Source organism: Bacillus sp. IBL03825, assembly GCF_024712505.1.
Lineage (GTDB): Bacteria > Bacillota > Bacilli > Bacillales > Bacillaceae_G > Bacillus_A > Bacillus_A wiedmannii.
This window is the reverse complement of the sequence record NZ_JAMXKE010000001.1, coordinates 3,147,033-4,069,778: the sequence shown is the minus strand read 5'-3', so window position 1 is coordinate 4,069,778 and position 922,746 is coordinate 3,147,033. Positions and strand designations below refer to the sequence as shown.

The following is a 922,746-nucleotide window of genomic DNA, read 5'->3' as shown; positions in this document are numbered from 1 at the left end:
TAATTAAACTAGTCACCAAAAATCCGATGTAAAAGCTGGACAATGAGTGGGTACTACTTAATGTTAAACCTCCAACGATTCCAATAAGTAAAATAGCACATATGATAACTGCTTTTTGTAGTCTCGAATATAATATGAAGTTACCATTTCGCTCATTGACGGAACGAACATATAAATATATACCAAGTGGTAATAAAATAATAATATGTGCAATAGGTCCAATCAATGTTTTGGCTGAAGGAATGTATGAAAAATTTGGTTCATCATGACGAACTCCTTTAGGATCGGTGTAAGCATTTTGTGGATTGTAATCAAATACAATATTAAATTCTTCTGCTGGGCTAGAAATACGTATATTTTCTGTCATATTGTTTATTTTAGTATAAATCTTTTCCCCATCCGCGCTTGAATGAACACTAATCACCCCTACCATAAGAGATGGTAGTAAAAATGGAAAAACGATTATAATAGCAGTAATAATTCCTTGGGATACGATATTTCCAGCAATCGTTCCTATACATAATGCAAGTGTATAAATAGCAATTAGCACAATTAACATGTATAGAAAGTACGTATGGAATGGGGAAAAGATTTGATATTTATTATGAAAAGTTGTTTTTTTCATTATGGCAAATAATCCCCAGTTTAAAACGACAACAGCGGCGATATTACAGATTCCAAACAACCACTTTGTTATATAGAGGTGTGAACGTTTAAATGGCATAGACCATAACAAGTCGCTAGAGTTATTTTGCCTTTCCCATCCAATTAAAGTACAGGCTAGAACGATAAGCATACTACCTAACAACATGACAGGGTTTAAAAGTGTTAAATTAAAGTGGTAATGATATATATAGTTCCACGCTTTGTTCATCTTTAAATATTGTTGTTGTTCAATAGAAGTCATATAGTACATATATGATAAAGTATAGAAACTGCTGAGCCACAATAGCCATACAACATATTTACTTTGTTGATATGTTCTTAGCCATAATGCTTTTTGAAACATAGGATCCCTCCTTTAAAAAACTTTATAATTTGTTAGTCGTGATAATGCAACATAGGTAATGATTCCAGCGAGAAACAAACTAATATAGTAGCTAGGTAAGAAATGGAATGGATTCATTTTATAGCCACCTAGTAATGCAAAGTAAATGGTTGTCCCCCATATCCATATTTTTAAATGTTTTTGGAAAATAAATATCTTTTGACCGTTTTCATTTGGTGATCGTCTATATAAATACGCGCCAAGTAGTAAGTTAACTATTGTATAAAAAATAGGGACTAACATTGATTTAGCCGAATAATAGTGATAAGATACTGGATTTCTTAAAGTCATTGGGTCTTTTTCTTTCTTGCGTGATGCTGGATCATAGTCGTAAGTGATAGAAAACTGATATATTGGTGCAACTATATTTGTTTTTTGATTGATTTCATAAAGCTGTTGATATAAGTCATTATTTTTAGGAGCTATAGCATCTAAATGTTGTATTGTAAGGTTGTAAGCTAATGATATGAATGTAAGCCCCATTAGTAGCCACGGAATACAAAAAACGACTTGTGAAACGATGCTTCCAGTAAATGTACCGATGCATAATGCAGCTGTATATACTGCAACATAGGAAACAATGGCATACAGAAAGTATCGATGAAACGGACTGAATGATTGGTACTCAAAATGAATGGTTGTTCTATAAATAAGGTACATAAGGATCCAGTTTACAAGGAGAGATCCTATAATCCAGAATGAACCGAAAGCCCATTTAGAAAAGAAAATATCTTTTCTTGTAAATGGCATTGCTAGTAGGGCATTAGACTGGTTATTACGTTCCCATCCTATAAATAGACAGGCTAAGCAAATAATAAGAAAAGTTAGCCAAATACTATTACCTGTCTTTGACCAAAATTCATAATAGTAATAAAATGTTCCCTTTTCTTGCAATCTATCATAATTAGCAAGTTGCACCTGAGCACTTCTATAGTATCCAAAAGATAAAAGATAAAGCGAACTAAAGAAGAATAGTAACACAGCATATTTCCCGCGTTTCCAATTCCACATCCACAACGCCTTATGAAACATACCCATCCTCCTCCAGTGTCGTAACGAAGACATCTTCAAGTGACATTGTTAATTCTTCAATGAGTATAGGTTGTTCTTTATAAAACTTCTCCAGTGTTGTAGCTACATTTCCCTCAATTAAGATTGTATATACTTTTCCTGTTTGATTTAATATTTTAATATTGCTTAAGTTTTCTAGTTTTTGAGGTAATGAACGTTCGTAAGCAACTTGGATTTTAGCAAATCGTGATTTTGCATCGTCTAGTGATGTAATAGACGAGATAGTATGGCCTTTTAATATAATGATTGTATCTGCAATTTGTTCCACTTCATCTAAATGGTGAGTTGAGATGAAAATGGTAATCTCTTTTTCTGCAACTTCTCCAACGAGAAACTGTAAAATCTGTCTTTTAACGATAGGATCAAGTCCGTTTGTCGGTTCATCTAAAATGATATATTCTGCTTTTGTAGAAACGGCTAAAATGATGGCAAGGAGTGCTTTCATTCCTTTTGAATAGCTACGAATTCGTTTGTTTGGTAAGTTAAAACGTTCTAACAGTTCATAGAAATATGCTTCATCAAATGCGGTATAAACTTCTTTATAAAACTTTACAATTTCTTTTACCGTATATCCGTTCAGTATGTTAGTAGAATCCGGAACATATACGATTTTTTGCTTTATTTCAGGACACTGATGAATGTTTGTATCTTCATATGTAACAGTCCCGGCATCAGGGTCTAAAATACCGACCATCGTTCGTAATAAAGTTGTTTTCCCCACACCGTTTCTTCCGAGTAATCCGATGATACTTCCTCTTTGTAATGTGAAAGAAACATCATCTAAAATTGTTTGATTATCAATTGTTTTCTTCAAGCTTGTCACTTTCAGCATCCGCATTTCCTCCAATCTCTTTGTAGTATGAATCTATCCAATCATGAATTTTATCTTTCGTAACACCAAGATAAGAGGCTTCTAATAGTAATTGATGAAATTGCTTTTCAACCATAGCGATTTTCCTTTCGTCTAATGTTGGGGTAATCGATTGGGATACAAATGTTCCTTTTCCTCGTAACGTTTCAATAATCCCTTGTCGCTCTAATTCCTGATACGCTTTACTTACTGTATTTGGATTTATAACGAGTAAAGAAGCGAGTTCGCGTACAGAAGGAAGTTTATCACTTGGAGCTAACATGTTTTTCAATACGAGTTCTTTTATATTTTGAACAATTTGTTCCCATATCGGAGTGTTGCTTCTTGGATCAAGTTGAATATGCAAGAGCAATGTCTCCTTTCTGACGTGTATTAAGTGTACTACTGTATGTAATACACTTAATACGATATAGGTAATGAATGTATTTGTCAACTGAAAATATTAGAAAAATATGGTATTAAAAAATAAAAAATTGGAAAAAATAGGTCTGATATAGAATGGAGGGTTAGTCATGAAGCGAGTTTTTGGAATACTTGTTTGTTTCATGTTATTGCTTTCTGGTACTTCAGTTAGTTTCGCACAATCTGAGAAGACGAAGCAGGAGAAAACAGAAGAAACAGCGCCGAAGTTAGCGGAACAAGCGTCGTCAGCAATTGTAATTGAACAAGATACAGGTAAAGTTTTGTTTGATAAAAATCCAAATGAGAAATTACCACCTGCTAGTATGACGAAGATTATGACAATGCTATTAATTATGGAACAAGTTGAAAAAGGAAAACTAAAACTGACCGATAAAGTTAGAGCAAGTGAGCATGCCGCTTCAATGGGTGGATCACAAATCTTTTTAGAGCCTGGAGAAGAGATGACTGTAAATGAAATGCTAAAGGGTATTGCTATTGCATCTGGAAATGATGCGTCTGTTGCAGTAGCGGAGCATATCGCGGGTTCAGAAGAAGGTTTTGTAAATATGATGAACAAAAAAGCGAAAGATTTAGGACTGAAAAATACTCATTTTCAAAACCCAACAGGTCTTCCGGCTAAAGACCATTATTCCACAGCAAATGATATGGCTATAATGGCAAAAGAATTGATGAAGTACCCACTTATTCGCAAATATACAGGTAAATACGAAGACTATTTACGTGAAGATACGGATAAGAAGTTTTGGCTCGTGAATACGAATAAGTTAGTACGTTTTTATCCTGGAGTAGATGGTGTGAAAACGGGCTTTACGACAGAAGCAAAATATTGTTTAACAGCATCGGCTGAAAAGAATGGGATGCGTGTTATTTCAGTTGTTATGGGAGCACCTACATCGAAAGAACGGAACAACCAAGTAACAAAGCTTCTTGACTACGCATTTGGACAATATATGACAAAAAAAATGTATACACGCGGCGAAAAAATTAAGACTGTACAAGTAGGAAAAGGGAAAAAAGAAAAAGTAGATTTAGTTGCGTCAGACAATGTGTCTCTTCTTATGAAGAAGGGCGAAAATATGGACAAAGTAAAGCAAGAAGTAATTGCTGAAAAGAAAGTGAAAGCGCCGATTAAAAAAGGTGACGCGCTTGGTACACTAGTTATTAAAAAAGATAAAGATGTTTTATTAAAACAAACAATTGTAGCAAAAGAAGATGTTGCTGCAGCGAGCTGGTGGGAGTTATTTAAAAGAAGTTTTGGGATGTTTTCAACATCAAAATAGCGGCAAACATTTTGCCGCTTTTCTATTCGTATGAAAGTAAATAATTGCTGAATCGTTTCACTTTATGGCGAAATAGTTCTTCTTTTGTCAGTAGGAAGGATTCTTATGTTGTATCACGAAAATCTTTATGTATGTAAATGAGTAAAGTTTGAGCATAAGGAGGAAATCGTGTGAGTCTTTCCATGCAATTAGAAGTAAAACGTGACGTCCTATGTGTGAGACTAGCGGGTGAATTAGATCATCATACTGCTGAAGAGTTGCGAACGAAAGTAACAGATATGATTGAGACACATGGTGTTCATCATATTGTTTTGAGCCTAGAGAACTTATCGTTTATGGATAGTTCTGGTTTAGGTGTTATATTAGGCCGATATAAGCATGTAAAGGGATTAGGTGGAGAAATGGTTGTTTGTGCAATTTCACCGCCTGTTAAACGTTTATTTGAAATGTCGGGCTTATTTAAAATTGTTCGTTTAGAAGAAAGTGAAGCGCATGCGCTCGCGACGTTGGGGGTGGCATAAATGAGAAATGAAATGAACCTTCAATTTTCAGCATTAAGTCAAAATGAATCGTTCGCTCGCGTTACAGTAGCTGCATTCATTGCGCAACTAGACCCAACGATGGAAGAACTTACGGAGATTAAAACAGTTGTGTCAGAAGCAGTTACGAATGCAATTATTCATGGGTACGAAGGAAATGCAGAAGGTGTTGTTTATATTTCTGTAATTTTGGAAGAAGCAATGGTGAAACTCACGATTCGAGATGAAGGGATTGGCATCTTTGATTTAGATGAAGCAAGGCAACCCCTGTTTACAACTAAACCTGAATTAGAGCGTTCCGGAATGGGATTTACTATCATGGAAAATTTTATGGATGAAGTAGAAGTTATTTCAAACGAATCTTTCGGGACAACAATCCATTTGACAAAATACTTATCAAATAGTAACGCTCTATGCAATTAAGGAGAATAGCCTATGGACATAGAGGTCAAAAATGAGAAGAAGAAACCTCAGTTAAAGGACCACGAGCTAAAAGCGTTAATTCAACAAAGTCAAGATGGAGATCAGCAAGCGAGAGATACAATCGTTCAAAGTAATATGCGTCTCGTATGGTCGGTTGTGCAGCGTTTTCTTAATCGAGGATACGAACCAGACGATTTATTTCAAATTGGATGTATTGGGCTCTTAAAATCGGTAGATAAATTTGATTTATCTTTCGACGTGAAATTTTCAACATATGCAGTTCCAATGATTATTGGAGAAATACAACGATTTTTACGTGATGATGGATCAGTGAAAGTAAGTAGATCTTTAAAAGAAACAGGAAATAAAATACGAAAGATGAGAGACGAGCTTTCGAAAGAATTTGGAAGAGCGCCAACAATTAATGAAGTAGCCGAAGCGTTAGAACTAACGCCAGAGGAAGTGGTTCTGGCGCAAGAAGCGAGTCGAGCTCCTTCATCCATACATGAAACGGTGTATGAAAACGATGGAGATCCAATCACTATTTTAGATCAAATTGCCGATCAATCTGAAACGAAATGGTTCGATAAAATTGCTTTAAAAGAAGCAATTAGAGAATTAGATGATCGAGAACGTTTAATTGTGTATTTACGCTACTATAAAGATCAAACCCAATCGGAAGTAGCGGAACGAATAGGCATTTCGCAAGTACAAGTTTCAAGACTTGAAAAGAAAATATTAAAACAGATGAAAGATCGAATAGATGAATAGCTATCTATTCGATTTTTTTTTGATTTTAAATTGGAGGAGATTGTAAACTTTCGTAAAAAATGACAGAATTTATTAATAATTCGGTTAATTTAAAATGTAATCCAAGTATGAACTTGTCACAAAGGGGGAAGAAAATATGGAAACGAGGCAACAATGGGGAACGAGGGCTGGATTTATTTTCGCAGCGGTCGGCTCTGCCGTTGGATTAGGAAACATATGGCGTTTTCCTTATACAGCGTATGAAAATGGGGGAGGCGCATTCTTTTTACCGTACTTATTCGCATTATTAACGACTGGTATTTCATTATTGGCGTTTGAATTTGCTCTTGGGCATCGTCACCGTGGTTCCGCGCCACTTACGTTCTTCCGTATTAGTCCGCGTGCTGAATTCATCGGATGGTGGCAAATGTGTGTAACATTTATCGTTTCAACATATTATGCAGTAATTATTGCTTGGTCTATTTCATATACGTACTTTGCAATTACTGGAGCATGGGGGAAAGACACGCAATCATTTTTATTTAAAGAGTACTTACATGTTGCAGATAAGCCAGGGCAGTTTGGGGGGCTTGTGCCGGAAGTATTGATTCCATTAGCTCTCGTTTGGATTATTGTGCTTGGTGTTGCATTCAAAGGAGTTAAAAAAGGAATCGAAGTGGTTAACCGCATTTTCATTCCTTTACTAGTTGTTATGTTCCTTATTATCGTAGTTCGTGCAGTGACGATGGAAGGTGCGATGCAAGGATTAGATGCATTCTTCAAACCAGATTGGAGTCGTATTTTTGATGGGAAGGTATGGCTTGCTGCTTATGGTCAAATTTTCTTTAGCTTATCTTTAGCATTTGGAATTATGATTACGTATTCTAGTTATTTACCGAAAAACTCAGATACAACAAATAATGCCTTTATTACTGGCTTTGCAAACTCAGGATTTGAATTATTAGCAGGGATTGGGGTCTTTGCAGCTCTTGGATTTATGGCAAACAATATGGGAGTACCAGTTGATAAAGTAGCAAGTGCTGGTGTAGGACTTGCATTCGTAGTATTCCCGCAAATTATTAATGAATTACCGATGTCACCATTATTTGGCGTATTGTTTTTCTTATCATTAACGGTTGCCGGAATTACATCCCTCATTTCGCTTGCGGAAGTATGTTTTGCGGCCGTATCTGAAAAGTTCAGCTTAAGCCGCCAAAAAACAATTGGAATTATGGGAACGCTTCTCGTACTAGTGTCTCTTGTTTTTGCAACACGTGGTGGGCTTATGTTCCTAGATGTTGTTGATTATTTCGCTAATAACTTCGGGTTAATTTCAATTGCATTAGTGGAAGTAGTTACGATAGGGCTCATTCTACGCCGTTTACCAGTTTATCAAAATCACGCAAACTTCGTATCTGATATTAAGTTAGGGACGTTTTGGAGAGTGAGTTTACTCGTTATTACCCCGCTTATGTTAGGATACATGTTAATTGATGGGACAATCCAAAATATTAAAAAGAACTACGGAGATTATCCAACGGAGTTTGTCGTAACATATGGTTGGTCAATTGCAGCAGCGTTCCTTATCGTTGCACTAATCATTAGTATAAAGAAATGGAATGCACAAATACATTCAGATTCTGCTAAGCTTGAAAAAGAATGGAAAGATCGGGGTGTTTCATAATGAGCGGATCAGCGATTATGATGATGGTTATTGGTATGGTAGTCATTTGGGGAGGACTCGCATTAAGTATTGCAAATTTATTTAAGAAAAAGGCATAAACTAAAAAACATCTGTACCGAAACGGTACAGATGTTTTTTTATGAAAAAATTGTATTAGAAAAAAATTCAATAACCATACTACAACTACGAGGAAGAGTGAAGAGGTGAATGGAAATTGGAACAAACAATTTATATTAAAATGCGTAATCGATTAAAAGTTTCTCCTACGTATGAAGTGAAACTGGGTGATGTCGCTCAACTTGCCGGAGATGCTATGGTAGTTGAATTATTACAGAATGAGGTAGTTTACAAAATAACAGCGCATGATAAGACGCATGTTGTAATTGATGTTATGAAAATTATTGAGATTATTCAACAAAAAGCGGCTCATATACAAATTAATTTACTCGGTTCTGGACAAACTCTTGTTGAAATTATATATGAAAAAAAGAAAGTACATCCGATTTTCTTCGGACTTGTATGGTTGTTACTTTTTATTGGAGCGGCTCTTGCGATCATTTATTTCCATGAAGATGTAAGTATGCAACAAGTACACCAGCGGTTATATTACATGATTACGGGAGAATTTAAGGCACAGCCACTTCTATTTCAAATTCCTTATTCAGTAGGTCTTGGGTTAGGCATGGTTTTATTTTTTAATCATGTATTTCAAAAGCGAATTAATGAAGAGCCGAGTCCGTTAGAAGTGGAGATGTTCCAATACCAGCAGTCACTTGACCAATATGTAATTGTTCATGAAAACAAGGACAATATGAAACAACTTGCCGATGATTGAGTCTGGGCTTGTTATTTTAATTGGTTTAGCGGGAGGAATTGCAGTAGGTAGCGGATATGTCGCATTTTTAGCTGTACTTGGTATAATCCCCCGACTAGCTCAATTAACGAGAAGTGGAAAGCACATTCAATATTTTGAGTGGGCAGTTATTGCAGGTACGTTAACAGGAGCTTGGTGTAGTTTGAAAAACATTACATTTCAAACATCGCAATATTGGCTTGTTATACTAGGACTATTTTGTGGCACATTCATTGGAATGCTTGCAGCCGCATTAACAGAAGTGTTAAATGTTTTACCTATTTTAGCGAAACGAGTAGGGGTAGAAGGGAAAATTGTTGTTTTACTCGTTGCTCTTGTACTTGGCAAAGTAATAGGCTCATTGTTTCACTGGATTTATTTCGTAAAGTAGGAGGCAATATATAAATGACAGGGCGAAAACTAAAGGATGATTACATAAATAAAGTGAAGGAGTACCATCCAAAACCAAACTATTTCCTAAATTGTGTCAAGGCATTTCTTGTAGGTGGATTCATTTGTACTGTCGGAGAAGTATTAATGAAATTTTATATACATTATTTTCATTTCAGTGAACAAGAGGCAGGAAATCCGACAGTTGCAACGCTTGTATTACTATCGGCGATTTTAACAGGTTGTGGTGTATATGATAAAATCGGTCAATTTGCTGGAGCGGGATCGGCCGTACCTGTTACAGGATTTGCGAATTCTATGGCGAGCGCTGCGCTAGAACATAAGAGTGAAGGAATTGTGCTTGGGGTTGCTACAAATATGTTTAAGCTAGCGGGAAGTGTTATCGTTTTTGGGGTCGTTGGTGCATACGTTATTGGATTAATAAGATATACTTTTAACATTTTTATGTCTTAAAGGAGGGGCTAGTATGAGGTTGACTGGAAAACAAACGTGGGTATTTCAAAATGATATTTATGTGAATGCAACCGGTACTGCTGTTGGTCCAAAAGAAGCTGAAGGCCCTCTTGGGAAGGATTTTGATATTTCATATGATGATTTACATTGCGGAGAGGAAAACTGGGAACTTGCTGAACGAAGATTAATGTCAGATTCAATTCAACAAGTCTTGCAAAAAGGAAATGTAAAAACATCACAAATCGACTTTTTTTTAGCGGGTGATTTATTAAATCAAACAGTGACAGCAAATTATGTTGCACGTAATTGGGGGATTCCCTTTTTAGGGATGTTTAGCGCTTGTGCAACCTCGATGGAGACTTTAGCGGTTGGATCAGCCTTTATAGATGGTGGATTCGCAAATCGTGTTTTAGCGACGGTAAGTAGTCATAATGCAACTGCTGAAAGACAGTTCCGTTATCCAACAGAGTATGGGGGACAGAAACCAGGAACAGCAAATTCCACTGTTACAGGTGCGGGATCCATATTAATTAGTAAAGAAAAAAGTGCAATTAAAATTACGGCAGCTACGATTGGAAAAGTGCAAGATTTAGGGATTGCGAATCCTTTAGATATGGGGTCGGCGATGGCACCTGCTGCTGCTCATACAATTCAACAACATTTTGAAGATTTGAAGAGGAGTGCAGCAGATTATGATTTGATTGTTACCGGTGATTTATCAGCTATTGGGACACCAATCGCAAAACAACTGTTACTGGAAGAAGGTTATGATCTTGGGCATATATATAATGATTGCGGATTAATGATTTATGATTCCGGTCAAGAAGAAGTATTTGCCGGTGGTAGTGGTTGTGCTTGTTCAGCTGTTGTCACATATGGTCATTTATTAAGCGAGATGCAAAAAGGGAATTTACAACGAATTTTTGTCGTTGCTACTGGCGCGTTATTAAGTCCGATGATGATGCAGCAGAAAGAAACCATTCCAACAATTGCACATGGTGTCGTATTTGAGAGAGTGAAGGGAGAGTGAATTGTGGATTTTATATATGCATTTCTTGTAGGAGGCGCCATTTGTGTAATTGGACAGGTATTGTTAGATTTCGCAAAGTTAACACCAGCCCATTTAATGGCTACCTTTGTAGTTATAGGAGCAGTTTTAGATGGATTCGGATTGTACGATAAGCTTATAAAGTTTGCTGGTGCTGGTGCGACAGTTCCTATTACAAGTTTTGGACATTCACTATTACATGGGGCAATGCATGCGGCAGAAAAACACGGATATATTGGGATTGGTATGGGTATGTTTAGTTTAACGTCTGCAGGCATTTCTGCAGCGATATTATTTTCATTTTTTGTAGCACTTATATGTAAACCGAAAGGATAAATCAAATGAGACGAAGGGTTGTTTTGGTCACAGATGGGGATGAATATGCAAAGCGGACAATTGAGCTTTTAACGAAGGAATTTGGGGGAAGGTGTATTTCAGCATCACAAAGTAATCCAACCAAATTGACAGGGAAGAAAGTTGTTGAGCTTATTATGCAAACGCCATATGACCCTGTATTTGTCATGTTTGATGACAGTGGATTTATTGGAGAAGGATCTGGTGAAAAGGCTTTAAAATATGTAGCCACACATAAACAAATTGATGTACTGGGGATTTTGGCAGTAGCGTCTAATACACATCATTGGGAATGGGCACGTGTAGATGTCAGTGTAGATCGGAACGGGAATTTAACCGAATACGGTGTTGATAAATTTGGACTTCCAGATGGTGAAATTGGCAGAATTAGCGGAGATACAATTTATTGTTTAGATGATCTGAATGTTCCTGTCATTGTGGGAGTTGGTGATATTGGTAAGATGTGTGGAAACGATGAATGGGAGAGAGGATCACCTATTACTAGAAAAGCGATTCAATTAATTTTGGAAAGGAGTGGTTTTTATGACGAAACCTAAAAAAGTGGAAATCCCTATTTCATCTTTCATAAGTGATAATGAAAATTACTTAAAGCAAACAGCTGGACTGGGTGTTACATACGACGTTGGCATTCGTAAATTTCAAATTTTGAATAAAGAAATTGGTGTGTTATTTGTAAATGGACTTTGTGATACAAATTATATTATCCCTATTTTAGAAGAAGCGGTGGATACAAATGAGATAAGGGATGTAGAAGAAGATACAGTGAAGCTTTTAGAGAATCGTTTAATCCATCAACAAGTAAGCAAAGTGAAAACGATGGATGAGGTAATGCTTCAAGTATTATCGGGACTCATCGTTATATTTGTGGAAGGTGAAACGGAAGCGTTCGCAATAGATGTTCGTAGTTATCCGGGCCGGACGCCGACAGAACCAGATACAGAAAAGGTAGTACGTGGTGCAAGGGACGGATTTGTTGAAAATATCGTTGTAAATACAGCGTTAATTCGTAGAAGGATACGTGACCCACGTCTTCGAAATGAAATGATTCGAGTAGGAGATAGATCACAAACGGATGTTTGTATTACATATGTACAAGATGTTGCAAATCCGGATTTAGTTAAAATTATAAAACAAGAATTAAATAACATTGAAGTAGACGGGATTACGATGGCGGATAAAACGATAGAGGAATTTGTAGTTAAACAAGGCTATAATCCCTTCCCGCTTATTCGATATACAGAAAGACCAGATGTAGCAGCAAATCATCTATTAGAAGGACATGTGTTAGTACTCGTTGACACATCGCCAAGTGCTATGATTACACCGACAACATATTTTCATCATTTACAGCATGCAGAAGAGTTTAGGCAAAATCCAGCTGTAGGTACATTTTTACGTTGGGTACGTTTTTTAGGTGTTATATTTTCACTGTTCTTATTGCCATTTTGGTTAGTGTTTGTTTTTGATCCAACTCTTTTACCGGAAAGTCTTGCTTTCATTGGACCGAACAAGATGACGCATTTACCAATTTTATTACAAATTTTGATGGCCGAAATCGGACTCGAATTTTTAAGGATGGCTGCCATTCATACACCGACATCATTGTCGTCTGCAGCAGGATTAATTTCTGCCATATTAATTGGTCAAATTGCCATTGATGTAGGTTTGTTTGTACCAGAAGTAATTTTATACGTAGCAGTTTCTATGATCGGAGCATATGCAACACCGAGTTATGAATTAGGGCTTGGGAATAAAGTCGGAAAGCTATTTGTCATTATTTTGACAGGTATATTTCATGAAATGGGATTTGTAGTTGGAATGACGATATTGATTTTATTTTTAACGTCTATAAAAAGTTTACAAACACCGTATTTATGGCCGTTTTTACCATTTGATTGGGGAGCGTTAACAAAAATTCTACTCCGTCCAACGATGTCTAGTTTAAAAGTGCGCCCAAGTATTGTAAAACCTCAAAATGTAAGAAGGCAAAAATAAGCAGGATTAATCTCCTGCTTATTTTTTATCGAAAATTTATTGTTTTTTAACAAAAATCAAACATTTTTTGTGTACACTTAGAGTAGATATTGTGTATGGAAGGGGAAGAGGACATGATTAAATTATTTGTAAGTGATTTAGATGATACGCTCGTTTACAATGTGAATCATATGCAAAAAGAAGATGAACGTGCACTTTGTTGGTTAGCTGAAAAAGGGACAAATATTTGTTTTGCCTCTGGCCGCTTTACTCATCGAATTGATGAAGTCGTAAATAGGTTTGCATTCCCGTATTACACAACTAGTTTAAATGGAGCAACGATGTTACTGCCGGATGGAAAAATATTTCATGAATCAAGTTTTGAAGATGGGATTGCCCAGGAAATATATCGATATATCCATAAAAAGAGACTAGCAGATATTGTTTGTGCAAATGAGCAACGGTATACAAAAAGAAAGAATGAACATCATCATACTTTTGAAACGTATATGGGCGTGCATATTGCTGAAATAGAAGCATTAGAAGAGGAATTTGGTAAGACTGTACATCCTGCGAAATTGTTTGTTTTTGGGGAAGAAGAGACAATTGCAGCATTAGATCAAGAGTTACGAGATACATTTCAGAGCGAAGCGGAAGTTTTTATGTCGGGTAAACGCTATGTTGACATTATGCCAAGGGGAGTAAGTAAAGGGAGTGCTTTAAGGCGACTAATGGAACATTTACAAATTGAAGCAAATGAAATTGCATGCATTGGCGATTCTTTCAATGATATTTCTATGTTTGAAGTAACTCCGCATTCATTTACTCTACATCATGCTCATCCATATGTGAAGGAGAAGGCAAATCATATTGTTCGTTCGGTCGAAGAAGCTGTTATGAAATTGCCATTACTTGTATAAAAAAAGAAGCTCGTCACTGACGAGCTTCTTTTTACTTGAATAACGATTTAACAAAATCAATGATACTTGAGAAGAAATCTTTAACTTTATCTAGGAAACCTTGCCCTTCTTCAGATCCTAAAAAGGCAGAAACGTGTTCTTTTGCTTTATTTAACTGACTGCCAACTTGATTCCAATCGATATTAAGATTTTTCATTTTATCAAATAGCGCAACTAAGTTATCTAACTGTTCATCCGTTAATGTAATGCCAAGTTGATCCGCAATTTTTTGAATTAATGAACGTAAATCTTCAGTCGTTTTTGGCTGTTCTTTGGCAATTTCTTCTTTAATTTTTGCAACAAGTTGAACTGCTTTTTCTTCACCAATTTTATCGCCGAGCTGGGCTGTTTGCACCATTTCTTCATTGGCTACTTTTTTTACTTCCTCAGGAATTGCTTTGTTCGATGTTGTTTCATAGGCTTTCATTAAACCGGTTAAAGCAGCAGTTCCTGAAACTTTAAATGGTGCAGTAATTTGAATTTCTGCATCTTTCACACCTGCTGTAATAAGTGCGTTTGTGTACATTGCATCTGTTATCGAATTAATGTTTTTTGAACGTACAATGAGACCAGACCCTGGTTTTGTGTATGTAATCATAGAAGAGGAAATTGCTCTCGTACCAATTTGCGCTTTTGGAACAATCCCTTCTAGAAATTTATGTTCTTCCGCATTAGACACAGTAATGATTGTAGCATCCTTTGGTGCTTTCATTTCTTTTAACAGATCTTGTTTTTGTTGTTCAGACAAGTTTTCTCCTAGTGTAACAATTGATTCTCCTTCGATGATGTCTGCAAACGAAGCTGTTGGCATCATAAATACCGTTACAGCCAATAGCAGAGCTAGTAATTTCGTTTTCACGAAAAATCGCTCCCTTTCTCTTTCTAAAATTTTCGGGCAACACAGTTATTATAGTATATATTTCTTATTTGTCACCTAGCTTTTTCCACATTTCGAAAAAGAAGTATCTAGATTGTCGGATTCTTTTTGTTTCTAGTCATGAATGTGGTAATATAGTGCTGAGATAGTTGAAAGGAGACATATACGTATGAAAACTTTAGGATACATATTAATGGAAAATGGTGAAAAAATCGATTTAGAATTTTTCCCAGAAGAGGCACCAAAAACAGTAGAAAACTTTAAAAAACTAGCAGAGCAAGGATTTTATGATGGTGTGACATTCCACCGCGTTATTCCTGGCTTCGTAAGTCAAGGTGGAGATCCAACAGGAACAGGTGCAGGTGGCCCAGGTTACTCTATCCCATGTGAAACTGATGGAAATCCTCATAGACATCTTGTAGGTTCACTTTCTATGGCTCATGCTGGCCGTAATACAGGCGGTAGCCAATTCTTTGTTGTTCATGAGCCACAACCGCATTTAGATGGTGTACATACTGTATTCGGTAAAGCAACAAGCGGTATTGAAACAGTATTAAACATGCGTCAAGGCGATGTAATGAAAGAAGTTAAAGTTTGGGAAGAATAAGTTAATGGGAAAAGAGAGCTATGGCTCTCTTTTTTGTTTTTTTAATAGGAATGGGTATTTCGTTTGCAGTACATGATACAAGTAGTACTATATTGAAGCGAAAATATGGCGCCTATAAGAACAAAATTTTAACAAATTACATAGAATACATTAAATTACATGTTTCAAGAAATATTTTTATTACATTAATTTTGCTAGAATTCATTTGCTCTCAGGTGATGAATATTGAAGTGGTAATGAGCGATGGATGTTTCTTTTTGCTTTCATATAACAGCATTTCTTCTTTAATCTACTTAGAAAAAATAGTACTGAAACATATATTTGACTTTCTTCTTTTCGCTTTGTATGATTATCAAGTTGTTTTAGGCCCTTCTCACTCTGTTGAAAATATTGTAAAATGAATGTGATATGAAAAGAGTGGTTGAGGGGATTAATAGTTTGTAACTTTTGTAAGAAGGGATAAGGGTTATGTTAATTCGTTTTAAAAAAAGTTATGAAAAGATTGCAATGGGGCTTCTTTCATTTATGCCAACTGAAAAAGATGTAAAAACATTACAATTGACTATGAAAGATTATGAAGCAAAGGATGATTGGCAATTGTATTTGTGGAAACAAAACGAAGATTTTGTTGGGATAATGGGGATTGTAAAAAAAGAGAATCAAGTGTTGGAAATTCAGCATTTGAGTGTGAACCCGTCTCACCGTCATATGGGTATTGGGACGAAGATGGTTCAAGAGTTAAAGAGTAAATTTCTTGAGTTTACAATTTGCGGAAATGAGCAAACAGCAAGTTTTTGCAAAAAGTGTAAAGGGCTAGAACAAAATATACATTCGTGAAAGCAGAGATAAGTAGTTTATTATCTCTGCTTTCTTTTTTGTAATTGTTCGTTTCGTTCAGCGATGACCTCTGTTCGATCACGTAATGTGTGCTTATGTATTATATATTCATTAGAAGTAGCATTCACGTCTTTCCAAGGAAGGTTTTGTTTCTGACATAATTCCATGCAGTGCTTTTCTAATGCTGTATCCGATAATGGTAAAAATAACGGTGTAAAACTCTCTTCTTTCTGTATAGATTGCAATCTATCCTGGAGTAAGCATAGAAGTTGTGTCTGATTTATTCCTAAACGTAGTAAAGGTGCACTGTTTATTTCTAAAATCTTTATGGCGCTTTTCATCATTTTCTCTGCGCCATTCCAGTTAGAGCGTCTTTGATGGTATAAAGAAACTGCAATTTGAATAAGACCGACTAAATAATTATCACGATTTTCTCTCGGTTTTGTTTTCCAATATTCTTCCAGTATCTCGTGGCATTCAAAATAATCATAATCTCCGTGAAAATGAATTAAAAATTGGATGTATTCGGTAGGATACATTTTCTTCACCCCTGTTTAACGGTTATAAATACAAGTTTATCATAGAAATATAAACAATAAACGACTAGGGAATTTTCCCTAGCCGTTATTGTTCATATTAGCAGAAGCAAGCTGCCCCTACAATAATTAGTAAAATAAACAATACAACAAGTAATGCGAACCCACCACTAAAACCGCAATCAACGTGACCCATAGTTTTTTGACCTCCTACATTGTTCTTACTACACTGTTATCATATGAAGCGGTGGGCATGATGACATAGGCATAGGTCTATTTTTAATTAAATTTCTTAAAAAGGTTGGATAGAACATGAGTATGCTCTATACTTATGTTGTTATAGAAAAAATGTGGTGGGATGCTTTGTGCAGTATAATTTTAAAGTAGAGGCTTTTGAAGGGCCTTTAGATTTATTGTTACATTTAATACATCGTTATGAAATTGACATATATAATATTCCTGTAGCGGAAATTACAGAGCAATATTTATCTTATGTTCATACGATGAAAGAACTACAATTAGATGTTGCAAGTGAGTATTTAGTAATGGCTGCGACTTTATTACAAATTAAAAGTAAAATGTTGTTGCCGAAACATGAAGAAGATGTACTTGATAACGGTGATGACTTTATAGATGATCCTCGTCAAGAATTGATGGAGAGGTTAATTGAATATAAGAAATATAAGCAAGTTGCTACTGAGCTAAAAGAAAGAGAACAAGAAAGAGCACAGCTATATACACGTCCGCCAATTGATTTTACATCGTTGCAACAAGAAGAGGAGACAAACTTGCCTCTTGATGTTACGTTATATGATATGCTAGCGGCATTTCAAAAATTAATGCGCCGTAAAAAAGCAAAGAAACCTGTAACAACACGTATTACTCGTCAAGAAATACCAATTGAAAAGCGCATGATTGATATTTTAAAACAGTTAGAAATACAAGGTGGTCGTCAAAGTTTTTATGATTTGTTTGTTGATGATGAACGGGAAATAATGGTTGTAACATTTTTAGCGGTTCTTGAGCTTATGAAAAATCAACAAATCATAATTGAACAGGAACATAATTTTGATGAAATTTTCGTATCAAGCTCTACTAAATCTGCATAGAGTTAGTATGGAAAATGGGATGGAAATAATATATCTCATGCTAGGTTTGAATGTATCGTTTGGAACAAGAGAAAAAATATTGAACCGAACGCATTGATTGTGATTCGGTTTTTTGATGTGTATTTTTATGGAGAAAATTGGAGGAAGGAGTTCGTAAAATGGATAGAAGAGAACAGAAATCAATCATTGAAGGGCTTTTATTTGTTTCTGGTGATGAAGGGATTTATCCAGAACAAATAGCGAAAGTGCTTGAAATTGAAGGAAATGAAGTAATCGATATTTTAGAAGAAATGCAAAAAGAATGTGAAGGTGCACACCGCGGTTTGCAAATTGTACAGTATGCAAAAGTATATCGTTTTGCTACAAAGAAAGAACATGCTTCGTACTATCAAAAATTAATAGATATCCCAACAGCTGCTTCACTTTCTCAGGCTGCTTTAGAAACGTTAGCGATTGTGGCATATCGTCAACCTATTACAAGGACTGAAATGGAAGAGATTAGAGGGGTGAAAACCGATAAGGCGTTACAAACGTTAGTTTCACACTTACTTATAAAAGAAATGGGAAGAGCAGAAGGTCCAGGGCGTCCTATTTTATATGGAACAACGAAAGAATTTTTGGATACATTTGGATTGAAAACATTAGATGATTTACCGGCACTTTCTGAAGAGAATGAACAAATGAATGAAGCAGATTTATTCTTTGGTTCTTTACAGGAGATATCGAAATAAAAGCTTAGCATTTTGCTAAGCTTTTTTTGTATATCAATTATATACCGTGCCATACTAATTGAAAAAAGGAGACGAGTTATGAGAAGTATGCGAAGTATTTTATTGTTAGTTTCTGTTTTGTTATGCTTTTCTTTAAATAGTGCATCGGCCAAAAGATATATGATGTCTATTCATACCGCGTCTCCTTTACATATGCAGCGGCAACATTTTGGTAAAATGAAAGTGAGTTTTTTAAAAGTTGGGCAAGGTGATGCGACACTTATTACATTGCCAAATGGACAAACGATGTTAATTGATGGGGGACCTTATGAAGCAGGTGAGGTTATCATTCAAAAACTAATCGAAAAAGGGATTAACCATTTAGATGCTATCGTCAGTACGCATCCTGATATGGATCACATTGGAGGACTCATTCCGATTGTAGAGCAAATGCCGGTAGCACTTATATTAGATAGTGGAAAAACATATAGTTCTTTTACGTATCACACATACCGGAATCATATTAAAAAAAGAGGAATTCCTTTCGTTTCAGTAAAAGAGGGACAATACATACCGCTAGATCCGCATGTTTCCATACAAGTATTAAACAATGGGAAATCAAAAGATGAAAATAATGAATCTTCAATTGTGTTAAAGGTACGATACGGAAAAGCGGATTTTTTACTAATGGGTGATGCTGATGTGCGGACGGAAACTGAAATATTAAAGCAATTTGATGTACATGCAGATGTGTTAAAGGTGGGACATCATGGCTCCTATACTTCAACAAGTGAAATGTTTATAAAGAAAGTAGAACCGCAGTTTGCAATTCTTTCATATGGAAGCAGAAATCCGTATGGACATCCGCATCAAAGTGTAGTGAGACGCTTAAAACAGCATGGTATAATGATATATGGAACAAACAAACGTACAGTAGAAATGGAAACAGACGGCGAGCATATTACAATAGGCTCTAGTGGATTAATGCCATTACTTAAGTGAGTAATATGATAGGGGATATTCTCCCTTTTTGGAAAACTGAATAACATATATTATAATTGCAAGAGACGTACTAAGTTTCCTTTTTGTTAAACAAAGAGGAAATTTCATTCGAATGTATAGACAACTACTCGTGCATATATTAAGATGGAATTAGGCGAATAAGGTAATAATAACAAGTAGGTATTTCATGGGAAAGGATCGATGAAAATGAAAACGCAAGTTGTCATCAATGCCAAAATTTATACAGGTCAAGAAGTAGTGGAAAACGGATTTATTCGTTACGCAGAAACAATTAAAGAAATTGGTTTGATGGCTCAATATGTATCACAAGAAAATGAAGCGGTTTTAGATGCGGCAGGGAAGATTGTGATTCCAGGTATGATTGATGTTCATATTCATGGTGGGTACGATATTGATGCGATGGATGCAAATAGCGATGGATTAGTAACTCTAGGTAAAGAAATGTTAAAAGAAGGAGTTACAACTTACTTTCCAACAACAATGACACAAGCTCCAGAAGCAATCGAAGCGGCACTACATGCTGCGAAGGAAGCGAAAGAAAAAGGAGCACATTTCGAATATATTCACTTAGAAGGACCGTATGTTTCTAAAAAACGTGCAGGTGCACAACCACTTGAACATATTGTTCCTGCGAATATTGAACAATTTAAACAATGGCAGGAAGTAAGCGGGAATCTAATTAAATTAGTAACATATGCACCTGAAGAAGAAGGTGCGTTAGAATTTGAGCAGTATCTTGCTGAAACTGGTGTTGTTGGCACAATGGGGCATACAGATGCAATTGATGCGCAACTAAAAAATAGAAACATTACACATGCAACGCATTTATACAATCAAATGCGTGGATTACATCACCGTGAACCAGGAGTTGTTGGTCATGTGTTATTAAATCCAGATGTAATGGTTGAAGTAATTACAGATGGTATTCATATTGACCCTGATATGGTGAAATTAGCATATAAATTAAAAGGACCGAAAAAAGTAAGTGTTATTACTGACGCAATGCGTGCAAAAGGTCTTGAAGATGGATTATATGAGCTTGGCGGACAGCCAGTACATGTAAAAGATGGTAGTGCTCGATTAGAAGATGGAACGTTAGCTGGCAGTATTCTAAAAATGGATCAAGCTTTCCGAAATGTAATTGAATTTACAGGTTGTTCAATCGAAGATGCAGTACTGATGACATCAGTTAACCAAGCAGAAGAGTTTGGATTAAATCATAAAGGTGCATTAGTGGTAGGAAAAGATGCAGACTTTGTTGTGATGAATGAAGATTTACATGTATATGATACGGTTCGTTTAGGAATTCATATGAAGGAAGGGAAGTAATTAAATGAATATTCTTGTTGTAAAAACTCCAGAAGAACTAGCAGAAGCAGGTTATAAATTAATTGAAGAAGTTGTAAACACAAAAGAAAATCCAACATTAGGAATGGCTACAGGAAGCTCTCCATTAGGTATTTATGCAGAAATGCGAAAAAATAAACTTGATACAAGCCGTGTAACCACTGTAAACTTAGATGAGTACGTAAATTTACCACATGAAGATAAAAACAGCTATCACTATTTCATGCAAGAACAGTTGTTTGATCATCTTCCATTTAAACAAACTTATGTACCAAACGGGATGGCAAGTGATTTAGAGGAAGAGTGCAAACGTTACGAGGGCATTCTAGCTGCTAACCCAGTTGACCTACAGATTCTTGGAATCGGTGAAAACGGTCACATCGGATTTAACGAACCAGGAACACTGTTTAATTCTCCAACAAACATTGTTGAATTAACAGAGTCTACACGCCAAGCAAACCTTCGCTTCTTCGAAAAAGAAGAAGATGTGCCAACTCATGCGATTACAATGGGGATTGGAAGCATTATGAAAGCGAAACAAATTCTACTCGTTGCTATGGGTTCTAAAAAGGCAGAAGCTGTGAAAGAATTATTACAAGGTGAATATAGTGAAGCGTGTCCTGCTACAGTTTTACAACGTCATCCGAATGTAACCGTAATCGCTGATCAAGAAGCTCTATCTTTATGCAGTGAGGCGATTGCTGATGAACATCGACAAGTATTCACCATTTCCGATCTATTATCAGATTCAAGAGTGGGTGAAACAGCTAATTGAGGACGGCGAATGGAAGCCGGGAGATAAAATCCCATCTGAGAATGAACTTTGCGATAAGTTCGAAGTGAGTCGTATGACAATCAGACAGGCGATTAATAATTTAGTGGAACAAGGTTATTTATATCGGAAACGTGGAATCGGTACGTTTGTCCAACTTCCGAAAGTGGAACAAAAATTGCAAGGAATGACGGGATTCACAGAAGATATGATTTCTCGTGGGATGAACCCAAGTAGTCAATTACTTAGTTTCCGCCTAGTTCCAGCTACTGCGAAAATAGCAGACCGGTTGAGAATACAGGAGGGAGAGTCGGTTTATGAAGTGAGGCGTATACGCTTAGCTGATGATGAACCGATTGCTTTTGAGACGACATATTTGTCGCCAGCTCTTGTAAAAGATATTAACGAAGAAATATTGCAACAATCTTTATATGAACATTTAGAGAAAAAACTGGGCTTTAAACTTGTTAGCGCTACTCAATCAATTGAAGCTTCAATTGCAACGGATAATGAAGCTGAACATCTGCATATTCCTAAAAAGGCGCCAGTGCTTGTAATGCGTCAATGGTCATATTCAGAAGGTGAAGTACCGTTAGAGTATGTGAAATGTATTTATCGTGGGGATCGTTATAAGTTTATTACAAACATCGCACGTAACAAATAATATATTTCAGTTTGTGAAGTACAGTTAATGTCAAATTGTTTAACATGTAAAGAAAAAATACGACTCATCCTTATAAGGAGTGAGTCGTATTTTTATTATGAGCAATTACGTGGTTAACAGCATCTTTAACTGTATTTACTACATAGTGAGCGTGTTCTTTTACTGCGTCATCTGCTTGAAACATAGCAAAACTGTGAGGAGTTAAAGAAAACATCGGGATATCATTATAAGAATCCCCTATGCAAGCAACTTCCTCTGGTTGTAGTTGAAACTCTTTTAATAAAACAGAAATAGCAGCCCCTTTACTAATATTAGGTGGCATTACATCTAAACATTGTTCTGCTGAAATGAATGTACTAACTTTTCCGTGGAATTGTTCATCAATTTTTTTCTGAAGGAGTTGTAAGCTTTCCTTTGTTCCACCGACAGAGATTTTATTTGGAAAAATTGTATCATCAATTTTCTGTAATAGACGCGGTTCTTCAACAGAAGTCATCGTTACTTGTTGTTCAAGTTCATGAATAAATGGTGTTTTCTCTTCAATGTAATAATTATGCTCATCACTTACATAACGAAAATAAGGATCTTCATTTGTCATTGCTAACAGATCAGGTAGAATACTCGAATCGAATGTTGCGGATAATAGTTGCTTGTTTTCATGTGTGTACACGAAAACACCATTTACACTAATACGATGGAAATTTGTATTTACAGCTTTCATTAAGTCTGCAATTTCATTATCCAGTCGGCCAGAAGCGAAACAAAGAATAACATTTTGCTCAGCAAGACTACGAAGTGCTACAATATCCTGTTCGTCAATTAACCCTCCGTGTTGCATCATTGTACCATCGATATCACTTACAAACATTTTAATCATGTTGTTATCCCCTTTCTATGTACAGTTGCTCTTACATTATACGCATCATATATAAACATGTCTAAAAAACGAATTTTTATGAAATGGTAGATGTTTTATATTGACGACAAAGAAGAATGTTCTGTAACATAAAAGCAGGCTATTTAAGTACGAGGGTGGTGTTATATGAGTAATTATCTAGAAATTAAAAAAGTTTTAAATAATAATGTCATCATTGCTAGCCATCCTGAACATGAGGAAGTAGTAGTGATCGGTAAAGGAATTGGATTTGGGAAAAAAGCGAAAGACATATTGGAGCAAGAACAAATTGAAAAAATGTTTGTTTTAAAAAATGAACGTGATCGTGAACAATACAAACTGTTAGTGCCGCATGTGAGTGAAAAATTAATCGAATTAATGAATGATATTATGTTCTACATTCAAGAAAAAGCAAAATCACCATTGAATGAACATATTCATATCGCTTTAACAGATCATATTTCTTTTGCGATTAAGCGGTTAAAACAAGGACTTACAATTGATAATCCTTTTTTAGTTGAAACGAAAATGCTCTATCCAGAGGAATATGAAATTGCTGAAGGTGTTGTAGACCTTTTAAATTCTCGTTTGCAAATTACATTGCCAGAAGGAGAAATTGGTTTTATTGCACTCCATATTTACAGTTCACTTACAAATTCAGATTTATCTTCAGTTAATCAAAACTCCCGTCTCATTGCACATCTTGTATCTTTAATTGAGACAAACTTACAAATTACATTAGACCAAGAAAGTATCCACTACTTACGCCTTATTCGTCATTTACAATATGCTATTGAACGGGTGAAAAAAGGGGAGAAAGTAGAGGAATCACAAAGTTTTGCTGATTTATTAAAGGCGGAATATCCCGTCTGTTATAATTTAGCTTGGAAGCTAGTTAAGGTCATGCAAAAAGAATTGCAACTTCCTGTGTATGAAGCAGAGAGCATATATTTAACGATGCACCTGCAGCGCTTAGTGAAAGCAGAGCATGTGTAAAAAGACATATATTTTTGTCTAAAATGAAAACGTTAAAAAAAATCATTGAATCGCTTACAATAGTTATGTATAATAACTATTGCAAAGTTATACAAATTTCGACAAACACATTAAGGTAAGTAACGAAAACGTTTGCCTTAATTATAGTGAACTTATACGTAAACCTATTTTTGACACGTGTTACTGATTCGATCAGGCATGAGTGGAGAAAAGCAAGGAATGTAAGCTAGAGAAAGGGATATACTACCCTTTGTATAGCTATCGTTCTATCTTTTTTTCCTCATGTCTTTTTGGCGTTTGTCGGAAGGTATCAATATAGATAAGAGAGGAAGGGTTTCCATGTTTAAGAAGATCTTTGGTGTTCTTCAAAAAGTCGGAAAAGCGTTAATGCTTCCAGTAGCGATTTTACCGGCAGCAGGTATTTTACTTGGATTTGGTAATGCATTTCAAAATCCACAGTTAACAAATGTTATTCCTGCTTTAAAAGCAGATTGGTTCGTAATGGTAGCAAAAATTATGGAACAATCTGGTGATATTATTTTCGCTAACCTTGCATTATTATTCGCAGTTGGGGTAGCAATTGGTTTAGCTGGTGGAGACGGAGTAGCTGGATTAGCAGCGTTCGTCGGCTACTTAATTATGAACAAAACGATGAGTGTGTTCTTAGAAGTAGATAAGCTAGTGAAAGTAACAAGTTCTGGAGCAGACCCAGTAAAAATTGGATTTACAGATCCAGCATATGCAAACGTATTAGGAATTCCAACGCTACAAACGGGAGTGTTTGGTGGTATTATCGTCGGTATAGTAGCCGCATATTGCTACAATAAATACTTCAACATTGAATTACCATCATACTTAGGTTTCTTCGCAGGTAAGCGTTTCGTACCGATCGCAACTGCAACATTCTCTTTAGTAGTAGGTATAATCATGTGTTTCATTTGGCCATACATTCAAGGTGGCTTAAATACGTTCTCACATCAAATGATTGATGCAAATAGAACATTAGCAGCATTCATATTCGGTTTAATTGAACGTTCATTAATTCCATTTGGATTACATCACATTTTCTATTCACCGTTCTGGTTCGAATTCGGTCAGTATACAAATGCAGCTGGCGAATTAATCCGTGGTGACCAAAAAATCTTTATGGCACAGTTAAAAGACGGTGTAGAAATAACAGCAGGTACATTTACAACTGGTAAGTATCCGTTCATGATGTTCGGTCTTCCAGCAGCAGCATTAGCAATGTACCATGAAGCACGTCCTGAAAATAAAAAATTAGCAGCGGGTATTTTAGGCTCTGCTGCATTAACATCTTTCTTAACAGGTATTACAGAACCACTTGAATTTTCATTCTTATTCGTAGCACCAGTACTGTTCGGAATTCACGCAGTATTCGCTGGTCTATCATTTATGACAATGCAAATTTTAGGTGTTAAAATTGGTATGACATTCTCTGGTGGTTTAATCGACTTTATGTTATTCGGTGTACTACCAGGCCGTACAGCATGGTGGTGGGTAATTATTGTTGGTCTTGTACTAGCAGTTATTTACTACTTCGGATTCCGCTTTGCAATCCGTAAATGGGATTTAAAAACACCTGGTCGTGAAGTAGCAAATGCGAATGACGGCGCAGGTAAAACAGAAGCAGGAGAACTTCCACGTGAAGTATTAGTAGCACTTGGTGGTAAAGAAAACATTGCTTCTTTAGACGCTTGTATTACTCGTTTACGTGTTCAAGTTAACGAACAAAAGAATGTAAACAAAGATCGCTTAAAAGAGCTTGGAGCAGCTGGTGTACTTGAAGTTGGAAATAACATTCAAGCTATTTTTGGACCGAAATCTGACACATTAAAATCACAAATTCATGATATTATGTCAGGTCGTACACCTCATGTTGAAAAAGAAGAGCCTGTAAAGGTAGAAGAAACTCCTAAACAAGTTGATGAAAACGAAACAATCGTATCACCAATTGAAGGGAAAATCTTATCGATTACAGAAGTACCTGATCAAGTATTCTCAGGAAAAATGATGGGAGACGGATTTGCAATCGAGCCAACAGAAGGAACAGTAGTTTCTCCAGTTAACGGTGAGATCGTCAACGTATTCCCTACAAAGCATGCAATTGGTATTCAATCTGAAGGCGGAAAAGAAATTTTAATCCACTTCGGTATTGATACTGTAAAATTAAATGGTGAAGGTTTTGAAGCACTTGTAGCACAAGGCGACAAAGTGAAACAAGGACAACCATTATTAAAAGTAGATCTTGCATTTGTAAAAGAAAATGCACCATCTATCATTACACCAATTGTCTTTACGAATTTACAACAAGGACAACAAGTCGAATTGAAAAAAGATGGAAATGTTAAGAAGGGCGAAAACGCTATTATTGACATTCAGTAGGAATTTGACGCAAAATGTTTATAATTATAATAGGCGATGTGGTTGACCGAACATCGCCTATTATATACAATAGATGATGTAGTACTCACGTCTATACAACTAAAAAAATACTGTAATTTAAAGGAGATAAATTATCATGGAAAAAATCTTTAAAGTAACTAGCGACTCAGGAATTCATGCTCGTCCAGCAACTCTACTTGTAAACACTGCAAGCAAATTTGGTTCTGACATTAACTTAGAGTATAACGGAAAAAACGTTAACTTAAAATCAATCATGGGTGTTATGTCTTTAGGCATTCAACAAAACGCAGAAATTAAAATCACTGCAAATGGTGATGATGCAGCTCAAGCACTAGCAGCTATCGAAGAAACTATGAAAAACGAAGGATTAGGAGAATAATGACTCTTAACATTCAAGGGATCGCTGCATCAAGTGGGATTGCTATTGCAAAGGCTTTCAGACTTGAGAATCCTGAATTTAACATCGAAAAGAAATCAATTACAAACGAAGCTGCTGAAATTGCACGCTTAGACGCTGCGCTTGAGAAAGCAAAAACTGAATTAGAAGCAATTAAGGACCATGCTTTTGCTGAGCTGGGTGCTGATAAAGCTGCGATCTTTGAAGCACATTTATTAGTGTTAAATGATCCAGAACTAGTAAACCCAGTAAAAGATAAAGTAAATAGTGAAAAAGTAAATGCTGAATTTGCAATGGATGAAGTTGCATCAATGTTTATTTCTATGTTTGAAAACATGGATAACGAATATATGAAAGAACGTGCTGCGGACATTCGTGACGTAACAAAACGCGTTCTTGCACATTTACTAGGAATTAACTTCTCAAACCCTGGTACAATTTCTGAAGAAGTAATCATCATTGCTGAAGATTTAACACCATCTGATACAGCTCAGTTAAACCGTAAGTATGCAAAAGGTTTTACAACTGATATCGGTGGACGTACATCTCACTCTGCAATTATGGCTCGTTCTATGGAAATTCCTGCAGTTGTTGGTACGAAAGTTGTTATGGAGAAAATCCAAAACGGCGATATCGTAATCATCGACGGTTTAGATGGAGAAGTAATTGTAAATCCATCAGAAGAAACTCTTCGTTCTTTTGAAGAAAAGAAAGCGAAATTTGAAGAGCAAAAAACTGAATGGGCAAAATTAAAAGACCAAGCTACTGTAACAAGTGATGGACATCACGTTGAGCTTGTTGCAAATATCGGAACACCAAATGATGTACAAGGTATTATCGATAATGGCGGAGAAGGCGTTGGTTTATACCGTACAGAATTCTTATACATGGGCCGTGACAATCTTCCAACAGAAGAAGAGCAGTTCGAAGCGTATAAAGCAGTTCTTGAAGGTGTAAAAGAAGGTCAACCTGTTGTTGTTCGTACACTTGACATCGGTGGAGATAAAGAGCTTCCATACTTACATTTACCAAAAGAAATGAACCCATTCTTAGGATACCGTGCAATTCGCTTATGCCTTGATGAGCAAGATGTGTTCCGTACACAACTTCGTGCATTACTTCGTGCTAGCGTATACGGTAACTTAAAAATTATGTTCCCAATGATTGCAACTCTTGATGAGTTCCGTCAAGCGAAAGCAATCTTATTAGAAGAGAAAGCGAAACTTGTAGAAGCGGGTACAACTGTTTCTGATTCTATTGAAGTGGGTATGATGGTTGAAATCCCAGCTTCAGCAGTATTAGCAGATCAATTCGCAAAAGAAGTTGATTTCTTCTCTATCGGAACAAATGACTTAATCCAATACACAATGGCTGCAGACCGTATGAACGAACAAGTAGCTTACTTATACCAACCGTATAACCCATCTATTTTACGTCTTGTAAAAATGGTTATTGATGCGGCTCATAAAGAAGGCAAATGGGCTGGTATGTGTGGTGAGATGGCGGGAGATTCACTTGCTATCCCATTATTATTAGGATTAGGTTTAGATGAGTTCAGTATGAGTGCAACATCTATTCTTCCTGCAAGAACACAACTAAGCAAGTTGTCAAAAGCAGAAATGGAAACATTAGCAGAAAAAGCACTAATGATGTCAACTGCTGAAGAAGTTGTTGAACTAGTTAAAAGCATATAATTAATAAAAAAACCTGAGTCGATTTGAAATCGGTCTCAGGTTTTTTCTATGAGAAAAGTAACTCTTATTTTCTTACTATAGAGGATAAGACACAGAACTAGATAGCGATAGCAACGATATCAGTTGGGCATACACGTAAAATACCATTAAAAGTATTACGTTGACGGTTCTTATCATCTTTGTCGTTGTCTTTATCATCTTTATCATTATTGTTACGAGCTAAAGCAGAGAAAAGAGCAACGCCGTTAGCGAAACCTTCAAAAATTACATTGTTGAAAGATCCAATACCTTTAATGCTTAAAAGAGAAAGTTCTGTTCCAACTGAAATGCTAGCAAGTACGTTACATACAGCTGGTTGTTGTGGTTTTACCTCTCTCTCTTTCTCGCGATGGTCACGATGGTCGCACTCTCTTTCACGATGATGACAGTCTCTAAAGTTATCACAGCATCCAAATGATCCAAACATAATCCTCATCACCCCCTTCACACTTATAATCTATGTAAGTTCGGTAGTTAGTGACTGGACAGAGAGTGGAATTTTTTATGGGGGATTTTCTCATTTTAAAAGACTAGCTGGGTGTTTAGTACGGAATGATGTTTAAAATAGGGGAAATATCACAAAAAAGTGTAAAGACCACCGAAATGAATGAAATAGGTAGGCTTTACACTTTTTTACTTTTATATAAAACGATGATATATACAGGGAGAGCTAAGAGTAGTGGTGCAATGGATCTTGCAGTATGTTTTTCTGCGTCTAATTGGAACGTTTCTTCTTTTGGGAATTGTAACACTGATATGTTTGTAGCATCGCCAATAAAATATAACAGTAGTACAGTTACTATGTAACTTAAAAGTGCGATAAAGCTTCCGTATGAACTCAATGAAAATCCCTCTCTTGTTATCTATTTGTTATCATTGTATCATAATTGTAACAAAAACACACGGTTATATTTCGATACTTTAACAAAATTCGACACGAAACGCCATTTATGTGTATGGGAATAGCATGAAATTTACTATTTTTTTATGTATAGATGTCGAATGATACATTGTAATATTACGGGTGTGTGACAAAAGAAAAAGAAACGAAGGTAATGAAATTACCTTCGTTTCTTTTTTATCCCGTATTAACAGCCAGTAAGCCCCTCACATTGATTAAAGGTTCACTTTATTATTTTGCCCATTCACTCACTTGTTCTACACTCATTCGTGGTGCAGGATGACCTTTTAAAGTTGATTCACCAATTGTAATAAGCATAATTGGTACGTAACGAGATGAAACATTGAATTCTTCTGTAAGTGCTTGTGGGTTGAAACCACCAATAGCACAAGTATCCCAGCCAGTTGCTTTAGCCGCAAGCATAAGTTGCATTGCTGCTAAAGATGCATTTGAAAAGGCTGCATCTCTTGGAAATTGTTCACGAGCATATGCAGACTCAATATTTTTAGCTAAGCGCTCTTTTGCTTCTTCTTTCATAAATCCTTGTTCTACAATTGGACCATAAACTGGTTCAACGTTTTTATAAGCTTCTAAATCACCTAAAATAGCGACTACAGCAGAAGCATCAAGTATTTGTTGCTGGTTATAAGCAATTGGATGCAATCGTTTCTGTACATCTTCACCTTGGAATACAAGGAATTTCCAGTGCTGCAAGTTCCAAGCAGAAGGTGCTTGAGCAGCTCCCTTTAAAATCTCGTGTAACTCTGTAGATGAAATTTCTTTCTCTGGGTTGAATGCACGTGTAGATGTGCGTTCGTATAGAACATTAAAAAAGTTGTCGTTTGTCATTATATATCCTCCAAGTAACATATCAAATTATAAAAAATACATGTAATATATTCTACTTACATTTTGTAAGTTGTCGAATTTAAGAATATAATATCTTTATTTTAATTGTCAAGTTTTAAAGAGGAAGCTAGGGCATTCATACAAACGATACAATTCCTATCATCATACACTAAAAAAGGAATTTATAGAGAAAAAGCGAAGAGAGCATTCTCAATTAGCTTGTTAATATGTGTCCCTTACTCATTAAAGTATTTAGAGAACAGTCTTTTTATAAAATGTTTGTGAGGAATGCAGTAGAACAAGATATATGAAGTGAGTGAAGACTAGTGATGAACATACTACATTTTTTATTAGAGAATACGGTTTTCCAAAATGTATTACAAGATCTTCAGTTAAATGTCCTTTATATAGAAAATGGATGCACACATCAACAAACGATAGAAAATATTCATCCAAAATGTATGTTTATAGCAAATAGTTTTGAAGAAGGAGAATTATTGTATCAGAGGACTAAACCACATATTGTAATTATGTATGTAACAGAGTTTTCTCAAATAAAATATATAAAGAATATGTATAATCCACAGAGTACATTTATTGTCATTTGGGATCAACAAATAACAAGCGAGTTTACAGAGGTGCTTACGTTAGGAATACGTAATATTGTGATAGCCCCTGTGACCCCACAAATGGTGTTAGAGGAAGTGAATAAGAGTTTGTATCAGCTTTCTTTAGTGCGGCAAGTAAGTTTGCAACAAGAACTACTTCAAACGATGTTTGATTTTCAAAATGATCTATTATTTATAGTAGAAGACGATGAGATTGTTGATTGTAATACAAATTTTTTAGAGTTTTTCGGATATGAAAATTTATTTGCCTATCGTGAGCAACATTTAGTATTTGCTGAACATTTTATTAGAGAAAACGGATACTATTCAACAACCCATGATATAACATGGTTAGATGATACATTATCATATGATAGAAGAATTAAGATGTCCAATTATGAAGGAGAAGTGTCAACTTTTTTATTGCGTGCGACACCACTGCCAGAAGATTTATCAAGATTTATTGTGAAGTGTACAGAGATTACAGAATTAGATGAAATCTATCAAGAACAAGAAAGGCTTGCTATGATAGATTCGTTAACAGAGATTTATAATCGTTTGAAGTTCCAACAAATACTAGAGGCAGAATGGGATAATGCAATGCGTAACGATGAAAAAATAGCACTTATTTTATTTGACATAGATAATTTTAAAACAGTAAATGACACGTACGGCCATGATTTTGGTGACTTAGCATTAATTCAGCTTGCAGAGCTTATGAAATCTAAAGTGGAGCAGCAACATGTATTTGCAAGGTGGGGAGGAGAAGAATTTATTATATTAGTAACGAATACAGTAGAAAAAGAAGCATTTCAGGTTGCGGAATCATTACGATTTTTCATTGAAACAAAGCATTTCTCCGGAATTTCGAAATTAACAGCGAGTTTTGGAGTCGCGTTATATGAACAAGGGATTACAAGAGAAGAATTAATGCAACGAGCGGATATCGCATTATATGAAGCGAAAAAAAATGGAAAAAATCAAGTGTGTGTATATAGAAAAGAAAAAAAGTGATTTTTCGCAACAAATTGTTGCGATTTTTTTTTATTGTTTGATAATAGAATGTGGGGGGGATTTTGGACGAAGGAATTATGGAGGAACAACATGATAAAAAAAATAATGACGATGGCTTCGCTGTCTGCTGTAGTTTGTGGTGGAGTATACTATTTTCTCTATAATCCCAATATAAAGGAAAGCACTGTATTAACAACTAAGGTGAATCCTACTATTGAATCAGAAGTACAAGAGAATATAGAAGAAAAAGAAGAACAACAAATTGATTATGCTAGTATATCTCAAAAGTTAGATCAATATTTAATAGGAAAGCAATTTAATGGAACAGTTTTAGTAACAGATAAAGAGCATGTTATATTGAATAAAGGATATGGATATGCTGATGTTCAAAATAAGATAGAAAATACGCCTCAAACAAAATATCGTGTCGGTTCTATTACGAAAACAGTCGTGGCCACATCTATTTTACAGCTGCAGGAACAAGGGAAGTTAAATATTCAAGATAATGTAAATAAATATATTCCCTCTTTTCCGGTAGATAAAAATATCACCTTATATCATTTGTTAACACACACATCAGGTTTACCAGAAAGCGGAAAAGGAAAAGTGAATGCAGCTTCTCGTATAAATTTAGTAAATTGGATTGGAAGTCAAAAGTTAGAATTTCCACCAGGCGCAGGTTGGAGATATACAGATTATAATTATATGGTGCTTGCCTATATTATAGAAAGCATATCAAAAAAACCTTTAGGAGATTACATAAAAGAAAATATATTTACTAAAGCAGAAATGCATGAATCTGGTATGGGAAATATGGCTCAGGGAGATCAGCATTTTACTAAAGGATATGTAAAGAAAGAGAATGTACTTGAACCTGCACAAAAATTGTTAATGGAGTGGTTATACGGATGCGGTGAGATGTATACGACAGTTGGCGATATGAAGAAGTTAGACGAAGCGATTATAAATGGGAAACTTCTTTCTGAACAAAGTAGACAAGCGATGTTTTCACCTTCAACAGAACGAAAATATGCATATAGTTTTTACATATATCCGGATTATTTTCATAATCATGGTGTACTATCTGGTTGGAACACTTTCAATAATTTTAATAAAGAAAAAGGCACTTTTGTTATATTATTTTCAAATGTGAAAAATAGTATAGATGATGATTTTAATAATGAGTTTCGAAAGATGGTAAGTGATTTATTAGAACAAAGGGGATGAGAAAATGGAACGTAAAAATGTATCAATAGGTTTCATCGGTATTGGTGTAATGGGAAAAAGTATGGTGCGTCATTTAATGCAAGACGGCTATCAAGTATATGTATATAATAGAACGAAAATGAAGACAGACTCTTTAGTGCAAGATGGTGCGAATTGGTGTGATACACCGAAAGAGTTAGTGAAGCAAGTTGATGTTGTAATGACTATGGTTGGATATCCACATGATGTAGAAGAAGTGTACTTTGGGATAGATGGGATTTTGGAGAATGCAAATGAAGGTACGATAGCAATTGATTTCACGACATCTACACCAACATTGGCAAAACGTATTAATGAAACCGGTAAAAGTAGGAATGTATATACGTTAGATGCGCCTGTATCTGGAGGAGACGTTGGTGCGAAAGAAGCAAGGCTCGCAATTATGGTCGGTGGTGAAAAAGAAATATATGAAAAATGTTTACCGTTATTTGAAAAACTAGGAAGAAACATTCAGTTGCAAGGACCAGCTGGAAGTGGACAACATACAAAAATGTGCAATCAAATTGCGATTGCTTCTAACATGATTGGAGTATGTGAAGCTGTTGCTTATGCAAAAAAAGCTGGACTAGATCCGGATAAAGTATTAGAAAGTATTTCAACGGGAGCAGCAGGTAGTTGGTCATTGAGTAACTTAGCTCCTCGAATGTTAAAGGGAGATTTTGAACCAGGGTTTTATGTAAAGCACTTTATGAAAGATATGAAGATAGCTTTAGATGAGGCTGAAAAATTACAATTACCAGTACCAGGTTTAAGTTTGGCGAAGGAATTGTATGAAGAGTTAATAAAAGATGGGGAAGAGAATAGCGGAACACAAGTGTTATACAAAAAATACATAAAGGGGTAAATGAGATGGATCTTCAAAAATTTGATGAGATGATTGATACTGTACAACGAGCAATTTGTATACAAATTAATGAAAAACAAAAAGAAGCTTTTAAACAAAAGTATGATTTTGAGCCGGAATTCGAATATGGAAGAGATGAGAATGGGCATTATGTTATTCGAACTTCAAAAAAGATGTTAGAAGAAATGGATTTTTATTTGGCATTGAAATATGATCGAGATGGAGTTGACCTTTATATGCAAGCAGAGATTGACGGTATATGTCACGTATCTGTTAGCTATAGTGAAGACGTCTTGCACCTACAAGAATTGTTTCAATTTCTAGAAGAAAATAAATAAAAGTCCTCAAATGAGGACTTTTATTTATTTTTAATTTTAAAATTATAAGCTAGAAGCCCGGCGACATCGTTCGATTGGGAATGGAATAACTTGCGCGATGTGATTAGGACCGAATTGCTTTGCACGAGCATGGCGTACTATATAAAATGCACACAGAATTGAAACAGGAATAGCACCGAATAAGCCGAAAAATAAAGCGCTTACACAAGATGCGACAAAACCTAAAACACCAACTTCCAACTCTTCCATAATAGCTCCTAGAATAACAGGAAGTGCTCCACACGTAACCCCTAGTATAAGTGCGATAAGTAAACTCATGATTATCCCCCTCTGTTTGCGATATTCTTTTCCTTTTTATTTAATTGTAGTATATCATATACAAAACAGAATTTTCAGAAAAAATTCAAAAAAAGTTCAATAAATGTTCAAAAAGTGTTAAAAAATTCGCTTAAAACATAGAAGGGGGGAGATTGTTTTGGAATAGACGGAATCATATGCTTGAGAAAATAAAAAATCAGGCTTATTTCATTTTTGGAAATAAGCCTGTTCCATAGGAGGATGTATATATGTAGAGTGAATAAAAGGTTGGAAAAGGGGATCCAAGTCCTTTTATTCAACTAACCACCTTAATAAATTGGAACCCAGCCTTCAGTTGTAACAAAAATACGAATAGCTACAACTTGACGATCATCTTGCAAGGTAAAATAATGTCTTGCATTTTCAGGAACAGATATGAGATCGCCTGGCTCAAGTTCAACGTCAAAGAATTTCCCATCTTTTCCTTCAATAGCAAAGATGCCATGACCACTAACAATAAAGCGAACTTCATCATCAGTATGATGGTGTTCTTTTTGGAAATTAATTAATAATTCGTCAAGGTTAGGTGTGCTATTTGAAAGTGAAATTACATCATGTGCTTTATAACCTCGGCGCGCTGAAACATCAGCGATTTCTTTTGAAAACACAGCTAATATTTCAGCCTTGTTTTCATCTGTTAACGAATAATTTTCATTTAAATAAGTAGGAAGTTTAGAGATGTTCCATTTCTCATATAAAACGCCTTCCTCTTGTAGAAATTTAGATACTTCCACTTCATTTTCGATGCGAGTATTTACTTCATGAATACGAATTTGCGCCATTAGAAACGCCTCCTTGAATTGATAATAGTTTTATATGAAATTGGAATAAAAACTCATAAGCTTCTAATCTTTTCTTTGCATCAAAGCTATCTCGGCCCCATACGGTAATACCATGGTTACGGATCAATACTGCTCCCGAATCTCCTTGTATATGCTTTCGGAAGTTTTCTCCAAGCGTTGGGATATGGGCATGGTTTTCGATAATAGGAATGTGAATTGTTGCACCTTCTTCCCAAATATCGAGAGCTTTAATAATTTCTTGATTTTGAAGGACGACTGCATCACTGTATAAATTTGTGATGACATTATTATCAGTTGTATGAACATGAAGTACGCACCCAGCATTCGTATTGTTATAAATATGGGTATGCAATATTGTTTCTGCTGAAGGGCGTAATTCAGTCTCTAATACGGGAAGCCCTAGATGATCTACTAATAGAAAATCATCTGGAGTAGTTTTTGTTTTATCTTTACCACTTGCTGTAATAAGAAAAGTAAGTGGCTCATGACTAACCTTTATAGAAATATTACCACTCGTTGCTGGAAACCAATTTCGTGTTGTTAATTCTTTTTTTATCTCGCTTAAGTCATACCATTGACGAAAAAGTTGTTTCATGATTTCACCTCCAACAAATGTTTTAATTGGGTTTGAACATCGTGAAATGTTTCAAACGGTGTATAAGCAATATAATTCTCTTCACACTTTGTAATAAGGAAGTCACGAGCAAATACTTTATCTGCTTGTTTCGCAGCTTGTAAATCAGTAATTGAATCTCCAATTACAATATGGAAGTCATTCGTATCACTTAATTTACGGATTAAAGATGATTTACATAATCCGCAATGATTTTGACAATGATGATCACAAGGATGAGGCCACTTAACTGTAATGAATTCATTTGAAAAGTCTGTTTCATTACAGTAAATTTGCTCTTTTGGAATGATTCCTTGTAAGAGTGGATAGACGAAGAAATCCATTCCACCTGATATAACGTAAAAAGAAATGTTATTTTCATTTACAAATTGTATAAATTCATGAAAACCACTACGGATTTCAGCAGTTTCTATTAAAAATTGAATCATATCATCGTGTAGGCTAGTAGGTATTAATTGAAATAATTGAGAAACACCTTCTTGAACAGACAGCTCTTGTGATAAAATTCTATTCTTTACTTCTTCGGCTTCTGGTGGTGCGAATTTTTCCATAATGGACATAATGTTATCATTATTTGTAATCGTGCCATCGAAATCACAAAATACTTGAATACTCATAATTTCACCCCATGAGAGGGATTTCCCCATATTTGTAGTGCACTATGCAAATTTATGTCATCTACTTCATGGAGTGGTGTATTTTGCAAAGTAGCATCAATTGCAGTACGGAAAGCTTTACCGCCCCCTTGCGCTCCACTCGGATGTCCATGTATCCCGCCGCCAGCATTAATAACAACATCTTTACCGAAATCTCGTAGAATAAAGGGAACGAAACCAGGGTGAATACCAGCAGACGGAACAGAAAAACTCTTCTTGAAAAATGCATCGTCTTCAGTTAAATATTTTGAGATAGCAAGAGCCTCCTCTTTTTCTAGTGCAACACTTCCGTATGGAGATGGGAATAATGAAAAGTCAGCACCAGCATAACGTAGTAGCTTTCCTAGTAATAATGGTGAGGAAACTCCATATAACTTGGATGCTGAATAAGCACCACTTACAGCAGGGTGTGCCATAATAGGAACTGGGATTTCATCATCTTCTGCAAGTGATTGTAGTACATCTAGTCCGTAAGCAAATACATTAAATAATAGAATATCTGCCCCAGCTTGCACTGCGCGTTTCGCATTTTCTTTTAAATCAAAAGTTCGTCCTGTTAAATTTACGGCATATAACGTTTTATGTCCGTATGTTTCATATACTGAGTCTAAAACTTCTTTTCCAGATACAATGCGTTTCGTAAGTGGTGTTAATGTATTCTCAAATAATATTTCATCATCTTTTACTATATCTACACCACCAATTGCTTGATCGCGTAATTGCGTTTTTAAATACCCAATATTTCGTCCAATCATTCCTTTGAAAATGCTCATTAAAAGGGGACGCTCATGCACTTGTAAAAGATTTCGAATGCCATCTATCCCGAATTTCGGACCAGGGAAATACTGTTTTAACTCGTCTGAAAATGTTAAGTCGATTAATTTCACTTCGCCATCAAGTGATAGCTTTCCGAATGTAGTTGTTAAAATTGCTGGTAAGTCTGGACTGAAGTTTAATAACGGATATTCGATTTTAATAATCCCACGTTTAACTTTTTTACGTAAATACGAATTGGTATGTTCTTGTTCAGCTAATTCCTCAACATGAATGACGTTGCCTTTATGCTGTTTTAATTGTTCTTGCAATAAGTGTGGCAAATGAGTCCAAGAGCCAATTGTTAAACCGAGTGCAATTTGCTCAGCTTTTTTTTCTAAGTTATGTGAATCATCATGGATTAAATACGTCGCTATAATTCCGCTCATTGTTAAAACCTCCTAGTTAAATAAAAAAACCTCTCAGCTAAGGAGAGGTTTTTTTACAACCAGCTCCTTATCTGTCAGCGTAATGCTGCGAGAATTAGCACCGTGTCTACAATTGTAGATCGGTTGCCGGGTTTCGTCGGGCTCGTCCCTCCACCTGCTCTTGATAAGAAGTATTTAGAAATGTTTAAATTTTTAAGATAACTGAATTTTGTCAGATATTTTTCATGTTGTCAATTACTTTTTGAAAAAATTTAATTTATCAATTCGATTAATGGCTTCTCGTAATCTATCTTCTGTATGCAAGAGACCAACACGGACATACCCTTCGCCATGCTCACCAAATCCAACACCAGGAGCAACTGCAACGTGTGCTTTTTCTAGTAAAATATCAGAAAATTGCTCAGATGTATATCCTTTCGGAACAGGAAGCCATGCAAAGAATGAGCCTGTTGGAATGTCTACATTCCAACCAATTGAGTGACAAGCTGAAACAAGAGCGTTTCTTCGAGATTCGTAACTATTTACAAGGTCTATTACGCAAGACTGTGAACTTAATAGTGCTTCGCGGGCAGCATCTTGAACTGCACCAAAAATACTAACATACATATGATCTTGTAATAAGTTAATTGTCTCAATCACACTTTCATTCCCCACAGCAAAAGCGATGCGCCATCCAGCCATATTGAAAGTTTTCGATAGAGTGTAAATTTCAATACCTGTATCTTTAGCACCGTCTGCTTGCAAGAAACTAACAGGTTTTTGACCATCGAATCCAATCGCACCGTAAGCAAAATCATGAATGACTAATATATTATGTTTATTAGCAAAATGAATGGTTTCATCAAAGAAATCTTTTGATGCAGTAGCACCGGTCGGATTATTTGGATAGTTTAAAAACATTAACTTTGCACGCTCAGCGGTAGTGGCATCAATTTTTGTATAATCTGGTAAAAAATTATTTTCTGCAATAAGCGGCATTGTTTCAAATTGTGCTTTTGCTAAAGCAACTCCTGATAAATAATCTGGATAGCCTGGATCTGGAACGAGAATAGTATCACCAGGGTTTGTAAAACAAAGTGGTAATTCTACTAATCCAGCTTTTCCACCAAACAAAATAGCAACTTCTGTTTTTGGATTTACTACTACATCATATTCGCGTTGATAGAATGTTGCCACGGCTTCTTTTAAACTTTCGTGTCCGCGAAATGGTGGATATTTATGATGAATGGTCTTTTCAGCAGCATCTTGTAAAGCTTTTACGATATGCTGCGGTGTTGGTTGATCTGGATTACCTTGACCTAGATTAATAACATCGTGACCTGCTGCTACGACTTTGTTAACTTTTGCAACAAGTGAAGCGAAAAATTGTGTAGGCAATGATGTTACTATCTCAGAAGGTTGAAATAATTTCATACTTTCCACCTCTTTTGAAAGTTGTTACAATTCTAGTGACAAATGATATAATCTTTCCAGTATTTTGTAAAGAAAAAAATTAAGAATGGGGCTGACAAAATGAAAGTCGCATGTATTCAAATGGACATTGTCTTTGGAGATGTAGAAAAAAATATTGAGAATGCTAAAAATAAAATAAGCGAAGCGATGAAGGAAAGACCAGACGTTATTGTCTTACCAGAATTATGGACAACGGGATATGATTTAACGAGGCTTACTGAAATTGCAGATAGGGATGGATTGCAAACGAAAGAAAAGCTGAAAGAATGGTCGAAGCAATATGGTGTACATATTGTCGGTGGGTCTATAGCGAAGCAAACAGAGCAAGGTGTTACAAATACAATGTATGTGGTAAACAAGGAAGGAGAACTAGTCAATGAATATAGTAAAGTGCATTTATTTCAGCTTATGGATGAACATAAATATTTAATCGCTGGAAATAGTACAGGTGAATTTAAGTTAGATGATGTAGAGTGCGCCGGCACAATTTGTTATGACATTCGTTTTCCGGAGTGGATGCGCGTTCATACTGCGAAAGGTGCAAAAGTTTTATTTGTTGTAGCAGAATGGCCATTAGTTCGTTTAGCACATTGGCGTTTGCTATTGCAAGCAAGAGCAGTTGAAAATCAATGTTATGTTGTTGCATGTAATAGGGCAGGGAAGGATCCGAGTAATGAGTTTGCCGGTCATTCTCTAATTGTCGATCCTTGGGGCGAAGTTGTTGTAGAAGCGAATGAAGAAGAATCAATTTTATTTGGAGAGCTTCATTTTGAGAAAATTAAAGAAGTACGCAAAGGAATTCCAGTTTTTGCAGATCGTCGTCCAGAATTATACAAATAAAATGTTGACAAGTGATTTTTATTCTTGGTATAGTCTTCAACATAAAGTTAAAAATTCAAAAAATTATACAACTCTTATCAAGAGCAGGTGGAGGGATTTGGCCCGATGAAGCCCAGCAACCGACCGTAATACCATTGTGAAATGGGGCGTTTATTTACGCCAAAAGGCACGGTGCTAATTCCAGCAGAAAGTAAACCTTTCTGGCAGATAAGAGGGGAGAAGATAAACTTCAAACCTCTTTCTTTGTGGAAAGAGGTTTTTCTACGTCAGAAAAACCTCTGAATTTAAAAAAGGGGGAGAAGACGATGGGATATTATTCATTAACTGAAACGACAGCTATACAATATGCGAAAGAACACGGTTATTTTGAAAAGAAAGCAAATGTAGTTTGTCATGAAATTGGAGATGGAAATTTAAATTACGTGTTCAAATTAGATGATGGAGAGAAGTCTATTATAATAAAACAAGCACTGCCATATGCGAAAGTAGTTGGTGAGAGCTGGCCACTGTCTATAAAAAGAGCGACGATTGAAAGTAAAGCATTACAAATTTTTGCGAAGTATGTGCCGGAATATGTGCCGGTAGTGTACAGTCATGATGAAGAGTTAGCAGTAACGGTCATAGAAGACTTATCAAGGCTAACAATTACAAGAAAAGGATTAATAGATGGAGAGGAGTACCCACTTTTATCCCAACATATTGGTCGCTTTCTAGCACATGTTTTGTTTTATACTTCAGATTTCGGTTTACAATCAGAAGAGAAAAGAGTGTTAGATAGTGAATTTGTTAATCCAGATCTTAGTAAAATTACGGAAGATTTAGTGTTTACAGATCCGTTTAGTCATTATGATACGAATGATTATGAACCAGAGTTACAACTAGCGGTGGATGAACTGTGGAGTGACAAAAATTTAAAATTAAAAGTAGCACAGTATAAATATAAGTTCTTAACAAGAAAAGAAGCGCTTATTCATGGTGATTTACATACTGGTAGTATTTTTTCATCACCTGCTGAAACGAAAGTAATTGATCCAGAATTTGCAACATACGGTCCATTTGGATTTGACCTTGGTCAATTTATTGCAAATTTATTATTAAATGCACTATCCCGTGAAGAGGAAAAAAGAAGTGTGCTATTTTTCCATATTGAGAAAACATGGAGTTATTTTGTAGAAGCTTTTACGAAATTATGGATTGGAGAAGGCGTAGAAGCATATACGAAAGAGAAACAATGGTTGCCAATTATTTTGCAAAATATTTTTACGGATGCCGTTGGATTTGCTGGATGTGAGCTTATACGTAGAACAATTGGTTTAGCACATGTAGCTGATTTAGATGAAATAGCAAATAAAGAAACGAGAATCCAAGCTAAAAAACAAGCGCTATCCTTAGGTAAAGAACTAATAAAATATGAATCTAAGAGCGCTGACATTCAACTGTTCCGAACGTTATTTCAACAGACAGTTTCTGGAGGGGTAAAAGCATGAGTACAATTGTTACTGTTCCGAGGTCTGTCAGTTGGAAAGGTGATGCCATTGCAGTATTAAATCAAACAAAGTTGCCGCATAGTACAGAATACAAAACATTAACGACGATTGAAGAGGTATGGAAAAGTATTGTCATGCTAGAAGTACGAGGAGCACCTGCAATTGGAATTGTAGCTGCATTTGGTTTGGCGCTTGCATCAAAAAAATATAATACTGTACATATGGAAGAATTTCAAAAGAAGTTTAATAGAGATTGTAATTATTTAGGAACGTCACGCCCGACAGCAGTCAATTTATTTTGGGCAATCGATCGTATGAGAGAATCCATTCGAGAAATTACTAAAATAAAAGAAGCACAAAAAATATTAGAAGAAGAAGCACTTCTCATTCAGCAAGAAGATGAAGCGGTATGCCGGAGTATTGGAGAACATGCATTAACATGCTTTAAAGACGGTGATAACATTTTAACAATTTGTAACGCTGGAAGTATTGCAACTGCTAGATATGGTACTGCATTAGCACCGTTTTATATTGGGAAAGAAAAAGGTGTACGTTTACATGCGTATGCATGTGAAACGAGACCGGTTTTACAAGGCGGGCGTTTAACGACATGGGAATTAAAACAGGCAAATATTGATGTAACACTTATTACAGATAATACGGCAGCGCATGCTATTCAAACGAAAGAAATAAACGCAATTATTGTAGGAGCGGACCGAATTGTCGCAAATGGAGATACAGCAAATAAAATCGGAACAATGAATTTAGCTATATTAGCAAAGTATTTCGATATTCCATTTTACGTTGCAGCTCCGTTATCTACGTTTGATATTACGAAACAAATAGGTACAGAAATTGTTATTGAAGAAAGAGATGAAACCGAAGTTACGAAAATTTTTGAAAAACAAGTGGCGCCAATTGGAACTGATGTTTATAATCCTGCATTTGACGTAACACCGAATGAATTAATTACAGGTATTATTACTGAAAAAGGCATCATACATGGAGATTATAAACGGGAAATTGCATCATTATTTGAAAGACAAGCTAATACATAATAGCTTGTTTTTTTATGCCTAAATGTATTTCGTACTCTTATTTATATAATGAAAGGGGGAGAGAAAGATGGAAGAGTGGATCAAGATGATAGGTAATGTAGGGTTTCCGATTGTTGTAACATTATATTTACTCCATCGTATTGAAAGTAAATTAGATGGGGTAATTGTTGCAATCGAGAAACTCCCTAAACAATTACTAAAGTAGGAAGGTCCTCGCGATAGAAAGTAAAATAAAGTTTGCTCTTCGTGAGCAAACTTTATTTTTTACCCCGCATTAATGGGAAGTAAAAGCCTTCACTTTATTGAGCAGTATAACCACCATCGATAACAACGGCTTGTCCAGTTATACCTCTTGCTTTTTCACTCGCTAAAAACATAGCATAATCAGCGATTTCTTGTACTTGCAATAAGCGTTTTTGTGGTACAAGTGGATAAATAACATCTTCTAAAACATTTTCAAGTGGTACATTTCGTGTAGTAGCTAAATCTTGTAGTTGATTACGTACAAGAGGGGTATCGACATAACCAGGACAAAGCGCATTAACGGTAATTCCGTGAGTAGCGCCTTCTAAAGCGGCAACTTTTGTTAATCCGATTACGCCATGCTTCGCGCTATTGTAGGCGGATTTTCCCGCAAATCCAACGAGGCCATTAATGGAGGCTACATTAATAATTCGGCCATACTTTTGTTTTTTCATGATTGGGAAGGCATGCTTAATTGCGATAAAAGGAGCGATTTGCATAATTTTAATAAGCAGTTCGAACTTTTCGGTTGGAAAATCTTCAATTGGTGAAACGTGCTGCATTCCTGCGTTGTTAATTAATATATGTAATGAACCGAAATGCGTAACGGTTTGAGAAATTGCAGCGGTAATTTCTTCTTCAGATGTAACATCACATTTTAAACCGATAGCTTGATAGCCTTCTTTTTGTAATTGTTCAGCAGCTTCTTTTGCACGTTCTTCAAGACGGTCGGTAATAACAACTTTTGCACCTTCTTTTGCAAAAGCGTTTCCCATTTCATAACCAATGCCACTTGCAGCGCCTGTTAAAAAAACAACTCGATTTGTAACCATGATGAAAAACATCCCTTCGTCATAAAGTTCTCATATTGCTCTATTTAGAGAGTGGATAATGAAAATCCTGCAAAGATTTGGAAAAATATCGTTAGCTATCTTGTTTTGCAAAATAGTCTCTGCTATACTATTTTGTAAAGCAAGATACTTACGCTTATCTATCTTGTAAAACAAGATAGTGGGAGGATTTGAATTATGTCGACAAGTCAAATGCTGAAAGGGATTTTAGAAGGATGCTTACTTGCTATTATTTCTGAAGGTGAAATATACGGTTATGAAATGAGTGAAAAGCTAGCGAAGTATGGCTTTACAATGGCGAGTGAGGGAAGTATTTATCCGTTATTAATACGAATGCAAAAGGAAGGATTAATAACAAGTGTAATGAAGGAATCTTCATCTGGCCCAAAGCGAAAATATTATACATTAACAGAAAAAGGCGAGGAAGCACTTAATGAATTTATGGATCGCTGGGAAGCGATGCAAAGTAGTGTAGAGCGTCTACTTGAAGGGAAGGGGAGAAAAAAATAATGATATCCAGTGAAGCACGAAAGTTTTTATTAGATATGAGATTATTTTTAGTGGCAAAGGGTGTGAAAGAAAGCGATATTGAAAATTTTATAGAAGATGCAGAACTCCATTTAATTGAGGGTGAGAGTGATGGGAAAAGTGTAGAAGATATTTTCGGAAGCTCACCGAAAGAATATGCAAATGAACTTGTAAAAGTAATGGAAAAGGATAGACAGGAAACGTGGAAGCAAATTGGTTTTACAGTAATGAATATCGTATCGTTTTGGATTATTGCTTCTATCTTAATAGTGAATAACGGAATGTTACAGATTTCACTTATTCAGTGCATTGGCTATAGCTTTACATTGATCGTAGCTGTAATGGGTCCTAATTTTCTACTTCGTAAAATGACCTTCGTAACAAGCTTTACAAAAACATGGTTTTCTATGTGGTTTTTAGTCATGATTGCGCCAATGTTTCTAATAGGAGTTGTTACGATATTAGATGTAATATATCCTACAAAAATGCTCACATTCACCGAAATGCAAAGTTATATATTAGCTGGAGGTATTTTTATTATCACAATAGGGATAAATATGTATTTTGAAGGATGGTTTAAAAACTTATATTTAATCATTCCGCTTTCAATTATGTTAGTGTTTAAAACATTTACATCAGAAGATCTCGTACCAATGTTATTTCAAATTATATGTTTATACGGAAGTTTATTTATTTTAATTTTCCTTGAAATTATGATGAAGACGAATAGAAAAGAAACGGTTAAATAAGGGAGAGGTTATCATGCAAATTTCTAAAGAAGGAGAAAAGTTTTTAATCGATACAAAAGTGTATTTAATAACAAAAGGAATGAAAGAAGAAGATGTGGACGCTTTTATAGAAGATGCAGAACTTCATTTAATAGAAGGTGAGAAAGAGGGAAAGACGGTAAGCGATATATTCGGTGATTCACCAAAAGAATATGCGGAAGAATTAGCGAAAGAAATGGATAAGGATAAAGGCGGGAGTATAAAGAGTATTCTTGCCATGATAATTGGTATTGGCGGGTATTGGATATTAACTCATATTTTATTTAATAATCCGAATCAGCAATTTATACTAACGAATATACAGTTAATTGGCTATCCTATCGTCTTAATCATTACGATTATTGGAACCATTGTTGCGTTTAGAATGTCTTCTTTTAAAAATAAATTTGTAGAGTTCGGGATTATTTACATAATAGTAATGGTTCCCATTTTATTATTAGTATTATTGATGTTTATTGATAAATGGTACGGGACACCTATTTTGCAATTGTCGACAATGCAAACATATATATTAGCAGCAAGTATCTTTTTATTGCTTTTCGTTGGAGAAGTGTATGTTCTTGGTTGGATGGGTGTTTTGGTGCTACTTGTTCCTTTAGCGATTATGTTTATATTTAAAGGATTAGAAGAAAAAAATGTATTTTGGGGAATTGCAAAGATATTACTTATGTATGGAAGTATATATGGATTAATGAGATGGTCTTTAAAAATTGAAGAGAGAAAAAGTATAAACGAGTAGTTCAAAAAAAGTGGCTGCTCTGGATATACAATAAATTATTTCCAAAGAAATACTATATTTTGATTTTAAGAGAGATTACGCTTAGATGTATAGTGTATCCTTTGGCAGCCGAGAATTGGTTTGTTGATTAAATAAGTTGTTTTAAACAGTAACATGACAGTTACTGTTTTTTTCTTTGTAATAAAGAGCTTTGTAAAGAGAGCTCTTTTTGTTCGTTTGTTAATAAGGAATGAATATGGACGTTTTCAGGACGAGGTACGATAGGGTACATAAGATTTGTTGGAGAAGGATGGTGCTCCGAGCCAGTTGGGGAATGAGGATCTGCGTGAGTAAGTTTTCCGTGAATACGTCTTGTAAATAAAATATGACCGACTTCGTGAGCGAGCGTGTATATATTTTTCATGGGGGCAGCCGAGTTTGTTAAAACGATATAACCAGTAAGTTGCTGTTGTTTTGCTAAAGAGTAAGCGCAGGCAATTACGGCTGTTTCTTTGAAATAATCACTGCCAATATAACAAATGTAAAGGTCGCATTCAGGAGCTTCATTTACACACGTTTGGAAAAAGGATGCTAATTTTTCCTGACTTTGAATAGAATTTTTATAACTAATTTCACGGTCAGAAAAACGAAAAAGTTCATTTAAAATAATTACGTCTTTAATTTGAAATGTAATGGGGTGCCAAATTGATTCTGCAACTGCTAAATCTTTTGCGATACGGTCATCAGAAATATTGGCGCCTGGAGTAATGCAAATACATATATTGACGTATGGATCCATAAGGAACACCTCAACTGAAAAAAATTCTTCCTATAATATATGTTGGGAAAAGACCCTATGTATGGATAAACGCCTTGTTTATTACAAGTCGAAAAAATTTCATAGTTCTATAACGTAGTGTGATCATCTTTTTGATATAGTAAAGGAAAGGGGGAGAATATATGTATACATTAAAAATCGTTTCAGACAGAGAAGCTCTTTATCAATTTGCAAGTTATGTAAGAGTTGTGCAAGGGGTGGAAGATGTATATGTAGAGGTGGGAGAACCTTTATATGAACATCCATTAATGAAGTTTTATGTACATATTAAGCTGGGGGAAACATATGAGCAACATAAAGCGTTACAAGAAATAGCAAGATTAGTAGAATTAGGGCGTTTTACATACGTTCATTATCGTAATGATGAAATTGAAGAAGCTTTTGAAGCTGTAAAATATGAAAGTTTTAAGAAATAAAAATGGAAAAAAGGAAGCGAAAGCTTCCTTTTTTTTCTTGGAAATTACATCAACAAAAGGAGAAAAATTTTGTTATGATAAGGGAGGGTGAGGAAAGGAGAATTTACATAATGGGGTATATTGAAGAGTTACGCAAAGTTGTTGGGACAAGACCACTTATTCTCGTTGGATCAGCAATAATTATACTAAATGATAATCAAGAAGTATTGCTTCAATATCGTTCAGATACATATGATTGGGGTGTACCTGGCGGCGCGATGGAACTAGGAGAAACGACGGAAGAAACTGCTCGCCGAGAATTATTAGAGGAGACGGGATTAACTGCAAAAATAATGCAATTTCTAGGTGTCTTATCAGGAAAGGAAGTATATTTCCGTTATCCTAATGGGGATGAAATTTTTAATGTTATTCATCTGTATCAGGGGCATCATGTGAGTGGAGAATTAAGGCTTGATCATGAGGGATTGAAGCTTCAATATTTTCCGGTAGATAAGTTACCAAAATTGAATGAAACGACAGAGAAAATTTTACAAAAATTTTTATATGCATTAACAGAATAGAAGGTTAATTCCTTCTATTTTTATTATATTAAATATTTTGATTTTTTAGTATGTTTATAGTATGATAGATGTAGACATACATCTTATGGAATTTCACCTAAAAACTGACTAGGGTACATAAGAGAGGGGCAAGTGCAAAATGCATAATGTTGTTATTACAGCTGCAGTTCGTTCGCCAATTGGAACTTTTGGAGGAGCGCTAAAAAATGTAACGCCAGTAGAATTAGCGGTTCCTGTACTTCAGGAAGCTGTAAAACGAGGCGGGGTAGAACCACACGAAGTTGATGAAGTAATTTTAGGTCATTGTATTCAAAGAACTGATGAAGCAAATACTGCAAGAACAGCTGCATTAGCGGCAGGATTTCCTGACACAGTTACGGGTTATACAATCCAACGCCAATGTTCTTCAGGTATGCAAGCAATTATGTCAGCTGCAATGCAAATTCAATTAGGTGTAAGTGATGTTGTTATTGCAGGTGGAGTAGAAGCGATGAGTTCGAGCCCTTATGCATTAAAACAGCACCGCTGGGGACAACGTCTACAGCACGGAGAAATTCGTGATACGGTGTGGGAAGTACTAGAAGATCCGATTCACCATATTATGATGGGTGAAACGGCTGAAAATTTAGTTGACCAATATGAAATTACAAGAGAGGAACAAGATGAAGTTGCGCTTCGTAGTCATACATTGGCACTACAAGCAATCGAGTCTGGATATTTTGACGAGCAAATTGTTCCTATTACGATAAAAGAACGTAGAAAAGAAATAGTATTTTTGAAGGATGAACATCCACGCGCAGATATTACAGCGGAAAAATTAGCAGGATTAAAACCAGCTTTCCGTAAAGATGGATCTGTAACGGCAGGGAATGCATCTGGCCTTAATGATGGAAGTGCGGTTCTAGTATTAATGAGCGAAGAAAAAGCGAAAGAAAAAGGCTTACAACCGTTAGCTAGAATTGTTGGATATTCAGTAGCTGGAGTAGATCCGAAAATTATGGGTATTGGACCAGCACCAGCAATTCGTAAAGGATTAGAAAAAGTAGATTGGTCATTAGAAGATGCTGATTTACTGGAAATTAATGAAGCTTTCGCGGCTCAATACCTAGCTGTAGAGAAAGAATTAGGTTTAGACCGTGAAAAAGTGAATGTAAACGGTAGCGGTGTAGGACTTGGACATCCAATTGGTTGTACAGGAGCTCGTATTACTGTAAGTTTAATTCATGAATTGAAGAGACGCGGTTTAGAAAAAGGAATTGCCTCTCTATGCGTCGGTGGCGGTATTGGGGTCGCATTATTTATAGAAGCACTATAAAAAAGAAGCAGCAATCGCTGCTTCTTTTTTATTAAGAATCAAATAAATGATGAAATAATCGATCACGATTTTCAAAGAAAAGTTTTGTCGTTTGGTAATGCTCGGTTTCTTCTAATGTGGATTCATGAATCCCTTCTTGTGTTAAAGAATATATAGTGGATTCAGGATAAGCCATTAAAATAGGAGAGTGCGTCGCGATAACAAATTGTGAACCTTGTTCCGCTAGTTCGTGCATTCGAATAAGCATGGAAAGTTGCCTCATTGGTGATAGAGCGGCCTCAGGCTCATCTAAAATGTATAAACCTTGTCCTGAAAAACGATTCATAAATAAGGAGAAAAATGATTCACCATGGGATTGCTCATGAAGTGAAACACCTCCATAAGATTTTATAGCATCTATTTCATCAATATAAGAAGCAACATTATAAAATGATTCAGCGCGAAGAAAGAAACCATCGTTTGGTGTATTGAAACTTTTCGAAATTCGAAGGTATTCATGTAAAGATGAATGTGAATCGTTTGTGCTAAAGCGGAAATTCTTCGTTCCACCTTCTGCATTAAATCCTAAAGCGATTGCAATTGCTTCGAGTAATGTTGATTTTCCCGTTCCGTTTTCTCCAATAATGAATGTTACATTTGGGTGGAAGGCAAGTGATTGTAAAGTTCGGATAGCGGGTAGACAGTAAGGATATGCGGAAAAACTAGGGATATTTTCTTTTTTTAATGTGACATTTTTTAAAAAGGGTACATCAATCAATATATAAACCTCAATTCATAACGGATTTTGATTGTAACAAAACAGTAAATACAAGTGTTAATGACACGTGAACCTCTCCTTATTTTCTGAATATTTTATGTGGATTATAACATGTAAACTATCATATTCCAATGTGAAAATAAATATTGCATCAAGATCAATTCTCTCGTTATGATAGATGGTATTCTATTGAAGATATGAAAAGGAGTTCAAACATGCCGTTTACATTTGCGCATCCAGCAGCAGTCCTTCCTTTTGTGAAAAAGCAGTCCAAATATATTTCAGTAACGGCTCTTATATTAGGGAGTATGGCGCCTGATTTTGAATATTTTTTACACTTTAGACCGTATGGTGTCATTGGCCATACATGGCTTGGGTTCTTATATTTAAATTTACCGCTTGTATTTCTACTCGCATACATATATCATCACATTTTAAAAAAGCCGTTTATAACACATTTACCTAAACCATTTGCTGGCTACTATACATATGTAGTAGATGAGAGGTGGGGGCTTCATACATGGAAGGATTTCTTTGTATTTTGCTATTCTGCTTTATTCGGTATGCTCACGCATGTCGTTTGGGATGCGTTTACTCATAAGACAGGCTACTTCGTTATGGAAATACCATTGTTACAAAGGGAATTACATAGTATCCCGGTGTATAAATATATGCAACACGGGAGTACATGTGTTGGTTTCTTATTACTATTATACGTATTATGGAAGTATAAAGATGAAACAGGGAAAGATATTATGATAGCTTCAGAAAAAAGGAAGTATTGGGTTTCGGCAATCATCGTGGCAGCTCTAGTATTTATCGTTCACGCGTTTGTAAATCCCTATTTTCATATTTTCCAAATAGGGGGTATAATAGTATCTGGACTGACAAGTTCGTTTTGTGGGCTTCTCATTGTTTCTATAGTCTACAAAGCAAAGGACTAATTTATATTAATGAATGATAGTGTTAGGAGAAATTATATGATGAAAGCATGGAAAAATATTTTTGTTTTATGTAGTTTTCTTCTTATGTTAAGTGGTTGCTTCCATCAAGAAGAAAAGAAAGTTGAACCGAAGAAGAAAGAATCTATTCCTGAAACAAAAGAATATGGTGGGCGTGAGCTGAAAAAAGTAGGACAAAAAGTGAAAGAAACAGGGTGGGGTACTTTTAAGTTAGAACAGATTCAATCTGTAAATCAAACATTTGAAGTAGCACCAATGAAAATTCACATACAAGATGTAAAAGTAATCTCTTTATCGCAGATGAGTAAAGATGCAAAAAATACATTAAAAGTATTTACGGCATTAACTCCTGAAGAAGTAAAGCGTAGATTAGGAGATAAAGTAAGCCAAGAAGATGCGGAGTTATATGCATCGATAAGTGGTACAGAGATTAGTGATACGATTCGTTACCTTGAAATTACATATAAGGTGGAAAATAGCGGAAATAAAAATATGCAATTTTTCTCTATGAATGATGTTACGATTAATGATAAGCAACATTTTAAAGTAGCAACTCAAAACTTTTTATATGATGAAGATACGCTCGTTGGTACAAAAAATGTATCAAGGGAAGACTATAAGCCTGGTGAAACAAGAGATGGTATTATCGGCTTAATACTTGATGATGGAAAAGAAAAGGTAAAGGATATTAAGTTTACAACAGATAATGTAGTCGCAGCAGATACAGAAACGCAAGATGTTGTAAAAGAGGCACAAACTTTTAATATCTCACTTTCTGAGTAAGGTGTTTTAAAAATATGTAAGAAAAAACAGTCAGCGCTTAAACTATTATGCTGACTGTTTTTTCTGTTCTTTTATGTATGAATCTACACTTTGAAAAGGTACCTTAATTTTAAACGCATCTTTTTGTTCATTAAATTGCTTTTCATTATAAGGGCCAAAACGTTTATTATGCTTTACGTCAATAATCCAATAATGCTCACTTTTTTTATTTGCAATTGCTCCGTCAGGGTTATTCGGATCTGATTTTTCCTCAATTTGTTTTGCAATAATGTATTTATCATCCCAAGCTATGTCTGCAATTTTTGCAGGAATGTATTGTGTGGCATATACAGCATCTTGTGCTGGGAAAAGTTCAAATGCATTTCCAGAAGTACGTATGAGTTCGTATTCATCGTTAATCGTATAAGTTATATGATTTGTATTTCCAGCACAACCGGCTAATAGGAATGCGACGAATAGGATTATCCATTTTTTCAATATGGGAACCTCCTTTACAATGCTGTTGTAACACATTGTACAAGAAAAGTAAGAGAAACGCTAGTTTACAATGTTTTTTAGAAGTGGTACGATGAGACGGGTAAAGAAGGATATGAAGGAGTCGACATAAAATGAAGTTAAAGATGCATCGTCCAGCGCTTGTAATGAATCGCATAGGTGCTTCCCTAATTGACATGTTTTTAATCTCGGTTATGTATGGTGCAGTAGTAGCTATTATGACCGGAAATTATAGTGCTATTTTTAATCGCTTTAATATTAGTTTTGGTGATTATAGATATGATCTCGCAGTAGTTTTTATATTAATGGCGATATATTTTATTTTGGTACCCTTTATTTGGAACGGTGTTACACTTGGTAAAAAGGTAACGAGAATAAAATTAATTTCATTGAAGAGTGAAAAGTTAACATTACAAACATTAATTATAAGGTTTTTTGTATTGTTATTACCGAACATAGTGCTACTTGGAATTCCGATATTATGTAACGTATATATGATGTTATTCCGCAAAGATAATTGTGGTTTTCAAGATTTAATTACAAAAACAAAAGTGATAAGTCTTGTATAATAAAACAGAGACCTTTTTATACATAAAATAAGAAGGTCTTTTTTTATTATATAAATATATTTTAAAGGATATATAATAAGAAAAAGTTAATCCATATCATTTTTGATTTTAATAGATTGAAAATTAAGAAAATGTTATAATAATTAAAATAATATCTTTATATAATAAGGGGGAAATTGAAATGACTGGGGGTAGCGTAATCTTTTGGGGGATTTTAATTTTCATCGGTTTAGTTTTCGATCAGCGTAATAGTAAGAAAAAAGAAGGAGTAAAAAAGTAATCGCTTACAAATTAATAAGTAACTTTTCTTGCTTGCAGACTAATCTCATAAAGGAGTATACTGAATGACGGTAAGACTTATAGAAGGGGTAATGAAAATGAAGCTTGCAGGAAAAGTTGCTATCGTAACTGGCGGTGGCATCGGTATTGGACGTAATACAGCTCTTTTGTTGGCTAAACAAGGCGCAAAAGTAATTGTGACGGACATTGATCAAGAAAGTGGACAAGCAACAGTGGAGGAAATTACGAATCTAGGCGGAGAAGCACTTTTTGTAACCTATGATATGGGAAAGCAAGGAGATTGGCAACGCGTTATCAGTATTACTTTGAATGCATTTAGTCGCATTGATATGCTTTTTCAAAATGCTGGTTTATATAAAATAGATTCTATTTTTTCTCGCCAACAAGAGAACGATTCCAATGTACTTTGTATTAATGACGTTTGGATAGAGATAAAACAATTAACGTCATCTTTTATGAAACAGCAAGAAGAAGTGGTGCTGAGTGACTTACCGATTTTCGGTATTATTGGCACGAAAGGACAATCATTTCATACAGTAGAAGCCCTCGTATAATAATGAAAACCGCCCTCAAAGTATGTGGACGGTTTTTTTGTATGTTATACAGGGAGAAATTATTTTTTAACGAATACGTTGTTCAGTTTGACTATCAAAGAAATGCGCTTTATTCATATCAAATGCTAGTTTAATTTGATCTCCAGGTGAAAATGTATGTCTTGCATCAACACGTGCTGCAAAATCTTGATCTCCAAGTTTCATATATAAAATAGATTCAGCACCTAGTAACTCAGCAACTTCGATTTTTGTTGTGAAGGCAGTAGATTGTGAAGCTTCTAAAAATAATAGTTCATCATGAATGTCTTCAGGGCGAATGCCTAAAACAATTTCCTTATTTACATAGCCTTGTTCACGTAACATCTTCATTTTTCCTTCAGTTACTTTAACTTTTAATGAATTATCTATAACGAAATCGGTTTCAGTTAATTTACCACGGAAGAAATTCATTGCTGGTGAGCCAATAAATCCACCAACGAAAATATTTTCAGGTGTTTCATATACTTCTTTTGGAGTTCCGATTTGTTGAATCTTTCCGTCTTTCATAACAACGAGACGTGAAGCCATTGTCATTGCTTCTGTTTGATCATGTGTTACGTAAATTGTTGTCGTTCCAAGACGGTGATGTAATTTAGAAATTTCTGAGCGCATTGCAACACGTAATTTAGCGTCTAAGTTGGATAAAGGCTCATCCATTAAGAAAACTTTCGCGTCTCGAACAATTGCTCTACCTAACGCAACACGTTGACGTTGTCCACCAGATAACGCTTTCGGTTTTCTATCTAAATATTGTTCCAGTCCTAAAATTTTTGCTGCATTTTTCACACGACGATCGATTTCATCTTTTGGTATTTTTCTAAGTTTTAATCCAAATGCCATATTATCATACACACTCATATGTGGATATAAAGCATAGTTTTGGAAGACCATTGCGATATCGCGATCTTTTGGAGGGACATCATTCATTAGCTTACCATCAATTGAAAACTCTCCTTTTGAAATATCTTCCAGCCCAGCCACCATTCGTAATGTTGTAGATTTTCCGCATCCAGAAGGACCGACAAATACGATAAACTCTTTATCTTGAATGTGTAAATTAAAATCTGTTACAGCTGTTACGTTATTATCATATATTTTATAAATGTTTTCTAATTTCAATTCTGCCATGGTATTGCCCCCTAGAAAAATTATGCAAACGTTTTCTTTGAGTTTATTATAAACTAATAGATTCAAAAAATAAACAAAAAAATAAAACGTTTTCATTTATTAGAAGAATAGTAGTAATTTTCGTATGTTTTCTTAGAAAAATAAGAATAAAAAGTTGTAAGCGCTATTTTAAATTAAGATAGAATCTGTTATCATTCATTAATGAAAACGTTTGCGCCTTAAAAAAGAGAAAATCGAATTATTAATGAAATGGGGTAGCATAATGGAAAAACAGTGGTGGAAAGAAAGTGTAGTATATCAAATTTATCCTCGTAGCTTTATGGATAGTAACGGTGATGGTATTGGGGATCTTCGTGGAATTATTTCAAAGCTAGATTACTTAAAAGAATTAGGGATTGATGTCATTTGGTTATCTCCGGTCTATGAATCTCCAAATGATGATAATGGTTATGATATAAGTGATTATTGTAAAATTATGAATGAGTTCGGAACAATGGAAGATTGGGATGAGCTATTACATGAAATGCATGAACGTAATATGAAACTTATGATGGACTTAGTTGTTAACCATACTTCTGATGAACATAATTGGTTTATTGAATCACGTAAATCAAAAGATAATAAATATAGAGATTACTATATATGGCGTCCTGGAAAAGAAGGGAAAGAGCCGAACAACTGGGGAGCAGCTTTTAGTGGATCTGCATGGAAGTATGATGAAATGACAGATGAATATTATTTACATTTGTTTTCTAAAAAACAGCCGGATTTAAATTGGGATAATGAAAAGGTAAGACAAGATGTTTATGAAATGATGAAGTTTTGGTTAGAAAAAGGAATTGATGGCTTCCGTATGGATGTTATTAATTTTATTTCTAAAGAAGAGGGATTACCAGCTGTTGAAACGGAAGAAGAGGGGTATGTTTCAGGTCATAAGCATTTTATGAACGGTCCAAACATTCATAAATATTTACATGAAATGAATGAAGAAGTATTGTCTCATTATGATATTATGACGGTTGGTGAAATGCCTGGTGTAACGACAGAAGAAGCGAAAATGTATACTGGAGAAGAACGAAAAGAACTGCAGATGGTATTCCAATTTGAACATATGGATTTAGATTCGGGAGAAGGCGGAAAATGGGATGTAAAACCATGTTCACTCCTTACTTTAAAAGAGAATTTAACGAAGTGGCAAAAAGCATTAGAGCATACAGGGTGGAATAGCCTGTATTGGAATAACCATGATCAGCCACGCGTTGTATCTCGTTTTGGTAATGATGGAATGTATCGCATTAAATCTGCGAAAATGTTAGCGACGGTGCTTCATATGATGAAAGGAACACCATATATTTATCAAGGAGAAGAAATCGGAATGACGAATGTTCGATTTGAATCGATTGATGAATATCGAGATATTGAAACATTAAATATGTATAAGGAAAAAGTGATAGAGCACGGTGAAGATATAGATAAAGTGATGCAGTCTATTTATATAAAAGGGCGAGATAATGCTAGAACACCGATGCAGTGGGATGATAAAGATCATGCCGGATTCACAACAGGTGAGCCTTGGATTACGGTAAACCCTAACTACAAAGAAATCAATGTGAAACAAGCGATCCAAAATAAAGATTCAATTTTTTATTACTATAAAAAATTAATTGACCTACGCAAAAATAATGAAATAGTTGTGTACGGATCATATGATTTAATATTAGATAATAATCCTTCTATTTTTGCATACGTAAGAACATATGAAGAAGAAAAACTTCTTGTTATTGCAAACTTTACGGCGGAAGAAAGTGTATTTGAATTGCCTGAGGACGTTATTTATAGTGAATCAGAGTTATTCATACACAATTACGACGTAGAGAGTGGATCGATAGATAACATGACATTACGTCCATATGAAGCGATGGTATTTAAATTAAAATAAAAAAATCCTTATGCCACACCTTGGCATAAGGATTTTTTATTACCATGTTAAGATTGAGAATCCATATGGAGGAAGTGTAACCTGTAATACACTTGCTTCCGCTGAAAATTCTTCGTTTGTATAAATGTTAATGATTTTCTTTCCAGTAACATGGAGAGGGAGTGAAGCTGTAACATCACTATTAGTCGGATTTAAAACGAAAAAGATAGTTTCATCTTCATATGTTTTCGTATAAGAAATATAATTATGTTCATCATTTGCTTCGATGAATTGGAAAGTACCATGTCCTCCAAATGCTTTATATTGCTTTCGTAATGAAATTAATGTTTGTATATGTGTAAATAATAGATGATCTTGTTCTTTCATATCCCAAACCATACATTTGCGACAATCTGGGTCCATACCGCCGTCCATACCAATTTCGTCTCCATAATAAATACAAGGAGAGCCGATGAAAGAAAGATGGAATATATAAAGTAACTGTAACTTATTTTTATCCCCGTTACATGTTGTCAATATTCTTGGTGTATCATGGCTGTCTAATAAATGAAACGCTGCTTCATTTACATTCATAGAGTAGGAATGGAGAGATTCTGTAATTTGTTTCATAAATTCATTTGCTTTAATGGAATCATTAGCAAAGTAAGACAGCAGAGCGTTTGTAACAGGATAGCTCATTACAGCATCAAATTGATCTCCTTGTAGCCATGGAAGTGAATCGTGCCAAATTTCTCCTAAAATATATACTTCAGGATTTAATGCTTTTATCTCGCTTCGGAATTCTCTCCAAAAGCTGTGGTCGACTTCATTTGCTACATCAAGGCGCCAACCGTCTATATTAAATTCTCTTACCCAATAACGCCCAACTTCAAGTAAGTATTCTTTTACATCTGGGTGTGCTGTATTTAATTTAGGCATATACGGTGTAAACGCGAAAGTATCATAATTCGGAAGTGGCTCAGTTATAATTGGAAATTCATGAATATGGAACCACTCTTTATAAGCAGACTTCTCGCCGTTTTCTAGTACGTCTTGGAATTTATCGAAAAAGTATCCACTATGATTAAACACGGCATCGAGCATTATTTTTATACCGTGTGTATGACATGCTTGAACGAGTTCTTTGAACGTTTCTTTCGTCCCGAATTGCGGGTCGATTTCCATGTAGTCAATTGTGTCATATTTATGGTTGGAATGTGCTTTGAAAATAGGTGTGAAGTATATTCCTGAAATTCCAAGCTTAACAAGGTAATCGAGGTTTTGAATAATACCAGCAAAATCTCCGCCGAAAAAATTAGTTGGAGTTGGCTCAGCGCTTCCCCAAGGAAGAGTGTTTTCTGGATTTAGTGCACGATCTCCATTAGCGAACCGTTCTGGGAAAATTTGATACCAAACGGTGTCTTTAATCCAAGAAGGTGCTTGAAATACATCATTTGCATGAATAAATGGCAAACAGAAAAAGTTACCAACGTCATCATTTGGAATAGTGGAAAAAAATCCTCGCTCTGCATAAATAAGCGTTTCTATATCATTTTTTAATTCGAATCCATAACGTAAGCGCTTAAATTTAGGCTCGATGGAAATGGACCAATAATCAAACAATGCAGTAGAACCAGTTTTTTTCATCGCTGTACTTGATGTAATCCATTTCCCTTCTTTCCATTCATAAGGATCACCGTAAATAAGAGTGGCGCTTTGAACATCTTCTCTTTTAGTACGTATTCGGATGTGAATCGTTTTTTCATCGTAAGCGTATGCGTAATTATCTTTTGGCCTATGATAAATAGCTTCTTTAAGCATATAGAAAAGCCCCCTTTAATATCTCCATGCATATTGTTCCCTTAAGTATAATAATAAAGTATATGTTGCAAACGATTGCTTTTTGCATAGCTTTAATATTGCTTATAAGAGTAGTATTCATTTCATATAAAGTCAATGTATAAAGAGTGTAGTAATAATATTTTAAAATTAATATTTGCAAAATGAATAAAAGAATGTATAATGATAGACAAATAGCGCAAACGTTTTCGTAGATTGAGATGTTGTTTGCGCTTCTATTAAACTATTTAATGCAAACGTTTTCAATTATTAGGGTACATATACAATTTAGGGAGGTTTTTGGGATGAAGAAAGCATTATCATTATTAACGGTTTCGGCATTATCAATTGGTATGTTATCTGCATGTGGACCGAAAGATTCAGGGAAAAAAGAAGAAAGTAAAGCGAAGAAAGATTACGATCTTCTCGTTTGGGAAGATGATAAAAAAGGTGTTGGTTTAGAACCAGCAGTGAAGAGTTTTGAGGAAAAATATAAAGTAAAAGTAAAAGTCGTTGAAATGCAAATGACAGATCAAGTGAAGAAGTTACGCCTTGATGGACCAGCGGGGACGGGACCAGATGTTGTAACATTACCACATGATCAAATTGGAAACGCAGTAACAGAAGGTTTACTTTCTGAAGTGAAAGCTGATGATACTGTAAAGAGTAGATTTACTGAATCATCGATAGAAGCACAGAAATATAACGGAAAATTATATGGTTTACCAAAAGCAATTGAGACACCAGTCTTTATTTACAATAAAAAATTAATGCCAAAAGCGCCAGAAACGATGGACGAGCTGTTTAACTTCTCAAAAGAATTTACGAAGGATGGCAAATACGGATTTTTAACACTAGGAGATAACTTCTACTTTGCTAATGCATTTATGGCAGGTATGGGTGGTTATGTATTTGGTGAAAAAGATGGAAAGCCAAATGCAAGTGATGTTGGATTAAATAATAGCGGAGCGGTACAAGGTGCTGAATATCTTCAAAAATGGTACAAAGAAAAGTTATTCCCGAAAGGTATTATCGGTGAATCTGGTGGACCTGCTGCTGATGGACTATTTAACGAAGGAAAAGCAGCATCTATTATGAACGGCCCATGGGCGTTCCAAGCAATGGAAAAGAACGGAATTGATTATGGTGTTGCTCCAATGCCGAAATTACCAAATGGTCAACCGATGAAAACATTTGTAGGGGTTAAAGGATGGCATGTAACAAGTTTCTCTAAGCAAAATGATTTAGCTACAAAGTTTACTGAATGGATAACAAATGAAGAAAACGCAAAAATTCGATTTGAGAAAACAAAAGAAATTCCTCCAGTAAAATCAGTAATGGAAGATCCAATTATTAAAGATAATGAAGCTGCAAAAGCAGTTGCAACGCAATCTGAAAATGGAATTCCAATGCCAAACATTCCGGAAATGCAAGAAGTATGGAAACCAGCTGGAGATGCGCTTCAATTAGTTGTTACGGAAAAAGAGGCACCAAAAGCAGCACTTGACAATGCAGTGAAGCAAATTAAAGGTAATATTGAGGCAAATCATAGTAAGAAAAAATAAGGTGAAATTCGTGCCTCTCATATGAGGGGCACGAATTCTCTCCCAGAAAAAAGGGGGAAGGAACATGCAAACATCTATGGAACCAGCAAACGGTTTAAACGGTTCAAAGCATAGGAAAATGGCAACCATGTTATCTATCATTCCAGGCGTGGGCCAAATGTATAATAAGCAATTTGTAAAAGGTCTTATTTTTCTAGTATTAACAGGTTCATTTATTGTAGCCTTTGCTGATTTATTAAATATGGGATTATGGGGAATTGTAACGCTTGGTACAGAAGTTCCACGTGACCATTCTGTCTTTCTATTAGTAGAAGGAATCTTGGCACTTATCGTCATCGTGTTTGGACTCGGAATATATGCATTTAATTTATATGATGCATACCAAAATGGGAAGAAACGTGATATAGGAACACCGTTAAACTCTGTAAAAGAGCAATACCGTAATTTACTAGATCAAGGTTTTCCATATTTAATGGTTTCACCAGGTTTTCTATTACTTATCTTTGTAGTTGTATTTCCAATCATCTTCGTAATTTTAATTGGATTTACGAACTATGATTTATATCATTCTCCTCCAGCTAAATTAGTAGATTGGGTAGGATTTAAAAACTTTATTGATATCTTTACATTACCGATGTGGAGAGAGACATTTTTAAGTGTATTTTCTTGGACTGTCATTTGGACATTCGTTGCAACGACATTACAAGTTGCGCTTGGTATTTTCTTAGCGATTATCGTAAATCAGCCTGGTATTAAAGGGAAGGCAATTATTCGAACAATCTTCATTTTACCATGGGCAGTTCCAGCATTCGTATCTATTCTTGTTTTCTCTGGTATGTTTAATGAAACATTTGGAGCAATTAACAATCAAGTATTGGCTTTATTCGGAATTGAAAAGATTGCTTGGATGACAGATCCATTTTGGGCGAAGATTGCTTTAATTATGATTCAAACGTGGCTTGGATTCCCATTTGTCTTTGCAATGACGACAGGTATACTGCAATCGATTCCGGGAGAATTATATGAAGCAGCTACAGTAGATGGAGCTACAGCTTGGCAACAGTTTCGTAAAATTACATTGCCACTTGTTCTATATGCAACAGCACCAATATTAATTACGCAATATACGTTTAACTTTAATAACTTTAGTATCATCTATCTATTTAACGGCGGAGGTCCTGCTGTAGCTGGACAAGACGCAGGTGGAACAGATATTTTAATTTCATGGATTTATAAGTTAACGATGACTTCGGCGCAGTACGGGAAAGCAGCAGCTCTTACAATGATATTATCGTTAATCGTTATTACAGTTGCGTTATGGCAATTTAAGAGAACAAAATCATTCCAAGAAGAGGATATGATGTAAATGAATATTAAAAAACAAAAGATGTTACGTCTCTCATTAAGTTATTTCGTTATTTTCGTAATGTGTGCCATCATTTTCTATCCATTATTATGGATTATTGGCTCATCGTTTAATCCAGGTGATAGTTTATCCGGATCAAGTATTATTCCACAAAATGCAACGTTAGATCATTATCGTAAGTTATTAGATTTAGAGAATAGTAATTATTTACTATGGTATAAAAACACGTTAAAAGTAAGTGTTATAACGATGATTTTCTCAGTGTTAGCAATTAGTTTTACTGCTTATGCATTTTCGAGATACCGTTTTGTTGGAAGGAAAAATGGTTTATTAACGTTTTTAATTCTGCAAATGATTCCGAACTTTGCGGCGCTAATCGCTCTATACGTATTAGCACAGTTAACAGGGTTAATCGATACGCACCTTGCATTAATTTTAATTTACGTAGGCGGGGCAATTCCAATGAATACATGGCTTATGAAAGGATATTTTGATACGATTCCGAAAGAATTGGATGAGTCAGCTCGTATGGATGGGGCAGGACATTTCCGTATTTTTTGGCAAATCATTATGCCACTTGCAAAGCCAATCGTAGCGGTTGTGGCATTATTCACTTTCATTGGTCCATTTACAGATTTCATTTTAGCGAGTGTTATTTTGCGTACACCAGAAAATTATACGTTAGCAGTTGGGTTATATGAAATGGTAGCGAAGAAATTTGGTAATGAATTTACAACGTTCGCAGCGGGTTCAGTATTGATTGCAATCCCAATTTCAATTTTATTCCTATCACTACAAAAATACTTTATCTCTGGTTTAACTGCTGGAGGTACGAAAGGATGAAAAATGGGACGTTACGTCCCATTTTTCTTTTCATCTCCCTATAAAAAAATTTATAGGGAGATGAAAAGAGATTTGACATCACATATGCAAAGAAGTGAAATAAATAGTATATTATAGTATAGGAAAAAAGAGCTATATCCCTTACAATACATGGAGAGGGAGAATATGATAGGTATTACAAGATAGAATCAATGAAAGTTTATGACTTCTCCTATTACTTGCAACGGGTGCAAGATTAAAATATATAACAAAATGGCAGAGAAGTGAGAGGAGGGGGATTTTTATGACAGTTACAATTAAAGATGTGGCGAAGAAGGCAAATGTAGCACCATCTACCGTTTCTCGTGTAATTGCTGATAATCCAAGTATAAGTGAAAAAACAAAGCGTCGTGTTCGGAAAGTAATGAGTGAACTAGGGTATCATCCCAATTTAAACGCAAGAAATCTAGCTAACCAAACAACAAAAACACTTGGTCTTGTTATGCCAAGTTCTGCAAGTAAAGCTTTTCAAAATCCGTTTTTCCCAGAAGTTATAAGAGGGATTAGTTCATTTGCACATGTGGAAGGGTATGCGCTTTATATGTCGACAGGTGAAACGGAAGATGAAATTTTTAATGGTGTTGTAAAGATGGTACAGGGGCGCCAAATTGGTGGCATTATTCTTTTATATTCAAGAGAGAATGATCGGATTATTCAATATTTGCATAAACAAAATTTCCCGTTTGTTTTAATTGGGAAACCGTATGATCGAAAAGATGAAATTACATATGTAGATAATGATAATTATACAGCTGCAAGAGAAGTAGCAGAATATTTGATTTCATTAGGTCATAAACAAATCGCGTTCATCGGCGGTGGATCAGATTTACTTGTAACGAGAGATCGTTTGGCTGGTATGAGTGATGCTTTAAAATTAGCGGACATTGTATTACCAAAAGAGTATATTTTACATTTTGATTTTTCGAGGGAAAGTGGTCAACAAGCCGTTGAGGAGTTAATGGGACTACAGCAACCACCGACAGCAATTGTGGCAACGGATGATTTAATTGGACTTGGTGTGTTAAGTGCTCTTTCTAAAAAAGGATTCGTTGTACCAAAGGATGTTTCCATTATAAGCTTTAACAATGCTTTATTATCAGAAATTGCGAGTCCGCCACTTTCGACAGTTGATGTGAATATTTATCAACTAGGATATGAGGCAGCAAAAGCTTTAGTGGATAAAATAGAGAATGCGGAGTCTACTGCAAAGTGTATTATTATTCCTCATAAATTACTAAAGCGCCAAACTTGCGATCATTATGCATAAAAAAGCTAAGAGTTTAACTCTTAGCTTTTTGTTGTAGAAAGGCCTCTAATCGATCACAGCCTTCTTTTAAAGTTTCAATACTATACGCATAGGACAAGCGAAGATAGCCTTCACCATATTCAGAAAATGCAGTTCCAGGAACGACAGCTAGTCCAGCTTCTTTGACAAGGTCAAGTGCAAAATCAAATGATGAAGAAGTTAAATGACCAACATATGGGAATAAGTAAAATGCACCTGTTGGCTTTTCAACTGTTAAGCCCATTTGAATGAGTCGATTATATACGTAATCACGACGTTTTTTGTATTGATGACGCATCATTTTTGGTGCATCTTTAGCAGCTGTTAATGCTTCAATTGCAGCATACTGAGCGATTGAAGTAGCACACGTTACGTTGTATTGATGAACTTTTAGTATATGTCCTGCTAAATAGCTTGGTGCGAACAATAGACCGATACGCCAGCCAGTCATAGAATGAGATTTTGATAAACCGTTAATGACGATAGTCTTTTCACGCATTTCTGGGAAATGAGCGATAGATGTATGCTTTTGTTCATATACAAGTTCGCTATAAATTTCATCAGAAAGGACGAAAATATTTTTATCTTTTAAAACAGTTACAATATCCTGTAATTCTTCTTTTGATAAAGTTACACCAGTTGGATTAGAAGGATACGGCAGTACGACGCATCTTGTTTTTTCTGTAATAGCATTTTCTAGCGCTTCGGCTGTTAAACGGAAGCCAGTTTCACGAACATCGATAAAAATAGGTGTAGCACCGCATAATCGAATAATTGGTTCGTATCCTGGATAAATAGGAGCAGGTAAAATAACTTCTGTTCCTGGCTCTAAAATCGTTCGGAATGCAATATCAATTGCTTCACTGGCACCGATTGTAACGATGGTTTCGTTTTCAGGCGAATACTGTAAATCGTAGTTATCTTTTACAAAGTTACAAGCAGCCTTGCGTAATTCTAGTAAACCGGCGTTATGTGTATAGCTTGTATAATTTTCTGTAATAGCCCGTTTTGCCGCTTCTTTTACGAGAGAAGGCGTAGGGAAATCGGGTTGACCAATTGTTAAAGAGATAAGATTATCATAGTTTTGAATCATGTTAGAGAATTGACGGATTCCAGAAATTTGGATGTCCTTCACTCTAGGGTTAATGAATTGTTCCATTGTATCTCCCTTTCTTCCGTTTGAAAATTAAGTTCATTTTAACATATTTTCTATGATTTCGCTTGCGTATATGTTATGTAGAAAGAGAGCGATAATAGAAAAAAAGCCGCTGTAAGCGACTTTTTAATATCCGTACTCCCAATCTATTTCATCTTCATTCCAAAGTACAGAGGATACTTTGCCAAGGTGAACAACTGATTCATTCACAGCACATGTGCAATTTTCTTCTCCGGTTTTATGCTGTAACTCTTCATATACTGATTTTTCAACATTTTCTAGAACAACCAAATTCTCTTCTTTTAAAACAAGCGTAGTACCCGCCATATTTATCTTCCTCCTACTAAAATAATGATCACTTATTTGTAAACATAGATAGTATGGATTATATGCTGTATTTTGCTATAGTTGTCCGTCTCATGAAGTATTTTTTATTTTCTTTGTAATCCGTATTCATTGTATACTGCCCGACGGAAATTTGGTACAGGGTTTACATTCATTTCGAAAATCTGTAACAATTATTATGTGTTGTTAACAAAGAATTAACAAATATGTTAAGAAAAATCAAAATTTTAAAACAAATAAACCCGTAAAATGATATAATCATATCAAAATACATATAGGGGATGAGAGGCTATGGAGCTGATCCGTGATTTAATGATCCAAATTGCCATCATTATTTTGCCACTATTTTTATATGAAGCGATTCGTTTAAATCGTTATCAAGAAATGCCTCCGAAGCCGAACCGCTACTTTATTATGTTTTTATCCAGCATTACACTCGTTCTCTCCATGACATACTCTATTTGTTTTGGTGACATTTGTGGGTATAACTTTCACCCAATCCCGATTGTTAGTGGTTTTTTATATGGTGGGATTGTTGGTTTAATCCCGGCCGTTATTTTTGTTGCATATGAATGGGCGCTAAAGGGAATGAGCCTTCTTCCAGTCATAGAAGTAATATTTCTATTGATAGTTCCATTATTTTTATCAAAGAAATGGTCTCTATTTTCAAGGGATAAGAAGCTAATTTTAGCATTTATGATTTCATCACTATACGTACTTGTTTCTTTAGTGATTGGCATGATTAACGTTCTGTTAGAAACGGGGTTTACACCACATATTTCACACTTATATAGCGGATATATATTTGCTTCGCTTATTATGGTTATGACTATGGTATTTCAAGTGTACTTAACAGAATATTTAAACGAAAATGCAATATTACGTACAGAGATGCAAAAGTCAGAAAAGCTTAATATTGTAAGTGAGTTGGCAGCAAGTGTTGCACATGAGGTTCGAAATCCACTCACTGTTGTTCGTGGTTTTATTCAATTGTTAGAAAGTACGGAAGATGTGAAAAATAAGGATTATATGCGTCTCGTATTAGCCGAATTGGATCGGGCAGAACAAATTATTTCAGATTATTTGAATTTAGCAAGGCCACAAATTGAGAAAAAAGAACACATTTGCTTATCCGCTCAATTAATAGAAATGACAACTCTTATGTCATCATTTGCAGCGATGCAAGGTGTATATTTGCAAGTTGAGATTTCTGAAAGTCTTTATACGATCGGTGATAAGACGAAACTGAAGCAAGCTATTATGAATGTTGTTAAAAATGGTATTGAAGCAATCCAAGGAAATAAAGGATATTTAAAAGTAACGGCTATGCAAAAAGATGAAACGATAGTAATAAGAGTTAAAGATAGTGGTGTTGGAATGACGAAAGAACAGTTAGTAAGACTGGGACAACCGTATTATTCTTTAAAAGAAAAAGGGACAGGATTAGGACTTATGGTAACATTTAGTATTTTACAAGCGCATAATGGTACGCTGGAATATAAAAGCGAAAGTGGGAAAGGAACTGAAGCGATTATTATATTGCCAGCTGTAAGAAATAAGGAATAAAAGTTACCGATGGAAGGTAACTTTTTATTTTATATTGTTTATTCATTTGTTTTTTCTTGTTTTGCTCGGCTAAATAAACTTTTAAATGATTGCAAGAATCCTTGCTCTTTTGATGCAGCAACCATTCTTTTTGTTTCTTGAATTTCGCGAATTACTTGCATAAGTTGTGCATCCCGATTGCTGTCTTTATTATAAATTTGATTTACGAGTTTATTCATTTTTTCCTCTTGCTTAGATTCGCGTTTATACATATGATTCATTAATAAGTCCATCTTTTCTTTTTGCAGGGCATCTGTTTGAGCGGCATGATCCACTAACTCTTGTAGCATTTTTTCTTGAGAGCCTTCTTTTACATAAACTTGTTGCATCAATTCATCTAGCTTTTCATCTTTTAAACGATTTTGGGTAATAAGGGTAGAATTTTGATGAATAATTGCTTCATTTAATTGAGCGAGCATTTCAAGTTTTAACATGAACTCCTCAAAGTTACGCCCATCTTCTTTTTCTTTCGTTTGTATTTCTTGCTTATCTTGTATAGCGGGTACAGGCGGGTCCTCTTTTTCTTTTAAAATAATAGGTATCGTTTCTGAAATGTCTTCTTGCAATGTAGCAGCTCTTTCATGTATAGATTTCAATAGTTTTAAATCATCCAGTTTATAAATGCGAGCATCAGCTGTTTTGGAAATGATATAACCATGATCCTCTAACAGTTGACTATATTTGCGAACTATATGTTTTGGGATGCCTGTTTTATTCGTGACATCTTTCGTTTTATAGGTAGCTTCCATAATATTTCCTCCCCAAAAAGTATCGTATATATCATTTCAATCTTTTATGAGGACTTCCTTTGAAAAAGAATGTCGGAAGGTTATTAGTTTTCTACAGCATTAGTGAAAAGATGAAGGAAAATGAGAGTTTTTTGGCGGAATGGCGAAGAAGAGCTAAAATAATGTCTGAAAACATATACAGGAGAAGTTTGTTATAATAACGGAGGCAAAGAAACTGGTAGAATCATGGAGGTATACATGAAGCAATTAAAAGGTATTATCATTTCAATTATTGCAATTCTTTCTATTGTAGTAGCGGTGTATGAAGTACTTGTTCCAGAGGAAACAAGTATCAAAAAAACGAATACGTATGATCAAGTTCTAGAATTTCCGAAAGAGCGATATCCAGAGACAGGGAAACATATTACGGATGCTATAAAAGAAGGACATTCAGAAGTTTGTACAATCGATCGTAGTGGTGCTGCGGATAGAAGGAAATTATCGTTAGCTCCATATCCATCAAAAAAAGGGTATGATCGTGATGAATGGCCAATGGCGATGTGTAAAGAAGGTGGAAAAGGAGCACATATTGAATATATAAGTCCAGCAGATAACCGCGGAGCAGGGTCTTGGGTAGGAAATAAGTTGGACAAATACCCAGATGGTACGCGTGTGAAATTTGACGTAAAGTAGTAGTTGCATATTTCATAATGAAGGAGAATGGGAACGATGGAGTTAACAATTTCTTATTCGCAATTAATGTTGATGAACTATGACGGTGATCAGCCTTACGTTGACTGGACGGATGAAGATTTTGAAAGAGGTTATGCGAAGGCGGATGGAACTGTTATTTTTGAAGCACTCTCTGATTATACTTGTGAAGTGAAAGTGACTTGCGGGAAGCATATTGAGAAAGAAGAAGCGATTAGAACGGTTACAGTTCCTTTTACAGTTGAAAATGGATGTATCGTTGTAACAAGTATTCTTTCAAATAAATTTCAAATTCCTATTGCGAATGGTGAGTATACAGTTGTATTACAGGCAACTCCTCTTGAAGAACCAACGGATGATGAATTATATAAAATACAATACGAATTCTTTTTTGAAAGTAAAGAATAAAAAATGGGTTATCCTCAATAAGGATAACCCATTTTCGTTATGCGTTTGTTTTTAGCAGGGAGCGAGCATCTTTTGCTGCTTGCACCATGTGCTCTAAAGCTGGAATAACTTCTTCTGTTCTTCTCGTTTTTAAACCACAATCAGGATTAATCCAGAAATATTTAGGATCGCATACTTCTAAAGATTGTTCTACGATTTTATACATTTCATCTTTACTCGGTACACGTGGGCTATGAATATCATATACACCTAGACCGATGCCTTTTTCATATGTTGTATGTTTTAATGTATCAATAAATTCACCGTGACTTCTTGATGTTTCGATAGAAATCACATCTGCATCTAATGCGCGAATCGCATCAACAATATCTTCGAAGTTACTGTAACACATATGAGTATGAATTTGTGTTTCATTTGCTACAGAAGAAGTTGCTAAAAGGAAGGATTGAACTGCCCATGTAATATAAGTGTCCCAATCTTTTTCTTTTAGTGGCATTCCTTCACGAAGTGCTGGCTCATCGACTTGGATTACTCGAATTCCGGAAGATTCAAGTAGTTCAATTTCGTGACGAAGAGCTAATGCAATTTGATACGAAACTTCTTTTCTTGGAATGTCATTTCGAACGAAGGACCAATTTAAAATTGTAACAGGTCCAGTTAACATTCCTTTTACAACTTTCTCTGTTAAGCTTTGTGCATAAACAGTTTCCTTAATAGTCATTCCGTTAATAAAGGCTACATCACCATAAATAACAGGTGGTTTTACGCAGCGGGAACCGTATGATTGTACCCAACCGTTTTTAGTGAATGAGAAACCAGCAAGACGCTCACCGAAATATTCGACCATGTCAGTTCTTTCAAACTCACCATGTACAAGGACATCAAGACCAATTTCTTCTTGGTAACGAATCCATTTTTCTGTCTCTTTTTCAATAAATTTTTCATATTGTTCATTTGAAATAACACCGTTACGCCATTCTTTTCGCGTTTGACGAACTTCAGTTGTTTGCGGGAAGCTACCGATAGTTGTTGTTGGTAACAATGGTAACTCTAGGGCAACTTGTTGTAATTCGTATCGCTTTTCAAATGGAAGAGGACGTGAGAAATCTTCTTCTTTTAGTGCTGTTCGTGCTGCTTTGACATCTTCACGGTTACGTACAGCAGATGAACGAATTGTATGATGTACATTTCGATATGTTTCCAGCTCATTACTAATACTTTCTGTACCTTGAGTGAGAGCAGAGTGAATGAGAACTAACTCTTCTAATTTTTGATTTGCAAATGCTAACGCATCGAATAGTTCAGTCGATAAGTGAATTTCTTCTGTTTTATCGATTGGTGTATGCAATAAGCTACAAGAAGGCTGAACGATGAAGTCTTTCGTTTGGACTTGTTTTTGTAACGTTGTAAATAACGTAAGAACTTCATCAAGGTCAGCTCTCCAAATGTTACGGCCATCTATACAACCGACAGCTAAAGTTTTATCAGCTGGGAATCCATATTTTGAAATAGCATGTAGATTACCTTCTTTACCATGAACGAAATCTAATCCAATACCGGATACAGGGAATGTAATAATTTCTTCATAGTTTTCTTCTACACTATCAAAATATGTTTGTAAAAGAAGGTTCGCATTTGGAACTTCTTTACGAATAGCTTCATAAATTTCTTTTGCTTGTTGAACTTCTTCTTTTGTTAAAGAAGCGAAAATCGGTTCATCAACTTGAATGACTTGTGCACCAGCTGCATGTAGTTCTGAAAGCAGTTGTACGTATGGTGCAACTAATTGTTTTAAAATCGTAGCGAATTGTTCTTGTGTATAACCTTTAGCTAATTTTAAGAAAGTATATGGTCCTAAAATAACAGGTTTTCCATCTACTCCTAATTCTTGTTTTGCCTCTTCGTATAAGCGAAGTGGACGATTATCTTTTAAAGAGATTTGTAATCCCTCTTCATATTCAGGAACGATATAATGATAGTTTGTGTTAAACCATTTTGTCATTTCAGAAGCTACGTGATCTTTAGAGCCACGCGCCATTGCGAAATATACATCAAGGTAAGATGTAAACTCAGAAAAACGTGATGGGATAAATCCTAGCATATAAGCCGTATCCAAAACGTGATCATAATATGTAAAGTCGCCAATTGGAATGAGTTCAATCCCTTTTTCTTGCTGTACTTTAACGTGTTGAAGGCGAATTTCTTTCATCGTTGTTAAAAATTGTTCTTCATCGATTTTATTGGACCAAAAAGCTTCCAATGTTTTTTTCCACTCTCTTTGTAGTCCGATACGTGGATAACCTAAGTTACTTGTTTGAATTGCCATTTTAAATTCCTCCCTAATTGAAAGTAAGCATTTCCGTTTACTGGGAAATACCTATAACAAAAAGCATAAAGGCATAGAAAATAAGCCTTCCTTTTTGTTTTAACACCTCATCATCATCCGTGAATCTATCAGTGTTGCTAAAACAGGCAGGTCTCCTGACTTATGCTTCATATAATTTCTTTCACCTTCCCGTTTTCACAGTGGCACTAAACAAGAAATCTCAGCATTTACAGTGGCGGGACCGTGTTGGAGTTTCACCAAGCTTCCCTTTTAAACACGAAACGAAATTTTCGTGTACCTATTTTCCTTTTGAAAGGAAGTTAACAAGCGATATGATATTGAAACAAATTCTAACACAATTTTTGGAATTTTGTCTACTGTTTTAAAATAAGAAAATTCTAAAGTTTTTAATTTTGATTATTATGATTTTTCTGAGTTTTCTTTAAGGCAAAGGGAATTGAAATGAAGAGCGATTAAACATACAAAGAAGTATACACTTGTATAGAGATAAGATACGAGTTGTGTTATTTGAAAACTCTTCCGTATTCTGAGAGATGGAAGGAGATTGAATGGTTCATTTTGAAATAGTAACTTATCACAAGAAAGAGTAAGGCTCCTGTATAAAGATAAATATACTAAGTTTGTAGAAATGGGGAATTTCAATTGGAACAAAGTACACAAAATATTTATTCACCGCCAAAACATATAGTTTCAGCAGCGACAATTGTAATTAATGAACAAAAAGAAATCCTATTAATTAAGGGACCTAGAAGAGGATGGGAAATGCCAGGTGGACAAGTTGAAGAAGGGGAGTCTTTGAAAGATGCTGCAATAAGGGAGACTAAAGAGGAAACAGGTATTGATATTGAAGTATTAAAATTTTATTGAAGTATTAAAATTTTGTGGAGTATTCCAAAATGTGAACCATTCAATCTGTAATACGTTGTTTTTGGCTAGACCAGTTGGAGGTAAATTAACGACTACACCAGAAAGTTTGGAAGTGGGGTTCTATCCTATTGAGCAGGCGTTAGAGATGGTGAATTTTATGAATTTCAGACAAAGAATTGAATACAGTTTGGATGAAATTCAGCAACCTTTTTATATAGAATTTTAAGAAATAATCTTCTATTATAGGATGCCGGTGATAAATAAACCTTTGTTATATTTTTGAGTGCAGTGAAATAAGTATCTTATAGCGAAAATAAAATAAGTATCCCCCGTCCTAAATTAGAACGGGGGATACTTGTTTAGGTTTTAACATTAAATAACTTTATTGTCTTTTTACAGTTTCTTCTTTATAAGTTTACCTTTCATCTATATCAATTTCTGACAGTCGCCCTGCAACTGCATCTGTAAGGAGGGTGTTTAACCATTGTAATTCAACTGTAATATGTTCAATAACGCTTTGTAAAATATATAGTTGTGCACGTGGAATGTGTCCTTTGCTACAATCATAAATAGTTTGCATTTTATGTAAATATTGAACGGTATCATTTTTCTTTTTTTCTAAAATAGGAATTAACTCTTGATCATCACCAAAATGAGCGAAAGAGAGTGCTGAATAAATTGGTTTATAGATTTGATTTTTTGCCTCGAATTGTTTTAATAGTAACGTGTGAAATAACCGTTTACCTTCTTCTGTTATATGAAAGATTGTTTTATCGGGTCTATTCGTATCTCGAACAATCGTGGTAATACGAATTGCACCCTGCTTTTCTAATTGCTCGAAGGCGTAGTAAAGTGATCCTTTTGCATATTTAATATAACAATCCATTTGTCGTTCTTTCATGATGTGCTGCACTTCATATGGATGTTTATCTCCTTCGAGTAGCAAGCCGAGAATGACTAATTTCATGCTCATGCTGTCTCAACTCCTATAAATAAAAACTTTATACATATTATAAACGGCATATCCGTTTTCATAAAGGGATATGCCGTTTCTTTTCTCTATATTAACTTACTTGCTTTTGTTTTTGTTTCGTTTTTGGACCTGTAAAGAGGCGTTCATTGCCCATAAGTAAAATACAAATAATACTTAGTACAGCCGGAATAAGTGCCCAGAAGAATGTACTGGCAATAGAGGTAGCGAGAGCATCTTTAATACCAGTTAATATTTCAGCTGGAATCTTCTCGGTAGCACCTTGTGTTAATAAGAAACTTGTGTCTCCGCCTTTTGGAGCTAATTTAGCTAGTTCAGGAGGGAACACAGTGTTTAATTTAGTAGTAAAAATATGGTTTTGAATTGTACCGAAAATCGTTACACCAAGAGTCATACCGAGTGAACGGAAGAATGAGTTTGTTGATGTAGCAGAACCACGGTCTCGCATTTCTAACTTGTGGATAGAAGACATACTTAAAACTGAGAACGAGAAACCAACTCCAAGTCCAGTGAGAACCATAAATAGCGTTACAAGTAGACGAGGTGTATCCATTGTTAAAGTGCTTAGTAAATAAATACCAATTACGAAGAAAACGCCAGATACCATCATGATGTTACGATAGCTTGTTCGAGAAGCTAACTGTCCACCTGTTTGACTTCCAATTACAGAGCCAACCATCATAGGTGTTAAAATTAATCCAGCATTTGAGGCTGAACCGCCGAGAACACCTTGAACGAAGATTGGGATATAAACTGTACAGATAATAAAAGCGGCACCATAGAAAAAGGCAACTCCTTGGCTAGCTGCGAATAAAGGTTTTTTAAATAGATGGAAAGAAATGATAGGTTCAGTTGCTTTTCGTTCTACGAAGAAGAAAATAATAAGCATAATAACAACTGTTGTAAATAAACCGATAATTACAGTGGAATTCCATGCGTATTCTTTACCACCAAGTTCTAAGGCGAACATTAAGCAAACGATACTAATAACAAGTGTAATAGCGCCGGCCCAATCAATTTTTTGTTTTCTAAATTCTAGAGATTCACTGTAGTATTTAGTAATGAAGAAGAAAGAGATAAGTCCTAATGGAATATTAATATAGAAGACCCAATGCCAACTTATATAGTCTGTAATATAAGCACCTAATAAAGGGCCGAATACACTAGATGTCCCGAAAACCGCACCGAATAGCCCTGTCATTTTTCCACGCTTTTCTGGTGGGAATATATCGTACATAATCGTGAAGGCGATAGGCATAAGAGCACCGCCGCCGATCCCTTGAATTGCTCTATAAATACTTAGTTGCTCAATACTAGATGCTGTCCCGCAAAGTGCAGAACCGAATAAGAAAAGAATGAGACCACCAATATAAAAGCGTTTCCGTCCGTACATATCAGAAAGTTTTCCGAAGATAGGCATCCCTGCCATTGTTGCTACCATATATGCAGACGTGACCCAAACGAACTTGTCAAATCCTCCTAGGTCTCCAACAATCGTTGCCATTGCTGTTGCAACGATTGTATTATCCATTGCCGCCATTAAAATACCAAGTAATAAACCTGCAACAACAAATTTTGTATTGTTGGAGTCTTTTTTTGATAATTGAGATTCCAAATATAACCCTCCTTTAATAATAAGTAAACTATATGAAGTTTTGAGTGCAGCACATAAAAATTTAAAGTATAGTTCTTTCAAATTAATTTAAACAAGTGCACTGACAAAGCCATAAAGAATATTATAGTCAAATTTGACTAAAAGGCAAACTTTTTCTTCCGTCAAAATATTCTGTTGTATGGACAGCAAAAGAGTGAGTAATACTTAATATTGGTATAAAGTCAATGAAGGAAATTGTAAAAAAATATTTCAGTAAGAATACTGCCTGTTAACAGAGGAAAAATGGTTTTTTCTTTATATTGTCGAATAGGATACAAGGAAGAGCAATAACTATATATCGTTTGTAACAAGCTTTATTAATATGGTGTAGAGAGGTAGAATAAGGTCGTATGGATGATGCATCTGAAATGGGGTGAATATTATTGTGAAAATATGGAAACGAAATTCGGATCAAGGAAGGCATTCAATACCGCTACAACCAGTATTATGGATTGATGGCTCAAAAAAGGAAAGCGAATGTCCTAATATAGCAGTTACATTACAAATCCGTAGTATGTATAAAGAAAAATTTTCATATGAACTGACCTATGATGTAAACGACATACTTATTATTCGAATTGAAGTAGAAAATAAAGGAATGGAAATGATTTCACGAGTTGTAGTAAGTCATATGATTCGAGATTATTTTGCATATATCCCAAATTCATTAAAGGCTGATAAGGGGATGAGCGAGTTTTTGTTCCAGCTTGTAAGGTGGCGAATCGAAAATTTATTACCGAATGAGAAAGTAGAACTAATTTGTAAAATAAAAGCAAATAAAGATAAAGCAATTAAAAACGCATTATTTCAGGCTACATATACATTTCAATATAAAGGAGTATCATATGGTCCGCTGCAAACAAATGAAGTTGTTGTGCGGCAATGATAAAAAGGAACCTGTAAGAAAGGTTCCTTTTTTAATGAAGATTGTGTTTTTTGAGTACTTTTTTTTGCTCGATTCCTTTTTTTCCTACATAATTATTTTTATAACCAAAATATAAAATGAAAAGAAAGGAAGCAACATTTACAATAGCGTCAATTTGATCGTTTGTAATAAAGTTCACTCCGAAAGAATTACATAATAATTTTAACGATAACAGAAAGCCTGCTAGTAAACGTATAATATCTGATAGATTTTCTTTTTGTAGCATACAGATCACCTCTTTCTAAAACGATATATAGTATATATATGAAATAGAATAAAAATGGTATACAAGCTTAAGCGAAAATGTACACTCAATGTGTACATTTTTTATTTTGTAGAAAAACATAATTGTTATAGAAACATATATTGGTATAGAAGGGAGGAGAAGTATGAAACATAAAGGAAAAATTAGTGGGTTATTACTTGGGAATACAGTGGCAGTTACAGAGTGGATTGCGCTTCAGGATGTAATTACAAAACTGGATTCGCGATCATTTTATACCGTCTTTATTATTTATATATTGCAAATGATACTCAGCTATTATTTTGGACATTGGTATGATAAAAGAGCGAGTGGACGTATGGATACGGAAGTAGGAGGAATGGCAAGTAATGATTTTGTAGTTGATTTTTTTGAGAAAGTAACTGCTCTGTCAGAACGGGATTCTCATAATATTACAGTGTACATTCTTTCTATGAAAGAATGGAAAGGACTAAAAGAAACAGTGCAAGAAAAAAATTTGGAGGTGTTAGTACAAAAATTGGAGAGTACAATTGTAAAGACAATTCGTAAAGGGGATGTTGTTACTAGGTGGGACGAAAATAAGTATGTTATTGTGGCAGTTGATAACGGACATGAAAAGTCGACGATAACAAACCGATTAATGAAAAATATTGAAAGTGAAATAGAAAATGGTTTGTTAAGTATGACGCTTTTATTTGGAGCTGCTAGTTATCCAATAGAAGGAAAAACTTTTGAAGAATTGTTAAGAAAGGCACAAAATCAATTGTACCAGCATAGGGATTTGTAAGAAAATGAGTGAAACTTTGATTTGAAGAAATATGATATGAAGAAGTTTTGAATGTAACATTTTTTTGACTTTTATTACAAAAAGAACTTTTATTGTAATAAAAGTCTTTAAAAATATATGGAATAAGCATATAATTATGATGGATGTGTCAATGCATTTTGCACAATGTGTTTCATTTTAAAAGTGTAGAGGGAAGCATGCTCTACACTTTTCCTTTTTAGGGAATGACAAGAATAATTGTAAGTTGTTGCAAGATAGCATTTATACTGTGTAAAATGAACAAATAGATTATTTGATAGAAAGCCGGAAAGGGAATGATAGAATGATAGACGTGAGAGAACAACGATCATCTTTTATCAGGTGAATTATTATTACTGTTGTTCTTCAAATTATTATGGCTGTGATGAATTCCGTTGTACTTTTATGTAATACATAGTATGAACAGACTTTAAAAAGTGCTAAGTAAAAGATGGATATGAAACTGCTAATTGGTTCAAAAAAGTAAAATGTAATTTTAAGTAATACAATTTGTACAAGCATTATAAACAATATCAATGATTTTCGTAGAAAAGGTGCGAGTATGGAGTTTATAGAAGGATATATAATTTTCATAGCTTTTTACACGATGATCGTATATAAGTAGGAGGAAGAAGATGTTGAAATATAGTAAATTAGCAATTGTAACTGCATTATCAATGACTTTATTAGCCGGTTGTTTCGGACCGAAACCAGAAGAGGAATTATATGTTGCATTTGAAAATGCTGCAAAGCAAGAAAAAACAATGTTTGAAGATGCAAAGAAACTTGAAACTTTAGAAAAAGAGGGACAAGAATTATATAACCAGATTGTTCGAGAAGGAAAAGATAATAATCAAACTGTTAAGGAAAAATTGAACCAAGCAGTGAAAAATACAGATGAACGAGACAAAGTGCTTAAAAAAGAAAAAGAATCTTTAAGTAAGGCACAAGAAGAAGTAAAATCAGTAGATAAATATGTGAAGAAAATTGAAGATAAGAAATTGAAAGATCAAGCGGATAAAGTGAAAAGCACATATGAGAAACGACAAGATTCATTTAACAAGATGTATGATAGCTATAATAAATCGTTAAAACAAGAAAAAGAATTATATACAATGTTACAAGATAAAGGTACAAAATTAAAAGATATTAGTGAAAAAGTAAAAGTAGTAAATCAATCTTATAAGGATATTGAATCAGAAAAAGACAAGTTTAATGAATTTACAAAATCTTATAATACAGAAAAAATAGCTTTTTATAAACAAGCAAATATTAAAATTAAAGAAGAGAAAAAATAAAACAGTTTGGCCTACAATTGGCCAAACTGTTTTATTTTTTTGTATAAGTACGACTATACCATGGGACAGGTTCACTTAATTTTTTTTCTTGTTTCAGTGCTTCAGGACCAATATAATCTTGAAGTGTTTTTTTTGCTACTGTTAAAGATAAGGTTGTTTTCGGATTTCGATAGGAGGATTCAAGATGACCAAGATGTGGTAGGATTCGAAAATCTTCTTTGGTAGGAGGAATATGGAAAAAATAATCACCTAAACGTATAAGAACATCAGATTGTTGTTGGCTAAAACGTGGATTTCTAGAAAAATGTAATCCTTCTTTAATAGCTTTTTTTTCAGCAATTAAGCGTTCTAAAGCCGTCTTTTTTAACCAGTATAAATACTTCGGATTAGTTGCAGCTTTAGCATGACGATTCACAACGAAAATAGATTGAGCTAGTCGATTAATAGAATGTTGGTTTTGTAATTGAGATTGTGGTTGTGAAGGTTTCATATTGAATCTCCTTTCAATTTTTCATTATTATAACATAAATAAAAGAGGTTTTTATTATATGCAAAAAGTGATTGTATATATTTTCAATATTAAAGCAATATTGTTACAAAAAACAACTATTTTGTATAATAGTAATAGAATGTGTTTTAGAAATTTGATAATGAAAGAGTGAGAAGTTTGAAAGAAATATTAAAACAGCAATATGCCATTATAGATATTGGATCTAATACAATGCGTTTAGTTATTTATGAAAAGCAAAACGGAGGTTTTTATAAGGAGATTGAAAATACGAAAGTGGTTGCTCGGTTAAGGAATTACTTAATTGATGGTGTGTTGATGGAAGAAGGAATAGAGGTATTGTTACAAACGTTATTTCAATTTCAAGAAAGTACACGATTCCACCAGTTGCATCATGTACTTTGTGTTGCAACAGCAACAATTAGACAGGCTGAGAATCAAGAGGCAATTAAAAAACTGGTTGAGGGACAAACAGACTTTACTCTTAGAGTCTTATCAGAATATGAGGAAGCACGTTACGGCTATTTAGCAGTTATGAATTCAACTTCGTTCTCTGAAGGAATTACAGTAGATATTGGTGGAGGAAGTACAGAAGTTACATACTTTCGAAATAGAGAGATTCTAGAGTACCATAGCTTTCCTTTTGGAGCACTTTCTTTAAAACAACAATTTATTAAAGAGGATATACCTACTGAAGACGAGTTGGAAAAGATTCAAACGTACTTAGAATATCAATTTCGAACATTACCATGGTTAATTGATAAGAAATTGCCTCTTATTGCAATTGGTGGTAGTGCGAGGAACTTAGTGAAAATCCATCAAAATTTAATTTGTTATCCTATAGCAGGGGTACATTTATATAAAATGAAAGAAGAAGATATTAAAAATGTGAAAGAAGAATTGGAAGCATTGTCGTTCATAGAAATTCAAAAATTGGAAGGATTGGCAAAAGATCGAGCAGATACAATTATTCCAGCAGTCAAAGTTTTTCATACGCTTGTTAATGTTATAGAGGCACCAGCATTTGTGTTAAGCAGAAAAGGGTTACGAGAAGGTGTTTTCTATGAAGAGTTGACAAAAGATTTGGGGATTTCATATTATCCGAACGTAGTCGAAGAAAGTTTACATTTATTATCACATGAATATGAAATGGATATGGAATTTGTAATTCAGCTTATTAAACATGGAAGATTGATTTGTAAACAGCTTGAAGAAACAGGGCTAATTTCTATGTCAGTAAAAGACTGGGAAGTATTTCATCAAGCAGCGAAAGTATTTAATATAGGTAAATATATAGACGAAGAAGCGAGTCGCTTACATACGTTTCATTTATTAGCGAATAAAACAATTGATGGTATGATGCATAAAGAGCGAGTTAGATTAGCGCTTATTGCGTCTTATAAATCAAAAATGTTATTCAAACAACACTTGTCCCCATTTGAAGGATGGTTTGATAAAAATGAACAAAAAAAAATCCGCCTATTAGGGGCTGTTTTACAATTTTCAGCAGCTCTAAATATAAGACAAAGATCGCTTGTTGAATCGATATCTATAATAGAAAGTAAAGAAGGATTAACATTTAAAATTGTATGTGAGCAATCGGCATTAGCGGAAAAAGTACAAGCTGAAAAACAAAAAAAGCAGCTGGAAAGAGTGTTGAAAAAGACTATTAATTTATCCTTCGAATCAAAATGTTAAGTTGTACGGATGTCTTTACAAAAAATTAACACCTTGGAATATTGTAATTTGCTAAAATAAAAGTAACTAAATTATAGTAAAAAAGTTTCAGGGGAAGTGTGAAGAGGATGGAAATGTTGATGGGGAATATAGTAAATTTAAATGATACAGCTTATTACAACAATCGAGAATTAAGTTGGTTAGCATTTAATGAACGTGTACTACAAGAAGCACAGGATGAAACGAATCCGCTCTTGGAAAGATTAAAGTTTATTAGCATTTTCAGTTCCAATTTAGATGAATTCTTTATGGTACGCGTAGCAGGATTGAAGGATCAAGTGAGTGCTGGGTTTAACCAACCAGAAAATAAGGCTGGCTTAACACCAAAAAAGCAATTAAATAAAATTGCGATAAAGGCCCATGAATTAATGACTGTACAATATGATACGTTTAAAAATTATGTGTTGCCAGCGCTGGAGTTAGAGGGGATTGAACGTTTAACATTCCACGATTTGACGAAAGAACAGAGGGAATTTATAGAAGAGTATTTTGATGAGCAAATTTTTCCAGTCTTAACACCTGTAGCTATTGATGCATATCGTCCATTTCCCATGTTATTAAATAAAAGTTTGAATTTAGCTACTCTTTTATATGATGAGAAACAAGTGGAGGAAGAAAACCGTACGAAGTTAGGGATTGTACAAGTTCCTTCATTACTCGAACGCTTCATATTTTTACCGAGTGAAGGGCAAAAGCATAAATTTATTTTATTAGAAGATGTAATTAGTGGTTTTACCCATAAATTATTTACAGGATATAATGTATCATCAGTTACTCGTTTTCGTATTACACGCAATGCGGATTTAACAATTCATGAAGAAGGTGCAAGGGATTTATTAAAGGTAATTGAAAAAGAATTAAAAAAGCGTAAGTGGGGAGCTGCTGTACGTTTAGAAGTTGGCAAAGAGCATATTGATGAAAGAGTATTAGCATTATTATATGAGGTGTTGGAAGTAAAAGATGAAGATGTGTATATAATGGATGGACCGTTAGATTTAACATGTCTATTTTCTTTATATAAAAAACTAGCTCCTGTATATGAACATCTTGTATATCCGGCTCTTATTCCGCAACGGCCTCAAGACTTAGGGGATGCGGAAGATGTATTTGAAAAAGCGATTGAGCATGATATTTTATTACATCATCCTTTTGAATCATTTCAGCCAGTAGTTGATTTTGTCCGTGATGCGGCAGACGATCCGAATGTACTTGCAATCAAACAAACATTATATCGAGTAAGTGGGGATTCGCCGATTATTCAGGCGCTAAAGGTAGCAGCTGAAAAAGGGAAGCAAGTTACGGTATTAGTTGAATTAAAGGCAAGATTTGATGAAGAAAATAATGTGAATTGGGCTAAAGAATTGGAACAGGCGGGCTGTCATGTTATTTACGGTGTAAGCCACTTGAAAACACATAGTAAAATTACGCTAGTTGTAAGAAGAAAAAACGGAAAAATTGAAAGGTTCGTACATCTTGGGACTGGAAATTATAATGACGCGACTGCAAAGTTATATACTGATTTTGGGTATATTACATCACGAAAAGACTTTGGGGTCGATGCAACAAATTTCTTTAATTATTTGAGCGGTTATACAACAAAGCCGCATTTTCATCATTTATCGGTTGCACCATTTGATATAAGAGAGCAATTTATGGATTTAATAGATGAAGAAATCCGTTATCATAGGCAATATGGAAATGGGTATATTATCGCTAAGATGAATTCATTAACAGATAAACCATTAATAAAAAAAATGTATGAAGCATCACAAGCTGGAGTAAAGGTAGAGCTCATCGTTCGAGGAACATGTTGTTTAAGGCCTGGTATTCCAAATGTAAGTGAGAATATTCGGGTAATTAGTGTTGTTGGGAGATATTTAGAACATAGCCGAATTTATTATTTCCATCATAATGGAGAGGAAAAGACATATTTATCTTCAGCTGATTGGATGACGCGAAATATGGAAAAGCGAGTAGAAATATCTTTCCCAATATTAGATATTGAAATGAAGGCGAGAATTAAGGCGATTTTACAGCTTATATTAGCTGATAATGTGAAAACGCGCGAACAAAATAAAACCGGTGATTATTATTATGTTATTAATAGTAGTACAGAAGAAATTGATAGCCAAGTGAAGTTGTTTAAGATGGCGTATCAAAACACGGATGCTGAATAATGAGAACAAAGTAAAAAAACCTCTTAAAAAAGAGGTTTTTACTTTGTTCTCTACTTATTATATGTTCTCTAAATAAATGGATGCGTAGAGAGAATAGTTTTTATTGTAAGCATGTTAATAGATCATGGATCGGTCAAGAGAGGGAATAACATTGGTAGAATTGTGGCAGTACATTAATAATAGTATGGTTGTTGACAAGGTCCACCATAACAAGGATAAGGTGTTGGCGGTGGGAAAGGTGGTGGATATGGTGGATAATACGGTCTAGGACCGAAAGCCAATGCACCGCCTAGCAGTCCGCCAGCAATGCCAGCTAGAAATGGGACGCCAAAAAACGGAAAGAAGCGTGAGTCGCCTACTGGACCAATAGGTGCTGAACGGACTGGGATTGGTTGATAATATGGGTACATGAACAAACCTCCTTTATTGGACTCACTTTTATCATATGGTAAATGAAACGTGGATGAGCGCGTACAAGAAAGGATATGTAAGAAAATAGGCGAATTATTACGAATGTTGGAGCGTGAAAATCGTAATTTCAGGTTTTGACATAAATCGGAATGGGACACGTGTTCTTCCAAGGCCCCGATTGACATAGAGAGCTAAATCTTGAATCGTATAGAAGCCTTCAACATAGTTTTTAGCAAGTGATGGGGTAATAATAGCGCCTAAAAAAGGAATTTGCACTTGTCCGCCATGGCTATGACCAGAAAGTTGTAAGTTAACTGGATATTTAGCGATTTGCGGTGCAATATCTGGCTCGTGAACAAGAACAATGTTATAAGTATTTTGCCTCGCGTACTGTAGTGTCTCCTCTATTTTTGGTTTGCCTAGTAGTATATCATCGAGCCCGAAAATTGAAATTTCACTATTATCCAGTAGACGGATTCTCTTTTCGTTATTTAGTAATAGTTCAAATCCAGATTCACGCATGATGTGCTCATAGTATTCCGTTCCATAGCCGCCGTGATCATGGTTACCATAAATAGAAAATTTACCGAAGGGTGCTTGTATATTTTTTAAAATGGATGCAACGAAAGGGGTGGCAGTATATGTTTGATAATTATCAATGAGATCACCAGTAAAAAGAACAATGTCGGGTTTTACAGCATTAATTTTAGAAACGATTTGAGATAAATGTTGGAGAGAGAAATAGTATCCGAGATGTAAATCGCTAAATTGAAGAATCTTCATACCATGAAAACTTTTGGGTATGAGTTGCGATGTAAGTGTATGCTCTGTAAAAGAGAGTAAATGAGGCTCAATATATTTAGCGTAATAGTACCCGATGCTAGTGGTTATAAATGAATATAGACAAGTGCGCATGCCAACTTTTAAAAAATCTCTTCTAGTAATTTTCTTCATAAAAATATGAGTATACCTATTTGACTTATATCACATGTGTTCGTTACATCTACAGGTTACTCAAATCTCCTTTCAGTTTATTTGAAATATATTTTAAATAATAAAAAAGTAGTATAGATTACGAAAAAAATGAATGAAAAGAAACCTCTTTACGTTAAAATATCAGAAAAGTTTAAAAATATAAAGATTTCTATTAAATAAAATGATAAAATGAATGTGTATTCATTTTTGGGAGGGGATGTATGTGAAAGAAAAGGTAGTTATTATTACAGGTGGATCAAGCGGAATGGGAAAAGGAATGGCGATTCGTTTTGCAAAAGAAGGGGCACGAGTTGTTATTACAGGACGTACAAAGGAAAAACTAGAGGAAACAAAGTTGGAAATTGAACAATTTCCAGGGCAAATATTACCCGTACAAATGGATGTAAGAAATACTGATGATATTCAGAAAATGATTGAACAGATTGATGAGAAGTTTGGACGAATTGATATTTTAATAAATAATGCAGCTGGAAACTTTATTTGTCCAGCAGAGGATTTATCCGTGAATGGCTGGAATTCGGTCATAAATATTGTGTTAAATGGCACATTTTACTGTAGCCAGGCTGTCGGAAAATATTGGATTGAAAAAGGTATAAAAGGGAATATCATTAACATGGTAGCAACATATGCATGGGATGCAGGTCCGGGAGTTATTCATTCGGCTGCAGCGAAGGCTGGAGTGTTAGCAATGACGAAGACGCTTGCTGTTGAGTGGGGACGTAAATATGGAATACGAGTTAACGCTATCGCGCCAGGACCAATTGAACGTACGGGCGGTGCTGATAAGTTATGGATTTCAGAAGAAATGGCTAAGCGTACGATACAAAGTGTTCCGCTTGGAAGGCTGGGTACGCCAGAAGAAATCGCAGGTTTAGCTTATTATTTATGTTCAGATGAAGCTGCGTACATAAATGGAACTTGCATGACAATGGATGGAGGACAACATTTACATCAATATCCATTTTAAAAGGGATGAGAAAATGAATGTTTGATCCATATTCTTACGGTTAAATGTGACGGAATTGTGACATGTGAAAGAAAAGTGTTTACAAGAGGTCATATATACGTTATATTTAAGACCTCTTTTTTCTTCATAGTAGAATTGCTAATTCCCCTTAGCATTTTACCCCTCTAATCCCTTCAGGAAAACTGAAGGGATTTTTTATTATTTTTCCGTAAATATCATGTTATAATTTTTGAAAAGTAAAGGGAGGGAAGCGCGTTGATAGATGCATTAGATGTAATGAGTAACTTGGATAAAGTCCTTCCTTATTATCAAGCTATTTTTAGTGCTGATGAGCATACTGTAATTGGATATGAAGTAGTAGGACGTATTCAAACAGAAGAGGGCATACAAAGTCTAGCTTCTTTCTTTCATGATGATTCTATTCCGAGTGAGTTTCAACTGGAAGCGGACAACATTATAGTAGAAAAAGCTTTAAATCGTTATTTAGAAAGTGATCAAAAATTATTATTATTTATACATCGGAATGCTAACGTATTAATGAACGATGATGATGAAAGTTTACTTCAACTTTTATTGATGTATGAAGAGCAAGGTTTAAATTTGAAACACATTGTTTTAGAAATTACAGAACATGAATGTCAAGAAGATATAGAGCAATTTAATCATTTGCTTATGTATTATCGTACATATGGTATTCAAATTTCGATTAATAAAGTCGGAACGGGTACAAGTAATTTAGAACGTATTAGCGTGTTAGCACCGGATATTTTAAAAGTAGATTTAACAAACTTAAGGCAAACTGCACTTTTACAATCTTATCAAGATATTTTATATTCTTTATCATTACTTGCTAGAAGAATTGGTGCAACATTGTTATATGAAGAAATAGATGCTTTTTATCAACTACAATATGCTTGGAAAAACGGTGGTAGATATTATCAAGGAAATTATTTGAAAGAGTGCTTACCTGATTTTATTGAAACGAACGTTTTGAAAGAACGACTTGGTAATGAGTGTCATCAATTTATTCAACATGAGAAGAAAAAGTTACAAAAGATTTATAATTTAACAGAAATGTTACGTGATCGAATTGGTGATGTTCTAGCCAAACAGAAAAAGAATGAAGATATAAATGATTGGTTATTACAATTTAGCCAAAGTGTATCACAGTGTAGTTTTCGCATATTTATTTGTAACGAAGATGGTTTCCAACAATCAGGAAACGTTATGAAAAAAGATGGGGAATGGATTGTGATGCCTGAGTATTATATGAAGAACTGGAGTTGGCGTCCGTATTTTCTAGAAAATATTATGAAAATGCGTTTTGAGAATAAGGCAAGACTTTCAGATTTATATGCTGATATTGAAACCGGTGAGATGGTACGAACATTTTCCTTCCCAATTGATGATGAAAACTTTTTATTTATAGATTTATCGTATGAATATTTATATGAAGAAGATGTTTTATTTTAATGCACGAAGAGATTCGTGCATTTTTTGTTTGTTTTTATCATAAATTGGTAATAGTGAAAATGGTGATGAAAATGCTGTCTATCGTTGTAAAGATTTTACGAACGAAACCACCCCTGTCTTTGCATAATCATTGTTACAATGAATACTACAAAGACAAGTTTTCTTAAAAGGAAGGTGAAAAAATGAGGAAATATGGAATATGGTTAGTTCTATTTGTATGCGTTGCCTTTCTAGTTGGTTATAGTGTCACAACTGTTTTAGGAAAAGAGGAAGCGAAAGTCGATCGGGAAGAAGTGTTTACAACGATACAAAAGGGCTATGAAACCCAATTTTCAATTCGTGGGAAGCATTTGCCGATGAATAAGATGATAGAAACGTTATCACCATATTTTACAGAGAATTTCCTTCAAGTATTTACAGATGAAAATAGTAGAAGTGATAAACAAAGTGGTGAATATTTACTTCCAGCAAAAGAAGCGCCGTTTTCTTTTCATTCAGAAACGAAAATGTCATATGATGAAGAGCATAAAATTTTATATGTATATGAGCGGGCGAAAAGTGGACAATATCAAATTGTAACATTGCAAAGAGATCAAGGGAAATGGAAATTGGCCGGATATCATGAAAGTCAAGAACTTTTAACTGAAATAAAACGATTACAACAATTATAAAGTGAAACTGTAATCGGTGGGGGATGTTCATCTCTCACTGATTAATAGCTCGCACCAATCGGGCTATTACTGCCCACAAATAGTGGGATAAAAATAAGAATAGGTCTTTACCTATTCTTATTCAATATTGAGTAGCTGTTGTAATTTTTCAATTTGAAAACCAGCAACAACTTCTCCATCAATTACAACTGTTGGAGTTGAATACGAATCATAGTCGTATAAAAGACGATTGCGTGCAGCAGCGTCTTTTTTTACGTCAAACTCTTCATATACAACGTTATTATGCTTTAAAAATTCTTTCACAATGACACATGGCGGACAATCAGGTTGTGTGTAAAACTCAATTTTTTTCATTGTAATTCCTCCTTTTTTCTGTTTTTTATTATATTCTTCCAGTATAAAAATCGCAATAAAGAAGGGAAAAGATGTTCTTTCTGTTTTTTCCTTCGCATTTCGACAAATTTTTAGTTGAGTTTCTGGCCAATAACCTTTATCCTAGACTGTGGAACATTTTTTCTGTTATGACGGATAGAATGAGTATAGCTGTAAAACCTATTGGTAGGAAGATCAGAGAAAGGAGAGATTTCATGTCTCTACTCCAAGGAATTTTAACTCGACTTGTTAGTCTACAAGAACAAGCTGAAAGCGGTGAAGTAGCACAACGCTATTTTGAAGTGAACGGTGAGCGCAAATGTAGCGTGAAATTTTTCGATAAAAGTGAAATGTATGAGTTAGAAGTGTATCAACAAGGTGAAAAACCTCAAGTGTATCAATTCGATAATATCGATATGGTTGCAATTGAGATTTACGATATCATTTCTTGATACATATAAAAAAGGTGTTGCCATATGGCAACACCTTTTTTAGTTCTATTACTTTTTAGCATATAGGTATAGGGATTTTTCATTTTTCCTACAATGGTAATAAAGTGAAATTGTAATCAGTAGGGCTTCTTCGTCCTATACTGATTATTAGCCATCACCAATTGGGTGTTTACGGGTAGCAAATAGCGGGATAAAAATAACGAGGAGGTGTGTTGTATGGAACGTTTACCAGTTGTGGTTTGTCCTAAATGCCACAATTCTGCTGAGATTATTCATGTATTAACGGCTCAATCGAATCAAAATGTAATTTATACGTGCCAAGTTTGCCATTATGTAATTCGAAATATTGAAACGAATAAAGGGTAGGAAGTTATAATTTTTATTTTTGTCCCATACAATGAGAATACGAAAAGTCTGTCTAATTGAAAGGACGTGACTATGTGGCCGGTGAACATACATTTTATAATGTTTCAGAGAGACATTTAAATTTTGATATGGTCTTTAGCCGTATTTGCAGTTTCATTGAAAAGGATCCACGAAATTTATATCGCTTATCCATTGGGACAGACTCACAAGCACATCAAAAGGATACGAGGTTTATTACGGCAATTCATATTCATCGCGTTGGAAAAGGTGCCTGGGGGTGTTTACACCATAAATCAGTAAAAGATAAGCCAGCAACTTTACGTGAGAAAATATATTTAGAAACGCAGTTTAGCCAAGAAATTGCATGCCTATTTACTCCGAACCATATACAAACAATATGGGATTTATTGCATCCATATGCTCAAGAGGGAGCTGGATTTATAATGGAAATTCACTTGGATATCGGAAATGATGGTTTAACAAAAGAATTTATTCTAGATATGACAGCGAAAATTCAAGCGATGGGATTAACAGCAAAAATTAAGCCAGATGCTTATGCGGCGTTTAGTTATGCAAATCGATATACGAAATAAAAAACAATTTTTATATATCCTCCACTAAAAACTGAATATTACATCTATTAAATAGGTTGAAAATTATATATAATAAGAGTAACGATGCGAGTATAAGGAGAGGGGTATATGAAAAGGGAATTTGTTTTAACAGAAGAAGAAGAGAGTTTGTTACTAGATATTCTATTTCAGCAAAATTATGCGAGTGAAATTTTATCTGTGGAAATTACAGATATTGAGAATGGTTTAAAACAGACAGATGTGACGCAATATAAAAAAATCACAAGGTTATTTTACAGATTAAAAAATAAGGGGTATTAAGCGCTACCGGAATGGTAGTCTTTTTTTTGTGTTGTATGCTAAAATAGCTGTGTAATTTTGTTTTTATTGAAATAAAGTAGGGACAAAATAATAATATGAAAACGCTGTCATAAAATATGAATAGAATCGGTGATTAAAAGTAGGAAAAAGGGAAAATGGGGGGATGTAACATGATTAGTATTCCGAAAGACGAGTTTCAACAAATTTTTGTGAAAGATTTAATGATTTCATCAGAAAAAGTAGCACATGTCCAAATGGGGAATGGTTTAGAGCATGCTTTACTCGTTCTTGTGAAATCTGGATATTCGGCGATACCTGTTTTGGACCCGATGTATAAATTGCATGGGTTAATTAGTACTGCCATGATTTTAGACGGTATGTTAGGGCTGGAACGTATTGAGTTTGAAAGACTTGACGAAATGAAAGTAGAACAGGTGATGAAGGAAGACATTCCGGTTCTTAAGTTAGAAGATTCGTTTGCAAAAGCTTTAGAAATGACAATTGATCATCCTTTTATTTGCGCTGTCAATGAAGATGGGTATTTTGAGGGGATTTTAACACGTCGGGCTATTTTAAAATTGTTGAATAAAAAAGTAAGGCAACATAATCGATAATGTGAGAAAAGTGACTTCATAGAAGCGGAGAAGTCACTTTTTTTCGTGCATATCAGTTGTGTATGTATTATATTTAAAAAGATAAAAAATATAAGAGTATATAGTTAAATTAAGGATGAAAAGCTTATTGAGATAAGGTGTATGGAAGCTAAGGAAAGAGGGAGAAAGTTGCAAATTGATGATTTTCAAATGATGGTTGTGTTAGCTCAGGAATCAAATATGAGAAAAGCGGCGGAACGTTTATTTGTTTCACAACCTGCGCTTAGTCAACGATTACAATCTATGGAGAAACAATGGGGAATGAAGTTTTTTATTCGCTCACAAAAAGGATTGACAATTACACCTGAAGGGGAAAAAGTCGCAAATTATGCAAAAGAAATGCTACAAAAGGAAGAGGATATTAAAAGTGAGCTAGCTGTTTTTAGAACAGAAACTCACGGAACGTTAAAAATAGCTGTTGCATCAGTTATTGGTCAATATTGGCTTCCTCCTGTTTTGAAGAAGTTTGTACATAAATACCCTTCTGTGAAAATATCGCTGTTTACTGGCTGGAGTAGTGAAGTGCAAAAGCAATTTTATGAAGGGGACGTTCATGTTGCTATATTGAGAGGAACACAAGAATATAAAGGTCAGAAGCAACAATTATTTGAAGATGAACTTTATTTAGTGGATAAAGAAATAAAAGATATTACAATGTTAAAAGAAACAAATAGACCATTTATTCAATTTAAAAGTGATTCGACTTATTATGGACAAATACAAAATTGGTGGTATGGTTTATTTTCTAATCCACCTAAGAGAACAATTGTGGTTGATCAAATTGAGACTTGCAAACAGCTCGTTTTAAATGGTATAGGTTATGCTCTTTTACCTTCTACTGTTTTAAAAGAAGTACAGGAAAATATGTATAAAACACCTGTTCAATTAACGAGAGAAACATGGTTATTGACGAGTGAATCGGCCAGACAATTGAAGCAAGTAAGGGCATTTTTAGAAATTATAGAAGAAATTCAAATGGAAAAATAGGATTATTATCTTGCTACTCGCTCTATCGTTTGGTAGAGTAACATTATAAATGGATTTAGGAGGCAACAAGAATGAAAATGATGGACGCTAACGAAATTATTTCGTTTATTCAAAAAAGTGAAAAGAAAACTCCTGTAAAGGTATACATAAAAGGGGATTTAAAAGAAGTAACATTCCCTGAAACGGTACAAGCATTTGTAAATAAAAAGTCTGGTGTATTATTTGGAGAATGGTCTGAAATTAAGACAATTCTTGATGGAAATAGCAAGCACATCGTTGATTACGTTGTTGAAAATGACCGTCGTAATTCTGCAATTCCAATGCTTGATTTAAAAGGTATTAAAGCTCGTATTGAGCCAGGCGCGATTATTCGTGATCACGTTGAAATCGGCGACAACGCTGTTATTATGATGAATGCAACAATTAATATCGGTGCTGTAATTGGTGAAGGTACTATGATTGACATGAACGCGGTACTTGGTGGACGTGCAACTGTTGGTAAGAACTGTCACGTAGGTGCAGGTGCAGTACTTGCAGGTGTTATTGAGCCGCCTTCAGCAAAACCAGTTATCGTTGAAGATGATGTTGTAATTGGTGCAAACGTAGTTGTGTTAGAGGGAGTTACAGTAGGTAAGGGTGCAGTTGTAGCAGCAGGAGCTGTTGTAACAGAAGATGTACCTCCATATACAGTTGTTGCCGGTACTCCAGCACGTGTAATTAAAGAGATTGATGAGAAGACAAAAGCAAAAACTGAAATTAAACAAGAGCTTCGTCAATTAAACCCAGAGAAATAAACACAAAAAAAGCGTAAGAGCATAACAGGCTCTTGCGCTTTTTATAGATAGAGGTGCAAAAATGGCAGTAAGCAAATTCGTTCAAATTCGTAGAGACTTACACAAAATACCGGAAATTGGATTTAAAGAGTGGAAAACACAACAGTATATTTTAGATTACATAGGAACGCTTTCGAATGAATATGTGGAAGTGAAAGTATGGAAAACAGGTGTCATTGTTAAAGTAAATGGAAAAAATCCAGAAAAAATTATCGGTTATCGCGCAGATATAGACGGTTTACCAATTACCGAAGAAACTGGATATGAGTTTGCTTCTATTCATGAAGGAATGATGCATGCATGTGGACATGATTTGCATACAACAATCGGTTTAGGCCTTCTAACAGCAGCTGTAACAGAAAGAATAGATGATGACCTTGTGTTTCTATTCCAACCAGCTGAAGAAGGACCAGGAGGGGCTCTTCCTATGTTAGAGAGTGAAGAGTTAAAAGAATGGAAGCCGAATATAATTCTTGGTCTTCATATTGCACCTGAATACGCTGTAGGAACAATTGCCACAAAAGAGGGGCTATTATTTGCAAATACATCAGAGTTATATGTTGATTTGAAAGGGAAAGGTGGACATGCAGCCTACCCGCATACTGCAAATGATATGATTGTAGCAGCAAGTCACCTTGTTACACAACTTCAATCCGTTATTAGTCGTAATGTGAATCCTCTTGATAGTGCAGTGATTACAATCGGAAAAATAACAGGTGGTACAGTTCAAAATATCATAGCAGAAAAGTCTCGGTTAGAAGGAACGATCCGAACGTTATCAGTGGAATCAATGAGGCGTGTTAAAAGTAGGATTGAGGCAATTGTTGCAGGTATAGAAGCTTCCTTCCAATGTGAAGCTGTTATTGACTATGGAGCGATGTATCATCAAGTATATAACCATGAAGTATTAACGAGAGAGTTTATGCAGTTTGTAAGTGAACAAACTGATATGAAGGTAATTACATGTACTGAGGCAATGACAGGGGAAGATTTTGGTTATATGCTTCAAGAGATTCCTGGATTTATGTTTTGGCTTGGGGTAAATTCAGAATATGGTTTACACCATGCGAAATTAAAACCAGATGAAGAGGTTATTGAGAAAGCTATCGCATTTTTAGATCGATATGTAAAGTGGAAAGGAACTAGAAAGTAAACTCGCTCGCCAACTTTGCAAAAACTTACAGTGGGTACTTGTTAGTTCCAAGACGAAAACATCTTTCATATTTGTTTTGGATACACATTGGCATACAAATGGATAAAGTAATGAGCAGCGGTTTTGAGCCGCTGCTCATTATTCATTATCGCTTATTGAGAAGATGATTAGTTAACTAGCTTATATATGTTTACATTTCGTGTAGAAAGTGTGTAAAATCAAGGTGAAACATAGAAAAAAGGGTGGGGAATTACGTGCAAATTAGCAGTGCAATGTTGTGTTTCGTCTTATATGCGTATGTTATTATTGCGGCGGTGTATTTTGGGATAAGTTTTTATGCCTACCGTTTAGTAGATAATCACGAATATGACGAAACATATAAATGGGTGAAAAGATATTTATCACCTGTATTAGAAATTATGAATGGGTTTGTGCTCTTTTTATTTATTGGATTAATTGCTTTCTCGACGAGTTTAGTAGGGAATAAAACGACATTATTTGTACTAGGTATCATTATTTTTATGTTGTTAGGGATACGGATTGGTAACACAGTGTTTTGGAATGAAAGAAAAGTAGATGGTTGGACTGGAATGTTAATCCCGTGTATGTTAGCGGCTATCGTGACAAACATAGAGCATGAGTATTATCAATTACATTTTTGGCTTATTATCGTTTTAACAATTCTTTCAGTTTTGTACATAAGTACGGTAGTACTCACATACATTGCACATGAAAAAGGTGATGTTAAAGGAACACGCTTCTTTAGAGGGCGAGCATTATTTTGGAGTGTGCCAACGATGGCTGTTATAGGAATTATTGCGATATTAGTAAATGGATATCAATTTACTAATTGGCAACTGTTTTTAGAAAATTGGTGGATTTTCATTATTTCGTTTATCGCTTTTTTAGGTGCAACACATTATTTATTCCATCAACATCATTATATATTGGCATTGCTATTCGCATTTACACAACTATTATTTGCTTTCTTCGGACAAGAAACGTTATTATTCGTTTTTGAAACATTTAGTTCATTTGGAAATATATTTGTATTTGGTATGTTAATTTTCAGTATCGCATTTTATTTACAACAGTATTTTTATATGCAAAAACAAAAATAAGAATGATATACAGGTTTTTGTAGCAAATCTAAAGTATGTTACAATAAAAATACATAGTATTCGATGTTATTGGAGGAATTCCTGTGGGTGAAAAAGAGAAAGAATTTGCTGTCATTGGGCTTGGACGTTTTGGTGGAAGCATTTGCCGAGAACTCGCTCAATTAGGTATGGAAGTAATGGCAATTGATTCAGATGAGGATAAAATTAATGAGTTTGCAAATATAGCTTCACATGCTGTAATTGCAGATTCAACAGATGAGATGGTATTAAAAAGTCTTGGTATTCGTAATTTTGATCATGTAGTCGTTGCTATTGGAGATAATTTAAATTCAAGTATTTTAACAACATTAATTTTAAAAGAGTTAGGTGTAAAAAATATTACTGTAAAAGCTCAAAATGATTACCATGAAAAAGTGTTAAGTAAAATAGGGGCAGATCACATTGTGCACCCCGAGCGTGATATGGGAAAAAGGATTGCTAATAATATTGCATCAAGTAATGTATTAGACTATCTTGAGCTTTCAGATGAGCATAGTATTGTAGAGATTATTGCAAATAAAAAAATTGATGGTCATTCTTTAATCGAATTAGATATTCGTGCGAAGTTTGGATTGAATATTGTAGCGATTAAACGTGGTAAAGAAGTTATTGTATCTCCTCGAGCTACGGAAAATATTCAAGCGGGAGATATATTAATTGTAATTGGTCATGACGATGAAGTAGATCGTTTTAAACACTTTTTAAGATAAGAGAAAAGGACAATACCATGAAGGTATTGTCCTTTTTCTTATATTTCCATAATGATTGGTAAAATCATTGGGCGACGTTTCGTTTTCTCATATAGGAATGGTGCTAATGTGTCTGTAATTTCATTTTTAATTTCAGACCATTGTGTTGTTTTACGCTCCATTACTTTTTCTAAATGAGTTGTAATTAATGTTTGAGCATCATTAATTAAATCACTACTTTCGCGCATATACACGAAACCACGTGAGATAATATCAGGTCCTGCTGCAACTTTAAACTCTTTCATATCAATGCTTACAACTACAATAACAAGTCCTTCTTCAGAAAGAATACGACGATCGCGTAATACAATATTACCGATATCTCCAATACCATTTCCGTCAATATAGACAGATCCAGATGGTATTTTACCAGCTACGCTTGCTTCATCAGAACGAAGAGCAAGAACATCTCCATTATCCATGATGAAACAGTTTTCTTCTGGAATACCACAATCGTTTGCTAACTTCATATGCATACGTTGCATGCGGTATTCACCATGAATTGGCATGAAATACTTCGGTTTAATTAGACGAAGCATTAGTTTTTGTTCTTCTTGTCCACCGTGTCCACTCGTATGAATGTTTGACAGTTTTCCGTGGATTACATCAGCACCAGCACGATACAACATGTTAATTGTACGGCTTACACTAATTGTATTACCAGGGATTGGTGAAGAAGAGAAAACAACTGTGTCGCCAGGAATGATTTGAATTTGACGATGAGTACCATTAGCAATACGTGAAAGTGCTGCCATTGGCTCACCTTGACTACCTGTACATAAAATAACAACTTTATTAGCCGGTAGGCGGTTTAGTTGAGCTGTATCTATGAATGTATCCTTCGGACAGCGAATATAACCAAGGTTTTGTCCGATTTCAATCGCCGCTTCCATACTGCGACCGAACACAGCCACTTTACGATTGTTTTCAACAGCCGCTTCAACAACTTGTTGTAGACGATGGATATTTGATGCAAAGGTTGCAAAGATAATACGACCTTCTACTTTGCGGAAAATATCTTGAATACTATCACCAACACGGCGCTCAGACATTGTAAAGTTTGGAACTTCACTGTTTGTACTGTCAGATAAGAGACAAAGTACGCCGTCTTTTCCGATTTCAGCCATTTTTGTTAAGTCCGCTGGTTCACCGACTGGTGTGAAATCAAATTTGAAATCGCCAGTATGAACAACTTGCCCTTGAGGTGTTTTCACAACAACTCCGTATGAATCTGGGATACTGTGAGTTGTACGGAAGAAGGAAACAGATGTCTTTTTAAATTTAATAACATCATCTTCTTGAATTTCATAAAGTTTTGCTTTACGAAGTAATCCGTGCTCTTCTAATTTGTTTTTGATTAGTGCAATTGCTAATTTTCCGCCATAAATCGGGATGTTTACTTGACGTAATAAGTAAGGAATTCCACCGATATGATCTTCGTGACCATGTGTAATGAATAATCCTTTAATTTTATCTTCGTTTCGCACAAAATAAGTGTAATCTGGTATTACATAATCGATTCCGAGGAGTTCGTCTTCTGGAAATTTAATTCCAGCATCAATAATAATAATTTCATCTTGAAATTGAACAGCATATGTATTTTTACCGATTTCACCAAGTCCACCTAAAGCAAAAACGGCAGCTTGATCATTCTTTAGAAATTTCATATGACTATACGATTTCCGCTAATGTTAAATCAGCGTTTTCTTTTTCATATTCAAGATGAGCACCAGTAACAGACTGAACGAACTCGATATTATATGCGAACTTATTTAATTTCTTACGAACATCCTTTTCAGACGTAGCCTCTAAATATAAAACTTTTGTATTTTCACGTACTGGAACCTCAGTCAATTTTACTTGATAAAATACTTTAAAAATCATTTGGAAAACCTCTCCTTGTCTATGTTTTGCATTATCTGTTACTTATTATAAAGCAAACAGTCACGATTTTCATGTTTTTTCGAATGAGAATGAAGAAAAAGCCCGAAATGGGCACAATTTAAGCGATTGTCTTTTTACGGACTAGATCTTTTAAATAACGCTTGAGCTTTTTCTTCAGCTTCTTCAGCATGATTACTCCTTCCTTTCCTTATTTAAAACATGCATATTACTAGTGAAAACTCCGTCTCTGATATAAGAAAGAAGACAAAAGTGAATGTTGAATCTTGTCCTTTCTCATACAGGGAAAGTTATTCTATAGTAACGATTAGTAGCCGTTAGTTATAGGTATAGTATGAGAAAGAATAGAAAAGAAAATTCATACGAACAAGTATCCACATTTTTTACTAATATATATATGCAGGTTTCATAAATAAGGTCAGAAAGTGAACGCTTTCTTCACAGATGTTTAATATGTTATACTTTTTTTTAGAATTTGAAAAGCGATAATCAAAATAGGAATATAGAGTAACAGAAAGGATTTTGACAAATGAATGATAAAATTGTCTTTTTTGATATTGACGGAACATTATTAGATCACGATAAGAAGATTCCGCAATCTACACGAGATGCAGTAAGACATTTACAAGAGAAAGGTGTGCATGTAGCAATTGCAACAGGACGTGCGCCATTTATGTTTGAGGATATACGTGAGGAACTCAATATACATAATTATGTTAGCTTTAATGGACAGTACGTTGTATTTGAAGATGAGGTAATATTTAATAACCCGTTACATCCAGCTGCCTTACATAAGTTTACTCAGTTTGCAAAACAAGAAGGATATCCACTTGTATATCTGGATCATCAAGAAATGAGAGCATCAGTAGAATATCATGATTATGTGAAAGAAGGTTTTGGAAGCTTAAACTTTGAACATCCGGCATATGAACCTGATTTTTATGAGAAGCGTAATATTTATCAAACTCTGCTTTTCTGTGAAGTGAATGAAGAGGAAAAGTTTATTAATCAGTATCCAGACTTTCATTTCATTCGCTGGCATGCGTATTCAATGGATATTATTCCAAATGGTGGTTCGAAGGCAAAAGGAATTGAGAAATTCATTGAAAAATTAGGATTTAACCGTGAACAAGTGTATGCATTTGGAGATGGCTTAAATGATTTAGAAATGATCGAAGCAGTTGGGACAGGTATTGTGATGGGGAATGGTCACGAAGACTTGAAAAAACTTGCAAATTATGTGACAAAGGATGTTAGTGAAGACGGCATATATCATGGCTTAAAATGGGCTGGATTGCTATAAGTGAATATGGAACCCATTTCATATAAAAAAGGCGGAAGATTAACTTCCGCCTTTTTTATTATCGCTCTAGAGGTTTTGAATCATCAGGAGCAGCAAATGGATTTTCTTTATTAATGTGGTCATAGAACATAACACCATTTAAATGGTCAATCTCATGCTGAAATACGATTGCTGGTAAACCTTTTAAACGTAATTTTACTTCTTCGCCGTTGATAGATGTTGCTTTCACTGTAATTCTTGTGTAACGAGGGACATAACCAGGTACTTCGCGGTCTACTGATAGACAGCCTTCCCCGCTTTGTAAATATGTACGTTCAACAGAATGACTAATGATTTTTGGGTTGAATAATGCATGACTATATAACGTACCGTCCGTATCAGTTACATGAACCGCAATCATTTTCTTTGAAATACCGATCTGTGGAGCTGCTAATCCGATTCCAGGGCGTAAACTATATTTTTCAGCCATTTCAGGATCTTGGCTATTTATTACAAATTCAATCATTTCTTTAAGGGTAGTTGTATCTTCTTCGCTCGCTGGCATTGAAACCTCTTCTGCAACGTTTCGCAAAATAGGATCTCCTTCGCGAATTACATCTTTCATTGTAAGCATATGTAATCTCTCCTTTCTTCTTTAGTCTACCAAAGGAGATGGAAAAAGTCATCGACAAGTAGGGAAGCGCTTTGGAAAGCGTTCTACTATAGAATATTTATGTATGTAATAAAAAGAAAAGACGGCAAAGCCGTCTGTTTCTTTCCATAGTTGTTTCATTTTACATTAGCGAATGCAAGCAGCACCAACGATAATTAAAAGAATAAACAACACAACGATTAAGGCGAAGCCGCGTCCAGACCCGCCACAAGAACCGCCATAACCGTAGGAAGGATTTGAACAAGTTGGATAGCAATATGAGTATCCGTACATGAGATGACCTCCTTTATCATTTCCCGCTAACACTGCGGTTACTATAATGTATGGAGGGAAGGATAGAAATGTATGGGTAATTACCTATAAAAGGAAGAAGAGTTTGTATATTTTTGCTAAGAAGAGAGAAAAACTAAAGAGAATTAAATCGTTTACATATTATTCTAAGAGAAAAAATAAGTTGAAAAGGGAATAATATAACAGTAGGTTAATGCTTACTAATACAGATGTGAAAAATAAAAACACGTTTGTGTAGAAGAAACCTGCAGATTATTTATAAAAAAACGTAACCAAAGTAATTGACATCGTAATTAGAATAGTTGTAAACTAAAAAACGTGATCAAGATTGTATTAATATGTTTCTGAAAAAACATTAGTACAGATTGTTAGGTACACAAAATTATTCTCAACCGACAGATAAATTTGTTGGTTTACATTGTTGCGTTTTCAGTCTAGCTAATAGATAGTGAAAGCGTTTCAGAATATGGTTCAAGAGAGGAAGAGGTGAACGGAATGGGTACTAAAACAAAAAAGACCCTATTTAATGTTGATGAGCAAATGAAAGCTATCGCAGCTCAATTTGAGACATTACAAATTTTAAATGAAAAAGGCGAAGTTGTGAATGAAGCAGCTATGCCTGAATTATCTGATGATCAATTAAAAGAATTGATGCGCCGTATGGTGTATACTCGCGTACTAGATCAACGTTCTATTTCTTTAAACCGTCAAGGACGTTTAGGTTTCTACGCACCAACAGCTGGACAAGAGGCTTCTCAATTAGCAAGTCATTTCGCACTTGAAGCAGAAGATTTCATCTTACCAGGATATCGTGATGTGCCACAATTAGTATGGCACGGTTTACCATTATACCAAGCATTCTTATTCTCTCGTGGACATTTCATGGGTAACCAAATGCCTGAGAATGTAAATGCACTTGCTCCACAAATCATTATCGGTGCGCAAATCATCCAAACTGCTGGTGTTGCGTTAGGTATGAAACTACGTGGTAAAAAATCTGTTGCGATTACTTACACTGGTGACGGTGGTGCTTCACAAGGTGACTTCTACGAAGGTATGAACTTTGCGGGTGCATTCAAAGCTCCAGCAATCTTCGTTGTACAAAACAACCGTTATGCAATCTCTACTCCAGTAGAAAAGCAATCTGCAGCTAAAACTGTAGCACAAAAAGCAGTAGCAGCAGGTATTTACGGAATTCAAGTAGACGGTATGGATCCATTAGCTGTATACGCAGCAACTGCTTTCGCTCGTGAGCGTGCAGTAAACGGCGAAGGCCCTACTTTAATCGAGACTTTAACATTCCGTTATGGTCCACATACAATGGCTGGTGATGACCCAACTCGTTACCGTACAAAAGATATCGAGAACGAATGGGAACAAAAAGATCCAATCGTACGCTTCCGTGCATTCTTAGAAAACAAAGGCCTATGGTCTCAAGAAGTTGAAGAGAAAGTAATCGAAGAAGCAAAAGAAGATATCAAACAAGCAATTGCTAAGGCTGACCAAGCTCCAAAACAAAAAGTTACTGATTTAATGGAAATCATGTACGAAAAAATGCCTTACAACTTAGCTGAACAATATGAAATTTACAAAGAAAAGGAGTCGAAGTAAGCCATGGCTCAAATGACAATGATTCAAGCAATCACTGATGCTTTACGCGTTGAAATGAAAAATGACCCTAACGTACTTGTGTTTGGTGAAGACGTTGGTGTAAACGGCGGTGTATTCCGTGCTACTGAAGGTTTACAAGCTGAATTCGGTGAAGATCGTGTAATGGATACTCCACTTGCAGAGTCTGGTATTGGTGGACTTGCAGTTGGACTTGCATTAGAAGGCTTCCGTCCAGTTCCAGAAATCCAATTCTTCGGTTTCATTTATGAAGTAATGGATTCAGTTTCTGGTCAATTAGCTCGTATGCGTTACCGTTCTGGTGGACGTTGGACTGCTCCAGTAACAATTCGTTCTCCATTCGGTGGCGGTGTTCATACTCCTGAACTACATGCTGATAGCTTAGAAGGATTAGTGGCTCAACAACCTGGTCTAAAAGTTGTTATTCCATCTACTCCATACGATGCAAAAGGTCTTTTAATCTCTGCGATTCGTGACAACGATCCAGTTATCTACTTAGAGCATATGAAATTGTACCGTTCATTCCGTCAAGATGTACCAGAAGGCGATTACACAATTGATTTAGGTAAAGCTGATATCAAACGTGAAGGTACAGATGTATCTGTTATCGCTTACGGTGCTATGGTTCATGCTGCATTAAAAGCTGCTGAAGAACTTGAAAAAGAAGGTATCTCTTTAGAAGTAGTTGACTTACGTACAGTTCAACCATTAGATATCGAAACAATCATCGCTTCTGTTGAAAAAACAGGCCGCGTAGTTGTAGTTCAAGAAGCACAAAAACAAGCTGGTATTGCAGCTAACGTTGTAGCGGAAATTAACGACCGTGCAATCTTAAACTTAGAAGCTCCAGTTGTACGTGTTGCAGCTGCTGATACAGTATTCCCATTCTCTCAAGCTGAGAGCGTATGGTTACCAAACCATAAAGATATTGTTGAAGCTGTTAACAAAGTAATGAACTTCTAATTTTTAGCTTTTCATGTGCAAAAGAAATCAGCACATGCTGGTTTCTTTTGTACATATTCCATAATAATGAAATGAATCAGGGGGCTGAATTCCGTGGCATTTGAATTTAAACTACCAGATATCGGTGAAGGTATCCACGAAGGTGAAATCGTAAAATGGTTTATTAAACCAGGCGATGAAGTAAACGAAGACGATGTACTTCTTGAAGTACAAAATGATAAAGCAGTAGTAGAAATCCCTTCTCCTGTTAAAGGTAAAGTACTTGAAGTACTTGTAGAAGAAGGAACAGTTGCAATTGTAGGAGATACATTAATTAAATTTGATGCTCCTGGATACGAAAACCTTAAATTTAAAGGTGACGATCATGATGAAGCTCCAAAAGCTGAAGAAGCAGCAGTAGAAGCTCCAGCAGCGGAAGCTACTCCAGCAGCAACTGCAGAAGTAGTAAATGAGCGCGTAATCGCTATGCCATCTGTTCGTAAATATGCTCGTGAAAACGGCGTAGACATTCATAAAGTAGCTGGTTCTGGTAAGAACGGCCGTATCGTAAAAGCTGACATCGATGCATTTGCAAATGGTGGACAAGCAGTAGCAGCAACTGAGGCTCCAGCAGCAGTAGAAGCTACTCCAGCAGCAGCGAAAGAAGAAGCACCAAAAGCACAACCAATCCCAGCTGGTGAATATCCAGAAACTCGTGAGAAAATGAGTGGTATCCGTAAAGCGATTGCAAAAGCAATGGTTAACTCTAAACATACAGCTCCTCACGTAACATTAATGGATGAAGTAGATGTAACAGAACTTGTTGCTCACCGTAAGAAGTTCAAAGCTGTTGCAGCTGACAAAGGTATTAAATTAACTTACCTTCCATACGTTGTTAAAGCTTTAACATCTGCATTACGTGAATTCCCAATGTTGAATACTGCTTTAGACGATGCTTCTCAAGAAATCGTTCATAAACATTACTTCAACATCGGTATCGCAGCTGATACAGACAAAGGTCTATTAGTACCAGTTGTTAAAGATACAGATCGTAAATCAATCTTCACTATTTCTAACGAGATCAATGATCTTGCTGGTAAAGCACGTGAAGGTCGTTTAGCTCCAGCTGAAATGAAAGGTGCTTCTTGCACAATTACAAACATTGGTTCTGCAGGTGGACAATGGTTCACTCCAGTTATCAACCACCCAGAAGTAGCAATCCTTGGTATCGGCCGTATCGCTGAGAAGCCAGTTGTGAAAAACGGTGAAATCGTTGCAGCTCCAGTATTAGCATTATCTCTAAGCTTTGACCATCGTTTAATTGACGGCGCAACTGCTCAAAAAGCATTAAACCAAATTAAACGTCTATTGAATGACCCACAATTATTAGTAATGGAGGCGTAATAACAATGGTAGTAGGAGATTTCCCAATTGAATTAGATACAGTCGTTGTTGGTGCAGGTCCTGGTGGATACGTTGCGGCAATTCGTGCAGCACAATTAGGTCAAAAGGTAGCAATTATCGAAAAAGCTAACCTTGGTGGCGTATGCTTAAACGTTGGATGTATTCCTTCAAAAGCGTTAATCAATGCAGGTCATCGTTATGAGAATGCAATGCATTCTGATGACATGGGTATCACTGCAGAGAACGTAAAAGTTGACTTTACAAAAGTTCAAGAATGGAAAAACGGCGTAGTTAAGAAATTAACTGGCGGTGTTGAAGGCCTTCTTAAAGGTAACAAAGTTGAAATCATTCGCGGTGAAGCTTACTTCGTAGATGCTAATACATTACGCGTAATGACTGAAGATGCAGCACAAACGTATACGTTTAAAAATGCTGTTCTTGCAACTGGTTCTACACCAATCGAAATTCCAGGATTCAAATACTCTAAACGTGTTATCAACTCTACAGGTGCTTTAAGCTTACCTGAAATTCCTAAAAAACTTGTTGTAATCGGCGGCGGTTACATCGGTATGGAATTAGGAACTGCATATGCTAACTTCGGTACAGAAGTTACTGTAGTAGAAGCTGGCGACGAAATCTTAGCTGGTTTCGAAAAAGCTATGAGCTCTGTTGTTAAACGTGCTCTTCAAAAGAAAGGTAACGTAAATATCCATACAAAAGCTATGGCTAAAGGCGTTGAAGAAACAGAAACTGGCGTAAAAGTTAGCTTTGAAGTTAAAGGTGAAATCCAAACTGTAGAAGCAGATTACGTATTAGTAACTGTAGGTCGTCGTCCAAACACTCAAGAAATTGGTCTTGAGCAAGTTGGAGTTAAAATGACTGACCGCGGCATCATCGAAATCGATGAGCAATGTCGTACAAACGTATCAAACATCTATGCAATCGGTGATATCGTTCCTGGACCACCATTAGCTCACAAAGCTTCTTACGAAGGTAAAGTAGCTGTTGAAGCAATTAGTGGCCATGCATCAGCAATCGATTACATCGGAATTCCTGCAGTATGCTTCACTGATCCAGAATTAGCATCTGTTGGTTACACTAAGAAACAAGCTGAAGAAGCAGGAATGACAGTAGCTGTATCTAAGTTCCCATTCGCTGCTAACGGTCGTGCATTATCATTAAACAGCACTGACGGTTTCTTACAACTTGTAACACGTAAAGAAGATGGTCTTCTTGTAGGTGCTCAAGTTGCAGGTGCAGGCGCTTCTGATATTATCTCTGAGATTGGTTTAGCTATCGAAGCTGGAATGACAGCAGAAGATATCGCTCAAACAATCCACGCTCACCCAACATTAGGTGAGATCACGATGGAAGCAGCTGAAGTTGCTCTTGGAATGCCAATTCACATTGTAAAATAATTATAAAAAAACGTCTTCTAAATTTAGAAGACGTTTTTTTTTTGTGTGTTATATGCATAGAAAAACAAGAGGTGAATTTTGTTGATTCACCTCTTGTTTTGTATTCTTTGTTTTCAAATTGATACATTTCTTTATTTGTACTAGTGTCATTATAAAGGAATAATACGATATCAGCATTTAGTTTTTCGAGGTCTTGCTTTACATTTTTACTTGCCGCAAATCGTGGATCAATAAATGTTGTTTATTCAAACTCTTGTGCAAATAAAGGATAAGCTGTATTTGCATAAGAATCTTTAATAATGACAGCATGTAGTGTGTTCGTATGCATAAAATGCACCTTTCATATTCCAATGGTGATCGGTCTTCTAATTGTTCATGAGTAAATGCCTTGTTAGCCCTCCAGCCCTCCTTTAGAAGCGGAAGTAAATAAATGGATTGTAAGTTGCATTCGTTAAATACATCATAGTTATGATTAAAACACTCAAGTAATAAAGTGGAGATAAAATTACTACCTTTTTATTTGCTAATGGATTCTTGATCCAAGAGAAAATTGGAGCTGATGTAATAATAGCAAGTATAAAGATTCCCCAATAATTCATCACATAGAAATAACTAGTAATGTCAGTCAACGATCCATTTAATCCGAACATTGTTTGTAAAAATTTAGAACAGTAGCTAAAATTATCAGCGCGGAAGAATACCCAACCAATAATTACTAAAAACATAACGTATATGTGTTGAATCGGCCACCATAATTTTTGTAATATTTTTTCGAAACCAGCCTTTTCTAAAGCAATTAAACATCCGTAATAAATACCCCATATCATAAATGTCCAACTAGCTCCATGCCAAAATCCAGTTAATGCCCATACGATAAATAGATTTCGATAGTTTTTCCAAGGAGATACTCGATTTCCGCCTAGTGGAATATAAACATAATCACGGAACCATGAACCAAGTGAAATGTGCCAGCGACGCCAAAATTCAGAGATGGATTTTGAAATATATGGATAATTGAAGTTTTCTAAGAAATCAAATCCGAACATTTTTCCTAATCCAATTGCCATATCACTGTAACCTGAAAAATCGAAATAAATTTGTAATGTATAAGCAATTGCACCAATCCAAGCGGTTGATACGCTCATCGTTGCTGGATCCATTGCAAATATTTCATCGGCAATAGCTCCTAGTTGATTCGCAATTAAAACCTTTTTTCCTAATCCAATGATAAAACGACGAATTCCTTCTGAAAACTTATCAGCATTAACTGTTCTAACATGTAATTGAAAAGCGATTGTATTATATCGAACAATTGGTCCTGCTACTAATTGCGGGAAAATAGTAAAATATAGTGCAAGATCAAATAGATTTCGCTGAGCTTCTACTTTTCTCTTAAAAATATCGATAATATAACTCATTGCATGGAAAGTGAAAAATGAAATCCCAATGGGCAAAGGAATTTTTTCGAGTACAATGTTTGTATGAAAAATCCCGTTTATATTATCCACTAAGAAATTAGCGTATTTAAAATATCCTAGTATAGCAGTATTGACAACAATTGCTATAGTAAGAATAAGTTTTCTATTTGCACTAGATAGTCGGTCTTTATTAAGCCATATTCCGAACCAATAGTTGATGAAAATAGAGAAAAGCATTAGGAAGACATATATTGGTTCTCCCCAAGCATAAAATAATAAACTAAATAATAAAAGAACGATGTTTTGTAATTCTTTCCGTACTGAGTAGTATACGAAAAGAATTGCAGGTAAAAAAAGACATAAAAAAAATAAATTGCTAAATACCATGTATTATTAATTCCTTTCTATATTTTCTTCTTAAGGAGTATACCATGCGATAAATGAATAATCTGTCTTATGGGCGATATGAGCGAATTTATTGTTAAGAACGAGGGATATTCGTATGTGAATAGTTGGGGAATTAAAAAAACAGGAAAAATTCAACAGTGGATTAGGTGAAATTTGGAGAAGTCTACTTTCAAAATACTAAGAGGGAAGAGTTGAAGCATATAATAGAAAGGATAAGGAGGTAACGCTATGAAAATTACGCTAGCTTCATTTTTTCATCTAGTTTTGTGGAGTGGATTTTCAGCAGTGTTATTATTGTCAAGTCGGGATAAACTGCATTATAAAATTTTTCTTTTTCTTATATTTTTGTACTTAGCGTATGTGATAGCATATATCATACTAAGTGCAAGGAGGAAAGCAATACTTCTTACTTGCACAAATAGTATGATCTTTCTAATCGTTTATTTTTGTTTTTAAATTAACGTTTATAGAAATACATTGTTCTTCCATTAAATAATTGTAACTCTCCTTCTAATTTCTTCGCTAGAAAACGGCAAAATTCATTTGCTTTTCCTTTATCACCAAATGTTGCATTAGGTGGTAAAGAAATCTGAATAAAAGATTGTTCCTTTTCTATACCAACACCAACATAAATGGAGTCATATCGATCGTGAGTAGATTGTAGTTTTAATGTTGTTGCTGATGTATCTAAAATTTCATAAGGAAAAGCGGTATTTGTATAAGCGTAATTAATTTGAACACCAGTTTTGGAAGTAACTGTTTGATAGTAATGAAAAAGTTGTTTTATATCATCTATTGAAACAGATTGTTGATTGGATTTAGGTACAAGCGTAATAAAGGCATGTTGCATATAAGATCCCCCTAACCTTAGTAGAATACTAACATTCTACATGATACTGAATTTTTTGACAATTAAAAGGAGTATTCCTTTTTTTGTTTAATATACTAATGAAAGGTGATGGAGAAAGGTGGAAACCGATGTTTGAAAAATTGTATGATGAACATGAAAGTGTGAAGGTACGATTTTTGGGTTTTATGACACATGATACTCGTTATGATTTTGGTGTTATTTATACAAATATGTTTTTTGGAAAGCCACTCATTGTTTGCATGCAAACAGGAAGGTCTACTTTACTTGGGCGAGATGATGTAGAGAATGTTCAACATATACAGGAGATTTTTAAATTAGGATCAGAAGAGGAAGCGGCAGAGTTAGCTCAGTTTTTCAAGTTTTTAGTCCCACCTACTTCTTTGCATGCGGAATATGAAGAATAATTAATGTAAAACAGTCGTACGTATAAATATGGCTGTTTTTTTGTTTGAATATCGCATACTAATTAAAATTAAAAATATTTAATGTGTTATACTAAAAACCTATTGACGTAAAAAGTATAACATATTAAAATAAAGACAGAAAGTTAAGCGGTTACAAAAAGTTTTTGGGATTATAAACTTAGGGGGAAATGAAAAATGGGAACGATCGTATGTCAAGATTGTGAAGGTACAATTGCACACTTCGAGGATGAAAAAGTAACGGTACTTTACGGGAAATGTGGATCTTGCGGATGTGATCACACAGAGCATACAAAAGCCCAATAATGGATAGGAAATGGACAGCTAAAAGTTTTTAGGACCATAAACTTAGGGGGAAATGAAAAATGGGAACAATTGTATGCCAAGTATGTGAAGGAACAATCGGTCATTTTGAAGATGAAAAAACGACAGTGCTTTACGGAAAATGTGGTACAAATTGTGAATGTGCTAATAGAGATAAGGCGAAAGCTTAATTATAAATAAGTAGATTATTATTAAAACTCAGGGGGAAATGAAAAATGGGAACAATCGTATGCCAAGTATGTGAAGGAACAATCGGACATTTTGAAGATGAAAAATCAACAGTACTATACGGGAAATGTGGATCTCATTGCGAATGTGGCCATAAAGAACATACAAAAGCTTAAATAAGAAAAAGCGCCTACATATACATATGTAGGCGCTTTTTTAATAAATTGTAGTTGTATGACCAACTGTTGCAACGATTGCATCATCTCTAATCGGAATAAACCCTATCGATGTCTGTGGAGTGCTAGGAGAAGCGTAGTGGCTCATAAGACGGCTATCAATACGGGTAATAGTATCGGTCAAGAAAGCTGAAATAAAAGCGTAAGGGACTCGTCGTTCATTTAATGAGTATATAATTTCCTCTTTTGTTTTTACACCTACGCCATGTCCGTAAAAAAAGAAATTTCCTAGATAGATTGCATTTTCTCCTTGCCACTCGATCGTAGCTGGATTCACTTGTGGATTTTTAAAATAAACGAGATCACCTGGAACAAGATCACCACCCGTTTTTGTTATGAGCTTTAAATCTTGATCGTAGTCCCATGTATAAAGTAAAAGGTTTGCAAAGAGACGGTTGAAAGTTTCTTCCTCATATAATGATCGTAAAGATTTGTAAAAAATAATGATCATAGCGGTGGCACATTCAGTTCCATATAGTTTTCCGTTTTTGAAAATATCTTGTATGGCAATGGAAGGGGGTATGTTTGGTAGTAGCTCGAATCCTCCAAGTGACGTTCTTTTCCAATACTGGGGGTTGCAAAAGGATTGTTGAAATGTGCGAAACTGAAATCCACTTTGAAAAAGTTCTAATGCAGAAGTAATAATATTCACTCGCAAATTTAGATCAAAGCTGAGTTCATCAGATGTTCGGAAGGAATAAATTTCTTGATTTCCTGCCATTATCGATAAAATTTGTTGTTTCTCAGCTGCAAATGGCTCGTATTCATTTGTGATATAAGGATGTACAATAGAACGGCCTATTACAATCATAATCGTATCCCCACCTATACGTTACATTACTTAATATCGTATGAGAAAAGGGTAAAATGGTGAAAGAAAAGCCTATCAACTGATAGGCTTGTACTCTTTAATCACACGTAATGTTTGTAATGTCATATCTTCAGGACCTTGTACAGGTAAACCCGCTTCTAAGTTTTTACGAATATACTCTAAGTTATCTTGTGTAATAATTTCCCCCGGAGTAAAGATTGGAATCCCTGGCGGATAAACCATAACGAAATCAGCTATAATACGACCTGCTGCATTTTCAAACGGAATGACTTCTGTTTCTGAATAAAAAGCATCTCGAGGAGAAAGTGCTAGCACTGGTATTTCTGGAATTTCTACTTGTATTTGAACACCTTTATCGGCTTTATTTCTAAATGTTGCTGCTAAATCTTGTAATGCTGCAATAAGTGTATTTGTCTCACTTTCTGTATCCCCAAAAGTGACAAGACATAGTATGTTGTATAAATCCGAGAGTTCTACTTCAATGTTATATTGCTCTCTAAGCCATACTTCAGCCTGATGGCCTGTAATACCTAAATCTTTTACAGATACAATTATCTTTGTAGGATCGTAGTTAAAAGTAGCATCTGTACCTAGCATTTCTTTCCCAGGACAGTAAAGATCCTCAACAGCATTAATAGCATCACGAACTTGTTCCGCTAATTGTATTGTTTGTTCTATGAGTGCTGTTCCTTCTGTAGCAAGACGTTTTCTAGCAACATCTAGGGATGCTAACAAGATGTAAGAAGTTGATGTAGTCGTAAGCATGCTAATAATAGATTGAACATGTTTAACGTTCACAAGGCCTTCCTTCACGTTAAGAATAGAACTTTGCGTTAAAGATCCTCCTAATTTGTGAACACTTGTTGCTGCCATATCTGCACCGGCTTGCATCGCTGACATCGGCAATTCATCGTGAAAATGAATATGAACACCATGAGCCTCATCAACTAGTACAGGGATATCATAAGAATGCGCTAATTGGACAATCTGTTCTAAGTCCGCAGCAAAGCCAAAGTATGTTGGATTAATAACAAGTAAGCCTTTCGCATCTGAATGCTCTTCAAGTGCCTTTTTGACAGATTGAATTGTGATTCCGTGTGAAATACCAAGTTTTGGATCGATTTCAGGATGCATGAAAATCGGTTTTGCACCTGAGAAAATAATAGCTGACATTACTGATTTATGCACGTTTCGTGGCACTAGGATTTTGTCACCAGGACCGCACACGCTCATCACCATTGTCATTATTGCACCACTTGTACCTTGAATAGAAAAGAAAGTATGATCTGCACCAAATGCAGAGGCTGCTAAATCTTGTGCTTCTTTAATCATACCTTTTGGATGATGTAAATCATCGAGCGGCGCAATATTAATTAAATCAATTGCTAATGCATTATGCCCAATAAATTCGCGAAATGTAGGATCCATGCCCTGACCTTTTTTGTGACCAGGAATATGGAATTGAATTGGATTTCGCTTACTGTGCTCAACTAAAGCGGTAAACAATGGTGTTTCGTATTGGGACAATCTATACACCCCTTCTTTTTCATAATATTTATTAGAGTTTGTTTTATATAATCTTGTTCTAAAAAAGTTAAGTGCTTTTTAGAATGAGACTTGTTTTTCTGCCAATCACAAAAGCATTTTTGAGATGGTAGGTTCACTTTATTTTCTATAAAACAAAAGCATTATATCACCAATAATTATAGATGTATAGAAAAAAATATTTTTACAGTGAGTATGTTAAATAGTTATTTCCAATTAACTTATAGAGGAAGACAATTCCATCACAATGAATAAATAGTGTATAATGCAAAGTGGCTATAGTGAAGAAGAAAAAAATCCCTTTAAGATAGCATATTGAAATAAGAAGAAATGATAAATGAGGTGCGAAATGGAATATCAATATCCGTTAGATTATGATTGGTCAAATGAGGAAATGGTTGTAATTGTGAAGTTTTATGAAGCAATTGAGAAAGCATACGAAAAAGGAATTATAAGAGAAGAATTAATGGGATTATATCGTCGTTTTAAAGAGATTGTTCCATCTAAAGCAGAAGAGAAGAAAATTGATAAAGAGTTTCAAGAAGTAAGTGGATATTCTATATACCGTGCGATTCAAAGGGCGAAAGAAACTGAAGAACAAAAGCTTGTGAAAATGTAAAAATATTTTGAAAAATGAAAACTGAAGTGATATAATGTGATAACAACTAAAAACGGACAATATAAATTGTCCGTTTTCTACTATCGATTACAAAGTGCATATAAAGGAAGGAGTGATTGCATCGTAGATTCAATCTTAGCAAGGAATTGTTCGTTGGTCATTGCTGAAAACTCCTCTGGTGATATATGAATACCAACTAATAATTCTGCTTTTTTTACAGTAGCTAGACGTTCAATCATCTTTTGTAAGTCTTCTGTTTCAAGTGTTTTATGTAATTTTACACTTGGTTTAGTATGGTCAATGGACCAAACGAAGTCATTTGGAATATTTGTTTTTAAATCATTTAAATGTTCTAAGAAGGCGTGAGCCGTCTCCACTTTTTGTGGACACTCATAGATTAAACCAAAGTATATGAAGGCATGAGTACCCCATAATCCAATTTGGAAATGTGGCAGCATTTTATAACCGCGTTTATTTGTTGAAAAAGCAACCCAAGTATCGTTTGGTGGATTGACTTTGCGGCGTGCATGTTTTGCTACATGATAAAAAAAGTTCTCATCAGTTTGTTTGGATAAATACGTTGCAAACTGTTCCCCTAAAGCTTCCAGCTTAGGATGAATGTTCGTTTTAATTGCACTCATTCGTTCTTCGAGACCATCAACTGTAAAGACCTCAAAATCAGTTGACTTGAATGTTTGTAGTGTCATGATTGTTCCTCCAACTCCTATTTTGCTTTTATTTTAGCATAGCTTGTACTATTCATAAAAAAAACAGCACAAAAAAAATTAAATAAAAAAATATAATTTTGTTGCATAGATGATTTATCCAACATAGTATAGTATAAAACAAAAAATCAGAAAATTGAATCAATTCCAGTCCGAGGGCAGACGAATATTGGGAGGAGGCAAATAATATGAGACAGGTGATTAATGCGTTAAAGAGAACAGATGCTGAAAAGAGAATACCGGTGCTACGTTTGGAGCTAGATTATGAATTAGCAACTTTATATGATGCGATGATGGAGAATGATAAACTGAAAAAAGAAGAGTGTGTACAAAAGTTAGAAGTGTTAAGACTTGAAATGATTCGTTTAGAAGCGTAATAATAGTATATGTATAAAAAATTAGTTGGTGCGAACCTTATAAAGGGTTCGTTTTTTCTGTGAACAGTATAGATCGGAGTGTTTAAACATGCAAGAAGTATGGAAAGACATCGATGCACACGCCAAACAGTGGATTCGAGATGCAGGAGAGTTTTTAATGGCATCAATGGAAAAAGCACTTATTATAGAAACGAAATCCAATGCAGCTGATTTAGTAACAAATATGGACCGAGAAATAGAACAGTTTTTAATTGGGAAAATTAAAGAAACATTCCCGAACCATAATATTTTAGGAGAAGAAGGTTATGGAGATGAGGTAACTTCTTCTGATGGGGTTGTTTGGTTAATTGATCCAATTGATGGCACGATGAACTTTGTTCATCAAAAAAGAAATTTTGCAATTTCAATTGGAATTTATGAGAACGGTATCGGAAAGGTTGGACTCATTTATGACCCAGTTCATGATGAATTATACCATGCGGTAAAGGGAGCCGGAGCATTTTGTAATGAAGTAACAATACCTTTATTGGAAAAAGGAACTGTAGAGCAAGGTATTGTAGCATTAAATGCGATATGGCTTACCGACAATCCATTGCTTAATAAGGAAAGTATGATGGCACTGGTTAAGAAAGCAAGAGGCACGAGATCATATGGCTGTGCAGCGTTAGAGATGGTATACGTTGCAACAGGAAGAATAGATGCATATGTAACGCCGAGATTATCACCATGGGATTTTGGTGGGGGACAGATAATTGTAGAGGAAGTTGGAGGCAAGGTGACAACTTTTTCTGGATCTCCGCTTTCTATCGTAGAGAAGAGCAGCGTATTAGTTGCAAAACCAGGAGTGTATGAAGAGTTGTTACGATTTATAGCGGAGTAACAAAAAAAGTAAGAGGCTGTATAAGCGCTTCTTACTTTTTGACGTTATTGCGATTTACGCATTTTTCTTTTTGTTACAAAACCGTATCCAACTGTAACAAATGTGCCGATAATGCAAATAATAATACCGATGGGACTATTTTCAGCAACCATAATGCCGATACCGATTAAGAAAATAACACCGATAATTGCAGTTAATAAAAAGCGATATTGAATGTGTTCCATTTCTTCACCCTCCAATCTCATTTTACTTTCACAAAAGTAAGAATACAACTATATTTTCATTCTTGATTTTATTTTGATTGCCATTGTATCCCCTTCGCTCTTATAATAGAGAAGGATTAAAAAGACATTAGGAGTTGGACATGTTGAAAAAACGACAAGATTTACGAAATATAGCAATTATTGCCCACGTTGACCATGGTAAAACAACACTTGTTGACCAGTTATTACGTCAAGCGGGGACGTTCCGTGCGAATGAACATATTGAAGAACGCGCAATGGACTCAAACGATCTAGAAAGAGAACGTGGTATTACAATTTTAGCGAAGAATACTGCGATTCACTATGAAGATAAAAGAATTAACATTTTAGATACACCTGGTCACGCTGACTTCGGTGGAGAAGTGGAACGTATCATGAAAATGGTTGATGGTGTTCTACTTGTTGTTGATGCATATGAAGGTTGTATGCCACAAACACGATTTGTTTTAAAGAAAGCTCTTGAGCAAAATTTAACTCCAATCGTTGTTGTAAACAAAATTGACCGTGACTTCGCTCGCCCTGATGAAGTAGTTGATGAAGTAGTTGACTTATTCATCGAACTTGGTGCAAACGAAGATCAATTAGAGTTCCCAGTTGTATTTGCATCAGCAATGAACGGAACAGCAAGCTTAGATTCAAATCCAGCAAATCAAGAAGAGAATATGAAATCATTGTTTGACACAATTATTGAACATATTCCAGCACCAGTTGATAACAGCGAAGAGCCACTTCAATTCCAAGTAGCACTTCTTGATTACAATGACTATGTTGGTCGTATCGGGGTTGGACGCGTATTCCGTGGTACAATGAAAGTAGGACAACAAGTTGCATTAATGAAAGTTGATGGAACTGTAAAACAATTCCGTGTAACGAAATTATTTGGTTACATTGGATTAAAACGTCAAGAAATTGAAGAAGCAAAAGCTGGAGATTTAGTAGCTGTTTCAGGTATGGAAGACATTAACGTAGGTGAAACGGTATGTCCGGTTGAGCATGAAGAGGCTTTACCATTATTACGTATTGATGAGCCAACACTACAAATGACATTCCTTGTAAATAACAGCCCATTTGCAGGTCGTGAAGGTAAATTCATTACATCTCGTAAAATTGAAGAGCGTCTTCGTTCACAATTAGAAACAGATGTAAGTTTACGTGTAGATAATACAGATTCTCCTGATGCATGGATCGTATCTGGACGCGGGGAATTACATTTATCTATCCTAATTGAAAACATGCGTCGTGAAGGTTATGAACTACAAGTATCTAAGCCTGAAGTAATTATTAAAGAAGTTGATGGCGTAAGATGTGAGCCTGTAGAGCGCGTGCAAATCGATGTACCTGAAGAATACACTGGTTCTATTATGGAATCTATGGGTGCACGTAAAGGTGAAATGTTAGATATGGTGAATAACGGAAACGGTCAAGTTCGCCTTACTTTCATGGTTCCAGCACGTGGTTTAATTGGTTACACAACAGAATTCCTAACATTAACTCGTGGTTATGGTATTTTAAACCACACATTTGATTGCTACCAACCAGTACATGCTGGACAAGTGGGTGGACGTCGTCAAGGTGTTCTAGTTTCACTTGAAGCAGGAAAAGCATCACAATACGGTATTATGCAAGTTGAAGACCGTGGTGTAATCTTCGTTGAACCAGGTACAGAAGTATATGCTGGTATGATCGTTGGAGAACACACTCGTGAGAATGACTTAACAGTTAACGTTGTAAAAATGAAACAACAAACTAATATTCGTTCTGCGACGAAAGATCAAACTTCAACAATGAAAAAACCACGCTTAATGACTTTAGAAGAGTCATTAGAGTACTTAAACGATGACGAGTTCTGTGAAGTAACTCCAGAATCGATTCGTCTACGTAAAAAGATTCTTGATAAGAGCGAGCGCGAAAGAGCTGCTAAGAAAAAGAAATCTGTAGAAGCGTAAAATAATAGAACAGCTACCTTTGAGGGGTGGCTGTTTTTTATTGTATTTATTTTTGGAATATTTACTCTTTTTGTGGACAGTATTTTTTTTGCAGGTTACTCTTGTATTAAGTACATAAATAAAATTTGTTTCTTGTGAGAAAGGGGGATGAATGATGTTAGAAAGAATGTCGTTTTTTGCGAAATTATGTAAAGTTGATGAAAATCCAGAACTAGGGATGTGGTTGCTATATGGCATCATTATTATATTAAGTGCACTTGTGTATAATTTAGGTTTTGCAAGAAAACTATCAATAATAAAAAATATAGTGATATATATATCGTTAGCGATTGGGTGTACAGTTTTAACTTTCTTTGCAGTTTTTTTACCTGTTGGAGAGGGCCTTGTTGTAGCGGCAATTGTACTTGGGATTTATAGGTTGCGTTTACGTCAAGCAAGACAACAAAAAGCAGGGTGAGGGGGAGTTTTATGCGTTCAGTACAAGATGCATTATATAATTGGTTAACAATTAAAACAGTTGCGGAAGCACGTCCAGATGATCGTGCTGCAAAAGAAACGTATTTGTTATTTCAAAATATGATATATGAGGAACATAAATTAAAGAATGTGGAAGTTAAAAAGAATGAAGAAATGTATTTGATTACATATGAAATGAATGGAGAAAGAAAATCTGCGAGGTTTCCATTAGAAGCTATTGATTGCTTTTTGGATCAAATGAATTGTGAACCTGAAAAATATAAATAAGTCCTTATCTATATGATTAAGGACTTATTTACATTTTACCAATCGTCTTCGACTTTTTTATCACGATATAATCGGAAATTACCACTTGCATGACGTTCCATCGTACGTTCTGCAATTCGTTCCGAACATTCCATGCACATATATGTATGAATAGGGCGGTTACGTAGTTTTTTTGCCATAGGATTTTCATCATCTAACATATCTTTTTTATCACAAATCATACATTTGACTCTCATTTCGTCACCTCAATACGAATTCTATCAGTATAAGTATATCATGGAAGGGTAATATTTTTGAATAATAGCGGGAAAAAATAATATTTTCGCAATTCGAAAAATAAGTTATGATAAGGATATAGTAAGTATATTTGGAGGTGGAAATATGGCGAATGTAGTAGATCCTACATTAACAGATGATTTAGTACAAACGTTACGTAAAGAATGTATTGTTATGGTAGCAACAACAGACTTCGAAAAACAAGTTCCTAACGTAAGTGCTATTTCTTGGGTGTATGCAGTGAGTAAAACTAGTATTCGATTTGCAGTAGATCAACGTTCACGTATTGTGGAAAATATACGGCATAGTACTGGGCTAGTATTGACTATAATGGCGAATGAATCCGTATTTTCCATAAGTGGTGCAGGTGAAATTTTGACTGATAGAATGGAAGGCATTCCTCTAAAATTAACTGTAATAGAAGTAAATGTACAAGAAGTACGTGATGTTATGTTTTATGGAGCGAAACTTGCAACTGAGCCAACGTATGAAAAAACATATGACATTCGCGCAGCGAAAAAGCTGGATAACCAAGTGTTAGTAGGAATAAAAGAATTATAAATGTGATAAATAAGAAAATAAGTTATTAACTTTTGTAATCAGTTATTGTGATTTTATGTTAATAATTATAATTAAAAGTAATATATTGAATAGAAATGAATAAAAAATAAATAAAAGGTTTAATGGCTATGAATTTCGATTCTACCTCGTTTATACGGTACATATAATTATAACAATGGTTCGTCCATATTTTATGGATGAAACCCTTGTTCTACAAATTTAAAAGTGGAGTCAGGGGGTAACAGGTTGGATAAAATTTATGTGTTAGATACGAATGTACTTTTGCAGGATCCTTTATCTATTTTTTCATTTGAAACCAATGAAGTAGTGATTCCAGCAGTTGTATTAGAAGAGGTTGATTCGAAAAAACGTTATATGGATGAAGTAGGACGAAACGCTCGTTATGTATCTAAGTTAATAGACAAATTTCGTGAAATAGGAAAGCTGCATGAAAGTATTCCGTTAGAAAACGGCGGTACATTTCGTATTGAATTAAATCATCGTTCATTTGTTCAACTACAAGATATTTTTGTAGAAAAAACGAATGATAATCGAATTTTAGCTGTAGCAAAAAATCTATCTTTAGAAGAACAAGAAAAAGAGGACGGGAAGTCTGTTATTTTAGTAAGTAAAGACGTGCTCGTAAGGGTAAAAGCTGATGCAATTGGTTTGAAGGCGGAAGATTATTTAAGTGATCGTGTAATTGAAGTAGATAATATATATTCAGGATTTTTAGAAGGGTATATATCAAAAGAGCAATTAGATTATTTTTATGAAAAAGGTGAATTGCCTTTATCCGAAATTGCAAATCACCCTTTTTATCCAAATCAGTTTGTAGTAATGAAAGATGCATTAGGGGGATCTAGTTCAGCACTTGGCATTGTGGATCACTTAGGTAAGAAGGTAAAGAAACTTATTTTTCACAATGAACAAGTATGGGGGATACGACCACGAAATGTGCAGCAAATTATGGGACTAGAATTGTTGCTTCGTGAAGATATTCCGCTAGTAACGTTAACAGGGAAAGCTGGTACAGGAAAAACATTACTTGCTTTAGCTTCGGGGCTCATGCAAACTGAAGATTTAGGGCTATATAAAAAACTACTAGTTGCAAGGCCAATTGTTCCAGTCGGAAAAGATATCGGTTATTTACCAGGAGAAAAAGAAGAAAAGTTAAGACCATGGATGCAACCGATTTTTGATAATCTAGAGTATTTATTTAATACGAAAAAGCCAGGAGAGTTAGATGCTATTTTAGCTGGAATGGGTTCGATTGAAGTGGAGGCCCTTACCTATATACGTGGGAGAAGTATTCCAGATCAGTTCATTATAATTGATGAAGCACAAAATTTAACGAAGCATGAAGTGAAAACGATACTAACAAGGGTAGGAGAAAAAAGTAAAATTGTATTAATGGGAGATCCACAGCAAATTGATCACCCGTATTTGGATGAATATAATAACGGTTTAACATATGTTGTAGAGAAGTTTAAAGAGCAGCGTATTAGTGGTCATGTAAAGTTTGTTAAAGGGGAGCGGTCTAATTTAGCTCAACTAGCAGCAGATTTATTATAAAAAAGAGTGAGCTGAAGCTCACTCCTTTTTTCTTTCAAGTATACATGTTAAATAATAGTAAATTTACGGATGTTACGGATTGGATTTTGTCTATTAGATCCATCATTGTAATATAGATGAACAGGTCCATCCTCTTTTAATGGCTTTCCTTCTTTTGAAAAACCAAGAATAGCATTTTTGACAGTTTCTAATGGAAGTATTATTGTTTGATCTACTGTTTCAATTTCGACTTGCGTAGCGTCCTCTGAAATTTCGGCGTTAGCAAGAAATGGATGAAATGGTATACCGAACGTTCCAGTAATTAGTTGTTCTTTTTTATATTTCTTTACACTTTGTTGTATCGGTGGAAACGCAGCACCATCACGGATTTCACGATCCCAATGCTCTGAAGTGTTTTTTAAATAAGCTTCTAGTTCTGAAGTGTTTTCTCTTGTTTCATCAAAGTAAGTTGTCAAATCTACTTTTCGATCATCAAAGATCCAAACAGTTGGATCGATAGTGATTGGAAAACGAACTTTTCCATTAATAAATAAAATTTCGCTCATTGTTGTTCCCCCATTTGTGTTATACTCCCACTTTTCAGTATAATAGCATTAGACACGGTTGTCACAAAAAATGTTTCTATTGCAATTTACTAAAACTATCGCTAATATTAATAGATAGGAGAGAGTAGGACGGAAACGGAGGGAATCAATTTGGCGTCTGAGACAGTATCAAATCATCAGGAAAAGGCACTAGCCCTTCTACAAGCGGATGCGGAGAAGATTTTAAGACTTATTAAGGTGCAAATGGACAATCTTACAATGCCGCAATGTCCATTATATGAAGAAGTGTTAGACACACAAATGTTTGGACTATCCCGCGAGGTCGATTTTGCAGTTCGCCTTGGTCTTATTGCAGAAGAACAAGGGAAAGCAATGTTAGGAGAGCTTGAACGTGAGTTATCTGCACTTCATGAAGCATTTACAAACAAACAACAATAACGGGTTCAAATAGGGGGGCTCAAACTGAAATAGTTTGGGCTTTTTATTTGTATAATAAAGCAGGAAGAATCAATGTACATATGGAATACAACAATAATTAAATTGAAACAGAAAGAGGAAATGAAATGAAAAGAGTATGGAAATCAATGGATTATTCATTATTACTTCCTCTTGTTATCTTATGTGTGTTGGGAGTTATAATGGTATATAGTTCTAGTTCCATTGTCGCGATTTCGTCGAGATATAACTGGCCGGCAAATTACTTTTTTAAAAAACAATTAGTTGCTCTTGCTATTGGAACGGTAATACTAGTGATTGTTGCTGTAATTCCTTACAAATTTTGGAGGAAAAAAATAGTTCTTACAGCGATGGGATTAGGGAGTCTGGGCTTACTAACAGCAGCTTTCCTTTTCGGTAAGGTAATCAATGGTGCAAAAGGATGGATACTAGGTATACAACCAGCTGAGTTTGTAAAAATAGCAGTTATTATTACGCTAGCAAGTTTTTTTGCTAAGAAACAAGAGAGGCAAACCCCTTTTTTCCAAGGGATCATACCTCCTATATTTGTTGTCGGTGGATCGATGGTATTAATTTTATTACAAAATGACTTAGGGACCGACATATTAATAGGTGGAACAGTGTTAATTATGTTCTTCTGTTCAGGAGTTAATGTTAACTTGTGGATTAAAAGATTTTTATTAACATCTGTCTTGTGGATTCCGGCGTTGTATTTTATCGGAAACTATAAATTAAGTCTATACCAAAAAGCTCGATTTTCAGTTTTTCTTGATCCATTTAACGATCCTCAAAATGATGGATTCCAATTAGTTAATTCTTTTATTGGAATTGCCTCAGGCGGGTTAAATGGTAGAGGATTAGGGAATAGTATACAAAAGTATGGCTACTTACCAGAGCCACAAACGGATTTTATTATGGCAATTATATCTGAAGAACTAGGTTTTATAGGTGTAGCTATCATTTTAATCTGTTTATTACTTATTATCATTCGTTCGTTTAGAGTGGCACAAAAGTGTAAAGATCCATTTGGAAGTTTAATTGCAATCGGAATTGCAAGTTTAATTGGGATACAAACTTTTGTTAATGTTGGTGGTATGTCTGGATTAATACCACTTACAGGAGTACCGTTACCGTTTATTAGTTATGGTGGTAGTTCTTTATTGGCTAATCTAATCTCAATGGGTATATTATTAAATGTTGCTAGTCATGTAAAACGACAAGAGAAACAACAAAATGAGATAATGAAAGAAAGAGAGCAAGATGGACCGCATCTTGTTGTAGTAAAATAAAAAACACATTGTACTCTAAAGTACAATGTGTTTTTTATTTTCAAGAAACATTAAATATGACGTATTAATTGATAATTATATTAAAAAATATATCACATTTAATTAAATGTGATATACAATTAAGTTGTTAGAAAAGGAAGAGGTATGCTATACTGTTTTTGTGAAACAAATTGATCAGAAAACTTATCATTTGTTAAAAAATAAGGTATGATGGATAAAAATAAAGTGAAGCTTTCTAAGTATAATATAATGTAGAAAGTGAAGAACTTCACGCTCTTTATGGTGTGTGTATATTTTATCTCTAGAGTGGTAGGAAAGTAGAGGGGGAAAATCATGACAAAGCTGCAACGTATTCAAAAAGTATTGGTAGCTAACCGTGGAGAGATTGCAATTCGTGTGTTTCGAGCTTGTTCGGAACTTGGATTAAAAACAGTTGCAATCTATTCTAAAGAGGATAGTGGTTCTTATCATCGTTATAAAGCCGATGAGTCCTATTTAGTTGGGGAAGGGAAAAAGCCAATTGATGCTTATCTAGATATTGAGGGCATTATTGAGATTGCGAAAAGTAATCATGTAGATGCAATCCACCCTGGATATGGTTTCTTGTCAGAAAATATTCAATTCGCAAAACGTTGTGAAGAAGAAGGGATTATCTTTATTGGTCCAAAGAGTAAGCATTTAGATATGTTTGGAGATAAAGTGAAAGCAAGAACACAAGCGCAGCTAGCACAAATTCCAGTTATTCCTGGTAGTGATGGGCCGGTAAATTCAGTAGAAGAAGTTGGAGAATTTGCTGAAAAGTATGATTACCCGATTATTATTAAAGCTTCCCTTGGCGGTGGCGGTCGTGGTATGCGTATTGTACGTACTAGTGAAGAATTAAGAGAATCGTATAATCGAGCGAAGTCAGAAGCGAAAGCAGCCTTTGGTAATGATGAAGTATACGTTGAAAAATTCGTTGAAAAACCTAAACATATAGAAGTTCAAATTTTAGCAGATGAAGAGAGCAATGTTGTTCATTTATACGAGCGTGACTGTTCTGTACAACGTCGTCACCAAAAAGTGGTAGAAATCGCACCTAGTGTGTCGCTTTCAGATGATTTGCGTCAGCGTATTTGTGATGCTGCTGTTAAATTAACAAAAAATGTAAATTATTTAAACGCAGGAACAGTAGAATTTCTTGTAAAAGGTGATGAGTTTTACTTTATTGAAGTAAATCCGCGTGTTCAAGTTGAACATACAATTACAGAAATGATCACAGGGGTAGATATCGTTCAATCGCAAATTTTAATAGCTGATGGACATGCATTACATAGTAAAATGGTAGGTGTTCCGAAGCAAGAGGAAGTAGTTGTTCATGGATTTGCGATCCAATCTCGTGTAACGACTGAGGACCCACTAAATAATTTTATGCCGGATACAGGGAAAATTATGGCATACCGATCAGGCGGTGGTTTCGGTGTTCGTCTTGATACAGGTAATAGTTTCCAAGGTGCTGTTATTACACCGTACTATGATTCTTTACTTGTAAAAGTTACAACATGGGCACTTACTTTTGAACAAGCTGCTGCGAAAATGGAACGTAACTTAAAAGAATTCCGTATTCGTGGTATTAAAACAAATATTCCATTCCTAGAGAATGTAGTAAAACATAAAAACTTCTTATCAGGAGAATATGACACTTCATTTATTGATGCGTCACCTGAACTATTCCTGTTCCCGAAACGTAAAGACCGCGGAACGAAAATGTTAAATTACATTGGGACAGTAACAGTAAATGGCTTCCCAGGAGTAGGGAAAAAAGAGAAACCCATTTTCCCGGATGCTCGTATACCGAATGTATTACACTCAGAGCCGATTCAAAATGGAACGAAACAAATTTTGGATGAGCGTGGAGCGGACGGATTAGTAAAATGGGTACAAGATCAAAAGCGTGTACTTTTGACGGATACAACATTCCGTGATGCACATCAGTCACTACTTGCCACGCGTATTCGTACAAAAGATTTACATCAAATTGCAGAGCCGACAGCGAGAATGTTACCGAACCTATTCTCAGCGGAAATGTGGGGCGGTGCAACGTTTGATGTTGCATATCGTTTCTTAAAAGAAGATCCATGGGAACGATTACTAGATCTTCGTGAAAAAATGCCAAACGTTTTATTCCAAATGTTACTTCGTTCTTCAAACGCAGTTGGTTACAAAAACTATCCAGATAATTTAATTCAAAAGTTTGTGGAATGTTCTGCTCAAGCTGGAATTGATGTGTTCCGTATTTTTGATAGTTTAAACTGGGTAGAAGGTATGAGAGTTGCGATTGATGCTGTACGGGATACTGGTAAAATTGCAGAAGCAACAATGTGCTACACAGGAGATATTCATGATCCGTTACGTAGTAAATATGATTTAAATTACTATAAAAACTTAGCAAAAGAGTTAGAAGCATCAGGAGCACATATATTAGGAATTAAAGATATGGCAGGCTTATTAAAACCTAATGCGGCATATGATTTAGTTTCTGCATTAAAAGAGACGGTATCGATTCCGATTCACTTGCATACACACGATACGAGTGGAAATGGTATATTAACGTATACAAAGGCAATTGAAGCAGGTGTTGATATTGTCGATGTGGCAGTAAGTTCTATGGCTGGTCAAACGTCACAACCAAGCGCAAACACGCTATACTATGCGTTAGGTGGAAACGAAAGACAGCCAGACGTTAACGTAGATTCATTAGAAAAACTATCTCATTACTGGGAAGATGTACGTAAATACTACGCGCCGTTTGAAAGTGGTATGAATGCTCCTCATACAGAGGTATATATGCACGAAATGCCAGGCGGACAGTATAGTAATCTACAACAACAAGCGAAGGCGGTTGGTTTAGGAGATCGCTTCGACGAAGTGAAAGTAATGTATCGTCGTGTAAATGACATGTTTGGCGATATTGTTAAAGTAACACCATCATCTAAAGTTGTCGGTGATATGGCGTTATTTATGGTTCAAAATCACTTAACAGAACAAGATGTTTTAGAGCGTGGGCATTCTATGGACTTCCCAGGATCTGTTGTTGAAATGTTCTCAGGAGATTTAGGACAGCCATATGGTGGTTTCCCGAAAAAGTTGCAAGAAATTATTTTAAAAGGGAAAGAGCCATTAACAGTAAGACCGGGTGAATTATTAGAGCCAGTAGATTTCGACGCGTTAAAAGAAGAGCTATTCCATAAGCTTGGACGCGAAGTGACGATTTTTGATGTCGTTGCATATGCATTATATCCAAAAGTATTTATGGATTACGAAAAAGTTGCTGAGCTTTATGGAAGTGTATCTGTGCTTGATACACCGACATTCTTCTATGGTATGAGACTTGGTGAAGAAATCAATGTGGAAATCGAACAAGGTAAAACATTGATGGTTAAACTAGTATCAATCGGAGAGCCTCAGCCGGATGGAAATCGTATTCTTTACTTGGAGTTTAACGGTCAACCACGTGAGATTGTTGTGAAAGACGAAAGTGTGAAAGCAACAGTGGCACAACGTGTGAAAGGAAACCGTGAAAATCCAAACCACATTAGTGCAACAATGCCAGGAACGGTTATTAAAGTAGTTGTAAAAGAAGGCGATGAAGTGAAAAAAGGCGATTCTATGGCAATTACAGAAGCGATGAAAATGGAAACGACAGTTCAAGCGCCGTTCAATGGTAAAGTGAAAAAAGTATATGTTAACGATGGAGATGCAATTCAAACGGGTGACTTACTGATTGAATTAGATCACTAAAATAGAAAAAGAGCTGTGTAAATACAGCTCTTTTTTTATCGCAAAAAATACCTTGCCAATTCGGCAAGGTATTTTAATTTAAATTTATTTTGTTTGTTTAGAAGTTGATTCAGCTTCTTTTGCATTCACTTTACTTCTTGTACCTAACATAACTAAATAGCATAGTACAGCAAACAAGCAAGAAATGAATAGTGAATGTAATAATGCCATTACTAAATTAGCATTTGTAAATACGACTAAAATTCCCACGATCGCTTGAAGTGTAACAAGGATAAATGAAATGATCCATCCCCAGTATACGACAGGCTGTTGCTTGTAATGGCGAATAGCGAGAATCATTGCGTATAGTATCCAAGCGAAAATTAACATCGCTGCAACTCTATGTCCCATTTGAACCCATTCATGTAGTTGAGTTGGCATAGGTCTATTTTTGCTACATAAAGGAAAGTCTGGACAGGCTAAGCTAGCTCGTTCGTGACGTACTAAAGCACCTGTGTAGACGACAATATAACTGTAAATTGTTACACCATAAATATGAAATTTCATTTTTTTGTCCATAATAAGTGAACGTGCATCAAATTTCTGGTCAATTTCAAAGATAAGACACGTTAATAAAATGACAGAAGCAAATGAAATTAAGGAAATACCGAAATGGATAGCAAGTACAGCTGGCATTTGTCCCCAAACAACTGCTGCCGCTCCCATTAATGCTTGTGCAACTAAAAATACGAAGGATAAAATTGCTAACGTTTTTGTTTCGCGCACATGTTTATAATATTTCCAGGACAAAATACAAAGGAGAGTGACAAGAATTCCTGCTGATCCTGATGTAAGGCGGTGACTTAGTTCAATAATAGTTTCCATTGATAAATTAGATGGAACAAATTCACCGTTACAAAGTGGCCATGATTTACCGCACCCTTGGCCAGAACCTGTTTTTGTAACTAAGGCGCCTCCTAGTAAAACTATTAATAAATCAAGACTCGTAATGACTGCTAACCATTTAATAAAGCGTTGCAATCTATTTCACCATCTTTCTGCTATGAAGTTATTGCGAAATATTTTCATTCCATTATGTATAGAATAAAAAGCGCTAGTTCCTATGATATATAAAAAATAATAAAATAGCAAAGAAATGGCGGGGGCAGACAGGGGAGAGAAAATGGGTGTGGAAATAGGATATATAAGGGAATTTTTAGGTGAAAAACAGGCTATTTTGAAAAGATATGAGGAGAATACGTGTTAAATATGACAAAAAAGTTTATTATAGAAGGTAACATCATGTTATGATAAGGACAAGTAAGAATTAAGTTTTTTATATTCGACACAAAAAGTTCATGTTTTCTTCACAAAATGTTCGGGAAATATGATTTAATATATTGGAGTATGGGCGTAGATTAGTAGTAGAATGGGTTAACAATATTTCTACTGTAATAATATTGCTATATAGAAGCGAAATATTTCATTCGAAATAGGCGCAAAAAGAAAGATGAAAGTTTTAAGAGGGGGTTAAAGTGATGAACCATGCAACAAGTGAGCTGCATGATGAGTCAGCTGTTACAAGTGTACCGGAAACAACTCGGCTACAAGATTTATCAGCGCTCGTTAAAATGGGGATTGTAAACTCAAATACACTTACTGTATTTACAGGATTTTGGTTGGCATTACATTTTAATGGATTAAGTGTAATGGACAATCTGGATAAGTTATTCTTTACAATCGTTGGTTCTGGATTAATTATGGCAGGGGTATGTTGTTTAAATAACTACATTGATCGAGACATCGACCCGTTAATGGAAAGAACAAAAACCCGTCCAACGGTTACTGGAAAGTATAAACCGGGATTTGCACTTACATTTGGACTAGTTATATTACTTCTTGGATTTGTATTTTTATTATTAACAACACCAATGGCAGTATTAATGGGATTTATTGGTGCTTTCACATATGTTGTCTTATATACGTTATGGACAAAGAGAAAGTATACACTAAATACTGTTGTAGGTAGTATATCTGGAGCAGTTCCACCTTTAATTGGATGGGCGGCAATCGATCCATCTTTAGGCCATCCAATTGCTTGGATGTTATTTTTAATTATGTTTATTTGGCAAATCCCACATTTTCTCGCATTAGCGATGAAACGTGTTGATGAATATCGAAATGCAGGAATTCCAATGCTTCCTGTAGTTCATGGATTTGAAATTACGAAACGCCAAATTATGATTTGGACAGTATGTTTATTACCACTACCATTTTATATGAGTGGACTAGGGATAACATTTATGGTAATTGCAACATTGTTAAACATCGGATGGATCGTTTTAGGATTTTATGGCTTCCGTAAGCAAGATGACATCAAATGGTCCGTACAAATGTTTGTTTATTCCCTAAATTATTTAACAATCTTATTTGTATCAATGATTGTAGTTACATTCTTCTAAGACAACGACATAATTGGATTTCTTTACGTTGAGATTTACTTTACTTAACTATAAAGTACAATCTAATTCACAAGGAAAGTGGGGGTTGTTTGTATGAAGAAACAGTGGCGACTGCTTTCGTTCGTTTCACTGCTGGCTTTACTGTTAGGGGGATGCGGTAAAGCCTTTCAATCTACTTTAATTCCGCAAGGAGAAGTAGCAAAAATGCAATATGATTTGCTCTTACTAGCAACTGCGATCATGGTAGGAGTAGTACTAGTAGTTACTATTATTTTCTTATATGTAATTGTGCGTTTCCGACAAAAGAAAGGTCAGGAAGATTATATTCCGGAGCAAGTTGAAGGGAATCACAAGCTAGAAATTATATGGACAGTTATTCCGATTATTCTTTTGTTAATCTTAGCTGTTCCGACGGTTACATATACATTCAAACTTGCTGATGTAAGTGCGATGGAGAAAAAGAATATTGATAAAGATACTATCGTTGTTGATGTAACAGCGAATCTTTATTGGTGGGAATTTTCTTATAAATCAGAAAAAATAGTCACTTCTCAAGATTTAGTCATCCCCACAGGTAAGAAAGTGTATTTGAATTTGAAGGGTGCCGATATTAAACATTCGTTTTGGGTTCCATCTTTAGCTGGGAAAATGGATACAAATACAGATAATGTGAACAAAATGTGGTTAAAGGCAGATAAATCGGGCACTTATAATGGTTTTTGTACAGAATTTTGCGGCCCATCACATTCTTTAATGCAATTCAAAGTGAAAGCTTTAGATGAAAGCGAGTACAAAAAGTGGCTTGCTGATATGAAGAAGATTGATGGGAAGAAAGAAGTAGCTTCAACAAAGGCGCAAGAGGGCCAAGAAATATTTAATAAAAGCTGTATTGGTTGTCACGCAGTTGGATCTAATGATAGTAGACCACCTTCCGCTCGTATCGCACCAAACTTAGCAAACTTTGCGGATCGCGATATGGTTGCCGGTATTGCCGAAAACAATGAAGAAAACTTAAAAAAATGGCTGAAAGATCCTGAAAATATGAAACCAGGAAATAAAATGACTGGTAAATATGGCAACTTAACGGATGATCAAATTGATGCATTAAATGCATACTTACAAACGTTAAAAGTTGAAAAGTAAAGAGGGATTATTCGCGAAGGGGAGGTTGAAAACGTGAGTTCTGTAGCAAAAAAACAGGGGATGGGTGCTGTCATATGGGATTATTTAACGACAGTAGACCATAAAAAGATTGCCATTCTCTATTTAATTGCAGGTGGATTGTTTTTTATAATAGGCGGAATAGAAGCTCTATTTATTCGCCTTCAATTAGCGATTCCTAACAACGCTTTTCTTGTTGGGGATGCTTATAATCAAGTATTAACGATGCACGGTACAACAATGATTTTCCTCGCAGCTATGCCACTCGTGTTTGCATTTATGAACGCCGCTGTACCACTTCAAATTGGTGCACGTGATGTAGCGTTCCCGTTTTTGAATTCACTTGGATTTTGGTTATTTTTCTTTGGTGGAGTATTTTTAAATTTAAGTTGGTTTTTAGGTGGAGCACCTGATGCAGGATGGACATCTTATGCATCTTTAGCTTTAGCCTCAAAAGGCCATGGTGTTGATTTTTATGTACTCGGCTTGCAAATCTCTGGTATTGGTACATTAATTGGAGGTATTAACTTCCTTGTAACCATTATTAATATGCGTGCGCCAGGAATGACGTATATGCGTATGCCGATGTTTACATGGACGACATTTGTAACATCTTCGCTAATATTATTCGCTTTTCCGCCATTAACTGTAGGATTAGGACTTTTAATGTTAGATCGTTTATTTGGAACAAGTTTCTTTAATCCAGCATTGGGCGGGAATACAATTATATGGGAGCATTTATTCTGGATTTTCGGTCATCCAGAAGTATACATTCTTATACTCCCAGCTTTCGGAATATTCTCAGAAATCTTCGCGACATTTTCGAAAAAGCGATTATTTGGTTATTCGTCGATGGTGTTCGCGACAGTATTAATTGGATTCTTAGGATTTATGGTATGGGCGCATCATATGTTTACTGTCGGGCTTGGTCCAGTTGCAAATGCTATTTTCTCAGTTGCAACAATGGCGATTGCGGTTCCGACCGGTATTAAAATATTCAACTGGCTCTTTACGATGTGGGGCGGAAGTATTCGTTTTACGACACCGATGATGTGGGCAGTAGCTTTCATTCCATCATTCGTAATGGGAGGAGTTACAGGTGTTATGCTAGCATCTGCGCCTGCTGATTATCAATTTCATGACAACTATTTCGTAGTAGCGCACTTTCATTATGTAATCGTCGGCGGTGTTGTATTTGGTTTACTTGCAGGAGCTCATTATTATTGGCCACTGATGTTTAATAAAGTATTGAATGAAACGTTAGGAAAGATAACATTTTGGCTATTCTTTATCGGTTTCCATTTAACGTTCTTCATTCAGCATTTCCTTGGATTGATTGGTATGCCGCGTCGTTACTACACATATCTTGAAGGTCAAGGGTTGGAAATGGGGAATATGATTAGTTCTATTGGAGCGGTATTTATGGCTCTTGGAACGATTGTTCTTCTATTCAATGTAATCAAAACAACAGTATCAAAAGAAAAGGCTGGTCGTGATCCATGGGATGCACGTACATTAGAATGGACAATGCCAGCACCTACACCGGAATATAACTTTAAACAATTACCATTTGTTCGCGGATTAGATCCGTTTTGGATTGAAAAACGCGAAGGGAATAAAGAGATGACAGCGGCGGAACCAGTTGATGATATTCATATGCCAAATCCATCGTTTTCACCATTTATCATTTCTTTAGGATTGTTTATAGCTGCATTCGGTGCAATGTATATGCAGGGTGGAAAAGATAAGTTTTGGTTATTAGTAGCAATTATTGGTTTAATCATTACATTCGGTACAATGTTCCTACGTTCAGTGATCGATGATCATGGATATCATATTCATAAGGAAGATTTAGAAGATAAGGGGGGCAAGGCATAATGCATGTAGATGAAAAATTAACGAATGAAACATTTCCAGCAGAGCCTGAAAAAGCAACCCTTGAGGGAAAAAATAAGTTTGTCGGTTTTTGGTTATTTCTTGGAGGCGAAACAGTATTGTTCGCTTCCTTGTTTGGCACATATTTAGCGTTAAAGAATTCTACAAATGGTGGACCAACATCTCAAGAGATGTTCCAAATGCCACTCGTTTTCATTATGACGATGCTTTTATTAACGAGTAGCTTAACGAGCGTATATGCGATGTATCATATGAAAAACTTTAACTTTAAGAAAATGCAACTTTGGCTATTAGTAACAGTGTTGCTAGGTTTAGGATTTTTAGGGTTTGAGATATATGAGTTTTATCATTATACGCATGAATTTAAGCATACTATGAGAAGTAGTGCGTTTGGTTCCGCGTTTTATGCTCTTGTTGGTACGCATGGACTACACGTATTGTTTGGATTGTGTTGGATTTTAACATTAATCTTTAGAAATGCGAAGAGAGGTCTAAATTTATACAATGCACCGAAGTTTTATGTTGCATCGATTTATTGGCACTTTATTGACGTAGTTTGGGTGTTTATTTTCACTGTAGTATATTTAATGGGAATGGTGGGATAAACAATGGCGATAAAGCAAACGAATAATCCTAAAGTTGATCTTGTTTATCGGAAGAGAAAAAGTGCGGAGGAAATGAAGCATCAAGTTATTACGTTTGCATTAATGATTTTTTTAACATTTGTTGCATTTGTAGCAGTAGCATATCCGAAAACTTTTAGTCCGACTTTCTCAGTACCATTTATTTTACTATTAGCAGTGGTACAAGTAATTTTTCAATTGTATTATTTTATGCATATGAGTCATAAAGGACATGAAGCGGCAAGTTTCTTTCTTTATTCTGGTCTGTTAATCGGGTTAATTACAATTTTAGCTTTTATGACAATTGTGTGGATTTGAAAAGTGAAAAATAAGGGAGCTTGTGTTGTCACAGCTCCCTCTTCTTATTATGTGAAAGGATAACCTTAAGAAGGTAGGTGTAACAATGAGTAACTTGTGGATATTTGGTTTTCAAGCTCTATGGAGTCCAATCTTTTTATTATTTATGCTTTCGATTCTTATTGGGTACTTTTTAATTATTGGGCCATATAGAATGCGATTTGAAAATGCGACGAAGGTAAGTAAGAAGCAAATTTTTTATTTTACGACCGGGATTGTTCTTTTGTATTTTGTAAAGGGAGGGCCTATTGATTTAATTGGTCATATTATATTTAGTGCACATATGTTTGAGATGGCAGTTATGTATATTGCAGTTCCACCGTTATTGTTGCTTGGTATACCAGATTGGTTATATCGTTATATTACTTCTTTTAAGTTCGTTCAAATTATATTAAAGATATTTGCTAAACCACTTATTGCATTGTTTGTATTTAATGGCCTGTTTTCTTTTTATCATTTACCAGTTGTTTTTGACACAGTAAAACAAAGTCAAATTGCTCATCCTATTTGTCTCGCTATATTGTTCTTTACGGCAATCATGATGTGGTGGCCGATGCTAAATCCATTACCAGAATATCAAACGTTAAGTGATATAAAGAAACTTGGTTATATGTTTGCTAACGGTATATTATTAACGCCAGCTTGTGCGTTAATCATTTTTGCAACTGCACCGTTATTTGCAACCTATACGGATCCGGCTGCTTGGATGAAGGCGATGGAACTTTGTGTACCGGCGGGAACTTTATCAGATTTAAATATAACGGGACCAGAATTTTTACACTGGATGCCAGTCGTACAAGACCAACAAACAGGTGGCATCATTATGAAAATTGTCCAGGAAATAGTGTATGGCACAATTATAGGCTATGTATTCTTTCGATGGGCGCGTCGAGAGCGTGAAAAGGATAAAGAGCAGTTGCAACAATTGCCGCCGTATTTACAAACGAAATAAAAGTGAGTGCATCAATATGATGCACTCACTTTTATTTTATTCAATGATTTGGAATTCTTTTAACTCTTTTTCGATATTTTGTAGGAGTTGTTCGCTTTTTTGAAGTACATTCGTTGGGAAAGTTTCACCATCACCATATTCAACGCCGTGAGGATAATAATGTTTTCCTAATAAGGGAGGAAGTAGCTTGATTTCAGCGTGTCTGCTACCAACATCACCTTCAACAGCCAAACCTAGTACGCGCAAATAATAAATATCATTTAATATTTCAAATTTATAATCGTATGTAACTCGTTCATAATCCCACTGTCCAGCAAGTACAAAATGGTTCTTTTCCATAATCTCTGTTAATAGTGTTAAATCAACGACTGCCCCATTAAATTTCGTATTTGTAAATTGCATATAATACCTCCTCTTTTCATGTTACATCATTATTTTTATAATAGTATGAATAATAAGAAAGTGCAATTCATATTGAGAGAAAAGGGATAATCCAGACTTTTTTTGCGAAAATATGATATAGTGAAAAGAGTACGGTACACACAAAAAAGGAAAGAAAAGGATTTGTGTATATCTCAATTTTATGTTTTGTGCAGGAGGTATATCGATTGAAGAAATTATTGCGTATCGTAATGATTACATTTTTAATTTTAGCTGTGGACTTATACGGGAAATTACTCGTTTCACAATATATATTAACCCCATCTCAATCAAAGCAAGAAAATAAAATTGTGAAAAAGAAAAAACAAGTAAATGAAGACTCTTCAAATACGGTTTTAAATATGATTGGTGGGGACTCTGAAAATTTATTAGCAAAATGGGGCGAACCATCTCGAATAGAGCCATCTGCTTACGGATATGAATGGTGGGTATACAATCAAGATTTAACTCAGTATGTGCAATTTGGGGTTGCGGAACGAAAAGTTGTAACGGCGTATGTTGCTGGTGAGCAAGTTAAGGTGCCGCCTTATTATATAAATGAAAAGTATGAAGAAGTGTATAAAAAGAATCCACTCTCGCATGAGATTTCGTTAAAAAGAGGGAAACATAGTTATCAATTTGAGTTATCTGACACGGAAGTGATGGAACAACCATTAATACCTGTAGAAGATGGCTGGGCACAATTATATTTTGATCATTTTACACATGAGCTTGTTGGTGTTCGTTATATGGATGATGAAACGTTATTACGCCAAAGACCGTATCAGCTTGTTTATTCGGGTGAATTACTAGCTGAACAACCATTGACTCCAGATAAAATGAAACAAATAGAGAATGGGAATATGCAACAAATTTTTGATTTAACAAATATTATTCGAAGTCGCCATAAGTTACCGCTGTTAGCTTGGGATCAACAAACAGCAGATGTGGCTATAGGGCATAGTAAAGATATGAAGGATAATAATTACTTTTCACACGATTCACCTACATTAGGTACGTTAGGAGATCGTTTACAGCGCGGGAAAGTAGGGTTTCAACTTGCTGGTGAGAACATAGCGGCGCAACATAGTGATGGAATTGCGGCGGTGCAAGGTTGGTTAAATAGTGAAGGGCATAGAAAAAATGTATTAAATGAACAATTTACAGGATTAGGTGTTGGGGTATACGATAAGTTTTATACACAAAACTTTATTCGGAAATAAAGTGGAATTTTAAGTTGTGTAGGGGACACCTCACGTTTAAGTACTTCGTATTCACTGAAGTGTAGGTCGGAATCTTACCGTATGCAAATAGCAGGATAAAAAGGTGCATGAATCGTCTGAAAATAGGCGAACCATGTGCCTTTTTTTTCTTATTATATAGTAGATATACATGAAGAGGTGAGGATTATGCCAACAACAAAAGGACCGTTACATCCATCGGTTCAACAGTTTAAAGAGTTTGTAAACCATCACCCTAAAATGGTTCATGAGGTTCGAAGTGGTCACAAAACTTGGCAACAGTTTTATGAAGAATGGTACTTACTTGGTGAAGAAGATCCGATATGGGCAACTTTTAGACCTGATGGAGCGCCTGCTTTTTCTTCGGTAAAAGAAAATAAACAAGAAAAAGATAATCGAACTGAAGAGGAGAAAACAGCAGATGTGATGGGACAAATGCTTTCTTTCTTTAAAAAGCTAGATGTAGAACAAATGCAACACCATTTAGCCAATGTGACGAGTGCCATTGGTAGTGTGCAACAAGTTTTTCAACAATTTCAAGGGAAGCCCGCGCGGCAAGAAGAGAGTACTTCCGAAAATAATCCATTTTTCTTTCAGAAGGATTAGGGGGAAAGAGGATGAGAGCAGAAATTATGGAGTTTATAAGGGCTGATGAGGATTTATCTCGCTATATTAGGGAGCAACCGTACTGGTATAGAAAACTAACGCGAAATCCTGAAGAGAAAGAGGCTTTTGAGTTAGCAGCTATGCAGCATTTCAAAAAAACGATACCAGATAAAGTTGAGAAATTTCAAAACCAATTGGCAGTTGCCTCCATTATGATCGATATGTTTCAGTATATGAAGCAACAAAATACAACATAATTGGAAGGGAAAACTATGTCCGTCATGCAGAACTTTTGATACAATAGAAGCGGATTATTTAAAAAGGAGTTGCAGCATGAGCATGACGGAAATTTGTTTAGTACGACATGGACAAACTGATTGGAATTTTCAAGAGATTATTCAAGGACGTGAAGATATTCCACTTAATGAAGTGGGAAAGAAGCAAGCAAGTCAAAGTGCAGTTGCTTTGCAAGCGGAAGCATGGGATGTAATTATAAGTAGCCCATTAATTAGAGCGCACGAAACAGCTAAGGAAATTGCAGGGGCTACAGGATTGCAATCGATTTTATTAGATGAGCGATTTGTTGAACGTAATTTTGGTGAAGCTTCTGGGAAGCCGGTTGCGACTGTTAGGGAGCTAATTGCAGAAGGTAAAGTAGAAGGTATGGAGCAAGATGAAGAGATTGTAACTCGGTGCTTTGCTGCTGTAAAAGATGTTGCAGAAACTTATTCTGGCAAACGTATTATCATTGTAGCTCATTCACATGCGATAAAAGCAATTTTACATGCAATTGCACCGGAAGATATTTCGTTTAAGACACCATTAAAAAATGCATGTATTAGTTATGTGAAAGAAAATAGTGGGAAATGGGATGTTCTGAAATATAATATTGCGGAACATATTAATGTATAAGTATGTGCTAGAATTATATGGAAAATAGTTAGAGTGATATCTTTCTGTTTAGTGAGACACTTCAATTAGTAGTTCTATTCTAAATGTGGTATGATGAATACTCGGAGGTGTCTCTCATGATTGTAGCGACGCTGGAAAGCGTATTGATATTAGATAAGGCAGAGCAGCTTGCAAAAGCGATTATCTGTTCAGATATAGCAGAAGACTATCGTAAGTGTTATAAAGAATTGCATGAAGATATGGAAGTTCAGACGTTAATTCAGCAATTTACAGCGATGAAAGAACGATATGAAGAAGTGCAACGTTTCGGTAAATACCATCCTGATTATACTTTCGTTTCGACGAAGATGAGGGAGTTAAAGCGTTCTGTAGACTTACATGATAAGGTTGCAGCTTTTAAACGAGTAGAAACAGCTTTGCAAAAGTTGTTAGATGAAGTTAGTGTAGCAATCGGTTCTGAGGTGTCTTCTTCCATCAAAGTTCCAACAGGAAATCCATTTTTTGATGCTGGTGGCTGTGGTGGCGGTTGTGGTACCGGCGGAGGTTGTGGCTGTAAAACGGGGTAAATTACCCCGTTTTTTAGAAGATAGAAGAAAACGTATACAGAGTTTGTCCTGTAATGTCATAAATTTCTGATTGGTTTTCATAAAATATAAAATATATGCTTTTAAAAGGAGAAGATGGAGAAGATTATGTTCGGGCAACGACAAAGTATGATTGTTTATTTACATTCATTGAAACATGCCAAGATTTTAAGGAAATATGGTAACATACATTACATATCAAAACGCTTAAAATACGCAGTAGTATATTGTGATATGGAACAAATTGAGCATATGATGCAAAAGTTGAACAAGCTTCCTTTTGTGAAGAAGATAGAACAGTCGTACCGCCCGTATTTAAAAACGGAATTTGAAAATTCACGTCCTGATCGGGCAAAAGAATACGATTATAGCTAATAGAAAAAATCCCCTGCAAATTTTAGCAGGGGATTTTTTTACTTGAAATAACAATTTATTTCATTGGAGGAATGAAATTATTCATTCGTAAAATACCAATTAAATGATTGAAAAACAGTTCTTTTTCTGGGAAAGTTGTGGATGGTTTTACCGTAAAGGTAGTCACTTTTCTTCCTAGTTGTTCTGCCGTTTCTTCAAATAAAATGACGCGTTTACTTTTTTTATTTTCAAGTACAGGAATGCCTTCACGACATATGTATAATGGTTGGAAATCACCAGTAGTAGTTGGTTTTAATATTACAACAAGTGAGCACACTTTTTTTTCATTTTTAATCGTTTCAAATTGTAACATATGTGTTATACGTTCTTGATTTGCTTTGGCGATTTCAAGTAATTCATATAAATCAGAGTAGCCTTCTCCGAGTTCTATAAAGCGTTGAATCATATTTTTTCCTCCTCTTTCTTTTACTGTACCATCTCACTTTTTAAATGAAAAGTAGACAAAGAAAAAAAACCCTGCAAAGCAGGGCCCTTCTTATACTAGCATGTACTAGTAAGAAGGAAAAGGGAGAGGAGAAACCGGAGGAAGAACTTATGGGGAAACGTAAGTCTTCTCCGCGGTTGGCAACAACATCGAAGGTGATGTTGTTATAATTATTTATGTCCAATCTAAATGAAGATATACATCATGAAATTAAATTTTATGTTTGGCTTTTTATTTTTCTTTTTTTTATTTTATGATAGGATAAAAAAGATAAAGTGAAACGAATATACATAATGGGTTCGTGTTAGCGCATGGTGAGATGAATACATAAAAATGCAGAGCGGTTATTTTAAGCCAAAGTTCTCCTATTGTTCATTGAGAAATGAATGGAAAATTTCATGGAATAGTATAGTTTGGTTTGGTAGCGGTTACCGAATGGAGAAAGGTTTTCTATAATTGCTCGATAGATTGAAATAAAGGTAGTGACAACAGATGAGAGTAGTTTCAGGAAAATGTAAAGGGCATCCACTAAAAGCGGTGCCAGGTAATACAACACGTCCAACGACAGATAAAGTAAAAGAATCAATATTTAATATGATAGGTCCTTATTTTGATGGTGGTATCGCTCTTGATTTATTTGGCGGTAGTGGTGGTCTTGGAATCGAGGCTATAAGTAGAGGGATTGATAAAGCAATTTTTGTTGATCGAGATAATAAAGCGATAAAAGTAATCCATCAAAATTTAGAAAGTTGTCGAATACAGGAACAAGCTGAAGTATATCGAAATGATGCAGAACGTGCGGTAAAGGCTCTTATAAAACGTGAAATATCATTCGATCTTATATTAATTGATCCTCCATATAAAGATCAAAAAATTGTATCTTTAATTAGTGTGATGGATCAACATGGATTGCTACATAGAGATGGATTAATTATGTCAGAGCATGGTAATGATGTGGTTTTACCTGATTCTATAGGGAGTCTTGTAAAAGTAAGAGCTGAAAATTATGGGGTTACAGCAATATCGATTTATAAGTATGAAGGTGAGGGGACGGAATGACTAGTATAGCTATTTCTTCGGGAAGTTTTGATCCAATTACCCTTGGGCATCTGGATATTATTAAAAGGGGAGCAAAAGTATTTGATGAGGTATACGTAGTAGTTTTAAACAACTCGTCAAAAAAACCGTTCTTTTCAGTTGAAGAGCGCTTAGATTTAATTCGAGAAGCAACAAAGGATATCCCGAATGTAAAAGTAGATTCACATAGTGGACTATTAGTGGAGTATGCGAAAATGCGTAATGCAAACGCGATTTTGCGTGGGTTACGAGCGGTTTCTGATTTTGAATATGAGATGCAAATTACTTCTATGAATCGAAAATTAGATGAAAATATTGAAACCTTTTTTATTATGACAAATAACCAATATTCATTTTTAAGCTCGAGCATTGTAAAAGAAGTTGCGAGATATGGAGGAAGCGTAGTAGATCTTGTACCTCCTGTTGTAGAACGTGCTTTAAAAGAAAAGTTTCAAACCCCGTTAAAGTGAACGGGGTTTTTCTTTGTTGCTACGAAAAAATAATAAGATAACATATACATATAAACAAAATAAAGTAAAGATCGGTCCATAGTGTACAAAAGATGTCCAAATTTCTTGCAGTATAGAAGAATGATTCGATAAAAATACGGGGATATCTTTTTGCATAGGTGAAAAAGAGCTTACTTTTTCATAAAATGGTTTCCAAAATATAAAAGTAAAAATAGGAGCCAGAATACTTTGGATAATTCGTGCGAAAAAATAGGGCTTAAATCGGATGTCTGTTTCAGCTAATATGCTAGCAACTTGTGCCTGAATAGAAAGGCCGCTAAACGCTAAAATAAAGCTTGTTACCATAGCTTGCTGCAGGAGGGGTGTTTCATTTATTTGACTAATCATTTGGCTACCGAGTGTCATTTCAAAAATCCCTGATAAGATTGGAATACTAAATTCTGTAGTTAGTTGGAAGAATGATAAAATATGTTGCATAATAAAAGAAAGTGCTGCTGTAATATGAAATACAGTAATCATTTTATTTAAAACAGAGAATAAAATAATAAATCCACCAATCATAAGTAACGTTTGAATAGAAGAAACGATAGCGTCCCCAAGTAATTTTCCTAATGGTCTTTTTTCTTGCATGCGCGTCTCGTGTAGGACTGAAAAAGGGTTTTGAAAAGGACGTTTTTTAGTAGGATGTTGATACTTCGTGGAAATATTGTTATTGCCGTAAAAACGCATCAATAACCCGACGGCAAAGTTACTTAAATAATGTGCAGCAGCTAATACGATTCCTAATTTCGGATTATTGAAAAAACCGATTGAAACAGCTCCAAAAATAAAAAGTGGATTAGATGAGTTTGTAAAAGATACGAGGCGTTCTGCTTCGATTTGTGTTAGTTGATTACTTTTACGCAGTCTAGCGCTTAATTTGGCGCCAGCAGGGAATCCTGAAGCCATTCCCATTGCCCAAACAAATCCGCCTATCCCTGGAACGCGAAAAAGTGGTCGCATGAGTGGTTCTAATATAACACCTATAAATTTTACAACACCAATACTAATTAGAAGTTCCGCAATGATGAAAAACGGTAAAAGTGAAGGGAATACAACTTCCCACCATATATTTAACCCTCGAATGGAAGCTTGCAAAGCAGCTTGGGGGTGAAGTACAAGAGAAAAGGTTAAAAACAGTGTTGATATGGTAAGAAAAGCCGTTTTCCATTTTTCATACATGTAAGTAAATCCCCCTTTGTCCCAAAAAACGTTCATTTCAGTATACGTGGATACGTAGTGCATTTAGACCATAAGTATGAAAAAGGAATGAAAAAAATTAAAGGGTGAGAAAAATGAAAGAACCGAAAATTGGTTTAGCTCTTGGATCTGGGGGCGCAAAAGGGTTTGCACATATTGGTGTTATAAAAGTTTTAAGAGAAAATGGTATACCGATTCATATGATTGCAGGAAGTAGTATGGGGGCTTTAGTAGGTACGTTTTATGCAGCTAGCTCAAACGTTGAAAGGTTGTATAAACTGGCAAATGTTTTTAAGAGGAAATATTATTTAGATTTTACAGTTCCGAAAATGGGATTTATTGCTGGAAAACGTGTCAAAGATATGATTAAAATGTTTACATATAATAAAAATTTAGAAGAGTTAGATATCCCGACGGCTGTTGTGGCTACTGACATCTTGAAGGGGGAAAAAGTAGTTTTTACAAGTGGTCCTGTTGCAGAGGCTGTGAGAGCTAGCATATCTGTACCTGGAGTGTTTGTACCAGAAAAAATAGATGGACGATTATTGGTGGATGGCGGAGTGATTGATCGCATTCCAGTATCGGTTGTGAAAGAGTTAGGTGCTGATATTGTTATTGCTGTTGATGTATCCCCGATTAAAGTGAATGGAGAGGTTACATCTATTTATGATGTAATTATGCAGAGTATTGAAATTATGCAACATGAGCTAGTGATGAATCGACAAATTGCATCGGATTTAATGATGCGACCAGCTGTAGAACAATTTAGTTCACGTGCTTTTACAAACATTGAAGACATTATTCGAGTTGGAGAAGTAGAGGCGGAAAAACATGTTGCAAATATTTATTTATTAATTGAGCAGTGGAAGGAGAAACATAATGTTTAAGCGTTTTCGGTTTATATATGCAATTTTAATAGGGGTTATATTGGCGATGTTACTTGTTTACGTACGTTTACCGTATTATGTAACAAAACCAGGAATGGCGGCCAAATTAGAGCCTTACGTTCAAGTTGAAGGTGGAACGAAAGAATCCGGTGATTTTATGCTTGTTACGGTTTCAATGGGACCAGCAAATGTGGTGAATTTAATAGCGGCACAGTTTAATAAATACACACATATTTCGAAAGCGGAAGAAATATTGCAAAAAGGTGAGAGTGATGAAGAATATCAATTTCGCCAAAATTATGCGATGAAAGATTCGCAAAATGCAGCAATCTATAATGCATATAAACGTGCAAATCGTACTGTTTCTTTTGAAAATAAAGGTGTATTGGTTGCAGGAGTAGCGAAAGGGATGCCGTCAGAAGGCAAGCTTAAGCTTGGAGATGTCATCATAGCTGTCGACGGAAAAATATTTGAAAAGACGGAGCAATTTATTGAATATATGACAGGAAAAAAAGAAGGGGAAGCAGTAAATATTGAGTACAAGAGGAATGGAAAACAGTTAAAAGAAAATTTAAATGTAAAGACCATTCCGAATGGTAATGGGCGTGTTGGTATAGGGGTTTCTATCGTTACTGAAAGAGAATTAGTGGTAGATCCGAAAGTGAAAATTGATTCTCATGAAATAGGCGGACCATCGGCAGGCCTAATGTTTACATTAGAAATATATAATCAACTTGTGGAAGATGATTTAACAAGAGGGCATGAAATAGCTGGAACAGGGACGATAAATGAAAAGGGAGAAATTGGCCCGATTGGTGGTATTCAGCAAAAAGTGGTCGCTGCAAGTGATGCTGGTGCTGAAGTGTTCTTTGCGCCAAATGAAAAAGGTGCGGAGAAATCGAATTATAAAGATGCGCTTGCGGCTGCGAAAGATATTAAAACAAAAATGAAAGTTGTACCAGTTGATACGCTGGATGATGCATTGCTGTATTTGGAAAAAATGGGCGAGAAAAAATAAACCTCTCTGAAAAAGAGAGGTTTTTTATAGGAATTTTGCAGTTGTTTCATCGTAACGAATTGGATGGTGTGTTGCATCTTGTTTTAGTAGTTGTGTTCGTAATGGTTCTTGCATGATGGAGAAATATACAGAATTGGCTTTTCGCTCTATATGTAAAGTAGGATGGTCAAATGTTTTTGTATGGGTAAGGATGGGAAGTTCTATTTTTTTCTTGTTTTTTGAAAGGTAAGTTTGTCCTTTTTGTGACATGCCTAGTAGACGAATGTACGATGCATGCTGCTCTATATTTGCGCTATGTATTTCTTCTTTTGTTGTATTTGTTAAAATGTGTGTACAAGCTCTTTGTAATCTAGTCCATGTATAGCGCTTCGTTTTTAATGCTTCCATGAATGAATGGAAGGAGGAACTGTTTTGGATTTTTGATAAAATACGATGCTCTAAACCTTCTTCTATTTCATATATAAGTCGTAAGTCTTCTGGAGACATCGTCATGAGTTTGTATTTGAAAAATGAAAAGTATTGTTCCCAATTATGTAATATCCCGTAGTTTTGTTTGTAACTTGCTAAAAGAGAAGCAGTCGCTTTTGGGATGAAAGGCTCAATTTCTGTAAAAGAACTATTTTCGCTAAAAAGTTGTTTACGAATACTAGTTGCGCTTGCAATATGTTGGTCGCTAAATGTTTCATCATGATAATGAGATGCGAATCTTTTTATCGTTTGTGCTTGCATAGAACTATTTTGTAAGAAAATTGATTTCATGTATTGGAATCCTAATATGTTATTCGGTTGTGACATGTCTATGTTTTTTTCGGATGGTAAAATGTGTAGGAAGGCTTCAGATGTAGCTTTTGCGTAACTGTTACCTGCATTCATAAATTGCTTTACAAGACGATTAAAAGTATCTTCTTCATTTTTTTGCACAGAGATGGTGTTATGAAAATTTTCAATCTCCCCATCTTCACTACCGAAACAAATTTCAGAAACACGCAGGGCGTTTAAAATAGAAATAGCGCCATTTGCAAAGGTTTCAGCCTTTTGTGTTGAGAAGGCGTATGGAAGCTCTACAACAAGGTCTACACCGCATGATAAGGCCATTTTGGTACGATACCATTTGGATATGAGTGCTGGCTCACCACGCTGTAAAAAAGGGCCACTCATAACAGCGATTGTAATATCAGCGTGTGTTAACTTTTTTGTTTGTTGCACATGATAATCATGACCGTTATGAAAAGGGTTATATTCAACAACAATACCACTGGCTTTTATGGTAATCTCTCCTTTCGATGTAGCATCTTTTTCAAAAACGTGATACTCTATATATTATTTACTATGATGACTTCATTATAGTGTAAAGAAAAAACATTGACAAATATAAAATGGCTAGCTATAATTTTGTTTGTTGCCTTGAGGTGATATGATATGAAATGGTCCATCCATCAATTGAATAAATTGAGAAATAAAGGATTGACATTGGATGAGATGGTAGATGTAAGTGAGCTACAAGAGGTCGAGAAAGATATTCGTGAAATTAATCCTGCTCATGTAACAGGAAGAGTTGATTTTGGCTCCGGTAAGTTTACGTTCCATCTACATATAACTGGAAGCATGGTTTTACCATGTTCTCGCTCTTTAGTAGATGTGACATTACCATTTGACATTAAAACAACTGAGGTGTTCCAAACTTCACAAGAAGAATTTGAAACTGAAGCTGAAATTCATTGTTTAGAAGGAGAAGTACTTGACTTACTGCCCGTAATCAAGGAAAATATACTTTTGGAGATTCCAATGCAAATTTTCAGTGATGATGTTTCTGGTGGAGCACCGATGCAAGGTCAAGACTGGCAAGTGATTTCGGAAGAAAACAAAGAAAAGACTGTTGATCCACGATTAGCAGGACTTGCAAAGTTTTTTGACAAATAATCGGAAGACTGGTTTAGGCCTTCATATGAAAATAACTATTTCTTTTAAGGAGGTGGGAAGAATGGCTGTACCTTTTAGAAGAACTTCTAAAACAGTAAAAAGAAAGCGTCGTACGCATTTCAAATTATCAGTACCTGGTATGGTAGAGTGCCCAAGCTGTGGTGAAGCGAAATTAGCTCACCGTGTATGTAAAGCATGCGGTACTTACAAAGGTAAAGAAGTAATCAGCAAGTAATTGCGGGAAAATAAACGTAGAAGATATCTTCTACGTTTATTTTTTTTGTCTTATTCTTTATTTGTTGTATTCTATCTTTTCTAGTAACTGCATATGCTTAATAAAAAATGCATAGGGAGGACTAGAGAGATGGCGACAACAAGACAAGATGCTTGGACTGATGATGAAGATTTGCTTCTGGCAGAAGTAGTACTCCGGCATATTCAAGAAGGTGGAACGCAATTATCTGCCTTTAAAGAAGTGGGAAGACATTTATCTCGTACACCAGCAGCATGTGGCTTTAGATGGAATTCTTACGTTAGAAAACAATACAAAGAACGTATTGAAGAAGCGAAGCAACTACGTAAAGTAGAAAATTATGAAGTAAAAGAGACAAAGGTAGTAGAGCCTACGTCAATTACATTGAATGATGTTATTGATTTCTTGCAAAATTATAAAGATGAAAACTCTTTAATGGTGTTGCAACAGCAAATTGAATCGTTACAAACAGAGAGAGAGAGTCTTTTGGAGCGATTATCAGTATATGAGGAAGAGTATAGAACATTGCTTGATTATATCGATCAAAAAAGAAGTGTAATGGTAGCAGAAAGAAATAGCGCTCGTTCGAATGGAAAATTAGAAAAGTTAAAGAAATAAAAAAACAGCTGCTATGTAGCTGTTTTTTTTATTTCTTATGCGGACTCTTCGTTTGTAACCGCATTCAAATTTGTTTCGGGGTTCCAAACATAAAAATCACCATCAGGTACTGATACAGGCTGGAAATTTAATTTATCCCAAAAACCAGCTGAATGGATACGTGCGATCGTTTTAATTGGGAACTGTAGCCCCTTCGCATAATTTACAAGCATTTCTCCGAATCCTTGTTTTTGGAAAGTTGGTAACACTTCAAGTTTATAGAGTTCTAGGTAAGTACCTGTAATTTCGAATGGTTCCCCGCCGTGCCTTTTCATATATAGACTCATACGTGCAATTAGTGATCCACCATAATAAATACCGTAAAATGGAGATTCACTATCGTTTTCAATAATGTTTGCCTGTAATTCTTCTAACATGGATAATTCTTGAGCTCCGCAACCTTTAAATTTTTTAAATTCGTCTAATGTTTTATAATTGATGAGCAAGCGCTCAACTTTTGGGAATCCCATAACATCACATCCTCTTCTTGTCTCGTTGAATGCAGAAAAGTAAAAATATTTATAATAATATTATAACTCATTTTTTTATTTTTATGAAGAAGATAGTATATTTCTTTTATTATTTTTTTGGGGATTTGCTAAACTAAGAGTAGAAGCATATTAATAGGTAGTATATACATATTGAAAGTAGAGGTTGCATTTGTTTGTTAAAGAGCAATGAAATTGTAAACTGTGTTCATGGAATTGAGAAAGATAAAGTGAAACTGTAATCGGTGGGATTTGTTCACCTTTAGTTAATTATGATTCCGCACCAATCAGGTGTTTGCGGGATAAAAAGGGGGAGGGAAAAAGGACTTGTGTATCGTATTTATATGAGTTCCTTGTGTGAAAATGAAAATTGGAGTTGTGGGACCAGGAGCTATCGGTCTGTTATATGCATTTTATTTACAAAAAAGTAATCAAGATGTTACGTTGTTTACAAGGACAGCTAAACAGGCTGAGGAATTGAATATAACGGGTGTAACTTGTATGAGGGAGGAAAAACGTGAAACCGTATTCCCACCTGTTTTGCCAATAGAAAATATGCTAGACAAGAAGCTAGACTATATATTTATTGCTGTTAAGCAATATCATATAACTGACATACTGCCTTTTGTGCGAGGGGAATCCTCATTAATCTTTTTGCAAAACGGAATGTCTCATCTTCATGCTATGCAGAAAATAGGGAATGAAAATATTGCAGTTGGGATTGTAGAGCATGGTGCAAAAAAAGAAGAAAGACATACCGTTTATCATACGGGGATAGGTGTAACGAAGTTTGGAATCGTGCACGGCCAGTCTATACATTTTGAAAAAATATTTAAGTGCTTTCCATTTCCTCATTTTCCGATTCAAATAGAAGATGATTGGAAGGATGTCATGCACAAAAAATTAGTAGTTAATGTATGTATCAATCCATTGACAGCGTTATTACAAATCCAGAACGGAGAGTTGATTACGAACCCGTTTTTTTATCGATTGATGGAGCAAGTATTTCAGGAAGTCGTTTTTCTTGTTAAAGAAGAAAAAGAAATGGTATGGAAAATGGTACGTCACGTATGTGAAAAAACGTCTCATAATACATCATCTATGCTGGCAGATGTAAGGGCGAATAGACAAACGGAAATTGGTGCGATTGTTGGATATGTATTAGAGGAAGCTAAGAAACAGCAACGATCCGTTCCGACACTTCAATTTTTGTTCGATGCAATAAAAGGATTAGAAGTAAAAGAATAAGTGTAATTCTTTGCTTTTACGTGCAACATTGACTACAATGTGGATTGGTGAGAGAACAGGATACGAAAGGAAGAATTATATGGAGATAAAAGAAATCTCTGTTCCGCAACAAGGTGTTGTAGCGGACTATATGAACGGTAAAAAAGAGATACAGTCGTGTTTTGACTATATGTTAACAGAAGATGCTTTTAAACAGCGTGTACATGATTTGCGTGAGAGGGAGTTTTTCCGCCAAGATTTAGTAGCGCATTTATTAGAATATAATACAAAATTACAAGCGGGAGAAGCTACGATTCAAAATGTAAAAGCGCTTGGAGAAGAAAATACATATGTTGTTATAGCTGGACAACAAGCTGGATTATTAACTGGACCACTTTATACAATTCATAAAATCATTTCAGTTTTACAGCTTGCGAGGGAAAAGGAAGAAAGTTTAGGTGTTAAAGTTGTTCCTGTTTTCTGGATTGCTGGTGAAGACCATGATATGGATGAAATTAATCATACTTTTGTAACGAAGAATAAAAAAATAAAAAAGACTATTTTTCATGATCGTAATCCGAAAAAGGCGAGTGCTTCAGAGTCCGAGCTTTCTTTGGAAGACTGTAGAAAGTGGATTGAAGAAATTTTCAAAACATACCCTGAAACGAATTTTACAAAGGATGTACTGCAATTTATTGATGATTCTTTGGGGGAATCGAATACGTATGTAGATTTCTTTGCCCATCTTATTATGAAAATGTTCGTGAATTCTGGTTTAATTCTTGTTGATTCACATCATCCTGAATTAAGAAAATTAGAAGTGCCGTTTTTTAAGCAAATTATAGGTAAGTATAAAGAAGTACAAGAGGGGCTTCATAACCAACAGGAAATAATTAAAGAATTAGGATATAAACCGATTATTGAAACAAAGTATAATGCAGTACATATATTTATGGAAATTGATAATGAGCGAGTGTTACTTGAAAACGATCAAGGGAAGTTTGTAGGGAAGGATGGAGCGTATTCCTTTTCAAATGAGGAATTGATGGAAGAGATGGAAAGAAGCCCGGAACGCTTTAGTAATAATGTTGTAACGCGCCCTCTTATGCAAGAGTATCTATTTCCTACGCTCGCGTTTATTGGAGGACCAGGGGAATTAGCTTACTGGAGTGAATTGCAACAAGTTTTCCATACGATTGGTTTCCGAATGCCGCCTGTCGTTCCGCGTATTACAATCACTTATGTAGAGAGGGATATAGCGACAGATTTATACGATTTGCAATTGCAAGACAGTGATCCGTTTTTAAATAACGTAGATAAGTTGCGTGAAAACTGGTTATCTAATCAAATAGAGGAACCGATAGATGATCGATTTGTAGAGGCGAAAAAAGAAATAATTGATATCCATACATCATTACAACAGTTTGTGAAGAAAATAGATCCTGGATTAAGTGCGTTTGCAGGGAAAAATGAATTCAAAATTAATGAACAAATTGAACTGTTGGAAAGAATGTTGAAAAGAAATGTTGAGAAAAAACATGCAGTACAGCTAAATAAATTCCGTCGCATACAATTTGCACTTCGTCCATTAGGGGCGCCGCAAGAGCGTGTGTGGAATGTATGTTACTATTTAAATCAGTTCGGTTTGGATTTCGTTGATCGTGTAATGGCAGAAACGTTTTCTTGGGACGGAAAACATCATGTTATAAAACTATAGAATCTTGCTCTTAGGAGCAGGATTTTATTTTTGTTCTGTTGAATTTACTGTGAAGTGAAATTTTTCTGAATTATTAATTTTAAAAACGGTGAATATCGTAATTATGCAGGATACTTAAATATATGACAAAATAGCACAAAATGTAAACGTATTATCATCTTTTTCGACAGTTTTTTATTTAAATTCCCGCAAAAGATGATAAAATTTAGTATATAATAAAAGAAAATAGCGATTTGTATAGTATGCTGCCTTTGTAGGCAAGTTAAATGAGTCGTTCTTTCATAGTATTTCGTTCTCTAATCGTGAAATATGCGTTTGGAGGAGGAGATGCATTCAACATAATTAATTGGAAAAAGAGTAGGTGCAACAATGTTTAAACACGTAACAGTACTTTTGAAGGAAACAGTAGACGGCTTAGATATAAAGCCAGGTGGTACATATGTAGATTGTACACTGGGGGGAGGAGGACATAGTTCTTATTTATTATCCCAATTAACTGAAGGTGGAAGATTAATCGCGTTTGATCAAGATGAGATAGCGATTCAAAATGCGAAAGAAAGATTCTCTTCATACGGTGAGCAGTTCATAACAGTAAAGAGTAATTTCCGTTATTTATCTGAAAAACTACAGGAATTAGGTATAACAGAAGTAGATGGTATTTTATTTGATTTAGGTGTTTCATCCCCACAATTAGATACACCAGAGCGTGGCTTTAGTTATCATCATGATGCACCGTTAGATATGCGGATGGATCAAGATGCCCCATTAACAGCATATGATGTTGTAAATAGCTGGTCATATGAGCAACTTGTAAGAATTTTCTTCCAGTATGGTGAAGAGAAATTTTCAAAACAAATAGTAAGGAAAATTGAAGCGTATCGTGAGAATAAAGCTATTGAAACGACAGGAGAATTAGTAGAACTAATTAAAGAGGGTATTCCAGCTCCTGCTCGTAGAACGGGTGGACATCCTGCGAAGCGAGTGTTCCAAGCAATCCGTATTGCGGTAAATGATGAATTGAAAGTGTTTGAAGAAGCGTTGGAATCTGCAATTGAGATGGTCAAGCCGGGTGGAAGAGTTAGTGTTATAACATTCCATTCTTTAGAAGACCGTATTTGTAAAACGACGTTTAAGCGAAATAGTACAACGCCACAATTGCCACCAGGATTACCGATTATTCCTGATGAATTTAAGCCGAAATTAAAGCTTATTACAAGAAAACCGATTTTACCTTCTGATATAGAGTTAGAAGAAAATAATCGAGCGCGTTCTGCGAAATTGAGAATCGCTGAAAAACGATAAAAAGGGGAGAGAGGTATGAGTAACTTAGCTGTAAAGTACAAACAACAAGCGCAAGAAGAGGTACAGATTCAAACGCCCCCACAGCAGATGGTTCAGCCAAAAGCTAAAGCGAAGATTACAAGAATCGAAAAACTGTTGTATGTAGCATTTATTGGCTTTTTATTGTATGCCTGTGTAGCGTTTATTGGAAATAAAGCAGGCCTTTATCAAGTTAATGTAGAAGCAGCGACGATAGAACAAAAAATTGTACAGCAGCAAAAAGAAAATCAAGAGTTACAGGCTGAAGTAGAGAAGTTAAGTCGCTATGAACGAATCGCTGAAGTTGCAAAAAAACACGGGCTAGAAATTAATGCGAATAATGTGAAGGGCCTCAAATAAGGCAATAGGTGTGAAGGGAAAATGAAGAGAAATATGACTAAATTTCATACCAATAAGGGAGCAGGGTATTTTATGATTTTATTCCTCCTGCTCTTTTTGCTATTGTTAGCCCGATTTTTTTACATACAAGCGACAGGAACAGTGCATAATCAGGATTTGGATAAACTTGCTCAGCAAAAACATAGTAAAAAAGGAGTTCTAGAAGCAAATCGCGGGACGATTTATGATCAAAACGGTCATGTGTTAGCGCAAGATGCAAACTCTTATAAACTTGTAGCGGAACTAAAAGGTGCGAATCATGTTGAAAATAAAGAGGATACTGCAAAGAAAATTGCGGGAGTACTCGGAAAAGATGAAGAGAAGATTTTAGCCACGTTAAATAAAAAAGATAAAAGTCAAGTCGAATTTGGAACACTAGGTAAAGATTTGACGAAAGAACAGAAGGAACAAATAGAAGCATTGAAATTGCCAGGCATATCTTTTATTACTGAAAATGCAAGAGTGTATCCGAACGGTGATTTTGCATCTTACGTTATAGGGCATGCTAAACCGAATGAAGAGGGAACGTCGGTAGGGCAATTTGGTATAGAAAAAAGTTTAGATAAATATTTAAGTGCTTCTAACGGGAAAGTATCTTATACAGGTGATCGTAAAGGAGTGTCTCTTGACGGTGGGAAAGTGAACGTAGAGGCACCTAAAAACGGAGATAACGCGTATTTAACGATAGATCAACGTATTCAAAGTTATTTAGAAGATGCGATGAAAGCTGCAAGTAAGCATTATGAACCAGAAAATTTAATAGGGATTGTTGCGGACCCAAAAACAGGGAAAATATTAGCGATGTCTAGTAAACCTAGTTATGATCCAAATGATCGCCAAATTGAATATTTCTTCAATGATGCAATTGCAAATGCATTTGAACCGGGATCAACAATGAAAATTTTCACGCTAGCGGCAGCGATTAATGAAGGTGTGTATAAAGGACAAGATTATTATCAGTCTGGTACATACCAAGTCGGAAACCGAAAAATAAAAGATCATAACGGCGGTGCTGGATGGGGATCTATCACATTTGATGAAGGGGTAGAGCGCTCTTCCAACGTAGCGTTTGCAATTTTAGGGGATCAAAAACTTGGCCCAGAACGATTCCGAAAATATATTCATAGTTTTGGATTAGATGAAAAAACGAACATTGATTTACCTGGTGAAGGTTCAAATACCATTGTATTCGATCAGCAAATACAGCAAGTAACAACAGCTTTTGGACAAGGTTCTACTGTAACGCCAATACAGCTTGTACAAGCTGCAACTGCTATTGCAAATGATGGGAAAATGATGAAGCCTTATACAATTGATAAAATTGTAGATCCAATAACAGGCGAAGTAAAATTAGAACATAAGCCAGAGGAAGTGGGAAAACCTGTTACGAAAGAAACAGCAGCGCAAGTAAGACAGTTATTAGAACGCGTTGTTACATCGCCGAAAGGAACAGGAACTGCTTATAAAGTTGATGGGTATTCAGTTGGTGGTAAAACAGGGACAGCGCAAATTCCGGATGGAAAAGGTGGCTATATGACAGGAAGAGAGAATTACATATTCTCATTCTTAGGGATGGCACCTATGGACGATCCGCAACTTGTTGTATATGTAGCTGTAAAACAGCCGAAATTGAAAGATGATGAGAATGGCGCACAGCCTTTAGCTGATATTTTTAAATATGTAACCAAAAATAGTTTAGAGTATTTAAAGATTAAGCCAAATGAAATAAAAGACCCGAAAAAATATGTGAAAGAACAACAAACTGTCGTTCCGGATGTAACAGGGAAAACGATGGAAGAAGCGAAAAAAGCAATTGATAAAGCAAAACTTCGTCCAATCGTATTAGGCGAAGGAAAAGTGCAGCAGCAAGTGCCAAAAGCAACTGAGCAAACATTAAAAGGTGACCGAGCCTTCTTAGTAGGAGATAAACCTACAATGCCAAATATACAAGGTTGGGCACTGCGTGATGTTATGAATTTAGCAAAAACATTAAAGCTTAACCTAAAACCTACTGGTACGGGATACGTAACCGAACAAAGTGTGCCAGAAGGAACATTGTTGCAACCTGGTACAGAGCTAGGTGTAACACTTGTACCGCCACTTGAACCACAACAAGAAGCAGAAAAACCGTAATGGTAAAAGAGAAGAAGTTCTAATTAAATAAGTACAAGCATATATTGGAACAAGCTAGGCGTAAGGGAGGCTTGTTCCAATATGCGTGTATCAAATGTAACAGTTAGAAAACGACTTATTTTTATACTCATATCAGGTATACTTATTTTCACTATCATCGATATTCGTCTTGGATATGTGCAATTTTTTCTTGGCAATATGTTAACGGATCGTGCGAAGGATTCATGGAGTCGTAATATTACTTTTGAACCTGAACGTGGGAAGATTTTAGATCGAAATGGTGTGGAACTTGCTACGAATAAAAGTGCTCCAACTGTCTTTGTTGTACCGAGGCAAATTGAAAAACCAGCAGAGACTGCAGAGAAGTTAGCTGCAGTATTAGGTGTGGAAAAAGATGAGATTTATAAGAGAATTACAAAAAAAGAATCGATTGTAAGGTTAGATAAAGGCGGAAGAAAAATATCACATGATAAAGCGAAAGAGGTACGAGGATTAAGTTTGAAAGGTGTTTATATCGCAGAGGACTCTATCCGGTACTATCCATTTGGCAACTTTTTATCACACGTATTAGGGTTTGCTGGTAGTGATAACCAAGGTCTTATGGGACTAGAAAAATATTATGATAAAGAGCTAAATGGTGATGAAGGACATGTGCGTTTTTTTGCAGATGCAAAAGGACAAAGGATGCCTAATGTTGGCGATGATTTCAAAAAACCAGAAGCTGGTTTGAATTTAGGCTTAACAATTGACGCACGTATTAATAGAATTATGGAAAGAGAAATGAATATTGCGGAGTCGACATATAATCCGGATGGTATGATTGCGATTGCAATGAATCCGAAAAATGGTGAAATTTTAGGTATGTCGAGTCGGCCGAGCTTTGATCCAGCAGATTTTCAAAGTGTTTCTCCAGAAGTGTATAATAGAAATTTACCTGTATGGAGTACGTATGAGCCTGGTTCAACATTTAAGATCATTACGTTAGCCGCAGCCTTGAATGAAAATTTAGTAGACTTAGAGAAAGATACGTTTTATGATGATGGAGCAGCTGAAGTGGGTGGAGCTAGATTGAAATGCTGGAAAGCGGGAGGCCATGGTAGCCAAACGTTTTTAGAAGTAGTTCAAAACTCTTGTAACCCAGGATTTATCGAACTTGGTGATCGTCTTGGTAAAGACCGATTGTTTAAATATATTCGTAATTTCGGCTTTGGACAGAAAACCGGAATTGATTTGCAAGGTGAAGGTAGTGGGATTTTATTTAATTTAGATAAAGTTGGTCCAGTCGAGCAAGCAACTACTTCATTTGGTCAAGGAGTTTCTGTAACACCAATTCAACAAGTAGCAGCAGTAGCAGCGGCTGTAAATGGTGGGACATTGTATCAACCGTATATAGCTAAGGAGTTTATTGATCCGAAAAATAATCAAGTTGTAAGTAAAAAGACACCTGTGGAAAAAAGAAAAGTTATTTCCAAGGAAACTTCAGAAAAAGTTCGGTATGCATTAGAGAATGTTGTAGCAAAGGGATCTGGTAAAGGTGCTTTCATTGATGGGTATCGTGTAGGTGGAAAAACAGGTACGGCTCAAAAGGTGAAAGATGGTAAATATTTAGAGAATAATTATATAGTATCTTTTATCGGTTTTGCTCCAGCAGATGATCCGGAAATTGTTGTCTATGTTGCTGTTGATAATCCGAAAGGTGTAACGCAATTTGGTGGAGTAGTAGCAGCTCCAATTGTTGGGAATATTCTTCGGGATGCACTTCCTGTTATGGGAGTGAAACCGAGACAAGAACAAGTTGAGAGAGAATATAAATGGGGCGATACACCAACTGTGGAAGTTCCGAATTTAATTGGTATGAAAAAGAAAGACTTACAGACACAACTCGTCGATTTGAAGCTTGATATAAGTGGAGACGGGGAGAAAGTAATTAAACAATCGCCAGAAGCAGGAGCTAAAGTGAAAGAAGGCTCAAAAATTAGAATTTACTTCGGGAATTAAAGGTAACCTAGTACGTTTTATGGTACAATTGGTGGAAGTGAGTTCTTTATAGAAGAGTTACTTAATTTGAGGCTGTAAGAGCCTCAATTATAAATAGGTCTATTTATTAGACACAGTAGCACTTACCTCCTATTTTATATAATTAGGAGGTAACGTGTTGCTTATTAAAAAAGAGATAAAGACACAATGTAGAGAGGGTTTAGTGAAATGAAGTTGCATACACTTTTATCATGTTTGCATGATTTTCCAGTTGTTCCAAAAGAAAATCCAGAAATCACATCTATAGAAGCTGATTCACGTAAAGTGAAAGAGGGAAGCTTATTTGTATGTATGAAAGGATATACGGTTGATAGCCATGATTTTGCTAAGCAAGCAGCGGCACAAGGAGCGGCTGCTATTGTTGCGGAAAGACCAATTGATGTTGACGTTCCAGTTGTACTTGTGAAAAACACTTTTCGTTCGTTAGCGGTTTTAGCTGATTATTTTTATGGTCAACCAACACACAAGTTACATTTAATCGGAATTACAGGTACAAATGGAAAGACAACAACATCGCATATTATGGATGAGATTATGCGCGCACATGGTCATAAAACAGGGCTAATTGGAACGATTAATATGAAAATCGGTGATGAAACATTTGAGGTGAAAAATACAACACCAGATGCACTAACACTTCAACACACATTTTCAAAAATGGTTGAGCACGGTGTAGATAGTACAGTAATGGAAGTTTCGTCACATGCTTTAGATCTTGGTCGTGTACACGGATGTGATTACGATGTAGCAGTGTTTACAAATTTAACACAAGATCATTTAGACTATCATAAAACGATGGAAGAATATAAACATGCAAAAGGGTTGCTATTTGCACAACTTGGCAATAGTTATAATCATAATCGTGAAAAGTACGCGGTACTGAATAACGATGATGCTGTAACTGCGGAATATATGAGAAGTACTGCGGCAACTGTTGTAACGTATGGAATTGATACAACAAGTGATATTATGGCCAAAGATATCGTTATGACGAGTGGTGGAACTACATTTACGCTTGTAACACCGTATGAAAGTGTAAATGTTACGATGAAATTGATTGGGAAATTTAATGTATATAACGTACTAGCGGCAACAGCGGCAGGACTTGTTTCTGGTGTAAGTTTAGAAACGGTTATTGATGTAATAAAGCAACTAGCTGGAGTTCCAGGACGTTTTGAAGTAGTTGATGGTGGACAAAATTATACAGTTATTGTGGATTATGCACATACACCAGATAGCTTAGAAAATGTATTAAAAACAGCAAAACAGTTTGCAAAAGGCGATGTATATTGTATCGTCGGTTGTGGCGGAGATAGAGATCGAACAAAGAGACCAATCATGGCAAGTGTTGCAACAAAATATGCAACTCATGCAATTTACACTTCAGATAATCCAAGAAGTGAAGAGCCAGGGGCTATTTTAGATGATATGGTGCAAGGTGCAAATGGAAATAATTATGAAGTAATTATTGATAGAAAAGAAGCGATATACCATGCAATTACTAATGCGAAAGCTGAAGATATCATCATTATTGCTGGTAAGGGTCATGAAACGTATCAAATTATTGGTAAAGAAGTTCATCATTTTGACGATCGTGAAGTCGCTAAAGAAGCAATTACAGAGCGTTTAAACAACGAAGAGTAACAACGTGAGAGGAGGACTACATGTGCTTGAGCAAGGTTTATTAGTAACGGCTGGGGTAGCATTCTTAATTTCTGTTGCCCTTTCGCCATTATTTATTCCATTTTTAAGGAAATTAAAGTTCGGACAGAGTATTCGTGATGAGGGACCAAAGTCACATCAAAAAAAATCAGGGACACCTACAATGGGTGGTATTGTCATATATGTATCGATGATGGTAACTTCACTTATTATGGCGATTAAGTTTAATCATTTAGGTGCAGAGGTTTCGTTATTATTATTAGTGACATTTGGTTACGGATTGATTGGATTTTTAGATGACTACATAAAGGTAGTTAAGAAGAGAAATCTTGGTTTAACATCAAAACAAAAATTAGTAGGTCAGCTTGTTATTGCTATTGCGTTCTTTTTAATTGGAAAAGGGCAAGCGTTCCACACATACATCATGATTCCGGGAACAGATGTTAAGTTTGAATTAGGTTGGGCATATTTTGTACTTGTATTATTTATGCTTATTGGTGGATCAAATGCAGTTAACTTAACTGACGGTTTAGATGGTTTATTATCAGGAACAGCTGCTATTGCATTTGGAGCGTTTAGTATTATTGCAGTAGCGCAAGAGCAATTTGGAGTAGCGATATTCTGTATGGCAGTTGTAGGAGCTGTACTTGGATTTTTAGTATTCAATGCAAATCCAGCGAAAGTGTTTATGGGAGATACAGGTTCCTTAGCTTTAGGTGGAGCCATTGCAGCTGTAGCGATTTTATTAAAACAAGAATTGCTACTTGTAATCATTGGTGGAGTATTCGTAATGGAGACTTTATCTGTTATTATTCAGGTCATTTCTTTTAAAACAACAGGAAAACGTGTCTTTAAAATGAGTCCATTACACCATCATTATGAATTATGTGGTTGGTCAGAGTGGCGTGTTGTTGTGACATTTTGGTCTGTAGGATTTTTATTAGCTGTGTTAGGAATTTATATCGGGGTGTGGATGTAATTGAAAACTGTAACTGAATTTCAAAATAAAAATATTCTTGTATTAGGCATTGCAAAAAGTGGTTATGCAGCAGCTACGCTGTTACAAAAATTAGGGGCAAATGTTATTGTAAATGACGGAAAGCCTTTAGCGGATAATGTACTTGCTGCAGAATTACAAGCAAAAGGAATGGACGTTGTATGCGGTGGTCATCCTTTAGAATTGTTAGAGAGAAATATCTCTCTTGTTGTAAAAAATCCAGGAATCCCGTATTCTAATCCAATATTAGTTGCTGCGAAAGAAAAGCAAATTCCAATTGTTACGGAAGTTGAATTAGCATATCGTATTTCAGAAGCGCCATTTGTTGGGATTACAGGGTCTAACGGTAAAACGACGACGACAATGATTACATTTGAAATGCTAAAAGAAGGACAAAAGCATCCTGTAATTGCAGGGAACATAGGAACTGTAGCGTGTGAAGTAGCACAGGATGCAAAAGAAAATGAAGTTGTAGTTACAGAACTTTCATCGTTCCAACTGATGGGAGTAGAATTGTTCCAACCTAAAATTGCTGCATTTTTAAATTTATTTGAGGCCCACTTAGATTATCACGGGACGAAGAAGGAATATGGTTTAGCAAAAGCAAATATTTTTAAAAACCAAACAGAAAATGATTATAGTGTAATAAATGCAGATGATGCGGATGTGATGGCTTTATCTGCTTATAGTAAAGGGCAAAAAGTACTATTCTCGACAACGAAAGAAATTGAAGATGGTGCGTGTATAAAAGAGAATGCTCTTTGTTTTAAAGGTGAAAAAGTTGTTGAAATAGGCGATATCGTTTTACCTGGTCAACATAATTTAGAAAATATTTTAGCAGCGATGAGTATCGCAAAATTATTGGGTGTTTCTAATGAAGCGATTACGGCGGTGTTAAAACGTTTTACAGGTGTAAAACATCGTTTAGAATATGTAACAACTATTAACAATCGTAAGGTTTATAATGACTCAAAAGCAACGAATATGTTAGCGACTGAGAAAGCTTTATCTGCGTTTACACAACCGATTGTGTTATTAGCAGGTGGACTTGATCGTGGAAATGAATTCGATGATTTAATTCCGTATTTCAAAAATGTAAAAGCAATTGTGACATTTGGACAAACAGCTCAAAAATTAGTAAGAGCTGCAGAAAAAGCGGGATTAGATGCAATTGAAAGTGTAGATACTTTAGATGAAGCGGTAGTGAAAGCTTATGCTCATTCTACAGATGGTGATGTAATTCTTCTTTCTCCAGCATGTGCAAGCTGGGATCAATTTAAAACATTTGAAGAAAGAGGAGACATTTTTATACAAGCTGTGCATAAACTTATATAAAGTAAATCAAAACATCAGTAGGCTAACACCTACTGATGTTTTGTTACATAGGGCAAAAGTTTCTGCCTAAAGAGGTGGTGTTTATGGGTAATGAAGAAAACGCCTGATTTTATTCTCATCATCGTTACACTTGCGTTGTTAACAATCGGAATGGTTATGGTGTATAGTGCGAGTGCGGTTTGGGCCTCTTATAAAATGGGGGACTCATTCTTTTTTGCAAAAAGGCAATTGCTATTTGCAAGTATCGGTGTAGTGGCTATGTTTTTAATTATGAAAATTGATTATTGGGTGTGGCGTACGTATTCAAAAGTAATTTTGCTAGTTTGCTTCATTCTTCTTATTCTTGTTCTTGTTCCTGGGGTAGGACTTGTTCGAGGAGGAGCGCGAAGTTGGATTGGAATCGGGGCATTTTCCATTCAACCGTCAGAATTTATGAAGTTTGCGATGATTATTTTCTTAGCAAAATTTTTAGCGGAACGACAAAAATTAATTACCTCTTTTAAACGTGGTTTACTACCAGCTCTTAGTTTTGTATTTCTTGCTTTTGGGATGATTATGTTACAGCCAGATCTTGGCACAGGAACGGTAATGGTTGGGACATGTATTATTATGATATTTATCTCGGGAGCAAGGGTCTTTCACTTTGCAATGTTTGGTTTGCTTGGTGTAGCAGGATTTGTAGGGCTAATTGCATCAGCACCGTATCGAATGAAACGTATTACATCATATTTAGATCCGTGGTCAGATCCGCTTGGAAGTGGATTTCAAATTATTCAATCGTTACTCGCAATTGGACCAGGTGGATTATTCGGGCTTGGACTTGGACAAAGTAGACAAAAGTTTCTTTATTTACCTGAACCGCAAACAGACTTTATATTTGCGATCTTATCCGAGGAATTAGGTTTTATTGGTGGTTCATTTGTGTTATTATTATTTAGTCTATTATTATGGCGTGGGATTCGTATAGCTTTAGGAGCGCCAGATTTATATGGTACGTTTTTAGCAGTAGGTATTGTGGCGATGATTGCGATTCAAGTAATGATTAATGTTGGTGTTGTAACAGGATTGATGCCTGTAACAGGTATTACTTTGCCGTTTTTAAGTTATGGTGGATCAAGTTTGACATTAATGTTAATGGCAGTAGGTGTATTATTAAATATAAGTCGCCATTCTCGCTACTAAACCCTGTTTTATAAGACAGGGTTTTTCGTATGTGCGCGAAGAAACATGATGTATATAGAAATAAATACGACTGAAATAAGAAAAGAGAAGCGGAGGAGTTAGTAGTGCGTGTATTAGTAAGTGGTGGGGGCACTGGAGGTCATATTTATCCGGCTCTTGCTCTAATAAGAGAAATAAAAAAATTAAATCCGGAAGCAAGGTTTTTATATATTGGTACGGAGAGTGGATTAGAGAGCACAATCGTTCCAAAAGCAGGCATACCGTTTCAATCTATTGTTATAAGTGGATTTAAGCGTAAAATATCGTTAGATAACGTGAAAACGGTGATGCGTTTCCTAAAGGGTGTACAAGATAGTAAACGATATATTCGTCGTTTTAATCCGGATATTGTAATTGGAACGGGTGGATATGTATGTGGACCAGTTGTATATGCTGCAGCAAAATTAGGTATTCCAACCATTGTACATGAACAAAATAGTGTACCTGGTGTAACGAATAAATTTTTAAGCCGCTATGTTGATAAAGTTGCGGTTTGTTTTGAAGCGGCTATAGAACATTTTCCACAGTCAAAAGTGGTGATGACAGGAAATCCAAGAGCATCAGAAGTAATGGATCAGAATGGAATGAAAGGAAAACGTTCAGTAGGTTTATCTCTTCCTAAAAAATCGGTACTTATTTTTGGTGGAAGTCGTGGGGCTAGACCGATTAATGATGCTTTCGTAGAGGCAATTGAACAGTTTGGAAATAAAAGTTACGAAATATTGTATGTAACAGGTGAAGTTCATTATGATAAAGTGATGGAAGCAGTGAAGCAAAAAGGGAATCCGAATAATGTTATTATTAAACCTTTCATTCATAATATGCCAGAGGTACTTACAGGTGTAGATCTTGTTGTTTCAAGAGCGGGGGCAACAACACTTGCAGAATTAACCGCGTTAGGTAAGCCAAGTGTGTTAATACCGAGTCCTTACGTAACAAATAACCATCAGGAAAAGAATGCACGTTCTGTTGTCGATAAAGGAGCAGCAAAAATGTTGCTTGAAAAAGATTTAACAGCAGAAACGCTTATTCGTGATATTGATGAGATTTTATTAGATGCACAAACATTACAAAATATGAAGCTGGCTGCGGGGCAATTAGGTATTCCAGATGCAGCAAATAAGCTGTATGAAGTAATGAATAAGCTTGTAAAAAAATAACGTTAGGTGAACGCCCTGCATACTACTGTAATAAGGATACTTAGTATGGGGGAGATTGTTTATGGAGCAATTAGTAAATGAGCTTATAGAAGCAAATGTTGGTCGCGTGTTAGTGAATGAAGCGTTAGCGCGTTATACCACTATGAAAATAGGTGGACCAGCTGATATTTTAATTGTGCCAAAGCATGTTGCCAGTATTGAAAAAACGTTGCAGTTAGTAAAAAAATATAAAACCAAGTGGACTGTAATTGGTCGGGGTTCGAACCTTCTTGTATCTGATCTAGGTATAGAAGGTGTCGTTATTCGTTTAGGAGAAGGATTAGACCACTTAGAAGTCGAAAAACATAGAGTAAGAGTTGGTGGTGGGTATCCCCTTATTAAATTATCAACTTTACTTAGTCGTCAAGGGTTATCCGGCCTGGAATTTGCCAGTGGTATTCCAGGAAGTGTTGGTGGTGCAGTGTATATGAATGCAGGAGCACATAAATCGGATATATCAAACATATTATCAAAAGCTCTTATTTTGTTTGAAAACGGAACAATTGATTGGTTAACACATGAAGAAATGGAGTTTTCCTATCGTACTTCTGTATTGCAAACGAAACGTCCTGGTATTGTTTTGGAAGCTGAGTTTCAATTGCAGGTAGGAGAGCGTGAGGGAATCGTAAGCGTCATGCAAAAGAATAAAGACTACCGCCGTGAAACACAGCCGTGGAATCATCCTTGTGCAGGAAGCATATTTCGGAATCCAATCCCATACTTTGCAGGAGACTTAATAGAAAAGGCGGGGCTTCGTGGTTATCAAATAGGCGGAGCTCAAATTTCTGAAATGCATGGGAATTTTATTATTAATACTGGGGGAGCCAGTGCGCAAGATGTCTTATCTTTAATTGCATTAATAAAACAAACAATCAAGGATAAATTTGGCGTAGAAATGCATACAGAAGTAGAAATCATTGGAAGATAACGGTTATTCGTTCCGCTCATTATCATTTATGTTATAATAAGAAGATAAGAACGGCATGAGGAACATGCCGTTTTTTATGTTACGTAGGGGGATCGTACATGAAAAATAGTAAAGTGATTAAACTACAGGATCGTGTACCAAAGTTAAAAAATCAACAGAAGAAAAACAAGAAAAATGTTAATCATCGGTTGATTCTATACATATCAATTTTATTTTTATTAGTGCTCTTTTTAATTTATTTTCGGTCTCCGCTAAGCAATATCAAAAAGATAAGTGTGTTTGGAAATCATTATATGACAGATGAACAAGTGATGAAGGAATCAGGTGTGACGTATGATACAAGTTATTTCCGAGTGACAGCACATAAAGCAGAAGAAAACCTAACGAAACGAAAAGAAATTAAAGCGGTAAATGTAAAAAAACGTTTTCCAAATAAAATTGATGTTCATATTGAAGAATATTTAACGATTGGTTATATAAACAAAGATGGGAAATTACAACCGTTACTAGAGAACGGGAAAACACTTGATGTACTTCCGAACGGAAAACTTCCTGTTGCAGCGCCAATTTTTGAACCTTTTAAAGAGGAGAAAATGAAGGAGTTAATTGCTGAGCTTGAAAAATTAACACCAACGATTTTAAGGTCTATTTCTGAAATCCGTTATTCACCGACGAATGCGAATGAAGATCACCTTACTTTATATATGAACGAAGGGTACGAAGTGAGCACTACGATTCAAAATTTCGCAAAGCGTATGGAAGCTTATCCGCTTATCTTAAAAACAATTGAGCCGGGTAAAAAGGTATTAATTGATTTAGAAGTAGGGGCATATACGAAAGAATTAGGAGCGGAAGAAAAAAAAGAATAGAACGATAGTTTTTACTACGTTCCTATAGAAAAAACAAAACGAATGTTCTGTTGAATGCATCTGAATTTACAAGAATGGTTCATTTGATGAAAAAGATGTAAAAATTCTTAGATTCATACTAGGATTGGTACAAGTTTCACTTTTCTATGAGTACATCTTAGTGTAGACTTATACTTGGCGGTAATCTTTACACTTGAAATAGAATTATTTCAAGATAAGCAGTTATTCACAGTTTACTGCGATATTCTTAAATGAATGTTAAATAAAAATAAGAAAAATATAGGGTTAAAAAAGGGAAACGTATAAAGACGTTGAATATTTTTCTTATAAATAGTAAAGTTGCGATTGTTGTTCCATATATTGAGTTGTATGGTATAAATAAAGAAGGAGGTGCCAAAGAATGAACAGCAATGAAATATATGTTAGTCTTGACATCGGTACATCCAATGTTAAAGTCATCATTGGTGAAATGGTTAATGACAGCTTAAACATTATTGGTGTTGGAAATGTAAAATCAAATGGTTTAAAGAAGGGATCGATAGTTGATATAGACGAGACTGTTCGATCAATTAAAAAAGCAATTGAACAAGCTGAGCGCATGGTGGGAATCCACATTGAGCAAGTTGTAGTAGGCGTCAATGCAAACCAGGTACAACTACTTCCTTGTCACGGAGTAGTCGCTGTTTCAAATGAAGATCGTGAAATCGGGAATGAAGATGTCTTACGCGTTCTAGATGCAGCACAAGTTGTGTCAATTGCTCCAGAACGTGAGTTTATTGATGTGGTACCTCGACAGTTCATCGTAGACGGTCTTGACGAGATTAACGATCCACGCGGGATGATCGGTGTAAGATTAGAAATGGAAGGTACACTTATAACAGGCTCGAGAACTTTACTACATAACCTACTTCGTTGTGTAGAAAAAGCAGGTCTTGAAATAGTTGATATTTGTCTTCAACCTTTAGCGGCTGCAACAGTTGCTATATCTTCAGATGAAAAACATAGAGGAGTAGCCCTTGTTGATATGGGGGGAGGATCTACAACCTTATCTATTTTTAAAGATGGAGAGTTACAAGCAACGAGCGTATTACCGTTAGGTGGAGACCATATAACGAAGGATATTGCGATTGGGTTGAAAACTTCAACAGAAAATGCAGATCAAATTAAGTTGAAATATGGACATGCTTTTTATGATACAGCATCTGAAGAAGAGATGTTTACGGTTCCTATTATGGGAAGCGATCAAACAGAACAATATTCTCAGTTGGAATTATCGGATATAATAGAGGCTCGTGTAGAGGAAATTTTAATGTTTGTTCAAGATGAAGTGCGTAAATTAGGAGTAAAGCAAGTAGCTTCAGGCTATGTACTAACTGGTGGAATTGCTTCTATGCCGGGTGTTCTTGATCTTGCATATGATATTTTACATGAAAATGTTCGTATAGCGACTCCTGATTATATTGGTGTGCGTGAGCCCCAATATACAAGTGGAGTAGGATTAATTAAACATTCTTATCAAAAAGCTAAATTACGTGGGAAAAATGTGCAGGAAAAGCAAGAACATTTTGAACCAGTACCAGCACCAGCACCAACGCCGGTACAACAGCAACCTGCGAAACAAAAAACTCGTAATCAAAACAATAATAATCAAAATGATGACCGTATGATGTCAAAAGTAAAACGTGTATTCCGTTATTTATGGGATTAAAATTGGACACGAAAAATGAGGTTCTAGGGGGATTTCGACATGTTAGAGTTTGATACTACTCAAGATCAATTAGCGAATATAAAAGTTATCGGTGTCGGCGGTGGCGGAAACAATGCTGTAAACCGTATGATTGAACACGGTGTACAAGGTGTAGACTTTATCGCTGTGAATACTGATGCACAAGCATTAAATCTATCAAAAGCTGAAACAAAAATGCAAATTGGTGGAAAATTAACACGTGGACTTGGTGCAGGTGCAAACCCTGAAGTAGGGAAAAAAGCTGCAGAAGAAAGTAAAGAACAGATCCAAGAAGCACTTCGTGGTGCAGATATGGTCTTCGTAACTGCTGGTATGGGCGGCGGAACTGGAACTGGTGCAGCTCCAGTTGTTGCTCAAGTTGCAAAAGAATTAGGTGCATTAACAGTTGGTGTTGTGACACGTCCATTTACATTTGAAGGACGTAAGCGTGCAACACAAGCAGCATCTGGTATTGCGGCATTTAAAGAAAATGTAGATACACTTATTGTAATTCCAAACGATCGCTTATTAGAGATTGTTGATAAAAATACGCCGATGTTAGAAGCATTCCGTGAAGCAGATAACGTATTACGTCAAGGTGTTCAAGGTATTTCTGATTTAATTGCAACACCAGGTTTAATTAACTTAGACTTCGCAGACGTAAAGACAATTATGTCTAATAGAGGTTCTGCTTTAATGGGTATTGGTTCTGGTAATGGAGAAAATCGTGCTGCTGAAGCTGCGAAAAAAGCGATTTCTAGTCCGTTATTAGAAACATCTATTGATGGAGCTCAAGGTGTTATCATGAACATTACGGGTGGAGCTAACCTAAGCTTATATGAAGTACAAGAAGCGGCAGACATTGTAGCTTCAGCTTCAGATCCAGAAGTAAATATGATCTTCGGTTCTGTTATTAATGAAGGATTAAAAGATGATATCGTTGTAACTGTAATTGCAACTGGTTTTGATGATAGTGCTTCGACGCAGCCACCAAAACCAATTATCCGTCCGACTGCGAATCACACGCAACAACAGCAACAGCAAGTAGCTCAACCTTCAAAACAACGTGAAGTTAAGCGTGAAATGAAACGTGAAGAGCCGGTTGTGCATGAGCGTCATACAGATTCAGATGACATCGATATTCCAGCATTCTTACGTAACCGTCGTAGACGATAAAAGAAAAGGAGCTTTCATGCTCCTTTTTTGTTTTATACAGGGAAAAGATCTGCTAAGCAGGTCTTTTTTTATTTTATATATTTCGATTTATATGAAAATAAAAAATATAGTATTCTATGAAACTTATACTTTTATTTTTTACCGACAGATTTTGTCTAGAAAACACAAAATAACAAAAAAACACCTCCGCAAATTGACACACTTTCCTATTGGATATGCATTATACTAGTCTCAACTTAAAAAAAGAGGTGAATTGTTTGGTTGTTTACGCCGACGTTGTTTGGTTGTTAAACGCCTGCATTGATTTTCTTTTACTTTTATTAACAGCAACCGTGTTAAAAAAGAAGATCAAAAGATGGAGGCTTGTGTTAGGGGCATTTATAGGTTCAACCATTGTTATTTTTGCCTTTACTCCTTTTGCTTCTATGATGACACATCCAATTATGAAACTACTGTACTCGTTACTTATTGTGTATACAGCATTTGGGTTTACAACGTTTAGAAACTATACACAAACTGTTTTTACTTTTTACTTTGTAACCTTTATGGTTGGCGGAGGGTTAATTGGGACTCATTTCTTTTTGCAAACGAATGAAATGGTAAATGGATTGGTTCAATCTCAATCAATTTCTTACGGTGATCCAATTAGCTGGTTGTTTGTTGTTTTTGGTTTTCCAGTAATTTATTATTTTTCTAAAAAGCGTATTGAAAGCGTAGAGGTTACAAAAATACACTATGATCAAATTGTGAAATTGAAAATTCAATTAGCCGAAGAGGAACTAGAACTCGCAGGTTTAATTGATAGTGGGAACCAACTTTACGACCCGTTAACAAAAACACCCGTTATGATTATGCATATCTCATCATTAGAGCATTGCTTGCCAACTTGGTTAACAGAACAAATTTATTCCAAAACAGAGATTCCTCAAATACCAGAAAATGATTCTGGGTGGGCGACAAAATTACGCTTAATTCCTTTCAGAGCAGTAGGAGTAGAGAATCAATTTTTATGGGCAATTAAGCCAGACAGTGTGCAAATTTATCATGAAGGTAGTTCTATTGTAGTTAGCAAAGTATTGATTGGATTAAATACACAACAGCTGTCAACCAATGGAGAGTATCAATGTATTGTGCATCCGAAAATGTTAATTTCGCAAAAAATGGTCATTGCTTAATAATGAGAGGCGGGATAATATGATGAAATTAAAATTTTATTTAGTATACCTTTGGTATAAAGTATTGCTGAAATTAGGAATTAAGACCGATGAAATTTATTACATTGGTGGAAGTGAAGCGTTGCCACCACCGTTAACGAAAGAAGAAGAGGAAGTTCTTTTGAATAAATTGCCAAAAGGAGATCAGGCAGCAAGATCGTTACTGATTGAACGCAACTTACGGTTAGTTGTATATATAGCAAGAAAGTTTGAAAATACAGGGATAAACATTGAAGATTTGATTAGTATAGGAACAATCGGCCTTATTAAAGCAGTGAATACATTTAATCCAGAAAAGAAGATAAAATTAGCAACATATGCCTCACGTTGTATAGAAAATGAAATTTTAATGCATTTGCGTCGGAATAATAAAAATCGTTCAGAAGTTTCTTTTGACGAACCGCTTAACATCGATTGGGATGGGAATGAACTTTTGTTATCAGATGTATTAGGTACAGATGATGATATTATTACAAAAGATTTAGAAGCTACTGTAGATCGTCATCTTCTAATGAAAGCATTGCATCAATTAAATGATCGTGAAAAACAAATTATGGAACTTCGGTTTGGGCTTGCTGGAGAAGAAGAAAAGACGCAAAAAGATGTGGCGGATATGCTTGGGATTTCACAGTCATACATTTCGCGTTTAGAAAAAAGAATCATAAAAAGATTACGAAAAGAATTTAATAAAATGGTGTAAAGAATAAGACCAGCCGTTATCTAGGCTGGTCTTATTCTCTTTCGTTGTATGAGAAGAGACAACGAAAATGAAAAATGAAGAGAAAACCGCATGCATAAAATCCCCTTCAAAGGAAATACTTTACACTGTACAGCAACTCCCGATAGGAGGGAACACTTTGACGAGAAACAAAGTAGAAATTTGCGGTGTTGATACAGCTAAACTTCCCGTACTAAAAAATGATGAAATGCGTAAATTATTTCGTGAAATGCAAAGTGGAGAGATAAGCGCAAGAGAGAAATTAGTGAATGGAAACTTACGTCTTGTACTGAGCGTCATCCAAAGATTTAATAACAGAGGAGAATATGTTGACGATTTATTTCAAGTTGGTTGCATCGGACTTATGAAATCCATTGATAACTTTGATTTAGGCCAAAATGTAAAATTTTCAACGTATGCTGTGCCGATGATTATTGGGGAAATACGCAGATATTTGCGTGATAATAATCCGATTCGTGTATCTCGATCATTACGAGATATTGCGTATAAAGCGTTACAAGTAAGAGAGAAATTGATTGCAGAAAATTCAAAAGAACCAACAGCAATGGATATTGCAAAAGTGCTTGAAGTGACTCATGAAGAAATTGTTTTTGCATTAGATGCGATTCAAGATCCAGTTTCATTATTTGAACCGATTTATAACGATGGGGGAGATCCTATCTTTGTAATGGATCAGTTAAGTGATGAAAAACAAAAGGACGAGCAGTGGGTTGAAGAGTTAGCACTGAAAGAAGGGATGAAGCGTTTAAATGATCGTGAGAAAATGATTATTCGAAAACGTTTCTTTCAAGGAAAGACACAAATGGAAGTTGCAGAAGAAATTGGGATTTCTCAAGCACAAGTGTCACGTTTAGAGAAATCAGCTATTAAACAAATGAATAAAACGATTCAAGGATAAGGTTTCACCATTTATGGTGAAACCTTTTTATATGTAATATAGTTTGTCTTCGCTCATAGTAGGGAAGCTGTGTTCATATAATGAAAATAATATGGAATTAGTAGAGGGTGCTTCCTGTTAATTTGAGAAACAGTGTTTTTTCAATTCGTCATATATAAGGGAGAGGATGAAAATGAAAAGAATTTCAGAGTTACAGATGAAAGAGATAATAAATGTTTCAGATGGAAAAAGGCTTGGGAATATTGGAGATATTGAAATTGATATGAACACAGGGAAGATCGGGTCTATTATTATTTCCAAACAGGCACGTATGTTGGGGATCTTTGGAAAGGATGTAGAAATTGTAATTCCTTGGGAGGAAATTATGAAAATTGGGGAAGATGTCATACTTGTAAGAGTAAATCCTGTTAATTCTGTAACAGAATCAATACAAACACCGACAATTTCATAAAGAATATTACAAATTCCTCTTTTTTTTCTGTTGGCATTATGAAAAAATAAAAGTATGGTAAAATAGACAGGAAGTACCATGCTTTTTTATGTTATTTTAATTAAAAGGAGCCGCTTTGTTATGAGAGAACCATTTAAATATGTGGACGGTATATTGTATTTACAAGCGTGGAAAGAACTTGGAAACATTACTGCTGGATTTACGACAAAAGATGATGGGGTAAGTACGGGCTCCTTTCATGCGATGAATTTAGGATTACATGTGAATGATATCGTGGAGAATGTTCATGAAAACAGACGCATTTTAGCAAATAAGTTACAAAAACCATTAGAAAACTGGATTTGCTCTGAACAAGTTCATGATCATCATGTTGAAAAAGTAGGACAACAGGAAAAAGGAAGTGGCGTCTATTCATATGAAGACGGCATTTCAAAAACAGATGGCATTTATACGACTAATAATGATGTTCTTCTAACATCATGTTACGCGGATTGTGTTCCACTCTATTTTTATGCGCCATCACATGGTATGATAGGACTTGCGCATGCTGGATGGAAAGGGACTGTAAAAGAGATTGCAAAGGAAATGATTCAAAAATGGAATGCAGAAGGGGTTTCAAGCGATGAAATTCATGTTGCAATTGGACCAGCAATTGGGTCTTGTTGTTACGTTGTTGATGATAGAGTGTTAACAGCAGCAGAGCAAGTAGTAAACGGTTCTGTCCCTTATAAAAAAATTTCTGATGGGCAGTACGCAATTAATTTAAAAGAAATTAATCGTATATTATGTGTACAAGCAGGCATAAAAGAAGAGAATATTGTAATGTCATCTCTTTGTACAAGCTGTGAAAAACAACTATTTTTCTCTCATCGTCGTGATCAAGGTAAGACGGGGAGAATGTTGAGTTTCATAGGTTTTAAGGAGGAAGAAAGCAAGTGACAGTACAAAAAAATTTAACAACTGTAAACGAAGAAATTAAACAATCTTGCGCACGAGCGGGACGTTCTTTGCAAGATATTAAACTCGTTGCAGTTACAAAAACGGTAGGAATTGAAAAGACAAACGAAGTAATTGAAGCTGGAATTAGCGATTTAGGTGAAAATAGAAATGAAGGTTTCTTACAGAAGTACGAACATTTCGGTTCAAAAGTGAATTGGCATTTTATTGGATCATTACAAACGAGAAAAGTAAAAGAAATCATTAATGAAATTGATTATTTACATTCGTTAGATCGACTTTCACTTGCAAAAGAAATTCAAAAACGTGCTGATAAGAAAGTGAAATGTTTTATTCAAGTGAAAACATCATCTGAAGAATCAAAGCAAGGATTGGCAATAGAAGAAACCGTTTCTTTCATTCAAAGTTTGCAAGAATTGGATAAGATTGAAGTGGTTGGACTAATGACAATGGCTCCGTTTACAGAAGAAGAGGACGAAATCAGACGCTGTTTTAAGGAGTTACGTATGCTACAAACAGAGGTGCAGGAGCTAGAATTATTACATGCGCCATGTAAAGAATTATCAATGGGAATGTCTAATGATTACACGATTGCAATTGAAGAAGGTGCTACATATATTCGTTTGGGGACGATTTTAGTAGGAAAAGCGTAAAAGGAAGGAGAATCTTATTATGAGTTGGTCAAAAGTAAAATACTTCTTTTTTGATACACCGGAAGAAAAAGAAGCAGCTCAATATAGTTATGAAAAGGAGCAAACAGACATGAAGAAGCAGCAAGATCCGCCAGAACAACAAGATGTTACGTTTCCAAAAGCGCAACCGAAACAAAATGTTGTGAGCATTGAAACGGCAAAGCAATCTTCAAAAGTTGTTTTATTAGAACCACGCACATATTCGGAAGCGCAAGGGATTTCGGACCATTTAAAAGGTAGACGAGCTGTTGTGATTAATTTACAACGAATGTCTACTGATCAAGCTGTACGTATCGTTGACTTTTTAAGTGGTACTGTATACGCTATAGGCGGGGATATTCAAAAAATAGGACCGAAAACATTTATGTGTACACCTGAAAATGTAGATATTGTTGGTGCAATTTCAGAGTTATTCGGTGAAGAAGAAGACACAAATATAAAGAGGTGGTAATACGCCATGGAAACAGTTTTAAGGCTTTTAGTTTATGCTATCGAGATTTACTCGTGGGCACTTATTATTTACATTCTCCTATCATGGTTCCCGGGTGCAAAGGAATCAACTTTCGGAGATATTCTTGCGCGTATTTGTGAACCGTATTTAGAACCATTTCGCAGATTTATTCCGCCGCTTGGTATGATTGATATCTCTCCACTCGTTGCGATTTTCACGTTAAAGCTTGCTACGAATGGTTTAATAAGTATATTCAACTATTTCTTATAGTAAGAGGTTAAATAAATGAGCATCTATGAACATTTCAGACCCGATGAAGAGGTCTTTGTGGATAAGGTGTTAGAGTGGAAGCGAGCAGCGGAGTACCATCAAGTGAAGTTAACAGACTTCCTTGATCCAAGACAACAACAAATTGTCACTATGGTAATAGGACAAGGGGATGTTGCTGTACAGTTTGATGGTGCAACGCCTCATGCAGAGCGTAAGAGAGCACTCATTTATCCGGACTATCTAGTAGTGAATGAAGAGGAATTTCAAGTAGAAGTATTGGAAATTGACTATCCTTCCAAGTTTTATACGCTAGAACATAGGCAAATATTAGGTACATTTATGTCTCTCGGTTTAACGAGAGAAAAATGTGGTGATATTTTGCTTCAAGAAGATCGTGCCCAAATTGTAGTCGCGAAAGAAGTTGTATCTTATATTGAGATGAACTTACAATCTATAGCAAAAGTGAAAGTCTCCTTATCACCAGTGCAAGGAGAAAAAATTCTACAGATGCAAGAAACGTGGGGAGAGAAATCTGGAACGGTTTCTTCACTTCGTTTAGATGTTATGTTAGCTGAAATGTTACATATATCCAGACAAAAAGTACAACCTTTCATAAAAAATGGTTTAGTAAAAGTTAATTGGAAAACAGTGGAGCAAACTTCTTATGAATGTTATCCAGGAGATGTTTTTTCAGTAAGAGGATATGGACGAAGTAAATTGTTTTCTGTAGAAGGTAGAACAAAGCGCGACAAATGGAGAATTTTGTATGGTATACTAAAATGATTGGTTTTTTAGAAGGAAATCCTCCTATTTTGTCGAAGAAAAGATATAATTGAAAGAGGAAATTTAGATAACTACTTGGAGGTGGCGTTGTGCCGTTAACACCATTAGATATTCATAACAAAGAATTTGGTCGCGGATTCCGTGGCTATGATGAAGATCAAGTAAATGAGTTTCTTGATCAAATTATCAAAGATTATGAATTAGTCATTCGTGAGAAAAAAGCTTTAGAAGAAAAAGTTGCGCAATTAGAAGGGAAGTTAGATCATTTCTCTAATATTGAAGATACGTTAAACAAATCTATCATCGTTGCACAAGAAGCAGCGGAAGAAGTAAAACGTAATGCGCAAAAAGAAGCAAAATTAATCGTACGTGAAGCAGAAAAGAATGCAGACCGTATTATTAACGAAGCGTTAGTAAAATCAAGAAAAGTTGCTTTTGATATTGAAGAGCTAAAGAAACAAGCGAAAGTATTCCGCACTCGTTTCCGTATGTTATTAGAAACACAGCTTGAAATGTTAAACAACGATGATTGGGATAAACTAATTGAGTTAGAAGACGAAGTAGATGAACTGTTGAAAAAAGAAGAAACAGTGTAAGCTTGACGTTTTTCTCATTATTACATATAATTTTAAACAACATATTTATTAAGAAAAACGAAGATAGGGATAAGTACCTTTTCAAACCTTATATAGCGAACTGAGGATGGTGTAAGCTCAGGATAAGGAGATAATGGGAATATCACCCTGGAGTTCCGCGCTGAACAAATAGAGTAAGCGTAGGCGTATATTCGCGTTAAGAATATAAAGAGGATTGTATACATACGTATAGGATCTACTAGGGTGGTACCGCGGGAGACTTTCTCGTCCCTTTTTGGGATGAGAAGGTCTCTTTTTTATTCCGTTTTTTAAGTGTTTCTTTTATACATGTAAGGAGGAATTGAGCATGGAGTACAAAAATACATTACTAATGCCAAAAACAGAGTTCCCAATGCGTGGGAATTTACCAAAACGTGAGCCTGCAATGCAAGAACAGTGGGCTGAAATGAATATTTATGAAAAGGTACAAGAACATACGAAAGGTCGTCCTTTATTTGTACTGCATGATGGACCTCCATATGCGAATGGTGACATTCATATGGGACATGCATTAAATAAAGTGTTAAAAGACTTTATTGTTCGTTATAAATCAATGACTGGTTACTGCGCACCATATGTACCAGGTTGGGATACACACGGTTTACCAATTGAGCAAGCTTTAACAAATAAAGGTGTAAAGCGTAAAGAAATGACAGTTGCTGAGTTCCGTAAGTTATGTGCAGAGTATGCATATGAACAAGTAGAACGTCAACGTGAACAATTTAAGCGTCTAGGTGTACGTGCAGATTGGGATAACCCATATATTACTTTAGAGCCGGCTTATGAAGCGCAACAAATTAAAGTGTTCGGTGATATGGCGAAAAAAGGTTATATTTATAAAGGACAAAAACCAGTTTACTGGTCTCCAACGAGTGAATCAGCTTTAGCAGAAGCTGAAATTGAATACCAAGATAAAAAATCAGCATCTATTTACGTAGCATTCCCTGTAAAAGATGGAAAGAACGTATTAGAAGGTGATGAGAAATTCATTATCTGGACAACAACACCTTGGACGTTACCTGCAAACTTAGGTATTTCTGTTCACCCAGAACTTGAATACGCTATTGTAAAAGTAAATGATGAAAAATATATTATTGCTTCTGAACTATTTGAGACAGTTGCAAAAATGTTAGAGTGGGAAAATGCTGAAGTTGTGAAAACGGTAAAAGGTAGCGAACTTGAGTATACAGTTGCAAAACATCCATTCTACGATCGTGATTCATTAGTTATGCTAGGAGATCACGTAACAACAGATGCAGGTACAGGTTGTGTTCATACAGCACCAGGGCACGGGGAAGATGACTTCGTTGTTGGTAAAAAGTATGGATTAGAAGTACTTTGCCCAGTTGATGATAAAGGTGTATTAACAAATGAAGCACCTGGATTTGAAGGCTTATTCTATGATAAAGCTAACAAGCCAATTGCAGAAAAATTAGAAGAAGTAGGCGCGTTACTGAAACTAACATTCATTACGCATTCATACCCACATGATTGGAGAACGAAAAAACCAATTATTTTCCGTGCGACAGCACAGTGGTTTGCATCTATTGAAGCGTTCCGTAAAGAATTATTAGAAGCTGTTGCGGAAACAAAATGGGTACCAGCATGGGGAGAAACTCGTCTTCATAATATGGTTCGTGACCGTGGTGACTGGTGTATTTCTCGTCAGCGTGCATGGGGTGTACCAATCCCTGTATTCTATGCAGAGAATGGTGATCCAATTATTACAGATGAAACAATTAACCATGTAGCAGATTTATTCCGTGAGCACGGTTCTAACGTATGGTTTGAGCGTGAAGCGAAAGATCTATTACCAGAAGGATTTACACATATAGGTAGCCCAAATGGTGAATTCCGTAAAGAAACAGACATCATGGATGTATGGTTCGATTCAGGTTCTTCTCACCAAGCAGTATTAGAAGAGCGCGAAGACTTACAACGTCCAGCTGATTTATATTTAGAAGGATCTGACCAGTATCGTGGTTGGTTTAACTCTTCATTATCAACAGCAGTTGCTGTAACAGGTAAAGCTCCATATAAAGGCGTACTAAGCCATGGTTTCGTATTAGATGGTGAAGGACGTAAAATGAGTAAGTCGATTGGAAACATCGTCGTACCGAAGAAAATTATGGATCAATTAGGTGGAGATATTTTACGCTTATGGGTATCTTCTGTTGACTATCAATCTGATGTACGTATTTCAGATGATATTTTAAAACAAGTAGCAGAAGTGTATCGTAAAATCCGTAACACATTCCGTTTCTTATTAGGAAACTTAGATGACTTTAAGCCAAGTGAAAATACAGTAGCTGTAGCTGAACTTCGTGAAGTAGATCGTTACATGTTAGTGAAATTAAATGACTTAATTACAAAAGTAAAAGAAGCATATGAAACATACGACTTCGCTGCTGTGTATCATGCAATTCATAACTTCTGTACAATTGATTTAAGTTCATTCTACTTAGACTTTGCAAAAGACATTTTATACATTGAAGGTGCAAACCATGAAGATCGTCGTGCAATTCAAACTGTATTATATGATGTTCTTGTTGCATTGACGAAACTTGTAACACCAATCTTACCGCATACAGCTGATGAAGTATGGCCATACATTCCAGGTGTAACAGAAGAAAGTGTACAACTAACTAACATGCCAGAAGCTGTACAATTAGATGGTGCGGAAGCATTAAAAACAAAATGGGATGCATTTATGACGCTGCGTGATGACGTATTAAAAGCGTTAGAAGTAGCTCGTAATGAGAAAGTAATCGGTAAGTCATTAAATGCAAGTATTACGCTATATCCGACTGTAGAAATGAAAACTATGTTAGAGTCTATTAGCGAAGACTTGAAGCAATTATTCATCGTTTCTGAGTATAAACTTGGTGGTATGATGGAAGAAGCGCCAGCAGATGCGCCAAAATATGAGCATACAGCGGTTGTTGTTGCTCAAGCAACTGGTGAAACATGTGAACGTTGTTGGGTAGTTTCAGAAACAATTGGTAAAGATGCTGAACATGCAACATTATGTGAGCGTTGTGCAACAGTTGTTAAAGAAAACTATGTAAAATAATAAAAAAACTGACTGTGCATAAGTACAGTCAGTTTTTTTATTGATGATATATTAAAATAACTTTCACTCTCTTTCCTATGAAGGAAAAATGTGTGTGAGGTAAGCATAGAAATTTCGGACACACTAATCGTACATTGCAGCTGGGAGGAATGTACACGTGAATGAAATGTATATGGAAATCAAAGAAGAATTGCAATTGATGCGAAAAGAGTTACAAGAGAGGCTAGCTAAAGAGGTCATGCACAAATATGATACAGAGTTTAGCGAAGAGCTTGGATATGAAATTAAGGAAGAGATAAAGAAAAAACTCCTATTACATGATATAAAAGAGGACTTAAAAGATGTAGAACGTGCATTATTTAAAATGGAGATAGATATGTATGGTATTTGTGAAGAAACGGGGAGAGCAATTTCGGTAAAACAAATGAAGACGATGCCGACTGCCCGTACCATTCATGAATTTTTCTATGAAAAAGTAAATGTATGAATGCGCACAACGATATTATATTACCTTTTTTAAATTTATTTTATTCTTCTATAAAGGTTCATTGTGAAAAGGTTGCAGCTATGCTAAAATTTTGAGGTACACTGTCTTTGTGGGGGAAATGAAAATGATATATTATGTAATAGCGTTATTTGTCATTGCCATCGATCAAATATCGAAATGGCTAATTGTAAAGAACATGGAATTGGGTACGAGCATTCCGATTATCGATAATGTATTATACATAACATCACATCGAAATAGAGGAGCTGCCTGGGGGATTTTAGAAAATAAAATGTGGTTTTTCTACATTATTACAGTCGTTTTTGTAGTATTTATCGTAATTTATATGCAAAAATATGCGAAAACAGACAAACTTCTAGGGATTTCATTAGGTCTAATATTAGGCGGAGCAATTGGTAATTTCATTGATCGTGTATTTAGACAAGAAGTAGTGGATTTCATTCACGTGTATATTTTCTCGTACAACTATCCAGTATTCAATATAGCTGATTCAGCATTATGTATTGGTGTTGTATTAATTATTATTCAAACATTATTAGAAGGCAAGAAAACGAAGGAGTAATTGAATGAGTGAAGTAGTACAAGTAACAGTTGCAGAAGAACAAAAAAGTGAGCGAATTGATAAATTCGTTGCAGAAATAAACAGTGAATGGTCACGTTCACAAGTACAACAATGGATTAAAGATGATGTCGTTACAGTTAATGGAAAATCGGTAAAAGTGAATTATAAAGTTAAAGAAAACGATGAAATTACAGTAACGATTCCTGATCCAGAAGAGTTAAATATCCAAGCAGAAGATATGGGCTTAGAAATTTATTATGAAGATGCAGATGTACTCGTTGTAAATAAGCCACGTGGTATGGTTGTACATCCAGCTCCAGGGCATACAAGCGGTACGCTTGTAAACGGACTTATGCACCATTGTACAGACCTGTCAGGTATTAACGGTGTAATGCGTCCTGGTATTGTGCATCGTATTGATAAAGATACATCTGGACTATTAATGGTTGCTAAAAATGATGTGGCGCATGAGTCACTTGTAAATCAACTTGTAGCAAAAACAGTAACAAGACGTTACAAAGCGATTGTACACGGTGTGATTCCGCATGATAAAGGAACGATCGATGCACCAATTGGTCGCGATAAGAAAGAACGTCAAAGCATGACAGTTGATGAAAATGGTAAGAATGCTGTTACGCACTTCCAAGTGTTAGAACGCTTTAAAGATTTTACACTTGTAGAATGTCGCTTAGAAACGGGACGTACGCACCAAATTCGTGTTCATATGAAATATATTGGCTATCCACTTGCAGGAGATCCGAAGTATGGTCCGAAGAAAACATTAGACATGAATGGACAAGCACTTCACGCAGGTATTTTAGGGTTTGACCATCCCCGTACTGGTGAATATATTCAGTTTGAGGCACCGATTCCAGAAGTGTTTGAAGACGCATTAAATATTTTACGGAAATAGTATTGACAAATCATAAGAAAACTGAGATACTGACAACAGTTAAATAATGATCCTTTAACACAGCCCCGTGAGGTTGAGAAGGTAACGGTTTGAAATGCATAGGGTATGTTGTACCCTTTTTTCAAAAGTCCTCTCGCACACGCTGAGAGGACTTTTTTTATACCATTACTCTCACGCAAGAAAAAAGCTTGGAGGTGTAGAGCATGCAAGAGAAAGCTGTCGTTTTAGATGACCAAATGATTCGCCGCGCTTTAACACGAATTAGTCATGAAATCGTGGAACGAAATAAAGGTGTCGATAATTGTGTTCTTGTCGGAATTAAAACGCGTGGAATTTTTATTGCACAACGTTTGGCAGAACGAATTGGTCAAATTGAAGGAAAAGAAATGGAAGTTGGAGAGCTAGATATTACGTTATATCGTGATGATCTAACACTACAATCGAAAAATGAAGAACCACTTGTAAAAGGTTCTGATATCCCTGTAGATATTACGAAGAAAAAAGTTATCCTTGTGGATGATGTATTATATACAGGAAGAACAGTTCGAGCAGCAATGGATGCTCTTATGGATTTAGGTAGACCATCACAAATCCAACTGGCGGTTCTTGTTGATAGAGGTCATCGTGAACTACCAATTCGCGCTGATTATGTAGGAAAGAACATTCCAACATCAAGTGAAGAGCGTATCGAAGTTGATTTGCAAGAGACAGATCAACAAGATCGAGTAAGCATATACGATAAGTAAAGCCCTTTTAAATGTAGTCCTGTGAGGCTGCCAAAGGGTCTTGGCTTTCATATGTCAAATTTGGCATACGAAAGTGTAGGACTCTTTGTGCACAGGCACAAAGAGTTTTTTTATTGCAAAGATTTAAACTGAAGGAGGATGTAACAATGGAACAAAAGCCAGTATTAGACGTTAATGAAGTACCGAAACCGGGAAAATGGTTATTTTTAAGTATACAACATTTGTTCGCGATGTTTGGATCAACAGTGCTTGTTCCGTTTTTAACAGGATTGAATCCGTCAGTAGCATTAATATCAAGTGGATTAGGAACGCTAGCGTTTCTTCTTATAACGAAAGGTCAAGTACCTGCCTATCTAGGATCATCATTCGCCTTTATCGCACCGATTATAACAGCGAAAACAGCAGGTGGACCTGGAGCAGCAATGCTCGGTGGTTTGCTAGCAGGGCTTGTGTATATCTTAATCTCACTCGGAATTAAGAAGTCAGGATCAGAGTGGATTATGAAATTACTTCCGCCAATCGTAGTTGGTCCAGTCGTAATGGTAATCGGTCTCGCTTTAGCACATACAGCAGTTAACATGGCGATGAACGGTGCGGATGGCAAATATAGCTTTACACACTTTTCAGTAGCATTAGTAACATTAGCAATTACAATTATCTGCTCTATATTCGGAAGAGGATTTTTCAGTATCATACCAGTGCTACTGGGCATTATCGGCGGATATATCTTCGCTTACTTCCAAGGGCTAGTAAATTTAAAGCCGGTGGCTGAGGCAAAATGGTTTGTTGTACCAGATTTCACAGTGCCATTTGTAACATATACTCCGGAGTTTTCGTGGAAGATTGTACTCTTGATGGTACCAGTTGCACTAGTAACAATTTCAGAGCATATCGGACATCAAATTGTACTTGGAAATGTTATTAAAAGAGATTTAATTGAAAAACCAGGCTTACATCGCTCGATATTCGGTGATGGTATAGCAACATTAATTGCATCACTAATCGGTGGACCACCGAATACAACGTATGGTGAAAACATTGGTGTGCTAGCAATTACGAGAGCATACAGCGTATACTTATTCATCGGCTCAGCAGTGTTCGCAATCATGTTCGGATTTATCGGTAAGATTTCGGCACTGATTCATTCGATCCCAACACCGGTTATGGGTGGAGTATCAATCTTACTATTCGGTGTAATCGCATCAAGTGGATTACGCATGATGGTAGATGAGAAAACGGACCTAAGTGACAAACGAAACTTAATGATTGCATCAGTAATACTAGTAATCGGTATTGGTGGAGCGGTACTGCAAGTAGGAGAATCGTTCCAAGTAGAAGGAATGGCACTAGCAGCAATTGTAGGTGTACTATTAAATCTACTACTACCGGAAACGAAACAAATAAAACAATCTAAGCAGATTGCTTCATAATAATAACCTTTTAATTCAGTCCTGTGAGACCGGAAAGGGTGGCTTCTTTCTTGCACCCTAGTCTCACACGACTAGGGTATTTTTATGCAAATGTTGTTATAAAAATACAAAAGTGGTAACATAAAAATCAGAAAGATGAGGGATGACGATGAGCCATTTGTTAACGATGAGTGAATTATCGGAAGTAGAAATTTCAGAAATCCTAAAAGACGCAGAAGATTTCGCGAATGGAAAAGAGAGCAAACCGACAGAGCAAACTTTTGTTGCGAACTTGTTCTTTGAGAATAGTACGAGAACGAGATTTAGCTTTGAAGTTGCTGAGAAGAGATTAGGACTTGAAGTTTTAAACTTTTCAGCGGATGCATCTAGCGTACAAAAAGGAGAAACTTTATACGATACGATAAGAACACTAGAATCAATCGGAACAAAAGCGGTGATCGTCCGCCATGAGCAAGATCGCTACTTCGATGAACTAAAAGATCAGGTAAATATCCCAATCTTAAACGCTGGAGATGGATGTGGAAACCACCCAACGCAGTGCCTACTCGATCTTCTTACAATTAAACAAGAGTTTGGAAGATTTGAAGGATTAAAGATTGCGATAGTAGGAGATGTTCGTCATAGCCGAGTAGCACGTTCTAATGCAGAAGCATTAACGAAACTGGGTGCAACAATTTACTTTGCAAGTCCAGAAGAGTGGAAAGATGAAGACAGCACATTTGGAACATACAAACCATTAGATGAACTTGTTTCAGAAGTGGATGTAATGATGTTACTTCGTGTACAACATGAGCGTCATGATCATTATGAAACAGACATTATGAAAGAGTATCATGAGAAACACGGATTAACAGTGGAAAGAGAAAAGCGTATGAAAGAAGGAAGCATTATTATGCATCCAGCTCCTGTAAACCGTAATGTTGAAATTGCAAGTGAACTTGTTGAGTGTGAGCGTTCACGCATATTTAAACAAATGGAAAATGGAGTTTACGTAAGAATGGCTGTACTAAAACGCGCCTTACCAAATGTATTAGGAGGAATGAAACATGAATTACTTGTTTAAAAATGGTCGTTATATGAATGAAGAAGGAAAAATCGTAGTAACAGATCTTCTCGTACAAGACGGTAAAATCGCTAAGGTAGCAGAAAATATTACGGCAGATAATGCTGAAGTAATCGATGTGAACGGAAAGTTAATCGCACCTGGATTAGTAGATGTACACGTACATCTTCGTGAACCAGGTGGTGAACATAAAGAAACAATTGAAACAGGTACACTAGCAGCGGCAAAAGGTGGATTCACTACAATTTGTGCAATGCCAAATACACGCCCAGTACCAGATTGCAGAGAACATATGGAAGACTTGCAAAAACGTATTAAAGAAAAAGCGCATGTCAACGTACTACCATACGGAGCAATTACAGTACGCCAAGCTGGTTCTGAAATGACAGATTTCGAAACATTAAAAGAACTTGGAGCATTTGCTTTCACTGATGACGGTGTAGGCGTACAAGATGCTAGCATGATGTTAGCTGCTATGAAGCGTGCAGCGAAATTAAATACGGCAGTAGTTGCACACTGTGAAGAGAATACTCTTATTAATAAAGGTTGTGTACATGAAGGGAAGTTTTCTGAGAAACACGGATTAAACGGTATCCCATCAGTATGTGAATCTGTACATATTGCAAGGGATATACTGCTTGCTGAAGCGGCCGATTGTCACTATCACGTATGTCACGTAAGTACGAAAGGTTCTGTACGCGTAATTCGAGATGCGAAACGCGCTGGAATTAAAGTAACAGCAGAAGTAACACCTCATCACTTAGTGTTATGTGAAGATGATATCCCATCAGCTGATCCTAACTTTAAAATGAACCCACCGCTTCGTGGAAAAGAAGATCACGCAGCACTAATTGAAGGATTACTAGATGGAACGATCGATATGATCGCAACTGACCATGCACCGCATACAGCGGAAGAGAAAGCACAAGGAATTGAAAGAGCACCATTCGGAATTACTGGTTTTGAAACAGCATTCCCACTTCTATACACACACCTTGTGAAAAAAGGAATTATTACATTAGAGCAGTTAATTCAATTCTTAACAGAAAAGCCAGCTGATACATTCAGCTTAGAAGCAGGTCGCCTGAAAGAAGGTAGAACAGCTGATATTACAATCATTGACTTAGAACAAGAAGAAGAGATTGACCCAACAACATTCTTATCAAAAGGAAAAAATACACCATTCGCAGGTTGGAAATGCCAAGGATGGCCGGTAATGACAATCGTTGGTGGTAAGATCGCATGGCAAAAGGAGAGTGCATTAGTATGAAAAGACAACTTATCTTAGAAGATGGAACAGTATTAATTGGAAAAGGTTTCGGAGGAGAAATTGAAAAGTCAGGTGAGGTTGTATTCACAACAGGAATGACTGGATATCAAGAAACATTATCTGATCCATCATATTGCGGTCAAATCGTAACATTCACGTACCCATTAATCGGAAACTACGGCATCAACCGTGACGATTTTGAATCGATTCACCCATCTGTAAATGGTTTAATCGTAAACGAAATTTGTGATCATCCATCAAACTTCCGTAATGAAATTTCGTTAAATGATTACTTAAAAGAAAGAAATATCCCAGGGTTAGCAGGAATTGATACAAGAAAATTAACGAGAAAAATTCGTCAATACGGTACATTACGTGGACGTCTATGTAACATGGATGCAGATGTAGAATACATCGTAAGCCAATTAAAAGCGACAGTATTTACAGATCACGTGAAACGCGTATCAACGAAAGATCCATACCCAAGCCCAGGCCGTGGACACCGAGTTGTACTTGTAGACTTCGGAATGAAACATGGTATTTTACGAGAATTAAATAAACGTGACTGTGATGTAATTGTAGTACCTTACAATACAACAGCAGAAGAAATTTTACGCCTTAGCCCAGATGGAATTATGTTAAGTAACGGACCTGGAGATCCGAAAGATGTACCAGAAGCAATTGAAATGTTAAAAGACATTATCGGTAAAGTTCCTTTATTCGGAATTTGCTTAGGACATCAACTATTCGCTCTAGCATCTGGTGCGAATACAAGTAAGTTAAAATTCGGTCACCGTGGTTTAAACCATCCAGTAAAACATCTTGCAACTGGAAAAGTAGCAATTACATCTCAAAATCATGGTTACGCAGTAGAAGAAGAATCAGTTAAAAATACAGACCTTGAAATTACACATGTTGCTTTAAATGATGGAACAGTAGAAGGTCTTCGTCATACGAAGTTCCCAGCATTTACAGTGCAATACCATCCAGAAGCTTCAGCAGGACCAGAAGATGCAAATGATTTATTCGAAGATTTCTTAGAAATGATTGAAAACTTCAAGAAAGAAGGGGAAGAGTTATGCCAAAACGCCTAGACATTAACACAATTTTAGTAATCGGATCAGGACCAATTGTAATTGGGCAAGCAGCAGAGTTTGACTACTCTGGTACACAAGCTTGTCAATCTCTTAGAGAAGAAGGTTACAAAGTAATCCTTGTTAACTCTAACCCAGCAACAATTATGACAGATACTGCAACAGCAGATAAAGTATATATAGAACCATTAACATTAGAATTCGTAAGCCGTATCATTCGTAAAGAACGTCCAGATGCAATCTTACCAACATTAGGTGGTCAAACAGGTCTAAATATGGCTGTTGAACTTGCGAAATCAGGCATACTTGAAGAGTGCGGAGTTGAAATTTTAGGAACAAAATTATCAGCAATCGAGCAAGCGGAAGATCGTGATTTATTCCGTACACTAATGCAAGAATTAAATGAACCAATTCCATCTAGTACCATTATTCATACGCTAGAAGAAGCACATGAATTTGTAAAAGAAATTGGTTATCCAGTTATTGTTCGCCCAGCATTTACAATGGGGGGAACAGGTGGCGGAATCTGTAGTAATGAAGAAGAACTAATTGAAATCGTATCAGGTGGATTAAAACATAGCCCAGTAACACAATGTTTATTAGAGAAGAGCATTGCTGGTTGTAAGGAAATTGAATATGAAGTAATGCGTGATTCGAATGATAACGCGATTGTAGTATGTAACATGGAAAATATCGATCCAGTTGGGGTTCACACAGGTGATTCTATCGTTGTAGCACCGAGCCAAACATTAAGTGACCGTGAGTATCAAATGTTACGAAACACTTCATTAAGAATTATTCGCGCATTAGGAATTGAAGGTGGATGTAACGTTCAGCTTGCACTTGATCCACATAGCTTCCAATACTATGTAATCGAAGTAAACCCGCGTGTAAGTCGTTCATCTGCACTAGCATCTAAAGCAACTGGATATCCAATTGCGAAATTAGCTGCGAAAATTGCAGTTGGCTTAACATTAGATGAAATTATAAACCCAGTAACACAAAAAACATACGCTTGCTTCGAGCCAGCATTAGACTATGTTGTTTCAAAAATTCCACGTTGGCCATTTGATAAGTTTGAATCAGCAAACAGAACACTTGGTACACAAATGAAGGCAACTGGTGAAGTTATGTCAATCGGACGTAACTTAGAACAATCATTATTAAAAGCGATCCGTTCTTTAGAACTTGGCGTTTATCACTTAGAGTTAGAGCATTTAAAAGAGCTTAATAAAGCAACAATGAAAAAACGCATTATAAAAGCTGATGATGAGCGACTGTTTATTGTAGCAGAAGCAATTCGTCAAGGTGTAACGAAAGAAGAAATCAACGATTGGTGTGAAATGGACTTCTTCTTCTTACAAAAAGTTGAAAATATCGTAAACATGGAACGCGAAGTAAAAGCAAGTGTAGGAAATATGGAAGTATTACAATCAGCAAAAGAAATGGGCTTCAGTGACCATTACATCGCCAGTGCTTGGAACAAAACAGAGCGTGAAATTTACGATATGCGTAAAGAAAGCAATATAACTCCTGTTTATAAAATGGTAGATACTTGTGCGGCAGAGTTTGAATCTGCAACACCATACTACTACAGCACATATGGTGACGAGAATGAATCGGTTAGAACAGATCGTAAGAGTGTTGTCGTACTAGGGTCTGGTCCAATCCGTATCGGTCAAGGGGTTGAGTTTGACTATGCAACAGTTCACTCTGTATGGGCAATTAAAGAAGCTGGATATGAGGCAATCATTGTTAATAACAATCCAGAAACAGTTTCAACAGACTTCAGTATTTCTGACAAATTATACTTTGAACCATTAACAATTGAAGATGTAATGCACATTATCGATTTAGAAAAGCCAGAAGGTGTTATCGTCCAATTCGGTGGACAAACGGCAATTAACTTAGCTGCTAAATTAGAGGCTCATGGTGTGAAAATCTTAGGAACATCACTTGAAGATTTAGACCGTGCAGAAGATCGTGATAAGTTTGAAGCAGCTCTAACACAGCTTGGTATCCCGCAACCAGTTGGTAAAACAGCAACGACTGTAGAGCAAGCGGTAGCAATCGCTGACAAAATTGGTTACCCAGTATTAGTAAGACCATCTTACGTACTAGGTGGACGCGCGATGGAAATCGTATATCGTCAAGAAGAACTGCTGCACTACATGAAAAATGCGGTTAAAGTTCACGCAGATCACCCAGTATTAATCGACCGTTACATGGTTGGTAAAGAAATTGAAGTAGATGCAATTTCAGATGGTGAGAATGTGTTCATTCCAGGTATTATGGAACATATTGAACGCGCTGGAGTTCACTCTGGTGACTCAATCGGAGTATATCCACCACAAAGCTTATCTGAAAAACTGAAAGAACAAATTATTGAACATACAATTGCACTTGGAAAAGGTTTAAATATTGTTGGATTACTAAACATTCAGTTTGTAGTATTCAAAGATGAAGTGTATGTAATTGAAGTAAATCCACGTGCGAGCCGTACAGTACCATTCTTAAGTAAAATTACAGGCGTACCGATGGCGAATGTTGCAACGAAAGTTATTTTAGGTCAAGATCTTGTAGAGCAAGGATATGGAACTGGTTATCACCCAGAAGAGAAAGAAGTGTATGTAAAAGCACCGGTATTCTCATTCGCGAAGCTACGTTCAGTTGATACAACATTAGGACCTGAAATGAAATCAACAGGGGAAGTAATGGGGAAAGACTTAACACTTGAAAAAGCATTATACAAAGGGTTAGTTGCTTCAGGAATTAACATCCCAACGCACGGATCAGTAATCATTACTGTAGCGGATAAAGATAAAGAAGAAGCAATGGAAATTGCAAAACGTTTCCACGAAATCGGATATAACTTATTAGCAACAGCTGGAACAGCACAATCGTTAGCAGAGCAAAACATTCCAGTGCAAGTTGTAAATAAAATTGATTCTGAAGAATACAACTTACTTGATATTATCCGTCAAGGAAAAGCACAGTTTGTAATCAATACATTAACAAAAGGCAAACAACCAGCGCGTGATGGTTTCCGCATTCGCCGTGAATCAGTAGAAAATGGTGTGGCTTGCTTAACATCACTTGATACAACGAGAGCAATCTTACGAGTACTAGAATCTATGACATTCTCAGCTCATTCAATGAAAGAAATTACGCAAACGAAGCGTCACGAGGTGGTACATGCATGATGCAAAAGCAAAATATGATCGTCGTTAACCAAAAAGAAATCGCAAAAAACATTTACGAATTAGTGCTTCAAGGGGATCTTGTGCAGCAAATGAACGATCCAGGGCAGTTTGTACACATTAAGGTAGCAGAGGGCATTACGCCCCTTCTGCGCCGCCCAATTAGTATTTGTAATGTCGATCAAGACAAAAACGAATTTACAATGCTATATCGTGCGGAAGGACAAGGAACAAAAACATTAGCGAAAAGAAAACAAGGTGAACTTGTAGATGTGTTAGGACCACTTGGACATGGTTTTCCTGTAGAAGAAGCGGAAGCTGGACAAACGGCTCTATTAGTTGGAGGGGGAATTGGTGTACCACCACTATATGAATTGTCACAGCGTCTTGTAGCAAAGGGAGTACGCGTTATTCACATCTTAGGTTTCCAAACGAAAGATGTTGTCTTCTATGAAGAGAAATTCGCAGAGCTTGGTGATACGTATGTTGCAACAGTTGATGGTACGCACGGTACAGAAGGCTTTGTAACAGATGTAATTGATAGCTATGGAATTGACTTTGACATTCTATATTCATGTGGACCTTTAGCGATGCTTCGTGCATTAGAAGGACGCTATAAAGAGAGAAAAGCCTACATTTCATTAGAAGAGCGTATGGGCTGTGGCATTGGAGCATGTTTCGCCTGTGTATGCCATTTACAAGCAGATCCGAGTGGACATTCTTACAAGAAGGTGTGTAGCGACGGACCAGTATTTCCAATCGGGGAGGTTGTACTATGAACAGATTGCAAGTTGAATTACCAGGGTTATCATTAAAAAATCCAATCATCCCAGCATCTGGTTGCTTCGGATTTGGTCGTGAGTATGCACAGTTCTATGATTTAAGTGTACTTGGATCAATTATGATTAAAGCGACAACAGAACAGCCTCGTTACGGAAACCCAACGCCTCGTGTTGCGGAAACACCAGGCGGAATGCTAAATGCAATCGGGCTTCAAAATCCTGGATTAGAAAAGGTAATGAATTCTGAATTACCTTTTCTCGAGCAATTTGATCTTCCGATTATTGCAAATGTTGCTGGCTCACAAGCTGAGGATTATGTAGCAGTTGCGAAGGAAATTTCAAAGGCACCTAATGTTCATGCGCTAGAATTAAATATTTCTTGTCCAAACGTAAAAACGGGTGGTATCGCTTTTGGTACGAATCCTGAAATTGCTGCTGATTTAACGAAGCGAGTAAAAGAGGTTTCTGAAGTACCTGTATACGTAAAATTGTCACCGAACGTGGCAAACATTGTGGAGATTGCAAAAGCAATTGAAAATGCGGGTGCGGACGGTTTAACGATGATTAATACATTGCTTGGTATGCGTCTAGATTTAAAAACTGCAAAACCAATTTTAGCAAACCGTACAGGCGGATTATCAGGTCCTGCGATTAAGCCAGTAGCGATTCGTATGGTACATGAAGTAAGCCAAGCGGTTAACATTCCGATTATCGGAATGGGTGGTATCGAAACAGCGGAAGATGTAATTGAATTCTTCTACGCTGGCGCAAGCGCAGTTGCAGTTGGAACAGCGAACTTTATCGATCCGTTCGTATGTCCGACAATTATTGAAGAATTACCAGCATTACTAGATGAATTAGGATTTGATCACATTTCGGAATGTCAAGGAAGGAGTTGGAAGTAAGTATGTCACAGACGTTAATCGTTGCATTAGATTTTCCAGGGAAACAAGATGTAGAACAATTCCTGCGCCACTTTGAAGGGGAAGAGTTATTTGTCAAAGTAGGTATGGAGTTATTTTACAAAGAAGGCCCTGCGATTATTACGTACTTAAAAGAAAAAGGACATAAGATCTTTCTAGATTTAAAACTTCATGATATTCCGAATACAGTAAAAAGCGCTATGCGTAGCCTAGCTAGTCTAGATGTAGATATGGTAAATGTTCATGCTGCTGGGGGAAGCAGTATGATGAAAGCCGCGATTGAGGGATTAGAGGAAGGTAAGCAAGAAGGAAAAGAGAGACCGATTTGCATTGCAGTTACACAACTAACAAGCACTTCGGAAGCTATGATGAAAAAAGAGATCGGCATTGAGAAAACGTTAGAAGAAGCGGTTGCTCATTATGCAAAACTAACGAAAGAAAGTGGACTTGATGGCGTTGTTTGTTCAACACTGGAAGTTCCAAAATTACGTGAAGTATGCGGAAATGAATTTGTAACAGTAACACCGGGGATTCGTCTTGCAAGCGATGATGTAAATGACCAGGTGCGCGTAGCAACACCGAAACGTGCGAGGGAACTTGGCTCAAGCTACATCGTAGTTGGACGTAGTATTACAAAAGCAGAAAATCCGCTTGAAGCGTATAAAACAGTAAAACAACAGTGGGAAGGTGTAACAGTATGAAAAAAGAAATCGCATCGCATTTATTAGAAATTGGAGCAGTATTTTTACAACCGAATGATCCATTTACTTGGTCTTCAGGTATGAAATCACCAATTTATTGTGATAACCGTTTAACTTTATCTTATCCAAAAGTACGTCAAGCGATTGCAGCTGGATTAGAAGAGTTAATTAAAGAGCACTTCCCAACTGTAGAAGTTATTGCAGGAACAGCAACTGCTGGTATTGCGCACGCTGCATGGGTAAGTGATCGTATGGATTTACCAATGTGCTACGTACGTAGTAAAGCAAAAGGTCACGGTAAAGGGAACCAAATTGAAGGAAAAGCTGAAAAAGGTCAAAAAGTAGTAGTAGTAGAAGACTTAATTTCAACTGGCGGTAGTGCAATTACATGTGTAGAAGCACTTCGCGAAGCTGGATGTGAAGTATTAGGAATCGTATCAATCTTCACATACGAGCTAGAAGCAGGAAAAGAAAAACTAGAAGCAGCTAACGTAGCATCATACTCTTTAAGCGACTACAGTGCATTAACTGAAGTAGCAGCAGAAAAAGGTATGATTGGACAAGCTGAAATGAAAAAATTACAAGAGTGGCGTAAAAATCCAGCAAATGAAGCTTGGATTACAGCGTAACACGAAAAAAAACGACCGCGGGGGAACGCGGTCGTTTTTTATATTATTGTTAAAACTTCATGTAAAGTCCTATCGATATCAAAAAAATCATATTATAATCTCTTTACTAAATACTACTTAGTGCTTTCTGCAATCTCATATCCTCTCACAAACAATAGAGTCATATAAGAAACAATAAATGAGAAGATGCTGTACATGCCAACCCAAAAGAAAAATTTTGGAGTAAAGGCGATAACACCTATTATTAAAAAACTAGCAAACGTTACAATCGGCATTACGTAATACGTTTTCGTCTTGCGCGTTCCAATAACAGAAACGATAAAGATAAGTAATGGACAAATTAATAAGACGAAAATCAATTCATTCATAGTTATGTCCCCTTTTCTAATGGAAGTAATCTGTTTCTCGTAAACGTTTTGAAATAAATACTCTCTTAATATAATTTCGCTAATATATATATAATCCCTTTTGAAAGTCAGTAATAAATGATGGATTTCACAATAAGAAAAGTAAGCAAGAGAACACTTGCTTACTTTATAGAATAAACATCGCAACGATCGTGGTGACAATTAAGCCAATCACAACCGGTAAAAAGTTTCGGCGTGCGAGTTCAAATGGATCTACTTTACAAATGGCAGCGGCAGGAATAAGGACCCAAGGAATTAAAGTCCCGCCTCCGGTCCAGATTGCTGCAATTTGCCCGAGTGCTGTTAATGTGGCCGTTCCGTGCCCCAGTGCTGTGCCGAAAAGATTGGCAATCGAACCAGCAAGTGATATACCGGAAAAGCCAGATCCATCTAACCCTGTTATGACACCAACGATAGTTAATGTTCCTGCTGATACATATTGGTTTAAAGGAACAGTTTGAGATAAGGCGATTCCTAAGTCGTTAATGATTCCGTGTGAACCTTTCGGTAAATAGTCCCCGATAATTTTTACAAAGCCGCTATCTCCTAAATAAAAGAGTGCAGCAATTGGAATAACTGGGCCGAAAATTTTAAATCCAAATTGGAGCCCTTCTATAAAGTAATCGGTCGTTTTATTCAGTCCATTTCCTTTGTAAGCGATGAGCGAAATAATGATAATCATAATAACAGTCGTCCCGCCGATAAGTGCAGTTGCGTCGCTTCCTTGTAGTTTAAATTGAATCATGCAAAGGATATCGATGGCATATACGATCGGAATACAAATAGCGAGCCATTTTTTTGTCCGAGGAGATAATGAAGTAAGCGTTTTAGAAGATTCAGTTGATGGGATAGATTCTTGTATAGATAAGCCTGTATGGAATTCTTTTCGTAAGAAGAAAAATGCGACGGAAGTTGTCACAATACCCATAACGATAACGAGGGGAACACTGGCAGAAACAACGCTGGAAACAGGAAGACCAGCAGCATCCGCTGTTAATTTCGGTGCACCTTGAATAACGAAGTCACCAGATAAGGCGATGCCGTGTCCGAATAAGTTCATAGCGATGGCAACTCCAATTGGCGGAAGACCGACGCGTACAGCCACAGGTAATAAAATAGCTCCCATTAAAGCGACAGCTGGGGAAGGCCAAAAGAAGAAAGAAATTGTCATCATTAAAAGGCCGATAATCCAGTAGGCGAGGGTAGGGGTACGAATCATCTTTGTAAATGGTGAAATCATCGTATCATTTATGCCAGTATGAACGAGTAGATTGCTCATTGATACGATAATAGAGATGATTAATATAGTTGGTAAAAGTTCAGTAATAGCGTAAATGAAACTTTGAAAAATACCGCTAACGGCAAGAGGGATAGAACTTGTAGCGGTTAATGCTAATAAAAAGATAAAAACGATACAAATAATCGTCGTATCTTTCCGGAGAATAAAAAAAGTAATAATAGTGAGTAAACAAAGAATATAGAGAGCATGCAACAGCGTTAATTCAACTCCCATAACATTCACATCCTTTAGGCATTCGTGTAGTTTATTGTATGAAAGCAGTAAAAGTATGTGAGTATAGGAAAAAGAAAAAAAGTGAAATTTCATGTACTGTAATGGTAAGAAGTAGAAATGGATGTTACAATACAATTAATCCTAAAAATGGAATTTAAAGAGGGCTTATGCGCAAAAAAATCGGGTTTTGGGGATTCATTATATCTTGTAGTCTATTAATCATTTTGAATCTGTTTACAAGCAATGAATGGATCAGTATCATACCTGTTTTCGGGTTTGTATTTATACTTTTATATAACTGGGATGATATAAAACAATATAGTAAGAAAAGTATCGGAATTATAATAGGTATCATTGTTGTTTGCTCATTTTTCGTAGGGTTTATTTTAATAGAAGGGCAGAAGCAAATGGAGAAAATGTCTATTTTTCAACAATGGATGTCATCTGCGAAGGGTTTTTATATTGTAATTGTATTTGTTATTTTACTAAGACTTGTTATAAGCATAGTAAGTTACATATTAAAGGAGAAGTAGAATGGGGGAGTACGAATGAGAGGGAAAATAGGGTATTATGGTGTGCTCGTTTGTTTACTATTATCAGTTATTTCAGGGCAATTTCTTAAAAGTGAATGGGTACCAATTATATGGTGTATAGGAGTATTGATATTTGCTCCCATGTATCGCTGGGATGAATGGAAAGCATATAGCAGAAAAAAGAAAATTGTTTTCAGCATCGAGTTTGTCATTATAATTAGCACGATTCCTTTTTTGTTATTGAAAGGAAATGAGATAATAGATGCAATTGTAATGTTTCAAGGGTGGTTATTTATTGTGAAATTGCTATATTTAATATGTATATTAATGTCGGTAGCGATAATCGCTAAAAAAGTAAACGAAAAGTTATTCGTTAATGAATAAAAGAAAGTGCCACCTTATCTGGTGGCACTTTCTTACTTTACTGAATGAGCTTTTTGCATCTTTTTAATTAAACGAATTTGTCCGCGATGATTGATTTCATCTTCAAAAACGTGAAACCATTTAAAGTAGTTATTTGCGGGTTTGTCATACCAGAAATCTGTCGTTTTAAATAGCCATTCATCAGGTAACGATTGAAAAGTCTCGATCGTTTTGGAACGTACTTCTTGCAATGTATGTATGTAAAATTCTATAGAGTTGCCTTTGATTTTCTCGCGTCCAAGATTCCCTAATTCAATAGCAGGTAACCACCGTTCTAATTCAGCTTCCGTTGGTTCACGGTCTTCAAAAGTATGAATTTGGTAGTAAAATTCAATAGCAGCCATATGGTACAAAAGCATACCAATTGAGTTTGCTTCCTCATCATATAAATAATCAAGTTCTTCAATTGTTAAACCTTCCACTGCTTGCATTGTTGTATAGCGAGCGTAATTCATCATGGAAACAATTTTGGAAAATTCAGGATGCAAACCATCTATCTTGTCGATTACAAAATTCAATTAAAATTCCCCCTCTTTAAACGATGACTCCAGAGAAAGAATTCTATGTGCAGAGAAAAACTCCTTTTAAAAAGGTCATGATTTTAACAAGGAATCACAATTAGTTCCCGATTTGATTTTGTAATAACTTCATATCCGTCTTTTGTGATGACAATATCATCTTCAATTCTACAACCGCCCCAGTTTGGTATGTAAATACCAGGTTCAACTGTAACAACCATACCTTCTTCTAAAGTAGCCTTACTTTCTTGGGATAGGCGAAGAGGTTCATGTATTTCTAACCCAAGACCATGACCAGTAGAGTGTCCAAAGTATTGACCGTATCCATGTTCTGTAATGTAATCTCTCGTTATATCATCGATACTTTTCGCAGTTTCTCCAGGCTTAATTGCTTTAGTTCCACGCTTTAACGCTTCTCGTACAACATTGTATATCTTTTTGAATTCTTCTGATGGTTCTCCGATTGCTACAGTACGAGTTATATCGGAACAATATCCATCGTAAAGTGCACCGAAATCTAATGTAACGATGTCGCCTCGCTCGATTATTTTATTTGATGCAACTCCATGAGGAAGTGAAGAACGAACGCCAGAAGCTACAATGATTTGGAATGAAGAGGATGTAGCCCCTTTTTTTCGCATGAAAAATTCTAACTCATCTCGTACATCATTTTCACTTATTCCTGGTTTTAGAAACGTAATGATGTGGTGAAATGCTTCGTCAGCAATATTAGCTGCGATTTTCATTGTTTCTATTTCCGGCATGTCTTTAATAATACGAATATTTTCGATGATTTCGCACACTTGAACCATTTCCACATGTACACATTTTTGTAAGTTTTTATATTGTTGCAATGTCATGTTGTTCTCTTCAATTCCGAGTTTTTGAATGTTTAATTTTGATACTTGATTTGCAATTTCTTTTTCTAAATTTCCTGTATGCATAATAATTTCAGCATCTTTTATTTGTGATTTCGCTTGATCTACATAGCGAAAATCAGTTATAAAAACAGCTTTATCCGCAGAGATTAAGACGACGCCAGCACTACCTGTAAAGCCTGTTGCATATTGGCGATTTTCTTTTTTTGTAATGAGTAACCCGTCAATTTCATAGTTTTGTAGTTGATTTTGGATTTTATTAATTTTTAAAGTCATGTTAATTCCCCCTATTCACAGTATTTAATAAAGCAAATAGTGTGCCAAAATGTATATTTGAAGAAAGGATAGTAGGGAAAACATATATTTTAGGGGAGATAAGAAAATAGCCCGCCATTTGTGGGAGACGGTTTGTTTATAAAATTCAGATTGCTTCAATAAATAGCAGGGGGATGAAAAAATATTGATTGGAGTTACACTTGTACTTTATTTACATGCTGTAAAAAATTTTATACAAATGTGAAATGACACTGTCAATTTTTTTGACAATATTGAATGGATATAGCAACTAAATTGAAAATAAATAAAAAATGCGTTGCTTATAAGCAACGCATTTTTTTATTTACGCTTTTAATTTCATTACAGTATCAGCATCAGGTGTTACATATACGGTTTGCTGATTGTCGTACGTAACAAAACCAAGTTTTGCACCACTCGGTTTTTTGACATGGCGTATTTTGGTGAAATCTACAGGAACAGAACTAGAATCTTTTGCTTTACTGAAATAGGCAGCGATTTTAGCAGCTTCTAACACAGTTTCTTCGGTAGGTTCAAGAGAACGAATGACAACATGAGACCCAGGGATATCTTTCGTATGTAACCAAATTTCATCACGACGGGCAAACTTCGTTGTTAAATAATCATTTTGCTTGTTGTTTTTACCGACGAAAATTTCTGTGCCATCACTTGCTAAATATTTGTCCAATACTGGTTTAGTAGGCTTTTTCTTTGCGTTTTTCGTTTTACGATTACGCATATAACCTTCTTCAGCTAATTCCTCACGAATTTCTTCAATATCTTTTGAAGAAGCAGCTTCCATTTGTTGAAGTAAGCTATCAAAATAAAGAATTTCTTCATTTGTTTTTTCAATTTGTTCTTCTACAACAACAACTGAATTTTTCGCTTTTTGGTACTTTTGGAAATAGCGTTGCGCATTGTCAGATGGTGTTTTTAAAGGATCTAATGTAATTTTTACAGTTCCGCCATTTTCGTCGTAATAGTTAACGACTTCAATATCTTTATCACCTTTTTTCAAAGCGTACATATTGGCTGTAAGTAGTTCTCCAAATAGTTGATATTTATCTGCTTTTCCGGCATCCTGTAATGTTTTTTCTAGTTTAATGAGTTTCTTCACATTTTTATTTTTTTCGTTTTGCATAAAGCGCTCTAAATCATAAGCTTGTTGTTTTACACGGTCGCGCTCTGCTTTTCCGAAAAAGAAACGGTCTAGCAATTCACTAACAGATGAAAATATCTTACCTTCTCCTTGCAAGTGTGCAAGAGGGAAAAGATAAAAGAATTCTTTCCCATTTGAAGTAGTCATTGTTGGTGAATATGTATGAGTTAGTAATGGTTTTTGTATGGAGAAAAATGCGTCCGCTAATGCTTTTTCATTTACCATACCTGCTTTTTTCACTACTTCTTTTGCGAATAACGGCGATATTCCCGTAAAGGTGCCGACAAGCTGTTTATCCATGTTTCCAGATAGAAAGTCTAGCGGTCTAATAAATTCATCATTTGTTTCAATCTGAAGTGGGTTAATTTTATGTTGTGCTGGTGGTGCAATATATTCAGCTCCAGCGTATACAGTTCGATGGCGGTTTACTGCTAAAGAAACGTGTTTTAAGCTATCTAAAATATTGTTTGTTTTTGTGTCTACCAAAATGATGTTACTATGTCGTCCCATTATTTCAATTACTAATGTTTTTAGCGATTCATCACCAATTTCATTTCTGCTACGAACGGTGATTTGAATAATGCGCTCTAAATCAATTTGTTCAATTTTTTCAATGAAACCACCTTCTAGATGCTTGCGGAGAAGCATACAAAACATTGGCGGAAGTGCAGGTGAATCGTAATTTTGATTTGTTAAGTGTAAACGTGCATATGTCGGATGAGCGGAAAGAATTAGTTTTTGATTTTTTCCGTTTGCTCGAATATGTAATAAAATCTCGTATTTTGAAGGTTGATATATTTTGGAAATTCTTCCTGTGTAAAGAGAATTTGCAATTTCATGTGTAATTGCTCTTGTAAATAATCCATCGAATGCCATAAATGAACACTCCTTTCTAACTAAAAGTTAATTATAGCATTTTTTTGGACGAGGCTGAATAAGCTTTCAATAGAGTATGTCTGGAATCAGGAGGTCGATAGCGGGATGAACTGGTATGGAATGCGCGCACACGAAGTGGAAGAAAGAACGAATACGAATGTGAAGGTTGGACTTACAGAGAAGGAAGCAGAAGGGCGAATAAAAAAATTTGGTACAAATGAATTAGATGAAGCCAAAAGGCCTTCTGCACTGATGGTATTTTTGGCGCAGTTTAAAGATTTTATGGTACTTGTTTTATTTGGTGCAACAGTAGTTTCGGCTTTTTTAGGGGAATACATTGATTCTATTGCGATTGTTGCGATTGTTATTATCAATGGTATTCTTGGCTTTTTTCAAGAAAGAAAGGCTGAAAAATCACTGGAAGCTTTAAAAGAGCTAGCCGCCCCGCAAGTTACTGTAATGCGGAATGGAAAGTGGGTAAAAGCACCGTCTAAAGCACTTGTTTTAGGTGATATCATTAAATTTTCTAGTGGTGATCGTATTGGGGCGGATGTACGTCTTGTTGAGGCATCAAGTTTATATATCGAAGAATCAGCTTTGACAGGAGAGTCAGTACCGGTGCAGAAGAAGGTAGAAGCTCTGCAGGGGCAAGATGTTTCAATTGGTGATCAAAAAAATATGGCTTTTATGGGTACGATGATTACACGAGGAGCTGGAACAGGGGTCGTTGTAGCAACTGGTATGAATACAGCGATGGGCCAAATTGCAAATATGTTACAAAATGCAGAGCAAATGGAAACACCACTGCAAAGAAGATTAGAGCAACTCGGGAAAATATTAATTATTGTGGCTCTTATTTTGACAGCGCTTGTCGTATTAGCCGGTGTGTATCAAGGGAATGAAGTGTACCATATGTTTTTAGCAGGCGTGTCGCTAGCTGTTGCTGCTATTCCTGAAGGATTACCAGCAATCGTTACAGTAGCTTTATCGCTTGGTGTACAGCGTATGATTAAAAAGAGAGCAATTGTAAGGAAGTTACCAGCGGTAGAAACGTTAGGGTGCGCTTCTGTTATATGCTCTGATAAAACAGGAACAATGACGCAAAACAAAATGATGGTAACACATATGTGGTCAGGTGGAGAGTTATGGAAAGTGACGGGTCAAGGGTATGAACCTAATGGCTCTTTTTTGAAAGGTGAAAAAGAATGTGATCCAGCTAAAACAAAAGCATTGTATCAACTACTCACATTTGGTTCACTATGTAATAACGCAAATATTATTCAAAAGAAAAAGGCGTATGTATTAGATGGAGATCCAACTGAGGGAGCACTAGTAGCTGCAGCAATGAAGGCGGGGATAACGCGTGAGGCACTGAAAGGGAAATTTGAAATCATTCGTGAATTTCCATTCGATTCAACTCGAAAAATGATGAGTGTTATTGTGCGAGATAGAGAGGGGAAAAAGTTTCTTGTTACGAAGGGAGCACCAGATGTCCTCCTGCAAATGAGTCAAACGATTTTATGGGGGGATAAGCAACAACCGATAAGTGAGTTGTATAGAAAAGAAGTACAGGCGGCTATTCATAGTTTAGGTAGTCAAGCGCTTCGAACAATTGCAGTTGCATTTAAGCCATTAAAAGTAACAGATTCTATTGAACATGAAAGAGACGTTGAAAAAGATTTTATGTTGGTCGGGATACAGGGAATGATTGATCCGCCAAGACCAGAGGTAGAACAGGCTGTAAAAGAGTGCAGAGAAGCTGGTATTCGAACAGTGATGATAACAGGAGATCATAAAGTGACAGCAATGGCAATTGCGGAACAATTAGGGGTTTTACCACCTGGTGGACGTGTTGTTGAAGGAGTAGAACTCGCGAATATGGATGTAGAGGAACTAGAAAGTGTTGTAGAAGACACGTATGTATTTGCTCGAGTATCACCTGAACATAAATTGAAAATTGTTAAGGCGTTGCAAAATAAAGGGCATATAGTAGCGATGACAGGTGATGGAGTAAACGATGCTCCGGCTATAAAAACAGCGGATATTGGGATAGCGATGGGAATTACAGGGACAGACGTTGCGAAAGAAGCGTCTTCTCTTGTTTTGCTAGATGATAACTTTGCTACGATTAAATCAGCAATTAAAGAAGGTAGAAATATATACGAGAATATACGTAAGTTTATCCGTTATTTATTAGCATCGAACGTAGGAGAAATTTTAGTCATGTTATTTGCAATGTTACTTGCATTACCGCTGCCGATGGTTCCCATTCAAATTTTATGGGTGAACTTAGTTACTGACGGATTACCGGCGATGGCATTAGGATTGGATAAGGCGGAAGGAGACGTGATGAAGAGAACGCCGCGTCATCCGAAAGAAGGGGTATTTGCTAGAGGGCTTGCCTGGAAAATTATAAGTCGTGGCTTTCTAATTGGAGCAGTGACGTTAGTGGCGTTTATTATTGCATATAATCAACATCCAAATGAATTGAAATATGCACAAACTGTGGCGTTTGCGACGTTGGTACTTGCACAACTTATTCATGTATTTGACTGCCGAAGTGAACATTCTATCTTCCACCGTAATCCGTTTGGGAACGTGTATTTAGTAGGAGCGGTTATCATTTCTTTACTGTTAATGTTAGTGGTTATATATTACCCACCGCTACAACCGATCTTTAGTACAATGCCAATACAAGCGAGAGATTGGTTGTTAATTGGAGGTTTGTCATCAATTCCGACCTTCTTATTAGTAGGTTCTTTATTAACAGGGAAAAAGGGGAAGAAGGAAAAGCCAATATTATATAAGAAGGGATTAAACTTGAAATAGTCAATGATATGAAAATGTGATATAATTTACAGAAGGTAGTAGAGCCTTGTCTCTATTACCTTTTTCATTGAGTTATTTCATGGCTTGGATGTGATAAAAATGATTTGTAGTATGACAGGATTTGGAAGATCGAAAGTAGAAAATGATACTTTTCAAATTACAGTAGAAATGAAATCGGTGAACCACCGTTTTCTAGAGATGAGTATTCGACTTCCGAAGCAAATGATGATATTTGAGGACAAAATTCGTAAAATAATTGCAGAACAAGTTCGGCGTGGACGCATTGAAGTGTCTATTAGTATAACGGGTGAAGGACTTGTTGAAAGAAAATTAAGTGTGAATTGGTCGCTTCTTGAGCAGTACCAATTGATTATGGAAGATATAAAAGGAAAATTTCAATTACAAGATTCTATTACACTTCAGCAATTAATGGAAATGCCAGAAGTAACAGCGATTGAAGAAGTAGAAAATGTAAATGAACAATTTGAGAACGGTTTATATGAGGCTGTTCGCCAAGCTGCTCATATGTTAAAAACGATGAGAGATGGCGAAGGAGAACGATTACATAAAGATATAGCGTATCGTTTACAAGAGATTCACAATTGTGTAAATGCAATTATTCCGCATGTACCGATTGTTACACAAAAATATCGTGAACGATTAGAAAATCGCTTAAAAGAATTACATAATCAAGATCTAGATGAACAAAGATTGTTAACAGAAGTCGCAATCTTTGCAGAGCGTTGTGATATTCACGAAGAGTTAGTTCGTTTGCAAAGTCATTTAGAGCAATTTCGTGAAACACTGCAGATTGAAGAGCCTGTTGGAAGGAAAATGGATTTCATCGTGCAAGAGATGCATAGAGAAATTAATACGATTGGTTCTAAGGCAAATGACTTAACAATTTCAAAATATGTTGTAGAAATGAAAAATAACCTTGAAAAAATTCGTGAACAAGTACAAAATATTGAGTAGCTTTCAAAAAATATATAAAGTTATACGTGGTGGAGAAATCGGATAGACTTACTAGGAGGCGCAAACTATGGCCATGCGGTTTTTAAATATTGGATACGGAAATATTGTATCTGCTCATCGAATTATTGCTATTGTAAGTCCGGAGTCAGCTCCTATTAAACGAACAGTACAGGAAGCACGCGAACATAATGCTTTGCTTGATGCTACGTATGGGAGAAAAACAAGGGCGGTTATTGTTATGGATGATGGGCATGTGGTATTAAGTCCAATTCAGCCAGAGACGATTGCACATCGTTTGAATAATAAAGAAGATTTAAGTGAGGAAGGGTAGGTTTTACATATTTATGAGAAGTAGAAGAGGATTGCTCATCGTTCTTTCAGGACCTTCTGGGGTTGGTAAAGGAACGGTTCGAAAAGAGCTATTTAGTCATGAGGATACACGTTTTCAGTACTCCATTTCAGTAACGACACGTAAGCCACGTGAAGGTGAAGTTGATGGTGTGGATTATTTCTTTAAAGAGAGAGAAGAATTTGAGGAAATGATTCGTAATGAAAAATTACTTGAGTGGGCTGAGTTCGTAGGTAATTATTACGGAACACCAATCGACTATGTTGAAAAAACATTACAAGAAGGAAAAGATGTATTCTTAGAAATTGAAGTGCAAGGAGCAATTCAAGTTAAGAAAGCTTTCCCAGAAGGTGTATTTATTTTCTTAGCACCTCCAAGTTTATCTGAACTAAAGAACCGTATTGTCGGCCGTGGTACAGAAACTGAAGATGTTATTGAAAATCGTTTAACGGTAGCGAAAGAAGAAATCGAAATGATGGACGCTTACGACTATGTTGTAGAAAACGATCAAGTTGAATTAGCTTGTGAAAGAATTAAAGCAATTGTGGTTGGTGAACATTGCCGCCGCGAAAGAGTAGCAAAATATTATAAAGAAATGACGGAGGGTCTATAATTATGTTAAATCCATCAATTGATTCATTATTAACAAAAATCGATTCTAAATATACACTTGTAACAGTAGCTGCAAAACGTGCGCGTGAAATGCAACTTGCTGATAACTGTGTTATCGAGCAACCTGTTTCTCATAAATGTGTAGGTAAATCATTAGAAGAAATCGATGCAGAAGTATTAAAATATGTACCAAGCGAAGACAAAATCATCGATTAAGGCATTCTTTTCGACAAATTAAAACATAGACTTTATAATTTTCTATGTAACGGTAACAACCTATTTACAAGTAGGTTGTTATTTTTTTACGATAGGGAAGAAATATTGGTACTGACGAGCTGGGAATTCTGTTTCAGTATTATAAGTTTGAAAAAGAAAGAGGACGAGCCATATGCTAAAAGGGAAAAAGATACTTCTATGTGTAACAGGAGGCATTGCGGTCTTTAAAGCGGCTGCGTTAACTAGTAAATTGACACAAGCTGGTGCTATTGTAAAAGTAATGATGAGTGAGTCTGCAATGAAGTTTGTTACGCCTCTTACATTTCAAGCACTTTCTCGCCATGACGTATATACAGATACATTCGATGAGAAAGACTCGGCTGTTATTGCACATATCGATTTAGCAGATTGGGCAGATGTAGTACTTGTTGCACCTGCTACTGCCAATTGTATTGGAAAGTTAGCTGGTGGTATTGCAGACGATATGATTACAACTACTTTGTTAGCTACTACAGCCCCAGTGTGGATTGCACCTGCTATGAATGTGCATATGTATGAAAATAAAATTGTACAAAAAAATATGATGACGTTAAAAACGTTAGGATATACATTTATTGAGCCTGGAGAAGGTTTTTTAGCGTGTGGTTATGTTGCGAAGGGAAGACTAGAAGAACCAGAAGCAATTATTGCACGGTTAGAAGAGGCTTTTTCAGAACAAAAACCATTGCAAGGAAAAAAAATATTAATAACTGCCGGCCCAACTCGTGAAAAGATTGATCCAGTGCGTTTTATGACCAATTTTTCTTCTGGGAAAATGGGATATGCAATTGCGGAAGTGGCAGCGAACTTAGGTGCTGATGTCATACTTGTTTCGGGACCGACAGCATTAAACCCACCAGTACATGTAAATACGGTACAAGTGGAATCTGCACAAGATATGTTAGAAGTAGTTCTGCAACAGTATCAAAACGTAGATGTTGTCATTAAAACAGCAGCAGTTGCAGATTATCGCCCGAAATATGTTCATGATAATAAAATGAAAAAGAAAAATGGTGATGCTGTAATCGAACTCGAGAGAACAGTAGATATTTTAAAAACGTTAGGTGAGATGAAGGATAAACAGTTACTTATCGGTTTTGCGGCTGAAACGACAAAGGTAGAGGAATACGCGACAAAAAAATTACGTGAGAAAAATGCGAATATGATTGTTGCGAACGATGTAAAGGCACAAGGAGCTGGATTTGGTACAGATACAAACATTGTAACAATGTATAGAAAAGATGGAGAAGTTATCGAGTTACCACTTTTAACGAAGAAAGAGGTTGCTCGTGAAATATTAAAGCAAATTGAAATGATGTTAGAAGATGATCGTCTATGAAATTTGCAAGTGTAATTGTTGATGTACCTGCACGTCAGACAGATCGACCATTTGATTATATTATCCCTAAAAAGTGGGAAGATATTGTCCAGACAGGCATGCGTGTAGTAGTTCCATTTGGCCCAAGGAAATTGCAAGGCTTTATTATTGGGATCAAAGATTCGGCTGAAGTAGAAAGTAAGAAGCTAAAGACAATCCATGAAATATTAGATGTAACACAAGTTTTAAACGAGGAATTATTAAAGCTTGGATATTGGCTTACAAGCGAAACGTTATGTTATATGATTTCAGCCTTTCAAGTCATGCTTCCAACGGCGATAAAAGCTACGTATAAAAAGCGTCTACAACTTCGTAAACAAGAAGAAGTAGCACCTGAACTACTGTTTTTATTTCAAGACAAAGAAGCGATAGATTGGGAAGCTATTGAGACGCAGCCGCATCTATACCGAACGATTCAACAAGAAATTAAAAATGGCACGATTGAAGTTGTTTATCAGGTAAAAGATAAAGTGCAAAAGAAGAAACAAAGAGTCGTTCAACCTGAGTTGTCAGAAGATCGATTGGAATTAGCAGCATTTGAACTGAAAAGTAAAAAACAACAAGATGTACTCTATTATTTTGTGGAAAATTATAAAAGTGTGCCGTTGAAAGTGATAACAGAAGAGTTGCAAATAACAGACGCTCCGATTAAGGCACTTGTTAAAAAGGGGCTAATTTCAGAAAAATATGTGGAAGTGTACCGAAATCCGTATGACGATGATGATTTTGAACAAACGAAACCATTCCCACTTACGGAGGAACAACAGCAAGTTATTGCACCGATTTTATCATCAATTACAAATGAAACTTACAATCCATTTTTACTATATGGTGTTACAGGAAGCGGAAAAACAGAAGTATATTTACAATCTATAGCAGCGGTGCTCGCGAAAGGGAAAGAAGCTATTGTGCTTGTTCCTGAAATTGCACTAACGCCTCAAATGGTAGATCGTTTTAAAGGCAGATTTGGCTCGCAAGTTGCGGTTCTTCATAGTGCGCTGTCTGTTGGAGAAAAATATGATGAATGGCGTAAGATTTTAAGAAAAGAAGTGAAAGTTGTAGTTGGTGCACGTTCAGCTGTATTTGCTCCTTTTGAAAATTTAGGGATTATTATTATTGATGAGGAACATGAATCGAGCTATAAGCAAGAAGATAATCCGAGGTATCATGCAAGGGATGTAGCTGTGTGGAGGGGGCAATATCATAAATGTCCTATCGTTCTTGGTAGTGCAACACCGACACTTGAATCGTTTGCAAGAGCGAAAAAAGGTGTGTATGAATTACTAACGATGGAAAAACGTATGAATAAACAAGCTTTACCAACAGTAGAGATTGTTGATATGCGTGAGGAACTTCGTGACGGGAATCGTTCCATGTTTTCGAAGGCATTGCATGAAAAAATAGCAGATCGATTAGAAAAGAAAGAACAGATGGTGCTCTTTTTAAATAGAAGAGGTCATTCTACATTTGTTATGTGCCGTGATTGTGGGTATGTTGTACAATGTCCGCACTGTGATATCTCGCTGACATATCATAAAATGAACCATCGTTTAAAATGTCATTACTGCAGTCACGAAGAGAATATGCCGACTGAGTGTCCTGCTTGTCAAAGTACATATATTCGTTTCTTTGGTACAGGTACACAAAAGGTAGAAGAAGAAATTACAAAACTATTTCCAGAGGCACGAGTCATTCGAATGGATGTAGATACGACAAGTCGCAAAGGAATGCATGAAAAATTATTAAAGGCGTTCGGGGAAGAAAAAGCAGATATACTACTTGGAACACAAATGATTGCGAAAGGGTTAGATTTTCCTAAAGTAACGCTTGTCGGGGTTTTAACTGCAGATACGATGCTTCACTTACCTGATTTTCGAGCGAGTGAAAAGACGTATCAGTTATTGACGCAAGTAAGTGGACGAGCAGGCAGACATGAATTGCCAGGGGAAGTTATAATTCAAACGTATACACCAGAACATTACAGTATAGAGTTAGCAAAGAACCAACAATATGATGTGTTTTTTGACCAAGAAATGCAAATGAGACGAACAAGACAATATCCACCTTATTACTATGTTGTACTTGTAACAGTATCGCATCCAGAATTATTAAAGGCAGTGCAAGTGACGGAAAAAATTGTCGGTCATTTACGGGCACACTGCACGCAGCAAACAATGGTGTTAGGACCGGTTGCTTCAGCAATTCCAAGGATAAAAGATAGATATCGTTATCAATGCATGATAAAATACAAACGGGAACCAAACTTAAAGAACGTGCTCAAAATGGTAAATGAACATTATCAAGCAGAAATGCAAAAAGAGCTACAAATCTCAATTGATTTTAATCCAACAATGTTAATGTAGCGGAGGGAAATATGGCAGTTTTAGAAATAGTAAAGCATCCAAATGAAGTGTTAGAAACACCATGCGAAAGAGTAATTAACTTTGATAAAAAGTTAGTGAAATTGTTGAAAGATATGCATGAAACAATGTTAATTGCGGACGGGGTCGGTTTAGCTGCGCCTCAAGTAGGTGTAAGCTTGCAAGTTGCGGTAGTTGATATCGGTGATGATACGGGGAAAATCGAGTTAATCAATCCATCGATACTAGAAAAACGTGGTGAACAAGTAGGTCCCGAAGGCTGTCTAAGCTTCCCGGGACTTTATGGTGAAGTGGAACGTGCGGATTATATTAAAGTACGTGCGCAAAATCGCCGAGGTAAAGTATTTTTACTAGAAGCAGAAGGATTTTTAGCACGTGCAATTCAACATGAAATCGATCATTTACACGGTGTGTTATTTACATCAAAAGTGACAAGATATTATGAGGAAAACGAATTAGAATAGGTATTAAAAGGAGCGGTTTTTAAATGATAAAAGTAGTATTTATGGGAACACCGGACTTTTCAGTGCCGGTGCTTCGTCGTCTTATCGAAGATGGCTATGATGTAATAGGTGTTGTGACGCAGCCCGATCGTCCGGTAGGTAGAAAAAAAGTATTAACACCTACACCTGTTAAAGTTGAAGCAGAAAAACATGGTATTCCGGTGTTACAACCGTTAAGAATTCGTGAAAAAGACGAATATGAACAAGTCTTGGCATTAGAGCCAGATTTAATTGTAACAGCTGCTTTCGGTCAGATTGTACCAAATGAAATTTTAGAAGCACCGAAGTATGGATGTATTAACGTCCATGCGTCTTTACTACCTGAACTTCGTGGTGGTGCACCAATCCATTATGCAATTATGGAAGGTAAAGAAAAAACGGGTATTACAATTATGTATATGGTAGAGAAATTGGATGCTGGTGATATCTTAACGCAAGTAGAAGTCGAGATTGAAGAGCGTGAAACGACAGGCTCTTTATTCGATAAGTTAAGTGAAGCAGGGGCACACCTTCTATCTAAAACAGTACCTTTATTAATTCAAGGTAAGTTAGAACCAATTAAACAAAACGAAGAAGAAGTAACGTTTGCATATAATATAAAACGTGAGCAAGAGAAAATTGATTGGACAAAAACAGGTGAAGAAGTATACAATCACATTCGCGGATTGAATCCATGGCCAGTCGCTTATACGACTTTGGCAGGACAAGTTATTAAAGTATGGTGGGGAGAAAAGGTCTCTATTACAGAGAAAGCTGAACCAGGTACAATAGTAGCTCTTGAAGAAGATGGATTTGTTGTTGCAACAGGGAATGAGACAGGTGTTAAAATCACTGAATTGCAACCTTCTGGTAAAAAACGTATGAGTTGTTCGCAATTTTTACGTGGCACAAAACCTGAAATTGGAACGAAGTTAGGAGAAAATGCATGAGACAAAATGTTCGTGAGTTAGCTCTTGATGGCTTAATTCAAGTAGAAAAAAGTGGTGCATACAGTAACTTACTTTTAAATAATCTAATTGAAAAAAATGCAATTGATAGAAAAGATATTGGTTTGTTAACTGAAATTGTATATGGAACGATTCAACGTCGTGACACATTAGATTATTATTTACAGCCTTTTTTAAAAAAGAAGGTTGAGGCGTGGGTAAGAGTATTACTTCGCTTATCTTTATATCAAATGATTTATTTAGACCGAGTGCCAGAAAGAGCGGCTATTCATGAAGCAGTTGAAATTGCAAAGCGTCGCGGGCATAAAGGGATTGCTGGTATGGTAAACGGGGTATTACGTTCGATTCAGAGAGAAGGGGTACCTTCTGTAGATGAAATCAAGGATCCAATAGAACGTTTGGCAATTGCAACAAGTCATCCAATGTGGCTTGTGCAAGACTGGGCTTCTGAATATGGTTTAGAGACAGCAGAGAAAATGTGTGAAGTGAACATGTTACCTCCGGTACCAACAGCGCGTGTAAATGTTGATAAAATAACAGTAGAAGAAGCAATTGAGTTGTTGGCTGGTGAAGGTATAGAAGCGAAGCGCGGCGATTTATCAGAGGATGCAATTCAAATTGAAAGAGGGAATGTAGCGCATACAGATGCGTTCAAAAAAGGTTTTCTTTCTATTCAAGATGAAAGTTCTATGCTTGTAGCACGCGCTTTAGAACCGAATGAGGGAGATGTAGTTCTTGATAGTTGTGCTGCTCCGGGCGGAAAGACAACGCACATTGCAGAGCGATTAAAAGGAACAGGTCAAGTTATGTCTCTTGATTTACATGCACACAAAGTACGTTTAATTAAACAACAAGCAGAGAGACTTGGTCTAGAAAATGTCGAAACAAAAGCACTAGATGCTAGAAAAGTGCAAGAACACTTTGCGAATGAAACATTTGATAAAATATTAGTAGATGCACCATGTTCTGGATTTGGTGTGATTAGACGTAAACCTGATATTAAGTTAGGTAAAAATAAAGGCGATAGTGAAAGATTATCGACGATTCAACTTGCAATACTAGAAAAAATAGCACCGTTATTAAAACAAGGTGGTCGCCTTGTTTATAGTACGTGCACAATAGAAAAAATAGAAAATGAACAAGTAATAAAGCAATTTTTACAAGAGCATCCTGAATTTGAATGGGATACTACGATAAAAGATCGCATGCCAGAAAAGTTAAATCCGCATATTGATGAAGGTCAAGTGCGAATTTTACCGCATTATTTTGCAACAGATGGCTTTTATATTGCTTGTTTAAGGAAGAAGGTGTAGCATCGTGGAAACGACTGTGAGAAAACAAAAGAAAAATCTAGAAACGAAGAAACCATCAATTTATTCTTTACAACTTCATGAAATGCAAGATTGGTTAAAGGAACAAGGAGAACCTAAATTCCGTGCAGGACAAATCTTTGATTGGCTATATAAAAAACGTGTAAAAAATTATGACGACATGTCGAATCTTTCTAAAGGATTACGCGATAAATTGTCGAATTCCTTTGATATTACTACTTTAAATACATTGGTAAAACAAACATCTTCTGATGGAACAATTAAATTCTTATTCCAATTATATGATGGTTATTCTATTGAAACAGTGTTAATGCGACACGAATATGGAAATTCTATTTGTGTAACAACACAGGTTGGATGCCGTATCGGTTGTACGTTCTGTGCATCTACACTTGGTGGGTTAAAACGAAACTTAGAGGCTGGAGAGATTGTAGCGCAAGTAGTAGAAGTGCAACGTGCACTTGATGAAACAGAAGAACGTGTAAGTTCGCTTGTTGTTATGGGAATTGGAGAGCCGTTTGATAATTACGACAACTTAATGTCATTCTTACGCATTGTAAACCATGAAAAAGGAATTCATATTGGTGCAAGACATATGACAGTTTCAACAAGTGGAATTGTTCCAAAAATTTATAAGTTCGCTGAAGAAGATATGCAAATTAATTTTGCGATTTCATTGCATTCTGCAAATACAGAGTTACGTTCAAAATTAATGCCGATTAACCGTGCTTATAAGCTACCAGACTTAATGGAAGCTGTTAAATACTATGTAAATAGAACAGGGCGTCGTATTACGTTTGAATATGGCTTATTTGGAGGAGAAAATGACCAAGTTGAGCAAGCTGAAGAACTTGCTGCGCTTTTAAAAGGTGTAAAATGTCATGTAAACTTAATTCCGGTAAACTACGTACCTGAACGTGATTATGTACGTACGCCACGTGAACAAATTTTCTTATTTGAAAAAACGTTAAAAGATCGTGGAGTGAATGTAACAATTCGCCGTGAACAAGGTCATGATATTGATGCAGCCTGCGGTCAGTTACGTGCGAAGGAGCGTAAAGAAGAGACGAGGTGACGAGATGAAAGCCGTGTTTCTATCAGATAAAGGAAAAGTTCGTCAACATAATGAAGATAGTGCAGGAGTTTTTCACAATTTAGATGGAAATATTTTAGCGGTAGTAGCAGATGGAATGGGAGGTCATCGAGCTGGTGATGTAGCTAGCTCGATGACCATTCAATTATTCCATGATTATTGGAAGCAAACGCATAATATGAATGAACCAAAAAAAGTAGAAGAGTGGTTACATACGAGTGTTGGGATTATTAATGAGCGTATATATGAGTACTCTAAGCAACATGTAGAATGTAATGGTATGGGAACAACACTTATAATAGCGATTTGTACGCCAAACTTTGTGACAATAGGTCATATAGGAGATAGTCGTTGTTATATGGTATCAGAGGGAGAAATCTCGCTTGTAACGGAAGATCACTCACTTGTAAATGAACTTGTGAGACATGGTGAAATTTCAAAAGAAGACGCAGAATATCACCCGAAAAAGAATGTTTTGTTAAGGGCATTAGGAACAGAAGAAAAAGTCGGATTAGATGTTAAAACATTGGTGCTTGAGGAAGATGATCAGTTACTTCTTTGCTCTGATGGGTTATCTAACAAAGTTTCTATTGCTGATATGCAACAAATTTTACAGTTAAATGAACAGCTTGAAACTAAGGGACAACGTCTCATTCAATTGGCGAATGATCGTGGCGGGGAAGATAATATCACCCTTGTTCTTATTGATTATGCGGGTTCGACAAACGAAAGTAGGTGAAGTGCAACGTGCTGATTGGAAAACGCTTAAATGACCGTTATAAGCTGCTGAAAATGATTGGTGGTGGTGGAATGGCCAATGTGTATTTAGCTCATGATGATATACTTGGCCGAGATGTAGCGGTAAAAATATTAAGACTCGACTATTCAAATAACGAAGAGTTTATTAAACGTTTCCATCGAGAAGCGCAGTCTGTTACAACGTTGTCGCATCCAAATATTGTGAATATGTATGATGTCGGAGAAGAAGATGGTATATATTATCTTGTAATGGAGTATGTACCAGGACAAACATTGAAGCAATACATAATTGAGCGAGGGATGTTACCTATAGGAGAAGCTCTTGATATTATGGAGCAGTTAACATCCGCCATGGCACACGCCCATCATTTTGAAATTGTGCACCGTGATATTAAACCGCACAATATTTTAATTCGAGCTGATGGAGTAATAAAAGTAACAGATTTTGGAATTGCGACAGCTACAAGTGCAACAACAATTACACATACAAATTCGGTACTCGGTTCGGTGCATTACTTATCACCAGAACAAGCACGCGGCGGGATAGCAAATAAACAATCAGATATTTATTCCCTAGGAATCGTTATGTTTGAGTTGTTAACAGGAAGACAACCGTTTTCTGGCGAATCTGCTGTTGCTATAGCTTTAAAACATTTACAAAGTGAAATTCCGTCTCCAAAAAGATGGAATGAAAATATTCCGCAAAGTGTCGAAAATATTATATTAAAGGCAACTGCGAAAGATCCGTTTCACCGATATCAATCTGCCAATGCGATGAAACGAGATATTGAAACTGCGTTATATCCAGAGAGGGTAAATGAGCAGCCATTTTACATACCGGAAGATATGGAAGCGACAAAAGCGATTCCAATTATTCAACAAGAACAATTATTCCAAAATGTAACTGATGAAACAATTGTTTTAAAAGGAAGTAAAGTGGATGAGCAGACAAGAAAAGAAGAAACGGATTTAAATAAGAAGAAAAAACGAAGTAATAAATGGCTCAAAATTTTAATTACAACATTTTTACTTTTAGCGATTGGAATAACGTTAGCGCTTACTGTTGTTCCAGGATTCTTTATTCCAAAAGATGTAAAAGTCCCTGATGTGGCTGGTATGAAATATACGACAGCAGTAAATACATTAGTTGAAAAGGGTTTTGAGATTACGGAACCTAATATTGTATATACAGATGATGTTGAAACCGGTGATGTGATAAAAACAGACCCCGTAGCAGGAAGAGTCGTGAAAGAAAACTCTAAAATTACTATCTATCAATCAGGTGGAAAAAAGAAAAGTAAGATGAGTGATCTCACAGGAAAAGATTTTGAGAGTATAAGGAATGAATTAGAAGAAAAATATAAGCAAGTTACAATAAATTTTATTGAAAATGATAGGCCAAAAGGTGAAATCGTAGAGCAAATTCCGACGCCTGATCAAATGGTAGTAGAGGCGGAACAAGAACTAAAAATTTGGGTAAGTAAAGGTCCTTATCAAATTAGACCAGGTGATTTTTCAGGATGGACTGAAAATAGCGTAAATGGTTATTTGAATGAGAGAAAACTAACTCCAGATATAAAACGAGAGTATTCCGATACTGTTGATAAAGGACTTGTAATTTCGCAATCTCCAAAACCAGGAACGCCGTTAAAAGAAGGAGATAAAGTGACGATTATCATTTCAGAGGGGCCTAAGCCGAAAGTAACGAAAACAGTGAAAGTGGATAATATTTCTATTCCGTATGAGTCTTCTATAATTGGTGAGAAAAAACCGCAAACAATAGAAATTTATAAAGAAGATATGCAACAAAAAATGGATAGACCAATTGAAACTAGAACAATTTCAGAGTCGGCAACTATTTCTTTAGAATTTGTAATTCAAGAAGGTACAAAAGGACACTATAAAATTGTACGAGATGGTGTAACGATTATCGACAAAGAAGTACCATACCCAACTCAATAATAATGACTTCCATTTTCTTTCTAGAGGGGATGGAATGTATTACTCTTGCCTGTTATGCTGTCTACATATAGTGGACTGTATAACAGGCAAAAATATATGATTCAAAAAGCTATAAAAGTGATACTGTTATAAATAATATTTTAAATTTGATGGTAGATTAAATATATTAACTTGTATATATGACGGGTTTTGAAATAAGTATTTAAAGAATTTTAAACCATTCAATATTAATGACAGCTTCACTTTATACAAAATAAAGGAGAATTATATGCCAGAAGGAAAAATTGTAAAAGCTCTAAGTGGATTTTATTATGTGCAGCATGAAGAAGGGATTACACAATGTCGCGGGCGTGGTGTGTTCAGAAAAAATAAAATTACACCACTGGTAGGAGACCAAGTTGTTTTTCAAGCAGATAATCCAACTGAAGGATATGTACTTGAAGTATTTGATCGAAAAAATGAACTTGTTAGGCCTCCTATTGCTAATGTTGATCAAGCAATTCTCGTTTTCTCTGCAGTAGAACCAGATTTTAACCCGGGACTATTAGATCGATTTTTAGTGCTGATTGAATATCATAACATTAAGCCGATTATTTGCATTAGTAAGATGGATTTAGTGGATGAAAAAATGAGAGAGACTGTTGAATCTTATGCAAATGACTATCGTGAGATGGGATATGATGTGTTATTTACTTCTATAAACACATCGGAAAGTATTGATATTTTAAAACCATTCTTAGAAGGTTGCATTTCTGTTGTTGCAGGGCAATCTGGTGTTGGAAAATCTTCTATGCTTAACGTTTTACGTCCAGAGTTAGAACTGAAAACGAATGATATTTCCTCGCATTTAGGACGCGGGAAACATACGACAAGACACGTGGAATTAATTGCGGTTGGAAGCGGACTAGTTGCAGATACACCTGGTTTTAGTTCACTTGATTTCATAGATATAGAGGTAGAAGATCTTACATATTGTTTTCCAGAGTTGAAAGAAGCGAGCCAATACTGTAAATTTAGAGGGTGTACACATCTTGCTGAACCGAAATGTGCTGTGAAGACAGCGGTTGAAGAAGGGAAGATTACAGAATATCGTTATAAAAATTACAAACAATTCGTAGAAGAAATTAGAGAGAGAAAGCCGAGGTATTAGTTATGATTAAAATTGCACCATCGATCTTATCAGCAGATTTTTCAAAATTAGGGGAAGAGATTAAAGATGTAGAAAAAGGCGGAGCGGATTACATTCACGTCGATGTAATGGATGGACATTTCGTACCAAATATTACGATTGGACCATTAATTGTAGAAGCTATCCGCCCAATTACATCTTTACCATTAGATGTACATTTAATGATTGAAAATCCTGATAACTATATCCCGACTTTCGCAAAAGCGGGAGCGGATATTATTACTGTTCATGTAGAGGCGTGCCCTCATTTGCATCGTACAATTCAGCTAATTAAATCTCATGGCATTAAAGCGGGAGTTGTATTAAATCCGCATACGCCAGTTTCGACGATTGAGCATGTATTAGAAGATATCGATATGGTATTACTTATGACAGTAAACCCTGGATTTGGTGGACAGAAATTTATCCATTCTGTATTACCGAAAATTAAACAAGTGGCAGAAATGGTTAAAGAGCGCAATCTAGAAGTAGAAATTGAAGTTGATGGTGGTGTAAACGCTGAAACAGCACGACTTTGTGTTGAAGCAGGAGCAAATGTACTTGTAGCTGGATCAGCAGTATACAATCAAAAAGACCGCGGTGAAGCAATTCGTGTCATTCGTGGATAATGAATGAACGAGTCTTTATCCCAGTGAAACTTCTAGTGTAGTAAGTGTTCACTATTTATAAAGGATAGAGAAAAAACATGTAAAAAGGCAATCTACCGAATGGCAGATTGCCTTTTTACAATAGAAGGGGAAGGAAACATGATTATTCATATTTTAGCGGGTGGACCTGCGGAATATTGTGCAGATTTTTCTCGATATGAAAATGAGAAAGTAGTATGGGCAGCAGTTGATAGAGGAGTATATCGTCTATTAAAGGGAGGAATTACTCCAACTGTTGCGTTTGGAGATTACGATTCAGTTACTGAAGAGGAATTAGTATGGATGGGCCAGCAAACAAATGACTTACATATTGTTCCTCGTGAAAAAGATCAAACAGATTTAGAAATTGCGATTAACTGGGCGTTAGAACAAAATCCCACATTGATTCGTATTTTTGGTGCCACTGGTGGAAGGCTGGATCACGGTTTAGCAAATATACAGATGCTTTTAAGAGGGTTAGAAGTAGGGGTAGAAATGTGTATTGTAGATAATAAAAATGAAATAAGCGTGAAAAAAGTGGGTACACATATAATTGAAGACAATAAAAATTTCCCTTATGTATCTTTTGTACCGGTTACTGAAATAGTAGAAGGGATTACATTACTTGGTTTTAAGTATCCTCTAACTAATAAAACAATAGAATGGGGATCAACACTTTGTATTAGTAATGAACTCGTTGAGGAAAAAGGTACTTTTTCATTTACTTCTGGCATATTAATGGTGATAAGAAGCACTGATTAAAGAAACAATTTTGCTCCTTACATCATATAGTGAACAAGTGGAGTAATGGGGATTAGGAGGGAAACCATGAGATTTTATACAATTAAGTTACCTAAATTTCTTGGTGGAATTGTTCGTGCCATGCTAAATACCTTCAAAAAAGATTAAAAAAAGCACCTATTACCGGTGCTTTTTCCATTGTCATAGTAAAAAAAGAGCCTAGCGGCTCTTTTTTTTATTATTAAACACGTTCGATTTTGCCAGATTTTAATGCTCTAGCAGAAACGTAAACACGTTGAACTTTTCCGTCGATGCGTACGCGAACTTTTTGAAGGTTAGCGCCCCATTTACGTTTTGTAGCGTTCATTGCGTGAGAACGAGAGTTACCAGAACGAGCTTTTCTTCCAGTGATAGCACAAACACGAGCCATTTATATTTCCCTCCCTTGATACCTTACCATACGTAATTTTTCAATGTTAGTCTTTTTTGCGATGCTAAAAACACTACTATAATTTAACACAACTAAAAAGAGAATGCAACACCGTAGAAAAAAGAAATCAAGAAAAATTACTTGACACCATATGTCGATGATGAAAAGTTGAAATCAAGAAAAATTGCTTGACATATTATAGTGGTACATGTTGTATAATAACAATGGACTATTTTGCTCATCATAAAAAATGTGATTTAAAACATAAAATATGAGAGTGAAAAGAAAGAACGATGGAATTTTCTTTAAAAAGATTATATGATAGTAACTAAAGTAGTCTAGCTCACTTTCACCATTTATGAAGGGGGAAACGAGATGTCAATTGAAATTAAAACGAAGTATGGTCAAATTGATATTAGTACAGATGTAATTGCAACAATTGCTGGAGGTGCCGCAGTAGATTGCTACGGTATCGTAGGTATGGCATCAAAAAATCAGTTAAAAGATGGTTTAACAGACATTTTACGAAAAGAAAACTTCACTAGAGGTGTTATTGTTCGTAAAGATGAAGATGAAGTACATATTGATATGTATATTATTGTGAGCTATGGTACGAAAATTTCAGAAGTAGCACATAACGTGCAGACGAAAGTGAAATATACATTAGATCAAACTGTAGGACTAGCAGTAGATTCTGTAAACATCTACGTACAAGGAGTTAAAGTAATAAACTTGTAATGTGCATTAAGGAGGAAAATCTGTGTCAATTCAAAAAATTGATGGGAAACGTTTATCACAAATGATCATGCAAGGAGCGAATAATTTAACAAATAATGTTCAGCTTGTTGATGCATTAAACGTATTTCCAGTTCCAGATGGCGATACCGGTACAAACATGAACTTATCAATGACTTCAGGCGCACGTGAAGTGAAAGCAAATCCTTCACAGCATGCTGGTAAAGTCGGCGTAAGTTTAGCCAAAGGATTATTAATGGGAGCTCGTGGTAACTCTGGAGTTATTTTATCTCAGTTATTCCGTGGTTTCTCTAAATCCATTGAACAAAAAGAAGAATTAACAACAGTTGATTTTGCTGCAGCTTTAGATGCTGGGGTAGAAGCGGCTTACAAAGCGGTTATGAAACCGATTGAAGGAACGATTTTAACGGTTGCAAGAGAAACGGGTAAATATGCAGTGACAGTTGCGAAAAAACAGCGCGACTTTGTTTTGTTTATGGAAGACGTTGTGAAAGAAGCGAATGCATCGTTAAATCGTACGCCAGATTTATTACCTGTATTAAAACAAGTTGGCGTTGTAGATAGCGGTGGTAAAGGTCTTGTTGTTGTATACGAAGGATTTTTAGCTGACTTAAAAGGAGAAACGATTTCTTCTAATGTGTCTGCCCAACCATCTATGAATGACATGGTACGCGCAGAACATCACCGTAGTGTACAAAGCCAATTGAGTACAGAAGATATTAAGTATGGATATTGTACGGAATTCATGGTGAAATTAGAGCCTGAAAAAATGAAAGAACATAATTTCTCTGAACAAAAGTTCCGTGAAGATATTAGTGTGTACGGAGATTCACTACTTGTTGTATCAGATGATGAGGTTGTTAAGGTTCATATTCATGCGGAACATCCTGGAGATCCTATGAATTATGGACAACGCTATGGTAGTTTAATTAAGATTAAAGTAGAAAATATGCGTGAACAGCATACGGCTTTATTAGATGAGCCTACTATGATGCCTGAGCCAACTAGCCAGTCTAAAGAGAAACAACAGTACGGTATCGTAACTGTTGCTATGGGATCTGGTATCAAAACTTTATTTGAGAGCATTGGCGCGACGAAAGTTATCGAAGGTGGCCAAACGATGAATCCAAGTACGGAGGATATTGTGAAGGCGATTGAAGAAGCGAATGCTGAAAAAATCATTATTTTACCGAACAACGGAAATATCGTGATGGCAGCAGAACAAGCAGCGTCAGTTGTGGATCAAGAAGTGATTGTAATTCGTTCAAAAACAGTTCCTCAAGGTATGGCTGCAATGTTAGCATTTAATCCAGTTGGAACGTTAGAAGAGAACGAAGAAAACATGAAAGAAGCTTTATCTCATGTGAAAACCGGTCAAATTACGTATGCTGTACGTGATACGGAAATTGATGGTGTAGCAATTCAAAAAGATGATTTCATGTGTATTGCAGATGGGAAAATCGTATCAACAAATGCTGCAAAAGTAGGAGCTGCAAAGCAATTACTAGAAGCACTTATTGATGAAGATTCTGAAATTGTAACGATTCTACAAGGTGAAGATGCAACTGACGAAGAAGTAGCTGAGTTAGTTGCATTTGTAGAAGAGAATTTTGAAGATGCAGAAGTAGAAGTACATGCTGGAAACCAACCGGTGTATTCGTTTATCTTCTCTGTAGAATAAGAAAAAATTCGTTTTGAAAATAAATGGATTACTTACTTGCTAATGGATAAGAAGTAGTAATATGAAGTTCATTACTAGTTCTTATTCAAAAGGCTAGCATATTGAAGATAAAAAAGAGCCTTGCTGCTAATAGTGAGGCTCTTTTCTTTCGTATTGCTTATGAGGGATTTGAGTAGTTTCTCTAAGAATGCCTATGATAGAATATATAGGGTGAAAGAGAGCGATTACAGATGTCAATAGTATGAATGAATCAAAGAAAATAATGTGACGGAGCGTGAGAATCTTGAATGAAGTTGTACAAGTTCCTGTTACGGATGTAAAGGGAATCGGAGGAGAAACATCTGAATTACTACACGAGATGGGAATTTATACAGTTTCTCATCTATTAGAACATTTTCCGTACCGTTATGAAGATTATGCGATGAAAGATCTTGCTGAAGTAAAGCATGATGAACGTGTAACAGTTGAGGGAAAGGTTCATAGTGCTCCTTTACTGCAATATTATGGGAAGAAGAAGTCGCGTCTTACGGTTCGTGTCCTCGTCGGTCGTTATTTAATTACAGCTGTATGCTTTAATAGGCCGTACTATAAGCAGAAGTTAAATTTAAATGAAACAGTAACGATTACTGGTAAATGGGATCAGCACCGTCAAACGATTGCGGTATCAGAGCTTCATTTTGGACCAGTTGTACGTCAACAAGAAGTAGAGCCTGTATACTCAGTGAAAGGGAAACTTACAGTAAAACAGATGCGCCGTTTTATCGCCCAAGCGTTCAAGGAGTATGGAGAATCTATAGTTGAAGTGTTACCTGATGGATTGCTAAGTCGATATAAATTATTGCCGCGTTATGAAGCGATTCGGGCGTTGCATTTTCCAGCAGGACAGGAAGATTTAAAACAAGCACGTCGCCGTTTTGTATATGAGGAGTTTTTCTTATTTCAGCTGAAAATGCAAACATTACGGAAAATGGAGAGGGAAAATTCGAAAGGGACGAAAAAAGAAATTCTTTCAGCAGAATTGCAAGAGTTTATCGATGCACTTCCGTTTCCATTAACTGGTGCACAGCGTCGGGTAGTAGATGAAATTATGAAAGATATGACATCTCCTTATCGGATGAATCGTCTGTTGCAAGGTGATGTAGGTTCTGGGAAAACAGTCGTTGCAGCAATTGGCCTTTATGCAGCGAAGTTAGCACATTATCAAGGTGCTTTAATGGTTCCTACAGAAATTTTAGCAGAGCAACATTATCAATCGCTCGCAGAGACGTTCTCGCACTTTGGTATGAATGTTGAATTGTTAACCAGTTCTGTTAAAGGTGTAAGGCGTCGAGAGATTTTGGCAAAATTAGAACAAGGAGAAATAGATATCCTTGTTGGAACACATGCTTTAATTCAAGATGAAGTTATCTTTCATAGGTTAGGTCTTGTTATTACTGATGAACAACATCGATTTGGTGTAGCGCAGCGACGAGTTTTAAGGGAGAAAGGTGAAAGTCCGGATGTTTTATTTATGACGGCGACGCCAATTCCGCGTACGTTAGCAATTACTGCATTTGGAGAGATGGATGTTTCTATAATCGATGAGATGCCAGCTGGTAGAAAGGTAATTGAAACATACTGGGCAAAACATGATATGTTAGATCGAGTTCTCGGTTTTGTGGAGAAGGAGATAAAAAAAGGAAGACAAGCATATGTTATTTGTCCCCTTATTGAAGAATCTGAGAAACTTGATGTGCAAAATGCGATTGACTTACATAGTATGCTGACTCATCATTATCATGGGAAATGTCAAGTCGGATTAATGCATGGCAGACTCTCATCTCAAGAAAAAGAAGAGATAATGGGACGATTTAGTGAAAATAAAGTGCAAATTCTTGTGTCGACAACAGTTGTTGAAGTAGGTGTGAACGTACCGAATGCGACTGTAATGGTTATTTATGATGCAGAGCGTTTCGGTTTATCGCAGCTCCATCAGCTCAGGGGACGTGTTGGGCGTGGTAGTGAACAATCATATTGTTTATTAATCGCGGATCCAAAATCGGAAACGGGAAAAGAGCGAATGCGTATTATGACCGAAACGAATGATGGATTTGTATTGTCAGAAAAAGATTTAGAGTTAAGAGGTCCTGGAGATTTCTTTGGAAGTAAGCAAAGTGGTTTACCAGAATTCAAGGTTGCTGATATGGTACATGATTATCGAGCGTTAGAAACAGCTAGACAAGATGCGGCGTTACTAGTAGAGTCAGAAGCGTTTTGGCATAATGATCAGTATGCTTCGCTGCGTACTTATCTTGACGGGACAGGTGTGTTCCAAGGGGAGAAGCTCGATTAAAGGGAGGCAACGAAAGTTTTTGTTGCATTCTACTTTTAATGATTATATACTACTGTTAGTACCTAGTCATAAAAATGGATGGTGCGGTATGAAAAAAAGAAGAAGTAAAAAAGAAAGACAAGAATTATTACAACAAACAATAGAAACGAATCCTTTTATTACGGATGAAGATTTAGCAGAAAAATTTCAAGTGAGTATACAAACCGTACGTCTTGACCGTATGGAATTATCTATTCCTGAATTAAGAGAAAGAATTAAACATGTAGCTACAAAGCAACATGAAGAAGATGTAAAATCTTTACCGTTAGAAGAGGTTGTCGGAGAAATTATCGATATAGAATTAGATAGACATGCGATTTCTATCTTTGAAGTGAAGGTAGAACACGTATTTAAAAGAAATCAGATTGCCCGTGGGCATCATTTGTTTGCACAAGCAAACTCACTAGCTGTTGCAGTTATTGATGAAGAATTAGCTTTAACTGCAAAGTCTACCATTCGATACATTCGTCCTGTAAAATTAGGAGAGCGTGTTGTTGCAAAAGTGCGCGTTGAAGATGTAGAGAATGATAAAGGACGGACCGTTGTCAAAGTGCGTAGCTTTGTTGGAGAAGAACTTGTTTTTACAGGCACTTTTGAAATGTATCGATCTAGTAATTATAGTGAGGAAGGTAACAACTTATGAAAATCGCAATAGATGCAATGGGCGGCGATCATGCTCCAAAGGCTGTCGTATTAGGAGCAATGAAAGCTATTAAAGAATATTCTGATTTACATATTATGTTAGTAGGGAAAGAAGAGGAAATTCGTCAATACTTAACGAGTGAAGAGCGAATTACTATACTTCATACAGATGAAAAAATCGAATCGACAGATGAACCAGTAAGAGCGGTTCGTCGAAAAAAACAAGCTTCAATGGTACTAGCAGCGCAGCAAGTGAAAGACGGCGTAGCCGATGCTTGTATATCAGCTGGTAGTACAGGAGCTTTAATGGCGGCTGGATTGTTTGTTGTAGGTCGTATGGAAGGAATTGAGCGACCAGCTTTATCCCCTACAATGCCAACTGTTGATGGAGAAGGTTTTGTTATGTTAGATGTTGGAGCGAACGTTGATGCAAAACCAATTCATTTATATCAATATGCAGTAATGGGATCTGTATACGCTGAGAAAGTAAGAGGAATTAAAAATCCTCGCGTTGGACTTTTGAATGTTGGAACAGAGGATGGCAAAGGGAACGAACTTTCAAAACAAGTCTTTGCAATGCTTAAGGATGCCCCAATTCATTTCGTTGGGAACGTTGAATCAAGAGATTTATTGCAAGGTGTAGCAGATGTTGTTGTGTGTGATGGTTTTACAGGGAATGTAGCGCTGAAATCATTAGAAGGAACAGCACTTGCGTTATTTTCTATGTTAAAAGAGCAGTTAATGAGTTCATTTACGAGCAAATTAGCAGCAGCGGTATTAAAGCCAAAACTTATGGTATTAAAAGATAAAATGGATTATTCGGAGTATGGAGGAGCGGCATTATTTGGATTGAAAGCTCCTGTCATTAAGGCTCACGGTTCTTCTAATGACCAATCAATATTTAGTGCGATTCGTCAAACGAGAGAAATGGTAGCGAAAGAAGTTATTCCTACTATTTCAAGCGTAATGGAGAAAGAGCCACTCCAATAAGAGGAGGATTTGAAATGGGAAAACTAGCATTTCTTTTTCCGGGCCAAGGTTCACAGGCAGTTGGAATGGGTAAACAGTTAGCGGAGAATAATAAAGAGGTTGCAAATGTGTTTGCAAAAGCAGATGAGGTGTTGCAAGATTCACTTTCAGAAGTGATTTTTGAAGGGCCGCAAGAAAAGCTTACGTTAACGACAAATGCACAGCCTGCCTTATTAACAACGAGTTTTGCTATTTTGACAGCTTTGAAAGAGTATGATATTACACCAGACTTTGTTGCAGGACATAGTTTAGGTGAATATAGCGCTCTTGTAGCAGCGGGTGCAATAACTTTTGAAGACGCTGTATATGCTGTAAGGAAACGTGGGGAATATATGGAAGAAGCTGTTCCTGGCGGAGAAGGTGCAATGGCGGCTATTTTAGGTGCTGATCCACATATGCTGAAACAAGTTACAGAAGAAGTAACAAGTGAAGGATATGCAGTGCAAATCGCTAATATGAATAGTACGAAGCAAATTGTGATTTCTGGAACAAAGCAAGGAGTCGAGATTGCTTCTCAAAGAGCGAAAGAAAATGGTGCAAAGAGAGCAATTCCGCTTAAGGTAAGTGGACCGTTCCACTCTTCGCTTATGAAGCCAGCAGCGGAGAAGTTCCAAAGTGTCTTAAATGAAATTACAATTCAAGATACGAATATTCCTGTTATCGCAAATGTAACAGCAGACGTTATTACAAGTGGTGCACATATTCAAGAAAAGCTAATTGAACAGCTCTATTCGCCTGTCTTATGGTACCCGTCCATTGAAAACATGGTGAGTCAAGGGGTAGATACATTTATTGAGATTGGACCTGGGAAAGTACTTGCTGGACTTATGAAGTCAATTGATCCATCAGTAAAAGCATATGCGATATATGATGAAGAGACATTAAAAGATACCATTTCAAATTTGAGAGGAGAAAACTGATGTTAAAAGGGAAAGTGGCATTAGTAACTGGCGCTTCACGTGGAATTGGTCGTGCGATTGCGATTGATTTAGCGAAACAAGGGGCAAATGTTGTAGTAAATTATGCTGGTAATGAGCAAAAGGCAAATGAAGTAGTTGATGAAATAAAGAAATTAGGTTCGGATGCAATTGCAGTAAGGGCAGATGTTGCAAATGCTGAAGATGTTACAAATATGGTGAAACAAACTGTAGATACATTTGGACAAGTTGATATTCTTGTAAATAATGCAGGTGTAACAAAAGATAATTTATTAATGCGTATGAAAGAAGAAGAATGGGATACAGTTATTAATACAAACCTAAAAGGTGTATTCTTATGTACGAAGGCAGTATCTCGATACATGATGCGCCAGCGTCATGGACGTATTATTAATATCGCTTCTGTTGTTGGAGTGACAGGTAATCCAGGACAAGCAAACTATGTTGCTGCTAAAGCGGGTGTAATTGGATTAACAAAAACATCAGCAAAAGAGTTAGCGAGCCGTAATATTACTGTAAATGCAATTGCTCCTGGGTTTATTGCGACTGATATGACGGATGTATTAGATGAAAATATAAAAGCCGAAATGTTAAAGTTAATTCCTGCAGCTCAGTTTGGTGAAGCGGAAGATATCGCAAATACTGTAACGTTTTTTGCTTCTGATCAAAGCAAATATATTACAGGGCAAACGTTAAATGTTGATGGCGGAATGGTAATGTAATAAAAGAATCGATTTCAACTAGTTTTTTTGTCCAATATTTAATATAATATTTGAGGGGAGGTGAATGGAATGGCAGATGTTTTAGAGCGTGTAACAAAAATCATCGTTGATCGTTTAGGTGTAGAAGAAACTGAAGTAGTACCAGCTGCGAGCTTTAAAGAAGATTTAGGCGCAGACTCCCTAGATGTAGTAGAACTTGTAATGCAATTGGAAGATGAATTCGAAATGGAAATTTCTGATGAAGATGCTGAAAAGATTGCTACTGTTGGCGATGCTGTGACTTACATAGAGAGTCATCTATAATGCTTAAGTGAAGTCCCGTTTTTTAGCGGGGCTTCTCGGCTTATATCTGGAGGGACTTATGCCGTACCGAAAACATAGAGAAAAAAAATACGAAACAAAATATCGTGAAGCGTTTAAAGTATTTCAAGAAGAGATAGGTATTACGTTTTCAGATGAAAAATTATTGATTCAAGCATTTACGCATTCATCGTATGTGAATGAGCATCGAAAAAAACCGCATGAAGACAATGAGCGTCTCGAATTCCTTGGAGATGCAGTATTGGAACTTACTGTGTCGCAGTATCTGTTTCAAAAATATCCGACAATGAGCGAAGGAGAGTTAACAAAACTACGTGCAGCTATTGTATGTGAACCATCTCTTGTTCGTTTTGCAAACGAGTTGTCATTTGGTAGCCTTGTTTTATTAGGAAAAGGTGAAGAAATGACAGGTGGACGTGAACGACCAGCTTTATTAGCGGATGTCTTTGAAGCGTTTATTGGTGCCCTTTATCTTGATCAAGGGTTAGAAACAGTATGGGGATTCTTAAAAGAAATTGTATACCCTAAAATTAATGAAGGTGCTTTTTCTCATGTGATGGATTATAAGAGTCAATTACAAGAGTTGATTCAGCGTGATGGTAGTGGCAATATTGAGTATCAAATTTTGCAGGAAAAAGGACCGGCCCACAATCGAGAATTTGTGTCACGTGTTACGTTAAATAACGTGGCTTTAGGTCTTGGTAGTGGCAAGTCGAAAAAAGAAGCAGAGCAACAAGCTGCTGCAGAGGCATTGAAAAAATTAAAAGAACAACTATAAGGAATCCCCCTTTGAATGAGGGGGATTCCTTATGCATAGAATGAAACTTTCTTTTTGTTTGTGAATAAAGGGAAGGGAAATCCGTATAATAGCTTGTTTTTGTATAGACAACAGTTATAACAACGGAGAATAGGAGGAAGGCCTTTCGTGTTTTTAAAAAGATTAGAAATAGCAGGGTTTAAGTCTTTTGCTGAGCGTGTATCTGTTGATTTTGTCCCAGGTGTAACTTCTGTAGTAGGACCTAATGGAAGTGGGAAAAGTAATATTACTGATGCGATTCGCTGGGTACTTGGTGAACAATCTGCAAAATCATTACGTGGTGCAAAGATGGAGGATATTATTTTTGCAGGCAGTGATACGAGAAGAGCAGTTAATGTTGCTGAAGTAACAATAACTTTAAATAATGAAGATCAACGTTTACCGATTGAATATAATGAGGTGTGTGTAACGCGTCGTGTATCTCGTTCTGGTGATAGTGATTTTTATATTAATAAACAATCATGTAGATTGAAAGATATTATCGATTTATTTATGGACTCTGGTATGGGAAGAGAAGCTTTTTCGATTATTAGCCAGGGGAAAGTTGAAGAGATATTAAGTAGTAAATCAGAAGAACGTCGTGGTGTATTTGAAGAAGCTGCGGGAGTACTGAAATACAAACTTCGTAAAAAGAAAGCTGAAGTAAAATTAGCAGACACACAAGAAAACTTAAATCGTGTACAAGATATCATTCACGAATTAAGTAGTCAAGTAGAACCTTTAGAAAGACAAGCTTCTATTGCGAAAGATTATCTTGAGAAAAAAGAAGAATTAGAGAAAGTAGAAGCGGCGCTTATTGTACATGAAATTGAAGAATTGCATGAGAAATGGGAAGCGCTTCGAAATCAGTTTGGGCATAATAAAAACGAAGAAGCTAAAATGTCAACGCATTTACAAAAAGGTGAAGAAGAGCTTGAGGAATTACGAGGACAATTACAAGCAGTAGACGAGTCTGTAGATTCCTTACAAGAAGTACTTCTTCTTTCTAGTAAAGAGCTAGAAAAGTTAGACGGACAGCGTGAGTTATTAAAAGAGAGAAAACAAAATGCAACGACGCATTGTGCACAACTCGAACAGTTAATTGTTGAATTAACAGAGAAAGCTACAAGTTATGATGGTGAAATTGAATCCAGTACTGAAGTGTTGATGCAATTTGTAAATCAAGTAAAAGAGTTGGAGACAAAATTGCATGATAATGAGCTACTGCTGGCAACTTTTGCTGACAATTTAGAGGAACAAATTGAGAATTTAAAAGGTGACTATATTGAACTTTTAAATCAACAAGCTAGTCATCGTAATGAGTTATCTATGATTGAAGAACAATCTAAACAACAAAACTCAAAAAATGAACGCCTCGATGAAGAAAATGCGAAATATGTAGAAATACGCATGGAAATTACAGCGAAAAAGACGAAACTTGTGGAAAGTTATGAACAAGTGAAAGAAAAAGTAGCTGGTATCCTTTCGAATATACAAAAGACAGAAGCAGCACTTGGGAAATGCAAGACGCAGTATAGTGAAAATGAAACAAAACTGTATCAAGCGTATCAATTTGTACAACAGGCACGTTCTCGAAAAGAAATGCTAGAAGAGATGCAAGAGGATTACTCTGGTTTCTATCAAGGGGTACGTGAAGTATTAAAAGCTAGAGAAGATAGGTTGCAAGGTATCGAGGGTGCTGTTGCAGAATTGCTAACGGTACCGAAAGAATATGAAATTGCAATGGAAATTGCTCTAGGTGCAGCGATGCAGCATATTGTTGTACAAAAAGAAGAACATGCTCGTAATGCAATTACGTTTTTAAAACAAAATAAACATGGACGAGCAACGTTTTTACCGCAAGCTGTTATTAAAAGTAGATCGTTATCATTTGAACAATTACGTATTGTAAATCAACACCCATCGTTTGTAGGTGTGGCGGCAGAACTTGTGCAGTATAACAATAAGTATGAAAATGTAGTTTCGAATTTATTAGGTACTGTTATTGTTGCGAAAGATTTACGCGGGGCAAATGAGTTAGCGAAACAACTGCAATACCGTTATCGTATTGTAACAATCGAAGGTGACGTAGTGAACCCTGGCGGTTCTATGACCGGTGGAGCGGTAAAACAGGCGAAATCTTCTTTATTAGGACGTCAACGTGAACTAGAAGAGTGGACGGGCAAGTTAACTGATATGGAAGAAAAAACAACGAAGTTAGAAAACTTTGTTAAAGCAGTAAAGCAAGAGATTCAAGAAAGAGAAGTGCAAATACGGGAACTAAGGCAAAGTGTAGAAGCAGAGCGTGTAGATGAACAGAAATTAAGAGAAGAAATTAATCGCTTAGAATTAGAAGAACATCGTATTAATGATCGTTTATCTATTTACGATTTAGAGATTGAAGGATTCTTACAAGATCAAGTGAAGATACAAGGGCGTAAAGAAGAGCTAGAACAGATTTTAGCGACTCTTCAAGCAGAGATTACGGGATTAGATAGCAAAATTGTCGCTTTAACAAAACAAAAAAGTGAGCAGCATTCTTCGAAAGAAAAAGTGCAAAAAGAAATGACTGAGTTAAAAGTGTTGGCGGCTGAAAAGCAACAACGCTTATCTAATCAAAAAGAAAAAGTTGAACGATTGACGAAGGAAAAAGAAGAAACGGATGCAACGCTTGTCAAAACGAAAGAGGATTTAGCATTCTTAAAACAAGAAATGACATCGAATTCAAGTGGTGAAGAGCAAATTACGAATATGATTGAGAAGAAAGCATATGATCGTAATCAAACTTCAGAGTTAATTCGCTCTCGTCGTGAACAACGCGTATCGTTACAAGAGAGAGTAGAACATTTAGAGCGTAATCTGAAAGAAACAACAGGTAAACATAAGTACATTCTTGAGATGCTGAAAAATCAAGAAGTAAAAATAAACCGACTTGATGTAGAGTTAGAAAATAGATTACAACATTTACGTGAAACATATACGATTTCATTTGAAGCAGCAAAACTGAAGTATACAATGATGATGCCTGCAGAGGATGCACGTAAAAAGGTGAAACTAATTAAATTATCCATCGAAGAGCTAGGCACAGTGAACTTAGGTGCAATTGAAGAGTATGAGCGTGTAGCAGAGCGTCATACATTCTTACTAGAGCAAAAAGATGACCTAGAAGAAGCGAAAGCGACATTGCACCAACTTATTACTGAGATGGATGAAGAAATGAAAAAACGTTTTTCTACTACGTTTGAAGGAATTCGAATGGAGTTTCAATCGGTATTCTCTGAATTATTTGGAGGCGGTAGAGCGGATTTAGTCATGACGAATCCAGAGGACTTATTAAATACTGGTATTGATATTGTAGCGCAACCGCCAGGGAAGAAACTGCAAAACTTAGGTTTACTTTCTGGTGGGGAGCGTGCTTTAACAGCAATTGCGCTGTTATTCGGTATTTTAAAAGTGCGCCCAGTCCCATTCTGTGTACTAGATGAGGTAGAGGCGGCTCTTGATGAGGCGAATGTTGCCCGTTTTGCGCAGTATTTAAAGAGATTTAGTGATGAGACACAGTTTATTGTCATTACACATAGAAAAGGTACAATGGAAGAGTCTGACGTATTGTACGGTGTAACAATGCAAGAGTCAGGGGTATCTAAACTTGTTTCGGTTCGTTTAGATGATGGAGAAGAACTAGTTGCAAGTAATTAGGAAGGATGGGACAGTATGAGTTTTTTTAAAAAATTAAAAGAAAAAATTTCAAAACAAACAGATACGGTAACAGAGAAATTTAAACATGGATTAGAAAAAACGAGAAATTCGTTTGCAGATAAAGTAAATGATTTAGTTTATCGTTATCGTAAAGTAGATGAAGATTTCTTTGAGGAATTAGAAGAAATTTTAATTGGTGCAGATGTCGGAGTTTCGACGGTAATGGAATTAATTGATCAATTGAAAGAAGAAGTGCAACGTCGTAACATCCAAGATCCAAAAGAAGTACAAGCTGTTATTTCAGAAAAGTTAGTAGGAATTTACAAAGGCGACAGTGAGTTTAGTAATGAAATTAATATGCAAGAGGATCAATTAACAGTTGTTTTATTTGTCGGTGTTAACGGCGTAGGGAAAACGACGACGATTGGTAAACTAGCACATAAATTCAAATCAGAAGGTAAGTCTGTCCTATTGGCGGCAGGAGATACATTCCGCGCGGGAGCGATTGAACAATTAGAAGTATGGGGCGATCGCGTTGGTGTAGAAGTGATTAAACAAGGGTCAGGATCTGATCCAGCGGCGGTTATGTATGACGCTGTACAAGCCGCGAAAGCACGTAAAGTAGACGTATTACTATGTGACACAGCAGGACGCTTACAAAATAAAGTAAACTTAATGAAAGAGTTAGAGAAAGTGAAGCGTGTAATTGAGCGTGAAGTACCGGGGGCTCCTCACGAAGTATTACTTGTTATTGATGCAACAACAGGACAAAACGGTTTAAGTCAAGCGAAAACATTCCGTGAAGCAACGAATGTTACTGGTATTGTTTTAACGAAGTTAGATGGAACTGCTAAAGGTGGTATTGTATTAGCGATTCGTAACGAAATGGATGTACCGGTGAAATTCGTTGGATTAGGAGAGCAAATGGATGACTTACAGCAGTTTGATCCAGAACAATATGTGTACGGTTTATTTGCGAACTTAGTAGAAACTGAAGAAGTGTAAGTGAAAGAAGCGGTATTTTCCGCTTCTTTTTCTATAAAAATATGTGATGTTAAGAAAAAAACTTGACACTCTTTTGTACTCCATGTAAACTAATTGATGTAAAGGGAAATCACTTAACAAAGGATGATCCAACATGCTCGAGAAAACAACGAGAATGAACTATTTATTTGATTTTTATCAATCGTTGTTAACGCAAAAACAAAGAAGTTATATGTCGCTTTATTATCTAGATGATTTATCTCTTGGTGAAATTGCGGAAGAATTTGATGTAAGTCGCCAAGCCGTGTATGATAACATTAAACGGACTGAAGCGATGCTTGAAGAATATGAAGATAAATTAGTATTACTTCAAAAGTTTCAAGAGCGACAGCGACTTGTTGCAAAGCTAAAACAGCTAATCAGCGAAGAAGAGCATGTGAATGAAGAAATGAAACAAGTTGTTGAAGCTATCGAAAAATTAGATTAGGAGGGCGGCAATATGGCATTTGAAGGATTAGCCGACCGACTTCAACAGACAATGCAAAAAATCCGCGGCAAAGGAAAAGTTTCTGAAGCCGATGTGAAAGAAATGATGAGAGAAGTTCGTCTAGCTCTTTTAGAAGCGGACGTTAACTTTAAAGTAGTAAAAGATTTTGTAAAGCGTGTGTCTGAACGTGCTGTCGGACAAGATGTAATGACAAGTTTGACACCTGGACAACAAGTAATTAAAGTCGTACAGGAAGAACTTACAGAACTTATGGGCGGAGAGCAAAGCAAAATTGCTGTTGCTAATAGGCCACCGACTGTTATAATGATGGTTGGTCTGCAAGGTGCGGGTAAAACAACGACGACAGGTAAGCTTGCGAATTTGCTTCGTAAAAAGCATAATCGTAAACCAATGCTTGTTGCAGCGGATATTTACCGTCCAGCAGCGATTAAACAGCTTGAAACATTAGGGAAGCAATTGGACATGCCTGTATTCTCTTTAGGAGATCAAGTAAGTCCTGTTGAAATTGCGAAACAAGCGATTGCAAAAGCAAAAGAAGATCATCACGATTATGTTTTAATTGATACAGCAGGTCGCCTGCATATTGATGAAGAACTAATGGATGAATTAGCGAAAGTGAAAGAAGTTGCGAAACCGGATGAAATTTTCCTTGTTGTCGATGCGATGACGGGACAAGACGCGGTAAATGTTGCACAAAGTTTCCATGAACAGTTAGGTTTAACAGGTGTTGTATTAACGAAATTAGATGGTGATACGCGCGGTGGTGCAGCATTATCTATTAAGGCGGTAACAAATACACCGATTAAATTTGTTGGTATGGGTGAAAAACTAGATGCGATTGAAGCGTTCCATCCAGAGCGTATGGCATCCCGTATTTTAGGGATGGGAGACGTCTTAACATTAATTGAAAAAGCGCAAGCTACAGTTGATGAAGAGAAAGCAAAAGAACTTGAGCAAAAAATGCGTACGCTTTCGTTTACGCTTGACGATTTCCTAGAACAACTTGGACAAGTGCGTCAACTTGGACCGCTTGATGAATTGTTAGGAATGCTTCCTGGTGCAAATAAAATTAAAGGGCTGAAAAATGCGCAAGTTGATGAAAAACAAATTGGGCATATTGAGGCAATTATTCGTTCTATGACTAAATTAGAGCGAGAACAACCGGAAATAATCAATGCTAGTCGCAAAAAGCGCATTGCCAAAGGTAGCGGTACAACAGTACAAGAGATCAATCGTTTAATCAAGCAATTTGATGATATGAAAAAGATGATGAAAACGATGACGGGAATGCAAAAAGGTAAGAAAAAAGGACTAGGTGGATTGAAGTTTCCATTCATGTAAGGAAAAAAGATGGCTCTGTTAAGAAAAAATACTTTACAAAGCAATAGTCTTTTTGCTAATATAATTATCTGTGTGAAATAAATTCGGAGGTGCTTTATAAATGGCAGTTAAAATTCGTTTAAAACGTATGGGAGCTAAAAAAACTCCTTTCTATCGTGTAGTTGTTGCAGATTCTCGTTCTCCTCGTGACGGACGTTTCATTGAGGAAATCGGTACTTACAATCCGGTTGCTCAACCAGCTGAAGTTAAGATCAACGAAGAAGCAGCATTAAAATGGTTAGGAAATGGTGCTAAACCATCTGATACAGTTCGTAACTTATTCTCTAACCAAGGTATCATGGAGAAATTCCACTTATCTAAACAAGGTAAGTAATTGAGGCAATGACTATGAAGAAGTTAGTCGAGACGATTGTCAAGCCTCTTGTCGATCATCCTGAAGATGTAAAAGTTACACAGGAACTTTACAACGGAGAGATAAAGTATCGATTAACTGTACATCCTGAGGATGTTGGAAAAGTCATTGGAAAGCAAGGGAAAGTTGCGAAAGCAATTCGAATGCTCTTGTATTCAGTGGGACATCATAATGATGAAAAAGTAACACTGGAAATTCAATAAACGTAAAAAGGGCGAGGAGTTATTTCCTCTCCCTTTTTTAACATTTAAAGAGAAGTTGCATGTTCCATATGTGAAATGGAGATGCTTAATTTATATAGAAACCAGGGGTGACATACTATTTATGACAAAATGGTTTAACGTAGGGAAAATTGTAAATACTCATGGCGTAAGAGGAGAAATTCGTGTTATTTCTCGTACTGATTTTCCAGAAGAGCGATATAAAGTAGGAAACACGTTATACATAAGTAATGAGAAAAGTACAGACTACCTTCCAGTGAAAGTAACTTCTCATCGTCAACATAAGACATTTGATCTATTAACATTTGAAGGATACAACAATGTTGATGAAGCAGAGAAGTTTAAAGGTTCTTTAATAAAAGTACCAGAAGAGCAGTTAGGTGAATTAGCTGAAGGTGAATACTACTACCATGAAATTATTGGTTGCAGTGTTGTAACGGAAGAAGGAGAAGCGTTAGGAACAATAAAAGAAATTTTATCTCCTGGTGCAAATGATGTTTGGGTAATTAAACGTCCAAAAGGTCAAGATCTATTAATTCCTTATATTGATGATGTTGTACTTCAAGTTAACATTGAGAATAAATTAGTAACCATTCATGTAATGGAAGGGCTATTATAATGAAAATTGACATTTTAACATTGTTTCCAGATATGTTTACGGGTGTGTTTGGATCTTCAATTTTAAAGAAAGCACAAGAAAAAGAAGCAGTAGAGCTTCGTGTTGTCAATTTTCGCGATTATACAACGAGTAAGCATAATAGCGTAGATGATTATCCGTATGGTGGTGGCGCTGGGATGGTATTAACCCCCCAGCCTATCTTTGATGCAGTGGAAGAGTTAACGAAGGAAACAGACCGTAAACCGAGAGTTGTCCTAATGTGTCCACAAGGAGAGCGTTTTACGCAGAAGAAGGCAGAAGAACTTGCTGAAGAAGAGCATGTTATTTTTGTGTGTGGTCATTATGAAGGGTACGATGAACGAATTCGTGAGCATCTCGTAACGGATGAGATTTCTATCGGTGACTACGTATTAACCGGCGGAGAGTTAGCCTCTATGGTTATTACGGATAGTGTCGTGCGTCTCCTCCCGGGAGTGCTAGGAAATCATGCTTCACAAGTCGAGGATTCGTTTAGTACAGGTTTATTAGAACATCCTCATTATACACGTCCAGCTGATTTTCGTGGTATGAAGGTACCGAATGTACTGATGTCAGGAAATCATAAAAATATTGATGAATGGCGACACAAAGAATCACTACGTCGTACGTACACGCGTAGACCGGATTTACTGGAAGAACGAGAATTATCTAAGCAAGAAGCGAAATGGCTAGAACAGATTAAAGAAGACAAGTAAGGGCTTGATATATTTTCTATTGCAACAGTCCTAGCAATATGCTATTATAACACTTGTGCTACTGAAAACAGTGGCCGTATTAACGATGTTCCGCTGTAATTTATTAAGACTTTATAAGAGCATCTGTTTAAAGGAGAGAATTTAATATGCAACAATTAATCGCAGAAATTACTCAAGGCCAATTAAAAACTGACCTTCCTTCATTCCGTCCTGGAGACACTTTACGTGTACACGTAAAAGTAGTTGAGGGAACTCGTGAAAGAATTCAGCTTTTCGAAGGTGTTGTAATTAAACGTCGTGGTGGCGGAATCAGTGAAACATTCACAGTTCGTAAGATTTCTTACGGTGTAGGTGTTGAGCGTACATTCCCAGTTCACACGCCAAGAATCGCGAAACTTGAAGTACTTCGCCGTGGTAAAGTACGTCGTGCTAAGTTATACTACTTACGTAACCTTCGCGGTAAAAAAGCACGTATTAAAGAAATTCGATAAGACATGTATGGGAGCTTGTAAATACACAAGCTCCCTTTTTCCAATCTATATAAAATTTTGATATAATACGAGCAGCTTACATAATCGTGGAGGGGAAATGCATGAAGAAAGAAAAGAGTTCACTTTGGGAATGGATCAAAGCAATTTTGATTGCTGTTGTATTAGCAGGTGTTATTAGACAGTTTTTCTTTGCGCCAATTCTCGTAGATGGAGTATCGATGGCGTCTACTTTACATGATCGCGATCGAATGATTGTCAATAAAATTGGTTATCACATAGGAGATCCGAAAAGATTTGATATTATCGTATTCCGAGCGACGGAAGATAAAGATTATATTAAGCGCATTATCGGCCTGCCAGGCGATGAAATAGAGTATCGTAATGATAAACTATATGTTAACGGAAAGGCTTATGAGGAGCCGTATTTAGACAAGCAAAAAAAACAAATTGCTGACGGACCGCTTACATATGATTTTACTCTTGAAGAAATGACAGGGAAGAAAACTGTTCCAGAAGGTCAATTATTTGTTTTAGGCGATAATCGTCGTTTTAGTAAAGATAGCCGTTCGATTGGTACAATTTCAATGGACCAAGTGATTGGAAAAGCAAATATACTATATTGGCCGTTAAAAGATGCTCGTATTGTGAAATAAAAGAAAAAGAAGGTGGCAACATGGTAATTCAATGGTTCCCGGGACATATGGCAAAGGCTAGACGCCAAGTAACAGAAAAATTAAAGTTAATTGATGTTGTAATTGAGCTTGTAGATGCTCGATTACCTTTATCTTCTCGAAATCCAATGATCGATGAGATTATTACACATAAGCCGAGGCTTGTTGTTTTAAATAAAGCGGATATGGCAGATGATCGTTTAACAAAGCAATGGATCGCATATTTTAAAGAAAAAGGCCAGATGGCAATTTCAATTAACGCACAAGCTGGACAAGGTATGAAGGAAATTGCAGCGGCTTGTAAAGTGTTGGTGAAAGAAAAATTTGATAAAATGGTTGCAAAAGGTATTAGACCAAGAGCAATTCGGGCATTAATTGTAGGTATACCGAATGTTGGTAAATCTACGTTAATTAATAAGTTGGCGAAGAAAAATATCGCTAAAACAGGAGATCGTCCTGGTGTGACAACAGCTCAACAATGGATTAAAGTTGGGAAGGAAATGGAACTGTTAGATACACCGGGTATTTTATGGCCTAAATTTGAAGATCAATTAGTGGGTCTTCGTTTAGCGACAACGGGCGCAATTAAAGATTCAATTTTAAATTTACAAGATGTTGCTGTTTACGCTTTACGTTTTATGGAAAAACATTATCCAGAACGATTGAAAGATCGATATAATTTAAATGAAATTCCAGAAGATATTGTGGAGTTATTCGATGCAATTGGAAAAAATAGAGGCTGTTTAATGGGCGGCGGAATGATTGATTATGATAAAACATCTGAGCTTATACTTCGTGAGCTTCGTGGTGGAAAACTTGGGAAAATGACGTTTGAAACACCAGAAGAGTTCGCGGAGCAAGTAGAAGGTGTTGAAAAAGTAGAAGAAGTATAAGACGTGCGTTTGTACGTCTTTTCTTTTTTGTATATAAAGGGAGTGTGCGTGAATGCAAAAAGTGACTATTCAAGAAGCGGAACATCTACTGCAAGAAATTATAAGTGAAGAAGACGACCGCTTTCAAATATTAATGAAAGATGAGCGAAAAGGGGTACAAAAGCTCATTTTGAAGTGGCATAAACAAAAAGAGTTAGCGCAGAAAGAAAAAGAAAAGTTTTTCGAAATGTCTAAGTATGAGATTGCATTACGTGAAAAAGGGCTCACATTTATTGCAGGTATAGATGAAGTAGGGCGTGGGCCGCTAGCTGGGCCTGTCGTGACGGCAGCTGTTGTCCTTCCGGAAGATTTTTATATTCCAGGGTTGAATGACTCGAAAAAGCTGAGTGAGGCGAAGCGAGAGCGTTTTTATGATGAAATTAAAACACAAGCAATTGCAATTGGAGTTGGAATTGTATCACCACAAGTTATTGATGAGATAAATATTTATCAAGCGACGAAACAAGCGATGTTAGATGCTGTTGCGAATTTATCTTGTGCACCAGAACATTTATTAATTGATGCGATGAAACTTCCTACACCAATTCCGCAAACATCCATTATTAAAGGTGATGCGAAAAGTATTTCTATTTCAGCTGCATCCATTATTGCGAAAGTAACGAGAGATCGTATGATGAAAGAGCTTGGAGAAAAGTATCCTGCATATGGATTTGAACAACATATGGGATATGGCACAAAAAAACATTTAGAAGCGATTGAAGCGCATGGAGTATTAGAAGAACATCGCAAATCGTTTGCACCAATTAAAGATACGATTCAAAAATAAGCTGCGAATATGCAGCTTATTTTTTTATTTTGGTATATGAACATTATTATTTCCAAAAAAGAATAAAGCGATTTCAGTTTTCTGACACTTTATTGTAGACAGCGTGCCAATCATCTTATACAATGGCAATGTAATGTTTTTTAAACATTAAAAAACTTTTCGAGTAAAACAGGAAAACAGGGGAGGATGGGACCATGAATATCCATGAGTACCAAGGTAAGGCAGTCCTTAAAAGCTATGGGGTTAGCGTTCCGAACGGGAAGGTTGCATTTACAGTAGAAGAAGCTGTAGAAGCAGCGAAAGAATTAGGAACGGATGTATGTGTAGTAAAAGCACAAATTCACGCTGGTGGACGCGGCAAAGCTGGCGGAGTAAAAGTTGCAAAAAATTTAGATGAAGTTCGTACATATGCAGAGAGCATTTTAGGAACTACACTTGTGACACATCAAACAGGTCCTGAAGGTAAGGAAGTAAAACGCTTACTTATCGAAGAAGGTTGCGATATTAAAAAAGAATATTATGTTGGTCTAGTTTTAGATCGTGCAACTTCTCAAGTTGTTTTAATGGCATCTGAAGAAGGTGGAACAGAAATTGAAGAAGTAGCAGAGCAAACACCTGAAAAGATTTTTAAAGAATATATTGATCCAGCAGTAGGCTTACAAGGCTTCCAAGCGCGCCGAATCGCGTTTAACATCAATATTCCAAAAGAGCTTGTAGGACAAGCTGTGAAGTTTATGATGGGCTTATACCGTGCGTTTATCGAAAAAGATTGCTCTATCGCGGAGATCAATCCACTTGTTACAACAGGTGACGGTAAAGTTATGGCATTAGATGCGAAATTAAACTTTGATTCTAATGCTTTATATCGCAATAAAGACATTTTAGAACTTCGTGATCTTGATGAAGAAGATTCAAAAGAAATTGAAGCTTCTAAATATGACTTAAACTACATTCCTTTAGATGGAAATATCGGTTGTATGGTTAATGGTGCAGGTTTAGCGATGGCTACAATGGATATCATTAAACATTACCATGGCGATCCAGCTAACTTCTTAGATGTTGGTGGCGGTGCAACAGCTGAAAAAGTTACAGAAGCATTCAAAATTATCCTTTCTGACAAAAATGTAAAAGGTATCTTCGTTAACATTTTTGGTGGCATTATGAAGTGTGATGTTATCGCAGAAGGTGTTATTGAAGCGACGAAACAAGTAGGTCTTGAATTACCTTTAGTTGTACGTCTTGAAGGTACAAACGTAGAGTTAGGTAAGAAAATTTTAAATGAGTCTGGCTTAAATATTGTTGCAGCAGAATCTATGGCAGACGGTGCACAAAAAATTGTTTCACTAGTGGGCTAATAGAAAGCGGGGGAGAAAAATGAGCGTATTAGTTAATAAAGATACAAAAGTTATTGTTCAAGGTATTACAGGTTCTCAAGGTTTATTCCACACAAAACAAATGATTGAATACGGTACGAAAATTGTCGGTGGTGTAACGCCAGGTAAAGGTGGCACTGATATTGAAGGTGTACCAGTATTTGATACTGTAGAAGATGCAGTGAAAGCAACAGGCGCAAACGCTTCAGTTGTATACGTTCCACCCGCTTTTGCGGCTGATGCAATTATGGAAGCAGTTGATGCAGAAATCGATTTAGTAGTATGTATTACCGAAGGAATTCCTGTATTAGATATGGTAAACGTAAAGAGATATATGGCGGGTAAACATACACGTTTACTTGGACCGAACTGTCCTGGTGTTATTACGCCTGATGAATGTAAAATTGGTATTATGCCAGGGTACATTCATAAAAAAGGCCATGTAGGTATCGTATCTCGTTCTGGTACATTAACGTATGAGGCTGTACATCAGTTAACACAAGAAGGTATTGGTCAATCTACTGCTGTAGGTATCGGTGGGGACCCAGTTAACGGTACGGACTTTATAGATGCGTTAAAAGCATTTAATGAAGATGAAGAAACGCATGCTGTAATTATGATTGGTGAAATCGGTGGTACAGCAGAAGAAGAGGCAGCTGAATGGGTGAAAGCTAATATGACAAAACCTGTTGTAGGCTTCATTGGTGGCCAAACAGCGCCTGCTGGCAAACGTATGGGCCATGCTGGTGCAATCATTTCTGGCGGTAAAGGAACTGCTGCAGAAAAGATTAAAACGATGGAAGCTTGTGGTATTAAAGTAGCGGAAACTCCAGCGGTTATGGGCGAAACGCTAATCTCTGTCTTAAAAGAAAAAGGTCTATTTGAAACTTGTAAAAACTACTAATCTGTTGAAAGACACCTTCTTGCTTGAAGGTGTCTTTTTACGTAATTCTTGTTTACATAATAAAAATTATGGGTAAGGAGAATTAAGATGAAAAGAGAACGATTGTTACATCTTCATTATTTTTTAGCAGATCATTGGAAGGCGATGGAAAGACTACTATATGTCGATCCTGAATTGAAGGGAATATACACGTTTAATACAAAACAAATGGAATACTACACTGGAATATCCTCGAAAAAATCTTCAGAATTAGTAAATTTTCTTCAAAGTTCAAATCTCCCGCAATATATATCTTATTTAGAAAAAAATCGAATCTTTTATATGACTATATGGGATGAAGATTATCCACAATTATTACGTGAAATACAAGATCCCCCCTTTGTGTTATATGGAAAAGGAGAGAAGGGTTTTCTCAATAAAGCGAATAAATTAGCGGTTATTGGAACGAGAGAACCGACTTTATATGGACATGAGAGTTTAAAATTTATTTTACACCCATTATTAGAAAGGGAATGGCTTATTGTCAGTGGGTTTGCAAGAGGGATAGATACAATGTCTCATGAAATTACAGTAAGACGGCATTGCCCGACTATTGCAATACTAGGACATGGATTATCGTATATGTATCCAAAAGAAAATAGACATTTATATGAAACGTGGAATGAATATATATTGTTATTAACAGAGTATCCGCCGCACTATGCACCGAAAAAATGGTATTTTCCAAAAAGGAACCGGATTATTAGTGGTATAAGTAAGGGTGTTTTAGTTGTAGAAGCGAAATCAAGAAGTGGAACACTTATTACTGCGGACCTTGCTTTAGAGCAAAATAGAGAGGTATTTGCACTTCCTGGACCTATATTTATAGATAGTGCATCAGGAACGAATCATTTGATTCAACAAGGAGCAAAACTAGTAAGAAATGCAGAAGATATCTTGGAAGAGGTTTTAAATTAACCTTATATTTTTATGTTTTTATTAAACAATTATTGACAAATGGTAGATAGGCGCTGTATGGTATATTCATTCTTGATTGACAAAAACAAGAGAAATCAATAAGATTGATGAAGACTTGAATCCACCTCTTAAGGAGGCACTAGCATGTCAGATTACCTCGTAATCGTGGAGTCGCCTTCTAAGGCGAAGACCATTGAGAAATATTTAGGGAAAAAATACAAAGTTGTCGCGTCTATGGGACACGTTCGCGATTTACCTAAAAGCCAAATGGGGATAGAAGTAAAGAACAACTTCACCCCGAAGTATATTACCATTCGTGGTAAAGGTCCCGTCTTAAAAGATTTAAAATCAGCGGCCAAAAAAGCAAAGAAAGTCTATCTCGCGGCCGATCCAGACCGCGAAGGGGAAGCAATTGCTTGGCATTTAGCCAATACGTTAAATGTGGACGTTGAATCAGATTGTCGAGTTGTGTTTAATGAGATTACAAAAGATGCAATAAAAGAATCATTTAAACACCCTCGTGCGATTAATATGGATTTAGTAGATGCACAACAAGCAAGGCGTATACTAGATCGTCTTGTTGGTTACAATATTAGTCCTTTATTATGGAAGAAAGTAAAAAAAGGATTAAGTGCAGGACGCGTACAATCTGTAGCAGTTCGTTTAATTATCGAACGTGAAAAAGAAATTCAAATCTTTGAGCCTGAAGAATTCTGGACAATTAAGACAGAATTTGTAAAGGGGAAAGACACATTTGAAGCAAGCTTTTACGGTGTAGATGGTGAAAAAGTTCAATTAACGAATGAAACGCAAGTGAATGAAATAATTGAACAGATGAAAGATAATGCGTTTTCAGTTGAAAATGTAACGCGAAAAGAGCGAAAACGTAATCCTGCATTACCGTTTACAACATCTTCCTTGCAACAAGAGGCAGCGCGTAAGTTAAACATGCGAGCAAAGAAAACAATGATGCTCGCGCAGCAATTGTATGAAGGTATAGATCTTGGAAAGCAAGGGACGGTAGGTCTTATTACGTATATGAGAACTGACTCAACACGTATCTCAGAAACAGCTCAAACAGAGGCGCGTACTTACATTACTGAGGCGTTTGGTGCGGAATACATAGGGACAGAAAAGAAGAAAGAAACGAAAAAGTCGAACGCGCAAGATGCGCATGAGGCAATTCGTCCTACTTCGGTAATGAGAAGGCCAGAGGAACTAAAGAGTTTCTTAAGTCGTGATCAACTTCGGTTGTATAAACTGATTTGGGAGCGATTTGTTGCAAGTCAAATGGCGTCTGCTATAATGGATACTGTGACAGCTAGACTCATTAATAACAATGTTCAGTTCCGTGCAAGTGGATCGGTTGTAAAGTTTCCAGGATTTATGAAAGTGTATGTAGAGTCGAAAGATGATGGGGCTGAAGAAAAGGATAAAATGTTGCCACCTTTAGAAGTAGGGGAAACGGTATTTTCAAAGGATTTAGAACCGAAGCAACACTTTACACAACCTCCGCCGCGCTATACAGAGGCTCGTCTAGTAAGAACGCTTGAAGAGCTTGGAATTGGAAGACCGTCGACTTACGTACCGACACTTGAAACGATTCAAAAACGTGGATACGTAGGTTTGGATAATAAACGCTTCGTTCCAACTGAACTTGGTGAAATAGTAATTGAACTTATTTTAGAGTTTTTCCCAGAAATTATTAACATTGAATTTACTGCTAACATGGAGCAAAGTCTTGATGAAGTAGAAGAAGGAAATGCGAATTGGGTAAAAATTGTTGATGATTTCTACGTAGGCTTTGAACCGCGTTTAGAAAAAGCGGAAAAAGAAATGCGTGAAGTGGAAATTAAAGATGAACCAGCTGGGGAAGACTGTGAATTGTGTGATCACCCAATGGTCTTTAAAATGGGTAAATACGGGAAATTTATGGCTTGTTCGAATTTCCCAGATTGTCGTAATACAAAACCGATTGTGAAAGAAATCGGTGTTACTTGTCCGAAGTGTGATAAAGGTCAAATTATTGAACGCCGTAGTAATAAAAAGAAACGTCTTTTCTATGGATGCGGTACGTATCCAGAGTGTGACTTTGTATCTTGGGATAAACCAATTGGTCGTAAATGTCCGAAGTGCGAAGGTATGCTTGTAGAGAAGAAGTTGAAAAAAGGCGTGCAAGTACAATGTATTTCGTGTGATTATGAAGAAGAACAACAAATGTGAGCGTAACTGCTCACATTTTTTTCGGGAAGAAAAGGAAAGGTGATAAATATGACAACACAAGTAGTAAACGTCATTGGCGCAGGTCTTGCAGGAAGTGAAGCAGCTTACCAAATTGCAAAACGTGGTGTCCAAGTGAAATTATATGAAATGAGACCAGTAAGGCAAACGCCAGCTCATCACACAGATAAATTTGCAGAGTTAGTATGCAGTAACTCGCTTCGAGCAAACACATTAACAAACGCTGTTGGTGTTATTAAAGAAGAAATGCGTCTAATGGACTCTGTTATTATTCGTGCAGCTGATGAGTGCTCTGTACCAGCAGGAGGAGCTTTAGCTGTAGATCGTCATGAATTTGCGGCAAAGGTAACGGAGTATGTGAAAAACCATCCGAACGTAACTGTGATGAATGAAGAAATTACTGAAATTCCAGAAGGGCCTACTGTTATCGCGACAGGTCCACTTACGTCTCCTGATCTTGCTGCACAATTAAAAGAATTAACAGGTGAAGATTATTTTTATTTCTATGATGCTGCAGCACCGATTGTTGAGAAAGACAGCATTGATATGAATAAAGTATATTTAAAGTCTCGTTACGATAAAGGTGAAGCTGCATATTTAAACTGCCCAATGACGGAAGAGGAATTTGACCGTTTTTACGAGGCTTTAATTGCTGCTGAAACAGTACCTTTAAAAGAATTTGAAAAAGAAATTTTCTTTGAAGGTTGTATGCCGGTAGAAGTTATGGCAAGTAGAGGAAGACAGACGCTAGTATTTGGACCGATGAAACCTGTTGGATTAGAAGATCCGAAAACAGGGAAAACGCCATATGCTGTTGTTCAGTTACGTCAAGATGATGCAGCAGGAACATTATACAATATCGTAGGTTTCCAAACGCATTTAAAGTGGGGGCCACAAAAAGAAGTGTTACAGTTGATTCCGGGACTGGAAAATGCAGAGATTGTACGTTATGGTGTAATGCATCGTAATACGTTTATTAATTCACCTAACTTGCTTCGTCCAACATATCAATATAAACAACGTGATGATTTATTCTTCGCTGGCCAAATGACTGGAGTAGAGGGATATGTTGAATCGGCGGCATCAGGATTACTAGCAGGTATTAACGCTGCTCGACTTGCGAAAGGTGAAGAGCCAGTTGTATTACCGCCTGTAACTGCAATGGGAAGTATGGCGAATTATATTACTGCGACAAACGCGAAAAACTTCCAACCAATGAATGCAAACTTCGGTTTGTTTGCACCGTTAGAGAAGAAAATTAAGAGAAAAGCAGAACGAAATGAAGCATATGCAACACGCGCTTTAGAAACAATTCAAAATTTTGTAAATATTTAGTTAAATTTCTTGCAAAGGCTACTAAGTTGTGATACGATTTAGTAGCCTTTATTGAGGTGAATTGTGTGAATGTGAAGAAATTGTTACAATTATTCGTTGGATATTTACAAATTGAAAGAAATTATTCAAAATATACAATTGCAAGTTATCAAAATGATTTAGAACATTTTGTGCAATTTATGGAGCGAGAAGGCATATCCTCTTTTTTAGATGTTACATACGCGGATGTTCGTTTGTACTTAACGACGTTGCACGATGAAAAGTTAGCCCGTAAATCTGTCGCAAGAAAAGTATCAAGCTTACGAAGTTTATATCGTTTTTTGATGCGTGAAGGTTATCGGAAAGATAATCCGTTTGCACTTGCGTCACTCCCCAAAAAAGAATTGTCAATCCCAAAGTTTTTATATGCTGAAGAATTAGAGGAATTATTTGAAGTTGCTGATACGGAAACACCGCTAGGTCAAAGGAATCAAGCTTTATTAGAGTTGATGTATGCGACTGGAATCCGTGTGAGTGAATGTGTCAATTTACAACTTACCGATATTGACTTCGCGGTGGGAACAATTTTAGTAATGGGAAAAGGAAAAAAACAAAGGTATATTCCGTTCGGAAGCTATGCGCAAGATGCTTTAATTACTTATATAGAGAACGGGAGAAAACAGTTAGCTCACAAAACTGAAGAACACTCTCATATGGTATTTTTAAATGCGAAAGGCACGCCGCTAACAAGTCGAGGGGTACGCTATGTATTAAACGAACTCATTAAGAAGGCTTCACTGACAATGCGGATAAGTCCCCATATGTTAAGGCATACATTTGCTACACACATGTTAGATGAAGGGGCAGATTTACGTACTGTACAGGAGCTACTCGGTCATGAGAATTTGTCGACGACACAAATTTATACGCATGTCTCTAAAGAAAGATTGCGTTCGGTCTACATGAAGCATCACCCACGGGCATAAATTGCTTTTAAAGCTATAAAAACATATAAAGGAGTTTTTTTCTATGGGAAATTTCCACGCTACAACGATATTTGCAGTTCATCATAATGGAGAATGTGCAATGGCTGGAGATGGTCAGGTGACAATGGGAAATGCAGTTGTAATGAAACATACAGCTCGTAAAGTCCGTAAACTTTTCCAAGGGAAAGTTTTAGCTGGCTTTGCAGGTTCCGTCGCTGACGCATTTACTCTTTTTGAAATGTTTGAAGGGAAATTAGAAGAGTACAATGGGAACTTGCAGCGTGCTGCAGTTGAGATGGCAAAACAATGGCGTGGCGACAAAATGTTACGTCAGCTAGAAGCGATGCTCATTGTCATGGATAAAACAACTATGCTTCTTGTTTCAGGTACAGGAGAAGTGATTGAACCGGATGATGGTATTTTAGCGATTGGATCTGGTGGGAATTATGCGCTTTCTGCAGGTCGTGCTTTAAAGCAATATGCAAGTGAACATTTAACAGCGAAGCAAATTGCAAAAGCGAGTTTAGACATTGCTGGCGATATTTGTGTTTATACAAACCACAATATAATTGTGGAAGAATTGTAGAATCGTAAGGGAGGCATTTTATATGCATTTACATTTTACTCCGCGTCAAATTGTGGAAAAATTAGATCAATACATTATCGGTCAAAAAGATGCGAAGAAAGCGGTTGCTGTAGCTTTAAGAAATCGATATCGTCGAAGTAAATTAGCTGAAAATCTACGTGATGAAATTGCGCCTAAAAATATTTTAATGATTGGACCGACAGGTGTTGGTAAAACAGAGGTAGCACGACGAATGGCGAAACTCGTTGGAGCACCTTTTATTAAGGTTGAAGCTACCAAATTTACAGAAGTTGGATATGTAGGTAGAGATGTAGAATCGATGGTACGTGACCTTGTGGAAACGTCAGTTCGTATCGTGAAAGAAGAAATGGTAATTAAAGTACAAGATAAAGCAGAAGAACAAGCGAACCAACGTCTTGTTGAAATTTTAGTGCCGAGTCCGGAGAAACAATCTGGATTTAAAAACCCATTAGAAATGCTATTTGGCGGTGCTCAAAATTCGAATCAAACATCTGATGCACAGGAAGATGTTGAAATTGAAAAGAAACGTCAAGATGTGGAAAGAAAGCTTGCCGCAGGACTTCTTGAAGATGAAATTGTATCGATTGAAGTGACTGAGCAACAGTCTTCCATGTTCGATATGTTACAAGGAACTGGCATGGAACAAATGGGGATGAATTTCCAAGATGCATTAGGAAGTTTTATGCCGAAAAAAACAAAAAAACGTAAACTTTCTGTAAAAGAAGCAAGAAAACTCTTGACAAATGAGGAAGCACAGCGCTTAATTGATATGGATGAAGTTACACAAGAGGCTGTTTATCGTGCTGAACAGCTCGGGATTATTTTTATCGATGAAATTGACAAAATTGCTGGTAAGCAGTCGAATAGCGTAGATGTATCACGTGAAGGTGTGCAACGTGACATTTTGCCAATTGTAGAAGGGTCGAATGTTGCGACAAAATACGGATCAGTAAAAACGGATTATATTTTATTCGTTGCAGCTGGAGCGTTTCATATGTCTAAACCGTCGGATTTAATTCCGGAACTGCAAGGGAGATTTCCGATTCGAGTAGAGTTAACAAAATTATCGACAGATGATTTTGTTAAAATATTAATCGAGCCTGACAATGCGTTAATTAAACAATATATGGCTTTATTAGCGACTGAAGGTATAGAAATTGAATTTTCAGACGAAGCTATTCGTAAGATTGCTGAGATTGCTTATCAAGTTAATCAGGATACAGATAATATTGGAGCAAGAAGACTTCATACGATTATGGAGAAACTCCTTGAAGATTTATCGTTTGAAGCATCTGAAATTACGTTAGAGAAAATAACGATAACACCTCAATACGTTGAGGAGAAATTAGCAACGATTGCTAAAAATAAAGATGTGAGCCAGTTTATTTTGTAATAGTGTCATCAGGTGACTCGCCCTAGTTTCCAAGTGATGAAAAAATATGTAAGTAACATGTAGGAGGAACTTTTGAAATGGAATTATTAGCAAAAACAAGAAAATTAAATGCGTTATTACAGAGCGCAGCAGGAAAGCCTGTAAACTTTAGAGAAATGTCTGACACAATGTGTGAAGTAATCGAAGCGAACGTATTCGTAGTAAGTCGTCGTGGTAAATTACTAGGTTATGCAATTCACCAACAAATTGAGAATGAGCGTATGAAACAAATGCTTGCAGAGCGTCAATTCCCGGAAGAATACACGCAAAGCTTATTCAACATTACAGAAACATCTTCGAACTTAGATGTAAACAGTGCTTACACAGCATTCCCAGTAGAAAATAGAGAATTATTCGGTCAAGGTTTAACTACAATCGTACCAATCGTTGGTGGCGGTGAGCGTTTAGGCACATTAGTGTTAGCTCGTCTTGGTCAAGAGTTCTTAGACGATGATTTAATCCTTGCTGAATACAGTTCAACTGTAGTAGGTATGGAAATCTTACGTGAAAAAGCAGAAGAAATCGAAGAGGAAGCACGTAGTAAAGCTGTTGTTCAAATGGCGATTAGCTCATTATCTTACAGTGAGTTAGAAGCAATCGAGCATATCTTCGAAGAATTAAATGGAACAGAAGGTTTACTTGTTGCAAGTAAAATTGCTGATCGCGTAGGAATTACTCGTTCTGTAATCGTAAATGCACTACGTAAATTAGAAAGTGCTGGTGTTATTGAGTCTCGCTCTTTAGGTATGAAAGGAACATACATTAAAGTGCTAAACGACAAGTTTCTACAGGAACTTGCTAAATTAAAAACAAACTAATTTATAAAACTCTCCTCGTTTTTTGAGGAGAGTTTTTTGTGTATAAAAGATTAATGGTGTTTGTAAAAAGCGTCATAATCGTGTTCTTTGGAAAAGCTATGAATTGCATTTCATTTTTTTGCTTAAAAGAAATGCAGGTTGGTAATACTAGAATTCGAGTATAAACAAAGAAAGTTTTACATTGTTCGCATTTTCGACTTGATTGTAATATTTCAGTATGATATAGTAAGCAGTGGTGTCAGTACAAAGTACACACGTTTACTGATTTAAGTGTTGGTGCTACGTTTGTAGTTTCGCTTAGAGATGAAGTAAACGGAGGATATCAAAAACCATTTAGGAGGAACTATATTATGTCAGTAATTTCTATGAAGCAATTGCTTGAAGCTGGTGTTCATTTCGGACATCAAACTCGTCGTTGGAACCCAAAAATGAAGCGTTACATTTTCACAGAGCGTAACGGTATCTACATCATCGACTTACAAAAAACTGTGAAAAAAGTTGAGGAAGCTTACAGAACGATGCGTGACATCGCTGCTGAAGGTGGAGACATTTTATTTGTAGGTACTAAAAAACAAGCACAAGAAGCTATTAAAGAAGAAGCAACTCGTGCTGGTATGTACTTCGTTAACCAACGTTGGTTAGGTGGAACTTTAACAAACTTCCAAACAATCCAAAAGCGTATCAAGCGTCTTAAAGACATCGAAAGAATGCAAGAAGATGGTACTTTCGAAGTACTTCCTAAGAAAGAAGTTGTTCAACTTAAAAAAGAGTTAGAGCGTCTTGAGAAATTCTTAGGCGGTATTAAAGATATGAAAGGTCTTCCAAGTGCATTATTCGTAGTAGACCCTCGTAAAGAGCGTATTGCAGTTGCTGAAGCGCGCAAATTACACATTCCAATCATCGGTATCGTTGATACAAACTGTGATCCAGACGAAATCGATCACGTTATCCCAGCAAACGATGATGCAATTCGTGCTGTAAAACTTCTTACATCTAAAATGGCAGACGCGATCCTTGAAGCAAAACAAGGTGAAGAAACTGTTACTGCGTAACAAATTTGGAAAGGTGATAAGGGGTTCGGCCTTTTATCACCTTTTTTAAGGTATAAACACCTTTATAAAAGGTATAAATACATATTTTAGGAGGATGAAAAATATGGCAATCACTGCACAAATGGTAAAAGAACTTCGTGAAAAAACAGGCGCAGGTATGATGGACTGCAAAAAAGCTTTAACAGAAACTAATGGCGACATGGAGAAGGCAATTGACTTCTTACGTGAAAAAGGTATTGCGAAAGCTGCTAAAAAAGCAGACCGCATTGCTGCTGAAGGTTTAACTTTCATCGAAACAAACGGTAACGAAGGTTTAATCTTAGAATTAAACTCTGAAACTGATTTCGTTGCGAAAAACGAAGGTTTCCAAGCATTAATTAAAGAATTAGCTGCTCACTTATTAGCTAACAAACCAGCTAACGTTGAAGAAGCTATGGCTCAAACAATCGAAGGCGGTAAAACAGTAGAAGAGCACATCAACGAAGCAATCGCTAAAATTGGTGAAAAACTTACACTTCGTCGTTTCGAAATCGTAACAAAAACTGATGCAGATGCATTCGGTGCTTACCTACACATGGGTGGACGCATCGGTGTATTAACAGTTCTTGAAGGTTCTACTGATGAAGCAGCTGCTAAAGATGTAGCAATGCATATTGCAGCAGTTAACCCTAAATACATCGACCGCGATGCTGTAACAGCTGAAGAAGTTGAGCATGAGCGTCAAGTATTAACACAACAAGCTTTAAACGAAGGCAAGCCTGAAAAAATCGTTGCAAAAATGGTTGAAGGCCGTCTAGGCAAATTCTTCGAAGAAATTTGCTTACTTGACCAAGCATTCGTTAAAAACCCTGATATGAAAGTTCGTCAGTTCGTTGAGTCTAAAGGCGGAACATTAAAAGGATTCGTTCGCTACGCTGTTGGTGAAGGTATCGAAAAACGCGAAGACAACTTTGCTGAAGAAGTAATGAACCAAGTAAAAGGTAGCAACTAATAAAGATTAGGGAACACATTGTGTTCCCTTTTTTAAAATAAAGATGTAAGCAATTGGAGGTTCATTATGAGTAAACCGAAATATAATCGTGTCGTATTAAAGCTAAGCGGAGAAGCGTTAGCTGGCGAACAAGGATTTGGAATTAACCCGTCTGTTATTAAATCAGTTGCGGAACAAGTGAAAGAAATTGCAGAACTTGATGTAGAGGTTGCTGTTGTTGTTGGTGGCGGAAACATTTGGCGTGGAAAAATCGGAAGTGAAATGGGAATGGATCGTGCTGGAGCAGATTACATGGGTATGTTAGCAACAGTTATGAACTCATTAGCTCTTCAAGATAGCCTAGAGAACATTGGAATTCAAACTCGTGTTCAAACTTCAATCGAAATGCGTCAAGTAGCAGAGCCTTACATTCGTCGTAAAGCAATTCGTCATCTAGAGAAAAAACGTGTTGTGATTTTTGCAGCAGGTACAGGTAACCCATATTTCTCTACAGATACAACGGCAGCACTACGTGCAGCGGAAATCGAAGCAGACGTCATCTTAATGGCAAAAAACAATGTAGATGGCGTATATAATGCAGATCCATCTCTTGACCCAACAGCTACGAAATACGAAACACTTACTTACTTAGATGTATTAAAAGAAGGTTTAGGTGTAATGGATTCAACAGCTTCTTCTTTATGTATGGACAATGATATTCCATTAATTGTATTCTCGGTTATGGAAAAAGGTAACATTAAACGTGCCGTTTTAGGCGAAAATATCGGAACAGTTGTAAGGGGGAAATAAATATGGGACAACAAGTATTGAAGTCTTCAAATGAAAAAATGGAAAAAGCAGTTGCTGCTTACTCTCGTGAATTGGCAACAGTTCGCGCAGGTCGTGCAAGCTCGTCTGTATTAGATAAGGTACAAGTTGATTACTATGGTGCACCAACACCTGTTGTGCAATTAGCGAACATTACAGTTCCAGAAGCACGTTTACTTGTAATTCAACCTTATGATAAAACTTCTATCGGTGATATTGAAAAAGCAATCTTAAAAGCGGATTTAGGCTTAAATCCTTCTAATGATGGAACTGTAATTCGTATTGCATTCCCTGCATTAACAGAAGAGCGTCGTCGTGATCTTGTAAAAGTTGTAAAAAAATATGCTGAAGAAGCAAAAGTTGCTGTTCGTAATGTACGTCGTGACAGTAACGATGATCTTAAGAAGCTTGAAAAAGCTGGCGATATTACAGAAGATGATTTAAGAGGATATACTGAAGATATCCAAAAAGAAACAGATAAATATATTGCAAAAGTTGACGAAATCGCAAAAAACAAAGAAAAAGAAATCATGGAAGTGTAATAGCGATACCTTCGCAAATATGACCCTCTTCTTAAGGGGGTCTTTTTACACTTTTAGGCATACGTCTGCTTGCTGGAGGGTATGAATGATGTTTAAAAACTTTCCTTTTTTTAAAAGTAAAAAGGTCGCATCGTTTGATCATCTCGTTGAAAAAGTGAAAAAAGGATACGTCCCAGAACATATTGCCATCATTATGGATGGTAATGGAAGATGGGCAAAGAGGAGAGCGATGCCTCGTATTGCGGGACATCATGAAGGCATGCAAGTTGTAAAGAAAATCACAAAATTTGCAAGCAAACTTAATGTCAAAGTATTAACTCTTTATGCTTTTTCAACTGAGAACTGGAAAAGACCGAAAAAGGAAGTTGACTATTTAATGAGGCTTCCAGAAGAATTTCTAGGTACATTTTTACCAGAATTGATTAAAGAGAACGTACAAGTCCGAGTAATAGGACAACAAGATCGTCTTCCTACGCATACACGCAGAGCGATGGAAAAGGCCATGGAAGATACGAAAGAGAATACGGGATTAATTCTTAATTTCGCGTTAAACTATGGAAGTCGAGATGAGATCGTTTCTGCTGTGCAACATATGGTGAAAGATAGTGAGGAAGGAAAAATTCGTGTTGAAGATGTAAGTGAAGAAATGCTTTCTTCTTATTTAATGACGAGTTCTTTACCTGACCCAGAGTTGTTAATCCGTACGAGCGGAGAGCTACGTATTAGTAATTTCATGTTATGGCAAATTGCATATTCGGAATTTTGGTTTACAGATGTGTATTGGCCAGATTTTACCGAGGAACATTTGCTAAATGCGATTACAGACTTTCAGCATAGAGGGCGCAGATTCGGAGGCGTGTAGAAAGAGAGGGTTTGGTAGTGAAACAGAGAATTATTACTGGAGTGGTTGCTGCCGCGCTATTCATTCCCATCGTAATTTACGGTGGCGTGCCTTTTACGGTTTTAGTGTATGCACTTGCTTCTATAGGTTTATATGAATTAATTCGTATGAATAAGCTTACGCTTATTTCAATACCAACAGTTTTAGCTGCAGTATTATTATGGATCATTTTAATTCCAAGTAGTGCATCAGAACTGTTTACGCAGATTGGATTAGGTAAATTAGAAATCACATTTGTGATTGTTTTATTACTTTTATCATATACAGTCCTTTCTAAGAATACATTTACTTTTGACAATGCTTCATTTTTACTAATGGCAACAACATATGTTGGAATGGGATTCCTATATTTGAATGAAACGAGAATATTAGGAATTAAATATGTGTTTTGTGCATTATTTGTTATATGGGCTACTGATTCAGGCGCATATTTCGTAGGAAAGGCATTAGGAAAGAGGAAATTGTGGCCAGAAATTAGTCCAAATAAAACGATTGAAGGTTCAATAGGTGGCATCGTTTGTGGAATTGTTGTGGCACTCGTTTACAATATGTTCTTCCCTGTTGAGGCTAATGTAGGGATTTTAATTGTGTTGACAATTATCATTTCTATTTTTGGACAAATTGGTGATTTAGTACAGTCTGCATTTAAACGTCATTATGGCGTAAAGGATTCAGGTACGATTTTACCTGGACATGGTGGTATATTAGATCGAACAGATAGTTGGTTATTTGTTTTACCAATTCTCTACTTCTTATTACAATACAATTAATAAATGAACGAGGGGTTGGAGTCATGAAAAACATTAGTTTATTAGGTGCAAGCGGATCAATTGGTACACAAACTTTAGATGTATTACGCTCGCACCCAGACCAATTCCGTCTCGTTGCTTTTTCTGTAGGGAAAAATATTGACTACGCAGTAAATGTAATTCAAGAATTTTCTCCGCAAATCGTCTCTGTGCAAAGAGAGGAAGATGTTTTAAAATTACAAGCTGTCTCTGGTAATACAAAAGTTGTATATGGTAGTGAAGGGCTTTTAGAAGTAGCATTACATCCAGATGCGGAGATTGTAGTAAATGCTGTTGTAGGTAGCGTAGGGTTGTTACCAACACTTCGTGCAATTGAGGCGAAAAAAACAATTGGAATTGCAAATAAAGAAACATTAGTAACTGCAGGGCATCTTGTAATGGAAGCGGCACGAAAACATAATGTTTCGTTACTTCCGGTAGATAGTGAACATTCAGCTATTTTTCAATGTTTGAATGGTGAAAATGAAAAAAGAATTTCTCGACTAATTATAACGGCTTCCGGTGGAAGTTTCCGTGATAAAACGAGAGATGAATTGCATCATGTGACCGTAGAAGATGCACTTCGACATCCAAACTGGTCAATGGGTTCGAAAATTACAATTGATTCTGCTACAATGATGAATAAGGGGCTAGAAGTAATTGAAGCACATTGGCTTTTTGGTATCCCTTATGAGCAAATCGATGTTGTTTTACATAAAGAAAGTATTATCCATTCTATGGTTGAATTTGAAGATCGTAGTGTAATGGCACAGCTTGGCTCACCTGATATGCGAGTACCAATTCAATACGCGCTTACATATCCTGATCGATTGCCTCTAACAGACACAAAACAGTTAAACTTATGGGAAATAGGGACGTTGCATTTTGAAAAAATGAACCAAGAACGATTCCGTTGCCTACGTTTTGCGTATGAAGCTGGAAAAGCAGGTGGAAGTATGCCAGCTGTAATGAACGCAGCGAATGAAGTAGCTGTTGAAGCTTTTTTACAAAAGAGAATTGGTTTCTTAACAGTGGAAGACCTCATTGAAAAAGCAATGAACCATCACAATGTCATTGCACGTCCGAGCTTAGAGGAAATTTTGGAAATTGATGCAGCCACAAGACGGTTTGTGATGGAACAAATTTAGCAAAGGTGGTTATGGAATTGAATACAGCGATTGCCTTTATATTAATTTTCGGTGCACTCGTATTTTTCCATGAGCTAGGGCATCTATATTTCGCAAAAAAAGCAGGTATTTTATGCCGTGAGTTTGCGATTGGTTTTGGTCCGAAAATATTCTCATTTGAAAAGAATGAAACGGTGTATACGATTCGATTACTGCCCCTTGGTGGCTATGTAAGAATGGCTGGCGAAGATGCAGACACAGTTGAGTTAAAGCCTGGAAAAAAGGTTGGCCTTGTATTAAATGAAAAAGACGAAGTTGCGAAATTAGTTTTTGATGGATATGAAAAGTATCCAAATGTTCGTGTCATTGAAGTCGAACAAGCTGATTTAGAGCATAATTTAACAATTTCGGGCTATGAAGAGTACGAGGAAGAGCTTCAAACATTCCGAGTGAATGAAAAGGCTCGTATTATTACTGCTGGTGAAGAAATACAAATTGCTCCGTACAATAGGCAGTTCGGATCCAAGAAATTGGGTCAACGTGCCTTAACAATCTTTGCAGGTCCTGCAATGAACTTCATTTTAGCATTTGTTATTTTTGTGATTCTTGGATTTGTACAAGGTGTTCCTGTTGACAAGCCAATGGTCGGAAAAGTAATGGAGAATAGTGCAGCCGAGCAAGCTGGATTAAAAGAAAATGATACAATTCAAGCAATCGATGGGAAAAACACAAGTACATGGAAAGATGTTGTTACCGTTGTACGTGAAAACCCAAATAAAGAAATTACGTTACAAGTAAAGCGTGATAATGAACAGTTTAATGTAAAAGTAACGCCAACACTCGATAAAGAAGGAAAAGACGAAGTGGGTAGAATTGGTGTTTACTCTCCAGTAGAGAAAACAGTAATGGGTTCTATTAAATCAGGATTTGAACAAACATACCAATGGACAAAACTAATTTTTGATTCACTTGTGAAATTAGTAACTGGTCAATTCTCTATTAATGAGTTGTCAGGTCCAGTAGGAATTTATAATCTAACAGATCAAGTTGTAGATTATGGATTTACGCGTGTATTAAGTTTAGCAGCAGTTTTAAGTATTAACCTTGGTTTATTTAATTTACTACCAGTCCCTGCTTTAGACGGTGGACGTTTGTTCTTCTTCTTAATTGAAGCGTTACGAGGGAAACCAATTGACCGCCAAAAAGAAGGAATGGTTCACTTTATTGGTTTTGCATTATTAATGTTACTTATGTTAGTTGTAACTTGGAATGACATTCGTAAGTTTTTCTTGTAAAATAAAGTGAAACTTATAATGAAATAGAGCTCGTAGAATAAAATCCCTCACCTAACTCGAGGTGAGGGGTTTTACTGCGTGAAAGAGTAAAATGAAGAGGTGCGAATAAATGAAACAAAGTATGGTATTCAGTCCTACATTACGTGAAGTTCCAGCTGATGCGGAGATTAAGAGTCATCAGTTATTACTTCGCGCAGGTTTTATGCGTCAAAATGCTTCTGGTATTTATAGTTTTCTACCATTTGGATTAAAAGTACTACACAAAGTAGAACGTATCGTTCGAGAAGAAATGGAGCGCGCAGGAGCTGTAGAATTATTAATGCCAGCGATGCAAGCGGCAGAATTATGGCAAGAATCAGGCCGTTGGTATTCTTACGGATCTGAATTAATGCGTATGAAAGATCGTAACGCTCGTGAATTCGCATTAGGAGCGACACATGAAGAAGTAATTACGGATCTTGTACGTGATGAAGTGAAATCATATAAAAAATTACCGTTAACATTGTACCAAATTCAAACAAAATTCCGTGATGAACAAAGACCTCGTTTCGGTTTATTACGTGGAAGAGAGTTTCTAATGAAAGATGCATACTCTTTCCATGCTACACAAGAGAGTTTAGATGAAGTATACGATCGTTTATACAAAGCATACTCTAACATTTTTGCTCGTTGTGGCTTGAATTTCCGTGCAGTTATTGCTGACTCTGGAGCAATGGGCGGAAAAGATACGCATGAATTTATGGTATTATCTGAAGTTGGTGAAGATACAATTGCATACTCTGATACATCTAATTATGCAGCAAACATCGAAATGGCTCCTGTTGTAGCTACGTATACGAAGAGTGATGAAGCAGAAAAGGCACTTGAAAAAGTAGCAACACCAGATCAAAAAGCAATTGAAGAAGTATCTGCATTCTTAAACATTGAAGCTGACAAGTGCATTAAGTCTATGGTATTTAAAGTAGATGAGAAATTAGTAGTTGTACTTGTACGTGGTGATCATGAAGTAAACGATGTAAAAGTGAAAAATGTATACGGCGCTTCAGTTGTTGAGCTTGCTTCTCATGAAGAAGTGAAAGAATTATTAAACTGTGAAGTTGGTTCTTTAGGACCGATTGGTGTAACAGGTGATATCGAAATTATCGCAGACCATGCTGTAGCATCAATTGTTAACGGTTGTTCAGGAGCGAACGAAGAAGGATTCCATTATGTAAATGTAAATCCAGAACGTGACTTTAAAGTAAGTCAATATACAGATTTACGCTTCATTCAAGAAGGAGACCAGTCTCCAGATGGAAACGGAACAATTCTTTTCGCACGCGGAATTGAAGTTGGTCATGTATTCAAATTAGGAACTCGTTATAGTGAAGCAATGAACGCAACATTCCTAGATGAAAACGGAAAAACACAACCACTTATTATGGGTTGTTACGGTATCGGTGTATCTCGTACAGTGGCAGCAATCGCAGAGCAGTTTAATGATGAGAACGGTTTAGTTTGGCCAAAAGCTGTTGCACCGTTCCATGTGCATGTAATTCCAGTAAATATGAAATCTGATGCACAACGTGAAATGGGTGAAAATATCTACAACTCATTACAAGAACAAGGGTACGAAGTATTACTAGATGATCGTGCAGAACGTGCGGGTGTTAAATTTGCAGATGCAGATTTATTCGGCCTTCCAGTTCGCGTGACAGTTGGTAAAAAAGCAGACGAAGGTATTGTAGAAGTGAAAGTACGTGCTACAGGCGAGTCTGAAGAAGTGAAAGTAGAAGAACTTCAAACATATATTACAAATATTTTAAAATAAGAAGAGGTACCTCGTAATGAGGTACCTTCTCTTTCTTTGTAAACGTATTTTGTAAAAGAAGAAGGGAGAAATCTTTCTTTGTAGTACGTTTCAATTTATAATAGCAAATGGAAGGAGAGTGCTTATGTCTTTAACAAATGAACAACAAGAGCGATTTCAAATTTTGCTCCAGCAGTTGCAAATACCAGACGACCTTATAAATCAATATTTACAAGGTGGTGGTATTGAAAGGCTCGTTATTGATAAAGCGAATAAAAGTTGGCATTTTGATTTACAAGTGCCACGTATTTTGCCTACAGAATTATATGAATTGCTAGAAACAAAGCTTAAGCAATCATTTTCTCATATTGCAAGAACAACATTTGCATTAGAAACAGAGAATAAACAATTTACAGAAGAAGAAGTGAGGGCGTATTGGCCGCTTTGTACGGAACGAATTACATTTTCACCTATGTTTGCTTACTTAAAGAAGCAGCTTCCGCAGGTGAATGGAGTGAAGTTGCTAATAAATGTGAATAATGAGCTGGAATCTACTGCTTTAAAGAAAAACGTTGCGAAACCAGTAGGGGATCAATACGAAACTTTTGGATTCCCGCGTTTTCAGTTAGACACACATATACAGCAAAATACAGAAGAAATGCAAAAGTTTCGTGAGCAAACGCAGCAAGAAGATCGTGAACGTGTTATACAAGCTATGGAAGAAATGGCGAAGAAGCAAGCTGAAGAAAGTAGCGTTGTGCATGAAGGACCGGTTGTACTCGGATATCTCATTAAGCCGGATGAAGAGATTACACCGATGCGAGAAATTCAAGATGAAGAAAGAAGAAAAACAGTTCAAGGATACGTCTTCCATGTAGAAACGAAAGAGCTGCGTAGTGGCCGTACGTTATTAACTTTAAAAATAACAGACTATACGGATTCAATTATGATCAAAATGTTCTCGCGTGACAAAGAAGATATTCCAATGCTGCAATCCTTGAAAAAAGGAATGTGGGTGAAAGCGCGTGGTTCTGTTCAAAATGATACATTCGTTCGAGATTTAGTAATGATTGCAAATGATATAAATGAAATAACAGGACCGTCTCGTAAAGATAAAGCGCCAGAAGGTGAAAAACGTGTAGAGCTGCATCTTCACACACCGATGAGCCAAATGGACGCTGTTACTCCTGTTTCTAGACTTGTTGCCCAAGCAGGTAAATGGGGACATGAGGCAATCGCTGTTACAGACCATGCTGTTGCGCAGTCTTTCCCAGAGGCATATTCTGCGGGTAAAAAGGCTGGGGTTAAAGTTATATATGGTGTAGAAGCGAATCTAGTTAATGATGGTGTACCAATTGCATATAACGAAGCGCATCGTTTACTTGCAGAGGAAACATATGTTGTTTTCGACGTTGAGACGACAGGTTTATCAGCTGTATATGATACTGTTATCGAGTTAGCGGCTGTAAAAGTAAAAGGTGGCGAAATTATTGACCGCTTTGAATCTTTCGCAAATCCACATCAGCCATTATCTGCGACGATTATTGAATTAACAGGTATTACAGATGATATGTTAACGGATGCACCAGAAGTGGACGAAGTGTTTAAAAAGTTTGAAGAATGGATGGGCGACCATACACTTGTTGCTCATAACGCAAGTTTTGATATGGGCTTTATTAACGTAGGTTTTAAAAAGGCTGGGCTAGAAAAAACGAATAATCCTGTTATTGATACGTTAGAACTTGCAAGATTCTTATTCCCAGAAATGAAAAACCACCGATTAAATACGATGTGTAAAAAGCTTGATATTGAATTAACGCAACATCACCGTGCGATTTATGATACAGAAGCAACGGGATACTTACTTGTGAAAATGTTAAAAGATGTGATTGAAAAGGGATTTGAATATCACGATCAATTAAATGATAGCATGGGGCAAGGGGATGCGTATAAGCGTGGACGTCCAAGTCATATGACGTTACTTGCCACATCAGATGTAGGGTTGAAAAATTTATATAAACTTGTTTCCTATTCTCACCTAAATTACTTTTATCGTGTACCACGAGTACCAAGGTCACTATTAAAAAAATATCGTGAAGGAATTTTAGTAGGAACGGCTTGTGATAAAGGTGAAGTGTTTGAGGCGATGATGCAAAAAGCTCCTGAAGAGGTAGAAGAAATTGCGCAGTTCTATGATTACATTGAAGTAATGCCTCCAGAGGTGTTACGTCATTTAGTAGAACGTGAACTGGTTCGAGATGAGGGACAATTAAAAACAATTATTTCTAACTTAGTAAAACTAGGTGAGACGTTAGATAAACCAGTTGTTGCTACAGGAAACGTGCATTATATAGATCCAGAGGATGCAATGTATCGCAAAATTTTAGTCAGTTCGCAGGGCGGAGCCAATCCGTTAAACCGACATTCATTACCACCTGTACATTTCCGTACAACGGATGAAATGTTAGAGTGTTTTTCATTCTTAGGTGAAGACGTAGCGAAAGAAATTGTTGTAACGAATACACAAAAGGTTGCATCATTGATTGGTGATGTTCATCCGGTGAAAGATGATCTATATACACCGAAAATTGAAGGTGCAGATGATGAGACGCGTGACATGAGTTATAAAATGGCGCGTAGCATTTATGGTGAAGAGTTACCTGAAATTGTAGAAGCGCGTTTAGAAAAAGAATTAAAAAGTATTATTGGGCATGGATTCGCCGTAATTTATTTAATTTCACATAAGCTTGTGAAGAAATCGTTAGTAGACGGATATTTAGTAGGTTCGCGTGGATCGGTAGGTTCATCGTTCGTTGCAACGATGATGGAAATTACAGAAGTAAACCCATTACCACCACACTATGTATGTCCGAAGTGTAAGCAATCAGAATTCTTTAATGATGGTTCTGTAGGTTCTGGTTTTGACTTGCCGGATAAAGAATGTCCTGCATGTAATGTTCCATACGTGAAAGATGGACATGATATTCCGTTCGAAACGTTCCTTGGATTTAAAGGAGATAAGGTACCCGATATCGATCTGAACTTCTCCGGGGAATACCAACCACGTGCTCATAACTATACGAAAGTACTGTTCGGTGAAGATTATGTATACCGTGCGGGTACAATAGGTACAGTCGCGGAAAAAACGGCTTATGGATATGTAAAAGGTTATGCAAATGATCATAATTTAACGATTCGAAATGCAGAGATTGACCGCTTAGTAGCAGGATGTACGGGCGTAAAACGTACAACCGGACAGCATCCAGGTGGTATTATCGTTGTACCAGATTACATGGATATCTTTGATTTCTCACCAATTCAGTTTCCGGCGGATTCAATAGGGGCTGAGTGGAGAACGACACACTTTGATTTCCACTCCATTCATGATAATTTATTGAAACTTGATATACTAGGACACGATGATCCGACTGTTATTCGTATGTTACAAGATTTAAGTGGTATTGATCCGAAAACAATCCCGACAGACGATCCAGAAGTAATGAAAATTTTCTCAGGCCCGGAATCATTAGGGGTAACGGAAGAACAAATTAACTGTAAAACAGGTACACTTGGTATACCAGAGTTTGGTACGAAATTCGTAAGGCAGATGTTAGAAGAGACGAAACCTACGACATTCTCTGAGTTAGTCCAAATCTCTGGACTATCACATGGTACAGACGTATGGCTTGGTAATGCAAACGAGTTAATTTATAACGGTACATGTACGCTGAGTGAAGTTATCGGTTGTCGTGATGACATTATGGTATATTTAATCTATCAAGGTTTAGACCCATCATTAGCCTTCAAAATCATGGAGTCAGTTCGTAAAGGTAAAGGTGTACCGGAAGAATGGGAAGATGACATGAAAAGTAATAATGTACCAGGTTGGTATATTGATTCATGTAAGAAAATAAAGTACATGTTCCCTAAAGCCCATGCGGCTGCTTACGTACTTATGGCTGTACGTATTGCATACTTTAAAGTACATTTCGCGCTTCTATTCTATGCGGCATACTTTACAGTTCGTGCAGATGACTTTGATATAGAGGCGATGGCGAAGGGTTCAGCATCTATACGTGTAAGAATTGATGAAATTGCGCAAAAAGGTTTGGATGCAGCGCCGAAAGAGAAAAGTTTATTAACAGTACTAGAAATGACACTTGAAATGTGTGAGCGTGGATACTCATTCCAAAAGGTTGATTTATACCGTTCGCATGCAACAGAATTTATTATTGATGGGGATACTTTAATTCCTCCATTTAATGCAGTGCCTGGACTTGGTACAAACGCAGCTTTAAGTATTGTAGAAGCACGCAAAAATGGAGATTTCTTATCAAAAGAAGATTTACAGCAGCGCAGTAAGGTTTCGAAAACAATTATTGAGTATTTAGATAGTCAAGGTTGCTTAGGCGATCTACCTGATCAAAACCAGTTATCACTGTTCTAATAGGTAGGAAAAGTCTTTGCAAATCAACATTTGCTATGGTATACTATTAACCGAGATAACCATGTCATGTATATTGTGTAAAAAAAAGAGTGGGGAAACCCACTCTTTCGTGTTACTATCTACGTTTTATTGATGTGGAGAGGTAAGAAATTTCTGTCGTATATACATATTTTGTTATAAGTTTTACTTCTTAAATTTGGTAATACTAAGACAGATATTCCCTGCTTAACGGCAGGGGCTTTTGTTAGCTAACGAGAAAGAATAAGATGGACCGTTTTTATGGACGGGGTCTTTTCTTGTAAATGGTACATGGCGGCAGGAAGGAGGCTGTTTATGGATAAGAAAGTCACAGAAGTTGTAGAAGCATTTGCGCAGCCAATCGTTGAAGAGTTAAATCTTGAACTTGTAGATGTAGAGTATGTGCAAGAAGGACAAGACTGGTTCTTACGCGTATTCATCGATTCTGAAAAGGGAGTCGACATTGAAGAATGCGGTGCGGTAAGTGAACGTTTAAGCGAAGCTTTAGATAAAGAGGATCCAATTCCTCATCTTTACTTTTTGGATGTATCATCTCCTGGAGCGGAACGCCCATTAAAGAAAGAGAAAGACTTCCAGCAAGCGGTAGGAAAACAAGTGGCAATTAAAACATATGAGCCGATTGATGGTGAAAAAATGTTTGAAGGAAAGCTACTTTCCTACGATGGTACTACAATTACATTATTATTAACAATTAAAACACGTAAAAAAGAAATCCAAATTCCAATGGATAAAGTTGCAAATGCGCGACTTGCTGTTACGTTTTAGTTAGAAGGGGGATCTTCATGAGCACTGAGTTGTTAGATGCCTTGCTCGTATTAGAGTCAGAAAAAGGAATCAGCAAAGATATTATTATTGATGCGATTGAAGCAGCGTTAATCTCTGCTTATAAACGCAATTTTAATCAAGCACAAAACGTTCGTGTGAGCTTTAACCCAGAAGTGGGAACAATTCAAGTTTTAGCACGTAAAGACGTTGTAGATAATGTGTTTGATCCACGTCTTGAAATTTCTGTTGAAGAAGCAAGACAAATTAATCCAAACTATCAAGATGGTGACGTACTAGAGATTGAAGTAACACCAAAAGATTTCGGTCGTATTGCAGCACAAACTGCAAAACAGGTTGTAACACAACGAGTGCGCGAAGCAGAGCGTGGTGTTATTTACTCTGAGTTTAGTGACCGTGAAGAAGATATCATGGTGGGTATCGTACAACGTCAAGATGCTCGTTTTATCTATGTAAGCTTAGGGAAAGTAGAAGCTTTATTACCTGTAAGTGAGCAAATGCCAAACGAACAGTACAAACCACATGATCGTATTCGCGTATTCATTACGAAAGTAGAAAAAACAACAAAAGGACCACAAATTTACGTATCACGTACACATCCTGGTCTTTTAAAACGTTTATTCGAAATGGAAGTTCCTGAAATTTATGATGGAACTGTTGAAATTCGTTCTGTAGCACGTGAAGCTGGCGATCGTTCTAAAATTTCTGTACATGCAGAGAACATTGATGTTGATCCAGTAGGTTCTTGTGTAGGACCGAAAGGACAACGTGTACAACGCATTGTAGACGAATTAAAAGGCGAAAAGATTGACATCGTTCGCTGGTCAAATGATCCAGTAGAATATGTTGCAAATGCTTTAAGCCCATCACAAGTTGTTAAAGTGCTTGTAGATGAAGAAGAAAAAGCAACAACTGTTGTTGTTCCAGACCACCAACTGTCATTAGCTATTGGTAAGCGTGGACAAAATGCACGTCTTGCAGCTAAATTAACAGGTTGGAAAATTGATATTAAGAGTGAGTCTGATGCGAAACAACTTGGTATTGTAACAGAAGAAGATAGCGTAATCGCATTCGGATTCGATTCAGTTGAAGACGAAATCGAATAGAGGTGATGAGTATGAGCAATCGAAAAGTTCCGTTACGAAAATGTGTTGCAACGCAAGAAATGAAATCAAAACGAGAGCTCGTTCGCATTGTTCGTTCCAAAGAGGGAGAAGTGTCCATTGATTTAACTGGAAAGAAATCAGGACGAGGTGCTTATTTATCAAAAGATAAAGAAAGTATTCTTCAAGCCCAAAAGAAAAATGTTTTGGAACATCATCTAAAAGCGAAAATCGACGGTTCTCTATACGAAGAGCTTCTTGAGCTTGTTGAGAAGGAGTCGAAATAAGTGTCCGATTGGAAATCGTTTTTAGGACTAGCAAACCGGGCTCGGAAAATTATTTCGGGTGAAGAACTTGTTTTAAAAGAAGTACGAAGTGGCAAAGCAAAACTTGTATTGCTATCTGAAGATGCGTCAGCAAATACTACAAAACGCATCACGGATAAAGCGACGTATTACAACGTACCAATGAGAAAGGTCGAAAATCGACAACAATTAGGGCATGCGATTGGGAGAGACGAGCGAGTCGTTGTAGCTGTGTTAGATGAGGGCTTTGCGAAAAAGCTGCGTAGCATGCTCGATACAAATTACCGGGGGTGAAGGTATGAGTAAAATTCGAGTGCATGAATATGCAAAACAACATAATATCTCAAGTAAAGATCTTATGACAAAACTAAAAGAAATGAATATCGAGGTTTCGAATCATATGACAATGTTAGACGATGAAGTAGTAAACAAATTAGATAATGCGTACCAAACTGAAAAACCTTCTGTTGCAGATGAGTTTGAAGTAGAAGAAAAAGTTGTTCGTAGTAAAAAGAACAGCAATAAGAAAAAGAAAAAAGGCAAAGGAAATGAAGACAAACGTCAAGATAACTTTGCTGGAAGACAACAAACACAAATTGTAGAAACACCAGATAAACTTACTTTCTCTGGAAGTCTTACAGTAGGTGAGCTTGCTAAAAAATTAAGCAAAGAGCCGTCTGAAATTATTAAGAAGCTCTTTATGCTTGGAATTATGGCAACAATTAACCAAGACTTAGATAAAGATACAATTGAGTTAATTGCTACTGATTATGGTATTGAAGTAGAAGAAGAAGTAGTTGTAAGTGAAACTGAATTTGAAACATTCATCGATGAGCAAGATGATGAAGAGAACTTAAAAGAGCGTCCAGCTGTAGTTACAATTATGGGGCACGTTGACCATGGTAAAACAACTTTACTTGACTCTATCCGTAATTCAAAAGTAACTGCAGGCGAAGCAGGTGGAATTACTCAGCATATTGGTGCATACCAAGTTGAAGTAAATGACAAGAAGATTACATTCTTAGATACGCCTGGTCACGCGGCATTTACAACGATGCGTGCTCGTGGTGCGCAAGTAACGGATATTACAATTCTTGTTGTTGCAGCTGATGACGGTGTTATGCCACAAACAGTTGAAGCGATTAGCCATGCGAAAGCAGCTGGAGTACCAATTATTGTAGCTGTGAATAAAATGGATAAACCAGCGGCAAATCCTGATCGTGTAATGCAAGAATTAACAGAATATGAATTAGTTCCAGAAGCTTGGGGCGGAGATACAATTTTCGTACCAATTTCTGCAATTCAAGGTGAAGGAATTGACAACTTACTAGAAATGATTCTTCTTGTAAGTGAAGTAGAAGAATATAAAGCAAATCCAAACCGTTATGCAACTGGTACTGTAATCGAAGCACAGCTTGATAAAGGTAAAGGAACTATCGCGACATTACTTGTTCAAAACGGTACACTTCGAGTTGGAGATCCAATCGTTGTTGGTACTTCATTCGGACGTGTTCGTGCAATGGTAAGTGATATTGGTCGTCGTGTAAAAGTTGCTGGTCCATCAACTCCTGTTGAAATTACAGGTTTAAATGAAGTACCACAAGCGGGAGATCGTTTCATGGCATTCGCTGATGAGAAGAAAGCTCGTCAAATCGGTGAATCACGTGCACAAGAAGCGTTACTTGCTCAACGTGGTGAAAAATCTAAATTAAGCCTTGAAGATTTATTCCAACAAATCCAAGAAGGCGATGTAAAAGAAATTAACTTAATTGTGAAAGCAGACGTACAAGGTTCTGTAGAAGCAATGGCAGCGTCACTTCGTAAAATTGATGTTGAAGGTGTTAAAGTTAAAATTATCCATACAGGCGTAGGTGCGATTACAGAATCTGATGTTATTTTAGCTTCTGCATCTAATGCAATTGTAATTGGATTTAACGTACGCCCTGATGTGAATGCGAAGCGTACAGCTGAATTAGAGAATGTTGATGTTCGTTTACACCGTATTATCTATAAAGTAATCGAAGAAATCGAATCAGCAATGCAAGGTATGCTGGATCCAGAATTCGAAGAAAAAGTAATCGGTCAAGCGGAAGTACGCCAAACATTCAAAGTAACAAAAGTTGGAACAATCGCAGGTTGTTACGTAATTGACGGTAAAATTACACGTGATAGTGGCGTGCGTATTATCCGTGATGGCGTAGTAATTTTCGAAGGACAACTTGATACGTTAAAACGTTTCAAAGATGACGTAAAAGAAGTTGCACAAAACTATGAGTGTGGTATTACAATTGAGAGATATAATGATCTTAAAGAAGGGGACATCATTGAAGCGTACATTATGGAAGAAGTGAAGCGATGATTATCGCTTCACTCTCATTCGAGTGTATGATTTACGATGTGCATTCTTTAAAAGAGAAACGAGCAATTTTGCAACGGGTGCTAACTCGTGTGAAGCAGCGTTATAATGTAGCTGTTTCAGAAGTAGGGCATCAAGATGTATGGCAACGTACAGAAATTGCAATTGTTTCTGTATCCTCTAATCGTGTTATTTGTGAAAAAGAAATGAATCGTGTACTCGAGTACATCGATTCATTTCCTGAAATTGAACGTACAATAACACAATTGGAATGGTATTGAATGAGGTGAAGAGTTATGAAATTACGTGCAAACCGTGTAGGCGAGCAAATGAAAAAAGAATTAGGCGACATCATCAGTCGTAAAATTAAAGATCCACGTGTTGGATTTGTTACAGTAACAGATGTACAAGTGAGTGGAGATTTACAAATTGCTACAGTATATATTTCTGTTTTAGGTGATGAGGAACAGAAAGAAAGTACATTAAAAGGTTTAGCGAAGGCAAAAGGTTTCATTCGTTCAGAAATTGGCCAGCGTATTCGTCTTCGTAAAACACCGGAAATTTCCTTTGAGTTTGATGAGTCTATCGGATATGGTCATCGAATTGATACACTTTTACATCAAATTAATAAAGACGGTAAACGTGAAGAATAATGGATAGACATTTGTCTATCCATTTTTTCAATGCAAAATTAATTTTGGATAATTACTATGAAAGAATTATGATGAGGTGAACATATATGGAAGGTGTAGTATTATTACATAAGCCAAAAGGCATGACATCACATGATTGTGTATTTAAATTAAGAAAGATATTGCGTGAGAAACGAATTGGTCATACAGGAACATTAGATCCAGATGTAACAGGAGTATTACCTATTTGTGTAGGACGAGCAACGAAGATTGCACAATTTTTAACGAGTGAGACGAAAACATATGAAGGTGAAGTAACACTTGGATTTTCAACGACAACTGAAGATGCTTCTGGTGAAGTTGTTGAAACGAAAAATGTAGATCGTGTTATTACTCGTAAGGAAGTAGAAGGGGCTCTTGCTGCATTAACAGGTACGATTGAACAAATGCCTCCGATGTTTTCAGCTGTAAAAGTTAACGGAAAAAAACTATATGAATATGCAAGAGCAGGACAAGAAGTTGAACGTCCAGTTCGTACAATTACAATTCATGAATTTGTATTACTAGATGATCGTGAAGTGTTTGAGGGGGAAAATATTTCATTTCGTTTCCGTGTAACGTGTAGTAAAGGGACATATGTAAGAACATTAGCAGTAATGATTGGTGAAAAACTTGGTTTCCCATCACATATGTCTCACCTTGTAAGAACAGCTTCGGGTGAATTTTTATTAGAAGATTGCATATCATTTGAAGAAATTGAAGAAAACGTGCAAAATGGAACAGTAGAGTCTATCTTCATTTCAATTGATGAAGCATTAAGTAAGTTTCCAAAAATGGTTGTAGATGAAAAGCAAGCAGAGAAAATAAAGAATGGTATGTTCTTAAAAAATGAATTGCAAATAACGGCGCCATTTATAACAGTGTTTGATACAAATAATCGCTGCCTTGCAATTTATGAGCACCATCCAAAACACCCTGGTATGCTAAAGCCGATGAAAGTACTTGTGAATAATCAAGAACTAAAGCTATAATGAATTATTGGAAGGATTATTACAGAAAAAGGTGAATTCAAGCGTGAAACTTATTCATTTAACTCATCCACATGAACAAAATAAATTAGAATTACCACCTACTGTAATGGCATTAGGATTTTTTGATGGCATTCATTTAGGACATCAATGTGTGATTCGAACTGCGAAACAAATAGCTGATGAACGAGGATATAAAAGTGCAGTTATGACATTTTATCCGCACCCATCTGTTGTTTTAGGAAAAAAGGAAGCGCATGCGGAGTATATTACACCAATGTGTGATAAAGAAAAAATAGTCGAAAACTTAGGGATCGATATATTATATGTTATTAAATTTGATGAATCGTTTGCAGGCTTATTGCCACAACAATTTGTAGATGATTATATTATTGGTTTGAATGTAAAGCATGTAGTAGCAGGGTTTGATTATTCATATGGACGTTTAGGAAAAGGAAAGATGGAGACTTTACCATTTCATGCAAGAGGGGAGTTTACACAGACTGTGATTGAAAAAGTTGAATTTCAAGAAGAGAAAGTAAGTTCTACAGCATTACGAAAGTTAATTCGAAATGGCGAAATGGAACAAATTCCATCTATTTTAGGTAGAGCATATACAGTAGGGGGAACGGTTGTACACGGTGATAAGCGTGGACGTCAAATTGGTTTTCCTACAGCTAATATAGGTTTAAGTGATGAGTATCTATTACCACCTGTAGGTGTTTATGCAGTGAGATTAAAAGTTCACGATGAATGGTACGATGGTGTATGTAATATTGGATATAAACCAACTTTTAAAGAAGATGAGCGTCAATTATCTATTGAAGTGCACTTATTTGAATTTAACAAAGACATATATGAACAAAATGTTACAGTAGAGTGGCATATGCGTATAAGAGAAGAAAAGAAATTCAATGGCATCGATGAGTTAGTTGAACAAATTGCAAAAGATAAGAAAACAGCACAAGAATATTTTGCGAACGAAAAGAATATACTTGCTTTTTCAAATGAAAAGTAGTATTCTATGTTATGTACTTTATGACAACCATTGCTTGGCATTGCGACTCACCGACGCTTGCTAGGTAATTGGGGGTTTAATTAATAGGAGGTGAAATAGGATGGCTTTAACACAAGAGCGTAAAAATGAAATCATTGCACAATTTAGAACTCATGAGACTGATACTGGTTCTCCAGAGGTTCAAATTGCTGTCCTAACGGAGCAAATTAACACTCTAAACGAGCACTTACGTACTCACAAGAAAGATCATCATTCACGTCGTGGTCTATTAAAGATGGTTGGTAAACGTCGTAACTTACTAACTTACCTTCGTAATAGCGATATCACACGTTACCGTGAATTAATCACAAAGCTTGGCTTACGTCGATAGTCAAAGAAGCGGGAATATTCCCGCTTTTTTGTTAGGTAAAAATATATCTTCTACCCTTTATAGCTTACTTCATTTTCGGTAATACTAGAGGTAGAATATTGTGATATACTATCCATTTACATAGAAGAATTGAATACTTTAAATTGAGAGGGGTACTTAAATGAGTCAAGAAAAGCAAGTCTTCTCGATAGATTTAGCTGGTCGCCAGCTAACAGTTGAAACAAGTCAGCTTGCGAAGCAAGCGAACGGAGCAGTATTAGTAAGATATGGCGATACAGCGGTTCTATCTACAGCAACTGCATCAAAAGAACCAAAAAATGTAGATTTCTTCCCACTTACAGTAAACTATGAAGAGCGTTTATATGCAGTCGGGAAAATTCCTGGCGGTTTCATTAAACGTGAAGGTCGTCCGAGTGAAAAAGCAATTTTGGCAAGTCGTTTAATCGACCGCCCAATTCGTCCACTTTTCGCAGATGGTTTCCGTAACGAAGTACAAGTTGTCAGCATAGTAATGAGTGTTGATCAAGATTGTTCTTCTGAAATGGCAGCTATGCTTGGTTCTTCATTAGCGTTATCGATTTCAGATATTCCATTTGAAGGCCCAATCGCGGGTGCAACAGTTGGTCGTATTAACGGCGAATTCGTTATTAATCCAACAGTAGAACAGCAAGAACAAAGTGATATTCACCTTGTTGTGGCTGGTACGAAAGATGCAATTAACATGGTTGAAGCAGGAGCAGATCAAGTGCCTGAAGAAACAATGTTAGAAGCAATTATGTTTGGACATGACGAAATTAAACGTCTAATTGCATTCCAAGAAGAGATTGTACAAGCTGTAGGTAAAGAGAAATCAGAAGTGAAACTGTATGAAGTTGACGCTGATCTTAATCAAGCTGTACGTGAAATGTCTGAGAAGGATATGCATTCTGCAATTCAAGTACATGAGAAACATGCACGTGAAGATGCAATTAACGAAGTGAAAAAGCGTGTAATTGAGCATTACGAAGCGCAGGAAGCTGACGCTGATACATTAGGACAAGTAAGTGAGATTTTATATAAAATTGTAAAAGAAGAAGTACGTCGTCTTATTACAGTTGAAAAAATCCGCCCAGATGGCCGTAAAGGTGACGAAATCCGTCCATTAGCATCAGAGGTTGGCATTTTATCTCGTACACACGGTTCTGGTCTGTTCACACGTGGACAAACACAAGCATTAAGTATTTGTACATTAGGTGCATTAGGCGATGTGCAAATTTTAGATGGTCTTGGTGTAGAGGAATCAAAACGCTTTATGCACCATTACAATTTCCCATCATTTAGTGTTGGTGAAACAAGACCGATGCGTGGACCAGGTCGTCGTGAAATTGGTCACGGTGCACTAGGAGAACGTGCTCTTGAGCCTGTAATTCCATCTGAAAAAGATTTCCCATATACAGTACGTCTTGTATCTGAAGTTTTAGAATCAAATGGTTCTACTTCACAAGCAAGTATTTGTGGTAGTACTTTAGCAATGATGGATGCTGGTGTTCCACTTAAAGCTCCAGTTGCAGGTATTGCAATGGGCCTAGTTAAAACTGGTGAGCATTACACAATTTTATCTGATATTCAAGGTATGGAAGATCATTTAGGTGATATGGACTTTAAAGTAGCAGGTACAGCAAAAGGTGTAACTGCACTTCAAATGGACATTAAAATCGATGGTCTATCTCGTGAAATTTTAGAAGAGGCATTACAACAAGCGAAAGTCGGTCGTGTGCACATTCTAAATCATATGTTATCTGTTATTGCAGAGCCACGTACTGAATTATCAGCTTACGCTCCAAAGATTATTACAATGACAATTAACCCAGATAAAATCCGTGACGTTATTGGGCCGAGCGGTAAACAAATCAATAAAATTATTGAAGAAACTGGCGTTAAAATTGACATCGAGCAAGATGGTACAGTATTCATTTCTTCAATAAATCAAGAAATGAATGACAAAGCTAAGAAAATTATCGAAGATATCGTTCGCGAAGTACAAGTAGGTGAAATCTACGAAGGAAAAGTGAAACGTGTTGAGAAATTCGGTGCTTTCGTTGAATTATTCAGCGGTAAAGACGGATTAGTTCACATTTCTGAACTTGCACTTGAGCGTGTAGGTAAAGTAGAAGACGTTGTAAAAATCGGTGATGTAATTACAGTTAAAGTTATCGAGATTGACAAGCAAGGTCGCGTGAATCTATCTAGAAAAGTATTGCTAAAAGAAGAGCAAGAAAAAGAAGCTGCTAAAGAAGAAAACAAACAAGAGCAGCAATAAGTAAAAGCCAGTTAAACTGGCTTTTTTTGTTATGTGAAAAATATGATTTACATATATTTTTATGTCAGTATAGGTATAGTTTTCATTATAACGCTCAAATTAACAAAGATAAGAAGAAAAAAGGTTTTTATATAGTTAATGGGAGGGTTTATATGAAAGCTCGTATATTGGCATACATATGTATAGTTTTTTTATATGTCAGTGTAGGCTCTTATTCCGTTTTTGCACAGGATAACTTGTATGAAGAAATTCAAAAACATGCAAAACAATATGAGATTGCACCTCAAAATGCGATGATTGATAAAATATGGAAAGCAACACCAGGATATAATGGAAGACAAGTTGATATCGAAGCATCCTATAATAATATGAAGAAGCTAAAGAAATTTGATCAAAAAAATCTTGAATTCAAGGAAGTATCACCGGGTGTCCACTTAAAAGATTTATCACCAGCTCCAATTTATAGGGGACATCCAAATAAAAAGATGGTGGGATTAACAATAAATGTGGCATGGGGAAACGAGTATTTGCCACGTATATTAGAGATATTGAAAAAACATGATGTGAAGGCGACTTTCTTTTTAGAAGGACGCTGGGTGAAAGAAAATTTACGATTTGCAAAAATGATTGTCGATGCAAATCAAGAAGTCGGAAATCATTCTTACACACACCCTAATATGAAAACGTTATCTTCTGATGAAATACGAGATCAGTTACAAAAAACAAATCGAATGATCGAAGCAGCTACGAATCAAAAGGTGAGATGGTTTGCTCCGCCGAGTGGAAGTTTTCGGGATGAAGTCGTGAAAATTGCTGATGATTTCCAAATGGGAACGATTATGTGGACTGTCGATACAATTGATTGGAAGCGACCTGATCCAGATGTACTATTGCAGAGAGTAATGAGAAAAATACATCCAGGTGCTATCGTATTAATGCATCCAACTTCATCAACAACAGAAGCATTAGATACAATGATTACAAAATTGAAGGAACAAGGATATAAAGTAGGGAATATAACAGAATTACTGGATGAAAAACGTGTGGATTAAATACATTTGCATGACATTCATCCTTAAACTTGTTATCATTAAATAATAGCACTTATTTAGAGAAACTGGCAGTAGGAGGAAAGTTTTTGATTAAAAAATATACTTGTAAAAATGGTGTAAGAATAGTTATGGAGAATATACCAACCGTAAGATCGGTTGCGATTGGTATTTGGATCCATGCGGGATCAAGAAATGAAAATGAAAAAAATAATGGGGTTTCCCACTTTTTAGAGCATATGTTCTTTAAAGGAACGGAAACACGTAGTGCACGCGAAATTGCAGAATCATTTGATAGCATTGGTGGGCAAGTGAATGCTTTTACTTCAAAAGAATACACTTGTTACTATGCAAAAGTGCTAGATGAGCATGCTAAATATGCTTTAGATGTATTAGCAGATATGTTCTTTAATTCAACATTTGATGAGGAAGAACTGAAAAAAGAGAAGAATGTCGTATGTGAAGAAATTAAAATGTACGAAGATGCTCCAGATGATATTGTGCATGATATGTTAACGAAAGCAACATATGAAACGCATCCGCTTGGATATCCTATTTTAGGAACTGAAGAAACGCTTGATACGTTTACAGGTGATACGCTACGCCAATATATAAAAGATCATTACACACCTGAAAATGTCGTTGTTTCAGTTGCAGGAAATATTGATGAAGCCTTTTTACAAACGGTAGAGCAATATTTCGGTAGTTATGAAGGAACAACAAACCGTGAACAAGTACATAGCCCAATTTTCCATTTTAATAAAGTAGCACGTAAAAAGGAAACAGAACAAGCTCATTTATGTTTAGGATATAAAGGCTTACAAATGGGACACGAAGATATTTATAACTTAATTGTATTAAATAACGTTTTAGGCGGTAGTATGAGTAGCCGTTTATTCCAAGAAGTACGTGAGCAACGCGGGTTAGCCTACTCAGTATTTTCTTACCATTCTTCTTATGAAGATACAGGTATGTTAACGCTGTATGGTGGAACAGGTAGCCAACAATTAGATACACTGTATGAAACAATGCAAGAAACATTAGACACATTGAAAAATACAGGTATTACAGAAAAAGAGCTTATTAATAGTAAAGAGCAATTAAAAGGAAACTTAATGTTAAGTTTAGAAAGTACGAATAGCCGTATGAGCCGTAATGGTAAAAATGAATTGCTACTTCGTAAGCATCGTTCACTTGATGAGATTATTGAAAGTGTAAACACAGTAACAAAAGAAAATGTTGATGAGTTAATTCGTAACATGTTTACAGATGAATTCTCTGCAGCATTAATTAGTCCAGATGGAAAACTTCCAAAAGGAATAAAACTATAATTGCTTTATATGAAGTATGTAAAAATAACCGTATCTCTTTTAAATGAGATACGGTTATTTTTTTTGGATATACAGAATAGGTACTAATTATGGATAACTTAAATTCACAATTTCGGTAGGGGGAGAGTGTATGCGTTTAAGCGAATTAAGTGGTAAAGAGATCGTAAATTTAGAAAGTGCCGAGAAAATGGGGGTTTTAGGATATGTGGATTTAGAGATTGATGAGAAGGATGGCCAAATACAGGCTCTTATCATACCTGCTGGAAAATGGGGAGGTTTTAAAAAGGAACCACAAGAAATAAGAGTAGGGTGGAGCCAAATTAAAAAAGTGGGGTATGATATGATCCTTTGTGATATTACGGATCGTTCAAATTCGAAGTGAAAGATGGCCATTTTGGTCATCTTTTTTTGTTCATTTCCCTTTGATTATTAGCTCACATGAATTGAGCTTTTACCGGCAATCAATTTCTCGCATAATGTCCTCTAATATGCCGAATTTTCAGACGGTTGTCTTACTGCATACAAATAGCAGGATAAATCATACGTGCTTTTTGTTTTTCAATCACCTAAAACTCGTACATTACATAAGATGTGGAGGAAAAAGAAAAAGTAGGCACTTTTCTTATAAATGACAGAAAAAGAAGGTGAATTAGGGAATGTTGACTGAGATGCATATTGCTGTCATAGGAGGAGATGCAAGACAGCTAGAAGTAATTCGCAAGCTAGTTGAATTGGATGCGAAACTTTCATTGATAGGGTTTGATCAGTTAGATCATGGCTTCACAGGGGCAGCAAAAGAAAGTATACAAAATTTAGATTTCACTTCTGTAGATGCAATTATTTTGCCAGTTGCAGGTACAAATGCCAAGGGAGAAGTAGATACTATTTTTTCAAACGAAAAAGTTTCAATAACGAAAGAACAAATTGAAAATACACCAGAACACTTTACTATATATTCAGGTATTGGTACGCCTTACTTGGAAAATCTCGTATCTACTACAAACCGCAAACTTGTTAAATTATTTGATCGTGATGATGTGGCAATCTACAATTCTATTCCAACTGTAGAAGGTACATTAATGATGGTAATTCAACATACCGACTATACAATTCATGGTTCCAATGTAATGGTTTTAGGATTTGGTAGAACAGGGATGAGTGTTGCCAGAGCATTTCAATCATTAGGGGCCCATGTCAAAGTTGGAGCAAGACGATCGGAACATATTGCACGTATTACAGAAATGATGTTTTCTCCTTTTCATATGCAAAACATTGAGAAAGAAGTAGGAAATATCGATATTGTCATTAATACAATTCCGCATCTCGTCGTGACAGCGAATGTCATTTCAAAAATGCCAGCTCATACGTTAGTAATTGATTTAGCTTCTAAACCAGGCGGTACCGACTTTAGATATGCGGAAAAAAGAGGAGTCAAAGCGCTGTTAGCACCTGGATTACCTGGTATTGTTGCTCCAAAAACAGCAGGACAAATTTTAGCGAACGTTCTTTCTCAGTTACTAGCAGAAGACGTAATAGCAAGAAAGGAGAATGGGGAATGAATTTAAAAGGGAAAAGAATAGGGTTTGGTTTTACGGGTTCACATTGTACGTACGAAGAAGTAATGCCTCATTTAGAAAAATTAATTGCTGAGGGAGCAGAAGTACGCCCCGTTGTTTCTTACACTGTTCAATCAACAAATACGAGATTTGGCGAAGGAGCAGAGTGGATTAAAAAGATTGAAGAAGTAACAGGTTTTAAAGCGATTAATTCCATCGTTGGTGCAGAACCACTAGGACCTAAAATTCCACTAGATTGTATGGTGATTGCGCCACTAACAGGAAATTCTATGAGTAAATTTGCAAATGCAATGACAGACTCTCCAGTATTAATGGCAGCAAAAGCGACGCTAAGAAATGGCAAGCCTGTCGTATTGGCTGTTTCGACGAATGATGCTTTAGGGCTGAATGGCGTCAACCTAATTACACCAACAAGGTGACAACAAAGCGTGAACGCTTATATGTCGCCATCTTGAGGGAGCTTAGGGTAAAGCACAAGTTCGAAATCATCGAGCCTTTGCCACTTTTCTTTCTTATAAACAGCTTTTTCTAAAACCGACTTTAGGAGGCTGTTTTTCTTTTTGGGATCATCTGTTTTAAAGTACAGATCAAGAACATGCTCCACTTGAGGTATTGTATCTTTCTTAACTTTTTCCTTCTTAATTTCGGTTTTAATTTCTTTCTTTAAGTTTTCCATCGTGGAAGTAATTTCAGTTATACGGTCAGAAACTACATTCGAGCGTTCTAAAAACATATCGACTGTGTAAACGCCACGTTCTAATAAATCATGTAAATTATTTTTTTGTTTTTGGACATCCACTAATTCTTTTTCAAGCTTGCGTAATGCAGCTTCATTCATTTGAATAACTTGTGTTTCTTTTAACTTGTCATCTTGCTTATGTTTTTCAAAATCAGCTTTATAATTGATGTACCATTCTTTTAATGCCTCGAGTAAACGCTTCTCAATTAATTCAGTATAGCTTGATTTGTTTTCGCAACCACGGTGCTTACAATCCATCGTTTCTTTGCGGTTCTTCGGATAACGTTGGACCATGCTATAACCACATTTACTACATTTAATAATACCAGCTAGTGGATTTTTAATTCCATTCGTATTGTAAGGAACGTGATACCTTGAATTTAATTTTTCTTGCACTTGCTCAAATAAGCTTGCAGGTATGATAGGCTCATGTTTACCATCAGCAATAATCCAATCTGATTTATCTTGACGAGCACAACTTCTTTTTACGGCATCAGGTTGTTTTACTTCTTTTCGTTTTTGCCACGTTACTTTTCCTATGTACACATTATTTTTTAATATATCCAAGATGCTATAAGGATTCCATTCATTACCTAACTTACTTTTGTAGCCAAGTTCATTTAACTTGTTTCTGATTGCGCTAGCGCCCATATCCTCGTTTGCATACCAATCAAATATCATTCTTATGACAGAAGCTTCTTCTGAATTAATCGTTAACGTACGCTCTCGCTTATTTAAACGGTGGATATCATAGCCATAAGGCGCATGGGTACCGAGGTAATTACCAGCCTCCACGCTTGCTATACGGCCTCGTTGCATACGTCGTGTAATAATCTTTAACTCCTTACGAGCCATAAACGCTTCAAATTCGCTGTATTCTTCATCCCACTCATCATTAAGGTCATAAGTCTTCCTAGGTGTCATAATCTTCGTATTCGAGCGTTTAAACGTCTCTAAAATGATTCCTTGCTCTTTCATACCACCACGACCTAAACGGTCCATATCCATACAAAGAACAACATCATATTTATTATCTTCAATTTCTTCAAGCAATGCTAACATTTCAGGTCGTTTCACTAAACTTTCACCAGAAACGATTTCTTCACGAACAGCTAAAACATTTAAGTTCATTTCCTTGGCAATTTTCAGCAGGGTAGATCGGTGCTTTGCTAAAGTTTCACCTTCGCCGCGTGCTTCGGCTTCGAGATCGGCGCGGGATTTACGTAAGTAGATTGCGGTTTTCATAGAAATTCCTCCCTTTAATAGCTATTATAAACTCTAATAATGAATATAGAAGTATTCTTTTTTTAGAGAATGTATGTTCTTTTTGTATTAGAAGAAAAGCCCACAAAGGGGCTTTAAGAAACTATTTTTGTTAGTTTAATTTGAATGTGTTATTACAGTATCCATATCATTCTCATGCTTGTTCTCATTTACAATCTTTTGGTATTTCAAATATACTTTTGAATCGAAATCACATATAAAGAATACATCGGTATTTTTATAAAACTCTGAGAAGTAAACAGTTCTTTTATTATCGATTATATATCCATGTTTTAATTTCTCAGTTTTAATTTTCGCTTCACTTACTAGGGATACAGAGTATTCTTGTTGTACTTTAATTTTGTGTTTATTAATTATTATAGTATATAAAGGGAAAAGCATAATTAAGAAGAAAAATGCTGTGATTATAGTTTTAACACTAGGATCTATATATAAAGAATAGCTAAATAAAATACTATGTGCGAAAACCCCGCTAATCATTGTGAGCATAAATATATTATCGAATTTTGTTTTATCAATTTTTTTCGATTCCGAAGTACGTAAAGCAGATATAAGAATTTTAATTAAGTAAAGTCCCCATATTATTAGTGGTAGTAAAAAAGCAATGATAACAATCCAATCATTATTTAACTGAAAGCTTTCAAAACCAAGGTACAGTAGCATCGTAATAGAAATATTTAAAATAACAAATAGTATGTCTCCCATAATTAAACGCCATATTTGTAGGTTTTTTTGTTGTGTTTTTTCTAAAAATAGTTGATCAATTTCACTTAGGGTTATGATTTTAAGGTTTTTATTAAAAATAAAACCAATTAGGGCAAGAGCCGCTGTTCCAAGTGTCGCTATTGCAGTGACTAATTTTATAAGAGTTTCAATTGATAAATTCAAGTTGTATTTCCTTCTTTCATTTAATTTTTCTTACAAGAACCTTTATACATTTTTAAACGAGCGAATCCTCCAGGAATCCCATGAGCCTCCGCAATTTCTTGAATAGATAAACGAGTATCTTTATAAGCAGAAATCATTTCATCGGTAAGTAACAATTCTACAGCAAATGTATTTGCTTCGATTTCTAAGCGATCCACTGAAAAAAAGGTTTGGTTACGCAAGAAGGGGGTATTTGCTTTAGGATGAAGTACAGCATGACCTAATTCATGTGCACAAACAAATTGTTGAGTGGTTTCATTAATTCGATTATTAATATGAATGAATTTAAAGCGTTTATAAGTGTTGTAAAAACCAAGAGTATTCCCAAGGTCTTCGAACAACACTATAATACTTTTTCGTTTAGCAATTTCAAAGGGGTTTGTTGTGCCGTGCTTTTTTACGATTTTGAGTACGTATTCTTTAATTTCCATTTCTCGCTCCGTTCAATCTTTTTTATACTTGTTTGGAGTGAATTTTTGTTTTGCTAATTGTTTTGCCATGCGCATAGAGTTTTCTAGAGAAATACGAATCATTTCTTTTGTGTGTTCGTCTATTGGTTCTCCGTCAAACATTAACGCTTCATCGCTGTTTTCTAGCTCTTCTAAGGTTTTTTCTAAATCACGTGCGATATCACGTTCTTCCTTAATTGATAATTTAGATGAATTATTAGATACCATTTCTTTTGTTTGTGTTCTATCTAACAGATAATCTGTTGATACCTCAAAAAAGTCTGCAATTTTCTTTAAAGTATCATAATCTGGTTCGCGCTGACCTTGCTCATAATTAGCTAATTTTCCTCTTGAAAAGCCCAAACGATCAGCAAGTTCATATTGACTTAGTTTTTGTTTTTTTCTAAGTTCTGAAATCTTTTTTCCAAGCATAAATTCTTCCTTCTTTCCCAATAAGAATAGGCGCTTTTTATTAATTATAGAAACGTTTAGTTTCTAAATCCACTAAGGAAACGAAAAGTTTCTAATAAATATTTACAGAAACATTTCGTTTCTGTATATTGTGGAGTATAAGGAAACAAAATGTTTCTTTCGGGGGTGGAATATTAGATAAAAAAAGAAATAAAATGATTGAACTTAGAAGTGATCAATCAAGATTAGTCGTAGCAAAGGATTTGAAAATTACTCCTCAAATGCTAGGGGCAATTGAGCGTGGTGATAGGACGCCTTCATTAGAATTGGCTAAAAGAATAGCTGATTTTTATAAAACTACAATTGATGATCTTTTTTTAGTTAAAAAGGAAACGAAATGTTTCTGGGAGGTGGGAAAATGCCATCAACTAACATGGCAGTACCAACAGAACCGTCGCATAAACATATAAAAAGCACTTCAAGAGGTGAAACCATGAGCCAACAAGAAGAATATGCGGCGACTTATGAATTTGGAAAAACGAAAGTCCATGTTGTGGCTCCTGAGCCAAAATCACAAAAGGATATTGATAAAATCCGTCAAGCATATTACAAGGCTGGTTGGGCCATCATCAAAGAAATACAAGTAAAAGCAAACGTTGAGGAATAGTTCCTCTCTTTTCACATGAAAAATAGACAAGTTACATATGCACTAAGTTCATTGTAACCATTTGAAAACTAAATATGGAGGCGAACAGATATGGGAACAAGCATATACTGCAATTCAGCAATAGGGGAATTATTACAGAATGCTAGAGAATGTTGCGACAATGTTCAGCTGAAAACAAAGAAAGGGTTATCTAAGTACCTTGGTATTACACATGAACGATTAACCCGTATTGAATCTGGGCTTTCTAAACCAGAGTTTGAACTTGCGATGGATTGGTGTCATGCAACAGGAGCACTTACTTCCTTGAAAATGACAGGTACGTTTCTTCTCCAAGGAGATGGATTAACTTTCGTAGTAACAGATCCTACGAGTGATGCGCAATTAAAAGCAATGAAGGAATACCTTGACCGTAAAGGTTGGTGGTATGAAGTTAAATAAAAATAAGAGCCGATTCCAATTCAGGAGTCGGCTCTTATTATTTTAACTATGACAACAATTCCTCTACTCCGACACCATCTATTAACAATGCTTTTAATGAAGGAGCTATTTTAATTGTCTCTTCAATATCTAAATCTCCAAAATCCACTGTATATAATCCGAATCCTTCTTTTCCATCTACATATAGTAATGCTTTTCCGCCTTCATCATCACCGATTGCCAGTGAATTTGGTATATATTTTTGAATATCATGTGCTTCATTCATCTCTATGCAATCAGTAGGGCTCCAAATACGTATGTAAAGTTCATTTTGTACATTAATCTCTGCATTTGTACAATGTTGGATTACTTCTAAATAATCTAATGGTACATCTATTGATGAGAACTTTTGTAATTCTTGAATGGCCTCTTTACTCGCTGGTGATTCCTGAGCTTCTAATGTGAAGGCTTCATTTAATTTTTCTAGAATATTCATTAATAATCAATCCTCTCATACTTTACTTTTAATTTATCAAGCATTTTATATTGCTGTTCTAAAGTTTCTGAAATGTTTTCTTTAGGGAATCCTGCGCGTTCAAAATCAGATACAAGATTCAGTATCTGGACCGAAACTGTAAATCACACTTTCTTTATCCTCATTTTCTTTCATTATTGCTAATAGTGGATATCTCCCCATTGTTCTCAGCACTCCTTAATCAAAACTTTATCAAGAGGAACTGTTAAATGCTCATCAAAAGGTATCATTGGCTCAGTTTTAGGTGAATCCCATGGGCGTCTTGAATCAACTGTCTTACGATGTGCTGTTACATAATCTGTTTTAAAAATTCTTTCAAATCGAGATTCAAAGTATTCTTGTTTTGAAATTATGTAGGAAAGGGAAGAGATTGTAAATATAAAATACAAAAATGAAGACTATGTGTATGTGAAATATGATATAAAGATGTATTCAGACTCTGGAAGAACAAAATTAGTTGATTTGTATTCAGAACAGTTTGCTGAAAGATATGGATAATACTTTTCTTTAAAATAAAAAACTGAACTAGGTAATTTCCTAATTCAGCTTTTTTAACATGATTTCACCCATATAGAATTTTTCTACCAACAAAATTAAGCTTCCATTTTTTACAAGAAGGACATAAATATAATTCAATAACAACAATACTGTCCTCAACTAACTCTTCAAACTTATCAAACGGCATTGTATCAACCATTTTATATACATCCATACATTCACACTTCGCACTTTCTATAGAACGAGAATTAAATACTTCTAAAGCATTATTACATAAGAAGTAAACCAATTCATGTGAAGGCTCTATTTCAGACGCTTCAGCTTCACGCCATACGCTTCTGGGAATCTCAGGTGATACACTTACTAGTCAATCCTCTATTATTTGACGCCAATCGAATAATAGAGTTCGTTTTTATTTAGTTTAAACAATTCTGTTTCTAAAGATATAAATACTAAGACTGTGTATTTTGTTGTAAAAATGCTTCTAAAATTCTTTTAACTGGCAGACTCGATTTTTTCAGTAGACTCTCTGCTTTATCCATTATTTTCTTGTTGGAAGCGATTATTTTTTTATATTCTTCATTGTTAAAAGAACGCAAAGAGTCTATTACATATTCAGCTAATTCATCATTCGCATTGAGTAAATCTAGTAATAAATTGAATCCATTCATCCCAGTATCTTCATCTATACAATATACTAATCTAATTTTATATTTATCATCTCTGTCCTTTAGATTTTGAAGCAATTTATCCCAATCATTTTCAGTAAATTCACTTATCAACTCTTGTACATACATAAATTCATCATCATAGAAGTAGTTATCTGAGCTATTTTCAGATAATACTGCATCTACTTTTTCATACATTTATGTTCCTCCTCTATTTGGTAAATCCACCTGGTAATGGTGCATTAATTTGACCTGTTGGATATCCACTAACCACATTGTCACCTATTTTTATTACATCAATTTCTACGCCGTCAATAATTTCCCTATGAAAAGTTGCTCCATCTCTCCCTCTAATACCTAACGGGGAAGAGTTACCTATATCAGTTATACTATCTAAAATCTTTGTATCACTCCAACTATCTGGAAATATTGTACTATTTTTTATTTTAGCCAATTTCCCGTCAGGGAATTGAGTCGTATATTTGATATCTTTCGTACCATTTGGATTGACCTTAATCGTCTCTGTAGCATAATTAGGATGACTATTTTTAATATTTGATGAATGTCCTCCAATAATTTCATTTTTATTAGGATTTTTTCTCTGTCCCAAAAGAATTTTCTCTTCCATTTCGGATGAAATAATTGACTTAGTCCCGCTGGCTTTCCCAACAGGTACTTTTTTAGCTGTATTTACAGCCTCAGTAGCCTTAGCAGTCATTTTAACTCCTTTTCCTACTTTAGCTATCTTTCCAAAGGGTGTAAGTCCGGCTACAGCCATGACACCTGCTCCAGCACGTTCCCACCCCGAAAGTTTTTCGCCAGTAGATGGATCAATACCATCCCAAACACGACGAACATCATACTCACCACTTATTTCACCCGCTATATCCCTAGCTAGTTTTTTACCATCAAAACCCTCTTTTTCTGATGATAGTGGTCCACACATTGCACCTTTTTCCATTGTAACATCTTGATTATCTGTATTGCGGAATTTTTCGGCAATTCGTTTCAAATCTTCTTCCACTTGTATAAGTGAATTGATAGATGTAAAAGCTTTTGGTCTCGCATCATTGAACATTTGAATGAATTGTTGATTAGAGGCACCAATCCATTGAAAACACAAATGATCAATTTCATTACATAAATTATTATGTATAGATTCTAATGCGATTCTGGTATTACTTGCACGATTAGCAACTTCTTCTAGCGTTTCAGGTGTTACTTTGATTTGAACCATTTCTTTCCTCCCTTTCCCAATTAAAATTATGGGACAAGAAGAAAAAAATGTAAATATCTAATGTAGAGATAGAAGAAAGAGAAGGTGTAAATAGGAAAAAACGTCTATTTATATGAAGATTTTTATTTTAACGATATTTAAAATTTACTTTTAGATAATGCTTTTAATATAGGGTTTATGATTTTATTAAATAAACGAAATCCCCTAATTGTTATAAATAACTGTATTATTATACCGAATTTTGGGGATATGTGGATTATTTATGAAATAATAAAATGTATGCTTAGAGATTTTTGGTTCCACATAAAATTAAAATGGATTTAACTAACCATGATTTTTATATATAATAGAAGAAAGTGAAATGGATTTATTTTGTTATCACCTTGTTGGTGTCAACCTCATGCGCCTAATGGCAACAAAAAACATCTACTTCGTCCCATTCGGTCAAGATGCACCAGAGAAAAAACCGAACTCAATGGTAGCTCGTATGGAGCTGCTTGAAGATACAGTATTAGAAGCGCTGCAAGGAAAGCAATTGCAACCGGTTGTCGTAGAAAAATTCAGATATATGAATTAAAAAACGAAAAAAAACGGACAATTTTTGATGAAACCATCATTCTTACTGTAGAATATGATAAAATTAACGTTATTAAGATTAGAAGGGGTATTGTATACTCCTTCTGATTCTAAGTTATAGAAGGATTGGTATCTAGAAAGGGGCATAGTGATGGAAAAGCAAAAAACTTTTCATGTCGCTGTAGTTGGAGCAACCGGCGCAGTTGGTGAACAAATGTTAAATACTTTAGAGAAACGAGAATTTCCAATCGGGAAGTTAACGTTACTTTCATCTAAACGATCTGCAGGTAAGAAACTTGTATTTAAAGGCGAAGAATTTACAGTTCAAGAGGCAACTCCTGAAAGTTTTGAAGGAGTAGATATCGCACTATTTAGTGCTGGTGGATCTGTATCAAAACAATTAGCGCCAGAAGCAGCAAAGCGCGGTGCGATTGTTGTTGATAATACAAGTGCATTCCGTATGACAGAAAACGTGCCACTTGTTGTACCTGAAGTAAATGAAAACGACTTAAAAGAACATAATGGTATTATTGCAAATCCAAACTGTTCTACAATTCAAATGGTAGTAGCTCTTGAGCCAGTTCGTCAGCAATATGGTTTAAAACGAGTAATCGTTTCCACATATCAAGCTGTATCAGGTGCTGGTGCGGCAGCGATTGAAGAACTTCATGAACAATCACAAGCAATCTTAAATGGTGAAGAAGTGAAGGCAAATGTTTTACCTGTATCAGGTGATAAAAAGCATTTCCAAATTGCTTTCAACGCGATTCCACAGATTGATAAATTCCAAGATAATGGATTTACGTTTGAAGAAATGAAAATGATTAATGAAACGAAAAAAATTATGCATATGCCTGAATTAGAAGTAGCGGCAACATGTGTACGTTTACCAGTTGTATCAGGTCACTCTGAGTCTGTTTACATCGAAGTAGAAAAAGAAGGTGTAACAGTAGAAGAATTCAAGAGCTTACTTGCAAATGCGGAAGGTATTGTTCTACAAGATAATCCAGAAGAGCAGTTATATCCAATGCCAGCTACTGCAGTAGGTAAAAACGAAGTATTCGTTGGAAGAATCCGTAAAGATTTAAATAATGATAAAGGATTCCATCTTTGGGTCGTATCTGATAACTTATTAAAAGGCGCTGCATGGAATTCTGTTCAAATTGCAGAGCGCTTAGTAAAATTACAATTAGTGTAAACGGCTAAGAGAAGGTGCAAAATATGAAAATTATTGTTCAAAAATTTGGTGGCACATCCGTACGTGATGAAAATGGACGTAAGCATGCGCTTCATCATATAAAAAAATCGCTAGATGCGGGTTATAAAGTAGTTACTGTCGTATCTGCTATGGGCCGTAAAGGTGAACCATATGCAACTGATACTTTGTTAAGTCTTGTAAATCAAGAGGAATCTCGCATTTCTAATCGTGAGCAAGATTTATTATTATCATGCGGAGAATTAATCTCAGCAATCGTCTTTTCTAACATGTTAAATGAGAACGGTATAAAAGCAGCGGCATTAAATGGTGCACAAGCTGGTTTTGTAACAAATGAGGATTTTACGAATGCTAAGATTATTGAAATGAATTGCGATCGTGTACATGAAGAGTTAGAAAATGTAGATGTAATCGTCGTTACAGGATTCCAAGGACAAACGAAAAAAGGTGATACGACAACACTTGGACGCGGAGGTAGCGATACTTCAGCTTCTGCATTAGGTGTTGCGCTTCATGCTGAATTTATTGATATCTTTACAGATGTAGAAGGTGTTATGACTGCGGATCCTCGCATTGTAAAAGATGCACGTCATCTTCAAACGGTAACATACAATGAAATTTGTAACATGGCATATCAAGGTGCAAAAGTCGTTCATCCACGTGCAGTTGAAATTGCGATGCATGCCAAAGTACCACTTCGTGTACGTTCTACGTATTCTGATAGTGAAGGTACGCTTATTTCAGCATCGGACGGTGCTACAAAAGGCCGTGATGTAGAAGAACGTCCTGTTACAGGTATCGCTCATGTATCAAATGTGACGCAAATTAAAGTGCTGGCAAAAGAAACAGCATATGATTTACAACAGCATGTGTTTAAAGAAATGGCGAATGAAGGAATCAGTGTCGATTTAATTAACATTTCACCTACTGGGGTAGCTTATACGGTGAGTGATAATGTATCAAGTCGTGCAGTTGAATTATTAAGAAACCTTGGATATGAGCCAATTGTGACAGAGCATTGTGCAAAAGTATCTATTGTAGGAGCTGGAATGGCAGGATACCCAGGGGTTACTGCGAAAATCGTTACAGCTTTAGCGGAAAAAGGTATTCAAATTTTGCAATCGGCAGATAGCCATACGACAATTTGGGTTCTTGTAAAAGAAACTGATTTAGTGGAGGCTGTAAATGCATTACATAGTGCGTTTGAGCTTTCAAAAGAAAAGCAACTGGAACAATAAGGAGTGAGACCATGATAGATTTTGGGACAATTGCAACCGCGATGGTAACTCCGTTTGATAAAAACGGAAATATCGATTTTGCGAAGACAACGAAATTGGTAAATTATTTAATAGATAACGGTACAACAGCAATCGTGGTAGGAGGAACGACAGGAGAATCTCCTACATTAACTTCAGAAGAAAAAGTAGCGTTATATCGCCATGTCGTATCTGTTGTCGATAAAAGGGTGCCCGTAATCGCTGGAACAGGTAGTAATAATACGCATGCTTCTATTGACTTAACTAAAAAGGCAACAGAGGTTGGTGTTGATGCAGTAATGCTAGTAGCACCGTATTATAACAAACCGAGTCAAGAAGGAATGTATCAGCACTTTAAAGCAATTGCTGAAAGCACGCCGCTTCCGGTTATGCTATATAACGTTCCAGGACGATCTATTGTACAAATCTCCGTTGATACAGTTGTTCGTTTATCAGAAATAGAAAACATTGTTGCGATTAAAGATGCAGGCGGCGATGTGTTAACAATGACAGAAATCATTGAAAAAACAGCGGACGACTTTGCAGTATACAGCGGTGATGATGGTTTAACGTTACCAGCTATGGCAGTTGGAGCGAAAGGTATCGTTTCTGTAGCATCTCATGTGATTGGAAATGAAATGCAAGAAATGATTGCAGCATTCCAAGCAGGAGAATTTAAAAAGGCGCAAAAATTACATCAATTACTTGTAAGAGTAACGGATTCATTATTTATGGCGCCAAGCCCAACGCCAGTAAAAACAGCGTTACAAATGGTTGGATTAGATGTAGGTTCTGTACGTTTACCGCTTCTTCCATTAACAGAAGAAGAAAGAGTAACGTTACAATCTGTAATGCAATCTATCCCTCGTTAATAAAAAATGACCTAGTGTAGAACTAGGTTATTTTTTTATGTTATGAAAATCTTTGCCTCTCGTTTCTCACCTACATGTGTTCTTATAAGATCATATTATGCCACTTGTTTAACCGCTTCTTCATTATGTGTTGCAACATGTATAAGAAAATAATCGTACACCTTTAAATGAATCAAAAAATCATAGTTATTATAGGATAAACATTTGTATAAACGTAATAAAATATCGATTCTGTTTTTTAGAGGGATTGTCTCAAATGTGACGTGATTCATAAAAAAGATTCATTTTATAAGTGTTTTTGTTCGATTCTAGAAAAATAAGTCTTGAAAATCCATATTATGAAATTAATTTAGCGTATGTATGGTTATTTCTTCAAAATAATATGGAGTATAAAATCGGAGTAAATATAAAGGAAATACGTTCGATATTTTTGTTGTAATTCCGTTCTTTTACTTCTTCTTTCGCACGATTTAACTTGTGTTCTATTTCTTGTATCAGGTATAATATGGCTAAGTAGCTTAGTACGGGTATGCTTAGCAAAATTGGTAAAAATTATAATTTGATTACATTTTCATATCATATCGAATAAGATATTTGATTTATATAATGAAAGAGAGGTGAAACCTGGTTTAAAAAATAAACAAGGACATGATATCGCATAACGGTAAGGACATTCGTCTTGGACGGTGAATATATGGTGGTTGTAGAGTTTCCCCTGGTGTCTCTGCAATTTTAGTGAAATCAGTGTTTGAAAGATTTTTAAACCAGGCAACAACATGAAGAGAAAAGAGAATGAGTCTGTTAAAGTATTTGCTCTTGGTGGAGTAGGTGAAATCGGGAAAAACATGTACTGTGTTGAAATTGATTCTGAAATCTTTATTGTAGATGCAGGGTTAATGTTCCCGGGAGATGAAATGTTTGGAATTGATATCGTTATTCCTGATATTACATATTTAGTGGAAAACCAAGAGCGAGTAAAAGGTTTATTTATTACTCACGGTCATGAAGATCATATTGGTGGAATTGTTTACGTACTTCGTAAATTATCAATTCCAGTGTATGCAACGAAATTAACAGTAGGACTTATACAAGAAAAACTTGGCGAAGCGGGTATGTTAGGCCGTGTAGACTTAAAAACAATCGATTCAAATTCAACAGTAGAGTTTAATACTACAACGGTGTCATTCTTTGGAACGACACATAGTATTCCAGATTCTGTTGGTGTTTGTTTCCATACATCAAAAGGTGCTATCGTATATACGGGAGACTTTAAATTCGATCAAACTCCAATTGGAAATAGTGGAGCAGACCTTGGAAAAATGGCACAAATCGGAAATGAAGGCGTACTGTGCTTATTATCTGATAGTACAAATGCTGAGCGTCCAGGCTATACAGGTTCTGAAAAAGAAGTTGGTGTAGAAATTTCTAAAGTGTTCTACGGCGCAGAAGGACGTATTATCGTTGCTTCATTTGCATCGAATGTACATCGTATTCAACAAGTATTTGATGCAGCTGCTGAAACAGGACGAAAAGTAGCGGTTGTAGGACGTAGTATGGTGAAAGTGGTAGATATCGCAAGACGTCTTGGTTATTTAGATGTTCCAGAAGGTATGGTTATTTCACTACAAGAAGTAGACAATTTCCCAGAGAAAAAGGTAGCTATTTTAACGACAGGTAGCCAAGGTGAACCGATGGCAGCCCTTTCTAGAATGGCGAAGCAAGCTCATAAACAAATTTCAATTCGTAAAGGTGATACGGTTATTATTGCGGCTTCTCCAATTCCGGGTAATGAAATATCTGTATCGAAAATTATTGACTTGTTATTTAGAGCTGGAGCTGATGTTATTTATTACGGTGAAAGAAAAGTTCACGTTTCAGGTCACGGTAGCCAAGAAGAATTAAAATTAATGTTAAATTTAATGAAACCTAAGTATTTTGTACCCGTACATGGTGAGTTCCGTATGCAAAAAGCACATGCATATTTAGCTGAAGATGTAGGTATTGCAAGAGAGAATATCTTTATCGTAGAAAAAGGCGATGTGATTGCTTTTGGTGACGATGAAGCAAACTTAGTTGGCAAAGTACAAGCTGGTAATGTGTTAATTGATGGATTAGGTGTAGGTGACGTTGGTAATATCGTTCTTCGAGATAGAAAAATGTTATCTCAAGATGGAATATTAGTAGTTGTTGTAACACTTGGTAAAGATGAAAAGAAAATTATCTCTGGTCCAGAAATCATTTCACGTGGTTTTGTGTATGTTCGTGAATCAGAAGCGTTAATTGACCGCTCTACAGAGATTGTACGTATGATTGTTGAGCAATCGATTAAAGAGTATTCAATTGAATGGTCTATGTTAAAACAAAATATTCGTGAATTATTAGGGCAGTTCTTGTACGAAGAGACAAAGAGAAAACCTATGATTTTACCGATTATTATGGAAGTATAAAAAAGATCACCTTTACGGGTGATCTTTTTTTCTTTTTAAACTCTATCGAATGAAATTTATAACTTAAGAAATAATAGTTATATACGAGTGAAAGGGGATGCGATATGACAGAACGTGATCGTTATACAAATGAAGGGAAAGAGGCTGAGCCGAAAGAAACTGGGAAAGAAGCCTCGATAGTGGAAAAAATTCAACAGCTAGGGCAAACGAATGTACCACAAATGAATGAATCGAGTATTCATTGTTTAACAATCATTGGGCAGGTGGAAGGTCATGTTCAGTTGCCGCCGCAAAATAAAACAACAAAATATGAGCATATTATTCCGCAAATTGTTGCGATAGAACAAAATCCGAAAATTGAAGGTTTGCTTTTAATATTAAACACGGTCGGAGGTGACGTTGAAGCAGGTTTAGCAATTTCTGAGATGGTAGCTTCGCTTTCAAAGCCAACGGTATCACTTGTTCTGGGCGGCGGGCATTCTATCGGTGTACCAATCGCCGTCTCTACGGATTATTCATTTATTGCGGAAACTGCGACGATGACAATTCATCCCATTCGTCTAACAGGTCTTGTTATAGGTGTGCCACAAACATTTGAGTATTTAGATAAAATGCAAGAAAGAGTCATTCGATTTGTGACGAAGCATTCGAAAGTAACCGAAAATCGTTTTAAAGAACTTATGTTTGCGAAAGGGAATTTGACGCGAGATATTGGGACGAATGTAATTGGTGGCGATGCAGTGAAATATGGTCTTATAGATGATGTCGGTGGTATTGGGAATGCGATTCGAAAGCTGAATGAATTAATAGATGCTCGCATGGATGATAGTGCAGAAGGGACAATGTTACAATGATTTTATACACAATTATGCCAGAGCAACTTGTATATCCAACTGATTATTCGCAATGTGAAAGCCAAAAAGTTGTAAATATAAACGGTGTTGAATTAATGGTTTCTGAAGAAGAACATGGGTGTTATTCTATTGTACGTGTGTTAAGTACGGATCCGCTACACTACTTAGAGTTTGAGCCCGGCCAAAAAATAACCTTTTAGCAAAAAGAAGGATTTTGTTTAGAAGCTATGGTATAATATAAAAAACAAGACGGTTGAGCAGCCATGAGAGGGCTGCTTTCTTCTGTTTATTTAACAATTTACAAGAAGTGTAAAAATAGAAGATATAAGACCTGAAAAAATAGAGAAAACAGACATGTAAGTAAAGCTTTTTTTAGGAAGCCCTGCTTACATGTAGAACACGAGGTGAAGAAATGGCAAAACAAAAGCAAAGAGGGACGAAGGCAAAAGCAAGACGCACGATAAAGCCAACTTTGTATTATGAAATCGTCGGTTTAACTCTTTTTGCACTTTCAATCATTACGATTTTACAGCTAGGTGTTGTAGGGAAATCGTTTGTGTTATTTTTTCGCTTCTTCTTTGGTGAGTGGTACATAATTGGTGTGTTAGGTGTAATAGCTTTATCGGTTTCGTTTGTTATCAAACGTGGATGGCCGAACCTTTTAAATAAACGGTTAATCGGTTTTTATTTAATAGTATTGGCGATATTAATGTTTAGTCATATTACATTATTTAACCTTCTTACGAAAGATGGAGCAGTGCAAAATACTTCTGTTATTGTGAGTACGAAAGATAACTTCTTTCTTGAAATGAAAAAGGGGCCGGATAGCGTTCATTTAGGCGGTGGTATGTTTGGTGCGCTTATGTTCGCGACGTGTTACTTCTTATTTGACGAAGTAGGAGCTTATATCATTGGTATTATTTTAGTGATTCTCGGTATACTTTGTATAACAAATAAGCATATCGGAGAAGTACTTGCCCCTGTAGGGAGAATCCTTAGAAGTCAATTTGAAGTAATGCAAGGGGATTATAAAGATTGGAGATCCAAAAGGACGGCTGAACAAACAGAAAAGAAAAAAACAACGAGAAGCACAAGGAGCAAACGTTCTGCAGAACAAGAAGAGATTATTGAGCCGATGGAAGAAATTTCAATTGATCCTCCCATTATTTCGAATTTCACTGAGAATTATCCTGTAAATGAAGAAGAGAATAAACGAATTAGCGAAGAACAGGAAGTAGAGTTAATAACTTCACCGTCTATTGAAGAGGCTCCGCCTGTTGAAGAATCTAAGAAAAAGCGTGGAGAAAAGATTGTAGAATCTTTAGAGGCGGAAACAAGTGCCCCGCCAATGCAATTTTCAAATGTAGAAAATAAAGATTACAAGCTTCCTGCACTTGATATATTGAAATTTCCTAAGAATAAGCAAGTTACAAATGAAAATGCAGAAATTTATGAGAATGCTCGTAAATTAGAACGTACATTCCAAAGCTTTGGAGTGAAAGCGAAAGTAACAAAAGTACATAGAGGTCCTGCAGTTACAAAATATGAAGTATATCCTGATATGGGAGTAAAGGTAAGCAAAATCGTTAGTTTAAGTGATGATTTAGCACTTGCTTTAGCTGCGAAAGACATTCGTATTGAAGCACCTATTCCCGGGAAATCAGCTGTAGGGATTGAAGTTCCGAACTCAGAAGTTTCTATGGTAACGCTTAGAGAAGTTCTTGATTCTAAGGCTAATAATCATCCGGAAGAGAAGTTGTTAATTGGTCTTGGACGAGATATTACAGGTGAAGCTGTATTAGCGCGTTTAAATAAAATGCCCCATTTACTAGTAGCTGGTGCGACAGGTAGCGGGAAAAGTGTATGTATTAATGGTATTATTGTTAGTATTTTAATGCGTGCAAAACCACATGAAGTAAAATTAATGATGATTGATCCAAAAATGGTAGAGTTAAATGTATATAACGGTGTTCCGCATTTATTAACACCAGTTGTAACTGATCCGAAAAAAGCATCACAAGCTTTGAAAAAAGTCGTGAGTGAAATGGAACGACGTTATGAATTATTTGCTCATAGTGGCACGCGTAACATTGAAGGATATAATGATCATATTAAAGAACATAATAGTCAATCAGAAGCGAAACAACCGGAATTACCTTATATTGTAGTAATAGTGGACGAGTTAGCTGATTTAATGATGGTTGCTTCATCAGATGTAGAGGATGCGATTATGCGTTTAGCACAAATGGCTCGTGCGGCTGGTATTCATTTAATTATTGCGACGCAGCGTCCATCGGTTGATGTTATTACGGGAGTTATTAAAGCGAATATTCCATCACGTATTGCATTCGCGGTATCTTCTCAAACGGACTCTCGTACAATTCTTGACGGTGGTGGTGCAGAGAAACTGCTAGGTCGTGGAGATATGCTGTTTATACCAATTGGTGCATCGAAGCCTGTACGTGTACAAGGTGCATTTTTATCCGATGATGAAGTTGAGAGAGTTGTAGAGTATGTTATTGGTCAGCAAAAAGCGCAATATCAAGAAGATATGATTCCACAAGATGTTCCTGATACGAAGCAGGAAGTAGAAGATGAATTATATGATGAAGCAGTTCAGCTTGTAGTGGAAATGCAAACAGCATCTGTTTCTATGTTGCAACGTAGGTTTAGAGTAGGTTATACGCGAGCTGCCCGTTTAATTGATGCAATGGAAATGAATGGTGTAGTAGGTCCGTATGAAGGTAGTAAACCACGAGAAGTGCTCATTAATGATGTACAAGAAAAAAGTTCATAAAAAAAGCCTAATTGTTTTTACAATTAGGCTTTTTTATATGCTAGTTTTGTTATATACTATATTCAGCGATAAAGAAAGGGCTTACATTTAAAGCGATTCTTTAGAATACGAATACTTTGATTATGTTTTTAATGAATGTTCGATATTTAATGTAGAAAAATGTTAAATTTTGTTGACACGTATGGGAGCAAGTGGTAAGATTACTTCGAAAAGAATCACTGCCTCATATAATCTTGGAGATAAGGTCCATAAGTTTCTACCCGGCAACCATGAATTGCTGGACTATGAGGGGAAAAGTGTGTAACAAAGGATGTAAGAGATCTTTGTGCCGAACTTTTTCTCGAAATGAGGAATGTTTATGGTGCAAAGTTTTTTTTATGCAGTAAAGAGTGAAAATTTCATCTTAAAAAATTATTAATATTTATTCGACAATTATGCTTATTTTTAGTATTTAGTAATTTTATTATGTTGTAAGTTGAAAAAAGAGAAAAGAAGTCTTACATCAGAGGTCGAATAATTGAAATGCGGGGGAGTCTTATGTCAGTAAAATCCGATAGTCGTCACCTATATTTACGGGTGATTGATCACATTAAAGAAAAAATTAAAGATGGAGCTTACAAAGAAAGACAGAAGTTACCATCAGAGTTTGATTTAGCGAAAGAACTTGGTGTAAGTAGGGCGACTTTAAGGGAAGCACTGCGTATTTTAGAAGAAGAAAATGTTGTCATTCGTAGACATGGTGTAGGAACATTTGTAAATGCAAAGCCGTTATTTTCTTCTGGGATTGAACAACTTTCTAGTATTACAGATATGATTTCTAGTGTGGGGAAAACACCAGGAACTATCTTTTTATCATCATCTACAACAAGTTTAACAGAAGAAGAAAAAGAGAAGTTTAATAGTGAAGATGGTTTTAATGCAGTAATGATTGAGCGTGTGCGTACAGCAGATGGGGAACCTGTTGTATATTGTATCGATAAACTTGCAAAAGAAATATTGCCAGATTTATCGGGATACAACGAAGAATCATTGCTTACAGTGATACATAACAACACGCACAAACGTATCACATACGCAGTTGCTCACATTGAGCCAATTGGCTATCATCCGAAAATTTCACCGATTTTAGAATGTGAACCGGAAACGGCACTGCTAGTTTTAAAACAAATGCACTATGATCAAAATGATGAGCCAATCTTATATTCTCTCAATTACTTTAGAGCTGATAAGTTTAGCTTCCACGTATTAAGAAAACGTATGTAGGTAAGTTCCTTTTTGGGGAGGTGACAGCAAGAAGTTAGGGACAGCAGCGTATAAAAAATAGACAAATCATTTCAGGAGGGGTTTCTAGTATGAAGAAAAAAACAGGTCTTTTATTATCATTAACATTAGCAGCAAGCGCGGTTTTAGGTGCATGTGGTAACTCGGATAAGGCGAGCAGTGACAAGAAAGAAGATAAAGAATTCAAAGTTGGTATGGTAACGGATGTTGGGGGCGTTGATGATAAATCATTCAACCAATCTTCTTGGGAAGGTTTGAAAAAGTTTGGTAAAGATAATGGATTAAAGGAAAAAACAAATTATCGTTACCTACAGTCTGAAAAAGAAGCAGATTATATTCCGAACTTAAAGAAATTTTCAAAAGATAAGTATGATTTATCTTTCGGAATCGGTTATAAATTAGAAGGTGCAATTAAAGAAGTTGCAAAAGAATCTCCAAAACAACAATTCGCAATCGTTGATACTGTTGTAGAAGCACCGAACGTAACAAGTATTACATTTAAAGATCATGAAGGATCATTCCTTGTAGGTGCGGTAGCGGCTATGTCAACAAAATCGAATAAAGTAGGATTTGTTGGTGGAATGAAGAGTGATTTAATTAGTAAATTCGAAAATGGATTTAAAGCTGGTGCAAAGGCAGTAAATCCAAACATTGAAATCGTATCTGAATATGCGGAAGCATTTGATAAACCTGAAAAAGGTACAGTTCTTGCATCAGCAATGTATGGTCAAGGTGTAGATGTAATTTATCATGCTGCTGGTGGTACAGGTAACGGCGTGTTCACTGAAGCGAAAAACCGTAAGAAAAAAGGTGAAAATGTTTGGGTAATCGGTGTTGACCGTGACCAAAACCAAGAAGGTATGCCTGAAAACGTAACATTAACTTCAATGGTAAAACGTGTAGATATCGCTGTTGAAAAAGTAGCACAAGAAGCGAAAGATGGTAAATTAAAAGGCGGTAAAGTAGAAGCGTTTGGTTTAAAAGATGACGGTGTTGGTATTGCAAAAACAACTGACAACGTGAAAAAAGTTAACCCTGAAATTTTAACAAAAGTAGAAGCGTTTGAAAAGAAAATTACAGATGGTGAAATTAAAGTACCAGCTACAGATAAAGAGTATAAAGAATATGAAGCTTCTCTAAAAAAATAAATAGAGAAATAGCAAAGGTTAGTTCATAGAACTAACCTTTGTATGTATAAAACTTCCAAATTGCTTAATAAGTTAATAGTGTAATAGGGGAATGTTCCCTGTTAAAAGGAGGAACAAAATGGAATACGTAATTGAGATGAATAACATTACGAAAGTATTCCCAGGCATTGTAGCGAATGATGATATTACGCTGCAAGTAAAGCAAGGAGAAATACATGCTTTACTTGGAGAAAATGGTGCAGGGAAATCCACATTGATGAATGTACTATTTGGTTTGTATCAACCAGAACAAGGTGAAATTAAAATTAAAGGAAAGTCTGTAAACATTACCAATCCGAATGTGGCAAATGACCTTGGTATTGGAATGGTTCATCAGCACTTTATGCTTGTTCATAATTTTACAGTTACAGAGAATATTATTCTCGGAAATGAACCGAAGAAAAACGGGAAAATTGCTGTTGAGGAAGCTGCTAAAGAAATTCAAAAACTGTCTGAACAATACGGATTAGCTGTAGATCCATACGCGAAAATACAGGATATTTCAGTTGGTATGCAGCAACGTGTTGAGATTTTAAAAACACTTTACCGTGGGGCAGAAATTTTAATATTTGATGAACCGACAGCTGTGTTAACACCGCAAGAAATTCATGAGCTAATTCAAATTATGAAAAAGCTTGTACAAGAAGGGAAATCTATTGTTCTTATTACACATAAGTTGAAAGAAATTATGGAAGTTTGCGATCGTTGTACGATTATTCGTAAAGGAAAAGGGATTGGAACGGTTGACGTTGCAAATACGGATGAAAATAAACTTGCAGAATTAATGGTCGGACGTCAAGTGAATTTTAAAACAGAAAAAATAGACGCGAAGCCAAAAGAAGAGGTACTTTCAATTGCAAATCTTGTTGCTCACGATGCACGTCAACTACCTGCTGTAAAAGGCCTTGACTTAACTGTTCGTGCGGGGGAAATTGTTGGAATTGCAGGGATTGATGGAAACGGACAAAGTGAATTGATAGAAGCAATTACTGGTTTACGAAAAGTTGAGTCAGGTTCTATTGCAATTAAAGGAAAAGAAATAACAAATTGGCCTGTTAGAAGGATAACAGAAGAAGGAATTGGTCATATTCCAGAAGATCGTCATAAACATGGGCTCGTTCTTGATTTTTCTGTTAGAGATAATATCGTTCTGCAAACGTACTATAAAAATCCGTTTTCAAAGAAAGGGATTTTAAATTTTAGTAAAATTACAGAAAAAGCAAAGGCACTTATTGAACAGTTTGATGTACGTACACCTAGTGAGCAAACGTTAGCGCGCGCTTTATCTGGGGGGAATCAACAAAAAGCAATTATTGCACGTGAAGTAGACCGTGATCCAGATTTATTAATCGCGGCACAGCCAACACGTGGTTTAGATGTAGGAGCAATTGAATTTATTCATAAGAGATTAATAGAGCAAAGGGATAAAGGAAAAGGTGTATTACTTTTATCTTTAGAGTTAGATGAAATCTTAAATGTTAGTGACCGAATTGCTGTTATTTATGAAGGGAAAATCGTAGCAATTGTTGATGCGAAAGAAACGAATGAACAACAGCTTGGATTGTTAATGGCTGGAGGAACAAAGAAGGAGCAGGTGGGTACAAATGGCTAAAAAACTTTTAACAGAACGAACGATAAATATTTTAGTCCCAGTACTATCCGTTATTTTCGGCTTACTTGTCGGAGCAATTGTAATGCTAGTTAGTGGCTATGATCCAATTGTTGGTTATAGTGCACTTTGGACAGGAATGTTCGGTAGCCCAAGTGCAATAGGTGAAACGCTTCGTACAATGATCCCGCTTATTCTTGCCGGCTTATCAGTGGCGTTTGCATTTCGTACAGGTTTATTTAATATCGGGGTAGAGGGTCAATTACTAGTTGGTTGGCTTGCAGCGGTTTGGTTCGGTTATGCAGTTTCGCTACCAGCTGTTCTTCACATTCCGTTATCTATTTTATTTGCAGCATTGGTAGGTGGAATTTGGGGTTTCATCCCTGGATATTTAAAGGGGAAATTTCAAGTTAATGAAGTTATTGTAACAATTATGATGAACTATATTGCGTTATACGTAACATATGACATTATTAAGCGTTTCTTGCACGAGGGTAATGATAAAACGTACGACATCAAAGCGAGTGCGTCATTATCTTCAGACTGGCTTGCTGCCATCACTGACGGTTCGCGCCTTCACTGGGGAATTGTTGTAGCAATTTTAATCGCTATTTTAATGTGGTTCTTATTAGATCGAACAACTTTAGGGTATGAATTAAAGTCGGTAGGATTTAATCAACATGCCTCCCAATATGCTGGTATGAAAGTTTCTCGCAATGTAGTATTCTCTATGACAATTGCTGGTGCATTTGCGGGGATTGGTGGTGCGATGGAAGGGTTAGGAACATTCCAAAGTATGACAGCAATGTCTTCGTTTACAGGAGTAGGATTTGACGGGATTGCCGTAGCCTTACTTGGGGGGAATAATCCGTTTGGTATTATCCTTTCAGCTTTATTATTTGGTGGTTTGAAAAGTGCTTCCCCTCAAATGAACTTTGAGGCAGATGTACCATCAGAGCTTATTAATGTGATTATTGCATGTATCATCTTCTTTGTTGCATGTAGTTATGTGTTAAGATGGGCGCTTACACGCATGAGCAAGGAGGGGAAATAAATGAGCTTTTTAGATATATTAGCCATTCTTGTGACGGGTACGTTATATACATCAGCACCTATAATTTTTACAGCACTAGGTGGTGTATTTAGTGAACGATCGGGTGTTGTAAATATCGGATTAGAAGGACTAATGCTATTTGGTGCATTTATTGGAGTTGTTACAAACTTATTAATGGGTGATACATGGGGAACGATGACTCCGTGGATTGCGTTATTATTTGCGGCAATTGGTAGTGGGTTATTTGCATTACTTCATGCGGTAGCATCTATTACATTCCGAGCGGATCAAGTTGTAAGTGGTGTAGCAATTAACTTCTTATCTCTTGGATTAACGGTATTTGCAATTAAGAAGATTTTTGATAAAGGACAGACTGACTTTATTCAGTACCGTATTGAAAAGATTGATATTCCAGGCCTTTCGGATATCCCGGTTTTAGGGAAAATATTCTTCTCTAACGTACCGATAACGTCGTATATTGCTATTATTTTAGCATTCGTTGTTTGGTATGTTATTTATAAAACACCGTTCGGTCTTCGTCTTCGTGCGGTTGGTGAGCATCCAATGGCAGCTGATACGATGGGAATTAACGTATATAAAATGCGCTATATTGGTGTTTGTATATCAGGTGTGTTTGCTGGAATTGGTGGAGCAATTTTTGCAATGTCAATTTCTAATAACTTCTCAGGGGCAACTATTACTGGACAAGGTTTCTTAGCGTTAGCTGCCATGATCTTTGGGAAGTGGAATCCACTAGGTGCATTAGGTGCAGCGCTATTCTTTGGTTTTGCACAATCGTTAAGTGTAACAGGTGGAACAATTCCTGTATTAGATCAAATTCCGAGTGTTTTATTAACGATATTACCATATGTATTCACAATATTAGCGCTTGTTGGTTTTGTAGGTCGTTCTGAAGCTCCGAAAGCGTTAGGAACGCCGTATGAAAAAGGAAAACGATAAGTATAAAAAAGCTCGCACATTAGTGCGGGCTTTTTTACATAGAATATATGTAATACGGAATTTTACTATGTTCCTTACATATAAAAGTTTTTAGAAAGAGCCTGATGTAAGTATAGTGAGGAAGAAAAGTTGATTTTTCATTTCTAAAAACTGTATATTGAAGAGGAATATTCCTATATACGTAAAGGAGGGCTATAAATGAAACTAATGGAACAACAGTTACATGAGTTAGGTGGTTTGCGAGTACATATTATTCCGACTGATAAATATAAAACAAATACTTTTGTATTTCGTTTTAAAGCACCTTTAAATGAGGAGACGGTGACAGAGCGTGCCCTATTGCCATACGTATTGCAAAGTGCGACAGAAAAACTTCCTTCTGTAATTCGTCTTCGTCAATATTTAGAAGAATTATATGGATCTTCTTTGGCAGTAGATGTAAGTAAAAAAGGAGAAGACCATATCATCTCTATTTATGTAGACATTGCAAATGAAGTATATTTACATGATGCACCACCGTTATTTGAAAAAGCACTTTCTATGTTATCGGATATAGTTTTACATCCAGCAACAGAGGGGAATAGTTTTCTACCTTCTATTGTAGAAAGTGAAAAGAGAGCGCTCTTGCAACGAATTGAAGCTACGTATGATGATAAAATGCGCTATGCAAACGAGCGTTTAATTGAAGAAATGTGCAAAGTAGAACCGTATCGATTAAGTGCAAATGGAAAAAAAGAGAGTGTTGCATCTATTACAAATGAAAGTTTGTATCAATATTATCAAAAAGTGTTAGCGGAAGATGAAATGGATCTATACATTATTGGTGATATTTCAGAAAACGCAGTTGATCTTGTAAGTAAGTATTTTTCTATTTCAGCGCGTCCTGTGAGAGAAAGAAATGTACTTCTTCATAAGAGAAATAATGAAGAAAAAGAAGTTGTGGAAAAACAAGAATTAAAACAAAGTAAATTACACATCGGTTATCGTACGTTTATTACGTATAAAGACGAAGATTATTTTGCACTGCAATTGTTCAATGGACTGTTTGGAGGATTCTCTCATTCAAAGTTATTCGTTAATGTTCGTGAAAAAAATAGTTTAGCGTACTATGCAGCATCCCGCTTTGAAAGTCATAAAGGCTTATTGTTTGTCATGTCAGGAATCGAAGCGAAAAATTATGAAAAAGCTGTTGAGATTATTAAAGAACAAATGTTGGCGATGCAAAATGGTGATTTTTCAGAAGAAGAGATGCATCAAACGAAAAGTGTTATTCAAAATCAAATATTAGAGGCGATTGATACACCGCGCGGATTTGTGGAAATGCTGTATCATGGTATTATTTCAGACCGTACGCGTCCGGTTGAAGAATGGCTTTCAGGTATTGAAAGTGTGACGAAAGAAGAGATTGTGAAAGTTGCTAAAAATATTGAACTAGACACAATTTACTTTTTACATGGAACGGAGGGAGAATAAATGGAGAAAATTGTTTATGAGCAATTAAAAGAGACACTCTATTATGAAAAACTTCCTAATGGATTAGATGTATATATTTTACCGAAGCAAGGATTTAATAAAACATTTGCAACGTTTACGACAAAATATGGTTCTATGGATAATACATTCGTACCACTAGGTAAAGAAGAAATGATTCGTGTGCCTGATGGAATTGCTCATTTTCTTGAGCATAAATTATTTGAAAAAGAAGATCACGATGCTTTCCAATTGTTTAGTAAACAAGGAGCATCAGCAAATGCTTTCACATCTTTCACAAGAACAGCTTATCTGTTTTCATGTACATCAAATGTAGAACAAAATTTAAATACATTGTTAAACTTCGTACAAGAGCCTTACTTCTCTGAAAAAACAGTTGAAAAAGAGAAGGGGATTATTGGGCAAGAAATTCAAATGTATCAAGATAATCCAGATTGGCGCTTATACTTTGGATTAATTGATAGCTTGTTTGTAAAGCACCCAATTAAAATTGATATCGCAGGGACAATCGAGTCTATTAGTAAAATTACGAAAGACTTATTATATGAATGTTATGAAACATTTTATCATCCGAGCAATATGTTATTATTCGTTGTGGGGGCAATTGATCCAGAGGAAACAATGGATTTAGTACGTGAAAATCAAGCGAAAAAAGATTATAAAAACCAGTCAGAAATTGTACGTTCATTTGAGGAAGAACCTGATGAGGTAAATGAAAAGAAGAAAATTATTTCCATGCCTGTACAAACACCGAAATGTTTAGTTGGTATTAAAGCGACAAATTTAAAAGAAAAAGGGAAAGCCCTTTTAAAACAAGAAATTGCGCTTACGTTACTTTTAGATTATTTATTTGGGAAAAGCTCCGTTCATTACGAATCTTTATATAATGAAGGTCTTATTGATGATTCGTTCTCGTATGATTATACGGAAGAGAATAACTTCGGTTTTGCAATGGTTGGCGGCGATACGAAGCAACCTGATGAGCTGGAAGAGCGTTTGAAAAGCATTTTACTAAATACAAATTATGATCAATTAGATGAGGCGGCATTAGAACGAGTAAAGAAAAAGAAAATAGGTGGCTTTTTACGCTCGTTGAATTCGCCAGAATATATCGCGAATCAATTTACACGATATGCGTTTAATGAATCTAGTCTGTTTGAGGCATTGACTGTATTAGAAAGTCTAACTGTTCAAGATTTACAAGAAGTAGCCAAATTATTATTATCAGAAGAAAGAATGAGTGTTTGTCAAGTTTTACCGAAAAAATAAAAGGTTTCATAATAATACCCTCATCTTATCATTGATAAATTGTAAGATGAGGGTATTATTTACCCCGCATTAACGGGCAGTAAGACCCCCCACTTAAAAATTCAGTGAAAGCACAGAAGTAGGTGGGGGGATCAACTGCCCGTAAAAGCCCGATTGGTTCAACTAATAATCAGTGGGGGATGTTCATCCACCCACTGATTAAAGTTTCACTTTATTTATAGGAAAAAGATTTTGTTGAGATAAGAGAGGAATTGTATGAAGAAGTATGCATTAGTAACTGGAGGAAGCGGAGGGATTGGCTCTGCTATTTCAAAACAATTAATTCAAGATGGATATACAGTATATGTTCATTATAATAACGGTGAAGGGCAAGTGAATGAGTTACAGAAAGAGTGGGGGGAAGTGATTCCTGTTCAAGCGGATTTAGCTTCTAGTGATGGAGCGGAGCAATTGTGGGAACAAATTGAACATCCTCTTGATGTTATCGTATATGCAGCTGGGAAGAGTATTTTTGGACTCGTAACAGATGTAACGAACGATGAATTAAATTATATGGTAGAACTTCAAGTGAAGAGCATCTATAAACTATTATCAATGGCACTGCCATCAATGATTCAGCGGAGAAGCGGTAATATTGTACTTGTTTCGTCTATATGGGGCCAAATCGGCGCATCATGTGAAGTGCTTTATTCGATGGTAAAAGGTGCACAAAATTCATATGTGAAAGCATTAGCAAAAGAAGTTTCATTAAGTGGAGTAAGAGTGAACGCGGTAGCACCAGGTGCAATTGAAACGGAAATGTTAAACGTATTTTCAGAAGAGGATAAGAATGAAATTGCTGAAGAGATTCCGTTAGGACGATTAGGATTACCAGAAGAAGTAGCGAAAACAGTGTCATTTCTCGTGTCACCAGGTGCCTCTTACATAACTGGACAAATTATCGGAGTGAATGGCGGTTGGCATTGCTAAAAAATTTTTACATAAAAAATAAAAAACTGTACAAATTAAGCATGATTCTATTACTAAGTAGTGAGGTGCTTAAACATGTCAGTTTTAGATAATTTTGATCAATGGAAGAGCTTTTTAGGAGAACGTTTAGAACAAGCATCAGGAAAAGGTCTTGATGGTGGTGCTGTATCAGATATGGCATTTCGTGTTGGAGATTATTTAGCAAATGAAGTAGAAGCGCGCAACGATCAAGAGAAATTATTGTCTGAGCTTTGGAAAGTCGCTGATGAACAAGAGCAACATACAATCGCAAACTTAATGGTGAAGTTTGTACAGCATAAGTAAAAAATAGAGAGGAGATTCTCCTCTCTATTTTTTTTGTATAATAATAACGCAGGATAGATTATACATTTAGCTTCCCTATTAAGGTGAAATCATATAATATAGTACGTAGGTGTAAAGTAAGCAAGGGGAGTGATCTTGGATGATTGAATGGTATTTTGAATATGAAATACATAAAAACCGACCTGGCTTGCTTGGTGACGTTTCTTCGTTAATCGGTATGCTCGGCATTAATATTGTCACAATTAATGGTGTAGATAATGCACGACGTGGATTACTCCTTATGTGTGATAATCAAGAGCAAATCTCTAGACTTGAATCAATTTTAAATACGATGGATAACATAACGGTAACGAAATATCGTCCGCCAAAGCTAAGAGATAAGCTAGCGGTTAGACATGGTAGGTACATACAACGAGATGCAGATGATAAGAAGACATTTCGATTTGTACGTGATGAATTAGGGTTACTTGTAGACTTTATGGCTGAAATAATGAAAAAAGAAGGTCATAAACTAATCGGGATACGAGGAATGCCTCGTGTCGGAAAAACAGAATCCATTGTTGCCGCAAGTGTTTGTGCAAATAAAAGATGGTTATTTGTATCATCTACTCTTATTAAGCAAACTGTTCGTAGTCAATTGATTGAAGATGAGTATAGCGACGACAATATTTTTATCTTAGATGGAATCGTGTCAACAAAGCGTGCTAACGAAAGGCATTGGCAGCTTGTTCGTGAAATTATGAGATTACCTGCAACGAAAGTTGTGGAACATCCTGACGTATTTGTGAGTCAGTCAGAATACACATTGGATGATTTTGATTATATTATCGAGTTGCGTAACGATTATGATGAAGAAATCCAATATAATTTAGTAGATGAAATTGAGCAAGGTACGCAAAATAATTTCTCTATGTTTGACTTTTAAAGAAATATTGAGGTGTTAGTAGTGACAGAATTAGGACAAAAGCTGAAAGAAGCAAGAGGAACGAAGGGCTTGTCTATGGATCAGCTGCATGAGATTACAAAAATTCAAAAACGCCATTTAGTAGCGATTGAGGAAGGCAATTATGATGTATTGCCCGGAGCTTTTTATGCGCGTGCATTCATTAAACAATACGCAGATGCGGTTGGGTTAAATGGAGAGGAACTGCTTGTAGAATATCAGAGTACGATACCACAATCTGAAAAACGCGACGTTCCACAAGTATCAACAGGACAGAAAACGCAAGAAACAATGCAAAAATCTTCATCATGGCCAATTGCAGATCATATGCCGAAAGTTTTAGTTGCGCTATTAGTAATTGCATTTGGAGTGGTAATTTGGTTTGTTTTCCAAGCGTTAACTGGAAAAGGTGATGAGAAAGTTCCGAATGCTCAAAGTGAGAAAATTGAAGTTAAAAAAGCAGAAAACTCTCCGTTAGATACGAAGAAAGATGAAGTGAAAGCGGAAGAGCCGAAAAAAGAGGAACCAAAGAAAGAAGAGCCAAAGAAAGAGGAACAACCAGCACAACCAACGGGACAAGAAGAAGTAAAAGTAGTTGGTACAACTGGTAAAGTATCTACTTTGGAAATTCATAACAATAAAACATTAGAACTGGAAATATCGGGTAAAGGTGCGAGCTATGTAGATGTTAAAGATGATGCGGGGAATGTGATTCTAAACGCTACAGTACAAGAGGGCCAAATAGAAAAACGTGATGTATCAACATTAAAAGAAGTGCGACTTAATATTGGGAATGCAACGAATGTTGAAGTTAAACTGAATGGCCAAGTGGTCGCTTATCCATTGAATCCAGAAAAAGAACTTCACCAAAGATTGGTGATAAAAAACCAAGGGATAGGGCAACCTGCACAATAATAGTCATCGCCTCGATGACTTTTTTCAATGAACAAATGTTTTTGATATGATGGAGGAATAGCTGTGAATTTACCAAATAAAATTACAATATCTAGAATCTTCTTAATTCCAGTTTTTATGGTAATTATGTTAGCGCCCTTTGATTGGGGTTCATACACAATTGGTGATGTTGATTTACCAATTCAACATTTAGTAGGGGCACTTATCTTTATTATTGCTTCGGCTACAGATTGGATTGATGGACATTACGCAAGAAAGTATAATCTTGTAACGAATTTAGGGAAGTTTCTTGACCCGTTAGCTGATAAATTACTTGTTTCAGCAGCACTTATTACATTAGTTGAGATGCAATACGTACCTGCTTGGATCGTTATTGTAATTATCAGCCGTGAGTTTGCAGTAACTGGTTTACGTCTTGTACTTGCTGGAACAGGAGAAGTAGTGGCAGCAAATCAGTTAGGGAAAATTAAGACGTGGACACAAATTATTGCAATTGCGGCGTATTTATTACACGATGTACCTTTAAATTTAATCCATATCCCAGTTGCTGATATTTTCATATGGATTGCATTAATCTTTACTGTTATTTCAGGGTGGGATTATTTCTGGAAAAATAGAGCTGCTTTTGTAAACTCAAAATAGAAGTTTATGGGGGAATTGGGATGAATGCTGAAATTATTGCGGTTGGAACTGAATTATTACTTGGACAAATTGCAAATACAAATGCCCAGTTTTTATCTGAAAAGTTAGCTTCAATCGGAATTAATGTGTACTACCATACTGTAGTTGGAGATAATAACAAGCGATTACAGCAGGCGATTGAAGTTGCGGAAGAACGTGCTGACATACTTATTTTCACAGGTGGATTAGGCCCGACAAAAGATGATTTGACGAAAGAAACGATATCTTCTAGTTTGGGTGAAGAGCTTGTATATGATGAAAAGGCATTAGCATCGATAAGCGAGTACTTTAAGCGTACAGGTCGCGAGTTCACAGAGAATAATAAAAAGCAAGCGCTCGTTTTGAATGGAGCAACTGTATTTGCGAATGATCACGGCATGGCACCTGGTATGGGGCTAAATAAGAACAGGAAAGTTTATATTTTATTACCAGGACCACCGAAAGAGATGAAGCCGATGTATATAAGTTATGTAGAGCCTTTTTTACGTAACTTTACAACAGGAGAAAACATTTATTCTCGTGTGCTTCGCTTTTTCGGGATTGGGGAATCTCAATTAGAAGTGAAAGTTCAAGATTTAATTGATGGACAAACGAACCCGACAATCGCCCCCCTTGCGAATGATGGAGAAGTGACACTACGTTTAACTGCCAAACATCAAAATGCTGATGAAGCTGCGAAACGCATTCAGCATATGGAAGATTTGATTTTAGAAAGAGTAGGAAAATTTTTCTACGGGTATGATCAAGAGTTTCTGCATGATAAGGCAATAGAGTTATTGAAGAAAAAAGGATTAACTTTAGCGTGTGCAGAAAGTTTAACCGGTGGTCTCTTCGGCAATCAAGTAACAGAAAGTGCTGGTGTGTCTTCAGTATTTAAAGGCGGTGTCATTTGTTATCATAATGATGTGAAGCAACATGTTTTACATGTACCTGCGGAAGTGTTGTCTACTGATGGTGCAGTTAGTAAAGAATGTGCTCGTTATCTTGCTGAAAATGTTAAGGGCTTATTAAAAGCGGATATCGGAATTAGTTTCACTGGGGTAGCAGGACCGGATGCTTCAGAACATAAAGAGCCGGGAACAGTATTCGTTGGATTGGCGATGAAGGATGAACCAACTGTAGTCTTTCCTCTTATTTTAAGTGGAAGTCGTCAACAAATTAGGGAACGTTCGGTGAAATATGGATTTTATCATTTATATAAAAAGCTAGAAGAGATATAAGTTTCTTCTAGCTTTTTTTATGGTTAAACTCATTTTTATTTAATGGAAAATAAAAAAATCGAATAAATGTTCGATTTTGTTGGCAAATTGAATTGAAAATAGGTATAATAAGATTAGCAATTCAGTTAAGGAGGAATTTTGAATGAGTGATCGTCAAGCGGCGTTAGATATGGCGTTAAAACAAATAGAGAAGCAATTCGGTAAAGGTTCAATTATGAAATTAGGAGAACAAGCGGAGCGTAGAATTTCTACAATTTCAAGTGGTTCTTTAGCACTTGATGTGGCATTAGGGGTAGGCGGATACCCACGTGGCCGTATTATCGAAATTTATGGACCAGAAAGTTCAGGTAAAACAACAGTTTCATTACACGCAATCGCGGAAGTACAGCGTCAAGGTGGACAAGCAGCGTTTATTGATGCGGAGCATGCAATGGATCCTGTATATGCACAAAAATTAGGCGTTAACATAGATGAATTACTATTATCACAACCTGACACAGGAGAGCAAGGACTAGAAATCGCAGAAGCACTTGTACGAAGTGGCGCGGTTGATATTATCGTAATTGACTCTGTAGCAGCTCTTGTACCGAAAGCTGAGATTGAAGGAGACATGGGGGACTCACACGTAGGTCTACAAGCTCGTTTAATGTCTCAAGCACTTCGTAAGCTGTCAGGTGCAATCAATAAATCAAAAACAATTGCAATCTTTATTAACCAAATTCGTGAAAAAGTTGGGGTTATGTTCGGAAATCAACCACAAGTTGCTTAATCAGAGCGTAGTACTTGAATCTTTATTTGTCTTCTTCATTTAAGTCTTTATAAGGGATTTCTTATAAGGAGAGATTAAGGTGGCAGTGACAATTGGAAATAGAACTTATCGAAACATAGAACAATGGCAAGTGGATTTTATCACGACACATGCGGAGAGAAAATTAAAAGATATAGGTAAAGAAATTAATCTTGATGAAAGGCGAGTAGGTGAAATATTAAAGTTACTCGGAATTAAAAGAACCAGACATAGGAAGGTTTATTTACCTAAAACCGCAGAAGTTGAACAGGAGTTAAAAAATCCATATTTATCACATGTTGAAATTGCCGTTAAGTATGGCGTATCCGATACATGTGTTGCTAAAAGGAGAAAAGAGCTTAATGTAAAGGTCAGAAAGAAAAATTATGATACTTTACTGGAACAACAGGTTGAACAGATATTATTAAGCTTAGATCTGGCGTTCATTAAGCAAAAAAGAATCGATAAGTGGTCTATTGATTTCTACTTAGGTAGAAAATATTGTTTAGACGTCCATGGGAAATGGGCACACTCACTCAAAAAAATAAAAGAACGAGATAAAAGAAAACTTTTATTTATGGAAGAGAGCTGCTATAAATATCTTGTTATACATGAAGAAGAGTTAGTAAATAAAGAAAAAGTCGCACAAAAGATTAAGGAGTATACCATGGGTTTCCCTTGCTAGTGATAGCATGTTAAAAAACCTTGTGAACCTTATTGCCTAAGGGTGTAACTATTTATATAGTTGCTAACGGTGAAGCCCACCATTATTTAGGGTAATACCGTGCCAAGCTTCATATTTATATGGGGAAGGTGTAGAGACTACCGAAAAGGACTTTTAGTTAACTGAGTAGGGTACGGCAGATGATAGGCTACTGCTGGAAGTGCAAGGCTCTCTGTAAAGAGATGAAGAGATAGTCCGGACTATAGAGATGGAAAATCTATAGATAGTGCCAGAAACAACTCCAGGTGGTCGTGCGTTGAAATTCTATTCAACAGTTCGTCTTGAAGTACGTCGTGCGGAGCAATTAAAGCAAGGCAATGACATCGTTGGTAATAAAACAAAAGTAAAAGTAGTTAAAAATAAAGTGGCACCACCATTCCGTGTTGCTGAAGTTGATATTATGTATGGAGAAGGTATTTCAAGAGAAGGTGAAATCTTAGATATGGCTTCTGAACTTGATATCGTTCAAAAGAGTGGTGCTTGGTACTCTTATAATGAAGAGCGTTTAGGGCAAGGTCGTGAAAATTCGAAGCAATTCTTAAAAGAGAATACGGATTTAAGAGAGGAAATTGCCTTCTTTGTTCGTGACCATCACGGAATTGGTGAAGACTCTGGTGCTGAAGACACGGAAGATTCAAATCTTCAAGATTAAAAAATAAAAGACACGGTTCCGTGTCTTTTATTTTTTAATCATTATGAAAGCGTTGTATATCATTGGAGATAAAATATTTAATCTGCCTAAAAGGCTATGTATAAAGAGGGATATATGCATGTTTTGTATGCATAAACTGGAATTTACTAAGGTTTTCCAGGATAATATGCTGTCTTCTTTTTAAATTCATATATGAATTAGGGCTGAAGGTAAAGAAAGTAAAAGTAGACAACGCTTGACAATGAAAATTGCGATAGATACAATGAGAATGTATATTTTTTCTTATATACGAAACACTCTTCTCAAGAAGAGAAGTAATATTCGGAGTAAGACTTAAATCTTGCCGAAATAATAATATGACATTTTAATTGTGAAATGAAGAAAGTCCCTTAAAAAAGCGGGACGACGGTCTTTGCTGTATGTTGGTATTCAATGTACATGCCGACAGTCTTTTTTCATTCATAGCAAGGGGAGGTGAAATCATGAGTAGTACAGTTTGGATACTCATCTCCATTTTGCTTGCAACAGTCGGTGCAGTTGTTGGCTTTTTTGTTCGAAAGTCTATTGCTGAAGCGAAGATTAATGGTGCAGCTAATGAAGCGAAACGTATTCTAGACGAAGCGAATCGTGAGGCTGAAGCACTTAAGAAAGAAGCGCTTTTAGAAGCAAAGGATGAAATTCATACACTTCGTACAGAAGCTGAATTAGAAATTCGTGACCGTAGAAGCGAATTACAAAAACAAGAAAATCGTTTAATGCAAAAAGAAGAGAACCTTGATCGTAAAGACGAAACGCTCGATAAACGCGAGCAACAGTTAGAAAAGAAAGAGGATTCTTTTGTAGCGAGACAACAACAGATTGAAGAGTTGGAAAGCAAAGTGGGAGAGTTAGTTCAAAAGCAACAAACAGAATTAGAGCGCATTTCCAATCTGACACGCGAACAAGCGAAAGCAATTATTCTTGGTAAAGTAGAAAGTGAAGTTTCTCATGAAATTGCCGTAATGGTAAAAGAAAGTGAAGTTCGTGCGAAAGAAGAAGCGGATAAGAAAGCAAAAGAGATTTTATCTCTTGCAATGCAAAGATGTGCAGCTGATCATGTTGCTGAAACAACCGTTTCGGTTGTAAATCTTCCAAATGACGAAATGAAGGGACGTATTATCGGACGTGAAGGTCGAAATATTCGTACGTTAGAAACGTTAACAGGTATTGACCTAATTATCGATGATACACCAGAAGCAGTTATCCTTTCTGGATTCGACCCAATTCGTCGTGAAACAGCTCGTATCGCTCTTGATAAACTAGTACAGGACGGACGTATTCACCCAGCGCGTATTGAAGAGATGGTCGAAAAATCAAGACGTGAAGTGGACGAGTATATTCGCGAAGTCGGAGAGCAAACAACGTTTGAAGTGGGTGTTCACGGATTACATCCAGATTTAATTAAGATTTTAGGTCGTTTAAAATACCGTACAAGTTACGGACAAAACGTCTTAAAACATTCTATGGAAGTTGCATATTTAACTGGACTTATGGCAGCGGAGCTTGGTGAGGATGAAAAACTAGCAAGACGTGCTGGTCTATTACATGATATCGGTAAAGCAATTGATCATGAAGTAGAAGGTAGCCACGTTGAAATTGGTGTCGAACTCGCAACGAAGTATAAAGAGCATCCTGTAGTTATAAACAGTATTGCATCTCACCATGGGGACACAGAACCAACTTCTATCATTGCAGTTTTAGTTGCAGCAGCAGATGCATTATCAGCTGCAAGACCTGGAGCTCGTAGTGAAACACTTGAGAACTATATTCGTCGTCTTGAAAAGTTAGAAGAGATTTCAGAGTCTTATGAAGGCGTAGAAAAATCCTTCGCAATTCAAGCAGGACGAGAAGTTCGTATTCTGGTAAAACCAGATACAATTGATGATTTAGAAGCTCATCGTTTAGCTCGTGATATTCGAAAACGTATTGAAAATGAACTGGATTACCCAGGACATATTAAAGTAACTGTTATTCGTGAAACACGTGCAGTGGAATACGCAAAATAAAGTGGTGAAACACCACTTTATTTTTTTGTGTTGGAATTGGTTAAAATAAAGGAAATTAGTTATACCTAGTATATAAGTGAAACAAACTTATAATAAATATATTGTAAGGAAATCACTTGAAGCTATAGTAATAAAAAATGTAGTACATAGGAAGGGTAAGACATATGAGAATATTATTTGTTGGGGATGTAGTAGGATCTCCTGGTAGAGGTATGATTCAACAATACGTACCGGCATTAAAAAAGAAATATACACCTACAGTAACCATTATTAATGGAGAAAATGCAGCAGGTGGACGTGGAATTACGGAAAAAATATATCGAAACTTTTTAGAATGCGGGGCACAAGCGGTTACACTTGGAAACCACGCTTGGGATAACCGTGAAGTATTTGAATTTATTGATGACGCAAAATATCTTGCAAGACCAGCTAACTTCCCAGAAGGAACTCCAGGAAAAGGACTTATCTTTGTGAACTGTAATGGAACAGAAGTTGCAGTTATTAACTTACAAGGACGTACATTCCTTCCTCCGATTGATTGCCCATTCCGTAAAGTGGATGAATTGATTAACATTGCAAAAAAACGTACGAATATTATCTTTATTGATTTTCATGCGGAAACTACAAGTGAAAAACAAGCGTTAGGTTGGTATGTAGATGGTCGTGCTACGGCAGTAGTGGGTACACATACACATGTTCCTACAGCAGATAATCGTATTTTACCAAGCGGAACCGCATATATCACAGATGTTGGTATGACAGGACCTTACGATGGGATTTTAGGTATGGATCGAGAAGCGGTATTGAAGAAGTTTTTAACAAACTTACCAGTACGATTTGAAGTGACAAGTGGTAGAACACAATTAAGTGCAGTGTTAGTTGATGTGGATCCTAATACAGGAAAAGCTAAGAAAATCCAGCGTATCTTAATTAATGATGATCAGCCATTTTTTGAGTAATTCCTGGATAGAATTTAGAAAAGTTATTATTTTTTAATTTTTTAGAAAAATTACAGAAATTTAGCAGGAATACGCGTCATTCCTCGTGAATATAAGTTAAAGTGAAATAATTGCTAATACTTTTTATAGAAACGAGGAGGAAACGCGGAATGGAAATATTAAAAGTTAAAGCAACGTCGGTCCCTAATTCTGTAGCTGGTGCACTTGCAGGTGTTATTCGCGAACGCGGAACAGCAGAAATTCAAGCCATTGGTGCAGGTGCATTGAACCAAGCGGTAAAGGCAGTAGCAATTGCAAGAGGATTTGTAGCGCCTAGTGGTTTGGACCTGATTTGTATCCCAGCGTTCACAGATATTATGATTGATGGGGAAGAGCGTACAGCAATAAAATTAATTGTAGAACCTCGTTAAGTTTAAACAACCTGTTTGCAGTATGCAAACAGGTTGTTTTTGTAATGGAGGAATGGAAATGAAAATTTTTGATGCTCATTGTGATGTACTCTTTCAGTTATGGAGTGCACAGGGGAAAAAGGATTTTAAAAACGATCCGCAATTACATATTACATTTGAACAGTTAAAGAAAAGAAAAGGAAGTATACAATGTTTTGCTATATATGTGCCAGAAACGGTGCTATATGAAAAACGATTTGAAGCGGCATTACAAATGGTAGATATTTTTTATAATGAAATTTTATCATTACCGGGTGTAAAGTTTATTCAGACAAAAGATGATATTAACATGTTAAAACAGGACGAGATTGGAGCGATATTAACACTAGAAGGATGCGAAGCAATTGGAAAAGATGCAATGAAATTACGGTTGTTTTATCGTCTAGGAGTACGTTCTTTTGGACTAACATGGAATTATGCCAATTTATTAGCTGATGGTGCGCTAGAGACACGTGGGGCGGGTTTAACGACCTTTGGTAAACATGTTGTACAAGAACTTAATACGTTACATGTATGGACTGATGTGTCGCATCTGAATGAAAGAAGCTTTTGGGATGTGATAGAAATTGCAAAAAATCCTATTGCCTCCCATTCAAATTGTATGAAACTTTGTCAGCACCCACGTAATTTAAACGATGAACAACTTAGAGCTCTTATAAAGCGAAATAGCATGATTGGTGTTACTTTCGTACCACAGTTTCTAATAAGTGAAAAACAAGCGAATATAGCAGATATAGTAAAACATATTGAATATATTTGTTCATTAGGTGGAGAGAACAATATAGGGTTTGGTTCGGATTTTGATGGGATATTAGAAACAGTTGTAAATGTATCAGCGTATGGAGAATATGAAAATGTAATTAATGAGCTTTGTAAACACTATGCTGCATCTACAGTAGAGCGATTTTTATATGATAATTTTGTTGATCATATAAGCTTTTAAGATTTTTGTTTTAAAAATCCAGAAAAATTAGAATTAATTCATTTGATATTATTGCTTTTTTTAAGACCTAATACTAGAATGAAAAACAAAATAGCTTTATACTAAAGATTCAGGGAAATCAGAAGAGGCATAATTTGCGTCCGTTGTAGTTTATTTGTATAAAAAATGCTAAACTATTACTGTAAAAAAATACACTACAATGAATGCAGCCAAAAGGGGTGTAGGAGATGATTAGTCAACTTTCATGGAAAGTTGGAGGCCAACAAGGTGAAGGAATTGAAAGTACAGGAGAAATCTTCTGTATTGCATTAAACCGATTAGGATATTACCTATACGGTTACCGCCACTTCTCATCACGTATTAAAGGCGGCCATACAAATAATAAAATTCGCGTAAGTACAACAGAAGTACGCGCGATCTCAGATGATTTAGATATTCTAATTGCTTTTGATCAAGAAACAATTGATTTTAACTTCCACGAACTACGTCCAGGTGGAATTGTAGTTGCGGATGCGAAATTTAATCCAACAATACCTGATAATACAGATGTAAATCTATATGTGATACCGTTTACAGATATTGCTTCAGAATTAGGCACATCATTAATGAAAAACATGGTTGCTGTTGGGGCATCAAGTGCGGTATTAGGATTAGATGAAACAGCTTATTTAGATGTTGTTGAAGAAATCTTTGGTCGTAAAGGAGAGCAAGTTGTTCAAAAGAATATGGACGCAATTAAGCGCGGCTCTCAATATATGAAAGAATTGCTAGGTGAGAAAGTAAACATGATGCAGCTTGAAAAAGCTGATGGTAAGAAACGCATGTTTATGATTGGAAACGATGCAATCGCATTTGGTGCGGTAGCTGGTGGTGCTCGCTTTATGTCTGCATATCCAATTACACCTGCATCTGAAATTATGGAATACTTAATTAAAAAATTGCCAAAAGTTGGCGGAACAGTAATCCAAACTGAGGATGAAATCGCAGCTTGTACAATGGCAATCGGTGCAAACTATGCTGGTGTTCGTACATTAACTGCATCTGCTGGTCCGGGTCTATCTTTAATGATGGAAGCGATTGGTTTAGCGGGTATTACAGAAACACCATTAGTAATTGTTGATACACAACGTGGTGGTCCAAGTACAGGATTACCAACGAAACAAGAGCAGTCGGATTTAATGGCGATGATTTACGGTACGCACGGTGAGATTCCAAAAATCGTAATGGCGCCAAGTACAGTTGAAGAAGCTTTCTATGATATTGTAGAAGCATTTAACCTAGCTGAAGAATATCAAGTACCTGTTATTTTCTTAACGGATTTACAGCTTTCTTTAGGAAAACAAACTGTAGAACCGCTTACGTTAGATAAAGTGGAAATTCGTCGCGGTAAGCTTGATTTAGAAGCGGAATTACCAGAACGTGAAAATAAAGCATACTTCAAGCGTTATGAAGTAACCGAAGATGGCGTTTCACCACGTGTTTTACCTGGTATGAAAAATGGTGTTCACCATGTTACAGGTGTAGAACATGATGAAACTGGTAAACCATCTGAATCAGCAATAAACCGTAAAGATCAAATGGACAAACGTTTCCGTAAAATGGAGAACTTGAAGTTTAACACCCCTGTCTATAAAAATGTTAAGCATGAAGAAGCGGACGTATTGCTTGTTGGATTTAACTCAACTCGTGGTGCGATCGAAGAGGCAATGGAGCGCTTAGAACAAGAGGGTATGAAAGTAAACCATGCTCATGTGCGTTTAATTCACCCGTTCCCAACAGCTGAAATCGATCCACTTGTGAAAAATGCGAAGCGTGTTGTAGTAGTAGAAAACAATGCAACAGGTCAGCTTGCTAACATTATGAAAATGAATCTTGGTAACGGTGAGAAAATTTCTAGTCTTTTAAAATATGATGGGAACCCATTCTTGCCGAAAGAGATTTACAACGAATGCAAAAAAGGGGTTGTATTAAATGGCAACATTTAAGGACTTTCGTAACAGTGTAAAACCAAACTGGTGCCCAGGTTGCGGAGACTTCTCGGTGCAAGCTGCAATTCAACGTGCGGCAGCTAACGTTGGCTTAAATCCAGATGAACTTGCTGTTATCTCCGGTATCGGCTGTTCAGGTCGTATTTCGGGTTATATTAATTCATATGGTGTGCATAGTATTCATGGTCGTGCCCTTCCAATTGCACAAGGTGTGAAAATGGCAAATCGTGATTTAACAGTTATCGCATCAGGTGGTGACGGTGATGGATTTGCGATTGGTATGGGACATACAATCCATTCTATTCGTCGTAACATAGACATTACGTACATCGTAATGGATAACCAAATTTACGGATTAACAAAAGGGCAAACTTCACCGCGTAGTGAAGCTGGATTTAAAACGAAAAGTACACCACAAGGTTCAATTGAACCGTCACTAAATGTTATGGAAATGGCTTTAACAGCTGGTGCGACATTTGTGGCGCAAAGCTTTTCAAGTGATTTAAAAGAACTAACACAAATTATTGAAGCTGGTATTAACCATAAAGGATTTTCATTAATTAACGTATACAGCCCATGTGTTACTTACAATAAAGTAAATACTTACGATTGGTTTAAAGAAAATTTAACAAAACTAAGTACAGTAGAGGGATATGATCCGTCTAATCGCATGATGGCTATGCAAACGTTAATGGAAAATAACGGATTAGTAACAGGTTTAATATATCAAAATACAGCGCAACCTTCATACCAAGAACTTGTAAAAGGCTATAGTGAGAAGCCTTTAGTGCAAGCTGATTTAAATATGGATCAGAAAATGTTTGATGAACTTGTTGCTGAATTTATGTAATATAAGAAGAGGAGGTTGCCATTTGGTAACCTTTTTTTATGAGTAAAAAATATAGGGTAGTCTTATTTACTTAGAAAATTCAGAATGGTAAAATAATATATAAATCGTTGTATGAAAATGGCGAGTTCATTGCTGATGAAATGTAAGATCAGACAGAGCCTCTTTCTTGTTAAAATTGGCGCAACGCTTCATACTATGGTAATGTTTATAGGGATAAAGCAATATGCTTTTGGATAGGACAAAAAGAAGTATGAAAAGGGAATGTCTATTTGTGTGGGGAAGACTTCATTCTTATGAATGATTAGATTGATTACTCAAGTTTCAAAGGACAAGTTATCTCTCAAGCTATCTAACCATTTTTGAGGTGAGTCAAAGCGCATTAAAATGGACTATAGAGTGTGTATAGTTAAGGGTGAAAGGAGATTACCGATGAACGAGCAACAACGATTAGCAAGTCAACAAGCAAATTCCTCTACGAAAAAAGAAGAGAAAGATTATAGTAAATACTTTGAAAGTGTATACCAGCCACCTTCCTTAAAAGACGCGAAAAAACGAGGGAAAGAAGAAGTTAAAATTGAACGGGATTTTGGCTTACCTGAAGAATTTCGCAATTTTGGTACAGGAAGAAAGTTCTATATTCGTACATATGGTTGTCAAATGAATGAGCATGATACGGAAGTAATGGCGGGTATTTTCACCGCACTTGGATATGAGCCAACCTTTTCAACTGAAGATGCAGATGTAGTTTTATTAAATACTTGTGCAATTCGTGAAAATGCTGAAAATAAAGTGTTCGGTGAACTAGGTCATTTAAAGTCATTAAAAAGAAGAAATCCGGACCTTTTAATTGGTGTATGTGGTTGTATGTCTCAAGAAGAATCTGTTGTAAATAAAATTATGCAAAAAAATCAGCATGTAGATATGGTGTTTGGAACGCATAATATTCATAGATTGCCGTATATTCTAAAAGATGCAATGTTCTCGAAGGAGACGGTAGTTGAAGTTTGGTCAAAAGAAGGGGATGTAATTGAAAACCTTCCGAAAGTACGCCGTGGTGATATTAAAGCTTGGGTAAATATTATGTATGGCTGTGATAAGTTCTGTACATATTGTATCGTGCCGTATACACGTGGAAAAGAGCGAAGCAGACGTCCAGAAGACATTATCCAAGAAATTCGTCATTTAGCTGCGAATGGTTATAAAGAAATTACGTTACTTGGCCAGAACGTAAATGCATATGGTAAAGACTTTGAAGATTTTGAATACGGACTTGGCGATTTAATGGACGAACTCCGTAAAGTTGATATTGCTCGTATTCGTTTTACAACGAGCCATCCACGTGATTTCGATGATCACTTAATTGAAGTGCTTGGAAAAGCTGGAAACTTAGTAGAACATATTCACTTACCAGTTCAATCTGGAAGCACAGATATGTTAAAAATTATGGCGCGTAAATATTCACGTGAGCATTATTTAGAACTTGTAAGAAAAATTAAAGAAGCAATTCCAAATGCAGTATTCACAACTGATATTATCGTTGGTTTCCCAAATGAAACAGATGAGCAATTTGAAGAAACGATGTCGTTATATCGTGAAGTAGGATTTGATACTGCCTTTACCTTTATTTATTCTCCGCGCGAAGGTACACCAGCTGCAAAAATGAAAGATAATGTACCGATGGAAGTGAAAAAAGAACGTCTTCAACGCTTAAATACACTAGTAAATACGTTGGCAATTGAAAAGAATAATCGTTACAAAGGTCAAATTGTAGAAGTGTTAGTTGATGGGGAAAGTAAAAATAATCCAGAAGTACTCGCAGGTTATACTCGTACGAATAAACTTGTAAACTTCGTCGCTTCAAAATCTTTAATTGGTCAGCTTGTGAAAGTAAAAGTAACGGAAGCAAAAACTTGGTCTCTTAACGGGGAATTAGTTGAAGAGCCGATTGAGGTGGAATAATAGATGAAAGCATATTCGAAAGATGAAATTGTTGAACAAGCGAAAGAATTAGCAAAAATGATTTCTGAAACAGAAGAAGTTGATTTCTTTAAGAAAGCAGAGGCGCAAATTCATAAAAATGAAAATGTAAAGCGCGCAATTGATGAAATTAAAGCACTGCAAAAACAAGCAGTAAACTTGCAGCATTACGGGAAATGGGAAGCTTTGAAAAAAGTAGAAGCTGACATTGATGCATTGCAAGATAAGTTGGATAGTATCCCAGTTGTGCAAGAATTTAAATCTTCACAAACATATGTAAATGACTTACTACAGCTAGTTGCAAGTACGATTTCTAACAACGTAACAGATGAAATATTAATTTCAACTAATGGCGATGTATTGAAGGGTGAAACGGGTGCGGCGGTAGAAAGTAAAAAAGGAAATTGTGGTTGTTAAAGAGATGTCGAATTGACATCTCTTTTTTTAGTGGGTTAAACGTAAGTTCTTCTCGAAAAAAGAATGACACATTCCGCTATTGTCACGCATATGATTAAGTGAATAGTGATTGAGGAGGGTTACGAATGTCCGAATTTAGAGAGATTATTACAAAAGCAGTGGTTGGAAAAGGACGTAAGTATACAAAGTCAACGCATACATGTGAATCGAATAATGAGCCAACAAGTATTTTAGGGTGCTGGGTAATTAACCACTCGTACGAAGCAAGAAAGAATGGAAAGCATGTGGAAATTGAAGGTTTCTATGATGTGAACACTTGGTATTCATTTGATGGTAATACAAAGACAGAAGTTGTAACAGAACGTGTGAACTACACTGATGAAGTGAGTATTGGGTATCGTGATAAAAACTTTTCTGGTGATGATTTAGAAATTATTGCTCGTGTCATTCAGCCACCAAATTGTTTAGAAGCTCTTGTATCACCAAATGGTAATAAAATTGTTGTAACTGTAGAACGTGAATTTGTAACAGAAGTAGTTGGGGAAACGAAAATTTGTGTAAGTGTAAATCCTGAAGGTTGTGTAGAATCAGACGAGGATTTCCAAGTCGATGATGATGAGTTTGAAGAATTAGATCCGAACTTTATCGTCGATGCAGAAGAAGAGTAATAGAAAGCTAGGGAGAAGTTCTTCCTAGCTTTTTACTTTACATAAGTGATGCTTGAATGAACATGATTCCTTATGAAATGTGCTATAATGAGGAAAGACTCCTGAAATAGGAGATATGGATGTCCGTGAAGTGTGACATATATGAAAATTGATTACTATGTAAGAATTATGGAGGAAAAGTATGACGCAATATACCCCTATGATACAGCAATATTTAAAGGTTAAGGCAGACTATCAAGATGCCTTTTTATTTTTCCGATTAGGTGATTTTTATGAAATGTTCTTTGAAGATGCGGTTAAAGCAGCTCATGAACTTGAAATTACATTAACGAGCCGAGATGGTGGTAGTAGTGATCGTATACCGATGTGCGGTGTACCGCATCATGCAGCTAAAAATTATATTGAACAACTTGTTGAAAAAGGATATAAAGTAGCTGTTTGTGAGCAAGTGGAAGATCCAAAAACAGCTAAAGGTGTAGTGCGCCGTGAAGTCGTACAACTAATTACGCCAGGAACGATGATGGAAGGGCGTACTATTGATGAGAAAGAAAATAACTTCTTAGCAGCATTAACACATTTTGAAGATGGATCGTATGCTTTAGCTTGTAATGATTTAACGACTGGACAAAATACAGTAACGTTGTTAACAGGTTCAGTAGAAGATATTTTATTAGAAGTGTATGCAACTGGTTCAAAAGAAATTGTTGTAGATTCTACATTTTCAAAAGATGAATTAAATAAATTAACTGCAACATTAAAAATGACGATTTCGTATGAAGATGCAACAACGATTCCGGAAGGGTTAGAACATCTTGTGAAAAACGTTTCGCAAGCAAAGTTAATTAAAGCAGTTGGACGCTTATTTAACTATGTGATAAGAACGCAAAAACGTTCGTTAGACCATTTGCAACCAGTGGAAATTTATTATACGAATCAATTTATGAAAATTGATGTGCATTCAAAGCGAAATTTAGAGCTGACAGAAACACTTCGAACGAAAGAAAAAACAGGATCATTATTATGGCTATTAGATAAAACGAAAACAGCTATGGGTGGTCGTATGTTAAAACAGTGGATGGAACGTCCATTGATTCAAAAAGAAAAAGTAGAAGAGCGTTTAGAAATGGTTGAAACATTTGTAAATGATTACTTCTTACGTGAAGATTTAAAAGAAAAATTAAAAGAAGTATATGATTTAGAACGTTTAGCAGGGAAAGTTGCATTTGGTAATGTGAATGCACGGGACTTATTACAGTTAAGACGATCTTTACTTCAAGTACCAGCTATTTTAGAAGCGATTAGTCTATTAGATAATGCTTATGCAGCAAGGTTAATTCAAGGTGCGGATCCATGTGAGAGCTTAACTGAATTACTAGGAAGAAGTATTCAAGAAAACCCACCACTTTCTATTAAAGATGGAGATATTATTAAAGACGGTTATAATGACAAGCTTGATCAATATCGTTACGTTAGTAAAAACGGGAAAACGTGGATCGCTGAGCTTGAAAAACGAGAGCGTGATATTACAGGAGTTAAATCATTAAAAATCGGGTACAACCGTATTTTCGGCTACTACATTGAAGTGACGAAGGCGAATCTTGCAGCACTTCCAGAAGGCCGCTATGAGCGTAAACAAACGCTTGCTAATGCGGAACGTTTCATTACAGATGAATTGAAAGAAAAAGAAACATTAATCTTAGAAGCAGAAGAAAAAATTGTACAATTAGAATACGATTTATTTACAGCGCTTCGTGAAGAAGTAAAAGTATTTATTCCGAAATTACAACATTTAGCGAAAGTAATTAGTGAATTAGACGTACTGCAAAGTTTCGCGACAGTTAGTGAAGAAGAACAGTTTGTAAAACCTGTTTTAACAACTAAGCGCGAAATCTTTATAAAAGATGGTCGTCATCCTGTCGTTGAAAAAGTATTGAACGGGAAATTGTATGTACCGAATGATTGTATTATGCCGGAGAAGATGGATGTCTTTTTAATTACAGGACCGAACATGTCTGGTAAAAGTACGTATATGAGACAATTAGCACTTGTAACTGTTATGTCACAGATTGGTTGTTTCGTACCAGCAACAGAAGCGGTATTACCTGTATTCGATCAAATCTTTACGAGAATTGGTGCAGCGGATGATTTAATTTCGGGTCAAAGTACATTTATGGTCGAAATGTTAGAAGCGAAAAATGCAATTGCAAATGCATCAGAAAGAAGTTTAATTTTATTCGATGAAATTGGACGCGGTACATCTACTTATGATGGTATGGCACTTGCACAAGCAATCATTGAACATATTCATGACCAAATTGGTGCGAAAACGTTATTCTCTACGCATTATCATGAATTGACGGTGCTAGAAGAAAGTTTAGGACAATTGAAGAATGTACACGTTTCAGCTATTGAAGAAAACGGAAAAGTAGTATTCCTTCATAAAATTCAAGATGGAGCAGCTGATAAAAGTTACGGAATTCACGTTGCGCAACTTGCGGAGCTTCCAGATAGCTTAATCGCTCGTGCGAAAGAAGTGTTAGCGCAACTAGAAGGACAAGAAGAAATTATTATTCCAAAGTGTACAGAAGTGAAAGTACAAGAAGTGGCTCCAGAACCAGCTGTTGTAAAAGAAGAACCAGCAGAAATACAAGAGCCGAAAGTAGAGACTGAGGAAGAATCGCAATTATCATTCTTTGGTGGAGAACAGTCTTCAAAAAAACAAGACAAGTCAGTGCTAGATGCAAAAGAAACGACGGTACTTGCACAAATTAAAAAAATTGATTTACTTGATATGACACCTTTAGAGGCGATGAACGAACTGTATCGCTTGCAGAAAAAGTTAAAGAAAGGATGAGTAAGTAGATGGGGAAAATTCGCAAACTCGATGATCAACTCTCTAACTTAATTGCGGCAGGGGAAGTAGTAGAGCGCCCTGCCTCAGTCGTAAAAGAACTTGTGGAAAATTCTATCGATGCGAATAGTACATCTATTGAAATCCACTTAGAAGAAGCTGGTTTATCAAAAATTCGCATCATTGATAATGGGGATGGCATTGCAGAAGAAGATTGTATCGTCGCTTTTGAACGACATGCGACGAGCAAAATTAAAGATGAAAACGATCTGTTTCGCATTAGAACACTCGGTTTCCGCGGTGAGGCATTGCCGAGTATTGCCTCAGTTAGTGAATTAGAATTAATCACAAGCACAGGTGATGCGCCTGGTACACACCTTATGATTAAAGGTGGAGACATTATAAAGCAGGAGAAAACAGCGAGCCGAAAAGGAACAGATATTACAGTACAAAACTTATTCTTTAATACACCAGCGCGTCTTAAATATATGAAAACCATTCATACAGAGCTTGGGAATATTACGGATATCGTGTATCGTATTGCAATGTCACATCCAGAAGTATCATTAAAGCTGTTTCATAATGAAAAGAAATTGCTTCACACATCAGGAAATGGTGATGTAAGACAAGTACTTGCATCGATTTACAGCATTCAAGTTGCGAAAAAGCTTATTCCAATTGAAGCTGAATCTTTAGATTTCACAATTAAAGGTTATGTAACACTACCAGAAGTAACGAGAGCATCTCGAAATTATATGTCAACGATCGTAAATGGTCGTTACGTTCGAAATTTCGTATTAATGAAAGCAGTTCAGCAAGGATACCATACATTATTGCCAATTGGACGATATCCAATCGGTTTCTTATCGATTGAAATGGATCCAATGCTTGTTGACGTTAACGTACATCCTGCGAAATTAGAAGTCCGTTTTAGTAAAGAACAAGAATTGCTAAAACTTATCGAAGAAACATTGCAAGCAGCATTTAAAAAAATACAGCTCATCCCAGATGCAGGTGTAACAACGAAGAAAAAAGAAAAAGATGAAAGTGTGCAAGAACAGTTCAAGTTTGAGCATGCGAAGCCGAAAGAGCCATCTATGCCGGACATCATTTTACCGACGGGCATGGATGAAAAACGAGTAGAACCACTGGCTGTGAAACAGCCAGCACAACTGTGGCAACCGCCGAAACAAGAATGGCAACCACCACAGTCGCTCGTAAGAGAAGAACAAAGTTGGCAGCCATCTACTAAACCGATAATAGAAGAACCAATTCGAGAAGAGAAATCGTGGAACAGTAACGATGAAGACTTTGAATTAGAGGAATTGGAAGAAGAAGTTCAGGAAATAAAAGAGATTGAAATGAACGGTAATGACTTACCACCGCTTTATCCAATTGGACAAATGCATGGAACATATATTTTCGCTCAAAATGATAAAGGTTTATATATGATTGACCAACATGCCGCGCAGGAACGTATTAATTATGAATACTTCCGTGACAAAGTAGGAAGAGTAGCGCAAGAAGTACAAGAGCTACTTGTACCATACCGTATTGACTTATCTCTTACTGAATTTTTACGTGTCGAAGAGCAACTAGAAGAACTGAAAAAAGTTGGACTGTTCTTAGAGCAATTCGGTCATCAATCCTTTATCGTCCGCTCACATCCAACGTGGTTCCCGAAAGGACAAGAAACAGAAATTATCGACGAAATGATGGAACAAGTCGTCAAACTAAAAAAAGTTGATATTAAAAAATTACGTGAAGAAGCAGCCATCATGATGAGCTGTAAAGCGTCCATTAAAGCAAATCAATATTTAACGAACGATCAAATATTTGCTTTATTGGAAGAACTACGTACAACAACAAACCCATACACATGCCCGCACGGAAGACCAATTCTTGTGCATCATTCTACTTATGAGTTGGAGAAGATGTTTAAGAGGGTTATGTAGGGATACTGTCATTTTGGATATGATTTAATAAAAAAGAAGCGATGAAATAAATCGCTTCTTTTTTGTTTGCATTTATATTAAAAGCTTTTCATTTTTTTATAAATTTTTCATTTGTAACCATGTGTAGAAAAATCAAGTGAATCTATAGTTTCATACATATAGCATTTGAAAAAGCTTTTCCTTTTTCTCTATGTTTTTTTATTTTCCTTATAGAATCCTTATAATTGTCGTTTACTCTAGAATTACAATATACGAGGAGGAAGTTTAGGATGACTGAGATGATGTTAGAAACAAAAAATCTTTGCAAAACATTTAGAAAGCAAAGTGTAGTACAAAACATTTCGCTTTCTGTACCAAAATATGCAATTTATGGATTGTTAGGTCCTAATGGGGCAGGGAAATCGACAACTTTAAAAATGATAACAGGTATGCTTATACCTACTTCTGGTGAGATTTATTTTGATGGTCATAAATGGACGCGGCAAGATTTACATTCTATTGGTGCTTTAATTGAGTCTCCGCCACTTTATGAAAATTTAACAGCAAGAGAAAATCTGTTGGTTCGTACGACTGTTTTAGGATTACCTAAATCAAGGATTGATGAAGTATTGCATGTTGTGGAGCTAGAGAATACAGATAGGAAAAAAGCGAGGGAATTCTCTATGGGGATGAAGCAACGATTGGGAATTGCGATTGCATTGCTGAATCATCCGAAGTTTTTAATATTAGATGAACCGATGAATGGACTAGATCCTTTTGGGATTCAGGAATTAAGAAAATTAATCCTTTCCTTTCCCACAAAAGGAATTACTGTCATTTTATCCAGTCATATTTTAAGCGAAGTAAGTCAAATTGCAGATCATGTTGGGATTATCTCAGGCGGTGTGTTGGGGTATCAGGGGAAACTGAATAAGGATGATGACCTGGAAGATTTATTTGTACAAGTGGCTGGAAAGTATAGAAGGGAGGCATAAGAAATGAATTTATATATTGCATCTGAAAAAATTAAAATTAAACATACTTTTTTGAACAAACTTATATGGCTAGTTCCATTTGCCACAATACTAATTGCTTTTTTATTATCGGCGGATTATTTTCAATTATCTAGTTACAATTGGTGGTACATTACGATGCTTCCAGGAATGATTTCTTTAAGTTGTGTACTTCTTGCGGAGAAAGATAAGAAAATGAATAATCGTTCTATCTTATCGTTACCAGTTTCATTAAAACGAGTATGGATTTCTAAAGTATTACTAATTTTAGGGATTTTGAGCTTTTCATGCATACTTTTTTTCTGTGGAATCCAGTTATCTAGTTTACTATTAAATAAGGAGAACTTCCAAATCATTCCTACAGTAAATGCGCTATTAGGAAGCGTTCTTTTAATCGTTACTTTTATGTGGCAAATTCCACTCTGCTTGTTTTTAGGTAACAAAATAGGTCTATTTCCGACGCTTCTGTTGAATGTAGGGGCAAATGGAATTTTTGGAGTTGTATTGGCAACAAAAAATATTTGGATGATTAGTCCATACACATATCCAAGTAGACTTATGATTCCTATTTTGAAAATACTACCAAATGGTCTATATGCAGAAACCGGAAGTGTAACGTTCAAACCAGAACTCCTTTCCTACGATGTAATTTTGCCAGGCGTGGCAATTTCTGTCGTGTTGTTCTTTTTGTTTACTTATATGACGGCAAAATGGTTTGAAAAGCAGGAGGCAAAATAATATGGCGGTTTTGTCGAGGATAGTAAGAGCTGATTTTATAAAAATGAAACATACGATTTTTTTCTGGATACATATAGCGATGCCAATCATCGGTATTGCTCTTTTTTTAAGTTATTATTCCATTTCAAAAGTTGATTCTATAAATAAGGTTTCAGGATATATTCAAGTATTATCGATATCTTTTCCGTTGCTAATTAGCATTGTGTGCTCTTCTGTTGTGGAACAGGAGGCTGTGGCAGGGAATTTTAAAGAACTTTTATCAACGGAATACGGAAGGCGTAAAGCATTTATTAGTAAAGTATGTTTACTTTTAATATGTGGGTTTTGTTCAACTATGTTGGCAGTCGTTGGGTTTGCGGCAGGGTTTCATTCTCTGTTAGGACAAAATAACTTTCCATTTGCTTTGTATGTTGAAATTTCCTTCATTCTTTTTGGTTGTCAAATCTTTATGTATATATGGCATCTGTTCTTAAATTTTCGCTTTAGTAAAGGTGCTTCCATTGGGATTGGAATTATAGAAAGCTTGCTGGTAGCTTTAATGCTTACAGGGATGGGAGATGTGATTTGGAAATACACGCCATGTGCGTGGAGTGTGAGATTATGCAATTATTTTTTGGAGCACAAATTGAGCCCCGCTTCTATTCATGTCTTACAAGTAGAGGGAAAAATTGGAGCAGTGATTTGCGTTTGTTTCACGATCATTGCATTTGTTATTTCCCTTGTATGGTTTTCCTTTTATGAAGGCCGTAAAGAAATGTAAGTGCATTTGTATTATAATGGAAGTGAGAGGAGGGATTCTATATGGCAAGAATATTAGCAATTGATGATGAAGAAGGCATCCTTTATATTATAAAAAGTGCTTTAGAGAAAGAAGGCCATGAGGTAACTGCCGTTAGTAATCCTCTTACTATACCAAAGGAGAAATTTTGTCATTATGATTTAATTCTATTAGATGTCATGATGCCAGAAATAGATGGTTTTACACTTTGTAAGGAAATACGGGATTTGGTTGATAGTCCAATTGTATTTCTAACAGCCAAAACAATGGAGAAGGATCTGATCACAGGGCTTAGTCTCGGTGGAGATGACTATATTACAAAACCTTTTGGAATTGGAGAACTGCGTGCGAGGGTATCCGCACATGTAAGGCGTGAGCATAGAGAAAAGCAAAATGCATTTTTCCTGTCAGGTCTTACATTTCATCTGTCATGTAAAGAAATATGGCATGACGATACATCTATCGCATTTACGAAAAGTGAGTATGGAATTTGCGAATATTTAGCTTTGAATCATGGACAAGTATTTTCAAGAGAAAAGATTTACGAAAATGTTTTTGGTTATGAGGGAGAAAGTGATAACCAAGTAATTGTGGAACATATTAAAAATATCCGTCAAAAATTATGTAAGCATAACATGAATCCAATAGAAACAGTATGGGGAATTGGTTATAAATGGAGAAAGTGAAAAAGCAAGTCAATCTTAGTAAGATTTTAATACAGTATATTTTTGCATTTTCAATAGGGACGATTGCATTAGTTACTTTTTTTATGATTCTATTCCAAGTTGGAGTTAACGCAGAGGTAATCTTGCCAGCAAATTATTATGAAAAGCAGATTGAGTCGCAAAGAGATGCTATAGTTAAAGCGGAGCAGGACGATGATCAAATTTTAAAGCAATATAAATATGTTGTGTATGATTTTTCTGGAAACGTTATTCAAGGGAGTATTAATAAAGATTATGCGGGACAAATATGGAATAACATACATAAGGATGAAAAAGGTGATAGTAAGTACTACTATGCAGTTATAGAACGTGATAAAGATATTTGTGTCATTCTATATACGTTACATGCTACTTTTAAAAATCCTTTTTTGAAGAAGTATTTACCAAGTCCGGAAGTTTGTGAAATTGTTCTTTTTATTCTATTATTTGTTGCCGAAGTGATATTTCTATCTCGCTCTTTTGGTAAAACATTGTCAAAGGAAATGCTGATTTTGAGAAATGTAACAGATAAAATTCAAAAGGAAGATTTAGATTTTCAAGTGGAACAATCTAAAATAAAAGAAGTGAATGAAGTATTAACTTCTTTAGTAAAAATGAAAGATGAATTAAATCATTCGTTACGTACACAGTGGAATATGGAAACAAATAGAAGAGAGCAGATTGCTGCTTTGGCACATGACATTAAAACGCCATTAACGATATTGAGAGGGAATGCAGAGCTATTAAATGAATCAATGCTAGATTCAAATCAGAAGAAATGTAATGAGCATATTTTGAAAAGTATTGATGAGATGGAAATATATATGAAATCTTTGCTCGATATTACGAAATGTGAGGAAGGCGCTTCACTTCAATTCAAGCAAACAGATCTCCGCGACTTTATTCGTAATATTATAGAAGAAAGTGCAATTTGTGTTTTAGGCAAACAGTTAAATCTAATTGAAAATGTTCAGGACATACCAAATTTTATTCCTATTGACGAGACTGCTTTGAAAAGAGCAATTATGAATATAATGATGAATGCAATTGAATATTCTCCAACAAAGGGTGACTTGATGTTCTCAGTGGAAATGATTAGTGAAAAACTGCAATTTATTGTAGAGGACTCGGGAAGAGGGTTTACAGAAGAGGAAATGCATTCAGCTACAGAGCAGTTTTATAGAGGAGATAAAAGTAGAAACTCCAAAGATCATCATGGAATGGGGTTATACATTGCTAAAAGCTTTGCAAAGCAACACGGTGGAAACCTTTACTTAAGTAATTCGGAAAAGCTGCACGGTGCAAAAGTTGTTTTGGAAATATCAGCGTAGTAGAGAGGGTACAGATTATAACAAGTCGCTCCTTTTTAATATAATTCTTTTGCAACTACATTTTAAAAATTCATTTATAAACTAGAGATAACCTCAACCTATTTGTACTTTATATGTGCCTTCTCAATTTTTTTGTAAGGAAAGAGGTTTTCAATTTACAGATTTATCAGAATTATGTAAAGTGTAGATAAAACCATAAAACGGGGTGTTCTTTATGTGTACTAGTTTGACATTACAGACAAAAAACGGTCAGCATCTTTTTGCAAGAACGATGGACTTCACATTAGATATGAATCAAGAAGTAATAATCATTCCTCGACATTACCAGTGGAATAATATAACTGGTGAAATTATTAATACGAAACATGCTACGGTCGGAATGGGGATTAATCATCACGGAAGGGTCATTATGGCGGACGGAGTAAATGAAGCTGGTATGACATGTGCAACACTCTATTTTCCAGGATTCGCTGCTTATAGTCAAAGCATAGATGACAACAAAACGAATTTGGCTCCATTTGATTTTGTGACTTGGAGTCTCACGCAATTCAATTCTGTCAAAGAGTTAAAGAAATCTGTAGATAGCCTTACCTTTTTGGATATACCATTACCGGATTTAGGACTTACGCCACCACTACATTGGATTTTAGCGGATAAATGGGGAGATTGTATTGTACTGGAGCCGACAAATGAAGGATTAAAAATGTATGATAACCCACTAGGAGTGATGACGAATAGTCCGGAGTTTAATTGGCATTTGCAAAATTTAAGACAATATATAGGCCTTAAATCGCAGCCATTCGCGCCAACTGAGTGGAGTAACTTATCATTAAGTGCTTTTGGTCAGGGCTCAGGCTCAATGGGACTTCCAGGGGATTTCACCCCGCCATCAAGGTTTGTGCGAGCAGCATATGGCAAACAAAACATTCAAGGTATAGATAGTGAAGAAGAGGGAGTATCGGCCCTATTTCATATTTTATCAAATTGCGAGGTTCCTAAAGGCGGAGTAATAACAGAAGAAGGTGCATTAGATAATACCATATATACAAGCGTAATGTGTATGGAGTCCGGAACATATTATTATCATACCTACGATTGTAGACAAATTATAGCCATTCATTTATTTCATGAAAATTTAGATACAAATGAGATTAAAGCCTATCCGTTCCAACGGAAACAAAAAATATTTTATGAAAACTAGGTAGCTTTGAAACAATGTTTGGTAAATATAATAGAGCAATAATGCCTATATAATTCTTGGGTACTTCTTTAACTTTGTGATTCACCATAGATCTACTCCTTTCTTCAATGACTCCAACAAGTAAAACTTTGCTGGTAGAAGCATTGGCTAAGGTGCAGTGATGGTGGACTTTATTGCCTAATGTATTTGAATAGTATTATCCTGAATATCTCTAAAAACGCTAAGAAACTTATTTCTTCTAGAAGGCCCATTAAAGTGCTATTAGGTAAAATGAACATGGACGTACTCCATTTATAAATAGTAAAGAACAAAAAAGGTGTGGAAAATATCCATACCTTTTTTGTTTTTCTATTATCTATGTATAAAAAAGCGCTGTATATCAGCACTTTTTAAAAGTACATGAGCTGTATAAAAAGTATAAATTACTTAAAACGTAACTATGCAGCGTCAAAATGAAGAACTATACGCTTATTTATTTTTATTATTATTAATTTTTTCCGTATATAACACTTGTTCTTTATAGTGTTTTTTAATTGGGAAAGTATGTGTACCAGAGCCGTTTTTGAAAGTTTTATTGATGGGGTTTTTTAGCGGGATTGTTGTAGTTTCAGTAAATTCATATGGGTAATTTATTTTAGATTTATCTTCAAACATGAAAATGCCTCCTTTTAGGATTTCCTGAATTCTTTACTATAACATGATATGCATATAGATTTTTTTTGGACTAGTTATTTATATAGGTTAATGGAATTAAATTACGTAACTACTGAAATATTTCAAAGGAAAACAATGTGAGAAATATATGATAATGCTTCTTTTATTTATTAGGGAAGGAAATATTGCATATATATTCGTTATAAATTGTTTTTATAATATGGTTTATATAGATTTTTCCTGATAATATAATGCGGGAGATTATAGTGTTATTAGGTTATTAGGAACATTTAATGCTGTTTCACAACTGAAAGGAAAATGAAAAAAAACTGAAACTTTTCTCATAAAAATTCAATCTAACTTAAAAAATGAAAGGAAAATGAAATTTTCCAAAAGATATTCTTTGTTAAGATAAAAAGCATACATACAAAAAGTATTGACATATCTTAAAAATGTATTTTCAAGATATAGTGGGGGAAAAGATGAGAGTAGAAAAACAATTAATAAAAAAGATGTATTATGAAACATTCCTAATGGAGAATGAAACAAAACCACCTATTGACGTACTTGGAGAAGCTTATGTAAACGAAGAAAGAAATGAGATTTCTGATGGATCTTACATTCGTTTTGCACAAGGTGAATTTTATTATCGCCATCAAGATTTTGAAGCAGCTATTTTTAAATGGGAGAAGGTTAGTAATGAATTAGCACCATGGGCACAAAAAAATATTGCCGATGCTTATTTCGAGCTTAATCAATTACCAGTTGCTGAAAATGTTTATACTTCCATTACTACTGATAATATAATATTGATGACGGAGATTAGATTACAATTACTTTCTCTTTACATAGAGCAAAATAATTTTGACTCTGCTTTCGCTGTTATTAAAGAAGCAGTTTCTTTAAATCCGGATTATCCAAATGTTACAAAAATTGCACGTTCCTTTTATGAGGAGCAGCAAGATTTTGATAGTGCAGTAGAGCTTGCTGTCAATGAGTTAATTCGAACAGAATCTTATCCGTGGTTTGAGGTTTTAAAAGGATATATCGATAAAAGATTTACTAAACATATTTCACCAGATTATTTTTATGAAGTATTAGTTACGTTAAATAATGTAGATCAAGTACAATTTACGCAAATGGTTTCATCACTTTGGAATAGTTATAAAAACGAACAAAATTACTTATCATGGCTTAACACAATAAATGAATTTTTCTTACATATTGAAATACATTCGTCCGATATATGGGACAAAATTTCTTCTCTTTACGAAGGAACGTACTTTGAATTAATTCAAGGTCAATATAAGCTTAAACAATTACACGACATCATTCCAAACTTGTTAACAAATTGGTTAAAGGTAGTCAATCCATCTTATGCTGTATTTCCATCTGCAGCTGTGTTGGCATGGGATGAGATTTTCCCTTCTAAAATAGATGCAGCAAATATAAAACATGCTGAAAACCTGTTGTTATATTCTATTAATCATGTGAACGGCTTAGAGTATAGTTTGCATCTTTTTGAATCTATTACAGAGTGGGCACAAAAGCATAATATAGAAATGGGTCACCGATTTAGATGGTTAGTTGGCGAGCTCGCAGATTTAAGCACAAATCGCATTTTAGTAACGGGAACTTCAGGAAACGGAAAAACTACATTTATTAACTCTATATTAGGAGAAAATATATTAGAAAAATCAATTTCAAATGTAGTAGTTTTAAAAAATGATGAGCATACAGAAATTAACGCCATAACAGACTCTACAATTACAACAACGGAAGATGTCTCTGATTACTATAATATGATGTCTCAGCACCATCAAACATATAGAGATAGAGCGTGTGTTGAATTTAAATTACCATGCAGATTTTTAAGTGAAAATAAACTTACATTTGTAGTTACACCTGGCTTTAATAGAAATAACGATACTAGGGATGAGATATTCGAATATTTAAATTCTGTAGACGAATTACTATTCGTATTAAATGCGGATTCACCTTTTACTGACAAAGAACGTGATATTCTATTAAGCATTCAAGAACATACACCAAATTTACAAATTCATTTCTTATTAAATAAAATCGATAACATATACAGTGATGCAGAAGTGAAAAGAGTATTACATGATACGCAAGCGAGAATAAACACATATTTCCCGCATGCGAGAATTTTCCCTTACTCTTCGCTATATACAAGTAGTCAACAATTAAATGATTTAACTGAGTTTATTCATTTTAACTGTAATCATAAAAATATCGATGCAGAACGTACGGAAAAGCTATTGTTTTTCATTCGAAAAACAATTACATATCTTTTGGATAAACGCGTTGAGAAAGAAAATAATCTAGTGGATGCGATTAATTGGAACGAAGATATGCTAGTGAAACTAAATGGTAGTATTAATAATCTTACTGCTTTTGAGAAGGAAAAAATTCATTTCATTACAAAATCATATCGTACAATGAAAACTGAAATTATGAATGACCTTACTGAAAATATTCCGAAGATATTACAGAGTTGTTCGGATTTAATTAGTGAAGAAAGCGATTTCGGGCACATTGATACGGAACTAAATAAAGCGATGAATGAAAGAGTACATAAATATTTAGAGCAAACTGTATTACCTAATTTTGCTCTTTCTATGCAAAATTGGATTGCGATTTCTAATAATGAGCTCCTTCAAAGTCAATCGTACTTAGAAGAACTTAGTGAAGGGCTTAATTCTTTATTTGGAGAAAATCGAATACAGTTAGAATGTGATTTTAAAGTGCTTGATGACTGGCGCAGAGATACTGACAGAATGACGACTAGAATACAAATGGATGAAGTAAATATTTTACGTCGCTTTACGCCAGCGCAATTTTTACTGAAAAGTGCCGGTAAATTATTTGGAGTTCTTCCTAAAAACAAAGGTATGCTATATAACAAATACAAACAGTATGTAGAAAATGAAGATTATACCGAGGTAACGGCTTCTATTATGAAGAAATTTTTCTTGCAATTTGAGCTATTTGAAAACACGCAAGAGCGGGATATTAACATATTCTTTAGAAATCCATTTAACTCCTTGAAACAAGCTGTAGAAAACACTCATTTAGAAATACAAGAAAAACAAGAGATGTTACATAAGATGAAATCACAACCTGAAGTTTATCAAGATTCTATCATGCTCTTTGAATTGAGATTACGTCAATGTGAAGTAATTTTAAATATAGGTGATGATCATACCTATACAGATGTAACTTTAGAAACAAGCGTAGAATAAAAGTAAAATATACGAGGTTTTTATATGACATTGCATCATATGTTATAAGAGAGTGAAAGGGAGCAACTGTAATAAGTTGCTCCCTTTTCGTATTTAGATTATTTTTCAGTCTCTTTAATTTTAGTTTGTACTTTGCCAGTTTTAATTTTATTACTTTCTGAGAAACGTAATAAATCGCCTTCAATAATTTTGTCGGACATTCGTAATTCATTTTGTGCACGGTTAATGAGTGCTTGTGCTTCTTTTTTTGGTAAATCTACAATTTCACCTGTTATGCGGTCATAGAAAGTATTGTTTGTGTATGCATACTTGTCTGTAATAAAGCTACCATCACGTAAAACGACAAAACCGGCATATTCATCTGAAAACATATCATGACCAAAACGGATATCGTTCGTAGTATCAATCCCTAATAAATTTAGAATAGTAGGTTTCATATCGATTTGTCCCGTAGGCTTTGAAATCGTTTGACCTTCTGTTTGGCCAGGTACATGAATATATAAAGGTGTGCGTTGTAAATTTAAAGTATCAAATTCTGTTATTTGATCTTTTTCTAAAAACTGTGCCATTGCACGATTATGTTTTTCAGAAATACCATAATGATCACCATACAACACAATAATAGAATCATCATACATTCCTTCGGCTTTTAAACGCTCAATAAACTTTTTAATTGATTCGTCTAAGTAACGTGCTGTTACGATATAACGATCAAATACGCCATTACCAGAGTTATATGGTTCAATGAATTTTGTATCTTCATCATACGTAAATGGATAATGGTTCGTTAACGTAAGGAAACGAGCGTAAAATGGTTGATCAACAGTTTTTAATATATCTACTGATTGATCGAAGTATTCGATATCTTTTAATCCCCAATTTAAATTTGTTTCGGGTGTAATTTTGTAATCAAGTTCGTTATAGTAACGATCATAACCAAGAGCGGAGTACATAATATTACGATTCCAAAATGTTGCGTTATTCGCATGGAATACAGAAGTGAAATAACCTTGCTGACGTAAAATTTCTGGAGTCGCAGTATAATCATTGTTACCGTGTGTGAAAAATACAGCTCCTCGATTTAATGGATACAATGACGTATCGATTAGAAATTCAGAATCGGATGTTTTTCCTTGCCCAGTTTGGTGGAAAAAGTTATCGAAGTAATAGCTTTCATTTATGAATTCATTCAAGAATGGTGTAACTTCTTGACCGTTAACTGATGCGCCTATTAAAAAGGTTTGTAGGGATTCAAGAGTGACAACAATTACGTTTTTTCCTTTTGCTGCACCAAACATGTTAGGGTTTGGCTCACTTTGGTTTGCCTTTACGTAGTTTTCAGTTTCTTGTAATTTACTACTATCAGCAAGTGCTTTTTGTGATCCTGCTTTTACTTGTAGTGTTAAATCATATACTTGATGAGTGTATAGTCCCAAATTTTTAACAAGCATGACTCGGTCGAATGATCTCGTTAATAGTTCAGGGCGTTCTTTTTCTGCAAGGTGTAGATTCGCAAAAAATACACCAAACGTTAAGAGAAAATATAACAAGCGTGCCGGATGAGTTACACGTCCTGTTTGGAAGACTAGTGCCTTCTTCTTTAACAAAATAAAGAAGAAAATAATGTCTACGAAAGCGAGTATAATTTTATAGTTCAATATTTCTATAATACTGCCGCCTAATTGGCCAAAGTTTGATGTTTGTCCAAGTACTGGTAACGTTACGAAATCACTATAAAAATCATAGAACATTACATTCCCAACAAGTATGATTGTTAATAAGAGATTAATACATAGCGCTATATAATTTCGCTTTTCACCAGTTGCAAATAATGCTAATCCGACAAAAGCTAATGATGCAGCGAGAGGGCTAATAAACAAAATAAGCTCTTGCGTTGAAGACTCAATTTTTAAATCAAAACTGAATCTTGTAATAAGATATGTTTTTAACCATACTGCTAAAGCAATTATTAAAACAAAGCTTATATTTTGCATTTGTAAATTGATTTTATTTTTCATTTTTACACCTTCTTTATACAATTTATTTAACTTGTGTTATATATTATATTTTCATAACTATTAGAGTGTAATGTACCATTTAATGGTTTCTAAAGGTAACAATATGAAGTATTCATATACGTACAATGAGGAATTTTAAAGCGCAAATCTATTTTGGGAAACAGAACAGAAAAAGTCATAGTTGTAGTAAAAAATACTTATAGACATCCTAACATATTAAACACTATGATGATGTTACAAAATACCGAACAAATGAAAGTGGAAATGAATAGAGGCTTTTAAAACTGTTGACATTCAATTTTTTAGAATTGAATGTCGATAGTTTTACCATACATAGTTATGTTAAATATGTATCTCGTAAAATCCCGATTTTTGGCGGGATAATCATTAGCGGGGGAAGGACAAGGTACATAAATAAAGCGTTATGGAAGTTAAAATATTTGATTGATATCTTAATGAAAGAAATTAAATATGAGATAAATATTTTCCAACATACAACCCACTTGCAGCAGCTTGAGATAATGAATGAGTGACGCCTGAACAATCTCCAACTAAAAATAGTCCATGCATACTTGTTTCAAAATGGTTATTGATTTTTATCGTAGGAGCATAGAACTTTCCGTCAATTCCATATAACAAAGTATCTTTATCGATCGGTTCTTTGATAAATCGTTCTAAGCGTAATAAAAACTCTTTTAGTCCTTCAATATATAATGGGGGAATTTCTGTATTCAAATCTCCATAATCTCCTTGTAGTGTAGGTTGTATACGGTTATGTTTCATGTCGTTCTTTATTGTAGGTTGTTTATTTAGTAAGTCCTCTAAGCGCTGTATAACAATCCGATCTCGTCCTTGGTTAATGTTTTTTATAATTGAACTTGCGTATACATTTGCTTCTTTGAGAGTTGAAAAATAGCGCGGGATAAATAAAGTGAAATTTAAGTTAGGTGTGCCAGTTCCTTCCTCTCGAAAATTTTGACCGTCAGGCATAACTAAACCTTCTTCGTACTTTCTAATGATGCGTCCTTTTGGATTCATACAGTACGTAGTTGCGGTGAAGTGTTCATGCTCATAAGAAAGTTTTGTCTCAAATGTATCTTTTAATATAGAACGTAATTGGTGTTCTTTCATCTCTACTCTAATCCCTAAATCTACACGAGTTTGCTCCTGAGAAATTTTAAGAGAAGTGCACATTTCTTTTAACCAATCCGCTCCGGAACGCCCAGTTGCAAACACTAGTTGCTTAGATTCAACTATTCCTTCATTTGTCTCTATTGTAAAATGATCTTTCTGTTTCATAATATGTTGTACATCTATATGAAATTGAATATTTATTTTTGTAAGTAAAAATTCATAGAGCTGCTGAAAAATGTCACTTGAAAGGGTAGTACCAAGATGCCTTACTTCTGTTGTTAGCATTTGTAAACCACACGTTTCAGCTCTCTTATTGAGATTTGGATTTTCTGTAGAGTATTTTGAAACAGAACTTCCTCCGAACTGACATAGAATTTCATCTACTTCAGCCATGAGTTGAATAAAGCTTTCTTTACCGACTTTTTGCTCAAGTTCTCCGCCAAATCCGTTTGTATAATTAAATTTCCCTTCAGATTTTCCTAAACCACCAAACCCGAAATATTTATCACATGTAGTACAAGTACACACTTTTCCTTCGTCTAAAGGACAATGGCGATCTTCTAGCGCTTTACCTTTATCAAGAATTAAAACCTTTTTGTTACTTTTAGCTAGTGAATAAGCCATAAAAATGCTACTTACTCCAGCACCGATAATTGTAACATCATACATATTTTTTCACCTGCTAACGAATAGTTTGTTTTTATTTTTCTAGTGTATAACAATTTTATGAAGTTAAGAAATAGCTTTTATTAATAAAGAGGGAGTTTTTGAACTGGATGCTTTTTTAATTTCTCCGAGTGGTGGGGTAAATACAAATGTTTTTATTTGAAAGAAGAAATAGTTTTAAATGATCACTATGTCATATGATTAATAAAATCTAACATATAAAAAACAGACCTTCCAAGTGAAGAGGTCTGTTTTTTATATGTTATTTAGCAAACACATGGTTACCAATTACTGCTACTGTTTGACGTGTCGTAATCCATTTGTCTGTTGATGTTTTCGGATTGTAGAAATAAAGCCAATCAGAATGTATTCCATTTGTGGAGATAGCTTCTTCTACTGCCATTTTTGCTTCTGGGCTTGCAGGATGATTGATTCTTCCATCTGTAACAGGAGTAAAGGCATATCCGTATTTAATAGGTTCATAAATAACGCCTGTTATTGTATTTGGAAAACCTTTTGCATTTACACGATTTAGTATAACTTTTGCTACAGCCACTTTTCCTTTATAGGATTCGCCACCTGCTTCAGCGGTAACTAAGCGTGCCATTAAGTCTTTTTCTTTTTCTGAAATGCTTGAGTTAATTTTTAGATGTTGCCCTGTATAAAGCTTGTTTCCGACTGTATTGTTAATTTGTTTTATAGATTGAACGGTAACATTGTAACGCTTTGCTATCGTTTCTAATGAATCTCCCTGTTGTACTTGATAAATAATTTGTCCAGATATGTTCGCAGGTTTGGCGTTTTGACGAACGGTGATTTCATTTGAGTTCGTAGACCCTGGAATATGTAACTGTTCACCAATAAAAGCTTGGTCGTTTCCTTTATTATTAGCCTGTTTAATGGATTGTATTGAAACTCCGTATTGTTTACTAATGCCCCAAAGTGTATCATTCTTTTTTACTGTATGAATGGTAGATGCTTCAGCTATGCCTTGATTACATACGAATGTAATTGCCGCTGCAGATAAAGGGAGTATATGTTTTATTTTTAATAATTTCATTGTAAATCCTCCTAGAAAAAATTAAGGTGAAACTGTTAAGTAATGTAGTTCAGAATATCTATGTATAATATTTTAATATAAGTATATTAGCACGTATAAAATAAATAATCATCATAAGTTTTTTATTTATGCAGTGTAGAGTCCAAATATGAAATATTGCATATGAAAATACATTGAAGTTCATATTGCTGATTACTATAATCTATTTAGTAGAAAGGTAACTTTATATGTTATAGAAGTTAAATCATTATAGATTGATATAATGATTTTTAAGTTGGAGGAGTGATGTAATGAATATCTTTAAAAGAATATCTGTTTCAGCTGTAATCATTTCAACATTTTTAGGAATAGGGGACACTGTCAATATTGTAAATGCTGATTCTATAGAACAGCAGAGTAAATTAGGGATAGAACAAGAAACAGATAAACAAATCATTGTAAAATTCAATGCGGATTTGAAATTACCATATGAAGATGGTATTGAAAAACAGATACAAGCTCAAGCAAGTGATAAAGTACTAGAAGATCTTTTGGTAGAATATCCAGATGTAACATTCACTCGTTTATTCACATCTGTAAGTCCAGAAGAAATACAAGATCTTGAAGTGAAAGCACCCAATAATGTATCTACAAGTTTATTAAACTACTATATTCTTCAAACTCAAAATGGTGGGCAGAAAGAAGAACTAGTAGATAAGTTAAAGGCATCTTCTTTAATAGAAGATGTGTATATGAAAAAACAAGAAAAAATAACGCCACCGGAAGTACAACCATTAAGTGTATCTTTTAATCCTAATAACAATCCTAGATATAAAAAACAAGGTTACCTTGAAGCAGCACCATACGGTATTAATGCGCCTTTCGCCTGGGGAGTTCAAGGCGGTAATGGAAATGGTATAACTTTTGTTGATATGGAATATGGATGGTTATTAAATCATGAGGATTTAGTACATCAAAATATTGAATTAATGTCTGGAAGAAATATAGATCAGCATGTTGGACATGGGACGTCTGTACTAGGAATTGTATCCTCCGAAGATAATGAAGTGGGGAATATTGGGATTGCGCCAAAAGCGAAAGCGAAAGTGATTTCTCAAATAAGAGATAACGGACAGTATAATACAGCTGATGCAATATTAAGTGCTGTAAATCATTTAGAAGCTGGGGATGTTTTATTATTAGAGGCACAAGCTTCCTTTGATGGATATGGTGATAAATATTTACCTGTTGAAGTACAACCAGATATCTTTGATGCAATTCGTGCTGGTACAGATAAAGGTGTTGTAATTATAGAGGCTGGAGCAAATGGCTGGAATGATTTAGATCAATTTAAAGATAGAAATGGTAAACAAGTTTTAAATCGTAATAGTAAAGATTTTAAAGATTCAGGTGCAATTATGGTAGGAGCGGGCTCTTCAACATTCCCTCATGAGCGTATGTGGTTTTCAAATTATGGAAGTCGGATTGATGTGTACGGGTGGGGAGAAAATGTAGATACAACTAAAGCCGAGCAAAGTAGAAGTGCTGTAAATCTTTATACTACAAGCTTTAGTGGAACATCTAGTGCTTCGCCAATTATTGCTGGGGCAGCGACTTTAGTACAAAGCATTGCTAAAAAAAATTCAGGACAACCGTATAGACCGAGTGAATTAAGAACGATATTAAGTAACCATAACACTGGAACGAAATCTAAAAATCCATATGCAGATAAAATTGGTGTTTTACCAGATTTGAAGTCTATACTAGTAAACTTAGGGTATGAACAAAGAGAGCCGAACGGTGGGAATGAGTTACAAGTAACAGAAAATGAACCAAATAATGAACCTAGACAGGCAAATAAAGTTAACTTTCATACACCAATGAAAGGAACACTACATAATCGTGATAAGGTAGATGTATTTACTTTCCAAATTGACTCACCAGAGAATATTAATATTTCTCTACTAAATGAACAAAACATTGGAATGACATGGGTACTTCATCATGAATCAGATTTAAACAACTATGTAGCATATGGTGAAAATGAAGGGAATGTAGTTAAGGGAACTTATAATGCAAAGCCAGGTAAATATTATTTATATGTTTATAAGTATGAGAATAAAGATGGTTCATATATATTGAATATAAAATAAACGAAAGGAACTTCAGATGAAGTTCCTTTAAATTTTTCTAATTCAGTATATGTGAATGATTTTTTAACTTTACTTCTATGCAATATTTCATATTGATGAAATATTATTTATTTTTTACTCACCAGATTATATTATATTCAATAAGTTTGATGTAAAACAGAAAAAGGAGGAATAATAATGAGCAATAAGAAGTTTATTTTGAAATTATTCATATGTAGTATGATATTTATCACATCTGTATTTGCTTTACATGATAAGCAAGTCGTTGCAGCTAGTTCTGTTATTGAACTTGAAAATTGGTCAAAATGGATGCAACCTATACCTGATAACATCCCGTTAGCACGAATTTCAATTCCAGGAACACATGATAGTGGTACGTTCAAATTACAAAATCCAATAAAGCAAGTATGGGGAATGACGCAAGAGTATGATTTTCGTTATCAAATGGATCATGGAGCTCGCATTTTTGATATAAGAGGCCGTTTAACAGATGATAATACGATAGTTCTTCATCATGGGCCATTATTTCTTTATGTAACACTGCATGAATTCATAAACGAAGCGAAACAATTTTTAAAAGATAACCCAAGTGAAACAATTATTATGTCTTTAAAAAAAGAGTATGAGGATATGAAAGGGGCAGAAGGTTCATTTAGTAATACGTTTGAAAAAAATTATTTTGTTGATCCTATCTTTTTAAAAACAGAAGGAAATATAAAACTTGGAGATGCTCGAGGGAAAATTGTACTACTAAAAAGATATAGTGGTAGTAATGAATCTGGAGGGTATAATAATTTTTATTGGCCAGATAATGAGACGTTTACGACAACTGTAAATCAAAATATAAATGTAACAGTACAAGATAAATATAAAGTGAGTTATGATGAGAAAGTAAAATCTATTAAAGAGACGATAAATGAAACGATTAACAATAGTGAGGATTTAAATCATCTATATATTAATTTTACAAGCTTGTCTTCTGGTGGTACAGCATGGAATAGTCCATATTATTATGCCTCTTATATAAATCCCGAAATTGCGGCATATATTAAACAAGAGGATCCCAAAAGAGTTGGTTGGGTGATCCAAGATTATGTTAGTGATAAGTGGTCACCGATTCTCTATCAAGAAGTTATAAGAACTAATAAGTCACTTTAAGTTTCACCATAATTTCATAGAAACAATGTAACGCTATTAAAAGTCTTGTGGAATTCCCATAAGACTTTTTAGTATTTAATATTATGAGAATCAAAGTTCTTTGAATAGGTTTATATAGTTAATATAATAATTTAATACGGTTATAAAATCGACACGAAAAAAATTGTCGATAAATGTCGATTAATATTGTAATATAAAACATATAAGTATAATATACAGATGAGGTGGATTTATTGTCTTTTATTAAAAATAGTAAAATTGGAACGAAATTAAATGTGTTAGTCATTATATCGAGTTTGGCGTGCATCATGTTATCTTCTCTGGGGTTTCTAGGGCTTCAAAAAGGTGAAAATACATCTTCTAGTATGTATGACGAAAGGCTATTACCAATTGAATGGATAGGAACTGTAGAATCAAATTTTTACCATGTGAATATGAATTTTATGGAGATTATGATATCGAAAGATGAAAAAAGAATGAAAGAACTAATAACAGAAATGGATAAGACTAGGAAAGAAAATGATGAGTTATTAAAACAATTTGAAACTAGAATTAGTTCTCATAAAGAAAAGGGCTTGTATAATGCATTTCAAAGTCAATTCAAAGATTTAAGAATACAAATGAAGAAAGCACAGGACTTGGGACTGACTAATAATGAAGAAGCGTATAGCTATTATTTAAAAGAAATTGAGCCTAATATGGGAAAAACAATTCAGTCTATCCGTGAACTTATTTTATATAATAATACCGCGGCTGAACAACTACAAAAAGAGAATATCAATAGTGTGAAAAATACGATAATAACATTTGTAATTATTTCATTTGTTGGAATCATAATAATTATTTTTATTGGTTTTATAATAAAAAATGTTATAAAAAAACCAATTGTATTATTACAAAAAGATATGGAACGAGTATCTGCTGGAGATTTAACAATTCGAACTTCTTATAAATCCGAGAACGAATTAGGCCATATTGTACAATCCTTTAATAGTATGTTAGATAACTTGCAACAATTAGTCGGTCAGGTGAAGGTTACAGCGAAAGAAGTGATTATTTCAACTGAAAATATGTTACAAGAGACAAAAACGGCAGCACATATATCAAACGAGGTTGTTCGAACTACTTCTGAAATAAATAAAGAAATAGAGGGACAAGTGACTAGTATTCAAGAAAGTTCAACTTCGATGGAAGAAATTGCAACTGGAGTTCAAACAGTAGCTGAATCTTCAGCGATGGTTGCTGAAGTTGCTGTTACAACAATAGACCAAGCAAATTCTGGTAGTGAAGTTATAAAACAATCTATTCGTCAAATGAATAGTGTGAATGAAGTTGTTGAAGAAACTTCTAAGGTCATTGATAGACTTGTTACGCGGACACAACAAATTGAAGAAGCGCTAGATGTTATTACTAATATTGCAGAACAAACGAATTTACTGGCCTTAAACGCTGCAATTGAGGCAGCACGCGCCGGAGAAAATGGAAAAGGATTTGCAGTAGTTGCAGCTGAAGTAAGAGGTCTGGCTGAGAAATCTAAAACATCTGTAAATGATATAAATAATTTAATACGTTTTATACATCAAGATACACAGGATACAGTTCATGTAATGAAAAAAGGTCAACAACAGGCTAGTGGTGGTAAAGAAGCGGCACATAAGGCAGAACTCGCTTTTTCATCTATTATGCAAGATATTAATAGAATAACGTCCCAAATTCAAGAAGTGTCTGCTGCCACAGAAGAAATGTCTGCTGGGACAGAAGAAGTGAATGCCTCTTTATCAATAGTTTCTGAAACTGCAACACAAGTCGCACAAGAAACGAATCGAACGGTACAATCAATTCAAGCACAAGCCACATTGATTCAAGAAATAACGACGAAATCTAATGAAATGAAAAAGAAAGTCGAAAATTTAGAAATGCTCATTTCACAATTCATTATTGAAGAATAAGTTTGTTAACATTTATCAGTAGTATAAACTTTAAGATACTCAATATAGTGCTGCGTTGCACAATTTGAAAAAGGACCTTCATAGGTTCTTTTTTTGTAAATGGTGTGAATGCTATGTTTAATTATAGTGAAAAACAGAAACTTATTATATAATAATTATTTAAATTTGTACCTACAAATTTTATATGTAATAATGAATTTGATTTATTCTAATGAAATGGAGGTATATACTATGAAGTTTCCACATGATTTTTTATTCGGAGCTGCTTCAGCTTCTTATCAAGTAGAAGGTGCATGGAATGAGGATGGAAAAGGTGTTACGAATTGGGATGAGTTTTCAAAAATTCCTGGCAAAACATACAATGGAACAAATGGTGATGTAGCGGTTGATCATTATCATCGATATAAGGAAGATGTTCGTTTAATGGCTGAGATGGGATTGGAATCATATCGTTTTTCGATTTCTTGGGCGAGAATATTGCCGACTGGAGATGGAGAGGTAAATGAAAAAGGCATTAAATTTTATAACAATTTAATTGTTGAATGTTTAAAGTACGGGATTGTACCGTTTGTCACTTTATATCATTGGGATCTACCATTACCGTTAGAAAAGGATGGTGGGTGGACGAATAAACGAACAGCAGATGCTTTTGTAAAGTATGCCGAAATTTGCTTTAAGGCATTTGGTGATAGAGTGAAACATTGGATTACTTTTAATGAAACCGTAATGTTTTGTGGATTAGGCTATTTAAAAGGTGCACATCCACCAGGAATACAAAATGATGTTCCAAAGTATTTTCAAGCGACTCATTATGTATTTTATGCGCATGCGAAAACAGTTGCGGTGTACAAGCAGCTGAAACAATATGGGGAGATTGGGATTACACATGTTTTCTTACCTGCTTATAGTGTGGATGATGAAAAAGAAAATATACTAGCAGCAAATCATGCGAATGAATATGAAACGTATTGGTATTATGATCCAGTTTTAAAAGGTGAGTACCCACCTTATGTTGTTCAACAATTAAAGGAAAAAGGGTGGACTCCTAATTGGACGGTTGAAGAATTAGAAATCATTAAACAAAATGCCGAAAAGAATGATTTTATTGGCTTGAATTATTATCAACCAATACGAGTAGAAAGATACGATATGGATATAAAGAGCGATGAGCATTCTCGAGAAAACTCAACACTTGCTCCAGGTAATCCTTCTTTTGATGGTTTTTATCGAACAGTAAAAATGGATGATAAAACATATACAAAATGGGGATGGGAAATATCTCCCGAAGGTTTCTTAGATGGATTGCATATGTTGAAAGAGCGTTACGGTGACATAAAGATGTATGTAACGGAAAATGGACTTGGTGATGAAGATCCAATCATTGAAGGAGAAGTTGTAGATGTTCCGAGAATTAAATTTATTGAAAAGCATTTAAAAATAATAAAGCGTGCAATTGAAGAGGGAATCAATTTAAAAGGTTATTATGCATGGTCAGTAATTGATTTATTAAGTTGGTTAAATGGATATAAAAAGCAATATGGCTTTATTTTTGTCGATCATAATGATAACTTAAAACGTAAGAAAAAACTTTCGTTTCATTGGTATAAACATGTGATCGAAACGAGAGGAGAAGAGTTATAACAGATAAAAGAGTATTTTAGGAGAAAGTGTATGAGTGCAAAGTATAAACAAATTGCAGATGTGTTAGAGCAAAACATTCGAGATGGGCTTTTTAATGAAACGAAAAAACTACCTACAGAAGAAGCGTTGATGAATCGATTTGAAGTAAGCCGTAATACGATACGTAAAGTAAGTAGCCAGCTTGTAAATAGAGGTTATATTTTTCAAGTGCAAGGTAGTGGTATGTTTTTACGCGAAACTTCTGTAACAGATTACATTAATTTAGGAAGTTTACGTGGATTAACGAAAAATCTCGTTTCGCAAAATATTAAAACGAGAGTGTTAGAGCTTGAAGTAATAGATGCGGATGAAGATATAGCAAAGCGGATGCAATGCGAAGCTGGAACTAGAATATATTTTTTGAAGCGTTTAAGAATTGTAGATGGTAAACCATTCTCTATTGAAGTAAGTTATTTCAAAAAGGATATTATTCCATATTTGAATAAAGAAATAGCATTAAGCTCTGTATACAGTTATTTCATTGAAGATTTACGATTAAATATTGGCTTTGCCGATAAAGTTATTAGTTGTGAAAAAGTAAATAAAGAAAACGCGCAGCTGTTAGAATTAAATGAAGGTGAGCCGGCGCTTCTTATTGAAAATACAGTATGTCTTGTAAACGGGACAATTTTCGAGTTATCTCAATCGATGTTTCATTATGAAAAGACTAAACTTTTAAATCGAATTAATTTCAAATAAAAAAAGAAAATAATTTATCGTGTGAAAAGCAACTGAGTCCAAAGTGATCAGTTGTTTTTTATTTTCAAAGTGGATGAGCAAAAAAACACAAAAGTGGTTGGTCCGTTTTTTGCAAACATACATTATGATAAGAGAAGAAAGGTAGTATGTTATTAATGTTTTAAAGAGGAAGTTCTTTATTAAAATAGATTGTCTTTAGAGAGGTGAAAATACAATGAGTTTTGCAATTTCACTAGTGGTTATTATTGTAATTGTATCGCTGTTTGGGACCGTGCTAGTTGCACGAAATGTGGAGGAGAATTACGGCAAGTCTACAAAGAGAAATGTGAAAAACTTATCAACTATTTATATTCTCCTTCTTTTCGTACTACTTGTTGGGGTAACGTGGTATGCGGTAGTGATTTAATAGTTTTGAAAGAAAAAGGTTAATATTGTGTATGATGGAGGAGTATGATTTTGATAAAAAATGAACGCCACGTTTTAATTGTATTTCCGCATCCAGATGATGAGTCATATTGCGTGGCAGGTACAATTTTAGCTTATGCGCAGCGAAATGTTCCTCTTACTTATGTTTGCTTAACGTTAGGGGAAATGGGGAGGACGATGGGAAATCCTCCTTTTGCAACACGTGAATCATTATATGTTATAAGAGAGAAGGAACTAAAGAGGGCTACAAATATTTTAGGGATTAAAGATGTACGTATGATGGGATATCGTGATAAAATCCTGGAATTTGAAACTCCCGGAGAGTTAAGATGTGTAATACAAAAATATGTAGAAGAATTGAATCCTTCGTTAGTCATTTCTTTTTATCCGGGATATGCGGTTCATCCAGATCATGATGCAACAGGAGAAGCGGTAGCAGAGGTGTTAGCTAATATTCCGGAATATAAAAGGCCAACATTTTATGCGGTAGCTTTTTCGAAGAATCATGAAGCGGAAATAGGTCCTCCGCATTTTAAAAATGAAGTGAAAGAATATGTTCCCAAAAAGTTAGAGGCATTGCAAGCACATGCATCACAATTTGCGACGAAAGTAACGGAACTAAAAAGAGAGTATGAAGAAGGTGTACCGGAAATAGTAGAGTGGTTAGAAAAGGAACCATTTTGGATATATTCATTCAAAGATAAGAGTAAGTGACGTTATAGCTGAAGGTGATGAATATGTATTTTGAATATAATAATTGGAAAATTTCTTACAATATAGAAGGGTCGGGCCCTGTTATATTGTTAATACACGGTCTTGGTGGGAACGCAAACAATTGGCTATATCAAAGGCAATATTTCAAAGAGAATTGGACGGTGATTTCTCTTGATTTACCGGGGCATGGGAAATCTGAAGGGCTGGAAATCCCTTTTAAAGAATATACAAATGTTTTGTATGAGTTATGCAGTTATTTAAAGCTACAAAAAGTAGTTATGTGTGGTCTTTCAAAAGGAGCTAGAGTCGGTATCGATTTTGCTATTCAATATCCAGGCTTTGTTTCTAGCTTAATTGTTGTAAATGCATTTCCCTATTTGGAGCCTGAAGATCGAAAAGAACGAATTGAAGTATATGATTTACTTAGCTTGCACGATGACGGAAAAACATGGGCGGATACATTATTGAAGGCGATGGGAGTAGCAGATAATGAAGTAATTGTCAGGGGATTTTATCAATCTTTACAGTCAATTAATTCGGTGCATATTCAAAGGTTATTTGCTGAATTAGTGGACTATGATCAAAGACCGTTTCTATCAAATATTTCATGTCCTATTTTAATTATAAGAGGGGAAAATGATGATTTTGTCCCTGAGAAATATGTAAGAGAGTTTGAACGACATTTGAAAAATACAACTTTCATTGAGTTGAAAAGTAGTGGTCACTTACCTTATTTAGAACAGCCGACTAGCTTTAATAGGACTGTAAAAATGTTTTTAAATCATGCGCTTAATTAATACTATTATTACAGTCAATACTGTTAGTAGGAAATCAAGTATATTTCGTTTTGAGAGGGGCAAGAAGGTGGAATGGAAACCAAATCGTGCAGATAAGACGCCTGTATATAAACAAATAGCGGATTATATTGAAAGGGGTATTTCTTCAGGTGAGTTTCCTTCTGACAGCAAGTTACCTTCTGAGCGTACGTTAGCGAAAGAATTACAGGTGAACCGAAGTACGATAGTAGCTGCATATGAAGAATTAAAATCACTGGGAGTAGTAGAACGGCAAAAAGGAAGCGGAACACGGGTAAATACAGACATATGGGGTGTTTCACATAAACGAATACCGAACTGGGGTAGGTACGTTGAGGATGGATCGTTCTTACCTAATGTACCACTCGTTCAACAAATTAGAACGGAAACACAAAAAGATGACTTAATTAATTTAGCGAGTGGTGAATTGTCACCAGAATTAATTCCGAGTGATAGATTCCGAACGATTTTGTCGGAGAAAACATTTATGGGGAACCTCGGTTATGACCATCCACTTGGAAATGAAATGTTGAGAAAAACAATTGCAGCACATGTTCAGCAATATAAACAAATTGAAGCGGATTCGAATTCTATCCTTATTACATCTGGCGCACAACAGGCACTTAATCTTATCGTTCAATGCTTATTAAAACCTGGCGATGCGATTGCAATTGAGGACCCTTCGTATTGTTTCTCATTGCCGATGTTTAAATCCGCTGGCTTAAAAATATTCCATTTACCTGTTGATCAGTATGGAATGAATCCAGATGATTTAATTGATTTGCATAAAAAGCATCGTATTCGTATGGTGTTTTTGAATCCAGATTATCAAAATCCAACGGGAACTGTGCTTTCATTGGCGAGACGTAAAAAAATTTTAGAACTGTCTTCTGAATTTGGGATACCGATTGTAGAAGATGATCCGTATAGTTTAACTTCATTTAATGGAGAAGTGAATCCAACATTAAAATCAATGGATCAAAACGGGAATGTTCTTTATATAAGTTCATTATCAAAAATTGTTGCATCAGGATTACGTATTGGCTGGGTAATTGGCCCTACACGTGTAATAGAACGTTTAGCAGATGCGAAGCAGCAAGTTGATTTTGGCCATAGTGTATTTACGCAGTGGGTGGCAAATCAGTTTTTAGAATCAGCAGATTTTCATGCACATATTGCAATGCTTCGTGAACAATTGAAAGAAAGAAGAGATGTGTTAATTAGAAAGCTCGAAGAAATATTGGGGGACCAGGTTGAATTTTTTGTTCCAGAGGGTGGAATACATTTATGGTGCAAAGTGCAAGGAACGTTTGATGAATATCATTTATTAGGCGAATCTATACGAAATGGTGTAGCGTTTGTCCCAGGAAGTGTTTTAGGTACTAAAAGTGAATATATTCGTTTTACTTTTGGAAGAGTAGATGTCGAACAAATTCAACTGGGAATCACGAGGTTTGCGGAAACATTAAACGAGATTTCATAATAGTGATGCATATTGAAATGAGGGAAAGAAATGAAGTACGTGACGCTTTTACTTCAAGTAGGCGTGCTATATGTATTTAGCTTAGTTGGTACGTGGATTCAGGAAGTATTCCATTTATCAATGCCAGGAAGTTTAATAGGGATGTTAATGCTGTTTTTACTCCTTGCTACTCGTATTTTACCATTAAAGTGGTTTGAGGAAGGTGCGGAAAAGTTAATTATATTTTTACCGTTATTTCTAATTCCTTCGACAACAGGGCTGATGGAATATGGGTCTTTTCTTTTCAGTAAGGGGAGTGTTATATTCCTTTTAGTAGTTGCAAGCACAATAGTAACATTGATTGTTTCAGGGTATATAAGTCAATTATTAGTAGCATCAAAAAAATAAAATCGACAAGGTGCAAGATGCAAATGGTCTTAATTATTATTACTGTAGTAATGTATGTATTGGCGACAAAGTTATATAAAAAAATTCCGTTTCCATTTACGTTACCGGTGTTAACAGTTACAGCAAGTATGATTTGCTTATTTCTGATTTTGGGTATTTCTCATCATGAGTATAGAGAAAATGGGGGAGACATTCTTTCCGGCTTATTGAGTCCTGCAATTGTAGCGTTAGCGATACCTTTATTTAAAGAGCGAAATATACTTATGAAAAATTTTTTGTCGATACTTATCGGCGTAGCGGTAGGTATAGTGGCTTTAACGAGTATGAATGTAGTGATAGGCGGAATGTTAAATATAGATAAGGAACTCATATTAACAACACTGCCGCAATTAGCGACGATGCCTATCGCCATTTCATTAGCGGATCAAATTGGTGGTATTCCATCTATGACTTCTAGTTTTGTAGTTGTAGCAGGAATAACAGGTGCTATTATCGGACCAACAGTACTTAAGTTTTTCCGTATAACAAGTACGATTGGAAAAGGAGTGGGGATGGGCTGCGCATCACATATTATTGGTGTGAGCCGTCTCGTGAAGGAAGGCGAGAAAGAGGCGACGATCGGTTCAGTGACGATGATTGTAACCGGAATACTCATTAGTATATTTATACCTTATGGAACGAAATTTATATTTTAAAATATAATGGAGATGATGAAAATGACAACATGGTTTATAGTTACATTATTTATTTTTGGCGCTCTTAAAGTACTAGTTTCTAGTATGCCAACTTCTGTTGTAGAATCAATTATTAGTAGATTTGAATTGCATCAAAAACTTGAAGAAGAGAATACCTCTATATCGATAGATGGAAAAAATATAGTGGGAGAAATGAAACTACAAGTTATTCATGAATTTAATGAGGCTTTATTTTTAGATAAACATTATTTCCCACCGCACGGGGAAGGAACACCAATCGTTATTAATACGAAGAAAGGGAATAAAGAGATTAGATTTTCTCTGTATAGCCATGAGGAACATGTTGATGTAATCAAGCAATATAAGAAGAAAATCGTTGCCTATCGTTTACGTTCAAAAAGTCTTCAAAATCCTATATCATTAACAATAACTGAAGATTATGCTTAAGAAGAGATCGATTATGGTCTCTTTATTTTTGTATGAAATGATATGTTTTCAAAATAAAAGAAAAGAAAATCATATAGCCAAATAAAGAGTATGTATGATTCCAATCTACGCTATGAATAAAGAAACCGAATCTTTCTGCAATCTGTTCAAAAATACTAGCACAAATACCTATTGAAACAATAAATAAAATTCTAGAAACTGCAGATAATGTTTTTGAAATTTGTATGAAAAGCGTTGTTAAAATCGGTAGTACAAACAAAGTAAAGCCAATGTTAACTGAAAATATGGATGAGAATGGTCTAACGGGAAAGGAATAGATTTGTTTTGCAACAAAGAAAGCATCTAAGCAAGTGCCGATAATAGAAGAGAGTAAGATTGTAACTGCTAATGCTAGAAAATCATTCTTCTTCTCGAAGGAGGACGTTTTTCTTTGCAAGAATTGCCAACTCAATTTTTTCGAGTGTTTTACAGTAGTCTTCTGTAATTTGTCCATTTATATTTTCCTCCTTATCTACTAAGTAATTTACAACTTGCCAGTCCGTAAACCAATCTTCACTGTCAACTTCTTCATGCTTCATATCTCGCCATGCATAGATAAGTGCAGGACTGTATATACGATAGGTGCCAGTACGCAACTGGCATTTCTTTATTCGACGTTTATAAAACTCACGGGAAAAAGATTCATTTACACTTGAGAATAAATGGGGCCAGTAATCTTTCCTTGATCCTGTATGCGGATGGTGCTGGGCCCAGCTTATTATTTGAGATAAAACATGTGTGTCTCGAAATAATAATGAATACAACCTTTTTCCAATTAAGATTCGTTCGTGTAAGGAAGTAAAATGTTTCATTGTATCACCAAATAGTAATACTTTGTGTTTCTTATCATTTTCGTAGAATGGGAAAAGGATATGATTAAACTGAAAGAAATCAAAGAGTTTAAATCCAATACTATTAAGTACAGTCTTTTTAAATTGTATATTTTGAATCACTCTTTTTTCTAAGTAGTTTTGTTCATTAATAATAGTTGCAATAGCTAATGTTTTTTTGTTACCTGTTTTCCAAAAATCGTTCCACATCGTTTCCATAAATGTAGAAACATTTAGGTGAGGGAGAAGGTGAAATAGCTTTTGTGCTCTTTTTACACTTTGTTCATAAAGCAGAAATTGAGGATATACATCTTGGAAAATAAGCCAATTTCCTCTTTCTAAAAAAGAAAAAAATGTGATTTGATCTTTCTCTGATAAAATTTTCGTATATAAATCGCCCTTTAAATCAGTCATATTCCAACCGCCGTTACGTGATACCATATGCCCAAGTAGTGCCCAATGTATTTCTGGATATTGAATGTAAAATTGGTAGTATGCGCGTGTTCTTGTCACATTATTTTTATTTAGTTGTTCTGTTTGTATTTTTATGTTGTTGATGATGAGTTGCTCTTCTTTCGTTAATTTATACATCGTGCCAGAATGTATGAGTTTGCTTTTTTGTTTTAATTCATTTTTTACATCAAATAGGGAGAGAGGCAGTGCTTTGGAAGGTCCGTTATCTGTATGATTTGAATTGCTTCGGTACATTCCGTTACCTCCATTTTTCATAAATTTAAACATGATTATTGGCTATGAATCATTCTATTTATTTTATTACGAGTATAAGAAATAAATGAGCGGTGTTTTTTACAAAGGTTTAGTTATCATGCAAAAAGTATAAAAAATCTTACTGTTGTGAGGTGAAATAAAAAAACAGAAACTATTTTTAATAGTTTCTGTTTTTTTATTTTGTCAATTAAATGTAACAAACGACGATTATGATTTAAATCAATTGAAAATAATTCAATAAATTTTATAAATACTATATGAATTGAAATGTTTGGTAGGAGGAAAAGAGATGCTGAATAAAATAATTTTAATTACTGGTGGTACAGGTTCGTGGGGACATGAACTTATAAAACAACTATTAGAAAAATCCCCGAAAGAAATTAGGGTTTTTTCAAGAAATGAAACGGTTCAGTTTGAAATGCAGCAACAGTTTATAAATGATGATAGGTTAAAATTTATTATTGGAGATATTCGTGATAAAGATCAAATAGCCTATGCATGCCAAGGTGTACATTATGTATTCCATCTTGCAGCTTTAAAACATGTTCCAGTATGTGAGTATTATCCTTATGAAGCTATAAAAACTAATATACATGGTACACAAAATGTAATTGAAGCATCTATACAGATGCAAGTTGAGAAAGTTATATATGTTTCAACGGATAAAGCAGCTGACCCATCAAATACGTATGGGATGACAAAAGCAATTGGTGAGAAGTTAATGGTTCATGCGAATATGCAAACGAAGAAAACAAAATTTATTTGTGTTCGTGGTGGAAATGTTTTAGGGACGAGCGGAAGTGTGGTACCACTTTTTAAAAACCAAATTAAAAAATCTTCACAAGTAGGGATTACCGATGCAAATATGACTAGATTTTTCTTAACGATTGAAGATGCTGTTGGATTGTTATTTAAAGCCGTATATCAAGGTAGAGGTGGAGAAATCTTTGTCATGAAAATGCCAGCATGTAAAATAACAGATTTAGCAGAAGTGTTAATTGAAGATTCAAAAAAAGAAAACGTGAAGTTAAAAGAGATAGGGATAAGGCCGGGTGAAAAATTAAGTGAAATGCTTTTATCTGAGGTAGAGAGTAAAACAAGTATAAGCTTTGATCAAAATTATTTTGTGGTACTACCGACTATTCCTATAGAAGGGCTGCAAGAATATTATACTAGTTATCCGCTAGTAGATGTGAAGAGTTTTAGTTCTCAACAAGACTTACTTGCAAAACACGAGGTGAAACAAATGTTATTAAAAGGAGGGTTTTTACGATGAAAAAAAATGCGAAGCTCTTAATAACTGGTGCAAATGGCTTCACAGGACGCCATGCTTGCCAATATTTTTTAGAGCAGGGTTTTCATGTAATTCCCATGTTTCAAAATCGTGCGCATAGAGAAATAATTGGGAATGGTATTACTTGTAATTTAACTAATAAGAGCGAAGTAATGAAGGTAATGAAACAAATAAAGCCAGATTATGTATTGCATTTAGCAGGAAAGAATTCGGTCATAGAGTCTTGGACAGCCGCTCTTGAATATGTAGAGATTAATGTAATAGGGACATTATATTTATTAGAAGCAATTAAGCAAGAAGCACCTCATTGTAGGATATTGGTTATAGGATCTGCTTTGCAAGCAGATAGTATGAACAAAATAAAAATTTCAAATCCATATAGTTTAAGTAAAACGATGCAAATCATTATTGCAGAGGCGTGGAGTGAATTAATGAATTCAAATATTATCATTGCAAAGCCCTCGAATTTAATTGGTCCAGGAGTATCGAATGGTATTTGTTCTATTCTTGCAAAAAAAATGATAACTATAGAGTCGAACAAAAGTGAAGCAATTATTGAAGTAAACAGTTTGAAAGATAGTAGGGATTTTCTAGATGTACGTGATGCGGTTAAAGCGTATCATGTGTTATTACGAGATGGGATAAATGGAAAACAATATAATGTCGGGTCAGGAGTGAAACGATCTTTATTAGATGTACTAGAACAATACAAAGAATTAACACAGCTGAATTTTTCCATAAAAGAAGCCGAGCATAGTGGGAGCGAATCAAATGAGAGTTTAGTAATAGAGGATATAAAAAGGTTAGGTTGGCTCCCAGAAATTCAATTCCATCAATCATTAAAAGATGTACTCGAGTATGCGAAGTGTAGTGAAATCTGCATTCAATGAAAAATAAAAAGGGTGTAAGAAATATATGAATGGCTATAAAACAATAGATAATCAAAATACGCTATTTCTTTTAATTGTTGATACGCTGGACTGGAAAGATGAGGAAGAGCATGTTTTGTGTATCTATGAGGCGATAAATAAATGTCGAGCCTATGTGGAAGGTAAAAAGGATGATAGGAAAAATCCAGTAATAGGTCCAGGAACTAGGCATGTAATTCAAGTCTTTGCTCATTATGAATGTAGTGAGTATGGAAATGATTTTTATGATCTCATTAAAGATTTTTTGCAAGATATAGGATTTGAGTTACATGTTTATATAAATAATAGTAAGTTTACTTACATTTAATAGATTAGTATAAAACAAGATTTTTAATGATAAAGGTGGATATAAATTATGAATAAAAAGATTCTCTTTACTGGGGGCGGTACAGCCGGACACGTAATGATTAATATGGTATTGATTCCTAAATTTATGGAAAAAGGATGGGGAGTTGAGTATATTGGATCTCAAAATGGAATTGAAAAACTATTAGTTCAAAATGTGAAATACAATAGTATTTCAACGGGGAAGCTTAGGAGATATTGGGATTGGGAGAACTTTAAAGATCCTTTTAAAATAATAAAAGGTTGCATACAAAGTTATAAATTGATGAAACGAATAAAACCAGATGTTGTTTTTTCGGCAGGAGGATTTGTGTCCGTTCCTGTAGTAATAGGAGCGTGGATGAATAAAGTGCCTGTAATAATACGTGAACCAGATAGTACGTTAGGATTAGCAAATAAAATAGCATTACCTTTTACTACAAAACTATGCACAACATTCCCTCAGACAGGAGAAACTGTCAGTAATGAGAAGAAGGTTTATGTAGGACCAATTGTAAGGGAAGAAATTGAGAGGGGCAACGTATTGCGGGGAAGAAGCTATTGTAAATTTCAGCAAGATAAACCAGTATTGTTAATTATGGGTGGGAGTCAAGGTGCTAAGTGGATAAATGATATGGTAAGGGAAAGTTTGGAAACATTACTATTAAATTTTAATATTGTTCATATGTGCGGTAAAGGTAAGGTGGATTCATCTATTGGTATGGAGGGTTATATGCAATTTGAGTATATAGGGGACGAGTTGCCGCATATACTAAATATGGCGAGTGTTGTAGTTTCTAGAGCGGGTTCTACTGCTATTTCTGAATTGCTATTTTTGAAGAAACCGATGTTGCTTATCCCGTTAACTAACAGTTCCAGTAGGGGAGATCAAGTTTTAAATGCTGAATATTTTTCTCGGCAAGGATATGCGGAAGTTATACTCCAGGACAGAATAAGTACGAATGTATTCATACATGCAATAAATAAGTTGCATACAAATAAGGAGAGATATATTCAAAACATGAATGGATATAAGAAAACAAATGATGAGGGGATTCGTCAATTAATAGATATAATAAATGAAGTGGTGAAGTAATAGAAATTTAAATAAAAAAACAAAAGGAAAGAAGGTATCTTCTTTCCTTTTTACTATAGTTGTTCAAATTCATTATTACTTATCCATATTAGCTATATACTATGGGTGAATACCGATTTCTAATAGCTCAGTAAATGCATGAGTATGGATAGGTTTACTATAATAGTAACCTTGAATAAACTGACATTTATTTTTTTGAAGGAAATTCACATGTTCTTTCGTTTCTACACCTTCAGCAATGACAGACATTTCTAATGTATGTGCTAATGTGATAATCGTTTTAATAATTTCCATTCCATCTTCACACGTTTCAGACATTGTTATAAATTCTCTTGGGATTTTTAACGTATCTATTGGATATAAAGGTAAATACGCTAGTGAAGAATAACCTGTACCAAAGTCGTCGATTGAAATGTGAACTCCTAAACTCTTTAGTGTGCGGAGCTTTATCAATGTTTCTCGCTCATCCATCATTGCAATGCGCTCTGTTAATTCAAGGTCGAGAGAACTTGCCGGTAAGCATGTAGTTGCTAATGTAGAAGAAATAGACTTTACAAAATCTTCTTGTTCAAATTCTTTAGCAGATAAGTTTACACCAATTTTCAAATGAGAATATCCGAGTGTGTGCCAACGTTTCATTTGCTCACAAGCCTGCTGCAATGTCCATTTTCCTATTGGAATAATTTGTAGTGTTTCTTCTGCAATCGGAATAAATTCGTATGGAGAAATAACGCCTAATTCAGGATGATTCCACCTGATTAGAGCTTCTGCACCGATAATTTTATTAGATTCACTATCTACTTGAGGTTGATATAAAAGGAACAATTCTTCATTTTGTATTGCGTTTGGTAAATCTTTTTCTAATCGTAATCGTCTTTCAATTTTTTTAGCGATTACATCGTCATAAATAGAGACAGAGTTAAGCTCTTTTGCCTTTGCATCATACATTGCAACATTAGCGTTTTTCAAAAGTGTAGCGGTATCGATTCCGGAATGTGGATAAATAGCGATGCCGATACTAAGTGATAAAGTTAATGTATGCTCATGTATGACAAACGGTTTTTCCATGCATTCAAATAACTGGTTGCATAAATCGAATAAGGAATCTTCGTCAGTATAGTTTTCAATTAAGATTGTAAATTCATCGCCACCGATTCTTGACAGATGAGTATGTGATGGAAGACATGATTGGAATCGCTTCGCTACTTCTTCTAATATGTGATCTCCTGCCGAATGTCCAAGTGTATCGTTAATCGCTTTAAAGCGATCTAAGTCTAAATATAATAATGCAAACTCGCTTTCTGTCGTTTTAGCATGTTTTATAACTCTTTTTAATTTCTTATGGAAAAAGGCACGGTTTCCAATTTTTGTTACAGTATCATGGAATGCTAAATACTTTATTTCTTCTTGTTGCTTTTTTAGTGCGGTAATATCTTTTACCATAATATAGCTTCCTGAAATTTGTCCGTCTATTATAATAGGGACGATGGTAACGTATAAGAAATAAGTAAAACCATCTTTATATTTAGAACTTAGTTGTAAGTATGCCGATTCTTGTTGTTTCACCTTTTCTAATGCAGATGTTAGTTTATGTTTGTCTTCATCTAAAATAATCGAAAAACATGTTTCACCGAGTAACTCGTTCGTTGGTGCCTCAAGTAGTATACTCCCGGCTTGATTTACATTTAAGAATACGCCATGTAAATCAATTGTAAAAATAGGATCAGGGTGATATTCATATAACGATTTAAACTTTTGTTGTTTTTGAGATAGAGCCTCTGATTTATGAACTAAATCAGAAGTCCGTAAAGTCACTTTTTCTTCTAGTTGCGCATTAAATGCCTGTAAACGTTTCGTTAGGGAATTGTTTTGCATACGTACAATAGAATGACGAATGAGTACGAAAATAAAAGTAATACAATTTCCTGTAATGAGAGTTGAAGATGATGTTTGTTCTTTTAATGTAAACCCAATTAGTATTGCAACAGCAAGATAGGGAAATACAACTAAAGCCTTTTTTCCTATTATAGGGTTAACAATGAAATAATTTTTATGGCTATTACGATCTGCTGAAATAGATCCAGCTATTGCAATAAATAATATAGGTATTCTATATAAAAGACGTAATAATGTTATCGTTTCAGTTGATAAATGGTTATTTAAGTAAAAGTAAATATAGTTAAAAGTTGCAGAACTTATTAATACAAAAATAAAGATATAAATCTTCCGTTTAGAATTAAAAATTGTCGGACGGAAAAAGAGACTAACGCCTAGTAGAAGAAATAATAAATCTGCAATTGGATATAGAAATGAAAGGAATACATCTCCTAGTGAAAGAGAGAATATATTTAAATTTGGCTGATTAAATAAATACCACTCTAATGTGAATATGGAAGTAAGTACTATACATATATCACAAATAAAGAACGCTTTTTCCCATTTATCGCATTCTTTTAAAATTTTATAACTGAAAGCGATAAGACAAAAGAGTAGAAAAAACATGTAAAATACATCAGAAATAGTAAAACGATGTATTGGAATTTCGAAGAAGCTATCTTGATATGTATATACTATTTTTCCTAATAAAAAACTCCCAATTGCTATTGTGATACATACCCAAAATGGATTTGAACTGACTTTTTTAGAATATATAGAATAAATTAGTGATACAAATGTAATGGCTTCAACGATAAGTGAAGCGAAGCGTACATCCGAATTTGAAAAATGAGTAGGGAACAGATAAAAAAATATAAAATAGATTGAATAGCATATTAATGTTCCGATTAATATACATAGTTGTAAATTTTTATTTAATTTCAATGAAATCACCTTCTTTAATTATGCACTATATTCGTAATATCTATACATAATAATATTATTTAAGAATTGTATCAGATTTCCTTGTAAAAATCTTGTTTATAAGGAAACTATTGAAGAGTTTAATACTTCTTAAAATTGAAAAATATTGAGTTTGATAATATGTACTTCATCAAGATTTTAAATGGAAATTGTATATTTAGTCATCCTTTGAATTGTAAAGGTTTTTTAGTAATTTGTAAGTGGAGATGCACAATTGCATATAAAATGATGAGAATCCTCTTTCTAGCTGATCTTTTGATTGTTATAGGCTATTTTAAGTAAGGTTTTTATTTTTAATCTGAAAATTAACATTTGTAAAAATGTTACAAATGGATATAAAATAAGAACATGTATTCTTACAGAGTGGATAGTATTTTCACTAAATAGGGAGGACTTTTTATGTTATGGCGAATGAAAGGTGCGGAAATATACTATGAAATTGTTGGAGAGGGGAAACCGGTCCTTATCATACATGGCTGTGCGCCGGATCATAGGTTAATGATGAAATGTATGGAATCAGTATTTCAAAAATATGAAGGTTATCAACGAATATATATTGATTTACCTGGAATGGGAAAGTCGAACGCTCCAGATTGGATAAATAGTTCAGATCATATATTAGAAGTGTTAACTATATTTATTGAAGAAATCATTCCAAAGAAAGATTTTTTACTAGTAGGAGAGTCTTTCGGCGGATATTTAGCTAGAGGGATACTTTCAAAAATGTTTGAGAGAGTCAATGGATTATTATTAATATGTCCTGTGGTTGTTGCGCTGCAAAAAGAAAGACGTTTACCGGATAAACAGATAATTGTACAAGATAAGGAGTTTTTAAATACGTTAACTTCTACCGAAAGAAAAGAATTTAGCGAGTTAGCAGTGGTAGCAAATGAATATACATATAAACGATTTAAAGAAGAAATTAAGCCGGGGTTAGATGTTGCTAATTATGAATTTATTGAAAGGTTGCAAAAAAATTATTCTCTTACTATGGAGTTTCACCGAAAGAAATATGAGAAACCCGTTCTTTTATTAGCAGGAAGACAAGATATATCGGTAGGTTATCGAGATATTATAGAAATTATTGAAGATTATCCAAGAGCAACATTAGCGGTGCTTGATATGGCGGGACATAATTTGCAAATTGAACAGCCTGAACTATTCGAGAGTTTAGTAGGAGAATGGATTACACGAACAAAACAACAAAATTTATAAAAAACGAATGAATATTTTCAAGGAGGAAGTATGAATACATATATTTATATGGTTAGGCACGGTGAATCATCAAAATTAGAAGGGAGTGAAAGAACACGTGGTTTAACTGAAAAGGGAAGTTTAGACGCTCACAGAGTAACAGACATATTAAAAACAGAGGGAATCGATACTTTCATTTCAAGTCCGTATAAGAGGGCTGTGTTAACGATAGAAAAATCAGCCGATTTCTATGAAAAAGAAGTAGTAGTATATGAGAATCTCAAAGAGTGTATGTTTTTAAGTGAGGATAAGATTATATCAGATAAAGAGGTGTATCCACTTGTAAAGAAGATGTTCTCTGATCCGGATTTTGCACTAACAGAAGGAGAGTCATATAAGGATTGTCAGGTAAGGGTAGTGAAAATGTTAAAGAAAATATTAATGAATTTTCAAGGACAAAAAATTGTAATTGGCACACATGGACTTGTAATGACATTAATGATGAATTACTTCAATAACCAATATGGGTTTGAATTTTTAATACATACATCAAAGCCTGACATATATAAGTTGGAATTTAAAGAGGAGCAATTCATGAATGTAGAAAGATTATGGATAGGAGAATGAAACTGCATATATGGAGTGTGTTTTAATTTGTACTTATAAAACACACTCTTTTTTATAGAATGCATTTTTATCAACTATTTTTAGAATGTTAAATTAATAAGTAATTATTCAATTTCTGAATAATATAAATGGAAGTTGGTTTAAGGAAACAATTTTAAATGTGACAAAACTCCAAACGTTGGATTTCTATTCAATTGGAAAAAAAGATGTAGAATTTTGTCTTACGGTCCCCGTTTACTTTTCATTTCATTACATATAGGCTTTGTGGTGTAAAGGGGAAAATCACCTTTATACAAAATTTATAAGGAGGACAATGTGATGAAAAAGATTAAAAAGTTTGCGGGAGTAGCTTTAGCAGGTACGGTTGGATTAAGTGGACTACTATTTTTAGAACCAAGTGTAAGCGCTGCGGAAACCCAGCAGGTAAAAGAAGAAAATTTCAATGCAATTGATGTAACGATGAATCAAAGTGCATTTTATGTATTGAGTGGTAGAAGTATTGATATTCTTTCTGGAGATAAAGAAGCAATTCAGTTAAATAAATACACAATTCGTTTTAGTAAACCAGGGAAGTATGTTATTAAAGTAAATGGTTGTATTTATGATGATATATATACATTTATTGTGAATGAGTAGTATATATTCTTAAATTGTGAGATAAAAAAAGAAACACCCTATTTGCGATGAGAATCGTAAATAGGGTGAATACTTTGTATTAAGTTGTATTTTAAATATGTTCACTAACTTTCTCTTTGTTATGTAAAGTATGTAAGAGGGCTTGAAACATCTTAAATGATTGCTGAAAGATTGGACTTTGAATAAAGGTGTAAAGAAAAGTTACGATGAAAACAGGACCTCCTAGCATAAATCCAATAACTAGTACAACACATTCTACTATGATTCTAGCACGACTAATAGATAGCCCTGTTTTGTCGGAAATAGTAAGCATGAATCCATCTCGAGGGCCAGCACCAATCCCAGCCGCAACATACATCCCTCCCCCAATACCTGTAATTGCAATACCAGCAAATAAAATGAGTAAGTTTATCCATAAATAATTACTAGCGTTTGGAAGAATGTTTGATTGTAAGAAAAAGTCCATAATGGGACCGATAAGTAGTGCATTTAAAAATGTACCCACATTTATATATTTTCGATCTACTAATAAAGAAATGAGAACGAGACATAATCCACATATGACACTCCACGTACCAATGGTCCATCCAAATCTTTGGTAGAGAGCCATATTTAAAACTTCCCAAGGATGTAAACCGAGAAAATTTACTTTGACTGCAAGAGCATTTCCAAGGCCAAAGAAAATTAACCCTAAGAAAAAAAGAAAATAGCGAAAGAGAGTTAGCCTCATCTTTAAAACCTCCTATATTGTATAATTATGTATATTACATGTAAGAGTTTTGATGTACAAATATTACGACTTTTTAGGGTTTGTTTAAAACTGTTGAATACAAATGAAATTTATGCATTCACAGTCAAAAAAGTTAAAATATTTCGTCTCAAGGATTATAATAGAGAAAGAAATATAAAAGGGAGTGAACGAGTTTGAAACAAGAGCTTATTGAAAGATTTACGAGATATGTAAAGATTGATACACAATCAAATGAAGAAAGTCATACAGTACCAACAACACCTGGACAAATTGAGTTTGGTAAGTTATTAGTGGAAGAGTTAAAAGAGATTGGCTTAACAGAAGTAACAATGGATGATAATGGGTATGTAATGGCAACACTTCCTGCTAATACGGATAAGGATGTGCCAGTAATCGGCTTTTTAGCACATTTAGATACGGCAACAGATTTTACAGGGAAAAACGTAAAACCACAAATTCATGAAAATTTTGATGGCAATGCGATTACGTTAAATGAAGAGCTAAATGTTGTGTTAACGCCAGAACAGTTTCCAGAATTACCATTATATAAAGGACATACGATTATTACAACGGATGGTACGACACTTCTAGGAGCAGATGATAAAGCTGGTCTTACAGAAATTATGGTTGCAATGAACTATTTAATACATAATCCACAAATTAAGCATGGGAAAATAAGAGTTGCATTTACGCCGGATGAAGAAATTGGCCGTGGGCCAGCGCATTTTGATGTAGAAGCGTTTGGTGCATCATGTGCTTATACGATGGATGGCGGTCCATTAGGTGGTTTAGAGTATGAAAGTTTTAATGCTGCAGGCGCTAAGTTAACGTTTAATGGAACGAATACACATCCTGGAACAGCGAAAAATAAAATGCGTAACGCAACTAAACTTGCTATGGAGTTTAATGGATATTTACCAGTAGAAGAGGCACCAGAATATACAGAAGGCTATGAAGGATTCTATCATTTACTTTCATTAAATGGTGATGTTGAGCAAAGTAAAGCGTATTATATTATTCGAGATTTTGATCGTGAAAATTTTGAGGCGCGTAAACATAACGTTGAAAATATTGTGAAGCAAATGCAAGAGAAGTATGGACAAAATGCAGTCGTTTTAGAAATGAATGATCAATACTATAACATGCTTGAAAAAATCGAACCAGTGAGAGAAATTGTTGATATTGCATATGAAGCGATGAAAAGTTTAAATATCGAACCAAACATTCATCCGATTCGTGGTGGAACAGATGGATCACAATTATCGTATATGGGATTACCAACGCCGAATATTTTCACAGGTGGTGAAAACTATCACGGTAAATTTGAATATGTTTCGGTGGATACGATGGAAAAAGCTGTTCAAGTTATTGTGGAAATCGCAAGACGATTCGAGGAACAAGCTTAAAAAAGAACCAAGTAGTGCGGATGCGCTACTTGGTTTTTTAGTATAATACTCGCCACAAATAAAAAGTTGCGTAAGACTCCCAGTTGGTCCAATTTGCCGCAAAATCTTTTATTTCCTGTTTAGTCGGTTTACTTTCAGAACCTGTTATATATTTAATTGCATTGTGCAAGCCAACATCGTCAATTGGAAAAGCGGAAGGAAATCGTAAACAACGCATTAAAACATAGTTGGCAGTCCACGGTCCTATACCGTGTATAGCAGTTAATTGTTTTTCAGCTTGTTTCACATCTTGTATTTGCAGTAAAGATTCTTTTGATAGTTTTCCTTCTGTAATAAGCTTTGCAATACCGATTAAATATTCACATTTTCTAGTCGTCATTTTTAATTTTTTAAGTTCCTCTACGTGTAAATGTGCAATCGTTTCAGGAGAAGGGAATATCCAATGTTTTCTATCATTCCATTCTACATAATTACCAAATTGCTCGACTAATCTTCTTTTTAGCGTATAAGCATATGTGAGGTTAATTTGCTGACCGATAATTCCCCAGGAAAGTGCTTCAAATAAGTCTGGAATACCTAAAGTACGAAGGCCATAATATTGTTCAATTGGTCCTTGAAGGAGTACATCAAGTTTAGCTAATGTATAAAAGGGAGCTAAATCAGTAGTTAAATCAAACCAATCCTTCACATAAGTAGCTACAGCTTCGCATACCGATTCTTCAGATGTATATAATTCTTCTAAAAAACGTATTTGAATATTACCATTCGTATTCATACTAATTTCAACTAAAGGATTTACATCGTGAACAGGAATAACTTTATAAATTTTGTTATCTTCAATTTGGAACATACATTCATTGTTAGAACGTGATAGATAGCGTAAATTTTCTTGGAAACTAAATTCTGTTGGAACTGCTAAAGTTAATGCGTTAGTATATTCTGTTGTCATATGAATTCTACCTGCGACTTTTCTAATGTAAGCAACTCTTTCTTCATTCCTAATCCACCTCTAAAACCAGTTAGTTTACCATTCTTTCCAATAACACGATGGCAAGGAATTGTAATGAGAAGAGGGTTGGCAGCAATAGCAGTAGCAACGGCACGCACAGCAGTAGGTTTGTGCATTCTTTCGGCAATTTCTGAATAAGAATATGTCTTTCCATAAGGAATTTCACGTACCGTATTCCAAACAGATAATTGAAAATCAGTTCCGTAAGCATCGATAGGGAATGTAAAAGTTTCTCGCTTACTTTCTAAATACTCGATAACTTCTTTCGTATATGATGGCAGGTAATCTGGATTACATGCCAATATATGTTGTGGCAATTTTTTTCTAGCCCATATATTTAGTTCTTCAAAGCTTTCATCTTGTGATCCAATGAAGCATAGTCCATTTTCAGTTGCAGCAATATGAAAATGCCAATCTTCATGTGTAAGTAGCGTCCAATATATAAATTTATTTTTGGAGGAATTCATTATTGTATCCTTCTTTCATTTCGTTCTTTTTTCGATATTCAGTAGGAGTAAACCCGGTTTTCTTTTTAAATAAAGTTGCGAAATACTCTGGGTTTTCTATCCCGATAGCAGTACTAATTTCTTTAATGGATTGATTTGTTTGTAAAAGGTGCTCTGCCGCTTTAACAATCCTAAACTGTTGTATATATTCTATTGGGCTTATCCCAGTCATTTTTTTGAAAGTGCGTTGTAAATGAAATGGGCTACCATGGCACATTTCAGCAAGTATGTCGAGAGTTAATAATTCGTTAAAGTCTTTTTCGATACAATCTTTAATTTGTTTTACCCACTCTTCATTAGGTAAAGTGATCCCATTTGGCTTACAACGTTTGCACGGGCGAAAGTTTTCACTCAATGCTTGCTCTGCGTGATGAAAAATTCGTACATTGTTTCTATTCGGTATTCTTGATTTGCATGATGGCCTGCAAAAGATTCCGGTTGATTTCACAGCATAAAAGAATTTACTATCATAGAAAGAATCATTATGAATAATTGCTTGCCAATGCTCATTTGTTAACGTAACCCCTTCATTGTGCAAAGAACATCACCTCTGAAATTAGTATAACCTGAATAAAGTGCGTATGTATGTATTCACAAATGTAAGAGCAAGATTACAAAGGTGAAAATATGATTGTTTTTCTATTTTGTGATAGCATGAAATTTGGAAATAAACATCAAGAGGAGGGCTATAAGTGAAGTTAATTTCATGGAATGTAAATGGCTTGCGAGCTGTTATCGCAAAAGGTGGATTTTTAGAATATCTCGAGGAATCAAGTGCTGATATATTTTGTCTACAAGAGATTAAATTACAAGATGGACAAATTGATTTAAATCCAGAGGGATATTATGCATATTGGAATTATGCCGTGAAAAAAGGTTATTCAGGAACAGCTATTTTTTCGAAAAAAGAACCGCTTGCTGTTACATACGGTTTAGGAATTGAAGAGCATGATCAAGAAGGACGAGTTATCACTTTAGAATTCGAAGATTTTTACATAATTACGTTATATACACCAAATTCAAAACGTGGATTAGAACGATTAGATTACAGAATGAAATGGGAAGATGATTTCCGGGCTTATATTAAGCAATTAGATAAAAAAAAGCCCGTTGTTTTTTGCGGAGATTTAAATGTTGCTCATAAAGAAATCGATTTAAAAAATCCAAAAAGTAATCGTAAAAATCCTGGATTCTCTGATGAGGAAAGGGAGAAATTCACACGTATTTTAGAAGAGGGATTTATTGATACGTATCGTTATCTGTATCCTGATCAGGAAGGTGCATATTCGTGGTGGTCGTATCGTATGGGAGCGAGAGCAAAAAATATTGGATGGCGTTTAGATTATTTTGTTGTTTCGGAAAGAATGAAAGACAAAATAACAGAGGCGAAAATTAATAGTGAAGTAATGGGATCAGATCATTGCCCAGTTGAATTACATATAAATTTCTAAAAAAAGAAGTATCTTCCTAGGATTAGGCAGATACTTCTTTTTTTATTCATTTTGTTAAAATTTTTCAAATCTTTCTTGAAATAATCGCATATTAAATATATACTTAGTAACGATAATCATTATCAGTGGGGAAGATTATCAAAGGATGAGGTGTAAAAAGAATTATAGCTTAGGGGAAGTGAACGAGAATGAGTTCTGGATAGAATTATTAATTTAATGAAATATATATGTAAGATAAGTTTCATATAGTTAAATTTTATTAAGAATATTGTTTGAAAATTCGAGAGGAGATATATAAAGATGAATAAGAAGTTATTTACATTAGGGATGGTTACAGTATTAAGTGTAGGACTAGCAGCATGCAATAGTACGGATAAAACTTCAGGAGAACAAAAGCAACAGACAAAAGCTACGGAAACGAAAAAAGACGAAAAAAGAAAAATTACATATTTAGGTAAAGAATATACAGTACCAGCAAAAGTAGATAAAATTGCGACAGCTAGTTTAGAGTCAATGGAAGATGCAGCGGTACTTGGTATTAAGCCGGTAGGTGCCATTACTGTAGGTGGTAAATTACCGAAGTATCTTGAGAAAGATTTAGAGGGTGCGAAATCTGTTGGTGAGAAAATGCAACCAAATTTTGAAACATTACTACAATTAAAGCCAGACGTTATTACATCAAGTACGAAATTCCCAGCAGAAACAGCTGAAAAGTTTACGAAAGTAGCTCCGACATTCCCAGTATCACATGTTTCAACAGATTGGGAAGATAACTTAAAGTTAATGGGAGAATTAACTGGTAAAAAAGATAAAGCAGAAAAAATTATTAAAGATTACAATGCAGATGCTGAAAAAGCAAAAGCAAAACTAGGAGATAAGTTAAAAGACAAAAAAGTACTTGTCATTAGACTAAGAGCAAACGAATTATTCCTATATCCAGAAGGAGTATACTTCAACCCTGTCATTTATAAAGATCTTGGGCTAACTGCTCCAGAACAACTTAAAGCTGTAAAAGCACAAGAGAAAATTTCATTTGAAAAACTTGCTGAACTTAACCCAGATTATATTTTCTTACAATATGAGGCAAGTGAAAATAAAAATCCGAAAGTGCTAGAAGAAATTGAAAGCAATCCAATTTGGCAAAGTATGAATGCTGCGAAGGAAAAGAAAGTATTTGTAAACGTTGTAGACCCAATGGCACAAGGTGGTACAGCTTGGAGTAAAACAGTATTCTTAAAAGAAGCAGTAAAAAATTTATCTAAATAATACAATAAGTAAGGTGCGTTGAATGATATGCAGAAAACAAATGCAGTACCAGTAACCATATTATGTATAGCACCCATACTGATCTTATTTACAGTTATACTTTCTATTTTGTATGGGGCGAAAAGTATTGATGCTGAAACAGTGTGGAACGCATTATTTCATTTTGATTCAAGCGATGTAAATCATAATATTATTATTACTTCACGTTTACCAAGGGTAGTTGCAGCTCTTTTAGTCGGAGCGTTTCTAGCCATATCAGGAGCACTTATGCAGGGGATGACAAGAAACTATCTTGCATCCCCTTCTATTATGGGTGTGACGGATGGGGCAGCCTTTGTTATTACACTTTGCATGATTTTTCTTCCAGGAATGTCATCAATTGGTATGGTTTTATGTTCAATGATTGGTTCTGCACTAGGAGCCGGTATCGTTTTTGGTTTTGGTTCGCTCCTTCAAAATGGCTTATCACCAGTTAGGTTAGCGATTATCGGAACAGTTATTGGAACATTTTTAAGTAGTGTATCTGCTGCAATGGCTTCATATTTCCAAATTTCTCAAAATGTTAGTTTTTGGTTTAATGCAAAGTTAGACCAAGTGGACCCTAATATCATTAAAATCACGATACCGTTTGGGATAATTGGAATAGTTTTAGCGCTGTTAATATCAAAATCTATTACTATTCTTTCTTTAGGAGAAGAAGTTTCTATTAATCTAGGACAGCGTACAAAACTAGTTAAAGCGATGGCTATTTTATCGGTTATTTTCTTAACAGGAACGGCAGTTGCTTTAGTGGGGAAAGTTGGTTTTGTAGGCTTAATTATTCCGCACATTACTCGCTTTATCATTGGAGTAGATTATAAGTGGATATTGCCATGTGCAGGCGTGATTGGTGGCGTGTTTTTAGCGTTATGTGACGTTTTAAGTAGATTTGTAAACTATCCATTTGAAACACCAATTGGAGTCGTTACCTCCTTAATTGGAATTCCTTTCTTCCTTTATTTAATCCGTACAAGAGGAGGAGAGAGACATGCTTAAAAGTTCGAGTCAGCGCTTTGGAATGACAATGGGGATTATTATATTTTTAATACTATGTGCAATTTATATTAGTTTAACGAATGGTACGTTTGATATTACGATTAAAGATGTATTTAAAACACTCTTTAGAATAGATCCAGTACCAGATCATGATTTAGTTATTTTTGAGTTTCGTCTTCCGCGCATCGTAATCGCTGGATTAGTAGGATTAGGCCTAGGCGTTGCAGGTGCTGTTATTCAAGGGATTACGAGGAATGGATTGGCAGACCCAGGTATTTTAGGAGTGAATGCTGGGGCCGGCACAGCCATCGTTATTTTTATGTTTTTCTTTCAAGGGCAATTAAAGAGCACAGACTGGATGTCTATTATGATGATGCCAATGTTTGGTTTAGTCGGCGGATTAGGTGCAGCTATCATCATTTATCTGTTTTCATGGAAAAACGGTAAGCTAGACTCGCAACGTCTTTTATTAACAGGGATTGCAATTGGATCAGGATTTGGAGCATTTTCTATGTACTTATCACTCAAAATGAAGTCAACTGATTTCGAAATGGCTGCAGTTTGGGTGTCAGGAAGCATATATAGCGCAAACTGGAAGTATATTGTTGCTATGTTGCCGTGGCTTATCATATTAATTCCGCTTATACAAAAAAAAGCTTATTTATTAGATTTATTTCAATTGGAAGAAACGAGTATTACAAGTTTAGGTGTTTCGGTAGAAAGAGAGAAATCTATTTTACTACTAAGTAGTATCGGACTTGTCAGTGCATGTGTTGCAGTTTCAGGAAGTATTGGTTTCATTGGTTTAATGGCACCGCATATAGCGAAAAGACTTGTTGGTATTCAACATAAGCATATCATTCCTACGTGTGGAGTAATCGGAATGTTCCTTGTAATAGCTTCAGACTTTATTGCAAAAACAGTTTTCACCCCTGTAGAGTTACCTGTTGGGATCGTTATTTCTATTGTCGGTGTACCGTATTTCTTATATTTACTTTATAAGGCGAAAGCGTAAGAGGAGGAATAAAAGTGAGTATTTTAAGTGCAAAAAATTTAGAAACGAGTTATGAAAAGCTTACAGTGTTTCGCGATTTAAATGTGGAAATACAAGAAGGAAAAGTAACGACAATTATAGGGCCAAACGGGTGCGGTAAATCAACACTGTTAAAAACGATGGGAAGAATTTTAAAGCAAAAGAGCGGTAAAGTATATTTGCAAGGACAGGATTTAAATACGATTCCAACGAAAGAAATTGCGAAGCAGTTAGCTTTACTCCCGCAAACTCCAATTGCACCAGGAGAACTTAAAGTGGAAGAATTAATTTCTTATGGACGCTATCCACATCGAAATAATGTAAATAAGTTAACTTCAAAAGATAAAGAGATGATTGACTGGGCATTAGATATAACGAAAACTTCTGAATTTCGAACGAGACAAATTGCCAATTTATCAGGTGGTCAAAGGCAAAAGGTATGGCTAGCGATGGCTTTAGCACAAGAGACAGAAGTGTTACTACTAGATGAACCAACGACATATCTTGATATGTCTCATCAATTAGATGTATTACAAATTGTGGAGAAGTTAAATAAAGAACATAATTGTACAGTTGTAATGGTACTACATGATATTAACCATGCAGCAAGGTTTTCAGATGAGATTATTGCAATGAAGGAAGGGGAAATCGTTACAACTGGTATCCCAGAAGAAATCATTACAAATGAAGTGTTAAAAGAAGTATTTCATATTGATGCGCGTGTCATGATTGATCCGTATAATGGATCTCCTGTTTGCTTTGGATACGATAGTGTTGTCTCTCAAGAAGAGAAAGTAGAAATATATGTAACGAGTTAAGAGGGAGGGATATAAGATGAATACTACTATTGAAAAACAGCAGATTATAACAACTAATACAGAACAGTGGAAAATGTATTCGAAATTAGAAGGTAAGGAATATCAAATTCATATTTCAAAGCCGAGGCGACCAGCGCCAGAGTCAGGATATCCTGTTATATACGTATTAGATGGCAATGCTTTTTTTCAAACATTCCATGAAGCGGTTAAAATACAATCAGTTAGAGCGGAAAAAACAGGTGTTTCACCAGCCATTATAGTAGGTATTGGTTATCCAATTGAAGGGGCATTTTCAGGTGAAGAAAGATGCTATGATTTTACGCCTAGTGTAATTTCAAAAGATGCACCTTTAAAACCAGATGGCAAACCGTGGCCTAAAACAGGAGGAGCACATAACTTCTTTACATTTCTGGAAGAAGAACTGAAACCTCAAATTGAAAATAATTATGAGATTGATAAAGGAAAGCAAACGTTATTTGGGCATTCGTTAGGTGGCTTATTTGCTTTACATATACTATTTACCAACTTAAATGCCTTTCAAAATTATTTTATAAGTAGTCCATCTATTTGGTGGAATAACCAATCCGTACTTGAAAAAGAAGAGAACCTTATAAGTGAATTAAACAACGCTAAGTTTGAAACAGGAGTGTTCCTTACAGTCGGATCACTAGAACGAGAGCATATGGTTGTAGGGGCAAACGAATTATCAGAGCGCCTTCTTCAAGTAAAACACGATCAGTTTAGATTTACGTTTTATGAGGCTGAAGGGGAGAATCACGCATCAGTTGTGCCGACCTCTTTAAGTAAAGGGTTAAGATTTATTAGTCACGTATAGAAGGTAGAAAAAAGGTAAGCAATTGCTTACCTTTTTTCCTTATTGTTTAAAGGCAACGTATCCATCAATTAAAAAACTAGTAAAAAAGCGAGTAATTTGAGTAAAGCCACATTCCTCCATAATAGTTAGTAGATTCGTTTCGGAAATAGGGAATATTTCCGTTTCAAAAGAATTTTCAAATCTGTTCCAATCTTCTAATGGAATTTGATTTTGCATCATATGGTTGTGCCAAGCATTTAATTGTGCAGAAAACATACTTGTATGGGGTACACCATTTATTGAAGAGAGAAAGAATGGAGCACCAGGCTTTAAGCGACTACTAATTTCATTAAGTAACTCTTTTTTCTCCTTAATAGTTGGGATGAAGTGAAGAACAAGCATACAAGTAGCAGCGTCAAATAATGGATTGGTTAATAATGAATGCACAGTTCCATGTACAAAGTGAATTGGATTTTGTATGCCTTCGTTTTCAATTCTTTTTTTAGCTAACTGTAGCATGCTTTCAGATGGATCAACACCTGTAAAAGATAAGTTGCTATTTTGTTTGCCTATTGAGAGAATTTCTTGTCCACCACCAGCACCTATAACTATTAAATTGGGATTCATATTTTCTTTAGGGAGTGTAGTAAGTAAAAAATGATTCATCATGTTATAAAGGGTAAAATATCCAGGGATTTTCAACGGAATTGTTCGTTCATATGTATGTACAGTATGATCATTCCAGCTCATTTTTTAGCCTCCTCTTTTCCAATAAAGTTTCACTTTATTATGAAATGAAATGGTTAGAGGAAACAATCCCATAAATCTGGGGGGAATAAAGATGATTTATGAACAGGCAACGAAAGAAATAACACTGTTAATGAAAAGCGAGAGCTCAACTAGACCATTTCAAAAAGATTTTTTAAATATATTAAAAAAGGTAATTCCTTTTGATGCTTCCTGCTTCACCGCTATAGACCCGCGTACATTTTTATCAACCGGAGCATATACAGATCAAAGAATTGAACAACTGCATCCGCAGTTATTTATGAATGAATTTTTAGAGGATGATTATAACAAATTTAAAGAGTTAGCACGAAAGCCTCCTCATGTTGGTGCGATACGTATTGTCACAAATGATAATTCGATAAAAAGCGCTAGGTATCGAAATATTTTAAAACCAGCCGGTTTTATAGATGAAGTAAGAGTGGTTTGTATGAGTAAAGGAAAATGTTTTGGACACTTAAGTTTGTTTCGAGATAATACAAAAATACCTTTTCAGCATGATGAATGTAAGTATTTATCGAAGGTGGGTTTATTGGCAGGAGATACTTTAAGAACATCCTTTATAACCCGTTCAGAAGAAAAAATAGAAGTAGTAGGAATGGGCATGATTATATTAAATGAAAATCTTAAACTAAATTATTGGGATGAAACAGGATACATATGGTTATCAAACTTTAGAAAGTATGAACAATTGACTGAAGAGGACATTCCAAGGCCGATACGTGCAGTTTGTTCGCAAGTAAAAGCAAATGAAACTAATAAAGAAGCAACAGTCTGTATAAGTTTAACGTGTGGACAATTTTTGGTTATTCGTGCAAGTAGGTTAGAAAGTTACAGTAGTTGTCATACAGGATATAGGGTTTTGTTCGAAAGTGCACGGCCAGAAGAAGTTTTTCCTCTTCTTGCAGATTCTTATAGTTTGTCTCAAAGAGAGAAAGAAGTGATAGTAGGAATTGTTAGGGGGATGTCAACGAAAGAAGTGGCAAAAGAATTGTGTATTTCTACGTATACAGTTCAGGATCATTTCAAGTCAATTTTTGAAAAGGTCGGAGTAGGCAGTAGAAACGAACTTATATGGGAGCTTTTTTCTAAGTTTTGTTTTTTAAAGGGGGAATACTAAAAGAAAAATGGTTTAATTTATCCGGTATTAACGGTCGGACAGCTCATAAGATCGATTACTGCGGGCTAATAATTAGTGGGGTTTTTAGGATAAACGAGAAACATTCAAATGAACGTTTGAATGTTTCTCGTTTATAAGGTATACTACATACATAATCAAATATATACTTGAATAAGAGGTGTTACATATGAGCGAAGAGCATTGTGAACTTTGTTATCATGATGAACAAAAAGTAAAACATGCAAGTGATATGCTAGAGAAAGAAAATATAAGTAGTGTAGCGAAAATGTTTAAAGCACTTGCAGATGAAACACGTTTGAAAATTGCTTATGCGTTGTATACGGAGAAAGAACTTTGTGTACGTGATGTCGCAAGTATTATTCATAGTAGTATTGCAACAGCTTCACATCACTTAAGACTATTACAAACGATAGGATTAGCGAAAAAGCGTAAAGAGGGGAAACTTGTTTTTTATTCATTAGATGATTCTCACGTAAATGGATTAATTGAATTAGCGTTTAGTCATAGTAGTGAAATGAAGAATAAAGAACTTGATATGTAATCGCGCATTTTCATAAAGATACTTCTTTATGAAAATGCAACTTTAAAAGGAGAGGAGATAGCAAGTATGGTAAAGCTAGTTTTAATACGACACGGACAAAGTGAATGGAATGTTGAAAATAGGTTTACTGGTTGGACGGATGTTGATTTATCCAATAAAGGTTTGGAAGAAGCAAGAGAAGCCGGAGTAATGCTGAAAGCGAATGGTTTCTCATTTGATATCGCATATACGTCTGTTTTGAGAAGAGCGATGCGTACTTTATGGATCACTCTCGAAGAAATGGATTTGATGTGGATACCTGTTCATAAAACATGGAAATTAAATGAGCGCCATTACGGTGCGCTTCAAGGATTAAATAAGGAAGAAACAGCGAGAAAATATGGCGATGAGCAAGTAACTTTATGGAGACGTTCAACAAATGTACGCCCACCAGCACTTACAAAAGATGACGAAAGATATGAAGCAGCACATCCGAAATATAGAGATGTAAAAGAGTATGAATTTCCTCTTACAGAAGATCTAGAAGATACAGAGAAACGAGTTGTTTCATATTGGAATGAAGAGGTAGCTCCTAATGTAAAAGCTGGTAAACAAGTAATTATTGCAGCACATGGAAATACAATACGTGCTTTAGTAAAACATTTAGATCAAATTTCAGATGAAGAAATAGAAAATGTAAACATTCCAACAGGAACACCATTGGTTTATGAGTTGGATAATGATTTAAAACCGATATGCCATTATTATTTAAATAGGGAAATAGAAACTTTGGAAGGAAATTTGGTATAAAACAAACGGTTTTATATACCCTACCTATGTATTGTATATAAATAACAGAGGAGATTTATAGTGTTACATTATACGGTTGTAGATAAAAAGAATTGTGAGTCATGTGGATTATGCACTTCTATAGCACCTGATATATATCAATTAGATGGAAGAGGAAAATCATTTGGTCTATTAGATAGTAATCAAGGAATAATGGGGATCCCAAAAACTTTCTTGCAAGCAATGTTGGCGGCTAGTGATGGCTGCCCAACAAGTTCAATTCAGGTAAGAAAAGAACCATTTATAAAGAAAATGAAAATTCAATAGAGGAAGTATTAAGGATAAAACAAAATTAAAAGGAGGAATTTATATGGGACATCATCACGGTCACCAACATCATGGGCATGCTCACGGGCATTCCCATGGACATCATCATTTTGAGGAGAGTAGAAAAGGGAATAAAAAAGGATTAATTACAGCTTTAGTAATTACAGCAACTATTATGTTTCTTGAATTTTTTGGAGGACTAGTTACAAATAGTTTAGCTTTATTATCAGATTCAGGACATATGTTAAGTGATACGAGTTCATTATTATTAAGTTTAATTGCAATCGGACTTGCAGCTAGAACGGTTACTTCTACAAAAACATATGGATATTATCGTTTTGAAATTTTAGCAGCATTAATTAATGGAATCACATTATTTGTTGTAGCAGGGCTTATCGTATGGGAAGCAATTGGTCGTTTTTTTGAACCACCAACTGTAGCAAGTGGTCCAATGATGTTAATCGCATCAATTGGTTTATTAGCAAATTTAATTAGTGCATGGGCACTTATGAGACAAGGTGACGTGAAAAATAACGTGAATTTACGTAGCGCGTATTTACATGTTCTTGGGGATGCTTTAGGGTCAGTGGGAGCATTAGTAGCTGGTGTACTTATGTCATTATTCTCATGGTATATTGCAGATCCAATTATTTCAGTAGTTGTAGCTTTATTAATTTTAAAGAGCGCATGGGGAGTAACAAAACATTCTATTCATATACTTATGGAGGGTACACCGGTTGCAATTGAAATAGAGAAAGTGAAGCAAGCGATTAAAGGAGTAGAAGGTGTACGTGATTTACATGACCTTCATATTTGGACAATTACATCGGGATTAGATGCATTAAGTGTCCATGTAATAATTGATAAAAAACAGGATGATCAAGAAGTACTTCAAAATATTATTGATATGCTAAAAAAAGAGTTCCATATTGAACATGCTACAATTCAAATTGAAACACTTAACATTAAACATAATGAAATGATTGTCTAATAAAATGCAAACAAAAGGCTATGGGGAAATTCTCCATAGCCTTTTGTTTGTGCAAGTAGAATTGTCCTTTTTGAAAGTTTTGTTTCAACTTTTCGTCTAAAGAGACAAAAAGTTGTCACAATTCGGTCACAATTAGCATAAACATAAAATAGACGAAATGAACTTATTTCCAAAAAGGCTTGATTCATTCCAGTCATGATTAGTAGAGCTGAAAAAGCATGGATTAAAAGTTCACTATATTCTCAAGGAGGTAGATCGTATGAAAACTATTCTTGCTATCGCTGGGCTTATTTGGGTTTTATCACATGGCATTCCAATTTATGAAGGAGAACAAATTCGCAGTGCTCTGAATAAAAATTTTAATGAATATCATATCATTGATCGGCAAGATAATGTCGTGACAGTTCGTGTAAATGACTGTTTTCATACGGTAACCGTTGAAGGAACTTCAGTAGTGAATGACACAAAAGTATGTGATCAGCAATAATTATATATAGGAAGAAAAAAGTCTCAATTTACACGTATGAAAATTGAGACTTTTATATTTGTGGATGAATAATAAGCGGGGAGGAATAATCCCTGCTTATTATTGTTTTTTGAAAAAAAGGTAAGGGTATCATAATAATTGAGTCTGAGAAGCTAATAAGTTGTTAAGAATAAGCATAGAGAAGAAATATACTCATATGGGGTATCATACGTAGATATTTAATGCTATAATTGGTATACTCGTAAAAGCAATTGTTTTATTGGATGAAGAGAAACTTTAAGAAGGTGATAATATGGATCATAAAGATCATGAAGCGGTAACACATAGATCAGAAAAAGAAAAAGAACAAATTATAAATAGATTAAAGAGAATTGAAGGACAAGTCCGCGGTATTCAAAATATGATTGAAAATGATCGTTATTGCGTGGATATTTTAGTGCAAATTTCAGCGATTAATGCAGCAATGAAAAAAGTAGGAATGGGTGTATTAAAAAACCATACAAGTCATTGTGTTTCAGGTGCTATTAAAGATGGCAATGGTGACGAAGCAATTGAAGAATTAATGACAGTATTTGAACGTTTTTCAAAAGCGTAAAAACAAGCTAGTATGTCACTGGCTTGTTTTTTTTGTTTATTTTTATATAGGATTTCGAGGTATTGGTGTGAAAAAGTGTGTGTAAAATAAACTTTTAGAAAATAATTGAAAAATCATGATATAAAACCATTGATTACCTTAGGGGGGTATGGTAAGATGTAATTATGATTAACAAACAATGAAGAAACAAGAGGAGGATTTTAAATGGAACAGTTAACATTACAAGTTGAAGGTATGTCTTGTGGACATTGTGTAAATTCTATTGAAAGCAGTGTGAAAGAACTAAACGGTGTTGAGCAAGTGAAAGTTCAATTAGCAGAAGGTACTGTTGAAGTTACTATCGATTCATCAGTTGTAACGTTAAAAGATATCGTTGCTGTAATTGAAGATCAAGGGTACGATGTTCAATAATTATTTTTAGATATGGAAATAAATCGTACTTTATAGGAAGTACGATTTATTTTGTTAATAATTATACCTTATGAGGGTATATAGAGGTGAGAGACATGAATGAACAGAAAGAGGCCAATCTTCAAATATCAGGAATGACATGTGCGGCATGTGCAAATAGAATTGAAAAAGGTCTAAAAAAAGTAGAAGGTGTTCATGATGCAAATGTAAATTTTGCACTTGAAAAAACAAAAATAATGTATGATCCCAAAAAAACAAATCCGCAACAATTTAAGGAAAAAGTTGAATCGTTAGGATATGGAATTGTCAGTGATAAAGCTGAGTTTACTGTTTCTGGGATGACATGCGCAGCATGTGCGAATAGAGTAGAAAAGCGTTTAAATAAGTTAGAAGGTGTGAACGGAGCGACAGTAAATTTCGCTTTGGAATCAGCTACAGTAGATTTTAATCCTGATGAAATTAATGTAAATGAAATGAAGAGTGCAATTACGAAATTAGGATATAAATTAGAAGTGAAATCAGATGAGCAAGATGGATCAACTGATCATCGCTTACAAGAAATTGAGCGACAAAAGAAGAAATTTATCATTTCGTTTATTTTATCATTCCCGTTACTGTGGGCAATGGTAAGTCATTTCTCATTTACATCATTTATTTATTTACCTGATATGCTTATGAACCCTTGGGTGCAGCTAGCTCTTGCAACTCCAGTTCAGTTTATCATTGGTGGGCAGTTTTATGTTGGGGCTTATAAAGCGTTACGAAATAAAAGCGCCAATATGGATGTTCTCGTGGCACTTGGAACGTCTGCAGCGTATTTCTACAGTGTGTATTTAAGTATTAGGTCGATTGGTTCTTCGGAACATATGACAGACTTGTATTTTGAAACGAGTGCAGTACTTATTACATTAATTATTTTAGGTAAATTATTTGAGGCGAAAGCAAAAGGACGCTCGTCAGAAGCGATTAAAAAATTAATGGGATTACAGGCGAAAACTGCTACTGTTGTACGAGATGGAACAGAAATAAAAATTCTAATCGAAGAAGTGGTAGCTGGTGATATCGTTTATGTAAAGCCTGGTGAAAAAATCCCAGTAGATGGGGAAATTGTAGAAGGAAAGTCAGCAATAGATGAATCGATGTTAACAGGTGAAAGTATTCCGGTTGATAAAACAATTGGGGATGTAGTAATCGGTTCTACAATAAATAAAAATGGCTTTTTAAAAGTGAAAGCAACTAAGGTAGGAAGAGATACTGCATTAGCTCAAATTATTAAAGTAGTAGAAGAGGCGCAAGGTTCAAAAGCTCCTATTCAACGGGTAGCAGATCAAATTTCTGGTATTTTCGTACCGGTTGTAGTTGTGATTGCTATTATCACATTCGCAGTGTGGATGCTATTTGTTACACCTGGTGATTTTGGCGGAGCACTTGAAAAAATGATAGCCGTACTTGTTATCGCTTGTCCATGTGCATTAGGTCTTGCAACGCCTACATCTATTATGGCGGGATCAGGAAGATCAGCAGAGTATGGTATTTTATTTAAAGGCGGGGAGCATTTAGAAGCAACGCACCGATTAGATACAGTTATTTTAGATAAAACAGGTACTGTGACAAATGGGAAGCCGGTGCTAACAGATGTAATTGTAGCAGATGGATTCCACAAAGAAGAAATACTACGTTTAGTAGGTGCGGCAGAAAAAAATTCTGAACATCCACTTGCAGAAGCGATTGTAGAAGGAATTAAAGAAAAGAAAATTGAAATCCCAAGTTCAGAAACGTTTGAAGCAATTCCGGGATTCGGCATCGAATCAGTCGTAGAAGGGAAACAATTATTAATTGGTACACGTCGATTAATGAAGAAATTCGATATTGATATTGAAGAAGTTTCTAAATCGATGGAAGCCCTAGAACGAGAAGGAAAAACGGCAATGTTAATAGCAATAGATAAGGAGTATGCTGGAATAGTTGCCGTTGCAGATACTGTAAAAGATACTTCAAAAGCAGCTATCTCAAGACTTAAGAAAATGGGTCTAGACGTTGTTATGATTACAGGAGATAATACACAAACTGCTGAGGCAATCGCTAAGCAAGTTGGTATTGATCACGTAATTGCAGAAGTATTACCAGAAGGAAAAGCAGAAGAAGTGAAAAAACTGCAAGCACAAGGTAAGAAAGTAGCAATGGTTGGGGATGGAATAAATGATGCTCCTGCACTTGCTACGGCGGATATCGGTATGGCAATTGGAACAGGAACGGATGTAGCGATGGAGGCGGCAGATATTACGTTAATCCGTGGTGATTTAAATAGTATTGCTGATGCAATCTTTATGAGTAAGATGACGATAAGAAATATTAAGCAAAATTTATTTTGGGCACTAGCTTATAACGGCTTAGGCATCCCGATTGCAGCGTTCGGTTTCTTAGCACCTTGGGTTGCTGGAGCCGCGATGGCATTTAGTTCTGTATCCGTTGTATTAAATGCATTACGACTGCAAAGAGTGAAATTAAAAAAATAAAAATCTATAGAGTAATTGCAGATGCTTACAAACAAAAAAACAATACTTTGAAATAAGTATTGTTTTTTTCTTTCTATAGAAAGAAAAAAGATATAATAAAGCAGAAATATTGAATACTAGATGGTAGAAAAGTTAAATGATAGTTTAGTAAGGAGGTTCGTATATGTTAAAAGACACGATTATTAGAACATTTCATAAAGAGGATTTAGAACAAGTATTACAGTTGTTCTATGAAACAGTTCATACAATTAATGCAAAAGATTATAACGTATTACAGCTACAGGCATGGGCACCGGATTGACTAGATAGAGAAAGCTGGTTAAATTCTTTAGAGAGGAATATTAGTTATGTAGCGGATCATAACGGTGTGATAGTGGGATTTGGGGATTATAATGAAGATCATTACGTAGATCGCTTATTTACGCATAAAGATTATCAAGGGAAAAGGATAGCTTCCTATATACTACAGAAGTTAGAAAAAAAAGCAGTGAACTTGGGGCATGGGGAGGTATATACAGAGGCGAGTATTACAGCAAAACCTTTCTTTGAAAGTAAAGGTTTTATTTGCATAAAGGAACAAAAGAAACAGCATAATGGTCAGATTTTTATTAATTATGTAATGAAAAAATAGCCCTCTCGTAAACGAGAAGGCTATTTTTTCATTATTTTACAGCTTCTTTTAGTTCTTTACCAGCTTTGAAAGCAGGTACTTTAGAAGCTGCGATTTGCATTTCTTCACCAGTTTGTGGGTTACGGCCTGTACGAGCAGCTCTTTCGCGAACTTCGAATGTACCGAATCCGATAAGTTGTACTTTCTCACCAGCAGCTAAAGTGTTAGTGATTGATTCTACTACAGTTTGTACAACTACAGTAGCTTCTTTTTGAGAAATCTCAGCATTTTGTGCTACGTTTTTAATTAATTCTGTTTTGTTCATGTTTTTCACCTCATATGTAAATAATGCTATTTAAGTTGTTATTATAACGTATAAAACATTCGAGAACAAGTGTACGTACATATATTCGTAAAAAAAATGAAATTTGTAATATTTTTGAGAGCTACTTTATAGACATTCAATTTAAGCGGATACAGATTTTTTCTTTAATGCAGTTTGCTCTTTATTGGAAGGGAGTTTCTTATTATAGGATATGAAATAAGGTAATGCTACAAATAACATACCTCCTACTAAGTTTCCGAAGAAAACAAAAATGAAGTTTGGAAAATATTCAATCCAAGTTAAATGACCGGCAAAAATTGCAGCTGGGATGACAAACATATTAGCTACAACGTGTTGAAATCCAATCGCAACAAAAGTCATAACTGGGAACCAAATGCCGATAATCTTTCCGATAAATTCTTTACTTCCCATACTGAGCCAAACAGCTAAACAAACGAGCCAATTACATCCGATTGCAGAAATGAAGGCTTGTAGTGGTGTATCTTGTAGTTTAGTTTGCGCAATAGAAACTGTTTTCGTTAAAAAAGCTCCCTCTGTTAATCCGACGATATGACCGAAAAAATAAGCAACGAATACAGCACCTATGAAGTTGCTAAACGTAACAATAACTAAATTTTGAATGAAGTGAAATAAGTCGATTTTTTTGTGAAGCCACGCCATTGAAACGGTCATCATATTGCCAGTTACTAACTCACCGCCTGCAAGAATAACGAGTATAAGACCGATAGGGAATACAACGGCACCTAGAAAACTAGTAAATGATCCCCAAGAATTTGGCATTGTTCCAATAACATGAATATCGAGTAAATACCCTAATGCTATGAAAGCACCACCAAAAAAACCGAGAATTAACATAGGGAGTAATGATAAATGAGCTTTTTTTCTTCCGGAATTCGCAGCAAGTTCCGTAATTTCTTCTGGTGTAAATACAGACATGAATAATCTCTCCTTAATAAAATGATAGAATAAATAGAAGGAATGTTTTTAAGAATCTATGTATTATAAAAATATGTTATGCCTTCTGTATAAAATTGTCAAAGTGAATGGGGTAGAATTGGATATAACTAACATTGTTCATGTTGTCACATTAATGTAACAATAAGGCTTTAAAGTATTTCTAGAGGTGAGAACATGAATACGCATCATGTAAAAAAAGAACAAAAAAAATCAATCATAAAAATATTTGCAATCAGTTTCATAAGTATAATAATGATTTCAGTAAGTTTGTATTTCTATGCGACAGAAATAGAACGAAAACTAGTAACAGTTACGTGGAATGAAATAGAAGCATCTACAATTCCTAAAGAGTTTAATAATAAAAAAATATTACAATTCTCAGATGTACATTTAGGGCCAGAATTTACACTGAAACAACTAGAAAATTTGGTGGAGAAGATGAATGCGTTACATCCAGATGTAGTAGTTTTTACAGGGGATTTAATAGATAAGTTTGGATCGTATAAAGCCGAAAGAGAAGAAGCGAAAAGTATTTTACAGAAAATACATGCGCCTTTAGGGAAATATGCTGTGTTTGGGAATCATGATAGGGGCGGGGGAGGTAGTTTATTTTATAAAAAGTATATGGAGGAAGCTGGTTTCTCTGTGTTAGTAAATGAAGTGCAGAAAATAAAAGCGGAAAACGGTAAGTATATTACAATAGCAGGTTTGGATGATTTTTTATTAGGTAAGCCGCAAATAGACTCGACTTTAAAACATATAAGGCAACAAGATTTCAATATGCTATTAGTACATGAGCCAGATGTTGTAGATAGAGTAGCTCGTTACCCAGTTGATTTTCAAATGTCAGGCCATAGTCACGGAGGACAAGTTCAAATTCCTTTTATAGGTCCATTAATTACTACAAAGTTAGCTGAGAGTCATGTTGAAGGTATGTATGAATTAGAAGGGAAGAATAAGCCGTTACATTTATACGTAAATCGTGGTATTGGGACAACCCGAATGCCTGTTAGATTTTGGAGTGTACCTGAACTTTCAGTATTTGTATTGAAGCAAAATAGTAACTAGACTATTTTAGAGTAGTAGGAGGGCTTTCAAAGAAAGTGCTCTTTTTTATTGATTAAACACGGAATATTATGTAACTTTTAATTAAAGTGTTAAAAAAGAAAGGGGCATTTCTATGATAGAAACATGGCATAAAGAATTGGAAAGTTTATATAACGAAATGGTTTTGTGGCGAAGAGATTTTCATCAATACCCAGAGCTATCGTTTCAAGAAATAGAAACACCGAAAAAAATAGCTGAAATCTTAAAAAGTTTTCATATTGATGTGACAACAAATGTTGGGGGAAGAGGGGTAATCGGCGTAATTGAAGGTGGAAAACCTGGGAAGACGATAGCGCTACGTGCTGATTTTGATGCACTACCTATTCAAGATGAAAAGCAAGTTTCATATAAATCAAAGGTTCCCGGCGTAATGCACGCTTGTGGACATGATGGACATACAGCAACACTTTTAGGCGTTGCAAAAATATTAAGTGATCATAGAGACCAGCTTTCTGGAAAAATAGTTCTTATACATCAACATGCAGAAGAGAAAGAGCCTGGCGGAGCAATTGCTATGATTGAGGATGGTTGTTTAGAAGGTGTAGATGTTGTGTTTGGAACACATTTATCTTCTCAAATGCCTATAGGAATGGTTGGAGCGAAAGCTGGAGCAATGATGGCGGCAGCTGATACATTTGAAGTAAAGATTCAAGGGCGAGGCGGTCACGGCGGTATGCCGCATCATACTGTTGATGCTATTATCGTTGCAACACAAGTAATTAATCAGTTACAACTTTTAGTGAGTCGAAAAATAGATCCGCTTCAATCTGCGGTATTAACAGTTGGTACATTCCATGCTGGTCAGGCGGATAATATCATTGCGGATACTGCTACGTTTACAGGAACCATTCGAACGCTAGATCCTGAAGTGAGAGAATATATGGAGAATGAATTTAAACGAGTTGTTGAGGGGCTTTGTCAGTCTCTTCATGCTGAGGTTAGTATTCAATATAAACGAGGCTATCCAATATTAATAAATCATTTAGATGAAACGAGTCATTTTATGGAGATTGCGAAACGTGACCTTGGAAGAGAAAGGGTCATTGAAGTGCCACCTATTATGGGTGGAGAAGATTTTGCATATTACTTAGAATGTGTTCCAGGAGCATTTTTTTTCACAGGTGCGCGTAATGAAGAAATAGGAGCAACATATCCACATCATCATCCTCAATTTGATTTTGATGAACGAGCAATGTTAATTGGTGGAAAATTACTTTTAAGTCTTGTAAATAGTTATGTAAGAGATGGAAAAGAATCTCTTCATCATGTAGAAGTGAAAAAGTAATTTACATAAATAAAAAACAACAATAGGTCATATAAAACCTATTGTTGTTTTTTATTATTTTTGCAAGGAAAGACTATCAAAATATGTTCTATAGTTATTAGAGAATTCAAAGTTGTTTTTTGCATCCCAATTAATAGACCAAGACATTAGGCCGCGGAATGCAGGATAGCCACTCTGATTTGAAAGTTTATACTTTCCTCCAAAAGGAATTCCTTTAATGATATAATCTAAAGCTTTTTTCATTTCAGTTGGAGAAATATATCCGCCACTTGGAGCAGCTGCTGGTGCTGCAGGAAGTCCAATCATGACTTGATCCGAACGAAGAGCTGGGAAAATGTTATTTGTATTACCACCTACAGGAAAACCATGTAAGAGCATATCTGCCATAGCGACTTCGTAGTCTGCAGTACCTTGATTGTAGTTATTACCGTCCATTCCAATCCCGCTACCAGCATTGTAGTGTTGAACGTGAATGTATGTTAGTTTGTCTTTTACTCCGTAAATAATCGGTAAATAAGCACCCCAGATGCTTCCATATGCGCTATAACCACCTTGAACATAAGCTGTTTCAGGGGCCATGCTTAATAGAAAATCTGGACCATAATGATCTGAGATTGTCCGAATAGCTGAAATAAGATTTACGATTTGAGGAGTCGTGGGGTTTTTGAAATTAGTGTCATTTCCGTTTAAGTAAATACCTGATTCAAGGTCAATATCTATTCCATCAAAACCGTATTTATCGATCAGAGATTGTATGGAATTAATAAAACGTTGCTTAGCCGCATTGTCAGGAAGTAAAACGACCCCATTTTGTCCACCTATTGAAAGAACTATTTTCTTACCTTTACTTTTTAAATAAGAAATATCTGATTTGAACTCTGCATCCGTACCATACACAGGAGAAAATTCAACAGTGGAACGATCACCCCCAGTTTCACCGAAAGATACATTGATTACATCCCATTTTGGTGAAACGTCTCTTAATTTAATAATGCCAGTACCGTTATCAAAGTTATGCCAGTATCCAACGAGTAATTTTGATTCTAAATTGTTTGCTGCTTGTGCTTGAAAGGGAGCTAGCGGTAGCAGTAAGAAAATTACTAAAGCGCAACAAATGAATTTGAACTTGTTTAACATATCAACACTCCTATACAAAAAGTTGTCTAGATGTATAATCTTGTTCGTTTAATAATATCTGAAAATTCATTCTTTTGTAAGTCGATTATAATTTTCTCAACAATTGTATATGGAAAACTATTAAACCTAATGAAATAATTTTTGAAGGAGGTCGAATTACGATTGTTAAATTCAGAATATTTTGATATATTTTAAAATATAGGACAAGATTTTTCGCATAATACTCTTACATAAATTTCAAAATTAAGTTTGGAAGGGGATGTACAAGAGTTGGATAAAAATCTTAAGAAAGACCTCAAAATACGCCACATTACAATGATTTCCATTGGTGGCGTAATAGGAGCTGGTTTGTTTGTTGGAAGCGGTGCGGTTGTGCATTCAGCCGGACCAGGTTCTATCGTTTCATATGCATTAGCAGGACTTCTAGTTATTTTCGTTATGAGAATGCTAGGGGAAATGGCAGCTATTAACCCGACAAGTGGTTCATTTGCAACATATGCAAGAGAAGCAATTGGTCCATGGGCGGGTTATACAATTGGGTGGCTATATTGGTTTTTCTGGGTAATTGTTATTGCAATAGAAGCTACAGCAGGTGCTGGTATTATTCAATATTGGATTCCAGAAATCCCGCTCTGGTTATTAAGCTTAATATTAACGATTTTATTAACGTTGACGAATGTTTTCTCGGTGAAATCATTTGGAGAATTTGAATATTGGTTTTCATTTATTAAAGTAATAAGTATTGTTTTGTTCCTTTGTCTTGGGCTCGCTGTTATTTTAGGATTTGTACCAGGAACGGAAGCACCTGGCACTTCGAATTTAGTAGGGCAAGGAGGATTTATGCCAAATGGTATAAGTTCGGTGCTACTTGGAATTACCGTCGTTATATTTTCATTTATGGGATCTGAGATTGTTGCAGTAGCCGCTGGTGAATCTGCCGAACCTGTAAAAGCAGTAAAAACAGCAACAAATAGTGTAATTTGGCGTATTCTCGTATTTTTCATTGGATCGATTGCTGTAGTTGTTACACTCCTTCCGTGGAATTCAGCGAACATACTAAAAAGTCCGTTTGTGGCGGTACTGGAACATATAGGGATACCAGCGGCAGCACAAATTATGAATTTTATCGTTTTAACAGCTGTACTTTCTTGTTTAAATTCGGGTTTATATACGAACTCAAGAATGCTTTTTTCAATGGCAGAAAGAGGAGATGCGCCAAAGGCATTTTTGAAATTGAATAGTAGTGGTGTTCCAGTTCGGGCGGTTTTATTTGGAACTTTCTTTGCTTACATTGGAGTTGTTTTTAGTTACATATCTCCAGATAAAGTATTTTTATTTTTAGTGAATGCATCTGGCGGGATTGCGTTACTCGTTTATCTCGTTATAGCAGTTTCACATTTCAAGATACGTAAAAAAATGGGGAAAGCGGAACAACAAAATTTGAAAGTGAAAATGTGGCTTTTTCCATATGTAACATATGTTACAATTGCTGCGATTATAGCAGTTTTAGTTGCCATGCTCGCAATTGAATCTTTACGTTCACAAGCGCTTTTAACAATGCTTGTTACTGTTCTTATAATAATTTCTTATTTTATTTTTAATAGAAATAAAAATAGTACATTGTTGAATCCTAAAAGTAAGAATGAGGAATCTGTTCGATTCTAATTTCTTGTTTTAGAAGAGAGTTACACCCAATCATTGCTATAAAAGAATCATATATAATCATAGAAACAAGTAATTACTATTGTCATAGTGAATATAAACTTTTTTCTTGACTTTTTATACGAAGGCGAGCAAAATGATAAAAAAGGAAGGGGGGATGACGATGGAAGAGTACGTATTAGAGCTGTATAACTTGTTATATACGACAGAATGGCAAGATATTGTTTCGTTTCTAGGAATAATGTTTTGTATGAAAATTGTAATTGTATATATGGAAGAGCAAGGTATGTTCTATTCCTTCGCATCTCCGTTCGATGTGCAACGCGAGCCGTTGCCAAACTATGCCAAGGTAAATTACGAACAATTTCCTTTTGTGATTTTCTTTATGCTTCGATTTATAACAGCAATTGTAAAGAAAAAGGAAAGTGACGATGAAGAGTGCCACTCAACTTGTAATATAGCGACTGCTTTTTAAGCTAAATACAAGGAGGAGATTTATATGTGGTTTCGATTTCTTATGATTGGTTTCTTTTCATTAACAGCAATTTCTTTAATGGGATATCAAGTGTCTGAAATTTATCAAGCATATAGCAATACGTTTTTTAACAAAAACTAATTACATTGCTATTTAAATAATAAAGCGATAAAATCCTTCTTAAGAAGTTTTATTAAGAAGGATTTTTTTCTTTGCTTTGTCTTACTGTGTCAAACTATTGTCACATTTACACTGTGAATAATATGTTAAAATAGTGAGGTTACGTATACATATTTGAAGGAAGAGGAGTGACCATTTTGGTGGATCAATCAACGAATCAGAAAAGCTATGCTCCTATTGTGATAACGCTTTCTGTAATTGTAAATGCGATTATTTTATTTTTGTTCTTTGGACCTGTTGGCTATGAAGGAGAAGTACATTTTGATGTAACAATTTTACCAATGTTAAATGCAATTTTTAATAGCTTTACGTTCGTATTCTTATTAGCAGCTTTATACTCTATTATTAAGAAGAATGTGAAAATGCACCGTGGTTTCATCCTCGCAGCATTTACAACGACGTTGCTATTTTGTGTTTCTTATTTATCGTATCATTACTTGGCGCCGGCAACACATTTTGGTGGGGAAGGATTCATTAAATATGTGTACTTCATTATTTTAATTACACATATTATCCTGGCAGCTATTATTGTACCACTTGCATTGTTTGCACTTGTATTTGGTTTTACAAATCAATTAACACGTCATCGTAAAATTGTACGTTGGACGATGCCAATTTGGTTATATGTAAGTTTATCTGGTGTTATTGTTTACTTAATGATCTCACCTTATTACCAATAAAAAAATCTCAGCCTGTAGGCTGGGATTTTTTTGTTAGGCAAATATTTTTGTGAAATGAAAAAAATATGGTATACAAAAGTATAGTTGCTTTTCATATAGAAGGGATGGTAAAGAAATATGCAAAATTTTGTATTTCGTAATCCAACGAAACTTATTTTCGGTAAAGGTCAATTAGAACAGTTGAAAACTGAAATTCCACAGTTCGGTAAAAAGGTTCTTCTCGTATACGGGGGAGGCAGTATTAAAAGAAATGGTATTTATGATAATGTAATTTCTATTTTAAAAGATATAAATGCAGAAATATTTGAATTGACAGGTGTTGAACCGAATCCGCGTGTATCAACTGTAAAGAAAGGGATTCAAATCTGTAAAGATAATGGCGTCGAATTCATATTGGCGGTTGGCGGAGGAAGTGTAATCGACTGTACGAAGGCGATTGCTGCTGGTAGCAAATATGATGGAGATGTATGGGATATTGTAACGAAAAAAGCATTTGCTAGTGGGGCGTTACCATTTGGTACGGTACTTACGCTTGCGGCAACAGGATCTGAAATGAATGCTGGTTCTGTCATTACAAACTGGGAAACGAATGAAAAATATGGCTGGGGTAGCCCAGTTACTTTCCCGCAGTTTTCGATTTTAGATCCAGTTCATACTGTTTCTGTGCCGAGGGATCAAACAATTTACGGTATGGTAGATATTATGTCGCACGTATTAGAGCAATACTTCCATCATGGAACAAATACAGAATTACAAGATCGTTATTGTGAATCTGTTTTAAAAACAGTAATTGAAACTGCTCCTAAGCTTTTAAGTGATTTAGAAAATTATGAGCATAGAGAAACTATTTTATATTGCGGTACTATGGCGTTAAACGGTATTTTAGCGATGGGAGTAAAAGGAGATTGGGCGACTCATAATATTGAACATGCAGTTTCTGCGGTTCATGATATACCACACGGGGGTGGCCTTGCGATTTTATTCCCGAACTGGATGAAGCGTGTTGTAGATGAAAATGTAAGTCGTTTTAAACAGTTCGCTATTCGTGTATTCGATGTAGAAACAGATGAAAAGGCTGATCGAGAAATTGCGCTAGAAGGAATTGAGGCGTTACGTCAATTTTGGACTTCAATTGAGGCACCAGTAAGGTTAGCGGATTACGGTATTGGGGAAAATGAAATTGATTTAATGGCTGATAAAGCGATGGCTTATGGTGAATTTGGTAACTTTAAAAAATTAAATAAAGACGATGTTTTAAGTATATATAAAGCTTCTTTATAAGTGAATCGAAAAAAGAAACCCATTTGATATAACAATCAAATGGGTTTCTTTTTTATTGTTTATAACTGTTTATGACTGGTTTTGGTTATTTGTGAATGTTTATGGTTGATTTTTGTGATCGTTTTCATTATACTGTAATCAAAGAAGAGGTGAATAAAATGTTAACTCCTGAACGTCATCAAATGATATTGCAACTTGTAAAAGAGCAGAAGGTTGTTAAATTACAGCAATTAGTGGAAAGAACAGAAAGCTCTGAATCAACAATTCGTCGTGATTTAGCGCAATTGGAAAAGCAAAGGTTATTAAAAAGAGTTCATGGTGGTGCTGCTGTTTTAACAGGAAAAGGGCAAGAGCCAACGATGGTTGAAAAATCATCCAAAAACATTCAAATAAAGCAACAAATTGCTAACTATGCGGCTAGCATTGTTGAACAAGGTGATTGCATTTATTTAGATGCAGGAAGTACAACATTTGAAATGATTCCATTTTTAATAAATAAAGATGTTACTGTCGTTACGAATGGACTTATGCATATTGAAGCTTTAGTTGAAAATAATATTCGTGCGTATTTACTAGGTGGAATGATGAAAAGTAGGACGAAAGCTTTAATTGGTGCTATGGCACAGGAAAGCATGCAGAAGTACCGTTTTGATAAATGTTTCTTAGGAGCGAATGGTGTACATGAACAGCTTGGTTTTACAACTCCAGATCCAGAAGAGGCACTTTTAAAACAAATGGCATTAACATTTGCGAACGAAGGATATTTCTTAATTGATGAAAGTAAGTTTTCAGAAGTTGCGTTTGCGAAAATAGCCAATGTTGAAGAAGCGAATATTATTACAAACCATTTAGAAATTGATTTAGAAAAATATAAAAGACAAACCAATGTAATTGAGGCTGATAAACAATGATCTATACAGTTACTTTAAACCCATCTATTGATTATGTAGTACAAGTTAATTCCTTCGATTTAGGCGCAGTAAATCGAGCAGAGAAAGATATGAAATTTCCTGGAGGGAAAGGTATTAACGTTTCTCGTGTTCTTCATCGTTTAGGTGTTGAAAATGTAGCGCTTGGATTTACTGGTGGATTTACCGGTCGATTTATTAAAGATGTATTACAGGAGGAAGGTGTAACAACAAACTTCGTCCAAGTAGACGGTGATTCCCGAATTAATGTGAAAATAAAAGGGCAAGAAGAGACAGAATTAAATGGGCAAGGTCCTAATGTGACAAATGAACAATTTGAACAATTAATGAAACAAATCGAAAGTATGAGGCAGGGAGATTGTGTTGTACTAGCTGGAAGTGTACCGGCGTCTATCTCAACTACTTTTTATGAATCAATCGCAACGCTCGGAGCTGAGAAAGGTATTCGCGTAGTAGTCGATGCAAGTGGAAGTGCGCTGCAGCATGTAATTAAAAATAAACCATTTTTAATAAAGCCTAATCATCATGAACTTGGTGAGTTATTCGGAGTAGAGATTTCAACAGTAGAAGATGTTTTACCGTTTGGAAGAAAATTAGTTGAACAAGGTGTAGAGCATGTTATCGTATCAATGGCTGGAGATGGGGCTTTATTATTTACGGCAGAAGGTATATATGAAGCAACTGTTCCAAAAGGTGTTGTAATTAATTCGGTTGGGGCCGGAGATTCTCTCGTTGCAGGATTTGTGGGTAAATATGAACAGACAAAAGATATTGAAAAGGCATTTCAATATGGCGTTGCAACAGGGAGTGCAACAGCATTTTCAGCTGATTTATGTGAAAAAGAAAAAGTAGAAGAATTATTGTCGCAAGTAATTGTAGCTAAGCGATAGGGGGGAGCAACATATGAAAATTACAGAACTATTAAAAAGGGATACAGTTATTATGAATTTGACAGCTTCAAATAAAGAAGCTGTCATAGATGAATTAGTTGAGAAATTAGACGGCGCAAATCGTTTAAATAGTAAAGCTGAATTTAAAGAAGCTATTTTAAAGCGGGAGTCACAAAGTACAACTGGCATAGGGGAAGGGATTGCAATACCTCATGCGAAAACAAAAGCTGTTAAACAACCAGCGATTTGTTTTGGTAGAAGTGTAAGCGGTATCAACTATGAATCGCTTGACGGACAGCCAGCGCATTTATTCTTTATGATTGCTGCGAGCGCAGGGGCGAATAATACTCATTTAGAAACGTTATCGCGCCTATCTACATTATTAATGGATGAAGGATTTCGTAAGCAATTGTTAGAAGCAAAGGATGAAGAGGAACTTCTTCGTTTATTTGATGAAAAAGAGAATGAAAAAGAAGAAGAAGACATTGAAGTTGCAAAACCAGAAGGAAACGAACCATACGTACTAGCAGTTACGGCTTGCCCAACTGGAATCGCTCACACCTATATGGCAGCGGATAGCTTGAAAGCAAAAGCAGCAGAGCTAGGTATAGCAATTAAAGTTGAGACGAACGGATCAACAGGAGTAAAAAACGGTTTAACGAAAGAGGACATTGAACGCGCAACGGCTATAATTGTTGCGGCAGATAAACAAGTAGAAATGAACCGTTTTGCTGGGAAACATGTCATTCAAGTGCCAGTCGCTGATGGGATTAGAAAAACGGAAGCGCTTCTTAATCGAGCTGTAAAACAAGATGCGCCAATCTTTAAAGGAATAAAGGAAGATGGGAAGACAGAAAGTACAGAGGAAGAAAAAGGATTAGGAATTTATAAGCACTTAATGAGTGGTGTAAGTAATATGCTTCCATTCGTTGTTGGTGGCGGGATTTTAATTGCACTAGCATTTTGGATTGGTGGTATAAAAGCAGAAGGACCATTGGCTGAATTGTTAATGTCTATTGGTGGAGGCAAAACAGGTGCGTTTTTATTCCTCGTACCAATTTTAGCTGGATTTATTGCGAGTTCTATTGCTGATCGTCCAGGATTTATGCCTGGTGTTGTCGGTGGATTCTTAGCAGCACATGCGAATGCTGGATTTTTAGGGGGATTAATTGCTGGTTTCTTAGCTGGGTATGTTGTTTTAGGATTGAAAAGATTGTTTTCAGGATTACCAGCACAGTTAGAAGGAATTAAACCTGTATTGTTATATCCGGTCTTTGGATTGTTGATTACAGGAGTTGTTATGCAAAAAGTAGTAATTCCGCCTGTAGTAGCATTGAATGAAATGTTAACAGGTTGGTTAAATGGTTTGAACGGTACAAATGCTATATTACTAGGTCTTATATTAGGTGGTATGATGGCAATTGATATGGGTGGTCCAATTAACAAAGCTGCATTTACATTTGGTATTGCTGCAATAGAAGCGCAGAACTTTGGCGTGCACTCTGCTGTTATGGCGGGTGGTATGGTACCACCATTAGCGATTGCATTCGCAACTACTTTCTTTAAATCGAAATTTACTGAAGCAGAACGTAAATCTGGTTTAACAAATTATATTATGGGAGCATCGTTTATTACAGAAGGTGCGATTCCATTTGCAGCTGCAGATCCGATTCGAGTAATAGTAAGTTGTGTTGTTGGTTCAAGTATTGCGGGTGCATTATCTATGTTATTCCAAATTACATTACCAGCACCGCATGGTGGATTGTTTGTTATCGCATTAGTAAATAAACCGGTGCTATATATTTTCTCGATATTTATAGGGACAGTTATTTCAGCTCTTATGATGGGGATTTGGAAAAAGAAAGTTAAATAACACATGAAAAAGGAGTAGCTTTTATTAGCTGCTCTTTTTTATTACAAAAAAGGAGATTAATAATTGGAGAATGATGAATTTTGGTAAAAGATGTAATGAAATATGGTTTTTTTGTAACAAAAAAGTAATACTGTAATTTTTTTTGGAAAAAAATTCTGGGCTGATATGTAGAAAATATATGAAAACTATTGGGAATTCTATTAGAAATGGAATTCATTAATATGGAAATTTATGTTACAACTCATTAATCGTGTATTACGAATGGTTTGTAATTGTGTGATTTCTAAAAATCTTAAAAATCTGTTGCTATAATGAAAATACGAAAACAAAGCAAATGGAGGCTATTCATGAAAAAATTATTAGGTATAGCAACGGCGGCAGTTTTTGGTCTTGGGATTTTTGCAGGTTCTGCGAAAGCAGAAACGATTGTAACAACAGACGTATTAAATGTTAGAGAAAACCCAACTGTAGAGTCAAAGCTTGTAGGTAAAATGTTAAGTGGAAATAAATTAGATGTTATAAATACAGAAAACGGATGGGCAAAAATTAAATTAAATGGTAAAGAAGCGTTTGTAAGTGCTGAATTTACAAAAAGTACATATTATGTAACGGCGGGCGCGTTAAATGTTCGTGCTGGAGCGAATACTGACTCTGAAATTCTTGGTAAACTGAATAAAGATGATGTAATTGAAACGACAAATCAAGTTCAAAATGAATGGTTACAATTTGACTATAATGGAAAAACGGGATATGTTCACATGCCATTTTTAACAGGGACGGCACCTGTAATAGAAAAGAAAGAAGTTGTAACGCAAGAAGAGGCGCCAGTAAGAGTAAATACGCCAGTTAAAAATAATAAAGTAGTTAAGAGCAAAGAGTCTGTTAAAAATGTAGAATCAAGTAAACCTGTCGCAAAACAACAGTCAACTACGAAACAAGTTACGAAATCTACTGAAACAAGTGCACCTGCTGGTGGACGTGAAATAACAGTAGAAGCGACAGCGTATACAGCCCATCCAAGTGAGAATGGTACGTATGGTGGTCGTGTATTAACTGCAATGGGGCACGATTTAACAGCAAATCCGAATATGAAAGTAATTGCTGTTGATCCTAAAGTAATTCCGCTTGGATCAAAAGTATGGGTAGAAGGATATGGAGAAGCGATTGCTGGAGATACTGGTGGTGCGATTAAAGGAAATCGTATTGATGTATTAGTCGGTTCAGATGGTAGTGCCAATAGCTGGGGGCGCAAATCTGTAAAAGTGAAAGTGATCAAATAGTGTATATGTATTAATATAAAAGGCGGTTGCTTGAAAGTATGTAAGCAACCGCCTTTTATAGGTTATTGAAAAGGATAAATAGTTTTACCTGTAATAATTTTATAGGCACTGCAAAATTGATTTTGTATATACTCTGTATTTTTATTTTCTGGATGTAATGTTGTTTCTTGGAGAGTAGAATGAAAAGAACGTAGCAAACAATTTAAGGCGAAATATAATTCTTCTTGTGAACAATTTTGTTCTTTTGTAGCAGTAGCTAAAATAAGGTCTTTTGTTAAAGATGAAAAATTAATGGTGGATTGTTTCATAGTCAACTCATCCTCTCGAAGGTATTTTTAATCATGTATATGCGGAATTGGACAAACTATGTTCTTTTTTATTTATAATTTCATGTACCGAAATGAAAGAACTTGCAATCATGCCGTTAAAATTGGTAAGATTGGATATAATCAATAGATGGAGTACATTACATAAAGAGAGTTGAATGATATGGGAGAAGTGCAACGTGAAAAAGTTGCTGTCATCATTGGACCAACTGCTGTTGGAAAGACGAAGTTAAGTATTGATCTTGCCAAAGCGTTGAATGGTGAAATTATAAGTGGAGATTCCATGCAGATTTATCGTACGATGGATATTGGAACTGCAAAGGTGACAGAAGAAGAGATGGATGGAATGCCGCATTATATGGTCGATATAAAAAATCCGGAAGAATCATTTTCTGTTGCCGAATTTCAAGAACGTGTTCGTAAGCATATTCGAGAGATTACAGAGCGTGGTAAATTGCCAATTATCGTTGGTGGAACTGGTCTGTATATACAATCTGTTTTATTCGATTATCAGTTTACGGATGATGCTGGCGATACTATATACCGAGAACAAATGGAAAAGTTAGCATTAGAACGTGGTGTGGAATATGTACATAAGAAATTACAAGAAGTAGACCCAGAAAGTGCTGAGCGTATTCATGCAAATAATGTACGTCGTGTCATTAGAGCGTTAGAAATTTTCCACACGACGGGTGAAAAAATGAGTGATCAACTTGAAAAACAAGAAAACGAGTTATTATACGATGTTTCCTTGATTGGCTTGACAATGGATCGAGAAATGCTATACGATCGCATTAACTTACGAGTTGATATAATGATGGACCAAGGGTTATTAGAAGAAGTAGAAGGATTGTATAATAGAGGGATACGAGATTGTCAATCTATTCAAGCGATTGGGTATAAAGAGATATATGATTATTTTGAGGATCGTGTCTCTTTAGAAGAAGCGGTATCACAATTAAAGACTAATTCACGTCGTTATGCAAAGCGTCAATTAACGTGGTTCCGTAATAAGATGGATGTCACGTGGTTTGATGTTACAGGCGGTGAAAAAACGTCAGAAATTTTACGATACATAGAAGGAAAATTACAACTAAAGTCGAATAATAGTAAGTAGAGAAAAAGAGGAGGATTCGACATGAAGCAATCAATCAATATTCAAGATCAGTTTTTAAATCAACTCCGTAAAGAAAATACGTTTGTTACGCTGTACTTATTAAATGGTTTCCAGCTTCGTGGATTAATTAAAGGATTTGATAATTTTACAGTCCTACTGGAAACAGAGGGTAAGCAACAGCTTATTTATAAACATGCAATTTCTACATTTGTACCACAAAAAAATGTTTCAATTGAATTAGAGTAGTAATGAATTATTGTACATAACAAAAAAAGAGCGAGTTTCTCGCTCTTTTTTTATTTGCTATAAACAATACATAGTGAAATTTAAGCAATTCTAAATACAGTAAGGCGAATGTTAGTGTTTCCTGTTGCAGGGATCGTAATCTCGTTAAGAGTAGATTGGACAGAAATGTTTGCGCCAGCTCTTAACGTTTCGATTGTAGTGAATGAAAGTGAGTCGCCTATTAAATTTGAAGAAAAGTTATCAGTTGCGACTGCTCCATTAATTGAAATGCCTACTCCAAGAGGAGCGCATCCTGGCGCAGTTGTAGAAATAGATACGCTAATCACATAAATACCGCCGTTGATAACCGTAACTGTATCTGTGCCATTAAAGATAATATTGTTTACGTTAATTGCAGTACTGAAAATAAAGTTATTAAATTGTAGTACTGTTTGTTGAATGTTGTTTGTAACAACAATTGTTGCTACAGGGAAGCTAGGTCCAGTAGGGCCAGTAACTCCTATACCAGTGGCACCGGTAGCGCCTGTTGGCCCTTGAACACCTTGAGGTCCAGTGGCACCCGTGTTCCCTTGAACACCTTGAGGTCCAGTAGCACCGGTAGCACCCGTGTTCCCTTGAACACCTTGAGGTCCAGTAGCACCCGTGTTCCCTTGAACACCTTGAGGTCCAGTGGCACCCGTGTTCCCTTGAACACCTTGAGGTCCAGTAGCACCGGTAGCACCCGTGTTCCCTTGAACACCTTGAGGTCCAGTAGCACCCGTGTTCCCTTGAACACCTTGAGGTCCAGTGGCACCCGTGTTCCCTTGAACACCTTGAGGTCCAGTAGCGCCTGTGTTCCCTTGAACACCTTGAGGCCCAGTAGCACCAGTATTACCTTGAGGCCCCTGAGGTCCAGTAGGTCCAGGAGGCCCGCCAGAAGGTCCGGTAGGTCCGGTAACTCCTATGCCAGTAGCGCCCGTGTTCCCTTGAGGTCCTTGAATACCCTGAGGCCCAGTAGCACCCGTGTTCCCTTGAGGTCCTTGAATACCCTGAGGCCCAGTAGCACCCGTGTTCCCTTGAACGCCTTGAGGTCCAGTAGCACCAGTAGCGCCTGTGTTCCCTTGAACGCCCTGAGGTCCAGTAGCACCAGTAGCGCCTGTGTTCCCTTGAGGTCCTTGAATACCCTGAGGCCCAGTAGCACCCGTGTTCCCTTGAGGTCCTTGAATACCCTGAGGCCCAGTAGCACCCGTGTTCCCTTGAACGCCCTGAGGTCCGGTAGCACCCGTGTTCCCTTGAGCACCTTGAGGTCCGGTAGCGCCTGTGTTCCCTTGAACACCTTGAGGCCCCTGAGGTCCGGTAGCACCCGTGTTCCCTTGAGCACCTTGAGGTCCGGTAGCGCCTGTGTTCCCTTGAACACCTTGAGGTCCAGTGGCACCAGTAGCGCCTGTGTTCCCTTGAGCACCCTGAGGTCCAGTAGCACCGGTAGCACCCGTGTTCCCTTGAACACCTTGAGGTCCGGTAGCACCTGTGTTCCCCTGAGCACCTTGAGGTCCAGTGGCACCAGTAGCGCCTGTGTTCCCTTGAACGCCCTGAGGTCCGGTAGCGCCTGTGTTCCCTTGAACACCTTGAGGTCCAGTGGCACCAGTAGCGCCTGTGTTCCCTTGAGCACCCTGAGGTCCAGTAGCACCGGTAGCACCCGTGTTCCCTTGAACACCTTGAGGTCCAGTAGCACCGGTAGCACCCGTGTTCCCTTGAGCACCTTGAGGTCCGGTAGCACCAGTAGCACCCGTGTTCCCTTGAACACCCTGAGGTCCAGTAGCGCCGGTAGCGCCCGTGTTCCCTTGAACGCCCTGAGGTCCGGTAGCACCCGTGTTCCCTTGAACACCCTGAGGTCCAGTAGCACCCGTGTTCCCTTGAACACCTTGAGGTCCGGTAGCACCCGTGTTCCCTTGAACACCTTGAGGTCCAGTGGCACCAGTAGCGCCTGTGTTCCCTTGAACACCTTGAGGTCCAGTGGCACCAGTAGCGCCTGTGTTCCCTTGAACACCTTGAGGTCCAGTGGCACCAGTAGCGCCTGTGTTCCCTTGAACGCCCTGAGGTCCGGTAGCACCCGTGTTCCCTTGAACACCCTGAGGTCCAGTGGCACCAGTAGCGCCTGTGTTCCCTTGAACACCTTGAGGTCCAGTGGCACCAGTAGCGCCTGTGTTCCCTTGAACACCTTGAGGTCCAGTGGCACCAGTAGCGCCTGTGTTCCCTTGAACGCCCTGAGGTCCAGTAGCACCCGTGTTCCCTTGAACACCTTGAGGTCCAGTAGCACCAGTAGCGCCTGTGTTCCCTTGAACGCCCTGAGGTCCAGTAGCACCTGTGTTCCCTTGAACGCCCTGAGGTCCAGTAGCGCCTGTGTTCCCTTGAACGCCCTGAGGTCCAGTAGCACCTGTGTTCCCTTGAACGCCCTGAGGTCCAGTAGCGCCTGTGTTCCCTTGAACGCCCTGAGGTCCGGTAGCGCCTGTGTTCCCTTGAACGCCCTGAGGTCCAGTAGCGCCTGTGTTCCCTTGAGCACCTTGAGGTCCGGTAGCACCAGTAGCACCCGTGTTCCCTTGAACACCCTGAGGTCCAGTAGCGCCTGTGTTCCCTTGAGCACCCTGAGGTCCAGTAGCACCAGTAGCACCCGTGTTCCCTTGAACACCCTGAGGTCCAGTAGCGCCTGTGTTCCCTTGAGCACCTTGAGGTCCAGTGGCACCAGTAGCGCCTGTGTTCCCTTGAACACCTTGAGGTCCAGTGGCACCAGTAGCGCCTGTGTTCCCTTGAACGCCCTGAGGTCCAGTAGCGCCTGTGTTCCCTTGAACGCCCTGAGGTCCAGTAGCGCCTGTGTTCCCTTGAACGCCCTGAGGTCCAGTAGCGCCTGTGTTCCCTTGAGCACCTTGAGGTCCAGTGGCACCAGTAGCGCCTGTGTTCCCTTGAACGCCCTGAGGTCCGGTAGCGCCGGTAGCACCCGTGTTCCCTTGAACACCTTGAGGTCCAGTAGCACCGGTAGCACCCGTGTTCCCTTGAGGTCCAGTAGCACCAGTAGCGCCTGTGTTCCCTTGAACGCCCTGAGGTCCGGTAGCGCCCGTGTTCCCTTGAGGTCCAGTGGCACCAGTAGCGCCTGTGTTCCCTTGAACGCCCTGAGGTCCGGTAGCGCCCGTGTTCCCTTGAGGTCCAGTAGCACCAGTAGCGCCTGTGTTCCCTTGAACGCCCTGAGGTCCGGTAGCGCCCGTGTTCCCTTGAGGTCCAGTGGCACCAGTAGCGCCTGTGTTCCCTTGAACGCCCTGAGGTCCGGTAGCGCCCGTGTTCCCTTGAGGTCCAGTAGCACCAGTAGCGCCTGTGTTCCCTTGAACGCCCTGAGGTCCGGTAGCGCCCGTGTTCCCTTGAGGTCCAGTGGCACCAGTAGCGCCCGTGTTCCCTTGAGGCCCAGTGGCACCAGTAGCGCCTGTGTTACCTCGAGGCCCAGTAGGCCCGGTAGGACCTCTGCCGAACGAAGCTGAATTAACTAGAGTAGTTTGTAACTCTGCAATTAATTTAAGGAGTTCTTGGAGTGTACAATGATCGATTCGGAATAACTTTGTGATGTAAAGTAAATAATTAATTAAAATTTGGAGTTCAACAAATACAGCACTTGCTACGAAAGTTGGATTTTTTAATATAGTTATTAAGTTTTTAATAATTGCTAATCCTTGCGCTTTCAGGGAGGAAGTAGCTTCTAGTGAACAAATAAATTTACTTAGTAGGTCCAATGTATCAATTAGATCTTCAATATTTTGGGGAGATGGATTTGCAAAAAGTTTTGGGATTATTTTTGTTAAATCGATAATGATTGCGCGAAATGTTCTAAGTTGTGCTTTAGTAATTGGGATGGATGGGGTATTTGGGATTCGTCCAGCGCTACTTGGAAAGCATGGTTTGGAGAATTTGTTTTGACTGTCGTCATAACGAGACATTAAATCTCTCCTTTCTAATGAGAATGTGAATGAAACTCATCATAGTAGATGCAAAAATTAGTTAAATGGTCATAGTAAAATCGTTTGTTTAAAGAAAAAATAGAAAAAACGCCTCATGATAAGGCGTTTTTTCTATTTTCTGCGTATTGATAATATCGTTTTAGTGAAACTTTTGATTTGAATCCAGCTAGTTTTATAATTTCTGACTCCGGAGTTTCTTTTTTTATTAAGTTTAAAATATAGGTGTTACGAAAGTGTTGTCCTGAGATTCCTTTGCGTAAATTAGCTCTAGATACTTCAAGGCGAATCATTTTTTGGATAGCGATTTCTGTTAATCCCTTCGGTGCATCATTTTCGTATACCCATCTGTATGTTCCGCGATTAAAATCAAATGCGATAAATAATGGGTCATGACTATGGTATTTTGGACGAACGGGTTCAGGGATGCTTTTGTAATAAGTATATAGTTGTTTTTTGTCTTCGTTAGTTAATGTAATTGTTCTTTCTACCCCTGCGGTTGCTGGGATAGAGAATGTGTTAGTTTCAAAGTGAACGTGATGCATAGTTAACGCTGTAAGTTCCTGTAAGGATAATCCATAGTCGATTAATAAGTTTAAAATAGCAACATTACGATCCATTAATAAAGGGCGCACAGGACGTTGTTTTTCTGAAAGTCCTTCTAATGAAGTGATTATATGTTTTAATCTTTTTTCTTCATCAGATGAAATGAAATCTTCGTTACGAAGTGTGCGGTCTGGTTGAATAGAAATTTCCATGTTCTTTAATGGGTTAGGGATGTTTAGAAAATGATGCATTCTATTTAATACAATAAATACACGGTGCATCGTTTTCTCTGAGTAATGTCGATTCTTTTTTAGGTCGGAAAAGTAATCTTCGTAGTCTTTTGTACAAAGTGTAGCCCATATATTACTGGAAGGGAGCTTATTGTTTTTTTCTAACCAATGTCCGAAATCTTCAATGTCATAAACATAACGTTTAATGGTTGAAGCTTTTCGGCCTTTATTCAATAAAAAAATAGAAAAGGCTTGTATTGTATCATGGAATTCCGATGTTTCCATAGTCCCACCACCTTCATTATTTCTTATATTATAGCAAACTTTTCTGAAAATAGTCATTTGCAAGGGAGACAGGAATAATAATATTTGGTGAGTGGATAAAATGAGGTGATTGTATGGAACAATCGATGCGAAAGAAAAATAATAATCAAATTAACATTGTTTTAAATCATCGAAAGAAAATTTCTTTACCAGCCGCAGAAAATAAAACAGTGATTTCAAGTGAAACTACTACGAAACATGAGATGTTGCAAAGAATTGAAGAAGAAATGGGAAAGCTTATTGGGATGGATGATATAAAAAAGATAATAAAAGAAATATATGCTTGGATTTATGTAAATAAAAAAAGACAAGAAATAGGGTTGAAGTCTGAGAAGCAAGTACTTCATATGTTGTTTAAAGGGAATCCAGGTACAGGGAAGACAACTGTTGCTAGAATGATAGGGAAATTGTTGTTTGAGATGAATATTCTGTCAAAAGGGCACTTAGTTGAAGCTGAACGTGCGGATCTTGTAGGAGAGTACATCGGTCATACAGCTCAAAAAACAAGAGATTTAATAAAAAAAGCAATGGGAGGTATTTTGTTTATTGATGAGGCGTATTCATTAGCCCGAGGGGGAGAAAAAGATTTTGGGAAAGAAGCAATTGATACGCTCGTAAAGCATATGGAAGATAAACAACACGGTTTTGTATTGATTTTAGCCGGATATTCAAGAGAAATGAATCACTTTCTTTCATTAAATCCAGGTCTGCAATCACGTTTTCCGTTTATAATTGAATTTGCGGATTACTCAGTAAATCAGCTGTTAGAAATAGGGAAGAGGATGTATGAAGAACGTGAATACCAGTTATCGAAAGAGGCTGAATGGAAATTTAGAGATCATTTACATGCTGTAAAGTACTCGTCGCAAATTACATCATTTAGTAATGGACGATATGTACGTAATATTGTTGAAAAATCGATTCGTACACAGGCTATGCGGTTGTTGCAAGAGGATACGTATGATAAATATGATTTAATTGGGATATCAAGTTGTGATTTGATGCTTGAAGAGGAGACGCACAGTACGTAAACTGTGCGTCTGTTTTTTTGTATAAGTGCTTTTACTCTTTTTTTGCTTTTTCTTGATAAGGTTTATGGAAGTGTTCCATTTTAGCGCTTTTTTCGTGTGCAGAATTAGGATCGTGTCCAATTTGACCTACTGAGCTTTTTTGAGCACTTTTATTAACATGGTTTGTCATTTGTATTCACCTCGCTTTGAGGATTAGTATAAACATTTTGTAAAGAAAAACTCATTAGAAAAGAAAAACCTCTTTACGATATGTAAAGAGGTTAGATTACTATTTATGCATTGAACGTTCCTTTGTATCGATGCGTCTATGCGGTAAATGCCATTTGTAATGAATAGAAACCATGCGGAAGCAAACAATTAAAATGAATAAGGTATATAGAGCCCAATCGCTAACAATAATTTGAGCACCGATTAAGAAACCTGCTAGAATCGTCCAAAAGGCATATACTTCAGCTCGAAGGACGAGAGGTTTTCTGCGGGCTAAAAGATCGCGGATGATACCACCGCCAATACCAGTTAAAACAGCTGCTACGATTGTAGCGCTAATTGGTAAATTTAATTTTTGAGCATATAATGCTCCTTGTACGGCGAATGCTGATAAGCCGATAGCATCAGTGATATTTTCCCACTTTTTCCAGTGTCTAATTAATTTATTAGGAAAAAGAAAAATAATCGTCATTGATAGTAGTGCGATTTGGAATAACATGTCTTGTTGCCAAAGCGCGACAATCGGATAACCGATTAATAAATTACGAAGGGCACCTCCCCCAAATGCGGTTGCCATTCCTAAAATATAAACTCCGAAAATATCATAATCTTCTTCCATTGCAACAATGGCTCCGCTTAGTGCGAAAGCGATTGTGCCTATGATGCTAAAAATCTCCCATGCCATGAATTTTCTCCCCCGCTAACTAGATGAAATGTGCTTCCTCTGCTATTATATTAGAAGGTTTAAATTTCGAAAAGGATGAGTGAACATATTTGATGGAAGAAAAAGAAAAAGTCATATTAGTAGGCTGTCAATTGCCACAAGATGATGATGAAAAGTTTATGCATTCCATGAAAGAGCTTGCATCGCTAGCGAAGACTGCACGAGCAGAATTATTAGTGTCTACAACGCAAAAACGACCGAAGTTTCATCCGGCGACTTATATAGGTAAAGGTAAATTAGAAGAGCTTACAATGTTAACGGAAGAATTAGAACCGGATGTTATCGTATTTAATAACGAATTAACGCCGAGTCAAATTCGGAATTTATCCTCAGTATTAGATGCGAGGGTAATTGATCGAACGCAACTAATATTAGATATTTTTGCGCAACGTGCGAAGTCGAGGGAAGGTAAGCTTCAAGTAGAATTAGCTCAGTTGCAATATACAATGCCGCGTCTTATGGGGCAAGGATTGTCGTTATCACGTCTTGGTGGTGGTATTGGAACGAGAGGGCCGGGTGAGACGAAACTTGAGACGGATCGTCGCCATATTCGATCACGCGTTGATGAAATAAAGAAACAACTTGCGGTTGTTGTGGAGCATCGAAAAAGATATCGTGAGAGAAGAAAAAATAATAAAGTATTTCAAGTTTCATTAATAGGGTATACGAATGCGGGAAAATCTACACTGTTTAATAGATTGACGGAAGCAGATACGTTTGAAGAAAACTTGTTGTTTGCAACGCTAGACCCGACGACAAGGAAGATGCCGTTACCTTCAGGTTATACAGTATTACTAACTGATACGGTGGGTTTTATACAAGATTTACCTACGTCATTAATTGCTGCTTTTCGTTCGACATTAGAAGAAGCTGGTGAAGCGGATGTTATTTTACATGTAGTTGATTCAGCAGATCCTAATTATGTAGGGCATGAGAAAACAGTAAAACGATTATTGTCAGAACTTGAAATTAATCATATTCCTATTATTACGTTATATAATAAAAAAGATGAATTACATCAAAACTTTATTCCGTTTCCGAAAAGTGACTTCTTAATGACTAGTGCCTTTGAACAAAGTGATTTATTGCATATAAAAGAAGCGATAGAAACGAAAATGAAGGAAGAAATGAATCGTTATCAAGTGGAAATTCCACCGAGTGAAGGTAAGTTGTTAACGCTATTAAAGACAGAAACGCTATTAACAAAGATGGAGTTTCTGGAAGATAAATTTGTATATGATTGCGTAGGGTATATTTTTGCTCATTCATCGCTTAATGTGCAATTAAAGAGATTTTTAGTGGAAGAAGGAGAAAATAAAAATGTTTGATCGTTTGAAAAATGGAGAAAAAATTGCTCCAATCGTAAAAGAAGTAGAGAGCCAGGTTACAGAAGTACATAAACGCGCGGATGAAGTAATTGAGAGTAATCAGTTTCGTGTATTAGAAAGTTTTCGTAAACATAAAATTAGTGATTCGCATTTTATTCCGACGACAGGTTACGGTTATGATGATATTGGCCGTGATACGTTAGAAAAAGTGTATGCGGATGTATTTGGAGCGGAAGCTGGTCTTGTTCGTCCGCAAATTATTTCAGGTACTCATGCTATTTCTACAGCGTTATTCGGTATTTTACGTCCGGGAGATGAGCTATTGTACATCACTGGCAAACCGTACGATACGTTAGAAGAAATCGTTGGTGTACGCGGAAAAGGTGTAGGTTCATTTAAAGAATATAATATTGGTTATAATGCAGTTCCGCTTACTGAAGAGGGGCTTGTTGATTTTGGAGCTGTTGCGACTGCAATTCATAGTAATACGAAGATGATTGGGATTCAGCGCTCAAAAGGTTATGCTACTCGTCCATCATTTACTATTTCTCAAATTAAAGAGATGATAGCATTCGTTAAAGAAATTAAACCTGATGTTGTTGTGTTTGTAGATAACTGTTATGGTGAGTTTATTGAAGAGCAAGAGCCATGTCATGTTGGTGCAGATTTAATGGCAGGTTCGCTTATTAAAAACCCTGGTGGTGGAATTGTTAAAACTGGTGGTTACATTGTTGGTAAAGAACAGTATGTTGAAGCATGTGCATATCGTTTAACATCTCCAGGAATCGGTGCGGAAGCAGGGGCATCTTTATACAGTCTACAAGAAATGTATCAAGGTTTCTTCTTAGCGCCGCATGTAGCGGGACAAGCGCTAAAAGGTGCGATTTTTACAGCTGCATTTTTAGAGAAGTTAGGAATGAATACATCACCAGCATGGAATGCACCAAGAACAGATTTAATTCAGTCTGTTCAATTTGATGATAAAGATCGTATGATTGCATTCTGCCAAGCAATTCAATATGCATCTCCGATTAATTCTCACTTCACTCCATATGCCAACTATATGCCCGGTTATGAAGATGATGTAATTATGGCTGCGGGAACGTTTATTCAAGGTGCAAGTATTGAATTGTCAGCTGATGGTCCAATTCGTCCGCCTTATGTTGCTTACGTGCAAGGTGGGTTAACTTATTCACATGTAAAGATTGCGATTTGTTCTGCAATTGATGCGTTAATTGAAAAAGAATTATTAACAATTTCTTAAGGAGAAGCTGTCGATTTCGACAGCTTTTTTCGTGTGAAAGTAATAATATATTTCATTAGAAAAAAGAATGAAAAAATTTATAAAAAATCATGTAAGAAAAGCTAACATCTATTGACACTAAACATAACATGGTATAAAATGAGAAGCAGTTAAGGCGAAGGAGGAACTAAAACAATGAAAGAAGATAGACGTTCTGCCCCGCTGTTTCCTATTGGTATTGTTATGGATTTAACACAATTATCTGCACGTCAAATTCGCTACTATGAAGAGCATAATCTTGTTTCTCCAACCCGTACAAAGGGGAATCGTAGATTATTTTCATTTAACGATGTAGATAAGTTGTTAGAGATTAAAGATTTATTAGATCAAGGCTTGAATATGGCTGGTATTAAACAAGTGTTACTAATGAAAGTAAATCAAACAGAAACAGTGAAAGTAAAAGAAGAAACGAAAGAAATTTCAAAAACTGAGCTTCGCAAAATACTTCGAGATGAACTACAACATACAGGTAGGTTTAATCGGACTTCATTGCGACAAGGTGACATTTCAAGGTTTTTTCACTAAAGATAACTGATTCTGAAGGTGTTTAGAGGGACTAAGGAGGAATTTATAATGGCTAGGTACACAAGAGAAGATATTTTCCGTTTGGCGAAAGAAGAGAATGTAAAGTATATCCGCTTACAATTTACGGACCTTTTAGGAGTAATTAAAAACGTAGAAATTCCAGTGAGCCAATTAACAAAAGCTCTTGATAACAAAATGATGTTTGATGGATCTTCTATTGAAGGTTTCGTACGTATTGAAGAATCTGATATGTACTTATTCCCGGATTTAGATACTTGGGTAATTTTCCCTTGGACAGCTGAAAAAGGCAAAGTAGCTCGATTAATCTGTGATATTTACAATGCAGATGGCACTCCATTTGATGGCGATCCACGTAACAACTTAAAGCGTGTATTAAAAGAAATGGAAGCATTAGGATTCTCAGATTTCAATCTTGGACCAGAGCCAGAATTCTTCCTATTTAAAGTAGATGAAAAAGGAAATCCAACATTAGAATTAAACGATAACGGTGGATACTTCGACCTTGCGCCGATGGATCTAGGGGAAAACTGTCGTCGTGATATCGTTCTTGAACTTGAAGAAATGGGCTTTGAAATTGAAGCGTCTCACCATGAGGTTGCTCCAGGACAACACGAAATTGACTTTAAATATGCAAATGCAATTCGTTCATGTGATGACATTCAAACATTCAAACTTGTTGTAAAAACAATTGCTCGTAAACACGGTTTACACGCAACATTTATGCCAAAACCATTATATGGTGTGAACGGTTCAGGTATGCACTGTAACTTATCACTATTCAAAAATGGTGAGAACGTATTCTTCGATCAAAACGGTGACTTACAATTAAGTGATGATGCTCGTCACTTCATCGCAGGTATTTTAAAACACGCACCAGCATTTACAGCGGTAGCAAACCCAACTGTAAACTCTTACAAGCGTTTAGTACCTGGATACGAAGCTCCTTGTTACGTAGCATGGTCTGCACAAAATCGTAGCCCGTTAGTACGTATCCCTGCATCTCGTGGAATTAGCACACGCGTAGAAGTACGTAGTGTTGACCCAGCTGCAAACCCATATTTAGTAATGGCTACATTATTAGCAGCAGGTCTTGATGGAATTAAAAACAAATTAACTCCACCAGCTGCAGTAGACCGTAACATCTATGTAATGACAAAAGAAGAGCGCGAAGAAGCAGGCATCGTTGACTTACCAGCAACATTAGCGCAAGCATTAATTACATTGCAATCGAATGAAGTAGTATGTGGTGCACTAGGTGACCATTTACTTGAGCACTTCATCGAAGCGAAAGAGATTGAGTGGGACATCTTCCGCACACAAGTTCACCAATGGGAACGCGATCAATATATGTCTCTATACTAAGTGGCTCAAACCCTTGACACATAACGTGTTGAGGGTTTTTTTATTTTGTGGGTAAAACACTTTTATTTGAAAGAAGAGTAATTCACCCACAAAACACCCACAAAAAAATCAAAGTTACCCCAATACATTATTCATATAAGCTTCAAACCCCGAAATAGAATCCTTAATGCAGGGTAAGAATCTTGCTATGAGTTTCCTATTTACAGGTAGAGTTACTGCATGGGGTACAACGAATAAATGGGCTGGTTTCGAAGTGAAGATTACTTTTACAGACAATACATTTCATTATCCAAGTTGCCGCGTAGAAAACCATTTAACCCTAGGTAAACAATATAACCAGGAAAGGTTCACAGCAAGTGCAGTAGTAATGGATAAGCCTATTAAGGAGATTTCAGTTTACGCTTTAGCACGTGATTTTACGGGGGAAGTGTTAATTGAAAAGCTTAAATTAGAAATTGGCACAATATCAACTGCATGGACACCAGCACCAGAAGACCAAGTATCCACAACTGATTTCACTAAAACAACAGTAGAAATCGAGACTACTATTAAAGGAATAAATACTTCTGTATCAAATGTACAAAACGAACAGGGAAAGCTTACAGAACGTGTAACGAAATCTGAGCAAATGGCTAACAGTTTTAAACAATCCATAGAATCGTTAACTAAAAAAGATACTGATATTAGTAATAAATTAAATACGGTTGAATCAAATGTAGAAGGTACAAAAAAGACAATTTCCGATGTGCAGCAAACGACGAATGATTTAAGGAAAACAACAACTGAAATTAAAGAGCAAGCGGGTAAAATCAGTGAAAAGTTAACAAGTGTTGAGTAGAAGTATGACGGCATGAAAATTGGTGGTCAAAACTTTTATAAACAAAAATCCTTTGGTGCAACTGGTGGAGCAACCATAAAGCATGGTGATGGTAATAAATGGTAGTAAATAACGATCCCTGCTGGGGCAAGTGGTAGTTGGAAAGGCATTCTATATACTAATAAAAATGTCATGTTACTTGTGGGCAGAACATAAACAATCAGCTATGAAATTTACACTAACGAAGTTATTCCGACGGCAATTGATATTAACAACTTTGGTGTTACTACTGCTACAGGAACAAATGACAATGATGTTGTAGCAAAACGAATTATGCGTACTCCTAAAACAATAACAGGTCAGTGGGTTAAGGTGTCCGCTACATTTACAATGCCCGACAATATCATACAAGATTTCTATGATAATTCAGTGCTTGGTGTTGGTCTTGGAGCCATCAATGAGATTCGCGATGCAGGTTTTACTCAAGGGAACAAGTACTGGGGGTGGTCGAATGGGCACGCTATAGACCCAAACCTAAAGTATAAAGGATACAACTCGTTTTCTATGCACACTACGGGACAAGATCAGGATAGATGGTGGGGTGCTTTTGGACAGTTTATAGATTGTTCTCCTTCAGAAGACATTGTTATTTCGGCTTACTTTAACACTGATGGGAAAGTGCCTATTGATAATGGTGTGTATATCGAGATGGAGTTTTGGTAATCAAATAAAGCAACCAGAATTTCAACTGCTAGAGAAAGGGTTCAAATCATTAACAATACTTGGATTAGATCTACTTGTACAGCTAAAGCTCCAGCAGGAACTGGGTTTGTAAGATTTCGACCATACATAAAAAGAAATGGTAGAGCTTGGTTTCGCATGCCTATGTTACAGCGTGGGAAAGTAGCTACAGAATTTTGGTTACATCCGAAAGACCAAACTGATGCTGACAAAATGCTAGAAGATATAGCTAATAGAGTAGCAACTGAGCAATACAATCACAAGATGACTCAAATCGATAACCGTTTTAGTGTTAATGAGAAAGGTATTGATTTAGCAGCAAAAAAGACAGAGGTTTATACACAAACTTAATCTAATGATAAATTTGCTACGAATGCTTTTGTAAGGAATATGGAAGGACGTATTCAAGTTACTGAGAAAAATATTCTAAGTACAGTAAAAAAAGGTGAAATCATTTCATCTATCAATCAAACGGCAGAAAAGATTAATATTTCAGCTGATCTAATAGATTTGGTGGGTAGGGTGGAAGCATCTTGGTTAAAAGCTGGATTACTCCAAGGTATGACTATCAAAACAAGTGCTACAAAAGAATACCTCCATATGGAAAATCAGGTTCTTCGTTTTGTAAACCAAGGATCTGCCAAAGTTGTGATGGGATTTGAAGATGAGAGAAAAAGTACAACACGTAACCCATATATAATTCTTGGTGAAGGTGATGGGACTGGTAGGAACCTTGGAAGTATCTACAAAGATGGAAATGGCGTTTACTATCGCTATGTAGATTACAATGGCGCTGAGAGTAATATTCGTCTAACGAATGCAGGTAATATCGGTATAACAGCTCAAGAGGGAATTTGGTTTACAGCCAAGAGAGTTAACTTCACGTCACCAATTTCAACATCGGGTATATTATTCAACTCATTTGGAAAGATTTCTTTGTCTCAACAAGGGGTTCTATGGATGAGGAATGGTTATAGAGGGTTTGGAGCTTACTACCACGATGGAAAAGCATGGAACTTTATAAGTAGCTCACAATGATGAAAGGAGAAAATGAAATGAGTCAATTTTTAGGTATTTTAGGAACAGTTGGTGAAGATGGGACAATCAAAATCCCATTGGATATGTTGCAAACAGCAGGTATTAAACCAAATACAAAAGTGGAATTATTCTCTGATACTTCTAATCTGTTCGTTAGAACTGAAGAAAGGTTTTGTGATATTTGTGGTGTGAATACAAATACAACAAGAATCGGTAATCAGGAAATTTGCAAAGATTGCTTAGACAGAATTACACAAGCTTCACAGGAAAAACAAAATGTACCTACTGAATAGAGAAGTAGCAAATCGCAACTGAAAGGAGTATGACTATAAAAATGAATAAATAGGAAACCAGAGCAGCCATAAGTTGGTCTTTTTTATTGTCTAAAAGGGGAGATAACAAAATGACGAATCAAATCCAAAGTACAAGTCCAGAGGAAAATCAATTACAAAGTCAAATTATCAATCAAATCATGCCAATACTAGAGAAATTAGTTATGCAATTAGTTCAAAACCCAGCTCCAAATGAAGATGTGATGCCAGGGAACGATAATAAATTTATGGAAATCGATGATGTTGTGGATAACTTAGTAAATGCCGGAATTATTACTGCGAGCAATTTTAACGTTAATGTTGAGTTATTCAGAGGTAGTCCGATTACAGTTTCTATTATAAAAGCGGGGGATCCGGCAGCAGAGATTTCTACAGAAGTAGGTAGTGGGGTTTCTATCAAGGAACATATAGAGGCATCAGATAAACACGGAGGAACTAAATAAATAGATTTAAAGTAAAGCGTACGAAAAGTAGGCTTTTTTATTTTAAATAATTTATGAGGTTGGAAAGAGGTGGACGGTATGGATGGTTTGCAAGAGGTGAGAAGTGATGTTCAAGAAATAAAGCAAGATATTAAGGACATTCGCTTAGAGATTAAAAGTTTAGAAATGCGGACAACAGGTAACGAGAAAGACATTATCAATATCAATAAACAATTAGATAAGATTAGTGCTAATACAACTTGGATTTTACGCCTTATTGTTGGGGGGCTTATTGGAGCGGCTCTTACCTTCTTCTTGAAAGGAGGTGGTATGTAATGATTGAAATTACGGTAATGATTGGTGTTGTCGTAGGACTATCACAAATTGCAAAAACAGTTGGGATGCAAACAAAATATGTTCCGTTACTAAATTTAACGCTTGGCATAACGCTAGGCGTTTTCTTTTTGTCTCAAGATATCAAAACAAATATATTTCAAGGAATCATTATTGGACTGTCAGCAAGTGGATTATTTGACCACACAAAAATTATAAAAAAGGATGCCGATGTAAAATGAAAAAGAAGTGGAAACATATTTCGTCTATAGTTGTTGCTATGATTTTAGTATTATCAATTGGAACAAACGTATTTGCTGATAGAGTTTTAATTATTCCTGATTTACGAAAACAACCATACCGTAACGGTGTTGGTGCTTATGAAGGTGTTGTAGCTCATTCTACAGCTACCCCAGAAGCTCCAGCTATTAATATTCAAAAATATGAGTCTCGTACATGGCGTTCGGCGTTTGTTCACTACGCAGTTGATTGGGATGAAAAGATTCAAATTGCATCTACTAAATATCGTGCATGGGGTACAGGTCCGGCAGCTAATGCTAGATTTGTTCACGTTGAATTGTGTGAAACAAGTGATCCGATGAAATTCAAACGTTCTTACGAACGATATGTAGAGTTAATAGGAGAAATCTTACGTGAACGAAATATTCATCCTTCAAAAGGGTTGTGGACACATAAGGATATTACTTATAAATTAGGTGGTACAGACCATGAAGACCCACTTGATTATCTTCGTAGTCATGGTGTATCAGAGGCGAAATTCCGAGCAGACGTGTTAAAGGCTTATAACGGGAATTCTGTTACAGTGGATGCAAAACCACAGAAACCAAATGAAATAACTGGCACAGTAGAGGTGAATGGTGTTGCGTATATTGAGGGATACAATGTAAATCTTCGTTCTGGACCATCAACAGATAATAGTGTTATTCATAAACTACAAAAAGGACAGGCTTATAAAGTATGGGGCAAATTAGGAAACTGGTTAAATCTTGGTGGTAACCAATGGATTTATTATGAATCCTCATACATCCGTTACAATGGGACGGATGCTTCTACTATAACTGGTAAGAGGGTTATTTCTAAAGTGAACAATTTACGTTTCTATGAATCCGCATCTTGGCAGGATAAAGATGTTGCTGGTACTGTGGATGTAGGGTTAGGATTCACTATTGATGTTAAAGTAAATGTAAATGGATCATCACTATATAAAGTACACAACTGCAAAGGGAAAATATATTATTTAACAGCAAATGAAGCCTATGTGTATGTGAAATAGAAAATAGACCACCTGTAATAGGTGGTCTATTGTTATTTATTTACAATTAATATAATTTGAAAGGAATTGTTAATTTTCATTTAGCATAGTCTCTAATTTATCTAATTCAATAAGTAGAGGGTCGTCAAAACTTTTTACGAGACCGGTATCAGTATAGGCTCTCACTGCGCCTTTAATTCGACGAGATTCTAATCCGTCATTAGTATAATCGTTACTTTGTAGATAATTAGCTAAACGATTTAATCGTTTTAGTAAATCTTCATAGAATGGATCTTCTTTTTCTTTTTGTTTATTTTTTGTAATTTCAATTACTATCTCGATTTGACATAATAGTACATTTGTATTTTTAAACATATATATTCTCCTCCTATTTACCTGGAATTTCTCTAACTTCTTTGATCCATTCTGATGGATATCCGAATGGTAATAATACTTGGTCTTCATCACCTTTAAATATTGTTCCAGACCTAGTTGTTTGTTTTTCAGCTCGTCCTATTTGTAATATTGTACCTTCTGGGGCTTGTATTACCGCTTCATATTGTCGAGTGTTTTTCCATTCAGGTAATAACGCTAAATCTCTTTTTGCTTGAATTTTGTTTGGCGCAGGAACTGTAGTAACAAATGTTCCGTTTGGTTTAGCTTGTCCACCATATGCTCGGTAAAAATTGATATCTTCTGTTGTTTTTACTGTTCTATAATTACCATCTTTAAATGTTGCACCAAGAGTTCCAGGTAGGTTTTGCTTTTCAACCGCTATTACTTTATCCTCAATAAGAGTGGAGTATTGTGTAGCATTTCTTAGCTTTTCAGCTTTTTTAGCAGTGTTAGCAGCTTCAACTGCATTTGCAGTCATTTTTACTCCTTTTCCAACTTTGGCAATTTTTCCAACTGGTGTAAGACCAGCTACAGCCATTCCTCCAGCGAAAATTCTTTCCCAAGTGGAAAGTTTTTCTCCAGTTGATGGATCAATACCGTTCCAAGCGCGCCGAATATCATATTCCCCACTTAGTTCACCAGCTATATCTCTGGCTAATTTTTTACCATCAAATCCTGTGTCCTCTGAAGAAGGTCTACCACACATTGCGCCTTCTTCCAATGTAACATCTTGATTATCTGCATTACGGAATTTTTCAGCAATTCGTTTCAAATCTTCTTCCACTTGTATAATTGAATTGATAGATGTAAAAGCTTTTGGTCTTGCATCATTGAACATTTGAACGAACTGTTGATTAGAGGCACCAATCCATTGAAAACACAAATGATCAATTTCATTACATAAATTATTATGTATAGATTCTAATGCGATCCTGGTATTACTTGCACGATTTGCAACATCTTCTAGCATTTCAGGTGTCACGTAGAAAAAAGTAAAAGACCACCTGTAAAGGGTGGTCGAAAACCGTTCTTACTATTTATTTTTTAATGCTCTTTTTAAGAGTTCGACTATTTGCTCTAGCCATTCTATAGGGGTAAGGTTTAAAGCAGGAAAATAAATTTCGGCATTATATTTAATGAATTCTTCTTTTTCATGAACAGTTAAACCACTTTGTAGGAATGATGTAATGTCTTCAATAGTATTCTCTAAACATATATTAGTAACTTCAGTGATAAATTCGTTTATGGCGAATTCGATTGATTCAATATCTTGATGGAAAGTTCCTGCTAAAAAATCACTTAATTCTTCATATTGTATGTATTTATCTTTCATATAAACTCTCCTCTATCTTTCTGGATATCCTGTAATAATAAAACTACCATCTCTTTCTTTTTTTAAAACAATTCTTGCATTTTTTACTTCTGAGATAATTTCTGATCCTCTAGGAACATGCCTACCAGTAATATCTGTACCTTGGTATCTTAAGGGTAAGGTTGGCTTGCTGTCAGGGTTATTTAACCATCTGTTTATTTTTTCCGTATTTTGCGGGTTGCTTAAAACTTCATTTGCTATTTTTTCAGCCGTAGCTCTATCGGCAAAGGTGGACGCACCTGTTATTGTAGAATTACTTTCTAATCTTTGCAATAGTTCTTCATCTGTTTTTCCTACATGTCTTTCTATTAAATGTCCACCTCTAGCCTCGTGTGCAGCTAGGCCCCCTCCAGGGGCAAGTGAACTACTATCACCAGGTTTCACAGTAGTAGTATTTTCACCTTGAGCAAACTGGTAGGTTGAAAGTTTTTCTTCGGCTTGTCTAAAAGTAGCACTATCAAATGCAGATGTAACACCATTACCGCCTGTGAAAGCCAAATTATCGCCTTTATTAAATAATTGTCCAGCTTTTGAGATGCCTTGAGAGAATTTAGCACCTTGTGCTAGATTTGCAGCCTTACTGACCCCTTTATCTCCAAGAAGACCTAATCCAATTTGTGTTAAAGCATACGATCCCCATCTTGCACGTGTTTCTGCATCCCCATTTATCACATCTTTATTATAAGAGTCGGATAACGCATCCCACATAGCAGGTAGAGCTTTATCTAAATGGGTGACAGTGTAGCCCATGCCTTTCCAAGTTTCCCAGTCACCTAATGCTTTTATACCGTCGATTGTATCTCCAACAGCAGCTCCTGTACCGTCTACTATACCATCCCAAACTTTTCCTAAGAAAGATTTTTCAGGTGATTTACTAGGTGTAGTTTCTTTTGGAGTCGTTACATCTTCGCTATCTGCAACGCGGAATTTTTCAGCAATTCTCTTTAATTCTTCTTCGACATGCACAAGTGCATTGATAGCTGTGAATACGGATGGTCTGGCATTGTTAAACATTTGAACGAAGTTTTGATTCGATGCACCTGTCCATTGAAAACACATGTAATCAATTTGATTGCATAAATTATTATGTATGGATTCTAATGCATGCTTAGTATCATTAGCCCGTTTTGCAACTTGTTCTAATTCTTCAGGTGTAATTTTTATTTGAACCATTTTCTTCCTCACGCTCCCGATTAAAATTATGAGGCAAGAAGAAAAAAATGTGAATATAGAAAATTCGTATTACTGTATTAAGGGGTATTTAATTCGAAAATTAAGTATTGAAAAATATAGTACCTTGCAATGAATAATACTAAGTGGTATATTATGGATATAACAGGTACCGTGTATTGAATAGTACTGAAATGAGAAAGGGGGATTGACCTTGAACGTTCAGTTTAAAAAAGGCGTATTAGAACTGTGTGTTTTAGTACTTGTGAAACGTAAAGATTGTTACGGCTATGAACTTGTTCAGCAAATCTCAAATAAATTTTTAATATCGGAAGGGTCAGTGTATCCTTTATTACGTCGTTTAACGAAAGAAGGATATTTTCAAACGTATTTAAAAGAATCTACGGAAGGACCGCCTCGTAAATATTATCAACTAACGGAGCAAGGGGAAACGCAACTGAATTTGTTAGTAACAGAGTGGCGTGATTTTGCAAAAGGCGTACAAGAAATTATTGAAGGGGTGGAATGGGATGAGTAAAGAGCAGTTTCTTAAAGAATTATCAAGTCATCTTAGAAAGTTACCGGAAGAAGAGAGGAAAGATATTTTATTTGATTATGAAGAGCATTTTCAGTTTGGGGTAGAAGAAGGAAAAACTGAATCGGAAATAATAAAGGGCCTTGGTTCTCCGAAAGTAATTGCGAAAGACTTACTGGCTTTGTATCGCTTTGACGAAATGAAAAAGGACCCATCAACTACCAATATAACAAGGGCTGTTATGGCAGTGATTGGACTTAGTTTGTTTAATTTTATTATTGTGTTAGGCCCGTTAGTTGCAATTATCGCTTTTATATTTTCTTTTTGGGTCGGTGGGATTGCGAGTGTAGTGACACCATTTTTCGTTATTGCAAAAGTATTTATGGGTACCTTTATATGGCTGGATGTATTCGTTAGTATAACGTTTGTTGGAGTAGGTTTGTTGTTATGTCTTATCGCTTATTATAGTACGAAGTGGTTTAAAAAGTTATGCGTACGTTATGTAATATGGAACTTCAAAATGATAAAAGGGGAGTAGATGATGAAGAAAATATTGTTAGTAGCTATCGCTTGTATCATTATTGGAGTAATAGGGATTTCACAAACATATGAAAAAGCAGTGCAAACTGCAGAAGAAGGAAATAAAGAAGACGTAATTAAAAACGAAACACTAATAAATATAGAAGTTAAGTTAGATGCTGGGGATATTGTTGTCCAAAAATCTCCCGACTCTTCTTTTTATGTAAAGCAATCAGGAGATGTACGTAAACAAGAGGTTCTTATTACCGAAGATGGTGACACATTAAAAATTATTGGGGAAAGAGAAAAAGGTGCTTCATTTGATTTTTCCTTTTACAATTTCAAAATTCAAACGTCTACATTGACTATACTTGTGCCTGAACGTCTTTACCAAGATATAAAAGTAAATTCATCTGCAGGACAAATCGAAATGAGTGATGTGAAAAGTGATCGTGTAAGTGCTGGGACGCTCGCTGGAGAGGTAGATTTGAAGCATATCACAGCTCGGAGTGTGGAGGGATCTACAAAAGCTGGAGAGGTGAATTTAAAAAAGGTAATAGGGAAAGTGACAGCGAAAACGGCTAGCGGGGATGTATATGTTGTGGATCATGATCCGAAGTATGATGTAGAGGCAAGTTCAACTGCTGGGGATGTAGATATTACTTTATTAGAAAAACCACAAGATGCAGTTATAACTGGGCAAAGCACTGCTGGCGAAGTGATGATTTTTAATGAAGAAAATAAAAATATAACAATTGGCAATGGTAGTAAAAAGATTAGCGGTAAAACAGCTGCTGGCGATGTGACGATTGAAACTCGTTCATAAGAAATAAAATGTATGAAAATCTATCAAAATATAAAAAAGAAGATAATTACCGTATATAAATAAGGTAATTATCTTCTTTTTTTATTCTTAATGTAGATCACGATATACGCCAATTACTTTTCCGATAACTGACACTTGTTTTAAAATGATAGGTTCTAATGAAGAGTTTTCTGGTTGTAGACGGAAATGGTCTTTTTCTTTATAGAAACGTTTAACAGTTGCTTCGTTATCTTCTGTTAAAGCGACTACAATTTCACCGTTGTATGCAGACTGTTGTTGGCGAACAACAACTAAATCCCCATCGAAAATACCAGCTTCAATCATACTATCTCCGGAAATGCGTAACATAAATACTTGGTCTGCTCCAGCAACAATGCTAGCTGGAAGTGGGAAGTGATCTTCTACACTTTCAACTGCTGTAATCGGTAATCCAGCAGTAACTTTTCCGACAATTGGAACTTGAATAACAGATTGTGTTTCTGTATCCATTCGGTTGTCACCTAAAATTTCAATTGCTCGTGGTTTTGTTGGATCACGTCGAATATATCCTTTTTCTTCTAGTCGTGATAAATGTCCGTGCACTGTAGAACTAGAAGCGAGGCCGACTGCTTGACCGATTTCACGTACGGAAGGTGGATATCCTTTTTCTTGTACTTTTAGCTTAATAAAGTCGAGAATGTCTTGCTGGCGTTTCGTTAACTTTTCCATGTTTTCTAACACCTCGTTTTCTTTCATTTTTCTTATTAATAAGTATAACATGCGAAAAAACATTCTACAAACATAAGTTCGAACGAAAGACGAATTTATGATACACTATAAGGAAAATATAGTGAGAAAGAAGGGTTCAAAATGAATGCAATTATTTATGCACGTGTGAGCACAACAAAAGAAGAACAGGAAACATCATTATTGCGTCAAAAAGATGAATTATTGCATTTAGCTGAGCGCTATCAAATGAATGTTGTAAAGGTGATTGAGGAGCAGGCTAGTGGTTATACAATTGAACGTGATGGCATATTAGAAGTGCTAGATACAATTCGCGATGAACAAGTTGATGTACTTCTCATACAAGATGAAACGCGCCTTGGTAGAGGGAATGCAAAGATTGCATTAATGCACTGTTTACATAAAGAGGGAATAAAAGTATATACGCATACGCATAATGGAGAATTAGAACTTTCTGACTCTGATTCGATGGTGCTAGATATAATTGGGATTGTTGAAGAGTATCAAAGAAAAATCCACAATTTAAAAATTAAACGTGGCATGCAAAGAGCGGTAGAGAAAGGATTTCGTCCAGAGAATAATTTGAAAAATCGTCATTTAAGTATAGGACGTGAGAAAAAAGAAGTGCCAATTGAGGAAATTGTACGTTTACGCCGGAATGAATTAACTTTTGAAGAAATTGCAGCAACACTTCGTGGTTTTGGTCATGATGTTTCAAAAGCAACTGTACATCGAAGATATGTCGAATATACAAAGCAATTGCTTGATAAAGAGGACTAACTATTGTATGATAATAATCAGTTTTGAGTAAAAGGGGGATTCGAGATGCAAAGTCACGAACTCATTGAACGCATTAACTTCTTAGCGAAAAAAGCAAAAGCTGAAGGTTTAACTGAAGAAGAACAACGTGAGCGCCAATCGCTACGTGAACAATATTTAAAAGGATTTCGTCAAAATATGTTAAACGAACTTAAAGGAATTAAAGTTGTTAACGAAGAAGGTACTGATGTTACACCGGCGAAATTAAAAGCTTTAAAAAAGCAAGATAATGCAAAATTAAACTAAAAGATGGGCGAAGCCCATCTTTTTTATTTATTATATCCGCTATTTAATAACTTTCCAGTTGTTATTGACTGTTGCTTCTATCTTTTTGTGCTTCAATATATAGTTAGCGATAAGTTCAGACATATCTGTTGGTATGTCTTTTATTACGGGCTTATTTTGAAACATAAAGAAGTTCCCTCCGCCGCTTGCACGATAATTATTCATAACGACGTCATATTCTTCATTCATATGAAGTGGAGCGCCTTTATACTGTAAGGATTCTACTCTCTCGCCAATTGGTTTGGAAATGTTTAATACGTACGAAATTCCTTCCCACATATCGTAATTATAGTGTTGCGGCTTTGGTTCTATGTAGGTAGGGTTTACGATGATAGTTCCATCTGCTTTTAATATGAAATAAGAAGCAGAGAGTTCAAGGGCATCTTTTATATCCGCTCCAGTTATTCTAATTACTTTTAATGTATTTGGATAAATATAATTAGAAACGATGTCACGCATTGTTACGCGATTCGGGAAACCTGGAGATGTATTATGGAATAAGCTTGTACAAGAAATGGAAACATTAGCTATATCCATCTGTATTTTATTTATGAATTCAATAAAAGGATGGTCTTGCAAACGAGTTTGCATAGCATCTGAAATTTGCATGTCCCCATAGATTACTCCAATAGGTTGATCGAGCCAATTTTGTGTTTTTTCTTCATAATCGGCAACCAAGGAAAGAATATCTTGGTCAGCCTCAATTCCTTGTACGGGCAATAATTGTGAGTAACTCTCTTTTTTTACCCATTTTTTTTCTGTTTTTTCGAATGTTACTGTTACTTTTCCAACGGAGTGTCCATTGCATCCAGTCTGTAAAATTGTTACACCATTCATTACGGTGTGAGCGATTTCCCGGTGTTGGTGGCCTGTTAGTAAAATGTCTATGCCTTCAATTTCATGGCACATTGCATATCCTTGGTTTTCACCTGTTAAAACTTCAGTCGGTACCCCAGTTTGTAAGTCGCGTTCAAATCCCCCATGGTAGGCTACGATCAATAAATCTGGTTTCTCGTGTTCGCGAATGTAAGAAACCCATCTTTTTGTTGTCTCTAATGCATCTTCAAATTGTAAATCTTGAATGTGATGGGGTTGTTCCCAATTGGGAATGTAATGTGTTGTCACCCCTAAAATAGCAATTTTTATATTTGATTCAATATGTTTTATTATATATGGTTTCCCGAAATAAGGTTCTTTTCTGTTTTTATCTAAAATATTTGCTGATAGATACGGGAAGTTTGCAGTAGAAATAGCATTATTTAATATGTCCATTCCATAATTAAATTCATGATTCCCAATAACTGCAGCATCATAACGTAAATAGTTCGCTAATAAAGACATTGGATTTTTCTTATCTTCTTCATATGTAGCGTAATGATAAGTAAAGGGTGTTCCTTGTATGAAGTCACCGTTATCAATTAAAAGAACGTTTCTATTTTGGGAACGTTCTTTTTTTATAAGAGTAGAAATTTTGGCTAAACCAATTTCAGCTTGGGAGTTATCTTGGTAGTGAATTGGATAAACAGTGCCATGTATATCACTTGTTAAAAAAATGTTTAAAGTTACAATTTGATTTGGATTCAATATCATTCACCTTTTCTATTGTTATCTACTAATTAAGCATATCAAATATATGAAGAGAATTTTAATGAGAATGTATAGAATGTGTAAAGATTCTGTAAATAATGAATTATCCGTAAAAATGTGTGATATATTTCTTCATGTTTACGGAAGACAATTTTATAACAACAAAAATGGAGGCATTAATATGTTGAAAAAAGTTTTTGCAATGAGTACGACAGTTGTACTAGCGGCGGGATTATTAAGTGGTTGTGGAACGAAAGAATCAAGTGCAAGTAAAACTGAAGATACGAAAAAAGGTTATGTACCGAAGACTTTAAATGTTCAATTTGTTCCTTCTCAAAATGCAGATACATTAGAGGCAAAGGCAAAACCATTGGAAAAGCTACTAAGTGATAAATTAAATATTCCGGTAAAAGTTAGTATTTCAACGAATTACAATACAATTGTAGAAGCGATGGCGTCTAAGCAAGTAGATGTAGGTTTTTTACCTCCAACAGCGTATGTGCTAGCGCATGAGAAAAAGGCTGCAAACGTAATTTTACAAGCACAACGTTTTGGAGTAGATGATGGAACAGGAGCCCCTACAAAGGATTTAGTAGACTTTTATAAATCTGAGTTTGTAGTTAAGAAAGATTCAAATATTAACAGTGTAAAAGATTTAAAAGGTAAAAAAATTGGCTATCAAGATGTAACATCATCAGCAGGGTATGTATGGCCTGCGGCTGTATTGTTAAAAGAGGGAATTGATCCGCTAAAGGATGTGAAACCTGTTACACTAAAAGGTCACGATCAGTCGCTTATTGCTCTTTTAAATGGTGATGTAGATGCAGCTGTTGTATTCCAAGATGCTCGTAATATTGTGAAAAAAGATTATCCGAATATATTCGATCAAACGAAAATAGTGAAATTTACGGAAAAAATTCCAAACGATACGATTTCGGTACGTTCTGATTTAGATGCAGAGTGGAGTAAGAAATTACAGGATGCTTTCATTGAAATAGGAAAGAATGAGGAAGGTCACAAAATCATTAAAGAAGTATATTCACATGAAGGATATGTTAAATCTGATGATAGTAAATTTGATATCGTTCGTGAATATGGAAAGAAAGTAAAAACGCAATAATACATATGGAAATGGCAGCTAACTGGAAGGTGTATGTTTCCAGTTAGTTTGCCGTTTTGAATACATAGAAGGTAGGTAAGATGTGTGATAGAATTTCGAAATGTTTCCAAAATGTATCCGAATGGTACAAAAGGATTGAATAATATAAACTTGAACATTCAAAAAGGTGAGTTTGTTGTAATGGTAGGGCTGTCCGGAGCTGGAAAATCTACACTTCTCAGATCGGTAAATCGCCTTCATGAGATTACAGAAGGCGAAATTATAATTGAAGGTGAGTCTATTACTGCTGCGAAAGGAAAAGGATTACGACGCATGCGCCGGGATATTGGCATGATTTTTCAAAGTTTTAACCTTGTAAAGCGATCCACGGTATTGAAGAATGTATTGGCTGGGCGTGTTGGATATCATTCGACACTGCGTACAACGTTAGGTCTATTTCCAAAAGAAGATTTGGAGCTTGCCTTTCAATCGTTAAAAAGGGTGAATATTTTAGAAAAAGCATATGCGCGAGCTGATGAATTATCAGGAGGACAACAGCAACGCGTATCGATTGCTAGAGCGTTGGCGCAAGAAGCAAAAATCATATTGGCAGATGAACCTGTTGCGTCGTTAGATCCGCTAACAACGAAGCAAGTATTAGATGATTTGAAAAAAATTAATGAAGATTTTGGGATTACAACAATTGTAAACTTACATTCTATTGATTTAGCTAGGCAATATGCGACACGCGTTATTGGATTACATGCAGGCGAAATTGTTTTTGATGGTTCTGTAGACGAGGCAACGGATGAAAAATTTGCTGAAATTTATGGAGACGTAGCGCAGAAAAGTGAATTATTAAAGGTGGCAGTTAAATGAATGATGTGACGATATATTCAAAATCGATACCGAAGCCGCCAAGTAAGTTGAAACATATGTTAACGGTTATTCTAGTTATTTTACTGTTGTGGGGAAGTAGTATACAGGTCGACGCATCATTTTCAAAACTAGTAGTTGGTTTTCCTAATATGATGGACTTATTAAAAGAGATGGTGCCGCCAGATTGGAGTTATTTTCAAGTTATTACAACAGCGATGTTAGATACAATACGTATGGCGATTATTGGAACGACTTTAGGAGCGATTTTAGCTATTCCACTGGCACTATTTGCGGCAAGTAATGTGTTTACTAGTGCATTTTTGTACGGTCCAGCTCGATTGGTTTTAAACTTTATCCGAACGATACCAGATTTATTATTAGCGGCAATTTTCGTAGCTATTTTTGGAATAGGACCACTTCCAGGTATTTTGGCTCTTACTTTTTTCTCAATTGGGCTCGTGGCAAAATTGTTGTATGAGTCAATGGAATCAATTGATCCAGGTCCATTAGAAGCGATGACGGCAGTAGGAGCAAATAAAGTGCAATGGATCGTGTATGGGGTAATTCCGCAAGTGAAAGCACATTTTGTCTCCTATGTTCTTTATACATTTGAGGTGAACGTACGTGCAGCAGCTGTTTTAGGTTTAGTAGGAGCAGGTGGTATTGGGTTATATTATGACCGTACACTTGGATTTTTACAATATCAACAAACTGCATCTATTATTATTTATACCCTTGTTGTTGTATTGTTAATTGATTATGTAAGTACATTGTTGCGGGAGAAATTATAATGAGTAAAACGACGATAATTGTACCAAAACCGAAGAAACCGAGTGTGTATCGCTGGTTTGTTTTTATAGCACTTGCATTTGTTTATGTATGGGCTTTTTCAGGAGTCCCGCTAGAGGGAATAAAGGATACGGCAGGAGAAATTACAAAAGCAATTATGACAGGTGTATTGAGTCCAGATTGGTCGTATGTATCTTTGCCAGATGGTGAAGATTTATTACATGGTTTAATTGATACGTTGGCAATTGCGATATTAGGTACATTTATTTCTGCCTTTTTATCTATTCCATTCGCTTTTTGGGCGGCAACGAATATGAGCAGTGGAAAATTAACGTCAGGAACTGGGAAATTTGTACTTAGTTTTGTTCGTACATTTCCTGAATTAGTTATGGCCATTTTATTTATAAAAGCTGTTGGACCAGGCTCTTTTGCCGGAGTTCTAGCTTTAGGGTTACACTCTATTGGAATGTTAGGGAAATTATATTCAGAAGGAATTGAAAATATAGATAAGGGACCGACGGAAGCATTAATAGCTACAGGCGCAAATCGGTTTCAAATACTTTGGTATGCAGTATTGCCACAAGTATTACCGGATTTTCTATCATATACGTTATACAGGTTCGAAATTAATGTACGATCCGCTGCCATTTTAGGTGTTATTGGAGCAGGTGGGATTGGGACACCGTTAATTTTTGCACTGAGTTCACGCAATTGGTCTCGTGTGGGTATTATTTTATTGGGTATCATTTTAATGGTAATTATCATTGACTTTATTTCAAGTTCGATACGGAAGAAAATTGTATAATTTATTTTAAGCACCTATAAAAGGTGCTTTTTTATATAATAAGAATAATAAATGTGAGCAATAGGGGGGATAATTTGGCTTTACAGCACGAGTTTGTATTTGTTTCAAATGAAAAAAAGGGTTGGATTTTATAGGTATAGATTGGATTGAACTTTGTTTTCTATATAAAGAAGAGGCAACGATAGATGAGTGTGTCGTATTAAGTGATGAGCTAATCGTATATCTATTAGATTTTACCCATTGGATTCCGACCTATTATCCAGCGAAAAGAGCAGAAGGATTTGGAATTCACTATTATGGTATTACGAAAATAGAACAGCAAGGAGCAGTGATAGCAGAACAGTTATTTTGTTCGCTAGTTAACATGTTTTCTCTAGCGCCAGAAACAATCGAACTGACAGGTCAGTTTCGATGGGGAAATGATAATAATACTGATGGAGAATATGAAAGATACGTATTTGATCGAGATAAATTATGCCAAGATTTAAATTCTTTTATTCGTTTGCTTTGCAGAGTGGAAAATGGGGAAGGATATATTTTGCATTATGGAATTTGAAAATGATGAATAAATATACAGATAATTCCCTTTCTTTTTAAAATAAAAACAATGAAAAAGTATGTCATATTGAATACCCATACATTCCCGAAATCATTGATTTTTTTATGAAAAACCAAAAAAATATCAACATATTTGTCGATACATGTTGTATAATCTTGCGTGGGAAGCTATCATATAAATGTATAAAACGTTTACTAATATAAGCGAAGGGAAGAATAGCATGTCACATTCAATCGAACAACTTTCTATCAACACGATTCGCACATTATCCATCGATGCGATTGAAAAAGCAAACTCTGGTCACCCAGGAATGCCAATGGGTGCAGCACCAATGGCTTATACATTATGGACTCAATTTATGAAACACAATCCAAATAACCCAACGTGGTTTAACCGTGATCGTTTCGTATTATCTGCAGGTCATGGTTCAATGTTACTATACAGCCTACTTCACCTATCTGGTTATGATCTAACAATGGATGATTTAAAGAACTTCCGTCAATGGGGAAGCAAAACTCCAGGACATCCTGAGTACGGTCATACAGCAGGTGTAGACGCAACTACTGGTCCACTTGGACAAGGTATTGCAACTGCTGTAGGTATGGCAATGGCTGAAAGACATTTAGCGGCTAAATATAACCGTGATGCGTATAATGTAGTAGATCATCATACATACGCTATTTGTGGTGATGGAGATTTAATGGAAGGCGTTTCTGCTGAAGCATCTTCATTAGCTGCTCATTTACAATTAGGTCGTCTAGTTGTGCTTTACGATTCAAATGATATTTCATTAGATGGCGATTTAAATCGTTCATTCTCTGAAAGTGTAGAAGATCGTTACAAAGCATACGGATGGCAAGTAATCCGTGTTGAGGATGGAAACGATATTGAAGCTATCGCGAAAGCAATTGAAGAAGCGAAAGCTGACGAAAAACGCCCAACGCTAATTGAAGTAAGAACGACAATTGGTTTCGGTTCTCCAAACAAATCAGGAAAATCAGCTTCACATGGTTCTCCACTTGGTGTAGACGAAACAAAATTAACGAAAGAAGCATATGCTTGGACTGCTGAGCAAGACTTCCATGTAGCAGAAGAAGTATATGACAACTTCCGTAAAACAGTACAAGATGTTGGTGAAACTGCGCAAGCAGAGTGGAACACTATGCTAGGTGAATATGCACAAGCATATCCAGAATTAGCAAACGAACTGCAAACAGCAATGAATGGTCTTCTTCCAGAAGGTTGGGAGCAAAACTTACCAACTTATGAATTAGGATCAAAAGCAGCAACTCGTAATTCTTCAGGTGCTGTAATTAATGCAATTGCAGAGTCTGTACCATCATTCTTCGGTGGATCTGCTGACCTTGCTGGTTCTAACAAAACATACATGAATAACGAAAAAGACTTTACAAGAGATGATTACAGCGGTAAAAACATTTGGTACGGTGTACGTGAGTTTGCAATGGGTGCAGCAATGAACGGTATTGCACTACATGGCGGTTTAAAAACTTACGGTGGTACGTTCTTCGTATTCTCTGATTACTTACGTCCAGCAATTCGTCTTGCAGCATTAATGCAATTGCCAGTAACGTATGTATTCACACACGACAGTATCGCTGTTGGTGAAGACGGTCCAACACATGAACCAGTCGAGCAATTAGCAGCGCTTCGTGCAATGCCAAATGTATCTGTTATTCGTCCAGCTGATGGTAACGAATCTGTTGCAGCTTGGAGACTAGCTCTAGAATCTACAAACCAACCAACCGCTTTAGTATTAACTCGTCAAGACCTTCCAACATTAGAAGGTGCAAAAGACGATACGTATGAAAAAGTAGCAAAAGGTGCATATGTAGTTTCTGCAAGCAAGAAAGAAACGGCTGATGTAATCTTACTTGCAACTGGATCTGAAGTAAGTCTAGCTATTGAAGCACAAAAAGTTCTAGCAGTAGACGGCGTTGACGCAGCTGTTGTCAGCATGCCATCTATGGATCGCTTTGAAGCTCAAACTGCTGAGTACAAAGAATCTGTATTACCAAAAGCAGTAACAAAACGTTTCGCAATCGAAATGGGTGCTACATTCGGATGGCACCGTTACGTAGGTCTTGAAGGAGATGTGTTAGGTATCGATACATTCGGTGCTTCTGCTCCTGGTGAGAAGATTATGGAAGAGTATGGATTTACTGTAGAGAACGTTGTTCGTAAAGTAAAAGAAATGCTTTAATGATTTTAGAAAAATCTCTCCGGCATGGAGAGGTTTTTCTATGTAAATGAGTTTTTTCGACAGAAAAAGTTTTTTATCTCTCCGCAGTCAGACAATCATTGCAAAATTTCTTCTATATAATGAAGAGAAAAGGTTGTCCAGATTGGGAGGCAAAAGATGAAAACGTATGAATTGTATTTAATTCAAGAGGATATTGCGAAAGCTTACTTTGGTCGTGAATATTTGTTTTTTGATTTATTTGCTCGATTTTCAGAATCTGGGTCCCTTTCAGAGAAAAAAGTGTTATATAAACAAATGATGTATATAACGAGACCATTACAAGTAATGAAAATTCATCATAAATTAGAACAAGCTTTACGGGTTCTTGGTAAATATGATCGAACACATCATACACATACACTTTATACAGGAGCGGAATACGGTGAAATAATGGTGAAACCACACTATATTCGCATGAATACCTCTGGAAACGTTTCTATGGAAACGACCTTCTTTGAGGTGTTAAGAAAGTGTGAATTAACATTTTTAGCTATGGATTATGAAAATACAAAGTACGGATGGCTGAATCCTCTAAAACAAGTACGAACATATGTGTAAAAAATGTCGAATTGTATCTTGTCTTATTGAAAAGGTTTTAGTACACTGTAAGGTAGACAACATGAAGGAGGAAAATATATGCCGATTTGGTTAGGTATTCTAGTGGGCGTAGTAGCACTAGTAGCAGGTGTGGCGTTAGGATTTTTCATTGCCCGCAAATACATGATGAACTACTTAGAAAAAAATCCACCAATTAATGAACAAATGTTAAAAATGATGATGATGCAAATGGGACAAAAACCTTCCCAAAAGAAAATCAATCAAATGATGAGCGCGATGAGCAAGCAACAAACAAAATAAGCGCTAAAGGGCACTCGATAAGAGTGCCCTTTCCTATTGGGTTTTTTGAAGTGTTTAAAACTTTTAAAAATTCAGTATTTTTGGTAAACTGAAAACATCGCTCATTTTAAGAGAGGAGGATAAAAATGAAGGTATTTATTAATTTAGCGTGGTTTTTTAAACAAGAAAAACGAGCGTACATAATCGGAATTATTATGTTATTTGGTGTCGCGCTTCTTGAACTTGTAGCTCCGAAAGTACTAGGTATTGTAGTAGATGAAATTAATAATGGAACATTAACATCTGAAAAATTGTTGAAGTGGGTTATTCTGTTAGTAGTTGTAGGGATTACTATGTACATATTACGTTATTTATGGCGTATTATGATTTTTGGATCTTCGTTAAAACTAGCCCGTCAATTACGAAAGAATCTATATGAACATTTTACAAAGATGAGCCCATCTTTCTATCAATCACGTCGTACGGGTGATTTGATGGCGCATGCGACTAATGATATTCAGGCGATTCAACAAACTGCTGGATCGGGCGTTTTAACACTTGTTGACTCATTAGCGGTTGGGGGATGTGTACTCGTAGCGATGGGTTTTACAATTAGTTGGAAGTTAACATTGTTAAGCTTAATTCCAATGCCGATTGTAGCGATTTCGACAAATTATTATGGAACGTTATTACATAAAAGGTTTCATAAAGCGCAGCAATCGTTTTCAGAAATCAATGATAAAGTGCAAGAGAGTATGAGTGGGATGAAGGTAATTCGATCACTTGGGCAAGAGAAAGAAGATTTACAAGCATTTCGAAAAAAATCAGAAGATGTTGTACATAAAAATATGTTAGTCGCACGTATTGATTCGTTGTTTGATCCGACAATCTCTCTTATCGTTGGATTTTCTTTTTTAATTGCAGTGTGTTACGGGTCAGTATTAGTTGTGAGGGGTGAATTAACTGTAGGTGATCTCGTTACATTTACAACGTATTTAGGTACCCTCGTTTGGCCAATGTTAGCCTTTGGATGGTTGTTCAACATTATGGAGCGTGGGCGTGCTTCGTATGACCGTGTAGAAAAAATTCTCTCGCAAAAATCAGATGTAGTAAATAGAGAAGATGCTGTACATAAAGTAGCAAGCGGTGATGTTACATTTGCGGTCAATTCATTTTCATATAAGAAAAATGAACTGTTACAGCTAATAGATGTTCACTTTGATTTGAAGAAGGGTGAAACACTAGGAGTTGTTGGACGTACAGGAGCAGGGAAAACGACTTTATTAAAATGTTTAATCCGTGAGTATGATCATTTTAGTGGTGAATTAAAAGTTGGGGAGCGGGATATTCGCGATGTAACACTTTACGGTGTCCGTTCTGCCATTTCATACGTGCCGCAAGATCATTTTTTATTTTCAGCGAGTATTGGGGAGAATATTGCCTTCGGAAAGGCGGATGCTACATATAATGAAATAATTCGCGCTGCAGAGATTGCTTGTATTCATAATGACATCCTCCAATTTTCAGAAGGGTATGAAACGGTAGTAGGAGAAAGAGGCGTTTCGTTATCTGGAGGCCAAAAACAGAGAATCTCTATTGCACGTGCTTTATTAACGAATGCGGAAATTTTAATTTTAGATGATTGTTTATCAGCGGTAGATGCAAAAACAGAAGAAACGATTTTAAATGCATTAAAGAGGGAAAGAGCAGGAAAAACAACGATTATTACTGCTCATCGTTTAAGTGCAATTCAACATGCCAATCTTATACTTGTTGTGGATGAAGGCAGAATTGTGCAACGAGGTACACATGAACAATTAATGGAAGAAAACGGTTGGTATAAAGAAATGTACGAGAGCCAGCAGTTAGAAGCATTAGTCGAGAAAGGAGGCGTATGATGACAGGGAAGAAGCGGAGTGATTTAAGTAGATTACTTTCTTATATGAAGCCATATAAAAGGTTGCTATCTTTAGCATTTATCTTTTTAGTTGGTGCAACTGTAACTGAAATGATGGGTCCTTTTTTAATTAAACAATTTCTTGATGAACATTTAGTACCACGTAACTTTGATCAATCAGCACTTGTTACTCTATTTGTAGTGTATCTTATTGCTCACTTATTAAAAGTATTATTTACTTATTTAGACTTATTGTATTTTCAAAATATCGCTTTTAAAATTGTTCAAGATATGCGTGTTGAAGTATATGATCATGTTCAAAAGTTATCATTAAGTTTCTTTGATCGTACGCCGATTGGTACGCTTGTATCGCGCATAACGAATGATACGGAAGCAATTAAAGATTTTTATGTCAGTGTATTATCCACATTTGTCAAAAATGTAGTCTTTTTAATAGGTATTTTAGTAGCAATGTTTTTATTAAATGTAAAACTAGCTCTATTTTCTCTCGTATTAATTCCAATAATGTTTGCAATTATGGTGCTATATCGCCGGAAGAGTGCAGCCTTTTATTTAGAAGTACGTAATCAATTAAGCGTGTTAAATGCAAAGTTAAATGAGTCCATTCAAGGAATGAATATTGTCCAAGTGTTCAGACAAGAAAAGCGTATGAGAAAAGAGTTTGAAGAAGTGAATAATAAACATTATAGTGCAGGGCGGCGGACGTTAAAATTAGACGCGTTACTTTTACGTCCAGCAACTGATTTAGTTCATATTGTCGCTATTGCGTTAGTACTTGGTTTATTTGGAATTGATGCTTTGAAGAGTCCTGTTGAAGTAGGTGTCTTATATGCGTTTGTTAACTATATACATCGTTTCTTCCAGCCTGTAAATGAGATGATGATGAAATTATCATTTTTCCAACAGGCACTTGTTTCATCATCACGTGTATTTCATTTAATGGACGAGAAAGATTTAGCGCCAGTTCAAAAAGGAGATGGAAATCCTCAAGTCGTTAATGGAGAAATTGAATTTAAAAATGTTACTTTTTCGTATGATGGAAAACGTGATGTTTTAAAAAATGTATCTTTTCACGTGAAACAGGGGCAAACAGTGGCTTTCGTTGGGCACACTGGTAGCGGAAAAAGTACTATTATGAATTTGTTAATGCGATTTTATAATATTAAGTCCGGAAATATTGTAATAGATGGTGTAGATTTAGAGAGATTTGAAGAAAGAGAAATTAGAAAGAAAATAGGACTCGTATTGCAAGATGCATTTTTATTTGCGGGAAATGTAAAACAAAATATTCGTATGTACAATGAAGAAATTACGGATGAAGAAGTAAAAGAAGCGGCACAATTTGTGCAAGCGAATACGTTTATTGAAAAATTACCAGAACAGTATGAAACGGAAGTAGTAGAAAGAGGAGCTGCATTTTCTAGTGGTCAACGACAATTAATTGCTTTTGCTAGAACGATAGCAACGAATCCGAAAGTATTAGTATTAGATGAAGCCACAGCTAATATTGATACAGAAACAGAAGATGCGATCCAAACAGCATTACAGCAAATGCGAAAAGGGAGAACGACTATAGCAATTGCACACAGATTATCTACAATTCAAGATGCAGATCAAATTTTTGTTATGCATGATGGAGAAATAGTAGAAAGAGGAACACATCAAGAATTACTGAGTGAGCAAGGGTTGTATTATAATATGTATTTACTACAAAATAAAGGGAATTTACAAAAGGCCTTGTAAAATTACAAGGTCTTTTGACTGCACGTGAAATTTTTACAAAAAATATACGAATAACATAGTATAATGTAGTAGAAATGTGTATGGAGAATAGTAGGAAACGAAATAAAGGAGAAAAGATATGGATTATGTGCTAATAGGTGTAATTTTATTATTATTAGCTGCAGTATTTGTGCTGTTCTATAAAAATAAACAGTTAGAATCAGAGAGCCAGCAAGTAGAATTTGAAAAGAAGCAAGCAATTGAAACGTATGAAACTGAAATTGCAGCTACGGTTACAGAGCATAAAGAACAACAAAATACATTGAAAAATATGGAACAGAAGAAATACAATGATTTACAAATAAGTGCAGCTAGAGAACTTGAAAATATGCGTATGATGAAAAATCAATTAGCTGTGCAACATAGTAAAGAACGCAGTGAAATGCAAGACAAACATAGTAACGAAATACATATGTTTCAAAAGTTAATTGCAAATTTGCGAGAGTATACGAAAAATGGAGCTGAAGTGAATACACACGAAGCATTACATTATATGAAGCGTGGATTCGTAGAGCAAGGCATAATACTAGACAATGAATTTCATATTATGCCGAATGTTTTTATTAAAAATCAGCACGGAGGAAATGATTGTCGCATTCATCATCTTGTCTTAAGTAAAACGGGTATGTATCTACTTGAGACGAAAGAATGGACAGGGAAATTAATTCATGGATTAACGAAAGAAAATGCTAGTATATATTCATTTATGATTGATGAAATGGGCAAGTATCAACAAGAGGTAGAGAAAGAAGAGACATTTGAATGCATTACAGGTGAAGATTCATTAACGATACAAGTGAAAAATGAAGGGAATCCAGTATATAGAGCGAAGAAACTATCTCATATTCTATACAATTGTTTGAAAGAAATGCAAGTTGATATTGTAAAGGAAAACGTAAAACCGATTGTATATTTTTATAATGCGAGTGGGAAAGAAGTGCTAGATCTTTCTGAAGAAAAAACGCCGAGATTAAAAGATAGAGAGCAAATTGTAACGTTCTTCAGAAATGAGATCTTAACAGGCAAAGTAATATATACAGATCAAGAGTTAGAAAAACTTCGAGAAATCATTAGCCGGATGAATTATATAATGAATTAAGAAGGGGTGGGCTTTTTGAGTGCTATATTGAGGGGGATTATGTATGTTTATGTTTGTTTGTATATACTAATGTATCTTGCGTTTATTTTTGTAATTGATGCGGTTCATATGTCAGTAAGTGTAAAAAGTATGTTTGTAGTAGTCATGCCATTTGTTTTATTAGTCGTGATTCAAAAATTCGTCTTACGTACTTCTGTAAATCGTAATACAGAAAAGAAACAAATGCTAGGTGTAATAATAGTAGGTTGTATTCTATTGTTAGTGTGCACAGGACAATTAAGTATGAATACATACACTTCAAAGTTTAATCAAGATCGGTGGTTACATGCTGAAGAGAAACGGGTACATATGGTAGATGATCTATTACAAAAATATAAATTAATAGGGAAATCAAATGAAGAAATCACAAAATTATTAGGAGCATCTACTGGAACAAGCAATGGAAAAGACGGTGTTATCACTTCGTACTATCTTGGAACTGAACGTGGCTTTATTCCAATAGATAGTGAACAGCTTGTTTTACAATTTGATAGAGATGGTAGAGTTGTGGAATATAAGGTGCAAAGAGATTAAAGAAACGGAGAGAGAAGCTATATATTATAGCTTCTTTTTTATATTCCAATATAGTAAATGTAGGAAAATAGTAGTCATTCCTATCTATACGAATCGGAATGAGTCTGTTATATTGTAAATGGTTATGTAGTTTAATAGTTTACTAGATATCCTATATTTTGGTTGAGGAGGGGAAAATAACACGAATTTAATTATGGCGTGTTAAGTATTATGATGAAAAAAAGATTTTATAATGTTTTAGCTGCATCGATTGTATTTAGCTTGGTAACGATTCCGAATTATTCCTATGCTAATGAGTTGGAAAAAACTGTAGCGGTTTCACCTGATGAACAAGCTTTAAAAAGTATTGAAAACCATATGAAAGATGAAGATGGTCGAGGAGAAGATAAAGGAGTACAAAATGAAGTGCAAGGTGAATTTCTTGTACATATAGTGAAAGAAGTACCTTTATATGATTCTAGTAATTTTCAAAAAGAGACAGGGGTTCACCTTTCGAATCAAGTCGTAAAAGCTGAGAAGAGAAAAGGAAACGCTTACTATGTTCGGGCTTCATCTGGAACTGGATGGATACAAAATAGTGAGGGGAATGTAGAGGTTAAAGAAGTTCATACGTTATCAAGTGAAAAGTTAGTTATTAATGAAGAAATCTCTACATACTCTGAACCATTTACTTCATACAAAGAAGAAAATGTATTGGAACCACAAACCATTCAAGTAATGGGACAGGCGGGAGAATGGTTCCAAGTAAAAATAAATAATGAAATGAAATGGATTTATTCACCTTCAGCAAAATTTGAAGGAACAAAGGCTTCGCTTATTCAAGAGGCAACACCAGCACGTACAAAACGTGCAGCAGTTATGTATGCTGCACCAATAGAAGAGAAAACAACGGATATTTATGGTGTAACTTTAAAAGAAATGATTGTACCGAAAGGAAATGAAAATATCCGTCCTGGTTATGCGATGAAGCCGAAGTATATTACGATTCATGAGACAGATAATTACAGTGTTGGGGCAAATGCTAAAAACCATGCAATATATTTATATAACCAAGCAACGGGAACGGAAGATCGTTCAGCGTCATGGCATTTTACGGTAGACGATAAAGAGATTTATCAACATCTTCCATTAAACGAAAATGCTTGGCATGCAGGAGATGGAGCAGAAGGAACTGGAAATCGAGAATCCATTGCGATTGAAATTGCTGTAAACGAAGATGGTGATTATAATAAAGCTGTTGAAAATGCTCGTAAATTAACAGCTTATTTAATGGGAGAATTACATATTCCTTTAGAAAATGTGAAGAAACATCAATTCTGGAGTGGAAAGAATTGTCCGGCTATTATGATTAAAAATAATGCGTGGGAACCATTCTTACAAGGAACAAAGGTTTATTATGATGCGAACCATAAAGATGATATAACAGGTGGTTGGTACGAAGCAGACATTCGTGAATTAGATAAACGAGGCATTATGATTGGGGATGGGAAAGGTTCTTATTGGCCAGAGCGTCTTGTCACACGTGGCGAATTTGCGAATTTAATTTCAAGATCATTACAGTTACCTGAAGGATCATCGAATTTTAATGATTTAAATACAGCACATTCATCGCTAATAGATGGTATTAATCGTGCAGCAAGTGCTGGGATAATAAGTGGTAGAGGAAATGGGACATTTGCTCCAAATGATACGATTAAACGAGATGAAGCCGTTATCATGATTGACCGTGCACTGCAATATAAAAAAATTAAAGGTAACTTAGTTCCGTTACCATTCTCGGATCAAGATTTAGCATATGATAAACAAGCTGTACAACGTGTTTATGGATTAGGTATTGTAAAAGGAAATGAAAATAATGAATTTATGCCGAAAGGTTCTGCAACGCGTGGAGAATCGGCAGCATTTATTAATAGAATGTTAAAAGTAATAGAAAGTAAATAATGAAAAAGCATTCGCGATTGCGAGTGCTTTTTTATTTTTCAATATGTTACGGAAGGGAGGGGAGGATATTGAGTGGAATAAGGAATGAAAGCGGAGGTGATGCATATATATAGATGCGTTGGGTTGTTTTTATCGCGTATGAACGGCAGCCCGATTATGATCAGTGTGGAGTGGACTAAACCGCTACTGATTAAACTTTTACTTTATCATATTGTATAAATGAAAAGGAGGTAAGACGGTGAAAGCTATACCGACTGATGTCCTGAGTAAAGAATTGATGGAAAGAGAAGGCGTTATATCTATTACAGTAAAAGAATTTGAAAAGATAGAAGTAGCTGGAGTAGTAGTCGCTGGCCCTGCGGTTATTTTGATTAATCAAGATTAAGTACATAGTATCCATTTAGAAAAGCATCCGTTTAGGGTGCTTTTTATTTGTGTGAAAGAGAGTGTTTAGTAGATAATGGGGGTACTGGAGGGAGAGTATGTGGCAATTATTACAACGATGTTAGTAATGGGGATTTTATTGGGGTTTGTTGGAGCGGGGGGAGCAGGTTTTATTATCGCAATACTTACTTTAATATTTCATATTCCTATCCATGTTGCGCTTGCGACATCTTTAACAGCTATGGCTTTTACGACGTTATCTGGGGTTATAAGTCATTATCGTGAAGGAAATGTTGTATTTACTATAGGCGGGATTGTTGGTGGATGTGGAGCACTTGGTTCTTATATTGGTTCAAAGCTTGGTTTACTTATCCCCCCGCATTTTCTTCATTGGTTTACAGCTGGGATGTTATTTTTATCTGCAATTTTTATGTTTATTAAATTAATTAAGTTTCAAAATAGGGAAGAATTACTTTTAGCAGAAATTAAAGATTTTTCGAAAGAAAATATAATGAAATGTATATGTCTTGGATTAGTTACTGGAATGATGGCTGGTTCATTCGGGATTGGTTCTGCACCATTTATTCAACTTGGATTAATGGTTCTATTAGGTTTAACAATCCAGCAATCTGTAGGAACAACAATGCTTGTTATATTGCCGATTGCGATTGGAGGTGGGATAGGATATAGTTCAGAAGGGTATCTAGATTATATATTGTTATTGCAAGTATTAATTGGGACGATGTTAGGAGCGTATATCGGAGCGAAGTTTACAAATTATGCACCACGTATGCTTTTGAAGTTTTCAATGATTATGACACCAGTTGTAGCTGGATGTATGTTATTGATGGAATAAAAATAATATAGCAAACTAATATGTTTTACGAATGAATTATGTAAGTAATTCATATTTCCCATATAAAAGGATTTGCTTTAATATAATGAGTGTAAAGTTCGAGTATTCGAAGTACTACTTGAATTATATCCCTATCCCTTTTCTAAAAATGCGAACAAGTTTTGCCCTATTCTATTCAATAATTAATTGCATAGAAATATATTGTTCGATGACCATTATGGAACGTACATAATGGGGAAATCCCGATCCTTAAAGAGGATGCCCCTAATCTTCATGTGAAAATATGATCGGATAAGAAAGCTGACCAATTTATGGTTAGCTTTCTTTTTGTTCAAAAACTATTTCTTCTTTAATTTCTGTTTGCAATAATAAAGCTTTTCCGAAACGACGTTTACATTCCGCACGCACTTTTTCAATGGCTAGTAGCTGAGTAGTGGCGGGAACTGTTACGATAGCTTGGCGTGGTTTTCGATTTTCTTCACAAAAGACACATTCCACAACATATTTAGAAATCATATTTTCATCCTTCCGTTTTTAATTTCTAAGAAGGGATTGTCTATGAAGTTGATGTAAGTTTTCGTCATCGTTTTCCTTTTTTCCTCTTTTTTCAAGGGGAAAATAAAGAAGAAGACGAATAGTAGTAGGGGAGGGATGTATATGGAAAGATGGATAGGTTGTGCAGCAGTATGTGTAAATGAAAGAAATGAAGTTTTAATGGTGTTGCAAGGAAAAGAGGGAGAAGAAAAAAGGTGGTCTGTTCCAAGTGGAGGGCTTGAAAAGGGAGAGACATTAGAAGAATGTTGTATTCGAGAAGTTTGGGAAGAAACAGGTTACAATGTGGAAGTTGTAAATAAAATATACGAAAAAGAAGGTATTACATACGGAGTTCCTGTATACGTTCATTATTATGTCGTTAAAAAAATAGGCGGTAGTATGAAGATTCAAGATCCTGATGAGTTAATACATGAAATTGCTTGGAAAAGGATAGATGAAGTGAAGGAATTAATGCTATCTTTCCCGGAGGATTATGAGATTTTAAATAAATATATAATAAAAAAAGCAAGTGTTTAAACACTTGCTTTTTAATGTATCCATGATAAGAAAAGTGGAACGATAACTAAACTAGCTCCTGCTGTTAAAAGCATAGATAAACTTGCAATAGTTCCTTCTACAGGGCCGATTTCGAATGCTTTTGATGTACCGGTTCCATTTGCGCTCGTGCCTAACATAATGCCTTTTGCGAGCGCTGTTTTAATACGGCATATACGTATGAGAGAAGGTCCAAGTAATGCTCCTGTTAACGCAGTTAAAACAACAAATACAGCCGTTAATTCTGACATACCACCGATCATTTCTGAAATGGCCATTGCAATTGGTGTCGTTACAATATGAGGTGCTAAACTATGTTCTAGCGATGAATCAATTTGAAAATAATTTGCTAGTAGGGCTGAAGTAATAACTGATAAAAACGAGCCGACAATGACATTAAGTAAGATAGCTATTCCGTGTTTCTTGAGTAAATCAAAGTATTTATAGATTGGCCATGCAAAAGCGACTGTTGCAGGCTTTAATAATTCTGTTAACCATTGACCACCTGTTTCATATGTTTCATAAGGTGTGTCTAGTCCGAGTAATAAAGCAATTAAAATAATAGGGCAGACGAGAAGAGGAGAAAGTAAGCTCCAGTTCCAGCGTTGATACATTTTCTTCGATATCCAATATGTGAATAGTGTTAATAGTAAACAAAGAAAGCCGATCATTGTGTTGATCCTTTCCGCTTTAGTAGCAATTCTGTTAGGAGTCCTGTAGCGAGAGTGACACAAAGTGTACTAATCATAATAATTAAAATGAGATCGATTCCATATTGTGATAGTGTATCTTTGTAGCGTATGACAGCGACTGCAGAAGGAATGAAAAATAAAATAAGTTCTTTTAATAAAAAGTCTGCTCCGTCCTGTATCCACTCTTTTTTCACTAGGTTAAATTTTAATGAAATTAACAATAAAAAAATACCGATTATACTTCCTGGAACTGGGAGGTGTGCCTGTTTTGCAATCCATTCACCTGTCCAAGCGAAACAAAATAATAATAAAATTTGTCCGCTTAATTTCCACCATTTCATACAGTACCCACCTCTTTCTTTTTTTACATAAAAATTGTAAAAAAGAATTAACAATTTCTACTATACGTTCATTCGAAAAATTTGTCTAATATATAAATTATATGTTATTAATATATTAGATGTATTAATTGAAAGTGAAAAGGGTGTCCAAAATGGAATTACGGCATTTGCAATATTTTGTTGTAGTGGCAGAGGAGTTACACTTTGGACGAGCAGCTGCTCGTTTACAAATGACACAACCACCGCTAAGTCAACAAATTCAGCAATTAGAAAAAGAAATGGGAGTTATGTTATTTTCAAGAACGAAGAGAAAAGTTGAATTAACAGAAGCTGGAGAAATGTTTTTAAAAGAAGTAAAAAAAGCGTTCGAACAAATTGATAAAGCAGTAGAAGTTGCACAAAGTGCCCAAAGGGGAGAAGTGGGCTCACTTTCAATTGGTTTTGTAGGTGCGGCGATATATGATATTTTACCATCTATCGTAAGGGAGTATAGAAAGAAATTTCCGAGAGTGTCTGTTGCATTACATGAACTGTCAACACCGGATCAGGTGCATGCACTTCACGATAACCGTATTGATATTGGCTTTTTGCGTCCGCCAATTCCAACGCAATTACTAGAGTTAGAACCAATTCAAAAGCTTTCTTGTACGCTATGTTTACCGAAGGCACATCCACTTGCTGAAAAGGATGAAATACATATTGAAGATTTAAGAGACGAACCGTTCGTATTTATTACGAGACCGGTCTGGCCAGCGTTATACGATACAATTTTATCACTTTGCCGCGACGTAGGGTTTAGTCCACACATTGTACAAGAAGCAACGGAATATCAAACAGTTATGGGACTTGTAGCAGCAGGAATCGGAATTACGGTCATACCTGTATCGGCAAATAAATTGTATAAAACAGAAGTCGTATATAAAGAGTTATGTGATTCTAATTTTGTTGCAGAAATGTCAGTAGCTTATAAAAAAATGAATAGCAATCCAGAGCTTTTAGAGTTTTTAAAAATTGCAAGAGAGAAGAAAAGAATAGAAGTTGAGGATGAGATTAATTAAGTTATTCAAAAGTACACCTCATTAAACACTAAAGCGGAAATGCAATAGTATTGCATTTCCGCTTTAGTGTTCTTTTTTTAGCTCTATACTAAAGAGATAAACATGTTCGTTTTCTTTCAAGAGTATATCAATACCTGAATCTTCATCAATTGTAGGGACGCTTACAGTTTCTTTACTTGTTTGGATGACCGCTGCTAAAATTGTTTTTTGATTGTATTTTAAGTTTTTAGTAGATTGGATTGTAGTAGTTGCAGAACTATTTATGCCTAGGAGAGCGTCTTGAGGGACAAGCGTTGAACCACCGTCAATATTAATATACCATTGACCTTTTTCTTGTACATCTTTATCGAAATGGAAATATGGTGCTATGAAAGAAAGTCTTATTTTCTTTTCTAAAAAATGTGATGAAGCTATGTTGGTAATTTCTTTCACTTTTTTACCATTTTGATAATATTCAATTGTAGCATGCAACTCATCATTATTATTTTTGAGTGCAACATTATAAAACATTCTATTTCCTGCTCCTATAGGAGTCATTTGTAGAATTTCAGATTGCTCTTTTGTTAACTTATATGGTTTAACAGAGGCTACTTCATTATCATTCAGTGGGCTACAACTTGTGAAAAATAATAAAAACAAGATTGATAGTAATTTTATACGCATGCAATCCTCTCTTTTTCACAATTATATTGTGAATATTCTTTTTACCATTTTATTTTCTAGGACTAAAGACTTAGAACAAATTCAGATTGTAGTGCGATGTTTAAAATGTCATATTTTTATACACTAGTAGTATAGAATGAGTATGGTATGAAGTGAGGTAGGGGAAGAACATATGTCTTTATGTCAGTTAGTGAGAAAAAATATAAGAACATTTGCTGCCAAAAGGATGAAGCAATTCATGTGGGTTGCTATGAGTACTATGATTTTATTTTTTATGATATCGCTCCAATTTAATGAAGTAATTGTTGGGGAATTAGGGACTACACTTTTATTTCAAATGTGTTTTTACACGCTGTTTCTTATATTCATTTTTATATGTATTTTTACTACATATAAAATAATGTTTTCTCTTCTGCAAGTGAGGAAAGAGGAAATTAAATCTTATGTAGTAGAGAATAGGAACGTACTATGTTTATTATGTCAGGAGCAATTATTCATTTATGGCGCAGCGTTTGTTTTTGGATTAGTGAATGGGATGTTATTTTTGAAATTATTTACGATTATCTTTATGAAAATAGCAGGAATACAAGGGATAAATAGCGCACCGATTACAATATATGCAATAGTAGTTGTTAGTATAATTATGATCGTTATCGTCCTATTATCGATGATGCAATGTTTTCGATTTGTTCAAAGTTTACAAGATGAAAATTCATTTTAATTCAAGGGAAAGGCATGAGAAATCATGCCTTTTCCTATTTTACACATAAAAATAATCATGTTACAGTGTAAAGACCTGACAAAGAATGGGAAGGAAAGGTTGTATAGTATGACAAATGAACAATCAATTGTAAAGGTTGAGCGGTTAACGAAGCGAATCGGTTCAAAGACACTTGTAGAAAATATTAGTTTCGAAGTTAAAAAGGGTGAAGTAGTTGGTTTGCTCGGACCAAATGGTGCTGGAAAAACGACTTTAATGAGAATGATGGTCGGCATGATTCGTATGACAGAGGGAGAAGTTTGGATTGACGGCCAATCTGTAAAACAGCAATTTGAAAGTACGGCTTCGAAAATTGGAGCAGTAATTGAGGCACCGGAATTTTATCCATTTTTGAGCGGCTATGAAAATTTAACATATTTTGGACGGATGAATGGCAATGTGGCAGAAGAACGTATCGATGAAGTAGTGAAATTGTTAGGAATGGGACAAGTAATTGACCGTAAAGTAAAAGCATATTCACTCGGCATGAGACAACGTTTAGGAATTGCTCAAGCGCTTATTCACGATCCAGATGTATTGATATTAGATGAACCAACGAATGGATTAGACCCTAGTGGAATACATGAAATGAGAATGTACATAAAGAAAATTGCACATGAACAAGGAAAAGCGGTACTTGTATCTAGTCACTTACTTTCAGAAGTTGAATTAATGTGTGACAGAGTTATCATTATTCAGCACGGAGAATATGTGGCGACGCAAAATATTCAGCATAATCAAAGCGAAGAGATGGAGACAATCCGTATACGTGTAGATGATGCGAATAAAGCAGCAGAAATGTTAGACCAAGATGTTTTAATAAAAGGTAATGATCTACTTATTACTGTAAAAGATGAAGAAATCCCAAATGTTATTCGTACATTGCTTGAGAAAAATATTCAAGTGTATCGTGTATATGAAGAAAGAAAAACGTTAGAAGAGCAATTTTTAGAATTAACAGGGGGAAAAGATATTGTTTAATTTAGTGTATAACGAACTGTATAAAATATTTAAGCGAAAGCGAACGATTATTCCCTTTGCAGTTATTGCAGTATTAATAATTGGATTAGGATGGGTTACGGTAAAGTATTTAGAACCGGAAACAAAAGGATGGAAAGCCGATTATACAGAACGAACTGTAGAAATTGAGAAAAAGCTAGGCATGAAAAAAGAAGCTATTTTAGCGGAACGATCTGTGGACGAGCTTGTAAAGGAATATCAGCTTAAGATGAAGCATTTAGATACAGATACAGCACCGGCAAGCAGTTCTCCGCTTTCTTTCATGAGAGATACAGGTTTTATCGTATTTCCAATATTGCTCCCATTTATCCTCGTGTATGCAAGTACAATTTTTGCGAATGAATATAGCTGGGGAACATATAAATTTTTAACGATACGACCAGCGAGTCGATTTAAAATTTTGACAGCTAAATTTTTAGCAATTGTGATATTTGCAGCGTTATTGTTTATATTTAATATGATTTTCTCCACTTTATGTGGATTTGTTATTTATAAATTCCAACAGCCTGCATGGAGCGAGCTTATTTTCCAAGATGGAAATATTATAAAACAAAATATTTTTGTGGAAGCTAGTAAGTATTATATTTTATCGTGGTTGCCGACCATTGTGTACGCAGCGTTTGCATTTATGATTTCTGTATTAACAAGATCTAGTGGAGGCGCGATTGGTATTTCACTATTTCTTGCTTTATCAGGAAATATTGCATTATTAGCAGCAACTAGATATGATTGGGCGAAATATTTATTGCCAGCAAACACAGATTTATACAGTATTTCAAAGAATGGAAGTTTTATTGATGGAGTAACATTCCCATTTGCTTCATGTATGTTATTACTATATTTATTTGTATTTTTAAGCATTTCCTATACAGTATTTTTAAAACGCGATTTAACTTAAAAAAAGGAGCCGTTAAGTATTTCTTAACGGCTCTTTTTTATGCAAATTGTTTAAGTGCTTTTTCAGCTAACAAAGCGAAGTATTCTGCACTTATAGGTAATGCTTGCTCATCTACTGTAAAAGCTGGATGATGCCATTCATGTGTACCACTCGTTCCCATAAAAACGAATGAACCAGGTATTTCTTGTTGATAAAAAGAAAAATCTTCTCCGGCCATCGACGGGGTAGGAGAGATGATATTTAAATTCATTTTTTCAGCAACTTGAGAGGATAAGTTTGTTAAAGATGTATCGTTCTGAACAGCAGGAGGACCTGCATAAAAACGAAATTCTGTTTTTACACCTAATGCATCAGAAACCCCTTGAATAATACGTTTCATGAGAGCTGGAATCTTTTCACGTGTTTCAGTTTGGAATGTACGTACAGTTCCTTCCAGCGTTGCTTTTTCAGGAATTACGTTCCACGTATTTCCTGAATGGATGTTTGTGACACTGACGACGGCATTATGTGAAGAGCTTATATTTCGGCTTACAATTGTTTGGAGTGCCATCACGATTTGAGAGGACGCGACAATAGGGTCTACCCCAACATCTGGTACAGCTGCATGTGTACCAACTCCGTGAATTTCAATTTCAAATCGATCGACCCCGGCCATCAGTGGACCATCTTTAATACCGATTGTACCTACTGGTAAATCAGGTTTATTATGCATACCGAAAATAGCTTGCACGCCATGTAAATGCCCGGCTTCAATTACTTTGCAAGCACCATTGCTACTTTCTTCAGCTGGTTGGAATATAAAGCGTACAGTTCCGCTAAGAGAAGATTCTTTTTCTTTTAATAAATAAGCGGCACCTATAATAGCAGCTGTATGAAAATCATGCCCACAAGCATGCATTTTACCGGGAATTTTTGAAGCGTACGGTAAATTTGTTTCTTCTTGAATAGGAAGGGCATCAATATCAGCACGGATTGCTATAATTGGTCCGCTATTATTCCCTGAAATTTCAGCAATAACGCCTGTTTCTAAACTAGAATTTATAATCGTAATGTTTTTCTCTTCTAACCAATTTTTTATAGTCTTCGTCGTTTCAAATTCTTCGTATGATAATTCTGGATGCTCATGTAAATTTCGACGAATAGAAATTAGCATCTCAGTTAATTGCTCTAGATTTGCTGCCACGTATAATGCCTTCTTTCTTAAATAAAGTATTTACATTAAGTATACAATAAGAAAAGAGAGGATTCTCAAATGAAAATCCTCTCTCGTTTTATGCTGCCAATTTTTTGTGTGTATGATGTTTACGATAACGTCCACGCATTGCATAGGCAATTTGCGGGATTGCAATACCGATTAAAATAAGTGATACACCGATCCATTGTGAAGATAGCACCGCTTCTTTTAAAACGAATACAGACATAATTGTTGTAACTGGTAGTTCTGCTGCACCAAGAATAGTCGCTAAGCCAGAACCGATCTTTGGAATACCGATTGTAAAGGCGATAGAAGGAATAACGATACTAAATGTTCCTAATCCTAAACCGTATTTCCAAAGTCCTTCAGAAATTGCACCGCTAAAAATAAATGTTGGCGGGAATACGATCATTACTAAAGTTAAAGCGCCAGTCATTAAGAGAACACCGCGCGGTAATGAAGGTACTTCAACAGCAACTTTTCCGCTCACGAAAATGTATGTTGCGAATGTAACAGCAGATAATAAACCTAGTATGATTCCAGTCATATCGAAATCACCTGCTGATTTCTCTAGTAAACCACTTGATAAAAATGTACCTGCAAGTAAGAAAATAACGGAAATAACCTTTTCTCTTGAAGGTAATGTTTTTGTTACGACTGCTTCAATAATAATTCCGACCCAAACGAATTGGAATAAAAGTATAATTGCAATAGATGCTGGTACAGTTTTTAATGAAGCATAATAAAAAATTCCAGTAAAACTTGCAGATGTACCTGCAACGAATAAAATTAACGCTTGTTTTAATGGAACACGATGTCTAGAAAATAGAAGAGTAATAGCAAGCAAAATAATCCAACCGAACAAATATTGGCTGCCAATTACCTCTCCAAGTGAAAATCCGTCTGCATAGGCAAGTTTAACGAAAATAGCTAAAATCCCATAACTACACGCTCCTAATAAAACTAAAAGAGAATAACGAAGCATGAAAAATTCCTCCCATCTATATGAAATTGTTCCTAACGGACATATATAACTAGAGGGAAGTATACAAAATTAAAAATGAAGGGTCAAATAAAAGAAAAGTATGACATTTTATAGAATAATAATAAAAGTATGATATTTATGCATAATCTTGAAATTAGTAATAATAAAAGTATTGTAAAATCAGCTTCGTATTGTATAAAGACAGCATTTGAAAAAAATATTTTTTAGGGAGATAGAAGGGTAGTCCATTATAGTGTGCTAATCATTTGAGAAACTATGTTACCTTTGTTATGTTAATAACAATTAGAGAAGTTTCGTAGTCCAATTGAGATTGTTCTATATAATAGAAGGAAATGAAAACGTTTTATTAGAAACTGTTTGTAAGGGGAGTTTTTCTTATTATCACGTTGTTAAAGTGAGTTCACGAATTGTTCATAGTATTTTTATGTGTTTTTGCTACAATATGTAAGGAGAGGAGTGGAATCATGCAAGATATTAGTATTTTTTTAGCGTTTGGCGCTGGATTTTTATCATTTATTTCCCCATGTTGCTTACCGCTTTATCCGGCATTTTTATCGTACATAACAGGTATGTCGGTTTCTGAGTTGAAAGAAGAAAATGCAATGCTTCGTAAAAGAAGTATGATACATACAGCGTTTTTCTTACTTGGATTTTCAATTATATTTATTGCAATTGGGTTTGGTACAAGTTTTATTGGAGGCATCTTTACAAATTATAAAGATTTAATTAGACAGTTAGGTGGTATATTTATCATCGTGTTCGGTCTTATTATTGTCGGTGTGTTTAAGCCGAAGTTTTTAATGCAAGACCGTAAATTTACGTTTAAAAATCGTCCGAGTGGCTATTTTGGATCCGTTCTAATTGGATTGGCCTTTGCTGCAGGGTGGACGCCTTGTACTGGACCTATTTTAGTGTCTGTCATTGGATTAGCAGCAACAAATCCAGAATCAGCAATGATTTATATGATAGCATACATACTTGGGTTTGCTATCCCATTTTTCGTGCTATCATTCTTTATTACGAAAATGTCTTGGATTAAAAGAAATAGTATGAAATTCATGAAAATCGGGGGATACGTTATGATTGTCATGGGTATCTTCCTATATTTTAACTGGATGACGAAAATTATCGTATATTTCTCAAGTTTATTTGGTGGTTTTACCGGTTTTTAGTATTATTCTGTGAAAATGTTGGAAATACTAACGGAAAAGCATATAATGAAAGTATATTTTGCATATAGCCACAAAAAAGGATGAGAAAATATGAACATAGTTGTTTTATCCAGTATCGTTGCTGTTTGTATGGCTGTTGGTGCGATGTTTATTCGTTTAAAAGCAGCTAAGAAACCGGCAACATTGAAAAAAATTATACTTCCACCATTTTTTATGAGCACGGGAGCGTTGATGTTTGTTTTTCCTGAATTTCGATTAACTCCAGCAGAAATGTTAGAAGCAATTGGCGTCGGTTTGTTTTTCTCTATTTTTCTTATTAAAACATCTAAATTTGAAATTAGAGGACAAGAGATTTATTTGAAGCGTTCAAAAGCATTTGTTTTTATATTAATTGGATTACTTGTCGTGCGAATTGTATTTAAAACATACTTAAGTCAGTCTCTTGATTTAGGACAACTTAGTGGCATGTTCTTCTTACTGGCGTTCGCGATGATTGTGTCATGGAGAATTGCTATGTACCGTTCCTTTACGAAATTACAGAAGGAAATGGAAAAAGAAGATGGTTTTTATAATGAAAAAGATATGAAGCTAACTTGAAAACGTTATATGTATAAAATAAAAAGGACAGCGTCAAAGGCGCTGTCCTTTTTATTGAAAATAATGTGAAGTTACTTTGCGAGTAAAGATTTATAGTTAGAATAATCAATCTCTTTTTCTTGTAGTTTTTTTACTAAAAATTTATGATCACGTTTCGGTGTAGCAATAATATATCCTTTAATAATTAAATCTTGTGTAATTTGAGAGGCTTTTTCTTGTAATGCCAGTTCTCCGATTTTGCCAGCAATTTTTGATTTAGCAACATCGCGAAATAGTTCTGGAACAGGACTTACGAGCTCTTCTAACAATTGTTTTTGTTCTTCATCCCATAAATGTCTAGTTTTATTAATATAGTGCTCTTCCCAATCTAAAATGGACATACCATCTTCTTTAGGTAATCGTTTTAGGAATTTTCTGAACATAAAGTATCCACCGATAGACATAAGTCCTAATAAAATAACAGTCCATAGCACTATGAACCAACTGAACCATCCTTCGAGCAAGCTTATCCCCCCTTAATGATTGCGGTTTTCTTTTATTCATATTATAAACAGTGATATTCATAGAAAGCAAGAACGCTTGGTCATTTTGACCAAGCGTTATCATTTAAACAAAGTATAGTTGTTCAACACATAAATTATTATTATCATCTTCTACATATTCAATGATTAATGTGCCAACTTTACGATCTTTATCTTCAGTTGTGAAAATAGAGTAAGAAGTAAAACGTGCTGTTGATAGGCCGCTTATATGTGTAGGTAAAGAAATGTAGTCGTTATCGCGGAAGAATTCCATCAGTTCAATATCTTCAAATTCTTTTCGATCAACTTGTTTGTTTGTATAGCGGCGTTGAAGTTGTTTTAAAGACTCATTCCAAGAAATTGCTTTTGTATCGTATACCATTGTTCTATCTCCTTACTGTATGTAATCATTAAGAACATACGTTCTAAGCTAGTATACTCTTTTTATTAGAAAAGGGAAAGCAAAAAATAATGTAAGCTTGGATTTCCAAGCTTACATTATTGATGCGTCCGTCATAATCTCTATTTTTATTATAAGTTAGATAAGAATAAGAAACAAGATGATATATATTCCGTTGATAGTTTTTAAAATTCTGTATATTATAGATATAATAAAATGCAAGGGAATGAGAGGAATGGCATATGTAATTTCACTCCAAGGACCGATGGCAGGCGGAAAAACAACATTGGCTAAAAGGTTAGAGAGATGTGGGCTTTCAGTTATATATGAAAATCCATATCCAATTGTAGAAAAGCGAAAACAATTAAATTTGGATATGAATTCAAAAGAAGGATTTATAATAAATCAAAAAATGTTTATGGAAGCAAAAATAAAGGAGTTTCAAAATGTGAAAGATTCAGTCGTGATTTTTGATCGCGGACCAGAAGATATTGAATTTTATACACTCTTTTATCCGAAAGTGATAGGGAAAGAGTGGGATATAGAAACAGAATTAAAAGATGAATTGTATAAATTAAGAGAATGCTGTTCGGATGCAATTTTTTATTTAGATGTTTCGAAAGAAAATTTATATGATAGAAAAAATAATGACGGGGCAAGAAATCGAAGTACATTCGAAGAACAATTTAAATTAGTAGAAACTGAAAAAGAATGGTATAAACAATTTCCTGTAACTTATGTGGACACGAATACATTAACAGTGGATGAGTTAGAAGCATATTTTATGGGCTGGTTAAAGGAGAAAGGACTATGAAAAAAATATTATTATTCGTATACCCAACATTTGCGGAGTTTGAAATAACAGTAGCAACAGCATTGCTGAAAAAGAAATATGAAATCATTACTGCGGGCTTAACAAAAGAGTTGATTATAAGTGAAACAGGCTTGCAAGTACAACCGCATATAGAATTAAGTGAAGTGGGTGTAGATGAATATGAGGGGATTATCATTCCAGGGGGAGACGCAGTACATATGAAAGACGCAGATATTCTCTTTTCAGTCATTCGCCAATTTTCTGAAAAAGAAAAATTAGTAGCTGCGATTTGTGCTGGACCGTATGCGTTAGCAAGAGCAGGTTTATTTAAAGGGATTTCTTATACAGCGACTATAGATTATCAAAAGTTAGATTGTTTTCCAGTAGAAAATTTTGTGTATGAAGAAGTTGTGCGACACTCAAATATTATTACAGCACAGGGGCATGCATTTGTACCATTCGGAATAGCAGTTGCCTCTTATTTTGGAGTAGCGAACGAACATAATATAAATTTTTACGGTGGTAAGGGCAATATGATGATGGAGAAACTTTTACATGAGAATGTGTAAAAGCTAGCATTTGCTAGCTTTTTTCTTTTTGACATCGATAAATGGCTAACGTTTTCGGATCGCGCCATATACCGTTATGAAGTGACAATTCATTTTCTACTTCTTTTTTTAGCCATTCCTTCATTTCGGCGTGAAGATATGTATTATCAGGTATATTTAGCGATGGAAACATGCTAGAAATATAGTTTACAATCGGAGTAGCATGATGAAAAACGAGAGCATTATGAATAACTGCTTCTTCAACAGTTGGAAAAACAGATTGTAATATTTCTTTACCATTTTCTAAACAAAATGGAGTGACTGAAGATGTTGTTTTCGGTAAATCAAATGCGTCTAACATGCGGTTACACATTTCAACTATACGAGGTAATGTAACGTCAGAATTTGTTGTAGCTAAAAGTGAGCCTCCGGGACGAATTACTTTATGGAATCCTTGAACTGTTTTTTCGACATCTTTCATGTGATATAACATATGTCTTGCGATGACCCAGTCATAGCGATTAGCTTCAAAAGGAAGTTTACCAGCATCACCTAGTTTCCATTCAATTATGCTATTCTTTATTGCAGCTTCAGAAAGCATCGTTTTTGATTGATCAAAACCGGTTAGTTGGCCTTTATGACCGTTAGTTTGTAAAAGGGAAAGAAAATTTCCATTAGCACACCCAACCTCTAATATTTTTTCTTCTCCTTGAAGTTGTAAATGTTCCATGACGAGTTCATCTAAATTTGCTTGTTTTTCTTCGTAATGTTTATGCGTATCGATACGTGTTTGTAAATGGTTGCTTACGTTATATTGGCGTTTTACATCATTCATTTTTTCACATTCCACCTTCGTGCAAAATTGCTGAATCGCGTGTGTTAATACGTCGGTTTTCTTTAAACCTTCGTAATGGAGTGCAGATTCAAACCTTTCAAGTAATTTTTCTTCAATTCGAAAATGAATATCTTTTCGCTTCGTCATTGAAATATCGCCCCCTTGTATCTGTTAGTGAGACTATAGCACGCCTGAAAAATTCGTGTAAATAATTTGTGTACACAAATGGAGGGGATGAAAAAATTGTTCGAATGTGAGTTTAAACTATTGACGATTTAACCGTTTTCATATATTCTTAAATTAAGAAATATTCAAATAATTAAAAGAAATGAGAGAGTCACATGCTTCTTCAAGGAACACATCGAATTGGTCGTATGGCCATGTTGTTGGCACTTGCGGATGAGAATGAAAGCCCTGTATTATCTATTCCAAAAGGTTGGAAGTATTGTACGGGGAAAGTGGGTTCGATGAATTCGCAAAAAGTTGTAGCAGCAATGGAAACAGCGGCTAAGAGCACCCAAGTTATTGAAACAGATGTTTACAGAGAAACACATGCACTTTATCATGCAATTATGGAAGCTTTGTACGGAGTGACGAGAGGTCAAATTCAGTTAGCAGACGTTCTTCGTACAGTAGGACTTCGCTTTGCGATTGTGCGCGGTACACCATACGACGGAAAAAAAGAAGGCGAATGGGTTGCTGTTGCATTATATGGAACGATTGGTGCACCTGTAAAAGGATCTGAGCATGAGGCGATTGGTTTAGGAATTAATCACATATGATTTGCCCATAGTCTATTAGTTAGAAGGGGGCCTTACTTTTTTAGGACAGAAGTCTGTCTTAAAAAGATAAGGTCCCCTTTTGCCTTTTTAAGGAGGAAAAAAGAATGATTACGTTAACAGGACACACATTGACAATTGAAGAAATGAAGAGGTTGTTACTTGAAGGGGAAGGTGTAACAGCTTGTCCAAATAGTATGCAAAAGGTGGCGGAGTGCCGCGAAGTTGTTGAGAAAATTGTAGAGGACGGAAAAGTCGTTTACGGTATTACAACTGGATTTGGAAAGTTCAGTGATGTGCTTATTCAAAAAGATGATGTAAAGGCACTTCAACACAATTTAATTCAGTCACATGCATGCGGTATAGGTGATCCATTCCCTGAAGAAGTATCACGCGGTATGTTAATTTTAAGAGCGAACACGATGCTTAAAGGAGTATCTGGTGTTAGACCGCTTGTTGTAAATATGCTTCTTGAGTTTGTAAATCGTAAAATTCATCCAGTCGTTCCGCAACAAGGGTCACTTGGTGCGAGTGGCGATTTAGCACCTTTATCTCATCTTGCGCTTGTATTATTAGGCGAAGGTGAAGTGTTCTATAAGGGGAAACGAGTTCATGCGATGGTTGCTCTTACAGAAGAAGGTCTTGAACCGATTGAACTTGAAGCGAAAGAAGGGCTGGCATTAATCAATGGTACGCAGGCGATGACAGCGCAAGGAGTTCTTTCTTATATAGAAGCAGAAGCAATGGCGTATCAAGCTGAATTCATTGCTTCGATGACAATTGAAGGATTACAAGGCATTATTGATGCATTTGATGAAAATGTTCATAAAGCACGTGGTTATAAAGAGCAAGTGGAAGTAGCGAGCAGAATTCGTGACATCCTTCATGATAGTAAATTAACAACAAAACAAGGAGAACTACGTGTACAGGATGCATATTCACTTCGTTGTATCCCGCAAGTACACGGTGCTTCTTGGCAAGTTTTAAATTATGTGAAAGAAAAATTAGAAATTGAAATGAATGCAGCAACGGACAATCCACTAATCTTTGATGGTGGGGAAAAAGTAATTTCGGGTGGGAATTTCCATGGTCAACCGATTGCGTTTGCGATGGACTTCTTAAAGGTAGGAATGGCGGAACTTGCAAATATTTCAGAGCGTCGTATTGAGCGTTTAGTAAATCCGCAATTAAATGATTTACCTCCATTTTTAAGTCCAGAACCAGGACTTCAGTCTGGTGCAATGATTATGCAATACGCTGCAGCGTCACTTGTTTCTGAAAATAAAACGTTAGCACATCCAGCGAGTGTTGATTCAATCCCGTCGTCAGCTAACCAAGAGGATCACGTAAGTATGGGAACAATCGCTTCACGCCATGCACATCAAATTATTCAAAATGTAAGACGTGTTCTTTCAATTGAGATGATTTGCGCGATGCAAGCAGCAGAATATCACGGTATTGAAAACATGAGTACAGTGACGAAGAGCTTCTACCATCAAGGTCGTCAACAAGTACCTTCTATTACAAATGATCGCATATTCTCAACGGATATTGAAAATATTACGCACTGGTTAAAAACGAATTATTCGATAAAAGAAAGATTAGATGTAAACGCAGCACTATAAAATGAGAAAAGGGAGAGATTGAAATGGAAAAAGTTAAACAAACAATTCGCGCGCCAAGAGGTACAGAGCTACAAACGAAAGGGTGGGTTCAAGAAGCTGCACTTCGTATGTTAATGAACAATTTAGATCCTGAAGTTGCTGAAAAACCAGAAGAATTAGTTGTATATGGCGGAATTGGCCGTGCAGCTCGTAACTGGGAAAGCTACCATGCGATTGTAGATTCATTAAAAACGTTAGAAAGCGATGAAACATTACTTGTTCAATCAGGAAAACCAGTTGCAATCTTTAAATCGCATGAAGATGCACCTCGCGTTCTTTTAGCGAACTCAAACTTAGTACCGAAGTGGGCGAACTGGGATCACTTCCGTGAACTAGAGAAAAAAGGTCTTATGATGTACGGACAAATGACAGCAGGTAGCTGGATTTACATTGGAACACAAGGTATTTTACAAGGAACATATGAAACGTTTGGCGAAGCGGCACGTCAACATTTCGATGGTTCATTAAAAGGTACATTAACACTTACTGCTGGCTTAGGTGGTATGGGTGGTGCACAACCTCTTGCTGTAACGATGAACGGCGGTGTTGTCATTGCTATTGATGTTGATAAGCGCAGCATCGATCGTCGTATTGAAAAGAGATATTGTGATATGTATACAGAATCATTAGAAGAAGCATTAACGGTTGCGAACGAGTATAAAGAGAAGAAAGAACCAATTTCAATTGGTTTATTAGGAAATGCGGCAGAGATTTTACCAGAACTAGTGAAGCGCAATATTACGCCAGATTTAGTTACGGATCAAACATCTGCTCATGATCCATTAAACGGTTATATTCCAGTAGGTTACACATTAGAAGAAGCAGCGAAACTTCGTGAAGAAGATCCAGAACGTTACGTACAATTATCAAAAGAAAGTATGACAAAACATGTAGAAGCAATGCTTGCTATGCAAGAAAAAGGCGCAATTACATTTGATTACGGAAATAACATTCGCCAAGTTGCTTTCGATGAAGGTTTGAAAAATGCATTCGATTTCCCAGGATTCGTTCCAGCATTTATCCGTCCATTATTCTGCGAAGGTAAAGGACCATTCCGCTGGGTAGCACTTTCTGGTGATCCAGAAGATATTTATAAAACAGACGAAGTAATATTACGTGAGTTTGCGGATAATGAGCATTTATGTAACTGGATTCGTATGGCTCGTCAGCAAGTTGAGTTCCAAGGTCTTCCATCTCGTATTTGTTGGTTAGGTTACGGTGAGCGCGCGAAATTTGGTCGCATTATTAATGAAATGGTGGCAAATGGTGAATTATCAGCACCAATCGTTATCGGTCGTGATCATTTAGATTGCGGATCAGTAGCATCTCCAAACCGTGAAACAGAAGCGATGAAAGACGGTAGTGATGCAGTAGCCGATTGGCCAATTTTAAATGCATTAATTAACAGTGTAAACGGTGCGAGCTGGGTGTCTGTTCACCACGGCGGTGGCGTTGGTATGGGTTATTCACTTCATGCTGGAATGGTTATCGTTGCAGATGGAACAGAAGCAGCAGCAAAACGTATTGAGCGCGTATTAACTTCTGATCCTGGTATGGGTGTTGTTCGTCACGTTGATGCAGGATATGACTTAGCTGTGGAAACTGCGAAAGAAAAAGGCGTTAACATTCCGATGATGAAATAAGGAGGAGAAAACATGCTGGACACTTTACTAATAAATATCGGTCAATTACTAACAATGGATCAAGAAGATGGCTTGTTAAGACGGGAAGCGATGAACACGCTTCCTGTTATCGAAAACGGTGCGGTTGGAATTGAAAATGGCGTAATTACTTTCGTTGGAACAGCGGAAGAAGCGAAAGGATTACAAGCGAAAGAAGTTATTGATTGCGGAGGGAAAATGGTTTCTCCTGGTCTTGTTGATCCGCATACTCACCTTGTATTTGGTGGATCTCGTGAAAATGAAATCGCCCTAAAATTACAAGGAGTTCCGTACTTAGAAATTTTAGAACAAGGCGGAGGTATTCTTTCAACTGTAAATGCAACGAAACAGGCATCGAGAGAAGAACTTGTTCAAAAAGCGAAATTCCATTTAGACCGTATGTTATCTTTCGGAGTTACAACTGTAGAAGCGAAGAGTGGTTATGGATTAGATGATGAGACGGAATGGAAACAATTAGAGGCAACTGCACAATTACAAAAAGAGCATCCAATCGATTTAGTTTCCACATTTTTAGGTGCTCATGCAGTTCCGAAAGAGTATAAAGGTAGATCGAAAGAATTTTTACAATGGATGTTAGACCTACTACCAGAAATGAAAGAGAAGCAATTAGCTGAATTCGTTGATATTTTCTGCGAAACAGGTGTGTTCTCTGTCGAAGAATCAAAAGAGTTTTTATTAAAAGCGAAAGAGCTTGGCTTTGATGTGAAAATTCATGCAGATGAAATTGACCCTCTTGGTGGTGCAGAAGCAGCGGCTGAAATTGGTGCAGCATCAGCGGACCATTTAGTGGGCGCTTCTGATAAAGGAATTGAAATGCTTGCAAACTCTAATACAGTAGCTACTTTATTACCAGGAACAACTTTCTATTTAAATAAAGAAAGCTTTGCTCGTGGACGTAAAATGATCGATGAAGGTGTTGCAGTTGCTTTGGCTACAGACTTTAACCCAGGTAGTTGTCCAACTGAGAACATTCAGCTTATTATGAGCATTGCAATGCTCAAGCTGAAAATGACACCAGAAGAAGTTTGGAATGCCGTAACAGTTAATTCTTCTTACGCAATTAATCGAGGTGATGTAGCTGGAAAGATTAGAGTTGGTCGTAAGGCAGATTTAGTTTTATGGGATGCTTACAATTATGCTTACGTACCGTATCATTACGGCGTGAGTCATGTAAATACAGTATGGAAGAATGGTAATATCGCATATACAAGAGGTGAACAATCGTGGAGCACGGCCACTATTTAAAGAAAAATGCAAAGTTTATCGATCGTGAAGTGACGAAATGGAGTGAGATGATTAAAGATTGGGAGGAAGGCTTGGAAATATTCGGTGCTGCCTTAATTGGAGCACCCCTTTCTAAACCATCTATTAGTCATTCAGGAGCAAGTTTTGCGCCAAAAACAATTCGTGCAATGTTAGATGCATATAGCACGTACGCAATTACAGAAGAACATGATATGAAAGAAAGTGTCTTATATGATTGCGGCGATATTACGATGCATGTGACTGATATAAAAGAAAGTCATAAGCGCATTGCGAAAACAGTTGGTCATGTAACGAAAGTAAATCCGAACATGATACCAATCGTTCTTGGTGGTGACCATTCGATTAGTTTTCCAAGTATAACAGGGTTTGCAAATAGTAAAGGGAAGGTCGGTGTTATTCAATTTGATGCCCATCATGATTTACGTAATTTAGATGATGGTGGCCCATCAAATGGTACACCGTTCCGTAGTTTGCTAGAAAATGATGTCATTAAAGGAAAACAACTCGTTCAAATCGGAATTCGTAATTTTTCAAATGCACGAGCGTACCATGAATATGCAAAAAAACATGGCGTGACAGTGTATACAATGAAAGATGTACGAGAGCGACAAATCAAAGATATCATCACAGAAAGTATTGAAGTATTAAGAAAGCAAGGCGTGACTTCTATTTACATTTCTCTTGATATGGATGTACTAGATCAAGCATTTGCACCAGGTTGTCCAGCAATTGGTCCTGGCGGTATGGATAGTACGACTTTACTTGATGCGATTGAATTTCTTGGTAAAGAACCGCTTGTTCAAGGGATGGATATAGTAGAAATTGATCCAACCCTTGATTTCAGAGATATGACGAGTCGAGTAGCTGCGCAAGTGATTATGAGTTTTCTTTTAGCGAGAGAGACAGTCCGTAAGCAGGTTAGTATATAGGCGTGAAATCAATAGGGAATGTTTAACGGTTCCGTATAAAAAACACATTACTACTTATATGTAGTAATGTGTTTTTATGTAAAAAGAGAAGGTGAAATTAGAATGTATATATGTGTGGAAAAAGGTAATAAGATTGTGGGTTGTTAGTGATATTTTACGAATTTATTTTCTTAGTTCGAAAGGATTGACATTAAAAATAATTTTATGATAAAATAAAAATTTTGCTAAAAAATTGATTGTGTGTTAAGATTGAGAAGGTTACCATATATGGAGGTGGATTATTTGTTTCAAATTGGCGATAACATTGTTTATCCAATGCAGGGAGCAGGTATAATTAAAGCCATAGAAGAGAAGGAAATCACAGGAGAAAAACAACAATATTATGTTATAAAAATGTCGGGTAGTAATATGGAAGTAATGATTCCGGCAGGGAGAATATTGAGCTCAAATATACGACCAGTCACGGATATAACGGCAATAGCACACATATTGGATATTTTTCAACATGGAGAATCTGATAGATTACTTACGTGGAAACAAAGGTATAAATTGAACACTGATAAAATAAAGACGGGTAAAATACAAGAAGGTGCTGAAGTTGTACGTGATTTATTACGTATGCAGAAAGAAAAAGCACTTAATGCAAGCGAAAAGAAAATGTTAGATAACGCACACGAATTTTTGATTAGTGAACTGGGATTAATTGAAGGTATCACGGAAAGTCAAATAAAAAGCTTTTGTTAAGATTCATTACAAATAATGTATTAGATCCCAAAAAAGGTTTTGAATTTTTTGGGAACATAATTATAGAGAATTAATCATTTCAAAGACATTCAATTCTTTCAAACCACTTTTAGAGCATTAACCTCTTTTGTTATTACTACAATCAAATCCATTTTTATTTTTTAAATTCTTTACGAATATTCGAAGTTTAATTAAACACTTCGATAGAATAGTTACTTGATTTTTGCAATCCTGATTCACACTGGCACGGACGAGGAGCCGTAAGGATGAAAGAGAGGTAGGGCTTTCATTGTTTTAGGTTTATAAGTTATTATTTTTAGAAGAATACTGAACCACTCTCACTTCTACTGCTAAGGAATTTTTTATATGTGAAGAGATAATAATTGTTTATATTCTTTATATTAAAGAGATAAATGAATTGTTAGCCATATACGGTCAACTAAAAAGGAGTGTCATATAGTCGAATTATCGACTATATGACAGCTCCTTTTTTCATGGGGATTAGGAACGGATAAATAGAAAAAATACTTTCAACTATGTAGGAGTCTTTTATTCGTTCCTAAAATTTTTGTTTGTATAATAAAAAACAAATGAATGATTGAAACCTCGTAACTGTAAGTTTGAATATAGTACAGTGGAAATCGTTTTTTTTAGTAAATAGTTTGAAAAACAATTACCAATATATTCTATAGTAATAAAACTAGAAGAAAAGAAAACATCCACTTAACAAGTATTTTTCTCATCCACTTACTGAATATAAAAATAGACAGTAAGAGTCTTGAATACCAGAACCCTTAAAGTTAAAAAACAGTTAGTTTTATTATGCGAATATTTCTACATAAGAGCGTATAAATTGACGTTACTATCTAAAAGTAAGTATGATGCGATTATAGTAAGAATTTTTTAGGGGGAAGAAAAATGACAAGTTCAAATAATAAAGCAGCAAGTATTTATGAAGGAACAAATATAAACGCTTGGGGATCTTTTGAAAATATTGAAGAAACGAAGTTATTTGACCCGATTCAAATTGGATCTTGGTCTCTTCGTAATCGCATAGCAATGGCACCGATGACGAGATGTTTCGCGAATCATGAAACGGGAGTCGTTGGTACTGATGTAGTCGAGTACTATAGAAAGCGTGCAGCTGATGAAGTTGGATTAATTATTACAGAGGGAATCGTCATTAGCCCAAGAGCAAAAGGGAATCCGGGAGTGCCAGGAATTTATACGCAAGAACAAATCGATTCGTGGAAGCCTGTTACAGAGGCAGTACATAAAGAAGGCGGAACGATTATTGCTCAAATATGGCATGTTGGACGTATGAGTCATCACGAAATAATTGGTGGGCAAATGCCACAAGCACCGTCTGCTATCGCTGCAGAGGGAAATGTTCCACGTTTTCGTAAACCGTTTGATACGCCAGAAGCAATGACGTTAGAAGAAATACAAGAAGTGATCGGTCAATACGCACAAGCCGCGAAAAACGCGATCGAAGCTGGATTTGATGGAGTAGAAATACACGGTGCACACGGATATTTAATCGATCAATTTACTTATGAGTTTGCGAATAAGCGTACTGATAAATACGGCGGAGACTTAAAGGAAAGGTTAACGTTTATGAAAGAAGTAACGGAGGCTGTAATAGAAGCTGTTGGAGCTAATAAAACACTTCTTCGCTTCTCTGCTTTCAAAGGTGATAATCCTACTTATATGTGGGAAAACCCTGAGCTTGCAATTGAAACGTTTGTAACTATGTTCAAAGAAGTTGGATTAACGATGATTCACCCTTCAACGATGAATTATACGGCAGTTATTGCTGACGGAAAAAACTTTCATCAATTAGTAAGAAAATATTGGGATGGTACGATCGTAGGAGTAGGGAATTTAAATCCGAAAGAGGCTGAAGAAGCGTTGCAAGAAGGAACAATTGATGTAGTGGCATTCGGAAGACCTTTAATAGCTAATCCAGATTTTGTTCATCGAATTAAAAATGCTGAAAGTTTAGTTGAATATGATGCGAAAGAGCATCTTGCTACTTTAATTTGAATAAAGATAAAAGGAGAACACATCAGGTGTTCTCCTTTTATTATGGATTTTCATAGGAGGAAGCGGGATGAGTGAAACGCTACTCGTTATTATTAGTGTATTGCTCTTATTGATGTTACTATTAATCATTTTTTTTATTATTACATTTTTTATTAAAAAACGGACGCATCATTCTATATTAAAGTTACATCCATACTTAGGAAGGATGCGTTATTTACTTGAAAAGATAGGGCCGGAATTTAGGCAATATTGGTTTGATCATGATACGGATGGAAAGCCCTTTTCACGTTATGATTTTCAAAGTGTAATGTTTCTAGCAAAATACCGTTCAGAAATACTCGGTTTTGGATCAAAACGAGATTTTGATGCATCTGGATATTATATCGCTAATACATTATTTCCGAAATTAACAGATGAATTAAGTATGAATGTAACGAAAGAACGTGAAGGGAAAAAGTATGTGATTCATAAAGAAGGGTTATTTTCACGAAGAGAAAAATTGACAGCGGATACAACGAATCTTTGGTTATACGAAGAAGACGATGCAATTATCGTCGGTGACAACCGCAAATATCCGTGGAAACTGTATGGCATGTTTGGCGCATCAGCAACTTCTTACGGTGCGATTGGCGAAAATTATATTTTAGCGAGCGGGTTTGGTGCGAAGATGGCTGGCGGATCGTGGATTAATACTGGCGAAGGTGGCGTTATTCCAGAACATTTACATACAGGTGCAAATATCGTTGCGCAAATTGGTCCAGGATTATTTGGATATCGTGACGAGGATGGTAATTTTTCAATGGAGAAATTTATGGAGAAAGCAAAAGAAAGCAATATTAAAGCATTCGAATTGAAATTTGGGCAAGGTGCGAAAATACGTGGTGGTCATCTAGAGGGACAAAAAGTAAATGAGAAAATTGCTTCTGTTCGGAATGTGCGAGAAGGAGAAACGATTAATTCACCGAATCGATTTCCATTTTTAAAGAATGCAGTAGATACACTTTATTTTATTCAACGTTTGCAAGAAAACGGCGGTAAACCAGTTGGGATGAAGATTGTAATTGGACAGCAAGAGCCGTTGGAAGATTTATTCAAATCGATGAAAGAGTTAAACATCTATCCAGATTTCATTACAGTTGATGGTTCAGAAGGTGGATCAGGTGCAACGTATAAATCGATGGCAGATAGTATGGGGATGCCGCTTATTCCAGCGTTACTGACATGTATTGATACAGCGAATCATTATGATGTTCGGGACAAATTCAAAGTTTTTGCCTCGGGGAAATTAATTACACCAGATAAAGTGGCAATTGCTTTAGCTATTGGCGCAGATGCTGTAAATTCAGCCCGCGGTTTTATGATGGCAAGTGGCTGCATAATGGCGCTTCAATGTAATTCTGGGCAATGTCCGTCTGGTGTGGCGACGACGAATCCTCATTATCAAAAAGCGTTAGATCCGTATGAGAAGAAGTGGCGGGTCATGAACTATATAATAAGTATGAGATATAGTTTGTTTTCACTTGCGGCAGCAGCGGGAGTAAAGAGTCCGCGTCATTTAACGAGAGAGCATATTGTGTTTAAAGATGAGATGGGAAGAGTAGTTCCTCTTTCGGAATTGTTTCCTATAGTAAATCAAACCTAAAAGTATATTTAATATGTAAGATTTTTCAGAGGAATAATCATATCGTTTGGAAAAATTAGGAGTATAATAGGGGAGTATTTTTAAAAATGACTATTTTTAGGGAGAGATTCACTTGCAGCAAGGTTCATACAGTATTACAATTTTTTTACTCGTCATAGGGCTCGTTATATTTAGGCGCATGCGTTCTATGAATCGCCCAATTAAAAATAAAGGAAGACGACTACTATTGCCATTATTCTTTTTATTACCAGGTTTTTCTTTATATGCTACACCGATACAACTTGCTGTTTGGCAAATTGGTATAGCTGCTGGAATTGGACTGTTATTATCAATTCCACTTATTATTTTAAGTGGATATGAAATCAGAGAAGATGGTCATATTTATGCAAAAAAAAGTATCGCTTTTATTGCTACATTTTTAGTTATCGTTCTTTTACGTGCTTATTTTAGAAGACATTTGCAAGGTTTAGATCCAAAGTCAATCGGCATTCTTTTTTATACTCTTGCAGTTTGTTATATAGTACCTTGGCGCATTGGTTGCTATATGAAATTTCGTAAAGTATATGTAGAGAAAGAGAAAATTGCAATGCCAATAAGTTAAAAGTCATACATTCGTATGGCTTTTTTCTTTTAAAATTTGTCTGATAAGTGAATGAGAATAAAGTGTGAAAAAAACGGTATTTTATTTTTTTGAATATTATTACTTCAATTTATTTTGAAAGCCGGGTAATCCACTGGGATAAAGGCGTTTATAAAGGTTTTCACATGTAGTGAAAAGGGTTTGTTCACTTGAAAGAACAAAAAATGTTTGTTAAGGTAGGGAACCATAAGCGAAAACAAGAAAATAGAAAAAGTCATTTTTCGAAATTTTGAATGGCTTATGTAACTAAGGGAGAGATTTGGTGAAGATTGAGATTATGGTTTCGCTTGCTATTTATATGGCAGGTATGTTGTATATCGGTTATTGGTCTTATAAGAAGACGTCCGATTTATCAGATTATATGTTAGGCGGAAGGGGACTCGGTCCAGCAGTTACAGCTTTATCAGCTGGTGCTTCTGACATGAGTGGCTGGATGCTAATGGGATTACCTGGTGCGATGTATGCAACAGGATTATCAAGTGTATGGATTGCGATAGGTTTATTAATAGGTGCTTATGCAAACTATTTAATTCTTGCCCCGCGTTTGCGAACGTATACAGAAGTGGCAAATGATTCAATTACGATTCCGGATTTTTTAGAAAATCGGTTTAAAGATCGTACGAAAATACTTCGTTTTGTCTCCGCTATCGTCATTTTAATATTTTTCACATTTTATGCGTCGGCTGGTTTAGTTTCAGGTGGACGTTTGTTTGAAAATTCTTTCAACCTTGATTATAAAATTGGTTTATTTGTAACTGTCGTTGTCGTTGTTGCTTATACACTATTCGGTGGCTTTTTAGCAGTAAGTTGGACCGACTTTGTGCAAGGTTGTATTATGTTTATTGCTCTTGTATTAGTGCCAATTGTAGCTTTTACAGATGTCGGTGGTGTAACAGAAACATTCAATACGATTAACCAAGTTGATGCATCGCATTTAGATATGTTTAAAGGTACTACAATTCTTGGTATTATTTCATTTTTAGCATGGGGTCTTGGGTATTTTGGTCAACCGCATATTATTGTTCGCTTTATGGCAATTACCTCTGTTAAAGATTTAAAAACTTCTCGTAGAATCGGTATCGGTTGGATGACGATTTCAATTATAGGTGCAATGCTTACTGGTCTAATTGGTATTGCTTATTATGCTAAAAATAATGCGACGTTACAAGACCCAGAAATGGTCTTTGTAACATTCTCAAACATTTTATTCCATCCATACATTACTGGGTTTTTATTATCAGCTATTTTGGCTTCGATTATGAGTAGTATTTCCTCGCAATTACTCGTTATTTCAAGTGCTGTAACGGAAGATTTCTATAAAACATTCTTCCGTCGTAACGCAAGTGACAAAGAACTTGTATTTATCGGTAGACTGTCAGTGTTAGTAGAAGCTATGATTGCAGTTGTTTTAGCGTATCATCCAAGTGATACAATTTTAACACTTGTCGGTTATGCTTGGGCAGGCTTTGGTTCAGCATTCGGACCCGCTATTTTATTAAGTTTATATTGGAAGAGAACGAACAAATGGGGCGTTCTTGCCGGTATGATTGTAGGTGCAGCAGTTGTTATTACTTGGGTGCAAATTCCAAGTTTAAAAGCGACTATGTATGAAATGGTACCTGGATTCTTCTGTAGTTTATTAGCTGTAATTGTTGTAAGTTTATTAACGAAAGAACCAGTGAAAGCAATTCATCGTGAATTTAATGAGATGGAAGCAGTGCTGGAAGAAGAAACGAAATAATTAGCGAATAGAGTAAACGATAACTGACGTTTACTCTATTTTCATTTCAAATGAAAATAAGGAATTATTGACAATAAAAAATAAGTAACTTATAATAAATCTCGAATTCAAGATAATTTAAATTTTAAGTAATGATTTCTTAATGATGTTAGATGGAAAAATTTTTTGGGTAATTATCTCGAATTCGAGATAATTTTAAAAAGATAGAGAATGATATGTAATTTCGTGTATTTTATCTCGAATTCAAGATAAAATCATAACGATGGATTTTACTTTGCAGTATGGACAAAATGAATAATGAATTTTAATGTATAAAAGTTTTTAAAATGAAATAAAAAGGGGCGGAGAAAATGGAAAAGAAAACAATGGGAATTCATCACATTACAGCAATCGTAGGACACCCACAAGAAAATGTAGACTTTTATGCTGGTATATTAGGGTTACGTTTAGTGAAACAAACAGTGAATTTTGATGATCCAGGCACGTACCATCTTTATTTTGGTAATGAAGGAGGAAAGCCTGGAACAATCATTACGTTTTTCCCATGGGCAGGTGCTCGTCAAGGTATTATTGGGGACGGTCAAGTTGGCATTACGTCTTATGTCGTACCAAAAGGTGCAATGGAGTTTTGGGAAAATAGATTAGAAAAATTCGATATTTCGTATACAAAAATGACTCGATTTGGAGAGCAGTATTTAGAATTTGATGATCCACATGGTTTGCATATAGAATTAGTAGAAAGAGAAGAAGGCGTATTAAATAATTGGACTTTTGGAGAAGTTACGCCAGAAGTAGCAATTAAAGGATTTGGCGGTGCTGTTCTTTTATCTGCACAACCTCAAAACACAGCTGAATTGTTAGAGCATGTTATGGGTCTTGAGAAAATGGGAGAAGAAGGTGAATTCGTTCGATTCCGTTCTTCTGCTGATATTGGGAATATTATCGACTTGAGGCTATCGACAATCGGGCGTGGCCAAATGGGTATTGGTACAGTCCATCATATTGCTTGGAGAGCGAGTGATGATGATGATCAACTAGACTGGAAAGAGCATGCGTCTCGTTTTGGATATCACGTAACTCCTGTACAAGATCGAAATTATTTTAACGCAATTTATTTTAGAGAACACGGCGAAATTTTATTTGAAATTGCAACAGACCCTCCTGGTTTCGCTCATGACGAATCGTTAGAGACGATGGGTGAGGAATTAAAGTTACCGGAGCAATATGAACCACATAGAAAACAAATTGAACAAACACTTTTACCATTTGAAGTGAGAAATTTAGACGAAAAGTGATTGAAAGGGGAAGAGGATTATGATGAAACATGTGTTTCAAAAAGGAAAAGATACGTCAAAACCAGTGTTGTTATTACTTCATGGTACAGGTGGTAATGAATTAGATTTATTACCACTTGCAGAAATAATTGATCCGGAAGCATCTGTATTAAGTGTTAGAGGAAATGTATTAGAAAATGGCATGCCACGTTTCTTCCGTAGATTGGCAGAAGGTATTTTTGATGAAGAGGACTTGATTTTCCGTACGAAGGAATTAAACGAGTTTTTAGATGAAGCTGCAAAAACATATGAATTTGATAGAAATAACATTGTAGCTATCGGTTATTCAAATGGAGCAAACATTGCTGCAAGCTTATTATTCCATTACGTTAATGCATTAAAAGGCGCTGTGCTCCATCACCCAATGGTGCCTAGAAGAGGAACACAATTGCCTAATTTAGCAGGGAAATCCGTATTTATTGCTGCTGGGACAAATGACCCAATTTGTTCATCAGCAGAGTCTGAGGAATTGAAGGTAATATTAGAAAATGCAAACGCTACTGTAACAATGCATTGGGAAAATAGAGGACATCAATTAACAATGGGCGAAGTAGAAAAAGCAAAAGAATGGTATGACAAAGCATTTTAAAAAAGAAGTATCTGCTAACAACTAGCAGATGCTTCTTTTATTATTTACGACTGGATTGCAAGGTGAGATGAAGAAAGCGGTAGTTGAATATCAACAATTGTACCTTTATTTAATTCGCTTGAAATGTGTAATTTACCATGATGTTCTTCAATTATTTTGTAACACATCATTAATCCTAGTCCAGTTCCCTTTTCTTTTAAACTATAAAATGGTTCGCCTAAACGAGAGATACGATCTTCTGGGATACCACAACCTTCATCGATAATACGTATTAAGATGAAGGTATCCTCAAATGGCTTTGTTTGGATGTAAATATTTCCGCCATTTGGCATTGCTTCTATCGCATTTTTTAATATATTTATAAAAACTTGTTTTAACTGGTTACCATCACATTGAATATCATGTTTGTAATCAAAATGATCCATAATGATGTGAACACTATGCATAATAGCAGTTGGTAAAATAAATGTAACTACCTCTTCAATTAAAGTTTGTATGTTACAAGTTTGGATAGATAATACTTGTGGTTTAGACATCGCCATAAATTGACTTGTGATAGATTCCATTTGTGAAATTTCACTTAACATAACATCGATATACCATTTCTGCTCTTCATTTATTTCAGGGAGTAGCAATGTTAGAAAACCTTTTAGAGAAGTGAGTGGATTTCGAATTTCATGGGCGATTCCAGCTGTCAGTTGTCCGACTACTGCGAGCTTTTCTGATTTTCGTAATAACTTTTCCGTTTCTTTTAGCTCGGTAACGTCTCTTCCCATGACGATAAGACCTTTTCGCGAGCCGTCAGGATGATAAAGTGGAACTTTCGATATACTTAAGATTAGGTCGAAATCATCTCTATGTATAATAAATTCCTCACCATGAAGAATTTGTCTTTGTTGCCATGCTAGTTCGTCGACTTCTTCACAATGTAAAAAAGCTTCTCGGTACGCTTCATTATATTGAATGAGTTCACTATCTTTTTTTCCGTGGTAAGGTACATGATGGAAATTAAAGCAAGAAAGTGCGTAGTCATTTGCCTCAAGCCAGCGCCCCTCATGATCCTTAAATATAACAAACGCAGGCATGGAGTTCACTAATGTACGTAACCTCTTCTCACTTTCTTTTAGCATATTCTCAATTCTTTCTGATTTCTCAAGAGGTTTCATAATGGCATATACGCCAGTTAGACGATTTTGGACAAAAATAGGAACTAGTTTTGTCACGACGTCTAATAAGAATCCATTTTTATGATAAATAGATAAAATATACTCTTGTTGATTATCTGCTCCAGTATTCTTTATATTTTGTAATACTTGCTCAGAAATATGAGCTTCTAAAATAGAGGTAATATTTTTCTGTTCTAATTCTAAAGAATTGTAACCTAATATTTTTTCGGCAGAAGGATTTATATGTAGAATAACTCCCTCTAAATTTAATGAAATAATACTATCAGGATTGTGTTTGAACAGAGATGCGTACATTTCTGTTAATGAACGATCTTGTATATGGTTTCGCAAACGTCTAGAAATGTTCGGATGACGTTTTCTTTGAGTTGATGAATATTTTTTACGACTCATAATAGTTCCTCCGTACAAATAGCATCTAAAAAGATTTGTCTATCCATAACTATAATATAGATGTAATGTGTATTTCTATAAAAAATGGAAGTTATATAATAAATTTTGTTTTCTTTATTTTGGAAAAGTGAGTGTAAGGTCGTAATAAGGGGAGCTTATATTGTTTTATAAATCTTTTGTAAGTTACAGGAGTAGGTTTTCTTTATAACATTAGGGTAGAAGAGAGGGAGAGAAAATGAGAAATTATATTCAAGGTATCGATCATGTGCAAGTAGCTGCGCCTGTAGGGTGTGAAGAAGCAGCACGAGAGTTTTACGGTAATAAAATTGGTATGGAGGAAATACCGAAGCCAGAGGAATTAAAGAAGCGTGGTGGGTGCTGGTTTAAGTGTGGAAATCAAGAGATTCATATCGGAGTTGAGCAAAACTTCAACCCAGCTAAAAAGGCGCATCCAGCTTTTTATGTTTTAAAAATTGATGAATTTAAACAAGAGTTAATAAAGCAAGGTATTGAAGTAATAGATGATCATGCACGGCCAGATGTAATTAGATTTTATGTGTCAGATCCGTTCGGAAATCGAATTGAATTTATGGAAAATAAAAACTAGGTGGAAATCCACCTAGTTTTTTAACTTTTTCTAAACAAACCTAATACTTCAACAGTTTCGGTAATGTTAACGAATGCATGAGGGTCAATTTCGGAAATTGTTAATTTCATACTTGCTAATTCTTCACGAGAAACGACTGTCATAAGTACACGTTTTTTTTCGCTGGAATAAGCACCTTCGCCATCAAGTAATGTAATTCCACGTACAACAGTTGAAAGAAGTTGTTTTTTCATTTTTTCTGCTTCATTTGTTACAATCATAAGTGTAACCTTTCGATGTTTCGTATGAATAGCATCGATCACTTTACCAGTTACATAAATTGAAAGTAAGCTTGTAAGAGCAACATCCCAAGTGAAGAAGAATCCTGCAATTATTACAACGACTGCATTTAAAATAATAAGGAATCCACCAAGTTTAATATCTCTTTTACGAGACAATAGCATACCGATAATATCAAATCCACCAGTTGAGCCATTACAGTTAAAAACAAGACCGATACCAGCCCCAGCAATGACACCACCAAAGATAGATGATAAAAGTGGATCTGTTGCTACGACTTTCACTGGAACATAGTATAATGCAACAGATAATACAATAACAGAGATAATCGTGTTAAAAATTACTTTTTTTCCAAGACCTATGTATCCTAGAATAAGGATAGGTAAGTTTAATACAAAGTTAATAATACCTGTGTTTACAGGCGTTACAATCCCTAAAATAATAGCAATTCCGCCAATTCCACTACTTAAAATTTTGTGGGGGATAAGGAAAAGATTAAATGCAATCGCAATAATAATAGAACCGATAATAACACCAAGAAATCTGACCATCTCTTTCCCGTCCTTCACTAAAAAATTCATATTATTTCAAGATTATATATGATATTGAAAGTTTTGGGTAAAAACAGTTTATTTCGGAAAATTAGATTAATCAAAAGAATTCGAGTATTTTATCATTTGGAAGGGGATACAGATATGAAGGTAAAAACGTATCAACAGAAAAGCCCGTTGAAGCAAGAATGTGAGGATTCTTATTTTTGTAATGAAGAAAAAAAGATGTATGGTGTATGTGATGGTGCAACACCGCTCGTCCCGTTTCGTGATGAAAAGGGACATAATGGAGCATACATCGCTTCGCATTTATTTGCAAGTTATTTTGCTTCATTACGTGAAAATCATAGTTTGCAAGTTGCTGTTGCAAAAGCAAATGAAGCATTGCAAAGGAAAATGTTAGAGTATGAAGTAGATACGAGAAAGAAAGAGCATTTGTGGTGTACATGTATTGCGGCAGTTCAAATAGATGGTGAGAAAATTGAATACGCACAGTTAGGGGACTGTATGATTGTCGCAATACTTCAAAATGGGACGATGCAAGTATTAACGCAAGACACGGTTGAAGGAATTAGTAAACGAGCAAAAAAGAAGAGGGAAGAAGACCGTAATAAAGGGTTAACTGTACCAGAAGAACATGTTTTTCAAGATGTGCGAGAACAGTTAAAATATAATCGTTATCTTGCAAATATGCAGGGCGGGTACTCCGTTGCGAATGGAATGAAAGAAGCGATACATTATTTACAACATGGTGAACTACATATAGATGAAGTGAGCGGGATTTTTCTTTGTTCAGACGGATTATTCCACCCAGATTGGCCACTTGAACAAACTGTTGCATATATAAGAAAGAATAGTATAAATGAATATGTAGCAATTATTGAAGAGCTAGAAGAGGAAAAGAGAATAAGGCCAGACGATAAAACAATTGTGATCATTGATTTTTAAGGGGAGGATGTTCGAATGGAAATTAAATGTGTTAATTTAACATTTCAAGATGAATTAGTTCCTTTAGAGAAAGTTAATAAACTGATTATCCACCATACATCCGAAGATGGATGGGATGTGTATAAAACACATGAATTTCATCAAAAAGTAAGAGGGTGGAGCGGGATCGGTTACAATTATTTTATTGAAGAAGATGGAACTGTAGTCGAAGGGCGAGGTTTACATATTGGAGCACATGCGAAAGATAATAATAGGGATACAATTGGAATATGTATGACGGGTAATTTTGACAAATATGATCCAACTACCGCACAAATAAATGCATTATATTTTTTATGTAAAATGTTTATGAAGCAGTTTGCTATAAAGAAAGAAAATATACTCGGTCATAGGGAGCTAGAAGGCGTTACAAAAAGTTGTCCTGGAAAGCGTTTTTCTATGGTAGAGTTAAGAAACGTACTATCTTAAATATAGAGGAGTCTTAAATGATGATGAATATAAAAATACCAAATGATAAAAAAGAAGAGCTTGTGGCACAAATCCAGCAATTTTTCGTTGAAGAAGATTTAGATGAAATTGGACGTTTCCAAGCAGAGCGATTAATAGAAGAAATGATTAAATTAGTAGGACCATTTGCATACAATCAAGCAATTGGAGATGCTAGAAAGCTTGTAACAGAGAAACTATCTAATATTGAAGAAGATTTGTATGTGTTAGAGAAGAGTGAAGGGAAGTAAAAAGAGCCGTTTTGGCCGTATTCCATCAATTATAAAATAAGTATTATGCCACGGCTTTTTCCGATGTTCTGTTTGGAAAAGGCCGTGAAGTTGTTTTTTGGCATATAAAATAAAGTTTCTCTTTTTTTTGTCAAAAAGAACCCTAGAACTAAAAACGTTATTCTTTCTTAACAGGCTAGATGAGAAAGAATAACGTTTTTTTAGATTGAGATTAAAAATATATTATCTTAATTTTATCTTTTTTTAATAATTTATTTATGGGCAATTTATAGTTGCTATTTATAATTCCTATATATAACAGCTATGGATACTACGAAAAAGAACTTTGGAGGTGTAACCAATTAGCTGTAATCAAAATGTAAAACATGAATTGCTCACATAGAATCTTCTTTTGGAAGATAAGTGGTGTAATTCTTTGTTAAATGAAGGGATTGGGAAGCTATGAATAAAACGATTTTAAAAACATGTATCATATCAGCAGTTTTAGGTGGAAGCCTATTGAGTGAAAAAAATGGAGAGGTAAAAGCAGAAGAGGTTCCACCACAAACGAGTCATACTGATGTATTCAAAGATGTTCCAAAGGGGCACTGGGCATATGAGGCGATTCATCAATTAACAGGTGAGAAAATTATTTTTGGCTATGATGATGGAAGATTTGGTTTTGGAGATAACGTAACACGCGAACAAGTTGCAGCATTAATGTATCGTTATTTTAATATGGCAGAAAACAAAAATTATGAGAACCCATATGGGGACGTAAGCGAAGATTCGACAAGCTATATAAAGGAAATTTTATCTTTAACAGAAATGGGCGTTTTTACGGGTGACGAGCATGGGAACTTTAGACCGAAGGCATCCTTAACACGTGCAGAAATGGCACAAGTTCTTACAAATGCTTTTCATTTAAAGGCAAAGAGTGATCATACTTTTAATGATGTTTCAACGAACTCATGGGCAAGAAATGCAATTAGTGCTGTTCAAACAAATAATATTGCAAAAGGAGTAGGAGGAGGGAAATTTGCTCCAAGTATGGATGTGACGCGTGAACAGTACGCACAATTTTTATACAATGCAATACAAGAAACTAAACAAACTCAACAAACGAAAGGGCAACTACTAGCTAGCATACTTGGTGAAACAAATTGGAAAGGGACAAAAGTCTATGACAAAGATCATAATGATGTAACGAAAGAAAATCAAAATTTCATCGGGCTTGCAAAATATGATGCTAAAACTGCAAGGTATGAATTTTTTAATGCAAGTACAGGAGAAAGTCGTAATGATAGCGGTACCTTTTTTATAACGAATGATGGAAAGAAAAGAGTGTTAATTTCTGAAACGAAAAATTATCAGGCAGTTGTTGAATTAACGCAATTAGACAAGGAAAAATTTACATATAAAAGAATGGGGAAAGATGCAAAAGGGAACGATGTAGAAGTATTTGTTGAACATGTTCCTTACCATGAAAAAGAACTTTCTTTCACGCAACCTGATAAAAATTTAGAAAGCTCGACAGGGAAAATAGTTACAGACGTTGATGGAGATGAAATTTTATCTAGTACACTATGGAACGGAACGGTGGTATTAGACGAACAGGGTAATAATGTAACAAAATACAACTCAAACTTAATCAGTCTAGCAAAATATGATAAAAATACAAATAAATATGAGTTTTTTAATGTGAACACAGGGGTAAGTCGTGGGGATTATGGTTTCTTCGATGTTGTACATGGTAATAAAATAAGAGCTCACGCTTCGTTAGGAAATAATAAATATGGTGCGGTCCTTGAACTTACAGAGTTAAATAAAGAGAAATTTACGTATACAAGAATCGGGAAAGATGCGAATGGAAAAGATATAAAAATCTTTGTTGAGCACGAACCGTATACAGGCGACCTAAAACCAAATTTCACAAAGTGATCTTTTACTCTAGCAAAGGTATTATGTTGGGGAATGTTGGTAAGGAGAAGCCTCAGTGATTAGGAAGTTATATAGTAGAAGAAAAATAGCTGTTTATAGACAAATAGATGCCTGAAGGCATCTATTTGTCGTTTTAAAATGATTTTACAGGTAAATATAAAATACAAATTCTTTTTTCTCGGATCTAGTAACTCCCTACTTGCACCACCATACATCTTTGTTCTTTTTTATTTATTCTCTTTATGTTCTTTATATTCATGTACTTTCTCTTTTACATTACCAACCGTATCTTTAGCAGTGCCTTTCACTTTATCCCATTTTCCTTCAGCTTGTAATTTCTTATTGTCAGTTACTTTCCCGACAACTTCTTTTACTTCACCTTTTACTTTATCAATGGCACCTTCTACTTTTTCCTTTAAACCATGATCATTCTTAGTCATACATTTCTCCTCCTTGTAGTTTGATTAGAATTCTCTTTTCATATTGCAAGTTGAATGATGTATCTAGTAATAGCGTAACAAATATAGTTTGAATATTCAAATGATTAATAGGATAGAAAAGAAAGTGTCATAAAATGTATAAAATTGTAATGAGAAGAGAAAGAATGTAAATTACATGTCTTTTGCAGTCCATATTGATTTCGTATAAGCAATTTTCATATGGGCACGTTCCATATTATTTTGACTGCTGCTACCGAACCTTGTTTGTCCAACTATTAAGTTACAGTTGGATTCAATAGCCGTCTCTATTCGTTTTTGAATTAATGCAGTATGACAGCCTTTACGCTGAAATTCTGGCAAAGTAGCAGAAGCAGCTAATGATGCAATCCCATTATTTATATACAGGACACCAATACCCGCAGGAGTGTTTTGAACTTCGGCTATGAAAAAATGCCAGCCAGGTTTATTGTAGAGAATTTCGTTATTTTGATGGACGCCATCTTTTGTAAAGGATGGCATGTTAAATCCGCGTACGTATATGTCTGCAAAAATATGAAATTCATTTTCTTTTAGTTCGCGTACTGAAATGTTAGAAGGAAGAAGGGAAGGGTCTTCTCTCGGTATACTATATAAAGCGGTATGGAAGCTGGATTGGTAAAATCCTCTTTGAGATAAGTATTGAAATAATTTGGCTGTACCTTGAGCGGGTGTAATTTCAAAACGACAAGGGATTTGTAGCGATTGATAATAAGAGACGATTTCATCTATCTCATCTGTATTTGTAAATGTAATCCCTTTTACCGTATTAAAAGCAGGACCAGCAATTATTTTTGATGAAAAGGCAGTGGCACTCCCGAACTTTTTCATTTGTACTTGCATTGGATTTCCGTTTATTGCTTGTAGTGCCTTTAATCTAGAAGAAAGCATATGTATTTCTGCGCTTTCAATTTCTTGTGCTGTATTGAGCGTCATAATAGTACTCATAAAATTCCTCCGTTAATAAATATATTTCATAGTACATATACGATGTATGTTATGAGATTCCTGTTGAAATGTAAGAGAATAAGAGGTTTTTTGGAAGGAAAATGGAAGTGAACTGTCGAAGGGAGTGGAAACAGATTAAAGGTGGTGCTCTCATGAAACAGAAAGGCGTGCAGACATGCTCTAATTGTGGTTCTCAAAATATAGGAGAAGGTGAGTTTGTCGGATATGCACAAATACGGAAAAAGGAGACGATGTTTACATCTTCACCAGTAGATGCTTATATTTGTACAGATTGCGGGAATATCCTTTTATTAAAAGTACGAAATTATGAAAAGTTTAAGCAGAAGCCGTTATGATTATTGAGAAGTGTTTTTATTAGGGAAATTAATAGGAGTAATATTTTACATATATGTGAGTATGCCTTATATAAAGAGATGACAACATATACTGTGTGGGATGCTTATTAATCGTTGCACAACGTACAAAAATGTATAGAAGAAATTGTGAATCAATATTAGTCCTCTTGAAATATTTTATATCGAAAACTCCTTTAAATGAACAAGGGAGTTTTTTGATTTTGTATAACAATAATTACCTTTAATTGTTATAATTTGTTATTGAGATGGGTTATATAATTAACGCCCCATAATCATGGGGGAAAATAGCTAAATCGTATACAAAACCGCTAAATAACACAATCGCAACCGTAAGTTGACAAAGTGCAACCGCAGGAAGATAGAGATAAGGGCAATGTTTACATACAATTTAGGTAAGAAAACAAAGGGGGACACACATATGGGATTTGGTGAAAAGCTTTTTAAATTAAGAAAGGAAAAGGGTCTTTCTCAAGAAGCGTTAGCTGAAAAATTAAACACAACAAGGCAAGCAGTTAGTAAGTGGGAAAACGGTCAAGGATTTCCTGAAACTGAAAAGTTAATAATGATTGGAAATGTATTTGAAGTATCACTCGACTATTTATTAAAAGAAACTGCTGAGCAAAGTAATGAAAATGTGGAGGGCTATTACGTAAGTCAGGAAATGGCAGAAGGGTATATAGTGTATGGGCAAAAAATTTCTAAATATATTGCGCTAGGATTTAGTTTGCTCATTTTATCTACAATACCGTATTTATTATTTAAAGAAAATGCAACAATTTCGACATTCCTTGTTATTATCATTGCTGTCCTTGGAATTGGAGCAATGATGGTACCTGTAACGATAGAAGAGAGTAGATACAATGTATTGAAAAAAGAAGAACTACTATTTGATCAAAACTTTCTAAAAGAATTGACAAAAAGATATGAAGTAATTAAGAAAAAGTATGCTGCAGTAATGATCGTTGGATTTTGTTTTATAGCAGCAGGAGCGATACCATTTTTATTTGAGAAAAAGCATATCACTTCAGGAGAATTAGTGCAGTATTATCCGTACTGTGTTGTACTTATTGCGATTGGAGTCTATCTTTTTGTTCGTGTTGTAGGAGTGTGGGAGATGTATCGGATTTTAGTAGAGAATAAAGAATATAGCAATCGTATTATTTTTAAACTAAAAAAGAAAGTGAGAGATAAAGTGGATAATTTTTAATAGGAGAAAATCTATTTTATTAAAAGCTAAGATAGGAGTGAAATGATGTCAAACATTCTAGAAATTAAAAATTTAAGTAAATCATTTGGAAGCAACGTTGTTTTAAAAGATGTTACATTCAATGTGCCATCAGGGGCAATTATTGGATTCATTGGTGACAATGGGGCAGGTAAATCAACAACATTTAAAACAGTACTAGAATTAATTTCTAAAGATAGCGGTACAGTAAAAATATTTGGTGAAGAGAATATAAATAAAGATGCCAAGAATAAGGGGAAGATTGGAGTCGTATTTGATGCTATGAATCTACCGGCTCATCTTACGATAAAGCAATTAAACAAAGTTTTTAAAAAGATGTTTGAATCTTGGGATCAAGATAATTTTTATCGATTAGTTAATACTTTTTCTTTACCTACTAATGAGAAAGTAGGTAAATTCTCGCGTGGAATGTCAATGAAACTAACTATAGCTGTTGCATTGTCGCATAATGCAAAATTATTAATTCTAGATGAAGCGACAGGAGGTCTTGATCCTTCATCTAGGGAGGAGGTGTTAGAGGAATTAAAAAGTTTTGTGAATAAAAGTAATGGTGGTATATTACTTTCTTCACATATTATGAGTGATGTAGAAAAAATAGCTAGTCACCTTATTGTGATAAAAGATGGAGAAATTTTATTGAATGAAGAAAAGGATAAGGTTTTGGACAATTATGCCATTGTAGATGTTGATGAGGAACAACTAACTTTAATCAACAAAGATATAGTTGTGGTGAAAAGGAATAATGGTTCTTATTTCAATGTACTTGTATCAGATGTGCATAAACTACCAAATGGGATTGCTCATAGAACCATTTCGATAGAAGAAATAAGTATTTTATTAACGAGGAGTGAAAAATAAATGAAAGGTTTATTATTGACAAACTATTATCTAGTGTATCGAACTTTCTTTACGTTCATGGGAATAGCGATATTAGGAGCGGGATTGGTTTTTTATTTTGGTAATGCTTCAATGTACCGTTTAATTGCTACATTCATTATCTTATTTGCTGCGATTCCTGCACTTGAAGTTATTAAATATGAGAGTAAGTCGGGGTATGAAAAATATGTACTTACTTTACCGGTTACTAGAAATGACATTGTGCAAAGTCACTACCTTTTCTATTTTTTAGTTGTAATTATTGGTACTTTATTATCGTATGGCATATTTTATGTACATGGTTTAGTTTCAGATACACCAATTGATGATGGTATATTTAAGAGTGTTTCTTTAGGGACGTTCATCATTCTTAATGCCGGAGCAATAGCTTATCCGCTTCTCTATGTTTTTGGAGCAGAAAAATCTGATGCTATTACAATTGGAGGCGCATGTGGGGGACTTGTTACTTATTTTGGATTACAAAGTGTAATTGGATATCTAATAGAACAATTTCCAATATCAAATTTAAATTCATCTGTATACGTTTCAATTCTATATACAACATTTGGCGTTATCATATATATCTTTTCTTATTTCATTTCGATATTTATATATCGTAAGAAAGAATTTTAATATATTTTCTCTTAGTATTTTCTGAATTATTTCCAAAGAAATAATTCAGAAAATACAGAAAAATGTCGTAATTATTCGTAAAAGTCTGTTATAATAAACGAAAAATGAAAACGCTTTAAAGGGGGATGTAACCAATATGATGATGAATGTACCGCTAACAATTAGTTCTATGATGGAAAGAGCAGAGAAACTGTTTTCGAAGAAAGAAATTGTTTCACGGACACATGATACAGTTACGACGTTAACGTATAAGCAGTTAGGTGAAAGGACGAGAAGACTTTCAAGTGCGTTAAAAAAATTAGGAATTAAAGAAGGCGAGCGTATAGGAACGTTAGCGTGGAATCATCATCGACATGTGGAAGCATATTTTGCTATTCCTGGTATTGCTTCCGTTTTACACACAATTAATATTCGTTTATCTCCTCAACATATTTCATACATTATTCAGCACGCAGAAGATCGAATTCTACTTATAGATGAAGATCTCGTACCACTCGTTGAAAATATTCAATCACAATTATCAACTGTACAAGCCTACATTATTATGACTGATAAAGATGAACTTCCCAATACTACGCTAGAACCTGTATATCATTATGAAAAACTATTAGAAGAAGGCGATCCGAATTTCCAATTTGTAAAAGATATTGATGAAAATACACCTGCTGGTATGTGTTATACGTCAGCGACTACAGGAAATCCAAAAGGTGTTGTATATACGCATCGTAGTACTGTACTGCATTGTATGGCACTCGGTTTAGCGGATACAGCTGCTTTATCGGAAAGTGATGCGGCGATGGCAATTGTACCGATGTTCCATGTGAACGCTTGGGGGCTTCCTTTTGCAGCTACTTGGTTTGGAACTAAACAAGTTCTGCCCGGACCAATGTTTACTCCAAAAATTTTATTAGAGATGATTCAAGCTGAAAAAGTAACGATAGCAGCAGGTGTGCCGACAATTTGGCTCGGCGTATTACAAGAATTAGAAAATAATAGTTACGATTTATCTAGTATAACGAGAATATTATGCGGTGGTGCTGCTGCACCGAAAAGCGTTATTAAAGCATTTGAACAAAAATATAATGTTCCTTTCGTACATGCATATGGTATGACTGAAACAAGCCCACTCGTAACACTTGCACGTTTAAAAAGTTATGAAACAGAATTATCATATGAAGAGCAATTAGAAATCCGCTCAAAACAAGGATATCTTGTCCCTGGTGTAGAGATGAAAGTAGTCGGTACAAACGGTGAAGTGAAGTGGGATGGTACTGAGATGGGAGAGTTATGTTTACGAGCACCTTGGATCGCTGAAAGTTATTATAACGATGAACGTACTGTCGAAGGTTTTCGTGATGGTTGGTTATATACAGGAGATGTCGTTACGGTTGACGAGGAAGGCTGCGTGAAAATTGTTGACCGTACGAAAGATGTTATTAAAAGCGGAGGTGAGTGGATTTCTTCAGTTGACCTTGAAAATGCATTAATGGCACATGATGCTATATTTGAAGCAGCTGTCGTTGCCGTTCCTCATCCGCAGTGGCAAGAGCGACCAATTGCCTGCGTCGTTCAAAAGAAAAATAGTACAGTAACAAAAGAAGAAATATATGAGTTTTTAAAACCACAGTTTGCGAAGTGGTGGTTACCAGACGATATTGTATTTATGGAAGAAATACCGAAAACATCTGTTGGGAAGTTTTTAAAACAGGCGCTTCGGAAAGAACTTGAGCATTTGCATAAAGAGAAATAATTGAAAAAATATTTGTAAACCTATATTTAAAATAAGTTGACAAATACTAAATAGAAAGATAATATAACTCCTGTAATATGTTATCTAAAAATCATTTTAAGTTTACAAATAGGAGAAGCAAATATGAATACAAAAAACCTAGTTTTCGTCGCTTTATTTAGTTCTATTATGGGAGTGTTAGGGTTAATACCTCCAATTGCTCTTGCTATTACACCAGTTCCGATTACATTACAATCACTCGGTGTTATGCTTGCTGGTGGATTGTTAGGATCACGTCTTGGTGCGTTAAGTCAGCTTATTTTCTTACTTATAGTTGGAGTTGGAGCACCATTACTTGCTGGTGGACGCGGTGGTCCAGGCGTATTTGTTGGGCCAAGTGCAGGATATTTACTTGGTTATATCGTTGGAGCGTTTGTCATTGGTTATTTAATTGAGCGTTTACGTGAAGTCTCTATAATAAAGGTATTATGTATTAATATAATTGGTGGTATTTTCGTAGTTTATGTATTTGGTATCATTGTACAAGCTTTCTTTATGGATGTTTCTATATGGCAGACGATGAAAGTAAGTGCCGTATTTTTACCAGGTGATTGCATAAAAGCGATTATAGCAGCAATTCTTGTAACGAAATTACATCGTTCATTGAAACATATTATTACGCCTGCTCTCAAGAGTGGGAAATATACAAATGCGGGATAAGAAAGAGAAGAAACACGTTCATTGCGTGTTTCTTTTTATTATTTTGTAAAGAAAGGACGTCTCAAATGGGGATTACAAAAGAATATAAAAAGTATGCCTCTTTACAAACAAATAAAATAGCAATAAAGGAAAATGATCGAGTATTAACATTTAAAGAATGGTTTGAGTCAGTATGTAAAGTAGCAAACTGGTTGAATGAAAAAGAATCGCAGAATAAAACGATAGCAATTGTATTAGAAAATAGTATGGAGTTTTTACAACTATTTGCTGGTGCTGCTATGGCCGGATGGGTTTGTGTGCCGTTAGATATAAAGTGGAAAGAGTATGAGCTCAAAGAAAGAATTGCGATCAGTAACCCGGCTATAATTGTGACAGAGCGATATAAGGTAAATGATCTACCGGATGAAGAAGGAAGAGTAATTGAAATTGATGAGTGGAAAAGAATGATAGAGAACTATCTTCCTACATATAATCCTGTAGAAAGTGTACAAAATGCTCCGTTTTATATGGGATTTACATCAGGATCGACTGGAAAGGCAAAAGCATTTTTACGTGCACAACAATCGTGGGTTCATAGTTTTGATTGCAATATACATGACTTCCATATGAAAAAAGAAGATTCTATTTTAATAGCTGGGACGCTCGTTCATTCTCTTTTTTTATACGGTGCAATAAGTGCATTATATGTAGGGCAAACGGTGCATATTATGAAAAAGTTTATTCCAGATCAAGTGCTGGATAAGTTAGAAACGGAACACGTTTCGGTCATGTATACAGTTCCGACAATGCTAGAATCTTTATATAAAGAAAATAGAGTAATAGAAAATGGAATGAAAATTATTTCGTCAGGAGCGAAATGGGAAGCTGAAGGGAAAGAAAAAATAAAGAGTATATTTCCTTATGCGCAAAAATATGAATTTTACGGTGCATCGGAACTAAGTTTTGTAACAGCACTAGTTGATGAAGAGAGTGATAGAAGGCCAAATTCAGTAGGAAAACCTTGTCACAATGTGCAAGTTCGAATATGTAACGAAGCAGGAGAAGAAGTACAGAAAGGCGAGATAGGAACTGTTTATGTGAAAAGTGATCAGTTTTTTATGGGCTACATATTGGATAAGGTTTTAGTTCCAGAGTTGACTGCGGATGGCTGGATGACAGTGCGAGATGTAGGTTATGAAGATGAAGAAGGCTTTATATATATAGTAGGTAGAGAGAAGAATATGATTTTATTTGGAGGAATTAATATTTTCCCAGAAGAAATAGAAAGTGTATTACATGAACATACAGCTGTGGATGAAATAGTTGTAGTTGGCGTGAAAGATAGTTATTGGGGTGAAAAACCTGTCGCTATCGTAAAAGGAAGTGCTACGAAGCAACAATTAAAAAGTTTTTGCTTACAACGATTATCCTCGTTTAAAATACCGAAAGAATGGCATTTTGTAGATGAAATACCGTATACAAATAGCGGGAAAATCGCTCGTATTGCAGCAAAAAATATGATTGAAAACCTGGAGAAAATATATGAATAGAGCGGTTATTGTAGAAGCAAAAAGGACACCTATTGGTAAGAAGAATGGGATGTTGAAAGATTATGAAGTTCAGCAATTAGTAACGCCGCTTCTTACGTTTTTAAGTAAAGGAATTGAGAGAGAAATAGACGATGTCATATTAGGGAATATTGTGGGGCCGGGAGGGAATGTTGCGAGATTATCTGCTTTAGAAGCAGGACTTGGCTATCATATTCCTGGTGTAACGATTGACCGGCAATGTGGTGCCGGATTGGAAGCGATTCGTACTGCATGTCATTTCATTCAAGGCGGCGCAGGTAATTGTTATATTGCAGGAGGAGTAGAGAGTACAAGTACATCACCTTTTCAAAATAGAGCGCGATTTTCACCAGAAACAATTGGTGATCCTAATATGGGAGTGGCGGCTGAATATGTTGCAGAGCGTTATAATATAACGCGAGAAATGCAAGACGAGTATGCTTGCCTTAGTTATAAACGGGCACTGCAAGCATTAGAGAATGGATATTTACAAGATGAGATACTTTCGTTTAATGGATCTTTTGACGAAGCTATAAAACGAGAAATGAATTATGAAAGAATGATTAAAAGAACAAAGCCCGCATTTTTACAAAATGGTACAGTAACGGCAGGTAATTCGTGCGGTGTAAATGATGGAGCATGTGCCGTTCTTGTAATGAAAGAGGGGCAAGCACGAAAATTAGGATACAAGCCTGTTCTTCGTTTCGTTCATAGTGCTGTAGTGGGAGTAAATCCAAATCTTCCGGGGACTGGTCCGATATTTGCGGTAAACAAATTATTAAACGAAATGAATGTAAAAGTAGAGGACATCGATTATTTTGAAATAAATGAAGCGTTCGCTTCAAAAGTTGTTGCTTGTGCAAAGACGTTACAAATTCCGTATGAAAAATTAAATGTCAATGGTGGAGCAATTGCGCTCGGTCATCCGTACGGTGCATCTGGTGCTATGCTCGTAACACGATTGTTTTATCAGGCACAAAGGGAGTATATGAAATATGGAATTGCGACGTTAGGAATTGGTGGTGGAATAGGGTTAGCGCTATTATTTGAAAAAGTAGAAGACTAGAAAAGAACTAGTTTTCTACTTTTGAGGAACATAAGCATTGCTACCAGGTTTTGCTTTTATTTCATTCCAAGCAGCGATAGCATCAGTTTTTGATTTCCCTTTGTTATTTGGATCTTCGAAAAAGTCGCGAGTAAAGCGATTGTATTCAAACTGTGCGCTGATAGTTGTTTTATTAATAGGATCTTTTTTTCGTTCGTTTTCTTCATACCAAAACGTTATCGCGTCTTCATATGTTTTTCCGACATTCTCTTTAAAAAATTTTTGGAGAGCTACTGTAAAGCGGAAGTTTGCTCCGATTTTTTCTTTGAAAAAAACACGAACATCTTCGCTACAGCGGTGCTTGTTAGTAATAATCGTTTGAAGAGAAAGTTCTTTATAAGAGAGAGAAGCTTTACTCACCTTTTGACCAGAGCTGTTTTTTAATATTTTACCAGTAGTTAAATAATGTGAGATACGCTCAGTTATTTCAATCTTAGAGCCACTAGCTGGCAAACCATGCTCACGGCAAAATGTTTGGAGTTCTGCTTTTAACCAATAATAGTTTTGGAAATCTTCAAGTGATATAGGTTTTGTTAAGGGTGGACGCATAGATGTAACAACTTCTTTCTTCCATAATTTTCTTTAATTATAAAACGTATGTTCTTTTTGTGGAAGGATTAATTTGTAAATATAATGGGAAGAGGGGATTACATATGGAAAATGTAATGCAAGTTCGTGTTACGGGAATTTTAATTGAAGATGAAAAAGTATTGCTAGTAAAGCAAAAAGTTGCTAGTCGCAATTGGTCTTTACCTGGGGGAAGGGTAGAGAATGGTGAAACGTTAGAAGAAGCGATGAGTCGAGAAATGAGAGAAGAAACAGGGTTAGAAGTTAAAATTAAGAAGCTACTCTATGTTTGTGATAAACCGGATGCTAGCCCATCTTTATTGCATATTACGTTTCTGCTTGAAAAGATTGAAGGTGAAATTACGCTACCTTCTAACGAGTTTGATCATAATCCGATTCATGATGTGCAAATGGTACCGATTAAAGATTTAAGTCAATATGGTTTTTCGGAAACTTTTATCACTCTTATAAGTGAAGGTTTTGCAAGTGCAGGGAGTTATCAAGGCTTGAAACAAAATATAGGCCTGTAAATATAGTTGAAGGATAGCAGTTAGCTATCCTTCATAAACATGTTTTACACTGCTGACTGTATAGAAGAAATAAGTTGATTTAAAAACTCGTCCCCAGTCATAAGCGCTTTCCCGCCGCCGCGCGCACTCTTTTTATTTCCGCCACCTTTTCCCTCAATTGCAGGAAGAGAATCTTTTAAAAGTGCGTTCATATCAAGTGTGACTGTTTTTCCGCAAGCGAGGATGCATTGTAGTTTGTCATCATTTTCGATAACGAAATATGTAATGGCATGCTCTTGTTGTTCTGTAATACTAGCAGAAAGCTTTGCGATTTCTTGCATAGAACGATTTGTAAATACTTTAGAAATAAGTATGCCAGCGTGTATTTTTAAAGGCTGTTGAAGTAGTTCATTTGCCTCTGCAAATAATAATTTTTCATTCATTGTTTGTATTGCTTTTTCATTTTCTTTTTGAGAAGTAAGAAGTTGTGCTACTTTTGCTGGGATATCACTCTCGCTACTGTTTAATTGTTTAGAAACATCTTTCATAATTTGTTGTTGTTTGCCCATTAAATTTAGTGTGCGCCAACCAGCGATAAATGTTAATCGTATGCCACCTTTATTGCGCTCCCACCCTAGTACTTGAATAGGACCTACTTCACCTGTACGTTTCGGATGCGTTCCGCCACAGCCGTTGTAGTCGAAGTTCTCAATTATAACAACACGTATATTTTCTGTTATAGTCGGTTCTTTACGAAGGGGGAATGTTTTCGCTTTTTCTAAGTTCATCCACTCGATATGGATTTGATGGTTTTCGAAAACAATTTTGTTGGCAATGTTTATTGCTTTTTCAACCGTTTCTGTATGAAGATTTTCTATTTCTAAATCAATTGTTACCGTTTCTTTACCAAGGTGGAATCCAATCGTAGGTATGTTAAAATGGTCCCAAAAAGCAGCAGATAAAATGTGCTGAGCCGCATGTTGCTGCATATGATCAAAACGGCGCTCCCAATTGATTTTACCTTCTACTTCTTCTGTATGTAATTTTTCTACAATGAAGTGACGAATTTCCCCATGTATCTCTTCTACATTGATTACATCGATATCATTTAATGTGCCAGTATCATGCGGTTGTCCGCCACCTGTCGGATAAAATGCGGTCTCGTTTAAAACGACGTATAAGTTACCGTCTTTATCATAATCTTGCTTTATAATTTTTGTAGTAAAGTCTTGCTTATAAGCGTCAGTGTAATATAATTTTTGCTCCAATTTTCTTTCCCCTTTCGCGTTCACTAGTTTCATTGTAAAGCAATTGAAATTAGTTTCCTAATATTTCAGAAGAAAGAAACTATTTTTAGAATTTTCTTGCTATAATAAGAAAAAGAAAATGCGGGGGTGGAATGAATATGTTATATGAAAACGGCGTAGATAAACTTCTTAGTTTAAGCAAAAATATTTCTGAATTGTATCGAGAATTAAATGAAATGACCCGGATTTTAACGGATTGTAATCGAGAAAGTGTGAAGTTTGATCGGTTATATGTAAAAGAGTTACTGTGGAAGAAAGAAGATGTAATAGAGAAATATGACCAGCTACTTGTGCAACTTTGTATAAATGAATGCTTTGATTTAAAAAGTGTCATTACAGGGGAATATAAGTATACATATGAAGAAGTAGAAAATATCGTTTTACAATTTAATGAGAAGTATAATGTCACAATTTTAATTAAAGATGTTTGTAAAGAATTACAGTTTACATATGGCATAGATATGGATATAACGAGAACAGCTCGAGTATCAACAGCTCAAGTATAAAAAGGGAAGAGAAAGCAGATCCTTTGCTTTCTTTTTTTATGTAAGAACGGGGAGAGTAGGTTTAGTGATGAAGGGGAAGTTACAAAATATTCATCCGTTAGGAATGACAATTATAATAGGGACTTTATTTGCGAGGTTCGCCACGTCAATGAGCATTCCTTTTTTAGCAATTTATTTAACGACTGTTAAAGGTGTATCAGCTGGAATGACGGGTGCTATTATCGGAACGAGTGCACTTGTTGGAGTGTTTGCTAGTTTTATTGGAGGGAATTTATCGGATCGATTCGGTCGAAACATGATTATAATATGGTCCATGATTGTTTGGGTGTTTGTATTTATAGGCTTTTCGTTTGCAAATCATGTTTTAAGTTTCTTTTTATTAAATGCTCTGAATGGATTATGTCGGTCTTTTTTTGAACCGACTTCAAGAGCATTATTATCAGATTTAACGAAACCAGAGTATCGTTTACTCGTATATAATTTGCGTTACGGTGCAATCAATGTTGGAGTGGCGATTGGTCCTCTTGTCGGATTACAGATTGGAAGCGCAAAATCAACAATTCCTTTTTTAGTAGCAGCTGGAGTATATATTCTATATACAGCTATATTAGCGTTCCAATTTAAGAAGTATCCAATTGAAAAAAAGAAAGTAAATACAAAAAAGCCTGTCACAATGTTGAATGCAGTTCGTATATTGCGAAAGGATGTCGTATTTTTAGTTGCATTAGTTGGTATTATTTTGAGTAATTGTGGTTTTTCTCACTTAACGACAACAGTATCTCAATATTTTGCAAATGCGCATATATTTCAGGATGGAGTGACATTGTTTTCGTATATGTTAGCTTTAAATGCGATTGTTGTAGTCGTAATTCAATACCCTGTTATTCAAATATGTAAAAAGTATACACCGTTAGTATCTATTATGGTGGGAACCTTATTTGTGAGCGGAGGATTGTTTGGGTTTGGAATAGTAGAATCTACGCTAGGTGCTGCCGTCTGCACAATTATTTTTACAATTGGAGAAGTTCTCATGTTTTCAATGACGGATGTGTTTATAGATGATATAGCTGTTTCGCATTTAAAAGGAACATATTTTGGAGCGATGGGATTCTCAGGAATTGGAGCAGTAATTGGTCCATGGCTTGGGGGCGTACTTCTCGATTATTACGGATATCAAAATGGGTTTGTAGTATTTTCAGCATTAGCTATATTTTCAACTGTAGCATTTCCTGTACTTTTAGTTACAAAAGGTTTATTGAAAAAAAAGCATGATAGAAATTGTAATTTAGAATTACATGCGAAATAAAATAAGCCCCAGCAGATGACTGGGGCTTATTTTTGTATTTATCCCGCTATTAACGGGCAGTAAAACTCCCATTGGTTAAAGTTTTACTTTATTTTAATTCTCAATTTGAAAAAGAACTTTTTCTTCATGTTTATTAGCAACTTCGTTTTTGGAAATATGAATGGCTAAATATCCATTCTCTAAGCAGGCTAGCATCTTCTTATAAATAATAGTAGCGGGTAAAGGAATGATCCGCTGTAAAGAACTATTATTATGAAGTATGCAAATGTTTAGGCCTGTCTCCATCTTTTTAATGACTACATTTTGTTCGGATACATTTAGTACATCTGTTTCCAAAATGTATTCTTGTTCAGTTTCGCAAAGGTCAATATGAATTTGATTTGGGAAACTAAAGTTACTACAAGAATCAGAACAAAATTGATCCATCCATTCTTCGAAACCATCAACATGAAAAAGACAATCCTTCTTTTTCTTGCCCATGTAAGACACCCTCCGTAAAATCTCAATTCATACTATGTTATGCATGAATGAAGTAGGGGTGAAGAATAAATGTAAAAATATAAACATTGTATGTGATAAAGGTAGCTAGTGTGAGCCTTTTGTTTTACATATCATGATGTGCATGATTTTTTTGGCGTGAATGGTTACGGTTTTTTACTTTATGAGATCCGCTTAATGGTTCAGGTTGTCCTTTTTTTTCTTTCGCTTCACGATTGTTTTTTCCCATTGTATGTGACACCTCCTCTTTCTCTTTAGAATGAGAGAAGTTTGCAAATTTATACGAGAATGTTTTTAGAAAAAAAGGTAAAGATAAATGGGACTAACTATTATGGAAAGGGGATTATATAATGCCATATCATAAAGATAAACAACAAGCTTTTCAAGCAGCGCAGCAAGGGGTTACACAAGCAGAACATGCATTTAACAACATTGTAAAAAATGATCCAAACTACGGTCATGATTTAAAAGAGTTACGCCAAGAAGTTCAGGAGGCGTATGAACAGATTCAAAATGCGTTAGAAGTAGCTTCGGAAACACAACGCCCACAACTTGAGCAATACGAAAATAATCTCCAAAACATTATTCGAAATGTAGATCAATTAGAAAAGTAAATGAGGTTGTTGTGTATTCGACAACCTTATTACTTCAATGAACATTATGCGAAAACAGAAAATTTTTCTATTCGTTTTTTCTTTATTATGCGCAGTACATATATTTCAAGTTGAAAAAGTGGAAGCGAAAATGTTGCTCAGAAAAGAGCTGGAACCAACTGGCTATGTGACATGGGAAGTACCTAATAATGAAAAGGTTATTGCCATTACATTTGATGATGGACCAGATCCGACTTATACAACACAAGTTTTACATTTATTACGTCAATATAAAGCAGAAGCGACTTTTTTTATGATTGGATTTCGAGTGCAGCGTAATCCATATTTAGTGAAACAAGTGTTAAAAGAGGGACATGAAATTGGAAATCATACGATGAACCATTTGTATGCGAGTAATTCATCAGATGAAAAATTAGAAAATGATATTTTAGATGGAAAGAAATATTTTAAAAAATGGGTGAAAGAACCTTTACTATTCCGTCCTCCTGGCGGATATATTAACGATGCTGTATTTAAAACCGCGAAAGAAGCGGGTTATCAAACGGTTCTATGGTCGTGGCATCAAGACCCGCGTGATTGGGCAAATCCAGGGGTTGAATCCATTGTAAATCATGTAGTGAAACATGCTAAAAGTGGAGATATCGTATTGTTACATGATGGAGGAAATGATCGTAGTCAAACAGTAGCAGCATTAGCAAAAATTTTACCTGAGCTGAAAAAGCAAGGCTATCGATTTGTAACGGTTTCGGAATTACTACGTTATAAACATTAGAAAGAATCCCAAAAGGAAAATGGACCTTTTGGGATTTTTCGTTACTGGTTCTTTTTACGTTTTTTATTATTTTGTCGCTCTGCTGGAGTTAAAGGCTCGTTTGCAAATTCTTCATTGTAACCAGTTGCTTGTCCTTGTGCAGATGCAGCATTCATTCCTGAAATAGTATGATTTGCTTTTCTTTTACCCATTTTATTTCACCTCTATAACTTTTTTGTATGTTGAATGATGAGCAGTTCATAGTATGTATGAACTGTAAGTAAAGCACTAATAGAGCACTTTACTTTATGGTAATAGTATTCATAAGGAGCGTGAACACTATTCAAATTTAGAAACATAAAGAAAACTTATGATAATCTATAAGTTTCTTATTATTTACTTATTTAGAAAGTTGTAATAAGATATTATCGTAAGGTATTGAAAAGTTTGTCTACATTTTATATTCAGACAACTTAGTCACGTTTAACAGGGGGGAAACATAATGGTCAAACATAATCCATTTCAATCACGTGCAACTTTTGAAGTAGATGAAAAAACGTATCATTATTATGATTTGAAAGCGCTTGAAAACGCAGGGGTTGGCAACGTATCTCAATTACCATATTCCGTGAAAGTTTTACTTGAATCCGTACTTCGTCAAGTAGACGGACGTGTAATTACAGAAGAACATGTTACAAATTTAGCGAAATGGGGAACGAAAGATGTGCAAGATATCGATGTTCCATTTAAACCATCTCGTGTAATTTTACAAGATTTCACTGGTGTTCCAGCCGTTGTAGATTTGGCTTCGCTTCGTAAAGCAATGGCAGATATGGGCGGGGATCCTGATAAAATTAATCCAGAAATTACTGTAGACCTTGTAATTGACCACTCTGTACAGGTTGATAGAGCGGGTACGGCAGACGCGCTTGCATTCAACATGGACTTAGAGTTTAAACGCAATGAAGAACGTTATAAATTTTTAAGCTGGGCACAAAAATCATTTGATAACTATCGCGCAGTGCCACCAGCTACAGGTATTGTACACCAAGTAAACCTTGAATATTTAGCACCAGTTGTTCATGCTGTGAAAAATGCTGAAGGTGATTTAGTTGCATACCCAGATTCATTAGTTGGAACAGACTCACATACAACAATGATTAACGGTATCGGCGTTCTTGGATGGGGCGTTGGTGGTATTGAAGCAGAAGCAGGAATGCTTGGACAGCCTTCATACTTCCCAGTACCTGAAGTAATTGGTGTGAAATTAACTGGTACACTTCCAAGTGGTACTACAGCAACTGATGTTGCATTAAAAGTAACACAAGTATTACGTCAAAAAGGTGTAGTTGGTAAATTCGTTGAGTTCTTCGGTAATGGACTAAAGAGCATGCCTTTAGCTGACCGTGCAACAATTTCAAACATGGCACCAGAATACGGTGCAACTTGTGGATTCTTCCCAATTGACGATATTTCATTAGAATACTTACGTTTAACAGGTAGAGATGAAGAGCAAATTCGCATTGTTGAAGAATACTGTAAAGCAAATGGTTTATTCTATACAGCAGACAGCAAAGATCCAATTTACACTGATCTTGTTGAAATTGATTTAAATACAATCGAATCTAACCTTTCTGGACCGAAACGCCCACAAGATTTAATTCCACTTTCAGATATGAAAGATGCGTTCCATAAAGCTGTTTTAGCACCAGTTGGAACACAAGGACTTGGATTTAATGAGCAAGAGTTCGATAAAGAAGTGAAGGTTACATTAGAAGATAAAGAAGTAACGATGAAGACAGGTGCAATTGCAATCGCTGCAATTACAAGCTGTACAAATACATCAAACCCATACGTATTAATTGGGGCAGGTCTAGTTGCGAAGAAAGCAATTGAAAAAGGGCTTGTAGTACCTGAGTACGTAAAAACATCATTAGCACCAGGATCTAAAGTTGTTACTGAGTACTTAGATAAATCAGGTTTAACAACATATTTAGATCAATTAGGTTTCCAAACAGTTGGTTACGGTTGTACGACTTGTATCGGTAACTCTGGTCCGTTAGCAGAGGAATTAGAAGAAGCAATCGCAGCAAACGATTTATTAGTAACATCTGTTTTATCTGGTAACCGTAACTTTGAAGGTCGTATTCATCCACTTGTAAAAGCAAACTACTTAGCATCACCACCACTTGTTGTGGCATATGCACTTGCAGGTACTGTTGATATTGACCTGAAAAATGATGCAATCGGTAAAGATGCAAATGGCAATGCTGTTTACTTCAACGACATTTGGCCATCAGCTAAAGAAATTGAAGATGTAGTTCAAAGCGTTGTTACATCTGAACTGTTCAAGAAAGAATATGCACAAGTATTTAACAGCAATGAGCGTTGGAATGAAATCCAAACTTCAAACGAAGCTTTATATACTTGGGATAATGATTCAACTTATATTCAAAACCCACCGTTCTTTGAAGGATTATCTAAAGAACCAGGTGAAGTTGAAACATTATCAGATTTACGCATAGTTGGTAAATTTGGAGATTCTGTAACGACAGACCATATTTCACCAGCAGGTTCAATTGGTAAGCATACACCAGCTGGACGCTACTTATTAGAAAACGGCGTACAACCAGTTGACTTTAACTCTTACGGTTCTCGTCGTGGTAACCACGAAGTTATGATGCGTGGTACATTCGCGAACATCCGTATTAAAAACCAAATCGCACCAGGAACAGAAGGCGGATACACAACATATTGGCCAACTGGTGAAGTAACATCAATCTATGAAGCTGCTATGAAATATAAAGAAGATGGCACAGGTCTTCTAGTTGTTGCTGGTAAAGATTACGGTATGGGAAGTTCTCGTGACTGGGCTGCGAAAGGTACAAACTTATTAGGTATTAAAGCAGTAATCGCAGAAAGCTTCGAGCGTATTCACCGTAGTAACCTAGTATTAATGGGCGTATTACCACTTCAATTTAAAGATGGCGAAAGCGCTGAAACATTAGGCCTTGTTGGTAACGAGTCATTTGAAATTCAAATTGACAAAACAGTTAGACCACGCGATCTTGTAAAAGTAGTTGCAACTGATGCAGATGGCAACGAAAAACAATTTGAAGTAGTAGCTCGTTTCGATAGTGAAGTAGAAATTGACTACTACCGTCACGGTGGTATTCTACAAATGGTTCTTCGTGAGAAAATTGAAGAGTCAAAAGTGTCGAACTAAATAATTGAAATGAACGATAAGGAAGCTAACAACTGTTAGCTTCCTTATTTTATGGAAAGGGATGAAACCAATTGGTTTCATCCCTTTCTTTTTACTATAAAAATGGAGGGAACATCATGAAAGAATATAAAAGAATATTGTTACCGTTACAGAAAGAAAAATTATTAGTAATAGCTGCTATATGTAGTGGGATTTTTGCAGCTATTTTAAATTTATCCCGTCCACTATTCATGGGGCTAATTGTAGATAACCTTATTCAATGAGAGCTAAAGGGAGTGTATCTTTACATTACTTTGTTTGCAGCTAGCCGCTTGTTGATGTGGGTGAACAATCTTTCATTTGATTATATAAGCTCCAAAGCAAGTCAACGAATATTGCGAAGGAAGCGTATAGATGTAATGCGTCATTTTCTCGTATTACCGTTTGAAGAGAGTGAGCAGATTAAGGGAGGAGAGTTAGAGACGTTAGTTGTGTCTGATATTCCAAACTGGGTCAGATTATATGGTTCTATATTAATAGAATATATACACGCCATTGCGCAATTTATAGGTGCGTTTATAGCACTAAAACATATAGATATAAAGTTCATATTGTGGGTAACTCCGTTTTTATTTTTAAGTGCAACGGTTCCAATGTTGATGGGGAAAAAGGTAAGAAATATTGCAAGCATTGCTCAAAAAAATCAATCAAGTGTTGTAGTGATGGTGTCACAGTTTGTAAAAGGAGCACAAGATTTACGGAGTTTACAAAAAGAAAAATGGGCCATTCGATTATTTAAAGGAGTAACGGCACAGTCTTATAAATCGGAAGTAAAGAAGACGATGATGCAACACTGCATTGGAGTAGTTGGAACAGTGATTGAAACAGGAGCATATATCGTTGTTCTCATTATGGGCGCGCAGAAAATAATGAAGGGAGAAATGGAAGTTGGTTCACTTGTTGCAGTGTTAGCCACAATTGAAATGCTCTTTTTTCCAGTCCGTTACGTTGGCGATTTATTAATGATGACACAAGTTGCAGTCGCTTCGGCAAATAGAATTTTTTCCTTTTTAGATAAACGAGTGGCAGATAGTAAGGTAGAAAGAGGGATGGGGATGACAGTAACAAATGTTTCATTTCAGGAGAATGATGAAGAGAAATGCAGAATTCATAATATTGATTTGCAAATTAATCCAGGTGAATTCGTTATTATTGTAGGAGAAAGTGGCGCAGGAAAAACAATGCTTTTAAAATTAATGACAGGGTTGTATAAACCATCTAATGGTAACATTGTTTATTATGGTGATGAGGCTCGTATGACTACAGTGTGGCAAGAACCTCGTTTCTTTCGGACGACAGTAAAAGAGAATATGTATTTCGAGGAAAAGTGTTTAGAAAACCAGTTAGAAAAAAATATTGAGCTTGTAAATGTGAAGCCGATAATTAGAGGTTTATCGGAAGGGGTTCAAACTGTACTACATAAAAGCGGTGAAGAGTTTTCGGGAGGGGAAAGAAAACGTCTTGCATTATTACGTGCCATTGTTTCAAATCCGAATCTTATTATTTTAGATGAACCAACTGCGGGATTAGATCCGAGCAACCAAGAAACTATTTGGAATATGATAGAAGGATTAGGAAGAGAGGTCACGAGAATTGTGGCAACACATGATGTAGAGAAAGCGATACTAGCAGATCGTGTTGTCATAATGAAAGAAGGACGTATTGTTGCATGTGGAAGTCCTAAAAAATTAATAAATAGTCATTCGTTTTGCAAGTGATGTGAATAAAGATAAGAGTACTGCTCTTATCTTTATTCAGCATCATTTATTTGATACTCGATAGATTCTGAATGATTCAGATCAACGTTAAAGGTAGTGGTCGTAAGGAAAGTGGCAATTCCAAGAATTAAGAAAAGGACGAATGAGACTAGAGAGACGTAGAGACAAATACGCCCTACTTTCTTTTTTTCAAGGTCTTTACTAAAGAGTGAAATGATCCATGTAATAATACCGACTGGGTATAAAAGAAAACTAAGAATATATAATGTTGTTTTTTCGAATGAATTCATAAAAAATCCCCCTTTTGTTGTAGGTTTATAACTACGAGAGTAAAAAGGTGAATGGGTCCATAAGAAGATAAGCAACACTTCATTTGTTTTTCTAATTATATGATAAAAAGGAAAAAATTTCACTTAAAATAAGAACATTCTAATTATTTCGACTGTGAATATTTCCAAGCTCGTCCGTATAAGCTAAAATAAGGTATATAGTATTTGGGTAATTAGGTTAATAAGAAGATAAATACGTTAGGGTGATATAAAATGTGGCGGAAGCTTACGATTATTGTAGTGTTACTTTGTTTAGCGGGATATGCAGCTTATGAACAATTTGGTAAAAAAGATCAGGCGGTACAAGGGGAGCAAGAAAAAAGTGAAGCTGCTATGAAAGAGATGATTGCAAGTAATGGTATCGAAATAGGGAAGAGTGCGCCAAACTTTGAATTAACGAAGTTAGATGGAACAAATGTAAAGTTATCGGATTTAAAAGGAAAGAAAGTGATTTTAAACTTTTGGGCAACGTGGTGTGGACCTTGCCAGCAAGAAATGCCGGATATGGAGGCTTTCTATAAAGAACATAAAGAAAATGTAGAAATTTTAGCAATAAATTATACGCCTTCAGAAAAGGGCGGGGGAGTAGAAAAGGTAAGCAATTTTGCTAAGGAAAAAGGAATTACTTTTCCGATTTTATTGGACAAGAACATTGATGTGACAACAGCGTATAAAGTAATTACGATCCCAACTTCGTATTTTATAGATACGAAAGGTGTCATTCAAGATAAGTTCATTGGACCGATGACGCAAAAAGAGATGGAGAAACGGATTGCTAAATTAAAATAACGGTGAAAAGGTAGAGGTGGAAAGTTACCATTTCTGCCTTTTCTTTTTCACGTAGTGATAGCAGCATGTTATGATAAAAGAAATATAAACGTTTAGAGGTAAAGGAGTGTTTGGAGTGGGGAATATATCCTTACCGTTAGATTATGTTGTAATTGATTTTGAAACAACAGGATTTAACCCTTATAATGATAAAATTATTCAAGTTGCAGCAGTGAAATATCGTAATCATGAACTAGTAGATCAATTTGTTTCCTATGTGAATCCAGAGCGTTCAATTCCGGACCGAATAACGAGTTTAACAGGTATTACAAATTATCGTGTTTCAGATGCACCGACGATTGAAGAAGTATTACCTTTATTTTTAGCATTTTTACATACAAATGTTATTGTCGCTCATAATGCATCTTTTGATATGCGTTTTTTAAAAAGTAATGTAAATATGCTTGGGCTGCCTGAACCTAAAAATAAAGTGATTGATACTGTTTTTTTAGCAAAGAAATATATGAAGCACGCGCCTAATCATAAACTTGAAACGTTAAAGCGAATGCTTGGAATTCGTTTAAGTTCTCATAATGCGTTTGATGATTGTATTACTTGTGCAGCTGTTTATCAAAAATGTTCATCTATTGAAGAAGGAGAAAAAAGAAAATCGAATACGGAAGTACTTGATGAAACAGCAGTATATGAGGCAGTAAAAAAGATACTTGTACGCAATAAACGTGATATCGAATGGGTTCGTTGCATGAATGTAGGAAGTTATTTAGATATAAAAGCTTTTTATCCAGTTATGAGAATAAAAGTAAAAGGGCGAAAGAAATACGTATTAACAGAGATATTAGAAGATGATGTGAAAGAAATATGTACGAGTTTAAATTGTGAACCGGCGTTAAAAAGTGAAGTTGGTAATACGAGAATTATGCTTAATAGCTTAGAGGATGTCCTGAAATTAGAAAGTTATATTTTAGGACAGTATGATTTCGTACTACAAGCGCTAAGTGATTATAAACAAAGTGAAATGAATGCAGATGAAAAGCTAAAAGAATATTTAAATATAATGGTATAAAAAACTCCGTGTACAAGAAGTTGTACACGGAGTTTTTTTAGGAGTACTAAAACATAAAATTTTCTTGCAAATCTGATTAAAGAGTTTTTCATTTGCTCATACTATGTATAGTAAGAATGCGAAGGAGAGAGGGTGAACAGCATGAGAAGAAGTCGCCGTAAATCATTTGACGAACTTGTGAAAGAAAATAAACAACAATTATTAAGTGATCGTGATGCAATCGATCGCATTGAAGAGCGTATTGAAAAACGTTATGAAATGCAACTTTTTAAGCAAGCTGAATAATTCTTAACACTAGTACGATACTAGTGTTAAGGAGGCGATAGTAATGGGTAATCCGAAAAAGAATTCAAAAGACTTTGCACCGAATCATATTGGAACACAATCAAAAAAAGCTGGTGGCAATAAGGGAAAGCAAATGCAAGACCAAACAGGCAAACAACCGATTGTTGATAACGGTTAAAAAGGAAGAATGTTGTCATTCTTCTTTTTGTGACGGACTTTTAATAGTCAAAAAGGGCTGACATAAGTCAGCCCTTTTTCGTAATCGTAAAATTTTCAACGAGTAAACGCCAATTTTGCGGGAATGGTAAGCCAATCTTCCAGTAACTAATACCGCCTATACCTTGTTCTTTCATTAAATTGAATTTGCTTTGAACAGACCGTGAATCTTCAAACCAAACTTCGTGTTGTACGCCGTTTTCGTCAAAGTAATTAAAATGAGGAGCTTGAGCTGTGAAATCATAACGGATAGGAACATTGTATTTACGAGCTAGTGCAACAGCTGCGACAGAGCTAATTGCTTTTGCAGGCGGGTTACCTTGTTTGAACGGAAGTTTCCAATCGAATCCGTATAAGTTTTGCCCCATCATAATTTTTTGTGGAGGCATTTGAGATTTTGCGTATTGAAGTACTTCTTTTACAGGGCCGATAGGAGAAATAGCCATCGGTGGCCCACCTTGCCAACCCCAGTCGTATGTCATAATGACGACGAAATCAACAATTTGTCCTTGTGCCTTATAATCGTGAGCTTCGAAAAATTTGCCCTTTTGATTTGAACTTGTTTTCGGTACAAGCGTTGTACTCAATGTGTACCCGCTAGGTAAGCGTGTTTTTACAGTTCGTAAAAAACGATTATACGCTTCACGATCTTCAGGTGCCACACTCTCGAAATCAAAATGAATGTCTCGCATGCCATATTTTTCAGCTGTTTGCAAAATGTTAGTAATAAATTTGTTTTGAATCGTTGCATCGCGTAAAATAACCGATGTCAGATCGGCACTGAAATTTCCATTTTCAATATTTGTAATAACGAGCATAGGGATGGTATTACCTTGCGTTGCAATAGTAGCGATTTTAGCTGTTTCAGTTGGTTCTTTTAACGTACCATCTCTTTTTGCCTCGAAACTGAAGTAGGCCAAATATGTTAAAAATGGATTAATGGCACGCGTAGCATTAACCAAACTTTCTTTTATTGGTATTGTTGAAGGTTGTAAATAAGCGATGGATTCTACTGCGCGTTTTGTCCCTTTTGGTATATATAATTGCTGTCCAACATGGAGAATGGATTTTAAAGATAAGTTATTAACCTTAGCTAAACTAGCGAGAGGTACGTTATATGTTTGAGAGATTCGATATAGGCTATCGCCAGGCTGTACATAATAATTATTCCCTTTCGTATTAATGATGAGTGCCTGACCTACAACGAGTGTTTCAGCTGGATTTAGTCCATTGTCCTTTACTATTTCGTCAGGTGTTGATCCATACTTTGATGCCAAGCTATATACGCTATCACCGCTACGAACAGTTACAATTTGAATCATATGCTTGCTCCTTTCAGTAAAAGATTCACTGTTTTTATTTTATTTTTGATGTCACTGTATTATGATTAAATGTATGCAAGGTAGCAGAAGTGAAAGAAGGCGAATACATATGTTTGTAGCAGAACATGAAGTTGAAATCCGTTATGCGGAAACAGATCAAATGGGTGTTGTTTACCATTCAAACTATTTGGTGTGGCTTGAACTAGGTCGCACGAAACTTATACAAGATTTAGGATTTTCATATGTTGAAATGGAGAAAGAGGGAATTATTTCTCCTGTATTAGATTTGCAAATTTCATATCGTAAAGCGATGCGTTACGGAGAAAAAGCAATTGTGAAAACGTGGATTGATACTGTTAGTCCGCTTCGCGTTGTATATGGTTATGAAATATATAACGGTGAAGGTGAACTTTGTATTACTGCAAGTACGACGAATATTTGCGCGAAAAAAGAAGGGTTCAGGCCCGTATCATTTAAAAAGTTATATCCAGAGTGGTATGCGAAATATGAGGAAATTAAGAAAAAATAAAAAAGCGTGGCAGAAGCCACGCTTTTTTATTTTTCATAATTAAATTGCGGGAAATCATCACCGTCGTTAAATGTAACAGCTAAATTATGTCCATCGAAGAACCACTCATCGTCGCCTTCAATAAAGAAGTTAATACCTTCTTCTTGTGTTTGAACAGCAGGATGTGCAGGATCGTCTTTACGAATACCTAAAGAAAGTCCTTTTTGCACAGTACTGCAACCGCCGTATTGTACGAAAAGGCGTAGTGTTTCACCCGATTGTAAGTTTAATTCGTTTTTATACCATTGTGCTGCTTCTTTTGTTACGGAAAGATTCATGTATAGTTCCTCCAAATTATGTTGCTTTTTCTTTAGTATAAAAAATAACGCAAAAAGACGCTATTAATATGCTTCACGTTTTCTTTTTGCGTTATGTGGGTTACGATCTTATTTTTGCTTTTTTGAAAAGTTTGCTTTCGGTTCAGTTTTATTTATAATTCGTCCGATATTTGCACGGTGTTTATAAATAACCATACCTGCTAATAAACACATCGCAATAATGAAGATTTTATCCCCGCTAACAATGGATGCAATAACAGCAACGACGGCTGTTACCATAGAAGAAAGTGATACGTATCTTGTTGTAAATAAAAGGCTGAAAAAGACAACAGCTAATATTGCAAAAACAACTGGAGAGTAGCATAATAGCACGCCAGCAGAAGTTGCAACAGCTTTACCACCACGGAATTTCGCGAAAATCGGATACACATGTCCAAGAACAGCTGCTAATCCGAACCATAGTGGGTGAACATCTAATCCGAAAATAATCGGTAGACTTGTTGCTAATGTACCTTTTAAAATGTCAGCAATTGTAACGATAAAACCTGCTTTTTTCCCTAGTGTGCGGAATGTATTTGTTCCGCCTAGATTACCGCTTCCATGCTCACGAATATCGATCCCGTAGCCGATTTTTCCAACGACTAGTGCGAATGGAATCGAGCCAAGTAAGTAGGCAACGATAAATAAAAGATATGTAGTAACCATAAGTTCAGTCTCCTTTATTCAAATGTGTTGATAAAGGGTAAAAAGAGTTTTTCCCGTATATTGTACCATACATTTGTAAAGAGCACATTTCTTTTTTGTAAATGAAAAATTCATTATTTCGTGAAAAAAATTTCACAGGAATGTTACATTTCTCACAGAAACACCAAGACTATATGTAGTAACATTTTAATCAAAAGACAACAACATATTGGTGGAGGGTTATAAATGTTACAACGAAATGTACGTGGAGAAGAATTAATGAGAGTGTTTGAGACGATTGTCCACGGTAGTGAGCAAGATTTAATGCAAGAAAATGCAAATGTAGATGGTCGCTCTCCGATGGGAGTAATGGGAACGTTCGCATCAGAGAGTGCGAAATATTATGCAGTTGAAAATTTATTGTCAGATCAAGTGAAAAAAGCGATAGATCAAAATATATTATATCCACATGACTTAGATTTTTATGCGACAGGAACGACGACTTGTTCGCAAATTCCGTTAGCGCAAATGCTTGCGAACGGTTTTCATACCGGACATGGGCATATGAGACAACCGCAAGACATTAAAAGTGCATTGGCTCTTTCGTCTATTATTTTTCAGGCGAATCAAAATATGCAGCACGGTGGTCAATCATTTGCACTCTTTGATATTGATTTAGCTCCATATGTGAGAAAAACAGTAGCGAGACATAAGAAACGATTAGAGTCATATCCGCTTACGAAAGAACAAATAGAAGAATTTGCATGGAAAGAAACAGAAAATGATACGTATCAGGCGTGTGAAGCTTTCGTTCATAATTCAAATAGTATGCACAGTAGGGGCGGGGGACAAGTACCGTTTATTTCTATTAATTATGGAACAGACACATCAAAAGAGGGACGGTTATTAGTTAGACAACTTTTAAAAGCGACACAAGCTGGTCTTGGTAAAGGAGAAACACCAATTTTTCCGATTCAAATTTTTAAAATGAAAAAAGGTGTGAACTTTGAAGAATGTGATCCGAACTATGATTTATTTGAATTAGCGTTAGAGACAACGGCTGAACGATTATTCCCTAACTTTTCATTTTTAGATGCGCCATTTAATGCAGTGCATTATGACGGACGACCGGAAAGTGAAGTATGTTATATGGGATGTCGTACCCGTGTTATGTCTAACATACATGGAGAAGAAACAGCGATTGGAAGAGGCAATTTATCATTTACGTCTATTAACTTAGTGAAATTAGCGTTAATTAGTGGTTCAAAAGAAGCATTTTTTGAAGCGTTAAATTATTACTTAGATTTAGGAATTAAGCAATTATTAGAGAGATTTGAGTATCAATGTACGAAGCGAGCAAGAGATTTTCGATTTTTATATTCACAAGGTGTATGGCGCGGTGGAGAGAAGTTACAGCCTGAAGATTCTGTAGCATCCATTTTAAAGCAAGGGACGCTAAGTCTTGGTTTTATCGGTCTTGCGGAGTGCTTAGTAGCTTTAACAGGAAAGCATCATGGAGAAGATGAAGAATCATGGAAACTCGGGTATGAAATCATTTCCTTTATGAGAGCTAGAATGGATAGAGCGACGGAAGAACAGGAACTGAATTTCTCAGTAATTGCAACTCCTGCAGAAGGGTTATCAGGGAAGTTTGTGAAAAAAGATAGAGAAGAATTTGGTGTGATTAGCGGTATAACGAACCATAATTATTATACGAATTCATTCCATATTCCAGTTTACTATAGCATTCAAGCGATAAATAAAATTCGTTTAGAAGGACCTTTCCATGCTCTATGTAACGGGGGACATATTACGTATATTGAGCTAGACGGAGCAGCTATGCATAACAAACAGGCATTAAAACAAATTGTACGAGCGATGGCAGATCATGGCGTTGGATACGGTTCAATTAATCATCCTGTTGATCGTTGTAAATGCTGCAGTTATCACGGAGTTATTGGTAATGAATGCCCCAGCTGCGGAAATGGAGACGAGGCTAATATAGAAAGAATTCGCCGTATAACAGGTTATCTTGTAGGAGATATGTCGAAGTGGAATAGTGCGAAACGTAGTGAAGAGATGGATCGGGTGAAGCATAAATGAAAGTGATGAACATCATTCATGATAGTGTAGTAGATGGGGAAGGATTGCGGACAGTCGTGTTTTTTGCGGGCTGTCCGCATCGTTGTTTCGGTTGCCATAATCCGAAATCGTGGAATATTTGTAATGGAACTGAAATGACAGTAGAAGAAATTGTGAAAGAGATTGCAAGTAATACATTAACTGATGTAACATTTTCAGGTGGAGATCCATTTTTTCAAGCAGCTGAAGTGAAAAAAGTAGCAAAAGCTGTGAAAGACTTGAAAAAAAATCTTTGGATGTATACAGGTTATACGTTAGAAGAGATACAGAGTTCTCAAAATAATGATATGATAGAGTTGTTACATTATGGGGATGTTTTAGTCGATGGAAGATTTGAAATCGAGAAAAAAGATTTAACACTTCCATTTCGCGGAAGCTCCAATCAACGTATTATTCGATTGAAAGAGTAAAAAGGCGGGATAGATGATATGAATAAAACAGTATTACTTGTTGAAGATGAAAGAAGATTACGTGAAATCGTTAGTGATTATTTTCGTAATGAAGGCTTTGAAGTAATCGAAGCAGAAGACGGAAAAATAGCGTTAGAATTATTTGCAGAGCATGAAATTGATTTAATTATGTTAGATATAATGTTACCAGAAATAGATGGATGGTCTGTTTGTAGACGAATTAGAAAAGAATCAGCAGTACCAATCATTATGTTGACAGCACGTTCGGATGAGGATGATACATTACTAGGGTTCGAATTAGGTGCAGATGAGTATGTAACGAAACCTTTCAGCCCGAAAGTGTTAGTAGCTCGTGCGAAGACGTTATTGAAACGTGCGGATGGTGTGGTAGGAGTAGCGGAAGAAAATGCTATGTCTTTAGCTGGAATAGAAGTGAATCGTCTATCTAGAACCGTTTTAGTCGATGGAGAAGAAATTATATTGACACATAAGGAATTTGAACTTCTTGTTTATTTAATGGAGAACAAAGGAATTGTGTTGTCACGTCAACATTTATTAGATCAGTTATGGGGATATGATTACTACGGTGATGACCGAACGGTTGATACTCATATTAAAAAACTACGAAATAAGCTAGGAGATAAAGCGAAGCATATCGGTACTGTTATTCGAGTTGGTTATAAATTTGAAGAATAACCTTTAATTTACTATGCGCTTTGGCTTTGGGGTATAGCAAATTTATACTCTCTTTTGTAGGTGGAATGTACAAAAAATACTTTTCTTGTCTACAATGATAGATAGGCGTATTTTTTTAATTGGATTTCACGATGAGTTCACAAGAAGGACACAAACTGTGACTATACTGAAAGTACGAATTCACCAGAGAGGGGAAATAAAACATGGGATATTACGACGGACCGAATTTGAATGAAGAGCATAGTGAAACGAGAGAAATGAAAAAAACAGGTAGTAAAAAAGGATATTTTTTCACAGGTTTAGTTGGAGCAGTAGTCGGGGCTGTCACAATTAGTTTTGCGGCACCATATATGCCATGGGCTCAAAATAATGGAGCGGTTGTATCATCATTCAGTTCGGATTCAAAAGTTGAAGGTACTGTAGTTCCTGTGGTCAATAAAGCAAAAAATGAAATTGATTTACCTGGTATGATTGAAGGCGCGAAAGATGTTGTTGTAGGTGTGATTAATATGCAACAAAGTGTTGATCCATTTGCAATGCAACCGACAGGCCAAGAACAACAAGCTGGCTCAGGATCAGGTGTTATTTATAAAAAAGCAGGAAATAAAGCGTATATTGTAACGAACAATCATGTAGTAGATGGAGCGAATAAACTTGCTGTAAAACTAAGTGATGGTAAAAAGGTAGATGCAAAACTTGTAGGGAAAGACCCTTGGTTAGATTTAGCGGTTGTAGAAATTGAAGGATCTAATGTAAATAAAGTTGCCACTTTAGGTGATTCAAGTAAACTTCGTGCGGGTGAAAAAGCGATTGCAATTGGTAACCCACTAGGGTTTGATGGAAGTGTAACGGAAGGTATTATTAGTAGCAAAGAACGTGAAATTCCAGTAGATATTGATGGCGATAAGCGTGCAGATTGGAATGCTCAAGTTATTCAAACAGATGCAGCAATTAACCCAGGTAATAGTGGTGGTGCGTTGTTTAACCAAAATGGTGAAATAATTGGGATTAATTCAAGTAAAATTGCACAACAAGAAGTTGAAGGAATTGGATTTGCTATTCCAATTAATATTGCAAAGCCAGTCATTGAATCACTTGAAAAAGACGGAGTGGTGAAACGTCCAGCTCTTGGAGTAGGTGTCGTTTCATTAGAAGATGTGCAAGCTTATGCAGTAAATCAATTGAAAGTACCGAAAGAAGTAACAAACGGCGTTGTATTAGGTAAAATTTACCCAATATCACCTGCAGAAAAAGCTGGTTTAGAGCAATATGATATTGTAGTATCATTAGATGATCAAAAAGTAGAAAATTCACTTCAATTCCGTAAATATTTATATGAAAAGAAAAAAGTAGGCGAGAAAGTAGAAGTTACATTCTATCGTAACGGTCAAAAAATGACGAAAACAGCTACTTTAGCAGATAATTCAGCTACAAAGAATCAATAATTGAAATAAAAGAAAGTCTCTTTCATATTGAAAGAGACTTTCTTTATCGGCTATACTAAAGGAATAGGAGGGATAAATTATGACAATTGAAAACCCAACTCGTACGGAAATTGGTGAAGTATTAAAGAAAAGCAAAACGATTGCAGTTGTTGGATTATCGGATAAGCCAGAACGTACATCGTATATGGTTTCAAAAGCAATGCAAGATGCTGGGTATCGCATTATTCCAGTAAACCCAACAGTAAATGAGGTGCTTGGAGAAAAAGCAGTTTCTTCACTAAAGGATATTAAGGAACATGTGGACATTGTAAATGTATTCCGCCGTTCAGAATTTTTAATGGATGTTGCGAAAGAGTTTGTAGAGATTGATGCAGATGTTTTTTGGGCACAATTAGGAGTACAAGATGAAGATACATATAAACTTTTGCAAGAAACAGGCTATACTGTAATAATGGATCGTTGCATTAAAGTAGAACATGCGATGACAAAATAGTATAGGTTTTAAAGAGAGAAAGATTGATTCAGCCCTCGTTATAAATAAGTAGGGCCGATGAACGAGGTGTTCATCATGAGATTTTTTAAAGGCTGTTTTTGGGGATTGTTACTTGTTATCCCATTTTGGATATTGATCATTTGGATCATGATAAAGGTTTGGAATGTATAATCTTGGCATACATATCCATTTCTCGTTGACAAACGATTATTTTTCTGAAATAGTAGCCTAGAGGAATCCTTGTGAAAAAACAAGGATTTTTCTATTGAAAATGGTATATAAAAGAGATAAGATAACTTGCCAAAACTATAGTCGAGGCGTTATTCTATAATAGAAACATATGTTCTGATTTGATTAGGAAAGGGGCAAGGAGTTTGGCGAAGCATCAGTTCCAATATAATGAAGATGCAATTCAAGTGCTAGAAGGACTTGAAGCCGTTCGAAAACGCCCGGGTATGTATATCGGGAGTACGGATAGCCGTGGATTGCATCATTTAGTATATGAAATAGTAGATAACTCCGTTGATGAAGCGTTAGCGGGATTTGGCGACGAAATTTCTGTCGTAATACATAAAGATAATAGTATTAGCGTTATAGATAAAGGGCGAGGGATGCCTACGGGAATGCATAAACTTGGGAAACCTACACCTGAAGTCATTTTAACTGTACTTCATGCCGGTGGTAAGTTTGGTCAAGGTGGTTACAAAACGAGTGGTGGTTTACACGGTGTTGGGGCATCAGTTGTAAATGCCTTGTCAGAATGGTTAGTAGTAACGATTAAACGTGACGGAAATATTTATGAACAACGCTTTGAAAATGGTGGTATTCCTGCAACGACACTGGAGAAGATCGGGAAGACGAAAGAGTCTGGTACGACAATACATTTTAAACCAGATACAACGATTTTCAGTACAACAAATTACAATTATGAAACATTATGTGAGAGATTACGTGAATCTGCATTCTTATTAAAAGGAATGAAAATCTCGATAAAAGATGAACGTAATGATTTAGAGGATGTCTTTCATTATGAAACAGGAATTGAAGCTTTCGTTTCATACTTAAACGAAGAGAAAGATTCGATTCATCCGGTTGTATACTTCACTGGTGAACAAAACGGAATTGAAGCAGAGTTAGCATTCCAGTTTAACGATGGCTATTCAGAAAACATTCTTTCGTTTGTAAATAACGTACGTACAAAAGATGGGGGGACACACGAAGCTGGATTTAAAACAGCAATGACGCGTGTGTTCAATGAGTATGCTCGTAAAGTATCGTTATTAAAAGAAAAAGATAAAAACTTAGAAGGTACAGATATTCGTGAAGGTGTAGCGGCTATCGTTTCTGTACGTGTACCAGAAGAAGTACTTCAGTTTGAAGGGCAAACGAAAGGGAAACTTGGTACAAGTGAAGCTCGTTCTTCAATTGATGCAATTGTATCTGAGCATTTAGCTTACTTTTTAGAAGAAAACCCGGATGTTGCTACACTTCTTGTGAGAAAGGCAGTTAAAGCAGCGCAGGCACGTGAAGCTGCTCGTAAAGCGAGAGAAGAAGCACGTACTGGTAAAAAGAAAAAGAAATCAGAAGGTACATTAAGTGGTAAGTTAACACCAGCACAATCACGTAACCCGCAAAAAAATGAACTGTACCTAGTAGAGGGTGACTCTGCCGGCGGTTCCGCGAAACAAGGTCGAGATCGACGTTTCCAAGCGGTATTACCGTTACGTGGTAAAGTAATCAATACGGAAAAAGCAAAACTTGCTGATATCTTTAAAAATGAAGAGATTAATACAATCATTTACGCTATTGGCGGTGGTGTAGGGAATGAATTCGCTGTTGAAGATATTAACTACGATAAAGTTGTAATTATGACCGATGCTGATACAGATGGTGCGCACATTCAAGTATTGTTACTAACGTTCTTCTACAGATATATGAAACCACTTATCGAAGCTGGCAAAGTATTTATTGCACTTCCTCCTTTATACAAAGTAAGTAAAGGAAAAGGTAAGAGTGAAGTGATTGAGTATGCATGGTCTGATGAAGAATTAGAGGGTGTAACAAAAAAAGTCGGTAAAGGCTACATGCTGCAGCGCTATAAAGGACTTGGCGAAATGAATGCCGATCAATTATGGGAAACAACTATGAATCCTGAAACACGTACATTGATTCGTGTGAAAATTGACGATGCATCAAGAGCGGAGCGCCGAGTTACGACATTGATGGGTGATAAAGTAGAACCTCGCCGTAAATGGATCGAACGAAATGTACAATTTGGTATGCAAGAAGAAGGAAATATTTTAGAAAATGAAATGATTATGGAGACGGAGGTGGAATAACATGCAGGCAGAGAAGTTTCATGACCTCCCGCTTGAAGACGTGTTAGGTGACCGCTTTGCACGTTATAGTAAATATATTATTCAAGATCGCGCGCTTCCAGATGCGCGTGACGGTTTAAAACCTGTACAGAGACGTATTTTATATTCTATGTATGTAGAAGGAAATGTACATGATAAAGCGTTTCGTAAATCAGCTAAGACAGTCGGTAATGTTATCGGTAACTACCATCCACACGGTGATTCCTCTGTATATGAGGCGATGGTACGTTTAAGTCAAACTTGGAAAGTACGTAATGTTTTAGTTGAAATGCATGGTAATAATGGTAGTGTTGATGGCGATCCAGCAGCGGCAATGCGTTATACGGAAGCACGATTATCACCAATCGCATCTGAGTTATTGCGTGATCTCGATAAAGAAACAGTAGAATTTGTGTCAAACTTCGATGATACGAGTGAAGAACCTGTTGTACTTCCAGCGATGTTCCCGAACTTACTAGTGAATGGATCGACAGGAATTTCAGCTGGTTATGCAACAGAAATTCCTCCGCATCACCTTGGGGAAGTAATTGATGCAACGATGATGCGTATTGATAAGCCGAATAGTACTGTTGATGATTTATTAACAGTTATGAAAGGACCAGATTTCCCGACAGGTGGTATTATTCAAGGGATTGATGGTATCAAAAAAGCGTATGAAACAGGAAAAGGTAAAATTATTATTCGCGGAAAAGCAGAAGTTGAAACGATCCGCGGTGGTAAGCAACAAATCGTTATTACAGAAATTCCGTATGAAGTAAATAAAGCGAACCTTGTTAAAAAAATGGATGAATTACGTCTAGATAAAAAACTAGATGGAATTGCTGAAGTACGTGATGAGACAGATCGTACAGGTCTTCGCATCGTTGTAGAGTTAAAAAAGGAAGTAAATGCTGAAGGTATTTTAAATTATTTATATAAGAATACAGATTTACAAATTCCATATAACTTTAATATGGTAGCGATAAATAATCGTCGTCCGACACTTATGACATTACCTAAGATTTTGGATGCATATATTGGGCATCAGAAAGAAGTTGTTACGAGACGCTCGCAATATGAATTACGAAAAGCGGAAAATCGTCAACATATTGTAGAAGGTTTAAAGAAAGCATTATCGATTTTAGATGAAGTGATTGAAACAATCCGTGCTTCTAAAGATAAACGTAATGCAAAAGATAATTTAAGTACGAAATTTGGATTTACAGAAGCGCAATCGGAAGCAATTGTTTCGCTGCAACTATATCGTTTAACGAATACAGATATTACGGCGCTAGAACAAGAAGCAGACGAGCTTAATAAGAAGATTATAGAGTTACAGTCAATTTTACAAAGTGAAAAAAGACTTCTTCAAGTTATTAAAACAGATTTGAAGAGAGTAAAGAAAACATATAGTGATGATCGCCGTGCTATTATTGAAGAACAAATTGAGGAAATTAAAATCGATGTGGAAGTTATGATTCCGCAGGAAGATGTCATCGTTACTGTAACGAAAGAAGGATATGTGAAACGAACAGGTTGGCGTTCACATAATGCATCGAACGGGAAAGACTTCGGTATGAAAGAGGGTGACATCTTACTGGAGCGATTCGATACGAATACGACAGAGACAGTCCTCTTATTTACGAGTAAAGGAAACTATATATATCTGCCAGTATATGAAATGCCAGAAATTCGTTGGAAAGATTTGGGTCAACACGTTGCGAATCTCGTTTCACTCGAGCGGGATGAAATGATTATTTGGGCGACCGTCGTACCGAATTTTGAAGAAGAAAAACGATTTATCGTATTTGTTACACGAAATGGTATGATTAAGAAAACAGAATTAAACCAATATAAAGTTCAGCGTTATTCAAGAGCGTTCGTCGCTGTGAATTTGAAAAAAGATGATTATGTTGTAGATATATTTGCAACAGATGGAACGAGTGATATTGTTCTTGCAACCTATGGTGCATATGCACTTATTTTCCATGAAGATGAAGTAAGTCCAGTCGGTGTAAGGGCCGCTGGTGTGAAAGCAATTAACTTAAAAGAAGATGATTATGTCGCTTCTGGTAAACCGTTAAATGGTGACAAAGATCAACTTATTCTCGTAACGCAGCGAGGTGCTGTAAAACGTCTAAAAGCATCAGAAATTGAGAAATCAACGAGGGCGAAGCGAGGTCTTGTTATTTTCAAAGAGTTAAAACGTAATCCATACCGTATTGTCGGTATTGAAATTGTTAGAGACGATGAACTAGTTTACATGAAGACAGAGAAACACATCGTAGAAGAAATTGATCCGAAAGCGTATCGAAATAAAGACCGGTATAGTAACGGTAGTTTAGTGCTAGATGTTAATGATACAGGTGAAGTTATTGAAACGTGGACGAAAAAACGACCGGAGTAAAGAAAAGCATCTTGCTATGAATAATGGTAAGATGCTTTTTTCTAGGCAAATTATTATGTAAATAATAATAATCTTGTTATAATAACTGAATGAAATCGTTCTCATAAAGTGAAACTTTAATCAATCGGACTTTTACGAGCAGTTGATTCCTCAACTAACTTCTTTACTTTCGCTGAATTTTGAGGTAGAGGTCTTACTGTCCGTTAAAGCGTGATAAATGGAGGGGCAACATGAAAAAAATAGGTGTAGGGATTGTAGGATTTGGATTTTCTAGTACAACATTTCACATTCCATTATTACAAACGATAGAAGAATATGATATTCGTGCTATTTTATCATCAAAAGAAGAACTCGTGAAACAAGCATTACCAAATGCTGAAGTTGTTGGCACAATTGAGGAATTAGTAAATCGTGCTGATATTGACTTAGTGGTCATTACTTCACCGAATACAACTCATTTTCCATATGTAAAAGAAGCAATTTTACATGGTAAGCATGTAGTTGTGGAGAAGCCATTCGTTGTTTCAATTGAAGAAGGCGAAGAACTAATTTCATTAGCAAAACAGCATAATGTGGTGTTAAGCGTATATCATAATCGCCGTTTTGATAATGATTTCTTAACGATAAAGAAATTGTTAGAAGAAAACAGAATAGGGAATCTATACGCATATGAAGCGCATTTCGATCGTTTTCGCCCGAATGTACGTGATCGCTGGAGAGAAAAGAATTTACCAGGATCAGGTATACTATATGATTTAGGATCGCATTTAATTGACCAAGCATTATCATTATTTGGGAAACCAGATGCGATAAGTGCAGATGTAATCAAACAACGACCAGGCGCAGAGATTGATGATTACTTCCATGTTATACTTCACTACGGTGTTAAACGTGTCACTTTACATAGTAGCAGTTACGTAAAGCAAGCAGGTCCACACTTTACATTACATGGAGATAAAGGTTCTATCGTGAAATACGGTATGGATTCACAGGAAGAACAATTAAAAAATGGAATGAAGCCAGGCGATAACGGTTATGGAGTAGATGCTGAAGAGAATTTTGCTACTTTACATACGGAAGAAAATCTAGAGCGTATTTCAACAGAAGTTGGCTGTTATGACATGTATTATAAAGGTGTAAGAGATAGTATAGTAAATGGTGAGAAACCACCTGTAACAGCACAAGCAGGCTTAGAAGTTATTCAACTTATTCAATTAGCGATTGAAAGTAGTGAAACCGGTAGAGTCATCACTGTAAAGTAAAAAAGACACGAATTTCGTGTCTTTTTTATTAGGAATATGTGAATATGGATAATTATTTAGTTTAATCGTTTGTCATACATTAACTGGATTTGTATGCCGTAAGGATCTTCAATAATACCATATGCTTCACTAAATATATTTTTTTCTAGCGGAGAGATTATCTTCACATGCTTATCAGAAATTAAATTATTATAAAACCTTTGTATTTCTTCTAAATTAGCGCTTTGAATGCAAAGTGACATGTTATTTCCAACGTTATAACGTTCATTAGGCTTCATTGTATCTTCTGCTATCATTAGCTTTGTATTCCCAATTTGTAAAACGGAGTGAGCAATATGATCTTTATTTTCACTTGTAATTTTAAAAGAACTATCTCTTTTGGCCAGTTCTTCATACGTCACAATCATTAAATTCTTGGCTTCAAAATTACGTGTGTAAAAATTAATTGCCTCCTTTGCTTGCCCATTCATTGAAAGAAAAATAGCTATTTCTAATGTCATAAATGTATAACTCCTTTATTAGTTAATAATTATAATATAGACTAAAAAGGTTTCAATACATGACACCTTTTTGGGAGGGAAATATGAAAAAAACGGAACGAATAAATGATATGCTTATTTTCTTAAATAATAAAAGATATTTTAATTTAAAAGATTTAATGGCTAGATATGATATTTCTAAAAGTACCGCGTTGCGAGATATTCAATCATTGGAAGAAATAGGTGTGCCAATATATTCTGAGCTAGGTAGAAATGGAAGCTATAAAATTATAGAAAATAGTGTGTTATCGCCAATTTATTTTAGTGTGGATGAAATGTATGCGTTATATTTTTCGATTCTTACATTAAATGGATACAAGACAAAACCATTTAATATAGAAAGTATTGCGCTTGAAAATAAATTTAAACATGTATTACCTGATAATGTGAGTAAAAATATTTCAATTATGGAACGAACCCTTTCTTTTGAAGTAACAAATCATAGTAATTTTAGTCCGCTCTTAAAAGAAATTTTACAGGGGATTTTTGCTGAGCGAGTTTACCAGTTAACATATTTAAAAAAAGACGCGGAGAAAGTATTGGTCGCCCAATTTATTCGAATCGAATCTAAATTTGGCCAGTGGTATGCTAAAATCTTTAACTTTGAGGCAAATCATGTTCAAATAATTAGATGCGATAAAATTCTTTCTATTGAGGAAACAAGCAATATGAATCCAAAAAGTCTTGAAGAATTATTAAGTTATCTTACTACTTTTCACAGAAATCCTGATGCAACTGATTTTATTGTCATTGTTAATCAAAAAGGAAAAGACATTTTCGATAAAGAGAATTATCCTTCCATGAGGATACAAAAAGAAAATGAAAATTATAGTATAACAGGCTATTTTAACAAACAAGAAGTTGATTTTATCTCGAACTATTTTCTGAATTTCGGAGAAACGATTATCTCAATTCAGCCAGTTATGCTAAAAGAGTTAATTTATAATAAGGTATTATCTATAAAGCAGCATTTAACTTCTTTAAGATAAAGTTAGTATTAATAATTTTTTTAACACCAAGAAGCCCTTGAGATTTAAATATCCAAAGGGCTTTTTTTTGTGATGTTAGTTGTTCTTTAGAAACATTATTTTTTTGGGACGGACAGTCCATAAAAGAACATCGTAACGATATCTTGTATATGTTTTTCGCGATTTCCTTCAAGAAGCTGTGCTCCGAAATCATCACCTAATTTAGTGAACATTTGAATGTATAGCAACATCATTTCTTTAGTAAGGTGAGGGTTAATTTCATTTTTTTGCTGTGCTTGTTCTAATATTTCTAAATACCAAGGCAGGATTTTTTCGTTTTGATAACTATAAATAAACTTGCGAAGCTCTTCATCTCTTTGCATCATTTGTAGTAACATATCTGGCTGAAATAACCCACCAGTATTCATTTTTCTTACAATCATTTTTTGCATCATATCATGAAAAGGTAATTTTTCCGCTGCAAGATCTTTATAATATTGAAATTCAGATATGATATATTCTTGTATAAGCTCTCTAAATAATGCTTCTTTACTTCCGAAATGATTATAAATGGTAACTTGAGAAACGTTTGCTTCTTTTGCAATGTGCTCTATTTTCACTTCATTAAATCCACGTTCTGAAAATAATACGAAAGCAGCTTCTTTAATAGCACGTTTTTTCTTTTCTTTCACTTTTTCAAAGCCGTTCAATGCAATCACCTCAATTAAAATATACAAGAAAAAATAATGGAAAACAATATTTTTGAAATATGGACATATAAATATTTCAAAAAGTTGTTGCGAATATGAAAGATGAGGAGTACAATAATTTTGAAATATCACATATTAAATATTTCAAAAAATGAGGTGGAATTATGATTTCAGTTCAAAATGTCACAAAACAGTTTTCAAATGGAAAAGGTTTGTTTCATATTACATTTGATGTAAAAGAAGGGGAAGTATTTGGTTACTTAGGACCAAATGGTGCTGGGAAATCCACAACAATTCGTAATTTAATGGGATTTATAAAACCGACAGCTGGTAAAGCGACAATTTTTGGATTAGATTGCTGGGATGAAGCAGCGAAAATTCAAAGAGAAGTTGGTTATTTACCAGGAGAAATTTCTTTTATTGAAGGAATGAACGGATTAGAGTTTTTAAAGTTAATGCAAGGAATGCGTGGGTTAAAGGATACGAAAAGACGAGATGAATTAATAGAACGTCTACAATTTGATGTGAAAACACCGATTCGAAAAATGTCTAAAGGAATGAAGCAAAAAGTAGGAATTGTTGCTGCTTTTATGCATGATCCGGAAGTGTTAATTTTAGATGAACCGACATCAGGACTTGATCCACTTATGCAGCAAGTGTTTATCGATTTAATATTAGAAGAAAAGCAAAGAGGGAAAACAATCCTTATGTCATCGCACATTTTTACTGAGATTGAGAGAACTTGTGACAGAGTGGCTATAATTAAAGATGGTCGCCTTGTAACGGTTGAAAATATTCATGATTTACAAAGCTTGAGACGACAGGTAATAGATGTAACCGTATCATCGCAAGAAGAGATTGAATCTCTTACACAATGTAATTTGCAATTTGAAGCGGTGAAAGGTAGAGAAGCATCGATTATTGTGCAAGGAAACTATCAAACTGTTTTACAAACACTTTCAAACTATAATGTAACGGCGCTTCAAACGAGAGCAATGGATTTAGAACATTTATTTATGCATTATTACGATAAGAAAGAAGGGGTAAAGCATGAATAAGCAATTGTTTTTAGCTAGTTTGAAAGAAACACAAAAAAGTATTTTGAGTTATGCAACTGGTGCAGCTCTATATTTATGGTTATTAATTTGGATCTTCCCTTCAATGGTATCAGCGAAAGGGTTAAATGAATTAATAAGTGCTATGCCTGATAGTTTGAAAAAAATTGTTGGAATGGAAAGTCCGATTCAAAACGTAATGGATTTTTTAGCTGGCGAATATTATAGTCTATTGTTTATTATCATATTAACAATTTTTTGTGTAACAGTTGCAACGCATTTAATTGCTCGTCATGTAGATAAAGGAGCGATGGCATACTTGCTAGCAACACCTGTATCTAGAGTGCAAATTGCAATCACGCAAGCGGCTATTCTCGTATTAGGGCTACTAATCATAGTAACTGTTACGTATGTAGCGGGTATAGTAGGTGCAGAGTGGTTTCTACAAGATAATAACTTAAATAAAGAATTATTCCTGAAGATAAATATAGTCGGTGGGTTAATATTTTTAGTCGTTAGTGCGTATTCATTTTTCTTTTCTTGTATATGTAATGACGAAAGAAAGGCACTTAGCTACTCAGCAAGTTTAACTATTTTATTTTTCGTAACGGACATGGTAGGTAAATTAAGCGATAAGTTAGAGTGGATGAGAAATATATCATTATTTACGCTATTTCGTCCGAAAGAAATTGCTGAGGGAACGTATAATATATGGCCAGTGAGTATAGGTTTAACTACTGGAGCACTTTGTATTTTCATAGTAGCAATTGTAGTGTTTAGAAAGAGGGATTTACCGTTGTAAAGTAGGAAGTCCACTGAGAAAGTGGGCTTTTTTTTGATGAGGAGGAAACGAATGAATCATTTGTTCCGGGTGAAGCCATATGTAAATGATATCGAAAAGTCATTATTGTTCTATGAAGAAGTAATTGGTTTAAAGTTGTATAAAAGAAGTATGCATGCAGCACGTTTTAATCACGACCAGTTTTCTCTATTACTAGCTAGTAATTTAACATTGAATGAAAATCACTATTTTTACAATCGAAAAGAAATAAAGGGGAATGGCTTTGAACTAATTATTGTTGTCAATCGAATTGAAGAAGTATATGAACTTTGTAAAGAGAAGAGATGCACAATACAAGAAGAAATTCAAACTTATCCATGGGAGATGAGGGGATTTAAAGTTGTGGATCCAGATGGATATTTCCTTAGAATTACATCTGAGTAAAGGTAAACATGAAAAATGTTTACCTTTTTTTATGGAAATATTCAAAAAAATGAACCTTTTTCTAGGCTCATCCGTCTAATACATGTAAAGTTAAATTTGAAGTGAGGATGAAACAGGAGGAGCAATTGTGAAAGTAATCCCTTTATATAAAATGATTATAAAAGAAGAAACTGATGTTTCTTTAGCGAAAAAAGGTGATCATGAAGCATTTATGGCGCTTATACATACAGAAAAAGTGAAGATGTATCGCATTGCAAAGGCAATGTTACGTGATGAGACAAATATAGAGGATGCGATACAGGCAACAATTTTAAAAGCATATGAAAATATAAAAAAATTAAAGAAAGAAGAGTTTTTTCAAACTTGGTTAATTCGAATTTTGATAAATGAGTGTAACAATATTATTAGATCATACAAAAAGATAATGGTAATAGAAGAAAATGATTACAATATGAGTGCTTATGATCAGTATGAAGATATAGATTTATGTAATGCGATTCAATCATTACATGAAGAGTTAAGAGCTGTTACGGTGCTTTATTATTATGAAGATATGAATCAAGAGAGTATTGCCAAGCTTTTAGAAATACCAAAAGGAACAGTGAAATCGAGATTGTCACGTGCGAGGGAACAACTGCAAAAACGATTAAAGATGGAATAGGGGGTGTATAAGGTGGATGATGAAAAATTATTTGATGAGAAATTAAAAAAGAGAATAAAAGACGAGAATGTTATAGTACCGCCAGAGTTAAATGAAAAGATTAATAGTACACTTCATAATCTTCCGGTAAAAAAGAAAGGTTATAGAGTTTATATGATGGCTATAAGCGCTGCGGTTCTAACACTTTCAATTGTGTCTATGTCGGAGTTTTCTGATCAAATTTTTGCTCAAAATGGTGGAGTATTTGAATATGTAAAGAAAAAGGCGTTTTCTGATTATGAAAATGAAGAAGAAATAAAATTGAATGTAAATTATCCAGATAAAGAAAAGATTCATGAAAAGATGCTAGATTCCATTGATCATTTTAAAAATATTTCAGGACAATTTGAGGAATATTCTAGTTCGTCAAGAATTGCTACAACATACAAATATGCGATTGATACGGAGCAACAAAGAGGTATCTCTTCGAAAGAAGATAAGCTAACGAACAAACGAACAATTATATATAACGAGGGCAAGAAAAAAGAATTTGATGATGAGAAGTATACATATAAAGAGACAAAATGGAGCCCGAAAGAAAGGAACTATGAACTATTAAAATTAAATCCTACGGAAAGATTATTGAGAAAATCAGGTGAGAAAAAAAGATATGATGATGAATATGTGGGATTCTCTAAGTATAGTATTCAATCAGAATTTGCTGATCTATTAATTCGATATAAAGATTGGAATTATAAAGAAACGAAGTATCTGGGACTGGATTGCTACAAAATAGAAGGGACAATAAACATAGAAATGCCTGTAAGTACATCTGAAGATTTAAGAGGGAAATTTGAAATGGTTGTAGAGAAAAATACGGGGATTATGCTAAAGTTCCTTAGTTTCCACGAAGGTATGATTCAATATTCGATTACGACTGAATGGATACAAATAAACAAAGGGTTGAAAGAGAATGTATTTCAAAAGGATAGCGTTAATTATAAAAAATTGAAAAACATATTAGATGAATAGAAAACGGAGGGAATTATATGGAGAATAACTCTTCTTCAAGAGAAAAGAAAAATAAAAGAAAATATAAAAAGACAATGATAATAAGTGTCCTGTTAGTAGTATTACTATTTGGCGGAGTTGGATATGGTACTTATGTATATATGAAAACTTCTAATCTCGTACAAAAGTCTAGTTTGAATTTAGCGCGTGGTGAAAAATCAAACTTACGTGAGAACGCCGTAAAACCAATTACAAATAATGTTTCACTTTTAATTATGGGAATTGATGAAAATCAAGAACGACAAAAGGAGTATAATGGTGCTTTTCATACAGATGCACTACTGTTAGCTACTTTTAATAAAGATGATAAGACAGTGAAATTAACGAGCATACCACGTGATACATATACATATGTTCCAGTTGAAAAGAAAAAAGATAAAATAACACATGCATATGGAAGTGGTTTCGTTAAAAATGGTAAAGATGGAGGACCGCAAGCTTCAGTGGAAGCGGTAGAAAAATTGTTACAAGTGCCTGTTGATTATTTTGTGAAGTTTAATTTTAATTCATTTACTAAAATTGTTGATGGATTAGATGGGATTGAAGTAAATGTCCCAGTTGAATTTACGGAGCAAAATAGTAAAGATGAACCTGGCGCAATCCATTTGAAAAAGGGAATACAAAAATTAACAGGGGAAGAAGCACTTGCACTGGCAAGGACGCGTCATATTGATAGTGATGCAATGAGAGGTCAGCGTCAACAACTTGTTATTGAAGCGATGTTAAGTAAATTAAAAAGTGTAGGCTCGATTACGAAGCTAGAAAAAATAGTTGAGGCGGTTGACGGCGATTTTAAAACAAACTTAGTAATGGATGATATTTTATCATTTTATAAATACGGTTTAAACGGTTCAGTTGAAAAAATACAATTAGCTGGTGATGATTTATATTTACCTAACGGTCCAAATGGGCAACGTGTATATTATTATAATCCTAATAAAAAAGATCTACAGAGTTTGAGTAATACGCTTAGAACACATTTAGGATTAAGTGAAAAGCAGATTGAGGAGAATTGAAGCAGGCATAATGTCTGCTTTTTATTTTTGTAGAAAAGAGGTTTGTTACGATATACATTATTTATTAACAATAATTTACAAGTGTTTTATAGTGTAGGAAGATAAAGACTATTAAATCAATACATAGAATTCAATGAGATATAATGTTTCGAAAGAGTATGGAATTTTTATGAATATTACTGTAAAAAAATAATTTTTTAAAAATTTTCAATAATAACACTTTACAAAACTCGAAAAATTAGTAGAATAATAGTTAATAAGAATCTTCTGATAAATATATAAAGAAAAACAGAATTATCAGAAAACTCTTAAATGAGAGCGTTAAGAATTAGGGAGGGTACAGAAAGTGAAAAAGAAAAAAATGAAAAAACTAACAGCAGTTGTAGCACCAGTTTTAGCAATGAGTATGGCATTGACAGCATGTTCTACATCAGGTGGAGATAAGAAGACAAGCACAAATTCTAGCTCTGGCGGGGATAGCAAATCAGAAGGAAAATTAGCAGCGAAACAAGTGCTAAATCGAACAGAAACGAATGAGATTCCAACAATGGATACTTCGAAAAGTACAGATACTTTAGGTTCTCAAATGTTAGGGAACACAATGGAAGGTTTATACCGATTAGATAAAGAAAACAAACCAATCCCAGCTGCGGCAGAGTCAAGCACGAAGAGTGAGGATGGTAAAAAATATACATTTAAATTACGTAAAGATGCAAAATGGTCAAATGGTGATCCTGTAACAGCGAAAGATTTCGTATTTGCATGGCAACGTCTATTAGATCCAAAAACAGCTGCTGAGTATGCATTTATCGCATTCCCGATTAAAAATGCAGAAGCAATTAGCCAGGGGAAAGCAGAAGTTTCTACATTAGGTGTAAAAGCGGTTGATGATCTTACACTTGAAGTAGAATTAGAACAAGCGGTACCATACTTCTTAAACTTAGTAGCATTCCCGTCGTATTATCCACTAAATGAAAAGTTCGTCAAAGAAAAAGGGGATAAATACGGTTTAGAATCTGATACAACAGTTTATAACGGTCCATTCGTTCTTACTGATTGGAAACACGAACAAGGATGGAAACTAAAGAAGAATGATCAATATTGGGATAAAAAGACTGTGAAATTAGATGAGATTAACTTTAGTGTTGTAAAAGAGCCAGCAACTCGTGTGAATTTATACGATAGTGGGCAAATTGATTTCTCTTTATTGACTGGAGAATTTGTTGACAAATATAGAAATAATAAAGAGGAGTTTGGAACATATTCAGAACCAAGTACATTTTTCATACGTTTAAACCAAAAACGTGGTGGACAAGATACACCATTAAAGAGCCAAAAATTACGTGAAGCAATTGCTTTATCGATTGATAAAAAGAATTTAGCAAATGTTATTTTAAATGATGGATCGAAACCGGCTGATTACTTAGTACCTAAAGGGTTAGCAAACGGACCTGATGGGAAAGATTTCCAAGAAACATTTAAAAATGGTATTAAGCCAGATGCGAAAAAAGCAGCTGCTGCATGGGAAGAAGCGAAAAAAGAACTTGGAAAAGATCAAGTTACAATTGAGTTTTTAAACTATGATACTGGTAATGCGAAAAAAGTTGGGGAATATGTAAAAGATCAAATTGAGAAAAACTTAAAAGGTGTAACAGTAAATATTAAACTGCAGCCGTTTAAACAAAAACTAAAATTAGAATCGGAGCAAGATTATGATATTTCATATGGTGGATGGAGCCCAGATTATGCAGATCCAATGACATATTTAGATATGTTTGAATCTAATCACTCTCACAACCAAATGAGCTACTCTGATGCGAAATATGACGAAATGGTTAAAAAAGCTGGCGGAGAGTTAATGAGTGACGCGAAGAAACGTTGGGAAGAACTAGGAAAAGCTGAAAAATTATTACTTGAGCAAGATGTAGCACTTATACCATTATATCAAAATGCTAGATCTTATGTAATGAAACCGACTGTAAAAGGGGTTGTTAAACATAATATTAGTCCGGAGTACAGCTTTAAATGGGCTTATGTAACTGAATAATAAAAAAGCATTCCGAAAGTAGACTACTTTTGGAATGCTTTTTTATTATGAGATTAAATTGTAAACAAACCAATAAGCACAAGGGGAATAGTACTTATATAGTAAATAGGAAGAATTTGTATAGTGATGATAGTAAAAAAATACTTTTTACTATCACAAAAAAATAATTTTTAGAATATTTTAAAAATAACTTTACAAAATCTGAAAAGTTAGTAGAATATTAATTAATAAGAATTTTCTGATAACTGGTTATTAGAAAATCTATCAAAACTAGTTTCGTACATATAATTGGGGAGGGTACAAAAATGAAGAAAAAGATGAAAAAGTTCACGGCGGTTGTAGCGCCAGTTTTAGCGATGAGTATGGCGTTGACAGCGTGTTCTGGATCTGGTGGGGAGAAGAAATCAACTACGACGTCTAGTGGTGGTGGGGAAGAGAAAAAATCAGAAATTAAATACGCAGCGAAACAAGTGTTAAATCGTACAGAGAATCAAGAAATTCCGACGATGGATGTTTCAAAATCTACTGATACATTAGGTTCTCAAATTTTAGGGAACACAATGGAAGGTTTATATCGATTAGATAAAGATAATAAGCCAATCCCAGCTGCAGCAGAATCTAGTACGAAAAGCGAGGATGGCAAAAAATATACATTTAAATTACGTAAAGATGCAAAGTGGTCGAATGGTGACCCTGTAACGGCGAAAGATTTCGTATACGGATGGCAGCGCCTACTGGATAAAAATACAGCTGCGGAATATGCGTTTATTGCCTACTATATTAAAAATGCAGAAGCGATTAATAAAGGTGAAAAAGCCGCAACAGAATTAGGAGCAAAAGCGGTAGATGATTATACGCTAGAAGTAGAATTAGAAAAGCCAGTACCATATTTCTTGAATTTAATGGCATTTCCATCCTACTATCCTTTAAATGAAAAGTTCGTAAAAGAAAAAGGAGATAAATTCGGTTTAGAAGCAGATACAACGTTGTATAACGGACCGTTCGTTATGGCTTCATGGAAACATGAACAAGGATGGCAGCTAAAGAAAAATGATAAGTATTGGGATAATAAGACTGTAAAATTAGAAGAAATTAATTATAGTGTAGTAAAAGAAGTTGCGACGAAAGTAAACTTATATGATACAGGATCAATTGATTTTACATTACTATCTGGAGAATTCGTTGATAAATATAAATCAAACAAAGAGGAATACGGTGAGTATTCAGAAGCAAGTACATTCTTCTTACGTTTAAATCAAAAGCGTAACGGACAAGATACACCGTTAAAGAGCAAAAAACTTCGTGAAGCAATCGCATTATCAATTGATAAAAAAGGTTTAGCAAACGTTATTTTAAATAACGGTTCAAAAGCAACCGATCAATTAGTACCAAAAGGACTTGCGACAGGACCAGACGGTAAAGATTACCAAGATACATTTAAAAATGGTCTGAAATATGATCCGAAAAAAGGTGCAGCAGCTTGGGAAGCAGCGAAAAAAGAACTTGGAAAAGATCAAGTGACAATTGAATTACTAAGCTATGATGATGGAACTGCGAAAAAAATTGCTGACTACTTTAAAGACCAAATTGAGAAAAACTTAAAAGGTGTAACGGTTAACACGAAAATTCAGCCGTTCAAACAAAAACTAAAATTAGAGTCTGCACAAGATTATGAAGTTTCGTTTGCAGGTTGGAGCCCAGATTATTCGGATCCAATGACATTTATTGATATGTTTGAATCAAAGAGCCCGTATAACCAAATGAGTTATTCGAATCCAAAATACGATGAAATGGTAGCAAAAGCAGGGAATGAATTATTATCTGATCCGAAGAAGCGTTGGGAAACGTTAGGAAAAGCAGAGAAATTATTCCTTGAAGAAGATGCAGGATTAGTTCCTTTATATCAAACTGGTAGAGCGTATGTAATGAAACCGAATGTAAAAGGAATTGTGAAACATAACATTAGTCCAGAATATAGCTTTAAGTGGGCTTATGTAACGGAAGGGAAATAATAAAAAAGAGCGTTTTAAAAGTAGATACATTACTTTTAAAACGCTCTTTTACTATTCAATTTAATTAAATAGAGAAGAATAAGAAAAGTGGTACTGACATATAGTAGATGGGGGAGAATTCGTATAGTAATAATAGTAAAATACATAGTTACTATAAAAATAAAATAATTGAAACTTCAAAAGTGAAGGTAATTAACAGAATGTTTATTGGTGAACAGGTACTAATCACTAAGTTAACTGAAAATCTCTCAAAGTTAGTTTCGTACATATAATAGGGGAGGGTACAAGAATGAAGAAAAAGATGAAAAAGTTCACGGCAGTTGTAGCGCCAGTTTTAGCAATGAGTATGGCTTTAACAGCATGCTCTTCTGGATCTGGTGGGGAGAAGAAACCGACTACAACGTCTAATAATGGTGGAGAAGAGAAAAAATCTGATATTAAATATGCGGCAAAGCAAGTGCTAAATCGTACAGAAACGAATGAAATTCCGACAATGGATACTTCAAAAAGTACAGATACGCTTGGTGCACAAATTTTAGGGAATACGATGGAAGGCTTATATCGCCTTGATAAAGATAATAAGCCAATCCCAGCTGTAGCAGAATCTAGCACGAAAAGCGAGGACGGTAAAAAATATACGTTTAAACTACGTAAAGATGCAAAGTGGTCAAATGGTGATCCAGTAACGGCGAAAGATTTCGTATTTGCATGGCAACGTCTAGTAGATCCAAAAACAGCTGCTGAGTATGCATTTATTGCTTACTATATTAAAAATGCAGAAACAATTAATCAAGGCAAAGCAGAAGTTTCTACGTTAGGTGTAAAAGCGGTAGATGATTATACGCTTGAAGTTGAACTAGAAAGACCAGTACCATATTTCTTGAATTTAATGGCATTTGCGTCATACTATCCATTAAATGAAAAATTCGTAAAAGAAAAAGGGAATAAATACGGTTTGGAATCTGATACAACAGTATATAACGGACCTTTTATTCTTACTGATTGGAAGCATGAGCAAGGCTGGAAATTAAAGAAAAATGATCAGTACTGGGACAAAAAGACTGTAAAACTAGATGAAATCAACTTTAGTGTAGTAAAAGAACCAGCTACTAGAGTAAATTTATATGATACAGGTGCAATTGATTTCGCACTTTTATCAGGTGAATTTGTTGATAAGTATAGAAATAATAAAGAGGAGTTTGGCACATATTCGGAAACGAGTACATTTTATTTACGTCTAAACCAAAAACGTGGTGGGCAAGATACACCATTAAAGAGCAAAAAATTACGTGAAGCAATTGCATTATCAATTGATAAGAAAGCTTTAACGAATGTCATTTTAAATGATGGTTCAAAACCAGTAGATTACTTAGTACCAAAAGGTTTAGCTAGTGGACCAGACGGTAAAGATTTCGCAGAAACGTTTAAGAATGGTTTAAAACAAGACTCCAAAAAGGCAGCGGCAGCTTGGGAAGCAGCGAAAAAAGAACTTGGAAAAGATCAAGTAACAATTGAACTGTTAAATTATGATACTGGTAATGCGAAAAAAGTTGGGGAGTATGTAAAAGATCAAGTTGAAAAGAATCTAAAAGGCGTGACAGTAAATATTAAACTGCAACCATTTAAGCAAAAACTAAAATTAGAATCAGACCAAGATTATGATTTTTCATATGGTGGCTGGAATCCAGATTATGCGGATCCAATGACGTATCTTGATATGTTTGAAACGACAAATTCTCAGAACCAGATGAGCTACTCAAATTCAAAATATGATGACGTTATTACTAAAAGTAAGACAGAATGGATGGCTGATGCAAAAAAACGCTGGACAGAGTTAGGAAAGGCTGAGAAAGTGTTACTTGAAGAAGATGTAGCACTCGTACCTTTATATCAAAATGCTAGATCATATGTAATGAAACCAAATATAAAGGGAATTGTGAAACATAACATTAGTCCAGAATATAGTTTCAAATGGGCGTATGTAGAAGAGAAATAATAAAGGGAAACCTTAATCTGGCTGCCTGGTGAATAGTGAGATAAAAAGAAAAAGCATTTTCAAGTTGCGGTATTAGAGCACTTGAAAATGCTTTTTCTATGCACTTTTATTCCTTCTTCGAATATATAAAATAAAAAAGGGAGAATCCCATGAAACGAAATACTTACATCGATTTCCTAGCTTATTACGGAATAGGAAGTGCTCATCCTGGTGGTTTTACGTTAACAAAACAGTTGTTAGCACAATTGCCTTTTAAATATGGTGCAAATGTCCTTGAAATCGGCTGCGGTACAGGGAAAACAGCGGCGTACATGACAAAAGAGTATGGTTATAAAGTAACGGCGGTTGAAAAGAATGAGATTATGATTCAAAAGGCGAAAGATAGATGGTCGTTTGAAGGAATAGACATTCAATTAATTGAAGGGAATGTAGAGCAATTACCTTGCTTATATGACTCATTTGAGTTCGTACTCGGAGAATCGATACTCGCTTTTACAGAGAAAGAGAGAGTTATCTCGGAGTGCTATCGTGTATTACAGAAGGATGGCAAGCTTGTTGTCATTGAAATGATTATTGATAGGCACATTGAGAAGAATGAGGAAGAAAAAATTGCCCGATTATACGGGATGAAAGAACTATTAACTGAGAATGAATGGGTACAATTATTTCAGAAAGCAAATTTTAAAAGAATTACAATTGCTGGCGGCGGTACAATTGCAGAAACGATCTCTGGCTATATAGAAGAGCCAGAATGGAATGTATCACAATTTGTCCCGAATGAGTTATATGAGGCATGGGTACAGCATGAAAATGTACGACTTATGTACCAACATATTTTAGGTCATCGTATTTTTATATGTGAAAAATAAAGAAAGAGAGTTGACTAAAGATAGTCAACTCTTTACTATATTAAATGAAAAATAATGCAGCTAATGTAATTCCGAAGATGAAACCAAATCCGAGTTCGACGCCCCAGCCACAACCGCCGCCTCCCCATCCGCCGCAACTACCACAACCACGACCGCCACATCCACAGCCGCTGAATCCACCACCACAACCAAATCCGCAACTATCACATCTGCTAATGCCACCACAAAGGTCACAGCCACCGTTTGCATATGCGTCATAGTATCCAAATCCTGTATCAAAAGATGAGCGCTGTTGCACTGGTTCAATCCATACAGAGCTTTTTGTCAGATCAATTATTTTGCCTAAATGAATACGACCATCACGATCTTCAATTCGAACGACTTTACCGAAATAACGTTGGCACGTATCGTAACATTTTTGTCTATGCATATTCTTTCCTCCTTCCCCATTACAGTAATACGATATGTAATGGGGACAAGTGCGGCTTGTACGAATGTCCTATCTATCATAATTGTTATAGAAAGGGGAAATATAGGAGAAGGATATATAAGGAGGAAAAAGTAATGAAATCTACAGATCAGTTTCAGATATACGAAGTACCGTGGGAAGAGTTTATTGAAGCTTTGCGAGAGGAAATGAAGAAGCAAGTTGGGGCAGATATTATTGATACAGTAGTTTGCAATTTAGAAGATGGTTTTGAAGTGTATACATATGTGCAGGGGGATTTGGATTTTGAATATAAGGAAGCGCTGGAAAGGAAATACGGGAGCGATGCAAAAACTCCTAATGTGTTAACGATTATGTTATTAGCTAGCATTTATAGTACAAGTGAAGAGAATTTACGCTTACATGCGGATAATAAAGATAATCCGATTGTTGAAGTGTATGTGAAGCAATGAAACACGCTGTGAAAGGCGTGTTTTTTATTTGTATGATAAAATGTTAGAAAATTAAGAAAGAAGGTGACGGTTTGGAAATTAAACATCTTAATTTAACAGTTTCAGATGTAGTAGCTGCTAGAGAGTTTTTAGAAAAATATTTTGGTTTAACTTGTAGCGGAACAAGGGGAAATGGTTTTGCAGTTTTGCGTGATAATGATGGGTTTATATTAACGTTAATGAAAGGGAAAGACGTACATTATCCGCAAACATTTCATGTAGGGTTTCCTCAAGAAAGTGAAGAACAAGTAAATAAGATAAATCAAAGGTTGAAGGAAGCTGGATTTTTGGTTGAGGCTCCTAAGCATGCACATGCGTATACGTTTTATGTGGAAGCACCTGGTGGATTTACAATTGAAGTGATGTGTTAATTCAAAATCAAACTTTTTGATGTTTGTTTTCAATGTGAAAAGTAGGAAAAGTCTGTTTTAAGTGTAGAGCTTAAACAGGCTTTTTTACTTATATTATCGGATAGAAAACGCTAGAAGGAATCATATTCAGTATATATAACTGTTTACATAATAAAGTTATGATGAGCTAGTTGTCCTAAAATACAAGTCATATATCTTGTATCCTCTCATAAATTTAAACATAGGAATTTGTCTACAAAGGTGGCGAAGCCTCATCATGAAAATTCGAATTTGTGCCACATTCATGTTGTTTCTATTTATATGGTTACATCCTTTTTGGACTTTTGCAAAAGGAGAGGAGGCAAAGGAAAGGGTCGTTTCACTTGTATATGATGATTCGGGCAGCATGAGAAATAACGATCGCTGGAAATATGCCAATTATGCTTTGCAAAGTTTAGTTGCGCTATTAGATGAAAAAGATAAATTCTCTTATGTTCCAATGAGCAAGCCGAATGATCCATTAAACATTTCGTTAACGAAGGATAAGAGACAAACAGAAATTGAGGGAATTGGAGCATGGAAAACGTATTTAAATACCCCGTTTAGCGCAGTAGAAACGGCGATGCAATCTATAAAAAAGGAAGCAGATATAGATGGAAAACGTGAATTTTGGCTTATTGTCTTAACTGACGGGGCATTTAATGATTTAGAGAAAGATAAGGTTGGCGGAAAAGAACAAATTACACAGAAGTTAGCACAGTTTAAGAAAGAAATGGATACAAAAAAGATATCGCTACATCCAATTTTAATTACGATGGAAGAGGATTTAGGACAGCAAGAAAAGGCACAACTAAATACGTTTAAAGAAATATGGAAGAAAGAGATAAACGGAGTTACGATGCCATCTAGTGGAGAGGATGGTATTGTAAAAAGCGTCAATCAAGTGGCAGCATTAGTTGCAAATCGTGATCCGTTCTCTTCTGTTGAATCGATTGTAAAAACGAAAGTAGTAGGGAAGAAAGTAGAGATTACAACACCATTTCCGTTAAAGCGCATGACGCTTGTACGACAATCACCTTCTTTGTCTAATTATCAGGTCACACAAATTTCTAAACCGTTACAATTACAATCTTCCTATTCCATACATGCACCAGGAGAAGCGAAATTATTCGGAAATATAGTTCATATAAGTACGGAAAATCAGGAAGTTATTAAACCAGGAACGTATACGATAGAAGTGGATCGAGATATTGAGAAAGAAGGACTACAAGTACTAGTTGAACCGGCGCTTAACTATACTGTTTCTACTTATGACAAAGACGATAGTAGTCAAAAAAATGTGGGAAAAATGTACGAAGGTGTTACTGCTGTTATTGAAGCGAAGCCTACGGAATTACCAATTCAGTCTTCATATTTTCAGGCAGAAGTAGAAATAGACGGAAAACAGTACCCGATGAAGTGGGACGATAAAAAACATGTATTTTACTACGAAATGAAGGTTGATAAAGGATTAGTGCGCGGGAAAGTTCATATGAACATAAAGGGATTTTACAGACAGACGAAAGAATTTAAAATCGAAGTAACGGAAAAACCAAAATTATCACTGCAAACGATAACGAAAGATTATGAAGAAAAAGTAACGAATTTAGAGAATAGTAAACCGTTTATTATACAACCACAGTTAGATGGTAAGCCGATGACAGAAGAAGCTGTAAAGAAACTATTAAAATCTACTGGTGTCACATCTAAACAATCAATCAACTATGAAATAAAACAACAGGATAATCAAATTTATATTTATCCTCGCCCTCATTACTCCGATACATTCAATTTTACAGATACTGGCACCGTAGATGCTACCATCACTATACAAGATTCAAAATTACAAGAAGTAAAGAAAAATATATCACTTCATATTCAAAATGCACCGTTTTATGAAAAATATGCGCTTATTTTTAAGTTTGTTATTCCTATCACTTTATTACTGTTAGTAGTAGGAATAATCGTTTTAGGATGGATTATCCGTCCAAGATTTCACCGAAAAGCACTATTGTATTACGAATGGGATCAAGAGGTAGCGAAAGATTGGTTATATCAATCTGAACCAGAATTACTTAAAAATAAATGGTGGAAACACTATTTTGGCATTCCATTCCGAGCAGAAAGAAAGACTGTGCAATCCGTTACGTTTATAGCGAAGAAAGGATCAAAATCGATATTTGTAGCGAAAGAGTCACAAGTAGTAGGAATGATTATTGATGGAATGTTTATAACAGAGGAAGAGGTTGGAATGGAACATAAGACGCTATATCCAAATGAACTTTTAGTAATTGATAGAGGGTATGGTAAAGAAATTTACAAATATGAGTGTGAATAGTAGGTATGGAAAAGGAGGGAGTCTCATCTTTCTCCCCCTCTTTTCAAACAAGCAAGAATAGGAAGGTGGTTCACATGACGTTACAAGTTCCAACGATATTAATTGGTTTAGGTGGAATCGGTAGTACTGTGACACATCAAATATATGAAAGGCTACCTGAGGAGCGCCGAAAAAAGGTAGCAATGCACGTATTTGATACAGATGTGAATACATTGAGTAAATTTGATCATATTCGAAAGTTTAAGACGCAAACGAGTTCTAGTAAAACGCCAAGAGAGTATATTGCGGGAGATCCAACGATTCCAGAGTGGTTTCCGATGGACCCGACTATACTTGATAAACCACTGACAGAAGGGGCAGGACAGTTACGTGTCATTTCCCGTTTAGCGTTACTTGCTGCGATGAAAGAAGATAAATTGACATCCTTTTGGCAAGAAATCGAGAAAATTTTTCCGGTTACAAGCGATCAAACGGAATATGGAGTGCGTGTCATTATCGTAACATCACTAGCGGGCGGAACAGGTTCAGGGATGTTTCTACAAATTGCATTATATTTACGTGAAATGCTTCGGAAAAAACTGCAGCATCACAACATTTTAATTCGTGGTGCGTTTTTAATGCCGGACGTTTTAGTTAAGACGAGAACGGTTAGTGCGAAAGAGTTTGAAACGGTGCAAGCAAACGGCTATGCTTCGTTAAAAGAATTACATGCCATTACACTCGGTTCTACTGGAGAATTATCCAAACGTGGTGGTGTTACAATTGAATTAGAATATCGACCTGATCAAGTAGATGAAGAAGGAAGAACGAATCATACGATTAAACAACATCATTTACCGTACAATTATTGTTTCTTATACGATTACGAAAATCTACATGGACACCATCTGCACAATTTATCAGATTATATGGAGCAAATGGTAAATACGATTTATTTACAGTTATTTAGTCCGATGTCTGCCAATCATTTTGCACAGGAAGATAATCAAATTCAACAATTAGCAGAATCAAGCGGGAAAGGGCGATATTGCGGGGCAGGAACGGCCAAGATTATTTATCCGTATGAGCACGTGTTAAAATATTGTGCTTTAAAATGGGCTGTGCAAGGTTTAGATGAATCGTGGCTGCATTTAGATCAATTGTTTCAAGAGAAGAAGCAAAGATATGATCAAGATGTAAAACGTGGGATGCAACGTGAAAAGCCAGAGCGTGGGAAAAGTTATTTAGAAGACTTAGAACATCTTGCTACTCGTCCAGAACAGGCCCATATTTTCTATAGACAAATGTACAATGAAACGCGTGAAGGAGCAGAGGGCGGTAAAGTTGGTGTGGCGAAATCTAAACTGTTTTTAGAGGCTGTAGAAAGCTATGTACAGCGTACGGTGCAAAAAGATGAGGAATTAAACCGTCTGCAGCACGAGTGTAAAATTTCGGCTGCGAAACTGAAAATGATGGAGCAAATGAAAGGTGAAGTAGCAAGGGTGGATCATGCGATTCGTTTATATGCGTATGCGATTCCGAGCCGTGTACATGAGCATGTAACGACACTATTGTATGACATGATTGAATCAGACCGTTTTTCACCAAGTGGTTCTGAAGGGCAGTCCTATCAATTAAATACATGGTTTTTAAAGAAAACAGATCCTGTGCATCCAGTATCAGCTCGTTTTATGTTGTATGAAATTCGAAAGCAGTTAGTTGAGAAAATGAATCGACTACATGAAAATAATGAGCAAAAGCGTAATTTAATTCAAAACTACGATAAGAAATTTAATGTGAGTAATATTGATGGAACGGTAACAGCTGTTCGCCGAGTAGAAATCGCGCAGCAACAAGGCTGGTTTGGAAAAATGATGAATAATCAGCAGCGTTTGTTTAAAAAAGAATTTGAAGATATTGTAACGCAGTACGTACACAAATTAAACGAGTATCGTAAAGAAATGCTATTAGAACTCGTTTATCAATCACTTTATCAAGCAGTTAATAAAATGATTCAATATTGGGAAAGGTTTTTTGATAATTTACATGAAACGCGTGAAAATTTATTGTTTGAAATTCAAAAACGAAGCAAGGAATTTGAAGGGAAAACAAACCCAACGAATGTATACGTATTAGCTGAAGAGAAGTTGCAAGAAAAGATATGGCTAGATATGCAGCAACATTTGAATTTAGGTGTATTACCGAAAGATATATCTGCGGAAATTTATATGAGTTTATACGGGGAATATTGCCGGGATGCGAAAACAGAAGAGATTCAATCGAAAAAGGTAGAAGACTTTTATCGTGAGCACATACTAAGTTATTGCTATGATGAATTACAAATCCGCTATCGTGATAAATTAGAGCTGAATATCGTTAAGGCATTACGAAAAGAAGCGGATTATAAGAAGCGTGATCGTGATGAATACGTTCGTGAAAAAATTGAAGACTTGTTTCATTTAGCAAGTCCATTCGTTCCGAAAGTTTCCCACCATAGGGAATTACAATATTGGGGTATACATCCATCCTTAAAGAAAGAACTGCAAGAAGAATTAATTCAAGAAATGTTTAAAGAAAAAGATACAGTACATGAAGCTTTTTCGCCATTTGAAGTCATTTGTTATCGTGCGCATTATGGTTTATCATTGCAAGACTTTCCTAAGCTTTCCTCAGGGCATATTGCAAATGGATTTATGAATGATAAAGGTGATTATTTTCAGTCATACTATCGCCGTGTGAACAAGTTGAATAGTAAAAAATCTAGTTTAACGCCGCATTTAGATAAGTATTGGCACTTACCAGCATTCATGCCAGACTTAAATGCAACGCAAACGAAATTGGATTACGATAAATGTAATCGAGCTCTTCTATACGCGTATATGTATCGCTGGATTAGTTTAGTTGCTGTTGATGGTCAGTTCGTGTATCAATATAACGGCGTTGGACGTAGTTTCTTAATTCAGTCGATGGGAAAAAATATTTCAAATGAAAGTTACAAATTACACAGAGCATTGCTTCATAATCCGTTTATTTATGAAAACATCTTGTCCAGATTTGAAGAAGAACAAGAAAAAGCTATGATACAGGGCGGACATTTATATACACATCCGTTCGTATTAGGTGCTCAAGATATTAGATGGCTTCGTAAAGAGCATGTCCATAATATTTTAGATATGATTTTAATGTATGACCGTGAGGCGAAATATGATCCAACGTTAGAAGAAACTTCTGATGAATTATTAAGATTATTCCTTGATGAAATTGAATTGTATTTCCAAAACTATTACGGTACAGGTGCCGATATGGTTGCAAAGAAAGAGAAAGAAATGTTTATTAAACAATTGTGGGATCGTTCGTACGCGAAAGGCTATGTAGATCCAAATAGTGCTCCTTATAAAAAGTGGCAAAATTTATTAAGCGTTCATGATGAAGAGGAAACGCCAAAAACGAATGTATAATGAATGAAAAGGGAATCCTTAAAAGTGGCAATACAACTTTAGAAAAGAGGGATTCCGATGCCGTTTTTAGGAAGTGTATATCAAATATTTGGATTGTATCCAGAAATTTATTATGGAATGATTTCAGCTGAGCTACAAGAAAAGGCTCAGAAGGAACATCTTGAAAATAACAGTGCAGAAGCTGAAGTAGAAGAATAAAAAAAGTGCAGATGAAAATCTGCACTTTTTATTTGCTTTAAATGGTTCCATATCCTTAACTGGATTGTTATTTGAAGATAACAGTTCAGTTAAGGATACGATGATGTTTCTTAAATTTCATATAATGAAAAATGTATAAAAATCAATATAAAAAAATGAGTATAAATATAAAGATGAGAAGGAACAATGTTTTCAAGAAAATAATTATGTTTAAAAATAACATTTGATACATAATTAACCGTTATTGTTTAATTAATTTTATTGTTGACAATATAATTAATTGTATGATAAATTCAATCAGCATTCTTAGTGATGTGTTGCTGAATTAATTGTTTTACAATTTACTACAGTTTAAAAAGATTGATTTTTCAGTCTTTTATCAAATTATTAAGTTTATGGAGAGTGAATTATGTATATTTTTATTTTTTAAACAGAACAGTAATAAAGATTGCAATAAGTAAGAGATAAACTTGAAAAAGAGGTTTCAATGAATGAGTCTTTTAATAAAGAAAACAATGGATGAAGAAAAGAAAAAAGTATTGAATCAAACTTTAGGTGCAATTGACTTAACTCTTTTAGGGATTGGAGCAATTATTGGTACAGGGATTTTCGTATTAACAGGTATTGTAGCAGCGAAACATGCTGGCCCAGCGATTGTATTATCGTTTATATTAGCGGCGATTGTATGTGCGTGTGTAGCTTTCTGTTATGCTGAATTTGCTTCTACAGTTCCAGTTTCGGGAAGTGTATATTCATATACATATATGACACTAGGTGAGATTTTTGCATTTATAGTCGGTTGGTGCGTTATGTTGGAGTACTTATTAGCGACTTCTGCGGTAGCTGCAGGATGGTCAGCGTATTTTCAGTCATTGTTACTAGGGTTTAATATTCACATCCCTACGATCTTTGCTTCGGCACCTGGTATGGGAAAGGGTGGAATTATTGATTTACCAGCAGTTCTTATTATTTTAGTTGTTACATTTTTATTAAGTCGTGGTGCAAAAGAAAGTGCACGAATAAATAATATAATGGTTATTATTAAACTGGCTGTTATTGTAGGGTTTATTGTTGTAGGGACACAATATGTAAAACCAGAGAACTGGCAACCATTTCTACCTTTTGGTTTTCATGGTGTAGTAGGAGGTGCTGCTACTGTATTTTTTGCTTTTTTAGGATTTGATGCAGTTGCAACAGCTGCAGAGGAAGTGAAGCGTCCACAACGTAATGTGCCAATTGGGCTACTGGTTTCATTGTTCATTTGTACCATTCTATACGTAGGTGTTTCATTTGTATTAACTGGAATGGTTCCGTTTACGGAGTTGAATGTCGCTGATCCAGTTGCATATGCATTGCGTATTGTGGGAGAAGATAGAATTGCTGGATTGTTATCGGTGGGGGCGATAGCGGGGCTAACGACAGTTCTATTAGTAGCTATGTTTGCATTTGTTCGTGTATCTTATTCGATGAGTCGAGATGGGTTGTTACCAAAAAGACTTTCAAGTGTACATAAACGTTTACAAACCCCATTTTTTAATACGTGGGTTACAGGTATTATTGCAGCTTTATTAGCAGGATTAGTGGATTTGAATTTATTAGCTAATTTAGTGAATATGGGAACGATAACAGCATTTGTTTTTGTATCTATAGCTGTTATTGTATTAAGAAAGACACATCCTAATATGAAAAGGCCATTCCGTGCGCCGCTAGTACCTTTTTTACCAATCGTTTCAATAGTAAGTTGTATATATTTAGCTTTGAACCTCTCTCAGCTTACGTTAATTAGTTTTGTAGCATGGGTAATAATAGGTGTATTTATATATTTTGTATATGCTAAAAAACACAGTAATGTTAGAAATGGAAATAGAGTATAGTCCATTGAAATAATAATTGTAATGTAAATGAAAACACGCTACTTATAAGAACAGGTAGCGTGTTTTTATTATTTAATAATCCCATTCTCTAAAATTTTAATAGTAGGTGCTACTTTCACATTAGCCTTTGAAAAGGCACTCGGCCAATCGTCTTCAACCGTTTTCCACTCTTTATATTGAAACGCTCTCGCATAATCACCAAATCCGAATGGATCAAGTTGCTGTTTTTGAATTTTGTGGATTAAATCGTTTAAATCTTTGTTTAGTTGTTTTGTAATAAGTGAAGTTAATTTTTTTCTATCTTTATCTATATCCATGTTGAATGTAAGTTCAGATACGGAAACTTTAAAATCCATTGCAATATTAAATTTAAAGTGGTTATCGTTATAGCCTGTATGGATATCACGATTGATGCTAAGAACATTTATTGTTACGAAATCGTCGCCGACGGTATCTTTTAGATGACTATTACTTTCAACTGAATGAGAAGGGATTTTCAGGGTAAGTGAAACGGGTATATTCGCTTTCTTTTGCAACATAAGAAGAAGGGCACTTTCATATCGATTTAAAGACATTTTATAGATTCCACGAGAAGTTAATAGTGCAGAGCCGGTAACAATCACATCTTTTTTCCCTTTTTTTATTTCTGAGATAGCAGGTGTTATACCTTTATTAAAAGTTTGCCTATGAAATTCATGGAATGTCGTAAACACGGTTCGATTGTATAGTTTGTTCGTATTAATTAAATCTGTTAAATATTCAGGAAGTGCAGGCTTATCTTTAAAGTTATTATATATAACTGAAGAAATTGGACCGTCTACTGCAACCATACGCATATTTCCTGTGTTTTTAGGGTCTCGATACCAAACATCAAGGTAAGGCATAGCTCCTTCTTGTTTTAAAAACTTCGTGCTAAATAAAATGAGCTGTAATTTTTCTGTAGACACTAAGCCACTACTTGAACTATTAAACGTGGCTTTTGCTTCTCGAGGCGTACGTACTTTCGCTTCATGAGTTTCGTACTTTTTCTCTACATCCTCATTAAAAATAGGGTTTACGTGGTACACAATTAATTTTCCTTTTGCTTTTGCGTCAAAACCGTAAATTAATGAAATCGATTGTTTTTCTAAGTCGAGCCGATCTCCACAACCTGTTAAAAAGATTATGAGAAAGCAAAGTATAGTGAAATGAATAAAGCGTCTCATTTAAATTTTTCTCCTTTTCCAATGCTGATAAAGTGTCATGTATAAGAGAAAGAAGACCGGGAATAGAAAAACGATAAAATAACTTGCAGTTCCCCAAAAATCCCGCAAGGCACTTATTTGATAAGAAGAAGGGATATAAAAGAATAAAACGAAAACACACCCGAATAACAATAACCAAATAGGTAATGAACTCCCTTTTTTGTTAAGTAATTGATTGATTCCATCTGAGGCAGTAAAAATATAAGGAATGCAAGAATCAAAAATAATGAAGAGATAAAATGACAAAAAGATAATTTCAAATCGTTCCAGAAATGAAAAGTGGAATGGTGTAACGAGAGAAAGGGTAGGCCATAAAAACTTAGTTATACCATCTGGGCTAAAATAAAGGAAAGAAACGAATGTAACTTGCAGGTAAACGAATAAAGTAATCATATTTGCAATAACGATTCCTTTTTTTGCAGATGATTTATTACTGAGATAAGGATAAAGGACGAATGCAAACTCAAATCCGAGAAAGGCAATAATAGTTGATTTTACTGTGTTGAAAACCGGTAGCCATCCCTCTTTAAGGAGAGGAAGAAGATAAACCCAATGCCCGTCTTTAAGTGGGATAAATAATAGCAATGGCATCCAGAGTGTAAATAAGACAGTAAAAACAGCATAGCGGCTAATAATAAGAACACCTTTACATGCGAGCATAACCATTGGGATAGATAATAACATCATGATTAAAAACATTGGAGATCTAGGTAAAATCCAAATGTGAATAACGTATAAGAGGGAAAAAATTAAGGATACAGCTGCAAGAACAGCATATAAAATCCAAAAAATCATTCCTACTCTTCCTAGCCACTTCCCAAGATAACGAGTTAGCACATCAAGTAAAGTATACCCGGGATGTTTTTCCATAATTTTTACAATACATAGACTGACTAAAGTAGTGATAGCGCATCCTATTATAATAGACATCCAGCCATCTGTATTCGCCCCTTGCGCAACTTCACGTGGCAGTGTAAGGACACCGAACCCTACTTGAACACCACTAATTGTTAAAATGTATTGAAATAAACTAATCTCCCTCTTTGCACGCTTTGTCACTTATCTTCCTCCGTTTCTTCTATATCGCGTTGTCGATTCTCTTGTTTTAAGTTAAGGGATAGTGGTCGTTTTTTCATTAGTTTCCATGGTAACCGTACAAGAATGTCTTTTAAATCCGAAGCAAATGACGGAGAAAAAGGACTACCATAAGGAACACCAAGTGATTCCATAGAAAGAATATGGATGATGATAACTACCATCCCGACCATAATTCCAATGACCCCAAACAAAGAAGCGGTTATCATCATTGGAAAGCGAAGAAGCCGAATTCCTGCTGACATTTCCATGTTAGGGATGATAAAAGAAGCGACTGCAGTAATAGATACGACGATTACCATAACATTACTTACTATTCCTGCTTGAACAGCAGCTTGTCCAATGACAATCCCTCCTACGACTCCAATCGTTTGTCCAACGGGACCAGGAAGCCGAACCGCAGCTTCGCGGAGCATTTCAAGTACTAATTCCATCAAAAGTGCTTCTAATATAGGGGGGAAAGGAATTTTAGCTCGAGATTCTCCAATTGTTAACAATAATTTAAGTGGAATCACTTCATAATGAAAGGAAATCATAGCAATATAAAGAGCTGGAGCAAATATTGCAATAAATAGTCCGGTAAAACGAAGTAGTCGTATGAAAGATGGAATCATTGGCCGGAAGCTGTAATCATCTATCGTCTGAAAAAAAGATGAAAAGGTCATAGGTCCAATTAATACGCCGGGTGAGCGGTCTACAACAACAGCAATTCGTCCATCCAAAATGTGATGGGCCGTTGTATCAGGGCGTTCGGTTATTGATAATTGCGGAAAGAGAGTATAGGAATTATCTTCAACAAACCCTTCTAATTCTCCGGTAGTAATAATGGCATCCACTTTGATTGATTCGATGCGGCATGCCATTTCTTGTACAACGCCTTCGTTTGCAACGTCTGCTAAGTACAGCAAAAAAACCTTTGAAGTAGCTCGTTCACCAACAGTGAATTCCTTCACTTTCAATTCGCGATTTGGAATATATCGACGAATAAGTGCAAGACTGTCGCTCGCTACCTCATTAAATCCTTCGTGTGAGCTTTTTATGGCAGTTTCTGTTGTAGGTTCTTCAATACTCCTTTTTGGCGCCGATTGCGTATCTAGTTCTAACGCTGTAAGTTGTCCATTAATAAATAAAATACTTTTACCATGTAAAAGGGACTGTTCAATATCTGACCATTGCTGAACTTTTTTTACATTTCCGATTGTAACTGAAGATTCCCAAAAATCGTCCTCATTCCACTCTTTAAATAGGAGGGGGCGAAGAATATCAATGTTAATAACAGTTTTATCTACAAGTCCTTCCATATATATGAGAGCGGCTTCTTTTCCGTTTTTTAACGGGAAAGTGCGTGTAATTAATTCTGGAATACCGCTAAAAAGTTTGGACAAGTGCTTTAGATTAAGGGAAAGAGAGGAAGAGATAGATTTATTTAATAGGTGATCAGCTTGTTCTTGTGCAAAGAAAGATTTTTCACCACGTATCCATTTATTAAAAGACCCCATTTGTTCGCTTGCTCCTTGTTATGTTTTATATGGGTTATTATGGATAGTTCCGTGCTGACATATGCGTAGTTTAAATTTTATATTGTATATTTTTAACTTTAACGCTATAATTATAGTGTTAAAGATGGAATCGTGATATGACCTGTTATGAATCTATCATTTTATTTATGAATAAATGGATTGGTATTTTAGCAAGATGTGCTAATAAACTACTCCACCATGATAATAACGTGCCGAAATGTGGTGCGTATATTTTCGTGGTGGAGTTTTTTTTATTCTCAAAAAGGGGGAAAGACCATGAATAACAACATGGTTCATATTACAATTGACGGAAAAAAGTATACAGCGGAGCCTGGTTCAACGATATTGGGTGTTATTAATGAGAACGGGATTGAACATCCGCAAATTTGTTACGTGCCAGAAGTAGATCCTATTCAAACATGTGACACTTGTATTGTAGAGGTTGACGGAAAGTTAGTGCGCTCTTGTTCGGCAGTAGTGACAGAAGGTATGAACATTGAACGTAATTCTGCTCATGCGAAAGAAGCACAAACAGAGGCGATGGATCGTTTACTAGAAAATCATTTATTATACTGTACAGTATGTGACAACAACAATGGGAACTGTAAACTGCATAATACAGCAGAATTAATGGAGATTGAACATCAAAAATATCCTTATGAACCAAAAGTAGATGCAAGTGAAGTTGATATGACGCATCCGTTTTATCGCTACGATCCTAATCAATGTATTGCATGCGGTCAATGTGTTGAGGTATGTCAAAACTTACAAGTAAATGAAACGTTATCAATAGACTGGGAAGCGGAACGCCCACGAGTTATTTGGGATGAAGGAGTAAATATTAATGATTCTTCATGCGTGAGCTGTGGTCAATGTGTAACCATTTGCCCTTGTAATGCTTTAATGGAGAAAACGATGCTCGGTGAAGCTGGATTTATGACGGGATTAAAACCAGATATTCTTGAACCGATGGTAGATTTAATTAAAGAAGTTGAGCCTGGATATAGCGGCATTTTTGCGGTATCAGAAGTGGAAGCGGCCATGCGTGATACTCGTACGAAGAAAACGAAAACAGTATGTACATTTTGTGGTGTAGGTTGTTCATTTGAAGTGTGGACGAAAGGGCGTAAAATTCTTAAAGTACAGCCTTCTTCTGATGCGCCAGTTAACGCAATTTCTACTTGTGTAAAAGGAAAATTCGGTTGGGATTTCGTAAATTCTAAGGAAAGAATTACGAAACCTTTAATTCGTAAAAATGGAGCGTTTGTTGAATCTACATGGGAAGAAGCACTAAATGTAGTTGCAAGTAAATTAGGATCTATTAAAGAAGAATACGGTAAAGATGCTATCGGTTTTATTTCTTCATCTAAAATTACGAATGAAGACAATTATGTTATTCAAAAATTAGCTCGACAAGTATTTGAAACGAATAATATTGATAACTGCTCACGTTATTGTCAATCACCAGCGACGGACGGATTATTCCGTACAATTGGTATGGGTGGAGATGCTGGAACGATTAAAGATATCGCAAAATCCGGTCTTGTTATTATTGTAGGTTGTAATCCGACAGAAGGTCATCCTGTTTTAGCTACACGTATTAAACGTGCGCATAAATTACACGGACAAAAATTAATTGTGGCTGATCTTCGTAAAACAGAAATGGCAGAGCGTTCAGACATCTTTATTAGTCCAAAACAAGGAACAGATCAAGTATGGTTAATGGCTGTTACGAAATATATGATTGACCAAGGCTGGCACGATCAACGATTTATTGATGAGAATGTAAACTTCTTTGAAGATTTCAAAGAGAGTCTGAAAGAATATACACTTGAATATGCAGAAGAAATGACTGGTATTTCAAAAGAAGCACTTATTCAAATGGCTGAAATGATTCGAGATGCAGATGGTATATGTATCCTTTGGGGTATGGGAGTAACGCAAAATACAGGTGGATCGGATACTTCCGCTGCGATTTCAAACTTACTGCTTGCAACAGGTAATTATCGTCGTCCAGGTGCTGGTGCATATCCACTTCGAGGCCATAATAACGTACAAGGTGCTTGTGATATGGGTACTTTACCAGGATGGCTTCCTGGATATCAGCACGTTACTAACGATATGGAACGTGCGAAATTTGAAATGGCTTACGGAGTGAAAATTAATAGTGAACCAGGTCTTAATAATATTGAAATGCTTCACGCAATTGATGAAGGGAAAATGAAAGCTATGTATCTTGTCGGAGAGGATATGGCTCTTGTAGACTCTAATGCGAACCACGTACATGAAGTGTTATCAAGCCTTGATTTCTTCGTTGTGCAAGACGTTTTCTTATCTAAAACTGCTCAATATGCAGATGTTGTATTACCGGCAGCACCGTCTCTTGAGAAAGAAGGTACTTTCACAAATACAGAGCGTCGTGTACAAAGATTGTATCAAGTTCTTCCTACGCTTGGAGATGCGAAGCCAGATTGGTGGATTGTGCAGGAGATTGCGAATAAATTAGGTGCAAACTGGAATTATAGCCATCCAAGTGAAATTTTTGCTGAAATGGCAAGTTTATCACCACTATTCTCACAAGCAAATTATGAAGTACTTGAAGGATGGAATAGTTTCCATTGGGGAAGTTTTGATGGAACGAATACACCACTTCTGTTCCAAGATGGATTTAACTTCCCAGATAAAAAAGCTCGTTTTGCAATTGCTGACTGGGTACGTCCAGCTGAATTCCCAGCGGAGTTCGATCTTCACATTAATAACGGTCGTATGCTTGAACATTTCCATGAAGGGAATATGACAAATAAATCAACAGGTATTCAAACGAAAGTACCTGGTGTGTTTGTTGAAGTTTCTCCAGCACTTGCAAAAGAACGTGGAGTGAAAACAGGTTCATTAGTTCGCCTTGTCTCTCCTTTTGGAGCATTAAAATTACGTGCACTTGTAACAGACCGTGTAAAAGCGAATGAGTTATATTTACCGATGAACTCTACAGATAATGAAACAGCAATTAATTTCTTAACAGGTCCTGCTGTGGACGTACGTACGAACACACCTGCTTATAAACAAACGAAAGTGCGTATGGAAGTGCTAGAAGTTGATGGCGCAAATCCGATGCCAAAAGCGAACCCGCGTAACAAAAAACGCCATCCTCAAGCTGGTATTGAGGTAAATCGTAAGTGGGCACGTCCAGGGTATGTGCATTTAACGGATAAGTAGGAGGAGAAAAATATGGCTGCACCTATAAAAATGATTCAAAAACAAGAATTAACTGAGGAAGAAATAAAACAGCAAAAATTAGATGATTTAAAAGAGCTCCTAGCTAATAATGAAGAAGCTTTAAAGCAAATGTTTAATATTGTTGGGGAATTAAATGACATCGGAATGCTAGAAGCTGCAAATTCTATGCTAAAGGCGAAAGAACCAATCGCAAAGATTGTTCTTGGCCAAGTGACTCGTGAGCCTGTTACAAATTTAATTAATAATATGATGGGTGCTGCGGGTGCTTTAACAGAACTTGATCCGGGGCTTACGAAAAAGCTTATAGGTAGCTTATTAGTAGGACTAGAAGAAGGTAATGAACATCTAGAGAGTAACAAAAAAGTAGGGGTATTCGATCTTATGAAAGTATTGAAAGACCCAGACATTAACCGTGCTATCGGGTTTGGACTTCATTTCTTAAAAGGTATGGGGAAAGGGTTAAAAGACGAATAAACTTCATGAAGTGAACTATTTCGCCCAAATGTTTGTACGAAATAGTTTGGGCGGAAGGATCATTTTGGTAAAATATATAATAAAGTAAAATGAGGCTTTTGGGAGGTATAATTGTATGTCAAAAAAAGTACATGAATTTAATGATATGATACGAAAACTTCGAAAAGAACTTTTCGGAAAAGGGCCAGAAAGAATTCATACTGTATTTGCTGAAAATATGGCGATTGCAACCCTTTATGGAAACTTAACACCTACTGAAAAATTCATTTCAAGTACGATGGACGGTGCGGAAATGGTTCATATGGCTAGAACGAAAATGATTCAAGAAGTGTATGCTGCGAATTCCCGTGAACATTTGGAGGAACTTGTTGGAGCGAAATTAGTGAATTTATTTTCAGATATGAAAGTAGAAGAGGATATTGCAGTTTCGGTATTTGTTTTTGATAAAAATATAACGTGAGAGAAGGATACTGATCGTGAAACCGATACAGGTAGAAAGAGAAATCTTCCGTTATGAACAAGGGGCGTTTAAGCATATAGAGGACAGCATTGTAACAGAGTTTCCAGTCACGATCAAAATGAACGGACAGGAGTTTGTTACAATGGTTAGTACTCCAGAATATATAGAAGACATGGTAATCGGGTTCTTGGCATCTGAAGGAATCATTCGGAAGTATGAAGATATTGATGACATATGGGTACAGGAAAAAGAAGGATTTGTACATGTAACAACGACAAAAGTAAATCCGTATTATGAACAAATGCAAAATAAACGATATATTACTTCCTGTTGTGGTATGAGTAGACAAGGGTTTGTTTTTGCAAATGATGCACTAAGCGCTAAAAAAATGAATGGTATCCATGTAAAGGTTGATGTAGAGGACTGTTTTCGGTTAATGAAAGAAATGCAGCAATCTGCGGAGACATTTCGTCATACAGGCGGCGTTCATAATGCATCTTTGTGCGATGTGAATGGCATTATTTTAAGCCGAATGGATATCGGTAGGCATAATGCGTTAGATAAAATTTACGGTTATTGTTTAAAAAATAATATTTCTATAAAAGATAAAATTATTGTTTTTAGTGGTCGTATTTCTTCGGAAATATTATTGAAAGTTGCAAAGATCGGTTGTGAAATTATACTGTCAAAATCAGCTCCAACCGAGTTGGCTTTGCAGCTAGCAGAAGAATTAGGTATTACTACGATAGGGTTTATTCGGAATCAATCCTTAAATGTATATACGCATCCAGAGCGTGTTATAAATATAAAATAAGTAAAAGCGAGGCAATAAAGATGAAATCTGTCACATTAGACAAACTACAACGCCCTTTAAAGGATTTACGTATTTCTGTTACTGATCGCTGTAATTTTCGCTGTCGCTATTGTATGCCAGAAGAAATATTTGGTCCGGATTATTCGTTTTTGTCTAATGATAAAATTTTATCTTTTGATGAGATTGAAAGGATAACACGTATTTTTGTTTCTTTAGGTGTAAGAAAGTTACGAATTACGGGCGGAGAACCGTTACTTCGAAGAGGTCTTCCGCAGCTTATTGAGCGTCTTAATAAAATAGATGGTGTGGAGGATATCGGTTTAACAACCAATGGATCACTACTGAAAAAGTTTGCTCCTGATTTATATAAGGCGGGTTTATCACGTGTGACAGTTAGTTTAGATTCCTTAGAAGAAAATCGGTTTTTCTATTTGAATGGTAATAGAAGCAAAGTGCAAAGGGTCCTGGAAGGAATACAGGCTGCAGCTGAAGTTGGTATGAAAATTAAAATTAACATGGTCGTTCAAAAAGGGAAAAATGAACAAGATATTTTGCAGATGGCGCAATACTTTAAGGAAAATAAGAATATTCTTCGTTTTATTGAGTATATGGACGTTGGGAATTATAACGGTTGGGAGTTAAAAGAGGTCGTTTCGAAACAAGAAATAGTAGATGCCATTCATCAAGTTATGCCATTAGAACGGATAGAAGCGAATTATGCAGGTGAAGTTGCTACTCGCTATCGTTATATTGGAAGTGATGAAGAAATAGGTATTATTTCATCAGTAACAGATTCCTTCTGTTCATCATGTACGAGAGCACGTATTTCTGCAGAAGGAAAATTATATACTTGTTTGTTCGCTTCTAAAGGAAATGACTTGAGAGAACTACTTCGATCTGGATACACTGACGAGGAAATAACATATATCGTACGCGATATATGGAACAATAGAGAAGATCGTTATTCAGATGAACGCTTAAATAATACAAGTAAAAAAAGAATACCTAAAATTGAAATGTCACATATTGGTGGTTGATATATAAAAGTGACGCTATGATGAAGTATATACAAAATGGAAAATGTGCAACGTTTGTAGATTTTCTATTTTATAGTAAAAATGATGATTGATATCTCTGTAAAAGATGTGCAGAGAAATTAAGCAGCATTCAAAAACCTTTATTTTGAGGAGGTTTTTTGAAGCTGCTTTTTTATTTGGAGAAAATGGAGGAATTAGTAATGGCATTTCATAAACCGGAACAAATTGCTGAACTCGTAATTGAGGCCGGTGTTCAAAAAGTAAGTCAGACGTTGCCAGCAATGCTTATTCTCGGTTTTTTAGGAGGAGCGTTTATTTCGCTCGGTTTTTTACTTAACATTCGCGTTTTAGGTAATTTACCTGAGCGCTGGGGGAGTTTAGTCAATGTATTAGGAGGAGCGGTTTTTCCTGTTGGACTGATGCTCGTCGTATTAGCAGGAGGAGAATTAATTACTGGAAATATGATGTCACTGTCTATGGCCCTATATGCAAAGAAAATTACATTGGTAAGTGTATTAAATAACTGGATTTGGATTACTTTCATGAATTTCGTGGGAGCTATTTTCGTAGCGTATTGTTTCGGTCATCTTGGCGGATTAACAGAGGGAGATTATTTAAATAAAACGGTAGCGATAGCAGAAGGAAAGTTACATGAATCGTTTGGGAGAACTTTAATTTTAGCAATTGGTTGTAATTGGCTCGTTTGTCTGGCGCTTTGGCTCGCTTATGGAACGAGTGATTTTGTCGGAAAAATAATCGGAATTTGGATTCCCATTATGGCATTTGTAGTGATTGGATTTCAGCAAGTGGTAGCAAATATGTTTGTCATCTCAGCAGTTATTTTTGCAGGTCATCTGACGTGGATGGACCTTGCTAGAAATTTTGTTCCTGTCTTTATTGGAAATGTAATTGGAGGAGCTGGATTTGTTGGATTTGCTTACTTTGCTTGTTATCAAAAACAACATTCTAATATGAAATAGAGCTCGTGAGAGGAAGGGTATGTAATGGCTGAGCGGTATTCACGACAACAGTTGTTCAAACCAATTGGGAGTAAAGGGCAAGAAAAAATTCGAAATAAACATGTGTTAATTGTAGGAGCAGGCGCATTAGGAAGTGCAAGTGCTGAAAGTTTCGTACGTGCAGGTATTGGTAAGTTGACGATTATTGATCGTGACTACGTTGAATGGAGTAATTTACAAAGGCAACAATTGTACTCTGAACAAGATGCGAGAGAAAAAATGCCGAAAGCAATTGCTGCTAAAAACCGGTTAGAGCGAATTAATTCGGAAGTACACATAGATGCCTTCTTAATGGATGCAAGTGCAGAAAACATGGAAGACCTATTAAAAAATGTAGATGTAATAATTGATGCAACAGATAATTTTGATATTCGATTTGTAATAAATGACTTATCACAAAAACATAATATCCCGTGGGTATATGGTTCTTGCGTTGGATCGTACGGTATGAGTTATACAGTTATTCCGCAAAAGACCCCATGTTTACATTGTGTGCTGAAGAACGTTCCTGTTACAGGTGTGACATGTGATACAGCTGGAATTATTAGCCCGACTGTTCAAATTGTCGCAGCATATCAAGTGGCGGAAGCATTCAAAATTTTAGTAGGAGATTTCTCAGCAATTAGAAAAACATTTTTCATGTTTGATATATGGAGTAATCAAAATCATTTTATAAAACTAGGGAAAATAAAAACAGACGATTGCCCTTCGTGCGGTTCGAATCGAACTTATCCTTATTTATCATACGAAAACCAAACGAAGGTAGCTGCTTTATGCGGAAGAAATACAGTGCAAATTAGGCCAGTAGAAAATAGGAAGTACGATTTTGACGATATAGAAAACGTATTAAAAAAACTGGGGAAAGTAGATCGGAATCCGTATTTACTATCTTGCCAATTAGATGATTACCGCGTCGTTATTTTTCAGGATGGTCGTGTTTTCATTCATGGTACAAATGATATTTCGAAAGCGAAACAATTATATTATCGCGTATTCGGTTAATAGAAAGGGTTGTCAATAATGGAAAGAAGAGTGCCAATTACGGTTGAAGAAGCTGTTCGTAAAGTAATGGGATTTGCTAATGAGGGATTAAAGGAGCTACTACCTATTGAAATAGCTTACGGGCGTATATTAGCGGAGGATTTAGTAGCTGACCATGATGTACCTTCATTCAATCGTTCACCGTATGACGGATTTGCTATTAGAGCAGAAGATACGAATGTAGCAAGTTATGAAACGCCAATTGTGTTTGAAGTAGTTGGTGAAATTGGTGCGGGATCAATATTCCACGAGAAAGTAGGTTCGTTTCAAGCAGTTCGAATTATGACGGGAGCACAAATTCCGAATGGGTGTGATGCGGTTGTTATGTTAGAGTTGACTCGTCAATATGAGGAAGCTGGCAACAATTATATGGAAGTGAAGCGATCATTCAAAATGGGCGACAATATTTCTTTTCAAGGTGAAGATGCTCGTAAAGGAACGGTTCTTGCAAAAAAAGGATCATACATTCATCCAGGTATTTCTGCTCTGCTTGCTACGTTCGGATATAGTGAGGTACCAGTGGCAAGAAAGCCTGTAATTGGATTGTTAGCGACTGGTAGTGAATTACTGGATGTAAATGATTCATTACAGCCAGGGAAAATCCGAAATAGTAATACGTATATGATATTGTCTCAAATTCGAAGAGCGGGCGGAAGAGTAAAATATTTTGGGAAGTTTAGCGATGATTTTCATACATGTTTCACAGCTGTAAAAGAAGCGTTAAGCCAAGTGGATATGCTCATTACAACAGGCGGTGTATCAGTAGGGGATTACGATTATTTACCAGCTATTTACGAAAAGTTAGGTGCATCGGTTCTTTTCAATAAAGTTGCAATGCGGCCAGGAAGTGTTACGACTGTAGCGCAATTAAATGGCAAGTTATTATTTGGTTTATCAGGAAATCCATCTGCTTGTTACGTAGGATTTGAATTATTTGTAAGACCGTGTATTCGGACGTATATGTTTAGTGAGAAAGCACATGTAAAAAGAGAAAAAGCGTTATTAGGAGAAGATTTTCTAAAACCAAATCCATTTACAAGATTTGTGCGAGCAAAACTGACATATAACGAAGGGCAATTAATTGCTTATCCGTCAGGGTTTGATAAATCTAGCTCGGTTTCTTCTCTAGCAGAGACAAATATATTTATTGTACTTCCAGGTGGTACGAGAGGTTATAAAAAAGATATGTTCGTAGATGTTCTCTTGCTGGAAGATAACGAAGGTAGTGAATGGCCTTGGGCATTTTATAAAGTGAGAGGTGTTTCTAATGGGACAAGCGCTATTTGAGATTGTAGATATACCGATTGTAGTTGAAGAAGTAACGAATAAAGTCGCAAGAAGAGAAGCAGGTGCAATTACAACTTTTATTGGTACGGTGAGAGAGTTAACAAAAGGAAAACGAACATTACATTTAGAGTATGAAGCATATAAACCGATGGCAGTAAAACAACTTACGAAAATTGATGAAGAAATTAATGGAAAATGGCCGGACGCAAAAGTAGCAATTACGCACCGAGTAGGGCGGTTAGAAATCATGGATATTGCGGTCGTTATTGCAGTTTCATCACCGCATCGTAAAGTAGCGTATGAAGCGAATGAATACGCGATTGAACGTATAAAACGAATCGTCCCAATTTGGAAAAAAGAATTTTGGGAAGATGGAACGATGTGGATTGGAGATCAACTTGAAAATACGGCATATCCGGATGGAAAACCGAAGAAGGAAGAATGAGAAGATGATTACAATTTTATTGTTCGCAAATTTACGTGAGGAAGTCGGATCGGATCGACTAGTAATTTTAGAAAAGCAAGAAATGACAGTTCAGCAATTAAAAGAATGGTTCAAAGCAAGCTATTGCTTACAATCGCTTGATAGAGTGATTGTGGCTGTTAATGAAGAGTTTGTAACGGATGAAGAGATGATAAAAGCTGGAGATATAGTCGCATTAATCCCGCCCGTTAGTGGGGGATAATAAGCTTTTTCGCCAAGAAGATGTTGTATATAAATTCGAATACGAGAAGGGATGAGTTCTATGATTACTCAAGAACAAATAATGAACGCATTAAAACATGTAGAGGATCCGGAGTTACACAAAAGTATTGTAGAATTAAATATGGTTAGAAATATACAAATGAATGGAACAGAGGTTAAACTTGAAGTAGTGCTAACGATTCAAGGTTGTCCATTAAAGGTAAAAATTCAACAAGATGTGGAAGAGTCTCTTCAGGCAATTGGTGCATCTAAAGTAGATTTGACATTTGGTTCTATGACACAAGAAGAACGAGCTGCGCTAACAGAGAAGTTAAAGAAAAATAGTAGAACAGAAACTGGAATGCCGAGCATGCTTCGCCTTGATTCAGGGGTACGATTTATTACTGTAACGAGCGGTAAAGGTGGAGTTGGAAAATCAACGGTGACAATTAACCTTGCAACTGCTTTAGCTCGTATGGGCAAAAAAGTGGGGATATTAGATGCAGATATGTATGGTTTTAGCATTCCAGCTATGATGGAAACGAATCAAAAACCGACGATGATTGATCAAACAGCAATTCCAGTTGTTAGTCACGGTGTTAAAATTATGTCGATGGGATTTTTTACGGAAGGAAATAACCCAGTTATGTGGCGCGGACCGATGTTAAATAAATGGATTCAAAATTTCCTTGCGAATACGCACTGGGGAGAATTAGATTATTTACTTCTTGATTTACCACCTGGCACAGGAGATGTAGCTATTGATGTTGCAGCAATGATCCCGCAGGCGCAAGAAATTATCGTTACAACACCACACAACGTAGCTTCATTCGTAGCATCTAGAGTAGGTGTTATGGCAAAACATACGAAACACGAGATTTTAGGTATTGTAGAAAATATGGCTTATTATGAAGAACAAGATGGATCGAAAAATTATCTCTTCGGAAAAGGTGGCGGCGAAATGCTTGCAGAACAATTGCAAACAGAAGTGATTGCACAAATACCTTTTGCAAAACGAGAAGAAAATAACGGTTCATCTGTATATGATGAAGAGTCTCTTGTAGGAGAAGTGTTTACATCGTTAGCGGAGGATATTATTTATAGAGGATAGAGGGGGAAGTTTAGTATGGCGTGTAATATCGATCATTCTATGGAAGATGTAATGAATAAGCTTGAAAGTCAGAAGAGTTTTTTACCGGAAGTGATTTTTAAAGAGTTAAAGGGATTTTTGGGAGGGAATCATTCACAGGAAATATTAAATGATATCTTTCATCTTTTAAAAAAGTATGACTTAGTTAGTGAAGATGAACGAGAGATGAGAAATACTCAATTATTGCTGATTATAAAATAAATACGCTTTGGCTTTTGTTTTTTTGCAGAAGGGATGAATGTAATGGATATGAAAAAGATGATTGAAACGATAGAAGCAACTAAAGTGACTGAAGAAGAATTATCGATTTCTACTTTACATCAAAAGCTTGTGAAGTTGTATAGTCAAAAAGATAGTGCGGAGTATACGGAGATATTAAAATATATTTTATCATTATCCGTGCAGCTGAACCTACATTTCGTATTGAAATATTTTGGTGTGCGCCCGGTTGTTGCTGCAGATGAACGTATGCAATTTCAAGAGATATTTAAATGTTTAGCTAAGAAAGATGATAATGGGAAATGGTTTCTAAATTTCGTTTCTTTATATGTAGGACTAATTGTAGTTCTGCATTTTGATGAAAAAGAGATTGAGAGAAGTTTTTTCGATGATATGGTAGTGGATGAAGGGAAGGCAATATAAGATTCTGCTCATAATATCTTTCTTTTTAATTGCTTTAACTGCAATTTTAGTTGGTTATTTAAATATAAAGGTAACTAATTAATAAAAAGAGTTCTTCAGTTGTTTCCATCGTTTTTTCATGTTACCATTAAGCGAATTTTTCATAGGGAGAGAAAGCGATGAAATGGATTTATTTTATTATTATTAACGTTATAGCTTTTAGCCTTATGGGGCTTGATAAACGAAAAGCGAAGAAGAAACAGTGGAGAACGCCAGAAAGTACGTTGTTTTTATCAGCGGTAGCTGGAGGCGCAGTTGGTGCTTGGATTGGTATGTATATGTTTCACCATAAAACACATAAAAAGAAATTTGTTTTCGGTATACCGTTACTTGTCGTTATAACAGTATGTTTACTTTTTGCTGTATGAGAAATGTCGAAAGAATTGCAGATTGATTATTGGTAAAGTGAGCATGCGGGACCGTATAATGGAGAAAAACGAGAAGAGGAGAAAAGGGAAGATGGGGAGTCAATCAGCACAGCAAAAAAAAGGGATTATATATGCGGCTGGTGCTTATACGATGTGGGGAATCCTACCAATCTATTGGAAATGGGTTGAGGAAGTTCCAGCAGATGAAATATTAGCACACCGCATTGTTTGGGCGTTCGTTTTTATGTTACTTGTATTAGGTGTTACGAAGAGATTTCGTCAGTTTATTGGGGAGTTCGTGAATCTTTTTAAACGACCTAAATTATTAATGTCATTAACAATAGCTTCAGTCTTGATTAGCGGAAACTGGTTTGTCTACATATGGGCCGTTAATCATAATCATGTTATTGAAGCAAGTCTTGGATATTATATTAATCCGCTTATTAGTATTTTACTTGGTACAGTTGTATTAAAGGAAAAGTTAAACTTTTGGCAATATGTTGCAGTTGGTTTAGCTGGAGTAGGGGTTATCATTTTAACAGTGCGTTTCGGATCTATTCCGTGGGTTTCTTTATCACTTGCCTTTTCATTTGGATTATATGGATTAACGAAAAAATTGTTAAACTATGATGCGACAATTGGTCTTACGATGGAAACAATGTTAGTGACGCCGTTTGCGATTATCTATCTCGTTATGACAGGAGCGCATGGATTCGGTTCATTTGGATCTATTTCCATGTTATCGACGTTACTATTAATAGGAGCAGGTATCGTTACAGCTTTACCACTTTTTTATTTTGCAAAAGGAGCACAACTTATTCCGCTTTATATGGTAGGATTTTTACAATATATTGCACCAACGATTAGTTTAATTTTAGGTGTATTCGTATTTGGTGAACATTTCACATCTACTCATATGATGGCATTTTTCTGTATATGGGTTGCATTATTTGTGTTTTCAATAGCGAAAACAAAGTTTTTAGTGCAGAAACAACCGAAATTTATAAAAAATAAATCAGCAAAAGTATCATAATGCGTAGTATTTTCTACGCATTTTTATTTATACTGATACTATATAGATTTCCATTATAGTCAGTAGGGAGCTGAGAACGTGGAAACAATTTTACATAATGATCCGCTTATGGCCGCTGTAATTTCATGGTTTCTAGCACAATTAACGAAAGTAGTCTTTAAATTATTCAAAACGGGTGAATTTGATTTTGCAAAGTTTTTCGCTTCAGGTGGGATGCCGAGTTCTCATGCTTCAACTGTTACAGCACTTGCGACAGGTGTTGGCGTTGTGGAAGGTGTGGAAAGTACCTTATTTGCTATTGCTGCTATCTTTGCAATAATTGTTATGTATGATGCTTCAGGAGTAAGACTTGCAGTTAGTAAACAAGCGAAAATATTGAATGAGTTCTTTCACGGTAGACAAACAGAATATAAGAAGTTAAATGAACTTGTCGGGCATACACCGTATGAAGTAGTAGTCGGTGCTTTAGTAGGGATTATTGTCGGAGTGGGATATTGCTTATGAGCAGAACATTTTATATGTTCTGTTTTTCTTTGTTTTCATACATATTTAGCTACCTTTTTGAATATCGTTATACGGATTTCGAAAGGGTGGGTGAGTAACTTGTTATTATATGAAAAAGTGCATGAAGAAATAGCGAGAAGAACAACTGCACTTCAAACGATGCAACGGCAAGATGGTACGTGGCAGTTTTGTTTTGAAGGAGCACCATTAACAGATTGCCATATGATTTTTTTATTAAAATTATTAGGTAGAGATAAAGAAATAGAACCGTTTGTAAAAAGATTAGCATCACTTCAAACAAATGAAGGAACATGGAAATTGTATGAAGATGAAGTGGGTGGCAATTTATCTGCTACAATTCAATCTTATGCTGCCTTACTAGCTTCAAAAAAATATACAAAAGAAGATGCGAATATGAGGCGGGCCGAAATGTTTATTAAGGAACGTGGAGGCGTGGCGCGTGCTCATTTTATGACGAAGTTTTTATTAGCAATTCATGGAGAATATGAATACCCTTCGCTTTTTCATTTGCCAACACCTATTATGTTTCTGCAAAATGATTCACCCCTCAGTATATTTGAATTGAGTAGCTCAGCACGTATCCATTTAATTCCGATGATGGTTTGTTTAAATAAAAGATTTCGAGTAGGAAAAAAGTTACTGCCAAATTTAAATCATATCGCAGGCGGGGGCGGGGAATGGTTTCGGGAGGAGCGGTCTCCGTTGTTTCAAACGTTATTAAGTGATGTAAAACAAATCATATCGTATCCACTTTCTTTACACCATAAAGGATATGAGGAAGTCGAACGTTTTATGAAAGAGCGTATTGATGAAAATGGAACGTTATATAGTTACGCAACTGCCTCATTTTATATGATTTATGCTTTACTCGCGTTAGGACATTCTCTTCAATCATCAATGATTCAAAAAGCTATAGCAGGGATAACATCTTATATATGGAAGATGGAAAGAGGGAATCATTTGCAAAACTCTCCTTCAACTGTATGGGATACGGCTTTACTCAGCTATACGTTACAAGAGGCCTACACTTCGAAAGATAATAAGATGATTCAACACGCAGCAGCGTATGTATTAAAAAAACAGCATACAAAAAAAGCTGATTGGAGCGTACATGCTCCGGCGCTGACTCCAGGCGGTTGGGGTTTTTCGGATGTGAATACGACAATTCCAGATGTCGATGATACAACAGCTGTGCTAAGAGCGTTGGCAAGAAGTAGAGGGAACGAAAATGTAGATAATGCTTGGAAGAAAGGGGTCAATTGGGTTAAAGGATTACAAAATAATGATGGTGGTTGGGGAGCGTTTGAAAAAGGTGTGACGAGTAATTTATTAGCAAATTTACCAATCGAAAATGCAAGCGATATGATTACAGATCCCTCTACACCAGATATTACAGGAAGAGTGTTAGAGCTTTTCGGGACATACGCGCAAAATGAATTGCCTGAGAAACAAAAACAAAGTGCGATAAATTGGTTAATGAATGTGCAAGAAGAAAATGGATCATGGTATGGGAAATGGGGGATTTGTTATATATATGGTACGTGGGCTGTTATGACTGGTTTACGGTCACTCGGAATTGCATCTAGCAATCCATCAATGAAACGAGCAGCTTTATGGCTGGAACATATACAGCATGAAGATGGTGGGTGGGGGGAATCGTGCCACAGTAGTGTGGAAAAAAAGTTCGTTACTTTACCATTCAGTACACCATCCCAAACAGCATGGGCGTTAGATGCTCTCATTTCTTACTATGATAAAGAAACACCAGCTATTCGAAAAGGTATTTCATATTTGCTTGCGAATCCTTATGTGAATGAAAAATATCCTACCGGAACAGGTTTACCAGGTGGGTTTTATATTTATTACCATAGCTACGCTCATATATATCCGCTACTTACTTTGGCACATTATATAAAACAATATCAAAAATAAACCGAGAGATATCTCTCGGTTTATTTTTGTTGGGTAGTAGGTCCCTGTTGAAAAGAATAAGGTTGTGCGTTCCTTATTTTTCTGTTGACTGGCGTTTTTGACGTGCATCAGCGGCATTTGCACGTGCGTTTGCTTCTAAGTCATTGTGGTCAGCGAGTTCACGAGAGAACTCAACATCAATGCCATCAGCAGCTTTGTTTTGCTTGAAATTTTTTTTGTTCATTCGACACAATCTCCTTGTGTTTTATGCGACGTTGCAAAGTTAGTTTGACACAAATAGACTTTTTTATACAAAGAGGAATTGGGAAGTAAAGAGCCGAAATATACAGTATAAGTAATAGAAATGAGGGATAGGGATGGAGTTTTTAAATGGGAAAACAGCTGTAGTAACAGGAGCTGCACAGGGAATTGGAAAAGAGATTGCAAGGGTTTATGCAAAACTAGGGGCTAAAGTATTAATTAGCGATGTAAATGAAGAGAAGCTACAAAAAACGACACGTGAATTATCAGATGAAGGATATGAAGTGAAGCAGTATCGTTGTGATGTGAGTAATCAAAATGATGCGAAGTCCTTAATTGAATACGCTGTCCAAACATTTGGTACACTGCACATTTTAGTAAATAATGCAGGAATTACGCGAGATGCTATGTTACATAAAATGGAGAAACCAGAATGGGAACAAGTACTGCAAGTAAATTTAACAGGTGTTTTTTATTGTATGCAACCAGCGCTTCTTTACATGAGACAACAAGGGTATGGACGCATTATTAATATATCTTCAATTAGTAGAGAAGGAAACATAGGTCAAGCAAATTATGCGGCTACGAAGGCAGGCGTTGTAGGTTTAACGAAAACGGCAGCGAAAGAAGTTGGAAGTTTCGGCATTACGTGTAACGCGATTTGCCCAGGATTTATGGATACAGATATGACAAAAACGATACCAGATAAAGTGAAAGAAAAGATGGTCGGTGCGATTCCAGTTGGTAGAATTGGAACGCCAGAAGATATTGCGAACGCAGCTGCCTTTTTAGCATCAGAATACGCATCCTATATTACAGGAGAAGTATTGAATGTGAGCGGAGGACTACAAGTTTAAAGGAATACATAATGAAAAGAACCTGACCGGATAGGCCAGGTTCTTTTTTCATTAATTTAAGTTGAGCCAAACGCTCTTCACTTCTGTATAGTTATTTAATGCGTAAGATCCCATTTCACGGCCAAGACCGGATTGTTTAAATCCTCCAAATGGAGATGCTGCATCAAAGACGTTATAACAGTTTACCCATACAGTACCAGCACGTACTTTACTTGCAACATAGTGTGCTGTTTTAACATTTTCTGTCCACACACCAGCCGCTAAGCCGAATTGTGATTTATTTGCACGTTCAATTACTTCATCAATATCGTTAAAAGGTATTGCAGAAATAACTGGACCGAAAATTTCTTCTTTTGCAATCGTCATTTCGTCATTTACGTCAGCGAATACTGTAGGAGAAACGAAGTAGCCTTGGTCGAATGGATTACTTCCTCCGCAAAGTACTTCAGCGCCTTCTTCAATTCCTTTTTCAATGTAGCCCATTACACGTTTTTGTTGTTCTTCGGAAACGAGAGGACCGATTGTTGTTTCAGGGTTAAGACCGACACCTTGATTTAGTTTTTTTGAATAGAGGACGAGATCAGCCATGACATTATCATACATTTTCTTCGGAACAAATAAGCGTGATCCAGCAGAGCATACTTGTCCTTGGTTAAACATAACACCAGAAAGTGCACCAGGAATCGCGCGAGATAAATCAGCATCTGGCAAGATGATATTTGGTGATTTACCGCCTAACTCAAGTGTAACGCGTTTTAATGATTCAGATGCTTGTCGCATAATTTGTTTACCGACTGGAGTAGAACCAGTAAATGCAATTTTATCAACGAGTGGATGATTAACCAGTGCTTGCCCAGCTGATTCACCGAATCCAGGAACGATATTAATAACTCCTTTCGGGAATCCAGCTTCTTCAATTAATTCAGCTAAGTATAGAGCGGATAGTGGAGTTTGTTCTGCAGGTTTTAAAACGATTGTACATCCTGTAGCAAGCGCTGCTCCCATTTTCCACATTGCCATAAGAAGTGGGAAGTTCCAAGGAATAATTTGACCAACGACACCAACAGCTTCATGGCGTGTATAGTTAAAGAAATTACCAGAAACAGGGATTGTTTGACCGACAATTTTCGTAGCCCAGCCAGCATAATAGCGCATATGCTCAATTGCAAGTGGTATGTCTGCTGCCATTGTTTCACGAATTGGCTTTCCGTTATCTAACGTTTCAAGCTGTGCAAGCTCTTCTTTATGTTCTTCCATTAAATCAGCTAACTTGTACATAAGACGGCTTCGCTCAGCAGTGCTCATGCGAGACCAAGGGCCTTCATCAAAAGCCATGCGAGCTGCAACGACAGCTTTATGAATATCTTCGCGACCCGCTTCAGAAACGACAGCAAGTGTTTCGCCGGTTGCTGGGTTAGGTGTTTTAAATGTTTTACCGGAAGCGCTTTTGATGAAAGATCCATTCACATATAACTTTTTTGTACCTTGAAGAAACTTTTCTACCTTTTCATGAAGATTTACAGCTAGTTGACTCATTGTATAACCCCCTTGAAAATATAATGTAAACGCAGTACGAGACGGCGTTTATTCCGAAATCAAGGATGTGGGAACTAGATGGAAAGCCTCTAATTTTAATCATAATTAACAAATACTGAAAATTCAAATTTCATTTGTGTTACAATTGTAAAAAATATGTAATGTAAGAGAGTCTTCTATATGATTATAAAAAATCCTGCTTGTTTTTGCTTTCTAGTAGGAAAAACTAGAAGAACAATGGTACAATAATACATCGTGAGAGGAGGGAGAAAAATGAAGGATTATCATGATGATCCACGCTTTCGAATCGCCCATAGAGAAGCGTTAATTGGCCTTGGACTTGCTATTATTAATTTTATAATATGGTACGGATTTGCTTATGGGCTTGGTAGTAAAAATCCAAGTGAATATACATATGTATTCGGTTTTCCAGCATGGTTTTTTTATAGCTGTATCGTTGGATTTGTCGTTATGGTTATTTTACTTAGTTTAGTTGTTCGTTTTGTATTTCAAGATATTTCACTCGATGAGGAAGAAAAAAGTGAGGAATAATAGATGAATTGGTATGTAATCATTCCAATGATAATTTCATTTATCGTTGTGTTTTTAATTGGTGTATATGCTTCAAGACGCGTACAAGCGACTGCTAATAATAAATTTTTACAAGAATATTTTCTTGGTGGGCGTGAACTTGGCGGTTTATTATTAGCGATGACAATGATTGCTACGTACGGTAGTGCTAGTAGCTTTATTGGTGGTCCAGGTATTGCGTACAATATGGGCCTCGGATGGGTATTATTATCTGCGATTCAAGTTGTAACAGGGTATATCGTTTTAACGGTTATCGGTAAAAAGTTTGCAATTATCGCTAGGAAGATGGAAGCTATTACTCTTATCGATTATTTAAAGGGAAGATACAATAATAAAGCAGTTGTTATACTTTCTGCGTTATGTATAATTATCTTCTTATTTTCAGCAACAGTAGCTCAGTGGGTCGGCGGTGGACGATTAATTGAATCGCTAACGGGTCTATCTTATACAACAGCACTATTTTTATTTACTTTTTCTGTACTTGTGTACGTATTAATTGGTGGGTTTCGTGCAGTTGCTTTATCAGATACGTTATTAGGAATCATTATGTTAGTTGGAACGACAATCATTTTAATTGCTACTGTCATTGCTGGTGGTGGAATTGAAAAGATTATGCAGGAGCTTATTCAAATCAATCCAAATTTAATTACACCATTCGGAGCGGATGGTAGTTTAACGAAATCATATGTGACATCATTTTGGATTTTAATTGGAATTGGTGTTGTTGGTTTACCGCAAATTAGCGTGCGTGCCATGTCTTATAAAAATTCAAAAGCTATGCATCAAGCGTTAATAATTGGAACGGTTGTTGTAGGTACAATTATGATTGGTATGCATTTAACAGGTGTATTTGCACGAGTCGTACTTCCGGGTATAACGGTACCAGATAAAGTAATGCCGCTACTCGCGATGGAAGTGTTGCCACCTTGGTTAGCCGGAGTTTTTTTAGCCGCGCCGATGGCAGCAATTATGTCTACAGTAAACTCGTTATTGTTACTTGTAAGTTCATCAATTATTAAAGACATATACGTAAATTACATAAATAAAGATGCAGCAGACAGTACGATCAGAAAAGGAAGTTTGTGGATTACTGGTATCGTAGGGCTGCTTGTTTATGCAGCAGCAATTAAACCACCAGATTTTTTAATATGGTTAAATTTATTTTCTTTCGGTGGATTAGAAGCAGCATTCATTTGGCCAATTGTATTAGGGTTATATTGGAGAAAAGGAAATGCAACAGGAGCGCTTGCCTCTATTTTAGTTGGGGTAGGCTCATATATGTGTATTCATCTTTTCTATCCAAATCCGTTCGGTATACATACAGTTGTCTTCCCAATTTGTTTTGCGTTTATCGCTTATATCATTGGAAGTATGAGTGCTGTGAAGAAAAACAGTATAGGTTAGAGGAAGAACGTAGTCCTTATAGAGGACTACGTTTTTTTGTGTGAATTTATTCTTTTTTATTCTGTATATGTAAGGTTATTCATAAATTAATAACAATTGAGGGGATGGAGTTGAGGTCGATGAAAAAAGTGTTATTTTTGGGAGACCCAGGAATTGATGACTCTTTAGCCATCATGTATGGAATTATGCATCCTGATATTGATATTGTTGGTGTTGTAACCGGATATGGAAATGTAACACAAGAAAAGGCGACAAGTAATGCAGCATATTTGCTGCAAATGGCAGGGCGGGAGGATATACCTGTTATTAATGGTGCGAAAATTCCTTTATCCGGAGATGTTACAACGTATTATCCAGAAATTCATGGGGCAGACGGCTTAGGGCCAATTAAACCTCCAAAAGCTTTTTCGCCAAATATAAAACCTTTTTGTGCTTTTTTTGATATTCTTGAAAAGTATAAAGGAGAATTAATCATTGTTGATGCTGGTAGGTCAACGACACTAGCGACAGCATTTATTTTAGAAAAGCCGATGATGAAGTATGTGAAAGAATATTATATAATGGGTGGTGCTTTTTTAATGCCCGGCAATGTGACACCAGTCGCAGAGGCGAATTTTCATGGTGATCCGATTGCGTCACAATTAGTTATGCAAAATGCCAAGAATTTGACATTAGTGCCACTTAACGTTACATCTGAAGCAATTATTACGCCAGAAATGGTGAAATATATTACGAAACACTCTAAAACGAATTTTAATAAATTAATTGAACCGATATTTACGTATTATTATAAAGCGTATAAAAAGTTAAATCCGAAAATAACAGGTAGCCCAGTACATGACGTTGTTACAATGATGGTTGCGGCGAATCCGTCTATTTTGGATTATGTGTACCGTCGTGTCGATGTGGATACAGTAGGGATTGCAAAGGGAGAAAGTATTGCTGATTTCCGTCCACAACCTGATGCAAAATCTTTAAAGAATTGGGTGCGAATTGGTTGGTCATTACATTATAAAAAATTTCTCGAAGACTTCGTGAAAATTATGACGTAGACATAATAGGAGAATACAAGTTAAAATAATGGAGATGATTACTAAAATAATCATCTCCATTATTTTGTTTGTAAGAGATAGATAGAGAAGAGTTATACAATAGGAGAGGAATTTTACTTGAAAAAAACTATAGTATGCGCAGTGATTGTGGGTATTTTCGTTTTGCTAATATCGGGTAATTTTTTAGTGAAAAAAGTGTGGAGTTCAAATAATGATGATGCACAGTATATCGCATCCTTTATTGAAGAACATAAAGATGAAAAAAATAGTGCGCTTCTCGTGAAGAGAAATGATAAAGTTGTTTATTCTGTAAATCCAAATGTTGTATTGCCAGTTGCTAGTACGATGAAGTTAATTGTGGCGCTTGAATATACGAAACAAGTTACGGAAGGAAAAATTGATCCATCTAGTTTCGTTTCCATTAATGATATAAATCGTTATTATGTGCCGAATACAGATGGCGGTGCACAAGATAGATGGCAAAGGTATTTGCAAAAGACAGACAAGATAACAGAAGAGGCAGTTTCTTTAGAAGAAGTGGCAAAAGGAATGGTTAAGTTTAGTTCGAATGCGAATGCTGAATATTTAATGGAAGTGTTAGGGTTAGATAATATTAATCGAAATTTACAAAGTTTATCCCTTCCAGCACATCAGCCGCTATTTCCGATTGTTTCATCTTTATACATCCCTGGATATTTGCATAAAGAACTACATGTTCCGAAATATAAAATAGAGAAAAAGTTAAAAGAAATGTCTCAAGAACAATATCGTGAATATGCCATGATTATTCATGAACGCTTAAAAAAGAAGGGGCCATTATTACAGAAGGAAATACCTCTTTATTTAGAGGAACGTTACGATAAAATTTGGTCAGATCGATTACCAGCAGCTTCTGCAAACGATTATATGGTACTGCTTCAAAAGGCAAATCATAAAGGTGGCCTAACAGAGGCCGAAGAAAAAGTGTGGGCTAATATCGTTGAAACGGATATGAGTGCTAAAAAATACCGTAAAACATTTAGACATGCAGGGCAAAAGAATGGTTATACGCCATGGACAGTTACAAAAGCAGTTTATGCGATGGATAAACGCGGGAACTGTACAGAAATAGTGTTTTTAGCCAATAATTTAAATGAGGACGACAGTGCAGAAATACGGAAACATTTAGCAAACTTACATTTCCAAGTGTTGCAAAGTGATAAGTATGATGCGACTTTTATTAAGTAAACTCGGTGCAGAGAGCACCGAGTTTATTTTTATGTACAAGCACTTTTTTACTCTCTGTGGGTATGATGGGTAGTAATACTTAAGTGAGAGGGGAAAAGGTGATGAAACAAAGTAAAGAAGAGTTTATAAAGAGTGAAGGCGCTGATTTCCCTGGGAAAACATATGTGGATTGTGTATTACAACATGTATTTCATTTTCAACGAAATTACTTATTAAAAGATATGTTTCAAGTGCATAAAGCACATATTACAATGCTGACTGAAGAAAATTTAATGAAAAAGGAAGAAGCTAAAGTTATATTACACGCACTAAAAAAGATAGAGGGAATTCCAAAAGATCAATTGCTATATACAGAGCAGCATGAAGATCTCTTTTTTCTAGTCGAACATTTAATTTCTCAAGAAGCGAAATGCGATTTTGTAAGTAATATGCATATTGGTAGAAGTAGAAATGATATGGGTGTAACGATGTATCGTATGAGTTTAAGGCGATATGTACTACGACTAATGGAGCATCATTTGTTATTGCAAGAAAGTATACTACAACTTGCTGCTGATCATAAGGAAACGATTATGCCAGCTTATACACATACACAACCAGCGCAGCCCACAACATTTGGTCATTATACGTTAGCTATTTATGATACGATGCAGAGAGATTTAGAACGAATGAAACGAACGTACAAACTTATAAATCAGTCTCCAATGGGAGCTGCCGCTCTTTCCACAACAAGTTTCCCAATTAAACGAGAGCGAGTTGCCAATTTACTTGGGTTTACAAATGTAATTGAGAACTCATATGATGCTGTTGCTGGAGCGGATTATTTATTAGAAGTTAGCTCGTTACTTATGGTAATTATGACGAATACGAGCAGATGGATTCATGACTTTTTATTATTAGCGACGAAAGAATATGATGGTATTACTGTTGCAAAGCCATATGTACAAATAAGTAGCATTATGCCGCAAAAGCGAAATCCAGTTTCCATTGAACACGCCCGTGCGATTACGAGTAGCGCTTTAGGAGAAGCATTTACAGTATTTCAAATGATTCATAATACACCATTTGGTGATATTGTCGATACAGAAGATGATTTGCAGCCGTATTTATATAAAGGAATTGAAAAGACCATTCGTGTTTTTTGTATTATGAATGCAGTGATTCGAACGATGAAAGTAGAAGAAGAAACGTTGAAAAGTCGTTCTTATAAACATGCAATTACGATAACTGATTTCGCAGATGTTTTAACAAAAAACTATAGCATTCCATTTCGGCATGCGCATCATGCAGCGAGTGTTATTGCGAATATGTCATTGGAGCAGCAAAAGGAGCTGCATGAATTACATTTAAAAGATGTAAATATATACTTACAAGAAAAATTCAAAATACATTTATTGGAAAAAGAGTGGAATGAAATTATATCGCCAGAAGCATTTATTCAAAAAAGAAATGTATACGGTGGACCGAGTAAAAAAGAAATGGAGCGTATGATTAAAAATCGAAAAGAGTCATTTCAAAAAGAAGAAGAGGTATTTGAAAAAGAAAAACAGAGAATTTTACAAGCTGAAACTGATTTGAATATGTTAACTTCGCATAGTATTGAATCGTAAAAGATGGATTTAATGAATTAATCGCCAATACTTAATGAAACTATAAATAGAGGGAAGAGATTGTCGATGATTCAATTACATGTATACGAAGAGATTCTTAATTTTAAAGAAGAGGTTACACCATTTTTAGAAAAGAATGAGCAGGAAAATAATCTCATATTAGGTGTATTACAAATGGTCCAACAACCGATATTTATGGGGGTAGCAAAACAAGAGGAAGAAATTGTAGTTGTATTTCTTCAAACAGAAGAAAAGAAACAAATCATTGTTGCTACGTCTGAAATTGCGGAAGAGGATATCGTGGAACTTGCAAAAAAATTAACGAAAGTATATTCAAATGTTCCTGGATTGATTGGTAATAAGAAAATTGTACAGAAATTAGCGGAAGAGACTGCCGTGTTAGAAAATAAGAAAACGAATGTTGTAATGGAGCAAGGTGTGTATGCATTACAACAAGTTAAGAAGAAGTGGACCGAGGATGGGGATTTTCGAGAAATAGGTAGTGATGAGCTACCATTAATAGAACAGTGGATTTATCAATTTTGCGAAGATGTAAGGCTTCCTACTACGAAAGAAGAAGCGAAACAAACCGCTCATACATTAATTACGAACCGTCGTCTATTTGGTTTAGAAGTAGATGGGAAGCTTGTTTCTGTAGCTGCAAAAACGAGACCAACTACAAACAATATAACAGTTAATTTCGTATATACACCGAAAGAAGCGCGGAAAAAAGGGTACGCATCTAGTTGTGTCGCTGCACTTAGTCAACGTATGTTAGATGAAGGATATAAGACGACTACGTTATATACTGATCTAGCAAACCCTACGTCTAATAAAATTTATCAAGAAATTGGTTATGAAAAAATTGCGGAGTCTGTACTTATATTTTTAGAGAAATAAAATGAAAAGGCACGCTATTAGAGCGTGCCTTTTTGTTATTCATCAATTCGAATGACTTCACCTTGCGGGAAATTCTCAGTTTCTAGTAAGCTACGAATTGCTTTCGCAACGTATTCAGGTGACAGTAGTTTTCCTTCTTCTTTTAGTGCGATGAAGCGGTCTAAATTTATGAAGTCTTCTTTATTTGTTTCACGAATTTGTGCTTGCATACTTGTATCAACAACACCAGGTGCAAAAGCGACGATTTTTACTGGATATTCTTTTTCTGCTTCTTCGGTTGCTACGCACTGTGTAAACATATTTACACCAGCTTTCGTTGTACAATAAGCGCCCCATCCAAAATAAGGATTTTTTCCTGCACCAGATGAAATGTTTATAACACGTTTATCTACTTTCCAGTCTTTCGTATATCTCATGAAAGTAGAGGTAAGAATCATCGGTGCAAGTAAATTAATTTGAACGTTTGTAATGAAAAGCTCGCTTTCTGCCTTTTCAATTGGCTTCATTGGTGCAACCGTGCCTGCATTATTAATTAAATGAATAGATGATATATTGTCTTCCTTCATAGATGAAAGGATCTCGTTAAAGTTAGTTTCTAATTTATGTACATCTTGAAGATCTAAGGAATGAAAAATGCAATGACTGTTATTTTGCTCTGCGAGTTTAGTAAGCTCTTTATTTTCTCTTCTAGAAATAGAGATGACGGTTGTATTTTCTTCTAATAATTGTGTGGCGATTGCCTCACCTAAACCTTGTGAAGTTCCTGTTATGATAACGTAGCGCATAGTGTAGTAAACTCCTCTCCATATATGTGGAATTTTGTTGGACAACGTACATTGTATAGTTTGTCTACATTTTATAGTATAGAGCACTTTTTACTATAATTGAAATGAGATGATTGTGTGCCTTTTATGAATCGCTTTACAACAACAGTAACTGGTGCCGTCACGTTCACTGGGAACACGTTAGGACTAAGTCCTACATCGCCTGCACCAAATAATAATTTCGGTACGATTGATGTATTTACAACGGTAAATACATCGCTCCAAGTACCTGGATTCCCAGCAGGAACGACGAATGACTGGCCATTAAATTCTTCAAGTGCAATTTTGAATCTTCCGGCAGGGAGTAGTATTTTATACGCAGAACTAGTATGGGCCGGCACATACCGGACCGATACAGAGGATGTTTCAGCTTTTTTAAATGATAACATTACATTTACAACACCGGCAGGAACGTTTTCTGTTACACCAGATCCTGCAACTGCGCAGCAAGGTTCAGTAGGGAACCAGTTTTATTACGTACGTTCAGCTAACGTAACGAATCTTGTTAATACAGGGGGAGCGGGAACATATACAACGGGTGCTGTACCGGCTACAAGAACTTCTGCTGATCCAACGGTCAGTCGTTCAGCTGGTTGGACGCTTGAGGTAGTTTATCAAAATACAAGTTTACCACTTCGGAATTTGTCAGTGTATGCAGGCCAAGAAATTATTGATGCTTCATCACCACCAGTTGATGCTACTATTTCAGGTTTCGCAACTCCATCTACAGGTTCTGTTACAGGAAGAGTACTTGTAACTGCTCAAGAAGGTGATTCTAACATTGTTGGAGATCAACTTCGCTTTGGACCGAATGCGAATGCTACAGTTGCTTTATTCGGACCGAGAAATCCCGCAAATAATTTCTTTCAGTCACAAATTTGTAATGATAGTGGGAATTTAGATACAACTGGCACCTTTGGAAATTTGAATCAGCCGTTAGGGATAGCTTTAGCCGTCCGAAGACAAGGATGGGATATTACGAATGTAGATGCCTCGTCATCATTAGTAAATAATCAAACGTCAGCGACTGTTCGCTTCGTTACAAATGGAGATGGATATGCTGCAGCTGGTTTTGGTGTTCAAATTGATGCGACAGGGCCAATTATAAATCCTGTTAAATCTGTTGATAAAACCGTTGCAGCAGTAGGTGATATTCTCACCTATACGATTACTGTTCCGAATACAGGGACAGGAAGTGCAGAAAACGTTGTATTACAAGACAGTATTCCGAATGGAACTACGTTTATAGCAGGCAGTGTTACAGTAGGTGGAGTAACTCAGCCGAGCGCCAATCCAGCTAGTGGAATTAATTTAGGAACGATACCGAATAATGCTCAAAGAGTTGTCACGTTTCAAGTGAGAGTTACGTCATTCCCGAATCCGAATCCAATTTCAAATCGTGCGATGGTGTCATACCAATTCCGTCCTTTTGTTGGAAGTCCTCCTATCACAAGTACAGCTTCTTCAAATACAGTACAGACGACGATAAATCGCGCAAATGTAAGTTTACAAAAATCTGTAGATCTACAGACGGCAACAATTAATGATGTATTAACGTACACAGTGAATGTCACCAACGATGGGAATGTCGCTGCAAATAATGTTATTTTTGTTGATAGTATACCTGCTGGAACAACGTTTATAACAAATAGTGTTACGGTAAATGGAGTAGCGCGTCCAGGAGCAAATCCGGCAAGTAGTATTAATCTTGGAAGTATTAATGCTTCGCAAACGACTGTAGTGCGCTTTCAAGTTCGAGTAACATCTAATCCTCTTGTAAATCCAATTCCAAACCGTGCGAGTGTAACATTTAACTTTATTCCAGTGCCTGGTCAGCAACCAATTTCAGGCCAAGCGACAAGTAATACTGTATTTACTACAATTAATATAGCTGATATAAGAACGAGAAAAACAGTAGATAGAGCTTTTGCGACAGTTAATGACGTTCTTACGTACACCGTTACAATTGAGAATACCGGGAATGTACTTGCGACGAATGTTATTTTTCAAGATCCAATCCCAATTGGAACGACTTTTATCCTAAATAGTGTGACTGTAGATGGGGTTTCACAACCTGGGGCAAATCCTGCGACTGGGTTTACCGTAGCGAATATATCTCCTGGCGGAAGTAGGACAGTGACTTTTCAAGTACGAGTGACATCTACACCATCAGGAGGTACGATTGCAAATCGTGGAAATGTGTCTGCTAATTTCGTCGTTATTCCGAATCAGCCACCGATAACGATTAATAGACAAACGAATACAGTTGTGACACAAGTTAATACAGGCGGTTTAAATGTAATAAAAGAAGTGAATACAATGCAAGCGGCGGTAGGGGATACTTTAACATACACAATTGCCGTCCAAAATACAGGAAACGTACTGTTAACAAATGTATTTTTCCAAGACCCTATTCCTTCCGCTGTTTCATTCGTTGCAAATTCTGTAACAATTAATGGAGTACCACAAAGTGGATTGAATCCAAATACAGGATTTTCTCTTCCAAATATTCCTGCGGCTCAAACAGTTGTAGTCACATTTGACGTATTAATTGTACAGGATCCAGAAAATGAAGATATTTTAAATCAAACAAATGTAACAGCGAGTTTTCAAGTGAATCCGAGTGAACCACCAGTAACAATCAATGTTCCGAGTAATGTTGTGAATACAACAGTACAATCAGGGAACTTTGAAGTTGTGAAGGCAGTGAATACGGATGTTGCAACGGTAGGGGATGTTTTAGTATATACAATCGAAATAATTAATGCAGGTAGTGTAACAGCTACAAATGTGTTTTTCCAAGATTCAATTCCGCAAGGGACGTTATTTATTGAAAATAGTGTATTGGTTAATGGTGTTTTACAAGAAGGGGCAGATCCAGAACTTGGATTCCCATTAAATAATTTGCCTACTGGCACGAGTGTAATTGTTACGTTTGAAGTATTAATTGATGAAATTCCCCAAGGAAATAATGTCGTCAATAATGCGAATGTCACTGGAGATTTCCTTGTAAATCCAACAGAGCCACCAATTACTGTAACAGTGCCAAGTAATACTGTTATGACAGTGGTGAATTCTTCAGGGTTAAATGTAATGAAGAGCGTAAGTGCTAGTGAAGCAGGTGTAGGGGATACGTTAACGTATACAGTTCGTATACAAAATAGTGGAACAGTAGCAGCAACAAATGTATCATTCCTTGATCCAATTCCATCTGGAACAACATTTGTAGCAAATAGTGTAACAATAAACGGAACGTCTCAACCAGTTTTAAACCCAACAACTGGATTTCCGCTTGCTAATATTCCAGTAGGAGGAACGGTAACAGTTGCTTTTCAAGTGACGATCACGAGTGTACCACCAAATAGAGTTCTTCCGAATAATGCGAATGTAACAGCTGATTTTCAAGTAAGTCCTTTGCAGCCGCCAATTACAATTGTAACGATTAGTAATATTGTTGTGACACGAGTGAATGTAGGATCAATTAATGTAATAAAGAGTGTAACTACACCACAAGCAGGTGTAGGAGATACGTTAACGTATACGATTCGTATTCAAAATACAGGAACTGTTCCTGCAACGAATATTATTTTTCAAGATCCAATTCCGTCTGGTACTGCGTTTGTAGTAAATAGTGTGACGATAAATGGAGTCGTTCAGCAAGGCGCGGATCCTATGGCAGGTTTCCCAGTACCAAATATTCCTGTCGGGCAAACGGCTACGATTACGTTTCAAGTTACAGTGACGAGCGTTCCGAGTGGTGGAAATATAAGAAACCAATCGAACGTTACTGCAAGTTTTCTTATAAATCCAGCCAATCCTCCAATAACAACTGTTACGAATAGCAATTTCGTCGTGACGCAAGTAAACACAGCGCAGTTAAATATACAAAAATCTTCATCTGTACAACAAGCGGCACTTGGAGAAATTTACACGTATTCTGTTGTCATTAGAAATAATGGAACGGTAACAGCGACGAATGTCTCTTTCATTGATCCAATTGCTTCAGAAACAACATTTGTAGCAAATAGTGTAACGATAAATGGAACTCCTCAACCTGGATTTGATCCAAATATAGGTTTTACGCTTCCTAATATAGCTGCTGGCACATCATTGACTGTAACGTTCCAAGTAACAGTAGTTGCACCATCCACGCGTGGAGCCGTACTAAACACCGCATCTGCAACAGCTACTTTCTTATTAAATCCTTTACAGCCCCCTGTAACAACAACAAATTTAAGTAATACGACAGTAGTTACGATACCGTTACCTCCTCCTGGTGAAGTAACAGCAACAAAAACAGTTGACGTTGCAACTGGAGCGGTTGGGGATGTATTAACGTATACCGTGCTAATTTCAAACGTAGGAATTATACCTGTTACAGATGTGTTCTTCCAAGATGTCATACCAGAAGGAACGACATTTGTAGAAGATAGTGTAACGATAGGTGGGGTGCAGCAACTTGGTGTAAATCCAGAAATAGGATTTACAGTTACTCCATTATTAATTAATGGTGGAAGTATTGAGGTAACGTTCCGAGTGACGATTACAGAAATTCCAGATAATGAAGTCATATTAAATGATGCAGACGTTACATTTACTTCACAACCAAATCCGCAGGAACCACCGATTACGGAAACGATATTAACAAATTTAGTCGTTACGACAATTAATATAGCGTTTATTTTTCCGTTAAAACTAGTAGATAAAGAAGTAGCGATTGTAGGAGAAATTTTAACGTATGATGTATTGATTTTTAATTTTGGAACAGTGGCAGCGACGAATGTTCAATTTATAGATACTACTTCCGCGGGTGTAGCATTTGTACCGGGAAGTGTGAGCATAAACGGGGTACCAGCACCGGGATTAGATCCGTTCATCGGCTTTACAGTTCCAGATATACCTGTAGATGATTTTGTGCTTGTCACATATCAAGAGATGGTAACGAGCATACCAGAAGGTGGTACAGTTGTTAACTTTGTAGACGTTACCGCTACATTTGCTGTAAGTGAAACAGAACCGCCTATTACTGAGACGACGACAAGTAACACGACATTAACCGAAATAAATGAATCTGGTTTGAATGTTTTAAAATCAGTAAGTGAGCCGATTGTTGCAGTAGGCGATACAATCACATATACGACAGTAGTTCAAAATACGGGAACAGTGACGGCGACGAATGTTCAATATAGTGATGTATTACCTTCCTCTATAGCATTCGTGCCGAATAGTGTAACGATAGGTGGTGTGATACAACCTGGGTTCAATCCTAATAATGGATTCCCGCTGCCAGATATAAATCCAGGGGGAAGTGTAGAAGTCACATTCCAAGTAACCGTTGTTAGTGTTCCATCAAACGGAACAATTGCCAATACGGCAAATGTTACTGGAAGCTTTATATTAGTACCAGGAGAACCACCAGTTATAGTAAATCAGCCAAGTAACACAACGCTCACAACTGTAAATAGAGGACGATTTAATGTTATTAAACAAGTAAATAGAACAGCTACTCTCGTTGGAGATGTATTAACGTATACGGTTCAAATAACGAATACAGGAACAGTAACAGCAAATGATGTTCAGTTTATTGATACAATTTCAGCAGGAGCGTCATTTGTATCGAGTAGTGTAACGGTAAATGGAGTTTCGCAACCAAACTTAAATCCGATTACTGGATTTGGAGTTGGAGATATACTAGTTGGTGACACGGTTATAGTGACGTTTCAAGCGACAGTTACAAACATCCCGTCATCAGGAACAATTACGAACATTGCAAATATAACAGGAAGCTTTACTTTAGTACCAGGAGAGCCACCGGTTGTAGTAACAGAGCCGAGTAATACGACAATAACAAGAGTAAATAGAGGACGATTTAATGTTATAAAAACCGTAAATAAGCAAGCAACACGTTTAGGAGATACGTTAACTTATAGTGTGCAAGTTACGAATACAGGAACGGTAGCTGCAACAAATGTTCAGTTTATCGATGTTCCATCACCTAGTTTAGAATTCGTTCCAGGAAGTGTACAAATAAATGGGGTTCCGCAAGTAGGTTTAGATCCTTTTGTAGGCTTTTCATTACCTGATCTTGCAGTAGGGGATAGTATATTAATTACATTTGAAGTAAATGTAATCGCAATTCCGCCTTCTAGTAGCATTATGAATACAGCGAGAGTAACTGGTGATTTCGAATTGATTCCAGGAGAACCACCGTTTACAATTACGAACTCAAGTAATACGACAGTCACACCAGTAAATAGAGGTAGTTTAGATATGCTGAAAGAAGTAGATCATCCAATTGTTGGAGTAGGAGAAACGGTAACGTATACTGTTCGTATATTAAATACTGGTACTGCTGATGCAATGAATGTTAAATTTATTGATGTACTATCTCCGGAAGCTGTTTTTGTACCAAATAGTGTAACGATAAATGGAGTAGCGCGTCCGGGAGTAAATCCGCAGGTTGGATTTACGATTTTAGACATTCCAGTCGGTGAGACGGCACTCGTAACATATGAAGCTACAATTACAAGTTTTCCAGATGGTGGTACAGTAGTGAACGTTGCTGGAGCGTTAGCTGAGTATATTTTAGTACCAGGAGAGCCGCCAGTTACAGTGATGGATACGAGCAATACAGTTATAGTGACGGTAAATACTGCAATCTTATTTGTTGCAAAAGGAGCGAATTTTGAAGTAGCGATGGTAGGAGATGTTGTCACTTACGGAATTGCTGTTATAAATGATAGTACAGTTCCTGTGACAAATATTGTTTTAACGGATATCATTGATCCGAATACGCTATTTATAAATGGCACGGTAACGGTAAATGATGTACCTTTTCCATTTGCCAACCCGAATACTGGTATTCCGTTAGGTGATTTTCAGCCAAATGATGCAGCTATTATTAATTTCCAAGTTGTAATAACAGGAGGGCAAATAAATAATTTAGTTACAAATACAGCGACAGCGAGTGGGTTTGCAACTGTGAATCCAAATGAACCGCCTGTAGTAGTTGAAGGCGATAGCAATACAGTTGTTATCCCGTTTATTCCTCAAAATATCTCAACGACAGTCGTAAAAACAGCGGATCATCAAACAGCAACAATTGGAGATGTTATTACGTTTACGACAGTTATTACAAATACGGGAGATACAGCGATACAAAATATTCGTTTTCAAGATATGTTAGATAGTAGTGTTCAATTTGTCCTTGGAAGTGTAACGGTTGATAATACGCCAGTGCCAAATGTAAACCCAGTATCAGGATTTCTTATAGGAAGTTTAAATCCAGGTGAAGCACGGACAGTTTCGTTCCAAGTAGTAGTTCAGAGCGCGCCAAGTGGTTCAGGGAATTATATTAATCAAGCGAGTATTCGTTTCGAACATCAAGTAGGTATAGTGTTACCACCTGTTACACAAATAATAGAAAGTAATATTGTAGTCATACCGTTCGTCCCGACGATCGAACAAATTTGTGAAACAAACATTAATTGCTTAGATAAAATTCCATTCCAATGTTCTCCATGTAATCACTTACAAATAAATAAAAAATAAATAAAAAATAAATAAAAAAGAGCATCCTGAAAGAATAGGATGCTCTTTTTGTATTAATCATATAGATTCATTTTCGGGTGAGGTAAAAAACTCGGTGATTTTGTTGGAAAGTAGAAATGGAATGGCTCCTTTTATAACAGAAATATCCCAATCCCACCATGCGAGATTCTCTAGTTTTTCAATCGTTTCTTGCGGGAAACGATATCGAACAAATTTTGCAGGATTACCAGCTACAATTGCATATGGAGGTACGTCTTTTGTAACAACACTCTTTGCCCCAATAATGGCTCCGTTACCAATTGTAACACCAGATAAAATGCAGGATTGATAACCAATCCATACATCGTTGCCGACTACGATGTCACCTTTTGAAGAAGGATGACCAGTAATATGTGCTCCTTCATTAAAAAATGCATTAAATGGGTATGTCGTTATCCAGTCTGCGCGATGTTCACCGCCAAGTATGAAAACGACTTCTTCTCCTAATGAACAAAACTTACCTATTTTTAATTTTGTTTCATCATTCCAAGAAAAAATGGATGGACCTACTTTACTATAAGTATAATCACCAATATCATATTTATTATATTCAGGTTTTTGATTTAAAAATAACATAACAAATTTAGCATCCTCTCTAAAGCAAGTAATGGATATGGAACATTATATGCAATTTGGAATAAGGCGAACTGTGTTGTATGAAATGGTCATGCACAAATATATTAATAGGTGCAACGAATAAAAAGGAGTGGAATGAATGATATACGAAATGGGGCTATATAATAAACCTTTTCAGTCAATTCAATCAGGAAAAAAAGTATATGAAGTACGTTTATACGATACAAAACGTCAACTTATAAAACAAGGCGATCATATTGTATTTACGAACCTTACGACAGCAGCAACGATGACTGTCAAAGTGACGAAAATAAAACGATACGAAAGCTTTAAAGTGATGTACGAACAAATTGATAAAAAATTATTGGATTGTGAAAATGATAGTTTAGAGGAAATGCTAAAAAGTACATACAAAATATATACGAAAGAACAAGAAAAAAAGTGGGGAACAGTTGCGATTCGTATTGAGGTAATAAAATGATAAGAAATCGCGGCGGTGCTATCATTGTGCAGGAAGGGAAAATTGCTCTTATAAAACGTATTCGAGAAGGGGAAACATATTATGTTTTTCCAGGCGGAGGAATTGAAGAAGGAGAAACAGCTGAAGAAGCAACAAAGCGAGAAATTTATGAAGAATTAGGGGTACATATAAAAGTGGAACATCTTATAGCAAAGGTGGAGTATAAAGGTACGGAGTATTATTTTAATGCCCATATTACAGATGGGGTTTTCGGAAGTGGTAAAGCTGAAGAGTTCAAACAGAAAGATAGAGGGAGTTATATTCCGTTGTGGTTGCCGATACACGAGTTGGAAAAAGTGAATATAAAACCGTATGAAGTGGTCGGAAGTATATTCAATCATTATAAAAAGTAAGGTCTGACAACATACAAAAAAAACCATTGACATAGTCTTCTGATTTAAGTATTGTATTCGAGTATGTTTATAATCAGGAGGTTTATATGAGCAATCAATCTACTACACATCATGTGAAAATGACAACAGCAGATCCATCTGGAATTGGTCTATTTGGATTAGCGATGGTAACACTTGTAGCATCATCTCAAAAGTTAGGCTTAACAGATGGCGTTTCACTTGTATTACCGTGGGCAATCTTTTTAGGAGGATTTGCACAAATCTTTGCGTGCATTCACGATGCAAAGCATAACAACACGTTCGGTACAACAGCATTCGGTGCATACGGCCTATTTTGGTTAGGTGTTGGAATGACTTGGTTAATTCAACTTGGAGTATTTGGCGAAAAATTAGCACAAGCTGCAGATTCAAAACAGCTGGGTGTAGCCTTTATTGGATATTTGATTTTCACAATCTTTATGACAATTGGTGCAATGGAAACACATAAAGTATTATTTATGATTTTCGTCCTTATTGATTTCTTATTTATTGGTCTTTCATTAAGTACTTTAGGTGTTATGCCGCATGCAATGCATAATTTAGCAGCGTATTCTGAACTATGTATTTCATTATTATCTTTCTATGGTTCAGCAGCAGCAGTGTTAAATACACACTTCGGTAAAGTTGTATTACCAGTTGGAAAGCCTTTTGGTATTTTTAAAAAGTAATAAAAAAGCACAGGTGATTGTATAGTCATCTGTGCTTTTTTGTATGGAATGAATAAAAATGAAAAATATAATTGAAATTGATTCTCATTATTAATATAATGAGAATGAGAATCATTTATTGTAAGAGGGGGATGCCGAAGTGGCAAAAATTTTAATAGCTTATGCAAGTATGTCAGGAAATACAGAGAGTATTGCTGATTTAATAAAAGTTAGTTTAGATGCTTTTGATCATGAAGTAGTATTGCAAGAAATGGAAGGCATGGATGCTGAAGAATTATTAGCCTATGATGGAATCATTTTAGGATCTTATACGTGGGGCGATGGTGAATTACCGTTTGAGGCGGAAGATTTCCATGAGGACTTAGAAAATATAGATTTATCAGGGAAGAAAGTAGCGGTATTCGGATCAGGTGATACGGCGTATGAACTATTTTGTGAAGCGGTAACGATATTTGAAGAAAGACTTGTAGAACGCGGTGCAGAGCTTGTGCAAGAAGGATTGAAAATCGAACTAGCTCCAGAAGATGAAGAGGATGTTGAAAAATGCAGTAATTTTGCAATTGCATTTGCTGAGAAGTTCTAAGAATGGGAGTGTCAACGTGGAGACAATGTTAAGTGCGACCGCTATTACAAAGTTAAGAGATGGAAAACTTATGTTAGCTACTACATATAATGGCTTATTTATTGAACGAGACGGAGAATGGAAACAAATATTAAATGGTTTTCAAAAACGAATTAGGGATTTACATAGCGAAGATAATGTAGTGTATGGTGTAGGTGACGAAGGGATTTTTATTCGTAGTATGAATGGTGGAGAGAACTGGACGGTTCAGCGTTTTCCAACAAAAGCAACGAGTTGGAATGTTTGTAGTAATGTACAAGGAACAGTCATTGCTCATGGAGATAAAACGTTGTATCATTCTAATGATTTTGGTTCGACATGGGAAACCATTCATCCATTTCTTGAGTATGGTGGCGGGGCACCATCTATTCGATCGTTATTTTTATATAAACATTACTTATTTATCGGTACGAAAATACATGCTAAATATGGTGGTGTTTGGCTCTTTAATTTGGAGACACGTAAATTAAAGAGGATTAAAATCGTGATGAATCAGATGATCTCAGCGTTGACTGTACACAATTCTTATATAGTAGCAGCGAGTGGATCATGCAAGGGTATTAGCGGGAATATTTCTTTTTGTAAAATAGATGAAAGTATTGAGAGTGAAAAAACATATTGGCATACATGTCAAAGTGAGCAGAAAGCAAGTAGCTATTTAGCCTTGAGTGTAGATCAACATGTGCTATATACAATGTCAACGCAAAATAAGGCGGGGATTAGTACGGTTTGTCGTGTACTTCTAGAAGAAGAACTTGTTACAGTATGTGACTCAGTTAAAGGGCATGGCTGGCGCATCGTTAACCAAAAAGAGGGTTATGTTGTAGCTGGATCAGGTGAATCAAAAGCGATGCAATGGAAGAAAAAAATTATATAGCAAAAAAAACTTTACTTTTATTATATTGATATGATATAGTTACTTTAAACCATTTTACTTTTAATAATATAGAGATTTAAATGAGCTGTAACTTCCGAGGAGGATAGCAATGTTAAATCTCCTCTGGGGTTGCAGTTTTTTAATGTTTGAAGTATTATTGTAAAGTGGTTGAAAATGAATATGTACATATAGGTACATTGTAGGAGGATTTTTTAAATGCAAAACGGTAAAGTAAAATGGTTTAACGCAGAAAAAGGTTTCGGTTTCATCGAAGTTGAAGGCGGAGAAGACGTATTCGTTCATTTCTCAGCTATCCAAGGCGACGGCTTCAAATCTTTAGAAGAAGGTCAAGAAGTTACTTTCGAAGTAGAACAAGGTAACCGTGGACCTCAAGCTACAAACGTAAACAAGAAGTAATTACGGAAAAAAGAAGGGCTTGCCCTTCTTTTTTTTGCATTTTTATTGAATAACCTCCTATGTACATATAATAATGAGATTAAATTTTTGTTTATTAGACGAAGTATTTCATGCATAAAGTGCATGAATGAATAAATACTGAAAATAGAGTATGTGTGTGAAAAGGAATTTAGAAAGAGGTAAATAAATTGGAAAACGCTACACATTTTATTGTGTTCGATATAGAGAGAAATTTCAGGCCGTATAAATCAGAAGATCCGTCAGAGATAGTTGATATCGGAGCTGTAAAAATAGAAGCAAGTACAATGAAGGTAATTGGAGAATTTTCGGAGTTAGTAAAGCCGAGTGCACGACTCACTCGTCATACGACAAAATTAACGGGAATTACAAAGAAAGATTTAATTGGTGTGGAGAAATTCCCACAAATTATAGAGAAATTTATTCAATTTATCGGAGAAGACTCTGTATTTGTTTCATGGGGTAGAGAAGATTATCGTTTTCTATCTCATGATTGTACGTTATACGGTGTAGAATGCCCATGTATGGAAAAAGAGAGCAAATTTGATTTGCAGAAGTTTGTTTTCCAAGCGTATGAAGAGTTATTTGAGCATACACCAAGTTTACAATTTGCAGTAGAACAGCTCGGTTTAACGTGGGAAGGGAAGCAGCACCGAGCTTTAGCGGATGCTGAGAATACAGCGAATATACTTCTTAAAGTATATAGCGAGAGAGACATTCATAAACGGTACAAAAGACATGGTGAGCTTGAACTTGTAGAGAACGGAAAACTAACAGAAAAAGCGAAAAAAAAGATGCGAAAATGGGTATTTAAAGAAATGAGAAAAAATACAGAGCGTCCTTTCGTTTGGAGTGCATTTGAAAGTAGTGACACGTGGGAAAGTATAACGGAAAGATATTATATAAGTGAAGCTACAATAGAACTTCTGAAAAAGCATTTTCGTACGGCGGTGAGAAAGGCGGAAAGGCAGATTAGGCATTTGGCTGAGATGGAGAAAGTAGTAGAAGAAAGTTAGTAATATAACCAATTTTATTCATATGTACAACTAAACTTCAGGATTAAGTCGCAGAAGTTTAGTTGGAAAATTCACGGCTCGTCCCGTATTAGGAATAGAGTATTTTATTGTTTTTAGTACGAATGTACAAATTATTTGTTTTCTGAGAAAGATAATGGAGAGTAGTGTGAGGGATAGAACAAAATAGGGAGCAAATTACGCAGAGGATTCAGTATTTAGGGAGAAATAACGTGAATTTCTAGTTTGAAATATAATAGGAATAGCATTGTTTACATTGTTCGAATTAACGAGTTAATATTCACTTTCTGAAAATGGAATATTTAACTTGTTTTCTACAGTACGTAAACGTTGGTTTAAACGGTTCAACCGACGGGTATGTCGCTCAACTGTATTTTCTAATTGATGAACTCTTTCATTTAAGTTATTCACCTGAAAGTTTAACTTGTTTATTTTTTGTTCAAGTTCGTATATCTTTCTTTCTGATGAATTGTAACACCCCATATAAATCCTCCATTCTATTAAAGTAAATTTAATCTATAGTAGTATATGTATAAATGAAAGGTAACTGAATTTAGAAAAAATGGAAACGCTTAATATATCTTTAAATCGTGGTGTATTAAAGATTAAAATCGAAGAATAAGATAAAAGTTTTATACAAGGGGGGGGGATAGTGATAGACATGGATATTAAAGACGTCACGGTACAGATGGAATTAAACGGAGTCTTTTGGAATGAGGATGGGCTTGCTGAAATGACGGTGACTACAAAAGAAGAGCATTCTCTTCTTCTTAGTCTAGTAGTTGATTTAGAAAGTAAAACTATTAGGGCGACGAGTGCCGAAATAGTGAATGGATTCTGCCCTCTGTGCAAACAGAAAAGGGACGAATGTAGTGAACTTAATGACTTACAAAACAAAATGGATATTTTAGAAGAAGCTTACGATTGGGTGAGAGAGCATCCAGAATATCGTTTTCAATTATCTTTTTATGGGTACAATAAATTTGAGGTAGTGAAGTGAAATTTTCATTTTACCAATATACATAGTGACTACTCTAATGGAAATACACTTGTACAACAAGGAAGGAATCTACTTGATTCCGCAACAAATATCATCTTGAGTTAAAAAATTAAAAAATATGTCCCAAATAAAAGAGCGCTCGTTAACAGCGCTCAGTAAAAATAGGGATATGGAAGGATTTATTCAATCCCGTTCGGATCATAAGAATACTGCTGCTTATTCTCAATCCGTTCAATCACATCTTGCAACTCATCCGGCTTCAGAAACTCAATCGGAGAGAAGCCTTTCTCAAACGTAAGTGTATCAGCCTCAATCATTAATACGTATCGATCATTTACCTTTGCGATATGTATTTGATCCCCGAAATCAGCAAGCAGGGCCTTCACAGAGATATGATCTGCTTTTAGCTTTAATTCCACTTCAGGAGCATGCTCGACGATTTGAGCAGTAGCTTCCATTACTTCTTCGGTTGAAAATTGTTCCATAATTTCGCGTTTCGGACTGGCAGCCCATACTTCCATTGCTTGGTCGAATTGTTCGCGTTCTTCCGTACCTTCTTCAAATACATCTTCAATTTGGTCGTATACCATGTCCATTACTTGTGTTTTCATAATTTCAGGCATAGAGCGTTCGTACTCGACGAATTTTAAGAAGTCTTCAAAGTAGCGGGCGTGTGATGCTTGGTGAATTTTTAGCTCACCCACTTCGACCATACCTTCTTCAGGCATGTACGGATATTGGATAGATTTCATGTTTTTTGTTGTGATGGCCATTTCAACGTTACGAATCAGTGTGGATTCATCTGAAATAGAAGCGACTTTCGGTTCGAAGTCACATTTCATAACGAAAACGAATGGATCATCAAAGTATTTGCGTAGTTTTGCTTGCGCAATTAAAAATACACCACCGCGTACAGCGCTTGTGTCCAGATATGTATAAACGAGAGGTTCACTCATATCTTTGAAGTTTTCCTTTGTTTCCGCAAAGCGAATGCGATTAAAGAGGTTGTAATGAGGGTTTGAATCAAGTTCGTGCCCTTCTTCTACAATGAAGCGACCGATCTTTGTCGGAGCTTGTTCTGTTTTCGCATGACGTTCTACTTTTCGCTTTGAAATTTTTAATAATTCACCATTTAAAAATTCTTTTAAGGAGCTATCTTCATACTCTTCAGCGTCTAACGTTTGAAAATGTTTGTAGCGTTTATCAACAGCTTCACCTTTTCCTTCTACTTGTACAACATAAAAGGAAAGATAATTTATTTCAAAATCCATATTTATCACCTTGTTTCATTTCATTAACTCTTATCAGTATAGAGATGGAAAAAACTTTCGTCAATTTATATAAGGAAGGGTGAGCCCCTTCCTTATATATTTTTTACTTTTGAAATTAAAATCCGTCTTCTAATGCTGAAAATGGAATGTTTAGTCTGTTTTCAATTGTACGTAAACGTTGGTTTAAGCGGTTTAATCTACGTGTATGACGCTCAACCGTGTTTTCTAATTGACGTACTCTTTGCTCAAGCTCATTTACTCGTCTTTCTAGTTGACGGTTTCCAGTACCAGGAAAAGAGATTGGAAGTTGGAATTGTCGATTTTGATCATATGGATTAACTTGTTCTGCTGGATCTATATATTGTTGGTATTGTGCTTGTAAATCATATTGAGGCTGATAACCATTTTGGTTATATGGATCGTATGGATTGTAGGGGTACATAAAAACATCCTCCATTTCTTTAAAATAGGTTAATTCACCATAATGTATGTGTAAAAGCGGAGTGTGGCACGGCAAATACCTATTTATGCTCACGGGATGTTTCTTTATAAATAAGAATATGGAGTTTTTACATTTGTATTTCTTTTGTTTTATGGTATATACTGGATAATAGGGTGAGGTTACATAAAAGTTACAATTCTATCAAACTCAAAATTTTATGTAAATATGTATAGACATTTACAAAAGAAAAGAGTAATTTATATAGAGTAAAAAATAACTTGTAACATTTTATAAATATATTGTAAAATGATTGTAACAAAACATACATAAAAATGAAATAATACATAAAAGTAATGTTTGGAAAAAGGGGAGAGTCTATTGTTCCGTAAAGTAAAGGGTATATTAGTTGGGGTGTTATGTGTAGCTGTAGTAAGTGGTTGTGGCACAAAAGTAAGTGATGTTGCATTAGTAAGTGACATTGGTGGCCACACGGTAGAGGCTAAAGCAGAAGTACAGGATTCTATTAGTTTAGTTGATGGTCGTACAGGTACGGAAGTGAAAAAGCTAGATTTATCGAGTCTAGGTTATTTTGAAGATGAAGCAAAATTTAAAAAATCGGTAGAGAAGGTTGCTAAGGAAGTTGGTAAAAACGTTGACAAAAAGATGGTTCCTTCACGTTTAGCATCTGACGGAAGTTGGCAAGAAGGAAAGCCTTCTTTTGAATTAATGGAAAAAGAGCTAGTAAATAAATTATTAAACGTTGGTATGTGGGATTCTTCATATCAATTACCTATTGTTGAGAAAAAGCCTGTCGCAACATTAAGTGATGCGCAAGGAAGTGGTACGGTAATTGGTAGATATGAAACGAATTTAGGTGGCTCAGCAGGTGGCCGTATTGAGAATATCCGTTTGTCAGCAGCGAGCATAAATGGAGTTGTATTAGCAAAAGGAGACAGTTTCTCTTTCAATGCATTAATTGGTGATACAACGCCAGATAAAGGATATCAACTAGGAAAAGAAATTGTAGATGGTAAATTAGTAGATGGATACGGCGGTGGTGTTTGTCAAACATCATCAACTTTATATAATGCAGCAGATCAAGCTGGTTTGAAAATGGTAGAGAGAACGACACATTCTAAAACGGTAGGTTATGTTCCACAAGGAAGAGATGCTACGATTGCATATCCATACTTAGACTTAGTGTTTGAAAACACGAATGATGCGCCTGTGAAACTTTATATGGGCATTCAGGGCGGAAAGTTAGTTGCTGAAGTACATAAAATGAAATAAGAGTTAAAAAGCCCCCTCTTCTGAAAGTTAGAAGAGGGGCTTTTTTTATTATGAAAATAAAAATGTGTATAAATTCTGACTTTTCTTATTTACATAGGATGATTTTAGTTGTATCCTTCATAGTAACGGTTATATGAAATAGGGAAATATCGGGATAAGGAGATGGAGTTATTCATGGTACAAATTCATCCGAATACACGTATTGGTCATGTTGAACTTAAAGTGCAAGATTTAGAGCGTCAAATTGCTTTTTATGAGAATGTAGTAGGATTAGAAGTAATTAAGCAAGAGGCGAATAAAGCATATTTATCAGGAAAAGGTGGAAAGAGCACGTTACTTGTTCTTGAAAAGTTAGAGGACGGGGTACTGCAAGAACCACGTACGACTGGTATATATCATGTAGCCTTTTTAGTTCCGACTCGTGAGGCGTTTGCTTCGGCATTATTTGGTGTGATTCGAAATAAGAATGTAATTGATAGCCCGGCTGAGCAAGAAGGGCGTTATACATATTCAAATGAAATTTTACCAATTTCAAGGTTTAATAGTGCAAGTGATCATACGTATAGCGAAGCTTTTTATTTACAAGACTTAGAGGGAAATGGTATTGAAATTTATGCAGACCGTCCGCGCGATCAATGGGGAGAAGGAGCAGGAGGCAGTACGCCGCTTGATTTAAAAGAACTGGCAACACTCGTTGATTATGAGGTTGATGGGTTGCCTGCTAATACTGTCGTTGGGCACGTACATTTACGAATAGCGGATGTAGAGAAGTCACACGAGTTTTATGTAGAGACAGTAGGATTTGAAGTGCAACAGCGTGAAGATGACTGCTTATTCATTTCTGCAGGAGGATATCATCACCATATCGGTGCAAATACGTGGAACGGAGTAAATAATCCACATCCACCAGCGTATGCAACTGGACTTAAGGTATATACAATTGTATTACCGCATAAAGAAGCGTTAGATGAAGTGAAAGAAAGATTAATAGAAAAACAACATAAAGTAAACGAAAGTACAAACGGATTTACAGTAGTAGATCCTAGTGGTATTATAGTCCAGTTTGACATAGAGACAGCATAAAAGAAGTCGGAAGGTGTATAATCACTTTCCGACTTCTTTTTGATACGTAATCCAAGTAGCATAAGGATTGAAAGGAAAGGATTTTAATATCTCCATTGCATATATACTCGTTGAATCAAATTCACCTTGAATGAAAGAATAACCGTGTTTACTTGCATACATAGCTTGTTTGAAAACGAGTAGCTTCAGTAAGAATAAATTTTCTGTAGTGTGAGTCCCACACTATCCTAGTTTTACCGTATTATCTTTTTCTGATGTATGGAGGAAAGAGTACGCAATAATTTTATTCTCTTCATCTATCATTACAAAGCTCCCATCTAGTAACACATCATCAGTTAAGATCTGTTCTTTCCAAGTTTCGAGCGGGTATGAGGCAACGGGATTTGCTAAGTGAGTATCCTCATAATTCGTTTTTACTAAGTGAGCTAGCTTTTCAAAGAAGCTATTATTAGACAAGATGTTTGATAAGGTTTGTACATCATAATTTGAATGAAGCATTGTATCGATAGCTATGATTTTTCGTACGTCTAATATCGGCATATATGTTCTTCGGATTTCCGTAAAATTATGTTCTTCATAATAGTCTTTTAAATGAGCCGATGTTTCCCATATAGAGGTTTGTAATGGTAATTTGAAGTTTTCTCGTTTTAGAATCTCGGTTAATAAGATTTGTTTTATGTGTAGCACTGAATAGAAAGGGTTCGTATATATTCGAAAGTATGTGCAGTATGGATGGAAGTTATTGTTCCAGGTGAGAAAGATGCCTACTACATCTTTTTTATAGTAGGCAACATACGCACATCTTGTTTTATTATCTCGTAATAAGTTAAATAGATAAGAGTCTTCATTGTATAAATCAATAAATTGTTTTACTTTTAGCTCATTACTTCTACTATATTTCTCTATAACAAGGTTATTTTCATCGGATGACTTTTTCATAGCTTAATCCAAAATCTTCTTACTACATTTCCATCTTCCTCAATGAAATCATCATCACGAAGCCCGCCGTTATGTAAAATTGTTTTTTCTGATCCTGTATTCACTTCGTCACAAACGACAAGTACTTTCTCGATGTTTAATTCATTCGTTTTTTCTAGCGATAATTCTAATAACTTCGTAGCATAACCTTTTCTTCTTTCAGAAGGGCGAATGCCATAACCGATATGACCTCCAGCGTTAAATAAATGTTCGGTTAAACTATGACGTATATTAACAGCTCCTACAATTTTATTTTCATCTGTAACGAGCCAATACGTAGAGTCTGGTACCCAAGATTCAGGGAGGTTTATTCCGTTATGTGCATCGTGAAGTTCTTGAATCATTGCCGTGAAATTAGAGGGATCTTTTGAGATAACCCACGGAATCATCGTTTCACCGCTATCTTTCCATTCGTTATAAAAATCTAAGTATTCTTCTTGTAAATCGATAGTAGGTGTAAGTAAAGAAACGTTCATTGTTAGTAAGCTCCTTTATTTATGTAGTATGTATAAAAAAAACACGGCGCAAAATGTAAGCGTTTTCTAAACTTTCTCAACCTCATTTTATGCAATCCATATCCCGTTTTTAAATGGAAAGTAAAGTTTATGGTTTTTTGTATAAAAAGTGGGCTGAATTCTATTTATGTTAATATTGAAAATATTAACATAAATCACCTAGGATATTAAGTATATTTTAATGAAATGTTTTTATATCGATAAATGGATGTGTGTGATAATTTTTGTTTTATCTATCTATAATGAATGAAAGGGGGAAGGGCTCGTGAGTGTAAATTTTGATTTAATTATACGAATCGGTGTTGCGGGTTTGTTAGGAGCAATAATCGGTATTGAAAGGGAAATTCGATCAAAAGAAGCGGGATTAAAAACACATTTCCTAGTAGCGGTAGGAAGTGCATTAATAATGGTCGTTTCGAAATATGCTTTTTCAGATATTATGAATGAAGAACATATGGCTCTTGATCCGAGCCGTATTGCAGCGCAAGTTGTTAGTGGAGTAGGTTTTTTAGGTGCAGGTACAATTATTATTCAAAAACAGGCAGTGAAAGGATTAACGACAGCGGCTGGTTTATGGGCTACAGCAGGAATTGGATTAGCAATAGGGGCTGGCATGTATGTAGTAGGCATTGGAGCGACGATTCTCGTTTTAATTGGTTTAGAGATTGTGAGTCGTATTTTTAAGGTGCAATTTTTATTTCCGCAAAATATAACAGTGCAAATGTGTATAAATAAACATGAGGCGGTACAGCAAATAGTAGAAATGCTTCAAGTGAAAGGCATTCCAATACTGTCATATGAAGTGGAAGCTTTACAGCGAGGTACGGAAATAGTTTATAAGGTAGGGATGCAGCTGAAAAATATATCGTCAGAAGAAAAGAATGAATTTATTCAGCATATGCAAACATTACCGGAAGTTACGTTTATAAAGTTAAAATCATAGCGTTGAAAACGAGGATAGATATAGCAGGAATTTCGCTATTATCTATCTTTTTTTGATATAAAATTCACATAAAGTCAAGTGTTAATTTTGCGCGGTATGGATACATGTGTGAACGTTCCCTTATTTTTTCTCAATACAGAATAAAAAGTAAGAATAGTAAAATAATGGTGCAGGACACTAAAAAATGTAAGGTAGGGGAGAGCATGAAAGGCTATTCAAAAAAAGTGTTAGTAGGGGTAAGTTTTGCTAGTTTAATGTTAGGAAGTTTTCAAGGGAGCACATTGGCAGAAAGTACAAAGGGAGAGCAAGTTTCTTATCGGAATGTGCTCAAAATGGAGCCAGTTGGTGTACAACTACCAGTGCAAGAATTAGCTCATTCATCAAAAGTGCTTGAAAGCAAGTCTTTTGAGAAAAGGCTACAATTTGCTGATTTGTCGCAAAGACCGCCTGAAGTGAAAAAGGAAAGTAAGCAATTAGCTGCAGCGAAAACTTATACAATTGCTGAATTAAATCAATTAAGCAATCAGCAGTTAGTAGATTTACTTGTAACAATCAATTGGGAGCAAATTACGGGTCTATTTCAGTTTAATAAGGATAGTCTTGCATTCTATCAAAATGATAGTAGGATGCAGGAAATTATTGATAAATTGAAGCAGCAAGGACAAGCTTATACGAAAGATGATTCCAAAGGGATTGAGACTTTAGTAGAGGTATTACGTTCAGGGTTTTATTTAGGATTTTATCATACAGAATTAAGTAAACTAAATGAGCGGAGCTATCATGATACATGCTTACCTGCATTAAAAACGATTGCGAATAACCCGAATTTTAAACTTGGTACGTTAGAACAAAATAGAGTTGTATCATCATACGGAAAATTAATAGGAAATGCTTCGAGTGATGTGGAAACGATAACATCAGCTGCAAAGATTTTCAAACAATATAACGATAATTTTTCTACATTGGTAGACAATCTATCAGTTGGAAATGCGATTTACGATATTATGCAAGGTGTTGATTACGACATTCAATCGTATTTGTACGATACGAGAAAAGCACCGAAAGATACAGTATGGTACCAAAAAATTGATAGCTATATTAATGAATTAAGTCGTTTTTCTTTAATTGGAACGGTGACAGAGAAGAGTGGTTGGTTAATTAATAATGGTATTTATTATACAGGTAGAGTTGGTACGTTCCATAGTACAGGAACGAAAGGATTGCAAGTTGTAACAGACGCGATGAAAATGTATCCGTATTTAGGAGAGCAATATTTCGTAGCGGCTGAGCAAATCGCGACGAATTATGGCGGGAAAGATGCAAATGGAAATGTTGTTAATTTAGATCAAATACGAGAAGATGGGAAGAAAAAGTATTTGCCGAAAACGTATACGTTTGATGATGGTGCAATTGTTTTAAAAGCTGGAGATAAAGTGACAGAAGAAAAGGTAAAACGTCTATATTGGGCGGCAAAAGAAGTGAAGGCACAATTCCATCGTACGGTTGAAAGTGATCAACCTTTAGAAAAAGGAAATCCTGATGATGTATTAACGATGGTTATTTATAATAGTCCAGCTGAGTATCAATTTAACCGTCAATTGTACGGGTATGAAACGAATAACGGAGGTCTTTATATAGAAGGAACAGGTACGTTCTTTACTTATGAACGTACGCCAGAAGAAAGTATTTATAGTTTAGAAGAATTGTTCCGACACGAGTTCACGCATTACTTGCAAGGTAGATATGAAGTACCAGGGCTTTGGGGACAAGGTAAGATGTATGAGAACGAGAGATTATCCTGGTTTGAAGAAGGGAATGCGGAGTTTTTTGCAGGGGCAACGAGAACAGATAATGTTGTACCGAGAAAGAGTATTATAGGAGGGATATCTTCAAATCCAGCAGAACGTTATACGGCAGAACGAACGTTAAATGCAAAGTATGGAACGTGGGATTTCTACAATTATTCCTTCGCTTTACAATCGTACATGTACAATAAGAGGTACGATATGTTTGACAAAGTTCATGATCTTATTAGAAAAAATGATGTAACAGCATATGATGCATACCGTTCTGCATTAAGTAAAGATGCGAATTTAAATAAAGAGTATCAAGACTATATGCAAATGTTAGTCGATAACCGTGAGAAATATAATGTTCCATTAGTATCAGATGATTATTTAGCAACTCATGCACCAAAACCAGTTTCAGATATTGCGGCAGAAATTACAGCAGAAGCAAAATTAAGCAATGTATCAGTTAAGAAAAATAAATCACAGTTCTTTAATACATTTACACTACAAGGAACGTATACAGGTACTACTGCGAAAGGGGACTATGAAGACTGGAAAACAATTACACAAAACGTGAATGATACGTTAAAACGTTTAAGTGCAAAAGAATGGACAGGCTATAAAACAGTAACAGCGTACTTTGTGAATTATCGTGTGAATGCATCAGGACAATTTGAATATGACGTTGTATTCCATGGTATCAATACAGAAGAAGGTGCTGTGAATAAAGCACCAATTGCAGTTATAAATGGTCCATATAGTGGAAATATAAATGAAGCAATTTCGTTTAAAAGCGATGGATCAAAAGATGAAGATGGGAAAATTGTTGCTTATAAATGGGAGTTTGGTGATGGTACTGTAAGTAATGAACAAAATCCGACTCATGTGTATACAAAAGAAGGAACATATACGGCAAAATTAACAGTAACAGATGACAAAGGATTAACGAATACTGTTACAACGAATGTAACGGTTCAAAAGAAAGAAGATAACAGTGTAGAAAAAGAGCCAAATAATTCATTCCAAACAGCAAATAAACTGCAGTTAAATCAAGTTTTACGTGCTAGTTTAGGAAACGGTGATACGAGTGATTACTTTGAAATAAATGTGGAAACTGCGAAAAACCTACAAATTAATGTAACGAAGGAAAATAATATCGGAGTAAACTGGGTTCTTTATTCAGAAGCGGATTTAAATAATTATGTTACGTATGCCCAGCAAGAAGGGAATAAGTTAGTAGGAAGTTACTACACGTATCCAGGAAAATATTATTTACATGTGTATCAATATGGCGGGGGAACAGGGAATTATACAGTAGAAGTGAAATAGTAAAAAGGTCGCCATTCATGGCGACCTTTTTTACACGTTATACCCAAATAACTTTAAATCTTCTCCTGAGTCTGAAATTATCTTTTCAAACTGCAATCCTACTTTTTCTAAAAGCTTTCCTGAATTGATGTTATCAATAGTAGTAATGGCTACAATTCGTTTCATACCTAGGTTCTGTACACCGTAGTCTATTACAGCAGAAGCTGATTCAAAGCCATACCCCTTTGAACGGAATTTCTCTAAAAAGGCAAAGCCAATATCAACATCTTCTAATGAATCTCTTTTTATAAGTCCGCACATACCAAGTGGAGTGAGATCTTCTTTTCGTTCAACTAAGTAAAGACCAAAGCCCATTTTATTATACATATCAACGGGTCCGTTTAAGATGTATTTGGTTGCATCTTCTAAGTTTTTAATCCTTTTATCACCAATAAACTGGATCCATGCAGGATCGTTTACTAATTCTAGAATAAATGGAGCGTCTTTTATATCAAACCAGCGAAGAACGAGTCGTTCAGTTTCAAGAACTATCAATCTATTGCACCACCTTAAATAGTTATAACAATTAGTATGGATTGCGAAATACAAAAGTGCAACATATTTTCATTATGCTCTACTTGTTCACATAAAGTTCGTTTGTTTTGTATAAATGGATATTTTATAATTAGGATTGATTGTAAAGAGTGAGATACTTATACAATGACTCCTAGGTAACTAGGAGTTTTTACTATATAACTATCATTATTACTAAATATGACACACTACACATTCTACTCAAGGAGGTACATAATGAAAAAATTATATAATGCATCGTTTACGTATTTGATTATCGGTTTATTATCAGGAATTTTCGCTAGAGAGTATGGAAAGTATAAAGGGATTGTAGGATCTACTTTGTTAAATCTTTTGCATACACATACACTTGTACTCGGCTTTTTCTTCTTTTTAATTGCTTTAGGATTAGCAAAAGTATTCGCGTTTCATGAAGCGAAAAGTTTTAATAAGTGGTTTGTTTTACATAATATTGCATTAATTTTAATGTTAGGTTCATTGGCAGCGAGAGGGCTGCTTCAACTAAATGGAGCGGACTTTAAAGGGTTAACTTATATTGTAGGATTTTCCCATTCGTTAATGGCATTTACTTTAGTTTGGTTTATGTTGTTAATAAAGAAGTCATTTAAAATGTAGTTTTATAGAAAAGAACTTGCAATAGTTATTGCAAGTTCTTTTTGTTTATTCGACAGTAAGAAACGAATTTCATATGTATAAAACTTGAATTATTTAATTTTTCGGATTATTATTTATAAAATAGTTAACATATTTTGTAATTCAAATTTATAGGAAGTAGGCGAGTATACGATGGAAATAACCGTAGAGCGTTTAGTAAATGAATTAAAGGGTGTACTTCCCGAAGATCGAGTAGTTGTAAATACGACAGTAAGAGAGTTACATAGTAAAGATGAATCTTATCATACTAGTAGTTTACCTGATGTAGTTGTTTTTCCGAAAACGACTGAAGAGGTTAGTAGGATAATGAAAGTAGCGAGTGAGCATGGAAAACCTGTCGTTCCTTTTGGGGTAGGTTCTAGTTTAGAGGGACATGTTATTCCATATGAAAAAGGAATTACAATGGATTTTTCGCTCATGAATAAAATACTCGAAATAAGAGAGAAAGATTTTCTTGTGAGAGTACAGCCGGGAGTGACTCGCTCTCAGCTTAATAAAGAATTGAAAAAGTATGGATTGTTTTTTAGTGTAGATCCAGGAGCAGACGCAACGTTAGGTGGAATGGCTGCTACAAATGCAAGCGGAACGACAGCAGTTAAGTATGGGGTAATGCGTGATCAAGTTCGTGATTTAGAAGTCGTTCTTGCTGATGGGGAAGTAATACATACTGGAAATTTAGCAGCGAAGTCATCATCAGGTTACCATTTAAATGGTGTTTTCGTAGGGTCAGAAGGTACGCTTGGATGCTTTACAGAGTTAACGTTAAAAGTATACGGCATACCAGAACATGTTATGGCTGCGAGAGCATCGTTTCCAACTATAAATGATGCAGTAGAAGCTGTTATTAATATATTACAAGCGGGTATTCCAATTGCGAGAATTGAACTTGTAGATGAATTATCTATGAAACAAGTAAATCATTATAATGAAACAAGTTACAGAGAAGAGCCTACGCTGTTTTTAGAGTTTCACGGTAATGAAGCAGGGCTAAAGCAAGATATAGAATTTACGAAGGAAATTGTTTTTGATCATAAATGTAAAGAAGTTGCTTTTGAAACGGAAACTGCGGCGAGAAATAAATTATGGGATGCACGGCATAATCTAGCATATTCTTACGTTCATAGCTATCCTGGTAAAAAGCTTATGAGTACAGACGTATGTGTACCAATTTCAGAATTAGCTGGTGCAATCCAACATGCGAAAGAGACATTAGATAAAGTAGATCTTGTCGGTGGTATTCTTGGTCATGTAGGAGACGGGAATTTCCACGTGCTCTTAATGATTAATCCGAACGATAAAGAAGAAGTGGAAAAGGGCGATGAAATAAATGAAAGTATCGTTTTATATGCTCTTAAACGAGGTGGAACGTGTACGGGAGAACATGGCGTTGGGATTGGAAAACGGAAGTATCAAGAAGTGGAACATGGGGCGGCATTACTCGTAATGGAAAAAATAAAGAAAGCTCTTGACCCGCAAAATATTTTGAATCCGAATAAAGTTTTTCAGTTGAAGGATAGGAGATGATTGGGTGAAAGTACTAGAAGCGATAAGTACTATAGCTGGAAAGTATTTTGCATTTTGGGTTATTTGTATTGCAGCTATTGCATATTTCATTCCTGGACCATTTCTCGGGTTAACTAGTTACATAACAATTTTACTTGGCGTTGTTATGTTTGGGATGGGATTAACATTAAAGGCTGTTGACTTTAAAATCATTGCTACAAAACCATTGCCAGTTATTATCGGTGTATGTGCTCAGTTTATTATTATGCCACTTGTCGCATACGTACTAGCCTACGTTATGAATCTGCCAGCCGAATTAGCAGCTGGATTAGTGTTACTCGGTTCAGTACCGGGTGGCACTGCATCAAATGTTATGGTTTATTTAGCAAAAGGGAACTTAGCGTTGTCTATTGCAATGACGTCATTATCAACGTTACTAGCACCAATTGCTACACCTCTTATTTTATTATTACTTGCAGGACAATGGATGCCAGTGAATGCTATGTCTATGTTTCTTTCTATAGTACAAGTCATTATCCTACCTATTATTTTAGGATTAGTAGTGAAGAAGTTTTTCCCTACAACTGTTACGAAAGGAATGACTGTTATTCCTTTCATATCAGTTGTAGCAATTATCATTATAGTTTCTGCAGTTGTTTCAGCGAATGTAAGTAGCATTATTTCTTCAGGCCTTCTTATCTTTATTGCAGTGATGCTTCATAATGCATTTGGTTTTTTACTCGGATATGTAACAGCGTTCGTACTTAGACTAGACGAAGGGACAAGAAGAGCTATTTCAATAGAAGTGGGAATGCAAAATTCAGGCCTAGGTGTTGCGCTGGCAACAGCACATTTTGGACCAGCTGCCGCACTTCCAAGTGTATTAGCAGCAGTGTGGCATAACATTGCAGGACCGATTTTAGCAACCATCTGGTCGAAAAATGCAAAGAATACTTTCAGTGATGAAAATTTATCGGTAAATATAGAAAAATAGGAATGATAAAGAATGCAAAAACGTATTGTACATTTTGAAGGAATAGTTGTTTTCGTAGCCACAATTTATGCGTATTCAATATATGAATTTAGTTGGATTATATTTTTTGCTTTCCTTTTAGCGCCGGATGTATCCATGTTAGCGTATGGTATAAATAATCGTGTTGGTGCTAAAATTTATAATATATGTCACACATATATTATATCCATATTAATAGCTATCGTAGGTGTCTATTTTAAGATAGATACCGTTATAATGATTGGCTTAATATGGACAGCACATATTGGGATGGATCGAATGTTTGGATATGGATTGAAATATGAGACGGGTTTTAAAGATACTCATATTCAAAGGTTATAAATTGTTTTGGGGAGAGAGATACATTGAAACAGAGAATAACTATCGAAGAATATAATATCCTATGGGAAAGTGAATTTTATAAACTACAATCGCTCATTAATAATGTAATAAAAGAACTTGTTTTGTCCATTGAACATGTTGGGAGTACATCTGTTAAAGGACTTGCAGCAAAACCAATATTAGATATTGATATAGTAATAGAAGAGTACGAAATTTTTCCTGAAGTAGTAAAAGGGCTTGAAACGATAGGGTATTACCATCAAGCAGACTGGAGCTTCGAAGGAAGAGAGGTATTTGGCAGAAAGGACGCTTTCGTTCCATGGAACGGGGAAAGTACAGTTTGGATGGAACATCATTTGTATGTGTGTGACAAAAATAGCGAAGAGTTAAGAAGACATATAGCGTTTCGGGATTACCTTCGTGAACATGCCGATGTTGCTGTTGAATATGGATGTTTAAAGAAAGAGTTAGCAAGAGAATCAAAAAATCGATCCAGTTATAGTGAAGGTAAGACGGCATTTATTACAAGTATACTGGAGGAAATAAACTAAGGTCGCATTGAGTACATGCGGCCTATTCTTTTTAAATTGAAAGCTGCCATTGTAAAACAAATACAAACTGGCCCTGTTGAATGCTACGAGACTTAAATATAATGAGAAATAAAAGACCGGAAAAGAGGGAGCTTATGTACATACCAAAATATTTCGCAATACAAGATGAAGAAATGAAGTACGAAATAATTGAACAAAATAGCTTTGCGACATTATTTTCTCAACATAACGGGGAACCATATGCAACGCATTTGCCGTTGTTATTAAATAGGGAGACTCTAACTTTACATGGCCATTTCGCACGTCCGAATGAACAGTGGAATGATAGTGGGAATCAACAAGTACTAGCTATATTCCAAGGGCCACACAGTTACATATCGCCTTCATGGTATGAAACAAACGATGCAGTACCAACATGGAATTATGTTACAGTGCATGTATATGGAGAGTTGGAAATTGTTGAGGATGAACAGGAATTAATAGATTCTCTTCAAGATTTAGTACATAAATATGAAGATCCACAGAGTACCTACTCGCTAAATGAGGTAGATTCGAATTATATGGCAGGATTAAGTAAAGGTATAGTGGGCTTTAAAATAAAGATAAATAAAATAGAAGGAAAAGCGAAGTTAAGTCAAAATCATTCTGTAGAGAGACGGAATTTAGTTGTGGAGGAACTTGAGAAAGTTGGTAGTGAGGGGAGTAGGGGGATTGCGGAGTTGATGAGAAGTTTTTTGTAATAAGTAAGAGGGGCGATGAAAGAATCTTTTAATTTTATCAAAAAAATATGGGTTTAATAATGAGGTAGTGAGTATATTAGTCAAAGCATTTAGAGTTGAATGTTATTAAATGAATTCCCACTAAAAAGAAAGCTGTGTTTATATAAGCTTCTTTTTTAGTGGGAATTGCAAAAGTATTTCATAAAAGCTTATAAAAATCAACCACCACCGTCGCCTTCTGATAACATAACTCTTTGTATGTCAGAATTTTTAGATGAATTGTCACTTACTACATTAGTTGTTAAAGTTAATAGAGTGATAATTCCCATCAGACTCAATAGTATTTTTTTCATTTTAATGCTCCTTTCTCAAAAGATTTTTGTCTTGCTTGTAATGCTAAATAAAAATATTCACTTGCTTTAGAGTGTTGATTTTCTTCATGAAATTTAGTTGCTAGAGTTTCATAATACTCTTGAACATTATCATATAGCTCTTCGTTATTAAAATAAGAAATTCCTGCTAGAATTACTTTTTCTAACTCTTCAGCTGGTGAATTATTGTTCATTTCTCTTAAAATGAAATTACGATGTTGATATTCTTTTTGTTCTAATTTATTACAAATATTTATTCCTTTTTCAATAAGGTCATGAGCGATATCAGGCTGATTTATTTTGTAATGTTCTTTTGCTTTAACATAGATAGCTTTATAGTGAGTTGGAGACTGTTCAACAACTTCCGAAAGATAACGAATAGCTAAAGCGGAGAGATTTTGTGTTGCATACATCCATCCTAAGTTGTGTCGAACCATTAAAATAAATCTTTTTTCGCTGATTTTTTGGAATTGATCCATTGCAGCTGTAAAGTGCTCTTCGGCTAGTTCCCATTCTTTTAAATATGTGCAGGCTAGGCCTAAAATGTTATCACAAAAAGCCGTATTCAGTTCATATCCAGATTGATTAGAAAACATATCTTTAGCTTTTGTTACTTCTTTGATAGCTTGAAGTGCTTGTTGATTATCGTAGTAAGAATACCCTAGTTTATAATAGAATTCCGCCTTTTCAAGTTCATCGGGAACATATTGAAGCAAAGCTTCGGCTTTATAATAATGCTCTTTTGCTAGTACATAGTTTCCGACTGCGTCAGAATGAATTGCTTTAAAGAAATGGTAGTAATATGATAAGAAATTATTTGTTGGGATTTCAAATGATTCAACTTGATTAAAACTTGCTTTAGATACACCTAAGTTATCAATTAAATAGTTATAACGAAAGTCTAATAAAGAATAATAAAGCAAAAGATTTTGATCTTGTCCAATATCTTGAGAAGTAGTTTTTAATTCATTGATTTTAATATCTATTTGCTCTTTAAGGCGAGTTGCATTATTTATATGTCTAGATCGTATTTCTATGTACCATTCATTTAACAGTTGTGTGATTTGTTCACTTTTAGTGGATGTAAACATAAAAGTTCCTCCTCTTTTGAATATTCTTATAAAATATAATAACAGAAATGATACTACTTAAAAGTGGAAATATTATTTCTCAACATTTGTTAAGTAAGTTTATTATTAGGGTAATCGGAATAATTGGTATTGTGTTTTGTTTCATTTCATAAAGAAAAGAGGAAATAGTTATTCTAAAATAGAAAAGATATTTTGTTAGGGGTACAAATTATAAGTTGGAGTATAATTCCTTCATTCGTGAATGGTGAATAAAATAAAAATGTGCCTTCAATAATTGAAAGCACATTAAAAGATATTACACAATCAAGTCCCACAAAAAGTACGATAAGGACGATTCGTCGGTACAGGTGGAACGCAGTATTCTTCTTGATCTGTAGTATACGCATAAGGATTTGATAGAGCTTCAAGAAGTTTTTCCATTACGCTATAGTCGCCATTTGTGACAGCTGCTTCTAGTGCTGCTTCTACGCGGTGGTTCCTTGGGATGATGGATGGGTTATTATTTTTCATCATTTCGTAGGCGTTTTCTTTCGATTCTTCTTGTTTTTCTAATCGAGATTGCCATAGTTTGTACCATTCGTTAAATTCAGGACTTTCAAATAGAGCTGTATTTTCGATCGTATGAAGAGTTAATGAACGGAATGTATTTGTATAATCGGCTTTATGTTTCTCCATCATTTTTAAAAGTTGCTCAATAAGTGATTGATCTTGTTCCTCGTTGCTAAATAGTCCTAATTTCTTTTTCATTCCAAGGAACCAATTGTTTTCATATTGTACGCTAAATTTTGAAATTTCGTCTTGAGCAATCTTTAATGCTTCTTCTTCATCTTCGTGCAGAATAGGTATTAAAGATTCTGCTAATCGCGCAAGGTCCCATGCGGCCATATATGGCTGATTCCCATATGCGTAGCGACCTTGTGTATCAATAGAGCTAAATACAGTTCCTTGGTCGTAATTGTCCATAAATGCACAAGGGCCGTAATCAATCGTTTCTCCACTAATCGTTATATTGTCAGTATTCATTACACCATGGATAAATCCAACAAGTTGCCATTTAGCGATGAGACTTGCTTGTTTCTTTACGACTTCTTGTAGTAATGCAGTATATCGGTTTTCATGAGCCTCAATTTCTGGATAATGCCTTTTTATCGTATAGTCAGCTAGTGATTGAAGATCCTCGATAGAACCGCGAGCTGCAGCATATTGAAATGTGCCGACACGTATATGACTGCTAGCGACTCTAGTTAAAATTGCTCCAGGTAACTTTGTTTCACGATATGTTGGTTCGCCAGTTGTAACAACTGCTAAACTGCGAGTAGTTGGAATATCGAGTGCATACATTGCTTCACTAATAATATACTCACGTAGCATCGGACCGAGTGCAGCACGACCATCACCGCGTCGTGAATACGGAGTAGGGCCAGAACCTTTCAGTTGAATGTCAAAACGTTTACCTGAAGGAGTAATTTGTTCGCCAATTAAAAGAGCACGACCGTCGCCTAACATATTAAAATGTCCGAATTGATGACCGGCATACGCTTGTGCTAATGGATGAGCTCCTTCTGGGAGTGCATTACCAGCGAAAATAGCAATTTCAGCTTCCTTTTTCAATTCTTCAGGATTAAAGCCAAGAGATATTGCTAGTGAATGATTTAGTTTAACTAGCTCCGGTGAACTTACTGGAGTAGGGGGTATTTCTGTATAAAATGATTGTGGTAAAGTCTTATAACTATTATCTAAATTCCAACCAGCTTCATTATTTTTAGTCATTTTATCTCCTCCTTGTTTATTTTTTTATTATGTATTTGTACGTATGTATTCTTTGTAAAGTTAGCTAAAAGTATAATATGATATTTCCCCTTGCAATCTATTGTAAGGACTTCATTGCCCTATGTCTATTTAACAGCAAATATAAAAACTCCATTTTAAAAAAATGGAGTTTTTATTATTACTTAATTTTTACGATTATTTTTCCTTTTGCTCTTCCAGCCTCTGAATATTCCATTGCTTTTTGAGCATCTTCAAAAGGGAAAACTCGATCGATTACTGGTTTGATTTTTCCTGCCTCAATATAATTTGCGATAGTGCGTAATTGATCGCCGCTTGGCTTCATAAATAAAAATGAATATTGCGCATTATGATTCTTTTCAAGTGCAGTAAGTTTTCTACTTGCTAATGAAAATAAGAATGTTTTAAAAAATCCTGAACCAAACTCTTTACCGAAACGAGCATTTGGCATTCCTGAAACGGAAACAATGTTGCCGCCGCTTTTTATAATATTGAATGATTTTTCAAGTGTTGTCCCGCCGATTGTATCAAATACTGCATCATAATCTTTTAGTATTTCTTCAAATTTTTCTGTTTTGTAATTAATAATTTCATCTGCGCCAAGAGACTTTACTAAATCGGAACCAGCTTCACTAGCAGTTGTTGTAACAGTGGCACCCATTATTTTTGCTAACTGAATTGCGAAAGTACCAACACCACCAGATCCAGCGTGAATTAATATTTTTTGTCCTTTTTGTAAGTGCATGATGTCATGTAGTGCTTGATATGATGTTAAGCCAACGAGTGGAATCGACGCCGCTTCCTCAAAACTTAAATTCTTTGGTTTTAAAGCTATATCATCTTCATGAATGGCTATATATTCCGCGAAAGTACCGATTTTATTTTTTCTTGGACGTGCATATATTTCATCACCAACTTTAAAACGAGTCACTTTTGATCCAACTTTTACGATGACACCGGAAAAGTCATTACCAAGGATTAGGGGCATTTCATATTTAAGTAACATTTTTACTTTTCCATCCCGTATTTTAAAGTCAATTGGGTTAATACTAGCTGCATGAATTTCTGCGAGCACTTCATGTTCATTTATTTCAGGAGTAGGTACCTCTGCCATACGCATAGGAACTTTTCCATACTTATCAATTATCATTGCTTTCATTTCTTATACCTCCACATTTCAATAAAAGTCGTGCAATAGCTTTTCAATATCCAGTACAAGATTTTTTAATACACCTAATTTTGTACGTATATCAATATAATAAAAATTTTTTGTACCTTCTTTTCGCATTAAAATAATATCGGCTTCTCGTAAAATTCTAAGGTGATGTGATACCGCTGGTCGAGAAAGGTGTGTTTGTTTCGTAATTTCTCCTACACGTAATCCGGTTTGACATTCCGTTTCCATGAGAACTAACAAAATAGCTTGACGTGTTTCATCGCCAATTGCCAATAATACTTTTTGAGAATCAATAAAATCCTTTTTTATAACATTTAATTGTTCTTGTTTATTCATTTCAATCACTGTACCTCCTGGTAATTAGTCGAAAGGTTTAAGATGATGAACCATTACATCGATACGGTAATGCTACATGATTGTTGTATGAGCTGCAATATTGGGAAAGAAAATCGAGACGAATGAAATTTTATGTGTTGAAAATGGTAGGGGATAGAAAAGAATAGCATATTAAAATGGATGAAGTTTTAAAAATAAAAAATGATTTAATAATACGTTGTTTATAAATGATAGAGGGTAAGGATTTTTAAAAAATAAGCGGTCGTAACCCCTTATAACTTTACAGGGTTACGACCGCTTATAATGTTTTTATTATTTTGGTGTTTACTAAAGTGAGTTGTTTCGTTTTACTCTTTCATACATGCATAATGCAAGCAGATTATTGATATATGAAAAAGTAAAAGTAATTTGGGGCGTAATCTATCTATATGATAATTTAAAATGAAATATAAGTCTATATCTTTGTTGTTTTTTTGATTATATTTATGTCACTGAGCTCAGAACAATGATATGGAGGGTAAATTTATGAAATCGAATTACGTACCAGTTTTAATTGTTGGAGGAGGATTATCAGGATTAGCATCTGCGCTATTCCTTGCAAAACATAACGTGGATTATTTACTGGTTGAAAGGCACCCGTCTACTGCAATTCATCCAAAAGCAGGTGGAATCACTTTTCGTACGATGGAGTTATTTCGAGAATTAGGTTTAGAACAAAGAATTAGATTGGCGGGTAAAGCGTTAGAAAATTGCCGAGGAAGAATAGCAGTTCATACAATAGCTGAGGTGAATAGTGAAGAATTGGCACAAATGAGGGCGAATCAGTATGGAAACGATGAGAAGTTACTTCAAAAAATAGAAGAGATTAGTCCATCAAAACAAACGGCTTGTTATCAAATTATTTTAGAAGAGATGATGTTACAAGAAGCGAGAACATTAGGCGGAGAATTATCTTTTTATCATGAATTAGTTTCTTATGAACAAAATGAGCACGGAGTAATAGCAACGATTCGGAATCGTGAAACGGAAGAAGAAAGTATTATTCATTGTGACTATGTAATTGCAGCGGATGGGGCAAAAAGTAAAATACGTGAGCAGCTAGGGATAAGTACCGAGGGACGAGGTACAATCGGTGGCTATTATATGAATATTTATTTTGAAGCGGATTTAAATGAGTTTATACAAGGAGATGCATTTGGTTTTTCTATGGTACTTCATCCGGAAGTTCTTGGTGCGCTTATTCCAGTTGATAACGAAAGAAAATGGATTTACCATGTATCCTACGATCCATTAAAAGGAGAGCGACCAGAGGATTTCACTATAGAGCGTTGTAAACAAATTATTCACACAGCAATTGGCAACACAAATGTCGAGTCAGAAATAGTAAGTGTTTTACCGTGGGAAGCGACTGAAAGTACTGCTACAAAATTTCAAGATAATCGCATTTTTTTAGTTGGCGATTCTGCACATATTATGCCACCAACAGGAGGATTTGGTTCAAATACAGGCATACAAGATGCGCATAACTTAGCTTGGAAATTAGCGGCTGTTATTAAAGGGAAAGCAAAACAGAAATTGTTGGAAACATATCATGAAGAGAGATACACTGTTGCAAAATTAACGACGGAGTATGCGAGTAGTTTATTGTTCCGTGCTGCGAATAGAGAAGAAGGTAGTTTGAATAATATGGATGGTTTAGCTGTAACTGTCGGGTATCAGTATTGTTCAAAAGTAATAATAGATGACCCAGCTACTCCACATAGAATGGATATCATAGATTTGAACGGAAGACCTGGAACGCGAGCACCTCATTTTTTTGGAATGTATGAAGGGGAGAAGGTTTCTATATTAGACTTATTCGGTAACAATTTTGTATTACTTACTGAAGTAGAAAATAGTTCTTGGGTTGAAGCTGTATTTGATGTTTCATTTAAATTAGGAATAATTATTAAAATGTATCGAGTAGGGGTAAGTGGAGACTTTATTGCTCAAGAAAATGTTTTTCGTGAATTATATGGGATAGAGAATGAAGGAGTTGTACTAATTAGACCAGATGGCTTTATAGGTTGGCGTTCGGAAAAAGCAGTGGTAAATCCAGCTGTAATGCTGGAGGAGGTAATGAGTAATTTATTATGTGATTTTTAAGTAACTACGGAAGTATTGTTTTATATGCTTCATTTTACTGGAAAAATAATATTCACAAATATTAATAGGTTTGGTATGATTAATTTCGACAAGTTAATCGAGGCCGGAGATATTTGAGATAAGCCATAAATTTATTTAGGGATACAGAAGTGTTCTCTAAATAAATTATGGCTTTTTTTATTGATGAACTGTAATCAATAAGGAGTTACATGTGAATAGGAGGAATATGGAAAATAAATAGTATAGTAATAACATAGGGGAATTGTATTTGTAAGATTGGAATTTTAATATAAGCTTATAAAAATAATGAAAGTATATCTTCTATTTCGTGTAAATCTCATTAACTTGTTGAAATTTACAACGTAGGAAGGGTTAGAAGGATGAGAAAAATTATTAGCGTGTTAGTTATTTTCTTTACGATGGGAAGTATTTTTGCTGGGGGAGCTGTTCATGCGAAATCAGAAGGGAAGCATGAATGGAATACGAATAAATTTTTAAACATTGCACATCGCGGAGCAAGTGGACATGCACCTGAGCATACTTTTGCTTCTTATGATCTAGTGAAAAAAATGAAAGCGGATTATTTGGAATTAGATATTCAGTTAACTAAGGACGGCCAGTTGATTGCAATGCATGATACAGCAGTTGATCGTACTACAAATGGAACAGGTGAAGTACGAGATAAAACATTAAGTGAAATAAAGAACTTAGATGCAGGATCTTGGTTCAATAAAGCTTATCCAGAAAAGGCTAAGCAAGAGTATGTTGGTCAAAAAGTTCCGACTCTTGAAGAAATCTTCCAAAAGTACGGAAGAAGCATGAAGTATTACATTGAAACAAAATCGCCAGATGTGTATCCAGGAATGGAAGAGAAATTATTAGCTTTATTAAAAAAATATAATTTAGTAGGTCAAAACATGTCTTCTAGCCGTGTTATGATTCAATCATTTAGTAAAGATAGTTTAACAAAGATTCATAGTATGAATAAAAATATTCCGTTAGTTCAACTGCTTTGGTATTATCCAAATGAAAACAATGAGATTGTTGAATGGTCTAGTATTACACATGAACCGAAAAGTGTAACGAATGATGATTTTCAAGAAATTAAAAAGTATGCAGTTGGTATTGGACCAAACTTACGTAATGATAACGGAGAACTAATTATTGATGAGTCATATATGAAAATGGCTAGGAAAAATGGACTGTTAATTCACCCGTATACAATTAATGAGAAACCAGATATGAGATTGTTAATTAAATGGGGTGCTACAGGAATGTTTACAAATTACCCTGATCGATTACATAGTGTGTTAAAAGAAAAATAAGTAAGATAGCATAAAAGGTATACCGACGTTTTGGGTATACCTTTTTCTATTATGCTAGATTATAGTAGTAGGATACATATTCCTCTAAACCTTGAACCTCTTTTTCAGGTAGCTCAATACCGCCTTTTCTACCGTAGCAAACATTTCTCAAGTATTCTCCAAAAATCATAGAGCGACTCTTTTCATTTTCCATCCAATTATATCTATTAATTATAAACTCACCATCGAAACTTGTATCAAATGTAAATGGAATACAAGTAACAGTATTAGGTAGATGTTTTTTTAATACTCTATATTGCCGACCAGCTCCTAAACTTTTACATACAAAGAGTAATCGATTAATCTTTGTGAAATCAAAAACCTTTTTCGCTTCAATTACATTAGCGATAGAATGGAGGGAGTTTGTCTCGAATAGGATAGCGTCTTTTGGTACGCCTTGTTCAATTAATTTATTTACAATTACTTCTGCTTCTGACAATTCCCCGTAATTCCAGCTCGGATGCTTCATGCCATGCAAACTAGTACCACCTGTAACGATAATTTGCTTTCCTAAACCTTGTTGATAAGCTTTTAGTGGAGTTTGCCAATTGCCAGAATGAGAACCGCCGAAAACGAAAATGGCATCACATTTTTGTGGTGTTATTTCTTTTAGAAAAGTGATTTCTGTAATTTGGTAGATTTGTTTTTTCGTAAGAGTAGGGACATCAGGATATTTAGGGATTACCATGTGAAAACCTCCTATATAGTAAAATGATAAATTCATTATATAGCGATTTTATTAAGTGGAAAAAGGGAAGTTTTTCATTTGAAAGTACCCCTTTTAAGATAATTCTCCAACAAACCAAATCTCTTTTTCATCGATTGCATCCTCATCATAAATGACTTCTTCAAAGTGCAATGTTTGGACAGTAGGACAAATTGAAATTCCCCATGTCTTCCAAAAATCAGACTCATTTGAAAGAGGAATCCATTTTTGAAATTCATTATTTCTATTGAAAAAATTTTGAAAGTAGTCATCGTTTTTAAATACGATAATTTGCGATCTCCATAAATTTTCTATAGAAATTAAAACAACAACTCGATATGTATGTGTATCGCTCGGTTTTATTTTTATTAAATGCTGTGCTTGATTTAATAAGGTTTGTATACACAATCGTTTTACTTTGCTAGGTGTTTTACATGAATTGATAAAAGCTTGAGAAACTGGTAATAGCATATACCAATATTCATCGTCATAGAAAGCAGAAGGGAACGTTTTTGTATGTTCTTCAATTCGCTTTATCATCGTATTTGTTTTACGCTTCATCCCACGTATTTTCTTTTCACGCATTGTGAATCATCTCCATAAATTTTTGTAATGCAGCTGAGTAATATAGATCTTTTCTAATAATAAAAGTAGTAGGAACTTTTTTGAATCTATTTGGTAAAGGATTGAATGATAAGTTATGTGCATGATCATTTAAAATAGATTTCATCATAATTGCTACGCCCATATTTGATTTTACACATGCGAGTATCGCTTCAATTGTTCCAAACTCTAATACTCGTTTAGGTGAGATTCCTACTTCTTGAAGCCAGTCTTCTAATAAACTTCTATAATAGCAACCGTGACTAAAAGCGAGTAAATTCATATCTTCTATGTCTTTAAGAGAGGGGAAAGGTTTTTTACTAATGAGAACTAATTCTTCTTCACGAAATACACTTGTATGAAGTTCAGCGTGCTGAGTAGAGCCAGCTATAAACGCTCCGTCTAGTTTTCTTTCTAACACTAGCCTAATTAGTTGTTCGGTCGTATTTGTTTCTAAAATCAATTCGACTTTTGGGTGTTTCTCATAGTAGGCCGTTAATATAGAGGGAAGCCTTACCGCAGTTGTAGATTCTGTACATCCAATTTTCAACGTGCCCTTTGGCTCAGTTCCATTACTTTGAACCGCTTTTATAGATTGATTCATTAAGTGGATAATTTGTTTAGCGTATGTTAATAAAATTTCACCGTTAGAAGTTAAAGTTACACCTTTTCCGTTACGGTAAAATAAAGGCACACCTAATTCATTTTCTAGTTGTTTCATACGCATTGTTACGCCTGATTGTACATAGTTCAAATTTTTAGCTGCGTGAGAAATATTACTTTCCTTCGCAACTTCGTAAAATACAGTTAAATCTTTTATGTCCACGTAGTATCCCTCCGAAAAGGTATCATTTTTTTTGATGGATTATATAATGAATCTTTATTTTATATGATATCAGTACTTTCATACAATGGAAGTGGATGGAGGGATTATTTTGTTAATCGAAGAAAGGATGAATAGAAATTATAAGTGGATGATGTTAATTGTTGCGACGATTGCTCAAACAACAGCGACACTTATAACGTATGGTGTTGGAGTTTTGGCGTTATTTTGGAAAGAAGAATATGGACTTACGAATACGGAGAGTGGATTGTTAGTAAGTGTTGTAAATATTGGACCGCTATTTTGTATGCTGTTTGTCGGTCGGCTACTTGATCAATATAATGAAAAATTATTAATTTCTATAAGTTCATTTTTGCTAGGAGGTTCGCTTTTACTAACTAATATAGTAAATGGATTTAATGGACTGTTATTTGTACTTTTATTAGTAGGGATGTTTTATAGTGTTTCCCAGCCAGGAGGAAGTAAAGTGATTTTAAAATGGTTCTCAAAAGAAAATCGTGGATTAGCGATGGGAATAAGGCAAGCGGGTATACCGATTGGTGGTGCTTTAGCAGGAGTATTAATCCCTTTTCTTACAATACAATATAATGTGACTTACGCAATAAATAGTATTGCATGCATTTGTATAATTGGAGGTTTATTATTTTTTATGTTTTATAAAGAGCCATATGTTCAGGAGGAAGTAAGGAAAGAACATATTAAAATTTCTTTTTGGACGCAGCTAAAAGTAGTGATATGCAAAAAAGAGTTGTATCTAATTTATATAACGGGTATTTGCATGATTTCATTGCAAATGGTGTTAGTTGGGCACTTTATGAAATTTTTAGTAAAGGAACAATCTATCACATCTATTGTAGCTGGAACCGTATTTTCAGTGATGTTCTTTTCTGGAATGATTGGTCGTGTTGCATTAGCAGCTATTAGTGATGTGTTTTATAAGGGAAATCGGAGCACTCCATTATTTATAGCTGTCTGTGCTTCTATCGGTTTGATTCTATTGTTAGTAATGAGCATACATACAGTAACGAGTGGAGTATTGTATGGTGTAAGTGTATTGTTAGGTTTCTTTTCAATTGGTTGGTTTAGTCTTTTTATCGTCGAAGTTGCTGAATTGGCAAGTGAAGAATGTGTTGGAATAACAGTTAGTTTGGCGCTGACATTAAATCAAATTGCTATTATTGTTGCACCTGTTTTATTTGGTTATATTGTCGATGAGAAAGGGTATACGTGTGCGTGGTTGTGTATAGTGGTATTACTAAGTATTTCGGCAGTGAGTTTATATAGTAAAAGCAAAAAATAAAAGAAAGTTAGCAATGTAAATTTTTTATGAAGAAAGTCTAAAGAAATGTCGAATGAGCGACATTTCTTTTTTTATATGTTGTATAATCAAAATATAAATGAGATTCGTTTTCAATGACGTTCATTACCTCTTTTGAAATTTCCTGTAACTTTAGCCATAATGAGTTGTTTTTCTGTATCGTTATGTGCATGATTTATTTTGTTTAAAAATTTTTCAGCATCATGTCCTTTTAACACCTAAATCTGTTTTCCGTAATATTCAATTAAAACTATGTTATTTTTTGTTACACTGTAATGAAACATCATGTCATCTAAACGATTGCGTCTATCAGTATTTTTCATGTTTACAACTCCGTTCTTTATGATATGTAACAAATGTTACATAAGATGTTGAAATTATAGTAGGTTGTATACGATTGTAAGGTGGAAATTTTGCAAGAAAGAAATACAATAAAGAGTAGCCAAAAACTGAATATGAGAAAAAGGAATCTAGTTGACTTGGGTGAATAACAGATAGATAATATTATAAAATATTTGAAAATTAAAAGATATAGAATAGAATGGATGCATGTTAAGTGAAACTAGATAAAAGAGGGTTCCTATTATGTTAAAGAAATGGTTAATCGTTTTCTTTATTTTTGCTATTTTTTGTGGGAGTGTCGTTACACTAATACATGCAAATAAAGGTAAGAAATATGATATAAAGGCATTTTCTAATGTAAATAGTAAGAAAAAGGGCGATATGCAAGAAGTTGATGCGAATGAGAAAAAGCGCTATGAAGTTGCAGCTGGAAAACTAGATCAATATTTAAAAGATAAAGGATTTAATGGGAGTGTTCTTGTAGCTAGTAAAGATCATGTAATTTTACGAAAAGGTTATGGATATGCGAATGTGAAAGATAAAGTAGTAACAACGCCAAGAACGAAATATCGCATTGGTTCTATTACGAAAACAGTCGTTGCAATATCTATTATGCAGCTAAAAGAAAAAGGGAAATTAAATATTGAAGACAATGTAAATAAGTATATTCCATCATTTCCGGCAGATAAAAACATTACGTTACGAAATTTGTTAACACATACGTCTGGGTTGCCAGATCAGGGACAAGGTAGGGTTGATGCGGCGTCACGATTAAAGTTAGTAACGTGGATTGGTGCACAAAAATTGCAATTTCCTGCAGGGACTGGGTGGAAATATACAGATTATAATTATATGGTGCTTGCGTATATTGTAGAAAAGATATCGAATAAACCGCTCGCTGAATATGTGAAAGAAAATATTTTTACGCCTGTTGAAATGCATGAATCTGGAATGGGTGCAACTCTCCCTGAAGATATTTTTTTAGCAGAAGGTTATACGAAAAAAGAAAACGAGTTAATAGCTGCGCCTCGGTTAAAAATGAATTGGCTGTATGGGTGTGGTGAAATGTATACGACTGTTGAAGATATGAAAAGATTAGATGAGGCTATTATGGATGGAAAGTTGATTTCTAAACAAAGTGTATCAGATATGTTTACTGCATCATCTGTAAGAAAATATGGATTTAGTTTCTATACTAATCCAGATTATTATCATAATCATGGTGTATTAGCTGGTTGGAATACATTTAATAATTTTAATCGGGATAAACGAACGTTTGTAATATTATTCTCTAACGTACAAAATGGTATGAATGATACGTTTAATCAGGAGTTTAGGAAAATGGCGAATGATTTAATAGAAGGAAAATAATAATTTTAAAAGTCGGTATTGATATGTAATTATCAATACCGACTTTTTTTATTTAGTCATGTTCTATTTGCTGACTAAGTAGGTGAGAAAGGTGGTTGATATTTGAATAAATCTATATAGGTAGTTAAATGATATGAATGTAAAGGATAATTGGTAATTTTTACGTTGCAGAAAAAGCTTGAGCTTCACACTATGTGAAACTTTACAGTATTGGAGATAGGAACAGGAGGTTGAAAAAATGAAAAAAGTAGTAAAGTTTTGTTTAATAAGTGTATTATCCACAACGATTATTAGTGGTTGTTCTTTTGAAGGTGGTAAAGAAAATGTAAAAGGCAAAGAGAATGGAAAAGTAGAGGTACAGAAAAAAGTTGGGAAATATACGATGCTAGATGAAAAAGATAAACATGAAGGTACATGGCTGCAATGGCCTCATGAATACACATATGGTGAAGAGTATAAGCAGGAAGTTGAACCGATTTGGGTTAAGATGGCAAGCTCTTTAACTGAAGGTGAAAAAGTCCACATTGTTGCATACGATGAGGAGGAGAAAGAGCGAATTAATAAGCTTTTAATAGATAAAGGACTGAATATGGATAAAGTTGATTTCTTTATCGCCCCTACTGATGATGTATGGGCAAGAGATAGTGGACCAATTTTTGTTTATGACAATAATAAAAATCTTAAAATATTAGATCCAGCATTTAATGGTTGGGGGAAGAAAACTCCTTATAAAAATGATGCTCGTATTCGTGAGAATGTTAGTAAACAATTAGGGATCGAAAGAATTGATTGGGGGAAATTTGTCCTTGAAGGCGGCGCAATTGAATTAGACAGCAACGGTACAGCATTATTAACCCGGAGTGCTGTAACGAATAAAAATAGAAATCCAGATTTATCAGAAAAGGAAATTGAAAAATATATAAGTGACCTTGGGGTAACAAACTTTATTTGGTTAGACGGGGTGCCTAATTTAGATATTACTGACTTTCATATTGATGGTTTTGCTAAATTCCATGGTAAATCTACGATTGTAACGATGAAAGAAGATGACCTAGCCGAATGGGGTTTGTCAAACAAAGATATGGATACGTTGTTAGATGCAAAAAATGCGTCAGGAAAGAAATATAAGTATGAATACTTACCGCTTAGTAAAGATAAAGTTGCTTTAGAAAATGGAAAAGTTCTCGATTATAAAGGATCGTATATCAATTATTATATTGGTAATACTGTGGTGTTGGTGCCTAATTATAATGATCCGAATGATAAAATCGCAAACGATACGATTCAGAAGTTATACCCAGATCGTAAAGTAGTTGGTATTGATGTGAGAGAGCTGTATAAAAATGGTGGCATGATTCATTGTGTTACACAGCAACAACCGATTCAATTGAAATAATCGATTGAAATTCAGCAACCTTCCGACAAAATAGGTACATTGTTACCTTTATCTATTTTGTCATGTTTTATTTTTCGCAAAAAGGAGCAAGGGCATTGAAAGGAATAATATTAACTAGTTTCATAATGATAGGGCTGATGATTCTATTATTCAATTTCATACTTTCCTATTTAAAATACTGTCAAGAGTCAATTTTTCGCTCAACCACGGCTATATATTTTTTATATAAATATATAATATTTCTCCGTGCTATAATCCATTCATGAAATGTGCACGTTTCGAAAATTGTTATGAAAAGAGAAATAGTTGGCATAGTGAAATTAGTTATTTAACCATTATTAAAAAGCGAGGTAAATATTATGGAACAAAAACATAATGGAATTATTTTTACTGCAATACCAGATAAATCAAATGAGTATTATCGACCATTTTATGAAGACCTGATTTATTTTAATGAATACTTAAATGAAAATAAAGCATGTACTGATCAACTTGTTTCTTTATCTGTTGAAGAGCAAGGCTTTCATACAAGCTTTTTTGAGTATGATGATATTTGGTTAAGGGATGTTGCGCCAGTTGTAATAAATCATTTAGTTAAATTTAAATATCAACCAAATTACTTACCGAAAGATCAATGGCGATATTTAGATCAACAATTTAATAAATGGTTGAAAAAGAACGACTTTGAATATGTGAAGTCTCCATTGATATTAGACGGTGGAAATCTTATTTGGAATAAAAAAGATACTGTTATATTAACGGAACGCATATTTGATGATAATGATGATTGGACGGAAGAAGAAATTATAGAGCAACTGGAATGGGATTTGGATGTGAGCCGCGTTATTATTATTCCTGCTGAAGAAGGGGACGTACTTGCGCATGCAGACGGAATGGTTAAATTTATTGATGAACATACGATGTTTATTAGTGATTTTTTAGGAGATCATGAATTTAGATATAATGTTCAAGAGGTTATTCAAGAGCAAATGCCAGAAGCTGAATTTATAGTTGTTCCATCATCATATACAGAAAAGGGACAATATGATCAAGAAATAGCATCGGCAAAAGGGTTGTATATAAATATGTTAGAAACATGTGATACGATTTACGTTCCTAAGTTTGGATTAGCTAAAGATCGGGAAGTGTTACGATATATTCAAAAGCATACGGAGAAACAAGCTATTCAAATTCATGTAGGAGAAATATCGACAATGGGAGGCGCAATAAATTGTTTAACGTGGTATTGTCCTCATCATTTGTTACCTTCAAAAATGAAAAGATTGAACAATCAGAATGAAGATTTTTCAGTTAGGAAGATTTTTGATTGGTTTTAAAATAAGCGTATAAGAAAATGTATTCAAGGGGTAAGTATATGTATACAATTACTGAATTTTCGCGGATTTGTAAAATGAGTACACGGATGCTAAGGCATTATGACAAAGAGGATATATTAAAACCAGCATATGTGAACCCGGAAAATGGGTATAGATATTATGAGCAAGGGCAGTTAGAAATAGCGTTGAAAATAAAAAAGTTAAGGGAGTATAAGTTCCCTCTACCGAAAATTAAAATCATTCTGCAGTCGTCAGATCAAGATTCATTTATTAAACATATGCAAGCACAAATTATAGAGTTATCTCATGAAGTAAAACAAAATTTACAGGTTATTTCAGAAATGAATGAAATGGTAAATATGAATCATGCTTTAAATACTGCTTGTCATAGAAATTACGATATATTTATTGGAATGAGAAATGAAATAACAGTAATTGCTCAAAGACTGCAAATAAATATAGATGATATGGATGATTATTTTTATGACTTATATGAAAAAGTACAAAAGCATAACTTACAAATAGTTGGTTCGCCCTCTACGGTCTTTTATGATGAAGAGTATATTCCAAATGAAAGTGATGTTGAATTAAGGATTCCGGTCATGCATGGGAACAATAAAGATATAGTACAAAAATATGAAATAAAAAAATTAAATCCACATCAAATCGTTACTACTATGCATTATGGAAGTTATGACTATATAGGCTACGCTTATATTGCGTTAGAAAAATGGATTGAAAGAAATGGTTATGTAATAGATGGTTCACCATATGAGGTCTACGTAAAGGGTAACTAACTGTTACGATTTATTTAACCAATTATAACGAAAGTTAATTAAATATATCAGTAAGCCCTGCTAGTCAAGTGATTGGCTAGTAGTGAGGGTTAACTGCGGGCAATCCCTAAAGCTGATTGAACTACAACGTGGCTAGAAATGGCGAGCGTGAATGTCGCGAAAGCAGAAAAAATCAATCAGATGGTGCAAGGTTAAATCCTAAACATTAGAACAATGGGTCTTCCGCCTCGAATCATCTAAGTCAAAATGGATAAGATGAACGTTCAACGACTATCTCGTATAACTGACGAGAGTACACCACAAGCCTATGGTGGTGGAAAAATCCTCTATCTCTAAAGAGATAAACATATAGTCTGCGCTCATGTGAAAACATGAGAAGTTCATAAGAGAACTGGCTAAGGAATTGCGCCCTTAGTTGAACGAGATACATTTAATTAAATCTATCAAACCTCATTGAACCTATCGAACGTATGTGCTACGATAGATTTAATGAGGTAAGAATAATAATGAAATTTTACGAGTTAGTCAAGTATCGGAATTAACAGGTTTACATCCGAGTAGTCTCAGGAAAATGCTGGTGGAACACGCTACTATTCAGAAGAACAAATCTTTCATTAAAGGAGTTAAATTCTGATGATATTGGCGAAGAAAGTCAGACTGATTCCAACGCCTGAACAAGAAAAAGTGCTTAGAAACCATGCTGGTGCTGCAAGATTCGCTTATAACTATTGTAAAAGAATGAGTGATAGATACTATAAGCTATTTGGAAAATCTGTTTCACAGTTAGCTTTACAGAAACGATTTACAAAGATCAAGAAGCGAAAGAGATATGAGTGGTTAAATGACATTAACGCACAAGTTCCCAAACAGGCTTCAAAAGATTTTGATACGGCGAGAAAAAATTCGTTCAAAAAGTATAAAAATGGTTATCACACTTCTTATAAATCCAAAAAAGATTTAATCCAAGGATTTTATGCCAATTATGAAAGGCTGATTATAGGAAAGAAAGTAGTTCATATTCAGTCTATTGGAGAAGTGAAAACAAGCCAACAACTACCAAGAAATAAAAAACCATCCAATCCAAGAGTTACATTTGATGGTCGTCACTGGTGGATTAGTGTGGGGTTTCAAGAAGACTTTGAATTACAAGAACTAACCAATGAGTCGATTGGTGTGGATGTTGGTTTAAAAGAGCTGTTTGTAGCTTCTAATGGTATGAAAGAACGAAATATAAACAAAGATGCCAAGGTTAAAAAACTTTTGAAAAGGAAAAAGTCAGCACAAAGAGATATGTCTAGGAGATTTAAAAAAGGTGTAAAAATTCAATCTGCCGGATATGAAAAAGCTAAAACTGAGCACCTGCGGTTATCTAGGAAAATTACGAATATCCGAAATAACCATATCCATCAAGCAACAGCTAAATTGGTGAAAACCAAGCCAATGAGGATTGTTGTGGAAGACTTACCTATCTCAAACCTGTTAAAAAACAAAAAACTATCGAAAGCATTTTCATTTCAAAAATTAAACTTCTTCTTTCAATGTTTGTCATACAAGTGCGAGAAGTATGGCATTGAGTATGTAAAAGCTGATAAATGGTTCGCCTCAAGCAAGATTTGTTCATGTTGCGGAGTAAAATACGACCATTCAGTTCAACCAGAAGGACAGTGGAGTTTAAAAATACGTGAGTGGTGTTGTGTTGGGTGCAATAGCCATCACGATAGGGATGTAAATGCGTCGATAAATTTATCAAGATGGGTAAAATAAATGCTTGATAATAGGAGGTAACGATACTGCCTCGTGTGGAGTGTTATACCCCTCGTCCCTTCGGGGTTGCGAGAACACGATGAAGCACTAACTTGTGTAAATTGGATTGAATTGTATAGATTTAGTTAAGTTTATCGTATCGGACCTGAATGTGATTGTTTAGTAGAGGAATATGTGACACAAATTTGTTTTATAGTGATGAAAATAGACTGAGAATAAGGATTGACATTAACATTATGTCAATCCTTATTCTATTTATGTAAGTAATTCATCATAATAAAAAGGAGAAAGAATATGAAAAGAACAATCATGATTATTTGTCTGATTCTAAGTGTGACATGGGTTTCAGCGTGTACTCCTGGAGTAGGAGAAGGTGAGAATGGTAGCTTCGTTCTACCTAATCAGTTGCCTAAAAATGTAGTGTTTAAAAATGGTACAATCTATACTTCAAATGGAAAGCAAGACATTGTAGAGGCTGTAGCCGTTAAAGAAGGGAAAATTACTTTTGTTGGTTCAAACAAGGATGTAGAAGGATTTATAAATGAAGATACGAAAGTGGTGGATTTACAAGGGCGTTTTATTCTTCCTGGTTTTGTGGATAACCATAATCATATTTTTGAAGCAAAATCACCAGCAGCAGGGAATTGTAGTGTTTCACCGGATGCTGCGCTGCAAGAACAACGATCGTATTTAAAAGCTTGTAAAAAAGATGTGAAAGATGGTGAATGGATAAGTGGAACAGGATTTAGTTTGGAAGAGCTGTTAAAAGATATGGACGAAAAATCAGAACAACAAACGCCATTACAAGTTCTTGATGAGTTATTTCCTAATAACCCTGTATTAATTATGGAAAGAACTTCGCATTCTGTATGGGTTAACTCAAAAGCATTGGAAATAGCGGGAATAAATAAAGAGACGAAAGATCCGCAAGGCGGAAGAATCATCCGGGATCCAGAAACAGGAGAACCATTCGGGCTTCTGTATGATACAGCAGGGGATATCGTAATGGAAAAAGCATGGAATTCTCAGCCTAAACTCTTTGAAAAAAATTATGAAGGTTTGTTAGATGGTTTAGATGAGGTTGCGAAGAATGGTATTACTACAGTCGGCGATGGACGTCTTTATTGGAAACGAGGCTGGTTAGACGTTTGGAATAAAGTTAATGATGAGAAAAAGTTAACGTCGCGAGTAGTACTTCGTCCGTGGGTATATCCAAATTTAAATGAAGCAGAACAAATGGAGTATTTCAAAAAAATTAAGCGTGATGATGTATCATCTAGAATGCTTATTAATCAAGTGAAAATGTATAGTGATGGAATTAGCATTAACAGCACAGCTAAAATACTAGAAAAATATAAATTTGAATGGTTTAAAGGAACCCCGTACGGTTTGAACTATATTCCAGAAGAAAAGATGAAGTGGTGGTTGACGGAACTTAATAAAATTGGTTACGGTGCACTCATTCACGCGATTGGAGATGGCGGGGTAAGAGAGAGTTTAAATGCAATTGAAGCAGCGAAAAAAGAAGGGGCGAATCAGCCTTATACGCTTACGCATGTTGAAATGGTAGAAGATAGTGATATAAATCGTTTTGCTAAGTTAGGTATTAGTGCTGATTTCCAAGTAGGCCATGATTTTGCAGAAGATCCTAAACAAAGCTGGGCAAGTGCGTATTTTTCAGATCAACAGATGAAACGAATTATGCCGTTAGGACACATTTGGAAAACAGGAGCGAACGTATCGCTTAGTAGTGATTGGGATGTAAATGAACTAAATCCACTTGTGACGATTTCGAATGCACTAAGTATTGAAGAGAAAGGCTTATCTGATGTATACGCAGCTATTGATGCATATACAATTAAGCCCGCCAAAGCATTAGGTCTTGATACTATTACTGGTTCAATTGAAGTAGGTAAATCAGCCGATATGGTATTACTAAATGAAGATATTACTAAAATGAGTGCCGATAAGATTCCGAATGCGAAAGTTTTAGTGACGGTTTTACAAGGAGAAGTAGTGTATCACAAAGAGAAATAGAGAGACACCTTATAAAGTAGTTACAAGTAAATGAATATATATCTGTTGACCTTAACACGATGTCAAAGTTTAGACTGAACTTACATTCAAAGAAGGGGTGAACACGTATGATAAAAAATTTATTTTATATGCCTGCTGAGTGGGAGAAACATGAGGGGACATGGCTCCAATGGCCTCATGATAAAGCTCATAGAGGTGAAGGTTACAGAGCTAAGCTAGATGATATTTGGGTAACGATGGCAAAGGAGCTTCATTACGGAGAAATTGTGCATATTGTTGTATATGATGAGGAAGAAAAAGTACATGTCCAATCGAAGTTAATGGAAGCGAAAGTGGATATGGATAAAATTGATTTCTTAGTTCAAGAGACGGATGATGTGTGGATAAGAGATAATGGACCGATCTTTGTAAAAGATAAGGAAGGCAATCTCTGCTTAACACACTGGGTTTTTAATGGTTGGGGAGATAAATATCCGTATGAAAATGATGCTGTTATTCCGGCAAAAATAAGTAAGATGTATAGTATTCCAAAAGTTAAATCTAGTGTCTGTCTAGAAGGTGGAGGAATAGAGATAAACGGAAATGGAACCTTAATGGCGGCAAAAACTTCTATTATAAATGAAAATCGAAACCCTACACTAAGTCAGGAAGAGATTGAAATGGAGTTAACGAAGTATTTGGGGGTAACGAATTTTATATGGATAACTGGTATTCGCGGTGAGGATAATTATGATGAAGATACGGATTACCATATTGATGGCGCAGCACGTTTTGTAAATGAAAATACAATTCTTTATGAATATGATCCTTTCGGGGAGAGTGAATCCTACCTTTTGGAGGCGTACGAAAAGCATTATCAAGAATTGCGAAAAGCAAGAAATATAGATGGAAAACCATTTCAGCTTATACCAGTAACGGTGACAAGAAAAGCTGTAAAAGAAGCAGATTGTAAGGGCTCATATTTAAACTTTTATATTGGAAATGAGGTTGTATTGGTTCCTATATATGGCGATGAGCATGACAAGTTAGCGCTTCAAATTATTGAAGGGCAGTTTCCGGGAAGAAGAATTATCGGCATTTATGTAAATGAGCTGTTTGCGTATGGTGGCATGATTCACTGTGTGACGCAGCAACATTTAGCATAAAGTAACCGAAATGAAAAAAGCATGCAGAGTATATACTCTGCATGCTTTTTATAATGCTGAAAACTCTTCAACAAGTGAGCTAAAACGATTTAGTGCACTTTCAATCGGTTCTGGCGTAGTTAAATCAACTCCAGCTTTTTTCAGTAAGTTTAATGGATAGTCAGAACTTCCGCCTTTAAGGAATTCAATATAATGTTTTTGAGCATTTGGATCGCCGCTCAATAACTTATCAGCAATTTGGATTGCAGAAGCGAATCCAGTTGCATATTTGTACACGTAAAATGGACGATAGAAATGCGGTATTCTAGCCCAGCCGTATTTTACTTCTTCGTCAAATACGAGGGAGTCGCCATTATACTCTCTAAACAAGTTTTCATAAACTTCGCTAAAGACTTGGGCATTTAATGGTTTACCTTGCTGTGCCATTTCATGTGTGATTTTTTCAAACTCTGCGAACATGATTTGTGTAAAGAAAGTGCCTTTAAATTTATCGATGAAATGGTTTACTAAATGATTACGTACATCAGCATCTTTTGCTTCTTTTAATAAATGATGAATTAATAGCACTTCATTTACTGTAGAAGCGACTTCTGCGACAAAAATAGTATAGTGTGCAGAAATTCTTGGTTGGTATCCGTGTGAGTAATGTGTATGCATGCCGTGACCACATTCATGAGTAAGAGTGAAAAGGCTATTTAAATCATCGTGATGATTTAAAAGGATGAAAGGATGAACACCGTATACACCAAAGTTATAAGCACCGGAACGTTTTCCTGGCGTTTCTCTCACGTCGATATAACGTTTATCTTTAAAGCTTTTTAATGTTTCAATATATTCTTCACCTAATGGAGCTAGTGATTCGATCATGATGTCAAACGCTTTGTCATATGGAATGTCTTGTTTTACACCCGCTACTAAGTCAACGCCCAAGTCGTATTGACGTAGTTCATCTACATTTAATTTTGTTTTTCGAAGTTCATTATAAGTATGTAGTGATTGAATGTTTTTTTTCGTCGTCTCAATTAAATTTTCATATACTTCTTTCGGAACCATGTCGCCAAATAATGACTTTTCTAAAGCTGATGGATAGTTTCTTAGCTTTGAAACAGTAACATTATTTTTAATAGCAGCAGATAAAGTAGAAGCGATAGAATTTTTTAATTGAACGTATGGTTTGTAATAAGCTTTATAGGCTTCTTTACGTTTCTCACGATTTTCATCTTCTATTAACTTTGCATACATTCCGCGCGTTAAAGTAACTTTTTCTCCATCATTAGTAGTCACTTCACCAAATAGTATATCTGCATTATTTAACATGCCATATGTATGCTGCGGGGAGGAGAGTGCTTCACCCATTTGTGATAAAATCTCTTCTTGGTCCTTATTCAATACGTGTTTTTTATAACGGTATAATTCAAATAAATCTTCTTTATAGTATTGTAAGCCTTCTGCTTCTTCTATGTAAGAATGTAATGTGTTTTCATCTATGCTAAGTAAGAATGGGGAAAAGAAAGATTTAGCCGCACTTACTTTCACGTGTAATTGTGATACTTTATCGACAAGAGATTGGGCGTCAGTATCGCGTGTATCAAGGTCAGATTGTAATCGTGCATAAGCGAACATTAAAGATATTATGCTAGAAATTTCTTCACTCTTTGTTAAATAAGCTAATAAACTATTGCCATCGTGAATATTTCCATTAAACTCATGTAAATCTTTCGTTAATACTTCAATTTTATGAAAATCGCTTTCCCAATCTTCAATTGTATGGTAAATATCCGTTAAATCCCATTTTTCTTTATCATCTACTTGTAGTCGATCTTTAAGTTCAGTCATAATCATTTCCTTTCTAAATATGTAGTTATATTCCTATATAACTATGAAATACAACAAATTGCAAAAAATCCCTGCTGGAAAATGAAAAGCCTTGCTAAAATGGCAAGGCTTAAAAAATTATAATGTAATTCCGAATTTTGAATGTAAAAGATTTTTATATTGTACATCTGTAACGTTTTCTTTCGTTTTTTTACCGTTTTTCGCTATTGTCAGACTATCCTTTGTTAAAGATGCATGCCCATCTTCAGTTAGTTTTACAATAAGAGGTACTTTGTTAAATGGTGAGCCCTCATGTTCAACGATAATTTCTTGTGCTGCATTTGCTTTTTCTTCATCCACTTCTTCTATATAAAATGCGTAGCCTAACGTCCAATCATCAGCAGAAGATTGATCCAAAAACTCATTATTTTTACGCATCTCTAACATGTAGTTTCCTTTTTCGGTCATTTCTTTACGAATACGATAATCTCCTGTAACGGAGTGAATGACTTCACCTGAGAAAGGGACAGGTGCAAGAGGTAAGTATGATCCGAATCCTACTTCAATTAAATAAAGTTCATTATGATGTGTTAAAACGGTTGCGATATGGCCAGAATCAACAGCCCATATAGAATTTGCAGCATTGTACACTGTTCCTGAAACGAGATGAACATCAAATCCAGCGTCTTTAAGGAAGTAATACATAGTAGGATTGAGTTCATAACAAAGACCGCCACGGTTGTTTACTAAAATTTTTTCTTTTAGATTTTCTTTTGATATTTCTGTAAAGTTGTTTTCGAGAATATTTAAGTTTTCAAAAGGGACAGTTTGTGCCATCGCGTACATAATGTTAGGTAAATCTTCGAATGAAATTTTGTGTATTTCTTCTATATGTAATCTTGCAAAAAAATGTTTTTGAAAGTCCGTCATAGAAATCCCTCCGTTATGCTTTTATAGATAAATTGTAAACAATCTTGAATAAGATGTGAAATAAAAACTACGTTGAAGTATTTGTTGAATATTTGAAGTTAGATTAAAAAATAATGTGGGAGAGTGAGAGATTACTACTTTACTAATCGTAGAACGAATATTATAATAATTCCGATAAACTATGCAAACGTTTTCTTTGAAGGGGATGGTGTAAATATGTTGAAAAAAATAACAGTAGTCGGCTTGTCGGTTGTTTTGTTTTTACCTAGTATACATGGGGGAAGTAAAGTGTATGCAGATACGGTTAACAATGGAACGTTAATGCAGTATTTTGAGTGGTATGCTCCGAATGATGGTAATCATTGGAATCGCTTGCATTCAAATGCTGAAAATTTAGCTCAAAAAGGAATTACATCTGTTTGGATACCACCTGCATATAAAGGAACTACGCAAAATGATGTAGGATATGGAGCGTATGATCTATATGATTTAGGGGAATTCAATCAAAAAGGAACGGTGCGGACGAAATATGGGACAAAAGCACAGTTGAAATCTGCAATTGAAGCTTTACATAAGCAAAACATCGATGTATACGGCGATGTAGTTATGAATCATAAAGGTGGAGCAGATTATACTGAAAATGTAACGGCTGTTGAGGTAGACCGTAACAATCGAAATGTTGAGGTATCAGGTGATTATGAAATTAATGCATGGACGGGGTTTAACTTTCCTGGGCGCGGAGATGCTTATTCTAATTTCAAATGGAAATGGTATCATTTTGACGGAACGGATTGGGATGAAGGAAGGAAATTAAATCGAATTTATAAATTTAGGGGTATAGGTAAAGCGTGGGACTGGGAGGTGTCTAGCGAGAATGGAAATTATGATTATTTAATGTATGCAGATCTTGATTTTGATCATCCAGATGTTGCGAATGAGATGAAAAATTGGGGGACGTGGTATGCGAATGAATTAAATTTAGATGGCTTTCGTTTAGATGCTGTTAAGCATATTGATCATGAATATTTACGCGATTGGGTAAATCATGTCAGACAGCAAACAGGAAAAGAAATGTTTACTGTGGCTGAATATTGGCAAAATGATATCCAAACTTTAAATAATTATTTAGCGAAAGTCAATTATAATCAATCTGTATTTGATGCACCACTGCATTACAATTTTCATTATGCTTCAAAAGGAAATGGGAATTATGATATGAGAAATATTTTAAATGGAACAGTAATGCAAAATCACCCTGCACTTGCAGTTACTCTCGTTGAGAATCATGATTCTCAGCCTGGACAGTCATTGGAATCTGTAGTAAGTCCGTGGTTTAAACCGTTGGCATATGCATTTATTTTAACTCGTGCAGAGGGGTATCCTTCAGTTTTCTATGGTGATTACTATGGGACAAACGGAAATAGTAGTTATGAAATTCCAGCGTTAAAAAATAAAATTGATCCGATTTTGACGGCACGAAAAAACTTTGCATATGGTACGCAGCGTGATTATTTAGACCATCCAGATGTAATTGGCTGGACAAGAGAAGGGGATGATGTACATGCGGATTCCGGTTTAGCGACATTAATCTCAGATGGACCAGGAGGATCAAAGTGGATGGAAGTTGGAAAGGATAACGCAGGGGAAGTATGGTACGATATGACGGGTAATCAAAAAAATACTGTAACAATTAATAAGGACGGATGGGGGCAGTTCCATGTAAGTGGAGGATCAGTTTCCATATATGTTCAGCAGTGAATTGGTGATAGAAAAGAAGAGGTAGACTGAAATATAAGTCTTCCTCTTCTTTTTATATTGTTATCATACCTAGATTTTTATTTTAATAAATGAATTAATCGACTTTTAAAACAACAAGAGATGCATTGGAATAAATAATATCACCAGTAGCTTCTCTTATTCGTACCCGAAGAACATCTCCTTGGTTTAAAGGTAATAAATCAGTTCTGGCGGATGTAGCTCTTACCCCAGAACCACCACCAACTCGTGTTTCAATTGCGAATTGAATAGAATCGTTTATTGTAAGATTTAATATACTAGACGAAATAGCTTGTATCGCAAATACGATTGAAAAGGATACAGAGTATACACCAGTGGTATTAATGGTAATGGAGTTGTCTACTGGATTTAGAGTAGTTTCACTAACAGGTCCTGGAACGGTAAAATTAACATTTGTATTAACTACTGCTGAAAAACCGATACCTATTTCAGAAGTTATTGTTCCAAATACGGGGAGTATCCCGAAACCGGTTGCTCCAGTGGGACCAGTTATTCCAATTCCGGTAGATCCTGTAACCCCAGTAGGACCAGTTATTCCAATTCCAGTAAAACCTGTCGCACCGGTAGGTCCTGTCATTCCAGTAGGTCCGGTTGGGAATGTAAATGGTGGAATTGGTGGTAGTGTGGGGCCAATTAAATTGGGTTCAAGAGTAGGTCCGTGTAAAATGATGTATTGTTCGCTCATATAGTAACCTCCTATGATTGCTTGTCATAATTATTAAATGTATTAGAGAAAGTAAATGACATTCGCAATAGCGGAGGTGCTTATTTAATTTTTTCGCAGCGAAATTAAAGTTAGTACTTTAAAGTTCGATACAATAAAAAACTGTATTGTGATTGCTATAGAACTAAATATTAGTATGTTTTTAACGTGATTTTAATAGTTTTTATATTAGTTTTACGATAAAATAAATATAGTGTAAAATTACACTATAAGTGTAAAGTGATAATAAAAGGGTGTTTTAACACTTGTGGTTATGAGAAGAAGTTCTTTATATAAATCGTAATTTAAAATCCATAAGGACATTTCTGTATAGGCAGTAGTAGCAAAAGGAGAGGCAATATGAAAAGAACAATAATGAAATATAGCATAATGCTTAGTTTATTACTATTAACATCATGTGATATATCGGATGAAGAAATTGAACGAAAAGCACAAAGTTATACAAAATCGGAGCATGGTATTACTGTAAAACTAGATCGAATTGAAATACCCGAACAAGGTAAGGATTTTTTAGGACCAGATATACGAATAGCTTATGTACAGCAAGTAGATGAACCATATTTACAATTTCAAATGTATTTCGATGGACGAACCTCTCCAAAGGTAAATAATGATAACTATAAAATAAAAAAAGAAGCGAATGATTTACGAGAAAGATTCAATACATATTATGAAGAAAAAGGAAATGATACTATACTTACTTTCGAGCAAATGCAAACAGGGGATACCGTTTTCGGTAAGAATGAAGAGAAAAAAATAGCGAAGAAACATCCGAAGCATTATGTTACGGCAGTTTTCAAAAGTAATATCTTTTTGGACGTAAACAACCGTGCACATATGGAAACGTTAGCGGAGCTTGCGAGAAGTATTCAGGAATTTAATAAAACGATTGAAAATAGTAAGAGTAGTGTGGATGATATTACAATTCAGTTGCCAAATGCTAATAAGGAAATATTACAACATATTGCAGTAGATTATATAGTAACGGTTGAAGATGCGAAAAAGACCCTTGAGAAAAAGGTTGATTATATGAAAGCTTTACAATCTGCAAGGGAATAGTTTGACACCTTTACTTCTCACAAAACATATAGTATGATGATTTCAATAAATTAGATTTCAATGACTATAATATAAATTAATGAGAGGTGCTTTTTGTGAGTGCGGTAGGTACTAAATAGGAAAAATTTAATGAAATAAATCGGATAAGACCAGGGGATTTTTATGTACATCATACCCCTAATTTTGTCATGGATTTATTTCGAAACCTATGAAGATACCTACAATACTTTATAAAGCGTGTAATAAGGGGATTGCCATCTGTTTTTTATGGCTTATTTCCTCATATATTATTACACTTGCCTTGTAAATGTAAAAGCTGCGGTATCCCCGCAGCTTTTTTGTATACGTTTTTAATGTATAAAAATGGTAATTGAATAATGTAGGGCTCATTGGAATCTAATGAGTAGGTATCTTCATTTATGATATAAATCAATCATAGTGAGGAGAAACAAAATGAATACGATGACTTTTGAAAAGTTACAATATAACGAATTAAAGGATATAGTGAAATCTTATTGTGTAAGTGGATTAGGTAAAGAATTATTAAATAAATTAGAACCGAGTACGAGTATAAAAGTAGTGAGGAATCGCTTGAATGAAACGACAGAAGCACGAGCTATAGTAGATGCAGAAGGGCATGTTCCTTTCTTTGGCATTTCAAATATTGCTAGTACAATTCAAAAATTAGAAAAAGGGATGATTTTAGACCCTGAAGAGTTAGTAAGTGTTTCAGACTTTTTACGCGGCTGTAGAAAGATTAAAAAATTTATGTTAGATAAAGAATTTTTTGCGCCAGTATTAGCTTCTTATGCAAATTCAATGACTGAATTTAAAAGTATTGAAGAGGAAATTAACTTTTCCATTAAAGGCAATAGTATTGATGCAGCTGCGAGTAAAGAGTTAAAACGAATTCGAAATAACATAGATTCAGTAGATGGGAAAATAAAAGAACGTTTAACGAAGTTTTTAAATAGTAGTGCAAATAAGAAGTATATTCAAGAGTTCTTTATTAGTAAGAAGGATGATCGGTATACGATTCCAATTAAATCTTCTTATAAAAATCAAGTTGCGGGAAGTATAGTTGAAGCGTCCGCTAAAGGCTCTACTGTATTTATAGAACCACACACGGTTACAAAGTTAAATGCGGAACTCGCTAGTTTGAAAGCAGAAGAAGCGATGGAAGAGTATCAAATTTTAGCGACTTTATCAGGAATGGTAGTAGAAAGTATTTATCATATAAAAATTAATATGGAATTGATTAGCCAATATGATATGGTGTTTGCGAAAGCGAAATTTAGTAAATCAATTGATGGAATAGAGCCGAAGTTAAATGATCATGGCTACATTCATTTAGTAAATTGTAAGCATCCGCTTTTAAGTGGAAAAGTAGTACCGTTACACTTTGAAATTGGTCAAAACTACCGTAGTTTAATTATTACAGGACCAAATGCGGGCGGGAAAACAATTGTATTAAAAACAATCGGATTGTTAACTTTAGCGACAATGTCAGGCTTGCATATTGCTGGAGATAAAGAAACAGAAATTGCGATTTTCGAAAATGTATTTGTAGACATTGGTGATAATCAAAGTATCGAAAATGCACTAAGTACATTTTCATCTCATATGAAAAATCTATCTGAAATTATGAGGATGTCAAATAATAATACGCTACTATTATTTGATGAGATAGGAAGCGGGACTGAACCGAATGAAGGGGCAGCACTTGCAATTTCTATTTTAGAGGAGTTTTATCTTGCAGGATGTATTACAGTTGCGAGTACGCATTACGGTGAAATTAAGCGCTTCTCAGAAATGCACGATGATTTTATGAATGCAGCAATGCAATTCAATAGTGAAACACTAGAGCCACTTTATAAATTAGTAATTGGAAAATCAGGTGAAAGTAATGCACTTTGGATTGCGAATAAAATGAACGTAAGAGAACATGTACTGAAAAGAGCGAAAGAGTACATGGAAAATAAAGAATATTGTTTTGAAAAACTGAATGAAAGCAAAATTAGAAAACCGAAATTTGTGCAAGAAAAAAGAGGAAATCATTACGAGTACAAAATCGGCGATCGTGTAAATTTATTAGATTATGATGATTTTGGTATCATCTATAAGGAAATAGATAATTTCTATAACGTCGTTGTATATTATAACGGTGAATTTGTTGAAGTGAATGTAAAACGTATTACGTTAGAGGTAGCGGCGAAGGAATTATACCCAGAGGGATATGATTTAAATACACTATTTGTCGATTATAAAGAAAGAAAAATACAGCATGATATAGAGCGCGGATCGAAAAAAGCGCTTCGTAAAATTCAAAAAGAAATAAGAAAGAATAGAGGATAATATAGAATGGTAACGATTAGACAAGAACAAAAAAACGATTATAGAAAAACAGAAGAAGGTGTACAACAAGCATTTTTACATGAAGAATTTAGTGATAAAAAAGAGCATGAACTTGTAAAACGTATTAGAGAATGTGACGCATTTATTCCAGAGTTATCAATCGTTGCAGTAGATGAGGAAATAGTCGGTCACATTCTGTTATCCAAAATTACGATAGAACAGGATGGAACTTCTGTAGAATCATTAGCGCTTGCACCTGTATCAGTTGCTAGGGACCATCAGAAAAAAGGAATCGGCGGGAAGCTTATTGTAGCTGCGTTAGAAAAAGCGAAAGAACTTGGATATGGATCAGTTGTAGTGTTAGGGCATCCAGAATACTATCCGAAATTTGGTTTTAAGAAAGCAAGAGAGTGGAATATAAAAGCACCATTTGAAGTGCCAGATGAAGTGTTTATGGTGATTGAGCTAAGTGAGAACGCTCTGCAAGGTGTAGAAGGAGTCGTTCAGTATTCGAGTGCTTTTGCTGAGTAGGAATATCAGTTGAAAAATGTAATCATAAAAGATGCTATCTTTTTGTAGAGATATACAGAAAGATAGCTTTTTTTATTTAGCAAATTCACTTACGTATATTTTGCTCAATGAATAATTAAGGTGGTAAAATTGATATAGAAATGTAAAGGGAGAGAATAGAATGAAGAATCGAGAAACAGATAGCAATGAGAATGTAGTTACGTTATATGTTACAAGACACGGAAAAACAATATTAAATACGAATCATCGCGCGCAAGGTTGGGCAGACTCCCCGTTAGTAGAAAAAGGTGTTGAAGTTGCCTCTAATTTAGGAACAGGATTAAAAGATGTTCATTTTACGAATGCGTATAGTAGTGATAGCGGCCGAGCGATTGAAACTGCTAATTTAGTATTAAAATATAGTGAGCAATCAAAGTTAAAACTTGAGAAAAGAAAAAAATTACGAGAATTAAATTTTGGTATTTTTGAAGGTGAAAAACTTGAAAATATGTGGGATGTGGTTGGAAAAGCTGCAGGCGTTGCATCACCAGAAGAACTTATGAAGTTTTCTATTCAAGAAGTGATTAATCTTATTAGAGCAGCAGACCCTACGAAACAGGCGGAAGATTGGGAATTATTTTCTACTCGTATAAAAGAAGAGATTGATAAAATTAGTGAAGAAGCTGCTGCAAATGGTGGCGGTAATGTTTTAGTTGTCGTTCATGGGCTCTTGATTACTACCTTAATCGAAATGTTAGACAGTAGCAAAACAAAACTTGGAGTAGAAAATGCTAGTGTGACCCAGGTTGTATATAAAGACGGAACATACACAGTCGAGTCTGTTGGAGATATGAGTTACGTTGCAAAAGGGAAAGAAAGTGTGGAAATATAAAAATAAGAAAAGGAAGGTAGAGAAATCTAGCTTCCTTTTTATTTTTAAATATATCATTTATTAACTATAATCGGAATATTCTGTTGAAAAGAACTGTGAAAATTATTGTAATGGTATAATTAGGGAGTAGGAACAACAAATTAGTTTGTAGTGTATTGGAGGGACATTAGTCTAGCTTTACATTTCATCTCATCTCGGAATCTAAAATAAGTATACGAGAAATAAAACAAAGTAAGGAATGTGTGAATATGGATCGAATATATTTTGTGGACAACCCGTGGCCTAATGGTCATCGAATTGTTAATTTTAAGTGGAGTGCACATTTTAAATATGCTGAGGAAGAAGAGTTAAATGGTATGGCTGGTTTGTATTTTGATTTGCATTTAGAGACCGCGGATTATGATGAGGAAGATTTGGATGAAGAAGATGAAGAGAATGAGGAAGAAGATGATTGGCAGGCTAAGATTGTATGGAACAACTTCCATAGATGCACTTTGTCATCAGAAGAATGGGATTTTAAAGGGTTTCGTGTAGGCAGTGATGAGGCGCCTTTTAATTTGGATACGCTAAATGGGAAGAGATTTGCAATTGATTGTTTATCGGAAGATGAGCAGCAGGACTTAGATTTAGAGTTAACTGCATTTGACGTTTATTTACTTGGACATGATGCGTCAGCCTTTCATAATATTAAGTTTACTAGATTAGAAGGGCAGACATATCAAATTGAATGGAAAGGGAAATTGGCACTAGCGTATATTGGTGATTATGAATTTAAATATGATTTTCATACACTAATTACCTCAACATCATTTAGTGGAATTAATATTCCTAATGAAATATCTGATTATGAGGCGTATGTTTTGCTAAAAAGATTTGTTAGTAATCCAGTATTGTTTGAATTGCAACATGATAAAGGGGATAGACGATTTGTATTGAAATAAAAATATATTATTGCATTTATGAAATGTATGAGTAAAAGGCTACCGTATTCGACATAGTTAATAACTTTGGTGTCGGAAAATTAAAAGAAAATGATACATAGTATGTGATTTATGTTCAGTTCTAAGAAGAAAAGAATATTAACAATTATATGGAGAAGTGATTATGTTGATTAAATTCGTTCATTTGTTATTTGGAAAACCGTGTGAAAAAGGTGATTCGTTCCAAACTAAGTTTCCACGTTTTATTTATTGGAGTGCAGTTGTATTTTATTTTTTTGGAATGCTATTATTTTTGGTTTTTTCTTTTATTGATACTGTATTTATTGGATCGTTGATATTTGGAGGTTTGTTTTTTCCTTTAATATTTAGATTTGTTTATTATATAAACTTAAAAATGAGGGGCCTAGAAAGAGAAGCATAGACAGAAAAAATATAAATAACTGGGTAATTGAAAAGAAGCGAAATCGAACATAAATAACGTTAAAAAAGGAAGTGAAGAAATATATTCTAGCTTCCTTTTTTTATTAGTACGATTATGGAATTAATAAAATCTTCCCTGTACTTTTTCGGCTCTCTAATAATTCATGAGCACGGGCACCGTCTCGTAAAGAGAATGTAGTAGGACTTGTGATTTTTACTTTTTCGGTCGCAATCCATTCGAATAATTGAGAGGAGCGTTCTTTTCTCTCTTCATAAGATGTAAGCACGTTCCAAAGGTCTCCGCCAGTTAAAGTTTTCGAAGTATCCATAAGCATACGCGGATCAACGGGCGCAGGATTACCACCAGCCATTCCGTAAAATACGACAGTACCACCAGTTTTAGTTGCGCTAAAACTTTCCTCTAATGTAGAACCTACTGATTCATATACAACATTTACTCCATCACCGTTTGTTGTTTCAAGTACTTTCGCAGGCCATGCTTCAGTATATAAAAATACGTGATCAGCACCAGCTAACGTAGCTATCTGTGCTTTTTCTTTTGATGAAGTTAGGCCGATTACTTTTCCGCCTAGTAGTTTAATTATTTGAATAAGAAGTTGCCCAACACCACCAGCTGCGGCATGTACTAAAGCTATATCACCTTGTTTTATTTCATAGCTATCTTTCGTTAAGTAATGTGCTGTTAGACCTTGCAATAAGACAGAAGCGGCTGTTTCAAAAGAGATAGAATCTGGAAGCTTAATTGCTTTCTCCGATGGAACAGCAACTAGGTCTGCATTTGCAAATGGGACATCAGCAAATGCAATACGGTCTCCAGGATTAATATTCGTAACGTCAGCTCCTACTTTTTCAACAACGCCAGCTCCTTCATAACCTAATACATATGGTGGGTTGCCAGCGAGATGATAATCACCGCGGCGTCTATAAATATCAGCGAAATTTAAACCGATTGCTTTCGTGCGGACAAGAATTTCATTTGGATTTATGATTGGATCATGTATTTCTTTATATTGTAGTACATCCGGATTTCCGAACTGTTCGAAACAAAGTGCTTTCATATGGAATCCCTCCATTTTTATTGTTTGTCGATGCTCTTTATCATACAATACAAATATCAATAGACAAAGAGGATTATTTCGATGAAATCAATCGGGAATATCGATTGAAAAGAGGGACGATAAATGGAGATAAAACAATTAATTACATTTAAAGTAGCAGCGGACACTTTGAATTTTACGCAAACTGCGAAGAAATTAAACTTTGCTCAATCGAGTGTAACGGCGCAAATTAAAACGTTAGAAGCAGAGTTAGGTACGCCGTTATTTGAAAGATTAGGAAAACGTCTTTTTTTAACTGAAGCAGGCAGAAAGTTTCAACTATATGCCGACAAGATGATTGCACTCAGTAACGAAGCAAAAATGGCTGTGAAAGATGATGAGGAAATAGCAGGTACGTTAATAATCGGTGCGCAAGAAAGCCAATGTACATATAGACTTCCTTCTATATTAAAGAGGTTTAAAGCACAATTTCCTCAAATAAAGCTTATATTTAAACCAGCACATTCCAATAAAGATGCGAGGGAACAATTGATGGAGGGAAAAGTCGATCTTGCCTTTATTTTGGACGAATGTAAAACAGAAGATGCTTTACATGTGGAGCCGCTTATGAAAGAAGAATTAAAAGTAGTAGCTGCTTCAGGGCATTATTTACTCGAGCAAACTTCCGTTTCTACAAAAGATTTAGAGAAGGAAACACTTTTGTTAACAGAACTCGGTTGCTCGTATAGAACTTTATTTGAAGAGCTATTTCGTACAGAAGATGTGTATCCAGCAAATAAAATTGAGTTCGTTAGTGTCGAGGCAATTAAACAATGTGTTATTGCAGATTTAGGTATAGCAGTTTTACCCGCGATAGTAGTAGAAAAAGATATACGAGAGGGAACGATAAAAGAGTTACATTTAGAAAATGCAATTTCACCGATTTATACACAAATTGCTTGGCATAAAGATAAATGGATGACAGCGCCACTGCAGCAATTTATTGATGTGACGAGGGAGTTTTTTACAACAGATTAAGTGGAGAAATATTTATTTTATATAAAAGAAAAAATGGCAATTTTGTATAAAGAACCGATGCTTGCATGTAACAAGTATCGGTTCTTTTATGTTTTAAATAAAGAATGCTATAAAATGTGTATTTCTCAACTTTTTTTCTTAGACAGATAAGTAAAATTCTTCGTATATTCCAATAATCATAAGGAAATTTACAACGTTTATCCGTTTCTGTAAGATGCCTCTAGGAAGCATGAAAGGAGGGCTTACATAGCGGTATAGCTTGTTTTTATGATACGTACTTATTTTTGGGGAGGAGATTTGCAATGTTTAAAAAGTTAATGAAAGTATGTGTGTTAAGTGTAGCGAGTGTAGGTGTATTATTTAGTTTTCAAGGAAGTACATTTGCAGCTACTGATTTAAGTAGTTACTATGACGGGAAAAATCCGGCTACAACGAAAGTATACGGAGGCAGTACAACGTGTGATGCAGATGGATTTAATGCAAAGTCTACAGCGGTGTATGAGGGGAGTAAAAAAGTAGGGACAGTGTATTTACGTTACAGTAATAAATGTCACGCAGCATGGTCTAAGCTTGTTTTAGATCAACCAGCACCTTCCGTTTCTGGAGGGATATATGCTTACGCTGTTATTAATAAATATAAAAACGGTGTATTTCAAAAATCAGTAGACTCTAATAGTGGTAATGGAGCAATAAAAACAGGTCAAACGAGCACGTATACAGGAATGGTATTTGATTTAACTGCTGATTTTGGTTATACGGCTGATGCCGAAGCGGTGACGATTAATAATGGTTACGGGAAAACTGGACGTTATTAATAAAGGAGTGGAATTCTATGAAGCTTTTTAAAAAGGTAAGCGCATGTCTTTGTCTGGCATTGCTCGTCATAACTAGTGTTTTTAGTACGACGAATAATGATAAAGCATTTGCAGAAGACCATTCATATGATGGGAAAAGCCCTTACTACAATAGCTGTGATCAATCAGCAGTAACGAAAGAAAAGAAGTGGATTGATTCTAATTCATATGTGGAATTAAAATTTAGCACGACGTGTAAAACAGCGTGGGCAAAGGTTACTGTAACTCGTGCAGCGGTTTATAATAACGAAGCTGATGCAAGGATAGTCAGAAAAACCGATGGAAAGGCATATACTTGCGGAAGTGCTGGAGGAAATGGTGTTGTGAATAAAGGGCAAACATCATGTTATACGCCAATGGTATATGATTTAGATCCAAGAAAGGCACAAGCACAAGGGAAACATGCCATTCCGAATAGTGATGCATATAATTATGCGGAGACAATTTGGTATTAATATAATACATGAGTTAAGAGTTGTTATTTGATATAAAAATGAAAGAGCCTTATTGCATTTTAGTGTGGTAAGGTTCTTTCAAGTTGTTAATAGTTTAAGAACAGTTATTTACAATGACATCTCTTTATAATCACTTTTAAGTATCGCCATAATAATTTCATCTGAGAATGTATCGTTATAAAATAAAGATTGACGTAAGGTTCCTTCTTTTACAAACCCAATCTTTTCATAAGCTCTAATTCCGCGTAAATTATGGCTAAATACTTCTAACTGTAACCGATTTAAATATAGTTGTTCAAAAACAAATTTTAAAACAATTGTAATAGCTTCAGTTCCATATCCTTGTCCTGTTAGTGCTATTGAAAGCATTGATATTCTGAATCCTGCTCTTTTGTTCTCCTCATCGATATCTAAAATCGACAACTCTCCAATCATTTCGTCATTGCTTTGTAAACAAATAGCGAAATCATAGCGACTCGAATCATTATTTATATGAGCTATATGTGTCTTTATTTGTTCCAATGAAAAAGTAGGTTTGGTTCCAGTCATATAACGTATCTCTGTATCCATCGTACTTTCTAATATAATTGGGGCATCTAGTTCGCAAAGAGGTCTTAAATAAATTCTTTCACTCTCTAATCTCATTATAAATTTCTCCTTAAGTTTGGTGATAGAGTATATAAATATTTTTGCTCTACATGGAAGAAGAGTTTTATTTTGTGTATTGTTTGAAAAGTATGTGTCTTACTTTGATGTTACATGAATTTTATAATGATATGGTATACCTAAAACAAATGATAAAAGTTTTATACACAACAAAATGTATCAACAAGTTTTTTTATAATCGAATTAACTAAGGTCTGTATCAGGAGGAGTGTACCCAAGGTGACGAGCCATAGATACAATTTGTCCTTTATGATGAAACTCATGTGTCTCTGTATGAGTTAAAAGCCATATCGGTGTTGTACTCCAAGGTTCTTTTTGCCATTTCACTTCATTTGCTATATTTTCGAGCCAACGGTCATTGTATTCATCTAAAAAGTTTTGTACAGTCTCATCTACTAACTTAAATCTAGCACGGACTTTCTCCACATCTGCATGCTCAATTTCATAATCACTAGCGAATGAAAAATCTGCTCGTTTTTGCTTGAATGCAAATGATCCAAGCCAGTATCGATAGCAATCGGCTACATGAATATGCGTCTTTATAATACTACCGCTCCCGAAATTAGGAACAGTGCTATGTAATTTTTCTAGTGGAATTTCTTCCAAAAATGTAAATAGAGTTTCTCTTGTAGAGCTAATAAGATTATATTGTTGTTTTAAAATATGTAACATGAAATTAACACTCCTCTTTTATTTACTAAACTATTTGTGTAGTAAGTAATTCTATATGTACGAGAGGTGAACCTTTTTATTATTTTTACTAGGCATATTAGATGTATTTCTTAATCGTTTCTGATAGATTAAACAAGGTGAAACTTTAATAAGTTGAACATTCTTAGTTCATAATAAATGGTACATGAAGAAGGGGAACGATAAAATGAATAGACTAGTTGGCTTAAAACAATTTGAAATAACGCGCGGGGAACTGCTTAAATTTATGGAAACGTTAGATGATAAAACTGTAGATACACAGCCAGAGGGTTTTAACAATACAATTCGTTGGCATATTGGTCACGTGTTAACGGCAGCAGAAGTTTTCATGTTTGGAAAAGAATTTAAACAATTACCAACTGAATATCCAGGTATGTTTGGGTATGGATCAAGACCGTCTAAATGGAAAACAGAAGGACCATCGTTAGAAGTGTTAACGGCTCAATTAAAAGAACAAGCTAAACGTATTAACGAAATTCCAGCAGAAGCATTTGAAAATAAACTGCCAGAGCCATTCCTAGGATTGGAAACAGTAGGAGAGCTATACGGTATGATGCTTTATCATGAAGCTGATCATATTGGGCAAATGAAGGCGATGGAACGTATTATTAAGGCTCTTTAGTTTTAATTGCATATGAAAAACGAAATCACAGATGTTTTGTGAAAATTGAGGTGTAAGTAGTTACAATCTTATTTTTCACAATACAGGTGTAATGTTAAATAATATAAAGACAAAAAAAGATAGATAATTTATTATCTATCTTTTTTTGTTGTTGAACTTTTTGAAGGATTATGAACGATTATCATCGTGATACTGATGAAGTAGGAATAGTTATTATTTTTTGTTTTACATAATAGAAAAATATTGAAGATAATACAAAAATAAGGTTGCAAAATCTATATGAAATATAAGTATAATAATAGAGAAGTACTAGAAATAGGGGTGAATACTATGATTACATTAGAACAAAAGTTGGAGCAATACACACATACATATGCACAGATAAAGGGAGAACTAAAATGGAAAACGAGTGATTCTCGAACAGGAATGATGATTGCTGCTATGTATGCAGGTAGTGATAAATTGTTTGATCTCGGACGTTTTTTAGAAATTAGTAGTTATATTAAGAATCAGGTAGGGATGTTTTCATACTTAAAGTCTTATCATCGCTTTGTTGTGGCCGCAACATTAGATATTCACTTTACAGATTACAAGAAAGCTTTTCGGAAGTTTTTAGATTTATATGAACAATTGGTTGCTGGTGGTTTTAGCCGAAGTATATTTACTTATCTCGCAGCTGCTGTGCTTTTAACAGAAGAAAATGAACAGCATGGCACGCACATTCAGCGTTCGATGCAAGTATATAAACGCATGAAAGAGGATCATCTTTTTCTTACAGGTACAAATGATTATCCGCTCGCAGTTTTACTAGCAGGACAATCAGAGAATGTAGAAACACTTATGGACCGAGTAGAACGTCTGTATCAGAAACTAGCGAAAGCTGGTTTGCGTAAAGGGAATGATCTTCAGTTTTTAAGTCATATCCTCTCACTAAAGAAGGATGTCCGTGAAGAAATGTTAGTTGCAACATGTACAAACATATGGAAGTTGTTAAAACAAGAAAAAGTTAAAGTGAAACAGATGCATTACCCAGCTATCGGGCTACTAGCGTTACTTGAGGATGGAGAAAAAGAGGTTCATGCTATTAAAGCGTTGATTGAAAAATTGCAGGGAGAGAAATTATTCCGTTGGCATACAGATGCGAATATTCTTATTGCTATTCAACTGTTCGTAAGTCAGAAAGGTGAGGAAAGTAAAGCTACCAACACAGGTTTACAAACTATGATAGAAGTCCTCATACAAGCACAACAGGCAGCTATGATGGCAACGATTGCTGCTTCATCTGCTGCAACATCTTCTGCTAGTACTAGTTCATAATGTGCAATTGCGTATGCTCTTGTAATTTATAACTCCTTTGATAAGGACGGTTTAAAAAATATTATTAAAAAAGCCCATCACTCTCTAATGAGTGATGGGCTACCTGTTTTTACATAATCAGCGTTATTTTTTGGACTCCTTCAAAAGTTTGAGTTGTGTAACAATCATAATGCTAATAACAACGAGTAAAAACCATGAGCTAATTTTGCTTAAGTGAACGAGATTCCACGCTTCCCGTTGATTTGGATATTGCCATGCTCCGAAAAAAGTTGCGATGTTCTCTGCAATCCAAATAAAGAAACCAATAAGGAAAAATGAGAGAACGAGTGGCATTTTATATGTAACACCTCGTAATGAAAATTCTACAAATGTTCGAAAGAAAACGATGAATAAAAGAACAGTTAACACCCATCTAAAGTCATATAAAAAATGATGTGTAAAAAAATTAAAGTAAATCATTGCTCCTAACGGCACGGCAAAAATAGCTTTCGGCCAATGATGCATTTGTAAATGCAATCTTCTCCACGCTTGGCATATGTAACTTGAAACACTTGCGTACATAAAACCGCTGTAAAGTGGAACTCCAAAAACTTTTGAATATGCCTCTTCCGGATAACTCCATGAACCGAAATGTACTTTATATATTTCTAGTAGAAGGCCGATGAGGTGGAAGACAGTAATTACTTTTAATTCGTCTTTCGTCTCAAGCCCAGTCTTGTACATAATCCACTGCATAAGAAGACATACGATGAGTATGAAATCGTAGCGGTATAACCCTGGGATAGAAACTATTTTTGAAAGGGCTAGTGTTAAGAAAATAACGACTGGGAATAAGCAAGATAATGCTTGCTCGTAAGTGAAGTGTAATAGTTGTTTTATATAGAACATTGTGTCACCTTCGATATTTTTGTTAGAAAACTCGAAATAATGACTAAGTATACTACAATTTTAAAAATAAGCCAGTAGTCTATTTTGCATGTATTTGTAAGTTTTAGAAAGGAATTGTAATAAGTATTTTAATATTTAACAAAGTGAAAAAATAGTTTGCTATTTAAAAAAAGTGAGGATATAATATCTAAATGAAAATGATAATTATTATCAATAATAATTATAAATAAAAAATAATTATAAAAAACAACTGAATATAAAGGATGAAATGAAACATGTTACATAAGCCTGCTGTATATGCTAGCAATAATCGCTGGATACATATTAAGTTCATATGTTTCATGAGCTTAACAATTTTATGTTTAATTGGGTCTATATTTTTGGCCGTTGCATTTGGTGCAAAGGATATTCATTTGCAAACAGTATGGGCAGCGGTTTTTGATTATAATCCGAAATTAACGCAGCACCAAATTATTTATGAATTAAGGCTCCCAAGGGTAATTGGCGCAGCGGTTGTAGGAGCTGCTTTTGCAGTCGCTGGGGCTGTAATGCAAGGGGGAACACGAAATCCTTTAGCGGATGCGGGTGTACTCGGAATAAATGCAGGTGCGATGTTTGTAGTAGCACTTAGTTTTGCCTTTTTCCCGCATATGCCGTATTCCTATTTGATGATTGTTTCCTTTATTGGAGCAGTCTTAAGTACAGTACTCATTTTTATTATCGGATCGGCTACTTCAGGTGGGTTAACACCGATGAGGTTAACGATTGCTGGAGCAGTTATGGCCGCACTTTTACATTCGTTAAGTTCAGGTGTTGCAATTTATTATGATTTAAGCCAAGATTTAGCGTTTTGGTACGCTGGTGGTGTTGCAGGAGTTAAGTGGGAACACTTGAAATTTTTAGTTCCTATTATTCTCATAACGATTGTTTTTGCGACAGTGTTAGGGCGATCTATTTCACTCATATCAATGGGGGATGATGTTGCTACGAATTTAGGAGTAAAAACGAACCGAACGAGAATACTAGGGATGATTATAGTAGTCATTCTTGCTGGTGTATCTGTTTCAGCTGTTGGCTCTATTGGGTTTGTAGGACTAGTTATCCCGCATATTGCTAGAAAATTAGTTGGTGTGAATTATCGACTCATTATTCCTATGTCAGCATTATTAGGAGCTATGTTATTAGTTTTAGCTGACTTAGGAGCAAGAACAGTAAATCCTCCTAAAGAACTTGCGATAGGAATTATGGTAGCTCTTGTTGGAGTTCCGTTCTTCCTCTATATAGCACGTAAAGTTGGGAGGGAGTTGTAAGTGAAGAAGATTTTAAACACGGATAAAAAGAGAGCTATTACTGTAACTACAATTTTCGGTTGTATTAGTATCGCTGTAATTTTAATTAGTTTAAATACAGGGACATTGAGCATAGCGCCGCTCAAAGTAATTCAAACGCTTTTCGGTTATGGTGATTTTGAGAGCGCAACAGTGCTATACGATTATCGTATGCCAAGAATTATAATCACAATGTTAGCAGGTATTGGTCTTGGGATTTCTGGTGCGATTTTGCAAGGGTTATCTCGCAATGCGCTGGCCGATCCTGGTATCCTCGGATTACATTCAGGTGCATCTTTCGGGCTAATTATATTTGTTACTTTCTTTCATTCTATTAATGAGAATGCATCGATTTTAATACCGTTATTTACATTTGGCGGGGGAGTGCTAGCTGCATTTTTAATTATTATACTTGCGAGTGATCGGTCAAAAGGTTTACTTCCTATTCGACTTATTCTTGTTGGTATTGCAGTTTCAGCTGGATTTAGTGCGATTTCGTTATTTTTCTCTCTTAAGTTAAATGATGAAACGTATACATTCGCTTCTAGATGGTTAGTTGGTAATGTGTGGGGAAGGGATTGGATTCATGTCCTTGCATTATTACCTTGGATTTTCATACTAACTCCATATGCATGGCTAAAATCTAAGACGTTAAATGCATTGTCACTAGGTGATAGTGTGGCAGCAGGACTTGGAGTTTCTGTTCAAAAAGAACGGTTACTACTTTTAGCTACAGCGGTTGGATTGTCTTGTGCGAGTGTATCGATGGCTGGAGGGATTGGTTTTATCGGTTTAGTTGCTCCGCATATTGCCAGAAAGTTAGTAGGTACTACATATCAACACTTTCTTCTTTTAGCTGGTATTATCGGAATGATTATTTTAGTGCTAGCAGATACGATAGGTCGTTCTATATTTGAGCCAAACTCTATTCCAGCTGGTGTAGTAGTGGCCGCTTTAGGAGCACCGTATTTTCTTTATTTACTTACAAAAACAAAATAAATACTTCAAAGAGGAGAACATATGAAAAAGAAACTTACTATTTTATTTAGCATGATGTGTATTTTAGTATTAGCAGCATGTGGTCAAACGAAAGCTAATGAAGAGGCAACGAAAAAAACGGAAAAAAGTAATGACCCAAAAATTGCTTCAATGTCTATTCACTTAACAAATGATTTACTTGCATTAGGAATTACACCAGTAGGTTCTGTAATTGGTGGAGATTTAAAAGATTTCTTACCGCATGCAAAAGAACAACTGAAAGATACGAAGAAACTTGGTGTTGTAACTGATCCAAATATGGAAGCATTACTTCAATTAAAGCCATCTGAAATTTATGTTGATGAAAAATATGCTGGCAAAGATGTAGCGAAATACGAAAAAATTGCAAAAACGCATACTTTCAATTTAGATGAAGGTACGTGGAGAAATCATTTAAAACAAGTTGGTAAACTTGTAAACCGTGAGAAAGAAGCGGATACATATATTCAAGATTACGAAGAGCAATCAAAACGAGTAAAAAATTTAATAGATAAAGAGCTAGGTAATAATGAAAAAGTAATGGCAATTCGCGTTACCGCAAAAGAATTACGTGTATTTAGTACGAAAAGACCGATGGGACCAATTTTATTCCAAGACTTAGGATTACAGCCTGCAAATGGTGTAGAGAAAATTGATGGAAACCGTCCTTTTGAAGTCATTTCACAAGAAGTATTACCTGACTTTGATGCAGATGCTATTTTCGTTGTTGTAAACAGAGATGATAAGGCAAAAGCTGCATTTAAGCAACTTCAAGAAACACCAATTTGGAAAGACTTAAAAGCTGTTAAAGGCAAGCATGTATACATTATCAATGACCAACCATGGCTTGACTATTCTGCTTTAGGTAACAAAATGGCAATGGATGAAGCGGAGAAAATGTTTACGAAATAATATCGATTCGTTGTTAGGAAGATCCTCTAAATTTGGGGGTCTTTTTTATTGTTAGAATAAATGAAAAATTATACAATGAATGTAATTTAATGTAGAGGAGATGTGCCAATGTCAGCGCTTATTGTAAGTATCTCGTGTATAAAGCAGTTTATAGAACGAGGGGATAAATAGGCTGAAATAAGTATCCCCGTTATTTAATAAAGGGGGAGTTTGAAATGACAATGAATCTTTTTCAAAATAAAACGATTAAATTATCAGCTATTAGAGAAGCGGATGCTGAAGTAATGGCTATGTGGCAAGAAGATAGTGAGTATTTAAGAAATGTAGATACAGATGTAGCATTCCCGCAATCGATACAAGAAATAGCAAGTAATGGGCTATTAAAAGGACGAAGATCGAATAGTGTTTCTTTCATGGTAAGGACAGTTCAAGATGATCGCTTAATTGGTTTTGTGGCGATTCATGGCATAGAGTGGAATAACAGAATGGGTTTATTAGCCATTGGTATAGGAGAGGGAAATGATAGAGGGAAGGGATATGGAAGAGAAGCAATCAATCTTATATTAAATTATACATTTTATGAATTGAATTTACACCGCGTCGGTCTTGATGTTATTTCTTATAACAAAGCTGCTATTAAGTTATATAAAAAGATGGGTTTTCAGATGGAAGGCTGTATGAGAGAAGCGGTGCAAAGAGATGGGAAATGTTTTGATCGTATCATTATGGGGATATTGCGGGAGGAATGGATAGAGCTGCAAGATTAAAAATACATTCCATATTATATATGTAGTATGCAGGAGATATACCAGTAATTGGCGAAATTTTACAGTGCACTGATTGATTTTATAAGGAGTTATGCAAAATGAATTTAGAAAAAGCAAAACCAGTAAATGAAGAGGTCGCTGAATTGAAGGAACTAATTAAAGAATTACACGGAAGTGTACATCAACTTCAAAGTGAAGTGCAGCAACTAAGGCACGAAAGACCGGTTGTTGAAGTGAGAAAAGGTGTTCAATTATCGCCAGCAATCGTTGGACAAATTGGCGGTATGATTTTAGGTGGATTAGCAATTATCGGTATATTTTGGTGAACGAAAAAAAGGTATGCAATTTAGCTGCATACCTTTTTCATTTTCGTTATTTGTCGGTAAGTCGATATTCTCTGTAGAATCATCGATATAATTTCACCCACTACAACTATTACATTAAATAACGTAAATATATATAAACATGTGATAGTAATAATGCAATAATAGTTAACGGTAAACCAATTTTTAAGAAGTCCATATACGAGAAAGCATGTCCTTCACGTTTTGCAATACCAGCAACGACTACGTTTGCGGATGCTCCGATTAATGTTCCGTTTCCTCCTAAGCAAGCCCCAAGTGATAACGCCCACCATAGTACTTCAATTTGCGGAGAGTCGACAGATAATCCGAGTCCTGTAGCTAAATCTTGAATAAGTGGTATCATCGTTGCGACAAATGGGATATTGTCAATTGTTGCAGATGCAATGCCTGATACCCATAAGATAAGTATCGCAGCGAAACCGATATCACCGTTCGTTACGTCGAGCACTTCTTTTGCGAGTGAAGAAATGAGCCCGATATCAATTAACCCGCCAACGAGAACGAATAATCCAGCGAAGAAGAAAATGGTTACCCATTCAACGTGGGCAAATACATCTTCAATATCATGTTCTTTTACGCCAATTAGCATAAGAATTGTAGCGCCTGTCATCGCGATAACCGCAGCGTCTACATGAATAATCGAATGAAGTACAAAGCCTAAAATAGTTAGTCCTAAAATTGAAATGGATTTTAAAAGGAGGCTTTGATCTTTAATATAATCTTTTTCGTTCAATGCCATTAATATTTTAATTTGCTCAGGTGTTGTTTTTAGTTTGTTACGATACATAAAGTAAATAATGCCAAGTGTAACAATAGAAATAATAATTACGATTGGAGCTAAGTTTAGTAAAAAGGCATTAAAGTCTAAATGCTTATTTGCTGACCCAATCATAATGTTCGGTGGGTCACCGATTAATGTTGCTGTTCCGCCTATATTTGAAAATAGCACTTCTGAAATCAAATAAGGAACAGGGTTTACTTTTAAAATACGTGTAATGGATAGTGTAACAGGTACGATTAATAAGACGGTTGTTACGTTGTCCAAAAATGCAGAACCAACTGCGGTTAATAAAGATAGTAATAATAAAATGCGGATTGGTTTTCCACCAGCTGCCTTAGCTGCTTTAATAGCCACAAATTCAAATACGCCTGATTGACTCGTAATATGTACGAGAATCATCATCCCAATTAAAAGGGTGATTGTTTCCCATTGAATATGTGATGTGAAAGCGGTATGTAAATCTACAACTCCAAAAATAATCATAATAGCAGCGCCGAATAGTGCGATTACAGCACGATTCAATTTCTCAGAAATAATAAATCCGTACGTGATTAAAAATACGGCAATTGCAAAATAATATTGCCAATTTGCTACTTCATGTGCTGATTGTTCCAATCATGTCACCTTCTTTAAAGTATGTATTCAATTGTCGAAATGTATCTCGCTATATTAATACGGGATAAAATATATTGTAGCAAATTCAAAAAAGAAAGAAAACTATTTAACAAAGTGAAGGAAAAAATATGATTTTTACATATCATATAAAAAATATAAAAAACACAGTGCAAATTATTAGGAAAAGTGAGCGTTGTCCTCTAATATAGAGATAGCAATTTACATTATTTTTGCGTAAAATGGTTTAAAGAGGTGAATTCCGATGGAAATAGTAAAAGATAGTTCTCTTATTCAAAATGAAATTGAACGTTTTGTAAATAAAGATGTATATATTCATTTAGAAACAACGAACGGAGCGTATGCGTCACACTTTAACGAAAAGATGATGACAGTTGGAGCATTCATTCGAAATGCAATTATTCGCTTTGAGCGCGGGAAGATTACTGGAACGAATCCATACCGAGTTGGTTTGAAAATGGATCATGGCTGGGTATATGCAGAAGGTATTACGCACTGGGAAGTAGACGATAAAGAGCGTTTATTACTAGCAGGGCATGATAACCAAGGCCGCTTAGCAGTTGCACTTGAGTTAAGCTTAACACCATTTAAGTAAGAAGGAGGGAAACTTATGGAGAGACATGTACTTGTTGTATTTCCGCATCCAGATGATGAAGCATTTGCGGCGGGAGGAACAATTCGCTTATTAACAGATCAAGGAGTACCTGTAACGTATGCATGTGGTACTTTAGGACAAATGGGACGTAACATGGGGAAAAATGTATTCGCTAACCGTGAAACGATTCCAAATATCCGTGAAAAAGAATTAAAAGATGCATGTGAAGCGATGGGAATTCAAGATTTAAGAATGCTTGGTTTTCATGATAAAACGTTAGAATTTGAAGATGTTGATTTCGTTGCAGATAAAATTGAAGCAATCATTCAAGAAGTAAATCCATCTCGAATTATTACATTTTATCCAGAGCACGGCGTACATCCAGATCATGATGCATTTGGCCGCGCAGTCGTTCGTGCTGTATCACGTATGCAAAAAGAAGAACGTCCAGTCATTCATGCAGTTGCGATTACGAGAAATCGCGAAGCTGTATTAGGTGAGCCGGATGTTGTAAATAATATTAGTGAAGTATTCGAGCATAAATTAGCTGCACTAGGTGCGCATCGTTCACAAACAGAAGCGATGTTAGAAGAAACACATGCAAAAATCAAAAATAAAGATGCAGCAACGTTAAAATGGCTGCAACTTGAACAATTTTGGACTTATAAATGGGAGTAGGCTAGAAGGAAACTTCTAGTAGCTCTTACATAGAAAAAGCACAGTCATTTGTGACGGTGCTTTTTTAGTGAATAATCTTTATTCTCCGCTATTTGAGAGTAACCTTCACTTTATCGTGTACTCCATTCTTTTGTAAATTCATCATGATATGCTTCGCTCCAATGGTATGGCTGCAACTCTTTTAACGGTTTGAAAATAATATCTTGTTTAGAATTTGTAATGGCGCATAGTACTTCTGGTCCCCAATAAAATAAACGTTCTTGGCATACACCACAAGGTGATAATACTTTTAATTCAGAATGCTCATTTTCCCTTGCAAGACAAATAGAATGTGTAACTTTCTTATGAAATTTATGAGCTTCTAAAATTGCACCTGTTTCCATACAAAGTTCTGTTGAAGCGTTTATTACGTCAGGGGCCACACTTGTATAAATGGATCCATCTTCTACACGGATTGCTGCAGCTCCGCCCCAATTATGCGGATACCTTTGTTCAATTAAATTTTTCACTGCTTCATATAATTGTTGTTCAATGCTCAATTGTAGTCCTCATTTCTGCTTAATTTTCGATTCAATGACTGTTATTTTTATAGTAATACCGTTAAAAAAGAATAGACACTCAATTTCAAACTATAAATTCAAGAATTATTTTTCATCTGCATACTTTTCCTCTAAGGCAATTAATAGAGGAATTGATATAGTTACAAGAATGATTAAAGTGTTTATAAAAGATTTAGAAAGAGAAAAAGAACCTTCGATTAAAAGTGATAAAAATTTGAATGAAAGTATACTTGTTATTAAGGAAACTACTAAAAAGCTAAAAAGAGACAAATTTTTATTTTTGATAGATGTTTCTATAAAATCTTTAAGACAGCTTATGACGACAAATATAGTTAATATAATAAGAGAAATAAAATAATGTGTTACATTTGTCATACTAATAGTAGGATCGTCTATTATGTAAGCAAGTAACTTAGATACTAACATACCTCCAAATAATAAAATAATAAAAGCAAGTAATCCTTCCGATGTATAAGTGCTGAAATTATCTTTCTTATTAAAGAGTTTATAATTCAGAGTAGATTGGCTTATTTGAATTAGGAATAGGGTAATAATCCACACATAATATACAATTGGTAATTCTCCTGAGAATAGAGCAATCAGGAAATTTATTACTGTCCTTAAAATTTCAATCATTACGAAAGGCCTCCTGTTTGTAAGCTTTGCGACATTAAAATATGCTAGTCTATCGTTTCATAAACAGATCTGTAAATTCAAACTATTTATAATTATTCCATAAAAAGGTAGTAGTATCAAGTTGTCTTTTTTACAAAACCTCCAAGACTCAACACTAGAAAAAGAACCGCAATATGTAATATAATTGAAAAAGTATATTTAAAAATTAATGTTAATATTACCCTCCTATAAGTATTAACATACGTAATTGAGGTGTTTTTTTTGTTGTTTTATGATCGAATTTCTATAATGGCCCCTCCTGTTCCGTAGCTTAGGAAAGTCTTTTTATTTCTGAGATTTTCAAAGTTATAGGAGGGTATGAAAAATGAAAAAAGTCTCAGTACCATCACTTTTGTTAATGATTATTCTTGTGGCATTTCCGCAAATTAGTGAAACGATTTACACACCGTCTTTACCTGACATTTCACAGGCGTTACACGTAAGTAATAATGAGGTGCAGTTAACACTTAGTGTGTATTTTGCTGGATTTGCTTTAGGTGTATTTTTTATTGGGTGGTTATCGGATATAATTGGCCGTCGCCCGGCAATGTTATTTGGAATTGTTGTATATGGCGTTGGGAGTTTCTTATGCTTTATTGCAAGTTCCATTGAAGTTTTATTGCTAAGTCGTTTTATTCAAGCGTTTGGAGCAAGTGCTGGCTCAGTTGTGACACAAACGATTCTTCGTGAAAGTGTAGAAGGGCATAAGAGGCATGTTATGTTTGCTCAAATCTCGGCAGTCATTGCTTTTACACCAGCGATAGGACCGTTAATTGGTGGCTTTCTTGATCAAATGTTTGGATTTAAAATCGTATTTTTAAGTTTAGTAGTTATGAGTGTCGGAATTTTTCTGTATACGTTTGTTTCTCTTCCGGAAACAAAGGCGGACTCAGTAACGAATAAAATAAATGTGTTTTCAGTCTTGAAGAGGTTAGTTACAAATCCGAAAGTAGTAACATATGGGTTATTAATTGGAGGAGCGAATGGTGTTTTATTTAGCTATTATGCAGAAGCGCCGTTTATCTTTATTGAATACTTTCAGTTATCGCCTAGTATGTATGGACTTCTAGGAATTGTTGTTGCTTCCGCTTCTATTATTGGAGCGAAAGTTTCGAAAAGATTGCTTGCTACTTATAAACCAGAGAAAATTATATATATCGGTTGTCTTGTAATGACAGGGGGAGCTATCTTCTTAACTGTTATTAATTCATTTGGATCAAATCCAAACATAATATATATGATTGGATTTTTAGTAGCGATGTTTATATTGCTATTAGGAATTGGGATAGCGTTACCAAACTGTTTAAGTTTAGCGTTAGTAGATTTTCAAGATGTCATTGGTACAGCCGGAGCATTGTTTAGCTTAGGGTACTATGTAATTGTGACGATGACAGTTTGGGGAATGAGTCAACTTCATACGGGCTCGTTACTGGTGATGCCACTTTATTTTCTGGCTATTGTAGTTATCATGATGGTGTTTACTAAAGTGTTTATTTTAGGTAAACAAACTTCAAAAATGATTTGAATATGAAATGGTAAAAGAGTCTCATTTTTTAATGAGACTCTTTTATATTTTATGAAAATGATTAGTGGATATACGAACAAGAATTAAAGGTATTGTTGAGGGGAAGATAAAAGCTGAGGAGAAAAGTTTGCCGCTTTTCGGCGTATTGTTGATTGTTTTAAGTGTAGTGATATTTTTCCTAAAGTAGGAGATGGTAAAATAATTTTTAGCTGTGATAATTAAGAGATGTAGAAGCTAGTGACTTTGTAGTTCTACTAATATATTAAATTTTTGCGTGATGTGTTAATTGCATGTGTAAGTAATTATAGTACAAACTATAATTAGTGAAGTATATGTGGTATGAAATCGAGGAAGATAAAATCTCCTCGGTTATTTATATTGTAATAATATTCATACCGGAATCATATTGAATAGATGTATTTTATTGTTAATTTAGTTAAAAATTAATCAGACTATGTATAATGATTTACCGAAAAAATAATTGAACTTTTCAGATAAATGAATTAATATAAGGTAAGTAATTTTAAGATTTATAGAATATTGGAAGATGAAAGGTTTTGAGAATTTTGTAAGAGGCAAAAAACGATTTTAGGATAGCTTTAAAGTTAGTCTAAAATGATGTTTGCTTCATCATTTTCAGGGCCGAAAGGAATTAGGTAAAGCATCTTGTTTTAAAATGCGGCTATGAATCATCTAAGAGGGGGAAGTGAAGTGGCAAACAAGGAATTGAAAAGGGGCTTAGAAGCACGTCATATTCAAATGATCGCTTTAGGCGGAACAATTGGTGTTGGTTTGTTTATGGGGTCGGCCAGCACGATTAAATGGACAGGTCCGTCAGTAATGCTTGCCTATGCAATTGCAGGTATTTTTATCTTCTTCATTATGCGTGCGATGGGTGAAATGTTGTATATGGAGCCGAGTACAGGTTCATTTGCGACGTTCGGTCATAAGTATATTCATCCGCTAGCTGGCTATATGACAGCGTGGAGTAACTGGTTCCAGTGGGTTATTGTTGGGATGTCAGAGATTATTGCAGTTGGAGCGTATATGAAATATTGGTTCCCGGAATTACCAGCTTGGATACCAGGTGTAATCGCAATGGTTATTCTTGGCGCAGCTAACTTAATTTCTGTTAAGTCATTTGGTGAATTTGAATTTTGGTTTGCGATGATTAAAATCGTTACGATTCTATTAATGATTATTGCGGGATTTGGACTTATTTTCTTTGGAATTGGTAACGGCGGAGAAGCGATTGGAATATCTAATCTTTGGTCAAATGGCGGTTTCTTTACAGGTGGTTTTTCAGGATTCTTCTTTGCATTATCACTTGTAGTTGGTGCATACCAAGGTGTGGAATTAATCGGTATTACTGCTGGTGAAGCGAAAAATCCGAAGAAGACACTTACAAGAGCGATTCAAAGTACAATTTGGCGTATTTTAATATTCTATATCGGTGCTATTTTCGTTATTGTAACTGTGTATCCATGGGATCAATTAAGTACAATTGGTAGTCCGTTCGTAGCAACTTTTGCGAAGGTTGGTATTACGGCAGCAGCTGGACTTATTAACTTCGTTGTTATTACAGCGGCAATGTCTGGTTGTAATAGTGGTATTTATAGTGCGGGTCGTATGCTTTATACGTTAGGTGTAAATGGACAAGCACCGAAATATTTCACGAAACTTTCTGGAAATGGTGTACCTTTATTCGGTACAGTTGGCGTAATTATCGGTTTAGCGGTTGGTGTTGTATTAAGTTATATTGCACCGAAAAACTTATTCGTATATGTATATAGTGCGAGTGTACTTCCTGGTATGGTACCATGGTTCGTCATTTTAATTAGTCAAATTAATTTTAGAAAAGCAAAAGGGGCAGAGATGAACGATCATCCGTTCAAAATGCCATTTGCTCCTGTTACAAACTATTTAACAATTGCCTTTTTAATTATGGTATTAATCGGAATGTGGTTTAACGATGATACGCGCATTTCACTAGTTGTAGGTATTGTTTTCTTAGCTATCGTAACAATTAGTTTCTATGCTTTCGGAATAGGGAAACGACCTCCGTTAGACGTTCAAAATGATCAAGAGATTTCAAGTAAATAAAGATAGTAAAAAGTCCGATTTCTCATATGAAAATCGGACTTTTTGTTATTAAAATTTCTCTAAAACGATTTTCCCAATCGTACTTCCGCTTTCAAGCAGTGCATGTGCTTTCTTTACGTTTTCAGCGTTAATTGGTGTGAATGTTTCATTTAAAGTAGTCTTTAAAATACCTTCATCTAAAAGTTCGCTTACTTTATTTAATAGTTCGTGCTGCGTAATCATGTCGCCAGTTTCATACATCGCTTTTGTAAACATAAACTCCCAAACGAATGTAGCACTTTTACTTTTTAAAATACCCATTTCAAGAGGGTGTTCATTTTCTACGATAGAGCAAATTTTTCCTTGTGGCTTAATGAGCTCACATATTGCTTGCCAATGTTGATCTGTATTGTTTAAGCAGAAAATATAATCTACATCTTTTAGCCCAAACTCTAATATTTGATCTTGTAAAGGTTGGTGATGGTTAACGATATAATCGGCACCGAATTTTTCAACCCAGTGTATTGTTTCATTACGAGATGCAGTTGTGATTACATTCAGTCCAGCCCATTTCGCAAGTTGAATTGCAATTGAACCTACACCACCAGCTCCACCGATAATTAAAATGTTTTTAAATGTATTTGTATCTTTCTTATTATAATCAATTCCCAAACGTTCGAATAAACCTTCCCAAGCCGTAATAGCTGTTAAAGGAAGTGCTGCAGATTCAGCATCACTTAACGTTTTTGGTTTTTTACCAACGATTCTTTCATCAACTAAATGGTATTCACTATATGTACCTTGTCTCGTAATGCTTCCAGCGTAAAACACTTCGTCGCCTTCTTTAAATAACGTACAACCTTCGCCCGTTTGTACGACAATACCACTTGCATCCCAGCCAAGTATTTTCGCTACATCTTCTTTTTTATCTTTCGGAGAGCGAACTTTAGTATCAACTGGGTTAACGGAAATAGCGTTAATTTTAACAAGTATGTCTCTTCCTGTAGCAACAGGTCTTTCAACTTCAATATCAATTAAACTGTTTTCTTCTTCAATAGGTAAGTATTCATGTAAACCGATTGCTTTCATTTCTATTCCCTCCATTAAAGTAAGAGTCATTTACTCTTTTATTATAGATGGTGAAATGCCATTATGTAAAAAAGTACACTCTTTTTTATTTATGCTGGTATGAAAGTGTGGAAGGAGTTTATTTCTAAAAAGCAGAATTATTTACTGTGTTACTTTATCTTAAATTAAATGTAAAGGTGGATACATAATGTCAGTAAAAAAGCTTTATTTCATCCCAGCAGGTCGTTGTATGTTAGATCATTCTTCTGTTAATAGTACGCTCACACCGGGAAATTTATTGAACTTACCTGTATGGTGTTATCTTTTGGAGACAGAAGAGGGGACTATTTTAGTAGATACAGGTATGCCAGAAAGTGCAGTTAATAATGAAGGTCTTTTTAACGGTACATTTGTCGAAGGACAGGTTTTACCGAAAATGACTGAAGAAGATAGAATCGTGAATATTTTAAAACGGGTTGGTTATGAGCCGGATGACCTTCTTTATATTATTAGTTCTCACTTGCATTTTGATCATGCAGGAGGAAATGGCGCTTTTATAAATACACCAATCATTGTACAGCGTGCTGAATATGAGGCGGCGCAGCATAGCGAAGAATATTTGAAAGAATGTATATTGCCGAATTTAAACTACAAAATCATTGAAGGGGATTATGAAGTCGTACCAGGAGTTCAAGTATTGCATACACCAGGCCATACTCCAGGGCATCAATCGCTATTAATTGAGACAGAAAAATCCGGTCCTGTATTATTAACGATTGATGCATCGTATACGAAAGAGAATTTTGAAAATGAAGTGCCATTTGCTGGATTTGATTCAGAATTAGCTTTATCTTCAATTAAACGTTTAAAAGAAGTTGTGATAAAAGAGAAGCCAATTGTTTTCTTTGGGCATGATATAGAGCAGGAAAAGGGATGTAAAGTGTTCCCTGAATATATATAGTGCAAAAAGTCATGAGCTCACTTGCTCATGACTTTTCCGTTTAAATGATTTTTTTAAATAAGTTATAAACTTTTTTAGAACTATCTTCATTTAATTGATAGTACGTAAGGTTTACATCATCAGGAGTATCTTGTTGAGCAATCATCACTTCGTTACTGTGATGGTCAACTACCCATATGAAATATTTTTTATAAGTCCCATCCTCGAAAGTAATCCACATATCACAGTCTATTAAATCTGATCCTTCTTCATCTAATGTTAATTTTCCTTTTTTTGCGGTATCCATACTGTTAATGAACGTTTTTAATTCATCTGTTTTTGTGAGAAAGATATCCTTTTTTGTTTTAATTGACTCGACATGTATATCTTTTATTTCCTGTTTTCCTAAAAAGACAGGGGGCTCATTTGGGTCTCTTTGAGTTGAAATGATAGTAGCTTTCTTCTTTGGTTTATTTGCTGTATAGAAGTCTTGAATAGGTTTTCCAGAGTTAAAAAACCATATGATACCCAAAATAATCAACGTGCTGCCGAGCAGTAAAATGATTTTTTTAATAGAATATTCTCCTCTCTATCACTTCGTATGAAGAGCTTTTCTATTAATATATGATAGGGAAGCGTAAAGTATTATAGTTGAACTTGGTTATTCTGCACAGTTTTAACAGGGCGATCTACGAGTAAATTGTAAGTGAGTCCGATTAGTACGAAAATGCCACCGACAACCTTTCCCATAGAGAGTTCGTGTGACAAGATAAAATCAATGATAGTCCCCGCAAATAATTGTCCAATAAAGATGAGTAACGTTAAATAAAATGCTGATATTTTAGGCGTAATATAGTTCGATAAAGAGATGACGATAACGCCAACTAATCCGCCTAAGTAAACAGCGATAGGAATAGATTGTAACGTCTGACTAGGAATGTACATTGAATCTGAACTGAAAATTAAAAATAACATAGAGAAAAATAATCCAGTAATATAATTAAAAAACGTACCTTCCCAATTCCCAATTTTCGCTGCTAAATTTGCGTTAATAATTCTAGCAACAACGATAGAAACACCAGCTAAAATAGCGATAGTAATATATAACATTTTCTTGCCTCCATTAATAAATTGTCATGATTATAATTCCGGAAGAAATGAAACATAATCCAATTAGTTTTTTCTTTTCAAACTTTGCAACTTTCATTCCTAATAAGCCGAAATGATCAATAACGATGGAAGCAATAGATTGACCAAGTAAACTTAATGCGATCGTAATAGAGGCACCAAGGACGGAGAAACTTATATTATTAAAAAGAACAGTGAATACTCCAATCGCTCCAGCGCTATATAAAAAAAGTGGAATGCCTTTATCAAAATGAATTTTATTTTTGTTTATGATTAAAATGATGATAACTGCAATTAAACCGACAAGGTGAATGACAACGCTCGCTGTGTACTTGCCAATTAATTCAGATAAAATCCCATTCAATGGAAGCATAACGGCGATGAGCACACCAATAAAGACAGAAAGAAAGTTATACAATGTAATATCCCCTTTGTATTTCATATTTGTAATGACTGTATCATGCTGAAATTGTGTATTACTATGACATATGTCATAGTGGAAGAAGAAAATTTTGATTACAATGGGGAGTAGTTGTAAAGGCGGGGGAACTATGAAGAAAGTATGTAATTCAATTAAATTAGCACATTATATGAAACAAAATAATATTGATTCATTTTTTAGTAATGACATGAAACCGTATATGGAATTAATATTTTTTAAAAAGAATGAGTTTATTTGTAGAGAAAATGAAGAGATAGATTATTTATTTTTCTTCGTTGAAGGAAAAGCGAAAGCGTTTAATACATTAAGTAACGGGAAATCTGTATTGCTATGTTTTTATGATAGTTTGCAGCTGTTAGGAGATGTGGAGTTAATTCATTCTCAAAAGACTGCTTCAAATGTACAAGTAATGGCAGATTCATATTGTGTTGGTTTACCTTTAGGAAAAGTGAGAAATCAACTATTTCATGATGCGAAATTTTTACGATGTATTTGTGGATCGTTAGCACATAAGTTAAATCGACTTTCAAAAAATAGTACAATTAATTTACTATATCCACTTGAAAATAGACTTGCGAGTTACATGTTAGCAGCAGGGGAAAGAGCGGTGCGGCACGGAAATCGAATTGTGTTTAGTGGGAATTTAACGGAAACAGCTGAATTGTTAGGAACGAGTTATCGGCACCTATTACGTACATTAAATATTTTTTGTGATAAAGAGATTATAAAGAAAAACAATGGTTGCTTTGAAGTAGTAAACGTGGATGTTTTGAGGGAATTGGCGGCAGATGTTTATAAATAGGAGGAGATTATAATGATTACACCTATATTTAGAATTTTTGATGTTGAAAAAGCAAAGCGATTTTACATAGATTTTTTAGGGTTTAAAATGGATTGGGAACATCGGTATGAGGAACATATGCCATTATATATACAAATTTCGTTACATGATGCTGTAATACATTTATCAGAACATCATGGGGATGCTTCGCCAGGCGGTGCGATTCGGGTCAAAATAGATAATGTAAAGGATTATCATTCTATATTATTAAGTAAAAAATATGCTTATTCGAAGCCAAATATAGAAAAAACACCTTGGGATACAATCGAATTAACTGTAATTGATCCGTTTTCAAATAGAATCGTATTTTATGAGGAGAGATGATAGAGCCGGAAGGGATTAATATATAAATTTTTTAGAGAGAGTGCAGTGTAATTGCGTATTAAATAAATGTAATGAAGAGTAGTTCATAAAGCAGTGAACTGTTCCTTTTCATTTTGTTAAACAGATTGAATTATTGAAAAATAAATCGTATGATAAAACATATGAACGAATGAGCATGTATTCATATGAAATAAGAAGGAGGAAAAGGATGTTAGATGCAATTATCGTCGGAGCTGGTCAAGCTGGATTAACAATGGGATATTACTTGAAGCAAAAAGGATATAATTTTTTATTACTTGAGGCAGGAAACCGAATTGGAGATTCATGGAGAAACAGATATGATTCTTTACAGCTCTTCACACCGAGGGAATATAGTAGTTTACCAGGGATGATAGTAAAAGGAGAAGGAAAGGGATTTCCATGTAAAGATGAAATGGCAACGTATTTAGAAGAATATGCAAGGTACTTTACATTACCGGTTCAATTGCAAACCGAAGTTTTAAAAATAAAGAAAGAAAAAGAGATATTCGAATTACATACTCCTACAGAAATTTTACAAGCAAAAAAGGTTGTTCTCGCAACAGGTGGTTTTCAGCAACCGTACATCCCCTCATTTTCACAACATCTATCATCGCATGTTTTTCAAATACATTCATCACAATATAAATCACCATCACAAATTCCTAAAGGAAAAGTACTAGTAGTAGGTGGCGGGAATTCAGGAATGCAAATTGCAGTAGAACTTGCAAAAACTCATGAAGTTACAATGTCTATCGGTCATCCGTTAACATTTTTACCGTTACATCTTTTTAGAAAAAGCATTTTTAATTGGCTAGAAAAATTGGGTTTATTGTACGCCGAAGTAAATACTAAGAGGGGAAAATGGTTTCAGAAGAGAAAGGATCCTATTTTTGGTTTTGAAGGCAAGGAACTTATTCGTAATGGAGTAATTAAACTAGAGAAAAAAGTGGTTAGTGCATCAGAAAATAATATTATGTTTCAAAATGGTGGCACGTATAGTGCAGAAAGCATTATATGGTCAACTGGTTTTATTCAGAACTATAAATGGATTGAAATAGAAAAGGCAGTGAATGAGAATGGATTTCCTAATCATGTAAGAGGAATAAGTCCAGTAAAAGGATTATATTATATCGGTTTGCCGTGGCAATCTCAAAGGGGATCTGCACTTATTTATGGTGTAGGAAAGGATGCAGCGTATTTATTTTCTGAAATCAAAAAAATAGATCAGTAGCAACAGCAACTACTGATCATCCATATGTACATGAATTAGGAGAGGTCAAACATTTATTAACTTTATTATAATAGATTTTCATAAGGATAAAAACTGAAAATTCTAATTTTATGTTGAGAAAGTTTTTTGTATCGAAATATATAAAAGAATAGGGGTTTTTAGTAAAAGAGATATGATATTTATATTTTAATAAATTGTGATATAGTTTATGAAGAATAGATTACATAAAATGTTATTTTATTACATAGTGATGAAGGGGGAAATTGTTGTGAAGTTTGATGATCAACGCCTATTAGGAGTACGGTTAGGTTCTATACTTGTAACAGAGGAAAATCAATATTTAGTAGTTAAGAAAAAAGATCATTATGCACTTTTAAATATACATAATTTAGAATGCACACATGTTGAAGTGCAGCTAGAACATATTGAAGAAATGTTGCAGGAAGATTTTCAAGAAAGTATAACGGAGATTATCGCACCAGAACATATAAAAATTGTTGCGAAAAATGTTATATAGAGAATGAGAGAAAAAGAAAAAACTTCATCTTTTATCGATGAAGTTCTTTTAGTTAATTCGAAGTGAATGTTTTAAAAAATTTGTCTCGGTACATGTACATAAGCCATGAGGTTGTTAGTAAGGAAATAATGATTTGTTTATTTTTAAATGGCGCATTGAAAACAAGCCAGCCAACGATATCAAATAATAAATGTAGTGCAATTGAAAGAACTACAAATTGTAGTAGCGTATTTAAAAATCTTTTCATAAAGTGTCCACCTAAAATAAAAGGTTGTATCAACAATGTTGCACATTACTGTTATACATTAAATGTGTTTTGTGGTAAAATTTACATAAGTTAGTGAAATAAAACAAATGAAAGCTAATAGGAGGGATAGTCATGGAATTTTGGATGATCATACCGATAGCGGTCTTTGGATTTATTTATATCGTTGAAAAATTAAATAAAATCGAAAAGAAAACAGATGCCCGTTTAAAGCGGATGGAAGATAGATTACAGCTAATTACGAAAGAAATGGGAATTATAGATAGAGAACCTGAAATTAATAAAGAGTTGCGCCAGCTTATGGAAGAAGGAAAAACAGTTACAGCAGTTAAGAGAGTAAGAGAGGCTTTCGGGTTTTCCTTATTAGAAGCGAAGCAATATGTTGATAAATTATAAAAAAGATCATCCGATTGGGTGGTCTTTTTTCATTGCACCATGCGTGTATTTACATAAGCAGCGATTATAACGTGCCCAATTATAATGATAGGAAATACGATTTTTGCATTAGGAGTAAGGAAGACACTACCAATTGTGGCGATAACACCGGCAGTTAAATTATAAAGACCAACTATTTTTGATAACTTTACTTTATTTGGTACACAGCGTTCATTGAATCCTGATAAGAGCCAAGTGTATTGTTTTACTCCGATGAAATAGGCTAGTGCAAATGAAATGATTGCAAGTATGAATAATGATGGGGAAGCGAAGAGAGTCATTGAAAACACCTCCGTTAAAGAGTTATAAATAAATTATAATATGAATGTTATAATTTAACAAAATATAATTAAAGCGCACAAAATTTTGTGCGCTTTTTATTAATGGTATGAAAAATATGTAAGAAAAGATGGAACAAACATTTGAAATGAATTGTCTAATATAGGTAATAACTATTTCGTTTGAAAGAAAGGGTGGAGAAAATGAAAAATACATTATTAAAATTAGGGGTATGTGTTAGTTTACTAGGAATAACTCAATTTGTTAGTACAATTTCTTCTGTGAAAGCGGAACAAAAGCTAGAGCAAAAAGTAATAAAAAATGAGACAGGAACTATTTCAATTTCTCAGTTAAACAAAAATGTATGGGTTCATACGGAGTTAGGTTACTTTAACGGAGAAGCAGTTCCTTCGAACGGTCTAGTTCTTACTACTTCTAAAGGGTTAGTACTAGTCGATTCTTCTTGGGATGATAAGTTAACGAAGGAATTAATAGAGATGGTAGAAAAGAAATTTAAGAAGCGCGTAACGGATGTCATTATTACACATGCGCACGCTGATCGAATTGGCGGAATAAAAACGTTGAAAGAAAGAGGCATTAAAGCGCATAGTACGGCATTGACTGCAGAACTAGCAAAGAAAAATGGATATGAGGAACCACTTGGAGACTTACAAACCATTACGAAATTAAAGTTTGGAAATATGAAAGTAGAAACGTTCTATCCAGGGAAAGGACATACAGAAGATAATATTGTCGTATGGTTACCGCAATATAAAATTTTAGCTGGAGGTTGTTTAGTGAAATCTGCGGAAGCTAAAGATTTAGGAAACGTTGCTGATGCTTATGTAAATGAATGGTCTACATCGATTGAAAATGTGCTGAAGCGATATGGAAACATAAATGCAGTAGTGCCTGGTCATGGAGAAGTAGGGGACAGAGGATTACTTTTACATACATTGGATTTGTTGAAATAAGAAACTGTGGGAATATAAAAGCGAGGAGAAACAATTTTCTCCTCGCTTTCTTCTAACTATATTTAAATGCGAAGCTATCAATTATGCCTGCATACGTTACTGAGATTTTAATTCCAAGTATACAAATACCAGTACCGTCATAATTGCTATAACAACGTAAGTAATATCAAGCATTATAAGTGTTTTTAAAGTTTCAGTCATCCTAATTCACCCCTGGTATGAAAATATAACATAATCTCTTGTTAATTAGATAAGAGATTATAAAGATTGTAATGTACATGAAATTTCTTAAGTAGTTTCTATATAAATATATCATATAAATAATGTAAGTAATGTTAAGATAGTGTAAATGTATTGTAAATAAAGTGATTTTTCATAAAATCTTTAATCAAAAAATTGATAGTTCTTCAAAATGAAAAAAAGCTATTCTTTCAGTTGAATAATAAAAAGAAAGAATAGCGTTTTTGTATGTCTATTTCTGTTAACTTTCTAGTTTATATGTGATTCAGCAATAGTTTAGATATTTGAAAACCTGAACAATATGATTATGTAATGTTTTTTTGGTGTCAATAAAAATATTATGTCAACAATATGAACTGTCACAAATTTATACTTAGTATTGTGATTGATATCACATCCTTTTATCTCACCGGATATTATGCTTAGTTTGTAAGGAATGATTGGGAGAGGGTGGGATGATCATGTTTTGTTATCAATGTGAACAAACGCCAACAGGCGGATGTAAAGTAATAGGTGTTTGCGGTAAAAATGAAACAATAGCAAGTTTACAAGATACGATTGTGTTTGGGCTAAAAGGAATTGCAGCTTATCGTACGCATGCTGCTCAGCTAGGGTATACCGATGCATTTGTAGATGCTACGACGCAAGAAGCACTGTATATGACATTAACAAATTCCAACTTTAATGAACAAGAACATATTGATATGGCTATGAAAGTAGGGAAATCGGCTTTACGAGTAATGGAGTTGTTAGATGGGGCGCATACGAATCACTTTGGTGTTCCAGAGCCCGTTCAAATTACACAAAACCATGTAGAAGGTAAAGCAATTGTAGTTACTGGTCATAATTTATTTGCGTTAGAAGAGTTATTAAAGCAAACAGAAGGAAAAGAAATTAATATTTATACGCATTCTGAAATGTTACCAGCACACGGTTATCCGCAGCTAAAAAAATATAAACATTTAAAAGGAAACATCGGTAAGGCATGGTATGATCAACGACGTCTTTTCGAAAAATTTACAGGTGCTATATTAGCGACAACGAACTGTGTTATGCCAATTAAAGGGTCATACTCTGATCGATTCTTTTCATATGATATTGCCGGTTTAGAGGGTGTACAAAAAATTGAAAATGATGATTTTGCACCATTGATTCAAAAAGCGCTTGAACTTCCAGAAGTACATATGGAGTCGGATGAGCAGTTAGTAACAGGGTTTCATCATAATACAGTATTATCATTAGCTCCGGAAATTATTAATGCAGTAAAAGAAGGAAAGATTAAGCGTTTCTTTGTCATCGCAGGTTGTGATGCTCCGGGAAAAGGCGGAGAATATTATCGTGAATTAGCAACGTCGCTTCCGCCAGAAACGGTTATTTTAACAACTTCTTGCGGGAAATTCCGTTTTAATGATGTGAGTTATGGTGTTGTACCTGGTACGGAGATTCCGCGTTACATTGATTTAGGACAATGCAATAATTCAATTTCTACAGTGAAAATAGCGGCCGCTTTAGCAGATGCTTTCCAATGTGAAGTGAATGAATTGCCAGTAAGTATTGTCTTATCATGGTTTGAACAAAAAGCGGTTGCTATTTTACTTGGGCTATTTAGTCTTGGAATTCAAGATATTCGTATCGGTCCAAAGGCACCTGAATTTATTTCACCTGGCGTGCTTGATGTATTACAAGAAACATTCGGTTTAAAACTAATTACAACTGCAGCGGAAGATATGGATATGATGTTATCGTAACAAAAGGATGATCTGTCTTATTAAGAAGAGCTAACCTATAGCGCCCCAAAACAAAAATGTAGAATATTTGTTTCGGGGTATTTTCTTTTCTTGGCCGGATAGGTATATGGTGAAATTTCTTTAAAAAGAAAATCGGCTGTATCTGATAGGCAATAGTTGATTTTAGAAAAATATAAAAATCGTGTTGACATTTACAACTACTCAGTCATACAATGTAGAAGTAATAGGTGATACTGAGTAGTGTTGTTTCTCAAAATGTTTTCAGTAAACAATAGGTAATAGCGGATTTTAGAAAAAATTTGAAAATCAGTTGACATCTATAGCTACTTAGTCATACAATGTAGTTGTAATAAGTAATACTGAATAGTGTGGTTTTACTCAGAAGCTATTCAGTAAAAATTCGCCTTAGTACTCTGTGATACTGAATATAAGTCAGACAGAATAGGGGGTAAAGGAGGATCAGGACATGGAAAATTTAACTGAAATGCTAAAAGGTTCACTGGAAGGGTGTGTGCTGGAAATCATTAGTCGCCGTGAAACGTATGGCTATGAGATTACCCGCCACCTGAATGATCTTGGGTTTACAGAGGTTGTGGAAGGGACGGTTTATACTATCCTCGTACGATTAGAAAAGAAAAAGCTTGTGAATATTGAAAAGAAACCATCAGATATGGGACCGCCTCGTAAGTTTTATTCATTAAATGATGATGGCCGTCAGGAGCTTGAATTATTTTGGGAAAAATGGGATTTCGTTTCTTCAAAAATTAACGTCTTGAAGTCAAACTAGCCTCATAAAATAAAATGTTCCGGCTCATATTTGGAGAATTTCTTGTTCTGCTTTATAAAAAAGGAGGAAAATAAGATGTTGGAAATGTTTAAAAAATTAATCGGTGATAAAAAAGAGTACAAAATGATGATGGCACGTGTTGGAGCACTACCGGAAGATTATCAGTTTGTGTTTAAGAAAATTCAAAACTACATGTGGAATTTCTCAGCGGGTAATGGAATGGATATGCTGCACATACAGTATGAATTAATCGATTTGTTTGAAGCTGGTGCAGCGGAAGGTAGACAAGTGCTTGACATTACTGGGGAGGACGTAGCATCCTTTGCTGATGAACTAGTGGCAAACGCTAAAACGTATGTCTCTAAGTATCGTGAAGATTTGAATGAAAGTATTATGAAGAAATTGAGAAAAAAATAAATGCAATTAGTAATACCGACTGATTAGCTGGTTACAAATGTAAATTGCCACCATCGCTATTCAGTTATATTTTTAAACCGCTACTAAGTAATACAGATTATCAGTGATACTAAATAGAGGTTATAGGTAACCTATTTTAATAAGGGGGAAAAAGTATGAGCAATGCAGCAATTTCTGTAAAAGGGTTAAAAAAATCTTTTAAAGATAAAGAAGTCTTAAAGGGAGTGGATTTTGAGGTGCAGCGTGGCGAAATTTTCGCGCTGCTAGGCTCAAATGGAGCGGGAAAGACGACAACGGTCAACATCCTTTCAACGCTAATGAAACAAGATGATGGTGAAGTAAGTATTTGCGGTTTTGACGTCCAACGTCAATCAGATCATGTTCGTCAAAGCATCAGTTTGACAGGACAGTTCGCAGCTTTAGACGGCATGCTTACTGGAAGGGAAAACTTGATAATGATTGCTAAGTTACGTGGTGTTTCCAATCCCGCGCAAGTTGCTGATAATCTACTTGTAAGATTTAGCCTGACTGATGCGGCCAACCAGAGGGCAGACCAGTATTCAGGCGGGATGAAGCGCCGACTTGATATCGCGATGAGTTTGATTGGGGCGCCAGCAGTTATTTTTCTAGACGAACCAACGACTGGACTTGATCCGGAAGCGCGGATCGAAGTGTGGGATACAGTCAAGGAACTTGCCGGCAGTGGCACAACGATCTTACTTACGACTCAGTACTTGGAGGAAGCAGAACAACTGGCGGACCGTATCGCTATTTTGCATGGCGGAAAAATCATAACGACAGGTACTCTTACAGAACTGAAAGAGATGTTCCCGCCAGCAAAAGTAGAGTATATCGAGAAGCAGCCGACGTTGGAAGAAATTTTTCTTGCGATTATCGGTAAAAAGGAGGAGATGTAAATGAAAAGCAAAACAGGGGTATTACTAGGGCGCTTAATGCGTAATATTATGCGTAGTCCGGATACAATTATTACAGTAGCAATTACACCGATTATGATGATGTTATTGTTTGTCTACGTGTTTGGCGGGGCTATAAAGACTGGAACGGATAACTACGTTAATTATTTATTGCCGGGAATTTTGTTAATGGCTATCGCATCCGGCGTGGCTTACACTTCTGTACGATTGTTTACGGATGTAAAGAGTGGGCTGATGGCACGTTTCATTACGATGCCTATTAAGCGCTCATCGATATTGTGGGCTCACGTTTTAACTTCTCTTGTTGCTAATGTACTTACTATCGTGGTGGTTATTCTTGTTGCGCTCTTAATGGGCTTTCGTTCTAGTGCAAATATGCTAGATTGGCTTGCGGTAGCGGGAATACTGGGTATGTTTACGTTAGCGCTAACATGGCTAGCTATCATTCCAGGGCTGAAAGCGAAGTCTATGGAAGGGGCGACAGCGTACTCGTACCCACTCGTTTTTCTTCCATTTATTAGTTCGGCCTTCGTACCTACCGAAACGATGCCTAAAATTGTCCGTGTGTTTGCTGAGAATCAGCCTGTAACTTCAATCGTGAATGCGATTCGTGCCCTATTATATGAAGGGACTGTTGGCAACGATATTTGGACTGCACTCGCTTGGTGCGTAGGTATCATGATCATCTCTTACTTTTTAGCTAGTAAAGCATTTAAACGTCAGTTAGGGTAAGTGAATTAAGTCATCCGAAATTATATATATTTGAAAAAGCACGGGAAGATTTTCCGTGCTTTTATTATGTATTGTGCTCTCATGGTAAAAAAATATGGGCAACAGGTAACGAATTAAACTCAATATTTTGAGGTTTAACCAATCACTGCTTATGGAGAATATAAACCTAACCGCTCTTGTAAATCGTTTAATATTTCTTCAGGCATTTCCCTGATTGTAATATCTTTCCCTAGGAAAAGTAGCCAATGTGTTATCTCTGTCACTTCATCGGAATTGTTAACATCGATAAATGTTTTTAAAATGGCTGTGGATTGGTAAGGGTTTGTATAAGAAATTGAAATTTTTAAAGGATGGTATTTTTTGTACTGGGCAATCGCTTTTGGACCAAGTTCAAGTACAAGGTTAATTGCTTCGTCCTTCTTATTGAGTTTTTCTAAAATCTGTTTCTTATTTAACCTCTTTTTCGTCGTGTACGGTTCGGTATTGATGAGGTCATCGACAGGAAACATCATCTTCTTTTCCTCTTTTAAGTCGAACCCTTCAATGATCCAATGGCTTTTTTCTTGATAAAGGTGTAATAGATAAATTGGGTAAGACTTGATTTCTTCTTCTTCTTCTTTGACGGTAATCAATAAATGTCTATCCAAAAGAAGGATTTGGATGAGTTTTTCTAACATAGGGTGGGGTAGGTCAGAAAGCTCAAGTAGATCGGGATTATGAGGGTTAGTCCCTTCAAAAAGCAAGAGTTGATTTAAAAGAACGAGGTCATCTTGCTGGATTTCTGAGATGAGTCCTAGTAGTTTTTCGGCTAAAGATTGGCGACTTTTTAAATAGGGAAGTTGTTGATTTCTTGTAGCCATAAAGGCAATAAAAAGAGCTTTGACTTCATTGTCAGTAAAGCGAACAACGGGCAGGATAGAATTATGCATGACAAAATATCCACCAGTTCTTCCAACTTCAGCGACAAGTGGCATGCCCATAGCTTCAATGTCTCTAATGTCTCTAATAGCTGTCGATCGTGATATGTTAAATTCTCGCATGATTTCAGTAATCGTAAAGTGGGAGCGATTGTTGATATACCGCATAATTGTATTAATCCGTTCAACTTTTTTCATTGGAGTCTCCTAAACAGTATCATTTTTTGACATGATTTAAGGATATTATAAACGTATCAGATGAAAAGATAAATCGTTTGATTCATTTTAAAAAAAGGAAGGTTTTGAATATGAAAAATTATACGATTGAAGAAAAAGATAGCTTTATTGTGTTAGGTATTGGAACTGAAATTAAGAGTGACTATACAAACTTTGCTGGAATAAATAAAGAAAAAGAAGACTTTTGGTCAGCTGTTAAAGAAGATGGAAGGTTGGACAGATTAAAAGCTTTAGCTACAAACGAATATATTTTTTCTGTGAGCGAAGCGGTGAATAATAAGATGATGTATTATGCTGGTGTCATGACAGAAGCACAAATAGAAGAAGAATCTAGAGTGATCCAGTTTCCGAAGGGAGAATACTTAGTAGTGAAAGGGGAAGACAAAACGGCTGAAGAGCTAAGTAATAAGTTGACTGGCATCGCCTTCGGTCAAGCTTTACCAGATGCAAAAGATTTTGCCTATGTTGGTGGACCGAATACAATGGTTGAGATGGGGCAGAGAGACGGTTTAGTATTTGGTGAAATGTGGATTCCAGTTGTTAGGAAGTAAAGTGATAAAAGGTACGAATATGGAAAGTAGAGGCTAACAATATTAAATTGTTGGTCTTTTTGACATAAATAAATTATTCATATGCTGCTACACATTATGTTCTGATAAAATGGAATAAAAGGGAATTAATGTAAGTTAGTGGCAGGGTGAATAAAAAAAGGATATTTGAGTTATTCATAGTAGTGTTTGTTTTTCTATTCCTTCATGTAAGCACATTTACTAATGAAAAATTTAACGATAAATTGGGTTCCTTTACTTTCGTTGTTCTATTTCTTATGGTTTATATTTACGCTATATTTATAGAACGGTATTTTGATGATATACAAAAGTGGGTTCGAAATATCACAATTTGTTTTGCTTTGTTAGTAGTTGCTGTAGTATCACTATGGATAGGTTACTTTTAAAGCCTTGTGATTAAGGAAATTTTGTTTTGTTATCTTTCCTTAACAACAAACAAGACGCCAACCAGATCATGGTAGCGCCTACGATAAGTACTATTGGTTTAATCATTAATAAGTATATCTGGACCCTTTTTCAACATATACGAGAAACCCGGAATAAATACGATACTAAATATAATAATGGAAGACCACATATTAAAATGAAATTTTTTACCTACAACTAAATAGTAGATGTTATGGACCAAGAAATTAGCACGCGGCTATAAAGAACGTGGTATGGCAGCGTATTCTGAATTACAACAGGCCGAATTTGCAGCAGAAGAGCATGGTTATTTTGCTATGCGTCATCAACGCGAAGTCGGAACAGGTTACTTTGATGAAGTGGCACAAGTGATTACGGGTGGAACTTCATCTACGACAGCGTTGAAAGGTTCTACGGAAGAATTGCAGTTTAAAGATGTGGAGAAAGTCTTAAAAAACATTGGCGTTTTGAACAAAAATTGCAGGTGTTTGTTGCATTTTAAATTATAATATAAGTAACTCTTTTTATTGATATATATCTGTCATTTCTTGTTACAGAATCCTTATTACAAGGATTCTGTTTTTTTGCATTAAATTTCTACAAACAAAAAAGATAAGATCGGAGAATTCAATCTTATCTTTAGTACAAGGAGTAACATAAGGGATAATCATCATATTTTTATCACGCTTTATTTGTAAATGTTTCAAATTAGAAAAGGTTAGCTCTTCACTTCACCCCAGCCAAAAACCTTACACCCAAAAACGAAGGGTAACTCAATTATCAAACTCATATTAAGTTTCAATCTTGCCTAAGCACCCATTAGGATATACAACTGATCATCTATTTTTCTTTACATAATCTCCAGATACAGTCCATATCAACTATAGATTCTTGTCTTATGCTAAATGTAGTTCCAAACAAAACAAGGAGGTAATGAAAAATGATTAAAACATTATTAGCAGGAGCACTTTTAAGTACAGGATTGGTAGCTGGGGGTGCAGTAGGTGCAGATGATGCGAAAATGAACAATTTAAAATCAAATGAAGATAGTTCAAATCAAGTAATTACACGGAGTGCAGATGGAACAACGTCTTTCTCACAAAACTTTGATGTACCTAAAGATGCAGTGCCAGCAACTCCTAATGGAGATGCAAAAACTGTTGAAAGAACAGAAGGTACAGGTTCTCAAGAAGGAAAAATGGTACCAACAAAAGAAGGAAATTAAATACTATATAGTTATAACGAAGAGCATCCAAAAAGTGGTGCTCTTTTTATATTATAGGGATCAACTGGTTTTACTCAATATAGAACTGTAGTGGAAATTTAAGCTAGAATATGGGTTACTGTCTCTTCAAATCAGGGTGTTTGAAGCACTAGTTTTGATGGTAACGTTACAACATAAACATTTTATTAGAGATTTTTTAAATTTACATACACTCTAGATAAACTACATATCAACTTCAGATACTTGTTTTATGATACAAGTAATCAAACAAAAGGAGGGCAATACAAAATGATTACAGCAGTATTAACAGGGCACTCTTTTAAGTACAGGAGATTATTAACAGGTGGAGAAAATGTTGAAGATGTACAGACAGAAAAACATATTCCGTATGAACAAAATGAATTGTAACAAACTCTAGAAAAGTACGATTCGAAGAAATTTGAGTTATAAAAAGAAAATAGATAAATTGACAAGAGAAAAGCACGTGTATATCACAGGTGCTTTTTATTTTCATTTTAATATAGGGCTTGAATTAAATTTTTACACTAAAATATATGGTAAAAAGGGAGGAGTTCATTGCACAAAGTTATTTATGGAATATTAATTTTAATTTATACTTTGTATTCATTTTTTGTAAGTGATGGAAGTGAAGTTGGGTTTATTATGGTGTTAACTATAGTACTTATCTTTTCTGTGGTTTTAGAAAAAGGAAATGCAAACAAAACGACTGATTAAAGGTCTTTTTGTTTGCGTTTTTTTAGTTGGCTATTAAAGTCCAGATGTTTTAGGGATAGCACCAAATCGCCATCAAGCTTAAAGAACGATTTATCCCCAAACAATAAATACGAGCAACATGCATAAAATTTTCGTTCTGGAGGTGGTATGAGATTTTGAGTTGATGGGCATGTGGTGCTCCCTCATACCCATCAACTTAAGAATTCAGAATTACCCCGAAATGAAAAAATGAGCATTTTTGTTACAAGTTAGCACAAAATTTCGTTCTGGGGGTACTATAAAATTGTAGCTTGATGGAGATTTGATGTTCCCACTATAAAGGTATGGTTTTCGTACTTTTAAATACAATTATGTCACTTAAGTAATGTGAGCGTCGCTGCTATTACATTGTCCACAAATGAACGTTGGGGGCGAGATTTCATCATAACCGTTAGACCGATTAACGCTACAATCAGTGCCTGTGCCAAAGACTTTGCATCTGTGTTGAATTCCAGCTCACCTGATTGGATTCCTCGTTCGATCGTCTCCTGAAAAATGACGGCGAGGTACATTTGATGTTCTCTGGTCAAAATTTCAAATCTCTCATCATGAGGTGCTAGTTCAACCATTGTATTGATACAAAAACAACCTTTACTAAGATCCCCTGCGTATTCTTCATTGACGACATCGGCAAAGAAAATAGAAAATGCCTCTTTTACAGAGGAGTGACTTTGAAGCCTATTTCGTATATCAGAGGCCCGAGACATTGTATACCTGCGAAGTGCGGCTTCAAATAATTCTTTCTTATCTCCAAAAGTCGAATAAATACTAGGACGTTGAATGCCCATTCTGGAAGTAAGATCACTTAATGAGGTAGCCTCATATCCTTTCTCCCAAAATAACTGCATTGCTGCATCTAAAACTTGATCCTCATCAAATTCACGGGTTCTTGCCATTAAGAATTCTCCTCTTCAAACTTTGATTTTATTAATTGTTTTAGGATAGGTGTGTAGGTAATTACAATTATTTTTTTAATTACCAGACAGTATGTAATTATTATATAATTAGCCATTCTTCATGTCAAATTAAGCTCCATTAAGTTAATGTAACATTAACTTTAGTGTAAAAATCGTTGACAGAATGAATAAGGCTAAGTTATATTTACCAGTAATCATATTGTACCGAACGGTATGTTATGATTAAAAATCTAATGTGATTGGAGGTCAAGGTATGTTCAAAACAGAGACAAATATAGAAGATGATCCACTCTACACTAAGATAAGTCATAAATCTTCCATAACAAAACCTAATTTGAATCAACAGCCATCCATGTCTCACGCTTTGGCATTATTGTTTGCGGCTGCCTGTGGAATGTCTGTTGCCAATATTTACTTTGCACAGCCGTTGCTTGATCAACTATCTAATGAGTTTGGTATTAACCATTCCATTATTGGTGTTGTTATTACCGTTACACAAATTTTTTATGGAGTGGGCTTACTGCTACTCGTACCACTTGGAGATTTGCTAAACCAGCGACATCTAATTGTCGGTCAGATGCTATTATCTACAACAGCTCTGGTTATAGTTGGTACTGCTTCCTCCAGCATGGTACTTTTCGCAGGTATGGCTTTGGTGGGTCTGCTTGCAGTTGTGACACAGACTCTCGTGGCGTTTGCAGCGACCATCGCTTCCCCTAGAGAAAGAGGACGTGTCGTTGGCATTGTAACAAGTGGAATTGTTATTGGTATACTTCTTGCACGTACTTTTGCTGGTATATTAACAGATGTTGTGGGATGGCGTTCTGTATATCTATTTTCTGCTGCGCTCATGCTTTTGATGGTTTTTATGTTTATAAAGATGTTGCCCAATGTTGAGCGCGAGGTAAAATCGCTATCCTACCCTCAGTTGATTAGATCGGTGCTTACTTTATTTATTCAAGAACGAACGTTACGCGTTCGCTCCGTTCTAGCCATGCTGATTTTTGCTGATTTCAGCATTTTGTGGACTTCACTAGTACTGCCACTTAGTACACCGCCAATTGCTCTATCTCATAGTGCAATTGGTGCATTCGGTCTTGTAGGTGTGGCTGGAGCCTTAGCTGCGGCACGGGCAGGGAAATTGGCCGATCAAGGTTACGGACAACGAACGACAGGCATTGCTTTAGCTCTATTATTGATTTCATGGTTGTTCATCAGCTATATGGAGCAGTCATTAATCGCATTAGTGATAGGGATAATTCTACTTGATTTGGCCGTACAAGCAATACATGTCACGAATCAAACCATGATTCTTCCATTGCATACAGAAGCACGGAGTCGACTTACTGCTGGATATATGGTTTTTTATTCTATCGGCAGTGCTGGTGGTTCAATTGCTTCGACTCAAATATACGCACACTTTGGCTGGGGAGGGGTTTCCTTACTCGGAGCCTCTGTCAGTGCTTTCGCTCTTCTTTTTTGGGCTATGACCAGACGAGTTAAGATTTTATGAAATAAACGTGTGTTAGCCAATATGAGAAACATGTTACTTCCATAAAGGAAATGATTAATTTTTTTGACTTAAAATCTAATTAGACTAGGAGAGATAACAAATGGAAATAGGTATTACGTCTTTTGTAGAAACGAAACCAGATGTTCATAGTGGTGAAGTGATAAGTCACGCACAGCGATTGCGTGAAGTTGTTGAAGAAATCGTTCTTGCTGATCAAGTAGGACTTGATGTGTTTGGTGTTGGTGAGCACCATAGGGAGGATTATGCAGCATCCTCTCCAGCGATGGTTCTATCAGCGGCGGCACCACAAACGAAAAAGATACGGCTTGCGAGTGCAGTAACCGTGCTTTCTTCAGCTGATCCTGTGCGTGTTTTTCAGGATTTCTCTACACTGGATGGCATTTCAAATGGACGTGCAGAGATTATGGCGGGTCGTGGTTCCTTTATCGAATCTTTTCCACTGTTTGGTTATGAATTGAAGGACTATGATGAACTGTTTGAAGAACATTTGGACCTACTGCTCAAAATACGTCAGTCCGAAAAAGTGACTTGGGAAGGCAGACATCGACCGGCAATCAATAATTTAGGTGTGTATCCAAGACCTGTTCAAAATCCTTTACCGATATGGGTTGGTAGCGGTGGGAATCAGGAATCTGCTATCCGTGCCGGTTTTCTGGGATTACCACTTATGCTGGCGATTATTGGTGGTAGCCCAATGCACTTTGCACGAATTGTACAACTATATAAGAAAGCGGCGGCTCACGCTGGTCATGATGTATCAAAACTTCAGGTGGGGTCTCATTCGATTGGATTTGTTGGAGAGAATACGGAATTGGCAGCAGAGACATTTTTCCCTTCCACTCAGGCAGGCATGAATAAACTTGGTAAAGAGCGGGGGTGGCCTTATTATGATCGTTCCAGCTTTGATACTGCACGAAGTTTTGAAGGGGCGTTGTATGTTGGTGATCCAGATACGGTCGCCGAAAAAATCATCCATCTTCGTAAGCATGTAGGGATTACACGCTTTATGATGTATGTACCATTAAGTACCATGCCACATGATCAAGTCATGCGTGCCATAGAATTGCTTGGAACAGAAGTTGCCCCTCGTGTGAGAGAGGAAATTGCCAAATGGGAAGCTGAAGGAGAACAGGAGACACATCTATTCCGCTAATTATTCGATAAGGATTGCATCAAGTCTCATTATTTAACTGGAGGAATTTATATGAAAATTGACAGTCGAGTATTACCAGAATTAAAACAGGCTTTCTCACAATTTCCAGGCTTTCAATTAGAGGGGGATTTAGAGGTGAGTCGAAGTCTCTTGTCGAATCCACATTTGGAAAAATCAGAGCTTGTACACATGACCAAGCGAATGATTCCTGGCGCAGCCGGCGAGATGTTAGTTAAAATTTATGAACCCGTTGAGAAAAATCTTGATAAACTTCCAGCTATGCTGTGGATTCACGGTGGTGGATACGTAATGGGCCACCCTGATATGGACGATGTTTTGTGTGAACGCTTTGTTCAGACTGCTGAATGCGTTGTTGTGTCTGTCAATTATCGACTTGCGCCCGAAAACCCTTATCCAGCGGCTATTGAAGATTGTTATGCAGGCTTGGTTTGGATGACAAATGAGGCAGACTCGCTTGGAATTGATGTAAATCGAGTTGCGATCGCCGGCGCAAGTGGAGGCGGTGGGCTAACAGCAGCGCTTGCATTAATGGCTCGTGATAAAGGAGGTCCATCTATTATTTTTCAGATGCCGCTGTATCCGATGCTTGATAGCCACAACATAACACCATCAAGCTATGAGATTATAGAAGAAAATGCAACATGGAATAGATCAAACAATTTAACGGCTTGGAATATGTACTTAGGAAAGAAGAACGATACTAACGAACAATCTCCCTATGCCGTACCTTCGAGAGCAGACAACTTAGCAGGACTACCGCCAACTTATACATGTGTAGGTCAACTCGATTTATTCCGAGATGAAATTATTGAATATGTAACACGACTTGCACAAGCAGGAGTAGATGTTGAATTTCATCTCTACCCCGGCTGCTTCCATTGCTTTGAAGTACTTGTGCCTGAAGCCGAAGTGAGTCAGCGTGCCAGTCAGAATTATTTTGATGCGATGGCACGGGCGCTTCATCCATAACTTATCTTAGTTCAGTCATCGGGGTGTTCAACTGAAGGCATGAGTGATAGCTCTAAATTTATTCGATGAGTAGAGATTACAGAAAGAAGTACAAATAGTGCCACCATATACTTTAAATTTTGCCCCTTACTCATTGATTAAAAACAGGAAATACTGCAAAGGTGGAATAGTTAACCAAGGTGTCAAAATAGTGTGCTAGCAATTCAACTTTTTTACTGCAGTTACGATGATAAGCACAATCAACACTTTGGAGCGTTTTTTTTCGTAAGTCGAGTTACTTTTTTAATCGCATTCATACTAAACAGCAGCAGGAAAGGGCGCCAATTGAACATTGGCACCGTTTATAAGAAGCGATAGACTGCATCCTTAGTTGGATCTTCATTTCAAGCTCGGAAAAAATAGAATTAAGTTCTTTTGGTAGTTGATGATATTGGTTATTTTGAGCTATTGTAGTTAAGGCACCTCTTCTGTGGTAGTGATTTCTAGGTAATCTCACTATAACAAGAATCGAGGTGCTTTTCATTTTACTCAAGTTGTACAGTACACAATTGATAGACTCTAAATTCAATATTGCTAAATCTCCCAGCTTATTTTATAGGTGCGAAAGTTGAGTTATTTAATTCCCATCTTAATGAAGAATTATTGAAATATATTTCTCCATTAGAATGGGAACACATTAATATTCTAGGAAAATACCGATTTAGTATAAAAGAAATTGCATCATTAGACTCCCTACAATCACTACAAACAACTTAACAGTAAAAAGCCAATTATTCTCTTAGAGTACCGGAAATCGGCTTTTTCTTATGAAATTTTGCTTAGCGTACGAAATTCGCGTTTTGATGGTGCTACCCCATTACCATAAAGCTAAGGTTTCACACTATTCATTAAGCAAAAAAGACGTTATTCTTACTGTAGAATTATAGGAAAGGATGGCGTTTTTTGTATGTCTAATTCTGTATCTGACGACTTACAATTATTTGCACAGGAGATAAAGAGTCTTTTATCCCCAAATACCTTACAGAATCTAGCTAGAGATGTTGGATTTGTACAGCGAACAAGTAAGTATCAAGCACAAGAGTTAGTAGCTTTATGCGTATGGCTAAGCCAAAGTGTAGCAAAAACTTCCTTAACCCAGTTATGTAGTTGTTTAGAAGTATCAACAGAAGTACTCATCAGTCCTGAAGGACTAAATCAAAGATTTAACGCCGCAGCCGTCCAGTTTCTACAACAAGTTTTAGCCAAACTTCTAAACCAAAAGTTATCTTCAGCTAAGCTAATTTCTTCTCCATATACTTCTATTTTCAAGCGTATTCGTATCTTAGATTCAACTGCATTTCAACTCCCGGATGTATTTTCATCGGTTTATCCAGGTGCAGGAGGATGCAGCCATACAGCTGGGATAAAAATTCAGCTTGAGTATGATTTGTTAAGCGGACAGTTCCTACATATTCATACAGGTCCAGGTAAACAACATGATCGCACTTACGGCTCTCTGTGTGCCCCAACTGTGGCAGCGAATGATTTATGTATCCGAGATTTAGGTTATTTTCATTTAAAAGACCTTCAATATATACAAGATCAAGAGGCCTACTATATTTCTCGTATCAAGTCGAATACACGTATTTATCAAAAAAATCCTAACCCTGATTATTTTCAAGATGGAAGAATTAAGAAAGGTACAGAGTATATACAGTTAGATATGGAGACGGTAATGAACTCCCTTCAGCCAGGACAAACATGGGAAATAGCTAATGCTTATGTAGGAATGATTGATAAAGTGTCAGCTCGTGTAATTGTCCATCGATTAACAAAACAACAGCAACAAAAACGATTACAAGATCAAGCTGTAAGAGAAAAAAAGAAAGGAATGAAGTATTCTCCTCGTAGTAAACGACTCAGTGGTATCAATGTATATATGACAAACACTTCTACAGATATTGTCCCGATGGGACAGGTACATGACTGGTATTCTTTGCGTTGGCAAATCGAAATTTTATTTAAAACGTGGAAGTCATTCTTTCAAATCCATCATTGTAAAAAGATAAAATCAGAACGATTGGAGTGCCATTTATATGGCCAATTGATTGCCATTCTACTCTGTTCTTCTATCATGTTTCAAATGCGCCAATTGCTCCTCATGAAGAAAAAACGAGAGCTTAGTGAGTATAAAGCCATATATATGATTAAAGACTATTTTCTTCTTCTATTCCAAACTATACAAAAAAACACCCAAGAGCTATCAAAGGTGTTACTCCGCCTGTTCAATCTCCTACAGCAAAACGGGCGGAAATCTCATCGATATGAGAAAAAAACGGTCTTTGATATATTAGGTGTCGTTTACAATTGTACCATGTCTGATAATCAAGCCGCTTAATTCAAAAAAGTGAAACCCGTTAGGGTTTATTTCGTATGCAAATCTTTCAATCACCTACACTTGCCCTTTAGAAAAAGAAACAATCTCGCCTAAAATTGACTTTGCATAAGCTTAGCTTGATAGCGATGTGGTGCTACCCCATGTCCATCAAGCTAAGATTTTTAGGTACCCCCTAAATGGTAATTTTGTGTTTTTATAGCACTGAAGTTTATTTTTATCGTTTTGGGGGTGTAATAAAACTTTAGCTTGATGGCGATGTGGATCGTACCCCAGATATCACAAAATGATGAGAAAAATGACAATACTGTAAGATAACGAACTATTTTGTAAGGAAAATCACTCGTTTCATTAGCAAATTTTTTCTATAGTAAAGATAAGAAGAAAACAAATAGGGTGATATGAAAATGAGTGTTCTTGAAGTAAAAGGTTTAACGAAATTTTATCAATCAAAAGGTGCGGTTGCGACCAATCTGATTTTTCTTTACAGGCTGTTCGGCTGTTCTTAATGAATTCATGAAATGAGGTTGTACTTATATTGTAAGGAGTGGGACAATTGAAAACGGTACTATCGGTGCAACACCTAACGAAAGAAATCAAGGGCAAGTTGATTGTGCAAGACATATCGTTCGATGTGGTAGAGGGAGAAATTATTGGATTACTTGGTGCGAACGGAGCGGGCAAGACAACCACGATGAAGATGATAGTTGGTCTAAGCACAATAAGTGCTGGGGACGTGCAGATTGCAGGTTACAGTATTAAAAGTCAGTTTTCTAAAGCACTCTTCAATGTAGGGGCAGTGATTGAAGCACCTGCATTCTATCCTTATTTGAGTGGGTACGAAAATTTACGTCAATATCAGCGTTTGCACAAAAATGCAAGTAAGGATTGGTTGCTGGAGGTAGCCAGTCTAACTGGCATAAAACATGCGCTTGAGCAGCGAGTAGGCACGTACTCCATGGGAATGAAACAACGCTTGGGAATTGCACAAGCACTACTGCGAAAGCCAAAGTTGCTTGTGTTAGATGAGCCGATGAATGCACTTGATCCTGCTGGTGTCCGTGAAACCCGGAACTATTTAAATAGAATTGCGGCAGATTTGGGCGTAGCAATTGTGATTTCCAGTCATCAACTGTCTGAGATTGAGCAGATGGCACGCCGAGTGGTTATTATGCAGAATGGCTGCTTAGTGACAGAGCAACGGATTGATGATGGGTTAAATGATGGGGAATTCTGTATCGCTCTTCACATTGATAATGTTGAGCTTACAAGCGAAGTTTTGGTTAGCTTGTTTGGGGATGATTATCATGCATTGGATTATATGCAGACTGAGAAATTATCTAACGGTTTGCATACTATAACAGTAGCTATTGATGAAGCTCAAGTTCCAATGTTGATTCGAGCATTGTGTGATGCCGGGGTGGAAGTTCATCGGGTGTTGTCGGCACATACGAGTTTAGAGGATAAGTTTTTAAAATGGACAACTGCACGTGGTGAGGTGAGTTAAGTTGTTATGGAATGAATGTTTGAAGATAGTGAATAAAAGAATCTTTATTCTTTCACACATTGGTTTTATTGTGATGACGGTACTGTTATCTTGGGCATACACCAGTAATATCAAGGCTGATGATACGGTGGCTCAAATAGTAAATGCTTTGCTTGGCCTATCGGGAATGCTTGTTATTCTACCTTGGGTGATTGTTTTGTCACCTCTTATTTGGACGGATGAGTATCAATATGGAACTCTGAAGCAACTGTTCCTGCATACATCCTCGCGCTCACGGTTGTATGTTGCAAAAATTGCTGCGATGATTTTGCTCATCATTACGGGTGTTGTTAATATATTCATTGTTTCTTTGTTAGTAAATCTTCTGATGGCTCCAAAAAACATACAATGGGGCGACATGACGGATGTTATATACTCTATCGGAGCAATCGTATTACAATGTTGCCTATATGCAAGTCTAGCATCCTTGATTGGCGTGTGGACGAGATCAGCTGCTATCGCAGTAGGTAGTAGCTTAGTGCTATACTTTTTACAAATGATATTTGGAGGTAGTCTCTTATCTACATCATGGACACACATTCTATTCATTCATCATGATGATTTAAGTGTTTATTGGAGCACGTCACAATATAAATCGGAATTAGTTGGCTTACCTATTTCGTTAGCGATAGATATCACCTATATTTTGTTTTTCTTTGCAATTGGATTATGGTTGTTCGTCAAAGAGAGAGGAGCAGACTAAACATAACACGGAGCTAAGAATGAGCAAAATAGAATACAGTTATGTCGCTTATACCAATACTCGGGATAAGGGTATGGAAGATAAAATAATGAATGTGAAACTGAAAGTAGCCAATAATGATAATTGATTACGCTAGTCCAATAAACCAGCAGCAGTCTAGGACTTTATTTTTTTGTCAAAGACTACCGCTGGTTTTACATTAAGGTCAGTCTAATATTTTATCTTTTTCGGGCAGAAACAATAGAATCAGGGGTACTACTACATCGCTATTAAGCTAATAAAACTAAATTTCCTTAAAATGAAAAAATACGCTATTCTTTCTGTAGAATCCTAGGAAAGGATGGCGTTTTTTATGTCTGTTTCTGTGTCTGACGAATTACAACTATTTGCTCAAGAGATTCAAAATTTTTTATCTCCAAATACCTTACGGGATCTTGCTAGAGAAGTTGGCTTTGTAAAAAGAACCAGTAAGTACCAAGCAAAAGATTTAGTAGCTTTATGTGTATGGTTGAGCCAAAATGTAGCTATGACTTCTTTAACTCAGTTATCTAGCTGTTTAGAAGCATCAACAGAAGTACTCATCAGTCCTGAGGGACTGAATCAACGGTTTAATAAGGCAGCTGTTCAACTTTTACAACACCTACTAGCCGAACTACTAAACAAAAAATTGGCCGTATCTATGTCGATTTCTTCTCCCTACACTTCTGTTTTCAAGCGTATTCGTATTTTAGATTCAACTGCATTTCAACTCCCGGATGTATTTTCATCGGTTTATCCAGGTGCAGGAGGATGCAGCCATACAGCTGGAATAAAAATTCAACTTGAGTATGATTTGTTAAGTGGACAGTTCCTACATATTCATACAGGTCCAGGTAAACAACATGATCGCACTTACGGCTCTCTGTGTGTCCCAACTGTGACAGCAAATGATTTATGTATCCGAGATTTAGGTTATTTTCATTTAAAAGACCTTCAATATATACAAGATAAAGAGGCCTACTATATCTCTCGTATCAAGTCGAATACACGTATTTATCAAAAAAATCCTAACCCTGATTATTTTCAAGACGGAAGAATTAAGAAAGGTACAGAATATATACAGATAGATATGGAAACGTTAATGAACTCCCTTCAACCAGGACAAACATGTGAAATAGCTGATGCTTATGTAGGAATGATTGATAAAGTGCCAGCTCGTGTAATTGTTCATCGATTAACAAAACAACAGCAACAAAAACGATTACAAGATCAAGCTGTAAGAGAAAAAAAGAAAGGAATGAAGTATTCTCCTCGTAGTAAACGACTCAGTGGTATCAATGTATATATGACAAACACTTCTACAGATATTGTCCCGATGGGACAGGTACATGACTGGTATTCTTTGCGTTGGCAAATCGAAATTTTATTTAAAACGTGGAAGTCATTCTTTCAAATCCATCATTGTAAAAAGATAAAACCCGAACGATTGGAGTGCCATTTATATGGTCAATTGATTGCCATTCTACTCTGTTCTTCTATCATGTTTCAAATGCGCCAATTGCTCCTCATGAAGAAAAAACGAGAACTTAGTGAGTATAAAGCTATAAATATGATTAAAGACTATTTTCTTCTTCTATTCCAAACTATACAAAAAAACACCCAAGAGCTATCAAAGGTGTTACTTCGTCTGTTCAAACTCCTACAGCAAAACGGGCGAAAATCCCATAGGTATGAGAAGAAAACAGTCTTTGATATATTAGGTGTCGTTTATTATTGTACCATGTCTGATAACCAAGCAGCTTAATTCAAAAAAGGAAACCCGATAGGGTTTATTTCGTATGCAAATCTTTAAATCATCTACGTATAGACTTTCGAAAAAAGAAACAAGCTTTCTTATCATTGACGTTACACGGGCTTAGCTTGATAGCGATGTGGTGCTACCCCATTATGCTGAAACGGAAAAGAACATCTGTGGAACTAGTGGTGACAATAGAGTTGTTCCACAAATGAGACAGAAGAATAGTGTGCCCTATCTAAAGGAATTGTGATATTACGATTTTATAAACTGTATCTATTGAAAATAGAACAAATAAAAGCTAAATAACAATAATATAATCTCTTTTCTAGATATGCATTTATCAAGAATCAAAGAACTTAATACCACTTAGTACAAAAGCATCAGAACTAGGGCTATAACCAACTAACTTTCTTGTTCCTTCAATATCAATTCGTTTAAACCTGTTGTTAGATACACCATGTAAAATTGAAAATGGAGGTAAGTTCTTTGCCGTCATCGACTTTAAGAGAAGGTCCATAAAATCTTCTGGGTTTAAGTATGTACTCATATCTCTAGCTGTTAGTGGTTTACCGTATGGATTATTATACGAATAGCAAGACTTTGTAACCCTTCTTCATAAGCAAAGTAAGAAGCAACAGCCTATGCGAAACACTTACTTACCCCGTACATATTTTTGGGTCTCGTGGGTGAATAAGCATGTGGTTGATAATCCAAAGGATAGCCTTCAATTGTTTGAGCACTGGGAGCAACTATCACTTTGGATACATTATTATCACTAGCAGCTCTAAAAATATTATAGGTTCCCTTTATATGATTTTCTAATAAGGAGCCATAAAAATCAGCATTTGGCGAAGGATTACCTGCCAAGTGTATAACTATATCTATCCCTTTCGTAAATTCTTGACAAGCAGCTAAATCAGAAATATCTAAATATATGATTTCATGATTTATATCTTTAAAAGTTTCTAAAGCAGATAAGTTAATATCTGCTAGCCGTAACTAGTAATTCCCTTGCTTATCTAGGAATCTTGTAACATCTTGGCCAATCTTACCTGCAGCACTTGTAACTAAAATTTTTTGCATTTCACTTTATCCTTCCATAAAAAATATATCCCTTGTCAAGGGTCATATAATAGAGCATGCACTTATTGTATGTTGGTAATGGCATTAAATAAAACGAAGAAATATAATGGAGGCATGAATAAAATTCATGAGGAGGACCATAGTTCACTTAAATTAACAAATAATGATTTGGAACGAATGTGCAATCAAAGTTGACACGGCATTTACGCATTTGATGAAAAATAATTAGTGGGTATGGGACGTGTTATTTCAGATGGTGTAATTACTGGAGTAGTTTGGGGAATGTGTGTTCTACCAATCTATCTGTCCGAAGGAATCGCCGCCATGTACAAATAGCGCTGGGAAATTGAATCATTTTTCCGCTGGATTTAGCTGAATTTGAACGTTTCCGTATTGTTTGGCACAACATCCAATGCGTTGTTCAATCAGTTATTCACAGCTATAATTGCCTATGCTTTGCTGAAATTTCTTCGTGCACAAGGCCAAAAGACAAAATAAACGCTTGTCATTTGCAGGTTTCACACGCCTGTTTTTTTGTGAAGCCTTGTCAATTGAGTGGAAAATTAGTTTGAAAGAAACACTTGAATTCTACAGGTCGATAAATCAAGAAACTGTATTACTTTGGTTAATCAACATACGTGTTAATTTATAGTATAATGATTGCTTGAAATAATGCGGTGGAAAACAGGGAAAAGAGGGAAACGATGCCTACTATACTAGTTGCTGACGACGATGCGAACATTCGCGAACTCGTCTGTTTATTTCTACGCAACGACGGATTCGCAACAGCTGAAGCAGCGGATGGCAAGGAAGCACTGGCTGTCTACATCTCAACGAATGTCGATCTTGTCGTACTTGACATTATGATGCCGATTATGGATGGTTGGACGTTAAGCAAGGAGCTCCGAAGAGCCAATCCTGATCTACCTTTACTTATGCTGACTGCGAGAGGAGAAACATGGGAGAAAGTGAAAGGTTTCGAACTTGGGACGGACGATTATTTAACCAAACCATTCGATCCGTTAGAGTTGATGGTTCGTGTTAGGGCACTACTCAAACGATACAAGATTGGCTCCACGCAGACGATCCATTTAGGGAACGTCATCCTTGATCGACAGACCTATAAGGTGATGAAAGGGACGGAGTCGCTTACGTTGCCGCTAAAGGAGTTCGAATTGCTGTATAAGCTCGCTGGAACACCCGGACAAGTCTATACGCGCGTGCAGTTGATCGATCAGATTTGGGGTATCGATTACGCCGGAGATGATCGAACGGTAGACGTACATATTAAACGGCTGCGTGAACGTTTCGCGACAACACCCGATTTTCGGATCGAAACGGTGCGCGGGCTTGGGTATCGGCTTGAGGTTTATGAATGATCAGATCCTTATATATACGTGTTGTCCTGACATTTTTAGTCTCCATCATCGGGGGCACGATCATTTCTTTTTTGGTGTCAACTTGGATATTCGAGGATAAATTGAACGAAAACGCTCAAATCAACTTACGTAACTTTGGCCAAGACATCGTCCGGATTTACAAGACCTTTCCGTTACGTGAAGCGGACTTGTTCGTAAGTGAAATGAAGCAGCTCGATTCTTATTATATTCGAATTTACGAAGCAACGGGTCAGTTCAAGTCTTACGGTAAACTTCACGGACACAAACCTGCGCCTGTGACGATGGAGCAACTAAAGAAAGTATTAGATGGAGGTGTTGTTCAGGACACTCCTAATGGTATTGCCACGGTCCTCTTAGGGCTACCGTTGAAAACGGAAATGGGAACGAAAGCGATATTTTTGGAAGCGCTCGCCCCTCCTTCAGCCTCTTTTGTCACAAAGTGGGCAGTGGTCTTTGCAACATGTTCGTTGATTGCAGGAAGCTTATTGATTCTAGTTGCCTCTGTATTCCTGGTAAGACCGATAAAAAAGCTGACAAAAGCGACCAGGCGGATAGCATCTGGAGATTTCAACGTCAAGTTGAATATTAAGCAAACGAGTGAGCTGGGTACTTTGGCTCGCAGCTTCGAAGAAATGATGCACGATCTGCAGCAACTTGAGCAGATGCGCAGGGAATTCGTAACGAACGTGTCGCACGAGGTTCAGTCTCCGCTCACTTCGATATCCGGTTATGCTCTAGTGCTTAAGCAAGTTGACCTCTCAGAATACGAACGAAGCCGTTATCTTGATATTATCATCGCTGAAGCGAAAAGGATGTCCAAAATGAGCGATAACCTGCTAAAGCTGAGTTTTCTTGAATCGCAGTCAAAGCAACTGCGGCTCGTCACGCTCAGCCTCGATGAACAAATCCGACGGATAATTGTGGCGCTCCAGCCACAATGGTCTGCTCGCGATATACATTTCGAGCTTGATTTACAGACAGTTAAAGTAACGGCTGATCATGACCTGTTAAATCAGGTTTGGACGAATATCCTCAGAAATAGCATCAAATTTTCCGAGGATGCCGGCGTGATTAACGTAAGCATCAAACAAGATACCAAAAACGTGACAATCCTAATATCCGACACTGGTATTGGTATTCACCTTGACGACCAGAAGCGTATATTCGAGCGTTTTTTTAAGGCTGATCGTTCCCACAGTCGCAAGTATGACGGAAGTGGTATGGGACTCGCTATCGTTAAACAGATCGTGTCGCTTCATCAAGGTGACATCCGAGTGAAAAGTGAACTTGGTCAAGGAACGACCTTCATTGTCACTTTGCCAATCACTACACCAACAGATTAGTTAGATTCATTCTCTATGCTACGACTCATATGCAAGCTTACTTGCATATGAGTCGTAGCATTTTTTTTTGCAGTTCATATTCAGTTCATATTGTCGTCATGGTGAGTACATCTTCATTGATTAAGTTTTCATTACAGGCACATAAAGGAAGGCAAACAGATCAGGACAGGAGAAGATGACAGTGACACAACAAGAGGAAAAGAAAACGCTGAGTGGAATGAAAATAAAGAAAGTGCGAAGCATCTTACTTAAAACCATAGGAGCAATCGTTCTAGCCATTGTACTTTTTTTAGGTATTGTTTATATCGTAAATGTGATGAGTAGTCATTCGGAGCAAAAACGAATAGTGCCCTACGGGCAGCACGTATCTGTAGACGGGAAAAACATGAATGTGTTAATTCAAGGCGAGGGCGAGGAAACAATCGTGCTCCTGCCTGGTTATGGAACAGCTACTCCAGGGCTTGATTTTAAGCTTCTTATTGATGAATTATCTCCATTTTACAAAGTTGTTGCGGTAGAGCCTTTCGGTTATGGATTAAGTGATGAAACTGTAAAAGAGCGAACCACGGAGAATATGGTAAGTGAAGTTCATGAAGCTCTACAGCAGCTTAATATTAACAGATACATGCTCATGGGCCACTCCATTACAGGTATTTATGGAATTGATTATGTGAACAAATATCCAAACGAGGTGACTGCATTTGTCGGAATCGATAGCAGTGTTGCAACACAACCGGGTATGGATATCAATTTCCCATTAAAAACGTTTGCATATCTCAAAAAATCAGGTCTCTTAAGATTGGCTATGAAAATTAGTGCTGACCCCTATGCTGGACTGGCATTTGATGAAAAAACCGTAGAGCAAATGAAAATGATTTCGAATAAAAACATGTATAATGACACAACCTTGAATGAGATGGACCATATTTCGTCTAATTTTAAAGGGGCTCAAGGTTTAATCTTCCCTAAAAATCTTCCACTTCTTCTCTTTGTACAAGCGAATAATGAAGATGTAGCAGGATGGATACCTCTGCATGAAGGGCAGATCAAAGACTCGGTACATGGAAAAGTAGTAACCATGGATGGATCACATTATTTACACCATACCAAATTCAAAGAAATCGCTGAAAACGTTAGACTATTTATAAAAGAAGTAAAGTAAGTGTTCAGAGAAAGGTTCATTCGTTATTTTATGCATTTGTCTACAGTCTGCAAGACCATCATTTCGATGGTCTTTTTTATGTCCAAACAGTTGTATATTTCCAAACCAAGATTATACTTTCGCCTGAAAGATATTGGGTTGCATTTTCATATTAACTAACGAGGCAGGTGTGCGGCCGAGCCTAGGTCGTATCATATAACGGGTGGGATTCCCGTCGAGTAAGAACTAGCCATTCGCTCGTAGCGAGTCTTGGAGGGCTAAAGGTAACTTTAGTCTTTAAGCGTAAACAGTTAGGTGGCGGATTTGCTTTACTGATCGTTCTATTCATCCTGTTAATCATTATAGGATGTAGTTGTTGGGGCGGCGGTAGCGGCGGATTCGGTTACTAAAAAAAAGGGGCACTCATAAGAGTGTCTTTTTTCTCAATATAAGAACCCTAAGAATATGATATTATTTTAATGCAAATTCCCTTTTGTGCAATGAGATAGTAATGCCCAATAAAAAACCCACCTATTTCCGTAGGTGGGCCTTATCTTTATTACACAATATCAAAGTATACTCTCTTTTTCTCGTGAATTTTATGTAATTATACATATTTGTAAAAACTACATAAAATAAATATTACATGTAGTAAAATATAAATTGTGGACACGTTCTATAAAGCTGATTCTCCGATTAGAAGGCGTAACACATCTCAACCATATAGGTGTGGCGTTGCTTTAATCTAGCCAAACAAACGATCTTGATTCTCTTGTATTTGTACACTAACAATCTGTTGAAAATAAATGATTCTGTTTTATAGGACGTGTTTACTTAATGTCCAATACATATTATTAAATTAAAGTGGTTCAAGTCGGAGGAAGGCACCTTAGGGTGTCTTTTCTTTATGGGGTCTCATCACATCGCCATCAACTAAAAAAATATATATAACCCCTAAAAAGGAATTTTATATATTTTCAATTTGAAGAGATCAATTTTCTCGTTTGAGGTATTGGTTTACCTTATCATGAGGACAATAAAGTGTTTTATACTATATTTTTTGAAATATCAGTAAGTTATTCGGTGAATTAATAAGTTACTATTAATCTATAAATAGTAACAGTGCAGTAATCCAAAAGAAAAATGCTCAAATCGATAAATAGGGGAGAATTCTAGATGAAGGTAAATCAGAATATTGTTTTAAAAATTATTGGGTTAGAATTTTTATTAATGATTTTTTACACGCTTAACGGGGCCTATCAAACTATTACTAAGCCATCCAGTCCGGTATTACAATTTATTGGACTTGTTCTGTCCTTACTTATCGTAAATAAGCAATCAATTATTATGAACATTACTTTCCACACTTTTAATAATTTCTTTAATTTTATGGGGAATGTTCAAGCCTCGTCGCTTTTTGCATATATTATTATTGCAATTTTATTCTTCTACACCATATATTTATGGAAACGTGCTAATAAAAAAGAGTGTATTTGGCAGGAAATAAATATAGCAGTTTGAGTTGTGATATTACCTTTTCAGTATAGAGGGCAGCCTGGTACCGCAATATTACCTTTAAAGGGGCTTGCTGCATGCTCATCAACTTAAGAGGTTAATTGTTCCACTAAAATGAAAAAATACGTTATTCTTTCTGTAGAATCATAGGAAAGGATGGCGTTTTTTTCATTCTAGGGGGCATTTCTTTTTATTAGCTTGATAGCGATGTGGCGGTACCCCATTAATAGAAAACTACTGCAAGAGTTATAGTTTTATGTTTTTATTTCCCTTTTGGCATTTATCTTTTAATCAGATGAATGTTTTTTTAGTACATAATAAAAAAATAACCAGAAAAACTGTCACAAAATCCGTTTTTCTGGTTTCTCTATAATACAGGCATCAAATTGAAAGTGAGGTTTAAACTAACATGTTAACCATAAAAAATGAAGAAAGTCATGCTTCTGATATGCCTTTTGAAGGTTTATTTAAGCAGTACTATGCTTATGCTGTGAAACAGATTATATGGATTGTTAAAGATCAATCTATCGCTGAAGAGTTAGCACAAGAAGTATTTTTACAATTATATCGTAATGACTGGAAAGTAATTGAAAACATACCTGGATGGTTGATTAAATCTTCTACTTATGTAGCTTATAACCATTTGCGATCTGAAAAAAGGCAACAAGCGAAGATTGATAAAGAAATACAATACCATGAAGTACAAAATGTTTCATCATTAGACGATGATTGGATAAGAAAAGAGGAAATTACAAAGGTACAAACGATACTAAATAAAATGAATGATCGAGAACGAACCCTTTTACTAATGAAATTCTCTGGTTTTCAATATAAAGAAATTGCAGAAATACTTCAAATTGAAATATCTTTTATTGGAACATTATTGGTCCGAGCCAAAATGAAATTTCGCAAGATTTATAAACAAATGGAGGAGGCATAACAAATGAAATGTTATGATATCGGATTTATTCAAACATATATTGATGGAGAACTTCCTCATGATATAAGAAAGGAATTCACAATGCATCTAGATACATGTGAAGCATGCCAAGATTTATTAGTAGAAATCAGCAAATTAAATCAATGGGAAAGCGTAATGCTAGATGAAGAATCTGCAAATTCACCACAAGAAATCAAAATTGATATAGAACAAGCATGGAAAACATTTGAAAGTCGTTCCAAGCTAGACAATGTTTCTAATATAAATCACAAAAAACAACAGAAGAAGGGACTCTTTACAAACATGAGTAAAAAATCAAAACGTTTTATGTATACAGCAGTAGCTGCAGCAGCACTTTTCACAACTGCAATGATTCCACAAGTACAAGTAGCGGCTACAAATGTTGCCTCATATTTTTCTGATGCAATTACAAATGATAAAGTTGTAAATGAAGGAATACAAGATGAAAATGGTGTCATACAAGATATGATGAAGAATGGTAAATATATTCCTATTGATGAAAAAATTACAGATCAAGGTATTACTGTACATTTCAAAGAATTATATATCGCAGATTCACGTATATCAGTTCATTATAGAATGGAAAAAGCTGACGGAAGTTTAGTACCATTTGAATTTGATACATCAGGATTAGAGCTCGAAAGTGATGGTAAAATTAATGGGCAACAAGAGGAAAACCCTGAGATTAAACATGAAGGGAGACTATCATTTATCCATGATTCAGATGACCGTCTTCCTTTTGAACTTATGGCAGCAGGTAAAAAATTAAATGATGTAGGCATTCGTGATAATGATAAACCCGAAGGTGTTGCTACATTTGTTATAGTTACTGGAGGAAAAGACGATTTTAAACAGCCCCTTACTTTAGATGTAAATATAAATAGAATTGGAAAAGTAATTGGATCTTGGAAAGGTGAAATTCAAATTGATACTTCACATCTGAAAAATAATACTAATTAAAATGAAAAAAAGAATAGAACAATATGTATCTAATGCTCAGTTTATATGTTTTCTTGTTTTCGTTACATTTATTTCTTATATAGTTTTTACTGTATCTTTTATTTATGATTTAAGTTTATAACCTTAAATCAATCATTTAAGACCATTACAAGAAAAACCTTCCTAAAAAGTAGGGAAAAAAATAACCGGTCCCTTAACGTATAAGGAATCGGTTATTTTGTATCTGAAATGTGTCTAAACTTACAATTTTCTTTTTTGATATGGTTCCCCTATAGAGAAAGAATTTTTTCGTTTAGGGGGTACTTCAAAACCTTGACTTGATGGCAATGGGGTCCCGCCAACATAACGCGAATTTCGTATGCTAAGGAACTTTTTATTTGAAAAACTTGGTTTTCCGTACATTAAGAGTGTTCCATAAACGATATTTGATGTTTGATATAAAACTTTGTTTTTGGTCATGAGTTTTTGAACTGAATTTTAAACATATTTCAGTCAGTTTTGATAGATATAAATAAAGTTCCTTAAATGACCGTTTTAGGGACTATTTGGACTGGTTAGTCAACATGTGATACCGCCAGCATTTCGAAAAAAACATGCTAAGCAAATTAAATAAGAAATAAGCAGGTTTTTATCACGTTAAGAGTAAACCGATTTATGAAAAATAAAATTCTTAAAAAATGGAGAGCCGATACCATAAACCTGCATTATTAATGTAGAATTTCGATGTTGGCTCTTTATTTACTAAAATAGCAAGTTAGTGAATAAATTGTTCATATTTTTTCGAGAGGAGGTTAAACAATGAGAGCGCCGTATCAAGTATTGATATTTCCTTATATAAAAACTGATGATTCCATTCAATATGGCATTTTTAATCGAAGTGATTATGGTTATTGGCAAGGAATAGCTGGTGGTGGAGAAGATGGTGAGACTCCTATTGAATCAGCAAAACGGGAAACGTTTGAAGAGGCTGGTATTATAAGAGAATGTCCCTATATAAAACTAGATTCTGTGTCTTCACTACCAGTAGAGGATGTAGTCGGTGAATTTCTTTGGGGAGAAGATGTTTATGTAATAAAAGAATTTTCTTTTGGAGTTAAAGTTCCTACAAAAAATATTAAATTATCTAAAGAACACTTCACGTATAAATGGTTGTGCTTTGAGGAAGCCGTAACGCTTTTAAAATGGGATAGTAACAAAACAGCTTTGTGGGAATTAAACAAAAGGCTGTTAAAATAATTTAAGTGTTAGTTAACAAAGCCGATAATAGAAATCACACATTAAACATATATTTATACGCTTTGTTACTACACGCTAAGGAATAGTAATAAAAAGATGATGCCGATAAAACTATATAAAAACCAAAAGAATCCTAAGATGGGGAATGTTTTATGAAAATTAAGCATAGTAAACCTCCTTGGGTATATAAAGGATTATAATACATCGTTGGTCTATTTAAAATACTAACCATGAATTGGATGGCATTAGGCATGGTTAAACTAATAGAAATGATACATTAAACGTATTTAATGAGTCTGCTAGGTATAAAGATAATTGATAATCATACAATGATATGGAAGGGCCTTTTCTAACGTGTTAGTTACCTCAACGTATATGTATCTCTTGGCGCCTGGGCGAGGGTGCTTTTTTTATTGCACATTTATAATATGGACAAGCATAATATTATGTAACAGGACGAGTTCTTCGTGTCCTATTCAATGCTCAGGATCAACCCCAATTCACATTGAGAGCACCAATAGAGAGGGTGCTCTCTTTTTATTGAATCTACATTTATTTTTATGCCTAATGAATTCGCTAAGTGGATACTATTTCATGTAAAATGGTGATTTTATTTATATTTTGGATAGATTTTTTGCGAAATATGTAACTAGAGCCGTATTTAAATTGAAATATGATACGATAGTTGTATATATACATTTAGATGGTAAGAGGGGATAAAAGTTGATGAAAAACCATATAAAAGTAAATGGAAAACTCCTTCAAACAAATATATACAATTTTAATTTTTTTGGAGGCGTTTTTCAATAAGTTTTGCTTTTTCATTCACTTTTGTTGTATATGTGAAATCACCGTAACAATATGGATATCTAAAATTTTGTTTATTTCCACCACAAGTGTATGTAGCTGGATTCTGATCAACTTTCAACTTAGAAAACTGTTTAGCTGTATCTTCCGAGTGTTGTTTAGCTTCTTGATTGGCAATAAAATCAATATAGCCTGGCCCCATATTATAGCTTTGAATAATTGTCTCCATACTAACACCTTTTTCTTCTCCATATCTATACATTTGAACAAAGTGCTTTACCCCTTGTTTAATGCTCAAGTTTATCTCTTGGATTTCATTTGGCTTTAATCCAAGTGATTCGGAAGATTGCATAGGGTCGTTGCCCTCACCCCTACTCTCGTGGTACATAATTCCTAGTAAAATTGCTGTTTTTTCTCCCAAATTATATTTTTCTAATTCTTTTTTCATGATGGGCTCATATTGCAATAAACGTTCCTCGGTAGCAAACGCTTTATTTTTTTGAGTATTGGTTTTGTCATTAAAATATAGTATCCCGATTATTGTTCCTAACCCTAAAATACTAATAAAGAATAATATAATAGTTTGTACTTTTCTCTTATTCTTCAAATATTACTCCTCCTTTTACAAGAAACCCTATTTTCAATGGTGGCTGGTTATTAAAAAAATTCAATAATTCTCTATTTCCCAGCTTTTTTAGACTCGAAAATTTTTTTCTAAATGCTAAGTTTAATAGAAAAATTTAAAGATAAGGTAAAGATAAGATAAAGATAAAATAAAGTCTATTTTTTAGGGTATCCATTATGTGTTCTAAAGGCTTCAGATTCAAGTGATATATTACCTACATAACCCATAAGAGAGAAGGAGGTAAGCAAAATGTCACTTGAAACAGACATAATTCTTTCTTTCTTTATTAGATATAAAACTGTGGATGGCCCATCATTCGGAAATTAGTCGCTTAAAAATAAAAAAAAAATTAAAATCAGAACCGTACCTCAATAAGTCTTCAAGTGTTAATAAAAGAAAACTATATAAGGTGAGAGAATAAAGATTCAATACCAATGATTATCAATAATTGAAGTGCTAATGATTATAATAAAAAAGAACCTTCAATAGGTTCTTTTTTATAGTTGGTAAATACGTTATCAACAATAGATGGTAATAAAGATAGAAATTTAGACACTTTTTATTAATGGGCTAAGTTTTCTTAGGAAGAAATCTATTTCTCATGACTGATCGCTAGATATAACAGGATATATCATTTGTTAATTTGGGTGGGTGATTTAGCTTTTTGAGTTTACCACACTAAAATTTAAATTTTGTTTAGGGACAAAATGTTACATTCTGAATTAACAGAAAATTAATGTGGTAAAAATCCTATTAAATCTTTTATCAGGTAGCTCATATTTCTTTGGCCTTATTTTCATGGTATTACCGAACGTTTATATGTCTCTAAGGGAAAGAAATACTTTAAGTTTTATTACCATCTAATGTTTGATTAAGATGGTAACATGAAAATAAAACGTTTACAACTAGAAAATAAAGAAAAAATATAAAAATTCGACTTTTTTCGACATTACGACTATGAGAGAAAGAATCTAAATTAAGTAAATCTTATATTTAGAGGGGATATTTACCTTATACATAACGGTTAAAACATTTGCAAATGTTTCACGAGTAATTAAAAACGTCGAATATAAAATTATATTGTGACAATTTTAAACGAACATACTTTATAATTCATACTTAGACTAATAAATTAATTACTAATAAATTAAATAAGCTATATTTAATAGAGTATAATACGAAATATTTAACTTAAATATTCCATATTATATATAATTATGAATCATTTAACATATTAGTTGCGGAAAATTTTGTCATAAGATAATTTAAATATTAAGCACAGAAACATTTCAAAGAAAAAGAGCTATTTTAAAATGTACCCTAAAAACGTTTTTCCTAAAAAGTAGTAAGATTTTGCAAAACGTTTCTGTGCCTAATTAGATGAAAATAATATAATAAATTATTTAAAAGAGATAAAAATAAGTTGCTTTATGGAGAAATATACATCCCATACTATTAGAATTATGTCAAATTGTAGTTTGTAAATTACATTTCAAAGTATAAAAGGGGCATTTATTGCATAAAAAAGTAGCTGTACAAAAGTACAGCTACTTTTTTCTTGAAAACATTATTATGCAAATAGCATACTTAACGTAAACTTGCGCTTAACGGTACTTGTGAATAAATTGTGAAATTGCTACTCTATGTTTCTAACTAACATTTTTGCACCAGAACCATATAAAAAGAGGACGAATAGTTACGTCCTCTTTTTATATGGGTATATTAGCCACAAAATAATATCATTTAAATAAATCTTCTATTATATTAGCAGGGGATAGTGATAGAAAAGTGTGTTCCTTTTCCTAGTTCACTTTCTATCTCTATATCTCCGTTTAATTCTTTAATAATACTGTACGCAATCATAGTACCAAGCCCAGTACCTTTTTCTGTTGTTGAATAAAATGGCAAGGCAATACGTTTTATTTGTTGGGAAGACATTCCTATTCCTGTATCAATGATATCAATTACAATATTATCTTTTATTTTTTGTATATTTATTTGTAATACGCCACCATTTTTCATAGCCTCAATTCCATTTTGTATGATGTTGGTTAGACATATTTTTAATTTTTCAGGATTAGCATTTATGTAAAGGGAATCTGTTGTAATATGCTGTTTTATTTCAACATTATATGAAAGAGCGAGTGGTGAAATATTATCTTTCACTTGATTTAATATGTAATTAATATTTAGTTCCTCTTTTATAATATTTTGTGGTTTGGTTAAAGATAAATAGTTATTAATAGTAGATTGTATTTGCTGCATTTCAAGTAACATAATTTCTAAGTACTTATCTTGAGACATCTTAGCACTCTCATCTTCATTTAGTAATTGAGTGAATCCACGTACCGTGGTCAGTGGATTATGAATTTCATGCGCGATCGATGCAGCTAGTTCGCTAGCTATATAAAATTTTTCTGCTCTTTGCATTCTTTCTTTTATTTTATATTTCTTGATCATTCCTTCTATTAAATAAACTGATAATAATACTGTGAAAATATTTATGATTATATAATTGAATAAAAATTCAATGAGAGTAGAGTCAATTTTACCACCTGTATCTATTTGCGTTACAATACCGCAGATAGAAAGGGAAGTTGTACATATCAAAATAAGTAAAATACTTAATAATATCTTCTTTTCCTTGAAATAAGTAGGTGACAAGTAACGAAACATGATTGTAATAACAGAAATAATAGTAAAGATAATAAATGATGGGAAGACTCCGCTTCCACCTAAGTAAAATCTATAAGAAAGATATAAAACTCCAATACAAATAATGCTCTTTGTATTTCCATATAGAAAAACTAATATAATGGGAATAAAACGTAAATCATAAATGAACCCAGCGTGTAAATGAAAAGGAAAAGTCATACAAAAAATAATTGCAATGGAGGAAAGTACAGAAATTAATATATTATTACATGCCATTTTTTCTTTATGTTCTAGCCAAAATACTTGGTAACTAAGGATACAAATAATAATAATAAATGTATTTAATAATAGTGTAGGAATTCCCATAGTTTATACCTCTCTGAGAGTTTGTAAGTAGGATTATGTCTGTGTTTAATCTAGGTGTTTGATTTTATTAGATTTTCTATCTTTAAAAAAAGAAAAGGAAGGGCACTTGAAAAAGTGCTTTTTTACCATTTATATTAAAATTGATGAGGAAGATAGAATAAAAAGTTACTTTTACTTATGAACAAAAAAATTGAAAGTAGCCCGTGTATAGGTAAAAGATGAAGCAAATTACTGAAATAGCTACATTTCTCTGGAGTGAATATTCCGAAAAAACATTGTATATGGCGAAATCCATTTTATAACCTTCGTCATATTAACATGCAACTTATTAAATTACAAAGAAAAAATTAAAAATTATTATTTTTTTGTTATTTTAATTTATTTAAAGACGTAAAAGTATTCAAGAGGTTACCATTGAGATGCTAGGGTACTTAGACCAATATTCGAACTTTGTAATAACGTTGTTACTTTTTTTGCTAATATTCTTAATACTAATTTTAGTATAATTAATTAATCGAAAGTTCTGATAATTATTTACATACCCTTTTTTTTATATCATTTTATATTAAATACAATGATATTTATTGTCACATAATAATGCAAATTTCCAGTAAACTAATAGAAAAAATCCTATAAAAACATAATTTACAATCTTTTATATAAACATTGCAGGTGTAAATGCAATAAAATTTCATTATTAATACATATATTCAATCTGAAAATATCTGTTTACATATTAAAATATCTTTGTAGTGGTCCTTCATGCCAAGAATCGTTTCCGTACTCCCACTACCGTTATTCTAGTATTTTACCAAGTTTCTTATTTTGTTAAGGTATCCTAATATCGTTACTTTTGTGAAATTAAATATTTAAATATTATAATTTATAGTGGATGTTGAGAAAATAAATAATTTGTAAAAATAATATAATATTTGTAACTTTATGTCTTATAATATGAAATATCTTCGTTGTGATTATTTTAAATATTTGAATAATACATCAGATTCATTTTATCTAGGGAGGTTTTAAAATTGGGGAGAAGAGTTGTTAAAAGAGTTTTTGCATTATTATCAGTACTAGCATTATTCTTTAATGTGTTTCTACCGAAGGCAAATGCGGAGGTTATGACGCATGAAAAGTATTCAATGAACTGGAGTTATAGCAACAGTTTAGGAAAGGATATCCGAACTGAAATTATTAAAAATTCAAGCGGTCAAATTGCTTATTGTTTAACTCTTGGCTTAAAATCACCAAATGGTGAAGATCTTCCTGAAATGGGGAAAACAGATAATGTAGTATATAGGGTTCTATTAAATGGTTTCCCACAAAAAAGTATAGAACAACTGGGAGTAGCTAATAAGAATGAAGCACATTATGCAACTCAGCTTGCGGTTTGGAATGCATTAGGTCAACTTGATGTAAATGAATTAAAGCATGAAAATAAAAATGTTGAAAAAGCGGCTAAGACAATTATTAATGCTGCAAATACAAGTGAAGATACTCAGGATATTTTTATGAATGTGATTCCTGCTGAAAAGCAAAAGGCAGAATTAAAGGGTGAGTTTTTTGAAACAAACCTATACACAGTACAAACAAATGCTAAGAGTGGTTCTTATAAAGTAGTAGCGAAAAATGCACCTAATGGAGTTAAAATTGTTAGTGAAAATGGAGAAGTGAAAGATCAGCTTTCACTTGGGGAAAAATTCCGTATCCAAATTCCTAAAGATACAAAAACAGGTGAATTTAATCTAAGTGTTGCTGCAAATTTAACTAAAGTTCAAGCAATTGCTTATCGCGGTACTGATACTGTTCAGAATGCTACAGTGCTACTAGAAAGAAATGAGGAAAAGCTTAGTAGTGACCTTGCAGTAAATTGGGAAGCTGCTGGTTCTTTAAAAATTAAAAAGGTTGGGGAAAATGGAGAAATATTAGCTGGTGCAATATTTGAAGTCTTTAATGCAAATAATGAATCAGTTGGAAAAATCACGACGGGTGCTGATGGTACTGCAGAATTAAATAACCTACCAATTGGTACCTACACAGTAAAAGAAATTAAAGCACCAACAGGTTATGTTTCAGGTGATAAACCACAAACTATTGAAGTTAAGACAGGGGAAATAGGAGCTGTTCAAGTAGTAAACAACAAAGTAAAAGGTAACATCGAAATAAAAAAACTTAGTGATTCAGGTAAGATGTTACCTAATGTTGAATTCACGGTCTTTACTGAAGATGGAACAGAAGTGAAAAAAGTAGTAACAAAAGAAAATGGAATTGCAAATGTTGATGGTCTTACGTATGGTAAATATTATTTCTTAGAGACAAAAACACCTAATGGATATATTGGAAATAAAACAAAGTATCCTTTTGAAATTAAAGAGCACAATAAAACACTTACTTTTACAGTGGAAAATACAGAAGTGAAAGGTAGTGTGAAATTACTAAAAGTAGATAATGAAGATATCAGTAAAAAATTAGAAGGTGCAGTATTCGAGCTAAAAGATGCAAGCGGGAAAGTAATTGGGGAATATAAGACAGATAAAAATGGTGAAGTTAACGTCAAAGATTTAGCGTATGGTAAATATTCATTTGTAGAAAAGGCTTCTCCAAATGGTTACGTTCTTATTACAGAACCAATTGTATTCGAAATAAAGGAACACGGAAAAATTATTGAGCTATTAGCAGTTAATCATCTTATCAAAGGTGATCTAGAAATTACAAAAGTTGATGTAGCTGATGGAAACAATAAGCTTCCGAATGCAGAGTTTACTATTTATAATGAAGCAGGAAAAGAAGTAGTTAAAGGGAAAACAGACGATAAAGGTATCGCGAAGTTTGAAAAGTTACCATTTGGAAAATACACATATAAAGAAACTGTTGCACCAAAAGGTTATGTATTGAATGAAGAAATATTCTCTTTTGAGATCAAAGAGAATGGTCAAATCATTAAACATATTGTCAAAGATGAAAAGATTCCATCAGTAAAAACAACAGCTACTGATAAAACCGATGGTACAAAAGAAATGCACACTTCTAAGTCTGTAACAATCCAAGATAAAGTGGAATACAAAGACCTACAAGTAGGTAAAGAGTACACTTTAAAAGGTAAATTAATGGATAAAGAGACTAATAAAACATTAGTTGTAAATGGTATAGAAGTAACTGCTGAAACTAAGTTTACACCAAAAGAAGCAAACGGTTCTATTACACTAGATTTCACTTTTGATGCAACTGGTTTAGAAGAAAAAGAAGTAGTAGTATTCGAAGAGTTACTGAAAGACGGAAAAGTTGTTACTACACATGCTGATATCAATGATAAAGGTCAAACAGTTAAGTTCGTTAAGCCATCAGTAAAAACAACTGCTACAAACAAAGCTGATAGTGGAAAAGAGATACATTCAAAGGATTCTATCACAATCCAGGATAAAGTGGAGTACACTAACTTAGTTGTTGGTAAAGAGTACACTGTAAAAGGAAAATTAATGAACAAAGCTATTAACGAACCATTATTAATTGATGGTAAAGAAGTAACAGCTGAGACTAAATTTATTGCAAAAGAAAAGAATGGTTTTGTAATATTAGATTTTACTTTCGTTGGTGCTGAACAGCAAGGAAGAGAAGTAGTTGTGTTCGAAGATTTATTGCATGAAGGGCAAGTAATTGCAACTCACGCTGACATTAACGATGTAGGTCAAACAGTTCGATTTGTAGAGCCTTCAATTAAAACGACAGCTACAAATAAAGCTGATGGTTCTAAAGAGTTAGACGCTTCTAAAACAGTAACTATCCAAGATAAAGTTGAATACAAAGACTTAATCGTGGGTAAAGAGTACGTAGTAAAAGGTAAACTAATGGATAAAGCAACAAAAAAACCATTATTAGTAAGTGGTAAAGAAGTAACAGTAGAATCTAAGTTTACTGCTAAAGAGAAGAATAGTTCTATCACACTCGATTTCACATTCAATGCTTCTGCATTACAAGGTAAAGAAGTGGTAGTGTTTGAAGAATTGTATCAAGATAATGTCTTGGTAGCTATTCACGTTGACATCGAAGATAAGGGTCAGACAGTGAAATTTAAAGAAGTAAAACCGGAGCAACCAAAACCAGAACAGCCGCATCAAGATAAAAATACTCCAACTACAGAACAACCAAAAGAACAACCACAACCTAAGAAAGAAGTTCAATCTAAAATTGGATGGTTACCGCAAACAGGTGCAGACCTTACAAGTTGGATCTCTATGGCTGCAGGCGCATTACTGTTAATTGTTGGTGGAGTTATTTTCTTAAAACGTAAAAACGCATAAAAATTTTAAAAAAAGCACATCTGTTTTTTACAAGATGTGCTTTTTTATGTTAGTAATTTAGTCTTATTTACAGTATTTGTGGGTTTGAAATAAAGTCACGATGTTTTTAAGAAAGACGCGAGGTTTTGAAAAAAGTGGCGATATTGCATTACTTCAAAAAAACAATTGAGTTTTGATTAATCTTTTGTCAAAATAGATTCCTTTTTCATGCTGTAAAATATGATCTTGTTCAATATTTTTGATAAGACTTTATTTCAAAGCTACAGAAATACATGGCAATGACAGGGATTTCAAAATTAATTGGAAAACTTCCATAACATTCTATTCTATAAAGGACTAGTTGAATTCTCGATATGATTGAACTTAAGGATACATAAAGCTTATATGTTATATTGAGCAAACACATTTTAAAAAGATGTTTTAGTAACTATTTTTTATCATTTTAGCCAAGAAAACTCCTTTCTCAATGAGCGTGAAGGGTTACAGCCCAGTGAGTAGGTGGGAGATGAATTGGCTTCGAACAAGGGATGGCAGGAAGCCATCTTAATTGTTCGACATACATAAAGATTATCGTTTTTGCACCAGAACCGATATCCCTATATTTATCTGTCCATTTGGTAAGGCATCGAATAAACCTTATGTATACCACTGCGATTCCTGATAACTTACATATAGAGGTATCACTCAATATAACAAAAATGTAATGTTAATGAAATGTAATTCCACCGATACTATTAATGAAATTATATAAAATGAAGGAGAGTTAAAGAATTTTTATAATGAAAAAGGAGAAGTATTAATGCGAAATATATTAAATGTAGAAAAAATCGAAAAATATTATGGTAATAAAGATAATGTTACAAAGGCTATAGATAATATTAGTTTTAAGGTAGATGAGGGAGAATTTGTTGGGATAATGGGCCCCTCAGGAAGCGGAAAAACTACATTACTTAACTGTATATCAACTATTGATAATGTTACTACGGGAAAAATAATAATCAATAATAGTGACATTACTCGGTTAAAATCAAAGTCACTAGATAAGTTTAGACAAAATGAATTAGGGTTTGTATTTCAGGACTTTAATTTATTAGATACCCTTACTGCTTATGAAAATATTGCCCTAGCGTTAACTATAAAAGGTGAGGAAAGTTCAAAAATTGATGGCAAAATACAAGCTGTTGCAAAATATTTAGACATTGAACAAGTATTAAGCAAATACCCTTATCAAATATCAGGCGGACAAAAACAAAGGGTTGCTTCGGCAAGAGCTATCGTAACAGATCCATCTTTAGTACTTGCAGATGAACCAACAGGATCGCTAGATTCTAAATCAGCTAGATTATTACTCGAAAGATTTGAAAGTCTTAATAGGGATTTAAAAGCTACAATACTTATGGTTACTCATGATGCATTTACAGCAAGCTATGCTCGTAGAATTCTTTTTATTAAAGATGGAAAAATATTTATTGAGTTGGTAAGAGGGAATGATTCTAGAAAAGAATTCTTTACTAAAATTATCGAAGTTATAACCCTTCTTGGAGGTGACGATAATAATGTACTCTAAGATTGCTATTGGGAATGTAAAGAAAAGTTTTAAAGATTATGCAATATATTTCTTAACACTAACACTGGCTGTTTGTATATTTTATAGCTTTAACTCAATAGAATCACAAAAGGCACTTATGGAAATTAACGCTTCAGATAGAAAGTATGTGCCTACAGTAATGAACGCTATCTCAAATGTGTCAGTATTTGTATCCGTAATATTAGGTGGTTTAATATTGTATGCAAATAATTTCTTAATTAAAAAACGTAAAAAAGAATTAGGAATATACATGACTTTAGGTATGGGAAGAAGAAACATATCCAGAATATTAGTAACAGAGACATTTCTAGTTGGCGTTATATCTTTAGTGAGTGGACTTATAATAGGTATTGGAGTATCGCAGGGGTTATCTACATTTGCATTAAAGCTATTTGACTTGCCCATCAATAAATATAAATTTGCAATTTCAACAGGTGCTATAGGTAAAAGCGTATTATACTTTGGAATCATGTTTTTACTTGTTATGTTATTTAATGTATATGTTGTTTCTAAATACAAAATAATTGATTTGTTAACAGCAGGTAGAAAAAACGAAGATGTAAAATTTAGAAATCCTCTTATCTATGTAATCACATTTATTATGTGTGTAGCATCACTTGGATATGCATATGTGACTGTACTAAAAATCGGATTGAATTTTACTAATCCTATGCTCGTGGTATCAATCATTCTTGGCATATTAGGTACATTGCTGTTTTTCTTTAGTTTATCTGGATTTATATTATATGTTGTAAAGAAGAATAAAAAAGTCTATTTTAAAGGTTTAAATATATTTATCATCAAACAAATAAATAGTAAGGTTAATACAAATTTTATATCCATGTCTGTAATTTGTTTAATGTTATTCCTTACAATGGTGGCTTTATCTACAGGAATCAGCTTTAACAGAATGATGGACGCCACAACGAAAGAAATAACACCATTTGATGCCAGTATTACGTTGGAGAATAAGGATGAAAGTTACACTATAGAAGAAGTATTAAATAAAGCTAATTTTAAAATAAGTAATAACGAAAAATATGTATCTTATAATGTATATCGAACAGGGATGGAAGTGGTGGACTTTGTACCAGAAGGTAAAGATTATAATAACGATATAGATTTCATTAAAGTATCTGATTATAATAAAATTTTAAATCTTAAAGGTGAAAAGAAAATCACTTTAAATAACAATGAAATTTTACTTTTATCAAATGAAAGCCGGTTGGCTAATTCGACAAATGAAAGATTAAAAAATAGCAATAAGGTGAATATTAAAGAAAAAGAATATTTGGTAAAAAACGCTAAAGTTATACAAGAGAATCTTTACACTTATGATGTGCGAACTAATTACTTCACAATCGTTATAAATGATGAGTTTTTATCAGGCTACAAAATTACTGAATCCGTACTTAATGTAAATTATTTAGATGGAAATAGAGAAGAATATAATAAAAAATATGATAACGTTGCACGGGGCTTTTATGACGAAAATGGCCCGAAATTAAATATTAATCGTATAGCAGGCAAATCAAAGGATGAAGTTTGTGCAGGAAGTAAGGGATTGAAAACTATCGTACTGTTTATTGGGATATATATAGGTATTGTATTTTTAATAACGAGTATGGCTGTATTAGCTCTTCAACAATTATCAGAAGCCAGTGATAGCATAGATCGATATAAATCTTTGAAGAGAATTGGTTCAAACGGAACAATGATCGACAAAACGATTTTCATTCAAACGTTCGTATACTTTAGTCTTCCAGTTTTTCTTGCCATAATTCATTCTATAGTTGGAATTTATGTAGTCAATTATTATATTAACAGATTTCAACAAACAGACATTATTTTACCAGCATTGATGACGGGCTTAGTATTTCTTGTAGTTTATGTAGTATATTTCTACACGACATATGTCGGTTATAAAAATATTGTAAAAAGTAATACTTGATTTTATAATGCTTATTAGGGCTATTACACTTTGTTTCTCAAGATGTAATAGCCTTATATTCTGTATAGGGAGGGAAAAGTCATGAAAAAAATCATTCTGATTGAAGATGACGAAATCATCAGAGAAGAATTACAACATTTTTTTATAAAGTATGGATATGAAGTAAAGGCTCCCACAGATTTTAATCATATTATCAAACATATAGAAAGTGAGAATGTAGACCTTATATTACTAGACATAAATCTTCCTGTGTTCGATGGCTATTATATATGCAGAGAAATACGTAAAACTTCAGATGTTCCAATCATCATGGTTACAAGCAGAGATAGTGATGTAGATGAACTAATAAGTATGAATTTAGGAGCAGATGATTTTATAACAAAGCCTTATAATACAGAAATACTATTAGCAAGAGTAACAAACATTTTAAGAAGAACATCTGGAGATTTAAAGACGAATCATATCTTAATTTATAGAGATTTTAATTTAAATCTCTCAAATGCAACAGTTACTTATCAAGACAAGTCTGTAGAGTTAACTAAAAATGAAGTTAAAATACTCTCATGCTTAATAAATAATCGCGGATATATTGTAAAAAGAGATTCACTCATAGAAACCTTATGGAAATCTGATTATTTTGTGGATGATAGCACCTTAACTGTTAATATAAATAGATTAAGAAAAAAGCTTGAAGAGATAGGTATAGAAAATCCAATTGCAACAAGAAGAAGCTTAGGGTATATAATGCCATGAATATAGGTGAATTTATTAAAGATAAAATGGTAGTAATACTATTTAATGTACTGTTATTTATTATACTAGCAGGTATATTGCTGACTGTGAATGTTCAGTTCATTATAATATTCTTTGTCTTTTGTATTTGGTTTTTTCCATTGATTATATATATGGCTATAGAATTTATAAAATGTAAAAATTATTATAATGAGATTAATGGCATATTAGAAAAGTTGGAGAAAAAATACCTACTTCCAGAGGTAGTAAAGGAATCAAACTTTATACATGGGGAAAAGCTTAACGCTATACTGAAAGAAGTAAGTAGAGATATGCATGAAAATGTAAAATATTATAGAGATATGCAATCGGATTATAGGGAATATATAGAAACATGGGTACATGAAATTAAGACGCCGATAGCTTCTACAAAGCTAATAATTGAAAATAATCAAAATGAAGTAACTAATAAAATAGACTCCCAATTGGATCGAATCGAAGGGTTTGTAGAACAGGTGCTGTATTATTCTCGAAGCAATAATGTCGGTAAGGACTATATTATAAAACCAATCAACCTTGATGATGTAGTAAGAACTGTAATTAAAAGAAATTATAGAGATTTTATTCATAAGAGAATAAAATTAGATATACAGGATATTGATGAGATTGTATATAGTGATGGGAAATGGATTGAATTTATTATTAATCAAATAATAGGAAATTCCATAAAGTACTCAAATAACAAAAAATCAATGATACGTATATATTCAATTAAGAAAGCTAACTCAGTAATAGTAACCATAGAGGACAATGGAGTAGGGATAATACCTAAAGATATAAATAGAGTTTTCGAAAAAGGATTTACTGGAGAGAATGGAAGGAGATTTAGCAAAAGTACAGGAATGGGCTTGTATCTATGCGAAAAACTGTGTTCAAAATTAGGATTGAAAATTGGCATTGAATCTGAAATGAATAAAGGAACTAGAGTTACATTAATATTTCCTTTATCAGGTATGGTAACTTTTGAGTCTTATTTATAAAGAAATGCTGCCATCTTCCCACGAATTTCATATGATACTTATGAACAAATGTAAAACGGTATGAAAAGAGTAGAAATTCTATTCTTTTCATACCGTTTGTATTATTTAGCCAATTAATGTATTGGTATATTTAATTAAAGGCTATGCTCTTTATCCATTTCATACAATATAAAAAAACACCCGCGATTGTTCGAGGGTGTTACTTCGCCTGTTTAAACTTCTACAGTAAAACAGGGTCCGATTATGTTCATATGCAGGTGAGACATGTCTATCGTCTCTTTATTGTAAACCTACCAACGAAAAAACAAGAAACAACATACTGAATAAAGTGATACCATTATCCTTAAGATAATGTTCATAAGATACTGCTAAACTGTACACAATTCATTAGAATCCATCTGTTTTTAATTAACTTTCCTTTGAATACACCAGTACTACGCCCTTTTTAGACAATGTAATATCTTTATGCTTTAGATACACAACATGGTAGATTTGAAGTACTTAATAAAAAGGGGAAACATCAGGGAGAAGTAGGCTTTAATTTAAACTCAACAAAACCTGAGGACAAATCTGGGGGGCATATTTTTGTTTGCATTATTGTGTTCTAACGAGGATTATATTGTAAATAGAAGGTCTTTTAATTACCTTATCAAGTTATTTTTTGTTAGTTAGAAGCAGGCATAAGAAAATTACATAGATATATTGCGAAAATGTAGTATGTAAGATTGCATCAATAAAATGGTTGCAATTCTGACCAACCTGTAACTATAATAGTTACAGGTTGGCCGATACCAATCAAACAAATACAATTATCATGAATGGAGATGTTATAGAATGGGTATGAAAAAATTAATTTTAGCAGGTGCTTTAGGATTCGCAGCATTATCAGGAACAAATCTACCAGGATTAGAAGCAACAAAAGCGAGTGCAGCTTCTATTGAAACGAATTTCTCGACGTTAGAAGGACGCGTAGTAGAAGTGGACCATGGTGTGATTGTTGTGAAATCTAAACAATACGAAGAACCAGTTAGTGTGTATATAGAAAATCTTTCAAATGTGAAAGTAGGAGACGAAGTAAAAGCAACTGGATCTATGATGCGTAACTTCACGGAATATATGGTTGCAACAGAAGTTGAGAATACGACAAACAAATTAGGTATGCATTTAAAAGAAAATGGCTCACCTGATTATGTGATTGGTGAAGTATCAGAAGTAGGTACGATGGAAGACAGTGCGACTACATATGTCGTAGTTGAGTATCCATCACAAAATGGGGAGAAAGATGTTATTGACGTGTTCTTAACAAAGGGACAAGTATTTAAAACAGGTGAGAAAGTGAAAATTGATATGAAGTATGTAGGTTGGGGCGGCATTTCTATTAATTACAACACAGTTGATCATATCGAAAAAGTGCATGAGATAAACAATAGCACTCAAAATAATGATGATGTGTGGATTTGGTCTTAATAAGATTAGTAATATTAGAATCGAAACAGTAAGACGTACTTATGTTGTAAAATCTATACTGAAGTGAGTATGGATTATAAAATTTATTTCGAATAAAGCAAAAGAGAGGAGTCTATTCTATGACTTCTCTCTTTTGCTTTATTCGAACTTTGTTTGAGTCTATTTATATGACCATATTTAAGCAAGAATAGCTTTTAAAATTGACACTTTGTTTGTAGTAAATAATACATAATTTTGTTTTACAGTTCTAATTAATATACGATCAGTTGTCCCATATGCTGTTCCGATACGGATTGCACTTGGTTCTTCAACACCCGCATAGGTATCATCTTCGGTAACCTCGATTACATCACGTAATGGAATCGTGACCTCCGCAAATTGCCATGAAATAATTAACTCTTCTTTTGTTTTTTTGACATCAATACCTAGCATTATACCAAGACCTTTCTATAATAGAATGCTACACTTCTTATCTTATTATACAAATTTTTAGATTATATTTCTACATGTATGAATAGAGCGGGTATTTTAAGGGTGCCAAAAGAACGGGAAGATATACTATCAATCTATTAAGGAATACGTTATGAAGAAAAGTTCACAGGGAATTAATATGGATTTGATATGGTTGAAGTATGATGAATGAGTAACAGTAACAGTAACAGTAGGAGTTGCAGGAAGGAAATGAATGATGAGACTTAAATTAGTAGGAACCTTAACTTGTATAGTAGTAATGTTAGGTATCTTTATCATTTATACCAATATATCTATTGGTAAAGAACCATATAAGACAAACTATGAAACTAGTGAAAACTCCATAAATAAAGAAAAAAATAGTAAGCAAAATAGGACTTCAAATAAGATAGCAAGTTCTTTTGCTAGTGTACAGGCTGTAGTAAATAAGGAATATGGTTTACCCGAAGACTATATGCCAGAGGATTTAGTTGTACCAAATGTACCGTTCTCATTTAGTGGAACGGTAGAAAAGAGTCATCTTCGTAAAGAAGCAGCAGAAGCGTTAGAAAAACTATTCCTTTTAGCTAAGCAAGATGAGATCCAGTTGAATGCTGTTTCAGGATTTCGTTCCTATGAGTATCAAAAAGGCCTGTATGCCAACAATGTTAAAAAGAAAGGGCAAGAGCATACGGATCGCTTCTCTGCAAAGCCAGGGCATAGTGAACATCAAACAGGATTAACGATGGATGTTTCTTCTAAAAGTGCAAACAATGAACTAGAGCTAGCCTTTGCAAATACGAAGGAAGGAAAATGGCTAAAAGATAACGCACATCGTGCAGGATTTATCATCCGTTATCCAAAAGGTAAAGAGAATATTACTGGATATGCTTATGAATGCTACTTTTTCAATTAAAAAGCCTAATTTCTCAATGTTTTGTAGAGAAATTAGTTTTTTTTCATCACTTTATTAGAGTTTTTTAGGCTTCGTTCGTTGGTATACTTCACACAATATTATAAAGGAAATAGAACTTACTGAAGATAACATATGAATGTTTTATAAATGTATCAAAAAAGTGAACAAAATCGTTATTTTGCACAACAAGGTAGCCAGCTTAATGAAATAACTGCTTGTAAAAAAAGAAGCCCTACAGGAAATATTACAGGGCTTCACCAAGTTGAGTTATGTCGTATTCAAAAGGGATTTTAACATGATATTTGTGTTGAATAAACTGGTAAATGTGTCCAAGTAATTTGGAGCTATTTTATAAAAAAAGAGAAGCGCTTAATCAGGACGCTCCTCTTAATGCCAATACACAATAACTATCCCATTATACTGTATAAGCGTAAAATATTTAACAATTAACTTCGTGGTAAATATTTCATTTTGCCTTAGTACCTTTAAATCACGAAAAAAGGTTCCGCTGTTTCCAACAGAACCTTTCCTAAAGTGGCAAAGAGTAACTCTTACCTTACTCTTTGTTCATATACTACAGGAGTGTTAATGAAAATCCAAGGCTCCTTATATTGAAAAATAAAGAAGAATCATTATAAAAAATTTTATCTTTTTTCATAAATAAAAGAGCAGCTAGCAAAAACTAACTGCTCAATACAAGGAGATACAGAGAAAACTAAATGGATTTTGGCATACAGCCTATCAACATTATGGACATAATATTGATTTTTATTCGAAGGAATTCATGTTTTACAAATCAGATTATGATAGTCGATATTCTCCATATTGACCAGAAAAGAACCAAGAATTCTAGTGAAATTCCAAGTGTTCTTTTCCTAGTTTTTTGAAATTCTTTTACTAAATAGCCAATAGCGCTAATTGCTAGAAGAATGAAAAGAATAAGTTCTAGTGTAACTGGCATTTGATCTACTCCTAATCAATTATTTTAATTTATTATATAACGATTATAAGATACTTTTTGTGGTTAGTGGTGAGAAATTTAACAAAACCATCTCTTTACAAAAAAAAGGTCCTGTTGTTTCCAACAGAACCTTTCCTAAAATGGCAAAGAGTAACTCTTACCTTACTCTTTGTTCATATACTACAGGAGTTTTAATGAAAATCCAAGGCTCCTTATATTGAGAAATAAAGAAGAATCATTCTAAAGAATCTTATCTTTGTTATAAATATAAGAGCAGTTAGCAAAAACTAACTGCTCATCTCCAAGGGGGAACAAGGAGAAAAATCTAATGTCATCTATATTATTGACGGAATATTGAGTTTTACTCATAAAAAACTACGTTTAACTTAATGCATAACCCACAATCAAAGTTAGTGTTAAAAACACTGATAATAACAATGTTAGTAAGACTGTTGCTACACTCCTAAGCATCGCAATCCAATTATTCATCTTAGAAAATCCTATAATGCCAGCAAAAAAAGTTCCTATTGTTAAAACTAGTAATATAAATAAAGGGTGAATGTGTAATGAATCCGTGAAAAATTTGAATAATTCAAGTGGAATTTCAAAATATAAACGGAATAGTCCAACGCAAATCAAAGAGCATATAAAGGACCATAGATTGAGGTTATGCTTCATAGCTTTCTCCTATGTTTTCAAAATAGTTTTACTCAATATTAATGGGAAATAAAAGAAAAAGATAGAGGTTATAAATTAGAATCAATTTTTTAACAAAATAATCCTTTTAATAAAAAGCGAGGAATAACAATGGGACATGAATGCTTTTTTCTTTGTTATATAGAAATTATACATTAAACATATATTAATAAGCGCTGTTACGACAGGCTAAGGAATAGTAATAAAAAGATGAGGCCAATGAAACCGTATAAAAACCAAAAGAATCCTAAGATGGGGAATGTTTTATGAAAATTAAGCATGGTAAACCTCCTTGGGTATATAGAGGATTATAATATATCGTTGGTCTATTTAGAAGAAAAAACATAAATTAGTACACATTAAACGTGAATTTGAACAAAATGGACATTTTAAAGTAGCGAATGCGCTGCTTTTTTATTTTGCATAGAAAAAGGAACCATAATAGGCTCCTTAATTTGATTCAGAAGTTGTGTAGTTTTTCTTGATGATATCTTTTATGTTGATAATTAAGGATATAAGGAATCCAGCAGCTAGGATACCGTTTACCCAGTAATATGTATTCCCGGATGTAAATGTATTATAAAAGGAATCGATATTATAATACACTAAGCCTGCTGAAATGACGGTAGAGATTACTAACGTACCAAAACTTTTCATGACGCCGTCCTCTGATTCTGAAAATTTAGACTTTTGATACAATTATACATTTAAATAAAAAGGTTTACAAAGGAATTACCATAAGGAGGAGTTATAACGATTTTCTTCCAATTGATGGTTTTTATTTTTGAAAAAATAACTATTTTATAAAAAAAATTTTTTTGACCCCCATAAAATTATTTGTTCCTTCGAATATATGTAAAGTAGAAGAAAATAAATGGAAGAAAAAGCTAAAATTACCAAAAATATAGCGAAGAGTTATTCAAAGATTGCGGCTAAAATAGAAAAGAGCAAGTGGTATTGCAAAAGAAAACAAGAAAGCAGTACAAAATACAGACTTCACTTTAGTACAAGTGGAAAAAATAGTCATATAAAAAATCGGCCTCGAAAAATATGAGTAATAGCAAGTAGACAAGCCCAAAGAAAAGTACTAAGAAAATGTGGTTAAATGGTCACTTGTTTAGTGGTCATTTTGCTATTTGAAGCAGAAGGAGGCTGGAAGATTACTAGTGTTGAGTTTAGTAATGAAGATCCTAAGAAAACCGAAAATAGAAGATATCGTATATAACATACAAAACAACGGAGGAGATAAGGAAGCATTTATCGTACAGTATCAGCCTTTTATTAGAAAATCCATATCGTCTGTCTGTCGCCGATATATTACAGAACAGGATGATGAATATAGTATTGGACTGTTTGCGTTTAACGAAGCAATTGAACAGTATTCATATAAAAGAGGGAAATCTTTTCTAGCGTTTGCTGATCTTCTTATAAAAAGAGATGTAATTGACTATATACGCAAGGAGTCTAAGCATAACTTTGTCTTTTTAAAAGAAGATGAGCAAGAGGAAATGTTAGAAAGGCAAGTATCGCTTACGGAGTATATGAAAGAAATCGAAAATAGTAACCGTAAGGAGGAAATTCTTCATTTTCAAAGTGTGTTAGCTGAGTTTAAAATTACATTTTCAGAGCTTGCTAAAGAATCTCCTAAGCATCGTGATACGCGTGAGCACCTAATAGAAATTGTGAAGATTATTATAAAAGAAGAGGAAATGATGGAAGAGCTGTTCCGTAAGAAAAGATTACCCCTAAAACATATTGAACCACTTGTTAGGGTAAGTCGTAAAACGTTGGAACGACATAGAAAATACATTATTGCGATGAGTATTATTTTTGCAAACAACTATACATACATTCTTGATTATATAAGAGGGGAAAAGCATGATGAATAAAGGAATTGTGATGGATATAAAAAAGCATAACGTAGTTGTTTTGACTCCAAATGGAGAGTTTATTACATTTAAAAGAAAAGCGCACCCATACATGATAGGAGAGGAAATCTCGTTTAACAAACAAGAACAAAGAGCGTCGCGTTTTTCCATACTACCTTTCTTAAAGCCTACAACAGTAATTGTTGCTGGTTTTCTATGCGTATTGCTGTTTTTTTACAATCAACCAGAAGAAAAAGTGTTTGCTTATGTCTCAGTTGATATAAATCCAAGTTTAGAGGCGAGCGTAACGAAGGATCTTCGTGTTATAGATTTGCGGGCTCGTAATGATGATGGAAGGCGTATTTTACAAGAAATGAAAAGATGGGAAAATAAACATCTGCAAGACGTAATACGTACGATTATAAAGCAAAGTCAAGAGGATAAGTATTTAACGAATGATAAGCAAGTTATGCTAACAGCTGTTGCAAAGGATAAGTCACTAGCACCACAGTTGATAAAGGAAATGAAAGAATTAACGAAAGAATATGAGCTAAAACATATTACAGTCGAATATCAAAGTAGCACGATGCAAGTACGAGAGGATGCTAGAAAAGCTGGAATTGGCACAGGAGTCTATATAAAGCAAGAGAATGAGAAGAACAATTCGCTTACTCCACCTGCCACGCCGTCTAATCCGGTGGAAAACGAAGAAGAGGTGCAATCGCAGCAGGAGTCAGCTTCTGATGCATCACCAGATTTGTCTCCTGTAAAAGAAAAAAAATATGAGAAGCCAGAGCATGAAGAACAAAAGAAAACAGAGGAACAGCCATCGAGGCAAATAAAAGAAAACAATGGTAGAGGATCTCAGCAAGAAAATAGAGGGAATCAGCAGGAGAATAACGGTAGAGGATCCCAACAAGAAAATAGAGGGAATCAGCAGGAGAATAACGGTAGAGGATCCCAACAAGGAAATAATGGGAATCAGGAAGGGAACAACGGTAAGGGATCCCAACAAGGGAATAATGGAAAACAGGAAGGGAACAACGGTAGAGAATCGCAACAAGGAAATAATGGGAATCAGGAAGGGAACAACGGTAGAGAATCGCAACAAGGAAATAATGGAAAACAGGAAGGGAACAACGGTAGAGAATCGCAACAAGGAAATAATGGAAAACAGGAAGGGAACAACGGTAGAGAATCGCAACAAGGAAATAATGGAAATCAACAAGGGAACAATGGGAGGGGGTCTCAACAAGAAAATAGAGGCCACCAACAAGGAAATGAAAAGAAGAATCAATAGAATATGGAAGTAAGAGATTCAATTCAAAGCTAAAAGGATTTATCTTGCTATTGTGGACAGTAAAACTCCCATCTCTAATTTTGGCTGGGGCAAAGAAGTTAGATGGGAGTTGGGCTGCTTGTAAATGCCCAATTGGAGAGGGCTGATTAAAGTTGCATTTTATTATTCTATAGTTTTATTAAGAAGGAGTATGTGAAAAATATAATGGAGAAAAACATTCAACAAGAGAAAGATAAATCAAAACCTATTTTTTATGATCCTAAAGGAAGGAGAAATATAGCTTTTATCTCGTTTCTATGTATCTCAATAGTTAGCGTAAGTATTGTATTATATTTTTTCTTTCAAAGTATTTTTTCAACACCAGAAATTCCAAATATGAATCCTACTGTAAAACAAGATACGAAACTTGTACCAATTAATCAAAAACTTAGTGACGAGCAGTTAAAAAAGGAAGAATTCAAACCGAATACCGAAATGAGGGATAATAAAAATTTGGTGAGTTCGACGAGCGATAGTAAACAACCTAAAGAAGTGTATGGTTTTTATGTAAATTGGGATGAAAATAGTACAGCGTCTTTAAAAGAAAATATCAATTCATTAACCACGTTAGTACCAGAATGGTATCATTTAAAAGAAGATTTAACGATTAGAAGTGAGATAAAACCTGAGATTGTAAAACTAGCAGAAAAAAATCAAGTGAAAATTATGCCGTTACTTACTAACTATACAGAGGAAGCTTCTGGTCCTGATAGTGGGCTAATTCATAAGTTACTGAACTCCCCAAATGATGTAAAGACAAAGTTTATAAATGATTTAGTAAAGCAAGTTGAAAAGAATCGATTTGCGGGTATTAATATTGACTTTGAGGCGATACCTGAAAGTGATAGAGAAAACTTAACAAATTTTATGAAAGAACTTACTACGGTCTTTCATAAACATGGTTTGCTCGTTACACAAGATGTTCCAGCTAACGATAAGGCTTTTGATTATAGTGCGTTAGCGAAGGTAATAGATCGAATGATTGTAATGATGTACGATGAGCACTATGGAGCGGGGGAACCAGGGCCAATTGCTTCGAATAAATGGTTCCAACATACATTGAAAGAACTGAATATTCCGTCTAATAAACTTGTAGTTGCTTTCGGTAACTATGGATATGATTGGAAAGTGAATAGTAAAGAACCTGCGAAGTCTTTAACTTTTTCAGAAGTTATGGCAATGGCTCTTAATTCAAATATGAAAATTCAATGGGATAAGATTAGTGGAAATCCTTATTTTAGATATAAAAAAGGAGAGAAAGAACATACTGCTTGGTTCTTAGACAGTGTTACTCTCTATAATCAAGTGAAAATCGCACTGGACAACAATGCAAAGGGGTTTGCACTATGGAGATTAGGAGCAGAAGACCCTACAATATGGAAGGTTTTAAAAAATCCGATTGAGGCACAAAAAAATCTTGATGCATTACATAAAATTACTAGTTTAGATGAAGTGAATTATTCTGGACAAGGTGAAATTTTACAGATTGAGAATGAAAGAAAAAATGGTATGAGAGATTTTAAAGTGGGAAAAGATGGTTATCTTACAGATGAAGTATATGAATCCTTACCATCTGCATACGAAGTGCAACGATATGGCAAACCAAATGGGAAACAAGTAGTATTAACATTTGATGATGGACCAGATCCGAAATATACGCCGGAAATTTTAAATATATTAAAAGAGAATAAAATAAATGCAGCGTTTTTTGTACTTGGTGAAAACGCGCAACTAAATCCTAGTATTGTGAAAAGAATATACGATGAAGGGCATGAAATTGGCAATCATACTTTCAAGCATCCTAACGTCGCTGATACGTCTTTACTACGAACAAAATTAGAGCTTAATACGACGCAACGTTTAATTCAGGAAATAACTGGACATTCTACGGTTTTATTTAGGCCACCATATGAAGCGGATGCTAACCCAGATTCATCAAATGAAATATTGCCTATTTTGCGTGCACAAAATATGAACTATACAATGGTAGCGGAAAAAGTTGATCCTGAAGACTGGGCAACGCCATCAACAAATGAATTAGTAAATCGTGCTCTTACTCCCGTTTATAAGGGAGAGGGAAATATTGTTCTACTGCATGATGCGGGAGGGAATCGTACCCATACGGTAGAAGCGCTTCCGATTATTATTAAAGAACTTAAAAAACATGGATATAGTTTTGTAACAATTTCAGATTTAATGAATAAAGAACGAGATGAAATTATGCCTCCTGTTTCTTCTGAAGGAAAGCAATATTTACTTTACAATAAAGCTGTCTTTTCAGGAGTGGGATACTTTAAACATATAGTAACAACTATTTTTTATATTGCCATTGGATTAGGTATTTTTCGATTCTTATTCTTAATTTATTTTGCATGGAAGCAGAAAAGAAAAACGCTATCTCGTTGCATTAATTCGTCCTATCAACCTTTTGTAAGTGTTGTCATAGCAGCATATAATGAAGAAAAGGTGATAGCCAAGACGATTCGCTCAATTTTGGATAGTAATTATAGGGAGTTTGAAGTTATTGTTGTGGATGACGGATCGACAGATGGTACATTAAAAGTAATGCAAGAAACATTTTATAAACACCCTAAAGTTCGTTTCATTCAGAAAGAAAACGGCGGGAAATCATCGGCAATGAACCTAGCGTTTCAACAATCGCGAGGAGAGATCATTGTCACTTTAGATGCGGATACTATTATTGCGCAAGACGCTATTTCTCTCATGATTAGACACTTTGAAGATCAGAATGTAGCGGCAGTTTCAGGTAATGTCAAAGTGGGGAATAGACGAAACTTGTTAACTACTTGGCAACATGTTGAGTATATTACAGGGTTTAATTTAGAACGTAGAGCTTTTGATGAGTTAAATTGTATTACAGTAGTTCCAGGAGCTATTGGGGCATGGCGTAAAAAAAATGTAGTGGAATCTGGTTATTTAAGTGAAGATACATTGGCAGAAGATACGGATCTTACTATTACATTTGTACGTCAAGGATATAGAATTGTATATGAAGAAAAGGCGTATGCTTATACGGAATCACCTGAAGATGTGAAAAGTCTCATTAAACAGCGATATCGTTGGTCATATGGTACACTCCAATGTCTTTGGAAACATCGAAAGGCATTGTTTAATACAAAACATAAAACGTTAGGATTTATTGCATTGCCTAACATGTGGTTATTCCAATATGTTCTGCAATTCATTGCTCCTTTAGCGGATATATTAATGATCATGGGGCTATTTGGTAGCGATCCGCTAAAAGTTTTAGGATTTTATCTTGTATTCTTTTTATTAGACCTTCTCGCATCTCTGTTTGCATTTAAATTAGAGAAAGAGGACCCTAAACCGTTAATGTGGTTAATTTTACAACGCTTTATTTATCGTCAATTTATGACTTATGTTGTAATTAAATCTATATTCTCATCTATTCGAGGAGTAGCGGTAGGATGGAATAAATTAAAGAGAATGGGGAGTGTTAAGCATTCTACCGAACATAAGGAGGCATCATAAGAGGGCAGTTTACCTGCTCTCTTTTTTCATTGTTTTTAGTAAGTTATATGTAATATAAAGCTTTCGCTTCTATAACGAAATTTCTAATGATTACTGATAGTGAGACACTCTGCTAAGATACACCTTTAGTTTCGGACTAAAGTTTTTTATTTTTTTTAAAAATGACGGACATAAAATCGTATATGCCTTCGAATTATATATATGGATAACATAAATATGTATATAAAAGGGGAGAAAAAACATGAAAGAAATGTATGAAGAAATCACTGAAATATTGAAGGTATTAGCACATCCTGTCCGTTTATCATTAGTAAAAATAATGCTTGCAAAAGGTCCTATTAACGTAACGACAATGTATGAAATGTTACAAATGCCTCAAAGTACAATTAGTCAACATTTATCTAAACTAAAAGCTACGAAAGTCGTTACAGGTACTCGGAAAGGGTTAGAAATTTATTATGAGGTAACTGACAATCGCACAAAATCAATACTAGCATGTTTAGTTTAAATACTGATTGTCTAGACATTAAGAAGAGGATGCTAAAGTAAGTTTATGACTACAATTTTTAAGATTTTATACAAAAGTAATATGTATAAGTGTGTGTGATTTTCTTACTAACATAAGTTGTATGTAGACTGGTTATTAATTTGTTATACTTCTTAATTAGCTTATTTTATTTATTTAATAATATTGTATGATCTTCACCTTGTTAAATTTAATATTATTTTATTAAAAATTAGTAAGGTGAAGGATTATTTATGTACACATGAAATATTTTATAAAGAGTACGACTTTACTCCAAAGTTACATTTTTAGTTTTTTCATCTATAGATCTAATACTAAAGGGAAAATAACTGAAATATAAATGTAATTGAAAGGAGTGGAATAACAATGGAGGTAAGCCTTTTTTTAGGTTTTTTTTGGGGATGGGTAACGGTTATCATCACAGGAATACTTTTTGTGCGACCATCTGTACTACGTGAACTGAAAAAATTAGTGGTAGAAGACAGAGGATTTGGAATTATGTATGGCTTTCTATCAATTTTCCTAGGATTAGGTACTGTTATCCTGCATAATGTTTGGACACTTAATTGGCAGGGACTCATTACACTGATTGCATGGCTCGCACTATTAAAAGGGATTTATGTAATTGCATATCCTGAACCATCCAAGAAAACCGATTTCGAAGTAAGGGTACTATCTACTCGTATAGTGCTTGCTATCCTTGGTGCTTTATCTTTATGGATGCTTATAATACTTTATATGAAATAGAGACAAATATTTATGATCATGAGAGTATGTAGGTGGGGAGTTTTGGGTAGTCCTTTGGAACGGGATTTTATAGTTAACTGTAAATGTAGTGTTTCTTCCCCTGTAGATATGTTTTTATAAATAGTGAGATGGGCAAAACGAAGAGAGTCCTAAATAAATAGGATTCTCTTCGTTTTATAAAAGTGAATTTATCTTATATCACTAATACAATTGATAATCATTTTTCTGGACTATTCGCAATTATCTACCTTGTTATACTCAATGTCGGCTATGTGACCATCCGGTCGAATCAAAACGGTATCTATATTTTTTAACTTGGGATCTTGTATTTCTCCTACTATCACCTTTATGTGTGAATCAATATTTATTTTATTTATCTTATCTATATAAGAAGGGTGTATTAATAAGATAAATTTACCATCCTGCATTAATTCAAAGAGTCTATAACTTTTCTTATTTAGAGAAGAAATAGTGAGATTTGTACATCTTTTTCCTATCAATGGATGCCTTTCTGTATCGTGCATCGACGAATACATTATCCCTAAGCCACTTACTCTTTCAGATAAATCGTGATTTATCTCGGGGTATGTAAGTAGGTGCGAAAATAAATCCCTTAATTCCATTCCTGCGTTTGAAAAGTTTATCATTAATTGTTCTTGCGCTTGTACTTCCTTGAAAAATTGTTTTCCCACAGCATGTCTTTCAATATGATAACTTTCTAATAGGCTTTCATATTTTTTTTGTTTTATTGCGAGTCCTAATTTCCAGCCTATATTAAAAGCATCTTGTAGACCTACATTTAAACCTTGTCCTCCAGCAGGGAAATGAATATGTGCTGCATCCCCTGCTAAGAATACACGCTTATGTTGATAAGTATTTGCTAGTTTGGTTGCATTACCAAAACGAGAAAGCCATATTGTGCTCTTAATTTGAAGATGTTCACCTGTAATACTATAAATACTATCTATAAACTCTTTTTCTGTAACAGCAACATGAACAGGTATTGTCTGATTTTTAGGATCAACAATTGCAAAACGAAATACATCAGGTGTAATAGGTACCATCATTAATATCCCAATTATATTAGAAGTAGATAAAAATGGAGTATCTGGTATATCTTCTAAAATAACATCACCTAATATAGCAGTAGTTGTTGTGTTTGTTCCATTAAACGGTATATTTGATAATTCACGAACTATACTTCTTGCTCCATCAGCTCCTATTACATATGGAACTTCTATTTTATATATTGTTTCTCTTTGTTCTATTTTTAGTTGTACGAATGTTTCATATTGTTTTAAGTCTTTCAGAGTATGCCCGCGTTTAATGACTACACCTAATTCTAATGCATGTTCTTCTAATATTTCTTCTGTAATAGATTGGGGAATAAAAAGTGTATATGGAAAATCAGTATTTAAATTTTTAAAGTTTAATCTTGTATCTAAGGCAGCAAAATGACTTGTATTTAATTTCTTTCCTCTAGCTAAAAATCTATCTGCAATACCTCTCATAGCCATCAATTCTAAGGAGCGGGGGTGTAGTGTGAGTGCTCTAGAATTTCGTACCCTGTCTAATCTTCTCTCTAAAACAACAACTTTTACGCCTTGGATAGCTAATTCACATGCTGCCATAAGTCCAACTGGACCACCACCAACTACCGCTACATCATAATAATTGTCCATATCATGCCCTCCATTTATTTAATTGTTTAAGAGCTAATGTGAAAAATTGTAAATAGATTTATAAATGCTATCTATTGTACATATATAAGTATACTTCATTTTAGTTTCCTTAGAAACTAAAATGAAGTTCCTAGGAGAAGTCTACATAGTAAGTGTGTAGTTAAAGCTATATAGCGTGTCTACAGCAGTAGCCATTGGGTAGCATTGATATGTAATGGCGTTTGCATTAAAAGCTGCAGCTTCTTCTGCTTGTGCTATTTTTGCTAAAAATGCTACTGTTGTAGTTCCATGTGGGAGTTGTAAAGGTCTTTCCGCTATTCGTAGTTTTAATGAAGTAGTAGAGGTTTTAACTCGACTTCAAATAATTCGCTTTCAATTTCATTAAGTGCATACATTGATACAGGATGTGGAGAGGTATTAGATAAGACTTGTGATGAAAGAAGTTCTCCTGATGATGAGTAAAATGTAACAAACACTTGTGAAAATGGAGGGACCATAATGATTACACGGTCAGTTTTTTGTAACGTATTAACCAACTCCAAAATAATATAGTTTTATAAAAATCAAAAAACAATAGATAAATATAAAGATATTATTATGGGTACTTTTCCGATAGTGAATTAAGAAAATTAATAAACTCTTTATTTTATTGTAAATAATGTAAGAGCACACAAATATGCGTGCTCTTAGAATAGAAAGGTAGTTTTCTATGAGTAGGGAGTCCCCATACAATAAAATATGCTTGTCCAATTTAAATGTGAGAAGTTTTTTAATAAAAACGCTATTTGGTAAGTCTATGTAAAAAAACGTCTTGTACAGGCACTCTTTGCAAAGTATTTTGTCTGCAGTCATAATTTTTAAAGTTGATGAGAGCTGTTATCCGACTAATAAAACTAGCCATTAAGCTCCCAAAAAAGAAACCCCATCGACCAGTTACTAGAGCGACAGTTAAGAAAAGAGTGGTATTAAAATAATCATTATTCAAGATGTTCCTTTATATGAAGTGAATTCCGAAAACAGGACACAATTGTAGTCCATCTATCACTTATGATTGCTGTTAATTATATGGAGCATGTAGAACTAGGATTGTAGAAAGTCCTGATATTTGTGCATATTCCACTTCAGATTATTATACCGGTAATTTATATTTGTTATTGCTATAATTCGCAAAAGGATACATTCATAAGGGGATATTTTAAAGGATTAGCGGTGATCAATATATATATAGTGTTAAATGCAGTGATGATGTTTTACTATGACTATGACTATGACTATGAGATAACCCGTATTTTTCTAGTCATAATAAAACCACATCTCAAATTGTCGACTGTATGTCTAACAACTAGGATGCGGTTCAATTAATAAAAAGTGTCCGAGTTAAATATAAGGTAAAAAGTATAGGATACTTTTGTTATAAAGAGTATTTATAGATGAATGTTATTGTTTTTTACTTTTGAAAGATTTGAGGTTCTAAATTACGAGTTGTTGGAGTACCTCTAATATAAAAGTTCAATAGAAATATTGAACTACTAATATGAATGTATCAGATTTAATAAAGATGGTAATGTTCTGTTAGTCATGTAATCTTTTCATTTGATGATCTTTTCCCCATTCACATAGTTCATCCATAATTTGCATTAAAGATTTCCCGTATTCGCTTATTGTGTACTCAACCTTTGGTGGTACTTCTTGATATACAGTACGATGGATAATCCCATCAGCTTCAAGTTGCCGAAGTTGTTGAGTCAGAACTTTTTGCGTAATGTTTGAGATTTCTCTTCGGATTTCATTTGTTCGCATTTTTCCATCCATCAAAACACATAAAATATGAACTTTCCATTTTCCGCCGATTACATCGAGTGTCGTTGCAATTGGGCAGTCTTCATTTTGATTCATATAACACCTCCACAGGTACTTTAAGGTTCCTATAGCACTTTAAAGTACGTACTTTTCAATTATATGTGACTCATTCATACTAATACGTAAAGGGTTGATTAATTTATAAAGGGGATGGAAGATGATGAAAACACTTGTAATTGTAGCACATCCTGATATTGAAAAATCAAAAATTAATAAAAGATGGATTGAAGAAATTGAGAAATATTCGGATGAAATTACGGTGCATGAATTGTATAAAGTGGCACCGAATTGGGAGTTTAATGTGGAAGAGGAACAAAAGTTGTTAGTAGAACACGACCGATATATATTTCAATTTCCACTCTACTGGTACAGCTCACCACCATTATTGAAAAAATGGTTTGACGATGTATTAACATATGGATTTGCGTACGGATCAAAAGGGGATAAAGTGAAGGGAAAAGAGTTTGGTGTAGCTATTTCTATAGGTGGATTAGAAAAAGACTATGAAAATAGCGGAATTACAATGGATGAGTTAACGAAACCATTTCAAGCTACTTGCTTATATACAGATATGAAATTTATACCTTCATTTTATTTATATGGTGCCGAATATAAATTAAGTGATGAAGAGATTGATAAAAGTGCACCGGAGTATGTGCGCTATGTGATGAATAAGGAGTATTCTAATATATAAGAGGCAATAGCCATTTACTTGTTAAGTAGATGGCTATTTTTAGTGAATTTATATTCACTAAGTGTAATCTTTAGTAAATTAATAGTTAATCTGGTAAAATAAAAAACCTAACATATATAAAGGGGAGTTTTACTTGAGAACGATGCAAAAATTATTACAAAAAAGAGCAATGCAATCACCAAATTTGGAAGCGCTTGTAGGCGGAGAGAAACGGTATTCGTTTCAGCAGTATAATGAACGAGTAAATCAGCTTGCACATTATTTGTTACATAATGGTGTGCAAAGAGGCGATCGTATAGGAATACTATGCAAAAATAATCACCTGTTTCCAAGCGTTATGATGGCAAGTTTAAAAATTGGAGCGGTATGTATTCCGCTAAATCATCAGCTTACTGTTTATGAACTAGAAACGATTGTAAAAGAAGCGAAATTAAAAGTGTTAGTTATTGATGAAGAATTTAGTGAAGTTTTATTAAAGATTGATGCTGTTAAAGAAATTCCTTATGTAATGAAAACGACAGAAGAAGGTTTTGGTTCGTTTGAATTAACATTACAAGAACAGCCAAGTACAGAGCCGAACGTAGAAGTTCATGAAGATGATGATGCGATTTACTTATTTACTTCAGGAACGACTGGACAGGCAAAAGCATGTGTAATTGGACATAAAAACTTACATCATTATTTTACTGAAATTGCGGGGCAAAGAGAATTTCCTGCAGGTGAACGCTTTTTATCCGTGCATCCATTATTTCATATGAGTGGCGTGCTTTCTATTTTAAATTGTATTTATCATGGTGTTACGATGATTTTCTTAGCTGATTCGAATCCTACTCTAATTTGGGATAAGATTGAAGAAGAGAAAATTACGACGATGCTTGCGTTCCCAGCTGTTTATAGCTACATGCTGGATGAGCTAAATAAAAAGGAACGAAACATTTCAACTTTTAAAGTAGCGCAAAGTGGTGGTACAAAAGTGCCAGAAACCCTCATTCAAAAATATATGGAAAAAGGAATATATATGGTGCAAGGATATGGGAGTACAGAAGGTTGGGTTGTAACTTCATGGCATCCAATGATGGGAAAAGAAAAGATGTCTTCTGTAGGGAAAACACTGAAACATGTAGAGCTGAAAATTGTTCATCCAGAAACAGGTGATGAACTAACAACAAATGAAATTGGAGAGATTCATGTAAGAAGTCCATACATGTTTAAAGGGTATTGGAATAATGAAAAGGCGACAAAGAAGGTAGTAAAAGATAGTTGGTTTAACATGGGCGATGCTGGCATGATAGATGATGACGGATTCCTGCATATTATGGGAAGATATAAAGACGTTATCATACGCGGTGGTGACAACGTATATCCAGATCAAGTAGAAGATGTTATTCATGAAATACATGGTGTTTTAGAAGTTGCAGTAGTTGGGGTTTCAGATGACTTTTGGGGAGAGATTCCGACAGCGTACATTGTAAAAGACATGCAAACGTCTTTAACGGAAGAAGAAATTATACAGCATTGTAAAGGAAAATTAGCAAGTTATAAAATACCCGAAGTTGTATTTATGGGAAAATTGCCGAAAAATGCTTTAGGAAAAGTGTTGAAGAGGGAATTAAGAGAAGGTGTACTTATAAAATAAAAGGTTATTAAATAATGAAGAATCCAGTTATGTATAAAGTATAACTGGATTTTTTGTGAATAATATAATAATTTCAAGAAGTATTTAATACATTAGAAAAAAATTAATGCTTTATCTAGCGAGTATGTTAGTAATGTCTAATTAATGTGATGAAATGGAAAAGAAAGCAGTACATATACAGTTAATTTTTAACAAAGGAGTTGTTTTACTAAGAAAAGAATTTTAAAATGCGAATTTCCTTTCTGTTTGAATACTAGTAAAATAAATACGTTTTTTACAGAATATACAAACTGATTTGATTTTTATATTTCTAAGTGAATATGAAATATTGCATTTAGAAACACATTGAAGTTCATGTAAACAATTATTATAATTTACCCAGAATGTAGTTTTTGTGCGGATTTGGATAAATTGTATAAAAACGGAATATTCTTTTTTTGGGGAAAGTAAGTAAAGGAATGAATCATGGAATTTTCAAAAGGAATATTCATTTCTAAACTTTATATTTTTTGATAAGAAATCTGGTGGAGAATAATTCTAATTCGCTTATTTAGTATTCTATATTCTAAGGTGAAATCTCTTTGAATAAGGAAATGGATCTTCATATAGAATCATTTGCTTTTATACTACTTGAGGGGTCATGTCTTATACTAACAAATAATTCATTATAATTATAATGAATATTATGGAAGCATTTATAGGTACCTTTAAATTTAGTGTAAGTTTTCGAAATGTAAACACAAAATAGTTTTTCTATAAATATATGTAATTATGCACCTCGTGTTATATATTAACATTATTTAAAATTAAATATAAAAATGGTATTTTTTATAAATATATGTTATTATATACCATGCACTGAATATTCCTGTTTTGGAAATGGATATAAAAATACTGTTTTATAAATTTATACTGTAATATACCATGTGCTGTATAAGGGGAGACGGATGTTGAGAATTCTATTAAATAAAGACTTGCTTGTATATGAAGAGAATAATGAAATGATTTTAATTAATATGGTTAAGAATAAATTTTATGCTTTGGATTATATGGGGACTGTTATTTGGAAGGAAATAGTTAGGGAAAAAAATGTAAAGAAAATAATAGAATATATTTGTAAGGAATTCAATGCGGAATATCAAGAAGTAGAAGATGATATTTTAAACTTCATTTTTGAGTTGAAAAAGGCAGGGGTTATTAAAATTGCTTAGCAAAATAAATAGTATATACCATTATATAAGGATATCTTTATTGTTAGTAACTTGTGATGTGCAATTATCTTACATGGGGTTTAGCAAGACGTTTGAATGGTATACAAAAAAATTTTTTTTAACCAAAAAGGTAACATATGATAAAGAATCCTTTGAAAAAACAGTAAATGAAATAAATGAACTTTTTGATGTACTAGATATCATATGTGCATGGTATCCGAGAAAATCTGACTGTATTCACAAAACATTATTAGGCTATAAAATTATTAGAAGAAAATATGGAGTTCCTGTTGATATGGTAGTTGGAATAAGAAAATTTCCTTTTGAAGCTCATGCTTGGCTACAGTATAAAAATCAAAACTTTTTTGAAGAAGAGACGAACAAATATAGAATTATATTAAGGTCAAATGATTTAAGAGGAAGTGAGTAAAATGAATTGGTTTTTGGCTTTTGTATCTGTAGAAAATATAGATTTAGAACAAATAAGTATTAAGAATTTAATTTTTAACGAGTTTAAACAAACAGCAATGGAGGTTAAAGGGGAAAAAGAGGATTTCCAGTTTGTTTATGCAAGTAATAAAAATAATAAAATAAACGAATTCATGTTTGAAAATATTGTAATAATCGGTGATGTTTCGTTGCATAATAGAAAAGAGATTATTATAAAATATAATTTAGATATGAATATGGATAACGAGCAATTAATTAGCTATCTATATATAAGGAAAGGAATTGAAGTTTTAAAAGATTTGATAGGTGAATTTTCATTTATATTATATGATCAGGACAGAAAGAAAGTATATGCTGTAAGAGATCAGATAGGTATAAAAACACTATTCTGGATAAGACGAAAAGATGGCTATATTTTTGCTAGTGATATTTTTTTATTAAAAAACTTTTTTGATTTTAGTAATCTGAATAATGACTATTTTAAGGAATTTCTTGAGAAAGATGGAATATTAGATTCTAGAATTACTCCGTATAGGGATGTAAATAGGCTTTCGAGTGGAAGTTACCTAATTTCAGACACAAGTAATGGTAATTTTAAAATGCATCAGTACTGGGAACTGTCCAATATAAAAAATACTATAGTTTATGAAAATCAATTAGATTATTTTGAGGAATTCACAGATTTATTGTTAAAATCTGTAAAAGGCAGGTTGGTTACAGAGACTGGAAATTCAATCATGTTAAGTGGGGGGATGGATTCAACTTCATTATACGCACTTTCAAAAAATATTGAGGCACAAGAGAATCAATTTAAGATATCGTCAGTTAGTGCCGTGTTTGATGAGCTAAAAGAATGTGATGAGAGAATATATATAGAAGAGTTACTTAGTATGTATAAATCAGAAGGACAATATATAAATTGTGACAATAAATTAGTGTTTGAGGACTTCCCTAATACTAAAGTATTTTCATATGAACCCAGTGTAAATGCCACATCTTTTAGTTTAATGTATCCACTTTTAAGAGATTCAGTCCATAATGGAGCATCAAATGTATTGAGTGGATATGGTGGTGATCATTTATTGACAGGATCTTTACATGTAACTCGTGATTTTTTGAAGAAAAGAGAAATCCGAAAAGCCTTTGCTTATATGACTAATTACTCTATATGTACAAATACATCTGCTTTTCAAAATTCTATAAATTATATGTTTTTTCCTAATGTTGCAAAAGAATATGTATTAACCAAGAATAGCAATTATTATAAATATATGAGCAAAAAAATGGAAAATATAAAATATTTCCATCAAAAAGAATTATATTACCAGATCTCTAATGCTAAGGCACATTTGTATATGGACAAAGTATTAGGAGCATTTGTAGGTGCTGATATAAAACACCCATTTTTAGATAGGAGATTAATTGAATATATTTATAAAATACCCGGAGAATTTAGATTTTCACATATGAATACAAAATATATTTTAAGAAAATCTATGGGAAACTATTTACCAGAAAGTATAGTTAATAGACAAAACAAGACAACTCATTTAGCTTATATATACAAGAGTATTCAAAAAAAATGGCCTGTAATTCTTAAAGTAATGCAGCACCCTATGATTGTAGAAAATTTAAAGTTGGTAACTCAAAAATTTTGGGAAGAAGAATTATATAAGTGGAGAAATGGTGTGGAAAATCATGAAAGCTTTTGGGTTCTATTTATGATTGAAATATGGTTAATCCAATATATGCAGGTAATAAGTAGAGGGTAGTATGTAGCGTTGTTTTTGAATTTTATAACATTTATTTTGTTTGAAATAAATAACGCATTAGTTTCATATAATATATTCTATATATTATTCTAATTAGTCAAGTAACATAGAATTTCTATAATTAGTGTGAAACCAATGCGTTATTTAATAAAAAATTTGGAGAGGAAGTATATAAATGAAAACATATGTTAAACCATCAATTGTAGATTGTGGGAAAAGTGAAGAGGTAATAAAAGGTAAATGTGGATGGGGGAAAGAAATGCCTGGATTTGATAAAACAGGTGGTTATTGGGGAACAAGAAGGATGAAATATCAACAAGGACAAATATTATGGGCATGTGGTAAAGAAACCGTATGTTGTCCGCAAGAGAATGAATGCTAATATAATAAATTAACAATGGAATAAATAACGCATTTAGAGAATTATACGTAAATATTTACGTATAATTCTCTAATTTTTATTGCGAGGAGGCGGTAGTAATTCTTTACTTTATAGGTATTGTATTTGTTTTTTTATTTGTATGTATTTATATGAAAATTAGTAGAGAGGATAAGTTTGTTAGAAATATTACAAGTGCATCCAAATTTCACAAGGAGGTAAATAATTATAAAGGATATATTATATGTACTGAAAAGAATGGGATTATTAATGAAGTTAACTTATTAAAAAATATAGTGACGTATATTAATAAAAGAGAAGAATGTATTATAGTAAATTTGACAAATGATATATACAGTAAATATATTGACATGGAATTAGTGAGGATTTTAAACATTAAGACAGTTCCAACTATCTTATATATTAAAAATGGGACAGTAGTAAGAGAAGTAATTAATTTTGGTGATTTTCAAGGAGAAGTAACTAATAAAGAAATTATAAAAAAAATAAAAAATAAACTGAGTGAGTTTGAATATGAAAATACTTTATACAATATTAATTAAATTAGCTTACATTACAATCGGTTTGATTTTTTTAAAAAGTAGCATAAATAAAATAAATAAGTCTTTTTTATATTATATAGCTTTAGAAGATTACAATATAATCAAAAACAAAAAAATATTAAAAATAATAGCAGCGGTTTTAATTAGTTTAGAATTATTATTAGCGGTAGCGTTAATTGTAACTGTATATCCGGATTTATCGTTAATTATAGGTATATTTATTCAAACAATGTATATCACATTTTTAATTGTTAATATAAATAAAAAATTTAATAATAATTGCGGATGTTTCGGACTAAATACACCAAAAGAAATAACAATGAAAAATTTAGCTATTAACATATTAATATTAGTATCAATAGTGATGACATATGGTATAGAAATTAGACTTATATAAAGGAATATAAGATATGTATTTGAGAAATGGAAGGAGAGTACCTATTTGTGATTATAGCATTAATATTTTGTATATCGGTAGGAATAATATTATTCATTTCCGGTTTATTCAAAGTGTTTGGGTTAAAAGCGGCATCTGAATCAATTATTGCTATGAATGTCATACCTGTTAAAATTGCTAAGCCAATTAGTTTAATATTTCCTTTTATTGAATTGCTGATAGGGATATTGTTAATATTTTCAAGTGAAAGTATTATAGTGAACATTACGGCAATTAGTTTGATTGTGATATTTGTATTAGTTAATTTCCAAGCAGTTGTAGACAAAAGACAAAAACCTTGTTTTTGCTTTGGGAAAATGATAGAAACAAAAATAGGTTATGGGGGTATGGTTCAATCCTTGTTACTTTTAATAAGTATACTAGTAAATGTGATATTTAATAATATGAATTTAATTATGATACTAGATCAGGGAAACCAGGTTGTATATGTTGTATTAATAGTAACTGTTTCTATTTTTTGGGCAGTAACATTAATTTTAATTCGTATAATAATGGAAAATATACTGACTAATAAGTAGAACTAGTAACTTATAAAAGGGGGGATGAGCAATGGGTGTTAATGAACAAATTATAGTTACACTCTTACTTATTTTAGTAGTGCAATGTCTAATGCATATAGCTGTAATTTTGAAATTGAAATCGAAAAAAAACATTAAAATAGGTCCTAGAATAGGAGGGAATATAAAAAACTTGAGCTATGAAAAAAGTAATCAGGAAATAAAAAATATTTATGATGATATAAAAGAAACAAAAAATATTTTTATTTTTCTAGACTTAAATTGTACAGAATGTAATAAATTATTTTACTCGCTAGATGCTATCAAAAAAGAATACTTGAACAATGTAAGACTAATTTTAATAGAGGAGGATTGTAATCTGGAGTCTATTGATAAAAATGAATACAAAAATCAAATCAGGTTTATGAAAGAAGAAACTATTATGAAGGAATTGGAGATAAATGTATTCCCTTTTTTAATACAGGTAGACAATGAAGGTGAGTTGCAAGATAAAAATTATATAGGGAAATCCAATTTAATGCAGTATATAGTATGAGAATCCATATGGAAGGAGGGAGTATAGTGAAAAAAAATAATTCAGTTTGAACTTTTATAAAGACACAAAAGTATTTCTTAAAATTAATATATATAGAGCATTCTTTAAGTTTTATCCTTTATTTTATATTATCAATTTTTACAGCTGTTATTCCTCCAATTGTAATATTCTTAGATAAAAATATAATTGATACTGTTAGTAATATAAAAGAAAATCCTGACAATTATTCAATTGCAATATATTTATTGATAGTATTATTTATAATTAAATTTGTATCGGAGTTGTTAGAGAATACCATAACATATATATTCACTAGAATTACAAAAACTGTTAATTATATTTTAAAAAAAATGATTTTAACAAAATTAATACAAATACCCTTAAAAGAATATGAAAGCAGTGTTTTTTTTGACACGATAAACTTAGCTACAATGTCTATAAATGGGAATGGGATTCAAGTTGTTAATAATGTTGTAGGTGTAATTAAGAATATAATTTCGTTAATAGGCATTTTAGGAATATTATTAGCCATTAATTGGTTATTGCCTATAGCGTTATTTATTTCCACATTACCTGGTATAATCATAATTTTTATTTTAAAGATTAAAGATTATAAGATGAATCAAGAAATAGCGGTAAGAAATAGGGAATTGAATTTTACAGATAGCCTTTTTGTGAATAAAAATGCTATAAGAGAGATGAAAATAAATAATTCAGGAGCCTTTTTAATAGAGAAATGGTCTAAATTATATAAAAATATTCAAAAATCAAACTTAAGATTGGCCTTATGGGAATGTAAAACAAAATCGTTTGCTACATTTATATTACAAGCAGCTAGTTTAGGAGTGGCATTATTACTTGTGAAGCAAATGTATGTAAAAACGTTATCTATTGGAGATTATGTTGCTTTATTGACAGCTGTAGTATCGGTTCAGAACATCTTTGGGTTAATGGGAGCCAACATGGGAGCGGTTTTTGAAACAGTAATATATAATAATGCTCTTATGAGGATATTGGAATATAAAATAAAAGAAACTAAGCAAATTAACGGTTGTAATTTAATGAATATTAGAAAAATAAATTTGGAAAATGTTTCATTTTGTTATCCAGGAACTCAAGATAAAGTTTTGGATAATATAAACCTGGAAATTAACAAAGGAGAAAAGATTTCAATTGTTGGGTATAACGGATCGGGAAAAACTACGCTAGTAAATTGTATTTTAGGATTATATGAAGTTGATGAGGGAATAATTAAAATTAATGGAGAAAATATTGATGAAATAAATAAAACTAATTATTCCGAAAAAGTATCTGCTGTTTTTCAAGATTTTTATAAATATAAATACAGTGTACGAGAAAATATTGGTTTGGGTGATTTGACAAAAATTAATAATGAAGAAATGTTATATGATATTTTGAGGAAGGTAGGATTATATGAAAAAATAAGGAATTATAAACAGGGTCTAAATACATATTTAACCAGGGAAATGGATGCTGGAAAAGAATTATCTGGAGGAGAATGGCAGCGGATAGCTATTGCAAGAGGATTTCTAAAAGATGCTGATTTGATAATTCTAGATGAGCCCACTGCAGCGTTAGATCCAGTGACTGAATTGAATGTTTTTAAGCTGTTTAATGAATTATCCCAAAATAAAACAACTATAACAATCTCTCACCGCCTAGGTCCAACAAAATTTGCAGATAGGATTATTGTAATGGCTCAAGGGAAAATAGTTGAAGAAGGTAATTATAATGAATTAATAAAGAAAAAAGGATTATATTATGAAATGTATATGTCACAATTAAAGTGGTATGAGTAAGGTTTAACAAAAACTTTCACGTGAAAGTTTAAACTTTACTATGCTATATAAAATAAATATGTATTATTATGAAGTAGCCCTAAATCCATTTTTCAGTCTGTTCGTGAATCATCAAATTGTAAAATATGGTTGCTATAAAAATACTGATAAGTATAACAAGAGGAGTGTTTCTAGAAATTGTTCTTAAATTTATCTAGGAGCACTTTTTAAATGTAAATACTGTTTTTTTTGTAATGACTGCTGGCACTCAGATAATAAGATATAAATTTAGAATACAGATTTTGTAAATGAAAATGAACAACGGTGAATTTTTATCCGAAAATTATTAGTATAAATAACTGAATTTTCTTTTTGTAAGTTATATTAAAATAAGACATGCAACACCTAAGTTTAAAGATTTTGCAGGTTCAAAACAAGAATTAGCTCATAGTATCGGTTTGGAAGTAACGGATTTAGATGCAAGTGTACCGATTGTATATGGAAGTACGGGGAACTGGACTGTAATTGTACCGATTAAAAATCTAGATGCATGTGAAAGAATGAAACATAAAAATGAGGCGTTTCCATCGGTATTAAAAGAAATACCTAAGGCTTCTATCCATCCAGTTTGTCTAGAAACTTATGATGAACAGGTGCAAATGCACGGTCGTCATTTTTCATCACCTTATTCTGGAACGATTGAAGATCCTGTGACAGGAACAGCTTCAGGTGTAATGGGAGCGTATTATGCGACGTATTTGGAGAAAGATGTTGACCATGAACTGGAGTTAATCGTTGAGCAAGGGCAGGAAATAAATAAATAAATAAAGATGGTCGTGTAACGGTTTATGTAACGAAAGATGTAGAAAATGATAACTTACAAATTGATATTGCTGGAACAGCGGTGTATGTAAAAGAGTTTGAAATTTCAATATAAAAGAATGAAGCCCAGTATATAACCTGGACTTCTTCTTACCTGTTCAACACTTCAATATACGAAGCATCCCCAGCTGTTCTAATAGTAGAGCGGAAATTATTGTTTTCTAACGTTTCAGCAACTTGTTTTAATTGCTGTGCATCATCGTGATGAATAATTAAACTATCTGCACCACTTTCTTCTATATGAATATGCTCAACATTTCCAATCGCTTCATGTATAGCTTTTAAAAATTCAGGTTTCATATTGTCCTCCTATATGTATGTAACGTCGTTAAATAGTATTTCCTTATTTTTGAAATATAAAAGTAAATGAAAGGAGAAATGAAAATGAATATAACGCAGTTCAAAGAACATATTACATCACTTTTTGAAGAGCATCTTAATAAATACGGTGATGACGAGTAGGGCTTTACTCACATTAGTAAAGAGGAATTTCACAAGATAGGTTACACGACAAATTTGACGCTAGAAACAAATGAAGAAGCGTATAGAAATGGTGTCGATATGATAGTTACACATCATGCACCGTGGAGTTTTCTATTCGGTATGGAAGAGGCTTGTATTGAGAAATTAAAAGAATATGAAATGAATCATTTTTGGATTCATTTGCCGTTAGATTTTGTAAATTTTGGCACGTGTACGTCGTTATTTAATGAAATTAGGATAGATACAATACTGGAATATTCCACGTATGAGGAAGAAGAGCTACCGGGAATAGGAGAATATAAAGAAGCGATTCCGTTTTCAAATTTAGTTGAAAAACTTGAAGAGAGAATGGAAGAGAAAGTGAAGAACTGGAAAAATCATGACAGGCCAGTAAACCGGATTACGATATTAACAGGTGCAGGAAACAATACAAACCTTATTGAGCGTGCGCTAGAAAAAGGTTGTGATACGTACATAACGGGAGAAAAAACATTATATACAGTGCAACATGCGAAATTTAAAGGCATCAATTTGATTGTAGGAAGCCACACATTTACAGAAGTATTTGGTGTAGAAAGTTTGGCTCGTAAGTTAAAAGAAAGAGATCGTGCAATAGAGATTATTAGATTAAATGAAGAGCATTTGGAGTGAGGGAGATGGTAACTATATGCGCAAATTATGGGGAATCAAAAGTGAGGTTAACGTGGAAAAAAGATTGTATATTGCCAGAATACGAAAGAATCACGAGTGTTCACGGTTTTTGTTTTCATAATAATAAGGTTTTACTGATAGACCATGAGCAGCGTGGTTGGGACTTTCCTGGTGGGCATATAGAAGAAGGGGAACTACCAGAAGAATGTTTTAAAAGAGAAGCGTGGGAAGAAGGTTATGTAAAAGGAGAATGTACTTTATTTGGATATATTATCGTTGACCATAGTGATAATCCAAATTGGAATGAAAATAGTCCGTATCCAAAAGTAGGGTATCAGCCGTTCTACCGGATGGAGATTAATGAAGTGCATAAGTTTGACGGTGAGTATGAATCCGATAAAAGGATGTTTGTTAGAGTAGAAGAGAGTGCAGCGTATCATTATAAATGGAATGAATTATATGATGAAATCTTGAAGGAAGCCGTTTTGATAAAATGAAAATTAATTTCTGCAATATTAAGATGTTAGAAGGGATTCTCTTGCGATTGTCAAATAATAGTAAAGTTGTCTTTTGAATTGAGAGAATCTTCGGAATTAAAGGGTGAGGGAATGGACATTTCAATAATTGCTGCACAACTAGTTAAGGAGAAAGTTATTTCACATGATCCAAATAGCGTAAAAGTGTTGAACGGAGGAACGACAAGTACTGTATATTTGTTGGACGAAAAATATGTAGTAAAGCTGAATGAAGCGGAAGTAATACGTGAAGAAGCTAATTTTCTTTCTTTTTATGAGGGGAATACTTTATTTTCAAAGCTTTTGTATAAGGAACCTTTACATACATATTTCGTGTATTCTTTCCTTGAAGGTAATACTTCGTGCGAACAAGGATATAAACGAAGTACGCTTCGTACACTTGTAAAAGAAGTTATCAATAAGTATAAAATGGTTCCAGAGGCAGAAGGCTGGGGATGGAAAGAGAGTCCGGTTCAAACTTGGAATGAATTTTTAACGACAAATGTGATGGAAGCTTATGAAAATGTAAGACGTTACATAAGTGAGGAAGATTATAGAATTGTTCTAAAACTAGCAAATAGGGATGCCGGAGTAAATCAGCCCTTTTTATTACATGGTGATTTCGGATTTCATAATTTTATATTTCGAGAGAATAGGTTACATGGGGTAATTGATCCGTTACCTGTTTTAGGAGATCCTTTATATGATTTAATTTACGCGTTCTGTTCAACTCCAGAAGATATAACAAAAGAAACGATTGATTATGTGATGAAACAATGTGTATTTCATAAAACAGAACGAGATTTATACGAAGAAATAGTCATAGGATTATATTTGCGTATAGATACATGTGTAAGACACCACCCGAAAGATTTAGAAGATTATTTAGTAGCTTGGCGTTATTGGATGGGCGAAATTGAGCCGGCTTTATAGTACAAATAGTTTGGGGAGAGATAGTGAAATGAACATAGCAGAAGCAAAACGAGATTTAGCACAAAGAACGAAAAAAGGATTTCCAGTTATAATAGCTGGTATTTTATTTTGGGTTATAGCGAGTATAACGGGTGTTTTTCTTTCAGAAAAGCAAGTTGTGTGGGTGTATTTAATTGGTATGGGTTGTGTGTTTCCTTGTGGCTTAATGATAGCTGCCATATTAAAAATTGACATGTTTGCGAAGGGGAATCCGCTAGGGACTTTAGCTGGATTAATTGGCGGGATAAATGTATTAAATATTCCGTTTGTGTTACTTGCCTATTTTCAATTTCCAGAGTGGTTACCTTTTGTAGTAGCGATGTTAATAGGTGTTCATTTTGTACCGTACGTATGGATTTATGAAAGTAAAAGTTATGGTTTACTGTCAGTAGGGACCGTATTCGTAACGTCAGTTTGCGGGATTCTTTTTGCTGACACTGGATTTACTGTAATTCCAGTGTCAGTTACAGTTGTCTACTTACTAACTCTAATAGGTTTAGTAATTGAAAATAAAAAAATAGATCATTATCAACAAAAATCAGCTTAATAAAAGTATAGGGATAGGGGGAATTATTATGAAAAATTTCGTTTGTACAACGTGCGGCGTACAGTATGCAGCGGGTGTGGAAGAACCGGTAAGTTGTGTTATTTGTGATGAGGAGCGACAATATGTGAATCTGAAAGGGCAGTGTTGGACGACTTTAGAAAACTTGCGAACGATTGATACATATAAAAATGAAATGATAGAAGAAGAGCATAGACTTTATAGCATTACGACAAAACCGAAATTTGCGATCGGTCAAACAGCATTTGTCGTAAAAACGGATTCCTATCGTTTATTATGGGATTGCATTACTTATTTAGATGAAACGACAATTGAGAAGATAAAAGAGTGGGGCGGGTTAGATGCGATCGCACTATCTCATCCTCATTATTATTCAACGCAAGTAGAATGGGCAGAAACGTTTAATGTACCAATTTATATACATGAAGACGATAAAGAGTGGGTAGTACGCCCGAGTAGTCGTATTATTTACTGGTCTGGTGAGTCTTTACAATTAGCGGACGGAATTACTATTCATCGTCTCGGAGGACATTTTAGCGGCGGTTCTGTATTACATTGGGAAGAAGGAAATGATGGGAAAGGTATTTTATTAACAGGTGATATTATTCAAGTTGTAGCGGATCAGCAGTGGGTGAGTTTCATGTACAGCTATCCGAACTTAATTCCATTACCGGCGAGAAAAGTGGAAGAAATGGCGAATCGAGTGAAGCTATTACAATTTAATCGTTTATATAATGCTTTTCACGGAGTAGTGAAAGAAAATGCAAATGAGGCAGTGGAACGTTCTGCTGAAAGATATATTAAGGCGGTAGAAGGAAAGTTATTTCGTACGTAAAAGGAGAATTAGCTCTATGAAAACGTTAGTATGCTTCGGTGATAGTATTACAGCTGATGAAACGTTTTTTGATGGAACGCCGAGATTAACACCGCGTTTGCAAGAGATGTTTCCAAATTGGAAGGTGGTAAATGCGGGGGTTCCGGGTGATAATACGTTCGATGCGTTACATAGGGTTGAAGATGATGTACTATCACATAAACCAGATTTTGTCACAGTTTTTCTTGGTACGAATGATTCGGTATTATTTGATCCAGTACCATTACAAGTATACAAAGACAATCTAGAGAAGATTATAAGTATGATTTCACCAGAAAAAGTATTACTTATTAGTCCTGCGCCAGTTGATGAAGAACGCCAGCATAATAGAACCAATAAAGTACTTGGTCAGTATGCAGACGTAGTAGAGGAAGTGGCAAAGGAAACAGGAAGTTATTTTCTAAATTTATATGCTGAAATGATTCAAGAGCCTCATTATAAAAGATTTGTAGAAGATGATGAAAAAGACGGTTTACATTTTGGACGACAAGGTTATGAATATTTAGCGGAGTTAATTGGTAAAAAGTTAAAAGGGATTTTGTAAGAAGCAAAGTGTGCGCGCTTTGCTTTTTTGCTCGCGTATTTCCTCCTACAATGCTGCTGTGTTCAATGCAGTAGTTTAATATGCTAAATATATTTCATAGTAGCACATGTAAAAATGAAATGAATAAAGTGAAATATAAGTAGATCGCACCAATCGAGTTATTATGGGGAGCCTGACTTCGACCTAACTTTTTTGTTCTTGCCAAATTTTGAGGCGGTGCACTCAAATAGCGGGATAAAATGTACTTTAAAGAGGTGGTTAGCCGTAAAACTATGAGACATTCGTACAAAAGAAAATGATTTGGTCCGCTAATGGAATGCATCCAAGACTTAACAGTTGATTAATCAAACTGTAAAGTTTAAAATTACAGTATAGTTTTTAGAAGTGAGTTACCATCGTTTGTAAAAAACAGATAAATTAAATATTGTCGAATAAATAATATAACGTGTATTTCATTCTAAACTGTAATTTTTTTTAATACATTTCAATAATCTATATAATAATTTTAAAAAGTAAAGGAGTGTGTAAAATATGGTGATTTTATATACGACAGCAAGCTGTAGTTCATGCCGAAAAGTAAAAGCATGGCTTGAAGAACATCAAATTGATTATACCGAAAAAAATATCGTATCAAATTCGCTTACAGTTGATGAACTTAAATCCATTCTTCGTTTAACTGAAGATGGTGCTACTGAAATTATTTCAACTAGATCTAAAACTTTTCAGGAATTAAATATAAATATTGAGGCGCTTTCGCTTAATGAGTTTTATAAATTAATAATTGAGTATCCTCAAATGTTACGTCGTCCAATTATGCTGGACGAAAAAAGATTACAGGTTGGTTTTAACGAGGAAGAAATTCGCAAATTTTTACCGCGTAGCGTTCGAACATTTTTGAATATTGAATTGCAAAAAATGGCTAATTAATAAGTAATATTTTGAAAGGAGGAAACAGAAGTGATTGAAGTATGTGTTACAGTTAATTATAAAGATAGAAACTATCATACAAATGTTATTGTGAGTAAAGATACGATTTGGACAAAAATTAAACAATTGGCAGAAGAACAAGTTAAGAAACAGTGGACTGTTTAAATTTAGTTGCAACTTAAAAAGCTAAATGAAGTTAGGAGATATAGGGGAGTTCTGATAGAATATAAAGGGATTTAATTTTTCATGCTAAGCATGCTTCTTATATATTTTAACGTTTGACTAACCTATCTGTAATATTTATGGCTACAGTATGTTACTAAACGAGACATCATATTTTTTATCGTAGGAGGACAACAATGAACAGCGACTTTACTTTGGCCATTCACAGTTTAACTTATTTAGCTTTACAGCCAGATCGGATGTCAACAAGTAATGCTATTTCAGAAAGTGCAGGTGTTCATCCAGTACGCATTCGCAAAGTGCTAAGTTTGTTAAAAAAACATAAGTTTATACAATCAAAAGAGGGAACGGGTGGAGGATTTATTTTTGCCCGTGATTTAAGTGAAATTAATCTTTGGAATATGTATCAAATAACCTCTGAAGGTGCATTGCAACCGAAGTGTCCAGAATCAAATGATCAGTGTATTGTAGGTTCGAACATGCGGAAAGTTCTTTTTGCTATTTTCTTAGGTGCGGAAGAACATCTAGGTGAATATTTAAAGAATTATACAATGAAAGAAGTTGTTGACCTTATTAATCAAGAACGTTAAGCGGCTTAATTATTATGTAGCCGTGAGTTCTTAAAAAATAACTGTAATGAAAAATTTTACAGTTTAAGTTAGTTTTTATATATTGTTTATCGTTACAAAAAATATTTATAAGAAGGTGAAAAAGTATGATGTCAAATAATAATCATGTTTTAAAAGTGGGAGATTGGGTTCGTGGAATATCAAATGAGGGTGAATTCATAGTTGGTTACATTGTATCACTTGATGAAGTGGAAGATGTAGTTACAGTTAGCATTGTGAAACGTGACGATAAGTACACAATGAACGAAGCGATTTTACTCTTTAGTAAACACGTTAACAAACTCCCTGAATCAAAGATAATAAATAAGGAGCAAATCCTTTATCTTATAGACCTTGCATTATTAACAGGGGATGAAGAATGGTTTATTGAGCTTTCTGCAAAATTAAACTCGATAAAAGAGCTAGTTAATGAGGGATTTTAACGTATTATATTATTCGGTTGAATCGTGCAATAATCAATAATATTATCTAAAAGGAAATGAAATAAAACCAATTCATTACAAACATAGGAATATCCCTGAAGAAGAGTTGAAAAAACTACAATTAAGATGACATTGAAGTGATTTGTTTACCCGATCCTAATAATGATGTAAATAAGCTGTCCATATGGGCAGCTTATTTTTTCGTTTAGCTTAGGTTTTGCGAAATATTAGCGGTTCTCTCATTGCCATCAAGTTAAAATATGTATTTTCCTAAAAATGTATATGAATGCAATGCCTATAATATATATCCTGAAAATTGGTTTATACATTTAAAAAGATATTTCTTTTTCACCACGTTAATTATTTATTAGAATATCTTTTTTAGTTTGAAATAAAATTTTTCGATAAAGAAGAATATAAATATTTTTAAAATGAGTAGCTTAAATAAACAATATTTTACTGTATTTTATGCTGATTAATTCCGTTATAAGTGATAGGAACAAGGGTTGCATGCTAACTGTAAAGTATTATCCATGTAAAATTATATCCATTTAATATTTCAGAAAATATAAAAATATTAATTTTATAAATATACACGTTATAATGAGGGCGTCGAGAGAAATTTTATTATCTCTGGAGAAAATATAAAAAATGCGATTACTAGTAAGAAAGGTGTGTGGTTAGAGGCGAAATGTATGTAAAGTGCTTCAGTGGCTTGTGTAATCAATACCATAAATGCTGCCGAAGCTATTAAAGTGATGTATAGAATTGAGAAAGAAATGCCTCATAAATGAAGAGAGGCCGGTTTAACTAAAATTACTGTTACAAGTAATTCAGAGAAACCATTAAAGTAATACATTGTTATTAGAAATGTTGCAACGTATTTATGAAGTCTATTCAATATTGTTCTCTTAAGCGGTCTTTATATAAAGAGCGGATATTACGAGTAAACTTTTTTGTGAACGCTAACATTTATGTTAGGACGCTAACTAACGAATGTTTCAATTTGGATTCATTATGATGAAGGACATACAATGTGGGGCAACTTGTAAGGAATTCATTATCCAAAAAGGTAAATATTTGTTAGCTATAAAGAGAGACGCAGGAATAGATACAAGGGGGAGTTATTATATGAACGGGAATACTGCAAAGAAAATAGAAGTTCAAGCTGAAAATACCGCACTAAAAAATGAGCAATATGCAGATCCGAAAAAGTGGCATAAGCAGGATACTACATGGGCATTGAGTCTATTTGGAACTGCAATTGGAGCAGGGGTGCTCTTTTTACCGATTAATGCAGGTTCAGGTGGTTTATTATCATTACTACTAATTACATTGCTTGCATATCCAGTTATGTATTACTCACATAGGGCACTTGCTAAAATGATATACGCTTCTAATTCTGCTGATGAGGGGATCACAGGTACAATTAGAGAGTATTTCGGAAATAAAGCAAGTATCATTTTTAACATCGTATATTTCGGTTCAATTTATACAATCGTACTAATGTATTCGGTTGCGCTTACAAATACTGCAAGTAGTTTTATCGTGCATCAATTGCACATGCCAGAACCTCCAAGAGCTATTTTATCACTTGTATTAGTTCTTGGTCTTATCGCTATACTGAATTTTGGTCAAGATATTACTGTAAAAATCATGAGTATGCTAGTGTATCCTTTCATAGCTTCTCTACTGTTTATCGCAATATCTTTAATTCCACAGTGGAATACGTCAATGCTTAGCTTTTCAGCTGTTTCTACTGCTTCAACAGGAACAGGATATTTTGGAACGATATTGTTGATTCTACCAATTATCGTATTCTCATTTAATCATTCACCTATGATTTCATCATTTGTTGTGAAGCAGAGAGCTACGTATGGAATAGAAGCTACTGATGCTAAATGTGCGCAAATACAAAAAGTTTGTTATATTATGACATTCGCTGTAGTTATGTTCTTCGTTTGGAGTAGTACATTAAGCTTGACTCCAGAAGATTTAAAAATGGCAAAAGAGCAAAACTTATCAATCCTTTCATATCTTGCGAATGAGCTTAATTCACCTGTAATCACGATTGCAGCTCCAATTATTGCTTTTGTGGCTATTACAAAATCTTTCCTTGGCCATTATATTGGAGCATTTGAAGTAATGCGTGACATGATTATTAAGTTCGGTAAATCACGTGGAAAAGTAATTGAAGAAAAAACGATTAAGACAATCGTCCTTACTTTTGTTGTATTATCATGCTGGTTTGTTGCTTATACAAATCCAAGTATTCTTGGACTTATTGATTCTCTAAGTGGTCCATTAGTTGCTGCTATCTTATGTCTATTACCGATGTATGCAATCAATAAAGTACCAGTACTAGCTAAATACAAAGGGAAAATGAGTAACGTATTTGTTATTATTGTAGGTGTACTTACTGTTTTAGCAAGTATTAAATCATTATTCTAATTCACGATTGTTAGTTCTAATATAAAATAGAACAATTTTGGGACAGGCTTCTCCGTTTGGAGGGTCTGTCCTTTTTTAATGCGAAACAATTTTATCTGATTGATTTTATGTGATATTTCCGCATAATTGTAGCTAAGGGAGATGATTCTAGGTTGAGTAAGCTGAATATTAGCACAACAGTTTCGGGAGATATAATTGTTACCCGTCTTATCGGCAAGATTAAAACAGATGATGTTTATGAATGGTTTAATGGCTTCGAGCAGGTTTGTCAGCAATTCATTTTCGAGGGAAGAAAATACAAATTGCTGGTAGATAGAAAAGGATATACGCCAGATCATTTTTCTGTTCAAAAAGCATGGAAAGAGAAGTTTTTCAATGAAACGATTTTGAATCACAGTAAGGCAATTGCTTTTCTCCTTGAAGAAGGGGAGATACTGAATTATTTACAACAGTCCAATACAAAAGAATCTGTAAAATTTTCCGATGACTATGAACAAGCATTCCTTTGGTTGAATGAATATCCTATATGAAATTGTTAGTGAACCAGTTGCTTAAGCAACTGGTTTTTTTAGCTTGTAAGTAGTATCCAAAAGAAAACTTCTATACGAAATGTTTAGCGCTAGAGGACATACATTTTTAATGCGTTAAATATAATTCATAATAGCACTAAGAAGAAAAGAGTGCGCTTTACGGTATTAGTTATATGGAAAGGCCGTACGATAGATTCACAGAAATTGAAAAATATCAATGTGGCATAAAGTGAGTAAGGGGGATAAAGATATGAGTACTTCAAATTTGAATGAAATAAGTAAGCAAATATTAATAGAAGAGGAAACACTTCAATTTTCCTCTTTTACAAATGAAGATGCACTGCAAATAGGTTTATTTATCGTTGAAACAGCAAAGAAAGAGGGGAAATTGATTGCTGTTGATATAGCGAAAAATGGTGTGCAACTATTTCATTTCAAGATGACAGGGACGACTGCGGAAAATACGCAATGGATTGAGCGTAAAAAACGGGTTGTTTCTTTGCATAATCATAGCTCGTATTATATGCAAATACAAAGTGAACTAACGGGCGTTCCATATAATGAAAAATATCTTTTAGATAGGTCGGATTATGCTGCGTTCGGTGGCTGCGTTCCTGTCCAAATAAAAGACGTAGGAGTTATTGGAATGATAACAGTTTCAGGATTACCACCAGAAGAAGATCATGAATTAGTTATAAGGGCAGTTAAAAACCATTTGAAGCAATAGTAAAAAGGAAAAAACCGAACAAGAATATGTTCGGTTTTTTCCTTTTTATTATTCATTTTATGTAATGAACATGTTTCTAATAAGATGTTGCGGAATAAAAAATCTTTAATTCGAGACACTTTTCTTGACGGTAATAATCTATGTAGTTAATATGATAGACATAAAATAACTTAATTACTTTTGATAATTAAGTTATTTTATGTAAGTTACAATGAGTAAGTAGGATGTGGGGAAAATGCTGTGAATTGCCACTATTAATATTGGGGACAATTAGAAAGCGACAAATATAAAAAATTAGAAGTTAAGAAGTAAGGTTGGATCAACAATAATAGTAGCTTCTGTACAATGCATTTTTACTAAGGTGACAATGACTATACATCACGAGGGGGACTGAAATTGGAATCAATGACCTTTGTTTTATTTGGAGCAACAGGGGATTTAGCGAAAAGGAAAATTTACCCTGCGCTATATAACTTATATAGAGATCAAAAGCTTCCGAAGCAAATATCCGTTATTGGGCTTGGAAGACGTGAAGTATCTCATGTAGATTTTCAAAAAAGAGTAAAAGAATCAATAGAAACTTTTTCTCGTCGCAAAGATGAAGGTACTCCGAAAATAGAAGATTTTTTAGAGTATTTTCGTTATTGTCCGTTAGATGTGAATAAGCCAGAAGATTATAAAAGGTTATTGCAAGTAGTTCGTGAAAGGGAAGAAGAACAAAATATACAAGGGAATAGAATGTTCTACCTTTCAGTTACTCCTGACTTCTTTGAGACCATTGCTTTAAATATTAAAGAAAGTGGACTTGATAAAACGGATGGATGGAAGCGCCTAATGATTGAGAAACCATTTGGTCATGATCTTACATCTGCCCGAGAGCTGAATGATAGGCTTAGTCGAACGTTTGAAGAAGACGAAATATACCGTATTGATCATTATTTAGGTAAGCCGATGGTTCAAAATATTGAAGCACTTGAATTTGCAAATCCTGTTCTTCAATCGATTTGGAATAAAGAACATATTGCGAATGTACAAATAACAGCTAGTGAAACGGTTGGGGTGGAAGAAAGGGCAGCATATTATGATCATGCAGGAGCCATTCGCGATATGGTTCAAAATCATATGTTGCAAATATTAATGATGACTGCTATGAATCTGCCGGAAAAGATAAATGCATGTGAAATTCGTGAGGAAAAACGAAAGGTAATGGAAACTCTTCGTAAAGTGAAAAAAGAAGACGTTCAGAACCATATCATTCGCGGACAATATGCTTCAGGGGAGATAAAAGGCCAAGAAGTTGTAGCGTATAGAGATGAGCCAGGAGTAAATCCTTCTTCTCAAACAGATACATATGTTGCGGCTCGCTTATGGATTGATAACCCATTTTGGACTGATGTTCCTTTTTATATACGAACAGGAAAAAGAATGAAAGAAAAGTCTACTCGTATTGTAATTGAATTTAAAAATACGTTAAAACAGCAATATCAAGAAAGTAATCCAAATTCGGAGCCTAATTTGTTAATCATTGAAATTAGCCCAAATGAAAATGTTTCGCTCCAATTAAATAGTAAAAATCCATTGAACAATGGAGAGCTTGAACCGATTCGTATTCATTTTACTTGTGAGCAAACAGGAGTGGGAATACCGGAAGCTTATGAAAGACTCATTTATGATGCTATATGTGGAGATTCTACATTCTTTGCACACTGGAGAGAAGTTGAATTGTCATGGGAATGGGTGCAGCCAATACTTGAAGCGTTCGAAGAAAACTTGTTACCTCTTCATGAATATAAATCAGGTTCGTACGGTCCAGATGCTGCCCATGCTCTATTACAAGAAAGTGAATTTAAATGGTGGTTAGATGAGGGATTGAAAAAATAAGTACATTCTTATAAGTAAAGCAATATGAAAAAAGATATTCATCATTTTATTAACATGTATTTATGATGAAAGGTAATTCAAGGAGGAATTATATTATGAGAGTAGGATTAATTGGTTTAGGTAAAATGGGATTAAATTTAGGGAAGAATTTAATGGATCATAAACATGAAGTAGCTGCATTTGATTTAAATACGAGTGCAGTGGAAGAAATGAAAGAGTATGGTGCTACAGGTGTATCTAGTTTAAACGAACTAGTTCAATCGTTGGAATCACCAAGAATTCTTTGGGTAATGGTTCCGCACGCTGTTGTTGATTCTGTTATTAATGAGGTTACACCGCTGTTATCAAAAGGAGATATTTTAATTGAAGCAGGGAATTCACATTATAAAGAATCTATTCGCCGATATGAGCAATTAAAGAAAGATGGTATTCACTTTATGGATGCAGGAACTTCTGGCGGAATGGAAGGTGCTCGTAATGGTGCGTGTTACATGATCGGAGGAGATCAAGAAGCTTGGGACATCGTTGAACCTATTTTCCGAGATACAGCTGTAGAAAATGGATTCTTATATGCAGGGAAAGCTGGTAGCGGTCACTTCTTAAAAATGATTCATAACGGAATTGAATACGGAATGATGGCTGCTATTGGTGAAGGATTTGAGGTTTTAGAGAAGAGTGAATTTGATTACGATTATGAAAAAGTATCAAGAGTATGGAACAACGGTTCAGTTATTCGTTCATGGTTAATGGAATTGACTGAAAATGCATTTTCTAAAGATGCAAAACTGGATGAAATTAAGGGCGTTATGCATTCTTCTGGTGAAGGGAAATGGACAGTAGAAACAGCATTAGACCTTCAAACAGCAACTCCTGTTATCGCAATGTCTCTATTAATGCGCTACCGCTCATTAGATAATGATACATTTACAGGGAAAGTTGTAGCAGCACTGCGCAATGAATTTGGCGGACATGCAGTAGAAAAGAAATAAACATTTTAAAAGTATAACTCGTTAACGTTTAAAAAATGGAGGGAATAAATTATGAAGTTTTTTATTGATACTGCAAATCTTGAGGACATAAAAAAGGCATATAAACTAGGTGTTTTAGCTGGCGTTACAACGAATCCTTCTTTAGTAGCGAAAGAGGGCATTAAGTTTGAAGACCGTATTGCAGAAATTTGTCAGGCAGTGCCTAACGTTGAATCTGTTTCGGCAGAAGTAACGCCAGATGCTGTTACAGCCGAAGAGATGATTGCTCAAGCAGAAGAACTGATTAAAATTAACGGTGGCGATGAAAAAGTTACAATAAAACTGCCGATGACACTAGCAGGATTAGAAGCTTGTCGTTACCTTACTGAAAAAGGTGTGAAAACGAACGTTACACTTATTTTCACTGTGAACCAAGCTCTTTTAGCTGCTCGAGCAGGTGCAACGTACGTTTCTCCATTTTTAGGTCGCTTAGATGATATTTCTGAAGATGGCGTACTATTAGTTGCTAAAATCGCTGAATTATTCGATATTCATCTATTAGATACCCAAATTATTGCGGCTTCTGTTAGACACCCAGACCATGTAACTCGTGTAGCGATGGCAGGTGCTCACATTGCAACAATTCCTTATAAAGTCATTGAACAACTTGCTATGCATCCGCTAACAGATCAAGGTATTGAAAAGTTTGCTGCGGATTGGGCGAAAGCGCCTAAGTTATAAGGGAGTAAAGTTTTCACAAATTGCTTTTTCACGAGAGGACCAATCTTTATGTAACTTCATCCTGTAAAATAAATCCTGAGTTTGGTACCTTATTACGTGAAAGCAGCGATATAAAAAGACACCATGCATTTTCAAAACAGCACAATGGTTATAAAAAGGATCCCCTTATGGAGAGTGAAGTTTATGAAAACGTAGCTCTCATAAGGGAGCGTCTTTTTGTATACATCATGGTGCTCTTTTGTTATAGGAAAAATTTGAAAGGGGTTACATAGTGAGCTCGAAATATATGATTGGTGTAGATATTGGGACAACTAGTACAAAATCAGTTTTGTTTTCGGTGGAGGGATCAGTTATTACAAGTCATGGAATTGAATACCCTTTATATTCTCCCGCACCAGAAACAGCAGAACAAGATCCAGAAGAGATTTTTCAAGCGGTCATACATACGATTAAAGAAACTATACAATCGAGTAATGTGCAGCCAGTTGATATTCTTTGTGTTTCTTTTAGTTCGGCAATGCATAGTGTCATTGCTGTAGACGAAGCAGGGAAGCCGTTAACGAGATGTATTACTTGGGCAGATAATAGAAGTGCAAGCTGGGCAGAAAAAATAAAAAATGATATGAATGGTCATGAAATTTACCTTCGTACTGGAACACCAATCCATCCTATGTCACCACTTTCAAAATTAGTTTGGTTTAAAAATGAACATGCTGAGTTATTTGCAAAAAGCTATAAATTCATCTCAATTAAAGAGTATGTTTTCTATAAGTTATTTAATGAATATGTAATTGATTATTCTATAGCATCAGCAACAGGGATGTTCAATTTGAAATCTTTAAAATGGGATGAAGAAGCTCTTCGTGTTGCAGGAATTTCGGAGGGAAAGCTTTCTAAACTCGTTCCAACGACGCACAGCTTAATAGGATTAGATGAAGAATTTGCAAGAGAGATGAATATACTTGTTACTACTCCTTTTATAGTCGGTGCGAGTGATGGGGTACTATCGAATTTAGGTGTAAATGCAATAGAACCTGGAGTAGTTGCTATTACAATTGGTACGAGCGGTGCGGTGCGAGTTGTAACAAATCAGCCTGTAACGGATCCGAAAGGTAGGACTTTTTGTTATGCGTTAACTGAGGACCTTTGGGTAATTGGTGGACCGGTTAATAACGGTGGTATGATTTTTAGGTGGGTTCGTGACCAATTATGTGCGTTAGAAGTTGAACATGGGAAGCGCTTAGGAAAAGATCCTTATGAATTGCTTACTGAAATAGCAGCGAAAGTGAATCCTGGATCGGATGGTTTATTATTTCATCCGTATTTAGCAGGAGAAAGAGCTCCTTTATGGAATGCGAATGCGCGTGGATCTTTCTTTGGGCTTGGGCTACATCATAAGAAAGAGCATCTTATCCGTGCTGTTTTAGAGGGAATCATTTATAACTTGTATACAGTTCTTCTTGCTTTAAAAGAGCTAATTGGTGAACCGAAAAAAATTCAAGCGACAGGTGGCTTTGCCAGATCGGAACTTTGGAGACAGATGATGGCGGATATTTTTCATCAAGACGTATATGTTCCTGAAAGTTTCGAAAGCTCTTGCTTAGGAGCGGCAATCCTCGGGTTATATAGCTTAGGTGAAATAGATACATTACATGTAGTTTCTCATATGGTAGGTGCCAATTTTTATCATGAGCCAAACATGGAAAGTGTGGAGAAATATAAAGAATTAATACCGATCTATATTCGTCTGGCCCGTCATCTGGAAGAAGAATATGAGAGTATAGCGGCTTTTCAGAAAAAGTGGGTTTAGAGGCTATTTGGCAGGGAAATATGGTAACTTATAAAGAGGTACTCAAGTTTTTTTAGATGTTCTTTCAAAAAATAGTTTAAGGTTGTTCTGTAAAAAATATGAGGGACAAAAACTATAGGGAGAGGGTTATGAAAATGAAGGATAACAAAGAGTTTATTGGATATGTTGGAACGTACACGAAAGAAAATAGTGAAGGAATATATAAGTTTACTTTAGACACGGAAGCAAAAAAAATTAGTAATGTAACACTTGCGGCCAAGCTGGATAACCCTACATATGTAACGATTAGCAAAAATAATCAATATCTCTATTCTGTTGTTAAGGAAGGCGAATCTGGTGGTGTAGCTGCCTATTCGATTCATAGTCATACTGGAGAGCTAACAGAACAAAACAGACAAGTAGTAGAAGGGGCTTCTCCTTGTCATATTAGTGTGGATAGTGAAAATGGTACGGTAGTTACAGCGAATTACCATAAAGGAACGATAGAGTCTTTCGTAGTAAATGAAGAAGCTGGAACTGTAAATGCGGCCACATCTATTATTACACATGAAGGTTCAGGTCCGAATAAAGAAAGACAAGAAAAACCACATGCACATTACGCCGGATATACTCCTGATGAAAAATATGTGATAGGTGTTGATTTAGGAATTGATAAAATACTTACGTATGAAATAAAAGATAGTAAGTTAAAAGAAGCGAATAGCTTGTCTGTGAACCCAGGAAGTGGTCCTAGACATATTGCTTTTCACCCGAACGGAAAATACGCTTATGTGATGACTGAACTGAGTTCGGAAGTTATTGCATTATCATATAATCCGGAAGAAGGGTCCTTTACAGAGTTGCAGTATATTTCTACCGTTCCAAAAAAATTTGATGACAATAGTCAAGGAAGTGCGATTCATATTTCTTCTGACGGCCACTTTGTATATGCAGGTAATCGCGGTCATAATAGTATCGCTGTTTTCAGTGTGGATCAAAATTCAGGTCAGCTTACATTTGTTGCACATACATCTACAGAAGGAAATTGGCCGAGGGACTTTGTATTAGATCCGACTGAAAAGTTTCTTATTGCGACAAATGAAAAGTCACATAACCTTGTGCTATTTTCAAGAAATGAAACGACAGGGAAGTTAACACTGCTACAATCTGATGTTGTTGTACCAGAGCCTGTTTGTGTGAAGTTTTTAAACGTTTAATTTGTGATTGGTAGAATTTCTATATATCCCAAAAACAATAAAAAAGCAAAGCGATATCGCTTTGCTTTTTTCTATTTCTTCTTCGGTCTACGTACTAATTCGCCGCCACAGTTTGGGCAAACATTTTGTCTTTTTTCTGTACATGGTGCACAAAATGTACATTCATACACGCAAATGTATGCTTCGGAATTTGATTCGAGAGATTGGTCGCAAATTTGACAGTTTGTTTTCATTTCGAGTGCCATAGTAAGTCTCCTTTTAGTTTGAATATTTATAATTTAATTATAATTCATTAGATAGAAACTGTCTTTTTCAATTGAAAGGAAATCAAATGATAAAGTTATGATTTGAAATGAAAGAGTCTATTTTATTTTAAAATTGATTATTTAGTGCAGTTGGAATATTATGAAATAGTCAAAAGACAACAGGGGGTATATATTTTGACTAATCATAACGATCATTTAAAAGCAAACTGTGAAAAATGCTTCGGTCTATGTTGTGTAGCGTTACCGTTCGCAGCATCGGTAGATTTTGCGGTGAATAAAGATGGCGGGAAGCCATGTTCTAACTTACAATCAGATTTTAAATGTAGCATACATAAAAATCTTAGAGGAAAAGGTTATAAAGGTTGTACAGTATTTGAGTGTTTCGGTGCTGGGCAGAAGATTTCGCAAGTTACATTTAACGGGATTGATTGGCGGAAAGATGCAAAGCATGCGAGAAAAATGTATGATGCTTTTCCGATTATGCATCAGCTTCATGAAATACTGTGGTATTTGAATGAGGCTATTCTTTTGACGGCGACACAACCGATTCATAAAGAACTAAGTAAAGCAATTGAAGAGACGGACCGCCTTTCAAATTTAAATGCGGACGAGTTAATGAAAGTAAATATTCCATTACATCGTGCAGAAGTAAATGTATTACTTTTAGAAACGAGTGAGCTAGTTTGGAAGGAAATGAATGCCGCGCGTAAGAAACGAATGAGTCACCGCGGAGCAGATCTTATGGGAGCAAATTTGAAGAAGAAAGATTTGCAAGGAGCGAATTTAAGAGGAGCTTATTTAATTGCGGCTAACTTAAATGGAGCAAACTTAAGAGGAGCAGATCTTATCGGAGCAGATTTACGAGATGCAGATATTCGTGGGGCTGATTTTACAAATAGTATTTTTCTGACGCAAGTTCAAATTAATGCAGCGAAAGGGGACAAACATACGAAATTGCCGAAAATATTGTCCCGTCCATCGCATTGGAGTGCGTAAAGAGTATGGAACAGGCAGAGATTAAGAATCTCTGCCTGTTTTTTCATTTCTTTTCAAAAGTAGTAATGAAAACACTACATATAATAAGAATACCACCAATAAAAAAGTTGCTACTCAATGTTTCATTTAATAGTAACCAACCAAGCAACGATCCAACGATAGGTTGGAAGAAGAAAAATAATGATCCGATGCTCGCGTCCATTAATTCTAATCCTTTATTCCAAAGGAAAAAGGCACCTGCTGTTGAGACGATTCCTAAATAAAGTACGCCTAATAATACATACATGTTCGTATGTTCAATAGAACTTGATTGTAGTTCCCATATCATAAAAGGTGTAATAAAAAAGAGTGAAAAGAATATGGCATATGTTGTAATCACTAAAGATGAAAATCGAGCTGAAGCGATTTTTACGTAAATGGATAGTAAAGCCCACGTAATAGCGGCCCCGACTAATATGATTGTACCGATAAAATAGGAACCAATTTCAATATCCCATCCAATGACAATAATGACACCGATTGTCGCTATGATAGTAGATAGCAGTCTACGAGCGGTTAGCTTTTCTTTTAAAATGATTGCTGCAAATATAACCATAAATGCAGGGGTGGCTGATGTTACTAACGAGCCTGTATGAGCGTCAGATAATTTTGTTCCGATAAATTGACATGTGATCGAAATGAAGTATCCGATAAATCCAATCCAAGCGAATAATAGCCAATCTTTTTTGCGTATGGTTATTTTTTTCTTTTTCTTTTTCTTTTTCTTTTTCTCAGCTATTTTCAAAATTGCATATAAAACAACAAAAGCAATGATAAAGCGTAGCCAAACGAGTGTCAGTGGTGGGATAAAGTCGAGTACGTATTTGCTAACAACATACATACCGCCCCATATACTAGCTGCTAGTGATAAACATATAGCTCCTAAAATTGTTTGTTTCATGTAAAGTACCTCCGTCTATTTTTAGGGTATTATGAGTTCCCTAAGACGAGGCATAGTGTTTTGTGTTATATGAATGCCCGCCTTAGTTTATAGACGGCCTACAGGTTGATCGTTTTCGAATGAAGTGTTGTAGTACATGAATGCATTCCTCCTTCATAAATTTATAATGATATTATAACTTAATTTTCAGTTTATTGGGATGTTTCTTTAGAAAATGGAAATGGTGGTTGTCTAAGAAAGCATAGTATATGGTAGAAAAACATATTTTTGAAATAAAAGAAACCAATTACATTACTGATAAGTATAGTAAGAGTAGGATGAAAAAGTAGATTAATAGAGTAAGAGGAGGAGATTGTTATAACTACAACCGTTATTTCTCATTTTTATAATGAAGAATATTTATTGCCGTGGTGGCTTATGCATCATACGAAACTTTTTGATCATGGCATTTTAATTAATAAAGGTTCTACAGATCGTTCAGTGGAAATTTGTAAAAAATTCGCGCCGCATTGGGAAGTGCGAGATTCTTTAAATCCAGAATTTGATGCACTAGCGACAGATGATGAAGTGATGATGGTAGAACGAGAAGTAAAGGGATGGAAAATGATTTTAAATACGACTGAGTTCCTTTGTGTGCAAGATAAAAATCAATTTTGGAAATCACTAAATGAATTGGGAGGGAGGATGTATTGGTTGGAAGGGCTTATTATGGTCGATGATCTTAACTATAATTATCCAGACCTTAACTTTGGAATACCTTTAATGAAACAGCGATTTCACGGTTATTTACCAGAAGATTGGCCGTTATGGAGAAGAGGTAGATTTATTCATAATCATGAACACGGAAGTTATACGGTTGGAAGACATTTATCTGCACATGAATCTATGGTTTATCCGCCACTTGCGTGTATTGCATGGTTTGGTTTCAGCCCTTGGAACGATGCGATGAGAAAGAGGAAATTACAAATTGGTCCTACTCTTTCTGAAGCTAGTAAGCAAGGTGGAATGGGCACGCATCATATTATTACACCTGAAAAATTAGAAGAATGGTATAAGGATTTAGCAAGTGGGGCGAAGGATTTACGTTTTAGTAATGCGTATCGTTATGCTTTTTTATAAATGATTCCCACCATAAAATTGTTTCTTCGATTCCAGTATTTAGATCGTATGTTGGTTTCCAGTTTACTTCAGTTTTTAAACGTTCCACATTAACGCCGACGAATAAAGGCTCATCTGTAGAGAATGGGATCGCACCTAGTTTCATTAAATGTTCTTTTCCAATCTTTTTAGCAATGATAGAAGCTAATTCTTTAATTTGTACAGATTGACCAGAAGCGATATTGATTGTGCCTGTAACGTCGTGTTCTAATACTGTTACGAGAGCATGAGCGACGTCGCTCACATGGAGGAAATCTCTTGATTGTTTTCCATGTGTACATAGTGCTTCCTCATTTTGTAATAAGGAAGTGATAATGTTAGAAACGAGCCGATTCCCTTGTTCGTGAGGGCCATACATATGAAAAATGCGGCCCCAACACATGCTGAGGTCGTTTTGTTCAGCGTACGTTTGTAGCCAGGAGTGTAGCGTATTTTTACATACTGCATACGGGGTTTTATAGGAAAGAAGTGGTGAGTCTTCAAATAGTACACCGTTAAACCATTCATATTCTGCGCCAGTACCTGCAACAACGACGCGCTTTCCGCCGCATGTTGTGAAGTGTTGAATCAATGAGATGCTGGATGTAAGCCAATAGTAATTATTAATAGATACATAACACGCTGGCGGTACGGCTTCCCAAGCTAAATGAATGAGATGACTAGGCTTCATGTCGTAAATGAGTTTTTTTACTTCTTCATCGCAAAGTAAGTTTACTTTATGCCAGTGGCAAGAGATGTGAGAAGGTTTATTTGTATGATAAGTGGCGTGCACTTCATAGCTCTTTTGTATAAGAGAATTTACAACATATTTACCAATCCATCCACTACCGCCTGTTACAAGAATTTTTTTCATGGCTCAATTACCTCAATTTCTGGTATCGTTACTAAAAATTTGCCGCCCCATTCACGAATGAAAGAGCATTCTTTCATAATTTCGTCTTTTAAATTCCAAGGAAGTATGAGAATGTAATCAGGTTTTGTACGGTGTATTTCTTCTGGAGATTTTATTGGAATACGGGTTCCTGGTAGAAGGAAATTTTGTTTGTGAGGGTTTTTATCTACGGTATAAGCTAGAAATTCTTTTCCTATCCCGCAATAGTTTAAAAGGGTGTTTCCTTTAGCTGGAGCACCGTAACCGATAATTTGTTTGTTTGAAGCTTTTGCTTCGATAAAAAACTTTAAAATATTTATTTTCAATTGTTCAATGCGTTTAGAAAAAAGGAGATAGCAATCTAATGTATCTAGCCCGTGATCTACTTCTTTTTGGATTATATTTGTAACACTGGAGTGGATAGTGGATGAATCACTGTGATGGTTTATAAAAACACGCAAGGAACCACCGTGCGTTGAAAGTTCTTCTACATCGACAATTTGTAAATGATGATGAGCTAAAACTTTTTGAAGACTTATAAGTGAGAAGTAGGAGAAGTGCTCATGGTATATAGTATCAAACTGTTTAAAGGATATAAGGTTTAATAAGTGCGGAAATTCAATTGTTATTGTACCGTCTTGTTTTAATAATGTTTTTAAACCGGCAACAAAATCATGCAAGTTCGGTACGTGTGCTAATACGTTATTTGCGACGATTAAATCTGCTTGCGGTAATTTTTTTGCTAAGTCATTGCTGAAAAAATTCACTTCAGTAGGAATTCCTTTTTGAATAGCGATTTCTGCTACATTTTTTGCTGGTTCAATTCCTAACGTTTCGATATGTTCTTTTTGAAAGTATTGTAATAAGTACCCGTCGTTACTCGCGATTTCAATTACTTTCGAATGATTTGTTAAGTTGAAACGCTTAACCGCCATTTCTACATATTGTTTAGCGTGTAGTAGCCAACTGGAGGAGTAAGAGCTGAAGTATAAATAGTCATGAAAAATGTTGTGCGGAGATTCAAATTCATCTAATTGTACAAGTAAACAAGAGTGACAAACAAATGTGTGGAGCGGATAAAATGGTTCCATTTTATATGAGTGTTCAGGAGCTACAAATGAGTTAGCGAGAGGGGAAACACCTAAATCTAAAAAAGTATTTGTGAGTAATGAGTGGCAAAAACGGCATTTTTTCTGTTCCATTTTATAGCCCCCTTATAAATTTTTGAATGCATCGATTTGTTGGCGCGTGAAAGATTCCATATTTTCACCAGATGCATATTTTTTGTACCAATCAACAGTCCAAGTGATAGAATGATCTGTTGATAACTTAGGAGTCCAACCGAGTTTATTTACTGCTTTTGTACTATCAAGTGTTAAAATTGGCGATTCATAAGGGTTATTTGTATGAGGAGAAAGGACTGTTAATGGTTGATTCCATAATTTCATTATAGATTGAATGACATCATAAACTGTTCTGTTAGGTTCATTTATCGGGCCGAAATTCCACGCTGTTGCATATTCTGCGTCTTGCCAAAGATTTTCAGCTAAAAGAATATAGCCGTGTAAAGGATCTAATACGTGTTGCCACGGGCGAATAGCGTGTTTGTTTCTAATATTTAACGTAGTATCTTGTAAATATGCACGAATGACATCTGGGAATAGTCGGTCATTTGCCCAATCACCACCACCGATGACGTTACCTGCTCTGACTGAGGCGAGTCTCAGAGTGTTAGTGTGGAAGAATGATTTTTGATATGACGTTGCAACTAGTTCAGCGCAAGCTTTACTAGCGCTATAAGGATCGAAACCTCCTAATCGGTCACTTTCCAAGAATGCTCGGTTACCGCTCCCGTCATTTTCATAACATTTATCACTTGTAACATTAATGATACTACGTATACTTTCTATATGTTTTGCTGCTTCTAATACGTGAACAGTACCTAAAACATTCGTTTTAAATGTTTCGATAGGATTTTTGTATGAAATGGTGACAATTGGCTGGGCTGCTAAATGAAATAGTATGTCAGGGTTATGTTGTTTTAGGGCATGGAATAAAGAATCGTAATCTGTAATGTCGCCATTCATTGATGTGCACTCATTTGCTACGTTACCTTGTTCAAAAAGGTTAGGGATGGATGGGGGGTGAGAAGAATAGCCAACTACTTCTGCGCCTAAAGAAGTTAAAAAAAGGGTGAGCCATGAGCCTTTAAAGCCAGTATGTCCCGTGATAAATACTTTTTTCTTATTCCAAAAAGATGATGAAGCCATATTACCAAACCTTCCACGGAGCGTTATTACTTTCCCATAGCTCGACTAATTTATTTTTATCGCGCAATGTATCCATCGGATGCCAAAAGCCAGTATGTTGATATGCGGCTAGTTCATTTTTGTTTACTAACTGAACTAATGTGTCTGTTTCAAAAACAGACTTATCGCCTCTAATATAATTGAGAACATCAGGATTTAAAACGAAAAATCCACCGTTAACCCATCCGCCATCCCCGAGTGGCTTCTCTTGGAAGGATGTGACAGATTGTTTATCTAAGACGAGAGAACCGAATCTACCAGGAGGTTGTACGGCTGTAACAGTAGCCGTTTTGCCGTGTTTTTTATGAAATGCAATGAGTTCTTTTATATTTACATTACTTAATCCATCGCCATAAGTGAGGCAGAAAGGTTCGTCCCCGATGTAATTTTGTATTTTTTTAACTCGTCCACCTGTTTCGGTATTTAGACCGGTATCGATCAGTGTAACTTTCCATGGTTCTATACGATGAGAATGGTTAGTAATCGTATTGTCGTTTAAATGTATCGTGAAATCGGACATGTGTAAGTTGTAATTTAAAAAGAATTCTTTAATTGCATATCCTTTATAGCCTAAGCAAATAATAAACTCAGTAATCCCGTAATAACTATACAAACTCATAATGTGCCATAAAATAGGCTTTGTTCCAATTTCAATCATAGGTTTTGGTTTTAAATGAGTTTCTTCCCCAATCCTCGTTCCATATCCACCTGCAAGAATAACAGCTTTCATTTTTTCCTCCTACTTATAAAAAGAATTTGATATCGATGTTATTATGATATGTACTTAAATGAGAATGGAACCGGCAATTTCATGGTTATATTTCATTCGTTTTGGTTTTTATATTTAAGTATTTTGTTATACAATTAAATTAATAGATTAGATTATATAAGATGAAACGATAAAAATTGTATAAATTATGAATAATAAACCATCACGTTTGACTGTACAGTTTATGTATTGTATGATGTTAGTAATATAAACAAGGGGGGAAGATCGTTGGGAAGGTGTATCGAATCGGACAGTTGGCTCTCATGGCTCACGTGTCGAAACGCACGATTGATTATTATACGAATCTAGGTATCTTAAAAGCGGAGCGATCTCAATCTAATTATCGCTATTACGATGAAACAGCATTTGAGACATTACAATTTATTGAGAAGTGCAAAGAAATGCATATGCCGCTTTGTGAGATTAAAGAGAAAATCGAGGAGAAGAAGAAGCTGCTCGGTATCAATGAACACGTTTCGAAACAAGTGAATGAAGTGACAGACCATATTCATCGGTTAGAAGCAGAGTTAACGGAGTTAAAGCCGCTTTTAGATGGATTGACTGATTCACAACGTGAAAAAATATCGAAATCTTTATCTGGTCAAACGACAGCTTTAATACAGACACTTGCTCTATTATTATAGAAAAAAGTGAAATCCGACCTCTTTAATTTTTGTATCGGGCTATGTTTTCTAATGAACAAATAAGAAAACATTATAGTATACAGGAGGTGGACACCTTAGTTTTTTAAACTAGGGGGATTCATTGGAAATATTTAATTTAGTCATGGTTGCGATTTTAATCGCATTTACTGGATTTTTCGTAGCAGCAGAGTTTGCGATTGTAAAAGTACGTTCAAGTCGTATCGATCAGCTTGTTGCGGAAGGGAAACGCGGTGCTTTAGCAGCGAAAAAGGTAACAACAAATTTAGATGAATATTTATCTGCTTGTCAATTAGGTATTACAGTTACAGCTATGGGATTAGGTTGGTTAGGTGAACCGACAATTGAAAAGTTATTACACCCGTTATTTGAGAAATGGAACATAAATCCTTCTATCTCATCAGTATTAACATTTGGTCTTGCCTTTATGCTAATGACGTATTTACACGTTGTAGTAGGGGAATTAGCTCCGAAAACGATGGCAATTCAAAAGGCTGAACAAGTAACATTGTTATTGGCAGGTCCGTTAATGATGTTCTATAAAGTCATGTATCCATTTATTTGGGTATTAAACGGTTCAGCTCGTGTTGTAACTGGCTTATTCGGTTTAAAACCAGCTTCAGAACATGAAGTAGCTCATACAGAGGAAGAATTACGCCTTATCCTTTCAGATAGCTATGAAAGTGGCGAAATTAATCAGGCTGAATACAAGTATGTAAATAACATTTTTGAATTTGATAATCGTATTGCAAAAGAGATTATGGTACCGCGAACAGAAATCATTGGTTTCTACCTGGAAGATTCAGTAGAAGAACACATGAAAGTAATCCAAAATGAGCGATACACACGTTATCCGATTTTTGGAGAAGATAAAGATGATATTATCGGTATGGTAAACGTAAAAGATTTCTTTATTCGATATATGACCGAAGATCAAAAAGATTTATCATCCATTCGCACGTATATGCGTCCGATTATTGAAGTGATGGAAACAACTCCAATTCACGATTTATTACTTCAAATGCAGAAGAAGCGAATTCCGATGGCTGTTTTATATGATGAGTACGGAGGAACAGCAGGAATTGTAACGCTTGAAGATATTTTGGAGGAAATCGTCGGCGAAATTCGTGACGAATATGATGAAGATGAAGCACCACCAATTCAGCATGTGAATGAGCACCATAAAATCGTTGATGGAAAAGTGCTTATTTCAGAAGTAAAAGATTTGTTTGGATTACACATTGAAGAAGACGATGTGGATACAATCGGTGGCTGGATTATGATGCAAAATCATGAAATTGAAGAAGGACAACATGTTGAGGCGGAAGGTTATGAATTTAAAGTGTTAGAAAAAGACGCTTACCAAATTAAACGTGTTGAAATTCGTAAAATGGAACAAGAGCAAGAAGAAGAGAAAGCAGCAACTGTGTAAGTTGCTGCTTTTCTTCTAACGTATAAAAAATGCGAAATTAGGAGCGGATATTTTGATTCAAGCAGCCTTACGTGTATATCGATTACAATTGTATGCGATCTTTAGTGGTTTACTACTTATGTGGACGATTACTCCGTTTGGAAAACAAGTAACAGGGTTTGGTATCGGATTAGCTGTAAGTGCCTATTGTCTTTGGTTATTAGCTCGCAGAGTGGAGAAACTTGGGAAAAGTATCGTAATGAAGGAAAAGGCTCCTGGATTAGGAGTTCTAAACCGATTTGCAGCTGCCATTTTAGGAGCAATCATCATGTATGAAATTGAGCATGAAATGGAAATGTGGGCATTTGGTACAGGCATTTTAGGTGGTCACTTTTTAATGATTGCAAATTTAGCTTATGCAAATATGCAGTTAGTGAAAGAGGAAGAGAAGCAAAGGGAACATGCTTCGAAAAACATAGAGCTATGATGAAAGGGGCCTAATGGGGTTCCTTTTTTGTGTTTAAGCGAGCTAATGAAAGGAATCAAATTTACGACAAATATAATACGCTTCTTTTTTACGTTTTTCAATAGTATGAAAAATAATGTAAAAAAATTTAAAAACCCATCGATTTCTAAAGGTTATGTATGTTATTATGACAAAAGACTTTTTGAAAGAGGTGGATACCAATGTTACAAGCGTTACTTATTTTTGTGCTTCAAATTATTTACGTTCCAATTTTAACAATCCGTACGATTTTGCTTGTAAAGAATCAAACAAGATCCGCTGCTGGTGTTGGATTGTTAGAAGGAGCTATTTACATTGTCAGTTTAGGTATTGTGTTTCAAGATTTATCAAATTGGATGAACATTATTGCCTATGTCATTGGCTTTAGTACGGGACTATTATTAGGCGGTTATATAGAGAACAAATTAGCAATTGGTTATATTACGTATCAAGTTAGTTTACTAGACCGTTGTAATGAATTAGTAGATGAATTACGTCACTCAGGATTTGGCGTTACAGTATTTGAAGGCGAAGGTATTAATTCTATACGTTATCGTTTAGATATCGTTGCAAAGCGTTCTAGAGAAAAAGAACTGTTAGAAATTATTAATGAAATTGCACCGAAAGCGTTTATGTCTTCTTATGAAATCCGTTCATTTAAAGGCGGATATTTAACGAAGGCGATGAAGAAAAGAGCGTTAATGAAGAAGAAAGATGAACATGTATCGTAAAGAAAAGGGAGTAGTGTTGCATTAAAAGTGCAGTATAAGTCCATATGTAAAAGGGAGGAATCTATTTGATGTAGATTCCTCTCTTTTTTTGAAAAAAATTTATCTGTTAATTGAAAAACTAAATCGTATAATTATTTTTTCTACTCATTCTCAAATTCATGATTAGCCATATAACTTGAATAAATACAGGTATGATAAACGCGATTAATAAAGCTATAAGTGAAATGGGTTTAAGTTTGGGTGTTTGAGTAACCCCAGCATCATCAACGTCGCGTAGCCGAATAATAGCGGCCCATATTCCAAAAATGATAATCTAAAATATGTTACCAATCCACCAAGAAATCCACCGTCTTTTCATGCTAGTACCCCTTATATTTACCCACTGTTAAAAGTAAATTTTCGTTCGTTACATTTATCATGAAATGTCTATAAAATTAATTTTTTTAACTGTATATCTAACTTGTTTAAACGTTACCATCTCTCCATCTTTATGGTCATCTTGCGTTTGCAAAAGTTGAACTTTTGGTTTGTAATCTGTCCTATGAGCGTGCTCGATATCTTTAATGTTAACTTTGTAGGATTCGCCATTATTAATTTTTTGTTCCAATACTTTTTTATTGGCAACATAAATAAACGTCACTTTATTTTCATCAATACCTTCAGTCTTAATTTCTAATTCGTTATCTTTTGTTGTAATCGTCGGTGTTAATAATTCAATACTGCCTTTTCCGGTTTCTAAAGAATTTTCTGCTATAGTTGAACATCCGGATAATATGATTCCGGTGAATAGAAGAATAGCTAATTTCTGTTTCATAACGTCCCTCAATTTCAAGTGATTTTTGATGTTGGCATTGCTAGGCTGGTAGTATTTTATGTAAATGTTTAGCTAGCACTCTTTTTAATTATACCATAATATGTAAAATGGAATAGGATATATATCCAATTTATGGAGAATTGAAAGGTTTACTTATTGTTGAGAATTAGTACTTTTACAGTAGGTATATAGTTGCTTTAGAAAATGGTGTTGCTAAAAGCGTTATGAATTGGATGTCCAAATATATGATGAAATATAGATAGGAGAAATAACTTATTTTTTTATGGAAATTACAATTTTTGCATATTAAAATAAAGATATGGAATAGATGAATTCATTCACTTCGGAGGTAGTTACTTGAATATTAACGAGAAGGCAATTGAAATGTTTGAACAAAATAAATATGAGGAAGCAATGGAACTGTTTCAACGAGCGGTACATGAATCTAGAGGTGTACAATCTCTCAATAATCTTGCTTGGATGTACTTTTATGAGGAAGAGGATGATGATAAAGCTCTTGAATTAATAAGAGAAGTTATTAAGTTGAATCCTTCCTCATACTTTCCTTATAACATCTTAGGGGAAATTTACACGAAACAAGAAAGATGGGAAGAAGCGAAAGAAGTATTACAAAAGTCTATTTCGATTCAGCCATCCAATGAAGCATTTCACAATGTAGCTGTAGCGCATTATAACCTTGGAGAGCTGGAAAAATCTGCGGAATTTTTCTTGCGAGTTGCAGGGGATTCGGACTATATAAAGTATAGCTATGTAAAATGTTTAATTGATTTAGGGAGAACGACAGAAGCGAAAGAGAAGTTAGATGCTTTTAACAGGAAATCTGATGATTTTTTAGGAGAAGTTAATGTAGCAGATTTATATGTTGAGTTGAATTGCTATAACGAAGCAATTGAATGGTTTGAAAAGGGATACAAAGAATACTGGAAAAGTCCCAATTGGATTGGTAGATTTGTTTATGCTCTATATAAAGCTAATAATTTCACGCGTATAAATGAAGTGATACGGGAATCTATCGAAGCGAAAACAGCAGAAATAGAAGATGTTCAGAATGAAGAAGTAGAAGAAAACTGGACAGAAAAAGATAAGAAAGATTTAATTGAGGAATATACGGAAGAGAATAATTGTTATAAAAAAATGATAGAACGTATCAAATCTGGATATGTTCCAGAGTTAGAATTTGAAACTTATCATTTAGGGGGTTGCTATTTATTTGGTTGTAAAAGACATAATCATCTGGAATATGAAGAATAAAAAAATTCGACTGTCACATGTGATGGTCGAATTTTTTTATTATAGGTTGCTTGTCTAAAGGTACCATCTCAATTGTAATGTGTTAAAGAGGTTTCGTCTCATTACATAGGTATATATCCTCTTTAGAGCTCTCTTTTTTAATATTTAAAATATGGAGTGAAATAAAACCAATAACTCCTATTCCGCCGAAAATAAGCCATGGTGTATACATTCCGCTTAAATTGGATGTAAAAGATGTACCGGTATAATTACCGATGATAAAACCAAATGCGAGTGATAGTTGATAAAATCCGAAGTAAGTAGCTGTATATGATTCGTTACTGTAATTTGCAATAGCGATATCAGCGTTAGGTAATACGAGTGTTTCACCGATTGTAAATAAAATTACACAAATAAATAGCCAATATGGGTGTTGAAATAAAGGGATAAGTAAAAAGGAAATACTCATTAATAAAACACCGTATTTAATAATCGAAAGTGTGTTGTATTTATGAAATAGTTTTCGGAATAACACCATAAATATGACGCCTGTTATTGCATTTATCGTAATAACTAGTGTAGCAAGCTGATTGCTATTACTAATATTTTTCATATGAAGTGGAAGTGCGACAGTAAGTTGAGTAAACATAATATAGAAGGAAATCATAATAAATGAAAACAAAAGGAAAGATTTGTTTTGTGAGATAGCTTGTATCCCTAATGTAATAGACGTGTTTTCAGTAGTGACTTGGAAGTGATTTTTAAGTAAGTAAAAGATAAAAGCGAATAACAGCATAAGAGATCCTGTTAGAGAAAAAGCATAGATTGGATCGAGTAAGAGTAAGAGCCCTCCTGCAATTGGTCCGATTATTGCACCGCAATTAAAACTAAGGTTTAAATATGTAAATAAATTTTTTCTCATATGAGCTGGTTGTGAGCCGAATATGGCGCGCGCAGCAGGTTCGTAAAATGCAGTTCCGAAGCCAATAAGTGCAGAAGAAATAGAAATTGTATAAAAATCAGAGCATATTCCTAAAGCGATAAATCCGATTCCTCTTAAAAATAATCCGGCTATTATCATAATGATATAGCCTATTTTGTCAGCAATTAATCCTGAGAATAATGGGATAACTCGTGATGTGATTGTCATAACCGTCAACACTGTTCCTACTTGAACAGCAGTAAAATGAAGAAAGCTTAATAGATAAATAGTTAAAAATGCGTATACTGCGAAATACCCAAAAGACATAAAAAATGAAGAAATAAGCATGAAACGTATCGGTATTGAGAAACTTTTCATAGAACTCCTCCTGATATTGTAACCAGTAAAAATATTTAATGGTTAACTAATTTATATTATAATTATACATAAAGTCAGAAAAAAGTAAATTTTAAGAAGAAGGTGGATGGAATTGAATCAAAATGCACCAAATGAATTAGAATATATTCGGGAATTTTTAAATACATGGAAAATACCAAACGATACGAGAGAGCCAATTGATATGCTACAAACAGAAGAGGATATAAACCTCTTTATGAAAAAATATTTTCATAAAGAGGTTCCATTTCATACGATAGAGGAATTAAAAAGTTTTCGAGAAGATATTCGGTTAACGGTTGAAGGCGAAGGATCATTGCAAAAGTGGTTAGAGAAATACCCATTTCATGTACATGTAAAGGAAGATATGAAAGGTATTACATATGAGCCTGTGCACGAAGAGAATGTATATACAAAAGTATTAAGCATTGTGTTAATGTCAATTCAAGAAAATTTGTGGGGGAGGTTAAAAGCATGCCCAGATTGTCGCTGGGTATTTTATGATCATTCGCGAAATGGAAGTAAAAGATGGTGCGGTATGTATGCTGGAGAAGAAGGAGGAAGAGCGTGCGGTACGATTGCGAAAGTGAAAAATTATCGGGAGAAGAGAAAAGGGAGATCAGGTTATAATGTGTAATTTATATTAGGGAAAGAAAATAGGATGGGGGAATGTAGAATATGAAAGGTACACAAATGTTAGCTTTAAACAAAAAGTGTTGGGATACAGTTGCACCATATTTCTTTCAAGTGGATTGTTTACCGAAATATGGTCCGTATACGGCGTCTGAAGATGAGATTCATTTGTTCGATTCAATTAGAAATAAAAAGGTTCTTGATATTGGATGTGGAAGTGGGCATTCGCTGCAATATATGGCAGAACATGGGGCAGAGGAAGTATGGGGTCTTGATCTTTCAAGTGAACAAATTAAAACAGCGAATGAAACGTTGAAGAGTTGGAATTCAAAGTTAGTATGCGGAGCAATGGAAGAGGAAGGTGATATTCCGAAAGGGTATTTCGATATTGTATATTCCATTTATGCATTAGGTTGGACTTCAAATTTACGAAAAACGTTGGAACTAATTTATTCGTATGTAAAGCCAGGAGGAAGTTTTATTTTTAGTTGGGAGCACCCAGTATATTCAAATTTACAGTATGGTACAGAAGAAATTGCTTTTAAGTCTTCTTATCATGAGGAAACTCCTATTACGTTTGAAACATTTAAAGGAGAAAATGTACAAGCTACATTATATAAGAGAAAAATAAGTACATACATAAATGAGTTAAATAGAGCGGGATTTACAATTGAGAGAATAGAAGAACCTGAACCATCTAGCGCGTTTGATGAAGAATTAGCTGAGCCGTCTACGAAATATTATTCATTATATAAAGCTAGAGTGGTGCCAACTACTTTTATTATTAAGGCGAGGAAGTAAAGTGTTTTATAAAAAGAAGCCCGTCATTTCAAATACATGAAATGATGGGCTTCTTTATTTTTAAAAAAATGAAGTTAGAGGTGTACTTTTCATATGAAAATGCATTTCATATAAAAAGTGTAATTATTTTGGGGAAGGGGGATTGTTGTGCGTCATCATAAAAAGTGCAAAAAATTTGGAGTGGCACTGCCTCTTCCACTTATAGGAGCAACGGGTCCTACTGGTAATAGTGGTTCAACTGGTCCAACTGGAGGGCATGAAGGTCCGGTCGGCCCTCCGGGAATTACTGGACCTAGAGGAGCAACGGGTCCACAAGGCCCCCAAGGTATCGAGGGAATACAAGGTCCGCGAGGGACAACAGGAGCTCAAGGAATACAAGGTGCCGTTGGTGATACTGGAGAGCAAGGAATTACAGGTCCGGTTGGTTTACAAGGTCCTCAAGGATTAATTGGAGAGCAAGGTCCTGTTGGTGATATTGGATTACAAGGACTGGAAGGGATACAAGGGATTACAGGCCCTGCTGGTAGTCAAGGTCTACAAGGTTCCCCGGGGATACAAGGGGAAATTGGAGGAAGAGGAAAAACGGGAGCCCAAGGAATGCAAGGAGTTATAGGTGAAGCTGGTATTACAGGTGTAACAGGTCCTCAAGGCCCCCAAGGAGCGCAAGGAATACAAGGGGAGGATGGAACTACAGGTATACAAGGAGAAGAAGGTCCCCAAGGAATACAAGGAATTACTGGAGAGCAAGGACACCAAGGTGATCAAGGGATACAAGGTGTAATAGGTCCAACTGGTTCTACTGGAATACAAGGACCTCAAGGTATAAGCGGAATAAGGGGAGTAACAGGTGTAATAGGCCCCCAAGGTCCACAAGGTGTTCAAGGAATACAAGGAATAAACGGATCCACAGGTTTTCAAGGAGCAAAAGGAGTACGAGGGATAACAGGAGCAACTGGAAGTATTGGTATACAAGGACCAGAAGGACCTCCGGGTGCCCCGACGGGAACAACCGGTCCAATTGGTCCCTCTAGTGGAGTGACTGGTCCATCTGGTCCACCCGGTCCACCTGGGGGTCCAACAGGTCCAACTGGTGTAACTGGTACGCGGGGTGTAACAGGGGGAACTGGTCTAATAGGAGTGCAAGGATTACAAGGTATAACTGGTCCCACTGGCCCTCAAGGTGTAAGGGGAGCACAAGGTTCTCAAGGGGTAATTGGTGTAGCTGGCGTACAAGGTGCACAAGGTTCTCAAGGTAATCAAGGAATAATAGGAGCAACTGGCGCAGAAGGTCCCCAAGGAACTCAAGGTCCACAGGGAGAAATCGGTCCAACTGGTGCAGAAGGCCCTAAAGGTGTGCAAGGAATACAAGGGATAACAGGTCCAACAGGAGCGCAAGGTATACAAGGCTTACAAGGAATAATCGGTCCCACAGGCACAACAGGAGCGGCTGGAGCCCAAGGTCCCCAAGGAATACGAGGGGAAACAGGAGCAGCTGGAGCACAAGGTATACAAGGACCTCAAGGAATACGAGGAGAAACAGGAGCAGCTGGCGTTCAAGGGATACAAGGACCTCAAGGAATACAAGGGGAAAATGGATTGACTGGTCCACAAGGTGCTCAAGGTATGCAAGGAGTTCAAGGAATAACAGGTCAGGCAGGAGCAATTGGTTTGCAAGGGTCTCCAGGAATACAAGGTATAGTAGGCCCAACAGGAGCGCAAGGCTCTCAAGGTATGCAAGGAATACAAGGAATAACAGGTCCGACAGGAGCGCAAGGAATTAGAGGTCCCCAAGGGGTTTTAGGAGAAAACGGGATAACAGGTCCCCAAGGAGTGCAAGGTGCACAAGGTAGTCAAGGAGCTGAGGGACCACAAGGAAATGTTGGAATAACAGGTGTAACTGGAGAAACAGGAGCGACAGGAGAAGCAGGGGCGACAGGTGCACAAGGAATACAAGGCGTTCAAGGGATTATAGGGATACAAGGAAGTACAGGAATGACCGGACCAACAGGAGCAACGGGAGTAACCGGGATACAAGGTTCTCAAGGTATTCAAGGTCTGCAAGGCCCAACTGGAGTAAGTGGAATGACAGGGGTTAGCGGTAGTGTCGGGCCAGCCGGAGCGCAAGGTAGTCAAGGATCGATTGGAGCTGTGGGACCAACAGGCGCAACTGGTAGTATAGGGGTTATAGGTTCCATAGGAATAATAGGTGCAACAGGGGCGACTGGCTTACCTAGCGGAGGCGGTTATTTCTTTTCTACTTCAACGAGTGTAATTGCAGCAAATGCGTTAATACCAATCAATTCAGGATCTACAACTTTTGGTTCTGGTGTTAGTTTAACAAATGCAACAACTGTAACGTTAAGTACACCGGGAATATATTTAGTCAGCTATTATTTTCAAGGTGATCCAAATGGGGGGAATGAAACGATTTCCGTGAGGCTTACTTTAAATGGAACGCAAGTCGCAGGGAGTTTTATTTTTTATGTTACAGGAGGTACCTTTGTATTAGAACCAGCGATTTCTAATACGATGGTCATTAATGTTGCTTCTTCAAATGCTACTTTATCTTTGCAAAATGGTCCATTATCTATTGGGCATGTAACGACATTATCTGGTGTGATAACTGCTAGTTTAAATGTATTAAAAATAGTTTGACACGTTAGTTATAACGGGGGGAGATGCTTGTGAGGGAGCAAGATAAGTGTAGTAAGTTTCAATCACCTATTCCTTTTCCGGCGTCAGGTATTACGGGCCCAACTGGTCCAACTGGTCCGACGGGGTCTTTAGGTGGACCGACTGGCCCGCAAGGAATACAAGGCGTACAAGGACCAATTGGCCCAACAGGTCCAACAGGAATTCAAGGAGTACAAGGAGTACAGGGAGAGATTGGCCCAACAGGTCCAACTGGTTTAACAGGACCACGGGGTGCTCAAGGTAGTCAAGGGCCGATGGGGGAACAAGGTCCACAAGGAATTCAAGGTGTTCAAGGAATTCAAGGCGAAAGGGGTCCGATTGGCCCAACTGGAATTCAAGGGATACAAGGTATACCTGGGCCAATGGGAGAAACAGGTCCAACAGGAATACAAGGTATACAAGGAATACAAGGTGAAATCGGCCCGACGGGTCCAACAGGAATACAGGGTATACAAGGAGTGCAAGGTGAAATTGGTCCGACGGGCCCAGCAGGAAATACGGGAATACAAGGTGTTCAAGGTAATTTAGGGAGTAGTGGTTTACAAGGTGTAACAGGTATACAAGGAATTCAAGGTCCGGTGGGACCGACGGGTCCAACTGGTTCTCAAGGAATACAAGGAGAACAAGGGCCAATAGGATCAACAGGGGCAACTGGTGTTCAAGGTTTACAAGGTCCACAAGGTGAGATGGGGCTAACCGGTCCAACCGGCTCTCAGGGGATACAAGGGGTGCAAGGTGTAATAGGCCCAACAGGGGCAACTGGCTTGCAAGGGGATCCCGGTCCAACCGGCTCGACAGGTCAGGCGGGAGTAACTGGTCCAACTGGATCTGCAACAGGTCCAACAGGAGCAACGGGTCCAACAGGTCCGCCAGGAGGCCCAACGGGTCCAACGGGTCCGGCAGGATCACCGGGAGGTCCAACAGGTCCGACTGGAGCAACTGGGGCAACTGGATCGACCGGAGCAACAGGAGCGACTGGAATCCAAGGAGTGCAAGGAATACAGGGACCGACAGGGGTAACTGGTTTAACAGGTTTGCAAGGCGTACAGGGTCCAATGGGGGTAACAGGTCCAACAGGTGACCAAGGAATTCAAGGTCCACAAGGAGTAATGGGAGTAACAGGTCCAACGGGTTTACAAGGTTTACAAGGTCCAACCGGTCCACAGGGCATTCAAGGAATCCAAGGAATCCAAGGTCCGATTGGTCCAACGGGCCCAACTGGACCTCAAGGGATACAAGGGATAACTGGCTCGACGGGTCCAACGGGTCAGGCGGGTGCAACCGGACCGACGGGAGTAACGGGCCCTCAAGGTCCTCAAGGAATCCAAGGTCCACAAGGGGTAACCGGAGTAACCGGAGCAACTGGCCCGACAGGAGCAACCGGTCCACAAGGCGTGCAAGGAATCCAAGGTCCACAAGGGATAGTAGGTCCGGCGGGAGCAACTGGAGTGACGGGAATAACAGGTCCTCAAGGAATACAAGGAATTCAAGGTCCACAAGGTGTGACGGGAGCAACCGGAGCAACCGGAGCGACTGGAGCGACTGGTGCAACAGGACCGACAGGAATCCAAGGCATACAAGGAATAACAGGAGCAACAGGGGGAACGGGAGTAACAGGCCCAACAGGTGTCACGGGCCCAACCGGTTTAACAGGAGCAACTGGATCATCTGCAATATCAACAGGTGGCGGCTATTTCTTTTCTACTTCAACAAGTACAATTGCAGCCAATGCCAACATTCCAATTAATTCAGGATCTACAGTATATGGAACAGGAGTATCTTTAACTAGTGCTACAACTGTCACAGTATCCACCCCAGGAATATATTTAGTAAGCTATTATTTCCAAGGGGACGCGACTGGTGGGAATGAGACGGTATCTGTCAGACTACTATTAAATGGGACGCAACTAGCAGGGAGTTTTATACAAAACGTAACGACAGTAACTGTAGTAATCGAACCTGCCATTTCAAATACGCTTCTTGTGAATGTAACGAGTGCCAATTCAACATTAATATTACAAAACGGTCCATTAGGTGTAGGGCATGTGACCACTATAGCAGGTGCGATTACGGCAAGTTTAAATGTAGTGAGAATATTATAAGGAATATAAAAAACACAAGGAATGTCTGTATAGACATTCCTTGTGTTTTTCTCTTTATCTTTTCGGTTGAAAAATATGCTGAAAGAAGTATTTGTGATGTAAGTTATCTACAACTTTATTTGCTTGATATGTGCGATGTTGTTCGAGTCGAAGTCTTTGCTCCATCATTTTTATTGCGTGATCAGATAAACGTAACATTATACATGTCTCCTTTTCTATAAATATAGGTGTCTATTGGTATCGATCCCATATTTATAATTAAGGAGGTACACTGTGTAACATAGGCAAAAAGCACCTTCCTCTCCCATTACGCTTACGAGGTTAGCTGTCGGACTCGGGAAGTGAGAGTTTCCCTACTTAAAAAAGATTCGCCCCAAGTAGCATGGCTACAAAAATGGTTCCCCCGCTCCAAATTTTGGACTCAGCAAAAGGTTTTATAAAGTAAAAGATAACATAAATAAATCGATGAGTCAAACTATTTGTTGTTTTCTGATTTTTTTAGTGAGGTTAAAACCACTCCATCGGATAATATAATATCATTTATTTTAATAAATCCATATTTTTTATATAAAGACAGAGCAGGTGTATTTTCTTTCCCTGTTTGTACAATATATGTTTGTGAAGGGGAGAACATGTCAAATACATAAAGTAGTAGTTTTGTAGCGATTCCTTTATGAAAATGATCGGGGGATACTACTAAACGATGAATATCAACTTCCTCTTCATCCATTTTAAAAGAAATAAACCCGGCAAGTGTATCTTCATAAAAATAGCCGTAGAAAATTTCATCACATGATTGAATATCGGCTACAGTATCATAAAGGCGAGGGATAGCTGTACTATTTATATATTGTGCCTCGATTTCATAAGCTGGTATTTGAATGCTTAAAATAGAAGTAGCGGTTTTGTGAGAAGTTGTTATTAATTTTTGAATCACTCGGTAAAACCTCCTTGTAAGCTTTATTTTCATAGATTTGACAAGATTTTTCTTTATTGGATATAATAATTATAATAGTTACATAATAATTTAGTATCAAAAAGAAATACACTATAATAGAAATGGAGGACTAAAAATGGGATGGATTATCACATTAATAGTTGGTGCTATTATAGGTGCAATTGCAGGTTCTATAACGGGTAAAAATTTTCCGGGTGGTATGTTTGGAAATATTATCGCAGGTTTATTAGGTGCTTCGTTAGGTGGTAGATTATTTGGATCTTTTGGGCCATCTTTTGGTGGGATTCATGTCGTGCCAGCATTATTAGGTGCAATCGTATTAATTCTTATTGTATCATTTGTAGTGAAAGCTGCAAAAAAATAAAGATATAGATCATGACGAAAAGCCCTGAATAAGGGCTTTTCATCATTCGAAGAGGTGGTTTCGTTGGAGAAAGTAAATATAAGAAAAAGAGATAAGCTGAAAAAGTTTTTTAGAGAACAAAATTATTTAGCGGTGCTACTTGGATTTGCATTATTGTTTATCAACATATTATTGCTAACGAAAATTTCTTTTGTGTTTACTCCGTTTATCGTCTTTTTAAAAACAATTTTCTTCCCCGTACTATTAGCGGGTGTGCTATTTTATATATTGCATCCATTCGTTTCGCTTTTAGAAAAGAAAGGTGTTTCAAGAATCGTATCAATAGCTTCTATATATATAATAGTACTAGGATTATTTGTATTTTTAGTTGTAACAGTAATCCCGATTATTAAAGATCAAATTGATGCATTAATAGATAACTTACCGTATTTCGGTCATGAAATTGAGCGAGCGGCACGTAGATTCGGGGAAAGTAATTTACTAGGCAAAATTCAAGAGAATTTAAATATTGATGTAGCGAGTATGGTAAAAGACTACACAGTTGATTTTACGAAGTCGTTATCATCAGTAACTGGAAATGTAACTGGATTTTTAAGTACTGTTACAGAGGTCGTTTTAACGTTTGTAATGGTTCCATTTATATTGTTCTATCTTTTAAAAGATGGTGAACAATTACCGAATCACTTTTTAAAGTTTATTTCAGAACAAAGACACCCAGCAGCGATGAGAATACTAGATGATATGCATTATGCGATTAGCTCGTATATTAGAGGGCAAATTATCGTTAGCTTGTTTATCGGTATTATGCTATTAATCGGTTACCTTATTATTGGTATTAAATATGCGGTATTACTTGCAATTTTAGCGATGATTGTAAATATCGTTCCGTACGTAGGACCAATCATTGCAATTACACCAGCATTAATTATCGCATTTATTGACTCGCCATCAATGGTGTTAAAAGTAATTATTGTAATGATGGTCGTACAATTAGCAGAAGGTAAATTTATTTCTCCGCAAGTTATGGGGAAAAAGCTAGACATTCACCCGATTACTATCATTTTTATTATTTTAACTGCCGGAAATTTATTTGGAATTATGGGGATTATTTTAGCAATTCCAGGATATGCGATATTAAAAGTGTTAGTAACGCATAGTTATAGATTTGTTAAGTTGAATACGTAAAAAAAAGCTAAAACAGATAAAACTGTTTTAGCTCTTTTTTATTAATAATTGATTTGCGTATTGGCGTGCCCATTGATCAGCTTCTAATATAGCATCGAGTGAAGGATCTTTTACATTATGATGAGCTTCAATTGTATTGTAAATTGTTTTTTCGATATCGAAAAATGCAATTTCATTTTTAAGAAATAGTGCATTTGCAATTTCGTTCGCTGCATTTAATACAGCTGGAGTTGTACCGCCAATTTTGCCACATTCAAATGCGTATTGTAGACAGGGGAACTTCTCTAAATTTGGTTTTTCAAAATGCAAACTACCAATTTCTAATAAATTTAATTTTTCATAGGATGAAGGTAGTCGAGTAGGGTAGTGAAATGCATATTGAATCGGCATTCTCATATCAGGGGCACCGAGCTGTGCCATGACTGATCCATCAATAAACTCTACTAAAGAGTGAATGATACTTTCTTTATGAATCATAACATTAATTTTTTCATAAGGAATATCGAATAGCCACTTAGCTTCCATCACTTCAAACCCTTTATTCATTAACGTGGCAGAATCTATCGTTAGTTTTGCCCCCATTAACCAGTTTGGGTGTTTTAAAGCATCCTTCGCTTGTAATGTTTTCATTTCTTCACGTGTTTTATCACGAAAAGCGCCGCCAGAAGCTGTAACAATTAATTTTTCGATTTCCTTATTATTTTCCCCATTTAAACACTGGAAAATAGCTGAATGTTCACTATCGACTGGAATTAGGCGGCATCCGTTTTGTTTCGCTAGTTCGGTTACGATATGTCCAGCTGCAACTAAAGTTTCTTTGTTAGCGATGGCGATATCTTTCTTCGCCTTTAATGCTTCAATTGTTGGGAGTAAACCTGAAACACCGACAACTGAACTTAATACAAGATTTGTATCAGGATGGGTAGATACTTCAATTAAACCATCAGTTCCATATGTAATTTTTGTATTTGTTGAAATACGAGAACGCAATGTGTCCGCTAATTCTCTTGTCGCTACGCTTACAATACGAGGCTGAAACGATTCGATTTGCTTTTCGAGAAGATCGATATTATAATTTGCGGTTAAACCGACGATTTTAAAATGTTCAGGATGAGCGGAAACGACATCTAATGCAGATGTGCCAATGGATCCCGTTGAACCTAAAATGGATATATATTTTACCATGAAAAAACCTCCAAAGTTGTTTCGAGTATTTCTGCAAACCTATATATTATTAGACAATCAAGGTGAAAATTCCTGCTATATAAAACAGAAAATTAGGGTTTAATTGGAAAGGGAATGTGATAAACTGTAAAAAATAACGAAAAAGCAATGAAAGAGAAGAGTACATATTCAAAACTTTTCAGAGAGCTGATATGTGGTGGAAATCAGTAAGGGATGAATATGGAATGGGCTCTGGAGCTTCTAACTGAAATGAGTAGGTAAAGACGGTTACTTCACGTTAAGAAGTTGAAGTGAGCTATTAATGATAGCTAATGAAGGTGGTACCGCGGGAGTCTCTCGTCCTTTTTTAGGATGAGGGGCTTTTTTATTTTGAGAAAGGAGGGGTTAGTGTGAGTGAAAAAATAATGTTAACAGGAATTAAGCCAACTGGTTATCCGCATTTAGGAAATTATATTGGTGCGATTAAACCTGCGCTGCAAATGTCAAAGAATAATGAAGGAAACGCATTGTATTTTATAGCGGATTATCATGCGTTAAATGCTGTGCATGATTCAGAAAAGTTCAGTAGTTATACGAAAGAGGTAGCAGCTACTTGGTTATCACTCGGACTTGGAGAAGATGTTATTTTTTACCGACAAACAGAAGTGCCAGAGATTTTAGAAGTAGCTTGGATATTAGCTTGTCTAACTCCGAAAGGTCTTATGAACCGTGCTCATGCGTATAAAGCGAAAGTAGAGCAAAATAAAGAAGCAGGGTTAGAGGTAGATGCTGGAGTGAATATGGGATTATATACGTACCCGATTTTAATGGCAGCTGACATATTATTATTTCAAGCTACTCATGTACCAGTCGGGAAAGACCAAATTCAACATATTGAAATTGCCCGTGATATTGCGTCGTATTTTAATCATACATTCGGCATAACATTTACGCTTCCGGATTATGTCATACAAGAAGAAGGTGCCATTTTACCTGGTCTTGATGGAAGGAAGATGAGTAAAAGTTACGGAAATGTGATCCCATTATTTGCAGAACAAGAAAAACTACGAAAGTTAATATTTAAAATCAAAACAGACTCCTCACTTCCGAATGAACCGAAAGAACTAGAAACGTTATTTATGATATATAAAGAATTTGCGACGGAAGATGAAATACAGTCGATGCGCGAAAAGTATGAAACTGGAATCGGATGGGGCGATGTAAAAAAAGAGTTGTTTCGCGTTGTAGACCGCGAATTAGCTGGACCTCGGGAGAAATACGCTATGTATATGAAGGAGCCAAATTTATTATATGAAGCGTTAGAAAAAGGTGCTGAGCGGGCAAGAAAAATCGCGAGGGTAAATTTAGCAGAAATAAAAAAACGGATTGGATTTGAGAGGGGACGCTGAGCGTTCCCTATTTCGTTAGGTGAAGTAAGAATTCACATTTCCTTTCAAAACTTATTAGTTGCACATATTAAAAAGTATGCTAATATAGGGTTACTTATTAAACTTGTTTAATAAGTATAATTAAAGTCACTTATTAAACAAGTTTAATAAGTGTGATTCATTCTATAACGAGGGAGAGGATTGTATGAAAACAGAGAAAGAAAAGATGTTAGCGGGAGAAATGTATGTTGCGGAGGATGAAGAATTAGTGGCTGATAGGGTGGAGGCAAAAAGTTTAACACGCCTTTATAACGAGGCGATGGAGACAGGAGATGAAAAACGTTTTACATTATTAAATCAGCTTTTAGGTTCTTCAGCTGATGGGAAAGCCCAAATTAATCCTGATTTTCGTTGTGATTACGGCTACAATATCCATGTTGGAAAGAGCTTTTTCGCAAATTTTAATTGTGTGATTTTGGACGTTTGTGAAGTACGAATCGGTGATAATTGTATGTTTGCACCAGGTGTCCATATTTATACGGCCACTCATCCTTTACATCCGGTGGAACGGAATTCTGGTAAAGAATATGGAAAGCCTGTAAAGATTGGTAACAACGTTTGGGTTGGCGGGGGAGCTATAATTAACCCTGGTATTTCAATTGGAGACAACGCTGTAATTGCCTCAGGGGCAGTTGTGACAAAAGATGTACCTCATAATGTAGTTGTTGGTGGTAATCCAGCTAAAGTTATTAAAACGATAGACTTATAGAAATCGTTTTTTACGGGTATATGAATAAACTGGTGTCTTATCGTATAGACAATGTGAAAGGTGTTTCATATGGAGAAATATAGTGCGGACAATCATACAAAGACATTACTTGCCTCTCGAAACGCTCTTTTTCTCTTATTTGCTTTGCCAGGTGTCGCGTTTGCTACATGGATTTCAAGAACAGCAGCTACTCGAGATATGTTAGCAGTGTCAAATGCAGAAATGGGCTGGATTTTGTTCGGACTATCTGTTGGTTCAATAATTGGTTTACTGAGTGCAAGCCGCTTCATTGACTGTAAGGGAGCTAGAGACGTTATTATAGGCAGTATGTTTTTTATGATTGTTGGATTGATTTGTTTAGGTATAAATATTTATTTTGTTTCTAGTATGGGGGCTTTTAGTAGCTTACTAGTATTTGGAGTAGGCTACGGATTGGCGGAAGTCGCATTGAATGTAGAAGGTTCTTCCATTGAGCAGAAATTAGGAACAACTCTTCTTCCGAAATTCCATGGCTTTTTTAGTGTAGGAACTTTAGTAGGCGCGCTCAGTGGTTCTGTCGCAGCGTCGCTTCACATCCCGATTCTGTATCAGTTTCTTGTGATTTCGGTCATGTTTCTATTACTTGTATGTATGGTGTATCGTTTTCTTCCGCATGGAACAGGAAAGAAGGAGAAATCGCGGAACAAAAGGAGAGAGAAGCGTACTTCCTTACGTATGGAAAAAAAGGTGCTTTTAATTGGTCTTTTTGTGCTTGGAATGGCATTTGCAGAAGGTAGTGCAAATGATTGGCTACCTATCGTGATGGTAGATGGACATGAGCAAAGTATAGTGGCAGGTTCTATTATGTACGCAATTTTTGTATTAGCAATGACGTTAACTCGTATGTGTAGCAGCTATTTCCTTGATCGATTCGGTCGTGTCGCTGTCGTACGTGCCACTATTATGATGGCGATTCTAGGAATTTCAATCGTAATATTTGGGAGTAATTCGTATTTTCTAGCATTTGGCGTAGTACTGTGGGGGATTGGTGCAGCGCTAGGGTTCCCAATTGGTCTGTCAGCTGCTGGAGATGACCGTGAAAACGCGACTTCTAATGTTGCTGCAGTTTCTATCATTGGTTATACAGCCTTTTTAGTCGGACCACCATTTTTAGGGATACTTGGGGAAGCATTCGGAATACGTAATGCCTTGCTAGCTGTTTTATTATTTGTTCTTTTGTCTGGAATTGTATCGTCTATTACAAGAGAGAATACACCGAGCTAAATAAGGATTGCATGCAGCGGAAATATATCATCTCTATTGCTTTAGAAAATGATGTATGATATATTGTCAACGCAACTTATTAAAAGTGTTTAATAAGTATGTTGATTAAGGTGGTGAGCGATTTGAGTGAACAATTTGTTACTCAAAAATCGATTAAAGAGACGATCCTTCGCGGCATTCGTACGGCTCTTCTAGAGCAAGGAAGTGCGACGAAAGTTGAACTTAGTAATACATTAGAAATTAGTTTTCCAACGATAAGTAAATTTATAGAAAATATGAAACAAGATGGTGAAGTCACTTTAGTCGGTTTAGATGATTCAAGTGGCGGAAGAAGAGCGAAACGATATGCGTATAATCCGGAATATATGTTAGGATTAGCGATATTTTTAGAGAAAAATGAAACAAACTATACCATTTTTAACTGTTTAGGGGAAGTAAAAGAACAAGGAAGTACTTCAAGTGTATTAATTGATACTGGCGTAAATCTATTATCTAAACATATTGAAAGTCTTATAGCTACATTCCCGAAAATAAGCTCTATATCAATTGGTGTGCCTGGTTCGGTTGATAATGGTCGTATTTTTTATATACCTGGTTATGAAAAGTTCCAAAATTTTAATTTGAAAAATCATTTGGAGAATCTGTTTTCTATACCTGTAGTAATAGAAAATGATATGAATGCCGCAGTCCTTGGCTATTATAAAAATACTGGAAATAATGATAAATCATCTCTTGTATATTTGTATTCAGGTCAAAACGGCCCAGGGGCGGGAATTATGATAAATGGAGATGTGGTACGAGGGAGTACCTTTTTCTCAGGGGAGATATCTTTCGTTCCACAGTATGATAATAAAAACTTCTTACAATCTTTGAGAAGTGAAGATGCAGTAAGAGATTCAAATAATCCAGAGCAATATAATATAGATGCTATTACTCGTTTAATAGCTACATGTATAGCTATTATTAACCCGCATGCCTTTATCTTTTGTGATGATGAAGTGAACCAATTTGTAATAGATCAAATTGTAAAAACTTGTCCGAAGTACATTCCAGCGGAACATATTCCGAAAATAACAGTGAGCGATTGGAAAGAAGATTATTTATATGGATTAAAAAGCCTTGGACTTGATCTGATGATTATAAGAGCAAGCAAAGAAAATTAAATATCAAATTGTTGGTTGAATCCTGTGAAAGAAAAGGTGTCGATTATGAAAATTGAACATGTAGCAATTTGGGTAAATGATTTAGAAGGTATGCGTGATTTCTATAAACAGTACTTCGGTGGTGAAGAAAATAGCTTATATCACAATCCGAAAAAGCAGTTTGAATCTTATTTTATAACTTTTGAAGGTGGAGCGCGTCTAGAACTTATGAGGCAAGTAGGGATAGACGATAATACACAAACACAAACAATAGGATATGCGCATATTGCTTTTTCTGTAGGTAGTAAAGAAAAAGTGAATGAATTAACCAATACATTAAGTGAAGCAGGGTATGCTGTGTTAAATGGCCCGCGTACTACAGGGGATGGTTACTATGAAAGTGTAGTAAGTGACCTTGAAGGAAACCAGATTGAGATAACAATCTAACATTATATTTATTAATAACTGATAAAAAATAAAACTTTGTTGTTCCCCCAAATGTTTACGAGAAACCTATTATTATTTCAGAAAGGGGGACATAACAGTGAGTGAATTCATTTTTATTTTCTGTATATATCCATTGCTTATTTGTATTTTTTCAATAGCTGGGACATATAAATTAGGTGCATTTTATGTGATGCCAATGGTAATATTTCTTATTTTTCTTATGTTAAATGTTACATTGTATGATCCATCATTTTTCTTTTGGGTGGGCATGTATACTATTTTTTCATTCATTACTTCTTATATAACACTCTTATTTGTAAGGGGATATACAGCTGTAGAAAGTGAACGTTAATATCATTTGGTTATTTTTGGGGGAATAGGTATTTACGGTGAACGATAACAACCTCATTTCGCGTTATCATGACGGGAAATGAGGTTGTTTTATTTCTATATACACTATGTAATGTTTTTTAATTGGAGTGCTGAAACTCCTTAATAATTCTATCAATAACAGGAGGAAGATTACTAGGTAACGCATCTAGCGGAAAGAAGCGTAGTTCTTTCGATTCTGTTTGGTCGCATACAAGTTCACCATTGAATTCGCGGCAAATATAAACAACAAGTACACCGTGTACTTGATCGCCGTTTGGATAGATTTGAAAGAAATCTGGTCCTGAGTATGTACGGAATAGTTCTGGATTTTTGATGAAAAGTCCAGTTTCTTCATATACTTCTCGCTTTAAAGCGTCTTCTAACGTTTCGTTATATTCTAAGGCTCCGCCAATAATACCCCAGCGGTTAAAATCTGTACGGAGCTGCAGTAATATTTCATTGTTCTCATTTAATATAATGGCGTGTGAACCTATTAAAATAAGTGGATGATTTCCTACTAAATTTCTCATGTCTTCAATATAACCCATGTTATTTCTCCTTGCTTTTAATAATAGTTAGGAAGTTCTTTTAACATTCTTTCTGTTTTACGTGCTGTATAGGCTAAGTTATGATCATCTTTCGTTCTGAAAAATAATGTGCGTAAAAAGGTTTTAATGTTGGCACATAATATACAATACTCATTAAGTGAAAGGCGTTTTCTAATTTGAGGAAGCCTTTTTATTTTTTTATAAATAATTGAAATTAACTCATCTTGCGAAAAATCATGATATAGCATCGATAGTAACGGTGTAACAATTCGTTCATCTTCATTATTATGAAATAGATCCGATGGGATAAAAATTTTATTTAATAAACAATGAATTAATTCTTCATACCACTCAAAGGTCGTATAGGAATTGTGAACAATTTCAGTAAAGGCATCTGATACGTGGGCAATACAATGAGCCCATCCTTTATTTTCAATATAGCCTCGAAAATCCGTTTCTAAGTTTGTATATGAAATGAGTTTGTTTTTTATTTCTTCAATGTCCTCCTCTGTGAAAAAGTAGTGCGAGTTAGCGAATTGGAGTATTAGCGCAATTAATGAAACAGTGTAAGAACGTGTGAAAACCCCATCTGTATGTGGGGAGTAAATGTCATAATATAAATACTCATCACTTAAACAAGTTTGTAGAAGTAATTTCAGTTGATCATCCATAAGGAATTCATGATGAATGAAATGTGCAAAACATTTATATATAAGTTGGTAACGAACGTAACTATCAGTTGTTCCGATATACTGAAGCATATTGAGCGTTAACTCATTCAAATCTATATGTTGCAGTTGCGTATAGTCATTTTGTTGTATAAGCTCTAACTGTTGTTGCAATGCTGTAATATCCAATGGAGAACCTCCTCCGCACTTTAAAGATGCAATGTTTTCTAGTATTCTATATATTCAAGGACAATCCTGCTCATGCAAGGAGAACAAGTAGAAATTCTAGTATGATATAGATGAGGGAAGTATATGATGACTATAGAACAGTTAGAAAAACATTTTAAAATAAGAAGAAATGCTTCTTCTATAATAATAAAAGAAAATAATGCAGAGCCTTTTACAGAAGAGAAATTAAAGGAAATCATGCAATATTGCGTTGCTGAGGCTGAAAAAGAGGGAATAGAAAACTTGCATTTTGAAATTTCTTCAAAAAGCCCAAATTATGATGTGTATAAGAAATGTTTCGAAACGTATTCATTTGAATATGCTACTGAAAACATGATTGTGTTTAAGGATATATATGAAGTAGAAGATGTAGAAAGTGATATTAATTTTAAGCTTATTGAAGAAGTAGGAGAAGAAGCTTTTTATTCTCTTTGGAACGAGATGACAGAAGAACAAGTCACTTATGATCAATTTGTAAATATGATGCTACAAGAAATTGGTGAGCAATGGAAAGAACATTGTTTAACAGCGAGTATCGATGAAGAGCCGATAGGGATTGTAATCCCGCATATTGAAAAGGGGACGTTAGAAGAAGGAAAACTAATGTATTTCGCAGTTGCTCCAAATATGCGAAATAAAGGGTATGAAGCAGCATTCTTTACAGGGGCAATGTTTGTCTTAAAAGAAATAGGTGCATCTTATTATATTGGCGAGACAAATGTACAAAATGAGTGGATGAAGGATGTTTTTGGGAAGAATGGATGTCAGCTGCTTAGTTCCACTGAGCGATATGTGAGGAAGTTTTAGGAGTACTATCTTGAACTTATTTAGCGGGAATCCGTGTACAACTTATGAACAAGTAAAAGAACTTCTTGCCTATTTGTAAGATAAAAAGAAAAATGAGAACGACAAAATAGATATTCCTATAATACAATAGAGAAAGATTCGATTATATGAGAAAGCGTTGGTGAAAGAATGGAGCAGCAAAGAAATTGGTTACAAGCAACTGTAGAAAGAAATGAAGACAATACGTTACATATAAAATGGGAAAATAATATAGAAGAAGTTCGCATTTATTGGAGTACTTCACCAGATCATATTGAAGAAACGGGAGAATTACTTGCAACGGTAAATGGAGAATCATCATGTACACTTGTAAACCCGAGTGAAAATGAGCGTCCATATTTTAGACTAGTTGGAAGTAATGGACAAGCAGTGACAGTAGCTGAGCGTAGATTACCATTAAAAGGCGCGTTTAACTTCCGTGATATGGGAGGATATGAAACGACTGAAGGTCGTAAAGTAAAATGGGGCAAGTTGTACCGTTCTGAAGAATTAGCAGGACTAACAGAGTGGGATATAGACTATTTACAAAAGTCTGGCTTAAAGTTAATTTGTGACTACCGTACAGACTTTGAAGTGAAGCATAAGCCGAATCCAAAAATTACAGGTGCTCGTCAAGTATGCTTACCAGTTATGCAAGACTTGGCGAAAGACTTGAACATAAATGAATTTTTCCAAGTTGGTGACCTTTCTATGTTAGGGAAACCAGGCGAGTACCTTGTGAAAATGAATCAAGATTTCGTAAGTGGTAATGAAGCATTCGTGAGCTTCTTAAACTTAGCGCAAAACCCAGAAAACTTACCGTTAGTAAACCACTGTACAGCTGGAAAAGACCGTACTGGATTCGGATCAGCACTATTATTACTTTTACTAGGTGTACCGGAAAAAACAGTAATGGAAGACTATTTACTAAGTAACGGTTTCCGTGAAAAGTTAAATGAAAAAATGATGGCCTTTTTAGGTGCAAAACTTCAAAACGATGAAAGTAGAGCGATATTAGGTGCGATGTTTGAAGCGCGCGCTGAATATTTACAAGCTGCGATTGATGAAGTGAAAAAGCAATACGATTCAGTTGAAGCGTATGCTGAAAAAGCACTTGGCTTTACGAAAGAGTCGTTAGAGGAAATGAAAGCATTATTGCTAGAAGATAAATAATGAGGAGGGAGGCTAATTGGATTAGCCTCCTGTTTCTATTATGAAATTTTTCGTTGCCTTATTATTCCTATTACAATTGGAATAACTGTACCAATTAACAATATCGGTAAAAATAATTTTCCAAAACCGCCGCTCCAATTTAAAGCGATTGAAATTGTTTCAAATTGGATGAAAGCAAAGATAAGTAAACAGACATTTTTTAATTGATTTAGCATTTTTCTACTATTCAAATAAAACTGCTTAGCATTTGATTCATTCAATCTTTGTGGGTAGTTATGAACTTCTGGAAACTTTTCTAAAGTTTGCATTAATAGGAGTATGAAAGCTCCTATTAATGGCAGAAGCAAAAGTTGCCACTTTGATCCCCAGCGATCTACATCCCCATATGCGTTATAATGTGCGGGTACTTCCTCGGGTAATCTTCCCCAAATAATAATCAAAAAAATGATTGATCCAAAGAACAATGAATATCCAATGATATCTCCAACCCATTCACTTTTTGTTTTTTGGATTTGTATTTTCGGTCTTCCCCATGAATTTACTATGTCTTTCCGCTCCTTTCTATTCCTGTATTACCTTTTTGAAAAATCGGATTCATTATCCGAATTATCTCAAATTTATAGTATTTTCACAATTAATTATTTTTGAATAACATGACCCGTGTACCTTAAACAACTTTAAGATTGCTGTACATCTAGGATTCGTAAAGGGAAAAAGTTCGACTTAAGAGAGAATTAATGAGAAAATACAAGTTGTAAATAACGTACTAGTTGAGGAGAGCATAATGAAATATAAAGTTATATTATTCGACGTAGATGATACATTATTAGATTTTCCTGAAACGGAAAGAAATGCTTTGCATAACGCGTTTCTACAGTTTGGTATGCCTACAGGGTATAATGATTATCTTGCAAGTTATAAAAAGATTAGTAATGGATTATGGAGAGATTTAGAAAATAAAATGATTACGCTAAGTGAATTAGCAGTAGATCGATTTAGACAATTATTTGCCGTTCATAATATAGAAGTAGATGCGCAGCAATTTAGTGATGTATACCTTGAAAACTTAGGAAAAGAAGTACATCTTATAGAAGGTGCAGTGCAATTATGTGAAAATTTACAAGATTGCAAGTTAGGTATTATTACGAATGGATATACGAAGGTGCAACAATCTAGAATCGGAAATTCGCCTTTATGTAATTTCTTTGATCATATTATTATTTCAGAAGAGGTTGGTCATCAAAAACCAGCACGTGAGATTTTTGATTATGCATTTGAGAAGTTTGGGATTACTGATAAATCAAGTGTATTAATCGTTGGAGATTCGCTAACTTCTGATATGAAAGGCGGAGAAGATTACGGCATTGATACGTGTTGGTATAATCCGAGTTTGAAAGAAAATATGACAGATGTTAAGCCGACTTATGAGGTGGAGAGTCTGCTACAAATTTTAGGAATTGTGGAAGTGGCGGAAGAAAAGGTAGTTTCATTTTAATCGTGTTGATATATTTTGAGTTACGGTAGATATATTGGAAAAATCGTCGATATAATTTGAGTTGCGTTCAATTTATAGGTACGATCGGTGTAATAACTAGAGGTGAGTGAAAGATGTTAACGTTTTTATTTGAGTTAGACAAGAGTATTCCGCAGAAGGATGAGCCACGGTATGCCGCTTATGCAAATGGCTTTATTGAAGGGGATTTAACAATTCGCGCGAGTGACAGCGTATTTTTTCAGAAGCCATGCATGAAGGTTGCAGAGCTTGGCATTTATTTAGGACAGTGGATGGAACAAGTGCAACATGGGCAGAAAGAACAATTGAATTATGAAACGAGTGACCGTGAGGAAGTAATTCTCGGATTCGTATATGAAGAGGAAGATCAGTGGAGAGTTTTTTCAAGTTGGCAACAATTTGAACTTCAAGAGCGTATATCAACTACAACATTAGTAGAGAGCGTTCAACACTATTTATATGAGCTAAATAAGGAACTGCGCGCGATAAAATATCCCGTTACGTTTGATCAGTACTTAAGAGGAGAGCGAATGATGCAGCTTTCTTACAAACGACTGTGTGATAGTAAAGCGGATACGACGTCGATAGAGGTTTACAATGAAAGCGAAAGAGTAGGCGCAGTACGGGGCTATTATAAAAATATGTTGATGAAAGTGCTAGACTTTATTCCGAAAGTCGGTAGTAATATCATTTATGAAATAAAGGATAGTAAGGACAACATTCGCGTCATTGCAAAGGATGTAAGTAGGCAGCGTCAAAGAAGGATTTTAGTAACGTACATCGATCATAATGATACAGAGCATGAAATACTTGTATGTGATGGAAAGTTATTAGATGCCAATTTCTTATTTACCTTTACATATAAGAGAGAAGAATATGTTGTTCACAAAACTTCAATTGGGCTTGGAAAGTTATTACGAAACGGTTATGTAATCGCAGATTGGAATATTCGTCTTGAGGAAGATATGTATTCTATCGAGATGGATGTATATGATGAAGATTATATAGAGGATCAATACTTACTGTTAGGCGTATTTCATGCTGTTTTGTATGGGTGATAAAAGAGAAGTACCGGTATTCTTCATGGGAAGGATGCCGGTATTTTTATGTAATTCTATGTCCTTAATTAATCCTCAAAAATAAAAATCTCATCAATTGTACTATGAAGTGCTTTCGCAATGTCGTGAGCAAGTTGTAAGGAAGGATTATATTTTCCTTTTTCGAGATGGCTAATTGTTTCACGGCGTACACTAACACTTTTCGCTAAATCTTCTTGTGTCATGTTCAATTTGGCGCGGTATTCTTTTATTCTCGTTATGAACGCCATGGCGCATCTTCCATTTCATCAACAGGTTTATCATAAAAGAACATAGAGAAGCCGAACGTAAGAATGAGTGTGCTGAAAATAAGAGCGATATCAATCTCTTGTAGTGTAGGGTTTGGAAATAACATTTCAATAAACATAATGATAGCGGTCGTTAGTAATGTAACGATAAAGGCATTGCGGCACGATTTATTGACGATTTGTTCAAACAGTTCATCGTGTTGAACTGTTCTATACGATGTGAAAAAGGAGAAGAAACAGAACATAGTAAATAATCCTTTTTCGTAAAAAAAGCCAAGGAAACCGAAGAAACCGAGAAATCCTAAATATTTTATCCAAGTTGTTTTCATGGTAGGTCCTCCTTGCAATGTTAGAAATAATTCACGTTATGTTATAAATATATCACATGTGGAAATGTAAAGTAATAATAGTTTTCCAATTCTTTTCATAATAATAGTAAAAAGAGGAAATATACTGCGAAATAAAGAGGATAATATTGTAAAATGGTTGTAAGGAGGGGGAGAAAGGAATGCTAACTTGGATCATGATCGTTGTATTACTTGTAGTGATTACTGTAGTGGCAACGGTGTTAATTGGGCGGAATGGTGATGCGAATTATAGTAAAGCGACAAAAGGGAATATTAAACGGCTGACGATGATCTATATTTTACTAGCTGTCGTTTTAATCGTTGGATTAGGCGTGTATATTTATTTTAAAGGTTAAAAAAACTGAAAAAATATAAAAATCTAAAAATAGAAGTATGCTATAATATTGATATAGTTATTTGGTAATTAAGGAAAGGATTGGATGGAATGATTGAAATTACGAATGTGTCAAAAAGTTATAATGGGTCTACCTATGCAGTAAAAGATTTAAGTTTATCTGTGCCTAGCGGAGAAATTTTTGGATTTTTAGGGCCAAATGGTGCGGGGAAATCAACGACAATTAAGATGATTACTGGTATTCATGGAGTGGACAAAGGGACGATTACGATTAACGGTAAAGATATTATGAAAAATCCGATGGAAGCGAAAAAGACGTTTGGTTATGTTCCAGATAGCCCAGATATGTTTTTGCGATTAAAGGGAATTGAATATTTAAACTTTATGGCAGATATGTATGAAGTGCCGAAAGAAGTACGACAAGAGCGAATCGAGTCTTTAGCGAAGAAATTTGACCTTTACAATGCGTTATCGGATCAAATTCAAAGTTACTCGCACGGTATGAGACAAAAAATCGTTATTATTGGTGTGCTCGTGCATGAGCCAGATGTATGGATTTTAGATGAACCGTTAACGGGGCTTGATCCGAAATCCGCATATATTTTAAAAGAAATGATGAGAGAACATGCGGATAAAGGAAAGATTGTATTTTTCTCTACACACGTATTAGAGGTGGCAGAAAAAATATGTGACCGCGTCGCGATTATTAATAAGGGAAAACTTCAGTTTAAAGGGAATTTAGGTGAAATGAGAGATCATTTTAAATCCAATGAATCACTTGAAAAAATGTTCTTGGAGATGACGGGCAATGAGTAAAATTTGGACGTTAACGAAAGTATTATTAAAATTAAATTATGCAGATTTTATAACAGATAAGAAGAAGCGATGGGCGTATGTATTTTCATTTGCAGCCATTTTATTTGTTGGCTTTTTAATATTTGGTTCGATGACGCACGGATTGTATGAAGGGATGAAACATTTAGGGCAAGACCCAGGAATGATTATCGCAATGGGACTTGCGATTGCGAGTATATGGGTATTTTTAATGAGTATAACGAACATTTTAACTGTATTTTACTATAGTAATGACATTGAAATGTTATTGCCGTTACCATTGAAGCCAGCGCAGATTATTTCGGCAAAGTTTTTAACGGTATTAATTACACAATACGTAATGAGTTCATTTATTTTATTACCAATCTTTATTACGTACGGGTTAAAAAGTAGTGCATTTATTACATATTACATATACATGATTTTTATTTACTTACTCTTCCCGATTGTGCCGTTAGTATTAGCTTCATTACTAATGACAGTTATTATGAGGTATACAAATATAGCGAAAAATAAAGATCGAGGCAATATATTTATTGGAATCGTAAGTATACTATTTATTGTAGGAATTAATGTGTTTTTACAGTGGAAAAATAAAAGTTCGTTTTCTGAAGATGCACTTACGAATTATCTTGCGAACAACGAATCTTCTCTTCTAGTACAAATGACAAATTATTTTCCAACTACATATTTTGGGGCAGTGGCATTAGTAGAAAATGCAAATTGGAAGGGTCCTTTATACGTAATCATCTTTGCACTTATTTCATTTGTATTTTTTGTGTTGTTTTATTACATTGCAGAGCGTACATATTTAAAAGGGGTTATTGGACTTTCAACGAGTACAGCAAAAAAAGAGGTCATTTCAGCAGAAGGCTTACAGAAATCAACGGTACAAAGTTCACATTTGAAAGCGTATGTGAAAAAAGAATTTAAAACGTTATTCCGTACACCACAATTTTTCTTAAATTGTATCGTACAAACTTTTGTTATGCCGATTATGTTATTCTTTGTTTTATTCGTGCAAGATGGGAATTTAAAGTGGATCACAGGGTATATTGATAATCCAAAATCAGCAGGACTTGCAATTGGCGTTGGTCTTTGTGCATCGTTATTTTTAATGGGAAGTAACGTCATCGCAACAACGTCATTTTCACGAGATGGAAGTTCATGGTTTGTGAATCGATATTTACCAGTAAAAGCTTCGGATATCTTTTTTGCGAAAGCAATCACTGCTTGGTTAATTAATGTAATTATTTTAGCGGTATTCGGTATTACGATGGCAGTTGTAGCAGGGATTTCTCCTGTGTTCATGTTACTGTGGTTTTTACTAAGTGCGAACGGGTTATTGTTAATTAATTTAATCGGTACACGTTGGGATGCACAAACTGCAGATATACATTGGGATACAGAGCAGAAATTATTTAAGAGCCGATATACAACTTTGTGGAATTTTTTAGCTAATATTTTTATAGCTTTAGTTATTGTTGCGGGAGTAAGTTTATTATACTTCTTCCTTCAAGTAGGACTATGGGTTATGTTTATCGTTTTATTTGTAATGTTTACGATTGTAAATTATATCTTCATTAAAATTTTAAAATTAGGTGCAGAACGCATATTGTCAAATATTGAATAAAAAGATAGATCCTCTGTATTCGTGCAGGGGATTTATCCATAGATGGAGGAGAAAAGGTGAAGAAAATAGCAATTGTAACAGGGGCAACTCGTCTGAATGGAATTGGTGCAGCTGTATGCAAGGTGCTTGCTCAAGAAGGGATAGACATTTTTTTCACGTACTGGTCTCAGTATGATAAAGCGATGCCGTGGGGAATGCATGACAAAGAACCCTTTTTGTTGAAAGAGGAGATTGAAAGTTTAGGTGTTCGCTGTGAAATGGCAGAAATCAATTTATCGCAGTCGTATTCACCAAATCGTTTGTTTTATATGGCCTCAGAACGTTTAGGTGATCCATCTATTTTAATTAATAATGCAGCGTATGCTGCTCATACGAGAATTGAAGAATTAAATGTAGAACAGTTAGATAAACATTATACAGTGAATGTTCGCGCTACTATGTTATTAAGTTCATTATTTATAAAACATTATGCACTGAAAACGAGTGGCAGTATTATTAATCTTACTTCAGGACAGTCATTAGGTCCGATGCCAGATGAATTAGCATACGCAGCAACGAAAGGAGCAATTGAAGCATTTACAAAATCAGTAGCACCAGTTGCGATGGAGAAGGGGATTACAGTGAATGCAGTTGATCCAGGGCCGACGAATACAGGATGGATTACAGAGGAGCTGAAGCATCATTTAGCATGGAAGTTCCCGCAAGGTAAAGTAGGAGAACCGTCAGATGCAGCGCGCTTAATTTCTTTTTTAGTAAGTGAAGAAGCAAAATGGATTACGGGGCAAGTCATTCATTCGAATGGTGGTTACTCATAAATATATTATGTTAACAATTGTTGAGAAACAAAAAATGAAAGAAAATTTTATTTTTTTGTATAAATAAAATGTCAAGAAAGATAAAAATTTGATAGGAGAGTATATCGTCATATGAAGATAGTAATTCTTCATGTGACAATATACTCTTTTTCTTTTACTACAGAGAAGAAAAATGAAGTAGAAGAAACTCGAATATTCAAATTGGTTTATCAGTTTTTGTACGTATTATTATGAAGATTACTGTCGGAAAGATGGTAATTCGTATGAAAAGGGATTTTTTAAGGGGAAATCGAATCGTAAAGGGGAGGATAAATAAAGTAAACATAGGGGGATTTATATGAAAATGAAAAAGGTCGCTATCGCATCGATAACAATTGGTACAATGCTTACTATGGCAGCTTGTAGTCCTTCAGCAGAGAAAGAGACAGAAAAGAAAGAACAAGTAACAGCGCAAAATGAAGGAGAAGCAAAAACGACAAGTGTAGATGAGACGTCAAAAACAACGAAAGATACTGAAAAAGATACAAATACTTCTTCAAATGAAAAAACAGATAAAGATGCAAAAAATACGAAAGAATCATCAGGAACAGAAAGTAACGGTAAAACGTCATCTCAAAATGAGAATGTGAAAACAAAAGAAAAAGAGACGACAGGAAAAACGAATGACGAAACGACTAGCGGAAAAACGACAGATCAAAGTACAAGTACAAACTCAAACGGAAAAACAACGAAAGATCCGAAGAAAAGCGTAGCTGTGAAAACAAATGTTAAAGAAGTTGCTGCATTAATTGAAAGCTTAGACAAGCAATTAGCTGCAAACCCTAAATTAGAAACAGTAAATAAACTTGGAAAACAAATTAATGAAAAGTGGGATGTGATTGAGAAAGAGTTAGAAGCATCTCACCCAGCTGAATATAAAACAATTGGACAAAGTATGTATCCGTTAATTGTAGGAGCAGAGAAAGAAAAGATAGATATTAATAAAATGAAGTCATTAACGACGAAAACGAAAAAAGATTTAAATCAGTTATTAACGAAACTTTCGTAGTTTCAAAAGCCTACTGTGGAAGTAGGCTTTTTTGTTTTTTTTGTAAAAGTCTATTTTTTTTCAATTACGATACGAAATGAACCGAATGCTTGTTGACTGACATAATCTTCTTCGCTAGTTTTATAAGGAAATGGAAAAGCGACGAGCTGAAAATTACTTTCCTGATCCACTGAAGGCAATGTAAAATTGAAAATTTGTCTCGTTTCAGGTGCGACCGCAGTATAAACGATTTTTTTATCATTAAATATTTCAACTTGTTCCCAATCTTTAAAGGCCACGATTGCGTAAGTCATTTCATCTTTTGTTTCATTACCGTTTGATAGAGTTAATTTTTTACCTTCCTTTTCAGAAAATACCGTTTGTAATTTTTCTTCATTGTTCGTAACAAATAAAGGTTCATAAAGATCGTCTTTTAAAATAGCATCTGGATTTATAAAGGTGAGTTTTATTTTTTTGCTTCCCTCCTGAGGGGGATTTATGGAGTATCGCATACTTAAAATCTCTTCTAATATAACCGCTTTATTTAAGTCATTATCTTTTAATTTATATTCAGGTTTTTTAATTATTAAAAAGGTTAATTCACTTGCATTAGGAGAAGTGTGTAAAGAGATTCTCGTAGTAATTGAACTATTTGGTTTCATATCAAAAGAATAGTGTGATACTTCATTAGCGGCTTCTTCTATTTTAAAAGGTTTTTGTTCGTAATCTTCTAGGACAATTAATCCATATTTTCGGTCTTCATCAACATTATGTATGAATGATAACGATACATTTATTTTATTATTCTCCATAGTAATTTCACTACCATTGTTAATATGTTGACCTTTAGTATTCTTCAATCCGTACGAAATAGTATTGGTTTGTTGCTCTCGATTATTTTCTTTAGGAGATGTATGTGGTTGTATGATTGAAGTAGGGAACAAAACATAAATTATAATTAACGAAATAAGTATAACACTGATAATAATACACATTTGTTTCATAAATAGCACCTCAATATATTTAAAATAAAAGAGAAAAAAGATATGCAAGATGCATATCTTTTTTTCTCTTTCTTACTAGGAAGCTTTTGTTTCGTGATTCACATCATTATAACCATTAAATTTATAGGTATGATTACCAATAGCATAATCATCTCCATCATAAACACTTGTGTTGGTCGCTGTAGCACTTACATAAGTTGATTTTTTGGCACTATTACTTTTCGTATTCACTATTGAGCCATCGCCATTGAAAGTTCTTGCTTTTGCATAAATATAGTCTTCGGTCGTAGTTGGTTTCGATTTAGCAACTGCATATGGGTTACCGAAAAAGGGAGTATACACGCTAATGTTAGGGTCATTCTTAGGTGCAGCTGCAACAACCAAACTAGGAACATTAGATGTTTTTGCTGATTGAACTGTATCGTAGTTAACCAAAACGGGCTGCTTGTCTGCAGCACCCACCTCTGAAGCACTTGCGTAATTAGTAAAACCAAAACCTAAAACCGCTAACCCTAAAGTTGCCACCGCTAAAGATTTTTTCATATTCACTAATTTTCCCACCTTTTTTAAATTTTTGAGTTCGAACTCATTTCATACAATATATGAAAATTTTGAAACTCTCAATAACTTGTCCCATACTTAACTTACCTTTTACTTTTGATTCAACATTTCTTCATTTGTAAAAAATCGAATATCTCTTCTAATGCTTAGCCAGCAAGGGAAATAGGTTTAACTTTATGAAATTCGTGTAAATTTAAATCTAATCATTTCATGATCTCTGTTATTTTTAAGGTTATGTGGGAAACTTATCTAAAAAAGGATGGTGATAAAAATGACAATCGATAGAGTTTGTACAATTGGCCCAGCAAGTAATAATAAAGCAACGTTAGCGCAGTTAATAAATAATGGTATGAAAATAGTGCGGTTGAATTTATCACATGGCACGCATGAAAGTCATAAAGACATCATTCGTTTAGTCAAATCGTTAGACGATTCTATTAAAATTTTAGGGGATGTACAAGGTCCTAAAATAAGGTTAGGTGAAATAAAAGGAGAGCAAATTACACTTCAGGCGGGAGACTCTTTTATTTTACATACACAACCAGTTACAGGGAGCAATAGAGAAGCAAGTGTTGATTATGCAGGAATCGCGAATGACGTGAAAGTTGGAAGTAGAATTTTAATTAATGATGGCGAAGTTGAGTTAATCGTTGAAACAGTAAGTACGGACAAAATAGAAACAAAGGTCAAAACAGGTGGCAATATCTCATCTCATAAAGGGGTGAACTTACCAGGGGCAATCGTTAGTTTACCAGCTATTACAGAGAAAGATAAAAAGGATATCCAGTTTCTTTTAGAAGAGGATGTTGATTTTATCGCATGTTCTTTCGTAAGAAAACCTAGTCATATAAAAGAAATACGAGATTATATACAACAGTATAAAGAAACTGCCCCTAATGTAATTGCAAAAATAGAAACGATGGAAGCGATCGAGAATTTTCAAGATATATGTAAAGAAGCAGATGGAATTATGATTGCAAGGGGCGATTTAGGAGTAGAGTTGCCGTATCAATTTATTCCGCTCTTGCAGAAAATGATGATTCAGGAATGTAATCGAACGGATACATATGTTATTACAGCGACACAAATGCTTCAATCAATGGTAGATCATTCTATTCCAACAAGGGCTGAGGTGACTGATGTGTTTCAAGCTGTACTGGACGGAACGAACGCTGTTATGCTTTCTGCTGAAAGTGCATCAGGCGAGCATCCAATTGAAAGTGTAAAAACATTACGTCTCGTTTCTGAATTCGCTGAGCATGTGAAAAAAGAAGGTCCTTTTGTGATGAAAGATGTATTGGAATTGCTGCATAATTCTTTGGATGAGTGATAAAGTGAAACTTTAATCAGTTGGGGGTTTTGTCCATCCCCCACTGATTATCAGCCCTCACCAATCGGGCTTTTACTGCTCGGCGAACAGCGGGATAAATAAAAAGAGGGCGGATATGCATCCACCCTCGTGTTTTTCATTCATATTATTCTTGCTCTTGCTCGTCCAAAATTTTATCAAAAGCAGCAGATACTTTATCAAACTCTTCATCATTTTCAATGTATGAAAACTCATTATCTTCTTCTACTTTTAAAAAGAAAATATCAATGTCTTCCTCAGATTCTGTTTGAATGTCTTCTACGAATGCAACTGCAATATATTCTGCGCCTTCGACATCCATCGCTCCAAGTACTTCTACTTCCTGATCCTCATTATTCTCATCACTGAGAGTAAACACTTCGCCAACTTCAATATCAGACATATCCATTCTCCTCCTGTTCGACTCTAAAAAATAGAGCGCTCAAACTGTATACATACTAACATATCTTTCCATGAAAAATCAATTTCATACATTGGAAAAGCAACTGATTCTTCAATAGAATAAGTATTTAGCTAGAAGGAGTTTTATTTGTGAGTGCTATATTACTAAATCCATTCAACAATTGTATCCATAGTCTGTCTTGTTTTATCACGCTTTGGCTCTTCTTTACGGTAACCAAAGGCAACCATAACAGATACTTCAAGATTATCATCTTTTATAATGCCTTCTTGACGAAGTAAAGAATCTACTTTCTCTTTATCAAATCCTTCTATTGGACAAGAATCAATGCCGATTTGAGCTGCGCTCGTCATCATATTACCTAAAGCAATATAAGATTGCTTAGATGCCCAATCGAATACAGCACGTTCGGATTGTAACAAGTTAAAATCTGATTCCTGGAACTTTTTGAAGAATTCATATCTAATTTTTTGAGTGTCTTCAGGTAATCCAATAATATCGTTCATCATATATTTAATATACTCTGCATCATAATGCATATCTTTAATGTTTCTTGAAAGAACAATGACAAAGTGACTAGCTGTTACAAGTTGCCCACCAGCGCCCCATGAATACGGTTGTAGTTTTTCTCTTATTTCTTTATTTTGTACGACAATAAATTTCCAAGGTTCATATCCAAAAGAAGAAGGAGATAATCTGCCTGTTTCTAAAATGAATTTAAAGTCTTCTTCTGAAATTTTGTGCATAGGATCGAACTCTTTACATGCATGTCTGAAATGAAAAGCCTCCATAATTTTTTCTTTTGTAATTTGTGTTGTATTTGTCATAAAAGTTCCTCTTTTCATTAATTTATTTTTGTAAGTAAATTATATTTTTAAAGTAACTTAGACACAAGTACGCACATTTATGTGTTATAGTATCAAAAAAGATACTATTGATAAGGGAAGGGATTTATTATGGATTGTTCAAATGAAAATAATATAAATTACCCATTTCTAAATAAATATTCTTGTCCAGTGGAAGCTATGGTTGAGGTTATTGGCGGAAAATGGAAAGGGGTTATTTTGTATCATTTATTAGATGGTACAAAGAGGTTTAATGAATTAAAAAGATTAAAACCTAATATCACACAAAGAATGTTAACACTGCAGCTGAGAGAACTTGAAGCAGATGGCATCATACATCGTGAAGTATACCGTGAAGTGCCTCCAAAAGTAGAATATTCATTAACTGAGCTTGGTGAATCACTACGTCCAATGATTCTATTAATGATGGAGTGGGCAACTCATAATATGGAGAAAGTTTTGGAGAGTAGAAATACGAAAAACAATAGTTAAGGGTTGTAGAAATAAAAGGTGTTTTCCATATGTGAAGACACCTTTTATTTCTATATTTTTTACTTTTTAACTTCAACTGCTGAAATTGCAAAGTCATTCAAGTTTACAGTTTTACCATACCAATCAGAGTGTTTGAAGACGATACCTTTACCATATTCTTCAGTTGAAGTACGATCCCATAGCGTTGTCGAATAGCTAGCAGTAGGGGATGCTGTACTTACAGAAGAAATTCTATTTTGCCAATTAGGAGGCAAATTTTTAAAACCGCTACTAAGAGAAAAATACTCGCCACCTTTATTTGCATGTTCATAGAAATCTGTACTATTAGGTCCGCTCCCTCCAACACCAAGGGGATTGATTGTATTATTCAACCTTTGTTTGTCTTTTTCAATAAAAGAATCTAAACTTTCTTTGTTCGAAAATCCATAAGATAACCAGTCTCCATTTTGATTTTGTTTCGGTAGAACTACAGTTATTTTTACGTCTTCCTTAGATGGAGCATCCAATTTGTTAAACGAATCTACAGTCTTTTCATCTACAGTTACATATTCAAAAGAGCTAATCGAATAATCCTTTTCGGTACTAGCTGATACTGAACCCATTCCGCCAGTTAATGCTGTAATGGCTACTGCTGCACCTACTATTAATTTTTTAAAAATGAATTCATCTCCTTTAAACTTAGATTTTTTGCATAACTAAAATGTATGTTAATCGGAGTTTATTGTAAATATTTAGAATTTTATAAAAATGAAACAGAATATTCTTTTATTTGTCTGGAGTAAGAAATGCAAGTTTAAATAAAAAAGGATTTACTTAAAAAGTAAATCCTTTTTGGGTGTTAGTAATAAGCTTAGTTTGTGAGATGATTTTGTGATTTGCTAACCTAATTCAAAACTTTACTGATTAAAGTTTTATATTATCCAGCTATGAATCATACACTTCTTTTTTATTTGTGGAAGCAGCATCTAATAAAAGGAAAATGGCTGCTATAATATGTAGAACGATGTCTATATAAGGAAAGAAGGCAACTAGAGTAACGATAATACCTATATAATGAGCGTACGTATTCATGCCTGCTTTTTTAGCTAATAAAATAGTAGTGATATGTAAAGCAATCAATAGTAGTAAAGGTATCCCATCTAGGTTAACAAGACTTGGAAATATATAATAGCAAGGAAGTAATAAAAGATGATAGATTCCTGTAGTCCACTTTATTGCTTGTATGTAAGTTTTCAAAGTAAATCCTCCTAAAACAATCGATATCTATATATTACCAAAAATAATAGGTAATTGGATATTAAATACTTGTGGTTTTTAGTAGAATATAATTATTTTATGTTAACTAATTGTTTCGTTATCTATAAAATAGAAAAACCACCCAAACGAGGGTGATTCGTATTATAAATAACTACTTAAAGAAGAAAGGGGAACCTTCACCTCACTACCTTCCTTCATATTCCGCAGCATAACGGTTTCTGTACTAAGTTCTTCTTCACCAATAATAAGCACATAAGGGATATTCTCTTTATTTGCGTAATTAAGGGCACGTTTTAATTTGCGGCCTGCTAGTTCGAGTTCGACTTTTAAGGAAGTTGTAGAACGTAATTGCTGAGCAATTTGTAAGCATTGTAATTCTGTCCCGAGTGGGATGATAAATACATCCGCTGTAGATGATATCGTTTCTTTCTGTGAGAGTGCTGTATAAATAACGTCTAAACCGAATGAAATACCGACTGTTGGATAGTTCATGTTATCACCACGGAATCCTCCGATAATATTATCGTATCGACCGCCGCTACCGATGCTAGATGTAATCGAGTCATCTTTTAAAAAGATTTCATACACGGTGCCTGTATACATTGTAAGTCCTCGCGCTAAAAACGGATTGAATATAGCATTTTCATTTATTCCAAGAGCGATTAAATATTGTTGTAATTGTTGTAATTCGTTTACTCCATCGGCAACGAGTGGATTATTAAAAGTGTCTTTAAAGTCAGCAATTGAAAGCTTTAGACAAGATAAAACGGTATTACATATCGTATCAGCCATTTCTTCAGAAATTCCGCGCTCTAATACATCTTTTCGTACACCATCAATCCCAATCTTTTCGATTTTGTCTAATGATAAAATGACGTCACTCGTTCGTTCAGTAGGGATGTTAATGGACTCGAGAATGCCGTTTAACAATTTTCGGTTATTATATTGGATCGTTACTTCTAAGTTTAACGTTCGGAACAGCTCAAACGCCATACTCATAAGTTCAGCTTCTGCCATGACTGATTCTACACCGACTATATCAACATCACATTGAATGAACTCACGAAATCGCCCTTGTTTAATTGGACCATCTCGAAATACTTTCCCAATTTCATACCGTTTAAAAGGGAGGCGGATGTTCGGATTCATCGCTACGACTTTTGCGAATGGAATGGTTAAATCGTAGCGTAAGGCAAGGTCACGTTTTCCTTGATCTTGAAGCGTATAAATTTCTTTTAAAATTTCATCGCCACCGCCGTACTTGTAAGACATAAGCTCATACATATTTAACGTAGGTGTTTCTAACGGTTTACATCCGTATCGTTCAAACGTATCTTCACAAGCTCTTTTAATTTTATTTCGCAACACTTGTTCCTCTGGTAAATAGTCTTTCGTTCCTTTTACATTTTTCATTTCCATTGTAATCTCTCCTTTTTAAATTTAAAAAAGCTATGCAGGTATAAAAATACCCACATAGCTTTATGAACGCTTCGTGGGTCAACAGGAAAAGCCCTGTACCCACGAAGAAAAATTTTTCTTCGGATACACGGCATTACGTATGATGATGAAGTTGGAAAGAAGCATTAATATTTCGCATGACAAATCTCTCCTTAACATAAGTTTTTCCAAATTATATCAGATGATTTTTGAATTATCAATATTTTTAGTTTTGAAATATACGTGAAGTTATGTAGGATAAATGGAAAAAGGTGTATAATAAAACTTAATAATATGAAATAACCTTTTAAGGAGAAACCCATGAAAAAAGATAAAACAAATGCGATGCGAATATTAGATAAAGAAAAGATCGAATATTCGATGATGTCATATGATCCGGACGATGGAAAAATTGATGGCGTATCAGTAGCTGAGAAAATTGGACGAGAAGTGAGAGAAGTATATAAAACGTTAATCGCTCAAGGGAATAGTAAAAATTATCATGTGTTTATCATCCCGGTAGATGAGGAACTAAATTTAAAAGCTGCCGCAAAAGCGGTCAGCGAAAAGAAGATTGAAATGATTCCTGTAAAAGATATTACGAAAGTATCAGGATACATTCGCGGTGGTTGTTCACCAGTAGGAATGAAGAAGTTATTTTCTACATGCATTGATGCGACTGCTCAATCGCTTGAAACAATCATTGTAAGCGGCGGGAAGATTGGTATACAAATCGAGCTGAAAGTGGATGACTTAGCGAAAGTAACGAGAGCGCAGTTTGGTGAAATAACGAAATAATGATACATAGGAAAAGAAGTTCTAGTTTTATTAAATTTAGATAAAGATTTATAGGATAATTAGTCCGTTTTGTCTTTGAAAGGTGTAGATTTTTTGAATACGAAATTAATCATAGTAGAAGGGCTTCCTGGCTTTGGGAAATCCACCACTGCAAGCTTGCTTTACGATATTCTAATTGAAAAAAATATTGACGCTGAGTTATTTCTTGAAGGGAATCCAGACCACCCTGCTGATTATGATGGGGTATCTTGTTTTGATAAAAGTGAATTCGAAAGTTTGTTAGTGAATAGTGGTAATTTTAAGGAAGTAATTAGTGATAGAGTCACGAAGCGAGAAAACAATTATTTATTGCCATATAAAAAAATTAAAAATGAATACAGCTCTAATTTTCCTGAAAATTTATTAAATACCATTTTCAAAAATGATATATATGAATTACCGCTAGAGAGGAATATTGAATTAATAACTGAAAAATGGAGGGATTTTGTTGAAATAGCCAACAACGAAAATAAAATTTATATTTTTGAATGTTGCTTCATACAAAATCCATTAACAATCGGGATGGTTAAATATGGTGCAAAAAAAGAGAAAGTTATAAGTTATATTAATGCATTAGAGAAAATTATAGAGAAATTAAATCCAGTATTGTTTTATATAGAACAAGATGATTTGGAATTCTCATTCAGAAAGGTATTTAATGAAAGAGATAAAGAATGGTCTGCTGGATTTATTGAGTATTATACAAATCAAGGGTATGGGAAGATGAAAGGCTATCACGGTTTAGACGGAACAATTAAAGTTTTAGAAGCAAGAAGAGATATTGAAAGAGAAATATTTGATATGTTAAATATAAAAAAGACAAAAATTGATAATTCACAGTATGAAGCTATCAAATATAAGTCAATGATAATTGGGAAATTGGAATCACTTAAATTTCTAGATTAATGTAGTGCTTTAATTGCGCAAGAAACTAAAAACTTTTAACTTCCACTTTCGAAAATGATGTAAATAAGCTAATCACTGGATTCTCATAGAAAACTGTGGTGAGATGAAATTTTTGATTTTACAGCACTTCAAAATCTTAGCTAGATGGCTATGTATCGGTATCCTACAATAAAAAGGCAGGAACATTTCAAATATGTTCCTGCCTTTAATTTTATTAAGTTTAATATCTATGACTTAAATATAATATAATTTGGAGCTTTTTTTTATTTTAGATGAATGCTTCCTAACGGTTGATTTTGTTAACGAAAGTGGACTTTAAATCCATATTTTATTTCACTATATGAGGGGAATAAGACTTATAGCTCAAAGTGAGGAAGATTAATTGTTGGTAAAAGATCGGTTGTTGTAGGTGAATGTAGTTTAGAGTTTGGATTGTAAGTTTTTTCTGGTTGTTATTCATTGATGAATGAAAAATACTATTATTTTAACCTTTAAAAACGAACGTTAGGAATGATTCTGATAAAAATGTTCATATATATATTGCGTGCACACTAAAAGTTTGATATATTACCAATATAATAATTTTACACATCATCACTCGTATATACTCGGTAATATGGTCCGAGCGTTTCTACCTAGTTCCCAATGAAAGAACTGGACTACGGGTTAAAGTATTCGGCCGTGCTATTTTATGAGCGCTACCGTCTATAATTTGGCATTTGTTTTATCTTTTGCTCAATTAACTTTGACTACCGTAGTTCTAGAAAGTAGAGATTCTTCTACAATTTCTAGAACTTTTTTGTTTGGACCAAAAGCATCGAGTATAGAAAACAACAAGAGAAAGAGGAGATTATTTATGAAGAAGAATACGTTGAAAAAATGTGCTGCCCTAGTAACTACTGTTGCATTGTCATTCTCAATACTTGCGGGATGTAATGCGGGTCCAAAACAAGTTGAGGCAAAAAGTAATCAACAACCTCTTTTAATTCAAGGGCCAATGCCGATAGAGGCTGAGAAGTTTGCAAAAAGATTAAAAAATGTGAAAGAAGAAAAGTCTGGAACTTTCGTATTTTATAAAGGCACTGTCGACAATTATCCTGTAATCGTAGCGAAAACAGGTAAAGGAATGGAAAATACAGCAGCCGCTACAGCAGTGGCTATTGAAAAATATAAGCCTAAGGCGATTATTAACCAAGGAACATCAGGTGGACACGATCCAAATTTAAACGTATTTGATATTGTTTTAGGAAAACAAGTAGCAAACATAGGTTCATTAAAAACAACAAATATGGATGAGAATCAAGGAATTGAGCCGACAAAATGGATTTCTATGGACTTAATGGCTTCGGAAGGAAGTGCAGGAGAAGATCCAAATGCTGAGAAAATCCGATACTACGAGGGAGATAAGGATTTACTTGCAGCAGCTAATGCGGTAAAAGATAAATATACAAAAGGTAAAGTAGTGGAAGGTACGATTGGTTCAGCAGATGTTTGGAATAATGAAGTTGATAGAATTAAATGGTTCCATACAAAATACGGTACATCTGTTGAGGAAATGGAAGGCGCTGCAGCAGCGCAAATCGCAAAAGCGTATGACGTACCATTTTTAGGAATTCGAGTGTTATCTAACAATAAAACAAACGGCGGAAAATATAATCCAAACACAGCAGCGGCAAATCAAGAATATGTTTATGAAGTAGTTAAAAAATATATAGATTCAATGCAAAGTAAATAGTAGTAGTTCTGTCCCAGTATAAACGTCAAGTAACTGTAAATGTTTTCGAGATGGATAAACTTGTCTTAGGAATGGTAGTTGAAAAAGAAAAGCTTGTTTCTTATAAAAAATATAAGAAACAAGCTTTTTTATTTAAAATAAATTGGGTAATTAAACTATAACGTCAATGTTTATCGTTGAATATCATAATAATATAATGGAGGTGATGTTATATGGCTCTTACTACAGGACCAATTGAAAATGTAGGAAATCAACCTGCTAATGCAAATAGAGTTAGGGTGAAGATCCTTAACCGTACTGCGGGCCCACTTACTGGAGTAGCTAGAGTTTTTAGACTTGACGGTTCATTAGCATTAATTGAACAGATAAACTTCAATGTGAATTCTAATGCTTCTACTTTTGCAACTCTAAGTTTAGTTCATCCTGCTTTTGGACAAGCATTTGAATATGAAGTTCAAATTGTTCCTAATCAACCTGGTGGACTATATAGTGTTTATGGACTAACAGCTGAAAGTGTTATCATTACTGCACAACGTGTTGTGAACTCAGAATTGACACAGTTTCTTTAATTAAAATAGATTGGTGCCTTACATGGTATCCAATCTATTTTTGTACTTATTCTTCAGAGGAAGAAGGGTTTTACACAAAAAATAAAGACAGTTATAGAAAAAGGAAAAGTCGATTTATCAAATATGCATAATTGCATAAAAAAATTGAAATTTATGAGTTAACATTAAACTACTTTTTAATTGTAAGGAATATTTTAATAATCTTTACTAGAGAAGGATATTCCTTGAAAAGTAGATAAACCAAAAGTGTGGAAATGATACAGACTCAATAGAGTTTTTGTATTAAATAAAAAGAAAAGGGTGGGTATGGCTTTCTAAAAGTTTTTGGGGGTTAGAAAGCACTTTTTAGTTAATAGCTTCAAATTATATGTTAAAGGGGAAATGGGTATATGAAGTTTCGAAATACAAAGCTTGCTATGGTTACACTATCTTCATTTTTTATTTTAGGTACTGCATCTCTATCATTCACAGATATCATACACGGTGAAGTAGCTTCTGCATCACCACAAGAGATTACTGTAAAAAGCTATGATGATACATATTATAATAATGCAATAGGAAAAACGGGTTTAGAATTAAAGAAGGAACTTCATAATATTATTGATGATCATACAAAGTTATCATACAGTGCGGTTTGGGAAGCACTAAGAGATACTGATGAAGATCCAAATAATAAAAACAATGTGATACTCTTATATACTGGGCGTTCGCAAGGGAAACTTACGAATGGTTCAGGAGTTGATAATTGGAACCGAGAGCATGTTTGGGCAAAATCTCACGGTGATTTTGGAACGACTGCAGGAGCTGGAACAGATTTGCATCATTTAAGAGCGACGGATGTATCTGTAAATAGTTCACGTGGAAATCTGGATTTTGATAATGGTGGTGTGAATCATTCGGAAGCGACAGAATGTAAATACGATAGTGATTCTTGGGAACCTCGTGATAGTGTAAAAGGAGATATCGCTAGAATGCTATTTTACATGGCTGTTCGTTATGAAGGAGACAATGGGGAAATAGACTTAGAATTAAATGAAAAGGTGAATAACAATAAAGATCCATACATGGGCAAACTATCCGTTTTACTAAAATGGAATGAACAAGACCCGGTAGATGATTTAGAGCGAAAGCGTAATGAAGTGATTTTTACGAAATATCAACATAACCGTAATCCTTTTATTGATCATCCGGAATGGGTAAATAAAATTTGGAATTAAAATATTTAAAGGTATTTTTACTTTGAGAGAAGGGATTGATCATAGTGATCAATCCCTATTTATATCTATACTAGAATAAATGATTTTTATAGGATTGGAGAATAGAATAGATATTTTATTAAGTTAAGTATAATATGAGTCTTTTAATACGGTCCCCATTCAATATTCACGCCAATAATAAGAAAAATAAGTCCAATGATAAACCAAATGAATGCAAGTGGAGCCATAAATCGAATCCATTTTCCGTAAGAAATGCCGCTCGCTGCGAGAACGCCCATTAAAACACCGGAAGTTGGGTTGAGACAGTTCACTACACCTTCTCCAAGCATAACAGCTTGTACTGTAACTTGGCGTGTAATGTGCATGAAATCGGCTAATGGAGCTAATATCGGAATGAAAATAACAGATTCTCCTGTCCCGGATGAAATGAGGAAATGTAATGCTGCACTACTTACATACATACCGATAACGCCAAATACAGGGCTATGCCCTTCGAGAGACTGTACGAGTTGATTAACGATTGTATCAAGTAATTTCCCTTGTTCTAAAATGACTGAAATACAACGAGCCATTCCGACGATCAAAGCACCGTATATGAGATTTTGGCAGCCTGCTAGAAAAGTAGAAGCGATATCGTTTGCTTTCATACCACCTATTATTCCCGCTGTAATTGCTATGAAAATAAAAGTAGCGGTCATTTCTGCGTCCGTCCAATGTAGACGAAAAGCGCCTATTAAAAATGCAATTAACGATAAAGCTGAAACGAGTAAAATTAATTTGTGGCGTATTGTCCAAGGAACTTCTGTTTTCTTTATTTCTCTTTCGTTTGAAAGAGCGTTACTTGGAAACCAGTTGTCACCGAGAATGCTTCCTTTATTCGATTTCTTCAAACGTTTTACGTACCAATTAATATATAAAATGGTAGCAATTAAAAAAGAGATATAGATTGCTGTACGTAAACCAATCCCTGAAAACATCGGAAGTTCTGCGATCTTTTGTGAAATGCCTAAAGGTGAGGGAGATAATATAGTAGCATTAAAACCAGCATAAGTGCCTAAATAAATAATTGCTACGCCGACGATAGCGTCCCATTTTAATGTGCGTGCAACGATGATGCCGATGGGGATAAAGCCAATAACTGAGTTAACGATAATACCAGTCGTTCCGAGAATAGAAAAGAGTGCAGCGACAATACAAATGAAAAGTAATTGCTGATTGCGAAATTTATTAATAACATGATAGATTAAACCGTCAAGGGCACCTGTCTTTTCAAGAATGGCGATGGCTCCACCTGTAAATAAAATTAAAAAGATGATCGGAGCAGCAAGTGTCATTCCTTTTTCAATAGCGGTAAAAAAAGAAACAAACCCTACTGGCGATTGTGGAACAGAATGATAACTTCCTGGTATTGTCGTTGTAACAGTACCGTTTGTAACTCTTTTAAATTCTCCAGCAGGAACGAAATATGTAGCTATTGCACAAAGTAAAGCAATAAAAAATAGTAGTACGTACGCGTCAGGCATTTTAAACTTTCGTTTACTCGGCTGTTTTTTTGCCTCGGTATGTAATTGCATAAAACCCCTCCTTTTTCACTTGGTTAATTTTTAATATTCTGAAATTTATCTGTGAAATAGATTATAATAAAGGTGGCTTCTTAAGGCAATAGTTTTTCTATGCTTTTCCTGCACATACAAATTATTGAAACGTTAGACAGGGAAACGAAAATAACCCAAGAATATGTTATATAGAAGGAATAAGGAAAAGAGGGGAAAAAGATGTGGAAAACTACGGATCTATGTGATGAGTTTGAAAAAGAATTACAAATATGTCGCCAGTCATTTCGGTCTTTTGGGAAGAAAGAACAATTTCACGGGAAAATTGCAACGGTAAAGGTGAAGGATGATAATGTACTAGTGAAGGAAGGATTGCAAACACTACCAGAAGGAACGATATTAGTTGTGGATGGCGGAGCATCTACGAATTGTGCGTTACTTGGTGATAATTTGGCAGCTATTGCAGAGGAAAGGAAGCTGGCAGGAATTATTGTAAATGGATATGTTCGTGATTCTAGTGAACTAAAGAATATTAATATTGGTATTTTAGCGTTAGGGACGATGCCAAATAGAAGTGTAAAAGAAGGAAAAGGAGAGCGGAATATTTCATTGCAATTTGGACAAGTAGAATGGAAGCCGAATGAATATGTGTATGTGGATGAAGATGGCGTCATTATTAGTGAAAAGAGTTTGCATCGTTAAAGGTTAGTAAGTTACTATTCTTAGAAAATAAATCCGATAAAGCATGGACAAAATTCTTTGTCAATAGTAAAATAATACAGAAATTTAAAATTAACAGAATGTATAGGTTTATCGTTTTACGATAACTTGAATGGAAGTCAGTTGTGCCTAGAAAAGTGAATGTTATCACAATGATACGTTCATAAACAAAATTATTTTTCCTATACAAATATAGCCGCGAATGATGCGGGTCGGAGGTGTTGTACAGTTTGTTCGACACTTACAAAAAAAGAGTGTCAATTGCACGCCCTTGAAGGGCCTTTTTTTGTGTAAATAGTAGTAAGGGAGGAAATTTTGGGATGGCAATGTTAAAAAAATGGCTGCTTACGTCGTTAATGGCAGTTACACTTGTATTTGTTTCTTTTGCGAATACAGTACATATTACGTTTGCTGAAGGAAATACAGCAAAACTTGCAATTATTGGTGAATCACAAAAGGGTATTATGTTATGTCCGAAAGAAGAGCAAATTAAAGATGGGGAAACAGCTTTAAGTTTGCTGCAAAAAGTCATGGGGGACAAAGTAACAGCAGAGACAATGTCTTTTGGAACGTATGTTAAAGGCATTGACGGTTTAATGGCTGGGGACACAAGTGGCTGGTTATATGATGTAAATGATAAATCTGCAGAAGTTGGAGCAGATAGTTATAAATTAAATGCTGGAGATGTTGTTGTCTTTCGTTTTGTTGCAGACTGGAGTAATATGAGCCAGGAAACATTACAGCAAACATTAGATAAATTTGGTACTTGTAAAACTGTAGAAGAACCAAAGACAGATGATCCAAAACAAGAAAAACCAGAAGAACCAAAGACAGATGATCCAAAACAAGAAAAACCAGAAGAGCCAAAAACGGATGATCCAAAACAAGAAAAACCAGAAGAACCAAAAACAGATGATCCAAAACAAGAAAAACCAGAAGAACCAAAAACGGATGATCCAAAACAAGAAAAACCAGAGCAACCAAAGCAAGAGAACATTCAAGTTCCAGCAGCGCAAGTAAATGACGCGATCTCTAAGACATCTGAAAAGATGTTACAAGATGGAATTGAAAGTGATTGGGTAGCTTTAGGCCTTTCTCGTTCTGGAAAGAATGTTCCAATTGAGGCGAAATTAAATTATGTTAAGTCAGTAACTGAAAAAGTAGAAAAGCGCATTAACCGTTTTTCAGCGACAGATTTAGCTAGAACGATTATTATGATGAATGCAATGCAAGCAGACCCTACAAAGGTTGGCGAACATAATTTAGTTCAAAAATTGTACGAATCAGATAAAGTGAATTCTGTTACAGGTTATACATTTGCTTTACTTGCATTTGATACGAAGAAATATGAAGTTCCAGTGAATTCAAAATGGAATCGAGTTGCTTTAGTAGATGCGCTTTTAAACGCGCAACATACAGATGGCGGCTGGACTTACGATAGTGTAAGCAGTAAAGACAGTGCTAGTAGCGTTGATGTAACAGGTATGGTTTTATCAGCATTAGCTCCTTATCAAGATCGACCAGATGTGAAGCCAGCTGTAGAAAAAGCTGTTGCTTACTTATATAATGAACAGTTAGAAAATGGTGGTTTTTCTGCTGATGGACAAGAAAATTCTAATAGTGCTGCGCAAGCAATTATTGGACTATCACTTGTGAAAGATGTAGATCAAAATCGTCTACATAAGGCAATGCAAAATCTACTATCATACCAACTTCCAAATGGTGAATTCAAATGGTTACCAAGTGATCAAAACGGTAGCGGAATGGCTACAGAGCAAGCATTTTTAGCTTTACTTCAGTTTGAGGATCTTGGAAAATCGATTTATGATTGGTCAAATGTATCTGTTCCTGAAATCGATAAGAAACCGAATGTGGATTCAGAAAATGTTGTAGTAGAAAAAGAAGTTACTGAACAACCAGAAGAACAAAAGCAAGTACAAGAAGAAACGAAAGATGACACGCTAAAAGTTGTTGTCGATAATGAGCCGGTTAAAAATAAAAAATCCGGAAATGGTAGCACGTTACCAAAAACAGGAGCATCTTCTCATAGTGCAGCTACAGAAGTAGGTATGGGTGTAATATGTATTGCTGCTGCATATGTATTATGGAGACGTAAAGCAGCTTAACAAAAATTAGGAGCAATCATTTGCTCCTAATTTTATTATGAAAGGTGAGAGACAACATGAGTAAGATGAAGTGGTTTATTTCTTTAATGCTTTCACTTGGGCTACTTGCCGGATGTGAAGAGGCAGCTGTTAAGCCTGAGAAGAAAGTAGAACCAAAGCAAGAAGAGGTTGCAAAACAAGAAGAGAAAAAAGATGAAGAAAAACCGGAGGAAAAACAAGCTGAACAAGAGCAAAATAAGCAAGAAGAACAGAAAGAGAAGCAAGAACAAAAAGTAGAAGAGAAGCCGAAAGAAGAAAAGACGCAGGCACAACCAGAAATAAAAAAGGAAGAAAAACCTAAGGAACAGCCTGCTACTAAGCAACCAGAACAACAAAAAGCACAAGAAGAGAAACAACAGCAACAGCCGAAAGCACCAGAAGTAAAAGAAGAAGCGAAGGTTGTGAATCAGCCGAAAGAAACACCGAAGCAGGAGCAAAAGAAAAATCCAGAAGAGAACAATAGTGTACCAACTCCGCCAACACCGGTACCACCACCAAACCCAGTACCACCAGAACCTAAAGCAAAACAAGTTACTATTTCCGTAAAAGGACATGAAGGATACATATTAGGCGCGAAAAAGGTTGATGTACAAGAAGGTGACACGGTCTATAATGTGCTAAAGAACACAGGATTAGAGCTTGATGTGATGGGTTCTAAAGGTGATATTTATGTAAAAGGTATTAATGATTTATATGAAAAAGATATTACTACTACTAGTGGGTGGAAATATCGTGTGAATGGTGCTTTTCCAAACTATAGTGCTGGTGTAGTAACAGTTAAACCAGGAGATACAATTGAGTGGGTGTTTGTATTAAAATAAGAAAGGCATTCGGTAAAGGGCTATGAAAATAAGTTTTTCTTCTTTACATCCTTTTGTGAATTTTTTCTATTATATCGGGGTGATGATACTATGTATGATGTGTCTTCATCCTCTTTTTTTAATTGGAGCGATACTCTTAATCGTTATAATCAATATAATGCAAGGGAATAGCGAAAAGATAAGAAAGATGTTACCGAGTACAATTATTTTCTTTTTTATGGTGATTTTATTTAATTCGTTATTAACGCATAGAGGTCGAACTACATTATTTTGGTTAGGTGATAGCCGTATTAAGCTTGAGGCGATTATGTTTGGAGTAGTAATGGGGTTATTATTAGTTGCGATTATGTTTACGTTTGCTTCGTATAATGATATTATTTCAAGTCATAAATTTTTATATTTGTTTTCTAGAATTTCACCGAAAGTAGCATTGTTAACGATGATTACAGTGAGGTTTGTTCCTTTGTTTATGAGGCGGTTACAGAAAATAACACTCGTCCAAAAGACAAAAGGTGTACAAGTACATGCAGGCTCAATTGTTGAACGGGTGAAAAACGGTATGCAATTGCTGCAAGTATTATTAATTTGTTCATTAGAAGATGCGCTGCAAACAGCAGATTCTATGCAAGCTCGTGGGTTTGGTGTAACGAGGCGTACGACATATATTCGGTATAGAATGGAAAGACGCGATTGGTATATGCTCAGTTATTTAAGTATTCTACTTATCATTGCTATTATATGTAGTACGTATGGCGGAGGAAAGTTAATCATTTATCCAAAAGTCGAGTCTATTCTATTTCAGCAATACGATGGAATGATGTTTGTCGTACTTACGATGTTTATTAGTTTACCAATTATAATGGAAGGAAGGGAATGGATATGGTGGCGCATGCAGAAATAAACAATTTATCATTTGTATATGCTGATGAAAACGAATATGCGTTACAGCATATTTCTCTTTCTATTCAAAAAGGAGAGTTTATTGCACTTGCCGGTGGATCAGGCTCTGGGAAGACGACTTTATTAAAACATTTTAAAAAGGAATTACTTCCAATTGGGACACGTTCAGGAGAAATTTTTTATGATGACGTTTTAATAGAGGAAGTACCTGATTTATTATCTGCACAAGAAATTGGTATGGTATTTCAAAATCCAGAAAATCAGCTCGTAATGGATACGGTCATTCAAGAATTAGCATTTTCTTTAGAAAATATCGGGTTACCATCACAGATTATTCAAAAACGAATAGCAGAGCTTATTAGCTTCTTAGGATTTCAAGATTTATTGCATCAATCTGTTCATACGTTATCTGGCGGGCAAAAGCAGCTCGTCAATTTAGCTGCAGTATTAGTTATGCAGCCGAAATTATTATTATTAGATGAACCGACGGCGCAGTTAGATCCAATTGCTGCGAAAGAGTTTTTAGGATTGTTAAAACGTATTAACGAAGAACTTGGAATTACGATCGTTTTAAGTGAACATCGTTTAGATGAAGTGATACCACTTGCAACACGCGTTATTTGTATGGATAACGGCCGCATCGTTTATGATGGCAGTCCTAAAACGGTTATAGCGAACATGTGGGAAGTTGAAAAGTTCCGTCCATTTATTCCGCAAATTCCAAGATTGTTTTTAGAATGGGACGTGGAAGATATTCCGTTTACAGTGCGAGAAGCACAAATGAAACTGAATAACTTTTCAGATATATCATATGTGAATGAGCCAATAGCACAAAGTGAAAAGCGAGAAGTCATTTTAAGCGCAGAGCATATTTTGTTCCAATATGAAAAAAATAGTCCGCTTATTTTACGAGATTTAACCGTATCGATTGAAAAAGGAAAATGGGTAGCTCTCGTTGGGAAAAATGGTACAGGTAAATCTACACTGTTAACGATTTTAGCGGGATTGCAAAAAGCGAGAAGAGGGAAAGTAAAGTGGAATGGGAAAGTGATACATAAAATTGATTCGAAAGAACGATTTAAAAGGATTGGGTATGTATCACAACATCCGTATTATCATTTTACATTTGATACAGTGTGGGAAGAAGTGTATGAACGTGCACGTGAGTTATATGGAGAACAAGGAAAAGAAATAGCAGAAGATATGCTAAAACAGTTTTGGTTACATTCGCTTAAAGAACGCCATCCGCATGATTGTAGCGGGGGAGAGCAACAACTACTTGCGTTATGTACAACGTTATTATCAAAGCCGACTTTATTGTTACTTGATGAACCGACAAAGGGATTAGATCCGTGGAAAAAAGAAAGAGTAGGAGAGCTATTTAGAAAGCTACAAAAAGAAGGTACAACAATTGTAATGGCAACGCATGATATTGAGTTTGCAGCGAAATACGTTGATCAATGCATGATGTTATTTGACGGAGCAGTTATTATGAATGATGCACCGAAGGAATTTTTTAGTGGAAACTTCTTTTATACAACATCTATCAATCGATTCATTCGAAAAGAATTGCCATATGCATTAACGTGGGAGGATGTGTACGAAGCGTGTCCAAACGATATGTTGCATTCATAATATGTATTTTTGCAGTAATAATAGGCACATTACTCTTTACTACACTTATCATGGACGGTTATTACATGTTAAGTAGTTTGTTTTTATTAGTTATTATTATGTTACCTTTCTATATCCGCTTTGAAAGAAAGGCTTTTGTTTCACGTGAAATTGTGCTCGTTGCTGTGTTAGCGGCAATTGCAGCAGTTAGCCGCGTGCCATTTTCGATATTGCCAAGTGTACAACCGACTTCATTTGTCATTATCGTTTCTGCAATTGTGTTTGGGAGTGAAACTGGTTTTATGATCGGTGCAACAGCGGCTATCGTATCTAACATCTTTTTAGGACAAGGTCCGTGGACGCCATGGCAAATGTTTTCCTGGGGTATGATTGGTTTTATAGCTGGATTCTTACGTAATACATTTTTAATGAGAAAGCTATGGGGAAGACTTCTATACGGATTGTTTGTTGGATTTTTATTTGGCTGGATTATGAACTTCTGGGGGCTTCTCGGTTTTATACAGGAAGCAACGTGGGAAACAGTTGTCGCGTACTATGTTGCAAGTTTTTATTTCGATTTGAGCCATGCGATTTCGAATGTTGTTTTCTTACTATTATTTAGTACGTCTTGGATTACGATTCTTACGAGATTCAAAAAGAAATTTGGCATATTAGATAAGCATAACATGGCATAGAAAAGCATACTCATATAAGGTAGGGTCGCGACTTACATATTCGTTTGCCTCTTTCATGCTTCTTACATATTGTAAGGAGCATTTTTTATTGTCAAAAAATAGTCCAATATATATCCGTTACTATATAAAATTATTTGTATAATAGTAGGTGAGAACTATTTTCAAAAGGGAGGTGTATAGTTAATGAAGTTAGTTATTCCGAAGCAACATGGTGCATGGGCCATGCTCGTTATACCATTTCTATTAAGTGTCATACTTGGGAAACCTACTATTTATCATATTCCATTGTTTTTAGCTTGGTTCTTTATCTATTTAGCTACGTATCCATTTCTTACGTACATAAAGCAAAAACGAAAAAAAGAGTTTTTACATGCAGCAATTGTATATTTTATCATCGCTTTCGTATTTGGGATGATTTCTCTATTATATGAATGGCGCATTCTTTTATTCGTAGCAGTAATGATTCCATTATTTATAGTAAATATGTATTACGCCCGTCAAAAGAATGAAAGAGCGTTACTAAATGACATTAGTGCGATTATTGTTTTTTGTATTGGTGGTTTAGTTAGTTATTATTTTTCAATGAAACTTATAGATAAAACAGCATTATTTATTGCGCTTATTTCATTTTTATATTTTTTAGGAAGTACATTTTATGTAAAAACGATGATTCGCGAGAAAAATAACCCGAAGTATCGCCGTATATCATGGGGGTATCATATTGTATTAACAATCATTGTATTTTCAATGAATCCGTGGTGTTCTCTTATTTTTATACCGAGTGTCATTCGAGCAATTATGTTGTATGGCAAAAAAATTTCTATTATAAAAGTAGGGGTTTTAGAAATTGCTAATTCTGTATATTTTTTAATTATAACGGCAATAATTATGAAGTATGCCATTTGAAAAAGCTTCCCACCTTATGATGGGAAGCTTTTTCAATCTTGTTCTAAAATATGAACCGTGTAATCACAGCGTTGAATAGCTTGTTCGATCGCATAAAGTGATTGTTCAATACGAGCGCGATTAAAATCTTTTTCAACAGTTTGTAGCGCTTCTTCTAAACAATGTTTTGCTTCTTGTAATGATTGAAAAGAATTTTGGACATATCCGCGAGCATTCTCGTGCATTTCATAATCCTCCTTGCATATTCATATATGTATAGTATGAACAGTAAGGAACAAAATATAATTTGTTATATTTATTTGACAATTAAAACGAAATTACGTATAGTAGGAATTAAGTGAATATTTTCTTATCCAGAGAGGTGGAGGGACTGGCCCGATGAAACCCAGCAACCGCGATGCAGGTGCTAATTCCAGCAGAACATATTTGTTCTGGGAGATAAGACGAAGATATATACGTAACTTCTTCTTATCGGAGAGGTTTTTTTGTTGCAAAAAAACCGATTACGAAAATTTATATTAAGAAGAAAGGGGTTGCGAAGTACTGTGACACTCGAAAAATACGTAAAACTGCGTAGTACAGTTTATGAATATATGATAGAGCAAGATAAGCCAATATCATTGTTAGATATTCAAGAACATATCGTTTCGCATCATGAAGGAAAATTCACGAAAAAGATGTTACATCAATTTTATTTATCAAGACTATTAGATGAACTGAAACTGGATGGGAAAATTACATTAGCTGATGAATATCTCTATACTGAAAAAGGGGTATTTTATAAGGCGGGAAAAGGGAGCTAAGCTCTCTTTTTTTTGAAGTATGTAGAGTAAAAGACTGCTTAAGCAGCCTGATACAAGGGAATGGTGTTGAGTGTGTAGTGTCAAAGATTGAATGTGCCTGAAAGAGGCACTTCATATCGGCTGCAAATGAAAAGAGACACCTCCGCCGAATAGGTGTCAGTCGTTTTGTCATATAGACTTGCTATTTGACAGTTATTAGAATAACATGCAGGGTTTTGGAAGTCAAAAGGGAATTAAAGGAAGAGGTGTTGTTATGTACGCTTACTTACTAAATGATATAACGAAATGGATTCCTAAGTACATTATGGATAAAGGTTATGAATATTATGAAGAAGGACATGTAGAAGATGTTGAAATACAAGAAAAGAAAATATTTGCTTTCGTTACTGGAAATGCAGGAAACTATGAAGTAATGATTGATCTTGAAAGTTTTACAGAAAGTAGTTGCGAGTGTCCATATGAAAATTATTGTAAGCATATGGCGGCGGTCGTTTATGATATTCAAGGTGCTGGTGAAAGTACGGTTAAAGAGAAGCTGAAAGGTTTAGAAAAGGAAGAGTTACTTACATTATTAAATTGTTTATTACAAAGTTCGAAAAACGTGCAAATTGTAGAGAAGATGTTAAAGAAGGGGAAACTTTAACTTATAGAGGGAGTTGTTATGAAGTGAATGTACTAATTGTATACGCTCATCCTAGTCCTTCCAGTTTTAACGCAGCGATATTAAAGTATGTGCAAAAAGGATTACAAGAAACAAATCATTCGGTTACGGTACTTGATTTATATAAGGAACAATTTGATCCAGTCCTTGTATTTAATGAAGAGAAGAAAAGACGTGATTTAGTAAATGAAGAAGAAACAGCTCGGTACAGAACGTTAGTAGAAGAAGCGGATACGCTTCTCTTTATATATCCGATATGGTGGTGGGGGATGCCTGCTATTTTAAAAGGGTTTATTGATCGCATTTTCGTAGCTGGTTTTGCTTATAAATATGAAGGAGCCCTGCCGAAAGGCTTATTGAAAGGGAAGAAGGCATGGGTAATTAATACGTTAGATTCACCGTTATGGTACGTTGCACTATTATATCGATCAGTAGATTGGATTATGATGAAGAGAGGCGTTTTACGTTTTTGCGGCATTCGCGATATAAAACGATCTGTTTTTCAATCTGTGAAAACGAGTAAAGTAGAGAAGCGGGAAAAGTGGCTATTACAAATAGAAGAAAAAGCTCGTTCATTATGAATGAAATGGAACGTATTATAAAGTGTTGCAATTATGATAATGAATTTTTTCGTACATATATTAATTGCTTAGTCCAATTGAAGAAATGTAGTGAAACGTTTCAACAAATTCAAATACAATTAAGAAATGATTACTTAATAAGAGGAATTTGTGAAAGAGAAGTGGATGAGGTAGTAAGAGGAAGTAAAGAGTATGAAGCGTATTTTCTTCCTAAAGCGTTACAATGGAATTTCCTTAAGAAAAATCCACATTTAATTGAAAAAGTATGTGAAGACTTTTTTGCATTTGAGGCGTTACATCTTACGGAGATAGAGTGGAAGAGGGTTATAAATTGCATGGGAAATAAATGATTTATTGTGTAAAAAAGCTAGTATAAAACTAGCTTTTTGTTTGAATAAATAAGAAACATAGACTAATGGATAAATTCTGCATATAGTAAGTTAACAACGCAAAATCCCATAATATCACGAGCACCTAAACCAGCTATCGCTAATGCCGGTAAAGCCCAGAATGGTTGAATCAAATTCGTCCAAGCATCGCCCCACGCAATTGCCATTGCTGTTTTTGCGGCAGGTACACCAAGTTCAGCGCCAGCTGGAATCATAATGGGTGCTTGCACAGCCCATTGACCGCCACCAGATGGAACGAAAATATTAACGATGCCAGCACTTTGAGTTTTTATAAAGAAAAGGCGCTATCCTCAAAGTACCTCCTCCTACTTAATCTATTCCTTCTATTAAAATTATAAATTGAAATACATTTTTTTATTAAGATAAGAAGCTGAATTAATACAATATCGTGATGAAATTTCTATATGTTGGTGAACTGGTTCCGTTAGCACTTGAATTTGAATTTCCTAGAAGGATTAGCGGTAGATTTGTATTGGCTGGTTCTGTTGGTAATTCGTTCCCTTGAGCAACTTGAACAGGGGGAGAAAACGGCTCTAAATGCGTATTGATTATCTGAAAGTTACGTCCGTTTGCGCTAACTTCGATAGACAACCATCCCTGAAGAATTGTAAATGGTTGTCCGCCAATTAGTATTGTTAATTTTGTTTTGAAATTGGTTATTCCTGTGGATTTAAAATAATAATGCCTGTAGTTAAAGAGTTAAAAAATGAAGCGAATTTAGGAAACTATTTCATTGTTGGATTAGATACAAATGGAGCCTTTACTACTGGGCAACTTGTTTCATTTATAAAGTTAATTGGAAATGAACATAAAATGATATTTATTAATACGAGGGTAACACGTCCGTGGGAATGAATCATCAATGAGAGGGTGAAAGTAACGGCATCTAAGTGTAACTCTAGTTGATTAGTATGCAGCAAGTGCAAAAGGATTTTATTTTCTTTTGTGGAATGTTATTTATATTTACCTTATTAAAGTTTAGAAAGGAGAATATTTATGAAACATTCTTTATTGGAGACAAATCCAGAACCAGGAAAGAAAGAATCATTGCTTACACGATGTGCAAATGTATTTTCGAGATGGTCTCAGAAATATGTCCCAGATGCCTTTGTTATTGCTGTATTGCTAACTTTATTTACTTTCATTATAGCTTTATTGATGAATCCCTCAAATCCGTACAAAATCGTAAAATCTTGGGGGGATGGGTTTTGGACTTATTTAACATTTACAATGCAAATGGTATTATTAATGGTTACAGGGATGACGCTAGCTTCTGTCCCTTTTATTAATAGAGGCTTGCAGTCCGTTGCAAAGTTAGCCGATACACCCCAAAAGGCTTATACGATGACATTTTTGATCAGTGCAATTGCATACTATATTAATTGGGGACTAGCCGTAGTTGTGGGAGCGATCATTGCGAAGGAAGTAGCGAAAAAGAATCCGAATGCACATTTTCCATTACTTGTAGCTGCTGCTTACGCTCCGACAGCCTTATATAGCGCAGGTCTCTCCAGTTCTATTGGCCTGACAATTGCCACAAAGGATCATTTTCTTGTAGATATGATTGGAATTATTCCTACCTCACAAACAATTTTTAGTTACTCTACTTTAATTATTTTTTTCATTTTATTCATCACGATGCCAATTATTATTGTCCTTATGGCTCCAAAAAGTGGGATTATCAGCTATAAAGCAATCGAAACAGATACAAATTCTTTTGTAAAACCTCCTCAAAAGAATTTAACTGCTGCGGAAAAACTGGAATGGACACCGGTTCTAGGAATAGTATTAGGCGGAATTGGCACGTTGTATTGTGTTTATGAATTCATGAACAGCCATAGTTTAGATTTAAATATCATTAATTTGTTTTTCTTATCACTTGGTTTACTCTTGCATGGTTCTCTTGGCAACTTTGCGCAAGGATTCAAAGAATCTGCGCAATCCATTTCTCCAATTATCTTACAGTTTCCATTTTATGCGGGGATTATCGCTGTTTTAGGTAGTTCAGGATTGGGGAGCTCAATCATTCAATGGATGGCATCTATTGCGTCAAAGGATACATTTGATATATTTACATATTGGTCAGCGGGATTGGTGAACTTATTGGCACCATCTGGCGGGGGGCAATGGGCTTTGCAAGGGCCACTGCAGGTCCCTGCAGGATTGAAGTTAGGTGTAGATCCGGCTACTATCGCTATGGCGGTAGGCTGGGGGGACGCCTGGACAAATTTAATTCAGCCGTTCTGGGCACTACCTCTTTTAGGGGTGCTGGGATTGAAAATTAAAGATATCATGGGTTATTGTTTCATTCTCTGCATTTGGGTCGGGATTGTAACAAGTTTATTGATGTTATTTCTATATTAGTTTTCATAGGGATATACATTAATATCAAATAATACCATTAAAAGGAAAAGAACGCTATTCTTTCTGTAAAAACATGAGGAGGGATAGTGTTTTTTTTTGTTTTTTAGAAAGGATGATACATGCTAATTCATGGCCAATATCAAATTCATTCGTAAGCTGTTCTTTATCAAGCTGAATATGATAATTACCATCAACGCTATGGTTAAAACTATCCAAAATGGTATGGCAGAACCGGGAGTGTTGGAAGTACTACGAGAACAGTTGGGTATGATTAATAAGAGACAATAAAAAAATCCTCCTGGATGCAAGAGGATTTTTTTATAGGGAATAGTAAGGATGAGAGGAGGTGCATTACATATGGGAAAAGGTAGAAGTAATAATGCTGGTAAAAAGCAACCGAATTTCGATGATTCATCTAATTTCGCTAAACAAAGCCAACCGACAGAAAAGAAGAAGAAGTAAAAAAAGGATCTCTCTTTATCAAGAGAGATCCTTTTTTATATATTGACGTTTCAGCACAACATATCGATTGCTCAACCAAATAGTCATACATGCAAAGCTTAAACTCCTTCGAATGGAAGTCAATTTAATATTATTGTCCTGTTTTTTATAATGCTTCTTCACGTTTACCTTATTTAAAAAGCCAATACAAAAAAGACGCGTTTCCTAAATAAAAAGAGCTCTTAATGGAGTATTATCTTTATTTTTAATAAAATTCTCCAATTTATATTTTACTCTATTAGGCTATGAAATTTAAGTAATTAAATGTAAAATTTATATAGATGGTTATATAAAAAAGTTAAAAACATCGGTTACGTTATTCTACAATCGGGTCAAATTATAGAGTAAAGGTTGTACTATGGCTAAAAATATTGATAAGCATGAGGAGAGGATTACATTGACTATTTATGAGCAATTTATAGAGGCTCTTAAAGAAAAAATAGGCGATACTGTAACATTTGCAGAGATAAAGGACAGATTAATAACAAAATTTAATACGAAACCGGGGAGTATTAATCCTGCTGATTATTGTTATAACCGTTATAACAAAGGGAGAGTGTTTAATAAAAATCTGTTTATATATATAAATAAAAAAACTTATAGATATGTAGGTGAAAATTATCCTTATACAGGATTAGTTTTTCACAAACCTAAAGGGGCAGATTGTGAATCTGTTGTAGGTGAGTGGGATAATGGTAAACTTCTTTTTTATAAGGATAAGGATAAAATAGGAATCTCACAAATCAAAAAGTTATATGAGGCATACTTTGAAATGTTACGATTTGAGATGAATGTTCTTGGTTGTAAGGCGACTGAATTAAGGCATCTTATAGGTCGTCTAGGTGAATTTTTTTGTGTTCTTTACACAAATGGTGAGCTATCCAACGTGACTAATCAGCATGGATATGATGTCATTAAAGATGGGAGAAGAATAAGTGTTAAAACAACTGCCCAAGAAAAAGGGTTTATCACGATCAATCAAAATACATTTGACCAATTTGATGACTTCTTTGTAGTTCAGTATAAAGATGATGATTTGAAAGTATTATTTTATGGGCCAAAGGAAGAACTTTCGGCGCTTAGACCATATGGGAATAATTATGAGGTCGATATACATTCTTTAAAGAGAATAGAAAAGACACTATGATAAGAGTGTCTTTTCTTATAGTTTTTTAGCAGAAGCAAGCAGCTCCGACGATGATTAATAAAATAAACAATACAACTAATAAAGTAAAACCTTCAGTAAAATCGCAACTACCACCAAATCCCATAATAGTTCCTCCTTTAATAAGAGGGAACAACAGGGGTATGCTCATGTATTTACATTCTAAACAAAAACATATTTGGAGCCACTTTGCATTCTTATCATTAATTTTAACTTTTTGTTCAGGATTACAAGCTCTAGCATTTTGGACAATCCGTTTAGATTCCGATATTTCTTGGTGGATTCCTAATTTATATTTATTAGTTTACCCATGCTTCTTTTTTAAAAGTGTTTGGAGAGAGTGTGGATGGTATGAGAGTAACATGAAAAAAGAAAGAAAAGAGTTCATTTAATAAAAGAAAGACAAGGGCTTTAAGCACATTCGAATTCTAAATCAGTTTTTTCGCTAGCCTTACAGCAGAAGTTAAAACAGAAGCTAAACAATTTTTGAAATGAAGATAGCCGATGTTTCCTTAACATAGGAAACATCGGCTTGTATTATTTATATTGAGTTAGTTTACGTTTCTGGAATAATTGTAATAGCGACAGTCCGAACCGGAGCCTCTATTTCGTTGTCTTTACTTTGGTTATTATAGTACTTAATCATTAATTCGTTAAGTTCGTTTTGAAATTTTCCAAAGTGTTCTTCATCGAGCTTTAATTCCACAACAGAAAAAGTAGCCTTATCTTCTTGACTGTTTTGTTCCTCTAATTTCTTAAGGTAACTTTGATATTGTGTCATAAGTGATAACTGGTAATAAGAAATGTAGTTTAACTTGTCATCATCAGATAATCCTTTCCACTCACTTCCTTCAATTTTTGCATCTTCTTCATTGATTGCGTAATATTTTTCAGAAACAGATTTTACCTTTTTTTCGTTAATTACATGGACAATACCAGAATCAACCATAGTTTGTAGCTGTCTATATAGTGTTGCTTGTGGTACATTTTTAATGATTTTTACCATTTCTAATGGTGTTAGTCCATCTTTTTTATTTCTCATTAATACTTGGCAAATCTTCATTCTTACTGGATGCATTAAGATTTCAACTTTATTACTCACTATATATCACCTTATTCATTATTTATTCTCATTATAAATAATGAGAATAATGTTTGCAATGCATCTGCTCTTGATTTATCATTATTATTATCAATAATGATAATGAGTTTAGGAAGGAATGATAAAAATGCAACTACATTATGGATGGAATGATCTTAAAGACATGGATATTATGGCGTTTCTCCCGATAATATTGCCGGTTATTGCAGTGGGGGCACTTTTAGTTTTCATTGCATTAATTGATTTATATCGAAATAGAAAAACAAGAAAAAATGTATTTGCATGGACGCTAATTATTATCTTTGTTAACGTATTGGGACCTATTCTGTACTTTGTTATAGGGAGAAAGGACGGTGAGAAATTATGAAATTAGAGATTAGAAATGTAACAAAATCATTTAAAGGAAAAATTGCTGTCAATACTTTCTCGATGGAACTGCAATCAGGGGAATGTGTAGGGTTAATCGGACCAAATGGGGCAGGGAAATCTACATTAATAAAAGTGATTTCAGATATTATTAATCCAGATGTTGGTGAAGTGTTATTGAATGGGGTAAAAATATCAAAAATGAAAAGGGAAATTGGCTACTTACCGCAGTACCCTAATTTCTTTCATTGGATGACGGCGCGAGAAACCCTAATGTTTATGGGGCAACTTTCAGGGATGAAAAAAGAAGCATTGTCAAAGTCGATACCAAAAATTTTGGAGAAAGTTGGATTAAGTGGGGCAGATGGTTCAAAGGTGAGTACCTTTTCTGGGGGAATGAAACAGAGACTTGGTATTGCACAAGCATTATTACATAAGCCTTCGCTTATTGTCATGGATGAACCAGTATCTGCATTAGATCCAATTGGCAGAAGGGAAGTATTAAATCTCATTGAAGAAATAAAAAAAGATACAACCATTTTATTATCAACCCATATATTAAGTGATGCAGAAGAAATCTGTGAACGATTTGTCATGATTAAAGATGGTACAAAAATAGAAGATACAACAATTACTCAGCTTTTACACCGTAATAGCGAAAATAAGTTAATCATTGAAATCACAGCTAAAGATCGAAAGTGGATTGACGTTGTAAAAAAGTTGCCCTATGTGAAGGACGTAGAAGTGATTGGGCTTAAAGTCAAAGTGAAGGTTGAAAGTATCGAAATGAATAAAAATATGTTACTGCAAAATGCACTCGAGCATAAAGTGGACATCGTTAAATTTGAAATAAACAACGATACTTTAGAAGAAATTTTCTTGAAATTGGTGGTGCAAAAATGAATAATCTAATGGTGTTGATAAAAAAAGAATGTGTTCAAATGATACGTGATTTTAAGATGATTTGGCTACCAATTGTTTTTATATTTTTAGGGGCAACACAGCCAATAGTAACGCATTACTTGCCATCCATTTTAGGATCATTAGGTGGAGGGCAGGGGATTACCATCGATCCGAGTATGACAGCACAACAAGGAGGCGAAGTACTAGCAAGTACTTTGGGGTCTCAGTTTGATCAGCTCGGACTTATGATTCTAGTAATTTCTATGATGGGTGCCATTCAAACAGATAAAGCCAACGGTATGTTGGCCTTTATTTTAACAAGACCTGTTACGGTTACTTCATATATAGCGGGGAAAATAGTATCAAATTATGTAATAGTAGCGTTCAGTGTAATGATTGGGTACTTTACTTCTTATCTATATATAAACTACCTTTTTACTGCTGTTCCGTTTTTGCACATGATTACTGGATTACTATTTTATTTAATTTGGGTTCTTTTTATCGTATCTTTCACAATAATGATAAGTGCTATTTTTCAAACTCAAGGTATTATTGCGCTAATTTCAATTGTTTTTCTTTTAGCTTGTAGAATAATTGTCGGTTTGAATCCAATAATAGATCAGGTTAATCCAGCCAGTATGAGTAAACATGCAATGGAAATGTTAGTCACGGGGGGAGTGAATGCAACCGCAGTGGTCAATGTACTACTAACGATTATTTGGATCTTATTGACACTCTTCTTAACAAATTATTGGATTGTTAATAAAAAATTCACGTATGAATAAGAAAAGAATAATCGTGATGAGGAGATTTATTAAAATAAACACCCCAATAAGAAAAAGCTTCCACTACTGTGGAAGCTTCTCTAAATGATGTGCAATATCAATATACATATTTGAGTAAACTGAATGTATTTCATTACTTGGCGTAGCGTTAGAAGAGAAGTGGACAATGACCATATTTGCTTTCGGATCGATGTAAAGTGTTTGTCCGTAACTGCCTAACACTTCGAAAGCACCTTGTTCATTGTGCGGAATCCACCATTGATTATGATAAGAAATGGAAGCTCCAGGGCCAACTGCAAGTTCACCTTCTTGGACATTTTTTATATCTTCAGTAATAGAAGAAGGGAGAATTTGTTTTCCGTTATATTCCCCGTTGTTTAATAGTAATTGCCCGAATCTAGCCATATCTCTAGCAGTTGCATTTAAACCAGCGCTAGCTTGTTCAACTTTTGTTTCATCGGTGACGTAATAAGCATTTTCTTCCATACCAATTTGAGACCATATGCGCTCGTTAACATTATCCGCTAATGATTTACCAGTGATCGTTCGAATAACCCAAGCGAGTGTTTCCGCTGATCCGTTATCGTAAGAAAAATCGGAACCAGGCGATGCAGTTTCTTCTGCTTCTCGTAACATATCATAAATTTTCATCGGACCGTCGTAGTTTTTACCTCTAGGTAAAATATTGCTCGCTAAATATAGTTGTGCATCTTGATTTTCTAACGCTGGATGTTCGTATCCGTGAGTAGGATATTCTACAGAAACTTGCATGTCCATTAATTGCTGAAGTGTGGCATTACCGAACGGTGTATTTTTTAATTCTTTTATATATGCGTCAGCTGTTTTTTCTAAGTCAATACGATTTTCTTCAGCGAGAGATTGTATAATTGCACCAGTAAAGACCTTCGCTAATGATGCCATGCCATGAGGTTCACTCTCGTTATATCCATTGAAATATCGTTCATAAACAAGTTGTCCATTGTGTACCACGACAAAAGCATCCGTTTTGTTATCGTCTAAAAGTTTTTTTAGAGGAGTTGTATTTCCAAATCTACGCTCCACAGCAAAATCGTCTAAGTTTTGCGATGTGGTAGAGAAATTAGAAACGTGATCCGGGTTATGTTTTACCTCGTTAATTAAAGTGAATTCTTTCATATGTGTGTACGACCAACGTAAGTACGGATCATCTAACCAATTTTTCTTCGTCACGTTATTTTTCGATGGGATTGTTTTATTATGTTTGAAGTATGTAAAACCGAGCCCTGTAATTACAAATATAAATGTGATTATGAGTAAGAGTAGGGGAGATTTTTTAAGTTTCATATCGGTCCCTCCTTTTTATTTCTATTATTATAAGTATACGCTTCTAGTGAAAGAAATACAAAATAAGGAAAGTAAACGGGGAAGTTTACTTTCCTTATTCGTGTTAAGCGGAAACTTTTCCGTCTGTATGTTGTTTCTTGAATTTTTGTTTTCGTCCGTGTAATCCATAATAGAGAAGTAAAGTGAAAGCAACGATAATAGCTGCGATAAAATACATATTATGGTAACTTGATTTCGCTGCGACGATACCTAAAATGAAAGAACCAAAACCGAGACCGCTATCAAAGAATGAGAAGTACGTAGCTGTCGCAGAACCACGTCGATGGTTTGCAGCGGCAGAGATCGCAATCGTTTGGAAACTTGGAATTAATGTTCCGTAACCTAAACCGATTAACATACCTGCGCCAAGGAACCAAAACGGAGTTTGTGCTTGACTTAAAATGAACATCCCAATTGTGAAAATAATAATAGCTGGGTAAACAAGTACATTTTCACCGAAGCGATCAAAAATCTTTCCTGTAAATGGACGAGAAATTACAACAACGAGTGCGTATACAATAAAGAAGTAACTAGCAACTTCTCCTAAACCGATTTCTTTCGCATAAATAGGAATAAAGGATAAAATACCACTATAAGAAAAGGCTAAAACAAATCCTGTCAGAGCAATCGGAATAGAGGATGGTTCAATTAAGTCCTTCCATTTCATTTTTTCTCGTTTTTGTTTGCTCACTGGTACTTCATGCGGAATATTTACAAGTAGTCCTAATAAAAATGCAAGTAATGAAAATACGGAACAAACGATAAATAGTACAGTAAATGAAAAATGAGAAATAATTGTTAAACCTAAAAAAGGACCAATTACCATAGGCAGACTCATGAATACGCCGAAATATGCAAGTGCTTCGCCTCGTCTATGAGCTGGCGCAACATCAGTTACAATTGTTCCTGTGGCTGTTGTTGCCATACCGAACCCAATACCATGTAAGAAGCGAAGGGCAAGTAATAAAAATAAACTTTGTGCACCGAAATACATAACGGTAGCAGCTAAAAATAATGAAAGTGAAATAAATAAAATTTTCTTTCTCCCTAATTCATCGAGCCATTTTCCTGTAAATGGTCTACATAAAACAGATGAAATAAGAAAAACAGTTGCAACTAAACCAATTTCCTCAGGTTTTCCTTTTAGGCCGTCTATTACATAGACAGGCAGAGTAGTCATAAGCATATAGAATGTTAAGAAGAGAAATAGACTACTAAAACAAGTTCCGAGGAAATCCTTTGTCCAAAGTTTCTCACTTTGCATCGTCATCCCTCCAATTTAATCTAAATTTTTAATGATTTTTTGTAACACTTCAAATGCTTGATGTAAATCATCTTCGTTAATATCTTCTAGTGTTTTTTCTTCGAAAGTATCAACTTCTTCTTGCCATACCGGAATCATTTTTATCGCTGTTTCTGATAAAGAAATGAGCTTCTCACGACGATCTTTTCCTTCTGTACGAATAATCCAACCCATCGTTTCCATACGTGTTAACGTACGAGTCATCGTTGGTGATTCAACATTTAAGTATTGGCACAATTCTGTTTGCGTACAAGAACCGGTTTGATTAATGCGGAAAATAACAGCCCATTGCGCACTGAATAGCCCAGTTGGAGATACGCGTTCATTAAATTTCTTTGTGAATTTTCGAGAAGTCTGGCTGACAATGTGAAAAAAATGTTGTTTTTCGTCCATGTATTTTGATCCTTTCAAATTAGTTACCTAGCTAACTATATACTTTTTTATTATAATTGTCTAGTAATAGACATGTTGAGTTATGTAAAAATTTCGTATAGGCTTTATGTTGAGAACGTACATTCTGTATGTTATTCTTTAAGTAAGTAAAGAATTTTCTTTCTATTAATTAGAATGGGGGAACTTGTGATGATTAAGCCTGCAACAATGGAGTTTGTTTCACTATCGAACGGAGAAACGATTGCGTATCAGGAAGTTGGAAGGCAAAATACAGAAATTCTTGTACTCATTCACGGAAACATGACATCGTCACAACATTGGGATTTAGTAATTGAAAAGCTGCAAGATCGATACCATATTTACGCTCTTGATTTAAGAGGATTTGGCCAATCAACATATAATCAATCGATAGATTCATTACAAGACTTTGCAAGAGATGTAAAACTATTTATCGATCAATTAAAACTAGAGAAATTTTCATTAATGGGCTGGTCAATGGGCGGTGGTGTTGCGATGCAATTTACAGCGAATCATCCAACATTTGTTGAAAAGTTAATTTTAGTAGAATCAGTAGGCATGAAGGGATATCCAATTTTTAAAAAAGATATAAACGGGCAGCCAATCGTATCAAGTTTAGTAAAGACGAAAGAAGAGGTTGCACAAGATCCCGTACAAATTGCTCCAGTGCTAGATGCGATAAAAAATATGAATAAATTATATTACCGTACAGTATGGAATCTATTAATATATACACATAATCAACCTGAACCGGACCGTTATGACAAGTATTTAGACGATATGTTAACGCAGCGTAATTTCGTAGATGTGAATTATGCGCTCATTACATTTAATATTTCGGATGAACATAACGGAGTTGTAGAGGGAAATAAAGAAATTCATCATATTAAAGCTCCGACACTCGTCATACAAGGTGACAGAGATTACGTCGTACCGCAAGTAGTCGGTGAGGAATTAGCAAAACATTTGCCAAATGCAGAGTTAAAAGTGTTAGAGGATTGCGGTCATTCGCCTTTTATTGATTGTTTAGATGTATTTATAAAACATGTAGAAGATTGGTTAGAATAGAAATAATCCCCGAAATGAGAAGTGTTGCATATACTATAACATTTGTATGTATAAGGGGAGAGAGTCAATGCATAATCCGCTTTTAATATATCATTCTCCATATAACCATCACCAACATATAAAATTTATTATTGATCCGATGTATATGCAAGTTTCACCATCTGTAGTTCCATTACAAATGCAATACCCACAGCCACCAATTGCTAGTGCACAGCAATACTTATATGGCTCATCATTTTATGGAAATCCATATTTCAAGCACTTTCACCACAATGTGAAAGCGCAAGTATGGGAAGGATAAGAAGCTAAAAGATTCATTCTTTTAGCTTCTTTTTTATTGCGAATATTCGTACACGCATTTGAAGAAACAGTTTATAATAAAAGGTGGACAGCGTGAGAAGGAGAGGGAAAGGGATGTCAATGCGTTTTACATTTTGGATTATGGTTGGAATTGTAGCAATCTCGGGTTTGTCACAAGGGATGCTCTTACCTGCCATTGCAATGATTTTTGAACAAGAAGGGGTTAGTTCAAGTATTAACGGTATTCATGCGACGGCATTATACATTGGGATATTAGTTATTTCACCGTTTCTTGAAAAACCGATGCAAAAGTTTGGAATGAAGCCAATTATCGTTATTGGTGGGTTTCTCGTTATTATTTCATTATTCTTTTTTACACAAACTTTTTCATTTTGGGTATGGTTTATTCTTAGATTTCTAGTTGGAGTCGGAGATCATATGCTTCATGTCGGAACACAAACATGGATTACGACAACATCAGACCCGAGTAAAATTGGTAGACAAGTATCGATATACGGTGTATTCTTCGGAATTGGTTTTGCGGTTGGTCCGTATTTAGCAAGCACTGTGCAGTACGGTCTTGCAACGCCATTTATTATATCTACGATACTTTGCTTAATAGGTTGGCTTTTATTACTCCCAACGAAAAATGCATTCCCGGCGCAAGATGAAAGAGAAGTGAAGGGTGAATCATCATTTTCTCGTTATAAACAAGTTTTTGGATTAGGATGGATTGCATTACTAGGACCGCTTGCATATGGTGTACTGGAAGCAATGTTAAATAGTAACTTACCAGTATACGCGCTTCGTAAAGGATGGTCTGTTTCAGATGTATCCTTCTTATTACCAGCGTTCGCAGTTGGGGGCATTATTACACAAATTCCGCTCGGTATATTAAGTGATAAATACGGAAGAGATCGTATTTTAACGTGGACGTTCAGCGTAAGTACGGGTATTTTCCTACTTACAGCAGTATTTGATCAATATTACTGGATCGTTTTTGCCTGTATGCTGTTAGCTGGTATGGTCATTGGATCGTGTTTCTCATTAGGTCTTGGATTTATGACAGATTTATTACCGAGGCACTTACTACCAGCAGGTAATATATTATCTGGAATCGCCTTTAGTTTAGGTAGTATTATGGGACCTGTATTAGGAGGCGTATTTATAGAAAAAATACAGTATACAAGCTTTTTTATTGCGGTTATGATTATAATGGGAATTCTCGCAATGGTATATATGGTCTACATGAAGAATCAATTCGCATCAAGAAAAATAGAAAGTAGGTTAGGGCATGACAAAACAACCTAATAAAAAGAAATTTGAAGTACTCGAAAACGAAACAATTACAGACTGCTTAGCACGTATGGAACGAGAAGGCTATGCGCCATCACGTCGCATGGAAGAGCCAATCTTTCATGAAGTGAAGAAAAACGGCAAAACAGAAGTTGAACCGTGTGGTAGGAAAATTGTTTTTGAGGGAAAATTGAAGTAATAAGTTATATAAAAAGAATGTGCTTTTGGGTACAAGCAAGATAAAACATATAGTCACATAAAAAACGCTGTTGATTCCAATATCAATAGCGTTTTTTATTGTTACAAAATATATAGGTCAAAATGAATTTCTGCTTGAATGGAACTAGCAAAATCAATTATATCTTTTTGTAAATACATCGCGGGTGATTCGTTATTCTTCACTTGAATCACTACTATAAAAAGGTACTCTAAACTATATTTCTTCTTGAGATGTTTTAATTGTTCTGTTTTCCCTTCAAGGAATTTTAGAATAACATGCAACTGATTATTTATATCGTATGATTCTTCGTATCCAGTGCTTAAAGTCCAATCCGTCTCTTTTCTATATATGATTTTGGTGGATACAAGATTCGGATTATCACGTCTTGCAACAACATCACCTTTTTTATAAATTCTTGTAGGCTCGATACTTAGGGCGTCAGTAATTGCTTCAACAGGGAATATATCACCCGTTGCACTAAAATAAGCCATAACTTTGGTCTTATCCAGAATGGTTCCTCCTCTATTATTAAGATGTTAATCTTATTACATTATAAAAATTTATGAATGTAAATAGAATTTTTATCCTGCTATTTGTGGGCAGCAAAGCTTCTAATGAGAGGAAAGTAGGTGAGAGCCAATTATCCATAAAAGCATGATTAGTGTGTGTGAATAAAACCTTACTAGTTTCATTGTATTGAATTCCAGCGTTGGGATATTAGTGAAAGCTGGATACCTATACCTTTGTAGGAAAGAACAATTATACAAAAGTAGGATGCTTAAAAATATATTAATTTGTATGATAAAAACAAAACATATTTTTAAAAATCAGAATGTAGGGGAGGGGGAAATATATAATGATACAAAGCATATATGAAACTCATTTACATGTAAGGAATTTAGAAAAGGCGATAGATTTCTATCAAAATAAGTTAGGCTTAACGGTAGCAAAAAAACTATTGAAAAGACGAGTTGCGTTCTTTTGGATAGGAGAAAATAAAGAGCAAATGCTCGGGTTATGGGAAATGCATACGAATGAAGAGTTTGAGACGAAACACTTCGCCTTTCGTGTAGATTTAGAGTTTTTAAATGCTTCAAAATTATGGTTAGAGAAACGTGGAATAAAGGTAGTAGGGAGTCAGGGAAAAGGAAATCGAGAACCGATTGTCCAAAGATGGATGCCAGCTGCAAGCGTATATTTTCTAGATTGTGATGGAAATAAATTAGAGTTTATTTCCATGTTATATGATGATCCAGATGAATTAGAATATGCAACGTATTTAAGTGAATGGGATGCTGAGCATCAAGAAAAATAAAGTTTAATCAGTGGGAGCTTTATAGATTTGTACTATGTAAAATAGATAGGAATACAAAAAGATCCCTCAAGAAAAAGCGTGTTCTTGAAGGATCTTTTTATACTTTATATATTTATATTGTTTGTAACTTAATAACGATCTTCAGCTTTAGATATTTCAGCGCGTTGAATATAACCATCAGAGAAGCTGAAATAAAGAGAATAGCTTCCTCGATTATATATAAAGCCTTCACTAGTCATATCCTCACCGATTCCATCTGGTTCACCAAACCACTCTTTTAATTCGTTGATAGAGATATCCATTTTCACCCATATATATTTAGCGTCTGAAGGGTACATATCAATATTATAATCTCCGTATACCGCTGTATTAGGGGCATCACATTCTGTACATGGTGCTTGCTTCCAAACATCAGGCGCTCCAAATTCTTTTTTTACCTCAGATATATCTTTACCTAGTGCATCTAATTTAAATGGACCAAACGTCCCATTCTGTAAAGCTGTTGTTAACATTTGTTTCAGTTCTTCTTTTGAGTTGATGTTGAAATTATAAGATCTGTTCTTGGCTATTGCATTATAGAAAAATTGTGCGTATTGCTCACGCTTCACAATCATGTTGCCATTAAAATTACCTGATTCGTCACCTTGTGCTATACGGTTACTACGCACTGCATTTACAGATTCATAGGCCCAATGACCTTTTGGTACATCTTTAAAGCTCCCTTGTCCTTTTGATTCTAGATGAAATGCTTTTTGTAACACTACTGCCATCTCATACCGAGTTAATACATCATCTGGACGAAATGTACCTGATCCATCACCTGTCATAATTCCAGCTTGCGCAATGGCTTTAATATCCTTTTCAAACATATGATTTGTAATGTCACTAAACATATTCGCCTGTTTATCGTCTGCTATTAAACCTAAATGTCGATTGACTAAAGAAGCTACCTGTCCTCTAGTAACATTGTCCCCAAAACCAAATTTCCCATTTCCGTATCCCTTATAAATCCCTGCTGATGCTAAGTAATCGATAGCAATTTTTGACCAGTGGTCCTTTGGTACATCTGTAAATACAGTGTCATTATTGCTAACTACCTTATAGCTATTTGCATTACCATTTGTTTTCGTAGTTGTTTCTGCATTTACTGTGCCTACCATCGTTGTAGTTGCTAGTGCTGCGGTTAGTACGAATCCAAAAAACTTTTTAACTTTACTTGTTTTTCTGCTCATTTGTGTGCCCCCTTGTTAAAGTAAACGTATTGAATAACCTTAGTAAACATTTAATATACTTAAATGTTTACATCGAGATTATAACATATAAATGATAAATGTTTACCATAAATTTCTATGGAATAAATATCTATTTTGCTAATCTGCATGAAACTTAATCATAGTATCTATAAATATTCATCTCTATTTAAAAATGGTATATAGAGTGAAATGTAAAGTAACTCAAAAATATACAATAAAAGTTGATTTTGAAGTTATTTCTATAAATCCATTCAACGAAATTATTTAAATCCCTTTTCGCTATTTGTGAACAGTAAAACGTTCCTTTTTTCAATCTACGATAGAAGATAGAACATATATTTGGTATAATCAAAACATACTATATGAAACGATGTACATGAGTTTGATATTTATGTAATAAGGTAAGGAATACATAACAATAACTACGCTATAGGATTCAGTTCATGTTATACAAATCGATCGTTAGAAAGGAAAAGAAGTAATGAATCAAATTTCATTTGAAGATTTATTTGAAGAAGAAAACGAGAAAGGAAAGGTGGAGGTGACTGAAATACCAGTACCTTTATCACCACTGCAAAAAGATATATTGGAATTAATGGATTCTGAAGAAATAAGTGCACTTGAGCTATGTGAACAATTAATACGAGCTGGAAAAATATCAGATGAAAGATTCACAACGAATAAGCCTAAAGCATATGGAGAAGTATGCTTACTATTAGAAGGTTTTGTTAAAGAAGGAAAGCTTATTTTTGTCAAAAGTGATGAGAAAAGAGATAGGGTTTATAAATTGAATGAAGAAATGTTTAACGCATAAGGTGTACAAGAGGGGATGAATAATTTCCAGGGGAAGTTCATTCGTTTTTCTCATCAAAAAGGTGTCAATCTTGCTTAGATTGACACCTTTTTGATCATTTAACATCTAACATACTTACGTTTGAAACCAAGTCTTCCTCTATCAAGTTCTTTCTGAATACTTTCTGTAGCATTTAGCAAACTGCTCTTTTTATTTTCACGTTTTACTTCGACTATACCAACTTCTTTTGCGATTTCGACTGCCTTTTCGTGTAGTGGCACATATGAAATCGCTACTGTGTTTAGAAAAGTATTCATAGCGGATTTTGTTCGTTCTGGCGAATCATGAATCGTATTGTTCACCATTTCAAGCATATTGGAAATTTTGCTTTCGGAAAATTCATTGTCTTTACGATTGCCTAAAAGCCAGCAGTAGCAACTCCAGCCTGCAGACATTCGTAGCTCGTCTCCACTTGCAATCCATGTATCAGCAACGTCTTGTGCCATATTTGACTCTGATAAAGTTACTGCTACAACATAATCAGATAGCATATAAAAATACGCCCCATCCATCCACCGATTAAAATCCGATTCACTCATAGCTTTTGGATCGGCAATAATGCCTGCAAAGTACATAGCATCGTAGTTGCCTGTGGCATAAAGTTCTTCAGCTAATTCTTGATTTAATTTTATTTTTTTAGCGATTGGTTTCATAGCACCTATGGCTACGCCGAAAACTGGCTCGTGTGCGCCGTTAGATATGTATATTTTTTTTGTTCTTTCTTTACCAAGGGCCTCAAGCTCTTGCATAACTGTATTAAAATCCATTGCTGTGCACTTCCTTCCTTAATATAAAGACCATTTTAACTGCGAACAACTAGCCTATATTTTTTATCATGTCTTCCATACATCTCAATTTTAAGTCTTATGTGAGTAGGATGTCCACTTTGTGTAATTTATCGATAATTTAGTTAGTTGTTTATTGTTGTGAAGATACAACATGAAGATAAAAGGGGGGAGAAACAATATGGATGTATGGCTCTCCGCATAGTGAGGGGATGTAAATAATGCTTTCTCTTTGACGCGTTTGCTGTAGTATCATGTTATCCTTTAATAAGGTAATAAATGGGGTTTTATATTAAATATGTGAGGTCGATTCTAAATGATAAAGAAATTTACTAGAGTGGTACTAACTACGGTGATGCCAATCAGTTTCATTATGGGTTGTGAGAACGATGAAAAAACTAAAGCAAAAGAGCCGAAAGTGGTACAATCTGAGAAAAAGGACTATATGGATTATTCATATGGTAGCAAAGGTATATTAGTAAGTGGCAAAGCGAAAGAGCGTCAACAATACGAGGTTGGGTTTATAGATGATAACAAGTTAATAGGGATTGATGAAAATATCGAGGACTGTATTATTTTAGATAATAAAGATGAAGCAAGTTACATTTGGAAACAAGTAGAGCGGGGAGCTATTATTGAAGTGCAATTTGGTAAGGACCGCAACGATATCGTAGGCGTACAACTAGTAGGAGATCGTGATCCATATGAAATTAGTGATAAGTTTGATCGAAATACGATAAATGAGATTGTCGAAAACGTTAAAGGGAATTTGTAATAAAAGTTAAAATGAAAAAATGTAAGTTTACTTTATTAATTATCCCTTTTGTGAGTGTTTTTGACGGTACTTATAATTAGTTGTAAAATAATGTTCGTTAAGGGGTTTTATAGAAATTTGACTTAGAAACTATGATTTGCCTGCTGAGGATAGAAAGTATTTATAAAAGGATATAATAAACATATTTTTATACATACATAAGTGATGAAAAAGTTATATTAGAAGTACATAGTAGATTCATAGTCTTTCACTAATGAGAAGATAAAGGGAGGTTAAGATATTTACACGAGCTGTGTAAATATTACATATAGCAATGAATACAATTATAAAAAAAAGAGTAATTGCACTATCAACAAGTTTAGTAATGTTAGGGAGCGCACCTTTAGTGATATCAGCAGAAGAGAGTAAAAATCTTCAAACTGATCAACTTCTTATCGCGCAAGGGGAGAGTGGCACGAGCGGATTAAGTTATTCTAATTTCAATCTAGAAACTCCAGATCACATGCAAATTAACGAAGCAGAAGTATCAGAAAACGAGAAAATACTTCTAGAAGAATATAAGCATAAACATTCTGAAACAGAAGAACTAAATAAAATGAAAGAAGCTAAAACAGGTCAAGTAGCAGAAGATGAAGCTATTTCAAACATTGAAAAGGCATTTGAACATGTAGATGGTCGAAATGATGGTTCTCCTCGCGAAATGAAGCCGGTTGAAAAGCCAAGAGCTATTCAGTATAGTGCATCGATGACTACAAAGAAATATGGAACACTTGCAGGTGCCCCGTTTGTAGAGTGGATTGTTCCAGCAGGAAATCCTGATATTCGCCCGGCCAATCCGATGAAAGCACGTTACATTACAATTCATGAGACTGCAAACACAGCTCGCGGTGCGAATGCTGAAAATCATGCGAAATATTTGTATAAACAAGCAACGGAAGGTACGTTCCGAACAGCTTCATGGCATTTTACAGTAGACGATAAACAAATCTATCAGCACCTACCAACAAATGAAAATGGTTGGCATGCAGGAGATGGTGATGGCTCAGGAAACAGAGAATCTATCGGTATTGAAATTTCAGTTAACCAAGACGGAGATTACAATAAAGCGTTAGAGAATGCGAAGCGACTTGCAGGTTACTTAATGAATAAAGAAGGAATTAGCGCGGATCACATTTACAGGCATCAACAATGGAGCGGAAAAAAATGTCCTGATATTTTAATTTCTCGTGGGAATTGGACTGGTTTCGTACAAGGTATTCAATGGTATGCAAATGTTAATGCGCAAATTGACTCGCCTTTACAAGAAAGAAACGAGTTATTTGATTCAAATGAATTTAATCCAGCGGAACCTAGCATGGAGCTAGTCGTTAATGGTGACGGTATAAACGTACGTAGCGGTGCAGGAATTGAACATCAAACTGTTCGTAAAGCTTCAAACGGAGACCGTTACAAAGTGTTAGCAGTTAAAGACGGTTGGTACAAAGTAGGAAATGGAGAATGGATTTTTTATAATCCAAGTTGGATTAAAATTAACTACAATGTACCAAAAGAAGAAGTACAAAAGCCAAAAGATGATATTACAGGTGGATGGTTTGAGGGACATATTCGTAAACTTCACAGTCTAGGTATTATGCATGGGGAAGGAAATGGTGTATTTGCGCCTTACCGTAATGTAACGAGAGCTGAGTTTGCGACATTAATCGCAAATGCTCTTAAACTACCAGAAGGAAATAAGTCATTTATAGATATTAACAAAGCGCATTCATCACTTCATAGCGGTATTAAACGTAGTGCAAGTGCAGGGATTATTAGCGGTCGTGGCGGAGGGGTTTTTGACCCGAATGCACCAATCACTCGTGAAGAAGCATCGATTATGATTGATAACGCATTACAGTATAAAGGTGTTACAGGTGAATTAGTCGCATTACCATTTAGGGATACACATTTGATCACATACAAACAGCCTGTTCAACGATTATACAGCTTGCAGGTAGTTACTGGCGTTGGAAATAATGAGTTTAATCCTAAAGGTACAACAACTCGTGGTGAGGCAGCTGCCTTTTTAGTGAAGATGTTAGATGCAAGTCAAAAATAGAAAGAATGGTAAAGGAGCTATCCAAAATGAAAATTTGGAACAGCTCCTTTTTATTTTAGCCCCTATGAAGCCCCTTCCAAGCCCCTCATAAGCACCTACCAAGTAATAAATCACTAAAAAAACAAAACAAAAACAAAAACAAAAACAACTACAAGAACAACAAAGCGCGAAAAAATAAAACCGGCGTTGTAGTAGTTAAAAAAGTTTGGAATTCAAATGCAAAAACAAAGCCCTTATTCCTATATGTATATTGAAAGATTGAATTCTGCCTTTTTATGAATAAAAGGAGGAGGTAAATATATGGCGGTGTACCGTAATGTGCAGGTGAGCTTTTGGCAAGATGAATTCATATTAGATTTAACGCCAGAGGAGCGTTATTTTTACATATATTTGTTAACTGGTACGAAAACGAAGCAATGTGGAATTTACGTATTACCGAAGCGTGTGGCAGAACTGGAAACAGGCTACAGTATGGAAACTGTTGAGAAGCTGTTAAATAGATTTGTTGAATACGGAAAGATTTTATACGATGCGGAAACGAAAGAGTTATACATACTAAATTGGCTACACTATAACCCTATTTTAAATACAAATGTAGAGAAGTGTGTGTTACGTGAGTTAAAGACTGTAAAAAATAAAGAGTTCATACATATGTTTTTATGTAAATGTCTTGAAGAAGAATGGAAGATTCCATTGTTATTGCAGCATTTTGGTATGCCAAAAGAAGAGGATAATAGTAGTTTACAAGAAGTTGTTGAGGAGAAGGAAGAAGAGATAGAAGAGGATACGTTGCATAGTGAAGTTTATAAGTTTTACGAACGACATATAAGTAATCTATCTCCATATATCGTGAAAGAATTGAAAGAGTGGATACAAAAGGTTTCAGGAGAGACAGTACGAAAGGCACTTAAAATTGCGTTTGAACATAATAAGCGAGCGCTTGCTTATGTGAAGGGGATTTTGAGGAATTGGTGTAAGAAAGGGCGAGTAGATTTCATTGAAAGAAAGGAAGGTGTACATAAGAGAGAGGTATGTAGTTTGTATGATCCATAGTATGAGAAAGTATGGGTTTTTCAACTTTTCTAAAAGGTTCTTCATTAAATAGAAGCGAATAGTTTGAGAAAGGAGGGGTTATATGGAAGTCGTCATAAAGAAGAAACGAACTAGAGGTAAGAGAATTTTTATTTGGTCTAGTAGTATCGTTCTTTTGTTAGTTATTTGTACAGTGATTTTTTTGAACATATATACGCTTAGTTCTGTGCCAAAGATAGATGGGACGATAAAGCTAGAGGATTTACAACATGCTGTTCAGGTAAAGCGGGATAGTAAAGGGGTACCGCATATTAAAGCGGAAAATGCACACGATTTATATTTTTCGCAAGGGTATGTACAAGCACAAGATCGTTTGTTTCAAATGGATTTAAGTAGAAGGCAAGCTTCTGGGATGTTAAGTGAAGTTGTAGGGGAAGCAGCTGTCGATCGAGATAAGTTGTTTCGAACACTCGGTTTACGACGAGCAGCCGAAGCGTCTGTTAGTCAATATGACGGGGAAGCGAAATATGCCCTGCAGTCATTTGCTGATGGGGTGAACGCTTTTATACGCGAGGCAAAAGAGGAAAAGAAATTGCCAGTTGAGTTTACTATATTAGGATATGAGCCTGCTGAATGGTCCATTGTTGATACGTTAACGATTGGAAAGTATATGGCATTTGACTTAGGTGGACATTGGCACGGACAGGCGTTTCGATATTGGGCGCTAAAAAATTTACCGAAAGAGCAAGCAAATGAGCTATTTCCTACATATCCGAAAGATGCACCTAGATTGTTAGCTGAACTGAAAAATACAAATGTGGACGTAGCACAAAGTTTTGCAAAAGCGGTCATTCCGCCAGAGTTTAATGGTAGTAATAATTGGGTCATAAGCGGTGAGAAGAGTGCGTCTGGTAAGCCAATTTTAGCGGATGATCCTCATTTATCTCTTGCGACGCCTTCTATTTGGTATCAATCGAAACTTGAAATGAAAGGTTTGAATGTGAGTGGCGTTATTTTCGCAGGAGTACCAGGTGTTATTTTAGGTCACAATGACAAAATAGCATGGGGTGTTACGAATACTGGTCCTGATGTGCAAGATTTATATATTGAGAAGCGAAATCCTAATAATGAAAATGAATTTTTGTATAACGATAAGTGGGAAAAAGCTACTGTTGTTGATGAATCTATTAAAGTAAAAGGCGGGAAAACAGTTCCGTATAATGTGACGGTTACGAGGCATGGACCAGTTATTTCAGAGTTTGCGGATAAAGGAAAAGAGAAAACGAAAACGGTATTCGCTTTGAAATGGACTGCTTTGGAGCCTTCTGCTGAATTAAAGGCCGTATTAAATATGAACAAAGCGAAAGATTGGAATGAGTTTGAAACGGCACTTCAAGACTTTCATACACCAACTCAAAACTTTGTATTTGCATCAAATGACGGCACAATTGCTTATAAAGCGAATGGAAATATACCAGTGCGTAAAAAAGGTGACGGGAGTTTGCCAGTGCCAGGGTGGACAGATGAATATGAATGGGAAGGGTATATCCCATATGATCAACTTCCAAAAGTAATAAATCCAAAACAAGGGTTTATTTCAACTGCAAATAATAAAATTGTGGATGATAATTATCCGTACCATATTAGTAATACGTGGGCGCAGCCATATAGACAAATGCGTATTCAAGAATTTTTACAAGAGAAAGAAAAGTATACGGTGAAAGATTTAGAAGAGCTACAGATGGATCAAAAAAATTTATACGGGAAAGAATTTGCTCCTATATTGTTAAAAGAGTTAAATAAAGCATCTTTAAATGAAGTAGAGAAAGAAGGCGTAAAACAATTAACAAAGTGGAATTTTAACGATAGTAAAGATGAAGCAGCACCATTACTATTCCATTTATTAATGAAAGAGATTTCGAATACGTTATTTTCAAAAGAAATACCGAAAGATGTGATGGAGTTATTTGAAGGGAAGTCACAAGTAGTTGATGAATTGATTCGAAAAGAAGTGGCAGGAGAAAATAGCGCTTGGTTTACGAAGTACGGAGGTTTCACGAAAGTTGTGCATACATCGTACGAAAATGTAATGAAGAAATTACAGAAGGAATATGGCCCTGATGTTGCGGAGTGGAAGTGGGGCGATTACCATCAACTGGCGTTCACACATCCAATTTCAAAATCATCTAGTATGCTAGCACTACTTGCATTTAATCGTGAAAAACCAATTCCAATCGGCGGCAGCCAAGTTACCGTTCAAGCAGCGAGTTACGGAGAAAACGGTATTGTCAATCACGGAGCTTCTTGGCGATTCGTGATTGATACGAAAGATATGTCAAACGGTTATCATATCGTAGGACCAGGACAATCGGGACATTTTAGAAGCGATTGGTACCATGATCAAATAGATGATTGGGTAAACGGAACGTATCATACGACTTCATTGAATACGGAGGGGATAGAGGGGAAGGTGTTAACTTTAGAGCCGAAGTGATAATATTTCCACTGATGAAAACTGTTAAATTAGAACATAACCAAGTTCTTAAATAATTTTAAAAGCCTACTATCAGATAAATTGATAGTAGGCTATTGTATTTTAGAGGATAAGATTCAATGATTTTATTATGACAAAACAGTAAGTGTTTTAACATTTACTTATACGATAACGGGCCTTATTTACTCTGTTACAAAAGAAACCACAGAAAGCGTTCTTTTTTTGTTACTCATTTTTATACACCGCAAAACATTTTGTTATTCAATAATTCCAATTTCTAGAGCCTTTTGAACAGCTTCTTCTTTGTTACGAACTCCTAGCTTTGTATAAGCTGTGGAAGCATAATTTCTGACCGTACCATTCGATAAATATAACCTTGATGCTATGGTAGTGTAACGAAGTCCTTTTGCTACTAGCTGCAATATTTCTATCTCCCTAGCTGTTAGCTCATAAGCGGTTGCTTTTGATTGTGGTGTCTCTTTTTGCTCATCAAACTTCTCAAATATTTTGTGAGACATTTCCTGATCAATTAGTGTCCCACCTTTGTGAATAAGTCGGATCGTATTAGCTAGCTCCAACGTTTCAATAGATTTGAGTAAAAAACCATCCGCACCGTTGCGAAGCGATTCCAACGCCTGTTCGGTATCTTGAAACGTTGTAAAAATCAATACGCGGATATGTGGCCATTGTTGCTTAATCTTTTTGGTTGCTTTGATTCCATCCATGTGCTGCATATCTAAATCCATAAGTATAACATGGGGTTGAAGGCGCCCACACAAATCGATGGCTTGATTGCCATCCTCAGCCAAACCGACTACATTTAAATCTTCATATCTATCGAGTAATGTCCTCAAACTTTCTCGAACAAATGGCTGATCGTCTACAATTAACAAACGAATAAGTCCATCTTTTATTTCAGTTTGTCGTGGTATGGTACATGTAACAAGCATTCCTTCCTCTGGCTTTGTATATACAGACAATTGACCTTGCAAGTTCATTGCCCGCTCTTTCATCGCATTCATACCGAAGCCTTCCTGCCATTCTACATTTCCTTTTCCATTATCTTGAACTTCTAACCTCGTATATTGTTGTTCAAACTGCAATGAAACTATAATTTCAGTTCCCTGACCATGACGTACTGCATTCGTAAGAGACTCTTGTAAGCAACGAATGAATGCGATCTTCACTTGCCGAGACAATTGATATTCCTCTCCGAATGTCCGAAAACTTACATTTACCTGGGCGTGCTCCTGAAATTCGGCTCCAAGATTTTGTAGAGATTGAATCAAGGAAGGCGATTGACACGGAGAATCCATTTGATGTAGGTAACCTCTCACGTCCTCGATGCTTTTCCGTCCCATTTCAAGCAGAGAGTCTAGCCTCTGTATACCCATTTCAGTAGAAATTTCGGTACGCAACGTTTCCATTCCCATAATAATAGAAGTATAAGCGTGACCAACTGTATCATGAAGCTCATTCGACAGTCTGTTTCGTTCCTCTGCCAGTGTAATGCGTTCAATCTGAGACATATACTGCTCAAGTACCGCGTTTTGTTTACGAATTGCTTCATTTTGCTTATGATTGACAATTAATAAATGAAAGGCGAATCCCATTACATAAGCGAATCCATAATAGATGACCATAACCCAATAGCTATTACTTGGCGCAACCGCATAGAAAATTCCAGTTGTTATAAAAACTGTTGTTGGAGCTGTCCAATAATAGGACAAATGCTTACTATTTGCTGCGATAAGAAACACTGATATAAGAAAAATATTGTAAGCCTCTGGAAATAAAGAGGTTAAATATATACATAGTCCACCATAAAGCAATATTTCTGTGAATAAATAATATTTATAATTGAATAGTAAGGCTACCCATGGAACAGAGAAGGCAATAATTTCCCAAAGAATAATAATCCAAAGTGGTAATGTTAAACCATCCTGAAAATTTAATGTAGCTAGAATGATAGACACACTAGCAAGTAGACGGATTCCTAACATAATCCAATCATACCAAAACCAATATTTAACCATATCAAACAAGTCATTTACCCCCTAAATAGCCTACCTTTTTACTTCCTATATTATAATTTAATCCTTCCTGCCTTATTATACTTTTTATTTTAAAACGGCGATACTACTCACAGACTGCAAATTTCTATTGATTTAGTTGCCGAATCATACTACGTGTATAGCCTCCAATTTTCTTTGTCAAACCATCTACTATTCTAATACTTATGGCGATACATACTATACCCATAAACATTACAAAGAGTGACTTGGTAAAAGTATCTATCTGTATGAATATAATGTTCATTTCGATGTATCGATACAGTAGTGGTGCCAACAGCAACATAAGTGGCATTACATAAAAAATGGTTGCACTAATGAGACTAATAATGCCAATCGCAAATTTCTGCATTAACCAATAGACAGCAGACCAAGTGCGACGATCTGTAAGCACTAATTTCATCTGAGCCCAGTTCGATGTATCCATTGTTATCCTTCTATCGTAAGAGTCTGTTGAAATGTCTGTATAAATTTTCGTCTGTATGCGCTCGAATTGGATAAAAGGTGTAGTAGTCTGTAGTACGCGTATAACTAGTGGAATCCCAATTACCGTGAATGAAAGGGTGAAGCTGAATAGCAGAGCTATTAGATAAAAACAAAAATAAAACAAGCCTGTAACGAAAGTTAGCAATAAAAAATAACCGTTCTGGATGAATCTTGATTTCATAAAGTTCATCGCTCCTATCTATGTAATAACCGAATTGTACTGCTTTTTTTGTCATTCTCACTAGTGTAAAAGTGTCATATGACAGTTCTAAATGATGCTAAAAAGGGGAGAGTAACCTACTTCTGGTTAAAAAAGATGCTTATATTAATCTCCATAAAACAATCCCTTCTGGCAGATGCAAGAAGGGATTGTTTTGTACTTTTATTTAATATGAGATGGACTTGTTTTTCGAATGTGAAAAATAATATCAAATTGCTCAAGCAATGAAGTATCAAAGTATAACGAACTGTTCGGGAGGATTTGTCCCCCTAAACTTAGTAATGGTCTTTTTGCTTTAACCCATTTCTCTGCTTGTCCTTTAAGGTGACGGTTATCCAATAAAAACATGTTATATGGTACTTTTCCGAGGGTATAGTTAAAACTATTTACATTTTGTGGAATCGTATCCGTTGTAATCTTACCCCCGGTGGAAGGATTATATTCGCTGTATAAGGTGAAATTCCCCTCCGTAGTTGTACTACCAATTGTGACGTAATTATTGTCTAAACGTTCCTTTAAAAACTGCCCCGCAACATCAGGGTATAATTCCTCATCGATAATGCCTTTAGCAATATGAATATTGTGTGCCCAAACCATCGTTTTACCACCAAATGTCTCTTGTGCCCACATTGCATGATCGGCCAAGTATTGCTCATGTAGCTTTATCATACTTGGATAGTCGTTAGGCAGTAGCATTGTGGTAAATTTCTCTATTGCACTTGCCGTTGCTTTCACCCAGATGTACTCAGGTGAAACTATTTCTGTGTTGGCTTGCACATTCTCATCTTTTAGTAATCGGGCTACTCTCTCAGCGTTTGCTTTGAACTGCTCTTTCAATTCAGGAGTAAGTTTCATATATTCCTGTACACTTCCAGTAAAAGACGATAATTCTTTATAATTTTCTTCTACTTCTGCCAGCAAATCTGGTCGATGCACCCTTACATAATCAATTACTTTATTAAAGCTACCTTGGTCCAACGTTTTTAAGTCGAGCCCAATAAATTGGATCTTTTTTTTATTGGATGAATCAGCATTATAATCTTTCATCCACTCAATCATGGCTATAATTTCATCAGTAGGATATAACAATTTTAAAAATTCCCTAGGGTTTCCTTTTCCTGTTTGGATATATTCATTTAGCTTTAAGCCGTTTCCCCAATCTTCTTCCATTGTGAAATTTGTAAAACCCATCTCAGTAACCAAATATTTCACAAGTCGAAACTTCATAGTGAAAATTTCAGAGCTTCCATGAGTATTCTCTCCTAATCCTACATATTGTGCACTCCCAATCATTTTCTTAAGTGGTTTTAAATCCTCAAATGATTTTGACGGCTCTATCGTTTTTAATGGATAAGCCTGTGATTGTATTGATTTAACTATATTTTTTTGGATTGATTGACCTGAATTTTCGACTGCTACCGTTTGAGCGTTTCCTACTTCCCCACATCCTGTGACTAATAAAGCTGTACTAACCATTGCAATTATTCTTTTCTTATTCATTTTTTTCCACCCCAATTGAATTATTTTTAAAAGCAAGATTGATTCATGTACTTGCACGTAACAATTGCCTTCATTCAATTGTTATCTATCCCATATCATATTTTCTAGTTACATATTGTCATAAGGTTAATTGACACAGGTCATAGACTAATCATTACACTTTTGTACTATCGGCTATGACAACTTATAAATAATAATTACATTGATGAGTCGCAAGTAAGACTAGATTATAAATTTGGGAGGGATTTTAAAGATGAATGAATCTGTATGCCAAAATATTTTTATGCTAAGTTGTGTCTGTGGAAATGAGAAGAAGTAAATTCGATAAACAAGTGAATTAAAGGGGAAGGGCGGATTACAATGATATTACACGCAAAATCGTTTCACAATAAAGATAAAATCCAACGTGCTAAAATAGGACTTCAACTCTTTCTGAGTATCTTAATCATTACTTCTATTATCTTAAATGTAGTAGTAATAATTACTAAAAGTATGCCGCTTATTGTGGTATATATGTTTACCCCAGCATTTTCTTCTATTTTGACTCGCATAATACTGAAAGAAGGGTTTAAAGATGTATCTTTTAGTCTCGGTAACTTAAAGATATGGAAGGGGATTGGGTTTGCTCTGCTAATACCTATGATTATTTGTGGAATTACTTATTCTATCGCCTGGTTGAGCGGAATTGCGGAGTTTCAGCATCCCGAAGGTGGTATGTTAGAACCGATCTACAATATACTTGGACTTCAGTATCTACCGGAACCATTCAGTTTCATTTATCTAGTAATATTGAGCGGCATTTTAGGAAGTTTGCTTAACTTAATCCCAGTTTTAGGAGAAGAAATGGGTTGGCGAGGTTATATGCTCACAAGGCTAGTCGATGCAGAGTTTTCACGGCCTATCCTTATTAGTGGATTGATTTGGGCAACGTGGCATGTTCCAATTGTTATTGCTGGTCTATATGTAGAGGGATCATCTATCCTACTTTCAGTACTTGGCATCTATTTTTGTATTGTGCCCTTCAGTTATATTACAGCTTATTTACGACTTATCACAGGTAGCGTTTGGCCTTCGGTTATCATCCATACCACTTGGAATGCCATTATACAAGGACCTTTCGCACGTGCAAGTACAGGATATCAAACTGAGATTTGGATTGGAGAATCTGGCTTGATAACCGCTAGTATTATCTTAATTACTGCAATAATTACGTCTCGAATAGTAAATCTTACTAAATAGCATACGGATGTGTTTTAAATTCAATTAGTGAAATATGACGAGGCGCAATTATGGATGTTCAAAGACATGAAAGTAATACAAATGAGATTCTTATTTCTGCTGAGAGCTATTGAGCAGATGAAGTACGTGATTGCTCGTGAATTAGGAGTCACATTAGGACCGGATACATCAGCACGTGCAAATGGTTCTGTCGGTGGAGAAATTACAAAACGCTTAGTTCGAATGACAGAAGAACAATTAACAGGACAATATAGGTTACAGTAAGTTAAGGTGATAAATAAAAAAACATATATGGATTCTTTTCAGACTGTGGAGAAAATCTTCTCCACAGTCTGTTTTTGTGTAAAAAGAGGAGTAAGGACTTCTGGAAGAAATACAACGGATACTGAAAGCATTGATTCAATTCTTTTGATTTCATCAGTACTCCAGTTGAAAGTTTTTACAATAAGTATAGCGTTTTTTTTATTTTGAGGATATAATTTTAACTTCGCTTGATGAGCATGTGGCGTTACCCTATTATGTTTTTCTTATGACTATCAATCGAATATCAAAAATTATGTAATGACCGAAATATATTTTTCGGAAATTTGTTTTTTTATTAATTATATATCTGAATATATAATTTTATTGAATAGATAAATTATTGACAAAGAGAGGGGTCTATAAAATGAATTTCATTGCAAAATTAATAAACCGCTTATTTTATAATACTATCAGTATAAAAACGTGATGTCTTTTATAACAACGAGGGTTATTTAAGGGGGCAGTTCATTTTTCTCTAATGAGGAATTGGAGCTGTTTTTATGATGGAATATACTTTCACTTTTAGGAACGGATATTTTCAAATGCTAACCCTTAATGAAATAATGATATGTTATAATTTTCATAATATATATGCAAAGAAGGGATGGAATGAGCACACAAATAAAGGTAACACCGGAACAATTAGAACAAGCTGCTAAAACCGTAAGCAATACGAGATCATCATTAGAATATATACATAAAGATTTATACTCTCAAATTGAATATATAGCTTCTCAGTGGAGCGGAGCAAGCAGTGATCGTTTCTATCAGATGTTTAATGAAGCAAAACCAATGATGTTTAACATTTTGCAAGAATTAGATAAAATCGCAGTAGAATTAGAACGTGCAGCTGTTAAATTCCGAGAAGCGGATGAATCGTATGACGGAAATTTAGTTGACTCTGATATTCAAGAAGGAGCCATGTGTGGAAAACTCCCTCCAAAATCAGAAGAGTCATTTTTCAATAAAAAGGATTTAAATGCTGCGTGGACGGGTATTTCTACTGGTTTTGTAGATGGTGTTGTAGATGCATGGAAAGGATTCGTAGCTTTAGGAGATAAAGAAACTTGGTTAAATATGCGAGATGCGATTGTAAACTATAGAGAGACTATTCCTGCTGCATGGAACACTGTATCAGATATATTTATGAATAATTTTTGGAATGGAGATCTGGAAAGCAGAGAACATTATGCAGCTTACGCAGTCACTACGCTACTCACAGGCTTTGTTGGTAGCAAAGGTCTAGATAAAGTAGGACAAGCAGGTAAGGTGGCTGCTATTACAGGGTTTACTAAAGGGAAATCACTTGTGACTAATTCTCCGGCATACAGAAATGCATTACACATATTAAATAACTATGAATTTAAAGCTGGTAATCATCTTTCATATGCAGGTGTCGGTAGTACACAACCATATTTACAGAAAGCAGCTACGTATACTTATGAAGGTGCAAATGGACCAAAAACGATTCGTTTGCGTAAAGGAGACTTAGCAGGAGATAAGCACCCTGTTACAGGTATTCCGTATGATGCTGAAGGATTTCCTATTTTTGAATCAAAAGGCGAGGTAATGTTAAAAGAGGCAGATTTCAAAAAGTCTAGAACAACACAGTCTAGAAAGTGTAGTAAGGCATTATATGAACAAATAATGGAAAGTCCTGAATTAGCTTTAAAATTTACGGATGAAGAAATTCAATTATTTAAAATGGGAAAAACTCCAGAGCATTATACATGGCATCATCATCAAGACACTGGAAGGATGCAACTTGTAGATTATCAGACTCATCATGATACTGGTCATACAGGTGGATATAAAATTTGGGGAAAAGATAGCGATAAATAGGGAGGTATTTAGCCATGAGTCACATTACATGGATTAATGTAAATGAAAAAAGAGTAACAGATGACCAAATTAAACAATTAGAACAATACTTAAATATTAAATTTCCTAATGATTTTATTGATTGTGTACAAAAATATGATGGTGGATATCCAACGCCAGATACATTTAACATTCCAAATCAAGATGAAAATTCACTTAATAATCTTTTAACCTTAGATTCTGATAGAAAATATTCAATTCTAGAAACATATAATAGTACGAAAGATAGATTACCTGACAAAATATATCCTTTTGCTAGAGATCCATTCGGCAATCTTCTATGCTTTGATTATCGAAACAACACTGATTCACCAATAATCGTATTCTGGGATCATGAGGAAGAAGACATAGAGGAAGCAATATATCCTGTTTGCTCAACATTTACAGAATTACTTGCTAGTCTACGTGATTTCGAAGAAGAAGATTGAGGGAACTAAAAAAACGTCCTAGAATTCTAGGACGTTTTTTTATGATTTACTAATTTTCTAACCATCATCCGCTTTCTCAAGTTTAATTACGATTACTTTTTTGGATTACCTTTATATTACAGCATCAACAGTTATTGTAGCTGAACGAACTTTAAACAAGATTACTGGAGATACGGAAACAATATGGATTCAAGAAAGTCAATAACTGTGATGTAGAAAGACATGAAAGTAGGAACTAATTATACAGTGTAGAATGCTGAATTAACTATAGACACCTTTCATTTGGTACCCATTTTCTTGTCCATATATTGAGACAAGAAAATGGGTACTTCTTAAAGAAGTAATTATTACTTTGTACACAGTTAAGCATTTATTTGTATGATGGTGTGATTTTTGAAAGAAGAACAAAGGAATTCTTAACTGCAAAAGTAAATAATGAAGTAAATATAAAAGTAATACAAATAAAAAGCGAATATAGATAAAATTTTTTTGATACATTTATGATTATAAAAATTTATTTATACGAAAAATATAATTTAATTAGGCCGTTAGAAGGAAGGCGACAATTTCAATTGTATAAGGACAAAAAAGGAGCGGAAATAAGCTCCTTTTTATTTACCTTACTATTTTTAGGAGGTTAGTATGAATAAGATATGAATAAAGGATGAATAGCATTTTTATGGATGAAAATTCCACTCTTTTTTTAATGGAATATATGTGAAACGTTGTATAGAATAAGCAAGAATGCCAAAAATTACAGGAGGAAAGTTGTGAAGAAAAATAAGAGTTTAGTAAGTTTTTTAGGAGTGTGTATGATGTTGTTTTCTTTTTGTTTCCAAGGAAATGTACAGGCAGATGTGAATACTGTTCAATCAGGAAAGATAAAGTCAGGAAACGTAACGGTGTGGGAAGTTGGAAATGTATCGAAAGTGTTAGCGGATGTAGAGCGCTTAAATTTAAATACAGTAAATGTACCGATTCAGGTAGATATTCCGAACGTGACTTCTACGAACATGGTAATTAATCAAGCGCAAAAGCAACAGGCTATTATTTTAATTCAAGAATTATCAAAGCGTAATATTCAAGTTATTGTGGAACCGTTCCCGTATATTCAGCAAGGAAATGTTGGGGAAACGGAATGGAATCCGAGTAATATTAATGATTTCTTCTGGAATTGGAAAACGGTTATTCTGCAAGACATCTTTCATTCGATTACGAGTAAATACAATGTGTACGGACTTAAGATTGCCTCTAATTTCGTGAACATGGAATATGCAGAAGGATACTGGAACGATACGATTGATTTTGTTCGTAAGCAGTATAAAGGAAATGTTTTGTATCAAATGAATTGGTGGTTAACAGCAAGCTTTGATCTTTCGTATGAAGCAAAGTTTAAGGAGAAAATCAATCGTCCGTATTTAAAAAAGGTTGATATTGTAAGTATCGATAGTTGGTTTGAAGTTTCGGGAAAAAGAAATCCAACATACGAAGAAGTAAAGCAAAGTTTATTTGCGACGACAGTGTATAATCGTGGGCAAAATGTTGTGCAGCAATTGGAACAATTACATAAAGCAACAGGAAAGCCCGTTTATTTTGGTGGATTTAACGTTCCGGCGCGTGAGCTTGGATTACAAAATCCGTGGAATCCAGATGTTTCTAATGTGTTTTCAAAGGACGTACAATTAAACGGATGGCGCGCTTACCGAGAAGTATTAGAAACGAAACCGTATTTTAAAGGTTTTTCCATTTGGTTTATTGGCTCTCATAATAGTACGCATGCGTATCAAATACATAGTAAAGAAGCAGAGGCAGTTATTAACGGCTGGTACCGAAAATAATTTTTATTAAATAGGTAAGTTTTGAATTTTACCACATATATTTCTAGTGAAAGGTCTTTCACCATCTTATCACCTAGGGGGCAATCAGAATGAAATTTTTGTCTTACCTTACAGTAATTTTGGTGATTCTTGGCGGTTTGAATTGGTTATTTGTAGCGTTAGATTACAATGTAGTTGAGAAATGGTTTGGTTCTATGCCGGCGCTTGTGGACACTATTTATTGGCTCTTTGGTCTTTCTGCTATTTATCAAATTTTTGATCGGTTCTTTACGAACAATTAGCTATTATTCTATTACTACTAGAGTGTTAAGTACGATTATGTACTTAACACTCTTTTGTATGTTTATAAAAAATAGTTTGCACATGCAAGCGATTCCATTGCGTCTTACGCCGTAATAATAGAAAACAAATTGACCACGTATTATATTTCGGGTTATAATTCAGAAAGTTTAAAAATTAATAAAAATGAGAAATAGGGAGGTTATTAAGGTGATGGAGAGAGTATATAATTTTTCAGCTGGACCATCAATACTCCCTTTGCCAGTTTTAGAGAAAGTGCAAAAGGAGCTTGTAAATTATAACGGGACAGGCATGTCTATTATGGAAATGAGTCATCGATCTTCTTATTTTCAAAGTATTATAGATGAAGCGAGTAAACTACTTCGTGAATTAATGAACATTCCTGATGAGTATGAAGTACTGTTTTTACAAGGCGGTGCGTCATTACAATTCTCTATGATACCGTTAAATGTAATGAATACGTACAAAAAAGCAGGGTACGTATTGACTGGTTCATGGTCTAAAAAGGCACTGCAAGAAGCTGAAAAAGTAGGAGAAGTACAAGTGCTTGCTTCTTCTGAAAAAGAGAAGTTTACTACAATTCCTAAACTGGATGGTTTACTAGGCGATGAAAAACTAGATTATGTACATATTACAACAAACAATACAATTGAGGGTACGAAATATGTGGACATTCCACGTTTAGATACAGTACCGCTCGTTGCGGATATGTCCTCAAATATTTTATCAGAACAATATGATGTTACGAAGTTTGGTCTTATATATGCGGGAGCGCAAAAGAATTTAGGGCCAGCGGGCTTAACGATTGCTATTATAAAAAGAGATTTAATTGGGGGAGCAGATTGCTCTTGTCCTACGATGTTAAACTATGAAACTTACAGCAAAAATAACTCCTTATATAATACACCGCCGTCCTTTAGTATTTACGTAACGAAACTTGTACTAGAGTGGTTGAAAGAGCAAGGCGGGGTATCTGCGATTGAAGAACAGAATAGAATGAAATCTTCACTTCTTTACAATTTCTTAGATGAATCAAAATTGTTTACTTCACCAGTTGATCCTACGTATCGATCACTTATGAACATTCCGTTTACAACACCGTCAGAAGAGCTGAACAATCAGTTTTTACAAAAAGCGAAAGAACGCGGCCTTGTTACGTTAAAAGGACATCGCTCAATCGGTGGTATGCGTGCAAGTATTTACAATGCGATGCCAGTACACGGTGTACAGCAATTAGTAAATTATATGAAGGAATTTGAGCTTGAGAATAGATAGGGAGATGGGGATATGTTTCGTGTTCAAACGTTAAATCAAATTGCGGAAAAGGGTTTGCAAGTTCTTGACGGAGAGCGTTATGAAGTAGGGGATAAAATGGACCACCCAGATGGTATTTTACTTCGCAGCTATTCTTTACACCAAGAAGAATTTTCAAAAGACTTAAAGGCGATTGCAAGAGCTGGTGCTGGTGTAAATAATATTCCTGTCGAGAGATGTACAGAAAAAGGGATTGTAGTATTTAATACACCAGGAGCGAATGCCAATGCAGTAAAGGAACTTATTATCGCCAGCCTTATTATGTCTTCACGTAACATTATTAACGGTGTAAGCTGGACGAAAAATTTAGAGGGTGAAGAAGTACCGCAGCTTGTTGAATCAGGAAAAAAACAATTCGTTGGATCAGAAATTGCAGGGAAACGTCTAGGTGTAATTGGCCTTGGTGCAATCGGTGCTTTAGTTGCGAACGATGCGTTAGCTTTAGGAATGGACGTTGTCGGATATGATCCTTACATTTCAGTTGAAACTGCATGGCGCCTTTCAACACATGTGCAAAGAGCATTTAGTTTAGATGAAATTTTTGCAACATGTGATTATATTACACTTCATATTCCTCTTACGAATCAAACGAAGGGAATTATTGGTGAACACGCTGTAGAGAAGATGAAAAAAGGTATGCGTTTATTCAATTTCTCTAGAGGAGAACTTGTAGATGAAAATGTTCTTCAAAAAGCGTTAGAAGAAGATGTTATTACGCATTACGTAACAGACTTCCCGAATGAAAATGTGATAAAGATGAAAAATGTAACAGCGACGCCTCATCTTGGTGCATCTACGTCTGAATCGGAAGAAAATTGTGCGATCATGGCAGCGCGCCAATTACGTGAATATTTAGAGACAGGAAATATTCGTAATTCAGTAAACTATCCAAACGTCGAACTGCCGTATATCGGAAAAAAACGAATTACGATTATGCATCAAAACGTTCCGAACATGGTAGGACAAATTACAGGATGTTTAGCAGAACATCATATTAATATTGCCGATATGATTAATCGTAGTAAACATTCTTGGGCGTACACAATGATTGATATTGATAACGGAATTGATGATATAATAAAAGAGAATATAGTGGAAAATATAAGCAAAATTACAGGTGTTGTAGCCGTTCGAATGATTGTGTAAAGGAGAGAGGAACTTGGCAAAAATCCGACCGTTTCGGGCCATTCGTCCAGTAGAAGAAAAAGCAGCGGAAGTTGCAGCTTTACCGTATGACGTATTAAATAGTAAAGAGGCAAGAGAGGTTGTAAAAGGGAATCCGTATTCTTTCTTACACGTTGATAAAGCAGAAATTGATTTAGACCCGGCACTTTCACCGTACGATGATCGTGTATATGAAAAAGCGGGTGAAAATTTAAATCGATTTATACGAGAAGAAGTGTTCATTCAAGACGAAGAGCCAGCGTTATACATTTATGAACTGACGATGCAGGGAAGAACGCAGTCAGGCCTTGTCGTTTGTACATCTATTGATGAGTATGAAGATGATACAATTAAAAAACATGAGAGAACGCGTCATGAAAAAGAGCTAGATCGTATTCGTCACGTAGATGTGTGTGATGCAAATACGGGTCCTATCTTTTTAACGTATCGTACAAAAGAAGAGATAAAGCGTTGCATTGCCAGCTGGAAAGAAGAACATGCGCCAATCTATACATTTACAGCAGAAGACGGCGTTAAGCACGTTGCTTGGAAAATAGCTGATGAAGAAGTAATTGCAAGTTTAGTAAACTTATTTGAAGATATTCCTAACCTGTACATTGCAGATGGACATCACCGCTCTGCATCAGCTGCAAAAGTAGGGATCATGCGAAGAGAACAATATCCGAATTACACAGGAGAAGAAGAGTTTAATTTCTTCCTATCTGTATTATTCCCTCACGATGAATTATCCATTTGGGACTATAACCGAGTTGTGAAAGATTTAAACGGCTTATCAGAAGAACAGTTTTTAAAGCAAATTGCACAATACTTTTATGTAGAAGAAGCAGCTGTTTCTCCGTATAAACCAAATGAGCCAAAAACATTTGGAATGTATGTAAACGATAAATGGTATAAGCTCAATGTGAAAGAGGAAACGTTTGATGCGAATGATCTCGTGAAAGGTTTAGATGTATCTATTCTGCAAGATCATTTATTAAGTCAAGTACTTGAAATACATGATCCGCGATCTGATTCACGCATCGATTTTGTAGGAGGAATCCGCGGATTAGAAGAACTAGAACGACTTGTAAAGAGCGGCGAATATAAAGCAGCGTTTTCATTATATCCGACATCAATGGAAGCTTTATTAGCAATCGCAGACGCTGGAGAAGTTATGCCGCCAAAATCAACGTGGTTTGAACCGAAACTGCGCAGCGGGTTGTTTGTACATTCTTTAAAGTAAATATAGACTTCTTTAGATTGAAAAACCGAAATGATTTTTAGTTTCGGTTTTTCTTATTTTAAAAGTTTTTTTTGAGGAGGGGTATAGATGAAATTACAAGTAGGAGAAAAAATCACCTTTGAACGAACTTTTACAAAAGAAGATGTTGCGTTATTTACGGAAGTATCGAAAGATGAAGGTGTTCATCATGTTACACCAGATGAGCAGGGGAGATTCGTTGTACAAGGACTGTTAACATCAACATTGCCTACAAAAATTGGCGGTGATTATAACGTATTAGCTCGCAAGATGGATTTTGAATTTTTACGTCCTGTGTTTAGCGGTGATACGATTCGTTGTGACGTAACCATTGAACAATTTGAGCCTGATGAAAAAAATCGTACAAAGATTATTGCGATGTTTGTATGTAGGAATCAACTTGAAAAAGAAGTTATGAAGGGGAGTTTTTCTGGGATTATTCTTTAGTTAGTAGGAAAAGTAATGAATAGGTGGGGGCCACATGCCTCTCGAGCTTAGATTTTTAATTCCACCATAACGAAAATTTTATGCATCGTTGAATACTGATAATAAGACGTTATGTAATATACTCTGTTCTTTTCTTAACTAATAGAAGAATAGTTGAATAAGCTCGTCAACAAAAAAAGGACATTCCTAGTATTACAAGAAATGTCCTTTCCACTAAATTATAGGATATTTTGCTAAAATTCAAACTCTAAAATCAGTTTACTAGTTTGACCTGTAAACTGATAATGGTAGGACCCTCTCAGATTTTCTAAGTTACCAGTAGCTTTAATAATTGTTCCTGGGGAATCTAGATTTCCTTTATCAAATATTCCTTGCTCTATAGCTGTAAATGTCCCTTGTTGCCCCTTATAAATTCCTTCAAAGTGTAAAAATCCAGAAATTTTAGCAGTAGCCAAGTGACCATCATTTATATTTGAGTCTAAATAATATAACAAGTATTCAACAAAAGCTTTTCCTTTTAATTCACCATCAATATCATATTCAACATGGGCAATATTGATAGGGAAATCTTTTCTAGTATCATCGATTAGTTTTTCATCCCATTTACTTACTGTAAATGTTACTTCCATACACGTAATCTCCCTCCAATTATATACTTTTAAAAAGTATTAATTCACAGTTATATCTCATAGGAGTGATTTTATTTATTGGGGTCCTTTCATGGCGCTATCAAGCTAACCAAAATAAAATACTCTCTAAAATGAAAAAACACGCTATTTTTTCTGTAGGATCAGGAAAATGGCTATACTTATTTAAAGTTTTCCTTTATTCCACGCCACTCTCTAAAATAGAGAAAGATCCATTTTCACAATCAATTTCTGCCATTGCGCCGTAAGGTAAAATAAACTTTGGCTCGGTATGGCCGAAATTTAAATTATAAAGAATCGGCAAATCTTCTAAATTATGTTCTTTCATAACTTGCAGTATTTCATGTTTATATTCTTCATAATACATTTCGTCTTTTGGTTTACCAAAAATGATGCCCCTTGCTTTTTGCAGAATGCCTTGTGCTGCATAATTTCGTAACCAATACTTTATATAGCTTGGTTCTGGATGGTCTTCAGAAGTTTCAAAGAAAAGGATACGATTCTCCCAATATTTTTTCTCAGGCCAAAGCTCCGTACCTTTTGCAAATTCCAATACTTCTATACAACCACCAATTAAGCGTCCTTGTACGGTAGTAGAGCCTTGAAGTAGTTCATAGCCATTGTTTTGTTGCATCGTACGCCTTGTATCTTTATTTACCTCTATCCATTCTAAACGCTCACTTGTCCATTCAGGAGCTGGTTGAATCTCGCCAATTGTCTCATTTGAAAAGAGAGTCCGATTTACCATTTCAACTGTATATGGATCCATCTCTACATTTTCGGCAAAATCAGTTAAAATGGCTGGACCGTAAAAAGAGGAAACTCCTGCTTTATGACAAAACAAGTGTGAAACGGTAACGTCAGAGTACCCCATAAAAATTTTCGGATTTTCACGTATTACATTAAAATCTATATAAGGAAGTAAGCGGATGCTATCTTCACCGCCAATATTCGCAATAATTGCTTTCACGCGCGTATCCTTAAAAGCTGTCATTAAATCTTCCGCACGAGCCTGTGGATTGTTATAAATGAATTCGCTACCTTTTAAACTATTTGGCATTGGGATAACCGTAAGACCGAAAACTTCTTCTAATCTTTTTACTCCTTGTTCATAACGCCATCTTATCTCAGAATCGCCTGCGCCTCCCCATGAAGGACTTACTGTTGCCACAATATCTCCTGCCTGTAATCTCTTTGGTTTCTTTAACATATTAACTCCGCTCCTACATAATGTAATGGACTACGATTATACAAACTGTAGCATTGAAAAAATATGATGCATCACATTATTTTCTTCATCATTAATCCGTTTACCTGCCAGTATTTAAGAATTCAGTCTTAGTGTTGAGTATATTTAAAAGTTACAGTATGCAACATTGCATAAGAAAGATAGTTGCTATTTTGTACAACCTGTAACTATAATAGTTACAGGTTGGTCGTATCCAATCAAAAAATATAATCATCATGAATGGAGAGGTTACATATGGGTATGAAAAAAATAATTTTAGCAGGTGCTTTAGGAATCGCAGCATTATCAGGAACGAATTTACCAGGATTAGAACTGTCAAAAGCGAGTGCCGCTTCTATGGAATCCAATTTCTCGACGTTAGAAGGACGAGTAATAGAAGTAGATAACGGTGTAATTGTCGTAAAATCTAAGCAATATGAGGAACCTGTTAGTGTGTATATGGATTCCCTTTCAAATGTGAAAGTAGGAGATGAAGTAAAAGTTACTGGATCTATGATGCGTAATTTCACGGAATATATGATTGCAAATTCAGTTGAAAATACGTCACATAAATTAGGTATGCACATGAAAGAAGATGGTTCTCCTGATTATGTGATTGGGGAAGTATCAAAAGTAGGAACGAGGGAAGAGGAAGGAGAAGGTTCTACTAAATATGTCGTAGTTGAGTATCCATCACTAAACGGGAAGAAAGTTATTATTGATGTTTTCTTAACGAAGGGACAAGTATTTCATACGGGTGAGAAAGTAAAAATTGATATGAAGTTTGTAGGATGGGGCGGAAGTTCTATTAACTGGAACACAACGGACAACATTGAAAAAGTTCATGAGGTAAAGAGCGACGTTGAAAATAATGATGATGTTTGGATTTGGTCTTAATTAGACGCTTGTAAATAACAAATGTATCATGCAGTATCCATCGAATCATCATATGTATGATAATTCGATGGGTACTTTTTTGTTTTATGTTTTTTTGAGAATAACGGATTTCTGATTAGAATATGATGTTAATACTGGAGCGAAGGTGAAAAAAACAATATGAAAAGAGGTGTTTAAGGGTGGAGCGAGATGAGGTTTATTTACGAGCTAAAAAAAGGGTAGAGAATTTACAAGCGTTTTATATTCATTTAACGGTCTATATACTAGTGAACTTAATGCTTTTTATTATAAATATAAGCTCTGATTCAAGTAAATTATGGTTTGTATATCCACTTGCAGGTTGGGGGATCGGTATCGTTATACACGGTTTGACAACTTTTCCAGTTGGGATATTCGGAAAAGAGTGGGAAGAACGAAAGATTAAAGAATATATGGAGAAAGATAAGTAAATTTATTTCTGGAATGTATGAATATAAATCTCTGGGATCAAATGTTTGATGCGAAGTCTATTCTATAGCTTCGCCTATTTGTTTTGTATTCGAAGTTTGTGCGAGTGAGTGTTCATATTCATTTTTTAGCATCAACTGCATGTGAAATCAAAACTTTACTTGTAGTACATAATAAATACAGTTGTTTTACTTTTTAAATTACATGTGGATATAGGATAAAGTTGTTTTATCATCCTATATTAAAATAAAAATAAACCACTGTTCGATTTGAATATTCCACGATATAATGGTGAGAGTTTATGACAGAATAAATATTTACATAAGAAGTGAGGTACTGTATGAAAAAAAGAACGACAGACATTATTTTTATTATTATTGGTGCATTTCTATTTGCGTTAGGTGTCAATTTGTTTGTTATCCCGAACGAGTTTGGTGAGGGTGGAGTAACTGGTATCACGATTATTACGTATTATTTATTTGAATGGTCACCAGGCTTAGTTAACTTAATTTTAAATGCGATTTTGTTAATAGCTGGTTATAAATTTTTGAATAAGATTACAACAATTTATACGATTATCGCTGTAGTTACGAATTCGCTATTCCTTCATTTGACAGAAGGTTGGACGATTGCTTCGGATGAAATGCTTGTAAATGCCATTTTCGGAGGAATATTTATTGGGTGCGGGATTGGTCTTATTATTCGCGTTGGCGGAACAACAGCAGGTACTACCATTTTAGCAAGGATGACGCATAAATATTTAGGATGGAGCATTAGCTACGGTCTACTGTTCTTCGATTTAATTGTTGCGTTTTCATCTTATTTCATCATTGGTGCAGAAAAACTGATGATAACAATTATTATGCTATATGTAGCAACGAAAGTGATGGAGTTTGTAATTGAAGGTTTAAATCCGAAGAAAGCCATTACGATTATTTCTGATAACCCGAATGAAATTGCCGGGAAGGTAACTACCTTAATGGGCAGAGGGGTTACTGTGTACTCAGGTCATGGCTATTACACGAAAACTCCGAAGGAAATTCTTTATGTTGTTATTAATAAGCAAGAAGTAGTCAAGCTAAAACGGATTGTTCAAACTACAGATCCGGCTGCGTTCATTGCTATACACGATGTTCGTGACGTATTTGGAGAAGGATTCGTAGATATTTCTAAAGCATAGAAATTACTTTTCATTAAAATAATCTTAATACTAAAACGTAAGAATCTATTTTGAATAATCTTTTTTCAAAATAGATTCTTTTTATTTATCTTAAAATGTTGGTTTGTTTTTCTTTTTCTTGCAAAAAATCCAATTGTTTCTTAAGGTAAGGATGTAGAAGGATGAACAAGAGAGGGTTTAATGAAGATGATACATATTTTATTAGCTGATGATGATAAGCATATTAGAGAATTGTTACATTACCATTTGCAAAAAGAGGGGTTTAAAGTTTTTGAAGCAGAAGATGGAAAGGTAGCACAAGACGTATTAGAGAAAGAGAATATTCACCTTGCGATAGTAGACATTATGATGCCGTTTGTTGATGGCTATACGTTATGTGAAGAAATCCGGAAGTATCATGATATACCGGTTATTTTATTAACTGCGAAAGATCAGTTAGTTGATAAAGAAAAAGGATTCATTTCTGGTACGGACGATTATATTGTAAAGCCATTTGAACCAGCTGAAGTCATTTTCCGTATGAAGGCATTACTGCGTCGTTATCAAATGCTGAGTGCTGATATTATTACACTTCATGGAACAACAATTGATCGTAAAGGTATCGAAGTAAAGTGTAATGGTCAAACGATTCTGCTTCCATTAAAGGAATTTGAGTTATTATCACAACTTGCTAGTTATCCGGGAAGGACATTTTCAAGAGAAGAATTAATTGAATTAGTATGGGGAATGGATTTTGAAGGGGACGAACGAACAGTTGATGTTCATGTGAAGCGACTGAGAGATCGTTTCTCAAAACGAACGGATGATTTTCAAATTACGACAGTACGCGGACTCGGTTATAAGTTGGAGTTGAAATAAGATGAAATCATTATACTCTAGATTTGTTTTTATGACGGTTGGAATCATGCTACTTAGCAGTATTATCGGTTTTTTATTAACAAATGTATACTATCAAGTGAAGTTAAAACCGTACAATAGTGAAAAGATTTTAATGTATGCGGAAGAAGTAAAATCGTTATATGAAAAGCAAAGTGAAGAAAATCAAGAGGCGTACTTACAGTCTATCGCGAAATTAGGATATGAAATTTATATTGTCGATGATCAAAAGAACGGAAAGCGTATTGGCAATGCGTTTCGTAAGACGACAATTAGTGATGACACCGTTCGTAAAGTATTGCAAGGAGAAACGTTTAACGGCGTTTCTACATATCCAACACGCCTCTTTATTACGGGGTTTTTCGATAATGAATTAATTAATAGTGTCGGTGTGCCGGTAAAACACGGTGATAAACAGTACGCTTTATTCATTCGTCCTGACATTCAGCAACAATTTGGTGAGATGCGAATTTTTCTAGCGGTATTACTAGGGTTTATCGTTTTATTAAGTATTATTTTTATTGCGATTGCAGCAGGGTATATCATTCGCCCAATTCGTAAGTTCACGAGGGCTACGCAAAAAATTGCGAGTGGTAAATATGAAATTGAATTAGATGTAAAACGAAAAGATGAAATTGGTACGTTATCTACAAGCTTCCAAAAGATGACGAAAAGTATAAAAGAGTTAGATGAAATGAGACAAGAATTCGTTTCGAACGTTTCACATGAATTTCAATCGCCACTTTCATCCATACAAGGTTTTTCGAAAACATTGCAAACAGAAAAGATGAGTGAAGAAGAAAGAAACCATTACTTACAAATTATTGAGGGCGAAAGTAAGCGAATGTCTAGTTTATGTAAACAGTTACTTACGCTCGCTTCTTTAGACAAAGAAGAGAAAGTATTGCAAATAAAAGAATTTAATCTGCAGAAGCAAATTAAAGACGTCATTTTTATGCTCGAATGGAAATGGCGTGAAAAAGATATCGCTGTTGAATTTGATGTGCCAGACATTACAATACAAGGCGATGAAAACTTACTTCATCAAGTATGGAGTAACATCTTTACGAATAGTATTAAGTTTTCAAACGACGGCGGAACGATTGAATTTGTTGTAGAAGAATTAGAATCAAGTGTGATGATCTATATATCAGACAACGGAATTGGTATGGAAACAGAAGAAATGGATCGTATATTTGATCGTTTTTACAAAGTAGATACAGCAAGAGCAAGAAACGTAGAAGGTAGCGGTTTAGGATTATCGATTGTACAGAAGATTGTAGAACTGCATAACGGAAACGTTTCAGTGTATAGTACGAAAGGGGAAGGGACTACTGTTCAGGTGGAGCTTCCGAAATAGATGAAAGAGGCTGCTACGGAAGGGCCTCTTCTTTTTTGGTTTCTAGTATACGTGTAAAGTGAAAAAATGTGAGTCATTTTCATTACATAATCGGACGAGTTTGTGGAGTGAGCTCAGGAGGAAGTTTATTTAAACATGTAGAATCTCTACAGAGTTATAAGGATTGTATTAAAACTTGAACCGTATAGGGAGGAAATTACTTTGAAACGAATTGACTTGTTATTAAACGTACTAGATTCAACATTCGATAAAGAGAGTTGGTATGCACCGTTTAAACATGCTATAGAAGGACTTACAGCCGAACAGGCTATGTGGAAACCATATGGTGAGGCAACGAATACCATTTGGGAGAGCGTTAATCATCTCATTTATTACAAAGAGAGGCTTGCTGCAAACTTGGAAGGCCGTGAATGGACACATAATCTTGACGGTAATGACACTTTTTATCTTACTAAGCAATCTAATGATGACACGGAATGGAAGGAAGTCGTTGAACGTTCTGAAAATGCTCAGCGTAATTTAAGACAGGTATTGAGCGCGATTTCCGAAAAAGAGCTTGAACAAAATTCACTTGAGAAGAAATTACTGGACATCATGCTTCATGATGCTTATCATACAGGCCAAATTATTCAATTAAGGAAAATGCAGGGGTCTTGGCCATCAAATCGTTAATTGAACGTTTTAGTTGGTGCTATTGTTATATTTTTAGTGAAGTATTTTACATCCAAAATTAAATAACTACATTTTAACCCCGTCCCAAATCTAGAACGGGGTTATGTTTGTTCCTGCTATAAAGCTGTACCTTTCCCGCGCTCTTCCCTAAAATGAACTCCAAAAGTATCCGCTGTAATTTCATCAGCTTTCGGCAATGCTCGTAATTTCGGATGAAGCAGCCATATGAGAGAAATAAATAAAATACCGATGCTAGCGAGCGCAAAAATGAGTTGGCTACTAAATACATTTGCGGTGTATCCGCCAATTAAAGAACCGAACGGCATAGCAATTGTGCCCATACTTCGCATGACTGAGTTAATGCGTCCAAGATATTGATTTGGAATTGCAATTTGACTAATTGTCGCAAATAATATGTTGGTGGCACCGATTGGTATCCAAGCTAGGCCGAATAAGAGAATAGATAGCCATTGAAACGGTACAATCGTAGAGAGAAACCAAAAGATAGCGCCAGTCGCAAAGCTAATAATGGAGACACGGCCAACATTACGTTTGCCAACCCATGAACTGAATAATGCACCGATGAGACTACCTGCTGATATAGCAGCTAAGAAGAAGCCATATGTTTTCACGCCTCCAACAGAATCAGCGTAAGAAGGGAGTATCGCCATTGTCATACCGATTGAAAAATTAGCGACAACTGAACCGATTAAGAAGGCGCCCATTAATGAACGGAAGACGATCGAAAAGCCTTCTTTTAAATCAGAGAAATATTGTTTAGTTGAAAGTGATGTATTGTTTTCCGCTTGCTTTGGCATTTTCAATGAAAAGAACAAAAGGGCAGTAATCGCGAATGTGAAAGAGTCGATTACATATAAAGTGATTGCGCCAAGTAGTGCTACTAATATGCCAGAAAGCGTCGTGCAAATTAAATCAATGCCTTGATATGCAAATGAAAAGAGTGAATTTCCTTTTAATAATTGTGTTTTATTCAATAGAAGTGGTAAAGCTTTTGATTGTGCGGGATAGGTGAATTGTTCGATAAAGGCTACGATAGGCATAATGATGAGTAGTAGTTGAACAGTTAATAGGTCGAAGTAGTGTGTAATAGGAATGATTAATATAAGAATACATTGCAAAACTTGTGTAATGACGAGGGTGTTTTTGATTGACCATCTATCAACGAATGGACCGGTAAGAAATTGAAGTGCAGAAGGTAATAATGTAAGGAAACCAGCCAATCCAGAATAAAAAGGATTACCACTCAGTTTATATACGAGCCACATCGCCGCTACATAATACAAACTATCTCCTATGTTTGTAAAAATTCTCCCTAAAAACAATAAGAGGAAATTCCGGTTTTTCAATATGTCCATTTAATCTACTCCTTTATAATAAATTTATTCGGTAAAATAAATTTGACCGTTTATGTAAAAAAATCGTATTACGATTTTTCTTCTTTTTTCACAAAGCGCTGCATCGCTCGTTCGTCGATTTGTAGTGCAGTAGTAGAAATGTAATAAGATTTACTATTTGGATCTTTATCTGCATCTTTTGTAATCTCGTTTAATTCAGACATCACTTCATAAAACTTTTTCACCCACACTTGAAATTGTTCTGGCGTAGCATCAAACTCCCAGCAAGATGAAACGTAATTCCACTCAGCTGGATCTTCGCTGATTTTCCGTAATGTAAAAGCTTCTTCAGGTGCAGCGAGAATATGGCTTTTCGTCATTTCCGTCATTTGTAAAAAGATTTGGCGACCGGATTCGCTTAATATTTCTAAATGAGGTAATAGGTTCGCGGCAGGGGTGAAGCCTTTAGCGACAGATTGATAAAACTTTTGAATGATGCCATTCTTTTCTTCTGTATAAACAATTTCTATAAAACCATTCTTTTCTAATTCTTTTAAATGATAATGAATTTTCGCCCTTGGAATGCCGAATTTCTCAGATAGTAGTTGTCCTGTATAAGGACGTTCGCATAGACGCATCATCATTTCGACACGTAGTGGATCGCTTATTGCTTTTAGTTGGCTATAAGTAGTGAGTGTTAACATGGGCTTCAAAATGATCAACTCCTTAAATAAAATTACTCGGTCAAGATTATTTGACTGAATTGTATCAAGGATTCTAGTTATTTTCAATACTTTCTGAAAATTAAATCTTCCCCTCTGTAATCTTCTGTTCATATTCCGTTCATATTTCTTTTTTATGATTAGTGCATAGAAAAAAAGAGGAAGGAGCGAGCGAAATGTTTTTAGCTCTGCGTGAATTGAAACAATCAAAATTAAGATACGGATTAATCGGACTGATTATGGTGTTATTATCATTTTTAGTTCTTGTTATTTCAGGATTAGCAAATGGACTATCATATGATAATGCTTCATCGATTCAAAATATGGAGGCAAACAAGTTTGTTTTAGCAGATGATGCGGAAAATAAATTACTTCGTTCACAAATTAAGAAAGATGATGTAGATAACGTAGTAAATCAAGTAGGCGAGAAAGAGGCCGTTCCGTTTCGTGTGAAAGTTTCAACGTATGAAAAGAAAGATAGTTCGAAAAAAGTGGATGTTGCTATTTTCTCCAGTGAACGTGATTCATTTTTAGAACCGAACATTGTAAAAGGTAAGAAATTAGGTACAGCAAATAACGAAATGGTTGCTGATGAATCAATTAAAGAAAAAGGAATCGATATTGGCGATACAATTATTGATCCTGTTTCAAAGAAAGAATTTACAATTGTTGGATTTACGAAAGACCAAATGTTTAGCCATACACCAGTCGTGTATGTAAATGAAGACGTATGGGGCTCTATTTCACAACCAAACCAAAAAGATTATAGTGCAATTGCGCTGCATACAGATAAAGAAATTAAAAATGCACATGTTATCGACAAAAAAGAAGTATTACAAAGTATTCCAGGATTTAAAGAAGAGCAAGGAACATTAACGATGATCATTGCGTTCTTACTTGTTATCGCTGCGTTACTAATCGGTGTATTCTTCTACGTCATTACACTGCAAAAAACACAACAATTAGGTGTATTAAAAGCAATCGGTACAAAGAATTCTTATTTAGCAAATAGCTTAGTCGTGCAGGCGTTATTCTTATCAGTCGTTGCGATGGTAATTAGTATTGTCCTTGTACAAGGATTAGAACAAATTTTACCAGCAGGTATGCCGTTCTTATTAACAACACCGATGATTGCACAATATGCAGCAATCTTTATCGTAATTAGTATTTTAGGAACACTTATTTCGTTATACCAAGTATTAAAAGTTGATGCATTAGAAGCAATTGGAGGCGGGATGTAATGACTTCATTATTGAAATTAGACAAAGTAAGTAAAGTGTACGGAGAAGGGAATACGGAAGTAACAGCCCTTCATCCGATGTCCCTTGATGTGAAAGCTGGAGAATTTATCGGAATCGTTGGTCCTTCTGGATCAGGGAAAAGTACGTTATTATCAATCGCGGGTGCATTATTATCACCTTCAAAAGGGGATATTTACATTCGTGAGCAAAATATTACACAGTTATCAGAAAAGGAAATGACAGACATTCGTTTGAAAAAAATCGGCTTCATTTTCCAGTTTGCAAATCTTGTTCCATATTTAAATGTTAAAGAACAATTGCTTTATATTGCAAAGCTTAAAAAAGAAAACAAACAAGACTCAGAAAAGCGTGCGGATCATTTATTAGCGGCATTTGGATTAGGAGAAAGAAAAAATCATTATCCAAATCAACTATCTGGCGGGGAAAAACAAAGGGTAGCAATCGCTCGTGCGTTTATGAACAACCCCGACTTAATATTAGCGGATGAACCAACAGCAAGTTTAGACTCAAAACGCGCACGTGAAGTCGTTGAAATGATGAAACGTGAAGTGAAAGAGAGCCAAAAAGCAGCAATTATGATTACGCATGATGAAAGAATGCTTGATGTATGTGATCGTATATTGACGCTTAGAGATGGGAAGTTAATATAAAGAAAAAAGACAATCACACATAAATGTGCGGTTGTCTTTCGTATAATTATTTTAAAATAGGTATAATTGCTTTATTTTGAGAATAACGCTTTAATTTTATTTCGTGTTACTAATAAAACCCCGCCTAAGACAGATAACATACCTAAAGCCATATTATTTGATTGCTCACTACCAGCGTTAGGTAGCTCTCTAGCGTTATTGTTTGCGTTTGTAGTACCAGTCTTTGTTTCAGTTTGTTTCGAATGAGATACTTCATTAATTTTGTTATCGACATTTTGCTTCGTTGTATGTACCTCAGCTAATTTGTCATCAATTTTTTTCTCAGTATGTTTAAAGTCGTTGATTTTAATATCTAAGTCTTGTTTTTTCTTTGTTAAATCGTCTGAAACAGTTTGTTTCGCTTGTTTTATTTCGTTAATTTTATTTAGTAAATCTTCTCTAGCTTTTTGTAATTCAGCTAGTTTGTTTTTTACATCTTGTTTAGCTAGTTCTAAGTTAGCGGAAAGACTATCTAAATTGCCTTTAATTTTCTTAAGTTCCTCTAACGTGTTCCCAGTATTCGGCTTATTTTCTTTTAGCTCAGCAAGTTTGTCCTCAGCAGTTTGTTTTGCTTTCTTTAACTCAGCTAATTTTTCATCTACCTGTTTTTTAACTTCCTTAAGTTCATTAACCTTTTGATCGATATTTTCTTTATGTTGCTTAATTTCATTCACTTTTTCATCGACAGTTTGTTTATGTTCTTTAATCTCATTAACCTTATTATCGATATTTTGCTTATGTTCTTTAACTTCAGCAACTTTGTCTTCTACTTGTTTTTTATGCTCTTTAATTTCAGCGATTTTATCTTCGGCGATTTGCTTGTCTTGCTGAAGTTTTGCATCTAACTCTTGTTTACGTTGTTTCATTTCGTTAATTTTTTCATCAGCAACTTGTTTACGCTCATGTAGTTCATTAACCTTCGTATCAACATTTTCCTTAACTTGGTTAAGTTCATTCAATGTTTGATCCACGTTTTCTTTGTGCTGCTGCAATTTCGCATCTAACTCTTGTCTATGTTGCTTAATTTCAGCTAATCGATCTCCCGTACTTTGCTGAGGAGTAGCATCAGTTACTTCCGCATGAGCAGAGTTTGCGCCAGCAATCATTGCTAAAGCTAGTGTAGACGCAGCAATTGTTTGTTTTGTTTTCATATTATTGTACCTCTTTTCTTTCATATGCATGAGCTGTTTTGTGTAAAATTGAGCATATAGAAGTAGATTATCTTATCATTATATACCATGTACGATGTCTAGAGGAAGTATTTGCATAATAATCTATGATTATGTAATTTTTATAGTCTCTTATTTTTGGGTAGGGGACAAATCTTTAGCAAGATGCACAATTTCTTCTATAGTAGAGTTTATATCCTTGCTATTGCGAATAACAAACAAATAATCAGCCTCGTTTTCTACAGGATCTACCACATCTTCGTGAAGTGATTCAGAATGTTGTCGATCGAGTACTTCTTTGAAACTAGAATAATCACCTCTAAAAATATTTGTACTTCGCGTGCTTCGAGCTACTCTTTCGTAAAGGACATCATCTGGAATATCAAAATGAACGAGTATGCGTACATAGTCATCTTTCTGAAACAATTCATTGAGTAAATACATCCTGCCGTTTCGACTTCTATTTGAGTTGCAAATAATAAGGTGTAAACTCGTATGTTCTTTTGCATAATCAACAATGAATTTCGAAAGACCGTGCTTAAATGTATTAGTGCCTTCATCCGGCTGTAATTTTTCGTAATGTGTGTTGATAAATTCAGCTTGGTTATCTTGATCCATAACGAAAGAGTTGGGTAACTCTTTTTCTAGTTCTTTAGCAAATGTAGTTTTTCCGCTGTGTGTTTTTCCTACGGTAATAATGACTAATCGTTTCATATTGGCCTCCATATGTATTGTTATAATTTGGAACATTCTGTGTGAATCGACAATTTTCCTGCCAGAGAATATACAAATTGTTGGTTTGATAGCAGGCTAGAAACTTGACAAAAAAACTTATTTATGCTATAATTCACTAATATATAAATAAAGTGTATAATAGGGTTCTCCTGCCAGGGGAACCCTATTTTTGTTGTAAAAATGAAGGAGTGTATGTGCGTGAAAAAAGGTGAAGCGAGTGTAACGTCGCTAGTATCAGCTTTCGGAAGAGCGTATCATAGTGAATTTGATCGTCCTAAAATCTTTGATGATTATGTAGCTAAAGATTTCATTTCACCAAAAGAACGTAACGATATTGAAACGAATATGGTTCAAGGGATACATTTTTTCAATACAGACATTGCACAGCAGTTTCAAGACAATCCACAAGAAATATTAAAATGGATTACACAAGTTCAATTATCACCAACACCTTTGGCGCGCGCGGCATATTGTGAAAGAGTATTACTACATGAAATTACATTAGGCGCAAAACAACACGTCATACTCGGTGCTGGCTTAGACACATTTAGTTTTAGACACCGAGAGTTAGAGAATAAAATAGAAATATTTGAAGTGGATCATCCTTCTACGCAAGCGTTTAAAATACAAAGAGTGAAAGAAGCAAAGTATGAAATTCCAAACAATCTTCATTTTGTTTCGATGGATTTCACTAAAGATTTCTCGAAGCAAACATTAGTAAATGAAGGATTTGAAAATAAAAAGACGTTTTTTAGCCTATTAGGTGTTACGTACTATTTAACGAAAGAGGAACTATCTAGTTTAATAGAACGTTTATTTGCGATGGTTCCAGAGGGAAGTTCTATCGTTTTTGATTATCCGGATGAAAATTTATTTACGGAAAAAGGACTGTCCAATCGAGTTGAAAATATGGTGAAAATAGCTGCAGTAGGCGGAGAACCGATGAAATCGTGTTTTTCTTATACAGAAATGGAAGCACTATTAGAGAAGGCGGGCTTACTCATTTATGAGCACTTATCACCAGAGGATATTGATAAGTTATACTTTGAAGGACGAAATGATTATTTAGAAGCTTTTGAGACGGTGCATTATGTGCATGCGGTGAAGAGGTAGAGGATTAGTAGGCATGGGGAGAAATCTCTGTGTCTTTTTTTATTAAATTTCCTGCCCTTGAATAAAGAACAGTAAAACCCCTAAGCATGTAAATCTTTGATTTTTATTACAATTATGTAAGGTTAAGTAATAAAAATCGATAGAACGGGATATTAGAATGGGATACTCTGATTGATGGGTAGAATATTCTGAAAAAAGGGGTGGAACAAATGAAGAATAGGCAAAAAGCATCGATAATATGCAAAAGTATTTTATGTTTAATTATTTGCATATTTATTACGAATGAAGCGTGTTTTACAAATGTGGTGAGGGCAGAATCGGGTATGTTGACTGATAGGAGTATAGAGGATTTCAAAAAAAAGTTGGATGAACAGGTACCAAAATGGCAGGGGAATTATGAGGTACCAGGGATTGCAATAGGGATTGTACATGAGGGGCGTATTGCTTATACACTAAACTACGGTTATGTAGATAAAAAGACAAAAAAAGCGGTGAGTGATGATACTTTGTTTCAAGCTGGTTCCATATCTAAAAGCCTTACAGCGTGGGGAATCCTACATCTTGTAGATGAAGGTCGTTTATCACTAGATGATCCCGTTGGAAAATATCTGACCAAATGGAAATTACCTAATTCAGAGTTTAATAATAATGAAGTTACGATAAGAAGATTATTAAGTCATACAGCAGGACTGTCTGCACATAAAGGATACCTTGGGGTTGTACCAGTGAAAAATCTTAATTCTATCGAGGAGTCTCTGTCTGGAAAAGGATGGCTTAATGAACCAGTGGAGGTTACCAATAAACCAGGTTCAGAAACAATTTACTCTGGTGGCGGATATACAATTTTACAACTTGTAATTGAAGAGGTTACCGGAATACCGTTTAATCGTTATATGGAAGAACAAATTATGAAACCTTTAGGAATGAAATCTAGTTCATTCTTACAACGTCCTGAAAACTATAACCTTTCGAAAGCTTATGGATATTTTGGAGAGGAACTTCCTAGTTACCAATTTACTGAACAAGCTGCTGCAGGTCTCAAGACAAATGTTACGGATATGATGACATTAATACTTGCAAGCATGGATGCAAATAATAAAGGGAATGGTGTCATCAAAAGTGAACGTGTTGAGGAAATGCAAAAGCCAGTATTAGGGGAGAATGGTTTAGGTATATTTGAAAAAAAAATATCTAATCAATGGGAATTAATTTATCATTCTGGTGACAATCGAGGCTGGCACTCTTTTTATGGTTTCATTCCTAATACAAAAGATGGATTGGTAATCCTTACAAATGGTGAAGGTGGTATAGATTTACGACAGGATATTTACCACGCATGGATGGAATATGAAACTGGAAAATTACCTGAAAGTTACTTCTCTCTAGCTGAGCAGAGAAAAAGCAATTCCATTACATCAATTGTTATTGGAGCCACACTTAGTGTATATTTGCTGCTATTTGTAATTAGATTGTACAAAGGTAGAAGAACTTTCATTTTTAAGCAAGAGAAGAAACCCTACATCGGATTAGTAGTTAGGACATTTTTACTTATTATTACTGCTATTCTCGTTTTTTCTGCTGCCTATTTGTGGAGAGTTTTCAGCTTGAATTCCGGTAATACAATAAACTTTATTCTAATAATGGTATGGATTATAACATTATTAATTAGTGGATTTTTCCCGAAAATTAGAAGTAATAAAAAACAACGTATGAGACTAAAAAATTTAACATCAAAATTTACATGTATGTAATGTTAAAGGCTAGAAAGCTAGATTGGCGTGAATCGCTAATTGTGGTTTGCAAAAAACGACAAAATCTCTTAAGAAACACTTAACTTTTAACGTCATCTATCTTTACAATCCCTCCTTATAATGTGAATTGGACAAGCACCTTAGAGAAAGCAGAACATGTCAGTTTATACATTCTATGATTAGGGGGAGAATTTGTATGAAAAAGACAGTTGCTTCGTTAGCAGTTATGACGGCATTATTACCGACGTTTTCAGCACATGCGGAAGGGAAAGAACAAGTTCGAAAATCAGCTACCACTTTTAACGTTATTAGTGATATTCAAGGGGATTTGGGGGATTTTGATCACGTATTAAAAGATATGAAAAAAGTGACACCACTTTCTAGAGCGCTTATTATGAATGGGGATATAACGCCAACGGGACAACAGTCACAATATGATGATGTGAAGCGTGTGTTAAACAAAAATAAGCATCCAGAGAATGTATGGTCAACTGTTGGGAATCATGAGTTTTATGCTGGTAAATGGACAGCTGATGGGAAGCTCTCTCAAAGTACATGGCCAAATGGTGTAACGGAAGAAACGCTATTCAACCGCTACTTACAATTTAGCGGGCAAGAAAAGGTATATCATAAAAAAGAATTAGACGGTTATCCGCTTTTATTTTTAGGAACTGAAAAATATATGAAATACCACGATTCAAAAATGTGGGATGAAGTATTTATGAGTGATGAGCAATTAGGTTGGTTAAAACAAAATTTAGAAGAATATAGCCAAAAAGATAAAAATAAGCCGATTTTCATTTTCTCTCATCACGTTTTACCTGATACAGTATCTGGATCAAGACAAAATCCGTATTTACAAGATTATTTAAACGTTGATAAGTTGTACGATATATTAAAAGACTATCCGCAAGTTGTTTTCTTCACAAGCCACACGCATTGGGATTTAAACCTACCAGACTGGGCCGGTAAAAAGAAAATTACAGGCGGAGATAATAAAGGATTTACTGTTGTAAATACAGGCGGGATTGAAACGGGCTGGATGTCGGCTGGGCCAAATGGTGGAGAGAAGACTGCTCCTGATGGCTATTCATTTAAACAAGGATTACAAGTGAAAGCATATGGTAACGATGTAATGGTAACAGCTTACGATTACAAACGTGATAAGGATATAAAAAAATTATTAATTAGTGATTCGAAAGTTGCACAAATGGCGCCAGATGTAACAGCTGATGATAGTAAAAATGTAATTGTCGGTGCAACAGAGTATATGGAGTACAATGTAGAAGGAACGAATGAGTGGTACACATACAGTAAAGCGAACCCTCCAAAATTTGATGGGAACAAGACTGTATACGTACGCCATAAAGGCGAAATGAATGTAGAACCAGGATTAACGCAGCTTCTTCGATTTTCGGCAAATAAGTGATTGGAAGAGGGCCCACTTTTCATCGAGTGTGCCTTTTGGTGTTGTTTGTTCTTTTCGGTAAGTCGATATATTTGAAAAATCGCTGATATAATTCGAGTTGCGCCGATATAAATTTCATGTATCGTATTAAGAGCCGAAGTGTTAATACAATTTCATTCACCAACACCGAATTCCAACACATTTTTCACCCGGAAAGATGACTTCATCATTTTTACATGTAATAATAGTATCGTTACATACATTGTGAAAAAAGTACAAAAGGAGCGTTATTTATGAATTTAGCTAAATTCCCGAGAAAAAAATATACAGAGTCATATACACCAATTGAAAAATTAAACAATTTTTCTGAAGCACTTGGTGGGCCGACTATTTATTTTAAACGAGATGATTTACTTGGTTTAACAGCTGGTGGTAATAAGACGAGAAAGTTAGAGTTTCTAGTTGCGGATGCACAGGCAAAAGGTGCAGATACGTTAATTACAGCTGGTGGTATTCAGTCAAACCATTGCCGTCTAACACTGGCAGCTGCGGTAAAAGAAAAAATGAAATGTATCCTTGTATTAGAAGAAGGGCTTGAGCCAGAAGAGAAGCCAGACTTTAACGGAAACTATTTCTTATATCATTTACTAGGTGCTGAAAATGTAATTGTTGTACCAAACGGGGCAGATCTTATGGAAGAGATGCATAAAGTAGCGAAAGAAGTTAGTGAAAAAGGTAATACACCATATGTCATACCAGTTGGTGGATCAAATCCTACTGGTGCAATGGGATACGTTGCTTGTGCGCAAGAAATTATGGCACAATCATTTGACCAAGGAATTGATTTCAGTACAGTCGTTTGCGTAAGCGGTAGCGCTGGTATGCACGCTGGTTTAATTACTGGTTTTGCTGGAACACAAAGTCACATTCCTGTAATTGGAATCAACGTAAGTAGAGGAAAAGCAGTACAAGAAGAGAAAGTAGCAAAACTTGTAGAGGAAACTTCAGCTCACGTTGGTATTCCGAACTTTATCCCGCGCGAAGCTGTTACATGCTTTGATGAATATGTAGGACCAGGTTACGCGTTACCAACGCCAGAAATGGTGGAAGCAGTTCAATTACTTGCGAAAACAGAAGGTATTTTACTGGATCCAGTGTATACAGGGAAAGCGGTAGCGGGATTAATCGACTTAATTAAAAAAGGTACATTTAATAAAGAAGACAACATTTTATTCGTACATTCAGGTGGTTCACCAGCTTTATATGCGAATACGTCTTTATTTGCGTAAGTATGAAAAAGCATTGGGTATCCAATGCTTTTTGTTATATACTGGAATTGTTAGGAGGCAAGAGGAGGGAGTATATGAGTTCGAACTTACAATGGATTATATACACGGTACTCGGCATTGCTATTTTACTAATTTTATTTGTGACTTATGGAGTGTATTTATATTTCACTTAAGTGAAGTGGTAACCAAACCAAAGGAAAAATAAAATGATCGCTGTGTTAAATAGAGTAAAACATAAACCGATAATCGCTAAAATTTTCTTCTCAGCTCGGCTACAAAAAGAGATGATCGCTATAACAGCGGAAGCTAATATGAAGTAGGCGAAAGGCACGACATATTCTACTCCAACTCTGTCTAAAATAGGTGCGAAGAGAAAGAGATTAATAGTAACGAATATACTTACAATGAGAAACATATAACTTTTCCAAGTGTATGTTTGTAACTGCATAGAACGACACTCCTTTCTCTTTATTATTTATATTTCTAAGTGTAAAATAATTACCTTTATTTTACAATTTGAGATATTTTGTATTGAAAAGAGGTTGATGAATATGAGAGTTAGAAATTTTTCTCTAGTTTTTATTACCATATGTATATTCATAGTAACCGGCTGTTCAAATATAGTAGGAAATGAAGATCAAAGAATTCAAGTGCAAAAACATATTGGTGATAATGAATATAAAGATTTTAAGGTAGTGACAGATAATAATGAAGTGTTGCAAGTAAAGAAAATATTAAATGATATTAATTTTGAAAATAAAAAAGTGGAAATGTCTCATCCAGCGGCTTATCACTTTATTTTTCAATTTAAAAATCCGAAAATAGAGGCGAAAGCTGTGTTGTATCAAATTTGGGTAAGTACTAATAAGGAGAAATTGGAAATTAAGTCGGGGAATCATCTGTACGCTCAATTAGAAGGAAAACATGCAGCTACTTTATTTCGGATTGTTACAGGGGAGAAGTTAGCTGAATAAATATATATGGTTATAGGAATTCAATTCGTATTTATCATTTTGGGAGACACTTAGTTTTCAACAAAAATAGCTATTTTTTTATATTGGAATAAACATTGAGAATCGGATAAAATGTAAATTGAACATTTACTTGATGAGCATGAGGTTCTACGCTTATAAGCGGATTAATGAACCTTAAGGTGTGCATTAATCCGCCATTACATAATAATACTAGGAAATATATTGTTTTTACAAAGATTCGATGTTATGTTTAATTTTCTCAATATAATATTTTCCTTATATAGGAGTGGCTATTTGAAGAAATTAATATTATTAGTTTTATTGGTTACATACTGTCTCGCTATTGCAGGATGTTCTAATACTAGGATTACACCAAAGAATGAGTCTGAAAATTCAACACTTGAAAAGATTAATCGTATTAATAAAGCGTGGTACAAACATATATAATAGTTTTAAAGAAACTTGAAATTGTTGATGATAAGGTCATAAGGTGAAATTCGTTAGGCCGATAGTAGAGGTTGTGAAACCTGGTGAAATGTGGGAAGCATAGTTTACATTTAAATTTATAAAATATGCGACATTAAATTATTCACAAATAAAAGGCATTCTATGTTGCCTTCCTCTAACTTGAAACTTCTCAAAATTATTTCACTAGGTTAAAATATTTATAGAGAGGATTACCCTTTAACATTAGGGAAATGCGAGGGGGGGCGTAATAACTCGATTGATATGGTCCTTTTTTCACTTTATCTACCATCTTTATATATCTTTCTATTAAAAAATCTAACTTTAATCGATTAAAGTTAGATGAAACTGGTAAAAAACAATGAAATTTCAGGGAAAATAAGGTACACTAATCAATGGTTTTGGTTTAAAATCAATTGACGTTTATGTATACGGGGGAAAGATTGATGAACAACAATACAGTAAATGAATCTGTGGAAGAAGTTGAGAAAAAACGGGTAAGATCGAGAAAACGTTTTACAAATTGGAAGCTAATCGCTGCGGGTGGCGGTGTAATTGCACTTCTTATTGGAGGAATGAGTTATTATCAGGCAACTCACTTCAATTCGAATGTTACGATTAACGATACAAAAGTCGGTGGTTTGAGCGCTGATCAGGCAATACAGAAGTTAAAAACATCGGGACTAGCAAATAAAGTCTATATTGATCAACAACAAATTTTAGATGAACAAGATACAAAAACGGAACTGACAGAAAACGATTTGCCACAGGTTAAGAAACTATTAAAAAGCCAGTGGACATTTTTCCCTTCCGCAAAGGACAAAGATTATTCATTGCTACCGAAAGAAGCGGATCAGTATCGTAGTGAAACGATGAAAAAACTTGTAGAAGAAAAGCTTGTTTCTATGAATGAAAAATTAAAAGCGCCTCAAGATGCTATGGCGAAGCTCGAACAAGGAAAAGTTGTTATTTCGAAGAGCGTTGATGGAAAACAGTATGACGTTAAGAATCTACTAAAAGATTACGACAAGCAGAAGCATAAAAGCGAAATTCATCTAAAGTCTACATACATACAGCCTATTAAAGAAGACGATCCGATTATCAAAAAAGAAGAGAAAGCATTACAAAATCTTCTTCAGCAGTCTGTTGATTATAAAGTGCAGGATGAAGTGTACTCATTAAAAGCGAAAGATTTAATTCAAAATGCCTCTATGTCAAAGGATATGAAAGTGACAATCGATGCGAGCGACATTAAAAATAAGGTTGCTGAAATTAATAAGGCTAAATCTACATTACATAAAGACTTCGCTTTTAAAACACATTCGGGTTCGGTTATATCAGTAAAAGGACAAGGATACGGCTGGGCACTAGATGTGGAAAAAGAAACAAAACAAGTTCAACAAGCCTTTGAGAAAGGCGAAAAATCGCTTTCTGCTTCTAATATTCACGGGAATGGTTGGGAGAAGGAAGGAATCGGCTATAAAACAACATCGAATAATGGCATCGGAGATACATATGCAGAAGTTTCCATTGCAGATCAGCAAATTTGGATTTATAAAGATGGGAAATTAGTCGTCACAACAAATGTAGTAACGGGTAAACATAGCACGAGTGAAGATACATCACCAGGTGTGTGGTACGTTCTATATAAACGAACACCATACACGCTGAAAGGAAGCGCAGTAGGGAAAGCTGATTATGCAGTTAAAGTAGATTACTGGGTTCCATTCACAAATAGTGGTCAAGGATTCCATGATGCAGGCTGGCGAAAAGACTGGGGAAATAATGCTTATTTAACAGGGGGATCAGGTGGGTGTGTAAACCTTCTGCCTAACGTTGCAAAAACTGTATATGATAGTTTGAACACGTATGATCCAGTTATTGTGTACTAGAAAATAGGTACGTATCAAGAAATAAGGCAGGAAATTTTACTTGATGGTATATGAAAAAACACCTCTTGAATTCGCATGCGAAGTATGTAAATTCAATGGAGGTGTTTTTTGTTTGGAAACAAGAGTTCATTGCCTGTAAGAAACAAAGTAGGAAGAGGTTGAAGTGAAGAAACAGATATTCAAACAGTCAATAAAATTGACATTGAATATCATTTTCACTTATTATGTAATCATTGCATTTAATTAGACATGACTTTTTTATTAATATAATAGATTTTTAATAAGGTGTCCCATTTAAGAATTTAAACGTAGGAAAGGGTAATATAAAAATGAACTGGAAAAAAGGCGGATTATGGATTATTATTTTTTTCATTGTAAAAGGTACGATTTCTACACTTTTAATTGTTACAGGTGCTAAATATTTTGATTTATCATTTATGCAACTTTTCGTACTAATACTGATCTTATTACTGATTTCTCTCATAAGCCGAAAATTGCTGCATAAACATAAACAAAACAAAAAGCAAAAAGAGCTAAATATATAATAAAACCCCAGAGACCTTTGGATTTCTGGGGTTTTATTTCGATATCTTTTCCATATGCATATCAACTTAACAGAACGGGTTGTCAAAAATGATAAAATCAATGCTGTTTAAAATGCGTCGGTTACTTTTATATAAGGATTGAAGAATCTTTATTCTGGAGCTATAAACATTCATACATTATGCTCGTTTTTCAATTGGTAGTTTAAAGGTAAAAGTACTGCCTTCTCCTAATTTACTTTCAACTGTAATTTCTCCTCCGTGTAGTTCGACAATCCATTTTACCATCGACAATCCTAAACCTGTATTTCCGATGTTTGAAGATGTTCGTGCCGCGTCAACTCGATAGAAGCGGTCCCATATTTTCGTAATATGTTGCTCGCTGATGCCTATGCCATTATCGGAGACTTTACCTATTATGTTGGTTTCATCACGGAACAGTTGCATATGCACAGTGCCGTTCGCTTTGCTATAAGCAATCGCATTCGTTAGTAAATTCATTAATAAACGCATCATCAATGTTTGATCTGCTTTCATAAACAAGTCTTCCTCTATATGAGTTGTGATATCAATCGAAGCTTCTTGAACCATTAATGAAAGCTCTTCTACAACGATTTCCGTTAATTCACTCATATTGATACATTCAAATTGGAAAGTATTATGGTTTCCTTGGTCAGCTCTTGCTAATAATAAGAGTTGGGATAGAAGCGTGGACATTTTACGTGATTGCTTTAAAATTACTTCTAACGATTCTTCCATTTCTTTCGGATTATTCCTCTGTGATAAAGCGTATTCGCATTGCGAAATAATAACAGATGTTGGTGTTCTTAATTCATGAGATGCGTCAGATGTAAATTGTTTTTCACTTTCAAATGATGTCTCTAATCGCTCAAACATTTTGTCAAAGGTTTGTGCTAAATGATACATTTCGTCTTTCGGTGAACCTTGTAAATGAATTCTCTTCGAAAGGTCTTTACCATCACCAATTTTACTAGCTGAATCACTCATTTGTTGTACAGGTCGAAACGCTCTTTGCGTAATAAAATATCCTCCCACTGCGGCAATGAGAATAAGTAATGGAAATGAGATGAGTGTTACCACAATAAGCGTATTCATCGTTGATGATAATTGGTTCATAGTCATTATTCCACGAACCCAGACTTGCTCATCGCCGCCTGCATTATGGAGAAAATCATAGACTATCCATTCTTTATTACCGTCTTTAATGGTTTGTATTTCATCGGATTTAAGCGATATCTTTTTATTAAAGCTTGTTGGACTATTTCCTGCCAGCAGCTCACCTTGTTTATTATAAATGATGATATTTACTCCATCTTCTATGGGTTCAAAATCATCGTCCATCTTTAATTGTCCATGCTTATATTCGATATCTTCAATACTTTCTTTTACTGTACTCTTCAATTGATCTTTCATATTAAAAAGCAAAACTTTATCTGAAGAAGTTAAAATAAAAGCTAACACGAGTGCCATAATAATTACAATTAGCCCTGTATACCACAGGGTTACTCTCATTTTGATTGATAGTCTTTTCATGATTCTACTCGCAATACGTAACCAGTTCCTCGTACTGTATGAATTAACTTCGTTTCAAACTGGCTATCAATTTTTTTACGAAGATAGCGGACGTAAACATCAATAATATTCGAGCCACCTTCATAGTCGTAATTCCACACATGTTGCTCAATTTTATCTCGTGTGAGCACAACTTCTTTATTACGAATCATATATTCTAAAATAGCAAATTCTTTACTGGAAAGAGTGATAATCTGATCTCCTCTTGTTACTTTATGCATATTGCAATCTACCACTAGGTCAGCGATTTCAAACACATTAGATGTGTTTCCTGTATTTCTTCGCATTAACACTCGAATTCTTGCTAACAGTTCATCAAAAGCAAACGGCTTTACTAAATAATCATCCGCACCTAAGTCGAGTCCTGTTACGCGATCATCAATTGTATCTTTAGCTGTAAGAAGCAAGACAGGAGTTGTATGATTATCCGCGCGTAATCTTTGTAATACTTGTAAACCATCTATTCCAGGAATCATAATGTCAAGCACAATCAAATCGTACGTAGCCATATTTATATAATCCAAAGCATCTTCGCCATTCCCGCATGCATCGACACTATAATGTTCTGCATTTAATCGTTTTACTAATATATTTTGTAAGTCTTGTTCATCTTCGACAATAAGAACTCGCATTAACATTCTCCTTTTCTTCTTATTAATATGTATCAGTATAATTCCAAAACATTAAAGAAAGATTAGAAACTATTTAATTATATCATTTTATTTTTTTGTACATTAATCTTCCTTTAATGTTTGTTCAGTAATATAAAGGCAAGGATAAGGTGCACATGTAAAGGGAGGAAAACAGAATGAGAAAGTGGATGTTGATTGGAGCAATGTCTTGTTTATTCTTAACAGCTTGTTCTACTCAAGCTGATAACAATACAGAAGTACAACAACTGAAAGTGGAAAATGATACATTGCAAAAAGAAAGTGCTCAACTACAACAAGAACCAAACAAAACAGGGCCTGCTACGAATGACACGAAGCAAATACAAGATTTCAAAAACGAAGTCACATCTATCGTTGAAAAGGCAAATAACACGAAACCAGTTGGAGCAAAAGAAGAAAGCTTAAATACGTACTTAGCAGCAAAAAAAGAAATTGATCAATTAGATGACAAGATAGATCTATCTGATAATCAGCTAGAAGCAGATTATCACGCTGGAACGATAACTGTTGAACAATATGAAACGCAAGAAAGAGAACACGATATATTGGAAGATCAATTAGAGCAAGCAGAAAATGCACTTGAAACAAGATTTGGAATAGATGATTAATCATGAAGGAGTGGATGAAAATGTTAAAACATAAAAAGAAAATAATGATAAGTGTAATTGCTATTTTAGTAAGTGGTATTGCTATTGTTGGTGGATATTATGGTATGGGTTACAATTATGCGAAAAAGAATGAAAACTACACAGAGAAACAAGTTCGTGAAATTTCTTTAGCTCATACAAAGGGAGAAATTATTAATGTGAAAAAAGAATTCGAATTAGAAGATGACAACTTAGCACAATCTACATTTGAATATGAAATGGAAATTAAGACACCTGATAATTTGTTAAATATTTTAAAGGTTAGTGCTAGAACAGGTACAATAGAAATCGATAAAGAAGATTAAAAAATATCGACAAATAAAATATCGTATATTTGAAAAAATTCAGGCTAAGCAAAAATAAAATAAGCTGCCCATATGGACAGCTTATTTACACAATACTTGTTATCGGTAGCGAAGAAAAAGACGAATCCCTAATTTCACAAGGGAATCGTCTTTTTTTGTTCTATGGATCTATGCATTTTCTTATACATTTCTATCCTGCCGCGGTTTTAGGTTTCTTGTCTGTTATTGGATTAACCAAAAAACTGTATAAAATCTTGTATACTCTTAGTGTTGTTTTTTCCGAAATTCTGGCGGTACCCCATCACCATCAAGCTAATATTTTCATATCCTCCTAAATTAAAATTTTCTTTCTCTACAGATAGTTATTCTGAGAAGCAGCTCATTTTTTCGTTTTGGGGGAATTTCTTTTTCTTAAGTTGATGGGCATGTATGGTGCCCCCTATTAGACGATAGTGAATTAACAATTTCGGGGTTCAGTTCAACTTTATTCAAAATAAGAATTTTTTGCAGTAAAATCAATGTTAGTGGAACTTTTTTAATCAAACTTTTTTCTAAATTAACATAAATACTTGCAACATTTAAATTAGTACTATATAGTTCTAGTTATGACAAAGGTAAAATTAATGAATCAAAAACGTGTGATTGAAGTAGCTGCAACATTATTTTTAGAAAAAGGGTTTGCTTATACAAGTATGGATGAATTAGTACGTGTAAGCAAAGTTTCAAAGTCTAATGTGTATTATCACTTTTCTAATAAGGAAGTATTATTAGAAGGGGTCGTTGATTATTGGATTGAAATGTATCAATCTGCAATTGATGACGTACTTTCTCAGAACCAATTTTTAGTTGAAGATCGTATCCAACTGTTTTTAAAGCAATTATCACAAGGAGTTCAGTCGAGAGAGTATAAGGGGAGCTGTCCATTTATTACTCTTTATATTCAAAGTCCTACACAGGCCACGCAAATAAAAGAAAAAATAGGTCTTTTTTTTACAGAATTACAAAAGAAAGTTTCTCTATTACTTAAACAAGGGGTAGAGAATGGGGAATTCAGAAATACGATTAATATTGATGAGGTTGCATCACTTTTTATTACAAATCTTGAAGGAGCGTTATTTATTTCAGAAACATTGAAGGATGCAACTGTAATCACGAAAACAGCAGATAATTTTTTAAACTTGCTTCGATAAAAGAAGCTTTTTTTTTACATCAAATTAGTACTAAATAGTACTAAAAAGGAGATTTTATATGAGAACAGTATTTTTAATTGGTGGAACAGGCTTTATTGGAAAGCAATTAGTGAAAGAATTAGCCAAAGAGGATGTTAAAATTCTTCTTTTAGTGAGGTCGAAAAGTAAAGCAACACGCATTTTTCAAGAAAGAGGCATCTTAAAAAAGGCAGTTATGCACTTTATTGAAGGTGATTTGACGAAAATAGATTTAGGCCTAAGTGCTGAAGATAAGGAGAGGATATTGAAAACGGATGTGATTATTCACGCAGGAGGCCCCATGGATATTCAAGTGACAAGTAAAGATGCAGCGTCCGTATTTTTAAATGGTGCCAAACATATTAGTGAATTAGCTAAAAGTATTCATCAATTGAAGGGCTTGCAACAATTTATTCATGTTGTAGGTTATATGAGTCCCTTTGATGATAAAAATAGCAAGATTGCAATTGATGTGTTTAAAGAAGGAAACAATTATTTGAAAATAAAAAATCCATATGAGAGAACAAAATTTTTAGCAGATCTTTATATCCGTCACCAGGCATCAGTAGTAGGTTATCCGCTTTCTGTAATTAATCCGCCAACTGTAGTAGGTAGTAGTAAAACAGGGAGTACAGAGCAGATAGCAGGATTAGGTTTGCTTGTGATGAGTATGCGAAGAGGGCTCATGCCAGTGATTCCTGGAGGTAAGGGATATAGGTTACCACTTATTTCAAACGATGAGCTTGCGAAGTTTATTGTGCAGGTTTTCAGATTGGAGCAACCGACTATTCAAACATTTACACTTGTTGAAGACAAACAGCACGATCAGAACATTGCTGAATTATTAAGTATTATGTCGGAAAGTATGAATATGAGGGCACCAAAAATCTCTGTCCCAATGCCACTTATGAAAGCAATTATGAATAGTGGAGTAAGTAAAATAACAAAAATTCCTTCTGATGGACTAAATTTTATTACAAAACGAAAATTTTCAAATGTTTCAGCGAAAAAAATTATGGGAGGAGATTGGTTTAAGAAGACGAGTGTAATGAAATTTTTCCCTGCCGTAGTAGCTGATCTGGATTATCGAATGATGTATCAAAATGGCCAGCATAATCATTTATTTAAACGAACATTATGCGATAACACTACCTTTTACGAATTACAAGGAGAGGGTAAACCGTTTATTTTATTACATGGTTTATTGAGTGATGGAGAGGATTTATTTCCTTTAGCACAAGAGCTTCATGAAAAAACTGGTCAACCTGTATGGATCTTGGATCTTCCAGGTTTGGGACGTTCTCCTTTTAAACGAGAGAAAAATCTTCTAGATATCTATTTGAATGTAGTGAAAAAGTTATTGGAGAAAGCTACTAATGGTGCACATCTAATTGGCCATTCATTCGGTGCGTTTATTCTTCTGGAAGCATTGGTACAAGAGTACATAGATAAGAAGTATTCAATCACTTTACTTCAGCCACCTGTTGCTAAAAAAAATGCTAAATCGCTAAATGTTCCTCGATTTATGAACAAATGGACATTAAAATTGGCAACTGCTAATTTGATAGAGCGTTATTTATTAAGTAATGGTTTGTTTGAAAGTACGGAGAGCATCCCTGGACATTATATTGAAAAAATAATTAACAGTTTTACTTCTCCTAGAATTTTAAATACTACGGTTCAGCTTAACAGTTTACTACTTAAAAACGATCAAGTTGATTTCAATGAAGTAACAAAGTATAATCTTCACATTATTTGGGGGGATTATGACAGAGGCTATTCTGCTCCATCGCATCTTGGTAAGGTTGATTTTGTTCCATATGGCCATCATTTTCCTCTTAGCCATCCGAGTGAAACGGCAACATTAGTAATAAAAAATAGTAATACTAGCAGATGAGAGTGTGGGATAAATAAAAAGTGTGTAGTAAGATCGTTGTGTCTTTGAAATAAAATTGCACTGTTTGGGGTCCCACCCATACCCATCAACTTAAGAAAAGTAAACACCCCTAAAACAAAAAAATGAACTGACTTCTCAGAATAACTAACTGTAGAGAAAGAAAAATTTCATTTAGTAGGTACTTCAAAACCTTAGCTTGATTGCGATGGGGTCACCATATCAAAAAAAGAAAATTGTGCGTATAGACATATTTTTCAACCGCTTCCTGTACGTTAAGGGACTCGTTATTTTTTTACAGTTTTTTATTATGAAATTCTAAATAACTAATTATAATAGGTGAAAAAACGATCAATAGTTGGGTTACGGAAAGGATTCGAAATTACATTCTTTCTCAATACATATTATGGATAAATAAAGTAAAATATGGTTTGGGGTTATGTCTCATGTTGTGTTAATCCTAACAATAACTAAGGGTACATAATATGCTTTCATACCTTTGAATAATTTTGTTATAGGAGGGATGGAGATTTAAATGGCTCAAATTGTTGGTATTGATAGATACCTTTGTACTGGGGCTTTATCTATATGCGTGAGGGCCTTTCCCTAAGTCTTGTCAGGAAGTAAGGAACAGTAGGCAAACACTTATACAATATGAATAGAGGAGAGGAATGCCTTATGAAAATACGTAGTCAAATTACATGTGCAAGTCTGGCCCTTTTAATAGCTGGAAGTTCCCTGTTATATACAACACCAACCTCAATTGTAAAAGCAGAGCCCACGCAAAATGTATCTAGTTCGTTACAAACAAATACTCAACGAGATCGTACTTCCGTCAAGCAAGCAATGCGGGATACATTGCAACTTGGATACCCGGGGATACTTGCTAAAACTTCTGAGGGTGGAAAAACGTGGGGGTATGCCGCTGGAATAGCGGATCTGAGAACCAAGAAACCGATGAAAACAGATTTTCGCTTTCGCATTGGGAGTGTGACGAAGACGTTCACTGCAACAGTTGTACTTCAATTAGCTGGAGAGAATCGCCTGAATCTAAACGACTACATCGAAGACTGGTTGCCTGGTGTCATTCAAGGAAATGGATATGATGGTAACAAGATTACTATCCGGCATATATTGAACCATACAAGTGGTATCGCTGAATACTCAAGGTCAAAAGACGCTGATTTTACGGATACAAAAAAATCGTATACGGCTGAAGAGTTAGTGAAGATGGGGATTTCTCTCCCCCCAGACTTTGAACCAGGAAAGGGCTGGTCTTATTCAAACACAGGATACGTATTACTGGGTATGCTTATTGAAAAAGTAACCAAAAACAGCTATGCGGAAGAGATTGAAAATCGGATTATTGAGCCACTTGAATTGTCGAATACATTCCTACCTGGGAATTCAAGTGTTATTCCAGGCACCAACCATGCCCGTGGATATGACCAACCAGACAGAGCAAGTGAGCTAAAAGACGTTACTTATTATAACCCAAGTGCAGGTAGCTCTGCTGGAGATATGATTTCTACTGCTGACGACTTAAACAAATTCTTCTCTTACTTGCTCGGTGGCAAATTACTGAAAGAACAGCAACTAAAACAAATGCTTACTACAGTTCCTACAGGAAAAGAAGGAATCGATGGATATGGTCTTGGAATCTATGAAACTAAGCTTCCAAGCGGTGTCTCGATATGGGGACACACAGGTGGCATTCTAGGATTTACTACTCTTGTTGGAGGTAAACTTGGAGGCAAGCATACGTTGGTCGTCAATTGGAATAGTTTGGGTAGAACTGATAGTCCTAATCCTTTTAAAAATATTTTACTTGCTGAATTTAGCAAGTAGGAAAAAAGGAAGAAATTTATCGTAGTTTTCATAGTTAAAAATATACTTTTCTGGTTCAAAAGCCCCAACTTATTTTCAAGACAAATTTGGGGCTTTTTTGTTTTCGTGGCGTTTATTCTCCTTAAGTTGATGGATGTGGGGTAGCACCACATTACTATCAAGCTAAGGTATTAATATATCTCCTAAATGAACATTTTCTTTTTCTACAGGTAGTTACTTTGAGAAGGTAGTTTATTTTTCTTAAGCTGATGGATATGGAGTATCCGCCCTAAGTTAAATAAATTTTGACTTAAAAACAAGTGATTTTAACAACGTTAGGAGTGTTTCATGCAGCACAATGTCATTTGTTTTGTATTGCAAGAAGAAAAATTACATTAGAAAAGAGCCAGAATACATCCTGTTAAGGGTAAATCGAATCTTAATATTTAAAAGGATGGAAAAAAGAAACACAGAAGTAAAAACTTCTGTGTTTCTTTTTGATTAATATATTTACTGAACTTTCCGGCACAGATGCTCCTTCTATCCTATTATAAAAGCGATTTTGAACGTAAGTAATTTGTAAGAAATGGGTAAGAAAAAAGAAATTTTCATTGTGTATGATAAAAATATAAAGAGGCGTGAAAGGCGGAACAGATATGACTTATATATGAAAAACAGACCAGTAACAAGACTGTTTCAAGGAAAAGAAGTAATTTATGTGGTTAACATATATGTAGAAAAAGAGGGATTTATCCAGGACAGAATGGCGTTTGTAAAAATAATAATTATGAAGATGATTACGAATTCAATGTTGACTTTTTTTCTTTGGTGGAGATGATAGCTGTGTGGTTAATACGAAATAGCAAGAAACCACCTATACAATATGAATAGAGGAGAGGAATGCCCAATGAAAACACGTAGTCAAATTACATTTGCAAGTCTTGCCCTTTTAGTAGCTGGAGGTTCCCTGTTTTATACAACTCCAACCTCAAGTGTAAAAGCAGAGTCCATTCAAAATGTATCTAGTTCGTTACAAACAAGCAACCAAAGAGATCAAAATTCCGTCAAAGAGGCAATGTGGGATACATTGAAACTTGGATATCCAGGGATACTTGCTAAAGTTTCTAAGGGTGGAAAAACATGGAGTTATGCAGCTGGGGTAGCGGATCTAAGTACCAAGAAACCAATGAAAACAGATTTTCGATTCCGAATTGGCAGCTTGACAAAGACGTTCACTGCAACAGTTATACTTCAATTAGCAGGAGAAAACCGCTTGAATCTAGACGATTCTATTGAAAAATGGTTGCCTAGTGTCATTCAAGGAAATGGATATGATGATAAACAGATTACTATCCGGCAATTATTGAACCACACAAGTGGTATCGCTAATTACACAGGGTCAAAGGATTTTAATATCATGGATACAAAAAAATCTTATACTGCTGAAGAATTAGTAAAGATGGGAATATCCATGCCTCTAGATTTTGCTCCAGGAAAGAGCTGGTCGTATTCAAATACAGGATACGTATTACTAGGGATTCTTATTGAAAAAGTAACTGGTAACAGCTATGCGGAAGAAATTGAAAATCGAATTATTGAACCACTTGAATTATCGAATACATTCTTACCCGGAAATTCAAGCGTTATTCCAGGAACCAAACATGCCCGTGGATATATCCAATTAGACAGAGCAAGTGAGCCAAAAGATGTTACTGATTATAACCCAAGTATGGGGAGCTCGGCCGGAGATATGATTTCTACAGCTGATGATTTAAACAAATTCTTCTCTTATTTACTTGGGGGTAAATTACTGAAAGAACAGGAACTAAAGCAAATGCTTACAACAGTCCCTACAGGAATAGATGAACTTGGCGATTCCGGGCTTGGAATTTTCAAAATGAAGCTTTCAAATGGTGTATCGATATGGGGGCATGGAGGAACCATTCCTGGATTTTTAACTTTTGCTGGGGGCACACTTGGAGGCAAGCATACATTGGCCGTGAATTTGAACAGCCTTAAAGCTGATAGTCCTGATCCTTTTAAAAATATTTTACTTGCTGAATTTAGCAAGTAGGCCAAAAGAAAGAACGGATAATTTTTATCATATTTTCATAGTTAAACAAATAAATGATGAAATTGATTACTTATCTAAGGAGGCAATTCCCTCATGAAAAATAAACTAACTGGTGTATTAGCCGCTACATTAGCGCTAACTATGATTCTACCAACAGGGGCGAAAGCATTTTCTGACAGTAAGACTACAGTTGTATCTAACGCAGAAGTAGCTAGCCAAGAGCTGAAGAAATTTGCAGCAGAGAAGGCTGCGCTACTCACGAAGTCCCATGGGACGACTAGCGTGCAGTATGCGCTAATTGATAATGGCAAGCTTACTTTGTCGGGGCAGGCTGGAAAGAACGATATGGAAGGGGAACAGCCACTAACCAAAGATACTCTATACGGGATTGGTTCAGTCAGTAAAATGTATGCAACAGCGGCTGTAATGAAATTGGTCGACGAAGGAAAAGTCGATTTGGATGCTCCTGTGGTCAACTATGTTCCTGATTTTAAGATGAAAGATGGGCGGTACAAACGCATTACTCCGCGTATGTTGTTGAATCACTCCTCCGGCTTGCAAGGTTCCACGTTAAGTAATGCATTTTTATTTAACGATAATGATACCTATTCCCATGATTTCTTGTTGCAGCAATTGTCCAACCAGAGCCTGAAAGCAGACCCTGGTGCGTTCTCGGTATACTGCAACGATGGCTTTACGCTGGCCGAAATTTTGGTGGAAAGAGTCAGCGGTATGAGCTTTACCGAATTTCTACATCAACGGTTTACAGAGCCCTTAAAGATGAATCATACAAAAACGCCACAGGACAAATGGAGAGACGAAAAGCGGGCTGGACTTTATTTTCCGGCGTACCAAGGGCAGCTTCCAATTGAATCGGTGAATGTGATTGGTACGGGAGGGGTCTCTTCCACAGCAGAAGATATGGTACGATTCTCACAATTATTTATGGGACAGGGAAAAGGGATCCTCTCTGATAAGGTAGTCAAGGCGATGGAGCAAGAGGAATATAAAAAAGGAATGTGGCCGGGGGATGGAGATAATATTTTTAACTATGGTCTTGGCTGGGATAGTGTGAAACTATACCCATTCAGTGAATATGGGATAAGAGGCTTGGCTAAAGGCGGCGACACGGCACTGCAACATGCTATACTGGTTGTGCTTCCAGAACAGAAAATGGCAGTGGCTGTGTTGTCATCCGGTGGACGAAGCTCTACAAATCAACTGCTGGCAACAGAATTGCTGCTCGCCGTGCTTAAAGAGAAGGGTACAATTAAGAACATCAAGCCGAACAAATCTTTTGGCAAGCCGGTCAAGGTCAAGATGCCTCAAGACGTGGCAAAGAAAGCGGGCTTTTATGGCAATAGCGAAACTCATTTCAAAATTGAAATTACGAAGAATGGAGAACTGTTCTTACCATCTAATCGAGAAGAAAAATATGTATATACTGCGGATGGAAGCTTTATTAATGAGAAGGGTACTTCTAAGCTCAACTTTGTCACCGAGAAGAATGGAAGAACTTATTTGAGGGAGAGCACATATAAATCGACACCAGACTTAGGGCAAGGTGCGATGACTCACTATTTAGCCGAGAAACTAGAAGACAATGTGCTATCGAAGAAAACCGCTGCCGCATGGGCGAAGCGGGAAGGTGTCAAGTTCTATCTGGTGAATGAGAAATTTAGTTCTATTGAATATCTCGTACAACCGAAACTTATTACCACACAAATTACTCGTAAGGAAGGCCTGGCGGGCTATTGGGAGGGCAGAAAAATTACAGGTCCGAACACCGCGACGCATCAGCTCCAGATCCCCGTGATGAATGGCCGTGATACGATGGAAACGCATTTCTATACAGAAGGCGGTAATGAATATATGGAAATGGCCGGGTTGTTATACGTAAGTGGAGCCAACGTAAAACCACTCGATGCTGGCCAATCATCCAAAGTTACGCTGCAAGCAAATGGGCATGCTAAATGGTTTACGATCCCGCAAGCGGCAGTAGGAAAAATGATGACCGTGACATTGCCATCGAAGGGTGCGTTCGCGGTGTATGATGAGAATGGAGTATGCGTCAACTTTACCATCGTGAGCGGCAATAACAAAGTAAAACTGCCGAAGAATGGAACGGTTGTAATTGCTGGGGCACCGAACTCAGAATTTGCAATTACGTTGAACTAGCTACAATTCAAGATGGACTTCAACAAAACCAGTACGACATAGGAACGGTGTTTTGCTGGTTTTGTTTGTATTTACGTATTATCTTTAAGAAGAGAATTTCAACGAATAATATCACGCTCAAACTCTGCAAAAACAGCTATCATACTAATTCAGGGCAATCATCATTTGCTCCATTAATCTTCTTGATGTAAATACGTTCGCAGCCGGTATTATGATGTACAAGCCCTATACGATACAGGAATTATCGGAGGTGTTTCAGCTACTAAGTTTACGCCATATGGCACACTCACACGTCAACAGGCTGCACTTATGTTAGAACGAACTCTAGAATATCTAGGTGTAGAAAAAGAGTCAAATATAGGGCCCTACCATATCGCTATCAAGCTAAGAAAAGTAAATACCCCAGAACGATAATTTTGTGTTTTGTACAGCACCGAGGTTCATTTTTAACGTTTTGAGGAAACCTTTTTTGTTAGGTTTATAGACATGTGGTGTTAACAACATAAACAATGTTTTAGATTATAAAATAGAGTACTAAGCATCCGATTTGAAAGCAGACATCCCTGAATCATAATTTTTATGGAAGTGAAAATTCTTTTTGTCACCCAGGCGCAGGAGGATCATTTTGTTTTGCCGATCCAGATGAAAAGTTAGGTTATGCTTATGGGGAAACATGGATTTGCATGACCAATGAACGAAGAGAACTTGCACTAAGAAAAGCTCTTATACGGCTGCCTCTGAAAAAATGAAAATACGTAAAAATAGTTGGGGATATTTTTATGTTGTACGGTTTTTGGCTATGAATAGTGGAATAAATATTAAGTATTCAACAGTTCAAATAAAACGAGTAATCTTTTTATTTTAAGAAAAAAGATTACTCATTTTATGCTAAAATTCACTTAGTGTATATTTTCGTTAAAATGTGGGTGGGCCCCCTTTTAGCAAAACCGGAGTGGAAATGATGAGTATAAACAGTTTTGTGAGATTGATAAAGGATGAATTATTAAAAGAGGTAAGGATAAGAAGTGAGGATGAATTTGAGCCTGTAGTAGTTAAAGATATTCCTAGACTTTGGAAGTGTTTAGGGATAGGTAATTATGCCGCAGTATTTATGCACAAAGAATACAAAGATTGGGTAGTGAAAGTTTACGCACGAGAAGGAGAAGGAATTGAAAAAGAATCAGAAGTATACCGAAGAATTGGAAACCATCCTTCTTATTCGAAGCTTATATATAAAGGAGAAAATTTCATAGTATTGAAACGTTTAAAAGAAATTACTTTATACGATGCCCTTCATAAGGGGATTAAAATTCCTAAGCAGGTGATCTTTGATATCAATGAAGCTTTAGAGTATGCAAGGGAACAAGGATTAACTCCTTGTGACGTTCACGGGAAAAATGTGATGATGGAAAACGGAAGGGGATATGTAGTCGATGTATCTGATTTCTTAAAAACAAAAGAAGATAGTAAGTGGAGAGACCTAGAAAAGGCATATTTTATATTTTATTTGCCTTTCATTTATAATTTTCCTTTCCCTATTAAAATACCGTATTTTATGTTAAACATTGTTAGACGTTCGTATAGAAAATATAAGAAGCTTAAAAAGAAATTCAATTTGTAAAAGGACCACATACTTATCTTTAGGTTAGATAAGTGAACGACTAGTAAACAAAAGGACCGTACATTTTAGATATGTCTAATATGTACGGTCCTAATTTTATAACTTCATGAAGTAATCAGTAAGTTTTACATTTTCTTTTTCACGCAATTACTTATTTTTTTCTTCAAGCCCTTTATTCTTTTTTCTCTCTCTTTTCAATTCTTCTTTTAAGAGAAGCAATGAAGGCATTTTGATTGTTCTCGTTTTATTTAAACCTAGAGTCCACAAATAATTTTTCTTGTTGATTTCGCAAGAATTGATGCGTTCTTTGAGTTCTGTATGGTTATACAGTGTGGTTTTACTCACTCCGGCTTCTTTCTGTCACACTCTTGAAGTTAATTATATTTTTCTACGTACTAAATAAAAAGATAAGGCCCCCATAATAACAGGTGCAACGAAATCAAAGAAATGGGAAAAATTAAAAGGAAAAAGAAAAAGAAATGGTATAAGTGTATAGATAACTGCTTGTCCTATAAATACAGGAATTCCAAATTGAAATTCTCTACATCGTTTGATTTTCCTGTATAACACTTCCCCAATTAGACAGGCTACAAGAGCCGGTATACTACCATAAGTGACGATCGTTTTAATGAATCCTAATACAACGTTCGGGTGAATAAAGCTAGGATGAGAAATATATGAAATCAAGAACCATCCAAAAATAAAAGCAAACAGACTTGCAGCATAACTAATTACAAATTTCATCAACGTTAATCATCCTCACAGTTTTCTAATATTAACTCCATTGTATGACATGAAATCCTATTATTGGTAGCGAGAAAAAAGCGGATCCCTACTCTAAAAAGCATCCACTCATCCTTCTATACTTGTTTTATTTTCTTTGCTCTAGCAAACTTCCAAAAAGCTGCAAGTAGTATGAGCAGTGGAATTCCCTGAATAAAGAGAAATCCTCCCAAAAAATAAAGTGCACGACTAACTAGAGGAGGGGCTGTTGCCGACTCACCCGCAAAATAAGCCCCATAATTAGCCGCTACACCTGCATAATCAGCTATCCCACCTATAAGAAAAGCCGCTGGACTTATGATTAGATTTATCCCTAAACAGATCATTATTGAAGATAGGTTTTTAGCCTTAATTTTTGGTGAAACAGACAAGAAAAATAAGAATATTGCAGTGCCGTTTATAAGAAGTAGTGTTATTACAAAAAAATTCCCATAATATCCCTCCATAATTTTAATTGTACCATCAGCAAGGACAACTTTGTGTAAATTTGGATGAATAGGATCTTCATGTGAGGTTAACATAACGTCTCATTAACAGTAGTCAATGATGCATATAATTTTCGTTTTTGCTTTCTTTTCTGAGCTGGATAGCGGTGGGGTGAGTCATAAATTGTGGAACACATTCTTAAGTTATTTAATATGAAAAAATGAAATTCTCCTTCTGTAATTCATTCAAAGGGTTCAATCTTCGCATCTTATGAATTCCCTGAAAGTACTAAACTTAAGCAAAAAATTAACCATCCTATGCAAGAAAGTTTAGATAGCTAAAAGCATATGTTTTATTGAAAGGATGTGATTGAATTATGGAAAGGCCGAATTGGGGAATTGGAGGATTAGTATTTGTTGGCTGCATGTTTCTTGGCGGAGGAGTGGGATCTATATTAGGTGATACTCATGCTGGATGGCTAATAGGGATGGGTGCTGGATTTATTGGGATGGCTTTAACGAGACTGATCAGAAAGTAATATAACGGGATTCTTCTTCGAGTAAATAAGGAAATATGTATGTAAGTAATTCATGGTATAAGAGCTCTATAAATTATAGTTAGAACCTTCTCTTTTCTAAATTTCTCCATACATAGATATGATTCTCAAGTCGGAGGATGGCACCTTAGGGTGTTTTTTTGTGCTCTCTAAAAATGCCTTACCATATAATAGACTTCGTTAGATTTCGATAATATTTTTTGTAATAGAATAGATTCATTACCGTTTCAGACCTAAGTATTCATTCATAACCTAACAGTAAAAGGGGGGATGATTCAAGGTATGGCGTTTTATGATGAATTAATCTGTCAACAGTTTGCGAGAATTATAGGTGGCCAAGAAGGGTTCGCCGGTGGAAAATGCGTGGCTACAATAAATCGGGATGAAATACAAGCAACTATCTTAGGAAAACGTTTTAGAGTAACAACTTCCTTCTCATTCGAATCACGAGATAATAAAACTGGACGAGCATTATGTTTAGGCAGGGTAGCGCTCTTGCAAAGAGAAGTCAATGGGTTTGTTGCTACAATTATTAAACAAGGAATAATCGTTTCGTCTATACACAATGAGTGGTTATGTGATGAGCCGAATTTAATTTACGTTAATATCGAAGACGTTGATGATCCGCTAAGCTTCGCAAGGAAAGTTAGAAAAGCGTTATGCAATTAACCAATTTATTTAGTTGAATGAGCGATATAAAAGGATCTTTAATTGAAAGATCCTTTTATACATAAGATGAAGGTTTTTCTTTGTATTTCATTAATTAAGTTTAATTGACTAGCAAACGAACGTAATTCCTGTGCACGAATCGATATAATAATTTCCGCTTTTATTGTAGTGTCAGTCTTTTAGTAGAAATTAAATATTTACGACAAATTTTGACAAATAAATACATATATTTTTGTTATGCTATGAAAGTTATTAATTTGTAATGTATATATAGGAGGATTTTTTTAATGTTAAAGAAATTGTTATTATGTGTACTTATGAGCTTGTGTGTAATGGCTTTAAGTGCTTGTAAAGGTGATGAAGAAAAATTAAAAGTAGCAGAGGATGAGCAAAAAATAGATGAAGATAAAAAAGTAGCGGAGGAAGAAAAACGTAAGCAAGAAGAGCAACAAAGAGCAGAGGAAGAAAAGCGTAAACAAGAAGAACAACAAAGAGTAGAAGAAGAGAAGCGTAAGCAAGAAGAGCAACAAAGAGCAGAGGAAGAAAAACGTAAGCAAGAAGAGCAACAAAGAGCAGAGGAAGAAAAACGTAAACAAGAAGAGCAGCAAAGAGTAGAAGAAGAAAAACGTAAGCAAGAAGAGCAACAAAGAGTAGAAGAAGAAAAACGTAAACAAGAAAAGCAGAAGACTCAGCAACAACAGTCTATACAACAAGAGAGAACACAAAAACAAGAAAAAACAACACAAGCAACAGGTGGGAAACCAACAAGATCACAAATTTCAGTTGGTTCACATGTAGTTATTCAATTGGATAATGACTATAGTAAAACTGTAAGTGGTGTTGTGAAAGACATTTTGACGCATAGTGAAACACATCCGTACGGAATTAAAGTTCGATTACAAGATGGACAAATTGGCCGTGTTCAAAGTGTTAACTAGTGAAAAAAGATTTGAATACTTTTCAAATAAATAAACGCTACAAAAAACCGGTTCTTTCGTAAAGGAACCGGTTTTTTTTGTAGCGTTTTGCTTATCGGATGAAATTTGCGTTTTGTTGATGTCACCACACCTCTATCAAGTTATCACATACAAGGTAATAGATGTTTTTATAATTTGAAAGGAGAGGGAACGAACTTGGAGGGAGTATGGGAAGCGTACAATAAATACATTGAGGGGGCATGTTTGAGCTATGGACCTATCCTCCCGTTCTAATTAACTAAAAGAAGAACTTTCCCATACCGATTAGACTACTAAGCATCCCGATTCCATTCATGGTGCCTTTTCCTACTGTCAATAAGTTTCCAAGCATTCCTGGCTGACCGTTACCTCCGTTATTCCCCCATCCCATGGGACTTATCTGTCCTCCCCATCCTGGAGAATTCCCCAAAATACCCCAGTTATTATTGGTATTAAAATGAAAAGGCTTGGCTGGCGGCGATAGTAAAGCGGCAAGATGACCTTGTGCGAACATCCCTGTATGATTGAATGGTTGAGCCCAGGGGAGGGGAGGTTTTTGAAAATTAAAACCTGCATGACCTTGTAATGGAGCCCAATTAGCAGGATATCCATGGGGCATCATCCCTGCATAATGGATTGGCTGACCTAAAGAGAAGGGAGGGGGCTCGGGATTGAAACCCGTATAATTGGCTGGTGAATCCCAACCAAATGGATAGACTCGACAACTCCAATTCTCAGGAACCTTCAGACCATCCATTCCCTGAGCTTTAATTATTTGAGGTTGTGAATATAATGATGACATTGAAATTTGGTTATTATATTGCTCCCCGTTTCCATTTGAATTCAAATACCAATATTGGTGCATAAGCTTATTCCCCTCACTTTAAAAATGTAATGTTAGACTTAGCCTATGTAATATTCCTTTTTATGGATGGTTACATATCTAGATTTACAAGCCTGTATTGAAAGGAATGGGTGTGTGGTCATATTTATCCCGCTATTTGTGGGCATAAGACACCACCTCAAAATTAAGTGAAAGCGGCTGCCTGTAAAAGAACCACTGATTCAAGTGTCACTTTATTTTAGAAGGGTATTTTCAGTCGCTCCTTTTGTTTAATTTAGCCTAATTTAATTTTGGTTAACAAACGCGTTTATAAAGGTTTAATCAACAAAAAAATTTTAACATGTTATGTCGAGCAAGTAGAATTACTAAAAAGAGAATATCCATTCGAAGAGTTTGGCAAAATACTGAAAGGATAATGTATTCTTGTGTAGATATACAAACGATTTAAACGAATCGATGGAATTTATAATGAAGGGGCAAATGAATATATGAGTGAGACATTACATAAAAGAAAGCCACCATATTTAATGCTTGTAATCCTTTTTATTGGAGCATTTGTTTCATTTCTAAATAACTCGCTTTTAAATGTTGCTTTGCCATCAATAATGAAGGATTTAGATATTAAAGATTATTCAACGATTCAGTGGCTTTCTACAGGGTATATGCTTGTAAGTGGTGTATTAATTCCGGCCTCAGCATTTTTAATAACCCGCTTCTCCAATAGGAGCTTATTTATTACATCTATGTTAATTTTTATTCTTGGTACGGCCTTAGCGGCTTTAGCACCGAACTTTAGTTTATTACTTACTGGTCGGATGGTTCAAGCAGCAGGTTCTTCAGTCATGGGACCTTTGTTAATGAATATTATGCTAGTAAGCTTTCCAAGAGAAAAAAGGGGAACAGCGATGGGGATTTTTGGATTAGTTATGATTACGGCACCAGCAATTGGACCGACACTATCGGGTTATATTGTAGAGTATTATGACTGGCGTTTGCTTTTTGAAATGATTTTACCGTTAGCAATCATTAGCTTACTGTTAGGGATTTGGAAATCAGAGAATGTCATGAGACAAAACAAAAATGCAAAACTTGATTATCTCTCATTACTATTATCTTCTATCGGTTTTGGCGGTTTGTTATATGGATTCAGTTCTGCAAGTTCCGATGGTTGGACGAATAAAGTTGTTTTAACAACCTTAATCATAGGCGCTATTTCCCTAATCGCTTTCATTATCCGTCAATTAAAAATGAATGAACCGTTATTGGATTTACGTGTTTACAAGTACCCAATGTTTGCACTTGCGTCTGTAATTGCGATTGTTAACGCAGTGGCCATGTTTTCGGGTATGATTTTAACACCAGCTTATGTACAAAACGTCCGCGGTATTTCGCCGCTGAGCTCTGGGCTGATGATGCTTCCAGGTGCGGTAATAATGGGGGTTATGTCACCAATTACAGGTAAACTATTTGATAAATACGGCCCTCGGATTCTTGGTATAGTAGGACTTTCCATTACAGCTGTTTCAACTTATATGCTAGCAAACCTGCAACTCGACTCTAGTCACACACATATTATTCTTATTTACACACTGCGGATGTTTGGGATGGCGATGGTGATGATGCCACTTATGACAAATGGCCTTAATCAATTGCCAACTCGCTTAAATCCGCACGGTACAGCTGTTAATAATACAGCTCAACAAGTGTCCGGTTCGATTGGTACTGCTATCCTTGTTACGATTATGAATTCGGTAACAAAAACAAAAGCTGAAAGTCTAATGGCTGATGTAGATCCAACAACCTTCACAGAAGCTACGAAGGCAATGTTAACTCAGAAGGCTTTATTATCTGGAATTCAATATTCATTTTATGTAGCGCTTGGCATGAATATTGTTGCACTACTATTAGTTTTTTTCGTTAAACGTGTAGATACAAGCGCGGAAGCTGTCGAGAGGTTAAATCGGTAGAGTAAAATAAAACTTTAGATCATGATTCCTCTAAGTTTTTACTGTTTAGTTAGACTATGAAGAAATGCAAATTTCTGCCGCTAAGGCGCTGGTATTTAAATCTGGAAAAGAATCAGTGAAATAATTATATATAGTAAAAGGGATCTGATATTCATATCAGATCCTTTTTCATTAGCAACACAGTATACTTACTTATCGTATTTGTTTGAATTGACATTAGAAACTACTGGTTTTCCCAATACTACAATCTTTAGCTCTCAATTTCTGATAAACATTATAATAATACGCTTCATTTTAAGTTAGTATTTTCTCTGCAAGTTATAAATGTAATAGCAACAAACAATTTAGATTACCAACTTTATAAGCAATATCATAATCGTGAATAGTTAGGGAAAAGATAAAATAAGGTAATCAATTACATATCTTTATCCCAGGCGATTCATTGCTATCTTCTTTTTATTGAATGGGATATTTTATTTCATGTTTTTTTGAAAGGGTGTTTTTAATGGAAAAAAAAGTATCTGCCATTCCTCAACCGAAAACATATGGATTGCTGGGGAATCTCCCACTAATCGATAAAGATAAACCGACCCTATCCTTTATCAAGATAGCGGAAGAGTATGGTCCCATTTTTCAAATTCAAACTTTAAGTGATACCATCATTGTCGTTTCTGGACATGAACTGGTAGCAGAAGTCTGTGACGAAACACGGTTCGATAAAAGTATAGAGGGTGCTTTAGCAAAAGTTCGTGCCTTTGCTGGAGATGGATTATTTACAAGCGAGACTCAAGAGCCTAACTGGAAAAAAGCTCATAATATTTTGATGCCTACATTCAGCCAACGAGCAATGAAAGATTATCATGCTATGATGGTCGATATTGCCGTACAACTCGTTCAAAAATGGGCACGGCTTAATCCGAATGAAAACGTAGATGTTCCGGAGGATATGACTCGCCTTACATTGGATACAATTGGTCTATGTGGTTTTAATTATCGATTTAATAGCTATTATCGTGAGACCCCTCATCCTTTTATTACTAGCATGAGCCGTGCTCTAGATGAGGCAATGCACCAATTACAGCGGCTGGATATAGAAGATAAACTCATGTGGAGAACGAAACGTCAATTTCAGCATGATATTCAATCTATGTTTTCTTTAGTAGATAATATTATTGCTGAACGTAAAAGTAATGGAAATCAGGAAGAAAATGATTTACTTTCCCGTATGTTAAATGTGCAGGATCCGGAAACTGGTGAAAAATTAGATGATGAAAATATTCGTTTCCAAATTATCACTTTTTTAATAGCTGGGCATGAAACAACAAGTGGATTATTATCTTTTGCAATCTATTTTTTATTAAAGAATCCAGATAAATTGAAAAAAGCTTATGAAGAAGTAGATCGGGTTTTAACAGATCCCACTCCAACATACCAACAAGTTATGAAATTAAAGTATATCCGGATGATTTTAAATGAATCGCTACGTCTATGGCCTACTGCTCCAGCATTCAGTCTCTATGCAAAAGAGGATACAGTGATTGGTGGGAAATATCCTATTAAGAAAGGAGAAGATCGTATTTCTGTTCTTATTCCACAGCTACATAGGGATAAAGACGCGTGGGGAGACAATGTGGAAGAATTCCAACCTGAACGATTTGAAGAGCTGGATAAGATTCCCCATCATGCTTATAAGCCATTTGGAAATGGTCAACGAGCATGTATCGGTATGCAGTTTGCACTTCATGAAGCCACACTCGTAATGGGAATGCTTCTTCAACATTTTGAATTCATCGATTATCAAGACTATCAGCTGGACGTAAAACAAACATTAACGCTAAAGCCTGGTGATTTTAAAATTAGGATTCTACCACGAAAACAAACTATTAGCCATACTACTGTTCTTGCGCCTATCGAGGAGAAACTGAAAAACCATGAAATCGAACAGCAAGTTCAGAAAACTCCTTCTATTATTGGAGCCGATAATCTTTCGCTTCTTGTTCTGTATGGATCGGATACAGGGGTAGCGGAAGGTATTGCAAGAGAACTAGCAGATACAGCTAGTTTAGAAGGTGTTCAAACGGAAGTGGTAGCTCTTAACGATCGAATTGGAAGTCTGCCAAAAGAAGGGGCGGTTCTTATTGTAACTTCTTCTTATAATGGAAAACCACCAAGTAATGCAGGGCAGTTTGTGCAATGGTTGGAGGAATTAAAACCGGATGAGCTAAAAGGTGTTCAATACGCAGTTTTTGGTTGTGGAGATCATAATTGGGCTAGTACTTATCAGCGGATTCCAAGATACATTGATGAGCAAATGGCTCAAAAAGGAGCAACAAGATTTTCTACACGTGGAGAAGCGGATGCAAGTGGTGATTTCGAGGAACAACTTGAGCAATGGAAACAAAGTATGTGGTCTGATGCGATGAAGGCATTTGGATTGGAACTTAACAAAAACATTGAGAAAGAACGTAGTACATTAAGTTTACAATTTGTTAGTCGTCTTGGAGGATCTCCTCTTGCACGAACATATGAAGCAGTTTATGCATCTATACTAGAAAATCGTGAACTTCAATCATCTAGCAGTGAAAGAAGCACGCGACATATTGAGATATCCTTGCCAGTAGGTGCTACGTATCAAGAAGGTGACCACCTTGGGGTGCTGCCAATTAATAGTGAGAAAAATGTCAACCGAATTTTAAAACGCTTTGGATTAAATGGGAAGGATCAAGTCATATTGAGTGCAAGTGGACGAAGTGTAAATCACATACCTTTAGACAGTCCTGTTAGTTTATTTGACCTTCTTAGTTATAGTGTAGAAATTCAAGAAGCAGCTACTCGAGCACAAATACGAGAAATGGTGACATTTACAGCATGCCCTCCTCATAAAAAGGAATTGGAATCATTATTGGAAGAGGGAGTTTATCATGAACAAATATTAAAGAAACGTATGTCAATGTTGGATCTTCTTGAAAAGTATGAGGCTTGTGAAATCCGATTTGAACGCTTTTTAGAACTTCTTCCTGCGCTCAAACCGCGTTACTATTCTATTTCAAGCTCTCCACTCGTTGCACAGGATCGTCTGAGCATTACGGTTGGTGTTGTTAATGCACCTGCATGGAGTGGGGTAGGGACATATGAAGGAGTCGCTTCTAATTATTTAGCTCAGCGTCATAATAAAGACGAGATTATCTGTTTCATTCGAACGCCACAATCAAACTTTCAATTACCTGAAAATCCAGAAACACCAATTATCATGGTTGGACCAGGTACTGGAATTGCACCATTCCGTGGATTCTTGCAAGCGCGTCGTGTTCAAAAGCAAAAAGGTATTAACTTAGGACAAGCACATCTATATTTTGGTTGTCGTCATCCTGAAAAGGATTATCTCTATCGTACAGAACTAGAAAATGATGAAAGAGATGGATTAATCTCTTTACACACAGCTTTTTCTCGCTTAGAAGGATATCCTAAAACATATGTACAGCATTTAATAAAACAAGATAGAATCAATTTAATTTCGTTATTAGATAATGGGGCTCATCTTTATATATGTGGTGATGGAAGTAAAATGGCTCCTGACGTAGAAGACACCCTTTGTCAAGCATATCAAGAAATTCATGAAGTCAGTGAACAAGAAGCAAGGAATTGGTTGGATCGTGTGCAAGAAGAAGGGCGATATGGAAAAGATGTTTGGGCTGGTATATGAATTTTTCTTAATTAGATAAGTAATATGTAACGAATGAACTTCTTTCGAATAAGTGTTAATTAAAAATAAAAAAATCCCGTATTTTTATTGAATACGGGATTTTCTTATTTTTAATAAGCGGGACTGATACCGTAGAAAAAGAAAAAATCTCATATGAAATCAAAGCTATATAATCTTAGCTTGATGGGCAAGGTGTTAACCAATTTCTTGACGAAATTTAAAATAAACTTTTGCACACTGGCTGAACAGTTTTTAGCATAGTGTCAAATCGCTGGAGGAATGTATCAAATTAGGTATACCTTCTATGAAATTAAATAGGGTGATAATTATTACAAGTGGATTAGGTTTCTTGTGAATTTTAAATTAAAGGTCTTATCCAAAGTTGAGAAAAATCCACATACCCAAAATATTTCATCTTAATATTCGTTAAATCTGATGAAAAAGGAATTTGACGTGTATCATAGTATAAGGGAATCGTAATAGAGGATTCTATCAGTTCTTTTTCAAGATTCTTATTTATGGAACAAAATTGTTACTTAGGTTGTCTATTAAGTATACGTATAAAACAGGTGTTCATGATAGTTCGCTCATTTTATGAAAAGTGAGACGCAAGAAGAGTGATATCCGATACACGCTTTAATTGTATCGGTATGTAAACACCTAGAAAAACCATATATTCTTGAAAGAGGTTGAAAATGTATGATAGTCTTAAACAAGTTTTTTAACATGTTACATTACAAAAAGATAGTACCTGTAGTATTTCTTTCATGTGCAACGCTTATAGGCTGTTCTGATAGTAATACTCCATCTGAATCACCTAAACAAACGAAACAAACAAATCAAATCAAACAAGAAACTACTGGTAATGATTCTTTTGCTAAACTTGAAAAAGAATTTGATGCTAAACTCGGTATTTATGCATTGGACACTGATACGAATCAAACCGTTACTTATCAATCAGATGAACGGTTTGCATACGCATCTACCCACAAAGCTTTAGCTGTGGGAGTACTTTTACAAAAGAAATCAATAGAAGATCTAAATCAAAGAGTTTTGTATACTCGTGAAGATCTTGTTAATTACAATCCAATTACAGAAAAGTATGTTGATACAGGTATGACTCTGAAAGAGCTTGCAGATGCTTCCCTTCGATATAGTGATAATACTGCACAAAATCTTATTCTTAAACAATTAGGTGGACCTAGTGAATTCAAAAAATCACTGAGAGAAATAGGGGATACCGTTACAAATCCTGAACGTTTTGAACCAGAGTTAAACGAAGTGTATCCAGGAGACGCCCATGATACTAGTACCCCAAAGGCATTAGCTACTAGTCTTCAGGCTTTTACGCTAGGAGATGTACTTTCAACTGAGAAACGGGATTTATTAATAGATTGGATGAAAAGGAATACTACGGGAGACAACTTAATTCGTGCTGGAGTTCCAGGAGGATGGGAAGTAGCTGATAAGACTGGCTCGGGATCTTATGGAACCAGAAATGATATCGCAATTATTTGGCCACCAAATAAAAAGCCAATTGTTCTTGCGATACTTTCTAATCATGATAAAGAGGATGCTAAATACGATGATAAGCTTATTGCAGAAGCAACCAAAATAGCGTTAGATGCCTTAAAAGCTAAAAATAAATAATAATAGTAATTAGTTATTGAAATTTTCCTGTTTTTCCGTCACAATACTGTGACGGTCTTTTTGTGTATTTTACAAAGAATCGTCTTAAGTAAAGAAAAAAGATAGAAACAATCTCTATTAAGTTTATTAATTAATTAACAACAAATATATGCTTTATTGGATACTTATTGCATTTAATGTGGAGGAATAAAATGGAGTCAAAAATTCTTATTGTTGATGATGATAAAGAAATTAGAAATCTTATCTCTGTATACCTGGAAAATGAAGGCCTAAAAACTCAAAAGGCAGAAGATGCTATACAAGCTTTACAACTGTTAGAAGAAAAGGAATTTGATTTGATTATTTTAGATATTATGATGCCGAATATGGATGGCATTGAAGCATGTATGAAAATTAGGGAAGATCGTAATATGCCTATCATTATGCTATCTGCAAAATCTGAGGATATAGACAAAATTCAAGGTCTAGCCTCTGGCGCAGACGATTATTTATCAAAGCCGTTTAACCCATTAGAATTAATCGCTAGAGTGAAATCCCAATTAAGAAGATTTAAAAAATACAATACGCCAATAGAGCATAATAAAAGCATTCTAGAAATTGGTGACTTAACCGTAAATACAGATACATGTCAAGTATGGGTAAGAGGAAAAGAAACAAGGTTAACTCCAAAAGAGTTTGCTATTCTCGAATTACTTGCCCGCAACAAAGGGATTGTCCTGAGTGTTGCAAAAATATATGAAGCAGTTTGGAAAGAGGTTTTTTATAAATCAGATAATACCGTCATGGTGCATATTACAAAAATAAGAGACAAAATTGAAGAGGACTCTAAACATCCTATTTATATTAAAACTGTTTGGGGAATTGGATATAAAATATGAAGAATGTTAGTTTTAGAAATAAGATCATTATAAAACTTCTTGGTGCTGTTGCAGTTAGTTTTTTTATTTCATTTGGTTTAACAATCCTCATTTTGGCATACGTTATAGATCCATTATTTATAAAACACGAAGAATTTGGTATGTTTGAATTCAATTTGGTATTGTTGTTCTTATTCGCGTTCGCAATCTTTAACTTTATAATAATTTTTTTGATATTGGTTCGAAAGAAAATAGCATATTTGAAGCTCATTTCGGATAATGTAAATGATATTGCAAATGGAAAACTGGGTTTGACAATTGGGATTAAGGGGAAGGACGAATTGACCCAACTTGCTCAAAATATCAACTATATGTCCAAGGAATTGGAAAATACATTTGAACAAGAAAGACGATTGGAACGTACAAAAAATGAACTTATCACCAATGTATCTCATGACTTACGCACACCGTTAACATCTATTATTGGCTATATAGATTTATTAAAAAGAGGGAAATACAACAGTAAAACACAATTACAGGAATACCTTGAAACCACTTATTCAAAGTCACAGAGACTGAAATATTTAATTGATGAGCTGTTTGAATATACTCGTTTATCAGGCGTAGATGCTAAGTTAAATCTTAATGAAGTTGATTTATCAGGTTTGTTGGAGCAAATAGTTGGAGAATACATTCCTATATTTGAAAAGGAAAGCTTAATCGTTCAAAAATCAATTACACAAGAAACAATACCTATCTTCATAGATGTAGAAAAAATGGTACGTGTATATGAAAATCTGTTTATGAATGCGATAAAGTACAGCATGAAACCATCCGAATTATCCGTATGTCTTGAATTAATGGATAACAAAGCAATTTTGAAAGTGTCAAATAAAGTCGAGAAACCGCCAGTTAGTGATCCAAATAAATTGTTTGAAAGGTTTTTCAGGGGGGACAAGGCAAGAAAAGATGACCAGGGAAATGGTCTGGGGCTTGCTATCTCAAAAAGAATTGTTGAACTTCATCATGGTAATATACATGCAGAATTTAAAGACGGCTGGATGTCCTTTATTGTTGAACATCCAATAAAATAGAATGGCTTATGGAATTATAGATTCCATAAGCTTTTTTTATAAAAACTTAAGAAATCTTAAGGATTTTATGGGGTGTTTCCTAATTTTCATAGTTTATCATGGGTGTATTCAAAGTGATGGGGTGAGTGAAGAAGATAAGATGAAAGTTTTCATAGTAGCATAAGGGTGGATGCAACATGACTATTTTTTTAGTAGCAAATAAAAATAGTAGCTTATTGTAATGAAATAGAAAAAACAAACGTAGGAGGATATATATGATAAAACCAGTTGTAGATGTAAAAAACATTCAAAAATTGTACGGTAAAAAAGGTGAGAATCAATCACACGCGTTAAAAGGTGTATCATTCTCGATTCAAGAGGGAGAGTTTGTTGGTATTATGGGGCCTTCTGGTTCTGGTAAAACAACATTATTAAATGTAATTTCAACGTTAGATACAGCAACGGGCGGTATTGTTGAAATTGCAGGTACGGATATTACGAAAATGAAGCAAGGTGAGCTTTCTGATTTCCGTTCGCAAAAATTAGGATTCATTTTCCAGGACTTTAACTTATTAGAGAATTTATCTATATATAAAAATATTACACTACCACTTTCCCTTCAAGGTGTTTCTTCTCGTAATATTGGAAAGAAAGTAGAAAAAGTAGCTGATATGTTAGGCATTACAGCAATACTTCAAAAGTATCCTTCTGAAGTATCTGGTGGACAAAAGCAGCGTTCTGCAGCAGCACGTGCGTTAGTGCATGAACCTGCTATTATTTTAGGGGACGAGCCAACTGGAGCTCTAGATTCCAAAAATGCAACGAGTTTACTTGATGCCATAACAAGCCTAAATAAAGAGCAAGGTGTATCCATAATGATGGTTACGCATGATCCTTACAGCGCAAGTTACTGCCAGCGTATTTTATTCATTCAAGATGGTGAGTTATATAAAGAACTTCATCGCGGTGGTACCCGTGAAGAATTCTATAAAGAAATTTTAGACGTGCTTGCAAACTTGGGCACACAAAAAGCGTAAGGAAGGAAGTTCAATCATGTTATTTAAGCTTTCTATGTCAGGCCTAAAAAGTAAGTTGCAAGATTACATTGTTTTACTTGTTGGTCTTATTGTCTCTATTTCAACTTTTTATATGTTTCAAACGCTAGCATCCAATAAAACGTTCCTTGAATCTAACTCTTCTATTAGGGATATTGTGTCTGTATTTAAAATTGGTTCCTTTTTGTTAGCGGTTATCACATTTTTCTATATTTTATATGCAAACTCTTTCTTATCAGCTCTTCGTCAAAAAGAATTTGGTATGTATATGATGTTAGGAGCAAAAAAGCATAAAGTTACCTTACTTATGTTTATCGAAACAATTATATTAGGTGCCACATCTCTTTTGATTGGAATTACAATTGGTGTTGGACTTGCAGAAGGTATCGGTCAGCTATTAATGAAACAACTCGAGTTTGCTGGCGAAGGTTATAAAGCACTTTATCTGCCATCTATAGCTATTACTTGTGTCTTCTTCTTTGCACTATTTGTATTATCGGCAATTATGAATAGTATTAAATTATCTCGTATTTCTGTACTGCAACTTGTACATGCAGATGAACAAACAGAACGTGTTGCCATAAAAGGAAAAATGACCGTTGTAATTGCATTCCTTGGTATTCTTTTATTAGGTATTGGTTATGCATCACTGATTTATATGTCATATGCAAATTCGCTAATTGTTTTGGGATTAATGGCCGTTGGATTAATCTCAGCAACCGTTGGTACTTACCTAATATTTGGATCACTTCTCCCAGTTATGATTAACAAGCTAAAGAGTAATAAAAAACGTAGTGAAAAAGGCCTCAATGCTTTTACTTTTGCACAATTAAATTTCCGCATTAATGGTCTAACAAATGTGCTTGCAACAGTAGCAATCTTAGTGGCTCTTGGTGCTGGTGGAATTGCTTGTGGTATGGCATTTAAAAACAACATCCTAAAAATGACAGATCAAATAAGAATTTACGATTCAGTCATTCATAATCCAACAGCGGAAGAAAAGACAATTTTGGGTGGTATCTTATTTCAAGAAAAACTTGAATATCATTACAAAGTGGATGATAAGTATGTTTATTATCTAAAAGAAGATTTAGAGAAAAATCGCCCTTTTATACAAGGTTTGAAAAAAGAGAAAGTTTCAGAGGGATTACCAATTGGTGCCTTTTCAATAAAATGGGTTAAAGGAGAGACGGACACAAAACAATGGATCCAGGCTTTCAGAACGATTCAGCCAGAATATGTGAATCCTGATTATGAAATAAAAATTGTAGACCAAAAAATATACGATGGTATGAAGGGTAAAGAAAGTACTGTGTTCATTGGGAAAACAGATGATTTTGGAGCATACATAAAAGAATGGAAAAAACTTGATGAATTACAGATAGCGAAATATAAAAATGTGAACGCAGAAGAATTGCATAGTAAGTATCAAACATATAATATGAGTCATGGTTTTGCCAGCGGAATAATGTTTATGGGTTTCTTCGTTGGAATTGCATTCTTAGCAATGATGGCAAGTTGTTTAATGTTTAAAGTTCTGTCGGGAGCATCAAAAGATGTAACACGTTATCAAATGCTTCAAAAAATTGGTGTCCGCCGAGAATTATTAACAAAATCAATTTATAAAGAGTTATTCTTCATATTCTTATTCCCAGCAATTGTGGGGATTACTCATATATTAGTTGGTATGAACATGTTTAGCCCTCTTTTAATCGATCCGTACTCTCGCATTTGGTTACCACTTGTTATTTTTGTAGTGATTTACTCGATTTACTACTTGATTACAGTTCAATTATATAAAAGAATTGTACTTCCGAAAGAGAAGTAATAAGTATATAATTTTTAACTATAGATCGTTCAATATTTTCGACTTAATAATTTAAGAATTGGATCAGAAATACTTAAAAAGACCTAAAACTAATTGTTATTGTTTTGGGTCTTTTATATTTAAAAACGCTGATTTTATTAATTATTTAATATACAATTAAATAATTAATAAAAATCTTATTTTAGAATTTCTAGTCTAAATAGTTTGGAGTTTCATGTCCTTGTACAACAAAAAAGGGGAGTAAAAAGACATGAAAGTAGGAACTTATTTTATAGTGTAAAATGCTGAATTATCTACAGATACATTGCATTTAGTACCCATTTTCTTGTCTCGATATATGGACAAGAAAATGGGTACTTTTTTAAAACGGAATATACTAATTAAGTGTGAATTTAAAATTCAATTTTATATTAGTAACAAAAAATATTTATGAAGCATCTACTTTTTTGTCTCATTAGGAGGACATGAAGTTCTATACTTATGTTAATTTTTTTCGTCCTTATGTTGATGGGCATAGGAAAGGATTTCAAAATATAAAATAAGATTGACAATGCAAGATTACAAGTGTAATATTCAGTTACGGATTACAAATGTAATCCAATGGAGGTGTAATTTAAACTAATGAAAGAATTACCTAAAATTTCAGAAGCTGAGTTAGAAGTAATGAAAGTACTGTGGTCAAAATCTCCACAAACCGCAAATGAAGTGATTGAAGAGTTAGAGAAGAAAATGGATTGGAAACCCAAAACGATTCGAACACTAATTAATCGATTAGTTCACAAAGAAGCAGTTGCTTACCATCAAGATAAAGGGCGTATGTACGCTTATTATCCTTTGGTATCGCAAGATAGTTATTTACAAGTAGAAACAAAATCTTTGCTTAAACGTTTCTATGGTGCAGCATTTAAACCTTTACTTGTAAATTTCTTAAAAGAAGAAAAGCTGTCTTCAGAAGATATTAACGAACTTAAACGTATTCTGGATGAGAAAACTGAGGAAAATCAGAGGAAGGATAGATTATAGTGATAGAAAAATTTGTAAATATCTATCTACCTGCTTTTTTTGATTGGATGATTGAGACTTCCATTATGGCTAGTATATTAGTGGGCCTAATCTTGTGTATCAAGGTCTTGTTTAGAAATAAGTTAACGCCACGTTGGCAATATATGCTATGGATCATATTAATTATAAGACTTGTATTACCTTGGTCGCCAGATAGTTCCTATAGTATCTATTCTGTTCTTACTTACAAGAATGATGATGCATTCATTTCTAGGGGAAATCCTGTAGCTAAGTTTCTTACAAAAGAGAGTACGCAAGAATTAAAAGGTATAGACGATACAAAGGTTCTCACAAAAGAAGATACTTATACCTCAAGTTCAACAAAAACTGTTCAGACAAATAAGACACAAACAGGCATGAATGAAAAGCAGGATGGTGAGCCAATTCCGTTCTATACAATTTGTATATACATTTGGCTTACTGGTGTTATCCTTTTAAGTGTTGCTACTTTTATAATGAACAGGCGTTTATTACTTTACATAAAAAAACAACCTGTTATTACAGACGAGAAGATTGTCCAGCTTTTTGAAAAGTGTAAGCAATCTATGTCTATTCAACGGAATATCCCTCTATTTGTATCTGGAAAGGTTTCCAGTCCAACAGTGTTTGGATTTATTCGTCCCAAGTTGCTATTGTCAACTGTACATATGAAAATATTAGATGAGCAACAGTTACGATATATTTTTCATCATGAATTAGCTCACATCAAGCGAAGAGATGTTGGTGTGAACTGGCTTATGCATGGCTTACTAATTTTAAATTGGTTTAATCCCATTCTATGGTATGCCTACTCATGTATGCGGGAAGATCAAGAACTAGCATGCGATGCATTAGCTCTTACATGTATAGATGCAGAGGAGCGAATTGCGTATGGACATACTATTATTAGTCTATTGGAACACTACTCAAGTTATTATCAAGTACCAAGTATAGCAAATTTTAGTAAAAACAAGAGAGCGTTAAAAAGGAGAATTCTAATGATTAAAAAATTCCAAAAAAAATCATATCGTTGGTCTGCGATAGGGGCTGTGGCAGTTATTGCAGTTTCATCTGTATCCTTATTAAACGCCCGTGCTGATAAGCCGACTAACCCTGAGAAACAACAAATAGAAGTGAAAAATAATATGAAAGAATTAAAAACACAAACCGATATTCCTATACAGAAAATTGTAGAAAAAATGATTGGTACAAAAGAACGGGCAGATGCAGAATTTTTTGTTTCAGAGGGAGAGTATAATACTTTACTTAAAGAAGTTGGTTTGGCACGAAATCTGTTTACAAAAGAAGAATTTGAACGATTTATTGATTTAGAAACAGAAGCATATACTTTGGGTAAAAAAGTAAAGTTAGTAGGAAGTCCTGAAAAGTTAGATTCAGAAGAACAAAAAAAATATCAGAAAAACAGTGAAGAAATTGGACCATTTAGACAGAAAATTACTTCGGAATTTAGATTAACTAAAAAGGAAGCACAGAAATATGTTGATTTTCCAATTAATGCCCCAAGTTATGTGGTAAAAGGGTTTAAATTAACTGGAGAAGGTGTTACAACACCGAAGACTACTGGAAAAATGAATCCCGATTTTATTTATGAATATCAAAATCAAAGTAAAGATAATGTATATATTGTGCACCAATCTGCAGTTACTGATGAGGGAAAAGAATTCTCGAATAAAAGAGCGGAGTATAATGAAAAGGTAACAAATTATGAATTAGAAGGTACAAAAATAACCTTAGTTGAAAGTCTTGATACAGAGGAAACCTATAAAGTAATGCAAATGATTGTTCCTGCAAAAGGAAAGAATAGCGCTTATCAAGTCTTAATTCTTGCAGGTGATTTAAGTAAAGAAGAAACAGAGAAAATCATGCTGTCCTTTTTAAAATAAAAATAGAGTCTCAGGATTTCGTCCCTGAGGCTCTATTTTTTTAACATAAACGAAACCATTAAGTGAGAAGAGAAATTGGTATAGTCTATATAATGAGAAAGTAAGATGAAATGTACTTTTGTTAGCTTGATCGAGGTGGAGAAAGATTATATGAAAAATAACAATTTAAAACATAAATTGAATCAAGGTAGATATATTATATGGAGAACAGGAGGGAATTAAGCTGGAAAAGCAGGGGAAATTCTACGGCAGTCTCTTTTCTGCTTTGAGGTTGAAAATGATTTTGGGAAATATGATCTCAAAATAATTCATCTCCTTTTTTGAAACTTAATATAATTATTCGTATTCGAATTTAATAGTGTGGCTTATTTATCTGCCCATGTTTATCCAATAAAATTGATAAAGTTCTATTATATCTGTCTATACATGTTGCAAAATATGAAAGAAAATATAATTTTGTAACATGTATAGCGAATTTTGTTTGACTTATGTTGTTTTTAAAGGAGTGTAACAGAAAAAGCAAGAAAAGACCTGATAACAGGTCCGTTTTTGTCTTTGTTTTGGCATATAATCAATTATGTTGTTTCCCACGCATTAATATGAGCCAAGATGAAAGAAATAGGGAAACACCCTAATTTTTTTATTTCTATAATAAAATAAGATTATTAAGTCGAATGTGACAATAATAATTAGAAGTAATAAGTGTATAAGTGCATCAGTTTTACCGTGTAATAAAGAATTTATAAAGACATCCCATTCTGTTCCATAGGGAGGCTCTGCCCAATTTCGTTGCAGTCCTAACACAATTCCATTTATGAAAAAGATAATACTTAATAGAATTCTTCCAACAAATAAGGCAGCTACTTTTAAATTCCAATGCTTTATCTTGATTACGTAAAGGATTGGAAAGAGCATAAGTATCCAAAAAACGATAATAAAAACTGTATTCATCAGTTTCTACTCCTTATGTTGATAATAAATTTATTATCCCGCTAATTGTAGGCTGACTAAAGTCTCACTTTATCTCTCCGTTTCAAAAAACTCAATCCATTCTCCATCAGGACCAGCGAAGAATATGTAACGTGTTCCATCTGGTAATGTTTCAATTTCTTCTCCTAATAGAAAGGTTACGCCGTGTTTCTGTATTCTTTCAATTTCATCTTCTAATGAATCTACTTTAAAACAAATATGATGTACTTTTCCTTCTGCCGGAAGAGAAGAGTTATAACCTTCAATAAGTTCGAGTATCGTTTCCTTCGATTCTTCCACACCTAAAAAAGCGAGTTTTAAGTCTGGATTCGGGTGACCCATACGTTTAATGAGTTGTAAGCCAACTACTTCTTCATAAAATGAAATAGATGTTTCTAAGTTTGCGACCATAAGACCGACGTGTTCAATTCTTCTAACTGGCATGTAGATCCCTTCTTTCTGAAAATTATATACAATATGTTATTGAAAATTAAGAAAATAAGCAAGATAAAAACCTTACAAATTTTAGCTTGTTATATGGTATAGTGAGAAAGTATGTTTGGGGAGAAGGAAGGAGATTATACGATGAATACACCTACTCAAACTCCTTCATTATCGGCAACGATGAAAGAGTGGCATTATGCATTAGCGTATGAAATTAAACATTGGAAAACGATAGGTGGTAGTAAAATTTCTATTATGAACGGTCGTTTTTTATATACAGATTATGAAAGTACAGTATACGTATTTCAGCTTATTTCGGAAGTAAGCTTACCTGAAGGTTCACCAATTCGAATTGAGTTTGATGGTGAGGAAGCGACAGGAGAAGTATTATCTGTACATGGATTAGAAATAGAACTGAAATTAAATGATTATATACAAGGTGAAATACGAGAAGCTGTTTTATACAGTGAACCGTGGCAATTGTTAGAGCAACTACAAGAGCGATTGAAAGAGGCACATAAAGATAAGTTAAAACGTAATCGTATAAAGCGTCTTGTTGATGGGACGAGCAGTCCGAAACATATTGAGAAGATGAAAAATCCGAAAAATGAATTGGCGTATCGTTCGTTTTACAATCCGACAACGTACGTGTGGGGACCGCCTGGAACAGGGAAGTCTTACAATTTATCACGTATTATTTCGGCTCATTATCAAAAAGGAAAATCGGTACTTGTATTAGCTCATAGTAATGCGGCAGTAGACGTATTAATGAGCGAAGTAACGAAGCAAATTGAGAAAAAAAAGAAATGGACACCTGGCGAAATTGTTCGTTACGGTTATAGTCAACATGAACATATACGAAATCATGAAACATTACTTACGTCGAAGCTAGTTGAAACGACGAACGGATCTTGGGGAGAAGAAAGACTCTATTTAGAAGAGACACGACAAGATCTTCGTGAAAAGATTTTATCATATAAAGCGACTTCTGCTGATAAGAAGCGTATACAAGAGATTGAAAATGATCTTCGAAAGCAAAAAGCGAAAATTAAAGAAGTAGAAAAAGAATACATTGAAAACGCGAAAGTAATCGGCGCAACTTTATCGAAATGTGCCATTGATTCACTTATTTATGAGCGTACATTTGATTTAGTTGTCGTAGATGAAGTGAGTATGGCATATGTTCCGCAAATTGCATTAGCTGCTTCACTTGGAAAACGTATTGTCGTTTGTGGTGACTTTTTACAGTTACCTCCAATCGCGATGGCGAACCATGAACTCGTTCGAAAATGGCTCGGGGAAGATATGTTTTACCATGCCGGGATTGTTGAGTCTGTCAATAAATCAGAAGCACATCCGAACCTCTTTATGCTGCAGGAACAAAGACGTATGCATGCGGATATATCGAAGTTTACAAATTCATTTATTTATAAAAATAGAGTATATGATCATCCGTCTGTTTCAGAGCGTAAAGAACTTGCACAGCTACAACCGTTCGCAAATGAGGCAAGTGTTTTATTTGATACGAGCTTAATGGGAGCCTTTTCGTTAAAAGACGCTGCTTCAGGTTCTCGTTTTAACATTATGTCTGGTTTAGTAGCGATGCAAATGATGTTAATTGGACTGTTAGATGGTGTTCAATCGATCGGTGTTGTTACACCTTACAGGGCACAATCCCGCTTTTTATCAACGTGTATTAGAGAAATGTTGCAGAGAACGAAATATCAAAACATACCAGTTTTAGCAGCAACGGTTCATAAGTTTCAAGGTTCTGAAAGAGATATGATGATATTTGATACGGTGGATAGTTATCCGCAAGAACGACCTGGTGTGTTATTCTTTGACCATAAAAACCATCGCCTCGTCAATGTAGCCGTAACGAGAGCGAGAGGGAAGTTCATTCAATTATCAGATTGCCATTATATGCGTAAAAACCTTTCGAGAAAACAAGCGTTATCACAATTAACGGCTCATATAGAACGTCACGGAGATGTGTATGATCGTACGACATCAAGACAATTGTGGGAACGAAAAATTTCGAAACGTTTACGCTGGTTTATGGAAATGAATCTTGAAGAACCGAAAGGGCTATTGAAAGATATTTTAGCTGCAAAACGAAAAATTATTATTTCACTTCCAAGCACAAAACAAGTGGATAAGCGAGTATGGCAAGCGTTAATGCGTACAAATGCGCAAATAACGGTGTATAGTGATGGACCAGTTCCATTGAAAAATGTAAAGTTACAAAGGCAAAACAAAGCATTCCCGTTTATCGTAATCGATGATGAAATCTTTTGGGCAGGGGCACCGCTCACATCTCAAATGATGTTTGAAGGTAGTACGGAATTTCCGTACGTATGTGCAAGACTGCAAGCACCAGAAACAATTGGTGTGTTAAAAGGGTTTTTAGATATTCGGTAAATTCGGATAGGAATTCCTTGACTTTTGCCTGGAATGAACTTAGAATGAAAATAATTTAATACAATTTTATGAAAATTCTTATCACGAGAGGTTGAGGGACTGGCCCTATGACACCTCGGCAGCGGATTCTTTATGAATACTGTGCCAATTCCAGCAAGGTAACTTGAAAGATAAGAAAGAAGCTCATTTTGACTGTATATACAGAAGCCTCTTTCTATCTTTTAGAAAGAGGCTTTTTTACGTGAAAATAAAAGGAGGAAGAAAAATGGGAGCGACAGGAGTAACGTCACAAAGAAAAACAATTGAAGAGAGTATAGAAAGAAATAAGGAAAAGTACATAGAAACAAGTCATAATATTCATGCGAATCCGGAGATTGGTAACCAAGAATTTTACGCATCAAGAACGTTAAGTTTGTTGTTAGGAAGCGCAGGATTTCAGTTGCAGCACAATATAGCTGGGCATGAAACAGGATTTATCGCGCGAAAAAGTTCAGGGAAACAAGGACCAGTCATCGCATTTTTAGCTGAGTATGACGCTTTACCAGGACTCGGTCATGCATGTGGTCACAATTTAATTGGCACAATTAGCGTTGCAGCAGCGATCGCGTTATCAGAAACGCTTGAGGAAATCGGCGGAGAAGTTGTCGTGTTTGGTACTCCGGCTGAAGAAGGAGGGCCAAACGGTAGTGCGAAAGCGAGTTATGTAAAAGCGGGGTTATTTAAAGATATTGATGCGGCACTTATGATTCATCCGAGCGGAAAGACAGCGCCAACGAGCCCTTCACTAGCAGTCGATCCAATTGATTTTCATTTTTACGGAAAAACAGCGCATGCCGCAGCTTCACCGGAAGAAGGTATTAACGCATTAGATGCAATTATCCAGCTGTATAACAGCATCAACGCACTTCGCCAACAACTTCCGTCAGATGTGAAAATTCATGGTGTTATTACTGAAGGCGGAAAAGCACCTAACATTATTCCTGACTACGCCGCAGCAAGGTTCTTCATCCGCGCAGCAACGCGAAAAAGATGTGCGGAAGTAACAGAGAAAGTAAGAAATATCGCAGAGGGAGCAGCATTAGCAACAGGCACAAAAGTGAAAATTCATCAATTCCAAAATGAAATCGATGAACTACTCGTAACAAAAACATTTAATGACGTCGTAGCCGAAGAACTAGAATTACAAGGTGAAGACGTAAATCGGAAAGAAAGATTTGGCATCGGCTCAACAGACGCAGGAAACGTAAGCCAAGTCGTACCGACCATTCACCCGTACATTAAAATCGGTCCAGACGATTTATTTGCGCATACGAATGAATTTAGAGAAGCAGCACGTTCAGAATTAGGAGATAAAGCATTAATTACATCCGCAAAAGCACTAGCAAATACAGCGTATCGATTAATTACAGAAGAAGGGTTGTTAGAGAAGGTGAAGGAGGAGTTTAGAGAGGCGCAGAGAAATCAGGGATAGGTGAGAAGGAGACGTATCTCTGGATTTTCTAGTAGGAAATTGAATGAAAAAAGAACCAGCCTATGGGTGGTTCTTTTTATATTATATAAGAATTTTTCCACATACACTCGGTATCTTTATCTTAGTACCCTCTTATCAGAACGACAATTTCTCCTCAAACTCACTCTTTAAAACAATTAGAGGAGACGATAATCCAAATTGCATTAAAGAGTCTAAAAATGCAGCGAGGGAATCCATCGAATCGCTCATGACCTTCATCATATAATTAAACTCCCCGCTAATTCGATATAAATCAGTTACTTCGGGAGCGGCATTACAAAATTGGATGAAATCAGAGCATTGACTCGTTTTAAACATGATGAATGCTTGAATGTTCTTATTAATTTTAGAAGGCTCAAATTTTGTTCGGTATGCAGCTATAATGCCTTGATCTTCAAGTTTGTTAATGCGTTCTTTTACAGCGGGCTGCGTCATGGATATAATACGTCCTATTTCTGAAACAGAAATTCTCGCATTTTCATGCAACAAGTTCATAATTTTATGGTCAATTTCATCTAGTTTTACTGCGTTTTTCATTGAATAGCCCCCTTTTTTATTTTCTAAAGTAAATCGTAAATTATAACTATAATATCATAAGTGAAGGAACTAAATTACCTATAAATCTATATTTAAAATTATTAGTATTTGCTTAAAAATATAAGTATAGGATTTAGTAAACGAAAATGTAGGAAGGGTGGAAAAAATGAAGAATCTTGATGGGAAAGTAGCGTTAGTAACAGGGGCGAGTCGCGGTATTGGTCGTGCGATTGCGATGAGATTGGCAAACGACGGTGCATTAGTTGCAGTTCACTACGGCCGAAATAAAACAGCTGCAGATGAAACAATTAGTGAGATTGAATCTAATGGAGGAAAGGCATTCTTAATTGAAGCAGATTTCAATTCAATTGATGGTGTCAAAAAGATAGTAGAACAATTGAAGAATGAATTACAAATAAGAGTTGGTACATCAGAGATTGATATTTTAGTAAACAATGCAGGGATAGGTACACAAGGAACAATTGAAAATACGACAGAAGAAGTTTTTGATGAAATTATGTCTGTAAATATTAAAGCACCGTTCTTCTTAATTCAGCAAACATTACCGTTATTACGAGCGGAGGGGCGAGTTATTAACATTTCATCAGCTGAAGTAAGACTTGGTTTTGCAGGGTCCATTGCATACGGTTTAAGTAAAGGTGCACTAAATACGATGACACTTCCTCTAGCTAAACATCTTGGAGAAAGAGGGATAACAGTGAATACAATTATGCCTGGATATACGAAGACAGATATAAATGCGAAATTGCTAGATAATCCGGAAATACGAAATTTTGCTACGAATTCATCTGTGTTCGGACGAATAGGGCAAGTTGAAGATATCGCAGGTGCAGTCGCATTCCTTGCTTCTTCTGATAGTCGCTGGGTAACAGGGCAAATTTTAGATGTTTCTGGAGGATTTTGTTTATAGGGGCACTACTTCATACACATCAAGCTAATATTTTCATATCCCCCTAAATTAAAATTTTCTTTCTCTACAGATAGCTATTCTGAGAAGCCGCTCATTTTTTCGTTTTGGGGGCATTTCTTTTTCTTAAGTTGATGGGTATGACAAGACACGAATTTTGCACGCTAAGCAAAAAAACAATAAGCTGTCCACATGGACAGCTTATTTACATAATTCTCGTTATTGGAAGTAAAGTAAACCTCTCTTATTCAAAGAAAGGCATTACATGCTATTCCGAATGCAATAAAACAAATAAAATACTAAGACAACAACAGTAATAATACTCGATGCTGTTCTGAAAGTTTTGTTTTCATACGTTTTATTTAACAAGAAGAAGAACAAAACGACCCAGACCCCGTTGGAAAAGAATGATGTTAGTGCATTGAAAACAACTCGAAACGCAAACATAGAGTCTTCCATTAGTTTTCCACCCTCCTTTTTTTCCTTATTTTACCATTTAAGAGAAATGATATGTTGTTTGATTTTGGTTGTATATTCTATACATGTGAGGTTAACATAATGTCTCATTATCGGTAGCAAGTTTTTCATAGAATCCTTGTTTTTACTAAATTTTTTGTCTCTATGTCTATCTATCACTTATACAAGATTTTATACATCATTGATATAGCGGAGATTCTAGGGATCTTCGCTATTCTTTTTTGCATAAAATCTTGTATAAAAAAGTAGTTAGACTAGTGTGTTTTACTCCGTTTCATTTCAAAATATAATTGGAAATTCATCTTTAAATTAAAAAAAGAAGGGGTTACCTATATATATTAATAACTTCGAAATATTGTATGACAGATAATTTTTATCCCGCTTTAATGGGCAGTAAGACCCCCACCTCAAAATTCAGCGAAAGCAAAGAAGTTAGGTGGGGGATCAACTGCCCATAAAAGTCCGATTGGTTCAACTAATAATCAGTGGGGGATGAAGAAAACCCCCACTGATTAAAGTTTCACTTTATGCATTATTGATTAGCATTGCTTATTGTGCTAACGAATCAGGATAGTGTGGCGACCGACAAACTAAATAGTTGCTTATCCTCAATTATTAGAAGGAAAGTTCTATCATTTCGAGAATTTATTAGACATAGACGAGTGCTATAATTTTCTATATGTACATAAAGAGGTGACTATGCATGAATCAAAGACCGTCAGAAGAAGAATACGCCGGGAACTCCGGCGAATATATCCGTTTGGTGCCGGACGGTAACATCATCGATATTCTGTTCGCCCAGGAAAAGCAAATGACTGAGCTCCTGGCATCGTTGACCGAAAGCCAGGCCGCATATCGGTATGCGGAAGGAAAATGGACGCTGAAAGAAGTCGTGGGCCACATTGCAGACGCGGAACGCGTCATGACCTACCGCCTGCTCCGGTTCGCAAGAGGGGACCAGACGCCTCTGACCGGTTTCGATCAGGAATTGTTCATACCTCCTTTCGGAAGCTGGACAACCGCGCAATTGGTCGAAGACTACCGGGCCGTACGGCAATCAACGATCACATTGCTGCGCGGGCTACCGGCGGAGGCGTGGACCCGTAAGGGTACAGCCAACAACCTAAGCATTACGGCGCGCGCCCTCGCGTACGGCATAGCAGGACACGAACTTCATCACATGGGGGTCATCCGAAATCGATACTTGAGTTAATCGTCGGCTGAGGCCTTTGGAATGGAACTAACACCTCTCATACAACCTTAGATACCGTTCTTATTGGGGTCCCGCCCCACAACCATCAACTTAAGGATTTAGACTATTTTTGAAATTAAAAGCACATTACTATTCTCTTATGTTAATGAGAAAGGGTGACGTGCTTTTTATGAATATGCACCAAAAACAAGAGTTATCTTTATTTGCCGAAGAGTTATATCGATTTTTTTCATTTGGGGGTATTTGTTTTTCTTAGCTTGATGGTGATGGGGCACTACTCTATAATGATCAAATTAAAATTTAAAACAGTTATAGAGACTCCATTCCTCGGAAACATTGTAACTATTAAGTTGTAAAAAGAACCATAGTTTTTCATTTTTGAAAAAGCTATGGTCTTTTTTAATTGTAACAAAGATAGGATGCGAGGAAGTTTTTGTAAATCAAAAATAATGATTAATTAGTTGCATAATAAATTAATCAGCGTATATACTATAAATATCAAAAAAAGTTGATGAAGGGAAGTGAACTACGGTGGCACAAGATTTTCAGCTCTATGAAAAAAAGTTTAAAGCGTTGGCGGATCAAAAGCGTTTAGAGATTATGTATGAGCTTTGTCAGCGAGGCCAGACGTGTGTATGTGATTTAACAGAGATTTTTGAAATGACGCAATCTAAGTTGTCATATCATTTAAAGATTTTATTAGATGCGGGTTTAATTGTAAAAGAAACAAAAGGCACTTGGAGTTATTATGATTTAAATGATGCGGAAGTAAATAATTTATTATCAGAAGAATTGTGCTGTATTTTTAGAAAAACAGGAAAAGGTAGCTGTTGTTAAAATTTTATATTATTAATCAAAAAAAATTGATTAATAACATATAAAGAGGAGGAGTAAGCTATGAGATATGTTCACGTTGGTATAAATGTTACGGATTTAGAGAAGTCTATCGAATTTTACGAAAAGGTATTTGGCGTATCACCAGTAAAGGTGAAAGTAGATTATGTAAAATTTTTATTAGAGACACCAGGACTTAATTTCACGCTGAACGTACGAGATGAAGTGAAAGGAAATCAGGTAAATCATTTCGGTTTCCAAGTGGATACAGCTGAAGAAATTACATTACATAAAGAAAGATTAGAAAAAGAAGGTTTCTTCGCGCGTGATGAGATGGATACGACTTGTTGCTATGCAGTTCAAGATAAGTTTTGGGTAACGGATCCTGATGGGAACGAGTGGGAGTTCTTTTATACAAAAGCACATAGTGATGTTCATAAAATAGAAGAACCATCTTGTTGTACGACTTCTAACGTAGTAGATAAAAATTCTTGTTGTTAATAGGAGATGGAAAATAAAATGAAACGTTTATCTTTTCTAGATCGATATTTAACACTATGGATTTTTCTAGCTATGGCTGTTGGGATTGGTTTAGGGTTTGTGTTTCCTAGTGTAGTAGAAGGACTGAATACATTACAAGTTGGAACAACGTCTATCCCACTAGCTGTCGGTTTAATTGTCATGATGTATCCACCATTAGCGAAAGTTCGTTACGAGGAAATGGGCCGAGTATTTAAAGATGTAAAAGTATTGGTTTTATCTTTAGTACAAAACTGGATTATCGGACCTGTACTTATGTTTGTTTTAGCAATTATTTTTCTTCCTGATAAGCCAGAATACATGGTCGGACTCATTATGATTGGTTTAGCACGTTGTATTGCAATGGTGATTGTTTGGAACGACCTTGCTGATGGGGATAAAGAGTATGCGGCAGGTTTAGTGGCTTTTAACTCAGTATTCCAAATGTTATGCTTCTCCGTTTATGCATACGTGTTTGTAACAGTCATTCCAGAATGGTTAGGAATTGAAGGGGCTATTGTCGATATTACAATGGTAGAAGTAGCGAAATCAGTATTTATCTATTTAGGAATTCCTTTTATAGCAGGTATGTTGACACGTTTTGTACTCGTTAAGTTAAAAGGAAGACAGTGGTATGAAAAGGTGTTTATACCGAAGATTAGTCCACTTACATTACTTGCATTACTATTTACAATCATCGTTATGTTCTCTTTAAAAGGGGAGATGATTGTTAGCGTACCACTAGATGTAGTAAGAATAGCGATTCCATTATTAATCTATTTTATTGTGATGTTTTTTGTTTCTTTCTTTATGGGAAGAAAAATTGGTGCAAACTATTCGGTAACTACAACGTTAGCATTTACAGCAGGTAGTAATAACTTTGAGTTAGCGATTGCTGTAGCAGTTGGTGTGTTTGGTATTCATTCGGGCGCAGCATTTGCAGCTGTTATCGGACCATTAGTGGAAGTACCTGTCATGATTGCACTTGTAAATGTCGCTTTTTGGTTTAAGCGTAAATATTTTAATGATCAACCAGTATAATTTAAAAACAAAGGCGGAAAACAACATGGAGAACAAAAAGACAATTTATTTCTTATGCACAGGAAATTCATGCCGAAGCCAAATAGCAGAAGCATGGGGCAAACAATATGTAGGAGATAAGTGGAATGTATATTCTGCAGGAATCGAAGCACACGGAGTAAATCCAAATGCTATTAAAGCGATGAAAGAAGTAAATATTGATATAACGAATCAAACATCGGATATAATTGATACAAACATTTTAAATAGTGCTGATTTAGTCGTTACGCTTTGTAGTCATGCGGATTCTGTTTGTCCTTCGACACCTTCGCACGTAAATCGTGTCCACTGGGGATTTGATGACCCAGCAGGAAAAGAGTGGTCTGAATTTCAACGTGTTCGCGATGAAATTGGAAAACGTATAAAGAGATTTTCTGAAACAGGGGAGTAAATAAAGGAAAGAGCCAATCTTCTATCGTATAGGGGATTGGTTCTTTTTCTATACATGGTCACTACTGCATTGGTTTACAACAACTATCTCAACGAATGTAGAATGTTATGTAAGAATGATATAGTTAGAATAGTAGTCCGACTCTATTAAATTTACACATATAATACTATTGATAATTAATGATGAATAGAATTTTGGTTTTTAGAGTAATTGAGATAGTAATCATAAAAAATAGTATGTAATAATACTTTTTTCATATGAAAGGAAAAAAGGATGAAACAAATAATAAAAGACATATTAATAAATTATTTTAAAGAAATTCATTCACTAATAGTGGAAGAAGAATTACATAAGAATAGTTGGCATACAGATCTACACTATAAAATCATGGTGAATGGGAATCGGTATTCCGCACGGTTTATAAATAGCGACCGAACAATCAATCCAGCTTTTGGGACGTTATCAAATGAAGAATTGAAAGAGCAAGTACGGTTTACATATTATTTACGAGAGCATGGGATTCCATTTATGCAGATTAAGGAGAATAGGGCAGGAGATTCCTTTACGTTTGTCACTTGGAATGATGAACAGTATCGGTTTGTATTGTCTACTTGGATGGAAGGAGAACATGTTACTCATTGTACAGAAACGATGGCAGAAGTCTTTGGAAAGGAAGCAAGAAAGATACATGATATTTCTAGTACGTTTCAAAGCTCGACTTTTCAAAAGAAATCTCATTTAGATGGATATGGTGAGTTTATAAAGTTGTTAGAAAATAAGAGTGGTACATGTAAGGAATTAAGAGGGTATATAGATCTCGCTAAGTATCATATAGAAAGCGCATATACGAATGATTTAGAGTATATAGTACAAACAGATTTAAATCCTTTAAATGTCATATGGGATGCAAATCAATGTGTAAAAGGAATTGTAGATTTTGAATCGATTGGATATGTTGATCGTATGGAAGGATTAGCCTTTTTAATAAAATGGTACTCCCGGATAGAAGGAATACAGTCGCATAAAGTATGTTCGGAAGTTGCTAGAGCATTTTTAGAAGGGTATGGAGCTAATAACATTTTAACTTCAAATGATTATAAAAGACTTTCTTCATTGCTATGGTTATCCGGCAGTTTAAATTGGAACTTTGTTAAAAAGACGATGAGTCTATTAGATGACGAGAGTGAATTAGTAGAACATTTGAGAGTTTATAAAATAAGGGGAGAAAATCTATCTGTATTAGTAAGTAGAGGAAGAGTCAATTCTGAACAGCCCCCTGTCAAGTAGACAAGGGAACTAATAAAACCCCCTAAGCGGCTTTAGTTCTATATTCCATGGGGATGAGGCCGTTTAGTTGTTTTTGGAATGTCGTAATTATAAAACTGAATGTACTCGTCTATTGCTTGATTTAGTTCCTCAAACGTATCGTATTTATGTAAGTAATATTTCTCGCACTTAATAGTTCCTTAAAAGACTCCATTGGCCCATTATCATATGCCTGTTTTTATCTATCCGGGTTTGATAACCAAGAGTTTTACGCATTAAGAACGTTGAGTTTATTGGTAGGAGTGCTAGTTTCCAACTGCAGCACAATATAGCGGGACATGAAACAGGTTTTCTCGCGCGCAAAGTTTAGATTCCTATATTAATTTGTAAAATAAATTCCCTTTATGTTATTATGTTTTCCTTGGATTAAAAGTTTATAAAATGTATAGTAAATATTTTATAAGTTAAAATAGGGGATGTATTATATTGAAATGGTTATTATGGGACCGAAATTTAAAAACTAGATTGATTGGCGAGACTATGTTCAATACATTGTTTTGGATGTATTTTCCGTTTATGGCAATATACTATAGCGATGCTTTTGGTAAAACTATTGGCGGGATTTTAATGGCAATTATACCTCTTGTAGGTATAATAGGTAATTTATTAGGTGGATATTTAGCTGATCGATTAGGACGCCGCCCTGTCATGCTATTAGGCACAATCATACAGGTAGCAATGTTTGGAGTTTTTGCTTTATCTCATTCACATTGGATTAATTATTTAGCCTATATTGGTATTGGGATTAGTGGGGCAATCTACAGTCCAGCAAGTTCTGCAATGATAGCTGATATAGTACCAGAAAAGGATAGAAGGGTCGTCTTTGCCACTTTTGTTACAGCCAATAATATCGGTGCTGTATTTGGACCGGTGTTAGGTTCATTTTTCTTCTTTCATTATCGAAGTGAATTGTTATGGACTTGTACAATTGTTACATTTATTTATTTTATAGCAATCTATTTCATAATTAGAGAAACGTTTCCAGAAGCTTCTAAAAATAATGGGGACAAAAACAAAATATCGAAAATCTTTAAAGAACAATGGAATAATTATACGAAAATCTTTAGTGATAAAATTTTCGCTCTTTATATAGTTGCTGGAATATTCATTATGATAGCTTTCATGCAACTCGATCTTTACCTTGCGTTATATGTAAAAGAATTTGTACCAACACAATCTCTTTTCTCATGGAGTACTGGTTCGTTCTCTCTAAGTAATACTGAAATTTTCGGATGGATGATGGGGTTGAATGGGATTCTATTTGTTTTATGTTCTCTACCTGTTGCAAAATACTTTGAGAGTTGGAGCGACCGAAACGTTTTAATTATCTCTAATGTTTTATTTGGAACGGGTATGTTTTTAATAGGACTCACAACGAATATATGGCTATTGTTCGGGTTTATGGCAATATTAACAATTGGTGAATTGATCCGTTCACCAGTTGTACATAGTTTTGTCAGTAAATATGCACCTGAAAATGCTAGAGGACAATATATGGCAGCATCCAATTTACAATTTACCATTGGGCGCTTTATTGCACCCATTATGATTGTATTTTCTACATGGTTATCTCCAATTGTTGTGTTTGGCATTATATTACTTTGTGCCCTTGTTAGTGCGGTTTTCTATGTAAAAGTATTTCGAATGATTTCAAATACAAACATGCATAATTCTAACAAATAGTGATGTTATTGCCATTTAGGTGACGAGAGTGAATTAGTAGAACATTTGAGAGTTTATAAAATAAGAGGAGAAAATCTATCTGTATTAGTAAGTAGAGAAAGAGCCAACTCACACGAGTAGGCTCTTTCTTTTTATGTACTACGAATCTTCGTAATAGTACGATGCTGCGGCATTCCTCCCATAAAATATAAGCCTAAAAAACGCCCATGTAATCATAAAAAAATGACCCCATTCACACTTTACGGGTTATCTGATGTATAGTTGTATTTTTTTATAAAAAATGTTTTTAAAAAGTGTTGAAATATTTTGAAAATTAAATTATTATTATCCATGTAAACTACTAAGTAATCGTTTACATGGATGGAATAAAGCTTTAAACGAAACTGAAGTAAACGATTTCTTGAAAACTTAGAAAGAGTGATGAAATGGCTAAGTCTACAATTAAAGATGTTGCAATGGAAGCGAATGTGTCTACAGCTACAGTATCTCGGGTGTTAAATGCAAGTGGATTTGTAAGTGACGACATTAAAGATCGTGTTTATTTAGCTGTGAAAAAACTTAATTATCAACCGAATGCGATTGCTAGAAGTTTAAAGCAAGATAAAACATACACGATTGGTGTTGTGATTCCTGATATCACAAACCAATATTACATGACGATTTCAAAGGCGATTGAAGATATTGTACAGCAAAAGGGGTATAACCTTATTTTTTGTAGTAGTCATGAAAATCCTAAAAAAGAGGATAAATTGTTGCAACTACTAGTGGAGCAACGGGTAGATGCGATTGTGTTGGCGACTGCTGGAGGTTGTGAAGAAAGAGTAAGAAGTATTCATCAAGCCGGTGTACCAATTGTTTTAGTTGATCGGACTGTTGAGATTGGAGATTCAAAATTAGATTCGGTTATAGAAAGTAATTTTGAAAGTGCTTATACATTAACGAGCTATCTTTTAAAACAGGGGCATAAATCAATTGGTCTTGTGAATGGATTGTTGAACGTAAGTACAGGTAAAGAGCGTTATGAAGGATTTCAAAAAGCTTTGGAGGATTTTGGTATTCAGGAAGATGAAAACTATACGTTTAATAGCACTTTCACTAGAGAGGGTGGAATGAAAGCAGTTGATTATTTTCTTAATTTTACTGAGAAACCGTCAGCTATTCTAACCTTGAACAATGAAATGGCATTCGGTGTTCTTCTTGAATTAACGAGGAGAGGATACTCAGTACCAGAGGACATAGTGATCGCTTCATTTGGTGATGTGGAAGCAGCACAATTATTACGAGCACCTGGGATTATATCAGTAGCTCACAAACCATATGAAATGGGAGAAAGAGTAGGTGATATTTTACTAAAGCGTTTAAACAATGAAGAAGGCCCTTTTAATGAAATATTTACACCGAAATTACTAATAGATGCACAAAGTGTAAGTATTTAAAACGATTAGAAATAATGATTTTCTTTCAGATAAAAATCGGAAGGGGGATAGAAATGCTAAAAGGAATACCGAAAATAGTTACTCTAAACCATCGTGGTGATGAGGGAACAGGCTGGAGTAAAGCGAATAAAATTAACTTATGGGCACGTTTGTTAGATGGTGACCATGCTTATAAAATTTTGCAAGGGAGCTTACAGGAAGTACGCTCAGCAACTTATTTGATACGCATCCACCGTTTCAAATTGATGGAAACTTTGGTGCGACATCGGGAATTGCTGAAATGTTAATTCAAAGCCATACCGACTCCATTCAACTATTGCCTGCACTTCCGAAAGCTTGGAAGGACGGTTCTTATAAAGGACTAAGAGCACGCGGTGCATTTACAATTAATGCGGACTGGAAAAATGGTGTTCCTACAGTTATTCAGGTGACTTCTGATCATGGAAACGATGTAAATTTAAAAAGTCCAATGTTCAATACACCATTTACTTTAACAAGAGTTGGCACGAATACATCAGTGCCATTTACGAAGGATGGCGATACGATTTCCTTTAAAACGGAACAAGGTAAATCTTATAAAATTGAGTCTATGCTTAGTTTCGATTTAGAATCTACGAACAGTGTAACTGCAGGAAATACAGTGAAGGTAAAAGCTCATTTATCAAACTTTGGTACATTGAAATCTTCTTCTGGAGAAGTAGTTGTAAAGGCTCCTGAGAGCTGGAATGTGAAACCGATTCAAGTAGCTTTTGAAGGTATTGAACCAGGAGGATCTAAAACAATTGAGGCGGATTTACCTGTTCCTATCGATATAGTCGCTAACAATTACGCCATTGAAGCGGAAGTAAACACAGATAGTGGGACGGTTAGTAAATCGAATCAAATAGAAGTAACTCCAGCAGTAAAGCTCATTTCGGCAAAAGTAGAACCAAATCCAATTAGCGCTGAAGGTGGTTCTACTACATTAAAAGTAAAGGTTCAAAATGAAATAAAGGAAAAAGTGACGCCTGGCAAAATTGAGTTGCAATTACCAGACGGCTGGAATGCACAGCCATCAACAACGGACTTTCAATTACCGGCAGGAGGAGAGGAAACATATTCGTTTGTTATCACTCCACCAACTCAGTTTAAAGGAATGAAAGAAATTGGGGTCTCCGTAAAATTGGGGAATTCGGTCGTGACTTCAACGAAAGTGCAAGTTGCTTCTGGTGGTATTTATCTTAGTGATATTCCATGGGTAAAAGCAACTGCTGGATGGGCAACAGTTCAAAAAGATAAAAGTACTGACGGAAACCCAATTTCATTACTCGGAACGACAGGCCCGGTTACGTATAAAAAAGGGATCGGAACGCATGCAAAATCAGAAGTTACCTATGATATATCAAATGCAACGTACAAACAATTTAATTCCTATGTAGGAATTGATCAAGAACCTGGCGGTAAAGGCGGTTCGGTCGTATTTAAAGTACTACTTGATGGAGTGGAAGTATTTAATAGCGGCAAAATGTATTATAATACCCCGGCCAAATTTGTTGATGTTGATCTTACAGGTAAGAAAGAATTAAAACTAGTAGTTGACGATGCAGGTAACGGTAATGGAAATGGAAATGATCATGCGGACTGGGGAGATGCTTGGTTGAGTTATAAATAAAGATAGGCTAACAAATCTAAAAAAAAACGCTATTCTTTCTGTAGAATAGCGTTTTTGTATGTCTACTTTTATATTTGATGCATTTTACTTATTTGTTATAGGAATTTAAAACTTCTTATCTAAAATATTATATAAAGTTATATTTTCTGCCTATAGCTCGTAAATAACCGATAAAGTGATTTTTAACGATGAGGTGTTCGAAAAATGAAAATACAAATTGTATTGTTTGACGGTTTCGGAGAACTTGTCTCCTTTGCACCTTTTGAAGTACTGAAAAGAGCGATAGAAGAAGGGGCTCCATTTACGGTTGAACTCGTATCAAGTGAACGAAAACAAGAAGTTACTACTTCGTTTGGAGTTACGATTAAACTACATGATTTTTTACGAATGGATAATCGTCCAGATTTGTTAATTGTACCTGGTGGTGGCTGGAATCATAAAGCTAAACACGGGGCGCGAAAGCAAGCTGAGCTTGGTACTTTGACTAAAATAATTAGAGAGATGCACAATGAAGGAACGATTGTTGCTGGAGTTTGTACTGGAGGTATGTTACTAGCTGCATCCGGTATATTGAATGATAAAAAGGCAACAATGCATCATTTGGCGCAGAGTGAAATTCCTACATATGGGGCAGAATTTCTTCCTTACAGAATTGTGGATCAAGGCGATAGTATTACCGCAAGAGGAGTTACTTCAGGGCTTGATTTAGGACTTTGGATCACGGAGAGATGTGCAAGTCCTAAAATTGCGGCTGCTGTTGAATATAGAATGGAATACGAGAGGCGAGGGGTTGTTAGTAGGGAGTCATAATAAAAATAATACGTCATGTAAATCTAAAATATTTATGGAAATGGCAAGTCCTAATCCAGTTATCGTGTATGAGTAAATGGTAGCCATATGTGGATTCACTTATCAAGGACCTAAAATATAAAAAAAGCAGGAGATCACGAGTGATTTCCTGCTTTTTTCGTCTATAAAACTATTGTTCTTACAGTCGGGGTTTTCATTATACTCACAGTAACAAGGAATGCGATTTAAAAGCTCGATTTCTTTTTCTACCATTACCATATTAATTCGATCTCGTTAACAACATAAACAAAGTAATGAAAGAAAAAGCAATTAACGCTAAGAAGGGGATCGTTATAAAACCTAACCAATTAATATAATCGACATTACAAGGGACACCTTGCACGCACGGGTTAATCTCTGAAACGCCAGGGATTTTTTGTATTGCATAGTGATAAAGTGAAATACTCCCGCCGATAATAGAAATTGTTAATACATATTTTTTTATGTTTTTTTCATTACAGAACGTTGCAATGCCTAAAATAATACAGAGCGGATACATCATAATTCGTTGGTACCAACACAATTCACACGGTATGAACCCAAGAATCTCACTGAAAAATAGACTACCTAGTGTCGCTATCATTGATACAATCCATGCAAAATATAAAGTGTAATTACGCCATTCAAAATGCTTATTTGTTGTACTCATCATTTCTTGTCCTTTAATGCTTTTTCAATTAAATTTTTGATTTGTTCATAATCATAAGGGTCAGACAACATTGTTCCATTTATGACAATGCTCGGTGTTTGTTCTACACCGTAATCTTGCGTTAGTTTTTCATCTTTATTTACTTCTTCTTGCGCTGTTTGTTTTTTCAAATCTTCTTCAAGTTGAACAGCGTTAATACTTGGTGTATATGTTTTCGCAATTTCTAATAGTTTTTCAGGAGTAATCCATGGATCATCATGATTTGCTGGTTGTGCGTTAAATAATTCTTTATGGAAGCTCCAATATGCTTGTGGGTCTTGTTTATAAACAGATTCAGCAGCTAAAGCAGACAATTTAGATTCCGTTCCGTGGAATAAAACATTTACATATGAAAATTTAACTTTTCCTGTATCGATATAGTCTTTTTGAAGCTGAGGGAAGACGCGCTCACCCCATGCTTTACAAGCAGGACACTTAAAGTCGCCAAACTCAATAATAGAGACTGGTGCATCTTCTTTTCCTAAAGTAGGTTGCTTGCCGATAGGGGGTAAATCTTTTATTACTTTATTTGTCGCAACTTTATCTTCTTTATTTAAAACGACGAAAGCTGTAACAGCAGCGAAAATGATTAATGTGGCAACGAACAATAATTTGATGTGAGAACTTTGCTTTTTTTTCATATAAACACCTCGGATTTTTTAAGTTTAATAGAAACATAATAAGTAGTTTTTAGTTAGCGAATTCTTTTAATATCACGGATCATATCTTCATATGGCGTATTTTGAAGGCCTGAATACTTCTTCACAACTTTCCCATCTTTATCTACAAGATAAAAGCTTGTACCATGTATAACTTGTGTATTGTTTTCTGGTTTCGTTACAAGTGTTTGGAAGTTATTTTTTGCAAACTTTTCAATTTCTGGTCGTGTATACCCTGTTAAAAAATGAGTTCGCTTCGCATCCATTTCATATACTTTCATAAACTCTGTTATTTTTTCAGGTGTGTCCACTTCAGGATCTACACTAAACGAAACAAACTCTACATCTTTAATACCTTCTTTTTGCAACATGTTTTGAAGTTTTGCCATATTAGCTGTCATAGGAGGGCAAACGGTTTCACAACTTGTAAAAATAAAATCGGCTAACCAAACTTTATCCTTCAATTCAGATGAACCAAACTTTTTTCCATTTTGATCTGTAAAAGTAAACTTTTCTACAACCCAATTGAGTGAATCTCTTAATTTACTATCACTACATGCTCCTAAAATCGTAATGATAGAAATAAGTATGAGTAATGTAATGACACGCATTTTTTTCATATGTACATCCTTTCAAAATTTATTTAAGGTACGGAGCTACTAGGTAGCCCCGCATCTTATTATTTGTTTCGTAATAAACGCATACTGTTTAGGATTACAATAAGCGCAGCGCCTGTATCACTTAGTACAGCCATCCAAAGAGTAAGCCAGCCTGGGAAGATAAAGGCAAGGGCAATAAATTTAATAATCAATGAGAACCATATATTTTGTTTAATAATGTACAATGCTTTCCGGCTAAGTTTCATCGTAAACGGAAGTTTTTCAAGATTATCTGCCATTAATACAATATCTGCCGTTTCCATTGCTGTATCAGTTCCAGCACCGCCCATAGCAATTCCTAGATTTGCAGTAGCGAGGGCGGGGGCATCATTAATACCGTCTCCAATCATAGCTACTGTTTTTCCTTCAGATTGAAGTTGTTTTACAGCATGCACTTTATCTTCTGGAAGTAAGTTAGCAAAATAACGATCTACTTTTGCTTTCTGTGCAATATGTTCAGCTGTTCCTTCATTGTCTCCTGTTAACATAACAGTTTCCTGAATACCTGCTCGTTTTAATTCTTGAATCGTTTCATAAGTCGTAGAGCGAATGGAATCTGCTACTGAAATCATTCCTAAAATCACTTTGTTCGTTCCAACAAGTATTACGGTTTGACCAATTCTTTGCATTTCTTCGATTGGTTCGTTCCACATTTGAAGTGAAACACCAAAATCTTCATATAATGCTTTATTTCCAGCGTAATAGGTCTTGCCATCTATCGTGACCTGTGCACCTTTTCCTACAATGGCGCGGAAATCTGTTCCGCTTTGAAGAGAAGTTTGATGTTCTTTCACATATGTTGTAATGGCTTTTGCAATGGGATGATTAGAATATTCTTCAATTGTTGCGGCAATGGATAGTAATTCATCTTCCGTACAATCTAAGCTTCGCACATGCATTACTTTTGGTTTTCCTTCAGTCAATGTACCTGTTTTATCAAATGCAATAGCATTTAATGCACCTGCAATTTCTAGTGCAGTACCACCTTTAATAAGTACACCGTTTCTTGCGGCATTTCCTATTGCAGATACGATTGCAACAGGAGTTGAGATAACTAAAGCACAAGGACACGCAACAACAAGAAGTTCTAACCCTTTATAAATCCATTCCATCCATTCACCCATACCAAGAAGGGGAGGGATGATCATGACACCGATTGCTAATACAAAAACGATAGGTGTATAGATTTTTGCGAAACGATCCACAAATGCTTCTGTCGGTGCTTTCTTTTCCTGGGCTTCCTCTACAAGGTGGATAATTCGAGATAACGTAGTATCCTCAACGAGTTTAGTTACTGTAATCTCAAGTGAACCTTCCTCATTAATCGTCCCCGCATATACGGAATCACCAATTTGTTTATCAATTGGGATAGATTCACCAGTTATCGGAGCTTGGTTTACAGTAGAAGTGCCGCCTGTAACTGTGCCGTCTAATGGGATCTTTTCACCAGGTTTTACAACAATTGTTGTATGCACTGCAATATCATCTACAGATTTTTTTATAAGTTCAGTTCCAACTTTTATCCAAGCTTCTGACGGTGCTAAATCAATTAATCCGCGAATAGATTCTCGTGTACGTTCAATTGATTTATTTTGCAAAGTTGCACCTAATGCAAATAGCCAAACAACGGTTGCACCTTCTAGCCATTGACCAATTAATACAGCACCAATTGCAGCTGATATCATAAGAACATTCATATCAAGTGATTTACTTCTAATTGCATAAAAGGCGCTTTTAGCAGGTTTATAACCACCGATACCGATACTCGCCGCATAGAGAAGTGTAATAAGAAGAGGTGATATGTTTGTAAAACTTCCTCCAAACCCTAAAGCTAAAAATAATCCTGAAAGAATTAAAGTTGTATTTTTAGCTTTTTGAACAGGAGCGGACCCTCTGCGGGCTCCTGCTAAGGAAGCCCCAAACCCTGCATTAGACACTTCTTTTATAATGTCATCCACATCGCGGTCATGACGAATATGCATTTTTCCAGTAGCAAAGTTTACTCGAACTTCTTCTACGCCTGAAACATTTTGTAGATGTTTTTCGATTGTTAAGGCACACGCCCCGCAATCCATTCCGTCCACTACGTATGTTTGTACACTGTCTCCTACTATTTTCTGAGTAGCACGAGTAGGAGATGCATCTTCGCATGAGTTGTCACTACAGCAAGAAGACTTTGATGTCGTTTGTTCTTTTTCTAGAGCTAATTCAGATGAACAGCAGGAAGAACTATTTTCTGTTTTTATAGAATCATTGTTACTACTGCAACAAGAGGTTTCCTTCGTGATAGGAACAACTGGAATCTCTTTATTAGAGGAGCAACATGATGAAGGTTCTTTTGGAATCTCTTCTTTTATAGTTTTGTTTTCAGTACTACAATAAGAAGTTTTCTTAGCAATAGAAACAACTGGAATCTCTTTTTTTGAAGAACAACATGACGAAGTTTGTTTTTCCTTCTCGTTCTTATTTGTCATGACAGTTTTCTCCTTTTTGAGATAAACAAGCATCGTTTTTATCACATGATGCTACTTCATTTTGTACTTCATGAAAAACGACATCAAACATAGTGAGTAACTGTTCAATTTGCTTATTGCGTAAGGAATAGTGGACGTATTTTCCTTCCTGTCTACCTAGGATGATTCCGCATCCTTTTAAACAGTTTAAGTGCTGAGATATATTTGACTGATTTCCTTGCGTGATTTCCACAATTTCAGATACTGTTTTTTCACCATCCATCATACATTGAAGAATTTGTAATCTTGTTTTATCAGCAAAGCCACGGATGAACTTGGCTTTTACATCTGAATCATTTGAGTTGCACAATTGTATCCTCTCCATTCGTATTAGTAATTACTAATATGTTATTCTTTATTCATATTAGCATTGGCTAATATGTGTGTCAAAATGAATTGAGAAAAGTTTGATATTTTTGTTTTTTAGAGGCAAGTTTTCACAATATATTCATAAAGTAATAAAAAGAAGTTTACAAATTTGCATCTAGATTATATAATTTGACTCATATAAAAAAGTTTCCTTAAGGAAACTTTGGTGTGAATTTACATTCGCATTATATTTTTTTGTTTGAAAGTTGCCTTAGTGCAAAATAATTATATAGATGAAAAAAAGAAAGGGGAATGCATAAAAAATGGATGAGGCTATAATTGTCAAAGATTTGTTTGTATCTTATCAAGGGAATCAAGTAGTTCAAAATGTTTCCTTCGATATTGAAAAAGGGAAGCTCGTTGGAATTATTGGTCCAAACGGTGCGGGGAAATCTACTTTAATGAAAGCTGTTTTAGATCTAATTCCAAGCGATAAGGGATATGTTCAAGTCCTTGGAGAGGATATTCGAAGTGCTAGAAAGCATGTTGCTTATGTACCACAAAGAAGTGATATAGATTGGGATTTCCCGATTACAGTTTTAGATGTGGTACTAATCGGAACGTATCCATCTTTAGGGATGATGAAAAGACCGAAGCAAGAGCATCGAGATTGGGCTTTTGAATGTCTAAAAAAAGTCGGTATGGAGGAATTTAAAAATCGTCAAATTGGTGAGCTTTCAGGTGGACAACAACAACGGGTCTTTTTAGCGAGAGCATTAGCACAAAAGGCAGAAATATTTTTCCTAGATGAACCATTTGTAGGAATTGATGTAACAAGTGAAGAGACAATTATTAAAATCCTTAGAGAATTACGCAAAGAAGGGAAAACAATTGTCGTAGTACATCACGATTTAAGTAAAGCAGAATCGTATTTTGATAAATTGCTATTATTGAATAAGAGCTTAATTCATTACGGAGAAGTAAGGCAAGTACTAGAACCAACTGTTATGTCAAAAGCGTATGTAAATCACGGCATATTGTTTAATAATGCAGCGGAGGTACATTCATCATGAAGATTATAGAATTTATAGATGCATTAATGCAGTACGGTTTTCTGCAGAAGGCGTTATTAACTTCCGTGATGGTAGGAGCGATTTGCGGCGTAATTGGCTGTTTTATTATTTTACGAGGTATGGCTTTAATGGGGGATGCCATTTCACATGCTGTTCTTCCAGGGGTAGCACTTTCTTATATGATTGGTATGAACTATTTTATAGGAGCCGTTTTAACAGGAGTTATTACTGCAGTCGGAATTGGGTTTGTAAGTCAAAATAGTCGAATTAAACATGATATGGCGATAGGGATTATGTTTACATCTGTTTTCGCTGTAGGGATTATTTTAATTACCTTTATGAAGAGTAGTTCGGATTTGTATCATATTTTATTTGGGAATGTTCTATCAGTTCGTTCTTCTGATATGTGGATGACACTTATTATTGGAGTTGTCATTATTGGTCTTGTGATTCTGTTTTATAAAGAACTACTCGTATCTACTTTTGATCCAACGATGGCGCAAAGTTATGGGTTGCCAAATAAGTGGATTCATTACGGCTTAATGATTCTTCTTACAATGGTTACAGTTGCTTCACTTCAAACTGTAGGAATTATTCTAGTTGTCGCTATGCTTATTACACCGGCGGCTACAGCGTATTTATTAACAAACCGTTTATGGGTCATGATTTATTTAGCGGCAGGTATTGGTGCACTTTCATCTGTAGTAGGGCTATATTTTAGTTTCTCTTATAATCTTGCTTCAGGTGCAACGATTGTTCTTGTTGCAACATTCTTATTCGCATTGGCATTCTTTTTCTCACCGTCACAAGGTTTGTTTTGGAGAGTTATCAAAATTAGAAAAAATAGAGCAGAGTTGTCATAATTGATTGGAGGATAAAGATGAAATTCAAAAATGTTTTATTATCAATACTTTGTATTTTCGTATTTGCATTAACAGCGTGTTCTAGTAACACAAATGGGAAAGAAGAGAAAAGTGGGAAATTAAA

Annotated in this window: 899 protein-coding genes, 33 pseudogenes, 8 riboswitches and 2 other annotated features (2 of these 942 running past the window's edge); of the genes and pseudogenes, 705 read left to right on the top strand and 227 right to left on the bottom strand. The window is 35.4% G+C overall.

Going from position 1 to position 922,746, the window contains the following annotated elements; genetic code table 11:
* The 4 genes in view from NHG49_RS20735 to NHG49_RS20720 are tightly spaced (at most 12 nt apart) and all read right to left on the bottom strand, a layout consistent with a single transcriptional unit that may run on beyond the window.
* Window positions 1–1,009, bottom strand: the 5' portion of a protein-coding gene (locus NHG49_RS20735; protein WP_064474891.1) for an ABC transporter permease subunit. 56 nt of this gene lie to the left of the window's left edge; 1,009 of the gene's 1,065 nt are visible here — the first part of the coding sequence; the start codon lies at window positions 1,007–1,009; the stop codon falls past the left edge of the window.
* Between the two features lie 12 nt (window positions 1,010–1,021).
* Window positions 1,022–2,080: an ABC transporter permease subunit gene (locus NHG49_RS20730; protein ID WP_064474892.1), complete on the bottom strand. Its 1,059-nt coding sequence runs from the start codon at window positions 2,078–2,080 to the stop codon at window positions 1,022–1,024.
* Complete coding sequence (locus tag NHG49_RS20725) at window positions 2,070–2,951, bottom strand: ABC transporter ATP-binding protein (RefSeq protein ID WP_258126476.1); 882 nt, start codon at window positions 2,949–2,951, stop codon at window positions 2,070–2,072. Before NHG49_RS20725 ends, NHG49_RS20730 begins: the two co-directional genes overlap by 11 nt.
* Window positions 2,917–3,336, bottom strand: coding sequence for a GntR family transcriptional regulator (locus NHG49_RS20720; protein ID WP_000548033.1), 420 nt, complete (start codon window positions 3,334–3,336; stop codon window positions 2,917–2,919). Before NHG49_RS20720 ends, NHG49_RS20725 begins: the two co-directional genes overlap by 35 nt.
* Window positions 3,337–3,502: 166 nt before the next feature.
* Between NHG49_RS20720 and dacF the strand changes: the two genes are divergently transcribed.
* The 14 genes from dacF (at window position 3,503) to NHG49_RS20650 (ending at window position 14,123) form a co-directional block, all read left to right on the top strand.
* Window positions 3,503–4,693 carry a serine-type D-Ala-D-Ala carboxypeptidase DacF gene (dacF, locus tag NHG49_RS20715; protein WP_064474894.1) on the top strand — a complete coding sequence of 397 codons (1,191 nt, stop codon included), beginning with the start codon at window positions 3,503–3,505 and terminating at the stop codon, window positions 4,691–4,693.
* 170 nt (window positions 4,694–4,863) lie between these two features.
* Complete coding sequence (gene spoIIAA / locus NHG49_RS20710; RefSeq protein ID WP_000059133.1) at window positions 4,864–5,214, top strand: anti-sigma F factor antagonist; 351 nt, start codon at window positions 4,864–4,866, stop codon at window positions 5,212–5,214.
* A complete protein-coding gene (gene spoIIAB / locus NHG49_RS20705; protein WP_001243399.1) occupies window positions 5,215–5,655 on the top strand; it encodes an anti-sigma F factor in 441 nt (146 codons plus the stop codon).
* Window positions 5,656–5,667: 12 nt separating this feature from the next.
* Window positions 5,668–6,426: an RNA polymerase sporulation sigma factor SigF gene (gene sigF, locus NHG49_RS20700; protein ID WP_000350733.1), complete on the top strand. Its 759-nt coding sequence runs from the start codon at window positions 5,668–5,670 to the stop codon at window positions 6,424–6,426.
* 136 nt (window positions 6,427–6,562) lie between these two features.
* A complete protein-coding gene (locus NHG49_RS20695; protein ID WP_046957461.1) occupies window positions 6,563–8,089 on the top strand; it encodes a sodium-dependent transporter in 1,527 nt (508 codons plus the stop codon).
* Window positions 8,089–8,187 (top strand): methionine/alanine import family NSS transporter small subunit, encoded by a 99-nt coding sequence (locus tag NHG49_RS20690; protein WP_000016829.1) that lies wholly within the window; start codon window positions 8,089–8,091, stop codon window positions 8,185–8,187. The genes NHG49_RS20695 and NHG49_RS20690 overlap by 1 nt, the downstream gene beginning before the upstream one ends.
* A gap of 116 nt (window positions 8,188–8,303) precedes the next feature.
* A complete protein-coding gene (spoVAA, locus tag NHG49_RS20685; protein WP_064474895.1) occupies window positions 8,304–8,924 on the top strand; it encodes a stage V sporulation protein SpoVAA in 621 nt (206 codons plus the stop codon).
* Window positions 8,917–9,333, top strand: coding sequence for a stage V sporulation protein SpoVAB (gene spoVAB, locus NHG49_RS20680; protein WP_000572950.1), 417 nt, complete (start codon window positions 8,917–8,919; stop codon window positions 9,331–9,333). Before spoVAA ends, spoVAB begins: the two co-directional genes overlap by 8 nt.
* Before the next feature lie 14 nt (window positions 9,334–9,347).
* On the top strand, window positions 9,348–9,806 hold the full coding sequence (spoVAC, locus tag NHG49_RS20675; protein WP_000147730.1) for a stage V sporulation protein AC: 459 nt from the start codon (window positions 9,348–9,350) through the stop codon (window positions 9,804–9,806).
* Window positions 9,807–9,819: 13 nt separating this feature from the next.
* Entirely contained in the window at window positions 9,820–10,836 is a 1,017-nt protein-coding gene (spoVAD, locus tag NHG49_RS20670; protein WP_064474896.1) for a stage V sporulation protein AD, read from the top strand.
* A gap of 3 nt (window positions 10,837–10,839) precedes the next feature.
* Complete coding sequence (gene spoVAE, locus NHG49_RS20665; protein WP_000345909.1) at window positions 10,840–11,190, top strand: stage V sporulation protein AE; 351 nt, start codon at window positions 10,840–10,842, stop codon at window positions 11,188–11,190.
* Between the two features lie 5 nt (window positions 11,191–11,195).
* Window positions 11,196–11,765, top strand: coding sequence for a stage V sporulation protein SpoVABEA (gene spoVAEA, locus NHG49_RS20660; protein WP_001254417.1), 570 nt, complete (start codon window positions 11,196–11,198; stop codon window positions 11,763–11,765).
* Window positions 11,752–13,224, top strand: coding sequence for a spore germination protein SpoVAF (gene spoVAF / locus NHG49_RS20655; RefSeq protein WP_048562394.1), 1,473 nt, complete (start codon window positions 11,752–11,754; stop codon window positions 13,222–13,224). The genes spoVAEA and spoVAF overlap by 14 nt, the downstream gene beginning before the upstream one ends.
* Before the next feature lie 95 nt (window positions 13,225–13,319).
* Window positions 13,320–14,123 (top strand): Cof-type HAD-IIB family hydrolase, encoded by an 804-nt coding sequence (locus NHG49_RS20650; protein ID WP_064474897.1) that lies wholly within the window; start codon window positions 13,320–13,322, stop codon window positions 14,121–14,123.
* A gap of 31 nt (window positions 14,124–14,154) precedes the next feature.
* Here the strand turns inward: NHG49_RS20650 and NHG49_RS20645 are convergent, their stop codons facing one another.
* Window positions 14,155–15,021, bottom strand: coding sequence for a DUF1002 domain-containing protein (locus NHG49_RS20645; RefSeq protein ID WP_000850512.1), 867 nt, complete (start codon window positions 15,019–15,021; stop codon window positions 14,155–14,157).
* A 187-nt stretch (window positions 15,022–15,208) separates the two neighbouring features.
* Here NHG49_RS20645 and NHG49_RS20640 point away from each other — a divergent pair, with 187 nt between their 5' ends.
* The 3 genes from NHG49_RS20640 (at window position 15,209) to ribT (ending at window position 16,483) form a co-directional block, all read left to right on the top strand.
* Entirely contained in the window at window positions 15,209–15,646 is a 438-nt protein-coding gene (locus tag NHG49_RS20640; RefSeq protein ID WP_000853785.1) for a peptidylprolyl isomerase, read from the top strand.
* Window positions 15,647–15,864: 218 nt separating this feature from the next.
* Window positions 15,865–16,047: a hypothetical protein gene (locus tag NHG49_RS20635; RefSeq protein WP_088047338.1), complete on the top strand. Its 183-nt coding sequence runs from the start codon at window positions 15,865–15,867 to the stop codon at window positions 16,045–16,047.
* A gap of 67 nt (window positions 16,048–16,114) precedes the next feature.
* Window positions 16,115–16,483: a GNAT family N-acetyltransferase RibT gene (ribT, locus tag NHG49_RS20630; RefSeq protein ID WP_000908397.1), complete on the top strand. Its 369-nt coding sequence runs from the start codon at window positions 16,115–16,117 to the stop codon at window positions 16,481–16,483.
* Between the two features lie 20 nt (window positions 16,484–16,503).
* Here the strand turns inward: ribT and NHG49_RS20625 are convergent, their stop codons facing one another.
* On the bottom strand, window positions 16,504–17,022 hold the full coding sequence (locus NHG49_RS20625; RefSeq protein WP_000283580.1) for a DUF309 domain-containing protein: 519 nt from the start codon (window positions 17,020–17,022) through the stop codon (window positions 16,504–16,506).
* Window positions 17,023–17,119: 97 nt separating this feature from the next.
* Window positions 17,120–17,215 carry a YjcZ family sporulation protein gene (locus NHG49_RS20620; protein ID WP_000510194.1) on the bottom strand — a complete coding sequence of 32 codons (96 nt, stop codon included), beginning with the start codon at window positions 17,213–17,215 and terminating at the stop codon, window positions 17,120–17,122.
* 169 nt (window positions 17,216–17,384) lie between these two features.
* Between NHG49_RS20620 and scpA the strand changes: the two genes are divergently transcribed.
* The 6 genes from scpA (at window position 17,385) to phnF (ending at window position 22,644) form a co-directional block, all read left to right on the top strand.
* Window positions 17,385–18,128 carry a segregation/condensation protein A gene (scpA, locus tag NHG49_RS20615; RefSeq protein WP_001199757.1) on the top strand — a complete coding sequence of 248 codons (744 nt, stop codon included), beginning with the start codon at window positions 17,385–17,387 and terminating at the stop codon, window positions 18,126–18,128.
* A gap of 158 nt (window positions 18,129–18,286) precedes the next feature.
* Entirely contained in the window at window positions 18,287–18,859 is a 573-nt protein-coding gene (gene scpB / locus NHG49_RS20610) for a segregation/condensation protein ScpB (RefSeq protein WP_060488364.1), read from the top strand.
* Between the two features lie 78 nt (window positions 18,860–18,937).
* Window positions 18,938–19,840 carry a ComEC/Rec2 family competence protein gene (locus NHG49_RS20605; RefSeq protein ID WP_064474898.1) on the top strand — a complete coding sequence of 301 codons (903 nt, stop codon included), beginning with the start codon at window positions 18,938–18,940 and terminating at the stop codon, window positions 19,838–19,840.
* 207 nt (window positions 19,841–20,047) lie between these two features.
* Window positions 20,048–21,190 carry an N-acetylglucosamine-6-phosphate deacetylase gene (gene nagA / locus NHG49_RS20600; protein WP_088047339.1) on the top strand — a complete coding sequence of 381 codons (1,143 nt, stop codon included), beginning with the start codon at window positions 20,048–20,050 and terminating at the stop codon, window positions 21,188–21,190.
* Window positions 21,191–21,194: 4 nt separating this feature from the next.
* Window positions 21,195–21,983, top strand: a complete 789-nt coding sequence (gene nagB, locus NHG49_RS20595; RefSeq protein WP_064474899.1) for a glucosamine-6-phosphate deaminase — start codon at window positions 21,195–21,197, stop codon at window positions 21,981–21,983.
* Window positions 21,913–22,644 (top strand): phosphonate metabolism transcriptional regulator PhnF, encoded by a 732-nt coding sequence (gene phnF / locus NHG49_RS20590; protein ID WP_002194085.1) that lies wholly within the window; start codon window positions 21,913–21,915, stop codon window positions 22,642–22,644. The genes nagB and phnF overlap by 71 nt, the downstream gene beginning before the upstream one ends.
* A 70-nt stretch (window positions 22,645–22,714) precedes the next feature.
* Here phnF and NHG49_RS20585 read toward each other — a convergent pair whose 3' ends face one another.
* On the bottom strand, window positions 22,715–23,521 hold the full coding sequence (locus tag NHG49_RS20585; RefSeq protein ID WP_064474900.1) for a Cof-type HAD-IIB family hydrolase: 807 nt from the start codon (window positions 23,519–23,521) through the stop codon (window positions 22,715–22,717).
* A 165-nt stretch (window positions 23,522–23,686) separates the two neighbouring features.
* Here NHG49_RS20585 and glcT point away from each other — a divergent pair, with 165 nt between their 5' ends.
* The 4 genes from glcT to ptsP all read left to right on the top strand — a co-directional run bounded on the left by glcT (window position 23,687) and on the right by ptsP (window position 29,050).
* Entirely contained in the window at window positions 23,687–24,535 is an 849-nt protein-coding gene (gene glcT, locus NHG49_RS20580; RefSeq protein WP_048546230.1) for a glucose PTS transporter transcription antiterminator GlcT, read from the top strand.
* Between the two features lie 339 nt (window positions 24,536–24,874).
* Complete coding sequence (gene ptsG / locus NHG49_RS20575) at window positions 24,875–26,938, top strand: PTS glucose transporter subunit IIABC (RefSeq protein WP_098102737.1); 2,064 nt, start codon at window positions 24,875–24,877, stop codon at window positions 26,936–26,938.
* Window positions 26,939–27,074: 136 nt separating this feature from the next.
* Window positions 27,075–27,338, top strand: coding sequence for a phosphocarrier protein HPr (gene ptsH / locus NHG49_RS20570; protein WP_000411080.1), 264 nt, complete (start codon window positions 27,075–27,077; stop codon window positions 27,336–27,338).
* Complete coding sequence (ptsP, locus tag NHG49_RS20565; RefSeq protein ID WP_000174214.1) at window positions 27,338–29,050, top strand: phosphoenolpyruvate--protein phosphotransferase; 1,713 nt, start codon at window positions 27,338–27,340, stop codon at window positions 29,048–29,050. The genes ptsH and ptsP overlap by 1 nt, the downstream gene beginning before the upstream one ends.
* A 97-nt stretch (window positions 29,051–29,147) precedes the next feature.
* Here the strand turns inward: ptsP and NHG49_RS20560 are convergent, their stop codons facing one another.
* From NHG49_RS20560 to NHG49_RS20550, 3 genes are all read right to left on the bottom strand, one after another.
* Entirely contained in the window at window positions 29,148–29,516 is a 369-nt protein-coding gene (locus NHG49_RS20560) for a DUF3915 domain-containing protein (RefSeq protein WP_060749672.1), read from the bottom strand.
* A 196-nt stretch (window positions 29,517–29,712) separates the two neighbouring features.
* A complete protein-coding gene (locus NHG49_RS20555) occupies window positions 29,713–29,931 on the bottom strand; it encodes a hypothetical protein (protein WP_000100492.1) in 219 nt (72 codons plus the stop codon).
* 290 nt (window positions 29,932–30,221) lie between these two features.
* Window positions 30,222–30,839 carry a nitroreductase family protein gene (locus NHG49_RS20550; protein ID WP_000180385.1) on the bottom strand — a complete coding sequence of 206 codons (618 nt, stop codon included), beginning with the start codon at window positions 30,837–30,839 and terminating at the stop codon, window positions 30,222–30,224.
* A 329-nt stretch (window positions 30,840–31,168) separates the two neighbouring features.
* On the opposite strand from NHG49_RS20550, the gene NHG49_RS20545 reads away from it, so the two are divergent.
* From NHG49_RS20545 to NHG49_RS20530, 4 genes are all read left to right on the top strand, one after another.
* The gene (locus NHG49_RS20545; protein WP_258126475.1) at window positions 31,169–32,461 is read left to right on the top strand and encodes a GGDEF domain-containing protein; all 1,293 of its coding nucleotides are present in this window, start codon (window positions 31,169–31,171) and stop codon (window positions 32,459–32,461) included.
* Window positions 32,462–32,551: 90 nt separating this feature from the next.
* Complete coding sequence (locus tag NHG49_RS20540; protein ID WP_000591954.1) at window positions 32,552–33,688, top strand: serine hydrolase; 1,137 nt, start codon at window positions 32,552–32,554, stop codon at window positions 33,686–33,688.
* A 4-nt stretch (window positions 33,689–33,692) separates the two neighbouring features.
* A complete protein-coding gene (locus tag NHG49_RS20535; protein WP_258126474.1) occupies window positions 33,693–34,571 on the top strand; it encodes an NAD(P)-dependent oxidoreductase in 879 nt (292 codons plus the stop codon).
* A 5-nt stretch (window positions 34,572–34,576) separates the two neighbouring features.
* Window positions 34,577–34,909 (top strand): DUF3909 family protein, encoded by a 333-nt coding sequence (locus NHG49_RS20530; protein ID WP_088047222.1) that lies wholly within the window; start codon window positions 34,577–34,579, stop codon window positions 34,907–34,909.
* Between the two features lie 42 nt (window positions 34,910–34,951).
* Here the strand turns inward: NHG49_RS20530 and NHG49_RS20525 are convergent, their stop codons facing one another.
* The 6 genes from NHG49_RS20525 to NHG49_RS20500 all read right to left on the bottom strand — a co-directional run bounded on the left by NHG49_RS20525 (window position 34,952) and on the right by NHG49_RS20500 (window position 39,974).
* Window positions 34,952–35,227, bottom strand: a complete 276-nt coding sequence (locus NHG49_RS20525; protein WP_000054671.1) for a hypothetical protein — start codon at window positions 35,225–35,227, stop codon at window positions 34,952–34,954.
* A gap of 308 nt (window positions 35,228–35,535) precedes the next feature.
* Window positions 35,536–36,048 carry a 1,2-dihydroxy-3-keto-5-methylthiopentene dioxygenase gene (locus tag NHG49_RS20520; RefSeq protein ID WP_000057324.1) on the bottom strand — a complete coding sequence of 171 codons (513 nt, stop codon included), beginning with the start codon at window positions 36,046–36,048 and terminating at the stop codon, window positions 35,536–35,538.
* Window positions 36,026–36,664 (bottom strand): methylthioribulose 1-phosphate dehydratase, encoded by a 639-nt coding sequence (locus NHG49_RS20515; protein ID WP_088047225.1) that lies wholly within the window; start codon window positions 36,662–36,664, stop codon window positions 36,026–36,028. Before NHG49_RS20515 ends, NHG49_RS20520 begins: the two co-directional genes overlap by 23 nt.
* Window positions 36,661–37,320, bottom strand: a complete 660-nt coding sequence (locus NHG49_RS20510; RefSeq protein WP_098076555.1) for a 2-hydroxy-3-keto-5-methylthiopentenyl-1-phosphate phosphatase — start codon at window positions 37,318–37,320, stop codon at window positions 36,661–36,663. The genes NHG49_RS20515 and NHG49_RS20510 overlap by 4 nt, the downstream gene beginning before the upstream one ends.
* Window positions 37,317–38,561 carry a 2,3-diketo-5-methylthiopentyl-1-phosphate enolase gene (gene mtnW, locus NHG49_RS20505; protein ID WP_064474906.1) on the bottom strand — a complete coding sequence of 415 codons (1,245 nt, stop codon included), beginning with the start codon at window positions 38,559–38,561 and terminating at the stop codon, window positions 37,317–37,319. Before mtnW ends, NHG49_RS20510 begins: the two co-directional genes overlap by 4 nt.
* Before the next feature lie 64 nt (window positions 38,562–38,625).
* A riboswitch (SAM riboswitch) is annotated at window positions 38,626–38,731 on the bottom strand.
* Between the two features lie 64 nt (window positions 38,732–38,795).
* Entirely contained in the window at window positions 38,796–39,974 is a 1,179-nt protein-coding gene (locus tag NHG49_RS20500; RefSeq protein WP_064474907.1) for a pyridoxal phosphate-dependent aminotransferase, read from the bottom strand.
* A 99-nt stretch (window positions 39,975–40,073) separates the two neighbouring features.
* Between NHG49_RS20500 and NHG49_RS20495 the strand changes: the two genes are divergently transcribed.
* The 4 genes from NHG49_RS20495 (at window position 40,074) to NHG49_RS20480 (ending at window position 43,603) form a co-directional block, all read left to right on the top strand.
* Window positions 40,074–40,853, top strand: coding sequence for a carbon-nitrogen family hydrolase (locus NHG49_RS20495; protein ID WP_064474908.1), 780 nt, complete (start codon window positions 40,074–40,076; stop codon window positions 40,851–40,853).
* Window positions 40,854–40,924: 71 nt separating this feature from the next.
* Window positions 40,925–41,067, top strand: a riboswitch (SAM riboswitch).
* A gap of 91 nt (window positions 41,068–41,158) precedes the next feature.
* Window positions 41,159–42,340 (top strand): S-methyl-5-thioribose kinase, encoded by a 1,182-nt coding sequence (gene mtnK / locus NHG49_RS20490; protein WP_000542694.1) that lies wholly within the window; start codon window positions 41,159–41,161, stop codon window positions 42,338–42,340.
* Window positions 42,337–43,398, top strand: a complete 1,062-nt coding sequence (mtnA, locus tag NHG49_RS20485) for an S-methyl-5-thioribose-1-phosphate isomerase (protein ID WP_000104620.1) — start codon at window positions 42,337–42,339, stop codon at window positions 43,396–43,398. Before mtnK ends, mtnA begins: the two co-directional genes overlap by 4 nt.
* A 67-nt stretch (window positions 43,399–43,465) precedes the next feature.
* Complete coding sequence (locus tag NHG49_RS20480; protein ID WP_000393326.1) at window positions 43,466–43,603, top strand: YvrJ family protein; 138 nt, start codon at window positions 43,466–43,468, stop codon at window positions 43,601–43,603.
* Window positions 43,604–43,697: 94 nt separating this feature from the next.
* On the opposite strand, the gene NHG49_RS20475 is transcribed toward NHG49_RS20480, so the two are convergent.
* The gene (locus tag NHG49_RS20475; protein ID WP_048562412.1) at window positions 43,698–44,474 is read right to left on the bottom strand and encodes a 3-hydroxybutyrate dehydrogenase; all 777 of its coding nucleotides are present in this window, start codon (window positions 44,472–44,474) and stop codon (window positions 43,698–43,700) included.
* 195 nt (window positions 44,475–44,669) lie between these two features.
* On the opposite strand from NHG49_RS20475, the gene NHG49_RS20470 reads away from it, so the two are divergent.
* From NHG49_RS20470 to NHG49_RS20460, 3 genes are read left to right on the top strand one after another with little or no spacing between them, the layout of a single operon-like run.
* On the top strand, window positions 44,670–45,002 hold the full coding sequence (locus NHG49_RS20470) for a PadR family transcriptional regulator (protein WP_193673332.1): 333 nt from the start codon (window positions 44,670–44,672) through the stop codon (window positions 45,000–45,002).
* Complete coding sequence (locus NHG49_RS20465; RefSeq protein WP_149173464.1) at window positions 45,002–45,769, top strand: DUF1129 domain-containing protein; 768 nt, start codon at window positions 45,002–45,004, stop codon at window positions 45,767–45,769. The genes NHG49_RS20470 and NHG49_RS20465 overlap by 1 nt, the downstream gene beginning before the upstream one ends.
* A 13-nt stretch (window positions 45,770–45,782) precedes the next feature.
* Window positions 45,783–46,547 (top strand): DUF1129 domain-containing protein, encoded by a 765-nt coding sequence (locus tag NHG49_RS20460; RefSeq protein WP_149173465.1) that lies wholly within the window; start codon window positions 45,783–45,785, stop codon window positions 46,545–46,547.
* Between the two features lie 160 nt (window positions 46,548–46,707).
* Here the strand turns inward: NHG49_RS20460 and NHG49_RS20455 are convergent, their stop codons facing one another.
* Complete coding sequence (locus tag NHG49_RS20455; protein ID WP_048562415.1) at window positions 46,708–47,325, bottom strand: hypothetical protein; 618 nt, start codon at window positions 47,323–47,325, stop codon at window positions 46,708–46,710.
* A gap of 161 nt (window positions 47,326–47,486) precedes the next feature.
* Between NHG49_RS20455 and NHG49_RS20450 the strand changes: the two genes are divergently transcribed.
* The 3 genes from NHG49_RS20450 to NHG49_RS20440 all read left to right on the top strand — a co-directional run bounded on the left by NHG49_RS20450 (window position 47,487) and on the right by NHG49_RS20440 (window position 49,655).
* Complete coding sequence (locus tag NHG49_RS20450) at window positions 47,487–47,780, top strand: DUF3928 family protein (protein ID WP_000288329.1); 294 nt, start codon at window positions 47,487–47,489, stop codon at window positions 47,778–47,780.
* 110 nt (window positions 47,781–47,890) lie between these two features.
* Window positions 47,891–48,340, top strand: a complete 450-nt coding sequence (locus NHG49_RS20445; protein WP_064474914.1) for an NUDIX hydrolase — start codon at window positions 47,891–47,893, stop codon at window positions 48,338–48,340.
* A 139-nt stretch (window positions 48,341–48,479) separates the two neighbouring features.
* Complete coding sequence (locus NHG49_RS20440) at window positions 48,480–49,655, top strand: acetyl-CoA C-acetyltransferase (protein WP_149173467.1); 1,176 nt, start codon at window positions 48,480–48,482, stop codon at window positions 49,653–49,655.
* A gap of 31 nt (window positions 49,656–49,686) precedes the next feature.
* On the opposite strand, the gene NHG49_RS20435 is transcribed toward NHG49_RS20440, so the two are convergent.
* Complete coding sequence (locus tag NHG49_RS20435; RefSeq protein WP_000567976.1) at window positions 49,687–50,412, bottom strand: AAA family ATPase; 726 nt, start codon at window positions 50,410–50,412, stop codon at window positions 49,687–49,689.
* Between the two features lie 215 nt (window positions 50,413–50,627).
* Here NHG49_RS20435 and NHG49_RS20430 point away from each other — a divergent pair, with 215 nt between their 5' ends.
* Both NHG49_RS20430 and NHG49_RS20425 read left to right on the top strand, forming a co-directional pair.
* Complete coding sequence (locus NHG49_RS20430; protein WP_064474915.1) at window positions 50,628–51,356, top strand: DUF4184 family protein; 729 nt, start codon at window positions 50,628–50,630, stop codon at window positions 51,354–51,356.
* A gap of 36 nt (window positions 51,357–51,392) precedes the next feature.
* The gene (locus NHG49_RS20425; protein ID WP_064474916.1) at window positions 51,393–52,157 is read left to right on the top strand and encodes a hypothetical protein; all 765 of its coding nucleotides are present in this window, start codon (window positions 51,393–51,395) and stop codon (window positions 52,155–52,157) included.
* A 45-nt stretch (window positions 52,158–52,202) separates the two neighbouring features.
* Here the strand turns inward: NHG49_RS20425 and NHG49_RS20420 are convergent, their stop codons facing one another.
* Entirely contained in the window at window positions 52,203–52,634 is a 432-nt protein-coding gene (locus tag NHG49_RS20420) for a DUF3997 domain-containing protein (protein WP_149173468.1), read from the bottom strand.
* Window positions 52,635–52,765: 131 nt separating this feature from the next.
* Here NHG49_RS20420 and NHG49_RS20415 point away from each other — a divergent pair, with 131 nt between their 5' ends.
* The 3 genes from NHG49_RS20415 to NHG49_RS20405 all read left to right on the top strand — a co-directional run bounded on the left by NHG49_RS20415 (window position 52,766) and on the right by NHG49_RS20405 (window position 54,075).
* The gene (locus NHG49_RS20415; RefSeq protein ID WP_098092797.1) at window positions 52,766–53,221 is read left to right on the top strand and encodes an RDD family protein; all 456 of its coding nucleotides are present in this window, start codon (window positions 52,766–52,768) and stop codon (window positions 53,219–53,221) included.
* A gap of 181 nt (window positions 53,222–53,402) precedes the next feature.
* Entirely contained in the window at window positions 53,403–53,501 is a 99-nt protein-coding gene (locus NHG49_RS20410) for a hypothetical protein (protein ID WP_000145657.1), read from the top strand.
* A gap of 64 nt (window positions 53,502–53,565) precedes the next feature.
* The gene (locus NHG49_RS20405; protein WP_064474918.1) at window positions 53,566–54,075 is read left to right on the top strand and encodes an SDR family NAD(P)-dependent oxidoreductase; all 510 of its coding nucleotides are present in this window, start codon (window positions 53,566–53,568) and stop codon (window positions 54,073–54,075) included.
* Between the two features lie 66 nt (window positions 54,076–54,141).
* On the opposite strand, the gene NHG49_RS20400 is transcribed toward NHG49_RS20405, so the two are convergent.
* Complete coding sequence (locus NHG49_RS20400; protein ID WP_064474919.1) at window positions 54,142–55,242, bottom strand: ABC transporter ATP-binding protein; 1,101 nt, start codon at window positions 55,240–55,242, stop codon at window positions 54,142–54,144.
* 262 nt (window positions 55,243–55,504) lie between these two features.
* On the opposite strand from NHG49_RS20400, the gene malL reads away from it, so the two are divergent.
* On the top strand, window positions 55,505–57,181 hold the full coding sequence (gene malL, locus NHG49_RS20395; protein WP_064474920.1) for an oligo-1,6-glucosidase: 1,677 nt from the start codon (window positions 55,505–55,507) through the stop codon (window positions 57,179–57,181).
* A gap of 39 nt (window positions 57,182–57,220) precedes the next feature.
* On the opposite strand, the gene NHG49_RS20390 is transcribed toward malL, so the two are convergent.
* Window positions 57,221–58,981: an alpha-glycosidase gene (locus NHG49_RS20390; protein WP_258126469.1), complete on the bottom strand. Its 1,761-nt coding sequence runs from the start codon at window positions 58,979–58,981 to the stop codon at window positions 57,221–57,223.
* 323 nt (window positions 58,982–59,304) lie between these two features.
* Here NHG49_RS20390 and NHG49_RS20385 point away from each other — a divergent pair, with 323 nt between their 5' ends.
* From NHG49_RS20385 to malR, 4 genes are all read left to right on the top strand, one after another.
* Window positions 59,305–60,564, top strand: coding sequence for an extracellular solute-binding protein (locus tag NHG49_RS20385; RefSeq protein ID WP_088047234.1), 1,260 nt, complete (start codon window positions 59,305–59,307; stop codon window positions 60,562–60,564).
* Window positions 60,565–60,628: 64 nt separating this feature from the next.
* Complete coding sequence (malC, locus tag NHG49_RS20380; protein ID WP_001194989.1) at window positions 60,629–61,930, top strand: maltosaccharide ABC transporter permease MalC; 1,302 nt, start codon at window positions 60,629–60,631, stop codon at window positions 61,928–61,930.
* Window positions 61,931–62,773 carry a maltosaccharide ABC transporter permease MalD gene (malD, locus tag NHG49_RS20375; RefSeq protein WP_064474923.1) on the top strand — a complete coding sequence of 281 codons (843 nt, stop codon included), beginning with the start codon at window positions 61,931–61,933 and terminating at the stop codon, window positions 62,771–62,773.
* Between the two features lie 283 nt (window positions 62,774–63,056).
* A complete protein-coding gene (gene malR / locus NHG49_RS20370) occupies window positions 63,057–64,079 on the top strand; it encodes a maltose operon transcriptional repressor MalR (protein ID WP_064474924.1) in 1,023 nt (340 codons plus the stop codon).
* A gap of 13 nt (window positions 64,080–64,092) precedes the next feature.
* Here malR and NHG49_RS20365 read toward each other — a convergent pair whose 3' ends face one another.
* Both NHG49_RS20365 and NHG49_RS20360 read right to left on the bottom strand, forming a co-directional pair.
* Window positions 64,093–65,256: an aminotransferase A gene (locus NHG49_RS20365; RefSeq protein ID WP_000434595.1), complete on the bottom strand. Its 1,164-nt coding sequence runs from the start codon at window positions 65,254–65,256 to the stop codon at window positions 64,093–64,095.
* Between the two features lie 123 nt (window positions 65,257–65,379).
* On the bottom strand, window positions 65,380–65,580 hold the full coding sequence (locus NHG49_RS20360; protein WP_000929285.1) for a hypothetical protein: 201 nt from the start codon (window positions 65,578–65,580) through the stop codon (window positions 65,380–65,382).
* 309 nt (window positions 65,581–65,889) lie between these two features.
* Between NHG49_RS20360 and kinB the strand changes: the two genes are divergently transcribed.
* Window positions 65,890–67,164, top strand: a complete 1,275-nt coding sequence (gene kinB, locus NHG49_RS20355) for a sporulation sensor histidine kinase KinB (RefSeq protein ID WP_000420381.1) — start codon at window positions 65,890–65,892, stop codon at window positions 67,162–67,164.
* 38 nt (window positions 67,165–67,202) lie between these two features.
* On the opposite strand, the gene NHG49_RS20350 is transcribed toward kinB, so the two are convergent.
* On the bottom strand, window positions 67,203–67,952 hold the full coding sequence (locus NHG49_RS20350) for a DUF3967 domain-containing protein (protein ID WP_064474926.1): 750 nt from the start codon (window positions 67,950–67,952) through the stop codon (window positions 67,203–67,205).
* A 237-nt stretch (window positions 67,953–68,189) separates the two neighbouring features.
* Here NHG49_RS20350 and nucA point away from each other — a divergent pair, with 237 nt between their 5' ends.
* Together nucA and comJ are read left to right on the top strand one after the other, a co-directional pair.
* Window positions 68,190–68,624, top strand: coding sequence for a DNA-entry nuclease (gene nucA / locus NHG49_RS20345; RefSeq protein WP_064474927.1), 435 nt, complete (start codon window positions 68,190–68,192; stop codon window positions 68,622–68,624).
* Between the two features lie 36 nt (window positions 68,625–68,660).
* Entirely contained in the window at window positions 68,661–69,050 is a 390-nt protein-coding gene (comJ, locus tag NHG49_RS20340) for a competence protein ComJ (protein ID WP_098103105.1), read from the top strand.
* 37 nt (window positions 69,051–69,087) lie between these two features.
* On the opposite strand, the gene metE is transcribed toward comJ, so the two are convergent.
* Complete coding sequence (gene metE / locus NHG49_RS20335) at window positions 69,088–71,376, bottom strand: 5-methyltetrahydropteroyltriglutamate--homocysteine S-methyltransferase (protein WP_154131167.1); 2,289 nt, start codon at window positions 71,374–71,376, stop codon at window positions 69,088–69,090.
* Window positions 71,377–71,504: 128 nt separating this feature from the next.
* A riboswitch (cobalamin riboswitch) is annotated at window positions 71,505–71,693 on the bottom strand.
* Between the two features lie 346 nt (window positions 71,694–72,039).
* On the opposite strand from metE, the pseudogene NHG49_RS20330 reads away from it, so the two are divergent.
* Window positions 72,040–72,490, top strand: a pseudogene (locus NHG49_RS20330) (NUDIX hydrolase).
* 189 nt (window positions 72,491–72,679) lie between these two features.
* On the opposite strand, the gene NHG49_RS20325 reads toward NHG49_RS20330, so the two are convergent.
* Entirely contained in the window at window positions 72,680–73,237 is a 558-nt protein-coding gene (locus tag NHG49_RS20325; RefSeq protein ID WP_064474931.1) for a PadR family transcriptional regulator, read from the bottom strand.
* Between the two features lie 91 nt (window positions 73,238–73,328).
* Window positions 73,329–74,870, bottom strand: coding sequence for an MDR family MFS transporter (locus NHG49_RS20320; RefSeq protein WP_088047235.1), 1,542 nt, complete (start codon window positions 74,868–74,870; stop codon window positions 73,329–73,331).
* Between the two features lie 424 nt (window positions 74,871–75,294).
* On the opposite strand from NHG49_RS20320, the gene NHG49_RS20315 reads away from it, so the two are divergent.
* Complete coding sequence (locus NHG49_RS20315; protein ID WP_048563239.1) at window positions 75,295–75,795, top strand: hypothetical protein; 501 nt, start codon at window positions 75,295–75,297, stop codon at window positions 75,793–75,795.
* Window positions 75,796–75,826: 31 nt separating this feature from the next.
* Here the strand turns inward: NHG49_RS20315 and NHG49_RS20310 are convergent, their stop codons facing one another.
* Window positions 75,827–76,060, bottom strand: a complete 234-nt coding sequence (locus tag NHG49_RS20310; protein WP_076539911.1) for an SPP1 phage holin family protein — start codon at window positions 76,058–76,060, stop codon at window positions 75,827–75,829.
* A gap of 163 nt (window positions 76,061–76,223) precedes the next feature.
* Between NHG49_RS20310 and NHG49_RS20305 the strand changes: the two genes are divergently transcribed.
* Complete coding sequence (locus NHG49_RS20305) at window positions 76,224–76,865, top strand: diguanylate cyclase domain-containing protein (protein WP_088047236.1); 642 nt, start codon at window positions 76,224–76,226, stop codon at window positions 76,863–76,865.
* 653 nt (window positions 76,866–77,518) lie between these two features.
* Window positions 77,519–78,181, top strand: coding sequence for a YkyA family protein (locus NHG49_RS20300; protein ID WP_064474935.1), 663 nt, complete (start codon window positions 77,519–77,521; stop codon window positions 78,179–78,181).
* A 31-nt stretch (window positions 78,182–78,212) separates the two neighbouring features.
* Here NHG49_RS20300 and NHG49_RS20295 read toward each other — a convergent pair whose 3' ends face one another.
* Window positions 78,213–78,671: a YkyB family protein gene (locus NHG49_RS20295; RefSeq protein WP_000804864.1), complete on the bottom strand. Its 459-nt coding sequence runs from the start codon at window positions 78,669–78,671 to the stop codon at window positions 78,213–78,215.
* Window positions 78,672–78,839: 168 nt separating this feature from the next.
* On the opposite strand from NHG49_RS20295, the gene ppx reads away from it, so the two are divergent.
* Window positions 78,840–80,387 carry an exopolyphosphatase gene (gene ppx / locus NHG49_RS20290; protein ID WP_255299869.1) on the top strand — a complete coding sequence of 516 codons (1,548 nt, stop codon included), beginning with the start codon at window positions 78,840–78,842 and terminating at the stop codon, window positions 80,385–80,387.
* 107 nt (window positions 80,388–80,494) lie between these two features.
* A complete protein-coding gene (locus NHG49_RS20285) occupies window positions 80,495–82,603 on the top strand; it encodes a polyphosphate kinase (RefSeq protein ID WP_258126466.1) in 2,109 nt (702 codons plus the stop codon).
* A 173-nt stretch (window positions 82,604–82,776) separates the two neighbouring features.
* Here the strand turns inward: NHG49_RS20285 and NHG49_RS20280 are convergent, their stop codons facing one another.
* Window positions 82,777–83,013, bottom strand: coding sequence for a hypothetical protein (locus NHG49_RS20280; protein WP_048563234.1), 237 nt, complete (start codon window positions 83,011–83,013; stop codon window positions 82,777–82,779).
* Window positions 83,014–83,110: 97 nt separating this feature from the next.
* Complete coding sequence (locus NHG49_RS20275; RefSeq protein WP_064474938.1) at window positions 83,111–83,968, bottom strand: metallophosphoesterase; 858 nt, start codon at window positions 83,966–83,968, stop codon at window positions 83,111–83,113.
* 244 nt (window positions 83,969–84,212) lie between these two features.
* Between NHG49_RS20275 and fadH the strand changes: the two genes are divergently transcribed.
* From fadH to NHG49_RS20260, 3 genes are all read left to right on the top strand, one after another.
* Window positions 84,213–84,977 (top strand): 2,4-dienoyl-CoA reductase, encoded by a 765-nt coding sequence (gene fadH, locus NHG49_RS20270; protein WP_000660897.1) that lies wholly within the window; start codon window positions 84,213–84,215, stop codon window positions 84,975–84,977.
* Between the two features lie 255 nt (window positions 84,978–85,232).
* Window positions 85,233–86,450 (top strand): EAL domain-containing protein, encoded by a 1,218-nt coding sequence (locus tag NHG49_RS20265; RefSeq protein WP_046957433.1) that lies wholly within the window; start codon window positions 85,233–85,235, stop codon window positions 86,448–86,450.
* Window positions 86,451–86,632: 182 nt separating this feature from the next.
* Window positions 86,633–87,121: a DUF3993 domain-containing protein gene (locus NHG49_RS20260; RefSeq protein WP_046956444.1), complete on the top strand. Its 489-nt coding sequence runs from the start codon at window positions 86,633–86,635 to the stop codon at window positions 87,119–87,121.
* Between the two features lie 117 nt (window positions 87,122–87,238).
* Here the strand turns inward: NHG49_RS20260 and NHG49_RS20255 are convergent, their stop codons facing one another.
* The gene (locus NHG49_RS20255; RefSeq protein ID WP_258126465.1) at window positions 87,239–87,475 is read right to left on the bottom strand and encodes a glutaredoxin family protein; all 237 of its coding nucleotides are present in this window, start codon (window positions 87,473–87,475) and stop codon (window positions 87,239–87,241) included.
* Window positions 87,476–87,708: 233 nt separating this feature from the next.
* Between NHG49_RS20255 and NHG49_RS20250 the strand changes: the two genes are divergently transcribed.
* From NHG49_RS20250 to NHG49_RS20205, 10 genes are all read left to right on the top strand, one after another.
* Window positions 87,709–87,945 (top strand): YkuJ family protein, encoded by a 237-nt coding sequence (locus NHG49_RS20250; protein WP_000055151.1) that lies wholly within the window; start codon window positions 87,709–87,711, stop codon window positions 87,943–87,945.
* 216 nt (window positions 87,946–88,161) lie between these two features.
* A complete protein-coding gene (locus NHG49_RS20245; RefSeq protein ID WP_064474939.1) occupies window positions 88,162–88,311 on the top strand; it encodes a hypothetical protein in 150 nt (49 codons plus the stop codon).
* Between the two features lie 74 nt (window positions 88,312–88,385).
* A complete protein-coding gene (locus NHG49_RS20240; protein ID WP_000896655.1) occupies window positions 88,386–88,904 on the top strand; it encodes a ribonuclease H-like YkuK family protein in 519 nt (172 codons plus the stop codon).
* Between the two features lie 108 nt (window positions 88,905–89,012).
* Window positions 89,013–89,204 carry an antirepressor AbbA gene (abbA, locus tag NHG49_RS20235; protein ID WP_000817795.1) on the top strand — a complete coding sequence of 64 codons (192 nt, stop codon included), beginning with the start codon at window positions 89,013–89,015 and terminating at the stop codon, window positions 89,202–89,204.
* A gap of 170 nt (window positions 89,205–89,374) precedes the next feature.
* Window positions 89,375–89,818, top strand: coding sequence for a cyclic-di-AMP-binding protein CbpB (gene cbpB, locus NHG49_RS20230; RefSeq protein WP_000623572.1), 444 nt, complete (start codon window positions 89,375–89,377; stop codon window positions 89,816–89,818).
* A 141-nt stretch (window positions 89,819–89,959) separates the two neighbouring features.
* Window positions 89,960–90,844 carry a transcriptional regulator CcpC gene (locus tag NHG49_RS20225; protein WP_002008407.1) on the top strand — a complete coding sequence of 295 codons (885 nt, stop codon included), beginning with the start codon at window positions 89,960–89,962 and terminating at the stop codon, window positions 90,842–90,844.
* 71 nt (window positions 90,845–90,915) lie between these two features.
* On the top strand, window positions 90,916–91,638 hold the full coding sequence (gene dapD / locus NHG49_RS20220; RefSeq protein WP_064474940.1) for a 2,3,4,5-tetrahydropyridine-2,6-dicarboxylate N-acetyltransferase: 723 nt from the start codon (window positions 90,916–90,918) through the stop codon (window positions 91,636–91,638).
* 61 nt (window positions 91,639–91,699) lie between these two features.
* Window positions 91,700–92,830: an N-acetyldiaminopimelate deacetylase gene (locus NHG49_RS20215; protein ID WP_064474941.1), complete on the top strand. Its 1,131-nt coding sequence runs from the start codon at window positions 91,700–91,702 to the stop codon at window positions 92,828–92,830.
* Window positions 92,831–93,084: 254 nt separating this feature from the next.
* The gene (locus NHG49_RS20210; RefSeq protein WP_046956446.1) at window positions 93,085–93,951 is read left to right on the top strand and encodes a hypothetical protein; all 867 of its coding nucleotides are present in this window, start codon (window positions 93,085–93,087) and stop codon (window positions 93,949–93,951) included.
* An 83-nt stretch (window positions 93,952–94,034) separates the two neighbouring features.
* Window positions 94,035–94,700: a potassium channel family protein gene (locus NHG49_RS20205; protein ID WP_000504032.1), complete on the top strand. Its 666-nt coding sequence runs from the start codon at window positions 94,035–94,037 to the stop codon at window positions 94,698–94,700.
* 38 nt (window positions 94,701–94,738) lie between these two features.
* On the opposite strand, the gene rnjA is transcribed toward NHG49_RS20205, so the two are convergent.
* Complete coding sequence (gene rnjA / locus NHG49_RS20200) at window positions 94,739–96,406, bottom strand: ribonuclease J1 (RefSeq protein WP_000670370.1); 1,668 nt, start codon at window positions 96,404–96,406, stop codon at window positions 94,739–94,741.
* Window positions 96,407–96,410: 4 nt separating this feature from the next.
* Window positions 96,411–96,623, bottom strand: a complete 213-nt coding sequence (locus tag NHG49_RS20195; RefSeq protein ID WP_000576445.1) for a DNA-dependent RNA polymerase subunit epsilon — start codon at window positions 96,621–96,623, stop codon at window positions 96,411–96,413.
* A gap of 547 nt (window positions 96,624–97,170) precedes the next feature.
* On the opposite strand from NHG49_RS20195, the gene NHG49_RS20190 reads away from it, so the two are divergent.
* Window positions 97,171–97,944 (top strand): Cof-type HAD-IIB family hydrolase, encoded by a 774-nt coding sequence (locus tag NHG49_RS20190; protein WP_064474942.1) that lies wholly within the window; start codon window positions 97,171–97,173, stop codon window positions 97,942–97,944.
* A gap of 58 nt (window positions 97,945–98,002) precedes the next feature.
* On the opposite strand, the gene def (NHG49_RS20185) is transcribed toward NHG49_RS20190, so the two are convergent.
* Together def (NHG49_RS20185) and NHG49_RS20180 are read right to left on the bottom strand one after the other, a co-directional pair.
* On the bottom strand, window positions 98,003–98,557 hold the full coding sequence (gene def / locus NHG49_RS20185; protein ID WP_016086516.1) for a peptide deformylase: 555 nt from the start codon (window positions 98,555–98,557) through the stop codon (window positions 98,003–98,005).
* Between the two features lie 165 nt (window positions 98,558–98,722).
* Window positions 98,723–98,869 (bottom strand): YjcZ family sporulation protein, encoded by a 147-nt coding sequence (locus tag NHG49_RS20180; protein ID WP_000274561.1) that lies wholly within the window; start codon window positions 98,867–98,869, stop codon window positions 98,723–98,725.
* A 513-nt stretch (window positions 98,870–99,382) separates the two neighbouring features.
* On the opposite strand from NHG49_RS20180, the gene pdhA reads away from it, so the two are divergent.
* The 4 genes from pdhA (at window position 99,383) to lpdA (ending at window position 104,280) form a co-directional block, all read left to right on the top strand.
* The gene (gene pdhA, locus NHG49_RS20175) at window positions 99,383–100,498 is read left to right on the top strand and encodes a pyruvate dehydrogenase E1 component subunit alpha (RefSeq protein WP_000536893.1); all 1,116 of its coding nucleotides are present in this window, start codon (window positions 99,383–99,385) and stop codon (window positions 100,496–100,498) included.
* Window positions 100,499–100,501: 3 nt separating this feature from the next.
* Complete coding sequence (gene pdhB / locus NHG49_RS20170) at window positions 100,502–101,479, top strand: pyruvate dehydrogenase complex E1 component subunit beta (RefSeq protein ID WP_000068162.1); 978 nt, start codon at window positions 100,502–100,504, stop codon at window positions 101,477–101,479.
* Between the two features lie 93 nt (window positions 101,480–101,572).
* Entirely contained in the window at window positions 101,573–102,862 is a 1,290-nt protein-coding gene (gene pdhC, locus NHG49_RS20165) for a pyruvate dehydrogenase complex dihydrolipoyllysine-residue acetyltransferase (protein ID WP_064474943.1), read from the top strand.
* 5 nt (window positions 102,863–102,867) lie between these two features.
* Window positions 102,868–104,280, top strand: coding sequence for a dihydrolipoyl dehydrogenase (lpdA, locus tag NHG49_RS20160; RefSeq protein ID WP_000260106.1), 1,413 nt, complete (start codon window positions 102,868–102,870; stop codon window positions 104,278–104,280).
* A 103-nt stretch (window positions 104,281–104,383) separates the two neighbouring features.
* On the opposite strand, the pseudogene NHG49_RS31480 reads toward lpdA, so the two are convergent.
* Together NHG49_RS31480 and NHG49_RS20155 are read right to left on the bottom strand one after the other, a co-directional pair.
* Window positions 104,384–104,593, bottom strand: a pseudogene (locus tag NHG49_RS31480) (hypothetical protein); the annotation flags it as partial.
* A 97-nt stretch (window positions 104,594–104,690) separates the two neighbouring features.
* Window positions 104,691–106,085: an MBOAT family O-acyltransferase gene (locus NHG49_RS20155; protein WP_088047242.1), complete on the bottom strand. Its 1,395-nt coding sequence runs from the start codon at window positions 106,083–106,085 to the stop codon at window positions 104,691–104,693.
* Between the two features lie 249 nt (window positions 106,086–106,334).
* Between NHG49_RS20155 and NHG49_RS20150 the strand changes: the two genes are divergently transcribed.
* Window positions 106,335–106,562, top strand: coding sequence for a hypothetical protein (locus NHG49_RS20150; RefSeq protein ID WP_098103103.1), 228 nt, complete (start codon window positions 106,335–106,337; stop codon window positions 106,560–106,562).
* 1 nt (window position 106,563) lies between these two features.
* Here the strand turns inward: NHG49_RS20150 and NHG49_RS20145 are convergent, their stop codons facing one another.
* The gene (locus tag NHG49_RS20145; RefSeq protein ID WP_098103102.1) at window positions 106,564–106,956 is read right to left on the bottom strand and encodes a DUF1885 family protein; all 393 of its coding nucleotides are present in this window, start codon (window positions 106,954–106,956) and stop codon (window positions 106,564–106,566) included.
* Between the two features lie 128 nt (window positions 106,957–107,084).
* Here NHG49_RS20145 and NHG49_RS20140 point away from each other — a divergent pair, with 128 nt between their 5' ends.
* The 4 genes from NHG49_RS20140 (at window position 107,085) to NHG49_RS20125 (ending at window position 108,067) form a co-directional block, all read left to right on the top strand.
* Window positions 107,085–107,381: a DUF3055 domain-containing protein gene (locus tag NHG49_RS20140; RefSeq protein WP_088047342.1), complete on the top strand. Its 297-nt coding sequence runs from the start codon at window positions 107,085–107,087 to the stop codon at window positions 107,379–107,381.
* 195 nt (window positions 107,382–107,576) lie between these two features.
* Complete coding sequence (locus NHG49_RS20135; protein WP_000536778.1) at window positions 107,577–107,705, top strand: GapA-binding peptide SR1P; 129 nt, start codon at window positions 107,577–107,579, stop codon at window positions 107,703–107,705.
* Window positions 107,706–107,764: 59 nt separating this feature from the next.
* Entirely contained in the window at window positions 107,765–107,893 is a 129-nt protein-coding gene (locus NHG49_RS20130; protein WP_064474947.1) for a GapA-binding peptide SR1P, read from the top strand.
* Between the two features lie 45 nt (window positions 107,894–107,938).
* The gene (locus NHG49_RS20125) at window positions 107,939–108,067 is read left to right on the top strand and encodes a GapA-binding peptide SR1P (protein ID WP_088047244.1); all 129 of its coding nucleotides are present in this window, start codon (window positions 107,939–107,941) and stop codon (window positions 108,065–108,067) included.
* A gap of 40 nt (window positions 108,068–108,107) precedes the next feature.
* Here NHG49_RS20125 and NHG49_RS20120 read toward each other — a convergent pair whose 3' ends face one another.
* Complete coding sequence (locus NHG49_RS20120; protein ID WP_258126463.1) at window positions 108,108–108,938, bottom strand: protein-glutamine gamma-glutamyltransferase; 831 nt, start codon at window positions 108,936–108,938, stop codon at window positions 108,108–108,110.
* Between the two features lie 75 nt (window positions 108,939–109,013).
* Window positions 109,014–110,486 carry an arginine decarboxylase gene (gene speA / locus NHG49_RS20115; RefSeq protein WP_142289348.1) on the bottom strand — a complete coding sequence of 491 codons (1,473 nt, stop codon included), beginning with the start codon at window positions 110,484–110,486 and terminating at the stop codon, window positions 109,014–109,016.
* Between the two features lie 367 nt (window positions 110,487–110,853).
* Here speA and NHG49_RS20110 point away from each other — a divergent pair, with 367 nt between their 5' ends.
* A complete protein-coding gene (locus tag NHG49_RS20110) occupies window positions 110,854–111,123 on the top strand; it encodes a UPF0223 family protein (RefSeq protein ID WP_000456565.1) in 270 nt (89 codons plus the stop codon).
* A gap of 80 nt (window positions 111,124–111,203) precedes the next feature.
* On the opposite strand, the gene NHG49_RS20105 is transcribed toward NHG49_RS20110, so the two are convergent.
* The gene (locus NHG49_RS20105) at window positions 111,204–111,830 is read right to left on the bottom strand and encodes a YktB family protein (RefSeq protein WP_000175087.1); all 627 of its coding nucleotides are present in this window, start codon (window positions 111,828–111,830) and stop codon (window positions 111,204–111,206) included.
* Window positions 111,831–112,036: 206 nt separating this feature from the next.
* Between NHG49_RS20105 and NHG49_RS20100 the strand changes: the two genes are divergently transcribed.
* Complete coding sequence (locus NHG49_RS20100) at window positions 112,037–112,225, top strand: hypothetical protein (RefSeq protein ID WP_001250166.1); 189 nt, start codon at window positions 112,037–112,039, stop codon at window positions 112,223–112,225.
* A gap of 88 nt (window positions 112,226–112,313) precedes the next feature.
* Window positions 112,314–113,105, top strand: coding sequence for an inositol monophosphatase family protein (locus tag NHG49_RS20095; RefSeq protein WP_098103100.1), 792 nt, complete (start codon window positions 112,314–112,316; stop codon window positions 113,103–113,105).
* A 44-nt stretch (window positions 113,106–113,149) separates the two neighbouring features.
* Here the strand turns inward: NHG49_RS20095 and NHG49_RS20090 are convergent, their stop codons facing one another.
* The gene (locus NHG49_RS20090; protein WP_000400129.1) at window positions 113,150–113,329 is read right to left on the bottom strand and encodes a DUF5325 family protein; all 180 of its coding nucleotides are present in this window, start codon (window positions 113,327–113,329) and stop codon (window positions 113,150–113,152) included.
* A gap of 140 nt (window positions 113,330–113,469) precedes the next feature.
* Between NHG49_RS20090 and typA the strand changes: the two genes are divergently transcribed.
* From typA to NHG49_RS20075, 3 genes are all read left to right on the top strand, one after another.
* Window positions 113,470–115,314: a translational GTPase TypA gene (gene typA, locus NHG49_RS20085; protein WP_064474950.1), complete on the top strand. Its 1,845-nt coding sequence runs from the start codon at window positions 113,470–113,472 to the stop codon at window positions 115,312–115,314.
* Between the two features lie 154 nt (window positions 115,315–115,468).
* Complete coding sequence (locus NHG49_RS20080; protein WP_000893656.1) at window positions 115,469–115,771, top strand: YlaH-like family protein; 303 nt, start codon at window positions 115,469–115,471, stop codon at window positions 115,769–115,771.
* Between the two features lie 11 nt (window positions 115,772–115,782).
* Window positions 115,783–116,058 carry a hypothetical protein gene (locus NHG49_RS20075; RefSeq protein ID WP_098103099.1) on the top strand — a complete coding sequence of 92 codons (276 nt, stop codon included), beginning with the start codon at window positions 115,783–115,785 and terminating at the stop codon, window positions 116,056–116,058.
* A gap of 35 nt (window positions 116,059–116,093) precedes the next feature.
* On the opposite strand, the gene NHG49_RS20070 is transcribed toward NHG49_RS20075, so the two are convergent.
* Window positions 116,094–116,294: a YlaI family protein gene (locus NHG49_RS20070; RefSeq protein ID WP_001995040.1), complete on the bottom strand. Its 201-nt coding sequence runs from the start codon at window positions 116,292–116,294 to the stop codon at window positions 116,094–116,096.
* Between the two features lie 145 nt (window positions 116,295–116,439).
* Between NHG49_RS20070 and NHG49_RS20065 the strand changes: the two genes are divergently transcribed.
* Both NHG49_RS20065 and NHG49_RS20060 read left to right on the top strand, forming a co-directional pair.
* Window positions 116,440–116,895, top strand: a complete 456-nt coding sequence (locus NHG49_RS20065; RefSeq protein ID WP_000024571.1) for a PNPOx family protein — start codon at window positions 116,440–116,442, stop codon at window positions 116,893–116,895.
* Window positions 116,896–117,141: 246 nt separating this feature from the next.
* Window positions 117,142–118,470 (top strand): PhoH family protein, encoded by a 1,329-nt coding sequence (locus NHG49_RS20060; RefSeq protein ID WP_000358079.1) that lies wholly within the window; start codon window positions 117,142–117,144, stop codon window positions 118,468–118,470.
* A 47-nt stretch (window positions 118,471–118,517) separates the two neighbouring features.
* Here the strand turns inward: NHG49_RS20060 and NHG49_RS20055 are convergent, their stop codons facing one another.
* A complete protein-coding gene (locus NHG49_RS20055; RefSeq protein WP_064474951.1) occupies window positions 118,518–119,015 on the bottom strand; it encodes a hypothetical protein in 498 nt (165 codons plus the stop codon).
* A 150-nt stretch (window positions 119,016–119,165) separates the two neighbouring features.
* Between NHG49_RS20055 and NHG49_RS20050 the strand changes: the two genes are divergently transcribed.
* From NHG49_RS20050 to pyc, 3 genes are all read left to right on the top strand, one after another.
* A complete protein-coding gene (locus NHG49_RS20050; RefSeq protein ID WP_000135698.1) occupies window positions 119,166–119,453 on the top strand; it encodes an Fpa/YlaN family protein in 288 nt (95 codons plus the stop codon).
* Window positions 119,454–119,578: 125 nt separating this feature from the next.
* Window positions 119,579–120,760, top strand: coding sequence for a putative lipid II flippase FtsW (gene ftsW / locus NHG49_RS20045; protein ID WP_088047248.1), 1,182 nt, complete (start codon window positions 119,579–119,581; stop codon window positions 120,758–120,760).
* A gap of 333 nt (window positions 120,761–121,093) precedes the next feature.
* Window positions 121,094–124,540 carry a pyruvate carboxylase gene (gene pyc, locus NHG49_RS20040; RefSeq protein ID WP_258126459.1) on the top strand — a complete coding sequence of 1,149 codons (3,447 nt, stop codon included), beginning with the start codon at window positions 121,094–121,096 and terminating at the stop codon, window positions 124,538–124,540.
* An 84-nt stretch (window positions 124,541–124,624) separates the two neighbouring features.
* Here pyc and ctaA read toward each other — a convergent pair whose 3' ends face one another.
* Window positions 124,625–125,560 (bottom strand): heme A synthase, encoded by a 936-nt coding sequence (ctaA, locus tag NHG49_RS20035; RefSeq protein ID WP_001188735.1) that lies wholly within the window; start codon window positions 125,558–125,560, stop codon window positions 124,625–124,627.
* A 497-nt stretch (window positions 125,561–126,057) separates the two neighbouring features.
* On the opposite strand from ctaA, the gene ctaB reads away from it, so the two are divergent.
* The 6 genes from ctaB to ctaG all read left to right on the top strand — a co-directional run bounded on the left by ctaB (window position 126,058) and on the right by ctaG (window position 131,970).
* Complete coding sequence (ctaB, locus tag NHG49_RS20030) at window positions 126,058–126,981, top strand: protoheme IX farnesyltransferase (protein ID WP_001015062.1); 924 nt, start codon at window positions 126,058–126,060, stop codon at window positions 126,979–126,981.
* A 93-nt stretch (window positions 126,982–127,074) separates the two neighbouring features.
* The gene (gene coxB, locus NHG49_RS20025; RefSeq protein WP_000745278.1) at window positions 127,075–128,124 is read left to right on the top strand and encodes a cytochrome c oxidase subunit II; all 1,050 of its coding nucleotides are present in this window, start codon (window positions 127,075–127,077) and stop codon (window positions 128,122–128,124) included.
* A 60-nt stretch (window positions 128,125–128,184) separates the two neighbouring features.
* Window positions 128,185–130,020, top strand: coding sequence for a cytochrome c oxidase subunit I (gene ctaD, locus NHG49_RS20020; RefSeq protein WP_154131176.1), 1,836 nt, complete (start codon window positions 128,185–128,187; stop codon window positions 130,018–130,020).
* Window positions 130,020–130,643, top strand: coding sequence for a cytochrome c oxidase subunit III (gene ctaE / locus NHG49_RS20015; protein WP_000557861.1), 624 nt, complete (start codon window positions 130,020–130,022; stop codon window positions 130,641–130,643). The genes ctaD and ctaE overlap by 1 nt, the downstream gene beginning before the upstream one ends.
* A 3-nt stretch (window positions 130,644–130,646) precedes the next feature.
* Window positions 130,647–130,979 (top strand): cytochrome c oxidase subunit IVB, encoded by a 333-nt coding sequence (ctaF, locus tag NHG49_RS20010; RefSeq protein ID WP_048563214.1) that lies wholly within the window; start codon window positions 130,647–130,649, stop codon window positions 130,977–130,979.
* Between the two features lie 85 nt (window positions 130,980–131,064).
* Window positions 131,065–131,970, top strand: coding sequence for a cytochrome c oxidase assembly factor CtaG (gene ctaG, locus NHG49_RS20005; protein WP_048563213.1), 906 nt, complete (start codon window positions 131,065–131,067; stop codon window positions 131,968–131,970).
* 36 nt (window positions 131,971–132,006) lie between these two features.
* On the opposite strand, the gene NHG49_RS20000 is transcribed toward ctaG, so the two are convergent.
* Window positions 132,007–132,372, bottom strand: coding sequence for a YugN family protein (locus NHG49_RS20000; RefSeq protein ID WP_064474955.1), 366 nt, complete (start codon window positions 132,370–132,372; stop codon window positions 132,007–132,009).
* A 206-nt stretch (window positions 132,373–132,578) separates the two neighbouring features.
* Here NHG49_RS20000 and NHG49_RS19995 point away from each other — a divergent pair, with 206 nt between their 5' ends.
* From NHG49_RS19995 to NHG49_RS19970, 6 genes are all read left to right on the top strand, one after another.
* Window positions 132,579–133,613 (top strand): CAP domain-containing protein, encoded by a 1,035-nt coding sequence (locus NHG49_RS19995; RefSeq protein WP_064474956.1) that lies wholly within the window; start codon window positions 132,579–132,581, stop codon window positions 133,611–133,613.
* Between the two features lie 186 nt (window positions 133,614–133,799).
* Window positions 133,800–134,237: a YlbD family protein gene (locus NHG49_RS19990; protein ID WP_061678261.1), complete on the top strand. Its 438-nt coding sequence runs from the start codon at window positions 133,800–133,802 to the stop codon at window positions 134,235–134,237.
* Between the two features lie 11 nt (window positions 134,238–134,248).
* The gene (locus NHG49_RS19985) at window positions 134,249–134,494 is read left to right on the top strand and encodes a YlbE-like family protein (protein ID WP_064474958.1); all 246 of its coding nucleotides are present in this window, start codon (window positions 134,249–134,251) and stop codon (window positions 134,492–134,494) included.
* Between the two features lie 82 nt (window positions 134,495–134,576).
* The gene (locus tag NHG49_RS19980; RefSeq protein ID WP_064475089.1) at window positions 134,577–135,149 is read left to right on the top strand and encodes a histidine phosphatase family protein; all 573 of its coding nucleotides are present in this window, start codon (window positions 134,577–134,579) and stop codon (window positions 135,147–135,149) included.
* A 116-nt stretch (window positions 135,150–135,265) separates the two neighbouring features.
* Complete coding sequence (locus NHG49_RS19975) at window positions 135,266–135,715, top strand: YlbF/YmcA family competence regulator (RefSeq protein ID WP_000634355.1); 450 nt, start codon at window positions 135,266–135,268, stop codon at window positions 135,713–135,715.
* Window positions 135,716–135,841: 126 nt separating this feature from the next.
* Window positions 135,842–136,108: a YlbG family protein gene (locus tag NHG49_RS19970; RefSeq protein ID WP_002080814.1), complete on the top strand. Its 267-nt coding sequence runs from the start codon at window positions 135,842–135,844 to the stop codon at window positions 136,106–136,108.
* Between the two features lie 55 nt (window positions 136,109–136,163).
* Here the strand turns inward: NHG49_RS19970 and NHG49_RS19965 are convergent, their stop codons facing one another.
* Window positions 136,164–136,553 (bottom strand): DUF7147 family protein, encoded by a 390-nt coding sequence (locus NHG49_RS19965; protein WP_000616012.1) that lies wholly within the window; start codon window positions 136,551–136,553, stop codon window positions 136,164–136,166.
* Window positions 136,554–137,084: 531 nt separating this feature from the next.
* Between NHG49_RS19965 and rsmD the strand changes: the two genes are divergently transcribed.
* Both rsmD and coaD read left to right on the top strand, forming a co-directional pair.
* Window positions 137,085–137,651: a 16S rRNA (guanine(966)-N(2))-methyltransferase RsmD gene (gene rsmD, locus NHG49_RS19960; RefSeq protein ID WP_064474960.1), complete on the top strand. Its 567-nt coding sequence runs from the start codon at window positions 137,085–137,087 to the stop codon at window positions 137,649–137,651.
* A complete protein-coding gene (coaD, locus tag NHG49_RS19955; protein ID WP_000200598.1) occupies window positions 137,648–138,139 on the top strand; it encodes a pantetheine-phosphate adenylyltransferase in 492 nt (163 codons plus the stop codon). Before rsmD ends, coaD begins: the two co-directional genes overlap by 4 nt.
* On the opposite strand, the gene ylbJ is transcribed toward coaD, so the two are convergent.
* Complete coding sequence (gene ylbJ / locus NHG49_RS19950) at window positions 138,131–139,360, bottom strand: sporulation integral membrane protein YlbJ (RefSeq protein ID WP_064474961.1); 1,230 nt, start codon at window positions 139,358–139,360, stop codon at window positions 138,131–138,133. The two genes, coaD and ylbJ, sit on opposite strands and share 9 nt — an antisense overlap.
* Before the next feature lie 113 nt (window positions 139,361–139,473).
* On the opposite strand from ylbJ, the gene NHG49_RS19945 reads away from it, so the two are divergent.
* Both NHG49_RS19945 and NHG49_RS19940 read left to right on the top strand, forming a co-directional pair.
* Entirely contained in the window at window positions 139,474–140,265 is a 792-nt protein-coding gene (locus tag NHG49_RS19945; RefSeq protein ID WP_000662602.1) for a patatin-like phospholipase family protein, read from the top strand.
* The gene (locus NHG49_RS19940) at window positions 140,258–141,283 is read left to right on the top strand and encodes a SepM family pheromone-processing serine protease (protein ID WP_064474963.1); all 1,026 of its coding nucleotides are present in this window, start codon (window positions 140,258–140,260) and stop codon (window positions 141,281–141,283) included. The genes NHG49_RS19945 and NHG49_RS19940 overlap by 8 nt, the downstream gene beginning before the upstream one ends.
* 24 nt (window positions 141,284–141,307) lie before the next feature.
* On the opposite strand, the gene NHG49_RS19935 is transcribed toward NHG49_RS19940, so the two are convergent.
* Window positions 141,308–142,549, bottom strand: a complete 1,242-nt coding sequence (locus tag NHG49_RS19935) for a nucleotidyltransferase (protein ID WP_258126872.1) — start codon at window positions 142,547–142,549, stop codon at window positions 141,308–141,310.
* Between the two features lie 153 nt (window positions 142,550–142,702).
* On the opposite strand from NHG49_RS19935, the gene NHG49_RS19930 reads away from it, so the two are divergent.
* From NHG49_RS19930 to NHG49_RS19920, 3 genes are all read left to right on the top strand, one after another.
* Complete coding sequence (locus NHG49_RS19930) at window positions 142,703–143,203, top strand: YceD family protein (RefSeq protein ID WP_000872150.1); 501 nt, start codon at window positions 142,703–142,705, stop codon at window positions 143,201–143,203.
* 61 nt (window positions 143,204–143,264) lie between these two features.
* Window positions 143,265–143,438, top strand: a complete 174-nt coding sequence (gene rpmF / locus NHG49_RS19925; protein ID WP_001984764.1) for a 50S ribosomal protein L32 — start codon at window positions 143,265–143,267, stop codon at window positions 143,436–143,438.
* 129 nt (window positions 143,439–143,567) lie between these two features.
* Window positions 143,568–144,074, top strand: a complete 507-nt coding sequence (locus tag NHG49_RS19920; RefSeq protein ID WP_060488408.1) for an RsfA family transcriptional regulator — start codon at window positions 143,568–143,570, stop codon at window positions 144,072–144,074.
* Window positions 144,075–144,109: 35 nt separating this feature from the next.
* Here NHG49_RS19920 and NHG49_RS19915 read toward each other — a convergent pair whose 3' ends face one another.
* Entirely contained in the window at window positions 144,110–144,583 is a 474-nt protein-coding gene (locus NHG49_RS19915) for an N-acetyltransferase (RefSeq protein WP_060488409.1), read from the bottom strand.
* Between the two features lie 375 nt (window positions 144,584–144,958).
* Between NHG49_RS19915 and panE the strand changes: the two genes are divergently transcribed.
* The 39 genes from panE to pyrE all read left to right on the top strand — a co-directional run bounded on the left by panE (window position 144,959) and on the right by pyrE (window position 188,531).
* Window positions 144,959–145,849, top strand: a complete 891-nt coding sequence (gene panE / locus NHG49_RS19910) for a 2-dehydropantoate 2-reductase (RefSeq protein ID WP_081257197.1) — start codon at window positions 144,959–144,961, stop codon at window positions 145,847–145,849.
* A 79-nt stretch (window positions 145,850–145,928) separates the two neighbouring features.
* Entirely contained in the window at window positions 145,929–147,545 is a 1,617-nt protein-coding gene (bshC, locus tag NHG49_RS19905) for a bacillithiol biosynthesis cysteine-adding enzyme BshC (protein WP_258126458.1), read from the top strand.
* Window positions 147,546–147,914: 369 nt separating this feature from the next.
* On the top strand, window positions 147,915–148,847 hold the full coding sequence (rsmH, locus tag NHG49_RS19900; protein WP_000472512.1) for a 16S rRNA (cytosine(1402)-N(4))-methyltransferase RsmH: 933 nt from the start codon (window positions 147,915–147,917) through the stop codon (window positions 148,845–148,847).
* A gap of 15 nt (window positions 148,848–148,862) precedes the next feature.
* Entirely contained in the window at window positions 148,863–149,225 is a 363-nt protein-coding gene (ftsL, locus tag NHG49_RS19895) for a cell division protein FtsL (protein WP_000067081.1), read from the top strand.
* A gap of 21 nt (window positions 149,226–149,246) precedes the next feature.
* A complete protein-coding gene (locus NHG49_RS19890; RefSeq protein ID WP_098101659.1) occupies window positions 149,247–151,397 on the top strand; it encodes a penicillin-binding protein in 2,151 nt (716 codons plus the stop codon).
* An 81-nt stretch (window positions 151,398–151,478) separates the two neighbouring features.
* Complete coding sequence (locus tag NHG49_RS19885; RefSeq protein ID WP_064474968.1) at window positions 151,479–153,395, top strand: stage V sporulation protein D; 1,917 nt, start codon at window positions 151,479–151,481, stop codon at window positions 153,393–153,395.
* 207 nt (window positions 153,396–153,602) lie between these two features.
* Window positions 153,603–155,078 carry a UDP-N-acetylmuramoyl-L-alanyl-D-glutamate--2,6-diaminopimelate ligase gene (murE, locus tag NHG49_RS19880; RefSeq protein WP_098101661.1) on the top strand — a complete coding sequence of 492 codons (1,476 nt, stop codon included), beginning with the start codon at window positions 153,603–153,605 and terminating at the stop codon, window positions 155,076–155,078.
* A 22-nt stretch (window positions 155,079–155,100) separates the two neighbouring features.
* Complete coding sequence (gene mraY, locus NHG49_RS19875) at window positions 155,101–156,075, top strand: phospho-N-acetylmuramoyl-pentapeptide-transferase (protein ID WP_000893058.1); 975 nt, start codon at window positions 155,101–155,103, stop codon at window positions 156,073–156,075.
* Window positions 156,076–157,428, top strand: a complete 1,353-nt coding sequence (gene murD, locus NHG49_RS19870; RefSeq protein WP_064474970.1) for a UDP-N-acetylmuramoyl-L-alanine--D-glutamate ligase — start codon at window positions 156,076–156,078, stop codon at window positions 157,426–157,428.
* A gap of 90 nt (window positions 157,429–157,518) precedes the next feature.
* Window positions 157,519–158,610 carry a stage V sporulation protein E gene (gene spoVE / locus NHG49_RS19865; RefSeq protein WP_000753517.1) on the top strand — a complete coding sequence of 364 codons (1,092 nt, stop codon included), beginning with the start codon at window positions 157,519–157,521 and terminating at the stop codon, window positions 158,608–158,610.
* 104 nt (window positions 158,611–158,714) lie between these two features.
* On the top strand, window positions 158,715–159,809 hold the full coding sequence (gene murG, locus NHG49_RS19860) for an undecaprenyldiphospho-muramoylpentapeptide beta-N-acetylglucosaminyltransferase (RefSeq protein ID WP_064474971.1): 1,095 nt from the start codon (window positions 158,715–158,717) through the stop codon (window positions 159,807–159,809).
* A gap of 61 nt (window positions 159,810–159,870) precedes the next feature.
* Window positions 159,871–160,776 (top strand): UDP-N-acetylmuramate dehydrogenase, encoded by a 906-nt coding sequence (murB, locus tag NHG49_RS19855; protein ID WP_000437052.1) that lies wholly within the window; start codon window positions 159,871–159,873, stop codon window positions 160,774–160,776.
* Between the two features lie 98 nt (window positions 160,777–160,874).
* The gene (gene divIB / locus NHG49_RS19850) at window positions 160,875–161,645 is read left to right on the top strand and encodes a cell division protein DivIB (RefSeq protein ID WP_000798232.1); all 771 of its coding nucleotides are present in this window, start codon (window positions 160,875–160,877) and stop codon (window positions 161,643–161,645) included.
* A gap of 400 nt (window positions 161,646–162,045) precedes the next feature.
* Window positions 162,046–163,353 carry a cell division protein FtsA gene (gene ftsA, locus NHG49_RS19845; protein WP_001087544.1) on the top strand — a complete coding sequence of 436 codons (1,308 nt, stop codon included), beginning with the start codon at window positions 162,046–162,048 and terminating at the stop codon, window positions 163,351–163,353.
* Window positions 163,354–163,392: 39 nt separating this feature from the next.
* Window positions 163,393–164,547 (top strand): cell division protein FtsZ, encoded by a 1,155-nt coding sequence (gene ftsZ, locus NHG49_RS19840; RefSeq protein WP_000888983.1) that lies wholly within the window; start codon window positions 163,393–163,395, stop codon window positions 164,545–164,547.
* A 257-nt stretch (window positions 164,548–164,804) separates the two neighbouring features.
* Window positions 164,805–165,722, top strand: a complete 918-nt coding sequence (spoIIGA, locus tag NHG49_RS19835; RefSeq protein ID WP_048563202.1) for a sigma-E processing peptidase SpoIIGA — start codon at window positions 164,805–164,807, stop codon at window positions 165,720–165,722.
* 19 nt (window positions 165,723–165,741) lie between these two features.
* Entirely contained in the window at window positions 165,742–166,461 is a 720-nt protein-coding gene (sigE, locus tag NHG49_RS19830) for an RNA polymerase sporulation sigma factor SigE (RefSeq protein ID WP_000976947.1), read from the top strand.
* Window positions 166,462–166,618: 157 nt separating this feature from the next.
* On the top strand, window positions 166,619–167,398 hold the full coding sequence (gene sigG / locus NHG49_RS19825; protein ID WP_000197753.1) for an RNA polymerase sporulation sigma factor SigG: 780 nt from the start codon (window positions 166,619–166,621) through the stop codon (window positions 167,396–167,398).
* Window positions 167,399–167,570: 172 nt separating this feature from the next.
* Window positions 167,571–167,849, top strand: coding sequence for a YlmC/YmxH family sporulation protein (locus NHG49_RS19820; RefSeq protein WP_142289349.1), 279 nt, complete (start codon window positions 167,571–167,573; stop codon window positions 167,847–167,849).
* Window positions 167,850–167,969: 120 nt separating this feature from the next.
* Window positions 167,970–168,788 carry a peptidoglycan editing factor PgeF gene (gene pgeF, locus NHG49_RS19815; protein WP_064475091.1) on the top strand — a complete coding sequence of 273 codons (819 nt, stop codon included), beginning with the start codon at window positions 167,970–167,972 and terminating at the stop codon, window positions 168,786–168,788.
* Entirely contained in the window at window positions 168,785–169,459 is a 675-nt protein-coding gene (locus NHG49_RS19810; protein ID WP_064474973.1) for a YggS family pyridoxal phosphate-dependent enzyme, read from the top strand. The genes pgeF and NHG49_RS19810 overlap by 4 nt, the downstream gene beginning before the upstream one ends.
* A gap of 19 nt (window positions 169,460–169,478) precedes the next feature.
* A complete protein-coding gene (locus tag NHG49_RS19805) occupies window positions 169,479–169,949 on the top strand; it encodes a cell division protein SepF (protein ID WP_064474974.1) in 471 nt (156 codons plus the stop codon).
* 6 nt (window positions 169,950–169,955) lie between these two features.
* Entirely contained in the window at window positions 169,956–170,219 is a 264-nt protein-coding gene (locus NHG49_RS19800) for a YggT family protein (protein WP_064474975.1), read from the top strand.
* A 15-nt stretch (window positions 170,220–170,234) separates the two neighbouring features.
* Window positions 170,235–171,002: a YlmH family RNA-binding protein gene (locus tag NHG49_RS19795; RefSeq protein WP_088047255.1), complete on the top strand. Its 768-nt coding sequence runs from the start codon at window positions 170,235–170,237 to the stop codon at window positions 171,000–171,002.
* 89 nt (window positions 171,003–171,091) lie between these two features.
* The gene (divIVA, locus tag NHG49_RS19790; RefSeq protein WP_001131609.1) at window positions 171,092–171,598 is read left to right on the top strand and encodes a septum site-determining protein DivIVA; all 507 of its coding nucleotides are present in this window, start codon (window positions 171,092–171,094) and stop codon (window positions 171,596–171,598) included.
* A gap of 51 nt (window positions 171,599–171,649) precedes the next feature.
* Window positions 171,650–171,873, top strand: a binding site (T-box leader).
* 71 nt (window positions 171,874–171,944) lie between these two features.
* Window positions 171,945–174,710: an isoleucine--tRNA ligase gene (gene ileS2, locus NHG49_RS19785; protein WP_088047256.1), complete on the top strand. Its 2,766-nt coding sequence runs from the start codon at window positions 171,945–171,947 to the stop codon at window positions 174,708–174,710.
* 157 nt (window positions 174,711–174,867) lie between these two features.
* A complete protein-coding gene (locus tag NHG49_RS19780; RefSeq protein ID WP_001004658.1) occupies window positions 174,868–175,197 on the top strand; it encodes a TraR/DksA C4-type zinc finger protein in 330 nt (109 codons plus the stop codon).
* A gap of 124 nt (window positions 175,198–175,321) precedes the next feature.
* The gene (gene lspA, locus NHG49_RS19775) at window positions 175,322–175,780 is read left to right on the top strand and encodes a lipoprotein signal peptidase LspA (protein WP_000642186.1); all 459 of its coding nucleotides are present in this window, start codon (window positions 175,322–175,324) and stop codon (window positions 175,778–175,780) included.
* A gap of 4 nt (window positions 175,781–175,784) precedes the next feature.
* The gene (locus NHG49_RS19770) at window positions 175,785–176,693 is read left to right on the top strand and encodes an RluA family pseudouridine synthase (protein WP_088047257.1); all 909 of its coding nucleotides are present in this window, start codon (window positions 175,785–175,787) and stop codon (window positions 176,691–176,693) included.
* Window positions 176,694–176,896: 203 nt separating this feature from the next.
* Complete coding sequence (pyrR, locus tag NHG49_RS19765) at window positions 176,897–177,439, top strand: bifunctional pyrimidine operon transcriptional regulator/uracil phosphoribosyltransferase (RefSeq protein ID WP_001156490.1); 543 nt, start codon at window positions 176,897–176,899, stop codon at window positions 177,437–177,439.
* A 146-nt stretch (window positions 177,440–177,585) separates the two neighbouring features.
* The gene (gene uraA / locus NHG49_RS19760; protein ID WP_064474979.1) at window positions 177,586–178,869 is read left to right on the top strand and encodes a uracil permease; all 1,284 of its coding nucleotides are present in this window, start codon (window positions 177,586–177,588) and stop codon (window positions 178,867–178,869) included.
* A 148-nt stretch (window positions 178,870–179,017) separates the two neighbouring features.
* A complete protein-coding gene (gene pyrB / locus NHG49_RS19755) occupies window positions 179,018–179,932 on the top strand; it encodes an aspartate carbamoyltransferase (RefSeq protein WP_088047259.1) in 915 nt (304 codons plus the stop codon).
* Window positions 179,916–181,202 (top strand): dihydroorotase, encoded by a 1,287-nt coding sequence (pyrC, locus tag NHG49_RS19750; RefSeq protein ID WP_088047260.1) that lies wholly within the window; start codon window positions 179,916–179,918, stop codon window positions 181,200–181,202. Before pyrB ends, pyrC begins: the two co-directional genes overlap by 17 nt.
* Window positions 181,199–182,296 carry a carbamoyl phosphate synthase small subunit gene (locus tag NHG49_RS19745; RefSeq protein ID WP_088047261.1) on the top strand — a complete coding sequence of 366 codons (1,098 nt, stop codon included), beginning with the start codon at window positions 181,199–181,201 and terminating at the stop codon, window positions 182,294–182,296. The genes pyrC and NHG49_RS19745 overlap by 4 nt, the downstream gene beginning before the upstream one ends.
* Window positions 182,281–185,499, top strand: coding sequence for a carbamoyl-phosphate synthase large subunit (gene carB, locus NHG49_RS19740; protein WP_149173475.1), 3,219 nt, complete (start codon window positions 182,281–182,283; stop codon window positions 185,497–185,499). The genes NHG49_RS19745 and carB overlap by 16 nt, the downstream gene beginning before the upstream one ends.
* Window positions 185,496–186,275, top strand: a complete 780-nt coding sequence (gene pyrK, locus NHG49_RS19735) for a dihydroorotate oxidase B electron transfer subunit (RefSeq protein WP_000983346.1) — start codon at window positions 185,496–185,498, stop codon at window positions 186,273–186,275. The genes carB and pyrK overlap by 4 nt, the downstream gene beginning before the upstream one ends.
* A complete protein-coding gene (pyrD, locus tag NHG49_RS19730; protein WP_002121858.1) occupies window positions 186,272–187,183 on the top strand; it encodes a dihydroorotate oxidase B catalytic subunit in 912 nt (303 codons plus the stop codon). Before pyrK ends, pyrD begins: the two co-directional genes overlap by 4 nt.
* Window positions 187,184–187,185: 2 nt before the next feature.
* Window positions 187,186–187,902 carry an orotidine-5'-phosphate decarboxylase gene (gene pyrF, locus NHG49_RS19725; RefSeq protein ID WP_048563196.1) on the top strand — a complete coding sequence of 239 codons (717 nt, stop codon included), beginning with the start codon at window positions 187,186–187,188 and terminating at the stop codon, window positions 187,900–187,902.
* A complete protein-coding gene (gene pyrE, locus NHG49_RS19720) occupies window positions 187,899–188,531 on the top strand; it encodes an orotate phosphoribosyltransferase (protein WP_064474984.1) in 633 nt (210 codons plus the stop codon). Before pyrF ends, pyrE begins: the two co-directional genes overlap by 4 nt.
* A gap of 113 nt (window positions 188,532–188,644) precedes the next feature.
* Here pyrE and NHG49_RS19715 read toward each other — a convergent pair whose 3' ends face one another.
* Both NHG49_RS19715 and NHG49_RS19710 read right to left on the bottom strand, forming a co-directional pair.
* Complete coding sequence (locus NHG49_RS19715; protein ID WP_064474985.1) at window positions 188,645–188,899, bottom strand: YbeF family protein; 255 nt, start codon at window positions 188,897–188,899, stop codon at window positions 188,645–188,647.
* A 166-nt stretch (window positions 188,900–189,065) separates the two neighbouring features.
* Window positions 189,066–190,451, bottom strand: a complete 1,386-nt coding sequence (locus NHG49_RS19710; protein ID WP_258126452.1) for a hypothetical protein — start codon at window positions 190,449–190,451, stop codon at window positions 189,066–189,068.
* A 167-nt stretch (window positions 190,452–190,618) separates the two neighbouring features.
* Here NHG49_RS19710 and NHG49_RS19705 point away from each other — a divergent pair, with 167 nt between their 5' ends.
* Together NHG49_RS19705 and NHG49_RS19700 are read left to right on the top strand one after the other, a co-directional pair.
* Complete coding sequence (locus NHG49_RS19705) at window positions 190,619–190,984, top strand: YoqO family protein (protein WP_064474987.1); 366 nt, start codon at window positions 190,619–190,621, stop codon at window positions 190,982–190,984.
* Window positions 190,985–190,999: 15 nt separating this feature from the next.
* Window positions 191,000–191,368 carry a YoqO family protein gene (locus NHG49_RS19700; RefSeq protein WP_064474988.1) on the top strand — a complete coding sequence of 123 codons (369 nt, stop codon included), beginning with the start codon at window positions 191,000–191,002 and terminating at the stop codon, window positions 191,366–191,368.
* Window positions 191,369–191,400: 32 nt separating this feature from the next.
* Here NHG49_RS19700 and NHG49_RS19695 read toward each other — a convergent pair whose 3' ends face one another.
* From NHG49_RS19695 to NHG49_RS19685, 3 genes are all read right to left on the bottom strand, one after another.
* The gene (locus NHG49_RS19695) at window positions 191,401–191,925 is read right to left on the bottom strand and encodes a DinB family protein (RefSeq protein WP_064474989.1); all 525 of its coding nucleotides are present in this window, start codon (window positions 191,923–191,925) and stop codon (window positions 191,401–191,403) included.
* Between the two features lie 83 nt (window positions 191,926–192,008).
* A complete protein-coding gene (locus NHG49_RS19690) occupies window positions 192,009–193,079 on the bottom strand; it encodes a M24 family metallopeptidase (protein ID WP_064474990.1) in 1,071 nt (356 codons plus the stop codon).
* 343 nt (window positions 193,080–193,422) lie between these two features.
* Window positions 193,423–195,132: an Rqc2 family fibronectin-binding protein gene (locus NHG49_RS19685; protein ID WP_064474991.1), complete on the bottom strand. Its 1,710-nt coding sequence runs from the start codon at window positions 195,130–195,132 to the stop codon at window positions 193,423–193,425.
* Window positions 195,133–195,237: 105 nt separating this feature from the next.
* On the opposite strand from NHG49_RS19685, the gene NHG49_RS19680 reads away from it, so the two are divergent.
* The 17 genes from NHG49_RS19680 to spoVM all read left to right on the top strand — a co-directional run bounded on the left by NHG49_RS19680 (window position 195,238) and on the right by spoVM (window position 213,230).
* Complete coding sequence (locus tag NHG49_RS19680) at window positions 195,238–197,961, top strand: calcium-translocating P-type ATPase, SERCA-type (RefSeq protein WP_064474992.1); 2,724 nt, start codon at window positions 195,238–195,240, stop codon at window positions 197,959–197,961.
* A 99-nt stretch (window positions 197,962–198,060) separates the two neighbouring features.
* Window positions 198,061–198,936, top strand: coding sequence for a YicC/YloC family endoribonuclease (locus NHG49_RS19675; protein WP_064474993.1), 876 nt, complete (start codon window positions 198,061–198,063; stop codon window positions 198,934–198,936).
* A gap of 67 nt (window positions 198,937–199,003) precedes the next feature.
* Complete coding sequence (remA, locus tag NHG49_RS19670) at window positions 199,004–199,267, top strand: extracellular matrix/biofilm regulator RemA (protein WP_001251456.1); 264 nt, start codon at window positions 199,004–199,006, stop codon at window positions 199,265–199,267.
* A gap of 13 nt (window positions 199,268–199,280) precedes the next feature.
* The gene (gene gmk / locus NHG49_RS19665) at window positions 199,281–199,898 is read left to right on the top strand and encodes a guanylate kinase (RefSeq protein WP_001257740.1); all 618 of its coding nucleotides are present in this window, start codon (window positions 199,281–199,283) and stop codon (window positions 199,896–199,898) included.
* Window positions 199,899–199,900: 2 nt separating this feature from the next.
* Entirely contained in the window at window positions 199,901–200,113 is a 213-nt protein-coding gene (rpoZ, locus tag NHG49_RS19660; protein ID WP_000933964.1) for a DNA-directed RNA polymerase subunit omega, read from the top strand.
* Between the two features lie 172 nt (window positions 200,114–200,285).
* Window positions 200,286–201,491: a bifunctional phosphopantothenoylcysteine decarboxylase/phosphopantothenate--cysteine ligase CoaBC gene (gene coaBC, locus NHG49_RS19655; RefSeq protein ID WP_149173478.1), complete on the top strand. Its 1,206-nt coding sequence runs from the start codon at window positions 200,286–200,288 to the stop codon at window positions 201,489–201,491.
* Entirely contained in the window at window positions 201,488–203,893 is a 2,406-nt protein-coding gene (priA, locus tag NHG49_RS19650) for a primosomal protein N' (RefSeq protein ID WP_064474994.1), read from the top strand. The genes coaBC and priA overlap by 4 nt, the downstream gene beginning before the upstream one ends.
* A gap of 11 nt (window positions 203,894–203,904) precedes the next feature.
* Complete coding sequence (gene def, locus NHG49_RS19645; protein ID WP_000279468.1) at window positions 203,905–204,375, top strand: peptide deformylase; 471 nt, start codon at window positions 203,905–203,907, stop codon at window positions 204,373–204,375.
* A gap of 23 nt (window positions 204,376–204,398) precedes the next feature.
* Entirely contained in the window at window positions 204,399–205,343 is a 945-nt protein-coding gene (fmt, locus tag NHG49_RS19640; RefSeq protein WP_000598793.1) for a methionyl-tRNA formyltransferase, read from the top strand.
* The gene (gene rsmB / locus NHG49_RS19635) at window positions 205,340–206,674 is read left to right on the top strand and encodes a 16S rRNA (cytosine(967)-C(5))-methyltransferase RsmB (protein ID WP_064474995.1); all 1,335 of its coding nucleotides are present in this window, start codon (window positions 205,340–205,342) and stop codon (window positions 206,672–206,674) included. The genes fmt and rsmB overlap by 4 nt, the downstream gene beginning before the upstream one ends.
* Window positions 206,675–206,678: 4 nt before the next feature.
* Window positions 206,679–207,767, top strand: coding sequence for a dual-specificity RNA methyltransferase RlmN (gene rlmN, locus NHG49_RS19630; RefSeq protein ID WP_000450539.1), 1,089 nt, complete (start codon window positions 206,679–206,681; stop codon window positions 207,765–207,767).
* A 4-nt stretch (window positions 207,768–207,771) separates the two neighbouring features.
* A complete protein-coding gene (locus tag NHG49_RS19625; RefSeq protein ID WP_000648694.1) occupies window positions 207,772–208,524 on the top strand; it encodes a Stp1/IreP family PP2C-type Ser/Thr phosphatase in 753 nt (250 codons plus the stop codon).
* 8 nt (window positions 208,525–208,532) lie between these two features.
* Window positions 208,533–210,506 (top strand): serine/threonine protein kinase PrkC, encoded by a 1,974-nt coding sequence (gene prkC / locus NHG49_RS19620; protein WP_064474996.1) that lies wholly within the window; start codon window positions 208,533–208,535, stop codon window positions 210,504–210,506.
* A 268-nt stretch (window positions 210,507–210,774) separates the two neighbouring features.
* Window positions 210,775–211,656 carry a ribosome small subunit-dependent GTPase A gene (gene rsgA / locus NHG49_RS19615; RefSeq protein WP_064474997.1) on the top strand — a complete coding sequence of 294 codons (882 nt, stop codon included), beginning with the start codon at window positions 210,775–210,777 and terminating at the stop codon, window positions 211,654–211,656.
* A gap of 2 nt (window positions 211,657–211,658) precedes the next feature.
* On the top strand, window positions 211,659–212,303 hold the full coding sequence (rpe, locus tag NHG49_RS19610) for a ribulose-phosphate 3-epimerase (protein WP_061678216.1): 645 nt from the start codon (window positions 211,659–211,661) through the stop codon (window positions 212,301–212,303).
* Between the two features lie 99 nt (window positions 212,304–212,402).
* Window positions 212,403–213,083, top strand: coding sequence for a thiamine diphosphokinase (locus NHG49_RS19605; RefSeq protein WP_064474998.1), 681 nt, complete (start codon window positions 212,403–212,405; stop codon window positions 213,081–213,083).
* A gap of 66 nt (window positions 213,084–213,149) precedes the next feature.
* Window positions 213,150–213,230, top strand: coding sequence for a stage V sporulation protein SpoVM (gene spoVM / locus NHG49_RS19600; RefSeq protein ID WP_001213599.1), 81 nt, complete (start codon window positions 213,150–213,152; stop codon window positions 213,228–213,230).
* A gap of 73 nt (window positions 213,231–213,303) precedes the next feature.
* On the opposite strand, the gene rpmB is transcribed toward spoVM, so the two are convergent.
* Entirely contained in the window at window positions 213,304–213,492 is a 189-nt protein-coding gene (gene rpmB / locus NHG49_RS19595) for a 50S ribosomal protein L28 (protein WP_000124776.1), read from the bottom strand.
* A 375-nt stretch (window positions 213,493–213,867) separates the two neighbouring features.
* On the opposite strand from rpmB, the gene NHG49_RS19590 reads away from it, so the two are divergent.
* From NHG49_RS19590 to dpaB, 56 genes and pseudogenes are all read left to right on the top strand, one after another.
* On the top strand, window positions 213,868–214,230 hold the full coding sequence (locus NHG49_RS19590; RefSeq protein ID WP_000021109.1) for an Asp23/Gls24 family envelope stress response protein: 363 nt from the start codon (window positions 213,868–213,870) through the stop codon (window positions 214,228–214,230).
* A gap of 22 nt (window positions 214,231–214,252) precedes the next feature.
* The gene (locus tag NHG49_RS19585; protein WP_088047265.1) at window positions 214,253–215,929 is read left to right on the top strand and encodes a DAK2 domain-containing protein; all 1,677 of its coding nucleotides are present in this window, start codon (window positions 214,253–214,255) and stop codon (window positions 215,927–215,929) included.
* A 283-nt stretch (window positions 215,930–216,212) separates the two neighbouring features.
* Window positions 216,213–218,261: an ATP-dependent DNA helicase RecG gene (recG, locus tag NHG49_RS19580; protein ID WP_258126447.1), complete on the top strand. Its 2,049-nt coding sequence runs from the start codon at window positions 216,213–216,215 to the stop codon at window positions 218,259–218,261.
* Between the two features lie 88 nt (window positions 218,262–218,349).
* Entirely contained in the window at window positions 218,350–218,943 is a 594-nt protein-coding gene (gene fapR, locus NHG49_RS19575) for a transcription factor FapR (protein ID WP_000747354.1), read from the top strand.
* On the top strand, window positions 218,940–219,932 hold the full coding sequence (plsX, locus tag NHG49_RS19570; protein ID WP_149173479.1) for a phosphate acyltransferase PlsX: 993 nt from the start codon (window positions 218,940–218,942) through the stop codon (window positions 219,930–219,932). The genes fapR and plsX overlap by 4 nt, the downstream gene beginning before the upstream one ends.
* Window positions 219,933–219,946: 14 nt before the next feature.
* Window positions 219,947–220,891: an ACP S-malonyltransferase gene (gene fabD / locus NHG49_RS19565; protein WP_064475002.1), complete on the top strand. Its 945-nt coding sequence runs from the start codon at window positions 219,947–219,949 to the stop codon at window positions 220,889–220,891.
* On the top strand, window positions 220,891–221,631 hold the full coding sequence (fabG, locus tag NHG49_RS19560) for a 3-oxoacyl-[acyl-carrier-protein] reductase (RefSeq protein WP_064475003.1): 741 nt from the start codon (window positions 220,891–220,893) through the stop codon (window positions 221,629–221,631). Before fabD ends, fabG (NHG49_RS19560) begins: the two co-directional genes overlap by 1 nt.
* Before the next feature lie 69 nt (window positions 221,632–221,700).
* Window positions 221,701–221,934 (top strand): acyl carrier protein, encoded by a 234-nt coding sequence (acpP, locus tag NHG49_RS19555; protein ID WP_000786062.1) that lies wholly within the window; start codon window positions 221,701–221,703, stop codon window positions 221,932–221,934.
* 58 nt (window positions 221,935–221,992) lie between these two features.
* A complete protein-coding gene (gene rncS / locus NHG49_RS19550; RefSeq protein WP_001146867.1) occupies window positions 221,993–222,730 on the top strand; it encodes a ribonuclease III in 738 nt (245 codons plus the stop codon).
* A 147-nt stretch (window positions 222,731–222,877) separates the two neighbouring features.
* The gene (smc, locus tag NHG49_RS19545) at window positions 222,878–226,447 is read left to right on the top strand and encodes a chromosome segregation protein SMC (RefSeq protein WP_064475004.1); all 3,570 of its coding nucleotides are present in this window, start codon (window positions 222,878–222,880) and stop codon (window positions 226,445–226,447) included.
* A gap of 15 nt (window positions 226,448–226,462) precedes the next feature.
* Window positions 226,463–227,452, top strand: coding sequence for a signal recognition particle-docking protein FtsY (gene ftsY / locus NHG49_RS19540; RefSeq protein ID WP_000007644.1), 990 nt, complete (start codon window positions 226,463–226,465; stop codon window positions 227,450–227,452).
* Window positions 227,453–227,585: 133 nt separating this feature from the next.
* Window positions 227,586–227,918, top strand: a complete 333-nt coding sequence (locus NHG49_RS19535) for a putative DNA-binding protein (protein WP_000891061.1) — start codon at window positions 227,586–227,588, stop codon at window positions 227,916–227,918.
* Between the two features lie 12 nt (window positions 227,919–227,930).
* Window positions 227,931–229,280 (top strand): signal recognition particle protein, encoded by a 1,350-nt coding sequence (ffh, locus tag NHG49_RS19530; RefSeq protein WP_048546014.1) that lies wholly within the window; start codon window positions 227,931–227,933, stop codon window positions 229,278–229,280.
* A gap of 100 nt (window positions 229,281–229,380) precedes the next feature.
* A complete protein-coding gene (gene rpsP / locus NHG49_RS19525; RefSeq protein WP_000268750.1) occupies window positions 229,381–229,653 on the top strand; it encodes a 30S ribosomal protein S16 in 273 nt (90 codons plus the stop codon).
* A gap of 14 nt (window positions 229,654–229,667) precedes the next feature.
* Window positions 229,668–229,895 (top strand): KH domain-containing protein, encoded by a 228-nt coding sequence (locus NHG49_RS19520; protein WP_000737397.1) that lies wholly within the window; start codon window positions 229,668–229,670, stop codon window positions 229,893–229,895.
* 121 nt (window positions 229,896–230,016) lie between these two features.
* Window positions 230,017–230,532 (top strand): ribosome maturation factor RimM, encoded by a 516-nt coding sequence (gene rimM, locus NHG49_RS19515; RefSeq protein WP_000170282.1) that lies wholly within the window; start codon window positions 230,017–230,019, stop codon window positions 230,530–230,532.
* Window positions 230,532–231,266 carry a tRNA (guanosine(37)-N1)-methyltransferase TrmD gene (gene trmD / locus NHG49_RS19510; protein WP_064475006.1) on the top strand — a complete coding sequence of 245 codons (735 nt, stop codon included), beginning with the start codon at window positions 230,532–230,534 and terminating at the stop codon, window positions 231,264–231,266. The genes rimM and trmD overlap by 1 nt, the downstream gene beginning before the upstream one ends.
* 146 nt (window positions 231,267–231,412) lie before the next feature.
* On the top strand, window positions 231,413–231,757 hold the full coding sequence (gene rplS, locus NHG49_RS19505) for a 50S ribosomal protein L19 (protein ID WP_001186518.1): 345 nt from the start codon (window positions 231,413–231,415) through the stop codon (window positions 231,755–231,757).
* A gap of 101 nt (window positions 231,758–231,858) precedes the next feature.
* A complete protein-coding gene (lepB, locus tag NHG49_RS19500) occupies window positions 231,859–232,410 on the top strand; it encodes a signal peptidase I (protein ID WP_000711857.1) in 552 nt (183 codons plus the stop codon).
* A 20-nt stretch (window positions 232,411–232,430) separates the two neighbouring features.
* A complete protein-coding gene (gene ylqF, locus NHG49_RS19495) occupies window positions 232,431–233,321 on the top strand; it encodes a ribosome biogenesis GTPase YlqF (RefSeq protein ID WP_048546006.1) in 891 nt (296 codons plus the stop codon).
* Between the two features lie 52 nt (window positions 233,322–233,373).
* Window positions 233,374–234,147 carry a ribonuclease HII gene (locus tag NHG49_RS19490; protein ID WP_064475007.1) on the top strand — a complete coding sequence of 258 codons (774 nt, stop codon included), beginning with the start codon at window positions 233,374–233,376 and terminating at the stop codon, window positions 234,145–234,147.
* 194 nt (window positions 234,148–234,341) lie between these two features.
* Complete coding sequence (gene sucC / locus NHG49_RS19485) at window positions 234,342–235,502, top strand: ADP-forming succinate--CoA ligase subunit beta (protein ID WP_001020778.1); 1,161 nt, start codon at window positions 234,342–234,344, stop codon at window positions 235,500–235,502.
* 19 nt (window positions 235,503–235,521) lie between these two features.
* Window positions 235,522–236,424 carry a succinate--CoA ligase subunit alpha gene (sucD, locus tag NHG49_RS19480; RefSeq protein WP_000115178.1) on the top strand — a complete coding sequence of 301 codons (903 nt, stop codon included), beginning with the start codon at window positions 235,522–235,524 and terminating at the stop codon, window positions 236,422–236,424.
* Between the two features lie 87 nt (window positions 236,425–236,511).
* A complete protein-coding gene (gene dprA, locus NHG49_RS19475; protein WP_088047267.1) occupies window positions 236,512–237,381 on the top strand; it encodes a DNA-processing protein DprA in 870 nt (289 codons plus the stop codon).
* Window positions 237,382–237,525: 144 nt separating this feature from the next.
* Window positions 237,526–239,604 carry a type I DNA topoisomerase gene (gene topA, locus NHG49_RS19470; RefSeq protein WP_001286953.1) on the top strand — a complete coding sequence of 693 codons (2,079 nt, stop codon included), beginning with the start codon at window positions 237,526–237,528 and terminating at the stop codon, window positions 239,602–239,604.
* A gap of 48 nt (window positions 239,605–239,652) precedes the next feature.
* Window positions 239,653–240,957 (top strand): FADH(2)-oxidizing methylenetetrahydrofolate--tRNA-(uracil(54)-C(5))-methyltransferase TrmFO, encoded by a 1,305-nt coding sequence (gene trmFO, locus NHG49_RS19465; RefSeq protein WP_064475009.1) that lies wholly within the window; start codon window positions 239,653–239,655, stop codon window positions 240,955–240,957.
* 65 nt (window positions 240,958–241,022) lie between these two features.
* A complete protein-coding gene (xerC, locus tag NHG49_RS19460; protein WP_001101235.1) occupies window positions 241,023–241,922 on the top strand; it encodes a tyrosine recombinase XerC in 900 nt (299 codons plus the stop codon).
* A 43-nt stretch (window positions 241,923–241,965) separates the two neighbouring features.
* Window positions 241,966–242,508 carry an ATP-dependent protease proteolytic subunit HslV gene (hslV, locus tag NHG49_RS19455; RefSeq protein WP_000526271.1) on the top strand — a complete coding sequence of 181 codons (543 nt, stop codon included), beginning with the start codon at window positions 241,966–241,968 and terminating at the stop codon, window positions 242,506–242,508.
* Window positions 242,509–242,530: 22 nt separating this feature from the next.
* Entirely contained in the window at window positions 242,531–243,922 is a 1,392-nt protein-coding gene (hslU, locus tag NHG49_RS19450; RefSeq protein WP_000550070.1) for an ATP-dependent protease ATPase subunit HslU, read from the top strand.
* Between the two features lie 77 nt (window positions 243,923–243,999).
* Window positions 244,000–244,779 (top strand): GTP-sensing pleiotropic transcriptional regulator CodY, encoded by a 780-nt coding sequence (codY, locus tag NHG49_RS19445; RefSeq protein ID WP_000421290.1) that lies wholly within the window; start codon window positions 244,000–244,002, stop codon window positions 244,777–244,779.
* 350 nt (window positions 244,780–245,129) lie between these two features.
* Window positions 245,130–245,831 carry a 30S ribosomal protein S2 gene (gene rpsB, locus NHG49_RS19440; protein WP_000111485.1) on the top strand — a complete coding sequence of 234 codons (702 nt, stop codon included), beginning with the start codon at window positions 245,130–245,132 and terminating at the stop codon, window positions 245,829–245,831.
* 103 nt (window positions 245,832–245,934) lie between these two features.
* A complete protein-coding gene (gene tsf, locus NHG49_RS19435) occupies window positions 245,935–246,822 on the top strand; it encodes a translation elongation factor Ts (RefSeq protein WP_064475011.1) in 888 nt (295 codons plus the stop codon).
* Between the two features lie 66 nt (window positions 246,823–246,888).
* Window positions 246,889–247,611 (top strand): UMP kinase, encoded by a 723-nt coding sequence (gene pyrH, locus NHG49_RS19430; RefSeq protein ID WP_000042666.1) that lies wholly within the window; start codon window positions 246,889–246,891, stop codon window positions 247,609–247,611.
* Between the two features lie 2 nt (window positions 247,612–247,613).
* Complete coding sequence (gene frr / locus NHG49_RS19425) at window positions 247,614–248,171, top strand: ribosome recycling factor (protein ID WP_000531506.1); 558 nt, start codon at window positions 247,614–247,616, stop codon at window positions 248,169–248,171.
* Between the two features lie 85 nt (window positions 248,172–248,256).
* On the top strand, window positions 248,257–249,033 hold the full coding sequence (gene uppS, locus NHG49_RS19420) for an undecaprenyl pyrophosphate synthase (RefSeq protein ID WP_064475012.1): 777 nt from the start codon (window positions 248,257–248,259) through the stop codon (window positions 249,031–249,033).
* A gap of 17 nt (window positions 249,034–249,050) precedes the next feature.
* Complete coding sequence (gene cdsA / locus NHG49_RS19415) at window positions 249,051–249,842, top strand: phosphatidate cytidylyltransferase (protein ID WP_064475013.1); 792 nt, start codon at window positions 249,051–249,053, stop codon at window positions 249,840–249,842.
* A 23-nt stretch (window positions 249,843–249,865) separates the two neighbouring features.
* Window positions 249,866–251,008, top strand: coding sequence for a 1-deoxy-D-xylulose-5-phosphate reductoisomerase (gene dxr, locus NHG49_RS19410; protein WP_064475014.1), 1,143 nt, complete (start codon window positions 249,866–249,868; stop codon window positions 251,006–251,008).
* 17 nt (window positions 251,009–251,025) lie between these two features.
* Window positions 251,026–252,282 (top strand): RIP metalloprotease RseP, encoded by a 1,257-nt coding sequence (rseP, locus tag NHG49_RS19405; RefSeq protein ID WP_142289350.1) that lies wholly within the window; start codon window positions 251,026–251,028, stop codon window positions 252,280–252,282.
* A gap of 109 nt (window positions 252,283–252,391) precedes the next feature.
* Window positions 252,392–254,092, top strand: coding sequence for a proline--tRNA ligase (locus tag NHG49_RS19400; protein WP_088047269.1), 1,701 nt, complete (start codon window positions 252,392–252,394; stop codon window positions 254,090–254,092).
* Window positions 254,093–254,216: 124 nt separating this feature from the next.
* Window positions 254,217–258,518 (top strand): PolC-type DNA polymerase III, encoded by a 4,302-nt coding sequence (locus tag NHG49_RS19395; RefSeq protein ID WP_064475017.1) that lies wholly within the window; start codon window positions 254,217–254,219, stop codon window positions 258,516–258,518.
* Between the two features lie 333 nt (window positions 258,519–258,851).
* Complete coding sequence (gene rimP, locus NHG49_RS19390; protein WP_000359098.1) at window positions 258,852–259,322, top strand: ribosome maturation factor RimP; 471 nt, start codon at window positions 258,852–258,854, stop codon at window positions 259,320–259,322.
* Between the two features lie 17 nt (window positions 259,323–259,339).
* Window positions 259,340–260,446, top strand: a complete 1,107-nt coding sequence (nusA, locus tag NHG49_RS19385; RefSeq protein ID WP_000102596.1) for a transcription termination factor NusA — start codon at window positions 259,340–259,342, stop codon at window positions 260,444–260,446.
* Between the two features lie 11 nt (window positions 260,447–260,457).
* Window positions 260,458–260,730 (top strand): RNase P modulator RnpM, encoded by a 273-nt coding sequence (rnpM, locus tag NHG49_RS19380; RefSeq protein ID WP_000071127.1) that lies wholly within the window; start codon window positions 260,458–260,460, stop codon window positions 260,728–260,730.
* Entirely contained in the window at window positions 260,731–261,042 is a 312-nt protein-coding gene (locus tag NHG49_RS19375; RefSeq protein ID WP_001286521.1) for a YlxQ family RNA-binding protein, read from the top strand. It abuts the gene before it with no gap.
* 4 nt (window positions 261,043–261,046) lie between these two features.
* Window positions 261,047–263,107 carry a translation initiation factor IF-2 gene (infB, locus tag NHG49_RS19370; protein WP_064475018.1) on the top strand — a complete coding sequence of 687 codons (2,061 nt, stop codon included), beginning with the start codon at window positions 261,047–261,049 and terminating at the stop codon, window positions 263,105–263,107.
* Window positions 263,104–263,385: a DUF503 domain-containing protein gene (locus NHG49_RS19365; protein ID WP_000582364.1), complete on the top strand. Its 282-nt coding sequence runs from the start codon at window positions 263,104–263,106 to the stop codon at window positions 263,383–263,385. The genes infB and NHG49_RS19365 overlap by 4 nt, the downstream gene beginning before the upstream one ends.
* A gap of 15 nt (window positions 263,386–263,400) precedes the next feature.
* Window positions 263,401–263,757 carry a 30S ribosome-binding factor RbfA gene (gene rbfA, locus NHG49_RS19360; RefSeq protein ID WP_000776445.1) on the top strand — a complete coding sequence of 119 codons (357 nt, stop codon included), beginning with the start codon at window positions 263,401–263,403 and terminating at the stop codon, window positions 263,755–263,757.
* 86 nt (window positions 263,758–263,843) lie between these two features.
* Window positions 263,844–264,767 (top strand): tRNA pseudouridine(55) synthase TruB, encoded by a 924-nt coding sequence (gene truB / locus NHG49_RS19355; RefSeq protein WP_048545987.1) that lies wholly within the window; start codon window positions 263,844–263,846, stop codon window positions 264,765–264,767.
* Between the two features lie 43 nt (window positions 264,768–264,810).
* The gene (ribF, locus tag NHG49_RS19350; protein WP_064475019.1) at window positions 264,811–265,782 is read left to right on the top strand and encodes a bifunctional riboflavin kinase/FAD synthetase; all 972 of its coding nucleotides are present in this window, start codon (window positions 264,811–264,813) and stop codon (window positions 265,780–265,782) included.
* Window positions 265,783–265,882: 100 nt separating this feature from the next.
* Complete coding sequence (rpsO, locus tag NHG49_RS19345; RefSeq protein ID WP_001229392.1) at window positions 265,883–266,152, top strand: 30S ribosomal protein S15; 270 nt, start codon at window positions 265,883–265,885, stop codon at window positions 266,150–266,152.
* Window positions 266,153–266,312: 160 nt separating this feature from the next.
* On the top strand, window positions 266,313–268,451 hold the full coding sequence (gene pnp / locus NHG49_RS19340) for a polyribonucleotide nucleotidyltransferase (protein ID WP_046957398.1): 2,139 nt from the start codon (window positions 266,313–266,315) through the stop codon (window positions 268,449–268,451).
* A gap of 152 nt (window positions 268,452–268,603) precedes the next feature.
* A complete protein-coding gene (locus tag NHG49_RS19335; protein ID WP_064475020.1) occupies window positions 268,604–269,503 on the top strand; it encodes a polysaccharide deacetylase family protein in 900 nt (299 codons plus the stop codon).
* Between the two features lie 86 nt (window positions 269,504–269,589).
* Entirely contained in the window at window positions 269,590–270,831 is a 1,242-nt protein-coding gene (locus NHG49_RS19330) for a M16 family metallopeptidase (protein WP_000593005.1), read from the top strand.
* Between the two features lie 130 nt (window positions 270,832–270,961).
* Window positions 270,962–271,213, top strand: a complete 252-nt coding sequence (locus NHG49_RS19325) for a YlmC/YmxH family sporulation protein (protein ID WP_064475021.1) — start codon at window positions 270,962–270,964, stop codon at window positions 271,211–271,213.
* 274 nt (window positions 271,214–271,487) lie between these two features.
* Window positions 271,488–272,390, top strand: coding sequence for a dipicolinic acid synthetase subunit A (gene dpaA, locus NHG49_RS19320; RefSeq protein ID WP_000954740.1), 903 nt, complete (start codon window positions 271,488–271,490; stop codon window positions 272,388–272,390).
* Window positions 272,387–272,812 (top strand): annotated as a pseudogene (dpaB, locus tag NHG49_RS19315) (dipicolinate synthase subunit B); the annotation flags it as partial. The gene dpaA and the pseudogene dpaB, both read left to right, overlap by 4 nt.
* Window positions 272,813–272,844: 32 nt before the next feature.
* Here dpaB and NHG49_RS19310 read toward each other — a convergent pair.
* The 4 genes from NHG49_RS19310 to NHG49_RS19295 form a co-directional block, all read right to left on the bottom strand.
* Complete coding sequence (locus tag NHG49_RS19310) at window positions 272,845–274,392, bottom strand: recombinase family protein (RefSeq protein ID WP_098110637.1); 1,548 nt, start codon at window positions 274,390–274,392, stop codon at window positions 272,845–272,847.
* A 135-nt stretch (window positions 274,393–274,527) separates the two neighbouring features.
* Window positions 274,528–275,319, bottom strand: coding sequence for a hypothetical protein (locus NHG49_RS19305; protein ID WP_222654923.1), 792 nt, complete (start codon window positions 275,317–275,319; stop codon window positions 274,528–274,530).
* 20 nt (window positions 275,320–275,339) lie between these two features.
* The gene (locus NHG49_RS19300) at window positions 275,340–275,789 is read right to left on the bottom strand and encodes an ImmA/IrrE family metallo-endopeptidase (RefSeq protein WP_222654924.1); all 450 of its coding nucleotides are present in this window, start codon (window positions 275,787–275,789) and stop codon (window positions 275,340–275,342) included.
* 12 nt (window positions 275,790–275,801) lie between these two features.
* Complete coding sequence (locus NHG49_RS19295; protein ID WP_098111232.1) at window positions 275,802–276,239, bottom strand: helix-turn-helix domain-containing protein; 438 nt, start codon at window positions 276,237–276,239, stop codon at window positions 275,802–275,804.
* 194 nt (window positions 276,240–276,433) lie between these two features.
* Between NHG49_RS19295 and NHG49_RS19290 the strand changes: the two are divergent.
* From NHG49_RS19290 to NHG49_RS19280, 3 genes and pseudogenes are all read left to right on the top strand, one after another.
* Window positions 276,434–276,595, top strand: a pseudogene (locus NHG49_RS19290) (helix-turn-helix transcriptional regulator); the annotation flags it as partial.
* A 41-nt stretch (window positions 276,596–276,636) separates the two neighbouring features.
* Window positions 276,637–276,885: a hypothetical protein gene (locus tag NHG49_RS19285; protein WP_222654926.1), complete on the top strand. Its 249-nt coding sequence runs from the start codon at window positions 276,637–276,639 to the stop codon at window positions 276,883–276,885.
* Window positions 276,886–276,975: 90 nt separating this feature from the next.
* Complete coding sequence (locus NHG49_RS19280; protein WP_255788348.1) at window positions 276,976–277,323, top strand: N-acetylmuramoyl-L-alanine amidase C-terminal domain-containing protein; 348 nt, start codon at window positions 276,976–276,978, stop codon at window positions 277,321–277,323.
* A 46-nt stretch (window positions 277,324–277,369) separates the two neighbouring features.
* On the opposite strand, the gene NHG49_RS19275 is transcribed toward NHG49_RS19280, so the two are convergent.
* From NHG49_RS19275 to NHG49_RS19265, 3 genes are all read right to left on the bottom strand, one after another.
* Window positions 277,370–277,798 carry an SMI1/KNR4 family protein gene (locus tag NHG49_RS19275; protein WP_088047308.1) on the bottom strand — a complete coding sequence of 143 codons (429 nt, stop codon included), beginning with the start codon at window positions 277,796–277,798 and terminating at the stop codon, window positions 277,370–277,372.
* Window positions 277,799–278,787: 989 nt separating this feature from the next.
* Window positions 278,788–279,201, bottom strand: coding sequence for a hypothetical protein (locus NHG49_RS19270; RefSeq protein ID WP_000273069.1), 414 nt, complete (start codon window positions 279,199–279,201; stop codon window positions 278,788–278,790).
* A 13-nt stretch (window positions 279,202–279,214) separates the two neighbouring features.
* A complete protein-coding gene (locus NHG49_RS19265; protein ID WP_098111236.1) occupies window positions 279,215–280,240 on the bottom strand; it encodes a WXG100 family type VII secretion target in 1,026 nt (341 codons plus the stop codon).
* A gap of 382 nt (window positions 280,241–280,622) precedes the next feature.
* On the opposite strand from NHG49_RS19265, the pseudogene spoVFB reads away from it, so the two are divergent.
* From spoVFB to NHG49_RS19060, 41 genes and pseudogenes are all read left to right on the top strand, one after another.
* Window positions 280,623–280,817 (top strand): annotated as a pseudogene (gene spoVFB / locus NHG49_RS19260) (dipicolinate synthase subunit B); the annotation flags it as partial.
* Between the two features lie 150 nt (window positions 280,818–280,967).
* Window positions 280,968–282,014 (top strand): aspartate-semialdehyde dehydrogenase, encoded by a 1,047-nt coding sequence (gene asd, locus NHG49_RS19255; protein WP_000414854.1) that lies wholly within the window; start codon window positions 280,968–280,970, stop codon window positions 282,012–282,014.
* A gap of 23 nt (window positions 282,015–282,037) precedes the next feature.
* The gene (dapG, locus tag NHG49_RS19250) at window positions 282,038–283,270 is read left to right on the top strand and encodes an aspartate kinase (RefSeq protein WP_064475022.1); all 1,233 of its coding nucleotides are present in this window, start codon (window positions 282,038–282,040) and stop codon (window positions 283,268–283,270) included.
* A gap of 11 nt (window positions 283,271–283,281) precedes the next feature.
* Window positions 283,282–284,160, top strand: a complete 879-nt coding sequence (dapA, locus tag NHG49_RS19245; RefSeq protein WP_000564777.1) for a 4-hydroxy-tetrahydrodipicolinate synthase — start codon at window positions 283,282–283,284, stop codon at window positions 284,158–284,160.
* A 776-nt stretch (window positions 284,161–284,936) separates the two neighbouring features.
* Complete coding sequence (locus tag NHG49_RS19240) at window positions 284,937–286,607, top strand: ribonuclease J (RefSeq protein ID WP_000823080.1); 1,671 nt, start codon at window positions 284,937–284,939, stop codon at window positions 286,605–286,607.
* A gap of 104 nt (window positions 286,608–286,711) precedes the next feature.
* Window positions 286,712–287,461, top strand: a complete 750-nt coding sequence (gene tepA / locus NHG49_RS19235) for a translocation-enhancing protein TepA (RefSeq protein WP_258126436.1) — start codon at window positions 286,712–286,714, stop codon at window positions 287,459–287,461.
* Complete coding sequence (locus tag NHG49_RS19230) at window positions 287,458–287,661, top strand: YlzJ-like family protein (protein WP_000605035.1); 204 nt, start codon at window positions 287,458–287,460, stop codon at window positions 287,659–287,661. The genes tepA and NHG49_RS19230 overlap by 4 nt, the downstream gene beginning before the upstream one ends.
* 212 nt (window positions 287,662–287,873) lie before the next feature.
* Window positions 287,874–290,258 carry a DNA translocase FtsK gene (locus tag NHG49_RS19225; protein ID WP_222654927.1) on the top strand — a complete coding sequence of 795 codons (2,385 nt, stop codon included), beginning with the start codon at window positions 287,874–287,876 and terminating at the stop codon, window positions 290,256–290,258.
* Between the two features lie 203 nt (window positions 290,259–290,461).
* A riboswitch (purine riboswitch) is annotated at window positions 290,462–290,563 on the top strand.
* Window positions 290,564–290,795: 232 nt separating this feature from the next.
* Window positions 290,796–291,521 (top strand): GntR family transcriptional regulator, encoded by a 726-nt coding sequence (locus NHG49_RS19220; RefSeq protein ID WP_064475023.1) that lies wholly within the window; start codon window positions 290,796–290,798, stop codon window positions 291,519–291,521.
* An 89-nt stretch (window positions 291,522–291,610) separates the two neighbouring features.
* Window positions 291,611–292,687, top strand: coding sequence for a BMP family lipoprotein (locus NHG49_RS19215; protein WP_064475024.1), 1,077 nt, complete (start codon window positions 291,611–291,613; stop codon window positions 292,685–292,687).
* Between the two features lie 118 nt (window positions 292,688–292,805).
* On the top strand, window positions 292,806–294,338 hold the full coding sequence (locus NHG49_RS19210; RefSeq protein ID WP_064475025.1) for an ABC transporter ATP-binding protein: 1,533 nt from the start codon (window positions 292,806–292,808) through the stop codon (window positions 294,336–294,338).
* Window positions 294,331–295,389, top strand: a complete 1,059-nt coding sequence (locus NHG49_RS19205) for an ABC transporter permease (protein WP_001085261.1) — start codon at window positions 294,331–294,333, stop codon at window positions 295,387–295,389. The genes NHG49_RS19210 and NHG49_RS19205 overlap by 8 nt, the downstream gene beginning before the upstream one ends.
* A complete protein-coding gene (locus NHG49_RS19200) occupies window positions 295,390–296,349 on the top strand; it encodes an ABC transporter permease (RefSeq protein ID WP_000008857.1) in 960 nt (319 codons plus the stop codon).
* 198 nt (window positions 296,350–296,547) lie between these two features.
* Window positions 296,548–297,822, top strand: a complete 1,275-nt coding sequence (gene yfmF, locus NHG49_RS19195; protein WP_000772421.1) for an EF-P 5-aminopentanol modification-associated protein YfmF — start codon at window positions 296,548–296,550, stop codon at window positions 297,820–297,822.
* Window positions 297,823–299,109, top strand: coding sequence for an EF-P 5-aminopentanol modification-associated protein YfmH (gene yfmH, locus NHG49_RS19190; RefSeq protein WP_064475027.1), 1,287 nt, complete (start codon window positions 297,823–297,825; stop codon window positions 299,107–299,109). It abuts the gene before it with no gap.
* Window positions 299,110–299,364: 255 nt separating this feature from the next.
* Window positions 299,365–300,078, top strand: a complete 714-nt coding sequence (gene ymfI, locus NHG49_RS19185) for an elongation factor P 5-aminopentanone reductase (RefSeq protein ID WP_048563302.1) — start codon at window positions 299,365–299,367, stop codon at window positions 300,076–300,078.
* A gap of 75 nt (window positions 300,079–300,153) precedes the next feature.
* Window positions 300,154–300,402, top strand: coding sequence for a DUF3243 domain-containing protein (locus tag NHG49_RS19180; RefSeq protein ID WP_000114455.1), 249 nt, complete (start codon window positions 300,154–300,156; stop codon window positions 300,400–300,402).
* A 139-nt stretch (window positions 300,403–300,541) separates the two neighbouring features.
* Entirely contained in the window at window positions 300,542–301,327 is a 786-nt protein-coding gene (locus NHG49_RS19175; RefSeq protein WP_000574107.1) for a DUF3388 domain-containing protein, read from the top strand.
* Between the two features lie 21 nt (window positions 301,328–301,348).
* Complete coding sequence (locus tag NHG49_RS19170; protein WP_064475028.1) at window positions 301,349–302,260, top strand: helix-turn-helix domain-containing protein; 912 nt, start codon at window positions 301,349–301,351, stop codon at window positions 302,258–302,260.
* Window positions 302,261–302,323: 63 nt separating this feature from the next.
* Window positions 302,324–302,902, top strand: a complete 579-nt coding sequence (gene pgsA / locus NHG49_RS19165; protein ID WP_048563304.1) for a CDP-diacylglycerol--glycerol-3-phosphate 3-phosphatidyltransferase — start codon at window positions 302,324–302,326, stop codon at window positions 302,900–302,902.
* Between the two features lie 20 nt (window positions 302,903–302,922).
* Window positions 302,923–304,161, top strand: a complete 1,239-nt coding sequence (gene cinA / locus NHG49_RS19160) for a competence/damage-inducible protein CinA (protein WP_088047316.1) — start codon at window positions 302,923–302,925, stop codon at window positions 304,159–304,161.
* Between the two features lie 142 nt (window positions 304,162–304,303).
* Window positions 304,304–304,912: pseudogene (gene recA / locus NHG49_RS19155) on the top strand (recombinase RecA); the annotation flags it as partial.
* A 97-nt stretch (window positions 304,913–305,009) separates the two neighbouring features.
* The gene (locus tag NHG49_RS19150; protein ID WP_222660186.1) at window positions 305,010–305,633 is read left to right on the top strand and encodes a PDDEXK family nuclease; all 624 of its coding nucleotides are present in this window, start codon (window positions 305,010–305,012) and stop codon (window positions 305,631–305,633) included.
* Window positions 305,634–305,901: 268 nt separating this feature from the next.
* Window positions 305,902–306,324, top strand: a pseudogene (locus tag NHG49_RS19145) (recombinase RecA family protein); the annotation flags it as partial.
* A gap of 482 nt (window positions 306,325–306,806) precedes the next feature.
* Window positions 306,807–308,369, top strand: a complete 1,563-nt coding sequence (gene rny, locus NHG49_RS19140; protein WP_064475030.1) for a ribonuclease Y — start codon at window positions 306,807–306,809, stop codon at window positions 308,367–308,369.
* A gap of 164 nt (window positions 308,370–308,533) precedes the next feature.
* Entirely contained in the window at window positions 308,534–309,328 is a 795-nt protein-coding gene (locus NHG49_RS19135) for a TIGR00282 family metallophosphoesterase (protein ID WP_001221093.1), read from the top strand.
* Between the two features lie 149 nt (window positions 309,329–309,477).
* Window positions 309,478–309,738, top strand: coding sequence for a stage V sporulation protein SpoVS (spoVS, locus tag NHG49_RS19130; RefSeq protein ID WP_000404341.1), 261 nt, complete (start codon window positions 309,478–309,480; stop codon window positions 309,736–309,738).
* Window positions 309,739–309,796: 58 nt separating this feature from the next.
* Complete coding sequence (locus tag NHG49_RS19125; protein ID WP_064475031.1) at window positions 309,797–310,720, top strand: dipeptidase; 924 nt, start codon at window positions 309,797–309,799, stop codon at window positions 310,718–310,720.
* Window positions 310,721–310,947: 227 nt separating this feature from the next.
* Complete coding sequence (locus NHG49_RS19120) at window positions 310,948–312,705, top strand: 2-oxoacid:acceptor oxidoreductase subunit alpha (protein ID WP_000625413.1); 1,758 nt, start codon at window positions 310,948–310,950, stop codon at window positions 312,703–312,705.
* The gene (locus NHG49_RS19115) at window positions 312,692–313,558 is read left to right on the top strand and encodes a 2-oxoacid:ferredoxin oxidoreductase subunit beta (RefSeq protein ID WP_000190158.1); all 867 of its coding nucleotides are present in this window, start codon (window positions 312,692–312,694) and stop codon (window positions 313,556–313,558) included. Before NHG49_RS19120 ends, NHG49_RS19115 begins: the two co-directional genes overlap by 14 nt.
* Before the next feature lie 429 nt (window positions 313,559–313,987).
* Entirely contained in the window at window positions 313,988–315,517 is a 1,530-nt protein-coding gene (gene miaB, locus NHG49_RS19110; protein ID WP_001005383.1) for a tRNA (N6-isopentenyl adenosine(37)-C2)-methylthiotransferase MiaB, read from the top strand.
* 3 nt (window positions 315,518–315,520) lie between these two features.
* Window positions 315,521–315,952 (top strand): YlbF/YmcA family competence regulator, encoded by a 432-nt coding sequence (locus NHG49_RS19105; protein WP_000649386.1) that lies wholly within the window; start codon window positions 315,521–315,523, stop codon window positions 315,950–315,952.
* Window positions 315,953–316,077: 125 nt separating this feature from the next.
* Entirely contained in the window at window positions 316,078–316,620 is a 543-nt protein-coding gene (gene cotE / locus NHG49_RS19100) for an outer spore coat protein CotE (RefSeq protein ID WP_001288802.1), read from the top strand.
* Between the two features lie 181 nt (window positions 316,621–316,801).
* Complete coding sequence (mutS, locus tag NHG49_RS19095; protein WP_258126434.1) at window positions 316,802–319,474, top strand: DNA mismatch repair protein MutS; 2,673 nt, start codon at window positions 316,802–316,804, stop codon at window positions 319,472–319,474.
* An 8-nt stretch (window positions 319,475–319,482) separates the two neighbouring features.
* Window positions 319,483–321,426 (top strand): DNA mismatch repair endonuclease MutL, encoded by a 1,944-nt coding sequence (mutL, locus tag NHG49_RS19090; protein ID WP_258126433.1) that lies wholly within the window; start codon window positions 319,483–319,485, stop codon window positions 321,424–321,426.
* A gap of 269 nt (window positions 321,427–321,695) precedes the next feature.
* A complete protein-coding gene (locus NHG49_RS19085; RefSeq protein ID WP_000138158.1) occupies window positions 321,696–322,400 on the top strand; it encodes a lantibiotic protection ABC transporter ATP-binding protein in 705 nt (234 codons plus the stop codon).
* Between the two features lie 3 nt (window positions 322,401–322,403).
* Window positions 322,404–323,156: a lantibiotic immunity ABC transporter MutE/EpiE family permease subunit gene (locus NHG49_RS19080; protein WP_064475035.1), complete on the top strand. Its 753-nt coding sequence runs from the start codon at window positions 322,404–322,406 to the stop codon at window positions 323,154–323,156.
* 1 nt (window position 323,157) lies between these two features.
* Window positions 323,158–323,916: a lantibiotic immunity ABC transporter MutG family permease subunit gene (locus NHG49_RS19075; protein ID WP_000279847.1), complete on the top strand. Its 759-nt coding sequence runs from the start codon at window positions 323,158–323,160 to the stop codon at window positions 323,914–323,916.
* Window positions 323,917–323,957: 41 nt separating this feature from the next.
* Window positions 323,958–324,620 carry a response regulator transcription factor gene (locus tag NHG49_RS19070; RefSeq protein WP_064475036.1) on the top strand — a complete coding sequence of 221 codons (663 nt, stop codon included), beginning with the start codon at window positions 323,958–323,960 and terminating at the stop codon, window positions 324,618–324,620.
* Window positions 324,608–325,969, top strand: coding sequence for a sensor histidine kinase (locus tag NHG49_RS19065; protein WP_064475037.1), 1,362 nt, complete (start codon window positions 324,608–324,610; stop codon window positions 325,967–325,969). The genes NHG49_RS19070 and NHG49_RS19065 overlap by 13 nt, the downstream gene beginning before the upstream one ends.
* A gap of 214 nt (window positions 325,970–326,183) precedes the next feature.
* Window positions 326,184–327,170 (top strand): choloylglycine hydrolase family protein, encoded by a 987-nt coding sequence (locus NHG49_RS19060; RefSeq protein WP_064475038.1) that lies wholly within the window; start codon window positions 326,184–326,186, stop codon window positions 327,168–327,170.
* 468 nt (window positions 327,171–327,638) lie between these two features.
* Here NHG49_RS19060 and NHG49_RS19055 read toward each other — a convergent pair whose 3' ends face one another.
* Window positions 327,639–327,824 (bottom strand): hypothetical protein, encoded by a 186-nt coding sequence (locus NHG49_RS19055; RefSeq protein ID WP_000461129.1) that lies wholly within the window; start codon window positions 327,822–327,824, stop codon window positions 327,639–327,641.
* 482 nt (window positions 327,825–328,306) lie between these two features.
* Here NHG49_RS19055 and NHG49_RS19050 point away from each other — a divergent pair, with 482 nt between their 5' ends.
* Entirely contained in the window at window positions 328,307–331,090 is a 2,784-nt protein-coding gene (locus NHG49_RS19050) for a dynamin family protein (RefSeq protein ID WP_064475039.1), read from the top strand.
* A gap of 98 nt (window positions 331,091–331,188) precedes the next feature.
* Here the strand turns inward: NHG49_RS19050 and NHG49_RS19045 are convergent, their stop codons facing one another.
* The 3 genes from NHG49_RS19045 to NHG49_RS19035 form a co-directional block, all read right to left on the bottom strand.
* On the bottom strand, window positions 331,189–333,108 hold the full coding sequence (locus tag NHG49_RS19045) for an LTA synthase family protein (RefSeq protein WP_064475040.1): 1,920 nt from the start codon (window positions 333,106–333,108) through the stop codon (window positions 331,189–331,191).
* A 465-nt stretch (window positions 333,109–333,573) separates the two neighbouring features.
* Window positions 333,574–334,911 (bottom strand): NAD(P)/FAD-dependent oxidoreductase, encoded by a 1,338-nt coding sequence (locus NHG49_RS19040; protein ID WP_258126432.1) that lies wholly within the window; start codon window positions 334,909–334,911, stop codon window positions 333,574–333,576.
* Between the two features lie 259 nt (window positions 334,912–335,170).
* Window positions 335,171–335,968: a cell wall hydrolase gene (locus NHG49_RS19035; protein WP_064475041.1), complete on the bottom strand. Its 798-nt coding sequence runs from the start codon at window positions 335,966–335,968 to the stop codon at window positions 335,171–335,173.
* Between the two features lie 290 nt (window positions 335,969–336,258).
* Between NHG49_RS19035 and NHG49_RS19030 the strand changes: the two genes are divergently transcribed.
* The 12 genes from NHG49_RS19030 to NHG49_RS18975 all read left to right on the top strand — a co-directional run bounded on the left by NHG49_RS19030 (window position 336,259) and on the right by NHG49_RS18975 (window position 348,553).
* Complete coding sequence (locus tag NHG49_RS19030) at window positions 336,259–338,100, top strand: S8 family peptidase (protein ID WP_064475042.1); 1,842 nt, start codon at window positions 336,259–336,261, stop codon at window positions 338,098–338,100.
* Between the two features lie 177 nt (window positions 338,101–338,277).
* Window positions 338,278–339,258 (top strand): phosphatidylinositol-specific phospholipase C, encoded by a 981-nt coding sequence (locus NHG49_RS19025; RefSeq protein ID WP_064475043.1) that lies wholly within the window; start codon window positions 338,278–338,280, stop codon window positions 339,256–339,258.
* A gap of 233 nt (window positions 339,259–339,491) precedes the next feature.
* Window positions 339,492–341,207 carry a methyl-accepting chemotaxis protein gene (locus NHG49_RS19020; protein WP_064475044.1) on the top strand — a complete coding sequence of 572 codons (1,716 nt, stop codon included), beginning with the start codon at window positions 339,492–339,494 and terminating at the stop codon, window positions 341,205–341,207.
* Between the two features lie 231 nt (window positions 341,208–341,438).
* Entirely contained in the window at window positions 341,439–342,848 is a 1,410-nt protein-coding gene (locus NHG49_RS19015; protein WP_258126431.1) for a glycoside hydrolase family 1 protein, read from the top strand.
* Window positions 342,849–342,878: 30 nt separating this feature from the next.
* Window positions 342,879–343,586 (top strand): GntR family transcriptional regulator, encoded by a 708-nt coding sequence (locus NHG49_RS19010; protein WP_064469403.1) that lies wholly within the window; start codon window positions 342,879–342,881, stop codon window positions 343,584–343,586.
* Between the two features lie 214 nt (window positions 343,587–343,800).
* The gene (locus NHG49_RS19005; RefSeq protein ID WP_000006469.1) at window positions 343,801–343,992 is read left to right on the top strand and encodes a hypothetical protein; all 192 of its coding nucleotides are present in this window, start codon (window positions 343,801–343,803) and stop codon (window positions 343,990–343,992) included.
* A gap of 53 nt (window positions 343,993–344,045) precedes the next feature.
* Window positions 344,046–344,726, top strand: a complete 681-nt coding sequence (gene bshB2, locus NHG49_RS19000) for a bacillithiol biosynthesis deacetylase BshB2 (RefSeq protein WP_258126870.1) — start codon at window positions 344,046–344,048, stop codon at window positions 344,724–344,726.
* Between the two features lie 23 nt (window positions 344,727–344,749).
* A complete protein-coding gene (locus tag NHG49_RS18995; protein WP_064475045.1) occupies window positions 344,750–345,523 on the top strand; it encodes an alpha/beta fold hydrolase in 774 nt (257 codons plus the stop codon).
* A 67-nt stretch (window positions 345,524–345,590) separates the two neighbouring features.
* Window positions 345,591–347,024 carry a MocR-like pyridoxine biosynthesis transcription factor PdxR gene (pdxR, locus tag NHG49_RS18990; protein ID WP_064469404.1) on the top strand — a complete coding sequence of 478 codons (1,434 nt, stop codon included), beginning with the start codon at window positions 345,591–345,593 and terminating at the stop codon, window positions 347,022–347,024.
* Between the two features lie 30 nt (window positions 347,025–347,054).
* Complete coding sequence (locus tag NHG49_RS18985; RefSeq protein WP_000878487.1) at window positions 347,055–347,411, top strand: CidA/LrgA family holin-like protein; 357 nt, start codon at window positions 347,055–347,057, stop codon at window positions 347,409–347,411.
* Between the two features lie 23 nt (window positions 347,412–347,434).
* Window positions 347,435–348,106: an LrgB family protein gene (locus NHG49_RS18980; protein ID WP_048545914.1), complete on the top strand. Its 672-nt coding sequence runs from the start codon at window positions 347,435–347,437 to the stop codon at window positions 348,104–348,106.
* 21 nt (window positions 348,107–348,127) lie between these two features.
* Entirely contained in the window at window positions 348,128–348,553 is a 426-nt protein-coding gene (locus tag NHG49_RS18975) for a YfmQ family protein (RefSeq protein ID WP_064469405.1), read from the top strand.
* Between the two features lie 22 nt (window positions 348,554–348,575).
* Here the strand turns inward: NHG49_RS18975 and NHG49_RS18970 are convergent, their stop codons facing one another.
* Together NHG49_RS18970 and NHG49_RS18965 are read right to left on the bottom strand one after the other, a co-directional pair.
* Window positions 348,576–348,989 (bottom strand): CBO0543 family protein, encoded by a 414-nt coding sequence (locus NHG49_RS18970; protein ID WP_222660175.1) that lies wholly within the window; start codon window positions 348,987–348,989, stop codon window positions 348,576–348,578.
* Entirely contained in the window at window positions 348,952–350,130 is a 1,179-nt protein-coding gene (locus NHG49_RS18965; protein WP_064469407.1) for a DUF2515 domain-containing protein, read from the bottom strand. The genes NHG49_RS18970 and NHG49_RS18965 overlap by 38 nt, the downstream gene beginning before the upstream one ends.
* 310 nt (window positions 350,131–350,440) lie before the next feature.
* On the opposite strand from NHG49_RS18965, the gene NHG49_RS18960 reads away from it, so the two are divergent.
* The 4 genes from NHG49_RS18960 to NHG49_RS18945 are packed head-to-tail and all read left to right on the top strand — an operon-like array spanning window position 350,441 to window position 353,794.
* Entirely contained in the window at window positions 350,441–351,427 is a 987-nt protein-coding gene (locus tag NHG49_RS18960) for a UDP-N-acetylglucosamine 4,6-dehydratase family protein (RefSeq protein WP_064475047.1), read from the top strand.
* Window positions 351,424–352,335 (top strand): SDR family oxidoreductase, encoded by a 912-nt coding sequence (locus tag NHG49_RS18955; protein WP_064475048.1) that lies wholly within the window; start codon window positions 351,424–351,426, stop codon window positions 352,333–352,335. Before NHG49_RS18960 ends, NHG49_RS18955 begins: the two co-directional genes overlap by 4 nt.
* Before the next feature lie 25 nt (window positions 352,336–352,360).
* Window positions 352,361–352,681, top strand: coding sequence for a DUF6572 domain-containing protein (locus NHG49_RS18950; protein ID WP_064475049.1), 321 nt, complete (start codon window positions 352,361–352,363; stop codon window positions 352,679–352,681).
* A gap of 48 nt (window positions 352,682–352,729) precedes the next feature.
* The gene (locus NHG49_RS18945) at window positions 352,730–353,794 is read left to right on the top strand and encodes an undecaprenyldiphospho-muramoylpentapeptide beta-N-acetylglucosaminyltransferase (protein WP_064475050.1); all 1,065 of its coding nucleotides are present in this window, start codon (window positions 352,730–352,732) and stop codon (window positions 353,792–353,794) included.
* A gap of 99 nt (window positions 353,795–353,893) precedes the next feature.
* On the opposite strand, the gene NHG49_RS18940 is transcribed toward NHG49_RS18945, so the two are convergent.
* Complete coding sequence (locus tag NHG49_RS18940; protein WP_258126428.1) at window positions 353,894–356,614, bottom strand: bifunctional diguanylate cyclase/phosphodiesterase; 2,721 nt, start codon at window positions 356,612–356,614, stop codon at window positions 353,894–353,896.
* Window positions 356,615–357,052: 438 nt separating this feature from the next.
* Here NHG49_RS18940 and NHG49_RS18935 point away from each other — a divergent pair, with 438 nt between their 5' ends.
* The 3 genes from NHG49_RS18935 (at window position 357,053) to NHG49_RS18925 (ending at window position 359,110) form a co-directional block, all read left to right on the top strand.
* Window positions 357,053–357,868 carry an alpha/beta fold hydrolase gene (locus NHG49_RS18935; RefSeq protein ID WP_064469413.1) on the top strand — a complete coding sequence of 272 codons (816 nt, stop codon included), beginning with the start codon at window positions 357,053–357,055 and terminating at the stop codon, window positions 357,866–357,868.
* A gap of 30 nt (window positions 357,869–357,898) precedes the next feature.
* Window positions 357,899–358,474, top strand: coding sequence for a histidine phosphatase family protein (locus NHG49_RS18930; protein WP_064469414.1), 576 nt, complete (start codon window positions 357,899–357,901; stop codon window positions 358,472–358,474).
* 318 nt (window positions 358,475–358,792) lie between these two features.
* Window positions 358,793–359,110: a hypothetical protein gene (locus tag NHG49_RS18925; RefSeq protein WP_064475052.1), complete on the top strand. Its 318-nt coding sequence runs from the start codon at window positions 358,793–358,795 to the stop codon at window positions 359,108–359,110.
* Between the two features lie 91 nt (window positions 359,111–359,201).
* On the opposite strand, the gene NHG49_RS18920 is transcribed toward NHG49_RS18925, so the two are convergent.
* Complete coding sequence (locus NHG49_RS18920) at window positions 359,202–359,840, bottom strand: YczE/YyaS/YitT family protein (protein WP_258126427.1); 639 nt, start codon at window positions 359,838–359,840, stop codon at window positions 359,202–359,204.
* A 194-nt stretch (window positions 359,841–360,034) separates the two neighbouring features.
* On the opposite strand from NHG49_RS18920, the gene pepT reads away from it, so the two are divergent.
* Window positions 360,035–361,267 carry a peptidase T gene (gene pepT, locus NHG49_RS18915; protein ID WP_000807012.1) on the top strand — a complete coding sequence of 411 codons (1,233 nt, stop codon included), beginning with the start codon at window positions 360,035–360,037 and terminating at the stop codon, window positions 361,265–361,267.
* Between the two features lie 37 nt (window positions 361,268–361,304).
* Here the strand turns inward: pepT and NHG49_RS18910 are convergent, their stop codons facing one another.
* Genes NHG49_RS18910 through NHG49_RS18900 form a run of 3 tightly spaced genes read right to left on the bottom strand, consistent with a single transcriptional unit; the run spans window position 361,305 to window position 363,320 of the window.
* Window positions 361,305–362,216 carry a DNA-3-methyladenine glycosylase family protein gene (locus NHG49_RS18910; protein WP_064475054.1) on the bottom strand — a complete coding sequence of 304 codons (912 nt, stop codon included), beginning with the start codon at window positions 362,214–362,216 and terminating at the stop codon, window positions 361,305–361,307.
* Entirely contained in the window at window positions 362,213–362,743 is a 531-nt protein-coding gene (locus NHG49_RS18905; RefSeq protein ID WP_064475055.1) for a methylated-DNA--[protein]-cysteine S-methyltransferase, read from the bottom strand. Before NHG49_RS18905 ends, NHG49_RS18910 begins: the two co-directional genes overlap by 4 nt.
* Complete coding sequence (locus tag NHG49_RS18900; RefSeq protein WP_064475056.1) at window positions 362,724–363,320, bottom strand: bifunctional transcriptional activator/DNA repair enzyme AdaA; 597 nt, start codon at window positions 363,318–363,320, stop codon at window positions 362,724–362,726. The genes NHG49_RS18905 and NHG49_RS18900 overlap by 20 nt, the downstream gene beginning before the upstream one ends.
* 154 nt (window positions 363,321–363,474) lie before the next feature.
* Between NHG49_RS18900 and NHG49_RS18895 the strand changes: the two genes are divergently transcribed.
* The 6 genes from NHG49_RS18895 (at window position 363,475) to NHG49_RS18870 (ending at window position 369,220) form a co-directional block, all read left to right on the top strand.
* A complete protein-coding gene (locus tag NHG49_RS18895; protein ID WP_000767613.1) occupies window positions 363,475–364,233 on the top strand; it encodes an exodeoxyribonuclease III in 759 nt (252 codons plus the stop codon).
* A 300-nt stretch (window positions 364,234–364,533) separates the two neighbouring features.
* Window positions 364,534–365,499, top strand: coding sequence for an iron-hydroxamate ABC transporter substrate-binding protein (locus tag NHG49_RS18890; protein WP_048545878.1), 966 nt, complete (start codon window positions 364,534–364,536; stop codon window positions 365,497–365,499).
* A 27-nt stretch (window positions 365,500–365,526) separates the two neighbouring features.
* Window positions 365,527–366,534: a FecCD family ABC transporter permease gene (locus NHG49_RS18885; RefSeq protein WP_001173055.1), complete on the top strand. Its 1,008-nt coding sequence runs from the start codon at window positions 365,527–365,529 to the stop codon at window positions 366,532–366,534.
* Window positions 366,527–367,549 (top strand): FecCD family ABC transporter permease, encoded by a 1,023-nt coding sequence (locus NHG49_RS18880; protein ID WP_064475057.1) that lies wholly within the window; start codon window positions 366,527–366,529, stop codon window positions 367,547–367,549. The genes NHG49_RS18885 and NHG49_RS18880 overlap by 8 nt, the downstream gene beginning before the upstream one ends.
* Before the next feature lie 14 nt (window positions 367,550–367,563).
* Window positions 367,564–368,385, top strand: a complete 822-nt coding sequence (locus tag NHG49_RS18875; RefSeq protein WP_048545874.1) for an ABC transporter ATP-binding protein — start codon at window positions 367,564–367,566, stop codon at window positions 368,383–368,385.
* Between the two features lie 16 nt (window positions 368,386–368,401).
* Entirely contained in the window at window positions 368,402–369,220 is an 819-nt protein-coding gene (locus NHG49_RS18870) for an alpha/beta hydrolase (protein ID WP_064475058.1), read from the top strand.
* 39 nt (window positions 369,221–369,259) lie between these two features.
* Here NHG49_RS18870 and NHG49_RS18865 read toward each other — a convergent pair whose 3' ends face one another.
* Window positions 369,260–369,949: a class I SAM-dependent methyltransferase gene (locus tag NHG49_RS18865; RefSeq protein ID WP_064475059.1), complete on the bottom strand. Its 690-nt coding sequence runs from the start codon at window positions 369,947–369,949 to the stop codon at window positions 369,260–369,262.
* 91 nt (window positions 369,950–370,040) lie between these two features.
* On the opposite strand from NHG49_RS18865, the gene NHG49_RS18860 reads away from it, so the two are divergent.
* From NHG49_RS18860 to NHG49_RS18815, 10 genes and pseudogenes are all read left to right on the top strand, one after another.
* Window positions 370,041–371,105, top strand: a complete 1,065-nt coding sequence (locus NHG49_RS18860; protein WP_064475060.1) for a helix-turn-helix transcriptional regulator — start codon at window positions 370,041–370,043, stop codon at window positions 371,103–371,105.
* Between the two features lie 187 nt (window positions 371,106–371,292).
* Window positions 371,293–371,667 (top strand): ArsR/SmtB family transcription factor, encoded by a 375-nt coding sequence (locus tag NHG49_RS18855; RefSeq protein WP_064475061.1) that lies wholly within the window; start codon window positions 371,293–371,295, stop codon window positions 371,665–371,667.
* Between the two features lie 66 nt (window positions 371,668–371,733).
* Window positions 371,734–372,456, top strand: a complete 723-nt coding sequence (gene gpmA, locus NHG49_RS18850) for a 2,3-diphosphoglycerate-dependent phosphoglycerate mutase (protein WP_064475062.1) — start codon at window positions 371,734–371,736, stop codon at window positions 372,454–372,456.
* Window positions 372,457–372,516: 60 nt separating this feature from the next.
* Complete coding sequence (locus NHG49_RS18845; protein ID WP_064475063.1) at window positions 372,517–372,762, top strand: ferredoxin; 246 nt, start codon at window positions 372,517–372,519, stop codon at window positions 372,760–372,762.
* Between the two features lie 43 nt (window positions 372,763–372,805).
* Window positions 372,806–373,753 carry a cation diffusion facilitator family transporter gene (locus tag NHG49_RS18840; protein WP_064475064.1) on the top strand — a complete coding sequence of 316 codons (948 nt, stop codon included), beginning with the start codon at window positions 372,806–372,808 and terminating at the stop codon, window positions 373,751–373,753.
* A gap of 259 nt (window positions 373,754–374,012) precedes the next feature.
* Window positions 374,013–374,240: a hypothetical protein gene (locus tag NHG49_RS18835; RefSeq protein ID WP_000849103.1), complete on the top strand. Its 228-nt coding sequence runs from the start codon at window positions 374,013–374,015 to the stop codon at window positions 374,238–374,240.
* 292 nt (window positions 374,241–374,532) lie between these two features.
* Window positions 374,533–374,835, top strand: coding sequence for a metal-sensing transcriptional repressor (locus NHG49_RS18830; protein ID WP_000349635.1), 303 nt, complete (start codon window positions 374,533–374,535; stop codon window positions 374,833–374,835).
* Window positions 374,836–375,039: 204 nt separating this feature from the next.
* Window positions 375,040–375,246 (top strand): copper chaperone CopZ, encoded by a 207-nt coding sequence (copZ, locus tag NHG49_RS18825; protein WP_000436980.1) that lies wholly within the window; start codon window positions 375,040–375,042, stop codon window positions 375,244–375,246.
* Window positions 375,247–375,341: 95 nt separating this feature from the next.
* A complete protein-coding gene (locus NHG49_RS18820; protein WP_103655833.1) occupies window positions 375,342–377,762 on the top strand; it encodes a heavy metal translocating P-type ATPase in 2,421 nt (806 codons plus the stop codon).
* A 163-nt stretch (window positions 377,763–377,925) separates the two neighbouring features.
* Window positions 377,926–378,393, top strand: a pseudogene (locus NHG49_RS18815) (GNAT family N-acetyltransferase).
* Between the two features lie 31 nt (window positions 378,394–378,424).
* On the opposite strand, the gene NHG49_RS18810 reads toward NHG49_RS18815, so the two are convergent.
* The gene (locus NHG49_RS18810; RefSeq protein WP_001043904.1) at window positions 378,425–378,697 is read right to left on the bottom strand and encodes an HU family DNA-binding protein; all 273 of its coding nucleotides are present in this window, start codon (window positions 378,695–378,697) and stop codon (window positions 378,425–378,427) included.
* Between the two features lie 141 nt (window positions 378,698–378,838).
* A complete protein-coding gene (locus NHG49_RS18805) occupies window positions 378,839–379,654 on the bottom strand; it encodes a formate/nitrite transporter family protein (protein WP_064475066.1) in 816 nt (271 codons plus the stop codon).
* 195 nt (window positions 379,655–379,849) lie between these two features.
* Between NHG49_RS18805 and NHG49_RS18800 the strand changes: the two genes are divergently transcribed.
* Window positions 379,850–380,743 (top strand): metallophosphoesterase, encoded by an 894-nt coding sequence (locus NHG49_RS18800; RefSeq protein WP_088047331.1) that lies wholly within the window; start codon window positions 379,850–379,852, stop codon window positions 380,741–380,743.
* Window positions 380,744–380,855: 112 nt separating this feature from the next.
* The gene (locus tag NHG49_RS18795; protein WP_088047332.1) at window positions 380,856–382,067 is read left to right on the top strand and encodes an amidohydrolase; all 1,212 of its coding nucleotides are present in this window, start codon (window positions 380,856–380,858) and stop codon (window positions 382,065–382,067) included.
* 54 nt (window positions 382,068–382,121) lie between these two features.
* On the opposite strand, the gene NHG49_RS18790 is transcribed toward NHG49_RS18795, so the two are convergent.
* Window positions 382,122–383,204 (bottom strand): chitinase, encoded by a 1,083-nt coding sequence (locus tag NHG49_RS18790; RefSeq protein WP_064475069.1) that lies wholly within the window; start codon window positions 383,202–383,204, stop codon window positions 382,122–382,124.
* A gap of 270 nt (window positions 383,205–383,474) precedes the next feature.
* Between NHG49_RS18790 and gabP the strand changes: the two genes are divergently transcribed.
* The 8 genes from gabP (at window position 383,475) to entD (ending at window position 392,454) form a co-directional block, all read left to right on the top strand.
* Window positions 383,475–384,869 carry a GABA permease gene (gene gabP, locus NHG49_RS18785; RefSeq protein ID WP_000360102.1) on the top strand — a complete coding sequence of 465 codons (1,395 nt, stop codon included), beginning with the start codon at window positions 383,475–383,477 and terminating at the stop codon, window positions 384,867–384,869.
* Between the two features lie 133 nt (window positions 384,870–385,002).
* A complete protein-coding gene (locus NHG49_RS18780) occupies window positions 385,003–385,341 on the top strand; it encodes a hypothetical protein (protein WP_141669109.1) in 339 nt (112 codons plus the stop codon).
* A 317-nt stretch (window positions 385,342–385,658) separates the two neighbouring features.
* Window positions 385,659–386,201, top strand: coding sequence for a DUF420 domain-containing protein (locus NHG49_RS18775; protein ID WP_000228316.1), 543 nt, complete (start codon window positions 385,659–385,661; stop codon window positions 386,199–386,201).
* A 117-nt stretch (window positions 386,202–386,318) separates the two neighbouring features.
* Window positions 386,319–387,482 carry an iron-containing alcohol dehydrogenase gene (locus NHG49_RS18770; RefSeq protein ID WP_064475071.1) on the top strand — a complete coding sequence of 388 codons (1,164 nt, stop codon included), beginning with the start codon at window positions 386,319–386,321 and terminating at the stop codon, window positions 387,480–387,482.
* A 158-nt stretch (window positions 387,483–387,640) separates the two neighbouring features.
* The gene (locus tag NHG49_RS18765; RefSeq protein ID WP_000957284.1) at window positions 387,641–388,393 is read left to right on the top strand and encodes a DeoR/GlpR family DNA-binding transcription regulator; all 753 of its coding nucleotides are present in this window, start codon (window positions 387,641–387,643) and stop codon (window positions 388,391–388,393) included.
* A complete protein-coding gene (pfkB, locus tag NHG49_RS18760; RefSeq protein ID WP_258126423.1) occupies window positions 388,390–389,301 on the top strand; it encodes a 1-phosphofructokinase in 912 nt (303 codons plus the stop codon). The genes NHG49_RS18765 and pfkB overlap by 4 nt, the downstream gene beginning before the upstream one ends.
* 13 nt (window positions 389,302–389,314) lie before the next feature.
* The gene (locus NHG49_RS18755) at window positions 389,315–391,174 is read left to right on the top strand and encodes a PTS fructose transporter subunit IIABC (protein WP_258126422.1); all 1,860 of its coding nucleotides are present in this window, start codon (window positions 389,315–389,317) and stop codon (window positions 391,172–391,174) included.
* 347 nt (window positions 391,175–391,521) lie between these two features.
* Window positions 391,522–392,454: a cell wall-binding protein EntD gene (entD, locus tag NHG49_RS18750; RefSeq protein WP_098103122.1), complete on the top strand. Its 933-nt coding sequence runs from the start codon at window positions 391,522–391,524 to the stop codon at window positions 392,452–392,454.
* Window positions 392,455–392,516: 62 nt separating this feature from the next.
* Here entD and NHG49_RS18745 read toward each other — a convergent pair whose 3' ends face one another.
* Complete coding sequence (locus tag NHG49_RS18745) at window positions 392,517–392,762, bottom strand: hypothetical protein (RefSeq protein ID WP_000814419.1); 246 nt, start codon at window positions 392,760–392,762, stop codon at window positions 392,517–392,519.
* Between the two features lie 181 nt (window positions 392,763–392,943).
* Between NHG49_RS18745 and miaA the strand changes: the two genes are divergently transcribed.
* Together miaA and hfq are read left to right on the top strand one after the other, a co-directional pair.
* A complete protein-coding gene (gene miaA / locus NHG49_RS18740; RefSeq protein ID WP_064475075.1) occupies window positions 392,944–393,897 on the top strand; it encodes a tRNA (adenosine(37)-N6)-dimethylallyltransferase MiaA in 954 nt (317 codons plus the stop codon).
* 21 nt (window positions 393,898–393,918) lie between these two features.
* A complete protein-coding gene (gene hfq / locus NHG49_RS18735) occupies window positions 393,919–394,143 on the top strand; it encodes an RNA chaperone Hfq (protein WP_000813896.1) in 225 nt (74 codons plus the stop codon).
* 80 nt (window positions 394,144–394,223) lie between these two features.
* Here the strand turns inward: hfq and NHG49_RS18730 are convergent, their stop codons facing one another.
* Window positions 394,224–398,099, bottom strand: a complete 3,876-nt coding sequence (locus NHG49_RS18730; protein ID WP_258126421.1) for a Gly-Xaa-Xaa repeat protein — start codon at window positions 398,097–398,099, stop codon at window positions 394,224–394,226.
* Between the two features lie 113 nt (window positions 398,100–398,212).
* Complete coding sequence (locus tag NHG49_RS18725) at window positions 398,213–399,178, bottom strand: tyrosine-type recombinase/integrase (RefSeq protein ID WP_064477044.1); 966 nt, start codon at window positions 399,176–399,178, stop codon at window positions 398,213–398,215.
* A 113-nt stretch (window positions 399,179–399,291) separates the two neighbouring features.
* Here NHG49_RS18725 and spoVK point away from each other — a divergent pair, with 113 nt between their 5' ends.
* Window positions 399,292–400,248, top strand: coding sequence for a stage V sporulation protein K (gene spoVK, locus NHG49_RS18720; protein ID WP_048562529.1), 957 nt, complete (start codon window positions 399,292–399,294; stop codon window positions 400,246–400,248).
* A 31-nt stretch (window positions 400,249–400,279) separates the two neighbouring features.
* On the opposite strand, the gene NHG49_RS18715 is transcribed toward spoVK, so the two are convergent.
* Both NHG49_RS18715 and NHG49_RS18710 read right to left on the bottom strand, forming a co-directional pair.
* On the bottom strand, window positions 400,280–400,417 hold the full coding sequence (locus NHG49_RS18715) for a hypothetical protein (RefSeq protein WP_064477043.1): 138 nt from the start codon (window positions 400,415–400,417) through the stop codon (window positions 400,280–400,282).
* A 99-nt stretch (window positions 400,418–400,516) separates the two neighbouring features.
* Entirely contained in the window at window positions 400,517–401,140 is a 624-nt protein-coding gene (locus NHG49_RS18710) for a trimeric intracellular cation channel family protein (RefSeq protein ID WP_064477042.1), read from the bottom strand.
* A 92-nt stretch (window positions 401,141–401,232) separates the two neighbouring features.
* Here NHG49_RS18710 and hflX point away from each other — a divergent pair, with 92 nt between their 5' ends.
* The 10 genes and pseudogenes from hflX to NHG49_RS18660 all read left to right on the top strand — a co-directional run bounded on the left by hflX (window position 401,233) and on the right by NHG49_RS18660 (window position 410,695).
* Window positions 401,233–402,507, top strand: a complete 1,275-nt coding sequence (hflX, locus tag NHG49_RS18705; protein WP_064477041.1) for a GTPase HflX — start codon at window positions 401,233–401,235, stop codon at window positions 402,505–402,507.
* Entirely contained in the window at window positions 402,500–403,771 is a 1,272-nt protein-coding gene (locus NHG49_RS18700; protein ID WP_064477040.1) for a methionine gamma-lyase family protein, read from the top strand. The genes hflX and NHG49_RS18700 overlap by 8 nt, the downstream gene beginning before the upstream one ends.
* A 174-nt stretch (window positions 403,772–403,945) precedes the next feature.
* Window positions 403,946–404,335 carry a transcriptional repressor GlnR gene (gene glnR / locus NHG49_RS18695; protein ID WP_000656785.1) on the top strand — a complete coding sequence of 130 codons (390 nt, stop codon included), beginning with the start codon at window positions 403,946–403,948 and terminating at the stop codon, window positions 404,333–404,335.
* A 48-nt stretch (window positions 404,336–404,383) separates the two neighbouring features.
* The gene (gene glnA, locus NHG49_RS18690) at window positions 404,384–405,718 is read left to right on the top strand and encodes a type I glutamate--ammonia ligase (protein ID WP_000135336.1); all 1,335 of its coding nucleotides are present in this window, start codon (window positions 404,384–404,386) and stop codon (window positions 405,716–405,718) included.
* Window positions 405,719–405,869: 151 nt separating this feature from the next.
* Window positions 405,870–408,314: pseudogene (locus NHG49_RS18685) on the top strand (phage tail spike protein); the annotation flags it as partial.
* Window positions 408,315–408,331: 17 nt separating this feature from the next.
* On the top strand, window positions 408,332–408,607 hold the full coding sequence (locus tag NHG49_RS18680) for an AbrB/MazE/SpoVT family DNA-binding domain-containing protein (RefSeq protein WP_064477049.1): 276 nt from the start codon (window positions 408,332–408,334) through the stop codon (window positions 408,605–408,607).
* A gap of 110 nt (window positions 408,608–408,717) precedes the next feature.
* On the top strand, window positions 408,718–409,089 hold the full coding sequence (locus NHG49_RS18675; RefSeq protein WP_000184446.1) for a hypothetical protein: 372 nt from the start codon (window positions 408,718–408,720) through the stop codon (window positions 409,087–409,089).
* A gap of 78 nt (window positions 409,090–409,167) precedes the next feature.
* Window positions 409,168–409,404, top strand: coding sequence for a hemolysin XhlA family protein (locus NHG49_RS18670; protein ID WP_000348876.1), 237 nt, complete (start codon window positions 409,168–409,170; stop codon window positions 409,402–409,404).
* Entirely contained in the window at window positions 409,404–409,643 is a 240-nt protein-coding gene (locus NHG49_RS18665; protein WP_064477038.1) for a hypothetical protein, read from the top strand. The genes NHG49_RS18670 and NHG49_RS18665 overlap by 1 nt, the downstream gene beginning before the upstream one ends.
* Window positions 409,640–410,695, top strand: a complete 1,056-nt coding sequence (locus tag NHG49_RS18660; RefSeq protein WP_258126420.1) for an N-acetylmuramoyl-L-alanine amidase — start codon at window positions 409,640–409,642, stop codon at window positions 410,693–410,695. The genes NHG49_RS18665 and NHG49_RS18660 overlap by 4 nt, the downstream gene beginning before the upstream one ends.
* Window positions 410,696–410,764: 69 nt before the next feature.
* Here NHG49_RS18660 and NHG49_RS18655 read toward each other — a convergent pair whose 3' ends face one another.
* The 4 genes from NHG49_RS18655 to NHG49_RS18635 all read right to left on the bottom strand — a co-directional run bounded on the left by NHG49_RS18655 (window position 410,765) and on the right by NHG49_RS18635 (window position 413,615).
* Window positions 410,765–411,049 (bottom strand): hypothetical protein, encoded by a 285-nt coding sequence (locus tag NHG49_RS18655; protein WP_064477036.1) that lies wholly within the window; start codon window positions 411,047–411,049, stop codon window positions 410,765–410,767.
* Window positions 411,050–411,062: 13 nt separating this feature from the next.
* On the bottom strand, window positions 411,063–412,040 hold the full coding sequence (locus NHG49_RS18650) for a WXG100 family type VII secretion target (RefSeq protein ID WP_088047069.1): 978 nt from the start codon (window positions 412,038–412,040) through the stop codon (window positions 411,063–411,065).
* Between the two features lie 63 nt (window positions 412,041–412,103).
* Window positions 412,104–412,403: a contact-dependent growth inhibition system immunity protein gene (locus tag NHG49_RS18645; protein WP_064477035.1), complete on the bottom strand. Its 300-nt coding sequence runs from the start codon at window positions 412,401–412,403 to the stop codon at window positions 412,104–412,106.
* 12 nt (window positions 412,404–412,415) lie between these two features.
* The gene (locus tag NHG49_RS18635) at window positions 412,416–413,615 is read right to left on the bottom strand and encodes a WXG100 family type VII secretion target (protein ID WP_064477034.1); all 1,200 of its coding nucleotides are present in this window, start codon (window positions 413,613–413,615) and stop codon (window positions 412,416–412,418) included.
* A gap of 211 nt (window positions 413,616–413,826) precedes the next feature.
* On the opposite strand from NHG49_RS18635, the gene NHG49_RS18630 reads away from it, so the two are divergent.
* From NHG49_RS18630 to NHG49_RS18620, 3 genes are read left to right on the top strand one after another with little or no spacing between them, the layout of a single operon-like run.
* A complete protein-coding gene (locus NHG49_RS18630) occupies window positions 413,827–414,150 on the top strand; it encodes a PadR family transcriptional regulator (RefSeq protein WP_064477033.1) in 324 nt (107 codons plus the stop codon).
* Window positions 414,143–414,685 carry a DUF1700 domain-containing protein gene (locus tag NHG49_RS18625; RefSeq protein WP_064477032.1) on the top strand — a complete coding sequence of 181 codons (543 nt, stop codon included), beginning with the start codon at window positions 414,143–414,145 and terminating at the stop codon, window positions 414,683–414,685. The genes NHG49_RS18630 and NHG49_RS18625 overlap by 8 nt, the downstream gene beginning before the upstream one ends.
* On the top strand, window positions 414,686–415,492 hold the full coding sequence (locus tag NHG49_RS18620; RefSeq protein ID WP_064477031.1) for a DUF4097 family beta strand repeat-containing protein: 807 nt from the start codon (window positions 414,686–414,688) through the stop codon (window positions 415,490–415,492).
* 87 nt (window positions 415,493–415,579) lie between these two features.
* Here NHG49_RS18620 and lexA read toward each other — a convergent pair whose 3' ends face one another.
* Window positions 415,580–416,200 (bottom strand): transcriptional repressor LexA, encoded by a 621-nt coding sequence (lexA, locus tag NHG49_RS18615; RefSeq protein ID WP_000413737.1) that lies wholly within the window; start codon window positions 416,198–416,200, stop codon window positions 415,580–415,582.
* Window positions 416,201–416,341: 141 nt separating this feature from the next.
* Here lexA and NHG49_RS18610 point away from each other — a divergent pair, with 141 nt between their 5' ends.
* Both NHG49_RS18610 and NHG49_RS18605 read left to right on the top strand, forming a co-directional pair.
* Window positions 416,342–416,998 carry a YneB family resolvase-like protein gene (locus NHG49_RS18610; protein ID WP_046956545.1) on the top strand — a complete coding sequence of 219 codons (657 nt, stop codon included), beginning with the start codon at window positions 416,342–416,344 and terminating at the stop codon, window positions 416,996–416,998.
* Between the two features lie 45 nt (window positions 416,999–417,043).
* A complete protein-coding gene (locus NHG49_RS18605) occupies window positions 417,044–417,283 on the top strand; it encodes a DUF896 domain-containing protein (RefSeq protein ID WP_001190582.1) in 240 nt (79 codons plus the stop codon).
* Window positions 417,284–417,322: 39 nt separating this feature from the next.
* Here the strand turns inward: NHG49_RS18605 and NHG49_RS18600 are convergent, their stop codons facing one another.
* Entirely contained in the window at window positions 417,323–418,906 is a 1,584-nt protein-coding gene (locus tag NHG49_RS18600; protein ID WP_088047008.1) for a bifunctional metallophosphatase/5'-nucleotidase, read from the bottom strand.
* 184 nt (window positions 418,907–419,090) lie between these two features.
* Between NHG49_RS18600 and NHG49_RS18595 the strand changes: the two genes are divergently transcribed.
* The 15 genes and pseudogenes from NHG49_RS18595 (at window position 419,091) to NHG49_RS18525 (ending at window position 434,690) form a co-directional block, all read left to right on the top strand.
* On the top strand, window positions 419,091–420,029 hold the full coding sequence (locus NHG49_RS18595; RefSeq protein ID WP_064477029.1) for a phosphate/phosphite/phosphonate ABC transporter substrate-binding protein: 939 nt from the start codon (window positions 419,091–419,093) through the stop codon (window positions 420,027–420,029).
* Window positions 420,030–420,113: 84 nt separating this feature from the next.
* Window positions 420,114–420,887: a phosphonate ABC transporter ATP-binding protein gene (gene phnC / locus NHG49_RS18590; protein ID WP_088047009.1), complete on the top strand. Its 774-nt coding sequence runs from the start codon at window positions 420,114–420,116 to the stop codon at window positions 420,885–420,887.
* Window positions 420,884–421,678 (top strand): phosphonate ABC transporter, permease protein PhnE, encoded by a 795-nt coding sequence (gene phnE / locus NHG49_RS18585; RefSeq protein ID WP_064477027.1) that lies wholly within the window; start codon window positions 420,884–420,886, stop codon window positions 421,676–421,678. Before phnC ends, phnE (NHG49_RS18585) begins: the two co-directional genes overlap by 4 nt.
* Entirely contained in the window at window positions 421,678–422,481 is an 804-nt protein-coding gene (gene phnE / locus NHG49_RS18580) for a phosphonate ABC transporter, permease protein PhnE (RefSeq protein WP_064477026.1), read from the top strand. The genes phnE (NHG49_RS18585) and phnE (NHG49_RS18580) overlap by 1 nt, the downstream gene beginning before the upstream one ends.
* Window positions 422,482–422,555: 74 nt before the next feature.
* Window positions 422,556–423,037: pseudogene (locus tag NHG49_RS18575) on the top strand (coproporphyrinogen III oxidase).
* A gap of 223 nt (window positions 423,038–423,260) precedes the next feature.
* On the top strand, window positions 423,261–425,261 hold the full coding sequence (gene tkt, locus NHG49_RS18570; protein WP_088047012.1) for a transketolase: 2,001 nt from the start codon (window positions 423,261–423,263) through the stop codon (window positions 425,259–425,261).
* Between the two features lie 156 nt (window positions 425,262–425,417).
* A complete protein-coding gene (gene sirA / locus NHG49_RS18565) occupies window positions 425,418–425,858 on the top strand; it encodes a sporulation inhibitor of replication protein SirA (RefSeq protein ID WP_048562540.1) in 441 nt (146 codons plus the stop codon).
* Window positions 425,859–425,936: 78 nt separating this feature from the next.
* The gene (locus NHG49_RS18560; protein WP_001123316.1) at window positions 425,937–426,158 is read left to right on the top strand and encodes a YneF family protein; all 222 of its coding nucleotides are present in this window, start codon (window positions 425,937–425,939) and stop codon (window positions 426,156–426,158) included.
* 125 nt (window positions 426,159–426,283) lie between these two features.
* Window positions 426,284–428,035 (top strand): ABC transporter ATP-binding protein, encoded by a 1,752-nt coding sequence (locus NHG49_RS18555; protein ID WP_064477023.1) that lies wholly within the window; start codon window positions 426,284–426,286, stop codon window positions 428,033–428,035.
* A complete protein-coding gene (locus NHG49_RS18550) occupies window positions 428,035–429,798 on the top strand; it encodes an ABC transporter ATP-binding protein (RefSeq protein ID WP_064477022.1) in 1,764 nt (587 codons plus the stop codon). The genes NHG49_RS18555 and NHG49_RS18550 overlap by 1 nt, the downstream gene beginning before the upstream one ends.
* 118 nt (window positions 429,799–429,916) lie before the next feature.
* A complete protein-coding gene (locus NHG49_RS18545; RefSeq protein ID WP_088047013.1) occupies window positions 429,917–430,936 on the top strand; it encodes a nuclease-related domain-containing protein in 1,020 nt (339 codons plus the stop codon).
* A 6-nt stretch (window positions 430,937–430,942) separates the two neighbouring features.
* Window positions 430,943–431,509, top strand: coding sequence for a hypothetical protein (locus NHG49_RS18540; RefSeq protein ID WP_088047014.1), 567 nt, complete (start codon window positions 430,943–430,945; stop codon window positions 431,507–431,509).
* 213 nt (window positions 431,510–431,722) lie between these two features.
* Window positions 431,723–433,450 (top strand): S-layer homology domain-containing protein, encoded by a 1,728-nt coding sequence (locus tag NHG49_RS18535; protein WP_088047071.1) that lies wholly within the window; start codon window positions 431,723–431,725, stop codon window positions 433,448–433,450.
* A gap of 238 nt (window positions 433,451–433,688) precedes the next feature.
* The gene (locus NHG49_RS18530; protein ID WP_000644411.1) at window positions 433,689–433,835 is read left to right on the top strand and encodes a BC1881 family protein; all 147 of its coding nucleotides are present in this window, start codon (window positions 433,689–433,691) and stop codon (window positions 433,833–433,835) included.
* 99 nt (window positions 433,836–433,934) lie between these two features.
* On the top strand, window positions 433,935–434,690 hold the full coding sequence (locus NHG49_RS18525; RefSeq protein WP_258126414.1) for a sulfite exporter TauE/SafE family protein: 756 nt from the start codon (window positions 433,935–433,937) through the stop codon (window positions 434,688–434,690).
* Between the two features lie 315 nt (window positions 434,691–435,005).
* On the opposite strand, the gene NHG49_RS18520 is transcribed toward NHG49_RS18525, so the two are convergent.
* The gene (locus NHG49_RS18520) at window positions 435,006–435,206 is read right to left on the bottom strand and encodes a DUF3903 domain-containing protein (RefSeq protein ID WP_000624205.1); all 201 of its coding nucleotides are present in this window, start codon (window positions 435,204–435,206) and stop codon (window positions 435,006–435,008) included.
* A gap of 141 nt (window positions 435,207–435,347) precedes the next feature.
* On the opposite strand from NHG49_RS18520, the gene NHG49_RS18515 reads away from it, so the two are divergent.
* Complete coding sequence (locus NHG49_RS18515; RefSeq protein WP_088047016.1) at window positions 435,348–435,761, top strand: NUDIX hydrolase; 414 nt, start codon at window positions 435,348–435,350, stop codon at window positions 435,759–435,761.
* Window positions 435,762–435,772: 11 nt separating this feature from the next.
* Here NHG49_RS18515 and NHG49_RS18510 read toward each other — a convergent pair whose 3' ends face one another.
* Window positions 435,773–436,450 (bottom strand): LrgB family protein, encoded by a 678-nt coding sequence (locus tag NHG49_RS18510; RefSeq protein WP_048565873.1) that lies wholly within the window; start codon window positions 436,448–436,450, stop codon window positions 435,773–435,775.
* A complete protein-coding gene (locus NHG49_RS18505) occupies window positions 436,447–436,812 on the bottom strand; it encodes a CidA/LrgA family holin-like protein (protein ID WP_000872362.1) in 366 nt (121 codons plus the stop codon). Before NHG49_RS18505 ends, NHG49_RS18510 begins: the two co-directional genes overlap by 4 nt.
* Window positions 436,813–436,964: 152 nt before the next feature.
* Between NHG49_RS18505 and alsR the strand changes: the two genes are divergently transcribed.
* Complete coding sequence (gene alsR / locus NHG49_RS18500) at window positions 436,965–437,870, top strand: acetoin biosynthesis transcriptional regulator AlsR (RefSeq protein WP_098103267.1); 906 nt, start codon at window positions 436,965–436,967, stop codon at window positions 437,868–437,870.
* 63 nt (window positions 437,871–437,933) lie between these two features.
* On the opposite strand, the gene NHG49_RS18495 is transcribed toward alsR, so the two are convergent.
* Window positions 437,934–438,533, bottom strand: a complete 600-nt coding sequence (locus NHG49_RS18495; RefSeq protein ID WP_064477016.1) for a hypothetical protein — start codon at window positions 438,531–438,533, stop codon at window positions 437,934–437,936.
* A 172-nt stretch (window positions 438,534–438,705) separates the two neighbouring features.
* Between NHG49_RS18495 and NHG49_RS18490 the strand changes: the two genes are divergently transcribed.
* The 3 genes from NHG49_RS18490 to NHG49_RS18480 all read left to right on the top strand — a co-directional run bounded on the left by NHG49_RS18490 (window position 438,706) and on the right by NHG49_RS18480 (window position 441,211).
* On the top strand, window positions 438,706–439,254 hold the full coding sequence (locus NHG49_RS18490; RefSeq protein WP_064477015.1) for a hypothetical protein: 549 nt from the start codon (window positions 438,706–438,708) through the stop codon (window positions 439,252–439,254).
* A 108-nt stretch (window positions 439,255–439,362) separates the two neighbouring features.
* Window positions 439,363–440,274: an ABC transporter ATP-binding protein gene (locus tag NHG49_RS18485; protein ID WP_064477014.1), complete on the top strand. Its 912-nt coding sequence runs from the start codon at window positions 439,363–439,365 to the stop codon at window positions 440,272–440,274.
* Window positions 440,267–441,211, top strand: a complete 945-nt coding sequence (locus tag NHG49_RS18480) for an ABC transporter permease (protein ID WP_064477013.1) — start codon at window positions 440,267–440,269, stop codon at window positions 441,209–441,211. The genes NHG49_RS18485 and NHG49_RS18480 overlap by 8 nt, the downstream gene beginning before the upstream one ends.
* A 37-nt stretch (window positions 441,212–441,248) precedes the next feature.
* Here NHG49_RS18480 and NHG49_RS18475 read toward each other — a convergent pair whose 3' ends face one another.
* Window positions 441,249–442,394 carry a M20 peptidase aminoacylase family protein gene (locus NHG49_RS18475; RefSeq protein WP_064477012.1) on the bottom strand — a complete coding sequence of 382 codons (1,146 nt, stop codon included), beginning with the start codon at window positions 442,392–442,394 and terminating at the stop codon, window positions 441,249–441,251.
* A gap of 88 nt (window positions 442,395–442,482) precedes the next feature.
* Entirely contained in the window at window positions 442,483–443,391 is a 909-nt protein-coding gene (locus NHG49_RS18470) for an EamA family transporter (RefSeq protein ID WP_000947017.1), read from the bottom strand.
* Between the two features lie 325 nt (window positions 443,392–443,716).
* On the opposite strand from NHG49_RS18470, the gene NHG49_RS31475 reads away from it, so the two are divergent.
* From NHG49_RS31475 to NHG49_RS18460, 3 genes are all read left to right on the top strand, one after another.
* Window positions 443,717–443,860, top strand: coding sequence for a peptidase T (locus NHG49_RS31475; protein ID WP_087944407.1), 144 nt, complete (start codon window positions 443,717–443,719; stop codon window positions 443,858–443,860).
* 16 nt (window positions 443,861–443,876) lie between these two features.
* The gene (ccdA, locus tag NHG49_RS18465) at window positions 443,877–444,584 is read left to right on the top strand and encodes a cytochrome c-type biogenesis protein CcdA (RefSeq protein WP_001152684.1); all 708 of its coding nucleotides are present in this window, start codon (window positions 443,877–443,879) and stop codon (window positions 444,582–444,584) included.
* 90 nt (window positions 444,585–444,674) lie between these two features.
* On the top strand, window positions 444,675–445,181 hold the full coding sequence (locus tag NHG49_RS18460) for a CcdC family protein (protein WP_001028637.1): 507 nt from the start codon (window positions 444,675–444,677) through the stop codon (window positions 445,179–445,181).
* 71 nt (window positions 445,182–445,252) lie between these two features.
* Here the strand turns inward: NHG49_RS18460 and NHG49_RS18455 are convergent, their stop codons facing one another.
* Together NHG49_RS18455 and NHG49_RS18450 are read right to left on the bottom strand one after the other, a co-directional pair.
* A complete protein-coding gene (locus tag NHG49_RS18455; protein WP_000889390.1) occupies window positions 445,253–445,684 on the bottom strand; it encodes a DUF2621 domain-containing protein in 432 nt (143 codons plus the stop codon).
* A gap of 103 nt (window positions 445,685–445,787) precedes the next feature.
* Window positions 445,788–446,084 carry a hypothetical protein gene (locus NHG49_RS18450; protein WP_000262403.1) on the bottom strand — a complete coding sequence of 99 codons (297 nt, stop codon included), beginning with the start codon at window positions 446,082–446,084 and terminating at the stop codon, window positions 445,788–445,790.
* Window positions 446,085–446,328: 244 nt separating this feature from the next.
* On the opposite strand from NHG49_RS18450, the gene NHG49_RS18445 reads away from it, so the two are divergent.
* Both NHG49_RS18445 and NHG49_RS18440 read left to right on the top strand, forming a co-directional pair.
* A complete protein-coding gene (locus NHG49_RS18445; protein WP_064477011.1) occupies window positions 446,329–446,916 on the top strand; it encodes an AAA family ATPase in 588 nt (195 codons plus the stop codon).
* Entirely contained in the window at window positions 446,913–447,485 is a 573-nt protein-coding gene (locus NHG49_RS18440) for a DJ-1/PfpI family protein (protein ID WP_064477010.1), read from the top strand. The genes NHG49_RS18445 and NHG49_RS18440 overlap by 4 nt, the downstream gene beginning before the upstream one ends.
* Window positions 447,486–447,498: 13 nt before the next feature.
* Here NHG49_RS18440 and NHG49_RS18435 read toward each other — a convergent pair whose 3' ends face one another.
* On the bottom strand, window positions 447,499–448,446 hold the full coding sequence (locus tag NHG49_RS18435; RefSeq protein ID WP_064477009.1) for a class I SAM-dependent methyltransferase: 948 nt from the start codon (window positions 448,444–448,446) through the stop codon (window positions 447,499–447,501).
* 194 nt (window positions 448,447–448,640) lie between these two features.
* On the opposite strand from NHG49_RS18435, the gene hutP reads away from it, so the two are divergent.
* The 12 genes from hutP to NHG49_RS18375 all read left to right on the top strand — a co-directional run bounded on the left by hutP (window position 448,641) and on the right by NHG49_RS18375 (window position 463,355).
* Window positions 448,641–449,081, top strand: coding sequence for a histidine utilization transcription antiterminator HutP (hutP, locus tag NHG49_RS18430; RefSeq protein ID WP_000926521.1), 441 nt, complete (start codon window positions 448,641–448,643; stop codon window positions 449,079–449,081).
* Between the two features lie 104 nt (window positions 449,082–449,185).
* The gene (hutH, locus tag NHG49_RS18425; protein WP_098111143.1) at window positions 449,186–450,703 is read left to right on the top strand and encodes a histidine ammonia-lyase; all 1,518 of its coding nucleotides are present in this window, start codon (window positions 449,186–449,188) and stop codon (window positions 450,701–450,703) included.
* 23 nt (window positions 450,704–450,726) lie between these two features.
* On the top strand, window positions 450,727–452,385 hold the full coding sequence (gene hutU, locus NHG49_RS18420) for a urocanate hydratase (protein ID WP_000416701.1): 1,659 nt from the start codon (window positions 450,727–450,729) through the stop codon (window positions 452,383–452,385).
* A 12-nt stretch (window positions 452,386–452,397) separates the two neighbouring features.
* Window positions 452,398–453,669, top strand: a complete 1,272-nt coding sequence (hutI, locus tag NHG49_RS18415; RefSeq protein WP_000887534.1) for an imidazolonepropionase — start codon at window positions 452,398–452,400, stop codon at window positions 453,667–453,669.
* Window positions 453,648–454,619, top strand: coding sequence for a formimidoylglutamase (hutG, locus tag NHG49_RS18410; protein ID WP_064477008.1), 972 nt, complete (start codon window positions 453,648–453,650; stop codon window positions 454,617–454,619). The genes hutI and hutG overlap by 22 nt, the downstream gene beginning before the upstream one ends.
* Window positions 454,620–454,901: 282 nt before the next feature.
* Window positions 454,902–455,363, top strand: a complete 462-nt coding sequence (locus tag NHG49_RS18405) for a CarD family transcriptional regulator (RefSeq protein WP_170771247.1) — start codon at window positions 454,902–454,904, stop codon at window positions 455,361–455,363.
* A gap of 918 nt (window positions 455,364–456,281) precedes the next feature.
* The gene (locus NHG49_RS18400; protein WP_088047022.1) at window positions 456,282–457,409 is read left to right on the top strand and encodes an alkene reductase; all 1,128 of its coding nucleotides are present in this window, start codon (window positions 456,282–456,284) and stop codon (window positions 457,407–457,409) included.
* 67 nt (window positions 457,410–457,476) lie between these two features.
* On the top strand, window positions 457,477–459,051 hold the full coding sequence (locus tag NHG49_RS18395; protein WP_064477006.1) for an FMN-binding glutamate synthase family protein: 1,575 nt from the start codon (window positions 457,477–457,479) through the stop codon (window positions 459,049–459,051).
* 112 nt (window positions 459,052–459,163) lie between these two features.
* On the top strand, window positions 459,164–459,652 hold the full coding sequence (locus NHG49_RS18390) for a CcdC protein domain-containing protein (RefSeq protein WP_064477005.1): 489 nt from the start codon (window positions 459,164–459,166) through the stop codon (window positions 459,650–459,652).
* Between the two features lie 301 nt (window positions 459,653–459,953).
* Window positions 459,954–461,432 (top strand): sodium/proline symporter PutP, encoded by a 1,479-nt coding sequence (putP, locus tag NHG49_RS18385; protein ID WP_142289322.1) that lies wholly within the window; start codon window positions 459,954–459,956, stop codon window positions 461,430–461,432.
* A gap of 350 nt (window positions 461,433–461,782) precedes the next feature.
* Entirely contained in the window at window positions 461,783–462,727 is a 945-nt protein-coding gene (locus NHG49_RS18380) for a ring-cleaving dioxygenase (protein WP_064477003.1), read from the top strand.
* 19 nt (window positions 462,728–462,746) lie between these two features.
* Window positions 462,747–463,355 (top strand): alpha/beta hydrolase, encoded by a 609-nt coding sequence (locus NHG49_RS18375; RefSeq protein ID WP_064477002.1) that lies wholly within the window; start codon window positions 462,747–462,749, stop codon window positions 463,353–463,355.
* Between the two features lie 44 nt (window positions 463,356–463,399).
* Here NHG49_RS18375 and NHG49_RS18370 read toward each other — a convergent pair whose 3' ends face one another.
* Window positions 463,400–464,932: a BA3702 family sensor histidine kinase gene (locus NHG49_RS18370; protein WP_064477001.1), complete on the bottom strand. Its 1,533-nt coding sequence runs from the start codon at window positions 464,930–464,932 to the stop codon at window positions 463,400–463,402.
* A 235-nt stretch (window positions 464,933–465,167) separates the two neighbouring features.
* On the opposite strand from NHG49_RS18370, the gene NHG49_RS18365 reads away from it, so the two are divergent.
* The gene (locus NHG49_RS18365) at window positions 465,168–465,539 is read left to right on the top strand and encodes a VOC family protein (RefSeq protein WP_001246933.1); all 372 of its coding nucleotides are present in this window, start codon (window positions 465,168–465,170) and stop codon (window positions 465,537–465,539) included.
* A 20-nt stretch (window positions 465,540–465,559) separates the two neighbouring features.
* On the opposite strand, the gene NHG49_RS18360 is transcribed toward NHG49_RS18365, so the two are convergent.
* On the bottom strand, window positions 465,560–466,399 hold the full coding sequence (locus NHG49_RS18360; protein WP_141669153.1) for a YitT family protein: 840 nt from the start codon (window positions 466,397–466,399) through the stop codon (window positions 465,560–465,562).
* A 114-nt stretch (window positions 466,400–466,513) separates the two neighbouring features.
* Here NHG49_RS18360 and NHG49_RS18355 point away from each other — a divergent pair, with 114 nt between their 5' ends.
* The 4 genes from NHG49_RS18355 to NHG49_RS18340 all read left to right on the top strand — a co-directional run bounded on the left by NHG49_RS18355 (window position 466,514) and on the right by NHG49_RS18340 (window position 469,974).
* Window positions 466,514–467,317 carry a protein phosphatase 2C domain-containing protein gene (locus NHG49_RS18355; RefSeq protein WP_064476999.1) on the top strand — a complete coding sequence of 268 codons (804 nt, stop codon included), beginning with the start codon at window positions 466,514–466,516 and terminating at the stop codon, window positions 467,315–467,317.
* Window positions 467,318–467,332: 15 nt separating this feature from the next.
* Complete coding sequence (locus NHG49_RS18350; RefSeq protein WP_064476998.1) at window positions 467,333–467,785, top strand: peptidoglycan recognition protein family protein; 453 nt, start codon at window positions 467,333–467,335, stop codon at window positions 467,783–467,785.
* 17 nt (window positions 467,786–467,802) lie between these two features.
* Window positions 467,803–468,054: a DUF2164 domain-containing protein gene (locus NHG49_RS18345; RefSeq protein ID WP_001983516.1), complete on the top strand. Its 252-nt coding sequence runs from the start codon at window positions 467,803–467,805 to the stop codon at window positions 468,052–468,054.
* 441 nt (window positions 468,055–468,495) lie between these two features.
* Window positions 468,496–469,974: a DUF4822 domain-containing protein gene (locus NHG49_RS18340; protein WP_064476997.1), complete on the top strand. Its 1,479-nt coding sequence runs from the start codon at window positions 468,496–468,498 to the stop codon at window positions 469,972–469,974.
* 227 nt (window positions 469,975–470,201) lie between these two features.
* On the opposite strand, the gene NHG49_RS18335 is transcribed toward NHG49_RS18340, so the two are convergent.
* Together NHG49_RS18335 and NHG49_RS18330 are read right to left on the bottom strand one after the other, a co-directional pair.
* Complete coding sequence (locus NHG49_RS18335; RefSeq protein ID WP_016077378.1) at window positions 470,202–470,414, bottom strand: CsbD family protein; 213 nt, start codon at window positions 470,412–470,414, stop codon at window positions 470,202–470,204.
* A gap of 171 nt (window positions 470,415–470,585) precedes the next feature.
* Window positions 470,586–471,398, bottom strand: coding sequence for a GNAT family N-acetyltransferase (locus NHG49_RS18330; protein ID WP_064476996.1), 813 nt, complete (start codon window positions 471,396–471,398; stop codon window positions 470,586–470,588).
* A gap of 152 nt (window positions 471,399–471,550) precedes the next feature.
* On the opposite strand from NHG49_RS18330, the gene NHG49_RS18325 reads away from it, so the two are divergent.
* The 9 genes and pseudogenes from NHG49_RS18325 (at window position 471,551) to NHG49_RS18290 (ending at window position 479,592) form a co-directional block, all read left to right on the top strand.
* Window positions 471,551–471,754 carry a hypothetical protein gene (locus tag NHG49_RS18325; protein ID WP_064476995.1) on the top strand — a complete coding sequence of 68 codons (204 nt, stop codon included), beginning with the start codon at window positions 471,551–471,553 and terminating at the stop codon, window positions 471,752–471,754.
* Between the two features lie 3 nt (window positions 471,755–471,757).
* Window positions 471,758–471,862 (top strand): annotated as a pseudogene (locus NHG49_RS31730) (GNAT family N-acetyltransferase); the annotation flags it as partial.
* A 331-nt stretch (window positions 471,863–472,193) separates the two neighbouring features.
* A complete protein-coding gene (locus NHG49_RS18320) occupies window positions 472,194–472,982 on the top strand; it encodes a helix-turn-helix domain-containing protein (protein ID WP_064476994.1) in 789 nt (262 codons plus the stop codon).
* Window positions 472,983–473,027: 45 nt separating this feature from the next.
* Entirely contained in the window at window positions 473,028–473,879 is an 852-nt protein-coding gene (locus NHG49_RS18315) for an ABC transporter ATP-binding protein (RefSeq protein WP_088047028.1), read from the top strand.
* Window positions 473,880–474,530: an ABC-2 transporter permease gene (locus tag NHG49_RS18310; RefSeq protein WP_064476992.1), complete on the top strand. Its 651-nt coding sequence runs from the start codon at window positions 473,880–473,882 to the stop codon at window positions 474,528–474,530.
* Window positions 474,531–474,666: 136 nt separating this feature from the next.
* The gene (locus NHG49_RS18305; protein WP_064476991.1) at window positions 474,667–476,280 is read left to right on the top strand and encodes a long-chain fatty acid--CoA ligase; all 1,614 of its coding nucleotides are present in this window, start codon (window positions 474,667–474,669) and stop codon (window positions 476,278–476,280) included.
* A gap of 123 nt (window positions 476,281–476,403) precedes the next feature.
* Window positions 476,404–476,979, top strand: coding sequence for a biotin transporter BioY (locus NHG49_RS18300; protein WP_001093321.1), 576 nt, complete (start codon window positions 476,404–476,406; stop codon window positions 476,977–476,979).
* Window positions 476,980–477,044: 65 nt separating this feature from the next.
* The gene (locus NHG49_RS18295) at window positions 477,045–478,508 is read left to right on the top strand and encodes an acyl-CoA synthetase (RefSeq protein WP_064476990.1); all 1,464 of its coding nucleotides are present in this window, start codon (window positions 477,045–477,047) and stop codon (window positions 478,506–478,508) included.
* A complete protein-coding gene (locus NHG49_RS18290) occupies window positions 478,501–479,592 on the top strand; it encodes an acetyl-CoA C-acyltransferase (protein ID WP_064476989.1) in 1,092 nt (363 codons plus the stop codon). The genes NHG49_RS18295 and NHG49_RS18290 overlap by 8 nt, the downstream gene beginning before the upstream one ends.
* A 15-nt stretch (window positions 479,593–479,607) precedes the next feature.
* Here the strand turns inward: NHG49_RS18290 and NHG49_RS18285 are convergent, their stop codons facing one another.
* Complete coding sequence (locus NHG49_RS18285; RefSeq protein ID WP_064476988.1) at window positions 479,608–480,180, bottom strand: DUF6434 domain-containing protein; 573 nt, start codon at window positions 480,178–480,180, stop codon at window positions 479,608–479,610.
* Between the two features lie 104 nt (window positions 480,181–480,284).
* Between NHG49_RS18285 and NHG49_RS18280 the strand changes: the two genes are divergently transcribed.
* Window positions 480,285–480,728: an NUDIX hydrolase gene (locus NHG49_RS18280; protein WP_064476987.1), complete on the top strand. Its 444-nt coding sequence runs from the start codon at window positions 480,285–480,287 to the stop codon at window positions 480,726–480,728.
* A 44-nt stretch (window positions 480,729–480,772) separates the two neighbouring features.
* On the opposite strand, the gene NHG49_RS18275 is transcribed toward NHG49_RS18280, so the two are convergent.
* Complete coding sequence (locus NHG49_RS18275; protein WP_148666413.1) at window positions 480,773–481,975, bottom strand: alanyl-tRNA editing protein; 1,203 nt, start codon at window positions 481,973–481,975, stop codon at window positions 480,773–480,775.
* Between the two features lie 137 nt (window positions 481,976–482,112).
* On the opposite strand from NHG49_RS18275, the gene NHG49_RS18270 reads away from it, so the two are divergent.
* Complete coding sequence (locus NHG49_RS18270) at window positions 482,113–482,520, top strand: hypothetical protein (RefSeq protein WP_064476985.1); 408 nt, start codon at window positions 482,113–482,115, stop codon at window positions 482,518–482,520.
* 67 nt (window positions 482,521–482,587) lie between these two features.
* The gene (locus tag NHG49_RS18265) at window positions 482,588–483,826 is read left to right on the top strand and encodes an MDR family MFS transporter (RefSeq protein ID WP_064477046.1); all 1,239 of its coding nucleotides are present in this window, start codon (window positions 482,588–482,590) and stop codon (window positions 483,824–483,826) included.
* Between the two features lie 93 nt (window positions 483,827–483,919).
* On the opposite strand, the gene NHG49_RS18260 is transcribed toward NHG49_RS18265, so the two are convergent.
* Window positions 483,920–484,306 (bottom strand): Hsp20/alpha crystallin family protein, encoded by a 387-nt coding sequence (locus tag NHG49_RS18260; protein ID WP_064476984.1) that lies wholly within the window; start codon window positions 484,304–484,306, stop codon window positions 483,920–483,922.
* A 124-nt stretch (window positions 484,307–484,430) separates the two neighbouring features.
* Window positions 484,431–484,553 carry a small acid-soluble spore protein P gene (locus tag NHG49_RS18255; protein WP_000517650.1) on the bottom strand — a complete coding sequence of 41 codons (123 nt, stop codon included), beginning with the start codon at window positions 484,551–484,553 and terminating at the stop codon, window positions 484,431–484,433.
* Between the two features lie 121 nt (window positions 484,554–484,674).
* On the opposite strand from NHG49_RS18255, the gene NHG49_RS18250 reads away from it, so the two are divergent.
* Together NHG49_RS18250 and pdaB are read left to right on the top strand one after the other, a co-directional pair.
* Window positions 484,675–484,938, top strand: coding sequence for a hypothetical protein (locus NHG49_RS18250; RefSeq protein ID WP_064476983.1), 264 nt, complete (start codon window positions 484,675–484,677; stop codon window positions 484,936–484,938).
* A gap of 46 nt (window positions 484,939–484,984) precedes the next feature.
* On the top strand, window positions 484,985–485,710 hold the full coding sequence (pdaB, locus tag NHG49_RS18245) for a polysaccharide deacetylase family sporulation protein PdaB (RefSeq protein WP_098102376.1): 726 nt from the start codon (window positions 484,985–484,987) through the stop codon (window positions 485,708–485,710).
* Between the two features lie 41 nt (window positions 485,711–485,751).
* Here the strand turns inward: pdaB and sspO are convergent, their stop codons facing one another.
* Window positions 485,752–485,901 (bottom strand): small acid-soluble spore protein O, encoded by a 150-nt coding sequence (sspO, locus tag NHG49_RS18240; RefSeq protein WP_000518050.1) that lies wholly within the window; start codon window positions 485,899–485,901, stop codon window positions 485,752–485,754.
* Window positions 485,902–486,191: 290 nt separating this feature from the next.
* Between sspO and acnA the strand changes: the two genes are divergently transcribed.
* Both acnA and NHG49_RS18230 read left to right on the top strand, forming a co-directional pair.
* On the top strand, window positions 486,192–488,915 hold the full coding sequence (gene acnA / locus NHG49_RS18235) for an aconitate hydratase AcnA (protein ID WP_064476982.1): 2,724 nt from the start codon (window positions 486,192–486,194) through the stop codon (window positions 488,913–488,915).
* Window positions 488,916–489,031: 116 nt separating this feature from the next.
* Window positions 489,032–490,672 (top strand): annotated as a pseudogene (locus NHG49_RS18230) (ABC transporter ATP-binding protein).
* Window positions 490,673–490,704: 32 nt separating this feature from the next.
* Here NHG49_RS18230 and NHG49_RS18225 read toward each other — a convergent pair.
* Complete coding sequence (locus tag NHG49_RS18225) at window positions 490,705–490,962, bottom strand: hypothetical protein (RefSeq protein WP_064476981.1); 258 nt, start codon at window positions 490,960–490,962, stop codon at window positions 490,705–490,707.
* A gap of 252 nt (window positions 490,963–491,214) precedes the next feature.
* On the opposite strand from NHG49_RS18225, the gene NHG49_RS18220 reads away from it, so the two are divergent.
* The 4 genes from NHG49_RS18220 to sspN all read left to right on the top strand — a co-directional run bounded on the left by NHG49_RS18220 (window position 491,215) and on the right by sspN (window position 493,316).
* Window positions 491,215–491,790 (top strand): TlpA family protein disulfide reductase, encoded by a 576-nt coding sequence (locus NHG49_RS18220; RefSeq protein ID WP_000269060.1) that lies wholly within the window; start codon window positions 491,215–491,217, stop codon window positions 491,788–491,790.
* 115 nt (window positions 491,791–491,905) lie between these two features.
* Window positions 491,906–492,853, top strand: a complete 948-nt coding sequence (locus NHG49_RS18215) for a 3'-5' exonuclease (protein WP_064476980.1) — start codon at window positions 491,906–491,908, stop codon at window positions 492,851–492,853.
* 141 nt (window positions 492,854–492,994) lie between these two features.
* Window positions 492,995–493,138: an FbpB family small basic protein gene (locus NHG49_RS18210; RefSeq protein ID WP_001254698.1), complete on the top strand. Its 144-nt coding sequence runs from the start codon at window positions 492,995–492,997 to the stop codon at window positions 493,136–493,138.
* 43 nt (window positions 493,139–493,181) lie between these two features.
* Window positions 493,182–493,316, top strand: coding sequence for an acid-soluble spore protein SspN (gene sspN, locus NHG49_RS18205; protein WP_000527987.1), 135 nt, complete (start codon window positions 493,182–493,184; stop codon window positions 493,314–493,316).
* Window positions 493,317–493,383: 67 nt separating this feature from the next.
* Here the strand turns inward: sspN and NHG49_RS18200 are convergent, their stop codons facing one another.
* A complete protein-coding gene (locus NHG49_RS18200; RefSeq protein WP_064476979.1) occupies window positions 493,384–494,676 on the bottom strand; it encodes a glycoside hydrolase family 18 protein in 1,293 nt (430 codons plus the stop codon).
* 109 nt (window positions 494,677–494,785) lie between these two features.
* Between NHG49_RS18200 and NHG49_RS18195 the strand changes: the two genes are divergently transcribed.
* On the top strand, window positions 494,786–495,205 hold the full coding sequence (locus NHG49_RS18195) for an acyl-CoA thioesterase (RefSeq protein ID WP_000495804.1): 420 nt from the start codon (window positions 494,786–494,788) through the stop codon (window positions 495,203–495,205).
* A gap of 26 nt (window positions 495,206–495,231) precedes the next feature.
* On the opposite strand, the gene NHG49_RS18190 is transcribed toward NHG49_RS18195, so the two are convergent.
* Window positions 495,232–495,522, bottom strand: a complete 291-nt coding sequence (locus tag NHG49_RS18190; RefSeq protein ID WP_001054448.1) for a HesB/YadR/YfhF family protein — start codon at window positions 495,520–495,522, stop codon at window positions 495,232–495,234.
* Between the two features lie 108 nt (window positions 495,523–495,630).
* Window positions 495,631–496,227, bottom strand: coding sequence for a glycerol-3-phosphate 1-O-acyltransferase PlsY (gene plsY, locus NHG49_RS18185; RefSeq protein ID WP_000258967.1), 597 nt, complete (start codon window positions 496,225–496,227; stop codon window positions 495,631–495,633).
* Window positions 496,228–496,452: 225 nt separating this feature from the next.
* Between plsY and NHG49_RS18180 the strand changes: the two genes are divergently transcribed.
* From NHG49_RS18180 to NHG49_RS18145, 8 genes are all read left to right on the top strand, one after another.
* A complete protein-coding gene (locus NHG49_RS18180; RefSeq protein WP_064476978.1) occupies window positions 496,453–498,309 on the top strand; it encodes an anaerobic ribonucleoside triphosphate reductase in 1,857 nt (618 codons plus the stop codon).
* Window positions 498,306–498,758: an anaerobic ribonucleoside-triphosphate reductase activating protein gene (gene nrdG, locus NHG49_RS18175; protein ID WP_000867065.1), complete on the top strand. Its 453-nt coding sequence runs from the start codon at window positions 498,306–498,308 to the stop codon at window positions 498,756–498,758. Before NHG49_RS18180 ends, nrdG begins: the two co-directional genes overlap by 4 nt.
* A gap of 18 nt (window positions 498,759–498,776) precedes the next feature.
* The gene (locus tag NHG49_RS18170) at window positions 498,777–499,454 is read left to right on the top strand and encodes a response regulator transcription factor (RefSeq protein WP_001044675.1); all 678 of its coding nucleotides are present in this window, start codon (window positions 498,777–498,779) and stop codon (window positions 499,452–499,454) included.
* 203 nt (window positions 499,455–499,657) lie between these two features.
* On the top strand, window positions 499,658–500,899 hold the full coding sequence (locus NHG49_RS18165; protein ID WP_258126407.1) for a S1C family serine protease: 1,242 nt from the start codon (window positions 499,658–499,660) through the stop codon (window positions 500,897–500,899).
* A gap of 79 nt (window positions 500,900–500,978) precedes the next feature.
* Window positions 500,979–501,392: a CoA-binding protein gene (locus tag NHG49_RS18160; RefSeq protein ID WP_000151395.1), complete on the top strand. Its 414-nt coding sequence runs from the start codon at window positions 500,979–500,981 to the stop codon at window positions 501,390–501,392.
* A gap of 374 nt (window positions 501,393–501,766) precedes the next feature.
* Entirely contained in the window at window positions 501,767–503,731 is a 1,965-nt protein-coding gene (gene parE / locus NHG49_RS18155) for a DNA topoisomerase IV subunit B (RefSeq protein ID WP_064476976.1), read from the top strand.
* Between the two features lies 1 nt (window position 503,732).
* Window positions 503,733–506,156, top strand: a complete 2,424-nt coding sequence (gene parC / locus NHG49_RS18150; RefSeq protein ID WP_064476975.1) for a DNA topoisomerase IV subunit A — start codon at window positions 503,733–503,735, stop codon at window positions 506,154–506,156.
* 230 nt (window positions 506,157–506,386) lie between these two features.
* Window positions 506,387–507,418, top strand: a complete 1,032-nt coding sequence (locus NHG49_RS18145; RefSeq protein WP_064476974.1) for an oxidoreductase — start codon at window positions 506,387–506,389, stop codon at window positions 507,416–507,418.
* A gap of 56 nt (window positions 507,419–507,474) precedes the next feature.
* Here the strand turns inward: NHG49_RS18145 and NHG49_RS18140 are convergent, their stop codons facing one another.
* Entirely contained in the window at window positions 507,475–507,918 is a 444-nt protein-coding gene (locus NHG49_RS18140; RefSeq protein WP_064476973.1) for a VOC family protein, read from the bottom strand.
* A gap of 59 nt (window positions 507,919–507,977) precedes the next feature.
* Here NHG49_RS18140 and NHG49_RS18135 point away from each other — a divergent pair, with 59 nt between their 5' ends.
* Entirely contained in the window at window positions 507,978–508,946 is a 969-nt protein-coding gene (locus tag NHG49_RS18135) for a helix-turn-helix transcriptional regulator (protein ID WP_064476972.1), read from the top strand.
* Window positions 508,947–509,041: 95 nt separating this feature from the next.
* Here NHG49_RS18135 and NHG49_RS18130 read toward each other — a convergent pair whose 3' ends face one another.
* On the bottom strand, window positions 509,042–509,644 hold the full coding sequence (locus tag NHG49_RS18130; protein WP_240368830.1) for a TetR/AcrR family transcriptional regulator: 603 nt from the start codon (window positions 509,642–509,644) through the stop codon (window positions 509,042–509,044).
* A gap of 155 nt (window positions 509,645–509,799) precedes the next feature.
* Here NHG49_RS18130 and NHG49_RS18125 point away from each other — a divergent pair, with 155 nt between their 5' ends.
* From NHG49_RS18125 to NHG49_RS18080, 10 genes are all read left to right on the top strand, one after another.
* On the top strand, window positions 509,800–510,693 hold the full coding sequence (locus NHG49_RS18125) for an ABC transporter ATP-binding protein (RefSeq protein WP_064476970.1): 894 nt from the start codon (window positions 509,800–509,802) through the stop codon (window positions 510,691–510,693).
* The gene (locus NHG49_RS18120) at window positions 510,686–511,492 is read left to right on the top strand and encodes an ABC transporter permease subunit (protein ID WP_064476969.1); all 807 of its coding nucleotides are present in this window, start codon (window positions 510,686–510,688) and stop codon (window positions 511,490–511,492) included. Before NHG49_RS18125 ends, NHG49_RS18120 begins: the two co-directional genes overlap by 8 nt.
* Window positions 511,493–511,543: 51 nt before the next feature.
* On the top strand, window positions 511,544–511,915 hold the full coding sequence (locus NHG49_RS18115) for a VOC family protein (protein WP_064476968.1): 372 nt from the start codon (window positions 511,544–511,546) through the stop codon (window positions 511,913–511,915).
* Window positions 511,916–512,042: 127 nt separating this feature from the next.
* Window positions 512,043–512,576, top strand: a complete 534-nt coding sequence (locus tag NHG49_RS18110; RefSeq protein WP_064476967.1) for an RNA polymerase sigma factor — start codon at window positions 512,043–512,045, stop codon at window positions 512,574–512,576.
* 12 nt (window positions 512,577–512,588) lie between these two features.
* Window positions 512,589–513,587, top strand: a complete 999-nt coding sequence (locus NHG49_RS18105; protein WP_064476966.1) for a hypothetical protein — start codon at window positions 512,589–512,591, stop codon at window positions 513,585–513,587.
* Between the two features lie 17 nt (window positions 513,588–513,604).
* On the top strand, window positions 513,605–514,642 hold the full coding sequence (locus NHG49_RS18100) for an LCP family protein (RefSeq protein ID WP_064476965.1): 1,038 nt from the start codon (window positions 513,605–513,607) through the stop codon (window positions 514,640–514,642).
* Window positions 514,643–514,988: 346 nt separating this feature from the next.
* Entirely contained in the window at window positions 514,989–516,689 is a 1,701-nt protein-coding gene (locus NHG49_RS18095; RefSeq protein WP_064476964.1) for a peptide ABC transporter substrate-binding protein, read from the top strand.
* Window positions 516,690–516,994: 305 nt separating this feature from the next.
* Window positions 516,995–518,701: a peptide ABC transporter substrate-binding protein gene (locus NHG49_RS18090; protein WP_064476963.1), complete on the top strand. Its 1,707-nt coding sequence runs from the start codon at window positions 516,995–516,997 to the stop codon at window positions 518,699–518,701.
* A 289-nt stretch (window positions 518,702–518,990) separates the two neighbouring features.
* Entirely contained in the window at window positions 518,991–520,697 is a 1,707-nt protein-coding gene (locus NHG49_RS18085; RefSeq protein WP_064476962.1) for a peptide ABC transporter substrate-binding protein, read from the top strand.
* 149 nt (window positions 520,698–520,846) lie between these two features.
* Window positions 520,847–521,566, top strand: coding sequence for a class I SAM-dependent methyltransferase (locus NHG49_RS18080; protein WP_064476961.1), 720 nt, complete (start codon window positions 520,847–520,849; stop codon window positions 521,564–521,566).
* A gap of 40 nt (window positions 521,567–521,606) precedes the next feature.
* On the opposite strand, the gene NHG49_RS18075 is transcribed toward NHG49_RS18080, so the two are convergent.
* Window positions 521,607–521,996, bottom strand: a complete 390-nt coding sequence (locus NHG49_RS18075) for a hypothetical protein (RefSeq protein ID WP_064476960.1) — start codon at window positions 521,994–521,996, stop codon at window positions 521,607–521,609.
* A gap of 134 nt (window positions 521,997–522,130) precedes the next feature.
* Between NHG49_RS18075 and NHG49_RS18070 the strand changes: the two genes are divergently transcribed.
* The 6 genes from NHG49_RS18070 to NHG49_RS18045 all read left to right on the top strand — a co-directional run bounded on the left by NHG49_RS18070 (window position 522,131) and on the right by NHG49_RS18045 (window position 530,741).
* Window positions 522,131–522,466 (top strand): hypothetical protein, encoded by a 336-nt coding sequence (locus NHG49_RS18070; protein WP_064476959.1) that lies wholly within the window; start codon window positions 522,131–522,133, stop codon window positions 522,464–522,466.
* A 71-nt stretch (window positions 522,467–522,537) separates the two neighbouring features.
* A complete protein-coding gene (locus tag NHG49_RS18065; protein ID WP_048562601.1) occupies window positions 522,538–522,876 on the top strand; it encodes a VOC family protein in 339 nt (112 codons plus the stop codon).
* A gap of 256 nt (window positions 522,877–523,132) precedes the next feature.
* Complete coding sequence (locus NHG49_RS18060; protein ID WP_064476958.1) at window positions 523,133–525,232, top strand: vWA domain-containing protein; 2,100 nt, start codon at window positions 523,133–523,135, stop codon at window positions 525,230–525,232.
* A gap of 74 nt (window positions 525,233–525,306) precedes the next feature.
* Complete coding sequence (locus NHG49_RS18055) at window positions 525,307–528,669, top strand: tubulin-like doman-containing protein (RefSeq protein WP_258126405.1); 3,363 nt, start codon at window positions 525,307–525,309, stop codon at window positions 528,667–528,669.
* Between the two features lie 57 nt (window positions 528,670–528,726).
* A complete protein-coding gene (locus tag NHG49_RS18050; protein WP_001116184.1) occupies window positions 528,727–528,867 on the top strand; it encodes a hypothetical protein in 141 nt (46 codons plus the stop codon).
* A gap of 491 nt (window positions 528,868–529,358) precedes the next feature.
* A complete protein-coding gene (locus NHG49_RS18045) occupies window positions 529,359–530,741 on the top strand; it encodes an amino acid permease (protein ID WP_000054731.1) in 1,383 nt (460 codons plus the stop codon).
* A gap of 68 nt (window positions 530,742–530,809) precedes the next feature.
* Here NHG49_RS18045 and gerSC read toward each other — a convergent pair whose 3' ends face one another.
* Genes gerSC through NHG49_RS18030 form a run of 3 tightly spaced genes read right to left on the bottom strand, consistent with a single transcriptional unit; the run spans window position 530,810 to window position 534,579 of the window.
* The gene (gerSC, locus tag NHG49_RS18040; RefSeq protein WP_064476956.1) at window positions 530,810–531,946 is read right to left on the bottom strand and encodes a spore germination protein GerSC; all 1,137 of its coding nucleotides are present in this window, start codon (window positions 531,944–531,946) and stop codon (window positions 530,810–530,812) included.
* On the bottom strand, window positions 531,947–533,044 hold the full coding sequence (locus NHG49_RS18035; RefSeq protein WP_064476955.1) for an endospore germination permease: 1,098 nt from the start codon (window positions 533,042–533,044) through the stop codon (window positions 531,947–531,949).
* Complete coding sequence (locus tag NHG49_RS18030) at window positions 533,041–534,579, bottom strand: spore germination protein (protein ID WP_064476954.1); 1,539 nt, start codon at window positions 534,577–534,579, stop codon at window positions 533,041–533,043. Before NHG49_RS18030 ends, NHG49_RS18035 begins: the two co-directional genes overlap by 4 nt.
* A 297-nt stretch (window positions 534,580–534,876) precedes the next feature.
* On the opposite strand from NHG49_RS18030, the gene fdhF reads away from it, so the two are divergent.
* The 17 genes from fdhF (at window position 534,877) to NHG49_RS17945 (ending at window position 550,343) form a co-directional block, all read left to right on the top strand.
* Window positions 534,877–537,816, top strand: coding sequence for a formate dehydrogenase subunit alpha (gene fdhF / locus NHG49_RS18025; protein ID WP_258126402.1), 2,940 nt, complete (start codon window positions 534,877–534,879; stop codon window positions 537,814–537,816).
* Between the two features lie 12 nt (window positions 537,817–537,828).
* Window positions 537,829–538,311 (top strand): helical membrane plugin domain-containing protein, encoded by a 483-nt coding sequence (locus tag NHG49_RS18020; protein WP_064476952.1) that lies wholly within the window; start codon window positions 537,829–537,831, stop codon window positions 538,309–538,311.
* A 115-nt stretch (window positions 538,312–538,426) separates the two neighbouring features.
* A complete protein-coding gene (locus tag NHG49_RS18015; RefSeq protein WP_000039582.1) occupies window positions 538,427–538,771 on the top strand; it encodes a Na-translocating system protein MpsC family protein in 345 nt (114 codons plus the stop codon).
* 16 nt (window positions 538,772–538,787) lie between these two features.
* Window positions 538,788–539,585: a formate dehydrogenase accessory sulfurtransferase FdhD gene (gene fdhD / locus NHG49_RS18010; protein ID WP_000802678.1), complete on the top strand. Its 798-nt coding sequence runs from the start codon at window positions 538,788–538,790 to the stop codon at window positions 539,583–539,585.
* Between the two features lie 20 nt (window positions 539,586–539,605).
* Window positions 539,606–540,622: a GTP 3',8-cyclase MoaA gene (gene moaA / locus NHG49_RS18005; protein ID WP_206768198.1), complete on the top strand. Its 1,017-nt coding sequence runs from the start codon at window positions 539,606–539,608 to the stop codon at window positions 540,620–540,622.
* 200 nt (window positions 540,623–540,822) lie between these two features.
* Window positions 540,823–541,602, top strand: a complete 780-nt coding sequence (locus NHG49_RS18000; protein ID WP_029439229.1) for a formate channel — start codon at window positions 540,823–540,825, stop codon at window positions 541,600–541,602.
* Window positions 541,603–541,626: 24 nt separating this feature from the next.
* The gene (locus tag NHG49_RS17995; protein WP_064476950.1) at window positions 541,627–542,643 is read left to right on the top strand and encodes a molybdopterin-synthase adenylyltransferase MoeB; all 1,017 of its coding nucleotides are present in this window, start codon (window positions 541,627–541,629) and stop codon (window positions 542,641–542,643) included.
* Between the two features lie 18 nt (window positions 542,644–542,661).
* Window positions 542,662–543,969, top strand: coding sequence for a molybdopterin molybdotransferase MoeA (moeA, locus tag NHG49_RS17990; protein WP_258126400.1), 1,308 nt, complete (start codon window positions 542,662–542,664; stop codon window positions 543,967–543,969).
* Window positions 543,950–544,414, top strand: coding sequence for a molybdopterin synthase catalytic subunit MoaE (gene moaE, locus NHG49_RS17985; protein WP_064476948.1), 465 nt, complete (start codon window positions 543,950–543,952; stop codon window positions 544,412–544,414). Before moeA ends, moaE begins: the two co-directional genes overlap by 20 nt.
* A gap of 4 nt (window positions 544,415–544,418) precedes the next feature.
* Window positions 544,419–544,655 (top strand): molybdopterin converting factor subunit 1, encoded by a 237-nt coding sequence (moaD, locus tag NHG49_RS17980; RefSeq protein ID WP_064476947.1) that lies wholly within the window; start codon window positions 544,419–544,421, stop codon window positions 544,653–544,655.
* A gap of 60 nt (window positions 544,656–544,715) precedes the next feature.
* Window positions 544,716–545,765 (top strand): P-loop NTPase, encoded by a 1,050-nt coding sequence (locus NHG49_RS17975; RefSeq protein WP_064476946.1) that lies wholly within the window; start codon window positions 544,716–544,718, stop codon window positions 545,763–545,765.
* Between the two features lie 15 nt (window positions 545,766–545,780).
* Window positions 545,781–546,005 carry a hypothetical protein gene (locus NHG49_RS17970; RefSeq protein ID WP_064476945.1) on the top strand — a complete coding sequence of 75 codons (225 nt, stop codon included), beginning with the start codon at window positions 545,781–545,783 and terminating at the stop codon, window positions 546,003–546,005.
* Window positions 546,006–546,047: 42 nt separating this feature from the next.
* Window positions 546,048–546,446 carry a nucleoside triphosphate pyrophosphohydrolase family protein gene (locus NHG49_RS17965; protein ID WP_064476944.1) on the top strand — a complete coding sequence of 133 codons (399 nt, stop codon included), beginning with the start codon at window positions 546,048–546,050 and terminating at the stop codon, window positions 546,444–546,446.
* Window positions 546,447–546,604: 158 nt separating this feature from the next.
* Window positions 546,605–546,853 carry a DUF1294 domain-containing protein gene (locus NHG49_RS17960; RefSeq protein ID WP_000871331.1) on the top strand — a complete coding sequence of 83 codons (249 nt, stop codon included), beginning with the start codon at window positions 546,605–546,607 and terminating at the stop codon, window positions 546,851–546,853.
* 91 nt (window positions 546,854–546,944) lie between these two features.
* Window positions 546,945–547,886 carry an EamA family transporter RarD gene (gene rarD / locus NHG49_RS17955; RefSeq protein WP_088047043.1) on the top strand — a complete coding sequence of 314 codons (942 nt, stop codon included), beginning with the start codon at window positions 546,945–546,947 and terminating at the stop codon, window positions 547,884–547,886.
* 78 nt (window positions 547,887–547,964) lie between these two features.
* Complete coding sequence (locus NHG49_RS17950; RefSeq protein ID WP_000447816.1) at window positions 547,965–548,390, top strand: divergent PAP2 family protein; 426 nt, start codon at window positions 547,965–547,967, stop codon at window positions 548,388–548,390.
* Window positions 548,391–548,489: 99 nt separating this feature from the next.
* A complete protein-coding gene (locus NHG49_RS17945; RefSeq protein WP_258126399.1) occupies window positions 548,490–550,343 on the top strand; it encodes a terpene cyclase/mutase family protein in 1,854 nt (617 codons plus the stop codon).
* 73 nt (window positions 550,344–550,416) lie between these two features.
* On the opposite strand, the gene NHG49_RS17940 is transcribed toward NHG49_RS17945, so the two are convergent.
* A complete protein-coding gene (locus tag NHG49_RS17940; protein WP_001035806.1) occupies window positions 550,417–550,566 on the bottom strand; it encodes a YfhD family protein in 150 nt (49 codons plus the stop codon).
* A gap of 133 nt (window positions 550,567–550,699) precedes the next feature.
* Here NHG49_RS17940 and fabG (NHG49_RS17935) point away from each other — a divergent pair, with 133 nt between their 5' ends.
* The gene (gene fabG, locus NHG49_RS17935) at window positions 550,700–551,440 is read left to right on the top strand and encodes a 3-oxoacyl-ACP reductase FabG (protein ID WP_000395032.1); all 741 of its coding nucleotides are present in this window, start codon (window positions 550,700–550,702) and stop codon (window positions 551,438–551,440) included.
* A 51-nt stretch (window positions 551,441–551,491) separates the two neighbouring features.
* On the opposite strand, the gene dhaS is transcribed toward fabG (NHG49_RS17935), so the two are convergent.
* Window positions 551,492–552,976 carry an aldehyde dehydrogenase DhaS gene (gene dhaS, locus NHG49_RS17930; protein WP_088047044.1) on the bottom strand — a complete coding sequence of 495 codons (1,485 nt, stop codon included), beginning with the start codon at window positions 552,974–552,976 and terminating at the stop codon, window positions 551,492–551,494.
* Between the two features lie 273 nt (window positions 552,977–553,249).
* Between dhaS and NHG49_RS17925 the strand changes: the two genes are divergently transcribed.
* From NHG49_RS17925 to NHG49_RS17900, 6 genes are all read left to right on the top strand, one after another.
* Window positions 553,250–553,528, top strand: coding sequence for a YhdT family protein (locus NHG49_RS17925; protein ID WP_000656242.1), 279 nt, complete (start codon window positions 553,250–553,252; stop codon window positions 553,526–553,528).
* A 3-nt stretch (window positions 553,529–553,531) separates the two neighbouring features.
* Window positions 553,532–554,971 carry a sodium/pantothenate symporter gene (gene panF, locus NHG49_RS17920; RefSeq protein ID WP_001104842.1) on the top strand — a complete coding sequence of 480 codons (1,440 nt, stop codon included), beginning with the start codon at window positions 553,532–553,534 and terminating at the stop codon, window positions 554,969–554,971.
* 119 nt (window positions 554,972–555,090) lie between these two features.
* A complete protein-coding gene (locus NHG49_RS17915) occupies window positions 555,091–556,023 on the top strand; it encodes a nucleoside hydrolase (RefSeq protein ID WP_000756434.1) in 933 nt (310 codons plus the stop codon).
* A 117-nt stretch (window positions 556,024–556,140) separates the two neighbouring features.
* On the top strand, window positions 556,141–557,250 hold the full coding sequence (locus NHG49_RS17910) for a serine hydrolase (RefSeq protein ID WP_000751361.1): 1,110 nt from the start codon (window positions 556,141–556,143) through the stop codon (window positions 557,248–557,250).
* A 101-nt stretch (window positions 557,251–557,351) separates the two neighbouring features.
* Complete coding sequence (argH, locus tag NHG49_RS17905) at window positions 557,352–558,860, top strand: argininosuccinate lyase (protein ID WP_064476939.1); 1,509 nt, start codon at window positions 557,352–557,354, stop codon at window positions 558,858–558,860.
* A gap of 66 nt (window positions 558,861–558,926) precedes the next feature.
* Window positions 558,927–559,760, top strand: a complete 834-nt coding sequence (locus NHG49_RS17900) for a GNAT family N-acetyltransferase (protein ID WP_064476938.1) — start codon at window positions 558,927–558,929, stop codon at window positions 559,758–559,760.
* Window positions 559,761–559,795: 35 nt separating this feature from the next.
* Here NHG49_RS17900 and NHG49_RS17895 read toward each other — a convergent pair whose 3' ends face one another.
* Complete coding sequence (locus tag NHG49_RS17895; protein WP_001271045.1) at window positions 559,796–560,545, bottom strand: (S)-benzoin forming benzil reductase; 750 nt, start codon at window positions 560,543–560,545, stop codon at window positions 559,796–559,798.
* A 117-nt stretch (window positions 560,546–560,662) separates the two neighbouring features.
* On the opposite strand from NHG49_RS17895, the gene NHG49_RS17890 reads away from it, so the two are divergent.
* Window positions 560,663–568,135, top strand: a complete 7,473-nt coding sequence (locus NHG49_RS17890) for a DUF7507 domain-containing protein (protein WP_088047045.1) — start codon at window positions 560,663–560,665, stop codon at window positions 568,133–568,135.
* Window positions 568,136–568,192: 57 nt separating this feature from the next.
* Here the strand turns inward: NHG49_RS17890 and NHG49_RS17885 are convergent, their stop codons facing one another.
* A complete protein-coding gene (locus tag NHG49_RS17885; protein ID WP_088047046.1) occupies window positions 568,193–568,750 on the bottom strand; it encodes a CatB-related O-acetyltransferase in 558 nt (185 codons plus the stop codon).
* A gap of 139 nt (window positions 568,751–568,889) precedes the next feature.
* Here NHG49_RS17885 and NHG49_RS17880 point away from each other — a divergent pair, with 139 nt between their 5' ends.
* The 7 genes from NHG49_RS17880 to NHG49_RS17850 all read left to right on the top strand — a co-directional run bounded on the left by NHG49_RS17880 (window position 568,890) and on the right by NHG49_RS17850 (window position 573,280).
* Entirely contained in the window at window positions 568,890–569,231 is a 342-nt protein-coding gene (locus NHG49_RS17880) for an ASCH domain-containing protein (protein WP_088047047.1), read from the top strand.
* Entirely contained in the window at window positions 569,228–569,623 is a 396-nt protein-coding gene (locus tag NHG49_RS17875; RefSeq protein WP_088047048.1) for an NUDIX hydrolase, read from the top strand. The genes NHG49_RS17880 and NHG49_RS17875 overlap by 4 nt, the downstream gene beginning before the upstream one ends.
* Before the next feature lie 86 nt (window positions 569,624–569,709).
* On the top strand, window positions 569,710–570,330 hold the full coding sequence (locus NHG49_RS17870; RefSeq protein ID WP_000070921.1) for an acetate uptake transporter: 621 nt from the start codon (window positions 569,710–569,712) through the stop codon (window positions 570,328–570,330).
* 139 nt (window positions 570,331–570,469) lie between these two features.
* Entirely contained in the window at window positions 570,470–570,913 is a 444-nt protein-coding gene (locus NHG49_RS17865; RefSeq protein ID WP_001062763.1) for a flavodoxin, read from the top strand.
* A 16-nt stretch (window positions 570,914–570,929) separates the two neighbouring features.
* Window positions 570,930–571,829 carry a WD40/YVTN/BNR-like repeat-containing protein gene (locus NHG49_RS17860; protein ID WP_258126396.1) on the top strand — a complete coding sequence of 300 codons (900 nt, stop codon included), beginning with the start codon at window positions 570,930–570,932 and terminating at the stop codon, window positions 571,827–571,829.
* Between the two features lie 216 nt (window positions 571,830–572,045).
* Window positions 572,046–572,246, top strand: a complete 201-nt coding sequence (gene cspB / locus NHG49_RS17855) for a cold shock-like protein CspB (RefSeq protein ID WP_001179147.1) — start codon at window positions 572,046–572,048, stop codon at window positions 572,244–572,246.
* 188 nt (window positions 572,247–572,434) lie between these two features.
* Window positions 572,435–573,280, top strand: coding sequence for an exonuclease (locus NHG49_RS17850; RefSeq protein WP_103655081.1), 846 nt, complete (start codon window positions 572,435–572,437; stop codon window positions 573,278–573,280).
* Window positions 573,281–573,571: 291 nt separating this feature from the next.
* Here the strand turns inward: NHG49_RS17850 and NHG49_RS31725 are convergent.
* Window positions 573,572–573,694, bottom strand: a pseudogene (locus tag NHG49_RS31725) (hypothetical protein); the annotation flags it as partial.
* A gap of 256 nt (window positions 573,695–573,950) precedes the next feature.
* Between NHG49_RS31725 and NHG49_RS17840 the strand changes: the two are divergent.
* A complete protein-coding gene (locus NHG49_RS17840) occupies window positions 573,951–574,298 on the top strand; it encodes a hypothetical protein (protein ID WP_064476933.1) in 348 nt (115 codons plus the stop codon).
* Between the two features lie 179 nt (window positions 574,299–574,477).
* Here NHG49_RS17840 and NHG49_RS17835 read toward each other — a convergent pair whose 3' ends face one another.
* Both NHG49_RS17835 and NHG49_RS17830 read right to left on the bottom strand, forming a co-directional pair.
* The gene (locus tag NHG49_RS17835) at window positions 574,478–575,569 is read right to left on the bottom strand and encodes a DUF3900 domain-containing protein (protein ID WP_000345047.1); all 1,092 of its coding nucleotides are present in this window, start codon (window positions 575,567–575,569) and stop codon (window positions 574,478–574,480) included.
* Window positions 575,570–575,684: 115 nt separating this feature from the next.
* Window positions 575,685–576,026, bottom strand: a complete 342-nt coding sequence (locus NHG49_RS17830; RefSeq protein ID WP_116480664.1) for a hypothetical protein — start codon at window positions 576,024–576,026, stop codon at window positions 575,685–575,687.
* A gap of 363 nt (window positions 576,027–576,389) precedes the next feature.
* On the opposite strand from NHG49_RS17830, the gene NHG49_RS17825 reads away from it, so the two are divergent.
* Together NHG49_RS17825 and NHG49_RS17820 are read left to right on the top strand one after the other, a co-directional pair.
* On the top strand, window positions 576,390–577,301 hold the full coding sequence (locus NHG49_RS17825) for a VanW family protein (RefSeq protein WP_064476932.1): 912 nt from the start codon (window positions 576,390–576,392) through the stop codon (window positions 577,299–577,301).
* Between the two features lie 174 nt (window positions 577,302–577,475).
* Complete coding sequence (locus NHG49_RS17820; RefSeq protein WP_088047050.1) at window positions 577,476–578,384, top strand: VOC family protein; 909 nt, start codon at window positions 577,476–577,478, stop codon at window positions 578,382–578,384.
* A gap of 21 nt (window positions 578,385–578,405) precedes the next feature.
* Here the strand turns inward: NHG49_RS17820 and NHG49_RS17815 are convergent.
* Both NHG49_RS17815 and NHG49_RS17810 read right to left on the bottom strand, forming a co-directional pair.
* Window positions 578,406–579,323 (bottom strand): annotated as a pseudogene (locus tag NHG49_RS17815) (GNAT family acetyltransferase).
* Window positions 579,320–579,838 (bottom strand): GNAT family N-acetyltransferase, encoded by a 519-nt coding sequence (locus tag NHG49_RS17810; RefSeq protein ID WP_222655197.1) that lies wholly within the window; start codon window positions 579,836–579,838, stop codon window positions 579,320–579,322. The pseudogene NHG49_RS17815 and the gene NHG49_RS17810 overlap by 4 nt, the downstream one beginning before the upstream one ends.
* A gap of 304 nt (window positions 579,839–580,142) precedes the next feature.
* Between NHG49_RS17810 and NHG49_RS17805 the strand changes: the two genes are divergently transcribed.
* Both NHG49_RS17805 and colA read left to right on the top strand, forming a co-directional pair.
* Window positions 580,143–580,820: an MgtC/SapB family protein gene (locus NHG49_RS17805; protein WP_064476928.1), complete on the top strand. Its 678-nt coding sequence runs from the start codon at window positions 580,143–580,145 to the stop codon at window positions 580,818–580,820.
* 203 nt (window positions 580,821–581,023) lie between these two features.
* On the top strand, window positions 581,024–583,939 hold the full coding sequence (gene colA / locus NHG49_RS17800; protein WP_258126395.1) for a collagenase ColA: 2,916 nt from the start codon (window positions 581,024–581,026) through the stop codon (window positions 583,937–583,939).
* 30 nt (window positions 583,940–583,969) lie between these two features.
* Here colA and NHG49_RS17795 read toward each other — a convergent pair whose 3' ends face one another.
* Window positions 583,970–584,473 (bottom strand): GNAT family N-acetyltransferase, encoded by a 504-nt coding sequence (locus NHG49_RS17795; protein WP_222660083.1) that lies wholly within the window; start codon window positions 584,471–584,473, stop codon window positions 583,970–583,972.
* A 255-nt stretch (window positions 584,474–584,728) separates the two neighbouring features.
* On the opposite strand from NHG49_RS17795, the gene NHG49_RS17790 reads away from it, so the two are divergent.
* From NHG49_RS17790 to NHG49_RS17765, 6 genes are all read left to right on the top strand, one after another.
* Window positions 584,729–585,127: a DUF2871 family protein gene (locus tag NHG49_RS17790; RefSeq protein ID WP_088047057.1), complete on the top strand. Its 399-nt coding sequence runs from the start codon at window positions 584,729–584,731 to the stop codon at window positions 585,125–585,127.
* Window positions 585,128–585,298: 171 nt separating this feature from the next.
* On the top strand, window positions 585,299–586,690 hold the full coding sequence (locus NHG49_RS17785) for an FAD-binding oxidoreductase (RefSeq protein WP_258126394.1): 1,392 nt from the start codon (window positions 585,299–585,301) through the stop codon (window positions 586,688–586,690).
* A gap of 4 nt (window positions 586,691–586,694) precedes the next feature.
* Window positions 586,695–587,663, top strand: coding sequence for a bile acid:sodium symporter family protein (locus NHG49_RS17780; RefSeq protein ID WP_088047059.1), 969 nt, complete (start codon window positions 586,695–586,697; stop codon window positions 587,661–587,663).
* A 12-nt stretch (window positions 587,664–587,675) separates the two neighbouring features.
* Window positions 587,676–588,023: a DUF4260 domain-containing protein gene (locus tag NHG49_RS17775; RefSeq protein WP_088047060.1), complete on the top strand. Its 348-nt coding sequence runs from the start codon at window positions 587,676–587,678 to the stop codon at window positions 588,021–588,023.
* A gap of 23 nt (window positions 588,024–588,046) precedes the next feature.
* The gene (locus NHG49_RS17770) at window positions 588,047–588,574 is read left to right on the top strand and encodes a GrpB family protein (protein WP_064476915.1); all 528 of its coding nucleotides are present in this window, start codon (window positions 588,047–588,049) and stop codon (window positions 588,572–588,574) included.
* Between the two features lie 134 nt (window positions 588,575–588,708).
* Window positions 588,709–589,314, top strand: a complete 606-nt coding sequence (locus tag NHG49_RS17765; protein WP_258126392.1) for an FMN-binding negative transcriptional regulator — start codon at window positions 588,709–588,711, stop codon at window positions 589,312–589,314.
* A gap of 197 nt (window positions 589,315–589,511) precedes the next feature.
* Here NHG49_RS17765 and NHG49_RS17760 read toward each other — a convergent pair whose 3' ends face one another.
* The 5 genes from NHG49_RS17760 to NHG49_RS17740 all read right to left on the bottom strand — a co-directional run bounded on the left by NHG49_RS17760 (window position 589,512) and on the right by NHG49_RS17740 (window position 594,065).
* The gene (locus tag NHG49_RS17760) at window positions 589,512–589,646 is read right to left on the bottom strand and encodes a hypothetical protein (RefSeq protein WP_016086905.1); all 135 of its coding nucleotides are present in this window, start codon (window positions 589,644–589,646) and stop codon (window positions 589,512–589,514) included.
* Complete coding sequence (locus tag NHG49_RS17755; protein WP_258126390.1) at window positions 589,643–590,755, bottom strand: Rap family tetratricopeptide repeat protein; 1,113 nt, start codon at window positions 590,753–590,755, stop codon at window positions 589,643–589,645. Before NHG49_RS17755 ends, NHG49_RS17760 begins: the two co-directional genes overlap by 4 nt.
* A gap of 303 nt (window positions 590,756–591,058) precedes the next feature.
* Window positions 591,059–592,525 carry a protein adenylyltransferase SelO gene (locus NHG49_RS17750; protein WP_064476911.1) on the bottom strand — a complete coding sequence of 489 codons (1,467 nt, stop codon included), beginning with the start codon at window positions 592,523–592,525 and terminating at the stop codon, window positions 591,059–591,061.
* Window positions 592,526–592,703: 178 nt separating this feature from the next.
* Window positions 592,704–593,702, bottom strand: a complete 999-nt coding sequence (locus tag NHG49_RS17745; RefSeq protein ID WP_064476910.1) for an NADP-dependent oxidoreductase — start codon at window positions 593,700–593,702, stop codon at window positions 592,704–592,706.
* Window positions 593,703–593,720: 18 nt separating this feature from the next.
* Window positions 593,721–594,065 (bottom strand): ArsR/SmtB family transcription factor, encoded by a 345-nt coding sequence (locus NHG49_RS17740; RefSeq protein ID WP_064476909.1) that lies wholly within the window; start codon window positions 594,063–594,065, stop codon window positions 593,721–593,723.
* Between the two features lie 516 nt (window positions 594,066–594,581).
* Here NHG49_RS17740 and NHG49_RS17735 point away from each other — a divergent pair.
* Complete coding sequence (locus NHG49_RS17735; RefSeq protein WP_258126389.1) at window positions 594,582–596,201, top strand: FAD-dependent oxidoreductase; 1,620 nt, start codon at window positions 594,582–594,584, stop codon at window positions 596,199–596,201.
* A 380-nt stretch (window positions 596,202–596,581) separates the two neighbouring features.
* On the top strand, window positions 596,582–597,526 hold the full coding sequence (locus tag NHG49_RS17730; RefSeq protein WP_222660070.1) for a glycerophosphodiester phosphodiesterase: 945 nt from the start codon (window positions 596,582–596,584) through the stop codon (window positions 597,524–597,526).
* Window positions 597,527–597,575: 49 nt separating this feature from the next.
* Here NHG49_RS17730 and NHG49_RS17725 read toward each other — a convergent pair whose 3' ends face one another.
* The 3 genes from NHG49_RS17725 to NHG49_RS17715 all read right to left on the bottom strand — a co-directional run bounded on the left by NHG49_RS17725 (window position 597,576) and on the right by NHG49_RS17715 (window position 599,700).
* On the bottom strand, window positions 597,576–598,253 hold the full coding sequence (locus NHG49_RS17725) for a YdcF family protein (protein WP_258126388.1): 678 nt from the start codon (window positions 598,251–598,253) through the stop codon (window positions 597,576–597,578).
* A gap of 93 nt (window positions 598,254–598,346) precedes the next feature.
* Complete coding sequence (locus NHG49_RS17720; RefSeq protein ID WP_098112117.1) at window positions 598,347–598,856, bottom strand: DUF3916 domain-containing protein; 510 nt, start codon at window positions 598,854–598,856, stop codon at window positions 598,347–598,349.
* Window positions 598,849–599,700 (bottom strand): LysR family transcriptional regulator, encoded by an 852-nt coding sequence (locus tag NHG49_RS17715; RefSeq protein ID WP_258126387.1) that lies wholly within the window; start codon window positions 599,698–599,700, stop codon window positions 598,849–598,851. The genes NHG49_RS17720 and NHG49_RS17715 overlap by 8 nt, the downstream gene beginning before the upstream one ends.
* Window positions 599,701–599,785: 85 nt before the next feature.
* Between NHG49_RS17715 and NHG49_RS17710 the strand changes: the two genes are divergently transcribed.
* Entirely contained in the window at window positions 599,786–601,018 is a 1,233-nt protein-coding gene (locus NHG49_RS17710; RefSeq protein ID WP_258126386.1) for an MFS transporter, read from the top strand.
* A 110-nt stretch (window positions 601,019–601,128) separates the two neighbouring features.
* On the opposite strand, the pseudogene NHG49_RS17705 reads toward NHG49_RS17710, so the two are convergent.
* Window positions 601,129–601,359: pseudogene (locus NHG49_RS17705) on the bottom strand (hypothetical protein).
* Window positions 601,360–601,621: 262 nt separating this feature from the next.
* On the opposite strand from NHG49_RS17705, the gene NHG49_RS17700 reads away from it, so the two are divergent.
* The 8 genes and pseudogenes from NHG49_RS17700 to NHG49_RS17670 all read left to right on the top strand — a co-directional run bounded on the left by NHG49_RS17700 (window position 601,622) and on the right by NHG49_RS17670 (window position 611,225).
* Entirely contained in the window at window positions 601,622–602,749 is a 1,128-nt protein-coding gene (locus tag NHG49_RS17700; RefSeq protein WP_098095217.1) for a serine hydrolase domain-containing protein, read from the top strand.
* Between the two features lie 238 nt (window positions 602,750–602,987).
* Window positions 602,988–604,145, top strand: a complete 1,158-nt coding sequence (locus tag NHG49_RS17695; protein ID WP_149173490.1) for an agmatine deiminase family protein — start codon at window positions 602,988–602,990, stop codon at window positions 604,143–604,145.
* 359 nt (window positions 604,146–604,504) lie between these two features.
* Window positions 604,505–605,482: an agmatine deiminase family protein gene (locus NHG49_RS17690; RefSeq protein ID WP_103655099.1), complete on the top strand. Its 978-nt coding sequence runs from the start codon at window positions 604,505–604,507 to the stop codon at window positions 605,480–605,482.
* A 38-nt stretch (window positions 605,483–605,520) separates the two neighbouring features.
* On the top strand, window positions 605,521–606,279 hold the full coding sequence (locus NHG49_RS17685; protein WP_103655100.1) for a MerR family transcriptional regulator: 759 nt from the start codon (window positions 605,521–605,523) through the stop codon (window positions 606,277–606,279).
* Window positions 606,280–606,912: 633 nt separating this feature from the next.
* Window positions 606,913–608,043 (top strand): RNA-guided endonuclease InsQ/TnpB family protein, encoded by a 1,131-nt coding sequence (locus tag NHG49_RS17680; protein ID WP_103655101.1) that lies wholly within the window; start codon window positions 606,913–606,915, stop codon window positions 608,041–608,043.
* Window positions 608,044–608,172: 129 nt separating this feature from the next.
* A pseudogene (locus tag NHG49_RS31470) lies at window positions 608,173–608,256 on the top strand (MerR family transcriptional regulator); the annotation flags it as partial.
* A gap of 81 nt (window positions 608,257–608,337) precedes the next feature.
* Complete coding sequence (locus tag NHG49_RS17675) at window positions 608,338–610,080, top strand: amidohydrolase (RefSeq protein WP_088047102.1); 1,743 nt, start codon at window positions 608,338–608,340, stop codon at window positions 610,078–610,080.
* A gap of 107 nt (window positions 610,081–610,187) precedes the next feature.
* The gene (locus tag NHG49_RS17670) at window positions 610,188–611,225 is read left to right on the top strand and encodes an agmatine deiminase family protein (RefSeq protein ID WP_149173704.1); all 1,038 of its coding nucleotides are present in this window, start codon (window positions 610,188–610,190) and stop codon (window positions 611,223–611,225) included.
* Between the two features lie 48 nt (window positions 611,226–611,273).
* Here NHG49_RS17670 and pepF read toward each other — a convergent pair whose 3' ends face one another.
* Together pepF and NHG49_RS17660 are read right to left on the bottom strand one after the other, a co-directional pair.
* Window positions 611,274–613,061: an oligoendopeptidase F gene (pepF, locus tag NHG49_RS17665; RefSeq protein ID WP_149173705.1), complete on the bottom strand. Its 1,788-nt coding sequence runs from the start codon at window positions 613,059–613,061 to the stop codon at window positions 611,274–611,276.
* A gap of 117 nt (window positions 613,062–613,178) precedes the next feature.
* Window positions 613,179–613,970 (bottom strand): arylamine N-acetyltransferase family protein, encoded by a 792-nt coding sequence (locus tag NHG49_RS17660; RefSeq protein WP_064475961.1) that lies wholly within the window; start codon window positions 613,968–613,970, stop codon window positions 613,179–613,181.
* Window positions 613,971–614,186: 216 nt separating this feature from the next.
* Between NHG49_RS17660 and amyS the strand changes: the two genes are divergently transcribed.
* Window positions 614,187–615,728: an alpha-amylase gene (gene amyS / locus NHG49_RS17655; protein WP_098111738.1), complete on the top strand. Its 1,542-nt coding sequence runs from the start codon at window positions 614,187–614,189 to the stop codon at window positions 615,726–615,728.
* Window positions 615,729–615,822: 94 nt separating this feature from the next.
* Here the strand turns inward: amyS and betA are convergent, their stop codons facing one another.
* On the bottom strand, window positions 615,823–616,452 hold the full coding sequence (betA, locus tag NHG49_RS31465) for a collagen-like exosporium glycoprotein BetA (protein ID WP_098111737.1): 630 nt from the start codon (window positions 616,450–616,452) through the stop codon (window positions 615,823–615,825).
* A 378-nt stretch (window positions 616,453–616,830) separates the two neighbouring features.
* Between betA and NHG49_RS17640 the strand changes: the two genes are divergently transcribed.
* The 6 genes from NHG49_RS17640 to NHG49_RS17615 all read left to right on the top strand — a co-directional run bounded on the left by NHG49_RS17640 (window position 616,831) and on the right by NHG49_RS17615 (window position 622,669).
* Complete coding sequence (locus tag NHG49_RS17640; protein ID WP_078183024.1) at window positions 616,831–617,550, top strand: hypothetical protein; 720 nt, start codon at window positions 616,831–616,833, stop codon at window positions 617,548–617,550.
* Between the two features lie 453 nt (window positions 617,551–618,003).
* The gene (locus tag NHG49_RS17635; protein ID WP_078183025.1) at window positions 618,004–619,905 is read left to right on the top strand and encodes an endonuclease MutS2; all 1,902 of its coding nucleotides are present in this window, start codon (window positions 618,004–618,006) and stop codon (window positions 619,903–619,905) included.
* A 6-nt stretch (window positions 619,906–619,911) separates the two neighbouring features.
* Window positions 619,912–620,436, top strand: coding sequence for a GNAT family N-acetyltransferase (locus tag NHG49_RS17630; RefSeq protein ID WP_098103397.1), 525 nt, complete (start codon window positions 619,912–619,914; stop codon window positions 620,434–620,436).
* A gap of 160 nt (window positions 620,437–620,596) precedes the next feature.
* A complete protein-coding gene (locus tag NHG49_RS17625; RefSeq protein WP_064475955.1) occupies window positions 620,597–621,307 on the top strand; it encodes a histidine phosphatase family protein in 711 nt (236 codons plus the stop codon).
* A 248-nt stretch (window positions 621,308–621,555) separates the two neighbouring features.
* On the top strand, window positions 621,556–622,248 hold the full coding sequence (locus NHG49_RS17620) for a hypothetical protein (protein WP_078183028.1): 693 nt from the start codon (window positions 621,556–621,558) through the stop codon (window positions 622,246–622,248).
* 163 nt (window positions 622,249–622,411) lie between these two features.
* Complete coding sequence (locus tag NHG49_RS17615; RefSeq protein WP_078183029.1) at window positions 622,412–622,669, top strand: hypothetical protein; 258 nt, start codon at window positions 622,412–622,414, stop codon at window positions 622,667–622,669.
* Window positions 622,670–622,781: 112 nt separating this feature from the next.
* On the opposite strand, the gene NHG49_RS17610 is transcribed toward NHG49_RS17615, so the two are convergent.
* The gene (locus tag NHG49_RS17610) at window positions 622,782–623,747 is read right to left on the bottom strand and encodes a quinone oxidoreductase family protein (protein WP_078183030.1); all 966 of its coding nucleotides are present in this window, start codon (window positions 623,745–623,747) and stop codon (window positions 622,782–622,784) included.
* 123 nt (window positions 623,748–623,870) lie between these two features.
* Between NHG49_RS17610 and NHG49_RS17605 the strand changes: the two genes are divergently transcribed.
* The 3 genes from NHG49_RS17605 to NHG49_RS17595 all read left to right on the top strand — a co-directional run bounded on the left by NHG49_RS17605 (window position 623,871) and on the right by NHG49_RS17595 (window position 626,073).
* Window positions 623,871–624,764, top strand: a complete 894-nt coding sequence (locus NHG49_RS17605) for a LysR family transcriptional regulator (protein ID WP_064475953.1) — start codon at window positions 623,871–623,873, stop codon at window positions 624,762–624,764.
* A 302-nt stretch (window positions 624,765–625,066) separates the two neighbouring features.
* Complete coding sequence (locus NHG49_RS17600) at window positions 625,067–625,579, top strand: DUF2690 domain-containing protein (RefSeq protein ID WP_000473756.1); 513 nt, start codon at window positions 625,067–625,069, stop codon at window positions 625,577–625,579.
* A 17-nt stretch (window positions 625,580–625,596) separates the two neighbouring features.
* Window positions 625,597–626,073, top strand: coding sequence for a DUF2690 domain-containing protein (locus NHG49_RS17595; protein WP_060631718.1), 477 nt, complete (start codon window positions 625,597–625,599; stop codon window positions 626,071–626,073).
* 108 nt (window positions 626,074–626,181) lie between these two features.
* Here the strand turns inward: NHG49_RS17595 and NHG49_RS17590 are convergent, their stop codons facing one another.
* Both NHG49_RS17590 and NHG49_RS17585 read right to left on the bottom strand, forming a co-directional pair.
* Window positions 626,182–626,718 (bottom strand): GNAT family N-acetyltransferase, encoded by a 537-nt coding sequence (locus NHG49_RS17590; protein WP_064475952.1) that lies wholly within the window; start codon window positions 626,716–626,718, stop codon window positions 626,182–626,184.
* Between the two features lie 204 nt (window positions 626,719–626,922).
* The gene (locus NHG49_RS17585) at window positions 626,923–627,411 is read right to left on the bottom strand and encodes a DinB family protein (RefSeq protein WP_064475951.1); all 489 of its coding nucleotides are present in this window, start codon (window positions 627,409–627,411) and stop codon (window positions 626,923–626,925) included.
* Window positions 627,412–627,595: 184 nt separating this feature from the next.
* Between NHG49_RS17585 and NHG49_RS17580 the strand changes: the two genes are divergently transcribed.
* Both NHG49_RS17580 and NHG49_RS17575 read left to right on the top strand, forming a co-directional pair.
* The gene (locus tag NHG49_RS17580) at window positions 627,596–628,072 is read left to right on the top strand and encodes a DinB family protein (protein WP_141669124.1); all 477 of its coding nucleotides are present in this window, start codon (window positions 627,596–627,598) and stop codon (window positions 628,070–628,072) included.
* Between the two features lie 279 nt (window positions 628,073–628,351).
* Window positions 628,352–629,389 (top strand): DUF4003 domain-containing protein, encoded by a 1,038-nt coding sequence (locus NHG49_RS17575; protein ID WP_258126381.1) that lies wholly within the window; start codon window positions 628,352–628,354, stop codon window positions 629,387–629,389.
* A 123-nt stretch (window positions 629,390–629,512) separates the two neighbouring features.
* Here the strand turns inward: NHG49_RS17575 and NHG49_RS17570 are convergent, their stop codons facing one another.
* A complete protein-coding gene (locus NHG49_RS17570) occupies window positions 629,513–630,277 on the bottom strand; it encodes a DUF817 domain-containing protein (protein WP_258126380.1) in 765 nt (254 codons plus the stop codon).
* Window positions 630,278–630,552: 275 nt separating this feature from the next.
* Here NHG49_RS17570 and NHG49_RS17565 point away from each other — a divergent pair, with 275 nt between their 5' ends.
* The 5 genes from NHG49_RS17565 to NHG49_RS17545 all read left to right on the top strand — a co-directional run bounded on the left by NHG49_RS17565 (window position 630,553) and on the right by NHG49_RS17545 (window position 634,627).
* Complete coding sequence (locus tag NHG49_RS17565; RefSeq protein WP_098111842.1) at window positions 630,553–631,587, top strand: FecCD family ABC transporter permease; 1,035 nt, start codon at window positions 630,553–630,555, stop codon at window positions 631,585–631,587.
* Window positions 631,588–632,604, top strand: a complete 1,017-nt coding sequence (locus NHG49_RS17560; RefSeq protein WP_088107058.1) for a FecCD family ABC transporter permease — start codon at window positions 631,588–631,590, stop codon at window positions 632,602–632,604.
* A 21-nt stretch (window positions 632,605–632,625) separates the two neighbouring features.
* A complete protein-coding gene (locus NHG49_RS17555) occupies window positions 632,626–633,534 on the top strand; it encodes an iron-hydroxamate ABC transporter substrate-binding protein (RefSeq protein ID WP_258126373.1) in 909 nt (302 codons plus the stop codon).
* Between the two features lie 215 nt (window positions 633,535–633,749).
* Window positions 633,750–634,301, top strand: a complete 552-nt coding sequence (locus tag NHG49_RS17550; protein ID WP_258126372.1) for a GNAT family N-acetyltransferase — start codon at window positions 633,750–633,752, stop codon at window positions 634,299–634,301.
* A 98-nt stretch (window positions 634,302–634,399) separates the two neighbouring features.
* Entirely contained in the window at window positions 634,400–634,627 is a 228-nt protein-coding gene (locus NHG49_RS17545; RefSeq protein ID WP_001047302.1) for a coiled-coil domain-containing protein, read from the top strand.
* A gap of 109 nt (window positions 634,628–634,736) precedes the next feature.
* On the opposite strand, the gene NHG49_RS17540 is transcribed toward NHG49_RS17545, so the two are convergent.
* Window positions 634,737–636,062: an ArsB/NhaD family transporter gene (locus tag NHG49_RS17540; protein ID WP_088047457.1), complete on the bottom strand. Its 1,326-nt coding sequence runs from the start codon at window positions 636,060–636,062 to the stop codon at window positions 634,737–634,739.
* A gap of 262 nt (window positions 636,063–636,324) precedes the next feature.
* Here NHG49_RS17540 and NHG49_RS17535 point away from each other — a divergent pair, with 262 nt between their 5' ends.
* On the top strand, window positions 636,325–636,675 hold the full coding sequence (locus NHG49_RS17535) for a YojF family protein (RefSeq protein WP_000407039.1): 351 nt from the start codon (window positions 636,325–636,327) through the stop codon (window positions 636,673–636,675).
* A gap of 15 nt (window positions 636,676–636,690) precedes the next feature.
* Window positions 636,691–637,353: a bacillithiol biosynthesis deacetylase BshB2 gene (gene bshB2, locus NHG49_RS17530; protein WP_000439468.1), complete on the top strand. Its 663-nt coding sequence runs from the start codon at window positions 636,691–636,693 to the stop codon at window positions 637,351–637,353.
* Window positions 637,354–637,463: 110 nt separating this feature from the next.
* Here the strand turns inward: bshB2 (NHG49_RS17530) and NHG49_RS17525 are convergent, their stop codons facing one another.
* On the bottom strand, window positions 637,464–637,892 hold the full coding sequence (locus NHG49_RS17525) for a cytidine deaminase (protein ID WP_064475944.1): 429 nt from the start codon (window positions 637,890–637,892) through the stop codon (window positions 637,464–637,466).
* A 105-nt stretch (window positions 637,893–637,997) separates the two neighbouring features.
* Window positions 637,998–638,549, bottom strand: coding sequence for a DUF5823 family protein (locus NHG49_RS17520; RefSeq protein ID WP_064475943.1), 552 nt, complete (start codon window positions 638,547–638,549; stop codon window positions 637,998–638,000).
* Between the two features lie 364 nt (window positions 638,550–638,913).
* Between NHG49_RS17520 and NHG49_RS17515 the strand changes: the two genes are divergently transcribed.
* Both NHG49_RS17515 and NHG49_RS17510 read left to right on the top strand, forming a co-directional pair.
* Complete coding sequence (locus NHG49_RS17515; RefSeq protein ID WP_098708188.1) at window positions 638,914–640,113, top strand: multidrug effflux MFS transporter; 1,200 nt, start codon at window positions 638,914–638,916, stop codon at window positions 640,111–640,113.
* Window positions 640,114–640,824: 711 nt separating this feature from the next.
* Entirely contained in the window at window positions 640,825–642,216 is a 1,392-nt protein-coding gene (locus NHG49_RS17510; RefSeq protein WP_149173712.1) for an amino acid permease, read from the top strand.
* Window positions 642,217–642,264: 48 nt separating this feature from the next.
* Here NHG49_RS17510 and NHG49_RS17505 read toward each other — a convergent pair whose 3' ends face one another.
* Entirely contained in the window at window positions 642,265–643,284 is a 1,020-nt protein-coding gene (locus tag NHG49_RS17505) for a zinc-binding alcohol dehydrogenase family protein (RefSeq protein ID WP_149173713.1), read from the bottom strand.
* A gap of 187 nt (window positions 643,285–643,471) precedes the next feature.
* On the opposite strand from NHG49_RS17505, the gene aiiA reads away from it, so the two are divergent.
* Window positions 643,472–644,224: a quorum-quenching N-acyl homoserine lactonase AiiA gene (gene aiiA, locus NHG49_RS17500; protein ID WP_149173714.1), complete on the top strand. Its 753-nt coding sequence runs from the start codon at window positions 643,472–643,474 to the stop codon at window positions 644,222–644,224.
* A gap of 40 nt (window positions 644,225–644,264) precedes the next feature.
* Here aiiA and NHG49_RS17495 read toward each other — a convergent pair whose 3' ends face one another.
* The 3 genes from NHG49_RS17495 to NHG49_RS17485 all read right to left on the bottom strand — a co-directional run bounded on the left by NHG49_RS17495 (window position 644,265) and on the right by NHG49_RS17485 (window position 645,773).
* On the bottom strand, window positions 644,265–644,759 hold the full coding sequence (locus NHG49_RS17495; protein WP_149173715.1) for a hypothetical protein: 495 nt from the start codon (window positions 644,757–644,759) through the stop codon (window positions 644,265–644,267).
* A gap of 89 nt (window positions 644,760–644,848) precedes the next feature.
* A complete protein-coding gene (locus NHG49_RS17490; RefSeq protein ID WP_149173716.1) occupies window positions 644,849–645,313 on the bottom strand; it encodes a DMT family transporter in 465 nt (154 codons plus the stop codon).
* A 13-nt stretch (window positions 645,314–645,326) separates the two neighbouring features.
* Window positions 645,327–645,773, bottom strand: coding sequence for a DMT family transporter (locus NHG49_RS17485; protein WP_149173717.1), 447 nt, complete (start codon window positions 645,771–645,773; stop codon window positions 645,327–645,329).
* Between the two features lie 109 nt (window positions 645,774–645,882).
* Between NHG49_RS17485 and yeiL the strand changes: the two genes are divergently transcribed.
* From yeiL to NHG49_RS17465, 4 genes are all read left to right on the top strand, one after another.
* On the top strand, window positions 645,883–646,575 hold the full coding sequence (gene yeiL / locus NHG49_RS17480) for a transcriptional regulator YeiL (RefSeq protein WP_149173718.1): 693 nt from the start codon (window positions 645,883–645,885) through the stop codon (window positions 646,573–646,575).
* A 12-nt stretch (window positions 646,576–646,587) separates the two neighbouring features.
* Window positions 646,588–646,938, top strand: coding sequence for a glyoxalase superfamily protein (locus tag NHG49_RS17475; protein WP_149173719.1), 351 nt, complete (start codon window positions 646,588–646,590; stop codon window positions 646,936–646,938).
* Window positions 646,939–647,146: 208 nt separating this feature from the next.
* Window positions 647,147–648,190, top strand: coding sequence for a flavin-containing monooxygenase (locus tag NHG49_RS17470; protein WP_149173720.1), 1,044 nt, complete (start codon window positions 647,147–647,149; stop codon window positions 648,188–648,190).
* Between the two features lie 268 nt (window positions 648,191–648,458).
* On the top strand, window positions 648,459–648,707 hold the full coding sequence (locus NHG49_RS17465) for a hypothetical protein (protein WP_000666939.1): 249 nt from the start codon (window positions 648,459–648,461) through the stop codon (window positions 648,705–648,707).
* A 52-nt stretch (window positions 648,708–648,759) separates the two neighbouring features.
* On the opposite strand, the gene NHG49_RS17460 is transcribed toward NHG49_RS17465, so the two are convergent.
* Window positions 648,760–648,954, bottom strand: coding sequence for a hypothetical protein (locus NHG49_RS17460; RefSeq protein WP_000819645.1), 195 nt, complete (start codon window positions 648,952–648,954; stop codon window positions 648,760–648,762).
* Window positions 648,955–649,086: 132 nt separating this feature from the next.
* Here NHG49_RS17460 and NHG49_RS17455 point away from each other — a divergent pair, with 132 nt between their 5' ends.
* Window positions 649,087–649,368, top strand: coding sequence for a hypothetical protein (locus NHG49_RS17455; protein ID WP_000397708.1), 282 nt, complete (start codon window positions 649,087–649,089; stop codon window positions 649,366–649,368).
* A 29-nt stretch (window positions 649,369–649,397) separates the two neighbouring features.
* Here the strand turns inward: NHG49_RS17455 and NHG49_RS17450 are convergent, their stop codons facing one another.
* Window positions 649,398–649,688 carry a DUF3784 domain-containing protein gene (locus tag NHG49_RS17450; protein WP_149173721.1) on the bottom strand — a complete coding sequence of 97 codons (291 nt, stop codon included), beginning with the start codon at window positions 649,686–649,688 and terminating at the stop codon, window positions 649,398–649,400.
* A gap of 201 nt (window positions 649,689–649,889) precedes the next feature.
* Here NHG49_RS17450 and bla2 point away from each other — a divergent pair, with 201 nt between their 5' ends.
* The 6 genes from bla2 (at window position 649,890) to NHG49_RS17420 (ending at window position 655,519) form a co-directional block, all read left to right on the top strand.
* Complete coding sequence (gene bla2 / locus NHG49_RS17445) at window positions 649,890–650,660, top strand: BcII family subclass B1 metallo-beta-lactamase (RefSeq protein WP_149173722.1); 771 nt, start codon at window positions 649,890–649,892, stop codon at window positions 650,658–650,660.
* A gap of 701 nt (window positions 650,661–651,361) precedes the next feature.
* Window positions 651,362–652,648, top strand: a complete 1,287-nt coding sequence (gene hcp / locus NHG49_RS17440; RefSeq protein ID WP_064475986.1) for a hydroxylamine reductase — start codon at window positions 651,362–651,364, stop codon at window positions 652,646–652,648.
* 466 nt (window positions 652,649–653,114) lie between these two features.
* Window positions 653,115–653,435 (top strand): PadR family transcriptional regulator, encoded by a 321-nt coding sequence (locus tag NHG49_RS17435; RefSeq protein WP_064475931.1) that lies wholly within the window; start codon window positions 653,115–653,117, stop codon window positions 653,433–653,435.
* Between the two features lie 75 nt (window positions 653,436–653,510).
* Window positions 653,511–653,852: a DUF1048 domain-containing protein gene (locus NHG49_RS17430; protein WP_000891990.1), complete on the top strand. Its 342-nt coding sequence runs from the start codon at window positions 653,511–653,513 to the stop codon at window positions 653,850–653,852.
* A gap of 155 nt (window positions 653,853–654,007) precedes the next feature.
* Window positions 654,008–654,769: an ABC transporter ATP-binding protein gene (locus NHG49_RS17425; RefSeq protein WP_064475930.1), complete on the top strand. Its 762-nt coding sequence runs from the start codon at window positions 654,008–654,010 to the stop codon at window positions 654,767–654,769.
* Window positions 654,770–655,519: an ABC transporter permease gene (locus tag NHG49_RS17420; protein WP_149173723.1), complete on the top strand. Its 750-nt coding sequence runs from the start codon at window positions 654,770–654,772 to the stop codon at window positions 655,517–655,519.
* A gap of 149 nt (window positions 655,520–655,668) precedes the next feature.
* On the opposite strand, the gene NHG49_RS17415 is transcribed toward NHG49_RS17420, so the two are convergent.
* On the bottom strand, window positions 655,669–656,634 hold the full coding sequence (locus tag NHG49_RS17415) for a helix-turn-helix transcriptional regulator (RefSeq protein ID WP_149173724.1): 966 nt from the start codon (window positions 656,632–656,634) through the stop codon (window positions 655,669–655,671).
* A 110-nt stretch (window positions 656,635–656,744) separates the two neighbouring features.
* On the opposite strand from NHG49_RS17415, the gene NHG49_RS17410 reads away from it, so the two are divergent.
* From NHG49_RS17410 to NHG49_RS17390, 5 genes and pseudogenes are all read left to right on the top strand, one after another.
* Window positions 656,745–657,224 (top strand): GyrI-like domain-containing protein, encoded by a 480-nt coding sequence (locus NHG49_RS17410; RefSeq protein ID WP_149173725.1) that lies wholly within the window; start codon window positions 656,745–656,747, stop codon window positions 657,222–657,224.
* A gap of 146 nt (window positions 657,225–657,370) precedes the next feature.
* Window positions 657,371–657,628, top strand: coding sequence for a DUF3963 domain-containing protein (locus tag NHG49_RS17405; protein ID WP_098101905.1), 258 nt, complete (start codon window positions 657,371–657,373; stop codon window positions 657,626–657,628).
* Window positions 657,629–657,871: 243 nt separating this feature from the next.
* A pseudogene (locus tag NHG49_RS17400) lies at window positions 657,872–658,078 on the top strand (isocitrate lyase); the annotation flags it as partial.
* Between the two features lie 509 nt (window positions 658,079–658,587).
* Window positions 658,588–658,866, top strand: a pseudogene (locus NHG49_RS17395) (hypothetical protein); the annotation flags it as partial.
* Between the two features lie 582 nt (window positions 658,867–659,448).
* The gene (locus NHG49_RS17390) at window positions 659,449–659,607 is read left to right on the top strand and encodes a hypothetical protein (RefSeq protein ID WP_002137521.1); all 159 of its coding nucleotides are present in this window, start codon (window positions 659,449–659,451) and stop codon (window positions 659,605–659,607) included.
* 353 nt (window positions 659,608–659,960) lie between these two features.
* Here NHG49_RS17390 and NHG49_RS17385 read toward each other — a convergent pair whose 3' ends face one another.
* On the bottom strand, window positions 659,961–660,542 hold the full coding sequence (locus NHG49_RS17385) for a TetR/AcrR family transcriptional regulator (protein WP_002066413.1): 582 nt from the start codon (window positions 660,540–660,542) through the stop codon (window positions 659,961–659,963).
* A gap of 274 nt (window positions 660,543–660,816) precedes the next feature.
* Here NHG49_RS17385 and NHG49_RS17380 point away from each other — a divergent pair, with 274 nt between their 5' ends.
* From NHG49_RS17380 to NHG49_RS17350, 7 genes are all read left to right on the top strand, one after another.
* Window positions 660,817–662,076, top strand: a complete 1,260-nt coding sequence (locus tag NHG49_RS17380) for an MFS transporter (protein WP_064475924.1) — start codon at window positions 660,817–660,819, stop codon at window positions 662,074–662,076.
* 100 nt (window positions 662,077–662,176) lie between these two features.
* Window positions 662,177–663,250, top strand: a complete 1,074-nt coding sequence (locus tag NHG49_RS17375; protein ID WP_149173726.1) for an LLM class flavin-dependent oxidoreductase — start codon at window positions 662,177–662,179, stop codon at window positions 663,248–663,250.
* Window positions 663,251–663,301: 51 nt separating this feature from the next.
* Window positions 663,302–664,240 carry an alpha/beta hydrolase gene (locus NHG49_RS17370; RefSeq protein WP_064475922.1) on the top strand — a complete coding sequence of 313 codons (939 nt, stop codon included), beginning with the start codon at window positions 663,302–663,304 and terminating at the stop codon, window positions 664,238–664,240.
* Between the two features lie 946 nt (window positions 664,241–665,186).
* On the top strand, window positions 665,187–666,617 hold the full coding sequence (locus NHG49_RS17365; protein WP_000072035.1) for an IS4 family transposase: 1,431 nt from the start codon (window positions 665,187–665,189) through the stop codon (window positions 666,615–666,617).
* 553 nt (window positions 666,618–667,170) lie between these two features.
* Entirely contained in the window at window positions 667,171–668,121 is a 951-nt protein-coding gene (locus tag NHG49_RS17360; protein WP_141528421.1) for an ABC transporter ATP-binding protein, read from the top strand.
* 1 nt (window position 668,122) lies between these two features.
* Window positions 668,123–668,863, top strand: a complete 741-nt coding sequence (locus tag NHG49_RS17355; protein ID WP_098098586.1) for an ABC transporter permease — start codon at window positions 668,123–668,125, stop codon at window positions 668,861–668,863.
* Between the two features lie 352 nt (window positions 668,864–669,215).
* Window positions 669,216–670,646, top strand: a complete 1,431-nt coding sequence (locus NHG49_RS17350; RefSeq protein ID WP_258126363.1) for an IS4 family transposase — start codon at window positions 669,216–669,218, stop codon at window positions 670,644–670,646.
* Window positions 670,647–670,980: 334 nt separating this feature from the next.
* Here NHG49_RS17350 and NHG49_RS17345 read toward each other — a convergent pair.
* Window positions 670,981–671,723, bottom strand: a pseudogene (locus NHG49_RS17345) (NAD-dependent epimerase/dehydratase family protein).
* 114 nt (window positions 671,724–671,837) lie between these two features.
* On the opposite strand from NHG49_RS17345, the pseudogene NHG49_RS17340 reads away from it, so the two are divergent.
* The 9 genes and pseudogenes from NHG49_RS17340 to NHG49_RS17300 all read left to right on the top strand — a co-directional run.
* Window positions 671,838–672,041 (top strand): annotated as a pseudogene (locus NHG49_RS17340) (hypothetical protein); the annotation flags it as partial.
* Window positions 672,042–672,427: 386 nt separating this feature from the next.
* Complete coding sequence (locus tag NHG49_RS17335; protein WP_258126361.1) at window positions 672,428–673,102, top strand: response regulator transcription factor; 675 nt, start codon at window positions 672,428–672,430, stop codon at window positions 673,100–673,102.
* Window positions 673,099–674,466, top strand: coding sequence for a sensor histidine kinase (locus NHG49_RS17330; RefSeq protein ID WP_064475920.1), 1,368 nt, complete (start codon window positions 673,099–673,101; stop codon window positions 674,464–674,466). The genes NHG49_RS17335 and NHG49_RS17330 overlap by 4 nt, the downstream gene beginning before the upstream one ends.
* 181 nt (window positions 674,467–674,647) lie before the next feature.
* Window positions 674,648–675,628, top strand: coding sequence for an alpha/beta hydrolase (locus NHG49_RS17325; RefSeq protein WP_064475919.1), 981 nt, complete (start codon window positions 674,648–674,650; stop codon window positions 675,626–675,628).
* Between the two features lie 293 nt (window positions 675,629–675,921).
* Window positions 675,922–676,017: pseudogene (locus NHG49_RS17320) on the top strand (YjcZ family sporulation protein); the annotation flags it as partial.
* Window positions 676,018–676,783: 766 nt separating this feature from the next.
* Window positions 676,784–677,128, top strand: coding sequence for a hypothetical protein (locus NHG49_RS17315; protein WP_149173727.1), 345 nt, complete (start codon window positions 676,784–676,786; stop codon window positions 677,126–677,128).
* A 403-nt stretch (window positions 677,129–677,531) separates the two neighbouring features.
* On the top strand, window positions 677,532–678,062 hold the full coding sequence (locus NHG49_RS17310) for an RNA polymerase sigma factor SigX (protein ID WP_149173728.1): 531 nt from the start codon (window positions 677,532–677,534) through the stop codon (window positions 678,060–678,062).
* 3 nt (window positions 678,063–678,065) lie between these two features.
* Entirely contained in the window at window positions 678,066–679,043 is a 978-nt protein-coding gene (locus NHG49_RS17305; protein WP_258126356.1) for a DUF4179 domain-containing protein, read from the top strand.
* A 798-nt stretch (window positions 679,044–679,841) separates the two neighbouring features.
* Window positions 679,842–680,279, top strand: a complete 438-nt coding sequence (locus NHG49_RS17300; RefSeq protein WP_258126355.1) for an NUDIX hydrolase — start codon at window positions 679,842–679,844, stop codon at window positions 680,277–680,279.
* Between the two features lie 781 nt (window positions 680,280–681,060).
* Here the strand turns inward: NHG49_RS17300 and NHG49_RS17295 are convergent.
* Both NHG49_RS17295 and NHG49_RS17290 read right to left on the bottom strand, forming a co-directional pair.
* A complete protein-coding gene (locus tag NHG49_RS17295; RefSeq protein ID WP_048565956.1) occupies window positions 681,061–681,693 on the bottom strand; it encodes a lysozyme family protein in 633 nt (210 codons plus the stop codon).
* Window positions 681,694–683,475: 1,782 nt separating this feature from the next.
* A complete protein-coding gene (locus NHG49_RS17290; protein ID WP_149173730.1) occupies window positions 683,476–684,732 on the bottom strand; it encodes an ATP-binding protein in 1,257 nt (418 codons plus the stop codon).
* A gap of 1,031 nt (window positions 684,733–685,763) precedes the next feature.
* Between NHG49_RS17290 and NHG49_RS17285 the strand changes: the two genes are divergently transcribed.
* From NHG49_RS17285 to NHG49_RS17260, 6 genes are all read left to right on the top strand, one after another.
* A complete protein-coding gene (locus tag NHG49_RS17285; protein ID WP_258126354.1) occupies window positions 685,764–689,033 on the top strand; it encodes a VaFE repeat-containing surface-anchored protein in 3,270 nt (1,089 codons plus the stop codon).
* A gap of 799 nt (window positions 689,034–689,832) precedes the next feature.
* Entirely contained in the window at window positions 689,833–690,600 is a 768-nt protein-coding gene (locus NHG49_RS17280; RefSeq protein WP_064475912.1) for an ABC transporter ATP-binding protein, read from the top strand.
* Window positions 690,590–692,572, top strand: coding sequence for an FtsX-like permease family protein (locus tag NHG49_RS17275; RefSeq protein WP_258126352.1), 1,983 nt, complete (start codon window positions 690,590–690,592; stop codon window positions 692,570–692,572). The genes NHG49_RS17280 and NHG49_RS17275 overlap by 11 nt, the downstream gene beginning before the upstream one ends.
* A gap of 81 nt (window positions 692,573–692,653) precedes the next feature.
* Window positions 692,654–693,325 (top strand): response regulator transcription factor, encoded by a 672-nt coding sequence (locus NHG49_RS17270; protein ID WP_000720526.1) that lies wholly within the window; start codon window positions 692,654–692,656, stop codon window positions 693,323–693,325.
* Window positions 693,322–694,344 (top strand): sensor histidine kinase, encoded by a 1,023-nt coding sequence (locus NHG49_RS17265; RefSeq protein ID WP_064475911.1) that lies wholly within the window; start codon window positions 693,322–693,324, stop codon window positions 694,342–694,344. The genes NHG49_RS17270 and NHG49_RS17265 overlap by 4 nt, the downstream gene beginning before the upstream one ends.
* 834 nt (window positions 694,345–695,178) lie before the next feature.
* Entirely contained in the window at window positions 695,179–695,811 is a 633-nt protein-coding gene (locus NHG49_RS17260) for an ATP F0F1 synthase subunit alpha (protein ID WP_064475910.1), read from the top strand.
* Between the two features lie 177 nt (window positions 695,812–695,988).
* Here the strand turns inward: NHG49_RS17260 and NHG49_RS17255 are convergent, their stop codons facing one another.
* Window positions 695,989–696,243, bottom strand: coding sequence for a SunI/YnzG family protein (locus NHG49_RS17255; protein WP_088047107.1), 255 nt, complete (start codon window positions 696,241–696,243; stop codon window positions 695,989–695,991).
* A 256-nt stretch (window positions 696,244–696,499) separates the two neighbouring features.
* On the opposite strand from NHG49_RS17255, the pseudogene NHG49_RS17250 reads away from it, so the two are divergent.
* Both NHG49_RS17250 and NHG49_RS17245 read left to right on the top strand, forming a co-directional pair.
* Window positions 696,500–697,159, top strand: a pseudogene (locus NHG49_RS17250) (M15 family metallopeptidase); the annotation flags it as partial.
* Between the two features lie 165 nt (window positions 697,160–697,324).
* Window positions 697,325–697,471 (top strand): hypothetical protein, encoded by a 147-nt coding sequence (locus NHG49_RS17245; protein WP_179194442.1) that lies wholly within the window; start codon window positions 697,325–697,327, stop codon window positions 697,469–697,471.
* A 1,048-nt stretch (window positions 697,472–698,519) separates the two neighbouring features.
* Here NHG49_RS17245 and NHG49_RS17240 read toward each other — a convergent pair.
* Together NHG49_RS17240 and NHG49_RS17235 are read right to left on the bottom strand one after the other, a co-directional pair.
* Window positions 698,520–698,816, bottom strand: a complete 297-nt coding sequence (locus NHG49_RS17240; protein ID WP_002142559.1) for a hypothetical protein — start codon at window positions 698,814–698,816, stop codon at window positions 698,520–698,522.
* A 468-nt stretch (window positions 698,817–699,284) separates the two neighbouring features.
* Window positions 699,285–699,491 carry a hypothetical protein gene (locus tag NHG49_RS17235; RefSeq protein ID WP_088047108.1) on the bottom strand — a complete coding sequence of 69 codons (207 nt, stop codon included), beginning with the start codon at window positions 699,489–699,491 and terminating at the stop codon, window positions 699,285–699,287.
* Between the two features lie 509 nt (window positions 699,492–700,000).
* On the opposite strand from NHG49_RS17235, the gene sigI reads away from it, so the two are divergent.
* The 5 genes from sigI to NHG49_RS17210 all read left to right on the top strand — a co-directional run bounded on the left by sigI (window position 700,001) and on the right by NHG49_RS17210 (window position 706,827).
* Window positions 700,001–700,723, top strand: coding sequence for an RNA polymerase sigma factor SigI (gene sigI, locus NHG49_RS17230; RefSeq protein ID WP_064475907.1), 723 nt, complete (start codon window positions 700,001–700,003; stop codon window positions 700,721–700,723).
* Window positions 700,716–702,002, top strand: a complete 1,287-nt coding sequence (locus NHG49_RS17225; RefSeq protein ID WP_308664680.1) for an anti-sigma-I factor RsgI family protein — start codon at window positions 700,716–700,718, stop codon at window positions 702,000–702,002. The genes sigI and NHG49_RS17225 overlap by 8 nt, the downstream gene beginning before the upstream one ends.
* 204 nt (window positions 702,003–702,206) lie before the next feature.
* The gene (locus NHG49_RS17220) at window positions 702,207–705,554 is read left to right on the top strand and encodes a trifunctional glycoside hydrolase family 18/polysaccharide deacetylase/glycosyltransferase family 2 protein (RefSeq protein WP_258126866.1); all 3,348 of its coding nucleotides are present in this window, start codon (window positions 702,207–702,209) and stop codon (window positions 705,552–705,554) included.
* Between the two features lie 241 nt (window positions 705,555–705,795).
* Complete coding sequence (locus NHG49_RS17215; protein ID WP_048560064.1) at window positions 705,796–706,062, top strand: ArsR/SmtB family transcription factor; 267 nt, start codon at window positions 705,796–705,798, stop codon at window positions 706,060–706,062.
* A gap of 384 nt (window positions 706,063–706,446) precedes the next feature.
* Window positions 706,447–706,827 carry a hypothetical protein gene (locus tag NHG49_RS17210; protein ID WP_088047110.1) on the top strand — a complete coding sequence of 127 codons (381 nt, stop codon included), beginning with the start codon at window positions 706,447–706,449 and terminating at the stop codon, window positions 706,825–706,827.
* Between the two features lie 230 nt (window positions 706,828–707,057).
* On the opposite strand, the gene NHG49_RS17205 is transcribed toward NHG49_RS17210, so the two are convergent.
* The gene (locus NHG49_RS17205; protein WP_258126349.1) at window positions 707,058–708,509 is read right to left on the bottom strand and encodes an FAD-dependent oxidoreductase; all 1,452 of its coding nucleotides are present in this window, start codon (window positions 708,507–708,509) and stop codon (window positions 707,058–707,060) included.
* A 214-nt stretch (window positions 708,510–708,723) separates the two neighbouring features.
* On the opposite strand from NHG49_RS17205, the gene NHG49_RS17200 reads away from it, so the two are divergent.
* Window positions 708,724–708,894, top strand: coding sequence for a hypothetical protein (locus NHG49_RS17200; protein ID WP_179194443.1), 171 nt, complete (start codon window positions 708,724–708,726; stop codon window positions 708,892–708,894).
* Window positions 708,895–710,081: 1,187 nt separating this feature from the next.
* Here NHG49_RS17200 and NHG49_RS17195 read toward each other — a convergent pair.
* Window positions 710,082–710,405: a winged helix-turn-helix transcriptional regulator gene (locus tag NHG49_RS17195; protein ID WP_064475902.1), complete on the bottom strand. Its 324-nt coding sequence runs from the start codon at window positions 710,403–710,405 to the stop codon at window positions 710,082–710,084.
* A gap of 124 nt (window positions 710,406–710,529) precedes the next feature.
* Here NHG49_RS17195 and NHG49_RS17190 point away from each other — a divergent pair, with 124 nt between their 5' ends.
* The 12 genes and pseudogenes from NHG49_RS17190 to NHG49_RS17135 all read left to right on the top strand — a co-directional run.
* A complete protein-coding gene (locus NHG49_RS17190) occupies window positions 710,530–711,063 on the top strand; it encodes an NAD(P)H-dependent oxidoreductase (protein WP_064475984.1) in 534 nt (177 codons plus the stop codon).
* A gap of 133 nt (window positions 711,064–711,196) precedes the next feature.
* Window positions 711,197–712,699, top strand: a complete 1,503-nt coding sequence (locus NHG49_RS17185; protein ID WP_258126348.1) for a class I adenylate-forming enzyme family protein — start codon at window positions 711,197–711,199, stop codon at window positions 712,697–712,699.
* A 950-nt stretch (window positions 712,700–713,649) separates the two neighbouring features.
* A complete protein-coding gene (locus NHG49_RS17180) occupies window positions 713,650–713,910 on the top strand; it encodes a PqqD family protein (protein WP_258126347.1) in 261 nt (86 codons plus the stop codon).
* A gap of 40 nt (window positions 713,911–713,950) precedes the next feature.
* A complete protein-coding gene (locus NHG49_RS17175) occupies window positions 713,951–714,340 on the top strand; it encodes a lasso peptide biosynthesis B2 protein (protein ID WP_258126346.1) in 390 nt (129 codons plus the stop codon).
* A gap of 1 nt (window position 714,341) precedes the next feature.
* Window positions 714,342–716,132 (top strand): asparagine synthase-related protein, encoded by a 1,791-nt coding sequence (locus NHG49_RS17170; protein ID WP_258126345.1) that lies wholly within the window; start codon window positions 714,342–714,344, stop codon window positions 716,130–716,132.
* Window positions 716,133–716,307: 175 nt separating this feature from the next.
* Window positions 716,308–716,514 (top strand): hypothetical protein, encoded by a 207-nt coding sequence (locus NHG49_RS17165; RefSeq protein ID WP_258126343.1) that lies wholly within the window; start codon window positions 716,308–716,310, stop codon window positions 716,512–716,514.
* A 149-nt stretch (window positions 716,515–716,663) separates the two neighbouring features.
* Window positions 716,664–717,074 carry a thioredoxin domain-containing protein gene (locus tag NHG49_RS17160; protein WP_258126342.1) on the top strand — a complete coding sequence of 137 codons (411 nt, stop codon included), beginning with the start codon at window positions 716,664–716,666 and terminating at the stop codon, window positions 717,072–717,074.
* On the top strand, window positions 717,046–717,471 hold the full coding sequence (locus NHG49_RS17155; protein WP_258126341.1) for a MauE/DoxX family redox-associated membrane protein: 426 nt from the start codon (window positions 717,046–717,048) through the stop codon (window positions 717,469–717,471). The genes NHG49_RS17160 and NHG49_RS17155 overlap by 29 nt, the downstream gene beginning before the upstream one ends.
* Before the next feature lie 47 nt (window positions 717,472–717,518).
* The gene (locus tag NHG49_RS17150; protein WP_258126340.1) at window positions 717,519–718,049 is read left to right on the top strand and encodes a MauE/DoxX family redox-associated membrane protein; all 531 of its coding nucleotides are present in this window, start codon (window positions 717,519–717,521) and stop codon (window positions 718,047–718,049) included.
* 31 nt (window positions 718,050–718,080) lie between these two features.
* A complete protein-coding gene (locus NHG49_RS17145) occupies window positions 718,081–718,584 on the top strand; it encodes a hypothetical protein (protein ID WP_258126339.1) in 504 nt (167 codons plus the stop codon).
* A gap of 245 nt (window positions 718,585–718,829) precedes the next feature.
* Entirely contained in the window at window positions 718,830–720,404 is a 1,575-nt protein-coding gene (locus tag NHG49_RS17140; RefSeq protein ID WP_258126338.1) for an ABC transporter ATP-binding protein, read from the top strand.
* Between the two features lie 356 nt (window positions 720,405–720,760).
* Window positions 720,761–721,320: pseudogene (locus tag NHG49_RS17135) on the top strand (PhzF family phenazine biosynthesis isomerase); the annotation flags it as partial.
* A 35-nt stretch (window positions 721,321–721,355) separates the two neighbouring features.
* Here the strand turns inward: NHG49_RS17135 and NHG49_RS17130 are convergent.
* Window positions 721,356–721,565, bottom strand: a complete 210-nt coding sequence (locus NHG49_RS17130; protein ID WP_002014052.1) for a hypothetical protein — start codon at window positions 721,563–721,565, stop codon at window positions 721,356–721,358.
* Between the two features lie 84 nt (window positions 721,566–721,649).
* On the opposite strand from NHG49_RS17130, the pseudogene NHG49_RS17125 reads away from it, so the two are divergent.
* The 19 genes and pseudogenes from NHG49_RS17125 (at window position 721,650) to NHG49_RS17040 (ending at window position 738,334) form a co-directional block, all read left to right on the top strand.
* A pseudogene (locus NHG49_RS17125) lies at window positions 721,650–722,399 on the top strand (Nif3-like dinuclear metal center hexameric protein).
* Between the two features lie 5 nt (window positions 722,400–722,404).
* Window positions 722,405–722,896: an NUDIX hydrolase gene (locus NHG49_RS17120; protein ID WP_002014049.1), complete on the top strand. Its 492-nt coding sequence runs from the start codon at window positions 722,405–722,407 to the stop codon at window positions 722,894–722,896.
* A 111-nt stretch (window positions 722,897–723,007) separates the two neighbouring features.
* The gene (locus NHG49_RS17115) at window positions 723,008–723,847 is read left to right on the top strand and encodes a phosphotransferase family protein (protein ID WP_258126337.1); all 840 of its coding nucleotides are present in this window, start codon (window positions 723,008–723,010) and stop codon (window positions 723,845–723,847) included.
* Between the two features lie 28 nt (window positions 723,848–723,875).
* Window positions 723,876–724,433, top strand: coding sequence for a DUF7010 family protein (locus tag NHG49_RS17110; RefSeq protein WP_258126336.1), 558 nt, complete (start codon window positions 723,876–723,878; stop codon window positions 724,431–724,433).
* A 28-nt stretch (window positions 724,434–724,461) separates the two neighbouring features.
* The gene (locus NHG49_RS17105; RefSeq protein WP_258126335.1) at window positions 724,462–725,286 is read left to right on the top strand and encodes an MBL fold metallo-hydrolase; all 825 of its coding nucleotides are present in this window, start codon (window positions 724,462–724,464) and stop codon (window positions 725,284–725,286) included.
* 16 nt (window positions 725,287–725,302) lie between these two features.
* Window positions 725,303–725,869, top strand: a complete 567-nt coding sequence (locus tag NHG49_RS17100; protein WP_064475893.1) for an SGNH/GDSL hydrolase family protein — start codon at window positions 725,303–725,305, stop codon at window positions 725,867–725,869.
* 531 nt (window positions 725,870–726,400) lie between these two features.
* A complete protein-coding gene (spxA, locus tag NHG49_RS17095) occupies window positions 726,401–726,796 on the top strand; it encodes a transcriptional regulator SpxA (protein ID WP_258126334.1) in 396 nt (131 codons plus the stop codon).
* Between the two features lie 30 nt (window positions 726,797–726,826).
* A complete protein-coding gene (locus NHG49_RS17090) occupies window positions 726,827–726,961 on the top strand; it encodes a BA3454 family stress response protein (RefSeq protein ID WP_000573513.1) in 135 nt (44 codons plus the stop codon).
* A 194-nt stretch (window positions 726,962–727,155) separates the two neighbouring features.
* Complete coding sequence (gene saiR / locus NHG49_RS17085; RefSeq protein ID WP_001083471.1) at window positions 727,156–727,569, top strand: Rrf2-family transcriptional regulator SaiR; 414 nt, start codon at window positions 727,156–727,158, stop codon at window positions 727,567–727,569.
* A gap of 125 nt (window positions 727,570–727,694) precedes the next feature.
* Window positions 727,695–728,030 (top strand): IDEAL domain-containing protein, encoded by a 336-nt coding sequence (locus NHG49_RS17080; RefSeq protein ID WP_064475891.1) that lies wholly within the window; start codon window positions 727,695–727,697, stop codon window positions 728,028–728,030.
* Window positions 728,031–728,070: 40 nt separating this feature from the next.
* Window positions 728,071–728,160, top strand: a pseudogene (locus tag NHG49_RS31930) (DUF3888 domain-containing protein); the annotation flags it as partial.
* Window positions 728,161–729,161: 1,001 nt separating this feature from the next.
* Entirely contained in the window at window positions 729,162–730,481 is a 1,320-nt protein-coding gene (locus NHG49_RS17075) for an aromatic amino acid transport family protein (protein WP_064475890.1), read from the top strand.
* A gap of 122 nt (window positions 730,482–730,603) precedes the next feature.
* Window positions 730,604–731,011, top strand: a complete 408-nt coding sequence (locus NHG49_RS17070; RefSeq protein WP_255299893.1) for an STAS/SEC14 domain-containing protein — start codon at window positions 730,604–730,606, stop codon at window positions 731,009–731,011.
* 217 nt (window positions 731,012–731,228) lie between these two features.
* The gene (locus tag NHG49_RS17065; protein ID WP_176713067.1) at window positions 731,229–731,738 is read left to right on the top strand and encodes a heme-degrading domain-containing protein; all 510 of its coding nucleotides are present in this window, start codon (window positions 731,229–731,231) and stop codon (window positions 731,736–731,738) included.
* Window positions 731,739–732,134: 396 nt separating this feature from the next.
* Window positions 732,135–733,619 carry a glucose-6-phosphate dehydrogenase gene (gene zwf / locus NHG49_RS17060; RefSeq protein WP_064475887.1) on the top strand — a complete coding sequence of 495 codons (1,485 nt, stop codon included), beginning with the start codon at window positions 732,135–732,137 and terminating at the stop codon, window positions 733,617–733,619.
* 95 nt (window positions 733,620–733,714) lie between these two features.
* A complete protein-coding gene (gene gnd / locus NHG49_RS17055; RefSeq protein ID WP_064475886.1) occupies window positions 733,715–734,608 on the top strand; it encodes a phosphogluconate dehydrogenase (NAD(+)-dependent, decarboxylating) in 894 nt (297 codons plus the stop codon).
* 51 nt (window positions 734,609–734,659) lie between these two features.
* Window positions 734,660–735,328, top strand: coding sequence for a fructose-6-phosphate aldolase (gene fsa, locus NHG49_RS17050; protein ID WP_000667683.1), 669 nt, complete (start codon window positions 734,660–734,662; stop codon window positions 735,326–735,328).
* 268 nt (window positions 735,329–735,596) lie between these two features.
* A complete protein-coding gene (gene gntK, locus NHG49_RS17045; RefSeq protein WP_064475885.1) occupies window positions 735,597–737,138 on the top strand; it encodes a gluconokinase in 1,542 nt (513 codons plus the stop codon).
* A 128-nt stretch (window positions 737,139–737,266) separates the two neighbouring features.
* Entirely contained in the window at window positions 737,267–738,334 is a 1,068-nt protein-coding gene (locus NHG49_RS17040; protein ID WP_445661304.1) for a lactonase family protein, read from the top strand.
* A 71-nt stretch (window positions 738,335–738,405) separates the two neighbouring features.
* On the opposite strand, the gene NHG49_RS17035 is transcribed toward NHG49_RS17040, so the two are convergent.
* A complete protein-coding gene (locus tag NHG49_RS17035; RefSeq protein WP_064475884.1) occupies window positions 738,406–738,579 on the bottom strand; it encodes a DUF1272 domain-containing protein in 174 nt (57 codons plus the stop codon).
* 195 nt (window positions 738,580–738,774) lie between these two features.
* Here NHG49_RS17035 and NHG49_RS17030 point away from each other — a divergent pair, with 195 nt between their 5' ends.
* Window positions 738,775–739,596, top strand: coding sequence for a pentapeptide repeat-containing protein (locus NHG49_RS17030; RefSeq protein WP_064475883.1), 822 nt, complete (start codon window positions 738,775–738,777; stop codon window positions 739,594–739,596).
* A 43-nt stretch (window positions 739,597–739,639) separates the two neighbouring features.
* On the opposite strand, the gene NHG49_RS17025 is transcribed toward NHG49_RS17030, so the two are convergent.
* Window positions 739,640–740,536: a DMT family transporter gene (locus tag NHG49_RS17025; protein WP_258126333.1), complete on the bottom strand. Its 897-nt coding sequence runs from the start codon at window positions 740,534–740,536 to the stop codon at window positions 739,640–739,642.
* Window positions 740,537–740,887: 351 nt separating this feature from the next.
* On the opposite strand from NHG49_RS17025, the gene NHG49_RS17020 reads away from it, so the two are divergent.
* Complete coding sequence (locus tag NHG49_RS17020) at window positions 740,888–741,655, top strand: glycosyltransferase family 2 protein (RefSeq protein ID WP_258126863.1); 768 nt, start codon at window positions 740,888–740,890, stop codon at window positions 741,653–741,655.
* Here NHG49_RS17020 and NHG49_RS17015 read toward each other — a convergent pair.
* Genes NHG49_RS17015 through rfbF form a run of 4 tightly spaced genes read right to left on the bottom strand, consistent with a single transcriptional unit; the run spans window position 741,624 to window position 745,604 of the window.
* On the bottom strand, window positions 741,624–742,547 hold the full coding sequence (locus NHG49_RS17015; RefSeq protein WP_064475880.1) for an NAD-dependent epimerase/dehydratase family protein: 924 nt from the start codon (window positions 742,545–742,547) through the stop codon (window positions 741,624–741,626). The genes NHG49_RS17020 and NHG49_RS17015 overlap by 32 nt on opposite strands.
* Window positions 742,544–743,767, bottom strand: coding sequence for a class I SAM-dependent methyltransferase (locus NHG49_RS17010; RefSeq protein ID WP_064475879.1), 1,224 nt, complete (start codon window positions 743,765–743,767; stop codon window positions 742,544–742,546). The genes NHG49_RS17015 and NHG49_RS17010 overlap by 4 nt, the downstream gene beginning before the upstream one ends.
* A 12-nt stretch (window positions 743,768–743,779) precedes the next feature.
* Window positions 743,780–744,835: a CDP-glucose 4,6-dehydratase gene (gene rfbG / locus NHG49_RS17005; RefSeq protein WP_064475878.1), complete on the bottom strand. Its 1,056-nt coding sequence runs from the start codon at window positions 744,833–744,835 to the stop codon at window positions 743,780–743,782.
* Window position 744,836: 1 nt separating this feature from the next.
* Window positions 744,837–745,604, bottom strand: coding sequence for a glucose-1-phosphate cytidylyltransferase (rfbF, locus tag NHG49_RS17000; protein WP_064475877.1), 768 nt, complete (start codon window positions 745,602–745,604; stop codon window positions 744,837–744,839).
* Between the two features lie 275 nt (window positions 745,605–745,879).
* Here rfbF and NHG49_RS16995 point away from each other — a divergent pair, with 275 nt between their 5' ends.
* The 4 genes from NHG49_RS16995 to NHG49_RS16980 all read left to right on the top strand — a co-directional run bounded on the left by NHG49_RS16995 (window position 745,880) and on the right by NHG49_RS16980 (window position 748,952).
* Window positions 745,880–746,287 carry a MerR family transcriptional regulator gene (locus tag NHG49_RS16995; protein ID WP_000285637.1) on the top strand — a complete coding sequence of 136 codons (408 nt, stop codon included), beginning with the start codon at window positions 745,880–745,882 and terminating at the stop codon, window positions 746,285–746,287.
* A 121-nt stretch (window positions 746,288–746,408) separates the two neighbouring features.
* Complete coding sequence (locus NHG49_RS16990; RefSeq protein ID WP_002096424.1) at window positions 746,409–747,737, top strand: hemolysin family protein; 1,329 nt, start codon at window positions 746,409–746,411, stop codon at window positions 747,735–747,737.
* 52 nt (window positions 747,738–747,789) lie between these two features.
* A complete protein-coding gene (locus NHG49_RS16985; RefSeq protein ID WP_046957915.1) occupies window positions 747,790–748,203 on the top strand; it encodes an ATP synthase subunit I in 414 nt (137 codons plus the stop codon).
* A gap of 200 nt (window positions 748,204–748,403) precedes the next feature.
* Complete coding sequence (locus NHG49_RS16980) at window positions 748,404–748,952, top strand: DUF2179 domain-containing protein (protein ID WP_000938437.1); 549 nt, start codon at window positions 748,404–748,406, stop codon at window positions 748,950–748,952.
* Window positions 748,953–749,070: 118 nt separating this feature from the next.
* Here the strand turns inward: NHG49_RS16980 and NHG49_RS16975 are convergent, their stop codons facing one another.
* Both NHG49_RS16975 and NHG49_RS16970 read right to left on the bottom strand, forming a co-directional pair.
* Window positions 749,071–749,265, bottom strand: coding sequence for a DUF3923 family protein (locus tag NHG49_RS16975; RefSeq protein ID WP_258126862.1), 195 nt, complete (start codon window positions 749,263–749,265; stop codon window positions 749,071–749,073).
* 102 nt (window positions 749,266–749,367) lie between these two features.
* Window positions 749,368–749,766, bottom strand: a complete 399-nt coding sequence (locus NHG49_RS16970) for a hypothetical protein (RefSeq protein ID WP_258126332.1) — start codon at window positions 749,764–749,766, stop codon at window positions 749,368–749,370.
* A gap of 357 nt (window positions 749,767–750,123) precedes the next feature.
* On the opposite strand from NHG49_RS16970, the gene NHG49_RS16965 reads away from it, so the two are divergent.
* Window positions 750,124–751,038 (top strand): tetratricopeptide repeat protein, encoded by a 915-nt coding sequence (locus NHG49_RS16965; RefSeq protein ID WP_258126331.1) that lies wholly within the window; start codon window positions 750,124–750,126, stop codon window positions 751,036–751,038.
* An 82-nt stretch (window positions 751,039–751,120) separates the two neighbouring features.
* On the opposite strand, the gene NHG49_RS16960 is transcribed toward NHG49_RS16965, so the two are convergent.
* Window positions 751,121–752,317 (bottom strand): MDR family MFS transporter, encoded by a 1,197-nt coding sequence (locus NHG49_RS16960; protein WP_088047126.1) that lies wholly within the window; start codon window positions 752,315–752,317, stop codon window positions 751,121–751,123.
* A 112-nt stretch (window positions 752,318–752,429) separates the two neighbouring features.
* On the opposite strand from NHG49_RS16960, the gene NHG49_RS16955 reads away from it, so the two are divergent.
* The 4 genes from NHG49_RS16955 to NHG49_RS16940 all read left to right on the top strand — a co-directional run bounded on the left by NHG49_RS16955 (window position 752,430) and on the right by NHG49_RS16940 (window position 758,565).
* Window positions 752,430–752,972: a CGNR zinc finger domain-containing protein gene (locus NHG49_RS16955; protein WP_064475873.1), complete on the top strand. Its 543-nt coding sequence runs from the start codon at window positions 752,430–752,432 to the stop codon at window positions 752,970–752,972.
* Between the two features lie 41 nt (window positions 752,973–753,013).
* Window positions 753,014–753,769 (top strand): class I SAM-dependent methyltransferase, encoded by a 756-nt coding sequence (locus NHG49_RS16950; RefSeq protein WP_088047127.1) that lies wholly within the window; start codon window positions 753,014–753,016, stop codon window positions 753,767–753,769.
* A gap of 147 nt (window positions 753,770–753,916) precedes the next feature.
* Window positions 753,917–756,424 carry a collagen-like protein gene (locus NHG49_RS16945; RefSeq protein WP_149174100.1) on the top strand — a complete coding sequence of 836 codons (2,508 nt, stop codon included), beginning with the start codon at window positions 753,917–753,919 and terminating at the stop codon, window positions 756,422–756,424.
* A 23-nt stretch (window positions 756,425–756,447) separates the two neighbouring features.
* Window positions 756,448–758,565, top strand: coding sequence for a collagen-like protein (locus NHG49_RS16940; protein ID WP_308664678.1), 2,118 nt, complete (start codon window positions 756,448–756,450; stop codon window positions 758,563–758,565).
* A gap of 54 nt (window positions 758,566–758,619) precedes the next feature.
* Here NHG49_RS16940 and NHG49_RS16935 read toward each other — a convergent pair whose 3' ends face one another.
* Together NHG49_RS16935 and NHG49_RS16930 are read right to left on the bottom strand one after the other, a co-directional pair.
* Window positions 758,620–758,763, bottom strand: a complete 144-nt coding sequence (locus NHG49_RS16935; protein ID WP_000945246.1) for a hypothetical protein — start codon at window positions 758,761–758,763, stop codon at window positions 758,620–758,622.
* A 96-nt stretch (window positions 758,764–758,859) separates the two neighbouring features.
* Window positions 758,860–759,002: riboswitch (cyclic di-AMP (ydaO/yuaA leader) on the bottom strand.
* A 38-nt stretch (window positions 759,003–759,040) separates the two neighbouring features.
* The gene (locus NHG49_RS16930; protein WP_064475869.1) at window positions 759,041–759,502 is read right to left on the bottom strand and encodes a GNAT family N-acetyltransferase; all 462 of its coding nucleotides are present in this window, start codon (window positions 759,500–759,502) and stop codon (window positions 759,041–759,043) included.
* A 136-nt stretch (window positions 759,503–759,638) separates the two neighbouring features.
* Here NHG49_RS16930 and NHG49_RS16925 point away from each other — a divergent pair, with 136 nt between their 5' ends.
* Together NHG49_RS16925 and NHG49_RS16920 are read left to right on the top strand one after the other, a co-directional pair.
* On the top strand, window positions 759,639–759,887 hold the full coding sequence (locus NHG49_RS16925) for a GlsB/YeaQ/YmgE family stress response membrane protein (protein ID WP_000539720.1): 249 nt from the start codon (window positions 759,639–759,641) through the stop codon (window positions 759,885–759,887).
* Window positions 759,888–759,950: 63 nt separating this feature from the next.
* On the top strand, window positions 759,951–761,072 hold the full coding sequence (locus tag NHG49_RS16920; RefSeq protein ID WP_000416918.1) for an AI-2E family transporter: 1,122 nt from the start codon (window positions 759,951–759,953) through the stop codon (window positions 761,070–761,072).
* Between the two features lie 27 nt (window positions 761,073–761,099).
* Here the strand turns inward: NHG49_RS16920 and NHG49_RS16915 are convergent, their stop codons facing one another.
* On the bottom strand, window positions 761,100–762,257 hold the full coding sequence (locus NHG49_RS16915) for a 1-deoxy-D-xylulose-5-phosphate reductoisomerase (RefSeq protein WP_064475868.1): 1,158 nt from the start codon (window positions 762,255–762,257) through the stop codon (window positions 761,100–761,102).
* A gap of 138 nt (window positions 762,258–762,395) precedes the next feature.
* Window positions 762,396–762,604: a binding site (T-box leader), on the top strand.
* 42 nt (window positions 762,605–762,646) lie between these two features.
* On the opposite strand from NHG49_RS16915, the gene NHG49_RS16910 reads away from it, so the two are divergent.
* The 6 genes from NHG49_RS16910 to NHG49_RS16885 all read left to right on the top strand — a co-directional run bounded on the left by NHG49_RS16910 (window position 762,647) and on the right by NHG49_RS16885 (window position 767,597).
* A complete protein-coding gene (locus NHG49_RS16910; RefSeq protein WP_098101606.1) occupies window positions 762,647–763,645 on the top strand; it encodes a tryptophan--tRNA ligase in 999 nt (332 codons plus the stop codon).
* Window positions 763,646–763,829: 184 nt separating this feature from the next.
* A complete protein-coding gene (locus NHG49_RS16905; RefSeq protein ID WP_000845627.1) occupies window positions 763,830–764,393 on the top strand; it encodes a maltose O-acetyltransferase in 564 nt (187 codons plus the stop codon).
* A 69-nt stretch (window positions 764,394–764,462) separates the two neighbouring features.
* Window positions 764,463–765,656, top strand: a complete 1,194-nt coding sequence (locus NHG49_RS16900) for an MFS transporter (RefSeq protein WP_000417597.1) — start codon at window positions 764,463–764,465, stop codon at window positions 765,654–765,656.
* Window positions 765,657–765,778: 122 nt separating this feature from the next.
* A complete protein-coding gene (locus NHG49_RS16895) occupies window positions 765,779–766,819 on the top strand; it encodes an ROK family transcriptional regulator (RefSeq protein ID WP_000003032.1) in 1,041 nt (346 codons plus the stop codon).
* Between the two features lie 45 nt (window positions 766,820–766,864).
* Window positions 766,865–767,245 (top strand): VOC family protein, encoded by a 381-nt coding sequence (locus NHG49_RS16890; protein ID WP_064475867.1) that lies wholly within the window; start codon window positions 766,865–766,867, stop codon window positions 767,243–767,245.
* A 97-nt stretch (window positions 767,246–767,342) separates the two neighbouring features.
* On the top strand, window positions 767,343–767,597 hold the full coding sequence (locus NHG49_RS16885) for a YbeF family protein (protein ID WP_001288566.1): 255 nt from the start codon (window positions 767,343–767,345) through the stop codon (window positions 767,595–767,597).
* A 118-nt stretch (window positions 767,598–767,715) separates the two neighbouring features.
* On the opposite strand, the gene NHG49_RS16880 is transcribed toward NHG49_RS16885, so the two are convergent.
* The gene (locus NHG49_RS16880; RefSeq protein WP_000540474.1) at window positions 767,716–768,165 is read right to left on the bottom strand and encodes an NUDIX hydrolase; all 450 of its coding nucleotides are present in this window, start codon (window positions 768,163–768,165) and stop codon (window positions 767,716–767,718) included.
* Between the two features lie 17 nt (window positions 768,166–768,182).
* Complete coding sequence (locus NHG49_RS16875; RefSeq protein WP_064475866.1) at window positions 768,183–769,022, bottom strand: DUF2785 domain-containing protein; 840 nt, start codon at window positions 769,020–769,022, stop codon at window positions 768,183–768,185.
* A gap of 123 nt (window positions 769,023–769,145) precedes the next feature.
* On the opposite strand from NHG49_RS16875, the gene NHG49_RS16870 reads away from it, so the two are divergent.
* Both NHG49_RS16870 and NHG49_RS16865 read left to right on the top strand, forming a co-directional pair.
* Window positions 769,146–769,868 carry a GNAT family N-acetyltransferase gene (locus NHG49_RS16870; protein ID WP_000988268.1) on the top strand — a complete coding sequence of 241 codons (723 nt, stop codon included), beginning with the start codon at window positions 769,146–769,148 and terminating at the stop codon, window positions 769,866–769,868.
* A gap of 168 nt (window positions 769,869–770,036) precedes the next feature.
* Window positions 770,037–771,059, top strand: a complete 1,023-nt coding sequence (locus NHG49_RS16865) for a tyrosine-protein phosphatase (RefSeq protein WP_064475865.1) — start codon at window positions 770,037–770,039, stop codon at window positions 771,057–771,059.
* Window positions 771,060–771,097: 38 nt separating this feature from the next.
* Here NHG49_RS16865 and NHG49_RS16860 read toward each other — a convergent pair whose 3' ends face one another.
* The gene (locus NHG49_RS16860; protein WP_000464977.1) at window positions 771,098–771,523 is read right to left on the bottom strand and encodes a DUF1648 domain-containing protein; all 426 of its coding nucleotides are present in this window, start codon (window positions 771,521–771,523) and stop codon (window positions 771,098–771,100) included.
* A 320-nt stretch (window positions 771,524–771,843) separates the two neighbouring features.
* Between NHG49_RS16860 and NHG49_RS16855 the strand changes: the two genes are divergently transcribed.
* Together NHG49_RS16855 and NHG49_RS16850 are read left to right on the top strand one after the other, a co-directional pair.
* Window positions 771,844–772,554, top strand: a complete 711-nt coding sequence (locus NHG49_RS16855; protein ID WP_000875925.1) for a YjjG family noncanonical pyrimidine nucleotidase — start codon at window positions 771,844–771,846, stop codon at window positions 772,552–772,554.
* Window positions 772,555–772,667: 113 nt separating this feature from the next.
* Entirely contained in the window at window positions 772,668–773,630 is a 963-nt protein-coding gene (locus tag NHG49_RS16850) for a tubby C-terminal domain-like protein (protein ID WP_000955117.1), read from the top strand.
* Window positions 773,631–773,698: 68 nt separating this feature from the next.
* On the opposite strand, the gene NHG49_RS16845 is transcribed toward NHG49_RS16850, so the two are convergent.
* Both NHG49_RS16845 and NHG49_RS16840 read right to left on the bottom strand, forming a co-directional pair.
* Window positions 773,699–773,899, bottom strand: coding sequence for a helix-turn-helix transcriptional regulator (locus tag NHG49_RS16845; protein WP_000874186.1), 201 nt, complete (start codon window positions 773,897–773,899; stop codon window positions 773,699–773,701).
* The gene (locus tag NHG49_RS16840; RefSeq protein WP_000859218.1) at window positions 773,887–774,246 is read right to left on the bottom strand and encodes a DUF3796 domain-containing protein; all 360 of its coding nucleotides are present in this window, start codon (window positions 774,244–774,246) and stop codon (window positions 773,887–773,889) included. Before NHG49_RS16840 ends, NHG49_RS16845 begins: the two co-directional genes overlap by 13 nt.
* A 179-nt stretch (window positions 774,247–774,425) precedes the next feature.
* Here NHG49_RS16840 and NHG49_RS16835 point away from each other — a divergent pair, with 179 nt between their 5' ends.
* From NHG49_RS16835 to NHG49_RS16815, 5 genes are all read left to right on the top strand, one after another.
* Window positions 774,426–774,620, top strand: coding sequence for a hypothetical protein (locus tag NHG49_RS16835; RefSeq protein ID WP_000958866.1), 195 nt, complete (start codon window positions 774,426–774,428; stop codon window positions 774,618–774,620).
* An 89-nt stretch (window positions 774,621–774,709) separates the two neighbouring features.
* A complete protein-coding gene (locus NHG49_RS16830) occupies window positions 774,710–775,435 on the top strand; it encodes an ABC transporter ATP-binding protein (protein ID WP_000570198.1) in 726 nt (241 codons plus the stop codon).
* Window positions 775,428–777,086, top strand: a complete 1,659-nt coding sequence (locus NHG49_RS16825) for a putative ABC transporter permease subunit (RefSeq protein WP_000036858.1) — start codon at window positions 775,428–775,430, stop codon at window positions 777,084–777,086. The genes NHG49_RS16830 and NHG49_RS16825 overlap by 8 nt, the downstream gene beginning before the upstream one ends.
* Window positions 777,087–777,142: 56 nt before the next feature.
* Window positions 777,143–777,901 carry an SDR family oxidoreductase gene (locus NHG49_RS16820; RefSeq protein WP_000716962.1) on the top strand — a complete coding sequence of 253 codons (759 nt, stop codon included), beginning with the start codon at window positions 777,143–777,145 and terminating at the stop codon, window positions 777,899–777,901.
* A gap of 337 nt (window positions 777,902–778,238) precedes the next feature.
* The gene (locus NHG49_RS16815; protein WP_000782562.1) at window positions 778,239–778,949 is read left to right on the top strand and encodes a hypothetical protein; all 711 of its coding nucleotides are present in this window, start codon (window positions 778,239–778,241) and stop codon (window positions 778,947–778,949) included.
* A gap of 50 nt (window positions 778,950–778,999) precedes the next feature.
* Here NHG49_RS16815 and NHG49_RS16810 read toward each other — a convergent pair whose 3' ends face one another.
* Both NHG49_RS16810 and NHG49_RS16805 read right to left on the bottom strand, forming a co-directional pair.
* On the bottom strand, window positions 779,000–779,932 hold the full coding sequence (locus NHG49_RS16810; RefSeq protein WP_258126329.1) for a hypothetical protein: 933 nt from the start codon (window positions 779,930–779,932) through the stop codon (window positions 779,000–779,002).
* Between the two features lie 75 nt (window positions 779,933–780,007).
* Window positions 780,008–780,481 (bottom strand): hypothetical protein, encoded by a 474-nt coding sequence (locus NHG49_RS16805; RefSeq protein WP_001056338.1) that lies wholly within the window; start codon window positions 780,479–780,481, stop codon window positions 780,008–780,010.
* A 271-nt stretch (window positions 780,482–780,752) separates the two neighbouring features.
* Between NHG49_RS16805 and NHG49_RS16800 the strand changes: the two genes are divergently transcribed.
* Window positions 780,753–781,823, top strand: coding sequence for a pyruvate kinase (locus NHG49_RS16800; RefSeq protein WP_258126328.1), 1,071 nt, complete (start codon window positions 780,753–780,755; stop codon window positions 781,821–781,823).
* A gap of 145 nt (window positions 781,824–781,968) precedes the next feature.
* Here the strand turns inward: NHG49_RS16800 and NHG49_RS16795 are convergent, their stop codons facing one another.
* Both NHG49_RS16795 and NHG49_RS16790 read right to left on the bottom strand, forming a co-directional pair.
* On the bottom strand, window positions 781,969–782,250 hold the full coding sequence (locus tag NHG49_RS16795; protein ID WP_002008111.1) for a DUF1292 domain-containing protein: 282 nt from the start codon (window positions 782,248–782,250) through the stop codon (window positions 781,969–781,971).
* Between the two features lie 158 nt (window positions 782,251–782,408).
* Window positions 782,409–783,089 (bottom strand): NAD(P)H-dependent oxidoreductase, encoded by a 681-nt coding sequence (locus tag NHG49_RS16790; protein ID WP_000185905.1) that lies wholly within the window; start codon window positions 783,087–783,089, stop codon window positions 782,409–782,411.
* Window positions 783,090–783,218: 129 nt separating this feature from the next.
* On the opposite strand from NHG49_RS16790, the gene NHG49_RS16785 reads away from it, so the two are divergent.
* Window positions 783,219–783,599 (top strand): winged helix-turn-helix transcriptional regulator, encoded by a 381-nt coding sequence (locus NHG49_RS16785; RefSeq protein ID WP_000340656.1) that lies wholly within the window; start codon window positions 783,219–783,221, stop codon window positions 783,597–783,599.
* A 59-nt stretch (window positions 783,600–783,658) separates the two neighbouring features.
* On the opposite strand, the gene NHG49_RS16780 is transcribed toward NHG49_RS16785, so the two are convergent.
* From NHG49_RS16780 to NHG49_RS16770, 3 genes are all read right to left on the bottom strand, one after another.
* Complete coding sequence (locus tag NHG49_RS16780) at window positions 783,659–784,258, bottom strand: hypothetical protein (protein ID WP_064475859.1); 600 nt, start codon at window positions 784,256–784,258, stop codon at window positions 783,659–783,661.
* A 265-nt stretch (window positions 784,259–784,523) separates the two neighbouring features.
* Window positions 784,524–784,835 (bottom strand): hypothetical protein, encoded by a 312-nt coding sequence (locus tag NHG49_RS16775; RefSeq protein WP_064475858.1) that lies wholly within the window; start codon window positions 784,833–784,835, stop codon window positions 784,524–784,526.
* Between the two features lie 162 nt (window positions 784,836–784,997).
* The gene (locus NHG49_RS16770) at window positions 784,998–786,275 is read right to left on the bottom strand and encodes a histidine--tRNA ligase (protein ID WP_258126326.1); all 1,278 of its coding nucleotides are present in this window, start codon (window positions 786,273–786,275) and stop codon (window positions 784,998–785,000) included.
* Between the two features lie 339 nt (window positions 786,276–786,614).
* On the opposite strand from NHG49_RS16770, the gene ybaK reads away from it, so the two are divergent.
* The 5 genes from ybaK (at window position 786,615) to NHG49_RS16745 (ending at window position 791,557) form a co-directional block, all read left to right on the top strand.
* Window positions 786,615–787,091, top strand: coding sequence for a Cys-tRNA(Pro) deacylase (gene ybaK / locus NHG49_RS16765; protein WP_064475857.1), 477 nt, complete (start codon window positions 786,615–786,617; stop codon window positions 787,089–787,091).
* A 93-nt stretch (window positions 787,092–787,184) separates the two neighbouring features.
* Window positions 787,185–788,036 carry a P-loop NTPase family protein gene (locus tag NHG49_RS16760; protein WP_098111987.1) on the top strand — a complete coding sequence of 284 codons (852 nt, stop codon included), beginning with the start codon at window positions 787,185–787,187 and terminating at the stop codon, window positions 788,034–788,036.
* 578 nt (window positions 788,037–788,614) lie between these two features.
* A riboswitch (purine riboswitch) is annotated at window positions 788,615–788,718 on the top strand.
* 174 nt (window positions 788,719–788,892) lie between these two features.
* Window positions 788,893–789,771, top strand: coding sequence for a 5'-methylthioadenosine/S-adenosylhomocysteine nucleosidase (locus tag NHG49_RS16755; protein ID WP_064475855.1), 879 nt, complete (start codon window positions 788,893–788,895; stop codon window positions 789,769–789,771).
* Between the two features lie 212 nt (window positions 789,772–789,983).
* The gene (locus NHG49_RS16750) at window positions 789,984–790,340 is read left to right on the top strand and encodes a hypothetical protein (RefSeq protein WP_016129918.1); all 357 of its coding nucleotides are present in this window, start codon (window positions 789,984–789,986) and stop codon (window positions 790,338–790,340) included.
* Between the two features lie 389 nt (window positions 790,341–790,729).
* Window positions 790,730–791,557 carry an endonuclease I family protein gene (locus tag NHG49_RS16745; RefSeq protein WP_016135002.1) on the top strand — a complete coding sequence of 276 codons (828 nt, stop codon included), beginning with the start codon at window positions 790,730–790,732 and terminating at the stop codon, window positions 791,555–791,557.
* A 143-nt stretch (window positions 791,558–791,700) separates the two neighbouring features.
* On the opposite strand, the gene NHG49_RS16740 is transcribed toward NHG49_RS16745, so the two are convergent.
* The gene (locus tag NHG49_RS16740; RefSeq protein WP_258126318.1) at window positions 791,701–793,131 is read right to left on the bottom strand and encodes a YfcC family protein; all 1,431 of its coding nucleotides are present in this window, start codon (window positions 793,129–793,131) and stop codon (window positions 791,701–791,703) included.
* Between the two features lie 201 nt (window positions 793,132–793,332).
* Here NHG49_RS16740 and rraA point away from each other — a divergent pair, with 201 nt between their 5' ends.
* From rraA to NHG49_RS16705, 7 genes are all read left to right on the top strand, one after another.
* The gene (gene rraA / locus NHG49_RS16735) at window positions 793,333–793,812 is read left to right on the top strand and encodes a ribonuclease E activity regulator RraA (RefSeq protein ID WP_258126317.1); all 480 of its coding nucleotides are present in this window, start codon (window positions 793,333–793,335) and stop codon (window positions 793,810–793,812) included.
* A 338-nt stretch (window positions 793,813–794,150) separates the two neighbouring features.
* On the top strand, window positions 794,151–795,956 hold the full coding sequence (locus NHG49_RS16730) for a DUF4430 domain-containing protein (protein ID WP_154131371.1): 1,806 nt from the start codon (window positions 794,151–794,153) through the stop codon (window positions 795,954–795,956).
* Window positions 795,957–796,012: 56 nt separating this feature from the next.
* A complete protein-coding gene (locus NHG49_RS16725) occupies window positions 796,013–796,816 on the top strand; it encodes a DUF4430 domain-containing protein (RefSeq protein ID WP_154131370.1) in 804 nt (267 codons plus the stop codon).
* Window positions 796,817–796,838: 22 nt separating this feature from the next.
* Window positions 796,839–797,717 (top strand): energy-coupling factor transporter transmembrane component T, encoded by an 879-nt coding sequence (locus NHG49_RS16720; protein WP_258126315.1) that lies wholly within the window; start codon window positions 796,839–796,841, stop codon window positions 797,715–797,717.
* The gene (locus NHG49_RS16715) at window positions 797,690–799,351 is read left to right on the top strand and encodes an ABC transporter ATP-binding protein (RefSeq protein ID WP_154131368.1); all 1,662 of its coding nucleotides are present in this window, start codon (window positions 797,690–797,692) and stop codon (window positions 799,349–799,351) included. Before NHG49_RS16720 ends, NHG49_RS16715 begins: the two co-directional genes overlap by 28 nt.
* Window positions 799,324–800,025, top strand: a complete 702-nt coding sequence (locus NHG49_RS16710) for an ECF transporter S component (protein ID WP_222655252.1) — start codon at window positions 799,324–799,326, stop codon at window positions 800,023–800,025. The genes NHG49_RS16715 and NHG49_RS16710 overlap by 28 nt, the downstream gene beginning before the upstream one ends.
* A 183-nt stretch (window positions 800,026–800,208) precedes the next feature.
* A complete protein-coding gene (locus tag NHG49_RS16705; protein ID WP_098653452.1) occupies window positions 800,209–800,931 on the top strand; it encodes a YwiC-like family protein in 723 nt (240 codons plus the stop codon).
* Between the two features lie 32 nt (window positions 800,932–800,963).
* On the opposite strand, the gene NHG49_RS16700 is transcribed toward NHG49_RS16705, so the two are convergent.
* Window positions 800,964–801,155: a hypothetical protein gene (locus NHG49_RS16700; RefSeq protein ID WP_000545003.1), complete on the bottom strand. Its 192-nt coding sequence runs from the start codon at window positions 801,153–801,155 to the stop codon at window positions 800,964–800,966.
* 122 nt (window positions 801,156–801,277) lie between these two features.
* A riboswitch (SAM riboswitch) is annotated at window positions 801,278–801,376 on the top strand.
* Between the two features lie 40 nt (window positions 801,377–801,416).
* On the opposite strand from NHG49_RS16700, the gene NHG49_RS16695 reads away from it, so the two are divergent.
* The 4 genes from NHG49_RS16695 (at window position 801,417) to NHG49_RS16680 (ending at window position 803,326) form a co-directional block, all read left to right on the top strand.
* Window positions 801,417–801,734 carry a hypothetical protein gene (locus NHG49_RS16695; protein ID WP_002096439.1) on the top strand — a complete coding sequence of 106 codons (318 nt, stop codon included), beginning with the start codon at window positions 801,417–801,419 and terminating at the stop codon, window positions 801,732–801,734.
* Window positions 801,735–801,939: 205 nt separating this feature from the next.
* Window positions 801,940–802,377 carry an SWIM zinc finger family protein gene (locus NHG49_RS16690; protein WP_222655253.1) on the top strand — a complete coding sequence of 146 codons (438 nt, stop codon included), beginning with the start codon at window positions 801,940–801,942 and terminating at the stop codon, window positions 802,375–802,377.
* A 23-nt stretch (window positions 802,378–802,400) separates the two neighbouring features.
* Window positions 802,401–802,976: an NAD(P)H-dependent oxidoreductase gene (locus tag NHG49_RS16685; RefSeq protein ID WP_098653453.1), complete on the top strand. Its 576-nt coding sequence runs from the start codon at window positions 802,401–802,403 to the stop codon at window positions 802,974–802,976.
* Window positions 802,973–803,326 (top strand): group-specific protein, encoded by a 354-nt coding sequence (locus tag NHG49_RS16680; RefSeq protein WP_141547156.1) that lies wholly within the window; start codon window positions 802,973–802,975, stop codon window positions 803,324–803,326. Before NHG49_RS16685 ends, NHG49_RS16680 begins: the two co-directional genes overlap by 4 nt.
* Before the next feature lie 28 nt (window positions 803,327–803,354).
* On the opposite strand, the pseudogene NHG49_RS16675 reads toward NHG49_RS16680, so the two are convergent.
* Window positions 803,355–803,646 (bottom strand): annotated as a pseudogene (locus NHG49_RS16675) (TIGR00366 family protein); the annotation flags it as partial.
* Between the two features lie 421 nt (window positions 803,647–804,067).
* On the opposite strand from NHG49_RS16675, the pseudogene NHG49_RS16670 reads away from it, so the two are divergent.
* From NHG49_RS16670 to NHG49_RS16660, 3 genes and pseudogenes are all read left to right on the top strand, one after another.
* Window positions 804,068–804,238: pseudogene (locus tag NHG49_RS16670) on the top strand (SGNH/GDSL hydrolase family protein); the annotation flags it as partial.
* Window positions 804,239–804,382: 144 nt separating this feature from the next.
* A complete protein-coding gene (locus tag NHG49_RS16665) occupies window positions 804,383–805,750 on the top strand; it encodes a short-chain fatty acid transporter (RefSeq protein ID WP_222660025.1) in 1,368 nt (455 codons plus the stop codon).
* Between the two features lie 898 nt (window positions 805,751–806,648).
* A complete protein-coding gene (locus tag NHG49_RS16660) occupies window positions 806,649–807,398 on the top strand; it encodes a DUF7225 domain-containing protein (protein WP_154131389.1) in 750 nt (249 codons plus the stop codon).
* A gap of 25 nt (window positions 807,399–807,423) precedes the next feature.
* On the opposite strand, the gene NHG49_RS16655 is transcribed toward NHG49_RS16660, so the two are convergent.
* Window positions 807,424–807,522, bottom strand: coding sequence for a YjcZ family sporulation protein (locus NHG49_RS16655; RefSeq protein ID WP_081257294.1), 99 nt, complete (start codon window positions 807,520–807,522; stop codon window positions 807,424–807,426).
* A gap of 43 nt (window positions 807,523–807,565) precedes the next feature.
* On the opposite strand from NHG49_RS16655, the pseudogene NHG49_RS16650 reads away from it, so the two are divergent.
* Window positions 807,566–807,808 (top strand): annotated as a pseudogene (locus tag NHG49_RS16650) (DUF5360 family protein); the annotation flags it as partial.
* Between the two features lie 164 nt (window positions 807,809–807,972).
* On the opposite strand, the gene NHG49_RS16645 reads toward NHG49_RS16650, so the two are convergent.
* On the bottom strand, window positions 807,973–808,518 hold the full coding sequence (locus tag NHG49_RS16645) for a transcriptional regulator (RefSeq protein WP_222655255.1): 546 nt from the start codon (window positions 808,516–808,518) through the stop codon (window positions 807,973–807,975).
* Between the two features lie 127 nt (window positions 808,519–808,645).
* On the opposite strand from NHG49_RS16645, the gene NHG49_RS16640 reads away from it, so the two are divergent.
* From NHG49_RS16640 to NHG49_RS16630, 3 genes are read left to right on the top strand one after another with little or no spacing between them, the layout of a single operon-like run.
* Window positions 808,646–808,885: a PLD nuclease N-terminal domain-containing protein gene (locus NHG49_RS16640; RefSeq protein ID WP_064475841.1), complete on the top strand. Its 240-nt coding sequence runs from the start codon at window positions 808,646–808,648 to the stop codon at window positions 808,883–808,885.
* A complete protein-coding gene (locus NHG49_RS16635) occupies window positions 808,882–809,787 on the top strand; it encodes an ABC transporter ATP-binding protein (protein WP_064475840.1) in 906 nt (301 codons plus the stop codon). Before NHG49_RS16640 ends, NHG49_RS16635 begins: the two co-directional genes overlap by 4 nt.
* Window positions 809,784–810,572 carry an ABC transporter permease subunit gene (locus NHG49_RS16630; RefSeq protein WP_149174092.1) on the top strand — a complete coding sequence of 263 codons (789 nt, stop codon included), beginning with the start codon at window positions 809,784–809,786 and terminating at the stop codon, window positions 810,570–810,572. Before NHG49_RS16635 ends, NHG49_RS16630 begins: the two co-directional genes overlap by 4 nt.
* A 63-nt stretch (window positions 810,573–810,635) precedes the next feature.
* On the opposite strand, the gene NHG49_RS16625 is transcribed toward NHG49_RS16630, so the two are convergent.
* From NHG49_RS16625 to NHG49_RS16615, 3 genes are all read right to left on the bottom strand, one after another.
* On the bottom strand, window positions 810,636–811,895 hold the full coding sequence (locus NHG49_RS16625) for a serine hydrolase domain-containing protein (protein ID WP_064475838.1): 1,260 nt from the start codon (window positions 811,893–811,895) through the stop codon (window positions 810,636–810,638).
* A 103-nt stretch (window positions 811,896–811,998) separates the two neighbouring features.
* Window positions 811,999–813,198 (bottom strand): MFS transporter, encoded by a 1,200-nt coding sequence (locus tag NHG49_RS16620; protein ID WP_001190340.1) that lies wholly within the window; start codon window positions 813,196–813,198, stop codon window positions 811,999–812,001.
* Window positions 813,199–813,213: 15 nt separating this feature from the next.
* Window positions 813,214–813,630 carry a MarR family winged helix-turn-helix transcriptional regulator gene (locus NHG49_RS16615; protein ID WP_064475837.1) on the bottom strand — a complete coding sequence of 139 codons (417 nt, stop codon included), beginning with the start codon at window positions 813,628–813,630 and terminating at the stop codon, window positions 813,214–813,216.
* A gap of 174 nt (window positions 813,631–813,804) precedes the next feature.
* Here NHG49_RS16615 and phaZ point away from each other — a divergent pair, with 174 nt between their 5' ends.
* The 4 genes from phaZ to NHG49_RS16595 all read left to right on the top strand — a co-directional run bounded on the left by phaZ (window position 813,805) and on the right by NHG49_RS16595 (window position 816,511).
* Window positions 813,805–814,716, top strand: a complete 912-nt coding sequence (gene phaZ, locus NHG49_RS16610) for an intracellular short-chain-length polyhydroxyalkanoate depolymerase (protein ID WP_141669121.1) — start codon at window positions 813,805–813,807, stop codon at window positions 814,714–814,716.
* A 67-nt stretch (window positions 814,717–814,783) separates the two neighbouring features.
* A complete protein-coding gene (locus NHG49_RS16605) occupies window positions 814,784–815,017 on the top strand; it encodes a hypothetical protein (protein WP_064475835.1) in 234 nt (77 codons plus the stop codon).
* A gap of 113 nt (window positions 815,018–815,130) precedes the next feature.
* Window positions 815,131–816,327, top strand: coding sequence for an MFS transporter (locus NHG49_RS16600; RefSeq protein ID WP_258126308.1), 1,197 nt, complete (start codon window positions 815,131–815,133; stop codon window positions 816,325–816,327).
* Window positions 816,311–816,511 (top strand): NETI motif-containing protein, encoded by a 201-nt coding sequence (locus NHG49_RS16595; RefSeq protein WP_064475833.1) that lies wholly within the window; start codon window positions 816,311–816,313, stop codon window positions 816,509–816,511. The genes NHG49_RS16600 and NHG49_RS16595 overlap by 17 nt, the downstream gene beginning before the upstream one ends.
* Window positions 816,512–816,612: 101 nt before the next feature.
* Here NHG49_RS16595 and NHG49_RS16590 read toward each other — a convergent pair whose 3' ends face one another.
* On the bottom strand, window positions 816,613–817,023 hold the full coding sequence (locus NHG49_RS16590) for a DUF4279 domain-containing protein (protein ID WP_098112110.1): 411 nt from the start codon (window positions 817,021–817,023) through the stop codon (window positions 816,613–816,615).
* 365 nt (window positions 817,024–817,388) lie between these two features.
* On the opposite strand from NHG49_RS16590, the gene NHG49_RS16585 reads away from it, so the two are divergent.
* Window positions 817,389–817,847: a VOC family protein gene (locus NHG49_RS16585; RefSeq protein ID WP_064475831.1), complete on the top strand. Its 459-nt coding sequence runs from the start codon at window positions 817,389–817,391 to the stop codon at window positions 817,845–817,847.
* A gap of 128 nt (window positions 817,848–817,975) precedes the next feature.
* Here the strand turns inward: NHG49_RS16585 and NHG49_RS16580 are convergent, their stop codons facing one another.
* Window positions 817,976–819,079, bottom strand: a complete 1,104-nt coding sequence (locus tag NHG49_RS16580; protein ID WP_258126307.1) for an S-layer homology domain-containing protein — start codon at window positions 819,077–819,079, stop codon at window positions 817,976–817,978.
* Between the two features lie 502 nt (window positions 819,080–819,581).
* On the opposite strand from NHG49_RS16580, the gene NHG49_RS16575 reads away from it, so the two are divergent.
* Window positions 819,582–819,914 carry a DUF3895 domain-containing protein gene (locus tag NHG49_RS16575; RefSeq protein ID WP_064475829.1) on the top strand — a complete coding sequence of 111 codons (333 nt, stop codon included), beginning with the start codon at window positions 819,582–819,584 and terminating at the stop codon, window positions 819,912–819,914.
* A gap of 98 nt (window positions 819,915–820,012) precedes the next feature.
* Here NHG49_RS16575 and NHG49_RS16570 read toward each other — a convergent pair whose 3' ends face one another.
* Window positions 820,013–820,720 carry a DNA alkylation repair protein gene (locus tag NHG49_RS16570; RefSeq protein WP_064475828.1) on the bottom strand — a complete coding sequence of 236 codons (708 nt, stop codon included), beginning with the start codon at window positions 820,718–820,720 and terminating at the stop codon, window positions 820,013–820,015.
* 334 nt (window positions 820,721–821,054) lie between these two features.
* On the opposite strand from NHG49_RS16570, the gene NHG49_RS16565 reads away from it, so the two are divergent.
* The 4 genes from NHG49_RS16565 (at window position 821,055) to NHG49_RS16550 (ending at window position 827,134) form a co-directional block, all read left to right on the top strand.
* Complete coding sequence (locus tag NHG49_RS16565; protein ID WP_064475827.1) at window positions 821,055–821,513, top strand: hypothetical protein; 459 nt, start codon at window positions 821,055–821,057, stop codon at window positions 821,511–821,513.
* 313 nt (window positions 821,514–821,826) lie between these two features.
* A complete protein-coding gene (locus tag NHG49_RS16560; protein WP_098111612.1) occupies window positions 821,827–823,608 on the top strand; it encodes an S-layer homology domain-containing protein in 1,782 nt (593 codons plus the stop codon).
* Window positions 823,609–823,908: 300 nt separating this feature from the next.
* Window positions 823,909–824,661 carry a DnaD domain-containing protein gene (locus tag NHG49_RS16555; protein ID WP_098111613.1) on the top strand — a complete coding sequence of 251 codons (753 nt, stop codon included), beginning with the start codon at window positions 823,909–823,911 and terminating at the stop codon, window positions 824,659–824,661.
* 82 nt (window positions 824,662–824,743) lie between these two features.
* On the top strand, window positions 824,744–827,134 hold the full coding sequence (locus NHG49_RS16550; protein ID WP_149174090.1) for a penicillin acylase family protein: 2,391 nt from the start codon (window positions 824,744–824,746) through the stop codon (window positions 827,132–827,134).
* A gap of 257 nt (window positions 827,135–827,391) precedes the next feature.
* Here NHG49_RS16550 and NHG49_RS16545 read toward each other — a convergent pair whose 3' ends face one another.
* The 3 genes from NHG49_RS16545 to NHG49_RS16535 all read right to left on the bottom strand — a co-directional run bounded on the left by NHG49_RS16545 (window position 827,392) and on the right by NHG49_RS16535 (window position 831,412).
* Complete coding sequence (locus NHG49_RS16545; RefSeq protein WP_258126305.1) at window positions 827,392–829,179, bottom strand: helix-turn-helix transcriptional regulator; 1,788 nt, start codon at window positions 829,177–829,179, stop codon at window positions 827,392–827,394.
* A 115-nt stretch (window positions 829,180–829,294) separates the two neighbouring features.
* The gene (locus NHG49_RS16540) at window positions 829,295–829,873 is read right to left on the bottom strand and encodes a sensor domain-containing protein (RefSeq protein ID WP_088047160.1); all 579 of its coding nucleotides are present in this window, start codon (window positions 829,871–829,873) and stop codon (window positions 829,295–829,297) included.
* 201 nt (window positions 829,874–830,074) lie between these two features.
* Window positions 830,075–831,412 (bottom strand): erythromycin esterase family protein, encoded by a 1,338-nt coding sequence (locus NHG49_RS16535; RefSeq protein WP_088047161.1) that lies wholly within the window; start codon window positions 831,410–831,412, stop codon window positions 830,075–830,077.
* A 360-nt stretch (window positions 831,413–831,772) separates the two neighbouring features.
* On the opposite strand from NHG49_RS16535, the gene NHG49_RS16530 reads away from it, so the two are divergent.
* The 10 genes and pseudogenes from NHG49_RS16530 (at window position 831,773) to NHG49_RS16485 (ending at window position 841,587) form a co-directional block, all read left to right on the top strand.
* Window positions 831,773–832,651 (top strand): CPBP family intramembrane glutamic endopeptidase, encoded by an 879-nt coding sequence (locus tag NHG49_RS16530; protein WP_088047162.1) that lies wholly within the window; start codon window positions 831,773–831,775, stop codon window positions 832,649–832,651.
* A 50-nt stretch (window positions 832,652–832,701) separates the two neighbouring features.
* A pseudogene (locus NHG49_RS16525) lies at window positions 832,702–832,915 on the top strand (alpha/beta-type small acid-soluble spore protein).
* A gap of 648 nt (window positions 832,916–833,563) precedes the next feature.
* On the top strand, window positions 833,564–834,796 hold the full coding sequence (locus NHG49_RS16520) for a WXG100 family type VII secretion target (protein WP_240368458.1): 1,233 nt from the start codon (window positions 833,564–833,566) through the stop codon (window positions 834,794–834,796).
* A 14-nt stretch (window positions 834,797–834,810) separates the two neighbouring features.
* Window positions 834,811–835,263 carry an SMI1/KNR4 family protein gene (locus NHG49_RS16515; RefSeq protein ID WP_000018399.1) on the top strand — a complete coding sequence of 151 codons (453 nt, stop codon included), beginning with the start codon at window positions 834,811–834,813 and terminating at the stop codon, window positions 835,261–835,263.
* Between the two features lie 770 nt (window positions 835,264–836,033).
* Complete coding sequence (locus NHG49_RS16510; RefSeq protein ID WP_258126300.1) at window positions 836,034–837,101, top strand: glycoside hydrolase family 113; 1,068 nt, start codon at window positions 836,034–836,036, stop codon at window positions 837,099–837,101.
* A gap of 89 nt (window positions 837,102–837,190) precedes the next feature.
* Window positions 837,191–837,382 carry a DUF378 domain-containing protein gene (locus NHG49_RS16505; RefSeq protein ID WP_000670802.1) on the top strand — a complete coding sequence of 64 codons (192 nt, stop codon included), beginning with the start codon at window positions 837,191–837,193 and terminating at the stop codon, window positions 837,380–837,382.
* Between the two features lie 211 nt (window positions 837,383–837,593).
* The gene (gene serC / locus NHG49_RS16500) at window positions 837,594–838,676 is read left to right on the top strand and encodes a 3-phosphoserine/phosphohydroxythreonine transaminase (protein WP_258126299.1); all 1,083 of its coding nucleotides are present in this window, start codon (window positions 837,594–837,596) and stop codon (window positions 838,674–838,676) included.
* 12 nt (window positions 838,677–838,688) lie between these two features.
* Window positions 838,689–839,861 carry a 3-phosphoglycerate dehydrogenase family protein gene (locus NHG49_RS16495; RefSeq protein ID WP_258126298.1) on the top strand — a complete coding sequence of 391 codons (1,173 nt, stop codon included), beginning with the start codon at window positions 838,689–838,691 and terminating at the stop codon, window positions 839,859–839,861.
* Between the two features lie 13 nt (window positions 839,862–839,874).
* Complete coding sequence (locus NHG49_RS16490) at window positions 839,875–841,122, top strand: DUF1015 domain-containing protein (protein WP_258126297.1); 1,248 nt, start codon at window positions 839,875–839,877, stop codon at window positions 841,120–841,122.
* Window positions 841,123–841,209: 87 nt separating this feature from the next.
* The gene (locus NHG49_RS16485) at window positions 841,210–841,587 is read left to right on the top strand and encodes a hotdog family protein (RefSeq protein ID WP_258126296.1); all 378 of its coding nucleotides are present in this window, start codon (window positions 841,210–841,212) and stop codon (window positions 841,585–841,587) included.
* Window positions 841,588–841,820: 233 nt separating this feature from the next.
* On the opposite strand, the gene NHG49_RS16480 is transcribed toward NHG49_RS16485, so the two are convergent.
* The gene (locus NHG49_RS16480) at window positions 841,821–842,216 is read right to left on the bottom strand and encodes a DUF3224 domain-containing protein (RefSeq protein ID WP_000454078.1); all 396 of its coding nucleotides are present in this window, start codon (window positions 842,214–842,216) and stop codon (window positions 841,821–841,823) included.
* A gap of 196 nt (window positions 842,217–842,412) precedes the next feature.
* Window positions 842,413–843,444, bottom strand: a complete 1,032-nt coding sequence (locus NHG49_RS16475; RefSeq protein WP_064475813.1) for a S66 family peptidase — start codon at window positions 843,442–843,444, stop codon at window positions 842,413–842,415.
* A gap of 273 nt (window positions 843,445–843,717) precedes the next feature.
* Here NHG49_RS16475 and NHG49_RS16470 point away from each other — a divergent pair, with 273 nt between their 5' ends.
* The 6 genes from NHG49_RS16470 to NHG49_RS16445 all read left to right on the top strand — a co-directional run bounded on the left by NHG49_RS16470 (window position 843,718) and on the right by NHG49_RS16445 (window position 848,894).
* Window positions 843,718–844,359, top strand: a complete 642-nt coding sequence (locus tag NHG49_RS16470) for an ATP F0F1 synthase subunit alpha (protein WP_064475812.1) — start codon at window positions 843,718–843,720, stop codon at window positions 844,357–844,359.
* A 179-nt stretch (window positions 844,360–844,538) separates the two neighbouring features.
* Complete coding sequence (locus NHG49_RS16465) at window positions 844,539–844,808, top strand: 2TM domain-containing protein (RefSeq protein ID WP_000438999.1); 270 nt, start codon at window positions 844,539–844,541, stop codon at window positions 844,806–844,808.
* Window positions 844,809–845,146: 338 nt separating this feature from the next.
* Window positions 845,147–845,986, top strand: coding sequence for a YitT family protein (locus NHG49_RS16460; RefSeq protein WP_000747488.1), 840 nt, complete (start codon window positions 845,147–845,149; stop codon window positions 845,984–845,986).
* 180 nt (window positions 845,987–846,166) lie between these two features.
* A complete protein-coding gene (locus NHG49_RS16455) occupies window positions 846,167–846,844 on the top strand; it encodes a response regulator transcription factor (protein WP_081257291.1) in 678 nt (225 codons plus the stop codon).
* A gap of 1 nt (window position 846,845) precedes the next feature.
* Window positions 846,846–848,222 (top strand): sensor histidine kinase, encoded by a 1,377-nt coding sequence (locus tag NHG49_RS16450; RefSeq protein ID WP_064475811.1) that lies wholly within the window; start codon window positions 846,846–846,848, stop codon window positions 848,220–848,222.
* Window positions 848,223–848,423: 201 nt separating this feature from the next.
* Window positions 848,424–848,894 carry a DinB family protein gene (locus NHG49_RS16445; protein WP_064475810.1) on the top strand — a complete coding sequence of 157 codons (471 nt, stop codon included), beginning with the start codon at window positions 848,424–848,426 and terminating at the stop codon, window positions 848,892–848,894.
* Between the two features lie 116 nt (window positions 848,895–849,010).
* On the opposite strand, the gene NHG49_RS16440 is transcribed toward NHG49_RS16445, so the two are convergent.
* Window positions 849,011–850,270, bottom strand: coding sequence for an MFS transporter (locus NHG49_RS16440; protein ID WP_258126293.1), 1,260 nt, complete (start codon window positions 850,268–850,270; stop codon window positions 849,011–849,013).
* 68 nt (window positions 850,271–850,338) lie between these two features.
* Window positions 850,339–850,962 carry an ArsR/SmtB family transcription factor gene (locus tag NHG49_RS16435; protein WP_048559929.1) on the bottom strand — a complete coding sequence of 208 codons (624 nt, stop codon included), beginning with the start codon at window positions 850,960–850,962 and terminating at the stop codon, window positions 850,339–850,341.
* A 185-nt stretch (window positions 850,963–851,147) separates the two neighbouring features.
* Between NHG49_RS16435 and NHG49_RS16430 the strand changes: the two genes are divergently transcribed.
* Together NHG49_RS16430 and NHG49_RS16425 are read left to right on the top strand one after the other, a co-directional pair.
* A complete protein-coding gene (locus tag NHG49_RS16430) occupies window positions 851,148–852,212 on the top strand; it encodes an ABC transporter permease (RefSeq protein WP_149174087.1) in 1,065 nt (354 codons plus the stop codon).
* Window positions 852,212–852,883, top strand: coding sequence for an ABC transporter ATP-binding protein (locus tag NHG49_RS16425; protein ID WP_064475806.1), 672 nt, complete (start codon window positions 852,212–852,214; stop codon window positions 852,881–852,883). Before NHG49_RS16430 ends, NHG49_RS16425 begins: the two co-directional genes overlap by 1 nt.
* 71 nt (window positions 852,884–852,954) lie before the next feature.
* Here the strand turns inward: NHG49_RS16425 and NHG49_RS16420 are convergent, their stop codons facing one another.
* Complete coding sequence (locus tag NHG49_RS16420) at window positions 852,955–854,073, bottom strand: LPXTG cell wall anchor domain-containing protein (protein WP_222655266.1); 1,119 nt, start codon at window positions 854,071–854,073, stop codon at window positions 852,955–852,957.
* Between the two features lie 150 nt (window positions 854,074–854,223).
* Window positions 854,224–854,817 carry an ATP-binding protein gene (locus NHG49_RS16415; protein ID WP_258126858.1) on the bottom strand — a complete coding sequence of 198 codons (594 nt, stop codon included), beginning with the start codon at window positions 854,815–854,817 and terminating at the stop codon, window positions 854,224–854,226.
* 201 nt (window positions 854,818–855,018) lie between these two features.
* On the opposite strand from NHG49_RS16415, the gene NHG49_RS16410 reads away from it, so the two are divergent.
* From NHG49_RS16410 to cuyA, 4 genes are all read left to right on the top strand, one after another.
* Entirely contained in the window at window positions 855,019–855,939 is a 921-nt protein-coding gene (locus NHG49_RS16410; RefSeq protein WP_149174085.1) for a class I SAM-dependent methyltransferase, read from the top strand.
* Between the two features lie 209 nt (window positions 855,940–856,148).
* A complete protein-coding gene (locus NHG49_RS16405; RefSeq protein WP_258126291.1) occupies window positions 856,149–857,690 on the top strand; it encodes a serine hydrolase domain-containing protein in 1,542 nt (513 codons plus the stop codon).
* A 196-nt stretch (window positions 857,691–857,886) separates the two neighbouring features.
* Window positions 857,887–859,119, top strand: a complete 1,233-nt coding sequence (locus NHG49_RS16400) for a DUF4073 domain-containing protein (protein WP_149174084.1) — start codon at window positions 857,887–857,889, stop codon at window positions 859,117–859,119.
* A gap of 272 nt (window positions 859,120–859,391) precedes the next feature.
* A complete protein-coding gene (gene cuyA / locus NHG49_RS16395; protein WP_258126290.1) occupies window positions 859,392–860,387 on the top strand; it encodes a D-cysteate sulfo-lyase in 996 nt (331 codons plus the stop codon).
* Between the two features lie 169 nt (window positions 860,388–860,556).
* On the opposite strand, the gene NHG49_RS16390 is transcribed toward cuyA, so the two are convergent.
* Window positions 860,557–860,835 (bottom strand): hypothetical protein, encoded by a 279-nt coding sequence (locus NHG49_RS16390; RefSeq protein ID WP_258126289.1) that lies wholly within the window; start codon window positions 860,833–860,835, stop codon window positions 860,557–860,559.
* A gap of 103 nt (window positions 860,836–860,938) precedes the next feature.
* On the opposite strand from NHG49_RS16390, the gene NHG49_RS16385 reads away from it, so the two are divergent.
* From NHG49_RS16385 to NHG49_RS16375, 3 genes are all read left to right on the top strand, one after another.
* Entirely contained in the window at window positions 860,939–861,361 is a 423-nt protein-coding gene (locus NHG49_RS16385) for a hypothetical protein (RefSeq protein ID WP_064475800.1), read from the top strand.
* A gap of 911 nt (window positions 861,362–862,272) precedes the next feature.
* Window positions 862,273–863,718 (top strand): L,D-transpeptidase family protein, encoded by a 1,446-nt coding sequence (locus NHG49_RS16380; RefSeq protein WP_064475799.1) that lies wholly within the window; start codon window positions 862,273–862,275, stop codon window positions 863,716–863,718.
* A 329-nt stretch (window positions 863,719–864,047) separates the two neighbouring features.
* Entirely contained in the window at window positions 864,048–864,263 is a 216-nt protein-coding gene (locus NHG49_RS16375; protein ID WP_064475798.1) for a hypothetical protein, read from the top strand.
* Window positions 864,264–864,440: 177 nt separating this feature from the next.
* Here the strand turns inward: NHG49_RS16375 and NHG49_RS16370 are convergent, their stop codons facing one another.
* Together NHG49_RS16370 and NHG49_RS16365 are read right to left on the bottom strand one after the other, a co-directional pair.
* Complete coding sequence (locus tag NHG49_RS16370; RefSeq protein ID WP_088047174.1) at window positions 864,441–865,814, bottom strand: sensor histidine kinase; 1,374 nt, start codon at window positions 865,812–865,814, stop codon at window positions 864,441–864,443.
* A complete protein-coding gene (locus NHG49_RS16365; protein WP_001264519.1) occupies window positions 865,811–866,485 on the bottom strand; it encodes a response regulator transcription factor in 675 nt (224 codons plus the stop codon). Before NHG49_RS16365 ends, NHG49_RS16370 begins: the two co-directional genes overlap by 4 nt.
* A gap of 176 nt (window positions 866,486–866,661) precedes the next feature.
* Here NHG49_RS16365 and NHG49_RS16360 point away from each other — a divergent pair, with 176 nt between their 5' ends.
* The 9 genes and pseudogenes from NHG49_RS16360 to NHG49_RS16325 all read left to right on the top strand — a co-directional run bounded on the left by NHG49_RS16360 (window position 866,662) and on the right by NHG49_RS16325 (window position 878,278).
* On the top strand, window positions 866,662–867,132 hold the full coding sequence (locus tag NHG49_RS16360) for a hypothetical protein (RefSeq protein WP_258126288.1): 471 nt from the start codon (window positions 866,662–866,664) through the stop codon (window positions 867,130–867,132).
* A gap of 20 nt (window positions 867,133–867,152) precedes the next feature.
* Window positions 867,153–867,476, top strand: coding sequence for a PepSY domain-containing protein (locus tag NHG49_RS16355; protein WP_064475795.1), 324 nt, complete (start codon window positions 867,153–867,155; stop codon window positions 867,474–867,476).
* Between the two features lie 623 nt (window positions 867,477–868,099).
* Window positions 868,100–868,666: a TetR/AcrR family transcriptional regulator gene (locus NHG49_RS16350; RefSeq protein WP_064475794.1), complete on the top strand. Its 567-nt coding sequence runs from the start codon at window positions 868,100–868,102 to the stop codon at window positions 868,664–868,666.
* Between the two features lie 58 nt (window positions 868,667–868,724).
* Window positions 868,725–870,581, top strand: a complete 1,857-nt coding sequence (locus NHG49_RS16345) for an alpha/beta fold hydrolase (protein WP_258126287.1) — start codon at window positions 868,725–868,727, stop codon at window positions 870,579–870,581.
* A 675-nt stretch (window positions 870,582–871,256) separates the two neighbouring features.
* Window positions 871,257–872,426: a serine hydrolase domain-containing protein gene (locus tag NHG49_RS16340; RefSeq protein WP_222659995.1), complete on the top strand. Its 1,170-nt coding sequence runs from the start codon at window positions 871,257–871,259 to the stop codon at window positions 872,424–872,426.
* Between the two features lie 886 nt (window positions 872,427–873,312).
* Window positions 873,313–874,479 (top strand): serine hydrolase domain-containing protein, encoded by a 1,167-nt coding sequence (locus NHG49_RS16335; RefSeq protein ID WP_258126285.1) that lies wholly within the window; start codon window positions 873,313–873,315, stop codon window positions 874,477–874,479.
* A gap of 93 nt (window positions 874,480–874,572) precedes the next feature.
* Window positions 874,573–876,657, top strand: coding sequence for a serine hydrolase domain-containing protein (locus NHG49_RS16330; protein ID WP_258126283.1), 2,085 nt, complete (start codon window positions 874,573–874,575; stop codon window positions 876,655–876,657).
* A gap of 222 nt (window positions 876,658–876,879) precedes the next feature.
* Window positions 876,880–877,071: pseudogene (locus NHG49_RS31720) on the top strand (S-layer homology domain-containing protein); the annotation flags it as partial.
* Between the two features lie 547 nt (window positions 877,072–877,618).
* The gene (locus tag NHG49_RS16325; RefSeq protein ID WP_088047438.1) at window positions 877,619–878,278 is read left to right on the top strand and encodes a protein kinase family protein; all 660 of its coding nucleotides are present in this window, start codon (window positions 877,619–877,621) and stop codon (window positions 878,276–878,278) included.
* Between the two features lie 147 nt (window positions 878,279–878,425).
* Here NHG49_RS16325 and NHG49_RS16320 read toward each other — a convergent pair whose 3' ends face one another.
* The 3 genes from NHG49_RS16320 to NHG49_RS16310 all read right to left on the bottom strand — a co-directional run bounded on the left by NHG49_RS16320 (window position 878,426) and on the right by NHG49_RS16310 (window position 879,507).
* Window positions 878,426–878,623, bottom strand: coding sequence for a hypothetical protein (locus NHG49_RS16320; protein ID WP_241753413.1), 198 nt, complete (start codon window positions 878,621–878,623; stop codon window positions 878,426–878,428).
* 33 nt (window positions 878,624–878,656) lie between these two features.
* Window positions 878,657–879,022, bottom strand: coding sequence for a hypothetical protein (locus tag NHG49_RS16315; RefSeq protein ID WP_064475787.1), 366 nt, complete (start codon window positions 879,020–879,022; stop codon window positions 878,657–878,659).
* A 116-nt stretch (window positions 879,023–879,138) separates the two neighbouring features.
* Entirely contained in the window at window positions 879,139–879,507 is a 369-nt protein-coding gene (locus NHG49_RS16310) for a hypothetical protein (protein WP_098103030.1), read from the bottom strand.
* 356 nt (window positions 879,508–879,863) lie between these two features.
* Between NHG49_RS16310 and NHG49_RS16305 the strand changes: the two genes are divergently transcribed.
* The 3 genes from NHG49_RS16305 to NHG49_RS16295 all read left to right on the top strand — a co-directional run bounded on the left by NHG49_RS16305 (window position 879,864) and on the right by NHG49_RS16295 (window position 881,650).
* A complete protein-coding gene (locus NHG49_RS16305) occupies window positions 879,864–880,025 on the top strand; it encodes a hypothetical protein (RefSeq protein ID WP_000441003.1) in 162 nt (53 codons plus the stop codon).
* A gap of 300 nt (window positions 880,026–880,325) precedes the next feature.
* Window positions 880,326–880,712, top strand: coding sequence for a DUF1259 domain-containing protein (locus NHG49_RS16300; RefSeq protein ID WP_141669126.1), 387 nt, complete (start codon window positions 880,326–880,328; stop codon window positions 880,710–880,712).
* 287 nt (window positions 880,713–880,999) lie between these two features.
* Window positions 881,000–881,650 (top strand): YwbE family protein, encoded by a 651-nt coding sequence (locus NHG49_RS16295; protein WP_064475785.1) that lies wholly within the window; start codon window positions 881,000–881,002, stop codon window positions 881,648–881,650.
* A gap of 277 nt (window positions 881,651–881,927) precedes the next feature.
* Here the strand turns inward: NHG49_RS16295 and NHG49_RS16290 are convergent, their stop codons facing one another.
* Window positions 881,928–882,533: a hypothetical protein gene (locus NHG49_RS16290; protein WP_064475784.1), complete on the bottom strand. Its 606-nt coding sequence runs from the start codon at window positions 882,531–882,533 to the stop codon at window positions 881,928–881,930.
* A 467-nt stretch (window positions 882,534–883,000) separates the two neighbouring features.
* Here NHG49_RS16290 and NHG49_RS16285 point away from each other — a divergent pair, with 467 nt between their 5' ends.
* The 9 genes from NHG49_RS16285 (at window position 883,001) to NHG49_RS16245 (ending at window position 897,590) form a co-directional block, all read left to right on the top strand.
* Window positions 883,001–884,479, top strand: a complete 1,479-nt coding sequence (locus NHG49_RS16285; RefSeq protein WP_222659991.1) for a DHA2 family efflux MFS transporter permease subunit — start codon at window positions 883,001–883,003, stop codon at window positions 884,477–884,479.
* 505 nt (window positions 884,480–884,984) lie between these two features.
* Window positions 884,985–888,182, top strand: coding sequence for a bifunctional P-450/NADPH--P450 reductase (gene cypD, locus NHG49_RS16280; protein ID WP_258126281.1), 3,198 nt, complete (start codon window positions 884,985–884,987; stop codon window positions 888,180–888,182).
* 699 nt (window positions 888,183–888,881) lie between these two features.
* Entirely contained in the window at window positions 888,882–889,832 is a 951-nt protein-coding gene (bla, locus tag NHG49_RS16275; RefSeq protein ID WP_064475781.1) for a class A beta-lactamase, read from the top strand.
* Window positions 889,833–890,023: 191 nt separating this feature from the next.
* Window positions 890,024–890,710 (top strand): response regulator transcription factor, encoded by a 687-nt coding sequence (locus tag NHG49_RS16270; RefSeq protein ID WP_048559889.1) that lies wholly within the window; start codon window positions 890,024–890,026, stop codon window positions 890,708–890,710.
* Complete coding sequence (locus NHG49_RS16265; protein ID WP_258126280.1) at window positions 890,707–891,783, top strand: HAMP domain-containing sensor histidine kinase; 1,077 nt, start codon at window positions 890,707–890,709, stop codon at window positions 891,781–891,783. Before NHG49_RS16270 ends, NHG49_RS16265 begins: the two co-directional genes overlap by 4 nt.
* 254 nt (window positions 891,784–892,037) lie before the next feature.
* Window positions 892,038–892,799, top strand: a complete 762-nt coding sequence (locus NHG49_RS16260) for an ABC transporter ATP-binding protein (protein WP_258126279.1) — start codon at window positions 892,038–892,040, stop codon at window positions 892,797–892,799.
* A 16-nt stretch (window positions 892,800–892,815) separates the two neighbouring features.
* Complete coding sequence (locus NHG49_RS16255) at window positions 892,816–894,645, top strand: FtsX-like permease family protein (RefSeq protein ID WP_064475779.1); 1,830 nt, start codon at window positions 892,816–892,818, stop codon at window positions 894,643–894,645.
* A 621-nt stretch (window positions 894,646–895,266) separates the two neighbouring features.
* Complete coding sequence (locus tag NHG49_RS16250) at window positions 895,267–895,668, top strand: BlaI/MecI/CopY family transcriptional regulator (RefSeq protein WP_000661426.1); 402 nt, start codon at window positions 895,267–895,269, stop codon at window positions 895,666–895,668.
* Window positions 895,668–897,590, top strand: coding sequence for a M56 family metallopeptidase (locus NHG49_RS16245; RefSeq protein ID WP_064475778.1), 1,923 nt, complete (start codon window positions 895,668–895,670; stop codon window positions 897,588–897,590). Before NHG49_RS16250 ends, NHG49_RS16245 begins: the two co-directional genes overlap by 1 nt.
* A 594-nt stretch (window positions 897,591–898,184) precedes the next feature.
* Here NHG49_RS16245 and NHG49_RS16240 read toward each other — a convergent pair.
* Both NHG49_RS16240 and NHG49_RS16235 read right to left on the bottom strand, forming a co-directional pair.
* The gene (locus tag NHG49_RS16240) at window positions 898,185–898,541 is read right to left on the bottom strand and encodes a hypothetical protein (RefSeq protein WP_081257286.1); all 357 of its coding nucleotides are present in this window, start codon (window positions 898,539–898,541) and stop codon (window positions 898,185–898,187) included.
* A 69-nt stretch (window positions 898,542–898,610) separates the two neighbouring features.
* Entirely contained in the window at window positions 898,611–899,003 is a 393-nt protein-coding gene (locus NHG49_RS16235) for a VOC family protein (RefSeq protein WP_001145279.1), read from the bottom strand.
* 111 nt (window positions 899,004–899,114) lie between these two features.
* On the opposite strand from NHG49_RS16235, the gene NHG49_RS16230 reads away from it, so the two are divergent.
* Both NHG49_RS16230 and NHG49_RS16225 read left to right on the top strand, forming a co-directional pair.
* Window positions 899,115–901,424 carry an AAA domain-containing protein gene (locus NHG49_RS16230; RefSeq protein ID WP_142289279.1) on the top strand — a complete coding sequence of 770 codons (2,310 nt, stop codon included), beginning with the start codon at window positions 899,115–899,117 and terminating at the stop codon, window positions 901,422–901,424.
* 75 nt (window positions 901,425–901,499) lie between these two features.
* A riboswitch (SAM riboswitch) is annotated at window positions 901,500–901,601 on the top strand.
* An 88-nt stretch (window positions 901,602–901,689) separates the two neighbouring features.
* Window positions 901,690–902,895 (top strand): M20 family metallopeptidase, encoded by a 1,206-nt coding sequence (locus tag NHG49_RS16225; RefSeq protein WP_088046556.1) that lies wholly within the window; start codon window positions 901,690–901,692, stop codon window positions 902,893–902,895.
* 135 nt (window positions 902,896–903,030) lie between these two features.
* Here NHG49_RS16225 and NHG49_RS16220 read toward each other — a convergent pair whose 3' ends face one another.
* Window positions 903,031–903,471 (bottom strand): Lrp/AsnC family transcriptional regulator, encoded by a 441-nt coding sequence (locus NHG49_RS16220; RefSeq protein WP_088046557.1) that lies wholly within the window; start codon window positions 903,469–903,471, stop codon window positions 903,031–903,033.
* Between the two features lie 166 nt (window positions 903,472–903,637).
* On the opposite strand from NHG49_RS16220, the gene NHG49_RS16215 reads away from it, so the two are divergent.
* Window positions 903,638–904,402 carry an SDR family oxidoreductase gene (locus NHG49_RS16215; protein WP_064475773.1) on the top strand — a complete coding sequence of 255 codons (765 nt, stop codon included), beginning with the start codon at window positions 903,638–903,640 and terminating at the stop codon, window positions 904,400–904,402.
* A gap of 258 nt (window positions 904,403–904,660) precedes the next feature.
* Here the strand turns inward: NHG49_RS16215 and NHG49_RS31715 are convergent, their stop codons facing one another.
* On the bottom strand, window positions 904,661–904,858 hold the full coding sequence (locus NHG49_RS31715; RefSeq protein WP_002170404.1) for a hypothetical protein: 198 nt from the start codon (window positions 904,856–904,858) through the stop codon (window positions 904,661–904,663).
* Between the two features lie 721 nt (window positions 904,859–905,579).
* Here NHG49_RS31715 and NHG49_RS16210 point away from each other — a divergent pair.
* The 6 genes from NHG49_RS16210 to NHG49_RS16185 all read left to right on the top strand — a co-directional run bounded on the left by NHG49_RS16210 (window position 905,580) and on the right by NHG49_RS16185 (window position 910,200).
* Window positions 905,580–906,089: a DinB family protein gene (locus NHG49_RS16210; RefSeq protein ID WP_258126275.1), complete on the top strand. Its 510-nt coding sequence runs from the start codon at window positions 905,580–905,582 to the stop codon at window positions 906,087–906,089.
* A gap of 531 nt (window positions 906,090–906,620) precedes the next feature.
* Window positions 906,621–906,926 (top strand): arsenical resistance operon transcriptional regulator ArsR, encoded by a 306-nt coding sequence (gene arsR / locus NHG49_RS16205; RefSeq protein ID WP_000046014.1) that lies wholly within the window; start codon window positions 906,621–906,623, stop codon window positions 906,924–906,926.
* A gap of 60 nt (window positions 906,927–906,986) precedes the next feature.
* The gene (locus NHG49_RS16200) at window positions 906,987–907,424 is read left to right on the top strand and encodes an ArsI/CadI family heavy metal resistance metalloenzyme (protein WP_064475770.1); all 438 of its coding nucleotides are present in this window, start codon (window positions 906,987–906,989) and stop codon (window positions 907,422–907,424) included.
* Between the two features lie 18 nt (window positions 907,425–907,442).
* Window positions 907,443–908,483, top strand: coding sequence for an ACR3 family arsenite efflux transporter (gene arsB, locus NHG49_RS16195; protein ID WP_064475769.1), 1,041 nt, complete (start codon window positions 907,443–907,445; stop codon window positions 908,481–908,483).
* Window positions 908,484–908,508: 25 nt separating this feature from the next.
* Window positions 908,509–908,913, top strand: coding sequence for an arsenate reductase (thioredoxin) (gene arsC, locus NHG49_RS16190; RefSeq protein WP_064475768.1), 405 nt, complete (start codon window positions 908,509–908,511; stop codon window positions 908,911–908,913).
* A gap of 273 nt (window positions 908,914–909,186) precedes the next feature.
* Window positions 909,187–910,200 (top strand): phosphotransferase enzyme family protein, encoded by a 1,014-nt coding sequence (locus tag NHG49_RS16185; protein ID WP_064475767.1) that lies wholly within the window; start codon window positions 909,187–909,189, stop codon window positions 910,198–910,200.
* Window positions 910,201–910,238: 38 nt separating this feature from the next.
* Here the strand turns inward: NHG49_RS16185 and NHG49_RS16180 are convergent, their stop codons facing one another.
* On the bottom strand, window positions 910,239–910,373 hold the full coding sequence (locus NHG49_RS16180) for an IS3 family transposase (protein ID WP_081257319.1): 135 nt from the start codon (window positions 910,371–910,373) through the stop codon (window positions 910,239–910,241).
* Window positions 910,374–910,436: 63 nt separating this feature from the next.
* On the opposite strand from NHG49_RS16180, the pseudogene NHG49_RS31710 reads away from it, so the two are divergent.
* From NHG49_RS31710 to NHG49_RS16155, 7 genes and pseudogenes are all read left to right on the top strand, one after another.
* Window positions 910,437–910,543 (top strand): annotated as a pseudogene (locus NHG49_RS31710) (amidohydrolase); the annotation flags it as partial.
* Window positions 910,544–910,665: 122 nt separating this feature from the next.
* A complete protein-coding gene (locus NHG49_RS16175) occupies window positions 910,666–911,922 on the top strand; it encodes an MDR family MFS transporter (protein WP_064475766.1) in 1,257 nt (418 codons plus the stop codon).
* 15 nt (window positions 911,923–911,937) lie between these two features.
* Window positions 911,938–912,042: pseudogene (locus tag NHG49_RS16170) on the top strand (aminoglycoside phosphotransferase family protein); the annotation flags it as partial.
* A 305-nt stretch (window positions 912,043–912,347) separates the two neighbouring features.
* On the top strand, window positions 912,348–913,358 hold the full coding sequence (locus NHG49_RS16165; protein ID WP_064475765.1) for a LacI family DNA-binding transcriptional regulator: 1,011 nt from the start codon (window positions 912,348–912,350) through the stop codon (window positions 913,356–913,358).
* Between the two features lie 14 nt (window positions 913,359–913,372).
* Window positions 913,373–913,584 (top strand): annotated as a pseudogene (locus NHG49_RS31705) (glycosyl hydrolase family 95 catalytic domain-containing protein); the annotation flags it as partial.
* A gap of 54 nt (window positions 913,585–913,638) precedes the next feature.
* On the top strand, window positions 913,639–915,009 hold the full coding sequence (locus NHG49_RS16160; protein WP_374987925.1) for an NPCBM/NEW2 domain-containing protein: 1,371 nt from the start codon (window positions 913,639–913,641) through the stop codon (window positions 915,007–915,009).
* Between the two features lie 204 nt (window positions 915,010–915,213).
* Window positions 915,214–915,819: a DJ-1/PfpI family protein gene (locus NHG49_RS16155; protein WP_258126272.1), complete on the top strand. Its 606-nt coding sequence runs from the start codon at window positions 915,214–915,216 to the stop codon at window positions 915,817–915,819.
* Between the two features lie 259 nt (window positions 915,820–916,078).
* Here NHG49_RS16155 and NHG49_RS16150 read toward each other — a convergent pair whose 3' ends face one another.
* From NHG49_RS16150 to NHG49_RS16130, 5 genes are read right to left on the bottom strand one after another with little or no spacing between them, the layout of a single operon-like run.
* Window positions 916,079–916,510: a disulfide oxidoreductase gene (locus NHG49_RS16150; protein WP_064475763.1), complete on the bottom strand. Its 432-nt coding sequence runs from the start codon at window positions 916,508–916,510 to the stop codon at window positions 916,079–916,081.
* On the bottom strand, window positions 916,507–917,187 hold the full coding sequence (locus NHG49_RS16145; RefSeq protein ID WP_064475762.1) for a DsbA family protein: 681 nt from the start codon (window positions 917,185–917,187) through the stop codon (window positions 916,507–916,509). The genes NHG49_RS16150 and NHG49_RS16145 overlap by 4 nt, the downstream gene beginning before the upstream one ends.
* 53 nt (window positions 917,188–917,240) lie before the next feature.
* Window positions 917,241–917,825 (bottom strand): SCO family protein, encoded by a 585-nt coding sequence (locus NHG49_RS16140; RefSeq protein ID WP_064475761.1) that lies wholly within the window; start codon window positions 917,823–917,825, stop codon window positions 917,241–917,243.
* A gap of 59 nt (window positions 917,826–917,884) precedes the next feature.
* The gene (locus tag NHG49_RS16135) at window positions 917,885–920,338 is read right to left on the bottom strand and encodes a heavy metal translocating P-type ATPase (protein WP_258126271.1); all 2,454 of its coding nucleotides are present in this window, start codon (window positions 920,336–920,338) and stop codon (window positions 917,885–917,887) included.
* Window positions 920,328–920,687 carry an ArsR/SmtB family transcription factor gene (locus NHG49_RS16130; protein WP_000336202.1) on the bottom strand — a complete coding sequence of 120 codons (360 nt, stop codon included), beginning with the start codon at window positions 920,685–920,687 and terminating at the stop codon, window positions 920,328–920,330. Before NHG49_RS16130 ends, NHG49_RS16135 begins: the two co-directional genes overlap by 11 nt.
* A 322-nt stretch (window positions 920,688–921,009) precedes the next feature.
* Between NHG49_RS16130 and NHG49_RS16125 the strand changes: the two genes are divergently transcribed.
* The 3 genes in view from NHG49_RS16125 to mntA are tightly spaced (at most 17 nt apart) and all read left to right on the top strand, a layout consistent with a single transcriptional unit that may run on beyond the window.
* Complete coding sequence (locus tag NHG49_RS16125) at window positions 921,010–921,759, top strand: metal ABC transporter ATP-binding protein (RefSeq protein WP_064475759.1); 750 nt, start codon at window positions 921,010–921,012, stop codon at window positions 921,757–921,759.
* Window positions 921,756–922,622 (top strand): metal ABC transporter permease, encoded by an 867-nt coding sequence (locus tag NHG49_RS16120; protein WP_064475758.1) that lies wholly within the window; start codon window positions 921,756–921,758, stop codon window positions 922,620–922,622. The genes NHG49_RS16125 and NHG49_RS16120 overlap by 4 nt, the downstream gene beginning before the upstream one ends.
* Before the next feature lie 17 nt (window positions 922,623–922,639).
* Window positions 922,640–922,746, top strand: the beginning of a protein-coding gene (mntA, locus tag NHG49_RS16115; RefSeq protein WP_064475757.1) for a manganese ABC transporter substrate-binding protein/adhesin MntA. It continues 829 nt past the right edge of the window; the window shows 107 of its 936 coding nt (coding positions 1–107); the start codon lies at window positions 922,640–922,642; its stop codon lies off the right edge, out of view.

What these genes read in the sequence shown, in the direction of transcription:
- bla (WP_064475781.1), top strand. Translation starts at nt 888,882, where the DNA reads ATGATAGTCTTAAACAAGTTTTTTAACATGTTACATTACAAAAAGATA.
- NHG49_RS16515 (WP_000018399.1), top strand. Translation starts at nt 834,811, where the DNA reads ATGAGTCACATTACATGGATTAATGTAAATGAAAAAAGAGTAACAGAT.
- ftsL (WP_000067081.1), top strand. Translation starts at nt 148,863, where the DNA reads ATGAGTAACTTAGCTGTAAAGTACAAACAACAAGCGCAAGAAGAGGTA.
- NHG49_RS16150 (WP_064475763.1), bottom strand. Translation starts at nt 916,510, where the DNA reads ATGATGAGTACAACAAATAAGCATTTTGAATGGCGTAATTACACTTTA.
- NHG49_RS17725 (WP_258126388.1), bottom strand. Translation starts at nt 598,253, where the DNA reads ATGGTAATCCCTAAATATCCTGATGTCCCTACTCTTACGAAAAAACAA.
- NHG49_RS17455 (WP_000397708.1), top strand. Translation starts at nt 649,087, where the DNA reads ATGGAATTTTGGATGATCATACCGATAGCGGTCTTTGGATTTATTTAT.
- NHG49_RS16865 (WP_064475865.1), top strand. Translation starts at nt 770,037, where the DNA reads ATGGAGCAGCAAAGAAATTGGTTACAAGCAACTGTAGAAAGAAATGAA.
- betA (WP_098111737.1), bottom strand. Translation starts at nt 616,452, where the DNA reads ATGAGCGAACAATACATCATTTTACACGGACCTACTCTTGAACCCAAT.
- NHG49_RS18310 (WP_064476992.1), top strand. Translation starts at nt 473,880, where the DNA reads ATGAAAGGTTTATTATTGACAAACTATTATCTAGTGTATCGAACTTTC.
- NHG49_RS17585 (WP_064475951.1), bottom strand. Translation starts at nt 627,411, where the DNA reads ATGTTACATATTTTAAAACAACAATATAATCTTATTAGCTCTACAAGA.
- NHG49_RS16725 (WP_154131370.1), top strand. Translation starts at nt 796,013, where the DNA reads ATGAGTAAGATGAAGTGGTTTATTTCTTTAATGCTTTCACTTGGGCTA.
- divIB (WP_000798232.1), top strand. Translation starts at nt 160,875, where the DNA reads ATGAAAAATAGTAAAGTGATTAAACTACAGGATCGTGTACCAAAGTTA.
- NHG49_RS16615 (WP_064475837.1), bottom strand. Translation starts at nt 813,630, where the DNA reads ATGGACGAAAAACAACATTTTTTTCACATTGTCAGCCAGACTTCTCGA.
- NHG49_RS17760 (WP_016086905.1), bottom strand. Translation starts at nt 589,646, where the DNA reads ATGAAAAAAATACTATTGAGTCTGATGGGAATTATCACTCTATTAACT.
- fmt (WP_000598793.1), top strand. Translation starts at nt 204,399, where the DNA reads ATGATAAAAGTAGTATTTATGGGAACACCGGACTTTTCAGTGCCGGTG.
- NHG49_RS17535 (WP_000407039.1), top strand. Translation starts at nt 636,325, where the DNA reads ATGGAAATAGTAAAAGATAGTTCTCTTATTCAAAATGAAATTGAACGT.
- NHG49_RS19080 (WP_064475035.1), top strand. Translation starts at nt 322,404, where the DNA reads ATGAATTTATATATTGCATCTGAAAAAATTAAAATTAAACATACTTTT.
- NHG49_RS18910 (WP_064475054.1), bottom strand. Translation starts at nt 362,216, where the DNA reads ATGACAACAGAATATACTAACGCATTAACTTTAGCAGTTCCAACAGAA.
- NHG49_RS17775 (WP_088047060.1), top strand. Translation starts at nt 587,676, where the DNA reads ATGCAAAAACGTATTGTACATTTTGAAGGAATAGTTGTTTTCGTAGCC.
- NHG49_RS20725 (WP_258126476.1), bottom strand. Translation starts at nt 2,951, where the DNA reads ATGCTGAAAGTGACAAGCTTGAAGAAAACAATTGATAATCAAACAATT.
- NHG49_RS20145 (WP_098103102.1), bottom strand. Translation starts at nt 106,956, where the DNA reads ATGCAACATGCCTTTATTACGCTTGTACCTAAATCCAATCAACAATCT.
- NHG49_RS20195 (WP_000576445.1), bottom strand. Translation starts at nt 96,623, where the DNA reads ATGATTTTTAAAGTATTTTATCAAGTAAAATTGACTGAGGTTCCAGTA.
- fabG (WP_000395032.1), top strand. Translation starts at nt 550,700, where the DNA reads ATGGAGTTTTTAAATGGGAAAACAGCTGTAGTAACAGGAGCTGCACAG.
- pyrF (WP_048563196.1), top strand. Translation starts at nt 187,186, where the DNA reads ATGTCACAGACGTTAATCGTTGCATTAGATTTTCCAGGGAAACAAGAT.
- mtnA (WP_000104620.1), top strand. Translation starts at nt 42,337, where the DNA reads ATGAGTACAATTGTTACTGTTCCGAGGTCTGTCAGTTGGAAAGGTGAT.
- dapG (WP_064475022.1), top strand. Translation starts at nt 282,038, where the DNA reads ATGAAAATTATTGTTCAAAAATTTGGTGGCACATCCGTACGTGATGAA.
- pyrC (WP_088047260.1), top strand. Translation starts at nt 179,916, where the DNA reads ATGAATTACTTGTTTAAAAATGGTCGTTATATGAATGAAGAAGGAAAA.
- NHG49_RS18145 (WP_064476974.1), top strand. Translation starts at nt 506,387, where the DNA reads ATGAAAAAAATAGGTGTAGGGATTGTAGGATTTGGATTTTCTAGTACA.
- mutS (WP_258126434.1), top strand. Translation starts at nt 316,802, where the DNA reads ATGACGCAATATACCCCTATGATACAGCAATATTTAAAGGTTAAGGCA.
- nagA (WP_088047339.1), top strand. Translation starts at nt 20,048, where the DNA reads ATGAAAACGCAAGTTGTCATCAATGCCAAAATTTATACAGGTCAAGAA.
- NHG49_RS18635 (WP_064477034.1), bottom strand. Translation starts at nt 413,615, where the DNA reads ATGGTTCAAATAAAAATTACACCTGAAGAATTAGAACAAGTTGCAAAA.
- NHG49_RS16595 (WP_064475833.1), top strand. Translation starts at nt 816,311, where the DNA reads ATGACAAAACAACCTAATAAAAAGAAATTTGAAGTACTCGAAAACGAA.
- entD (WP_098103122.1), top strand. Translation starts at nt 391,522, where the DNA reads ATGAAAAAATTATTAGGTATAGCAACGGCGGCAGTTTTTGGTCTTGGG.
- NHG49_RS18650 (WP_088047069.1), bottom strand. Translation starts at nt 412,040, where the DNA reads ATGCTAGAAGATGTTGCAAATCGTGCAAGTAATACCAGGATCGCATTA.
- kinB (WP_000420381.1), top strand. Translation starts at nt 65,890, where the DNA reads ATGGAGCTGATCCGTGATTTAATGATCCAAATTGCCATCATTATTTTG.
- NHG49_RS16235 (WP_001145279.1), bottom strand. Translation starts at nt 899,003, where the DNA reads ATGCCAGTTAGAAGAATTGAACACGTCGGTCTTATGGTCGCAAACTTA.
- NHG49_RS17350 (WP_258126363.1), top strand. Translation starts at nt 669,216, where the DNA reads ATGTCTGTTTCTGTGTCTGACGAATTACAACTATTTGCTCAAGAGATT.
- ymfI (WP_048563302.1), top strand. Translation starts at nt 299,365, where the DNA reads ATGAAGAAGTATGCATTAGTAACTGGAGGAAGCGGAGGGATTGGCTCT.
- rraA (WP_258126317.1), top strand. Translation starts at nt 793,333, where the DNA reads ATGTGGAAAACTACGGATCTATGTGATGAGTTTGAAAAAGAATTACAA.
- NHG49_RS18790 (WP_064475069.1), bottom strand. Translation starts at nt 383,204, where the DNA reads ATGTTAAACAAGTTCAAATTCATTTGTTGCGCTTTAGTAATTTTCTTA.
- NHG49_RS18935 (WP_064469413.1), top strand. Translation starts at nt 357,053, where the DNA reads ATGTTATGGCGAATGAAAGGTGCGGAAATATACTATGAAATTGTTGGA.
- NHG49_RS18355 (WP_064476999.1), top strand. Translation starts at nt 466,514, where the DNA reads ATGAAGGTAAAAACGTATCAACAGAAAAGCCCGTTGAAGCAAGAATGT.
- NHG49_RS16370 (WP_088047174.1), bottom strand. Translation starts at nt 865,814, where the DNA reads ATGAAAAGACTATCAATCAAAATGAGAGTAACCCTGTGGTATACAGGG.
- pyrH (WP_000042666.1), top strand. Translation starts at nt 246,889, where the DNA reads ATGAGTAAACCGAAATATAATCGTGTCGTATTAAAGCTAAGCGGAGAA.
- NHG49_RS18800 (WP_088047331.1), top strand. Translation starts at nt 379,850, where the DNA reads ATGAATACGCATCATGTAAAAAAAGAACAAAAAAAATCAATCATAAAA.
- NHG49_RS17895 (WP_001271045.1), bottom strand. Translation starts at nt 560,545, where the DNA reads ATGCGCTACGTTATCATAACAGGAACTTCACAAGGTTTAGGTGAGGCA.
- NHG49_RS16260 (WP_258126279.1), top strand. Translation starts at nt 892,038, where the DNA reads ATGATAAAACCAGTTGTAGATGTAAAAAACATTCAAAAATTGTACGGT.
- NHG49_RS18350 (WP_064476998.1), top strand. Translation starts at nt 467,333, where the DNA reads ATGGAAATTAAATGTGTTAATTTAACATTTCAAGATGAATTAGTTCCT.
- NHG49_RS16655 (WP_081257294.1), bottom strand. Translation starts at nt 807,522, where the DNA reads ATGGGATTTGGTGGTAGTTGCGATTTTACTGAAGGTTTTACTTTATTA.
- NHG49_RS20635 (WP_088047338.1), top strand. Translation starts at nt 15,865, where the DNA reads ATGAATATTGAAGTGGTAATGAGCGATGGATGTTTCTTTTTGCTTTCA.
- NHG49_RS16535 (WP_088047161.1), bottom strand. Translation starts at nt 831,412, where the DNA reads ATGAATAAGAAAAGAATAATTGCAATGGTTAGTACAGCTTTATTAGTC.
- NHG49_RS20190 (WP_064474942.1), top strand. Translation starts at nt 97,171, where the DNA reads ATGAATGATAAAATTGTCTTTTTTGATATTGACGGAACATTATTAGAT.
- NHG49_RS17595 (WP_060631718.1), top strand. Translation starts at nt 625,597, where the DNA reads ATGAAGCTTTTTAAAAAGGTAAGCGCATGTCTTTGTCTGGCATTGCTC.
- NHG49_RS17685 (WP_103655100.1), top strand. Translation starts at nt 605,521, where the DNA reads ATGTATACAATTACTGAATTTTCGCGGATTTGTAAAATGAGTACACGG.
- NHG49_RS20275 (WP_064474938.1), bottom strand. Translation starts at nt 83,968, where the DNA reads ATGAAGAAAATTACTAGAAGAGATTTTTTAAAAGTTGGCATGCGCACT.
- miaB (WP_001005383.1), top strand. Translation starts at nt 313,988, where the DNA reads ATGAACGAGCAACAACGATTAGCAAGTCAACAAGCAAATTCCTCTACG.
- NHG49_RS18000 (WP_029439229.1), top strand. Translation starts at nt 540,823, where the DNA reads ATGGCATTTCATAAACCGGAACAAATTGCTGAACTCGTAATTGAGGCC.
- NHG49_RS16770 (WP_258126326.1), bottom strand. Translation starts at nt 786,275, where the DNA reads ATGGAAATGAAAAATGTAAAAGGAACGAAAGACTATTTACCAGAGGAA.
- pyrD (WP_002121858.1), top strand. Translation starts at nt 186,272, where the DNA reads ATGAACAGATTGCAAGTTGAATTACCAGGGTTATCATTAAAAAATCCA.
- NHG49_RS18920 (WP_258126427.1), bottom strand. Translation starts at nt 359,840, where the DNA reads ATGAGGCTAACTCTCTTTCGCTATTTTCTTTTTTTCTTAGGGTTAATT.
- NHG49_RS16745 (WP_016135002.1), top strand. Translation starts at nt 790,730, where the DNA reads ATGAAGTTTCGAAATACAAAGCTTGCTATGGTTACACTATCTTCATTT.
- NHG49_RS16365 (WP_001264519.1), bottom strand. Translation starts at nt 866,485, where the DNA reads ATGCGAGTTCTTATTGTCGAAGATGAACAAGACTTACAAAATATATTA.
- NHG49_RS16755 (WP_064475855.1), top strand. Translation starts at nt 788,893, where the DNA reads ATGAAGAAGAATACGTTGAAAAAATGTGCTGCCCTAGTAACTACTGTT.
- fdhF (WP_258126402.1), top strand. Translation starts at nt 534,877, where the DNA reads ATGAATAACAACATGGTTCATATTACAATTGACGGAAAAAAGTATACA.
- NHG49_RS18620 (WP_064477031.1), top strand. Translation starts at nt 414,686, where the DNA reads ATGATGAAGAAAATATTGTTAGTAGCTATCGCTTGTATCATTATTGGA.
- NHG49_RS19135 (WP_001221093.1), top strand. Translation starts at nt 308,534, where the DNA reads ATGAGAATATTATTTGTTGGGGATGTAGTAGGATCTCCTGGTAGAGGT.
- NHG49_RS16355 (WP_064475795.1), top strand. Translation starts at nt 867,153, where the DNA reads ATGTTAAAACATAAAAAGAAAATAATGATAAGTGTAATTGCTATTTTA.
- NHG49_RS16680 (WP_141547156.1), top strand. Translation starts at nt 802,973, where the DNA reads ATGAATGAAATGGAACGTATTATAAAGTGTTGCAATTATGATAATGAA.
- NHG49_RS18810 (WP_001043904.1), bottom strand. Translation starts at nt 378,697, where the DNA reads ATGAACAAAACAGAATTAATTAAAAACGTAGCACAAAATGCTGAGATT.
- NHG49_RS18020 (WP_064476952.1), top strand. Translation starts at nt 537,829, where the DNA reads ATGGCTGCACCTATAAAAATGATTCAAAAACAAGAATTAACTGAGGAA.
- NHG49_RS18520 (WP_000624205.1), bottom strand. Translation starts at nt 435,206, where the DNA reads ATGATTTCTAAATATGTTGTGGAATGTGTCTTTTGTGAAGAAAATCGA.
- NHG49_RS20090 (WP_000400129.1), bottom strand. Translation starts at nt 113,329, where the DNA reads ATGGAACACATTCAATATCGCTTTTTATTAACTGCAATTATCGGTGTT.
- NHG49_RS20105 (WP_000175087.1), bottom strand. Translation starts at nt 111,830, where the DNA reads ATGACACTACAAACATTCAAGTCAACTGATTTTGAGGTCTTTACAGTT.
- NHG49_RS17680 (WP_103655101.1), top strand. Translation starts at nt 606,913, where the DNA reads ATGATATTGGCGAAGAAAGTCAGACTGATTCCAACGCCTGAACAAGAA.
- NHG49_RS19490 (WP_064475007.1), top strand. Translation starts at nt 233,374, where the DNA reads ATGCAAAAAGTGACTATTCAAGAAGCGGAACATCTACTGCAAGAAATT.
- NHG49_RS20425 (WP_064474916.1), top strand. Translation starts at nt 51,393, where the DNA reads ATGATGAAAGCATGGAAAAATATTTTTGTTTTATGTAGTTTTCTTCTT.
- NHG49_RS17880 (WP_088047047.1), top strand. Translation starts at nt 568,890, where the DNA reads ATGATATACGAAATGGGGCTATATAATAAACCTTTTCAGTCAATTCAA.
- NHG49_RS16140 (WP_064475761.1), bottom strand. Translation starts at nt 917,825, where the DNA reads ATGAAAAAAATGCGTGTCATTACATTACTCATACTTATTTCTATCATT.
- NHG49_RS19710 (WP_258126452.1), bottom strand. Translation starts at nt 190,451, where the DNA reads ATGGGAGTTGAATTAACGCTGTTGCATGCTCTCTATATTCTTTGTTTA.
- NHG49_RS17590 (WP_064475952.1), bottom strand. Translation starts at nt 626,718, where the DNA reads ATGAGATTAGAGAGTGAAAGAATTTATTTAAGACCTCTTTGCGAACTA.
- NHG49_RS16690 (WP_222655253.1), top strand. Translation starts at nt 801,940, where the DNA reads ATGCAGGGTTTTGGAAGTCAAAAGGGAATTAAAGGAAGAGGTGTTGTT.
- NHG49_RS16980 (WP_000938437.1), top strand. Translation starts at nt 748,404, where the DNA reads ATGTTACAAGCGTTACTTATTTTTGTGCTTCAAATTATTTACGTTCCA.
- ylqF (WP_048546006.1), top strand. Translation starts at nt 232,431, where the DNA reads ATGGTAATTCAATGGTTCCCGGGACATATGGCAAAGGCTAGACGCCAA.
- NHG49_RS18660 (WP_258126420.1), top strand. Translation starts at nt 409,640, where the DNA reads ATGAAAAAGAAGTGGAAACATATTTCGTCTATAGTTGTTGCTATGATT.
- NHG49_RS16285 (WP_222659991.1), top strand. Translation starts at nt 883,001, where the DNA reads ATGAGTGAGACATTACATAAAAGAAAGCCACCATATTTAATGCTTGTA.
- NHG49_RS20550 (WP_000180385.1), bottom strand. Translation starts at nt 30,839, where the DNA reads ATGACAAACGACAACTTTTTTAATGTTCTATACGAACGCACATCTACA.
- NHG49_RS19225 (WP_222654927.1), top strand. Translation starts at nt 287,874, where the DNA reads ATGGCAAAACAAAAGCAAAGAGGGACGAAGGCAAAAGCAAGACGCACG.
- uraA (WP_064474979.1), top strand. Translation starts at nt 177,586, where the DNA reads ATGGAACAAAAGCCAGTATTAGACGTTAATGAAGTACCGAAACCGGGA.
- NHG49_RS17205 (WP_258126349.1), bottom strand. Translation starts at nt 708,509, where the DNA reads ATGGACAATTATTATGATGTAGCGGTAGTTGGTGGTGGTCCAGTTGGA.
- NHG49_RS17280 (WP_064475912.1), top strand. Translation starts at nt 689,833, where the DNA reads ATGCGAAATATATTAAATGTAGAAAAAATCGAAAAATATTATGGTAAT.
- NHG49_RS16905 (WP_000845627.1), top strand. Translation starts at nt 763,830, where the DNA reads ATGAAAACAGAGAAAGAAAAGATGTTAGCGGGAGAAATGTATGTTGCG.
- NHG49_RS16715 (WP_154131368.1), top strand. Translation starts at nt 797,690, where the DNA reads ATGGATATGGTGGCGCATGCAGAAATAAACAATTTATCATTTGTATAT.
- NHG49_RS20155 (WP_088047242.1), bottom strand. Translation starts at nt 106,085, where the DNA reads ATGGTATTTAGCAATTTATTTTTTTTATGTCTTTTTTTACCTGCAATT.
- NHG49_RS20695 (WP_046957461.1), top strand. Translation starts at nt 6,563, where the DNA reads ATGGAAACGAGGCAACAATGGGGAACGAGGGCTGGATTTATTTTCGCA.
- NHG49_RS17365 (WP_000072035.1), top strand. Translation starts at nt 665,187, where the DNA reads ATGTCTAATTCTGTATCTGACGACTTACAATTATTTGCACAGGAGATA.
- NHG49_RS18200 (WP_064476979.1), bottom strand. Translation starts at nt 494,676, where the DNA reads ATGATTCAAATTGTAACTGTTCGTAGCGGTGATAGCGTATATAGCTTG.
- NHG49_RS16720 (WP_258126315.1), top strand. Translation starts at nt 796,839, where the DNA reads ATGAAAATAAGTTTTTCTTCTTTACATCCTTTTGTGAATTTTTTCTAT.
- NHG49_RS16215 (WP_064475773.1), top strand. Translation starts at nt 903,638, where the DNA reads ATGAAGAATCTTGATGGGAAAGTAGCGTTAGTAACAGGGGCGAGTCGC.
- NHG49_RS16120 (WP_064475758.1), top strand. Translation starts at nt 921,756, where the DNA reads ATGAAGATTATAGAATTTATAGATGCATTAATGCAGTACGGTTTTCTG.
- NHG49_RS17625 (WP_064475955.1), top strand. Translation starts at nt 620,597, where the DNA reads ATGAAGAATCGAGAAACAGATAGCAATGAGAATGTAGTTACGTTATAT.
- NHG49_RS18180 (WP_064476978.1), top strand. Translation starts at nt 496,453, where the DNA reads ATGTTACAACGAAATGTACGTGGAGAAGAATTAATGAGAGTGTTTGAG.
- ftsW (WP_088047248.1), top strand. Translation starts at nt 119,579, where the DNA reads ATGAAAAGAGTATGGAAATCAATGGATTATTCATTATTACTTCCTCTT.
- rsgA (WP_064474997.1), top strand. Translation starts at nt 210,775, where the DNA reads ATGCCAGAAGGAAAAATTGTAAAAGCTCTAAGTGGATTTTATTATGTG.
- NHG49_RS16485 (WP_258126296.1), top strand. Translation starts at nt 841,210, where the DNA reads ATGAAATTACAAGTAGGAGAAAAAATCACCTTTGAACGAACTTTTACA.
- gpmA (WP_064475062.1), top strand. Translation starts at nt 371,734, where the DNA reads ATGGTAAAGCTAGTTTTAATACGACACGGACAAAGTGAATGGAATGTT.
- NHG49_RS20055 (WP_064474951.1), bottom strand. Translation starts at nt 119,015, where the DNA reads ATGAGCGAAATTTTATTTATTAATGGAAAAGTTCGTTTTCCAATCACT.
- NHG49_RS16345 (WP_258126287.1), top strand. Translation starts at nt 868,725, where the DNA reads ATGAGAACAGTATTTTTAATTGGTGGAACAGGCTTTATTGGAAAGCAA.
- NHG49_RS18190 (WP_001054448.1), bottom strand. Translation starts at nt 495,522, where the DNA reads ATGAATCTTTCCGTAACAAAAGAAGCAGCACAATGGTATAAAAACGAA.
- NHG49_RS19690 (WP_064474990.1), bottom strand. Translation starts at nt 193,079, where the DNA reads ATGACTTTAAAAATTAATAAAATCCAAAATCAACTACAAAACTATGAA.
- rimM (WP_000170282.1), top strand. Translation starts at nt 230,017, where the DNA reads ATGACAAAATGGTTTAACGTAGGGAAAATTGTAAATACTCATGGCGTA.
- sigE (WP_000976947.1), top strand. Translation starts at nt 165,742, where the DNA reads ATGATGAAATTAAAATTTTATTTAGTATACCTTTGGTATAAAGTATTG.
- NHG49_RS20250 (WP_000055151.1), top strand. Translation starts at nt 87,709, where the DNA reads ATGTCTCTACTCCAAGGAATTTTAACTCGACTTGTTAGTCTACAAGAA.
- spoVE (WP_000753517.1), top strand. Translation starts at nt 157,519, where the DNA reads ATGAAGAAAACGCCTGATTTTATTCTCATCATCGTTACACTTGCGTTG.
- nucA (WP_064474927.1), top strand. Translation starts at nt 68,190, where the DNA reads ATGAAGCAATTAAAAGGTATTATCATTTCAATTATTGCAATTCTTTCT.
- NHG49_RS20070 (WP_001995040.1), bottom strand. Translation starts at nt 116,294, where the DNA reads ATGAGAGTCAAATGTATGATTTGTGATAAAAAAGATATGTTAGATGAT.
- NHG49_RS18325 (WP_064476995.1), top strand. Translation starts at nt 471,551, where the DNA reads ATGAAACAGAAAGGCGTGCAGACATGCTCTAATTGTGGTTCTCAAAAT.
- NHG49_RS17450 (WP_149173721.1), bottom strand. Translation starts at nt 649,688, where the DNA reads ATGACTCTCTTCGCTTCCCCATCATTATTCATACTTGCAATCATTTCA.
- rpsB (WP_000111485.1), top strand. Translation starts at nt 245,130, where the DNA reads ATGTCAGTAATTTCTATGAAGCAATTGCTTGAAGCTGGTGTTCATTTC.
- NHG49_RS16665 (WP_222660025.1), top strand. Translation starts at nt 804,383, where the DNA reads ATGAAACATTCTTTATTGGAGACAAATCCAGAACCAGGAAAGAAAGAA.
- sspO (WP_000518050.1), bottom strand. Translation starts at nt 485,901, where the DNA reads ATGGGTAAAAGAAAAGCAAATCATACTATTTCAGGAATGAATGCTGCA.
- NHG49_RS18400 (WP_088047022.1), top strand. Translation starts at nt 456,282, where the DNA reads ATGACAAGTTCAAATAATAAAGCAGCAAGTATTTATGAAGGAACAAAT.
- NHG49_RS16740 (WP_258126318.1), bottom strand. Translation starts at nt 793,131, where the DNA reads ATGCAATTACATACCGAGGCAAAAAAACAGCCGAGTAAACGAAAGTTT.
- NHG49_RS17505 (WP_149173713.1), bottom strand. Translation starts at nt 643,284, where the DNA reads ATGAAAGCAATCGGTTTACATGAATACTTACCTATTGAAGAAGAAAAC.
- NHG49_RS18835 (WP_000849103.1), top strand. Translation starts at nt 374,013, where the DNA reads ATGAAAACTATTCTTGCTATCGCTGGGCTTATTTGGGTTTTATCACAT.
- NHG49_RS16475 (WP_064475813.1), bottom strand. Translation starts at nt 843,444, where the DNA reads ATGTTAAAGAAACCAAAGAGATTACAGGCAGGAGATATTGTGGCAACA.
- NHG49_RS19680 (WP_064474992.1), top strand. Translation starts at nt 195,238, where the DNA reads ATGAACTGGTATGGAATGCGCGCACACGAAGTGGAAGAAAGAACGAAT.
- NHG49_RS20135 (WP_000536778.1), top strand. Translation starts at nt 107,577, where the DNA reads ATGGGAACGATCGTATGTCAAGATTGTGAAGGTACAATTGCACACTTC.
- frr (WP_000531506.1), top strand. Translation starts at nt 247,614, where the DNA reads ATGGGACAACAAGTATTGAAGTCTTCAAATGAAAAAATGGAAAAAGCA.
- NHG49_RS16555 (WP_098111613.1), top strand. Translation starts at nt 823,909, where the DNA reads ATGGCGGTGTACCGTAATGTGCAGGTGAGCTTTTGGCAAGATGAATTC.
- NHG49_RS17975 (WP_064476946.1), top strand. Translation starts at nt 544,716, where the DNA reads ATGATTACTCAAGAACAAATAATGAACGCATTAAAACATGTAGAGGAT.
- pdhA (WP_000536893.1), top strand. Translation starts at nt 99,383, where the DNA reads ATGGGTACTAAAACAAAAAAGACCCTATTTAATGTTGATGAGCAAATG.
- NHG49_RS16385 (WP_064475800.1), top strand. Translation starts at nt 860,939, where the DNA reads ATGAGAGTTAGAAATTTTTCTCTAGTTTTTATTACCATATGTATATTC.
- NHG49_RS17550 (WP_258126372.1), top strand. Translation starts at nt 633,750, where the DNA reads ATGACAATGAATCTTTTTCAAAATAAAACGATTAAATTATCAGCTATT.
- NHG49_RS17545 (WP_001047302.1), top strand. Translation starts at nt 634,400, where the DNA reads ATGAATTTAGAAAAAGCAAAACCAGTAAATGAAGAGGTCGCTGAATTG.
- NHG49_RS18485 (WP_064477014.1), top strand. Translation starts at nt 439,363, where the DNA reads ATGACAAATGAACAATCAATTGTAAAGGTTGAGCGGTTAACGAAGCGA.
- NHG49_RS16350 (WP_064475794.1), top strand. Translation starts at nt 868,100, where the DNA reads ATGAATCAAAAACGTGTGATTGAAGTAGCTGCAACATTATTTTTAGAA.
- bla2 (WP_149173722.1), top strand. Translation starts at nt 649,890, where the DNA reads ATGAAAAATACATTATTAAAATTAGGGGTATGTGTTAGTTTACTAGGA.
- NHG49_RS17670 (WP_149173704.1), top strand. Translation starts at nt 610,188, where the DNA reads ATGATAAAAAATTTATTTTATATGCCTGCTGAGTGGGAGAAACATGAG.
- NHG49_RS20500 (WP_064474907.1), bottom strand. Translation starts at nt 39,974, where the DNA reads ATGAAATTATTTCAACCTTCTGAGATAGTAACATCATTGCCTACACAA.
- NHG49_RS17155 (WP_258126341.1), top strand. Translation starts at nt 717,046, where the DNA reads ATGAAAATACTTTATACAATATTAATTAAATTAGCTTACATTACAATC.
- NHG49_RS19945 (WP_000662602.1), top strand. Translation starts at nt 139,474, where the DNA reads ATGAAAGAACCGAAAATTGGTTTAGCTCTTGGATCTGGGGGCGCAAAA.
- NHG49_RS20125 (WP_088047244.1), top strand. Translation starts at nt 107,939, where the DNA reads ATGGGAACAATCGTATGCCAAGTATGTGAAGGAACAATCGGACATTTT.
- NHG49_RS19065 (WP_064475037.1), top strand. Translation starts at nt 324,608, where the DNA reads ATGGAGAAAGTGAAAAAGCAAGTCAATCTTAGTAAGATTTTAATACAG.
- NHG49_RS20390 (WP_258126469.1), bottom strand. Translation starts at nt 58,981, where the DNA reads ATGCTTAAAGAAGCTATTTATCATAGGCCAAAAGATAATTACGCATAC.
- ctaG (WP_048563213.1), top strand. Translation starts at nt 131,065, where the DNA reads ATGAGTAACTTGTGGATATTTGGTTTTCAAGCTCTATGGAGTCCAATC.
- NHG49_RS20325 (WP_064474931.1), bottom strand. Translation starts at nt 73,237, where the DNA reads ATGAGCATGAAATTAGTCATTCTCGGCTTGCTACTCGAAGGAGATAAA.
- NHG49_RS16810 (WP_258126329.1), bottom strand. Translation starts at nt 779,932, where the DNA reads ATGAAACAAATGTGTATTATTATCAGTGTTATACTTATTTCGTTAATT.
- NHG49_RS16200 (WP_064475770.1), top strand. Translation starts at nt 906,987, where the DNA reads ATGAGATATGTTCACGTTGGTATAAATGTTACGGATTTAGAGAAGTCT.
- NHG49_RS16800 (WP_258126328.1), top strand. Translation starts at nt 780,753, where the DNA reads ATGGTGATAAAAATGACAATCGATAGAGTTTGTACAATTGGCCCAGCA.
- NHG49_RS17995 (WP_064476950.1), top strand. Translation starts at nt 541,627, where the DNA reads ATGGCTGAGCGGTATTCACGACAACAGTTGTTCAAACCAATTGGGAGT.
- NHG49_RS17745 (WP_064476910.1), bottom strand. Translation starts at nt 593,702, where the DNA reads ATGAAAGCAATGATAATTGATAAGTATGGAAAAGTTCCTATGCGTATG.
- NHG49_RS18460 (WP_001028637.1), top strand. Translation starts at nt 444,675, where the DNA reads ATGAACATAGTTGTTTTATCCAGTATCGTTGCTGTTTGTATGGCTGTT.
- NHG49_RS16855 (WP_000875925.1), top strand. Translation starts at nt 771,844, where the DNA reads ATGAAATATAAAGTTATATTATTCGACGTAGATGATACATTATTAGAT.
- NHG49_RS18125 (WP_064476970.1), top strand. Translation starts at nt 509,800, where the DNA reads ATGATTTCAGTTCAAAATGTCACAAAACAGTTTTCAAATGGAAAAGGT.
- NHG49_RS16605 (WP_064475835.1), top strand. Translation starts at nt 814,784, where the DNA reads ATGCATAATCCGCTTTTAATATATCATTCTCCATATAACCATCACCAA.
- NHG49_RS17915 (WP_000756434.1), top strand. Translation starts at nt 555,091, where the DNA reads ATGAAAAAAGTGTTATTTTTGGGAGACCCAGGAATTGATGACTCTTTA.
- hflX (WP_064477041.1), top strand. Translation starts at nt 401,233, where the DNA reads ATGGAAGAAAAAGAAAAAGTCATATTAGTAGGCTGTCAATTGCCACAA.
- NHG49_RS18780 (WP_141669109.1), top strand. Translation starts at nt 385,003, where the DNA reads ATGATAAAAAAGGAAGGGGGGATGACGATGGAAGAGTACGTATTAGAG.
- NHG49_RS18015 (WP_000039582.1), top strand. Translation starts at nt 538,427, where the DNA reads ATGTCAAAAAAAGTACATGAATTTAATGATATGATACGAAAACTTCGA.
- NHG49_RS18860 (WP_064475060.1), top strand. Translation starts at nt 370,041, where the DNA reads ATGATTTATGAACAGGCAACGAAAGAAATAACACTGTTAATGAAAAGC.
- NHG49_RS18510 (WP_048565873.1), bottom strand. Translation starts at nt 436,450, where the DNA reads ATGATCGGCTTTCTTTGTTTACTATTAACACTATTCACATATTGGATA.
- NHG49_RS17830 (WP_116480664.1), bottom strand. Translation starts at nt 576,026, where the DNA reads ATGGAGGATGTTTTTATGTACCCCTACAATCCATACGATCCATATAAC.
- def (WP_016086516.1), bottom strand. Translation starts at nt 98,557, where the DNA reads ATGCTTACAATGAAAGATGTAATTCGCGAAGGAGATCCTATTTTGCGA.
- NHG49_RS18295 (WP_064476990.1), top strand. Translation starts at nt 477,045, where the DNA reads ATGGGGATTACAAAAGAATATAAAAAGTATGCCTCTTTACAAACAAAT.
- NHG49_RS20730 (WP_064474892.1), bottom strand. Translation starts at nt 2,080, where the DNA reads ATGTTTCATAAGGCGTTGTGGATGTGGAATTGGAAACGCGGGAAATAT.
- NHG49_RS19885 (WP_064474968.1), top strand. Translation starts at nt 151,479, where the DNA reads ATGCGTGTATCAAATGTAACAGTTAGAAAACGACTTATTTTTATACTC.
- NHG49_RS16305 (WP_000441003.1), top strand. Translation starts at nt 879,864, where the DNA reads ATGGAAAGGCCGAATTGGGGAATTGGAGGATTAGTATTTGTTGGCTGC.
- pyrB (WP_088047259.1), top strand. Translation starts at nt 179,018, where the DNA reads ATGAGCCATTTGTTAACGATGAGTGAATTATCGGAAGTAGAAATTTCA.
- NHG49_RS17165 (WP_258126343.1), top strand. Translation starts at nt 716,308, where the DNA reads ATGAAAACATATGTTAAACCATCAATTGTAGATTGTGGGAAAAGTGAA.
- NHG49_RS19035 (WP_064475041.1), bottom strand. Translation starts at nt 335,968, where the DNA reads ATGAAATTATTAAAAATAAAACATATACTCCCTTTATCTGCAGCGGCA.
- NHG49_RS16585 (WP_064475831.1), top strand. Translation starts at nt 817,389, where the DNA reads ATGATACAAAGCATATATGAAACTCATTTACATGTAAGGAATTTAGAA.
- NHG49_RS19520 (WP_000737397.1), top strand. Translation starts at nt 229,668, where the DNA reads ATGAAGAAGTTAGTCGAGACGATTGTCAAGCCTCTTGTCGATCATCCT.
- NHG49_RS16940 (WP_308664678.1), top strand. Translation starts at nt 756,448, where the DNA reads ATGCTTGTGAGGGAGCAAGATAAGTGTAGTAAGTTTCAATCACCTATT.
- NHG49_RS18710 (WP_064477042.1), bottom strand. Translation starts at nt 401,140, where the DNA reads ATGGCATGGGAGATTTTTAGCATCATAGGCACAATCGCTTTCGCACTA.
- NHG49_RS20650 (WP_064474897.1), top strand. Translation starts at nt 13,320, where the DNA reads ATGGAAGGGGAAGAGGACATGATTAAATTATTTGTAAGTGATTTAGAT.
- NHG49_RS16790 (WP_000185905.1), bottom strand. Translation starts at nt 783,089, where the DNA reads ATGACAAATACAACACAAATTACAAAAGAAAAAATTATGGAGGCTTTT.
- NHG49_RS20525 (WP_000054671.1), bottom strand. Translation starts at nt 35,227, where the DNA reads ATGAGTTTACTTATCGCACTTATACTAGGGGTTACGTGTGGAGCACTT.
- NHG49_RS19240 (WP_000823080.1), top strand. Translation starts at nt 284,937, where the DNA reads ATGAAGAGAAAAGAGAATGAGTCTGTTAAAGTATTTGCTCTTGGTGGA.
- NHG49_RS17105 (WP_258126335.1), top strand. Translation starts at nt 724,462, where the DNA reads ATGAAAAATTTCGTTTGTACAACGTGCGGCGTACAGTATGCAGCGGGT.
- NHG49_RS18595 (WP_064477029.1), top strand. Translation starts at nt 419,091, where the DNA reads ATGTTGAAAAAAGTTTTTGCAATGAGTACGACAGTTGTACTAGCGGCG.
- NHG49_RS18880 (WP_064475057.1), top strand. Translation starts at nt 366,527, where the DNA reads ATGCTTAAAAGTTCGAGTCAGCGCTTTGGAATGACAATGGGGATTATT.
- NHG49_RS20530 (WP_088047222.1), top strand. Translation starts at nt 34,577, where the DNA reads ATGGATCTTCAAAAATTTGATGAGATGATTGATACTGTACAACGAGCA.
- dapD (WP_064474940.1), top strand. Translation starts at nt 90,916, where the DNA reads ATGAAAATGATGGACGCTAACGAAATTATTTCGTTTATTCAAAAAAGT.
- amyS (WP_098111738.1), top strand. Translation starts at nt 614,187, where the DNA reads ATGTTGAAAAAAATAACAGTAGTCGGCTTGTCGGTTGTTTTGTTTTTA.
- NHG49_RS16270 (WP_048559889.1), top strand. Translation starts at nt 890,024, where the DNA reads ATGGAGTCAAAAATTCTTATTGTTGATGATGATAAAGAAATTAGAAAT.
- NHG49_RS19060 (WP_064475038.1), top strand. Translation starts at nt 326,184, where the DNA reads ATGTGTACTAGTTTGACATTACAGACAAAAAACGGTCAGCATCTTTTT.
- NHG49_RS17630 (WP_098103397.1), top strand. Translation starts at nt 619,912, where the DNA reads ATGGTAACGATTAGACAAGAACAAAAAAACGATTATAGAAAAACAGAA.
- NHG49_RS19050 (WP_064475039.1), top strand. Translation starts at nt 328,307, where the DNA reads ATGAGAGTAGAAAAACAATTAATAAAAAAGATGTATTATGAAACATTC.
- NHG49_RS19205 (WP_001085261.1), top strand. Translation starts at nt 294,331, where the DNA reads ATGGCTAAAAAACTTTTAACAGAACGAACGATAAATATTTTAGTCCCA.
- NHG49_RS19915 (WP_060488409.1), bottom strand. Translation starts at nt 144,583, where the DNA reads ATGGGATTCCCAAAAGTTGAGCGCTTGCTCATCAATTATAAAACATTA.
- NHG49_RS18665 (WP_064477038.1), top strand. Translation starts at nt 409,404, where the DNA reads ATGATTGAAATTACGGTAATGATTGGTGTTGTCGTAGGACTATCACAA.
- spoVAB (WP_000572950.1), top strand. Translation starts at nt 8,917, where the DNA reads ATGATTGAGTCTGGGCTTGTTATTTTAATTGGTTTAGCGGGAGGAATT.
- NHG49_RS18515 (WP_088047016.1), top strand. Translation starts at nt 435,348, where the DNA reads ATGGAAAGATGGATAGGTTGTGCAGCAGTATGTGTAAATGAAAGAAAT.
- cotE (WP_001288802.1), top strand. Translation starts at nt 316,078, where the DNA reads ATGTCCGAATTTAGAGAGATTATTACAAAAGCAGTGGTTGGAAAAGGA.
- NHG49_RS18670 (WP_000348876.1), top strand. Translation starts at nt 409,168, where the DNA reads ATGGATGGTTTGCAAGAGGTGAGAAGTGATGTTCAAGAAATAAAGCAA.
- NHG49_RS18320 (WP_064476994.1), top strand. Translation starts at nt 472,194, where the DNA reads ATGGGATTTGGTGAAAAGCTTTTTAAATTAAGAAAGGAAAAGGGTCTT.
- NHG49_RS20180 (WP_000274561.1), bottom strand. Translation starts at nt 98,869, where the DNA reads ATGTACGGATACTCATATTGCTATCCAACTTGTTCAAATCCTTCCTAC.
- NHG49_RS17875 (WP_088047048.1), top strand. Translation starts at nt 569,228, where the DNA reads ATGATAAGAAATCGCGGCGGTGCTATCATTGTGCAGGAAGGGAAAATT.
- NHG49_RS19220 (WP_064475023.1), top strand. Translation starts at nt 290,796, where the DNA reads ATGTCAGTAAAATCCGATAGTCGTCACCTATATTTACGGGTGATTGAT.
- NHG49_RS18115 (WP_064476968.1), top strand. Translation starts at nt 511,544, where the DNA reads ATGAATCATTTGTTCCGGGTGAAGCCATATGTAAATGATATCGAAAAG.
- fapR (WP_000747354.1), top strand. Translation starts at nt 218,350, where the DNA reads ATGAAAAAAAGAAGAAGTAAAAAAGAAAGACAAGAATTATTACAACAA.
- rfbG (WP_064475878.1), bottom strand. Translation starts at nt 744,835, where the DNA reads ATGGCTTCATCATCTTTTTGGAATAAGAAAAAAGTATTTATCACGGGA.
- NHG49_RS20100 (WP_001250166.1), top strand. Translation starts at nt 112,037, where the DNA reads ATGAGACAGGTGATTAATGCGTTAAAGAGAACAGATGCTGAAAAGAGA.
- arsC (WP_064475768.1), top strand. Translation starts at nt 908,509, where the DNA reads ATGGAGAACAAAAAGACAATTTATTTCTTATGCACAGGAAATTCATGC.
- NHG49_RS16630 (WP_149174092.1), top strand. Translation starts at nt 809,784, where the DNA reads ATGAATAATCTAATGGTGTTGATAAAAAAAGAATGTGTTCAAATGATA.
- NHG49_RS19015 (WP_258126431.1), top strand. Translation starts at nt 341,439, where the DNA reads ATGAAGTTTCCACATGATTTTTTATTCGGAGCTGCTTCAGCTTCTTAT.
- NHG49_RS18435 (WP_064477009.1), bottom strand. Translation starts at nt 448,446, where the DNA reads ATGACGAAGCGAAAAGATATTCATTTTCGAATTGAAGAAAAATTACTT.
- ybaK (WP_064475857.1), top strand. Translation starts at nt 786,615, where the DNA reads ATGAAAAAAGATAAAACAAATGCGATGCGAATATTAGATAAAGAAAAG.
- malC (WP_001194989.1), top strand. Translation starts at nt 60,629, where the DNA reads ATGCAAACATCTATGGAACCAGCAAACGGTTTAAACGGTTCAAAGCAT.
- NHG49_RS18450 (WP_000262403.1), bottom strand. Translation starts at nt 446,084, where the DNA reads ATGGTATACGATACAAAAGCAATTTCTTGGAATGAGTCTTTAAAACAA.
- NHG49_RS18890 (WP_048545878.1), top strand. Translation starts at nt 364,534, where the DNA reads ATGAATAAGAAGTTATTTACATTAGGGATGGTTACAGTATTAAGTGTA.
- NHG49_RS20445 (WP_064474914.1), top strand. Translation starts at nt 47,891, where the DNA reads ATGGGGTATATTGAAGAGTTACGCAAAGTTGTTGGGACAAGACCACTT.
- NHG49_RS17065 (WP_176713067.1), top strand. Translation starts at nt 731,229, where the DNA reads ATGTGGCATAAAGTGAGTAAGGGGGATAAAGATATGAGTACTTCAAAT.
- rny (WP_064475030.1), top strand. Translation starts at nt 306,807, where the DNA reads ATGAGTAGTACAGTTTGGATACTCATCTCCATTTTGCTTGCAACAGTC.
- NHG49_RS16220 (WP_088046557.1), bottom strand. Translation starts at nt 903,471, where the DNA reads ATGAAAAACGCAGTAAAACTAGATGAAATTGACCATAAAATTATGAAC.
- tsf (WP_064475011.1), top strand. Translation starts at nt 245,935, where the DNA reads ATGGCAATCACTGCACAAATGGTAAAAGAACTTCGTGAAAAAACAGGC.
- NHG49_RS16830 (WP_000570198.1), top strand. Translation starts at nt 774,710, where the DNA reads ATGATTGAAATTACGAATGTGTCAAAAAGTTATAATGGGTCTACCTAT.
- NHG49_RS19085 (WP_000138158.1), top strand. Translation starts at nt 321,696, where the DNA reads ATGACTGAGATGATGTTAGAAACAAAAAATCTTTGCAAAACATTTAGA.
- spoVAC (WP_000147730.1), top strand. Translation starts at nt 9,348, where the DNA reads ATGACAGGGCGAAAACTAAAGGATGATTACATAAATAAAGTGAAGGAG.
- spoVK (WP_048562529.1), top strand. Translation starts at nt 399,292, where the DNA reads ATGGAACAATCGATGCGAAAGAAAAATAATAATCAAATTAACATTGTT.
- acpP (WP_000786062.1), top strand. Translation starts at nt 221,701, where the DNA reads ATGGCAGATGTTTTAGAGCGTGTAACAAAAATCATCGTTGATCGTTTA.
- NHG49_RS16890 (WP_064475867.1), top strand. Translation starts at nt 766,865, where the DNA reads ATGAAAATTGAACATGTAGCAATTTGGGTAAATGATTTAGAAGGTATG.
- ftsZ (WP_000888983.1), top strand. Translation starts at nt 163,393, where the DNA reads ATGTTAGAGTTTGATACTACTCAAGATCAATTAGCGAATATAAAAGTT.
- NHG49_RS19025 (WP_064475043.1), top strand. Translation starts at nt 338,278, where the DNA reads ATGAGCAATAAGAAGTTTATTTTGAAATTATTCATATGTAGTATGATA.
- NHG49_RS31715 (WP_002170404.1), bottom strand. Translation starts at nt 904,858, where the DNA reads ATGGAAGACTCTATGTTTGCGTTTCGAGTTGTTTTCAATGCACTAACA.
- serC (WP_258126299.1), top strand. Translation starts at nt 837,594, where the DNA reads ATGGAGAGAGTATATAATTTTTCAGCTGGACCATCAATACTCCCTTTG.
- NHG49_RS17385 (WP_002066413.1), bottom strand. Translation starts at nt 660,542, where the DNA reads ATGGCAAGAACCCGTGAATTTGATGAGGATCAAGTTTTAGATGCAGCA.
- NHG49_RS18170 (WP_001044675.1), top strand. Translation starts at nt 498,777, where the DNA reads ATGAATAAAACAGTATTACTTGTTGAAGATGAAAGAAGATTACGTGAA.
- NHG49_RS17610 (WP_078183030.1), bottom strand. Translation starts at nt 623,747, where the DNA reads ATGAAAGCACTTTGTTTCGAACAGTTCGGAAATCCGGATGTACTACAA.
- NHG49_RS18490 (WP_064477015.1), top strand. Translation starts at nt 438,706, where the DNA reads ATGTCTTTATGTCAGTTAGTGAGAAAAAATATAAGAACATTTGCTGCC.
- NHG49_RS16310 (WP_098103030.1), bottom strand. Translation starts at nt 879,507, where the DNA reads ATGGAGGGATATTATGGGAATTTTTTTGTAATAACACTACTTCTTATA.
- NHG49_RS16265 (WP_258126280.1), top strand. Translation starts at nt 890,707, where the DNA reads ATGAAGAATGTTAGTTTTAGAAATAAGATCATTATAAAACTTCTTGGT.
- NHG49_RS16335 (WP_258126285.1), top strand. Translation starts at nt 873,313, where the DNA reads ATGAAAACACGTAGTCAAATTACATTTGCAAGTCTTGCCCTTTTAGTA.
- NHG49_RS19715 (WP_064474985.1), bottom strand. Translation starts at nt 188,899, where the DNA reads ATGAATGAATTGATTTTCGTCTTATTAATTTGTCCATTACTTATCTTT.
- NHG49_RS16165 (WP_064475765.1), top strand. Translation starts at nt 912,348, where the DNA reads ATGGCTAAGTCTACAATTAAAGATGTTGCAATGGAAGCGAATGTGTCT.
- rnpM (WP_000071127.1), top strand. Translation starts at nt 260,458, where the DNA reads ATGAGCAATCGAAAAGTTCCGTTACGAAAATGTGTTGCAACGCAAGAA.
- NHG49_RS20405 (WP_064474918.1), top strand. Translation starts at nt 53,566, where the DNA reads ATGACGGTAAGACTTATAGAAGGGGTAATGAAAATGAAGCTTGCAGGA.
- cuyA (WP_258126290.1), top strand. Translation starts at nt 859,392, where the DNA reads ATGAATTTAGCTAAATTCCCGAGAAAAAAATATACAGAGTCATATACA.
- NHG49_RS17695 (WP_149173490.1), top strand. Translation starts at nt 602,988, where the DNA reads ATGAAAAAAGTAGTAAAGTTTTGTTTAATAAGTGTATTATCCACAACG.
- NHG49_RS17720 (WP_098112117.1), bottom strand. Translation starts at nt 598,856, where the DNA reads ATGCGTGAAAAGAAAATACGTGGGATGAAGCGTAAAACAAATACGATG.
- NHG49_RS18270 (WP_064476985.1), top strand. Translation starts at nt 482,113, where the DNA reads ATGTTATATGAAAACGGCGTAGATAAACTTCTTAGTTTAAGCAAAAAT.
- NHG49_RS16360 (WP_258126288.1), top strand. Translation starts at nt 866,662, where the DNA reads ATGAGAAAGTGGATGTTGATTGGAGCAATGTCTTGTTTATTCTTAACA.
- dpaA (WP_000954740.1), top strand. Translation starts at nt 271,488, where the DNA reads ATGTTGACTGAGATGCATATTGCTGTCATAGGAGGAGATGCAAGACAG.
- pnp (WP_046957398.1), top strand. Translation starts at nt 266,313, where the DNA reads ATGAGTCAAGAAAAGCAAGTCTTCTCGATAGATTTAGCTGGTCGCCAG.
- trmFO (WP_064475009.1), top strand. Translation starts at nt 239,653, where the DNA reads ATGACAACACAAGTAGTAAACGTCATTGGCGCAGGTCTTGCAGGAAGT.
- rimP (WP_000359098.1), top strand. Translation starts at nt 258,852, where the DNA reads ATGGATAAGAAAGTCACAGAAGTTGTAGAAGCATTTGCGCAGCCAATC.
- NHG49_RS17025 (WP_258126333.1), bottom strand. Translation starts at nt 740,536, where the DNA reads ATGAAACAAACAATTTTAGGAGCTATATGTTTATCACTAGCAGCTAGT.
- NHG49_RS17970 (WP_064476945.1), top strand. Translation starts at nt 545,781, where the DNA reads ATGGCGTGTAATATCGATCATTCTATGGAAGATGTAATGAATAAGCTT.
- NHG49_RS20440 (WP_149173467.1), top strand. Translation starts at nt 48,480, where the DNA reads ATGCATAATGTTGTTATTACAGCTGCAGTTCGTTCGCCAATTGGAACT.
- NHG49_RS17675 (WP_088047102.1), top strand. Translation starts at nt 608,338, where the DNA reads ATGAAAAGAACAATCATGATTATTTGTCTGATTCTAAGTGTGACATGG.
- NHG49_RS20140 (WP_088047342.1), top strand. Translation starts at nt 107,085, where the DNA reads ATGTTTGAAAAATTGTATGATGAACATGAAAGTGTGAAGGTACGATTT.
- NHG49_RS18745 (WP_000814419.1), bottom strand. Translation starts at nt 392,762, where the DNA reads ATGAAACAATCCACCATTAATTTTTCATCTTTAACAAAAGACCTTATT.
- NHG49_RS19230 (WP_000605035.1), top strand. Translation starts at nt 287,458, where the DNA reads ATGATTTTATACACAATTATGCCAGAGCAACTTGTATATCCAACTGAT.
- NHG49_RS20365 (WP_000434595.1), bottom strand. Translation starts at nt 65,256, where the DNA reads ATGGAACAATTCATTAACCCTAGAGTGAAGGACATCCAAATTTCTGGA.
- spoVS (WP_000404341.1), top strand. Translation starts at nt 309,478, where the DNA reads ATGGAAATATTAAAAGTTAAAGCAACGTCGGTCCCTAATTCTGTAGCT.
- NHG49_RS18210 (WP_001254698.1), top strand. Translation starts at nt 492,995, where the DNA reads ATGAGAAGAAGTCGCCGTAAATCATTTGACGAACTTGTGAAAGAAAAT.
- NHG49_RS17965 (WP_064476944.1), top strand. Translation starts at nt 546,048, where the DNA reads ATGGATATGAAAAAGATGATTGAAACGATAGAAGCAACTAAAGTGACT.
- NHG49_RS18335 (WP_016077378.1), bottom strand. Translation starts at nt 470,414, where the DNA reads ATGACTAAGAATGATCATGGTTTAAAGGAAAAAGTAGAAGGTGCCATT.
- tepA (WP_258126436.1), top strand. Translation starts at nt 286,712, where the DNA reads ATGACAGAACGTGATCGTTATACAAATGAAGGGAAAGAGGCTGAGCCG.
- ptsP (WP_000174214.1), top strand. Translation starts at nt 27,338, where the DNA reads ATGACTCTTAACATTCAAGGGATCGCTGCATCAAGTGGGATTGCTATT.
- glcT (WP_048546230.1), top strand. Translation starts at nt 23,687, where the DNA reads ATGAGTAATTATCTAGAAATTAAAAAAGTTTTAAATAATAATGTCATC.
- NHG49_RS16705 (WP_098653452.1), top strand. Translation starts at nt 800,209, where the DNA reads ATGAAGTTAGTTATTCCGAAGCAACATGGTGCATGGGCCATGCTCGTT.
- NHG49_RS17575 (WP_258126381.1), top strand. Translation starts at nt 628,352, where the DNA reads ATGAAATATAAGTATAATAATAGAGAAGTACTAGAAATAGGGGTGAAT.
- sspN (WP_000527987.1), top strand. Translation starts at nt 493,182, where the DNA reads ATGGGTAATCCGAAAAAGAATTCAAAAGACTTTGCACCGAATCATATT.
- NHG49_RS18365 (WP_001246933.1), top strand. Translation starts at nt 465,168, where the DNA reads ATGAGAAATTATATTCAAGGTATCGATCATGTGCAAGTAGCTGCGCCT.
- NHG49_RS18550 (WP_064477022.1), top strand. Translation starts at nt 428,035, where the DNA reads ATGACAGGGAAGAAGCGGAGTGATTTAAGTAGATTACTTTCTTATATG.
- NHG49_RS16590 (WP_098112110.1), bottom strand. Translation starts at nt 817,023, where the DNA reads ATGGCTTATTTTAGTGCAACGGGTGATATATTCCCTGTTGAAGCAATT.
- priA (WP_064474994.1), top strand. Translation starts at nt 201,488, where the DNA reads ATGAAATTTGCAAGTGTAATTGTTGATGTACCTGCACGTCAGACAGAT.
- NHG49_RS19115 (WP_000190158.1), top strand. Translation starts at nt 312,692, where the DNA reads ATGGCAACATTTAAGGACTTTCGTAACAGTGTAAAACCAAACTGGTGC.
- sigF (WP_000350733.1), top strand. Translation starts at nt 5,668, where the DNA reads ATGGACATAGAGGTCAAAAATGAGAAGAAGAAACCTCAGTTAAAGGAC.
- NHG49_RS19295 (WP_098111232.1), bottom strand. Translation starts at nt 276,239, where the DNA reads ATGCTTGGAAAAAAGATTTCAGAACTTAGAAAAAAACAAAAACTAAGT.
- NHG49_RS16625 (WP_064475838.1), bottom strand. Translation starts at nt 811,895, where the DNA reads ATGAAACTTAAAAAATCTCCCCTACTCTTACTCATAATCACATTTATA.
- NHG49_RS18795 (WP_088047332.1), top strand. Translation starts at nt 380,856, where the DNA reads ATGATAGAAACATGGCATAAAGAATTGGAAAGTTTATATAACGAAATG.
- NHG49_RS16330 (WP_258126283.1), top strand. Translation starts at nt 874,573, where the DNA reads ATGAAAAATAAACTAACTGGTGTATTAGCCGCTACATTAGCGCTAACT.
- NHG49_RS17425 (WP_064475930.1), top strand. Translation starts at nt 654,008, where the DNA reads ATGAGCAATGCAGCAATTTCTGTAAAAGGGTTAAAAAAATCTTTTAAA.
- NHG49_RS18700 (WP_064477040.1), top strand. Translation starts at nt 402,500, where the DNA reads ATGTTTGATCGTTTGAAAAATGGAGAAAAAATTGCTCCAATCGTAAAA.
- NHG49_RS20310 (WP_076539911.1), bottom strand. Translation starts at nt 76,060, where the DNA reads ATGCTACAAAAAGAAAATCTATCAGATATTATACGTTTACTAGCAGGC.
- mtnW (WP_064474906.1), bottom strand. Translation starts at nt 38,561, where the DNA reads ATGAGCGGAATTATAGCGACGTATTTAATCCATGATGATTCACATAAC.
- NHG49_RS19965 (WP_000616012.1), bottom strand. Translation starts at nt 136,553, where the DNA reads ATGATTCAACGCTTTATAGAACTCGGAGAAGGCTACTCTGATTTATAT.
- hfq (WP_000813896.1), top strand. Translation starts at nt 393,919, where the DNA reads ATGAAGCAATCAATCAATATTCAAGATCAGTTTTTAAATCAACTCCGT.
- NHG49_RS16290 (WP_064475784.1), bottom strand. Translation starts at nt 882,533, where the DNA reads ATGCACCAATATTGGTATTTGAATTCAAATGGAAACGGGGAGCAATAT.
- NHG49_RS18395 (WP_064477006.1), top strand. Translation starts at nt 457,477, where the DNA reads ATGAGTGAAACGCTACTCGTTATTATTAGTGTATTGCTCTTATTGATG.
- NHG49_RS20245 (WP_064474939.1), top strand. Translation starts at nt 88,162, where the DNA reads ATGGAACGTTTACCAGTTGTGGTTTGTCCTAAATGCCACAATTCTGCT.
- NHG49_RS20510 (WP_098076555.1), bottom strand. Translation starts at nt 37,320, where the DNA reads ATGAGTATTCAAGTATTTTGTGATTTCGATGGCACGATTACAAATAAT.
- NHG49_RS19975 (WP_000634355.1), top strand. Translation starts at nt 135,266, where the DNA reads ATGATTGTAGCGACGCTGGAAAGCGTATTGATATTAGATAAGGCAGAG.
- NHG49_RS16815 (WP_000782562.1), top strand. Translation starts at nt 778,239, where the DNA reads ATGAAAATGAAAAAGGTCGCTATCGCATCGATAACAATTGGTACAATG.
- lspA (WP_000642186.1), top strand. Translation starts at nt 175,322, where the DNA reads ATGATATATTATGTAATAGCGTTATTTGTCATTGCCATCGATCAAATA.
- NHG49_RS18070 (WP_064476959.1), top strand. Translation starts at nt 522,131, where the DNA reads ATGAAATCTACAGATCAGTTTCAGATATACGAAGTACCGTGGGAAGAG.
- NHG49_RS19675 (WP_064474993.1), top strand. Translation starts at nt 198,061, where the DNA reads ATGATTTGTAGTATGACAGGATTTGGAAGATCGAAAGTAGAAAATGAT.
- NHG49_RS19045 (WP_064475040.1), bottom strand. Translation starts at nt 333,108, where the DNA reads ATGAAAAATAAAATCAATTTACAAATGCAAAATATAAGCTTTGTTTTA.
- NHG49_RS17635 (WP_078183025.1), top strand. Translation starts at nt 618,004, where the DNA reads ATGAATACGATGACTTTTGAAAAGTTACAATATAACGAATTAAAGGAT.
- topA (WP_001286953.1), top strand. Translation starts at nt 237,526, where the DNA reads ATGTCAGATTACCTCGTAATCGTGGAGTCGCCTTCTAAGGCGAAGACC.
- NHG49_RS19265 (WP_098111236.1), bottom strand. Translation starts at nt 280,240, where the DNA reads ATGGTTCAAATCAAAGTAACACCTGAAACGCTAGAAGAAGTTGCTAAT.
- NHG49_RS18545 (WP_088047013.1), top strand. Translation starts at nt 429,917, where the DNA reads ATGGATTATGTGCTAATAGGTGTAATTTTATTATTATTAGCTGCAGTA.
- NHG49_RS18280 (WP_064476987.1), top strand. Translation starts at nt 480,285, where the DNA reads ATGGAAAATGTAATGCAAGTTCGTGTTACGGGAATTTTAATTGAAGAT.
- moaA (WP_206768198.1), top strand. Translation starts at nt 539,606, where the DNA reads ATGAAATCTGTCACATTAGACAAACTACAACGCCCTTTAAAGGATTTA.
- NHG49_RS16210 (WP_258126275.1), top strand. Translation starts at nt 905,580, where the DNA reads ATGAATCAAAGACCGTCAGAAGAAGAATACGCCGGGAACTCCGGCGAA.
- NHG49_RS19820 (WP_142289349.1), top strand. Translation starts at nt 167,571, where the DNA reads ATGAAAAGAATTTCAGAGTTACAGATGAAAGAGATAATAAATGTTTCA.
- NHG49_RS16825 (WP_000036858.1), top strand. Translation starts at nt 775,428, where the DNA reads ATGAGTAAAATTTGGACGTTAACGAAAGTATTATTAAAATTAAATTAT.
- NHG49_RS19275 (WP_088047308.1), bottom strand. Translation starts at nt 277,798, where the DNA reads ATGAATATTCTAGAAAAATTAAATGAAGCCTTCACATTAGAAGCTCAG.
- NHG49_RS18885 (WP_001173055.1), top strand. Translation starts at nt 365,527, where the DNA reads ATGCAGAAAACAAATGCAGTACCAGTAACCATATTATGTATAGCACCC.
- pepF (WP_149173705.1), bottom strand. Translation starts at nt 613,061, where the DNA reads ATGACTGAACTTAAAGATCGACTACAAGTAGATGATAAAGAAAAATGG.
- NHG49_RS17080 (WP_064475891.1), top strand. Translation starts at nt 727,695, where the DNA reads ATGATGTCAAATAATAATCATGTTTTAAAAGTGGGAGATTGGGTTCGT.
- NHG49_RS18225 (WP_064476981.1), bottom strand. Translation starts at nt 490,962, where the DNA reads ATGAATTCATTCGAAAAAACAACATTATATATTCTTAGTTTTCTTTTA.
- NHG49_RS18440 (WP_064477010.1), top strand. Translation starts at nt 446,913, where the DNA reads ATGAAAAAAATATTATTATTCGTATACCCAACATTTGCGGAGTTTGAA.
- NHG49_RS16640 (WP_064475841.1), top strand. Translation starts at nt 808,646, where the DNA reads ATGCAACTACATTATGGATGGAATGATCTTAAAGACATGGATATTATG.
- NHG49_RS16960 (WP_088047126.1), bottom strand. Translation starts at nt 752,317, where the DNA reads ATGAAAAGTTTCTCAATACCGATACGTTTCATGCTTATTTCTTCATTT.
- NHG49_RS16520 (WP_240368458.1), top strand. Translation starts at nt 833,564, where the DNA reads ATGAGCACACAAATAAAGGTAACACCGGAACAATTAGAACAAGCTGCT.
- NHG49_RS18160 (WP_000151395.1), top strand. Translation starts at nt 500,979, where the DNA reads ATGACAATTGAAAACCCAACTCGTACGGAAATTGGTGAAGTATTAAAG.
- NHG49_RS18090 (WP_064476963.1), top strand. Translation starts at nt 516,995, where the DNA reads ATGAAGAAAAAGATGAAAAAGTTCACGGCGGTTGTAGCGCCAGTTTTA.
- NHG49_RS20225 (WP_002008407.1), top strand. Translation starts at nt 89,960, where the DNA reads ATGGAAGCTAAGGAAAGAGGGAGAAAGTTGCAAATTGATGATTTTCAA.
- NHG49_RS16440 (WP_258126293.1), bottom strand. Translation starts at nt 850,270, where the DNA reads ATGGACATATTGAAAAACCGGAATTTCCTCTTATTGTTTTTAGGGAGA.
- NHG49_RS19120 (WP_000625413.1), top strand. Translation starts at nt 310,948, where the DNA reads ATGATTAGTCAACTTTCATGGAAAGTTGGAGGCCAACAAGGTGAAGGA.
- NHG49_RS17375 (WP_149173726.1), top strand. Translation starts at nt 662,177, where the DNA reads ATGGAAATAGGTATTACGTCTTTTGTAGAAACGAAACCAGATGTTCAT.
- NHG49_RS17215 (WP_048560064.1), top strand. Translation starts at nt 705,796, where the DNA reads ATGAAAGAAATGTATGAAGAAATCACTGAAATATTGAAGGTATTAGCA.
- NHG49_RS17810 (WP_222655197.1), bottom strand. Translation starts at nt 579,838, where the DNA reads ATGAACGTTTCTTTACTTACACCTACTATCGATTTACAAGAAGAATAC.
- mtnK (WP_000542694.1), top strand. Translation starts at nt 41,159, where the DNA reads ATGGGATATTATTCATTAACTGAAACGACAGCTATACAATATGCGAAA.
- NHG49_RS16835 (WP_000958866.1), top strand. Translation starts at nt 774,426, where the DNA reads ATGCTAACTTGGATCATGATCGTTGTATTACTTGTAGTGATTACTGTA.
- ftsA (WP_001087544.1), top strand. Translation starts at nt 162,046, where the DNA reads ATGAACAGCAATGAAATATATGTTAGTCTTGACATCGGTACATCCAAT.
- NHG49_RS16480 (WP_000454078.1), bottom strand. Translation starts at nt 842,216, where the DNA reads ATGGAAGTAACATTTACAGTAAGTAAATGGGATGAAAAACTAATCGAT.
- NHG49_RS19175 (WP_000574107.1), top strand. Translation starts at nt 300,542, where the DNA reads ATGATTGAATGGTATTTTGAATATGAAATACATAAAAACCGACCTGGC.
- NHG49_RS17115 (WP_258126337.1), top strand. Translation starts at nt 723,008, where the DNA reads ATGGACATTTCAATAATTGCTGCACAACTAGTTAAGGAGAAAGTTATT.
- lepB (WP_000711857.1), top strand. Translation starts at nt 231,859, where the DNA reads ATGAAGAAAGAAAAGAGTTCACTTTGGGAATGGATCAAAGCAATTTTG.
- NHG49_RS20295 (WP_000804864.1), bottom strand. Translation starts at nt 78,671, where the DNA reads ATGAAACCTTCACAACCACAATCTCAATTACAAAACCAACATTCTATT.
- phaZ (WP_141669121.1), top strand. Translation starts at nt 813,805, where the DNA reads ATGGGGGAACTTGTGATGATTAAGCCTGCAACAATGGAGTTTGTTTCA.
- NHG49_RS16845 (WP_000874186.1), bottom strand. Translation starts at nt 773,899, where the DNA reads ATGGCGTTCATAACGAGAATAAAAGAATACCGCGCCAAATTGAACATG.
- NHG49_RS19055 (WP_000461129.1), bottom strand. Translation starts at nt 327,824, where the DNA reads ATGTTTGAAGATAAATCTAAAATAAATTACCCATATGAATTTACTGAA.
- NHG49_RS17265 (WP_064475911.1), top strand. Translation starts at nt 693,322, where the DNA reads ATGAATATAGGTGAATTTATTAAAGATAAAATGGTAGTAATACTATTT.
- sucD (WP_000115178.1), top strand. Translation starts at nt 235,522, where the DNA reads ATGAGCGTATTAGTTAATAAAGATACAAAAGTTATTGTTCAAGGTATT.
- NHG49_RS20075 (WP_098103099.1), top strand. Translation starts at nt 115,783, where the DNA reads ATGCGTTCAGTACAAGATGCATTATATAATTGGTTAACAATTAAAACA.
- NHG49_RS17460 (WP_000819645.1), bottom strand. Translation starts at nt 648,954, where the DNA reads ATGAAAAGATTTTTAAATACGCTACTACAATTTGTAGTTCTTTCAATT.
- NHG49_RS17075 (WP_064475890.1), top strand. Translation starts at nt 729,162, where the DNA reads ATGAACGGGAATACTGCAAAGAAAATAGAAGTTCAAGCTGAAAATACC.
- NHG49_RS16730 (WP_154131371.1), top strand. Translation starts at nt 794,151, where the DNA reads ATGGCAATGTTAAAAAAATGGCTGCTTACGTCGTTAATGGCAGTTACA.
- NHG49_RS20215 (WP_064474941.1), top strand. Translation starts at nt 91,700, where the DNA reads ATGGCAGTAAGCAAATTCGTTCAAATTCGTAGAGACTTACACAAAATA.
- NHG49_RS18930 (WP_064469414.1), top strand. Translation starts at nt 357,899, where the DNA reads ATGAATACATATATTTATATGGTTAGGCACGGTGAATCATCAAAATTA.
- pyrR (WP_001156490.1), top strand. Translation starts at nt 176,897, where the DNA reads ATGCAAGAGAAAGCTGTCGTTTTAGATGACCAAATGATTCGCCGCGCT.
- NHG49_RS18655 (WP_064477036.1), bottom strand. Translation starts at nt 411,049, where the DNA reads ATGTTTAAAAATACAAATGTACTATTATGTCAAATCGAGATAGTAATT.
- NHG49_RS20495 (WP_064474908.1), top strand. Translation starts at nt 40,074, where the DNA reads ATGAAAGTCGCATGTATTCAAATGGACATTGTCTTTGGAGATGTAGAA.
- cypD (WP_258126281.1), top strand. Translation starts at nt 884,985, where the DNA reads ATGGAAAAAAAAGTATCTGCCATTCCTCAACCGAAAACATATGGATTG.
- uppS (WP_064475012.1), top strand. Translation starts at nt 248,257, where the DNA reads ATGATGTTTAAAAACTTTCCTTTTTTTAAAAGTAAAAAGGTCGCATCG.
- NHG49_RS17900 (WP_064476938.1), top strand. Translation starts at nt 558,927, where the DNA reads ATGATTCAATTACATGTATACGAAGAGATTCTTAATTTTAAAGAAGAG.
- NHG49_RS20455 (WP_048562415.1), bottom strand. Translation starts at nt 47,325, where the DNA reads ATGGATCCATACGTCAATATATGTATTTGCATTACTCCAGGCGCCAAT.
- rplS (WP_001186518.1), top strand. Translation starts at nt 231,413, where the DNA reads ATGCAACAATTAATCGCAGAAATTACTCAAGGCCAATTAAAAACTGAC.
- NHG49_RS18265 (WP_064477046.1), top strand. Translation starts at nt 482,588, where the DNA reads ATGAAGGGGAAGTTACAAAATATTCATCCGTTAGGAATGACAATTATA.
- rpsP (WP_000268750.1), top strand. Translation starts at nt 229,381, where the DNA reads ATGGCAGTTAAAATTCGTTTAAAACGTATGGGAGCTAAAAAAACTCCT.
- NHG49_RS18865 (WP_064475059.1), bottom strand. Translation starts at nt 369,949, where the DNA reads ATGAGCTGGAATGATCATACTGTACATACATATGAACGAACAATTCCG.
- rpmB (WP_000124776.1), bottom strand. Translation starts at nt 213,492, where the DNA reads ATGGCTCGTGTTTGTGCTATCACTGGAAGAAAAGCTCGTTCTGGTAAC.
- spoVAF (WP_048562394.1), top strand. Translation starts at nt 11,752, where the DNA reads ATGACGAAACCTAAAAAAGTGGAAATCCCTATTTCATCTTTCATAAGT.
- NHG49_RS20360 (WP_000929285.1), bottom strand. Translation starts at nt 65,580, where the DNA reads ATGGCGGGTACTACGCTTGTTTTAAAAGAAGAGAATTTGGTTGTTCTA.
- NHG49_RS17885 (WP_088047046.1), bottom strand. Translation starts at nt 568,750, where the DNA reads ATGTTATTTTTAAATCAAAAACCTGAATATAATAAATATGATATTGGT.
- NHG49_RS17120 (WP_002014049.1), top strand. Translation starts at nt 722,405, where the DNA reads ATGGTAACTATATGCGCAAATTATGGGGAATCAAAAGTGAGGTTAACG.
- NHG49_RS19890 (WP_098101659.1), top strand. Translation starts at nt 149,247, where the DNA reads ATGAAGAGAAATATGACTAAATTTCATACCAATAAGGGAGCAGGGTAT.
- NHG49_RS16375 (WP_064475798.1), top strand. Translation starts at nt 864,048, where the DNA reads ATGAACTGGAAAAAAGGCGGATTATGGATTATTATTTTTTTCATTGTA.
- NHG49_RS19040 (WP_258126432.1), bottom strand. Translation starts at nt 334,911, where the DNA reads ATGTATGATGTTACAATTATCGGTGCTGGAGTAAGTAGCATTTTTATG.
- NHG49_RS16155 (WP_258126272.1), top strand. Translation starts at nt 915,214, where the DNA reads ATGAAAATACAAATTGTATTGTTTGACGGTTTCGGAGAACTTGTCTCC.
- NHG49_RS17275 (WP_258126352.1), top strand. Translation starts at nt 690,590, where the DNA reads ATGTACTCTAAGATTGCTATTGGGAATGTAAAGAAAAGTTTTAAAGAT.
- phnE (WP_064477027.1), top strand. Translation starts at nt 420,884, where the DNA reads ATGAATGATGTGACGATATATTCAAAATCGATACCGAAGCCGCCAAGT.
- moaE (WP_064476948.1), top strand. Translation starts at nt 543,950, where the DNA reads ATGGGACAAGCGCTATTTGAGATTGTAGATATACCGATTGTAGTTGAA.
- malR (WP_064474924.1), top strand. Translation starts at nt 63,057, where the DNA reads ATGACAGTTACAATTAAAGATGTGGCGAAGAAGGCAAATGTAGCACCA.
- NHG49_RS19030 (WP_064475042.1), top strand. Translation starts at nt 336,259, where the DNA reads ATGAATATCTTTAAAAGAATATCTGTTTCAGCTGTAATCATTTCAACA.
- ctaB (WP_001015062.1), top strand. Translation starts at nt 126,058, where the DNA reads ATGAACCATGCAACAAGTGAGCTGCATGATGAGTCAGCTGTTACAAGT.
- rarD (WP_088047043.1), top strand. Translation starts at nt 546,945, where the DNA reads ATGGGGAGTCAATCAGCACAGCAAAAAAAAGGGATTATATATGCGGCT.
- NHG49_RS18755 (WP_258126422.1), top strand. Translation starts at nt 389,315, where the DNA reads ATGAAAATTACAGAACTATTAAAAAGGGATACAGTTATTATGAATTTG.
- NHG49_RS19400 (WP_088047269.1), top strand. Translation starts at nt 252,392, where the DNA reads ATGAAACAAAGTATGGTATTCAGTCCTACATTACGTGAAGTTCCAGCT.
- NHG49_RS17035 (WP_064475884.1), bottom strand. Translation starts at nt 738,579, where the DNA reads ATGGCACTCGAAATGAAAACAAACTGTCAAATTTGCGACCAATCTCTC.
- spoIIAB (WP_001243399.1), top strand. Translation starts at nt 5,215, where the DNA reads ATGAGAAATGAAATGAACCTTCAATTTTCAGCATTAAGTCAAAATGAA.
- NHG49_RS16505 (WP_000670802.1), top strand. Translation starts at nt 837,191, where the DNA reads ATGAAATTTTTGTCTTACCTTACAGTAATTTTGGTGATTCTTGGCGGT.
- NHG49_RS18380 (WP_064477003.1), top strand. Translation starts at nt 461,783, where the DNA reads ATGGAAAAGAAAACAATGGGAATTCATCACATTACAGCAATCGTAGGA.
- NHG49_RS16145 (WP_064475762.1), bottom strand. Translation starts at nt 917,187, where the DNA reads ATGAAAAAAAAGCAAAGTTCTCACATCAAATTATTGTTCGTTGCCACA.
- hutH (WP_098111143.1), top strand. Translation starts at nt 449,186, where the DNA reads ATGATTACGTTAACAGGACACACATTGACAATTGAAGAAATGAAGAGG.
- hslV (WP_000526271.1), top strand. Translation starts at nt 241,966, where the DNA reads ATGGGAAATTTCCACGCTACAACGATATTTGCAGTTCATCATAATGGA.
- moeA (WP_258126400.1), top strand. Translation starts at nt 542,662, where the DNA reads ATGGAAAGAAGAGTGCCAATTACGGTTGAAGAAGCTGTTCGTAAAGTA.
- NHG49_RS17200 (WP_179194443.1), top strand. Translation starts at nt 708,724, where the DNA reads ATGGCGTTTGCATTAAAAGCTGCAGCTTCTTCTGCTTGTGCTATTTTT.
- rsmH (WP_000472512.1), top strand. Translation starts at nt 147,915, where the DNA reads ATGTTTAAACACGTAACAGTACTTTTGAAGGAAACAGTAGACGGCTTA.
- NHG49_RS20260 (WP_046956444.1), top strand. Translation starts at nt 86,633, where the DNA reads ATGAGGAAATATGGAATATGGTTAGTTCTATTTGTATGCGTTGCCTTT.
- NHG49_RS20625 (WP_000283580.1), bottom strand. Translation starts at nt 17,022, where the DNA reads ATGTATCCTACCGAATACATCCAATTTTTAATTCATTTTCACGGAGAT.
- NHG49_RS17690 (WP_103655099.1), top strand. Translation starts at nt 604,505, where the DNA reads ATGGAACAAAAACATAATGGAATTATTTTTACTGCAATACCAGATAAA.
- NHG49_RS17730 (WP_222660070.1), top strand. Translation starts at nt 596,582, where the DNA reads ATGAGAAAAATTATTAGCGTGTTAGTTATTTTCTTTACGATGGGAAGT.
- ctaE (WP_000557861.1), top strand. Translation starts at nt 130,020, where the DNA reads ATGCATGTAGATGAAAAATTAACGAATGAAACATTTCCAGCAGAGCCT.
- NHG49_RS19300 (WP_222654924.1), bottom strand. Translation starts at nt 275,789, where the DNA reads ATGGAAATTAAAGAATACGTACTCAAAATCGTAAAAAAGCACGGCACA.
- NHG49_RS17620 (WP_078183028.1), top strand. Translation starts at nt 621,556, where the DNA reads ATGGATCGAATATATTTTGTGGACAACCCGTGGCCTAATGGTCATCGA.
- NHG49_RS20450 (WP_000288329.1), top strand. Translation starts at nt 47,487, where the DNA reads ATGTATACATTAAAAATCGTTTCAGACAGAGAAGCTCTTTATCAATTT.
- NHG49_RS19745 (WP_088047261.1), top strand. Translation starts at nt 181,199, where the DNA reads ATGAAAAGACAACTTATCTTAGAAGATGGAACAGTATTAATTGGAAAA.
- NHG49_RS16600 (WP_258126308.1), top strand. Translation starts at nt 815,131, where the DNA reads ATGTCAATGCGTTTTACATTTTGGATTATGGTTGGAATTGTAGCAATC.
- fsa (WP_000667683.1), top strand. Translation starts at nt 734,660, where the DNA reads ATGAAGTTTTTTATTGATACTGCAAATCTTGAGGACATAAAAAAGGCA.
- NHG49_RS18765 (WP_000957284.1), top strand. Translation starts at nt 387,641, where the DNA reads ATGTTAACTCCTGAACGTCATCAAATGATATTGCAACTTGTAAAAGAG.
- NHG49_RS17420 (WP_149173723.1), top strand. Translation starts at nt 654,770, where the DNA reads ATGAAAAGCAAAACAGGGGTATTACTAGGGCGCTTAATGCGTAATATT.
- dapA (WP_000564777.1), top strand. Translation starts at nt 283,282, where the DNA reads ATGATAGATTTTGGGACAATTGCAACCGCGATGGTAACTCCGTTTGAT.
- NHG49_RS19395 (WP_064475017.1), top strand. Translation starts at nt 254,217, where the DNA reads ATGTCTTTAACAAATGAACAACAAGAGCGATTTCAAATTTTGCTCCAG.
- NHG49_RS20410 (WP_000145657.1), top strand. Translation starts at nt 53,403, where the DNA reads ATGACTGGGGGTAGCGTAATCTTTTGGGGGATTTTAATTTTCATCGGT.
- NHG49_RS18445 (WP_064477011.1), top strand. Translation starts at nt 446,329, where the DNA reads ATGAGAGGAATGGCATATGTAATTTCACTCCAAGGACCGATGGCAGGC.
- NHG49_RS18470 (WP_000947017.1), bottom strand. Translation starts at nt 443,391, where the DNA reads ATGCTTCGTTATTCTCTTTTAGTTTTATTAGGAGCGTGTAGTTATGGG.
- codY (WP_000421290.1), top strand. Translation starts at nt 244,000, where the DNA reads ATGGAATTATTAGCAAAAACAAGAAAATTAAATGCGTTATTACAGAGC.
- NHG49_RS17270 (WP_000720526.1), top strand. Translation starts at nt 692,654, where the DNA reads ATGAAAAAAATCATTCTGATTGAAGATGACGAAATCATCAGAGAAGAA.
- NHG49_RS20535 (WP_258126474.1), top strand. Translation starts at nt 33,693, where the DNA reads ATGGAACGTAAAAATGTATCAATAGGTTTCATCGGTATTGGTGTAATG.
- NHG49_RS18840 (WP_064475064.1), top strand. Translation starts at nt 372,806, where the DNA reads ATGGGACATCATCACGGTCACCAACATCATGGGCATGCTCACGGGCAT.
- NHG49_RS19930 (WP_000872150.1), top strand. Translation starts at nt 142,703, where the DNA reads ATGAAATGGTCCATCCATCAATTGAATAAATTGAGAAATAAAGGATTG.
- NHG49_RS16300 (WP_141669126.1), top strand. Translation starts at nt 880,326, where the DNA reads ATGGCGTTTTATGATGAATTAATCTGTCAACAGTTTGCGAGAATTATA.
- NHG49_RS17335 (WP_258126361.1), top strand. Translation starts at nt 672,428, where the DNA reads ATGCCTACTATACTAGTTGCTGACGACGATGCGAACATTCGCGAACTC.
- saiR (WP_001083471.1), top strand. Translation starts at nt 727,156, where the DNA reads ATGAACAGCGACTTTACTTTGGCCATTCACAGTTTAACTTATTTAGCT.
- NHG49_RS19700 (WP_064474988.1), top strand. Translation starts at nt 191,000, where the DNA reads ATGAGAGGGAAAATAGGGTATTATGGTGTGCTCGTTTGTTTACTATTA.
- NHG49_RS17475 (WP_149173719.1), top strand. Translation starts at nt 646,588, where the DNA reads ATGATTACACCTATATTTAGAATTTTTGATGTTGAAAAAGCAAAGCGA.
- NHG49_RS17515 (WP_098708188.1), top strand. Translation starts at nt 638,914, where the DNA reads ATGAAAAAAGTCTCAGTACCATCACTTTTGTTAATGATTATTCTTGTG.
- hutP (WP_000926521.1), top strand. Translation starts at nt 448,641, where the DNA reads ATGCTTCTTCAAGGAACACATCGAATTGGTCGTATGGCCATGTTGTTG.
- dprA (WP_088047267.1), top strand. Translation starts at nt 236,512, where the DNA reads ATGAAAAGAGAACGATTGTTACATCTTCATTATTTTTTAGCAGATCAT.
- ptsH (WP_000411080.1), top strand. Translation starts at nt 27,075, where the DNA reads ATGGAAAAAATCTTTAAAGTAACTAGCGACTCAGGAATTCATGCTCGT.
- NHG49_RS18340 (WP_064476997.1), top strand. Translation starts at nt 468,496, where the DNA reads ATGAATAAAACGATTTTAAAAACATGTATCATATCAGCAGTTTTAGGT.
- NHG49_RS18820 (WP_103655833.1), top strand. Translation starts at nt 375,342, where the DNA reads ATGAATGAACAGAAAGAGGCCAATCTTCAAATATCAGGAATGACATGT.
- NHG49_RS20430 (WP_064474915.1), top strand. Translation starts at nt 50,628, where the DNA reads ATGCCGTTTACATTTGCGCATCCAGCAGCAGTCCTTCCTTTTGTGAAA.
- lexA (WP_000413737.1), bottom strand. Translation starts at nt 416,200, where the DNA reads ATGGAAAAGTTAACGAAACGCCAGCAAGACATTCTCGACTTTATTAAG.
- pgeF (WP_064475091.1), top strand. Translation starts at nt 167,970, where the DNA reads ATGAGAGAACCATTTAAATATGTGGACGGTATATTGTATTTACAAGCG.
- NHG49_RS20690 (WP_000016829.1), top strand. Translation starts at nt 8,089, where the DNA reads ATGAGCGGATCAGCGATTATGATGATGGTTATTGGTATGGTAGTCATT.
- dhaS (WP_088047044.1), bottom strand. Translation starts at nt 552,976, where the DNA reads ATGAGTCAACTAGCTGTAAATCTTCATGAAAAGGTAGAAAAGTTTCTT.
- NHG49_RS20300 (WP_064474935.1), top strand. Translation starts at nt 77,519, where the DNA reads ATGTTGAAATATAGTAAATTAGCAATTGTAACTGCATTATCAATGACT.
- argH (WP_064476939.1), top strand. Translation starts at nt 557,352, where the DNA reads ATGAAACAAAGTAAAGAAGAGTTTATAAAGAGTGAAGGCGCTGATTTC.
- NHG49_RS20110 (WP_000456565.1), top strand. Translation starts at nt 110,854, where the DNA reads ATGGAATATCAATATCCGTTAGATTATGATTGGTCAAATGAGGAAATG.
- NHG49_RS18905 (WP_064475055.1), bottom strand. Translation starts at nt 362,743, where the DNA reads ATGAATTCCTCCAAAAATAAATTTATATATTGGACGCTACTTACACAT.
- NHG49_RS17245 (WP_179194442.1), top strand. Translation starts at nt 697,325, where the DNA reads ATGTATCAAAAAAGTGAACAAAATCGTTATTTTGCACAACAAGGTAGC.
- NHG49_RS16700 (WP_000545003.1), bottom strand. Translation starts at nt 801,155, where the DNA reads ATGCACGAGAATGCTCGCGGATATGTCCAAAATTCTTTTCAATCATTA.
- NHG49_RS20465 (WP_149173464.1), top strand. Translation starts at nt 45,002, where the DNA reads ATGATATCCAGTGAAGCACGAAAGTTTTTATTAGATATGAGATTATTT.
- sucC (WP_001020778.1), top strand. Translation starts at nt 234,342, where the DNA reads ATGAATATCCATGAGTACCAAGGTAAGGCAGTCCTTAAAAGCTATGGG.
- NHG49_RS20280 (WP_048563234.1), bottom strand. Translation starts at nt 83,013, where the DNA reads ATGTACCCATATTATCAACCAATCCCAGTCCGTTCAGCACCTATTGGT.
- fabG (WP_064475003.1), top strand. Translation starts at nt 220,891, where the DNA reads ATGTTAAAAGGGAAAGTGGCATTAGTAACTGGCGCTTCACGTGGAATT.
- NHG49_RS18165 (WP_258126407.1), top strand. Translation starts at nt 499,658, where the DNA reads ATGGGATATTACGACGGACCGAATTTGAATGAAGAGCATAGTGAAACG.
- ribT (WP_000908397.1), top strand. Translation starts at nt 16,115, where the DNA reads ATGTTAATTCGTTTTAAAAAAAGTTATGAAAAGATTGCAATGGGGCTT.
- NHG49_RS19325 (WP_064475021.1), top strand. Translation starts at nt 270,962, where the DNA reads ATGCGTTTAAGCGAATTAAGTGGTAAAGAGATCGTAAATTTAGAAAGT.
- NHG49_RS18315 (WP_088047028.1), top strand. Translation starts at nt 473,028, where the DNA reads ATGTCAAACATTCTAGAAATTAAAAATTTAAGTAAATCATTTGGAAGC.
- NHG49_RS16470 (WP_064475812.1), top strand. Translation starts at nt 843,718, where the DNA reads ATGGGTATGAAAAAAATAATTTTAGCAGGTGCTTTAGGAATCGCAGCA.
- NHG49_RS17145 (WP_258126339.1), top strand. Translation starts at nt 718,081, where the DNA reads ATGGGTGTTAATGAACAAATTATAGTTACACTCTTACTTATTTTAGTA.
- NHG49_RS18715 (WP_064477043.1), bottom strand. Translation starts at nt 400,417, where the DNA reads ATGACAAACCATGTTAATAAAAGTGCTCAAAAAAGCTCAGTAGGTCAA.
- NHG49_RS16340 (WP_222659995.1), top strand. Translation starts at nt 871,257, where the DNA reads ATGAAAATACGTAGTCAAATTACATGTGCAAGTCTGGCCCTTTTAATA.
- NHG49_RS18830 (WP_000349635.1), top strand. Translation starts at nt 374,533, where the DNA reads ATGGATCATAAAGATCATGAAGCGGTAACACATAGATCAGAAAAAGAA.
- NHG49_RS16225 (WP_088046556.1), top strand. Translation starts at nt 901,690, where the DNA reads ATGGGAGCGACAGGAGTAACGTCACAAAGAAAAACAATTGAAGAGAGT.
- yfmH (WP_064475027.1), top strand. Translation starts at nt 297,823, where the DNA reads ATGGAGAAAATTGTTTATGAGCAATTAAAAGAGACACTCTATTATGAA.
- rpe (WP_061678216.1), top strand. Translation starts at nt 211,659, where the DNA reads ATGATTAAAATTGCACCATCGATCTTATCAGCAGATTTTTCAAAATTA.
- pyrK (WP_000983346.1), top strand. Translation starts at nt 185,496, where the DNA reads ATGATGCAAAAGCAAAATATGATCGTCGTTAACCAAAAAGAAATCGCA.
- fabD (WP_064475002.1), top strand. Translation starts at nt 219,947, where the DNA reads ATGGGAAAACTAGCATTTCTTTTTCCGGGCCAAGGTTCACAGGCAGTT.
- NHG49_RS18080 (WP_064476961.1), top strand. Translation starts at nt 520,847, where the DNA reads ATGAAACGAAATACTTACATCGATTTCCTAGCTTATTACGGAATAGGA.
- NHG49_RS17195 (WP_064475902.1), bottom strand. Translation starts at nt 710,405, where the DNA reads ATGAATCAAAATGAAGACTGCCCAATTGCAACGACACTCGATGTAATC.
- malD (WP_064474923.1), top strand. Translation starts at nt 61,931, where the DNA reads ATGAATATTAAAAAACAAAAGATGTTACGTCTCTCATTAAGTTATTTC.
- NHG49_RS17750 (WP_064476911.1), bottom strand. Translation starts at nt 592,525, where the DNA reads ATGACTAAAAATAATGAAGCTGGTTGGAATTTAGATAATAGTTATAAG.
- NHG49_RS19980 (WP_064475089.1), top strand. Translation starts at nt 134,577, where the DNA reads ATGACGGAAATTTGTTTAGTACGACATGGACAAACTGATTGGAATTTT.
- spxA (WP_258126334.1), top strand. Translation starts at nt 726,401, where the DNA reads ATGGTGATTTTATATACGACAGCAAGCTGTAGTTCATGCCGAAAAGTA.
- NHG49_RS17490 (WP_149173716.1), bottom strand. Translation starts at nt 645,313, where the DNA reads ATGTTATATATTACTATCGCTATTTTAGCTGGTGTTTCTATCGTTGTT.
- miaA (WP_064475075.1), top strand. Translation starts at nt 392,944, where the DNA reads ATGGGAGAAGTGCAACGTGAAAAAGTTGCTGTCATCATTGGACCAACT.
- NHG49_RS16295 (WP_064475785.1), top strand. Translation starts at nt 881,000, where the DNA reads ATGTTAAAGAAATTGTTATTATGTGTACTTATGAGCTTGTGTGTAATG.
- rpoZ (WP_000933964.1), top strand. Translation starts at nt 199,901, where the DNA reads ATGTTAAATCCATCAATTGATTCATTATTAACAAAAATCGATTCTAAA.
- NHG49_RS20480 (WP_000393326.1), top strand. Translation starts at nt 43,466, where the DNA reads ATGGAAGAGTGGATCAAGATGATAGGTAATGTAGGGTTTCCGATTGTT.
- NHG49_RS17100 (WP_064475893.1), top strand. Translation starts at nt 725,303, where the DNA reads ATGAAAACGTTAGTATGCTTCGGTGATAGTATTACAGCTGATGAAACG.
- NHG49_RS19365 (WP_000582364.1), top strand. Translation starts at nt 263,104, where the DNA reads ATGATTATCGCTTCACTCTCATTCGAGTGTATGATTTACGATGTGCAT.
- NHG49_RS20305 (WP_088047236.1), top strand. Translation starts at nt 76,224, where the DNA reads ATGAAACATAAAGGAAAAATTAGTGGGTTATTACTTGGGAATACAGTG.
- rpmF (WP_001984764.1), top strand. Translation starts at nt 143,265, where the DNA reads ATGGCTGTACCTTTTAGAAGAACTTCTAAAACAGTAAAAAGAAAGCGT.
- arsB (WP_064475769.1), top strand. Translation starts at nt 907,443, where the DNA reads ATGAAACGTTTATCTTTTCTAGATCGATATTTAACACTATGGATTTTT.
- ffh (WP_048546014.1), top strand. Translation starts at nt 227,931, where the DNA reads ATGGCATTTGAAGGATTAGCCGACCGACTTCAACAGACAATGCAAAAA.
- NHG49_RS16450 (WP_064475811.1), top strand. Translation starts at nt 846,846, where the DNA reads ATGAAATCATTATACTCTAGATTTGTTTTTATGACGGTTGGAATCATG.
- NHG49_RS19970 (WP_002080814.1), top strand. Translation starts at nt 135,842, where the DNA reads ATGTTCGGGCAACGACAAAGTATGATTGTTTATTTACATTCATTGAAA.
- gmk (WP_001257740.1), top strand. Translation starts at nt 199,281, where the DNA reads ATGAGAAGTAGAAGAGGATTGCTCATCGTTCTTTCAGGACCTTCTGGG.
- NHG49_RS20605 (WP_064474898.1), top strand. Translation starts at nt 18,938, where the DNA reads ATGAGAAGTATGCGAAGTATTTTATTGTTAGTTTCTGTTTTGTTATGC.
- NHG49_RS19535 (WP_000891061.1), top strand. Translation starts at nt 227,586, where the DNA reads ATGCTCGAGAAAACAACGAGAATGAACTATTTATTTGATTTTTATCAA.
- NHG49_RS17255 (WP_088047107.1), bottom strand. Translation starts at nt 696,243, where the DNA reads ATGCTAGGTATTGATGTCAAAAAAACAAAAGAAGAGTTAATTATTTCA.
- NHG49_RS17835 (WP_000345047.1), bottom strand. Translation starts at nt 575,569, where the DNA reads ATGGATTTTGAAATAAATTATCTTTCCTTTTATGTTGTACAAGTAGAA.
- rbfA (WP_000776445.1), top strand. Translation starts at nt 263,401, where the DNA reads ATGAAATTACGTGCAAACCGTGTAGGCGAGCAAATGAAAAAAGAATTA.
- plsX (WP_149173479.1), top strand. Translation starts at nt 218,940, where the DNA reads ATGAAAATCGCAATAGATGCAATGGGCGGCGATCATGCTCCAAAGGCT.
- NHG49_RS17710 (WP_258126386.1), top strand. Translation starts at nt 599,786, where the DNA reads ATGGAAGTGGATGGAGGGATTATTTTGTTAATCGAAGAAAGGATGAAT.
- NHG49_RS19800 (WP_064474975.1), top strand. Translation starts at nt 169,956, where the DNA reads ATGGAAACAGTTTTAAGGCTTTTAGTTTATGCTATCGAGATTTACTCG.
- NHG49_RS16495 (WP_258126298.1), top strand. Translation starts at nt 838,689, where the DNA reads ATGTTTCGTGTTCAAACGTTAAATCAAATTGCGGAAAAGGGTTTGCAA.
- NHG49_RS16935 (WP_000945246.1), bottom strand. Translation starts at nt 758,763, where the DNA reads ATGTTACGTTTATCTGATCACGCAATAAAAATGATGGAGCAAAGACTT.
- NHG49_RS16925 (WP_000539720.1), top strand. Translation starts at nt 759,639, where the DNA reads ATGGGATGGATTATCACATTAATAGTTGGTGCTATTATAGGTGCAATT.
- NHG49_RS17600 (WP_000473756.1), top strand. Translation starts at nt 625,067, where the DNA reads ATGTTTAAAAAGTTAATGAAAGTATGTGTGTTAAGTGTAGCGAGTGTA.
- dxr (WP_064475014.1), top strand. Translation starts at nt 249,866, where the DNA reads ATGAAAAACATTAGTTTATTAGGTGCAAGCGGATCAATTGGTACACAA.
- NHG49_RS20385 (WP_088047234.1), top strand. Translation starts at nt 59,305, where the DNA reads ATGAAGAAAGCATTATCATTATTAACGGTTTCGGCATTATCAATTGGT.
- NHG49_RS19920 (WP_060488408.1), top strand. Translation starts at nt 143,568, where the DNA reads ATGGCGACAACAAGACAAGATGCTTGGACTGATGATGAAGATTTGCTT.
- NHG49_RS17790 (WP_088047057.1), top strand. Translation starts at nt 584,729, where the DNA reads ATGAAAAAATTATATAATGCATCGTTTACGTATTTGATTATCGGTTTA.
- NHG49_RS18945 (WP_064475050.1), top strand. Translation starts at nt 352,730, where the DNA reads ATGAATAAAAAGATTCTCTTTACTGGGGGCGGTACAGCCGGACACGTA.
- NHG49_RS16565 (WP_064475827.1), top strand. Translation starts at nt 821,055, where the DNA reads ATGATAAAGAAATTTACTAGAGTGGTACTAACTACGGTGATGCCAATC.
- spoVM (WP_001213599.1), top strand. Translation starts at nt 213,150, where the DNA reads ATGAGATTTTATACAATTAAGTTACCTAAATTTCTTGGTGGAATTGTT.
- NHG49_RS16390 (WP_258126289.1), bottom strand. Translation starts at nt 860,835, where the DNA reads ATGCAGTTACAAACATACACTTGGAAAAGTTATATGTTTCTCATTGTA.
- hutI (WP_000887534.1), top strand. Translation starts at nt 452,398, where the DNA reads ATGCTGGACACTTTACTAATAAATATCGGTCAATTACTAACAATGGAT.
- NHG49_RS16415 (WP_258126858.1), bottom strand. Translation starts at nt 854,817, where the DNA reads ATGGAGGCCAATATGAAACGATTAGTCATTATTACCGTAGGAAAAACA.
- NHG49_RS18610 (WP_046956545.1), top strand. Translation starts at nt 416,342, where the DNA reads ATGAATGCAATTATTTATGCACGTGTGAGCACAACAAAAGAAGAACAG.
- NHG49_RS19215 (WP_064475024.1), top strand. Translation starts at nt 291,611, where the DNA reads ATGAAGAAAAAAACAGGTCTTTTATTATCATTAACATTAGCAGCAAGC.
- NHG49_RS18855 (WP_064475061.1), top strand. Translation starts at nt 371,293, where the DNA reads ATGAGCGAAGAGCATTGTGAACTTTGTTATCATGATGAACAAAAAGTA.
- NHG49_RS18250 (WP_064476983.1), top strand. Translation starts at nt 484,675, where the DNA reads ATGCCATATCATAAAGATAAACAACAAGCTTTTCAAGCAGCGCAGCAA.
- NHG49_RS18285 (WP_064476988.1), bottom strand. Translation starts at nt 480,180, where the DNA reads ATGCGTCCACCCTTAACAAAACCTATATCACTTGAAGATTTCCAAAAC.
- hutU (WP_000416701.1), top strand. Translation starts at nt 450,727, where the DNA reads ATGGAAAAAGTTAAACAAACAATTCGCGCGCCAAGAGGTACAGAGCTA.
- pyc (WP_258126459.1), top strand. Translation starts at nt 121,094, where the DNA reads ATGACAAAGCTGCAACGTATTCAAAAAGTATTGGTAGCTAACCGTGGA.
- NHG49_RS16550 (WP_149174090.1), top strand. Translation starts at nt 824,744, where the DNA reads ATGGAAGTCGTCATAAAGAAGAAACGAACTAGAGGTAAGAGAATTTTT.
- NHG49_RS17370 (WP_064475922.1), top strand. Translation starts at nt 663,302, where the DNA reads ATGAAAATTGACAGTCGAGTATTACCAGAATTAAAACAGGCTTTCTCA.
- murB (WP_000437052.1), top strand. Translation starts at nt 159,871, where the DNA reads ATGGAGCAATTAGTAAATGAGCTTATAGAAGCAAATGTTGGTCGCGTG.
- NHG49_RS18960 (WP_064475047.1), top strand. Translation starts at nt 350,441, where the DNA reads ATGCTGAATAAAATAATTTTAATTACTGGTGGTACAGGTTCGTGGGGA.
- phnE (WP_064477026.1), top strand. Translation starts at nt 421,678, where the DNA reads ATGAGTAAAACGACGATAATTGTACCAAAACCGAAGAAACCGAGTGTG.
- NHG49_RS17240 (WP_002142559.1), bottom strand. Translation starts at nt 698,816, where the DNA reads ATGAAGCATAACCTCAATCTATGGTCCTTTATATGCTCTTTGATTTGC.
- NHG49_RS17415 (WP_149173724.1), bottom strand. Translation starts at nt 656,634, where the DNA reads ATGAAAAAAGTTGAACGGATTAATACAATTATGCGGTATATCAACAAT.
- NHG49_RS17470 (WP_149173720.1), top strand. Translation starts at nt 647,147, where the DNA reads ATGTTAGATGCAATTATCGTCGGAGCTGGTCAAGCTGGATTAACAATG.
- glnR (WP_000656785.1), top strand. Translation starts at nt 403,946, where the DNA reads ATGAAAGAAGATAGACGTTCTGCCCCGCTGTTTCCTATTGGTATTGTT.
- NHG49_RS18055 (WP_258126405.1), top strand. Translation starts at nt 525,307, where the DNA reads ATGACGTTACAAGTTCCAACGATATTAATTGGTTTAGGTGGAATCGGT.
- NHG49_RS19590 (WP_000021109.1), top strand. Translation starts at nt 213,868, where the DNA reads ATGTCAATTGAAATTAAAACGAAGTATGGTCAAATTGATATTAGTACA.
- sirA (WP_048562540.1), top strand. Translation starts at nt 425,418, where the DNA reads ATGAAAACGTATGAATTGTATTTAATTCAAGAGGATATTGCGAAAGCT.
- NHG49_RS16255 (WP_064475779.1), top strand. Translation starts at nt 892,816, where the DNA reads ATGTTATTTAAGCTTTCTATGTCAGGCCTAAAAAGTAAGTTGCAAGAT.
- NHG49_RS16750 (WP_016129918.1), top strand. Translation starts at nt 789,984, where the DNA reads ATGGCTCTTACTACAGGACCAATTGAAAATGTAGGAAATCAACCTGCT.
- NHG49_RS16970 (WP_258126332.1), bottom strand. Translation starts at nt 749,766, where the DNA reads ATGAAACAGAAATTAGCTATTCTTCTATTCACCGGAATCATATTATCC.
- NHG49_RS17290 (WP_149173730.1), bottom strand. Translation starts at nt 684,732, where the DNA reads ATGGGAATTCCTACACTATTATTAAATACATTTATTATTATTATTTGT.
- aiiA (WP_149173714.1), top strand. Translation starts at nt 643,472, where the DNA reads ATGTCAGTAAAAAAGCTTTATTTCATCCCAGCAGGTCGTTGTATGTTA.
- NHG49_RS16430 (WP_149174087.1), top strand. Translation starts at nt 851,148, where the DNA reads ATGTTTTTAGCTCTGCGTGAATTGAAACAATCAAAATTAAGATACGGA.
- NHG49_RS18075 (WP_064476960.1), bottom strand. Translation starts at nt 521,996, where the DNA reads ATGCATAGACAAAAATGTTACGATACGTGCCAACGTTATTTCGGTAAA.
- NHG49_RS17660 (WP_064475961.1), bottom strand. Translation starts at nt 613,970, where the DNA reads ATGACGGACTTTCAAAAACATTTTTTTGCAAGATTACATATAGAAGAA.
- NHG49_RS17330 (WP_064475920.1), top strand. Translation starts at nt 673,099, where the DNA reads ATGATCAGATCCTTATATATACGTGTTGTCCTGACATTTTTAGTCTCC.
- NHG49_RS20285 (WP_258126466.1), top strand. Translation starts at nt 80,495, where the DNA reads ATGGAAATGTTGATGGGGAATATAGTAAATTTAAATGATACAGCTTAT.
- NHG49_RS16185 (WP_064475767.1), top strand. Translation starts at nt 909,187, where the DNA reads ATGAAACAAATAATAAAAGACATATTAATAAATTATTTTAAAGAAATT.
- NHG49_RS18995 (WP_064475045.1), top strand. Translation starts at nt 344,750, where the DNA reads ATGTATTTTGAATATAATAATTGGAAAATTTCTTACAATATAGAAGGG.
- NHG49_RS19985 (WP_064474958.1), top strand. Translation starts at nt 134,249, where the DNA reads ATGAGAGCAGAAATTATGGAGTTTATAAGGGCTGATGAGGATTTATCT.
- ccdA (WP_001152684.1), top strand. Translation starts at nt 443,877, where the DNA reads ATGCAAGATATTAGTATTTTTTTAGCGTTTGGCGCTGGATTTTTATCA.
- NHG49_RS18260 (WP_064476984.1), bottom strand. Translation starts at nt 484,306, where the DNA reads ATGGGCAAGAAAAAGAAGGATTGTCTTTTTCATGTTGATGGTTTCGAA.
- NHG49_RS16840 (WP_000859218.1), bottom strand. Translation starts at nt 774,246, where the DNA reads ATGAAAACAACTTGGATAAAATATTTAGGATTTCTCGGTTTCTTCGGT.
- NHG49_RS20080 (WP_000893656.1), top strand. Translation starts at nt 115,469, where the DNA reads ATGTTAGAAAGAATGTCGTTTTTTGCGAAATTATGTAAAGTTGATGAA.
- NHG49_RS19200 (WP_000008857.1), top strand. Translation starts at nt 295,390, where the DNA reads ATGAGCTTTTTAGATATATTAGCCATTCTTGTGACGGGTACGTTATAT.
- NHG49_RS19270 (WP_000273069.1), bottom strand. Translation starts at nt 279,201, where the DNA reads ATGTATGAAAAAGTAGATGCAGTATTATCTGAAAATAGCTCAGATAAC.
- NHG49_RS17310 (WP_149173728.1), top strand. Translation starts at nt 677,532, where the DNA reads ATGTTAACCATAAAAAATGAAGAAAGTCATGCTTCTGATATGCCTTTT.
- NHG49_RS18985 (WP_000878487.1), top strand. Translation starts at nt 347,055, where the DNA reads ATGAAGTACGTGACGCTTTTACTTCAAGTAGGCGTGCTATATGTATTT.
- NHG49_RS18370 (WP_064477001.1), bottom strand. Translation starts at nt 464,932, where the DNA reads ATGAGTCGTAAAAAATATTCATCAACTCAAAGAAAACGTCATCCGAAC.
- NHG49_RS16900 (WP_000417597.1), top strand. Translation starts at nt 764,463, where the DNA reads ATGGAGAAATATAGTGCGGACAATCATACAAAGACATTACTTGCCTCT.
- NHG49_RS20000 (WP_064474955.1), bottom strand. Translation starts at nt 132,372, where the DNA reads ATGCAATTTACAAATACGAAATTTAATGGGGCAGTCGTTGATTTAACA.
- pfkB (WP_258126423.1), top strand. Translation starts at nt 388,390, where the DNA reads ATGATCTATACAGTTACTTTAAACCCATCTATTGATTATGTAGTACAA.
- NHG49_RS16570 (WP_064475828.1), bottom strand. Translation starts at nt 820,720, where the DNA reads ATGGATTTTAATACAGTTATGCAAGAGCTTGAGGCCCTTGGTAAAGAA.
- cbpB (WP_000623572.1), top strand. Translation starts at nt 89,375, where the DNA reads ATGATTAGTATTCCGAAAGACGAGTTTCAACAAATTTTTGTGAAAGAT.
- mutL (WP_258126433.1), top strand. Translation starts at nt 319,483, where the DNA reads ATGGGGAAAATTCGCAAACTCGATGATCAACTCTCTAACTTAATTGCG.
- NHG49_RS18085 (WP_064476962.1), top strand. Translation starts at nt 518,991, where the DNA reads ATGAAGAAAAAGATGAAAAAGTTCACGGCAGTTGTAGCGCCAGTTTTA.
- NHG49_RS20560 (WP_060749672.1), bottom strand. Translation starts at nt 29,516, where the DNA reads ATGTTTGGATCATTTGGATGCTGTGATAACTTTAGAGACTGTCATCAT.
- NHG49_RS16135 (WP_258126271.1), bottom strand. Translation starts at nt 920,338, where the DNA reads ATGACAAATAAGAACGAGAAGGAAAAACAAACTTCGTCATGTTGTTCT.
- NHG49_RS19605 (WP_064474998.1), top strand. Translation starts at nt 212,403, where the DNA reads ATGGCAGATTGCCTTTTTACAATAGAAGGGGAAGGAAACATGATTATT.
- NHG49_RS19180 (WP_000114455.1), top strand. Translation starts at nt 300,154, where the DNA reads ATGTCAGTTTTAGATAATTTTGATCAATGGAAGAGCTTTTTAGGAGAA.
- hcp (WP_064475986.1), top strand. Translation starts at nt 651,362, where the DNA reads ATGTTTTGTTATCAATGTGAACAAACGCCAACAGGCGGATGTAAAGTA.
- NHG49_RS16400 (WP_149174084.1), top strand. Translation starts at nt 857,887, where the DNA reads ATGAAAAAGACAGTTGCTTCGTTAGCAGTTATGACGGCATTATTACCG.
- NHG49_RS17300 (WP_258126355.1), top strand. Translation starts at nt 679,842, where the DNA reads ATGAGAGCGCCGTATCAAGTATTGATATTTCCTTATATAAAAACTGAT.
- def (WP_000279468.1), top strand. Translation starts at nt 203,905, where the DNA reads ATGGCAGTTTTAGAAATAGTAAAGCATCCAAATGAAGTGTTAGAAACA.
- remA (WP_001251456.1), top strand. Translation starts at nt 199,004, where the DNA reads ATGGCCATGCGGTTTTTAAATATTGGATACGGAAATATTGTATCTGCT.
- abbA (WP_000817795.1), top strand. Translation starts at nt 89,013, where the DNA reads ATGAAAAGGGAATTTGTTTTAACAGAAGAAGAAGAGAGTTTGTTACTA.
- NHG49_RS17755 (WP_258126390.1), bottom strand. Translation starts at nt 590,755, where the DNA reads ATGTTTACATCCACTAAAAGTGAACAAATCACACAACTGTTAAATGAA.
- NHG49_RS18495 (WP_064477016.1), bottom strand. Translation starts at nt 438,533, where the DNA reads ATGCGTATAAAATTACTATCAATCTTGTTTTTATTATTTTTCACAAGT.
- NHG49_RS18050 (WP_001116184.1), top strand. Translation starts at nt 528,727, where the DNA reads ATGCCGTTTTTAGGAAGTGTATATCAAATATTTGGATTGTATCCAGAA.
- NHG49_RS18505 (WP_000872362.1), bottom strand. Translation starts at nt 436,812, where the DNA reads ATGAAATGGTGGAAATTAAGCGGACAAATTTTATTATTATTTTGTTTC.
- NHG49_RS18675 (WP_000184446.1), top strand. Translation starts at nt 408,718, where the DNA reads ATGACGAATCAAATCCAAAGTACAAGTCCAGAGGAAAATCAATTACAA.
- NHG49_RS18045 (WP_000054731.1), top strand. Translation starts at nt 529,359, where the DNA reads ATGAGTCTTTTAATAAAGAAAACAATGGATGAAGAAAAGAAAAAAGTA.
- NHG49_RS17010 (WP_064475879.1), bottom strand. Translation starts at nt 743,767, where the DNA reads ATGGAACAGAAAAAATGCCGTTTTTGCCACTCATTACTCACAAATACT.
- gerSC (WP_064476956.1), bottom strand. Translation starts at nt 531,946, where the DNA reads ATGAGACGCTTTATTCATTTCACTATACTTTGCTTTCTCATAATCTTT.
- NHG49_RS17870 (WP_000070921.1), top strand. Translation starts at nt 569,710, where the DNA reads ATGAGCAATCAATCTACTACACATCATGTGAAAATGACAACAGCAGAT.
- cspB (WP_001179147.1), top strand. Translation starts at nt 572,046, where the DNA reads ATGCAAAACGGTAAAGTAAAATGGTTTAACGCAGAAAAAGGTTTCGGT.
- nagB (WP_064474899.1), top strand. Translation starts at nt 21,195, where the DNA reads ATGAATATTCTTGTTGTAAAAACTCCAGAAGAACTAGCAGAAGCAGGT.
- parC (WP_064476975.1), top strand. Translation starts at nt 503,733, where the DNA reads ATGCAGGCAGAGAAGTTTCATGACCTCCCGCTTGAAGACGTGTTAGGT.
- NHG49_RS16785 (WP_000340656.1), top strand. Translation starts at nt 783,219, where the DNA reads ATGGATTGTTCAAATGAAAATAATATAAATTACCCATTTCTAAATAAA.
- NHG49_RS19125 (WP_064475031.1), top strand. Translation starts at nt 309,797, where the DNA reads ATGAAAATTTTTGATGCTCATTGTGATGTACTCTTTCAGTTATGGAGT.
- ctaD (WP_154131176.1), top strand. Translation starts at nt 128,185, where the DNA reads ATGGGTGCTGTCATATGGGATTATTTAACGACAGTAGACCATAAAAAG.
- NHG49_RS18300 (WP_001093321.1), top strand. Translation starts at nt 476,404, where the DNA reads ATGAATACAAAAAACCTAGTTTTCGTCGCTTTATTTAGTTCTATTATG.
- NHG49_RS18870 (WP_064475058.1), top strand. Translation starts at nt 368,402, where the DNA reads ATGAATACTACTATTGAAAAACAGCAGATTATAACAACTAATACAGAA.
- colA (WP_258126395.1), top strand. Translation starts at nt 581,024, where the DNA reads ATGAAAGGCTATTCAAAAAAAGTGTTAGTAGGGGTAAGTTTTGCTAGT.
- NHG49_RS17565 (WP_098111842.1), top strand. Translation starts at nt 630,553, where the DNA reads ATGTTACATAAGCCTGCTGTATATGCTAGCAATAATCGCTGGATACAT.
- yfmF (WP_000772421.1), top strand. Translation starts at nt 296,548, where the DNA reads ATGAAACTAATGGAACAACAGTTACATGAGTTAGGTGGTTTGCGAGTA.
- NHG49_RS16380 (WP_064475799.1), top strand. Translation starts at nt 862,273, where the DNA reads ATGAACAACAATACAGTAAATGAATCTGTGGAAGAAGTTGAGAAAAAA.
- NHG49_RS18560 (WP_001123316.1), top strand. Translation starts at nt 425,937, where the DNA reads ATGCCGATTTGGTTAGGTATTCTAGTGGGCGTAGTAGCACTAGTAGCA.
- NHG49_RS17555 (WP_258126373.1), top strand. Translation starts at nt 632,626, where the DNA reads ATGAAAAAGAAACTTACTATTTTATTTAGCATGATGTGTATTTTAGTA.
- NHG49_RS18965 (WP_064469407.1), bottom strand. Translation starts at nt 350,130, where the DNA reads ATGTACCGAAGCAATTCAAATCATACAGATAACGGACCTTCCAAAGCA.
- truB (WP_048545987.1), top strand. Translation starts at nt 263,844, where the DNA reads ATGGAAGGTGTAGTATTATTACATAAGCCAAAAGGCATGACATCACAT.
- carB (WP_149173475.1), top strand. Translation starts at nt 182,281, where the DNA reads ATGCCAAAACGCCTAGACATTAACACAATTTTAGTAATCGGATCAGGA.
- NHG49_RS16410 (WP_149174085.1), top strand. Translation starts at nt 855,019, where the DNA reads ATGTGCGTGAAAAAAGGTGAAGCGAGTGTAACGTCGCTAGTATCAGCT.
- spoVAD (WP_064474896.1), top strand. Translation starts at nt 9,820, where the DNA reads ATGAGGTTGACTGGAAAACAAACGTGGGTATTTCAAAATGATATTTAT.
- NHG49_RS17580 (WP_141669124.1), top strand. Translation starts at nt 627,596, where the DNA reads ATGAAGAAGGGGAACGATAAAATGAATAGACTAGTTGGCTTAAAACAA.
- NHG49_RS18535 (WP_088047071.1), top strand. Translation starts at nt 431,723, where the DNA reads ATGAAAAAAAGATTTTATAATGTTTTAGCTGCATCGATTGTATTTAGC.
- NHG49_RS18375 (WP_064477002.1), top strand. Translation starts at nt 462,747, where the DNA reads ATGATGAAACATGTGTTTCAAAAAGGAAAAGATACGTCAAAACCAGTG.
- NHG49_RS17520 (WP_064475943.1), bottom strand. Translation starts at nt 638,549, where the DNA reads ATGATTGAAATTTTAAGGACAGTAATAAATTTCCTGATTGCTCTATTC.
- NHG49_RS20540 (WP_000591954.1), top strand. Translation starts at nt 32,552, where the DNA reads ATGATAAAAAAAATAATGACGATGGCTTCGCTGTCTGCTGTAGTTTGT.
- NHG49_RS17220 (WP_258126866.1), top strand. Translation starts at nt 702,207, where the DNA reads ATGGAGAAAAACATTCAACAAGAGAAAGATAAATCAAAACCTATTTTT.
- NHG49_RS20640 (WP_000853785.1), top strand. Translation starts at nt 15,209, where the DNA reads ATGAAAACTTTAGGATACATATTAATGGAAAATGGTGAAAAAATCGAT.
- ptsG (WP_098102737.1), top strand. Translation starts at nt 24,875, where the DNA reads ATGTTTAAGAAGATCTTTGGTGTTCTTCAAAAAGTCGGAAAAGCGTTA.
- NHG49_RS16580 (WP_258126307.1), bottom strand. Translation starts at nt 819,079, where the DNA reads ATGAGCAGAAAAACAAGTAAAGTTAAAAAGTTTTTTGGATTCGTACTA.
- pyrE (WP_064474984.1), top strand. Translation starts at nt 187,899, where the DNA reads ATGAAAAAAGAAATCGCATCGCATTTATTAGAAATTGGAGCAGTATTT.
- NHG49_RS20585 (WP_064474900.1), bottom strand. Translation starts at nt 23,521, where the DNA reads ATGATTAAAATGTTTGTAAGTGATATCGATGGTACAATGATGCAACAC.
- NHG49_RS18305 (WP_064476991.1), top strand. Translation starts at nt 474,667, where the DNA reads ATGATGATGAATGTACCGCTAACAATTAGTTCTATGATGGAAAGAGCA.
- ctaF (WP_048563214.1), top strand. Translation starts at nt 130,647, where the DNA reads ATGGCGATAAAGCAAACGAATAATCCTAAAGTTGATCTTGTTTATCGG.
- moaD (WP_064476947.1), top strand. Translation starts at nt 544,419, where the DNA reads ATGATTACAATTTTATTGTTCGCAAATTTACGTGAGGAAGTCGGATCG.
- phnF (WP_002194085.1), top strand. Translation starts at nt 21,913, where the DNA reads ATGAACATCGACAAGTATTCACCATTTCCGATCTATTATCAGATTCAA.
- nrdG (WP_000867065.1), top strand. Translation starts at nt 498,306, where the DNA reads ATGAAAGTGATGAACATCATTCATGATAGTGTAGTAGATGGGGAAGGA.
- gnd (WP_064475886.1), top strand. Translation starts at nt 733,715, where the DNA reads ATGAGAGTAGGATTAATTGGTTTAGGTAAAATGGGATTAAATTTAGGG.
- NHG49_RS19310 (WP_098110637.1), bottom strand. Translation starts at nt 274,392, where the DNA reads ATGAAAACCGCAATCTACTTACGTAAATCCCGCGCCGATCTCGAAGCC.
- NHG49_RS17305 (WP_258126356.1), top strand. Translation starts at nt 678,066, where the DNA reads ATGAAATGTTATGATATCGGATTTATTCAAACATATATTGATGGAGAA.
- bshB2 (WP_000439468.1), top strand. Translation starts at nt 636,691, where the DNA reads ATGGAGAGACATGTACTTGTTGTATTTCCGCATCCAGATGATGAAGCA.
- NHG49_RS18555 (WP_064477023.1), top strand. Translation starts at nt 426,284, where the DNA reads ATGAAGGTATTTATTAATTTAGCGTGGTTTTTTAAACAAGAAAAACGA.
- NHG49_RS19210 (WP_064475025.1), top strand. Translation starts at nt 292,806, where the DNA reads ATGGAATACGTAATTGAGATGAATAACATTACGAAAGTATTCCCAGGC.
- NHG49_RS17435 (WP_064475931.1), top strand. Translation starts at nt 653,115, where the DNA reads ATGGAAAATTTAACTGAAATGCTAAAAGGTTCACTGGAAGGGTGTGTG.
- NHG49_RS19805 (WP_064474974.1), top strand. Translation starts at nt 169,479, where the DNA reads ATGAGTTGGTCAAAAGTAAAATACTTCTTTTTTGATACACCGGAAGAA.
- NHG49_RS16160 (WP_374987925.1), top strand. Translation starts at nt 913,639, where the DNA reads ATGTTAATTCAAAGCCATACCGACTCCATTCAACTATTGCCTGCACTT.
- NHG49_RS19005 (WP_000006469.1), top strand. Translation starts at nt 343,801, where the DNA reads ATGAGTTTTGCAATTTCACTAGTGGTTATTATTGTAATTGTATCGCTG.
- NHG49_RS18955 (WP_064475048.1), top strand. Translation starts at nt 351,424, where the DNA reads ATGAAAAAAAATGCGAAGCTCTTAATAACTGGTGCAAATGGCTTCACA.
- cinA (WP_088047316.1), top strand. Translation starts at nt 302,923, where the DNA reads ATGAATGCTGAAATTATTGCGGTTGGAACTGAATTATTACTTGGACAA.
- NHG49_RS18725 (WP_064477044.1), bottom strand. Translation starts at nt 399,178, where the DNA reads ATGGAAACATCGGAATTCCATGATACAATACAAGCCTTTTCTATTTTT.
- NHG49_RS20460 (WP_149173465.1), top strand. Translation starts at nt 45,783, where the DNA reads ATGCAAATTTCTAAAGAAGGAGAAAAGTTTTTAATCGATACAAAAGTG.
- malL (WP_064474920.1), top strand. Translation starts at nt 55,505, where the DNA reads ATGGAAAAACAGTGGTGGAAAGAAAGTGTAGTATATCAAATTTATCCT.
- NHG49_RS16540 (WP_088047160.1), bottom strand. Translation starts at nt 829,873, where the DNA reads ATGAAATCAAGATTCATCCAGAACGGTTATTTTTTATTGCTAACTTTC.
- dacF (WP_064474894.1), top strand. Translation starts at nt 3,503, where the DNA reads ATGAAGCGAGTTTTTGGAATACTTGTTTGTTTCATGTTATTGCTTTCT.
- NHG49_RS17235 (WP_088047108.1), bottom strand. Translation starts at nt 699,491, where the DNA reads ATGAAAAGTTTTGGTACGTTAGTAATCTCTACCGTCATTTCAGCAGGC.
- NHG49_RS16560 (WP_098111612.1), top strand. Translation starts at nt 821,827, where the DNA reads ATGAATACAATTATAAAAAAAAGAGTAATTGCACTATCAACAAGTTTA.
- NHG49_RS16870 (WP_000988268.1), top strand. Translation starts at nt 769,146, where the DNA reads ATGATGACTATAGAACAGTTAGAAAAACATTTTAAAATAAGAAGAAAT.
- alsR (WP_098103267.1), top strand. Translation starts at nt 436,965, where the DNA reads ATGGAATTACGGCATTTGCAATATTTTGTTGTAGTGGCAGAGGAGTTA.
- NHG49_RS18805 (WP_064475066.1), bottom strand. Translation starts at nt 379,654, where the DNA reads ATGTCTGTATTTACACCAGAAGAAATTACGGAACTTGCTGCGAATTCC.
- rfbF (WP_064475877.1), bottom strand. Translation starts at nt 745,604, where the DNA reads ATGAAAGCTGTTATTCTTGCAGGTGGATATGGAACGAGGATTGGGGAA.
- typA (WP_064474950.1), top strand. Translation starts at nt 113,470, where the DNA reads ATGTTGAAAAAACGACAAGATTTACGAAATATAGCAATTATTGCCCAC.
- acnA (WP_064476982.1), top strand. Translation starts at nt 486,192, where the DNA reads ATGGTCAAACATAATCCATTTCAATCACGTGCAACTTTTGAAGTAGAT.
- NHG49_RS18730 (WP_258126421.1), bottom strand. Translation starts at nt 398,099, where the DNA reads ATGTCTCGTTATGACGACAGTCAAAACAAATTCTCCAAACCATGCTTT.
- NHG49_RS18770 (WP_064475071.1), top strand. Translation starts at nt 386,319, where the DNA reads ATGCAAAATTTTGTATTTCGTAATCCAACGAAACTTATTTTCGGTAAA.
- NHG49_RS16230 (WP_142289279.1), top strand. Translation starts at nt 899,115, where the DNA reads ATGTTTGGGGAGAAGGAAGGAGATTATACGATGAATACACCTACTCAA.
- rpsO (WP_001229392.1), top strand. Translation starts at nt 265,883, where the DNA reads ATGGCTTTAACACAAGAGCGTAAAAATGAAATCATTGCACAATTTAGA.
- NHG49_RS18330 (WP_064476996.1), bottom strand. Translation starts at nt 471,398, where the DNA reads ATGAGTACTATTATGACGCTCAATACAGCACAAGAAATTGAAAGCGCA.
- rsmD (WP_064474960.1), top strand. Translation starts at nt 137,085, where the DNA reads ATGAGAGTAGTTTCAGGAAAATGTAAAGGGCATCCACTAAAAGCGGTG.
- NHG49_RS16460 (WP_000747488.1), top strand. Translation starts at nt 845,147, where the DNA reads ATGAAAAAAAGAACGACAGACATTATTTTTATTATTATTGGTGCATTT.
- NHG49_RS18290 (WP_064476989.1), top strand. Translation starts at nt 478,501, where the DNA reads ATGAATAGAGCGGTTATTGTAGAAGCAAAAAGGACACCTATTGGTAAG.
- NHG49_RS18645 (WP_064477035.1), bottom strand. Translation starts at nt 412,403, where the DNA reads ATGAAAGATAAATACATACAATATGAAGAATTAAGTGATTTTTTAGCA.
- ileS2 (WP_088047256.1), top strand. Translation starts at nt 171,945, where the DNA reads ATGGAGTACAAAAATACATTACTAATGCCAAAAACAGAGTTCCCAATG.
- yeiL (WP_149173718.1), top strand. Translation starts at nt 645,883, where the DNA reads ATGAAGAAAGTATGTAATTCAATTAAATTAGCACATTATATGAAACAA.
- NHG49_RS17640 (WP_078183024.1), top strand. Translation starts at nt 616,831, where the DNA reads ATGAAAAGAACAATAATGAAATATAGCATAATGCTTAGTTTATTACTA.
- NHG49_RS18220 (WP_000269060.1), top strand. Translation starts at nt 491,215, where the DNA reads ATGTGGCGGAAGCTTACGATTATTGTAGTGTTACTTTGTTTAGCGGGA.
- NHG49_RS17785 (WP_258126394.1), top strand. Translation starts at nt 585,299, where the DNA reads ATGGAAATAACCGTAGAGCGTTTAGTAAATGAATTAAAGGGTGTACTT.
- NHG49_RS17765 (WP_258126392.1), top strand. Translation starts at nt 588,709, where the DNA reads ATGTACATACCAAAATATTTCGCAATACAAGATGAAGAAATGAAGTAC.
- NHG49_RS17260 (WP_064475910.1), top strand. Translation starts at nt 695,179, where the DNA reads ATGGGTATGAAAAAATTAATTTTAGCAGGTGCTTTAGGATTCGCAGCA.
- pdaB (WP_098102376.1), top strand. Translation starts at nt 484,985, where the DNA reads ATGCGAAAACAGAAAATTTTTCTATTCGTTTTTTCTTTATTATGCGCA.
- rnjA (WP_000670370.1), bottom strand. Translation starts at nt 96,406, where the DNA reads ATGAAATTTCTAAAGAATGATCAAGCTGCCGTTTTTGCTTTAGGTGGA.
- ylbJ (WP_064474961.1), bottom strand. Translation starts at nt 139,360, where the DNA reads ATGTATGAAAAATGGAAAACGGCTTTTCTTACCATATCAACACTGTTT.
- NHG49_RS20350 (WP_064474926.1), bottom strand. Translation starts at nt 67,952, where the DNA reads ATGGAAGCTACCTATAAAACGAAAGATGTCACGAATAAAACAGGCATC.
- NHG49_RS20475 (WP_048562412.1), bottom strand. Translation starts at nt 44,474, where the DNA reads ATGGTTACAAATCGAGTTGTTTTTTTAACAGGCGCTGCAAGTGGCATT.
- NHG49_RS16950 (WP_088047127.1), top strand. Translation starts at nt 753,014, where the DNA reads ATGAAAGGTACACAAATGTTAGCTTTAAACAAAAAGTGTTGGGATACA.
- NHG49_RS17170 (WP_258126345.1), top strand. Translation starts at nt 714,342, where the DNA reads ATGAATTGGTTTTTGGCTTTTGTATCTGTAGAAAATATAGATTTAGAA.
- rncS (WP_001146867.1), top strand. Translation starts at nt 221,993, where the DNA reads ATGCCGTACCGAAAACATAGAGAAAAAAAATACGAAACAAAATATCGT.
- NHG49_RS18605 (WP_001190582.1), top strand. Translation starts at nt 417,044, where the DNA reads ATGCAAAGTCACGAACTCATTGAACGCATTAACTTCTTAGCGAAAAAA.
- NHG49_RS17735 (WP_258126389.1), top strand. Translation starts at nt 594,582, where the DNA reads ATGAAATCGAATTACGTACCAGTTTTAATTGTTGGAGGAGGATTATCA.
- NHG49_RS18135 (WP_064476972.1), top strand. Translation starts at nt 507,978, where the DNA reads ATGACACCTTTTTGGGAGGGAAATATGAAAAAAACGGAACGAATAAAT.
- NHG49_RS16420 (WP_222655266.1), bottom strand. Translation starts at nt 854,073, where the DNA reads ATGAAAACAAAACAAACAATTGCTGCGTCTACACTAGCTTTAGCAATG.
- NHG49_RS17700 (WP_098095217.1), top strand. Translation starts at nt 601,622, where the DNA reads ATGTTAAAGAAATGGTTAATCGTTTTCTTTATTTTTGCTATTTTTTGT.
- comJ (WP_098103105.1), top strand. Translation starts at nt 68,661, where the DNA reads ATGGAGTTAACAATTTCTTATTCGCAATTAATGTTGATGAACTATGAC.
- NHG49_RS16325 (WP_088047438.1), top strand. Translation starts at nt 877,619, where the DNA reads ATGAGTATAAACAGTTTTGTGAGATTGATAAAGGATGAATTATTAAAA.
- NHG49_RS18345 (WP_001983516.1), top strand. Translation starts at nt 467,803, where the DNA reads ATGATGATGAATATAAAAATACCAAATGATAAAAAAGAAGAGCTTGTG.
- NHG49_RS18980 (WP_048545914.1), top strand. Translation starts at nt 347,435, where the DNA reads ATGGTCTTAATTATTATTACTGTAGTAATGTATGTATTGGCGACAAAG.
- NHG49_RS18030 (WP_064476954.1), bottom strand. Translation starts at nt 534,579, where the DNA reads ATGGGGTCTTTTAATAAATGGATACGTGGTGAAAAATCTTTCTTTGCA.
- NHG49_RS17410 (WP_149173725.1), top strand. Translation starts at nt 656,745, where the DNA reads ATGAAAAATTATACGATTGAAGAAAAAGATAGCTTTATTGTGTTAGGT.
- NHG49_RS17315 (WP_149173727.1), top strand. Translation starts at nt 676,784, where the DNA reads ATGAAGGTAAATCAGAATATTGTTTTAAAAATTATTGGGTTAGAATTT.
- hslU (WP_000550070.1), top strand. Translation starts at nt 242,531, where the DNA reads ATGCATTTACATTTTACTCCGCGTCAAATTGTGGAAAAATTAGATCAA.
- NHG49_RS20520 (WP_000057324.1), bottom strand. Translation starts at nt 36,048, where the DNA reads ATGGCGCAAATTCGTATTCATGAAGTAAATACTCGCATCGAAAATGAA.
- NHG49_RS17110 (WP_258126336.1), top strand. Translation starts at nt 723,876, where the DNA reads ATGAACATAGCAGAAGCAAAACGAGATTTAGCACAAAGAACGAAAAAA.
- NHG49_RS19335 (WP_064475020.1), top strand. Translation starts at nt 268,604, where the DNA reads ATGAAAGCTCGTATATTGGCATACATATGTATAGTTTTTTTATATGTC.
- NHG49_RS20515 (WP_088047225.1), bottom strand. Translation starts at nt 36,664, where the DNA reads ATGAAACAACTTTTTCGTCAATGGTATGACTTAAGCGAGATAAAAAAA.
- NHG49_RS19075 (WP_000279847.1), top strand. Translation starts at nt 323,158, where the DNA reads ATGGCGGTTTTGTCGAGGATAGTAAGAGCTGATTTTATAAAAATGAAA.
- NHG49_RS19285 (WP_222654926.1), top strand. Translation starts at nt 276,637, where the DNA reads ATGCCATCAACTAACATGGCAGTACCAACAGAACCGTCGCATAAACAT.
- NHG49_RS16850 (WP_000955117.1), top strand. Translation starts at nt 772,668, where the DNA reads ATGTTAACGTTTTTATTTGAGTTAGACAAGAGTATTCCGCAGAAGGAT.
- NHG49_RS16425 (WP_064475806.1), top strand. Translation starts at nt 852,212, where the DNA reads ATGACTTCATTATTGAAATTAGACAAAGTAAGTAAAGTGTACGGAGAA.
- murE (WP_098101661.1), top strand. Translation starts at nt 153,603, where the DNA reads ATGAAGTTGCATACACTTTTATCATGTTTGCATGATTTTCCAGTTGTT.
- NHG49_RS18255 (WP_000517650.1), bottom strand. Translation starts at nt 484,553, where the DNA reads ATGGGAAAAAACAATCGTGAAGCGAAAGAAAAAAAAGGACAACCTGAA.
- NHG49_RS17605 (WP_064475953.1), top strand. Translation starts at nt 623,871, where the DNA reads ATGGAGATAAAACAATTAATTACATTTAAAGTAGCAGCGGACACTTTG.
- NHG49_RS19705 (WP_064474987.1), top strand. Translation starts at nt 190,619, where the DNA reads ATGCGCAAAAAAATCGGGTTTTGGGGATTCATTATATCTTGTAGTCTA.
- coxB (WP_000745278.1), top strand. Translation starts at nt 127,075, where the DNA reads ATGAAGAAACAGTGGCGACTGCTTTCGTTCGTTTCACTGCTGGCTTTA.
- NHG49_RS17380 (WP_064475924.1), top strand. Translation starts at nt 660,817, where the DNA reads ATGTTCAAAACAGAGACAAATATAGAAGATGATCCACTCTACACTAAG.
- NHG49_RS18140 (WP_064476973.1), bottom strand. Translation starts at nt 507,918, where the DNA reads ATGACATTAGAAATAGCTATTTTTCTTTCAATGAATGGGCAAGCAAAG.
- NHG49_RS17940 (WP_001035806.1), bottom strand. Translation starts at nt 550,566, where the DNA reads ATGAACAAAAAAAATTTCAAGCAAAACAAAGCTGCTGATGGCATTGAT.
- NHG49_RS18060 (WP_064476958.1), top strand. Translation starts at nt 523,133, where the DNA reads ATGAAAATTCGAATTTGTGCCACATTCATGTTGTTTCTATTTATATGG.
- NHG49_RS20255 (WP_258126465.1), bottom strand. Translation starts at nt 87,475, where the DNA reads ATGAAAAAAATTGAGTTTTACACACAACCTGATTGTCCGCCATGTGTC.
- nusA (WP_000102596.1), top strand. Translation starts at nt 259,340, where the DNA reads ATGAGCACTGAGTTGTTAGATGCCTTGCTCGTATTAGAGTCAGAAAAA.
- trmD (WP_064475006.1), top strand. Translation starts at nt 230,532, where the DNA reads ATGAAAATTGACATTTTAACATTGTTTCCAGATATGTTTACGGGTGTG.
- NHG49_RS19280 (WP_255788348.1), top strand. Translation starts at nt 276,976, where the DNA reads ATGGGAACAAGCATATACTGCAATTCAGCAATAGGGGAATTATTACAG.
- NHG49_RS17160 (WP_258126342.1), top strand. Translation starts at nt 716,664, where the DNA reads ATGAAAATTAGTAGAGAGGATAAGTTTGTTAGAAATATTACAAGTGCA.
- NHG49_RS17570 (WP_258126380.1), bottom strand. Translation starts at nt 630,277, where the DNA reads ATGTTCTATATAAAACAACTATTACACTTCACTTACGAGCAAGCATTA.
- NHG49_RS19070 (WP_064475036.1), top strand. Translation starts at nt 323,958, where the DNA reads ATGGCAAGAATATTAGCAATTGATGATGAAGAAGGCATCCTTTATATT.
- NHG49_RS18120 (WP_064476969.1), top strand. Translation starts at nt 510,686, where the DNA reads ATGAATAAGCAATTGTTTTTAGCTAGTTTGAAAGAAACACAAAAAAGT.
- NHG49_RS16880 (WP_000540474.1), bottom strand. Translation starts at nt 768,165, where the DNA reads ATGGGTTATATTGAAGACATGAGAAATTTAGTAGGAAATCATCCACTT.
- NHG49_RS20065 (WP_000024571.1), top strand. Translation starts at nt 116,440, where the DNA reads ATGGCGAATGTAGTAGATCCTACATTAACAGATGATTTAGTACAAACG.
- NHG49_RS19685 (WP_064474991.1), bottom strand. Translation starts at nt 195,132, where the DNA reads ATGGCATTCGATGGATTATTTACAAGAGCAATTACACATGAAATTGCA.
- NHG49_RS16250 (WP_000661426.1), top strand. Translation starts at nt 895,267, where the DNA reads ATGAAAGAATTACCTAAAATTTCAGAAGCTGAGTTAGAAGTAATGAAA.
- NHG49_RS20150 (WP_098103103.1), top strand. Translation starts at nt 106,335, where the DNA reads ATGAAAATTACGCTAGCTTCATTTTTTCATCTAGTTTTGTGGAGTGGA.
- NHG49_RS19010 (WP_064469403.1), top strand. Translation starts at nt 342,879, where the DNA reads ATGAGTGCAAAGTATAAACAAATTGCAGATGTGTTAGAGCAAAACATT.
- coaBC (WP_149173478.1), top strand. Translation starts at nt 200,286, where the DNA reads ATGCTAAAAGGGAAAAAGATACTTCTATGTGTAACAGGAGGCATTGCG.
- NHG49_RS17040 (WP_445661304.1), top strand. Translation starts at nt 737,267, where the DNA reads ATGAAAATGAAGGATAACAAAGAGTTTATTGGATATGTTGGAACGTAC.
- NHG49_RS16620 (WP_001190340.1), bottom strand. Translation starts at nt 813,198, where the DNA reads ATGCAAAGTGAGAAACTTTGGACAAAGGATTTCCTCGGAACTTGTTTT.
- bshC (WP_258126458.1), top strand. Translation starts at nt 145,929, where the DNA reads ATGGAGATAAAAGAAATCTCTGTTCCGCAACAAGGTGTTGTAGCGGAC.
- copZ (WP_000436980.1), top strand. Translation starts at nt 375,040, where the DNA reads ATGGAACAGTTAACATTACAAGTTGAAGGTATGTCTTGTGGACATTGT.
- glnA (WP_000135336.1), top strand. Translation starts at nt 404,384, where the DNA reads ATGGCTAGGTACACAAGAGAAGATATTTTCCGTTTGGCGAAAGAAGAG.
- NHG49_RS17225 (WP_308664680.1), top strand. Translation starts at nt 700,716, where the DNA reads ATGAATAAAGGAATTGTGATGGATATAAAAAAGCATAACGTAGTTGTT.
- NHG49_RS16315 (WP_064475787.1), bottom strand. Translation starts at nt 879,022, where the DNA reads ATGAAATTTGTAATTAGTTATGCTGCAAGTCTGTTTGCTTTTATTTTT.
- NHG49_RS18100 (WP_064476965.1), top strand. Translation starts at nt 513,605, where the DNA reads ATGGAGAATAACTCTTCTTCAAGAGAAAAGAAAAATAAAAGAAAATAT.
- NHG49_RS17960 (WP_000871331.1), top strand. Translation starts at nt 546,605, where the DNA reads ATGAAATGGATTTATTTTATTATTATTAACGTTATAGCTTTTAGCCTT.
- NHG49_RS20545 (WP_258126475.1), top strand. Translation starts at nt 31,169, where the DNA reads ATGAACATACTACATTTTTTATTAGAGAATACGGTTTTCCAAAATGTA.
- NHG49_RS17925 (WP_000656242.1), top strand. Translation starts at nt 553,250, where the DNA reads ATGAAGGATTATCATGATGATCCACGCTTTCGAATCGCCCATAGAGAA.
- NHG49_RS19105 (WP_000649386.1), top strand. Translation starts at nt 315,521, where the DNA reads ATGAAAGCATATTCGAAAGATGAAATTGTTGAACAAGCGAAAGAATTA.
- NHG49_RS16915 (WP_064475868.1), bottom strand. Translation starts at nt 762,257, where the DNA reads ATGGTAAAATATATATCCATTTTAGGTTCAACGGGATCCATTGGCACA.
- scpB (WP_060488364.1), top strand. Translation starts at nt 18,287, where the DNA reads ATGGATAGAAGAGAACAGAAATCAATCATTGAAGGGCTTTTATTTGTT.
- NHG49_RS19990 (WP_061678261.1), top strand. Translation starts at nt 133,800, where the DNA reads ATGCCAACAACAAAAGGACCGTTACATCCATCGGTTCAACAGTTTAAA.
- NHG49_RS17015 (WP_064475880.1), bottom strand. Translation starts at nt 742,547, where the DNA reads ATGAAAAAAATTCTTGTAACAGGCGGTAGTGGATGGATTGGTAAATAT.
- tkt (WP_088047012.1), top strand. Translation starts at nt 423,261, where the DNA reads ATGTCACATTCAATCGAACAACTTTCTATCAACACGATTCGCACATTA.
- NHG49_RS17130 (WP_002014052.1), bottom strand. Translation starts at nt 721,565, where the DNA reads ATGAAACCTGAATTTTTAAAAGCTATACATGAAGCGATTGGAAATGTT.
- NHG49_RS16240 (WP_081257286.1), bottom strand. Translation starts at nt 898,541, where the DNA reads ATGAATACAGTTTTTATTATCGTTTTTTGGATACTTATGCTCTTTCCA.
- NHG49_RS16405 (WP_258126291.1), top strand. Translation starts at nt 856,149, where the DNA reads ATGAAGAATAGGCAAAAAGCATCGATAATATGCAAAAGTATTTTATGT.
- NHG49_RS18360 (WP_141669153.1), bottom strand. Translation starts at nt 466,399, where the DNA reads ATGAATTTTTTAGTGAAGGACGGGAAAGAGATGGTCAGATTTCTTGGT.
- NHG49_RS17430 (WP_000891990.1), top strand. Translation starts at nt 653,511, where the DNA reads ATGTTGGAAATGTTTAAAAAATTAATCGGTGATAAAAAAGAGTACAAA.
- NHG49_RS16455 (WP_081257291.1), top strand. Translation starts at nt 846,167, where the DNA reads ATGAAGATGATACATATTTTATTAGCTGATGATGATAAGCATATTAGA.
- NHG49_RS20120 (WP_258126463.1), bottom strand. Translation starts at nt 108,938, where the DNA reads ATGATTGTAATAGGCCGTTCTATTGTACATCCTTATATCACAAATGAA.
- NHG49_RS17210 (WP_088047110.1), top strand. Translation starts at nt 706,447, where the DNA reads ATGGAGGTAAGCCTTTTTTTAGGTTTTTTTTGGGGATGGGTAACGGTT.
- NHG49_RS19795 (WP_088047255.1), top strand. Translation starts at nt 170,235, where the DNA reads ATGAGCATCTATGAACATTTCAGACCCGATGAAGAGGTCTTTGTGGAT.
- infB (WP_064475018.1), top strand. Translation starts at nt 261,047, where the DNA reads ATGAGTAAAATTCGAGTGCATGAATATGCAAAACAACATAATATCTCA.
- ftsY (WP_000007644.1), top strand. Translation starts at nt 226,463, where the DNA reads ATGAGTTTTTTTAAAAAATTAAAAGAAAAAATTTCAAAACAAACAGAT.
- NHG49_RS20470 (WP_193673332.1), top strand. Translation starts at nt 44,670, where the DNA reads ATGTCGACAAGTCAAATGCTGAAAGGGATTTTAGAAGGATGCTTACTT.
- NHG49_RS18680 (WP_064477049.1), top strand. Translation starts at nt 408,332, where the DNA reads ATGAGTCAATTTTTAGGTATTTTAGGAACAGTTGGTGAAGATGGGACA.
- pdhB (WP_000068162.1), top strand. Translation starts at nt 100,502, where the DNA reads ATGGCTCAAATGACAATGATTCAAGCAATCACTGATGCTTTACGCGTT.
- plsY (WP_000258967.1), bottom strand. Translation starts at nt 496,227, where the DNA reads ATGGTTACTACATATCTTTTATTTATCGTTGCCTACTTACTTGGCTCG.
- NHG49_RS18950 (WP_064475049.1), top strand. Translation starts at nt 352,361, where the DNA reads ATGAATGGCTATAAAACAATAGATAATCAAAATACGCTATTTCTTTTA.
- NHG49_RS17820 (WP_088047050.1), top strand. Translation starts at nt 577,476, where the DNA reads ATGGTACAAATTCATCCGAATACACGTATTGGTCATGTTGAACTTAAA.
- NHG49_RS18975 (WP_064469405.1), top strand. Translation starts at nt 348,128, where the DNA reads ATGACAACATGGTTTATAGTTACATTATTTATTTTTGGCGCTCTTAAA.
- NHG49_RS16530 (WP_088047162.1), top strand. Translation starts at nt 831,773, where the DNA reads ATGATATTACACGCAAAATCGTTTCACAATAAAGATAAAATCCAACGT.
- spoVAEA (WP_001254417.1), top strand. Translation starts at nt 11,196, where the DNA reads ATGAGACGAAGGGTTGTTTTGGTCACAGATGGGGATGAATATGCAAAG.
- rsmB (WP_064474995.1), top strand. Translation starts at nt 205,340, where the DNA reads ATGAGACAAAATGTTCGTGAGTTAGCTCTTGATGGCTTAATTCAAGTA.
- NHG49_RS20400 (WP_064474919.1), bottom strand. Translation starts at nt 55,242, where the DNA reads ATGGCAGAATTGAAATTAGAAAACATTTATAAAATATATGATAATAAC.
- NHG49_RS20095 (WP_098103100.1), top strand. Translation starts at nt 112,314, where the DNA reads ATGCAAGAAGTATGGAAAGACATCGATGCACACGCCAAACAGTGGATT.
- panF (WP_001104842.1), top strand. Translation starts at nt 553,532, where the DNA reads ATGAATTGGTATGTAATCATTCCAATGATAATTTCATTTATCGTTGTG.
- NHG49_RS20415 (WP_098092797.1), top strand. Translation starts at nt 52,766, where the DNA reads ATGAAGTTAAAGATGCATCGTCCAGCGCTTGTAATGAATCGCATAGGT.
- NHG49_RS17485 (WP_149173717.1), bottom strand. Translation starts at nt 645,773, where the DNA reads ATGAAATACAAAGGGGATATTACATTGTATAACTTTCTTTCTGTCTTT.
- NHG49_RS19770 (WP_088047257.1), top strand. Translation starts at nt 175,785, where the DNA reads ATGAGTGAAGTAGTACAAGTAACAGTTGCAGAAGAACAAAAAAGTGAG.
- NHG49_RS20130 (WP_064474947.1), top strand. Translation starts at nt 107,765, where the DNA reads ATGGGAACAATTGTATGCCAAGTATGTGAAGGAACAATCGGTCATTTT.
- lpdA (WP_000260106.1), top strand. Translation starts at nt 102,868, where the DNA reads ATGGTAGTAGGAGATTTCCCAATTGAATTAGATACAGTCGTTGTTGGT.
- NHG49_RS18925 (WP_064475052.1), top strand. Translation starts at nt 358,793, where the DNA reads ATGAAAAAGATTAAAAAGTTTGCGGGAGTAGCTTTAGCAGGTACGGTT.
- NHG49_RS19940 (WP_064474963.1), top strand. Translation starts at nt 140,258, where the DNA reads ATGTTTAAGCGTTTTCGGTTTATATATGCAATTTTAATAGGGGTTATA.
- metE (WP_154131167.1), bottom strand. Translation starts at nt 71,376, where the DNA reads ATGGCAATTCAAACAAGTAACTTAGGTTATCCACGTATCGGACTACAA.
- NHG49_RS16795 (WP_002008111.1), bottom strand. Translation starts at nt 782,250, where the DNA reads ATGGATATGTCTGATATTGAAGTTGGCGAAGTGTTTACTCTCAGTGAT.
- NHG49_RS17190 (WP_064475984.1), top strand. Translation starts at nt 710,530, where the DNA reads ATGAAAACACTTGTAATTGTAGCACATCCTGATATTGAAAAATCAAAA.
- NHG49_RS16125 (WP_064475759.1), top strand. Translation starts at nt 921,010, where the DNA reads ATGGATGAGGCTATAATTGTCAAAGATTTGTTTGTATCTTATCAAGGG.
- asd (WP_000414854.1), top strand. Translation starts at nt 280,968, where the DNA reads ATGGAAAAGCAAAAAACTTTTCATGTCGCTGTAGTTGGAGCAACCGGC.
- NHG49_RS20620 (WP_000510194.1), bottom strand. Translation starts at nt 17,215, where the DNA reads ATGGGTCACGTTGATTGCGGTTTTAGTGGTGGGTTCGCATTACTTGTT.
- NHG49_RS16575 (WP_064475829.1), top strand. Translation starts at nt 819,582, where the DNA reads ATGAATCAAATTTCATTTGAAGATTTATTTGAAGAAGAAAACGAGAAA.
- NHG49_RS17615 (WP_078183029.1), top strand. Translation starts at nt 622,412, where the DNA reads ATGTTGATTAAATTCGTTCATTTGTTATTTGGAAAACCGTGTGAAAAA.
- NHG49_RS18625 (WP_064477032.1), top strand. Translation starts at nt 414,143, where the DNA reads ATGAGTAAAGAGCAGTTTCTTAAAGAATTATCAAGTCATCTTAGAAAG.
- NHG49_RS19625 (WP_000648694.1), top strand. Translation starts at nt 207,772, where the DNA reads ATGAAAGCCGTGTTTCTATCAGATAAAGGAAAAGTTCGTCAACATAAT.
- coaD (WP_000200598.1), top strand. Translation starts at nt 137,648, where the DNA reads ATGACTAGTATAGCTATTTCTTCGGGAAGTTTTGATCCAATTACCCTT.
- NHG49_RS16635 (WP_064475840.1), top strand. Translation starts at nt 808,882, where the DNA reads ATGAAATTAGAGATTAGAAATGTAACAAAATCATTTAAAGGAAAAATT.
- NHG49_RS18195 (WP_000495804.1), top strand. Translation starts at nt 494,786, where the DNA reads ATGTTTGTAGCAGAACATGAAGTTGAAATCCGTTATGCGGAAACAGAT.